Annotated in this window: 848 protein-coding genes, 22 tRNA genes, 3 rRNA genes, 1 other RNA gene, 10 pseudogenes and 3 riboswitches (2 of these 887 running past the window's edge); of the genes and pseudogenes, 387 read left to right on the forward strand and 497 right to left on the reverse strand. The window is 69.0% G+C overall.

All coding sequences use genetic code 11. From position 1 onward, the window contains the following. Positions 1 to 649 carry the 3' portion of a DUF559 domain-containing protein gene (locus tag F4553_RS18810; protein WP_184837815.1) on the forward strand. 242 nt of this gene lie to the left of the window's left edge, so only the last 649 of its 891 coding nucleotides appear in the window; its start codon lies off the left edge, out of view; the stop codon is at positions 647 to 649. A 752-nt stretch (positions 650 to 1401) separates the two neighbouring features. Here the strand turns inward: F4553_RS18810 and F4553_RS18815 are convergent. The 6 genes from F4553_RS18815 to F4553_RS18840 form a co-directional block, all read right to left on the reverse strand. Continuing rightward, positions 1402 to 1749 carry a hypothetical protein gene (locus tag F4553_RS18815; RefSeq protein WP_184837817.1) on the reverse strand — a complete coding sequence of 116 codons (348 nt, stop codon included), beginning with the start codon at positions 1747 to 1749 and terminating at the stop codon, positions 1402 to 1404. Between the two features lie 70 nt (positions 1750 to 1819). Continuing rightward, positions 1820 to 3217, reverse strand: a complete 1398-nt coding sequence (locus tag F4553_RS18820; RefSeq protein WP_184837819.1) for a M36 family metallopeptidase — start codon at positions 3215 to 3217, stop codon at positions 1820 to 1822. 444 nt (positions 3218 to 3661) lie between these two features. Next, positions 3662 to 5482, reverse strand: a complete 1821-nt coding sequence (locus F4553_RS18825) for a glycoside hydrolase family 13 protein (RefSeq protein ID WP_246466406.1) — start codon at positions 5480 to 5482, stop codon at positions 3662 to 3664. Between the two features lie 70 nt (positions 5483 to 5552). After that, complete coding sequence (locus F4553_RS18830; protein WP_184837822.1) at positions 5553 to 6407, reverse strand: sugar ABC transporter permease; 855 nt, start codon at positions 6405 to 6407, stop codon at positions 5553 to 5555. Then, positions 6404 to 8008 (reverse strand): ABC transporter permease subunit, encoded by a 1605-nt coding sequence (locus F4553_RS18835; protein ID WP_184837824.1) that lies wholly within the window; start codon positions 8006 to 8008, stop codon positions 6404 to 6406. The genes F4553_RS18830 and F4553_RS18835 overlap by 4 nt, the downstream gene beginning before the upstream one ends. A gap of 13 nt (positions 8009 to 8021) precedes the next feature. Continuing rightward, complete coding sequence (locus tag F4553_RS18840; protein WP_184837826.1) at positions 8022 to 9272, reverse strand: sugar ABC transporter substrate-binding protein; 1251 nt, start codon at positions 9270 to 9272, stop codon at positions 8022 to 8024. Positions 9273 to 9527: 255 nt separating this feature from the next. On the opposite strand from F4553_RS18840, the gene F4553_RS18845 reads away from it, so the two are divergent. The 3 genes from F4553_RS18845 (at position 9528) to F4553_RS18855 (ending at position 13921) form a co-directional block, all read left to right on the forward strand. Continuing rightward, positions 9528 to 10547, forward strand: a complete 1020-nt coding sequence (locus F4553_RS18845) for a LacI family DNA-binding transcriptional regulator (protein ID WP_184837828.1) — start codon at positions 9528 to 9530, stop codon at positions 10545 to 10547. A 285-nt stretch (positions 10548 to 10832) separates the two neighbouring features. After that, positions 10833 to 12266: an alpha-amylase gene (locus tag F4553_RS18850; protein ID WP_184837830.1), complete on the forward strand. Its 1434-nt coding sequence runs from the start codon at positions 10833 to 10835 to the stop codon at positions 12264 to 12266. Between the two features lie 74 nt (positions 12267 to 12340). Beyond that, positions 12341 to 13921 (forward strand): glycoside hydrolase family 13 protein, encoded by a 1581-nt coding sequence (locus F4553_RS18855; protein ID WP_184840887.1) that lies wholly within the window; start codon positions 12341 to 12343, stop codon positions 13919 to 13921. Here F4553_RS18855 and F4553_RS18860 read toward each other — a convergent pair. From F4553_RS18860 to F4553_RS18875, 4 genes are all read right to left on the reverse strand, one after another. Further along, entirely contained in the window at positions 13913 to 14875 is a 963-nt protein-coding gene (locus F4553_RS18860) for a YihY/virulence factor BrkB family protein (RefSeq protein WP_184837832.1), read from the reverse strand. The genes F4553_RS18855 and F4553_RS18860 overlap by 9 nt on opposite strands. Positions 14876 to 15006: 131 nt before the next feature. After that, positions 15007 to 15561, reverse strand: coding sequence for a 2'-5' RNA ligase family protein (locus tag F4553_RS18865; RefSeq protein ID WP_184837834.1), 555 nt, complete (start codon positions 15559 to 15561; stop codon positions 15007 to 15009). A gap of 151 nt (positions 15562 to 15712) precedes the next feature. Beyond that, a complete protein-coding gene (gene trpS, locus F4553_RS18870) occupies positions 15713 to 16741 on the reverse strand; it encodes a tryptophan--tRNA ligase (RefSeq protein WP_184837836.1) in 1029 nt (342 codons plus the stop codon). A 19-nt stretch (positions 16742 to 16760) separates the two neighbouring features. Continuing rightward, positions 16761 to 17756, reverse strand: coding sequence for a hemolysin family protein (locus F4553_RS18875; protein WP_184837838.1), 996 nt, complete (start codon positions 17754 to 17756; stop codon positions 16761 to 16763). 108 nt (positions 17757 to 17864) lie between these two features. Between F4553_RS18875 and galE the strand changes: the two genes are divergently transcribed. Both galE and galK read left to right on the forward strand, forming a co-directional pair. Then, positions 17865 to 18839, forward strand: coding sequence for a UDP-glucose 4-epimerase GalE (galE, locus tag F4553_RS18880; RefSeq protein ID WP_184837840.1), 975 nt, complete (start codon positions 17865 to 17867; stop codon positions 18837 to 18839). 10 nt (positions 18840 to 18849) lie between these two features. After that, positions 18850 to 19977: a galactokinase gene (gene galK, locus F4553_RS18885; RefSeq protein ID WP_184837842.1), complete on the forward strand. Its 1128-nt coding sequence runs from the start codon at positions 18850 to 18852 to the stop codon at positions 19975 to 19977. A 357-nt stretch (positions 19978 to 20334) separates the two neighbouring features. Here the strand turns inward: galK and F4553_RS18890 are convergent, their stop codons facing one another. The 9 genes and pseudogenes from F4553_RS18890 to F4553_RS18930 form a co-directional block, all read right to left on the reverse strand. Continuing rightward, positions 20335 to 21609, reverse strand: a complete 1275-nt coding sequence (locus F4553_RS18890) for a sulfate adenylyltransferase subunit 1 (protein ID WP_184837844.1) — start codon at positions 21607 to 21609, stop codon at positions 20335 to 20337. Next, positions 21609 to 22523: a sulfate adenylyltransferase subunit CysD gene (cysD, locus tag F4553_RS18895; RefSeq protein ID WP_184837846.1), complete on the reverse strand. Its 915-nt coding sequence runs from the start codon at positions 22521 to 22523 to the stop codon at positions 21609 to 21611. The genes F4553_RS18890 and cysD overlap by 1 nt, the downstream gene beginning before the upstream one ends. 75 nt (positions 22524 to 22598) lie before the next feature. Further along, on the reverse strand, positions 22599 to 23420 hold the full coding sequence (locus F4553_RS18900) for a 3'(2'),5'-bisphosphate nucleotidase CysQ (protein ID WP_184840889.1): 822 nt from the start codon (positions 23418 to 23420) through the stop codon (positions 22599 to 22601). Then, entirely contained in the window at positions 23417 to 24934 is a 1518-nt protein-coding gene (locus F4553_RS18905; protein WP_184837848.1) for a sugar transferase, read from the reverse strand. The genes F4553_RS18900 and F4553_RS18905 overlap by 4 nt, the downstream gene beginning before the upstream one ends. Positions 24935 to 25020: 86 nt before the next feature. Beyond that, a complete protein-coding gene (gene pth, locus F4553_RS18910) occupies positions 25021 to 25596 on the reverse strand; it encodes an aminoacyl-tRNA hydrolase (RefSeq protein ID WP_184837849.1) in 576 nt (191 codons plus the stop codon). Positions 25597 to 25670: 74 nt separating this feature from the next. After that, a pseudogene (locus tag F4553_RS18915) lies at positions 25671 to 26292 on the reverse strand (50S ribosomal protein L25/general stress protein Ctc). Positions 26293 to 26553: 261 nt separating this feature from the next. Next, positions 26554 to 27534, reverse strand: coding sequence for a ribose-phosphate diphosphokinase (locus F4553_RS18920; RefSeq protein ID WP_184837851.1), 981 nt, complete (start codon positions 27532 to 27534; stop codon positions 26554 to 26556). A gap of 136 nt (positions 27535 to 27670) precedes the next feature. Further along, on the reverse strand, positions 27671 to 29083 hold the full coding sequence (gene glmU / locus F4553_RS18925) for a bifunctional UDP-N-acetylglucosamine diphosphorylase/glucosamine-1-phosphate N-acetyltransferase GlmU (protein WP_184837853.1): 1413 nt from the start codon (positions 29081 to 29083) through the stop codon (positions 27671 to 27673). A 37-nt stretch (positions 29084 to 29120) separates the two neighbouring features. Beyond that, positions 29121 to 29192, reverse strand: a tRNA-Gln gene (locus tag F4553_RS18930). Between the two features lie 214 nt (positions 29193 to 29406). Here F4553_RS18930 and F4553_RS18935 point away from each other — a divergent pair. Both F4553_RS18935 and F4553_RS18940 read left to right on the forward strand, forming a co-directional pair. After that, positions 29407 to 30405 carry an acyl-CoA desaturase gene (locus F4553_RS18935; RefSeq protein ID WP_184837855.1) on the forward strand — a complete coding sequence of 333 codons (999 nt, stop codon included), beginning with the start codon at positions 29407 to 29409 and terminating at the stop codon, positions 30403 to 30405. A gap of 131 nt (positions 30406 to 30536) precedes the next feature. Continuing rightward, the gene (locus F4553_RS18940; RefSeq protein WP_184840891.1) at positions 30537 to 31139 is read left to right on the forward strand and encodes a TetR/AcrR family transcriptional regulator; all 603 of its coding nucleotides are present in this window, start codon (positions 30537 to 30539) and stop codon (positions 31137 to 31139) included. On the opposite strand, the gene F4553_RS18945 is transcribed toward F4553_RS18940, so the two are convergent. The 6 genes from F4553_RS18945 to F4553_RS18970 all read right to left on the reverse strand — a co-directional run bounded on the left by F4553_RS18945 (position 31140) and on the right by F4553_RS18970 (position 37428). Next, positions 31140 to 31562, reverse strand: coding sequence for a DUF4383 domain-containing protein (locus tag F4553_RS18945; protein ID WP_184837857.1), 423 nt, complete (start codon positions 31560 to 31562; stop codon positions 31140 to 31142). It abuts the gene before it with no gap. Positions 31563 to 31647: 85 nt separating this feature from the next. Then, complete coding sequence (locus F4553_RS18950) at positions 31648 to 32826, reverse strand: hypothetical protein (protein ID WP_184837859.1); 1179 nt, start codon at positions 32824 to 32826, stop codon at positions 31648 to 31650. 80 nt (positions 32827 to 32906) lie between these two features. Continuing rightward, positions 32907 to 34709 (reverse strand): ABC-F family ATP-binding cassette domain-containing protein, encoded by a 1803-nt coding sequence (locus F4553_RS18955; protein WP_184837861.1) that lies wholly within the window; start codon positions 34707 to 34709, stop codon positions 32907 to 32909. A gap of 7 nt (positions 34710 to 34716) precedes the next feature. Beyond that, positions 34717 to 35667, reverse strand: coding sequence for a 4-(cytidine 5'-diphospho)-2-C-methyl-D-erythritol kinase (locus F4553_RS18960; RefSeq protein ID WP_184837863.1), 951 nt, complete (start codon positions 35665 to 35667; stop codon positions 34717 to 34719). Between the two features lie 28 nt (positions 35668 to 35695). After that, positions 35696 to 36568 carry a 16S rRNA (adenine(1518)-N(6)/adenine(1519)-N(6))-dimethyltransferase RsmA gene (gene rsmA, locus F4553_RS18965; RefSeq protein ID WP_312875257.1) on the reverse strand — a complete coding sequence of 291 codons (873 nt, stop codon included), beginning with the start codon at positions 36566 to 36568 and terminating at the stop codon, positions 35696 to 35698. Between the two features lie 11 nt (positions 36569 to 36579). Further along, on the reverse strand, positions 36580 to 37428 hold the full coding sequence (locus tag F4553_RS18970) for a TatD family hydrolase (RefSeq protein ID WP_184840895.1): 849 nt from the start codon (positions 37426 to 37428) through the stop codon (positions 36580 to 36582). Positions 37429 to 37508: 80 nt separating this feature from the next. On the opposite strand from F4553_RS18970, the gene F4553_RS18975 reads away from it, so the two are divergent. Beyond that, the gene (locus tag F4553_RS18975; RefSeq protein WP_312875258.1) at positions 37509 to 38666 is read left to right on the forward strand and encodes a hypothetical protein; all 1158 of its coding nucleotides are present in this window, start codon (positions 37509 to 37511) and stop codon (positions 38664 to 38666) included. A 32-nt stretch (positions 38667 to 38698) separates the two neighbouring features. On the opposite strand, the gene metG is transcribed toward F4553_RS18975, so the two are convergent. Next, positions 38699 to 40486 (reverse strand): methionine--tRNA ligase, encoded by a 1788-nt coding sequence (gene metG / locus F4553_RS18980; RefSeq protein WP_184837865.1) that lies wholly within the window; start codon positions 40484 to 40486, stop codon positions 38699 to 38701. A 117-nt stretch (positions 40487 to 40603) separates the two neighbouring features. On the opposite strand from metG, the gene F4553_RS18985 reads away from it, so the two are divergent. After that, a complete protein-coding gene (locus F4553_RS18985; protein WP_184837867.1) occupies positions 40604 to 41359 on the forward strand; it encodes a hypothetical protein in 756 nt (251 codons plus the stop codon). Between the two features lie 85 nt (positions 41360 to 41444). Here the strand turns inward: F4553_RS18985 and rsmI are convergent, their stop codons facing one another. Further along, positions 41445 to 42257 (reverse strand): 16S rRNA (cytidine(1402)-2'-O)-methyltransferase, encoded by an 813-nt coding sequence (rsmI, locus tag F4553_RS18990; RefSeq protein WP_184837869.1) that lies wholly within the window; start codon positions 42255 to 42257, stop codon positions 41445 to 41447. A gap of 84 nt (positions 42258 to 42341) precedes the next feature. Here rsmI and F4553_RS18995 point away from each other — a divergent pair, with 84 nt between their 5' ends. Continuing rightward, positions 42342 to 43907, forward strand: coding sequence for a dolichyl-phosphate-mannose--protein mannosyltransferase (locus tag F4553_RS18995; RefSeq protein WP_184837871.1), 1566 nt, complete (start codon positions 42342 to 42344; stop codon positions 43905 to 43907). 563 nt (positions 43908 to 44470) lie between these two features. On the opposite strand, the gene F4553_RS19000 is transcribed toward F4553_RS18995, so the two are convergent. From F4553_RS19000 to F4553_RS19025, 6 genes are all read right to left on the reverse strand, one after another. Continuing rightward, positions 44471 to 44544: transfer RNA gene (locus F4553_RS19000), tRNA-Ala, on the reverse strand. 76 nt (positions 44545 to 44620) lie between these two features. After that, the gene (sepX, locus tag F4553_RS19005) at positions 44621 to 45367 is read right to left on the reverse strand and encodes a divisome protein SepX/GlpR (protein WP_312875388.1); all 747 of its coding nucleotides are present in this window, start codon (positions 45365 to 45367) and stop codon (positions 44621 to 44623) included. A 177-nt stretch (positions 45368 to 45544) separates the two neighbouring features. Next, entirely contained in the window at positions 45545 to 46177 is a 633-nt protein-coding gene (locus F4553_RS19010) for a GNAT family N-acetyltransferase (RefSeq protein WP_184837875.1), read from the reverse strand. Next, positions 46174 to 47451, reverse strand: a complete 1278-nt coding sequence (locus tag F4553_RS19015; RefSeq protein WP_184837876.1) for a molybdopterin molybdotransferase MoeA — start codon at positions 47449 to 47451, stop codon at positions 46174 to 46176. The genes F4553_RS19010 and F4553_RS19015 overlap by 4 nt, the downstream gene beginning before the upstream one ends. Positions 47452 to 47477: 26 nt before the next feature. After that, positions 47478 to 48482 (reverse strand): UTP--glucose-1-phosphate uridylyltransferase, encoded by a 1005-nt coding sequence (locus F4553_RS19020; RefSeq protein WP_184837878.1) that lies wholly within the window; start codon positions 48480 to 48482, stop codon positions 47478 to 47480. 9 nt (positions 48483 to 48491) lie between these two features. After that, a complete protein-coding gene (locus tag F4553_RS19025; RefSeq protein ID WP_312875259.1) occupies positions 48492 to 50699 on the reverse strand; it encodes a diguanylate cyclase in 2208 nt (735 codons plus the stop codon). Positions 50700 to 50759: 60 nt separating this feature from the next. Between F4553_RS19025 and F4553_RS19030 the strand changes: the two genes are divergently transcribed. From F4553_RS19030 to mscL, 3 genes are all read left to right on the forward strand, one after another. Further along, positions 50760 to 51323, forward strand: a complete 564-nt coding sequence (locus F4553_RS19030; protein ID WP_312875260.1) for a 5-formyltetrahydrofolate cyclo-ligase — start codon at positions 50760 to 50762, stop codon at positions 51321 to 51323. A gap of 68 nt (positions 51324 to 51391) precedes the next feature. After that, positions 51392 to 51685, forward strand: coding sequence for an FmdB family zinc ribbon protein (locus F4553_RS19035; RefSeq protein WP_184837880.1), 294 nt, complete (start codon positions 51392 to 51394; stop codon positions 51683 to 51685). 117 nt (positions 51686 to 51802) lie between these two features. Next, positions 51803 to 52180 carry a large conductance mechanosensitive channel protein MscL gene (mscL, locus tag F4553_RS19040; protein WP_184837882.1) on the forward strand — a complete coding sequence of 126 codons (378 nt, stop codon included), beginning with the start codon at positions 51803 to 51805 and terminating at the stop codon, positions 52178 to 52180. Positions 52181 to 52185: 5 nt separating this feature from the next. Here mscL and F4553_RS19045 read toward each other — a convergent pair whose 3' ends face one another. Beyond that, on the reverse strand, positions 52186 to 52365 hold the full coding sequence (locus F4553_RS19045; RefSeq protein WP_184841289.1) for a hypothetical protein: 180 nt from the start codon (positions 52363 to 52365) through the stop codon (positions 52186 to 52188). Between the two features lie 19 nt (positions 52366 to 52384). Between F4553_RS19045 and F4553_RS19050 the strand changes: the two genes are divergently transcribed. After that, positions 52385 to 52603: a hypothetical protein gene (locus F4553_RS19050; protein ID WP_184837884.1), complete on the forward strand. Its 219-nt coding sequence runs from the start codon at positions 52385 to 52387 to the stop codon at positions 52601 to 52603. Between the two features lie 248 nt (positions 52604 to 52851). Here F4553_RS19050 and F4553_RS19055 read toward each other — a convergent pair whose 3' ends face one another. Continuing rightward, on the reverse strand, positions 52852 to 53370 hold the full coding sequence (locus tag F4553_RS19055) for a DUF2231 domain-containing protein (protein WP_184837886.1): 519 nt from the start codon (positions 53368 to 53370) through the stop codon (positions 52852 to 52854). Positions 53371 to 53537: 167 nt separating this feature from the next. Here F4553_RS19055 and F4553_RS19060 point away from each other — a divergent pair, with 167 nt between their 5' ends. Then, positions 53538 to 53954 carry a Fur family transcriptional regulator gene (locus F4553_RS19060; RefSeq protein ID WP_184837888.1) on the forward strand — a complete coding sequence of 139 codons (417 nt, stop codon included), beginning with the start codon at positions 53538 to 53540 and terminating at the stop codon, positions 53952 to 53954. A gap of 157 nt (positions 53955 to 54111) precedes the next feature. Here F4553_RS19060 and F4553_RS19065 read toward each other — a convergent pair whose 3' ends face one another. Further along, on the reverse strand, positions 54112 to 54948 hold the full coding sequence (locus F4553_RS19065) for a RecB family exonuclease (protein ID WP_184840903.1): 837 nt from the start codon (positions 54946 to 54948) through the stop codon (positions 54112 to 54114). Positions 54949 to 55075: 127 nt separating this feature from the next. Here F4553_RS19065 and F4553_RS19070 point away from each other — a divergent pair, with 127 nt between their 5' ends. Continuing rightward, positions 55076 to 55315 carry a hypothetical protein gene (locus F4553_RS19070; RefSeq protein WP_184837890.1) on the forward strand — a complete coding sequence of 80 codons (240 nt, stop codon included), beginning with the start codon at positions 55076 to 55078 and terminating at the stop codon, positions 55313 to 55315. A 7-nt stretch (positions 55316 to 55322) separates the two neighbouring features. Here F4553_RS19070 and F4553_RS19075 read toward each other — a convergent pair whose 3' ends face one another. From F4553_RS19075 to F4553_RS19110, 8 genes are all read right to left on the reverse strand, one after another. Continuing rightward, positions 55323 to 55940 (reverse strand): MarC family protein, encoded by a 618-nt coding sequence (locus tag F4553_RS19075; protein ID WP_184837892.1) that lies wholly within the window; start codon positions 55938 to 55940, stop codon positions 55323 to 55325. A gap of 52 nt (positions 55941 to 55992) precedes the next feature. Next, positions 55993 to 57168 (reverse strand): hypothetical protein, encoded by a 1176-nt coding sequence (locus F4553_RS19080; protein WP_184837893.1) that lies wholly within the window; start codon positions 57166 to 57168, stop codon positions 55993 to 55995. A gap of 2 nt (positions 57169 to 57170) precedes the next feature. Then, positions 57171 to 57929, reverse strand: a complete 759-nt coding sequence (locus F4553_RS41060) for a SigE family RNA polymerase sigma factor (protein WP_246466411.1) — start codon at positions 57927 to 57929, stop codon at positions 57171 to 57173. Between the two features lie 130 nt (positions 57930 to 58059). Further along, complete coding sequence (locus tag F4553_RS19090; RefSeq protein WP_184837895.1) at positions 58060 to 58887, reverse strand: PH domain-containing protein; 828 nt, start codon at positions 58885 to 58887, stop codon at positions 58060 to 58062. Between the two features lie 5 nt (positions 58888 to 58892). Next, positions 58893 to 59051 (reverse strand): hypothetical protein, encoded by a 159-nt coding sequence (locus F4553_RS19095; RefSeq protein ID WP_184837897.1) that lies wholly within the window; start codon positions 59049 to 59051, stop codon positions 58893 to 58895. Between the two features lie 145 nt (positions 59052 to 59196). Then, complete coding sequence (locus F4553_RS19100; RefSeq protein ID WP_312875261.1) at positions 59197 to 59847, reverse strand: DUF6758 family protein; 651 nt, start codon at positions 59845 to 59847, stop codon at positions 59197 to 59199. A gap of 55 nt (positions 59848 to 59902) precedes the next feature. Beyond that, entirely contained in the window at positions 59903 to 60532 is a 630-nt protein-coding gene (locus tag F4553_RS19105) for a TrmH family RNA methyltransferase (protein WP_184840908.1), read from the reverse strand. A 31-nt stretch (positions 60533 to 60563) separates the two neighbouring features. Continuing rightward, entirely contained in the window at positions 60564 to 61076 is a 513-nt protein-coding gene (locus F4553_RS19110; protein WP_184837899.1) for a hypothetical protein, read from the reverse strand. A 282-nt stretch (positions 61077 to 61358) separates the two neighbouring features. Here F4553_RS19110 and F4553_RS19115 point away from each other — a divergent pair, with 282 nt between their 5' ends. Continuing rightward, positions 61359 to 61832 (forward strand): MaoC family dehydratase, encoded by a 474-nt coding sequence (locus F4553_RS19115; protein ID WP_184837901.1) that lies wholly within the window; start codon positions 61359 to 61361, stop codon positions 61830 to 61832. 129 nt (positions 61833 to 61961) lie between these two features. Further along, on the forward strand, positions 61962 to 62327 hold the full coding sequence (locus F4553_RS19120; RefSeq protein ID WP_184837903.1) for a thioredoxin family protein: 366 nt from the start codon (positions 61962 to 61964) through the stop codon (positions 62325 to 62327). 61 nt (positions 62328 to 62388) lie between these two features. Here F4553_RS19120 and F4553_RS19125 read toward each other — a convergent pair whose 3' ends face one another. The 3 genes from F4553_RS19125 to F4553_RS19135 all read right to left on the reverse strand — a co-directional run bounded on the left by F4553_RS19125 (position 62389) and on the right by F4553_RS19135 (position 64461). Continuing rightward, positions 62389 to 62706 (reverse strand): DUF3817 domain-containing protein, encoded by a 318-nt coding sequence (locus F4553_RS19125; protein ID WP_184837905.1) that lies wholly within the window; start codon positions 62704 to 62706, stop codon positions 62389 to 62391. 5 nt (positions 62707 to 62711) lie between these two features. Next, positions 62712 to 63119 carry a hypothetical protein gene (locus F4553_RS19130; RefSeq protein WP_184837907.1) on the reverse strand — a complete coding sequence of 136 codons (408 nt, stop codon included), beginning with the start codon at positions 63117 to 63119 and terminating at the stop codon, positions 62712 to 62714. 151 nt (positions 63120 to 63270) lie between these two features. Then, positions 63271 to 64461 carry an acyl-CoA dehydrogenase family protein gene (locus tag F4553_RS19135; protein ID WP_184837909.1) on the reverse strand — a complete coding sequence of 397 codons (1191 nt, stop codon included), beginning with the start codon at positions 64459 to 64461 and terminating at the stop codon, positions 63271 to 63273. Between the two features lie 187 nt (positions 64462 to 64648). Between F4553_RS19135 and F4553_RS42475 the strand changes: the two genes are divergently transcribed. Both F4553_RS42475 and F4553_RS19145 read left to right on the forward strand, forming a co-directional pair. After that, entirely contained in the window at positions 64649 to 65161 is a 513-nt protein-coding gene (locus tag F4553_RS42475; protein ID WP_184837911.1) for a DUF4190 domain-containing protein, read from the forward strand. Between the two features lie 115 nt (positions 65162 to 65276). Beyond that, positions 65277 to 65867, forward strand: a complete 591-nt coding sequence (locus F4553_RS19145) for a DUF4190 domain-containing protein (protein WP_184837914.1) — start codon at positions 65277 to 65279, stop codon at positions 65865 to 65867. Between the two features lie 62 nt (positions 65868 to 65929). Here F4553_RS19145 and F4553_RS19150 read toward each other — a convergent pair whose 3' ends face one another. Then, on the reverse strand, positions 65930 to 66706 hold the full coding sequence (locus F4553_RS19150) for an SDR family NAD(P)-dependent oxidoreductase (RefSeq protein WP_184837917.1): 777 nt from the start codon (positions 66704 to 66706) through the stop codon (positions 65930 to 65932). A 92-nt stretch (positions 66707 to 66798) separates the two neighbouring features. Between F4553_RS19150 and F4553_RS19155 the strand changes: the two genes are divergently transcribed. Further along, positions 66799 to 67320 carry a DUF4190 domain-containing protein gene (locus F4553_RS19155; protein ID WP_184837919.1) on the forward strand — a complete coding sequence of 174 codons (522 nt, stop codon included), beginning with the start codon at positions 66799 to 66801 and terminating at the stop codon, positions 67318 to 67320. On the opposite strand, the gene F4553_RS19160 is transcribed toward F4553_RS19155, so the two are convergent. After that, positions 67317 to 68159 (reverse strand): SDR family NAD(P)-dependent oxidoreductase, encoded by an 843-nt coding sequence (locus tag F4553_RS19160; protein ID WP_184837921.1) that lies wholly within the window; start codon positions 68157 to 68159, stop codon positions 67317 to 67319. The genes F4553_RS19155 and F4553_RS19160 overlap by 4 nt on opposite strands. A 96-nt stretch (positions 68160 to 68255) precedes the next feature. Between F4553_RS19160 and F4553_RS19165 the strand changes: the two genes are divergently transcribed. Next, positions 68256 to 69209, forward strand: a complete 954-nt coding sequence (locus F4553_RS19165; protein ID WP_184837924.1) for an HpcH/HpaI aldolase/citrate lyase family protein — start codon at positions 68256 to 68258, stop codon at positions 69207 to 69209. 77 nt (positions 69210 to 69286) lie between these two features. On the opposite strand, the gene F4553_RS19170 is transcribed toward F4553_RS19165, so the two are convergent. Continuing rightward, positions 69287 to 70201, reverse strand: a complete 915-nt coding sequence (locus tag F4553_RS19170) for a DMT family transporter (protein ID WP_184837926.1) — start codon at positions 70199 to 70201, stop codon at positions 69287 to 69289. 135 nt (positions 70202 to 70336) lie between these two features. On the opposite strand from F4553_RS19170, the gene F4553_RS19175 reads away from it, so the two are divergent. Continuing rightward, on the forward strand, positions 70337 to 71059 hold the full coding sequence (locus F4553_RS19175; RefSeq protein WP_184837928.1) for an HAD family hydrolase: 723 nt from the start codon (positions 70337 to 70339) through the stop codon (positions 71057 to 71059). A 103-nt stretch (positions 71060 to 71162) separates the two neighbouring features. Next, entirely contained in the window at positions 71163 to 71675 is a 513-nt protein-coding gene (locus tag F4553_RS19180) for a hypothetical protein (RefSeq protein ID WP_184837930.1), read from the forward strand. A 4-nt stretch (positions 71676 to 71679) separates the two neighbouring features. Here F4553_RS19180 and F4553_RS19185 read toward each other — a convergent pair whose 3' ends face one another. After that, a complete protein-coding gene (locus F4553_RS19185) occupies positions 71680 to 72294 on the reverse strand; it encodes a class I SAM-dependent methyltransferase (protein WP_184837932.1) in 615 nt (204 codons plus the stop codon). Positions 72295 to 72845: 551 nt separating this feature from the next. Further along, positions 72846 to 73073, reverse strand: coding sequence for a hypothetical protein (locus tag F4553_RS19190; protein ID WP_184837934.1), 228 nt, complete (start codon positions 73071 to 73073; stop codon positions 72846 to 72848). On the opposite strand from F4553_RS19190, the gene F4553_RS19195 reads away from it, so the two are divergent. After that, positions 73066 to 73824, forward strand: coding sequence for a hypothetical protein (locus F4553_RS19195; RefSeq protein ID WP_184837936.1), 759 nt, complete (start codon positions 73066 to 73068; stop codon positions 73822 to 73824). The genes F4553_RS19190 and F4553_RS19195 overlap by 8 nt on opposite strands. On the opposite strand, the gene truA is transcribed toward F4553_RS19195, so the two are convergent. The 40 genes from truA to rpoB form a co-directional block, all read right to left on the reverse strand. Beyond that, on the reverse strand, positions 73821 to 74630 hold the full coding sequence (gene truA, locus F4553_RS19200; RefSeq protein ID WP_184837938.1) for a tRNA pseudouridine(38-40) synthase TruA: 810 nt from the start codon (positions 74628 to 74630) through the stop codon (positions 73821 to 73823). The two genes, F4553_RS19195 and truA, sit on opposite strands and share 4 nt — an antisense overlap. A gap of 68 nt (positions 74631 to 74698) precedes the next feature. Then, the gene (rplQ, locus tag F4553_RS19205) at positions 74699 to 75217 is read right to left on the reverse strand and encodes a 50S ribosomal protein L17 (protein ID WP_184837940.1); all 519 of its coding nucleotides are present in this window, start codon (positions 75215 to 75217) and stop codon (positions 74699 to 74701) included. Between the two features lie 30 nt (positions 75218 to 75247). Next, the gene (locus F4553_RS19210; protein ID WP_184837943.1) at positions 75248 to 76303 is read right to left on the reverse strand and encodes a DNA-directed RNA polymerase subunit alpha; all 1056 of its coding nucleotides are present in this window, start codon (positions 76301 to 76303) and stop codon (positions 75248 to 75250) included. A gap of 86 nt (positions 76304 to 76389) precedes the next feature. Beyond that, positions 76390 to 77016: a 30S ribosomal protein S4 gene (gene rpsD / locus F4553_RS19215; protein ID WP_184837945.1), complete on the reverse strand. Its 627-nt coding sequence runs from the start codon at positions 77014 to 77016 to the stop codon at positions 76390 to 76392. 14 nt (positions 77017 to 77030) lie between these two features. Further along, positions 77031 to 77438, reverse strand: a complete 408-nt coding sequence (rpsK, locus tag F4553_RS19220) for a 30S ribosomal protein S11 (RefSeq protein ID WP_184837947.1) — start codon at positions 77436 to 77438, stop codon at positions 77031 to 77033. A gap of 29 nt (positions 77439 to 77467) precedes the next feature. Next, positions 77468 to 77848: a 30S ribosomal protein S13 gene (rpsM, locus tag F4553_RS19225; RefSeq protein ID WP_184837949.1), complete on the reverse strand. Its 381-nt coding sequence runs from the start codon at positions 77846 to 77848 to the stop codon at positions 77468 to 77470. Positions 77849 to 78028: 180 nt separating this feature from the next. Then, the gene (gene rpmJ, locus F4553_RS19230; RefSeq protein ID WP_184837950.1) at positions 78029 to 78142 is read right to left on the reverse strand and encodes a 50S ribosomal protein L36; all 114 of its coding nucleotides are present in this window, start codon (positions 78140 to 78142) and stop codon (positions 78029 to 78031) included. A 79-nt stretch (positions 78143 to 78221) separates the two neighbouring features. After that, on the reverse strand, positions 78222 to 78443 hold the full coding sequence (gene infA / locus F4553_RS19235) for a translation initiation factor IF-1 (RefSeq protein WP_007073013.1): 222 nt from the start codon (positions 78441 to 78443) through the stop codon (positions 78222 to 78224). A 221-nt stretch (positions 78444 to 78664) separates the two neighbouring features. Next, a complete protein-coding gene (gene map / locus F4553_RS19240) occupies positions 78665 to 79534 on the reverse strand; it encodes a type I methionyl aminopeptidase (protein ID WP_184837952.1) in 870 nt (289 codons plus the stop codon). Between the two features lie 9 nt (positions 79535 to 79543). Next, on the reverse strand, positions 79544 to 80197 hold the full coding sequence (locus tag F4553_RS19245) for an adenylate kinase (RefSeq protein WP_184837954.1): 654 nt from the start codon (positions 80195 to 80197) through the stop codon (positions 79544 to 79546). After that, positions 80194 to 81540, reverse strand: coding sequence for a preprotein translocase subunit SecY (secY, locus tag F4553_RS19250; RefSeq protein ID WP_184837956.1), 1347 nt, complete (start codon positions 81538 to 81540; stop codon positions 80194 to 80196). Before secY ends, F4553_RS19245 begins: the two co-directional genes overlap by 4 nt. Positions 81541 to 81756: 216 nt before the next feature. Beyond that, the gene (gene rplO / locus F4553_RS19255) at positions 81757 to 82200 is read right to left on the reverse strand and encodes a 50S ribosomal protein L15 (protein ID WP_184837959.1); all 444 of its coding nucleotides are present in this window, start codon (positions 82198 to 82200) and stop codon (positions 81757 to 81759) included. Beyond that, entirely contained in the window at positions 82200 to 82382 is a 183-nt protein-coding gene (rpmD, locus tag F4553_RS19260) for a 50S ribosomal protein L30 (RefSeq protein ID WP_184837961.1), read from the reverse strand. The genes rplO and rpmD overlap by 1 nt, the downstream gene beginning before the upstream one ends. Then, positions 82382 to 83029, reverse strand: coding sequence for a 30S ribosomal protein S5 (gene rpsE / locus F4553_RS19265; RefSeq protein WP_184837964.1), 648 nt, complete (start codon positions 83027 to 83029; stop codon positions 82382 to 82384). The genes rpmD and rpsE overlap by 1 nt, the downstream gene beginning before the upstream one ends. A gap of 17 nt (positions 83030 to 83046) precedes the next feature. Then, entirely contained in the window at positions 83047 to 83442 is a 396-nt protein-coding gene (gene rplR / locus F4553_RS19270) for a 50S ribosomal protein L18 (RefSeq protein ID WP_184837966.1), read from the reverse strand. Then, entirely contained in the window at positions 83439 to 83981 is a 543-nt protein-coding gene (gene rplF / locus F4553_RS19275; protein ID WP_184837967.1) for a 50S ribosomal protein L6, read from the reverse strand. The genes rplR and rplF overlap by 4 nt, the downstream gene beginning before the upstream one ends. A gap of 9 nt (positions 83982 to 83990) precedes the next feature. Then, positions 83991 to 84398, reverse strand: a complete 408-nt coding sequence (gene rpsH, locus F4553_RS19280; RefSeq protein WP_184837969.1) for a 30S ribosomal protein S8 — start codon at positions 84396 to 84398, stop codon at positions 83991 to 83993. Between the two features lie 69 nt (positions 84399 to 84467). Next, positions 84468 to 84653, reverse strand: a complete 186-nt coding sequence (locus tag F4553_RS19285) for a type Z 30S ribosomal protein S14 (protein WP_184837971.1) — start codon at positions 84651 to 84653, stop codon at positions 84468 to 84470. A gap of 1 nt (position 84654) precedes the next feature. Then, complete coding sequence (gene rplE / locus F4553_RS19290) at positions 84655 to 85224, reverse strand: 50S ribosomal protein L5 (RefSeq protein ID WP_184837973.1); 570 nt, start codon at positions 85222 to 85224, stop codon at positions 84655 to 84657. After that, positions 85224 to 85541: a 50S ribosomal protein L24 gene (gene rplX, locus F4553_RS19295; RefSeq protein ID WP_184837975.1), complete on the reverse strand. Its 318-nt coding sequence runs from the start codon at positions 85539 to 85541 to the stop codon at positions 85224 to 85226. Before rplX ends, rplE begins: the two co-directional genes overlap by 1 nt. Next, on the reverse strand, positions 85538 to 85906 hold the full coding sequence (gene rplN / locus F4553_RS19300) for a 50S ribosomal protein L14 (protein ID WP_117226249.1): 369 nt from the start codon (positions 85904 to 85906) through the stop codon (positions 85538 to 85540). Before rplN ends, rplX begins: the two co-directional genes overlap by 4 nt. Before the next feature lie 184 nt (positions 85907 to 86090). Further along, on the reverse strand, positions 86091 to 86369 hold the full coding sequence (gene rpsQ / locus F4553_RS19305; RefSeq protein ID WP_184837977.1) for a 30S ribosomal protein S17: 279 nt from the start codon (positions 86367 to 86369) through the stop codon (positions 86091 to 86093). A 36-nt stretch (positions 86370 to 86405) separates the two neighbouring features. Further along, positions 86406 to 86639, reverse strand: a complete 234-nt coding sequence (rpmC, locus tag F4553_RS19310; RefSeq protein WP_184837979.1) for a 50S ribosomal protein L29 — start codon at positions 86637 to 86639, stop codon at positions 86406 to 86408. After that, positions 86639 to 87064, reverse strand: coding sequence for a 50S ribosomal protein L16 (gene rplP, locus F4553_RS19315; protein ID WP_184837981.1), 426 nt, complete (start codon positions 87062 to 87064; stop codon positions 86639 to 86641). Before rplP ends, rpmC begins: the two co-directional genes overlap by 1 nt. A gap of 3 nt (positions 87065 to 87067) precedes the next feature. Further along, entirely contained in the window at positions 87068 to 87904 is an 837-nt protein-coding gene (gene rpsC, locus F4553_RS19320; RefSeq protein ID WP_184837983.1) for a 30S ribosomal protein S3, read from the reverse strand. Further along, positions 87904 to 88371 (reverse strand): 50S ribosomal protein L22, encoded by a 468-nt coding sequence (gene rplV / locus F4553_RS19325; protein ID WP_184837986.1) that lies wholly within the window; start codon positions 88369 to 88371, stop codon positions 87904 to 87906. The genes rpsC and rplV overlap by 1 nt, the downstream gene beginning before the upstream one ends. Positions 88372 to 88404: 33 nt before the next feature. After that, the gene (gene rpsS, locus F4553_RS19330) at positions 88405 to 88686 is read right to left on the reverse strand and encodes a 30S ribosomal protein S19 (RefSeq protein WP_184837989.1); all 282 of its coding nucleotides are present in this window, start codon (positions 88684 to 88686) and stop codon (positions 88405 to 88407) included. A gap of 12 nt (positions 88687 to 88698) precedes the next feature. Then, positions 88699 to 89538, reverse strand: a complete 840-nt coding sequence (rplB, locus tag F4553_RS19335; RefSeq protein WP_184837991.1) for a 50S ribosomal protein L2 — start codon at positions 89536 to 89538, stop codon at positions 88699 to 88701. 12 nt (positions 89539 to 89550) lie between these two features. Then, entirely contained in the window at positions 89551 to 89853 is a 303-nt protein-coding gene (gene rplW / locus F4553_RS19340; protein ID WP_184837993.1) for a 50S ribosomal protein L23, read from the reverse strand. Beyond that, positions 89850 to 90494, reverse strand: coding sequence for a 50S ribosomal protein L4 (gene rplD, locus F4553_RS19345; RefSeq protein ID WP_184837995.1), 645 nt, complete (start codon positions 90492 to 90494; stop codon positions 89850 to 89852). The genes rplW and rplD overlap by 4 nt, the downstream gene beginning before the upstream one ends. Next, positions 90491 to 91153, reverse strand: coding sequence for a 50S ribosomal protein L3 (gene rplC / locus F4553_RS19350; protein WP_184837997.1), 663 nt, complete (start codon positions 91151 to 91153; stop codon positions 90491 to 90493). The genes rplD and rplC overlap by 4 nt, the downstream gene beginning before the upstream one ends. 13 nt (positions 91154 to 91166) lie before the next feature. Continuing rightward, entirely contained in the window at positions 91167 to 91475 is a 309-nt protein-coding gene (rpsJ, locus tag F4553_RS19355; RefSeq protein ID WP_007073037.1) for a 30S ribosomal protein S10, read from the reverse strand. A gap of 445 nt (positions 91476 to 91920) precedes the next feature. Beyond that, positions 91921 to 93114 carry an elongation factor Tu gene (gene tuf, locus F4553_RS19360; protein ID WP_184837999.1) on the reverse strand — a complete coding sequence of 398 codons (1194 nt, stop codon included), beginning with the start codon at positions 93112 to 93114 and terminating at the stop codon, positions 91921 to 91923. Between the two features lie 149 nt (positions 93115 to 93263). Next, a complete protein-coding gene (fusA, locus tag F4553_RS19365; protein WP_184838001.1) occupies positions 93264 to 95357 on the reverse strand; it encodes an elongation factor G in 2094 nt (697 codons plus the stop codon). An 85-nt stretch (positions 95358 to 95442) separates the two neighbouring features. Beyond that, positions 95443 to 95913, reverse strand: a complete 471-nt coding sequence (gene rpsG / locus F4553_RS19370; RefSeq protein ID WP_184838004.1) for a 30S ribosomal protein S7 — start codon at positions 95911 to 95913, stop codon at positions 95443 to 95445. After that, positions 95913 to 96296 carry a 30S ribosomal protein S12 gene (gene rpsL / locus F4553_RS19375; RefSeq protein ID WP_027342506.1) on the reverse strand — a complete coding sequence of 128 codons (384 nt, stop codon included), beginning with the start codon at positions 96294 to 96296 and terminating at the stop codon, positions 95913 to 95915. Before rpsL ends, rpsG begins: the two co-directional genes overlap by 1 nt. A 407-nt stretch (positions 96297 to 96703) precedes the next feature. After that, entirely contained in the window at positions 96704 to 97153 is a 450-nt protein-coding gene (locus tag F4553_RS19380; protein ID WP_312875262.1) for a hypothetical protein, read from the reverse strand. A 45-nt stretch (positions 97154 to 97198) separates the two neighbouring features. Beyond that, on the reverse strand, positions 97199 to 97522 hold the full coding sequence (locus tag F4553_RS19385) for a hypothetical protein (RefSeq protein WP_184838006.1): 324 nt from the start codon (positions 97520 to 97522) through the stop codon (positions 97199 to 97201). A gap of 73 nt (positions 97523 to 97595) precedes the next feature. Then, positions 97596 to 101489 carry a DNA-directed RNA polymerase subunit beta' gene (locus tag F4553_RS19390; RefSeq protein ID WP_184838008.1) on the reverse strand — a complete coding sequence of 1298 codons (3894 nt, stop codon included), beginning with the start codon at positions 101487 to 101489 and terminating at the stop codon, positions 97596 to 97598. Between the two features lie 94 nt (positions 101490 to 101583). Continuing rightward, positions 101584 to 105024 (reverse strand): DNA-directed RNA polymerase subunit beta, encoded by a 3441-nt coding sequence (gene rpoB / locus F4553_RS19395; RefSeq protein ID WP_184838010.1) that lies wholly within the window; start codon positions 105022 to 105024, stop codon positions 101584 to 101586. A 603-nt stretch (positions 105025 to 105627) separates the two neighbouring features. Between rpoB and F4553_RS19400 the strand changes: the two genes are divergently transcribed. Continuing rightward, positions 105628 to 106644, forward strand: coding sequence for a mannosyltransferase family protein (locus F4553_RS19400; RefSeq protein ID WP_184838013.1), 1017 nt, complete (start codon positions 105628 to 105630; stop codon positions 106642 to 106644). A gap of 260 nt (positions 106645 to 106904) precedes the next feature. On the opposite strand, the gene rplL is transcribed toward F4553_RS19400, so the two are convergent. The 14 genes from rplL to F4553_RS19470 all read right to left on the reverse strand — a co-directional run bounded on the left by rplL (position 106905) and on the right by F4553_RS19470 (position 116022). Then, complete coding sequence (rplL, locus tag F4553_RS19405) at positions 106905 to 107294, reverse strand: 50S ribosomal protein L7/L12 (RefSeq protein ID WP_184838015.1); 390 nt, start codon at positions 107292 to 107294, stop codon at positions 106905 to 106907. Between the two features lie 49 nt (positions 107295 to 107343). Then, the gene (gene rplJ, locus F4553_RS19410; protein ID WP_184838017.1) at positions 107344 to 107883 is read right to left on the reverse strand and encodes a 50S ribosomal protein L10; all 540 of its coding nucleotides are present in this window, start codon (positions 107881 to 107883) and stop codon (positions 107344 to 107346) included. A gap of 302 nt (positions 107884 to 108185) precedes the next feature. After that, positions 108186 to 108902, reverse strand: coding sequence for a 50S ribosomal protein L1 (gene rplA, locus F4553_RS19415; RefSeq protein WP_184838019.1), 717 nt, complete (start codon positions 108900 to 108902; stop codon positions 108186 to 108188). An 88-nt stretch (positions 108903 to 108990) separates the two neighbouring features. Beyond that, complete coding sequence (rplK, locus tag F4553_RS19420) at positions 108991 to 109425, reverse strand: 50S ribosomal protein L11 (RefSeq protein ID WP_184838021.1); 435 nt, start codon at positions 109423 to 109425, stop codon at positions 108991 to 108993. A gap of 152 nt (positions 109426 to 109577) precedes the next feature. Further along, positions 109578 to 110267 carry a transcription termination/antitermination protein NusG gene (gene nusG / locus F4553_RS19425; RefSeq protein WP_376776227.1) on the reverse strand — a complete coding sequence of 230 codons (690 nt, stop codon included), beginning with the start codon at positions 110265 to 110267 and terminating at the stop codon, positions 109578 to 109580. Between the two features lie 24 nt (positions 110268 to 110291). Continuing rightward, positions 110292 to 110708, reverse strand: coding sequence for a preprotein translocase subunit SecE (secE, locus tag F4553_RS19430; protein ID WP_184838023.1), 417 nt, complete (start codon positions 110706 to 110708; stop codon positions 110292 to 110294). A 143-nt stretch (positions 110709 to 110851) separates the two neighbouring features. Then, a tRNA-Trp gene (locus F4553_RS19435) sits at positions 110852 to 110924 on the reverse strand. 111 nt (positions 110925 to 111035) lie between these two features. Then, on the reverse strand, positions 111036 to 111434 hold the full coding sequence (locus F4553_RS19440; protein WP_184838025.1) for a MaoC/PaaZ C-terminal domain-containing protein: 399 nt from the start codon (positions 111432 to 111434) through the stop codon (positions 111036 to 111038). Further along, a complete protein-coding gene (locus F4553_RS19445; RefSeq protein ID WP_184838027.1) occupies positions 111434 to 111898 on the reverse strand; it encodes an FAS1-like dehydratase domain-containing protein in 465 nt (154 codons plus the stop codon). Before F4553_RS19445 ends, F4553_RS19440 begins: the two co-directional genes overlap by 1 nt. Before the next feature lie 82 nt (positions 111899 to 111980). Further along, positions 111981 to 112148: a 50S ribosomal protein L33 gene (rpmG, locus tag F4553_RS19450; protein WP_184838029.1), complete on the reverse strand. Its 168-nt coding sequence runs from the start codon at positions 112146 to 112148 to the stop codon at positions 111981 to 111983. A gap of 127 nt (positions 112149 to 112275) precedes the next feature. Continuing rightward, a tRNA-Met gene (locus tag F4553_RS19455) sits at positions 112276 to 112351 on the reverse strand. A gap of 27 nt (positions 112352 to 112378) precedes the next feature. After that, positions 112379 to 112451 (reverse strand) — tRNA-Thr (locus F4553_RS19460). Between the two features lie 100 nt (positions 112452 to 112551). Next, positions 112552 to 115077 (reverse strand): putative bifunctional diguanylate cyclase/phosphodiesterase, encoded by a 2526-nt coding sequence (locus F4553_RS19465; protein WP_184838031.1) that lies wholly within the window; start codon positions 115075 to 115077, stop codon positions 112552 to 112554. A gap of 450 nt (positions 115078 to 115527) precedes the next feature. Then, complete coding sequence (locus F4553_RS19470; protein ID WP_184840912.1) at positions 115528 to 116022, reverse strand: YajQ family cyclic di-GMP-binding protein; 495 nt, start codon at positions 116020 to 116022, stop codon at positions 115528 to 115530. A gap of 159 nt (positions 116023 to 116181) precedes the next feature. Here F4553_RS19470 and F4553_RS19475 point away from each other — a divergent pair. After that, positions 116182 to 116265: transfer RNA gene (locus tag F4553_RS19475), tRNA-Tyr, on the forward strand. Positions 116266 to 116454: 189 nt separating this feature from the next. On the opposite strand, the gene F4553_RS19480 is transcribed toward F4553_RS19475, so the two are convergent. From F4553_RS19480 to htpX, 4 genes are all read right to left on the reverse strand, one after another. Then, positions 116455 to 117318 (reverse strand): pentapeptide repeat-containing protein, encoded by an 864-nt coding sequence (locus tag F4553_RS19480; RefSeq protein WP_312875263.1) that lies wholly within the window; start codon positions 117316 to 117318, stop codon positions 116455 to 116457. Positions 117319 to 117378: 60 nt separating this feature from the next. Beyond that, on the reverse strand, positions 117379 to 118566 hold the full coding sequence (locus F4553_RS19485) for an MFS transporter (protein WP_312875264.1): 1188 nt from the start codon (positions 118564 to 118566) through the stop codon (positions 117379 to 117381). Between the two features lie 182 nt (positions 118567 to 118748). Further along, positions 118749 to 119363, reverse strand: coding sequence for a hypothetical protein (locus tag F4553_RS19490; RefSeq protein ID WP_184838036.1), 615 nt, complete (start codon positions 119361 to 119363; stop codon positions 118749 to 118751). Positions 119364 to 119482: 119 nt separating this feature from the next. Next, the gene (htpX, locus tag F4553_RS19495; RefSeq protein ID WP_184838038.1) at positions 119483 to 120364 is read right to left on the reverse strand and encodes a zinc metalloprotease HtpX; all 882 of its coding nucleotides are present in this window, start codon (positions 120362 to 120364) and stop codon (positions 119483 to 119485) included. Positions 120365 to 120542: 178 nt separating this feature from the next. Here htpX and F4553_RS19500 point away from each other — a divergent pair, with 178 nt between their 5' ends. Further along, positions 120543 to 121541, forward strand: a complete 999-nt coding sequence (locus tag F4553_RS19500; RefSeq protein WP_184838040.1) for an aromatic acid exporter family protein — start codon at positions 120543 to 120545, stop codon at positions 121539 to 121541. Between the two features lie 121 nt (positions 121542 to 121662). Here F4553_RS19500 and F4553_RS19505 read toward each other — a convergent pair whose 3' ends face one another. The 11 genes and pseudogenes from F4553_RS19505 to pdxH all read right to left on the reverse strand — a co-directional run bounded on the left by F4553_RS19505 (position 121663) and on the right by pdxH (position 130261). Next, the gene (locus F4553_RS19505) at positions 121663 to 122433 is read right to left on the reverse strand and encodes an EI24 domain-containing protein (RefSeq protein WP_312875265.1); all 771 of its coding nucleotides are present in this window, start codon (positions 122431 to 122433) and stop codon (positions 121663 to 121665) included. An 18-nt stretch (positions 122434 to 122451) separates the two neighbouring features. Then, positions 122452 to 123186 (reverse strand): alanyl-tRNA editing protein, encoded by a 735-nt coding sequence (locus F4553_RS19510; RefSeq protein ID WP_184838041.1) that lies wholly within the window; start codon positions 123184 to 123186, stop codon positions 122452 to 122454. A gap of 9 nt (positions 123187 to 123195) precedes the next feature. Beyond that, positions 123196 to 124083, reverse strand: a complete 888-nt coding sequence (locus tag F4553_RS19515; RefSeq protein WP_184838043.1) for an alpha/beta fold hydrolase — start codon at positions 124081 to 124083, stop codon at positions 123196 to 123198. After that, positions 124080 to 124382 (reverse strand): DUF2516 family protein, encoded by a 303-nt coding sequence (locus F4553_RS19520; protein ID WP_184838045.1) that lies wholly within the window; start codon positions 124380 to 124382, stop codon positions 124080 to 124082. The genes F4553_RS19515 and F4553_RS19520 overlap by 4 nt, the downstream gene beginning before the upstream one ends. A 66-nt stretch (positions 124383 to 124448) precedes the next feature. Then, the gene (locus tag F4553_RS19525; RefSeq protein WP_184838047.1) at positions 124449 to 125093 is read right to left on the reverse strand and encodes a hypothetical protein; all 645 of its coding nucleotides are present in this window, start codon (positions 125091 to 125093) and stop codon (positions 124449 to 124451) included. 17 nt (positions 125094 to 125110) lie between these two features. Beyond that, positions 125111 to 125479, reverse strand: a pseudogene (locus F4553_RS19530) (helix-turn-helix domain-containing protein); the annotation flags it as partial. 201 nt (positions 125480 to 125680) lie between these two features. Beyond that, positions 125681 to 126640: an asparaginase gene (locus F4553_RS19535; RefSeq protein WP_184838049.1), complete on the reverse strand. Its 960-nt coding sequence runs from the start codon at positions 126638 to 126640 to the stop codon at positions 125681 to 125683. A 16-nt stretch (positions 126641 to 126656) separates the two neighbouring features. Further along, positions 126657 to 127274, reverse strand: a complete 618-nt coding sequence (locus F4553_RS19540; protein WP_184838050.1) for a nitroreductase family protein — start codon at positions 127272 to 127274, stop codon at positions 126657 to 126659. After that, a pseudogene (locus F4553_RS19545) lies at positions 127234 to 128185 on the reverse strand (aldose 1-epimerase family protein); the annotation flags it as partial. The gene F4553_RS19540 and the pseudogene F4553_RS19545, both read right to left, overlap by 41 nt. Before the next feature lie 10 nt (positions 128186 to 128195). Then, positions 128196 to 129422, reverse strand: a complete 1227-nt coding sequence (locus F4553_RS19550; RefSeq protein WP_184840920.1) for an MFS transporter — start codon at positions 129420 to 129422, stop codon at positions 128196 to 128198. Positions 129423 to 129598: 176 nt separating this feature from the next. Next, positions 129599 to 130261 (reverse strand): pyridoxamine 5'-phosphate oxidase, encoded by a 663-nt coding sequence (pdxH, locus tag F4553_RS19555; protein ID WP_184840922.1) that lies wholly within the window; start codon positions 130259 to 130261, stop codon positions 129599 to 129601. Positions 130262 to 130477: 216 nt separating this feature from the next. Between pdxH and serC the strand changes: the two genes are divergently transcribed. Further along, the gene (gene serC / locus F4553_RS19560; protein WP_184838053.1) at positions 130478 to 131599 is read left to right on the forward strand and encodes a phosphoserine transaminase; all 1122 of its coding nucleotides are present in this window, start codon (positions 130478 to 130480) and stop codon (positions 131597 to 131599) included. Positions 131600 to 131811: 212 nt separating this feature from the next. On the opposite strand, the gene F4553_RS19565 is transcribed toward serC, so the two are convergent. Continuing rightward, positions 131812 to 132756, reverse strand: coding sequence for a hypothetical protein (locus tag F4553_RS19565; RefSeq protein WP_184838054.1), 945 nt, complete (start codon positions 132754 to 132756; stop codon positions 131812 to 131814). A gap of 101 nt (positions 132757 to 132857) precedes the next feature. Between F4553_RS19565 and F4553_RS19570 the strand changes: the two genes are divergently transcribed. Beyond that, entirely contained in the window at positions 132858 to 133469 is a 612-nt protein-coding gene (locus F4553_RS19570; protein ID WP_184838055.1) for a TetR/AcrR family transcriptional regulator, read from the forward strand. On the opposite strand, the gene F4553_RS19575 is transcribed toward F4553_RS19570, so the two are convergent. Beyond that, the gene (locus F4553_RS19575; protein ID WP_184838056.1) at positions 133448 to 134770 is read right to left on the reverse strand and encodes an ATP-dependent 6-phosphofructokinase; all 1323 of its coding nucleotides are present in this window, start codon (positions 134768 to 134770) and stop codon (positions 133448 to 133450) included. The two genes, F4553_RS19570 and F4553_RS19575, sit on opposite strands and share 22 nt — an antisense overlap. A gap of 156 nt (positions 134771 to 134926) precedes the next feature. Here F4553_RS19575 and F4553_RS19580 point away from each other — a divergent pair. Beyond that, a tRNA-Arg gene (locus tag F4553_RS19580) sits at positions 134927 to 134999 on the forward strand. Between the two features lie 201 nt (positions 135000 to 135200). Here the strand turns inward: F4553_RS19580 and F4553_RS19585 are convergent. The 13 genes from F4553_RS19585 to F4553_RS19645 form a co-directional block, all read right to left on the reverse strand. After that, positions 135201 to 136583 (reverse strand): tyrosine-type recombinase/integrase, encoded by a 1383-nt coding sequence (locus F4553_RS19585; RefSeq protein WP_184838057.1) that lies wholly within the window; start codon positions 136581 to 136583, stop codon positions 135201 to 135203. Continuing rightward, positions 136580 to 136792 carry a helix-turn-helix transcriptional regulator gene (locus F4553_RS19590; protein ID WP_184838058.1) on the reverse strand — a complete coding sequence of 71 codons (213 nt, stop codon included), beginning with the start codon at positions 136790 to 136792 and terminating at the stop codon, positions 136580 to 136582. Before F4553_RS19590 ends, F4553_RS19585 begins: the two co-directional genes overlap by 4 nt. Then, positions 136789 to 138678, reverse strand: a complete 1890-nt coding sequence (locus tag F4553_RS19595; RefSeq protein WP_184838059.1) for a replication initiator — start codon at positions 138676 to 138678, stop codon at positions 136789 to 136791. The genes F4553_RS19590 and F4553_RS19595 overlap by 4 nt, the downstream gene beginning before the upstream one ends. After that, positions 138678 to 138974: a hypothetical protein gene (locus F4553_RS19600; protein WP_184838060.1), complete on the reverse strand. Its 297-nt coding sequence runs from the start codon at positions 138972 to 138974 to the stop codon at positions 138678 to 138680. The genes F4553_RS19595 and F4553_RS19600 overlap by 1 nt, the downstream gene beginning before the upstream one ends. Next, positions 138971 to 139780 (reverse strand): hypothetical protein, encoded by an 810-nt coding sequence (locus F4553_RS19605; protein WP_184838061.1) that lies wholly within the window; start codon positions 139778 to 139780, stop codon positions 138971 to 138973. The genes F4553_RS19600 and F4553_RS19605 overlap by 4 nt, the downstream gene beginning before the upstream one ends. Further along, a complete protein-coding gene (locus F4553_RS19610) occupies positions 139777 to 140136 on the reverse strand; it encodes a hypothetical protein (RefSeq protein WP_184838062.1) in 360 nt (119 codons plus the stop codon). The genes F4553_RS19605 and F4553_RS19610 overlap by 4 nt, the downstream gene beginning before the upstream one ends. After that, on the reverse strand, positions 140136 to 140528 hold the full coding sequence (locus F4553_RS19615) for an RRQRL motif-containing zinc-binding protein (RefSeq protein WP_184838063.1): 393 nt from the start codon (positions 140526 to 140528) through the stop codon (positions 140136 to 140138). Before F4553_RS19615 ends, F4553_RS19610 begins: the two co-directional genes overlap by 1 nt. Beyond that, positions 140525 to 140860 (reverse strand): hypothetical protein, encoded by a 336-nt coding sequence (locus F4553_RS19620; protein WP_184838064.1) that lies wholly within the window; start codon positions 140858 to 140860, stop codon positions 140525 to 140527. Before F4553_RS19620 ends, F4553_RS19615 begins: the two co-directional genes overlap by 4 nt. Next, positions 140857 to 141093, reverse strand: a complete 237-nt coding sequence (locus F4553_RS19625) for a hypothetical protein (protein WP_184838065.1) — start codon at positions 141091 to 141093, stop codon at positions 140857 to 140859. Before F4553_RS19625 ends, F4553_RS19620 begins: the two co-directional genes overlap by 4 nt. Before the next feature lie 214 nt (positions 141094 to 141307). Further along, positions 141308 to 142147, reverse strand: coding sequence for an FtsK/SpoIIIE domain-containing protein (locus F4553_RS19630; RefSeq protein ID WP_376776277.1), 840 nt, complete (start codon positions 142145 to 142147; stop codon positions 141308 to 141310). 101 nt (positions 142148 to 142248) lie between these two features. Beyond that, positions 142249 to 143127: a hypothetical protein gene (locus F4553_RS19635; protein WP_376776278.1), complete on the reverse strand. Its 879-nt coding sequence runs from the start codon at positions 143125 to 143127 to the stop codon at positions 142249 to 142251. Between the two features lie 134 nt (positions 143128 to 143261). Continuing rightward, positions 143262 to 143450: a hypothetical protein gene (locus F4553_RS19640; protein ID WP_184838070.1), complete on the reverse strand. Its 189-nt coding sequence runs from the start codon at positions 143448 to 143450 to the stop codon at positions 143262 to 143264. A gap of 185 nt (positions 143451 to 143635) precedes the next feature. Continuing rightward, a complete protein-coding gene (locus F4553_RS19645; RefSeq protein WP_184838072.1) occupies positions 143636 to 143953 on the reverse strand; it encodes a hypothetical protein in 318 nt (105 codons plus the stop codon). A 156-nt stretch (positions 143954 to 144109) separates the two neighbouring features. Between F4553_RS19645 and F4553_RS19650 the strand changes: the two genes are divergently transcribed. From F4553_RS19650 to F4553_RS19665, 4 genes are read left to right on the forward strand one after another with little or no spacing between them, the layout of a single operon-like run. After that, on the forward strand, positions 144110 to 144595 hold the full coding sequence (locus F4553_RS19650; protein WP_184838074.1) for a GntR family transcriptional regulator: 486 nt from the start codon (positions 144110 to 144112) through the stop codon (positions 144593 to 144595). A gap of 22 nt (positions 144596 to 144617) precedes the next feature. Beyond that, the gene (locus F4553_RS19655; protein WP_184838075.1) at positions 144618 to 145469 is read left to right on the forward strand and encodes a DUF5919 domain-containing protein; all 852 of its coding nucleotides are present in this window, start codon (positions 144618 to 144620) and stop codon (positions 145467 to 145469) included. After that, the gene (locus F4553_RS19660) at positions 145466 to 146257 is read left to right on the forward strand and encodes an inositol monophosphatase family protein (RefSeq protein WP_184838076.1); all 792 of its coding nucleotides are present in this window, start codon (positions 145466 to 145468) and stop codon (positions 146255 to 146257) included. Before F4553_RS19655 ends, F4553_RS19660 begins: the two co-directional genes overlap by 4 nt. Positions 146258 to 146288: 31 nt before the next feature. Continuing rightward, the gene (locus F4553_RS19665; protein ID WP_184838077.1) at positions 146289 to 146606 is read left to right on the forward strand and encodes a hypothetical protein; all 318 of its coding nucleotides are present in this window, start codon (positions 146289 to 146291) and stop codon (positions 146604 to 146606) included. A gap of 756 nt (positions 146607 to 147362) precedes the next feature. On the opposite strand, the gene F4553_RS19670 is transcribed toward F4553_RS19665, so the two are convergent. The 3 genes from F4553_RS19670 to F4553_RS43005 are packed head-to-tail and all read right to left on the reverse strand — an operon-like array spanning position 147363 to position 149282. Further along, the gene (locus F4553_RS19670) at positions 147363 to 147986 is read right to left on the reverse strand and encodes an RloB family protein (RefSeq protein ID WP_184838078.1); all 624 of its coding nucleotides are present in this window, start codon (positions 147984 to 147986) and stop codon (positions 147363 to 147365) included. Beyond that, a complete protein-coding gene (locus F4553_RS19675; protein WP_376776228.1) occupies positions 147967 to 148845 on the reverse strand; it encodes an AAA family ATPase in 879 nt (292 codons plus the stop codon). The genes F4553_RS19670 and F4553_RS19675 overlap by 20 nt, the downstream gene beginning before the upstream one ends. Next, entirely contained in the window at positions 148794 to 149282 is a 489-nt protein-coding gene (locus F4553_RS43005) for an AAA family ATPase (RefSeq protein ID WP_184838080.1), read from the reverse strand. Before F4553_RS43005 ends, F4553_RS19675 begins: the two co-directional genes overlap by 52 nt. Before the next feature lie 787 nt (positions 149283 to 150069). Here F4553_RS43005 and F4553_RS19685 point away from each other — a divergent pair. Together F4553_RS19685 and F4553_RS19690 are read left to right on the forward strand one after the other, a co-directional pair. Further along, a complete protein-coding gene (locus F4553_RS19685; protein WP_184838082.1) occupies positions 150070 to 151011 on the forward strand; it encodes a hypothetical protein in 942 nt (313 codons plus the stop codon). 335 nt (positions 151012 to 151346) lie between these two features. Further along, positions 151347 to 151496 carry a hypothetical protein gene (locus tag F4553_RS19690; RefSeq protein ID WP_184838084.1) on the forward strand — a complete coding sequence of 50 codons (150 nt, stop codon included), beginning with the start codon at positions 151347 to 151349 and terminating at the stop codon, positions 151494 to 151496. Positions 151497 to 151662: 166 nt separating this feature from the next. Here the strand turns inward: F4553_RS19690 and F4553_RS19695 are convergent, their stop codons facing one another. Then, positions 151663 to 152997, reverse strand: coding sequence for an RNA polymerase sigma factor (locus F4553_RS19695; RefSeq protein WP_312875267.1), 1335 nt, complete (start codon positions 152995 to 152997; stop codon positions 151663 to 151665). Positions 152998 to 153037: 40 nt separating this feature from the next. Continuing rightward, positions 153038 to 153463, reverse strand: a complete 426-nt coding sequence (locus tag F4553_RS19700; RefSeq protein WP_184838086.1) for a YciI family protein — start codon at positions 153461 to 153463, stop codon at positions 153038 to 153040. 89 nt (positions 153464 to 153552) lie between these two features. Here F4553_RS19700 and F4553_RS42480 point away from each other — a divergent pair, with 89 nt between their 5' ends. Next, the gene (locus F4553_RS42480) at positions 153553 to 154806 is read left to right on the forward strand and encodes an ankyrin repeat domain-containing protein (protein WP_184838087.1); all 1254 of its coding nucleotides are present in this window, start codon (positions 153553 to 153555) and stop codon (positions 154804 to 154806) included. On the opposite strand, the gene F4553_RS19710 is transcribed toward F4553_RS42480, so the two are convergent. Genes F4553_RS19710 through F4553_RS19720 form a run of 3 tightly spaced genes read right to left on the reverse strand, consistent with a single transcriptional unit; the run spans position 154772 to position 158087 of the window. After that, positions 154772 to 155494, reverse strand: coding sequence for a PspA/IM30 family protein (locus tag F4553_RS19710; RefSeq protein WP_184838089.1), 723 nt, complete (start codon positions 155492 to 155494; stop codon positions 154772 to 154774). The two genes, F4553_RS42480 and F4553_RS19710, sit on opposite strands and share 35 nt — an antisense overlap. 31 nt (positions 155495 to 155525) lie before the next feature. Next, complete coding sequence (locus F4553_RS40185) at positions 155526 to 157148, reverse strand: hypothetical protein (RefSeq protein WP_221469946.1); 1623 nt, start codon at positions 157146 to 157148, stop codon at positions 155526 to 155528. Positions 157149 to 157193: 45 nt separating this feature from the next. After that, positions 157194 to 158087, reverse strand: a complete 894-nt coding sequence (locus tag F4553_RS19720; protein WP_312875268.1) for a DMT family transporter — start codon at positions 158085 to 158087, stop codon at positions 157194 to 157196. Between the two features lie 87 nt (positions 158088 to 158174). Between F4553_RS19720 and F4553_RS19725 the strand changes: the two genes are divergently transcribed. Next, entirely contained in the window at positions 158175 to 159443 is a 1269-nt protein-coding gene (locus F4553_RS19725; RefSeq protein WP_184838093.1) for a hypothetical protein, read from the forward strand. Here F4553_RS19725 and F4553_RS19730 read toward each other — a convergent pair. The 3 genes from F4553_RS19730 to F4553_RS19740 are packed head-to-tail and all read right to left on the reverse strand — an operon-like array spanning position 159327 to position 161172. Continuing rightward, positions 159327 to 159866, reverse strand: a complete 540-nt coding sequence (locus F4553_RS19730; RefSeq protein WP_184838095.1) for a hypothetical protein — start codon at positions 159864 to 159866, stop codon at positions 159327 to 159329. The genes F4553_RS19725 and F4553_RS19730 overlap by 117 nt on opposite strands. After that, positions 159863 to 160498, reverse strand: coding sequence for a DUF4352 domain-containing protein (locus F4553_RS19735; RefSeq protein WP_184838097.1), 636 nt, complete (start codon positions 160496 to 160498; stop codon positions 159863 to 159865). The genes F4553_RS19730 and F4553_RS19735 overlap by 4 nt, the downstream gene beginning before the upstream one ends. After that, complete coding sequence (locus F4553_RS19740) at positions 160495 to 161172, reverse strand: hypothetical protein (RefSeq protein WP_184838099.1); 678 nt, start codon at positions 161170 to 161172, stop codon at positions 160495 to 160497. The genes F4553_RS19735 and F4553_RS19740 overlap by 4 nt, the downstream gene beginning before the upstream one ends. 136 nt (positions 161173 to 161308) lie before the next feature. Here F4553_RS19740 and F4553_RS19745 point away from each other — a divergent pair, with 136 nt between their 5' ends. From F4553_RS19745 to F4553_RS19755, 3 genes are all read left to right on the forward strand, one after another. Continuing rightward, positions 161309 to 161938: a hypothetical protein gene (locus F4553_RS19745; RefSeq protein ID WP_184838101.1), complete on the forward strand. Its 630-nt coding sequence runs from the start codon at positions 161309 to 161311 to the stop codon at positions 161936 to 161938. Positions 161939 to 162010: 72 nt separating this feature from the next. Further along, positions 162011 to 162658 (forward strand): Pr6Pr family membrane protein, encoded by a 648-nt coding sequence (locus tag F4553_RS19750; protein WP_184838103.1) that lies wholly within the window; start codon positions 162011 to 162013, stop codon positions 162656 to 162658. A gap of 66 nt (positions 162659 to 162724) precedes the next feature. Next, positions 162725 to 163969, forward strand: coding sequence for an extracellular catalytic domain type 1 short-chain-length polyhydroxyalkanoate depolymerase (locus F4553_RS19755; RefSeq protein ID WP_184838105.1), 1245 nt, complete (start codon positions 162725 to 162727; stop codon positions 163967 to 163969). A gap of 57 nt (positions 163970 to 164026) precedes the next feature. Here F4553_RS19755 and F4553_RS19760 read toward each other — a convergent pair whose 3' ends face one another. The 13 genes from F4553_RS19760 to F4553_RS19820 all read right to left on the reverse strand — a co-directional run bounded on the left by F4553_RS19760 (position 164027) and on the right by F4553_RS19820 (position 178876). Further along, complete coding sequence (locus tag F4553_RS19760; protein ID WP_184838107.1) at positions 164027 to 164278, reverse strand: hypothetical protein; 252 nt, start codon at positions 164276 to 164278, stop codon at positions 164027 to 164029. A 232-nt stretch (positions 164279 to 164510) separates the two neighbouring features. Further along, positions 164511 to 165815, reverse strand: a complete 1305-nt coding sequence (locus F4553_RS19765; protein ID WP_184838108.1) for an ABC transporter ATP-binding protein — start codon at positions 165813 to 165815, stop codon at positions 164511 to 164513. Between the two features lie 149 nt (positions 165816 to 165964). Continuing rightward, the gene (locus F4553_RS42485) at positions 165965 to 166978 is read right to left on the reverse strand and encodes a PseG/SpsG family protein (protein WP_184838110.1); all 1014 of its coding nucleotides are present in this window, start codon (positions 166976 to 166978) and stop codon (positions 165965 to 165967) included. Next, a complete protein-coding gene (locus F4553_RS19775) occupies positions 166975 to 168663 on the reverse strand; it encodes a class I SAM-dependent methyltransferase (RefSeq protein ID WP_184838112.1) in 1689 nt (562 codons plus the stop codon). The genes F4553_RS42485 and F4553_RS19775 overlap by 4 nt, the downstream gene beginning before the upstream one ends. After that, positions 168653 to 169486: a hypothetical protein gene (locus F4553_RS19780; RefSeq protein WP_184840926.1), complete on the reverse strand. Its 834-nt coding sequence runs from the start codon at positions 169484 to 169486 to the stop codon at positions 168653 to 168655. Before F4553_RS19780 ends, F4553_RS19775 begins: the two co-directional genes overlap by 11 nt. 13 nt (positions 169487 to 169499) lie before the next feature. After that, positions 169500 to 170624: a DegT/DnrJ/EryC1/StrS family aminotransferase gene (locus tag F4553_RS19785; protein ID WP_184838114.1), complete on the reverse strand. Its 1125-nt coding sequence runs from the start codon at positions 170622 to 170624 to the stop codon at positions 169500 to 169502. Positions 170625 to 170656: 32 nt separating this feature from the next. Further along, entirely contained in the window at positions 170657 to 171634 is a 978-nt protein-coding gene (pseB, locus tag F4553_RS19790) for a UDP-N-acetylglucosamine 4,6-dehydratase (inverting) (protein ID WP_312875390.1), read from the reverse strand. 64 nt (positions 171635 to 171698) lie between these two features. Continuing rightward, positions 171699 to 172757 (reverse strand): pseudaminic acid synthase, encoded by a 1059-nt coding sequence (gene pseI, locus F4553_RS19795; RefSeq protein WP_184838118.1) that lies wholly within the window; start codon positions 172755 to 172757, stop codon positions 171699 to 171701. Then, positions 172754 to 175018 (reverse strand): bifunctional glycosyltransferase/CDP-glycerol:glycerophosphate glycerophosphotransferase, encoded by a 2265-nt coding sequence (locus tag F4553_RS19800; protein ID WP_184838120.1) that lies wholly within the window; start codon positions 175016 to 175018, stop codon positions 172754 to 172756. The genes pseI and F4553_RS19800 overlap by 4 nt, the downstream gene beginning before the upstream one ends. A 47-nt stretch (positions 175019 to 175065) precedes the next feature. After that, on the reverse strand, positions 175066 to 175734 hold the full coding sequence (locus F4553_RS19805; protein ID WP_221470315.1) for an ABC transporter ATP-binding protein: 669 nt from the start codon (positions 175732 to 175734) through the stop codon (positions 175066 to 175068). Between the two features lie 88 nt (positions 175735 to 175822). After that, positions 175823 to 176635, reverse strand: a complete 813-nt coding sequence (locus tag F4553_RS19810) for an ABC transporter permease (RefSeq protein WP_184838124.1) — start codon at positions 176633 to 176635, stop codon at positions 175823 to 175825. Positions 176636 to 176707: 72 nt separating this feature from the next. Further along, positions 176708 to 178075, reverse strand: a complete 1368-nt coding sequence (locus F4553_RS19815) for an L-serine ammonia-lyase (protein WP_184838126.1) — start codon at positions 178073 to 178075, stop codon at positions 176708 to 176710. 54 nt (positions 178076 to 178129) lie between these two features. Next, the gene (locus tag F4553_RS19820) at positions 178130 to 178876 is read right to left on the reverse strand and encodes a DUF4230 domain-containing protein (protein ID WP_312875269.1); all 747 of its coding nucleotides are present in this window, start codon (positions 178874 to 178876) and stop codon (positions 178130 to 178132) included. Between the two features lie 137 nt (positions 178877 to 179013). Between F4553_RS19820 and F4553_RS19825 the strand changes: the two genes are divergently transcribed. The 4 genes from F4553_RS19825 (at position 179014) to F4553_RS19840 (ending at position 182391) form a co-directional block, all read left to right on the forward strand. Further along, a complete protein-coding gene (locus F4553_RS19825) occupies positions 179014 to 179940 on the forward strand; it encodes a CDP-alcohol phosphatidyltransferase family protein (protein ID WP_184838128.1) in 927 nt (308 codons plus the stop codon). Between the two features lie 64 nt (positions 179941 to 180004). After that, a complete protein-coding gene (locus tag F4553_RS19830; RefSeq protein ID WP_184838130.1) occupies positions 180005 to 180838 on the forward strand; it encodes a beta-keto acid cleavage family enzyme in 834 nt (277 codons plus the stop codon). 108 nt (positions 180839 to 180946) lie between these two features. Further along, positions 180947 to 181237 carry a type II toxin-antitoxin system VapB family antitoxin gene (locus tag F4553_RS19835; protein WP_184838132.1) on the forward strand — a complete coding sequence of 97 codons (291 nt, stop codon included), beginning with the start codon at positions 180947 to 180949 and terminating at the stop codon, positions 181235 to 181237. Then, on the forward strand, positions 181234 to 182391 hold the full coding sequence (locus F4553_RS19840) for an acyl-CoA dehydrogenase family protein (protein ID WP_312875270.1): 1158 nt from the start codon (positions 181234 to 181236) through the stop codon (positions 182389 to 182391). Before F4553_RS19835 ends, F4553_RS19840 begins: the two co-directional genes overlap by 4 nt. Before the next feature lie 100 nt (positions 182392 to 182491). Here the strand turns inward: F4553_RS19840 and ygfZ are convergent, their stop codons facing one another. After that, positions 182492 to 183559, reverse strand: coding sequence for a CAF17-like 4Fe-4S cluster assembly/insertion protein YgfZ (ygfZ, locus tag F4553_RS19845; RefSeq protein ID WP_184838134.1), 1068 nt, complete (start codon positions 183557 to 183559; stop codon positions 182492 to 182494). 7 nt (positions 183560 to 183566) lie between these two features. Next, complete coding sequence (locus F4553_RS19850) at positions 183567 to 183980, reverse strand: Fur family transcriptional regulator (RefSeq protein WP_184838136.1); 414 nt, start codon at positions 183978 to 183980, stop codon at positions 183567 to 183569. A gap of 92 nt (positions 183981 to 184072) precedes the next feature. Between F4553_RS19850 and F4553_RS19855 the strand changes: the two genes are divergently transcribed. Both F4553_RS19855 and F4553_RS19860 read left to right on the forward strand, forming a co-directional pair. Beyond that, the gene (locus F4553_RS19855; RefSeq protein WP_184840932.1) at positions 184073 to 184873 is read left to right on the forward strand and encodes an aminotransferase class IV; all 801 of its coding nucleotides are present in this window, start codon (positions 184073 to 184075) and stop codon (positions 184871 to 184873) included. A 9-nt stretch (positions 184874 to 184882) separates the two neighbouring features. Continuing rightward, on the forward strand, positions 184883 to 185518 hold the full coding sequence (locus tag F4553_RS19860; protein WP_376776229.1) for an NUDIX hydrolase: 636 nt from the start codon (positions 184883 to 184885) through the stop codon (positions 185516 to 185518). Between the two features lie 597 nt (positions 185519 to 186115). Here F4553_RS19860 and F4553_RS19865 read toward each other — a convergent pair. The 3 genes from F4553_RS19865 to F4553_RS19875 form a co-directional block, all read right to left on the reverse strand. Beyond that, entirely contained in the window at positions 186116 to 187633 is a 1518-nt protein-coding gene (locus F4553_RS19865; RefSeq protein WP_184838138.1) for a hypothetical protein, read from the reverse strand. A 33-nt stretch (positions 187634 to 187666) separates the two neighbouring features. Further along, positions 187667 to 188614, reverse strand: coding sequence for a mycothiol synthase (mshD, locus tag F4553_RS19870; protein ID WP_312875271.1), 948 nt, complete (start codon positions 188612 to 188614; stop codon positions 187667 to 187669). 68 nt (positions 188615 to 188682) lie between these two features. Further along, positions 188683 to 189408 carry a winged helix-turn-helix transcriptional regulator gene (locus tag F4553_RS19875; RefSeq protein WP_184838142.1) on the reverse strand — a complete coding sequence of 242 codons (726 nt, stop codon included), beginning with the start codon at positions 189406 to 189408 and terminating at the stop codon, positions 188683 to 188685. 243 nt (positions 189409 to 189651) lie between these two features. On the opposite strand from F4553_RS19875, the gene F4553_RS19880 reads away from it, so the two are divergent. The 6 genes from F4553_RS19880 to F4553_RS19900 all read left to right on the forward strand — a co-directional run bounded on the left by F4553_RS19880 (position 189652) and on the right by F4553_RS19900 (position 193564). After that, a complete protein-coding gene (locus tag F4553_RS19880; protein WP_246466416.1) occupies positions 189652 to 190758 on the forward strand; it encodes a hypothetical protein in 1107 nt (368 codons plus the stop codon). A 24-nt stretch (positions 190759 to 190782) separates the two neighbouring features. Then, positions 190783 to 191508, forward strand: a complete 726-nt coding sequence (locus F4553_RS19885; protein WP_184838144.1) for an LmeA family phospholipid-binding protein — start codon at positions 190783 to 190785, stop codon at positions 191506 to 191508. A 59-nt stretch (positions 191509 to 191567) separates the two neighbouring features. Next, positions 191568 to 191645, forward strand: a complete 78-nt coding sequence (locus tag F4553_RS42490) for an Ms5788A family Cys-rich leader peptide (RefSeq protein ID WP_312875391.1) — start codon at positions 191568 to 191570, stop codon at positions 191643 to 191645. A gap of 184 nt (positions 191646 to 191829) precedes the next feature. Further along, positions 191830 to 192684 (forward strand): sulfurtransferase, encoded by an 855-nt coding sequence (locus F4553_RS19890; protein ID WP_184838146.1) that lies wholly within the window; start codon positions 191830 to 191832, stop codon positions 192682 to 192684. A 6-nt stretch (positions 192685 to 192690) separates the two neighbouring features. Continuing rightward, complete coding sequence (locus F4553_RS19895; protein WP_184838148.1) at positions 192691 to 193002, forward strand: DUF1416 domain-containing protein; 312 nt, start codon at positions 192691 to 192693, stop codon at positions 193000 to 193002. Positions 193003 to 193096: 94 nt separating this feature from the next. After that, positions 193097 to 193564: a hypothetical protein gene (locus F4553_RS19900; RefSeq protein ID WP_184838150.1), complete on the forward strand. Its 468-nt coding sequence runs from the start codon at positions 193097 to 193099 to the stop codon at positions 193562 to 193564. A 4-nt stretch (positions 193565 to 193568) separates the two neighbouring features. On the opposite strand, the gene F4553_RS19905 is transcribed toward F4553_RS19900, so the two are convergent. Continuing rightward, positions 193569 to 193931, reverse strand: a complete 363-nt coding sequence (locus tag F4553_RS19905; protein ID WP_184838152.1) for a DsrE family protein — start codon at positions 193929 to 193931, stop codon at positions 193569 to 193571. Between the two features lie 25 nt (positions 193932 to 193956). Here F4553_RS19905 and mtfM point away from each other — a divergent pair, with 25 nt between their 5' ends. Genes mtfM through F4553_RS19915 form a run of 3 tightly spaced genes read left to right on the forward strand, consistent with a single transcriptional unit; the run spans position 193957 to position 195645 of the window. Continuing rightward, the gene (gene mtfM, locus F4553_RS41885; protein WP_312875272.1) at positions 193957 to 194061 is read left to right on the forward strand and encodes a small membrane protein MtfM; all 105 of its coding nucleotides are present in this window, start codon (positions 193957 to 193959) and stop codon (positions 194059 to 194061) included. A 4-nt stretch (positions 194062 to 194065) separates the two neighbouring features. Further along, positions 194066 to 194659, forward strand: a complete 594-nt coding sequence (locus F4553_RS19910; RefSeq protein WP_184838154.1) for a heme-binding beta-barrel domain-containing protein — start codon at positions 194066 to 194068, stop codon at positions 194657 to 194659. Positions 194660 to 194673: 14 nt separating this feature from the next. Further along, positions 194674 to 195645 carry a Gfo/Idh/MocA family protein gene (locus F4553_RS19915; RefSeq protein ID WP_184838156.1) on the forward strand — a complete coding sequence of 324 codons (972 nt, stop codon included), beginning with the start codon at positions 194674 to 194676 and terminating at the stop codon, positions 195643 to 195645. Positions 195646 to 195722: 77 nt separating this feature from the next. On the opposite strand, the gene F4553_RS19920 is transcribed toward F4553_RS19915, so the two are convergent. The 4 genes from F4553_RS19920 to F4553_RS19935 all read right to left on the reverse strand — a co-directional run bounded on the left by F4553_RS19920 (position 195723) and on the right by F4553_RS19935 (position 198912). Then, positions 195723 to 196694, reverse strand: coding sequence for an inorganic phosphate transporter (locus F4553_RS19920; protein ID WP_184840938.1), 972 nt, complete (start codon positions 196692 to 196694; stop codon positions 195723 to 195725). A 48-nt stretch (positions 196695 to 196742) separates the two neighbouring features. After that, positions 196743 to 197369 carry a DUF47 domain-containing protein gene (locus F4553_RS19925; protein ID WP_184838158.1) on the reverse strand — a complete coding sequence of 209 codons (627 nt, stop codon included), beginning with the start codon at positions 197367 to 197369 and terminating at the stop codon, positions 196743 to 196745. A gap of 99 nt (positions 197370 to 197468) precedes the next feature. Then, a complete protein-coding gene (locus F4553_RS19930; RefSeq protein WP_184838159.1) occupies positions 197469 to 198350 on the reverse strand; it encodes a PPK2 family polyphosphate kinase in 882 nt (293 codons plus the stop codon). A 61-nt stretch (positions 198351 to 198411) separates the two neighbouring features. Next, positions 198412 to 198912, reverse strand: coding sequence for a DUF402 domain-containing protein (locus tag F4553_RS19935; RefSeq protein WP_184838161.1), 501 nt, complete (start codon positions 198910 to 198912; stop codon positions 198412 to 198414). 132 nt (positions 198913 to 199044) lie between these two features. Here F4553_RS19935 and F4553_RS19940 point away from each other — a divergent pair, with 132 nt between their 5' ends. Next, complete coding sequence (locus tag F4553_RS19940) at positions 199045 to 200943, forward strand: ATP-dependent DNA helicase (protein WP_184840940.1); 1899 nt, start codon at positions 199045 to 199047, stop codon at positions 200941 to 200943. Between the two features lie 81 nt (positions 200944 to 201024). On the opposite strand, the gene F4553_RS19945 is transcribed toward F4553_RS19940, so the two are convergent. Beyond that, positions 201025 to 201363, reverse strand: a complete 339-nt coding sequence (locus F4553_RS19945) for a GroES family chaperonin (protein ID WP_312875273.1) — start codon at positions 201361 to 201363, stop codon at positions 201025 to 201027. A gap of 89 nt (positions 201364 to 201452) precedes the next feature. Here F4553_RS19945 and F4553_RS19950 point away from each other — a divergent pair, with 89 nt between their 5' ends. Together F4553_RS19950 and F4553_RS19955 are read left to right on the forward strand one after the other, a co-directional pair. Then, the gene (locus F4553_RS19950) at positions 201453 to 202712 is read left to right on the forward strand and encodes an AI-2E family transporter (protein WP_184838163.1); all 1260 of its coding nucleotides are present in this window, start codon (positions 201453 to 201455) and stop codon (positions 202710 to 202712) included. A 67-nt stretch (positions 202713 to 202779) separates the two neighbouring features. Further along, positions 202780 to 205224, forward strand: coding sequence for a transglycosylase domain-containing protein (locus tag F4553_RS19955; protein WP_184838165.1), 2445 nt, complete (start codon positions 202780 to 202782; stop codon positions 205222 to 205224). 159 nt (positions 205225 to 205383) lie between these two features. Here the strand turns inward: F4553_RS19955 and F4553_RS19960 are convergent, their stop codons facing one another. After that, positions 205384 to 207198, reverse strand: coding sequence for a PrsW family intramembrane metalloprotease (locus F4553_RS19960; protein WP_184838167.1), 1815 nt, complete (start codon positions 207196 to 207198; stop codon positions 205384 to 205386). Between the two features lie 93 nt (positions 207199 to 207291). Then, a riboswitch (SAM riboswitch) is annotated at positions 207292 to 207408 on the forward strand. Between the two features lie 52 nt (positions 207409 to 207460). Between F4553_RS19960 and F4553_RS19965 the strand changes: the two genes are divergently transcribed. After that, on the forward strand, positions 207461 to 208744 hold the full coding sequence (locus F4553_RS19965) for an aminotransferase class V-fold PLP-dependent enzyme (protein ID WP_184838169.1): 1284 nt from the start codon (positions 207461 to 207463) through the stop codon (positions 208742 to 208744). A gap of 86 nt (positions 208745 to 208830) precedes the next feature. Here the strand turns inward: F4553_RS19965 and F4553_RS19970 are convergent, their stop codons facing one another. Next, a complete protein-coding gene (locus F4553_RS19970) occupies positions 208831 to 209916 on the reverse strand; it encodes an FUSC family protein (protein WP_184838171.1) in 1086 nt (361 codons plus the stop codon). An 11-nt stretch (positions 209917 to 209927) separates the two neighbouring features. On the opposite strand from F4553_RS19970, the gene F4553_RS19975 reads away from it, so the two are divergent. Next, a complete protein-coding gene (locus tag F4553_RS19975) occupies positions 209928 to 210551 on the forward strand; it encodes an HD domain-containing protein (RefSeq protein ID WP_184838173.1) in 624 nt (207 codons plus the stop codon). A 182-nt stretch (positions 210552 to 210733) separates the two neighbouring features. Here F4553_RS19975 and F4553_RS41075 read toward each other — a convergent pair whose 3' ends face one another. Beyond that, positions 210734 to 211027, reverse strand: a complete 294-nt coding sequence (locus tag F4553_RS41075) for a DUF4031 domain-containing protein (protein ID WP_184838175.1) — start codon at positions 211025 to 211027, stop codon at positions 210734 to 210736. Positions 211028 to 211051: 24 nt separating this feature from the next. On the opposite strand from F4553_RS41075, the gene F4553_RS19985 reads away from it, so the two are divergent. Next, a complete protein-coding gene (locus F4553_RS19985; RefSeq protein ID WP_376776230.1) occupies positions 211052 to 212440 on the forward strand; it encodes an FAD-binding oxidoreductase in 1389 nt (462 codons plus the stop codon). Positions 212441 to 212527: 87 nt separating this feature from the next. Here F4553_RS19985 and F4553_RS19990 read toward each other — a convergent pair whose 3' ends face one another. Next, positions 212528 to 214246, reverse strand: a complete 1719-nt coding sequence (locus tag F4553_RS19990; protein WP_312875274.1) for a glycerol-3-phosphate dehydrogenase/oxidase — start codon at positions 214244 to 214246, stop codon at positions 212528 to 212530. 22 nt (positions 214247 to 214268) lie between these two features. Between F4553_RS19990 and F4553_RS19995 the strand changes: the two genes are divergently transcribed. The 3 genes from F4553_RS19995 to F4553_RS20005 all read left to right on the forward strand — a co-directional run bounded on the left by F4553_RS19995 (position 214269) and on the right by F4553_RS20005 (position 219335). Further along, the gene (locus F4553_RS19995; protein ID WP_184838179.1) at positions 214269 to 216689 is read left to right on the forward strand and encodes a S8 family serine peptidase; all 2421 of its coding nucleotides are present in this window, start codon (positions 214269 to 214271) and stop codon (positions 216687 to 216689) included. Positions 216690 to 216700: 11 nt separating this feature from the next. Beyond that, positions 216701 to 217663, forward strand: coding sequence for a GNAT family N-acetyltransferase (locus tag F4553_RS20000; RefSeq protein WP_184838182.1), 963 nt, complete (start codon positions 216701 to 216703; stop codon positions 217661 to 217663). 274 nt (positions 217664 to 217937) lie between these two features. After that, positions 217938 to 219335, forward strand: coding sequence for a sugar porter family MFS transporter (locus F4553_RS20005; RefSeq protein WP_184838184.1), 1398 nt, complete (start codon positions 217938 to 217940; stop codon positions 219333 to 219335). Here the strand turns inward: F4553_RS20005 and F4553_RS20010 are convergent. From F4553_RS20010 to F4553_RS20025, 4 genes are all read right to left on the reverse strand, one after another. Beyond that, positions 219289 to 219996, reverse strand: coding sequence for a copper homeostasis protein CutC (locus F4553_RS20010; protein ID WP_312875275.1), 708 nt, complete (start codon positions 219994 to 219996; stop codon positions 219289 to 219291). The genes F4553_RS20005 and F4553_RS20010 overlap by 47 nt on opposite strands. Positions 219997 to 220064: 68 nt before the next feature. Continuing rightward, positions 220065 to 221687: a chaperonin GroEL gene (groL, locus tag F4553_RS20015; protein WP_184838186.1), complete on the reverse strand. Its 1623-nt coding sequence runs from the start codon at positions 221685 to 221687 to the stop codon at positions 220065 to 220067. Between the two features lie 451 nt (positions 221688 to 222138). Continuing rightward, positions 222139 to 222894 carry a hypothetical protein gene (locus tag F4553_RS20020; protein ID WP_184838188.1) on the reverse strand — a complete coding sequence of 252 codons (756 nt, stop codon included), beginning with the start codon at positions 222892 to 222894 and terminating at the stop codon, positions 222139 to 222141. A gap of 308 nt (positions 222895 to 223202) precedes the next feature. Then, positions 223203 to 223406: a cold-shock protein gene (locus tag F4553_RS20025; protein ID WP_184838190.1), complete on the reverse strand. Its 204-nt coding sequence runs from the start codon at positions 223404 to 223406 to the stop codon at positions 223203 to 223205. 250 nt (positions 223407 to 223656) lie between these two features. Between F4553_RS20025 and F4553_RS20030 the strand changes: the two genes are divergently transcribed. Then, complete coding sequence (locus tag F4553_RS20030) at positions 223657 to 224514, forward strand: serine hydrolase (RefSeq protein ID WP_184838192.1); 858 nt, start codon at positions 223657 to 223659, stop codon at positions 224512 to 224514. Between the two features lie 62 nt (positions 224515 to 224576). On the opposite strand, the gene paaN is transcribed toward F4553_RS20030, so the two are convergent. Beyond that, positions 224577 to 226220, reverse strand: coding sequence for a phenylacetic acid degradation protein PaaN (gene paaN, locus F4553_RS20035; RefSeq protein ID WP_184838194.1), 1644 nt, complete (start codon positions 226218 to 226220; stop codon positions 224577 to 224579). Between the two features lie 105 nt (positions 226221 to 226325). Here paaN and F4553_RS20040 point away from each other — a divergent pair, with 105 nt between their 5' ends. After that, a complete protein-coding gene (locus tag F4553_RS20040) occupies positions 226326 to 226889 on the forward strand; it encodes a hypothetical protein (protein ID WP_184838196.1) in 564 nt (187 codons plus the stop codon). A 65-nt stretch (positions 226890 to 226954) separates the two neighbouring features. Next, the gene (locus F4553_RS20045) at positions 226955 to 227632 is read left to right on the forward strand and encodes a TetR/AcrR family transcriptional regulator (RefSeq protein WP_184838198.1); all 678 of its coding nucleotides are present in this window, start codon (positions 226955 to 226957) and stop codon (positions 227630 to 227632) included. Here F4553_RS20045 and F4553_RS20050 read toward each other — a convergent pair. After that, complete coding sequence (locus tag F4553_RS20050; RefSeq protein ID WP_184838200.1) at positions 227577 to 228482, reverse strand: DUF8814 domain-containing protein; 906 nt, start codon at positions 228480 to 228482, stop codon at positions 227577 to 227579. The two genes, F4553_RS20045 and F4553_RS20050, sit on opposite strands and share 56 nt — an antisense overlap. 69 nt (positions 228483 to 228551) lie before the next feature. Between F4553_RS20050 and F4553_RS20055 the strand changes: the two genes are divergently transcribed. Beyond that, positions 228552 to 229574: a GNAT family N-acetyltransferase gene (locus F4553_RS20055; RefSeq protein ID WP_184838202.1), complete on the forward strand. Its 1023-nt coding sequence runs from the start codon at positions 228552 to 228554 to the stop codon at positions 229572 to 229574. 69 nt (positions 229575 to 229643) lie between these two features. Here the strand turns inward: F4553_RS20055 and thrC are convergent, their stop codons facing one another. Further along, positions 229644 to 230933, reverse strand: a complete 1290-nt coding sequence (gene thrC / locus F4553_RS20060; protein ID WP_184838204.1) for a threonine synthase — start codon at positions 230931 to 230933, stop codon at positions 229644 to 229646. Next, a riboswitch (SAM riboswitch) is annotated at positions 230927 to 231031 on the reverse strand. It overlaps the preceding gene by 7 nt. 145 nt (positions 231032 to 231176) lie before the next feature. On the opposite strand from thrC, the gene F4553_RS20065 reads away from it, so the two are divergent. Beyond that, complete coding sequence (locus tag F4553_RS20065) at positions 231177 to 232616, forward strand: AAA family ATPase (protein WP_312875276.1); 1440 nt, start codon at positions 231177 to 231179, stop codon at positions 232614 to 232616. Here the strand turns inward: F4553_RS20065 and F4553_RS20070 are convergent. After that, positions 232613 to 233065, reverse strand: a complete 453-nt coding sequence (locus F4553_RS20070) for a MarR family winged helix-turn-helix transcriptional regulator (RefSeq protein WP_184838206.1) — start codon at positions 233063 to 233065, stop codon at positions 232613 to 232615. The genes F4553_RS20065 and F4553_RS20070 overlap by 4 nt on opposite strands. 63 nt (positions 233066 to 233128) lie before the next feature. On the opposite strand from F4553_RS20070, the gene F4553_RS20075 reads away from it, so the two are divergent. After that, positions 233129 to 233497 (forward strand): VOC family protein, encoded by a 369-nt coding sequence (locus F4553_RS20075; RefSeq protein WP_184838208.1) that lies wholly within the window; start codon positions 233129 to 233131, stop codon positions 233495 to 233497. A gap of 171 nt (positions 233498 to 233668) precedes the next feature. On the opposite strand, the gene F4553_RS20080 is transcribed toward F4553_RS20075, so the two are convergent. Beyond that, the gene (locus tag F4553_RS20080; protein WP_184838210.1) at positions 233669 to 234553 is read right to left on the reverse strand and encodes an ABC transporter permease; all 885 of its coding nucleotides are present in this window, start codon (positions 234551 to 234553) and stop codon (positions 233669 to 233671) included. Beyond that, on the reverse strand, positions 234553 to 237288 hold the full coding sequence (locus F4553_RS20085; RefSeq protein WP_184838212.1) for a CocE/NonD family hydrolase: 2736 nt from the start codon (positions 237286 to 237288) through the stop codon (positions 234553 to 234555). Before F4553_RS20085 ends, F4553_RS20080 begins: the two co-directional genes overlap by 1 nt. A 153-nt stretch (positions 237289 to 237441) precedes the next feature. Between F4553_RS20085 and F4553_RS20090 the strand changes: the two genes are divergently transcribed. After that, positions 237442 to 238761 (forward strand): glutamate-1-semialdehyde 2,1-aminomutase, encoded by a 1320-nt coding sequence (locus F4553_RS20090; protein WP_221469950.1) that lies wholly within the window; start codon positions 237442 to 237444, stop codon positions 238759 to 238761. On the opposite strand, the gene F4553_RS20095 is transcribed toward F4553_RS20090, so the two are convergent. From F4553_RS20095 to F4553_RS20120, 6 genes are all read right to left on the reverse strand, one after another. Next, positions 238762 to 238944 (reverse strand): hypothetical protein, encoded by a 183-nt coding sequence (locus F4553_RS20095; RefSeq protein ID WP_184838214.1) that lies wholly within the window; start codon positions 238942 to 238944, stop codon positions 238762 to 238764. It abuts the gene before it with no gap. A gap of 106 nt (positions 238945 to 239050) precedes the next feature. Then, positions 239051 to 239416 carry a DUF3263 domain-containing protein gene (locus F4553_RS20100; protein ID WP_376776231.1) on the reverse strand — a complete coding sequence of 122 codons (366 nt, stop codon included), beginning with the start codon at positions 239414 to 239416 and terminating at the stop codon, positions 239051 to 239053. Positions 239417 to 239565: 149 nt separating this feature from the next. Then, complete coding sequence (locus F4553_RS20105; protein WP_184838218.1) at positions 239566 to 240576, reverse strand: ABC transporter permease subunit; 1011 nt, start codon at positions 240574 to 240576, stop codon at positions 239566 to 239568. After that, a complete protein-coding gene (locus F4553_RS20110) occupies positions 240573 to 241568 on the reverse strand; it encodes an ABC transporter ATP-binding protein (protein ID WP_184838220.1) in 996 nt (331 codons plus the stop codon). The genes F4553_RS20105 and F4553_RS20110 overlap by 4 nt, the downstream gene beginning before the upstream one ends. 43 nt (positions 241569 to 241611) lie before the next feature. After that, a complete protein-coding gene (locus F4553_RS20115; protein WP_184838222.1) occupies positions 241612 to 242424 on the reverse strand; it encodes a hypothetical protein in 813 nt (270 codons plus the stop codon). A gap of 58 nt (positions 242425 to 242482) precedes the next feature. After that, the gene (locus tag F4553_RS20120; RefSeq protein ID WP_184838223.1) at positions 242483 to 243268 is read right to left on the reverse strand and encodes a DeoR/GlpR family DNA-binding transcription regulator; all 786 of its coding nucleotides are present in this window, start codon (positions 243266 to 243268) and stop codon (positions 242483 to 242485) included. A 226-nt stretch (positions 243269 to 243494) separates the two neighbouring features. Between F4553_RS20120 and F4553_RS20125 the strand changes: the two genes are divergently transcribed. The 7 genes from F4553_RS20125 (at position 243495) to F4553_RS20155 (ending at position 250865) form a co-directional block, all read left to right on the forward strand. Next, the gene (locus F4553_RS20125; RefSeq protein WP_184838225.1) at positions 243495 to 244415 is read left to right on the forward strand and encodes an SIS domain-containing protein; all 921 of its coding nucleotides are present in this window, start codon (positions 243495 to 243497) and stop codon (positions 244413 to 244415) included. Further along, positions 244412 to 245398: an ROK family protein gene (locus tag F4553_RS20130; protein WP_184838227.1), complete on the forward strand. Its 987-nt coding sequence runs from the start codon at positions 244412 to 244414 to the stop codon at positions 245396 to 245398. Before F4553_RS20125 ends, F4553_RS20130 begins: the two co-directional genes overlap by 4 nt. Next, positions 245395 to 246486 (forward strand): N-acetylglucosamine-6-phosphate deacetylase, encoded by a 1092-nt coding sequence (nagA, locus tag F4553_RS20135; RefSeq protein ID WP_184838230.1) that lies wholly within the window; start codon positions 245395 to 245397, stop codon positions 246484 to 246486. Before F4553_RS20130 ends, nagA begins: the two co-directional genes overlap by 4 nt. Next, positions 246483 to 247319, forward strand: a complete 837-nt coding sequence (locus F4553_RS20140) for a 1-phosphofructokinase family hexose kinase (RefSeq protein WP_184838233.1) — start codon at positions 246483 to 246485, stop codon at positions 247317 to 247319. The genes nagA and F4553_RS20140 overlap by 4 nt, the downstream gene beginning before the upstream one ends. A gap of 8 nt (positions 247320 to 247327) precedes the next feature. Beyond that, on the forward strand, positions 247328 to 248161 hold the full coding sequence (locus F4553_RS20145; RefSeq protein ID WP_184838235.1) for a class II fructose-bisphosphate aldolase: 834 nt from the start codon (positions 247328 to 247330) through the stop codon (positions 248159 to 248161). A 136-nt stretch (positions 248162 to 248297) separates the two neighbouring features. Further along, positions 248298 to 249620, forward strand: coding sequence for a DUF1800 domain-containing protein (locus F4553_RS20150; protein ID WP_184838237.1), 1323 nt, complete (start codon positions 248298 to 248300; stop codon positions 249618 to 249620). 12 nt (positions 249621 to 249632) lie between these two features. Beyond that, the gene (locus F4553_RS20155) at positions 249633 to 250865 is read left to right on the forward strand and encodes a DUF1501 domain-containing protein (RefSeq protein WP_184838239.1); all 1233 of its coding nucleotides are present in this window, start codon (positions 249633 to 249635) and stop codon (positions 250863 to 250865) included. A 257-nt stretch (positions 250866 to 251122) separates the two neighbouring features. Here F4553_RS20155 and F4553_RS20160 read toward each other — a convergent pair whose 3' ends face one another. The 4 genes from F4553_RS20160 to F4553_RS20175 are packed head-to-tail and all read right to left on the reverse strand — an operon-like array spanning position 251123 to position 254527. Then, entirely contained in the window at positions 251123 to 252322 is a 1200-nt protein-coding gene (locus F4553_RS20160) for an ABC transporter permease (protein ID WP_184838242.1), read from the reverse strand. Next, positions 252319 to 252969 carry an ABC transporter ATP-binding protein gene (locus F4553_RS20165; protein ID WP_184838244.1) on the reverse strand — a complete coding sequence of 217 codons (651 nt, stop codon included), beginning with the start codon at positions 252967 to 252969 and terminating at the stop codon, positions 252319 to 252321. Before F4553_RS20165 ends, F4553_RS20160 begins: the two co-directional genes overlap by 4 nt. Further along, a complete protein-coding gene (locus F4553_RS20170) occupies positions 252966 to 253997 on the reverse strand; it encodes a peptidoglycan-binding protein (RefSeq protein ID WP_184838246.1) in 1032 nt (343 codons plus the stop codon). Before F4553_RS20170 ends, F4553_RS20165 begins: the two co-directional genes overlap by 4 nt. Continuing rightward, positions 253994 to 254527 (reverse strand): hypothetical protein, encoded by a 534-nt coding sequence (locus tag F4553_RS20175; RefSeq protein WP_184838248.1) that lies wholly within the window; start codon positions 254525 to 254527, stop codon positions 253994 to 253996. Before F4553_RS20175 ends, F4553_RS20170 begins: the two co-directional genes overlap by 4 nt. 87 nt (positions 254528 to 254614) lie before the next feature. Between F4553_RS20175 and F4553_RS20180 the strand changes: the two genes are divergently transcribed. The 5 genes from F4553_RS20180 to fdhD are packed head-to-tail and all read left to right on the forward strand — an operon-like array spanning position 254615 to position 259880. Next, entirely contained in the window at positions 254615 to 255271 is a 657-nt protein-coding gene (locus tag F4553_RS20180) for a response regulator transcription factor (protein ID WP_184838250.1), read from the forward strand. Further along, positions 255271 to 256413: a sensor histidine kinase gene (locus F4553_RS20185; protein ID WP_184838252.1), complete on the forward strand. Its 1143-nt coding sequence runs from the start codon at positions 255271 to 255273 to the stop codon at positions 256411 to 256413. Before F4553_RS20180 ends, F4553_RS20185 begins: the two co-directional genes overlap by 1 nt. Next, the gene (locus F4553_RS20190) at positions 256410 to 256766 is read left to right on the forward strand and encodes a hypothetical protein (protein WP_184838254.1); all 357 of its coding nucleotides are present in this window, start codon (positions 256410 to 256412) and stop codon (positions 256764 to 256766) included. Before F4553_RS20185 ends, F4553_RS20190 begins: the two co-directional genes overlap by 4 nt. Positions 256767 to 256770: 4 nt before the next feature. Then, complete coding sequence (locus F4553_RS20195; protein ID WP_184838256.1) at positions 256771 to 259068, forward strand: FdhF/YdeP family oxidoreductase; 2298 nt, start codon at positions 256771 to 256773, stop codon at positions 259066 to 259068. Further along, positions 259068 to 259880: a formate dehydrogenase accessory sulfurtransferase FdhD gene (gene fdhD / locus F4553_RS20200; protein WP_446680434.1), complete on the forward strand. Its 813-nt coding sequence runs from the start codon at positions 259068 to 259070 to the stop codon at positions 259878 to 259880. The genes F4553_RS20195 and fdhD overlap by 1 nt, the downstream gene beginning before the upstream one ends. 201 nt (positions 259881 to 260081) lie before the next feature. Here the strand turns inward: fdhD and F4553_RS20205 are convergent, their stop codons facing one another. From F4553_RS20205 to F4553_RS20215, 3 genes are all read right to left on the reverse strand, one after another. Then, positions 260082 to 261176, reverse strand: coding sequence for an APC family permease (locus F4553_RS20205; RefSeq protein WP_184840951.1), 1095 nt, complete (start codon positions 261174 to 261176; stop codon positions 260082 to 260084). Between the two features lie 235 nt (positions 261177 to 261411). After that, complete coding sequence (locus tag F4553_RS20210; RefSeq protein ID WP_184838260.1) at positions 261412 to 262056, reverse strand: phosphatase PAP2 family protein; 645 nt, start codon at positions 262054 to 262056, stop codon at positions 261412 to 261414. A 4-nt stretch (positions 262057 to 262060) separates the two neighbouring features. Continuing rightward, the gene (locus tag F4553_RS20215) at positions 262061 to 263344 is read right to left on the reverse strand and encodes a trypsin-like serine peptidase (RefSeq protein ID WP_184838262.1); all 1284 of its coding nucleotides are present in this window, start codon (positions 263342 to 263344) and stop codon (positions 262061 to 262063) included. 91 nt (positions 263345 to 263435) lie between these two features. Here F4553_RS20215 and F4553_RS20220 point away from each other — a divergent pair, with 91 nt between their 5' ends. Further along, on the forward strand, positions 263436 to 264656 hold the full coding sequence (locus tag F4553_RS20220) for a DUF4032 domain-containing protein (protein WP_184838264.1): 1221 nt from the start codon (positions 263436 to 263438) through the stop codon (positions 264654 to 264656). Between the two features lie 80 nt (positions 264657 to 264736). Further along, positions 264737 to 265348, forward strand: a complete 612-nt coding sequence (locus F4553_RS20225; RefSeq protein WP_184838266.1) for a phospholipase A2 — start codon at positions 264737 to 264739, stop codon at positions 265346 to 265348. On the opposite strand, the gene F4553_RS20230 is transcribed toward F4553_RS20225, so the two are convergent. Beyond that, positions 265275 to 267017 (reverse strand): NAD-binding protein, encoded by a 1743-nt coding sequence (locus F4553_RS20230; RefSeq protein WP_184838268.1) that lies wholly within the window; start codon positions 267015 to 267017, stop codon positions 265275 to 265277. The genes F4553_RS20225 and F4553_RS20230 overlap by 74 nt on opposite strands. 267 nt (positions 267018 to 267284) lie before the next feature. Between F4553_RS20230 and F4553_RS20235 the strand changes: the two genes are divergently transcribed. Further along, the gene (locus tag F4553_RS20235) at positions 267285 to 269285 is read left to right on the forward strand and encodes a hypothetical protein (protein ID WP_184838270.1); all 2001 of its coding nucleotides are present in this window, start codon (positions 267285 to 267287) and stop codon (positions 269283 to 269285) included. Positions 269286 to 269351: 66 nt separating this feature from the next. Here the strand turns inward: F4553_RS20235 and F4553_RS20240 are convergent, their stop codons facing one another. Continuing rightward, entirely contained in the window at positions 269352 to 270440 is a 1089-nt protein-coding gene (locus F4553_RS20240; protein ID WP_184838272.1) for an ABC transporter ATP-binding protein, read from the reverse strand. 231 nt (positions 270441 to 270671) lie between these two features. On the opposite strand from F4553_RS20240, the gene F4553_RS20245 reads away from it, so the two are divergent. Next, positions 270672 to 270747, forward strand: a tRNA-Thr gene (locus tag F4553_RS20245). Between the two features lie 79 nt (positions 270748 to 270826). On the opposite strand, the gene F4553_RS20250 is transcribed toward F4553_RS20245, so the two are convergent. The 4 genes from F4553_RS20250 to F4553_RS20265 are packed head-to-tail and all read right to left on the reverse strand — an operon-like array spanning position 270827 to position 275446. Then, positions 270827 to 272158: an aldehyde dehydrogenase family protein gene (locus F4553_RS20250; protein ID WP_184838274.1), complete on the reverse strand. Its 1332-nt coding sequence runs from the start codon at positions 272156 to 272158 to the stop codon at positions 270827 to 270829. Beyond that, positions 272155 to 273273, reverse strand: coding sequence for a hypothetical protein (locus tag F4553_RS20255; RefSeq protein ID WP_184840952.1), 1119 nt, complete (start codon positions 273271 to 273273; stop codon positions 272155 to 272157). The genes F4553_RS20250 and F4553_RS20255 overlap by 4 nt, the downstream gene beginning before the upstream one ends. After that, complete coding sequence (locus F4553_RS20260) at positions 273270 to 274529, reverse strand: glucarate dehydratase family protein (protein WP_184838276.1); 1260 nt, start codon at positions 274527 to 274529, stop codon at positions 273270 to 273272. The genes F4553_RS20255 and F4553_RS20260 overlap by 4 nt, the downstream gene beginning before the upstream one ends. Beyond that, on the reverse strand, positions 274526 to 275446 hold the full coding sequence (locus F4553_RS20265) for a 5-dehydro-4-deoxyglucarate dehydratase (RefSeq protein ID WP_184838278.1): 921 nt from the start codon (positions 275444 to 275446) through the stop codon (positions 274526 to 274528). The genes F4553_RS20260 and F4553_RS20265 overlap by 4 nt, the downstream gene beginning before the upstream one ends. 105 nt (positions 275447 to 275551) lie before the next feature. Between F4553_RS20265 and F4553_RS20270 the strand changes: the two genes are divergently transcribed. Continuing rightward, on the forward strand, positions 275552 to 276319 hold the full coding sequence (locus F4553_RS20270; protein ID WP_184838280.1) for an IclR family transcriptional regulator: 768 nt from the start codon (positions 275552 to 275554) through the stop codon (positions 276317 to 276319). 119 nt (positions 276320 to 276438) lie between these two features. On the opposite strand, the gene F4553_RS20275 is transcribed toward F4553_RS20270, so the two are convergent. Continuing rightward, positions 276439 to 277260 (reverse strand): NAD-dependent epimerase/dehydratase family protein, encoded by an 822-nt coding sequence (locus F4553_RS20275; protein ID WP_184838282.1) that lies wholly within the window; start codon positions 277258 to 277260, stop codon positions 276439 to 276441. A 114-nt stretch (positions 277261 to 277374) separates the two neighbouring features. Between F4553_RS20275 and F4553_RS20280 the strand changes: the two genes are divergently transcribed. Continuing rightward, positions 277375 to 278769 carry a class II fumarate hydratase gene (locus tag F4553_RS20280; protein ID WP_312875278.1) on the forward strand — a complete coding sequence of 465 codons (1395 nt, stop codon included), beginning with the start codon at positions 277375 to 277377 and terminating at the stop codon, positions 278767 to 278769. A gap of 162 nt (positions 278770 to 278931) precedes the next feature. Here the strand turns inward: F4553_RS20280 and rlmB are convergent, their stop codons facing one another. After that, positions 278932 to 280059: a 23S rRNA (guanosine(2251)-2'-O)-methyltransferase RlmB gene (gene rlmB / locus F4553_RS20285; protein ID WP_184838284.1), complete on the reverse strand. Its 1128-nt coding sequence runs from the start codon at positions 280057 to 280059 to the stop codon at positions 278932 to 278934. A gap of 3 nt (positions 280060 to 280062) precedes the next feature. After that, positions 280063 to 281478: a cysteine--tRNA ligase gene (gene cysS / locus F4553_RS20290; RefSeq protein ID WP_184838286.1), complete on the reverse strand. Its 1416-nt coding sequence runs from the start codon at positions 281476 to 281478 to the stop codon at positions 280063 to 280065. Between the two features lie 37 nt (positions 281479 to 281515). On the opposite strand from cysS, the gene F4553_RS20295 reads away from it, so the two are divergent. Beyond that, positions 281516 to 282127, forward strand: a complete 612-nt coding sequence (locus tag F4553_RS20295) for a helix-turn-helix domain-containing protein (protein WP_184838288.1) — start codon at positions 281516 to 281518, stop codon at positions 282125 to 282127. A 109-nt stretch (positions 282128 to 282236) separates the two neighbouring features. On the opposite strand, the gene F4553_RS20300 is transcribed toward F4553_RS20295, so the two are convergent. Genes F4553_RS20300 through F4553_RS20310 form a run of 3 tightly spaced genes read right to left on the reverse strand, consistent with a single transcriptional unit; the run spans position 282237 to position 285800 of the window. Further along, the gene (locus tag F4553_RS20300) at positions 282237 to 283907 is read right to left on the reverse strand and encodes a fumarate hydratase (protein WP_184838290.1); all 1671 of its coding nucleotides are present in this window, start codon (positions 283905 to 283907) and stop codon (positions 282237 to 282239) included. A gap of 17 nt (positions 283908 to 283924) precedes the next feature. Beyond that, the gene (locus tag F4553_RS42495) at positions 283925 to 285301 is read right to left on the reverse strand and encodes an outer membrane protein assembly factor BamB family protein (RefSeq protein ID WP_184838292.1); all 1377 of its coding nucleotides are present in this window, start codon (positions 285299 to 285301) and stop codon (positions 283925 to 283927) included. Between the two features lie 13 nt (positions 285302 to 285314). Next, positions 285315 to 285800: an Lrp/AsnC family transcriptional regulator gene (locus F4553_RS20310; RefSeq protein ID WP_184838294.1), complete on the reverse strand. Its 486-nt coding sequence runs from the start codon at positions 285798 to 285800 to the stop codon at positions 285315 to 285317. A 107-nt stretch (positions 285801 to 285907) separates the two neighbouring features. Here F4553_RS20310 and hppD point away from each other — a divergent pair, with 107 nt between their 5' ends. The 5 genes from hppD to F4553_RS20335 are packed head-to-tail and all read left to right on the forward strand — an operon-like array spanning position 285908 to position 290852. Then, the gene (gene hppD / locus F4553_RS20315; RefSeq protein WP_184838296.1) at positions 285908 to 287044 is read left to right on the forward strand and encodes a 4-hydroxyphenylpyruvate dioxygenase; all 1137 of its coding nucleotides are present in this window, start codon (positions 285908 to 285910) and stop codon (positions 287042 to 287044) included. 9 nt (positions 287045 to 287053) lie between these two features. Further along, positions 287054 to 287893, forward strand: coding sequence for an RDD family protein (locus tag F4553_RS41890; RefSeq protein ID WP_184838298.1), 840 nt, complete (start codon positions 287054 to 287056; stop codon positions 287891 to 287893). Then, positions 287890 to 288939 carry a histidinol-phosphate transaminase gene (gene hisC, locus F4553_RS20325; protein ID WP_184838300.1) on the forward strand — a complete coding sequence of 350 codons (1050 nt, stop codon included), beginning with the start codon at positions 287890 to 287892 and terminating at the stop codon, positions 288937 to 288939. The genes F4553_RS41890 and hisC overlap by 4 nt, the downstream gene beginning before the upstream one ends. Before the next feature lie 31 nt (positions 288940 to 288970). Then, entirely contained in the window at positions 288971 to 290200 is a 1230-nt protein-coding gene (locus F4553_RS20330; RefSeq protein ID WP_184838302.1) for an outer membrane protein assembly factor BamB family protein, read from the forward strand. Between the two features lie 43 nt (positions 290201 to 290243). Beyond that, positions 290244 to 290852, forward strand: coding sequence for a hypothetical protein (locus F4553_RS20335; protein WP_184838304.1), 609 nt, complete (start codon positions 290244 to 290246; stop codon positions 290850 to 290852). 103 nt (positions 290853 to 290955) lie between these two features. On the opposite strand, the gene rrf is transcribed toward F4553_RS20335, so the two are convergent. The 5 genes from rrf to F4553_RS20360 all read right to left on the reverse strand — a co-directional run bounded on the left by rrf (position 290956) and on the right by F4553_RS20360 (position 298876). Continuing rightward, positions 290956 to 291072: ribosomal RNA gene (gene rrf / locus F4553_RS20340) — 5S ribosomal RNA — on the reverse strand. A gap of 163 nt (positions 291073 to 291235) precedes the next feature. After that, positions 291236 to 294359: ribosomal RNA gene (locus F4553_RS20345) — 23S ribosomal RNA — on the reverse strand. A gap of 421 nt (positions 294360 to 294780) precedes the next feature. Beyond that, positions 294781 to 296299, reverse strand: a 16S ribosomal RNA gene (locus F4553_RS20350). Together the 16S, 23S and 5S rRNA genes form the textbook arrangement of a ribosomal RNA operon. A gap of 586 nt (positions 296300 to 296885) precedes the next feature. After that, entirely contained in the window at positions 296886 to 298013 is a 1128-nt protein-coding gene (locus F4553_RS20355) for a fumarylacetoacetate hydrolase family protein (protein WP_312875392.1), read from the reverse strand. Then, complete coding sequence (locus F4553_RS20360) at positions 298013 to 298876, reverse strand: hypothetical protein (protein ID WP_184838308.1); 864 nt, start codon at positions 298874 to 298876, stop codon at positions 298013 to 298015. The genes F4553_RS20355 and F4553_RS20360 overlap by 1 nt, the downstream gene beginning before the upstream one ends. 100 nt (positions 298877 to 298976) lie before the next feature. Between F4553_RS20360 and F4553_RS20365 the strand changes: the two genes are divergently transcribed. After that, positions 298977 to 300161, forward strand: coding sequence for a homogentisate 1,2-dioxygenase (locus tag F4553_RS20365; RefSeq protein WP_184838310.1), 1185 nt, complete (start codon positions 298977 to 298979; stop codon positions 300159 to 300161). A 12-nt stretch (positions 300162 to 300173) separates the two neighbouring features. Here the strand turns inward: F4553_RS20365 and F4553_RS20370 are convergent, their stop codons facing one another. The 4 genes from F4553_RS20370 to F4553_RS20385 form a co-directional block, all read right to left on the reverse strand. Continuing rightward, positions 300174 to 300560, reverse strand: a complete 387-nt coding sequence (locus tag F4553_RS20370; protein ID WP_184838312.1) for a PPOX class F420-dependent oxidoreductase — start codon at positions 300558 to 300560, stop codon at positions 300174 to 300176. Between the two features lie 90 nt (positions 300561 to 300650). Beyond that, positions 300651 to 301127, reverse strand: coding sequence for a 2-C-methyl-D-erythritol 2,4-cyclodiphosphate synthase (ispF, locus tag F4553_RS20375; RefSeq protein WP_184838313.1), 477 nt, complete (start codon positions 301125 to 301127; stop codon positions 300651 to 300653). Next, positions 301124 to 301900, reverse strand: a complete 777-nt coding sequence (gene ispD / locus F4553_RS20380; protein ID WP_184838315.1) for a 2-C-methyl-D-erythritol 4-phosphate cytidylyltransferase — start codon at positions 301898 to 301900, stop codon at positions 301124 to 301126. The genes ispF and ispD overlap by 4 nt, the downstream gene beginning before the upstream one ends. A gap of 50 nt (positions 301901 to 301950) precedes the next feature. After that, positions 301951 to 302436 (reverse strand): CarD family transcriptional regulator, encoded by a 486-nt coding sequence (locus tag F4553_RS20385; RefSeq protein ID WP_184838317.1) that lies wholly within the window; start codon positions 302434 to 302436, stop codon positions 301951 to 301953. A gap of 298 nt (positions 302437 to 302734) precedes the next feature. On the opposite strand from F4553_RS20385, the gene F4553_RS20390 reads away from it, so the two are divergent. The 5 genes from F4553_RS20390 (at position 302735) to disA (ending at position 307255) form a co-directional block, all read left to right on the forward strand. After that, the gene (locus F4553_RS20390) at positions 302735 to 303127 is read left to right on the forward strand and encodes a hypothetical protein (protein ID WP_184841291.1); all 393 of its coding nucleotides are present in this window, start codon (positions 302735 to 302737) and stop codon (positions 303125 to 303127) included. Positions 303128 to 303131: 4 nt separating this feature from the next. Further along, a complete protein-coding gene (locus tag F4553_RS20395; RefSeq protein ID WP_184838319.1) occupies positions 303132 to 303797 on the forward strand; it encodes a UbiA family prenyltransferase in 666 nt (221 codons plus the stop codon). 97 nt (positions 303798 to 303894) lie between these two features. Then, complete coding sequence (locus F4553_RS20400) at positions 303895 to 304617, forward strand: hypothetical protein (protein WP_184838321.1); 723 nt, start codon at positions 303895 to 303897, stop codon at positions 304615 to 304617. 89 nt (positions 304618 to 304706) lie between these two features. Further along, positions 304707 to 306137, forward strand: coding sequence for a DNA repair protein RadA (radA, locus tag F4553_RS20405; protein ID WP_184838323.1), 1431 nt, complete (start codon positions 304707 to 304709; stop codon positions 306135 to 306137). 17 nt (positions 306138 to 306154) lie between these two features. Further along, positions 306155 to 307255 carry a DNA integrity scanning diadenylate cyclase DisA gene (gene disA / locus F4553_RS20410; RefSeq protein WP_184838325.1) on the forward strand — a complete coding sequence of 367 codons (1101 nt, stop codon included), beginning with the start codon at positions 306155 to 306157 and terminating at the stop codon, positions 307253 to 307255. A 1-nt stretch (position 307256) separates the two neighbouring features. On the opposite strand, the gene F4553_RS20415 is transcribed toward disA, so the two are convergent. From F4553_RS20415 to F4553_RS20425, 3 genes are all read right to left on the reverse strand, one after another. Further along, on the reverse strand, positions 307257 to 307943 hold the full coding sequence (locus tag F4553_RS20415; protein WP_221469955.1) for a hypothetical protein: 687 nt from the start codon (positions 307941 to 307943) through the stop codon (positions 307257 to 307259). A gap of 62 nt (positions 307944 to 308005) precedes the next feature. Then, complete coding sequence (def, locus tag F4553_RS20420; RefSeq protein ID WP_184838329.1) at positions 308006 to 308557, reverse strand: peptide deformylase; 552 nt, start codon at positions 308555 to 308557, stop codon at positions 308006 to 308008. Next, positions 308554 to 309069, reverse strand: coding sequence for a glycine cleavage system transcriptional repressor (locus F4553_RS20425; RefSeq protein WP_184838331.1), 516 nt, complete (start codon positions 309067 to 309069; stop codon positions 308554 to 308556). The genes def and F4553_RS20425 overlap by 4 nt, the downstream gene beginning before the upstream one ends. Positions 309070 to 309087: 18 nt before the next feature. Here F4553_RS20425 and F4553_RS20430 point away from each other — a divergent pair, with 18 nt between their 5' ends. Together F4553_RS20430 and F4553_RS20435 are read left to right on the forward strand one after the other, a co-directional pair. After that, entirely contained in the window at positions 309088 to 309972 is an 885-nt protein-coding gene (locus tag F4553_RS20430; RefSeq protein WP_312875279.1) for an iron-sulfur binding domain-containing protein, read from the forward strand. 39 nt (positions 309973 to 310011) lie between these two features. After that, positions 310012 to 310902, forward strand: a complete 891-nt coding sequence (locus F4553_RS20435) for a polysaccharide deacetylase family protein (RefSeq protein WP_312875280.1) — start codon at positions 310012 to 310014, stop codon at positions 310900 to 310902. 57 nt (positions 310903 to 310959) lie between these two features. On the opposite strand, the gene F4553_RS20440 is transcribed toward F4553_RS20435, so the two are convergent. The 3 genes from F4553_RS20440 to lysS all read right to left on the reverse strand — a co-directional run bounded on the left by F4553_RS20440 (position 310960) and on the right by lysS (position 315723). Beyond that, entirely contained in the window at positions 310960 to 313497 is a 2538-nt protein-coding gene (locus F4553_RS20440; RefSeq protein ID WP_246466422.1) for an ATP-dependent Clp protease ATP-binding subunit, read from the reverse strand. A 272-nt stretch (positions 313498 to 313769) separates the two neighbouring features. Next, positions 313770 to 314132: a histone-like nucleoid-structuring protein Lsr2 gene (locus F4553_RS20445; protein ID WP_184838333.1), complete on the reverse strand. Its 363-nt coding sequence runs from the start codon at positions 314130 to 314132 to the stop codon at positions 313770 to 313772. Between the two features lie 88 nt (positions 314133 to 314220). After that, positions 314221 to 315723: a lysine--tRNA ligase gene (gene lysS, locus F4553_RS20450; RefSeq protein WP_184838335.1), complete on the reverse strand. Its 1503-nt coding sequence runs from the start codon at positions 315721 to 315723 to the stop codon at positions 314221 to 314223. A 104-nt stretch (positions 315724 to 315827) separates the two neighbouring features. On the opposite strand from lysS, the gene F4553_RS20455 reads away from it, so the two are divergent. Continuing rightward, positions 315828 to 316580, forward strand: coding sequence for a class I SAM-dependent methyltransferase (locus tag F4553_RS20455; protein ID WP_184838337.1), 753 nt, complete (start codon positions 315828 to 315830; stop codon positions 316578 to 316580). Between the two features lie 83 nt (positions 316581 to 316663). Here F4553_RS20455 and F4553_RS20460 read toward each other — a convergent pair whose 3' ends face one another. After that, the gene (locus F4553_RS20460) at positions 316664 to 317734 is read right to left on the reverse strand and encodes a serine hydrolase (protein ID WP_312875281.1); all 1071 of its coding nucleotides are present in this window, start codon (positions 317732 to 317734) and stop codon (positions 316664 to 316666) included. Between the two features lie 38 nt (positions 317735 to 317772). After that, positions 317773 to 318747 (reverse strand): hypothetical protein, encoded by a 975-nt coding sequence (locus F4553_RS20465; RefSeq protein ID WP_246466423.1) that lies wholly within the window; start codon positions 318745 to 318747, stop codon positions 317773 to 317775. A 181-nt stretch (positions 318748 to 318928) separates the two neighbouring features. Between F4553_RS20465 and paaA the strand changes: the two genes are divergently transcribed. The 12 genes from paaA (at position 318929) to F4553_RS20525 (ending at position 329052) form a co-directional block, all read left to right on the forward strand. Further along, the gene (paaA, locus tag F4553_RS20470; RefSeq protein WP_184838339.1) at positions 318929 to 319942 is read left to right on the forward strand and encodes a 1,2-phenylacetyl-CoA epoxidase subunit PaaA; all 1014 of its coding nucleotides are present in this window, start codon (positions 318929 to 318931) and stop codon (positions 319940 to 319942) included. After that, positions 319939 to 320211: a 1,2-phenylacetyl-CoA epoxidase subunit PaaB gene (paaB, locus tag F4553_RS20475; protein ID WP_184838340.1), complete on the forward strand. Its 273-nt coding sequence runs from the start codon at positions 319939 to 319941 to the stop codon at positions 320209 to 320211. Before paaA ends, paaB begins: the two co-directional genes overlap by 4 nt. Then, the gene (paaC, locus tag F4553_RS20480; RefSeq protein ID WP_184838342.1) at positions 320208 to 320891 is read left to right on the forward strand and encodes a 1,2-phenylacetyl-CoA epoxidase subunit PaaC; all 684 of its coding nucleotides are present in this window, start codon (positions 320208 to 320210) and stop codon (positions 320889 to 320891) included. Before paaB ends, paaC begins: the two co-directional genes overlap by 4 nt. Beyond that, a complete protein-coding gene (gene paaD / locus F4553_RS20485) occupies positions 320888 to 321373 on the forward strand; it encodes a 1,2-phenylacetyl-CoA epoxidase subunit PaaD (protein ID WP_376776232.1) in 486 nt (161 codons plus the stop codon). Before paaC ends, paaD begins: the two co-directional genes overlap by 4 nt. Beyond that, a complete protein-coding gene (locus F4553_RS20490; RefSeq protein ID WP_184838346.1) occupies positions 321373 to 322410 on the forward strand; it encodes a 2Fe-2S iron-sulfur cluster-binding protein in 1038 nt (345 codons plus the stop codon). Before paaD ends, F4553_RS20490 begins: the two co-directional genes overlap by 1 nt. Before the next feature lie 112 nt (positions 322411 to 322522). Continuing rightward, positions 322523 to 323452, forward strand: a complete 930-nt coding sequence (locus F4553_RS20495; RefSeq protein WP_376776279.1) for a Rossmann-like and DUF2520 domain-containing protein — start codon at positions 322523 to 322525, stop codon at positions 323450 to 323452. Next, positions 323449 to 324273 (forward strand): pantoate--beta-alanine ligase, encoded by an 825-nt coding sequence (gene panC / locus F4553_RS20500; RefSeq protein ID WP_312875282.1) that lies wholly within the window; start codon positions 323449 to 323451, stop codon positions 324271 to 324273. The genes F4553_RS20495 and panC overlap by 4 nt, the downstream gene beginning before the upstream one ends. Then, entirely contained in the window at positions 324273 to 324692 is a 420-nt protein-coding gene (gene panD, locus F4553_RS20505) for an aspartate 1-decarboxylase (protein WP_184838350.1), read from the forward strand. The genes panC and panD overlap by 1 nt, the downstream gene beginning before the upstream one ends. Before the next feature lie 106 nt (positions 324693 to 324798). Further along, on the forward strand, positions 324799 to 325659 hold the full coding sequence (locus F4553_RS20510) for a septum formation family protein (RefSeq protein WP_184838352.1): 861 nt from the start codon (positions 324799 to 324801) through the stop codon (positions 325657 to 325659). Positions 325660 to 325719: 60 nt separating this feature from the next. After that, positions 325720 to 327375, forward strand: a complete 1656-nt coding sequence (locus F4553_RS20515; RefSeq protein ID WP_184838354.1) for an L-aspartate oxidase — start codon at positions 325720 to 325722, stop codon at positions 327373 to 327375. Then, a complete protein-coding gene (gene nadC, locus F4553_RS20520; RefSeq protein ID WP_184838356.1) occupies positions 327372 to 328289 on the forward strand; it encodes a carboxylating nicotinate-nucleotide diphosphorylase in 918 nt (305 codons plus the stop codon). Before F4553_RS20515 ends, nadC begins: the two co-directional genes overlap by 4 nt. Positions 328290 to 328293: 4 nt before the next feature. Then, positions 328294 to 329052 carry a type III pantothenate kinase gene (locus F4553_RS20525; protein WP_184838358.1) on the forward strand — a complete coding sequence of 253 codons (759 nt, stop codon included), beginning with the start codon at positions 328294 to 328296 and terminating at the stop codon, positions 329050 to 329052. Between the two features lie 95 nt (positions 329053 to 329147). Here the strand turns inward: F4553_RS20525 and F4553_RS20530 are convergent, their stop codons facing one another. Next, a complete protein-coding gene (locus tag F4553_RS20530; protein ID WP_184840966.1) occupies positions 329148 to 330536 on the reverse strand; it encodes a DHA2 family efflux MFS transporter permease subunit in 1389 nt (462 codons plus the stop codon). A 147-nt stretch (positions 330537 to 330683) separates the two neighbouring features. Then, entirely contained in the window at positions 330684 to 331244 is a 561-nt protein-coding gene (locus F4553_RS20535) for a TetR/AcrR family transcriptional regulator (RefSeq protein ID WP_184838360.1), read from the reverse strand. Between the two features lie 163 nt (positions 331245 to 331407). Between F4553_RS20535 and F4553_RS20540 the strand changes: the two genes are divergently transcribed. Together F4553_RS20540 and F4553_RS20545 are read left to right on the forward strand one after the other, a co-directional pair. Further along, a complete protein-coding gene (locus F4553_RS20540; RefSeq protein ID WP_184838362.1) occupies positions 331408 to 332655 on the forward strand; it encodes an MFS transporter in 1248 nt (415 codons plus the stop codon). 9 nt (positions 332656 to 332664) lie between these two features. Continuing rightward, positions 332665 to 333513, forward strand: coding sequence for a menaquinone biosynthetic enzyme MqnA/MqnD family protein (locus tag F4553_RS20545; RefSeq protein ID WP_184838364.1), 849 nt, complete (start codon positions 332665 to 332667; stop codon positions 333511 to 333513). 479 nt (positions 333514 to 333992) lie between these two features. Here the strand turns inward: F4553_RS20545 and F4553_RS20550 are convergent, their stop codons facing one another. Together F4553_RS20550 and F4553_RS20555 are read right to left on the reverse strand one after the other, a co-directional pair. Beyond that, positions 333993 to 335264, reverse strand: coding sequence for an MFS transporter (locus tag F4553_RS20550; RefSeq protein ID WP_184838366.1), 1272 nt, complete (start codon positions 335262 to 335264; stop codon positions 333993 to 333995). Positions 335265 to 335305: 41 nt separating this feature from the next. Further along, complete coding sequence (locus F4553_RS20555; protein WP_312875284.1) at positions 335306 to 335950, reverse strand: ArsR/SmtB family transcription factor; 645 nt, start codon at positions 335948 to 335950, stop codon at positions 335306 to 335308. A gap of 142 nt (positions 335951 to 336092) precedes the next feature. Here F4553_RS20555 and F4553_RS20560 point away from each other — a divergent pair, with 142 nt between their 5' ends. Further along, positions 336093 to 338045 carry a HelD family protein gene (locus F4553_RS20560; protein WP_184838368.1) on the forward strand — a complete coding sequence of 651 codons (1953 nt, stop codon included), beginning with the start codon at positions 336093 to 336095 and terminating at the stop codon, positions 338043 to 338045. Between the two features lie 89 nt (positions 338046 to 338134). On the opposite strand, the gene F4553_RS20565 is transcribed toward F4553_RS20560, so the two are convergent. Beyond that, positions 338135 to 338638 (reverse strand): hypothetical protein, encoded by a 504-nt coding sequence (locus tag F4553_RS20565; protein ID WP_184838370.1) that lies wholly within the window; start codon positions 338636 to 338638, stop codon positions 338135 to 338137. Between the two features lie 104 nt (positions 338639 to 338742). Beyond that, the gene (locus F4553_RS20570) at positions 338743 to 340014 is read right to left on the reverse strand and encodes a chitosanase (protein WP_184838372.1); all 1272 of its coding nucleotides are present in this window, start codon (positions 340012 to 340014) and stop codon (positions 338743 to 338745) included. Between the two features lie 170 nt (positions 340015 to 340184). Between F4553_RS20570 and F4553_RS20575 the strand changes: the two genes are divergently transcribed. Genes F4553_RS20575 through F4553_RS20585 form a run of 3 tightly spaced genes read left to right on the forward strand, consistent with a single transcriptional unit; the run spans position 340185 to position 341541 of the window. After that, a complete protein-coding gene (locus F4553_RS20575) occupies positions 340185 to 340484 on the forward strand; it encodes a hypothetical protein (protein WP_184838374.1) in 300 nt (99 codons plus the stop codon). Between the two features lie 13 nt (positions 340485 to 340497). Further along, positions 340498 to 341220, forward strand: coding sequence for a hypothetical protein (locus F4553_RS20580; RefSeq protein WP_184838376.1), 723 nt, complete (start codon positions 340498 to 340500; stop codon positions 341218 to 341220). Between the two features lie 3 nt (positions 341221 to 341223). After that, complete coding sequence (locus tag F4553_RS20585) at positions 341224 to 341541, forward strand: hypothetical protein (RefSeq protein WP_184838378.1); 318 nt, start codon at positions 341224 to 341226, stop codon at positions 341539 to 341541. 210 nt (positions 341542 to 341751) lie between these two features. On the opposite strand, the gene F4553_RS20590 is transcribed toward F4553_RS20585, so the two are convergent. The 5 genes from F4553_RS20590 to mqnE form a co-directional block, all read right to left on the reverse strand. Further along, positions 341752 to 342528: an ABC transporter ATP-binding protein gene (locus F4553_RS20590; RefSeq protein WP_184838380.1), complete on the reverse strand. Its 777-nt coding sequence runs from the start codon at positions 342526 to 342528 to the stop codon at positions 341752 to 341754. After that, positions 342528 to 343544 (reverse strand): FecCD family ABC transporter permease, encoded by a 1017-nt coding sequence (locus F4553_RS20595; protein ID WP_184838382.1) that lies wholly within the window; start codon positions 343542 to 343544, stop codon positions 342528 to 342530. The genes F4553_RS20590 and F4553_RS20595 overlap by 1 nt, the downstream gene beginning before the upstream one ends. Before the next feature lie 16 nt (positions 343545 to 343560). Beyond that, on the reverse strand, positions 343561 to 344481 hold the full coding sequence (locus tag F4553_RS20600) for an ABC transporter substrate-binding protein (RefSeq protein WP_184838384.1): 921 nt from the start codon (positions 344479 to 344481) through the stop codon (positions 343561 to 343563). Positions 344482 to 344762: 281 nt separating this feature from the next. Further along, positions 344763 to 345089, reverse strand: a complete 327-nt coding sequence (locus F4553_RS20605; protein ID WP_184838386.1) for a DUF4229 domain-containing protein — start codon at positions 345087 to 345089, stop codon at positions 344763 to 344765. Positions 345090 to 345098: 9 nt separating this feature from the next. Further along, complete coding sequence (gene mqnE, locus F4553_RS20610; protein ID WP_184838388.1) at positions 345099 to 346298, reverse strand: aminofutalosine synthase MqnE; 1200 nt, start codon at positions 346296 to 346298, stop codon at positions 345099 to 345101. A gap of 167 nt (positions 346299 to 346465) precedes the next feature. On the opposite strand from mqnE, the gene F4553_RS20615 reads away from it, so the two are divergent. From F4553_RS20615 to F4553_RS20630, 4 genes and pseudogenes are all read left to right on the forward strand, one after another. After that, positions 346466 to 347845, forward strand: coding sequence for a C40 family peptidase (locus F4553_RS20615; RefSeq protein WP_184838390.1), 1380 nt, complete (start codon positions 346466 to 346468; stop codon positions 347843 to 347845). Positions 347846 to 348036: 191 nt separating this feature from the next. Further along, positions 348037 to 349527 (forward strand): annotated as a pseudogene (locus tag F4553_RS20620) (DEAD/DEAH box helicase); the annotation flags it as partial. Between the two features lie 111 nt (positions 349528 to 349638). Beyond that, positions 349639 to 351285: a sigma-70 family RNA polymerase sigma factor gene (locus F4553_RS20625; RefSeq protein WP_184838394.1), complete on the forward strand. Its 1647-nt coding sequence runs from the start codon at positions 349639 to 349641 to the stop codon at positions 351283 to 351285. A gap of 130 nt (positions 351286 to 351415) precedes the next feature. Then, a complete protein-coding gene (locus F4553_RS20630) occupies positions 351416 to 353854 on the forward strand; it encodes a PQQ-dependent sugar dehydrogenase (RefSeq protein WP_184838396.1) in 2439 nt (812 codons plus the stop codon). 87 nt (positions 353855 to 353941) lie between these two features. Here F4553_RS20630 and cds1 read toward each other — a convergent pair whose 3' ends face one another. Next, entirely contained in the window at positions 353942 to 355036 is a 1095-nt protein-coding gene (gene cds1 / locus F4553_RS20635) for an L-cysteine desulfhydrase Cds1 (protein WP_184838398.1), read from the reverse strand. A gap of 24 nt (positions 355037 to 355060) precedes the next feature. Beyond that, positions 355061 to 355723 carry a histone deacetylase gene (locus tag F4553_RS20640; protein WP_184838400.1) on the reverse strand — a complete coding sequence of 221 codons (663 nt, stop codon included), beginning with the start codon at positions 355721 to 355723 and terminating at the stop codon, positions 355061 to 355063. 292 nt (positions 355724 to 356015) lie between these two features. On the opposite strand from F4553_RS20640, the gene F4553_RS20645 reads away from it, so the two are divergent. Next, positions 356016 to 357062, forward strand: coding sequence for an N-formylglutamate amidohydrolase (locus F4553_RS20645; RefSeq protein WP_184838403.1), 1047 nt, complete (start codon positions 356016 to 356018; stop codon positions 357060 to 357062). Positions 357063 to 357239: 177 nt separating this feature from the next. Here the strand turns inward: F4553_RS20645 and F4553_RS20650 are convergent, their stop codons facing one another. The 3 genes from F4553_RS20650 to F4553_RS20660 form a co-directional block, all read right to left on the reverse strand. Continuing rightward, positions 357240 to 358508 (reverse strand): hypothetical protein, encoded by a 1269-nt coding sequence (locus F4553_RS20650; RefSeq protein WP_184838405.1) that lies wholly within the window; start codon positions 358506 to 358508, stop codon positions 357240 to 357242. Positions 358509 to 358714: 206 nt separating this feature from the next. Next, positions 358715 to 358975 (reverse strand): BldC family transcriptional regulator, encoded by a 261-nt coding sequence (locus F4553_RS20655; protein ID WP_376776233.1) that lies wholly within the window; start codon positions 358973 to 358975, stop codon positions 358715 to 358717. Between the two features lie 243 nt (positions 358976 to 359218). After that, positions 359219 to 359644, reverse strand: coding sequence for an SRPBCC family protein (locus F4553_RS20660; RefSeq protein WP_184838407.1), 426 nt, complete (start codon positions 359642 to 359644; stop codon positions 359219 to 359221). Positions 359645 to 359669: 25 nt separating this feature from the next. On the opposite strand from F4553_RS20660, the gene F4553_RS20665 reads away from it, so the two are divergent. Continuing rightward, positions 359670 to 360311, forward strand: coding sequence for a UbiX family flavin prenyltransferase (locus F4553_RS20665; protein WP_184838409.1), 642 nt, complete (start codon positions 359670 to 359672; stop codon positions 360309 to 360311). A 79-nt stretch (positions 360312 to 360390) separates the two neighbouring features. On the opposite strand, the gene mqnP is transcribed toward F4553_RS20665, so the two are convergent. Continuing rightward, positions 360391 to 361245 carry a menaquinone biosynthesis prenyltransferase MqnP gene (gene mqnP, locus F4553_RS20670; RefSeq protein ID WP_312875286.1) on the reverse strand — a complete coding sequence of 285 codons (855 nt, stop codon included), beginning with the start codon at positions 361243 to 361245 and terminating at the stop codon, positions 360391 to 360393. Continuing rightward, complete coding sequence (locus F4553_RS20675; protein WP_184838411.1) at positions 361242 to 362702, reverse strand: menaquinone biosynthesis decarboxylase; 1461 nt, start codon at positions 362700 to 362702, stop codon at positions 361242 to 361244. Before F4553_RS20675 ends, mqnP begins: the two co-directional genes overlap by 4 nt. Positions 362703 to 362806: 104 nt before the next feature. Between F4553_RS20675 and F4553_RS20680 the strand changes: the two genes are divergently transcribed. Beyond that, positions 362807 to 363631, forward strand: a complete 825-nt coding sequence (locus tag F4553_RS20680; RefSeq protein ID WP_312875287.1) for a hypothetical protein — start codon at positions 362807 to 362809, stop codon at positions 363629 to 363631. Between the two features lie 3 nt (positions 363632 to 363634). Here F4553_RS20680 and ccsB read toward each other — a convergent pair whose 3' ends face one another. The 7 genes from ccsB to F4553_RS20715 are packed head-to-tail and all read right to left on the reverse strand — an operon-like array spanning position 363635 to position 371418. After that, positions 363635 to 364597: a c-type cytochrome biogenesis protein CcsB gene (gene ccsB / locus F4553_RS20685; protein WP_184838413.1), complete on the reverse strand. Its 963-nt coding sequence runs from the start codon at positions 364595 to 364597 to the stop codon at positions 363635 to 363637. Between the two features lie 3 nt (positions 364598 to 364600). Then, positions 364601 to 366124 (reverse strand): cytochrome c biogenesis protein ResB, encoded by a 1524-nt coding sequence (gene resB / locus F4553_RS20690; protein ID WP_184838414.1) that lies wholly within the window; start codon positions 366122 to 366124, stop codon positions 364601 to 364603. Continuing rightward, entirely contained in the window at positions 366121 to 366888 is a 768-nt protein-coding gene (locus F4553_RS20695; protein WP_184838416.1) for a cytochrome c biogenesis CcdA family protein, read from the reverse strand. The genes resB and F4553_RS20695 overlap by 4 nt, the downstream gene beginning before the upstream one ends. Further along, a complete protein-coding gene (locus F4553_RS20700) occupies positions 366885 to 367421 on the reverse strand; it encodes a TlpA family protein disulfide reductase (protein WP_184838418.1) in 537 nt (178 codons plus the stop codon). Before F4553_RS20700 ends, F4553_RS20695 begins: the two co-directional genes overlap by 4 nt. Positions 367422 to 367423: 2 nt before the next feature. Then, positions 367424 to 368053 carry a histidine phosphatase family protein gene (locus F4553_RS20705; RefSeq protein WP_184838420.1) on the reverse strand — a complete coding sequence of 210 codons (630 nt, stop codon included), beginning with the start codon at positions 368051 to 368053 and terminating at the stop codon, positions 367424 to 367426. Then, a complete protein-coding gene (gene hemL / locus F4553_RS20710) occupies positions 368050 to 369342 on the reverse strand; it encodes a glutamate-1-semialdehyde 2,1-aminomutase (RefSeq protein ID WP_184838422.1) in 1293 nt (430 codons plus the stop codon). Before hemL ends, F4553_RS20705 begins: the two co-directional genes overlap by 4 nt. A gap of 15 nt (positions 369343 to 369357) precedes the next feature. Continuing rightward, on the reverse strand, positions 369358 to 371418 hold the full coding sequence (locus F4553_RS20715) for a S9 family peptidase (RefSeq protein WP_184840974.1): 2061 nt from the start codon (positions 371416 to 371418) through the stop codon (positions 369358 to 369360). Between the two features lie 130 nt (positions 371419 to 371548). On the opposite strand from F4553_RS20715, the gene F4553_RS20720 reads away from it, so the two are divergent. Then, on the forward strand, positions 371549 to 372664 hold the full coding sequence (locus F4553_RS20720) for an FAD-binding oxidoreductase (protein ID WP_184838424.1): 1116 nt from the start codon (positions 371549 to 371551) through the stop codon (positions 372662 to 372664). 90 nt (positions 372665 to 372754) lie between these two features. Further along, positions 372755 to 373309: a hypothetical protein gene (locus tag F4553_RS20725; RefSeq protein ID WP_184838426.1), complete on the forward strand. Its 555-nt coding sequence runs from the start codon at positions 372755 to 372757 to the stop codon at positions 373307 to 373309. A gap of 64 nt (positions 373310 to 373373) precedes the next feature. Here the strand turns inward: F4553_RS20725 and F4553_RS20730 are convergent, their stop codons facing one another. The 3 genes from F4553_RS20730 to F4553_RS20740 form a co-directional block, all read right to left on the reverse strand. Continuing rightward, positions 373374 to 373577 carry a hypothetical protein gene (locus F4553_RS20730; protein WP_184838428.1) on the reverse strand — a complete coding sequence of 68 codons (204 nt, stop codon included), beginning with the start codon at positions 373575 to 373577 and terminating at the stop codon, positions 373374 to 373376. Positions 373578 to 373647: 70 nt separating this feature from the next. Continuing rightward, a complete protein-coding gene (locus F4553_RS20735) occupies positions 373648 to 374154 on the reverse strand; it encodes a DinB family protein (RefSeq protein WP_184838430.1) in 507 nt (168 codons plus the stop codon). A 52-nt stretch (positions 374155 to 374206) separates the two neighbouring features. Then, positions 374207 to 374980 carry an META domain-containing protein gene (locus F4553_RS20740; RefSeq protein ID WP_184838432.1) on the reverse strand — a complete coding sequence of 258 codons (774 nt, stop codon included), beginning with the start codon at positions 374978 to 374980 and terminating at the stop codon, positions 374207 to 374209. Between the two features lie 212 nt (positions 374981 to 375192). Here F4553_RS20740 and F4553_RS20745 point away from each other — a divergent pair, with 212 nt between their 5' ends. Then, positions 375193 to 376839: a hypothetical protein gene (locus tag F4553_RS20745; protein ID WP_184838433.1), complete on the forward strand. Its 1647-nt coding sequence runs from the start codon at positions 375193 to 375195 to the stop codon at positions 376837 to 376839. Positions 376840 to 376968: 129 nt separating this feature from the next. Then, positions 376969 to 377799, forward strand: a complete 831-nt coding sequence (locus tag F4553_RS20750; protein WP_184838435.1) for a class I SAM-dependent methyltransferase — start codon at positions 376969 to 376971, stop codon at positions 377797 to 377799. On the opposite strand, the gene F4553_RS20755 is transcribed toward F4553_RS20750, so the two are convergent. Then, the gene (locus tag F4553_RS20755) at positions 377796 to 378836 is read right to left on the reverse strand and encodes an LCP family protein (RefSeq protein WP_184838437.1); all 1041 of its coding nucleotides are present in this window, start codon (positions 378834 to 378836) and stop codon (positions 377796 to 377798) included. The two genes, F4553_RS20750 and F4553_RS20755, sit on opposite strands and share 4 nt — an antisense overlap. A gap of 104 nt (positions 378837 to 378940) precedes the next feature. On the opposite strand from F4553_RS20755, the gene F4553_RS20760 reads away from it, so the two are divergent. Beyond that, positions 378941 to 380200 carry a nucleotide sugar dehydrogenase gene (locus tag F4553_RS20760; RefSeq protein ID WP_184838438.1) on the forward strand — a complete coding sequence of 420 codons (1260 nt, stop codon included), beginning with the start codon at positions 378941 to 378943 and terminating at the stop codon, positions 380198 to 380200. Here F4553_RS20760 and F4553_RS20765 read toward each other — a convergent pair. Both F4553_RS20765 and F4553_RS20770 read right to left on the reverse strand, forming a co-directional pair. Next, positions 380181 to 381140 (reverse strand): NAD-dependent epimerase/dehydratase family protein, encoded by a 960-nt coding sequence (locus F4553_RS20765; RefSeq protein ID WP_184838440.1) that lies wholly within the window; start codon positions 381138 to 381140, stop codon positions 380181 to 380183. The genes F4553_RS20760 and F4553_RS20765 overlap by 20 nt on opposite strands. Further along, positions 381137 to 382312 (reverse strand): glycosyltransferase, encoded by a 1176-nt coding sequence (locus F4553_RS20770; protein WP_184838442.1) that lies wholly within the window; start codon positions 382310 to 382312, stop codon positions 381137 to 381139. The genes F4553_RS20765 and F4553_RS20770 overlap by 4 nt, the downstream gene beginning before the upstream one ends. A 67-nt stretch (positions 382313 to 382379) precedes the next feature. Between F4553_RS20770 and F4553_RS20775 the strand changes: the two genes are divergently transcribed. From F4553_RS20775 to F4553_RS20785, 3 genes are all read left to right on the forward strand, one after another. Continuing rightward, positions 382380 to 383549: a glycosyltransferase gene (locus F4553_RS20775; RefSeq protein ID WP_184838444.1), complete on the forward strand. Its 1170-nt coding sequence runs from the start codon at positions 382380 to 382382 to the stop codon at positions 383547 to 383549. Further along, entirely contained in the window at positions 383537 to 385450 is a 1914-nt protein-coding gene (asnB, locus tag F4553_RS20780) for an asparagine synthase (glutamine-hydrolyzing) (RefSeq protein ID WP_184838447.1), read from the forward strand. Before F4553_RS20775 ends, asnB begins: the two co-directional genes overlap by 13 nt. A 74-nt stretch (positions 385451 to 385524) precedes the next feature. Continuing rightward, a complete protein-coding gene (locus F4553_RS20785) occupies positions 385525 to 386889 on the forward strand; it encodes a lipopolysaccharide biosynthesis protein (protein ID WP_184838449.1) in 1365 nt (454 codons plus the stop codon). 48 nt (positions 386890 to 386937) lie between these two features. Here F4553_RS20785 and F4553_RS42500 read toward each other — a convergent pair. Then, positions 386938 to 388134, reverse strand: a pseudogene (locus F4553_RS42500) (O-antigen ligase family protein); the annotation flags it as partial. A 67-nt stretch (positions 388135 to 388201) separates the two neighbouring features. Between F4553_RS42500 and F4553_RS20790 the strand changes: the two are divergent. From F4553_RS20790 to F4553_RS20800, 3 genes are all read left to right on the forward strand, one after another. After that, complete coding sequence (locus F4553_RS20790) at positions 388202 to 389179, forward strand: NAD-dependent epimerase/dehydratase family protein (RefSeq protein WP_184838451.1); 978 nt, start codon at positions 388202 to 388204, stop codon at positions 389177 to 389179. Then, positions 389176 to 390222 carry a glycosyltransferase family 4 protein gene (locus tag F4553_RS20795; protein ID WP_184838453.1) on the forward strand — a complete coding sequence of 349 codons (1047 nt, stop codon included), beginning with the start codon at positions 389176 to 389178 and terminating at the stop codon, positions 390220 to 390222. The genes F4553_RS20790 and F4553_RS20795 overlap by 4 nt, the downstream gene beginning before the upstream one ends. Before the next feature lie 122 nt (positions 390223 to 390344). Continuing rightward, positions 390345 to 390419 (forward strand) — tRNA-Lys (locus tag F4553_RS20800). Positions 390420 to 390618: 199 nt separating this feature from the next. Here F4553_RS20800 and F4553_RS20805 read toward each other — a convergent pair. Then, a complete protein-coding gene (locus F4553_RS20805; RefSeq protein WP_184838455.1) occupies positions 390619 to 391095 on the reverse strand; it encodes a PLAT/LH2 domain-containing protein in 477 nt (158 codons plus the stop codon). Between the two features lie 210 nt (positions 391096 to 391305). Here F4553_RS20805 and F4553_RS20810 point away from each other — a divergent pair, with 210 nt between their 5' ends. Beyond that, positions 391306 to 394173, forward strand: coding sequence for an AfsR/SARP family transcriptional regulator (locus tag F4553_RS20810; protein ID WP_184838456.1), 2868 nt, complete (start codon positions 391306 to 391308; stop codon positions 394171 to 394173). A gap of 101 nt (positions 394174 to 394274) precedes the next feature. Here the strand turns inward: F4553_RS20810 and F4553_RS20815 are convergent, their stop codons facing one another. Next, the gene (locus tag F4553_RS20815) at positions 394275 to 394916 is read right to left on the reverse strand and encodes a response regulator (RefSeq protein ID WP_184838458.1); all 642 of its coding nucleotides are present in this window, start codon (positions 394914 to 394916) and stop codon (positions 394275 to 394277) included. Next, the gene (locus F4553_RS20820; RefSeq protein ID WP_312875288.1) at positions 394913 to 396124 is read right to left on the reverse strand and encodes a sensor histidine kinase; all 1212 of its coding nucleotides are present in this window, start codon (positions 396122 to 396124) and stop codon (positions 394913 to 394915) included. The genes F4553_RS20815 and F4553_RS20820 overlap by 4 nt, the downstream gene beginning before the upstream one ends. A gap of 211 nt (positions 396125 to 396335) precedes the next feature. On the opposite strand from F4553_RS20820, the gene F4553_RS20825 reads away from it, so the two are divergent. Together F4553_RS20825 and F4553_RS20830 are read left to right on the forward strand one after the other, a co-directional pair. After that, on the forward strand, positions 396336 to 397418 hold the full coding sequence (locus F4553_RS20825; RefSeq protein WP_184838460.1) for an ABC transporter permease: 1083 nt from the start codon (positions 396336 to 396338) through the stop codon (positions 397416 to 397418). Beyond that, positions 397415 to 398119, forward strand: a complete 705-nt coding sequence (locus F4553_RS20830; protein WP_184838462.1) for an ABC transporter ATP-binding protein — start codon at positions 397415 to 397417, stop codon at positions 398117 to 398119. Before F4553_RS20825 ends, F4553_RS20830 begins: the two co-directional genes overlap by 4 nt. A gap of 89 nt (positions 398120 to 398208) precedes the next feature. Here the strand turns inward: F4553_RS20830 and F4553_RS20835 are convergent, their stop codons facing one another. The 4 genes from F4553_RS20835 to F4553_RS20850 all read right to left on the reverse strand — a co-directional run bounded on the left by F4553_RS20835 (position 398209) and on the right by F4553_RS20850 (position 404043). Continuing rightward, positions 398209 to 399555, reverse strand: coding sequence for a UDP-glucose dehydrogenase family protein (locus tag F4553_RS20835; protein ID WP_221469957.1), 1347 nt, complete (start codon positions 399553 to 399555; stop codon positions 398209 to 398211). Positions 399556 to 399635: 80 nt separating this feature from the next. Continuing rightward, on the reverse strand, positions 399636 to 400796 hold the full coding sequence (locus F4553_RS20840; RefSeq protein WP_221469958.1) for a right-handed parallel beta-helix repeat-containing protein: 1161 nt from the start codon (positions 400794 to 400796) through the stop codon (positions 399636 to 399638). Continuing rightward, positions 400793 to 402727: a right-handed parallel beta-helix repeat-containing protein gene (locus F4553_RS20845; protein ID WP_312875289.1), complete on the reverse strand. Its 1935-nt coding sequence runs from the start codon at positions 402725 to 402727 to the stop codon at positions 400793 to 400795. Before F4553_RS20845 ends, F4553_RS20840 begins: the two co-directional genes overlap by 4 nt. Next, positions 402724 to 404043: a glycosyltransferase family 2 protein gene (locus tag F4553_RS20850; RefSeq protein ID WP_184838465.1), complete on the reverse strand. Its 1320-nt coding sequence runs from the start codon at positions 404041 to 404043 to the stop codon at positions 402724 to 402726. The genes F4553_RS20845 and F4553_RS20850 overlap by 4 nt, the downstream gene beginning before the upstream one ends. A gap of 686 nt (positions 404044 to 404729) precedes the next feature. Here F4553_RS20850 and F4553_RS20855 point away from each other — a divergent pair. Together F4553_RS20855 and F4553_RS20860 are read left to right on the forward strand one after the other, a co-directional pair. Next, positions 404730 to 407237: a choice-of-anchor D domain-containing protein gene (locus F4553_RS20855; RefSeq protein ID WP_184838467.1), complete on the forward strand. Its 2508-nt coding sequence runs from the start codon at positions 404730 to 404732 to the stop codon at positions 407235 to 407237. Positions 407238 to 407313: 76 nt separating this feature from the next. Further along, complete coding sequence (locus F4553_RS20860) at positions 407314 to 407913, forward strand: NADPH-dependent FMN reductase (RefSeq protein ID WP_184838469.1); 600 nt, start codon at positions 407314 to 407316, stop codon at positions 407911 to 407913. On the opposite strand, the gene F4553_RS20865 is transcribed toward F4553_RS20860, so the two are convergent. Continuing rightward, on the reverse strand, positions 407891 to 408745 hold the full coding sequence (locus F4553_RS20865; protein ID WP_184838471.1) for a phytoene/squalene synthase family protein: 855 nt from the start codon (positions 408743 to 408745) through the stop codon (positions 407891 to 407893). The genes F4553_RS20860 and F4553_RS20865 overlap by 23 nt on opposite strands. 105 nt (positions 408746 to 408850) lie before the next feature. On the opposite strand from F4553_RS20865, the gene crtI reads away from it, so the two are divergent. The 9 genes from crtI (at position 408851) to F4553_RS20910 (ending at position 414218) form a co-directional block, all read left to right on the forward strand. Further along, positions 408851 to 410323 carry a phytoene desaturase family protein gene (crtI, locus tag F4553_RS20870; protein ID WP_184838474.1) on the forward strand — a complete coding sequence of 491 codons (1473 nt, stop codon included), beginning with the start codon at positions 408851 to 408853 and terminating at the stop codon, positions 410321 to 410323. Between the two features lie 8 nt (positions 410324 to 410331). Beyond that, positions 410332 to 410865, forward strand: coding sequence for an isopentenyl-diphosphate Delta-isomerase (gene idi / locus F4553_RS20875; protein WP_184840984.1), 534 nt, complete (start codon positions 410332 to 410334; stop codon positions 410863 to 410865). 108 nt (positions 410866 to 410973) lie between these two features. Next, the gene (locus tag F4553_RS20880; RefSeq protein ID WP_184838476.1) at positions 410974 to 411774 is read left to right on the forward strand and encodes a polysaccharide deacetylase family protein; all 801 of its coding nucleotides are present in this window, start codon (positions 410974 to 410976) and stop codon (positions 411772 to 411774) included. 230 nt (positions 411775 to 412004) lie between these two features. Continuing rightward, positions 412005 to 412077, forward strand: a tRNA-Glu gene (locus F4553_RS20885). Between the two features lie 38 nt (positions 412078 to 412115). Next, a tRNA-Asp gene (locus F4553_RS20890) sits at positions 412116 to 412189 on the forward strand. Between the two features lie 23 nt (positions 412190 to 412212). After that, positions 412213 to 412286, forward strand: a tRNA-Phe gene (locus F4553_RS20895). Positions 412287 to 412398: 112 nt separating this feature from the next. Continuing rightward, entirely contained in the window at positions 412399 to 413106 is a 708-nt protein-coding gene (locus F4553_RS20900; RefSeq protein ID WP_184838478.1) for an MBL fold metallo-hydrolase, read from the forward strand. 32 nt (positions 413107 to 413138) lie between these two features. After that, positions 413139 to 413804: an HAD family hydrolase gene (locus tag F4553_RS20905; protein ID WP_184838480.1), complete on the forward strand. Its 666-nt coding sequence runs from the start codon at positions 413139 to 413141 to the stop codon at positions 413802 to 413804. A 162-nt stretch (positions 413805 to 413966) separates the two neighbouring features. Further along, entirely contained in the window at positions 413967 to 414218 is a 252-nt protein-coding gene (locus F4553_RS20910) for a hypothetical protein (RefSeq protein ID WP_184838482.1), read from the forward strand. 56 nt (positions 414219 to 414274) lie between these two features. Here the strand turns inward: F4553_RS20910 and F4553_RS20915 are convergent, their stop codons facing one another. Then, positions 414275 to 415300 carry an alpha/beta fold hydrolase gene (locus F4553_RS20915; protein WP_184838484.1) on the reverse strand — a complete coding sequence of 342 codons (1026 nt, stop codon included), beginning with the start codon at positions 415298 to 415300 and terminating at the stop codon, positions 414275 to 414277. A 111-nt stretch (positions 415301 to 415411) separates the two neighbouring features. Next, positions 415412 to 415798, reverse strand: coding sequence for a hypothetical protein (locus tag F4553_RS20920; protein ID WP_184838486.1), 387 nt, complete (start codon positions 415796 to 415798; stop codon positions 415412 to 415414). Positions 415799 to 415933: 135 nt separating this feature from the next. Between F4553_RS20920 and F4553_RS20925 the strand changes: the two genes are divergently transcribed. Further along, positions 415934 to 417283: an ABC transporter substrate-binding protein gene (locus tag F4553_RS20925; RefSeq protein ID WP_184838488.1), complete on the forward strand. Its 1350-nt coding sequence runs from the start codon at positions 415934 to 415936 to the stop codon at positions 417281 to 417283. Between the two features lie 77 nt (positions 417284 to 417360). Further along, a complete protein-coding gene (locus tag F4553_RS20930) occupies positions 417361 to 417597 on the forward strand; it encodes a hypothetical protein (protein WP_184838490.1) in 237 nt (78 codons plus the stop codon). A gap of 52 nt (positions 417598 to 417649) precedes the next feature. On the opposite strand, the gene F4553_RS41895 is transcribed toward F4553_RS20930, so the two are convergent. Both F4553_RS41895 and F4553_RS20940 read right to left on the reverse strand, forming a co-directional pair. Next, complete coding sequence (locus F4553_RS41895) at positions 417650 to 419005, reverse strand: PrsW family intramembrane metalloprotease (RefSeq protein WP_281395035.1); 1356 nt, start codon at positions 419003 to 419005, stop codon at positions 417650 to 417652. Between the two features lie 8 nt (positions 419006 to 419013). Continuing rightward, a complete protein-coding gene (locus F4553_RS20940; protein ID WP_184838492.1) occupies positions 419014 to 419571 on the reverse strand; it encodes a hypothetical protein in 558 nt (185 codons plus the stop codon). A gap of 103 nt (positions 419572 to 419674) precedes the next feature. Between F4553_RS20940 and F4553_RS20945 the strand changes: the two genes are divergently transcribed. After that, on the forward strand, positions 419675 to 420280 hold the full coding sequence (locus F4553_RS20945) for a TetR/AcrR family transcriptional regulator (protein ID WP_184838494.1): 606 nt from the start codon (positions 419675 to 419677) through the stop codon (positions 420278 to 420280). Positions 420281 to 420353: 73 nt separating this feature from the next. On the opposite strand, the gene F4553_RS20950 is transcribed toward F4553_RS20945, so the two are convergent. Together F4553_RS20950 and F4553_RS20955 are read right to left on the reverse strand one after the other, a co-directional pair. Continuing rightward, complete coding sequence (locus F4553_RS20950) at positions 420354 to 420563, reverse strand: DUF3073 domain-containing protein (protein ID WP_184838496.1); 210 nt, start codon at positions 420561 to 420563, stop codon at positions 420354 to 420356. Positions 420564 to 420838: 275 nt separating this feature from the next. Beyond that, positions 420839 to 421903, reverse strand: a complete 1065-nt coding sequence (locus F4553_RS20955; RefSeq protein ID WP_184838498.1) for a Glu/Leu/Phe/Val family dehydrogenase — start codon at positions 421901 to 421903, stop codon at positions 420839 to 420841. 133 nt (positions 421904 to 422036) lie between these two features. Between F4553_RS20955 and F4553_RS20960 the strand changes: the two genes are divergently transcribed. Both F4553_RS20960 and F4553_RS20965 read left to right on the forward strand, forming a co-directional pair. Further along, positions 422037 to 422876, forward strand: coding sequence for a DUF8083 family protein (locus F4553_RS20960; RefSeq protein ID WP_184838500.1), 840 nt, complete (start codon positions 422037 to 422039; stop codon positions 422874 to 422876). Between the two features lie 201 nt (positions 422877 to 423077). Continuing rightward, positions 423078 to 423287 carry a BldC family transcriptional regulator gene (locus tag F4553_RS20965; RefSeq protein ID WP_007073996.1) on the forward strand — a complete coding sequence of 70 codons (210 nt, stop codon included), beginning with the start codon at positions 423078 to 423080 and terminating at the stop codon, positions 423285 to 423287. Between the two features lie 80 nt (positions 423288 to 423367). Here the strand turns inward: F4553_RS20965 and amcA are convergent, their stop codons facing one another. The 5 genes from amcA to F4553_RS20990 form a co-directional block, all read right to left on the reverse strand. After that, entirely contained in the window at positions 423368 to 423568 is a 201-nt protein-coding gene (gene amcA, locus F4553_RS20970) for a multiple cyclophane-containing RiPP AmcA (RefSeq protein WP_184838502.1), read from the reverse strand. Beyond that, positions 423552 to 424640 carry a cyclophane-forming radical SAM peptide maturase AmcB gene (gene amcB, locus F4553_RS20975; RefSeq protein ID WP_184840989.1) on the reverse strand — a complete coding sequence of 363 codons (1089 nt, stop codon included), beginning with the start codon at positions 424638 to 424640 and terminating at the stop codon, positions 423552 to 423554. Before amcB ends, amcA begins: the two co-directional genes overlap by 17 nt. 373 nt (positions 424641 to 425013) lie before the next feature. Continuing rightward, positions 425014 to 426162, reverse strand: coding sequence for a phosphoribosylformylglycinamidine cyclo-ligase (gene purM / locus F4553_RS20980; RefSeq protein WP_184838504.1), 1149 nt, complete (start codon positions 426160 to 426162; stop codon positions 425014 to 425016). 54 nt (positions 426163 to 426216) lie between these two features. Continuing rightward, a complete protein-coding gene (gene purF / locus F4553_RS20985; protein ID WP_184838506.1) occupies positions 426217 to 427794 on the reverse strand; it encodes an amidophosphoribosyltransferase in 1578 nt (525 codons plus the stop codon). A 187-nt stretch (positions 427795 to 427981) separates the two neighbouring features. Further along, positions 427982 to 428335: a sterol carrier family protein gene (locus F4553_RS20990; RefSeq protein ID WP_184838508.1), complete on the reverse strand. Its 354-nt coding sequence runs from the start codon at positions 428333 to 428335 to the stop codon at positions 427982 to 427984. 184 nt (positions 428336 to 428519) lie between these two features. Between F4553_RS20990 and F4553_RS20995 the strand changes: the two genes are divergently transcribed. Then, positions 428520 to 430283, forward strand: coding sequence for a carboxypeptidase regulatory-like domain-containing protein (locus tag F4553_RS20995; protein WP_446680435.1), 1764 nt, complete (start codon positions 428520 to 428522; stop codon positions 430281 to 430283). A gap of 256 nt (positions 430284 to 430539) precedes the next feature. Here the strand turns inward: F4553_RS20995 and purL are convergent, their stop codons facing one another. The 5 genes from purL to purB all read right to left on the reverse strand — a co-directional run bounded on the left by purL (position 430540) and on the right by purB (position 436011). Beyond that, entirely contained in the window at positions 430540 to 432855 is a 2316-nt protein-coding gene (gene purL / locus F4553_RS21000; RefSeq protein ID WP_184838512.1) for a phosphoribosylformylglycinamidine synthase subunit PurL, read from the reverse strand. Beyond that, positions 432852 to 433553 (reverse strand): phosphoribosylformylglycinamidine synthase subunit PurQ, encoded by a 702-nt coding sequence (gene purQ, locus F4553_RS21005; RefSeq protein WP_184838514.1) that lies wholly within the window; start codon positions 433551 to 433553, stop codon positions 432852 to 432854. The genes purL and purQ overlap by 4 nt, the downstream gene beginning before the upstream one ends. Then, entirely contained in the window at positions 433550 to 433786 is a 237-nt protein-coding gene (purS, locus tag F4553_RS21010) for a phosphoribosylformylglycinamidine synthase subunit PurS (RefSeq protein ID WP_184838516.1), read from the reverse strand. The genes purQ and purS overlap by 4 nt, the downstream gene beginning before the upstream one ends. A gap of 110 nt (positions 433787 to 433896) precedes the next feature. Continuing rightward, the gene (locus F4553_RS42505; protein ID WP_184838518.1) at positions 433897 to 434502 is read right to left on the reverse strand and encodes a TMEM165/GDT1 family protein; all 606 of its coding nucleotides are present in this window, start codon (positions 434500 to 434502) and stop codon (positions 433897 to 433899) included. Between the two features lie 90 nt (positions 434503 to 434592). Beyond that, a complete protein-coding gene (purB, locus tag F4553_RS21020; RefSeq protein WP_184838520.1) occupies positions 434593 to 436011 on the reverse strand; it encodes an adenylosuccinate lyase in 1419 nt (472 codons plus the stop codon). 125 nt (positions 436012 to 436136) lie between these two features. On the opposite strand from purB, the gene F4553_RS21025 reads away from it, so the two are divergent. Further along, a complete protein-coding gene (locus tag F4553_RS21025; protein WP_184838522.1) occupies positions 436137 to 436976 on the forward strand; it encodes a hypothetical protein in 840 nt (279 codons plus the stop codon). A 60-nt stretch (positions 436977 to 437036) separates the two neighbouring features. On the opposite strand, the gene F4553_RS21030 is transcribed toward F4553_RS21025, so the two are convergent. The 17 genes and pseudogenes from F4553_RS21030 to F4553_RS21110 form a co-directional block, all read right to left on the reverse strand. Continuing rightward, positions 437037 to 437465 (reverse strand): ATP-binding protein, encoded by a 429-nt coding sequence (locus tag F4553_RS21030; protein WP_184838524.1) that lies wholly within the window; start codon positions 437463 to 437465, stop codon positions 437037 to 437039. Next, positions 437449 to 438681 carry a sensor histidine kinase gene (locus F4553_RS21035; RefSeq protein WP_376776234.1) on the reverse strand — a complete coding sequence of 411 codons (1233 nt, stop codon included), beginning with the start codon at positions 438679 to 438681 and terminating at the stop codon, positions 437449 to 437451. Before F4553_RS21035 ends, F4553_RS21030 begins: the two co-directional genes overlap by 17 nt. Before the next feature lie 52 nt (positions 438682 to 438733). Continuing rightward, positions 438734 to 439453, reverse strand: coding sequence for a glycerophosphodiester phosphodiesterase (locus F4553_RS21040; protein WP_312875290.1), 720 nt, complete (start codon positions 439451 to 439453; stop codon positions 438734 to 438736). After that, positions 439454 to 439780, reverse strand: a complete 327-nt coding sequence (locus F4553_RS21045; RefSeq protein ID WP_184838528.1) for a rhodanese-like domain-containing protein — start codon at positions 439778 to 439780, stop codon at positions 439454 to 439456. A 10-nt stretch (positions 439781 to 439790) separates the two neighbouring features. Beyond that, on the reverse strand, positions 439791 to 440801 hold the full coding sequence (locus F4553_RS21050) for an LCP family protein (protein ID WP_184838530.1): 1011 nt from the start codon (positions 440799 to 440801) through the stop codon (positions 439791 to 439793). Between the two features lie 219 nt (positions 440802 to 441020). Beyond that, the gene (locus F4553_RS21055; protein ID WP_312875291.1) at positions 441021 to 442088 is read right to left on the reverse strand and encodes an LCP family protein; all 1068 of its coding nucleotides are present in this window, start codon (positions 442086 to 442088) and stop codon (positions 441021 to 441023) included. 115 nt (positions 442089 to 442203) lie between these two features. Next, the gene (locus tag F4553_RS21060; protein WP_184838532.1) at positions 442204 to 443370 is read right to left on the reverse strand and encodes an LCP family protein; all 1167 of its coding nucleotides are present in this window, start codon (positions 443368 to 443370) and stop codon (positions 442204 to 442206) included. A gap of 68 nt (positions 443371 to 443438) precedes the next feature. Continuing rightward, entirely contained in the window at positions 443439 to 444410 is a 972-nt protein-coding gene (locus F4553_RS21065) for a UDP-glucuronic acid decarboxylase family protein (protein ID WP_184838534.1), read from the reverse strand. 138 nt (positions 444411 to 444548) lie between these two features. Beyond that, positions 444549 to 446195: a monocarboxylic acid transporter gene (locus F4553_RS21070; RefSeq protein WP_184838537.1), complete on the reverse strand. Its 1647-nt coding sequence runs from the start codon at positions 446193 to 446195 to the stop codon at positions 444549 to 444551. Beyond that, the gene (locus F4553_RS21075; RefSeq protein WP_246466436.1) at positions 446192 to 446530 is read right to left on the reverse strand and encodes a DUF485 domain-containing protein; all 339 of its coding nucleotides are present in this window, start codon (positions 446528 to 446530) and stop codon (positions 446192 to 446194) included. The genes F4553_RS21070 and F4553_RS21075 overlap by 4 nt, the downstream gene beginning before the upstream one ends. Before the next feature lie 147 nt (positions 446531 to 446677). Further along, positions 446678 to 447190: pseudogene (locus tag F4553_RS21080) on the reverse strand (flavin reductase family protein); the annotation flags it as partial. A 304-nt stretch (positions 447191 to 447494) separates the two neighbouring features. After that, positions 447495 to 447980 (reverse strand): hypothetical protein, encoded by a 486-nt coding sequence (locus F4553_RS21085; RefSeq protein WP_184838543.1) that lies wholly within the window; start codon positions 447978 to 447980, stop codon positions 447495 to 447497. Between the two features lie 8 nt (positions 447981 to 447988). Continuing rightward, complete coding sequence (locus F4553_RS21090; protein ID WP_184838545.1) at positions 447989 to 449185, reverse strand: ABC transporter permease; 1197 nt, start codon at positions 449183 to 449185, stop codon at positions 447989 to 447991. Then, a complete protein-coding gene (locus F4553_RS21095; RefSeq protein ID WP_184838547.1) occupies positions 449176 to 449952 on the reverse strand; it encodes an ABC transporter ATP-binding protein in 777 nt (258 codons plus the stop codon). The genes F4553_RS21090 and F4553_RS21095 overlap by 10 nt, the downstream gene beginning before the upstream one ends. Then, the gene (locus F4553_RS21100; protein WP_246466438.1) at positions 449949 to 451067 is read right to left on the reverse strand and encodes an efflux RND transporter periplasmic adaptor subunit; all 1119 of its coding nucleotides are present in this window, start codon (positions 451065 to 451067) and stop codon (positions 449949 to 449951) included. Before F4553_RS21100 ends, F4553_RS21095 begins: the two co-directional genes overlap by 4 nt. 91 nt (positions 451068 to 451158) lie before the next feature. Continuing rightward, entirely contained in the window at positions 451159 to 452649 is a 1491-nt protein-coding gene (locus F4553_RS21105; protein WP_184840995.1) for a sensor histidine kinase, read from the reverse strand. Positions 452650 to 452708: 59 nt separating this feature from the next. Next, complete coding sequence (locus F4553_RS21110; protein WP_184838549.1) at positions 452709 to 453446, reverse strand: response regulator transcription factor; 738 nt, start codon at positions 453444 to 453446, stop codon at positions 452709 to 452711. Positions 453447 to 453844: 398 nt separating this feature from the next. On the opposite strand from F4553_RS21110, the gene F4553_RS21115 reads away from it, so the two are divergent. Further along, positions 453845 to 454576 carry a serine hydrolase gene (locus tag F4553_RS21115; protein ID WP_184838550.1) on the forward strand — a complete coding sequence of 244 codons (732 nt, stop codon included), beginning with the start codon at positions 453845 to 453847 and terminating at the stop codon, positions 454574 to 454576. Between the two features lie 53 nt (positions 454577 to 454629). Here the strand turns inward: F4553_RS21115 and F4553_RS21120 are convergent, their stop codons facing one another. Continuing rightward, positions 454630 to 455550, reverse strand: a complete 921-nt coding sequence (locus F4553_RS21120) for an efflux RND transporter periplasmic adaptor subunit (protein ID WP_184838552.1) — start codon at positions 455548 to 455550, stop codon at positions 454630 to 454632. Positions 455551 to 455760: 210 nt separating this feature from the next. Between F4553_RS21120 and F4553_RS21125 the strand changes: the two genes are divergently transcribed. Beyond that, the gene (locus tag F4553_RS21125; RefSeq protein WP_184838554.1) at positions 455761 to 456309 is read left to right on the forward strand and encodes a hypothetical protein; all 549 of its coding nucleotides are present in this window, start codon (positions 455761 to 455763) and stop codon (positions 456307 to 456309) included. Between the two features lie 100 nt (positions 456310 to 456409). Here F4553_RS21125 and F4553_RS21130 read toward each other — a convergent pair whose 3' ends face one another. Then, positions 456410 to 457012, reverse strand: coding sequence for a TetR/AcrR family transcriptional regulator (locus tag F4553_RS21130; protein ID WP_184838556.1), 603 nt, complete (start codon positions 457010 to 457012; stop codon positions 456410 to 456412). 116 nt (positions 457013 to 457128) lie between these two features. Here F4553_RS21130 and F4553_RS21135 point away from each other — a divergent pair, with 116 nt between their 5' ends. Together F4553_RS21135 and F4553_RS21140 are read left to right on the forward strand one after the other, a co-directional pair. Beyond that, positions 457129 to 457581: an SCP2 sterol-binding domain-containing protein gene (locus tag F4553_RS21135; RefSeq protein ID WP_184838558.1), complete on the forward strand. Its 453-nt coding sequence runs from the start codon at positions 457129 to 457131 to the stop codon at positions 457579 to 457581. A gap of 5 nt (positions 457582 to 457586) precedes the next feature. Further along, positions 457587 to 458804: an acyl-CoA dehydrogenase family protein gene (locus F4553_RS21140; RefSeq protein ID WP_184838561.1), complete on the forward strand. Its 1218-nt coding sequence runs from the start codon at positions 457587 to 457589 to the stop codon at positions 458802 to 458804. Between the two features lie 54 nt (positions 458805 to 458858). On the opposite strand, the gene F4553_RS21145 is transcribed toward F4553_RS21140, so the two are convergent. Next, positions 458859 to 459644 carry a hypothetical protein gene (locus tag F4553_RS21145; RefSeq protein WP_184838563.1) on the reverse strand — a complete coding sequence of 262 codons (786 nt, stop codon included), beginning with the start codon at positions 459642 to 459644 and terminating at the stop codon, positions 458859 to 458861. Positions 459645 to 459781: 137 nt separating this feature from the next. Between F4553_RS21145 and F4553_RS21150 the strand changes: the two genes are divergently transcribed. Together F4553_RS21150 and F4553_RS21155 are read left to right on the forward strand one after the other, a co-directional pair. After that, on the forward strand, positions 459782 to 461296 hold the full coding sequence (locus F4553_RS21150; protein ID WP_312875293.1) for an AMP-binding protein: 1515 nt from the start codon (positions 459782 to 459784) through the stop codon (positions 461294 to 461296). Between the two features lie 140 nt (positions 461297 to 461436). After that, positions 461437 to 462330, forward strand: a complete 894-nt coding sequence (locus tag F4553_RS21155) for a putative endonuclease domain-containing protein (RefSeq protein WP_312875294.1) — start codon at positions 461437 to 461439, stop codon at positions 462328 to 462330. A 39-nt stretch (positions 462331 to 462369) separates the two neighbouring features. Here F4553_RS21155 and F4553_RS21160 read toward each other — a convergent pair whose 3' ends face one another. From F4553_RS21160 to F4553_RS21170, 3 genes are read right to left on the reverse strand one after another with little or no spacing between them, the layout of a single operon-like run. After that, positions 462370 to 463200: a phosphoribosylaminoimidazolesuccinocarboxamide synthase gene (locus tag F4553_RS21160; protein WP_184838567.1), complete on the reverse strand. Its 831-nt coding sequence runs from the start codon at positions 463198 to 463200 to the stop codon at positions 462370 to 462372. Continuing rightward, complete coding sequence (purD, locus tag F4553_RS21165; RefSeq protein ID WP_184838569.1) at positions 463191 to 464453, reverse strand: phosphoribosylamine--glycine ligase; 1263 nt, start codon at positions 464451 to 464453, stop codon at positions 463191 to 463193. The genes F4553_RS21160 and purD overlap by 10 nt, the downstream gene beginning before the upstream one ends. 4 nt (positions 464454 to 464457) lie before the next feature. Further along, positions 464458 to 465747 (reverse strand): adenylosuccinate synthase, encoded by a 1290-nt coding sequence (locus F4553_RS21170; protein WP_184838571.1) that lies wholly within the window; start codon positions 465745 to 465747, stop codon positions 464458 to 464460. A 118-nt stretch (positions 465748 to 465865) separates the two neighbouring features. Between F4553_RS21170 and F4553_RS21175 the strand changes: the two genes are divergently transcribed. Together F4553_RS21175 and F4553_RS42510 are read left to right on the forward strand one after the other, a co-directional pair. After that, on the forward strand, positions 465866 to 466816 hold the full coding sequence (locus F4553_RS21175; RefSeq protein WP_184838573.1) for a hypothetical protein: 951 nt from the start codon (positions 465866 to 465868) through the stop codon (positions 466814 to 466816). A 214-nt stretch (positions 466817 to 467030) separates the two neighbouring features. Next, positions 467031 to 468620 carry a chromosome partitioning protein gene (locus tag F4553_RS42510; protein ID WP_312875295.1) on the forward strand — a complete coding sequence of 530 codons (1590 nt, stop codon included), beginning with the start codon at positions 467031 to 467033 and terminating at the stop codon, positions 468618 to 468620. Positions 468621 to 468740: 120 nt separating this feature from the next. Here the strand turns inward: F4553_RS42510 and F4553_RS21185 are convergent, their stop codons facing one another. From F4553_RS21185 to fbaA, 3 genes are all read right to left on the reverse strand, one after another. Then, complete coding sequence (locus tag F4553_RS21185) at positions 468741 to 469907, reverse strand: LOG family protein (protein WP_184838575.1); 1167 nt, start codon at positions 469905 to 469907, stop codon at positions 468741 to 468743. Positions 469908 to 469917: 10 nt separating this feature from the next. Then, complete coding sequence (locus F4553_RS21190) at positions 469918 to 470436, reverse strand: hypothetical protein (RefSeq protein WP_184838577.1); 519 nt, start codon at positions 470434 to 470436, stop codon at positions 469918 to 469920. A gap of 96 nt (positions 470437 to 470532) precedes the next feature. Continuing rightward, positions 470533 to 471555 carry a class II fructose-bisphosphate aldolase gene (gene fbaA / locus F4553_RS21195; RefSeq protein ID WP_184838579.1) on the reverse strand — a complete coding sequence of 341 codons (1023 nt, stop codon included), beginning with the start codon at positions 471553 to 471555 and terminating at the stop codon, positions 470533 to 470535. 127 nt (positions 471556 to 471682) lie between these two features. Between fbaA and F4553_RS21200 the strand changes: the two genes are divergently transcribed. Next, positions 471683 to 471856 (forward strand): hypothetical protein, encoded by a 174-nt coding sequence (locus F4553_RS21200; protein WP_184838581.1) that lies wholly within the window; start codon positions 471683 to 471685, stop codon positions 471854 to 471856. On the opposite strand, the gene F4553_RS21205 is transcribed toward F4553_RS21200, so the two are convergent. Further along, positions 471853 to 472884 (reverse strand): LCP family protein, encoded by a 1032-nt coding sequence (locus F4553_RS21205; protein ID WP_184838583.1) that lies wholly within the window; start codon positions 472882 to 472884, stop codon positions 471853 to 471855. The genes F4553_RS21200 and F4553_RS21205 overlap by 4 nt on opposite strands. Beyond that, entirely contained in the window at positions 472881 to 473390 is a 510-nt protein-coding gene (locus F4553_RS21210; protein WP_312875296.1) for a SigE family RNA polymerase sigma factor, read from the reverse strand. Before F4553_RS21210 ends, F4553_RS21205 begins: the two co-directional genes overlap by 4 nt. A 69-nt stretch (positions 473391 to 473459) precedes the next feature. On the opposite strand from F4553_RS21210, the gene F4553_RS21215 reads away from it, so the two are divergent. Then, positions 473460 to 474182, forward strand: a complete 723-nt coding sequence (locus F4553_RS21215) for a DedA family protein (RefSeq protein WP_376776280.1) — start codon at positions 473460 to 473462, stop codon at positions 474180 to 474182. Positions 474183 to 474291: 109 nt separating this feature from the next. Here F4553_RS21215 and F4553_RS21220 read toward each other — a convergent pair whose 3' ends face one another. The 9 genes from F4553_RS21220 to clpB form a co-directional block, all read right to left on the reverse strand. Then, entirely contained in the window at positions 474292 to 475977 is a 1686-nt protein-coding gene (locus F4553_RS21220) for a vWA domain-containing protein (protein WP_184838584.1), read from the reverse strand. A gap of 190 nt (positions 475978 to 476167) precedes the next feature. After that, entirely contained in the window at positions 476168 to 476545 is a 378-nt protein-coding gene (locus tag F4553_RS21225) for an ArsR/SmtB family transcription factor (protein ID WP_184838586.1), read from the reverse strand. Positions 476546 to 476603: 58 nt separating this feature from the next. Continuing rightward, the gene (gene pyrE / locus F4553_RS21230; protein WP_184838588.1) at positions 476604 to 477143 is read right to left on the reverse strand and encodes an orotate phosphoribosyltransferase; all 540 of its coding nucleotides are present in this window, start codon (positions 477141 to 477143) and stop codon (positions 476604 to 476606) included. Positions 477144 to 477216: 73 nt separating this feature from the next. Continuing rightward, a complete protein-coding gene (locus F4553_RS21235; RefSeq protein ID WP_184838590.1) occupies positions 477217 to 478023 on the reverse strand; it encodes an SDR family NAD(P)-dependent oxidoreductase in 807 nt (268 codons plus the stop codon). A 12-nt stretch (positions 478024 to 478035) separates the two neighbouring features. Continuing rightward, entirely contained in the window at positions 478036 to 479232 is a 1197-nt protein-coding gene (locus F4553_RS21240; protein ID WP_184838592.1) for a preprotein translocase subunit SecD family protein, read from the reverse strand. 97 nt (positions 479233 to 479329) lie between these two features. Continuing rightward, on the reverse strand, positions 479330 to 479950 hold the full coding sequence (locus F4553_RS21245; RefSeq protein WP_184838594.1) for a hypothetical protein: 621 nt from the start codon (positions 479948 to 479950) through the stop codon (positions 479330 to 479332). 60 nt (positions 479951 to 480010) lie between these two features. Next, complete coding sequence (locus F4553_RS42515) at positions 480011 to 482647, reverse strand: phosphatidylglycerol lysyltransferase domain-containing protein (protein ID WP_184838596.1); 2637 nt, start codon at positions 482645 to 482647, stop codon at positions 480011 to 480013. Positions 482648 to 482658: 11 nt separating this feature from the next. After that, entirely contained in the window at positions 482659 to 483975 is a 1317-nt protein-coding gene (locus F4553_RS42520) for an alpha/beta hydrolase (protein ID WP_184838597.1), read from the reverse strand. Positions 483976 to 484008: 33 nt separating this feature from the next. Continuing rightward, on the reverse strand, positions 484009 to 486588 hold the full coding sequence (clpB, locus tag F4553_RS21260) for an ATP-dependent chaperone ClpB (RefSeq protein ID WP_184838599.1): 2580 nt from the start codon (positions 486586 to 486588) through the stop codon (positions 484009 to 484011). 195 nt (positions 486589 to 486783) lie between these two features. Here clpB and F4553_RS21265 point away from each other — a divergent pair, with 195 nt between their 5' ends. Then, positions 486784 to 487215 carry a hypothetical protein gene (locus F4553_RS21265; RefSeq protein ID WP_184838601.1) on the forward strand — a complete coding sequence of 144 codons (432 nt, stop codon included), beginning with the start codon at positions 486784 to 486786 and terminating at the stop codon, positions 487213 to 487215. A gap of 107 nt (positions 487216 to 487322) precedes the next feature. Here the strand turns inward: F4553_RS21265 and F4553_RS21270 are convergent, their stop codons facing one another. The 4 genes from F4553_RS21270 to dnaK all read right to left on the reverse strand — a co-directional run bounded on the left by F4553_RS21270 (position 487323) and on the right by dnaK (position 491643). Continuing rightward, the gene (locus F4553_RS21270; protein ID WP_184838603.1) at positions 487323 to 487736 is read right to left on the reverse strand and encodes a heat shock protein transcriptional repressor HspR; all 414 of its coding nucleotides are present in this window, start codon (positions 487734 to 487736) and stop codon (positions 487323 to 487325) included. Beyond that, on the reverse strand, positions 487729 to 488943 hold the full coding sequence (gene dnaJ, locus F4553_RS21275; RefSeq protein ID WP_184838604.1) for a molecular chaperone DnaJ: 1215 nt from the start codon (positions 488941 to 488943) through the stop codon (positions 487729 to 487731). Before dnaJ ends, F4553_RS21270 begins: the two co-directional genes overlap by 8 nt. Positions 488944 to 489010: 67 nt before the next feature. Continuing rightward, positions 489011 to 489724: a nucleotide exchange factor GrpE gene (locus tag F4553_RS42525; protein WP_312875298.1), complete on the reverse strand. Its 714-nt coding sequence runs from the start codon at positions 489722 to 489724 to the stop codon at positions 489011 to 489013. Between the two features lie 83 nt (positions 489725 to 489807). Beyond that, positions 489808 to 491643 carry a molecular chaperone DnaK gene (dnaK, locus tag F4553_RS21285; RefSeq protein ID WP_184838608.1) on the reverse strand — a complete coding sequence of 612 codons (1836 nt, stop codon included), beginning with the start codon at positions 491641 to 491643 and terminating at the stop codon, positions 489808 to 489810. Between the two features lie 191 nt (positions 491644 to 491834). On the opposite strand from dnaK, the gene F4553_RS21290 reads away from it, so the two are divergent. Continuing rightward, positions 491835 to 493118, forward strand: a complete 1284-nt coding sequence (locus tag F4553_RS21290) for a GTPase domain-containing protein (RefSeq protein ID WP_184838610.1) — start codon at positions 491835 to 491837, stop codon at positions 493116 to 493118. Next, entirely contained in the window at positions 493115 to 494497 is a 1383-nt protein-coding gene (locus tag F4553_RS40195; protein ID WP_221469963.1) for a GTPase, read from the forward strand. Before F4553_RS21290 ends, F4553_RS40195 begins: the two co-directional genes overlap by 4 nt. A gap of 81 nt (positions 494498 to 494578) precedes the next feature. Here F4553_RS40195 and F4553_RS21300 read toward each other — a convergent pair whose 3' ends face one another. The 5 genes from F4553_RS21300 to F4553_RS21320 form a co-directional block, all read right to left on the reverse strand. After that, positions 494579 to 496996, reverse strand: a complete 2418-nt coding sequence (locus F4553_RS21300; protein ID WP_184838612.1) for a hypothetical protein — start codon at positions 496994 to 496996, stop codon at positions 494579 to 494581. Between the two features lie 78 nt (positions 496997 to 497074). After that, positions 497075 to 499852, reverse strand: a complete 2778-nt coding sequence (locus F4553_RS21305; protein ID WP_184838614.1) for a choice-of-anchor D domain-containing protein — start codon at positions 499850 to 499852, stop codon at positions 497075 to 497077. Positions 499853 to 500000: 148 nt separating this feature from the next. Next, positions 500001 to 500735: a hypothetical protein gene (locus tag F4553_RS21310; protein ID WP_184838615.1), complete on the reverse strand. Its 735-nt coding sequence runs from the start codon at positions 500733 to 500735 to the stop codon at positions 500001 to 500003. 12 nt (positions 500736 to 500747) lie between these two features. Further along, positions 500748 to 501029: a hypothetical protein gene (locus F4553_RS21315; protein WP_184838617.1), complete on the reverse strand. Its 282-nt coding sequence runs from the start codon at positions 501027 to 501029 to the stop codon at positions 500748 to 500750. Between the two features lie 35 nt (positions 501030 to 501064). After that, complete coding sequence (locus F4553_RS21320; RefSeq protein WP_184838619.1) at positions 501065 to 501859, reverse strand: hypothetical protein; 795 nt, start codon at positions 501857 to 501859, stop codon at positions 501065 to 501067. A gap of 331 nt (positions 501860 to 502190) precedes the next feature. On the opposite strand from F4553_RS21320, the gene pdhA reads away from it, so the two are divergent. From pdhA to F4553_RS21335, 3 genes are read left to right on the forward strand one after another with little or no spacing between them, the layout of a single operon-like run. Next, positions 502191 to 503342 carry a pyruvate dehydrogenase (acetyl-transferring) E1 component subunit alpha gene (gene pdhA / locus F4553_RS21325; protein WP_184838621.1) on the forward strand — a complete coding sequence of 384 codons (1152 nt, stop codon included), beginning with the start codon at positions 502191 to 502193 and terminating at the stop codon, positions 503340 to 503342. 2 nt (positions 503343 to 503344) lie between these two features. After that, a complete protein-coding gene (locus F4553_RS21330; RefSeq protein WP_184838623.1) occupies positions 503345 to 504334 on the forward strand; it encodes an alpha-ketoacid dehydrogenase subunit beta in 990 nt (329 codons plus the stop codon). Next, positions 504331 to 505728: a dihydrolipoamide acetyltransferase family protein gene (locus F4553_RS21335; RefSeq protein WP_376776235.1), complete on the forward strand. Its 1398-nt coding sequence runs from the start codon at positions 504331 to 504333 to the stop codon at positions 505726 to 505728. Before F4553_RS21330 ends, F4553_RS21335 begins: the two co-directional genes overlap by 4 nt. 241 nt (positions 505729 to 505969) lie before the next feature. Here the strand turns inward: F4553_RS21335 and F4553_RS42530 are convergent, their stop codons facing one another. Both F4553_RS42530 and F4553_RS21345 read right to left on the reverse strand, forming a co-directional pair. Then, a complete protein-coding gene (locus tag F4553_RS42530; protein WP_184838627.1) occupies positions 505970 to 506782 on the reverse strand; it encodes a MaoC/PaaZ C-terminal domain-containing protein in 813 nt (270 codons plus the stop codon). A gap of 1 nt (position 506783) precedes the next feature. Further along, positions 506784 to 508103, reverse strand: a complete 1320-nt coding sequence (locus tag F4553_RS21345; protein ID WP_184838629.1) for a 3-oxoacyl-ACP reductase — start codon at positions 508101 to 508103, stop codon at positions 506784 to 506786. A 44-nt stretch (positions 508104 to 508147) separates the two neighbouring features. Between F4553_RS21345 and F4553_RS21350 the strand changes: the two genes are divergently transcribed. The 8 genes from F4553_RS21350 (at position 508148) to F4553_RS21385 (ending at position 514245) form a co-directional block, all read left to right on the forward strand. Continuing rightward, positions 508148 to 509422, forward strand: a complete 1275-nt coding sequence (locus F4553_RS21350; RefSeq protein WP_184841003.1) for an acetyl-CoA C-acetyltransferase — start codon at positions 508148 to 508150, stop codon at positions 509420 to 509422. Between the two features lie 113 nt (positions 509423 to 509535). Continuing rightward, the gene (locus tag F4553_RS21355) at positions 509536 to 510399 is read left to right on the forward strand and encodes a DUF5926 family protein (RefSeq protein WP_184838631.1); all 864 of its coding nucleotides are present in this window, start codon (positions 509536 to 509538) and stop codon (positions 510397 to 510399) included. Positions 510400 to 510549: 150 nt separating this feature from the next. Continuing rightward, positions 510550 to 511257, forward strand: a complete 708-nt coding sequence (locus F4553_RS21360) for a hypothetical protein (protein ID WP_376776236.1) — start codon at positions 510550 to 510552, stop codon at positions 511255 to 511257. A gap of 77 nt (positions 511258 to 511334) precedes the next feature. Further along, the gene (locus tag F4553_RS21365) at positions 511335 to 511775 is read left to right on the forward strand and encodes a hypothetical protein (RefSeq protein WP_184838633.1); all 441 of its coding nucleotides are present in this window, start codon (positions 511335 to 511337) and stop codon (positions 511773 to 511775) included. Between the two features lie 139 nt (positions 511776 to 511914). Further along, positions 511915 to 512349: an ACT domain-containing protein gene (locus tag F4553_RS21370; RefSeq protein WP_184838635.1), complete on the forward strand. Its 435-nt coding sequence runs from the start codon at positions 511915 to 511917 to the stop codon at positions 512347 to 512349. Between the two features lie 81 nt (positions 512350 to 512430). Next, entirely contained in the window at positions 512431 to 512922 is a 492-nt protein-coding gene (locus F4553_RS21375; RefSeq protein ID WP_184838637.1) for a hypothetical protein, read from the forward strand. Between the two features lie 18 nt (positions 512923 to 512940). Next, positions 512941 to 513888, forward strand: a complete 948-nt coding sequence (gene pheA / locus F4553_RS21380; protein WP_184838639.1) for a prephenate dehydratase — start codon at positions 512941 to 512943, stop codon at positions 513886 to 513888. Positions 513889 to 513897: 9 nt separating this feature from the next. Then, positions 513898 to 514245 (forward strand): metallopeptidase family protein, encoded by a 348-nt coding sequence (locus F4553_RS21385; protein WP_184841007.1) that lies wholly within the window; start codon positions 513898 to 513900, stop codon positions 514243 to 514245. A gap of 72 nt (positions 514246 to 514317) precedes the next feature. On the opposite strand, the gene F4553_RS21390 is transcribed toward F4553_RS21385, so the two are convergent. Next, the gene (locus tag F4553_RS21390) at positions 514318 to 517722 is read right to left on the reverse strand and encodes a fibronectin type III domain-containing protein (RefSeq protein WP_184838641.1); all 3405 of its coding nucleotides are present in this window, start codon (positions 517720 to 517722) and stop codon (positions 514318 to 514320) included. A gap of 253 nt (positions 517723 to 517975) precedes the next feature. Here F4553_RS21390 and F4553_RS21395 point away from each other — a divergent pair, with 253 nt between their 5' ends. The 9 genes from F4553_RS21395 (at position 517976) to F4553_RS21435 (ending at position 525464) form a co-directional block, all read left to right on the forward strand. Next, positions 517976 to 518725, forward strand: a complete 750-nt coding sequence (locus tag F4553_RS21395; protein WP_184838643.1) for an AIM24 family protein — start codon at positions 517976 to 517978, stop codon at positions 518723 to 518725. Between the two features lie 47 nt (positions 518726 to 518772). Then, on the forward strand, positions 518773 to 519402 hold the full coding sequence (locus F4553_RS21400; protein ID WP_184838645.1) for a hypothetical protein: 630 nt from the start codon (positions 518773 to 518775) through the stop codon (positions 519400 to 519402). Beyond that, positions 519399 to 519782 carry a hypothetical protein gene (locus tag F4553_RS21405; RefSeq protein ID WP_184838647.1) on the forward strand — a complete coding sequence of 128 codons (384 nt, stop codon included), beginning with the start codon at positions 519399 to 519401 and terminating at the stop codon, positions 519780 to 519782. The genes F4553_RS21400 and F4553_RS21405 overlap by 4 nt, the downstream gene beginning before the upstream one ends. Positions 519783 to 519857: 75 nt before the next feature. Next, positions 519858 to 521117, forward strand: coding sequence for a serine--tRNA ligase (gene serS, locus F4553_RS21410; protein ID WP_184838649.1), 1260 nt, complete (start codon positions 519858 to 519860; stop codon positions 521115 to 521117). Positions 521118 to 521132: 15 nt separating this feature from the next. After that, a complete protein-coding gene (locus F4553_RS21415; protein WP_184838651.1) occupies positions 521133 to 521942 on the forward strand; it encodes an HAD hydrolase family protein in 810 nt (269 codons plus the stop codon). A gap of 117 nt (positions 521943 to 522059) precedes the next feature. Then, a complete protein-coding gene (locus F4553_RS21420) occupies positions 522060 to 522950 on the forward strand; it encodes an ABC transporter ATP-binding protein (RefSeq protein ID WP_184838653.1) in 891 nt (296 codons plus the stop codon). 2 nt (positions 522951 to 522952) lie between these two features. Next, positions 522953 to 523687 (forward strand): ABC transporter permease, encoded by a 735-nt coding sequence (locus F4553_RS21425; RefSeq protein WP_184838655.1) that lies wholly within the window; start codon positions 522953 to 522955, stop codon positions 523685 to 523687. Next, a complete protein-coding gene (locus F4553_RS21430) occupies positions 523684 to 524862 on the forward strand; it encodes a sensor histidine kinase (RefSeq protein ID WP_184838657.1) in 1179 nt (392 codons plus the stop codon). Before F4553_RS21425 ends, F4553_RS21430 begins: the two co-directional genes overlap by 4 nt. Beyond that, positions 524859 to 525464: a response regulator transcription factor gene (locus F4553_RS21435; protein ID WP_184838659.1), complete on the forward strand. Its 606-nt coding sequence runs from the start codon at positions 524859 to 524861 to the stop codon at positions 525462 to 525464. Before F4553_RS21430 ends, F4553_RS21435 begins: the two co-directional genes overlap by 4 nt. A gap of 67 nt (positions 525465 to 525531) precedes the next feature. Here the strand turns inward: F4553_RS21435 and F4553_RS21440 are convergent, their stop codons facing one another. Next, positions 525532 to 526740 (reverse strand): ABC transporter substrate-binding protein, encoded by a 1209-nt coding sequence (locus F4553_RS21440; RefSeq protein ID WP_184838661.1) that lies wholly within the window; start codon positions 526738 to 526740, stop codon positions 525532 to 525534. A 253-nt stretch (positions 526741 to 526993) separates the two neighbouring features. Here F4553_RS21440 and F4553_RS21445 point away from each other — a divergent pair, with 253 nt between their 5' ends. Further along, complete coding sequence (locus F4553_RS21445) at positions 526994 to 527551, forward strand: bacterial proteasome activator family protein (protein WP_184838662.1); 558 nt, start codon at positions 526994 to 526996, stop codon at positions 527549 to 527551. 69 nt (positions 527552 to 527620) lie between these two features. On the opposite strand, the gene ddaH is transcribed toward F4553_RS21445, so the two are convergent. Then, a complete protein-coding gene (gene ddaH, locus F4553_RS21450; RefSeq protein WP_184841009.1) occupies positions 527621 to 528409 on the reverse strand; it encodes a dimethylargininase in 789 nt (262 codons plus the stop codon). 80 nt (positions 528410 to 528489) lie between these two features. On the opposite strand from ddaH, the gene F4553_RS21455 reads away from it, so the two are divergent. Then, the gene (locus F4553_RS21455) at positions 528490 to 528921 is read left to right on the forward strand and encodes an Lrp/AsnC family transcriptional regulator (RefSeq protein ID WP_184841011.1); all 432 of its coding nucleotides are present in this window, start codon (positions 528490 to 528492) and stop codon (positions 528919 to 528921) included. 97 nt (positions 528922 to 529018) lie between these two features. Here F4553_RS21455 and F4553_RS21460 read toward each other — a convergent pair whose 3' ends face one another. Together F4553_RS21460 and mobA are read right to left on the reverse strand one after the other, a co-directional pair. Continuing rightward, positions 529019 to 530002: a T3SS (YopN, CesT) and YbjN peptide-binding chaperone 1 gene (locus tag F4553_RS21460; RefSeq protein ID WP_221470352.1), complete on the reverse strand. Its 984-nt coding sequence runs from the start codon at positions 530000 to 530002 to the stop codon at positions 529019 to 529021. Positions 530003 to 530105: 103 nt separating this feature from the next. Beyond that, positions 530106 to 530714: a molybdenum cofactor guanylyltransferase gene (gene mobA, locus F4553_RS21465; RefSeq protein ID WP_184838666.1), complete on the reverse strand. Its 609-nt coding sequence runs from the start codon at positions 530712 to 530714 to the stop codon at positions 530106 to 530108. A gap of 106 nt (positions 530715 to 530820) precedes the next feature. On the opposite strand from mobA, the gene F4553_RS21470 reads away from it, so the two are divergent. The 7 genes from F4553_RS21470 (at position 530821) to F4553_RS21500 (ending at position 538869) form a co-directional block, all read left to right on the forward strand. Further along, positions 530821 to 531861, forward strand: coding sequence for a DUF4192 domain-containing protein (locus F4553_RS21470; RefSeq protein WP_184838668.1), 1041 nt, complete (start codon positions 530821 to 530823; stop codon positions 531859 to 531861). A gap of 49 nt (positions 531862 to 531910) precedes the next feature. Beyond that, the gene (locus F4553_RS21475; RefSeq protein WP_184838670.1) at positions 531911 to 532786 is read left to right on the forward strand and encodes a fructosamine kinase family protein; all 876 of its coding nucleotides are present in this window, start codon (positions 531911 to 531913) and stop codon (positions 532784 to 532786) included. A gap of 52 nt (positions 532787 to 532838) precedes the next feature. Next, positions 532839 to 533048 (forward strand): DUF433 domain-containing protein, encoded by a 210-nt coding sequence (locus F4553_RS41125; RefSeq protein WP_221469966.1) that lies wholly within the window; start codon positions 532839 to 532841, stop codon positions 533046 to 533048. Positions 533049 to 533096: 48 nt separating this feature from the next. Beyond that, positions 533097 to 534089, forward strand: coding sequence for a GTP 3',8-cyclase MoaA (moaA, locus tag F4553_RS21485; RefSeq protein WP_184838672.1), 993 nt, complete (start codon positions 533097 to 533099; stop codon positions 534087 to 534089). A 3-nt stretch (positions 534090 to 534092) separates the two neighbouring features. After that, positions 534093 to 534323 carry a MoaD/ThiS family protein gene (locus F4553_RS21490; protein ID WP_184838674.1) on the forward strand — a complete coding sequence of 77 codons (231 nt, stop codon included), beginning with the start codon at positions 534093 to 534095 and terminating at the stop codon, positions 534321 to 534323. A gap of 211 nt (positions 534324 to 534534) precedes the next feature. Beyond that, positions 534535 to 535719, forward strand: coding sequence for a metallophosphoesterase (locus F4553_RS21495; RefSeq protein WP_184838676.1), 1185 nt, complete (start codon positions 534535 to 534537; stop codon positions 535717 to 535719). A gap of 72 nt (positions 535720 to 535791) precedes the next feature. Next, entirely contained in the window at positions 535792 to 538869 is a 3078-nt protein-coding gene (locus F4553_RS21500; RefSeq protein WP_184838678.1) for a UvrD-helicase domain-containing protein, read from the forward strand. 4 nt (positions 538870 to 538873) lie between these two features. On the opposite strand, the gene F4553_RS21505 is transcribed toward F4553_RS21500, so the two are convergent. The 10 genes from F4553_RS21505 to F4553_RS21550 all read right to left on the reverse strand — a co-directional run bounded on the left by F4553_RS21505 (position 538874) and on the right by F4553_RS21550 (position 547833). Further along, positions 538874 to 539782: a type II secretion system F family protein gene (locus F4553_RS21505; protein ID WP_184838680.1), complete on the reverse strand. Its 909-nt coding sequence runs from the start codon at positions 539780 to 539782 to the stop codon at positions 538874 to 538876. Positions 539783 to 539784: 2 nt separating this feature from the next. After that, positions 539785 to 541710: a VWA domain-containing protein gene (locus F4553_RS21510; protein ID WP_184838682.1), complete on the reverse strand. Its 1926-nt coding sequence runs from the start codon at positions 541708 to 541710 to the stop codon at positions 539785 to 539787. Between the two features lie 3 nt (positions 541711 to 541713). Then, the gene (locus F4553_RS21515; RefSeq protein WP_246466442.1) at positions 541714 to 543189 is read right to left on the reverse strand and encodes a TadA family conjugal transfer-associated ATPase; all 1476 of its coding nucleotides are present in this window, start codon (positions 543187 to 543189) and stop codon (positions 541714 to 541716) included. Then, entirely contained in the window at positions 543186 to 544394 is a 1209-nt protein-coding gene (locus F4553_RS21520; RefSeq protein ID WP_184838684.1) for a CpaE/TadZ family protein, read from the reverse strand. Before F4553_RS21520 ends, F4553_RS21515 begins: the two co-directional genes overlap by 4 nt. A gap of 39 nt (positions 544395 to 544433) precedes the next feature. After that, on the reverse strand, positions 544434 to 545228 hold the full coding sequence (cpaB, locus tag F4553_RS21525) for a Flp pilus assembly protein CpaB (protein WP_184838686.1): 795 nt from the start codon (positions 545226 to 545228) through the stop codon (positions 544434 to 544436). A 41-nt stretch (positions 545229 to 545269) separates the two neighbouring features. After that, positions 545270 to 546418, reverse strand: coding sequence for a pilus assembly protein TadG-related protein (locus tag F4553_RS21530; RefSeq protein WP_184838688.1), 1149 nt, complete (start codon positions 546416 to 546418; stop codon positions 545270 to 545272). Continuing rightward, positions 546406 to 546819 carry a TadE/TadG family type IV pilus assembly protein gene (locus tag F4553_RS21535; RefSeq protein ID WP_184838690.1) on the reverse strand — a complete coding sequence of 138 codons (414 nt, stop codon included), beginning with the start codon at positions 546817 to 546819 and terminating at the stop codon, positions 546406 to 546408. The genes F4553_RS21530 and F4553_RS21535 overlap by 13 nt, the downstream gene beginning before the upstream one ends. A 61-nt stretch (positions 546820 to 546880) precedes the next feature. Then, positions 546881 to 547054, reverse strand: coding sequence for a Flp family type IVb pilin (locus F4553_RS21540; protein WP_184838692.1), 174 nt, complete (start codon positions 547052 to 547054; stop codon positions 546881 to 546883). A gap of 32 nt (positions 547055 to 547086) precedes the next feature. Beyond that, entirely contained in the window at positions 547087 to 547299 is a 213-nt protein-coding gene (locus F4553_RS21545; protein ID WP_184838694.1) for a Flp family type IVb pilin, read from the reverse strand. Between the two features lie 282 nt (positions 547300 to 547581). Beyond that, positions 547582 to 547833 (reverse strand): hypothetical protein, encoded by a 252-nt coding sequence (locus tag F4553_RS21550; protein ID WP_184838696.1) that lies wholly within the window; start codon positions 547831 to 547833, stop codon positions 547582 to 547584. A gap of 101 nt (positions 547834 to 547934) precedes the next feature. Here F4553_RS21550 and F4553_RS21555 point away from each other — a divergent pair, with 101 nt between their 5' ends. Beyond that, positions 547935 to 548219, forward strand: coding sequence for a hypothetical protein (locus tag F4553_RS21555; protein ID WP_184838698.1), 285 nt, complete (start codon positions 547935 to 547937; stop codon positions 548217 to 548219). 135 nt (positions 548220 to 548354) lie between these two features. Continuing rightward, complete coding sequence (locus tag F4553_RS21560; RefSeq protein WP_184838700.1) at positions 548355 to 548789, forward strand: LppU/SCO3897 family protein; 435 nt, start codon at positions 548355 to 548357, stop codon at positions 548787 to 548789. On the opposite strand, the gene F4553_RS21565 is transcribed toward F4553_RS21560, so the two are convergent. The 5 genes from F4553_RS21565 to F4553_RS21585 form a co-directional block, all read right to left on the reverse strand. Then, positions 548786 to 549958 (reverse strand): VWA domain-containing protein, encoded by a 1173-nt coding sequence (locus F4553_RS21565; protein ID WP_184838702.1) that lies wholly within the window; start codon positions 549956 to 549958, stop codon positions 548786 to 548788. The genes F4553_RS21560 and F4553_RS21565 overlap by 4 nt on opposite strands. 79 nt (positions 549959 to 550037) lie before the next feature. Next, complete coding sequence (locus F4553_RS21570) at positions 550038 to 552260, reverse strand: DUF5682 family protein (protein WP_184838704.1); 2223 nt, start codon at positions 552258 to 552260, stop codon at positions 550038 to 550040. Continuing rightward, positions 552257 to 553348, reverse strand: coding sequence for an ATP-binding protein (locus tag F4553_RS21575; protein ID WP_184838706.1), 1092 nt, complete (start codon positions 553346 to 553348; stop codon positions 552257 to 552259). Before F4553_RS21575 ends, F4553_RS21570 begins: the two co-directional genes overlap by 4 nt. Continuing rightward, positions 553345 to 554883: a DUF5691 domain-containing protein gene (locus F4553_RS21580; protein WP_184838708.1), complete on the reverse strand. Its 1539-nt coding sequence runs from the start codon at positions 554881 to 554883 to the stop codon at positions 553345 to 553347. Before F4553_RS21580 ends, F4553_RS21575 begins: the two co-directional genes overlap by 4 nt. Positions 554884 to 554932: 49 nt before the next feature. Beyond that, entirely contained in the window at positions 554933 to 556264 is a 1332-nt protein-coding gene (locus F4553_RS21585; RefSeq protein WP_221469967.1) for an SWIM zinc finger family protein, read from the reverse strand. 90 nt (positions 556265 to 556354) lie between these two features. Between F4553_RS21585 and F4553_RS21590 the strand changes: the two genes are divergently transcribed. From F4553_RS21590 to F4553_RS41130, 3 genes are all read left to right on the forward strand, one after another. Next, positions 556355 to 556903: a DoxX family protein gene (locus tag F4553_RS21590; protein ID WP_184838712.1), complete on the forward strand. Its 549-nt coding sequence runs from the start codon at positions 556355 to 556357 to the stop codon at positions 556901 to 556903. A gap of 202 nt (positions 556904 to 557105) precedes the next feature. Further along, a complete protein-coding gene (locus F4553_RS21595; protein WP_184838714.1) occupies positions 557106 to 558566 on the forward strand; it encodes a glycosyltransferase 87 family protein in 1461 nt (486 codons plus the stop codon). A 77-nt stretch (positions 558567 to 558643) separates the two neighbouring features. Then, complete coding sequence (locus F4553_RS41130; RefSeq protein ID WP_246466444.1) at positions 558644 to 559582, forward strand: polysaccharide deacetylase family protein; 939 nt, start codon at positions 558644 to 558646, stop codon at positions 559580 to 559582. Positions 559583 to 559589: 7 nt separating this feature from the next. Here F4553_RS41130 and F4553_RS21605 read toward each other — a convergent pair whose 3' ends face one another. Genes F4553_RS21605 through moaCB form a run of 3 tightly spaced genes read right to left on the reverse strand, consistent with a single transcriptional unit; the run spans position 559590 to position 562164 of the window. Next, entirely contained in the window at positions 559590 to 560006 is a 417-nt protein-coding gene (locus F4553_RS21605; RefSeq protein WP_221469968.1) for a molybdenum cofactor biosynthesis protein MoaE, read from the reverse strand. Beyond that, the gene (locus F4553_RS21610; RefSeq protein WP_376776237.1) at positions 560003 to 561187 is read right to left on the reverse strand and encodes a molybdopterin molybdotransferase MoeA; all 1185 of its coding nucleotides are present in this window, start codon (positions 561185 to 561187) and stop codon (positions 560003 to 560005) included. Before F4553_RS21610 ends, F4553_RS21605 begins: the two co-directional genes overlap by 4 nt. Further along, on the reverse strand, positions 561184 to 562164 hold the full coding sequence (moaCB, locus tag F4553_RS21615; protein ID WP_184838716.1) for a bifunctional molybdenum cofactor biosynthesis protein MoaC/MoaB: 981 nt from the start codon (positions 562162 to 562164) through the stop codon (positions 561184 to 561186). Before moaCB ends, F4553_RS21610 begins: the two co-directional genes overlap by 4 nt. 358 nt (positions 562165 to 562522) lie before the next feature. On the opposite strand from moaCB, the gene F4553_RS21620 reads away from it, so the two are divergent. From F4553_RS21620 to F4553_RS21645, 6 genes are all read left to right on the forward strand, one after another. Beyond that, positions 562523 to 565012 (forward strand): putative bifunctional diguanylate cyclase/phosphodiesterase, encoded by a 2490-nt coding sequence (locus F4553_RS21620; protein WP_184838718.1) that lies wholly within the window; start codon positions 562523 to 562525, stop codon positions 565010 to 565012. Positions 565013 to 565060: 48 nt separating this feature from the next. Continuing rightward, a complete protein-coding gene (locus tag F4553_RS42535; RefSeq protein ID WP_184838720.1) occupies positions 565061 to 566263 on the forward strand; it encodes a glycosyltransferase 87 family protein in 1203 nt (400 codons plus the stop codon). Next, positions 566260 to 566616, forward strand: a complete 357-nt coding sequence (locus F4553_RS21630; protein WP_184838723.1) for a fluoride efflux transporter FluC — start codon at positions 566260 to 566262, stop codon at positions 566614 to 566616. Before F4553_RS42535 ends, F4553_RS21630 begins: the two co-directional genes overlap by 4 nt. Continuing rightward, the gene (locus F4553_RS21635) at positions 566598 to 566945 is read left to right on the forward strand and encodes a fluoride efflux transporter FluC (protein ID WP_184838725.1); all 348 of its coding nucleotides are present in this window, start codon (positions 566598 to 566600) and stop codon (positions 566943 to 566945) included. Before F4553_RS21630 ends, F4553_RS21635 begins: the two co-directional genes overlap by 19 nt. 81 nt (positions 566946 to 567026) lie before the next feature. Then, positions 567027 to 568751, forward strand: coding sequence for a carboxypeptidase-like regulatory domain-containing protein (locus tag F4553_RS21640; protein ID WP_184838727.1), 1725 nt, complete (start codon positions 567027 to 567029; stop codon positions 568749 to 568751). After that, a complete protein-coding gene (locus tag F4553_RS21645; protein WP_184838729.1) occupies positions 568748 to 570697 on the forward strand; it encodes a peptidase associated/transthyretin-like domain-containing protein in 1950 nt (649 codons plus the stop codon). The genes F4553_RS21640 and F4553_RS21645 overlap by 4 nt, the downstream gene beginning before the upstream one ends. 62 nt (positions 570698 to 570759) lie before the next feature. On the opposite strand, the gene dnaB is transcribed toward F4553_RS21645, so the two are convergent. Beyond that, positions 570760 to 572142 (reverse strand): replicative DNA helicase, encoded by a 1383-nt coding sequence (gene dnaB / locus F4553_RS21650; RefSeq protein WP_184841023.1) that lies wholly within the window; start codon positions 572140 to 572142, stop codon positions 570760 to 570762. Positions 572143 to 572688: 546 nt separating this feature from the next. Here dnaB and F4553_RS21655 point away from each other — a divergent pair. Continuing rightward, positions 572689 to 574206, forward strand: a complete 1518-nt coding sequence (locus F4553_RS21655) for a vWA domain-containing protein (RefSeq protein WP_184838731.1) — start codon at positions 572689 to 572691, stop codon at positions 574204 to 574206. A gap of 62 nt (positions 574207 to 574268) precedes the next feature. Here the strand turns inward: F4553_RS21655 and rplI are convergent, their stop codons facing one another. The 5 genes from rplI to F4553_RS21680 all read right to left on the reverse strand — a co-directional run bounded on the left by rplI (position 574269) and on the right by F4553_RS21680 (position 577047). Then, positions 574269 to 574718, reverse strand: a complete 450-nt coding sequence (rplI, locus tag F4553_RS21660; RefSeq protein ID WP_184838733.1) for a 50S ribosomal protein L9 — start codon at positions 574716 to 574718, stop codon at positions 574269 to 574271. Positions 574719 to 574732: 14 nt separating this feature from the next. Beyond that, complete coding sequence (gene rpsR, locus F4553_RS21665; RefSeq protein WP_184838735.1) at positions 574733 to 574972, reverse strand: 30S ribosomal protein S18; 240 nt, start codon at positions 574970 to 574972, stop codon at positions 574733 to 574735. A gap of 21 nt (positions 574973 to 574993) precedes the next feature. Further along, on the reverse strand, positions 574994 to 575518 hold the full coding sequence (locus tag F4553_RS21670) for a single-stranded DNA-binding protein (RefSeq protein ID WP_184838737.1): 525 nt from the start codon (positions 575516 to 575518) through the stop codon (positions 574994 to 574996). 91 nt (positions 575519 to 575609) lie between these two features. After that, positions 575610 to 575900, reverse strand: a complete 291-nt coding sequence (gene rpsF / locus F4553_RS21675; protein ID WP_184838739.1) for a 30S ribosomal protein S6 — start codon at positions 575898 to 575900, stop codon at positions 575610 to 575612. Between the two features lie 319 nt (positions 575901 to 576219). Then, complete coding sequence (locus tag F4553_RS21680; protein ID WP_184838741.1) at positions 576220 to 577047, reverse strand: hypothetical protein; 828 nt, start codon at positions 577045 to 577047, stop codon at positions 576220 to 576222. A 215-nt stretch (positions 577048 to 577262) separates the two neighbouring features. Here F4553_RS21680 and F4553_RS21685 point away from each other — a divergent pair, with 215 nt between their 5' ends. Together F4553_RS21685 and F4553_RS21690 are read left to right on the forward strand one after the other, a co-directional pair. Further along, a complete protein-coding gene (locus tag F4553_RS21685) occupies positions 577263 to 578039 on the forward strand; it encodes a deoxyribonuclease IV (protein ID WP_184838743.1) in 777 nt (258 codons plus the stop codon). 11 nt (positions 578040 to 578050) lie between these two features. Next, a complete protein-coding gene (locus F4553_RS21690; protein ID WP_184838745.1) occupies positions 578051 to 579973 on the forward strand; it encodes a hypothetical protein in 1923 nt (640 codons plus the stop codon). A 60-nt stretch (positions 579974 to 580033) separates the two neighbouring features. Here F4553_RS21690 and F4553_RS41135 read toward each other — a convergent pair whose 3' ends face one another. From F4553_RS41135 to F4553_RS21705, 3 genes are all read right to left on the reverse strand, one after another. Continuing rightward, a complete protein-coding gene (locus tag F4553_RS41135) occupies positions 580034 to 581632 on the reverse strand; it encodes a glycosyltransferase family 87 protein (RefSeq protein ID WP_246466446.1) in 1599 nt (532 codons plus the stop codon). Positions 581633 to 581793: 161 nt separating this feature from the next. After that, the gene (locus F4553_RS21700; RefSeq protein WP_184838747.1) at positions 581794 to 584517 is read right to left on the reverse strand and encodes a transglycosylase domain-containing protein; all 2724 of its coding nucleotides are present in this window, start codon (positions 584515 to 584517) and stop codon (positions 581794 to 581796) included. A 44-nt stretch (positions 584518 to 584561) separates the two neighbouring features. Next, on the reverse strand, positions 584562 to 584993 hold the full coding sequence (locus tag F4553_RS21705) for a DUF5318 domain-containing protein (RefSeq protein ID WP_184838749.1): 432 nt from the start codon (positions 584991 to 584993) through the stop codon (positions 584562 to 584564). 153 nt (positions 584994 to 585146) lie between these two features. Here F4553_RS21705 and F4553_RS21710 point away from each other — a divergent pair, with 153 nt between their 5' ends. From F4553_RS21710 to F4553_RS21730, 5 genes are all read left to right on the forward strand, one after another. After that, complete coding sequence (locus tag F4553_RS21710; protein WP_184838751.1) at positions 585147 to 585785, forward strand: PadR family transcriptional regulator; 639 nt, start codon at positions 585147 to 585149, stop codon at positions 585783 to 585785. Between the two features lie 20 nt (positions 585786 to 585805). Continuing rightward, the gene (locus F4553_RS21715; RefSeq protein ID WP_184838753.1) at positions 585806 to 586885 is read left to right on the forward strand and encodes an inositol-3-phosphate synthase; all 1080 of its coding nucleotides are present in this window, start codon (positions 585806 to 585808) and stop codon (positions 586883 to 586885) included. 130 nt (positions 586886 to 587015) lie between these two features. After that, a complete protein-coding gene (locus tag F4553_RS21720) occupies positions 587016 to 587513 on the forward strand; it encodes a DUF6584 family protein (protein WP_184838755.1) in 498 nt (165 codons plus the stop codon). A 107-nt stretch (positions 587514 to 587620) separates the two neighbouring features. Further along, positions 587621 to 588121 (forward strand): DUF6584 family protein, encoded by a 501-nt coding sequence (locus F4553_RS21725; protein WP_312875299.1) that lies wholly within the window; start codon positions 587621 to 587623, stop codon positions 588119 to 588121. Between the two features lie 56 nt (positions 588122 to 588177). Further along, positions 588178 to 589473, forward strand: a complete 1296-nt coding sequence (locus F4553_RS21730; protein WP_184838759.1) for an MFS transporter — start codon at positions 588178 to 588180, stop codon at positions 589471 to 589473. A 66-nt stretch (positions 589474 to 589539) separates the two neighbouring features. Here the strand turns inward: F4553_RS21730 and F4553_RS21735 are convergent, their stop codons facing one another. Beyond that, on the reverse strand, positions 589540 to 590970 hold the full coding sequence (locus F4553_RS21735; RefSeq protein ID WP_184838761.1) for a CCA tRNA nucleotidyltransferase: 1431 nt from the start codon (positions 590968 to 590970) through the stop codon (positions 589540 to 589542). Positions 590971 to 591314: 344 nt separating this feature from the next. Here F4553_RS21735 and murJ point away from each other — a divergent pair, with 344 nt between their 5' ends. Beyond that, positions 591315 to 592970: a murein biosynthesis integral membrane protein MurJ gene (gene murJ / locus F4553_RS21740; RefSeq protein ID WP_281395256.1), complete on the forward strand. Its 1656-nt coding sequence runs from the start codon at positions 591315 to 591317 to the stop codon at positions 592968 to 592970. A gap of 199 nt (positions 592971 to 593169) precedes the next feature. Here the strand turns inward: murJ and F4553_RS21745 are convergent, their stop codons facing one another. Beyond that, complete coding sequence (locus tag F4553_RS21745) at positions 593170 to 594771, reverse strand: helicase HerA-like domain-containing protein (RefSeq protein ID WP_184838765.1); 1602 nt, start codon at positions 594769 to 594771, stop codon at positions 593170 to 593172. Positions 594772 to 595078: 307 nt separating this feature from the next. Between F4553_RS21745 and F4553_RS21750 the strand changes: the two genes are divergently transcribed. The 6 genes from F4553_RS21750 (at position 595079) to F4553_RS21775 (ending at position 600729) form a co-directional block, all read left to right on the forward strand. Continuing rightward, a complete protein-coding gene (locus F4553_RS21750; RefSeq protein WP_246466448.1) occupies positions 595079 to 596554 on the forward strand; it encodes a protein kinase family protein in 1476 nt (491 codons plus the stop codon). Continuing rightward, entirely contained in the window at positions 596554 to 597177 is a 624-nt protein-coding gene (gene sigM / locus F4553_RS21755; protein WP_184838767.1) for an RNA polymerase sigma factor SigM, read from the forward strand. The genes F4553_RS21750 and sigM overlap by 1 nt, the downstream gene beginning before the upstream one ends. Then, positions 597174 to 598010 carry an RsmA family anti-sigma factor gene (locus F4553_RS21760; protein WP_184838769.1) on the forward strand — a complete coding sequence of 279 codons (837 nt, stop codon included), beginning with the start codon at positions 597174 to 597176 and terminating at the stop codon, positions 598008 to 598010. The genes sigM and F4553_RS21760 overlap by 4 nt, the downstream gene beginning before the upstream one ends. A 104-nt stretch (positions 598011 to 598114) precedes the next feature. Next, on the forward strand, positions 598115 to 599038 hold the full coding sequence (gene trxB, locus F4553_RS21765; RefSeq protein ID WP_184838770.1) for a thioredoxin-disulfide reductase: 924 nt from the start codon (positions 598115 to 598117) through the stop codon (positions 599036 to 599038). A 13-nt stretch (positions 599039 to 599051) separates the two neighbouring features. Beyond that, positions 599052 to 599375 carry a thioredoxin gene (gene trxA / locus F4553_RS21770; RefSeq protein WP_184838772.1) on the forward strand — a complete coding sequence of 108 codons (324 nt, stop codon included), beginning with the start codon at positions 599052 to 599054 and terminating at the stop codon, positions 599373 to 599375. A gap of 169 nt (positions 599376 to 599544) precedes the next feature. After that, the gene (locus F4553_RS21775; RefSeq protein WP_184838774.1) at positions 599545 to 600729 is read left to right on the forward strand and encodes an N-acetylmuramoyl-L-alanine amidase; all 1185 of its coding nucleotides are present in this window, start codon (positions 599545 to 599547) and stop codon (positions 600727 to 600729) included. Here F4553_RS21775 and F4553_RS21780 read toward each other — a convergent pair. Then, on the reverse strand, positions 600719 to 601384 hold the full coding sequence (locus F4553_RS21780; RefSeq protein ID WP_184838776.1) for a GNAT family N-acetyltransferase: 666 nt from the start codon (positions 601382 to 601384) through the stop codon (positions 600719 to 600721). The two genes, F4553_RS21775 and F4553_RS21780, sit on opposite strands and share 11 nt — an antisense overlap. A 169-nt stretch (positions 601385 to 601553) precedes the next feature. On the opposite strand from F4553_RS21780, the gene F4553_RS21785 reads away from it, so the two are divergent. Both F4553_RS21785 and F4553_RS21790 read left to right on the forward strand, forming a co-directional pair. Continuing rightward, positions 601554 to 602873 (forward strand): aminotransferase-like domain-containing protein, encoded by a 1320-nt coding sequence (locus F4553_RS21785; protein ID WP_184838778.1) that lies wholly within the window; start codon positions 601554 to 601556, stop codon positions 602871 to 602873. 7 nt (positions 602874 to 602880) lie between these two features. Further along, a complete protein-coding gene (locus F4553_RS21790) occupies positions 602881 to 603831 on the forward strand; it encodes a D-alanine--D-alanine ligase family protein (RefSeq protein WP_312875300.1) in 951 nt (316 codons plus the stop codon). On the opposite strand, the gene F4553_RS21795 is transcribed toward F4553_RS21790, so the two are convergent. Beyond that, complete coding sequence (locus F4553_RS21795; RefSeq protein ID WP_184838780.1) at positions 603828 to 604667, reverse strand: helix-turn-helix transcriptional regulator; 840 nt, start codon at positions 604665 to 604667, stop codon at positions 603828 to 603830. The genes F4553_RS21790 and F4553_RS21795 overlap by 4 nt on opposite strands. Positions 604668 to 604767: 100 nt before the next feature. Between F4553_RS21795 and F4553_RS21800 the strand changes: the two genes are divergently transcribed. Continuing rightward, complete coding sequence (locus F4553_RS21800; RefSeq protein WP_184838782.1) at positions 604768 to 605574, forward strand: SDR family NAD(P)-dependent oxidoreductase; 807 nt, start codon at positions 604768 to 604770, stop codon at positions 605572 to 605574. Between the two features lie 69 nt (positions 605575 to 605643). On the opposite strand, the gene F4553_RS21805 is transcribed toward F4553_RS21800, so the two are convergent. After that, complete coding sequence (locus F4553_RS21805) at positions 605644 to 606258, reverse strand: hypothetical protein (RefSeq protein ID WP_312875301.1); 615 nt, start codon at positions 606256 to 606258, stop codon at positions 605644 to 605646. Positions 606259 to 606758: 500 nt separating this feature from the next. Here F4553_RS21805 and F4553_RS21810 point away from each other — a divergent pair, with 500 nt between their 5' ends. After that, positions 606759 to 607034 (forward strand): hypothetical protein, encoded by a 276-nt coding sequence (locus tag F4553_RS21810; RefSeq protein WP_184838783.1) that lies wholly within the window; start codon positions 606759 to 606761, stop codon positions 607032 to 607034. Between the two features lie 661 nt (positions 607035 to 607695). Further along, positions 607696 to 608553: a GNAT family N-acetyltransferase gene (locus tag F4553_RS41140; RefSeq protein ID WP_246466451.1), complete on the forward strand. Its 858-nt coding sequence runs from the start codon at positions 607696 to 607698 to the stop codon at positions 608551 to 608553. Between the two features lie 151 nt (positions 608554 to 608704). Here the strand turns inward: F4553_RS41140 and F4553_RS21820 are convergent, their stop codons facing one another. From F4553_RS21820 to rpmH, 9 genes are all read right to left on the reverse strand, one after another. Further along, positions 608705 to 609043 carry a VOC family protein gene (locus F4553_RS21820; RefSeq protein ID WP_184838787.1) on the reverse strand — a complete coding sequence of 113 codons (339 nt, stop codon included), beginning with the start codon at positions 609041 to 609043 and terminating at the stop codon, positions 608705 to 608707. 3014 nt (positions 609044 to 612057) lie between these two features. Beyond that, positions 612058 to 613104 (reverse strand): ParB/RepB/Spo0J family partition protein, encoded by a 1047-nt coding sequence (locus tag F4553_RS21825; RefSeq protein ID WP_184838789.1) that lies wholly within the window; start codon positions 613102 to 613104, stop codon positions 612058 to 612060. Further along, a complete protein-coding gene (locus F4553_RS21830; protein ID WP_376776238.1) occupies positions 613101 to 614225 on the reverse strand; it encodes a ParA family protein in 1125 nt (374 codons plus the stop codon). The genes F4553_RS21825 and F4553_RS21830 overlap by 4 nt, the downstream gene beginning before the upstream one ends. A gap of 402 nt (positions 614226 to 614627) precedes the next feature. Beyond that, positions 614628 to 615353 (reverse strand): 16S rRNA (guanine(527)-N(7))-methyltransferase RsmG, encoded by a 726-nt coding sequence (rsmG, locus tag F4553_RS21835; RefSeq protein WP_184838791.1) that lies wholly within the window; start codon positions 615351 to 615353, stop codon positions 614628 to 614630. After that, positions 615350 to 615859: a Jag family protein gene (locus F4553_RS21840; RefSeq protein WP_221470363.1), complete on the reverse strand. Its 510-nt coding sequence runs from the start codon at positions 615857 to 615859 to the stop codon at positions 615350 to 615352. The genes rsmG and F4553_RS21840 overlap by 4 nt, the downstream gene beginning before the upstream one ends. 74 nt (positions 615860 to 615933) lie before the next feature. Continuing rightward, positions 615934 to 616842: a membrane protein insertase YidC gene (gene yidC, locus F4553_RS21845; RefSeq protein ID WP_184838793.1), complete on the reverse strand. Its 909-nt coding sequence runs from the start codon at positions 616840 to 616842 to the stop codon at positions 615934 to 615936. Then, complete coding sequence (gene yidD / locus F4553_RS21850; RefSeq protein WP_184838795.1) at positions 616842 to 617132, reverse strand: membrane protein insertion efficiency factor YidD; 291 nt, start codon at positions 617130 to 617132, stop codon at positions 616842 to 616844. Before yidD ends, yidC begins: the two co-directional genes overlap by 1 nt. Further along, positions 617129 to 617557 carry a ribonuclease P protein component gene (gene rnpA / locus F4553_RS21855; protein ID WP_184838797.1) on the reverse strand — a complete coding sequence of 143 codons (429 nt, stop codon included), beginning with the start codon at positions 617555 to 617557 and terminating at the stop codon, positions 617129 to 617131. Before rnpA ends, yidD begins: the two co-directional genes overlap by 4 nt. A gap of 17 nt (positions 617558 to 617574) precedes the next feature. Continuing rightward, positions 617575 to 617712 (reverse strand): 50S ribosomal protein L34, encoded by a 138-nt coding sequence (gene rpmH, locus F4553_RS21860; RefSeq protein WP_184838799.1) that lies wholly within the window; start codon positions 617710 to 617712, stop codon positions 617575 to 617577. Positions 617713 to 617968: 256 nt separating this feature from the next. Here rpmH and dnaA point away from each other — a divergent pair, with 256 nt between their 5' ends. The 5 genes from dnaA to F4553_RS21885 all read left to right on the forward strand — a co-directional run bounded on the left by dnaA (position 617969) and on the right by F4553_RS21885 (position 623936). Then, positions 617969 to 619600, forward strand: a complete 1632-nt coding sequence (gene dnaA, locus F4553_RS21865; protein ID WP_184838801.1) for a chromosomal replication initiator protein DnaA — start codon at positions 617969 to 617971, stop codon at positions 619598 to 619600. Positions 619601 to 620246: 646 nt separating this feature from the next. After that, positions 620247 to 621380, forward strand: a complete 1134-nt coding sequence (gene dnaN, locus F4553_RS21870; RefSeq protein ID WP_184838803.1) for a DNA polymerase III subunit beta — start codon at positions 620247 to 620249, stop codon at positions 621378 to 621380. Between the two features lie 58 nt (positions 621381 to 621438). Then, on the forward strand, positions 621439 to 622311 hold the full coding sequence (gene gnd, locus F4553_RS21875; RefSeq protein WP_184838805.1) for a phosphogluconate dehydrogenase (NAD(+)-dependent, decarboxylating): 873 nt from the start codon (positions 621439 to 621441) through the stop codon (positions 622309 to 622311). Between the two features lies 1 nt (position 622312). Beyond that, positions 622313 to 623422 carry a DNA replication/repair protein RecF gene (gene recF, locus F4553_RS21880; RefSeq protein ID WP_184838807.1) on the forward strand — a complete coding sequence of 370 codons (1110 nt, stop codon included), beginning with the start codon at positions 622313 to 622315 and terminating at the stop codon, positions 623420 to 623422. Then, positions 623409 to 623936, forward strand: coding sequence for a DciA family protein (locus tag F4553_RS21885; RefSeq protein WP_184838809.1), 528 nt, complete (start codon positions 623409 to 623411; stop codon positions 623934 to 623936). Before recF ends, F4553_RS21885 begins: the two co-directional genes overlap by 14 nt. A gap of 69 nt (positions 623937 to 624005) precedes the next feature. Here the strand turns inward: F4553_RS21885 and F4553_RS21890 are convergent, their stop codons facing one another. Then, positions 624006 to 624560 carry a hypothetical protein gene (locus tag F4553_RS21890; RefSeq protein ID WP_184838811.1) on the reverse strand — a complete coding sequence of 185 codons (555 nt, stop codon included), beginning with the start codon at positions 624558 to 624560 and terminating at the stop codon, positions 624006 to 624008. Between the two features lie 293 nt (positions 624561 to 624853). Between F4553_RS21890 and gyrB the strand changes: the two genes are divergently transcribed. From gyrB to F4553_RS21915, 6 genes are all read left to right on the forward strand, one after another. Then, a complete protein-coding gene (gene gyrB / locus F4553_RS21895) occupies positions 624854 to 626791 on the forward strand; it encodes a DNA topoisomerase (ATP-hydrolyzing) subunit B (RefSeq protein ID WP_184838813.1) in 1938 nt (645 codons plus the stop codon). Between the two features lie 43 nt (positions 626792 to 626834). Next, the gene (gyrA, locus tag F4553_RS21900) at positions 626835 to 629372 is read left to right on the forward strand and encodes a DNA gyrase subunit A (protein ID WP_376776239.1); all 2538 of its coding nucleotides are present in this window, start codon (positions 626835 to 626837) and stop codon (positions 629370 to 629372) included. 3 nt (positions 629373 to 629375) lie between these two features. Further along, a complete protein-coding gene (locus F4553_RS21905; protein WP_184838815.1) occupies positions 629376 to 630176 on the forward strand; it encodes a DUF3566 domain-containing protein in 801 nt (266 codons plus the stop codon). A 133-nt stretch (positions 630177 to 630309) separates the two neighbouring features. Next, positions 630310 to 630383, forward strand: a tRNA-Ile gene (locus F4553_RS21910). Positions 630384 to 630422: 39 nt separating this feature from the next. Continuing rightward, on the forward strand, positions 630423 to 630551 hold the full coding sequence (locus F4553_RS40205; protein WP_221469969.1) for a DLW-39 family protein: 129 nt from the start codon (positions 630423 to 630425) through the stop codon (positions 630549 to 630551). Between the two features lie 38 nt (positions 630552 to 630589). After that, a tRNA-Ala gene (locus tag F4553_RS21915) sits at positions 630590 to 630665 on the forward strand. A 130-nt stretch (positions 630666 to 630795) separates the two neighbouring features. On the opposite strand, the gene F4553_RS21920 is transcribed toward F4553_RS21915, so the two are convergent. Then, on the reverse strand, positions 630796 to 631866 hold the full coding sequence (locus F4553_RS21920) for a CapA family protein (protein WP_221469970.1): 1071 nt from the start codon (positions 631864 to 631866) through the stop codon (positions 630796 to 630798). Between the two features lie 33 nt (positions 631867 to 631899). Then, a complete protein-coding gene (locus F4553_RS21925; RefSeq protein WP_184838817.1) occupies positions 631900 to 632586 on the reverse strand; it encodes a DsbA family oxidoreductase in 687 nt (228 codons plus the stop codon). Between the two features lie 70 nt (positions 632587 to 632656). Here F4553_RS21925 and F4553_RS21930 point away from each other — a divergent pair, with 70 nt between their 5' ends. Further along, entirely contained in the window at positions 632657 to 633424 is a 768-nt protein-coding gene (locus tag F4553_RS21930; protein WP_184838819.1) for an SGNH/GDSL hydrolase family protein, read from the forward strand. A 130-nt stretch (positions 633425 to 633554) separates the two neighbouring features. Here F4553_RS21930 and F4553_RS21935 read toward each other — a convergent pair whose 3' ends face one another. Continuing rightward, positions 633555 to 634331 (reverse strand): maleylpyruvate isomerase family mycothiol-dependent enzyme, encoded by a 777-nt coding sequence (locus F4553_RS21935; RefSeq protein ID WP_184838821.1) that lies wholly within the window; start codon positions 634329 to 634331, stop codon positions 633555 to 633557. 115 nt (positions 634332 to 634446) lie between these two features. On the opposite strand from F4553_RS21935, the gene F4553_RS21940 reads away from it, so the two are divergent. From F4553_RS21940 to F4553_RS21950, 3 genes are read left to right on the forward strand one after another with little or no spacing between them, the layout of a single operon-like run. Next, entirely contained in the window at positions 634447 to 636207 is a 1761-nt protein-coding gene (locus F4553_RS21940; protein ID WP_184838823.1) for an HSP90 family protein, read from the forward strand. Then, positions 636204 to 639071 (forward strand): hypothetical protein, encoded by a 2868-nt coding sequence (locus F4553_RS21945; protein WP_184838825.1) that lies wholly within the window; start codon positions 636204 to 636206, stop codon positions 639069 to 639071. The genes F4553_RS21940 and F4553_RS21945 overlap by 4 nt, the downstream gene beginning before the upstream one ends. A gap of 44 nt (positions 639072 to 639115) precedes the next feature. After that, positions 639116 to 639706 (forward strand): TetR/AcrR family transcriptional regulator, encoded by a 591-nt coding sequence (locus F4553_RS21950; RefSeq protein ID WP_376776240.1) that lies wholly within the window; start codon positions 639116 to 639118, stop codon positions 639704 to 639706. A gap of 10 nt (positions 639707 to 639716) precedes the next feature. On the opposite strand, the gene F4553_RS21955 is transcribed toward F4553_RS21950, so the two are convergent. Together F4553_RS21955 and F4553_RS21960 are read right to left on the reverse strand one after the other, a co-directional pair. Beyond that, positions 639717 to 640913, reverse strand: a complete 1197-nt coding sequence (locus tag F4553_RS21955) for a DUF11 domain-containing protein (protein ID WP_184838827.1) — start codon at positions 640911 to 640913, stop codon at positions 639717 to 639719. Further along, positions 640906 to 641445, reverse strand: coding sequence for a SigE family RNA polymerase sigma factor (locus tag F4553_RS21960; protein WP_312875302.1), 540 nt, complete (start codon positions 641443 to 641445; stop codon positions 640906 to 640908). Before F4553_RS21960 ends, F4553_RS21955 begins: the two co-directional genes overlap by 8 nt. Positions 641446 to 641629: 184 nt before the next feature. Here F4553_RS21960 and F4553_RS21965 point away from each other — a divergent pair, with 184 nt between their 5' ends. The 6 genes from F4553_RS21965 (at position 641630) to F4553_RS21990 (ending at position 648925) form a co-directional block, all read left to right on the forward strand. Further along, positions 641630 to 642964: an acetyl-CoA carboxylase biotin carboxylase subunit gene (locus F4553_RS21965; RefSeq protein ID WP_184838829.1), complete on the forward strand. Its 1335-nt coding sequence runs from the start codon at positions 641630 to 641632 to the stop codon at positions 642962 to 642964. A gap of 174 nt (positions 642965 to 643138) precedes the next feature. After that, a complete protein-coding gene (locus tag F4553_RS21970; protein WP_184838831.1) occupies positions 643139 to 644050 on the forward strand; it encodes a hydroxymethylglutaryl-CoA lyase in 912 nt (303 codons plus the stop codon). Between the two features lie 375 nt (positions 644051 to 644425). Further along, positions 644426 to 645049, forward strand: a complete 624-nt coding sequence (locus F4553_RS21975) for a hypothetical protein (protein WP_184838833.1) — start codon at positions 644426 to 644428, stop codon at positions 645047 to 645049. Between the two features lie 196 nt (positions 645050 to 645245). Further along, the gene (locus F4553_RS21980; RefSeq protein WP_184838835.1) at positions 645246 to 646049 is read left to right on the forward strand and encodes a chaplin family protein; all 804 of its coding nucleotides are present in this window, start codon (positions 645246 to 645248) and stop codon (positions 646047 to 646049) included. Between the two features lie 144 nt (positions 646050 to 646193). Further along, positions 646194 to 647708, forward strand: coding sequence for an acyl-CoA carboxylase subunit beta (locus tag F4553_RS21985; RefSeq protein ID WP_184838837.1), 1515 nt, complete (start codon positions 646194 to 646196; stop codon positions 647706 to 647708). A gap of 71 nt (positions 647709 to 647779) precedes the next feature. Next, the gene (locus F4553_RS21990) at positions 647780 to 648925 is read left to right on the forward strand and encodes an acyl-CoA dehydrogenase family protein (RefSeq protein ID WP_184838839.1); all 1146 of its coding nucleotides are present in this window, start codon (positions 647780 to 647782) and stop codon (positions 648923 to 648925) included. 83 nt (positions 648926 to 649008) lie between these two features. On the opposite strand, the gene F4553_RS21995 is transcribed toward F4553_RS21990, so the two are convergent. Next, positions 649009 to 649497 (reverse strand): hypothetical protein, encoded by a 489-nt coding sequence (locus F4553_RS21995; RefSeq protein WP_184838841.1) that lies wholly within the window; start codon positions 649495 to 649497, stop codon positions 649009 to 649011. 223 nt (positions 649498 to 649720) lie between these two features. Between F4553_RS21995 and F4553_RS22000 the strand changes: the two genes are divergently transcribed. Continuing rightward, positions 649721 to 651877: an MMPL family transporter gene (locus F4553_RS22000; protein WP_184838843.1), complete on the forward strand. Its 2157-nt coding sequence runs from the start codon at positions 649721 to 649723 to the stop codon at positions 651875 to 651877. 85 nt (positions 651878 to 651962) lie between these two features. Then, entirely contained in the window at positions 651963 to 654371 is a 2409-nt protein-coding gene (locus F4553_RS22005) for an ATP-binding protein (RefSeq protein WP_312875303.1), read from the forward strand. Positions 654372 to 654427: 56 nt separating this feature from the next. Here the strand turns inward: F4553_RS22005 and F4553_RS22010 are convergent, their stop codons facing one another. From F4553_RS22010 to F4553_RS22020, 3 genes are all read right to left on the reverse strand, one after another. After that, the gene (locus F4553_RS22010; RefSeq protein ID WP_312875304.1) at positions 654428 to 655588 is read right to left on the reverse strand and encodes a CapA family protein; all 1161 of its coding nucleotides are present in this window, start codon (positions 655586 to 655588) and stop codon (positions 654428 to 654430) included. Positions 655589 to 655690: 102 nt separating this feature from the next. Next, positions 655691 to 657166 (reverse strand): glutamate-cysteine ligase family protein, encoded by a 1476-nt coding sequence (locus F4553_RS22015; RefSeq protein WP_184838845.1) that lies wholly within the window; start codon positions 657164 to 657166, stop codon positions 655691 to 655693. Positions 657167 to 657531: 365 nt separating this feature from the next. After that, the gene (locus tag F4553_RS22020) at positions 657532 to 658476 is read right to left on the reverse strand and encodes a hypothetical protein (protein ID WP_184838847.1); all 945 of its coding nucleotides are present in this window, start codon (positions 658474 to 658476) and stop codon (positions 657532 to 657534) included. Between the two features lie 245 nt (positions 658477 to 658721). Here F4553_RS22020 and F4553_RS22025 point away from each other — a divergent pair, with 245 nt between their 5' ends. Both F4553_RS22025 and F4553_RS22030 read left to right on the forward strand, forming a co-directional pair. Beyond that, positions 658722 to 659426, forward strand: coding sequence for a hypothetical protein (locus F4553_RS22025; RefSeq protein WP_184838849.1), 705 nt, complete (start codon positions 658722 to 658724; stop codon positions 659424 to 659426). A 254-nt stretch (positions 659427 to 659680) separates the two neighbouring features. Continuing rightward, entirely contained in the window at positions 659681 to 660352 is a 672-nt protein-coding gene (locus F4553_RS22030; RefSeq protein ID WP_184838851.1) for a Stk1 family PASTA domain-containing Ser/Thr kinase, read from the forward strand. Between the two features lie 11 nt (positions 660353 to 660363). On the opposite strand, the gene F4553_RS22035 is transcribed toward F4553_RS22030, so the two are convergent. Further along, entirely contained in the window at positions 660364 to 660663 is a 300-nt protein-coding gene (locus tag F4553_RS22035; RefSeq protein WP_184838853.1) for a hypothetical protein, read from the reverse strand. Positions 660664 to 660876: 213 nt separating this feature from the next. Further along, positions 660877 to 661164 (reverse strand): hypothetical protein, encoded by a 288-nt coding sequence (locus tag F4553_RS22040; RefSeq protein WP_184838855.1) that lies wholly within the window; start codon positions 661162 to 661164, stop codon positions 660877 to 660879. 422 nt (positions 661165 to 661586) lie between these two features. Here F4553_RS22040 and F4553_RS22045 point away from each other — a divergent pair, with 422 nt between their 5' ends. Continuing rightward, complete coding sequence (locus tag F4553_RS22045; protein WP_184838857.1) at positions 661587 to 662465, forward strand: helix-turn-helix domain-containing protein; 879 nt, start codon at positions 661587 to 661589, stop codon at positions 662463 to 662465. Beyond that, positions 662435 to 662659, forward strand: a complete 225-nt coding sequence (locus tag F4553_RS22050; RefSeq protein WP_376776241.1) for a DUF397 domain-containing protein — start codon at positions 662435 to 662437, stop codon at positions 662657 to 662659. The genes F4553_RS22045 and F4553_RS22050 overlap by 31 nt, the downstream gene beginning before the upstream one ends. 24 nt (positions 662660 to 662683) lie before the next feature. Here the strand turns inward: F4553_RS22050 and F4553_RS22055 are convergent, their stop codons facing one another. Next, positions 662684 to 663469 carry a hypothetical protein gene (locus tag F4553_RS22055; RefSeq protein WP_184838859.1) on the reverse strand — a complete coding sequence of 262 codons (786 nt, stop codon included), beginning with the start codon at positions 663467 to 663469 and terminating at the stop codon, positions 662684 to 662686. A 187-nt stretch (positions 663470 to 663656) separates the two neighbouring features. Here F4553_RS22055 and F4553_RS22060 point away from each other — a divergent pair, with 187 nt between their 5' ends. Next, positions 663657 to 663983: a hypothetical protein gene (locus F4553_RS22060; RefSeq protein ID WP_184841292.1), complete on the forward strand. Its 327-nt coding sequence runs from the start codon at positions 663657 to 663659 to the stop codon at positions 663981 to 663983. Between the two features lie 86 nt (positions 663984 to 664069). On the opposite strand, the gene F4553_RS22065 is transcribed toward F4553_RS22060, so the two are convergent. From F4553_RS22065 to F4553_RS22080, 4 genes are all read right to left on the reverse strand, one after another. Further along, positions 664070 to 664882 (reverse strand): WecB/TagA/CpsF family glycosyltransferase, encoded by an 813-nt coding sequence (locus F4553_RS22065; protein ID WP_184838861.1) that lies wholly within the window; start codon positions 664880 to 664882, stop codon positions 664070 to 664072. Beyond that, positions 664879 to 665952, reverse strand: a complete 1074-nt coding sequence (locus tag F4553_RS22070; protein WP_184838863.1) for an NAD-dependent epimerase/dehydratase family protein — start codon at positions 665950 to 665952, stop codon at positions 664879 to 664881. Before F4553_RS22070 ends, F4553_RS22065 begins: the two co-directional genes overlap by 4 nt. Before the next feature lie 78 nt (positions 665953 to 666030). Further along, positions 666031 to 667056: a TIGR03617 family F420-dependent LLM class oxidoreductase gene (locus F4553_RS22075; RefSeq protein ID WP_184838865.1), complete on the reverse strand. Its 1026-nt coding sequence runs from the start codon at positions 667054 to 667056 to the stop codon at positions 666031 to 666033. A gap of 209 nt (positions 667057 to 667265) precedes the next feature. Next, positions 667266 to 667351: transfer RNA gene (locus F4553_RS22080), tRNA-Leu, on the reverse strand. 205 nt (positions 667352 to 667556) lie between these two features. Here F4553_RS22080 and F4553_RS22085 point away from each other — a divergent pair. The 7 genes and pseudogenes from F4553_RS22085 to pknB all read left to right on the forward strand — a co-directional run bounded on the left by F4553_RS22085 (position 667557) and on the right by pknB (position 676365). Beyond that, positions 667557 to 668326 (forward strand): annotated as a pseudogene (locus tag F4553_RS22085) (FHA domain-containing protein). 5 nt (positions 668327 to 668331) lie between these two features. Beyond that, entirely contained in the window at positions 668332 to 668814 is a 483-nt protein-coding gene (locus F4553_RS22090; protein ID WP_184838868.1) for an FHA domain-containing protein FhaB/FipA, read from the forward strand. Beyond that, complete coding sequence (locus F4553_RS22095; RefSeq protein ID WP_184838870.1) at positions 668811 to 670169, forward strand: PP2C family protein-serine/threonine phosphatase; 1359 nt, start codon at positions 668811 to 668813, stop codon at positions 670167 to 670169. The genes F4553_RS22090 and F4553_RS22095 overlap by 4 nt, the downstream gene beginning before the upstream one ends. A 40-nt stretch (positions 670170 to 670209) precedes the next feature. Continuing rightward, positions 670210 to 671599 (forward strand): annotated as a pseudogene (locus tag F4553_RS22100) (FtsW/RodA/SpoVE family cell cycle protein); the annotation flags it as partial. A 298-nt stretch (positions 671600 to 671897) separates the two neighbouring features. Further along, positions 671898 to 673412, forward strand: a complete 1515-nt coding sequence (locus tag F4553_RS22105) for a peptidoglycan D,D-transpeptidase FtsI family protein (protein ID WP_184838874.1) — start codon at positions 671898 to 671900, stop codon at positions 673410 to 673412. Further along, the gene (locus F4553_RS22110) at positions 673412 to 674689 is read left to right on the forward strand and encodes a serine/threonine-protein kinase (RefSeq protein ID WP_184838876.1); all 1278 of its coding nucleotides are present in this window, start codon (positions 673412 to 673414) and stop codon (positions 674687 to 674689) included. Before F4553_RS22105 ends, F4553_RS22110 begins: the two co-directional genes overlap by 1 nt. After that, positions 674686 to 676365: a Stk1 family PASTA domain-containing Ser/Thr kinase gene (pknB, locus tag F4553_RS22115; RefSeq protein WP_184838878.1), complete on the forward strand. Its 1680-nt coding sequence runs from the start codon at positions 674686 to 674688 to the stop codon at positions 676363 to 676365. The genes F4553_RS22110 and pknB overlap by 4 nt, the downstream gene beginning before the upstream one ends. Positions 676366 to 676377: 12 nt before the next feature. On the opposite strand, the gene F4553_RS22120 is transcribed toward pknB, so the two are convergent. Genes F4553_RS22120 through F4553_RS22135 form a run of 4 tightly spaced genes read right to left on the reverse strand, consistent with a single transcriptional unit; the run spans position 676378 to position 679474 of the window. Beyond that, positions 676378 to 677022: an aminodeoxychorismate/anthranilate synthase component II gene (locus tag F4553_RS22120; protein ID WP_184838880.1), complete on the reverse strand. Its 645-nt coding sequence runs from the start codon at positions 677020 to 677022 to the stop codon at positions 676378 to 676380. A 3-nt stretch (positions 677023 to 677025) separates the two neighbouring features. Further along, positions 677026 to 677310, reverse strand: coding sequence for a hypothetical protein (locus F4553_RS22125; protein ID WP_184838882.1), 285 nt, complete (start codon positions 677308 to 677310; stop codon positions 677026 to 677028). Next, a complete protein-coding gene (locus tag F4553_RS42540; protein WP_312875305.1) occupies positions 677310 to 678668 on the reverse strand; it encodes a class E sortase in 1359 nt (452 codons plus the stop codon). The genes F4553_RS22125 and F4553_RS42540 overlap by 1 nt, the downstream gene beginning before the upstream one ends. After that, entirely contained in the window at positions 678665 to 679474 is an 810-nt protein-coding gene (locus tag F4553_RS22135; RefSeq protein WP_184838884.1) for a DUF881 domain-containing protein, read from the reverse strand. The genes F4553_RS42540 and F4553_RS22135 overlap by 4 nt, the downstream gene beginning before the upstream one ends. Before the next feature lie 159 nt (positions 679475 to 679633). On the opposite strand from F4553_RS22135, the gene F4553_RS22140 reads away from it, so the two are divergent. The 8 genes from F4553_RS22140 (at position 679634) to F4553_RS22175 (ending at position 690644) form a co-directional block, all read left to right on the forward strand. Further along, positions 679634 to 679894 (forward strand): cell division protein CrgA, encoded by a 261-nt coding sequence (locus F4553_RS22140; RefSeq protein ID WP_184838886.1) that lies wholly within the window; start codon positions 679634 to 679636, stop codon positions 679892 to 679894. A 199-nt stretch (positions 679895 to 680093) separates the two neighbouring features. Beyond that, complete coding sequence (locus F4553_RS22145; protein WP_184838888.1) at positions 680094 to 682211, forward strand: (Fe-S)-binding protein; 2118 nt, start codon at positions 680094 to 680096, stop codon at positions 682209 to 682211. Positions 682212 to 682395: 184 nt separating this feature from the next. After that, entirely contained in the window at positions 682396 to 684942 is a 2547-nt protein-coding gene (locus tag F4553_RS22150; RefSeq protein WP_184838890.1) for a M4 family metallopeptidase, read from the forward strand. A gap of 133 nt (positions 684943 to 685075) precedes the next feature. Further along, entirely contained in the window at positions 685076 to 686350 is a 1275-nt protein-coding gene (locus F4553_RS22155; protein ID WP_246466457.1) for a hemolysin family protein, read from the forward strand. A 14-nt stretch (positions 686351 to 686364) separates the two neighbouring features. Beyond that, a complete protein-coding gene (locus tag F4553_RS22160) occupies positions 686365 to 687354 on the forward strand; it encodes a hemolysin family protein (protein ID WP_221470377.1) in 990 nt (329 codons plus the stop codon). A 102-nt stretch (positions 687355 to 687456) separates the two neighbouring features. Beyond that, positions 687457 to 688464, forward strand: a complete 1008-nt coding sequence (locus tag F4553_RS22165; protein ID WP_312875306.1) for an NlpC/P60 family protein — start codon at positions 687457 to 687459, stop codon at positions 688462 to 688464. A gap of 13 nt (positions 688465 to 688477) precedes the next feature. Continuing rightward, positions 688478 to 689344: a LamG-like jellyroll fold domain-containing protein gene (locus F4553_RS22170; RefSeq protein WP_184838896.1), complete on the forward strand. Its 867-nt coding sequence runs from the start codon at positions 688478 to 688480 to the stop codon at positions 689342 to 689344. A gap of 106 nt (positions 689345 to 689450) precedes the next feature. Beyond that, positions 689451 to 689604, forward strand: a riboswitch (cyclic di-AMP (ydaO/yuaA leader). A gap of 62 nt (positions 689605 to 689666) precedes the next feature. After that, positions 689667 to 690644, forward strand: a complete 978-nt coding sequence (locus F4553_RS22175) for a C40 family peptidase (protein ID WP_221469975.1) — start codon at positions 689667 to 689669, stop codon at positions 690642 to 690644. Positions 690645 to 690977: 333 nt separating this feature from the next. Here F4553_RS22175 and dcd read toward each other — a convergent pair whose 3' ends face one another. Then, positions 690978 to 691553 (reverse strand): dCTP deaminase, encoded by a 576-nt coding sequence (dcd, locus tag F4553_RS22180; RefSeq protein WP_184838900.1) that lies wholly within the window; start codon positions 691551 to 691553, stop codon positions 690978 to 690980. Positions 691554 to 691666: 113 nt separating this feature from the next. Between dcd and F4553_RS22185 the strand changes: the two genes are divergently transcribed. Further along, a complete protein-coding gene (locus F4553_RS22185) occupies positions 691667 to 692182 on the forward strand; it encodes a pyridoxamine 5'-phosphate oxidase family protein (RefSeq protein WP_184838902.1) in 516 nt (171 codons plus the stop codon). 66 nt (positions 692183 to 692248) lie between these two features. On the opposite strand, the gene F4553_RS22190 is transcribed toward F4553_RS22185, so the two are convergent. After that, positions 692249 to 693127, reverse strand: coding sequence for a zinc metalloprotease (locus F4553_RS22190; RefSeq protein ID WP_446680436.1), 879 nt, complete (start codon positions 693125 to 693127; stop codon positions 692249 to 692251). 263 nt (positions 693128 to 693390) lie between these two features. Between F4553_RS22190 and F4553_RS22195 the strand changes: the two genes are divergently transcribed. Then, positions 693391 to 693464, forward strand: a tRNA-Gly gene (locus F4553_RS22195). Positions 693465 to 693514: 50 nt separating this feature from the next. On the opposite strand, the gene F4553_RS22200 is transcribed toward F4553_RS22195, so the two are convergent. Genes F4553_RS22200 through F4553_RS22225 form a run of 6 tightly spaced genes read right to left on the reverse strand, consistent with a single transcriptional unit; the run spans position 693515 to position 697661 of the window. Further along, positions 693515 to 694648, reverse strand: a complete 1134-nt coding sequence (locus F4553_RS22200; RefSeq protein WP_184838906.1) for a tyrosine-type recombinase/integrase — start codon at positions 694646 to 694648, stop codon at positions 693515 to 693517. Next, positions 694648 to 694857, reverse strand: coding sequence for a helix-turn-helix domain-containing protein (locus F4553_RS22205; RefSeq protein ID WP_184838908.1), 210 nt, complete (start codon positions 694855 to 694857; stop codon positions 694648 to 694650). Before F4553_RS22205 ends, F4553_RS22200 begins: the two co-directional genes overlap by 1 nt. A 17-nt stretch (positions 694858 to 694874) precedes the next feature. After that, positions 694875 to 696662 carry a replication initiator gene (locus tag F4553_RS22210; RefSeq protein ID WP_312875307.1) on the reverse strand — a complete coding sequence of 596 codons (1788 nt, stop codon included), beginning with the start codon at positions 696660 to 696662 and terminating at the stop codon, positions 694875 to 694877. A 23-nt stretch (positions 696663 to 696685) separates the two neighbouring features. Beyond that, positions 696686 to 696928 carry a hypothetical protein gene (locus tag F4553_RS22215; RefSeq protein ID WP_184838910.1) on the reverse strand — a complete coding sequence of 81 codons (243 nt, stop codon included), beginning with the start codon at positions 696926 to 696928 and terminating at the stop codon, positions 696686 to 696688. Then, the gene (locus F4553_RS22220; protein ID WP_184838912.1) at positions 696925 to 697362 is read right to left on the reverse strand and encodes a hypothetical protein; all 438 of its coding nucleotides are present in this window, start codon (positions 697360 to 697362) and stop codon (positions 696925 to 696927) included. The genes F4553_RS22215 and F4553_RS22220 overlap by 4 nt, the downstream gene beginning before the upstream one ends. After that, a complete protein-coding gene (locus tag F4553_RS22225; protein ID WP_184838914.1) occupies positions 697359 to 697661 on the reverse strand; it encodes a hypothetical protein in 303 nt (100 codons plus the stop codon). The genes F4553_RS22220 and F4553_RS22225 overlap by 4 nt, the downstream gene beginning before the upstream one ends. Positions 697662 to 698047: 386 nt before the next feature. Between F4553_RS22225 and F4553_RS22230 the strand changes: the two genes are divergently transcribed. Both F4553_RS22230 and F4553_RS22235 read left to right on the forward strand, forming a co-directional pair. Continuing rightward, entirely contained in the window at positions 698048 to 698833 is a 786-nt protein-coding gene (locus F4553_RS22230; RefSeq protein WP_184838916.1) for a GntR family transcriptional regulator, read from the forward strand. A 5-nt stretch (positions 698834 to 698838) separates the two neighbouring features. Then, positions 698839 to 699429, forward strand: coding sequence for a GNAT family N-acetyltransferase (locus tag F4553_RS22235; protein ID WP_184838918.1), 591 nt, complete (start codon positions 698839 to 698841; stop codon positions 699427 to 699429). 654 nt (positions 699430 to 700083) lie between these two features. On the opposite strand, the gene F4553_RS22240 is transcribed toward F4553_RS22235, so the two are convergent. Continuing rightward, entirely contained in the window at positions 700084 to 700281 is a 198-nt protein-coding gene (locus F4553_RS22240; RefSeq protein ID WP_184838920.1) for a hypothetical protein, read from the reverse strand. Beyond that, a complete protein-coding gene (locus F4553_RS22245; RefSeq protein ID WP_184838922.1) occupies positions 700278 to 700454 on the reverse strand; it encodes a hypothetical protein in 177 nt (58 codons plus the stop codon). The genes F4553_RS22240 and F4553_RS22245 overlap by 4 nt, the downstream gene beginning before the upstream one ends. A 547-nt stretch (positions 700455 to 701001) precedes the next feature. On the opposite strand from F4553_RS22245, the gene F4553_RS22250 reads away from it, so the two are divergent. Next, positions 701002 to 702612, forward strand: a complete 1611-nt coding sequence (locus F4553_RS22250) for a toll/interleukin-1 receptor domain-containing protein (RefSeq protein WP_184838924.1) — start codon at positions 701002 to 701004, stop codon at positions 702610 to 702612. A gap of 11 nt (positions 702613 to 702623) precedes the next feature. On the opposite strand, the gene F4553_RS22255 is transcribed toward F4553_RS22250, so the two are convergent. The 4 genes from F4553_RS22255 to F4553_RS22270 all read right to left on the reverse strand — a co-directional run bounded on the left by F4553_RS22255 (position 702624) and on the right by F4553_RS22270 (position 705488). After that, positions 702624 to 702911, reverse strand: a complete 288-nt coding sequence (locus F4553_RS22255; protein ID WP_184838926.1) for a hypothetical protein — start codon at positions 702909 to 702911, stop codon at positions 702624 to 702626. Between the two features lie 100 nt (positions 702912 to 703011). After that, the gene (locus F4553_RS22260; protein WP_184838928.1) at positions 703012 to 703734 is read right to left on the reverse strand and encodes a GntR family transcriptional regulator; all 723 of its coding nucleotides are present in this window, start codon (positions 703732 to 703734) and stop codon (positions 703012 to 703014) included. Positions 703735 to 703893: 159 nt separating this feature from the next. Then, the gene (locus tag F4553_RS22265) at positions 703894 to 705018 is read right to left on the reverse strand and encodes a hypothetical protein (RefSeq protein ID WP_184838930.1); all 1125 of its coding nucleotides are present in this window, start codon (positions 705016 to 705018) and stop codon (positions 703894 to 703896) included. Then, on the reverse strand, positions 705015 to 705488 hold the full coding sequence (locus F4553_RS22270) for a sigma-70 family RNA polymerase sigma factor (protein ID WP_184838932.1): 474 nt from the start codon (positions 705486 to 705488) through the stop codon (positions 705015 to 705017). Before F4553_RS22270 ends, F4553_RS22265 begins: the two co-directional genes overlap by 4 nt. 207 nt (positions 705489 to 705695) lie before the next feature. On the opposite strand from F4553_RS22270, the gene F4553_RS22275 reads away from it, so the two are divergent. The 3 genes from F4553_RS22275 to F4553_RS22285 all read left to right on the forward strand — a co-directional run bounded on the left by F4553_RS22275 (position 705696) and on the right by F4553_RS22285 (position 709753). Then, a complete protein-coding gene (locus F4553_RS22275; RefSeq protein ID WP_184838935.1) occupies positions 705696 to 708347 on the forward strand; it encodes a right-handed parallel beta-helix repeat-containing protein in 2652 nt (883 codons plus the stop codon). A 91-nt stretch (positions 708348 to 708438) separates the two neighbouring features. Continuing rightward, on the forward strand, positions 708439 to 708969 hold the full coding sequence (locus F4553_RS22280) for a SigE family RNA polymerase sigma factor (protein ID WP_184838938.1): 531 nt from the start codon (positions 708439 to 708441) through the stop codon (positions 708967 to 708969). After that, positions 708962 to 709753 carry a hypothetical protein gene (locus tag F4553_RS22285; RefSeq protein ID WP_184838940.1) on the forward strand — a complete coding sequence of 264 codons (792 nt, stop codon included), beginning with the start codon at positions 708962 to 708964 and terminating at the stop codon, positions 709751 to 709753. Before F4553_RS22280 ends, F4553_RS22285 begins: the two co-directional genes overlap by 8 nt. 40 nt (positions 709754 to 709793) lie before the next feature. On the opposite strand, the gene F4553_RS22290 is transcribed toward F4553_RS22285, so the two are convergent. Beyond that, entirely contained in the window at positions 709794 to 711641 is a 1848-nt protein-coding gene (locus F4553_RS22290; RefSeq protein WP_184838942.1) for an acyl-CoA dehydrogenase, read from the reverse strand. Positions 711642 to 711845: 204 nt separating this feature from the next. Between F4553_RS22290 and F4553_RS41905 the strand changes: the two genes are divergently transcribed. Next, positions 711846 to 711977, forward strand: a complete 132-nt coding sequence (locus F4553_RS41905) for a hypothetical protein (protein WP_281395039.1) — start codon at positions 711846 to 711848, stop codon at positions 711975 to 711977. Between the two features lies 1 nt (position 711978). Here F4553_RS41905 and F4553_RS22295 read toward each other — a convergent pair whose 3' ends face one another. Then, positions 711979 to 713115, reverse strand: a complete 1137-nt coding sequence (locus F4553_RS22295; RefSeq protein ID WP_184841051.1) for a PP2C family protein-serine/threonine phosphatase — start codon at positions 713113 to 713115, stop codon at positions 711979 to 711981. Positions 713116 to 713425: 310 nt separating this feature from the next. Then, positions 713426 to 714049 carry a PAQR family membrane homeostasis protein TrhA gene (trhA, locus tag F4553_RS22300; protein WP_184838944.1) on the reverse strand — a complete coding sequence of 208 codons (624 nt, stop codon included), beginning with the start codon at positions 714047 to 714049 and terminating at the stop codon, positions 713426 to 713428. A 115-nt stretch (positions 714050 to 714164) separates the two neighbouring features. Between trhA and F4553_RS22305 the strand changes: the two genes are divergently transcribed. Genes F4553_RS22305 through F4553_RS22315 form a run of 3 tightly spaced genes read left to right on the forward strand, consistent with a single transcriptional unit; the run spans position 714165 to position 716366 of the window. Beyond that, positions 714165 to 714782, forward strand: a complete 618-nt coding sequence (locus F4553_RS22305; RefSeq protein ID WP_312875308.1) for a 5-oxoprolinase subunit B family protein — start codon at positions 714165 to 714167, stop codon at positions 714780 to 714782. After that, positions 714775 to 715632 (forward strand): 5-oxoprolinase subunit C family protein, encoded by an 858-nt coding sequence (locus F4553_RS22310; protein ID WP_184838948.1) that lies wholly within the window; start codon positions 714775 to 714777, stop codon positions 715630 to 715632. The genes F4553_RS22305 and F4553_RS22310 overlap by 8 nt, the downstream gene beginning before the upstream one ends. Further along, entirely contained in the window at positions 715623 to 716366 is a 744-nt protein-coding gene (locus F4553_RS22315; protein ID WP_184838950.1) for a LamB/YcsF family protein, read from the forward strand. Before F4553_RS22310 ends, F4553_RS22315 begins: the two co-directional genes overlap by 10 nt. A gap of 1085 nt (positions 716367 to 717451) precedes the next feature. Here F4553_RS22315 and F4553_RS22320 read toward each other — a convergent pair. The 5 genes from F4553_RS22320 to F4553_RS22340 all read right to left on the reverse strand — a co-directional run bounded on the left by F4553_RS22320 (position 717452) and on the right by F4553_RS22340 (position 725371). Continuing rightward, complete coding sequence (locus tag F4553_RS22320; RefSeq protein WP_184838952.1) at positions 717452 to 719290, reverse strand: NHL domain-containing thioredoxin family protein; 1839 nt, start codon at positions 719288 to 719290, stop codon at positions 717452 to 717454. 65 nt (positions 719291 to 719355) lie between these two features. After that, complete coding sequence (locus tag F4553_RS22325) at positions 719356 to 720621, reverse strand: MFS transporter (RefSeq protein ID WP_184838954.1); 1266 nt, start codon at positions 720619 to 720621, stop codon at positions 719356 to 719358. A gap of 109 nt (positions 720622 to 720730) precedes the next feature. Then, positions 720731 to 722839, reverse strand: a complete 2109-nt coding sequence (locus F4553_RS22330; RefSeq protein WP_184838956.1) for a hypothetical protein — start codon at positions 722837 to 722839, stop codon at positions 720731 to 720733. A gap of 109 nt (positions 722840 to 722948) precedes the next feature. Continuing rightward, a complete protein-coding gene (locus F4553_RS22335) occupies positions 722949 to 724625 on the reverse strand; it encodes an ABC transporter permease (protein WP_184838958.1) in 1677 nt (558 codons plus the stop codon). Next, positions 724616 to 725371 carry an ABC transporter ATP-binding protein gene (locus F4553_RS22340; protein ID WP_184838960.1) on the reverse strand — a complete coding sequence of 252 codons (756 nt, stop codon included), beginning with the start codon at positions 725369 to 725371 and terminating at the stop codon, positions 724616 to 724618. Before F4553_RS22340 ends, F4553_RS22335 begins: the two co-directional genes overlap by 10 nt. A 66-nt stretch (positions 725372 to 725437) precedes the next feature. On the opposite strand from F4553_RS22340, the gene F4553_RS22345 reads away from it, so the two are divergent. The 4 genes from F4553_RS22345 (at position 725438) to F4553_RS22360 (ending at position 731449) form a co-directional block, all read left to right on the forward strand. After that, positions 725438 to 726880 (forward strand): 3' terminal RNA ribose 2'-O-methyltransferase Hen1, encoded by a 1443-nt coding sequence (locus F4553_RS22345; protein WP_184841053.1) that lies wholly within the window; start codon positions 725438 to 725440, stop codon positions 726878 to 726880. After that, the gene (locus F4553_RS22350) at positions 726877 to 729432 is read left to right on the forward strand and encodes a polynucleotide kinase-phosphatase (RefSeq protein WP_184838961.1); all 2556 of its coding nucleotides are present in this window, start codon (positions 726877 to 726879) and stop codon (positions 729430 to 729432) included. The genes F4553_RS22345 and F4553_RS22350 overlap by 4 nt, the downstream gene beginning before the upstream one ends. 151 nt (positions 729433 to 729583) lie before the next feature. Then, complete coding sequence (locus F4553_RS22355; protein WP_184838963.1) at positions 729584 to 729952, forward strand: hypothetical protein; 369 nt, start codon at positions 729584 to 729586, stop codon at positions 729950 to 729952. Between the two features lie 24 nt (positions 729953 to 729976). Next, positions 729977 to 731449, forward strand: coding sequence for a sodium/solute symporter (locus tag F4553_RS22360; protein ID WP_184838965.1), 1473 nt, complete (start codon positions 729977 to 729979; stop codon positions 731447 to 731449). Between the two features lie 196 nt (positions 731450 to 731645). On the opposite strand, the gene F4553_RS22365 is transcribed toward F4553_RS22360, so the two are convergent. From F4553_RS22365 to F4553_RS22395, 7 genes are all read right to left on the reverse strand, one after another. Next, positions 731646 to 733628 (reverse strand): DUF4153 domain-containing protein, encoded by a 1983-nt coding sequence (locus F4553_RS22365; protein WP_184838966.1) that lies wholly within the window; start codon positions 733626 to 733628, stop codon positions 731646 to 731648. 18 nt (positions 733629 to 733646) lie between these two features. After that, entirely contained in the window at positions 733647 to 734735 is a 1089-nt protein-coding gene (locus F4553_RS22370) for a sensor histidine kinase (protein WP_184838968.1), read from the reverse strand. After that, the gene (locus tag F4553_RS22375; protein WP_184838970.1) at positions 734732 to 735403 is read right to left on the reverse strand and encodes a response regulator transcription factor; all 672 of its coding nucleotides are present in this window, start codon (positions 735401 to 735403) and stop codon (positions 734732 to 734734) included. The genes F4553_RS22370 and F4553_RS22375 overlap by 4 nt, the downstream gene beginning before the upstream one ends. 157 nt (positions 735404 to 735560) lie before the next feature. Continuing rightward, positions 735561 to 736307 (reverse strand): LytR/AlgR family response regulator transcription factor, encoded by a 747-nt coding sequence (locus tag F4553_RS22380; protein WP_184841055.1) that lies wholly within the window; start codon positions 736305 to 736307, stop codon positions 735561 to 735563. Between the two features lie 8 nt (positions 736308 to 736315). Continuing rightward, positions 736316 to 737500 carry a sensor histidine kinase gene (locus F4553_RS22385; protein ID WP_376776282.1) on the reverse strand — a complete coding sequence of 395 codons (1185 nt, stop codon included), beginning with the start codon at positions 737498 to 737500 and terminating at the stop codon, positions 736316 to 736318. A gap of 4 nt (positions 737501 to 737504) precedes the next feature. Beyond that, the gene (locus tag F4553_RS22390) at positions 737505 to 739133 is read right to left on the reverse strand and encodes a sugar transferase (RefSeq protein WP_184838973.1); all 1629 of its coding nucleotides are present in this window, start codon (positions 739131 to 739133) and stop codon (positions 737505 to 737507) included. 94 nt (positions 739134 to 739227) lie between these two features. Continuing rightward, positions 739228 to 740082 (reverse strand): Fpg/Nei family DNA glycosylase, encoded by an 855-nt coding sequence (locus F4553_RS22395; RefSeq protein ID WP_184838976.1) that lies wholly within the window; start codon positions 740080 to 740082, stop codon positions 739228 to 739230. Between the two features lie 124 nt (positions 740083 to 740206). Between F4553_RS22395 and F4553_RS22400 the strand changes: the two genes are divergently transcribed. After that, the gene (locus F4553_RS22400; RefSeq protein WP_221469977.1) at positions 740207 to 741658 is read left to right on the forward strand and encodes an ATP-binding protein; all 1452 of its coding nucleotides are present in this window, start codon (positions 740207 to 740209) and stop codon (positions 741656 to 741658) included. Here F4553_RS22400 and F4553_RS22405 read toward each other — a convergent pair. After that, positions 741636 to 742799: a glycosyltransferase gene (locus F4553_RS22405; RefSeq protein WP_184838978.1), complete on the reverse strand. Its 1164-nt coding sequence runs from the start codon at positions 742797 to 742799 to the stop codon at positions 741636 to 741638. The genes F4553_RS22400 and F4553_RS22405 overlap by 23 nt on opposite strands. Before the next feature lie 23 nt (positions 742800 to 742822). On the opposite strand from F4553_RS22405, the gene F4553_RS22410 reads away from it, so the two are divergent. After that, positions 742823 to 744088: an MFS transporter gene (locus F4553_RS22410; protein ID WP_184838980.1), complete on the forward strand. Its 1266-nt coding sequence runs from the start codon at positions 742823 to 742825 to the stop codon at positions 744086 to 744088. An 85-nt stretch (positions 744089 to 744173) separates the two neighbouring features. Here F4553_RS22410 and F4553_RS22415 read toward each other — a convergent pair whose 3' ends face one another. Genes F4553_RS22415 through F4553_RS22425 form a run of 3 tightly spaced genes read right to left on the reverse strand, consistent with a single transcriptional unit; the run spans position 744174 to position 746603 of the window. After that, a complete protein-coding gene (locus tag F4553_RS22415) occupies positions 744174 to 744833 on the reverse strand; it encodes a CDP-alcohol phosphatidyltransferase family protein (protein ID WP_376776242.1) in 660 nt (219 codons plus the stop codon). After that, the gene (locus F4553_RS22420; RefSeq protein WP_184838982.1) at positions 744817 to 745884 is read right to left on the reverse strand and encodes an iron-containing alcohol dehydrogenase family protein; all 1068 of its coding nucleotides are present in this window, start codon (positions 745882 to 745884) and stop codon (positions 744817 to 744819) included. Before F4553_RS22420 ends, F4553_RS22415 begins: the two co-directional genes overlap by 17 nt. Beyond that, positions 745872 to 746603, reverse strand: coding sequence for a phosphocholine cytidylyltransferase family protein (locus F4553_RS22425; protein WP_184838984.1), 732 nt, complete (start codon positions 746601 to 746603; stop codon positions 745872 to 745874). Before F4553_RS22425 ends, F4553_RS22420 begins: the two co-directional genes overlap by 13 nt. A gap of 188 nt (positions 746604 to 746791) precedes the next feature. Here F4553_RS22425 and F4553_RS22430 point away from each other — a divergent pair, with 188 nt between their 5' ends. From F4553_RS22430 to F4553_RS22440, 3 genes are all read left to right on the forward strand, one after another. Continuing rightward, on the forward strand, positions 746792 to 747190 hold the full coding sequence (locus F4553_RS22430) for a CBS domain-containing protein (RefSeq protein ID WP_184841061.1): 399 nt from the start codon (positions 746792 to 746794) through the stop codon (positions 747188 to 747190). Positions 747191 to 747281: 91 nt separating this feature from the next. Next, positions 747282 to 748394, forward strand: coding sequence for an aminotransferase-like domain-containing protein (locus tag F4553_RS22435; protein WP_184838986.1), 1113 nt, complete (start codon positions 747282 to 747284; stop codon positions 748392 to 748394). 250 nt (positions 748395 to 748644) lie between these two features. Next, on the forward strand, positions 748645 to 749772 hold the full coding sequence (locus F4553_RS22440) for a magnesium and cobalt transport protein CorA (RefSeq protein WP_184838988.1): 1128 nt from the start codon (positions 748645 to 748647) through the stop codon (positions 749770 to 749772). 46 nt (positions 749773 to 749818) lie between these two features. On the opposite strand, the gene F4553_RS22445 is transcribed toward F4553_RS22440, so the two are convergent. Beyond that, the gene (locus F4553_RS22445; RefSeq protein WP_184838990.1) at positions 749819 to 750214 is read right to left on the reverse strand and encodes a YtxH domain-containing protein; all 396 of its coding nucleotides are present in this window, start codon (positions 750212 to 750214) and stop codon (positions 749819 to 749821) included. 536 nt (positions 750215 to 750750) lie between these two features. On the opposite strand from F4553_RS22445, the gene F4553_RS22450 reads away from it, so the two are divergent. Both F4553_RS22450 and F4553_RS22455 read left to right on the forward strand, forming a co-directional pair. Continuing rightward, on the forward strand, positions 750751 to 751275 hold the full coding sequence (locus tag F4553_RS22450; RefSeq protein WP_184838992.1) for a peptidylprolyl isomerase: 525 nt from the start codon (positions 750751 to 750753) through the stop codon (positions 751273 to 751275). A gap of 42 nt (positions 751276 to 751317) precedes the next feature. Then, the gene (locus tag F4553_RS22455) at positions 751318 to 752268 is read left to right on the forward strand and encodes a rhomboid family intramembrane serine protease (protein ID WP_184838994.1); all 951 of its coding nucleotides are present in this window, start codon (positions 751318 to 751320) and stop codon (positions 752266 to 752268) included. 73 nt (positions 752269 to 752341) lie between these two features. Here the strand turns inward: F4553_RS22455 and F4553_RS22460 are convergent, their stop codons facing one another. The 3 genes and pseudogenes from F4553_RS22460 to F4553_RS22470 form a co-directional block, all read right to left on the reverse strand. Then, complete coding sequence (locus F4553_RS22460) at positions 752342 to 753703, reverse strand: sensor histidine kinase (RefSeq protein WP_184838996.1); 1362 nt, start codon at positions 753701 to 753703, stop codon at positions 752342 to 752344. Then, a complete protein-coding gene (locus tag F4553_RS22465) occupies positions 753690 to 754367 on the reverse strand; it encodes a response regulator transcription factor (protein WP_184838997.1) in 678 nt (225 codons plus the stop codon). Before F4553_RS22465 ends, F4553_RS22460 begins: the two co-directional genes overlap by 14 nt. A gap of 40 nt (positions 754368 to 754407) precedes the next feature. After that, a pseudogene (locus tag F4553_RS22470) lies at positions 754408 to 754934 on the reverse strand (hypothetical protein). A gap of 158 nt (positions 754935 to 755092) precedes the next feature. On the opposite strand from F4553_RS22470, the gene F4553_RS22475 reads away from it, so the two are divergent. Further along, a complete protein-coding gene (locus tag F4553_RS22475; RefSeq protein ID WP_184839001.1) occupies positions 755093 to 755791 on the forward strand; it encodes a glycosyltransferase family 2 protein in 699 nt (232 codons plus the stop codon). On the opposite strand, the gene F4553_RS22480 is transcribed toward F4553_RS22475, so the two are convergent. Further along, entirely contained in the window at positions 755751 to 756704 is a 954-nt protein-coding gene (locus F4553_RS22480; RefSeq protein ID WP_184839003.1) for an NAD(P)H-quinone oxidoreductase, read from the reverse strand. The genes F4553_RS22475 and F4553_RS22480 overlap by 41 nt on opposite strands. Positions 756705 to 756739: 35 nt before the next feature. Between F4553_RS22480 and F4553_RS22485 the strand changes: the two genes are divergently transcribed. Together F4553_RS22485 and F4553_RS22490 are read left to right on the forward strand one after the other, a co-directional pair. Continuing rightward, a complete protein-coding gene (locus F4553_RS22485; RefSeq protein WP_221469978.1) occupies positions 756740 to 757945 on the forward strand; it encodes an MFS transporter in 1206 nt (401 codons plus the stop codon). Continuing rightward, positions 757931 to 758020, forward strand: a tRNA-Ser gene (locus tag F4553_RS22490). The genes F4553_RS22485 and F4553_RS22490 overlap by 15 nt, the downstream gene beginning before the upstream one ends. A gap of 85 nt (positions 758021 to 758105) precedes the next feature. On the opposite strand, the gene F4553_RS22495 is transcribed toward F4553_RS22490, so the two are convergent. Beyond that, complete coding sequence (locus F4553_RS22495; protein WP_184839005.1) at positions 758106 to 760547, reverse strand: choice-of-anchor D domain-containing protein; 2442 nt, start codon at positions 760545 to 760547, stop codon at positions 758106 to 758108. A gap of 346 nt (positions 760548 to 760893) precedes the next feature. Between F4553_RS22495 and F4553_RS22500 the strand changes: the two genes are divergently transcribed. Continuing rightward, a complete protein-coding gene (locus tag F4553_RS22500) occupies positions 760894 to 764994 on the forward strand; it encodes a M28 family peptidase (RefSeq protein ID WP_184839007.1) in 4101 nt (1366 codons plus the stop codon). Positions 764995 to 765160: 166 nt separating this feature from the next. Here the strand turns inward: F4553_RS22500 and F4553_RS22505 are convergent, their stop codons facing one another. Beyond that, positions 765161 to 766000: a hypothetical protein gene (locus F4553_RS22505; RefSeq protein WP_184839009.1), complete on the reverse strand. Its 840-nt coding sequence runs from the start codon at positions 765998 to 766000 to the stop codon at positions 765161 to 765163. Between the two features lie 245 nt (positions 766001 to 766245). Between F4553_RS22505 and F4553_RS22510 the strand changes: the two genes are divergently transcribed. Further along, positions 766246 to 767838, forward strand: a complete 1593-nt coding sequence (locus tag F4553_RS22510; RefSeq protein WP_184839011.1) for a peptide deformylase — start codon at positions 766246 to 766248, stop codon at positions 767836 to 767838. 46 nt (positions 767839 to 767884) lie between these two features. On the opposite strand, the gene F4553_RS22515 is transcribed toward F4553_RS22510, so the two are convergent. Beyond that, the gene (locus tag F4553_RS22515; protein WP_312875309.1) at positions 767885 to 770854 is read right to left on the reverse strand and encodes a S8 family serine peptidase; all 2970 of its coding nucleotides are present in this window, start codon (positions 770852 to 770854) and stop codon (positions 767885 to 767887) included. A gap of 155 nt (positions 770855 to 771009) precedes the next feature. After that, on the reverse strand, positions 771010 to 771768 hold the full coding sequence (locus F4553_RS22520; RefSeq protein ID WP_184839013.1) for a CPBP family intramembrane glutamic endopeptidase: 759 nt from the start codon (positions 771766 to 771768) through the stop codon (positions 771010 to 771012). A 109-nt stretch (positions 771769 to 771877) separates the two neighbouring features. Between F4553_RS22520 and F4553_RS22525 the strand changes: the two genes are divergently transcribed. Further along, a complete protein-coding gene (locus F4553_RS22525; RefSeq protein ID WP_184839015.1) occupies positions 771878 to 772990 on the forward strand; it encodes a globin domain-containing protein in 1113 nt (370 codons plus the stop codon). On the opposite strand, the gene F4553_RS22530 is transcribed toward F4553_RS22525, so the two are convergent. Next, entirely contained in the window at positions 772966 to 775206 is a 2241-nt protein-coding gene (locus F4553_RS22530) for an MSCRAMM family protein (RefSeq protein WP_184839017.1), read from the reverse strand. The two genes, F4553_RS22525 and F4553_RS22530, sit on opposite strands and share 25 nt — an antisense overlap. Positions 775207 to 775420: 214 nt before the next feature. On the opposite strand from F4553_RS22530, the gene F4553_RS22535 reads away from it, so the two are divergent. Both F4553_RS22535 and F4553_RS22540 read left to right on the forward strand, forming a co-directional pair. Continuing rightward, positions 775421 to 775511: transfer RNA gene (locus F4553_RS22535), tRNA-Ser, on the forward strand. Between the two features lie 68 nt (positions 775512 to 775579). Then, positions 775580 to 775655 (forward strand) — tRNA-Arg (locus tag F4553_RS22540). A gap of 76 nt (positions 775656 to 775731) precedes the next feature. On the opposite strand, the gene F4553_RS22545 is transcribed toward F4553_RS22540, so the two are convergent. From F4553_RS22545 to F4553_RS22560, 4 genes are all read right to left on the reverse strand, one after another. Continuing rightward, positions 775732 to 777003: a tyrosine-type recombinase/integrase gene (locus F4553_RS22545; RefSeq protein WP_184839019.1), complete on the reverse strand. Its 1272-nt coding sequence runs from the start codon at positions 777001 to 777003 to the stop codon at positions 775732 to 775734. Then, the gene (locus tag F4553_RS43010) at positions 777003 to 777182 is read right to left on the reverse strand and encodes an excisionase family DNA-binding protein (RefSeq protein WP_184839021.1); all 180 of its coding nucleotides are present in this window, start codon (positions 777180 to 777182) and stop codon (positions 777003 to 777005) included. Before F4553_RS43010 ends, F4553_RS22545 begins: the two co-directional genes overlap by 1 nt. 23 nt (positions 777183 to 777205) lie before the next feature. Continuing rightward, positions 777206 to 778741, reverse strand: coding sequence for a replication initiator (locus F4553_RS22555; RefSeq protein ID WP_184839023.1), 1536 nt, complete (start codon positions 778739 to 778741; stop codon positions 777206 to 777208). Between the two features lie 119 nt (positions 778742 to 778860). Next, entirely contained in the window at positions 778861 to 779178 is a 318-nt protein-coding gene (locus tag F4553_RS22560; protein ID WP_184839025.1) for a hypothetical protein, read from the reverse strand. A 302-nt stretch (positions 779179 to 779480) separates the two neighbouring features. On the opposite strand from F4553_RS22560, the gene F4553_RS22565 reads away from it, so the two are divergent. Next, the gene (locus F4553_RS22565) at positions 779481 to 779837 is read left to right on the forward strand and encodes a GntR family transcriptional regulator (RefSeq protein WP_184839027.1); all 357 of its coding nucleotides are present in this window, start codon (positions 779481 to 779483) and stop codon (positions 779835 to 779837) included. A gap of 239 nt (positions 779838 to 780076) precedes the next feature. Continuing rightward, positions 780077 to 781534, forward strand: coding sequence for a helix-turn-helix domain-containing protein (locus F4553_RS22570; RefSeq protein ID WP_184839029.1), 1458 nt, complete (start codon positions 780077 to 780079; stop codon positions 781532 to 781534). 131 nt (positions 781535 to 781665) lie between these two features. Here F4553_RS22570 and F4553_RS41910 read toward each other — a convergent pair whose 3' ends face one another. The 4 genes from F4553_RS41910 to F4553_RS22585 all read right to left on the reverse strand — a co-directional run bounded on the left by F4553_RS41910 (position 781666) and on the right by F4553_RS22585 (position 783663). Continuing rightward, entirely contained in the window at positions 781666 to 781797 is a 132-nt protein-coding gene (locus tag F4553_RS41910; RefSeq protein ID WP_281395040.1) for a hypothetical protein, read from the reverse strand. A gap of 757 nt (positions 781798 to 782554) precedes the next feature. Next, entirely contained in the window at positions 782555 to 782803 is a 249-nt protein-coding gene (locus F4553_RS22575) for a hypothetical protein (RefSeq protein WP_184839031.1), read from the reverse strand. A 24-nt stretch (positions 782804 to 782827) separates the two neighbouring features. Further along, positions 782828 to 783382, reverse strand: coding sequence for a hypothetical protein (locus tag F4553_RS22580; RefSeq protein ID WP_184839033.1), 555 nt, complete (start codon positions 783380 to 783382; stop codon positions 782828 to 782830). Between the two features lie 65 nt (positions 783383 to 783447). Beyond that, complete coding sequence (locus F4553_RS22585) at positions 783448 to 783663, reverse strand: winged helix-turn-helix domain-containing protein (RefSeq protein WP_184839035.1); 216 nt, start codon at positions 783661 to 783663, stop codon at positions 783448 to 783450. A 701-nt stretch (positions 783664 to 784364) separates the two neighbouring features. Between F4553_RS22585 and F4553_RS22590 the strand changes: the two genes are divergently transcribed. Next, positions 784365 to 784994 carry a DUF6230 family protein gene (locus F4553_RS22590; protein WP_184839037.1) on the forward strand — a complete coding sequence of 210 codons (630 nt, stop codon included), beginning with the start codon at positions 784365 to 784367 and terminating at the stop codon, positions 784992 to 784994. A 61-nt stretch (positions 784995 to 785055) separates the two neighbouring features. Beyond that, positions 785056 to 786459 (forward strand): DUF6114 domain-containing protein, encoded by a 1404-nt coding sequence (locus F4553_RS22595; RefSeq protein WP_184839039.1) that lies wholly within the window; start codon positions 785056 to 785058, stop codon positions 786457 to 786459. 66 nt (positions 786460 to 786525) lie between these two features. On the opposite strand, the gene F4553_RS22600 is transcribed toward F4553_RS22595, so the two are convergent. Further along, entirely contained in the window at positions 786526 to 788196 is a 1671-nt protein-coding gene (locus F4553_RS22600; protein ID WP_184839041.1) for a DUF885 domain-containing protein, read from the reverse strand. Between the two features lie 107 nt (positions 788197 to 788303). Here F4553_RS22600 and F4553_RS22605 point away from each other — a divergent pair, with 107 nt between their 5' ends. Continuing rightward, positions 788304 to 789302 (forward strand): DMT family transporter, encoded by a 999-nt coding sequence (locus F4553_RS22605; RefSeq protein WP_312875311.1) that lies wholly within the window; start codon positions 788304 to 788306, stop codon positions 789300 to 789302. On the opposite strand, the pseudogene F4553_RS22610 reads toward F4553_RS22605, so the two are convergent. After that, positions 789231 to 789998: pseudogene (locus F4553_RS22610) on the reverse strand (PHP domain-containing protein); the annotation flags it as partial. The gene F4553_RS22605 and the pseudogene F4553_RS22610 overlap by 72 nt on opposite strands. A 130-nt stretch (positions 789999 to 790128) precedes the next feature. Between F4553_RS22610 and F4553_RS22615 the strand changes: the two are divergent. Further along, a complete protein-coding gene (locus F4553_RS22615; protein WP_184839045.1) occupies positions 790129 to 791976 on the forward strand; it encodes a M48 family metallopeptidase in 1848 nt (615 codons plus the stop codon). A gap of 6 nt (positions 791977 to 791982) precedes the next feature. Then, positions 791983 to 792969 carry a hypothetical protein gene (locus F4553_RS22620; protein ID WP_184839047.1) on the forward strand — a complete coding sequence of 329 codons (987 nt, stop codon included), beginning with the start codon at positions 791983 to 791985 and terminating at the stop codon, positions 792967 to 792969. Positions 792970 to 793002: 33 nt separating this feature from the next. On the opposite strand, the gene F4553_RS22625 is transcribed toward F4553_RS22620, so the two are convergent. Beyond that, positions 793003 to 794301: a hypothetical protein gene (locus tag F4553_RS22625; RefSeq protein WP_184839049.1), complete on the reverse strand. Its 1299-nt coding sequence runs from the start codon at positions 794299 to 794301 to the stop codon at positions 793003 to 793005. Between the two features lie 38 nt (positions 794302 to 794339). Between F4553_RS22625 and F4553_RS22630 the strand changes: the two genes are divergently transcribed. Beyond that, positions 794340 to 795335 carry a prephenate dehydrogenase/arogenate dehydrogenase family protein gene (locus tag F4553_RS22630; RefSeq protein WP_184839051.1) on the forward strand — a complete coding sequence of 332 codons (996 nt, stop codon included), beginning with the start codon at positions 794340 to 794342 and terminating at the stop codon, positions 795333 to 795335. A gap of 88 nt (positions 795336 to 795423) precedes the next feature. Here F4553_RS22630 and F4553_RS22635 read toward each other — a convergent pair whose 3' ends face one another. Next, the gene (locus F4553_RS22635; protein ID WP_246466465.1) at positions 795424 to 796107 is read right to left on the reverse strand and encodes a M23 family metallopeptidase; all 684 of its coding nucleotides are present in this window, start codon (positions 796105 to 796107) and stop codon (positions 795424 to 795426) included. 78 nt (positions 796108 to 796185) lie between these two features. On the opposite strand from F4553_RS22635, the gene F4553_RS22640 reads away from it, so the two are divergent. The 3 genes from F4553_RS22640 to F4553_RS22650 all read left to right on the forward strand — a co-directional run bounded on the left by F4553_RS22640 (position 796186) and on the right by F4553_RS22650 (position 797833). Continuing rightward, positions 796186 to 796533, forward strand: a complete 348-nt coding sequence (locus tag F4553_RS22640) for a hypothetical protein (RefSeq protein ID WP_184839055.1) — start codon at positions 796186 to 796188, stop codon at positions 796531 to 796533. 320 nt (positions 796534 to 796853) lie between these two features. Beyond that, the gene (locus F4553_RS22645) at positions 796854 to 797390 is read left to right on the forward strand and encodes a tRNA adenosine deaminase-associated protein (RefSeq protein WP_184839057.1); all 537 of its coding nucleotides are present in this window, start codon (positions 796854 to 796856) and stop codon (positions 797388 to 797390) included. A 26-nt stretch (positions 797391 to 797416) separates the two neighbouring features. Beyond that, on the forward strand, positions 797417 to 797833 hold the full coding sequence (locus F4553_RS22650; RefSeq protein ID WP_184841070.1) for a nucleoside deaminase: 417 nt from the start codon (positions 797417 to 797419) through the stop codon (positions 797831 to 797833). On the opposite strand, the gene F4553_RS22655 is transcribed toward F4553_RS22650, so the two are convergent. The 3 genes from F4553_RS22655 to deoD form a co-directional block, all read right to left on the reverse strand. Continuing rightward, positions 797819 to 798268, reverse strand: a complete 450-nt coding sequence (locus F4553_RS22655) for an acyl-CoA thioesterase (RefSeq protein WP_184839059.1) — start codon at positions 798266 to 798268, stop codon at positions 797819 to 797821. The genes F4553_RS22650 and F4553_RS22655 overlap by 15 nt on opposite strands. A gap of 5 nt (positions 798269 to 798273) precedes the next feature. Further along, the gene (locus F4553_RS22660) at positions 798274 to 798900 is read right to left on the reverse strand and encodes a TetR/AcrR family transcriptional regulator (RefSeq protein ID WP_184839061.1); all 627 of its coding nucleotides are present in this window, start codon (positions 798898 to 798900) and stop codon (positions 798274 to 798276) included. 165 nt (positions 798901 to 799065) lie between these two features. Beyond that, the gene (gene deoD, locus F4553_RS22665) at positions 799066 to 799773 is read right to left on the reverse strand and encodes a purine-nucleoside phosphorylase (RefSeq protein WP_184839063.1); all 708 of its coding nucleotides are present in this window, start codon (positions 799771 to 799773) and stop codon (positions 799066 to 799068) included. Between the two features lie 86 nt (positions 799774 to 799859). Between deoD and F4553_RS22670 the strand changes: the two genes are divergently transcribed. Beyond that, a tRNA-Ser gene (locus F4553_RS22670) sits at positions 799860 to 799949 on the forward strand. An 86-nt stretch (positions 799950 to 800035) separates the two neighbouring features. Beyond that, entirely contained in the window at positions 800036 to 800890 is an 855-nt protein-coding gene (locus tag F4553_RS22675) for a class I SAM-dependent methyltransferase (protein WP_184839064.1), read from the forward strand. On the opposite strand, the gene F4553_RS22680 is transcribed toward F4553_RS22675, so the two are convergent. Both F4553_RS22680 and F4553_RS22685 read right to left on the reverse strand, forming a co-directional pair. Next, positions 800887 to 801453: a hypothetical protein gene (locus F4553_RS22680; protein ID WP_184839066.1), complete on the reverse strand. Its 567-nt coding sequence runs from the start codon at positions 801451 to 801453 to the stop codon at positions 800887 to 800889. The two genes, F4553_RS22675 and F4553_RS22680, sit on opposite strands and share 4 nt — an antisense overlap. Before the next feature lie 513 nt (positions 801454 to 801966). After that, positions 801967 to 802054, reverse strand: a tRNA-Ser gene (locus tag F4553_RS22685). Positions 802055 to 802111: 57 nt separating this feature from the next. On the opposite strand from F4553_RS22685, the gene ffs reads away from it, so the two are divergent. The 9 genes from ffs to F4553_RS22730 all read left to right on the forward strand — a co-directional run bounded on the left by ffs (position 802112) and on the right by F4553_RS22730 (position 811538). Continuing rightward, positions 802112 to 802207: signal recognition particle sRNA small type (gene ffs, locus F4553_RS22690), an RNA gene on the forward strand. A 69-nt stretch (positions 802208 to 802276) separates the two neighbouring features. Next, positions 802277 to 804733, forward strand: a complete 2457-nt coding sequence (locus F4553_RS22695) for a DNA polymerase III subunit gamma and tau (RefSeq protein WP_184839068.1) — start codon at positions 802277 to 802279, stop codon at positions 804731 to 804733. A gap of 58 nt (positions 804734 to 804791) precedes the next feature. Then, complete coding sequence (locus F4553_RS22700; RefSeq protein ID WP_221470393.1) at positions 804792 to 805088, forward strand: YbaB/EbfC family nucleoid-associated protein; 297 nt, start codon at positions 804792 to 804794, stop codon at positions 805086 to 805088. A gap of 13 nt (positions 805089 to 805101) precedes the next feature. Further along, entirely contained in the window at positions 805102 to 805695 is a 594-nt protein-coding gene (gene recR, locus F4553_RS22705; protein ID WP_184839072.1) for a recombination mediator RecR, read from the forward strand. Positions 805696 to 805817: 122 nt separating this feature from the next. After that, on the forward strand, positions 805818 to 807485 hold the full coding sequence (locus tag F4553_RS22710; protein ID WP_184839074.1) for an ABC transporter substrate-binding protein: 1668 nt from the start codon (positions 805818 to 805820) through the stop codon (positions 807483 to 807485). A gap of 72 nt (positions 807486 to 807557) precedes the next feature. After that, positions 807558 to 808562, forward strand: coding sequence for an ABC transporter permease (locus tag F4553_RS22715; protein WP_184839076.1), 1005 nt, complete (start codon positions 807558 to 807560; stop codon positions 808560 to 808562). Next, the gene (locus F4553_RS22720; RefSeq protein WP_184839078.1) at positions 808559 to 809512 is read left to right on the forward strand and encodes an ABC transporter permease; all 954 of its coding nucleotides are present in this window, start codon (positions 808559 to 808561) and stop codon (positions 809510 to 809512) included. Before F4553_RS22715 ends, F4553_RS22720 begins: the two co-directional genes overlap by 4 nt. A 5-nt stretch (positions 809513 to 809517) precedes the next feature. Beyond that, entirely contained in the window at positions 809518 to 810492 is a 975-nt protein-coding gene (locus tag F4553_RS22725) for an ABC transporter ATP-binding protein (RefSeq protein WP_184841072.1), read from the forward strand. Beyond that, a complete protein-coding gene (locus F4553_RS22730; protein WP_184839080.1) occupies positions 810489 to 811538 on the forward strand; it encodes an ABC transporter ATP-binding protein in 1050 nt (349 codons plus the stop codon). The genes F4553_RS22725 and F4553_RS22730 overlap by 4 nt, the downstream gene beginning before the upstream one ends. 132 nt (positions 811539 to 811670) lie before the next feature. Here F4553_RS22730 and F4553_RS22735 read toward each other — a convergent pair whose 3' ends face one another. Further along, positions 811671 to 812606, reverse strand: a complete 936-nt coding sequence (locus F4553_RS22735) for a hypothetical protein (protein ID WP_184839082.1) — start codon at positions 812604 to 812606, stop codon at positions 811671 to 811673. A 230-nt stretch (positions 812607 to 812836) separates the two neighbouring features. Here F4553_RS22735 and F4553_RS22740 point away from each other — a divergent pair, with 230 nt between their 5' ends. The 5 genes from F4553_RS22740 to F4553_RS22760 all read left to right on the forward strand — a co-directional run bounded on the left by F4553_RS22740 (position 812837) and on the right by F4553_RS22760 (position 818752). Continuing rightward, positions 812837 to 813781 carry an ABC transporter permease gene (locus tag F4553_RS22740; protein WP_184839083.1) on the forward strand — a complete coding sequence of 315 codons (945 nt, stop codon included), beginning with the start codon at positions 812837 to 812839 and terminating at the stop codon, positions 813779 to 813781. A gap of 120 nt (positions 813782 to 813901) precedes the next feature. Continuing rightward, positions 813902 to 815659 carry an ABC transporter substrate-binding protein gene (locus tag F4553_RS22745; protein ID WP_184839085.1) on the forward strand — a complete coding sequence of 586 codons (1758 nt, stop codon included), beginning with the start codon at positions 813902 to 813904 and terminating at the stop codon, positions 815657 to 815659. A 64-nt stretch (positions 815660 to 815723) separates the two neighbouring features. Next, complete coding sequence (locus F4553_RS22750; protein ID WP_184839087.1) at positions 815724 to 816725, forward strand: ABC transporter permease; 1002 nt, start codon at positions 815724 to 815726, stop codon at positions 816723 to 816725. Positions 816726 to 816744: 19 nt separating this feature from the next. Continuing rightward, positions 816745 to 817752, forward strand: a complete 1008-nt coding sequence (locus tag F4553_RS22755) for an ABC transporter ATP-binding protein (RefSeq protein ID WP_184839089.1) — start codon at positions 816745 to 816747, stop codon at positions 817750 to 817752. Between the two features lie 16 nt (positions 817753 to 817768). Beyond that, the gene (locus F4553_RS22760) at positions 817769 to 818752 is read left to right on the forward strand and encodes an ABC transporter ATP-binding protein (RefSeq protein WP_184839091.1); all 984 of its coding nucleotides are present in this window, start codon (positions 817769 to 817771) and stop codon (positions 818750 to 818752) included. Positions 818753 to 818851: 99 nt separating this feature from the next. Here the strand turns inward: F4553_RS22760 and F4553_RS22765 are convergent, their stop codons facing one another. Together F4553_RS22765 and F4553_RS22770 are read right to left on the reverse strand one after the other, a co-directional pair. Further along, positions 818852 to 819088, reverse strand: a complete 237-nt coding sequence (locus F4553_RS22765) for a lipocalin/fatty acid-binding family protein (RefSeq protein ID WP_184839093.1) — start codon at positions 819086 to 819088, stop codon at positions 818852 to 818854. Next, on the reverse strand, positions 819079 to 819729 hold the full coding sequence (locus F4553_RS22770) for an HNH endonuclease family protein (RefSeq protein WP_246467324.1): 651 nt from the start codon (positions 819727 to 819729) through the stop codon (positions 819079 to 819081). The genes F4553_RS22765 and F4553_RS22770 overlap by 10 nt, the downstream gene beginning before the upstream one ends. A gap of 123 nt (positions 819730 to 819852) precedes the next feature. Between F4553_RS22770 and F4553_RS22775 the strand changes: the two genes are divergently transcribed. Then, positions 819853 to 821328, forward strand: a complete 1476-nt coding sequence (locus F4553_RS22775; RefSeq protein WP_184839097.1) for an MFS transporter — start codon at positions 819853 to 819855, stop codon at positions 821326 to 821328. Positions 821329 to 821602: 274 nt separating this feature from the next. Here the strand turns inward: F4553_RS22775 and leuA are convergent, their stop codons facing one another. The 6 genes from leuA to F4553_RS22805 form a co-directional block, all read right to left on the reverse strand. Beyond that, on the reverse strand, positions 821603 to 823294 hold the full coding sequence (leuA, locus tag F4553_RS22780) for a 2-isopropylmalate synthase (protein ID WP_184839099.1): 1692 nt from the start codon (positions 823292 to 823294) through the stop codon (positions 821603 to 821605). A gap of 265 nt (positions 823295 to 823559) precedes the next feature. Beyond that, positions 823560 to 824816, reverse strand: a complete 1257-nt coding sequence (locus F4553_RS22785) for an MFS transporter (RefSeq protein WP_184839101.1) — start codon at positions 824814 to 824816, stop codon at positions 823560 to 823562. A gap of 69 nt (positions 824817 to 824885) precedes the next feature. After that, positions 824886 to 825908, reverse strand: coding sequence for a hypothetical protein (locus F4553_RS22790; RefSeq protein ID WP_184839103.1), 1023 nt, complete (start codon positions 825906 to 825908; stop codon positions 824886 to 824888). Next, a complete protein-coding gene (locus F4553_RS22795) occupies positions 825905 to 826423 on the reverse strand; it encodes an RNA polymerase sigma factor (RefSeq protein WP_312875312.1) in 519 nt (172 codons plus the stop codon). Before F4553_RS22795 ends, F4553_RS22790 begins: the two co-directional genes overlap by 4 nt. 144 nt (positions 826424 to 826567) lie before the next feature. Beyond that, the gene (locus tag F4553_RS22800) at positions 826568 to 827626 is read right to left on the reverse strand and encodes an aspartate-semialdehyde dehydrogenase (protein ID WP_184839107.1); all 1059 of its coding nucleotides are present in this window, start codon (positions 827624 to 827626) and stop codon (positions 826568 to 826570) included. A gap of 8 nt (positions 827627 to 827634) precedes the next feature. After that, entirely contained in the window at positions 827635 to 828900 is a 1266-nt protein-coding gene (locus F4553_RS22805) for an aspartate kinase (protein ID WP_184839109.1), read from the reverse strand. A 293-nt stretch (positions 828901 to 829193) separates the two neighbouring features. Between F4553_RS22805 and F4553_RS22810 the strand changes: the two genes are divergently transcribed. Further along, on the forward strand, positions 829194 to 829973 hold the full coding sequence (locus F4553_RS22810; protein ID WP_184839111.1) for a hypothetical protein: 780 nt from the start codon (positions 829194 to 829196) through the stop codon (positions 829971 to 829973). Positions 829974 to 830070: 97 nt separating this feature from the next. On the opposite strand, the gene F4553_RS22815 is transcribed toward F4553_RS22810, so the two are convergent. Continuing rightward, on the reverse strand, positions 830071 to 831483 hold the full coding sequence (locus tag F4553_RS22815) for a GGDEF domain-containing protein (protein WP_184841074.1): 1413 nt from the start codon (positions 831481 to 831483) through the stop codon (positions 830071 to 830073). A 160-nt stretch (positions 831484 to 831643) separates the two neighbouring features. Between F4553_RS22815 and F4553_RS22820 the strand changes: the two genes are divergently transcribed. Next, positions 831644 to 832231, forward strand: coding sequence for a VanZ family protein (locus F4553_RS22820; protein ID WP_184839113.1), 588 nt, complete (start codon positions 831644 to 831646; stop codon positions 832229 to 832231). Here the strand turns inward: F4553_RS22820 and F4553_RS22825 are convergent. Continuing rightward, positions 832152 to 832937 (reverse strand): bestrophin-like domain, encoded by a 786-nt coding sequence (locus F4553_RS22825; protein ID WP_184839115.1) that lies wholly within the window; start codon positions 832935 to 832937, stop codon positions 832152 to 832154. The genes F4553_RS22820 and F4553_RS22825 overlap by 80 nt on opposite strands. A 68-nt stretch (positions 832938 to 833005) precedes the next feature. On the opposite strand from F4553_RS22825, the gene F4553_RS22830 reads away from it, so the two are divergent. Together F4553_RS22830 and F4553_RS22835 are read left to right on the forward strand one after the other, a co-directional pair. Further along, positions 833006 to 834271: a DUF6923 family protein gene (locus tag F4553_RS22830; protein WP_184839117.1), complete on the forward strand. Its 1266-nt coding sequence runs from the start codon at positions 833006 to 833008 to the stop codon at positions 834269 to 834271. A gap of 112 nt (positions 834272 to 834383) precedes the next feature. Beyond that, a complete protein-coding gene (locus F4553_RS22835) occupies positions 834384 to 835097 on the forward strand; it encodes an HAD family hydrolase (protein WP_246466467.1) in 714 nt (237 codons plus the stop codon). Here F4553_RS22835 and F4553_RS22840 read toward each other — a convergent pair. The 3 genes from F4553_RS22840 to F4553_RS22850 form a co-directional block, all read right to left on the reverse strand. Continuing rightward, a complete protein-coding gene (locus tag F4553_RS22840) occupies positions 835077 to 835826 on the reverse strand; it encodes a helix-turn-helix domain-containing protein (RefSeq protein ID WP_184839119.1) in 750 nt (249 codons plus the stop codon). The two genes, F4553_RS22835 and F4553_RS22840, sit on opposite strands and share 21 nt — an antisense overlap. 446 nt (positions 835827 to 836272) lie before the next feature. After that, positions 836273 to 836346 (reverse strand) — tRNA-Pro (locus tag F4553_RS22845). A 67-nt stretch (positions 836347 to 836413) separates the two neighbouring features. Beyond that, positions 836414 to 837295, reverse strand: coding sequence for a metallophosphoesterase (locus F4553_RS22850; protein WP_184839121.1), 882 nt, complete (start codon positions 837293 to 837295; stop codon positions 836414 to 836416). Between the two features lie 25 nt (positions 837296 to 837320). On the opposite strand from F4553_RS22850, the gene F4553_RS22855 reads away from it, so the two are divergent. Continuing rightward, complete coding sequence (locus tag F4553_RS22855; RefSeq protein ID WP_184839123.1) at positions 837321 to 837776, forward strand: GatB/YqeY domain-containing protein; 456 nt, start codon at positions 837321 to 837323, stop codon at positions 837774 to 837776. A 71-nt stretch (positions 837777 to 837847) separates the two neighbouring features. Here the strand turns inward: F4553_RS22855 and F4553_RS22860 are convergent, their stop codons facing one another. Next, the gene (locus F4553_RS22860; RefSeq protein WP_184839125.1) at positions 837848 to 838141 is read right to left on the reverse strand and encodes a WhiB family transcriptional regulator; all 294 of its coding nucleotides are present in this window, start codon (positions 838139 to 838141) and stop codon (positions 837848 to 837850) included. A gap of 420 nt (positions 838142 to 838561) precedes the next feature. Between F4553_RS22860 and F4553_RS22865 the strand changes: the two genes are divergently transcribed. Further along, positions 838562 to 841072, forward strand: coding sequence for a transglycosylase domain-containing protein (locus tag F4553_RS22865; RefSeq protein WP_184841078.1), 2511 nt, complete (start codon positions 838562 to 838564; stop codon positions 841070 to 841072). A gap of 63 nt (positions 841073 to 841135) precedes the next feature. Here F4553_RS22865 and bagB read toward each other — a convergent pair whose 3' ends face one another. The 3 genes from bagB to F4553_RS22880 are packed head-to-tail and all read right to left on the reverse strand — an operon-like array spanning position 841136 to position 844377. Beyond that, positions 841136 to 842245 carry an ArsA family ATPase gene (bagB, locus tag F4553_RS22870; RefSeq protein WP_184839127.1) on the reverse strand — a complete coding sequence of 370 codons (1110 nt, stop codon included), beginning with the start codon at positions 842243 to 842245 and terminating at the stop codon, positions 841136 to 841138. Next, positions 842242 to 843222, reverse strand: coding sequence for an ATPase BagA (gene bagA, locus F4553_RS22875; protein WP_184839129.1), 981 nt, complete (start codon positions 843220 to 843222; stop codon positions 842242 to 842244). Before bagA ends, bagB begins: the two co-directional genes overlap by 4 nt. 45 nt (positions 843223 to 843267) lie before the next feature. Next, positions 843268 to 844377, reverse strand: a complete 1110-nt coding sequence (locus F4553_RS22880) for an Rv0361 family membrane protein (protein ID WP_184839131.1) — start codon at positions 844375 to 844377, stop codon at positions 843268 to 843270. Positions 844378 to 844498: 121 nt separating this feature from the next. On the opposite strand from F4553_RS22880, the gene sp36 reads away from it, so the two are divergent. The 7 genes from sp36 to F4553_RS22915 all read left to right on the forward strand — a co-directional run bounded on the left by sp36 (position 844499) and on the right by F4553_RS22915 (position 854139). Further along, a complete protein-coding gene (gene sp36, locus F4553_RS22885) occupies positions 844499 to 844657 on the forward strand; it encodes a Sp36 family protein (RefSeq protein WP_184839133.1) in 159 nt (52 codons plus the stop codon). Further along, positions 844658 to 845119: a RidA family protein gene (locus F4553_RS22890; RefSeq protein ID WP_184839135.1), complete on the forward strand. Its 462-nt coding sequence runs from the start codon at positions 844658 to 844660 to the stop codon at positions 845117 to 845119. Between the two features lie 84 nt (positions 845120 to 845203). Then, entirely contained in the window at positions 845204 to 845881 is a 678-nt protein-coding gene (locus F4553_RS22895; RefSeq protein ID WP_184839137.1) for an MBL fold metallo-hydrolase, read from the forward strand. Then, entirely contained in the window at positions 845878 to 849441 is a 3564-nt protein-coding gene (locus F4553_RS22900; protein ID WP_184839139.1) for an adenylate/guanylate cyclase domain-containing protein, read from the forward strand. The genes F4553_RS22895 and F4553_RS22900 overlap by 4 nt, the downstream gene beginning before the upstream one ends. 10 nt (positions 849442 to 849451) lie before the next feature. Further along, complete coding sequence (locus F4553_RS22905) at positions 849452 to 850396, forward strand: serine/threonine-protein kinase (RefSeq protein WP_376776243.1); 945 nt, start codon at positions 849452 to 849454, stop codon at positions 850394 to 850396. 198 nt (positions 850397 to 850594) lie between these two features. Further along, complete coding sequence (locus tag F4553_RS22910) at positions 850595 to 852124, forward strand: acyl-CoA carboxylase subunit beta (RefSeq protein WP_184839141.1); 1530 nt, start codon at positions 850595 to 850597, stop codon at positions 852122 to 852124. Beyond that, positions 852121 to 854139, forward strand: coding sequence for an ATP-binding protein (locus tag F4553_RS22915; protein ID WP_184839143.1), 2019 nt, complete (start codon positions 852121 to 852123; stop codon positions 854137 to 854139). The genes F4553_RS22910 and F4553_RS22915 overlap by 4 nt, the downstream gene beginning before the upstream one ends. A 251-nt stretch (positions 854140 to 854390) precedes the next feature. Here F4553_RS22915 and F4553_RS22920 read toward each other — a convergent pair whose 3' ends face one another. Beyond that, entirely contained in the window at positions 854391 to 855353 is a 963-nt protein-coding gene (locus tag F4553_RS22920) for a chaplin family protein (RefSeq protein ID WP_184839145.1), read from the reverse strand. 154 nt (positions 855354 to 855507) lie between these two features. Next, positions 855508 to 856185: a Crp/Fnr family transcriptional regulator gene (locus tag F4553_RS22925; RefSeq protein ID WP_184839147.1), complete on the reverse strand. Its 678-nt coding sequence runs from the start codon at positions 856183 to 856185 to the stop codon at positions 855508 to 855510. A 153-nt stretch (positions 856186 to 856338) separates the two neighbouring features. Here F4553_RS22925 and F4553_RS22930 point away from each other — a divergent pair, with 153 nt between their 5' ends. The 7 genes from F4553_RS22930 to mycP all read left to right on the forward strand — a co-directional run bounded on the left by F4553_RS22930 (position 856339) and on the right by mycP (position 862851). Then, on the forward strand, positions 856339 to 857001 hold the full coding sequence (locus tag F4553_RS22930) for an adenosylcobinamide amidohydrolase (RefSeq protein ID WP_184839149.1): 663 nt from the start codon (positions 856339 to 856341) through the stop codon (positions 856999 to 857001). Between the two features lie 87 nt (positions 857002 to 857088). Next, on the forward strand, positions 857089 to 858228 hold the full coding sequence (locus F4553_RS22935) for a CapA family protein (protein WP_246466471.1): 1140 nt from the start codon (positions 857089 to 857091) through the stop codon (positions 858226 to 858228). Positions 858229 to 858257: 29 nt separating this feature from the next. After that, a complete protein-coding gene (gene nth / locus F4553_RS22940) occupies positions 858258 to 859043 on the forward strand; it encodes an endonuclease III (RefSeq protein WP_312875313.1) in 786 nt (261 codons plus the stop codon). Beyond that, positions 859040 to 859696 (forward strand): TlpA family protein disulfide reductase, encoded by a 657-nt coding sequence (locus F4553_RS22945; RefSeq protein ID WP_184839151.1) that lies wholly within the window; start codon positions 859040 to 859042, stop codon positions 859694 to 859696. The genes nth and F4553_RS22945 overlap by 4 nt, the downstream gene beginning before the upstream one ends. Further along, positions 859693 to 860325 (forward strand): NUDIX hydrolase, encoded by a 633-nt coding sequence (locus F4553_RS22950; protein ID WP_184839152.1) that lies wholly within the window; start codon positions 859693 to 859695, stop codon positions 860323 to 860325. The genes F4553_RS22945 and F4553_RS22950 overlap by 4 nt, the downstream gene beginning before the upstream one ends. Positions 860326 to 860329: 4 nt before the next feature. Next, complete coding sequence (locus F4553_RS22955) at positions 860330 to 861508, forward strand: MarP family serine protease (protein WP_184839154.1); 1179 nt, start codon at positions 860330 to 860332, stop codon at positions 861506 to 861508. A 155-nt stretch (positions 861509 to 861663) separates the two neighbouring features. Then, complete coding sequence (mycP, locus tag F4553_RS22960) at positions 861664 to 862851, forward strand: type VII secretion-associated serine protease mycosin (protein WP_184841085.1); 1188 nt, start codon at positions 861664 to 861666, stop codon at positions 862849 to 862851. A gap of 92 nt (positions 862852 to 862943) precedes the next feature. Here the strand turns inward: mycP and eccD are convergent, their stop codons facing one another. Further along, positions 862944 to 864398, reverse strand: a complete 1455-nt coding sequence (gene eccD, locus F4553_RS22965; RefSeq protein WP_312875314.1) for a type VII secretion integral membrane protein EccD — start codon at positions 864396 to 864398, stop codon at positions 862944 to 862946. Positions 864399 to 864523: 125 nt separating this feature from the next. Between eccD and eccCa the strand changes: the two genes are divergently transcribed. Then, on the forward strand, positions 864524 to 868486 hold the full coding sequence (eccCa, locus tag F4553_RS22970; protein WP_184839156.1) for a type VII secretion protein EccCa: 3963 nt from the start codon (positions 864524 to 864526) through the stop codon (positions 868484 to 868486). Between the two features lies 1 nt (position 868487). Here the strand turns inward: eccCa and dacB are convergent, their stop codons facing one another. Then, positions 868488 to 869861 (reverse strand): D-alanyl-D-alanine carboxypeptidase/D-alanyl-D-alanine endopeptidase, encoded by a 1374-nt coding sequence (dacB, locus tag F4553_RS22975; RefSeq protein WP_376776283.1) that lies wholly within the window; start codon positions 869859 to 869861, stop codon positions 868488 to 868490. 410 nt (positions 869862 to 870271) lie between these two features. Here dacB and F4553_RS22980 point away from each other — a divergent pair, with 410 nt between their 5' ends. The 10 genes from F4553_RS22980 (at position 870272) to F4553_RS41915 (ending at position 881223) form a co-directional block, all read left to right on the forward strand. Continuing rightward, positions 870272 to 870775 (forward strand): inorganic diphosphatase, encoded by a 504-nt coding sequence (locus F4553_RS22980; protein ID WP_184839160.1) that lies wholly within the window; start codon positions 870272 to 870274, stop codon positions 870773 to 870775. 68 nt (positions 870776 to 870843) lie between these two features. After that, positions 870844 to 871887, forward strand: coding sequence for an Rv3626c family coenzyme F420 biosynthesis-associated protein (locus F4553_RS22985; RefSeq protein WP_184839162.1), 1044 nt, complete (start codon positions 870844 to 870846; stop codon positions 871885 to 871887). Between the two features lie 95 nt (positions 871888 to 871982). Continuing rightward, entirely contained in the window at positions 871983 to 872978 is a 996-nt protein-coding gene (tilS, locus tag F4553_RS22990) for a tRNA lysidine(34) synthetase TilS (protein WP_184839164.1), read from the forward strand. An 83-nt stretch (positions 872979 to 873061) separates the two neighbouring features. Then, the gene (locus F4553_RS22995; RefSeq protein WP_184839166.1) at positions 873062 to 876265 is read left to right on the forward strand and encodes a S8 family serine peptidase; all 3204 of its coding nucleotides are present in this window, start codon (positions 873062 to 873064) and stop codon (positions 876263 to 876265) included. A 61-nt stretch (positions 876266 to 876326) separates the two neighbouring features. Beyond that, the gene (hpt, locus tag F4553_RS23000) at positions 876327 to 876899 is read left to right on the forward strand and encodes a hypoxanthine phosphoribosyltransferase (RefSeq protein WP_184839168.1); all 573 of its coding nucleotides are present in this window, start codon (positions 876327 to 876329) and stop codon (positions 876897 to 876899) included. A gap of 147 nt (positions 876900 to 877046) precedes the next feature. Further along, positions 877047 to 879044 carry an ATP-dependent zinc metalloprotease FtsH gene (ftsH, locus tag F4553_RS23005; protein WP_184839170.1) on the forward strand — a complete coding sequence of 666 codons (1998 nt, stop codon included), beginning with the start codon at positions 877047 to 877049 and terminating at the stop codon, positions 879042 to 879044. Beyond that, positions 879041 to 879691: a GTP cyclohydrolase I FolE gene (folE, locus tag F4553_RS23010; RefSeq protein WP_246467329.1), complete on the forward strand. Its 651-nt coding sequence runs from the start codon at positions 879041 to 879043 to the stop codon at positions 879689 to 879691. The genes ftsH and folE overlap by 4 nt, the downstream gene beginning before the upstream one ends. A gap of 423 nt (positions 879692 to 880114) precedes the next feature. Further along, positions 880115 to 880435, forward strand: a complete 321-nt coding sequence (locus tag F4553_RS23015; protein WP_246466473.1) for a PadR family transcriptional regulator — start codon at positions 880115 to 880117, stop codon at positions 880433 to 880435. Then, positions 880432 to 881049 (forward strand): hypothetical protein, encoded by a 618-nt coding sequence (locus tag F4553_RS23020; protein WP_184839172.1) that lies wholly within the window; start codon positions 880432 to 880434, stop codon positions 881047 to 881049. Before F4553_RS23015 ends, F4553_RS23020 begins: the two co-directional genes overlap by 4 nt. A 42-nt stretch (positions 881050 to 881091) precedes the next feature. Then, on the forward strand, positions 881092 to 881223 hold the full coding sequence (locus tag F4553_RS41915) for a hypothetical protein (protein WP_281395043.1): 132 nt from the start codon (positions 881092 to 881094) through the stop codon (positions 881221 to 881223). 48 nt (positions 881224 to 881271) lie between these two features. On the opposite strand, the gene F4553_RS23025 is transcribed toward F4553_RS41915, so the two are convergent. From F4553_RS23025 to F4553_RS23050, 6 genes are all read right to left on the reverse strand, one after another. Next, positions 881272 to 881532, reverse strand: coding sequence for a hypothetical protein (locus F4553_RS23025; RefSeq protein ID WP_184839174.1), 261 nt, complete (start codon positions 881530 to 881532; stop codon positions 881272 to 881274). A 9-nt stretch (positions 881533 to 881541) separates the two neighbouring features. Further along, positions 881542 to 882153 carry a hypothetical protein gene (locus F4553_RS23030; protein ID WP_184839176.1) on the reverse strand — a complete coding sequence of 204 codons (612 nt, stop codon included), beginning with the start codon at positions 882151 to 882153 and terminating at the stop codon, positions 881542 to 881544. Continuing rightward, positions 882150 to 884720, reverse strand: a complete 2571-nt coding sequence (locus tag F4553_RS23035) for an FtsK/SpoIIIE domain-containing protein (protein ID WP_184839178.1) — start codon at positions 884718 to 884720, stop codon at positions 882150 to 882152. Before F4553_RS23035 ends, F4553_RS23030 begins: the two co-directional genes overlap by 4 nt. Before the next feature lie 224 nt (positions 884721 to 884944). Beyond that, positions 884945 to 886495 (reverse strand): cation:proton antiporter, encoded by a 1551-nt coding sequence (locus tag F4553_RS23040; RefSeq protein ID WP_184839179.1) that lies wholly within the window; start codon positions 886493 to 886495, stop codon positions 884945 to 884947. Positions 886496 to 886504: 9 nt separating this feature from the next. Then, on the reverse strand, positions 886505 to 887026 hold the full coding sequence (locus F4553_RS23045) for a YbaK/EbsC family protein (RefSeq protein ID WP_184841092.1): 522 nt from the start codon (positions 887024 to 887026) through the stop codon (positions 886505 to 886507). An 11-nt stretch (positions 887027 to 887037) separates the two neighbouring features. After that, complete coding sequence (locus F4553_RS23050; RefSeq protein ID WP_184839181.1) at positions 887038 to 887937, reverse strand: type IV toxin-antitoxin system AbiEi family antitoxin; 900 nt, start codon at positions 887935 to 887937, stop codon at positions 887038 to 887040. 320 nt (positions 887938 to 888257) lie between these two features. Between F4553_RS23050 and F4553_RS23055 the strand changes: the two genes are divergently transcribed. Then, positions 888258 to 888479: a winged helix-turn-helix domain-containing protein gene (locus tag F4553_RS23055; RefSeq protein ID WP_184839183.1), complete on the forward strand. Its 222-nt coding sequence runs from the start codon at positions 888258 to 888260 to the stop codon at positions 888477 to 888479. Between the two features lie 50 nt (positions 888480 to 888529). On the opposite strand, the gene F4553_RS23060 is transcribed toward F4553_RS23055, so the two are convergent. After that, the gene (locus tag F4553_RS23060; protein ID WP_221470402.1) at positions 888530 to 891598 is read right to left on the reverse strand and encodes a DUF3427 domain-containing protein; all 3069 of its coding nucleotides are present in this window, start codon (positions 891596 to 891598) and stop codon (positions 888530 to 888532) included. A gap of 623 nt (positions 891599 to 892221) precedes the next feature. Here F4553_RS23060 and F4553_RS23065 point away from each other — a divergent pair. Further along, positions 892222 to 892743, forward strand: a complete 522-nt coding sequence (locus F4553_RS23065; RefSeq protein ID WP_184839187.1) for a hypothetical protein — start codon at positions 892222 to 892224, stop codon at positions 892741 to 892743. Here the strand turns inward: F4553_RS23065 and F4553_RS23070 are convergent. From F4553_RS23070 to F4553_RS23095, 7 genes are all read right to left on the reverse strand, one after another. Continuing rightward, positions 892721 to 893182, reverse strand: a complete 462-nt coding sequence (locus F4553_RS23070; RefSeq protein WP_246466477.1) for a hypothetical protein — start codon at positions 893180 to 893182, stop codon at positions 892721 to 892723. The two genes, F4553_RS23065 and F4553_RS23070, sit on opposite strands and share 23 nt — an antisense overlap. Before the next feature lie 140 nt (positions 893183 to 893322). Next, positions 893323 to 894462 (reverse strand): M23 family metallopeptidase, encoded by a 1140-nt coding sequence (locus tag F4553_RS23075; protein ID WP_246466478.1) that lies wholly within the window; start codon positions 894460 to 894462, stop codon positions 893323 to 893325. After that, positions 894459 to 894941: a hypothetical protein gene (locus tag F4553_RS23080; protein WP_184839192.1), complete on the reverse strand. Its 483-nt coding sequence runs from the start codon at positions 894939 to 894941 to the stop codon at positions 894459 to 894461. Before F4553_RS23080 ends, F4553_RS23075 begins: the two co-directional genes overlap by 4 nt. A 50-nt stretch (positions 894942 to 894991) precedes the next feature. After that, positions 894992 to 896836 (reverse strand): DMT family transporter, encoded by a 1845-nt coding sequence (locus F4553_RS23085; RefSeq protein WP_184839194.1) that lies wholly within the window; start codon positions 896834 to 896836, stop codon positions 894992 to 894994. A gap of 5 nt (positions 896837 to 896841) precedes the next feature. Then, on the reverse strand, positions 896842 to 899997 hold the full coding sequence (locus F4553_RS23090) for an ATP-binding protein (RefSeq protein ID WP_221470404.1): 3156 nt from the start codon (positions 899995 to 899997) through the stop codon (positions 896842 to 896844). Beyond that, on the reverse strand, positions 899910 to 900272 hold the full coding sequence (locus F4553_RS40210; RefSeq protein WP_221469983.1) for a hypothetical protein: 363 nt from the start codon (positions 900270 to 900272) through the stop codon (positions 899910 to 899912). The genes F4553_RS23090 and F4553_RS40210 overlap by 88 nt, the downstream gene beginning before the upstream one ends. Positions 900273 to 900285: 13 nt before the next feature. Then, positions 900286 to 900588 carry a hypothetical protein gene (locus tag F4553_RS23095; protein WP_184839198.1) on the reverse strand — a complete coding sequence of 101 codons (303 nt, stop codon included), beginning with the start codon at positions 900586 to 900588 and terminating at the stop codon, positions 900286 to 900288. 188 nt (positions 900589 to 900776) lie between these two features. Between F4553_RS23095 and folP the strand changes: the two genes are divergently transcribed. The 7 genes from folP to F4553_RS23130 all read left to right on the forward strand — a co-directional run bounded on the left by folP (position 900777) and on the right by F4553_RS23130 (position 905971). Then, positions 900777 to 901616 (forward strand): dihydropteroate synthase, encoded by an 840-nt coding sequence (gene folP, locus F4553_RS23100; protein ID WP_246466480.1) that lies wholly within the window; start codon positions 900777 to 900779, stop codon positions 901614 to 901616. Continuing rightward, the gene (gene folB / locus F4553_RS23105) at positions 901613 to 901984 is read left to right on the forward strand and encodes a dihydroneopterin aldolase (protein ID WP_184839200.1); all 372 of its coding nucleotides are present in this window, start codon (positions 901613 to 901615) and stop codon (positions 901982 to 901984) included. The genes folP and folB overlap by 4 nt, the downstream gene beginning before the upstream one ends. Beyond that, entirely contained in the window at positions 901981 to 902499 is a 519-nt protein-coding gene (folK, locus tag F4553_RS23110) for a 2-amino-4-hydroxy-6-hydroxymethyldihydropteridine diphosphokinase (RefSeq protein ID WP_184839203.1), read from the forward strand. Before folB ends, folK begins: the two co-directional genes overlap by 4 nt. A gap of 64 nt (positions 902500 to 902563) precedes the next feature. Next, on the forward strand, positions 902564 to 903046 hold the full coding sequence (locus F4553_RS23115) for a DUF3180 domain-containing protein (RefSeq protein ID WP_312875316.1): 483 nt from the start codon (positions 902564 to 902566) through the stop codon (positions 903044 to 903046). Between the two features lie 98 nt (positions 903047 to 903144). Then, entirely contained in the window at positions 903145 to 904392 is a 1248-nt protein-coding gene (locus tag F4553_RS23120; protein ID WP_184839205.1) for an ABC transporter permease, read from the forward strand. Positions 904393 to 904429: 37 nt separating this feature from the next. Beyond that, positions 904430 to 904708: a hypothetical protein gene (locus F4553_RS23125; protein WP_184839207.1), complete on the forward strand. Its 279-nt coding sequence runs from the start codon at positions 904430 to 904432 to the stop codon at positions 904706 to 904708. 66 nt (positions 904709 to 904774) lie between these two features. Then, positions 904775 to 905971 carry a hypothetical protein gene (locus F4553_RS23130; protein ID WP_184839209.1) on the forward strand — a complete coding sequence of 399 codons (1197 nt, stop codon included), beginning with the start codon at positions 904775 to 904777 and terminating at the stop codon, positions 905969 to 905971. Between the two features lie 35 nt (positions 905972 to 906006). Here F4553_RS23130 and F4553_RS23135 read toward each other — a convergent pair whose 3' ends face one another. From F4553_RS23135 to F4553_RS23145, 3 genes are read right to left on the reverse strand one after another with little or no spacing between them, the layout of a single operon-like run. Beyond that, positions 906007 to 907149, reverse strand: coding sequence for an NADH-quinone oxidoreductase subunit D (locus F4553_RS23135; RefSeq protein ID WP_246466482.1), 1143 nt, complete (start codon positions 907147 to 907149; stop codon positions 906007 to 906009). Next, positions 907146 to 908141, reverse strand: coding sequence for an SAM-dependent methyltransferase (locus F4553_RS23140; protein ID WP_184839211.1), 996 nt, complete (start codon positions 908139 to 908141; stop codon positions 907146 to 907148). The genes F4553_RS23135 and F4553_RS23140 overlap by 4 nt, the downstream gene beginning before the upstream one ends. Next, positions 908138 to 909082 (reverse strand): aldo/keto reductase, encoded by a 945-nt coding sequence (locus tag F4553_RS23145; RefSeq protein ID WP_376776244.1) that lies wholly within the window; start codon positions 909080 to 909082, stop codon positions 908138 to 908140. The genes F4553_RS23140 and F4553_RS23145 overlap by 4 nt, the downstream gene beginning before the upstream one ends. Before the next feature lie 39 nt (positions 909083 to 909121). On the opposite strand from F4553_RS23145, the gene mqnC reads away from it, so the two are divergent. The 8 genes from mqnC to F4553_RS23185 form a co-directional block, all read left to right on the forward strand. Further along, complete coding sequence (gene mqnC, locus F4553_RS23150) at positions 909122 to 910294, forward strand: cyclic dehypoxanthinyl futalosine synthase (RefSeq protein ID WP_184839213.1); 1173 nt, start codon at positions 909122 to 909124, stop codon at positions 910292 to 910294. 69 nt (positions 910295 to 910363) lie between these two features. Next, on the forward strand, positions 910364 to 911218 hold the full coding sequence (locus F4553_RS23155) for a hypothetical protein (RefSeq protein WP_184839215.1): 855 nt from the start codon (positions 910364 to 910366) through the stop codon (positions 911216 to 911218). Beyond that, a complete protein-coding gene (locus tag F4553_RS23160; protein WP_184839217.1) occupies positions 911215 to 911904 on the forward strand; it encodes a demethylmenaquinone methyltransferase in 690 nt (229 codons plus the stop codon). Before F4553_RS23155 ends, F4553_RS23160 begins: the two co-directional genes overlap by 4 nt. Before the next feature lie 518 nt (positions 911905 to 912422). Then, a complete protein-coding gene (locus F4553_RS23165; RefSeq protein WP_184839219.1) occupies positions 912423 to 913703 on the forward strand; it encodes a geranylgeranyl reductase family protein in 1281 nt (426 codons plus the stop codon). 15 nt (positions 913704 to 913718) lie between these two features. Further along, a complete protein-coding gene (locus tag F4553_RS23170; RefSeq protein ID WP_184839221.1) occupies positions 913719 to 914078 on the forward strand; it encodes an NADH-quinone oxidoreductase subunit A in 360 nt (119 codons plus the stop codon). A 10-nt stretch (positions 914079 to 914088) separates the two neighbouring features. Further along, positions 914089 to 914730, forward strand: a complete 642-nt coding sequence (locus F4553_RS23175) for a NuoB/complex I 20 kDa subunit family protein (RefSeq protein ID WP_184839223.1) — start codon at positions 914089 to 914091, stop codon at positions 914728 to 914730. Next, positions 914727 to 915359 (forward strand): NADH-quinone oxidoreductase subunit C, encoded by a 633-nt coding sequence (locus F4553_RS23180; RefSeq protein WP_446680429.1) that lies wholly within the window; start codon positions 914727 to 914729, stop codon positions 915357 to 915359. The genes F4553_RS23175 and F4553_RS23180 overlap by 4 nt, the downstream gene beginning before the upstream one ends. Further along, on the forward strand, positions 915356 to 915630 hold the 5' end (the start) of the coding sequence (locus F4553_RS23185; protein ID WP_184839227.1) for an NADH-quinone oxidoreductase subunit D. It continues 1054 nt past the right edge of the window; the window shows 275 of its 1329 coding nt (coding positions 1-275); its start codon is at positions 915356 to 915358; its stop codon lies beyond the right edge, outside the window. Before F4553_RS23180 ends, F4553_RS23185 begins: the two co-directional genes overlap by 4 nt.

The raw sequence follows: 915630 nt of genomic DNA on the forward strand, positions 1-915630 counted from the left end.
CGGCGCCGACGTCATCCCCGACGATGACCCCGTCGAGATCATCTCCCCGAGATCGTTCGGCCCCATGCGCGGGATCCGCAGCCACCTCGGGTCCGTCGCCTCCGACGAGACGGCGATCGGTCCGCTCGGTCTCCCCGTGACCACACCCGTGCGTACCTGCTGGGACCTGGCCCGCTGGCTGGACACTGTCGAAGCCGTCGTGATCATCGACATCCTCGCCGCCAAGCACGTCGTCACCATCGGCGAGCTCAAGGCCCACGCCCTTGCTCAGGCCGGCACCCGCGGTTGGCTGCGCCTGAGCAAGGCCGCCGACCTCGCCGACGCCGGCTCCGAGTCACCCCAGGAGAGCCGCCTGCGAGTCGGCCTCGTCCGGTCCGGCGTCCCCCGACCCGTCACCCAGCACGCGATCTACCAGGACGGGACCTTCATCGCGCGCGTCGACCTGGCCTGGCCCCAATTCAAGATCGCCATCGAGTACGACGGCCAGTGGCACATCGCCACCGCCCAGTTCCACAAGGACCGGCGTCGTCTCAACGCGCTCCAGGCGGCGGGTTGGATAGTGCTCCACGTGACGTCGGAGCGCTTGCGCAACGACCTCCCCGGCGTGGTCGCCGAACTCCGCGCCGCCATCGCCACCCGCAAGCCCTAGCCCTCACATCGACGCACCCGGAAGCGTGGCGAGCAGGGAGGCTGCGCACCGCGGCAAGCTCACGTCCCGCACGTGGACAAGCGGCACGCCAGACAGGCATAACGTATGGACAGCCACTCCAGCAGCCACCACATGTGGACAAGCACCCTGTGCCGGCCCCCACATGTGGACAAGCACCGCGTGTGGACAAGCATCGCATTGCAGCGTGCAACTCACGCCGCACACCCGCACACCCGCACACCCGCACACCCGCACACCCGCACACCCGCACACCCGCACACCCGCACACCCGCACACCCGCACACCCGCACACCCGGCGATGATCGCGTTGTTTCCCGGAAATATCGCGAATCTTGGTCACGCGAAGGGCCCATTTCCGGGAAAGTGCACGATCAAGAGCGCCGCGAGCTGTGTGCAAACCACCCGACGGAAGCGCTCACCCCACCCCACCTCACGCCGCAACGGCATGATCGCGCTGTTTCTCGGAAGCAAGCCCTACCCAGGCAACGCGAGGGGACTACTTCCCGGAAACAACACGATCACGACGCGCGCAGCGACGGCACAACCAGCACCCCGAGCAGCGCACGCACCACCCGCAAGGACCGCCCACCCCACCCCCGCCCACCGCGCCAGAACGGCATGATCGCGCTGTTTCCCGGAAACAAGCCCTACCCAAGCAACGCGAGGGGACTATTTCCCGGAAACAACGCGATCATGAAGCGCACGAGCGGGCGCAGAAAGCGCTGCGGACCTCAGCGCCAGAAGACGGCCACCGCAGCATTGATCAGGGTCATCGCGATGATGCCGATCAGGTGCTGCTTCGCGATCTCGTCCTTCTTCCGCACAGACCACACCGCGCCGAGGATCAGCAGCGCGATCACGGCCTTCACCGCGAGCTTCGCCGGCTCAGGCTCATGCCCGGCAGAACGCAGCGGCGCGGCGAGACCGATCCCGGTGATGACCTGGATCAGCGATCCCCACAGCATCGCCGAATTGATCTTCAACTTGCCGGAGACGAGCTGAACGATCGAGCCGCCCAGGAGCAGGCCGAACCCGATCAGGTGGCAGTAGAGCAGTACCTCACGAATGAACTCCTTCACGCGGGGAGCATACGACGCGTGGAGCCGGCCGGGATCGGCCGACTCCACGCGCAGATACCTACCGCATCGATCAGATGAAGCCCCGCGCGTGCAGTGCCGTGGTGCAGGCGGCTGCGGCGGCAGCGCCGTAGAGGGCCTGCGCAGCAGCCACGATCTTGTTGGACGCGGCCGTGAAGGTGGTGTTGGGCGCGAAGCTGAACTGCGCCTCCAGGATGATCCGGTCGGCCTGGACCCGGCCCAGCGCGTTGAAGATGTCGAACAGGCCGCGCGACCAGATCTCGCCGTCGTCGTGCACCTCACCGGCGACGTCACCGGGGTAGACCTTGGTGCCGTCGACCCGCCGCAGGCAGTGCGGCACGGTGCTGGTGTAGGAGACGGCGTCCCAGTCGGCGATGCAGGCGAGCGGCGTCGTCGCGGTGTTGGCGCTGACCGCGCTCGACATGGAGTACGCCCAGTAGTCGCCGAAGCCTTCGCCGATCGCACCGGACTGCGCACCGGAGCCGAAGCCGGGGACCTGGTCGTCCTGGATGGCGTGGCCGTACTCGTGCCAGATGACCTCGGCGTCCTCGGCGTCGTCGACCCCTCCGGTACCGAAGGTGAGCCGGTCGGTCGACGGGTCGTAGAAGGAGTTGTCATCGGTGAGCCCGGTGGTCTTGTAGACCTGGGCGGAGTTGTTGACGTCGGTGAAGCCGAGGCTCTGGATGTACTCCTGCGAGCGGGTCAGGTGGTAATAGACCATGACCTGCTCGAACCCGGCCTGCGAGCGGTTGTAGTTGAAGACGTTGGTGGTCGAGGTGACGGCACTCGCGCTCGCGTTGCTCGCGTAGGCGCCCTTGAGCTTGCCACCGGCGTTGAGCTGGGTGAGCGTGACCGTCGAGTACGCGGGGGCGAACACCGCCGAGTTGGCATTGCTCGCGTCCTTGAGGGACTCGTTCTGCAGCGTCACGACCGGATTCGGGTTGAAGACCTTGCCGCTGCCGTTGACCTTCTTGATGAGCGACTCGGATCGGATCACGGCACCGGACCGGGCGTCGACGAGCAGTTCGCGGGAGTCGTTGCCGGTGTCGAGGAGGACCCGCCACGCGAGCACCGCCTGCGCGCCGGGGACGACGACGAGCTGCGAACGGGTGACCTGCCCGCCGTCGCGGGTGATCGCGCTGGCCCGGGCCCGGTCGGCACCGACTGCGGCGAGCGGGGTCACGTCGCCGTTGACCGCGAGCCGGCCGTCCTCGGTCGTGACCGCGCCGGAGCGGGTCTCGGTGTGCTTGACGAGGAAGCCGCCGAGCACCGGCAGTCCCCGGTAGGTCTGCTGGAACCACTGGTGGTCGCCGAGGAGGGAGTGCTTGACGGTGACGAGGGTGAGCCCGTCGGGGACGGCCGGGGCTGCGGCGGCCGGCGCGGCGCTGAGACCTGCGGCGATGAGTGTCGCGCCGGAGATCAGCGCGGTGAGACGAGATGCTGGCGTCATGACCGGATCGTAGTGACGCATTTCCATGAATGTAAATAAGAAGATCCGCCTGCCGCCGGATGCGGGAGGCCCACGCCGCCCGCCGAACTCGCGGGTCGCGGGTCGCGGGTCGCGGGTCGCGGGTCGCGGGTCGCGGGTCGCGGACCATGGCCGCCCGGCCACAGCCCGCGAACCGCGACCCACAGCCCGCAACCCGCGACCCCGAACCGCAAACCGCGACCCACAGCCCGCAACCCGCGACCCCGAACCGCGACCCGCGACCGCGAACCGCGACCCGCGACCCGCAAACCGCGACCGCGACCGCGAACCGCGACCCACAGCCCGCGAACCGCAAACCGCGACCCACAGCCCGCGAACCGCGACCCGCAACCCGCGACCGCAAACCGCGACCGCAAACCGCAAACCGCGACCGCAAACCGCAAACCGCGACCGCAAACCGCAAACCTAGACCAGCCGCCAGATCTGCGCCGACGCCTCCGACACCGCCGGCAGCACCCCATCAACCAGGTCGACCCCGCCGAAGAGCGCCGTACCCGAGCCCAACCCCGGCAGCGCCACAGCATCACCCGCACCACGCCGCACCGCGACGAGCACGGTCTCGGTCGCGGTCTCGCGCAGGAACGCCAGCACATCCGCCGAGACGTAGGCCCAGCGCAGCCCGCCCGTCCGCAGCGCTTCGCACGACCGGCGCAGCCCGAGCAGCGCCCTATAGGCGGCGAGAATCGACTCGTCGCGGTCGCCGGGACGGTTCCACGGCATGGGGGTACGCGAGCTCTCCCCGTTCCACCCCGTCAGCCCGAACTCGCTCCCCGCGAAGATCATCGGCGGACCGGGGAGGGTAGCCTGCAACGCCACGGCGGCGATCTGCCGGGCGTTGGAGCCGGTCACGGTCCTGATCCGAGCCGCGTCGTGCGAGTCGAGCAGCAGCCAGGAGTGCTGCAGGGACCGCCACGACACCCGGCCGCCGAAGGCGCGGATCGTCGCGTAGGCCGACTCACCACCGCGGGCCGGGATCCCACCGGGCACTCCCATGAACTCGGCAGGCGTGTCGGGACCGGCGAGCCAGGTCCAGACGGGCCGGGTGAAGCCGCCGTAATTCATCGTGCCCTGCCAGCCGTCCCGGTCCAGGTCACTGGTCGAGTCGTGCATGTGCTCGGCGACGAACATCGCCTCGGGCGCGGTCTCGCTCAGCGCCGCGCGCAGGTTCGCCGCGACCTCGTGGGTCAGATCGTCCGTGCGGTATCGGCCGGTCATGTTGGCCACGTCGACGCGCCAGCCGTCGAACATCGGCAGCCAGCGACGCAGCACGCCGATCATCCGCTCCCGGGTCAGCTCGGCGTTCCAGTTGAGTTTGGGCAGGCTGCGTACGCCGTTCCAGGAGACGTAATCGCCGTCGGGCGACCAGTAGAACATCGCCCGCTCGGGTGCGTCGGGATCGGCGAGCGCGGTCGTGAACCACTCGTGACCGGCGCCGCAGTGGTTGGTGGTGATGTCGCCGACGAGCCGCATCCCGCGAGCGTGCACGGCGTCGGCGAGCCGGCCGAGCGCCTCGTCGCCGCCGAGCAGCGGGTCGACGGCGTCGAAGGTGGACGCGTCGTAGCGGTGGTTGGAACGGGCCGGGAAGATCGGCGTGAGATAGACGGTGTCGGCACCGAGGGACTCGATGTGGTCGAGGTGCTCGATGATGCCGTCGAGGTCGCCGCCGAAGATCTGCTCGGCGGTCCCGGGCCCGCGCCCGATCACCGGCGTCGTGTCCCAGTCGCAGGCGATGGCCCAGTCGGGCAGCTCACGGCCATCAGCGGCGGCGGAGCGGGCGAACCGGTCGGGGAAGATCTGATAGATCACCGCGTCGCGGACCCAGTCGGCCGGCGCTTCATAGGTGGCGATCCGGAAGTCGGTCGCGTCCGGGAGGTCGTGGTCGAGCAGGCCCGCCGCGGTCAGCCACAGCGGCTCGCCGTCGGGCCGCCGCAGGTAGAACCGGTAGTGCGTGACCGGGTTGTGCAGCTCCAGCTCCACCCGCCACCAGGTGTCCGGTTCGCCCGCGGAAGATCCGCGCAACTCTTGAAGAGTTGCGGCGATCGTGGGGTCGGGCACAGCCTCCAGGAATCGCGGTTCGCCGTCGACGGTCGTCCGCGCGTGGACGCTCACGACCAAGAACTCGGCGGGTACGCGTACCCACAGGCTGATCTTGTCGCCGGGCGACGGCCGCGCGTCGGAGACGTAGAGCGAGGAGCCGTCGTGGTGGGGTTCGTGCAGCAGATACATGGGTGCCCCCTCCGGAGCGTGTAGCGACACATTGCCCCGGAGGGGGTTGGTCTTGAGGGATAAACGGTGACTAGCCCTTGACGGCACCAGCCGTCAGGCCGTTGACGATGTATTTCTGCAGCCACAGGAAGACACCGACGGTCGGGACCGCCATCAGCAGCGTTCCGGCGGCGAACATGCCGAAGTTGCCGTTGCGGACGTCCCCGACGAGCATTCCGTACATCCCCACCGCGAGCGTCTTGGACTCGGGTTCGAGCAGGAAGACGTTGGCGATGAGGAACTCGTTCATCGTGCCGATGAAGGCGAGCATCGCGGTGACCGCGAGGATCGGCGCCACCAGCGGCAGGATGATGCGGAAGAAGATCTGGGCGTGCGTGGCGCCGTCCACCGTCGCCGATTCGTCGAGCTCCTTCGGCACCGTGTCGAGGAAGCCCTTCATCAGGTAGGTGTTGACCCCCAGCGCGCCGCCCAGGTAGAGCAGCAGCAGCCCCCACGGGGTGTTGAAGCCGAAGGCCGGGTAGAGCTCGGTCACATTGGTGAAGATGATGAAGATCGCCACGATCGCCAGGAACTGCGGGAACATCTGGATCAGCAGCAGCGCGAGCAGCCCGATCCGGCGGCCGGCGAAGCGCATCCGGCTGAAGGCGTAGGCGGCGCAGAAGCTGAGGAAGATGCTCGCGAAGGACGAGGCGAGCGAGATCACCAGCGAGTTGACGAACCAGCGCTGGTAATGCAGGTCCGGCCGGGTCAGCAGGTTCTCGAAGTTGTCGAGGCTGGCCCCGGTCGGAATCAGCTCCGAGCTGCTCAGGGTGCCGAGCGGATTGAGCGCGGCCGAGAGCACGAAGATGATCGGGAAGAGCGCGAACGCCACGGTGAGCAGCAGCACGAGGTGCCGCCAGCCCACCCGCTTGAGCCAGCGGATCATGAGTAGACCTCCTCCTGCGCCCGGGTCCGGCGGAACGCGACCACCGAGATCGTCGCCACGATCGCGAAGATGAAGACGGAGATCGCCGCGGCGAAGCCGAAGTCGGCCGTGCCCGTGTCGAAGCCCGCCACCCGGTAGGTGTAGCTGATCAGCAGATCCGTCGCGCCGACCGAGGCGTTGTCGATGGCATAGGGCCCGCCGTTGGTGACCAGCCGGATCGCGTTGAAGTTGTTGAAGTTGAACGCGAACGACGAGATCAGCAGCGGGGTCAGCGCCACCAGCAGCAGCGGCAGCGTCACCCGCCGGAAGCCCTGCCACGGCGAGGCGCCGTCGACCGTGGACGCCTCGACGAGCTCCTTGGGGATCGCCTGCAGGGCGCCGGTCGTCACCAGGAACATGTAGGGGAAGCCGAGCCAGAGGTTCATCAGGATCAGGGCGAAGCGAGCCGTGTTGGGCTGCCCGATCCAGTCGATGTCGGTGCCGAGGAGCCGGTTGATCAGCCCGAAGTCGGTGTTGAACATGTCCCGCCAGACCAGCAGCATCGCGAAGGCCGGCATGGCATAGGGCAGCACCAGGAAGGTGCGGTAGGTCTTCTTGCCGCGGACCCGGGGCGAGTGCAGCGCGAGCGCCACGATCATGCCGAGGACGAAGGTCGTCAGCACCGAGGCGAGGGCGAAGACCACGTTCCAGACGAAGACGGCGAGGAAGTGCGCCGAGATCGTGTTGTTGGTGAAGACCCGGGTGAAGTTGGCGAGACCGATGTTGACCTGCCAGCCCTGCGCGAGCGCCTGGCCGTTGTCGTCGACGAACGACCCGATGTCGGCGTCGGCGACCCACTTCTGGCCGGTCTCGGCATCGGTCACGCAGTCGCAGTCCGCGCGGTAGCGCTTGGAGGTCTTGCCCTCGAAGGCGCGGCTCAGGCCGTTGGCCTTGATCGCGCCACCCTCGGTGGGTACGACGAGGTCGGAGATCTCCTTGCCCCGCTCGGCTGCCGTGGCGCCGTTGAGCACCTCGAAGCCGGGTGCGGCGAGCACCTTCCCGGTGATGCCGAGCTCCGCACCGGTGACCTCGCTGAGCCCGTCGGCCGTACCGGCCTGGACGCTCTTGGTGGTCGGGTTCACCAGGAGGAAGACCAACTTCCCGTCGCGCAGCGCGATGGTGAGGTTGTACTCCGGCGAGCCCGCCACCTGGGTGACCGAGCCGGTCTGGATCGCGGTGATCGCGTCTTCCTTGGAGCCGCGGTGCCCGTCACCGAAGTTGGTGAAGGCGGTGCTGACGGTGAGGAGCACCGGCAGGATCTGGAACGCGATCAGGAAGATCGTCCCCGGGATCAGGTACTTCGCCGGGACGTGACGCGTGCTCAGGTAGGCGTAGGTGACGATGAGGGTGGCGACCCCGACGACACCGAGGGCGAGCCAGGACTCGCTCTCGATCAGCGGCGGCACGGCGTAGAGGGCGAGGGCCGCCACGATGCCGAGGACGACCACGCGGCCGACGAGGAAGCCGGTGGTGATCACCCGTGGCTGTGAGCTGCGGGGAGACAGCCCCGGGTCCGGGGAGCCGGAGCTCCCCGAACCCGTCACGCTTGGCTGCGTGGTCATTGACGTGGCAGCCCTACTTCTTGGCGATCGCGTCGACGATCGCCTTCGCCGCTGCCGCGGCTGCGGTGGCGGGGTCGCCGCCCTTGGTCACGGCCGCCTCGGCGTTGCCGAACGGGCCCCAGATCGCGGACATCTCGGGGATGGCCGGCATCGGGAAGCCGCCCTTGCCCGCCTCGAGGAACTTGCCGGCGTCCGGGTCGGTGCCCTTGACCTGGTCGAGCGCGGCGGTCAGCGCCGGCGGGCGCGGGTCGGCGTTGTAGAGGGCCAGGGCCACGTCCTTGTTGGTGACGTAGTTGGCGACGAACTCCTGCGCCAGCGCCTTGCTCTTGCCCTTGCTCGCGACGAAGAACGACTGCACGCCCACGAACGGGGTCGCCGCCTTGCCACCGGCGAAGCCGGGGACCGCCTGGATGTCGTACTTGATGTCGGTCTTCTTGATGTCGACGAGCGACCACGGGCCGGAGACGAGGAAGGCGCACTTCTTCGCCGCGAAGGTCGCGATGGCGTTGTCGTTGCTGATCGACGTCTTGAGCGCGGTCTCGCCCTTCTCACCGAGCTCCTTGAGCTTGGTCCAGGCGGCGACCGACTCGGCGGAGCCCACGGTCACGTTCTTCGGGTCCGGGTCGCCGGTGGCGGTGGTGCCGAAGAGCGAGCCGCCGGCGGCGGAGTAGATCGGGTAGATGTGGTAGGCGTCGCCCTGCTGGCCGATCGGCAAGCACATGATCTCGCTGACCTTCTTGGCGGCCTTGAGCTCCTTGCCGGCCTTGATCGCGTCGTCCAGGGTCGCCGGAGCGGTCGGGACGAGCTCGGTGTTGCGGATCAGCGCGACGTTCTCGATGGCGTAGGGGGCGCCGTAGGTCTGTCCGTTGAAGGAGACGGCCTTCAGCGCGATCTCCGGGAAGGACGCCTTCTGCGCGGCGGTGAGCTGCACCGGGTCGATGGCGCCGTTCTGCACCAGGTTGCCGATCCAGTCGTGCGCGCCGACCATGACGTCGGGGCCGCTGCCCTGCTGGGACGCGGTGAGGAAGGTCTGCTGCTGGTTCTCGCTGATCTCCTTGACCTCGACCGTGACGCCGTTCTCCTTGCCGAACTGGTCGGCGAAGGGCTTCAGCGCGGCGGTCCGCTTCTGGTCGGCCCAGATGACGAGCTTTCCGTTGCCCTTGTCCTTGCTGGGGGTGGCGGTCGGCTCATCGGTGGTGCCGCAGCCGGAGGCGGCGAGCGCCAGGCCCAGTACAGCAATCACACCCACAGTACGGATGCGCATTTTCGCTCCTGATGTCGTGGCCAAAACCGTGCCTGGCCGCGTTTAAATGGCCCTCTGCGAGAGCCTGGGGGAGGTATGTTCCCGGAAGTCCGATTCGCTTGCAGTCGGGGTTTCAGGGAGTTGTCGGTTGGCCGCTCTCGCGGGGCCCCGAGGGGTACGTTTGTGTTGCGGGCACGTTAGCAAGACTTTGCAAGTTGTGGAAGACCTTGCAGTTCGGAAGCAGCAAGATCTTGTTGATTCGGTTACCATGCGGCCATGCGTGCACGTCTGGCAGACATCGCCCAGCAGGCTGAAGTGAGTGAAGCCACCGTCTCCCGGGTCCTGAACGACCGACCCGGAGTCGCGGCCGAGACTCGCCAAGCCGTGCTGACGGCCCTTGATGTCCTCGGCTACGAACGCCCCACCAAGCTGCGCAAGAGAAGCGCCGGCCTGGTCGGGCTCGTCGTACCCGAGCTCGATAACCCGATCTTCCCGGCGTTCGCGCAGATCATCGAGTCCGCGCTGGCCCAGCAGGGCTACACCCCGGTGCTGTGTACGCAGACCCCCGGCGGCGTCAGCGAGGACGAGTATGTCGAGATGCTCCTCGATCGCCAGGTCGCGGGCATCGTCTTCGTCTCCGGCCTGCACGCGGACACCACGGCCGACCCCGAGCGCTATCGCAAGCTGCTCACCCGGCCGCTGCCGATCGTGCTCGTCAACGGCTACATGGAAGGCCTGGAAGCGCCCTTCATCTCCTGTGACGACCGGGCAGCCGGCGACGGTGCCGTCGCCCACCTGGTCGCGCTCGGGCACCGGCGGATCGGCCTGATCTCCGGCCCCGACCGCTACCTGCCCGTCCAGCGCAAGATCGCCGGTTACCGGGACGCGATGCGGCGCCTGCTCGGCCTCGGCGACACCGAGATCAACGACCTCATCTCGCTGACGCTCTTCGGCGTCGAGGGCGGCGAGGCTGCGGCGGGACGCCTGCTCGACAAGGGCGCCACCGCGATCGTCTGCGGCTCGGACCTGATGGCCCTCGGCGCGATCCGGGCCGCCCGGCAGCGCGGACTGAGCGTTCCGGAGCAGGTCAGCGTGGTCGGCTACGACGACTCGCCGCTGATCGCCTTCACCGATCCGCCGCTCACCACGATGCGCCAGCCGGTCCGGGCGATGGCCGTGGCAGCCGTTCGGGCCCTGGTCGACGAGATCCTGGGCCACGCCGCGCCCAACTCGGAGTATGTCTTCCGCCCCGAACTCGTCGTCCGCGCCTCCACCGCCACCGCCCCTGCCGTCTGAGGCCCCCCAAGATCGTCGCAACTCTTCAAGAGTTGTCGCTTCAGGCCGCCAGGCCTTAAGCACAACTCTTGAAGAGTTGCGACGATCTTGCACGTCAGACTGGCTCAGCGCCTTCGCGCACGTCAGGATGACCCGTTCTTAGCACCAACTCTTGAAGAGTTGCGTCATGTGGTGGGCAGGTTGCAATCTTGCTGAAACTTCCTGCTTGACTGTTGCAGCATTTGCGCGCCATCCTTCATGAGTCACCAGCAATCAAGTCGGTGGCGGGTGGAAGGGAGCAGCAGCGTGCGCAGGTCACTCGTGGGTGCCGGTTGCGCGCTGCTGCTCGTACTCACCGGCTGCACGGCGACCGGCGACGGCCCGGCGGCGGCCCCGCACTCCCCCTCGGCGCCCGCGCACCGAGAGAGCGATCCCACGGGCGTCATCGTGCACCTGTTCCAGTGGCCGTGGGCCGACGTGGCACGCGAGTGCCGCGAGACCCTCGGCCCGGCCGGGGTCGCCGCGGTGCAGATCTCCCCGCCGCAGGAGCACGTCGTCCTCGCCGACCAGGGATTTCCCTGGTGGCAGGATTACCAACCGGTCAGCTACGGCCTCACCAGCCGCCGCGGCGACCGGGCGGCGCTGGCGAAGATGGTCGAGACGTGCCATGCGGCCGGGGTCGAGATCTACGCTGATGCGGTAATCAATCACATGACCGCCCAGCTCTTCGGGGTCGGCACGGGCGGCACGAAGTTCAGCCGGACCGGCTACCCCGGCTATGACGGCGCGGCCGACTTCCACCACTGCGGCCACTCGATCGCGCAATGGTCGGACCGCTCCGAGGTGCAGAACTGCGATCTGCTCGACCTCGCCGACCTCGCCACCGAGCGGGCGCCGGTGCGCGAGCGGATCGCCGGATACCTCAACGACCTGCTCTCGATCGGCGTCGACGGGTTCCGCATCGACGCCGCCAAGCACATCCCGGCCGCCGACCTCGCCGCGATCACCGCGCAGCTCGACCGGCCGGCCGTCATCTACTCCGAGGTGCTCTTCGCCCTCGGCGACCCGATCCAGCCCGAGGAGTACCTCCCGTTCGGCGCCGTGCTGGAGCCCCGCTACGGACCCGACGTGACCCGCGCGCTGCGCTTCGGCGGCAGCCTCGGCGCGCTCGCCGAGCTCGGCGTCGCCTCGGACTCCCCCGCGCTCGACTTCAAGCCCAGCGCGCGGTCGGTCGTCTACATCGACAGCCACGACACGCAGCGTGGGACGAGCACGCTCACCTACGCCGACGGCGGCCTGCACGCGCTCGCGACCGAGTTCATGCTGGCCTGGCCCTATGGCACGCCGCTGGTGATGTCGAGCTTCGCCTTCACCGACTTCGACGCCTCCCCGCCGGCCCTGCCCGATGGCACGACCAGGCCCGTCGTCTGCGGTGGGTCGGCCTTCGTCTGCGAGCACCGCGCGGTGCTCCCGATGGTCGCCTTCCGCACCGCGACGGCGGGTGCTCCGGTCACCGAATGGTGGGCAACCGACGACCAGCTCGGCTTCGCCCGCGCGGGCAGGGGCTATTTTGCGCTCAACCGGGCCGCGGCGCCCGTCACGCGGGTGGTCCAGACCGGCCTGCCCGCGGGTCGATACCGCGACCTGCTCCACCCTGCCGCCGTGGTCACCGTGGACTCGGCCGGTACGGCGACACTGACCATTCCACCGGCCAGTGCGATCTCATTCATCAAGGCCTGAAGCAACTCCGAGAGGAACGACTAGTGACGACGACCGCGAGCCCGCAAGCTCACGTCATCGTGGAGAGTGACGCGATGGGGAACGACAACTGGTGGCGCGACGCGGTCGTGTACCAGATCTACCCCCGCAGCTTCGCCGACGCCAACGGTGATGGGACCGGTGACCTGCAGGGTGTCCGGCAGAAGCTCACGTACCTCAAGCGCCTCGGCGTGGACGCTCTCTGGCTGAGCCCCTTCTACAAGTCGCCGCTCGCCGACGGCGGCTACGACGTCTCGGACTACCGCGACGTGGATCCCCGCTTCGGCACCCTCTCCGACTTCGACGAGATGATCGCCGACGCCCACGAGCTGGGCATCCGGGTCATCGCGGACCTCGTACCCAACCACAGCTCCAGCGAGCACGTCTGGTTCCAGCAGGCGCTCGCCGCAGCTCCCGGCTCGGTCGAGCGGGCCCGCTACATGTTCCGCGCCGGGCAGGGCGAGCACGGCGAGCTGCCGCCGAACGACTGGGAGTCGATCTTCGGCGGCCCGGCCTGGACCCGGGTACCGGACGGCGAGTGGTACCTGCACCTCTTCGACCCCGAGCAGCCCGACTTCAACTGGGAGAACGAGGAGGTCCGGGCCGAGTTCCGCGACATCCTGCGCTTCTGGCTGGACCGGGGCGTGGACGGGTTCCGCATCGACGTGGCCCACGGCATGATCAAGGCGGCCGGCCTGCCCTCGGTCGGTCGAACCACCGACGACGGCGGCCGGCAGGTCGAGATGCTCGGCAACGAGGAGCTGCCCTACTTCGACCAGGACGGCGTGCACGACATCTACCGGGAGTGGCGGCCGATCCTCGACTCCTACCCCGGCGGGCGGATGGCGGTCGCCGAGGCGTGGGTCTCCTCGCCCGAGCGGCTCGCGCGGTATATCGGCCCCGACGAGCTGCAGCAGGCCTTCAACTTCGACTTCATGATGGCCGAGTGGGACGCGACGAGCTTCCGCACCATCATCGACAAGTCGCTCGCCGAGGCCGACCTGGTCGGCGCGCCGACGACCTGGGTGCTCTCCAATCACGACAAGCACCGGCACGTCACCCGCTACGGCGACGGTCCGCTGGGGCTGCGCCGGGCACGGGCCGCCACGCTGCTGATGCTCTCGCTGCCCGGCTCCGCATACCTATACAACGGTGAGGAGCTGGGGCTCAACGAGGTTCTCGACCTCCCCGACGAGCTCCGCGAGGACCCGTCCTTCCAGCGCACCGGCGAGAGTCGGGACGGGTGCCGCGTACCCCTGCCCTGGTCGGGTGACGCGGCGGGCGGGTTCGGATTCGGCCCGGCGGGGGCGACCAGCCCGTGGCTGCCGCAACCGGCGGGGTGGGCGGAGCTGACCGCCGAGGCCCAGGACCGCGACCCGGACTCGACGCTCAACCTCTACCGCGAGGCGCTGCGGCTGCGCCACCACCACCCGGCGCTGGGCGGCGGCGGCGTGGAGTGGCTGGAGACGGCGCCCGGCGTGCTCGCCTTCCGGCGCGAGCCCGGCCTCGTCGTCGTGGTCAACGTCAGCGGCGACCCGGTCAACCTGGCCGACTTCGGCGGCGAGGTGCTGATCGCCAGCTCCCCGCTCGCCGACGACGTGCTGCCGGTCGCCACCGCGGCCTGGCTGTCAGTGTGAGCGGGGTTTCTTGGCGCGCTCTGCCGGGCTCGCGCCGGCGCCGAATTTCGAACCCGCTGCCCTGATCTTCTCGGCCCGACGGGCCCTCGCATCGCTGTCCACTTCAGCGTGCTGGGGCTCGTCGGGCAGGTCAGGTTGCGGACCGGCCGCGAGATCGACGAATCGCCCCGCCGTGGAGGTGGCGGCGATCGCCGCTCCGAAGAGCACGAGCTGGTTGTAGAGGTAGAGGTAGACGAGCAGGCCCGCCGCCGTCGCCACCACGGCGTAGGCCGGGTTCGCCGTCGTCCGTCCCACGTAGAACCGACCCACCCAGTTGATGGCGGAGATCCCGAGCCCGACCAGCACCGCCGCGGGCAGCAGCCGCTTGGGCGAGATGTGCAGCCGGGGCAGGACCGTGAGCAGGGCGGCGGCGAAGGCGACGTTGACCAGGATGGTCGTGCCGCTCGTCGCGGCGGTCAGCCAGATCGACTTCGCGCCGCCGGAGATCCAGTCGAAGAGCGACGTGAGCAGGTCGCCGAGGACGAGCGAGACGCCGGTGACGATCGCGAGGCCCAGCAGCATGCCGAGGTCGACGATCCGGCGGATGAAGATGTTGCCCGGATGCTGTTCGAGCTGCCAGATCTCCCGCTGCGAGCTGCGCCACGCGTCCACCCAGCCCAGACCGGCGAGGATCAGACCGATGCCGCCGAAGATGGTGAGCGAGGTGGTCGAGGCCTGGAAGCTCTTGAAGGGCAGCTCCGGGAAGTGCTCGGTGAGGAAGTCGATCAAGGTGCTCTCGATGCTCGGCACCGCCCTGATCAGCACGCCGAAAGCGATCAGCGAGAGTGCGAACGCGGCGAAGAAGCCGTAATAGGCGATGGCCGCCGCGAGCCGGGCCCCGAGCACCTCGGAGTAGCGCTCCTTGGCCTGCCAGAAGTGGTCGAAGAGGCGGGAATGCTTCCGGAGCAGCGCCACCCCTCGCTCATAGCGCGAGATCGCCAGGGTCGCCGTGCGCTGAACCCGCTGGATAATGGCTACCAACCACCTTCGATAGTACGTGCGCCCACGACCCTATCGAAGCGGTGTCGAAGCCTGCTCGGGGAGCCCTAGGGCTCGGGCAGCTCGTAGTCGCGCTGCGGATGCCAGCGGGCGTTGGCCGAGCGCAGCTCGCCGGTGTGGGTGAAGAGCGTGAAGCCGCCCACCGGGAAGCGCGCCTCAAACGTCGCGAGCTGCTCGAAGATCCGGTCCAGCGCATCCGGCGGCACGTCCTGGGCCACCGTGACATGCGGATGGTAGGGGTAGGCGCGCGGCACGGTGAGCGCGTCGATCGCGCTGATCTCGCGGGCGAGGAGCTCGCACTCGCTGATCCCCGACGCGATCGCCACGAAGACGACCTCGGAGATCGGGCGGAAGGTGCCCGTCCCCCGCAGCAGCAGCTCGAAGGCGTGATGGTCGGCCGCGACGGCGGCGAGGTGCTCCTCGACCGCCGAGAGCTGGTCGGGATCGATCTCCGTCGGTCCGAGCAGGGTGACGTGTGCCGGAATCGTGGCGGCCTGCGGGTCTCCGCTCTCCGCCCGCGCTCGGGTGAGCTCGGGGCCCCACGGTGGTGGGACATCGAACGCCACGCCGATCCGGATCGTGCCTTCCTTGGAGTGCAGCATCGCCGCCCCCTTTCGGCACGGACTGTAGCCATCGCGGTCGCCCAGAGGAACGGTCCGTTCCTCCACCGATCATCACCCGTTCGCCTCCTGTGGGGCAGCCCCTCAGGGAAAACGGGTCATCGGGGCCAACCACCCAGCGGGTCGGGCCGGTCTAGTTGGTCCAGCCGCCGAGCGGCGGCAGGAATCCGACACGGTCATAGACCGAGGCCAGCGTCGCCGAGGCGACCTCGCGTGCCTTGGCCGCGCCGATGGCGAGCATCTTGTCCAGCTCCGCCGGATCGTCGAGGAAACGCTTCGTCTCCCGCTGGATCGGCGTCACGAACTCCACGACCACCTCGGCCAGGTCCTTCTTCAAATCACCGTAGCCCTTGCCCTCGTAAGCCTCAACCAGGGCGGGCACCGGGCGGCCGCTCAGCGCCGAGAAGATCGTGAGCAGGTTGCTGACCCCGGGCTTCTCGACCGGGTCGTAGATGATCTCGCGGCCGGTGTCGGTGACCGCGGACTTGACCTTCTTCGCCGAGCGCGGCGGCTCCTCCAGCAGCTCGATCAGGCCGGCCGGGCTCGACGACGACTTGGACATCTTCGAGGTCGGGTCCTGCAGGTCCAGGATCTTCGCCGTCTCCTTGACGATGTAGGGACGGGGCAGGGTGAAGGTCTGGCCGAACAGTCCGTTGAAGCGCCCGGCGAGATCGCGGGTCAGCTCCATGTGCTGGCGCTGGTCCTCGCCGACCGGCACCTCGTCGGCCTGGTAGAGCAGGATGTCGGCGGCCTGCAGGATCGGATAGGTGAACAGGCCCACGCTGGACCGGTCCGCACCCTGCTTCGCCGACTTGTCCTTGAACTGGACCATCCGGGACGCCTCGCCGAAGCCGGTCAGGCAGCTCAGGATCCACGCGAGCTGGGCGTGCTCCGGCACGTGCGACTGCACGAAGATCGTGCTGCGCTGCGGGTCGAGGCCGACCGCGAGCAGCTGGGCCAGGCTGACCCGGGTGCGCTCGCGCAGCGCCTTGGGCTCGTGCCCCCCGGTGATCGCGTGCAGGTCGACCACCATGTAGAACGCGTCGTGGGTGTCCTGCATCGTCACCCAGTTGCGCACCGCGCCCAGGAAGTTGCCCAGATGGTACGAGTCAGCCGTCGGCTGGATACCGGAGAGCACGCGAGGGCGGGAAGCGGTCGACATGGCAGATATTGTCGCAGGGTTACTCGGCGGGCTCCACCGCGGGCACGCTCCCGGCACTCCTGGGCGCGATCACCCCCGACGGCAGGCTCAGCGTCTCCTGCAGGACCAGCCCGCCCATCGCCGGCTGCTCCGCCTCCTCGACGACCCGCTCCTCCTCGGTCGGCTCGGGCGTGATCACGTGCAGGCCGACCCGGGCGACCCGGCGGCCGTCGAGGGCGAGGACCGTCAGAGCCACCTCGGCGTCCTCCACGTGAACGCAGTCGCCCACGGCGGGCAGGCGGCCCAGGGCGGCCATCAGATAGCCGCCGAGCGTCTCGTAGGGCCCCTCCGGCAGCTCGAACCCGGCCCGGTCGGCGAAGTCGGCGAGGTTGAGGCGGCCGTCCACCTCGGGCGGCAGCACTCCCTCGGCGGAGGCGGGCTCCGGCTCGTCGTCGTACTCGTCGTGGATCTCCCCGACGAGCTCCTCGATCAGGTCCTCGAGGGTGATGATGCCGGCCGTGCCACCGTACTCATCGATGACGACGGCGAGGTGGTGACCCTCGCGCCGCATCTCCGAGAGCGCGGCGAGGACCCGCTTGGTGCCGGGCAGGCGCTTGACGTCGCGGACCAGGCCCGCGACGGTCGGCGGCTGCTGAGCCCGCACGCTGTGATCGCCCAGCACCAGGTCGCGCAGGTGGACGAAGCCGATCACGTTGTCGTGGTCGCCGTCGATGACCGGGAAGCGCGAGTGCGACTCGGTCCGGGCTATCTCCACCGCCTCGGCCCCGCTCATCGCGAGGTCCAGGAAGACCACGTCGCGGCGAGGGATCATCACCTCGCGCACCATGGAGTGGTTGCTGTGAAGGACATCGTCGATGATGCGGCGCTCGTCCTTGTCGAGGTGCGTGTTGGCCGCGACGAGCGACCGCAACTGCGCCTCCGACAATCGCTCACGACCCACTGTCGGGTCGACATTCAGCAGGCGGGAAACCCACGCAGCGCTCACGTGGGCGGCTCGCGCCACCGCAGCCTTCATTCGGTCAGGTCTATGGTCACCGTCCGGCACGTCAGCCATGGTACGACGAACGGCTGATGTCGGGCACAAAGGTAGGCTGGCCGAAGTCGGAGACTCGAGGAGGCCAGTGTGAAGTTGCTCGTCACCGGGGGTGCCGGATATGTCGGAGCCGTCGTCACCAGACTGCTGATCGACGCCGGGCACGAGGTCGTCGTCATCGACGACCTGTCGCGCAACGATGCCGCACAGGTGCCCGACGGGGCGGAGCTCATCACCGAGCGCGTCCAGGACGTCGCGAAGATCCTCACCCCGCAGGCCCGCTTCGACGGCGTCTTCCACTTCGCCGGGCTCATCTCCGCGGGCGAGTCGATGGCCGAGCCGCTGCTGCACTGGGACAACAACACCCGCGCCTCGCTCGCCCTCCTCACCGCGATGCACGACGCCGACTGCCGCCGACTGATCTTCTCCTCCACCGCCGCGTGCTACGGCGAGCCGTCCGAGCTGCCGCTCACCGAGGGTGCGCAGACCAACCCGGTCAACACCTATGGCGCGACGAAGCTCGCCGTCGACCACGCCATCACCACCGTGACCCGGGCCAGCAAGCTCGGCGCGGTGAGCATGCGCTACTTCAACGTCGCGGGCGCGCACGTCAACGCCGACGGCTCCATGATCGGCGAGCGGCACGACCCGGAGACGCACCTGATCCCGCTCGCCCTCGATGTCGTGGCGGGCAAGCGGGCGGCGTTCCGGCTCTTCGGCGACGACTACCCGACGCCCGACGGCACCTGCATCCGCGACTACATCCACGTCACCGACCTCGCCGAGGCGCACCTCAACGCGCTCGACGGGTGCCTGCCGGGCGAGCACCGGATCTTCAACCTCGGCAGCGGGACGGGCTTCTCCAACCTGCAGGTCGTCGAGGCGATCCGCGAGGTGACCGGGCATCCGCTGCCGGTCGAGATCACGCCGCGGCGCCCCGGCGACCCAGCCGCCCTCTACGCCTCGTCGGACCGGGCGCGGACCGAGCTCGGCTGGACCCCCAGCCGGGAGTCGCTGCACCGCATCGTGGGCGACGCCTGGACCTTCTACCAGAGTCGCGGATAACGTAACCACCATGGAGCAACTCGTCCGCACATTTTTCAACACGTACGCTCATCAGCCCGACGGGATCTGGGCGGCTCCGGGCAGGGTCAACCTGATCGGCGAGCACACCGACTACAACGACGGTTTCGTGTTGCCCTTCGCCCTGCCCCACCGCACCATGGTGGCGGCGGCGCGGACCGATGAGCAGCGGTGGACGGTGCACTCCACGACCACCGGCGAGACCGTCACCTTCGGTCCGCCGAGCCTCGACGAGCGCGTTCCCGGCTGGGCGGCCTACGTCGCCGCAGTCGTCTGGGCGCTGCGCGACGCCGGCTACACGGTCCCCGGCGCTCTGATGGCACTCTCCTCCGACGTGCCGCAGGGCGCCGGGCTCTCCTCCTCCGCGGCGCTCGAGTGTGCCGTGCTCACCGCGCTCAACGACCTCGGCGAGCTCGACATCCCCGTCCATGAGCGGCCGAGCATCGCGCAGCGGGCTGAGAACGTCTATGTCGGCATGCCCTGCGGCATCATGGACCAGTCGGCCTCCGTGCTCTGCCGCGACGGCCACGCCCTCTTCATGGACTGCGCCGACCTCACCAGCGAGCAGATCCCCCTCGATCTGACCGCAGCCGGGCTCGCGATCCTCGTCATCGACACGCGCGCCCCGCACCGACTCGTCGACGGGGAGTACGCCGCCCGTCGCGCCGCCTGCGAAAAGGCCGCCAAGCTGCTCCGGCTCCCGTCGCTGCGCCACGCCACCCTCAGCGACCTGGTCCGCGTCGGCGACGAACTGCTGCGCCGCCGGGCCCGCCACGCGATCACCGAGAACCAGCGGGTGCTCGACACGATCGCGCTGCTCGGCGACGGCAAGCCCGAGGAGATCGGGCCGCTGATGACCGCATCGCACGCCTCGCTGCGCGACGACTTCGAGGTGACGGTGCCGGAGCTCGACACGGCGGTGGAGGCGGCGCTCGCGGCGGGTGCGCACGGTGCCCGGATGACCGGCGGCGGCTTCGGCGGCTGCGTGATCGCCCTGGTCCCGGCGAGCGCGACGGATCACGTCACGGCAGCGGTGGAGCACGCGTTCGCGGCGGCCGGTTTCGGTCCTCCGGCGACTTTCATCGCCGTCCCGTCCCCCGGCGCCGCCCGCATCGCCTGAGCGCTTGTCAGTCCGCGGGCCGACAAGGTGTGCGGGCGCCTTTGCACCCAGGCCGACGAGCAACTCCAGACGCCGAAAGCCGCAACTCTTCAAGAGTTGGTCCTAACGGGGCACGCCGTACCCCGGTGATCACACCGTTTTCCCCGAAGATGGGCAGATCATGGCGCTTGATCACACCGCTTTCCCGAAAGATGGTGTGATCACGTCGGTTTCCCCCGAAGCAGACGTGATCTTGGTCCGTGATGACGTCTGCTTCCCCGAATGTGACGTGATCTCCAGCGACACGCTCCGGAGGCACCCATGACACCAACTCTTCAAGAGTTGCGGCGATCTTGGGCGCGACGCGCGAGGGAGCGGCTAGACGATCATTCCGGCGGCTACCGTACGGTTGGTGGTCTCGTCGATGACGATGAATCCGCCGGTGGTGCGGTTGCGGCGGTACTCGTCGACGAGCAACGGCTGCGTCGTCCGGAAGCGCACCCGGCCGATCTCGTTGAGCCCCAGTTCCGTCGCCGTCTCGTCGCGGTGCAGCGAGTTGATGTCCAGGCGGTACTGCAGGCCCTTCACGATGGCGCGGACCGACCTCGTCGTGTGCTTGATGGAGTATTTCCCGCCCACGCGCAGCGGCGCGGACTCGTCCATCCAGCAGATCATCGCGTCGAGGTCCTGCGTCACGGTCGGCGCGTTCTGCGGGCGGCAGATCATGTCGCCGCGCGAGATGTCGATCTCGTCCTCCAGCCGGACCGTCACCGACATCGGGGGGAACGCCTCGTCGATGGGGCCGTCGGCGGTGTCGATCGCCGAGATCCTGCTGGTCATGCCGCTCGGCAGCACCAGCACCTCGTCGCCGGGCTTGAGGACACCGGAGGCGACCTGTCCGGCGTACCCCCGATAGTCCGTGACGTGCGACGACTGCGGGCGGATCACGTATTGGACCGGGAAGCGCACGTCGACCAGGTTGCGGTCGGAGGCGATGTGCACGTGCTCGAGGTGGTGCAGTAGCGACGGGCCCTCGTACCACGGCATGTTGTCGCTGCGCGACGCGATGTTGTCGCCGACCAGCGCGGAGATCGGGATGACCGTGAGGTCGGGGGCGTCGAGCTTCGCCGCGAAGCTGGTGAACTCGTCGGCGATCTTGTTGTAGACCTCCTGCGAGTAGTCGACGAGGTCCATCTTGTTGACGCAGAGGACCAGGTGCGGCACGCGCAGCAGCGAGCAGAGGAAGGCGTGCCGGCGGGACTGCTCGACCAGGCCCTTGCGGGCGTCGACCAGGATCAGCGCGAGATCCGCGGTGGAGGCGCCGGTGACCATGTTGCGCGTGTACTGGATGTGGCCCGGGGTGTCGCCGATGATGAACTTGCGCCGGGGCGTCGCGAAGTAGCGGTAGGCCACGTCGATCGTGATGCCCTGCTCGCGCTCGGCCCGCAGGCCGTCGGTGAGCAGCGCCAGGTTGGTGTATTCGTCCCCGCGCGCGGCGCTGACCGCCTCGACGGCGGCGAGCTGGTCGGTGAAGAGCGACTTGGTGTCATAGAGCAGCCGCCCGATCAGGGTCGACTTGCCGTCGTCCACCGAGCCGGCGGTCGCGAACCGCAGCAGATCCATCCGGGCCGGAGCCTCAACGGTCGACGTCATCAGAAATACCCCTCGCGCTTGCGGTCTTCCATCGCGGCCTCGCTGACCTTGTCGTCACCCCGGGTGGCGCCGCGCTCGGTGATCCGGGTCGAGGCCACCTCCTCGATGACCTTCTCGACGGTGTCGGCGTCGGACGCGACGGCGGCGGTCAGCGTGGCGTCACCGACCGTGCGGTAGCGGACGCGCTGCTTGCCGACGATCTCGCCGGGCTTGGCGTGGATGAACTCTCCCACGCCGAAGAGCATGCCGTCGCGGTCGACGACCTCGCGTTCGTGCGCGTAGTAGATCGACGGGAGCTCGAGCCGCTCGCGGGCGATGTAGTGCCAGACGTCCAGCTCGGTCCAGTTGGAGAGGGGGAAGACCCGGATCGACTCGCCGGGCGCGATGCGGGCGTTGTAGAGCGACCACAGCTCGGGGCGCTGGTTGCGCGGGTCCCACTGGCCGAACTCGTCGCGGAAGCTGAAGACGCGCTCCTTGGCGCGGGCCTTCTCCTCGTCGCGGCGGGCGCCGCCGAAGAGGGCGTCGAACTTGTACTTCTCGACGGCGTCCAGCAGCACGGGGGTCTGGATCCGGTTGCGCGATCCGTCGGGCGCCTCGCGGACCAGGCCGCGGGCGAGCGCCTCGGGCACGGAAGCCACGACGAGCTGCACACCCAGCTCCTCGACCCGGTGGTCACGGAACGCCATGACCTCGGGGAAGTTGTGACCCGTGTCGATGTGCATCACGGGGAAGGGGATCCGGGCCGGGGCGAAGGCCTTCTCGGCGAGGCGGAGCATGACGATGGAGTCCTTGCCACCGGAGAAGAGCAGCACAGGGCGCTCGAACTCGGCGGCGACCTCGCGCATCATGAAGATGCTCTCGGCTTCGAGAGCGTCCAGATGACTGACGCGGTAGGACGCAGCAGCCCCGCTCATATTTCCAGACCTTTCCTAGTGCTTTGCTGGGGAATTACGGCCGAAGTCTTAAAGTACTGCTCACCGCGAGACGGATCAACCGTCCTGTGCTGTATCCCACGGGGACACACCGATCGCGGATAAGAGCGGCTTCGCCAGCTCAGGGCGGCAGACGATGAGATCAGGCAGCATCGGGTCAGCTCGGTTATAGGTCAATGGATCGCCCGAAATACGGGATGTGTGTAAACCAACGGAGGCGGCCACCGCGACGGGTGCGGCCGAGTCCCACTCGTACTGGCCGCCGGCGTGGACGTAGGCGTCGACCTCGCCGGTCACCACTGCGGCGATCTTCGCGCCCGCCGAGCCCATCGGTACGAGCACCGCGCCCAGCTCGTCCGCGACCCGGACCACCATCGACGGCGGCCTGGTCCGGCTCACCGCGATGCGCGGGCGGATCCCCCGGGCCTGGGCTGTCGGAACGGGGCCGGGCGGGTAGTCGGTGGCGAGGACCCGGCGCTGCGCGGGGAGCGCCACGGCACCGGCGATCAGGCCGGGCTCGACGCCACGGGCCCGGCGCTTCGGTGCGCTCGCGGACCAGAGCGCCACGTGGACCGCCCAATCGGAGCGGCCCTCCTCGGCGAACTCCCGCGTGCCGTCGAGCGGGTCGACGATCCAGACCCGCTCGGCCTCCAACCGGGCCGGGTCGAAGCGCTCGCCCTCCTCGGAGAGGACCGCGTCGTCGGGGCGCCACCGGGCCAGCTCCGTCATGAGCAGGTCGTGCGAGCGCATGTCCCCGGCCGCCTTGAGCGCGGCGGGGTCGTCGTGCCCCAGCTCGGCGCGGATCTGCATCAGCAGGTCACCGGCGCGGGCGGCGAGCCAGCGGGCGAAAGCACCGTCGAGGGAGGGTGGTGTCATCAGTAGGCTCCAGAGCTGCGGACCACGGCGGTGAGCGTGCGGAGCAGGATGACGAGATCGAGCGAGAGCGACCAGTTCTCCACATAGCGCAGATCGAGGCGAACCGCCTCTTCCCAGGAGAGATCCGACCGGCCGGAGACCTGCCACAGGCCCGTCATGCCGGGCTTGACCGCGAGGCGGCGGCGGACGTCGTCGGCATACATCGCAACCTCCTCCGGCAGCGGTGGGCGAGGCCCCACGAGCGACATCTGACCGAGCGCCACGTTGAAGAGCTGCGGCAACTCGTCCAGGGAGAACCGGCGCAGCCATCGGCCCACCGGGGTCACCCGAGGATCATCGCGGATCTTGAACAGCACCCCGTCGTGCTCATTGAGATGCTTCAGCTCGGCGAGCCGCGCTTCCGCATCGGTATGCATCGTACGGAACTTGAAGATACGGAACTCTCGCCCATCCCTGCCAACTCTCACCTGCCGGAACAGAATCGGGCCGGGCGAGTCCATGCGTACCTTGACCACCACCGCGAGGAAGAGCGGGGCGAGTGCCGCCACCAGCAGCAACGCACCGATCCGGTCGACCGCGTCCTTGATGATCCGGCTGCCGCCGGCGAGGCGCGGGTGCTCCACGTGCAGCATCGGCAGGCCGTCGACCGGGCGGATCGTGGTGCGCCCGCCGGCCACGTCGACCAGGGCGCTCGCCACGATCAGGTCGATGTCGCCGCCCTCGAGCTGCCACGCGAGCCGCCGCAGCCGCTCGCCGTCGAGTTCGGGGCAGCTCAGCACGATCACCGTGTCGGCACCGGCGCTGTGCACCGCCTCCGCCACCTGCTCGAACGTGCCGTAGACCGGGATGCCGACCTGGCCGTCACCGCCGACCGGGACGCAGGCGCCGACGACGTCGAGGCCGTGGAACTGCTCGCGGCGCAGCTGCCGGGTGACCGCGACGACCGCGAGCTCGTGCCCGACGACGATGACCCGCCGCAGGCAGCGCCCGTTCTCCCGCAGGGTGTGCAGCCGCTTGCGCATGGCGAAGCGGGTGACGACCAGCGTCGCGATCGCGGCGGGCAGCGCCACCAGGACATAGGAGCGCGCGGTCGGCAGCTCCAGGGCGTAGGACCCGATCGCGGCGGCGGCGATCAGCGCGAGCCCGCCCCGGATCACCCGCTCGTATTCGTCGGTGCCGACATAGAGAAAGCGCTTGTCATAGGCCCGCGCCAGCGCCAGGCAGGCGACGAGCGCCACGGGCAGGAGCAAAGAAAAGATCAAATACACTCGGCTGTACGCCGTGAGCGCGCTGAACCGCAGCTCGAAGGCGAGCGCCCCCGCACCCAGACCCACCAGCAGATCCGTTGCGATGAGGCTCGCCAGATAGCGGGTCTCCCAGCGCCGGGTCCGCCACCGGTGCAGCTGCTCCGGGTAGGGGTAGGCCGAGATCGGCGGGGCGACGGGGATCGACTCGACGAGTCCCGCACCGCTGCGATGCGGGCGTGGTGCCGGCCGCCGATTACCGCGATCTTCCATTGCGACCCCCCGCAGACCGGAACCCCCCGAACGTGAGTTTCAACGTCTGACCAGGGGCTCCGGTCACGGGCTGCACCATTCGGGCGTCAGTGATAAGCGTTTTGCGTCGGCTCCAGACCCTTGGTGATGAGCTCCTCGACGACGTCCGCCGCACGGTCCACCATGAACTCGAGTTCCTTGCGTTCGGCACCGGCGAAGTCCGCGAGAACGTAATCCGCGGGATCCTGGCGGCCGGGCGGGCGGCCGACACCGAAGCGCACCCGCAGATAGTCCTTTGTCGACAGCGACTTGGACATGGAGCGGAGTCCATTGTGGCCACCCTCGCCGCCGCCGAGCTTCAGCCGGAGCTGGCCGAAGGGGATGTCCAGCTCGTCATGGACGGCGATGACCTGCGCGGGCTCGATCTTGTAGAACTGGGCCAGTGCCGCGACCGGTCCGCCGGAGAGATTCATGTAGGTCAGCGGCTTCGCCAGCACCAGCCGCGGCGCCTCGCCACCCAGACCCAGCCGGGCCTCCGCCACATCGGCCATCGCCCGGTTGTGCCGGCCGAACTTGGCGCCCAGGCGCTTCGCGATCAGGTCGACGATCATGAACCCGACGTTGTGCCGGTTGCCCGCGTACTGCCTTCCGGGGTTGCCCAGCCCCACCACCAGCCAGTTCATGTCTCCCTCTCAGATGGTTATGGCCCATGCTGATCCCCAGCATGGGCCATAGAAGTTGCGTCGCAACAGCCGGACTACTCGGCTGCGGCGTCCTCGTCGGCGGGCTCCTCGGCAGCGGCGGCCTCGCCGGTGTCGCCCTCGAGCTCCTCGGCGGTCGGGGGCCGCGTTGATCACGGCGACGAGGAGGTCCTCGGCGACCGCGAGCTCGGTGCCCTTGGGGAGCTTGATGTCGCCGGCGGTCACGTGCGAACCGGCGGCCAGGCCCTCGATGGAGACCTCGAGCGACTCCGGCAGGTGCAGCGCCTCGGCCACGATCGAGATGCGGTCGTGCTCGATGCCGACCAGGGTGCCGCGCTCGGCCTCGCCGGTCAGGACGACGGGAACGTCGACGGTGACCTTCTCGCCGCGCTTGACGATGATCAGGTCGATGTGGTCGAAGGTGTCCTTGATCGGGTCACGCTGGATCGCCTTGGGCAGCGCCAGCGTCGTGTCGCCGTCGACGACGATCTCGAACACGGTGTTGACGCCACCGTGGCGGATCGCCGCCGCGAACTCACGGGCGGGCAGTGCGATGTGCTTGGGGGCCGCGCCGTGTCCGTAGAGGACGGCGGGCACGAGTCCGGCGCGACGCGTACGCCGCGCGCCGCCCTTGCCGAACGCGGTACGCGGCTCGGCGCTGATCTTTACCTCAGACACGGTGTCATTCTCCTGGGCTCAACGGGTTGCATTCAGTCGGCGGCCAGGCGTTGGGCGCGCGGGACAGACCCGGAGCACCGCGTCGATGACGGTGGCTCTAACAGGCACGAGACCCATGAAGCACCCTCGCCGTGGCAACTCGACGACTATACCAGCGCCGATGAAAGCGAGTTTGGCAAGGGTGTTTAACGGGCAACAGGACCCGTTAACCCCAAGATCGGCGCAACTCTTCAAGAGTTGCGCCGATCTTGGGTGTGAAATCTAGCTCAAACCGCCGAAAAGGGTCGTTACCGAACCGTCGTCGAAGACCTCGCGGATGGCCCGGGCCACCAGCGGTGCGATCGAGAGCACAGTGATCTTGTCCAGCTGCTTCTCCGCCGTGAGCGGGAGCGTGTTGGTCACCACAAGCTCGCTGATCGGGCCGTTGCGCAGGCGCTCGGTCGCCGGATCGGAGTGCACCGCGTGGGTGGCGGCGACGATCACATCCGCCGCGCCCTCCTCCCGGAGGATCTCCGCCGCCTTCACGATCGTGCCGGCCGTGTCGATCATGTCGTCGACGATGAGGCAGACCCGGCCCTCGACCTCGCCGACGACCCGGTTGGCGACGACCTGGTTGGGCTTGAGCGGGTCACGCGTCTTGTGGATGAAGGCGAGCGGGCAGCCGTCGAGCTTGTCGGACCAGCGCTCCGCCACCCGCACCCGGCCCGAGTCCGGCGAGACGACCGTGATGGGGCGATCGGCGTACTTCGCCTTCACATAATCGGCGAGGATGTCCATCGCGAAGAGGTGGTCGACGGGACCGTCGAAGAAGCCCTGGATCTGCGCGGTGTGCAGGTCGACCGTGAGGATGCGGTTGGCACCGGCGGTCTTGAGCAGGTCGGCGATGAGACGGGCCGAGATCGGCTCGCGGCCGCGGTGCTTCTTGTCCTGCCGGGCGTAGGGGTAGAAGGGCAGAACGACGGTGACCCGCTTCGCGGACCCCCGCTTCAGCGCGTCCACCATGATCAACGTTTCCATCAGCCACTTGTTGACCGGTGTCGAGATCGACTGCACGACGAAGGCGTCACACCCCCGCACCGATTCCTGGTAGCGGATGAAGATCTCACCGCTCGCGAAGTCATAGGCCGAGGTCGGGGTCGGGGCGATGCCCAACTCCTCGCCGATCTCGTCGGCGAGCTCGGGGAAGGCACGCCCCGAGAAAAGCATCAGATTCTTACGGTTATCCGCGACGATGCTGCCCATCGGTACGCTGACCCTTTCGGCGAGGTGGCGCGTGGCTAGCGTGATGACGCTGGCTGGACCCAGTATCACCCGCCGCGGTCAGTCTCTCCCGCCACTCGCGCCAACCGCCCGGCGCGTCCAGTCAGGGTGCCGAAGATCACCCTTGGTCGAGCGCACGCTCCGCCGCCTCGGCGGCCGGGGTCCCGGGGCGCTTCTCCAGCACCCATCGGTCGATGTTCCGCTGCATCGCGGCGGTGAAGGCGAGCGCACCCGCGGGCACGTCCCGGCGGATCACCGCACCCGCACCCGTGTAGGCGCCGTCGCCCACGGTCACCGGCGCGACCAGGGTCGTGTCGGAGCCCGTCTTCACGTGCGAGCCCACCACCGTGCGGCTCTTCACCGAACCGCTGTAGTTGGCGAAGACGTTGGCGGCGCCGATGTTGGTGTGCTCGCCGATCGTCGCGTCACCCACATAGGACAGGTGCGGCACCTTCGTGCCCTCGCCCAGCGTGGAGTTCTTGACCTCGACGAACGTGCCGACCTTGGACTTGACGCCCAGATTGGCACCCGGCCGCAGGTAGGCGTAGGGGCCGACACTCGCCCGCGGCCCGATCACCGCTTCGACGGCGTGGGCCCGCACCACATGGGCGTCCTCGCCCACGATCGTGTCGATCAGCGTCACCTCGGGGCCGATGACCGCGCCCGTGGCGACACGGGTCGAGCCGCGCAGCTGAGTACTCATTTCGATGATCGCGTCGCGCTCGCACTCGACCGTCACGTCGATCCAGGTGGTCGCCGGGTCGATGATCGTCACGCCGTCGCGCATCAGCCGCTCGTTGGTCCGGTCGCGCAGGATGGCACCGAGCTGGGCGAGCTGGACCCGGTCGTTGCAGCCGAGCACCTCGGTCCCGTCGTCGGCGACGAGCACTCCGACAGCCTCGCCGGCGCCGCGCAGCAGGCCGATGACGTCGGTGAGATATTCCTCGCCCTGCTGGTTGTCGCTGGTCAGCTTGCCGAGGGCGGCGCGCAGGAGGGCCGCGTCGAACGCGTACACCCCGGAGTTGATCTCTTTGATCTCCTGGACGTCGGCGGAGGCGTCGCGCTGCTCGACGATGGCCGCGAGGCCGCCGTCGGCGTCGCGGACGATCCGGCCGAAGCCCGTCGGGTCGGGGACCCGCGCGGAGAGGACCGTCGCCGCGGCACCCGCCTTCTCGTGAGCGGTGAGCAGCGCGGCGACCGTCTCGGCGCGGAGCAGGGGCGCGTCGCCCGCGAGGACGACGACCGTGCCGGTCGCCTCGGCCGGCAGGGCGATGCGCACGGCGTGGCCGGTGCCGTGCTGCTCGGCCTGGACCACGGCCTCCGCGGTGGGCGCGATGACCGTGAGGTGCTCGGTGACCTGCTCGCGACCGTGACCGACGACCACGATGGTCCGCTCGGCGGCGAGTGGCTCCACCGCGGCGAGCACGTGCCCGACCAGGCTGCGTCCCAGCAGGGAGTGGAGCACCTTGGGGAGGTCGGACTTCATCCGCTTGCCCTCACCGGCCGCGAGCACGATCACGGTACGAGACATGGAGCCGCCTTTGAGCAATTCGACGATGTGCGGATCGCTCGGCTGCCAGGACTCGAACCTGGAAAGCAGGCTCCAAAGGCCCGAGTGTTGCCAATTACACCACAGCCGATCGCTACGTCAGTAGCTTAGCGCCACCCTCCAGGGGGTGTTCAACCACTCACGTCAGGCCCATCATTATGCCCTCTGACCACCACCGGGTCTCCCGGCTTTTGGCACGGTCACACAGCACATTCACGGCTTGCGCCCTGTCGAACTACGGTTCCGTAGGTTACGGTGACGTAGGCGTAGGAAACGCCCCCACGCATTGATGACGATGAGGTGCCATGACGACAACACTCGAGACCAACGCGACGGGCGCCCCCGCGATTGAGCAGGAGATCCGCGGACCCAAGCCGTTGACCGAGGGCCCACAGTCCAAGGGCATTCTCATCGGCCTCTGGATCTTCGTGGTGATCCCCTTCGCCGCCCTCATCGCCGCCATCCCGATCGCGTGGGGCGGCTGGCTCAGTGTCACCGACGCCCTGATCGCCCTGGTGTGGTACCCGGTGGCCGGTCTCGGCATCACCGTCGGATTCCACCGCTACCTCACCCACGGCTCGTTCAAGGCGAAGCGCTGGCTGCGGGTGGCCCTCGCGGTCGCCGGCTCCTTCGCGGTGCAGGGCTCCCCCACCCAGTGGGTCGCCGACCACCGCCGCCACCACGCCTTCTCCGACAACGAGGGCGACCCGCACTCCCCGTGGCGCTTCGGCTCGACCTTCCGGGGCCTGACCAAGGGCCTCTGGCACGCGCACATGGGCTGGCTCTTCGCCCGTGAGATGACCAACCGGGCGCGCTTCGCGCCGGACCTCATGGCAGACAAGGACATCCGGCGGGTCGACAAGCTCTTCCCCGCGCTCGTCGCCCTCTCCCTCGTCGCACCCGCCGCCATCGGCGGCCTCGTCACCTGGTCGTGGCAGGGCGCGCTGACCGCGCTCTTCTGGGCCGGCCTGGTCCGGGTGGGCCTGCTGCACCACGTGACCTGGTCGATCAACTCGATCTGCCACGTCTACGGCGAGCGCCCCTTCGAGACCCGCGACGGCGACAAGGCCTCCAACTTCTGGCCGCTGGCGATCCTCTCCTTCGGCGAGAGCTGGCACAACCTGCACCACTCGGACCCGACCTGCGCCCGCCACGGCGTGCTGCGCGGGCAGATCGACTCCTCCGCCCGGCTGATCTGGCTCTTCGAGAAGTTCGGCTGGGCCTCGAACGTGCGCTGGCCCAAGCTGGAGCGCATCCAGCAGAAGATGATCGACGGCGGAGAACACGCCAGACTTGCTCGGTGACCGATCCAGATCGCAACGGCATCCTGCCGGGCGACTCCGCTGTCGGAGGGACCTGGCAGGATGACTCCGTGACGGTTGACGACACGCGAGCCCGGGATCAGCGTCCGGCACCGCCCAAGAGCAGGGTCCGCATGTCCTCCGCGCAGCGGCGCGAGCAGTTGATCTCCGTCGGCAAGCAGCTCTTCGCCGAGCGCGGCTTCGACGCCACCTCGATCGAGGAGATCGCGGCCCGGGCCAAGGTCTCCAAGCCCGTCGTCTACGAGCACTTCGGCGGCAAGGAGGGGCTCTACGCGGTGGTCGTCGACCGCGAGGTCAACGCCCTGCTCAACCGCATCGCCACCGCGCTGACCGCCGGGCACCCCCGAGACCTGCTCGAGCAGGCCGCGCTGGCCCTGCTCGACTACATCGAGGAGGAGACCTTCGGCTTCCGGGTGCTGGTGCGCGAGTCACCGGTGATGTCGGCGAGCGGCAACTTCTCGTCGGTGCTCAACGACGTCGCCCACCAGGTCGAGCACATCCTGGGCGCGGAGTTCAAGTCCCGGGGCTATGACCCTAAGCTCGCCGAGCTCTACTCCCAGGCGCTGGTCGGCATGGTCTCCCTCGTCGGCCGCTGGTGGCTCGAGGTGCGCAAGCCGCGCAAGGAGACCGTCGCCGCCCACATGGTCAACCTCGCCTGGAACGGGCTCTCCCACCTCGAGGCGAAGCCCGTTCTGGCGACACGGAAGCGGCCCTGATCAGGCGCGGGAGACCTTGCCGTAAAGACCTGCGGTGAGCAGCACCGAGCCGAGCAGGAACGCGATCACCACGTTGGCCATGGCGAAGTTGAGGTAATTCGCGTCGGTCCGCATCACGGCGAGCGACGCGATCCCGATGAACATCAGCGCGCCGCCGAAGACCATGTTGAAGCGCGCGTCCACGTTGCGCCCGATCACGACCGCGAGCAGCAGCAGGATCCCACCGGCGAGCATCAGCAGCGAGTGGCCGAGGTTGACCCGCACGAGGCCGAAGATGACGTTGTCGCCCTGGTCGAAGAGGGGCTGGTCGACGGTCTTCGCGAGACCGGCGCCGCCCAGGACCACGGCTGCGACGCCGCCGATCGCGGTGGCGAGCCGGTAGATCGGCCGGAGCGGGTGGTTGACGGGCAGATGCGAGGCCATCGTTGACTCCAGGGGTGGTGGCAGATCAAACGGCGAGATCTTAACCAGACCCGCCACCACCGGAGCTGTCAGGGACGCCGGATGCCTACCAGGTCACGCCGACGGTGAACGCCGAGCTCGCCGGGGCACCGCCCGGGTTGAAGCAGACGACCGTCATCTCCAGATCGGCACCGGTCGCCTGCCAGCCGCGGATGTGGCAGTAGGTCGACGAGGTGCCCCGGGCGAGCGCCACGACCTGGCCCTTCGGCTGGCCCAGCTCGGCGGCGCGCACGGCATAGACGCCGGTCGACGGGTTGGCGACGCCGTCGCTGGTGTTGGAGTAGTCGCCGAAGCGGCGGTCGGCCCGGCCGAGGAAGCTGCCCTCGGAGCTGAAGCTCAGCGCGAACTTCGAGTCGATCGAGGAGCCCGCCGCCGACCGGCAGGCCACCTGGGCCTTACGCGCCGAGGCGTTGAAGGCGGCGAGCTTGCAGAGCGCCGCCGAGCCGTAAGCCGTGATCTGGAAGTGCCAGGGGTCCGAGAGGGTGGGACCGGCAGCGGGCAGCAGGACGTCGTAACGGCCGGTCGCCGTGCGCTTGACGGCGATGTCGGACGACTTCACCGCGTCGTAGCGGTACGCCTCCGACGGCTTGTAGCTGCCGCTCACCGACTGGTCATTGGCCCAGAGGTAGCTGAAGCGGCTCGCGTCCTGGCTGCCGACGGCGAAGTTGGCGACGAAGGGCGAGTCGGCGAGGCTGCCGGACGCGTTGAAGCAGCGCACCCGGACCGCCTCGTCGGCACCCTCCTTCACCCAGCTCGACAGGGTGCAGTAGTTCGCCGTGCCGCCGTACGCCTGGACGTGGGCCACGCCGCCGGGGTCGCCCAGCCCGGCGAACCGCACCGTGTACTCGCCGGTGGAGTGGTAGGTGACGTTGATGCCCCCGCCGGAGCTGTTGAACTGGTAGGCGGTGCTCGGCGTATAGGTGATGTTCGTGTTGTAGGACCACACGAATCCAGCCTTGCTCGCCTTGGTGGAGTGCGGAGAAGCGGTGCTCGTACCCCCGCCGGGGTTGCTCGGTGACGCGGAGGGTGCGGCGCCGGCGGAGGGTGATGCCGCGGCGCTCGCGCTCGCCGACGGCTCGGCCGACGGGGTCTCCTCCGGCTCCAGTGCGGTGTCCGCGGTGGCCGAGGCCGACGGGGTGGCCTTCTTCGCGCAGGCGGCGAGGCCGCCGGTGAGCGTCGCGGCCAGGACGACTGCGAGAAGCGAGGCGGTGAGGGGGCGACGCATCGGATGCCTCCGCGGCATGAGGAGTGATCGAGAAGCTGCGCCGATTGTGAGGCCCCCTCACTCCTACCGTCGAATCGGTGTCACGCCTCCGACAGCTTCTCGGCGAGAACGAGCCATTCATCCTCGATCGTCGCCCGTTCGGCGCGCAGCACCCGAAGATCGGCGTCGAGCTGGGCGACCTTGGCGTAGTCGGTGGCGTGCGTCGCCATCTGCTCGTGCAGCTTCGCCTCACGCTCATCGACCTTGGCGAGCGCGCGTTCGAGCTTGACGAGCTCCTTCTTGCCCGCGCGGGCGTCGGCCGCGGAGAGGCCCGGTCCGCGCTCGATCGGCGGCCCACCGGCGACGGCGCGAACGATCTCGGCCTTGTCGGTGTCGATGCGGGTCAGATATTCGTCGATGCCGCCGGGGAGGTGGGTCATGCCCAGGTCGCCGAACATGGCGTAGACCTTGTCGGTGACGCGTTCGACCAGGTAGCGGTCGTGGGAGGCGACGATCAGGGTGCCGGGCCAGCCGTCGAGCAGGTCCTCCAGCGACGCCAGGGTGTCGGTGTCGAGGTCGTTGGTCGGCTCGTCGAGGATCAGCACGTTGGGCTCGCCCGCGAGCAGCCGCAGCAACTGCAGCCGCCGCCGCTCGCCACCGGAGAGGTCCGAGACATAGGTCCAGATGCGGCGGTCGGTGAAGCCGAAGACCTCCGCGAGCTGGGTCGCGGTCATCTCCCGGTCACCGATCACGACCCGCCGGGCCACGTCCTCCACGGCCTCCAGCAGGCGCATGCCGGCCGGCAGCTCCGCCAACTCCTGAGACAGGTACGCGATCTTGACGGTCTGTCCCGTCACGACCTCACCCGTGCTGGGCTTGAGCTCGCCGGTGAGCAGCCGCAGAAAGGTCGTCTTGCCCGCGCCGTTGGGGCCGAGCAGCGCCATCCGGTCGCCGGGTCCGATGTGGAAGGTCAGGTCCCGCAGGATCGGCTTCGGACCGGCGTCGACGCTGACATCCTTGATGTCGAAGACCTGCTTGCCGAGGCGAGCGGTCGACATCCGGGCCAGCGTCACGGTGTCGCGGACGGGCGGCACGTCGGCGATGAGCGCGTTGGCCGCGTCGATGCGGAACTTCGGCTTGGAGGTCCGGGCGGGCGGGCCCCGGCGCAGCCAGGCGATCTCCTTGCGGAGCAGGTTCTGCCGCCGCTCCTCGGTGACCGACTCACGGCGCTGCCGCTCCATCCGGGCCAGGGTCCAGGCCGCGAAGCCGCCCTCGTAGGCCCGCACGGTCTCGTCGGCGACCTCCCAGGTCCGGGTGCAGACCGCGTCGAGGAACCACCGGTCGTGGGTGACGACGATGAGCGCGCTCGTCATCTTGGTGCTGAGCCACTCGGCGAGCCAGGCGATGCCGGCGACGTCGAGGTGGTTGGTGGGCTCGTCGAGGATGAGCAGGTCGCAGTGGCGGACCAGGAGCGCCGCGAGCGCGATCCGGCGCCGCTCGCCACCGCTCTTGGGACCGATCACGTCGTCGAGGCCGATGCCGGGCATGCCGAGGCCGTTGAGGATCGTCCGGACACCGGAGTCACCGGCCCACTCGTGCTCGGCGGTGAAGCCCTCGTCGAGCCAGGCGGTGCCCAGCACGATGTCGCGCACGGTGATGTCGGGAGCCAGGTCCAGGCGCTGCGGCAACGACGCGACGCGCAGGTCGCGGCGGTGCGCCACCCGCCCGCTGTCGGGTTCGATCTGCTTGGAGAGGAGCTTGAGCAAGGTCGTCTTGCCCGAGCCGTTGAGCCCGACGACGCCGATGCGATCGAAGTCGTCGAGACCCAGGGACACGTCGGTCAGCAGTTGGCCGGCGGTGCCGTAGCCCTTGCTGACCTTGTCAAGATTGATGATGTTGGCCATTGGAGCTTTAGATTACCCGGGCGCCGACGACGGGTCCGTGCGCTACCTGCACCGTTCGGCAGACCTGGGCGGCCTCGACCGCTGCGGCGACCTCGGCGGCGTGACCAGGGTCACGGGCGAGGAAGACACAGGTGGGTCCCGAGCCCGAGACGAGAGCAGCGAGCGCGCCCGCCTTGGTGCCCGCGTCGAGGGTCTCGGCGAGGGCCGGACGCAGCGACAACGCGGCCGGCTGGAGGTCGTTGCCGAGCGTGGGTGCGAGCACCGCCGGGTCGCGCTGGCGCAGCGCGGTGAAGAGGGCGTCCGGCGAACCTGCGGCACTGGGCGCATCGGCACCGAGGCGGAGCCGGTCGAGCTCGCGGTAGACCTCGGGGGTGGAGAGCCCGCCGTCGGCGATCGCGACCACCCAGTGCCATGTGTAGGCGCGGGCCAGCACCGGCGAGACGGCCTCGCCGCGGCCGGTGCCGAGCGCGGTGCCGCCGTGGATCAGGAAGGGCACGTCGGAGCCGAGGGTGGCGGCGATCCGCGCCAGGTCCTCCCGGCTGTAGCCGGTGCCCCAGAGCGCGTCGCAGGCGATCAGCGTCGCGGCCGCGTCGGCGGAGCCACCGGCGAGCCCGCCCGCGAGCGGGATCGACTTGCGCAGGTGCAGCCGGGCGTGGGCCGGGACCTTCGCCGACTCGGCGAGCGCTCGGGCCGCCTTGATGATCAGGTTGCTGTCGTCGAGCGCCAGGCTGCCTGCGCCGACCCCCTCCATCGTGAGGGTGAGCGTGTCGCCGCGGCGTGCGGTCACCTCGTCATAGAGCGAGATCGCGTGATAGACGGTGTGCAGCTCGTGGTAGCCGTCGCGGCGCAGTGGCCCGACACCGAGGTGCAGATTGATCTTCGCGGGAACGCGTACCTTGACGCTGGACGGCAGCGGACGATCCTTGTCGTCGTCCTCGGGCCACCATGCCTCGGTCACAGAGCCTCCTCGGTGGCGACTGCGCGGCTCACCGGGGCTCACGATACCTGTGCGCCGCGATGGCCGCGAACTCCGTCACCGTGAGCTGCTCGCCGCGGGCCTGCGGGTCGACGCCGGCCGCCCGGAGCGCGATCTCCGCCTGTGCCGGGCCGCCCGCCCACCCGGCCAGGGCCGCCCGCAGGGTCTTGCGGCGCTGGGCGAAGGCCGCGTCGACGACGGCGAAGACCTCCGTTCGAGGGACCGCCGTCTCGGGCTGCGGACGCAGGGTGAAGGCGACGAGTCCGGACTCGACGTTGGGCACCGGCCAGAAGACCGCGGCGGGGACCTTCCCGGCCTGCCGGGACGAGGCGTACCAGGCGAGCTTCACCGAGGGGATGCCGTAGATCTTGGATCCGGGTGCCGCGGTCAGCCGCTCGGCGACCTCCAACTGCACCATCACGAGGCCCTTACGCAGGCTGGGCAGGTTGGCGAGCGCCTGGAGCACGACCGGGACCGCGACGTTGTAGGGCAGGTTCGCGACGAGCGCGGTCGGGGCCGGGTCCATCTCCGCGGCGGTGATCTGCAGCGCGTCGCGGTGGTGCACGGTGAGGCGGTCGGTGAGGCCGGGGGCGTATTCGGCGACGGTCGCGGGCAGCCGCGCGGCGAGCACCGGGTCCAGCTCGACGGCGTGCAGGTGCGCGGCACGGGGCAGCAGCCCCAGCGTCAGCGAGCCCAGCCCCGGCCCGACCTCCATCACGACATCGGTGTCGTCCAGACCGGCGGCGGCGGCGATCCGCCGGACGGTGTTGGGGTCGTGCACGAAGTTCTGCCCGAGCTTCTTGGTCGGGTGCACCCCGAGCGATTCGGCGAGCCCGCGGATCTCAGCGGGCCCCAGCAGCCGTACGCCCTCATCACCAGTCACAGCCGCCAAGGCTACGGCCAGGGACCGAAGACGCGGTCGCCGGTGGCGGAGATGGCGTCGCAGAGGTCCGCCAGGGGGACCTCCTTGACCTCCGCCAGGGCGCGCATCGTCAGCGGGATCAGGTAGCTGGCGTTGGGCGCGCCCCGGTGTGGTGTCGGGGTCAGGAAGGGGGCGTCGGTCTCGACCAGGAGTTGAGTCAGCGGCGTCAGCCTCGCCGCTTCGCGCAGGCCGACGGCGTTCTTGAAGGTGACCGTGCCGGCGAAGGACAGGACATAGCCCCGGCGCACGCACTCGGCGGCGAAATCGGCGTCGCCGGAGAAGCAGTGGAGCACGACGGTCTCCGGGGCGCCCTCGTCGTCGAGGACCCGCAGGACATCCGCGTGGGCGTCGCGGTCGTGGATCACCAACGGCTTACCGACACGCTTCGCGATCGCGATGTGGGCGCGGAAGCTGCGCTCCTGGGCGGCGAGCTCCGCCGGGCCGGTGGTACGGAAGAAGTCGAGGCCGGTCTCGCCGATGCCCCGGCACCGCTCGTGCTCCGCCATCGCCGAGATCTCGGCGAGCGCGGCGTCGAGGTCGGCGAGCCGGGGTCCGTCGTTGGGGTGCAGCGCGACGGTCGCCACCACGGCCGGGTTCTTCTCGGCGACGGTGATGCCCCACCGGGACGACTCGACGTCGATGCCGACCTGGACGAGACGGTCGACGCCAACGGCACGGGCCGCCTCGACCTGAGCCTCGGGGCTGGCCCCGGCCCCGTCGGAGCCGACGATGTCGAGGTGGACGTGGCTGTCGAGGACTGGCCGCGGCAGCGGCTCCGGTGCGGGCGGCGCCGGCCGCTCCATCCGGTCCGTGTCCCGCATCGCTCGGTCGGTGGTCACATGAGCATGATTTCACGCACGGTTCACCGGTGATGCACGTGTGGCGGTTATCGTCATAAGCTGTGACGATCATCGATTACCGGGGAGCCACCGAGATGGTCACCTTCGGCGGCAAGACCTATCCGGCGGAGTCGATCGCGGGCGGCGCGGCCTTTGAGATCGTCACCGACGACGGTGTCCGGCACTTCGTGCACCGCAGCGACCTGGGCGACGTGCCCCCGGCGCCCGACCTCGACACGCCGCTGCGCGTGCCGCTGTCCCGCGTGGTCACCTGGGACTCCGTGCACCGGCTCAGCCAGGTGCCGCCGCGGGGCGGGCTGCCGGGGCTGATCGCCGAGGTCCGGGCGAGCGCCACCATCCGGCGCGGCACCCGGATGGTGAAGCCCCTCAACGCCCGAGCCGTCGCCGAAGTGCTCAAGGGATCACCGCCGCACGGCTTCTGCTACCGCGAATACGACGTGGCACATCTGCGTACCCCCCAGGATTGGTCCGTGCTGACCGGGGAGGGTGACGCGCAGATCGTGTTCGCGCTGCGCTGGCGCGCGGTGGACCCGCTGGACTACGTCGTGCCGGGACCGGACAGCGGCCTGACGCGGTTGGCGCCCCACGACCGGGTGGGCCCGCCGGTGCTCGGCACGGGGTTCGCGCCGAGCGGCAGCCAGCTCATCCCGGAGTTCCTCACCGCCGACACCGCCGACCTGCCGATGACGGCGAACGCGACGCTGCTCGCCTTCACCGCCGACGGCACCGAGGTGCCGCTCTACACCTACCAGGCCGAGCAGCGGGCCTGGCTCCGGCTGGCGGGACCGCAGTGGCGGCACATCCTGATCACGCTGCGCGACGTGCGCCCCGAGCAGGAGTACCTCGCGATGCCGCCGGACCGGCGCTCGTCGACGCGGCTGATGGGCTGGTTCCAGGGCGAGGAATATGAGGCGATCGCGGATCCGCCGGAGACGTTCCGGGTGCTGGCGATGACCCGGGCCGCGCGTTACGCCGTGGAGCGGCTGCGGCGGCGCACGTCCTACGGACGCTGGCGGGGCGAGGTGGTGACGGTGCTGCAGGCCGAGGCGGAGTGGTGCCGGTTGCGACTGGTCGACCCGACTCCGGAGGCGATCTCCGCGACCGGCGCGCAGTGCTACGAGCGCGGCGTCTACGAGATCTGGGCGTCCCGCCTGGAGCTGACCGAGATGCGCGACGTGGACGTGGAGTACAGGGTGTGACAGGGGCCGACCCGTGGGCCGGCCCCTGACGACTACTCTCCCGCGAGGCGGGCGAGCTCCTCCTCCACGATGGAGGGGTCGAGCTTCTTGAAGATCGGCGTCGGCGGCTGGAGCGGGTGCCCGATCGGCAGCGGCACGCTCTCCCACTTCGCACCACCGGTGTAGTCGCCGGTGATGATCGGATAGCCCGGACCCCCGTCGAGGTCGTCGACCTCGACGATCTGCGGCAGCGGCGTATGCGTGCCCGCACCGCCGAGCAGCTCGTAGACCTTCTGTGCCGAGTGCGGCAGGAAGGGGCTGAGCAGCGTGTTGCAGTCGCTGACGACCTGCAGCACCGTGGCGAGGATCGTGCCGAGGCGCTCGGGGTCGTCCTTGATCTTCCAGGGTGCCTGGTCGGAGAGGTACTTGTTGGCGTCGGAGACGACCTTCATCGCCTCGCCGATCGCTGCCTTCTGCTTGTGCCCCTCGATCAGATCGCCGACGGTCTTGAAGGCCGCCTGCGCCGTGGCGAGCAATGCGGCGTCTTCTGCGGTGACCTCGCCAAACGCCGGGATGGCGCCGAAGTTCTTCGCCGCCATCGCCACCGACCGGTTGACGAGGTTGCCCCAGCCCGCGACGAGCTCGTCGTTGTTGCGCCGGAGGAACTCCGACCAGGTGAAGTCGGTGTCCGTCGTCTCCGGCCCGGCGACGGCGATGAAGTAGCGCAGCGCGTCGGCGTCGTAGCGGGCGAGGAAGTCGCGGACGTAGATCACGACCCGGCGGGACGAGGAGAACTTGCGCCCCTCCATCGTCAGATACTCGCTGGAGACGACCTCGGTCGGCAGCGACAGCTTGCCGTAGGTGCCCGGCTCGCCGCCCTTGGTGCCCTCGCCGTTGTAGGCGAGCAGCTCGGCGGGCCAGATCTGCGAGTGGAAGGTGATGTTGTCCTTGCCCATGAAGTAGAACGAGGTCGGACTCTGCGCCACCGACCACCACCTCCGCCACGCGTCGGCGTCGTCACCGAAGCGGCGGGCCCACTCGACCGAGGCCGAGAAGTAGCCGATGACCGCGTCGAACCAGACGTAGAGGCGCTTGGCGTTGTTCTCCTCCCAGCCCGGCAGCGGGACCGGGATGCCCCAGTCGATGTCGCGCGTCATCGCCCGCGGACGCAGGTCGTCGAGGAGGTTGAGCGAGAACTTCAGCACGTTGGGACGCCAGCCCTCGCGACCGCGCAGCCACTCCCCGAGAGCGTCGGCGACGGCCGGCAGGTCGAGGAAGAAGTGCTCGGTCTCGATGAACTTCGGCGTCTCGCCGTTGATCCGCGACTTCGGGTTGATCAGGTCCTGCGGGTCGAGCTGGTTGCCGCAGTTGTCGCACTGGTCGCCGCGCGCGCCGGGAGCGCCACAGATCGGGCAGGTGCCCTCGATGTAGCGGTCGGGAAGCGTGCGCCCCGTCGACGGCGAGATCGCGCCGTGCGTCGTCTGCTCGATCATGTAGCCGTTGGCGTGAACCGTGCGGAACAGCTCCTGCGCCACCGCGTAGTGGTTGCGGGTGGTGGTCCGGGTGAAGAGGTCATAGCTCAGACCCAGCGCGGTGAGGTCCTCGACGATGACCCGGTTGTAACGGTCGGCGAGCTCGCGCGGGGTGACGCCCTCCTTCTCCGCCTCGACGAGGATCGGCGTGCCGTGCTCGTCGGTCCCGGAGACCATGAGCACGTCGTGGCCGGCCATCCGCATGTAGCGGCTGAAGACGTCGGAGGGCACCCCGAATCCGGAAACATGGCCGATGTGGCGCGGACCGTTGGCGTAAGGCCAGGCGACCGCGGCGAGAACGTGACTCATAGCAGTAAGCCTAATGAACCACCTGGTGGCCTAGCGAACTGGTTATCACCGATCCCAACTTTCGCGACACGCGCCGCTATTTGCCTGTTCACGCCCTTTTAGGCGGAAGATGGCTTAGTGACCGGTCAGCCCATGGACTCCACGACGCCCAACCCGTGGGCCTCCGACGCCTCCGACTTCATCCCCGTCGACCTGCCGCCCGAGACGACGGTCTCCTCCGGCGGCTCACCGGCGGCGGTGCCCTACTACGTCCCCGCTCCCGTTCCGGCTCCCGCGCTCGCCGCCGAGGAGTCCTGGCCCACCCGGGAGATGATGGCCGGGCATCGCGGCCGCTTCCGCCACGCCGCGACCACCTCGGAGCCGACGAAGGTCACCGCGCCGCTGTCGCGCCGCAGGCCGGGCCTCAGCCTCGCGGCCGTGGTCGTTCTCTCGCTGCTCGCGGCCTTCTTCGCGTGGGTCACCGCCGAGCCGCTGTGGCTCGCGCTCGGCCACGGCGATGTGGGTACGGCGACCGTCACCCAGTGCGTCGGGACCGGCGTGGGTCAGCGCTGCGTGGGCGATTTCACCGCCATCGACGGCACCCTGGTGGAGCGGGTGACGCTGCTCGGAGTCGGCACCTCCGGCGCGGGCAGCTCGATCAGCGCCCGGATGGTCGGGGTGACGAGTGACCAGGCCTACGTGGGTGCCGCGCTCCACGGGCTGCACCTGCGGTGGCTGGTCGGGTTCGCGCTGACGATGCTCTGCGGGCTGGGGATCGCGCTCGCGACGGGGTCGATCCGGATCCCGGACCGCCGGTCCCGCCGGTTCGCGGTCGGCATCAGCCTCGGCGCCCCGCTCCTGCTCATGGTCGGTTTCCTCGCCGCCACGTTCTGACCCGGCCGCGGGGGTCACGTTTTGCAGCAAAGCGTGGCCATATCGCGAAGCGATGCCACGCTTTGCTGCAAAACGTGACCGCTGGTCAGTGGATCAGGGAGTAGAGGTCCTTGCGGGGGATGTGGTGGATCGTCGCGACCGCGGTGATCGCGTCCCGGCGGGACTCCCCCGTCGCCACCCGATCGGCGACCTCCGACCTGAGCTGCTCATCCGTCGGGCGGGGCGCGTCGGCGGGGTTGGCACCCGCGACGACGATCGTGATCTCACCCTTCCAGCCGTCGAGGGCCGCGAGTTCGGCGAGGCCGGCTCGGCGTACCTCCTCGTAGGTCTTGGTCAATTCGCGGCAGAGCGCGGCGGCGCGGCCGGGGCCGAACGCCGCCGCGAGGTCCGCCAGGGTGGCCTGGGCGCGGTGCGGCGACTCGAAGAAGACGAGCGTGCGCTGCTCGGCGGCGAGCTCGGCGAGGCGGGTGCGGCGCGCGCCGCCGGTGCGCGGCAGGAACCCCTCGAAGCAGAACCGGTCGCACGGCAGCCCGCTCAGCGCGAGGGCGGTGGTCACGGCGCTCGGCCCGGGCACGCAGCTCACCGGCAGCCCGGCCGCGAGCGCGGCCGAGACCAGCCGATATCCAGGATCCGAGACGCTGGGCATGCCGCCGTCGGTGATCAGCGCGACGCGCGCGCCGCCTTCCATGGCCGCCACCAACTCGGGGGTACGCCGCTCCTCGTTGCCTTCGAAGTAGGAGACGATCCGCCCGTTCACCACGATCGAAAGGTCCTTGGCCAGCCGGTGTAGGCGTCGGGTGTCCTCGGCGGCCACGATGTCCGCGGCGGCGAGAGACTCTCGAAGCCGGGTCGAGGCGTCACCGACATTGCCCAGCGGCGCCCCGCAGAGGATCAGCATCCCCACATTGTGTGGCACGCCTGGCGCGAATATCTCGTGGGCGCGGGGAGGTATTCCGGAGCTTCACGCCCTACGATTTGGCGCATGACCATGGCGCCCGAGGCCCCCGAGACGGCATCCGCTCCCCCAGCGGAGCCAAGCCCGTCGATCCCGGCGGTTATCCGTCGTCGACTGCTGCCCTTCGACGACCGGCTCGATCCGTGGTCGTGGTTCGCGACCGGCCTGATCGCGGCGATCGCGGCGATCCTGCGGTTCGTCAATATCGGGACCCCCAAGGGCAAGATCTTCGACGAGACCTACTACGCCACCGACGGCCACTGGCTGTGGGAAAAAGGCTTCGAGTGGGACGAGAACAACAACACCGCCGGCTATGTCGTGCACCCGCCCCTGGGCAAGTGGCTGATCGGCCTCGGTGAGCAGGACTGGGCGTTCGGTTACAACGAGACCGGCTGGCGGGTCATGGCCGCGGTCTTCGGCGTCGCCTCGATCGTCATGGCGATCCGGATCACCCGGCGGCTGTTCGGCTCGACGATCCTCGGCTGCATCGCCGGCCTGCTGATGACCTTCGACGGCATGCACTTCGTGCTCTCCCGGTCGGCGCTGCTCGACATGTTCCTGATGACCTTCGTGCTCGCCGCCTTCGGCTGCCTGGTCCTCGACCGCGACCAGCGGCGCAAGCGCTGGATGCGCTTCCTGGAGGCCGGTGGCGACCCCAAGCTGAAGGGCCGGGGCAGCCGCCCGTCGTTCGCCGTGCCGTGGTGGCGCCTCGCCGCCGCCGTCATGATCGGCTGCGCGATCGGCGTGAAGTGGAGCGCACTCGCCTTCCTGCTCATCATGGTGGTGCTCGTCTACTGGTGGGAGTGGGGCGCCCGCCGCTCGGCCGGCGTACGCCGCCCGGTGCTCGACACCTTCCTCGACGAGACCGGCTGGCTGATCGCCTGCCTCGTGCTGCTGCTCGGCGTCTACCTCCTGACCTGGTCGGGCTGGTTCCTCACCGACGGCGGATACAACCGGCACTGGCTGCTCGACACGACCGGCAACGAGCCCGCGTTCTGGGGCGCCCTGGCCAACCTGTGGCACTACCACGCCATGGCGTACGACTTCCACTCGACGCTGACCAGCACGCACACCTACCAGTCGTGGCCGTGGCAGTGGCCGATCCTGGGGCGGCCGGTGGCGTTCTACTACAACGGCGACGGCCCCTGCGGCTCGGCACAGTGCGCCAGCGAGGTCATCCTGCTCGGCACGCCGCTGCTCTGGTGGTCGTTCCTCCCGGCGATGGCGGCGACCGCCTGGTTCGGCATCGCCCGTCGGGACTGGCGGGCGCTGACGATCCTGCTGATGATCGCGATCGCCTGGCTGCCGTGGTTCTGGTACATGGCCGACCAGCGGACGATGTTCTACTTCTACGCCCTGCCGATGGAACCTTTCATGATCATGGCTGTGGTGTATGTGCTCGGGTGCATCATGACGCCGCCGCCGGGGTCGCCGCCGGACGACAACCGGCGGATGGTCGGTGCGATCGTCGCGGGCACGTTCGTGCTGCTGGTGGCGCTGAACTTCGCGTACTTCCATCCGATCTACACGGGGCAGCCGATCCCGTACGCGGACTGGGCCCGACGGATGTGGCTCGGGTCCCGCTGGATCTAGGTGCTTTTCGGGAAGGGGCCATCGCTTCGTGCGGTGGCCCTTTTTCGTGGGCCGGCCTCGCTCCGTGGCGGGGGGCGAGAGCCGCTGTCCTGCCCACGGTATGAGGTGGGTAAAGAGCTCGACGACGAGGAGCCGGGGTGAGGTTGGGCTGGTCTGCGTGGTGCGGATTTGCGGGAGGCTTGCTCGCCCACGGCGAGGGCTTGTCCGCTGGCGGAGGGCTGGCGGCTGGCGGCTGGCGGAGATCACGTCTACTTCGGGGAAGTAGACGTGATCACGCTCCAAGATCACGTCTACTTCCGGGAAAGCGACGTAATCACCCCCGCGCGGGGCGCAGGGCGCAGGGCGCGCGGCGAGCCGCACCCACGCACCCACGCACCCACGCACCCACGCACCCACGCACCCACGCACCCACGCAAGATCACACCTTCTTTCGGGAAGAAGGTGTGATCAAGGTCCATGATCAGGCCTTCTTCAGGGAAAATGGGGTGATCATGGCGGCGCAAGATCGTGAGACGCATGCAGAAACGGCCACCTCCGACGGAGCGGAGATGGCCGTTGAGCTGTGGAGACGAGGGGATTCGAACCCCTGACCCCCTCGATGCGAACGAGGTGCGCTACCGGGCTGCGCCACGTCCCCCGGTGGTGATCCCTTGCGGGATCGGCGCCTAGATTAGCACGCACACCGGGGGGCTTCGCAAAGCGCCCCGGGCGTGTCAGCGCTTCGGCCGTGCGGAGTAGGAACGCCCACGGTAGGAGATAACGGGCCCCTCCCCGACCGCCTTCTGCATCGGGATCGACGCCTGCGCCTCGGCCTGCGCCTGCAGCTCCGCGACGAGGGCCCGCTGCCGGGCCAGCTCCTCCTGGAGCTGCCGAGCCGCCTCGCGCCGCGTCTCGGCCCGTCGGCGCTGCGCCTGGCGGACAAGCGCCTGCTGGTGCTCCAGCCAGCGAGCCTCCGAGGCCTCGTCGCGCCTGCGGCGGTGGAGCTGGATCGCCTGCGTACGCAGATGCCCCATATACGCCGCGAGCAGCACCGCCGTCACCGCGAGGCTGATCCAGAAGCCGGGCCCGACGAGCACGACCCCGATCAGCTCGACGACGTTGAGGGCGGCGAGAGCCGTCAGGACGCGCCTGCGGCGGTAGACGGCGGGTTTGTGCGGGCTGCGTCCGCCCGTGGCCGCACGCATCGTGTAGGGCACCCCGGACCGGGGCACCACGGTGAGTGTCGGCCGGCCGGTGGCGGGAGCGGCGGTGATGGTGGGGTAGGCCCTGGGCGGGTTGACGGGGAGGCGTCCGGGCACGGTGCGCTTGCGCCGGTGCCGGGACAGCACCCGCGCGGTGGACGTCGCCCGCTCCGCGACCAGCCGCTCGGTGGCGTCGTACCGGCGGACGAGGGCCGGAGCGAGGGCGAGCAGACCGGCAGCAGTAAGCACGGCGAGGAGCACCGACGTCGGCACCCTCACCCCTCCCGTCACTGCCATAGAGCGTCCCTGCGGCATGTGCGCAGGTATTCCCCATCTCCGTCGATCGGATAGATCGTTACCTGAGCGTAATGGGACATGCCGCCCGGGTTCGGACGCCGCGCCGTGCGCACAGCCAACCGCGACACGCCGCCCAGCGAGTGGCGCCACGCCGCGAGATCAAACGCCGCGCAATCGATGCCACCGTTTGAGCAGGCCGCCCTCGCCGATCACGTCCTCGATCGTCACGGCGTAACCGACATGATCCCGCCAGGCGCCGTCGATGAACATGTAATTGTGGTGGTAGCCCTCTTCGCGCAGGCCCAGCTTCTCCACCACGCGCCGGCTCGCCTTGTTCTCCGGACGGATGTTGATCTCGACGCGGTGCAGGCCGCCGGCACCGAAGGCGTGATCGACGAGGAGCGCGACGGCGGTCGGCATGATGCCCTGCCCGGCGGCCCGGGAGTCGATCCAGTAACCGCAGTAGGCGGACCCGAACGCCCGCCTCACGATGTTGCCGAGGTTGATGTGGCCGACGAGGCGCTCCGTGCCGTCGGGGAACTGCAGGCAGATCGCGAAGGGCATCGCCTCGCCCTCCTTCGCCGCGCGCCGCAGTCCACGCCGGACCAGGTGGAAGGAGGAGACCGAGTTGACCTGGTCCCAGAGTCCGTGCGGGGTCGCCTCCCAGGGCGCGAGCCACCGCTCGTTGAAGCGCCGCACCGCCGACCACTCGACCGCATCGCCGCGCCGATAGGGTCGCAGCAGGACCGGCCCGTCGGCCAGCACAATCGGGTAACCGATCGCCTTCGTCATCGTCGCCTATCCAGCAGCAGGACGTCCACGGTGGAGCCGGCGGCGGCGGTCGTCACCCGCTCGCCGAGCACCAGCAGACCGTTCGCCTCGGCCAGCCCGGCCAGAGTACGCGGACCCCCCGCCAGCGGTTGCACGGTATATCCACCCCCGCGGCGTTCGGCGACGAGGGCGGGCCGGAACTCGCGCAGTCCGCCCGGCGACATGACGGTCTCCAGCAGATGGCCCCGCACGGAGGGCCGGAAGACGGGCTCGGCACCGGCGAGAAGTTGGATGATCGGCCGGGCGAGCACCTCGAAGCCGATCAGCGCGGCACCCGGATCGCCGGGCAGGCAGACGATCGGCACCTCATCGGTGCTGCCGATCGTGCCGAAGCCGAGGATCGAGCTGGGGTAGAGCGCCACGTCGGTGAAGGTGACCGAGCCGACCCGGCTCCCGTCCCGGCGGGAGAGCACCCGGCGGACCATGTCACCGGGGCCGGTGCCGGAGCCGCCGGTGGTGATGATGAGGTCCGAGCGCGGCACCTGGTCGTCGAGGAGTGAGCGCAGCACCTCGGGGTCGTCATCGGCGATGCCGACCCGATAGGCGTGCGCGCCCGCCTCGGCGGCGGCGGCGGTGAGCGCGTGGGAGTTGACGTCGACGATCTGGCCCGGCTGGCTGACCCGGCCCGCCTCGACGAGCTCGTCACCGGTGGCGATGATGACGACGCGCGGAGTGGGGCGCACCACCACGTGTCCGATCCCGCTCGCGGCGAGCACCGCCACGACGGCGGGGGTCACGATTCCGCCACTGCGGGCGAGGACGGCGCCGACGGCCAGCTCCTCGCCGCAGTGGCGGATGCCGTACCCCCGTTTGGGGACCTGGTGGATCTCGACCGCGGCCATGCCCTGGTCGGTGCAGTCCACCGGGACGATCACGTCGGCGCCGACCGGCAGCGGAGCGCCGGCGGCGACGGAGAAGCAGGTGTTGGGCGTCAGGCGGGCCGGGCGCCAGCTCGACGCGGAGAGGTCGCCGACGACGTGCAGGCGCACGGGACGACCGTGCCCGGGCGAGACGAGGTCCTCGGCGCGTGCCGCGTATCCGTCGATCCCGGCCTGGTCGAAGGCCGGGTAGGGATGCGCGGCGAGGACGTTCTCGGCGAGCACGTTGCCGTGCGCCTGTGTGAGATCGAGATCGAGTGCCGGCAACGCGCGTAGCCTGCGCAGCACGCTGCCCAGGTAATCGGCGAGGGGCGTCAGCTCCCCTGCCGCCGCCTCGAACTCCGCCGTCGCCGTCATGTCTCGATCATCCCGTCGGCCCCCGGTTATCCGTCCACCGCCAGCGAGGACGCCCCGCTGGTCCGGGAGTCCCGCTGCGAGTCCACAAAGGCCTCCAGCCACTCCTGGAACGGCTTGCCCAGGTCGGGGCGCTCGCAGGCGAGCTGCACGACGGCCTGGAGATAGCCGAGCGGCATCCCGGTGTCGTAGCGGTGGCCCCGGTAGACGATGCCGTGCACGGGAGTGCCCTCCTCCAGCAGGATCGACATGGCGTCGGTGAGCTGGATCTCCCCGCCGCTGCCCGGCTTGGTACGCCGGATCGCGTCGAAGATCGTCGAGGGGAGGATGTATCGGCCGACGACTGCGTAGTTGCTGGGTGCCGTGCCGATCTCGGGCTTCTCGACCAGGCCGGTCACCTTGACGACGGGGCCGGCCGAGGAGACGCCCGTCAGCTCCAGCGCGGCGTCGGTGACCGACGCGATGCCGTACCGGTTGACCTCGTCGTCGGGGACCTCGATGAAGGCGAGCACGATGCCGCCGGTCCGCGCCTGCAGCTCCAGCATGGACGGCAGCAGCGGCCGGGTCTCCTCGCAGAACTCGTCACCGAGCAGCACCGCGAAGGCTTCGCCCCCGACGTGCGACTCGGCGTAGGAGACGGCGTGGCCGAGGCCGAGCGGCTCGCCCTGGCGGCAGGTGTAGATCTCGGCGAGTTCGGAGGTGTGCCGGATCGCCGCGAGCAGGTCCCAGGCTCCCTTCGCCTCGAGCCTGGACTCCAGATAGGGCATGCGGTCGAAGTGGTCGACCATGCTGGTCTTGCCGCGGCCGGTGACGAGCAGCACGTCGTTGATCCCGGCGGCGGCGGCTTCCTCCACGATGTACTGCAGGACCGGCCGGTCGACGACCGGGAGGAGTTCCTTGGGCACGGCTTTGGTGGCGGGGAGGAAGCGAGTGGCGAGGCCGGCGGCCGGGATCACGGCCTTGACGGCCCGCGATGAGGAGCCGGCCACGCCGCTGTCGGCGGAGGCGGATGGGGCTGGGGTGTGTCCGAGCATGTCGCGAGACTATCGGCCGGGACCCTGGCGAGGTGTGTGTGTCCCGCCCGCCACGCCGCTGGCTGCGGTGTCTGCGGTGAAATACGAGGTCGGGATCTCCTCTTCGGCATCCCTGGCGACCCGATGGGTGTTGCGTCCCGCCGCCTTCGCGGAGTAAAGGGCGTCGTCTGCGGCAGCGAGAACCGCCGATGAGGTGACCCCGTGATCCGGGTAGACGGCGACACCGATCGAGACGGTCACCTCGACGGTGATCGGCTCGCCCTCCGGGCCCCGGGCCGGTACGACGATCGGCGCGGCACGCAGCGCGGTGCAGAGGCGTTCGGCGACGGTGGAGCCGCCGACGGCGTCGGTCTCCGGGAGCAGCACGACGAACTCCTCCCCGCCGTGGCGGAAGGCGAGGTCGACCTCGCGGATCTCGTGCCGGATCCGGCGGGCGAACTCGGCGAGGACGACGTCGCCGGCTGCGTGCCCGTACGAATCGTTGATCTCCTTGAATTTGTCGAGGTCGAGTGCGAGGACGCTGAGCCGCCGCCCGAAGCGGTGGGCCCGCTCGACCTCGCGTCGGATGCAGTCGCGCAGCGAGCGGTAGTTGAACAGCCCGGTGAGCGGGTCGGTGACCGAGAGACGCTGTGCCTCCTCGTGCACCCGCACGTTGTCGACGGCGACGGCGGCCTGCCCGGCGAAGGTGCGCAGCGTGTCGAGGTCACCGGCGTCGAACTCGTCGCGGCCGATCCGGTCATAGAGCGCGAGCACCCCGGAGGCGGCGGGCAGCCCGGCCGGCCAGAGCGGCGAACCCCCGCGCAGCACGCCGTCCCCGCCGCTGAAGGCGGTGGCGACGGGCGGCGGTGACGGCACGGCGGCGAACGGCACCACCACATAGGTCCGGCACTCCGGCTCCCCCGCGCGCAGCATCGGCCCGTCGCGGTCGATCCGGCCGCGGACCGGCGAGCCGGTGGCGGCGACGGAGCCGAGCAGGCCCTCGCCGATCGGCACCCGCACCGGGTCGGCGTCGGGCAGGCCCTCGGTGCACTGGCCGAGCAGCGTGCCGGTGGCCGGGTCGGCGAGGAGCACGATCCCGGCGCGGGCACCGGTGGCGTGCCGAGCGGTCTGGAGGATGACCTGCAGGATCCGGTTGAGGTCGTGGGTGCTGGAGAGGGTGTCGCCGAGCACGCCGAGGTGGCCGCGGAGCTGGTCCCGGCTCGCGGTGAGCGCTTCGACATAGGACTGGAGCTCGCCGGTCATCCGGTTGAAGGCACCGGCGAGTCGGCCGACCTCGTCGTCGCCGACGACCGGGACCCGGGCGCCGAGGTCGCCGTCGGCGACCCTGTCGGCGGCGGCGGCTAGCGCGACGAGCGGTTCGGTGGTGGTCCGGGCCAGCCAGAGAGCGGCGAGCACCGCTATCGCCGCGGTCGCGAGCACGACGGCGGCGAGCATGGCGTAGCGGCCCGCGGCGCCGGGGTTGGGCACGGAGAGCACGAGCGGCAGCGGCGAGCCGTCGGCCGGACCGAGGTCGATCGTGACCATCCCGGCCTCGATCACCGCGGCTGCGTGGGCACCCGGGTCCTTCAGCATCGCCTCGGTGTCGCCGCCCGGCTCGGAGAGGTCGACGGTCTCCGCGGTCGGCGTCGGGTTGAGCGGTGCGCCCGGGTCGGCCGTGGGCCTGCCGACGCCCTGCTCGCTGCGGCCGGAGCCGGAGAGCAGGGTGATCTCGACGCCGGTGGCGTCGGCGAGCTGCTGAAGGAAGTCCTCGTCGACGGTCCGCGCCGCCCAGACCGTGCCGACGGCGGTGCCGTCCGCGCGGACCAGCTCGACCCGGGCCGCGATCGCCTCATAGGCGGCGGGCCCGGCCTCGACCGACGGACGACCGGAGCAGTCCGCCCACGGCGGCGGCGGCGACTCGGCGGTGGTGAGCCCTTCCGCCAGGCCGTCGACCGGCTCGACGTGCACGCCGCTGGCGATCCCCCGGAGCACGAAGCGGTCGGCGAGCGCCGGCCGATCCGCCTCGGGTGTCGCGGCGATCGCTTCGGCGACCGCGGTGAGCTGCCCGCAGAGCGCTCCGATCGAGTTGCGAACCGTCGCGGCCGCGAGATCGAGCCGCTCATCGGCGCGATCCCGGCTGATCGCCGTGGTGATCGTGCCCATGACGATGGCACCGATCAGCACCGGTCCGAGGACGACGACCAAAAACGCAGTCGTCAGCCGCGTGCGCAGCGTCACTGTTCCTCCCCGGTGAACGTGCCTTTTGTGGAACTAACCGATTTGTGGAAGAAATGTCGCGTGCACGATTTCTTGATTCTTCCGGGGGACAAGCCCGCTGCGAGGTCTGTGCTGCTCAAGGCACGTCGAGCCCGCACGCAATCGGAGCTGGAACTCGCCGCCGGGCGCGTCGAGGTCCATCTCTCCGCTCTGGTACGCCGAATCGGCCCCACCACGATCGCCGCTTACCAGCCGTTCGGCACGGAGCCCGGCGGGGACCTGGTGCAGGTGCTCCGCACCGCTGCCCCGGCAGCGCGGATCATCGTGCCGCTGACCCTGCCGGATCGGGATCTGGACTGGATGGTCCCGGACGACGCCGCTCCACTGGGCCTGTTCGCCGTGGCCTCCGCCCAGTTGATCATCGTGCCGGCACTCGCGGTCGACCGGACGGGCCTGCGGTTGGGGCGGGGCGGCGGCAGTTACGACCGGGCGTTGGCCCGGGCCGATCGGGGGGCGACGGTCGTCGCGCTGCTCCACGACGGGGAGCTGGCGGACGCCGTACCGGCGGAAACTCATGATCAACGAGTGACCGGAGCGATCACCCCGCTCGGCGGTGTGGTGTGGTTCGCCACAGGTGGGCTGTGAGACGCCGGGATGAGTCGGTACCATTGGCACTCGCCCATTCCGAGTGCCAAACCCCCGTGGAGGAGATCGTGCCGACGTACCAGTACGCCTGCACCGCCTGTGGTCACCAGCTCGAGGCGGTCCAGTCCTTCTCGGATGAGTCGCTGACGGTCTGCCCAGCCTGTGACGGCAAGCTTCGCAAGCTCTTCTCCGGTGTCGGAGTCGTCTTCAAGGGCTCCGGCTTCTACCGCACGGACTCGCGTAACGCGGCCTCCGCAGCGGCCCCCGCGTCTCCGTCCTCGACCCCGTCGTCGACCCCGGCTCCCGCCCAGTCGACCCCGGCCCCGTCGTCTTCGTCGTCGACTCCCGCCCCCGCCGCCTGACGCCTCCCAGCCGCCTGACGCCTCCCACAAGCCGCAACTCTTCAAGAGTTGGTCCTAAAACGGGCGGGCGGCGAGTCTTGCCGTCCCCCTGGCGAAGCGGACAAATAGCCTGAATCAATGCTCAAGGGGTTCAGGGATTTCATCACCAGAGGCAACGTCGTCGATCTGGCGGTCGGCATCGTCATCGGCGCCGCTTTCGGCGCGGTCATCAACCAGTTCACGCAGTCGTTCCTGGAACCATTGATCAAGGTGCTGACCGGCGGCAACGAGGTAGGCGGCATCTTCAAGATCAACGGCGTGCCGTTCGATTACGGCGCCTTCATCAACGCGGTCATCACCTTCCTGCTGACCGCGCTCGCGCTCTACTTCTTCGTCGTCGTGCCGGTCAACCGGATGAACGAGCGGCGCGCCCGCGCGGGCAAGCTCGCACCGGAGGAGATGAGCGACGAGGTCCGCCTGCTCACCGAGATCCGCGACGGGATCTCCCGCCGGTGATGCGATCAGTCCCAGTGCGGCGGGCGCTCCGCCAGCAGCCGGTCGTCGTTGGAGCTCGAGCTCTCGCCCCAGCCCGCGTCGGTGTCGTCGCGGGTCTGCGCCGGCAGCGCGGGCGCGTCGTCGTCGAACTCCACCACCCGGTCATCGGACGGGAAATCAGCGGCCGTCAGGTCGTCACCTACCACGCTGAACAGCGTACCCACCGTGGGTGACTACGCGGGCCCGCCCACGGGTGTTCCGGCGCCGAAGGGGTGGCAGCCGCCGCTCGCGGCACTGACGGAACCGCCCCGCATCCTGCCTGAGCAGGACCATGCCGCGATCGACGAGATCGAGCGGTCGGCACGCAACGTCACGCTCGCCGTCGCGGCGGGGGCGCTGCTCATCCTGATCGCGGTGCTCTGCTCGTTCGCACTCCGTAGCTGACGGCGCCGCCTGGTCGCATCGCTCCCACCTGCCGCCCGCATGATCACGCCGCTTCCGGGAAACAGGCCCTTCCGCGCCGCATGATCACGTTGTTTGTCGGAAACATTCCCCTGCCCGCGCCGGGTTGGGGCTTACTTCCGGGAACCAGCGCGATCATCCCGCCTCGGCCCGCATCCTCGCGTCCCGCTAAGCCCATGATCGGCGCAACTCTTGAAGAGTTGCGCCGATCATGGAGCGCGGCTGATCCGTCAGGACCAGACCAGCTTCGCGCCGCTGTCACCCGTCTTGTAGATGTAGTAGGCCGTGAACCCCGCCAGCACCACGACCACGATCGAGAGACCGACCGTGGCGATCAGCGCACCCGTGCTGCGCTTCGGCATCGGCTCGCCGTCGCCGCCCTCGGCCACCGTCGCCCGGCCTCGGGCCGTGGAGACGAGCACGAGCAGCAGCGTGGCGACGCCCAACCCCAGGCTGAAATACTCGGTGAGCTCACCGAATCGCTGGTGGTCGTCGAGCCCGGCGACGATGTTGGCGGGCAGGCCGGGCACCGCGAACCGGGCGGCGCGCAGCGACTCGCCGGCCTCCTTGGCGAACCAGGCGCAGACCGGCGCCACGATCGCGAGCGCGACCACCGCCCAGCCGATGCGCTTCCGCAGGAACGGGACCAGCGCATAGACCACCGATCCGACCACCAGGAGCAGAACGAAGACGACCGCGAAGTGCACCAGTAGCGGGTGGGCCGGAATCCCGTTGATCTCGTTGAACAACGACGCCTCCTCGTTGACGCGACAAACGCCGAAAACTCCTCGGCTTGGATCCCCGTAAGAGCAGCCTAAGGCCGCAGAGCATTATTCGTGTCCCAGCCGTTGAGTCACTGCTCACGATCTTGTTGCGTTTTCTTGAACGCGTCCAGGGCTCATGTTTCGATGGACGCATGTCCCCCGAGGAGTTGCTGCGCGCGCGTGGTCTGCGGATCACCAAGCCGCGCCTCGCCGTGTTGGAGATCCTCGACACGGGCGGCCACTTCGAGGTCGACGAGATCGCCCGCCGCTGCCGGGAGCGCCTCGACAGCGTCTCCACCCAGGCCGTCTATGACGTGCTCGGTGCCCTTTCCCGAGCGGGGCTGGCGCGCCGGATCGAGCCGGCCGGTTCGCCCGCGCTCTACGAGGCCCGGATCGGCGACAACCACCACCACATCGTCTGTCGGGGCTGCGGCAAGATCGCCGACGTCGACTGCGCGGTCGGCGCGGCACCCTGCCTCGACCCGAGCTCGACGGCGGGCTTCACCGTCGACGAGGCGGAAGTGACCTACTGGGGGCTGTGCCCCGCCTGCCAGAGCTCGCCCGACTAGCCGAGAAATCACGCGCGCCCTGCGGGGCTCACGCGCCACGCTCCCTCATTCCTCGGGCCGGCACAGCACCACCCCGGCGCGCCCTGCGGGGCTCACTCGCTCCGCTCCCCCACTCCTCGGGCCAGCACAGCACCACCCCGGCGCGCCCTGCGGGGCCTCACGCGCCACGCTCCCCCACTCCTCGGGCCAGCGCGTTATCCACCGCCTCCCATTGCTGCTTCACCGGCGCATCTGCGCCGCCGGGGCAGACCTTGCGGAAGTCGCACCAGGAGCACAGCGAGCTCGGCTGCATCGGGAAGGCGGCGTCCGGCGGTGTGCCGTCGGCGAGCGCCCGCTCGGCGGCCATGATGTCGCGGGCCGTGCCCTCGGCCCGCGCGACCTGCCGGGCCAGTGACTCCTCGGTGTGCTCGTGCGCCGCCACCGTGCCGGTCGGCAGGTGGTGCAGCTCGACCCGCACGCATCGTCGCCGGAAGACCCGGGCCGCCGCGTAGGCGTAGAGCGCCAGCGCCTGCGATCCACGCGCGTCGTCCTGGTCGAGGCCCGTCCGCCCGGTCTTGTAGTCGACGATCACCGCCTCACCGTCACGGGAGTCGATGCGGTCGGCCCGGCCGCTGAGCGCGAGGACCGACGTCTTCGCCGCGACGGTGCGCTCCACCCCCAGCGGTTCGTCGACGGGGTCGAGCGTCTCGACATACGCCTCCAGCCAGCCCAGGGCCCGGTCGAAGACCTCCCGCTCCTGCGCGTCGTCGCGGTACCCCTCGCGGACCCAGGTGCCGCGCAGCAGCGTCAGCATGATCTCCGGGCGGCGCCGGTCGGGTGCCGTCGCATACCAGTTCTTCAGCGAGGTGTGCACGCTGGCACCGAGGGAGTTGTGCGCCCACGGCGGGCCCTTGGGCGGGGTCGGCCGATCGATGTACGTGTGCCGGTATCGGCGGGGGCAGTCGTCGAAGGAGGCGAGCTTGCTGGGCGTGCAGACGAAGAGCCGCTCCGGCATCCCGTCGAAGCCGAGTTGCTGCGGGACTGCTCGATCTCTGGTCACCTGGTCGATCCTGCCATCGGAGTGCGACACTGGCACGACCGGCTCGCACCCCTCATGCGGCCAGAATCGACGGGAGCCCGCCGTGGGACTTTTGCGCTGGATGCGTGGCGGCGACGACAACACCGCCAGCACCGCCGTGGTCTCCGCGGGACTCGCCGAGATCGATGGACTCTTCCGACCGTCGAAGCACAGGCAGACGGAGCACGTGGAGGAGATGAAGCAGCGCCGGCACGATGTCGCCAACGGCGCCGGCGTCGATCTCGCCGGGGGCAGGGTCACCGTCCGCGTCGTCAGGCGCGACGCCGCGACATCGGGCGCCTAGCCTCCCGTTACGGGTGGGCCTGCTGGTATTCGAAGACGAAGTCGCCGACCCCGGCAGCCATGAGCTGCACGGCGATCGCCGCCAGCAGCAGACCGGCGATCCGGGTCAGCACCTCGATGCCGCCGGGCCGGAGCACCTTGACGATGATGCCGGAGAAGCGCAGCACCAGCCAGACCGAGAGCATGACGGCGAAGATCCCGACCGCGATCGCGGCGTACTGAGGGAATCTCGTGGCGTCCTTGACGAAGAGCATCGTGGCGACGATCGCACCCGGGCCCGCGAGCAGCGGCGTTCCCAGCGGCACGAGCGCGATGTTGGACGTGGCCTGGTCCGACGGCGCGTCCGTCTTCCCGGTCAAGAGCTCCAACGCGACGAGTACGAGCAGCAGCCCGCCCGCCGCCTTCAGAGCGGGCAGGTCGATCTGCAGGTAGTCGAGGATCGTCTGACCGGCGACAGCGAAGATCACGATCACGACGAGCGCCAGGGCGACCGCCTGCCAGGCAGCACGGTTGCGCTCCTTCGCGGGGAGCGGGCCGGTGAGCGCCAGGAAGATGGGGACCATTCCGGGCGGATCGGTGATCACGAGCAGCGTGACGAAGACGGTGCCGAACAGAGCTATATCCACTCCGTGTAAATAGCACGGCCGGAGCCGGGCATGCGGCAGCGAGCGGGCAAAATCACGCGCGGATCGGAACCAGCTGCCATCCCGTCCCGGTGACACCCCGATGCAGCGTCACGCTACGCCGCGGGCCGTTGATGGAGCAGGCGATAAGCCCGCCCGCCGCAGTGCTGACCACGGTGTCCGTGGAGGACCACACCGGGACCGTTTCGAGATCGGCCTGGCAGGTCGTGAGGACGATGGGCTCGGCCGCCGACTGGAGCGACGCCGTCACCTTGGACCCGGCGAGCGCCACGATGTTGAGTCCCTTGACCGTCGGCACGGCGAGCAGCGAGCCGTCGGGAGAGACGACACCCCGCTCGGGCGCGAAGGCGAGGCTCGGTCCGCAGCCCAGCGCCGAGCCCGTGGGCAGGCCGCCGTTGGCGGTGTTGATCCGCACCAGGCACTGGTTGACACCGTCGAGCAGGGCGAAGGAGTTGTCGCCGAGACTGTCGAAGACCCTGCTGAACTGGAAGGTCCACGTGGGGCGGTAGGTCCCCTGCGGCTGCCAGTAGTCGAACTTGCCCTCGAGGTTGCGCAGCACCACGCGGTCGGCGACGAAGGCCATCGGAACCACGCCGGCCGGGACGGTCGCGGCGATCGGCTGGCTCAGGCCTTTCGCCGTGAGCTGCCAGATTTTCGCGGTGCGGCCGACGATCGAGACGAGCTGGTCGCCGTGCGGGCTGAGCAGCCACCGGGACGCCTCGTTGAGCAGGTCGACGATCGTCCCGTCGGTATGCATCAACCGGACCCGGTCGACACCGCCGTAGACCCAGCCATCGGGGACCCGGACCACCTGGAGCACGTCGCCGACGCCCTCCAGCGTGAACCAGGCGCCGTCGCGGGTGGCGATCCGGCCGCCGCCGACATAGATGTCGAGCCCCAGCTCCAGCGGCGTGGCGGCGAGCTCCGCGTCGCTGACCACGGGGCCGAACTGGGGAAGGTCCCCGCCGCCGCTGAGGGCGTTGGCCTGCGATGCCGGCAGACCGGCCTGCATCGGCAGCCACCAGCTGCGCATGCCGAAGGTGCCACCGACGACCACGACGAGCACGATGGCGACGGCGAAACCGCCGATCATCCGGCGGCGGCGGTCACGCTCGCGGGCGAAGGTGATCGCCACGCTCGCGGGGTCGTCGGCGACGGGGGCCCGCTCGGCGTGGACGGCGAACATGTCGCGCAGGGCGTCCTCAAGCATGATCATCGTCCCTCGGCCGTCGCCGGAACGGCGGCGATGTTCTCGGATGAGAGACGGGGCTTGGGCACGCTGCGGCGCGGCTCGACCGGGCGCACCGATCGGGCGAGCGCACGCTCGGGCTGCTCCGCGACGGGCGCGGGCTGCTCGGCGGCGGGCTCGCTCATGGCGGGCGCCGTGGTCGAGGACGCCTTGGCCGCAGGCGTCCTGGCCACGGGTGTCCTGGCTCCGGACGCCTTGGCCGGGGCCGCCGCAGCGGGCAGGCCGAGGAGGCCGGGGGCCTGGACGCCCTCAGCCGCGAGCCGTTGACGAAGGGTGCCGAGCGCGCGGGAGGTCTGGCTCTTGACCGTGCCGGGCGAGATGTTGAGCAGGGCGGCAGTCTGTGCTTCGGACATGTCTTCGTAGAAACGCAGAACTAGCACGGCTCGTTGTCGTGCCGGGAGTGCCTTCACATGTTTCCAGAGAAGATCTCGGTTGAGCTGCTCATCGAGGCGGTCCGGTGCCGCGCGCTCGGGCAGGAACTCCGTGGGGCGCTCACCGTGCCAGCGCCGCCGCCACCAGGAGGTCGCCGTGTTGACGAGCACTCGGCGGGCATAGGGCTCGACCGCCTCGATCTCGCCGAGACGCTTCCAGGCGAGGTAGGTCTTGGTGAGCGCGGTCTGCAGCAGGTCTTCCGCGGTGGCCCAGTCACCGGCGAGCAAGTAGGCCGTCCGCAACAGGGCCGATGAACGTGCCGCCACGAACTCGCGGAACTCATCCTCCATTGCAGCCCGTTCAGCCACCCTGCCCACCGCCCTCCCCGCAAACGCGATTCAGGAGACAGGCTGACACATCAACCCGGTATGGAACCAGTGGTGGAAAGGGTCGTATTTCTGCGGGCGAATGACCGGGTGCTCAGCCGTCGCCCTCGTCGTCCTTGCCGAGCCTTGCTTCGACCGCTGCCGGCTCATACATCTCTTCGACGACGCGCAGGTAGAGCTCGTTGGGGTTGGGCAGGTTCTTGACCTCGCGCAACGCCTGATCCTGACCCGCGGACTCAAGAACGAAGGTGCCGTAGTTGAGCATGCGGCCGAGCGGTGACTGCTGGTATTTCATGTCCGTCACCCGGAGCAGCGGCATCATGGCCACGTCGCGGGTGATGAGACCCTTGACGACCATGACTCGCTTGTTGGTCAGGATGAACCGGTCGAAATACCAGTCGGCGACGCTCCAGGCGACCCAACCCATGATCAATGCATAGACGACCACGGCGATGATGCTGAGGCCGGGAATCGTATTTTTCGCCAGGAAGCCGGTCAGGTAACCGAGCACCAGGGTGGCCACCGCACCGACCAGGATGTGGTTGGTGAGGTGGATCCAGTGCTTGCGCCACTCGCCCCGATAACGCTCGGTCGGGAAGAGGTAGCGCGCCACCAGCGAGCTCGGCTCATCAGCCAGCGGAAGCACACGCCGCGGACCGACCGAGATCGGACCGTCGGACCCGAGACCGGCGAGCTCCTCTGCCGAGATCTCCGGCAGATCGTCGTAATCGGGTGCGTCGTAGGAACCGCCGCCACCACCACCGCTGCCGCCACCGACGTTCGCGCCGACGTGCGCGCGACCGACGAAAGTGTCGTCATCGGACGATGAGTGTGCTTCGCTCCGCGTGCGGGGGATCGGCTCCGTATCCCGCTCGCGGCGTCCCGGCTCTTCGGGACCGTCTGGCTCGTAAAGCCCACCCATGCGGGTCAGGCGACGAGACTCGAGAAGAAGTCGCCGAACCCTTGCGCGACATCCATGACGGTGCTGCCCAGAGACTTCACGACGTTGGCCGCCGAATCGGGGCGGAACGCCACGAAGAAGATCAGAAAGGCGACCGAGCCCCAGACGAGGATCTTCTTGACCATGCGGGCCAACCCCCTCCGTGCGGCACCGTGTTGCGCCGCGAACCCACTCAGAGTATCAGCTCATGTGTCCTCAGTGAATCATTAGCGAACATCCCGACACCCATTCGATGCGGGCGTCCGAAGACGACAACCGCTGATGTCCCGGCTAACCCTGAAGGTAAGGCGAGCTGGCACCGAAGACGAGCTCCGTGGGCTGCCATTCGGCAAGATCCTGCAGCTCAACGGGCTCCGTGAGCAGGTAGCCCGCGGGCGCGGGGAAGGCCACCGCCCACAGCCACCGGCCCATCGCCTCGCCCACATAGACGCTGCGGTCATCCGGCGTGTCGAGTGCCCACAGTGGAGTCGGCCGGCCCCCCGTGCGGACCTTCGCGTGCGCCTCCGAAGACTGTGCCAACTCGCTGAGCTGCGGTCCCGGATCAGGACCGGGCAGCCCCGCCAGGCGGGCACCGAGTCCGACGCTCAGCTCCTCGGCGACGAAGACCAGATCGGCCGGACCGTCGGTGAGCGGGGAGGGACCGGTGCAGGCGAGCGCCGTGGCACTGATGCCGCTGCGCTCATCGCCGACCCAGGCGACACCCGTCACCGTCCAGCCCGTCGGCAGCGGCCACAGGCACCACACGGGGAAGCCGAGCTCGGCCGCGCGGTCGGTGGTCGCGGTGAGGATCTCCGAGCTGATCCGCTCGGTCCGGTGCAGCGGTGGTGTCGGCCCGCAGTGGTCGCAGCGCCAGGCCGAGGACATCAGATCGGGTGGCCGCACCGGGCCGCCACACCGCGGGCACGAGACCGTCACCGCCATAGCTTCAACCCTCCGCCTGCTGGACCGCCCCGTCAACTCGGAGCGACAAGAAAGATCAGGAGTTCAGACCCGCGAGGTCGCCGTAGGACCGGATCCACGCGTGCATGGCGATGCCGGAGGCGACTCCCGCGTTGATGGAGCGGGTGGAGCCGAACTGGGCGATGGAGAAGAGCTGGTCGCAGCCCGCCCGGGCGGCATCGGAGAGGCCGGGGCCCTCCTGGCCGAAGAGCAGGACGCAGTCACGCGGCAGGGTCACCGTCTCCAGCGGCCGGCTGCCGGGCAGGTTGTCGATCCCGATCACGGCGAGGCCGGTCCCGTGCGCCCAGGCCGCGAACTCCTCGATACCGGGGTGGTGCCGCACGTGCTGGTAGCGGTCGGTGACCATGGCGCCGCGGCGGTTCCACCGGCGGCGCCCGACGATGTGCACCTCCGCCGCGAGGAACGCGTTGGCGGTGCGTACCACCGTGCCGATGTTGAGGTCGTGCTGCCAGTTCTCGATCGCGACGTGGAATCCGTGACGGCGGGTGTCGAGGTCGGCGACGATCGCCTCGTGCCGCCAGTAGCGGTAGCGGTCGACGACGTTGCGCCGGTCGCCCTCGCGCAGCAGTTGCTCGTCGAGGCGCGCGTCGTCGGGCCAGGGCCCCTCCCAGGGGCCCACCCCGACCGCGAGTTGCTGCTCGTCCATCACTTCCGGGTCGCTGTGCACCGGAGAGAATCTACGCGTTGAGCGCCCGGTAGAGGTCGTCGAGGAAGGTCTTCTCCCCCGTGCTGACCGTGGCGCCGCCGAGACCGAAGATCCCGCCCGAACGCGAGGCGCCGCAGACCCGGGCCGCGATGGACGTGATCCACTGCCGGTACGCGTTGGCGTCGGCCGGGTCCGCTCGCCTGCCGAGTGCCGCACTCGCGGCCCGGCAGTTGACGAGCACCTCGGTGATGCCGGCGTGCCGGTCGAGGAACTGCTCGGCGCTCGGCGGATCGGGATCCTGCTCGGCATAGATCGCCCCGACGACCGCTCGGACGAGATCCGAGTCGGAGATGGTTCCGGCGGCGATCGCGTCGATGCCCGCCAAGCCTTCGGCGACGGTGCGCTCGTCGCTGTCGGGCTCGGCGGAGGTGGCGGCGATCATCACTCGGGCGGGGAGCCGGATGAGCAGGTCCCACTCATCGGGTCCAAAGGCTATCGGCGGCGCGAACCGGGTTCGCTGGCCGTGAGCTGATTGGCTCGGCATGGCGACCTCCTTGACCCCAGCATATGCCCGTAAATTGGGCGTGTGCGGTCTCCGGCCAGATTGGTTCCGAGCTGCCCGTAAGGCCGTCACTGAGCGTGAGTAGTGAACTTCTCTCCGTTTTGTGATGGGCATCTCGCGCGAATCTCTATACACGGGTCTTGGATAGGAGCAAAATCCATTTCAAGAGCGTGGGCGGCGGGTGCGTGAGGGCCTCGCCGCTCATTGCGTTCCAGGGTCAGGCGATCAGCCACCACACTTCCGTGATGTCAGGGGTGACGGACGATGCAGTTCGGTCGCTATTTCGAGGAGTTCGAGGTCGGCGCTGTCTACAAGCACTGGCCCGGAAAGACCGTCACGGAGTATGACGACCACCTCTTCTGTCTGCTCACGATGAACCACCACCCGCTGCATCTCGACGCGCACTACGCGGAGACGGCGACGGACTTCAAGCGCAACGTGGTCGTGGGCAACTACATCTACTCCCTGCTCCTGGGCATGTCGGTTCCCGACGTGAGCGGCAAGGCGATCGCCAACCTCGAGGTCGAGTCGCTTCGCCACGTCGCGCCGACCTTCCACGGCGACACGATCTACGGTGAGACCACCGTTCTCGACAAGGTCGAGTCCTCCTCGAAGCCCGATCGGGGCATCGTGGCCGTCGAAACCCGCGGCTACAAGCAGGACGGCACCATGGTCTGCATCTTCAAGCGCAAGGTCATGGTTCCGAAGGCTCCGGTGACCGCCGACTCACCGTCTTAGACGGGCTTCGTGACAACCCTCCCGGGTAGGGTGACGTGGGACACTTCGTCACGGATACGCGGGAATTCCCGTCGCACCGTGATGGTTCTCCATTGACGAAGACCATTCGACGTTCGATCGGAGTGACACATGGCCACCGTGGATCTGACCTCGGCCGATTTTGACGAGGTAACCGGGCGCGACGGCATCGTGCTCGTCGACTTCTGGGCGAGCTGGTGCGGACCGTGCATGCGTTTCGCGCCGGTCTACAAGGCCGCCTCGGAGACCCACTCGGACATCACCTTCGCCAAGGTCGACACCGAGGAGGCCCAGGACCTCGCGATGAAGTACGACATCCGCTCGATTCCGACCATCTGGGCGGTTCGTGACGGAGTCATCGTCTTCGCGCAGCCGGGCGCACTTCCGGGTGCCGCGCTGGAGGAGCTCATCACCAAGGTCCGCGAACTCGACATGGACGAGGTCCGTGCGCAGGTCGCCGCTCAATCGCAGGCCTGACGACAAGACGACGCTGCCCGGAACACCGTGAAGGTGTTCCGGGCAGCGTCGTCAGTACGGGTCAGGCGGCGGCGGGGACCGGCTCGATCTCGCCGATCCAGCCGACGACCTTACGCTCGGCGTAGAACGAGACGAGCGGGATCGTGCCCGCGATCATCACGCCGAGCGTCCGCCGCAACGGCCAGGACGTACGCCGGGCCAGGTCGAACGTGATCACCAGGTAGATCGCGAAGAGCCAGCCGTGGATCGGGCCGATGATCTCGACGGGGGTGGCGTTGTCACCGAAGTACTTCAGCGGCATCGCGACTGCGACGAGCAGCAGGAGCATCACGCCCACGACATAGGCGGCGATGCGATAGCGCTTCAGAGCAGCGGGCATGGGGCTCACTCCGATCGGGAGATGCGGTCAGAATTCTCAGCGCGCGCTCCATCACTCCGGATGCCGGTGCGCAGGTATTCGTTGTACGCCGCCAGGACCGGATCGTCGTCGACGTCGTCGGCTGCCGTGGCCCTGCTCACATGGCGGGTGATCACCGGAGCGCGGAACCCCTCGGCCGGCGCCGGCCGGTCCGGCTCGATCGGCTCGCCGTGCCGGACCACCCGCACCTCGCGCCACCAGATGACGATGACGAAGAGGCCGAAGACCGGCCAGAGCAGTGCGTAGCCGAAGCTCAGCGAGTTGCCGCCCATCGCCCGGGTCACCTGCCACCAGGCGAGCCCGGCACAGGCCAGCACGAGCACCAGGGCGATGCCGTGGCGAAGCAGCCAGCGTGGGGTGAGCAGGGGGCGCACGGTTGGCCAGACTACCCGCCGCCCCCTGTGAGCCTCCTGCGAGCACACCGCCGGCTAAGGCCCAGATCGCCGCAACTCTTCAAGAGTTGGTCCTAAAGCCCGTTAGGACCAACTCTTGAAGAGTTGCGGCGATCTGGGACCTGCTGCCGGGTCAGGCGCCGTACTCCTTGAGGAGGCCGCGGGAGATGATCGTCTTCTGGATCTCGCTGGTGCCCTCGCCGATGAGCAGGAAGGGCGCCTCGCGCATCAGCCGTTCGATCTCGTACTCCTTGGAGTACCCGTAGCCGCCGTGGATGCGGAAGGAGTCCTGGACCACCTCGGCGCAGTACTCCGAGGCGAGCAGCTTCGCCATCCCGGCCTCCACGTCGTTGCGAGCTCCGCTGTCCTTGAGACGCGCGGCATTCACCATGAGGGCGTGGGACGCCTCTATCTTCGTACCCATCTCGGCGAGCTTGAACGCGACGGCCTGGTGGGCGGCGATGGGTTTGCCGAAGGTGCGTCGCTGCTGGGCGTAGGCGACGGCGAGTTCGAAGGCGCGGATCGAGATGCCGCAGGCGCGCGCGGCGACGTTGACCCGGCCGACCTCGATGCCGTCCATCATCTGATAGAAGCCCTTGCCGGGAGTGCCGCCCAGGATCGACGCGGCCGGTACGCGATGGTCGGCGAGGATCATCTCCGTCGTCTCGACGCCCTTGTAGCCCATCTTCTCGATCTTGCCGGGAATGGTGAGTCCGGCGGCGGTCTCGCCGAAGCCGGGCTCCTTCTCCAGCAGGAAGGTCGTCATGTCGCCATAGACGGAGTCGGCGCCCAGGTCGGTCTTGACCAGGGTCGCGACCACGCTCGAATAGGCTCCGTTGGTCAGCCACATCTTCTGGCCGTTGAGGACATAGTCGTCGCCGTCCGGGACCGCCCGGGTCTTGATCGCGGAGACGTCGGAGCCGCACTCGGGTTCCGACATCGAGAAGGCGCCGCGCACCTCGCCGGTCGCCATCCTGGGCAGCAGGCGTCGCCGCTGCTCGTCGGTGCCGTGCTGGGAGATGAGGTAGGCGACGATGAAGTGGGTGTTGACGATCCCGCTGATCGACATCCAGCCCCGGGAGAGCTCCTCGACGACAAGGGCATAGGTGAGCAGCGACTCCCCGAGCCCGCCGAACTCCTCCGGGATGGTGAGGCCGAACAGCCCCATCTCCCGCATGCCGTCGACGATCTCCTCCGGGTAGGTGTCGCTGTGCTCCAGCTTCTGGGCCCGGGGGATGATCTCCCTGTTCGCGAACTCCCGGACGGTCTCCAGGATCGAGACCTGGACATCGGTCAGGCCGGGCGTGCGTGCGAGACGGGCCATGTGCGGCTCCCATTCCGAAGTTAACTGAACGGTCACTTAGGTGTGTTGAAGTATCTCGCTACGGTGGGGCCTGGCACAGGTGTCCACGACACAGAACACCTGTGAAATCCTTCACCGCGTCGAGTACCCTGCGGGCGCGACCTCGATCTCACCGCTTCTGACCCCTCGCTACACCTAGGAGCCCCTCGTGACCTACCCGCCGACGGGAAACGACCCCTACGGTCAGCAGCCCGCCTCGCCGGACCCGTACGCGTCCCCGGTGCAGCCGGTCTCGCCGGATCCCTACGCGACGCCATACCCGCAGCCGGACTACTCGGGTCAGCAGCCTGCATACGGTGCCTACGGCCCGCCCGCCGCCTACACCAACCCCTACGGCGCCTATCCGGTGCAGTCGGCGCGGACCAACGGCATGGCGATCGCGGCCATGGTGCTGGGCATCGTCGGCCTCGTGCTCCTGTGCTGCTATGGTCTCGGCGGTCTGGTGGGACTCGTCGGCGCGATCCTCGGCCACGTCAGCATGAAGCAGATCCGCGAGCGCGGCGAGAACGGACGCGGGATGGCGCTCGCCGGTGTCATAACCGGCTGGAGCGCTGTCGTCCTCTCCATCATCGCCGTGGTGGCCATCGTTCTGTTCGCCGTCAACGACCCCACCTTCATGGACAGCTTCAACGAGGGATACTCCAGCAGCTACGACGACTAGTAGTTTACCCGTGAAGGGCGCGCGACCCGAACGACCGCGCGACCGACCGGGGACGCACGACTCCGACGACCACCGCGACCAGCACCACCGCGACGATCACCCGACAGGAGCCACCATGACCTACCCGCCGAGCGGCAACGACCCCTACGGCCAGCAGCCGCCGGACGCCCAGCCGCCGTCGTACGACCCGTACGCGGCGCCGCAGCCGCCGACCTACTCGGACCCGTTGGCTCCGCCGCCCGTCAGCCCGGCTCCGGCCGCTCCGTCCTACCCGGACCCCTACGCGGCTCAGCAGCCCCCGGCGTCGCCGGCCCCCTATGGCCAGCCCGACCCGTCGTCGGCTCCGCCCTATGCCCAGCAGCCCGACCCGTACGCGCAGCAGCAGCCCTACGGCCAGCCCGCCGCGCCCTACGCCTACGGCCCGCCGGCCAGCGGCAAGACCAACCCGCTGGCGATCGCCGCCCTCAGCACCGGCATCGCGAGCATCGTTCTGATCTGCTGCTGCGCGCTGCTCGGCGTCGTCGTCGGCGGCGTCGGTGTCACGCTCGGCGTCATCGGCCGCAAGCAGATCAAGGAGCGCGGCGAGTCCGGCGACGGCATGGCCCTGGCCGGCATCATCACCGGTGGTATCGGTGCCGGTCTGAGCATCGTCTCCTTCATCGTCGGCCTCTTCTGGAACTTCAGCGACAGCTGGACGAACTTCTGATCCACGCATGACGAACGGGGGCGGACCGACTCGGTCCGCCCCCGTTCGTCATGCCACACGGTTCAGGCGAAGGCCGCCGCCTGGCGCACGCTGTTACCGCCGTCGACCACGAGGAGCTGGCCGGTCACATAGGACGCGCTCGGCGAGCAGAGGAACGCGATGCAGCTCGCCACCTCGTCCGGGGTGCCCGGTCGGCCCATCGGCGAGCCGTAGCCCTGCTTGAGCTCCACGAGCGTCGAGGCGGAGGTGTGGATCAGGCCCGGCGCGACCGCGTTGACCGTCACCCCGTCGGTGACCAGCTCCATCGCGAGCGCGCGGGTCAGCCCGAGGACACCCGCCTTCGCCGCTGCGTAGGCGGCCTCGGCGGGGAGCGCGTTGACCGGTCCGGCGGTCGCGGAGAGGTTGACGATGCGGCCCCAGCCGCGCACCGCCATGCCCTCGGCGAATGCCCGGCTGCACAGGAACGCGGTGGTGAGGTTGCGGTCGATCTCGGCCCGCCACTCGTCCGTGGTGAGCTGCGTCACCGGACGGATGATCTCCGGCGAGGCCCGGCTCGCCAGACCGGCGTTGTTGACGAGCACGTCGACCTCGCCCATCTGGTCCACGACGGCGTCGGCGAGAGCGCCGACCTCGGCCTCGTCGGCCAGATCGGCGACGAACCCCGTCACTCCCAGCTCACCCGCCCGGTCGTGGATGCGCCGGGTGGTGGAGACGATCGCGACCTTCGCGCCCAGGTCAGCTAGGCGGCGGGCGGTGGCGAACCCGATGCCGTATGGGCTCCCCGCGCCGGTGACCAGGGCTACCCGGCCGTCCAGCCGGAAGGTGTCGGTGTTCTGCATATGTCCGATCCTTGTCGAGGAGTCCGTCCCCCACAACCTAGCCCGGGCCGTCTACCGTGTGCGACACGCGTCTCCCGAGACCTGGAGCCCTCATGACACTGCCCAGCTATCCGGACCCGACCGGCGCTCCAGACCCGTCGCTACCCGGCGCCACCCCGTTCGAGCCCGGCGCTCCGCCGCAGCCCGGCGCTCCGCCGCAGCCCGGCGCTCCGCCGCAGCCCGGTGCTCCGCCGCAGCCCGGCCCCGCCCCGCTCGGCTACCCTCCGCCGATGGGCTACCCCGGCCAGCCCGCCTGGGGTCCGCCGGGGCCGCAGGGTTACCCGGCCTACGTCTACGTGCCGACCCGGCCGACCAACGGCATGGCGATCGCGGCGATGGTGGTCTCGATCGCGTCCCTGCTCGTCTGCTACGGCCTGCCGGGCGTCGTCGGCGCGATGCTCGGGCACACGGCCCGCCGCCAGATCAAGGAGCGGGGTGAGGACGGCGACGGCATGGCCCTCGCCGGCATCATCGTCGGCTGGATCGGCTTCGGCATCTCGATGATCGCGATCATCTTCTTCTGCGTCCTCATCTTCGGCTCGTGGTCGAGCTATGACGAGAGCGGCGACTTCTAGGCGAGACCGACGAGAGCGGCGCTCTCATCCCACAGCTTCTCGGCGAGCGCCGGATCGGCAAGCGCGCGGTTGGGCCGGACCTGCTTGCGCTTGGCGTAGTAGGCACCGTTGACGAGCTCCGCCGCCGGTGCCGTCGCCAGGTGCACCAGGGTGTCCGCGCCCTCCTCCGGTGACGAGAGGCCGGGCGCGATCCGGTAGAAGAGCTGTGCGGCCGGCGTACCGAAGTTGCTCGTCACCACACCCGGGTGGAACGAGAACGACAGCACGTCCGGCCAGCGCCGCGCGGACTCCGCGGCGAAGAGGATGTTCGCCGACTTGGACTCGCCGTAAGCCCGCCACGCGCTGTAGCGCTTGCCGGTCGCGTCCAGGTTGGCCGGGTCCGGCGTCCCCATCGAGTGCGCGGTCGACGCGGTGGTCACGATCCGTGCCGCGGGCGCGAGCCGATCCTTCACCAGAACCGTCAGCAGGTACGCCGAGAGGTGGTTGGTCTGGATCGTCGTCTCATGCCCGTCCACAGTGGTCTGTCGGCCCCGGATCACCGCACCGGCGTTGTTGGCGAGCAGGTCGATCGGGGGCACCCGGGTCCGCAGCGCATCGGCGAGCTCGCGAACACTGGCGAACGACGTGAAGTCGGCCTGGAAGCCGATGGGGTCGGGTCCGGTCGCCGCCTCGCGTACCGCCGAGAGTGCAGCATCCAGACGGCCCGGATCGCGCCCGACCAGGGCGACCAGCCACCCCCGCCGCGCCAGCTCGACGGCGGCCGCGCGGCCGATGCCGGAGCTGCCCCCGGTGATGACCGCGACCTTCCCGGGGCGACTCGTGAGATCTTCCACAGACATGTTCTCCTCTCGCACGCCGCGAGGTTACCGTGTGGTCACTAGTGAACGATGGCTAAGGCGCCGAGCCTTGCGCCGTGAAAATACAGGAGTCGATGCATGGGTGCCATCGGTCGTCCCCGTAGGTCCTGCCTGGCGGTGCCCGGTTCCAGCGTCAAGATGCTGGACAAGGCGAAAGGGCTCCCCGCCGACCAGGTCTTCCTCGACCTGGAGGACGCGGTCGCGCCGCTCGCCAAGCCCGATGCCCGCAAGAACATCGTCGCCGCGCTCAACGAGGGCGGCTGGGGCGGCAAGGCTCGGGTCGTGCGCGTCAACGACCTCACCACGCCGTGGACCTATCGCGACGTCATCGACATCGTCGAGGGCGCGGGCGCCAACCTGGACTGCATCATGCTGCCCAAGGTGCAGTCGGCCGCCCACATCGAGTGGCTCGACCTGACGCTGACGCAGCTGGAGCGCTCGCTCGGCCTGCCGCTGGGCGGCATCGGCATCGAGGCCCAGATCGAGAACGCCGCCGGGCTGGTGAATGTGGACGCCATCGCCGCCGCCTCACCCCGGGTCGAGACGATCATCTTCGGCCCGGCCGACTTCATGGCGAGCATCAACATGAAGTCGCTCGTCGTCGGCGCGCTGCACCCGGACTACCCGGGCGACCCCTACCACTACATCCTGATGCGCATCCTGATGGCCGCCCGGATGCATGACAAGCAGGCGATCGACGGCCCGTTCCTGCAGATCCGCGACGTGGACGGCTTCACCGAGGTGGCGAAGCGGAGCGCTGCTCTCGGCTTCGACGGCAAGTGGGTCCTGCACCCCGGCCAGCTCGACGCGGCCAACGAGGTCTACTCCCCGTCGCAGGCCGACTACGACCACGCCGAGCTGATCCTCGACGCCTACGAGCACTACACCTCCGAGGCCGGCGGCCGGCTCGGCGCGGTGATGCTCGGCGACGAGATGATCGATGAGGCGTCCCGGAAGATGGCGCTCGTCATGGCCGGCAAGGGCCGCGCCGCCGGGATGTCCCGCACCCAGACCTTCACCGCACCCGCCTGACGCCGGTCACGTTTTGCAGCAAAGCGTGGCTTCGAAAAGCGAAATGAGCACGCTTTGCTGCAAAACGTGACCAGCCGTCAGAGCTCGGCGGGGGCCTCGCGGGGTTGGCGGCGGCCGTTGCCGAGGATGACCACCGCGACGCCCGCGACGACGAGGGCGACCCCCGGCCATGCCGCGGCCGGGGGCACCTGGTCGAGCCAGAGCCACGCCATGAGCGCAGCTCCCGGCACCTCCAGCAGGACCAGCACGCCGATCATCGTCGCCGACACCTCGCGCAGCGCGAAGTTGAGCATCGAGTGGCCGAGCAGCTGCGCGCCGAGGGTGAGGCCGATGATCGCGAGCCAGGTCTGCGCGGTGAACCCCATCAGCGGTGAGCCGGTCGCCAGGCACGCGACACCGAGCAGGACCGCGCAGACCGCGTAGCAGACGGTCGTGTAGCTCGCCGTGCTCGACTGCTGGCGGGCCCGCTCCCCCAGCGTCGTGTAGACCGCCGCGAAGAGCCCGCCCGCGAGCGCCAGGATGTCGCCGAGGATCGCGTCGTGTCCGAGCCGCACGTCGGCGCCCGTGGCGATCACGGCTCCGATGACGGCGAGTCCGATCCCGATCCAGGTCGCGACCCCGAGCTTCTGACCACGGCAGAACGCGATCAATCCCGCCCACGCGGGCTGCGAGCAGACGAGCGCGGTGGCGGTGGCGACGCTGGTGAGCTGCGCGGCGCTCATCCACGTGGCGAAGTGCGCGGCGAGCGCGAACCCGGCGAGCACGCTCCAGCGCAGCTCGCCGTCGCGCCACAGCCGCGCCAGCTCCTCCCGCCGACGCAGCGCGGCGAAGGGGATGAGCAGGCCGGTCGCGAGGGCGTTGCGCCAGAAGGCGAGCACCAGGGCGGGCGCGGCGGCGTACGCGATGAGCGGCCCCGACGACGACACCGTGGTGATCGCGACCACCAGCGCGGTGATGGTCGCGGGGCTGATGGCGACGGGCTTCTCCGGCATGATCCGAGATCTTGTCACGGTCACCATGAGCACTTACGTGAATACTCATTGTTCGATCGGCCGATGCACCCTCGGTAATCGCACGCCTACTCTCGGAGGTTCTGGCGTAAACGGCAGGTGAACGGGGCAGACAAAATGTCAGGTAAAACGCATGACGCCGTGCTGTTCGACTTCTACGGCACGCTGACCCAGGCCGTCCAACGCGGTCCCGGGCATCATCGCGTCGCCGAGCTCCTCGGCTGCCCCATCGACGAGCTCACCGCGCTGCTCGACCGGTCCTTCTACGCCCGCGCCCGGGGCGAGACCGGCGGCCCCCTCGCCACGCTGTGCTGGATCGCCGACCAGCTCGGCCTGCACGTCACCCGTCGGCAGCTGCGGGAAGCGCAGGCCGCCCGGGTGGCCGCGATCACCGCGGACACCCGCCTGCGCGCCGACGCCGTCGCCACCCTGCGCCGCTGCCGGGGAGCCGGGCTGCGCGTCGCGCTCGTCAGCGACTGCTGCTGGGAGCTGCCCGACCTGCTGACCAGGCTGCCCGTGGCACCCCTGCTCGATACGGCGATCTTCTCCGTGCACATCGGAGCCTGCAAACCGGACCCGACGATCTACCTCGCCGCCTGCGCGGCGCTGCGGGTCTCCCCCGACCGGTGCCTCTACCTCGGTGACGGCAGCTCGCAGGAGCTCACCGGCGCTGCGGCACTCGGCATGACCGCCTTCCGCCTCGCCGCACCCGACCTCGCCGGGCACCTCACCTTCCGCCCCGACGACGAGTTCCGCGGTCCGGCCGTCACGTCGCTCAGCCGTTTCGCCGATGTGGCGACCGGCGTACTCCAGCCGGACACCCTCGCCGCCCTCGCTTGAGCACCCTGAGCTCGGCCGACCCCGGCGAGGCCCGCGTCGCAGCGTCCCGCCGGTGTTCGGGGACGCTGCCGGCGATGTCGAAGGCGGCGCCATAATGTGGGTCATGAGTGATGTGCTGGTGGAGGAAGCCGCGAAGAAGGCCGCCATCGCGTGGGTGGGGATCGGCGACGGCACCGCTTACGCCGTGTGGGTGATGCCGTTGGAGGGCCGTCTGCACCTCGTCACCGGACCCGGCGAGCAGTCCCTGCCCGGCCTCGCCGAAGCAGCCGCCGACAACGCCACCGCGACGGTCACCCTGCGCGGCGACCACGGTGGCCGGGTGGTGACCTACCCGGCCACGATCACGCAGCTCCGGCCCGGCTCCGAGGAGTGGGAGCGGGTGGCGGTGCAGCTCGCGGGCAAGCGGCTCAACGCACCCGGCACCGCCGAGGCGCTCGCCGCGCGCTGGGCCGAGCAGTGCCTCGTCGTCAGCCTGAGCCCGGTGCCGGGAGCGGCGACCGCGGGTGCCGCGCTGCCCGACGCCTCCGAGGCGACGGCGCCGCGCCCGTCGACCGCGACCACCGTGACCCGCAAGCCCTTCCGCCTGCACCGCGTCCGCAAGCCGCCGACGGAGTGACCCCTCAGGCAGCCGTGAGAGTGAGCCGCAGGATGCGGAATCCCTTCTGGCTGGCGGTCCGCTCCACGTCGTAACCGCGCCCGATCAGCCACTGCTGCAGCGAATCGCCGCCGAGGTTCTTCGCGACGACGAGCCAGGCGACACCGTCCGGCGCGAGCCGGGGCAGCCAGCGATCGAGCAGGGCGTGCAGCTCCGGCTTACCGATGTGGATCGGCGGGTTCGACCAGATCTGGGTGAACGTGAGCTCGTCCGGTACGTCGTCCGGCGCGGCGACGAGGACCCGGTCCGCGATGCCGAGGCGCAACGCGTTCGCCTCGGTCAGCTCACGGGCCCTGCTGTTGACGTCGATCGCCACGATCCGGGCCTTCGGCGCGACGGTGGCCAGCACTGCGGTGATCGGTCCGTATCCGCAGCCGAGATCGAGCAGGTCTCCGCTGGTGGCGGGCCCGGGCAGGTCGGCTTTGCGGAGCAGCACCGCCGTACCGGGATCGAGCCGCGCACCGGAGAAGACACCGGTCGATGAGGTCAGCGCGAAGTCGACCCCGGCCACCGAGAATTCGACCTCGCGGGGGCGGGCCGGGGTCGTCGGCGTTTCAGTGAAGAAGTGTTCGGCCGTCACCCGGTGATTGTCCGCTGTCGGATTCTCACCCCAACTAGCGGGTTACATCGCCCAACCGCCGGTGCGGAATCCACCGTGACGTGGATTACGCTGTCCGGCATGGGTACGTACGGGTCATCCAACAGCGGTGGTCCTCCACCGCAGCGACGTGACCCTCGCGACCCTGATCCCCGGGATCCTCGCGGGGCCGGACGGCCGCGCGATCCGAGCGCCCGTCCGCGCGGCGATCAGCGTTGGGATGACCCCGAGCGCACCCGGCGAGCGCCGGAGAACACCGGCTACGGCAGGGAACCGCAGGGTGATCGCGGCACCGGTCGGCGGCGGGAGCCCGAGGGCCGACGCACCGAACCCGAGCTGCCACCGCGTCGCCGACCCCCCGACAGCGAGCGCCGCGCGCCCGACGATCGAGGCTGGCCGCCCGGCCCACCGCCGCCCGGGCCGCATCCGTCCAGAGCGCAGCAGCCCCGGACACAGCCGCCGAGAACTCAGGCGCCGCGGACACAGCCGCCGAGAACTCAGGCGCCGCGGACACAGCCGCCGCCGCTGCGCGGTCAACCGCCACCGCACTTCGCACCGCCGCCACCACCACCGCACGACCAGCCGCCGCGCCGACCCGGACGACCGTCCGCGCCGCCGGAGGCATCGTCGGCGCGCCCGGCGCGCCGAGTGCCGACCACCATCCCACCGGCGAGCCCGGCCAGGGCGCGCCAGGCCACCACCGCACCGCCCCGCTCGGCCCCCACCGGACCGCCACCGGGCATCCGCACCGGCATGCCCATGATGGAGCGCCCGGAGGGCGGCCAGACCAGGCTGCTCAAACTGATCCTCACCGGACTCATCGGCACCGTGCTGCTGGTCCTCTGCGGCTCCGGCGTCTGGGGCATCCTGCAGGACGAGCGCAAGGGCTCCAGCGCCGCCGCCGCGCCGACCGCGCCCCCCACGGAGCTGCCGGTCGACATCTCGTCCCGCGAGGTCGACGAGAAGCCGCTCACCGTCGCCGAGGTCTTCCCCACCAAGGAGATCGTGATCGACAAGGCGAGCCCGCCCTATCGGTTGATCGCGACGCAGGCCAATGCCGACTGCCGGGTCGCCGCCGACGGTCAGCTCAAGGGGATGCTGGTCACGGCGGGCTGCTCGCAGGTCGTCCGGGCCACGCTGAAGTCGCCGACCAACGACTATCTCGTCACCGGCGGCATCTTCAACATGGAGACCGCCGACTCGGCGAGCGAGGCTTACGCACAGGTCAAGACCGTTGTCGACGGTGGCAAGGGCCGGTTCAAGGGCTATGTCTCCAGCGCCGTGACCAAACCGCTCGCGCTCTCCTCGACCCACCTGGGCTGGGACTACCAGGGCCACTTCCTCGTCTACTGCGTGATCGCACGCGTCGACGGCAAGGAGTTCGCCGAGGGTGATCCCTTCGCCAAGCAGATCCTCTACGACATGATCGAGGTCCATCTGCTCGGCAGCGTGGTGAAGAACCGGGCCACGATCAAGGTCGACCCGAGCGACCCGGTGGAGCCCTCCCCCTAGACGCGCAGGCGCCGCGTCGCGTCTGCCCGCTCCGCCAGTGCCGACTCGTCGTCGGGGTAACCCACCGCCACCAGCGTCAGCCCGTGCGGGCCCACCACCGGCACGTCGTCGGCGCGGGCCGTGCGGGTCAGCAGGCTCCCCGGCCAGTCGGGCTCGCGGCGGCCGTCGCCGACGGAGAGCATCGCTCCGACGAGGCTGCGCACCATCGCCTGGCAGAACGCGTCGGCCTGCACCGTCGCCACGATCACCCCGTCGTCCTGCCGCTGCCACTCGATGATGCTGATCGCCCGCTTCGTCGTGGCATGCTCCTTGCGCTTGCAGAAGGCCGCGAAGTCGTGCTCCCCCAGCAACCCCTGAGCGGCGGCGTTGAGCCGGGTCACGTCGAGCGGGCGGGCCCAGGCGAGGGTGTCCCGGCGCCGCAGCGGCTCCGCGCCATAGGGTGCGTCGGTCACGCGGTAGGCGTACCGGCGGAAAAGGGCCGAGAAGCGCGCGTCGAACGCGGCCGGGACCGCGACGGCCCGGGTCACGCGGATGTCGCCGGGCAGCAGGCCGGCGAGGCGCCGCAGCAGCGTGGACTCGCGCGCGGCCCACGCCTCGTCCGGCAGGTCCACGTGGCACACCTGTCCTGTCGCGTGCACGCCGGCGTCGGTCCGCCCGGCCACGGTCAACCCCGTGGGGACTCCCGCGCCGAGGATCCGTTCCAGCTCAAACCCCAGAACCCCCGCGACGGTACGCCGATCCGGCTGCACCGCCCAGCCGGAGAAGTCCGTGCCGTCATAGGCGACGTCCAACCTGACCCGGACCACGAGACCCCCTTCATGAGCGAAGGACCCGGCCACGCAATCGCGTGGCCGGGTCCTTGACGCTGGTGCACTTACTTGTCGTCGGCCTTGGCGTCGTCAGCCTCGACCTCGGCGACGGCGGCCGGAGCCTCGTCCTCGGTCTCGCCGGCCTGAGCCGCCAGCACGTCGGCCTTGGTGGCCTTCTTGGCCGTGGCCTTCGCGACCTTCGCCGGAGCCGCAGGAGCGGCTACGACGAGCTCCTCGACGAGCTCGATGATCGCCATGGGAGCGGCGTCGCCCTTGCGGGGGCCGATCTTGACGATCCGGGTGTAGCCGCCGGGGCGGGTCTTGAAGCGCGGCGCGATCTCCTCGAAGAGCTGGACGAAGGTGTCCTTCTCCGTGATCGTCTTGCGGACGAGCCGCCGAGACGCGAGGTCGTCACGACGGGCCTGGGTGATCAGGCGCTCGGCCAGCGGACGCAGGCGCTTGGCCTTGGTCTGCGTGGTCGTGATCCGGCCGTGCTTGAACAGCGAGGTGGCCAGGTTGGCCAGCATGAGCTGCTCGTGCGCGGGGCTGCCGCCGAGGCGGGGGCCCTTGGTGGGCTGAGGCATTGGTTCTGCTCCCTGTGTGGTGGCGGCAGCTTAGAGCTGCTCGGTCTCGCGGTAGTCGTCGCTGTCGGCGTCGGAGTCCGAGTCGACATCGGTTTCGTCGTAGTCGGCGTCCCCGAAGGAGTCGACGACGTTCGCCGGGTCGAAGTTCGGCGCCGAGTCCTTCAGACCCAGGCCCATCCCGGCCAGCTTCATCTTGACCTCGTCGATGGACTTCTGACCGAAGTTCCGGATGTCGAGGAGGTCGGCCTCGGTACGCCCGATCAGCTCACCAACGGTGTTGATGCCCTCGCGCTTGAGGCAGTTGTAAGAACGGACCGTCAGGTCGAGCTCCTCGATCGGCAGCGCCAGGTCGGCAGCGAGCTGCGCGTCCTGCGGCGACGGGCCGATGTCGATGCCCTCGGCGGACTCGTCCAGTTCCCGGCAGAGCCCGAAGAGCTCCACCAGGGTCGAACCGGCCGACGCCAGCGCGGTCCGCGGCGAGATGCTCGCCTTGGTCTCCACGTCGATGATCAGACGGTCGAAGTCGGTGCGCTGCTCGACGCGGGTCGCCTCAACGCGGTAGGTCACCTTCAGCACCGGCGAGTAGATCGAGTCGACCGGGATCCGGCCGATCTCCGCGCCACCCTGCTTGTTCTGGGCGGCGGTCACGTAGCCGCGGCCGCGCTCGACCGTCAGCTCCATGTCCAGCCGGCCCTTGCCGTTGAGCGTGGCGAGCTTCAGGTCCGGGTTGTGCACCGAGACACCGGCCGGAGGCTGGATGTCGCCGGCGGTCACGTCACCGGGGCCCTGCTTGCGCAGGTACATGCTGACGGGCTCGTCGTGCTCGGAGCTGACGGAGAGCTCCTTGACGTTCATGACGAGCTCGACCACGTCCTCCTTGACACCGGGGATCGTGGTGAACTCGTGCAGCACGCCGTCGACCTTGATGCTCGTCACGGCTGCGCCGGGGATCGAGCTGAGCAGGGTACGCCGAAGCGAGTTGCCGAGCGTGTAGCCGAAGCCCGGCTCCAGCGGTTCGATGGTGAACCGGGAACGAACCTCGCTGATCGACTCTTCGGTGAGAGTCGGGCGCTGGGAGATGAGCACGTACGTTCTCCTTGATTTCGGGGGCGACCGCTATATGACGCCCACGTGGTGGTGGCCCGCCCGTGAGGGCGGGCCACCAGGGAGCCTTACTTGGAGTAAAGCTCGACGATCAACTGCTCCTGGAGCTGGGTGTCAATGGCACCGCGCGCCGGGAGGTTGTGCACGAGGATCTTGAGCTGCGACGGAATCGCCTCGATCCACGCGGGAACGGTCCGGCTGCCGGCCAGACCAATCGCCACCTGGAACGGGTCGAGGACGCGGGACTTCTCCCGGACCTCGACGATGTCGTGCTCCGTCACGCGGTAAGAAGGAATGTCGACCTTCTTGCCGTTGACCACGAAGTGGCCGTGCTTGACCAGCTGACGGGCGTGGTCGCGGGAGAGCGCGTAGCCCGCCCGGTAGACCACGTTGTCGAGCCGCGACTCGAGGATCTGGAGAAGCACCTCACCGGTCTTGCCGGAGCGGCGGTTCGCCTCCTCGTAGTAGGTCCGGAACTGCTTCTCCAGCACGCCGTAGATGCGGCGGGCCTTCTGCTTCTCACGAAGCTGGAGCAGGTACTCGGTGTCCTTGGTACGGCCACGGCCGTGCTGTCCGGGCGGGAAAGGCCGCGACTCGAACGGGCACTTCGGCCCGTCGCACTTGCTGCCCTTGAGGAACAGCTTGGTCTTCTCCCGACGGCAGCGGCGGCAGTCTGCGCCTGTATAACGAGCCATCTCTGTATCTCCCCCTAGACCCGACGACGCTTCGGCGGACGGCAACCGTTGTGCGGCTGCGGCGTGACGTCGGAGATGACTCCGACCTCGAGGCCGGCAGCGGTCAGCGAACGGATCGCCGTCTCACGGCCCGAACCCGGGCCCTTGACGAAGACGTCGACCTTGCGCATGCCGTGCTCCATGGCCCGGCGAGCAGCCGCCTCGGCGGCGAGCTGCGCGGCGAACGGAGTCGACTTGCGGGAGCCCTTGAAACCAACCTGGCCCGCGGAGGCCCAGGAGATGACAGCACCGGTCGGGTCCGTGATGGAGACGATGGTGTTGTTGAAGGTGCTCTTGATGTGCGCCTGCCCGTGGGAGACGTTCTTGCGTTCTTTGCGCCGGACCTTCTTAACTGGGGCCCCAGCGCGTGCCTTCGGCGGCATAGCTTATTGCGCTCCTCTAGATCCGGTTACTACTTCTTGCCGGGCTTCTTCTTGCCCGCGACCGTGCGCTTCGGACCCTTGCGGGTGCGAGCGTTGGTCCGGGTCCGCTGCCCGCGAACGGGCAGACCCTTGCGGTGTCGGATGCCCTCGTAGCAACCGATCTCTACCTTGCGGCGGATGTCCGCAGCGACCTCGCGGCGCAGGTCGCCTTCAACCTTGAAGTTCGCTTCGATGTAGTCACGAAGCTGGACGACCTCTTCATCAGTGAGGTCCTTGGTGCGCTTGTTCGGATCGATGCCGGTCGCGGCGAGTGCCGCGATCGAGCGCGTCCGACCGACACCGAAGATGTAGGTGAGCGCGATCTCCATGCGCTTATCGCGCGGAAGATCAACGCCAACGAGACGTGCCATGTGCGGGCTAACTCCTCGTGTAGGCGGAGGTCTGACGCCCGTCCCCATCCACACCTGCCCGGGCATGGCCTCGGCCTCCGACCGAGGGTTGGCCACGAGAGTTCCCCATGTCTCGCATGGGGCGTCCCCGCGGCCGGGACGAGCTATTACTGTGACGCGGTGATCTGCAGCAGGCCGGGCTTAGCCCTGGCGCTGCTTGTGGCGCGGGTCCTCACAGATGACCATGACCCGGCCGTGCCGGCGAATGACGCGGCACTTCATGCAGATCTTCTTGACGCTCGGCTTGACCTTCACGGCTCGCCTTTACTCCTATTCCTGCCCCGGCCACTGCCGGACCAGGAAAGACGGACAAAAGGAACTGACCCGAAGCCAGTTACTTGTAGCGGTAGACGATGCGCCCGCGAGTGAGGTCGTACGGCGAGAGCTCGACGACGACCCGGTCCTCGGGCAGGATGCGGATGTAGTGCTGCCGCATCTTGCCGCTGATATGAGCCAGAACCTTGTGACCGTTGGCGAGCTCGACCCGGAACATGGCGTTCGGGAGCGGCTCGATTACTCGGCCCTCGATCTCGATGGCCCCATCTTTCTTTGGCATGTCCTCCGCTTACCTGACATCGGGTGCATTGACTGGCACACGTTGTCCTCGCACCGCCCTCGTCCCTTCCGGGATGGGCGGCACGCCAGCCGCGGCTCCGATCGCCCGCCGAAGCGCTGGCGGGCATGATGGAGGGGACGCGGTGCGCCGAGTGGCCAGTCTACGCCTCCACCCGCATCGATACCAAATCGGGGGACGTGGGTTACCAGCAGCGCTAACGCTCAGGCCCTGTACTGCGGGGACACCAGTTCGCCGAGACGTTCGACACCCGCGTCGGCGGCGGTGAGAACCACCACTCCGTCCTCCAGCAGGCCGATCGAGTGCTCGACGTGAGCGGCGAAAGAGCCGTCGACGGTCACGACCGTCCACCCGTCGCTCAGCTCGGTGGTACGCGGGGACGACATCGTGATCATCGGCTCGATGGCGAAGCACATGCCGGGCACGATGAAGGGTCCCCGGCCGGGGCGGCCGTAGTTGAGGATGTGCGGGTCCTGGTGCATCTCCGTGCCGATGCCGTGCCCGCCGTAGCCCTCGACGATGCCGTAACGCCTGCGGACACCCTGGGCCCGGGAGAAGACGTGACTGCGCCCCTCGCGGACCGAATTCTGCACGGCGTAGGAGATGTCGGTGAGCCGGCCGCGCTTGGAGAGCACGCCGCGGGCGGCGGCCGCGATCCCGGCCCACATGCTGTCCTCGGCGACCTCGGCCATCCGGAGCAGCTCCGGGCGGGTCTCCCCCACGCCGACGGTGATCGCCGAGTCGCCGTGCCAGCCGTCGAGGATGGCGCCGCAGTCGATGGAGAGCAGGTCGCCCTCGCTCACCACCTGCTCGTGGCTGGGGATGCCGTGCACGACCTGCTCGTTGACCGAGGCGCAGATCGAGGCCGGGAAGCCGTGGTAGCCCTTGAAGGACGGGATGGCCCCGGCGGCCCGAATCACCTTCTCGGCGATGGCGTCCAGCTCGCCGGTGCTGATCCCGGGCACCACCGCTTCGCGGCAGGCGGCCAGGGCGTCGGCCACGACGAGCCCGGCAGCGCGCATCTTGGCGATCTGCTCGGGGGTTTTGATCTGAATGACGTCCTGATGGCGCATTTATCGAGCCTAGCCGCCGTAGGAGCGCAGGGCGTCTATTGCGCGGACGGTCACATCCTCGACCGGGCCCGTCGCGTCGATCCCCACGAGCTTGCCCTGCGCGCCGTAGTAGTCGACGAGCGGAGCGGTGTCGCGGGCGTACACCCGCAGCCGCTCCGCGATCGTCTCGGCCTTGTCGTCGTCGCGCTGGTAGAGCTCACCCTGGCAGCGGTCGCAGATGCCCTCGTGCGCGGGCGCGTCGAACTCGACGTGCCAGATCTTCTTGCAGCCGTGGCAGGTCCGCCGGCCCGAGAGCCGGCGGATCACCTCGTCATGCTCGACGATCAGCTCAAGCACCAGGTCGAGACCGTTGTCGGCGTCGGTGAGCATCTTGTCGAGGGCGACCGCCTGCGGCACCGTCCGCGGGAACCCGTCGAGCAGGAACCCATCGGCGGCATCCGACTCGGCGAGTCGCCCACGAACCATGTTGATCGTGACTTCGTCGGGCACGAGGCCGCCCGCGTCCATGTAGCGCTTGGCCTCGAGCCCGAGCTCCGTCTTCTGAGTGACGTTCGCGCGGAAGATGTCGCCGGTCGAGATCTTCGGCACGGACAAGTGGGACGCGATGAACTCAGCTTGCGTCCCCTTGCCCGCGCCCGGCGGGCCGACCAGCACCAATCTCATCGCAGGAAGCCCTCATAGTTCCGCTGCATCAACTGACTCTCGATCTGCTTGACCGTCTCGAGACCGACACCGACCATGATCAGCACCGCCGTACCACCGAACGGGAAGTTCTGGTACTGCTTGCTGTCGAGCCAGATGAAGAAGAAGTTCGGCAGCACCGCGATGGCCGCGAGGTAGAACGCTCCCGGCAGCGTGATGCGGCTGAGGATGAAGTCGAGGTAATCGGCGGTCGGCTTGCCCGGGCGGATGCCCGGCACGAACCCGCCGTACTTCTTCATGTTGTCGGCGACCTCGGTCGGGTTGAACGAGATCGAGACGTAGAAGTAGGTGAAGAAGATGACCAGCAGCGCGTAGAGCGCGATGTAGACCCAGCTCGTCGCGTTGACGAGGTGGTCCTGGACCCAGAGGTAGACGGGTCCCGGCTGGGTCGCGTCATCCGGCTTGAAGAACTGGACGGCGAGCTGCGGCAGGTAGAGCAGCGACGAGGCGAAGATGACCGGGATGACACCGGCCTGGTTCACCTTGAGCGGGATGTAGGTCGACGTGCCGCCGTACATCCGGCGACCGACCATCCGCTTCGCGTACTGCACCGGGATGCGGCGCTGTGCCTGCTCGATGTAGACGACCAGCGCGATGATCAGCAGGACCAGCGCGATGATGCCCGTCAGCCAGTACCAGCCCTGGCTGCCCTTGCTCTGCTTGAGCTGCCACGCCTCGCTGGGGAGCCGGGCGGCGATCGAGGTGAAGATCAGGACCGACATGCCGTTGCCGACGCCGCGGTCGGTGATGAGCTCACCGAGCCACATGATGACGCCCGTGCCGGCGGTCATGGTGATCACGAGGACCGCCATGGTGAGCCAGGAGGGGATCGCCGTCTGCGGGATGATCGGGAAGGAGTCACAGGCAGGCCCGAAGAGCGTGCCGGACTTCGCCAGGGCGATGAAGGCCGAGGACTGCAGAACCGCGAGACCCAGGGTCAGGTAGCGGGTGTACTGCGTGATCTTCGCCTGGCCGGCCTGACCCTCTTTGCGCAGCGCTTCGAGTCGCGGAATGACGACCGTAAGCAGCTGCAGAATGATCGACGCGGTGATGTACGGCATGATGCCGAGCGCGAAGACCGAGAGTGAGAGCAGCGCACCACCTGAGAACAAGTTCAGGAGGCTGAAGATGCCGGTACCACCTGTGCTGTCGATCGCCTTCAAGCACTGCTGAACGTTGCCGTAGGAAACACCGGGGCTCGGCAGGGTTGCACCGAGGCGGTAGAGGGCGACGATAGCCAGCGTGAAGAAGATCTTCTTGCGCAGGTCAGGCGTTTTGAACGCACTGAAGAACGCGGAGAGCAACTCTTTCCTCCTGCGCGACACGGCCACTAGGGGGTAGTGGCGGGGGGGCACGACGGTATCAGCCACGAGGGATTGCGTAGCTGGGTTCGAACACTAACAGGCTCGACTCAGGTTGGTCAGGGGTGGCCGCAAATTACTTTCGGCCGATATTGCCAGCGACGCCGGTTGCCAGCCCCGTGAAGAGCAGACAACCGGCGTCGTAATGCTGAATCCGCCTTACAGCTCGGTGGCCGAGCCGCCGGCAGCCGCGATCTTCTCTTTAGCGGACGCGCTGAACGCGTTCGCCGAGATCTGCAGCTTCACGCCGCCGAGGTCGCCCGTGCCGAGGACCTTGACCGGGTGGCCCTTGCGGACCGCACCGGCCTCGACCAGCTCGTCCACGCCGACCTGGCCGCCCTTGGGGAAGAGCTCCGCCAGGCGGTCCAGGTTGACGACCTGGAAGACGACCTTGAACTTGTTCTTGAAGCCCTTCAGCTTCGGCAGGCGCATGTGGAGGGGCATCTGCCCGCCCTCGAACGCAGCCGAGACCTGGTAACGGGCCTTGGTGCCCTTGGTACCGCGACCAGCGGTCTTGCCCTTGGAGCCCTCACCACGACCGACGCGCATCTTGGTGGTCTTGGCTCCGGGTGCCGGACGAAGGTGGTGGACCTTGATCGTCATTAGTCGACCTCCTCGACCTTCACGAGGTGGTTGACCGCGAAGATCATTCCCCGAATCTCGGGACGGTCTTCCTTCACCACCACGTCGTTGATCCGCTTCAGGCCGAGCGAACGCAGCGAGTGCCGCTGGTTCTGCTTGGCGCCGATCTCGGACTTGAGCTGGGTGACCTTCAAACGTGCCATCACGCACCCGCCCCGGCTGCCCGGGCCGCCAGCAGCGCCGGCGGCGCCACGTCCTCGACGGGGAGGCCACGACGGGCCGCCACCGCTTCGGGCGACTCAAGCATCTTCAGCGCCGCCACAGTGGCGTGCACGATGTTGATCGGGTTCGAGGAGCCGAGGCTCTTCGACAGGATGTCGTGCACGCCCGCGCACTCCAGCACGGCACGCACCGGGCCACCGGCGATGACACCCGTACCGGCGCTGGCCGGCTTGAGCAGGACGACGCCTGCCGCAGCCTCGCCGAGCACCGGGTGCGGGATCGTCTTGTTGATCCGCGGCACGTTGAAGAAGTGCTTCTTGGCCTCCTCGACACCCTTGGCGATCGCCGCGGGCACCTCCTTGGCCTTGCCGTAGCCGATGCCGACGTTGCCGTCGCCATCGCCCACCACGACGAGCGCGGTGAAGCTGAAGCGACGACCGCCCTTGACGACCTTGGCGACACGGTTGATCGTGACGACCCGCTCGATGTGCGGGGTCTTCTCTACCGGTGCGCGGTCACGACCGCCGTCACGACGGTTGTCGCGGCCACGACGCTGCTGGTCGCCGCCCTCGCTGCTGTTGCTGCTGTTGTTACCGGACCCGGAGCCCCGGCGCTGTGGACCTGGCATAGCTTGTCCACTCCTTCCTAGAACTCGAGTCCGGCTTCGCGCGCGGCGTCGGCGAGGGACGCAACGCGACCCGCGTACCGGTTTCCACCGCGGTCGAAGACGACCTTGCTGATACCTGCGGACTTCGCACGCTCGGCGAGCAGTGCACCGACCTTGCCGGCCAGGGCGCGCTTGTCACCCTCGACGGTCCGGATCGAAGCGTCCAGCGACGAGGCCGAGACCAGGGTGTGACCCTTGGTGTCGTCCACGATCTGGGCCGTGATCTGCCGCAGGCTGCGAGTAACGACAAGGCGGGGGCGCTCGGCCGTACCGCTGACGTTCTTGCGGATGCGGAAGTGCCGGCGCGCCTTGCCAACGGCGCGCTTGTGTGCGACGCCGCCGCCGTTGCGGCGCTTGAGGAGCGTTGCGCTCACTTCTTACCTGCCTTTCCAGCCTTGCGGCGGATGACCTCGTCCGAGTACTTGACACCCTTGCCCTTGTAGGGCTCCGGCGGACGGATCTTCCGGATCTTCGCCGAGACCTCGCCGACGAGCTGCTTGTCGATACCGGCGACGTGGAAGAGGGTCGGACGCTCCACCGTGAAGGTGATGCCGTCCGGCGCCTGCACCAGGACCGGGTGCGAGAAGCCGAGGGCGAACTCGAGGTCCGATCCCTTGGCGGTCACGCGGTAACCGGTGCCGTTGATCTCCAGGCTCTTCTTGTAGCCCTCGGTGACGCCCACAACCATGTTGGCGACCAGGGTACGCGAAAGGCCGTGCAGCTCCTTGGCCTTGCGCTCGTCATTGGGGCGCGTGACCGTCAGCGTGCCGTCGTCGCCGCGTTCCACGGCGATCGGCTCGGCAAGCGTGTGCTCAAGCGTTCCCTTGGGGCCCTTGACCTTGATGGTCTGCCCGCTGATAGTGATCTCCACCCCGGCCGGGACCGGGATGATCTTACGTCCGATTCGCGACATTGCAGGCTCCTACCAGACGTAGGCGAGGACTTCCCCGCCTACCCCTCGCTTGCGGGCCTGCCGGTCAGTAAGCAGTCCCTGGGACGTCGAAATGATCGCCACACCGAGGCCGCCGAGCACCTTCGGCATCTCCGGCGCCTTGGCGTAAACCCGCAGGCCGGGCTTGGAAACGCGCCGGATGCCGGCGAGGCTCCGCTCACGGCTAGGGCCGTACTTCAGCTCGACGGTCAGGCTCTTGCCAACGGCGCCCTCTTCGGGCTCCTCGACCGCCCAGGTGGCGATGTAACCCTCGGTCTTGAGGACCTCGGCGATGTTCGCCTTGATCTTCGAGTAGGGCATCGTCACCCGGTCGTGGTACGCCTGGTTGGCGTTACGCAGACGCGTCAACATGTCTGCGATCGGGTCGGTCATCGTCATGGTTGTCTAACCTCTCTCGCCGCGGTTCCCGTGGCCGCTCGGACCGCGGGCCTGCGGCGAAGCAAATGTCTACCAGGAAGCCTTCGTGACACCCGGAAGCTCACCGCGGTGAGCCATTTCCCGGATGCACACGCGGCACAGCCCGAACTTGCGGTACACCGACTTCGGACGGCCGCACCGCTGGCAGCGGGTGTAGGCGCGCACGGCGAACTTCGGCTTCGCGGCCGCCTTGATGATCAGCGCCTTCTTGGCCATCTCAGTTCTCCTTGAACGGGAAGCCCAGGAGCTTCAGCAGCGCCCGGCCCTCGTTGTCGGTCGGCGCAGTCGTCACCAGGGTGATGTCCATGCCCCGAACGGAATCGATCTTGTCCTGATCGATCTCGTGGAAGACCGACTGCTCGGTGAGACCGAAGGTGTAGTTGCCGTGGCCGTCGAGCTTGCGGGCATCGAGTCCGCGGAAGTCACGGATACGCGGCAGCGCGATCGAGAGCAGCCGGTCCAGGAACTCCCACATCCGGTCGCCGCGAAGGGTGACCTTCACACCGATCGGCATGCCCTCACGCAGCTTGAACTGCGCGATGGACTTGGTCGCCCGACGGATCTGCGGCTTCTGGCCGGTGATGGCCGTGATGTCGCGGACGGCGCCGTCGATCTTCTTGGCATCCCGGGCAGCCTCGCCGACGCCCATGTTGACGACGATCTTCACCAGACCGGGCACCTGCATCGGGTTCGCGTAACCGAACTGCTCGCGCAGCTGGCCCACGATCTCGTTGCGGTACTTCTCCTTGAGACGCGGAAGCGTCTTCGTTTCGGTGGCCGTCGACATCACAGCTCCTTGCCGGTGCGGCGCGAGATGCGGACCTTGTTGCCGCTCTCGTCAACCTTGTAACCCACCCGGGTCGGCTTACCGTCTTCGAGGATCGCCACGTTGGAGACGTGAATCAACGCCTCCTGCGTCACGATGCCACCGCTCTTGGCACCCCGCTGGGTGGTACGGATCTTGGTGTGCTTCTTGATCCGGTTCACGCCTTCAACCAGGACTTTCTCCAGCTTCGGGTGGGCCGAAATGACCTTACCCTCGCGGCCTTTGTCCTTGCCGGCGATGACCCTGACCGTGTCGCCTTTTTTGATCTTCATGGTCACAGCACCTCCGGCGCAAGGCTGATGATCTTCATGAACCGCTTGTCCCGCAGCTCACGACCGACCGGGCCGAAAATACGGGTACCACGGGGGTCCCCGCCGTCCTTGATGATGACGGCTGCGTTCTCGTCAAAGCGGATGTACGAGCCGTCCGGACGCCGCCGCTCCTTGACCGTGCGCACGATGACCGCCTTGACGACATCGCCCTTCTTCACGCCGGCGCCGGGGATGGCGTCCTTTACGGTGGCCACGATGACGTCGCCGATGCTCGCGTAGCGCCGACCCGAGCCGCCGAGGACACGGATGCACAGAATTTCCCGGGCACCCGTGTTGTCGGCGACTCGCAGTCGCGACTCCTGCTGGATCACGTCAACTCCTGTATGTCTGCCGGTTCTCTTGCCTGTCGAAACGGGCAAGAGCCTGGCGGAACTCATGCCCCCACCGCAGAAGCGGGGAAGCTATTCCAATGAGCCTGGAGTGGCTCACAACCTTGCCGTACTCAGCCGCGCGAGCGCGACCGGGAGGAGGGCCCGGGTCAGACCCGGGCCCGACTCACTTGGCCTTCTCGAGGATCTCCACGACACGCCACCGCTTGGTGGCCGAGAGCGGACGGGTCTCCATCAGGAGCACCCGGTCGCCGATGCCGCAGGCATTCTGCTCGTCGTGCGCCTTGAGCTTGCTCTGGCGCCGAAGAACCTTGCCGTAGAGCGGGTGCTTGACCCGGTCCTCGACCGCCACGACGACGGTCTTGTCCATCTTGTCGCTGACGACCAGACCCTCGCGTACCTTACGCCGGTTCCGCTCGACCGCGTTCTCGTTGGTCTCGCTCATGTTACTGACCATCCTTGGTTAGCTCGCTGCGCTCGCTCACGCCGCCACCTCAGTAGGCGCGGCCGAGAGCCCAAGCTCGCGCTCGCGCATGACCGTGTAGATCCGAGCGATATCCCGCCGGACGACCGGCAGTCGACGGTTGTTGTCGAGCTGCCCGGTCGCACCCTGTACGCGGAGGTTGAACAGCTCCGCCTTGGCCTCACGCAACTTCGCGACCAGCTCCTCATCGGAGAGCTCACGCAGTTCGCCGGGCTTAACGCCTGCTGCCATCACATATCACCCACTTCGCGCTTCACGATGCGGCACTTCATCGGCAGCTTGTGAATCGCGCGGCGCATCGCTTCGCGCGCAACAACCTCGTTCGGGAAGGACATCTCGAAGAGCACCCGCCCCGGCTTCACGTTTGCGACCCACCACTCTGGCGAACCCTTACCGGAACCCATGCGGGTTTCGGCCGGCTTCTTGGTCAGGGCCTGGTCCGGGAAGACCGTGATCCAGACCTTGCCACCACGCTTGATGTGACGAGTCATCGCGATACGCGCCGACTCGATCTGACGGTTCGTGACATATGCCGGCTCGAGCGCCTGGATACCGAACTCGCCGAACGCCACCCGGTTGCCGCCCTTCGACGCGCCATGGCGGTCGGGGTGGTGCGGCTTGCGGAAGCCCTTCGGGGGCTTACGCGGCATCAGCATTGATCAGCCCTCCTGCTGCTCGACCGGCGCCGTCGCCTCAACGACGACGTCGGTGCTTTCCTTGGCGAACTCCGCGGCGGCCGCACGGCCTGCCTCGGTGCCACCGGCGGTGGTCCCGGTCGAACCAGAACGGCCACGACGCGGCCGCTCCGGCCGGTCAGCCCGATCACGACGGGGACGCTGCTGGCCCTGGTCTGCCAACGCCGGCGCGCCTGGAACGGCGTCACCCTTGTAGATCCAAACCTTCACACCGATGCGGCCGAAGGTCGTACGTGCCTCGAAGAAGCCGTAGTCGATGTTGGCCCGCAGCGTGTGCAGCGGAACACGACCCTCACGGTAGAACTCCGTGCGGCTCATCTCGGCGCCGCCGAGGCGACCCGAGACCTGCACCCGGATGCCCTTGACGGCCGGGTTCTTCATCGCCGACTGCATCGACTTGCGCATCGCCCGACGGAAGCTGACCCGGCTGGACAGCTGCTCGGCGACGCCCTGCGCCACGAGCTGCGAGTCCGACTCAGGGTTCTTCACCTCGAGGATGTTGAGCTGAATCTGCTTGCCGGTGAGCTTCTCGAGAACGTCGCGCAGGCGCTCGGCCTCCGCACCCTTGCGGCCGATGACGATGCCCGGCCGGGCGGTGTGGATGTCGACGCGTACCTTGTCGCGGGTCCGCTCGATCTCGACCTTGGAGATGCCGGCACGCTCGAGGCCCTTGGACATCATCTTGCGGATCTTGACATCCTCAGCGATGTAGTCCTTGTAGAGCTTGTCCGCGTACCAGCGGGACTTCCACTCGGTCGAGATGCCGAGCCGGAACCCGTGCGGGTGAACCTTCTGACCCATTACTCGGTCTCCTCCTGCTCGGCAGCCTCGGCCTTGACCGCGGCGGCCTTCTTGGGCGTGGCCTTAGCGGCGGCGGCCTTCTTAGCGGAAGGACGCACCGCCGGCGCTACTGCCTCCACCTCGATGGTGATGTGGCAGGTGCGCTTGCGGATCCGGTAGGCCCGGCCCTGCGCGCGCGGCCGGAACCGCTTCATCGTCGGGCCCTCGTCGACGTAGGCAGCGCTGACGAGCAGCGCGTCCGGGTCGAGTCGCTCGTTGTTCTCGGCGTTCGCGATCGCGCTCGCCAGAACCTTGTAGACCTGCTCGCTCGCTGCTTGCGGCGCGAACTGCAGCACCGTCAGCGCCTCCTTCGCGGGCAGACCGCGGACGAGGTTCACCACACGGCGCGCCTTCATCGGCGCGATGCGCACGTGTCGCGCAACCGCCCGCGCGCCCGGCGCTGCCGGAGCGTCGCTCTTAGTTGGCATCGTGTTTCCCCTTGATCCTTATACGGTCCGCCGTCAGCGACGGCGACTCTTCCGGTCGTCCTTCTCGTGACCCTTGAACGTGCGGGTGAGGGCGAACTCGCCGAGCTTGTGCCCGACCATCGCCTCCGACACGAAGACGGGGACGTGCTTACGTCCGTCGTGCACCGCGATCGTGTGCCCGAGCATCTCGGGAATGATCGTGGAGCGCCGCGACCAGGTCTTGATGACGTTCTTGGAACCCTTGTCGTTCTGAACTTCCACCTTCTTGAGCAGGTGGTCGTCGATGAACGGGCCCTTCTTGAGGCTGCGAGGCATCTGCTATCTCCCTTAGCCGCGCTTGCGGGTTGCGTAGCGGCGGCGGACGATCATCTTGTCGCTCGCCTGGCCCTTCTTACGGGTACGGCCCTCGGGCTTACCCTTCGGGTTGACGGGGTGACGTCCACCGGACGTCTTACCCTCACCACCACCGTGCGGGTGGTCGACCGGGTTCATCGCGACACCGCGGACGGAGGGGCGCTTGCCCTTCCAGCGCATGCGACCGGCCTTGCCCCAGTTGATGTTGGACTGCTCGGCGTTGCCGATCTCGCCAACGGTCGCGCGGCAGCGGACGTCGACCTTGCGGATTTCGCCCGACGGCATACGCAGCGTGGCGTAGTCGTCCTCGCGGCCCAGGAGCTGGATGCCGACACCGGCAGCCCGCGCCATCTTCGCGCCACCGCCGGGACGAAGCTCCACGTTGTGGACCGTCGTACCGACCGGGATGTTGCGAAGCGGCAGGTTGTTGCCGGGCTTGATGTCCGCACCCGGACCCGACTCGACGCGGTCGCCCTGCTTCAGGTCCTTCGGCGCGAGGATGTAGCGCTTCTCGCCGTCGACGTAGTGCAGCAGCGCGATGCGCGCGGTGCGGTTCGGGTCGTACTCGATGTGCGCGACCTTGGCCGGCACGCCGTCCTTGTCGTTGCGCTTGAAGTCGATCAGACGGTACTGACGCTTGTGACCGCCGCCCTGGTGGCGAGTGGTGATCCGGCCGTGGACGTTACGTCCGCCCTTCTTCGGCAGCGGAACGACCAGCGACTTCTCCGGCGTCGACCGGGTGACCTCAGCGAAGTCGGCCACGCTGGAGCCACGACGGCCCGGCGTCGTCGGCTTGTATTTACGGATAGCCATTGTCTATACCCCTCAGCCTACCGGGCCGCCGAAGGCCTCGATGCGGTCGCCATCGGCGAGCTTCACCATCGCGCGCTTCGTTGCCTTACGCTGGCCCCAGCCGGTACGGGTGCGCTTACGCTTGCCCTCGCGGTTGAGCGTGTTCACCGTGAGCACCCGAACGTTGAAGATCTGCTGGATAGCGATCTTGATTTCGGTCTTGTTCGCGTCCGGGTGCACGAGGAACGTGTACCAGTTGCGGTTGAGTTCGCCGTAGCTCTTCTCGGAGACGACCGGGGCGACGATGACGTCACGCGGGTCGGCGACAGTCGTCACTTCGTTCCCTCCTCGGCGGGCACACCCAGGAACTCCTCGAGCGCGTCCTTGGTGAAGACCACGTAGTCCGCAACGAGCACGTCGTACGTGTTGAGCTGGCCGGCCTCGATCAGGTGAACCGTCGGCACGTTGCGCAGGCTCACCCAGTTGAGGTCGTCACCGGTGGACAGGACGACGAGCGCCTTGGTCACCTCGACGCCGAGCGTCTTCAGCGTGGTGAGCGCGGCCTTCGTCGACGGCTTGCCGTCCACGAGGAAGCTCTCGACCACGTGAATCCGGTTCTCGCGGGCCCGGTCGGAGAGGGCACCGCGCAGGGCGGCCGCCTTCATCTTCTTGGGGGTCCGCTGGGAGTAGTCGCGCGGGACGGGCCCGTGCACGACGCCACCACCGGTGAACTGCGGAGCGCGGATCGAGCCCTGACGGGCGCGGCCGGTCCCCTTCTGCTTGTACGGCTTCTTGCCGCCACCCGCGACCTCGCCGCGGGACTTGGCCTTGTGCGTACCCTGGCGGGCCGCGGCGAGCTGTGCCACGACGACCTGGTGCATGAGCGGGATGTTGGCCTGAACGTCGAAGATCTCCGCGGGCAGCTCGACAGAGCCGGCCTTGGTGCCCTCGATGCTGATCACGTCAACGGTGGTCACTTGACGCCACCCTTCTTCACCTGCGTCTTGGCAGCGGTGCGAACCAGCACCAGCGCACCCTTGGGGCCGGGGATGGCGCCCTTGACGAGCAGCAGGTTGTTCTCGATGTCGATCGCCTGGATCGTGAGGCCCTGCTGGGTGTAGCGAACGCCACCCATCCGGCCCGCCATGCGAACGCCCTTGAAGACGCGACCGGGGGTCGCGCAGGCGCCGATGGAACCGGGCGAACGGTGCTTGCGCTCGACACCGTGGCTGGCCTTGAGACCGTGGAAGCCGTGCCGCTTCATAACACCGGCGTAGCCCTTGCCCTTGGTCTTGCCTGTCACGTCGACGGTCTGACCGGCCGCGAAAGTCTCGACCGTCAGTTCCTGGCCGAGCTCGTAAGCGTCGGCGTCGATCGTACGCAGTTCGACGATGTGGCGACGGGGCGAGACGCCCGCCTTGGCGAAGTGGCCGCTGCGCGGCTTGTTCGCCTTGCGGGGGTCGATGGCGCCGTACGCCAGCTGGATCGCCGTGTAACCGTCCTTGGCAGCCGTGCGGACCTGAGTCACGACGTTGGGGCTGACTTCGACGACCGTCACCGGTACGACCTTGTTGTTGTCCCAGACCTGGGTCATGCCGAGCTTGGCGCCCAGGAGGCCCTTAACTTGCCTGTCCATGAGTGTCCGGTCCCTACAGCTTGATCTCGATGTCGACACCGGCCGGCAGGTCGAGTCGCATGAGCGAGTCCACCGTCTTGGGGGTCGGGTCGATGATGTCGATCAGACGCTTGTGCGTGCGCATCTCGAAGTGCTCGCGCGAGTCCTTGTACTTGTGCGGCGAGCGGATCACGCAGAAGCGATTGATCTCCGTTGGCAGCGGCACCGGGCCTGCGACCTGAGCGCCCGTACGAGTCACCGTCTCAACGATCTTGCGAGCCGAAGAGTCGACGACCTCGTGGTCGTAGGCCTTGAGCCGGATGCGGATCTTTTGTCCCGCCATGGTGGCTTCTGTTTCCTTCTCTCGTTGTGACCCTCGCCGGGTGTTCCGTGGCCGGCATATTCGCCGACACCGGCCGTCTGTGGCCCTGCCCTATTAAGTGGTCTGAGCTGGCCATTCCGGTCCCGGCCGGCATGGTCCTTCCGACCCCCGCGGTCGGGCGTGTCGCGCGGCGGGCCACACTACTTCCTTGTCGGAAGTGTTTGAACCGCCGGACATCACGTCCGAACTGCGGAGGTTGGGCGACCGTGAGGCTAACACCCAGTGGTGGTGGCCTCATGGCGCCCTACGCGCCGGCGGCCTATCACCACCCCCGTGGGGGCAGCCGTAGCCGACCATGCGCAACGCAACCTATTCATTATGCCGTACCAGGTGCGGCAATGTGAAATCGGGGTGGTCGTTCTCATAGCGAAGGGCACCCCGCCTGGGCGGGGTGCCCTTCACCGTACTACTTGAGGATCTTGACGACCCGGCCGGCGCCGACGGTGCGGCCACCCTCACGGATCGCGAACCGGAGACCTTCCTCCATGGCGATCGGCTGGATCAGCGCGACCGTCATCTCGGTGTTGTCGCCCGGCATGACCATCTCGGTGCCCTCAGCCAGCGTGACAACGCCGGTGACGTCCGTGGTCCGGAAGTAGAACTGCGGGCGGTAGTTCTGGAAGAACGGCGTGTGACGGCCGCCCTCCTCCTTCGAGAGGATGTAGACCGTCGCCTCGAAGTCCGTGTGCGGGGTGTTCGAGCCGGGCTTCACGACACACATGCCGCGCTCGACGTCCTCGCGCTTGGTGCCACGAAGCAGCAGGCCGACGTTCTCTCCGGCGCGCGCGTCCTCGAGGGTCTTGCGGAACATCTCGATCGCGGTGACCTTCGTCTTGAAGGACTTCTCCTTGATGCCGACGACCTCGACGTCTTCGTTCGGCAGGAGAATTCCACGCTCGACACGGCCGGTGACGACCGTTCCACGACCGGTGATCGTGAAGACGTCCTCGACGGGCATGAGGAACGGCTTCTCGGTCTCGCGCTCCGGCTGCGGGATCGACTCGTCGACGGCGGTCATGAGGCCGAGAAGGGCCTCGGACCACTTCTCGTCGCCCTCGAGCGCCTTGAGCGCCGACACGCGGACGACCGGCAGGTCGTCGCCCGGGAACTCGTAGGTGCTGAGCAGCTCGCGGACCTCGAGCTCGACGAGCTCCAGGAGCTCCTCGTCCTCCACCATGTCGCTCTTGTTCAGCGCGACGACGATGTAGGGAACGCCGACCTGGCGGGCCAGGAGCACGTGCTCCTTGGTCTGCGGCATCGGGCCGTCGGTCGCCGCGACCACGAGGATCGCGCCGTCCATCTGAGCGGCACCGGTGATCATGTTCTTGATGTAGTCGGCGTGACCGGGGCAGTCGACGTGCGCGTAGTGCCGCGACTCGGTCTGGTACTCGACGTGAGCGATCGAGATTGTGATACCGCGAGCCTTCTCCTCCGGCGCCTTGTCGATCTCATCGAAAGGCGTGTAGGGGTTCAGGTTCGGGAACTTGTCGTGCAGGACCTTAGTGATGGCCGCCGTCAGCGTCGTCTTACCGTGGTCAATGTGACCAATGGTGCCGATGTTGACGTGCGGCTTAGTCCGCTCGAACTTCGCCTTCGCCACTGGTTGTCCTCCTGTGGACTCTTGGTTCGTACGCCCGGCGGCGCCATCGGATGGCGCGTGGGACTTCTTCCGGCCTGGCTGGCCGGCGCTTTTTTCCTTGCCCGCGAGGGCAGGCCACCCCGGCACGAGCCGGGGCGGCCTCGGGGCGATTACTCGCCCGTCGCCTTCGCGATGATCTCCTTCGCCACGTTGGCCGGAACCTCCGCGTAGGAGTCGAACATCATGCTGTAGCTCGCCCGGCCCTGGGTCTTCGACCGCAGGTCGCCGACGTAGCCGAACATCTCCGACAGCGGCACCAGGGCCCGGACGAGGCGGGCTCCGCCGCGCTCCTCCATCGCCTGGATGATGCCGCGACGGGAGTTGAGGTCGCCGATGACGTCACCCATGTTCTCCTCAGGAGTGGTGACCTCAACAGCCATCATCGGCTCGAGGATCGCGGGGTCCGCCTTGCGAGCGGCCTCCTTGAACGCCATCGAACCGGCGATCTTGAACGCCATTTCGGACGAGTCGACCTCGTGGAACTTGCCGTCCAGCAGGATCAGCTTGACGCCGACCATCGGGTAGCCGGCGAGCACGCCGTACTGCATCGCGTCCTGGGCACCGGCGTCGATCGAAGGGATGAACTCCTTCGGGATGCGGCCGCCCTTGACGTCGTTGACGAACTCGTAGGTCGCCTCGGCGTTGAGCGGCAGCGGCTCCAGTCCGATGAGCACCGACGCGTACTGGCCCGAACCACCGGTCTGCTTCTTGTGCGTGTACTCGACCTTGTCCACCGCGCGGCGGATGGTCTCGCGGTACGCGACCTGCGGCTTGCCGACGTTGGCCTCGACGAAGAACTCGCGCTTCATCCGGTCGACCAGGATCTCCAGGTGGAGCTCGCCCATGCCGGAGATGACCGTCTGGCCCGTCTCCTCGTCCTGGCGGACCCGGAACGTCGGGTCCTCCTCGGCGAGCTTCTGGATCGCCGTACCCAGCTTCTCCTGGTCCGACTTGGTCTTCGGCTCGATCGCGACCGAGATGACCGGCTCCGGGAACGTCATCGACTCCAGGATGACCGGCGCAGCCGGGTCGCAGAGCGTGTCACCGGTGGTGGTCTGCTTGAGACCCTGCACCGCGATGATGTCGCCGGCGTGCGCCGAGGGGCGCTCCTCACGCTTGTTGGCGTGCATCTGGTAGATCTTGCCGATCCGCTCCTTGCGGTCCTTGGTGGAGTTGACCACCTGAGAACCGGACTCGAGCGTGCCGGAGTAGATGCGCACGTAGGTCAGCTTGCCGAGGTGCTTGTCCGTCTGGATCTTGAACGCGAGGCCCGAGAACGGCTCCTTGATGTCGGGGTGCCGGACAGCCGGGGTCTCCCCGTCCATCAGTGTGCCGTCGATGGCCGGCACGTCCAGCGGCGACGGCAGGAAGTCGACGACCGCGTCGAGCATCGGCTGAACGCCCTTGTTCTTGAAGGCGGAGCCGCAGACGACGGGGTTGTACTTGCCGGCGATGGTCGCCGTGCGGATCGAAGCCTTGAGCTCCTCGACCGTGAACTCGCCGCCCTCGAGGTAGCGCTCCATGATCGCGTCGTCAGCCTCGGCGATCGTCTCGAGCAGCTTCACCCGGTACTCCGCGGCCTGCTCGGCCAGCTCGGCGGGGATCTCCTCGACGGCGTAGTCCTCGCCCTTCTGGGTCTCGCCGCGCCAGGTCAGCGCGCGCATGCCCACCAGGTCGACGACGCCGATGTGGTCGCCCTCGAGCCCGATCGGGATCTGCAGCACCAGCGGCGTCGCGTTGAGGCGGGTGACCATCATGTCGACGCAGCGGAAGAAGTCCGCGCCGGTGCGGTCGAGCTTGTTGACGAAACACATGCGGGGCACGTTGTACTTGTCGGCCTGGCGCCAGACGTTCTCCGTCTGCGGCTCCACGCCCGCGACACCGTCGTAGACCGCGACAGCACCGTCGAGGACGCGCAGCGAGCGCTCCACCTCGACCGTGAAGTCGACGTGGCCCGGGGTGTCGATGATCTGGATGACGTGGCCCTTCCACTCACAGGTGGTGGCGGCAGAAGTGATCGTGATGCCACGCTCCTGCTCCTGCTCCATCCAGTCCATGACGGCAGCGCCCTCGTGGACCTCACCGATCTTGTGGGTGATGCCGGTGTAAAAGAGGATTCGCTCGGTCGTGGTCGTCTTCCCGGCATCGATGTGCGCCATGATGCCGATGTTGCGGACCTTGGCGAGCGCGTCTACGACGGCCACTTCGAGTTCCCTTCGGATGTGAGGCCGTAAGGCCTCGGAAGTCAAGGTCGCGGGGCCAGACCGGTTGGCCCGGCCCCGCGGAGAATTACCAGCGGTAGTGCGCGAAGGCCTTGTTGCTCTCGGCCATCTTGTGCGTGTCCTCGCGACGCTTCACAGCGGCACCGAGGCCGTTGCTCGCGTCGAGCAGCTCGTTCATGAGGCGCTCGACCATGGTCTTCTCACGACGGGCGCGCGAGTACTGAACCAGCCAGCGCAGACCCAGGGTGGTCTGGCGCGGCGTGCGCACCTCGACCGGCACCTGGTAGGTCGCGCCACCAACGCGGCGGCTGCGGACCTCGAGGGTCGGCTTGACGTTGTCCATCGCGCGCTTCAGCGTGACGACCGGGTCGGTGCCGGTCTTCTCACGGCAGCCCTCGAGGGCGCCGTAGACGATGCTCTCGGCGAGCTGGCGCTTGCCGGCCATCAGGATCTTGTTGACCAGCTGGGTGACCAGCGGGGAGTTGTAGACCGGGTCCGCGAGCAGCGGACGGCGGGGAGCTGGGCCTTTACGTGGCATTACTTCTTACCGTCCTTTACCAGCTTCGCGCCGTAACGGCTGCGCGCCTGCTTGCGGTTGCGGACGCCCTGGGTGTCCAGCGAACCACGGATGATCTTGTAACGCACACCCGGCAGGTCCTTCACACGACCGCCACGCACGAGCACGATCGAGTGCTCCTGCAGGTTGTGGCCGACACCGGGGATGTAAGCGGTGACCTCGATCTGGCTGCTCAGCTTCACGCGAGCGACCTTGCGGAGAGCCGAGTTCGGCTTCTTCGGAGTCGTCGTGTAGACGCGGGTGCAGACACCGCGGCGCTGAGGACTGCCCTTGAGTGCAGGCGTCTTGGTCTTGCTCGTCTTCGCCTGCCGGCCCTTGCGGACCAGCTGCTGAATGGTAGGCACTGGGTCTCGACGCTCCTATTTCATCTCCGCTAATAACCCTCGCGGGTTACGACGTATAAATTCGGCCGGGAGCCGCATGCTGCGACGATTCCGACCCCCGCGGTCGGGCGTGTCGCCCGGTTCGCGGGCCCAGGCGCGCGATTTCTCGCTCGCCGGGGTTGTCTTGTGCTCGCGCTGCGCGGCCCCAGTCATCGACCACCGGCCACCAGGACCGACTCGACGCATGCACGAGGGCCCAGGCATGCCCGGGCACGAGGGAAAAGACTACCTATCGAAGGCGCAGAGGTCAAAACGGGGGCCCGGAGGCGGATCCGCCTGACTCTGCACAATCTCTATGGGCTGTTCAGGACAACAGTCTACCCGGTCGATCCGGGCGGCTCACACGGGATTGGCCCTCGTGACCGTTCTCACTGCGTGGGAATTGCGAACGAGAGCAGCACGGCGCCCACCCCGGCGACGAGCGTGAAGAGCAGCCCGATCGAGGCGCAGATGAGACCGGCGGTCGCCAGTCCCCTGCCCGTCAGCCCGGCGGCGCGGCGCACCTGCCGCCGGCCCAGCACGCCGAGCACGATGCCGCCGATGCCGAGCAGGCCGGACAGGACGGCGAACGCCCCGCCCGCCCACGCGCCCCAGCCCGCCGAGCTCCCCGCCAGACCCAGGCAGGCGACGGCGAAACTGACCAGGATCGAGGCGATGCCGACGAGCAGCGAGCCCACCGCCATGCCGGACGGGACCGGCGTCGAGCTCGGGATCGCGACACCGAACTGCGACCCCGGCACGGGCTCCACCCGGGCCGGCGGCGCGTAGGCGACCGGTGGCGGGTAATACGGCGGCGGCGGGCCGGGCGTTTGCGTCACGCCTGGCACTCTAATATGGCGCCGCCTCCGGCGCCGCCGCCAGCTCTAGTTGATCGACGGCGGGAAGTCGTGCGCGGGTGCCGAGCCCATCCGGACCAGACCGATCACGACCGCGGTGACGATGGCCGCCGCGGCGAGGCCGAGGCCCACCCAGGCCAGCCGCTCCCCCGCCACGACCAGTCGGCCGCCCTGCCGCCAGCCCGCGCCCTCGCTCAGCTCCCGCCGCGCCTGCGCGCCGAGCACGAGAGCCACCGTGGCGGGCACCAGGCCACCGATGGTCACCCCGGTGACCACGGCCAGGACGCCCAGCCAGAAGGTGGCGGAGGCCTTGCTGTCGCGTACCGGATCGGGATCTTCGGGATGCCGCATGCCCCCTTAACGCGCGAGCGACCCCCGGGTTGTCCCGGGGGTCGCTCAGGTCACGCTCTTTCGACTGGTACGCCTACCGGTAGGCGCCGAAGTCGAAGTCGTCCAGCGGCACCGCGAGCCCGCTGGCCGGACCGAATCCGTAGTCCGTCTCGCCGTAGGCGGCGGTCATCGAGTAGACCTTCGCCTTCGCCTCCTCGGTCGGCTCCACCCGGATGTTGCGGTACTTGCTGATGCCGGTACCCGCCGGGATGAGCTTGCCGATGATGACGTTCTCCTTGAGACCGATGAGGCTGTCGCTCCGGGCGTTGATCGCCGCATCCGTGAGGACTCGGGTCGTCTCCTGGAAGGAGGCGGCCGAGAGCCACGACTCGGTGGCGAGCGACGCCTTCGTGATGCCCATCAGCACCGGACGACCGGCCGCGGGCTCGCCGCCCTCGGCGACGATGCGGCGGTTCTCCGACTCGAACTGCGCCCGGTCGACCAGGAGGCCCGGCAGGAACTCCGTGGCGCCCGAGTCGATGATCGTCACGCGCTTGAGCATCTGGCGAATGATGATCTCGATGTGCTTGTCGTGGATCATTACACCCTGCGACCGGTAGACGTCCTGGACCTCCTGCGTGAGGTGGACCTGGACGGCACGCGGGCCGAGCACGCGCAGCAGCTCGTGCGGGTCGATGGTGCCCTCGGTCAGCTTCTCGCCGACCTCGACGTGGGCACCGTCGTGCGCCCGGAGGCGGACGCGCTTGGAGATCTTGTCGTGGACGATCTCTTCGCTGCCGTCGTCCGGCACGATGATGATCTTCCGCGAACGCTCCGCGTCCTCGATCCGGATGCGTCCCGGGGTCTCCGCGATCGGCGCCTTGCCCTTGGGCACGCGCGCCTCGAAGATCTCCTGGACACGAGGCAGACCCTGCGTGATGTCCTCACCGGCGACACCGCCGGTGTGGAACGTCCGCATCGTCAGCTGCGTACCGGGCTCACCGATCGACTGGGCGGCGATGATGCCGACCGCCTCGCCGACGTCCACCGTCTTGCCGGTCGGCAGCGAGCGGCCGTAGCACGCCGCGCAGACGCCCAGCTTCGACTCGCAGGTGAGGACCGACCGCACCCGAACCGTCTCGACGCCGGCCTTGACCAGCGCGTCGACGATGATCGAGTTGAGGTCGGTGCCCCGGGCCGCGACGAGCTTGCCGGAGGGGTCCGAGTGGTCGTCGGCGAGGGTACGCGCGTGCGCACCCGACTCCGCGAACTCGTGCACCGTGAAGCCGCCGCCCTCGGCGGGGTCACCGATCCGGGTCGGGATCGCGCGGTCGGTGCCGCAGTCCTCCTCGCGGATGATGACGTCCTGCGAGACGTCGACCAGACGACGGGTCAGGTAACCCGAGTCGGCGGTACGCAGAGCGGTGTCGGCCAGACCCTTACGGGCACCGTGGGTCGAGATGAAGTACTCCAGCACCGACAGGCCCTCGCGGAACGAGGCCTTGATCGGACGCGGGATGATCTCGCCCTTGGGGTTGGCCACCAGACCGCGGATGGCGGAGATCTGGCGGAGCTGGAGCAGGTTGCCTCGGGCGCCGGAGTGGATCATGACCCACAGCGGGTTCTCCTGCGGCAGCGCCGTCTCCATCTCCTTGGCGACCTCGTTGGTCGCCTTGGTCCAGATCTCGATGAGCTCGCCGCGACGCTCCTCGGCGGTCATCAGACCACGCTGGTACTGCTTGTCGATCCGCTCGGCGTCCTTCTCGTACCGCTCAAGAATCATCTTCTTGCTCGGCGGCTGGACGACGTCCTCGATACCGATCGTCACACCGGACCAGGTGGCCCAGTGGAAACCGGCCTCCTTGAGCGCGTCGAGCGTCGCCGCGAGGGCGACCTTCGAGAAGCGCTCCGCGAGGTCGTTGACGATCGCCGAGAGCTGACCCTTGCGGATCTCGTAGTTGACGAAGCGGTAACCCGGCGGGAGGGTCTCGTTGAAGAGGACCCGGCCCAGGGTGGTGTCCACGATCAGCGGCTGACCGGGCTCCCAGCCCTCGGGCGCCTCCCACGCCGGCTGGCCGGCGCCGTTGTCGACACCGATCAGTCCGGGCATCCGGATGCGCACCGGCGACTGCAGGTGCAGCTCGCCGTTGTCGAGCGCCATCTGAGCCTCGGCGTCGCTGCTGAAGATCCGACCCTCGCCCGGCTTGCCGGGGCGACGGTGGGTCATGAAGTAGAGGCCGATCACCATGTCCTGGGTGGGCATGGTGACGGGCTTGCCGTCAGCGGGCTTGAGGATGTTGTTGCTGGAGAGCATGAGGATCCGGGCCTCGGCCTGAGCCTCGGCCGACAGCGGCACGTGCACCGCCATCTGGTCGCCGTCGAAGTCCGCGTTGAACGCGGTGCAGACGAGCGGGTGGATCTGGATCGCCTTGCCCTCGACCAGCTGGGGCTCGAAGGCCTGGATGCCGAGGCGGTGCAGGGTGGGCGCGCGGTTGAGCAGCACGGGGTGCTCGGTGATGACCTCTTCCAGCACGTCCCACACGACCGGGCGCTGGCGCTCGACCATCCGCTTGGCGGACTTGATGTTCTGTGCGTGGTTGAGGTCGACCAGGCGCTTCATCACGAAGGGCTTGAAGAGCTCGAGCGCCATCTGCTTCGGCAGGCCGCACTGGTGCAGCTTGAGCCGCGGACCGACGACGATGACCGAACGGCCGGAGTAGTCGACGCGCTTGCCGAGCAGGTTCTGGCGGAACCGGCCCTGCTTGCCCTTGAGCATGTCCGACAGCGACTTCAGCGGCCGGTTGCCCGGACCGGTGACCGGACGACCACGACGACCGTTGTCGAAGAGGGCGTCGACGGCCTCCTGCAGCATCCGCTTCTCGTTGTTGACGATGATCTCGGGGGCACCGAGGTCGATCAGACGCTTGAGGCGGTTGTTGCGGTTGATGACCCGGCGGTAGAGGTCGTTCAGGTCGGAGGTGGCGAACCGGCCACCGTCGAGCTGCACCATCGGCCGCAGGTCCGGCGGGATCACCGGTACGCAGTCCAGCACCATGCCGAGCGGCGAGTTGCTGGTGTTGAGGAACGCGGCGACGACCTTGAGACGCTTGAGGGCACGGATCTTGCGCTGACCCTTTCCGGAGCGGATCGTCTCGCGAAGATCCTCGGCCTCGGCGGTCAGGTCCATGTTCTCGATCAGGGCCTTGATCGCCTCGGCACCCATGCCGCCGGTGAAGTACTCGCCGAAGCGGTCGCGCAGCTCGCGGTAGAGCAGCTCATCGGTGACGAGCTGCTTGGGCTCCAGCTTGCGGAAGGTGTCGAGCACCTCGTCGAGGCGGTCGATCTCACGCTGCGCCTTGTCGCGGATCTGGCGCATCTCGCGCTCGCCAGACTCCTTGACCTTGCGGCGGACATCGGCCTTGGCGCCCTCGGTCTCCAGCTCCGCGAGGTCGGACTCGAGCTTGGCGGCCCGCTTCTCGATCTCGGCGTCACGCGCGTTCTCCGCCTGGCGCTTCTCGGCGAAGATCTCGTTCTCGATCGTCGAGATGTCGCGGTGCCGCGCCTCGACGTCGACGCTCGTCACCACGTAGGACGCGAAGTAGATGATCTTTTCGAGATCCTTGGGTGCCAGGTCCAGCAGGTAGCCCAACCGGCTCGGCACACCCTTGAAGTACCAGATGTGCGTGACGGCGGCCGCCAGCTCGATGTGGCCCATCCGCTCGCGGCGCACCTTGGAGCGCGTGACCTCTACGCCACAGCGCTCACAGACGATGCCTTTGAATCGGACGCGCTTGTACTTGCCGCAGTAGCACTCCCAGTCCCGCTGCGGACCGAAGATCTTCTCGCAGAACAGCCCATCCTTTTCAGGCTTGAGCGTCCGGTAGTTAATAGTCTCAGGCTTCTTGACCTCACCGTGCGACCACCGCCGAATGTCCTCAGCAGCCGCCAGCCCAATCCGAAGCTCGTCAAAGTAATTAACGTCGAGCACTTTATTTCCCTCGCCCTAGGTCTTACATCGCGACTGGCTGAGTTGGCAGGGTCCGGGGAGCGGGTCGATGAGACCTGCCCCCCGAACCCACTACCTAGACCTCATCGACGCTGATAACGCCCTCGTTAGGCCGCCGGGACAGGTCGATCCCCAGCTCTTCCGCAGCCCGGAACACCTCGTCGTCCGTCTCGCGCATCTCCAGCGCCACGCCGTCCGAGGAGAGAACCTCCACGTTCAGGCAGAGCGACTGGAGCTCCTTGAGCAGAACCTTGAAGGACTCCGGGATACCCGGCTCCGGGATGTTCTCGCCCTTGACGATCGCCTCGTAGACCTTCACGCGGCCGAGCACGTCATCGGACTTGATGGTGAGCAGCTCCTGCAGTGCGTAAGCCGCACCGTAGGCCTGCATCGCCCAGCACTCCATCTCACCGAAGCGCTGACCACCGAACTGCGCCTTACCACCCAGCGGCTGCTGCGTGATCATCGAGTACGGACCGGTCGACCGAGCGTGGATCTTGTCGTCGACCAGGTGGTTCAGCTTCAGGATGTAGATGTAGCCGACGGCGATCGGGTCCGGCAGCGGCTCGCCGCTGCGGCCGTCGAAGAGCCGTGCCTTGCCGGTGCCGTCGACGAGCTGCTGACCGTCGCGGTTGGGCAGCGTGGAGGCGAGAAGACCGGTGATCTCCTCTTCCCTGGCGCCGTCGAAGACGGGCGTCGCCACGTTGCTGTCGGCCGGCTGCTCGTGAGCGTCGATGGCGCGCAGCGCCTTCTTCCACTCCTCCTGGCCGCCGTCGACCTTCCAGCCACGCTTGGCGACCCACCCGAGGTGGGTCTCCAGGACCTGGCCGATGTTCATTCGCGACGGCACACCGAGCGGGTTCAGCACGATGTCGACCGGGGTCCCGTCCTCCAGGAACGGCATGTCCTCGACCGGCAGGATCTTGGAGATGACGCCCTTGTTGCCGTGACGACCGGCGAGCTTGTCACCGTCCTGGATCTTGCGCTTCTGCGCCACGTAGACGCGGACCAGCTCGTTGACGCCCGGAGGCAGCTCGTCGCCGTCCTCGCGGGAGAAGGTGCGAACGCCGATGACCGTGCCGGTCTCGCCGTGCGGCACCTTCAGCGAGGTGTCACGAACCTCGCGCGCCTTCTCACCGAAGATCGCGCGGAGCAGCCGCTCCTCCGGGGTCAGCTCGGTCTCGCCCTTGGGCGTGACCTTGCCGACCAGGATGTCGCCCGGGACGACCTCGGCACCGATCCGGATGATCCCGCGCTCGTCGAGGTCGGCGAGCATCTCCTCGCTGACGTTCGGGATGTCGCGAGTGATCTCTTCCGGGCCGAGCTTGGTGTCACGGGCGTCGACCTCGTGCTCCTCGATGTGAATCGAGGTGAGGACGTCCTCCTGCACGAGGCGCTGCGACAGGATGATCGCGTCCTCGTAGTTGTGGCCTTCCCACGTCATGAACGCGACCAGCAGGTTGCGTCCCAGCGCCATCTCGCCCTCGTCGGTGCACGGACCATCGGCGATGACCTGGCCGGCCTCGACGCGGTCGTTCTCGAAGACGATGGGCTTCTGGTTGACGCAGGAGCCCGAGTTTGAACGCCGGAATTTGTGGAGAAGATAGGTCCGCCGGTGGCCGTCGTCCTGGTGCACGGTGATGTAGTCCGCGCAGAGATCCTCGACGACACCGCCGACCTCGGCGACGACCACGTCACCGGCGTCGACCGCGGCACGGTACTCCATGCCCGTGCCGACGAGCGGCGACTCGGCCTTGACCAGCGGCACCGCCTGGCGCTGCATGTTAGCGCCCATCAGTGCCCGGTTGGCGTCGTCGTGCTCAAGGAAGGGGATCATGGCGGTCGCGACCGACACCATCTGGCGCGGCGAGACATCCATGTAGTCGACGGCGGACGGAGTCACGTAGTCGACCTCACCGCCCTTGCGGCGCACGAGCACGCGCTCGTTGGCGAACTTGCCGTCGGTCATGAGCGGCTCATTCGCCTGAGCGATGATGTGCCGGTCCTCCTCGTCCGCGGTCAGGTAGTCGGCCTGGTCGGTGACCCGACCGTCGACGACCTTGCGGTAGGGGGTCTCGATGAAACCGAACGGGTTGACCCGAGCGAACGTCGAGAGAGCACCGATCAGACCGATGTTCGGGCCTTCAGGAGTCTCGATCGGGCACATCCGGCCGTAGTGGGACGGGTGCACGTCGCGGACCTCGAAGCCGGCGCGCTCACGAGACAGACCACCCGGGCCGAGCGCCGACAGACGGCGACGGTGGGTCAGACCCGCGAGCGGGTTGGTCTGGTCCATGAACTGCGACAGCTGGGAGGTACCGAAGAACTCCTTGATCGCCGCGACGACCGGGCGGATGTTGATCAGGGTCTGCGGCGTGATCGCCTCGACGTCCTGGGTCGTCATCCGCTCACGAACGACGCGCTCCATGCGGGAGAGACCCACCCGAACCTGGTTCTGGATGAGCTCGCCGACGGTGCGCAGTCGCCGATTGCCGAAGTGGTCGATGTCGTCCGCCTCGTAGCCCTCTTCACCGAGGTGAAGGCGGCAGAGGTACTCCACGGTGGCGAGGATGTCGTCCTCGGTGAGCGTGCCCGTGGTGATCGGGACCTGTACTTCCAACTTCTTGTTGAACTTGTACCGGCCGACCTTCGCCACGTCGTACCTCTTCGGGTTGAAGAAGAGGTTGTCGAGCAGCGTCTGGGCATTCTCACGCGTCGGCGGCTCGCCAGGGCGGAGCTTGCGGTAGATGTCTAGCAGCGCCTCGTCCTGACCCGCGATGTGGTCCTTCTCGAGGGTCGTCATCAGCAGCTCGGACCAGCCGAACCGCTCGCGGATCTGGTCGTTGGTCCAACCGATCGCCTTGAGCAGGACGGTGACGGCCTGCCGGCGCTTGCGGTCGATCCGGACGCCGACGGTGTCCCGCTTGTCGATGTCGAACTCGAGCCAGGCACCCCGGCTCGGGATGACCTTCACGCTGGAGAGGTCGCGGTCCGAGGTCTTGTCGGGGGTCTTGTCGAAATAGACACCCGGGGACCGGACCAGCTGGGAGACGACGATGCGCTCCGTGCCGTTGATGATGAAGGTGCCCTTCGGCGTCATCATCGGGAAGTCACCCATGAACACCGTCTGGCTCTTGATCTCGCCGGTGTTGTTGTTGGTGAACTCCGCCGTCACGAAGAGCGGCGCACAGTAGGTGAGGTCCTTCTCCTTGCACTCCTCGATGGAGGCCTTGACCTCTTCGAAGCGCGGGTTGGAGAAGGATAGAGACATGGTTCCGGAGAAGTCCTCGATCGGACTGATCTCATCGAGAATCTCTGCGAGGCCCGAGCGGGCATGCTGGTCAGATGCCGAGCGGATCTGGAATCCCTCGTTGCCAACCAGCCAGTCAAACGACTCGGTCTGGATGGCCAGCAGGTTTGGAACCTCGAGGTGTTCGGTGATCCTGCCGAAGGAGATCCGGCGGGGAGCGAAAGCGCTCGACGTACGACTGGTCTTCGCAGGGCGGGAAGTTGCCAAGATACGTCCTTCCGAGGACCGGTAGTGCAACGGCCGTAATGCGTGCACTCCAAGAACCCCTGGTCCGGATGGCCACATGGACATTCCAGGCAGGGGGAGGATAAAGGGCAGCGCAAACTAGCAGTGTAGCCACGAAGGCGACCGCTGTAAAGTCGCCACGGCAGGCTCCGCCAGAACGTGTCAAGCGACACGTCCTAGAACCAATCCACCGGACCCCTGAAGGTCCGGCGCGGCTGGGAGCCACCGGTGCGACAGTGTCCACCAGCGTTACGGCCCGTCACCGGTGGTGAAACTGTGCTCCAATCAGCGTGCCTGTCGACGGGTCCCCCGTCAAGACCTTCCCGAGTGGGTCGAGGTCCCAGATTGGTTCCGCAAGCGCCGGGGCTCGACATTTCCCCGGAAGAGAAGATTGACTCGCATTCTGCGAGAACAATGTGAAGCGTGCCTCGTTTACGTCACTTGCACCTTTTGGCCCGGAATACCCCCTGGGGACAGGCCGTCGTGAACGGCGCTCTGGTGTGGTTCGGGGCCCAATTGGCGTACGCCGCCATCACCACACAGGTATGGAGAATTACGGAGAGTGACGTTCCTCCGGTATCGGGGATGCTCTCCCCGTGGCTGCGGTGGGATGTCGTCCACTACATCGCCATCGCCGAGCACGGTTACCGGGCCGACTATTCGCCGGCCTTCTTCCCGGCGTACCCCCTGATGATCCGGGTGATCGACCCGGTGCTGCCGGGAGGCGCGCTGGTGGCCGCGATGGCGATCTCCAGCGCGTCCTGCCTCGGTGCGCTGATCCTGCTGCACCGGCTCGCGGAGGCCGAGTTCGGCCGGGATGTCGCCCAGCGGGCGGTCTTCTACCTGATGGCCTTCCCGATGGCGTTCTTCCTGATCACGGGCTACAACGAGGCGCTCTTCCTGATGTTGAGCATCGCCGCCGTCTACGCCGCCCGTCGCGGCGCCTGGTGGGTGGCGGGTCTCGCCGGAGCCGCCGCGAGCGCCACCCGCATGTTCGGCATCCTGCTCCTGCTTCCGCTCACCCTCGAATATCTCAGGCAGCACCACTGGCAACTGAAAGGCCCCAACAGCCTCAAACCTGATGTACTGGCCCTGGCGCTGGTCCCGACAGGCCTGGCGGCCTACGCAGCCTTCTGCTGGCGCTCCTTCGGCGACCCGCTCGCCTTCTCCCACGCGCAGCGCTACTGGGACCGCACCTATGCCTGGCCCGGCCAGCCGATCCTCCAGGCCCTCGACAAACTCCAGCACTACCCCGCCCTCTCCAGGAACGGTGTCGGCACCATCCTCGACATAGCAGCGGTCCTGCTGGCAGCCCTGCTCATCACCTTCACCGCCGTCGGCCCCTGGCGCTTCCGCAGAGACCAACTGGCCCTCACCCTCTGGGCAGCCCTCCCCCTCCTCCTCATCCTCTCCACCTCCGTCGGTTTCGGCCGCCCCCTGATGTCCACCCCCCGCCTCTTCCTGGAACTGACCCCCGCCTTCCTGGTCCTGGCCCGCATGGGTAGGAACATCGCCATCGACCGTCTCTACCTCCTCACCGCCATAGCCCTCCAATCCACCTACTTACTGGCCTTCCTCACCAAGAAAGGCTTCGTCGCCTAGGACCGGCAGCCCTGGCGCCGCCGCATGCGCCGGCACCCGATAACCCCCATCAGGTCGACTCAACGAAAACGGGCCACCGTCGGGCGAAACAAACCCGACCCGGTGACCCACCCGGCTCTTGGGGCGGGGATCGACCCGCGCCGGGATCAAGCCTGACCGCCCAGAGCGGGTCGATCCCCGCCCCAAGAGCCCACGCACACGCGCACACAGCAAAGCGGCCGACCATCCGCAAGGACGATCGGCCGCTCAGACGAGCAGAATTACTTGAGCTTGACGGAAGCGCCCTCGGCCTCGAGCTTGGCCTTGGCCTTGTCAGCCGTCTCCTTGTTGACCTTCTCCAGGATCGCCTTCGGCGCGGCCTCGACCACGTCCTTGGCCTCCTTCAGGCCCAGGCCGGTGAGCTCACGCACGACCTTGATGACCTGGATCTTCTTGCCACCGTCCGACTCGAGGACGACGTCGAACTCGTCCTGCTCCTCGGGCTGGTCGGCGGCGGCAGCGCCACCGCCACCACCGGAGGCGGCGACGGCGACCGGCGCGGCGGCCTTGACGTCGAAGGTGGTCTCGAACTCCTTGACGAACTCAGAGAGCTCGATGAGGGTCATTTCCTTGAAAGCGTCGAGGAGGGCCTCGTTGCTCAGCTTCGCCATGTTAGGCGTCCTTTCCAGCTACTGAAAAATGATCGTGAACGACGCAGCGTCAGGCTGCGGCGTCCTCCTTCTCGCGCTTGTCCTGCAGTGCGGCGACCGTACGAACGGCCTGCGACAGCGGCGCCTGGAACAGGGCGGCAGCCTTGCTCAGGTTGGCCTTCATCGCGCCGGCCAGCTTGGCCAGCAGCACATCACGGGACTCAAGATCAGCGATCTTCGCAACTTCCGCCGCGGTGATCGCCTTGCCCTCGAAAACGCCGCCCTTGATGACGAGGAGCGGGTTGGCCTTCGCGAACTCGCGCAGGCTCTTCGCCGCCTCGACCGGGTCGCCGGAAACAAAGGCGAGCGCGGTAGGACCGGTGAACAGCTTGTCCAGGCCCTCGATGCCCGCGTCGGTGGCTGCACGCTTGGCAAGGGTGTTCTTCGCGACCGTGTAGGTCGTCTTGCCCAGGGTGCGCCGCAGCTCGGTGAGCTGCTTCACGGTGAGGCCACGGTATTCGGTCAGCAGGGTGGCCGGCGCGTTACGGAAATTCTCGGTGAGCTCCGCAACGGCAGTGGCCTTGTCCGACCGAATCGGCTTGTCCGCCATGTCCCTCCTCTCTCGATGCTCCGAGCTGATCGTCCCGGACCCGCAAACGAGAAACGCCCCGGCGCAGGGCGCACGGGGCTTCGGCGCACTGAAGCGCCGGTGGCTGACCGTTCATCCTGCGCGGGCCGCCCGCTCGTTGGCGGGGCCTTCGACCGCGCCGGAGCGCGGTGACCAGCGGTCTATGGGTGAAACTTCAGCAAACGATACGCAGGCCCGACCGGAAACACCAAATCGGGCGGGCCGGAAACGAGGAAGGGGTTGCCCACATCACGTGGGCAACCCCTGCACAGCTTGCGTATGGCTTACGCCTCCGCGGGAACCTCGTGGAAGTTGCGCGTCACGTTGGGGTCGACCGGGATGCCCGGGCCCATCGTCGTGGCGACGGTGACCTTCTTGAGGTACTTGCCCTTGGCCGCGGACGGCTTGGAGCGCAGGACCTCGTCGAGGACGGCGGCGTAGTTGTCGATGAGCTGCTCGGTGCTGAACGACGCCTTGCCGATGATCAGGTGCAGGTTGGAGTGCTTGTCCACCCGGAAGGTGATCTTGCCGCCCTTGATCTCGGTCACGGCCTTCGTCACGTCCATGGTGACGGTGCCGGTCTTGGGGTTCGGCATGAGACCGCGCGGGCCCAGGATCCGCGCGATCCGGCCGATCTTGGCCATCTGGTCCGGCGTCGCGATGGCGGCGTCGAACTCCAGCCAGCCCTCCTGAATCCGGGCGACGAGCTCGTCGGTGCCGACGACGTCCGCGCCGGCGGCCTGCGCCTCCGCGGCCTTCTCGCCGGCTGCGAAGACGATGACCCGAGCGGTCTTACCCGTACCGTGGGGCAGGTTGACCACGCCACGCACCATCTGGTCCGCCTTACGCGGGTCGACACCGAGGCGCATCGCGACCTCGACCGTGGCGTCGAACTTGGTGGTGGTGGTCTCCTTGGCCAGCTTGATGGCCTCGGCGGGAACGTAGAGGGAGTTGCGGTCGATCTTGGCCGCACTCGCCTTGTAAGCCTTGCTTAGCGACATCTTTCTCAAACTCCTGTGGTCGGTGTCGAACCGCGGTCCGCGGTTCTCCCACGTATCTCTGGTCGGGCGATTTCCTCAGGCGAGGAGATCAGTCGGTGATGGTGATGCCCATCGAGCGGGCGGTGCCCGCGATGATCTTCTCGGCCTGGTCCAGGTCGTTGGCGTTCAGGTCGGACATCTTCTTCTCAGCGATGTCACGGACCTGGGCGCGGGTGACCTTGCCGACCTTGTCCTTCTGCGGGACGCCGGAGCCCTTGGGCACACCCGCCGCCTTGATCAGCAGACGCGACGCGGGCGGCGTCTTCAGCACGAAGCTGAAGGTGCGGTCCTCGTAGACGCTGATCTGCGCGGGGACGATGTCGCCACGCTGGGCTTCGGTCTGGGCGTTGTACGCCTTGCAGAACTCCATGATGTTGACGCCGTGCTGACCGAGCGCGGGACCCACGGGCGGAGCCGGGGTGGCCTGGCCGGCCTTCAGCTGAAGCGTGAACGTCTTGACGAGTTTCTTCTTCTTCGGAGGCATGTCTCTTCCTGGGACTCTTGGTGTTTGCACCGATGACCGGCCTAGACAACCGCATGCACGGTCAGCACTCGGCAGAGGCCGGACGTTCCACCCTACCGCACGGCAAAGCCTCCCCATTCATCGAGGAGGCCCGGCCGTACGTGATGGGTAACTCAGATCTTGGAGACCTGGTTGAAGTTGAGCTCGACCGGCGTCTCACGACCGAAGATCGAGACCAGGACCTTGAGCTTCTGCTGGTCGGCGTTGATCTCGTTGATCGTGGCCTGTAGCGACGCGAAGGCGCCGTCGGTCACCGTCACCGAGTCGCCGACCTCGAAGTCGAGCACCTTGATCTCGGGCTTGGACTTCTTGCCGGCGTCGGTGGAGACCGCCGGGGCGAGCCACTTGAGCACCTCGTCGAGGCTGAGCGGCGCGGGGCGGTCGGCCCGATCGGTGGCGCCCACGAACCCGGTCACACCGGGGGTGTTGCGCACACACGAGTAGGACTCCGGCGTCAGGTCCATCCGAACCAGGATGTAGCCCGGGAAGACCTTGTTCGTGACCTGCTGGCGCTTGCCGTTCTTGATCTCGACCTCTTCGCGGGTCGGCACCTCGACCTGGAAGATGAACTCCTCCATGTCGAGGCTCGTGATCCGGGTCTCGAGGTTGGTCTTGACCTTGTTTTCGTAGCCCGCGTAAGAGTGGACGACATACCAGTCGCCCGGCGCGAAGCGCAGCTTCTGCCGCAGCTCGGCGACCGGGTCAAACGGAGCGTCCTCGTCGTCCACCACTGCGACGGACGACGTGGCAGTGGTGGCCTCGCCGGTCTCGTCGATCTGGGCGGTCTCGTCGTACTCAGGCACGCTCGCTCACTTCCGTCGAATATGTCAGCTGTTGCCGAAGACGAACAGCACGACCTTGGCAAATGCGACGTCGATGGTGCCGACGACCGTCAACATGATCGTCACGAACACCACCACCACCGCGGTGTAGGTCAGCAGGTCCTTGCGCGTCGGCCAGATGACCTTACGCAGCTCGCTGACGACCTCGAGGAGGAAGCGCCAGATGCGGCCAGGGATGCCGCCGATCCAGGCGAAGAAGCGAGTGATGACGTTGCCGTCAGAGCGCGATGCGCTCTTCTTCTCCTCGGCCTTCGGCCGCGCCTTGGTTGCTGCGGCGCTGCGGGACCGTCCTGCCGGCGCGTCGTCCTCGGCATCGGAGGCGTCATCGTCGATAGCGTCGTCGAACACGTCGTCAACGTGCTCCTCCGCGGCGTCCTCACCGCGTCGATTGCTCTCGGCCACTTCGCCCTACTTCCATATCGCGGGGGGTGTGAGCGTTGCTCTCGGTGCGCCCGTGAGGCGCACCTTTCTGCTACCACTCTGTCACGCTGCCCGGCCGTCCGACAGGGACAGCCGAAACCACCCGAGTCGGAAGGCCGAAGCCGCAGGGGCGACAGGACTCGAACCTGCAACCTGCGGTTTTGGAGACCGCTGCGCTACCAATTGCGCCACACCCCTGTGCGGGAAGGTCACCATTCAAGCCGCTTCAGCAGCTCGAACGGGTCACTCACCCCACGGCGGACCAGTGTACGGGTAGCTAGCCGCCGCGTCCAACCCGGTAGCCGCTTTCTATATCCGGACGGCCGCCTTCGCCTGAGCCAAGATCTTTTCACCCTGGCACGTGGCGGTCAGATCAAGCTTCGCCACCCCGTCGGCAACCTGCTTGACGACGGCGGTGAACTCGACCGCGGTGCCCTCCTCGGTGTCCGGAACCGGCACCGGACGGGTGAATCGGACGCCGAAATCGACCAGCGAATCCGACCTGCCCGCCCAAGCCGCCACAGCCCGCCCGGCGAGCGCCATCGTCAGCATCCCGTGCGCGATGACACCGGGCAGCCCGACGCCCTCAGCGGTCCGCTGGCTCCAGTGAATGGGGTTGAAGTCCCCGGAGGCACCCGCGTAGCGAATGAGATCCGCCCGGGTCACCTGGAAGACCTGAACCGGTAGCTTCTGGCCCACCTCGAACATCAGACCGCCCCTTCCTCGTGCGACTCACCGCGGATGACGAGCTTGGTCCAGACGCTGCCCACCGGCTCTCCGGCCGTGGTCACGATGTCGAACCGGCTGGTCAGGAAGTCATGGCCGCCACGGGACAGGATGTCCTCGATCGAGGCGTGCACGACCAGTTCGTCCCCCGCGACCACCGGGCGCACATAGGTGAAGCGCTGGTCCCCGTGAACCACCCGGCTGTAGTCGACGCCCAGGCCCGGGTCGACCACGATCTGGCGGTTCGCCGCCGTCGCGATGATCGTCAGGAACGTGGCCGGCGCCACGACGTCCGGATATCCCAGGGCCTTGGCTGCCTCGACGTCGTGATGGATCGGATCGGAGGCGCCGATCGCGTCCGCGAACTCCCGGATCTTCTCGCGGCCGACCTGATAAGCGGGGTGCGGCGGGTAAACCCGGCCGACAAACGACTGGTCCAACGGCATGGCGAGAACTTACCTGGTGCGGGAACGCCAAAAAGCGGTCACCCTGGTGGGTGACCGCTTTTTGATCAGAGCTGGACCGGGACTACCGGGTCTCGCGGTGCGCCTGGTGCTTGCCGCAACGCGGGCAGAACTTCTTCAGCTCGATGCGGTCCGGGTCGTTACGGCGGTTCTTACGCGTGATGTAGTTGCGCTCCTTGCACTCCACACACGCCATCGTGATCTTCGGACGTACGTCAGTCGCCTTAGCCACCGGAGTGCCTTCCTCGCATGCTCACCACTGCGGTCGCAGTGCTTACCAGTTCAGCGCACCAGCCTAATGACGGCGACACGCAAACGCAAAAACGCTGCTCGATCGCGATGCGAATCTCACAGTGTCTTGGTAGCGGTGGCCGGAATTGAACCGGCGACACAGCGATTATGAGCCGCTTGCTCTGCCATCTGAGCTACACCGCTTCGGCGGGCTCTCGCGAGCCCCGTCGGAGCCCCCTTACGGAATCGAACCGTAGACCTTCTCCTTACCATGGAGACGCTCTGCCGACTGAGCTAAGGGGGCGTGCGCTTCGCTTTCGCGCTGCGCGCCTCGGTAAGAGTACACGTTCACCCGGGCCGTGCGAAATCCGGATATGCCCGCGCGTCGTCCCGGCCCGAGTGGGTCAGCCGACCGCGCGCAACCTGCGCAATTCCCCGGTCGGGCTCGGCTCCGCGTCGGTACGCGCACCGAGCCACGCCTCCAGCCGCTCATAGGGCAGCGGGCGGCTGAAGAGGAACCCCTGACCGATGTCGCACCCGATGTCGGCGAGCAGGTCGAGGGTGAGCTCGCTCTCCACGCCCTCGGCCACGACGGCGAGCCCGAAGTGCCGGGAGATGTCGACCACGGCCCGCACGATCGCGAAATCGCCCGCGTCGGTCGCCATCCCCTGCACGAAGGTCCGGTCGACCTTCACCTCGTGCACCGGCAGCCGCCGCAGATAGGACAGCGACGAGTAGCCCGTGCCGAAGTCGTCCACGGAGAGCCGCACGCCCATCTCGTAGAGGCGGCGCAGCGTGGGCAGCGGCCGGTCCTCCTCGCCGACGAAGCCGTCCTCGGTGATCTCCAGCGTCAGCCGGTCCGGCGAGACGCCGTGCTCCTGGAGGAGCTCCTCCACCCGCAGCGGGAAGTCCGGATCCACCAGGGTGCGCGGGGAGAGGTTGACGGCCACGCCCAGCGGCCGGCCCGCGTCGACCCACTGCCGAGCACGCATGAGGCCCGCGGCGAGCACAGCCTCCGTCAGGCGGCCGAGCTGACCGGTGTGCTCCGCGACGGCGACGAAGTCCTCCGGGGCCACCGAGCCGTGCGTCGGGTGCTCCCAGCGGGCCAGGCACTCCACGCCGACGAGATGCCGGTCACGCAGGTCGACCTTGGGCTGGAAGTAGACCTCGAGATCGTTGTTGTCCAGGGCGCGGCGGAGGTCACCGGCGAGGCCTAGTCTGCGTACCGACCGGGATTCCATGCCGAGGCTGAAGAGCTGCACGCCTGACGCGCTGGACTTGGCCGCATAGGTCGCGAGCTCGGCGCGCTGCAGCAGCGTCGCGGGCTCCGTGCCGTGGTCGGGGTGGACCACGATGCCGACCGCGGTGTCGACGTCGAGCGTGAGGGTGCCGAAGGTGAGCGGTTTCTGCAGCTGGCGGCGCAGGGTCGTGGCGAGCGCCATCGCGGCCTCGGCGTTGGCGACCCGCATCGTGACGACGAACTCGTCACCACCGGAGCGGCCCACCAGCGCGGCGGAGGGCGCAGAACCCCGCAGTCGGCTCGCCACCTCGGCCAGCAGCCGGTCACCGGCCGCATATCCCAGCGAGTCGTTGACGTCGCGAAGCGAGTCGACATCGAAGAGCAGCACCGCGACCACCTCGCCGGGTGCGCGGACCTTGACCGACTCCTCCAGCGCGGCGGTGAGCCGGCGCCGGTTGGGCAGCGAAGTCAACGCATCGTGGTAGGCGTCGAAGCGCAACCGCTCGACGAGCCGCGAATTCTCGACCGCGACCGCGGCGTGGGCGGCGACCGCCTCGAGCAGCCGCACGTCGCCCGGTCCGAACCCGGTGAACTCACCCATCCGGCTGGAGACCTCCAGGCAGCCGATCACCGCCGAGCCTGCCTTGAGCGGGACCACGATCAGGTCCTTGACCCCGGACTCCCGCAGCTGGGCCAGCCGGTCGTCCTCGCCGAGCTTGGCGCCGATCGCGATCGTCTCGCCGCTCTCGATGGCGGCCTTGCGGATCGAGTCGGGTGTGGCGACCACGTCGAGCAGGCCCAACGCGTCGACGCGGGCCGTGAGCAGCACGTCCGGGAACCGGCCCTGCGCCGGCAGCCACAGCGTCGCCGTCTCCGCCGCGAGAACCGTGCGCACGCGGCTCAGCAGGACATCGGTGAGGGTCCCGTCGTGCGGGGTGTCGGCGATCGCCCGGGTGATGTCATAGATCTCGCTCAGCGTGCGGTGCTGCCGCAGGAACTGCGCGTAGGACCGGTAGGCGAGCGCGAACACCGCGACGACGAAGCCGAGCAGCAGGACCGCCCAGCCGCTCTGCTGGAGCACGATCAGGATGACCAGGCCGACCGTGATGTTGATCAGGGTGGCGATGACCGAGGGGATGGCCGTGGCGGCGATCTCCTGCGAGGTCATCCGTCCCTGGACGACGGCGATGACGGCGACGACCGCGGCCACGTTGATCGCGGCGCTCGTGAAGACCGCGGCGGCGAGGACCAGCCAGCTGCGCGGATCCTCGAGCTTCAAGGGCCCCAACGCGCTGACGACCAGGCAGGCGCAGGTCGTGCTCGCCGCGCTCTTGGCGATGTTGAAGACGCCCTTGACCGGCGCGACCTTGCGGCGCATCTGGGTGACGACGGAGGCCGCCACCCGGACCAGCAACAGCGTGATCGGTGGCAGGACGAAGAGACCCAGCAGCAGCGGTATCTCGGAGAGCGACATCAGCACGGTGTCGCGTCTGACCTCGAAGCTCAGCGTCACCGTGTCGGCAGCGACACAGACGGCGAAGAAGACGAGAGCCCAGCCCCACTTGCCGATGGGCTCGTGGGAACGGATGCTGAGGATGGCCGCGAGCGAGGCTGCTATCAGGGTGAGTTGGCCCGTGATTAGCCAAGCCAGCTCAGTGCGACGTCGCACCAGTCGCACCGCTCGCGCCATGGGACACCTTTCACGGGCCGACCACCACGATCAGCCCCGGGCGATCAGGCCCAATCAGTCTCGATGAGCGATTCTTCCCGACCAGTCGACAGTTGCACACTGGCGGTGGTTTCCGTAACTGTAGCCGAGTCGGCACCGGGACCCGCCCAGTCCACCTCATCAGTGTGCAAAACGGCGATTCCACCAAAGAGAGCAGCGCCGAATGAAACAGCCATGGCGCCTGCCGCGAGTCGGCGACGCAATCTTTCTTTACGCATCTGCGGCTCCTGAATCAGCTCTGCCTCAGGTTGCAATGAGGGCTGGGGGCATCCTGCCACAGTTGTAGCCGACAGCGAAAGTCCGCAGCCGTGCCACGCCACGCTCACCGGGAATTATGGACCTTCGGTGGGTTTTTGTCGACCCATTAGGTCAGCTAGTTGGGCAACCCTAAAGTGGTGACTTTGCAGGAATCTATCGATAATTGGTGAACTGCAAGGCTAGCCCGAAGTCTTCCGACTTCAAGAGCGTCATGGTGTCCTGAAGATCGTCCTTCTTCTTGGCGGACACCCGCAGCTGATCTCCTTGAATCTGCGCCTGAACGCCCTTGGGGCCCTCGTCACGGATCTTCTTGCTGATCGCCTTGGCCTTCTCCTGATCAATGCCTTGAATGATCTTGCAATCGATCCGGTAGCCCTTGCCCGAGGTCCGCGGCTCGCCCGGTTCAAGTGACTTGAGCGAGATGTTCCGCTTGACCAATTTCTCCTTGAAGACGTCGAGGGCCGCCTTGACCCGGTCCTCGGTCTCCGCCGTGATGAACAGCGCCTCCTCGCCGGACCACTCGATCGCGGCCGACGTGCCCCGGAAGTCGAACCGGGTGGTCAGGTCCTTCTCGGTCTGGCGAAGGGCGTTGTCGACCTCCTGCCGATCAACCTTGCTGACGATGTCGAACGACGGGTTGGCCGCCATCTTCTTCACTCCTCGTATCCACGGAGATATGTGCCGGTTATGCAGCCTAACCCTCCGCGCGCGAAGCCGCGTCACGGCCACCCGACGCGCCCGACGTGATCTGTGGCCAACCCGGTTGCGCGGATGGGGATGTGTGCCGTTATCCTTGCTGAGGTTCTTGGCGGGTTGCCCGAGCGGCCAATGGGAGCGGACTGTAAATCCGTCGCGAAAGCTTCAGAGGTTCGAATCCTCTACCCGCCACCACCAGCAAGAACACGGCCCGGACCAGCGGAAACGCTGACCGGGCCGTTGCATGCCCGAGCATGATCGCGCTGTTTCCCGGAACTACGGCCTACCCCCGCGCTGGGAAGGGGCTGTTTCCGGGAAGCAGCACGATCACGCGGCGGAAGCCGGAAAGCAGCGCGATCACGCGGCAGGCAGGAAGCACCAGCGTCAACGCCGAGCTCGCGACCGCCCCTTGGCCACAGGCCGAGCAGCCGACGCACCCCAGTGGGCCGGCCTGGTGAGCGACGGTGGCAGCTTCGTCGCCGCATCGCCCCGGGCGGAGTCGAGCTGCGACTGGATCAGGAAGATGCTGCTGCTCAGATCAGCCCCACCAAGCTCCGCACCCCGGCAGTCGGCCCCGATCAGATCCGCCATCCTCAGGTCGGCCCCGCGCAGATCAGCCCCGATCAGATAGGCGCCCCGCAGATTAGCCCCGCGCAGGTCGGCTCCCCGAAGCTTCGCCCCGATCAGATCGGCACCACGCCGCTCGAGCCGCTTACCCGGCGCGCCGGCCCGGACCAGCGAGCTGACCCGCAGCAGGAGATCGTTCACCTCGCCCCGGTGCCGCGGCAGGTCGACGGCGAGCACCTCCTCGGGCGAGCCCTCCGCGAACCCCGAGGTCACGGCGATCAGCGCAGCGAGTTCCCCACGGAGCGGGTCCACCGACACCAGCCCCAGCGCCTCGGTCAGGTAGTAGAGCAGTTCGTGGAGCTGCCGCATCACCGGGAACACGTCGAACATGGGCTTGGCGAGCTCAGGCGATCGCCGCCAGTCCCGCCCGCCGAAGGTGATCTGGGAGATCTGCTGCCCGGCACCGAAGCAGTCGAAGACCGTGCAGCCGGGGAAGCCCTTCTCTCGCAGGCTGGTGTGGATGCCGCAGCGGAAGTCGGTCCGCAGGTTGGGGCAGGCGTGCCCGGCCGGCTTGTCGATGGCGAAATCGGCCGAGGCCGCGAAGGCGGGGGCGACACAGCACAGTCCGAAACAGTTCGCGCAGTCGGCGCGCAGTTCGCGCGCCACCGGAGACTCGGCCACGCGCTCACCCTACCGAGGGTGCCCTCTTCGGGGAGGCAGCCCGCCTCCCCGAAGTGCCCGTCACGCGCGGGAGACCGCCACCGCCCGGGCGATCGATCCGGTGGGCAGGGCGGCGACGACGGCGGCCGTGCCCACCGCCAGGCCGGCGAAGAGGAACGCGAACGGGACCCCGCCGGGGCGGTCGACGATCAGCCCGCTCACCGCACCGCCGACGGCGCTCGCCGAGACGCCGGTGGTGACGACCCAGGTGTATGCCTCGTTCAGCATCGCGCCGGGCGCGATGAGGCCGACCAGCGAGTTCTCCACGGTCAACGCCGGTGCGATCGTGGCACCGCCGAGGACGAGCGCCACACCCAGCGCCGCCGGTCCAGGCATGATGGCGAGTACGCCGAGACTGCCCGCGACTCCCGCCAGCAGCAGCGCGAACTGCCGTGACGGCGCCTTGGCGGGCCGACGGGTCCCGAACCAGAGCCCGCCGACGGCGCTGCCGATGCTCCACACCGCGAGCAGGACGGCACCGACCGTTTCGGGGCTCTCGACGACGTGCGCGGTGGCGTACGCGGGGACGGCGACACCGATCGCACCGAACGCCGTGCCGAGTCCCGCCACGCAGAGCAGCAGTGCGGGGAAGCCCGGCGTGCGCAGCGGACCGAGCCCGGTCGCCCGGTGCTGCCGCTCGTGTGGCTTGACCTGCCGCATCGCCTTGCCGAGCGCGACGGTCAGGGTGCCGATGAGCGTGACGACGGCGGCGACGCCGATCGCGAAGGCCGGTGTGGCGAGCGCGATGGCACCGGCGACGAGCAGCGGCCCGAGTACGAACACGATCTCGAAGATCGAGGTCTCGGCGGCGAGCGCGGTCTGACGCAGCGCTGAGCGTCCGGTGGCGGGCTCGGTGAGCGTGCTCCAGACTCCCCGGATCGCGGCGGTCAGCGGCGGGTAGGTGGCTCCGGCGAGGGCACTCATCACGTAGATGAGGGCGAGCGCGTCGCCACCGCCCCGGCTTGCGAGGAGGAGGCCGACGAGCGCGATCGGGTGCGCCACGGCGAGGGTCGCCAGGACCGGCGCGGGGCCGATCCGGTCGGCGATGCGCCCGGCGATGGGCGAGAAGGTCGCCCCGGCGAGGGCGTAGATACCCGCCGCGACGGCCGCCGGTGCGTAGGCGCCCGTCTTGTGCTGCACGAGCAGCAGCAGGGCGAGGGTCGTCATGCCGATGCCGAGCCGGGCGAACATGCCCATGAGCAGCAGCATGCGCGCTCCAGGGATTCGCCAAACTCCTACATACTGCTTGAACGCTGTCATGTGCCACCTCCCGGGCATAGAAAAATCGCCCCTTCCTATGTAAGGAGCGAACGACCTTGTGATCATAACAACAGCACCCCGGGGCACCTACTGAAAGGCCCCGGGGGTGTGGCAACTCACCGCGTACCCACCTAATAGGCGAGGGGATCCGCGGCGAGCGAGCGGAGGTGGGCACCGATGGCCCGCGCGCGCTCCACGGCGGCCGACCTGTTCTGGTCGAGCGCGTCGGCGAGCGCGGCGAGCTGACCGCTCGGGAGCAGATCGAGGCCCTGGCCGCGCAGCGGAAGCTTGGTGATCCGCCCGGAGCGCTGGTCGGTCGCGACCAGCGCGGGTACGCGCACCGTCGACCGCTGATGGTGAGTCCCGTGATCGTGGTGCTGGGAGTAGTTGATGCCGCCCATCGCGATCTCGGCGGTCGAAAGGTCCACCGCTCGGCTGAGGAAGGCTCCACGCCGGGTGAGCACCGTGCCGTCCAGCCAGGCCGCCTCGCGCCAGATCCGCAGCAGCAAATAGCACCCGACCAGCGCAAACGGGACCCCGCAGAGTCCGATCATCTTGAAGACCCCCGCTGCGAGCGACCCAGCGGAGTCGACGGCGCCCACGTCGGGACCGATCGGGTCCGCCGCGCCGGGGAAGCCGATGAGGTCCGGCTCGCCCGTGTCGAGCGGCGTCGTGAGGGCGTCGGTGAACCCGAAGGCGAAGATCACGAAGAAGACGCTCATGCCGACGAAGACGAGAGCGATCACCGACGACAAAACCTTCATCCCCAAGGGGAGACCGATCGAGAGGTGGATACGCTGCGAGGGCTGCATGACCAGCGAGATTACAACATTCTCGCCAGCCCGACAGCCCTCGTTCGCCGAGGTCAGCGCAGGTACTGGATGGGTCCGGAGTTGGCCGCCATCAGTTCGAGGCGACGGACCCGGTCCTCCATCGGCGGGTGGGTCGAGAAGAGCTTCGCGATGCCGCCGCCGCTGAACGGGTTGGCGATCATCAGGTGCGCCGTGCTGGTGAGCTGGCCGTCCGCGGGGAGCGGCAGCCGCTGGGCGCCGTAGTGGATCTTCTTCAACGCGTTCGCCAGCGACAGGGGGTCGTTGGTGAGCGCGGCGCCCGAGGCGTCGGCCTGGTACTCACGGCTGCGGCTGATCGCGAGCTGGATGATCGACGCCGCCAGCGGGCCGAGGATCAGCATCGCGATGAAGACCGCCGGGTTGGGGCCGTCATCGTCGTCGCTGCTGCCGAAGGGGAGGAACCAGGCGAGCTGGGCCAGCATGGTGATGATGCCGGCGAGCGCGCCGGCGACGCTGGAGATGAGGATGTCGCGGTTGTAGACGTGCGACAGCTCATGGCCGATCACGCCGCGCAGCTCGTTGTAGTCGAGGATCTGGGTGATGCCCTCCGTGACGCAGACCGCCGCGTTCTCGGGGTTGCGGCCGGTGGCGAAGGCGTTGGGCTGCGAGGTCGGGCTCATGTAGAGGCGGGGCATCGGCTTGCCCGCCTGCTGGGAGAGCTCACGAACCATCTGGTAGAGCGCGGGGAACTGCTGCTCCGTGACGGGCTGGGCGCCCATCGAGCGCAGGGCGAGCTTGTCGGAGAAGAAGTAGCTGACACCGTTCATCACGAGGGAGATGACGACGGCGATCATCAGGCCGGTGCTGCCCCCGAGCCAGTAACCCACCGCGAGGATCATCGCGGTGAGCAGGCCGAGCAGGGCGGCCGTCTTGAGCCCGTTGTGGTGGCTGTGCACGATCACTCCAATCGAACTTCGCTGACACAGATGGGAACCGGTGGTCGCCGCTCCATCATCCCCAGATGCGCTGAGAATCACCTGTGAGGTGATGTCCGAATTATCGCAATTGAGCGCTGCGCCACATTTGAAGGTGAACTGCTATGTTTCCTCGCAGGTAACCAGAAGACTGAACTGCATGGCAGTCCTGACCACCAACCCCATCGGGGTTCGCAAGGCACGGCCGGCTCCCACGATGCGACGCGGCGTCAACCGGAGTGGCCAGGCGGTCGTCAAGCGGGCCTGGCGCATCAGCCGCCCCATCATCTTCCAGGTCGGTCTCGCGATCGTCATCTCGGTCGTCCTGGCCAGCCTGATCGGCCACGACCGGCCGATCGGAGCACCGCTCTTCGCCGTCGCCACCCTCGAACTCGTCTGCGCCAAACGGCACCGGCACATCGCCTGGATGATCCTGGGTATCGCGATCGGCCTCACGCTCACCGCCGTTCTGATCGGCTACCGCTCGGTCGGCTGGGTCGCGGCCGACATCGCGATCGGCGTGATCACGGCCTTCGTCATCGCCTTCGCCACGACACCCCGAAACGCCGTCGGACTCGTCGGCGAGAGCCTCGACCCGCTGCTCACCCGGGTCGCCACCAACGTCCGCGCCGTCGCCGGTGCGCTGCGCGACAACGACACCACGGCGGCGGCAGCCGCCGTCTACGACCTGGTCGAGACCGAGCAGGACCTCAACCGCCTCGACGAGGTGCTGATGCAGGTACGCCGGTCCGCGATCATCACGCTCTGGACGACGGGACAGGACCTCGCGGTCCACACGACGACCGCTCGGGAGATCGGCTACGCCGTGCGCAACATCCGGGTCATGGCACGCCACTCCTGGTGGGGAGTGCTGCGGGGACGTGAGCGGGTGCCGGTGGCGCTGCCGCAGATGCTCGACGCGCTCGCGGACGGGATCGGCGTACTCCGTGACGAGATCAACCGGGGCGGCCGTCTCAGCACCGCTCGGCCGCTGCTGATCTCGGCGTCCCGCTGGATCGACGTGGTCCGGCAGGAGCGCCCGGGCATGGCCGCTGCGGCTGTGGCGTCCGACGCCGACGCGGCGGTGCTCAACCTGCTGATCGCGACCGGCATGCCGGTCGTCGAGGCCGACGACAAGCTCCACCGCCCTCTCACGTAGGCAGCGTGATCGCGTTGTTTCCAGGATTTAGTCCCCATTGCATGCGCGGAAGGGGCTTACTTCCGGGAAACAACGCGATCATGACGTGCGGACCCGCGCATGATCTTGGTCCGCGACGCGCTCAGGGGGTGGGGCGCTCGATGGGCAGGGACAGGGATCGACGCGCCAGCAGCGTCCCGCCGGCCACTGCCGCAGGCATGATCAAGACCGCGCCCAGCGGGATGAGGAAGCACACGAACACCCCGGCGCCGAACCCGACCGCCAGCGCCCGGTGCCCGGCCAGCGCCCGCCGCCGATCCTTCAACCGCAGCCCGCGCCGGTTGAACGCCACCCCGACCAGCTCGACCGCGAGGAACCAGCCACCCACCAGCGCCCCGAGCACCGGTACGACCGTCTGCCCCACCACCGGGATGAACCCGGCGGCGAAGAGCGGCACGCCGATCAGCAGCGAGATCGCCAACATCCGCAGCGCGTCCTTGAGCGAGCGGAACATGCTGCGCCACCACGGCAGGTCGACCGCGTCGGGAACCCCGCCGAAACCGTCCTCGACCTTCTCCGAGATCGCCTCGTAGAACGGGTCCCCGATCAACAGGGTCACCGCGGTGAAGGTCAGGATCCAGATCAGCAGGCCGACGCCGACGAGCCCGACACCGGCGGTGAGCCGCATCGCCTGGCGGGCGGTGGTCGACCAGTCGTCGGCGTACCAGGTGACCAGCACCGACAGGTCGTCCAGGAAGTAGATCATCGTGCCGAGGGCGGCGGCGAAGACGAGCATCGCGATCACCGCCGGGATCAGGCCGAGCAGCAGCAGTCGGGGGCTGCGCGCGTACATGCCGATACCGCGGAACAGGAGACCGACGCCGCTGAAGAACGACGAGACTGTTGCCTTCACGGCGTGAAGCTACCCCAGTCAGGCCAGCTTCACGCGTACCCGTCGATTGGCCTTGCCTTTGCTCTCGACCTTGACGACCTGGAGCCGGCCGATCTGCGCGGTGGACGCGACGTGCGTCCCGCCGTCGGCCTGGGTGTCCAGGCCGACGATGTCGACGATCCGGACCTCCTGCTCGTCGGGCGGGATGAGGTTGGACTGAGTGCGGATGATGTCGGGCAGCGCGAGCGCCTCATCGCGCGGCAGCACCTTGGTGGTGACGCTGCGATCGGCGGCGACCTCCGCGTTGACCAGCTCCTCCAGCCGCGCCTTGAACCCCTCGGGCACCTCGGGCAGGTTGAAGTCCATCCGCGCCTCGCCGGGCTCCATGTTGCCGCCGGTGACGAGCGCGCCGAAGTCGCGGAAAACGACGCCGCAGAGGACGTGCAGGCCGGAGTGGGTGCGCATGAGCAGCGTGCGGCGCTCGTCGGCGATCGCCCCGACGACCGCCGTGCCGACGGGCGGCAGCGGGTCACCCTCGGCCGGGATCAGGTAGAGGTCGTCGCCCTTGCGGGTGCCCTCGATCCGGGTCTGCACGCCCTGCCAGAGCAGCACGCCGTGGTCCGGCGGCTGACCGCCGCCACCGGGGTAGAACGCCGACCGGTCCAGCACGATCCCGGTCTCCGGGTCCGCGGCGACGACCACGCACTCCCACTCGCGCAGGGTGGGGTCGAGAAGATCCAAGCGGTCGGTACGCCCATGGCTGCTGATGCCCATGGCGAAAGACTACTGATTGAGAAACGCCGAGATGCGCTCGCGTAGGTCGGCCCGCTCGGTCCACAGGATCGTCGGCCGGGAGTAGACGTGCAGCTCCGCCGAGGGCAGCACCTCGGCGAGCTCCTCGGCGATCGAGACGGGGTGCAGCTCGTCGCCCTGGCACGCGATGATCAGGGCGGGTGCGTCGACGTGGCGCAGCGCCTCCCGATCGTCGATCGCGACCTGGTCGGCGAGCGCGCCGAGCTCCTCGGAGAGCCCGTCGCGCATCAGCGAATCGAGCCGCTGGCGGACATAGGCCCAGCCGGTGGCGGCGTTGCGGAAGGTCTTGGGCACCTCGGCGACGAGCTGCGTCGCGACAGCACCGACATCGCCGCTCGCCACGGCGTCGAGAAGTGCCAGGAAGCGCTCCCGGGCGGCGGCGGACCGGGGCACGTCGAGCACGGCGGGCAGGATGAAGACGAGCCGTTCGAACCGCTGCGGCGACTCGGTGAGCAGGCGGCAGAGCGCACCGGCACCGAGGCTCATCCCGAGCGCCCGCGTCGCACCGGAGAGGTCCGAGACGGCCCGCAGGTCCCGGGCGAGGTCGGCGTATGTCCAGTCACCGTCCGGCGCCGACGAGCGGCCGTGCCCGCGGAACTGGAAGAAGACCCGGCGGCCCTCGACCGCACTGCCGTAGACCCTGGTCTCGGCGATGCCCTGGCCGAGCCCGTGGGCGAAGATCGTGACCGGATCGCCGAGCCCGGTGACCATGCGTTCGAGGTCGGCACCGTGCGGCGTCGCCACCAGCTCGGTCGGCAGGGCCGGCGGAACCGGTCGGCCCGCTCGCGGCGAGACGTTCCTCGGCTTCATGTAGCGCGGCGCTCCGTCCGGCGGCGGCGGCCAGCGGAACTGACTCACCAGCGCCCCTCCAGCAGCTCCTTGATCCCTGCTCGGACGTCCAGGAGATAGAAGAGCGTGCAGCCGGTGAAGATGAGGCCGAGCGGGATGACGCTGATGCCGCCCGCGACACCAAAGATGATCATGATTGGGACGCCCACGATCAGCAGGCCCAGCCAGCCGCCCTTGGGCAGCGTGCCGATCGCGGTGAAGGCATCAGGACGCTGGGCGACGCAGTGGATGATCGCCCACACGGTGAGAGCGAGCATGATGCCGACCAGGACCGCGTCGATCCCGAACATGACATTCTCGTAGAACATGACCCCAGCGTATTGCAACAACGGCGGCCGTAGCGAAAAGCTCCGGCCGCCGTTTATCCATGCTCGTTACTTGGTGGTGCTCCCGTTGCCCTTGGGCTTGCGGGGAGCAGCCGGCTTGACCGGCTTCTCGACGGTGCCCTCGACGACCGGCGCGGCCTCGGCGGCCATGGTCTCGACGACGGTCGTCTCCGCGGCTGTCGCGGCGGCCTCGGGGTCGATGTCGGAGACCTTCGGCTCGGCCGTCGCACCGGCGTGCTCCGGCACGACGACCTTCTCGCCGCGGGCGACGAGGTCGTCGTAGAGCTTCATGGCGCGCTCGGTGACGGTCTGCGCGCCGGTGACGAGAGTCGTGCGGATCTTCTCGATGTCGACCTTGGTGGTCAGCTCGGCGGCCTTGTCGGTCGCCTGGGCGCCCAGCTCCGCGGCCTTCGCCTTGAGCTTGCCGGTCTCCCCCGTCGCGTCGGCCCGGAAGGCGTTGAACTGCCCGCCCGCCTGCGTCCGCAGGGTCTCCGCCTTCTGCGAGGCCTGCGCGCGGAACTCGGGAGCCCGCTCGCGCAGCTTCTCCGCCTCGGCACGGAGCTTGTCGGCGTACTCAGGGAGCTTGCGGAGCTGCTGGTACGCCAGGTCGCCGATGCCTGCCGCGGCGTAGACCGCGCTCGGGTACTCGTTCTTCTCGGTGGTGTCGGACTTCGGTGTGGTGGTGGCGTTCACGACTGCTCCCCCTTCTGAGGTGCTGCTTCGCTCTGAGTGGATTCTTCCGCCGCGCGATCGTTTTCGCGGCGGAACGTCTCGTAGATCTGGGTGAGGGACTGCTTCTGCGCTGTCGTCAGACCGGGGTCGACGGCGATCGCCGCCAGGACGCCCTGGGTGTCGTCGGTGCCGAGCAGGCCCGCCCGCAGATACATCGCGGGGGTGGAGACCCGCAGCGCCTGGGCTATCGAGGCCAGCACCTCGGCGCTGGGCTTGCGCAGCCCGCGCTCGATCTGGCTGAGATAGGGGTTGCTCACGCCGGCCTGCTCCGAGAGCTGGCGCAGCGAGATCTTCGCGTTTTCCCGAAGATCCTTGATGAATGCGCCGATGTCCTGCACGCAACCCATCGTAAGCTGGCTTGCTAGCTCCAGCAAGCGTTTTGCTAACAAGTGCTAGCGGTCACAGATCAGGTCACGAGGAGCCGCGTCCCCGGTCACGTTTTGCAGCAAAGCGTGGCCTCGCGACGCGAAATGGCCACGCTTTGCTGCAAAACGTGACCGGGGTTGGCGCGGTCGGGCACGGCTCGGCGGGCCGGGCTCGGGGTGCGGCTACCAGGTGGAGCGGACCTCGCCGACGGGGTTGCCGCCGCCGAGGAGCGGGACCCGGTCGAGCTTCGCCAGGACCGGAGCGGTCACGCCGAGGCGGCGCAGCGCGCTCGCGACGACGGGCATCCGGGCCCGCATCTGGCCGTCGTCGATCTTGAGGGCGACAGCCCCGACACCGGGGATCGCCACCGCGTGCACACCCTCCGCGCCGCCCTTGGCGAGCAGCCCGGCAACACCGCTCATCAGCAGGTCGTCGCTCTGACCGGTGCCGGAGACGAGGTCGGGGTGGGCGCGCATCGCATCCGCCACGCTGCGCTCCGCCGAACCGGCTTCGGCCGAGACGAGCCGCAGGAAAGCCGTCGCGAGCGCGGTCAGCGAGAACGCCAGCACCGGCGCGCCGCAGCCGTCGATCCCGGTCGCGGCGATCGGCTCCCCCGCGATCTCGGCGACCGCGTCGGTGATCCGCTCCTGCAGCGGGTGCTCCGGGTCGAGGTAGCCCTCCGGCGACCAGCCCGCCGCACGGCAGGTCAGCAGCATCCCGGAGTGCTTGCCCGAGCAGTTCATGTAGACGCGCTCGGCGTGGCCGCCCGCCGCGAGCACGGCGTCCCGCGCCGGGATGTCGAGCGGCAGGTCGGCCGGGCAGCGCAGCAGGGACTCGTCGAGCCCGGCACCGGCGAGCAGCGCCCGGACCCGCGAGATGTGGAACTCCTGGCCGTAATGGCTGGCCGCGATCAGGGCCAGATCGGCCGGGTCGGCGAGGCTCAACCCTGCCCGGAGCATGCCGACGGCCTGCATCGGCTTGCTCGACGAGCGCGGGAAGATCGGGCCGGTGATGTCACCGACGGCGTCGACGGGGCGGCCGTCCGCGCCGAGCACCACCACGGAGCCCGTGTGGAACCCCTCGGTGAACCCCGAACGCACAACCTCGGCGAGCCGCTCGCCACCCCGGTATACCTCAGCCATGCGGTAAGCCTAACGATCATTCAGGTGTGACGCGCCACTCACCTCGGTGCACGACCTCCGCGATGCCGCGCCGACCGCGCTTGAGCGACGGCGACTTGCGGTCCGGCGCCCGGTAACCCACCGACACGGCGCCGATCGGCGTATAGGCCGCGGGGACGCCGAAGGCAGCGCGGAAGTCGTCCATGCACTCCGGGGGTACGCCGAAGAAGCACGCCCCCAGCCCCTCGTCGACCGCCGTGAGCAGCATGAGCAGCGCCGCCATGCCGGTGTCGATGTCCCAGTAGGGCACCGGCCAGCGGGATTCGTCGCGATCGGTCCAGCCCTTGTCGTCCTCCGCATAGCGATCGAGGTAGGCGGACTTGTTCGACAGCGGGACGATGATCACCGGTGCCGTACGCATGCCGACGAGCCACGTGGACCACACGTCGGAGCCGGCCGGGGTCGACGACGCCCAGAAGCGCTCCCGCTGCTCCGGAGTGTCGAGGACGAGGAAGGCCCAGCCCTGGGAGAACCCCGCCGACGGCGCTCGGATGGCGTGCTCGAGGAGCTTGTCGACGATCTCCGACGGGACCGGGCGATCCGGGTCGTAGGTGCGCACCATCCCGCGTTTGCGCACGACGTCGGCGAACTCCATCGTTACCTCCCGATGCCCCACTGGCCGCGCCAGGACTGGCCCGGCTCCAGCACGATCAGATCCCGTCCTGACCGTAGCGCGTCGGGCGGGCAGGTCATGGGCTCCGCGGCAACGGAGCGGCGGCGGCGGTCGCCGGTCGCGGTGTCGGCCGAGTAGATCTGCCACCAGCGGAAATTCTCGTCGGCCCAGACCCGGGTCGTCTCGCCCGACGGCGCCGACAGCGTCACCTCGCTGCGACCCTGCTCGTCCGGGACGACCCAGCCGAAGGCGAGGTCGAGGTGCACGTCGCCGATCCGCTTGGGGGTGGCGTAGTCCCACTCCGTGTCGGCGATCTTGGCGGCACCGATCGGCAGACCGCGCGAGTCGAGCAGCAGCCGGGTCCGCCCCGGTACGCCGAGCAGCGCCTCGTCGACCGACCCGCCGGGCGGCAGCAGGTAGGGGTGCGCGCCCAGCCCGAACGGGGCCGGGGTGTCGGCGAGGTTGACCGCCTCGTGGGTGACCGTGATCCCCTCGGCGGAGATCTCATAGCGGTTGGTCAGGTGCAGCGACCAGGGGTAACCGGGCTGGGCGTGCAGGTCGAGCTCGATGGTGACCGCGTCGGGGGCCTGCTCGACGAGGCGCCACGACACCCAGCGGACGAGTCCGTGGATCGCCGTGTGGCTCACCGGCTCGGAGAGCGGCAGCTGGTAGGCGTTTCCCTGGAACGTGTAGCGGCCGTCACGCAGGCGGTTGGGCCACGGGGCCAGCACCTGACCGGCTCCGCCGGGGCAGAGGTCAGCCTCGGCGTACCCGTCGAGGATCTCTCGGTCTCCGGCGCGATAGGCGCGCAGGCCACCGCCCACCTCGACCACGACGGCCTGCTGATCTCCGGACGAGATCGTCCACTGTGCTCCTGACGGCGATCTTTGCATGGGAGCGACCCTACCGGGCTGCCTCGGCCCGGGTGTAGCGAGTGAGGGTAGGCATGGCCAGGGCGAGCAGCGCCGCCGCGATCGCGCAGACGATGCCGCCGCTGACCCAGGAGAATCCGACCCCGATCGTCGCCAGCGCGCCCGCCCGCAGGTCGCCCAGCCGCGGCCCGCCCGCGACGACCGCGGTGAACGCGCCCTGCATGCGGCCCCGCATCTCGTCCGGCGCGACGGTCTGCAACATCGTGTTGCGGTAGACCGAGCTCACCAGGTCGGCCGCGCCCGCCACCGCGAGCAGCGCCACGACCAGCCACAACTGGCGCGCCATGCCCGCCGCGGCGACCGCGAGCCCCCAGCAGATCACCGCCGCGACGAGGGCCCGGCCCTGGCGGCGGACGTGACCGATCCAGCCCGAGGTGAGCCCGCCGACGACCGACCCCAGCGCCACCGAGGCGTAGAGCCAGCCCAGTGCCGCTCCGCTGCCGCCGAAATACTCGTCGACGAACTCCGGATAGAGCGCCCTCGGCGAGGCGAGCACCATCGCGATCAGGTCGATCGCGAAGGAGCCCAGCAGCAGCGTGCTCCCCGCGATGTAGCGCAGCCCGGCGCCCACGGCCTTGGCACCGCCGCGCAGGTTGCCGCCGGTCGTGGGCAGGCTCGGCAGCCGCCACGCCGCCCAGATGCCGACGGTGAAGAGCAGGGCATCGATGGCGTACGCCGTCTCCAGGCCCGCCTGCCCCGGCCGGACGGTGAAGATGAGACCCGCCACGAGCGGACCGAGCACCGTCGCCGCCTGGACGGTGGTGGAGTTGAGCGTGTTGGCGGCCGGGAGCAGCTCGGGCTCGACCAGCCGGGGATAGATCGCCTGCCGGGTCGGCATCGAGATCGCGACGCCCGACGACTGGAGCGCGACGAGGCAGAGCAGGACGGCCGGGGTCATCGTGTCGGTCAGCGTGAGGAGGAACAGCACCAGCGTCGACGACCAGGTGACCAGCGAGGCGACGATGAGCAGTCGCCGCCGGTCGACGGCGTCGGCGAGCGCGCCGCCCCAGAGCGCGAAGATCAGCAGCGGGACGAACGCGGCGAGCCCCATCATCCCGACCCAGAGCGACGATTCCGTCAGCCGGTAGATCTGCACCGGGATCGCGACGGCCGTGAGCTGGTAGCCGAAGAACGAGATCGCGTTGCCCGTCCAGAGCCGCCGGTAGGCCGGGATCCGCAGCGGACGCGGGTCCAGCATGATCCGCCGCCGGGCGGCTCCGGTGCCGCCGGCTGTGGTGACGGCGGCTTTCGGGTCGCCAGCTTTCGGGTCGGCGGCTTTCGCGCTGCTGGCCTTCGGGTCGGGGGCTTTCGGATCGAGGGCTTTTGGATCGGGGGCTTTCGCATCGCTGGCTGGGGGGTCGTTCGCGGGGGGCGTCACGGCGCCAAGCGTTCCACGATCCACTCCGGGGAACCATTGTGATCCGTGTCCCCCGCCGCGTCTCCCGCCAGGCCTCCTGCCAGTCGAAACCGCAGGCGGTCGTGCATCCGGCTGCGGCGGCCCTGCCAGAACTCGACGCTCGTCGGCCGCACCAGGAACCCGCCCCAGTGCGGCGGCGGGTCGACCTGCGCGGGGAACCGGTCCCCGGCCTCGTCGAAGGCGGCCGTGAGCTCTTCCCGCCCGGCCACCACGCGGGACTGCGGGCTCGCCCAGGCCCCGATCTGCGAGGCGTGCGGCCGCACCGCGAAATACGCCTCCGTCTCGGCGCGGGAGACTCGCTCGACGGTGCCGCAGACGATCACCTGGCGCTGCAACGCATACCAGGGGAAGACGAGGCTCGCGACGGGATTGGCGGCCAGCTCCGTGCCCTTGCGGGACTCGTAGTTGGTGAAGAACGTGAATCCCCGCTGGTCGAAGCCCTTCATGAGGACCGTCCGAGCACTCGGCACCCCCTCCGGGGACGCCGTCGCCACGACCATCGCGTTGGGCTCCAGCACCTGCGCCGCGACCGCGTCGGCGAACCAGCCCGCGAACTGCGTGTGCCAGTCGGCGGCGAGGTCGGTCTCGCTCAGCGCAGCGGTCGCGTAGTCCATCCGCATCCGCGCGAGGTCGGGTGTGTTCGTGCTCACTCGCTCATCCTCGCCGATGTGAGCGGTCGTGCATCTCGGATAACGCGACTCCGCTCCGACCCGTGATGAGCGTCACGACGGCAGGGGGCGGCCCGGTCGGCGGGATCGGCCGAGGGCCGTGGAAAGATGCTGGTCGAAGGCAGCGTCGCCCATCTCGCACCTCGCTTCCGCGAAGGATGATCTTTCATGGCTGATCCTATCCGCATTCCCGAGTCGCTCAAGCCCGCCGATGGCCGGTTTGGCTGCGGACCCTCCAAGATCCGCGAGGAGGCGGTGGCGGCTCTCGCCGCGACGGGCACCTCCGTCCTCGGCACCAGCCACCGGCAGAAGCCGGTCAAGGAGCAGGTGGCCCGGCTGCGCAGCGGCCTCGCCGAGTTCTTCTCCCTGCCCGAGGGCTATGAAGTGATCATCGGCAACGGCGGCACCACCGCGTTCTGGGAGGTCGCCGCGTTCTCCCTGATCAAGGACCGGGCGCAGTTCGCCACGTTCGGCGAGTTCGGCTCCAAGTTCGCCAAGGCCGTCAAGGACGCACCCTTCCTCGGCAACCCGACCGTGATCAAGTCCGACCCGGGCACGGCGCCGTCGCTTCAGGCCGAGGCCGGCGTGGATGCGTACGGGCTGCCGCAGAACGAGACCTCGACCGGTGTCGCCGTCCCGGTCACCCGCGTCGTCGGCGCCGACGAGGGCGCGATCATGCTGCACGACGCGACCTCCGCCGCCGGTGGCCTGCCGGTCGACCTGCTGGAGACCGACGTCTACTACTTCGCGCCGCAGAAGTGCTTCGCCTCCGACGGCGGCCTCTGGATCGCGCTCATGTCGCCCGCCGCCATCGCCCGCGCCCAGGAGATCAAGGAGGGCGGCCGCTACATCCCCGCGTTCCTCGACCTCGTCACGGCGATCGACAACTCCCGGCTGGAGCAGACCCTCAACACGCCCGCCCTCGCCACGATCATCCTCGCCGCCGAGCAGACCGACTGGATGAACGCGCAGGGTGGCCTGGACTGGGCCGTCTCGCGTACCGCCGCGAGCGCCGCAGCCATCTACGGCTGGGCGGAGAAGTCCCCGGTGGCGACGCCGTTCGTCACGGACCCGGAGCTGCGCTCGAACGTGGTGGCGACGATCGACTTCGCCGAGACGGTGGACGCCACGGCGGTGGCCAAGGCCCTTCGCGCCAACGGCATCGTGGACACCGAGCCCTACCGCAAGCTCGGCCGCAACCAGCTGCGGATCGCGCTCTACCCGGCGGTGGAGCCCGCTGACGTGGAAGCCCTCACCAGCAGCATCGATTACGTGATCGACCACCTTTAAGCGGCATCGGCGGGGGTGGGGTGCGCACGCGCATCCCACCCCCGCTGTCGTTGCCGCCCCCGCGTGCGTGATCGCGTTACTTCTCTGAAGTAAGCCCTTCCCGCGCGGAAATAGGGACTACTTCCGGGAAACAGCGCGATCATGCACGCGCAGAACGTTCCTCTTGCGTGCTTGCGGTGCTTTTACGAAATTGTCGATAATGTGCGAAACCGCTACTCGGCGGCCTCGACCTTCGGCCGCCGCAGGGTGATGAAGACCAGGCCTACGGCTGCGTAGCAGGCCAGGACGAGAGCGCTTTTCATTCCACCGGCCCCGTCGAAGAAGGCGGTCGACCTCAGCAGCGTCGCACCGGCGCCGGCCGGCAGGAACTGTCCCAGCGCACCCCAGGGCTGCGGCAGCAGCTCCGGCGCGGCGGCGACCGCCGACAGCGGGTTGCCCACGAGGAAGACGATCAGGGCGCCGAGACCGATGCCGGGCCGCCCCAGCAGCGAGCCCAGGCCGGCCAGGGTCCCGCTCACGGCGAGGCCGATCAGACCGATCGTCGCAGCGTCGGCAAGGTGGTCACCGGAGATGACGCCGAGCCAGTCCCGCAGGACCAGCGTCCCGATCAAACCGCTCAGCAGGGCATAGGCTGCGACACCGACGAGGCGGGCCACCCAGGACGAGACCAGCAGCACCAGCAGGATCCCGGCGAGCATGCCCGTCAGCAGCAGCGGCAGATAGGACGAGCTGAAACCCGCGCCACGGGGGTCGTCGACCGGGCTGGCGACGATGTCGACGACCTTGACCGGTGCGCCCTGGGACATCTGCTGAGCCGCGCCCGTGAGCAGGCTGGCGACGAGGGGTCCGGCGGCGGAAGCGGTGTGCAGCTCCGGGCCGGTGGGCGTGACGACGAACGCCGCGTAGACCTCGCGGTCGCGAATCGCCTGGTCGGCAGCCACGCCGTCGGCGAGCTTCGTGACCTCGAACGCCCCGTCATGGTTCGCCAGCTGCGCAGCGAGGGGGTCGACGGCCGCGGCCGGCCCGGCAACGGCGATGGGCACGTCGTGCGGCGCGATGTTGGCGGCGGGCGCGGCGAAGAGCGGCACCAGGAGTGCCTGGACCACGACGAGCCCCACCGCCAGGGCGGCTGCCGTCCGGAGGGATTTCTGGTTCATCACCATGCTCCTATTAAAACGAACGCTCGTTCTCTTAAGTCCAAGGCTCCTCCCACCTGGCACAATCTGTCAAGAACGATCGTTCGTTTTATAGTCGACATATGCCGAAGGTCACCGAGGAGCACGCCGCCAACCGGCGGCGCCAGATCGTCGACGCCGCTCGGGCATGCTTCGTCCGCAACGGCTTCCATCAGACATCGATGCAGGACATCATCGCCGAGGCCGGGCTCTCCGTCGGCGCCGTCTACAGCTACTTCAAGAGCAAGGACGAGCTGATCGGCGCGATCGTCCAGGATGTCGGCGAGCACATCAACGCCAATCTCGGCAGCGCCGTCGGCGCCGATCCGGCCCCCGACCTCGACGTGGCTCTCAGTGCCGCGCTCAACGTCATGGAGAGCCAGCTCGAAGGGCTGTTCCGGCTGGCCGTCCAGATGTGGGGAGAGGCGATCCGCGACCCGGCGGTGGGCGTACACGTGACGGGGGTTTATGAGACCGTGCGCGGCCACTATTCCGCGCTCGCGCAGCGGCTCATCGCCGACGGGCGGCTCGCGCCCGGGACCGATCCGCTCGCGGTCGCGTCGGTGCTGCTCAGCATGACCCAGGGGTACGGGCTCCAGCGCGTGCTGATGACCGGGCTGACGCAGGAGAGCTACCTCAACGGTGTTCGCGCGATCATCGCCACCGTGGGGAATCAGCCGAACCTGCGCGGCTGACCCGTCGCCTCCAGGACCGACATCCACAGGTCACCCTTGGGGTCGACCCGGTTGGTCTTGCTGATCGCGAGCGCGATCGGGACGTGCACGAACCGCCCCTGCCACCGCCCCACCACCATCGCCGTGCGACCCGCCATCGCCGCGTGCACGGCGGCATGGGCCAACCGGATGCAGTAGACGCTGTCGTAGGGATTCGCCGGTACGCTGCGGATCGCATAGCTCGGATCGATGTACTTCATGTTGACCTCGACACCGGCGTCGTCGAAGTGCGCGTTGATCCGGCCCCGCAGGAACTGGCCGATGTCGCGCAGCCGCCGGTTGCCCGACGCGTCGTGGCTCGTCGCCTCGTGCTGGAGGAACTCCTGCCCGGCGCCCTCCGCCGCGACCACCACGGCATGCCCGCGCTGCTCCACCCGCCGCCGCAGATGCGCCAGGAAGCCGTTGTCCCCGTCGAGCTCGAACGGCACCTCGGGGATCAGCACATAGTCGGCGTCGTTGTTGGCGAGCGCTGCGTAGCAGGCGATGAAGCCCGAGTGCCGGCCCATCACGTGCACCAGTCCGACCCCGTTGGGCACCGCCCTCGCCTCGACGTTGGCACCGCGGATCGACTCCGTCGCCTTCGCGAACGCCGTCTGGAACCCGAAACTCTGATCGATGTAGGGGATGTCGTTGTCGATCGTCTTCGGTACGCCGACCACGGCGATCTTCAACCCCCGCTCGGCGACCACCTCCGCCAACCGCAGCGCCCCGCGCATCGAGCCGTCGCCGCCGATGACGAACAGGACGTTGATGCTCAGGTGCTCGATGCAGTCGACGATCTCGTAGGGATCCTGCTCCCCTCGCGACGTGCCGAGGATCGTCCCGCCGTACTCGTTGATGCCGCGCACACTCTGCGGGGAGAGTTCGGTGACCTCGCGGCCGTACTTCGAGATGAAGCCCTGGTAGCCGTTGCGGAAGCCGAAGATGCGCTTCACGCCGTAGTGGTTGGTCAGCTCCAGCACGATGCCGCGGATGACATCGTTGAGACCCGGGCAGAGGCCACCGCAGGTCACGATGCCGACGCGGGTCTTGGAGGGTTGGAAGAATATCTTCCGTCGGGGGCCGCTGGGCTCGAAGCCGGGCAGGTCGCTGAGGCTGCCACCGCGGGCCGCGATGAGGTTGGCGGTGTCGTCGAAGAGGACGCGGTCGTTCTCGTCGACATAGTGCTCGGTGGTGTCGCGCTGCTCCAGGAACTCCGCCAGCGGCGACTCGATCCTGCACTCGCCGAGGGCCTGGATCTCCAGGTCAGACTGCTCCACCATCGCGAACTCCCACCAGCCGATTTCGTAGCCGGCCGCGACGGTGCGGACCCTCGGATCGAGGCTAGCGTGAAGATGTTTCGCCGTCACGACCCGTGCGGTTGATCGTGGGGAACCCAGAGGCGGAGGTTGGTCGGTCAGCGGTAGGCTGTGCGCTGCGCCCTCGTAGCTCAGGGGATAGAGCGACGGTTTCCTAAACCGCAGGCCGCAGGTTCGATTCCTGCCGGGGGCACCCACACGATCAGGGAATCTCCACCCCGACCAGCAAAGACTTCCGATGGTCGATATGTCGCCGCATGCAGCCGGATGCCACCCACAGCCCCCGTTTGCCAGGGGTCCCGGCAAATACGCGGAATGATCATGACTGACGTTTCCGCAGGTGAACAAGAGAAAACCGGCCGGGAGTCCGGCCGGTTTTCGGGTCGCCCAATGATCACTCGGATTGATCCTCAAGACCTCGCTCAATCCGCCCGTTGATCGTCTCGTCCTCGCCATGGATGCACTTGGCATAGATCTTGAGCAGCACCTCGACGGAGTGCCCTGCTCGACTGGCGACGTTCGGCGCCGGGACGCCGGAGTTCAGCCACAGCGACACGCCAGCATGGCGCAGGTCGTACGGCGTCTCCGCGAGAACCGAGCTCGCCTGTTCTGGGGTCAGCGCGATCTCTCTCGCCTGCTTCCACACCCGGCGATAAGTCGACGACGCCACCGGCCTGCCATTGGCGCTACGAAATAGCCTGCCATCATCGGCAGCACCGAACAGCTCGATGTGCGCGCGAAGCAGCAGGACGAGGACCGGAGGAATGGGGACACCGCGTACTTCCCTCTCGTCCCGGTGCTTGAGCCCCCGCCTGTCATGGACCTCGCCGGAATCCGTGAACTTCTTCCCCGCCTCCGGCCGGTTATGGCCGACTGTCAGCTTGCCCCACCCCGCCTGCGGCAGGTGGCAGTCCTGCTGCCGCAGACCCAGCGCTTCCCCTGGACGCAAGGCCGCGTAGTAGAGACAGGCGAAGAACGCGACGAGGAGCTTGCCCCGATCGGCGATCCGGTCACCGACGAAGCCCACAGCGATGAGCAGCGCCGTCATCTGGCGCGGGTTGGCAACAACACGGCTGTCCACCGCTTCGACGACGCTGGTCTTGCGAGTCCGCACGCGGAGCCGGTCGATCGGGTTGGAGTCCAGCAGCTCCAGCTCGACGGCGAACTCAAGCACGTTGTAGAACACGGCCCGCTTCCGGCGCCTAGTCGTAGCCGCGGCCGCCTTGCCATCCATCAATCTGCCCACAGCCTCAAGGCCCGCCCGGGTGACAACAGCGTCGGCCAGCGAAGAAAGCGGAACCGAGCGCTCCACCACCCAAGCGAGCACACCGAGATCACAGGCATCTGGCTTCGCGCTCGGGATGAAGTGGGCAGCCAGAACCCGCCGCAGCACATCTGCTTCTGGACAGCCAGCATCGTCGACCACCAACGCCGGAGTGACCGTGATCAGGGCATCGATCATGCTGCTGCGCGACTTCGCGGCGGCATCCGGCCACTTCATCGCGACATACCGGGCCGCGAAGTCCATCCACGTCTCGCCGACCGGGGCCAGCGCCAGCTCGACCATCGAATCGGGCAGGCCGGTGACAGTATCGAACGCTTCACCGGCGTTGACGGCCTTCTTCAGATCGGTCCGATAGTTGTCGGCCAGCGACCGGGTCGCGAACGTGGCCGACTGCTCCTCGTGGGCGACAATCCAGCGGACCGTATAGGACTTGCGCCCCTTCGCCAGCTTATTGACCTTGATCGCCCAGACACGGACGCTGTAGCTCTTCATGCCGCCACCTGCTCCCTGTGGCTGTCCAGCCACTCCTTGAAGTCGCTGCGATGGATGCGCAGTTCGCCGTTGGGCAGCCGGATGCAGATCGGGGCTTTGCCGGTCTCGCGCCAGCGGTAGAAGGTGCGTTTCGACAGCGGACGCAGCACGTGCAGGACATCGGGAACAGTCATCAGGTCGTCGTCGGTGTGGGTGGCTGTGCTGCTCATGGCCGGGTCTCCTTTCGGGTTGGTGGGTTGGTCGTGGCGGAGCCGATTTCGTGGGCGATGGCGTCAAGGCCTGCTTGACGGCGTTCGCGGGCGAGGGCGGCGGCGGTCATGGCGAGTACGGCGTCGGCGGTGGTGTGCCAGCCGACGCCTGCGAAGGTGAGCGATCCGACGATCAGCGTGGTGTCGTCGAGGTCGAACCCGTCCGGTTGCGGGTGCTCGGCGAGCTCGGCGGCGGAGACCTCGAAGCGCCGGTAGGCGACGCGGGCGCCTCGGAGTTCGGCGAAGGTGACGGAGTAGCGGCGGGCTTTGGTGAGGAAGTGCCCGCCGAAGCCGAGCATGTGCGCCCACCGGCGGAGCCGGGCGTAATCCTCGGGCGACGGCCCGGAGGATTTCCTGTTAGAGGTGTGGCCGGCTGTGGTGTCGGCGGGAGATTCTGCGGTGCCGGTCATGCGGGCGTAGGCGGTGTTGGCGCGTTCGGTGAGTTCCTGGCAGAGGCAGACGGCGTAGCGGGTGGTCTGCTCGCAGTGCTGGCAGGTCCACCGTTCCCGGAACCCCGGCCCCGCCTTCACCGGGTGGGGTCGTTGGGCGTAGGGGGTGCCGAGAGTGAGGGGTCGGCCGAGGTACCAGCACGCGGCGATGAGGCGGGCGATGTGGTCGCCGTCGTGGTCGGCGTAGTCGTCGATGTCGTCGGCGGTGAGCCGGGTCGACCGGTGTCCGGTGGCCTCGGTGGACTTGGTGGCGTACTTGGCGATGTATCCGGCGACCATGCTGTCGGTGAGCTCGCCGCCGGTGGCGTTGATCGGTTTGACGTCGACCTGGGTGCCCCATGCCATCTCCCACCCGGACGGGTTGCCGTCGGTGTCGTGGTGGTCGGGATGGTGCGGGGTGGTGAAGGTGATGTCGGCGGCGGCCCGGATCGCGTCGTCGAGGTCGTCGTGGGTGAACCCGTCCGGCGGGGGGACGACCGCGGTGGGGTCGCCGGGGTCGACGCCGTCGAGGCGCAGCAGGACGTGGAAGTGCACGGCGCCCCGGATCTGGAACTCGCTAGCTTTGCCGTGCGAGACGCGGACGGGTGCCTTGGTGATGGCGTTCCCGGTGACCGGGTGGTACCCGACGATGACCCGTGGGATCCCGCGACGCTTCGCGAGCTTGGTCAGGAACCTTTCGATGGCCTGTTTGGTGCGGCGCCACAGCTCCCCGGCGTACAGGTTCCAGACGACCTGGTGGTCGTGGTCGTAGCAGTCCAGGCACAGGGGTTGGCCGAGGCGGGGGTCGCTGGTCTCGTGGCGGGCGAAGCACGCGGTCCGGGTGCCGTGGCCGCAGACGGTGGGGTTGGTGCCGGTGCGTGCGTGGCAGGGTTCGGCGCGGCAGTCGCAGCGGCGCCGGTCGCGGCATGTGTGGCGCTTGACCACGCGGTGGTGGACGGTCCCGAACGGCGGTGCGGTGAACGTGGCGAACACCGCCGGGTGGGCGGTGACCGAGGTGGGGATGCCTTTGCCGCCGATGAGTCCGGCGCGGAGCAGCTGGTAGGCGTCGGACTGGTAGGTGCGGGCGCAGGAGGGGCAGACGGTGGCGCGCCGGTTGCCGCAGGCCTTGTAGATGGTGCCGTCGGGCATCTGCGCCGTCGCCCGGGCGATCGGGGCGTGGGTGGTCGGGTCGGTGCCGGGGACGGTGCCGGACAGGCGGATGGGGCGGGTGCATTCGGCGGCGGGGCGGACGTGATCGAGCCACTGGGGGTAGTCGGGGCGGGCGGCCCGGTCCAGGGCGGCGGGCAGGAACGTGTTCCCGACGAGGTTGGGAAACGTGTACCGGTCGACGGGTTCGGGGTTCGAGACCGCACCCCGGGCCGGGAAGGCACGGGGTACGGCGTCCAGCATCGAAACCATCAGCACCCGACCGTGGCCGGAATGCGGTGAGCAGGGCCCTCGTATCCGGCATGGTGGTAGTGCTCGGTCACCACGACGACGAGGTTCCTGCAGGCCTGGCACTGCCGGTGGTGCGGCTCATGCCGACCACAGGCGATCACCGCCGTCGCGTTCCCGCAGCGGACGGTGACCGGCGACCGGCACTCACCGCCGGGGATGACGTAGGCGATGTACTGCGCCCGGTCGCACTCGTGCCGAGTGTGGTCGGCCGGACACAGGTGGGTCAGGATCGACACGTCGACCCCGTAGACGGTCACCGGGCACCTGCCGTGATCTGCACGGCGTGGCCGTTGACGTGAGCCGGAACCGCCGGTTCGACCACTGTGGTGGTGGGTTCGATGGCGGCCAGGAGCAGCCGGGCGACGCCCGGGGTGACGTTGATGGCGGCGGCGAGGTCGTCGCCGGTCATCCGCTCGTGCGGGTGGGTGTTGGCGTGGTTCGCCGTGGCGAACTGGGCGGCCCGGATCAGGTGCGCGGGAAGCGCGACCGGGTCGTCGCCGACGACGGTGTCGGCTGGGGTGTCATGGTGATGGTGGGTCGCGGCCGGCGGATACGCGGAGTCAGCCCGCTGTGGGGTGACCGGCGTCGAAAAGGCCGGCTGTGTGGTGGTGTCGGCGGGTGCCGTGGTGGGTTCGGTGGTGCGGTTGCCGAGGACGAGTAGGGCGCTGGTCGCCATGACCATGAGCCCGTCGACGGCGAGGGGGCCGAGGATGCTGACGATGGCGTCTTCGCCGTAGAACCGCAGCAGACTGGAGAGGTGCCGGTAGGAGACGAGTCCGGCGACGAGGGCGACGGGGAGCATGCCGCCGAAGCGCATCACGCTCCACCACAGGCCCTCGGGCCAGCGGACCCGGGCGAGGATCTCCACGGCGATGAACAGGATCACCGGCCAGACGATGGAACCGGCGACAGCGCCGGGATTGGGTGCCCAGGTATCCGGCGCACCGGCCGGGGGCACGAAGGAGTGGGCGACGTTCGCGGCGATGCTGATACCGCCGCCGAGGATCGTCCCGGTGTAGGCCCAGCCGCGGCCCCGGGTGCTGGGGTTGGGTGTGGTGGTCATAGCTGCGCCGCCTCGTCGGCGTGGTCGCAGCCCAGGGTGTGGTGGACCAGGCCGAGCCGGTCGGCGGGGTCCAGGGGCATGAGCCCGGTGATCCCGTAGCACTCGTGGCAGCGGGTGAGGATCATGCCGACGGCGCGGGCCTTGAGGGCGAGGCAGGCCTCGCAGTACCCGTACGGGTTGCCCGGTACGGGGACCGGGAACACGGCGGTGGTGTCGCAGAAGTCGCAGCGCTCACCGCAGGTGAGGCAGGCCCGGTTGACCGGTCCGAGGATGCCCCGGGTACCGGCCGGGCGCAGCCCGTCAGCGCACTGGTCGGTGCACTCGTGGTCGTTGATGAACAGGGTGTCGAAGTACATCAGTGCCGCCCTCCGATAGGGGTGCAGTCGAGGCATGCGCCGGTCCGGCGCGGGATGTAATAGGTCTTGACCTGCGTGCAGGTCGGGCAGGTCCGCCGCGCGGTCAAAGCCGCGGTAATGGCGTCCAGCTGCCTCGGGGTGGCGGTCCGCTTCGGGCGGGCCAGCGCCGTGTCGTAGAGGTAGGCGACCCGCTGGGTTGTGCGGTGCCGCCACATGAGCTGCGCGACCGGGTCGTGACCGCCCGGACTGAGCCCCGCAGAACGGAGCTGGCGCCGGGTGGCAAGGCCTTCCGGGGCGCAGAGGTACGGGAACGTCGGCAGGCCGAACGTCTCCCCGTCGGGGTCGTAGAACTCCGTGAACTGCCCCGTCGGGCGCACGACCGTGGCCGTCATGGCTTGCCCCAGCGCTGCTGGGCGGCCTGCTTGCTGATACCGAGGCGGCGGGCGATCTCCGCCCACGAGTACACGTACGGCTCGGCCCGCAGGCCCCGCACGGCGTCATTGATCGCCTCGTCCAGTGCCGAGGACAGGTTGATGAGGTCGGTGAGGGCCTCCACGTCACCGGCCGCGACGCGGCGGGCATGGGCGCGGATGATCCGGCGGCAGAACGACGCGAAGTCGCGGTTCTCCACCGCTTTCGTCGGCTTGCGCCGCTGGGCGGGAACGGTCAAGGAGACGTTGACGGCGATATCGCCATCACCGGCGGTCTGCGGTGTGGGGTTCATGCGGCGGACCGCCCCACGTGCCAGCCCTCATGGGCGGGGACCGGACGGGTGTCCGATTCCGGGTTGTCCCGGGTGTAGGTGAAAGCGGCCTGGTCACGGTGCATGACCAGGGCGACCGCGATGCGTTCGATCGCGGTGTCGTGGAACGCGCCCATGGTCGCGGCGGCGGACTCGGTCCGGGGCTGCTGGGCCAGGAGATAGGCGGTGTAGAGCAACTCCACGGCGGAGGTCATCACATCCAGGGGGCTGGAATCGGCGAGCTTCCGCAGGGTGTGGTCAGGGATCAGACCCAGATCGACAGCGTCGATCGCGGCCTGTAATTGGGTAGGGTTCAAGACAGCCACGTCCTCTCAATGGGGGTGTGTGGTTGGCCGTCGGGACCAGCTCTGTGCCTGCAAGCTGATGGCTGGTCTCGGCGGTGCTATTGGTGGCGGTAGCGGTGGCCTGTCATGCCGTCACGGACTGTGGGCGGCGGATCCAGGCGGCGTGGTTGGCGATGTCGATGATCTGCGCGTCGTCGAGGTACGCGACTTTGATCCGACGGGGTGTGCCGTCCTCGGCGAGGAGGTACGCGGCGCCCTGGTTGGTGGGGTCGATGTCGTTGGCGGAGTAGCCCTGCTCGGCCCATCCGTGGCCCAGGACGATGTTGCTGGTGTTGGGTGTGGTGCAGCGGAAAGCTGCCCGGAACCCGAACAGGTCCCGCAGGCTGGTCGGGATGATGTCGAACGACGGCCGCTGGGTCGCGGCGATGACCGGCATCGCGCACGCACGCCCCCGGGCGACGATGTCTCGCAGGAGCGAGGAGAACTCCTCCTGCTCGGCCTTGGTGCCGGTGGTGGCCGAGTAGAACGCGATCTCGTCGAACACACTGGTGATCACCGTGAGGCCGTCCGAAGGGACGATCTTGCGGCGCTGGTGGGCGTCGAGCCACGCGTACCGGTTGTCCATCACCACGGCCAGGCGCCGCAGCACCGACAGGGCGTGCTTGATGTTCGGGCCGACGAACTCGTCGGCGCAGTCGCGCCACAGCCCGAGCTCGACCCTTTTGGCGTCGAACAGCACCAGGCGGGTGTCGGCAGAGTAGGCGGCATGGGCGCAGATCCCGTTCAGGAGCCCGGACTTGCCGCCGCCGGGTTCACCTCCGACGAGGAGGTTGCGGTAGATGACCTCGATGTAGACCGGGGCACCGAACTCGTCGATCCCGAGATAGATCGGGTCGAACATCGACATCGACGGGGCGACCGGCACCGAAACCTCCAAGGCCCCAACGGGCCGGTCCGTGGTGATGGTCATGGATGTGTTCCTTCCGTGGAAAGGGTGCGGGGAGCCACGCGAGGCGGCCCCCCGCGCTGGAAGAAGCGGTCAACAGGGTGTTGACGGTGCGTGGATCAGATCCACTCGTCGGTGTCGTCCACCACGGCCTGGGTGGTGGTTTTGGTGCCGTTGACCTGTGCGGCCTTGTCCTTCGAGGACGGCCGGTACACAGCGACCGGGATCAGCTCGTCGTCGGGCACGTCGGCCAGGTTCAGAGCGGTCGGCAGGATCCCCGGCTTGCGGGCTGCCACGGGAACGTCCGGGTCGACCATGTCCGCCAACGGCGACACGATCGTGCGGTCCAGGACCTCCCGGCGTTTGATGTCCAGGCGCAGATAGGCGGCGTTACCGCCGACCCGCTCGATCAGCACACTGGTGGCATAGCACGCCACCGCGAGCCTCTCGGCCTGCGCCTGGAGCGTGGTCAGGGACAGCCCCGGGCGCAGCAGCACCCGGACGCGTTCCCCGACCGGGGTCGGACGAGCCCACATGATCAGCGGCAGGCTCCCCGACCGGTTCGTGGTGATGAACTGGGTGAAGCACATCCGCAGCCGGTGCCTGATGATCAGGCACCACACCCACGCCACGACCTTGCGCCGCAGCGGAGGCCAACCTGCCGGGACACCCACCACGACAGTGAGGACCAGCAGCCGGACCACCAGGTTCGTGGCGTCCGCCAGGGCCTGCCAGGAAAGGCCGGCCACGACGGCGAACACGATCTCGGGCAGCCACCACCAGATCACCCGGAGCAGCTTCCACGCCCGGACCACGCACCACACCACGCCACCGGTGACAGCACCGACAGCCGCGGCGACGAACGCGGCCAGCAACGCGTGCATGTACTCCGACGCGACCGCCAGGGCGATGACACCCGTGACAGCCGCGGTGAGGATGAACGCCAGCCGGGCGTTACGGGCCGAGGTCTGGTGGACACGGGTCTCCAGGACCGTCACCATCCCCGACATACGACGGCCGAACAGACCACGGGCAGTAGTAGATTTGGACACGACAAGTCCTCCCTGAGACGGGGATCGGATGAGTTGAAAGCGGGGCCACCGGTTGCCGCCGTATGGCCCCGCACCCCTAGCTACTTCTCAGTGATCCGCAACGCGGTCACCGCGCGGACCGGGATCACGACCCGACCACCATCGATCGGAACAGTGATCACCTGCGACGGATCCGACAGGATCGCAATCGCCTGATCCACCTGCCCAGGACCCTGGTTCACCAGCGTCGCCGTGGCACCGGCGCCATAAACGATCTGGATACTCGCCATCTCGGCGTCCTTTCACAGGGCGCGCGCCATCGCGACACGACACCAACGGAATGGGATTTCAACCACCCGCAACCGGAGTGGGACCGGCAACGACGCCGGGTACTACCTACAGGCCGGACACGGCCCGGACGGAGCGGCCACTGACACCCGTGGCCAAGGCACAACCATCAACCACGATCCAGGGACTACTTCGCGGAAGCCACCGAAACGGGCTTCAGCTCCTCGGACTTGTACGCCACGCCGTTCTTCCCGTTCGTCGCCCACGCGATGGCCTCCAGCCGGACGGGAGCAACGATCGTCCCCACCCTCACATCAGGCTTAACACCAGCCGTCGTGATGGTGATGACCTCGGCCCCAGTCTCGTCCAGCGCGATGACCTGAGTCGACCACATCAGACGGCCCGTACCCTTCTCCGAACGCTGCTGCCCGTTCTGATCCTTCTTCTCCTCCACATCCCGAGAGACCTGGAACTGCTTACCAGCGGTGTCGATGTACAGCTTCACGAGCTGCTCCTCCAATACATATCGAGCACGCCCCTTGTGGACGATCGCTCTGGAGGCAACTGTACTAGAGCGCCATAGGGCGAGCAAGGGCAACTGTCAAAATTTATTAGATCGCTCTGGATCGCCCTGGATATCCAGAGCGCCTAAGCTGTTCACATGGCCCAGATCCTTCCCAACGACCCCAGGCCGCCATACGTGCAGATCGCCGACGAGCTACGTCGTTCGATCAAGGCAGGCGAGCTGAAGCCCGGGGATCGGTTGACCTCCAGCAGGGAGCTAGCAGCGGAATGGGGCGTTGCCCCGATGACGATTCACCAGGCCATCCGAGTGCTACGTGATGAAGATCTGGTCGTCTCGGCGCAAGGCCGAGGCGTATATGTGCGTCACGCAGATGAGGCGAGTGACGCCAACGAGTCCCACTCGACAGCAGAAGAGCAGCTCTCCGGGATCCACGAGCGCCTGGAGCGGCTAGAGCAGTTGGTTGGCGATCAACGCGTTGATGGCGAGATCGAGGATCTGAAACGGCAGGTCGGAAATCTCAGCTCACAGATGATTGATCTCTATGCCAAGCTTGGCCAGCCCTACCCGAGGGAAGCCTCCGTTGGCTCTGACGGCAAGCGAACCCGTAGGGCAGCCGAGTAGGTCCAGCTCAGGGGAGGAAGTCATGTCGGGGGAACCAGGCAAGATCATCGACTTGAACACCAGGAAGCGGTTCAAGCCGGACGTGGGCGCACTCGCCCGTGAGCAGGTTTCCCAAGCAAGACAACGACTTGGGCTGAGCCGTCCTGACTTTGCAGAGCGGTTGGAACCGCTGATCGGGTGGCTTCCGAGCCCTGAGGTGATCGAGTCGTGGGAGACCGCAGTCGTTCCGCCAGGCGACGTCCTCATGGCTGCGAACTTGGCGATGCACGGATCGGTACCCGTTCAGAGCAGCCGTCATGAGACGGACCTGATCGGCCAGGCGATGGCGGACAGGTTCGCCGACGTGACCGCCGTGTTCGCGACGAGGTCTGAGTTCGTGTCGGCGATGCCGCCGCACAGGCTGTTCGATCAGGCGACGGAGATCCGGGCGGCGGGATTGTCGCTGAACATCCTGTGCCAGAACTACACCGACAGCCGGCTACGCGACCTCGTCCAGGGCGGGACCCGGCTGAAGTTCCTGTTCCTTGACCCGGCTGGCACCGCAATCGCACAGCGGGAACAGGAGGAGGGCTATCCGCCGGGACACCTGTCGTCGCTGACCGAACTCAACATTCAGACGGTGATGTACAGGGTTCGGGACAGACTCCCGGTAGACCTGCGGCCCAACGTCGAGATCGCCACCTATGACGAGACCGTCCGCTTCAACATCATCATGATCGACAGTGACGTGGCCGTCGTGCAGCCATACCTACCCGAAGCCCGTGGCATCGACTCGCCGACGTTAGTCCTGAACCGGCGGTCCTCAGTCGCCGGGCTGTACCCCATGTTCGAGCAGGTCTTTAACGTCTTGTGGGAGAGAGGCCAACCGCTATGACCGAACCCCGTGAACTCCTCGGCGTCGCCGAGCAGGCAACGACGATCGCCACGAAGCTGTTCCTGGAAACCCCGGGAGGACACCTCACCGCTAAAGGGGAGCGCGACATGGCGTCCGAGGCGGACTACGCCATCGAACGCGCCGTCCGGGCCTTCCTCGCCATCGAGACACCCAGCATCGCGTTCATCGGCGAGGAAGACGGCACCACCGGACCCGACGGCGACTGGGCGTGGATCCTCGACCCCATCGACGGCACGGTCAACTACCTCCACGGGTCCCCGCTGTGCGCGGTGTCCCTCGCATTGGTGCACCGCAACCGGCCCGTCCTCGGGATCATCGACGCACCGCGCCTGCGGACCCGGTTCACCGCTGTCGAAGGCGGCGGAGCCTGGGAGAACGGCAACCGCATCCATACCAGCACCGTGGACAGGCTCGACGAAGCCGTGGTCGCGATCGGCGACTACGCGGTCGGAACCGATGCACAGCGCAAGAACGACATCCGGATCAAGCTCACCGCGAGCCTGGCCGCGACCGTGCAACGGATACGGATGCACGGAACCGCGGCCATCGACTTCGCGTTCCTCGCGGCAGGCAAGATCGACGCCACCGTCACCATGTCCAACAACCCCTGGGACATGTCCGCAGGCGTCATCATCGCCAGAGAAGCCGGTGCACTGGTCGTCGATGCAGACGGCAGCGAACACACCACGGAATCGTCAGCCACGATCGGATGCGCGCCAGGGATCAGCGAACTCATCCTGGCCATGATCGCCCAAGCAAGGCAGTAGCGCTTCCGCAGGTGAATCGTAGGATGCGGACATGGATCAGGAGATCTCCACATTCGACCAGGATCTAACCGCCGTAAAGGCGACGTTCCTGTCTGCCCAGGAGGCCGTGCGGGCGGCCCCTGAGCCGCAGCAGGGATTCAAGCAGGCAACAGACCTGGCGGAGCTGATGCGGGATCTCGCCGATACAGCTGCGGGTCTTCGAGCAGAAGCAGTCCGACGCATCTGGCAGTCCGAGAAGATGTCCATAGCCGAACTCGCTGATCGGATCGGCGTATCGAAGGCGCGGGCCGATCAGCTTCTCAAGTTGACGAAGGACCCAACGCGGATTCCGCTGAGCAGCGAAGAGTAGCCATAGGGTTCCTTCCCGTAGGACCCTCTGCAGCTCTACAGGCCAGAGCCCGGCACGGCGATGCTGTGAGAACTTTCTGTACGTCTTCAAGGCGGCCCTGACGGGCCGCTTGCGCCGCCGATCGGGCGCCATGCTCGCCCGGCCCTGGCGGGCCGGGCGAGCATGCCTATGCCCATCGGCTGGCGCAAAGCGACCTAAGGGCAGACAGGGCCGCAAGACACGCGATCCTCAACGAGGACCAGACCGCCACCGCCGCGCCAGTTTCGCCACCGCACACACGCCAGCCGCCACTCGGTGCCGGGCAGCTCAGGCGCGTGACGATCCGCCGGTCAAGAGCTGTGCCTCCGGCGGGGGCCGCCGGTCTCCAGGATGGCAACGGGGTCCATCCGCGCGTCCCGGTCCGCCGTGGTCGAGGCAGGGACCTGCCGTCCCGTCACCCATTGACCCGGGCAAGCCCAGCAGACCGCCGCCGGCACCGCCAGCCCTGGTCGGTCACCTCACGCAGGGTCGGTGGTGGCGGTGCCGGCGGCGGTCTGCTTCCCAAGGGGCGGGTCAATGGACGACGGGATGGCAGGCGGGCAAGGGTGTACGGGTTCTCCGCGTGGACGGCAGGGCGTCAAGAATGCATTGACGGAGTGTGGCGCTCCTTGCCGCCCTGGCATGCAGGCAGCGAATATCGTGGCGGGTTTCCTTGGACCTGTCTAGCTATAGAGCGGTTGCAACGCCAACGGGACCCATTGGTCGCCTACGCCGCGCCTATAGTCCCGCCTCTTCAGAAGAAAGCAATTCCACTAGGCGCCAGAGGTCGGTCTTGGAATGGCTATCAGGATTACTATGCAGCCTCTTCGCTCTTTTTGCGGCCTCGAAAACATTTTGGCGAAAGTGCGAGTAATCCAGTCTTGTCTTATCCCACGCAGGTAGATATCCGGTTAGCTTATCGCCAACCTTCCCACAGTTCTCGAAGAACCTATCAGAATATTCAAAATGCAAGAGGAGCCAAAATTCGAAACACGGTTTAGAAAGCATTAACTCGATGTCACATTTAACAGCCAGGGCCTGAGCTTTGTCGACATCAAAATCATCGACATCGCTCACCACCCACGCATGATCGAAATCATCCTTAATTCGCCGCTTACGAGCGGTCTCGACCGCATTCAACGGGTCGCCGTTCTCAAATGCCACCACTACTCTGCCCAGCCTAACCCAGGCTTCCCCCTTTAATGCCTTAAGGTAATCCATCTCCGTATCTTCACCATTTGTTACGATGAGGATGGTTAGGCGGGATGAAACCAGATCAGTTTCTCTATTGAAGTTGGTCTCTCGACCTACACCAACACGGATAGGGCGACGCTCATTGCGACTACTCCTGCCCTTCCCCATCGATGTCACCTCGCAATATCAACGCCTGCTCAAAGACATCTTCCGAAAGTTCCGGCACGCCTCCGTAGCTTCCATTTAGGTATCTGCGCTGCCTATTTTCATCTTTTCGCGGCTTAAACTCTACAAGTGGGTAAAGAACTGACGATCCGTCATCAGCTTTTTCGGCAAACCAGATCTGGTCACGATGCAATACTTCTTCGCCTTCGAAATTTCCCAGCAAAGTTGCATCATGACTCGTAAATATAAGCTGCCCGAAGCGTGGATTCGTGGCCGCATGCTGGAATAGCCATATCAGTCTCGCCGTCAACATTGGATGCAAACTTGCATCGATTTCATCGACGGTCATAACCGTGCCGTAACGCAGCGTAAAGGCTACGTCCACAGCGAGATCGAGTAGCTGTTGAGTTCCGGTCGATTCGTCGTCTATATCCATCATGACGCTGCCGCTTGCACTGCGGTGGGCAAACTGAAGTTTTTGCTCCCTCGCACGGTTACGTTCTATGCGCCTGATCTGAGCAGCATCCATGTCGTCCGACTGAATGGAGTCCATTATTTCTTCAGGCAAGGGCTTCAGAGACACATCAACAATGCCTACGTCAGCCGCAGAAAGGAGGTTCTTGACCACCAACTTGTCGTCATCATGCATGTCATACCAGTAGAAACCCCAGTGTGCAGCTCTGACACCAGGGCCCGGTCGAAACCGAGTACGCAATCTTGCGAACCATCGATAGGTAGCCGCAATGGAATCACTAGCAGCCTTAGGCGCTAGCCTCGAGATGGTCGATATAAATAAGGCCGACGGATGAACTAGATCAGCAATTTGAGTGAGGTTAGCATCCTTTTTGTGCGATCCCCCCATTCAAATTTTTGACCCACGCGCTCATATATCAAATTTTTTCGATTAGTATTTGCTGGCCACTCAAACAACCACTCTTCGAGCACACATTTGCTATTTACAGTAAAGCCGTAGCTGTATCTAGATGTACCAACGCGCATATCTACCACGTACCTCGACGGCTCATCCTCCGACGCAACATCTAGTCGGAATGGAAACCTTCGAAATTTGAATACATCGGGCTCTACTTCTCGGTCGGACCCCAAGACCAATGATTTCATCATCGCCAAAGCGTGAAGGGAGTTCGACTTACCGGAGGCGTTCGCGCCGAAGATCCCCGCAACCGACACGGCGCCACGAGGCTCGGAGCCTTCCAGGTCCCCAGGGTAGACAGGGGTAAGATTCAGATGCTGTTCGTCGCGGAACGAGCGATGGTTGGCAAAACGAAAACTCAGCAGCATCAGGTACCTGCCCTATGTTCTTCCATGGCTTCAGGCTGTTCCGTGTGAGTAAACCACGCAACATCCCAGTCCGCACTCATTACTGTGCGCTACCGCGCCGCCAATGAAATTCATTTTCGGCATCGCATGCTGGGCTCAGCGTCCTACTACCCCTCCGACTTCGGCCTGCTGCCCATAGGACGCCTATTGCGTGACATGAGTCACCTGCTGTCACGTTGCTGACGGAACTTGATCGCTGAAGCTCGCCAGAGGCAGACGCTCTAGATTTCCAATGAAATCTAGATGTAGGAATAATTTGCTAGTAGCACTATGACATATCTACAGCCAAGTCATACAGCAATACGGCAATACAGCTGGCCAGATCCGATCATGACCGAACGGGCCATCCATGAGCCAGTAGATCTGTCCACCCACGGTCACCAGCGGGCACGAGCCGTCATCTCCGCAACGTCAACGAGCATTCCATTCGGACATACGTACCCATGGGTAAGCGATCTAAAGGGCTGGAGGGTTGAGCTCCAGCCCCAGGTCTAGCGTGCCCAAGTTCCACTTCCCGCATATTGGGACACGTCGGAGATGTATCCGAAGGGGCGCACTTAAGTCGAGGAGCGGGGCCCAACTCAGCGGCCCCGGAACCCCAGCCGCTTAAGGTTTTACGGCGTCGCATTGACGTCGCACGTGGTGTCCCAGTAAGCGTCCCATCGCATCGCATATTGGCACCCAGGATGTCGCTCAACGGCAACTATGTTGGTTTGCTAGCTCGACTGTTACCGCTAGTGTGGGCCTCATGAGCAGCAAGATTAGCCCCACGCACGACCCGTTTGAAGGCCTAGAGGACGAGAAGCCGGCTGATGGCTTCAACGCCCGCAAGTCTCTCCTAGATAGTGCAAAACGCGGATTTGTTCCTATACGGAAGGTTTTCGTCCAGAAAGCTGCAGGATCAGACACCCGAGCCTCCCTGCTATCTGATCTGGTACGAGGAAGGCAGGAACGGTCGCTGGACGCGTTCCTCTTAATTCATGCCTTAGAGCCTGTGGCTGCCACCCCGATCCCGCTGGCCAGGTGGGCACAGATGCTTAGCTCCGCACGCAAGCCATGCACATCAAGCGTGGCTTCACGCGCACTGGATGCATTGGTCAACAGGAAGCTGATCACAAGGGATACCAGTGGGCGGAAGGTAGTGGTCAAGCCGCTACTGGAAGACGGCTCGGGCGAACCCTGGGCTAGACCTGGACGCGACCCCGCAAAAGTCGGAAAGGGCTACTTCACAATTCCACATGAGTACTGGACCTCAGGGCTCGCAGACGAGCTAGAACTAGCAGGGAAAGCGATGTTCCTGGTGATACTCGCAGAAACGACTCAAAATCCCACATTTTCGATGGCGGTAGAGAGGGCCCACCAGTGGTACGGCTTCTCCGAGAGGACCGCCGAACGGGGCTACCAACAACTGCGCGACGCGAGAGTCGCACCTGAGACGCCGCTTCTTCGAGAGCACCGCCAAATGGTTGCAGAGCCAAGGTCCTCTATCGGCCTCCGACCCGTGTGGCACCGAGCCCTCGCCGACCCATACGGAATGACAGCACGAGCGAAGCTACAGGCTTCCACTGGTAGAGAAGCGCGAAACGCAGGCAAAGTGTCAGAAATAATCAAGATCGCCGTCGAGAAAAGGCAGGGCACCAAAACGACCATCACCTACACAAAAGGCAACGCCCCGGTCGCTGATTCATAGCCGATTGACCCGAGGCATCGCTACCCACTCAAAACCGGCAGGAAGGAGGTACCGAAATCAAATCCGGCAAAAGAACTGAAACCAACGAACGACCCGCACCAACAACACCACCTAGCATGTGGTCCGTAGTACAGGCCGCCGTTGTCGACGGTTGGGGCGCAACGATGCGCTTCGCCGTCATATTAGTCCTACTCATTTTAATGATCTGGCTCGTTAAAGCTGAGGGAACAACTCAGCTTGCAAACCTATGGGACTTGATCACCAACATCTAGAGTACCCGGTCCGGGGCCCGTGGTTCCACCGATCACGGGCGCCGAACCACAAAGCCTGCCAGTATGAACTCAGCCCAGCCAAGATCAGGGCACGATGTCGTGGCCGGCCACACCGTGGCGTTGTCGGCCGAGCATGGATGGCGCATCATCACCGACGAACCGACCCGACTTCTCGCGCTGGACGCGAACGCCGAAATCGACATCGTGCCCTGACAGCGGCACGGCAAATACGCGGAATGATCTAGCCAGGCCGAGCCTGACGCCGAACGAACCGGCAGGTCAGATGGCCATACGATAGCAACGCGCCGCCCCTTCCTAAACCGCAGGCCGCAGGTTCGATTCCTGCCGGGGGCACCCAGATGTTCCGGACAGCATTGCGTTACGCAAGATCGTGCTGTTTCCCGGAAGCAAGCCCTAACCACACCTCGCGAGGGGCCTGTTTCCGGGAAACAGCACGATCTTGCGCGATGGCTCGGGCGGCTTGCGCTGCGCGTACCCCCAGGAGGGTTTTCTCTCGCTCGTTGCGGGTGAGGGACGCCGCGCGCTCGAACTCCGCGACCGCCTCGGCGTGCCGGCCCAGCTTGACCAGCAGGTCACCTCGCACGCTCGGCAGCAGGTGATAGTCCTTCAACGACGGCTCGGCGACCAGCTGATCCACCAGCTCCAGCCCGGCCGCAGGCCCGAACGCCATGCTCAGCGCGACAGCCCGGTTCAGCTCCACCACCGCGGTCGGCACCAGCTGCGCCAGCACCTCATAGAGCCCCGCGATCCGCCGCCAATCCGTGTCCTCGGGCGCCGGTGCAGCAGCGTGACAGGCCGCGATCGCCGCCTGCACCAGATAGGGCCCGGGCGCGGACCCCAACGCCTCGGCCCGCGCGATCGCCGCGAGCCCGCGCCGGATCAGCACCTGGTCCCACCGCCGCCGGTCCTGCTCCAGCAGCAGCACCGGCTCTCCACCGGGCCCGACCCGAGCCGCAGCCCGCGACGCCTGGATCTCCATCAGCGCGACCAGGCCGTGCACCTCGGGCTCCACGGGCATCAATCCGGCCAGTACGCGACCGAGCCGCATCGCCTCGTCACACAGTGCCGGGCGCAGCCAGTCATCCCCGGCCGTCGCCGAGTACCCCTCGTTGAAGACGAGGTAGATGACCTCCAGCACCGATGAGAGCCGCTCCTGCCGCTCCGCAGGCGGCGGCACCTCGAAGGGGACCCGGGCATCGGCGAGCGCCCGCTTGGCCCGCACGATCCGCTGCGCGATCGTCGGCTCGGAGACGAGGAACGCCCGGGCGATCTCATCGGTCTTCATGCCCCCGAGCACCCGCAGCGTCAGGGCGACCCGGGCCTCCGTGGTGAGCACGGGGTGGCAGGAGATGAAGACGAGCCGCAGCAGGTCGTCCTCGATGGTGTCGATCTCGAGGTCGGGCTCCACCGCCTCCGCGAGGCCGAGCTCGCCGAGCTTGCGGTCGAGGACCTCGTTGTGCCGGATCCGGTCGATCGCCCGGCGCTTCGCCACGGTCATCAGCCACGCGCCGGGGTTGCGCGGCACCCCGGACGACGGCCACTGCTCCAGCGCGGCGACCAGGGCGTCCTGGGCCAGCTCCTCGGCCTCGCCGACGTCGCGGGTGAGGCGGGCCAGTCCGGCGATGACGCGGCCGGACTCGATCCGCCACACCGCGTCGACGGCCCGGCGGCTCTCGTCCACGGCATCCGTCACGCCCTCGATCAGAACATGATCGACGGTGAGGCCGCAAACGTCAGCTCGCCGGCAGGTTGCCCTTCAGCTGCTCCATCCCGGTCAGCTGCGACGCGGTGGCGGCGGGCAGGTCGGTCATCTCGGCGATCTGGCGTACCTCGACGACCGCCTCGTGGCCGGGGCCGACGGCGTACTCGACCGGGCAGCGCATCGCCCACTCGATCGCCTCCTCCCGGGAGCCGACCTGGATCAGGAGGTAGCCCGCGATCAGCTCCTTCGTCTCGGTGAAGGGGCCGTCGGTGACGGTCCGCCGACCGTCGAGATAGGTGACGCGAGCGCCCCGGCTGCTGTCGAAGAGCCCCTCGCTCGCGAGCAGCACCCCGGCCTTCGCCAACTCCTCGTGGTAATCCATCATCGCGCCGATGAGCTCCTCGGGCGGGAGCCGGCCGGGCTGCGGGTCGCCCTTGAGCAGAAGCATGTATCGCATGACCCCAGTCTGCCTTTCTGTCCGTGCGTCGAGCGGGGCGGCACCGGATCGACGGTTCGGTGGAGCCGTTTCCGGAGTAAATTTGCGAGGTGTCGGCCTATACGCGTAACCCGCATCGGCAGCCCATCGGCGGTCCCCTGACCTCAGCGGCGGAGCGGGCCGATGAGTTCCTGCGGCTGGCCTGCCTCACCTACGGCGCGGACAGCGTCGAGCGGCGACATCGGGCACGGGCGCTGCTCGACGCGCATCCGGGGCTCTCGGCCACCTCGATCTACACGGCTGCGGCGCTCGGCAATCTCGCGGCGACCCGGCGGTTCCTCGCTGCCGATCCAGGGCTGGCGAGCCGGGACGGCGGCCCGTTCGAGTGGGAGCCGCTGCTCTACCTCGCCTATTCGCGGGTCGACGGCGACGATCCGATCGGGGTGGCGCAGCTGCTGCTGGAGCACGGGGCCGACCCCGAGGCGGGATACCTGTGGGAGGGGCTGCCGTCGCCGTTCACCGCGCTCGCCGGGGCGTTCGGTCGGGGCGAGGGCGATCAGCCGCCGCACCAGCACCGGTTCAACCTGGCGCGGCTGCTGCTCAACGCGGGTGCCAACGCCAACGACAGCCAGGCCCTCTACAACTGCGGACTGCACCGCGACGAGGGCGACGACTACCTGCGGCTGCTGCTCGCGGGCGGGCTGGGCCGGGGCAGCGGCGGGATCTGGCATCAGCGACTCGGCGATGCCCATCCGAGCCCGGCTCAGCTGCTGCAGGACGAGCTGATCAAGGCGGCCGAGCGGGGGCGGATCGAGCGGGCGCGCCTGCTCCTGCCGGCCGGCGTCATCGTGGACGGGATCGGCACCGGGCACCCGATCTTCGAGGGGCGCAACGCGTGGGAGCTCGCCACGATCAACGGGCATGCCGAGTTCGCCAAGCTGCTCGCCGCGCACGGTGCCATGACCAGCGGCGATCCCGTGCTCGGCTTCCTCGGCGCCTGCATGCGCGCGGACCGCCCGGCGATCGACCGGCTGATCGGCGCCGACCCGTCGATCCGGGACGCCGCCATCGACTACCGGCCGCACCACATCGTCACCGCCGCCGAGAACGGGCTGACGGACGCGGTGCGGCTCATGGTCGAGCTGGGCTTCGACGTCGATGTGCTGCACCGCGCGACGCCGCTGCATCAGGCCGCGTTCCACGGCCACGTCGGCACCGTCGAGGCGCTGCTGGAGCTCGGAGCGGACCCGGAGATCGCGGACCCGGCATACCGGGCGACGCCGCTGGGCTGGGCCGAGCACGCCGGGCAGTCGGCCACCGCCGAGCTGCTCAGGACCGCCCGGCACCGACCTTCAGCTTCTTGAGCCGGGCCTCCACCTCGGAGTCGCGGGCGAGGTCGTCGAGGCTCTCGAACTGCGCGTCGATGCTGGAGGCCGTCATCTCCTCCTGACCCCGCAGGCGTGCCTCCTCGCGGCGGATCTTCTCCTCGAACCGGCCGATCTCCGTGGTCGGGTCGAGAACGTTGATGTTCTTGACGGCGTCCTGCACCCGGGCGCGGGCGTCGTTGACCTTCGCCCGGCCGACGAGCTCGTCCCGCTTGCGCTTGAGCTCGTCGAGCTTGCCCCGCATCTGGGTCAGGCCGGCCTTGAGCTTCTCGGTGACCTCGGTCTGCTCGGCGATGACCGGCGCGAACTCGGTCGCGTCGCCCTCGAACGCGAGCTGCTTGCCGAGCGCCACCCGGGCGAGGTTGTCGAACTTGTCGGCCTCGGCAGCGTTGGACTCCGTGCGCAGCTCATCGGCGCGGGCGCTCGCCGCCGAAGCCTTGGCGCCCCACTCCTTCGCCGCGGTGTCGGCCTCCCTGGCGTCCTCCTCGATCATCCGCAGGTTGCCGATCGTCTGCGCGACGGCGTTCTCGGCCTCGGTGATGCTCGACGTGTAATCGCGGATCATCTGGTCGATCATGACCTGGGGGTCCTCGACCTGGTCCAGGATCGAGTTGATGTTGGCGCGGGCCATCTGCGTGATGCGACCCAGGATCGATTGGGCAGCCATGGTCGTGTCTCCTTCATCTGATCGGTTGCTGTCAGGCGCCGAGGTCCCGGCTCCAGGTCGTCGGTCCACCGAACCGGCCCGGCACGGGCGGCAGCTCAGTCTCCGGCGGAGCGGCGATCGAGCCGTTGCCGGTGTCGGCGAACCCGCTGATCCGGAAGCCGCCACCACCGCGGCCCCGGCGATAGCCGCCGCCCATCCCGGGTCGCCCACCGAAGCCGCCGCCACCGCCGCCGAGCATCCCTTCGAGCAGGATGCCGCCGAGCACTGCACCGCCGAGCCCGCCGCCGCCGATCACCACGTTGCCGCCGTAACCGCCGCTCGGCGTGGACCACTGCTCGACGTCACTGCGCGCGGCCGAGACCGCCTGCTCGGCGAGCGCCTGCGCGGATTGGGCCGAGGCGAGGGCGGCGACCGGGTCCGCGCTGCTCACGGCCGTCGCCTGCTCCAGGCGGCGCTGCGCTTCCGACAGCCGGGTACGCGCCTGAGCGCCGATCGCCCCCCGCCGGGTCGTGATGAACTCGGTGGCCGTGTCGATGGTGGACCGGGCGGAGAAAAGGGCCTGATGGAGCAGCGCCCGAGCGTGCTGGGCCTGAGCGGCGGCGTCCCGGATCGACCCCAACGATTCGCCGAGCCCGGTCGCCGCACCCTCCAGCCGTCGCAGCGTCTGCATCGGATCGCTGCGCGCCGCACCGAGCCCGGCCCGGACGTCGGTGACGATCTGATCGGCCCTGGCTACGGCGGCGGCGAGGGCGACCTGGTCACCGCTGCCGGAGGCGCCGGACGCCTGGAGTGCCGCCTTTCCCGCGGCGACCTCGGCCTGGGTGTCGGCGAGCAGGGTCGCCACGGCGGCGCTCGCCTTCTCCAGGTCGACGGCGGTGGAGTCGAGCGCGTCGAGGAGGGTGCTCGCCTGACCGAGTGCCTGCTCGGCTCCCCGGGTCGCCAGGGCGGCGGCGGGCCGGTCCCCGGTCGTCAGCGCCTGCTGGGCCCGGGCCACCTCGGCACCGGCGAAGTCGACCCTGGTCGTCGCCTGGCCCACGTTGTCGGCGACCGGGGCGAGGGCCGTGTCGGCGTACCGGATGAGGAGCGCCTGCCACGACGCGGCCGCAGCGGTCAGGCGGGTCTTCGCGGCGGCGTGGCGCGTGGCGAGCCCGGGAAGGAGCGTGTCGACCTGCGTCTCCAGGGCTCGGAGCTGGTGGAAGGCGTCGGCCTGCGAGTCGAGCCGCTGGTCGGCCGCGGCACAGCGTTCGATGATGTCGCGCAGCATCGCCCGCTGCGTCGGCTCGTCCTCGGGGACCTCGTCGTCGAGCCGCTGGCGCAGCCGGAACGCCTCGACGACATCGGCCCGGGAAGCGGCGAGCGCCTGGGCGAAGGCTTCGGTGGCCGGGGCGCCGTACTGTGCCTGGGCGAAGCCGAGCTCCTGCTCGCTGGTGCGCAGGGCGTTGTCCGCCTCGACGAGCGCGGCGTTCGCCTGGTCGGACATGGTCTTCGTCGGCGTCTGCGCGAAGGGATCGGCTGGTGCGGGCGCGCTGGTCTGCGTCGGTGCGGACGATCGGCGTCGACCGCGCAGCGACACGAGCAGGATCAGCAGCACCGCCGCGATGGCCATGCACGCCAGCGCACCGAATAGCTCATAGCCGCCTGTGGAATCCGGCACAAAGCAAGACTATTCGGAAGGCCTCTCGGATTCCGTCGAACGCCTTTACTTGCGGCGGGCGATATACACCCCGGCGAGGCAGATCACGCCGCCGACGAGGGCGAGCGCGGCGGGGGTCTCGCCGAGGAGGAGCCAGCCCATCAGGATCGCGAGCGGCGGCACCAGGTAGGTCGCCGCGCCCAGCCGACCCGCACTGGACCGGGCCAGCGCGTATGCCCAGGTCGTGAACGCCAGCGCGGTCGGCATCACACCGAGGTAGACCACCCACCAGATCGTCGCGGGCGCGGCGGTCGAGAGATCGTCGATCAGGTCCGGAGCGAAGGGCAGGCAGCTCACCGCACCGATGAGGCAGGCGAGCCAGGTGACGTGCAGGCCAGGCAGGTCCTTGAGCAACGGCTTCTGGGTGACCACGCCGATCGCGTAGGCGATGGCCGCGACGACGCAGAGGACCACGCCCCAGACGTTGGTCTCAGCACCGGTCGAGGTCGCCAGGCCGATCACCACGACACCGCCGAACGCGATGAGGCTGCCGATGATCAGCATCCGCGGGAAGCCCTCGTGGAGGAAGAACCCGGCGAGAACGGCGATGAGGATCGGCCCGATGTTGACGAGCATCGCCGCCGTGCCCGCGTCGACCCGCCGCTCGGCCTCGTTGAGCGCGACGTTGTAGAGGCCGAACCAGAGCACGCCGCACGCGATCAGCCGGGGCAGGTGGCGTCGGCCAGGCCAGGCCTGACCGCCCTCGGGACGCTCGACCCGGCGGAACGCGACCACCGCGCCGAGCACCACACCGGCGACGAGCAGGCGGAACAGGGCCATGCCACCCGGGGAGAACTCCCGTCCGACATGCCGGATCGCGACGAAGGCCGAGGCCCACAGCACCACCGTCACACCGATCGCGGCCAGCGGGAGCAGCGCGTCGTTTCTCGCCTTGATCACGCCTAGACAGTAGGCCCACCCACCGACATCCGTTGCGGCACGGGACACGGGTCCCCGGCGCATCGAGGATCGGCTAGCGTGCTCGTCGTGTCATCCCTTCTGCGCGCCTTCGGAAGTGCCGGCGGTGTCCTCGCCACCGCGGCCCGGCTCCTCGGCCGCCACTGGCCGACCCTGTTCGCGATCACGCTCTTCGGCGTCGCCGCCCGCTCCGGGCTGCTGTGGCTCGCCACCGAGGCGAGCGAGATCAGCAACGCGCTCGGCTCCCTCACCTTCGCGCTGATCCCGATCGCGGTGCTCACCTCATACACGCTGGCGTTTCTCGTGCTGCGCCAGTCGCTGCCGGGTCTGGCCGCCACCGAGCGGGTCAAGGGACGGCTCATCGGCGACATCGGCAGCGCGCTCGTGCCGTTCATCGTGATCTACGCGTCCTATGGGGACCTGCAGCAGGATTTCGCGTCCTATCTCTACTCGATCCTCACCTCGCAGTTCGGTGGCAGCGTCACCGAGCGGATGCCCTTCAGCCTCAACCGGGCGATGTGGATCGCGGCCGGCTGCGCCGTCGCGGTGCGCACGCTGCTGGACTGGTGGCCCCGGTCCAACCGGTTCCGGCTCGTCGGGTTCGTCAAGGCGTACCTCGACGTGATCTCGGTCGTCATCATCTGGGTCACGATCGTCAAACCGGCGATCAACTGGCTCTGGGACCGGCAGGCCGCCCACACCATCGACGAGTGGATGAGCGGCGCCAAGTGGGCCTGGACCGGCGCCATCGACGCGATCGAGCCCGTGATCATCGTGCCGGTGGCCTGGCTCGCCGTCGCCGCGGTCATCTACGGCGACAAGCTGCGGGATCTGCCCACGCCGGCCGAGTTCGCGACCTACCGGCGCCTCAGCATCCTGCCGAAGCGGGCTCGCACGGCGGTCCTCGGTGTCGTCAACCCCGGCGGCCGCTTCGGTGCCCTGATCCTCGCCGCCCGGGTGCTGCGCCGGGCGAACCTGCCGATGCTGATGCTCTTCTGCCTCTCCTTCGTCGTGGTGCGGACCGTGCCGAGAGGGCTGTGGGAGCTGGAGCGCGTGCTCGTCGGGCCGCAGGACCTCGGGACCGTGTGGTGGTCGCTCTCCTACATCTTCGGCGGCCTCAACTCGGCGATCGGCTCGGCCGTGCTGATCTGCCTCGTCGCCGCGGCGACCGAGCAGTTCGTGCTGGCCCAGCGCGCGACGGCACCGGCTGCGCCCCGTCCGCTAGGCGAGGGTCAGCCGGGCGTAACGGGGCAGCGAGGTGCCGAGCACGATGCGCACGGCGACCGGCCGGGAGTCGGGCGCGGCGATGAAGAAGACCTCTACGCGAAAGCCGGCTGACGGGTCCTTCACCTTGGTCTCGTCGGCCTCGCAGCTCGCGTACCGGGCCACCCTCGCCTCGCTCAGCTCCCGGGGGTTCGCGCCGTAGACCCGGCCGTGGTCGTCCTCCAGGTGGAAGGAGCAGCCGCCGTTCTTCACCCCCGGGCCGTAGCGGAACTCCACGACGGCACGCCAGGCACGCACGCCGCCCGGGATCACCACCGGGTCACCGGAGTAGTCCTTGAGCTGATCGGTCACGTCGGTCAGCTCGGCCAGCCGCATCCCGGACCCGGCGTACTCCACCCATCCCGACGAGCTGACCGGTACGCGAGGCTGGAACTCCCAGTAGCGCCCGTAGGCATCCCGGTAGTTGACCCCGATCAACGCCGCGATCGCCGGGAGCAGGGCGATCAGGCCCCACAGGTTACGACGCCACCAGCTCATGACACGACCGTCGCCTTCTCCAGCTTGACCGGCTCCTTCGCCAGGGACCACGTGTTGAGGTCGCCGATCGGCAGCGGCACCTCCACGATCGCGGACATCCGGATGTCGAAGGTCTCCTCCGTCAGGCGTACCGCCAGGTGTTTGGAGTCCTTCGGCACCTCGAAGGCGATCTCCCCCTCGACCGGGATGCCCGGCTGCAGCTCCTGACCGAGGAGCGGCTGGGTGATCCGGTCCGTCGCCCGGAACCACCGCTCGTCCTCGTCGACGAGCACGGCGTAGCCCAGCCGGACCGGCTCGTCCCGGGGCACCACCCGGAACCGGACGATCACCCAGACCCCCTGCGTGTCGTGGACGAAGGGGGATCCGGAGAGCTGGGTCGCGCCGCGCATGCCGACGACGGTGGCGTCGAAGGTGCGCCCGTCGAGCACCTCGCCGATCGTTCCGGACCGGAGGTAGGGCCGCTCGCCGGAGTCCCGGTCCGGCGTGGCCTCGATGAAGAGGTGGCCGATCAGCAGCGTGGCCGAGACGAGCACGATGCCGCCGAGGCGGTCGCGCCAGCGGATCAGCAGTCCGCGCTCGGGGCGTCGGTCGATGACGGGTTCGGTGGCGGGTTCGGTCACGGCTTCGGTCACGGCTTCACGCTCGCGGACGGCGAGACCGATGGCGAGACCGGCGGCGAGCTGGACGGAGCGGCCGACGGCGACGGGGCGATCCGCTTGTCCACGACCGGCACCGTGAGCTTCGCCGCGTAGACGGGCTTGAGGTCGTCATCGAGATCGGGCAACCACTCCATGTAGCCGGTGATGAAGCTCTCCCGATAGGTCGACTTGGGCACGCTCAGGGTCAGCGCGGTCGGCGGCGGCGTCCCGGCGGACTGCTCCCAGAAGAAGGCGAGCTTCTCCGGCATCCCCGGCTGCAGCCGATTGGGCTGGCTGCCGTCGCGCACGAGCATGATCGTGGGGAACTGGTCGGGCTTGTCGGCGAGGGGCGGCATGTCGAAGAACTTGCTCAGGACCCCCCAGCCCTCCTTCTCCGTGATCTCGACGGTCACCAGGACGACGACCCAGTAGTTGCCGGGATCTCGCAGGTGCAGGGTGGGCATGTCGTTGAGGAGCCGGGCACCGGTGACCGTGACCCGCCACGGCCCGCCGTCGACCACCTGGTCCACCGCGGCGGTCGCCACCGGCGGATCCTCGGCCGCCCGCAGGCCGCCGAAGAGGCCGGAGATCGCCAGCGCCACGACGCCGATGACGACGCCGAGTCGTTGCAGCAGAAAGTCTTCGCCCTGTCTCAGCCAACCGCCCACGCGGCGAGCATACGAGAGTTCCTCGCCACCTGTGGACCCGCGACCCCGTTCTGGGTAACGTCGAACGATGTCCAGTGACGTGAATGTGACCCACCCTCGTCTTTTCACGCGAGGCCTTAACTGCCAGGCTGCACCCATGAGAGTCAAGGCAGTCCTGCTCATCGGTGCCGCGATCACCGCACTGTCCCTCGCCGCGTGCTCCTCCTCGGGAGAATCCGGCACACCGACCGCAGCCGGCACCACCCCCGCCGGCACCGCGCCCTCGGCTGCAGCCTCGCCGACCGCAGGCGGTGCCGGTGGCACCGTGACGGGCCGCGACGCCTGCTTGATGGGGAGTTGGAAGGTCGACGTCGACGATATGGCGAAGCAGACCGCCGAGCGGGTCGGCCGGGGCGCGACCGGCAAGGGCACCGGAGCGATCACGCTCGCCTTCGGCGACAAGATGAGCATCAAATACGACAACACCGTTATCGCGATCAAGGCCCCGGTGAGCGAGGGCCTGGTCATGGATATGAAGAACACGTTCAAGGGTGAGGCGACCAGCTCCGACTGGGTCGCCAAGGACGGCAAGCTGGGTGGCACGATGCCCTCCAACACCGTGAAGAGCACGATCACGATGTCGATGGGCGGCCAGACCGTCCCCTCGACGACGACGCCCTTCGAGGGCGCGCTCGATCTGGCCCAGGGCAACCTCGGCTACACGTGCAGCGGCAGCAGCGCGACCTTCATCAGCCCCATCGTCACCTGGAAGCTGACCAAGATCTAGGAGCGACATCGACCGCCCCGACTGCACCGAAACGTGCTGTCGGGGCGGTTTGTGCTATTAAGCTGCGATTTCATGAGCCAGCGTTTGGCACGGATCTGCTTCGCATTCACCGCCGTGCTGGTGGCGGTGGCCCTCGCCATCCAGATTCCGGTCAGTGCCACCGCGAAGGGCACCCACTTCGCGACGCCATGGCCGAACGTGGCGAACCTGATCTTCTTCTTCACCATCGACTCCAACCTCATCGTGGGAGTCACCTGCGCGCTGCTCGCGATCAATCTGAATCGCACGTCGACGGTGTTCCAGGTCTTCCGGTTCGCCGGCATCCTCGGCATCGCGGTCACCGGCTTCATCTACAACACGGTGCTCGCGGGGCTCGCGACGCTGACGCCGTGGGGCAAGGTCTCGGACACGATCCTGCACATCATCGTGCCGATCGTCGCCATCCTCGGCTGGCTGATCTTCGGCCCGCGTGGGCAGACCTCCTGGCGGATCGCCGCGCTCGCGCTGCTCTTCCCGATCATCTGGCTCGCCGTCAGCCTGGTCAGAGGTCCGATCGTCGACTGGTACGCCTACCCGTTCCTCTACGTCGACACGCTGGGTTACGCAAAGGTGCTGCGGAACTGTCTGGCGATCTCGATCCTCGTCATCGGCCTCGCGGCGGCCTTCGTCGGCTTCGACTCCTGGATCAAGCAACGGCTGGAGCGACCCCGCCGCCCATAACCGCACGCGTCAATGTGTGCCTGCAGGCCATGTCGACGAGGCCTGGCGCACACTTACCGTCCGGCCATGACAACCCGCTCCCGCTGGATCGTCTCCGTCCTCACCGGTATCGCGATGGCCCTCACCGGGTTCACCGTCTCGATGCTCCCCGCCCATGCCGCGGCGACCCTGACCCAGGTCACCGGCTTCGGCAGCAACCCGGGCAACCTCACGATGTTCAGCTACCGCCCCATCGACCTGCCGGCGAACGCCCCGCTGGTGGTCGTGCTACACGGGTGTACGCAGACCGCCGCCGACTATCACGCCCACTCCGGTTGGCAGAAGTTCGCCGACCAGCACCGCTTCGCCGTCGTCTACGCCCAGACGAGCTCGGCGAACAACAGCAGCTCGTGTTTCAACTTCTTCCTCCCCGCCGACACGTCCCGTGGGCAGGGCGAAGCGCTCTCGATCAAGCAGATGGTGGACTACGCACTCGCCAACTACGCCACCAACCCGGCCCGGGTCTATGTCACCGGGCTCTCCGCCGGTGGTGCGATGACGTCGGTCATGCTCGCCACCTACCCCGAGGTCTTCGCCGCCGGTGCGGTGATCGCCGGACTCCCCTACCGGTGCGCGACCGACGCGACCAGCGCCTACTCGTGCATGTACACGGCTCAGTCGAAGACTCCGGCACAGTGGGGCACCCTGGTCCGCAACGCCAACCCCGGCTACACGGGACCGTGGCCGAAGGTCTCGATCTGGTATGGCAGCTCCGACGCCACGGTGATCCCCGCCAACGCCACCGAGCTGCGCGACCAGTGGACCAATGTGCGGGGCATCTCCCAGACCGCCACCGGGACGGCGAGCCTGCCGTCGAGCACCACCCTGACCCGCTACGGCAGCGGCGACGAGGTGCTCGTCTATCAGGTCCAGGGCATCGCCCACGGTACGCCGATCGACCCCGGCAGCGCCGCTGAGCAGTGCGGTTCGGCGGGCAGCTACTTCATCGACTCGATCTGCTCGTCCTACTACATCGCGCGGGACTTCGGCCTCAGCGGCACGGTCACGCCGCCATCGCCCAGCGCATCGGCGAGCCCGACAGCGAGCTCCAGCCCGACGGCGAGTCCCAGCCCGACGTCCAGCCCGACGGCTCAGCCGTGCTTCACGGCCAGCAATTACGCGCACACCACGGCCGGGCGGGCACACCAGTCCGGCGGCTACACCTACGCCAACGGCTCCAACCAGGCGATGGGCTTGTGGAACGTGGCGGTCATCCACACCCTGCGCCGGACCGGCACCAACTATTACGTGCTCGCCGACGGTCAGTGCTGAGCACGGTGGAGGGGCGGGGCAACAGCCCCGCCCCTCCACCGCGTACCCCGAAAAGGGTTAACCGGCCTTGCGGTTGGACCAGATGCGCTGCGCCGGGCCGGTGTTGGCCTTCGCGGCGACATTGCCCTTGCCGAAGGTCTGCTGCTGGCCGGACGCGGTCTTGCCCTTGCCCTTGGCGGCACGGCGCTCGGCGCGGTTGGCGAACTCGGGCTCCTCGGCCGTCTCGTCGGCCTCGGGCTCGACGGCTGCGGACTCGGCAGGCTCGTTCGGCTCCTCGGCCGGCTTACCGGCGGACTTCTTTGCAGGCATGGCTGTTCCTCCTGAAGAGTTCAACGATCAACATGTCATGGGTTCGACGCGCATGGGAGGCGCGGACTCCTCAGATGAACATGGTTCCAAACGCTAGCAGAAGGCTGAGACTGCGGCGCGCCCACATGGCGAATGCCGGTCGGCGCGCCCTGCGGGGCTCGGTCCGGCACTCCTGGTGCCGACGCCAAAATGACCCCCTGCCCAGATCGGCAGGGGGTCATCGGAGGCCGGCTCAGCGACGGCCGACGTCGATCCGGTCGCCGCGGTCGTCGAAGAAGTGCAGCGCGTCCATGCGAACCTGGACGGCGAGCGGGTGACCACCCGTGACCTGGGGATAGGGCGCCAGCCGGACTGCGAGCTCGGCCGGACGGCGGTGGTGGCGGCCGTCGGAGAAGACCGAGGTCTTCTGCGCGGTCGTGGTGGTCGCGCCCTGGGTCTCCACCTTCTCCTTGCCGGACAGGCGGCTGAAGACATGACCGAAGCGACGCAGGCCGCGGGCGCCGTTGGCCTCGATGTCGGCGGGCGCGCCGCCGAGCTCGTCGACGACGACCGCCGTCGCGCCGATGTCGACGAAGGCGAGCGACTCGTGGCCGTGGTGCTCGAGGTAGCGGATGCGGCCCTGCAGCACGTCACCGGGGGTGTCGGGGGCGACGGGCATGAGCGCCTCCGCCCGGATGCCGACGACGATCCGCTCACCGTGGTAGTGCGAGACCGCGCGGGCCCGGATGTCGTCCCACCGCAGGTAGAGCGACTGCTCGCCGAGGTTGAGCTGGACGTAGCGGTCGAGGTGGACGTAGACGCTCGCCTCGAGCAGGTTCATCCGCGGGCTGCCGAGGAAGGCCGCGACATAGAGGGTCGCCGGCTTGCCGTAGACCTCCGTCGGCGTGCCGACATCCTGCAGGACACCCTTGCGCATGATCGCGACCCGGTCGGCCATGGTGAGCGCCTCGGCCTGGTCGTGAGTGACATACATGCAGCTCACGCCGAGCTCGTGGACGAGACCGGAGATCTCGGCCCGAAGCTCCGCCCGCAGGCCGCTGTCGAGATTGGAGAGTGGCTCGTCCATGAGGAAGAGGCCGGGGCGGCGCACGATGGCGCGGCCCATCGCGACGCGCTGGCGCTGACCGCCGGAGAGCTGGCTGGGCTTGCGCCCCAACACATCCCCGATGCCCAGGGCACTGGCGACGTCGGCCACCCGCTCCGCACGCGGCGCCGGCTCGACGCCGGACAGGCGCAGTGGGAAGCCGATGTTGTCACCGACGGTCATGTGCGGGTAGAGCGCGAAGTCCTGGAAGACCATCGCGATCCGCCGGTCGCGTGGTGGGAGTTGGTTGGCGAGCGCACCATCCAGCAGGATCGCACCCGTGGTCGGGTCCTCCAGGCCGGCAACCATGCGCAGAACCGTCGACTTGCCGCAACCCGAAGGGCCCAGCAACACCATGAATTCACCGTCAGCGATATCAAGGCTGACGTTGTCGACCGCGACTGTCCCGTCAGGGAACACCTTGGTCACATCTTTGAGCGCGACGGTTGTCACCGTCTCCTCCCACAGTTTTTCGGCCCCGAGTCTCGTTACTGTTGCGAAGGATGTGGCCGAGGCATATCGGGTAAACGTGCGATGTTCTTCGCGTGTTCGCACCGTTACAGACTTATTCCCAAGTGCGTTTTCCGCAACAGGAGAGCGCTCTACAGTCCCAGCAGGCGATCGGTCACCCGGTCTCGCCCACGCCCATCGACCGTCGCAAACGCCTTCTCACCGAATTCGACCCGCAGATCTGGCTCGGTGAGCAGCTCGCGCAGCACGTGCGATGCCTCAGACGGTCGGTTCAGCCGCTTGAGCTCGTCCAAAAGTCCGATTCCGGCGGCCAGCCCGGCATCCACCACTCGACGGTAGCCCTCGCGCTGGTTCTCCACCACCCACACCAGTGCCGATGGCGCTCCGAGGCAGAGCAGCTCCCAGGTGGACGTACCGGAGGCGCTGATGACGAGATCCGCCGCCGCGATCAGCTCGGGCAGCGCGTCCGTGGTCGGCAGCACCGAGAGCCGCTGGCCCTCCTGCGGCTTGACCTGCGCGAGCAGGGCCGCAGAGGTCTCCGAACCGGCGATGACGGTCGCGTCCCAGGCAGCGCCGCTCGCGACGAGGAGCTCCGCGATCGGCGGTGCCGCGCCGAATGCGTCGGTGCCGCCGAAGAACGCGAGCACCTTCGGCGGTCCGCCCGCCGCGCGATATGGCACATCCGGCCGCCGGTTGCGGATGTCGTCGCGCAGCAGCGCGAACTCCACCCCGAGCAGCTTCGCCGCCGGGTCCGCGACCATCGGCAGGGAAGCGCCCAGGTTCTGGTCCAGGAAGAGGTCCGCCTCCTGGCCGCGGGTGTCACCGTCCACAATGGCCAGTGTTGGTACGCCGACCGCCCGCGCCGCCGCCGCGCACCCCGGATCGACGACGTAGGAATCGATCACGAGCCTGGTCAACCCGTGCCGCTCGATCGCCGCCACGGTCTCGTCGGGCGTCCACGGACCGGGCGCCAGCGCCAGCCCACGGCGTGTGAGCTGCTGCTCGGCCCAGGCGATGCCGCCGAGATCGCCGAGGAAGAGCACCGGCACGCCTCGGCTCGTCAGCTCCTCCGCGAGCGCCACGCAGCGGACGAGGTGGCCGACCCCGGTGGTCGCTCCCGCATCGCAGCGGATTCCGACCGTCACTTGCCACCGCGCAGCATGCGCCGCAGCTTACGGACCGGACGGACGATCTTGCGCCCGATGTCGTAGGCCTTGGACTCCTTGAGCTTCGTGAGCCCCCGCTGGGCGTCCTTGAGCTTGCGTTCGCAGTCGGCGAGCCAGTCCTCGGTGCGCTTGAGGACGGCACGCAGCCGGATCACCTCGGCGCGACCCGCCTGCGCGGCGAGGAGCAGCTCCCGGTGGCTCTCCACGGTCAGGGGCACCGAACCCGTGCCCACCGTCGCCAGCGCCTCGCGCAGGTCGGCGGTCTCCTGCGGGGTGAGACCCCGAACCGCCGACGCGATCGTCGCGGCGAGCGCGGTCGCCTCGGTCAGGACCGTGCGACCCAGCTCCCGACCGGCGAGCCCGGCGAGGAGCGCGGTGAGCCCGTCGGCGTCGAGCCCCGCCGGCCAGCCGTGCGGGTGCCCCTCGGTGATCAGCGTGACCGCGAAGTCCCGCAGTGCGACGGCGAGGACCAGCTCGGTGCGGACCGGCTCCGTCCAGCGCCAGCTCGCATCGAGCGGAGTGTGCTCATCCCCGTCGACGACGACGCGATCGACCGTGGCGAAGACCGCACCGTCCCCGGCCTGCTCCAGCCACTGCGCGTAGGCGCGTAGCGTGCCCCGGACGGCGGGGACGTCACGGCGCAGGATGTGGCCGAGCAGCACCTCGGCGAGGAGGCGACCGGGTGGGATGGCGCCGACGAGCCGGGCCGGATCCCGGGTGACCGGGCCGTGGACCAGCGCTGCCGTGGCGGCCGGTACGCGATTCAGGGTGCCGTCGCCGGTCACCACGACATGCAGGGCCACGCGCAGATCGCCGGTGACGCCGGGCTCGGCGAGGAAGCCGTCCGGCATGGCTTTCGGCGTACCGGCCGAGGGGTCGGGTTTGGTGGCGAGGGTGAGCCACGACGGCGCGAGACCTGCGGCGAGACCGGCTCGGAGCGCGTCGGCGGCGATGCCGCGCGGGTCGCTGAGGACCGGACCGGAGAGGTCCGCGCAGCTCGCGGCGAGCTGACCGGGCGGAAGCAGCGGCAGGGCGCCCCCGGTGACGAGCAGGCTCGGTGCGTGCGGCACGGCGTACGCGGCGTAGGCGACGACCGGCGCGAGACCCGCAGCCGTGAGCGCGTCTCTCAGCTGAGCTGCGGATGCGGGGCGGGAGGCGTCGGCGCTCGCGGCCGGGCTCCACGACTCGTCGGAGTTCGGGTCCTCGGCGGGCGCGAAGGCGACGAGCCGGTGCACGCCCAGCGGGTTCTCGGCGGCGACGAGCAGCCGGCCGCCGGGCGCGACGGCTCCGGCGAGTCGGCCGAGCGTCTCACCCCACGTGAGCTGGGCACCCTCGGCGGAGATCAGCCGGTGCAGCCCGGCAAGCGCGACGACGAGGTCGAAGGTCTCCGCCGGCAGCCGGTCGATGCTGCCGCAGACCACCCGGACCCCGGAGTGCGCGGCGGCGAGGGACTCCGCGTCGGGATGGCCGCGCAGCAGAGCGGTGACCTTGGCACCGTCGAGCGCCTCGATCAGGTCTGCGGCGTGCGGGCCGGCGAGCAGCACCGTCGTGCCGGGCTCTGCCACTGCATGCAGCAGGGCGGCGAGGCCGGGTCCACCGGCCGGTGGCTGCGGCTCCGCGAAGGTGCGCAGCTCGCCACCGATCATCTCGAGGTCAGCGGTCATGCCAGGCGCTCCAACCGAAGAGTTCGCGCAGCTCGGGAGGGGTGAGCATGCGATCGATGCCGAGCTCGCGAACGGCGGCCGCTGCGGAGAGGGCCGGATCGACCCGCTCGCCGTGCAGGTCGCCCCACTGGCGGCGCAGCCGCTCCTGGCCGCCGCTCGCCGGGTCGTCGCCCTCCAGCACCATCGGGTCGCCGTAGACGGCGATCTCGCAGCCGACCGAAGCGCCGTAGAAGATGGCGGTGGAGAGGCGGTTGGAGGCGACCCGCTTGTGCTTGCGCAGCTCGGCGAGCTGTTTGTAGAGGAATTCCGGCTCGCGCCTGGCCCAGTGCTGGCCGCGCCAGCCGTGGCACACGACCCGGAAACCGGCCCGCTCGTAGAGGTCGCGGACCGGCTTGGTCTGGAACTCCTGCCAGTAGAGGCAGACGGTGACCGGCTCGTCGCCCTCGACTCGGCGGATGGTCTTGATCAGCTCGCCATGGTCGCCCATGACCTTCTGCTTCTCCCAGCCGTGGAAGGGGTACCAGATGGTCCCGGCGCGCTCCGGCGCATCTGCGGACTCGGGCTCCATCGCCAGCAGGTACGCCCACGGCGCGCCGATCACGGCGAGGTTGCGCCGCCCCATCGACCACGCCCGTCTGCGCAGCTCCTCCGACCAGACGAAGATCTGCATGCCGTCGACCGTCTTGGTCTGGCCGATGCCGTCACCGATGTTCCAGCCGTGCTGGATGACCCCGTGGATGCGCGGCGCACGCTCGACGATCGGCTCGCCGCAGAAGCGGGCGAGCAGGTCGGCGTGGCCGTAGTAGTGGTTGCTGAAGTGCACCGCGACGGCGCTCTTAGCCAAGGATCTCGTGCAGCGCGGCGACGACCCGGTCCTGGTCGGCGTCGGTCAGCGCGGGGAAGAGCGGCAGCGAGAGCTCCTCGGCATAGAACCGCTCGGCGTTGGGGCACATGCCGCGCCGGTAGCCCAGGTCCTCGAAGACCGGGTGCCAGTAGACCGGGATGTAGTTGACCTGCACACCGATCCCGGCGGCCCGCATCCGGTCGAAGACCTCGCGACGGCGGCCGTCGAGCACCCGCACCGGGTAGAGGTGCCACGCCGGGTCGACCCAGGCGCGCTGCACCGGCAGCCGCAGGCCGGGCACGTCGGCGAGCAGCTCGTGGTAGCGGGCGACCAGCTCGGTGCGGCGGGACTTGAAGCCGCCGAGCCGCTTGAGCTGGCTGCGGCCGAGTGCGCAGAGCACGTCGGGGAGCCGGTAGTTGAGGCCGAACTCGTGCACCTCCTGGTGCCAGCCGCCGACATCGGGGTGGCGCAGCCGGTCCTGCTCGCGCACCATGCCGATGCTGCGGAACTTGCGAGCCCGGTCCAGGATCACCGGATCGAGCGCGGCGACCGCGCCGCCCTCGGCGGTGGTGAGGTTCTTCGTCGGGAAGAACGAGAAGGTGGTGAGGTCGGCGAGCGACCCGACCGCCCGGCCGCGATAGGTCGAGCCGATCGCGTGGGCGGCGTCGGCGAGCAGCAGCGCACCGGCGTTGTCGGCGACCTTGCGGAGTTCGTCGTACTCCGCCGGGTGGCCCGCGTAGTCGATCGCGGCGATCACCTTCGTGCGCCCGGTGACGGCCGCCTGGGCCGCCGCCGGGTCGAGGTTGGCGGTGTCGTCCTCGGTGTCGGCGAAGACGACCGTGGCGCCCTGGGCGATCGCCGTCGAGGCGGTGGCGACGAAGGTCATCGGCGAGGTGACCACCTCGTCGCCCGGTCGGATCCCGGCAGCGGCATACGCCGTGTGCAGCGCCGCGGTGCCGTTGCTCACCACCGCGACGCCGACGCCGTCGGTCCACGCCTCAAGATCCTTCTCGAAGGCCGCCACCTGCGGACCGATCGTCAACCAATCGCCCCGCAGCGTCTCGACGACGGCAGCGATGTCGTCGTCATCGATGGACTGGCGCCCGTACGGCAACATCGCGAACCCCTTCAGAGGTAAGAAGTATTTAGTTAGACTTCGATGCCGAGCATGGAGCGGAGCTCCTGGGTGGAGAGCCACTGGTCGTTGTTGTCCGACCGGTAGTTGAACTTCTCGTCCACCGGCTCGCCACCCTCGGGCGGCGTGTATCCCCACTCGGCGATCGTCGGCTGCACCAGGTAACGGTCGGCGAACCGGAGCGTCCGGTGCGCGTCGTCGGCCGCGATCATCTCCTCGTGGAGCTTCTCGCCCGGCCGGATGCCCATCTCGTAGGTCTCGCTGCCCGGCGCGACGGCCTCGACGAGGTCCATGATGCGCATCGACGGGATGCGGGGCACGTAGAGCTCGCCACCGTTCATCTTGTCGAACGAGTCGACGACGAACTTGACCGCCGCCTCCAGGGTGATCCAGAAGCGGGTCATCTCCCGGTGCGTGATCGGCAGGGGCTTGCCCTCCTCGGCGAGCTGCCGGAAGAAGGGGACGACCGAGCCGCGGCTGCCCATGACGTTGCCGTAACGGACCACGGAGAAGCGCGTCGGGTAGGCCGCCGCGTAGTGGTTGGCCGAGACGAAGAGCTTGTCGGCGACGAGCTTCGTCGCGCCGTAGAGGTTGATCGGGCTCGACGCCTTGTCGGTCGAGAGCGCGACGACCTTCTTCACACCGCTGTCGATCGCGGCCTCGACCACGTTCTGCGAGCCGGCGATGTTGGTCTGCACGAACTCGAAGGGGTTGTACTCCGCGGTGTCGACCTGCTTGAGAGCAGCCGCATGCACCACGTAGTCGACGCCGTGCATGGCCCGGGTCAGGCGGTGGCGGTCACGCACATCGCCGATGAACCAGCGCAGCCGAGGGTCGTTGTCGAAAGCCTGACGAACCTCATACTGCTTCAGTTCGTCCCGCGAGAAGATGACGACCCGAGTCGGGTCGAGCTCGTCCAGGGCGTACCGGAGGAACGCCTTGCCGAACGAACCGGTCCCACCGGTCATCAGAATCGAACTTCCGCGCAACACGCTCACGAGCACTCCTTCGCTAATCCGGGGCAAAGGTTAGCCGACCACGAAACCTGAAGCCAGTTCAGATCAGGTCCCAGCCCATCGCCGTGCCCTTGACAGCATCCCTGGTGAAGGTACGTCCGAGGACGTGATTGATCTCATCTGGAGCGAGTCCGCCCGCAGGTCGGATGGACCGGACGTTCTGCCTGGTGACGAGGTCACCAGCGTGGACGTCCTCCACCACATAGAGGGACCGGCGGAAACGCAGCCCCTCCCGTTCACTCTCCGTTGGTCCGATCTTCGTCCCGCCGAGGGCCTGCCAGGCCCGCTCGGACTCGGCCACCAGGGCCGCGAGCTCCTGCGGGTCGAGCGAGAAGGCCGAGTCGACGCCGCCGTCGTCGCGGGAGAGAGTGACATGTTTCTCAATCACCACGGCGCCGAGGGCGACCGAGGCGATGGGTACGCCGATCCCCAGCGTGTGGTCCGAGAGCCCGACGAGCGTGCCGAACGCCTCGGCCATGATCGGGATGCGGCGCAGGTTGCTCTCCTCCGGCGACGCCGGGTAGGAAGCCGTGCAGGCGAGCACGATGATCTGCTCGGCACCGCCTTCGCGGGCGGCGCCGACGGCGGCGGCGATCTCCGCGACCGAGCCCATGCCGGTCGAGATGATCAGCGGCTTGCCGGTCTGCGCCGCGAGGCGGATCAGCGGCAGGTCGACCAGCTCCGACGAGGCGATCTTGTAGGCGGGGGCGCCCAGCTCCTCCAGCAGCTCGATCGCGGTGGGGTCGAAGGGCGAGGAGAAGACGGTGAGGCCGCGCTCGCGGGCGAGCTCGAAGATCGGCTTGTGCCACTCCCACGGCGTGTGCGCCTGCTCGTAGAGGCGGTAGAGGTTCTGCCCGCCCCACAGCTCGTGGCCCTCGGAGAGGCGGAAGGCCGGCTCGTCCACATCGATGGTGATCGTGTCTGGCCGGTAGGTCTGCAGCTTCAGCGCCTGCGCGCCGGAGGCGGCGACCATCTCGACGATCTCCAGCGCCCGGTCCAGGGAGCCGTTGTGGTTGCCCGACATCTCGGCGATTATGTAAGGCCGGTGCTCGGCACCGATCAACGTGCCGTCGATCTCGACGACCTGGGCCTTGGTCATACGGAAGCCTCCTGCATCACCTGGGGTGTCTCGACCGACTCGCCGAGGAAAACCCGCCTCACCACTCGCTCGGCGGCGCGGCCATCGTCCCAGGGGCAGAAACGCGCCCGGAAAGCGGCCCGGGCTGCGGCTGCGTCGGCGTCTGCCCAGCGTCCGCCGGCGAAGATCTCGCACAGCTCGTCGAAGCTCATCGCCACCGCACCCGGCCGGTGCTCCAGCAGGTCGAAGTTGACGCCGCGGGCCCGACTGTACTCCGCCCAGTCGGGTGCGTAGACCACGATCGGCCGGTCCAGAACCGCGTAGTCGAACATCGCCGACGAGTAGTCGACGATGAGCGCGTCGGCCGCGAGATAGAGGTCCTCGATCCGGGGGTGCGTCGAGACGTCCATCACCCGGCCCGCGGAGACCTCCCGCGCGGCGTGCCCGATGCTGGTGGGCTCGTCCTCGTCGCCACCCGCGGCGTAGGTCACCAGGTGGTGGTCGCGGAGCAGCACGCATCCGTGCGGGGCGATCGCGTGCAGCAGCTGCTCGGGGTCGAAGGGCGGCGCCGAGGCCGGGTCGTGGCTGCGGTGCGTCGGTGCGTAGAGGACGACCAGCTCCTGCGGGTCGATGCCCAGCTCCGCCCGGACCTTCGCCACCTCCTCCGGCGTCGCCGTCGCGAGCCGGTCGTTGCGCGGGTAGCCGACCTCGAGCTGCTCGTAAGCAGCCGGGAAGGACCGCTCCCAGACCTCGGTGGAGAGCGGGTTGGAGCTGATGCAGTAGTCCCAGCGGTCGATCCGCCGCAGCATCGAGTCGTGGTCCATCTCTTCGCCGGCCGGGTAGCGCTGCTGGTCGATCCCCATCGACTTGAGCGGCGTACCGTGCTGCGTCTGCAGGTGCACCGAGCCCCGGCGCTTGCGGACGAAGTTGGGGAAGTTGACGTTGGTCGTCAGGTATTTGGCGCGCGCCAGGGTGCGGTAGTAGTCCAGGGTGCCGCGCACCACGTAGGGCACGTCGGCCGGCATCGCGTCGGTCCGGTCGGGCCGCACGACGAAGACCGCGTGCAGGTCCGGCGCGAGCTCACGGGTCTTGCGATAGATCGCGGCCGGATTACAACCGAACCCCAGTCCCCAGTACGAGTCGAAGACGGCGAGCTGGGGATCGACGGGCAGCCGTGCCTCGACCTCGTAGTAGGTGCGGCCGATGATGCCGAGCTTCCAGCCCCACACGGTGCTGATGAGCGTCCCGGGCACCTTGACCGCCCGCCTGGCCCGGGACCGGTTGCGCTTGAGGAACTGCCTGGCCACGTGCTTGCGCTCGAAGGAGCCGAAGTCCCCCTTGGCGAGCCACACCGCCTGCTCGGCCTTGTTCTTCTCCCACCAGTGCAGCTTGCGTACCGCCGGCGAGATCGGCTCGGCCGGTGCGTAGGCGTGGTAGACCTCGGTGCCGCGGGTGAAGAACTTCCGCCGGGCGGCCCGATCGGGGAGGCGGGTGGCGTTTTCCAGCACCATCAGGGTGTGCCACACGAACCGGGCGAAGATCTGCTCCCAGAGCGGGTCGGCACGGTCGATCCGCTCGAAGGCGTGGATCCACTGGTCGAAGAACTCCAGGTGACGATCGCCGGAGCTCTTGGTGATGGAGCCGCGCCGCTGGCGGTAGTTGACGCACGAGAGGTTGAGGAACGAGATCCGCTCCGCTGCCGCCATCGCGGGGAAGGACCAGGAGATGTCCTCGTACCAGCCCTCGAAGAAGTGGTCGAGCCGGTGCTCGATGAGGAACTGCCGGCGCAGCACCCGGTTCCAGGCGAAGTGGACGATCCGCAGGATCTCCGGCCGGTCGACGGCGCGGAAGACCTCGCCCTCGGGGATCGTCGCGACCTCCTTCGCCGCCCAGCTCCGGCGCAGCGGGCCGGTCGGGTCGGCCCGGGAGTAGTCCACGACGAGCATGTCCAGCCCATCGGTGAGGCGGGCCGCCACCTCGGCGAGGCACCCCTCGGAGAGCCAGTCGTCGCTGTCGAGGAACCAGACGTAATCGCCCGTCGCCACGGCCAGCCCGGCGTTGCGGGCATGGCCGAGGCCGACGTTGCGCTCCAGGTGCAGCGGGCGTACGCGAGAGTCCCTGGCCGCGATCTCGTCGATGATCTCGCCACTGCGATCGGGCGAGCAGTCGTTCACGACGATCAGCTCGATATCCCGGAACCCCTGCTCGAGAACCGAGTCGAGGCACTGCCGGAGATAGCCCTGAACCTTGTAGACGGGAACGATGACGCTGAGCAGGGGCACGATCTGGAATCCTTTGACAGCCGATGTCTTCTGGTCCGAGACGGGCCTCAGACCACCGGCACTGGACCCTTATAGGCATCCAGCGCCGCCTGAACGGAGCCGTCCACGGTGAGGTGGCCCTCGTTGATGAAGAGCCCACGCGTACAGAACCGGGTCAGGTCACCCTCATTGTGGGAGACGAGAATCAGGGTGCGACCCTCCCTGAGCAGCCTCTCCATCGTGTCATAGCACTTCAGGCGGAATTCCGTGTCGCCGACCGCCATCACCTCGTCCACGAGCAGGATCGGGTGATTGAGTTGCGAAATAATGGAAAAGCCTAGCCGAACCTTCATACCGGACGAATAGTGCCGAACCGGCGTGTCCAGCGACTTCTCCACCTGCTCGCCCGCGAAGTTGACGATCTCGTCGAACTTGGCCTTGATCTGGGCCTTGGAGAGACCGTGCAGGGTCGCCACGAGCTGGAGGTTCTCCCGGCCGCTGAGGTCGCCGGAGAAACCGGCCGACAGCTCCAGCAGGGGGGCGACCCGGCCGCGCACCGCGATCGAGCCCTCGTCCGGGATCAGCACCCCGGCGATGAGCTTGAGCAGCGTGCTCTTGCCCGTGCCGTTCTTGCCGATGACGCCGACCGCTTCGCCCGGCACGATGTCGAAGGTCAGGTTGCGCAGCGGCCAGAAGGAGCCGTCGCCGTTCGGGTTGCGGTTGCCGCCGCCGAACATGAAGGCCTCGCGCAGCCGCAGGTTGCGCTTGCGGCCCTTGACGAACCGGACGCCCAGTCCTCGGGCACTGATGATGGGTTCGGTCACGTCACAGCTCCTTGAGGACGCTGGGCTCGAGCTTGCGGAACGACCACGCGCCGAAGAGCAGGATGATGAGGCAGCCCGTCGCGGAGGTGATCAGCAGCGATGCCGGCGGCCAGCCCTGGCCGACCCACGCGACATGCTGCAATTCGAAGATACCGACCAGCGGGTTGGCCTCATAGAGCGTCTTGGCCCAATCCGGCAGCTTGTCGGTCTCCCGAACCTTGCTCAGCGGATAGACGATCGGCGCGCAGTAGAAGAGGATCCGCTGCGCCAGCCGGATGAACCGCTCGACGTCGCGCATCATCACGTTGAGCGCGGAGAGGAAGAGCGACAACCCGATCAGCAGCACGAACTGCAGCAACACCGCGAGCGGGATCGCCACCAGGGTCCGCCAGGTGAAGGAACCGTGCAGGATGATCGCGGCGATGATCAGGATCGGGATGCCGGCGAGATACTCCGCGAAACGACCGGCGGTCCGGCCGATCGGGAAGATCTCCCGGGGAACCATGATCGTCGTGATCAGGCGGGCCTGGTTGGTCAGCGCCGTGGTCGACTCGCCCAGCGCGCTGCTGAACCACTGCCAGGCGAAGATGCCGGAGAGGATGAAGAGAACGTAGTTCTCGCCATCGCCCAGCCCCTGCCTGCCGTCGAAGAGCACGCCGAAGACGAACCAGTAGATCAGGCCCATCGACAGCGGCTCGATCAAAGACCACACGTAGCCCAGCACCGAGGCTTGATATTTCACCGCCAGATCGCGCTGAACAAGCACCCGTAGCACGTTGCGGTGACTCCACACCGCAGCGACGCTCGAAGTCACGCGACCTCCCGAATCATCCCTGGCCGCAGAGGGGTTAGGGCCAGCGGGCACAAGGGTAACAGCGCATCGTGACTAGCACTCGATCACGTTGACTGCCAGGCCGCCGCGAGAGGTCTCCTTGTATTTCACCTTCATGTCGGCGCCGGTCTCGCGCATGGTTTTGATGACCTTGTCGAGCGAGACGTAGTGCTCGCCGTCACCGCGCAGCGCCAGGCGTACCGCCGTGATCGCCTTGACGCTCGCGACGGCGTTGCGCTCGATGCACGGGATCTGCACGAGCCCGCCGACCGGGTCGCAGGTGAGGCCGAGGTTGTGCTCCATCGCGATCTCCGCGGCGTTCTCCACCTGCGCGGGTGAGCCGCCCATCACCTCGGCGAGCCCGGCCGCCGCCATCGAGCAGGCCGAGCCGACCTCGCCCTGGCAGCCGACCTCGGCGCCGGAGATGGACGCGTTCTCCTTGAAGAGGACGCCGACCGCGGCGGCGGTGAGCAGGAAGCGGACCACGCCGTCGTCGGAGGCACCGGGCACGAACCGGGTGTAGTAGTGCAGGACCGCCGGGACGATGCCGGCCGCGCCGTTGGTCGGCGCGGTGACGACCCGGCCACCCGCGGCGTTCTCCTCGTTGACGGCGAGGGCGAAGAGCGTGATCCAGTCCATCACCCGCAGCGGGTCGAGGTCGGAGATCGAGCCCGCCTCCTGCAGGAGGCTGCGCCGCAGCTCGGCGGCGCGGCGGCGGACCTTCAGGCCGCCCGGCAGGGTCCCCTCGTTGGTGCACCCGGCGGCGACACAGTCGCGCATGACCTGCCAGATGTGCAGCAGCCCGGCGCGGACCTCCGCCTCGGAACGCCAAGAGAGCTCGTTGGCGAGCATCACGCCGCTGATGCTCAGGCCGGTCTCCCGGGTGTGTGCGAGCAGCTCCGCACCGGTCGTGAACGGGTAGCGCACCACGGTGTCGTCGGCCTTGATCCGATCGGCGCCCGCCGCCGCCTCATCCACGACGAAGCCGCCGCCGACGGAGTAATAGGTGCGGGCCCGCAGCAGATCGCCCCGCCCGTCCCGAGCGGTGAAGGTCATGCCGTTGGGGTGGTAGGGCAGCGAGCGCCGCCGGTGCAGGGTCAGGTCGACCGACGCCTCGTGTACGCCGAGCAGCTCCACCCTGCCGACGGCGAGCATCGAAGCGGCCCGCGAATCGGCGGTCGCCGTGTCGACGGTCTCGGGGTCCTCACCGGCGAGCCCGAGTAGCACGGCCTTGTCGCTGCCGTGGCCGTGGCCGGTGGCGCCGAGGGAGCCGAAGAGCTCGGCGGAGATCAGTGCGACGTCGGAGAGCTGCCCATCGGCCTTGAGTCCGCCCACGAAGGTGCGAGCAGCCCGCATCGGGCCGACCGTATGCGAGCTCGACGGCCCGATACCTACCTTGAACAGGTCAAAGACGCTGATCATGTCACCCTCTCCTACGTCGCACGGCGTTGTGCGATGTAAGGATCAGACTACTGCTCAGGCGTTGCTGAAGGTAACCGTCACAGCGTCGTAGCCGAGGCTGTGCAAGAGCGCGATGAGCATCTTGCGGGTGTTCTCCTCAGCGGTGTTGAGCAGCGTGCTGTTGGCCGCAGCTTCCTTGATCTTGCTCTCGGCAGTGAGCAACGTCTCTCGCTGGCGGTTGGGGTCGCCATCGAAGAAGTCGCCGATCCGGTTGATCAGACCGCGCTCCTCGGCGAAGACATAGCTCCGCTCGTTGTTGAGGGCCGGGTCGTCGAGCTGTGGCGCCGGAAGCGTGATCTCGACGGACTTGCGGTCGGGCGAGACCTTGACGGCCGACTCGCCGAGGTTGCTGAAGTCGACATACGCCTGGACCTTGCCGTCGGCGACATAGAGCGTGCGCTCGTTGACGAGCCAGTCCGGGACGTATTTCCGGTCCTTCTTCAGGTCGATGACGACCTGGAACTCACCCTCGGCGGCGGTGAAGCGGCTCAGGTCCTTGATCGAGATGAGCAGCGGCGGCTGGCTGGCGTCGGTCTTCTGCTCCGCGAAGGGGTTGCGGAACTCCGGCAGCCAGCCGGTCATGTTGATCCCGAGGGCGCCGACGACGAGCGCGGCGACGACGAGGAGTGTCCAGAACACCCGCCGACCGAACCGGTTGGGCCGCTCGACCGCGTAGGGACCGGAGACAGGCTCCAGCGACTTGCCCCTGCTCTTCGCGTAGACGGGCAGCTCTTTGGTCGGGTCCCTGGAATCGTCTGTCACGTTGAATACCGTACGACGAGAGCGCGACACTTGATAGTCCTCGTGATCGGTGGGGCACCTGGGATCGGCTTTTGTGTTCTCCTGCTGCACAGGTAACGTTTCCCTGCTGCCGACCCCGTTAAACAAGGAGCCGTTTCGTGAGGCGTACGCCGCTCGCCGAGGTGCAGGCCCGCACGTACAAGGAACGTGATTCCTGGTGGACCGTGCTGCTCGTCGACCCGCTCGCCGGACGGCTCACCCGCCTGTTCGAGCCCTACCGGTGGGTGACGCCCAACCGGATCACGATCGTCGCCTTCCTCTTCGGGCTCGGCGCCGCGGCGGCGTTCGCCTTCGGCGGCGCGCGCGAGAGCTACCCGCTGATGATCGCCGGTGCCATCGCCTATCACTTCAGCTTCGTGATGGACTGCATCGACGGCAAGATCGCCCGGCTCAACGGCACCGGCAGCGTCTTCGGCGCCTGGCTCGACTACATCTTCGACCGGCTGCGGATCGTGGTCTGCACGATCGCGCTGATGGGCGGGCAGTACGCCGCGACCAAGGACATCACGTTCCTGATCCTCGGCGGCGTCGTGGTCTTCCTCGACATGTTCCGCTACCTCAACTCGCTGGAGATCTTCCAGGTCAACACCGAGCTGCGGAACCGCCTCGACGAGGCGCGGGCGAGCGCCGGGCTCGTCTCCTCCGCCGAGCAGGGCAGCAACCCCGACGAGGTCGCCAAGCGAGCGGGCAACCGGTCGATGCTGGCGCTGGCGGGCGACTCGGCGGGCCTCGGCCTCTTCCAGAAGGTGCGCGCCGTCCTGCGGCGCAGCCGGATCCGACCGCACCTCGTCGGCGGGATCGAGTTCCAGATGGCGGTCTTCATCATCGCGCCGCTGCTCGGCGCCTGGACGATCGTGCCGGTCACCATCGTGAGCGGTGCTCTCATGGTCCTCTTCGAGCTCGCCGTGATCTACATGCTCTACCGGGCGACGATGAACGTCACCCGCCAGATCGAAGCGATCAAGGTGCCGGCTCAGCGCGCCGGCGAGCACGCGGCCGACCTCGCCGCCGTCCCCCAGAGCTGAGAGCGGCCGCTGCGGCACGGCGACGACTGGAGGCCCTGCTCGCGGGGCGGCTACTATGCCGGGCATGACAACACCGACGTTGATCACCGTTGCTCCCACCGGCGCAGAGTCCACCAAAGCGGACGTTCCGGCGCTCCCGGTCACCCTGGCGGAGCTCACCGCCACGGCGAAGGAGTGCGAGGCCGTCGGGGCCAGCGTGATCCACGTCCACATCCGGGACGACGAGGCGAAGCCCAGCCTCGACCCCGTTCGGCTCCGCGACACCGTGGTGGCCCTGCGCGAGAGCTGCGGGCTCATCGTCCAGCTCTCCAGCGGCGGGTCGGTGCACGATCCCGAGGAGGCCCGGCTCGCGGTGCTCGACGCCCAGCCCGACATGGCGAGCTGCACCATGGGCACGGTCAACTTCGGCGAGGACGTCTTCCTCAACCGCTGGGAGTTCATCGTCGAGCTGCACACCCGGATGCGTGACCGGGGCATCGTCCCCGAGTACGAGATCTTCGACCTCGGCCAGCTCTGGTCCCTCGCGCGCCTGCTCGACAAGCACGGGCTGCCGTCGGGCGGCCACGTCCACGTCGACTTCGTGATGGGCGTGCCCGGCGGGATGCCCGGCACCGTCGAGGCGCTCGTCGCCTGCAAGCAGGCCCTGACCGAGCTGCCAGCGGGCACCACCTTCTCGGCGACCGGCATCGGCCGGTCCAGCCTGCCCGTGCTGCTCGGGTCGCTCGCCGCCGGCGGGCACCTGCGGGTCGGCATGGAGGACACGGTGACCTACGCGAAGGGACAGCCGGTCGAGGCGAATTCGCAGCTCGTGGCCCGGGCGTCCGGTTTCGCCCGGCTTGCACAGCGACCGCCCCTGACGCCGGGTCAGGCCCGTGAGCTGCTCGGCATCGGGGTGTGAGCTGCCCGACCAGCGCGACATGTGCGCGGTCGGCAACGACGAAAGTATGTCGCCCGCACGGACTAGGGTGGCTAGGTTGAGCCTGGAGGCTAGCGGGAGGGGCGGGCAGTGATCTTCAAAGGTGTCCGAGAAGGACGACCATATCCAGATCATGAGTTCACGCTGAAGCAGTGGTCGGAGATCCCGCCGAGGCCCATCCGGCTGGACCAGCTCGTCACCACCAAGCGGGAGCTCGCCCTGGACAAGCTGCTGGCGGACGATTCGACCTTCTACGGCGATCTCTTCCCGCACGTCGTCCAGTGGGAGAACATCCTCTATCTCGAGGACGGGCTGCACCGGGCCCTGCGCGCCGCGCTGCAGCAGCGCCTCCAGATCCACGCAAGGGTGCTGGTGCTGTGACCCTCGACCTGCTCGACATCGACTCCCTTCTCACCGAGGAGGAGCTGGCGATCCGCGCCGTCGTCGCCGATGTCATGCGCAAGACCGTCCGCCCGCACATCGCGGGGTGGTATGAGTCGGGTGAGGTCCCGGCCCGGGAGCTGGCGCTGGAGTTCGGCAAGGTCGGGCTGCTCGGGATGAAGCTGCAGGGCTACGGCTGCGCCGGTGCCTCGTCCGTCGCCTACGGCCTCGCCTGCCTCGAGCTGGAGGCCGCCGACTCCGGCATCCGGTCGCTCGTCAGCGTGCAGGGATCACTCGCGATGGAGGCGATCGCGCACTACGGCTCCGAGGAGCAGCGCCGGCGCTGGCTGCCCGGCATGGCGACCGGCGAGCTGATCGGCTGCTTCGGCCTCACCGAGCCCGACCACGGCTCCGACCCCGCCTCGATGAGCACCCGCGCCGTCCGTGACGGTGACGGCTGGCGGCTCAGCGGCGTCAAGATGTGGATCACCAATGCTCCCGTCGCCGATGTGGCGGTCATCTGGGCACGCACCGACGACGGGGTGCGTGGCTTCGCCGTACCCATGGAGACCTCAGGCGTCTCGGCGCGGGAGGTGACCGGGAAGCTCTCGCTGCGCGCGAGCCGCACCGGTGAGATCGTCCTCGACGATGTCCGGCTCCCCGCCGATGCGCAGCTGCCCGGGGCGACCGGCCTGCGGGCACCGCTGAGCTGCCTCACCGAGGCGCGAGCCGGGATCGCCTGGGGCGCGCTCGGTGCCGCCCGCGACTGCCTGCAGTCGACGCTCGACTATGCGACGGCCCGGGAGCAGTTCGGCCGGCCGATCGCCGGTTTCCAGCTCACCCAGGCCAAGCTCGCCGACATGGTGCTGGAGTGGCAGAAAGGGCTGCTGCTCGCGCTGCACGTCGCCCGGGCCGCGGACCGGGGCGCGATGACGCCGACGATGGTGAGCATGGCGAAGCTCAACAGCACCCGCGAGGCGATCGCCATCGCGCGGCAGTGCCGCACGATCATGGGCGCAAACGGCATCTCCGGTGAGTACCCGGTGATGCGCCACGCCAACAACCTGGAGAGCGTCCTCACCTATGAGGGCACCGCCGAGATCCACCAGCTGGTGATCGGCCAGGCCCTCACCGGCCTCTCCGCTTTCGCGTAGCACCTCAAGATCGTCGCAACTCTTCAAGAGTTGGTGCCTCAGGCCGCCAGGCCTTAGGACCAACTCTTGAAGAGTTGCGACGATCTTGGCGCTTGAACCGCTACGGCAGGTCGATGGCGGCCGACGACTCACCTACGCGGAGCACCGCGTCGTCGGGCGTCGAGCGCTTGAGGACCGCCAACGCGATCATGCCCAGCTCGTAGTGGCGGGTCGCCGTGCCGACGAAGCCGATCTCGCGGCCGTCCTCCAGGGTCACCGGGGTACCGGGGGCCGGCGGGTGGTCGGTCGCGATGCCGTCCAGGTGCAGCAGCGCCAGGCGGCGCGGGGGGCGGCCCAGGTTGTGGACCCGCGCCACCGTCTCCTGGCCCCGGTAGCAGCCCTTGTCCAGGTGCACCGCCGTCGCCATCAGGTCCACCTCCGACGGGAGGGTCCGGTGGTCGGTCTCGAAGCCCAGGCGCGGGCGGCGGGCCGCCACGCGGTGCGCCTCATAGGCCCAGTGGCCCACCGGGGTGGCACCGGCATCGATCAGCCGACCCCACACGTCGGGCACGGTCGACCTGGGGATCAGGAGATCCACCCCAGCCACCCCGGAACGGGCCCAGCCGCCAGTGGGGAGAGGGCTCACGGCGTACCCACTGGTGGTGTGGGGTGCGACCGTGCCGGAGGGGAACTTCGGACCCGGCACCGCCGCGACCCGGGGATCGGCGAGCGTGACGCCGAGCGCGGCCAGGACCGGCGCGGCCTGCGGGCCCGCGAGCGTGAGGACCGCCCAGTCGGCGGAGACGTCGACGGGCTCGACGCGCATCATGAAGCGCATCCGGTCGAGGAACCTGTGCAGGTCGACGACGGTGCCGGGCTCGACGTCGAGCCAGGTGGTCGTGCCGTCGTCGGTGATCAGCGCGTGGTGCTCGATGTGGCCGTGCGGCGAGAGGAAGAGCGTCTCCGTGCCGGTCCACGGCGGCAGCCCGGTGAGGTGCTGTGTGGTGATGTTGTGCAGGTAGGTGAGGCGGTCCTCGCCGGTGAGCGCGATGACACCCCGGTGCGAGCGGTCCACGAGCCCGGCACCCTCGCCGAGAGAGCGCTGCTCGCGGTGCGGATCGCCGTAGTGCGCGACCGCGCCGACATCGAGGGATTCGGGCGTCAGTTCTTCGATCGTTACCACGCTCATACCCCGATCAACGCTTGCAGGCGCCACAGATTCCGACGAACGACACGTGCCCCACATCGAGATGGAAGCCGTGCTCCTCGCACAGCAGTTGCGCGAGCGGTCCGAGCTGAGCCGTCTCCAGCTCGTCGATCCCGCCACACTCCTTGCAGACCAGGTGAACGTGCCTGTCCTCGCCCGCGTGATAGGTCGGCGCACCGTGGGACAGGTGCGCGTGGTTGACCAGACCGAGCTCCTCGAGCAGCTCCAGCGTGCGGTAGATGGTGGTGATGTTCACTCCGGCGGCGATGTGCTGGACCCTGACGTGCACCTGCTCGGGGGTGGCGTGGCCGAGCTCCTTGACCGCGTCCAGCACGAGCTGCCGCTGCGGGGTCAGGCGCAGGCCGCGCTCCCGGAGGAGTTCGGTGAGCTTGGATTCGGGCACTGCTCGATCATAGTGCGACGCACGACGTAGGCTCTGCGGTCGTGAGCGCAACTGTTGTTGCCGTGCTGGGACACGGCGTCGTACCTGCTGATATGCCCATCCTGCGAGCCGATGATCTAGGTGTTGTCCGAGGGGACGGCGTCTTCGAGACCATCCACGTGCGCGGCGCGGAACCGTTCCTGCTCAACGAGCACCTGAGCCGCATGGTCCGGTCGGCCGCCCGGATGGAGCTGGCCCTGCCGCCCGTCGAGGAGCTGGTGAAGCTCGCCGCGCAGGCCTGCGACGGCTGGGATCCGGCCGTCGAGGGCGCCCTGCGCCTCACCTGCACCCGCGGTCCCGAGGCGACCGGCGAGGTCACCTGCTACGCGATCCTCACCGCCGTCGGTGCCGCCAGCAAGGCAGCCCGTGCCCGAGGGCTGAACGTCGCCGGCATCACCCTCGGCTTCCCGGCCGCGATCCGTACCGACGCCCCGTGGCTGCTCGGCGGCGTGAAATCGCTCTCCTACGCGGTCAACATGGCCTCCCAGCGCTGGGCCACGGCCAACGGGCTCGACGACGTGCTCTGGCTCTCCGCCGACGGCTTCGTGCTGGAGGCGCCGACCTCGACGGTGGTCTGGCGCGACGGCGACGCGCTCTGCACCGTGCCGGTCTCCTCCACCGGAATCCTCCCCGGCACCACGGCCCGCCACCTGCTCGACAACGCGGGCGCCCTCGGCCTCACGGCCGAGGAGCGCATGGTCACCACCGCTTCACTCACGGCCGCGTCGGGTGTCTGGCTCCTTTCCTCGGTACGCGGTTGTGCCCCCATCCACACCATCGACGGTGTCGCGCTCGCTCCGAGTCCCGACACCGTCCGGATCCAGACCCTCCTCGGTTTCCACGCCCCTGAGTAGGCTGGGCCGATGGCAGCCTCACCCTTCTCGATCATGGCGGAGCACGAGCTCGCCCGCTTCACGGCGGCAGCACAGGAGTTCGCCGCCTCCGGCCGGGTGCCCGCCACCCCGCGCCTCGCCGCGACCGTCGCGCTGATGCGGCCCGACGGCGCGGTCTTCCTGATGCGGCGGTCGATGGGGATGGTCTTCGGCGGCCGGTGGGCCTTCCCCGGCGGCAGCGCCGACATGCTCGACGCTGCCGATCCGGGGGTCTGCTACGACCCGGATGCCGAATCGTCGACCGCCCGGCGGGCAGCTGTCCGGGAGGTCGCCGAGGAGACCGGTCTCGACCTCGATCCGGCGAAGCTGATCCCCTGGTCACGGTGGGTGACGCCGCTCTTCGAGCCGCGGCGGTTCGACACCTATTTCTTCGTCGGACTGCTGACGACGGCGACGGAGCTGGACGTGGTCAACGGCGAGGCGGACGCGACGGGGTGGTTCGATCCGGCGGATGCGGTGGCCCGGTTCGGTGCCGGTGAACTGCCGATGCTGCCGCCCACGGTGATCACCCTGCAGGAGCTGGCCGAGGTAGGCACCCCCGACGGCGTCCTCGCCGCCGCGGCGGGTCGTTCACCCCGCTCCCCCATCCTGCCCACTCTCCCGTAGCTCCTCCCGCTCCCTGGGCAACGAACCGCAGGCATGCTGCGGACTGTGGGCGTGCTGCGGACTGTGGGCGTGCGGTGCACAAGTGTGCTTGGTGCTTGGTGCTTGGTGCTCGGTGCTCGGTCAAGATCGCCGCAACTCTTGAAGAGTTGGTGTTATCTGCATGTCTCCAGCGTCTGGACTGCTGCCTGGTCGGTCTGTGCGGCTTGGATGCCCGGACAACCTCCCCGACCGCGGCGCGGCAACTCAGTGATTACGTCTGGTTCGGGGAATCAGACGTAATCGAGCGCGGTGATCACGTCTGATTCCCCGAACCAGACGCGATCACCAGAAGCGAGCCGGGCCGCAGAACACGCGCGGGGCAGCACGCCGATCCAGCCGACCGCCCCACGTCATGATCGGGCCGTTTTCCGCCAAGATGGTGTGATCATGAGCCTTGATCACGCCATCTTGGCGGAAAACGGCCCGATCATCACCGCCTCACCCGCACCCCCGACGGCTGGGGCATGTGGATAACACCAACTCTTCAAGAGTTGCGCCGATCCTTGCCCCAGCCACTCGGGAGGCACGGCGGATGACCTCATGCCCGACCGCTGCACGCTAGGTCAGGTCGGCCACGGAGATCCGGGAGCCCTTGTTCGAGATCGAGACCAGCTCGAACCGCCCCGTGTCGATCCGCCAGGCGACCAGCAGCATCACGCCGAACGTGCCCGTGCTGACCAGCACCGTGTCCGGATCCAGCCAGCCGAGCACCTCGGTCCGCGAGCTTCCCGTCTGGCTCGTCTCCAGCAGGAGCCGCAGCACGACACCGGTCGCGGCCCGGACGACGGCGATGCCGTTGGTGGCGTCGCCCATACCCGCCGGGAGCGGACGGTCGGCGACCTGGCAGCGGCGGACGATCAGGCCGTGGTCGTCGCCGTACGCGAAGCCGACCCCTCGCCACTTGCCGATCCAGCCGTGCAGCTCCCCATCGAGGCTGACGTCTATCTGCTGCTTGAATCCGCTGGTCCACCGGCGGATCCGGGCCGGTGCGGTGACCGGCTGACCGACGGAGAGCAGGAACTGGACCCGGGGCGTGACGTCACCTCCGGCGGGCAGCACCGACACGGCCTGCGGCACGACCGCGTCGGCGATGGTGTTGGGGACCTTGACCGTGGAGCCGGTCCGGATGTCGATGATGAGCGAACTGCCGACCTCGCCCTCCATCAGATGGTTCGCATCGAGCCAGATGGGCGGCGAACTGGCCCCGCCGGAGGGGAGCTGGCGGATCTGGGCGGTGACGATGTCGAGCAGCTCGATGTGGTTGCCCGCGGGGAAGGCGGCGTGCAGACCGTCGGGCGAGAGGACCGCCGTGGAGCTGATGGAGTTGGCGGTCTTGAAAAGGCGCAGGCCACGATCGGGGCCGAGCACGACGAGGGGCCCGTTGTCGAACTCCTGGAACACGGCGATCGCCCGCCCGGCCGGCTTGTCGCCGAGGTTGCCCACGGTGACCGCGAGGTCGAGGTCGTGCGGGATCGGGGTGACGCGCGAGGGCAGGCCGGCCTGGTCGATCAGCGCCGGGAGCACGTCGATCCCGGCGGGCAGGTGCGCGGGACGGCTGGGCGACGGCCGTGGCGACTCGGGCTCGGCGACGGTCTCCGGTTCGGCGGCGCTGCGGGGACGCCCGAGGAAGAGCGCGACCGCGATGACCCCGGCACCGCCCGCGATCAGGAGACGGCGGCGGCCGTTGCGGTATGACCGCTCCCACAGCAGCGCAGCCTCGTCGGCGGGGCTCAGCGAGCTGGTCATGAACGACATCCGCTGCTGGCTGGGCCAGGGTGTGGCGTCGAGGGTCAGCTCGGGCCGGATGTCCGGGTCGCTGGTGAGGTCGCTGGACCCGGAGCGGAAGAGGCGGTGGAGCAGCCGGTCGGCGCCGGTGCCCTCGCTCGCGCCCCGCTTGGCGTCGGCACGGGCGAGGCGGTCCCAGCGGGCGGCGACGGGGACGAAGAGCTCGCGGGCGAAGTCGTCGGCGAGGCGCTCGTCACTGGTGAGCCGGCGGGCGCCCTTCATCACGGAGGGCAGTCTTTTCTCCACATAGGAGACAAATCCGTCCGGGGGCATCGACGGGTCTCTCGTCATCGCCACATCCTGACGGGTGAGACCCGGGCACCGCTAGGGGTTGGTCCTGGCGAAGGAGACGTCGGTGGTCCAGCGCACGAACCCGAGCTTGGTGTAGAGCCGGATCGCGGCCGTGTTGGATTCGTCGACGTAGAGCATCACCTGGCTGAGTCCACGTCTGCGCAGGTAGGCGAGGCCGGCCACGGTCAGCACCGAGCCGAGACCGGCCGCTTGCGCACCGGGATCGACCCCGAGCACGTAGACCTCGCCGATCGGATCATGGTGATGCTGCTCCCCGTCCGAACCGTGGATCTTGGTCCAGTGGAAGCCGATCAGCTCCCCGGCCCGCTCGGCGAGCAGGAACCCGGCCGGGTCGAACCACGGCTCCGCCATCCGGATCCGCAGGTCGTCGAGGGTCCACCTGCCCTGCTCGGGGTGGTGCGCGAACGCCTTCGCGTTGAGGGCGAGCCATGCTGCGTCGTCAGCGCCCGGCCGGAACTCGCGCAGCTGGACATCGCCGGGCGGTGCGACCTCGGGCAGCGGGGCGAAGAGCGATCGCCGCATCTGCCACAGTGCTCGCACCCTGGCGAAACCGAGCGAATTGGCGAGCGCCGTCGCCGACGGGTGATCGCCGTGCGCCCAGAGCCGCAGCCGCCCGGCCGGGTCCTGCTCGGCGGCGACATCGAGCGCGGCGAGGACGAGCGCCCGGCCCAGCCCGTGCCGCCGCTTCAGCGGATGGACGGCGAGCTCCGCGCTGGCCCCGGCCACGGCGTCCGTGGTGTCGAGGTGCGCGTAGGCGATGATCGACCCGTCACCGGGGTCACGGACGAGCAGGTGGGTGGAGAGGCCGTCGCCGCCATGCCGCAGGTGCAGCACGACATGCTCCGACAGGGGGTACGCACCATCGGCGTTCCCGGCGAGGTCGGCAAGCTCGAGCACCTGCGCCACCGCCGCCGGGGTCAGTAGGTCGGCTCGCTCGACGACACCCGCGTTGTGGACCACCACACAAAGATAACGCCCGGCACGTAAGGCCGGGCGTCAATCTTCGTCAATGTGGCAGAGCTGAGGAACTAGGCGATGGCCCGCTCGATCGCGGCGAGGCTGAGGGCCTCCTCCGAGTGCCGTGACGACGGCAGCACGAACTTGTAGCCGACCTGGCGAACCGTGCCGATCATCGACTCGTACTCCGAGCCGAGCTTGGCGCGCAGCCGCCGGACGTGCACGTCCACGGTCCGGGTGCCGCCGAAGTAGTCGTAGCCCCAGACCTCGCGGAGCAGCTGGTCGCGGGTGAAGACCCGGCCCGGGTGCTGCGCGAGGAACTTGAGCAGCTCGAACTCCTTGTAGGTCAGGTCCAGCGGGCGACCCTTGAGCTTCGCGGCGTAGGTGTCGGGGTCGATCGTGAGCTCACCGGCGCGGATCAGGCCACCGGCGGCGGCGGTCGCGTTGGTGAGGCGGCCGACGGCGAGCCGCAGCCGGGCCTCGACCTCGGCGGGGCCGGCCGTCGCCAGGATGACGTCGTCCACGCCCCAGTCGGAGTTGAGCGCGATGAGGCCGGCCTCGGTCACGACGGCGATCAGCGGGACGCCGATGCCCGTCGCGTGCAGCATCCGGCAGGTCGCCCGGGCCTCGGAGAGCTCGGCCCGCGCGTCGACGAGGACCGCATCCGGGCTGGGGGCGGAGACAAGGGTGCGGACGTCACGGGGGGCCGTGCGTACCGCGTGGGGGAGCAGGTCGAGCGCAGGGAGCACCACTGAGGGCTCTCCGGCGCGTGGTGTGACCAGAAGAAGAATCTCCATAGAAACCTCCGTCCTCGCGGCCTGGGCCGCGCAGCACCTATCCCCGAAGTATGGGGGGTGACGCACACGGTCCCGGCGTCGCTGACGGGCGGGTTAAGTCTTGAGCCTAGCCGAACTATCCGGAAACACCAGTACCCGCGCAGGCTGTAATGAAGAAGTAATCGGCGAAATGCAATGGTAATAGAGACCGGCCCCGACCACGGAAGGGTGCGGTATCCGCACCGCTCTGGCACCATCGTGGGCGTGTCCCGCAACTCCGATGACAAACCCCGCGAATCCCGCGGTCGCCGCGACCCGCTTCAGCGTGGCTCCCGTGGTGTGCCGCCGAGCGCGCCGGTCGATACGCGACCCGCTCCGCCGGCCCGCCGTGACGACCGCGAGGACGCCCGGGGCCGGGGCCGTCGGCCGGCCGAGCCGAGGGTGCCCGACACGGCGCCACCGCCGACCGTCGAGCGCGGGATGTACGGTCAGGTGCTCGGCACGTCGGGCAGCGACGACTCGGAGGCCGCCGAGATACCCATGGCGCCCGTGCGGCGGCTGCTCTCCCTCTTCATCGCCGGGTTCTCGGCACTTCTCGCCCTCGGACTGATCTTCGGCGCGCAGACCGCCGGTGTCGGAGCGGCTCGCATCCCGTACGCCATCGTGATCTTCGGGGTTCAGGTTCTCTTCGTCCTTGCCTGGACGATGGCGATCCGCCCGCCCGGCATGCGCGAGGTGGCCGGGGTTGCCCTCGCGACCGCCGCGGCGGCCGATCTCGCGGCCGTGCTTCCCGAGGTGGCCGGGGTGACGATGCCGATCATCGTCGGTGTCGTCGGTTTCATCTTCGGTGTCGTCGGCCAGCTCTGGCGGCGCGAGGCGCGGATGCGGGTGACCGAGGCGATCGGCTCCGCCCTGGTGCTGACGATCGGGGTGATCAGCTTCTCCACGCTCGTGGTGCTGACCCGGGTCGAGCTCGGCACGCAGGCCATTGTGATCTCACTCACCTCGACCGGTGTGGCGTTGTTGCTGGCCAGGCTCATGGACACGGTCGCGCCGTGGCCCAGGATCGCGCCACAGGTGCCCCGGGGGGCCCTCGGTGTCGTGGTCGGCGGCATGGCTGGGACATTGTGTGCGGCGTTTCTGGGTAGGTACATCGTCGGGTTCGATCCGAAGAGCGCGGCGTATGTCGGGCTCGCAGCCGCGGGGGCGGCGATCCTCGCCGATCTCGCGGTCGGCTTCGCCGAGGCCGGCCGGGAACTCGCGGGCGAGCCGCCGACGATGTGGCTGGCCCGGCACATGCAAGGCCCACTGGGAGGGTTCGCACTGGCGGCGCCCGTCGCCTATGCCATCAGCGTGCTCTTCCTGACATAGCTGTTCGTTCTTGGGGGAGGGCACGTGCGCAGGTTGCTGGTGACCACGCTGGTCCTGCTGGTCGTCGTGGGTGGCGGGCTGTACGCGATGGATCGCGTCAGCGCCAACTACGCCGAGTCGCAGGTCGCGAAGCAGGTCTCGAACGAGGTGGCGGCTCGCAAGCTCACCTCGCAGGCACCCGCGGTGGAGGTGGGCGGTTTCCCGTTCCTGACCCAGGTGATCGGCGGCCGCTACGAGCAGATCACGATCAACCTGCGGGACCTCTCCAACGGCCAGCTCACCCTGCCGCTGCTGACGATCGTCGCGACCGACGTCGACGCGCCCCTGGACAAGGTACGCGCGGGCGAGGGCCCGATCACCGCGTCGAAGGTGACCGGCGAGTCCACGGTCCCGTGGAGCGCCATCGTGACCGCCGTGGGTGCCAAGGGTCTCGTGCTCAGCGGTGACGACAGCGGCAAGGTCCACGTCTCGGGTGCCGTTACTCTCGGCGGGCTCAGTGTGCCGCTCACCGGCGGGGGCACCGCCTCGGTCAGCAACGGCCGGGTCCGCTTCGCGATCACGGAGCTGACGACCACCGACGCCAACGTGACGGACACCATCCAGGGCCTCATCGACCAGTACAAATCCCGCCTGTCGTACGAGTTCTCGGTGCCGAAGCTGCCTTATGACCTGAAGCTGACCGAGGTACGCGCAACCGTCGGCGGTGTGCGCATCAGCGGGGTCGCGGTCAATGTTCCGCTTGTTACGTGAGTCTCGAATGCTGGACGACTCGTTCCCAGATTTCGCCCCCTGCTGGTAGGGTCGCTGGCATGGGCCTCCTGCTCACCAAAAGGCGCGCGATCGACCTGTGTCGCGTGGCCACCTGCCTGTGTCGTCCCGTCCACTGACGGCGACGCAGCTTTCCCTGCCCTGAGCAGCGCAACCTCTCCGAGGTAGCCACCGGGGCACCATGAGAAAACTTCGACGCCGTCGTCGCCCGTTAATCAATCGGGTCGCGCACGGCTGTGTTTCCGCATCGTGAAATCACCGGGCGCGCTCATCCCCAAGCCATCCATCAAGGGAGAGCTATCAATGAGTCGCGACTCCGCACTCGTCTCGGCCGACTGGGCAGAGAAGAACCTCGAAACCCCCGGTGTCGTCTTCGTCGAGGTCGACGAGGACACCGCCGCGTACGACTCCTTCCACATCCCGGGCGCGGTGAAGTTGGACTGGAAGCAGGACCTGCAGGACCCCATCCGGCGTGACTTCGTCAACAAGGCCCAGTTCGAGGCGCTGCTCTCGGCGCGCGGCATCGGCAACGACGACAAGGTCGTGCTCTACGGCGGCAACAACAACTGGTTCGCCGCCTACGCGTACTGGTACTTCAAGCTCTACGGCCACGGCGATGTCGTGCTGCTCGACGGCGGCCGTAAGAAGTGGGAGCTCGACGCCCGCCCGCTGTCCAAGGACGCGGTCAGCCGCCCGGCCACCACCTACGTCGCCCAGGACCAGGACCTCTCCATCCGGGCCTTCCGCGACGACGTGGTCAAGGCGATCGGCACCAAGAACCTGGTCGACGTGCGCAGCCCCGACGAGTACGCGGGCCGTCTCCTCGCCCCCGCCCACCTCCCCCAGGAGCAGGCGCAGCGTGCGGGCCACATCCCGACCGCCATCTCGGTGCCGTGGAGCAAGACGGCCAACGAGGACGGCACCTTCCGCAGCGACGATGAGCTCCGCGCCATCTACGCCGCCGCCGGCCTCAACGACGACAAGGAGACCATCGCCTACTGCCGCATCGGCGAGCGCTCCTCGCACAGCTGGTTCGTGCTGCAGGAGATCCTCGGCCACCAGAACGTGAAGAACTACGACGGCAGTTGGACTGAGTACGGCTCGCTCGTCGGCGTGCCGGTGTCGCTGGGCGATGAGCCCGGCACGGTGGAGGGCTGATCCCAGATGTCTGTTGCAACGTGCGCTGCGCCCGACCAGGCGCTTCCCATCCCGTCCAGCGTCGACCTCGAGAAGGAGACGGTGATCTCGGGCACCGTCCTCGCCGCCTCCGGTGACCCGGTCGCCGGGGCCTATGTCCGCCTGCTCGACCGCACCGGCGAGTTCACCGCCGAGGTCGTCACCTCCCCCGCCGGCCGCTTCCGGTTCTTCGCCGCCCCCGGCAACTGGACGCTGCGCGCCCTGTCCCGGTTCGGCAACGGCGGTGGCGAGGTCGACGCCGCCCGCGGCCTCAACGAGTACGAGGTGACCGTCAGCTAGAGTTCGGCGCCCGCCCATCCCTCACCAGGGCGGGCTTCAGCTCTCGAAAGGGGCCACGGACCACGTCCGTGGCCCCTTCTGCGACCATGGTGGGATGCGTAAGCGCAACCTGATCATCGCGGGCGTCACGGCGTGGGGCCTGCTCCTCGTCGCGCTGGCGGTCTACTCCTACCGCAACGACGCCGCGACGGTTCCGGGCCAGACCACCGTCGGCCAGGCCCAGGCGACCATGGACCGGGTCGCCGGCGAGGTGGTGGGGATCGCGCCGCAGCTCAGCGCTGTGATCGACGACCAGGATGCGCGCAACTGCGAGATCACCAAGGCGTGGGACGGCAAGGCCCTGACGAAGACGGTCACCCTCGCCACGCCCAAGGGCACCGAGGAGAAGCTGCTGCGAAGCATCGCCGAGCAGCTCCCCGGCGGCTACAAGGCCCGCATCACCGAGCCCGACGACAGCATCGCCATGTACGCCGACGCGGGCGACTTCGTGGCCGTCAGAGGGCGCACAGCACCGGGGATCGTCACCATCACGATGACATCAGGCTGCCGCACCGAGAAGTAGCCGCTCAGTAGACGACGGCCTGGACTCCGTCGGCGAGGATCTCTTCGACATAGACCGCGGCACCGGCGATGCGGACCCCGGGCAGCACGCGGTCCGGGGTGATCCCCCGGCGCGTGGCGCACTGGGTGCAGACCGTCACCTTGCCCCCGGCGAGCAGGGCGTCGAGCAGGTCGGGCAGGGGTGCGGAGTGTGGCAGCTCGAAGGTCCTCGCCCTGCCCGGCAGCGCGAACCAGCTGGACTCTCCGGTGAGCCACAGCGAGACCGACGCCCCGGCGCTGAGCGCCGTCGCGGCCACGGTGAATGCCTGTGCGCAGCGCTCGGGAGCATCTTCCCCGGCGGTTGCCTTGACGACGAGTGAACGTCTCATGCGGAGCACACTACGATGAGTAGCCGTGGTCACCGAGATCGGGTACGTCAGCCTTTTGGTCGCCGGCTTCGGCGCACTCGCCGGTAGCCTCGTCTATCTCGCCGTCAGGATCTCAAGAGGACGCTGGTAACACCGTGAGTGACAACCCTTTGCTGCCTCCGTGGCACAACGCGCCGCCGGTCGATCCCTACCCCTTCGAGGACACCTTCGACCTGCGTACGGGCCCTGATCTGCACCCCGCCCTGCTGGCCCTGCTGCCCTACGTCGGGCAGTGGCGCGGCCGCGGGCAGGGCGGCTACCCGACGATCGAGGACTTCGAGTACGGCCAGGAGATCACGATCAGCCACGACGGCCGCCCGTTCCTCAAGTACGAGTCCCGGGCCTGGATGATCGACGAGGACTCGAAGCCGATCAAGCCGATCGGCCGGGAGTCGGGTTGGTGGCGTCCCGTCTCCTCCGACGGCGGCAAGACCGACGAGATCGAGGCGCTGATAGTCACCCCGACGGGGATCATGGAGCTCTACATCGGCACCGTCGAGAGCAACCCGCCGCGGATGGAGATGGCGACCGACTTCGTCGCGCGTACGGCCACGGCGAAGGAGGTCACCGGCGGACACCGGCTCTACGGCATCGTCGAGGGCGCGCTCCTCTACGCGCACGAGATGGCCGGGGTCGGACAGCCGCTCTCCCCGCATCTGAGCGCCCGTCTCCTCCGGGTCGGCGGCTGACCTAGGCTCGGTGCATGTCGGATCGCATACGGTGGGGCATCCTCGCCACGGGCGGCATCGCCCGCTCCTTCGCTCATGACCTGTCGCTCTTGCCGGGTGCCGAACTCGCCGCGGTCGGATCGCGCACTCTCGCGAGTGCCGAGGCCTTCGCGGGCGAGTTCGGCATCGCCCGCGCCCACGGATCGTGGGAGGCGCTCGCCGCCGACCCCGAGGTCGACGTGATCTATGTCGCGACACCGCACTCGCACCACCACGCGGCAGCCCTGACCTGCTTGAGAGCCGGGAAGCCGCTGCTGGTGGAGAAGGCCTTCACGCTCGACCTGGCCCAGGCGCAGGAGCTCGTCGACACCGCTCGGGAACGCGAACTGTTCCTGATGGAGGCGATGTGGACGCGCACGATCCCGGCGATCCGGCGGATCCAGGAGCTCATCGCCGACGGAGCGATCGGCGAGGTGACCCAGGTCACGGCGAGCTTCGGCCTCGGCATGGACTTCGATCCGTCGCACCGCCTGCGCAACCCCGAGCTCGGTGGTGGGGCGCTGCTCGACCTGGGCGTCTATCCGATCGCCTTCGCCCAGCTCTTCCTCGGCTCGCCGCAGCACATCCGCGCGTGGGCGTCACTCTGGCCGGAGGGCACGGACGCCAACACCGGGATCATCCTCGGGTACGACTCGGGCGGGGTCGCCACGCTGCACTGCGGTGTTCGTGGTGACTCGCGGGCGGCGAGGATCATCGGCACCGGGGGCCGGATCGAGCTGAACCACGGATTCCACTCGCCGACGGTCTTCACGCTCTTCCGGGGCGGCGGTCCGGGTGAGGAGTTCGACCTGCCCCTGACCGGCAAGGGCATGGTCTACGAGGCCGAGGAGGTCATGTCGTGCCTGCGTGCCGGGAAGCTCGAGTCGGACCTGGTCCCGCTCTCGGTCACCCTCGACACCATGCGCATCCTCGACGCCGTACGCGAGCAGATCGGCGTGCGCTACTAACCCTGTCCCGTTGTGCAGCAGAGCGTGGCCCGGACCGCGGTCCGGGCCACGCTCTGCTGCACAACGGGGCGGAGGGCTCAGAAGACCCAGTGGGTGAGCAGGTAGATGACGGAGGCCAGGACGGCCGCGCCGGGGAAGGTGAGCACCCAGGCGGTGACGATGTTGCCGGCCACGCCCCAGCGGACCGCGGAGAGCTTCTTCGTCGCGCCGACACCCATGATCGCCGAGGTGATCGTGTGCGTGGTCGAGATCGGCGCACCGAGGACCAGCGCGTTGTAGTAGAGAACGGCGCTCGCCACGGTCTCCGCCGCGAACCCCTCCGCCGGCCCCAAGTCGATGATCTTGCGGCCCAGCGTCCGGATGATGCGCCAGCCACCGGCATAGGTGCCCAGCGCCAGCATCGTCGCCGAGCTGTAGAAGACCCACTCGGGGATGTGCGTCGCGCTGGACTGGTAGCCGCCGACGTAGAGCGCCAGGACGATGATGCCCATCGTCTTGGCGGCGTCCTGCATACCGTGGCCGATCGACATCGCGACCGCGGAGATCGTCTGCGCGATGCGGAAGCCCCGGTTGAGCTTGCCCGGGTGTCCCCGACGGAAGATCCACATGATCGCCGTCATCATGATCGCGCCGAGGATGAAGCCGGCGACCGGCGAGGCGACCATCGGGATGATGATGTTCTTCCAGATCCCGCTCCAGAGCACCGTCGCGTCGATGCCGAAGGCGACACCGGCGAGCGTGGCACCGACGAGGCCGCCGAAGAGCGCGTGCGACGACGAGGAGGGGATGCCGAAATACCAGGTGAGCAGGTTCCAGCCGATCGCACCGACGACGCCGGCGAAGACGATGCCGAGGCTCGCGGTGCCCTGGGGCAGCGTCACCAGGCCACTGCCGACGGTCTTGGCCACCTTGGCGCCGAAGTGGGCGCCGATGAAGTTGCCGATCGCGGCGATGCCGAGCGCGACCCGGGGCGTCAGCGCCCTGGTCGAGATGCTGGTCGCGATCGCGTTGGCGGCGTCATGAAAGCCGTTGGTGTAGTCGAAGATCATCGCAGCGGCGATGACCGCGATGACCGCGAAGAGTGCGGCGTCCAAGGCTCAGGACTCCTTGACGGAGATCGTCTCGACGGTGTTCGCCACGTGCTCGAAGGCGTCGCAGGCCGCCTCCAGCTCGTCGGCGACCTCCTTCATCTTGAGGACCGTGAGTGCGTCGTACTCGCCGGAGAAGAGCCGGACCAGCAGCATGCGGTGCGCTCGGTCGCCCTCGTTCTCCAGGCGGTTGATCTCCACCCAGTACTCCTTCATGCCCTTCATGCCCTTGAGGCGCGGCATCGCCGCGGCCGTCAGGCGGGCCTGCTGGTCCAGCACGTCGACCAGCTCGTGCATCTCGCGCGGCAGCGCGGGCAGCTTGGTCAGCCCGTAGAGGTAGACGAAGTTGCCGACCGCCTCGATGTGGTCCATGACGTCGTCGAGGCCCGAGCCGAGGTCGTAGATGTCCTCGCGGTCGAACGGCGTGATGAAGGTCGAGTTGATCTTCGTGTAGAGCTCATGGGTGATCTGGTCGCTGTCGTGCTCGACCTCGCTGAGACGCTCGCTGACCGACTGGACGTCGGCGCCGGGGAGCGCGAGCTCGCTCAGCAGCTCCGTGCCTCGGACAAGGTTCTGCGCGGCCCGACTGAAGAAGTCGTAGAAGGCGTTGTCTTGCGGGCGGAGAGAGAACTTCACGGCACACAACCTCGCTGTCGGGGATCTGCCTAGGTCCGCGTGAATGCTAGGGCTTGTTACCCGGCCGTAGAAGGCCGGTTACCTTCAGCCACTCTGGATTCATGATGAGTTCACCTGCCGTTCACCTTCGAGTCGGCGGCGCTCCTCGGCACTGTCGAAATCGGCCGGTGGATATGTCAGTTTTAGGCGTCCCAACGCCTCCAAAAGGAGATTTGCGACCGCCCAGTTGCGGTACCACTTGCGATCGGCGGGGACGACGTACCAGGGAGCGTGATCAGGACCACACCGTTCGAGGACATCGGCGTATGCGGCCTGGTAGTCGGGCCACCGGCTCCGCTCGTCCACGTCGGACGGGTTGTACTTCCAGAACTTGGTGGGGTCCTCGAGCCGCTCCAGCAACCGCTTGCGCTGCTCGTCCGGCGAGATGTGCAGCATGACCTTGACCAGCTCATAGCCCTCGTCGACGAGCTGCCGCTCGAAGCGGTTGATCTGACCGAAGCGATCACCCCACGTCCGCGCGGGGACGAGCTCGTGCACCCGGACCACGAGCACGTCCTCGTAGTGCGAGCGGTTGAAGACACCGACCACCCCGGCCGCGGGCAGCGCGCGCTTGATCCGCCAGAGGAAGGGGTGCGACAGCTCCTCCGCCGTCGGCTTCCCAAACCCCACGATGTGTACGCCCTGCGGGTTGAGCTGGCCGATCACGTTCTTGATCGTCCCGTCCTTGCCGCCGCAGTCCATCGCCTGGAGCACCATCAGCACCCGCTTGCGGTACTCCGGGTGCTCCTTGGCCGAGGCGAAGAGCATCTCCTGCTGCCGGAAGAGTTCGACACCGATCTCGGCGATCGCGGCGCGGGACCACTCCTTGGGATCTCGTCCCACCTTTTTGGGCAGCCCAGGGGTAGACCGGGGGTCGATCGCCGCCAGATCCACCGGACCCGGACCGACCCGAAGCAGCTTGCTGAGACCGGGTGACGCCATGCGCCGATCATCACCCATGTCCGGCCTTTGCGCTCGGCTAACCCGACATTTCGCAGCAGGATCAGGTCGTGACCTTCTCCAGCCAGCGGTGATAGTGCGTCGCGAAGGGTTCGGTGCCGTCGGCGAGCGCCCGCTCGAGGTACTTCGCCGCCGCCCACGCCTGCTCGACCACATTGGGCGGGTAATCGAAGCGCACCCGGTGCACCGCGAACTCGTCCTCGTCGACGAGGAGCACCGCACCCGACGCCCGGCGTCTCTTCACGTCGAGGTCGAGGTCGGCCACGGTCACGCCCTGCGCCGTCCACGTCGCCGGCGTGGCGATGTCGCAGTAGACCTCGCTGCCCTGCGGCGGCGGGTTGAACATCGCTGTCCACCATCCGTCATCAGGGATCAATAGGACCCACGGGAGCTCGTGCGCGACCCCGTCATCGGAGACCGTGCCACTCGCCACCCCTAACCAGCTGCCATGCTCGTCGCGACCCAGAAGTGACGCCGGATAGCCACGATGCGGCGAACCGTCGTACTTAGTGATCTCGACCCGTATGGGGTTCACACCGGCCATCCTAAGGAAGTGTCCGAGTAACGGGGTAGGTTCCTTTGCGTGAGCCGACGATCCGCGCCTACTCCCGCCGCGATTCTCGAAGCAGCCGTCGGCGCTGTGCCCGGTGGGGCAGCCCGACCAGGTCAGCAGGCGATGACGCAGGCCATCGTCGACGCGATGGCGGGCGGGCACCATCTTCTCGTCCAAGCCGGCACCGGGACCGGGAAGTCGCTGGCCTACCTGTCGCCCGCGCTGACCGTCAACGGTCCGGCGGTCATCTCGACGGCCACCCTGGCGCTCCAGTCCCAGCTGGTCGACCACGACCTGCCGAGGATGGCCGACAGCGCCGCCAAGCTGCTCGGCCGGCGGCCCACCTTCGCCGTGCTCAAGGGGCGCCACCACTACCTCTGCCTAGCCAAGCTGGAGCACTCCTCCGACGAGGAGCCCGACGACGGCCTCTTCGATGTCGCCGCGGTCCCGTCCGACAAGCCGAGCGGACCCAAGCTGACCTGGGTCGGCGAGGCGGGCAAGCTCGGCAAGCAGATCGCCCGGATCCGCGACTGGGCGATGGAGACCGAGACCGGCGACCGCGACGAGCTCGACCCCGGTGTCGACGAGGTCGTCTGGCGGCAGGTGAGCATGCCGGCCCGCGAGTGCGTCGGTGCGATGCGCTGCCCCTACGGCCCGGAGTGCTTCGCCGAGGCGTCCCGCGAGCGGGCCCGCGAGGCCGATGTCGTCGTCACCAACCACTCGCTGCTCGCCTTCGACATGATGGCCGGGCGGCACATCGTCCCGCCGCACAAGCTGCTCATCATCGACGAGGCGCACGAGCTCGCCGACCGGGTCTCCGGCGCCGCGCAGGCCGAGCTCACCGCCGAGAGCATCGACCGGGCGGCGCGGACGGCACGGGCGATCATCGACCCCGAGGACTACGAGTCCCTCGTCACGGCGGCCGACTCGCTCACGCTCGGGCTCACCGCCACCCAGCCGGGCCGCCTCGTCGGCGATCTGCCGCAGGGGCTGCTGGAGGCGTGCACGATCCTCGACGGCGCCACCAGCCGGGCGCTGCGCAAGATCGGCGAGGTCAAGGCAGACGACCCCGACCCGGTTCGCAAGCAGCAGTCCAAGTCGGTCCTCACCGACCTCAACACCACCGCGCAGCGGCTGCTCGCCTTCGAGGACCACGACGTCGCCTGGGTCGAGGTGGAGCCCCGCCGATCGCTCATGGTCGCGCCGCTCTCCGTCGCCAACCTCCTCGGCGAGAAGCTCTTCGACGAGCGCACGGTCGTCGCCACCTCGGCGACCCTGGCGCTCGGCGGCAAGTTCGAGACCGTCGCCCGAGGGCTCGGGCTGCCCGGCAACCCGGCCAAGGACGCGGGACCCAAGTGGACCTCGCTCGATGTCGGCTCGCCCTTCGACTATCCCAAGCAGGGCATCCTCTATGTGGCGGCGCACCTGCCCCGTCCCGCCGCCAGCGGGCTGCCCGACCCCGCCGGGGTGGAGCTGCTCGCGCTGATCGAGGCGCTCGGTGGGCGTACCCTCGGATTGTTCTCCTCGCGACGCGCCGCGACGCAGGCGGCGGAGCTGGTGCGCGGCAAGACCAACCTCACCGTGCTCCTGCAGGGTGACGAGGCGCTGCCGCTGCTCGTGCGGCGCTTCCGCGAGGAGCGGTCGAGCTGCCTCTTCGGCGTCATGTCGCTCTGGCAGGGCGTCGACGTGCCCGGTGACGCGTGCCAGCTCGTCGTCATCGACCGGCTGCCCTTCCCGCGCCCGGACGAGCCGCTCTCCGCCGCTCGCTCCGCGGTGGTCGACGCGACGGGCGGCTCCGGCTTCAGCGCGGTCAGCGTGCCGATCGCGGCGGTCCGGCTCGCGCAGGGCGTCGGCCGGTTGATCCGCTCCACCTCGGACAAGGGTGTGGTGGCGGTCCTCGACTCCCGGCTGGAGACCGCGAAGGGCTACGGCGCCTTCCTGCGGGCCAGCCTGCCGCCGTTCTGGTATACGACCAAGCAGGAGGCCGCCCTCGGTGCGCTCCGGCGCCTCGGCGCCAGCTGATCCACGGCTACGTTGTGCAGCAGAGCGTGGCCATTTTCGCGCTGGAGGCCACGGTGTGCTGCACAACGTGACGGGGTCAGATCACAGGTAAAGGCCGGTGCCGCTGTCCTCGATGCGGGTGGCGGCGACGGCGTGGACGTCGCGCTCGCGGAGCAGGATGTAGCCGCGACCGTGCAGCTCCACCTCGGAGCGGTCGTCGGGGTCGAAGAGGACCCGGTCGCCGGTGACGATGGAGCGGACGTGCGGACCGACCGCGACCGCGGTCGCCCAGGCGAGCCGGTGCGCCACCTCCGCCGTCGCCGGGATGACGATCCCGGCGGCCGATCGGCGCTCGCCCTCGGGGCCGTCGATGCGGACCAGCACGCGGTCGTGCAGCAGGCGAATGGGCAGGCCGGCGTCGGCGGTGGTCGTGTCGCTCACGGTCGACAACGGTACTCTGCGGCCCCCGGCGCGCGCCGAGCGGTTACGGTGAGGGCCGGGGTAGGGCATCATGAGGCCCGGAGGTGCGCATGGGACGTTTCGAGCAGGCTCGGGAGAACATCCGGCGGGCATATGAGGCGGGGCGGGCCAGCGTGCGTGCGGCTCGGGCCGAGCAGACCCGGCGCTACGAGGAGACCCAGTTCGAGCCCGAGGAGCCGACCGCCGCGGCGATCGTGCACAACTCGACGACGAGTCGCGACGACGCGGAGGTCCCCGGTGGACTGCGGGTCGCCGCCGCGTGGTCCTGGCGCCTGCTGATCGTCGGCGCGCTCGCCTGGTTCGTGCTCTACGGCATCGTCATGCTCTCCACCGTCGTGATCCCGCTGATCATCGCGCTGCTGCTCGCCGCGCTCTTCTCGCCGGCCGTGTCGTGGCTGCGGCAGATCGGGCTCAACCGGTCGATCGCCACCACGATCGTCGTGATCGCCGGGATCGCGCTGGTCGCGGGCACGCTCACCGCGGTCATCAGCTCCTTCGTGACCGGGCTGCCCGAGGTGACCACCAACGCCAAGGAGGGTCTCCGCGAGGTCGAGAACTGGATGCGCCACAAGCCGCTCAACCTCACCGACCTGCAGTTCACCAAGATCGGCGACGCCGCGCAGAAGTGGTTCGACGACAACCGCGACGCCGTCACCACCGGCTTCATCTCCACCGCGACGACGACGTTGCACGTGCTCGCCGGCTTCTTCCTGGTGCTCTTCTCGCTCTTCTTCCTGCTGCGCGACGGCCGCCAGATCTGGCGCTTCTTCGTCGGGCTGATGCCGGCCGCCACGCGCGAGCCGCTCGACTTCGCGGGCATCGCCGCGTGGCACTCGCTCGTCTCCTACGTACGCGCGACGATCATCGTGGCCTTCATCGACGCCGTCGGCATCTACATCGCCATGGTGATCCTCGACGTGCCGCTCAAGGAGGCGCTCGCCGCGCTCGTCTTCCTCTTCTCCTTCGTGCCGATCCTCGGCGCCACGATCTCCGGGACCATCGCCGTCCTCGTGGCGCTGGTGGCGAAGGACCCGCTGACGGCACTCATCCTGCTCGCCGCCGTGATCGGGGTGCAGCAGTTCGAGGGGCACGTACTCCAGCCGCTGATCATGGGCCGGGCGGTCGCGATCCACCCGCTGGCTGTGATCCTCGCCATCGCGGGCGGGCTCGTGATCGCGGGGATCATCGGGGCGCTGATCGCCGTACCGATGATCGCGATGCTCAACACCGGCATCCGAGCGCTGGTCGCACGGAGGCGAGCGGCCTCCCCGGAGGCGCTCGCCGAGGCGGCGTTACCTACCGCGACATAGGGGTATCAATGCGTCGCTCACGGTCACCGGGGCGGCGGAATTCACCTGACCTGCCTACGATCCGACCATGGCCAATGGACCTGGGCAGCAGACGTTCGGACCAGACGACCACAGCGAGCAGCCGCGCGAGGCGTTCGGCAGGGCTGGCGTACCCGTGCGGCCGGAGCCCGGTGGTGGTTCCTCGCCGGTCGGCCGCGCCCGCGTGCGCCCGGTCATGCCCGACGACGATGCCCCGCCGCAGCCGGAGCCTGCCCGGACCGGCCGCCGGCCGACGGCGAAGGCGCTCAAGAGCGTGAAGGGCTGGAGCAAGCGGCGCAAGATCCTGCTCTCCTCCTTCGCCGCGCTCCTCATCATGATGGGCGTCGGCGCGATCGTCTTCACCTACTACTTCGACAGCGTCGACGGGATCACGCCGGACAAGCTGCCCAAGTCGCAGATCACCCGGATCATGGCGAGCGACGGCAAGCAGATCGCGCAGCTCGGCACCGAGAACCGTATCGACATCGACGTCGCCCAACTCGACAAGAAGGTCATCCACGCCCTGATCGCGGGCGAGGACAAGGACTTCTTCGAGCACCAGGGCATCTCCTACACCGGCATCGCCCGCGCCGCCTTCAACAACAGCACCGGTGGCGAGCGCCAGGGCGGTTCGACGCTGACCCAGCAGTACGTCAAGCAGGCCACGCAGAACATGGAGATGTCGGTCAGCCGCAAGCTGCGCGAGGCGGTGCTCGCCCGCAAGCTGGAGGACAACTACTCCAAGGACCAGATCCTCGGCTTCTACCTCAACACCGTCTGGTTCGGCCGGGGCGCGACCGGTGTCGAGAAGGCAGCCCAGGCCTACTTCGGCAAGTCCGCCGCGAAGCTCACCTACGAGGAGGCCGCGGTGCTCGGCGCGGTCATCCGGACCCCCGAGCCCGATTACCTCGCCGACGGCACGATCGACCCCAACGGCAACAAGGGCCTGGACCCGGAGATCAACCCCGAGGCCGCCAAGGACCGCTGGGGCTACGTGCTCAACAACATGGTCGAGAAGAAGTGGCTCGACCAGGGCGAACGCGCCACCGCGGCCTACCCCAAGCTCATCCCGCGCGCCCAGGGCACCACCTCGGCGGAGTGGGGCATCAAGGGCTCCGGTACGGGCAACGTCATCAATTACGTCTACGACGAGCTCAACAAGATGGGGATCAAGCGTTCGGATCTGAAGACCGGTGGCTACCGGGTCACGACCACGATCGACAGCAGGATGCAGACGATCGCCGAGGCGCAGATCCGCAAGCAGCTCAAGCTGGGCAAGCCCAACCTGATGTCGGCGCTGGTCGCGACCGATCCGGCCACGGGCCGGGTGCTCGCCTACTACGGCGGCGACGACGGCACGGGTCACGACTACGCCGGGCTCAACTTCGAGGGCGGCAAGCCGACCGGCGGCCACTCCCCCGGCTCGACGATGAAGGTCTACACGCTCGCCGCCGCCCTCACCGACAACATCTCGCTGAAGTCCACCTGGGATGCCCGCGAGATCAAGAAGGTGGACGCCACCCATCCCTACACGGTCAAGAACGCCGGGCGTAAGGATTCCGAGGTCGCGAGGTACTGCACGCCGACGGACTGCTCGTTGGAGACGGCTCTGGTGCGCTCGTTCAACGTGCCGTTCTTCTACGTGACGCAGGAGATCGGTCCCGACAAGGTGATCAAGACCGCGCAGGCGGCCGGCATCAACTACCTCTGGGACAACGACAGCGTGGGCTACAAGCTCGCCGATCAGAAGGGCGACTGGGGCCGCAAGCCCTTCGACTACCCGGTCGGCTACGGCCAGTACGGCATCACCGTCCTCGATCACGCCACCGGAATGGCGACCTTCGCCAACGCCGGTGTCTACAACACACCGCACTTCGTCCTCAAGGTCGAGCAGCACCAGCTCGACGGGAGCTACCGCGTGCTGCCGCAGTTCAATGAGAAGCTCGCTCCGGAGAAGCGGATCGACGCCGAGGTCGCCAACGAGGTGGCCGCCACGATGCAGGAGGTCGTGCCGACCCACAACGGCTGGGCCCTGGACGGTGGCCGGGACTCGGCGGCGAAGACCGGGACCTGGGAGCGCGGCAAGACGGCCGACAACGCCCACGCCTGGGTGGTCGGCTTCACCAAGCAGATCGCCGTCGCCGTCTGGGTCGGCAACAAGGGCGATGAGCTGGCCCTGAAGTACGCGAACGGTGACCAGATCAACAGCGGAAACATGCCCGGGGACATCTGGCACAACTTCCTCAACGAGGCGAGCAAGGGCATGCCCAAGCTCGCCCTGCCCGACGAGACCGGGACCGTCGGCTCCGACAGCCGTGGCAACGGCGTCGCGCCGCCGTCCCCGTCGGTGAGCCCGAGCGTCGAGCCGTCCACGAGCAGCAGCCCGGAGCCGGAACCGGAGCCGAGCAAGAGCCCGTCGCCGCTGCCGATCCCCAGTCCGTCGCCGAGCAAGCCGAAGATCATCCTGCCGACGAAGCTGCCGTTCGCACCCTGACCGAGGAGCAAAGCAAGATCGCCGCAACTCTTGAAGAGTTGCGGCGATCTTGCGTTTCCGGGCCGGTCGCCAGCACCGGCAGCGCTATCGGGGCTCACCGCCCCGCTGTGTGGAGTCGCCCTGCTGCGGGAAGCCGCCTGGCTGCGGGGCGTTGCCCTGCTACGGGGCGTCGCCTGGCTGCGGCGGGTTGCCCTGCTGCGCGGAATCGCCGCCGGTGGTGCCCCCCGGGTCGCCTGACTGCGGCGGATTGCCGAACTGCTGCGGATAATCCGGCAGCTCCGGATAGTCGGGCTGAGCTGGATATTCAGGCTGGGCCGGGTAACCCGGTCGAGCCTCCGGGTAGCCGGACTGGGCCTGCGGCTGCGGCTGCGGGTAACCGGGCTGGCTCTGTGGGTAGGCAGGCTGAGCCTGCGGATAACCCGGCCGAGCCTGCGGCTGCGGGTAGCCGAGAGCCTGCGGCTGCGCGTAGCCAGGCTGAGCCTGGGTCTGCGGGTGGCCAAGCTGGGCGCCCGGGTGGCTCGGATAACCGGAGTGTCCCGGGTAGGGCGCCTGACCCGGGTAGCCCTGCTGGGGCTGGTATCCGCCGTAGGCGAAGTGCGGCTGCGGTGCCGGTGCCAGCGGCACCGGGACCGGCACGACCGGCTCCGGCGGTGCTGCCACGGTCCGGGTCACCCCGTCCGGGAAGACCAGCTCATAGGAGGTGCCGTTCCACGTCCCCCGGGGGGTCTGCGGGTCACGGCCGACGAAGACGGCCCGCGCATCGGTGATCCGGGTCAGCAGCTCCCGCTCCTCCTCGGCTGCCCGCGCTGCGAGCTTGGGGCTGGTGCTCAGCCCGCGATCGATGCCGTCGCGGACCAGGGCGAGCTTCGTCGCCGAGACCTGAAACGCCTTCATCGCCTTGCGTCCGGCATCACCGGCGACCCGCTTCGCCCACACCCGCGCCGCGTGCCGGCGTCCGAGCGAGGCGAGCGCCGCCACCTCGGGCGGCGTGAACCAGCCCGCCATGGCGTACGCCGGGAGCACCCGCACGGTGATCCGCCCCTCATGCCCGCGCAGCCACAGGGCGAACCCGACCATGCCGAGGAAGATCGGCACTTCTATCGCGAAGTATCCGTAGAGCAGCAGGAACTGTTCCCCGGTCGCCTGGACCAGCGACGGGATGAGGTTCCACGTGCCGTGCAGCATCATCGCCACGATGAGACCGGCGATCGGGGCGAGCCAGCGCACCCAGGCGTGGGCGGAGCGGGCCGACAGGCCGATGCCGATGCCGGTGAAGGCGGTGAAGAGCGGGTGCGCGAAGCCGGACAGCGGCACCCGGATGATGAAGGTCAGCAGCAGGAGCTGGACGCCGGTGGCCTGACCGTACTGCTCGACACCGGTCTGGTAGCTGTGCTTGCCCAGGTAGAGGATGTTCTCCACCATCGCGAAGCCGGTCGCCGACATCCCGCAGTAGACGAGGCCGTCGACGATCCCGGAGATCTCCCGTCGGCGGAACCACAGGATCAGCAGCGGACCCAGCGCCTTCGTCGACTCCTCGATGAAGGGCGCCACGAGCACGGCGACGAGCGCGTCGGGCAGGTGCACCCGCTCGGCGAAGCCGGCGGCGATGGTGTTGACGTTGGCGGAGACGGTGGTCGCGATGACCGCACCCCAGGCGAAGCAGAAGAGCAGGTAGATCGTGGGTTCCGGCTCGTACCGGTCGAGCCACAGGAAACACGCGACCAGGATCGGCACCGGCAGCATCGAGGCGACGATGCCGACGATCAGCGCCTGCGGGCTGAGCGCGTTGCCGAGGATGAAGGAGATGCCGATCGCACCCGCCGCGAGCACGCTCACGACCAGCACGATCGAGAGGATCCGCTGCCGCCGGACCAGCACGGCCCAGAAGCGCCGCCACAGACCCGGGCTCGGCTGGTCCGTCGGCGGCGGCATCGGCGCCGGGAACGGAGCTGTCTGCGGGGTCACATCGGCCATGTGCGCGAGCTTACCGGCGATCGTCACTCCCATCGCGCCGTCAGTCCGGCGATCGGTTGCCCGGGCCCGCGTGCCCCGGTTAAGATCTCGGTAGGTCACGAGTGCCAGCGCTAAACCCCGGTTTGCTGGCCGGCAACCCTCGTTCTGCGGTGGGGTGCCCCGGGTGATGACCCGGCCTCGCCCGATGGTCGCGCGAGGCAAGCGCGGACCCCGTTTCCCGTGTGTGCACACCGGGGTCCTTGAGGACTCCGGGAGGTCCCTCATGACCAGTGTCGTCACGTCCACCCCCTCCGCGGCCGAGGTCGCCGCACTCGTCGAGCCGGGCTCCGGGCCGCGCGTGCTCGGCGTACCCGGCCAGATCAACCTGGACTATGCGGCGACCGCGCCGTGCGCGCGGGCCGCGGCCGACGCGGTGGCCGAGCTTCTGCCCTGGTACGCCAGCGTGCACCGCGGTGCCGGCGCGCTCTCCCAGCGGTGCACCCTCGAGTACGAGCGGGCTCGGCAGACCGTCGGCGACTTCGTGGGCGCCCGCGCCGACGACTACGTGATCTTCACCAGGAACACGACCGACGCCCTGAACCTGCTGGCCCACGTCGTGCCGGCCGGGACGATCGTGGTCACCTTCGCGGGCGAGCACCACGCCAACCTGCTGCCGTGGCGCAACACCTGCCGCCTGCCGGTGCCCGCCTCGCCCGCCGAGGCGATCCGGTCGCTCTATGCCGCCCTCGCCGAGCTGCGGCGCGGCGGCGGCACCGAGGAGATCCTCGTCTCGGTCACCGGTGCCAGCAACGTCACCGGCGAGCTGTGGCCGATCCGCGAGCTCGCCGCCGCCGCGAAGCGCTTCGGTGCCCGGATCGCGGTGGACGCCGCGCAGCTCGCGCCGCATGTCGCGGTCGACATCGCCGAGCTCGACGTCGATTTCCTGGCGCTCTCCGGACACAAGCTCTACGCGCCGTTCGGTGCCGGTGTGCTCGTCGGGCGGTCGGACTGGCTCGATGCCGCCGAGCCCTACCTCTTCGGGGGCGGCGCGAGTGCCCGGGTCGGCGACACCACCTCCGATGTGCGCTGGGCGCAGGGCCCGGCCCGGCACGAGGCCGGTACGCCGAACCTGCTCGGCGCCGTCGCGCTCGCCGCCGTCTGCACCGAGCTGGAGGCGGCCGACCGTGATCGGCTGGAGCGCGAGGAGCAGGAGCTGCTGGCGCGGCTGCGGTCCGGGCTCGCCGCGATCGAGGGCGTGGCCGAGCTGCGTACCTTCGGTGCCGACGCGCCCCGGCTGGGGATCGTCTCCTTCGCGGTCGCCGGTCGGGAGTCGGCGGAGATCACCGCCGCGCTGGCCCGGGGGCATGACATCGGCGTACGCGATGGGCTGTTCTGTGCCCACCCGCTCGCCCGCCGCCTGCTGACGGAGGCCGCCACCCGCGAGGGCTGGGCACGCCCCGCCACCACCGCGATCCGCGCCTCCATCGGCCTGGGCACGACCCGCGAGCACGTGACCGCGTTCCTAAGCGCCCTAACGACGATCCTGACCACTCCCCCTGCCCCTTAATTCGCGTTGATCAAGGGAAGACTCGCCGCATATCGGACACCCCGCATGGTGAGTCTTCCCTTGATCAACGCGAATTTTGTGGGGGGCTACGTGCGGAGGCGGTGGGTGCGGAGGGTTGCTGCCGTCTCGTCGTGGGACAGGCCGCTCGCCTGCAACAGATCGCTGGCGATCGAGCGGATCTGGGCGATGATCACGCTGCCGGAGAAGCCGATGCCGGTCGCATAGGCTTCCACGCCGGCTCGGACCGCCTTGATCGCGTCCTCCCGCGTGCCCTCCGGCTCCGCGGCGTCGGCCAACTCGGCCCGCAGCCGGGCCGTTGCGGCGCTCAGCGCGTGCACCGCGGCGGGGAGCGTTTCGGGGAGCGGTTCGTCGTCGCTGATCGCGCTGATGCTGCGGCGGGTCAGCACGCGGGAGTTGCGCAGCGTACGCGCGATGTGATCATAGGCATCGACATACTGCAGCAGGGCACCCCGCTTGCCCCAGCGGATCGGCGCGAACGCCGCGATCTCCTTGCCCGCGGTGATCGCGTCGGCGAAGGCGCGCAGCTTCGGCTCGGCCTCCCGCAGCGCGGCGAGTGCCCGCTGCGCCTCGCCCGCGTCACGCTCGGTGAGCGCCTTCGCCGTGGCGATCAGTCCCGACTCGATCGCGTCGAGGATCGGCCCGCAGGCCCGCGCGACCACGGTCAGCGGGTTGAGCGGCAGCAGCAGCGCCATCACGGCGAGCCCGACACCGCCGCCGACCATCGCGTCGACGAAGCGGCTGAAGAAGTACTCCTGCGTACCCGGCGCGAACGTCACCACCAGCACCGCCGATGAGGCCGACTGGCCGACGAGCGCCGGGCTGCCGCCGAGCACGATCGCCGCGAGGATCGCGATCAGCACGGCGAGGCTGACCTGCCACGCGCCCCGGCCGATCACGGTGACCAGTACCTCGCCGAAGAGGATGCCGAAAGCGTTGCCGAGCACGACCTCGGTCGCCCGCCGCATACGCTGCCCGACCGAGACGGCGAGCACGATCACCGCGGAGATCGGCGCGAAGAACGGCATCGAGTGGTGCAGCAGGTGGAACGAGATGAACCAGGCGATGCCCGCCGCGATCGCCGCCTGCACCGCGAGCCCCAGGCTCGCCCGAGCGCGGTGATAGCGACTCGACACCGCGGCACTCACCTGCATAGATTCAGCCTATGGGCGTAACGGATGCCGCGTTCGCGAACGCCGTCCGCGAGGCGGGCGGTCACCCGACCGATGCCGCCGTGCGGGCGGTCCACGCCGAACTGCTGGCGCGCTGGTCGGAGCCGCAGCGGCACTACCACACAGTTGATCATCTGTCGTCGATGCTGTCACTTGTGGAGGATCCCGTCGTCGCGCTCGCGGTCTGGGGGCACGACGTCGTCTATGACCCGCGCGCCACCGGCGACACGAACGAAGAGCGCAGCGCCCAGCTGATCACCGGCTTACTGCAGCGCTGCGCCGTTCCGGCTGCGGTCGTGGTCGAGGTCGCCCGTCTGGTACGCCTGACGGCCGCCCACGCCGTCGACCCCGCCGACGACCGGGGCATCGCCCTCGCCGACGCCGACCTGGCGATCCTGGCCGGCCCTCCGGCTGCCTATGACCGCTATGTCGCCGCGGTCCGCGCCGAATACGCCCACGTCCCGGACGACCTCTGGCGGGCAGGCCGGGGTGCGGTCCTGCAGCGCTTGCTCGCCCTCCCCCGACTCTTCCACCGAAGCCCGGGCCTGGAGTCGCCGGCCAGGGCCAACCTCACCCGCGAGCTGGCCGGCCTGGCCCAAGATCCCCGCAACTCTTGAAGAGTTGGTGTTATGCGACGCGGCCCCGAGTCACGTTTTGCAGCAAAGCGTGGCCTTGCGCACGGGAATGGCCACGCTTTGCTGCAAAACGTGACTCGGTTTAGGACCAACTCTTCAAGAGTTGCGGCGATCTTGGGCGTCGCGGCGCGCTGGGCGTCGCCGCTACCTTGGCGCTGAGTGGATCAGGTGAGCTGGGCCGCTGCGGGGCGGGGCTGGCGGAGGGTGTGCTTGGGAACCCGCAGGCCTGCGGCGTGCAGCAGGCGGCTGATGTCGCGGGCGCTGACCAGCCGAGCGCCCAGCCACTGGGCGGCGATCCACTTCGACTCGGGGATGTCGTAGTGATCCCGGTCGAACCCGCGCCGGGGCGCGCCGAGCATCTCGGCGAAGGCGTGCAGCTCAGCGGTGGAGACATCGCTGACCAGGTGGCACCATTTGCGGCCGTGAGCCGGCCAGACAGGCTGATCGACATAGAGCACGCCATTCACGGTAGCGTGATCGGTGTGGATCTCGTAGCGGAATTGCGGGCCGCCCTCCCCGCCGATCGAGTGATCACCGATCCCGATCAGCTGACGTCGTTCCGCCGGGACGAGGCGGACCTCGTCGACGACGGGATGCCGCTCGCGGTGGTGCGGCCCCGCTCCACCGCCGAGGTCGGCGTCGCGGTCCGGATCGCCGCCGCACGGGGTGTGGCGATCGTGCCGCAGGGTGCGCGGACGGGACTGGCGGGAGCGGCCAACGCCGTCGACGGGTGCCTGATCCTCAGCATGACCGGCATGGACGAGATCCTGGAGATCGACGCCGTCAACCGGATCGCCGTCGTCCAACCCGGAGTCGTCAACGCCGCCCTGTCCCGGGCCTGCCTGGCGCAGGGTCTGCACTACCCGCCGGACCCCGGCAGCTGGGAGTCCTCGACGATCGGCGGCAACGCCGCGACCAACGCGGGCGGTATGTGCTGCGTGAAGTACGGCGTGACCACCGGCTATGTGATCGGGCTGGAGGTGGTGCTCGCCGACGGCGAGGTGCTGCGGACCGGGCGCCGGACGCCGAAGGGCGTCGCCGGATATGACCTCACCAGCCTCTTCGTCGGATCGGAGGGGACGCTCGGCGTCATCACCGAGATCACCCTGGCACTGCGTCCGGCACCGCCGCAGGCGCTGAGTCTCGTCGCCGTCTTCCCGACCACGGCACAGGCGGGCGCGGCGGTCAACGAGATCATGGCGAGCGGAGCGAGCCCGTCCTTGCTGGAACTCCTGGACCGGGTGCACCTGCGGGCGATCGAGGCGTACCGGCCGATGGGCTTGGACACCGACGCTGCCGCGATCCTGCTCGCGGCCTGTGACAGCGCGCAGGCCGGGGCCGAGCTGGACGCGATCGCCGCGCTGGCGGGGCGGGCCGGGGCGACGGAGGTGTTCCGGGCGACCGATCCCGACGAGGCGGCGGCCCTGCTGACCGCGCGGCGGCTGGCGCATCCGGCGATGGAGATGCTCGCGACCAGCCACTACGCGCGGGGCGGGCTGATCATAGACGACATCGCGGTGCCGCGGTCGCGCCTGGCGGAGCTGCTCGACGGGATCGACGCGATCGCGGCTCGGCACGACGTGATCGTCGGGGTGGTCGGGCACGCGGGCGACGGCAACCTGCACCCCAACATCGTCGTGGACCGGGGTGATCCGGCGAGCGTCGCCCGAGGTCAGACTGTCTTTGACGAGATCATGGAGCTGGGGCTGGCGCTCGGCGGCACCTGCACCGGCGAGCACGGCGTCGGCCTGCTCAAGCGCGACTGGTTGGCCCGCGAGCTGGGCCCGATCGGCATGCGCGTCCACCAGTCGATCAAGACCGCGCTCGACCCGGCCGGAATCATGAACCCCGGCAAGGTCCTCCCCGCCTAAGGCACCAACTCTTCAAGAGTCGGTGCCTTAGGCGGCAAGGCACATGACACCAACTCTTGAAGAGTTGCGGCGATCTCTGTCGGCCCGCTAACTGAGGAGGGCCGCGTCGGCGGTGATGTCGTCGGGCATCTGCTGGCTCTGGCGCTCGGCGGTCATCTTGGCGAGGTAGCCCGCGATCTCCTCCTCGACCCGCGCCGCCGACCAGCCCAGCACCGGCGCGATCAGCTCCGCCGCATGCCGCGCCGACTCCTCGCCCCGGTGCGGGGTCTCGAAGGAGATCCGGGTACGCCGGCTCAGCACGTCGTCGAGGTGCAACACCGCCTCGTTCATCGCGGCGTAGACGACCTCCGCGGCGATGTACTCCGGCGCACCCGCGAGGGGATGACGCAGCGTGGGGTCGGAGTCGGTGAGTCGCAGCACGTCGATCGTGAGGGACCCGAAACGCTCCAGCAGGTGCTCGACCACGCCGACCGCGACGCCGTGCCGCCGGGCGAGCTCGGTGCGCTGGCGCCACAGCCGGTCGAACCCGTCGGCGCCGAGCAGCGGCAGCTGGTCGGTGTGGGAGCGGTCGGTGTGGCCGATGCGCCGGATGGCCCGGTCGACGACATCGGCGGCCATCACGCGGTAGGTGGTGAGCTTCCCGCCCGCGACGAGGAAGAGCCCGAGCATCGGTTCGACGACGGCGTGCTCGCGGGAGAGTGCCGAGGTCGACTCGTCCTCGCCGGAGAGCAGCGGTCGCAGTCCGGCGTAGACCCCCTCGATGTCCGCGCGCGTGATGGGGCGTTCGAGGACCTTGTTGACCTCGTCGAGGAGGTAGTCGATGTCGTGCGCGGTCGCCGTCGGCCGGTCCCGGCCCAGGGTCCAGTCGGTGTCGGTGGTTCCGATGATCCAGTGACCGCCCCACGGGATGACGAAGAGCACGCTCTTCGCCGTCCGCAGGATGAGGCCGACCTCGCCGGTGATCGCCGAGCGGGGAACGACGATGTGGATGCCCTTGGAGGCGCGAACGCGCAGGCCGGGGCGGGCGTCGGGGAGCAGCGCGGTGATGTCGTCGCTCCAGACGCCGGTCGCCGCGATGATCGTGCTGGCGCGCACCACGAACTCGGTGCCGTCGACCGCGACCCGGACGCCGGTGACCTCGCGGGCGTCGCGGACCAGCCCGACCGCTCGCGCGCCGGTGACGACGGCGGCGCCGAGGCTGGCCGCGGTGCGGGCGAGCGAGACCACGAGCCGGGCATCGTCGACCTGGCCGTCGTAGTAGCGGATCGCACCGGCCGCCGCCTCCGACCGCAGCGACGGGAAGATCTGCCGCGCCGACCGCTGGCTGAGGTGCCGGTGCACCGGCATGCCGCGCCCGTGCCCGGTCGCCGAGGCGAACGCGTCGTAGAGCGCGACGCCCGCGCCGTAGTAGACCCGGTTCCAGCTGCGCTTGGCCCAGGTGTCGCCCGGCAGCGGCACGAGGAAGGGCACCGGTCGCACCAGGTGCGGTGCGAGCCGCGTGGCGAGCAGCCCGCGCTCGCGCAGCGCCTCGTGGACCAGGTGGAACTCGAGCTGCTCCAGATAACGAAGTCCACCGTGGACGAGCTTGCTGGAGCGCGACGACGTGCCCGAGGCGAGGTCGGTGGCCTCGATCAGCGCCACCCTCAGCCCTCGGGAGGCCGCGTCGAGCGCAGCACCCGCTCCGGTCACCCCGCCGCCGATGATGAGGGTGTCGAACTCCTCATCCCGCAGTCGGGCCAGATCCATGTCACGTCGCTCAGGCGTCAACGCGCCTGCGACGTTTCTCGACTCCCCTCGGTCCCGCACCCTGCCACGGTACCGTGCGGGCATGACCCAACCGCCGGTCTCGCCCTACTGGGCGCCAGCACCGCCCCCGCAGCCCTCCTCCGGCGGCCTCGGCGCGACGATCGGAGCGATCGCCGTCGGCCTCTGGGTGACCGCGCTCGCCGTCTTCAGCCAGGCCCTGGGCTGGGGGATCAGCCAGCTCCTCGCGGCCCTCGGCTACACCTGGCCCGCGTGGGCCTGGGCAGGCATCGCGATCTTCGTGGGTGTGGCGGCCGGTCTGCCCGCGTTGCTGCTCGCGGTGGTCCCGCGCTCTCCGGCGGTACGCCAGACCGGGCGCGCCTGGACCATGGCGGCCGGCGTGGCGCTCCTCGGCGGGCTGCTCCGCGTGATCCCGCTCCCGTTGAACGAGGCCTACCTCGGCGCGCTCACGGTCGGACTGCTGGTCATGGCCCTGTTCTTCCGCCGTCGGAAGCAGCCGGCCGAGGCGCCCCGGCACCCGGGCGCGCTCGCGCTCGCCGCCGTCGCCGGGCTGATCACCCTCGTCCCGTGGCTGTGGCTGGGCGCGCTCGGCGGCGCGCTGGAGATCATTCTCGGCGTCACGGCGGCCGCCGCCGTGGGACTTGTCACAGCGGCGATCCTCGACTCCCGCTTCTGGACGCCCTTCGCGACGGCGGGACGCGGTCGGCTGATCGGGCTGGGCGGGCTCGTCGCGGGCGTGGCGCTCGTGCTGATCGCCGCCGGGGCGGGCGCGTCGGGCGGGCAGCTCGCCGCCCTGCTCGTGCTGCCGCCGCTGGGCTTCGTCGCCGCCGCGCTCAGCACCGGCACGGCCCGGGCGACCGCCGTGCTCATCGGCATCGCCGCCCTCGGCCCGCTCGCCTTCGCCGATCCGGATGAACTCACCCTCTTCCTGACCGGCCGCGACGCGCCCTACTGGGCGGGCGTGGCGGCGATCGCCTCGCTCGTGCTCGGCTTGGTGCTCGCCGTCGCCTATGCCTTCGCGGTGACCCGGATGGGCGTCGCCTATCAGCTGCAGGAGCCCGATCCGCTGCGGACCGAGCTGCAGCATCGGGAGGTGCTCGGCTTCCGGCCGCGGTCCCGGACCGTGCCGCTGGCGCTCGCGGGGATCACCCTGGTCGCCTCCGGCGCCGTCTACGCGGTCGCGGGGCAGCCGGGCAGCTTCGGCGAGCAGCTCTTCGTGGTGATGAAGTCGCAGGCCTCGCTCGCCGACGTCCCGACGACGACCGGTCCGGCCGGGCGGGAGGCCCGGATCTCAGCGGTCTATCGGAAGCTCGCCGACCACGCCACCGCCACCCAGGCCGATCTGCGTAGCGAGCTCGATCGGCTGCACGTCGCCTACCGGCCCTACTACCTCGTCAACGGCATCCGGGTCGCCGGTGGACCGGAGCTGCGCGCCTGGCTGTCGCGCCGCGACGACGTGGAGAAGGTCCTCCTCGATCCGGTGCTGCGCCCGATGCCCGAGCCGGTACCCGTGGAGAAGGGCGACGAGCAGGCACCGAGCGAGCCGCAGTGGAACCTCACCATGATCGGCGCACCGGTGGCCTGGTCCCGCGGGGTCACCGGCGAGGGCATCGTCGTCGGCACCTCCGACTCGGGGGTGGACGGCAGCCACCCGGCGCTCGCCGAGGGCTTCCGCGGCGGCGACGACTCGTGGCTGGACCCGTGGTCCGACACACTCGTTCCGACCGACCACGGTGGACACGGAACGCACACGCTCGCCTCGGCGGTGGGCCGGACGAAGACCGGCGTCGCGCCCCGAGCGCAGTGGATCGGCTGCGTCAATCTCGAACGCAACCTGGGCAGCACCTCGCACTACCTCGACTGCCTGCAGTTCATGCTCGCGCCCTACCCGCACGGAGCGGACCCCTTCAGCGCCGGTCGGCCGGGGCGTGCGCCACACGTACTCACCAATTCCTGGGGTTGCCCGCCCACCGAGGGCTGCGACGCGACGACGCTGCGCGCGGCGATCGACGCCTTCGCCGCGGCGGGCATCGCGTTCGTCGCGGCCGCGGGCAACACGGGGTACCAGTGCGGCTCGGTGACCGACCCGCCGTCGACCTATCGCTCGGCGATCACCGTCGCCGCGGTGAACGAGGCCGGGACCGTCACCGATTTCTCCAGCAAGGGCGTCATCGGGGGCGACAAGCCCGACGTGGCGGCACCGGGTGACCTGGTGCTCTCCGCGATGCCCGGCGGCACCTACGCCGCGCTGAGCGGCACCTCGATGGCGACGCCGCACGTGGCCGGAGTCATCGCGCTGCTCTGGTCGGCGCACCCCGAGCTCATCGGCGACCTCGCCGCCACCACGGAGCTGCTGCGGCGGTCGGCTCAGCCCGCCCAGCTGGACCGGACGGCCGGACTGGGCAGCGAGTGCGTGGCGAAGGCGCCGCAGGTCGGTGCGGGCATCGTCAACATTGGCGAGGCACTGCGGCTGGCAGGTGGGTAGGCTGATCGATCATGGAGGCCTTCACCGAGGAACACCGGGACGGCGTCGTCGAGCTGCTCCGCCGTACCCTCCTCACCGAGGACGTGACCGAGGCCGACGAGATCGTCGGGCGCCTGCGCAGGCCGATCGGAGCAGGTCACGGGCTTGACGGACCCGGGCCGGTCGAGCCGGGGGTGGTCGGTCCGGCCGTCACCGGCACCGGCGGGGCCAAGCCCGGACTGGTCGAGGTCGAGCACGGCCGGGTCATCGGCGTGGTCCTCGCCTCGATCGGGCACGCCGACCCGAGCGCGGGCCACCTGGACCTGATCGCGGTCGACCCCGAGCACCAGCGCAAGGGCATCGGCTCCGCGCTGATCGCCACCGCCGAGGACGAGCTCGCCGCGCTGGGCTGCACGGTCGTACGGATCGCGGGCAACGCCCCGGACTATGTCTGGCCGGGCGTCGACGTGCGCTACACCCCGGCGGTCTGCGCCGTCGTCGCCTCGGGCTACCACCACGACCAGACGGCCTGGAACATGACGGTCGACCTCACCGATCCGACCTCGCGGGCGCTGCGCTCGACGGCGGAGGCGGAGTCCCGGTTGATCCAGGTCGGGATCGACATCCGTACGGCCACGAGCGAAGACCTGACCGCCCTGCTGCCCGTGATCGACGAGGAGTGGGGTGGCGCCTGGGTACGCGAGGTCGCCGCCGCCCGCGGCTGCCACGTGGCGCTCAAGGAGGGTCAGCCGGTCGCGTTCGCGGCGTGGGGTGGTGCCCGGTCGAGCTGGTTCGGTCCGATGGGCACCCTGCCGGCCGCGGAGGGTCTCGGGATCGGCTCGGTGCTGCTGCGCCGGTGCCTGCACGAGCAGGCGTCAACGGGGATCACGAGGGCGCAGATCGGCTGGGTGGGGCCGGTGCCGTTCTACTCCGGCGCCGCCGACGCCTTCATCGAGAGGGTCTTCTTCCTCTACCGCAAGCCCTTACACACCTAGCCTCCCGCCGCCGGACCGCCGCGCGGCACGGGCCGCCGCTCGTCACGTTTTGCAGCAAAGCGTGGCTATTTCGCGCCAAGTGGCCACGCTTTGCTGCAAAGCGTGACGCGGCACGCGGACGGAGCGACACGCAGCAAGATCGGCGCAACTCTTGAAGAGTTGGTCCTAAAATGCGTCGCCGCTCGGGCAACCCGCTCCACATCCGTGTCCGGATAAGACCAACTCTTCAAGAGTTGCGGGTATGCGAGCCTCGCATTTCGGGCAAGATGCGCATATGGACGCAGTGGCTACGCGCCCCGCCAACACCAACGGCGCGGCAATCATGATCGCCGCCACGGCAGCCATGGGCGGCTTCCTCTTCGGTTTCGACACCGCCGTCATCAACGGGACCGTCGACGCGATCCAGGGCGCCTTCAACATGAACGCCTTCGTGCTCGGCTTCGTCGTCGCCTCGGCCCTGCTGGGGTGCGCGGTCGGTGCCTGGTTCGCCGGACCCCTCGCCGACAAGCACGGCCGGATCCGGGTGATGGTAATCGCCGCCATCGTCTTCGCGGTCGGCTCGGTCGGCTCGGCTGTCGCGATCGGCCCCATCGACCTGACGATCTGGCGGGTCGTCGGCGGTCTCGCGGTCGGCGCGGCGAGCGTCATCGCACCGGCGTACATCGCGGAGATCTCCCCCGCCGCGATCCGGGGACGCCTCGGCTCGCTGCAGCAGCTCGCCATCGTCGTGGGCATCTTCATCGCCCTGCTCACCGACTACGCGCTCGCCGAGGCCGCGGGCGGGGCGAGCGAGCCGCTCTGGTTCGGCGTGGACGCCTGGCGCTGGATGCTCGCCTCCGAGGTGATCCCGGCGGCCGCCTATCTGATCATGGCGTTGCGGATTCCGGAGTCGCCGCGCTACCTCGTCCGCAAGGGGCGCATCGAGGAGGCACGGCAGGTGCTGACGCGGGTCATCGGCGACGACGCGGACGCCCGCCTCGCCGAGATCCAGCGGTCGATGATCGGCGCCAACGACAAGGTGCAGCTCTCCGACCTCAAGGGTCCGCGCTTCGGGCTGCTGCCGATCGTCTGGGTCGGCATCCTGCTCTCGGTCTTCCAGCAGTTCGTCGGTATCAACATCATCTTCTACTACTCGTCGACGCTGTGGCAGGCCGTCGGCTTCACCGAGAGCGACTCGCTGCTCATCACGGTGATCACGAGTGTGACGAACATCGTCACCACGCTGATCGCGATCGCCCTCGTCGACAAGGTCGGCCGCAAGCCGCTGCTGCTGTTCGGCGCCGCCGGAATGGTGCTCACGCTCGGCGCGATGGCCTGGTGCTTCGCCAACGCCACCGTCGTCGGCGACACCGTGACGATGAGCCCGGTCACCGGCAAGGTGGCGCTCGTCGCCGCCAACCTCTACGTGGTCGCCTTCGGCATGAGCTGGGGACCGGTCGTCTGGGTGCTGCTCGGCGAGATGTTCAACAACACGATCCGGGTGACCGCACTCGCCGTCGCGGCAGCCGCCCAGTGGATCGCCAACTGGCTGATCACGGTGACCTTCCCGCCGCTGTCGGACATCGGGCTCGGCCTCGCCTACCTGATCTACACGATCTTCGCGGCGCTGGCGTTCCTCTTCGTGCTCAAGGCCGTCCGGGAGACGAAGGGGCGAGAGCTGGAAGAGATGTGATGTATTTCCACGCCCGGACCTCGGCGGCGGAGACGGGCTGCAGCCAGGAGCGCTCCCTGCGCACCGAGCGCCCGATGTGGAAGGACGTCACCCCGATCGCACGCAGCACCGGCACCTGAGCGGGAACGAGCCCGCCCCCGGCGAGGACGAGATCGCCGTCACCCGCGTCGATCCGCTGAGCGAGCCGGGTCAGCCCGGCGGCGACGCCGTTGGGCGAGCCCGCGGTGAGTACGGCGTCCAGCCCCGGCAGACCGCGCACCACCTCGAAGGCCCGGCTGTAGTCGCGGGAGTGGTCGATGGCCCGGTGGAAGGTCCACGGCCGCCCGTCGAGCACGTCGGCGATCGCGACACACGCGTCGGCCGCCACGTCACCGGCTTCGTCGAGGAACCCGAGCACGAGACCGTGCACGCCCGCTTCGATGAGGTCGGCTGCTGCGCGTACCAGCCGAGGGAGATCGACCACCGCGAAGCCGGCCTGGACGCGGACCATGGCCCGGACGGGCAGGTCCGTGCTCGCCACCACCTGGGCGGCGAGGCGGGGATCGGGGCTGAGCCCGTCGGCGGCCATGTCGGCGACGAGTTCCAGCCGGTCAGCGCCACCCGCCTGAGCGGCCTCCGCATCCGCCGGGCTCAGGGCGATGACTTCCAGCAGAGGGCTCACGGTAAATAAACCTAACAAATGAGATGGGCGGGCCGCATAGCGACCCGCCCATTCACGTATTCGGACTCTTAGAAGTCCATGTCCCCGCCACCGGGGCCGGCCGGCGCAGCGCCCGCCTTCTCCGGCTTGTCGGCCACGACGGCCTCCGTGGTCAGGAACAGAGCCGCGATCGAGGCGGCGTTCTGCAGCGCGGAGCGCGTCACCTTGGCGGGGTCGATGATGCCGGCCTTCAGCATGTCGACGTACTCGCCGGTGGCGGCGTTGAGGCCGAAGCCCGCCTCCAGGTTGCGAACCTTCTCCACCACGACGCCACCCTCGAGGCCCGCGTTGACGGCGATCTGCCGCAGCGGGGCGTCGAGCGCCACCTTCACGATGTTGGCACCGGTCGCCTCGTCGCCGACCAGGTCCAGCTTGTCGAAGGCGTTCTTGCCGGCCTGCACGAGCGCGACGCCACCACCGGGGACGATGCCCTCCTCGACGGCCGCCTTCGCGTTGCGAACGGCGTCCTCGATGCGGTGCTTGCGCTCCTTGAGCTCGACCTCGGTGGCCGCGCCGACCTTGATGACCGCAACACCGCCGGCCAGCTTGGCCAGGCGCTCCTGCAGCTTCTCGCGGTCGTAGTCCGAGTCCGACTTCTCGATCTCGGCACGGATCTGGTTGACGCGACCGTTGATCTGGTCGACGTCACCCGCACCCTCGACGATCGTGGTCTCGTCCTTGGTCACGACGACCTTGCGGGCCTTGCCCAGCATGTCGAGGCCGACGGCGTCGAGCTTGAGCCCGACCTCCTCGGAGATGACCTGGCCGCCGGTGAGGATCGCGATGTCCTGCAGCATGGCCTTGCGGCGGTCGCCGAAGCCGGGCGCCTTGACGGCGACGGACTTGAACGTGCCGCGGATCTTGTTGACGATCAGGGTGGCGAGAGCCTCGCCCTCCACGTCCTCGGCCAGGATGACGAGCGGCTTGCCCGACTGCATGACCTTCTCGAGGATCGGCAGCATGTCCTTGACGTTGGAGATCTTGCTGTTGGCGATCAGCAGGTAGGGGTCCTCGAGGACCGTCTCCATGCGCTCGCTGTCGGTGATGAAGTAAGCCGAGTTGAAGCCCTTGTCGAAGCGCATGCCCTCGGTGAGCTCCAGCTCGAGCCCGAAGGTGTTGCTCTCCTCGACGGTGATGACGCCTTCCTTGCCGACCTTGTCCATCGCCTCGGCGATGATCTCGCCGACGGTGGAGTCACCGGCGGAGATGGAGGCGGTGGAGGCGATCTGCTCCTTGGTCTCGACGTCCTTGGCGAGCTTGGCCAGCTCATCCGCAACGGACGCGACGGCGACCTCGATGCCCCGCTTCAGGGCCATCGGGTTCGCGCCGGCCGCGACGTTGCGCAGACCCTCGCGAACGAGCGCCTGGGCCAGGACGGTCGCCGTCGTCGTGCCGTCACCGGCGACGTCGTCGGTCTTCTTCGCGACCTCCTTGACCAGCTCAGCGCCGATCTTCTCGTACGGGTCCTCGAGCTCGATCTCCTTGGCGATGCTCACACCATCGTTGGTGATGGTGGGGGCACCCCACTTCTTCTCGAGCACGACGTTGCGGCCCTTGGGACCGAGCGTCACCTTGACGGTGTCGGCGAGCTGGTTCATGCCCCGCTCAAGGCCGCGACGAGCTTCCTCGTCGAACGCGATAATCTTGGCCATATCGGCGTTGTCCTCCTGGACACTCGCGGATCGCCCCGTGTGACGGGGACGAAACCGCCTGTTTGACGCACCTTCAGCACCCGCGCATGAGCGCGGGCGGGTCTCCCGCACCGCGAGTCCCACGCTCCCCGGACTAGCGAGGAGCAGGGTCTCCGCACGGGAGACGTGAGCCGGTCGGGCGGACGAGCCCGCGACGACCGGCACCGCTTGCGCGATGCCTTTCACCGCTCGACCGTTGGCACTCACCGGCGGCGAGTGCCAATACCCTGTTTAGCACTCTCACCCACCGAGTGCAAGCTAACGCCAAGATCACAACACCCGCCAGAGTGGGTTGCAATCGACAAACATGCGCATGCGTCGAGGCCCCGCCCCCTGTCACACTTTGCAGCAGAACGTGGCCATCAGTGCGCTGATGGCCACGTTCTGCTGCAAACCTCAGGGGGGTACGCCGTCAGCCGAGCTCCGCCACCAGCTGCCGCGTGTCGACACCGTCGATGCCCCGCTGCTCCGTATACGTGAGCAACACCCCACCGAACTGGAAGATCGCGATCGGCACCGACAGGACCAGGGTGATCACCGCGCTCGCCAGCCCGAAGGCGAGCGGCAGCGCCTGGGTCGACATGATCCCGCCGCCGCCGATCGCCTGAAGGGTGAACTGCACCGCACTGGTGACGAGGCCGCCCGCGACCACCAGGAGATAGGTCATCGCCAGCCGGCCGAGGACCTGTCCCCGGTTGCCGTTGAAGATCCGGAAGGATCGCGCGAGCGGGTTGCCGCCCTCGAAGAGCAGGACCGGTCCGAACATCGCCCAGGCGATGAAGAGATAGATGCCCGGCAGCACGCAGGCGAGGAAGCCGAGCCCGATGCCGAGACCGAAGAGGATCGTCCAGCCGAACAGGCCCGGCGACCGGCGCAACCCGTAGCTCAGCGCCTCGCCGACGGTCACCGGCACGCCACCGGCACGACGGGTGACCGAGTAGGTCGCCGCGGCATAGCCGACGCTCTGCAGGTAGTAGACGACGATGAACAGCACCACCATGATCAGGAAGAACGCGGCGGGCGCGCCGATGGTGCTGCCCAAGCCCTGCATGTCGATCCCGCCGCCGGCGGAGGCGGCGGATGCGCGCTGCAGGTAGAGGTCGCTGGTGCCGGCGAGCGCGACGAGCAGGCCGACGTTGAGAACGAGCCCGGGCAGCAGGTGGCTCACCGCGAAGATCGCGAGGAGCGGCTGCCAGCCCGCCTTGACGACCCCGGTCAGGCGGGCGAACCAGCCACCGATGCCGACGCCCTGCGGATTGACGAGCGGATCGTTGTGACGGTCGGCGGCTTCGGGGCCGCGAGGTAGGCGGAGTCCGGCGGAAGGTAACCCCGTGTAAGTTCGGACATTGAGATGTGCCTTTGTGCGAGGGGAAAAGCAAGTTCCGCCCACGCTGCCAGGGGGCTGCGTGGACGGAACTTTTGGATCAAAGCTTGTGGTCAAGCCGATCATCGGATCAAAGCTTGTTGCCAAGCCGATCAGGCGATTAGGTGAACCTTCTCTGCCTGCGGGCCCTTCTGGCCCTGCGCGATCTCGAACTCAACGCGCTGACCGTCGTCGAGCGCCTTGTAGCCGTCCATCTCGATTGCGGAGAAGTGGACGAACACGTCCTGTCCTCCATCGACCGCGATGAAGCCGTAGCCCTTCTCGCTGTTGAACCACTTGACGGTGCCCTGTGCCACTGTGACACTTCCTCACTTCGATGGTGCTGGGTCCTTCGACCCCCGGCGCGGCGTTCGCTCGCCGGAACCTCAGACATCGACAGACCCGGGCGGGGGAACGCGATCCCTGAAGCTAGCCTCGCACGCTACACGAGCAACGGCAGTCCCGCACAGCCCCAAATCGGACACCTTGAGCGCCTAAAATCTACGCTGGGTCGGCCAACCGACTACTCCCCGTCACCACCGGCAGGGTGTATCGGTTGATCGATGCGTGAAGACACGTCTGCCCCTCGTCCTGCTGGCCGTCACCGCCATGTCCGTCGGTGGCACAATGCTCTTCCTGGAGGTCCGGGACCACCCGCGAGCTGCGGCGACAGTTGTCGACCACCCATCGCCGAGCGCCGCGCAAGCACCATCCGCAGCGACCAGAGTGGTCGCGCAGGGCCCGTCGGCCGTGCCCACCGTGAGCATCCGGGCGACCAGACCGGGGTTCTTCTCCTGGGCCCTGTTGGACCGTCGCAGTGGCACTTTGACCGGTTCGTCCAATCTCGCCGAAGCCAGCGACACCATGTCGATGGTGAAGGTCTGGCTGGCCGCCGACTACCTGACGACGATCGATCCCTTACCCACCGAGAAACGGCTCCGCGAACTCACCCGGATGATCGTCGATAGCGACAATGCGGTGGCGACCGAGACCTATGCGCGCAACGGCGGTGCAGTCACGATCACCCGGATGGCCGCGAAGTGCGGGCTGACGGAGAGTTCGCCTCGCGACCGGTGGAGCACGACCGTGGTCTCCGCCCGCGATGTCGCCCGGCTGGGTGACTGCATCGCCGACGGCACCGCGGCCGGACCGCGATGGACGAAGTGGCTGCTCACCCAGATGCGCGGCGTCCGGGGCGAGGGCGACTTCGGCGCCCGGACGATCTTCGACGAGCCGGAGCGCAGCCGCATCGCCATCAAGAACGGCTGGTTCATGCGCGAGGAGGACAAGCTCTGGCACATGAGCTGTCTGGCGATCAGCGAGACCTGGTCGCTGGGCATCCTGGTGCGTTACCCGAGCAAGCTCGGCATGGACCACGGCCAGCAGGTCTGCCACGACGTCGCGGCCGCGGTCCTGAAGAAGTAGCTCCGCCACGAGTAGTTGTTCTACCCGGGCGGGTAGAACAACTACTCGTTTGAGCGAGCGGCTTACGCGGGCCGACGGGCCGTGATGACCCGGAAGCGGTTGGCGACATAGGCGCCGTCCGTCAGGGCTGAGTTGGCGGCGCGGTTGGCGCCGGTGGCGTGGAAGTCGGAGAAGGCGGCGGACTGATTGACGAAGACACCACCGGTGAGGTTGGCCGAGATGTTGACCCCGACCTCCAGCGCTGCCAGCTCGGCCGCATCGAGCACCTGCTCGTCGGTGGAGTAGACGACTGCCGTGATCGCACCGCGGTCGCCGACCGTACGCCGGAACACCTCCAGCGAGTTCTGCGTCGAGTCGGTCGGGATGGCGAACGTGATCGGCCCGAACCACTCCTCGTCATAACCGGTGGTCGACTTGATGAGGGTGGGGCTCCAGCAGGTCGCGTCCGGGTAGGCGGGGTGCGCCAGCGGCTGCGCGGCGAGCACCACCTCACCGAGCTCGGTGACGGAGGTGAGGCGGGTCAGCACGTCGGGGTTGACGATCGCGCCGGTGAACTCGACCGCCTTGGCCGGGTCGGCGGTGAGGCCGCGTACGGCGTCCGCGATCCCGGTGACCACGTCGTCGAAGCTCTTCGGCCCCGCCTCGGTCGTGATGCCGACGGCCGGGATGAGCAGGTTCTGCGGCGTCGTGCACATCTGCCCGCTGTAGAGCGTGAGCGAGAAGGCGATGTTGCGGCACATGCCCGCGAAGTCGTCCGTCGAGTCGATGATGATCGTGTTGACGCCGGCCTTCTCGGTGTAGACCTGCGCCTGCGTCGCCGACGCCTCCAGCCACTCGCCGAACTGCGTCGAACCCGTGTAGTCGATGATCTTCACCTCGGGGCGGATCGCCAGCACGGCGGCGAGGCCCTCGCCGGGCGCCTCCGGCGCGAGCTGCACGAGGTTGGGGTCGAGGCCCGCCTCGGCGAGCACCTCGCGGGCGATCTTCACCGTGATCGCGAGCGGTGCGATGGCGCGCGGGTGCGGCTTGACGATGACCGGGTTGCCGGTGACGAGTGAGGCGAAGAAGCCGGGGTAGGAGTTCCAGGTCGGGAACGTGTTGCACCCGATCACCAGCGCCACGCCCCGGGGCGCGATGCGATAGGTCTTGTGCAGCGTGTCGGCCTTCTTGACCCAGGTGACCTCACCGACCTGGCGGGTCTGCTCGGCGTAGCCGTAGGCGACCGCCTCCAGCGCCCGGTCCAGCGCGTGCGGGCCCCCGGCCTGGAACGCCATGACGAAGGGCTGGCCGGTCGTGAGGTGCACGGCGTTGGCGAGCTCGAAGACGTTGCGGTGCAGCCGCGCGAGGATCTCCAGGCAGACACCGGCGCGCACCTGCGGGCCGGCGTCGCGCCACGCGGGCAGCGCGGCGGTCGCGGCAGCGATCAGCGCGTCGGCCTCCGCGCGCGGATATTCGATCCCCAGGGGTACGCCGAAAGGCGACACCTCGGTCGCCACGCGCTCGCCCACTCCGGCCTGACCGAGCGGGAACTCCCCGCCGAGATAGGCGGCGAACGCGGCCTTCCCGTCGGCGGCAGCGGTCTCGCCGTAGACCTTCGGACTCGGCGATTCAGGGTATGCCGACCAGTAGCCGCGCTCGGCGATTGCCTGCACGGCCCGGTTCAGCACCTCTTCATGGGTGGCGAAGAAGTCAGTCATGCCTCCCATCCTTGCGCACAAGTGCTCCACACCACAGTTGAACATGTTCAAGTCGGGTGCTAACTTCAGCGGGACAGCAAGTTGAACACGTTCAACTCACTAGCAGGAGTCGAGATGGACCCGAAATTCGGGATGTACCTCGCGTATCTCGCGATCACCGCAGCGCTCACCTTCTGGGTGGCGCGGACGCTCTACCGGAACGGCAAGGTCTTCCTGCGGGACGCGCTCGCCAGCGACGAGCTCGCCGAGAGCGTCAACAAGCTCCTGGTCGTCGGCTTCTACCTGCTCAATCTGGGGTACGCGACCTACGCGATGAAGTCGGCGGACCAGATCACCGATCCGACCAACGCGCTGGAGACGCTCTCGAAGAAGATCGGCCTGGTGATGCTGGCCCTCGGCACGATCCACTTCATCAACATCTTCGTGCTGAGCCGCTTCCGCCGCCGGGCCCAGCACCAGAACCTCGCCGCGATGGTGCCCCCGCACCTGCCCCCCGGCCGCCCGCTCCCGCCCCAGCGCCAGCCGCAGTACGCCCAGTACGCCGGCCAGGGACAGCAGCCCCAGCCCGTGCAGCAGCCCGCCCCGGCGAATCCGCCGGTGCGGCCCGCCACCGCTGCGCAGCACGACGCACCGGCGCCGAGTCCGGCCGACGACCCGAACTGGCAGCAGCCGCGGTGACCGTTGGCCGACGGGGGGACGGGGGGCGTTTCGACGCTCCCCGTCTGCCGCTAACGTCAGATGCGATGGAGACCGATCCGAAGGCCGAGACGCGCGGCGAGCAGACACGGCGGCTCATCGTCGAGACGGCGATCCGCCTCTTCGGCGAGGTCGGCTACGAGAAGACGACGATGCGGGCGATCGCGTCGGCGGCCGGGCTCTCCGTGGGCAACGCCTACTACTACTTCCCCTCCAAGGACTCGCTCGTCACGGAGTTCTACCTGCAGCTCCAGCGGGAGCACATGGCCCGGGCCGAGGAGATCATCGCGGCGGGCGGGGGGTTCTCGGAGCAGCTCACCGGCGTACTCATGGCTGGTTTGGATCTTTGGGATCCTTATCATTCCTTCGGCGGGCGGTTCATCGGCATCGCCGCGGTGCCCGGCTCGCCGACCAGCCCCTTCAGCGAGGAGTCGGCCGAGGCCCGGGAGCTGTCGCTGCGCATCTTCGAGCGCCTCGTCGCCGACACCAGCCTCAAGATGGACGCCGAGGTGCGCGAGGAGCTGCCCGAGCTGCTCTGGCTGGCGCAGCTCGGGCTCGTCGTCTACTGGGTGCACGACCGCTCGCCGGGACAGCAGCGCACGCGGACGCTGATCGAGACCGCCGTGCCCTACCTCGAATCGCTGGTCGGGCTCTCCCGGATGAAGGTCTTCAGGGCGATGACGGTGCGGGGCCTGGCGTTGGTGAAGCTCCTGCGACCGGTGTGACGACCGGTGTCGCGAGCGGGCTCGGTGACGCCGTGGGCAGGATCTTGGTCGCCGGCGCGAGCGATGGAAGCGGTGCGTCGCAGACCGGCACCGTGAATCCCGCGGGAGTCGCGACGAAGGCGTGCGAGACATACATCCCCGGTCCGAGCCGGTCCCACAGATCGGTGCTCCCCACCGCCTGACCCCGGGCCTGGCACTGCACGGGGATCCGGGCCGACTTCGCCGCGAACCCGACCTCCGGAGCCGACGCCGACGGCGATTTCCTGATCATCAGCGGCCCGGACTGCGTCGCCACCGTCGCGTACGGCCCGATGCTGCCGGTCCAGAGAAACGTCACGTCGACCCAGGAGTTGTCGGTCAGCTTGAGCCCGTCCCAGAAGGCGCCGTCGGCGATGTCGATCCCGGCCGGGTTCTGCACCGCGCGGCCGAACTCGTCGCGACCACCGTTGTAACCGTCCTGAAAGGCCGCCTGAGCAGCGGGCATCCCCACCGGCAGGCCCCGGCCGGACTGGCGGTCGGCGTTCCAGTAGTCGTCGGTGGTGTTCCACGGCCCGACGTCCCAGACCGGCAGGAAGACGCAGCGACCGCTCCGGCAGACCCGCACCGTGCGGTCGCCGCCGCCCTTCGCGGCGAGCCCACGCCTCGACGGCAGCGCGGCGAAGTGATCCCGCTCGGTGATGACGTGGCCGTTCGCGGTGAGCTCGCCGACCAGCCCCTCCCTGGTGGCGAAGACCTTCGCGATCACCGGACCACCCGCCGGGCTCGCCGTCAGACTCTGCGGCGCCACCGTCGCCACGCTCGCCATGCCCGCCGCCGCCACGGTTCCGAGCACCCCCGCTTTGATCCACATGGAACCGGACATTACCGGCATTGGCAATATTCGAGTGCGGACCAGGCCGAGGCGCGGCACGCTGGGTCTATGACCCCCGAATTCATTCGCATCAGCTCCGCCGACTACCCCACGGCGCTCACGTTCCTGGCGATCACCAATCGCGCCAACGAGGTCGACCTGCCCGGCTGGCCGCCGTTTCCGGAGATCGCGTTCCGGGCATCGCTCGACTTACCCTGGCCGGGCAATGCGGAGGAGAAATATCTGGTCCTCCTCGACGGCGAGCCGGCCGGTGTCGTCGACTTCACCATCCCGCTGCTCGACAACGTGACCAACTTCTTCAGCACCGTGCGTACCGACCCGGCCATGCGCGGGCGCGGCGTCGGTGCGGCGATGGTGCAGTTCTCCATCGACCGGGCCCGCGAGCTGGGCCGGGCCCGGGTGGCCCTCAACTCCGCGATACCCATTCCCGGCTCCGACGGACCCGAGGATCCGGCGGTAGCGGCACTCGCCGCTCGCTTCGGCTTCAAAGCCGTGCTTCCCGAGGTGCATCGCGCACTCGATGTCGCCACGATCGACGAGGAGGCCCTGGACCGGATGCTCGCCGACGCGTGGACCAAGGCCGACGGCTACGAGCTGGTCCAGTGGTCGGGCGACGTACCGGAGCGCTTCGTCGAGGACGTGGCCTACCTGGACGGTCGCTTGATCGAGGACGCGCCCATGGGCGACCTCGTCATCGAGGCGATGAAGATCGACGCCCAGCGCGTCCGCGACACCGAGGCCGCGATCAAGGCACGCGGACGGCGCCCCCACGACTCGGGCATGGTGCACACCGAGTCGGGACGGCTCGTCTGCTGGACCTCGATCGTGGCCGAGGAGGGTCTGGACTGGCACGCCTGGCAGCAGATCACGATCGTCGAGCCGCAGCATCGAGGCCACCGCCTCGGCACGATCGTCAAGATCGCCAACCTGCGGTACTTCATGAAGGCCGAGCCGAAGGTCACCGAGATCGGCACCTTCAACGCGGCGGCGAACAGCTACATGATCGCGATCAACGAGGACATGGGCTTTCGCGCCCGCCACGCTTTCGAGAACTGGCAGCTCGAGCTCTGAGTCACGTTTTGCAGCAAAGCGTGGCATCGCTTCGCGATTTGGCCACGCTTTGCTGCAAAACGTGACCGGTCAGGAGAGGATGCCGGCCTCGCGGGCCGCCTTCAGGGACGGCTTCACCTGATAGGTCGGGCCGACCAGCTCCGCCACCGCGTCCAGTGTCTTCAGGCCCTCGCCGGTGTTGAAGACAACCGTCTCCTTCGTCGGGTCGAGCTTGCCGCTCTTGACGAGCTTGACCAGGCACGCGACGGTGACGCCGCCGGCCGTCTCGGCGAAGACTCCCGTCGTGCGGGCCAGCAGCCGGATCGCGTCGCGGATCTCGTCGTCGTCCGCATACTCCATCCACCCACCGGTGCGGCGCACGGACTCGAGGGCGTAGAGGCCGGCGGCCGGGTCACCGATGTTGAGCGACTTCGCGATGCCGGTCGGCTTCTGCGGGGTGATCTCGTCGGTCTCGTTGTGCAGGGCGAGCGCGATCGGGTTGCACCCGGCCGACTGCGCGCCGAAGACGGTCCAGCCCTCGGCCGGCGCCTCGACCAGGCCGATCTCGACCAGCTCGGCGAACGCCTTGTCGACCTTGGTGAGCAGCTCGCCCGAGGCCATCGGGATCACGACCTGCGCCGGGATGCGCCAGCCGAGCTGCTCGGCGACCTCATAGCCCAGCGTCTTGGAACCCTCGGCATAGAACGGCCGGACGTTGACGTTGACGAAGGCGGTGTCCTCGAAGTCGTCGGTCTCGACGAGCTCGGAGCAGAGCCGGTTGACGTCGTCATAGGACCCCTCGATCGCGACGAGGTCCCCGCCGTAGACGGCGGTCGTAATGATCTTGCCGCGCTCCAGGTCGGAGGGGATGAAGACGATCGACCGGGTGCCCGAGCGGGCGGCGTGCGCGGCGACGGAGTTGGCGAGGTTGCCGGTGGAGGCACAGGCATAGCGGGTGAAGCCGAGCGCCTTGGCGGCGGTGAGCGCGACGGAGACCACCCGGTCCTTGAAGGAGTGCGTCGGGTTGGCCGAGTCGTCCTTCACCCACAGCGGGGCGGTGATGCCGAGCTCGGCGGCGAGCAGACCGGCGTTGACCAGCGGGGTCATGCCCGGGTCCAGGGTCACCCGCAGGGCGGGGTCCTGACCGGCGGGGAGCAGTGCGGCGTAGCGCCAGATGTTGTCGGGACCGGCTTCGATCTGCTCGCGGGTCACTCGCTTGAGGGCGCCGAGATCGTACTCAACCTCCAGCGGACCGAAACACTCGTAACAGGCATGCTGGGCGGCGATCGGGAACTGAGCACCACAGGCGCGGCAAACGAGGTTGCGGGCGGGCGAGTCGGGTCCGAGGACAGGCACAGTCGTCACGATGATTCCTCTCATCTTTCCGGGGGCAACCCGGACGGAGTTGGCACCTGCCGCCGAAGCGGGGGTTGCCGGGGCTTCATCGGGCCGTATCCCTCTGCCCCTCTGGATGAGGTCATATTCAGTTGTGAGCCGAGCTTAGCCCGGAGATCACGCTCCCAGGTATGCCTTCCTACCCGATGAGACCGCGATCACGCGCACCTACAGTGATAAGATAATACTTACACCGAAGATAGTATCAATCTTGATAGTATTCTTGTCGTGAGTAAGATCTTCGCCGGACGCGGTTACCAGCTTTCCCAGCTCAACGCGCTTCTTGATGACGTGCGCCGCGGCGGCGAGGGTCCAGGGCGAGCGCTCCTCATGCGCGGCCGCCGACGCGTCGGCAAGTCCCGACTGCTCGAAGTCTTCTGCGAGCGGGCGGACGTACCGTGGGCCTTCTATACCGCCACGTCCGGCGAGGATCCCCAGCATCACCGCGACGAGCTGTTCCGAGCGGTCTCCGCCGAGTCGACCCTGCCCAATCGTGCATGGGTCGCCGACGGCACCGCGTCGACCTGGGATGCCGCCTTCCGCGAACTCGCCGCGATGCTGCCGACCGATACGCCCAGCATCGTCGTCCTGGACGAGCTGCCCTACATGGCCGCGGCCGACCCGGCCTTCGAGGGTGCACTCCAGACAGCCTGGGACCGACGCCTCTCCCGGCTGCCCGTCCTCCTCATCGGCGTCGGGAGCGACCTCGCGATGATGGAGTTGCTCGCGTCCTATGGCAGACCGTTCCACCAGCGGGCCACCGAGATGGTCCTGCCACCGCTCAATCCGGCCGAGGTCGGTTCGCTGCTGAGCTTGAGCCCGGCCGACGCGTTCGATGCCCATCTCATCACCGGCGGACTGCCACTCATCTGCCAGGAGTGGCCGGACAGGGCTCCGCTGCTGGACTACCTGTCGGCGGCCTTCACCCGTCCCACCTCGGCGCTGCTCGTCTCCGGCGAGCGCTCGCTCGCGAGCGAGCTGCCGCCGACCGCCCAGGCTCCGCAGGTGCTCGCGGCGATCGGCGGTGGCGGCGAGCGGACCTTCACCACCATTGGTACGCGAGCCGGCGTCAGCGCCACCGTGCTCTCCCGCGCGCTGGAACTCCTGATGGAGAAGCATCTCGTCACGGTGGACACACCGCTGTCGATGAAGAGCGGCGTCAAGGACAAGCGGTATCGCATCGCCGATCCCTACCTGCGCTTCTGGCTCGCCATCGGCATCGACGCGCTGCCCCGGGTCGATCGTGGCCGACCCGACCTGGCCCTGCGCCTGTTCAAGCAACGCTGGCTGGGCTGGCGTGGTCGGGCGATCGAACCGATCATCCATGACGCGCTCGCGCGGCTCCTCCCGGACGACGCATGGCCGGACGTGAACGAGATCGGCGGGTGGTGGCCGCGTTCCAACATTCCTGAGCTGGACATCGTCGGGGCGGACCGAGCACCGGTCGCCGATCGGATCCTTTTCGTCGGCAGCATCAAGTGGCGCGACCAGGGCGCATTCACCGCCGCCGACCTCGCCGCGCTCGCCACGAACGCGACAGCCGTGCCCGGGACCGGGGCAGCGACCCAGCTCGTCGCGGTGAGCCGCAACGGTGTCGACGCCGACGTCACGGGGCTCGCTCAGTGTTGGACCGCCGACGACCTCATCGCCGCATGGCAGGTCGGCTAGGCACCGGTGCCGTCGTCGCCCAAGGAGTGGATCATGCTCTGGAGGATTGTGAACGCGCCCGACCGCTCCTCCTGCGTCATGCCGCTCAGCATCCTGACCTCGACGGATCGGACCGCAACCGTCGCCTTCTCGAGGCTCCGCCGGCCGAGTGGCGTGAGCTGCGTGGGAAGGACCTTCCCGACCGGGGCCTGCGTCGGCCTGGTCACGTAGCCGTCTCGTTCCAGGGCTTGCAGCAGGACGTTCATCGACTGCCGGGTCACGAACGCTCCCCGCGCGAGCTCGGAGTTCGACAGGCCGGGGCGCTGCGCGAGCAGTTCGAGGCAGGAGTAGTGCGTCACGGTCATCCCCAGCGGCCGCAGCACCGCCTCCATGGCGGCGCGGAGGGCGCTCGACGCCTGTTTCAGCAGGTAGCCCAGTGACGTATCCAGGTCGACTCCGTCTTGACGCATGTCAGCATACTGACATAGAGTGGTCCATGTCAGGAAACTGACACGAACCGAAGGAGCATCACCATGCCCGTCACCGGCCCTGACTTCATCTCCCTCCAGGCTCGCGATCTCGACGCGTCGCAGGCGTTCTATGAGCAGTATTTAGGCCTCGTCCGCTCGCCGGCGGGCCCTCCCCATGCCGTCGTCTTCGAGACGAAGCCGATCGCGTTCGCGCTGCGAGACATCGTCCCCGGCACCGATCTTGCGTCCGTCGCCCAGCCCGGCATCGGTGCCGCGATCTGGCTCCACGCCACCGATGTCCAGGCGATTCACGACGCTCTCGCCGCCGACGGCCACACGATCGTCTCGGCTCCGATCGACGGTCCGTTCGGTCGCACCTTCACCTTTGCCGACCCCGACGGCTACCAGGTCACCCTTCACGACCGCGCCTGAACGCTCGCCGACGGCAGCGCTGTGCCGAGCTCGTCGCGCCGCCCGGCATGATCGCGTTAATTCCGGGAAAATAGCCGCTCAAACAAGGTGCGAGGGGCTTATTTCCGAGTTCTTGCGCGATCATGCTCGCTGGCAGCGCTGACCGTGCCGCTCAGCACCGGATGACACGGGTCAGCTGGTCACGTCCTTGCGGACGAACCGCCACCAGGCCACCGACCAGAAGATCGCCGCATAGCTGATCGCGGCGATCGCGCCCTTGACGATGTCCTCGGTCTGGATCGGCGTGGTGATCAGCCCCAGGTAGGCCTGGGCATAGTGCGTCGGCAGGAAGTTGCGCAGGTCGCCGAGAGCGGTGATCTGGTCGAGGATCGACGACACGATGAAGAGCAGCACCGCACCGCCGACGGCACCGAGCGGCGCATCCGTCAGCGTCGAGAGCATGAACGCCAGCCCGGCGACGACGAGCAGCCCGAGCCCGACATAACCGGCGATCGCCAGCAGCCGCAGCAGCCCCTCTACCGCCGGGATGTCCGGCGCGATCGACGACCGCAGCGGCTCCCAGCCATAGCGCAGCGTGCCCACGAGCAGCGCCGTCCCGATGAGCGTGAGCAGGGCGAGCAGGGAGTAGCCCAGCGCCACGATCAGCTTGCTCGCGAGCAGCCGGGCCCGCGGCACGGGTGCCGCCAGCAGGTAGCGCAGGCTTCCCCAGCTCGCCTCGCTCGCCACGGTGTCGCCGTGGAAGAGCGCCACGACCACGACCAGCAGGAACGACGACGAGACGAAGAGGGTGAAGAGCGCGAAGTTGAGCCCGCCCGCGGTCGCCACGTCGACGAGCGCGGAGAACTGACCCCGGCCGTTGCCGCCGCCGCCGTCATCGTCGCCGCCGAGCTCGAACGAGGCCAGCAAGATCAAGGGCAGCAGAACCATGAAACCCAGAGCCATCTGGGTACGCCGACGGCGCCACTGCCGCCGCCACTCCGCACCGACGGAGAGGGTCCGCCGGGCGTTGTATCCCGCCGCCGACCCGTCCACCGTCTCGACTGTCGAGGTGCTCATCACCGGTCACCGCTTCCTGCCGTCGAGTCGCCCACGAGGGCGAGGAACGCATCCTCCAGGCGACGCCGTGGCGCCACCCGGTCCACTCCGACACCGGCATTGACCAGCGCCGCGACCGCTTCCGACCGGGGGATGTGGTCGAGCTGCACGACCAGGGTCCGCTCCGACTCGACCGCGTAGGGCACGTGCAGCTTGTCGAGCGCCCGCTGGGCGAGATCGAGGTCGGAGACCTCGAAGACCGTGGTCGGGGTGTCGCCGACGATCTCGTCGACCTTGCCCGAGGCGACGACCTGACCCCGGTGCACCACGACGACGTGGCTGCAGGTCTGCTCCACCTCGGCGAGGAGGTGGCTGGAGACGAGCACCGCGCGGCCGTCGGTGGCGTAGCGGCCGAGGACCCGGCGCATCTCGGCGATCTGTGGCGGGTCGAGCCCGTCGGTCGGCTCGTCGAGCACGAGCAGCTCCGGCAGGCCGAGCATCGCCTGCGCGATGGCGAGGCGCTGTTTCATGCCGTGGCTGTATGTCTTGACCCGGCGATGGATCGAGTCGCCGAGCCCGGCGATCGCGACCGCCTCGTCGAAGTGCGCGTCCTCCCAGGCCCGGCCGGTGGCCCGCCAGTACGCCTTCAGGTTCTGCTCGCCGTTGAGGTGCGGCAGGAAACCGGGGCCCTCGACGAGCGAACCGATCCGGGACAGCACCGGCGAGCCCGGCGTCAGCTTGTGCCCGAAGACCGAGATCTCGCCGGAGGTGGGCCGGGTCAGACCCATCAGCACCCGCAGCGAGGTGGTCTTGCCGGCGCCGTTGGGCCCGAGCAGGCCGACGACCTGGCCGCGTTCGACGGTGAAGCTGACATCGGCGACGGCGACGAACCCGTTGCCGTACTCCTTGCGGAGGTTGCGGACCTGGAGCGGGGTGCCGGCGAGATCCGGATCGACGGAGACGTCGGTCTTGCGGCCGCGCATCCGGGCGATCAGGATCGCGGCGACGAGGCCGATCGCGAGCAGCGCCAGCAGCCCGACGAGGATCCAGCGCCACAGCACGTCGGCGGTCTGGATCGGCTCACCGGCGACGGTCGGCAGCGTGATGTCGCCGGTCGCCTCCACGCGGTAGACGACGGGCTCGGGCGGACCGGCGTACCCCTGGTCGGAAGTGGCGAGCACGACGGCCAGGTGGTGGCCGCTCTCGATCTCCCGGACGATGGCCGGGAGGGTGACCTTGACCGGTGTGGCCGTGTCGATCGTCTTCGGGAGGCCGGTGAGCCGGATCGGCGAGACGAGGCTGTTGATGAGGGCCGGCTGGCCGTCGGGCCCCACGTCGTAGAGCTTGACGAAGAGGACGGCGTCGCCCGTCGGCGAGGCGGCCCGGACCGAGACGGTCGGCGAGCCGACGACGGTCATCGTCTTGGCCAGCTCGGCCGAGAGGAAGGACGCGTTCTGGCCGGGCACCTCGACGGAGACCCCGTTGAGCAGCGTGGAGGCGAGACCGGCACCGGGCAGGGCGGAGATCGCCGCGGGCGTGCCGTCGGGCGGGTTCGCCACGTCCTGCGCGATGGACCGGCCGAGCGGCAGCGCGGTGCTGGACTGACCGCCGGTGCCCGGGTAGTCGGTGACGGAGAACCCGGCGCTCATCAGCCCCCGGTCGACGGCGTCGAGCCCGTTGATCCTGGAGTAGGTGAAGCTCGTCGCCGGGGTCTCGCCCTCCTTGCGCACGTAGTGGTCGAGCCACTGAATCGTGAGGAAGTTGACCCGGTCCTGGTCGGACTTGGTGCCGAGGCCGCCGTCGTGGCCGCCGGTGAACCAGGCGACCCGGACCGGCGTGCCGTTGCGCGAGATCCCGCGGGCGTTGGCGTCGGCCTCGCTCAGCGGGAAGAGCGTGTCGGCCTCGCCCTGCACCAGCAGGGTCGGTGCCTTGATCTTGTCGATCACCGACTGCGGGCTCGACCTGCGCAGCAGCGCGACGGCGTCCGCGTCGGCCCGGCCGGTCGACGCGATCCGGAGGTACGCCGCGCAGATGTCCGCGGCGAACCGCCCGCACTGCGCGTCATAGCGGGGACCCGGGGAGCCGATGTCGGAGCGACCGCTGGAGTTGCCGAAGAAGACACCGGCCCAGGCCTTCTTGAAGACACCCTGCTCGGGACCGGCGCCGGTCGACTCGGGCAGGAAGGAGTTGGCGAGGTCGTTCCAGGTGATCATCGGAACGATCGCGTCGACCCTCGGATCGGCCGCGGAGAGCATCAGCGCGAGCGCGCCGCCGTAGGACCCGCCGACGACGCCGACCTTCGGGTCACCGGCGGCGTCGGTCTGGATCTCGGGACGCGCGGCGAGCCAGTCGAGCAGCTTCTGCGCGTCGCGCACCTCGTAGTCGGGCGCGTCGAGGTGGATCTCGCCGGTGCTCTTGCCGAAGCCGCGGGCGGTCCAGATGAGCACCGCGTAACCCTGGTCGGCGAAGTCGGCGGCCTGGTCCTCGACGCTGGTCTTGGTCCCACCGAAGCCGTGCGCGAGCAGCACGGCGGGCACCCTGCTGCCCGCGGAGGCACCCGTGGGCAGGAAGAGCGTGGTGTCCAGGGTGATCGACTCGCTGTCGCCGGGCCCGCTGCGCACGGTCACCATCGACTCGTCGGTCGTGTAGGTCGCCGCCGACGGCGTGACCAACCAGGTGATCCCCACGAGAAGGAGAAGAATCGCGGCGCCGCCCACGAGGGCGCGGCGCCGGGTGAGCCATCGTCGCCCGAGCATGACGCCAACCGTATGCACCGGATGTTTCCTCCTGCATCAGGGGAGCCCCTGATCCTTCTGTGTCGCGCGTGACACACGGGCGGGCTTCGATAGCAAGAAACCCGACAGGACAACTTTTGGCCTATCCATCACCTGGTGCAGCAGACTATGCCGATGATGGTGACGCGGGACTTTGCCAGGTCGCGGGAGCACTCTGCGGCGGCGCACCGGGTGATCCCGGGTGGCGGGCACACCTACGCCAAAGGCGACGACCAATACCCCGAGGGCATGGCCCCCGTCATCGATCGCGGCGACGGCTGCCGCACGTGGGACATCGACGGCAACGAGTTCATCGAGTACGGCATGGGCCTGCGCTCGGTGACGCTCGGGCACAACTTCCGCCCCGTCGTCGAGGCGATCGCCCGCCATCTCGAACTCGGCACCAACTTCGTCCGGCCGCACCGCCTGGAGCGGGCCGCCGCCGAGCGCTTCCTCGACCTGATCCCCTCGGCCGAGATGGTGAAGTTCGGCGTCAACGGCTCCGACGCGACGACGGCCGCGGTCAAGCTGGCCCGGGCCTACACCGGTCGGGACATGGTGGCGATCTGCGCCGACCAGCCCTTCTTCGCCACCGACGACTGGTTCATCGGCACCACCGCGATGGGCGCCGGCATCCCCTCGGCGACCGCGCAGCTCACCACCCGGTTCCGCTACAACGACCTCGCCGACCTGGAAGCGGTGCTCACCGCTCACCCCGGCCAGATCGCGGCGGTCGTGATGGAGGCCGAGACGGTCGAGCCGCCCGCGCCTGGCTACTTCGTCGGCGTCCGCGCACTCTGCGACGCGCACGGCGTGCTGCTGATCCTGGACGAGGTCATCACCGGTTTCCGCTGGCACGCCCGAGGCGCCCAGCACGTCCACGACATCCGGCCGGACCTCTGCACCTTCGGCAAGGGCATGGCCAACGGCTTCCCGCTCTCCGCCCTCGGCGGCCGCCAGGAGATCATGCGGCTCGGCGGCCCCGTCGACGACCGGGACCGGGTCTTCCTGATGTCGCAGACCTACGGCGGGCAGCCCTGGGCGATGGCGGCGATGCTGGCCGTGGTCGACGCGTACGAGAAGGACGGCGTCGCCGACCACCTGCACCGGATCGGCGGACTGCTGCGGTCCGGGCTCACCTCGGTCGTCGCCGATGCCGGCCTCGCCGACCACATCCAGCTCATCGGCCGCGACTGCAACCTCGTCTTCGCCACGCTCGACGCCGACGGGGAGCGCAGCCAGGAGTTCCGCACGCTCTTCCTGCAGGAGCTGCTCATCCGGGGCGTGCTCGCGCCGAGCTTCGTCGTCAGCTTCTCCCACGACGAGGCCGCGATCGAGCAGACGGTCAACGCCGTCGCCGAGGCACTCCCGACTTACCGCAAGGGGCTGGAGAACGGCGCCGCAACGGTCCTGCGCGGCCGACCCGTGCGCCCCGCCATCCGCACCCGGGGTTGATCAGCTGCGCGCGCTCGGGGAGGGGACCGGTGACACGGTCGCCTCGCTGGAGACGATCGGCAGCGGCTTGGGTTCGGCGGTCGTGCTCAGGCCGCACGCGATCAGCGTCAGCGCAGCGAGGGCGAGCACGGCGGGCCGCGCCAGGGAGCTGATGGGCATCGGCCCGAATGAGCTGATGGGCATCGGTCCGGGCCTCCTCGATCCACGCCACTGCGGCAAGGGATCAGTTTGCGTGTTGCTCACCCGGAGTGCCAGATCGGTTATCCGACAACGGATCCCGCTCGATTTGTTATCCGCGTGTGCGGGATCTGCTCTGCCGCAAGCGAAGCAGCCGACCGACGAGCAGCGGCTGCGCCGCGAGCGCTGCGGGATTCTCCAGCAGGACGTTGAGCGCCTGGTAGTAGCGGGTGGCGCTGAGCTGGAACGTGTCCTTGATCGCCTGCTCCTTGGCGCCCGCGTGCCGCCACCACTGCTGCTCGAAGGCGAGCATCTGCAGATCCCGATCGGACAGGACCGGGCCCGGGACGTGCGGCTCGGCCTCCTGCGGGGCCGGGATGTCGCTGTCGACGATGTCGTCGGCCTCCGGCGTGGTCGGCGCCGCCAGAACCTCGTTGACCTGCAACTCTTCGAGATCCTTCGGCATCGTCGCCCTCACCTTCGTCGCACCCGTTCGTACAGCAGTTCCAACAGAGTACGCGGGACCCACGACAATTACCCTGCCACGTTCGGGTCCTTACGGCGAGCCGGGCGAGTGCGACCTGCGCCACTCACCCGGCTCGATATCCGTAGTCGACTTTCAGCAGATCAGGCGACGTCTCGACGGCTCATGTTCCAGTAGGAGAGGCCGACGAGCACGGCGATGATGATGGCCATGACCGTACCGGTGTTGACCCAGGTGAGGGTCAGCGTCTCGGGCTTGCACTCGCCGCTGGAGAAGTTGCAGGACTGGTAGTCCTCGATGATGTACTCCTTGTCCATCCAGGCGATCATGTGCGTCGGCAGCAGATATGCCTCGACCCAGCGCACACCGGCGAGGTTGAGCACGATGCCCACGCCGAACTGGAAGACGACGATCACCGCTGCGGCGACACCGAGAGCCATCGCGGTGTGGCGGCCCAGGGTCGCCAGGGTGAAGCCGATGATCCCGAGAGTCAGGGCCAGCCCCAGCCCGCGCAGGCCCATCAGGCCGAAGGACTGCCAGGTGCCGGAGGTCATCCCGGTCGTGGTGCCGCGAACGGTCGCGACGAACCACAGCGCGGCCGTCCAGACCGCACCGATCGCGAGCGACCAGACCACCGCCCCGCCGATCAGCGAGCCCAGCTTGGCGCTCAGCACCACGCTTCGCTTGGGCCGCCAGAGCAGCAGGTTCATCATGCCGCCGCTGTTCCACTCGGCACCGACGAAGGAGGCGCCGATGACGAAGGTGATCAGGCCCATGATCGCCGCCCAGACCGTGATCATCGCGGGGAACTCGTCCTTGAAGTCGAAGCTCGACGGCATGTACCACTCCGCCTGGAAGTCCTCCTTGCGCGGGCCGCGGCACACCTCCTCGACGGGCATCTTCGAGGTGTCGGGGTTGGCCTTCATCGAGGCCTCGCACTCGGCCTTGCCCCGGCTGTTCCAGTAGCCGATCGAGTCCTCGTACTGGCGGTCGGCCTGGGCCTGGGCAGCGGCGAGCGTCTCCGGACCGGGCTTGGAGTTGGTGAAGAAGACCCCCGCCGCGATGGCGGCGAGGATGACGATCCCGACGAGGATCATGTATTTGGTGAAGCGGCGCTTGAAGAGGCGGCGCCGTTCCGCGCGGACGATGCTCATCGGGAGACCTCACTCAGGGGACTGGGGGCGACGATCGCGGACTGGTCGACCTGGCGGTGCTGGCCGTCGACCGGCGCGGTCTCGGTCAGCTGCAGGAAGACGCTCTCCAGGTCGGCGAGGATCGGGGTCAGCTCGCTGACATAGAGCTGCTGGTCCGCGAGGACCTTCGTCACCCTGGCCGGCTTGTCCACACCGGAGACGAGCAGGTGATCGCCCTGGGCCTGCACACCGGCGCCGGAGGCACGCAGCGCCTCGGCGGCGAGCGTGAGGTCCGTGGGGGCCTCCAGGCGTACCCGGATGAGGCCGCTTGAGTGCGCGGCCAGGACCTCGCTGACGGGCCCGGCGGTGACGCGGCGGCCGCGCGAGATGATCGTGACACTGTCACAGATCAGCTCGACCTCGCCGAGGATGTGGCTGGAGAGCACCACCGTCATGCCCTGCTCGGTGAGGGTCTTCATCAGGTCGCGCATCTCGCGGATGCCGCCCGGGTCGAGACCGTTGGCCGGCTCGTCGAGGATCAGCAGGCGCGGGTTCTTGAGGAGCGCGGAGGCCACGGCGAGCCGCTGCTTCATGCCCAGGGAGTAGGTCTTGACCCGGTCCTTGGCACGGTCGCGGAGACCGACGAGCTCCAGCACCGCGTCGACCTGCGTCTGCGGCACGTTGCCCGCGTCGGCGAGCAGGCTCAGCGTGTCCTGTGCGGTGAAGTGCGGGAAGAACTGCGGGCTCTCCACGATCGCACCGACCTGGGAGGCGACCAGCGGCAACGCGTCCGGGACCTCCTGGCCCAGGATGCGCATGGTCCCACCATTGGGCTTGATCAGGCCGAGCAGCGTACGCAGGGTCGTGGTCTTGCCGGAACCGTTGGGTCCGAGGAAGCCGTGGACCTGTCCGGCCTCGACCTCCATATCGAACCCGTCAAGTGCCTGGCGAGGCCCACGAAGGCGACTGCGGTACGTCTTTCGTAGCCCGGATATCTCGAGTACGGCCGTCATGGGTCGACACCATACCCGGTATGTGGTTGGCCGTCTGCCCCGGTCATCTCCAAGCCCGCAGAACCTCGGCGGCCCGCTTGCCGACCTGGGCCAGCGACTCCGGCCGGCTGGGGTAACCCTCCCAGCCCACGTCCGTGACGACGGAGACCTTGGCGCCCTCGCGGACGAAGAAGATCTGGAAGATCGCGCCGTTCGGCATCGATTCCGCCGACGCCGAATAGAACCGCTGCACCCCGAGCTCTCCCGGCGCCTTCACCGAATAGGCGAAGACATGGCCCTTGCCCACCTTTCGCCTCGCGCACCGGGCGACATCGGCGAGCACGTCATCCACGTACGCCTTCGCCGCCGCCGCGCTGTCGTAGAGCGTCACGACCTGGCGGTACCGGGACGTCTCGGGATTGCCGTTGTCGGGATCGTCGTCGAAGTAGACCTCGATCGCCCGGCGGGCCAGGATCCCGGCGGTCGGCAGCGCGCCCCGGTCGTTGCACGGGTTGGGCAGGAATTCGTGGAAGGGCTCGGCGGGCACCCTGACCAGGCACTGCTCCTCGCCGAAGGTCCCCGCCACGAACGCATCACGGACCAGCACGGACTCCGGGATCAGCCGCGCGTCGTCGGCCGCACACGCCGGAACCACGGGGGCGGTCGGCGGCGCGTCCGGCGGCGGGGTCACGGGGTTCGATGCCACGGGGTTCGATGCACCGGGGTTCGATGGGCCGGGCGAGGCCGCCGGGGTGGCGGCGGAAGCCGATGGCGTCGGCGGCAGAGCGATGGGAGTGCCGCCGTCGCAGGCCGCGGTGCAGGCGATCGCGACGAGCAGGATCAGGTGGGCGCCGGCGAGGCGTCGAACGGGCGTCATCATGCACCGATCACGCGTCACCCGCGTACGGGGTTGCGCCGCACCGTGCCAACGCCCGTCAGGCGACGATGACGTTCAGCCCCGCCTCGCGGAAGCCTGCGACGATCTTGGGATCGGCACCGGAGTCGGTCACGAGCGTCTCGATCCGCTCGACCGGGCAGATCCGGGCGAAGGCGTGCCCGCCGAGCTTGGAGGAGTCGGCGATGATGACGACCCGCTTGGCGCGGGCGACCATCAGCGAGTTCATCGCCGCCTCGCCCTCGTGATGGGCCGCCGCGCCGAGGCTCACGTCGAGCGCGTCCACGCCGAGCAGCGCCACGTCGAGGGTCACCTCGCGCAGGATGCCGCCGCCGAGCGGGCCGACGAGCTCGAAGGACTGCGGCCGGACCACCCCGCCGGTCACGACGATCTTCATCCGGGAGCGGACGAGCAGCTCGTTGGCGATGTTGAGCGCGTTGGTGACGACCGTGAGCTGGGCGCCGTCGGCGGTCGAGGCGAGGTCGGGGCGGACGGCGAGCGCCCGGGCCACCTCGGTCGTGGTCGTGCCGCCGTTGAGGCCGACGACCATGCCGGGCGAGACGATCGCGGCGGCGGCCGTGCCGATGCGCTGCTTCTCCTCGGAGTGCTTGGCAGTCTTGTAGCGCAGCGGCAGGTCGTAGGAGACGCCGCTGGCGACGGCGCCGCCTCGGGTACGCGTGATCATCTGCTGCTGCGCGAGCTGGTCGAAGTCGCGCCGGATGGTGGCCTGGGAGACGTCGAGACGCTCCGCGGCGTCCTCGACGGTGACCCGGCCGGTCTCGGTGAGGAGCTCCAGCAACGCGTTCCACCGCGCATAACGGTCCACGAGAGCTCCGTTCTCACGCCGTAGGGCTCGCCGACGCCCCTGCGGCCTGTCTGCGCGATTGATGACCAATTGGATGCACAATAGTGCGCGTTAGGCCCGTTTGCAAAGCGTAGAGCTGCTCGAAGTGCCCTGACGGCTTGCGGTCAGCGGAATCGCTCACGCACAATGACGCTCGAAACCAGGGCGTAGCGAACCGTTACGCGCACGAAACCGTTTGTGAGGGGCCATGGCCTACGTCGACGAAGAGATCGCCAGCCAACCCGAATGCTGGCTTCGCGCCGCGGCGTACGCCAAGGAGCTGACGGATGCCCTCCCGCAGCCCGGCGAGCGGGTCGCGGTCACCGGCTGCGGCACCTCATGGTTCATGGCGATGGCTTACGCGCAGCTCCGCGAGGCTGCCGGGCAGGGCGAGACCGATGCCTTCGCCGGTTCCGAGTTCCCGGTCGGCCGCACCTATGACCGCGTCATCGCGATCACCCGGTCCGGCACCACCTCGGAGATCCTCGACCTCATCCCGAAGCTGAGCGCCCCCGTGACCGTCATCATCGGCGATCCGGACTCCCCCGTCGTCGCGCTCGCCACCCATGTCATCGCGATGCCCTGGGCCGACGAGAAGTCGGTCGTGCAGACCCGCTTCGCGACCAGCGCGCTCGCCCTGCTGCGGTCCGGGCTCGGCGAGAACCTCTCCGCCGCCTCCGCCGACGCCGAGGCGGCAGTACGCTGCCCGCTCCCGCTGGACCCCGCCAAGATCGAGCAGATCACCTTCCTCGGCCGGGGCTGGACCGTCGGGCTCGCCCACGAGGCGGCCCTGAAGTGCCGCGAGGCGGCGACCTTCTGGACCGAGGCCTACCCGGCGATGGACTTCCGGCACGGCCCGATCGCGATCGCCGCCCCCGGTCGAGCCGTCTGGGCCTTCGGCGACCTGCCCGCCGGGCTCGCCGACGACGTGGAGGCGACCGGCGCGAGCTTCGTGCACAGCCGATACAACTGCGAGGGCCACCCCGCACTCGACCCGATGGCCGACCTGATCATGGCCCAGCGCTTCGCCGTCGCGCTCGCCCTGCACCGCGGCCTCGACCCGGACGCACCGCGCAACCTCACCCGCTCTGTCATCCTGCCCGCCGCGAAGGGCATGCTGGACCGGTGAGCACACAGGTAGTCATCGCCGTGGACGTGGGCGGCACCGGGATCAAGTCTGCCCTGGTCACGCGCGATCACGAGGTCGTGCACACCGAGCGGCACGCGACCGGGGCGGAGCGCGGCGCGGATGCGGTCGCCGAGACGATCCTCGCCGTGGCGACCGGCCTCGCCGAGAAGGCCCGCGCCGACGGACTCGTGCCGACGGCGGCCGGCATCGCCGTCCCCGGCGTCATCGACGAGCATGCCGGGGTGGTGCGGTACGCCGCCAACCTCGACATGCACGACTACCCGCTGCGCGAACTCGCCGAGGCCGCCCTCGGGCTGCCCGTCCGGCTCGGCCACGACGTGCGGGCCGGCGGTCTCGCCGAGGCGACCCTCGGCGCCGGGCGAGGCCTGGACCACGTGCTCTTCATGCCGATCGGCACAGGCATCGCCGCCGCCCACATCGTCAGCGGCCGGGTCCTCGCGGGCGCGCACGGTGCGGCCGGCGAGATCGGCCACATCGTCGTCCGTCCCGGCGGTCCGCGCTGCTCCTGCGGGCAGATCGGCTGCCTGGAGGCGGTCGCGTCGGCGTCGGCGGTCGGACGCCGTTACAGCGCGCTGGCCGGAACGACCCGCAACGCCCGCGAGGTCGCGGAGCTGGCCCAGGCCGGTGACCCGATCGCGGCCCAGGTCTGGGCGGAGACGGTCGACGCGCTCGCCGACGGACTCCTCACCGGCCAGGCGCTCTTCGACTCGGAGCTGATCGTCGTCGGCGGCGGGCTCGCCGAGGCCGGTGAGCAGCTGCTCGCGCCGCTGCGGGAGGCCCTGCGCGGCAAGCTGACCTTTCACCGGGAGCCCGGCATCGTCAAGGCGCTCCTCGGCGACGAGGCCGGCTGCCTCGGCGCGGCGTTGCTGGCGCTGACCCTCGTCGAGGTCGACCACCCGACCGACACCCCCAAGCCCGTCAAGAAGGCGGCGACCCGAGCCCGGAAGAAGGCGGCGGCATGACCAAGCTGAGCGGGCGGATCGTCACACCGGAGGGCATCGTCTCCGGATCCCTGCGCATCGACGGCGGGCGGATCGCCGCGATCGAGCCGGGACCGGTCGAGACCGAGCAGTGGATCCTGCCGGGCTTCGTCGACATCCACAACCACGGCGGCGGCGGCCACACCTTCACCACCGGCGACGCGGCGGCGGCCCGGCAGGCTGCCGCGTTCCACCTCGGCCACGGCACCACCACGCTGCTGGCGAGCCTCGTCAGCTCGCCCTTCGACCTGATGCGCGACGCGACGGTCGCCTACCGCGAGCTCTTCGCCGAAGGTGTGATCGCCGGCATCCACTTCGAGGGTCCCTACCTCGCGGAGCTGCGGTGCGGCGCGCAGAACCCGGCCTTCCTGCGGGACCCGTCGATCGCCGAGATCGCCGAACTCGTCAAGCTCGGCGAGGGTGCCGTCCGGATGATGACGATCGCGCCCGAGCGGACCGGTGCCGTCGAGGCGATCCGGCTGCTCGTCGCCGAGGGAGTCGTCGCCGCGATCGGGCACACCGACGCGACCTATGACCAGACGCTCGCCGGGATCGATGCCGGTGCGACCGTCGCCACGCACCTCTTCAACGGCATGCGGCCCGTGCACCACCGGGAGCCCGGCCCGATCATCGGGCTCCTCGGCGATCAGCGGGTCGCCTGCGAACTCGTCGCGGACGGCATCCACCTGCACGACGGCACGCTGCTCTTCGCGGCCACCACCGGCGGAGCCGACCGGACCGTCCTCGTCACCGACGCGATGTCGGCGGCCGGGATGTCCGACGGCACCTATGACCTCGGCGGGCAGGCCGTCATCGTCGCCGACCGGGTGGCCCGGCTCGCCCGGGACGGCTCGATCGCGGGCAGCACCCTGACGATGGACGCCGCGCTGCGGCAGGCGGTCGGTGCGGGGATCCCGATCGAGCAGGCCGCGCGGATGGCCGCGACCACTCCGGCCGAGCGCATCGGGCTCGGCGACAGCACCGGGGCGATCGTTCCCGGGCTGCGGGCCGACCTCGTCATCCTCTCCCCCGAGCTGCACGTCACGGGCGTGCGCCGCAACGGAACATGATCCTCACCGTCACGTTGAACCCGGCGATCGACGTCACCTATCGGGTGGCGTCGATCGTGCTCGGCGAGGCGCACCGGGTCAGCGACGTGGACACGCGCGCCGGTGGCAAGGGCGTCAACGTGGCGAACGTTCTGACCCAGCTCGGCGAGCCGGTCACGATGACCGGGCTCGGCGGGACGGGTTTCCCCCTGATGCAGGACTTCTTCCCGATCGGCGGTGCCTGCCGCCGGACGCTCGTCGTCACCGACGGGATCGACGGCACCGGGTTCTGGGAGCCCGGTCCGCAGGTCACGGCCGCCGAGTGGAGCGGGTTCCTCGACCACTACACCGCGCTGCTCACCTGGTCGGAGGCGCGGGTCGTGGTCCTCTCCGGTTCGTTGCCGCCGGGGCTGCCCGAGGTGGCCTACGCCAGGCTGATCGACATCGCGCACGCGCACGGTGCCAGGTCCATCCTGGACACCTCGGGTGCGCCGCTGCGGCTGGGGCTCGTCGCCGAACCCGACCTGATCAAGCCCAACGCCCGGGAGATGGGGGACGTGGTGGGGGCTTCCCGGCGTACCACCATCGTCGCCTCGAAGGGGCCCGACGGCCTGGAGGCGACGACGGCCGACGGGGTTTTCGTCGTGCGGCCGCCGCGGCCGATCGCGGGCAACCCGACCGGTGCGGGCGATGCCTGCGTCGCGGCCCTGGCCAGAGGGCTGCGCGACGGGACCGCCTGGCCCGCGCTGCTCGCCGACGCGGTGGCGCTCTCCGCCGCCGCCGTCGCCGCGCCCGTCGCCGGAACCTTCGACCACGACCTTTACCTGCAAATTCGCACCGAGATCAACCCTTAGGACACCCCATGAGCCTCGTCCCCACCGCCTCGCTGATCGGCGAACCGATCGCCGCCTTCAACGTGATCACCCTGGAGCACGCCGAGGCGATCGTCGCCGGTGCCGAGGCCGCCGGGCGGCCGGTGATCCTGCAGATCAGTGAGAACGCGGTGAAGTTCCACGGCGGGCGGCTCGGCCCGATCGCCGCCGCGACCCGCGCCGTCGCGGAGCTCGCATCCGTGCCGTGCGCGCTGCACCTCGACCACGTCGAGTCCGTCGAACTGCTCAAGCAGGCACCCGAGCACGGTTTCTCCTCGGTGATGTTCGATGCGTCGAGCCACGATGACGCCGCGAATGTCGCGCGCACCGCCGATGCGGTCCACTTCGGACATCTGCACGGGCTCTGGGTCGAGAGCGAGCTCGGCAAGGTGGGCGGCAAGGACGGATCCGCGCCGCTCTCGGCGCACGCGCCCGGTGCGCGGACCGATCCGGCCGACGCGGCCGCCTATGTCGCGGCGACCGGTGTCGACGGGCTCGCGGTGGCGGTCGGCTCCTCACACGCCATGACCAGCCGCGATGCCGCACTGGACCATGAGCTGATCGCCGCTCTGCGCGCGGCCGTCGGGGTGCCGCTCGTGCTGCACGGCTCGTCGGGCGTGAGCGATGCCGAGATCCGCCGGGCCGTCGCGGGCGGTCTGATCAAAATCAATGTGGGTACGGCGTTGAACATCGCCTTCACCACCGCGGCCCGTGCCCGGCTCGACGCCGATCCCCAGCTCGTCGACCCGCGCAGATACCTGTCCACGGCCCGCGATGCGATGGCCGCCACGGTGACCCACTTCCTCCGCCTCCTCGCCGGTTAGCCCAAGCCAAGCCCAAGATCGTCGCAACTCTTGAAGAGTTGGTCCTAAAAACCCGTTAGGACCAACTCTTCAAGAGTTGCGACGATCTTGGGTGCGGACGCGCGCGGAGACGTGAAACGCGCTAGCCTCATTGGCCATGGCCGATCGCGAGAAAATCGCACATCTGCTGCGCCGGGCGACGTTCGGGCCGACCGCCACCGAGGTGGACGACGCCGAGCGAGCCGGCTACTCGGCGACCCTGAGCCGGCTGCTCCGCCCGCAAGGCCTCGACCAGGGCGCAATCGCCTCCCCGGCACCCGTGCTCGGGCCCGATCCGGTGGCGATGCTGCTGCCGACCTCGACCCAGCCGCAGCGCGACGCCGCCTACAAGCTGCGCAACGACCAGATCCAGGCGCTCACCGCGTGGTGGCCGGACCGGATGGTCACGGCCGACCACCAGTGGGTCGAGAAGCTCATCTTCTTCTGGCACGGCCACTGGGCCACCAACATCCAGAAGGTCGACTCGCCGCAGCTCATGCTCTCGCAGCACCAGGCGTTCCGGTTCTTCGGCCGCAACGACTTCGCGCCCTTCGTCAAGGCGATGCTGCGCGACCCGGCGCTGATCCTCTGGCTCGACGGGCAGCGCAACGCCAAGCGCGCCCCCAACGAGAACCTCGCCCGCGAGCTGATGGAGCTCTTCGTCCTCGGCATCGGCAATTACAGCGAGGCCGACGTGAAGGCAGCGGCCCGAGCCCTCACCGGCTGGCAGGTCGACCGGCGGCTCAGCCTCGCCAACATCGTGCCGTCGCGGCACGACACCGGCTCCAAGCAGATCCTCGGCGAGACGGGCGTCTTCGACGTCGACGGCCTCGCCGAGCTGCTGCTCGCCCAGCCCGCCAACGCCCAGTTCCTCGCCAAGCGGTTCTGGTTCCGCTTCGCCTCGGGCGAGCCCGCCAGCGAGGCGGTGATCGGACGGCTGGTGAAGGCCTACGGCCCCGATCGCGACATCACCTCGCTCGCCCAGGGGATCTTCACCGACCCCGACTTCGCGGCGACCCGCGGCAAGCTCGTCAAGCAGCCGCTGGAGTGGATCTGCGGTGCGATGCGCCAGCTCGACCTGCGCCCCGCCACGCTGCCCGAGGACGAGCGCCAGCAGTTCATGAACGGGCTCAAGCGGATCGAGCAGGTGCCCTTCCGCCCACCGAGCGTCGGTGGCTGGCCGAGCGGTGCGGCGTGGCTCACCAGCCACTCCATGCAGTCCCGCATCCGGCTCACCGAGATGCTCTCCGCGCGGGCGCCGAAGACGATCGTCGACCGGCTCGCCGCCGCGCCGGTCGCCGGACGGATCGACGCGCTGGGCCGACTGCTCGTCGTCGACGCCTGGACCGACCGGACCCGCAAAGCACTCACCGATGTCGTCAAGGACTCCCGCAAGCTGCTCATGCTCGGCCTCGTCACCCCCGAATACCTCGTTCACTGATTGGCGGATGGCATGGACACAGCGACCCGGCGTACGTTCCTGCTCCGCAGCGGAGTGGTCGCCGCCACCGCGCTCGCCGCCGGGGGCAGCGGTTTCACGCTCTCGCAGATCCTCGAGACCGCGGGCGAGGCGCCACCCGAGTCGAGTGCCCGCATCCTGGTGCTGATCACGCTCTACGGCGGCAACGACGGGCTCAACACGGTCATCCCCTTCGGCGACAAGGCGTACCGTGCGGCCCGACCGGAACTCTCCTATGAGGCCGACCAGATCCTCAAGCTGGACAAGACGACCGGCCTCAACCCCAAGATGACCGGCCTGCACAAGCTCTACGGCCAGCAGAAGCTCGCCATCGTCCGGGGTGTCGGTTACCCCAAGCCCGACCGCAGCCACTTCCGCTCCATGGACATCTGGCAGACCGGCCAGCCCACCGAGCCGGGCACCACCGGCTGGCTCGGCCGCTGGCTCGACTCCGCCGGTGGCGACCCGCGCCTCGCGGTCTCTTTCGAGCCCGTCCTCCCGCCGTTGCTCGCCGGGGCCACCAGCGCCGGTGCGGCGGTCGGCGGCAACGGCCTGCGCCTGCCCAAGGGCGTGAGCCTGAAGACCATCTCGGCACTCGCCAAGACCTCCCCCGGCGAGTCGCCGCTGATGGCCCGCGCCGCCGGGTGCTTCGCCGACGCGGTCAACGTCGAGCAGATGATGCGCGAGGTCAAGGAGGCGGCGGAGAAGGCGGAGAACGGCCCCGACGCGGCGACCGGCACCGGCGGCAACACCGCGCTGGAGCAGCAGCTCGAACTCGTCGCCCAGTGTGTCGAGGCGAAGGTCGCGACCCGGGCATTCTCGGTCTCGTTGGGCGGGTTCGACACCCACGCCGACGAGAAGCGGCTGCAGGAGGTGCTGCTGGGGCAGCTCGATCGGGCGGTGAGCAACTTCGTCAACCGGATGTCCCGCAGCGAGCAGGGGCGCAAGGTCGTGGTGGCGATCTACTCCGAGTTCGGGCGGCGGGTGAAGGCCAACGCCTCGGACGGGACCGATCACGGGACGGCGTCGAACGTCTTCCTGATCGGGGCCGGCGTGACCGGCGGGCTCTACGGCGATCCGCCGAGCCTCACCAAGCTCGACCAGGGCGATCTGAAATACACGACCGACTTCCGAGATGTCTACGCGACGCTCCTGGATCGGGTGCTCCAGGCGGACCCGGCCCAGATGCTCTTCGGCTGGAAGGGCCGTCTCAAGAGCCTCCACTAGACACCACATTTGGTACCTTCAAATCAGTGCTGCTCATCAGCGGCGAGCGAGCTCTGGCTGCCGAGTTCCCCGCCGGCTCCCAGGCCCGATTGGCGCTCGGCGCGATCGGCTCGGGTGAGATGGCATAACCGTGATCACTCCGAAAGACCTGCTCACGGCATACCGCTGAGGTGCCATGCCGCACCATGATCGCCGCAACTCTTGAAGAGTTGCGGCGATCTTGGTGCGGCGATCTTGGTGTGGCGATCACACCGCGGCTACGGGGTGGCCAGCGCCTCGGTGGGGCTCAAGCGTGCCGCCCTTACCGCCGGATAGAGGCCCGCGATTCCGCCGATCACCACCGTGGCGAGGACTCCGCCGGTCAGCGCCCACGCGGGCACCGTCGGCGGCCAGTCCTGCATGATCGCGTAACCGCCGGTCACCAGGCACCCGAGCAGCACACCGCCGCACCCGCCCAGCGCCGCCAGCAGCAGCGACTCGGTGAGGAACTGCGTCCGCACATGCCCCCGGGTCGCCCCGAGCGACCGGCGCAGGCCGATCTCTGCTCGGCGTTCGAGTACGGAGATCACCATCGTGTTCGCCACCCCGACCCCGCCGACCAGCAGCGCCACCGCGCCCAGCCCGAGCAGCAGCCCGGTGAAGGCGTCGTCGGTCGCCTCCTTCGCCGCAAGCGCGTCCGAGGGCCGCGAAACCTTCACCTCGTTGGGGGACTTCGGGTTCGCCGTCGCCGCCAGCACGCCGCGCACGGCCTCCACCGCATCATCGCGGGTACGCGTGTAGACAGTGCTCGGATGCCCGTCGAAGCCGAGGCGCTCGACGGCGACCGCCCACCCCACCAGCGCAGACGTGTCGATCTCCGGGGCGAGCGGCACCGTTTCGAGAATTCCCACGACGGTGAACCACTGCCCGCCGAGCCACACCTGCGGACCCCCGTCGGGTGAGGTGATGCCGAGCCGGCGAGCCGCCGTCGACCCGAGCACGACGGCCGGATAGCGCGCGGTCGCCTCGTTGAGCCAGGTCCCGCTGCGGACGGTGGCCCCGACCGTGCCGGGCAGCTCCAGCGAGGCGGCCCGGACCCCGAGCCCGCCCGTCTCGGCGGGCGGGATGCGGTCGCTGCGGTAGACCCGGGACGACGTACGCCCGGTCGAGGCGACGGCGGTGACCGGCTTGATCCGGCCGATCATGTCGGGTGCCTCGTCCGGCAGGGTGGCCGCCTCACCGAAGAAGGTGCTGCCGGGCGCGACCGTGAGCAGGTTGGTGCCGAGGGCGGCGAGCCGGCGTTCGACCTCGGCCTGCGACGAGGCGGAGATGCCGACGACGGAGACCATCGCGGCGATGCCGATCGCGATGCCCAGCGCCGACAGGAAGGCTCGCAACCTGCGCGTACGCAGACCGATCGCCCCCACCCGCAGCAGGTCCCGCAGGCTCAACCGGGCCGGTCGGAGCGGGGCGGTCATGCGATCACCCCGTCGCGCATCGCGATCTGCCGGGGCAGCGCACCCGCGATCTCCCGATCATGGGTGATCACGATGACCGTCGTGCCCGCCGCGTGCAGCTCCCGGAGCAGGGCGAGCACGGCAGCGCCCGAGTGCGAGTCGAGGTTGCCGGTCGGCTCGTCGGCGAGGAGCAGCGGCGGCTCCCCGACGACCGCACGGGCGATCGCCACCCGTTGGCGTTCGCCGCCGGAGAGCTCGTGCGGCCGGTGGGTGAGGCGGTGGCCCAGGCCTACCCGGTGCAGCACGGCGGCCGCCCGGGATCGCCGTTCACGGATCGGGAAGCCGTTGTAGAGCAACCCGTCCGCCACGTTGTCGACGATCGACATCCCGTCGCCCAGGTGGAACTGCTGGAAGACGAAGCCGATCAGGCTCGCCCGCAGCGCCGAGAGCTGCCGGTCGGTGAGGGTCGACAGATCGTGCCCGTCGATGACGACCCGCCCCGACGAGCAGCGGTCCAGGGCGCCCATGACGTGCAGCATCGTCGACTTGCCCGAGCCGGACGGGCCGACGATGGCGAGCAGCTCACCCCGCTCGATGCCGACCGTCACGCCGTCGAGTGCCCGCACGTCGCCCTCGTAGACCTTGGTCACCTCGGTCAGCTCGATCACGACGGCAGCCCGACGACGAGGCCCTCGGTCACGTCGGGTCCGCTGATCTCGACCCGGCCGCTCGCGAAGAGTCCGGTGGTGACGGCGATGGTGCGCGTACCCCCCGATGTGATGATCTCGATGCCGTAACCCCCCTCGCGGAGCGCGAGCAGCGCGGCGATCGGGACCGTGAGGACCTTCTCCCGCACCGAGGCGGTGAACGCGACATCGACCGAGGCCTGGTCGAAGCCGGTGATCGGGGCGAGCCCGACCGTCACCTCGATCTTCGTCTCGGTCGCGCCGTCGTTGCCCGCGGGCTTGAGCACGGTGTGGATGGCGGTGATCGTGCCGTCCTTGGTGCTGCCGTCGGGCAGGGTGAGCTTGACCTTCGCACCCTTGGCGGCGAGGCGCTGGTCGGCCACGTCGAGGGTGACGGTGACGACCCGGTCGACTCCGGTCAGCTTGAGCACGCTCTGCCCCGGCTGGGCGGCGTCGCCGACGGCCACGGCGACGCTGTCGACCCGCACGGCGGCACCGGCATAGGCGATGCGCCCCGGCTCGACCATGCCGGTCTCGGGCAGCCCGAGCTTCTCCTGCCACTTCTTGACCGCGCTCGCCGTCGACGAGCTGTACTTCTCGTCCACGGTGAAGCCGGTGTAGCCGAGCGCCCGGAGGTTCTGCTCGAACTGCTTGACATCGGCGCCCTCGACACCGTTGCGCAGCACCCGGTACGCCGGGAGCGAACCCTGGAGCAGCACGACCGGCTGGTCGTCGACCCGGTAGAGGGTCGCGCCCCGCTTCACCGTGGCACCCTCGGCGGCGAGCGCGGTGATCGTGCCGCTGAGCTTGTTGGTGACCGAGGTCGTGGTGCCGTAACCGAGGGTGCCGTCGACGGACTTGGTGTCGGCGAGGGTCTGCCTCGTCACCTCGCCGGTCTCGGCGGGCCCGGCGGCGGCGAGAGGAGCCGGGCCGGTCGGCCAGAGCAGCAGTGCGATGAGCCCGGCGATCGCGGTGACGCTGACGGCAGCGATGAGAATTTTGATCTTCACTTGGACTGGGTCCTCATCTTCGGCTGCAGGTCCTTGCACTTCTCCTCGGCGGCCTGGAAGCCTGCGTCATTCGCCGGGTCGCGCTCGATGCGGATCATGCCGTTCTCGTCGGGGTCCGGGAAGTCGGGAGCACCGTTGGAGCGCATGCAGACGGCGTATTTGCGCATCATCTCGACGGCCTCGGGGTCGAGCTTGCCGACCGCACCGCCCTCGGGCAGGAACTGCTTGCAGGCGGTCATCGCCGCGTCGGCCTTGGTCTTGTCCATCGGTCCCGCCTGGGAGCCGGGACCGCCCATCTTCATCTTGAACGAGCCGTCGTCGCCGATCTCCGGATCCTCCATCGGGATTCCCTGCTCACGCATGCACTGCGCGAACTTGCGGCCCCGCTCGGCGAGGTCCATCGTCGGCGATGGAGAGGCGCCGCCGGCCGCCGGACTGCCGGCCGTGGCGATGTCGTCGTTGCCCTTGTCGTCACCGCAGCCGGCCAGCATGATGCCGGCCAGGAGCAGGACACCCAGAAGTCTTCTCATGCCGACGAGCCTCTTCGGACTCGCGTATCCAGGGCGTTACCAGCAACGTTTATGCCGCCTTTACGCAAAATCATGTATCAATCTCACGTGCGGGTGCTGGTGGTGGAGGACGAGGACGTGTTGGCCGACGCGGTGGCCGAGTGGCTGCGCCGGGAGGCGTTCGCCGTGGATGTGGCCTACGACGGGGATGCCGGGCAGGAGCGGATCGATGTCAACGCCTACGACGTGGTGGTGCTGGACCGGGACCTGCCCGGCCGCACCGGCGACGAGCTGTGCCGATCGGTCGCGGAGCAGCGGCCCGAGACGCGGGTGCTGATGCTCACCGCGGCGGCCTCGGTGCGGGAGCGGGTGGCCGGGCTCGCGCTCGGCGCCGACGACTACCTGACGAAGCCGTTCGCGATGGTGGAGATGGCGGCGAGGGTGCACGCGCTCGCCCGCCGGTCGGCGGCACGGACGCCGACGACGCTGCGCCGGGCCGGGATCACCCTGGACCCGACCCGGCACGAGGTCTTCCGCGACGGCTGCTACATCGCGCTGTCGCGCAAGGAGTTCGCGCTCCTCGCCGAGCTGCTCCGCGCCGACGGCACCCTCGTCTCCGCCGAGGAGCTGCTCGAACGCGCCTGGGACGAAAACATCGACCCCTTCACCAACGTGGTGCGGGTGACGATGATGAAGCTCCGCCGCAAGCTCGGCGAACCCGTGCTGATCGAGACCGTGCCCGGCGTGGGGTACCGACTGCCATGATGAAGCGACTCACCATCCGGGGCCGGCTCACGCTCGCCTTCACCACGCTCTTCACCGTCGCCGGGGTCGTGCTGCTCGCGATCACCTACTACCTGGTGGACCGGCAGCTCCCGGCACCGATCACGATCAAGGGCGCCTCGATTCCGGGCCCGGATCCGGGACCGGGAAAGGGGTTCCTGGATTCGCCGACCCAGGACAGGATCTTCACCTTCGTGCAGAAGCAGGCCGAGGGCTACCGCGACACCACCCTCACCACGCTGCTCACCCAGGGTGCGATCGCGCTGGCGCTGATCCTCCTCGCGTCCGCCGTGATCAGCTGGCTCATCGCCGGTCGCATCCTGCAACCGCTGCACCGGATGACCGATGCCGCGACCCGGGTCGCCCGCGCCGACTCCGCCGGGGGCGGGCTGCACGAGCGGATCGCGCTCGACGGCCCCCACGACGAGGTACGCCGCCTCGCCGACGCCTTCGACCTGATGCTGGCCCGGCTGGACCAGGCCTTCGACGGGCAGCGGAGATTCGTCGCCAATGCCTCGCACGAGCTGCGTACACCGCTCGCCCTCAACCGGGCCCTCGTCGAGCTCGCCATCACCCGGCCCGGGGTCAGCGACGACGCGCACCGGCTCGGCGAGTCCCTCCTCAAGGTCAACGAGCGGCACGAGCGGCTCATCGAAGGACTGCTCATGCTCGCCGACAGCGAGACCGAGCTCGCGACTAAGGAGCAGGTCGACCTCGCCGAGATCGCCCGGCACATCCTCGGGCCGGTGGAGCGGGCGAGCAGTGCTCTCGCACCGGCTCCCACCGTGGGTGATCCCGTGCTGCTGGAGCGCCTGGTGCAGAACCTGGTCGAGAACGCGGTGAAGCACAACGTGGCCGACGGCGGGTGGGTGCGGGTCGAGACGGCGACGGTGGACGGGCAGGCCCGGCTCGTCGTGACGAACACCGGGCCGGTCGTTCCGGCGTACGAGATGGAGACGATCTTCCAGCCCTTCCGCCGCCTCGGCCGCGAGCGGGTCGGCGGGGTGACCAGGGGATTCGGTTTGGGGCTGTCGATCGTGCGAGCGATCGCCCGCGCGCACGGCGGCACGGTGCAGGCCGCACCACGTCCGGGAGGAGGCCTGACGGTCACGGTGGCGCTGTGAGGCGCGAGGAGCCCTGCAAGCGCGAACGAACCGGCGACACCGTGAAGCGCGAGGAGTGGAGCGAAGCGGAGCCCCGCAAGCGCGAACGAACCGGCGACACCGTGAAGCGCGAGGAGTGGAGCGAAGCGGAGCCCCGCAAGCGCGAACGAACCGGCGACACCGTGAAGCGCGAGGAGTGGAGCGAAGCGGAGCCCCGCAAGCGCGAACGAACCGGCGACACCGTGAAGCGCGAGGAGTGGAGCGAAGCGGAGCCCCGCAAGCGCGAACGAACCGGCGACACCGTGAAGCGCGAGGAGTGGAGCGAAGCGGAGCCCCGCAAGCGCGAACGAACCGGCGACACTGTGAGACGCTGAGAATATGGCGAAGAAGCTTCGAGTCGGCGATCCCAAGAAGTCGGCCGCGGGGCTGCCGGGAGTCGGTCACGGCCTGGCCGCGGGCCTGACCCAGATGGGGGTACGCCGCACCGCCCTCACGCTGCTGAAGATCAACCAGCCCGGCGGCTTCGACTGCCCCGGCTGTGCCTGGCCGGAGCCGGGACCGGAGCAGCGCTCTCATGCCGAGTTCTGCGAAAACGGTGCCAAGGCCGTGGCCGAGGAGGCGACGCTGCGCCGCGTTACCCCGGAGTTCTTCGCCGAGCACGCCATCGCCGACCTCGCCACCCAGACCGACCACTGGCTGGGGAAACAGGGCCGGATCACCACCCCGATGATCAAGTTTCCCGGTTCGGCGCACTACGCTCCGATCGCCTGGGACGACGCGTTCGGGCTGGTGGCACGCTCGCTCGCCGCCCATGAGCCGGATCGCGCGGTCTTCTACACCTCCGGACGCACCTCCAACGAGGCTGCCTTCCTCTACCAGCTCCTCGCCCGCGCCCACGGCACCAACAACCTGCCCGACTGCTCCAACATGTGCCACGAGTCCTCGGGCGCCGCGCTGATCAGCACCATCGGGATCGGCAAGGGCACGGTCACCCTCGACGACGTCCACGCGGCGCGGCTGATCGTCGTCGTCGGCCAGAACCCCGGTACGAACCACCCCCGCATGCTCACCGCGCTGGAGCACGCCAAGCGCAACGGGGCCCGCATCATCGCCGTCAACCCGCTGCCCGAGGCCGGGCTGATGCGCTTCAAGAACCCGCAGAAGCTCAGCGGCCTCGCCGGGCGGGGCACCGCTCTCGCCGACCTGCACCTGCAGATCCGCGTCGGCGGGGACCTGGCCCTCTTCCAGGCGATCGGCTCGCTGCTCATCGAGGCCGGATCTGCAGATACGTCGTTCATCGAGTCGTCGACCGCCGGGTACGACGCCTACCGCACCCACCTCGGCGAGCTCGACTGGGCAGCCGTGCTCACCGCGACCGGGCTCACCAGGGCCGAGATCGAGACCGCGACGAAGCTCTTCGCCCAGTCCAGCGCCACGATCGTCTGCTGGGCGATGGGGCTGACCCAGGGGCGCGACGCGGTCGCCACGATTCGCGAGGTCGTCAACGTTCAGCTGCTGCGGGGCATGATCGGCAAGAAGGGTGCCGGGCTCTGTCCCGTACGCGGGCACTCCAACGTCCAGGGCGACCGGACCATGGGCATCTGGCACGAGCCGCCGTCGTGGCTGCCCCGCCTCGCGGATGCGACCGGGGTGGCGATGCCGGCCGAGCGCGGGCTCGACACCGTCGAGGCGATCCGGGCCATGCGCGACGGCGAGATCAAGGTCTTCATGGCGCTCGGCGGCAACTTCGCCGCCGCCTCCCCCGACAGCGATGTCACCGAGGCGGCCCTGCGCAACGTCGACCTCACCGTGCACGTCTCGACGAAGCTCAACCGCTCGCACGTCATCGCGGGCGACGAGCAGACCTCGCTGATCCTGCCGTGCCTCGGGCGGACCGAACGCGATGTGCAGGCGACCGGCGAGCAGTTCGTCACCGTCGAGGACTCCATGTCCAACGTGCACTCCTCGCAGGGCAACCTGCCGCCCGCCTCGCCGCTGCTCCTCTCCGAGGTGGCGATCGTGTCCCGGCTGGGCGCCCTGATCGCGCCGACGCTGCCGTGGTCGACCTGGACCGCCGACTACCGGACCGTGCGGGAGCTGATCGCGACGAGCGTGCCCGGCTTCGACGGCTTCGAGGCTAAGGTCGCCACCCCCGGCGGATTCACCCTGCCGCACCCGCCCCGCGACAGCCGGTCCTTCCCGACCGCCGACGGTCTCGCCCACTTCACGGTCAGCCCGATCGCGCCGGTCGAGGTGCCGCCCGGCCGCCTGCTGCTGCAGACCCTGCGCAGCCACGACCAGTACAACACCACGATCTACGGCCTCGACGACCGTTACCGGGGCATCACCGGTGGACGCCGGGTGGTCTTCGTCAACCCCGACGACCTCGCCGAACTCGGGCTGCGCGACGGGGAGATCGTCGACATCGTGTCGGAGTGGGCGGACACCGAACGGCGGGCGCCGCGCTTCCGGATCGTCTCCTACGACACCGCGCGCGGCTGCGCGGCCGCCTACTTCCCGGAGGCGAACGTGCTGGTGCCGCTGGACTCGACCGCTGCCGAGTCGAACACTCCGACCTCGAAGCAGATCATCGTCCGGCTCGAACGGGCAGCCCTCGACGCGGTCTCCTCCGGCGCCGTGTCCTCCGACGCCGTGTCCCTCGACGCGGCTTCTTGATCATGCGGTCTTCCGGGCGGCGTCCGACAGTGCGCGTCATCGTCGGGGGCGCCGCGACGAAACGTCCCGACACTCTCGCCACCGAGGAGCCGCTGGAGATCCGGGTCGGCAGGCGACCGCTCGCGGTGACGATGCGTACCCCCGGGGATGAACTTGACCTTGCCCTGGGTTTTCTCGTCACCGAGGGCGTGATCGGCGCTCCGGACGATGTCGTCACCGCGATCCTCTGCGGCGATGACGGCTTCAACGTGGTCGAGGTGACGCTCGCGGCGCACGTGCCGCCGCCGGATGCGTCGGTCGAGCGCAACTTCTATACGACCAGCTCGTGCGGGGTCTGCGGCAAGGCGAGCATCGACGCGATCCGCACCAGGTCCCGCTTCGATCTCGCTGCCGATGCGGTCTCGGTGGAGCCGTCGGTGATCATCGCGCTCCCGGACCGGCTCCGCGCCGCGCAGCGCACCTTCGACCGGACCGGCGGGCTGCACGCGGCCGGGCTCTTCACCTCGGCGGGCGAGCTGGTCGTGGTCCGGGAGGACGTGGGCAGGCACAACGCGGTCGACAAGGTGGTCGGATGGGCGCTGCAGGCGGGTCTGCTGCCGCTGACCGGGCACCTGCTGATGGTCTCCGGCCGGGCCAGCTTCGAGCTGACGCAGAAGGCCTGGATGGCCGGGATTCCGCTGCTCGCGGCGGTCTCGGCACCGAGCACGCTCGCGGTCGACCTCGCCGTCGAGGCGGGGATGACGCTGGCCGGCTTCGTCCGCGGTGACACCTTCAACCTCTATGCCCACCCCCACCGGGTGCACCTGCCCTAGCCCCGCCACCCGCCCGCCCGCCGCTCGCGCTCCAAGATCGCCGCAACTCTTCAAGAGTTGGTGTTATTCACGCGCCGAGCGCCACGTTTTGCAGCAAAGCGTGCCTATTCCGCACCGCGAGACCACGCTTTGCTGCAAAACGTGACTCCGGGGGCGCGGACCTTTTAGGACCAACTCTTGAAGAGTTGTGGCGATCTTGGGCTAGCCGGGCAGGAGGGAGCGGAGGGTGGCGGCCATGATGACCAGGCACGCGAGCAGGCCGAACGTGGCGACCAACCGGGTCCACCAGCGGCCGGGCAGGGTCCACGCGGCAGCGTTCGCGACCGCGTAATAGATCAGCACCGCACAGCTCGACAGGGCGATGGCGCTGCCCAGGCCGCCGACGAGGACCAGCACGATCACCACACCGGCGACCGCCAGTTCGGCCCGCGCGGGCACGCCGCGGCGCACGGCTGCGAGACCCCGCGGCAGGTCGCCGCGTCGCGCCATCGCCAGCGCGGTGCGCCCCACCCCCGCGATCAACGCGAGGAGTACGCCCACGACGGCCACCACGGCACCGCCCCGCACGACCGGTACCAGAACAGCTGCCCCCGCCGCCCGGGTCACGTCGGCGAGCGGCGCGGCGGAGTCGGCGAGCCCGGCCGAGCCGAGGACCCGCAGGCAGACCAGGGCCACCCCGACATAGACGGCGAGCACGGCACCGAACGCGATCCCGATCGCCCGGGGAATGGCGCGGGCCGGGTCGCGTACCTCCTCGCCGAGGGTGGCGATTCTGGCGTACCCGGCGAAGGCGAAGAAGATCAGCCCGGCGGCGCCGATCACGTCTCCACCCGCGGCATCGGCGCTCGCCGGGGCGACCGGGGCGACCATGCCGCAGGCGACGGCCGTGACCAGCACGATCAGGGTGACCGCGACGAGGGCCCGGGTGGCGAGGGCGGTCTTGGCGATGCCGCGCAGGTTGACGGCGGTGAGCAGGACGACCGCGGCGACGCCGATCGCCCGCTGCTGGCCGGGCCACGCGTAGGCACCGATCGCCAGCGCCATCGCGGCGCAGCTCGCGGACTTGCCGATGAGGAAGGACCACCCCGCGAGCCGTCCGGCCCAGGGGCCGAGCCGTTCGTAGCCGTAGACGTAGGCGCCGCCCGACTCGGGGTAGCGCGCGGCGAGCCGCGCCGAACTCGCCGCGTTGGCGGCGGCGACCAGGGCGGCGAGGAGCAGTGCGAGCAGGAGCCGGGGACCGCTTCCGGCACGGGCGGCGGCGGGACCCCAGACGACGAAGACTCCGGCACCGAGCATCGACCCGAGTCCGATCACCACGGCATCCCGCAGCCCGAGCCGCCGTTCGAGCCCGCCCGCGCTGTGAGTCACGCCCCACCCCTCGTCACGTTTTGCAGCAAAGCGTGGTCATTTCGCGCCGCGAGGCCACGCTTTGCTGCAAAACGTGACGGGGGAGGCGCCTTAGCACCAACTCTTCAAGAGTTGCGACGATCTTGGAGCGTGCCCACAGCGCGACCCGGGCGGGACGCGAACGTCACTGCGGCAGGATACGAGGCCAGGGCAGGCGCAGGAAGAGACGCCAGATGAATACTCCGAGGAACAGCGCCGCCACCCCGTCGGTGACCCAGTGGAACGCCAGGTAGGTCGTCGTGCCGAGCACGATGATCGGCGGCGCGAAGCGGACCCACCGCTCCAGCACCACCGGGACCGGTCGGATCTGCCGGACGAGCAGCACGATCACGCCCCACCAGAAGATCGCGTTGACGACGTGCCCGGACGGGAACGACATCCCGGCCGGATCCTGGAAGAGCTCCACCGCGTTCGGGCTCGGATTGCGCGGCGCGGCCCGGTCCGTGAGCAGCTTCATCGGCCCGGCGGTGGCGCTGGTGAGGAAGTAGCCCACGACTATCGGCAGCGCCCAGCGCCAGTCACGGCGCTTGACGAGCAGGTAGACGGTGAGCGCGCCGGAGATGACGTACATCAGCAGCCAGCCCTGACCGAAGAGGTTCAGCGCGCGGGCGGTCCAGTAGGCCCAGTCGGGCTGGTGAGCGAGGCACCAGTCACGGACGGCGAGGTCGAGGTCGTGGGTGACACCGGCCGCGACGAGCCAGGTCGTCCCGGCCAGCCCCGCGAGCAGGGCGACATCCCACCACCAGGATCGGTACCGTTCGCGCAGCATCCGCTCACAGTAGCGTGGAGATCTTCGGGTAGATCCGGTCGATGCGTACGCCGGAGTTGGGGCACCCGCCGAAGTGGTGCAGCGCGATGACGCGGTTGGTGACGCGCGACAGGACCGGCGAGCCGGACGAGCCGCCCTCGGTGTCGCAGTAGTAGGACGCATCGGTGTCCTTGGCGTACCCGTCGTAACTGGCGTCGATGATCTGGCAGTTGCCGTTGCCCTCGTCGACCGTGATCGCGGCCGGTGCGCCGCTCGGGTGCTGCGGGACGTAGAGCAGCTCGCCGACCTGCGGCGCCCGCACGTCGAGGCTGAGGTAGCCGTAGTGCTGCACGAGCGGGAAGTTCTCCACGCTGAAGAGCGTGAAGTCGAGCGTCGCGTCGGTGGCGAGCACCTCGGACGCCCAGACCTTCGTCGGCCGGAAGACGTCGTAGCCGCCGCACTGCGCGCACTGGTAGTTGAACCACACCTCGGTCTGCGCGGCCTGCGCGCTCGTCTCCAGGCAGTGGTGGTTGGTGAGCAGCCGGTTGTTGACGCCGACCCGCCAGGCGGTGCAGAGCTCGGTGCCGTCGATGAGCAGCCGCACGACCGCCTTGGACCGCGTGTAGAGCACGGGGTCGGTGGTGCGGAAGCAGACCGCGTCGGCCTTGGTGTCGGAGCCGCAGACGCTCTCCTCACGGCCCTGGCTCTTGCGCGCCCGGTCCGCCTCCGACTTCGCCGCCCGCTCCTCGCGGGTGAAACCGCGGGCCACCTTGTCCACGGTGACGCCGAGCGAGGCGATCGTGGCGCCCAGGCCGAGCAGGTCGAGCGGGCCGGCGTGCAGCTCCATCCGCGCGGTGTCGCCGGTCACCGACATCGACCAGGTGCCCTCGGCGTCGTTGCCGTCATAGCGGTGGCTCTCGGTGCCGTCGGGCGTCGAGACGGTCAGGTAGTCGCCGGGCAGCATCAGCACCCGGGTGAAGTGCAGCTTCACGTATTCGGCGCCGGGGTAGCGGAAGGTCGCCTGCCGCTGCGCGTCCAGGTACCCCAGGGTGGTCGAGGTCGTCTCGACCCGTCCGGCCTCCTCGGCACCCCGGTCCCAGACCACGCCGGGACGTTCCGCTTTCTTGACGGGTACGCGTACCGCCGCCTTCTCGTTCGCCTTCGCCTTCTCGACCGGCTGCTGTTCGGCTGATCGCAGCCCCGTCACCTGCGGCGGTGCGTCCGCGCCTCCACCCATCGCAGCGATACCGGCCGCCCCCAGGGAGAGCGACAATCCAACTCCGACGAGCAGCGCAAACGTCCTTCGCATGAAGACGGGCCTCCGTTGGTGATCGTGGGAACGGAACGTATCTGTGTAACGAGCCACCTTCACGACGCGTCGCGGAACCGGACCAGGCAGGATGACACCCGTGCGGATCACCTCTGCCCTTGTCGACCCGTCCCTACTCGAGTTGCCGTGGAACACTCCCCTGGAGGAGTGGCCCGCGGATCACCTGGTCGCGCTGCCTCAGGGCATCTCGCGCCACGTCGTGCGCTTCGTGAAGCTGCACGGGACGGTCTACGCCGTCAAGGAGACGCGGGAGCGGATCGCCGAGCGCGAATACGATCTCCTGCGGGCATTGGAGCGCATCAGTGCGCCCGCGGTCGAGGCCGTCGCGATCGTGGCCGATCGGCTCTCCGTGGATGGCGAATCGCTCGAACCCGTCCTGGTGACACGGCATCTACAGTTCTCGCTGCCCTATCGCGCGGTCTTCTCGCACACGCTGCGGCCCGAGACGATGAACCGGCTCCTCGACGCGCTCGCCGCGCTGCTGGTGCGGATGCACCTCATCGGCTTCTTCTGGGGCGACTGCTCGCTGTCCAACACGCTGTTCCGGCGCGACGCGGGCGCATTCGCGGCCTACCTCGTCGACGCCGAGACCGGCGCCCTGCACCTGCGCCTGTCCAACGGGCAGCGCAGCGAGGACCTGGAGATCGCCCGGACCAATATCTTCGGCGAGGCCCTCGACCTTCAGGCTGCCGGCCTGCTGCACGACCAGATCGACCCGGAGCACGTCTCCGACGAGGTGGTACGCCGTTACGAAACCCTCTGGAACGAGATCACCTTCGAGGAGCGCGTCGAGCAGGACACGCGCCGGTATATCGAGAAGCGGATCCGCCGCCTCAACGAGCTTGGCTTCGATGTCGAGGAGGTGGCGATGTCGGTCGTCGACAACCAGGTGCACGTGCGCCCCAAGGTCGTCGACGCGGGCCACCACAGCCGCCGGCTGCTGCGCCTGACCGGCCTCGACGCCGAGGAGAACCAGGCCCGCAGCCTCCTCAACGACCTCGACACCTATCGCGCCGAGTCGGACCTGCCGGACGAGTCGCAGGCGGCGCACCGCTGGTTCACCGAGGTCTTCGAGCCGGTGGTCCGGGCCGTGCCGCCGCACCTGCGCCGCAAGCTGGAGCCGCCGGAGCTCTTCGTGCAGGTCACCGACCACCGGTTCCGGCTCTCGGAGGAGGCCGGCCGCGATGTCGGCCTGGCTCCGGCCGTGCAGTCGTTCCTCGCCGACGTGCTCGTGCACCGCCCCGACGAGCAGGCGATCCTCGGCTACGAGCCGGACGAGATCGCCGAGTGATCTTTGTCACAGGCTCCCAGCTGCACTGATCACTCCGGGTAACTTAGCGTTCGCACTGATCCCGGATGCAAGGAGTCGCAATGTCGCGACGCGGACTGTGGCTGGCCGCCGCCTTCGGCGCCCTCGCCACCATCCTCGTCGTCGCACCGGCACCCGCCTCGATCGGTGCCGCGCTCCCGAAGTCGCCCCCCGGCAACTTCGCCCAGGTCATGGGCTACACGCCGGTGTCGGCGCAGCTCGCCGACGGCAGCACCCGCCTCGTCAACCCGGACGGCGGCTGCTCCGTGCCCGGCGAGGGGCGGCCCTTCGACTTCGCCGTGCCCTGCCAGGCCCATGACTACGGCTACGACCTGCTGCGTTACGCCGAACGCACCGGGCACCCGCTGGCACCCGGTGCCCGGGACACGCTGGATGAGGCGTTGGCGGCGGATCTGCGTACCCAATGCTTGGCGACGACCGCCGGGACCGAGCTCGCCGCCTGCACCGCGACCGTCGACCTATTCGCGGCCGGGGTTGACTTCAACTCCTGGCGGCAGATGTCGGGGCCGCCGGTCGACCTGAGCGGGATGCCCCGGACGACCGGCCTGGTGCTGCTCGGACTGATGCCCTTCGGGTTCGTCACTCGGCGGCTGCGGCGTCGGGCTGCCCGATCGGATCGGTCGGCGACGACGCCAGCGCCAGCAGCTTGCTGAGCCCGGCCCGGGTCGCGACCACCGTGATCCGGTCGTGCGGAGCGAGCACGCGGGTCGGCACGGGCTGCCAGGTCGGCAGCGAACCGCCGGTCGGGGTCAGCGCGATCACCCGGCACTCCTGATCACTGTCCGCACCGCCGATCGGCGCACCCGCGAGCCGTGATCCGGCCGCGACCGGCACGTCCGCGACGAGCAGCACCCGACGACCGACCGGGATCGTCGCGATCACCTCGCGCTCCATCAGGGCTGCGGCGAAGGCCGGTGCCGCGATCGACGAGACGCTGCGGGTGATCGCGATGTTGAAGGTGCGCTGGATGCGCTCGGCGAGATCGCTCTCGAACAGGCGCAGCACCACCTTGAGCTTCGGGTTGAGCGACCGGCCCTGCAGCGCCGCCTCCAGGTTGACGACATCGTCGGTCGAGACGATGACGAGCGCCTTGCAGCGCTCCACCGACGCCGAGCGCAGGATCTCCTCCCGGCTCGCGTCGCCGACGATGAAGGGGATCTCACGCTCGCGTGCGAGCGTCGCGCCGCGCGAGTGCTCGTTCTTGTCCACGGCCACGACGGGTACGCCGAGGTCGTGCAGCGCCCGGATGACCCGCGTACCCACGTTGCCCAGCCCGACGACGACCACGTGATCCGACATCGGCGTCAGCAGCTTGCCCGAGTTGAGGGCGAGTCTGGTGTTGACCGAGGCCTGCACGATCGCCGCCGTGATCAGCGGTACGAGCACCAGCCCAGTGATCATGATGACGAGCTTGCAGAGCTGGTTCAGGAAGCTGTCGTTCTTCTCGTAGGCAGCTCCCGCGAACGCCGTGACCAGCATCTGGTAGCTGACCTTCCAGGGCGTGGTCTTCTCGTCGTCGCTGAGCGCGAGCCCGAGCGTGGCGAGGATCTGGAAGCCGAGGGTGACGCCGAGCCAGATGCGCATCGTGCGGGAGACGCCGTGCCGCATCGAGCGCAGCGCGGCGCCGATCCCCCACCGGCGTCGCTTGCGCTTCGCCGCTGCGGCCTGCGGTTCGCCGTGCGCGACGGCGAGCACCAGGTCGGCGAGGCGCTGCTCGGCCGGGAGCACCACCGGCGCCTTCCCGGCAGCCGTGACGGCGAGCCCGGCGATGACATCCTTCTCGCCGATCTCGCTGCGGCGGGTGGCGAAGAGCGTACGCCCGCCGAGCCGGAAGTAGCTCGGCGCGCCGTCACCGAGGGCCGCCTCGACGAAGGCGGGCGCGGCGATGGAGGAGTCGGAGACGACGGCGCAGTCGTGGAAGAGCAGCCGGATGCGGTAGCCGAGGCCGGTGTTGTACATCCGGATCACGAGGCGGAGCTGCGGACTGAGGTCCTGTGCCCGCATCGCGGCGTGGATGTTGCCGACATCGTCCTGCGCCACGAGGGCCAGACCGCTCGCCGTCTGCACCCCGGCTTCGGTGAAGATCCGGTCGTCGAGGCGGTCGGCGGTGAGCACGCGTACCCCCGGCAGATCGGTGAAATCCCGGCCCTCCAGCCGCTGACCCGGCGTCTTGATCACCGTGACGGCGGCGTTGTAGCGCTGGCTCAGCTCCTCGACCAGGCGATAGGCGAGCGCGTCGCTGCCGCAGACGATGAAGTGCCCGCGCATCGGGCGGCCGTTGGGGCGCAACGTGTCGAAGAGGGAGGAGATCGAGGGGGGCACGCCCGGATCGTAGCCCGACCGGGCTTACCGGAGTGTCCGACCATCGTCAGGAATGGCTCCATTCGATCGTGAAGTGTGTCCGAACCGCGACGATATGCCCGACTTGTTCGTTGGCTTTATCGGACGACTGCACCCTGTGCATGGGTTCTATGCGAATGGATGGACATGAACAAGTGGCTATACCGCGCCGTCGGTACCGTCGGCGTCGCTAGCGGATTCTTGCTTCTCGGCGGAGGGGCGGCGCACGCGCAGGACGCGATTGCGCCGATGCCGAACACCGACCCCCAGGCTCTGCGAGGACTCCTGGACGACCTCTTCTCCCCGACCGGCGGCCTGAGCAACCTGGGTCTGTCGCTCGATACACCCAGCACCGGTACGGCGGCACAGTCGCCGCTGTCCCTGCGCGCCAACGACGGCCGGACGGGTGGCATCTTCCTGACCGGGACGATGTCCGACCTCGCTCAGCGGTCCCCGTCAGTCGGCATGACCCGGATGCAGCCGGAGTTCCTGCCCGCACTCGACGGCATCACCGGCGGACTCACCGGTGACGGTGGCGTCGGCGGGCTGCTCGGTGGGCTTACCGGTGGCGGCGACGGCGGCCCGCTCGGTGCGCTCGGCGGCCTCACCGGCGGCGGGCTCACCGGTGGGCTGCTCGGCGGCGACGACGGTGGCGGCCCGCTCGGTGCGCTGGGTGGCCTCACCGGCGGCGGGCTCACGGGTGGGCTGCTCGGCGGCGAGGACGGCGGTGGCCCGCTCAGCGCGCTCGGCGGCCTCACCGGCGGACTCTCCGGTGGCAGCGGCCTGACCGACGGGCTCACGGGTGGGCTGCTCGGCGGCCTCACCGGTGGCGACGCCGCGCAGCCGCAGCCACAGCCGCAGGTCGCCGCACCGCGCTTCGTCGGCGAGAACCCGGTCGGGCAGCACCCGGTCGGGCAGAACCCGCAGGCGCAGCCCGACGGCCCGATCATCGTCAACTCGACCGGCATCCCGCTCGACCCGGCGACCGCGCAGGCCGCCGGCCTCGACCCGGCCACGCTGACCCAGACGGTGGTGCCGCAGCTCATCGCCAACGCGATCGCCCGCGCCGACACCCCGACGCTGGACCCGACCGCGTTCGACCCGTCGATGTTCGACCCGGCGAACTTCGACCCGAGCGCCTTCGACCCGGCGGCGTTCGGGCAGGCCATGTTCGACCAGGGCTTCGACCCGAACGCGTTCGACACGACCGGCCTCAACCAGGTCGACTTCAACCAGGCGGGCTTCGCCCCGGCCGACCTGGGCCAGGCGGCGATCAGCCAGCCCGCCGGGGAGTTCCTCCCGGGCATGCAGACCGAGGGCCTGCCGCTCGTCGACAAGCTGCCGTTCGTCGGCCCGCTCTTCGACAGCACCGGACCGATCGGCCAGTTCGTCGTGGTCGGCGACATCGCCAACCAGCTCCCCTTCGTCGGCCCGTTCCTCAAGGACGGCGAGGTGCCCGACCCCAACAAGCTGCCGATCGTCGGCCGCCTGCTGAGCAACGGCATCGGGACCTACAACGGCCAGGGTGGTGGCCTGCCGATCGTGGGCAGCCTGCCGATCGTCGGCGACATGATCAACGGCGTGACCAAGAACAGCCCGCTCGGCGGCCTCACCGGCCTGACCAACCTGGGCCAGCTCTCCGGTTCGCTGACCAGCGGGCTCAACGGCACCATCGGCAAGGACAAGGGCGGCCCGCTCGGCGCGATCACCGGCCTCACCGGCGGTCTGACCGGCGGCAACACCGACGGCCTGGGTGGGCTCGGCGGCCTCGGTGACCTCGGTGGGATCACCGGCGGCCTCACCGGTGGTCTGACCGGCGGCGGTGCCGGCGGCCTCGGCGGCCTGGGTGGACTCACCGGCGGCCTCACCGGTGCGCAGAGCCCGCTCGGCGCGCTGGGCGGACTCACGGGCGGGCTCTCCGGAGCGCCCGGCGCCAACCCGCTGGGCGCCCTCGCGGGCGCTCGCAACATCGCCGGCCTGATCAACCAGGCGGCACCCGTGCCCGGCCGCGTCAGCGTCCGGCGCGACTCCGCGCACGTCGGCAAGCACCGCGCCACCGACCGGCCCGTCGCCGGTGACGACGCGGAATACCCGTCGCTCAGCGGACACGAGGAGGGCCTCTCGCTGACGCAGGCGCTCTCCGGACTGCCCGTCGTCAACGAGCTGCCGCTCGTCAGCTCCCTGCCGGTGCCGCTCGCCCTGCTGCGCGGCCTGCCGGTCGTCGGCATGGTCGCCGGCCTGATCGAGTAATCGCAGAACCTGCGGAAACGAGAGGAGCGGAGGCCCATCGGGCCTCCGCTCCTCTCGTCATGACACTTAGATGCGCTCGCCGTTCACGCTGTGGAAGGCGTGGTGGGCGCCGACGCGCGGCTTGACGAAGATCGTCTGCCCCATCGACGGCATGGTGCGGCGGTCGGTGCGAACGACGAACCGCTCCTGGCCGCCGTTGAGGTCGACGTGACCGTAGACGTTGGCCTCGGAACCGAGGTCCTCGACGAGGTCGACGAGGATCGGCATGCCGCCCTCGCTCGGCGACACCACGTCGGTGTCCTCCGGACGGAAGCCGACGGTCACCTTGCTGGCGCCACCCTCACGGGCCGCCGCAACCTGCTCACGGGTGAGCGGCAGCAGCATCTGCGCGAAGATCGCGCCCTGCTCGTTGAGGTCGACCGTCTTGATGTTCATGGCCGGCGAACCGATGAAGCCGGCGACGAAGACGTTGGCGGGCTGGTCGTAGAGCGCCCGCGGCGTGTCCACCTGCTGGAGGTTGCCGTCGAGCATGACCGCGACGCGGTGACCCATCGTCATGGCCTCGACCTGGTCGTGCGTGACGTAGACCGTCGTGATGCCGAGCTCCTTCTGGAGGCTGGCGATCTGCGAACGGGTCTGGACGCGGAGCTTGGCGTCGAGGTTCGACAGCGGCTCGTCCATGAGGAAGACCTGGGGCTCACGCACGATGGCGCGACCCATCGCGACACGCTGGCGCTGACCGCCGGAGAGCGCCTTCGGCTTACGGCCGAGGTACTCCTCGAGCTGCAGCATCTGAGCGGCCTTCTTCACACGCACGTCGATCTCGCTCTTCGGCGTCTTGCGAAGCTTCAGGGCGAACGCCATGTTCTCGTAGACCGTCATGTGCGGGTAGAGCGCGTAGTTCTGGAAGACCATCGCGATGTCGCGCGACTTCGGCGGCAGGTTGGTGACGTCGCGGTCGTCGATGTAGATCGCGCCCTGGTCAACGTCCTCCAGGCCGGCGAGCATGCGCAGGCTGGTGGACTTGCCACAACCCGAGGGGCCGACGAGAACGAGGAACTCGCCATCGCCGATCTCGAGGTCGAGCTCGTTGACGGCGGGCTTCTGCGTGCCCGGGTAGATCCGGGACGCCTTACGGTAGGAAACCGTAGCCATGAGGGATGAATCCTTCCACCGGCAGGAACGTGCCGGACGATCCGAGTAAAAGGTCGGGACCAGGTGGTCCCGGTCTTTGGCCAAAATAGCTTCCCTACGCTCGCGTAACAAGCCCCGTGATCACCATGTGGTATGCCGAACCTCACACCCGGTAACGAAGTGGACATCTCAGTGGAGGTATCTCCGTGGAGAAGCCTGCGGCGAGCGTCGTACCATGTCTGAGGCGACATCGCCGACGTGGCGCAATTGGTAGCGCACCCGACTTGTAATCGGAAGGTTAGGGGTTCAAGTCCCCTCGTCGGCTCCAAGCAGGTTCGGCCGACGGCGGTTACGGCAGCGAGGGTGGGGCGGTCGAGCCCGCACCGACTCGACCGCCCTGCTCGACTCTAACCGCCGAAGACCAACGTCAATTCCTCTGGTACGCCCTGTAGCGCCACCGGCCGCTGGAAGCGCTCGATCGCAGCGGTCCCCACCGACGTGGACGCCGATGCCGACGTCGCGGGCCACGGTCCACCGTGCAGCATCGCGTCGCAGACGGCCACTCCGGTCGGCACCGCGTTCCAGACGATGCGCCCGGCCTTGCCCGCCAGCACCGGCAGCAGCGAGGCCGCCAACTCGTGATCGTCGGCACCGGCCTGCACAGTGGCCGTGAGCTGGCCCTCCAGCGATCCGGCGAACTTCAGGAACGACTCGACCGGGATCGAGAGCACCACCACGGACGGCCCGAAGTGCTCCTCCAGCAAGTCCGGCTCGGCAACCGGCGTGATCACCGCGACCGGCGACGGTGATCCCGACCCCACGATGATCTCGATACCGACCTTGTCCGCGGCGGTTCGGATCCACTCGGCGTGGGCGGCGGCCATGCCTTCGGTGAGCATCCGATGGACCTCCACCCGCCCGACCGCCGTCGCAAGCTCACCGGCGAAGATGTCACCTTCGTCGGATCGGGGGACCACGATCAGGCCGGGTTTGGTGCAGAGCTGCCCGCAGGAGCCGGTGACCGCAGCAGCGAGCGCCGCGACCCGATCGAGCTCGGCAGCAGCACCGGGCAGCACGAAGACCGGGTTGATCGAGCCCATCTCGGCGAAGACGGGGATCGGGTCCGGCCGGGTGTTCACGGCGTCGATCAGCGCCTTACCGCCCCGGAAGGAGCCGGTGAACCCGACCGCCTTGATGCCGGGCGAGGTGACGAGCTCGATGCCCGAGGCGATGTCGCCGTCGGCGAGCGCGAAGAAGCCCGCCGGCAGCACGGGCTCGATCAGCGACGCGATGAGCTGCGACGTGACCGGCTGCGCCGGGTGGGCCTTGACGATGACGGGGCACCCGGCCGCGAGCGCCGCAGCCGTGTCACCGCCGCAGACGCCGAAGGCGAGCGGGAAGTTGGACGCGGCGAAGACGGCGACGGGACCGAGGGGCACCACGACCTGCGTGATGTCGGCACCACCCAGGCCGGCACCGGGCGAGCTCCGGCCGGTGCGGTGCCGCCCGGCAGCGACGAAGTCACCGAGCAGCCGGAGCTGTCCGGTGGTGCGGTCGAGCTCGCCGGTGACCCGGGCGACGGTCAGGCCGGTCTCCTCGGTGACCACCTTGATGATCTCGTCGGCGGCACCGGCGAGCGCGTCGGCGACGGCGTGGAGGGCGTCGCGGCGCTGGGCACCGGTCCAGGACGCCAGGACGGGTGCGGCCTCGACGGCTGCGGAGACGAGGGCGGGGATCATGGGTTTCCTCCCGAGAGTGCCGAGATGAGCTGGGCGAAGAGTGGCTGCCGCGAGGCCGGGGCGAGTCCCAGGTGATAGAGGCTCAACCGCTGCGCACCGGCGGCGACGAGGCGCCGACCGTGCTCGACCACGACATCCGGATCCGCCGGTGGGAGGACCGTCAGATAGGCGTCCACCGTATCCACCCGGGCCGCCATCGCCGCCACCAGGTCCACGCTCGCATCGGTGGTGGGCCAGGCCGGCACGAGGACCGCGTCCACCGCCGGCGAGGAAGCGGCGAGTCCCGGGGACGATCCCGTGGCCCACGGATCCGGGTGCGCGTGCAGGGTGACCTCGACGGCGGGGGCCTGTTCGCGTACCGCCGAGAGGACCTGGCGCCGCAGCTCGTCGGCGGCCGCGTGCCGGAGCTGGAGGAGCGCGTCGGCCAGCGTGGGTTCGAGCTCGCCGTGCACGGCGGCCCGGAGCCGGTCGACGACGCGGCCGGGCTCGAGCCCGTGCTCGGACCACGCGTGGCGGCAGGCGCCGCAGCAGCAGATGGAGAGGATTCGCTGAGCATGCGGGCTGAAGGCGCCGTCGGTCTTGTCGTGGTGGCCGAGGTGGACGATGCCGAGCTGCCCGCAGGCCTCGATCGAGACGGCCTCGACGGGAGTGTCCCGCACCGCCTCGGCCGCGAGCGTCGCCGCGAAGTCCCGCACCTCGGCCGAGGCCGGGCAGAGCGCGTAAGAATAGCGGTCGCCATAGCAGTTGACGACGCTGAGCTGGGGAAACTCGGTGCCGAGCCGGGTGTTGTGTGTGAGCACGATCCAGGCGCTGACAGACAGGCCGGCCTCGGTCAGGGTCGCCGCGGCGGTGCCGAACGGGTCCGGTGCGGTCGTCCACCGGGGTGCGAGCGGCCGCAGCCGCCGGCCTCCCCAGATCTCCTCCCGCACGGGGCGGTAGAGCGCCGCATAGGGTCCGTCGACCACCTGATGGGAGGGGTGGAGCGGGGTGGCGGCCCGGATCGAGTGGTAGGCGGCCGCGAGCGTGACCCGGTCGACTCCGAGCGCGCCCACCCGATCGACGAAGGCGGGGTCCCCCAGCACGTCCCAGGGGTAGGCGTGCCCCGAGAAGCTCACCACCGGGGCCGCGCAGGATCGAAGCCGGGCTGCAGCCGACGCATGTAGCCGGTGTCGTCACGGGCGGTGATCCCCACCCGGACGTAGTTCTCGTGCAGCCGGGCGAGCATGTCGCGATCGAGCGTGACCCCGAGCCCCGGCCCGGTCGGCACGGGCACGGCGCCGTCGACGAAGCGCAGCGGCCGCTCCACCACGTCGAGCCCGAGCTGCCACGGCGTGTGGGTGTCGGCGGCATAGCTGAGCTGCGGCAGCGCCGCGCCGAGGTGGGTCATCGCGGCGAGGCTGATCCCGAGGTGGCTGTTGGAGTGCATGGAGACGCCGAGCCCCCACGTCTCGCAGATCCCGGCGAGCCGCACCGACTGCCGCAGCCCGCCCCAGTAGTGGTGGTCGGACAGGATGACCTGCACCGATCCGCGCTCGACGGCCTCGGGCAGGTGGTCGAAGGCGACGACGCACATATTGGTGGCGAGCGGCATCGTCGCGGTCTGCGCGACGGCGGCCATCCCGGCGAGCCCCTCGGTCGGGTCCTCCAGGTATTCGAGCAGGCCCTGCGTCTCCGCGGCGACCCGGCGGGAGGTCTCGACACTCCAGGCCGCGTTGGGGTCGATGCGCAGGGGCATCGCGGGGAAGGCAGCCCGCAGCCCCCGCACCGCGTCGAGCTCCTCGTCCGGCGGGAAGACCCCGCCCTTGAGCTTGATCGACTGGAAGCCGTGCGCCTCGATCAGGGTCCGCGCCTGCGCGACGATCCCCGCGGGGTCGAGCGCTGCTCCGAAGGCATCGGGCTCGGCATCGGGGTGCCCGGCCCACTTGTAGAAGAGGTAGGCGGAGAAGGGCACCGCGTCGCGCACCTTGCCGCCGAGCAGGTCGTGCACGGGCCGCCCGATCGCCTGGCCCTGCAGGTCGAGGCAGGCGACCTCGAAGGTGGCGAAGACCCGCAGCGCGGTCTTGATCGGGCTGGAACCACCGGTGAGGCCGTGCAGATCGGGTGCGTCGGTGACGCCGAGCATCGCGTCCACGATGGATCGGAGCTGCCCGGTCTGAAACGGGTCGACCCCGATGAGCTCCGGCGCGACCCGGCGTAGCAGCGCCACGTGCGGCGCGTCGCCATAGGTCTCGCCGAGCCCGATGAGCCCGTCGTCGGTCTCCAGCTCCACGATGGTGCGCAGGGCCCACGGCTCGTGGCAGCCGACGGCGTTGAGCAGCGGCGGGTCGGGGAACGCGATCGGGGTGATCCTGACCTCGCGGATCCTCGTCATGCGACTCCCTCCAACGCCTTGCGGCCACGCTCCAGGATGCCCGCCAGGTCTGACACGTGCTCGGGCGACGCGTCGATCAGCGGCGGGCGGACCGACCCGACGGCGAGGCCGGCGAGCTGAGCACCGGCCTTGACCAGCGCGACCGCATAGCCGGGCACCCGGTCCCGCAGCGCGACGAAGGGCAGGTAGAACTCCGCCAGCAGCACCCGCTGCGTCGCCTCGTCGCCGCTGCGGACCGCTCGGTGGAACGCGGTGGCGATGTCGGGCGCGAAGCAGAGCACCGCCGATGAGTAGCTGTCGACGCCGATCGCCTCATAGGCCCGAACACTCAACTCGGCGGTGGGCAGGCCGTTGAGGAAGCCGAACTCCTCGGCCCGGGGGTGCCCGCTGGTCCGGATCGCGGTGACGATGCGCAGCATCGCGTCGACGTCGCCGATGCCGTCCTTGATCCCGACGACGGTCGGGATGTCGAGGAGGTCCACGGCGGCTGCCGGGTTGAGCACGGCGTTGGCCCGCTGATAGACGGTGATCGGCAGCGACGTGCCCTCGGCGACGAAGCGCACGTGCCGCACGAGTCCGGCCGGTGTCGAGGCGACGAGGTAGGGCGGGAGCAGCAGCAGCCCGTCGGCACCGGACTCCGCCGCGATCTGCGCGAACTCCCGCGCGGACCGGGGACCGCCGCCGGCACCCGCGAAGACCGGCACGCGTCCTGCGGAAACGCCCACGGCCGTCGTGACGAGCGATCTGTATTCGTCGCGGTCGAGCGCGGTGAACTCGCCGGTGCCGCAGGCGACGAAGAGCCCGCTCGGCCCGGCGGCGATCTGCGCCTCCAGGTGCTCGGCGAAGACGCGCAGGTCAACGCGATCGTCGGCGTCGAAGGGCGTCAACGGGAAGGAGAGCAGCCCGGTGAGTCGCATGACGGTCCAATCTACATATGTGGACAATATCTGCGGATGTGTAAGCCTCGCAACCACAAGTTATCGTCCGCTAGAGTGGCGGTCAACTGCCGAAGGTGGACCGCCATGAACGAGATCTCCCCCGTCAAATCCGCGGAGCGCACCGTCGCCATCCTGGAGACGCTCGCCGCCTCGCCGACGCGCCTGACGTTGTCGCAGCTCCAGGAGCGGATGGGCTATCCGCGGTCCAGCCTGCACGCGCTGGTCCGCACGTTGCGGGAGCTCAAGTGGGTCGAGGCCGACGAGTCCGGGTCCGCGTTCGGCGTCGGTCCGCACGCGCTGCTCGCCGGGACGGCGTACCTCGATCGAGATCTGGCCCTGCCCTTCGCCCTCGAAGCGCTGGAGGATCTCCGCGCCGAGATCGGCTACACCGTGCACTACGCGCGGCGCGACGGTGCCGAGGTCCTCTACCTCGCCAGTCGCGAGGCGCGCGAGGCCCGGCACGTCGTCTCCCGCGTCGGCCGCAAGCTCCCCGCGCACCTCACCGCGCTCGGCCAGGCGCTGCTCGCGCAGCTCACCGGCGACGAGGTCGAGAAGCTCCTGCCCGAGACGCTGCTCGCGCTCACCCCGCAGACGATCACGTCACGCTTCGCGCTGGCTCTGGAGCTCGAGGGGGTACGCACCAGGGGCTGGGCCTTCGAGCGCGAGCAGGGCACCACCGGGGTCGCCTGCGTGGCCGCCTCCGTCGATTACCGCATCCCCGCGACGGATGCGCTGAGCTGCTCCATGCCCGCCGATCTCGCCAACGGCGCGGAGTTGGACCGCGTGACCGAGTCCCTCATGCGCCACGCCGGCGCGCTGGCGACCACGCTCCGCCGCCACGGCATCCGCTGAGCCCAGCACCCGCCGCCTGCCGCATGATCACGTTGTTTCGCGGAAGTAGGCCCTACCGGGGGCGCACGTAGGCCCACTTTCCGGGAAACAGCGCGATCAAGCTGGAGTGCCGCGCCGCATCACGGCATCGGCTCCCCGAGCGGGATGTCGCACCAGTGGCCGCCGATGCGGGTCAGATTGGGGTCGTTGACGAAGTCCGGCTCCCCGTTGGCGGCGATCATCTCGGCCGCGAAGACCTCCGAGTCGTCGACCGGGTAGTAGCCGATCTCGTGCCCCTCCGCGAGACTCGCCCAGCGCCGCGTGTTGTGGCTGACACCCCAGAGCATCCGGTAACCAGGGTCCTCGCAGCTCAGGCAGGCCTCGATCAGCCGTCGCGCATCGGTGGGCGAGAGCCAGGTGGCCAGCCCGCGCAGGCCCATCGGGATCGGTGTGGCATAGAGGGCGCCGATCCGCACGCAGAGCACCTCCAGCCCGTACCGGTCGTGATAGAGCCGGGCCGCGCTCTCGATCGCCGCCTTGCTCCAGCCGTAGAGGGTGTCCGGGCGCGCGGCGATGTCCGCGGCGAGCGGTCCGCCGCCGCGCAGGTGGAACCCGGCGGCATGGTTGGAGGAGGCGAGGATGATCCGGGGCACGCCGGCCAGCCGGATCGCCTCCAGCAGTGTCATCGTGCCCCGCAGGTTGCGCTCGATGACGATGTCGAGGGTGGATTCGACGCTCTGCCCACCGAGGTGCAGGACGGCGTCGACATCACGGCAGGCGTCGAGCACCGCGTCCGCGTCGGTGACGGAAGCGATGATCCTCTCCTCGGCACCGGTCCCGTCGAGGGCGGGCGGCTCGACGATGTCGAGCAGTCGCAGCACCCGGCCCTCCCGGGCGAGCAGCGGCCGGAGCAGCGTGCCGACGGCACCGGAGGCTCCGGTCATGAGAATCCGCTTCGTCATGCGCAGCAGACTATCCAGCACGCCACCATCGCGCCAGCCTGCCGCACAGCGTCCACATATGTGTCAGGCCACGAAGGCGAGCGCCGACCCGCAGTCGCGGGCAGGATGGAGGGCATGACGGAGTTTCGGATCGAGCACGACACGATGGGCGAGGTCAGGGTCCCGGCAACTGCGCTGTGGGCAGCACAAACTCAGCGAGCGGTCGAGAATTTCCCGATCTCCGGCACGACCCTGCCGCCCGACCTCATCCATGCGCTCGGAGCGATCAAGGCTGCGGCGGCAATCGTCAACGGCCCGCTCGGCGTGCTGCCGCAGGACCTCGCGGGAGCGATCGCAGCCTGCGCCGACGAGGTCGCCGACGGTCTGCACGACGATCAGTTCCCGATCGACGTCTTCCAGACCGGCTCCGGCACCTCGTCCAACATGAACGCCAACGAGGTCATCGCCCGCCTCGCCACCGATCTGCTCGGCCGACCGGTCCACCCCAACGATCACGTCAACGCGGCCCAGTCCAGCAACGACGTCTTCCCGACCGCGATCCACCTGGCCGCCGTCACCGCGATCACCCGCGACCTGCTGCCGGCCCTGCGCCATCTCTCCTCGGCGCTGCGCGCCAAGTCGCAGGAGTGGTCGGCGGTCGTCAAATCCGGCCGCACCCACCTCATGGATGCGACCCCGGTCACCCTCGGTCAAGAATTCGGGGGGTACGCCCACCAGCTCACCCGTGCCGCCGAGCGCATCGAGTCGAGCCTGTCCCGCCTCGGCGAGCTCCCCCTGGGTGGCACCGCCGTCGGCACCGGCATCAACACCGCACCCGGCTTCGCCGCCGGTGTGATCTCGCTGCTCCGGGAGCGCACCGGCCTGCCGCTGACCGAGGCGGCCGACCACTTCGCCGCGCAGGGCTCCGCCGATGCGCTGGTGGAGGCGTCCGCGATGGTCCGGACCGCCGCGGTGGGGCTCTACAAGATCGCCAACGACATCCGCTGGATGGGTTCCGGACCCCGGGCCGGCTTGCGCGAGCTGTCCATCCCCGACCTGCAGCCCGGTTCGTCGATCATGCCCGGCAAGGTGAATCCGGTCATCTGCGAGGCGGCTCGCCAGGTCTGCGCCCAGGTGATCGGCAACGACGCGGCGGTCGCCTTCGCGGGCAGCCAGGGCGATTTCGAGCTGATCGTGATGCTCCCGGTGATCGGCCGCAACCTGCTCGAGTCGATCCGGCTGCTCGCCAACGTGTCGCGCCTGTTCGCCGACCGCTGCGTCGCGGGGCTCGTCGCCAACGAGGAGGTCTGCCTGGCGTACGCCGAGGGCAGCCCGTCGATCGTCACCCCGCTCAACCGCCATCTGGGTTATGAGGAGGCGGCGAGCATCGCCAAGCAGGCGCTGAAGGAGGGCCGCACGATCCGCGAGGTGGTCATCGAGCGCGGTCACGTCCCGGCCAAGCTGACCGAGGAGGCCCTCGACACCGCCCTCGACGTGCTCGCCATGACCCGCCCACCCGCCAGCTCCTAGCCCCAAGATCGCCGCAACTCTTCAAGAGTTGGTCCTAACGGGGTTTTAGGACCAACTCATGAAGAGTTGCGGCGATCTTGGGGAACCGTGGACGGACAGTTGTAGACAGCGATAGCCGCAACTCTTGAAGAGTTGCGGCTATCGGCGAGACGAACCGGTGCGTCAGGCGGATCGGCGGCGGGCCACCTCGGCGAGGGTGACCGCTGCGGCCACCGACGCGTTGAGCGACTCCATGTCGGAGACCATCGGGATGCCGACCGTCAGGTCACAGGTGGCGCCGACGAGGCGGGACAGCCCGCGTCCCTCGGAGCCGACCACGATCACGATCGGGCCGACCGCCGCCTCCAGCTGGTAGAGGTCGGTGTCGCCGTCCGCGTCGAGCCCGACGACGACGAAGCCCATCTCCTGCACCCGCTTGAGCGCCCGGGTGAGGTTGGTGACGTGAGCGATCGGCAGGCGGGCGGCGGCACCGGCACTCGTACGCCACGCGGTCGCCGTGATCCCCGCCGAGCGGCGTTCGGGCAGGAAGAGCCCGTGCGCGCCGAACGCGGCGGCGGAGCGGATCACCGCACCGAGGTTGCGCGGGTCGGTGACGCCGTCGAGCGCGACGAGCAGCGGCTGCGCGACCTGCTCCATGGAGTTGGCGAGCATGTCCTCGAAGGACTCATAGGCGAACGGCGGCACCTGCAGGCCGATGCCCTGGTGCAGGATCCCGCCGGTGAGCCGGTCGAGCTCCTGGCGGCTGACCTCCATGAGCGCGATGCCGCGGTCGCCCGCAGCGCGCACGGACTCGGTGATCCGGTCGTCGATCTCGATGCCCTGAGCGACGTAGAGCGCGGTGGCCGGGATGTTGGCGCGCAGCGCCTCGACGACCGGGTTACGCCCGACGAGCAGCTCGGGAGCGTCCTTGGGGGTGCTGGACTTGCGGCCGGCGGCGACCCGGGGACCGGTCCGCCGAGGCGCGGCACCGCCACGCGTCGTGGCTCCCCGCGACTGCGGCGCGCCCTTGTTGGAGCCGAGCCGGCCCCAGGTGGTGTCCTTCGTACCCGGCTTGCCGATCTTGGGTACGGTGCCGGCCTCTTCCGCCGCCCGGATCTCTTTCGCCTGCTTCCACGCGGTGCGCTGCGGCAGCTTCTCGGTGCCGGAGTAGCCCTTGTGCCACGGGCGCTCGTCGGCGGGCAGCGTGCGGCCGCGCCCCTTCAGGGTGTCCTTGTTCTTGCCGCCGGTGCCCTTGGTCGCGACCTTCTTCGACGTCGACCGGGTATTGCGGCGCTGGGAATTGCCGGGCATTCGCTATCGTCCACTCTCTACGGTCCACCGGGGACCATGCGGGGTGTCTTCGACGACGATCCCCGCCTGCTTCAACTGATCACGTACTGCGTCCGCGGCCGCCCAATCCTTGCGATCCCGCGCCGCCTTGCGCTGCTCCAGTGCGAGCGCCACCAGGGCGTCCACGGCACCGCGCAGGTCACCACCGCTGGTGGTGTCCCGCCACGGCTCGGCGAGCGGATCGATGCCGAGCACCGCGAGCATCGCCCGGACGCTCGCGAGCGATGCCGCGACCGCGCTGGTGTTGCCTTCGGCGAGCGCGGTGTTGCCCTCACGGATCACCTCGTGCAGCGCCGCGAGCGCAGCCGAGGTGTTGAGGTCGTCGTCCATCGCGGCCGTGAAGTCGGCGTGGAGGACGCCCGGCTCCACGTTGCCGACCAGTTCGGTGGCTCGCGCGACGAAGCCCTCGATCCGGCGGAAAGCGACGGCCGACTCGCTGAGCGCCTCCCAGGAGAAGTCGATCCGGGCCCGGTAGTGCGGAGCGAGCAGGTAATAGCGTAGCTCTATCGGCCGGATGCCCCGCTCCAGCACCGAGTCGAGGTTGATGACGTTGCCGGTGGACTTGCCCATCTTCTTGTCGCCGAGGTTGAGCAGAGCGTGGTGCACCCAGAAGCGGGCGAAGGGCAGCCCCGCCGCCTGCGACTGGGCGACCTCGTTCTCGTGGTGCGGGAAGACCAGGTCGAGACCGCCGCCGTGGATGTCGAACTCGTCACCCAGATAACGCTGCACCATCGCCGAGCACTCGATGTGCCAACCTGGGCGGCCGACCCCCCACGGCGAGGGCCAGTAGGCGTCCTGCGGCTCGTCGGGCTTGGCGCCCTTCCAGAGCGCGAAGTCACGAGGATCACGCTTCGCGCGCTCCGGGCCGTCCGTCGCCGCCTGCATCTCGTCGGGCCGCTGTCCGGACAGCTTCCCGTACGCCGGGAAGGACCCCACGGCGAAGTAGACATCCCCGCACCCGTCGGCCGAGGCGTAGGCGTGCCCGCCGGCGATCAGGGTCTCGATCAGCTCGAACATCTGCGTGATGTGACCCGTGGCACGTGGCTCGTAGGTCGGCGGCAGCACGTTGAGCGCCCGGTAGACCCCGCTGAGCACGACCTCGTTGGCGTAGGCGATGGACCAGAACGGGCGATCCCGCTCGATCGCCTTCGCCAGCACCTTGTCGTCGATGTCGGTGATGTTGCGGATAAAGGTGACCTCAAGGCCGCCCTGGATCATCCAGCGACGCAGGACGTCATAGTTGACGCCGGAGCGAAGGTGCCCGATGTGCGGCTCGGACTGCACTGTGAGACCACAGAGATAGATCGACGCTTGACCAGCTATGCGCGGCACGAAGTCGCGGACCGCTCGGGTCGCAGTGTCGTAGAGTCTCAGCGTCACCCTGCAAGGATAGTCGGAGTAGGTGCGCAAGGCCCTCATGGATACCGCACAGACCCTCGATCGCGGCTTACGCCTGCTCACGCTCGTCGCTGAGACGCCGGGCGGCCTCACCGTGACCGAAGCCTCCCAACGGCTCGGGGTGGGTCGCGCGGTCATCTACCGGCTCACCGCCACCCTCGTCGAGCACGCGATGCTCCGGCGCGCCGACAACGGCCGCCTCCTCGTCGGCGTCGGCCTGGTCCACCTGGCCCGGCGCGCTCAACCGCTGCTCGCCGACGCCGCCCTGCCGGCGCTGCGCCGCCTCGCCGAGCAGGTCGGGGCCACGGCTCACCTCACCGTCGCGGACGGCGCCGAAGCGGTCGCGGTCGCCGTGGTGGAGCCCACCTCGACGGTGTTCCATGTCGCCTATCGATCGGGTTCCCGACACCAGCTGGAGCGGGGCGCGGCGGGCCGGGCGATCCTCACCGGCGAACTCTGCACGTCGCTCGGCGAGCTGCAGGACGGCGCCTTCGGCATCGCCGCCCCCGTCCTGGGCGTGGCCGGCATGGCCGCGAGCGTCGGCGTCGTCTCCCTGACGCCCCTCGACGTCAACCAGGTCGGCAAGCTGGTCACCGCCGCCGCCACGGCCATCGGCACAGCCCTCGCCTAACACCAAGATCGCCGCAACTCTTCAAGAGTTGGTCCTAAAACCCGTTAGGACCAACTCTTGAAGAGTTGCGGCGATCTTGGGTTGCCACGCAGCAAGCAAGCGACCGGGGTCAGCGGCGGCCGACCGTCAGCACCGGCTGGGAGGTCGCGGCGAAGAAGTCGTTGCCCTTGTCGTCGACGACGATGAAGGCGGGGAAGTCCTCGACCTCGATCTTCCAGACGGCCTCCATGCCGAGCTCGGCGTACTCCAGGACCTCGACGTGCTTGATGCAGTCCTGAGCCAGCCGGGCCGCCGGGCCGCCGATCGAGCCGAGATAGAACCCGCCGTGCGACTCGCACGCCCGGGTCACCTGGCCGGACCGGTTGCCCTTGGCGAGCATGACGAGCGAGCCCCCGGCCGCCTGGAACTTCTCCACGTAGGCATCCATCCGCCCGGCGGTGGTGGGTCCGAAGGAGCCCGACGCGTATCCCTCGGGCGTCTTGGCCGGACCGGCGTAGTAGACGGCGTGGTCGCGCAGGTACTGCGGCATCGGCTCACCGGCGTCGAGCCGCTCGGCGATCTTCGCGTGGGCGATGTCACGGGCGACTACGAGCGGACCGCTGAGCGAGAGCCGGGTCTTGACGGGGTATTTCGTCAGCTCGGCCAGGATCTCCGGCATCGGCCGGTTGAGATCGATCTTGACGGCGCCCTCGGACGTTTCGAGGTCCTCGTCGGTGACGGCGGGCAGGAAGCGGGCCGGGTCGGTCTCCAGCCGCTCCAGCCAGACCCCCGACGGCGTGATCTTCGCGAGCGCCTGGCGGTCGGCGGAGCAGGAGACCGCGATCGCGACCGGGCAGGAGGCGCCGTGCCGGGGCAGCCGGACGACCCGCACGTCGTGGCAGAAGTAGCGGCCGCCGAACTGGGCGCCGATGCCGAACTGGCGGGTGAGCTCCAGCACCTCCGCCTCCAGCTCCACGTCGCGGAAGCCGTGCGCGAGCATCGACCCGGTGGTGGGCAGGCCGTCGAGGTATTTCGCGGAGGCGAGCTTCGCGGTCTTGAGGGCGTGCTCGGCGCTGGTGCCGCCGATGACGATGGCGAGGTGATAGGGCGGGCAGGCGCTCGTGCCGATGTTGCGCAGCTTCTCCTCCAGAAAGCGCATCATCGACGTGGGGTTGAGCAGTGCCTTCGTCTCCTGGAAGAGGTAGGACTTGTTGGCCGAGCCGCCGCCCTTGGCCATGAAGAGCAGCTTGTAGGCATCGGGGTGCCCGTCCGGGTCCTCGGCGAAGATGTCGATCTGCGCGGGCAGGTTGGTGCCCGTGTTGCGCTCCTCCCACGTGGTGAGCGGGGCGAGCTGCGAATAGCGCAGGTTGAGCTTGGTGTAAGCCTCGAAGACGCCGCGCGCGATCGCCGGCTCGTCGGTGCCGTCGGTGAGCACGTGGCGGCCGCGCTTGCCCATCACGATCGCCGTACCCGTGTCCTGGCACATCGGCAGGACGCCACCGGCGGCGATGTTGGCGTTGCGCAGCAGATCCATCGCGACGAACCGGTCGTTCGGCGAGGCCAGCGGGTCGTCGATGATCGAGCGGAGCTGGGCGAGGTGCGCCGGGCGCAGGAAGTGTGCGATGTCGTGCATCGCCTCGGCCGTGAGCTGCGTGAGCACGTTGGCGTCGACGGTCAGGAATTCGCGGCCGCCGGGCCCCTTGACGACGTCGACGCCCTCGTCACTGACGAGGCGGTAGTCGGTCGCGTCCGGGGTGAGCGGAAGCAGCGGCGAGTAGGCGAATTCTGCGGAACCCATCATTCGAGATTACCCGGGGGTCAGGAAGGGATTTCGCGGCCCGGCATCCTTGACGAACCGCCCGCGTCCGACGGCGTCGGCAGTGGTTGCAGCGCCGGTCCACCGAAGATGATCAATCCCAGGTCGCGGCGGTCGCCGACGAGCAGCCCGCCGGGCGAGACCGCGAGCGCTCGGGCGTCGCTGTTGGCCTGGACGAAGATCACACCCGTCGCGGGCTCCACGGCGATGATGCGATCCGGGCCACGGTCGAAGATCACAATCGCGGTCGCGCTCACCGCCGCCTCGGCGCCGTCGTGCACCGCGCGGGTCCACAGCGGGTCCGGGTCCCCCAGCAGGTACGCCCGAACGCGCCGCCCGTCCTTCGCGAGCACCACGGCGTGGATCCCGTCGGTGCCGAGGATCCGCTCGCCCGCACCGGTGGTGAGGACTTCTCGCCCGTCGTACCCGTCGAGGAGGGCCTCGCGTCCGTCGGGGCGCACGGCGACGACGGCGCTGCCGCCCCCGACCGGCTCGCGGGGTTGATCGCAGCCCGCGCCGGAGATCGTGCGCAGGTTGTAGCCCTTGCGCTGCCAGACCACCGTGCCGTTGACGGCGTCTCGGCCGACGAGGCTCAGCACGCAGCCGGTCTGGCTGACCGTGGCGACGCTGTGCAGCACCCGGCCGCCGGCGACGATGATCTGCTCGTGCCGGTCGGGTTGGACCTCGGGGAGGCGCTGGCCCTCGACCGTGTCGACCACCTGGACCTTGCCGTCGATCTCGAATCCGAGCAGCTTCGGCATGAGGCCGGGACCGCCGAGGAAGTCGGCGGCGGAGTCGGTCTCCAGCGGTTTGCTGCCGAGCAGGCTCGGGTTGTCGGCGAAGAGCACGAAACCGATGCCGGGCAGCTCGATCTGCCACAGCTCGTCGCCGCTGGCGGGCTCCCGTGCGGTCAGGCGGCAGCTCTGCGGCTGGCTGCAGGCGACGTCGAGCATGGCGTTGGACCACGTCCAGACGGCCGACGCGCGGGTGTCGACGCGGAGCTGGCGGCCGGTGCGGGGTTCCCAGACCGTGTAGCCCTTGGTGAGCAGCTTGCCGGTGATGACGACGGTCCGGCCGGTCGGCCCGGCGACCGCGGTCCAGTCGGCCGGCTGCTTCCAGAGCGAGACCCCGGTGATCAGGCTGCGGGCCTCGACGGAGTCGGGCTGCTCGATGATGACCGTGTTGTCGGCGACCATGACGTTCTTGGGGCGCCCGCCGAGGCGGTTCTGCCAGCTCGGTGCGGGGTCGGCCAGGGGCGCGGAGCTGTTGATCCAGTCCCAGATGCCCGGGAAGGGATTCCATACGCCGGTGCTGACCAGCACGATCAGCACCACGAGGGCGGCGGTCAGCCAGCCCGAGGTCGCCCTCCCCTTGGCCACCCGGCCACAGTAGTTACTCCACGCACGACTCCACCAGTGGTAATACGCGGTAGGGAATCTGCTCGGCGAGCGCGATGATCGTCGATGCGCGAACGATCCCCTGGTAGGAGACGATGAGATCGATCACGCGCTGCAGATCCGCGTTGGAACGCGCGACGATCCGGCAGAGCAGATCGCCGGAGCCGGTGATCGTGTGCGCCTCCAGGACCTCCGGGATCGTCGTCAGGTGCTCGGTGACCGCATCATGCGCCGACCGGCCCGCGGACGTGGCGCCGATGCCCTGACGGATCTCCAGGGTGACGAACGAGGTGACCCCGAACCCGACCGCCGCGGGGTCGATCTCGGGGCCGAATCCCTTGATCACCCCTCGGCTGACCAGCCGATCCAGCCGTGCCTGCGCGGTGCCCCGGGCCACGCCGAGGCGCCGGGCCAGCTCCAGTACGCCGACCCGCGGCTCCGCCGCCAGCAATTCGATCAACCGAGCGTCGAGAAGATCCATAGTCACTTTGTATAGCGGGAGCGCTCTCCTGGTGCAATGTTTGTGCAGCCTGACTAAATTTTCGGGTTCGTGTTGCCCAGCTCACGAACCTGTCGCACGCTACGGACATGACGACCGATCCATTTCCGGTGAAGGGCATCGACCACGTGACCTTCGTCGTGGGCAATGCCAAACAGGCTGCTCACTACTACTCGACCGCGTTCGGCATGACCTGTGTCGCCTACCGGGGACCGGAGCAGGCCGCCAACGAGGTCTACGGCGTCGCGCCGGAGTTCCGCCGCGACTACTCCGAATACGTCCTCGTCTCCGGCGGGGCACGATTCGTGCTGCGCGGAGCCGTGCGCCCCGACGCCGCGGAGATCACCCGGCTCGCCAAGCACGGCGACGGCGTCTCCGAGATCGCGCTAGAGGTGCCCGACGTCGACGAGGCCTACCGATACGCCGTGGAGCACGGCGCGACCGGCACGATGGAGCCGCACGACCTGAAGGACGAGTTCGGCACGGTCAGGATGGCCGCGATCGCGACATACGGCGACACCGTGCACACGCTGATCGACCGGTCGTCCTACGCCGGACCCTTCCTGCCCGGCTTCGTCGACCGCGAGCCGATCGTGCCGCCGGCCGCGAAGCGCCATTTCCAGGCGATCGACCACATCGTCGGCAACGTCGAGCTCGGCAAGATGGACGAGTGGGTCGACTTCTACAAAAACGTGATGGGCTTCACCAACATGGCCGAGTTCATCGGCGACGACATCGCGACGGACTACTCCGCCCTGATGTCCAAGGTCGTCGCCAACGGCAGCCGCAAGGTGAAGTTCCCCCTCAACGAGCCCGCGATCGCGAAGAAGAAGTCGCAGATCGACGAGTACCTGGAGTTCTACGGCGGCCCCGGCGTGCAGCACATCGCGCTCGCCACCAACGACATCATCGCGACCGTGGACGCCATGCGCGAAGCCGGAGTGGAGTTCCTCGCCACGCCTGACTCGTACTACGACGACCCCGAGCTGCGCGCCCGCATCGGCGAGGTGCGTGCTCCGATCGAGGAGCTCAAGGCCCGGAAGATCCTCGTCGACCGCGACGAGGACGGCTATCTCCTGCAGATCTTCACCAAGCCCGTGCAGGACCGGCCGACCGTGTTCTTCGAGATGATCGAGCGGCACGGCTCGCTCGGCTTCGGCAAGGGCAACTTCAAGGCGCTCTTCGAGGCGATCGAGCGCGAGCAGGAGCTTCGCGGCAATCTGTAATCTGTCGTCGTGACCGCTCAGTCGTCCGGAAGTGTCCCGCCAGGCTGGTACCCCGACCCCGCCGAACCATCCGTCACCCGCTACTGGGACGGCGAGGGATGGCGGGTGGAGACCCCGGCCGAGCCGGAGCCCCCGGTTGTCGTCGCGCCGCCTGTGCCTGCTGCCTACCAGGGCCCGCAGGCACAGGCGCCGTATTCGCACATCGGGCCGCCGGGATCGGTGAAGCGGCCCGTCAACTGGCCCGCCGATTGGCCGTTCCCACCGCCGGGCCGGGTGACACCGTTCGGCAGGTCGCTCGCGACGCCGGGCCGCCGCATCGCGGCGCGCCTTCTCGACGTGGCGATCCTGACGGTCATCACGGTCGCGCTCAACGCCTGGTTCGTGGTGCTGTGGTGGCGCGAGGCACTGCCGTGGTTCAACACCATGACGGCCGAGGCCGAGGCCGGCCGATCCCCCTGGGAGGTCGAGCAGCCCGATCGGATGGTCTGGCTGCTCTACGCGATGCTGCTGGTCACGACGCTGGCATGGTTCGCCTACGAGGTGCCCTCGACCGCCAACACCGGCCGGACGCTCGGCAAGCGGATCATGCGCATCCAGGTCATCCCGATCGAGGGCGAGGGCCAGCTCACCATGGGCCGGGCGTTCCGGCGCTGGAACCCGATGGGGACCTCGTTCCTGCTCTTCTCCTGCTGCGGTCCCTTCGCCTTCGTCATCCCGGTCCTCGACGTCATCTTCATCGCGACCGACCGCTACCTGCACCAGGCGCTGCACGACCGCAGCGCACAGACGTACGTCGTCAACGACCCGCCGAGAGTGCCCGATTCGAAGAAGGAAGAGCTGCAGCCATGAGTTTGACCCGAGCCGACCTGGACGCGCTCCCCACCTACGTGCCGGGACGGTCCATCCCCGGCGCCATCAAGCTCGCCAGCAACGAGGTCCCCTACGGCCCGCTGCCGGGCGTGGTCGAGGCCGCCACCGAAGCCGCCGCCAACTCCTTCCGCTACCCCGACATGGGCGTCGTGGCGCTGCGTGAGCGGCTCGCCGACCGGCTCGGCGTCGCGGTGAACCGGGTGGCGACGGGTTGCGGTTCCGTGGCGCTCGCCGAGCACGTGACCCGCGCCAGCTGCCTGCCCGGCGACGAGATCGTCTACTCGTGGCGGTCCTTCGAGGCCTACCCGATCATCGCCGCGGGCACCGGGGCCACCAGCATCCGCGTACCCAACACCGCAGAGCACGGGCACGACCTCGCCGCGATGGCGGCCGCGGTCACGTCACGCACGAAGCTGGTCATCGTCTGCAACCCCAACAACCCGACCGGTACGGCGAACCGCCGCGCCGAGCTCGACGAGTTCCTCGACACCGTGGGACCCGACGTGCTGGTGGTGCTCGACGAGGCATACCGGGAGTTCGTCACCGATCCCGACATCCCCGACGGCGTCGCCGCCTACGCCGACCGCCCCAACGTGGTGGTCCTGCGTACGTTCTCCAAGGCATGGGGCCTCGCAGGCCTCCGCATCGGCTACCTGGTGGCCCAGCCCGACGTCGTCGCCACGATCGGCAAGGTGACCACACCCTTCTCCAGCAACCTCGCCGCCCAGGCTGCCGCGATCGCGGCTCTCGACGCCGAGGACGAGATGCGGCGCCGCTGCGATCTCGTCATCGCCGAGCGCACCCGGGTGCAGGCGGCCCTCGACGAGCTGCTGCCCGGCATCCCGGCGAGCCAGGCCAACTTCGTCTGGCTGCCGCTGGGCGCCGGCTCGGCCGAGTTCGCCGGAGTCTGCGAGGCCAACGGCGTGATCGTGCGGCCGTTCCAGGGCGACGGCGTCCGGGTCACCATCGGCACCCCCGAGGAGAACGACGCCTTCCTCGCCGCAGCCGAGAAGGCGCTGGTGTGATCGCACATCTCGATACCCGGGAGATGGCGCGGTGAGTCGGCGGCGCAGAGCGCTGATCGCGGCTGGGAGCGTCGTCGCCCTGGCCGCGACCGGTGTCATCGCCTGGCGGGTGCTCGCCCCCGCCGAGGTGGTCACGAGCGCGGTCACGGATTACCCGAGCAGGTCGCCGGACCCCCTCGCGGGGCCCAAGGGCGCCCTCGTCAGCAGCCCGCTGATCCTCGACGGGCGGTTGCGCGTCTACGCCACGGACCGCCGGGTGTGGTCCGACACGTCTGCCGACTACCGCTGGGAGACGAACGCCTTCTGGTCCTATCGCCGCTGGCCGGAGCGGGTCGCAGCCGTCGCCGCGCCCGCGTCGACGGATCCGCTCGTCGCCAGCCTCTGGTCCGACGGGCGCCTGGTCGGCCTCGACGGCCGCACCGGCAAGGTCTCCTGGCAGTCGGAGACGGGGATCACCCCGCCCTCCGTCGACCCCGGGCGGACCGGTTCGGCCCTGGTCTGGCAGCAGATCAGCCTCCTCACCGGAGTCACCACCGACGGCCGGCCGGTGATCGTCGTGGTCGGTGCCGCCGAGACCCGGGCCTACTCCGCCAGCGACGGCGCGCTGCTCTGGTCCCAGCGGTTCAGCTGCGACGGCGGCAACCTGACCTCGGCCGGCGCCTACATCACGCTGGATCCGTGCACCCACGAGCTGGTCCAGGTGGACCTCGGCTCCGGCGCCGTCAAGCGCGCTGCGGCACCGGCGAGCAAGGTCACCGGCCTCGCCTGCCGGGTCTTCCGGTCCGAGTGCGGCGGTCTGCGCCTCGACCAGAGCAGCGCCACCGTCTTCACCGGCGCCGAGGGCACCTCGGCCCCGGCTCTCGCACCGACGACGAGCTGGCTCGCGATGACCGCCGACGGGCGCCCTGTGGCCTTCGACGCGACCTTCACGGCCCGCGACCCCGCCGACGGTAAGGAACTGTGGTCGTGGCGCCCCAAGGGGCTCTCATCGCCCGCGAGCGTCATCGCCACGGTGCCGGGCCGGATCCTCCTGCTCACCGAGGACCGCACGCTGATCGCGCTCGACACCACCGACGGCGCCGAGCTCTCCCGATCCTCCGTGCTCCTCAAGCAGGACGGTGACGCACCCTATGTCATCGGCCCGGTCTACGCGGTGGGGCGCTATGTCGCGGTCGAACGGCACATCCCCGGTGCGTCGAGTGCCGAGGGCGGCGACAAGTTCTATTACACCAACCGTCCGGTTCTGCTCGCCGTGAGTTGAACCTGGGACGCCGCAGTCGGTCCCGAGGTCCTATCCTCACCCGGTGTCCTATCCGAACCCTCCCGCCCACCGGGCACCCGGGCCGCGTCACACCGGCCGATACGTCGCCGGCGGCCTTGCCGTGGCAGTCCTCGCCATGGGCGGGGTCGGCGCATACGTCGCCCAGAAGACCTACTTCAGGCCGGCCACCTTCACGATGAACGACACCTTCGCCGGGTACGAGCGGGTGGAGCTCTCACAGAGCCCCGATCTGGAGCGCTATGTCGCCACCTGGGCAGCTGCCGCCGCTGAGGACGACAAGCCGACGGTGAGCGGGATGTACCGCCTGAGCCGCGGCGACACCGCGTTCCTCGTGCACCTCGCCGCCCGGCCCGGTTTCGTCGGCAGTCCGGCTGAGCGGGTGAACGAGGGGTTCGACGGCTGGCGCGCCACGATGACCTTCACCGAGAGCATCGAATCCCGTGACGGCAAGCGCAGCCCGTTCCTGCTCTGCGCCACCGGCAAGGAGGGCAAGGCGATCGTGGTGCCGGCGGTCTTCTGCGCGTACGCCGACAACGGCGGCTACCTCGTCGGAGTCTTCGACAAGATCGACCTCTCCACCGCGGTGGTCGCCTTTCAGGAGATCCGCGATTCCATAGAGGACGTCTCTTAGGCAACCAAAAAAATAGGACCAACTCTTGAAGAGTTGGTCCTATTTGTTGTGGGGGAATGCATGTAGGGCCCGACCTGGTGGTCGGGCCCTACATGTGAGTTTTGTCCGGCGGTGTCCTACTCTCCCACACCGTCCCCGGTGCAGTACCATCGGCGCTGGAGGGCTTAGCTTCCGGGTTCGGAATGTTGCCGGGCGTTTCCCCTCCGCCATGACCGCCGTAACACTATCAACCATTTCAACCCGTCCCGTTCGGCTGCTGCCGTTGCCGGCTGCTGGTCGGGGTGGTTGTTGGCTGTGATGTGGTTAGTGGACGCGTCAGAATGTGTTCCGCTTGCGCGGTTCTGTGATCGAGTGTGTGTTCTGTGGTCACGTTGATGACCGTGTTGGTTAAGTCCTCGGCCTATTAGTACCAGTCAACTGAACCCGTTACCGGGCTTACATTTCTGGCCTATCAACCCAGTGGTCTAGCTGGGGGCCTTACCCGGTTTCCCGGTGGGAGACCTCATCTCGAAGCGAGCTTCCCGCTTAGATGCTTTCAGCGGTTATCCCTTCCGAACGTAGCTAACCAGCCGTGCCCCTGGCGGGACAACTGGCACACCAGAGGTTCGTCCGTCCCGGTCCTCTCGTACTAGGGACAGCCCTTCTCAAGTTTCCTACGCGCACGGCGGATAGGGACCGAACTGTCTCACGACGTTCTAAACCCAGCTCGCGTACCGCTTTAATGGGCGAACAGCCCAACCCTTGGGACCTGCTACAGCCCCAGGATGCGACGAGCCGACATCGAGGTGCCAAACCATCCCGTCGATATGGACTCTTGGGGAAGATCAGCCTGTTATCCCCGGGGTACCTTTTATCCGTTGAGCGACACCGCTTCCACAAGCCAGTGCCGGATCACTAGTCCCGACTTTCGTCCCTGCTCGACCCGTCAGTCTCACAGTCAAGCTCCCTTGTGCACTTGCACTCAACACCTGATTGCCAACCAGGCTGAGGGAACCTTTGGGCGCCTCCGTTACCTTTTAGGAGGCAACCGCCCCAGTTAAACTACCCACCAGACACTGTCCCTGAACCGGATCACGGTCCGAGGTTAGATACCCAAATCAGACAGAGTGGTATTTCAAGATTGCCTCCACCATGACTGGCGTCACAGCTTCACCGGCTCCCACCTATCCTACACAATCTCATCCGAATACCAATGTCAAGCTATAGTAAAGGTCCCGGGGTCTTTCCGTCCTGCCGCGCGTAACGAGCATCTTTACTCGTACTGCAATTTCGCCGGGCCTGTGGTTGAGACAGTGGGGAAGTCGTTACGCCATTCGTGCAGGTCGGAACTTACCCGACAAGGAATTTCGCTACCTTAGGATGGTTATAGTTACCACCGCCGTTTACTGGCGCTTAAGTTCTCCGCTTCACCCTTACGGGCTGACAGGTCCCCTTAACGTTCCAGCACCGGGCAGGCGTCAGTCCATATACAGCGTCTTACGACTTCGCATGGACCTGTGTTTTTAGTAAACAGTCGCTTCCCCCTGCTCTCTGCGACCACCCCCAGCTCAGGCAGCAAGTGCCGTCACCAGAAATGGTCCCCCTTCTCCCGAAGTTACGGGGGCAATTTGCCGAGTTCCTTAACCACAGTTCGCCCGATCGCCTCGGTATTCTCTACCTGACCACCTGTGTCGGTTTGGGGTACGGGCCGCTCACAGCTCGCTAGAGGCTTTTCTCGGCAGCATAGGATCACCATCTTCACCTGATACGGCTCCGCATCACGCCTCACCCTTCATGCCCCACGGATTTGCCTATGGGACGGGCTACACGCTTGCCCCGGCACAACCACCGGCCGGGAATGGCTACCTTCCTGCGTCACCCCATCGCTCACCTACTACCCACCAAGATCCCAGCAACGCCGGCATCCACCCGAAGGCATCAACCATTGTCACAGGTTAGTACAGTGAAGTTCGGCGTGGGCGCTGCTTCGCGGGTACGGGAATATCAACCCGTTGTCCATCGACTACGCCTCTCGGCCTCGCCTTAGGTCCCGACTCACCCAGGGCGGATTAGCCTGGCCCTGGAACCCTTGGTCATCCGGCGGCAGGGTTTCTCACCCTGCTTTCGCTACTCATGCCTGCATTCTCACTCGTACGGCCTCCACGGCTGGGTCACCCCGCCGCTTCCCCGGCCGTACGACGCTCCCCTACCCATCCACACACCTGAACCCGGGTCCCTCAGGAGTCCGGGCTGGGCTAACGTATGAATGCCACGGCTTCGGCGGTGTGCTTGAGCCCCGCTACATTGTCGGCGCGGAACCACTTGACCAGTGAGCTATTACGCACTCTTTCAAGGGTGGCTGCTTCTAAGCCAACCTCCTGGTTGTCTGCGCAATCCCACATCCTTTACCACTTAGCACACGCTTAGGGGCCTTAGCCGGTGATCTGGGCTGTTTCCCTCTCGACTACGAAGCTTATCCCCCGCAGTCTCACTGCCACGCTCTCACTTACCGGCATTCGGAGTTTAGCTGACTTCGGTAAGCTTTTGGGCCCCCTAGGCCATCCAGTAGCTCTACCTCCGGCAAGAAACACGTGACGCTGCACCTAAATGCATTTCGGGGAGAACCAGCTATCACGGAGTTTGATTGGCCTTTCACCCCTAACCACAGGTCATCCCCCAATTTTTCAACATTGGTGGGTTCGGTCCTCCACGAAGTCTTACCTTCGCTTCAACCTGCCCATGGCTAGATCACTCCGCTTCGGGTCTAGAGCATGCGACTCAAACGCCCTATTCGGACTCGCTTTCGCTACGGCTCCCCCACACGGGTTAACCTCGCCACACACCACTAACTCGCAGGCTCATTCTTCAAAAGGCACGCCGTCACCTCGGAACAAGTCCTCAGCTCCGACGGATTGTAGGCAAACGGTTTCAGGTACTATTTCACTCCCCTCCCGGGGTACTTTTCACCTTTCCCTCACGGTACTCGTGCACTATCGGTCACCAGGGAGTATTCAGCCTTACCAGGTGGTCCTGGCAGATTCACAGCAGATTACAGGGGTCCGCTGCTACTCGGGAACAACCAAAAGGAGACCTAGAATTTTCGCCTACCGGGCTCTCACCGTCTACGGCTGGCCTTCCCAGACCATTCAGCTAACCCTAGATTTTCTTACTCCTCGACCATGTGTCAGCACAATCAATGGAAATCCCACAACCCCGGCGACGCAACCCCTGACAGGTATCACACGCCACCGGTTTAGGCTACATCCGCTTTCGCTCGCCACTACTCACGGAATCACTATTGTTTTCTCTTCCTGCCGGTACTGAGATGTTTCACTTCCCGGCGTTCCCCCCATACACCCTATGAATTCAGGTGCAGGTACCCGGACATGACTCCGGGTGGGTTCCCCCATTCGGACACCCTGGGATCACAGCTCGGTTGACAGCTCCCCCAGGCCTATCGCGGCCTCCCACGTCCTTCATCGGCTCCTGGTGCCAAGGCATCCACCGTTTGCCCTTAACAACTTAACCAAAACGATCATCACGAAACTACAGAAAACCACACCCACCACATACGTGCGGGCGTGTTCTCGATGCTCGCGTCCACTATCCACATCTCAACAAACAACCAACCACAACCCCACCCAGTCGACACCAGCAGGAGCAAGCTCCCCGGTATGTTGACCGAGATCATGATCGGAACTGAAAACCCAAACCCCACCCGCAGGCAGTGCTTGTTTCTTCAGGACCCAACAGGGTGTTTGATACGCGATCCGCCAGCCGCACCAAGCGCTTTTTCCATGCCGCGTCCACAAGGGAATCGCGACCCTACTCGAGCATCAAGGCCGTTGCCGGCAGTCACTTTCGCCAGTGTCTCCGCCAAATGAGCCCCGCTGCCTGCATTCGAGGCAGCCCGGGTCCTGCGACCCTTTCGGGTCGAGGTGCTCCTTAGAAAGGAGGTGATCCAGCCGCACCTTCCGGTACGGCTACCTTGTTACGACTTCGTCCCAATCGCCAGCCCCACCTTCGACCACTCCCTCCCCTTGCGGGGTTAGGCCATGGGCTTCGGGTGTTGCCGACTTTCGTGACGTGACGGGCGGTGTGTACAAGGCCCGGGAACGTATTCACCGCAGCAATGCTGATCTGCGATTACTAGCGACTCCGACTTCACGGGGTCGAGTTGCAGACCCCGATCCGAACTGAGACCGGCTTTTTGGGATTCGCTCCACCTCACGGTATCGCAACCCATTGTACCGGCCATTGTAGCATGCGTGAAGCCCTGGACATAAGGGGCATGATGACTTGACGTCATCCCCACCTTCCTCCGAGTTGACCCCGGCAGTCTCCCATGAGTCCCCACCATAACGTGCTGGCAACATGGAACGAGGGTTGCGCTCGTTGCGGGACTTAACCCAACATCTCACGACACGAGCTGACGACAGCCATGCACCACCTGTGCACCCCCCCGAAGGACACCACATCTCTGCGGCTTTTGAGTGCATGTCAAACCCAGGTAAGGTTCTTCGCGTTGCATCGAATTAATCCGCATGCTCCGCCGCTTGTGCGGGCCCCCGTCAATTCCTTTGAGTTTTAGCCTTGCGGCCGTACTCCCCAGGCGGGGAACTTAATGCGTTAGCTGCGGCACAGGACACCGGAGAGGCACCCCACACCTAGTTCCCAACGTTTACAGCGTGGACTACCAGGGTATCTAATCCTGTTTGCTCCCCACGCTTTCGCTCCTCAGCGTCAGTATCGGCCCAGAGTCCTGCCTTCGCCATCGGTGTTCCTCCTGATATCTGCGCATTTCACCGCTACACCAGGAATTCCAGACTCCCCTACCGAACTCTAGCCCGCCCGTATCCACCGCAAGCTCAGAGTTAAGCCCTGAGTTTTCACGATGGACGCAACGAGCCGCCTACGAGCTCTTTACGCCCAATAAATCCGGACAACGCTCGCGCCCTACGTCTTACCGCGGCTGCTGGCACGTAGTTGGCCGGCGCTTCTTCTGCAGGTACCGTCACTCTCGCTTCGTCCCTGCTGAAAGAGGTTTACAACCCGAAGGCCGTCATCCCTCACGCGGCGTCGCTGCATCAGGCTTCCGCCCATTGTGCAATATTCCCCACTGCTGCCTCCCGTAGGAGTCTGGGCCGTGTCTCAGTCCCAGTGTGGCCGGTCGCCCTCTCAGGCCGGCTACCCGTCAAAGCCTTGGTAGGCCATCACCCCACCAACAAGCTGATAGGCCGCGAGCCCATCCCCCACCGAAAAACTTTCCACCACCAACCATGCGACCAGAGGTGTATATTCGGTATTAGCCACCGTTTCCGGCGGTTATCCCAAAGAAGGGGGCAGGTTACTCACGTGTTACTCACCCGTTCGCCACTCGAGTACCCCGAAGGGCCTTTCCGTTCGACTTGCATGTGTTAAGCACGCCGCCAGCGTTCGTCCTGAGCCAGGATCAAACTCTCCAAAAAGAATATTTGATACTGGCAATCTTGTGCGCCCGCACGCCGGTAAGCAATGCGGTCACGCACTAACTGCCATCCGGTGACCAGACGAGGTCGGCCACCAATAAATGGCACTGGCATAAACCAAACACCCTGTTGAGTTCTCAAAAAACAAACACACACCGGCTCCATCCCACATTGTGGGATCTCGCTCGGGGCAACTCATCCAGCCTAGTAGTTCGAGCTCGTGTTTGTCAACCCGTTCTCGACCAGCTCAACGATTTCCCGCAATTTGCGTTACGGGTAACTGAAGAAATTGGCTGTCGTTCGAATGTCTCACTCGGTAACCCGGCCTGCGCTTTAAGCGCTAGCCCGGCTCGTTACCGGCTTGACTACCTTACCTGGTCGGCTTCGTGGCCGCAAGTGCGAGTTGAAAGTTTTCAACCCGTATTTGCGCCACACCGCCCGGTGTCGGCACCCGCATCCGGCCTCGCGCCTCGACGTGTTGTCTGTGGCGCTTTGTCCGTTCCCTGCGGGCATGCAGAACATTACGGGGTACGCGGATCGAGATGCAAATCGGGGTCGCGCGACCGCCGTCACACCATCGTAAACGCTAAATAACCGCTGGTAGAACGGTTCCTGAAACCTCGCCGAGCCGGATGGTGCCGCCGTCGGCACCCGGTGCGGTCGCCGAGATGACCACCGTGTCGCCGTCGAGCAGGAACGTCCGAGACTCCGCCCCGAGCTCCACCGGTTCCGTCCCGCCCCAGGTCAGCTCCAGGAAGGAGCCCACCTCACCACGCTGCGGACCCGAGACCGTGCCGGAGGCGAAGAGGTCACCCGTTCGGAGCGTCGCACCGTTACTCGTCATGTGCGCAAGCTGCTGCGCGGGCGTCCAGTACATGGAGGCGAAGGGTGGGTGACTCACCTCCACGCCGTTCCAGGTGACGGTCAACCGCAGGTCGAGGCCGTGGTGCGGATCGTCGTTCAGGTGCGGCACGACGGGCGGGTCCTGCGGCGGGGCCGGTGTCCAGGCCGAGGCGAGCGCTTCCAGCGGAGTCACCCAGGCGGAGACGGACGTGGCGAAGGACTTGCCCAGAAACGGGCCGAGGGGTTGATACTCGAATGCCTGAATGTCTCGGGCCGACCAGTCGTTCACCACCACGACACCGAAGACGGCCCGGTGGAACTCCTCGATCGGCACCGGGCGTCCGAGCGTGGAGTCGATGCCGACGACGAATCCGATCTCGGCCTCGATGTCCAACCTCTGGGACGGCCCGACCACCCCGGCACCGAGCAGTCCGCCCGGGCGGACCACGGGCGTCCCGGAGACCACGACCGTGCCGGCCCGGCCGTGATAGCCGATCGGCAGCTGCTTCCAGTTGGGCAGCAGGGGCGGCTGACCAGGGCGGAAGATCTGCCCGACGTTGCCGGCGTGGTGCTCCGAGGAGTAGAAGTCCACGTAGTCCGCCACCTCGAACGGCAGCAGCAGCTCCACCTCGGACAGCGGCACGAGATGGTCCAGCGGCGGTCGGTTGAGAAGTTGCCGTCGCACGGACGACCAGACATCCGGACCGGCGGACATCAGGTCGTTGAGCGAGCGCGCCCGCAGTGTCCCCCCTGCCTCCACCGCTCCGGCGGACTCCGCCGCGTACAGGTCGATCAGGTGATCGCCGAAGCGGGCGGCGCAGCGCGGTTCCCGGCCGGGGGTGCGGAAAACGCCGTAGGGCAGGTGATCGATCACTGTTGAGCATCCTTGGGATCGTGAACGAGGCCGAGTCCGACCAGGTCGTGCAGTGGTTCGGGAACGCTGCAGGTGCCGAAGCCCACCCAGAGCGGGCGCGCCGCATCGCGATTGCGCCGGGCCGCCTCCAGCAGGGTCAGCGGCTGGGTGGTGCCGAGCAGCGCGGCGACATCGACGACCTCGGCGCCCTCGGCGGCAGCGCAGGTCGCGGCGAGCACGTTGAGGAAGCCGTGATGGGTGAAGCCCGTCTCCGGATCGGTGTGCCGCATCGCGTTGTGCAGCCCCGCGGTGAGCTTGAACGGCAGCCCTCGATCGCGGCAGGCGCAGACGACCGCGGCGAGCTCCATCGGCGTGGGGAAGAGCTCCGAGGCGAGGCCGCCGGTGCGGAACTTGGCGGCGACGGGCCGCCCGCTCGCCCTGGCCGCGGCGAGCTCGTCCAGCGCGCCGAGCAGACCCCACGTCAGCGGGATCTCGGCGTAGACCGGGTGCTCGTACCCCTCGAGGAGGGTGAGGAGTCGGCGGAGGCCCGGACCGGGGTCCTCGCCGCGCTTGGCGACCGCGGCCTCGACCTGGACATAGCTCACGTTCTCGGCCGGCGCCTCGAGCGCGGCCGCGAGGACGTCGAGCCCGGCGTCCGCGATGAGCCCGACCGCGAGGGGCGTCGCGCTCCGCAGCTCCCCGCGCCACGTGGCGGGTACGAGCAGCGCGCCGACCAGGTCCGAATACCACGCCTGTCGATGAACTTGATGTGCGACGAGCGCCTCTGCCAGCGCCGCGTTGCCCGGCGGGAAGACGGCGGCATCGTCGAGCAGCCGCGTGTAGAGCGGCGGGATCGGCGAACGCGCGCGCGACGTTGACATGATCAGTGAGATTAGTGGATTCTATGCGGAGCGGACAAGTGCGTCCGATAATCGGACAAGATTGCTCGCAAAGCGGGCAAAGATCTCTAAGGAGGACGTGATGCCGTACTACCGCAGGGTGGGCGAGGTTCCTCCGAAGCGGCACACGCAGTTTCGGCAGCCCGACGGCTCGCTCTACGCCGAGGAGCTGATGGGTCAGGAGGGCTTCTCCTCCGACTCGTCGCTGCTCTACCACCGGTTCGCCCCGACGGCGATCGTCGACGCCCGGCATGTCGAGCCACCCGAGATCGTCCGCACGCCGAATCTCCCGCTCAAGCCCCGCCACCTGCGTACCCACAAGTTGAGCGGAACCACCGACCTGCTGGGGCGCGCCGCGCTGCTCGCCAACGACGACGTGCGGATCTCCTATGCCGTGCTCAGCGAGCCGACGCGCCTCTACCGCAACGCGACCGGTGACGAGTGCCTCTACCTCGAGTCCGGCTCGGCGACGATCGAGTCCAGCTTCGGAGCGCTGGCGGTGACCGCCGGGGACTACGTGATCATCCCGACCTCGGTGATCTACCGCGTGGTGCCGAGCGAGGAGACCCGCGTCCTGGTGATCGAGGCATCCGGGCACATCGGGCCGCCCAAGCGCTACCTCAGCGTGCGCGGCCAGCTCCTGGAGCACGCTCCCTACTGCGAGCGCGACCTGCGCGGACCCTCGGAGCCGCTGCTCGTCGACGGCGGCGAGACCCCCGTGCTCGTGCGCAACCGGCGCGGCTGGACCGAGCTGGTCTATCAGCGGCACCCGTTCGATGTCGTGGGCTGGGACGGCTGCCTCTACCCGTGGGCGTTCTCGATCCACGAGTTCGAGCCGATCACCGGCCGCGTGCACCAGCCGCCGCCCGTGCACCAGACCTTCGAGGGACCCAACTTCGTCATCTGCTCGTTCGTTCCGCGCAAAGTGGACTATCACCCGCTGTCGATCCCGGTGCCCTACAACCACCACAACGTCGACTCCGACGAGATGCTCTTCTACACCGGTGGCAGCTATGAGGCGCGCAAGGGTTCCGGGATCGGCCAGGGCAGCATCTCGCTGCACCCGTCCGGCTTCACCCACGGCCCGCAGCCGGGTGCGGCCGAGCGGTCGATCGGCGTGGACTACTTCGACGAGCTCGCCGTCATGGTCGACACCTTCCGGCCGCTGGACCTCTGCGAACCGGGCCTGAGCAGCGAGGACGAGGGCTACGCCTGGACCTGGGCGACCCGCCCGCCGGCTGCGGGACTGGACACGGCCACCGGCTGAGCGCGCCCGAGGTCAGTGGACGATCACCTTGGTCGGGGTGATGCGGCAGACGACGCGTACGTTGGCCGGGTTGTCGTCCCAGTCCCTGCCCGTGTAGCGGCGGGACATCTCGTTGATGAGCTCCGGACCGCCCTCCTGCGTCAGCGAGGCCTCCCCGCGAATCTCGGCGTAGAGCAGCGGGTTCGCCGGGTCCAGCAGCATGAGCGACACCTGCGGGCGGCGCTGCATGTTGAGCGTCTTGCGGCGGCCGAGGATCGTCGAGAAGACGACATCGTCGCCGTCGCGCTTGACCCAGATCACGCTGCTCTGCGGCGATCCGTCGGGGTTAACGGTGGCGAGCGTGGCGTAGACGTTGGAGTCGAGCAGGCGCTTGGCGAGCTCCGGCAGTTCGGTGGTCATGCACGGCATTAACGCACGCGCCCTCGTTTTCTTCCAGCAGGGCCACGCCGCGCCCGCTGCTCGTCGCCCCGCACGAAACGGTCCGGACGCTCAGGCGGCTGGTCCCTGTAGCAGCGTGACCGCGATCGCGGCGAGACCCTCGCCCCGGCCGGTCAGCCCGAGCCCGTCAGTGGTGGTCCCGGAGACCGTGACCGGTGCCCCCACCGCGGCCGAGAGCACCGCCTGCGCCTCGTCGCGCCGCTTCCCGATCTTGGGAGCAACGCCGATGACCTGGATCGAGACGTTGCCGATCTCGAAGCCGGCCGCCCGCACCCGACGGGCCGCCTCCGTGAGCAGGGTGACACCGGAGGCACCGGCCCACTCCGGTCGGTCGGTGCCGATATTGGCGCCCAGGTCACCCAGTCCGGCGGCGGAGTAGAGCGCGTCGCAGGCGGCGTGGGCCGCGACATCGGCGTCCGAGTGGCCGGCGAGCCCGTCGATGCCCGGCCAGAGCAGGCCCGCCACCCAGCACTCGCGGCCCGGTTCGAAGGCGTGCACATCCGTGCCGACACCCACCCGGACGTTCACTGGGCCTCCCCCAACAGCGCTTCAGCGATGATCATGTCGATCGGTCTGGTGATCTTAAGGGCCAGCTCGGAGCCCGGCACACACTGGACCGGCAGGCCCATCCGCTCGACCATCCCCGCGTCGTCGGTGTGCTGGTCGGTGGCGTCCTGATGAGCCTTGACCAGCACCGAGCGGCGGAAACCCTGCGGCGTCTGGACGGCGCGCAGCTCGGCGCGGTCGACCGTCGCCACCACGGCCTCGCCGGGGGTGACCCGCTTGATCGTGTCGACGACCGGCAGCACCGGGATGACCGCATCGTGGCCACCGCGGACCGCCGCGGCGACGGCGTCGACGAGCGCGGGCGGCGTCAGCGCCCGAGCGGCGTCGTGCACCAGGATGATCTCGAATTCGGCCGGCACGACGGCGAGCGCGTTGGCGACGGACTCCTGCCGACTGACACCGCCGCCCACGACGATGATGGCTGGAGCAGTGCTCTCGCCACCGACGACCCAGTGCGGGGGAACCGCCTGGACGTGCGCGGCGAGACCACCGCCCGGCACGTCGAACGACTGGGCGAGCAGCGCCGCGACCGAGGCCTCACCACCCGGCGGCGCCGCGACGACGATGAGACCGACCGAGTCGGCGGCACCGAGGCGTCGAAGCGCGTGCACGAGCAACGACTCGCCCGCGAGCTCTCGCAGTGCCTTGGGTGCACCCGGTCCGAGTCGCAGGCCGAGGCCCGCAGCAGGAACAAGGACCGCGACGTCACCGCGCGGATTTCTCTGCGCAGTCACGTCGCGGTCCTCACGTTGAATCAACTGAACGTGTAGCTGGAAGGAAGGGCTCAGGCCTCGTGCAGCACCTTGTCGAGCAGCATTTCAGCCTCGTCCTTGGTGCTGCGCTCAGCAAGCGCAACCTCGCCGACGAGGATGTCACGAGCCTTTGCAAGCATGCGCTTCTCTCCCGCAGAGAGGCCACGCTCGCGCTCGCGCCGCCAGAGGTCACGCACGACCTCGGCGACCTTGAGGGGATTGCCGGAGGCCAGCTTCTCGAGGTTGGCCTTGTAGCGCCGCGACCAGTTGGTCGGCTCTTCGGTGTGCGGAGCGCGGAGAACGTCGAAGACCTTCGTCAGGCCTTCCTCTCCGACAACTTCGCGCACGCCGACGATCTCGGCGTTCTCAGCGGGCACCCGCACCGTCAGGTCGCCTTGGGCGACACGTAGGACGAGGTACTGCTTTTCCTCACCCTTGACGATTCGGGACTCGATAGCCTCGATGAGTGCGGCCCCGTGGTGGGGGTAGACAACGGTCTCGCCGACACTGAAAACCATAGGTACGAAACCCCTTTCGCTGTGTCTAGGGTAACACGGACCTCCACAGATGTCCCATCCCGTGTGGCTTCGTTAGCGCAGCTCACAGGCCATGTGATGGGCGCTTCGTCCCCTTGACACCCGCGCGATGACATGCCGCGACTACCTTTCGTGGTCGCACGAACACCGTACGTCCCATTCAGGTCTGTGCCCCCGGAGCCAATCAGAACCGGCTGAGAGACTGGTGCCCGGCCGCAGAGAAGGGCAGACTGAAGGTCAGGGCGCGCTGTGGAAGCGCTCGCACGGCAGGAGTCCGGCGATGGGCACGCAGGGGTTCGGGCTTCCCGACCTCCCTCCCGAGTGGGGCGAGGTCGTGATCCCCGATGACCCGGCAGAGCTCGACGCGGAGGCGGAGATCATCCGCCGGGAGCTGCGCCGAGAGAATCGACGAGCACGGCGAGCAGCACGGTTGCTCACCTGGCGCCGACGGCTGCGGATGCCCGACAAGCTCGACGACCCCGAGGAACCCTCGCTCGCGCTGCCGCTCATCGTCCTCGGCATCGCCGTCCTGATCACCGTTCTCGGCCTGATCATCGTCACCTGGCCCGGCCTGAGCCAGCCCGCCCCCGCACCCTCCACCCCTGTCGACGAGTCCTTCACGTCCGCTAGCGTCAGCCCGACGGTCTCACCCAGCTCGACGATCTCGAGGTAACGACGTGACGGTGTCGCCGGCCCGTATCGGGTCCTGGCTGGGTCGACTCATGCGCTGCTGCCATCCGGAGCCGGTCGTCGCCGTCACCGCCCTCACCGCGCTCATCGCCGTCATCGCCGGGCACAGCGCCGGGGGAGTGGCGCTCGTCGCGGGCACCATCGGGATGAGCCAGCTCTCCATCGGGTGGGCCAACGACGCGATCGACGCCGGTCGGGACCGCCACTCCGGGCGCGACGACAAACCGCTGGCGGCGGAGTGGGCGGGCGGGCGGCGTACCGTCGCGGTGGCGAGCGCGATCGCCGCGGCCGTGACGATCGGGATGGGTTTGAGTGCAGGCCTCACGGCCGGGCTGGTCGTGACCGCCGGGCTGGTCGGCGGCCACCTCTACAACTGGCCGCTGAAGTCGACCGCCGCGTCGATCGTCCCCTACCTCGTCTCGTTCGGCGCGCTGCCGGCCTTCATCGTGCTCGCGGTCCCCGTGCCGCTGCCGGTCCCGCTCATCGTGGCCGGAGCGCTCTTCGGCGGCGCGGCACACCTGCTGAACGTGCAGCCGGACCTCGCCGACGACGCGGCGACCGGCATCCGGGGACTGCCGCACCGGCTCGGTCCGGAGCGGTCCAGAGCCCTCGCGGCCCTGCTAGTCCTGCTCGCAGCGGCGGCGATCATCTGAACTCAGCGGGTCGCTGCCAGGCGCCGATCTTCGGACACTACGCTGATCGCGGCAGTTGGGGCTCAGTCGAGCCCATGTGGTCTCAGGGAGGACCGACGTGACGCGCGTGATCAGGGGGACCGGTCGGGCGATCGTGCTCGCAGGGCTGGCCGCAGCCGCCGCCGTAGCAGTCTCGGCCTGCGGTGCCGGCCAGGTGACACAGACTTCCGACCAGGTCGCAGCCGTGCCCGGTTTCAGCCTCACGGCACCGGTGGCGGGCGGTGGCAGCGTCGGCGTCCGCAACATCACGGTGGACTACAGCGGCGCCAAGCCCTACGCCAAGGGCGCGAGCGCACCGCTGGCATTGTGGATCTTCAACGAGACGGCGAAGCCGGTCGACGTCGAGATCAAATCGACCAGCGGGTCAGCGGTGACGATCGTCGGTGGCGCTGTGACGACCATTACCCCGTCGCCCAGCGCTTCCGCCGGCGCCAGCGCCGCGCCGAGCGCCAGCGCGTCGGTGAACGCGAGTGCGTCGGCGAGCCCGGCCGCGCCGAGTGCCTCGGTGAGCGCTTCCGCGAGCCCGACGGCCGCTGCGAGTTCGGCACCCGCCGGCAAGCCCGCCAAGGTGACCATCCCGGCGAACGGCTACGTGGTGCTCTCCAAGGCAGCCGGTGCCTTCGCGCAGATCAACGGTCTGACCGAGGAGCTGGTGCCGGGTGCGTCCGCGCAGCTGACCTTCACGTTCTCCAACGGCGTCTCCTTCGACGCCGAGGCGCCCGTCGGCAGCCCGCTCTCGCCGCTGCCGCGTACGCCGATCGAGGGCATCGAGCACGAGTAGCAGCGCGATAAGCATCAAAACGGCCGGGGTCGACGCGACCCCGGCCGTTCTCGTCGCCGGGCGTCGTACGCGTTCAGTAGGGTCGAGCCGTGACCGTTGGACCGGCAAGAGCGACCAAGGCGACGGCGAAGGCCGCCCGCCCGGCATACGAGTGCGACGCCTGCGGATTCCAGCCGCCCAAGTGGCTCGGGCGCTGCTCGGAGTGCGGCGAGTGGGGCTCGATCGTGGAGTCCACGATGGGCCCGGCGCTCGGCACGATGCGCAACGTGGCCCCGCGCCAGCCCAGCGAGCCGGCCCGGCCCATCGCGCAGATCAGCGCCGCGCCCGCGCGAGCCGTCGCGACCGGTGTCAGCGAGTTGGACCGTGTGCTCGGCGGCGGCATCGTCCCCGGCGCCGTGGTCCTGCTCGCCGGTGAGCCCGGCGTCGGCAAGTCGACCCTGCTCCTCGATGTCGCCCAGCAGTGGGCCGCCGGTTCCGGCTCCCACGCGCTCGTCGTCAGCGGCGAGGAGTCGGTGAGCCAGGTCCGCCTGCGCGCGGAGCGGATGAACACGCTGCACGAGCGCCTCTATCTCGCCGCCGAGACCGACCTGGGCGCGGTGATCGGGCACCTCGACGCGGTCAAGCCGGGCCTGCTCGTGCTCGACAGCATCCAGACGATCGCGATGCCGGGCGCCGAGGGCGTGCCGGGCGGGGTGACCCAGGTCCGGGCGGTGACCGCCGCGCTCGTCGCCATCGCCAAGGAGCGCAACATCGCCACGATCCTGGTGGGCCACGTCACCAAGGACGGCAACGTGGCCGGCCCCCGGGTGCTGGAGCACCTGGTCGACGTCGTGCTGCACTTCGAGGGCGACAAGCACTCGTCGCTGCGGCTCGTCCGCGGTCTGAAGAACCGCTTCGGCGCCGCCGACGAGGTCGGCTGCTTCGAGATGCACGAGGGCGGCATCACCTCCCTGCCCGACCCGTCGGGCCTCTTCCTCACCCGCTATGCCCAGCCCGTGCCCGGGACCTGCTGCACGGTCGCGATGGAGGGGCGCCGCGCCCTCGTGACCGAGGTGCAGTCGCTGATCGGCGCCCAGGTGCCGGGCTCGCCGCGACGGACGGTCTCGGGGCTCGACTCGTCGCGGCTCGCCATGGTCCTCGCCGTCCTGCAGCGCCGCATCCAGAGCCTGCACCTGCACGACAAGGAGGTCTTCGCGGCGACGGTCGGCGGGATCAGGGTCGTCGAACCGGCCGCCGATCTCGCCGTGGCGCTCGCGGTGGCGAGTGCCGGGCTCAATCTGGCGATCACCGGCCGGCTGGTGGCGATCGGCGAGGTCGGCCTCACCGGCGAGGTGCGCCGGGTGGGCGCCGTTCCCCGCCGGATCGCCGAGGCCGCCCGGATCGGCTTCACGTTTGCGCTGGTCCCGACGGGTTGCGGCCCGGAGGCGAGCGGCACGACAGCGCCGAAGGGCATGGAAGTCCACGAGGTCGACGATCTGCAATCCGCTCTGCAATGGGCCGCCCGGGTCTCCGCAGCGTAAGACCTTAGACTGATCCCGTGCCGACCGAACGTGAGCCAAGCTGGAGCGCCACCGCAGGCGACCCGCTGCGCGCGACGCTGGCCAGGGTCGCCCCGGGCACGTCGCTTCGGGACAGCCTTGAGCGCATCCTGCGCGGCCGCACCGGCGCCCTGATCGTGCTGGGCAACGACAAGGTGGTCGAGTCACTCTGCACCGGCGGGTTCCCGCTGGATGTCGAGTTCACCGCGACCAGCCTCCGCGAGCTCTGCAAGATGGACGGCGCCGTCGTGCTCTCCACCGACGGCACCCGGATCGTCCGTGCGGCCGTGCATCTGATGCCGGACCCCTCGGTGCCGACCAACGAGTCCGGCACCCGGCACCGCACCGCCGAGCGGGTCGCCCGGCAGAGCGGCTACCCGGTGATCTCGGTGAGCCAGTCGATGCGGATAGTGTCGCTCTACGTCAGCGGGCAGCGGCACGTGCTCGACGACTCGGCCTCGATCCTCTCCAAGGCCAACCAGGCCCTCGCCACGCTGGAGCGCTACAAGCTGCGCCTCGACGAGGTGAGCGGCACCCTGTCCGCGCTGGAGATCGAGGACCTCGTCACGGTCCGCGACGCGGTCTCGGTCGTGCAGCGGCTGGAGATGGTCCGGCGGATCTCGGACGAGATCGCGGGCTACGTGGTGGAGCTCGGCACCGACGGGCGGCTGCTCTCGCTGCAGCTCGACGAGCTGATGGCCGGGGTCGACTCGGACCGCACCCTCGTCATCCGCGACTACCTGCCCCTCGGGCGCAAGGCCCGCACCGCCGACGAAGCCCTGGTCGAGCTCGACCTGCTCACCGCCAACGACCTGATCGACCTGGTCGCGGTCGCGAAGGCGATGGGGTACCCGAGCTCCGCCGACGCGCTCGACGCCGCCGTCAGCCCGCGCGGCTTCCGGCTGCTGGCGAAGGTGCCCCGGCTGCCCGGCACGGTCGTCGACCGTCTCGTCGACCACTTCGGCAGCCTTCAGCGCCTCCTCGGCGCGACGGTGGAGGACTTACAGGCGGTGGACGGGGTCGGCGACGCCCGCGCCAGAGGCGTGCGTGAGGGCCTCTCCCGGCTGGCCGAGGCCTCGATCCTCGAACGCTACGTCTGATCTACCTGATGGTGATTTTCACCGGGGCGCTGATCTTGGTGCCGACCCGGGCGTAGAGGCGGTAGGTGTTGCCCGCCACCGCGACGTCGCCACCCGCGTGCTTCGGCGACGTCTTCGTGCACGTCGTGCTGTAGCGGCCGTTCCACGCGACGTTGAACGACATCTCCAAGCCCTGGTTGAAGCTCTTCAGGTTGGTGCCCCGGGGTGCGTCGCAGTCGTCGGACGACCACACCCGCTCGGTGCCCTTGACGATCCACAGCTCCTGCAGGTCCGGGCCGATGTCACGGGTGCAGGTGCGGCTGCCGATGTTTTTCACGTAGAGGTAGAGGATCGTGGTGCCGCCCTTGGCGGTGCTCGCGGGCGAGGCCTTCGCCGTGACACCCAGCTCCTCGTCGCCGCAGAGCTTCGGATCGCCGCCGACGACCGGTGCTGAACTCGTCACCGTGCTCGGCGCGACGCTCGGCGACGGTGCGACCTGTTCGGACGGTTGAGGAGACGGCGAGACGGCGGCAGCCGTCGAAATGATGCCCGTCACCGTCGCCTTGGGCGGGCCCTGGGTCGGATTACCCGACGCGTCGGACTTGGTGGACCCGCTGCAGGAGTAGAAGACGAGCAGGACCGCGAAGAGGGCCGTGCCGAGCACGACCGCACGACGTCGCCAGTAGACGGACGACGGCAGAGGTCCCACCGTGAGTCTCATAATGCGCACACGCTAACCGCCATATGCCAGAACACAAAGCCGCGACACGGCTACAAGTAAACCTTCCGCTGGTAGATCGCATGAGCACTGCTCACCCGGTCCAGGAACAGCTTGCCCGAGCAGTGGTCGATCTCGTGCTGCAGAGCCCTCGCCTCGAAGGCGTCGGTGGTGATGGTCACCGACTGTCCCGACCCCGGCAGCTGACCCGTCACGACCACTCTGGACGCCCTTTTCACGTCCCCCGTGAGGTCGGGCACCGACATGCAGCCTTCGCGGCCCGGGCGCCACCTCGACGCCTCGACCACGGTGGCGTTGCAGAGGGCGAACGAGCCGTGCAGCGTGGCGGTCTTGGGATGCGCGCCCACATCCACCACGAAGAGCTGCGCCGAGACGCCTACCTGCGGCGCGGCGAGCCCGACACAGCCCGGCGAGACCGCCATCGTGGCGAAGAGGTCGGCGGCGAGCCGGATCACTGCCGGGTCGGTCGGATCGACCGGGTCGCCCAGCCGGGCCAGGACCGGATGGGGAGCACCGACCACGGTCAGCACGCTCCCCTCCCCCAGGGACGCCGGACCCGCCCAGCCCTCGATCGGCCCGGTCACAGCAGATCAGCCTCGGCGCGGCGGAGCGACACGTCGACACCGAGGGTCACACCCACCTCGGCGAGCCGCTCCTTCAGACCGTCGGCCAGGCTCGGGCCCAGCTCCACCTCGGCGACGAGGACGTAGAGCGGGCCGACGAGTCTCGTCGACAGATCGGTGATGTTGCCGCCGGTCTCGGCCACCACCCGCGTCACGGCCGCCACGATGCCCAGCCGGTCCGCGCCGTGCACGCTCAGCAGGTAGGGCTCGCCGGTGGGGGCGGGGTCCGCGTCGGGCGCGATGTCGCGTACCTCCGCGAGGAGCCGGCCGTCGGCGGTGAGCGGGCGGAGCGCGGCCTCGACCTCCGCGGACGCCAGATCTCCCGCGCAGATCAGCGTCATCGCGAAGTGGCCGCGCAGCCGGGTCATCGTCGAGTCGGTGAGGTTCGCGCCGAGCGCGGCGAGCGCGCCGGTCACCTCCGCGACGATCCCGGGACGGTCGTGTCCGATGACGGTTACCGCGAGCTCGGTCATGTCTGGGAAGGTTACCGGGTGGACTTGGGCACGCTTCTCCTTGACTGGTACGCCCGCGAGGCGCGAGACCTTCCCTGGCGGCACCCGGATGCGGGCCCCTGGCCGATCCTGATCAGCGAGGTCATGCTCCAGCAGACACCGGTGCACCGGGTGCTCCCGGTCTGGCACGAGTGGGTCGAGCGCTGGCCCACCCCGGCGGACCTGGCCGCGTCGAGCGCAGGCGACGCGATCCGGGCCTGGGGACGGTTGGGCTACCCGCGACGGGCGATGCGCCTGCACGCGTGTGCTCAGGCACTCGTGGAGCGCCACGGTGGCGTCGTGCCGCAGCGGCTGGACCAGCTCCTCGCGCTCCCCGGCGTCGGCGACTACACGGCGAGAGCAGTGCTCGCCTTCGCATTCGGACAGCGGCACCCCGTCGTCGACGTGAACGTCCGCCGGGTCGCCGCCCGCGCCGTGACCGGGGTGGCGGAGCCCGGCCCGGCGACCACCCCGGCCGACATGGCGATCGTGGAGGCGCTCCTGCCGACCGAGATCGCCGATGCGGCGAAGCTCAGCGCTGCACTGATGGAGCTCGGCGCGGTCACCTGTGTCGCCCGCAACCCGCGCTGCGGCGACTGCCCGATCGCCGGGGTCTGCGCGTGGCGGGCGGCGGGATCCCCCGTGGACGAGCAGGCGCCTCGCCGACGGACGCAGAAATACGAGGGGACCGATCGTTATGTGCGGGGACTGATCCTCGCCGAGCTGCGGGCGGTCCCCGATCCGGTGCCCGCGTCCCGGGTCGATGTGCTGTGGCACCTGCCCGAGCAGCGGGAACGCGCACTGGCGAGCCTGCTCGCCGACGGCCTCGTGACGAGGCACGGCGTGAGCCACTACACCCTGCCGTCGGGATTCCCTCAACGTTGACTCGATGACAGCGCATAAATTCCGCAATACGCTTCGCGGGTGACCACACCCCCACACCGCCGTGGCCTCCGGCGGCACCTCGCCCTCGTCCTGGTCCTGCCGATGCTGCTGCTCGCGGCGTGTGGCACCCAGTCGGACAAGGACCCGACGTTCGCGTTGCCCAGCGGCCTGCCGACGCCCAACCCGGCCCCGACGGAGTCCGCCACGCCGAGCGCCTCCGCGTCACCATCGGCGAGCGCCGGCCCGACGAAGGGCTCCACGGTGAAGGGCATCGACCTCTACATCAGTCAGCTGCCCACCTTCGACGCGGCGCCGCCGCCGACCGCGATCGACGTCTCGGCGGGTGACAAGTCGCCGCTGTGGTACCAGGTGCCGACGACGGACAAGGTCGCCTTCCTCACGATCGACGACGGCGCCCTGGAGCACCCGGCGGCCCTGCCGCTGCTGCAGGCGTCCGGTGTCAAGGTCACCCTCTTCCTCACCTACAACTTCGTGAAGAACAAGGTGGCGTACTTCAAGAAGCTGCAGGAGGCCGGGGCGGTGATCGAGAACCACACGATCTCGCACAAGTCGCTGCGGGGCCTGTCCTACGCGGCACAGAAGGCCGAGATCTGCGGCGCCGCCGACAAGCTGGGCAACCTCTTCGGGCGGCGGCCGAAGCTCTTCCGACCGCCCTTCGGCAACTTCGACCAGACCACCCTCAAGGCGGCTCGGGACTGCGGCCAGATCGCCGTGCTGCACTGGCGCGAGACGGTCGACAAGGGCATCGTGCGCTACCAGTCGAGCCCGCACCTGGTGAAGCCCGGGCACATCCTGCTGATGCATTTCCGACCGGCGTTCGCCGACGACTTCGTCGGCGCGCTCAAGGCGATGAAGAAGTCCGGTGTGCAGCCGGCGCTGCTGGAGGACTACATCCTCGGCGCTTCCTAACCTCGCGAAGCACAAGGAGGGCGGACCCACCAGGGTCCGCCCTCCTTTGTGCCTTGCTTACGCTGCCGCGACCTCGGCGGGCGGGCTCTCCGGCTCAGCCGGAGTCTCGACCACCGCGGGTGCGGGACGGTTGCTGCCCGTGAAGATCAGCTTCGAGTTGTCGATGTCGGCGGGGTCACCCTCGACATCGACCACGATGAGCTGGCCAGCCTTGATCTCGTTGAACAGGATCCGCTCGGAGAGCGAGTCCTCGATCTCACGCTGGATCGTCCGGCGGAGCGGACGGGCACCCATGACCGGGTCCCAGCCCTTCTTCGCCAGCCACTTCTTGGAGTTGTCGGTCAGCTCCAGCGTCATGTCCTTGTTGCGAAGCTGAGTCTCGATCCGCTTGATCATGATGTCCACGATCGACAGGATGTTGGTCTCGGCCAGCTGGTGGAAGACGATGGTGTCGTCGATGCGGTTGAGGAACTCAGGCCGGAAGTGCTGCTTGAGCTCGTCGTTGACCTTCTGCTTCATCCGCTCGTAGTTGGAGTCCAGGTCGTTGCTGCTCTGGAAGCCGAGCGACACCGCCTTGGCCACGTCACGGGTGCCCAGGTTGGTGGTCAGGATGATCACCGTGTTCTTGAAGTCCACGATGCGGCCCTGGCCGTCCGTGAGGCGACCGTCCTCCAGGATCTGGAGCAGCGTGTTGAAGACGTCCGGGTGAGCCTTCTCGATCTCGTCGAAGAGGACCACCGAGAACGGCCGACGCCGCACCTTCTCCGTGAGCTGCCCGCCCTCGTCGTAGCCGACGTAGCCGGGAGGGGCACCGACGAGCCGGGAGACCGTGTAGCGGTCGTGGAACTCCGACATGTCGAGCTGGATCAGCGCGTCCTCGCTGCCGAAGAGGAACTCGGCGAGCGCCTTGGAGAGCTCGGTCTTACCGACGCCCGAGGGGCCGGCGAAGATGAACGAGCCGGCCGGGCGCTTCGGGTCCTTGAGACCCGCCCGGGTCCGGCGGATCGCCTTGGAGACCGCCTTGACCGCGTCCTCCTGGCCGACGACCCGCTTGTGCAGCTCGTCCTCCATGCGGAGCAGCCGAGCCGTCTCCTCCTCGGTCAGCTTGTAGACCGGGATGCCGGTCCAGTTGGCGAGGACCTCGGCGATCTGCTCGTCGTCGACCTCACTGACGACGTCGAGGTCGCCCGCCTTCCACTCCTTCTCCCGCTGAGCCTTCTGCGTGAGGAGGGTCTTCTCCTTGTCGCGCAGCTGCGCGGCCCGCTCGAAGTCCTGCGCGTCTATCGCGGACTCCTTGTCCCGCCGGACCTGAGCGATCTTCTCGTCGAAGTCGCGGAGGTCTGGCGGTGCGGTCATCCGGCGGATGCGCATCCGGGCGCCGGCCTCGTCGATCAGGTCGATCGCCTTGTCCGGCAGGAACCGGTCGGAGATGTAGCGATCGGCCAGGTTGGCCGCAGCGACGAGGGCGGCGTCGGTGATGGTCACCCGGTGGTGCGCCTCGTAGCGGTCGCGCAGACCCTTCAGCATCTCGATGGTGTGCGCCACCGACGGCTCGCCGACCTGGATCGGCTGGAAGCGCCGCTCGAGGGCTGCGTCCTTCTCGAGGTGCTTGCGGTACTCGTCGAGCGTGGTGGCGCCGATGGTCTGGAGCTCACCACGGGCCAGCATCGGCTTGAGGATGCTGGCGGCGTCGATCGCGCCCTCGGCCGCACCCGCACCGACGAGCGTGTGGATCTCGTCGATGAACAGGATGATGTCGCCGCGCGTGCGGATCTCCTTGAGAACCTTCTTCAGGCGCTCCTCGAAGTCACCGCGGTAGCGGGAGCCGGCGACCAGGGCACCCAGGTCAAGCGTGTAGAGCTGCTTGTCCTTGAGCGTCTCGGGCACCTCGCCCTTGATGATCTTCTGGGCCAGGCCCTCGACGACGGTCGTCTTGCCGACGCCCGGCTCGCCGATGAGCACCGGGTTGTTCTTGGTCCGGCGGGAGAGAACCTGCATGACCCGCTCGATCTCTTTTTCCCGGCCGATCACGGGGTCGAGCTTGCCCTCCCGCGCCGACTGGGTCAGATTGCGACCGAACTGGTCCAGCACGAGGCTGGTGGAGGGGGCGGTCTCGCCCGGTGCCCCGGTGCCGGCGCCGGCTGGCTCCTTGCCACCCTGGTAACCGGAGAGAAGCTGAATGACTTGCTGGCGGACCCGGTTGAGGTCCGCTCCGAGCTTGACGAGCACCTGCGCCGCCACGCCCTCACCCTCGCGGATGAGGCCGAGCAGGATGTGCTCGGTGCCGATGTAGTTGTGGCCGAGTTGCAGTGCCTCGCGAAGCGACAGCTCCAGCACCTTCTTGGCGCGAGGGGTGAACGGGATGTGCCCGCTCGGCGCCTGCTGGCCCTGCCCGATGATCTCTTCGACCTGCTGGCGGACGCCCTCCAGCGAGATCCCCAAGCTCTCCAGGGCCTTCGCGGCGACACCCTCGCCCTCGTGGATCAACCCGAGCAGGATGTGCTCGGTTCCGATGTAGTTGTGGTTGAGCATCCGGGCCTCTTCTTGGGCCAGGACGACCACCCGACGCGCCCGGTCGGTGAACCGCTCAAACATCTCCGAGCTCCTCACTTCTGCCGCTGGTCCGCCGACTAAGCATCTGCGGCTTTCCCATCACTCTATCGCCGAACCCCGACATAGCCGGGGTGCGCAATCCATCGGTACGGTCACCGTCATGTAACTTCGGGTCACCCTACGTTGACGACAAAGCGGCCAGAACGGGACATTGCCCCCGCTGGCCGCCGTCGACGACGCCATTTGAGCCAACCTCACTCAACACCGAGGTGTTCCGGTGAGGCACGCTTGTACGCGCAGAGCGAAATGACGACTTACTTACCGCCCGACTTCGTGTAGGCCGTGATGATCTTCTCGGGCACCCGGCCACGCTCCTTGACCTGGTGTCCGTTGGCCGACGCCCACTTGCGCACGCGGGAGTTGAACTCCTTCTGCTCCGCGAGGGCGCCGGTGCGGCGAACCGTCGTCACCCGGGCGGGGCGGCGGCCGGTGGTCGCACGATCCACCTTCGTCGCCACCGCCACGTAGGGCGCCAGAAGTTCCCGCAGCTTGGTGTGGTTGGCGGGGCCCAGATCGATCTCGTAGGTGATGCCGTCGATGCCGAACTTGACTACCTTTACGCCCTCTTCGGATCCGTCGAGGTCATCCTTGTAGACGACGATCTCGTGCCGTGCCATGAGCCATTCCTCCATCTTCGAAGAAGCCGCCGACCCGCCAGATTCCGCACCGGCAGGTCGACGCTATTCGCGATGAGGATAGCGCGTCTTATTCTGGCCGGACCAGTGGGAAGAGGATTGTCTCGCGAATTCCTAGTCCGGTGAGCGCCATGAGCAGTCGGTCGATCCCCATACCCACCCCGCCGGAGGGCGGCAGACCATATTCCATCGCGCGCAGGTAATCCTCGTCAAGGGGCATGGCCTCGGCGTCTCCCTTCGCCGCGAGCTTCGCCTGTGACTCGAAACGCTCACGTTGAATAACTGGGTCAACCAACTCCGAATACCCGGTGCCGAGTTCGAATCCCCGCACGTAAAGATCCCACTTTTCGGTAAGACCCGGCTCGCTGCGGTGCGCCCGCGTCAGCGGGCTCGTCTCCTCGGGATAGTCCTTCACGAAAGTCGGCTGCTGAAGAGAAGCCACGACGAGTTCCTCGAAGAGCTCCTCGGCGAGCTTGCCCGGGCCCCACTTAGGGTCGACACCCAGGCCGATCTTCTCCGCGAAGCGCACCAGCGCGGCATAGGGAGTCCGCACGGTCACCTCTTCGCCGAGCGCTTCCGAGATGGCACCGTAGAGGGTGATCGAAGGCCATTCGCCACCCAGATCGAATTCCGAGCCGTCGGCGTGGGTGACGACATGCGAACCCGCCACGGCGAAGGCCGCCTCTTGAATCAGCTCCCGTAGCAGCGTAGCCATCGAATTGTAGTCGCCGTAGGCCTCGTAGAACTCCAGCATCGCGAACTCGGGCGAGTGCGAGGAATCGATCCCCTCGTTGCGGAAGTTGCGGTTGATCTCGAAGACCTTGTCGATACCTCCTACCACACAACGCTTGAGATAGAGCTCCGGCGCGATGCGCAGATAGAGGTCGATGTCGAGTGCATTGGCGTGCGTCACGAAAGGCCTGGCCGCAGCACCACCGTGCAGCAATTGCAGCATCGGGGTCTCCACCTCGACATAGCCCCGGTGGTGAAAAGAGTCACGAAGCGAACGCACTGCCGCGGCTCTCGTTCGCACCATGTCGCGCGCCTGTGGCCGCATGATGAGGTCGACATAGCGCTGGCGCACTCGCGCCTCTTCCGACATCGGCTTGTGCGCCACCGGAAGCGGGCGCAGCGCCTTCGCCGTCATCGCCCAGTCGTCGGCGAGCACGCTCAGCTCGCCACGCCGGGACGTGATCACCTCGCCGCTGATGCCGACCTGGTCACCGAGGTCGACGAGCCGCTTCCAGTCGGCGAGCCGCTCCTCGCCGACCTTGTCGAGAGAGAGCATCGCCTGCAGCTGGGTACCGTCGCCGTCCTGCAGCGTCGCGAAGCAGAGCTTGCCGGTGTTGCGGATGAAGATCACGCGGCCGGTCACCGCCGCGACCTCGCCCGTCTGCACATCGATGCCGAGATCGGCGTGTCGCGCGCGCAGCTCGGCGAGGGTCGCAGTCCGCGGATAACCCAGGGGGTACGCGTCGACGCCCGACTCGAGCAGCGCCTCGCGCTTGCCCCGGCGGATCCGCATCTGCTCCGGAAGGTCTTCAACGGGTTCGAGGCCGGGCTGATCGGACATGGCGGAATGCTCCTGCGGGCGTAGTGAGGACGTCGGATGCGGTCGCATCAGCCTACCGATGCACCTTGATCACCTTGCCGCGGTCGGTCGGTATCGTGTCGCCCATGACCAGCGACGAACATCGCCTCGCCTTCGGTGCCGCTGCCTCGCTCTACGACCGGGCCCGGCCCACCTACCCCGCTGAGGCGCTGACGTGGACGTTTGCGCCGCTGGGTGCCGGTCCGCTGCGGGTCGTCGACCTCGGCGCCGGTACAGGGCTGCTGACCCGGGTCCTGCTCGCGGCGGGACATGAGGTGATCCCCGTCGAGCCCGACGCGGGCATGCGGGCGGCGCTGGCGGCCGCCACGCCGGGTGTCACCGCGCTCGCCGGATCCGCGGAGGAGATCCCGCTGCCCGACGGGAGCGTCGACGCCGTGGTGGCCGGGACGGCGTACCACTGGTTCGTGCCGGAACGCGCGCATCCGGAGGTCGCCCGCGTGCTGCGCCCCGGCGGCGTCTTCGCGCCGATCTGGAACGACCGGGACACGACCGAAGACTGGACCATGAAGCTGGCCGCGATCATGCGCAGCTATCGGGGCTCCTTCGAACGCCGCCACGAACTCGACCGGACGATGACCTTCGGCGATCTCTTCGGTCCGGTGGTCAAGGCGGAGTTCCGCCACGCCGTCCCGCAGACCCCGCAGGGATTGGCCGACCTGATCGCGTCGAGGTCGTATTACCTTGTGGCCGACGAGGCGAGGCGGCAGGAGATGCTGGACGACGTGGCCGCCCTCTGCGCCACCCACCCGGACCTGGCCGGCCGTACCGCTTTCGACCTCCCATACGTCACAGCGGTCTACCGGGCGGTGAGGCACTGAAATTCCCGTTGATCAAGGGAAGACTCGCCGCATTTCGGACACCCGACATGGTGAGTCTTCCCTTGATCAACGCGAATTTTGGGTCAGTTTTTTAGCTGTGCTGCTACCTGCTTGCAGATGTCGGCACCGTAGGACATGCCTAGGGCGATGGGGTAGCGGGTTTCCACGCCCATGGCCCAGCCATCGCCGATGGCCAGGCAGTTGACGGTGTACTCCTGAGTGGCCTGGCGGTCCACCCAGCCGTTCTTGATGGCGATCTTCGACTGGACCGAGGCCTCGAACGCCTTGCGGATGCCGAAGTTGCCCTGGCCGCGTACCTTCTGCATCTCGCTGATCAGCCACTTCGTCCACTTGTCGCCGGCCGCCTTGCCGCTGGCGATACAGGCTCCGAGCTTCGCGGTGTCATAGGGCGACAGGAGCGTGTTGCTCCAGTTGTCGGTGGCGGTCGAGTCCTTCATGCCGCAGATGGAGATCATGCGCTTCGTCGAGGCCGCCTTGCCGACGGCGCTGAACAGCGAGCTCGCGGCGGTGTTGTCGCTGTCGCGGATCATGATGGTGACCTCTTGCAGCCGGGCATCGCTGGGGGTACGCCCGGCCTCGGCCTCGCGGCGCAGGAAGTCGGCACCGATCCACGCCTTGATCATCGAGGCGGTCTTGTTGGTCCCGTGCATGTTCTTCGAGCCGTAGATCTCGCCGGTGGTCAGGTCCATCAGCGCCCAGCTCCACCAGCCCGACGCGTTGATCTTCACCGTATGCGGCCCGACCAGCAGGTTCGCCATCTCGGTGCCGCTCGGCTTCGCCGGACTCGACGATGGCGAGGCGGGCGGCTTGGACGGCGCCGCGCTCCTGGTGCCCGACGCGCCCGCGGCCGGCTTGCCCCAGGAGGCGCTGTCGGTCGGCACGTGGTTGCCGCTGGGGCCGCTCGCCGCGTAGACGACGGTCCCGACCAGCGCGGCGAGCAGCAGCACCGTGCCGACGATGATGGCTGTCCGACCGCGGTTGTCCGGGGGCGGCGGGGGTGGGTCCGCTCGCCGGGAGCCACCCGTACGCCCAGCGGGGATCATCGCGATCTCACGGGTCGGCTCGGCGAAGACCGCGATCTCGGTGGTCTCGTCCGTGCCGCCCCGTCGATGACCCGGGTTCTGGTAAGTCACGGTCTAGCTCCGATGCTCAGGGTGCGGATGAGGGGTGCTCAGGGCTGCTGGCTGGGCTGGACGCTCGGCGACACGCTGGGCGACGGTGACGGCTCGGGCTGCGGGTAGACGAGCTGCATCGTCACCGACTTGCAGATGGCCGCGCCGGCCTGCAGGCCCTTCAGCCAGGACTTGAAATTCTTGTTCGGCAGGCGCATCTGCACCGAGAGGACCCAGTCCTCGTGGATCGCCAGGCAGTTGATGTGCCACGAGGCGTCGTAGTTGAGCATCGTCCAGCCGTTCTTGATGCTCGTCCCGGCGATGAGGTTCTCGGGCAGTCCGTCGATGATGCCCCAGTGGCCGCCGCCGGTCTTGCCGCTCGACGTATTGGCCGTGACCAGCCCGCGGACGTTGCGCATCTCGGTCAGGACGTACTCGGTCCACTTCTCGCCGGCCGCCTTGCCGCTGATGATGCAGTCGCCCATCCGGGTGACGTCCTGTGCGGTGATCTGCGTGAAGGACCACCACCCGGCGTAGGGCGCTTTGGTGTAGTTCTTCGCGTTCATGCCGCAGATCGAGTTCAGCCGGGCGATCGACTTCGTCTTGCCGACCTTGGACCAGAGCGAGGCGGCGGAGTTGTCGTTGCTGTCCCGGATCGCCGTGGAGGTCAGCTTCAACTCGGCGGCCGTGGGCACCTTGGTGCCCTTGAGCCGGAGGAAGTCGGAGACGATCCAGGCCTTGATCATGGACTCGGTCGAGTTGGTGCCGGTGGCGGAGTTGGCCGAGCCGTTGATCTCGCCGGTCTTGCGGTCCATCAGCGCCCAGGCGAAGTACTTCGCGGTGGTCGGCGTCGCGATCGTCGGCCCGGCCTTCAGCGTGGGCGGCGGCGGGGGTGGCGGCGGTGCCGGAGTCGGCTCGGGCAGCCCGTCCCTGCCCTGGCCGGCGTGGCTCGGCGAGCTGGCCGACAGCTTGCTCCACACCACCGGTACGAGCATGCCCACGCCGAGCAGCACCGAGGTGATAGCGATGATCATCGGCGCACGGCTACGCCGTTTCGCGGCACGACGGGGCATGAGGGGGCTCCGGGGTCGACTGAGGGGATCGAGCAACGGCTTATGGGGTCTGCCGCGAGAAACTGTATGACATCGACACCGGGTTTGCGGTTCCGTGTGACACCTACTTGCCGGATCCGCGCGACGCTGTAACACTGTGAATATGGCTGACACACTGCTCGGCGAGGTTGCCGCGGCCGAGGCGGACCTGCGGGAGGCCGCACTCAACCGGCTGGCGCACGACGACGGACGGACCGCCGAGGAGACCTTCGAGGCGGTGATCGCCGCCGACCAGAAGGTCGAGCCGCGAGACTGGATGCCCGACGCCTACCGCAAGGGGCTCATCCGCCAGATCGCGCAGCACGCGCACTCCGAGATCATCGGGATGCAGCCGGAGGGAAACTGGATCACCAGGGCGCCCTCGCTCAAGCGCAAGGCGATCCTGCTCGCCAAGGTGCAGGACGAGGCCGGCCACGGGCTCTACCTCTACGCCGCCGCCGAGACCCTCGGCATCAGCCGCGACGAGCTGGTCGACGCGCTGCTCACGGGCCGTCAGAAATACAGCTCCATCTTCAATTACCCCACGCTGACCTGGGCAGACATGGGTGCGATCGGGTGGCTGGTCGACGGCGCCGCGATCGTCAACCAGGTGCCGATCTGCCGCTGCTCCTACGGGCCCTACGCCCGCGCGATGATCCGCATCTGCAAGGAGGAGTCGTTCCACCAGCGCCAGGGCTACGAGATCCTCTACACGCTGAGCAACGGCACCGCCGCGCAGCACGAGATGGCGCAGGAGTCGATCAACCGCTGGTGGTACCCGTCGCTGGCGATGTTCGGCCCGCCCGACGCCGACTCCACCCACAGCGCCCAGTCGATGGCCTGGAAGATCAAGCGGCACTCCAACGACGAGCTGCGGCAGCGCTTCGTCGACATGTGCGTCCCCCAGGCTGAAGTGTTGGGGCTCACAATTCCCGACCCGGAGCTGCGCTGGAACGAGGAGCGCGGGCACCACGACTACACCTCACCCGACTTCGAGGAGCTGATGCGCGTGGTCAAGGGAGACGGACCCTGCAACGCCGAAAGGATGGCCCACCGGCGGCGCGCCCACACCGACGGAGCCTGGGTCCGTGCTGCGGCCGAGGCCTACGCGGCCAAGCACGACGGGAGCGACCGATGAGCCTCTTCGAAGTCTTCGTCCGGCCACGGCGCGGGCTCTCCCACACCCACGTCGGCAGCCTGCACGCACCCGATGCCGAGATGGCGCTGCGCAATGCGCGTGACCTCTACACCCGTCGGCAGGAGGGCGTCTCGATCTGGGTGGTCCGCGCCGACGAGATCACCGCGTCCAGCCCGGACGAGAAGGACGCCTTCTTCGACCCGGCCGCCGACAAGATCTACCGCCACCCCACGTTCTACGCCGTGCCGGACGGAGCGCCACACCTGTGACCGGGACAGAGCTCGCCCTTCAGCTCGGCGATGACGCGCTCATCGCGGCGCAGCGGCTCGCCGAGTGGTCGGCCCGCGCACCCTCGATGGAGGAGGACGTGGCGCTCGCCAACATCGCGCTCGACCAGCTCGGCGCCGCCCGCCTCTTCCTCGCCGAGGTCGGCGACGAGGACGAGCTCGCCTTCCTGCGTGCCGATCACGAGTTCCGCAACTGCCTGCTGGTCGAGCTGCCCAACGGGCCCTACCGGGGCGACCTGGACTTCGGGTGGACCATCGCCAAGCTGCTCTTCCTCTCGTCGGCTCAGCTTCTGCGCTATCGGACCATCGCCGCCGAGGGCGGACCGCTCGCACCGATCGCGGCGAAGGTGGCGAAGGAGTCGGCCTACCACGTGGACCACGCCAGCCGGTGGACGATCCGGCTGGGCGACGGGACACCCGAGTCGCACGATCGGATGGCGGCTGCGGTGGAGGGGCTCTGGGCGTACTCATCGGAGGTCTGCGACGACCGGGCGGCCTGGCTGGCTCTGATCGAGCCGGTGCTCGCCGAGGCGACGCTGCCGCGACCGGCCGACGGCCCGGTGCGCGACGGCGGCCGGGCCGGGCGGCACACCGAGCACCTGAGCTACCTGCTGGGCGAGATGCAGGTGCTGCACCGCGCGCACCCGGGGGCGCAATGGTGACCGCCGAGGCGAGCAGGCTGGAGGAGCTGGTCGGTGCGGTGCTCGACCCGGAGCTGCGGGTCATCACCATCGGTGAGCTCGGCGTGCTGCGCTCGGTCGACGTCGGCGCGCAGGGGCACGTGCGGGTCGTGATCACTCCGACCTATTCGGGCTGCCCGGCGATGGACGCGATCCGGGAGGACATCGTGGGTGCGCTCGCCGAGGCCGGGCACCCCGACGCCGAGATCGTCACGACCCTCTCACCGCCGTGGAGCACCGACATGATCACCGAGTCCGGCCGTACCGCGCTGGCGCTCGCGGGCATCGCACCGCCGCACCAGGCACCGCGCGGCTCGACGGTGCTGCTGCAGATCGCACCGCACTGCCCGCGCTGCGGCTCCGGCCACACCGAGCAGATCAGCCGCTTTGGCTCCACCGCCTGCCAGTCCATCTGGCGCTGCACCTCCTGCGCCGAGCCGTTCGACGCGATAAGGCCGTTCTGATGAAGTTCCACAAGCTCACGGTCACCGAGGTCGACCGGCTCTGCCCGGACGCCCTGATGATCACGTTTGCTGTCCCGGCCGGGAGCCTCGCCGACTTCGCCTTCCAGCCGGGTCAGCACCTCACCTTCGATCCGGAGCTGCGCCGCTCCTACTCGCTCTGCTCGCCCCCGAGTGAGCTGCGGCACGGCGGGACGGTGCGGATCGGCGTCCGGGTGCTGCCCGGGGGCGCCTTCTCCGCCGCGGCGATGGAGCTGCAGGCGGGCGACATCGTCGAGGCGATGCCGCCGCTGGGCCGGTTCGGCACCGACTTCGTGCCCGGCCGTGTCCGGCGTTACGGAGCGATCGTGGCCGGGTCGGGGATCACCCCGGTCCTCTCCCTCATCGCCGCCGGACTCGAGATCGAGCAGGGGAGCACCTTCGCCGTGCTCTTCGGCAACCGCACCTCGGCGAGCGTGATGTTCGCCGACGAACTCGCCGATCTCAAGGACCGTTACCCCGACCGGCTGCAGGTGCTCCACGTGCTCTCCCGCGAGGCGCACGACATCGAGCTCTTCCACGGACGCCTCGACACCGAGCGAGTCGAGCGGCTCCTCCCGCTGGTGGGGCCGGTGGACGAGTGGTTCCTCTGCGGCCCGCAGGGCATGGTCGAGGGAGCCCGGCAGGTGCTCTCCCGCGAGGGCGCAGCGATCGTGCACACCGAGCTCTTCCACGCCGACTCGGCCGGACCGTCCGCGCCGAGTGCCTCGACGGCGCAATCCGGTGATGTCACCGTCACCATCAAGCTCGACGGGCGGGCGACCTCGCTCACGATGGACTCCGGCGAGCGGGTTCTCGACGCCGCTCTGCGCGTGCGACCTGAGCTGCCCTTCGCGTGCCGGGGCGGCGTCTGCTCCACCTGCCGCGCCCGGGTAGTTGAAGGAAATGTGAACATGGTCACCAACTGGGCACTCGAACCGGAGGATGTCGCGGCCGGTTATGTCCTGACCTGCCAGGCCGTGCCGACCAGCGAAAATCTGGTCGTGGACTACGACGCGTAGACCCATTCTGTCCGCCGGTTAATCCCTTAGAGGACATCGTCACAAAGGCTTGTCCAGCATCCGGGACCCGCGCGCATACTGGCCTTCGACCGGTACCCCTGCAACGGACTGGATCAAGGCCATGACATTTACCGTCGGCATCATCGGCGCGGGACGCGTCGGCTCCGTTCTCGGCTCGGCGCTGCAAGCCGCCGGCCACCGAGTGGTCGCCGCCTCCGGCACCTCGGCAGCGACCCGGCACCGCATCGCCACCCTCCTCCCGATGGCGCAGCTGCTGCCCGCCGACGAGGTGGCCCGCGCCGCGACGAACCTGCTGATCATCTCGGTCCCCGACGACTCCCTCGCGGGCGTCGTCGCAGGTCTCGCCGCAGTCGGTGCGATCAGCCCCGGCCAGATCGTCGCGCACACCTCCGGCGCCCACGGACTCTCGGTCCTGGAGCCCGCCGTCGAGCTCGGCGCGCGACCCCTCGCCCTGCACCCCGCGATGACCTTCACCGGCGGCACCGCCGACCTCGACCGGCTCGCCGACGGCATCTCCTTCGGCGTCACCGCGCCGATCGACCTCGCGCCCATCGCCGACGTGCTCGTCAGCGACCTCGGCGGCGAGGTCGAGTGGATCGCCGAGGCCGACCGGCCGCTCTATCACGCAGCGCTCGCCCACGGCGCCAACCACCTGGTCACGCTCGTCAACGAGGCGGCCGACCGGCTCCGCGACGCCGGGGTGACCAACCCCGAGATGGTGCTCGCGCCGCTGCTGACCGCCGCGCTCAGCAACGCGCTGCACCTCGGTGACGCCGCGCTGACCGGACCCGTCTCCCGGGGCGACGCCGGCACGGTCGCCAAGCACGTCACCGCCCTCAGCGCGGTCGCGCCCGAATCGGTGCCGACCTATCTCGCCCTCGCCCGGCGCACTGCGGACCGGGCCATCGCCGTCGGCCGGCTGCGCCCCACCGACGCCGAGCCGCTGCTCGATGTCCTCGCCGGGCACCCCGAGAGCGCCGCTGCCGTCGGGACCGTCGTCGGCGAGGGGGCCAAGGCGTGAAGGTTCTGCAGACCCCCGCCGAGCTTCGCGCCGCGCGGGAGAAGCTGACCGGCCGGGTCGCCGTCGTGATGACGATGGGCGCCCTGCACAGCGGTCACGAGGAGCTGCTGCGTGCGGCGGCCGGACAGGCCGACCACGTCATCGCCACGATCTTCGTCAACCCCCTGCAGTTCGGGCCCGCCGAGGACTTCGACCGCTATCCGCGCACCCTCGAGTCCGACCTCGCCGCCTGCGAGCGAGCAGGGGTCGACATCGTCTTCACCCCCAGCCGCGACGGGATGTACCCGCAGGGCACGCCGACGATCACGGTCGACCCCGGGCAGCTCGGCACGGAGCTGGAGGGGACGGTGCGGCCGGGGCACTTCGCCGGCGTACTCACCGTGGTCTTCAAACTGCTCTCGCTCACCGCGGCCGACGTGGCGCTCTTCGGGGAGAAGGACTACCAGCAGCTCACGCTGATCCGGGCGATGGCGCGCGACCTGGACCTGCCCGTCGAGATCGTCGGCGTGCCGACGGTCCGCGAGGCCGACGGCCTCGCGCTCTCCAGCCGCAACCGCTACCTCGACGATGACCAGCGGCAGCTCGCCCTGGGGCTCTCGGCCGCGCTGCGGGCCGGTGCCGCCGAGCACCGGGCCGACGCTGTGCTCGCGGCGGCGCAGGCCGCTCTCGACCCGCGGATCGACGTGGACTACCTGGTGCTGCGTGGCGCGGACCTCGGCGAGGTCCCGGCTTCCGGACCTGCCCGGCTGCTCATCGCGGCCCGCCTCGGCACGACCCGACTCATCGACAACATCGCCATCGCGCTGAAGGACGACCACTGATGTTCCGGACCATGCTCAAGTCCAAGATTCACCGGGCCACCGTCACCCAGGCCGATCTGCACTATGTCGGATCGGTGACGATCGACTCGGATCTGCTCGCGGCGGCCGACCTCCTCCCCGGTGAGAAGGTCGCGATCGTGGATGTCACCAATGGCGCGCGACTGGAGACCTACGTCATCCCCGGCGCGGCCGGTTCCGCCGTGATCGGCATCAACGGCGCTGCCGCGCACCTCGTGCACCCCGGCGACCTGGTGATCCTCATCTCATACGGTCAGATGGACGAGATGCAGGCGCGCACCTATCAGCCCCGGATCGTCCACGTCGATGCCGAAAACCGCGTGATCGAGCTGGGCACCGACCCCGCCGAAGCGGTCGAGGGCATGGTCGGCGACCTCGTCAGCGGTGCCGTAACGAGCTGAGCACTCTTCGTATCCGCCTTTTCGGTGGGGCGGCGACTGTCCTTCCCGTGTCGTATGCTCGCGGCTCAGCGCCGATGGATGGCGCTGCTCTGGGGAGGTCAGCAGCATGCGGCGTTGGATCGCGGCGGTAGCAATGGCGGGTGCCGCAGCAATTTTGATGAGCGGGTGCACGAGCCTGCCGCAGGGCGTCGATGCCGCCATCGCCGACGAGTGGACCGACATCAAGCCGCCCACGGGCTGGTCGCCGGAGCCGGGCAACTGCCAGGCCGCCGCGTTCACCGAGACGATCTACCGCAGCAACTACCTGCCGATCGCCTGCACCGACGAGCACAAGACCGAGGTCGTCCACGTCGGGACCTTCCCCGAGTCCGTGCGCAACGTCCCCAGCCGTGGCGGCCCCGAGCTGCTCGCGGCGCTCGCCGAGTGCGACGCCAAGTCGACCGCCTTCCTCGGCGGCCACTGGCAGGACGGCAAGCTCTGGATCGGCGTCTCGATGCCTAGCTCCGAGGCGTGGATCAGCGGCACCCGGTGGTTCCGCTGCGAGGTGGTGCAGCTCGACGACCTCTACGGCGACGCCGTCAGCCGCAAGTCCAGCCTGAAGGACGCGCTGAAGACCGACGCGAGTGTCAAGATCGGCTGCCAGAACTACAAGAGCGGCGCGGGCTTCACCCCGATCGCCTGCACCTCGAAGCACAACGCGGAGTACGCGGGCTCCTACTTCGGCGCGAAGTCCTACGCGGCGCTGAAGAACAAGCAGGCGATGTGGGATGCCTGCTACAAGATCATCGCCAAGTGGGCCAACGTCAGCGCCTCGACCGTGAAGTACCGGACGGGCATCGTCACCAGCTACCCCAGCCAGGCCGAGTGGAACGAGGGCGACCACGCCGTCCGCTGCTGGCTGTGGCTGGACCGCAAGACGGTCACCAAGTCCATGAAGGGTGCGGGCTCCAAAGGCCTCCCGATGTGATGACAGTGTTTTTGGGCACCCAGCGGTCGCTGGGTGCCTGAGACACGGTTGACTGAGGGGATGCACCTCCCGCTAAGACTTCCGGCTTCGGAGCCCGGCTGGGCCGAGCCGACCGATGTCGTGGTCATCGGCTCCGGGATCGCCGGGCTCACCACCGCACTGCACCTGCGCGAGGCCGGTCTGCACGTCACGGTCGTGACCAAGGTGAACATCGACGACGGCTCGACCCGCTGGGCACAGGGCGGCATAGCGGCCGTCCTCGATCCGCTCGACACCCCCGCCGCGCACGCGCAGGACACCCTCGTCGCGGGAGTCGGCCTCTGCGATCCCGCCGCCGTGGACATCCTGGTCACCGAGGGGCCGAGTCGCGTACGCGAGCTCATCCGCTGGGGCACCCGCTTCGATCGCAACCCCGACGGCACGTTGATGCTGACCCGCGAGGGCGGCCACCACGCCAACCGGATCGTCCACGCCGGTGGCGACGCGACCGGCGCCGAGGTCCAGCGCGCGCTCCACACCGCTGTCCGCCGAGACCCGTGGATCCGCCTCGTCGAGCACGCCCTGGTGCTGGACCTCCTCACCGACGCGGACGGCCGGGCCTGCGGCATCACCCTGCACGTGCTCGGCGAGGGCACCCCCGACGGCGTCGGCGCGATCCTCGCCCGGGCCGTCGTGCTCGCCACCGGCGGGATGGGCCAGGTCTTCGCCGCCACGACGAACCCCGTCGTCTCCACCGGCGACGGTGTCGCGCTCGCCCTGCGGGCCGGTGCGACCGTCACCGACCTGGAGTTCGTGCAGTTCCACCCGACCTCGCTCTACCTCGCCAGCTCCGGGATGTCGCAGCAGCCGCTCGTCTCGGAGGCGCTGCGCGGCGAGGGTGCCTTCCTGCTCGACCATGACGGTCAGCGGTTCATGGTCGGCCGCCACGAACTCGCCGAACTCGCGCCGCGTGACGTGGTGGCGAAGGGGATCCACCGGACGATGCTCGCCGGCGGGACGGATCACGTCTGGCTCGACGCCCGGCACGTCCGCGATGTGACGCGGCGATTCCCGACGATCACGGCCTACTGCCACGCGGCGGGGGTGGATCCGACGACCGATCTGATACCGGTGGCACCGGCGGCGCACTACGCGAGCGGCGGTGTGCGGACGGATCTGCACGGGCGGAGTTCGATCCCCGGGCTCTACGCCTGCGGCGAGGTGGCGTGCACGGGCGTACACGGTGCGAATCGGCTCGCGTCGAATTCGCTGCTGGAGGGGCTCGTCTTCAGCCGCCGGATCGCCGCCGACATCACCCGGGACCTGCCGCCCCAGGCCGACCCAGCGCCGCTGAAGGACCAACTCTTGAAGAGTTGCGACGATCTTGAGGGTGTGGCCGCGGTCGCGGACGGGCGGGCTGCGGTGCAGCGGGCGATGACTCGGGGTGCCGGGGTGCTGCGGAGCGGCAAGACGCTCGCCGAGACCCAGGAGGTGCTCGACGGGATCGCCGTCACCGGCCGGGGCAACGCCGAGTGGGAACTGCTCAACCTGCTGACCGTCGCCGCGGCGCTGGTCGCCGCAGCGACACTTCGCGAGGAGACCCGCGGTTGTCACTGGCGCGAGGACTTTCCGGAGGCGAGCGACGCGTGGCGGGGCCACCTGCTGGCGGGGCTCGAAACCGACGGGGAGGGCACCGGCGGCGGGAACGTTACGGAGAAATGGGAGCCGATCGCATGAGGGAAGAGACAGCTCGCGCACTCGCCGCACGGGGCATGGAGCCCGGCGAGGTGGAGCGGATCATTCAGACCGCGCTGCTGGAGGACCTGGGCGCGGAGTGGACCGACGTGACCAGCACCGCGACGATCCCGGCCGACCAACTCGGTACGGCGGAGATCGTCGCCCGGGCCAACGGGGTCATCGCCGGTCTGGAGGTCGCCCGTGCGGTCTTCGAGACCGTCGAGCAGCTCTGTGACGAGGGCGGCGGTGGGCGTACCCACTGGGAGGCGGGAGTGGACGACGGCGCGGTGGTGACGCGGGACGCGGTGCTCGCGACCGTGACCGGGCCGACCCGGATCCTGCTGATGGGCGAGCGGACCGCGCTCAACCTGCTGTCGCGGATGTCCGGGGTCGCCACCCACACGGCGGCCTGGGCTCGCGAGCTGGCCGGGACGAAGGCGACGGTGCTCGACACCCGTAAGACGACGCCGGGACTGCGGGTGCTGGAGAAGTACGCCGTCCGCGCAGGTGGGGGCACCAACAAGCGGATGGGCCTCTACGACGTGGCCATGATCAAGGACAACCACAAGCTCGCCGCGGGTTCGATCACGGCGGCTTTCGAGGCGGTCCAGCGGACATACCCCAACGTGACGATCCAGGTCGAGGTGACGACCGTCGACGAAGCCCGCGAAGCCGTCGATGCTGGGGCCGGCTTCCTGCTGCTCGACAACATGGAGCCCGCGCTGCTGCGCGAGGTGGTCGAGGCGGTCGGCGAGCGCGCCGAGCTGGAGGCGACCGGCGGGCTGACCCTGGAGGTGGCCCGCAAGGTCGCCGAGACCGGCGTCGACTACCTCAGCGTCGGCGGGCTCACCCACTCGTCGCCGATCGTCGACATCGCACTCGACCTGCGCGTCGACCCCGCCGGGACCCGGTGACACCGTGCTGCTCTGCATCGACATCGGTAACACCAACACGGTCCTCGCCACCTTCGAGGGCGAGAAGATCATCCACTCGTGGCGGGTCAAGACCGAGGCCCGCAACACCGCCGACGAGCTGGGGCTGCTCTTCCGCGGGCTGCTGAGCGGCGACAACGTGCAGATCACCGGGGTTGCGGCGTGCTCGACCGTGCCGGCGGCGCTGCGTACGCTGCGGACGATGCTGGCGCGCTACTACGCCGGGGTGCCGACGGTGATCGTCGAGCCGGGGGTGAAGACCGGTGTGCAGCTCGCCATCGACAACCCCAAGGAGGTCGGCAGCGACCGGGTCGTCAACACCCTCGCCGCGTTCCACCTATATGGCGGGCCGGCGATCGTGGTCGACTTCGGTACGTCGACCAACTTCGACGCGATCTCCGACCGGGGGGAGTTCCTCGGTGGCGTACTGGCGCCGGGGATCGAGATCTCGGTCGAGGCGCTCGCCGCCCGGGCCGCCCAGCTCCGCAAGGTCGAGCTGGTCAAGCCGCCGCGGGTGATCGGCAAGAACACCGTGGAGTGCCTGCAGTCGGGGGTCGTCTACGGCTTCGCCGGGCAGGTCGACGGGGTGGTGACCCGGATGATCGCCGAGCTGGGTCCGGTGACGGCGGTGATCGCGACGGGCGGGCTGGCTCCGGTGGTGGTGGCCGAGTGCTCGACGATCACCCACCACGAACCGATGATCACCCTGGTCGGCCTGCGCCTGGTATTCGAGCGCAACGTCTGAGCGCAAGATCGTCGCAACTCTTCAAGAGTTGGCGCCTCAGGCCGCCAGGCCTTAGGACCAGCTCTTGAAGAGTTGCGACGATCTTGGCGTGGCGCTTAGCCCATGTGGACTGCGGCCACATCCGTCGGGAGGTCGTCCTTGGTGGCCTTGATGATGAAGGCCGCGATGACCGCACCCAGCGCGAGGAACCCGGCACCCCAGGCGAAGACCACCTGGTAGCTGTGGACCAGTGCCTGGAACTGGATCATCGGACCCTGGACCGCCTGCTTCGCCGACCAGCTCGTGACGGCCGTCGTGGCGATCGTGCTGAGCAGCGCCACGCCGAGCGAGCCGCCGATCTGCTGCGTCGCGTTGAGGGTCGCGCTCGCCGCACCGGCGTCGTGCTCCGGTACGCCGACCAGCGCCAGACTGGACAGCGGCACGAAGCTGAAGCCGAGCCCGAGGCCGAGCAGCAGCTCCGCCGGGAGGACGTGCGTGACGAACGCGGTGTCCAGCCCGATCTGGGTCAGGTAGAGCATGCCGGAGGCGGCGATGAGGCCACCGGCGACCATGAGCGGCTTCGGCCCGAACTTGACCGCCAGCTGGGTCGCGAGACCCGCGGCGATGAAGACACCCGCCGTGACCGGCAGCATCGCGAGGCCCGACTCCAGCGGCGTGTACTGCAGCACGATCTGGAAGTAGAGCGCGAGGAACAGGAACGCCCCCATGAGACCGATGCCGACCATCATCGAGAAGAGGTAGGCACCGCCCCGGTTGCGGTCCAGGATGATCCGCATCGGCAGCAGCGGGTTGCGCGAGCGCAGCTCGATGATGACGAAGGCGGCGAGGAGCACGAGACCGCCCGCGATGAAGGAGAGCGTGGCGCTGTCGCTCCAGCCCTTGTCCGCGGCCTGGGTGAAGCCGTAGACGAGCGAGACGAGGCCGAGGGTCGCGGTCACGGCGCCCGGCACGTCGTACTTCGTGTCGCCGTGCGCACGGCTCTCCGGCACCACCGCGAGGGCGGCGAAGACGGCGATCAGCGCGATCGGGATGTTGACGAGCAGGCACCAGCGCCAGTCGGCGTACTGGGTGAGCACACCGCCGAGGACGAGGCCGATCGCGGCGCCACCACCGGCGATCGCACCGTAGACGGCGAACGCCTTGGCCCGCTCCTTCGCCTCGGTGAACAGGCCGGTGAGCAGCGCCAGGCCGGCCGGGGCGAGCAGCGCGCCGAAGACACCCTGCAGCGCCCGGGCCGCGAAGAGCATCTCGCCGGACTGGGCGAGACCACCGATCGCGGACGCCACCGCGAAGCCGATCGCGCCGAGCACGAAGGCCCTGCGCCGGCCCCAGTAGTCGGCGATGCGCCCGCCGAGCAGCAGCAGACCACCGAACGCCAGCGTGTACGCCGTGAGCACCCACTGCCGGTTGGCGTCGGTGATGCCGAGTTCGGCCTGGGCCTGCGGCAGGGCGATGTTGACGACCGTCGCGTCGAGCACGACCATCAGTTGGGCTAGGGCAAGGACGGCCAAGGCCAGCCAGCGCTTGGGGAAGGGTTCGACGGCTGGCGCCGGTTCCTTCCCCGGGGCGGCCTCGATCACGGTTGCGGTCACGGTGGTTCCTCTCGGTGCAGTCTTGCGGTTGAGCAGTGTTCAGCGGTGGAGCAGCGGGATCAGGATCTGATCCACGACCCGGACCATGTACTCGTCGTCGAGCGGCTGGCCGTGGGCGATGAAGCGGGTCAGCAGCAGGGCGGGGACCAGCTCGTGCACGAGGTCGAACTCGAGCGCGGTGGCCGGCAGTTGGCCGCGCTCCACGGCACGGCGGATGACGTCCTCGACGTCGCAGCGCTTCTCCGGCAGCACCTGGGCGCGAACGATCTCCGCGAGCTCGGCGTTGCTCTGCATCGCGAAGGCGATGGACTGCAGCATCGGGGCGTCGTCCATGCACATCCGAGCCATGACCTGCAGCATCGCCAGCAGGTCGTCGCGCAGATCGCCCGTGTCGGGCAGGACGGCCGTCTCGAAGTGTTTCTGCCGCAGCGCCTCGGCGACGAGCTGCGGCTTCCCCGGCCAGTGCCGATAGATCGTTGCCTTGCTGACGTGGGCCCGAGCCGAGACCGCGTCCATGGTCAAGCGCTCATAGCCCACCTCGCGCAGCAGGTCCAGCACTGCGGCGAAGAGCTCGGGCTCTCGATCGATGCGACGTACCACGTGCTCACCTCCGAAGCCCCCCGGACCGCCGTGCGGCGGCGAAACGAAACCGTTTCGTTCACGAAGCTAGCTCGGTGATGTTGCGAGATGCCGGGTCCTGGGACCGAGATCACAGTCATAAATCGGACCGCGGGACAAGACAGCACGTAATACCCTTCGCGCCATGCCGCACACCCCAGCCGCAGCAGCCCCGTCCACACCGGCCGTCTCGCTCTGGCGCGATGTCTGGCTCCTCGCCGTCGCCCAGGTCCTCTCCGGACTCGGCGCCGCCGTCATCGTCACGCTGCTCATCCTCAACGCGCAGGAGCACGGCGGCGAGGACGCGGGACTCGCGGTCGCGGCCGTGGTGATCGCCGCCGCCGTACCGACCGTGCTCTTCGCACCGATCACCGGCCGGCTCGCGGACCGCTTCGACTCGCGGCTCCTGCTGATCGTCGCCGGCTGCATCCAGATCGGGGCCTGCCTGCTGATTCCGGTCCTACCCGGGATCACCGGCAAGATCGTGGCGATGGCGCTGCTCTTCACCGGTACGGCGATCGCCCAACCCGTCCGGGCCGCCCTGCTGCCCGCGATGGTCACCGAGGAGGACCTGCCCCGGGCCGGTGCCATCGGGCAGACCGCCTCCGTCATCGGGCCCATGGGCGGTCCGCCCGTCGCCGGATTCGCCTACCTCTACGGCGTGGACCCGACGATGCGGTGGGCGGCGATCGGGTTCGTCTCCACCATCGTGCTGGGGCTCGTTCTGCGTACCCGCCGAAGTGAAAGGGTGACCAGCAGCGGCGCGTCGTGGCGTGCGGAGCCCAGGCTGCCGCTGGACAGCCTGCTCAAGGTGACCTTCCTCGGCACTGCGGCCGTCGTCGCCACGGTCTCGGTCGTCAACGTCGTCGAGGTCTTCTTCGTCCGCGAGACGCTCGGCGCGTCGCCCGGGATCTTCGGCGTCCTCACCGCGATGTGGCCGCTCGGCATGGTCGCGGGCGCCTGGGCGCAGGCGAAGATGGCCGAGAAGCGCGACGACGGCACGCTCGCCGTCTGGCTCTTCGTCACCCTCGGCGCGACCGCCGTGCTCATCGCCACCCTCTCCAGCATCGGCTCCGCGGTGTGGATGGTGCCGATCTGGCTCATCGCCGGCTCGCTCAACGGCGCCGACAACGTGCTCATCACCACACTCATGGGCCGCCGGGCCGCGCCGGAGGCCCGCGGCCGCGTCGCAGCGATCATGCAGGCCGCGATCCAGGGCTCGCTCCTCGTCGGCTACGTCATCGGCGGCCTCAGCCTTGAAGCAGGTCACACCCCTCGCGGCATCATCATGGTCGCCGGGTCGGCCGGCCTGATCGCGGTCCTCACGGTCCTTCCGTGGGTACGCACCACAGTGCGCCACGTCCGACGAGAAGCCCTGGCCGGAGCCGAGTAGGGTCGAAGCATGATCGCAGAGAGGCGTCCCCGGGTCGGGCACATCCAGTTCCTGAACTGCCTACCGATCTACTGGGGCCTCATGCGGTCCGGCGCCCTCATCGACGTCGACCTCCACAAGGACTCACCCGACCAGCTCAACGCCGCCCTCGTCGCGGGTGACCTCGACATCGGCCCGATCTCGCTGGTGGAATATCTCCGCCACGCCGACGAGCTGCTGCTCCTGCCCGACCTCGCGGTCGGCTCCGACGGGCCCGTGCTCAGCGTCAACCTCGTCTCCACCAAGCCGCTCGCCGAGCTCGACGGGCAGCGGGTGGCGTTGGGGTCCACCTCGCGTACCGGCGTGCTCCTCGCACAACTGCTGCTCGAGCAGGCGTACGGCGTGCACCCCGAGTATTTCCGCTGTCCACCCGACCTGACCGTGATGCTGCTGGAGGCACCGGCGGGGGTGCTCATCGGCGACGTGGCGCTGCGCGCGCTCTATGACGCGCCCAACAGCGGGCTGGAGGTCACCGACCTCGGGGCGGCCTGGCGGGAGTGGACCGGGCTGCCGATGGTGTTCGCGGTCTGGGCGGTGCGGCGCGACTTCGCGACCCGGCACCCCGGGCTGGTCAAGGACGTGCACGAGGCGTTCCTGCGGTCTCGGGACCTGTGCTTGGCGGAGCTTGACGAGGTGGCTGCGGCGGCGGCGAAGTGGGAACCGTTCGATGCGGCGACGCTCGCGGGCTACTTCCGGGCGCTGGACTTCTCGCTGGGGGAGCGCCAGATCGCGGGCATCCGTGAATTCGCCGCGCGTGTCGCGATCAGGGGAGATGCTCCCGCGCTCGCCGAGTCCGGCCCGGTCTTCTTCAGCGCCTGACCTGCGCCGATCTCAAGATCAGGAGCTCGCCGAGAAGGGTGGGCTGTGCGGCATGGACGCACCGCACCTCGCGCATATCGGCCGTTCCGGAAAGGGCCCGGCTCGGTCTCGGCCAGGGCTCAGCTCGGGCTTGGCGATGATCACGCACATTCCGGGAAACAGCGCCTAACGCCGCGCATGATCGCGCTCTTTCCCGGAAGTTGGCCCTACGGAGGCGCTTCGAGGGGAGTGTTTCCGGGAAACAGCGCGATCATGCTGCTTCGCGCATTGCTACGGCGCTGATCGGCGGCGCTGAGGGAGATCACACGTGCTTCAGGGAAGCAGACGTGATCACGGGCCGTGATCACGTCTGCTTCCCCGAAGTTGCCCGGATCTTGACGCGCCCGCCCTCAGTGATCGCACCATCTTGGGGGAAGAAGGGCTGATCATGAGGCTTGATCACACCTTCTTCCCCCAAGATGGTGCGATCTTGAGGCGAGCTAGGCAGCGCGGACCAGATCTTCGCGAGTTAGGGGGACCGGCTGCGGCATCGGGGGCATCGGCTCGCGGGACGTGCGGATCGCTCGGGCCACCCAGGGGGAGACGACCGCCACCGCGACGATCCCGGCCAGACCGGCGCCGAGCACGATGGGCCGGGGCTCGAAGAGCTCCACGAGCAGCCCACCGGCCATGAACCCGAGCAGCCCCATCCCCTGGACCGTCGCCTGCAGCGTCGCCGAGATACGACCCCGCGACGACGGCGCCGCTCTGCGGCCGAGCACAGTGGTGACGAGCACGTTCTCGGTGCCGTTGAGCGAGCCGCCGAGCAGCAGCAGCGGTACGAGCCAGGCGGCACCCGGCGCCGCCGCCATCAACGCGATCGCCGCTCCCGTGCCGAGCAGCGAGAGGAACATCCAGCTCACCAGGGCACCGTCGTCCTTGGCGTGGCGGATGAGGCGGGCCATGATCCACGCACCGGCGAGCATCCCGACCATCCACATGGAGCTGATCACGCCGTAGGCGGAGGCCGAAGCGCCCAGCGTGCCCCGGACGAAGAAGACGTCGACCACGTTGACGGCGGAGACGGCGCCGATGACGACCGCGAGACCAATGATCATGATGCGGAGCAGCGGTTCCATCGTGACGCGGGCGCTCGACGCGACGGACGAGCGGGATGATTCGGGTGCGGAGCCGCCGCGCCGGGTGCGGAGCAGGAGGCCGGCCGCGATGGTGCCGACGTACGCCACCGAGGCCCAGCGCAGCGTGTTGGCGACACCGAGGCCGTCGAGGGCGAAACCGGCGAGGGCCGGGCCGATCATGACCCCGATCGACGAGGCGGTCTGCCCGATGGCGCTCGCCTTCGGCAGGTCGGCCCGGCTCGCCATGGCGGGCAGGAGCGCGGCGCGCACGGGTTGGCCGATCGCCGTACCCACGCAAAGAAGAGTGAGGAGGGCGATCTGCGCGATCACTCCGTGCGCGACGGAGAGCAGGAGTGCCGCGATGACCTGGAACACCCCGGCCACGACGATGAGCAGGCGGGAGTCGATCCGGTCCGCCATCCGGCCGGTGATCGGCGCGAGCACGACCATCGGCAGGGCGGCGGCGATGGCGAGTCCGGCCACGGCGAACCCACCCTCGCCGCCGTCCTGGAAGGCGAGCAGCAGGGTGGTCATGACGAGGAACGAACCGGTGCCGGAGATGAGCTGGGCACCGGACGAGATCCAGACGTCACGCCAGTCGGTGGTCGGGCGGGCGCCATTTATGAAAGACATACTGTGAAGTTAGTCCTTCATAAATCTGAAGTCAACGGAGATCAGTCGATCGGGACACCGCGTGTCTGGAAGGAGACAAGGCGGGTCCCCTCGGGCGGGGCCTCCTGGCGGGCGCTGCGCTTGAAGGGTTCGAGCAGGTCAGTGACCTGGGCGAGCAGCTCCTTCAGCTCGTCGGCGGTGACGAGCAGCAGCGACTCGGCGAGGAACGCCGCTTCGAACCACTCCTTCGGTTCGTCGCGGGACCGGTCGAACCACGACTCCAGCCGCTCCTGCTCGCGGGCGACGAAGAGCTCGACGAGCGCGCGTTCGGCGGCGAGCGCCTCGGGCGCGGCGTCCTGACCGGCGTTGATGGACCAGCCCTTGTGCGGGCTGCGCCACACCCGCTCGCGGCCGTCGCCTCGGCCGGGCGCGTCCTCGACCATGCCCGCCTTCGCCAGCGCCCGCAGGTGATAGCTGGTCGCGCTGGGGGAGAGGCCGACGAGCTTCGCCGCCTCCGTCGCCGTGATCTCGCCGGCGCCGCTGGTGAGGTGCTCCAGGATCGTCAGCCGTGCCGGATGCGCCAGCGCCCGCATGACCTCGGGGTCGCTGATGTTCTGCCGCCTGGGCTCGCTCTCCGCCGGCGCCCCCGGCGGGGCTGCCTCGCTTCGCTCGGTCACTCCTCGGGCAGGCGCATTAATTTCGTCCACGACCAGTGATATTAGGTGGTCCCGGATTTCACGTCTGCCGTAGAATCGCCTTTCTTCTCTTCCTACGGCAACGCCGACACCGCCCACTGTGAAGTGCTGCGGAGCGCCGGGCGGCCCTCGCTGCGTGCCGGAGCAGATATCCATGAGTGACCTTGACCACGATTTGGCCGCCGAACAAACTCACCTCACCGTCAGCCGCGAGGCCCTGCGCGCCATGCGCGAGCGGGCTGAAGGCCTCTTCGCCACCGGCAATCAGGTCGCGGGCGATGCCTACGCTGCGGAAACCCTGGGGCGCACCCTCGCGATGCGCGTCAAGGAGCTCGCCGACGACCCGACGACGCCGCTCTTCTTCGGCAAGCTCAGCTTCGACGGCACCGAGCACGCCGGACACACCTTTCACATCGGCCGACGCCACGTCACCGACGCCGTCGGCGAGCCGCTCGTGCTCGACTGGCGGGCACCCGTCTCCCGCTCGTTCTATCGCGCCAGCGCCCGCGATCCGCAGGGCGTCGGGGTGCGCCGACGGTTCGGCTTCGCCACCGGCGAGCTGACGAGCTTCGAGGACGAGCACCTCAACCGGGGTGAGGAGCTCGGCACGCGGAGCACGATCCTCACCAACGAGATCGAGCGCCCGCGCGTCGGGCCGATGCGCGACATCGTCGCCACGATCCAGCCCGAGCAGGACGAGCTGGTCCGCGCCGAGCTCGACGAGTCGATCTGCGTCCAGGGGGCACCCGGCACCGGCAAGACGGCCGTCGGGCTGCACCGGGCGGCGTACCTGCTCTATCTGCACCGGGAGCGCCTCCGCCGGTCCGGGGTCCTGATCATCGGACCCAACAGCGCCTTCCTGCGCTACATCGCGGCTGTCCTGCCCGCGCTCGGCGAGGTCGAGGTCAAGCAGCACACGGTCGAGGACCTGATCGGCCACGTCGCGGTCCGCGCCACCGATTCGCCGGCCGCCGCCGCGCTCAAGCACGACGCGCGCGTCGCGGAGCAGCTCCGGTCCCTCCTCTGGCGACGGGTACGCCGACCGAGCGCACCCATCACCGTCTCCGACGGCTCCTACCGGTGGCGCATCGACCTGGGCCCGCTGACCCGGATCGTCGACGATGTCCGGCGCGAGGAACCGGCCTACTCGCTCGGCCGGGAGCGGGTGCGTTCCCGCGTCGTCGACCTGCTGCTGCGCCAGTCGGAGGCGCGCGGCGAATCACCCGGCGAGGCGTGGCAGCGCAAGATGGGCAAGATCGGGCCGGTCGCGGCGTACCTCGACGAGGTGTGGCCGGTCGTCACGCCCGAGGGACTCGTCGCCGAGCTGCTCACCGACCCGCCGGAGGGGTTCGAGGCGATCGCGTGGGCGACGCCGCCCCGCTCGGTGAAGACGGCGAAGTGGAGCACCGCCGATGCGCTGCTGATCGACGAGGCGGCCGGGCTGCTGGAGAGCGTGCCGAGCGCCGGGCACATCGTCATCGACGAGGCGCAGGACCTCTCCCCCATGCAGGCCAGGGCGATCGCCCGGCGCAGCAGCCACGGTTCGGTGACCCTCCTGGGCGACCTGGCCCAGGGCACCGCACCCTGGTCGGCGACGGACTGGCGGGACACGCTGCACCACCTCGGCAAGCCCGACGCCCGGGTGGTTCCGCTGACGATCGGCTTCCGCGTACCGGAGCAGGTCCTCGAACTCGCCAACCGGCTCCTGCCCTCGCTCGCCGTGGACGTGCCGCCCGCGAGGTCCCTGCGCCCCGACGGTCGGCTGATCTTCGGCAAGGTCGGCGATCTGGCAGCCACGGCGGCCGATGCCCTGACCGAGCCGGGCTCCGTCGGTGTCATCTGCGCCGACGCGTCGATCCCCTCGGTGATCGCCACCCTGACGGCGGCCGGGCTCAGCCCCGGCGGCCCCGAGGACGACGAACGGCTCACCGTCATCGGCGCCACCCTCGCCAAGGGCCTGGAGTACGACCACGTCATCGTCATCGAACCCGCCGACATCGTCGCCGCCGAGGAACGCGGCCTACACCGCCTCTACGTCGTCCTCACTCGTGCGGTCACGGCCCTGACCGTCCTGCACGACACCCCGCTCCCGGCACCCCTCGCCTGACCGCAGCGCCGCCCTATGCGCCGCAGGCATACGCCGCAGGGCCGCCAAGATCGCCGCAACTCTTCAAGAGTTGCGGCGATCTTGGCGGCTCAGGGTTGGGTGATCAGGGCTTGGAGTTCGGTGGCGAAAGTCGGGTGGGCATCCTTCACCAGCACCGACTCACCGTCCGCAGCAGCCTCGGTCCCCGTCAGCCGGGGCAGACTCCCCCAGCTGAACGGCACCACCGCGAGGAAGATCCCGACCAGCCCGCCGAGCAGCGGCCACAGGCTCCCCGCGACGAACCCGGCCACCAGCGCCACGATGCCGCCGAAGAACAAGACACCGGCGGCGACCAGGGACACCAGCCGCACCCGGACGCACGCCTCGCACAGCGGCCAGCCGTCCACGGGCACCAACTTCACACGGCGCGAATACTCCACGCCTCGGCCCAACGCCGTCTTGCCCGGGTGCAGCACCTCGGTCACCGGCCCCACATCCGGCCGGGATTTGATCACGAACCGAACCCGCCGCCGGGCACCGATCCCGTGCCGAGCACACACCGAGGGCAACCGCCCCACCGAGATCAGCGCCCCCGGCACTTCCACAGTAGACATGAAAGCCCTCCTCCCCCGGAAGGCATCCTACCGAGATCCCCGGAAACCGGCCCGAGACAGAGGTTTCGGGGCGGATCGATCCGCCCCGAAACCGCACCACCCGACTACGCGATGGAGAACGGGTCTCCGTATACGTGCCACGACAGCGGCGTATTCAGATCGAGGTTGCCGTTGTTCAAGAACACCCGTTGCGCGGTGTCCACCCGGGAGGTGTCACTGTGCGCCTCCTCCAGCTTCATCGCCACCACCCGGGCGTCGAGGAAGGCGTGCAGCCAGGTCGTCTGGTTGCCGCCCTGCGACGGCGGCTTCGCCTTCTTCAGCGCGTTGGTGCGGATCGACCGGAAGCTCGCCGGGTCCCCGCCGTCGCCGTGCATCACGATCGCGTCGTAGTAGATGAACTGGCCCAGCGCCCAGACACCGTCGGCCTTCGCCTGCGCCACGGCCGGGTTGAAGTAGACCTGGTCGCGGATGTCGTTCTGCGCGGTCTGGAAGACCGTGTCGGCAGCGGCCGTCGCCCAGTCCTTCGTGTAGTTGGGGTCGAGGCCGGCATGCGAGTCGGTGCCGTCGACGTTGCGCAGCGCCGGGAGGTACTTCGCCAGGATGTTGCCGGGCTTGCGCGACGTGTAGAGCTCGACGAGCTGCAGCATGTCACCGGTGCCGGAGCAGAATCCGATGATGCCGGCGGTGTAGCCGCGGCCGTCGCCGATGTCCTCGATGTACTTGTACTGCGCCTTCCAGTTCAGCGATGAGTTCTCCGCGCTGGAGACGATCTGCATCGCGATGTCCTTCTTGCGCGGGTCGTTCAGGTCGACGTGCGTGCCGCCGGACGGGCTGGGCGACGCCGACGGGGTGGCGCTACGCGAGAGGGAAGCGCTCGGCGAGGGCGTCGTGCCGTTGCCGTAGACCTTGAACTCGAAGAGCGAGTAGCCGTAGGCCGTGCCGCGAGCGGTGCCGTTGAGCCGGACGTAGCGGCCGGAGCCGGACAGGCCGGTGAGGTCGTCGGTCGCGCCGTTGCCGGTGGTGGTGGAGTAGATGCTGGTCCAGGCGCTGCCGTCGGCGGAGGTCTGGATCTGGTAGGACTTGCCGTAGGCGGCCTCCCACGTGAGCACGACGTGCGTGATCGTCGCGGTGGCGCCCAGGTCGACGCGGATCCACTGCGGGTCGACGCCCTCGGCGCTGGCCCAGCGGGTGGTGGCACTGCCGTCGAAGGCTTTCGCAGCGGTGAGCGTGCTGTCCTCGATGGACGACGCGGTGGCGGGCTTGCCCTGGGAGAGCAGGGTCTCGGCGGCCTCGGCGCTGAGGGCGAGCGCGATGGGTGCGGCGATGACCAGGGCCGCGGCTGCGGCTATCCCGGCGAGTCTTGCTGGGTTCTTCATGCGGGGTCCATTCGTGGGGGGTCGCTTGGAGCGGAGGTGAATAGACAGTCAGTTTGCCTTTCAAATTCGAGCAGGACAGCTCAGCAATGTCAATACCTCACGCCCACGCGGTCCGCGCGCCACGCCCGACTCCGGTAGCGTCTCGAACCGAGCCCCTGGGGAGGGATTGGATGAGTTTCACGGCGGATCAGCAAGCCATCCGCGGTTTCGGCCGACAGATCGACAGCCTCACGGACGACGCGGACGCCGCAGTCTCCTATGTGCGCAATCACCTCGGCATCGGCTATGACAAGGGCCGCATGTTCTTCACCGTGGTCGAGTCGGCCACGACGGTCCGGGAAGCGCTCATGGCCAACTACTCGCAGCTCAGCAAGCTGGCCACCGCTTCCGCGCAGGAGATCGTCAAGGCGGCGGACCACTACCGCGACACCGACGCCGCAGCCGCCGCGAAGATCGACGCGACCTACTGAGAGGAGTCGACCGATGGCCTACGCGCCCGCGGCGGAGCTCGTCGCTCCCGTCGCGAACCCGCCGATTCCGGATCTGGTCAACAACATCCTCGGCGCCAAGCAGTACATCAGCCCGTCCTACTGGATCGGCTGGATCGTGCAGCAGGTCTGCGGCACCAACCCGTGGGAATGGGTGATCGAGCAGTACACGGGCGACTGGCACGCCGCCGCCGAGGCGAGCGACGCGCTCAAGAACCTCGCCGACTTCAACCGGCAGTACGCCCTGGCGATCGAGAGCGAGGGCCGGGCGGTCTTCGGCGACGAGTGGCAGGGCCATGCGGCCGACGCCGCCAAGGCCTACTTCGACGGCATCGTGAAGACCCTCCACGACCAGGTCGCCGCCCTGGAGAGCATCTCGGGCCAGTTCCATTCGCTGACCGCGGGCATGCAGGAGGCGGCGCAGGGTCTGCAGAGCCTCTTCCAGGACCTCACCGACCTCGTCATCGTCGCCGCCATCTCGGCCGCCGCCACCGCCGCGTCGAGCTGGACGGTCGTCGGCGGCATCGCGGGTGCGCTCGCGACCGCAGCCTCCATCGCCGCCGCCGTCGAGGTCTGGTACGCGGTGCTCAGCGCGCACGATGCCGCCTGGGCCGGCGTACAGGTCTTCACCGGTCTCGTCGCCGGGTACCTCGGCGGGCTGCAGGGCATGGAGCAGCACGCACTGCCCGGATCCGCATACAACCACCCGGGGGTGTGAACCGTGCCCGACGATGACGAGCCGATCCTGGACGTGGCCCGCGGCGACCGGGCGATCTCGCAGCACCTGCGGCACTCGCTCAGCCTGCTCCGCGAGCGCAGCGACAACGAGGACTTCCGGCGCCTCGCCGACGACATCCTCGCCGGGCGGGCCCACCTGCGCGACGTCTTCAGCTCACCGGCCTTCGCGGCCGGGCTCAACCCCTTCGTCGAGCGCTTCGCCGAACGCTATGAGCAGCTCAGCGACGCCGAACGAGCCGAGATGGCCGCTTCCGGCAGGGCTGAGCTCGAGGCGGAGCGGGCGCGACTCGCCGGGCGGTGATGTGACGTTCATCCGGCCGGGAAGCCCTCGACCGGACGGCTGATGCGGGTATCGTTAGTCCGGTCGGTGCGTGGACAGTGTCCCCGGGCCTCAATATAAAGCCATTACGGAATACTGGCCTCGGCCAAGAGCTGTAGTGCGCCACTCGCCGCGAGGCGACCGCACGTACCGACACAACGTGAAGCTGAGGGCCCGTCTCCGGACGGGCCCTCAGCTGTTCGAGCTTCGCCGCACCGGCACCACCAGTGGACCGTGATCCCCGGGGATGATCCGGACATTCGCCCGGTAATGCCGTCCCAGCAGCTCCTCCGTCAGCACCAGCTCCGGCGGGCCCTCGGCGACGACCCGGCCCTCATCGAGCAGGACCAGGCGATCGGCGTACTCGCCCGCGATCGAGAGGTCGTGCATCGTGGCGAGCACCGTGAGCCGGTTCTCGCGGCGCAGCTCGTCGACGAGCTCCAGCACGTCCTGTTGGTGGCCGATGTCGAGCGCGCTGGTCGGCTCGTCGAGCAGCAGCAGCGGCGCCTGCTGGGCCAGCGCCCGGGCGAGGAAGACCCGCTGCTGCTCGCCGCCCGAGAGCGTCTCCAGCGGCCGGGCCGCGAAACGCTCCAGGTCCAGCTGGGCGAGCACACCCTCGACCACGGCGAGGTCCGCGGCCGACTCGCGCCCCAGGACAGGGACATGGGGGGTACGCCCGAGCAGCGCGTACTCCAGCACGCTCATCCCGGCGGGCACCACGGGTGTCTGGGCGACCGAGGCGACGCTGCGGGCCCGGGCTCGCCGGGTCAGCGCCGCGGACTCCTGCCCGCCGATCGTGATCGACCCCTGGAAGGGCAGCACCCCGCCGACCGCGCGCAGCACCGTCGACTTCCCGGCACCGTTGGGCCCGATGATCGTCACCCACTCGCCGGGGTCGACCCCGATCGAGACGCGGTCGACGATCGTGGCGCCGCCGAGGGTGACCGTGAGATCGCGGACCTGGAGCATCAGACGCGTACCGATCGGGTCGTGCGGAGCACCACGATGAAGAAGGGTGCGCCGAGGAAGGCCGTGACCACGCCGATCGGCAGCTCCGCCGGTGCGACCACGGTCCGCGCGGCGAGGTCGGCGATGGCGAGGAACGCCGCACCGAAGAGCATCGACAGCGGCAGGATCACCCGGTAGGAAGCGCCGGTGAGCAGGCGGACCAGGTGCGGCACGATGATGCCGACGAAGCCGATCAGCCCGGAGACGGCGACGGCCGCCGCGGTGGCGAGCGACGCCGCGATCACCAGGATCAACCGGGACCGCCCGGGGTGCAGCCCGAGGCTCGCCGCCTCGGCGTCGCCGACGCTGAGCACGTCGAGCTCCCGGCGCAGCAGCAGCACGACGATCGCGGTGACGACGGCGTAGGGCGCGATCATCAGCGTGTCCGACCAGCCGTCCGTGGCGAGGCGTCCCAGCAGCCACGAGTAGACCTCGCGGATCGTGTCGACGTGCCGCTGCAGCAGATAGGTCTGGACCGCGGCGAGGAAGCTGGAGATCGCGATCCCGCCCAGGATCAGGGTGCTGGTCGACCGGTCGCGGCCAGCGGCGTACCCCAGGAGGTAGGTGAGTCCGACGGCCGTGAGGGCGCCGACGAAGGCGAAAGCGGGCACGGCGCCCGCGCTGCCGTGGACCGCGATGGCGACGGTCGCGCCGAGCCCGGCGCCCGCCGCGACCCCCAGCAGGTAGGGGTCGGCGAGCGGATTGCGGAAGACGCCCTGGTAGCAACCGCCCGCGAGCGCGAGCATCGCGCCGACGAGCAGGCCCAGCACGACCCGGGGCAGTCGCAGCTCGATGATGATCGCGATCTCGCGCTCGTTGAGCCCCGAATCGAGGTGTACGCCGGGGATGAGGTTGAGCAGCTCCGCGGCGACGCCCAGGGGCGGGAGGCGGACGGGGCCAAGTGCCACCCCGGCGATGGCCGCCACGACGACGGCCGCCACCCCGAGCAGCACCCACGACACCCGAAGCCGGGTCACAGCACCTCCGTCCCTGTCACGCGGGGACCTTGTTCACCGCGCCGGTGATGGCGGCGAAGAGATCCACGACGCGGGGTCCCCAGCGCGAGGCGATGTCGTCGTCGAGGCCGACGATCTGCGACTTCGCGACGGCCGTGACGCCCGCCCAGCCGGCCCGGGCCTTCACCGTCTCCGGCGTCTGCTGGCAGCACTTGGTGTCGGCGAGGAAGACCATGTCGGGGTTGGCCTTGACGAGCGCCTCCGCCGAGAGCTGCGGATATCCGCCGGTGGCCGCCGAGTCGAGGGGGTCGGCGATGTTGGTCAGCCCGGCCAGGCTGAACAGCGAACCGATGAAGGTCTTCGACGTCGCGGAGTAGAGGTCCGGGCTCAACTCGTAGAAGTAGGTCAGCGGCTTCGCCCGCTTCTGCACCGACGCGAGCGCCGCCGCCATCCTGCCCTTCATCGACTCGACCAGGCTCGCCGCGTCCGCCGGGTGCCCGGTGAGCGTGCCCAGGTCGGCGATCTGCCGGTAGGAGTCCTCCACGGTCTTCGCCGCCGGCGCCACGAAGACCGGGATCTTCAGGGTGGTGAGCTGCGCGACGATCTCGTTGAGATTGTCGGAGAGCACGACCAGGTCGGGGTTCTTCGCCGCGATCGCCTCGGCGTTGGGCTTGAAGCCCGAGAGATCGGTCTTGGGCGCGTCGGCCGGGAAGTTGGACTGATCGTCGACCGCGGTCACCTGCTTGCCCGCCCCGATCGCGAAGAGCATCTCGGTGAGGGTCGGCGAGAGCGAAACGATCTTCGTTGGCTGCTGGGCCAGCGTGACCGATCCGACCGTCACCGGGTAGGCGCCGCCGGTCGCGCTCGGCGCCGCCGCCGGGGTCTCGGTGGCGCAACCGGCGAGCCCGATCGCGAGGGCCGCGATGAGCCCGAGGGCACTCCTTCTGTTACCGCGCATCACTGTGCCTCCTGTCGGTCGAGGGGTGTCCGCCGACAGGGCACGCACGTCAGGGCGCCGGTCTGCGAGACGCGCTTCCTCGAGAGCGTCGAATGTCGCGACCGCTGCGCAGGCGACCTGGCTGGCCCCGGCCCGGCCTCGAAGGGCGGCGCGGGAGGGGCACACAGTTGCGGGACAGCGCCGGATTCACACCGGCTTCGCTGCTAGCGGTCTTGCGCAGGAGGCTAACAGCCGCATCGCCGCCGGAGGCCATCCGGCGGCGATGTCGTGACCTTGGGCTCTTACTTCTCCGCGGGCTTCTTCGTCGGGCCGTCGGAGTCGCGGTCGTTGTCCGCCTCGTCGACCGGGGCGGCACCCGCTGCGGGCGCGTCACCGGCGAGAGTGGAGCGAAGCTTCTCCTTCTCCTCCCGGCGGCGGTCCATCGTCTCGCCCAGCTTCACCGCGTACTGATCGCGGAGACCGCGCAGCAGGAAGTAGGACAGGATCGCCGAGACGGCGACCGCGATCAGCAGCTTGAGCAGCAGATCGAAGTTGAACGGCAGCAGCACCAACAGCACCGCGACCAGCAGGCCGAGGCGGGCGAGTGTGTATTTCAGTCCGGGACCCACGCCAGCACCTTACGCCCAGACCTGCTGCGGCTCACGCCGACGTTCGGCCATCGATGTCGGCGCGTCATACTCCCGGACGACCTGGTAACGGGTGTTGCGCTCGACCGGCGTGAAGCCGGCGTCCCAGATGAGGTTGAGCAGGTCGTCACGGTGCATCGTGTGCGGCGTGCCGTAGCTGTCGGCGTCGTGGGTGATCTTGTATTCCACGACCGAGCCGTCCAGGTCGTCGGCGCCGAAGTTGAGCGAGAGCTGCGCCAACGACAGGCCGTGCATCACCCAGAAGCACTTCACGTGATCGAAGTTGTCGAGCATCAGCCGCGAGACGGCGAAGGTCTTCAGCGACTCGGCGGGCGAGGCCATCGTGGTCTGCGCCTGGATCCGGTTGCGGATCTTGCCGTCCGCGCTGTCGACGAAGTCGTGCTGGTAGCGCAGCGGGATGAAGACGGCGAAGCCACCCGTCTCGTCCTGCAGCTCGCGCAGCCGGAGCACGTGGTCGACCCGGTGCCGGGGCTCCTCGATGTGGCCGTAGAGCATCGTCGACGGGGTCTTGAGACCCTTCTGGTGCGCCAGGCGGTGGATCCGGGACCAGTCCTCCCAGTGGCAGGCGTGGTCGACGATGTGCTGGCGGACCTCCCAGTCGAAGATCTCGGCGCCACCACCGGTGAGCGAGTCGAGACCGGCGTCGATCAGCTCGTCGAGGATCTCGTCGGCGGACAGGCCGGAGATCTTCTCGAACCACTGGACCTCGGTGGCGGTGAAGCACTTGAGCGAGACGTTCGGCAGCGCGGCCTTCAGCTCCCGCAGCACCCGGGGGTAGTACTTCCAGGGCAGGGTCGGGTGCAGGCCGTTGACGATGTGCAACTCCGTGAGCTGCTCATCCTCCATCTCCTTGGCCTTGCGGACCGCCTCCTCCACACGCATGGTGTAGGCGTCCTTCTCACCGGGCTTGCGCTGGAAGGAGCAGTATGCGCAGCTCGCCGAGCAGACGTTGGTGAGGTTGAGGTGCCGGTTGACGTTGAACATCACCCGGTCGCCGTTCTTCTCGGTCCGGACATGGTGTGCCAGTCGCCCCAGCCACGCCAGGTCGTCCGTGGCGTAGAGCGCCTCGCCGTCGGAGCGGTCCAGCCGCTCGCCCGCGTAGACCTTCTCCTCCAGCTCGCGCATGCGACCTGCATCTAGTGACCCGGTCACCGACGTCGTCCCCGCCATGGCACGCCTCCTCACATTCCTCAGTGAGCCTACTGCGACGCCTGAACGACCGACCGCAGGCGGGTGGTAGTCAGGAAGTCTTCAGCTTCCCGCAATCGACTTTGTTGTCTGTGTGCGCTAGAAACATGAAGGGGCTACAGCCTTCAGGGACCGGGGGAGCACACACCATGACGCGACGAGGCGCCGGGGCGGCACGTTTGTCTGCCCTGCTGACCGCGACAATCATCACGACGACGGCGACCTCGGCCCATGCCGCGCCCACGCCGTCGCCGTCCGCGATGACGTCCGTGCCCGACAGCGGTGTGCGTCCCGTGCCCAACGGCACCCTCAGCCTTCCCTTCGGCAACATCCCGGTGCAGTCGACCGCCACGACGGCGATCATGGCCCTCGCCAACCAGCTCTCGGCCGCCCAGCTCGAGGTCGGCGTCCTCGCCGAGAAGCTGCGCGTGCTCGACGAGGCCCGGATCACCGCCAAGACCGACCTGCTCTTCGCGGAGTATGCGAAGAAGCAGGCCGACGAGCGGCTCGAAGCGGCCAAGGCCGCCTATGACGAAGCGATGTCGCGGGTCTACCAGGAGCAGGGCGGCGTGCCGGGGCTCGGCCTCGACGGCCTCGCCCCGCGCGTCGACGACCCGATGATCACCGGTGCCTCCGCCGCCCGCGACCTGAGCTTCGCCACCGAGTCCGCGGCGGCCGCGAAGAAGACGTACGACAAGGCCGTGATCACCGACCGCGACGCGACTGCCGCCTTCGGCGCCCTCGAGGTCACCTACCGCCAGCGCGAAGCTGCCCTGCTGGAGCTCCGCAAGCGCCACGCCGACCAGCTCGCGGTGATCGAGCGGGAGCAGGAGCGCCAGGAGCAGCAGGCCGGCGGCGGCTTCCCCGGCGATGACGTGGTCGGCAACTACCAGGCCAACCCCCGGGCGGTGGCGGCGGTTCGCTTCGCGCTGAGCCAGCGGGGCAAGCCCTACGAGTGGGGCTCCGAGGGACCCAACCGCTACGACTGCTCCGGCCTGATGTGGCGTGCGTACAAGACCGTCGGCGAATCGCTCCCCCGCGTCTCCCGCGATCAGTACCAGGGCACCAAGAGCCACTCCGTCGGCCGCTACGACCTGCTCCCCGGTGACCTGCTCTTCTTCGCGACCGACTCCTACAACTCGGACACGATCCACCACGTCGGGATGTATATCGGGGACGGCAAGATGGTCCACGCGCCCACGACCGGCGATGTGGTGAAGATCTCGACCGTGTGGTGGTCCCGGTTCTACGGCGCGACCCGGGTGCTGCCCGCGGTCCCCAAGGCGAGCACGAGCCCCTCGGCCACCTCCAGCCCGTCGCGGACCACGAGCCCCTCGCCCAGCCCGTCGCGGACCACGAGCCCCTCCACGTCGCCCTCGCCCAGCTCATCGCCGAGCAAGAGCCCGTCGTCGTCGCCGAGCCCGGTGCCGCCCGTCGAGGAGACCACGGAGCCGGAGCCGCAGCCCGAGCCCATCTCGCCGCAGCCGATCTCGGCCGCGCCGAGTCCGACGCCCGACCCGGCACCGTAACGATCGAACCCTCCAGATGGTCTCTGGAGGGTGAGACCGCACACGTAAGGCGTAACCCGAGCGCGGATAACCGGACAGTCGGCGTAGACTATCTATGTCGCGGGCCATCGGCTCGCGTTCTTTCTGCACTCGAGCGTTCCTGCGATGTGTGTGATGTCGGCGAATTAAGCACGGCCGGTCCAGACGCGGGGATGCCTCCACCGTGTCAATCAAGGAGTTCCGGCTTGTCAAGCATCACTGATCCCACCACGTTTCCGTCCGTCTTCGAGATCGACCCTGACCAGGCCGATGTCACCACGGCGACGGCGGACACCGCAGTCGCAGCGCCCACCGGCCCCACCTTCGCCGACCTCGGCCTGCCGAAGACCCTCGTCCGGGCACTCGCCCGCGAGGGGATCACCGTGCCGTTCGAGATCCAGGCGGCCACCGTCCCCGACGCCCTCGCGGGCCGGGACGTGCTCGGCCGTGGCCAGACCGGCTCCGGCAAGACCCTCGCGTTCGGCCTGCCCGTCCTGGCCCGCCTCGGCGGCACCGGACGGCCCAAGGCCTACCACCCCAAGGCACTGATCATGGTGCCGACCCGTGAGCTCGCGATGCAGGTCGCCGACTCGCTCCGGCCGTTCGCCCGGGAGATGGGACTCTTCCTCGCCACCGCGTTCGGCGGCGTCCCCTACGACCGGCAGATCCAGGGCCTCGAGCGCGGCCTCGATGTCCTCGTCGCCACCCCGGGCCGCCTCGGCGACCTGATCGAGCGGGGCGTCTGCAACCTCTCGGCGATCGAGATCTCGGTCCTCGACGAGGCCGACCAGATGGCCGACATGGGCTTCCTGCCCGAGGTCACCGAGCTGCTCGCCAAGACGCCCGCCGACGCGCAGCGCCTGCTCTTCTCGGCCACTCTCGACGGTGATGTCGACACGCTGGTCAAGCGCTTCATGACCGACCCGGTGACCCACTCGACATCGCCGAGCACCACGTCGGTGACCACGATGGACCACTACATGCTGCTGATCCCGCCGCATGACAAGTTCACCGTCACGGCGTCGATCGCCTCCCGCGAGGGACGCACGATGTTCTTCGCTCGCACGCAGGCCGGTGTCGACCGCCTCGTCGAGCAGCTCCGCGAGGTCGGCGTCCGCGCCGGCGGCCTGCACGGCGGCAAGACCCAGGCCGTGCGCACCCGCACCCTCGCCGAGTTCAAGGAGGGACGCACCACGGTGCTCGTCGCCACGGATGTCGCGGCGCGCGGCATCCACGTCGACGGGATCTCGCTGGTCGTGCACGTCGACCCGCCCAAGGACTCCAAGGACTACCTGCACCGCGCCGGCCGCACGGCCCGCGCCGGTGAGTCGGGTGCCGTCGCGACGCTGGTGCTGCCGAAGCAGCGGCGTTCGACGATCGCCATGATGCAGAAGGCCGGCGTCGCCGAGCCCGCCGAGCACCGGGTCCGCAGCGGCGACCCGGCGCTGACGGAGCTCACGGGCGCCAAGGAGCCGACCGGCGTACCGGTCAAGGACGAGCCGCGGTCCGCGCCTCGCGGCGGTGACCGCCCGCGTCGCTTCGACCGCGACGACCGTCCCCGTGGCCGTTTCGACCGCGACGACCGGCCGCGCGGCCGTGGTGGCTTCGAGAACCGTGGCCACGACGCCCCGCGCCGCTTCGAGCGGGACGACCGCCCGCGTCGCGTCAGCTGACCTGCTCTGACGAGCGCCCCGCACCGAACTGGTGCGGGGCGCTTTTTCGTGGGAACCTTTCGGGCCGCTCGCTGGTGGAGTTGGTGACGAAGGGAGCCGGCGATGGCGCACGGGGAGATGATCAGCGAGGTTTACGGCGAGAGCTTCCGCCGACTGGTGATGCAGCTCTATGCCCTGACCGGCGATCTGGGTGAGGCGCAGGAGGTGGTGCAGGAGGCGTTCGTGCGAGCGCTCTGCGCACCGCGCGGCTTCGCCGACCTGCAGAATCCCGAGGCGTGGCTACGCAAGGTGGCGACGAACCTGGCTCGCAGCCGATGGCGGCGACGGCGAGTTCTCGATCTCCTCCTGAGGCGGGTGGTCCCTGATCCGGTGGTACCGGATTCGTCACCGGAGCACATCGCCCTACTCTCCGCGCTACGCGAGCTGCCCACCGGACAGCGTCACGCGCTGGCCCTGCACTACCTCTCGGATCTGCCGATCGACGAGGTGGCCCGCACGCTCGACGTTTCGGTCGGCACGGTCAAGTCCCGGCTGCACCGGGGGCGAGCCGCGCTCGCTGTGATGCTCACCGATCCGCTCGACGCCGGCGTCCCGCAGCCACCGCTGGACGAGCTCGCGCTACGTGCGAAGCGGCGCAACAGGCGCCATCGCAACGGTGTGCTCGCGGCGGTCGTGGTCGCGGTGATCGGAGCCATCGCGGCGGGGCGCCTTTTCTATCCACTGTTCCCGATCTCCCCAGCCGACGGCATCTCGCCGACACCGACTGCTTCGCCGCAGCCGACACCGGTGCTGAGCTCCGCCGACTTCGTCCCCGACTCGCAGGGCGATCTGGTGACCGTGTTCGATCAGTACACCGCCGTGGTCGTCAGCCGCTCCTGCATGATCCGCGTACGGGTGACCACCGACACCGGCCGGAGCTGGAGCCCGTGGCGCATGCCGGTCCAGACGATCGACTGTCTCGGCGAGAAGGACGCCGCCTTCGAACTGCTCTCGCCGACCACCTACACGGCCACGGTGATCGGCAAGACCTATCTGACGAGCGACAGCGGTGAGACCTGGCGGGAGTGGAAGCCGACCGTCTACACACTGCCCGGCATTCCGGATCGGATGGCCCCGCGTGGCTGTGACGGTTGCCGGACCACGTCCTTCGAGACGGTGGCGCCCGACGGCAGGGTGCTGCGTACCGACCGTCAGCCCGGACTGCGCTCGTGGTCTCTCACCCGGCAGACCGCCGTGGGAGCGTTCTGGCTGCTGGGCACGGCTAACGACGGGTCGTCTGCGGTCGCTCGGACCGAGGACGGGGGACGGAGCTGGTTCACCGGCCCGCTGCCGGCGAACCTGCGCAATGCGACGCTGGCCGCACCCAACTGGCAAACGGCCTATGTGGTGGGCGAGGTGGCAGGCGCCGAGGTCGTCTATGCGACTGCTGACGGTGGACGGACGTGGACACAGAATTCCGCGCCGCAACTGCAGTCGCTCGTCGCGGAGCAGGCCCGGCCCTCGGCCAGTGCATTCGGTGGGCGGCTGCTGGTGAAGAACTCTGCGGGCACGTTCTGGATCAGCGAACGCTCGGGAGCGGAGATCACGATGCGCGCCTACGCCCCCATTCCGTCGGTCCCCAAGCTCATCGAGGGCGGCGGGAGCGCTCGGAGCGGAGCGGTCATCTGGGCCATCGGGGTCGACGACGACATCATCACGGTCGTCGAGGGCGACCCCACCCGGCGAATCCTCGGTCCGCCCTCGCTCTGACGCCACTGGGAGCGACCGTCAGCCGCCCATGGCGGTCGCTCTAAATATTGACTCACTTGCATCAGCGTCGTTAACATCGGCGGCGTGTAAGTAAGTCAACTTAACTAACGGTAAGCGAGAGGAGCACTCCATGCGTTTACGGCGTACCACCGTCCTCGGGGCCGTAACCATGCTCATCGCGTCGATCTTCGTGACGAGCCCTGCCCAGGCCGCCCCCACCCGCTACGAGGCGGAGAACGCCACGATCAGCCTGGGCCTGGTCGAGGCGAATCACACCGGCTACTCCGGCACCGGCTTCGTCAACAACGACAACGTCGTCGGCAGCTATACACAGTGGACCGTCAATGCCGCGACCGCCGGGACCGCGACGATCACGATCCGCTACAGCAACGGCTCCGGTACGAACCGGCCCGCCGACATCGCCGTCAACGGCAGCGTCGTCGCGGCGGCGTCGGCCTTCAACGCCACCACCAACTTCGACACCTGGGCCAACAAGACGATCACCGCGCCCGTCACGCCGGGCAGCAACACTATCCGGGTGACCTCGACGACCGCCAACGGGCCGGCCAACTTCGACTACCTCGACTTCGAGGTCGCCACGCAGCCCGCCTTCACCGACTACCAGGCCGAGAACGCGACGATCTCGCAGGGCCTCGTCGAGAGCAACTGGGCCGGCTACACCGGTACGGGCTTCGTCAACACCGACAACGTCGCCGGGTCGTACGTCCAGTGGACCGTGACCGCCGCCAGTACGGGCACCGCGCAGCTCACGTTCCGCTACGCCCACGGCAACGGCGGCACCCGTCCCGGCGATGTAGCCGTCAACGGCAACCTGGTGAGCAACCAGCCCTTCCCGGCGACCGCCACCTGGGACACCTGGGCCGAGGTCACGGTGAGCACGACGCTCACCGCGGGCAGCAACACCGTCCGCGTCACCGCCACGACCGCCACCGGCCTCGGCAACATGGACCGGCTGCGCGTCACCGGCCAGAGCGACTCGCAGGCACCGACCGTCCCCGGCGCCCCGAGCTGCTCGGCGATCGCCGAGAACAGCCTCACGCTCAACTGGGGTGCCTCGACCGACAACGTCGGGGTGGTCGGCTACGACATCTACAACGACGGCAACCTGATCAGCCAGAGCATCGGCACGGGTGCGTCGAAGACCCTGACCGGGCTGAACCCCAACACCGAATACCGCCTCTCGGTCTTCGCCAAGGACGCGGCCGGCAACGTCTCGCTCTCCAGCGCGCAGGCGATCTGCACCACGGCCGCGAGCTCCGACACGGCCGCACCGAGCGCGCCGACGAATCTCACCTTCTCCGGCCTGAGCGGCAGCACGGTCACGCTCACCTGGACGGCGTCCACGGACAACGTCGGGGTCACGGCCTACGACGCGCGCACCGGCACGACCGTCATCAAGACCGTCACCGGTACGCCACCGGCCGCCACGATGTCCGTCACGGGCCTGGCGTGCAACACGGCGTACACGCTGAATGTCGTGGCCCGCGATGCCGCAGGCAACGTCTCGGCCCAGAGCAACGCGGTGACCTTCACGACCTCGACCTGCAGCGGCGGCGTGCCGTCGAGCATCGGGCAGATCTCGGGCGGCTGGACGATCCCGTGGGGGACCTATTTCATGCCCGACGGCCAGACGGCGCTCGTCACCGAGCGGGACGACAAGGTCACCGGCGGGCAGTTCAAGGTCTTCAAGGTCACCCTCGCCGGGGTACGCACACAGGTGGGCACCGTGCCCAACACGGTGACGACCGATGGCGAGGGCGGCCTGATGGGCGTCGCCGTCGACCCCAACTGGGCGACGAACCACTACGTCTACTTCATGCACACGGCGTCGGAGGGCAACCGGGTCGCCCGGATGACCTATGACGGCAGCACCCTCACCGGTTACCTGACGATCCTGTCGGGCATCGCCAAGAACCGTTACCACAACGGCGGCCGGCTCGCGTTCGGGCCGGACGGGTACCTCTACGTCGCGACCGGCGACGGCCAGACCAGCAGCCGCGCGCAGGACGTGAACTCGCTCAACGGCAAGATCCTGCGGATCACCACGACGGGCGCGGCGGCGCCGGGCAACCCGTTCGGGACCCGGGTCTACAGCTACGGCCACCGCAACCCGCAGGGCCTCGCCTTCGACTCGCAGGGGCGGCTCTGGGAGGCGGAGTTCGGCGACACGATGCTCGACGAACTCAACCTGATCAAGCCGGGCAAGAACTACGGCTGGCCGACGTGTGAGGGCACCTGCAGCGTGGCCGGGATGGAGAACCCGAAGCGGCAGTGGTCCACCTCGGCCGCGTCGCCGAGCGGCATCGCGATCGTGCGGGACGTCGTCTACATGGCGGCGCTGCGCGGCCAGCAGATGTGGCGTATCCCGCTGCTCACGGGCGAGTCGACGGGCACGCCCACGGCCTACTACACCGGCACCTACGGCCGGCTCCGCACGGTGACGAAGGTCCCCGGCAGCGATCAGCTGTGGCTGAGCACGACGAACTGCGACAACAACGGCGGCCAGGCCAACGGCAGCGACCGCATCCTCCGCATCACGATCACCTGACAATTTGCCGTTGATCAAGGGAAGACTCGCCGCATATCGGACACCCCGGATGGTGAGTCTTCCCTTGATCAACGCGAATTTTGGGGGTTACGGCTCCAGCCAGTTGGCGGACTGGAGGAAGTGGTGGACCGTGCCGAGGTGCTGGGTCAGGTCCATGCCCGCCTCGCGCACCCATTGGTCGTCGTAGTAGGTGTTGGCGTAGCGTTCGCCGCCGTCGCACAGCAGGGTCACCACGGAGCCCTTCTCGCCCCTGGCGACCATGCCGGCGATCAGGCCGAAGGCGCCCCAGAGATTGGTCCCGGTCGACCCGCCCACGCGTCGGCCCAGGAGGTCGGAGGCCGCGCGCATCGCGGCAAGACTTCCCGCATCGGGTACGCGCACCATCCGGTCCACCACCGCCGGCTGGAAGGACGCCTCGACGCGCTGCCGCCCGATGCCCTCGATCCGGGACCCCTTGCCGGTGACATGCGACCAGTCGCCCGCCTGGTAGGCGGGGTAGAAGGCGGAGTTCTCCGGATCGACGACGCAGATCTTGGTGCAGTACTGCTCGTAGCGGACATACCGCCCGATCGTGGCCGAGGTGCCGCCCGTACCGGCGCCGACCACGATCCACACCGGGACCGGGTGCCGCTCCTTCGCCATTTGGCTGAAGATGGATTCGGCGATGTTGTTGTTGCCCCGCCAGTCGGTCGCCCGCTCGGCATAGGTGAACTGGTCCATGAAGTGCCCGCCGCGGTCGTCGGCGAGCACCCTGGCCTCCAGCACCACCCGACCGGGATCGTCCACGAGGTGGCACTGGCCGCCGTAGAACTCGATCTGGGTGATCTTCTCCTTGCTCGTCGTCGCGGGCATGACGGCGACGAAGGGCAGCCCGAGCATCCGGGCGAAGTAGGCCTCGCTCACCGCGGTCGAGCCGGACGAGGCCTCCACGATGGTGGTGTCCGGCCCGATCCAGCCGTTGCAGAGCGAGTAGAGGAAGAGCGAGCGGGCCAGCCGGTGCTTCAGCGAGCCGGTGGGGTGCACCGACTCGTCCTTGAGGTAGAGGTCGATGCCCCAGCTCGCGGGGAGCGGGAAGGGCAGCAGATGGGTGTCGGCCGACCGGTTGAGGTCGGCCGCCACCTTGGCGATCGCGTCGGTCACCCATACGCGGTCGGAATCGCTACACCTGTCCAGCTGCTCCATCTCCGGAAGGTAACACCCGACCGGTCAGGCGGGGACTCCCTCACGGACGAGCAGCGCGACCACGTCCTCGGCGGACCAGTGCCCCGACGCACCCGAGCAGGAGCTCAGGTAGCCGGCCGCCTCCTCGACGCTCCAGCCGTGCGCCTCCATCAGCCCGGTCAGGATGATCCGCAGGTAGACGCCGGCCGGCCGGTTGGGGAGCTGGTCAGCGGCGCGCCAGGGGGCCGTGAAGGTCAGCATCGGCAGCCCGTCGAGGTAGCCGACGCGCAGCATCGTCTCGTAGCACCCCGGACCGAACTCCATCCGGCCGTGGATCAGCGCCTCGGAGATGTCGCGATCGAAGCCGGGTTCCTGGCACATCTCCTGCGAGATGATGTCGGAGAGCTGCCCGGTCGAGATCCGGTACGCGCGGGCGGGGATCTGGCCGAGGCCGGCCGGGTCGTAGAAGCCCATCCCGCCGGTCCAGGCGACCGCCTCGAGCGCGAAATAGAGCTGGCCCGGGAGCATCACCGGGCGGCACTCGCCGGGCATTCGCTGATCGCGGCACCCCGGATAGGTCAGGGAACTCCCGACCGGTTGACCACCGCCGATGTAAAAGCCGAGGCGGTCCAGGTTCATGTTTGAGCCATAGGCCACGTACCACACCTGGTCGGTGGTGGAGGCCGGCACGGCCGGAGTCACGCGCATGCGAGAAATGGTCACCTTCTGCTCCGCCGATACCGTCATATAGTGAAACGGAGGTGGGGCCCCCGTCGTTGCTCTCGGAAGTTGCTCTTGCTTAGCGGCCAAGATATGCGACGATACGCCAGCCATGCGGACAGGGTTTATCCACCAATTAGCGAATTCCACTACAGCGGGTACGCGCGTGAAAACGCTTCGCAATCAGATCACTCCATCGTGACTCCTCATGCGAGTCTCAAGTCGCAGTGGATATGATGTGGCTGATTGCCCGGAGGCAAAGAAGCTCGGAGGATACAGCGTGGAGTCGCCCACATTGACGGTCGGCCACAACGATCAAGCCATCCAGTTGGACTTTCTCGACCATCAGCGGCGGCACGCGTGCACCGACTGCGGGCATGCCTTTCTGAATGCTGAGACGCCGGCTGAGGGCTTTGATTATCACCGACAGGTCATCGGCGGCGGGACGATCATCGCCAACACCCTGGGCCCCATCCGCGAGGTGCACATCCTGCCGCACTGCGGCACCGAGCTGCCCGACGAGCTCCTGCGCGAGATCGATCCGGCCGACCGCCCGGCCCTGGCCCAGCTCGTGCACGACAACGCCGACATCGGCACCGGCGCCATCTATCGCCACCTGGCCGAGAGCATTCTCGCCGGTCGGGGCGAGGGCGTGGCGGTCGCCGGCTTCCACCTGTCCCGGTTGCTGCTCGACGCCAACCGGATCGAGGTCGTCTACCAGGTCCCGGCCAGCCCCTACGTGGGCACCTCCGAGCTGTATGCGGACTTCATGCAGCGGCGCGGCACCGAGCTCCGCGAGGATCTCCTGCTGCCCTGGCTCGACGCGGTCAACCGGCTGCTCCGGCAGATGGGCGAGAGCGGTGTCGCCTATCACCACCACACGCTGGACGTCTACTCCATGACGCCGCGGCCGTGGGACCAGGCCTCGCACGAGAAGCGGCCCGCCTTCCAGCTCGTCTGGGAGCGGCCGACCCTCGACGCGACGTCGGAGCCGGCCCCTGGTGTGGTCGATCCCGGCCTCGCGCCGATCGAGGACCTCCGCGGGGTGCGGGACCGGATCACCGAATATCTCGAGGCCAAGGTGGGTCTCGAGGACGCCGCCGGCGAGATCGACTTCCCGCTGCTGCTGCCCGTGGTGCCCTTCGCGGGTGCTCTGCGCGGCGATCTGGCCGACCTGCCGCCGCACATCATGTATGACGTTCGCAAGGACATTCTCGCCACTGACGATCTCATCCGCTCCTGGGTGGGCGATGGGCCGTGGCGGCTGCCCGCCGTGGCGCGGAGCATCGAGAACGACGTCTTCGCCTTCGACGGTGCCGTTATCTGACTGGTCACGAATTGGCAAAGATGGGGTCCGGTTCTATCGACCGGGCCCCATCATCCTTTGTGGATCGACGTGCATTTGTACAACTGAACGTGGCGGTAATATTGCGGAAACGTGCTGAGCACATTTGCGTGCCGCTTTTGGCCGATGGAGCCACCCAATCTGTGCGACACCGATGTGTCAGATGGCGTACTCGCCGAGCCGATCGGTGTACCTATTGGAGTAGAGCCGTTCGTGAAATTTGACGAAACGGGAGACGACGGTGCTCACCCGTCGATCACCGAGTCGTTCGTCCAGACCGGTCAGTCCCGCCGCCAGCGCACCGCCGTGCCGCTGATAGAGGTCGGAGAAGTAGCCCAGGCTCTCACCGAGTGCGAGCACCGCGCTGGCCGCGCTCGTCGAACGCCGCGGATGCCACAGGGCCACATTGAACTCGCGGCTGATCAGGTCCTTGTGCAGCCGGGTGAAGGCCGGATCGATCTCCGCCTCCTCGATGACGAGCGAGAGCACGTCCGCCGGCTCCACCAGCCGTCGCTCGTGCATGCGGTTGGAGAGGCGGTGGATGATCGCCGAGTGCTGCACCGGGGCCATCCGCAGCAGCCGCGGTCCGATGTCGTTCTGCAGCCGCACCAGCAGGGACGCGTGCGAGAGCACCTCGCCGAGCGAGCCGTCCCAGAGCACCGAGCGGTAGGCCGGGTTCGCCGCCACCAGCTCCGCCAGCACCGAGGCGAAGTAGCCGAGCGTCGGGCTCACCAGGATCGAGTGGGCGCCCAGGCCCGCCAGCTCCAGCCGCGGCAGATCCGGGCCGCGCAGGCACCTGTCCACGGCCCGGTAACGGCTGCGCAGCCCGTCGGCGAAGAAGGGCTGGGTGTGCGTACCGTCGAGGGCTTTGATGACCTCGCGACCGGCCTCCGCGTTGACGACGAGCGCGCCCCACAGCCCGAATTCGATCTCGGTGTGGTCGATCGGCGGGTGACCGTGCGCGGCCCGGTAGCGGGCGTACTCCTCGACGATGCCGGCGTGCTTGCCCGCCGAGAGGCTCTGGTCGAAGGCTGAGGCCTGACCGGCCGCGTGCTTGGGCGGGCCGCTGAGCAGCAGCACCGCGGGGGTCGCCTCGCCCGGCTCGAGCACGCGCAGCATCGCGCGGTTGAAGGCGCTCACCAGCTCCAGGCGCTGGTTCGCCGCATGATCGAGATCGGGTACGCCGAGACCCATCGAGATGTTGTCGGAGATCGTCTCGAAGAACTGGTAGACATTCATCGTGACCGCGTAGCGCTCCACGAGCGGCCACGACTCGTCGTCGACGAGCCCGCGCAGCAGGGTCACGTTCATCGTGGCGAGCTGGATCAGGCCATTGACCTGGAGGAATTCGCCGCGCCGGGGATTTTCGGTGGAGAAGGCCCACGTCGCGTAGTCGCGGTAGGGCCCGGCGGGAAGGTGCTTTCGCATCGCCGAGATGATGCCGTCACAGGTCGCCGTGAGGAGTCCAGCGGCTCGGCGATTGACCGACATGAGTGGCCCCTACCGTCCGTTCCGACCTCCGGGTATGTGCCCAGAGAGCCTACGACGACGGGTCCGGTCCATGCCGACCAGCATGCGGGTTTTCTTACGCTCCATAGTGGACATGTGTCCACTATGGAGCGTTTCGTAGCATTCTAATATGCGGGACGGCGCTCGTACGGGTCACCGAGATGACCCGCTGGAATCCCGGCCGAGCCGGCGGGGGCACCCTCTTCGAGCTCACCCTCGCCTTCCAGCAGAGCGCGGACCTCCGACTCGCGGAAGCGGCGGTGTCCACCCGGCGTGCGGATGCTACCGATGCGACCGGCGGCGGCCCAACGGGTCACCGTTTTAGGGTCAACCCGGAACAGCGCGGCCACCTCACCTGGCGTCAGCAGGCGATCACCAGTGTCCACACCCACCTCCTTGCGTCGACAGGGCTCCATGCGGTGGCCCCGTGTGGACGTACGTCCATTAGAGCACCGTCAGAGATGGTTATCCCTGAAACAGTGATCCTGTACCATTTGCTCGGATCGCTGGTAGTATTTGCGAACCTCTTTCGTATATTGCCCGACGAACGCCTTTCTCGTCATGGAAAGACGAAGAAACGTCGCTAGGGTCACAAAGGCAGTCTCCTAGCCTGACCAGGCCGAATGCGGTCAGAACGCCGATCTCAGGCGGCCGAAATATCTCCGGGCCAGCCGCCGCAGCAGCGGGGCGAAGATCGGCCCCAGCACCCGGAAGGGTCCCCGCGCGGTCACCTGGGCGGTCATGGTGAAGCGGGTCAGGCGGGGCGCGAGCGCTTCGAACTCATAGACCGCGATGAACGGCGTCAGGGAGTCGTCGGTCCGGAAGACCTGCCGGTGCGGCGGCGTGAACTCGGTCACCGTCATCCGGGCCGGGAAGCGGATCCCGAAGAGCCGGGTGTCCTGCCGGTACTCCGTGCCGACGCCGCCGTCGCCGCTCAGGCGGACCGCCGTGCCGACGCCGGGCCACCACTTGTCGTCGTTGCGCAGGTCCGCGACGAACGCGAACACCTCGTCGATCGGCCGGTCGACCTCCACGGCCACCACGACGGGAAACATGTTGATCAGGTTATAGGCTCGGCGTATGCGAAGGCCATGGGTCATCGGGGTCTCCGGAGCCTCCGGTACGCCATACGCCGCCTCCCTGCTGCGCGGACTGATCGACGCGGGCGAGGCGGTGGACCTCATCGTCTCCAGGGCCGCTCGCCTGACGATCCTGGACGAGACCCGGATCTCGTTCCGGGACGCCCACTGGGCGGAGGACCTGTCCTCGTGGCTCGGACGGTCGGTCGACGGCGCCGACCTGCGCTACTGGTCGGCCGGGGACATCGCCGCCGGTCCGAGCAGCGGGTCCTATCCGACCGCCGGGATGATCGTGTGCCCGGCGTCCACCGCCGCGTGCGCGGGGATCGCGCTGGGCCTGTCCAAGGACCTGCTGCAGCGGGCCGCCGAGGTGGCTCTCAAGGAACGCCGCCGGGTGGTGATCGTCCCCCGGGAGACACCGGTGACCCGATCGCACCTGCTGCACCTGGTGGAGCTGATCGACGCCGGTGCCGTGGTCCTGCCGGCGAGCCCGGGTTTCTACGGCGCGGGCGCCGAAGCCACATCCCAGCAGCTCGTCGATTTCGTCGCCGGCAAGGCCCTGGACGCCGCGGGAGTCGAGCACACCCTGCTCACCCGCTGGACCGGCGTTCTGGGAGAGCGCCAAGATCGTCGCAACTCTTGAAAGAGTTGGTGCCTCAGGCCGCCAGGCCTTAGGACCAACTCTTCAAGAATTGCGACGATCTTGGGGTTGGGCTGCCCGATCAGAGGGCCAGCGCGGTGACGCCGAAAGCGAAGAGGGCTATGCCGACGAAGCCGTTGGCGGTGAAGAAAGCCCTGTTGACCTTGGAGAGATCCGTGGGGGTCACGATCGTGTGCTGGTAGGCGAAGCTGGCTGCCGTCAGCGCGAGGCCGATCCACCACGGCCAGGCGTACCCCGTGAGGATGCCGAACCAGACGAAGAGCCCGAAGGTCACGACGTGCGCGACCGACGACATGATCAATGCGTTCCGGACCCCGTAGCGGGCGGGGACGCTGCGCACGCCGATCTCGCGGTCGACCGTGGCGTCCTGGCAGGCGTAGATGAGGTCGAAGCCACCGATCCACAGGCCGACACCCGCGCCGAGGACCCAGGCCGGGCCGCTGCCCACGAAGGTGCCGGTGACCGCGAGCCACGCGCCGACCGGGCCGACCGCCTGGGCGATGCCGAGGATCGCGTGCGGCCAGTCGGTGAAGCGCTTGCCGTAGGGGTAGACGACGAGTGGGATCACCGCGAGCGGGGAGAGCACCAGGCAGAGCGGGTTGAGCAGGGCAGCGGCGCCGAGGAAGACGGCGATCGCGATGATCGCTCCCGTCCACGCGCTGCGCACGCTCACCGCGCCGGTGACGAGCTCACGCTTCGCGGTCCGCGGGTTGCGGGCGTCGATCTCGCGGTCGATGATCCGGTTCGCGGCCATCGCGAAGGTACGCGCACCGACCATCGCGATCGTGATCAGCAGCAGCGTCCACCACTGGATCCCGTCCCCGACCACCTGCATCGCCGTCAGTGCCGAGAGGAACGCGAAGGGCAGCGCGAAGACGGAGTGCTCGATCGCGACCAGCTTCAGGAAGGCCTTCACAGTCCATACTCCTTCCAGCGCTTGGTGACCTTGGCGACGATCTCGGGCGACATCTTCGCCTCGTCCGGCCAGCCCCGGTTGTAGCCCTCGGTCGGCAGCTTGCGAGTCGCGTCGACACCCGCCTTGCCGCCCCAGAACTGCTGATAGGAAGCGTGGTCCAGGTGGTCGACGGGGCCCGAGGTGACGACGAGGTCGTGGGCGTAATCGACGTTGCCGAAGGCGCGGAAGGCGACCTCGGCGAGGTCCTGCGGGTCGCAGTCGTCGTCCACGATCACGATCAGCTTGGTGAGGCTGAGCAGGTGGGCACCCCAGATCGCGCTCATCACCTTCTGCGCGTGCTTGGGGTAGCGCTTGTTGATCGCGACGATCAGGCAGTTGTGGAAGACCCCCGCCTCGGGCATGTGGTAGTCGGTGATGTCCGGCACGAGCAGCTTGATCAGCGGCAGGAAGATGCGCTCGGTGGCGTGGCCGATCGGCCCGTCCTCCTGCGGCGGCTTGCTCGTGATGATCGAGTGGTAGATCGGGTCGCGCTGCATCGTCATGCACTCGACGTGCATCACCGGGAACTGCTCCATCGGCGTGTAGAAGCCGGTGTGGTCGCCGAAGGGGCCCTCGGGGTGCCGCTCGTGCGGCTCCACCCAGCCCTCCAGGACCACCTGCGCGTTGGCCGGGACCTGCAGCGGGACCGTCAGGCAGTCGACCATCTCGACCCGCTCGCCGCGCAGGAATCCCGCGAAGAGGTATTCGTCGATGTCGGACGGGAGCGGCGCGGTGGCGGAGTAGGAGACGATCGGGTCGCAGCCGAAGGCGACCGCGACGGGAAGCCGCTCACCCCGGCGCTCGGCGATCGCGTAGTGATTGGTCGAGTCTTTGTGAATCTGCCAGTGCATCCCAATGGTGTTACGTGAATGCTGCTGCAGTCGATAGAGACCGAGGTTGCGCTTGCCCGACTCGGGGTGCCGGGTGTGGGTCAGGCCGTAGTTGTGGAAGATCCCGCCGTCACCCGGCCAGGTGACGAGGCCGGGCAGCAGGTTGAGGTCGACCTCGGCGCCCTTGCGCACGACCTGGTGCACCGGCGCGGACTTCACCTTCTTGGGCGGCAGGCTCTTGAGCTGCATCACCTTGCCCAGGCCGTCCAGCATGCCGGAGAAGCCCACCGGCAGCTCGGGCTTGATCAGCGCACCGATCCGGGCGCCGATCTCCTCCACGTCGTCCACACCGAGCGCCATCGCCATCCGCCGCGTCGAGCCGAAGATGTTCATCGCGATCGGCATGCTGCCGCGGGTCGGGTTCTCGAAGAGCAGGGCCGGTCCCTTGGCCCTGACCGTCCGCGTGACGATCTCGCTGATCTCGAGGGTCGGGTCGACGGGAGCGGTGACCCGGCGCAGCTCGCCGGCGCCCTCCAGCGCCGCCAGGAACTCGCGGAGGTCCGTGTAAGGGAATTTCGGTCCGGCCATGTCAAGCATCCTCGCACTTGCCGAGTTCCCTGGACTCACCCGGCTTCGTTGGGTGCTTTGTGACGATTAGCAGGGTTGCCCGGATAGTCCTAGTAGGGCTGGCCGTGCTCGCATCGACCGCCGCTCAGCCCGTCCAGGCGGGCGGGCTGCCGCGCTGCCGGGCCGTCGACCGGCCGCCGACCCATGCCCCCACCAGTACGCCGAGCCTGCACGCCGGCAACATCTGCCAGGCGCGGGTCACCCGGGTGCAGCCCGTCGCGGCGCGCCCCCTGCCCCGGCAACCCGACCCGCAGCCTCGCCGCAACGGGGACTACGTCCACCTCGGAGCGACGACCACCGGCGCGTGGTCGGGCATACTCGGGCGGATCGAGGTGGGCGACCCGGGTGTGAGGTCCGGCACCTATGACTTCACCGGTGCGCGCTTCATGGCCCGTCGGGACACCGGCAGTGGCACCGCCTGGCTGGAGGCGGGCTGGGCCGAGACCGGTTGGTCCGCCTCGGGCGAGCAGCGGGTCTACACCTACGACACCAACCACAACGCCTGGACCTTCTACGACGACTACGCGATCCGACCCGGCGACAAGATCTGGATCTTCCTCTCGACCGAGAGCAGCGGACCCAAGCCGGCCTGGCAGGCGTGGCTCTGGTGGGGCGACTCCTGGCACCTGCTCACCAGCCAGGAGCTCCCGCTGACCGGCAGCACCCAGATCGAGCAGTACGTCGAGATCCACGCCGATCCGAAGCACGCCGGGCGCTACTCCGTGCCGCCGATCGGCTTCGACAACGTGCAGGTAAAGACCGCCCCGGACGGCACGCTGCGCTTCTGGCGCGAAGCCGACGTGCCGTCGAACCAGAGCTCGAACCCCGGCGACTACTGCATCGCCTGGACCACCCGCTACGACACCTGGCGCGCCGGAGACTGCGGGTGACTCCTACTCGACTCCGGCGTAGCTGTGCAGGCCGGTGAAGAAGATGTTGACGCCGAAGAGGTTCATCAGCATCGTGGCGAAGCCGAGCACCGCGATCCAGGCGACCGTGGTGCGCTTCACACTCGGCGTGGCACGTGCGTGCAGGAATCCGGCGTAGACGACCCAGGAGATGAAGGCCCAGACCTCCTTGGGGTCCCAGCCCCAGTAGCGGCCCCAGGCCGCCTCGGCCCAGACCGCGCCGGCCGCGACGCCGAAGGTCCAGATCGGGAAAGCGAAGGCGTGCAACCGGAACGAGAGCCGCTCCAGGTTGGCCGCGATCGGAACCCGACGACCCAGGGTGTAGGGGAAGCTGGTCTTGCCCTGGTCGTAACCGCTGCGGATCAGGAAGAGCGCCGACGGCACGAAGCCCACCATGAACAGGCCAGAAGCGATGATCACCGATGAGACGTGCACGATGTACCACGTCGACTGCAGCGCGGGCATGAGCGGCCCGACCTCGGCGTAGACGAGACCGGCGACGCCGAGCAGCAGCGCCTCGACGAGGGCCACGAAGAGGCCGACCTGGCGCAGGGAGGGCTTCGCGGTCACCACGGCGAGCCACACCATACCGCCGACGACGGTGACCGACAGGATGAACTCGTACATGTTGCCCCACGGCATGCGACCGGCGGCGATGCCCCGGGTCGCGGCGGTGGCGAGGTGCACGGCGACGGCGAGCCACATCGACACCACGGCCGCGGTCATCCAGCGGGCCTGCGGTTCGTCGGAAGCGGCGGGCGGCGCCACGACCTCGACGGGCGAGACCGGCGGTGCTGCGGAGCCCGCTCCCACCAGGGCCAGCTCCTCGGCGGGCGCGGCAGCCTGCCGACTCGCGCCCTTGATCACGTACGCCGTCGCGTACAGCATCATCGCCACGAGGTAGCCGAGCAGCGCGACGATGAAGAGGGTGTCGGAGAGGGCGGACATGGGTCAGCTCCTGTCTGCTCGCTGCAGGTTCTGCACGATCGAGGTGAACTCTTCGGGGAAGCCGGGGTAGTCGGACCGGGGAAGCCCGCCTACCTCGATGAGGCTACGCGTGGCGTCGGCGGCGTCCGGACGGACCCGCACGAAGATGCGGCGGCGCTTGCCTATCAGCGAGAGCATGAGCCCCGCCAGCAGGAACGCGACGCTCCCGAGCACGATCGGCTCGCCCGGGTCGTGGCGGATCGAGAGCACGGCGAACTGCTTCGTGCCGATGAACTCCAGCTTCGAACCGTCGTCGAGGGTCCACGCCTCGCCCAGCTTGAGGAACTTGCCCTCGCCGACCTGCTTGAGCTTGCCTCGCTCGATCTGGCGCTGGTCGAGGGTGTAGACCGACCTCGGCACACCGGCGTCGATGCCGAGATCGCCGCGGAAGAAGCTCAGCACCAGCAGCGGATTGCGCTCGGCCGGGTAGACCGACCGGACGAAGGGCGCCTTGGCGGGGGCGGTCGGCAGGTAGAGGCCGGAGAAGGCGACCTGCTGCGAGCGGTCGCGGGTGTCGCCGGTCGCCTTCGGATCGATGTTGGCGTCCGGGAAGGTGGCGACGCCCTCGCTGGTCAGGCCCGCGTCGCTGGCCGGCAGGAACGGCGTGGCACTCGTCTGCGAGCGGCCATATCTATCGGTGTAGCGCAGCACCGGGGCGTAGCCGTGGCCGATGAGGTACACGTTGGCGCCGTCGAGCCGCAGCGGGTCGTTGACGGAGAAGTTCTCGGAGCGCTGCTGGTCACCGGTGACGACGCCGCGGGCCCGGAAGCTCGACGGAGCACCGCTCTCCAGATAGGTCGCGTCGAAGGAGGCCAGCTCCAGGCAGAATTTCGGCAGGTCGCCGCTGCTGACCCAGGCACCGGGGACATATTCGTCGAGCTGCTGCGGCGTGTTGCAGAACGCGGTCTCGGCACCGGCGACGACGATCCGGTTGGCGTGCCAGCCGCCGAGGGAGCCGGTCGCCACCCCGATGAGTACGCCGATCAGCGCCGTGTGGAAGACGAGGTTGCCGGTCTCCTTGAAGAAGCCGCGCTCCGCCGAGATCGTGACCGAGCCGTCGGGCTGCTCGCGGACCACCTTGCGCCAGCCGCGCAGCTGCGGCATCGCCTGTGCCGGAGTGCCGCCGACGGAGATCTCCGCAGCGTGCTGGGGCAGCCGGGAGAGGTTCGCCGGCACCTCCGGCGGCTTGCGGAGCATCGCTCTCGCATGGTCGCGCAGCCGGGGCACGATGCAGCCGGCGAGCGAGATGAAGAGCAGCAGGTAGATCGAGGAGAACCAGGGCGACCGGTAGACGTCGAAGCCCCAGAGCTTCTCCAGCACCGGCGCGAGGTCCGGGTGCTGCTGGTAGTAGCGGGCCACGTCCTCGGCCTTGACCGAGTGCTGCGGCAGCACCGAACCCGGGATCGCGGCCACGGCGAGCAGCACCAGCAGCACCAGCGCGGTACGCATGCTGGTGAGCTGCCGCCACGCGTTACGGAGGTAGCTCATAGCGGGCTCTCTCCTGAGGGTGCGTTGGTGAGCAGCCAGATCATGAAGTCGGACCAGAGACCCGTGATGAGAGCGACACCCACGATGATGAGCAGTGCTCCACCGATACGGGTGATCCAGCGGGCGTTGCGCCGGACGACGGCGAGCACCCCGGCGAGGCGCCGCATTCCCAGCCCGACGGCGAGGAAGGGCAGCCCGATCCCCAGGCAGTAGGCGATGGCGAGCGCGATCGCCCGGCCGGTGTCGCCGCCCTCACCCGCGAGCAGCAGCATCGCGCCGAGGGTAGGACCGAGGCAGGGGCTCCAGCTCAACGCGAAGACCGCCCCGAAGATCGGTGCGCCGATGAGCCCGGCATTGGGCAGCTGACGCAGCCGGAGTTCGCGCTGCAGCCCGGGGATCAGGCCGAGCATGGCGAGCCCGAAGAGCACGATGAGGGAGCCGACGACGATCTGCACGGCGCGCTCGTGGAGCTGCAGCGTCCGGCCGAGCTGAGCGGCGAAGACGGCGGCGGTGATGAAGACGGCGGAGAAGCCGCCGATGAAGAGCAGGATGCCGGTGAGCACCCGCCCTCGGCGGCGGGCGCCCTCGGCCTCGCCGAGCGCGGCGGAGAGGTCGCTGCCGACCAGTCCGGTGACGTAGGACAGATAGCCCGGGACCAGCGGCAGGATGCACGGCGACAGGAAGCTGAGCATCCCCGCGAGCACGGCGACACCGAGCGCGGCGAAGATCGGCCCGGACAGGACCGTGTCGGTGACCCCGCTCATGCGGACTCCGCTGCGACCCGGGTCACGATGGGTTGCAGGTCCTCGGCGCGGATGGAGGTACGGATCACCACCGCGATCTTGCCGGTCCGGTCGATGACGAGCGTGGACGGCGGCGTGGAGAGCGCGATACCCGCGAAACCCAGCCCCACCCGACCGGCCGGATCGAAGATGCTCGGGTAGGTCGCCCGCCCGACGAGGAACGCCTTCGCCTTGTCCTGCTCGTCGCGGATGTTGATGCCGACGAACTCGACCCCGGACGCCTTGGAGTCGACATAGACCTTCTCCAGGTCGTCGGCCTCCACCCGGCAGGGTGCGCACCAGCTCGCCCAGAAGTTGAGCACGACGACCTTGCCCTTGAGGGAGGCCAGGTCGAAGGAGCCGCCGTCGAGGAGCTCACCGCTGACCGTCGGGGTGGCGGGGCGCTTGCCCACGGCGTACTCGACGAAGACCGCCTCCTCGCTGGACTTGTCTCCCGAGGAGCAACCGGCGACGGCGAGGACGAGCGCGACCAGCGGCGCGAGCAGGCGGCGCACCGCTAGGCCCCCACCCCGACACCCGGGCCGAGGCCCGCGGTGGGCTCGGAGTAGTCGATGCCGACGAGCTTGTCGCCGTCGAAGACGAAGGAGGTGAGGCTGGCCAGGCCGCACTGCCGCTTGCGCGGGTCGTGCCACAGGCGCTTGCCCTCCTGGTAGAGGCGCAGCTCCCAGATCGGCAGCTGGTGCGAGACGACGAGCGCCTCGTGGCCGCGGGCGTTGTCGCGGGCGGTGTGCAGCGCGCCGGTCATCCGCTCCGCAACCTGCTTATACGGCTCGCCCCAGCTCGGGCGGAACGGGTTCCACAGCTTGGGCCAGGAGCCCGGCGAGCGCAGCGCGCCGTCACCGACCGCGACCCGTTTGCCCTGGAACCAGTTCTCGCTCTCGATCAGGCGGTCGTCGATCGCGATCTCGAGGCCGAACTTCTCGGCGGTCGGACCCGCGGTCTGCACCGCCCGCTCCAGGGGGCTGCTGACGACGTGGGTGATGTCGTGCCCGGTCAGGCTGTCGGCGACCACCTCGGCCATCTTGATGCCGAGCTCCGAGAGGTGGTAACCGGGCAGCCGACCGTAGAGGATCTTGGTCGGGTTGAAGACCTCACCGTGCCGGAGCACGTGGACGACGGTCTTCACCGGGCACCCGCAGCGGCGACAGCGGCCTGGCCGAGGGCGTCCTCGATGATCGAAAGCTCGTCGTCGCCGATCGCGGTCGAGACGAACCACGACTCGAAGGCGCTCGGCGGGAGGTAGACCCCCGCCTCCAGCATCGCGTGGAAGAAGGCGCGGAACGCCACGATGTCCTGCTCCTTCGCCTGGTCGAAGTTCTCGACGACAGCATCGGTGAAGAAGACTGAGAACATGCTGCCAGCCGTCGCCAGCCGGTGCGGCACGCCCGCCTTGGTGAGCGCCGTGGTCGCCAGCTCGCCGATCGTCGCCGCGGTGGCGTCGAGCCGGGCGTAGACGTCGGGGGTGGCGAGCCGCAGGCTGGTGAGCCCGGCGGCGCAGGCGAGCGGGTTGCCCGAGAGCGTGCCCGCCTGGTAGACCGGGCCGCTCGGCGCGAGCCGGCCCATGATCTCGGCGCGACCGCCGAAGGCAGCCGCCGGCAGCCCGCCGCCCATCACCTTGCCGAAGGTCCAGAGGTCGGCGTCGGCCGGATCGAGCCCGTGCCAGCCCGCGCGCGACACCCGGAAACCGGTCATCACCTCGTCGATGATGAGCAGCGCGCCGTGCGCGTGGGCGATCCGGGCCAGCCCGGCGTTGAAGCCCGGCAGCGGCGCGACCACGCCCATGTTGCCCGGTGCCGCCTCGGTGATGATCGCGGCGACGCTCGGGCCGTGCTCGGCGAAGGCCGCCTCGACGGCGGCGAGGTCGTTGTAGGGCAGCACGATCGTCTCGGCCGCGGAGGCCCCGGTCACCCCCGGACTGTCCGGTACGCCAAGGGTCGCCAACCCGGACCCGCCCGCGGCGAGCAGCGCATCGACGTGCCCGTGGTAGCACCCCGCGAACTTGATGATCTTGGTGCGACCGGTGAACCCGCGGGCCAGCCGGATCGCCGTCATCGTCGCCTCGGTCCCCGAATTGACCAGGCGGACCTGCTCGACCGGGGTCCGGGCGACGATCTCGGCGGCGAGCTCGACCTCGCCCGGCGTCGGGGTGCCGAAGCTGGTCCCGAGCGCCGCGGCGGCCTGCACGGCCTCGATGATCTGGGGCTGGGCGTGGCCGTGGATCAGCGGACCCCAGGAGCAGACGAGGTCCACATAACGGTTGCCGTCGGCATCCGTGAGCCACGGGCCCGCGCCCGAGACCATGAAGCGCGGCGTGCCACCGACGGCCCGGAACGCGCGAACGGGTGAGTTGACGCCGCCCGGCACGATGGCCGAGGCGCGTTCGAAGAGGGCCTGCGAGGCCGAAGTCTTTTTCACAACCGCGTCATTCTGTCATTTCGCCAGATCGAGGCGGTCGAGCACCCAGGCCAGGTTGAACGCCTCCTCGCGCCAGGCGTCGTAACGCCCGCTGCGACCGCCGTGCCCGGCCTCCATCTCGGTCTTGAGCAGGTAGCTGCCGCCCGGTGCGGTCGCCCGCAGCCTGGCGATCCACTTGGCCGGCTCGTGGAAGAAGACGCGGGTGTCGTTGAGGCTGGTCACGGCGAGGATCGCCGGGTACTGCTTCGCCTCGACGTTCTCATAGGGCGTGTAGGAGCGCATGTACCGGTAGACCTCGGCGGACTCCAGCGGATTGCCCCACTCGTCCCACTCGGTGACGGTCAGCGGCAGCGACGGGTCGAGGATCGTGTTGAGCGCGTCGACGAAGGGCACCTCGGCGAGGATGCCGGTGAAGGCCTCCGGTGCGATGTTGGCCACAGCACCCATCAGCAGTCCGCCCGCCGAGCCGCCCCGGGCCACGATGCGGTCGCCCCAGCCCGTGCTGAGCAGGTGCTCCGCGCAGGCGACGAAGTCGGTGAAGGTGTTGCGCTTGGCGAGCATCTTGCCGTCCTCGTACCACCGGCGGCCGAGCTCACCGCCGCCGCGCACGTGCGCCACCGCGTAGGTGATGCCCCGGTCCAGCAGCGACAGGCGCGGGATCGAGAACCACGGGTCCATGCTGCTCTCATAGGAGCCGTAGCCGTAGAGCACGACCGGCCCGCCCGCAGGCGTGTCCGCCCGCTTCACGATCGAGATGGGTACGCGCACCCCGTCCGCCGCCATCGCCCACTCCCGTGCCTGCAGGTAGTCGGCGGGGTCGTAGCCGCCGAGCACCGGCTTGCGGCGGCGCAGGATCAGCTCACCCGAGGCGAGGTCGTAGTCGTAGACCGAGTCCGGGGTGGCGAGCGAGGCGTAGCCGACCCGCAGCTGCTCGGTGTGGAAGTCGGGGTTGGCGCCGAGGCCGACGGAGTAGAGCGGCTCCGGGAAGGTGATCTCGAACGGCTCGCCGTCGTTGGGGACGATCCGCAGACCGGTCAGCCCGTCCTTGCGCAGCGAGATGACGAGGTGCTCGGCGAAGGCGTCGACGGAGTCGATGCGTACGCCGGGGACGTGCCCGACCAGCTCGTGCCACTCGCCCGGCGCCTCGATCGTCGCCCAGGCGAGGGCGAAGTCCTCCGCGTCCTCGTTGTGCACGATCAGCAGCCGGTCGCCCTGGTGGTCGAGGTGGTATTCGAGGCCCGTCTGACGGGGGCGCACGAGGATCGGCTCGGCGGTCGGGTCGTCGGCGGGGATGAGGCGTACCTCAGAAGTGATCTTGCTGTGGGAGTCGATCTCGAGGTATCGCTCGGAGCGGGTGAGCCCGACACCGACCCAGAACCGCTCGTCGGTCTCCTCGAAGACGAGCACGTCGGCGCTGGTCTCGGTACCGATCACGTGCCGGAAGATCTGGTTGGGCCGCCAGGCGCCGTCGACCCGGGTGTAGAAGAGGGTCGAGCCGTCGGCCGACCACGCGCTGCCGTAGAAGATCTCGTCGATCGTGTCGGTGAGGTCGTCGCCGGTGGTGAGGTCCTTGACCCGCAGCGTGAACCGCTCGTCCCCGGCGAAGTCCGTCGAGTAGGCGAGGCGGTTGCCGTCCGGCGAGATGTCATAGGTGCCGAGCGCGAAGAAGTCGTGACCGGAGGCGAGCCGGTTGGCGTCGAGGAGCACGTGCTCGCCGTCGAGGGGAGCGCCGTCCACCGCGATCGGCGGCTCGGTCTCGCCGTCCACCACGGCCCGCCGGCAGTAGATCGGGTACTGCGCGCCCTCGACGGTGCGCGAGTAGTACCAGAAACCGCCGTTGCGGACCGGGACCGTGAGGTCGGTCTCCTTGGTCCGGCTCTTGATCTCCGTGAAGATCGTCTCGCGGAGCCCCTCGAGGTGGCTCGTGGCCTGCTCGGTGTAGGCGTTCTCCGCGTTGAGGTAGGCAACCGTCTCGGCATTCTCCTTGTCGAGCAGCCAGGCGTAGTCGTCGATGACGACCTCGCCGTGGTGGGTGCGCTCGGTCGGGATGCGGGTTGCGATCGGTGGCTCCAGCATGGTCACGGATCGAGGTTACCGGGCGTCCCACGACACCGTACGAATAGACCTCGACTATCGAACACGTGTTCTATAGTGTCGAAGTGAGTGCGAGCCGCCTCCACCTGGCACGAGATTTCGGGGGGCCGAAATGATCACAATCCCGCAGACCGTCACCGCCTGGACGGCTCGACCGACCCGACTCGAAGAGGTCGCCTCCATGCTCCGCTTCGCCGCCGAGCGGCACCGCACGGTGCTGCCCCGAGGTGCGGGCAGCAAGGCCGGCTGGCGCCCGTCGTCGGGCCAGGCCGAGGTCCTCGTCTCCACCAGCAATCTCAGCGATTGGAGCTACGAACCCGGCAGCGACGTCGTGACGATCGGCGCGGGTGTGCCCGTCGCGGTGGCCCAGGCCAGGCTCGCCACCTTCGGTCGGCGGCTGCCGATCGACCCGCCCTCGCCCAACGCGACGATCGGCGGCGCCCTCGCCACCGACGAGGTCGGCCCGCTCTCCGAGCTCTACGGCACGCCGATGGAGGCGCTCGTCGGCGCCTGGGGAGTCCGGTCCGGCGGGACTATCGTGCGCGTCGGCGAGACCGACCTCGCCTTCGGCCCGGTCGGTCACCGCTATGTCGAGTCCCACACCGACCCGCACCTGCGCTGGCTGCGCCACGACGCCGCGGCCGATCGGGGCGTGCTCGTCAACGCGACCTTCCGGGTCACCCGCATCCCGCCGGCCCGCCGATGGATCTCCCGCGAGGTCATGACGCCGATGGAGGCGTTCGAACTGCTCCAGGTCGTGCGCGAGCGCGGGCTCGCACCGTCCGCTGTGGAGTTCAATCTCCCGGCCGGTGGTCGCGGCCAGATCGCCGTGCTCATCGAGGGTTCGCTCGAGAGCGGCATGGACCGAGCGGCCGAGGTGATGGAGCTCTTCTCGCCCGGCGCCCACTACTCCGACCTGCCGCCGATCTGGTGGGGGCGTTACCCCTGGCGCGGCGACGAGGTGGCCCTGCGGTTCAGCGCCTCGCCGATGGCGCTGCGCTCGACCCCTTACGCCATCCGCGACGCGGCCGGTGTCTCGGTGGCGATGCGGGGCAGCCTCGGGATGGGCCTGCTGCACGCGGCGGTCCCGGCCGACCTGCCCGCCGAGCGGCTCACCGCGGTGCTGCGGACGGCCAAGGCGGTGCTCCACGCCCACGAAGGACGGATGACGGTGCTCTCGGCCCCGGCCGAGCTGGCGGTGACGGTGGCAGATTTCCGACGGGACTAAGCGGGCATTCAGCCGCGTAGCCGATAGGTGTAGGGTGCGCTCGCTCCATACGCTCTTTATGGAACACCCCTCATCTTAGGAGCGCTCGACATGAGTGACGGCTACACCCGCCAGGTCAATGTGGTCAGCCGCTTGGGGGCGGGTGTCGTCGGCGGCGTCGCCGGTGGCCTCGTGCTCGCGGCGATTCTGCAGGTCCTGGGCGAGATCAAGGCATACGGCGAGTTCTTCAACCAGGACTCCACTCAGAACTCGTGGGTCATCCTGCTGGTCTCGGCCGGTGTCGGCGGATCCATCTTCGGTGTCTTCCTCGGCCGCTACATCCGTGGTCAGCTCGTCCCGGCCATCGGCGTCGGGCTCGTCTACGGCGGCGCCTGGTGGCTGCTGATCGCCATGATCGTGCTCCCGCTGCGCAACGGCGAGATCTTCAACATGGGTGACAACGGCCTGATCGTGATGGGTGCCTACATCATCTTCGGCGTCGCCACCTCGATCGTCTACGCCATCGCCGGTCCGCGCCGCCGCCACTACGGCTACCGCCGCCGCGGTTACGGCTGGGGCCGCAACGGCGGTCTCGACATCGAGATCGACATCGAGCGCCCCACCTCGTCGCGGCGTCGCCGCCGTCGCGCGTCGGTCGACGACTAGACCTTGTTCAACGCGTCAGGGCGGGCCCGTCATCGGGCCCGCCCTGACGCGTTTCTGTCCTGATCTACAGGGTGCGGGCGATCTCCGCCAGCACGTCGGCGGGCACCTCGACCACTGTCTCGTGTGCCGGGATGTCCAACTGGGCAAGCGCCTCCGGGTCGGTCACTCGCCATCCCTGCACGACGAATGTGTCCCGGTCGGTGCGGTAGAGAGACGGGCAGTTGGTGTCTGTCGACAGCACCGTCTTTCGAATGAAGGTGAGCTGCACCGAGCCAGCATAACGGACATCTTTCCCAGTAAGGCACTCCGTGGTCGGTAACGGACGGGTACCAGTTCGGTTAGTAGCCGGTGACGCCGTCGACCGTTTCGCGAATGATGTCGAGGTGGCCGTTGTGGCGGGCGGTCTCCTCGATGAGGTGCATCAGGATCCAGCCGAGGGTCACGGGAGCCCCCGTGCGGCCCATGTTGCGCTGCGAGAGCGTCGACAGGTCGGTCTCGGCGATCAGCTTCCGGTAACGCTCCGCCTGGGCGTCGTACTCGTCGAGGAGTTGGGCGATCGGGACCTCCAGGGCGATGCTGAACTCGCGGTCCGGCTCCTCCTTGGTCCACGGGCCCGCATCCTCCTCGCCGAGGAAGACGACCTGGATCCAGCTGTACTCCACCCAGGTCACGTGGCTGACCAGGCCGGCGAGGGTCATCAGCGGTGAGCCCGGCAGCGGGGCGAGGCGCGCGTGCTCATCGCTGACGCCCTTGCACTTCTCGCGCACGGTGGCGCGGGTGTAGTCCAGAAACGTCGTGAGCATCGCGCGCTCGTCCCACGTCGGCGGGATATCAGTTCTCGTCATGCCGCCCATCCTGGGCAGATGGTCCGGCCGCTGTCGAACGAGTTGTTCCGGATCAGGCGGTGGCCCGGAGGTCCAGACCGGCTCCGGTCGCGGCGGTCAGGGTGAGCTTGTCCGCGTCGATCCGCCAGGTGAGCGGGCCCGCGCCGAGCACCGCGAGAACGGCGCGTTCCAGCACGTCGCCGCCGCCCGGGCAGGCCATCTTGGTCGAGCGCACCTGCGAGAAGGTGATCCGGCCGTCGGCCTCGACCGCGGACGCGCCGAACTGGTTGCACCCCGTCGAACCGGTCGCCTTGCCGTCATCGGTGAGCACGACATAGGCCTGCTCGCCGGTCGGCACCGAGCTCACCGTGTCGCCCTCGATCAGCGACTCCACCTGCCAGCGGGTGCCGATCAGCGCCTTGTCCGGCGTCACCACCCGGCGATCCGTCAACGTGATCTCCCCCTTCGATCCGGTGAGCACCAGCGTGTCCCCGTCCAACCGGAAGGCCGGGCCGCCCGTCAGGAACTCGGTGACCCAGGCGTCCTGGTCGTGGCGGGGCTTGTCGCAGCCCATGTCGGTGCCGCCCATCTGGCCGACGGTGAGCTTGCCGCCGTCGATGGTCACGTCGCCGAAGAGGTGGTTGCAGCCCGCGATCGCCGAGACCTTGCCCTGGTCGAAGGTGAGCGACAACCGCGTACCGGGGACGAGGTCTTTGGGTTGTCCGTTTTCTTTCACCGATGTCGACAGGAAGGTGCGGCCGTCGAGGGGTGCGGCGGATCCGCCCGCATCGGCACCACCACAGCCCGCCACCACCAGCAGCAACACGGCCAGCATCGCCCTGCTCACCCTCATCATCATGCCCCTTTCGACGGCCGCCTCACGCCGAACGTTCCATCAAACCTGCGCGCATCGACGATGCGCCGGATTGCGGGAATGGCCTAGTTTCATTGATTCCCGCGCATCCATCCATCTCGGGGGTAAAGTTGCGCATTCTGCGTGGCGTCACATCTGGCGCCCTAGTCCTCTCGGTATCGGCGATCTTGGCTCCGGCGGCTGCCGTGGCCGGGCCGTCGATCCCGTCCTACAACGCACTGGCCAGCGGCGGGTCGACCTTCGCGCCGAGCAGCCTGCACTTCGACGCGGCGGCGGGAGACGAGACAGCGGCCAAGAGGGTCACCTTCACCTCGACCGGCCCTGACGCGGTCACCTTCGGGACCGCTTCGCTCGGCGGTACGTCGCCGACCAGCTTCAACATCGTCGCGGACACCTGCTCCACGCACACGTTCACCTCCGGGCAGACGTGCTACGTCGATGTCACGGCGCTGCTGCCCACACCGGGCAGCCAGTCCGCAACGCTCAACCTCACCGACGACGCGAGCGGGTCGCACTCCGTGCCGCTCTCCGCGACCGCGATCGTCGGCGCACGCGGGACCTACTACCCGTTCCTGCCGCAGCGGATCATGGACACGCGGACCGGCAACGGTACGACGAAGGCTCCGATCGGCAGCAACGGTGTCCGGCACCTCCAGGTGACCGGGCGGGGTGGCGTCGCCGCCACCGGGGTCTCCGCCGTCGTGCTCAACGTGACCGTCGTCAGCCCCGCCTCCAGCGGATACCTCACCGTCTACCCGACGGGCGTTCCGCGCCCGACGTCGTCGGCGCTGAACTTCGCCAAGGGCTGGACCGGCGCGAACTCGGTCACCGTCGCCGTCGGCACCGGTGGCCAGATCGACATCTTCAACGCGAGCAGCTCGGCCGACGTGATCGTCGACGTCGCGGGCTTCTTCGCCGCGAACGACAGCGTGCTCGGCGGCTACGGCCTGGGCGGGCAGTTCCAGTCCGTCTACCCGGAGCGGCTCTTCGACTCGCGTTACTCCGGTGACGGCTCGCGGCTCGACCAGGACTACTTCGTCAGCACCCCGGTCGACTACGGCGACGAGAACAACTCCCACATCCGGGCGTTCGCGGTCAACATCACCGCGGTGTCGCCGCTCGGCAGCGGCTACCTGACGGCGTGGGACGGCGGGGACACCTTCCCCAGCACGTCGACGCTGAACTTCGCGGCCGGCAAGACCGTGCCGAACATGGCGATCGTCCCCGCGGGACCGTGCTACATCTGCGAGGGCGACTGGTACGAGAAGCCGTCGATCAGCATCTACACCTCGCAGGCCACGCACATCCTCGTGGACATCGTCGGCGTCTTCGACGACTCGTCGCTCGAGGACGGTCTGCGGTTCACCCCGATCACCCCGACCCGGATCGCCGACACCCGCACTCCGCTCGGCCTTCCCGGGGCGCTCGGACCCAACTCGACCGGTGTCCTCACGACGCCCAGCAGCGTGATCACCGAGCCGGACACCTCGGCGCTGGCGCTCAACGTCACCGCGGTCAACCCGACGGCGAGCACGTGGCTGACGGTGTGGCCCAACGGTGTGGAGGGTCTGCCGCAGCCGACGATCAGCAGCCTCAACCCGGCCAAGGGCCAGACGGTGCCGAACGCCGTGATCACGGTGATCGGCCCGGAAGAGGCGTTCAACATCTACAACAACGCGGGGACGACCCACGTGCTCATCGACGTGGTCGGCACCTTCTGGCTCTACCCCGGCACCGCCTCGTCCGGCTTCGCCGGTCCGGGCTTCGGGGCGAAGGGTCCGTCGCAGCTGCGGAGCGTGACGACAGGCGGAGCTGTTCGCCACCAGCGCTGACCTCGACACCAGCAGCACAGGGAGCCCTCGGCCACGGCCGGGGGCTCCCTGCCGTCGGGCGTGACCATAACCGGGCAGCCGCGTTTGATGATCGAAACAGCGAGCTCATCCGCGGAATGGGAGATCATCATGACGGCTGTCGTCGAGGCCGAGCGGTTCGGATTCGGGGCGAACTGGTTGTCGTTCCTGGAGGTCGTCGACGAGTCCCGGGTGGCGGCGGCCGTCGACTCGCTCACCGAGGTGCTGCGCAAAGCCCAGCCCAGCGCGGACCTGAGCGGTGCGAGCTTTCTCGACGTCGGCTGCGGCAGCGGGCTCTTCTCCCTCGCCGCCCAGCGCCTCGGTGCCCGGGTGCACGGGTTCGATGTGGACGCCGACTCCGTCGCCTGCGCGCAGGAGCTCGGTCGGCGGCTCGCACCGGACGCGCCGTGGACCGCCGAGGTCGGCTCGATCCTGCACGCCGATTACGTTCGCAGCCTCGGCACCTTCGATGTCGTCTACGCCTGGGGCGTGCTGCACCACACCGGCGACCTCGCCCTGGCACTGGAGCACACGGCCGGGCTCGTCGCCCCGGGCGGGCTGCTCTACCTGGCGATCTACAACGACCAGGGCTGGCAGAGCCGGGTGTGGACCCGCATCAAGCGCGCCTATGTCCGCTCGGGTCCGGCGGGGCGGGCCGCGCTGGTACGCGGGTCGGCTGCCTATTTCGGGAGCCGGCGGATCGCCTACCGGCTGGCGTCGGGGCTGATCGGCGGGCGCGGGCCGCAGACGCCGAAGCAGCCCGTCCGAGGGATGTCGGTCAAGCACGACCTCGTCGACTGGGTCGGCGGCTACCCCTTCGAGGTGGCCAAGCCCGAGGAGGTCTTCGAGCGGATGCGGCGGTCGGGGTTCGAGCTGCGGTTCCTGCGTACGTGTGGCGGCGGGCTGGGCTGCAACGAGTTCGTGTTCCAGCGCGTCGACTAGCGCGGCGCCTTGGCGAGGCCGTCGACGCCGTGCTTGGCGACATACGCGTCGAGCTTGTCGGACTTGACGGCCTGCCAGAACGGCTTGCCCAACGTGTGGTTGAGGTAGACGACGCTCTCGGTCCCCTCCCGGCCGAGGCCCGCGACGGGTGCCGTCAGGAACCGCACCCCGGTCCGCAGCTTCGGCGCGTCGGCGGCGAGGGAGAGCATGTCGTCGGTGGTGAACCCGGAGTCGACCCGGACCGTCTCGCTGACGGCGCGCAGCAGCCCGAGCAGCTTCGCCGGATCCGTCAGCGTCTCCTTGCTCAGCAGCTGCGTCATCAGCAGGCGCAGGAAGTTCTGCTGGCGCTGCACCCGGTCGATGTCACCGCGCGGCAGTCCGTAGCGCTGGCGGACGTAGAGCAGCGCCTGAGTGCCGTCGAAGTGATGGGTGCCCTTGGTGAAGGTGACGCCCTGCGACGAGTCGTGGCTGTCGGCGGGGATCGTCACGTCCACGCCGCCGACGGCGTCGGTGAGGGCGCGGAAGCCGGTCCAGTCGATGATCGCCACGTGGTCGATGCGCAGGTTGGTGAGGCGCTCGACGGTCTGGACGGTGAGGGGGGCCTGGCCCCAGGCGTACGAAGCGTTGATCTTGGCCTTGCGGTGGCCGGGGATCTCGACCCAGGAGTCGCGCGGGATCGAGATGACCGAGGCCTGGCTGCGATCGGGGCTGATCCGCACGACCATCAACACGTCGCTGCGGGCCTGCGGTTCGGTGGTGGTGAGCTTGCCGTCCCGGGTCCGCCGGGACTCCGTGTCGAGCCCCGCGACGAGCAGGGTCATCCCGACGTTGGTGCGGCTCGGCCGGGTCGAGGCCGGGATCGAGACGAAGGGGTCCGGGATCCGCTGCAGATCGTTGACGTAACTGCGGCTCGCGTAGCGCAGCGCGCCGTATCCGCCGAGCCCGGCGAGGAGCGCGATGGCGAGCAGCACCAGCACGACACGCCGCCAGCGGCGCCGCTTGCTGATCGGCGGAGCGGTGGCCGAAGCGTCCGTCACTGGAGAACTCCCTCTGCGTGTCGCCCCGGATACCCACAACGCCTGGCGAATAGTACGTATAAAACCTGATTGGCTCGTATTAGGCAATTTTGGGGAGTAGGCGCATGGCGCGGCGTGTCGTAGTAATCGGGCAGGGCTATGTCGGGCTCCCCCTCGCGGTCCGTGCCGCGGAGGTGGGCTTCGACGTCGTCGGGATCGACATCGACGAGCACCGGGTCAAGCTGCTCAACGCCGGTGAGTCCTACATCGACGACATCGGTGACGCGCGGCTGCAGGCCGTCTCCGGGCGCGGCACCTTCCGGGCCAGCTTCGACTTCGCCGACGCGGCCGGTTTCGATGTCTGCGTCATCACCGTGCCGACCCCGCTGCTCGGCGATCAGCCGGACCTGGCCTGCGTGGGCGCGGCAGCCGAGGCGATCGCGCCGCACATCCGGCCGGGCAGCATCGTGGTGCTGGAGTCGACGAGCTACCCGGGGACCACCGAGGAGATGCTGCGGCCGCTGCTGGAGGCGGGCAGCGGGCTGCTGGCGCGGGACGGCTTCCACCTGGGCTTCAGCCCCGAGCGCATCGACCCCGGCAACCCGCACTGGAGCTTCGACAACACACCGAAGGTCGTCTCCGGCATCGGCCCGGCCGCGCTCGCCGCGATCACCGAGTTCTACGCCGCGCTGGTGCAGACGGTCGTGCCGGTCTCCACCCCGCGTACGGCGGAGCTGACGAAGCTGCTGGAGAACACCTTCCGAGCCGTGAACATCGCGCTCGTCAACGAGCTCGCCACGGTCGCCCGCGACCTCGGCACCGACATCTGGGAGGCGGTCGGCGCCGCCTCCTCCAAGCCCTTCGGCTTCCTGCCCTTCACCCCCGGGCCCGGCGTCGGCGGCCACTGCCTGCCGATCGACCCGCGCTACCTCTCCTGGCAGGTGGAGCGGGTGACCGGTGCTCCGCTGCGGATGGTCGAGCTCGCCGACGAGGTCAACCGCGCGATGCCGATGCACGTCATCAACCGGCTCGCCGCCGGGCTCGCCGCCCGGGGCCGGACCCTCTGCGGGAGCCGGGTGCTGCTGCTGGGCCTCGCCTACAAGCGCAACTCGTCGGACCTGCGCGAATCGCCCGCGATGGAGATCGCGCACGACCTCTTCGAACTCGGTGTGGCGGTGCACGTCGTGGAGCCGATCGCGCACCCGGACACGATCCCGGCCGAATTCTCCCTGGTCCGCCTCGACGCGGCCGAGGCCCGGGCCGCCGATGCCGTGCTCGTGCTCACCGACCACGACTGCTTCGACTACGAGCTCGTCGCGCGCGAGGCGGCCTATGTCTTCGACACGCGCAACCGCTGCCAGGGTCCTAGCGTAGAGCTGCTGTGAGCGTCCCGGCGTAGTCCGGCTGCGCCAGGAACCACTCCAGCGTCCGGTCCAGCCCCTCCGCGAGCGGCATCGGCGCGACACCGGGGAAGAGGCGGCGCAGCCGTTCGTCGGCGGCCTGCGAGTCGCGGACGTCACCGGGGCGCGGCGGCAGGTGCGTCACCCGCAGCGGCCTGCCGACCCGGACGGCGATCAGCTCGGCGAGGTCGCGCACGGTGAGGCGGCTGCCGAAGGCGAGGTTGACCGGCTCGTCGCTGGTGACCCGGCCCAGCGCCGCGATCGCGAGCACCCGGGCCACCGTGGCGACGTAGGTGAAGTCTCGGGTCTGCCCGCCGTCGCCGTGCATCAGCACCGGCTCGTCGCGCAGGATCGCGTCGACGAAGGCCGGGATCACCGCGGCATAGGCGTGCCCGGCACGCTGGTAGGGGCCGTAGACGTTGAAGAACCGCAGCGCCATCACCGGCAGTCCGAAGGAGGACGCCCAGCTCAGCGCGTATGACTCGGCGGCGAGCTTGCTCGCGGCATAGGGGCTCAGCGGCCGGGTCGGCATGTCCTCGTGCCGCGGCAGGCCCGGTGTCGCGCCGTAGACCGACGACGACGAGGCGACGACGATCGGGATCGAGCGGCTCCGGCACGCCTCCAGCACGTTGGCGGTGCCGGTCGCGTTGATCTCGTGGCTGAGCATCGGGTCGGCGATCGAGCGGGGCACCGAGGGCCGCGCGGCGAGGTGGATCACGGCATCGGCACCGGCCGAGACCTCGCCGAGCAGCCGGCGGTCCATGATGGAGCCGATCACCAGCTCGGCCGGCACGCCGTCCAGGTTGTCGGCGAAGCCGGTGCTGAGGTCGTCGAGCACCACGACCGAGACACCGGGGTGTCCCACCAGCTCCCGGCAGACGTTGGCGCCGATGAACCCGGCGCCCCCCGTGACGAGAATCCTCATCCGACCAGCTCTCTGCTCGGGGCGGTCGCGATTCCGCGCGCCGCCGCCAGGGTGGTGTAGATCCGATCCAGCTCCTCGGCGAACCGGGCCGCCGTGAACCGCTCCTGCGCGAGCTCCCGCGCCGCCGTGCCCATGCGTTCGCGCAGGCCGGGCTCGGTCAGCACCCGCACGACCGCTCGCGCGAGCGCACCCGCGTCGGTCGGGCAGACGACGCCGGTCACCCCGTCGACGACCACCTCCGCCGCGCTGCCCACGCCCGTCGTGACGGCGGGCAGCCCGGCGAGCGCCGCCTCGACCAGGCAGAGCGGCATCCCCTCGTTGTCCGAGGTCAGCAGCGCCACGTCGGCGGCGGCGTAGACGGTCTCCACATCGGCGCGCCAGCCCAGCAGATGCACCCCGGGCAGCCCGGCCGCGCGGATTTCGCCCAGCAGCTCGCCGTCGCCGCAGACGACGAGGCTCGCCTGCGGCAGCGCCGCCCGGATCTCCCGCCACGCGGCTGTCAACCGGTCGATCCGCTTGATCGCCGTCAGCCGGCCCACAAAACAAACGACCAACCCCTCCGCCGGTACGCCGAGAAGCCCCCGCGCCACCGCCCGGCCGGGTAGGGGTTTGAGGGCGGTCCCGGGGGGCGTCACGGCGTACCCCCGGGGGGTTCCGATGCCCGCGGCCAGGAGGTCGTCGCGGACCTGTGCCCCGACGGCGATCAGGCGATCCGTCCGGCGGGCGAGCCAGCGTTCGGCCGTGACCACGGCCCGGGTGCGCCCCGGACCGAAGTAGCCGTGCAGCAGGTGGCCGTGGAAGGTGTGGACGATCACCGGTACCCCGGTGAGCATCGCGGCGACCCGGCCGAGCGCACCGGCCTTCGCGGCGTGGGTGTGCACGATGTGCGGACGGAAGCGGCGCATCCGGGCGACGAGGCCGGTGAGGGCGCGCAGGTCGTCGCCGGGGCGCACGGCCCGGCCGAGGCCCGCGATCCGCTCGACGGGCAGGCCGGGTGCCCGCAGCAGCACGTGGTCGGCCTCGTCGGCGCTGACCTGCCCAGCCAGGATGAGCTGCTCGAACCGGTCGGGATCGAGCCCGTGGCAGGCGGCCTCGGCGAGGACCGCCGGGCCGCCGACGTTCATGCGCGCGATGACCTGCAGCACGCGCAGGCGGCCGTGGCGCCCGTCCATAAGCAATCCCGTTCGGTACTGTTGGCCAGATTTGACCGAATAGTACTTCTTGCCGTGGACGGGATGGATGAGGCAGCTCACCGACAGCGTGGCGGCACCGGCCGAGACCGGCCTCGCCCCGCTGCGCTCCGTCGCCTTGATCATCGGGCAGCTCGGTCTCGGCGGTGCCGAGAAGCAGGTCGCACTCCTCGCCCTCGGCCTGCACCGGCGGGGCATCCACACCCGGGTGATCACGCTCTTCTCCGGCGGGCCCCGCGAGGACGACCTCCGTGCCGCCGGGGTGCCCGTGCACAACCTGGGCCTGCGGCGGCTGGGGCGCAATCCGGCCGACGCCGCCCGGCTGGCGATCGGTCTCGGCCGGCTCACCGCGCACCTGCGCCGGGACCGGCCCGATGTCGTGCACTCGTTCCTCTACCACGCTTACGTGCTGGCCACGCCGCCCGCGCGGCTGGCCGGAGTCAGGGTGGTGGTGGCCGGGCGGCGCAGCCTCGGCACCTATCTGGAAAACCGGCGGCTCGCCCAGGCCGCCCAGCGCGCCGTCACCCGCCGGACCGACCTGCTCATCGCCAACGCGTACGCGGTCGCCGACGACACCAGGCGGCGCGAAGGGCTCGGCGGCGACCGGCTCGCCGTCGTATACAACGGACTCCCCGACGCCGCCTTCGCCCCGACGACCCCCGCCGACCTGCCCGATCCGGTCGGACCGGTCGTGGTCTGCGTCGCCAACCTGCACGATTACAAGGGCCACCGACACCTGCTGGACGCGGCGGCACTCGTCCGGACACCGGTCACCCTCGTCCTCATCGGCGACGGCACCGAGCGGGCCGCCCTCGCCGAGCAGGCCGACCGCCTCGGCATCGACCTCCGCCTGCTCGGCCACGCGTCTCCGGAAGAGGTCCCGGCCTGGCTGGCCCGGGCCGATCTCGTCGTGCTGCCCTCCCTCACCGAGGGGATGAGCAACGCCGTGATGGAGGCGATGGCGGCCGGGCGGGCGATCGTCGCCACCGATGTCGGCGGCACCGGCGAGCTGCTGCGCGACCGCGGGTCGCTGGTGCCGCCCGGTGATCCGCGCGCGCTCGCCCACGCGATCGACGCCCTGCTCGACGACCCGGGCGAGCGGCTGCGGGTCGGCACCGCCGCCCGCGACTTCGCCCGCGAGCACCTCACCGCCGAGGCGATGGTGCGGCGGCACATCGAGATCTATCGGGAGCTGGTGGCAGCGAAATGTGCGGGATAGCGGGGATCGTCGGCACGGCCGAGCCGGACCAGGACGCGCTGCGGCGGATGTGCGACGCGATCATCCACAGGGGACCCGACGGGGAGGGCGCGCACCTCGGCCGACACGCCGCGCTCGGCATGCGGCGCCTCGCGATCGTCGACGTGGCCGGGGGCGACCAGCCCGTCTACAACGAGGACCGCACGGTCGTCGCGGTCTTCAACGGCGAGCTCTACAACCACCCGGAACTGCGGGCCGAGCTGCTCGCCAAGGGCCACACGCTGCGCGGATCCGGCGACTCCGAGTGCCTGGTGCACCTCTACGAGGAGTACGGCGACGAGCTCGTGCACCGACTGCGCGGCATGTTCGCCTTCGCGATCTGGGACGCGCGCCGGGACCGGCTGCTGCTCGCCCGGGACCGGGTCGGCAAGAAGCCGCTCTACTGGAGCGAGACCGGCGGTCGGCTGCGCTTCGCCTCCGAGCTCAAGTCCCTGCTCGCCACCGGCGACCCCGCGGCGCTGGACCTGACGGCGCTGCATCACTACCTCACCTATCAATACGTTCCGGCGCCCTGGTCGATCCTCGACGGCATCGCGAAGCTCCCACCCGGACATATCCTGACCTGGGAGAACGGCGTTACCGCGACGCGTCGCTACTGGCGCCTGGACAGCACGCCGGTCACCGGGCTGCGGCTGCCCGAGGCCGAGGAGCGGCTGCGCGAGCTGCTGCTGGACGCCGTACGCGTGCGCATGATCAGTGAACGCCCGGTCGGTGCCTTCCTCTCCGGCGGCGTCGATTCGGCAGCCGTCGTCGCCGCGATGACCCGGGTCTCGGCCGGACCGGTGCGGACCTTCTGCGTCGGGTTCACCGATGCCCGTTACGACGAGAGCGGCGCCGCCCGCAGCATCGCCCGGCACCTCGGCACCGAGCACCACGAACTCATCGTCGACGCCGCCGACATCGAGGCGATCGGGCTGCTCACCCGGCACTTCGACGAACCCTTCGCCGACTCGTCCGCGCTGCCCAGCCTGCGCGTCGCGCAGCTCACCGGCGAGCACGTCACCGTCGCGCTCACCGGTGACGGCGGTGACGAGAGCTTCGGCGGGTACGAGCGCTACCGGCTGATGGCACTCGGAACGCGGGTGCCGACCGGGCTCGCCCGCGGGCTGGGGATGGGGCGGCTCGGCGCCGAGATCGTCGCGCGGACGCGGCCGCTGTCCCGGCGCCGGGCGGCCGGCCGGGCACTGGAGCTGCTGGCGCAGCCGCTCGGGCGGCGATACGCCCACCTCATGTCGCACTTCACGCCGCAGCAGAAGGACGCGCTCTACACCGACGACGTGCGCGCCTCGCTCGCCGGGGACGACAGTTACCGCCTGCTCGACGAGGCCTTCGCCGCGTCCCGGGCCACCGCCGACATCAACCGGATGATGGATGTCGACGTCAACACCTACCTCCCCGGCGACCTGCTCGCCAAGGTCGACATCACGACGATGGCGTACTCGCTGGAGGCACGGTCGCCGTTGCTCGACCATCGGCTGATGGAGTGGGCCGCGGGGTTGCCGTCGAGCTGGAAGGTACGCGGGGGCACCACGAAATGGCTGCTCCGGCGGGCTGTCGCACCGTGGCTGCCGGCTGATCACATCCGGCGACCGAAGCGGGGTTTCGGCGTACCGATGGCGCAGTGGCTCCGGACCGACCTGCGCGACCTGAGCCGGGACCTGCTCACCGACGAGACCGCGGTCGGGCGCGGCCTCTTCCGGCCCGAGGTCGTGCGGCTGCTCCTCGCCGAGCACGCCGAGGGGCAGGACCACGCGACCCGGCTGTGGTCGCTGATGCAGTTCGAGCTGTGGGCCCGCACCTGGCTGGACCGCAGCCCGGTCGGCGTGCCCTCCACCGCGGCCTCCCGCCAGTGGCGGGGGTGAAACTCGGGCGGGCGGCACCGCTCGTCATTCCGGCACCGCGAGCCCCCGCTCCCGGGCGGGACATCATGGCGACCGTGGGCACCCGCGCCGTTCTGCTCTGCCTCGGGGTGGGGACCGGAGTCGTGCTCGCCCGGGCGCTCGGGCCGGAGGGGCGCGGCCACTACACCGTGGCGGTGACGATCGCGACCGTCGCGATGGCGCTCGGCCACCTCTCGGTCGAGCAGGCCCAGATCTCGCTCTGGCGCGACCCGCTGCGCCGCGACGGGCTCATCGGCAACGGTCCGTCGCTCGGCCTGATCACCGGCACCGCCGCCGCGCTCGTCACCGGCGCCGTGCTCGTCGCGGGCCTGCGCTGGCCCGCGCTCGGCCTGCCGGACCCGCTGCTGCTCGGTGTGGCCCTCGCGAGCGTGCCGTTCACCACGGCGAGCGTCTACGTCACCGGCACCTCGCTGCTGCGCGGGCGGATCGGCGTCGTCAACCGCAGCCGCCTCGGTGCCGCCGCGGTCCAGTGCAGTGCTCTCGTGCTGCTCGCCGCCCTCGGCATGCTGACGGCGGGCTGGGTCGTCGCGATCTTCACCGCCACGGCGCTGCTGCAGTTCGTGCTGCTGCGGCCCGGACCGCACCGGTGGAACCGGTCGCTGGCCCGGCTCACGCTGCGGGCCGGGCTGCCGCTGCACACCGGCAGCTCCGCCTTCTTCCTGCTCCAGCGCGTCGACATCCTGCTGCTCAACGCGCTCGCGTCGCCGATCGCGGTCGGGCTCTACTCCGTGGCGGTGACCGTCGCCGAGATGACCCGGCTCATCGCGGACTCGGTCACCCAGACCGCCATGCCCGGCCTCGCCGACGCCGACGAGGAGGCCGCGATCCGGGCCACCCGGCGGGCCACCGTCGCGACCTTCGCGGCCGCCCTCGGCTCGGCCGGGGTGCTCGGGGGTTGCGCCTGGTTCGCCCTGCCGCTCGTCTACGGCCCCGACTTCGCCGGGAGCGCCGCGCCGCTGATCGCGCTCCTGCCCGGCCTGGTGCTGCTCGCCGGGACCCGGCCCGCCGGTGCGTGGCTGCTGCGGGTCGGGCGGCCCCACCTCGTCTCCGCCACCTCCGTCGCCGGGCTCGGCCTCAACGTGGCGCTCAACCTGCTGCTCGTGCCGCGCTTCGGTGCGGTCGGCTGCGCCCTCGCGTCAACAGCCGGTTATGGCGCACTCGCGCTCAGCCAGCTCTGCTGGTTCGTCCACGCCGGCAACCACCGGCTCCGGGCGCAGCGGCGGGTTCGCGAGCAGGATGCCGAGCGCCGCCCAGAAGGCGATCGAGACGGCGAGATTGCTCAGCGTGTTGGCGAAGAGCAGGGTCACCAGGTTGGTCACGACCAGGGCGCGGGCCATCATGTACTGACGGCCGCCACGGCGGCGAAGACCCATCGCGACCAGCACGCCGAACGCGATTAGCGCCGGCATGCCCGCCTCGGCGGCGAGCCGCAGGTAGTCGTTGTGGGTGTTCATGTAGATCCCGAAACCGTCGGCGGTCTGCGCGTAGGCGGCGAAGCCGGCGTACCCGATGCCGCGCAGCGGGTGGTGCAGCGCGACGTCTGCGGCGAGCAGTGCCGCCCGCGCCCGCACCGAATTGTTGTAGGTGAGCTCCGCCGAGGTACGCGAACCGTCCACGATCACCGTGGTCACCGACTGCACCCGGGGCGTCGGCTGCGCGCTGGGCCTCGGGCTCGCCTTCTGGCTCACCCCCGGGCGGGTTTTCGGGGTTGACTTCGGGTTGGGCTTTGCCGACTGCCTCGGGGCCGGGGACGGGACCGGGGTTGTCGCGACCGGGCTCGGTGCCGCCGTGGGCAGCGGATCCTTCTCACCGACATAGAGCGCCTGCGACATCGCGAGCGCGATCGCCGCCGCCGCGACGAGCCCGCCGACCTGCAGCCACCAGCGCCGACCGGCGACCACGACGTAGGCGAGCCCGACCAGCGCCGCGACCGTGGCACCGCGCGACTCGGTGGCGACGAGCGCGACCGCGCAGACCGCTCCCGGCAGCAGCCACAGCACCTGCCTGCGCTGCACCGCGAGGGCGAAGGACGCGACGACCGGCAACGCCAGCAGCGCACCCAGGTAGTTCGGGTTGAGCGTCAACCCGACCAGCCGATCGTCGGCCCGGTCCCCGGCGACCAGCACCATCACGGCCGCCGCCGCGCCGGAGATCGAGACCGCCGCGCAGAGCGCCTTCTCCGACAGGCGCATCGCGGCGCACGCGGCGAGCACCGTGAGCCCGGCGATCAGCGTGACCAGGTCATAGCGCGCCGCGTCGGCGTGGATCACCGCGGGCGCGACGGCCGAGATGACGAGGAGCAGGGCGAGCCCGGCGATCCAGGCATGCGCCCATCGCGGCCGGATCCAGCTGCTGCGCGGCGACATGATCATTGCCGTGGCGAGCGCGGCGACCATCGCCAGGACGGCGAGCCGGACGATCGCCCAGGACGCGCCGGAGACCGCGAGCGGCACGACGAGCAGCACCACCAGCTCGGGGGCGAAGGCGGCCGCCACGCCGATCGAAGCCGCGCCGAGACCGGCGAGCGGAACGTTGGCTCCCCGCAGGGCCAACCACACCGTGATCACCCCAGCGATGGCGGCGATGCTGCCGATCACGGTCCGACCGAACTTCGTCGTCACCAGTTCACCCTCCGACCGCCTCATGCTTCACGGCGAAGGTCACCTTATAGGACTATCATCGTAAAGGCCCTCTAACGCTATGGATACGGACATGACGACATACCTGATCACCGGGGGTGCCGGCTTCATCGGCTCTCACCTGACCGACCTCCTGCTCTCGCGCGGCGACCGGGTCATCGTTCTGGACAACCTGTCGACCGGCAGCCGGGCAAACCTCAGCGCGCACGACGACGACCCCGCGCTCACCTTCGTGCACGGCTCCATCCTGGACGAACTCGTCGTCGACGAGCTCGTGCACCAGGCCGACGTGATCGTGCACCTCGCCGCGGCCGTCGGCGTGAAGCTCATCGTCGAGCGGCCGCTGCGCTCGCTCACCACCAACATCGAGGGCTCGCAGATCGTGATGGCGGCGGCACACCGCTACCGCCGCAAGATCCTGCTCGCGAGCACCTCGGAGATCTACGGCAAGAACTCCGACGGGCCGCTCAGCGAGACCGCCGACCGGATCCTCGGCTCGCCGTCGGTCGCGAGGTGGGCATACAGCACCGCCAAGGCGGTCGACGAGACGATCGCCAACGTCTACCACCGGGAACGCGGGCTCCCCACGATCGTGGTGCGGATGTTCAACACCGTCGGGCCACGCCAGTCGCCGGCTTACGGCATGGTCATACCCCGACTGGTACGCCAAGCGCTCGCCGGCGAACCGCTCACCGTCTTCGGCAGCGGCACCCAGACACGCTGCTTCGCCCACGTCCACGACGTCGTCGACGCGCTCGTGCGGCTGCTCGACTCCGAGGGCGCGATCGGCGGCACCTTCAACGTCGGCTCCACCGGCGAGATCAGCATCCGCGACCTCGCCGAGCTGATCATCAAGCGCTGCTCCAGCACATCCGACGTGCGGCTCATCCCGTACGACGAGGCATACGAGTCCGGCTTCGAGGACATGGACCGGCGGGTGCCCGACACGACCCGGTTGGAGACCCTGACCGGCTGGTCGCCACGGCTCGGACTGGACGACATCCTCTCCGACGTGATCGCCGAATCGCGGTCGGAGCTCGTCGCGCTGTGAGTGTCGGGTTCTGCGCGCTCGTCAGCTTTGTCTGCGCACTCATCGGCACCGAAGTCATCCGGCGGTTTGCCCTGGCCCGGGGCATCACCGACCGGCCCGCCGCGCACAAGTCGCATCGTGCGCCGACGCCGCTGCTCGGCGGGGTCGCCGTCGCCTCGGCCGCCGTGGCCGCCGTCGTCCTGACCGGGTCGGCCCGGGACACCGCGACCCTGGCGATCCTCGCCGCCGGAGTGGTGCTGAGCGTGCTCGGGCTCGTGGACGACCTGTACCCGCTCGGGCCCGGCTTCCGGCTCATCGTCGAAGGCTGCGTCGCGGCGGGAATCGTGCAGGCGGGAGTGGTCGCGCCGGTCACCGGGGCCGGGTGGCTCGACGCCGCGCTGACCGTGGTCTGGCTGGTGCTCATCACCAACGCGATGAACCTGCTCGACAACACCGACGGGATCCTCGCCGTGGTCTCCCTGGTCACGGGGGTGGCCGTCGCGCTGGCCGGGGGCGGGGTGATCGCGCTCGCGGCTGCGGGAGCTGCGCTCGGGTTCCTCTGCCACAACCGGCCGCCCGCACGGATCTTCCTGGGGGACTCCGGGTCGCTCTTCCTCGGGATCGTGCTGGCGGCCTCGGCCGTGCGGGTCTCGTCGGCGCTGCCGATCGGGGCTGCGCCGGTCGCGTACCTGCTGCTCGCGATGCTGCCGGCGACGGCGGACACGCTGATCGTGATCGTTTCGCGGCGGCGGGCCAAGCGGTCGGTGCTGCTCGGCGGGGTCGATCACCTCGCGCACCGGCTGCGGCGGGCGGGGCTGTCGCCGTGGGGGACGGTCCTGGCGTTCGGGGTGGGGTGCGGGGGTGCTTCCGGGCTCGGCTGGCTGGTCGCGGAGGGCGCGCTCGGCGGGGTGTGGGCGCTGAGTGGCGGGGTGGTGGCGGTGTCCGTGCTGGTGGTGGGGGCGCAGCGGGTCCGGTGCTATGACGGTGCCGGTGTGACGGCACCTATGCAGGGCCAGCCTCGCGATGCGGTGGCGGTTGCGGTGGGGGCGGGTCGCGAGGGCTAGCTTGACGAGGTCCCACTCGGCACCATTCCGTTCCTGGACGCCGCACTGCACGTAATCCCGCCTATGACAGGTGAGAACCGTGTACGTCGTCGAGGCGACCGTCCGGTAGCCTGTCATGGCACGGGCTGCTAGCTCAATGGCAGAGCTGCGGACTTTTAATCCGTAGGTTCAGGGTTCGAGTCCCTGGCGGCCCACCACTCCACCTGCACAAATGCGATTTTTGCATCGACGCTCGTGATTGCCGAGCATTACATATAAAGCCGTAGACCGCACACCCGACAGGGACGGCACGGCCGCTGCGTGAGACGAGGTCACCCCTCTGGTCGGCCCGCGAAGCTGAGGGGACGCGACGCGCGAGCGGGAGGTGGACCGTCACCCCCCGCTCGGCCGGGGTTCCTAGTTGCCGCAGGAGTAGTAGTTGGTGGCGGCGGCGTCCGGGTACCAGGTGTAGACCGCGCAGAACGCCGTCGCGCCGGTCACCCGGTTCTGGATCGTCACCCACTCCGGGTACCACTCCGAGCCGGCGCCGTCCTTGCGCAGCCCGATGCCGTCGATACGCCCCAGGTCGGGCCAGCTGGTCACGCTGAACGTCTCGGTCGAGTTGCGCTCGAAGTTGTCCCGCGAATCATCGAGCTGCTTGCGCTCCGAGACCGCGACGTTGCCGTAGGCCCAGATGTAGATGTTGGCGTCGGTGCCGGCGCTGTCCAGGTTGCCGGTGCGGACGGTCACGTTGTAGCCGGGACCGGCCAGCGTCATCACGCCGCCCGAGGGCGCGGCCGTGTCGCCCGGAGCCGCCGAGGCGGGCTGGCCGGAGACGGCCACGGCCCCGACAACTGCCATCGCGGTAGCCACGACCAAAGCCCTGATCTTCATGGTGCACTCCTTCGTCAGTTCGTTTCGCTCTGCCCATGACGATGGCGGGCCGGCTCGACATCCTGTCGACAATCCGTCGACAGCGGACTGTCGACGCAGCATGCGGGGCCTGCCTGGCTGCTGCGACGCCGATCCGACCGGTTCGATCCGCTATATCGGGTTACGCCCGAGCGCGGCAAGCGGGAAGAATGCGGATGAAGGGGAGGGCTGATGAAGTCAACGGCGCACGATCTCACCTTCCGGGTGCTCGGATCCTTCCACGTGGTCCATGAAGGACAGCCGGTGCCGGTCGGCGGACCACAGCTGCGGACCGTCCTGGCCCGGCTCCTCACCCCGCCGGGCCGCACGGTCAGCGTCGCCGCCCTGGTCCGCGAGGTCTGGGATGCCGACGCCCCACCGGACGCCGAACGCACGATCCGCACCTATGTGTCGCGGCTGCGTACCGCGCTCGCCCCGCTCATCACCGCCGGAACGGTCACCCTCGCCACCGCCCCGCCCGGCTACCTGCTGCGCGTCGACCACGATGCCCTCGACTCCACCCGCTTCGAACGCCTCGCCACGGCGGGTCACGACGCCCTCGCCGCCGCTCGGCCCGACGAGGCGGCCGCCCTGCTCGACGAGGCGCTGGGCCTGTGGCGCGGCGATGCCTACGCCGAGTTCGCCGACTGCGCCGCCCTCGCCGCTGCGGGCGCCCGGCTGGAACGGCTGCGGCTCACCGCCAGCGAGGACCGTATCGCCGCCGACCAGGCCCGGGGCGGCGACGTCGTCGCCGAACTGGAGACCCTGGTCCGCCAGCACCCCGAACGCGAACGGCTCTGGGGACAGCTGATGCTCGCCCTCTACCGCGCCGACCGGCAAGCCGAAGCCCTCGCCGTCTTCCGGGAGGCCCGAACCGCCCTCATCGACACGCACGGGATCGAGCCGTCACCGCAGCTCATCGAGGTCCACCGGCGGATCCTCGCTCAGGACCCGCTGCTGTCGGCAGCCCCGGCCGACCGTCCGGCACCGCCCCCGCCCGCCGCCGCGTGGCCGCTGCCCGCGCAGCTGCCGCCGCCGGTAACCGGCTTCGCCGGACGCGACCACGAACTCTCCCGACTGGACGAGCACCTGCTCACCGGCGACGGCCCCGTACCGGCGCTGATCATCTCCGGCCCGGCCGGCGTCGGCAAGACCACCCTCGCCGTCACCTGGGCGCACCGCGCCACGGCAAGCTTCCCCGACGGCAGCCTCTACGCCAACCTGCGCGGCTTCGACCCCGACGACACGGCAGTCCTCGACGCACCCGCCGTCGTCCGCGGCTTCCTCGACGCCCTCGGCGTGCCTGCCACCCGCGTCCCGCCCAGCCCGGATGCGCAGCTCGGACTCTTCCGCAGCCTGCTGCACGAGCGCAGGATGCTGATCCTCCTCGACAACGCCCGCGATGTCTCGCAGGTCCGGGCCCTGCTGCCGGGCGCACCGGGCAGCCTGGTCCTGGTCACCAGCCGCAACCGGCTCGCCGGGCTCGTCGCCACCGAAGGCGCCCACCCCGTCGACCTGCGCCCGATGACCGAGGACAAGGCGCGCGAGCTGCTGCACCGGCGACTCGGCGCCCGCCGGATGACCGGCGAACCAACGGCCATCGAGGTGATCATCGCCCGCTGCGGCGGCCTGCCCCTCGCCCTGTCCATCGCTGCCGCCCTCGCGGCGACCCGCCCGGACCAGCCGATCGCCGCGCTCGCCGCGCAACTGGCCGACCCGGGCGGCGTCCTGGACACCCTGCGTGGCGACAGCGACCCCGCCACGGACCTGCGGGCCGTGTTCTCCTGGTCCTACCGCGCCCTGACCGAACCCGCCGCCGAACTCTTCGCCCTCCTCGGCCTGCACCCCGGCCCCGATCTCGCCACCGCTGCGGCTGCCAGCCTCGCCGGGCTGCCGGTCCGGCAGGCCCACGCACTCCTCGCCGAACTCGTTGCCGCCAACCTCGTCACCCCCGCCGGCCAGGACCGCTACTTCCTGCACGACCTCCTGCGCGCCTACTCCGAAGACCTCCTGGCGGAGGCGACCGACCCGGCGCCGCGCACGGCCGCCCTCGACCGGCTGCTCGACCACTACGTCCACACCTCATACGCCGCGACCCTCGCCCTGCACCCGCCGTTCAGCACCCTGGATCTGCCGCCCGCCGCGCCCGGCACCGCCCTGCCGGAGATCCCCGACGCCGCCGCGGCGCACGCCTGGTTCGACGCCGAACGCGTCGGCCTGCTCTCCGCCGTGGCCCATGCCGCCCGCCACGACCACCCCGCCCACGCCTGGCAGCTGGCCTGGAGCATGGCGCGCGACCTCGACCGGCGCGGCCAGTGGTCCGACCGGCTCGCCACCCAGGAGATCGCGCTGGCCGCCGGAGAGCGCAGCGGTGACCCGGTCGGCCAGGCGCACTCGCACCGCGAGCTGGGCATGGCCTACTTCCGCCTCGGCGGGGACCGCCAGGCCACCGACCACCTGCACCAGGCCCTGGACCTCTTCGACGCCGTCGGCGAGCCCGCCGGTGCCGGGCACGCGCGGATCAACCTGTCGATGCTCACCGAACGCCAAGGCGACCTGCACGCCGCGCTCCAGCACGCGCAGCAGGCCCGCGAGGAGTTCCAGCGCGCCGGGAACGCCGCCGGGCAGGCGTACACGCTCAACATGATCGGCTGGAAGCTGACCCTGCTCGGCGACCACGAGCAGGCCATCGACTACTGCGAGCGGGCGCTTGACCTGATCCGGGAGGTCGGCGACCACCAGGGCGAAGCCGACACGTGGGACAGCCTCGGCCATGCCCACCACAAGCTCGGTGACCAGTCCCGGGCGATCGCCTGCTACCGGCAGGCCATCGCACTGTTCGAACAGGTCGGCGACCAGTACGGGCGGGCGTGCAGCGACGTCAACCTCGGCGAGGCCCACTGGACCGCCGCCGACCACGAGGCGGCGCGCACGGCGTGGCGGCGGGCGTTGGTGACGCTGGACGAGCTCGGACATCCCGACGCCGATGGGGTCCGCGCCAGCCTGCGGCGACCGACTCCGACCGACTCCGGCAACACGCGCGTCCTCACCAACACCTAGTTGGTCCCGGCTTGCCTGGATAGATGCCCGAATTGTTCCACGTGAAACATCGAGACCGGACTCAGGCGGCCGTGCGAGCAGCCACGTCGGCCGGTCCCCCGTCAGCGGCGGAGCAGGCCCAGGGTGATCGCGGTGGCGACGGCGGAGGTACGCGAGTCGGCGCCCAACTTCGTGTAGATGTGCGCCAGGTGGGATTTGACCGTGGCCTGGCTCAGGTAGAGCTGCTTGCTGATGGCGGCGTTCGAGAGCCCGTCGGCGACCAGTTGCAGGATCTCGGTCTCGCGCGGGGTCAACGTGGTGGCGGGCTCGCGCATCCGGTCCATCAGTCGCAGCGCCACGGCGGGGGCGAGCGCGGACCTCCCCGCCGCAGCGGCGCGCACCGCGGCGGCCAGCTCCTCCGGCGGGGCGTCCTTGAGCAGGTAACCGGATGCCCCGGCCTCGATGGCGGCGAGGATGTCGACATCGGTGTCATAGGTGGTCAGGATCAGCACCCGCGGCGCGCCCGGGCGAGCGGTGATGGCGGCCGTCGCCTGGGACCCGAGCATCTGCCCGCCGAACTGGAGATCCATCAGCACCACGTCGATGGCGAGCGCGGTCTCGGCGGCCAGGGTGACGGCTTCCTCGGCGGTGGGCACGTCCGCCACGACGGTGAAGCCGGGTTCGGTCCCCAGGACGGCGCGCAATCCCGCGCGTACCACCGGGTGGTCGTCGGCGAGCAGCAGCCGGACGTGCGACTCGCTCATGCGGCGGTTCCTTCGCGGGCCGGGAGGGGGAGGGTGACTGCCAGGGCTGTGCCCTGGCCGGGGGCGGTTTCGAGGGTGAGGGTGCCGTGCAGCGCACGGGCGCGAGCGCGCATGGCGGCCAGTCCGAAGCCGGTGCCGGCCTCGTTGCCACCCGGCCCGGGGAGGGTCCCGGCGTCGAAGCCCTGGCCGTTGTCGACGACGTCGAGGGCTATCTCGGTGTCCATGTAGCTCAGGGTCATCTCGACATGGTCGGCAGTCGCGTGCTGGACGGCGTTGGCCAGCGCGGACTGCGCGATACGCAGCAGCGCGACCTCGTGCGGGGTGGGCAGGTCCACGGGGGTGCCGGAGATCTGGCAGTGGACGCTCAACGGCGAGATCCGGGCGGTGGTGGCGCACAGCCGCTCCAGTGCGGCGGGCAGATTGCCGGCTTCCAGGTCGGGCGGGCTCAGGGCGCGGACGAACCGCCGGGCTTCGGCGAGGTTGTCGACCGCGGTCTGGCGGGCATGGCGGACGTGGCCCAGCGCGGTCTCGGGCTGATCGGCGATGTGAGCGCGCTCGGCGGCCCGCAGCAGCAACTGGATGGAGGACAGGCCCTGGGCGAGGGTGTCGTGGATCTCGCGGGCGAGGCGTTCGCGTTCGGCCAGGACTCCGGCGGCGTGCTCGGCCGCGGCCAGTTCGCCTCGGGTGGCGGTCAGCTCCTCGATGAGGCGGCGGCGCTGCTCGCTCTCCCGATAGAGGGCCTGGTAACCCAGCGCGACCGCGACGGCGACCGCAGCGCCCAGCACGGGACCGATGACGGTGCCCGGGTTGAGGGTGTGCGTGCGCCAGCCGAACCCGGCGATCGCCAGCGCGGTGGTCGCCGTGACCGCGGCCAGCGCCCAGGGGCGCGGCAGCAGGTGCAGTTGGACGAAGAAGAGCGGGAAGGCCAGCCAGATGCCGTCCGAGGTGAGCGCGAGCAGCACCAGCCAGGCGGCCATCACCGCCGCCAGCCACCAGATCGCGGCCCGGAGGCGGGTGTTGACCGGCCGCAGCAGCGGTCCGATGCCGTAGAGCACCGCGAAGACGCCCGCCGCGATGGCCACCGCCGGGGCGTTCGCAGCACCGCCGGCCACAGCCCGCACCACCGCCAGGACCAGCAGCCCGGCGACCATCAGGTGCAGGCAGGTACGCAGCACCCGCAGCGCGGGAGTCAGGGAGGGACCGCTCACGACATCTCTCACCGGCCGCCGGACACATCCCCCCACATGGTGCTTCTCCCCAGCTCAGAGTATGCACACGCCACCGGCGACGGCATCGATCAAAAGATGTAGGCGCCGGGCGTTCCTCGGCGCGATGCCCCGGCGGGTCCGAGCGGGCGACGGTGGAGGCAGACCGCCGGGCATCGGGATCCGGCCCGGAAGCATCGAGAGAGGTTGGGCCGTGTTCGTCGCCTGGAGAGATCTGCGGTTCGCCAAGGGCCGTTTCGCGCTCATGGGCACCGTGATCGTGATGATAACGCTGCTGGTGGGGCTGCTGTCCGGACTCACAGCCGGGCTGGGCCGGGAGAACACCTCCGCCATCACCGGCCTGCCCGCCGACCACCTCGTCTTCTCAGCCCCCGCCGACGGCCAGGACATCTCCTTCACCGACTCCCACCTCGACCAGGACACCTGGAAGCAGTGGGCCGCAGTGCCCGGCGTGGATTCCGCCCAGCCGTTGGGCATCGCGATGACCAGGGCCCAGGCCGGTTCCATCACCGCGTCCCTGTCCGCATTCGGTGTCCAGCCGGGCTCTGACCTGGCACCCAAGGGCGGCCTCACGAACGGCACCGTGGTGATGTCGACGAAGGCCGCCGATGAACTGGGCGTTGAAGCCGGAGCCGCCCTCGCCCTGAACGGGCACGAGGTCACCCTGGCGGCTGTCGGCGGCGACGCGATGTACGCACACACCCCCGTGGTGTGGCTCACCCTCGACGACTGGCAGCGCCTCGGCGCCGCGGGCGGCGGCAGCGGTGAGCAGGCGACCGTCATCGCCCTGTCGACCACCTCCGGAGCCGACCTCTCGGCCGCCGACCGCAGGCTGGGCACCCGGACCGTCAGCAGCGACAGCGCGCTGCAGGCGATCGGCTCCTTCGCCTCGGAGAACGGCTCGCTGCAGCTGATGCGCGGCTTCCTGTTCGCCATCTCGGCCCTGGTCATCGGCGCGTTCTTCACCGTGTGGACCATCCAGCGCAGCGGCGACGTCGCCGTTCTCAAGGCCCTGGGCGCCTCCACCCGCTACCTCCTCAGGGACGCCCTGGGCCAGGCCGTGATCCTCCTCGTGCTCGGCACCGCCCTCGGCACGGCTCTGGCGGCCGGTATAGGTGCCGCCATCGGGGGCAGCGCGGTCCCCTTCGTCCTCGACGCCGCCACCGTCCTGGTCCCGATGGCCGTCATCATCGCCCTCGGCGCGTTCGGGGCCGCCCTGTCCATCCGGCGCATCACCTCCGTCGACCCCCTCACCGCTCTGGGAAGTGCCCGATGACCAGCACGACCGCGACCACCACCGGGCTGCACCTGGCCGACATCGTCCTCACCTACCCCGACGGCACGGGCCGCCTGACCGCCCTCGACCGCGTGAGCCTGAGCGTTACCGCGGGCACGATCACCGCTGTCGTCGGCCCCTCCGGCTCCGGCAAGTCCAGCCTCCTCGCGGTGGCCGCCACGCTCATCACCCCGGACTCCGGGCGGGTGAGCATCGCCGGAACCGACACCGATGGGCTGAGCCGCCACGAACTGACCGCCCTGCGCCGCACCACCGTCGGCATCGTCTTCCAACAGCCCAACCTGCTGCCCTCCCTCACCGCTGTCGAACAGCTCCAGGTCATGGCCCACCTCGACAGGCGCAGCCCCCGGAAGGCCCGCGCCCGTGCCCTGGAGATGCTCGACGCGGTCGGCCTCGGCGACCAGGCCGACCGCCGGCCCCATCAGCTCTCCGGCGGCCAGCGCCAGCGCATCAACATCGCCCGCGCCCTCATGAACGATCCCGCCGTCCTCCTGGTCGACGAACCCACCAGCGCCCTCGATCACGAACGCGGCGCCGCCGTCCTCGACCTGATCACCACCCTCACCCGCCGGAACGACACCGCCACCGTCCTGGTCACCCACGACCGCTCCCTGCTCGCCGCCGTCGACGAGGTCACCGAGGTCCGCGACGGCCGTCTCACCGCTCCCGCTCGCGCCTGACCTCCACAAACATCGAGCAGGCCGCGTACGCGTACGCGGCCTGCTCGATATCGGTGATCGTCAGCGGCCGGGAAGCACCGCCACTAGGTTCAGGGGCGACCCAGTGCGCGGTACTCCCAGCCGGCAGCCCGCCATGCCATCGGGTCGAGGGCGTGCCGGCCGTCGACGATGCGGCGGTGTGCGACCACGGACCCCATCACCTCCGGAGCGATCTCCTGGAACTCCGACCACTCGGTCAGCAGGATCACCGCGTCGGCGCCCCGCAGCGTTTCGAGCAGGCTCTCGCCGTACTCGAGCTCGGGGTGCGCCCGCCGGGCGTTGTCCAGGGCCGCCGGGTCGAACACGCACACCTGGGCACCGGCTCGATGCAGCGTGCTCGCCACATCCAGCGCCGGTGCGTCGCGGATGTCGTCGGAGTTCGGCTTGAACGCGGCGCCGAGCGCGGCGACCCGCTTGCCGGTGAGGTCCCCGCCCACCAGCTCACGGACCAGGTCGACGGCGCGGGTGCGGCGGCGCTGGTTGATCGCGTCCACCTCGTGCAGGAACGCCACGGCCTGCCCGACACCCAGCTCGCCCGCGCGGTGGGCGAACGCACGGATGTCCTTGGGCAGGCAGCCGCCGCCGAAGCCGAGGCCGGGCTTGAGGAACTTGCCGCCGATCCGGGAGTCGTAGGCGAGCGCGGTGGCGAGGTCCTGGACGTCGGCGCCGATCGTCTCGCAGACCTCCGCCATCGCGTTGATGTAGGAGATCTTCGTGGCCAGGAAGGAGTTGGCCGCGACCTTCACCAGCTCGGCCGTCATCCGGTCGGTCACCACCACCGGGCTGCCCTGCTCGATCATCGGCGCGAAGGACGCCCGCAGCTGCTCCTCGGCCCACGCCGAGGCGACGCCGAAGACCAGCCGGTCCGGGTTCATCGTGTCCTCGACCGCGAAGCCCTCGCGGAGGAACTCGGGGTTCCAGGCCAGCTCGATCTCCGAGCCCGCCGGTGCCGTGGTGGCGATGAGCTCCGCCAGGTCGGCGGCGGTGCCCACCGGCACGGTGGACTTGCCCACGACGAGCGCCCGGCGGTTCAGGTGGCGGGCGAGTTCCCGGGTCGCGTCGAAGACATAGCTCACGTTGGCGGCGTGCGAGCCCGCCATCTGCGGTGTGCCGACACAGATGAAGTGCACGTCGCCGAACTCGGCCGCCTCGGCGAACGAGGTGGTGAACCGGAGCCGTCCCGACGTCAACGCCTTGGTCAGCAGCTCGGGAAGTCCCGGTTCGAAGAACGGAACTTCACCGGCGGTCAAGCGGTCGATCTTGCTCTGGTCCACGTCGACCCCGAGCACCTCATAACCCTGAACTGCCATGCAGATGGCGTGCGTGGCACCGAGGTATCCGGTACCGATGACGGTGAGCCTCGGCGTGACTTCGCCGAAGGTGCTCTCCATGTTCATTGACTTCTCCTGTTTTCGGGAAGGGGGGAGCCGTACCGGACACGGGTCCGGCACTGAGGTCTTGTCGAGTTACGGGAGGGTCAGCCGCAGGCCTTGTTGCTGAAGCCCTTGGCGGCGCCGATCACCTTGTTGTCGCAGTTGGCCGTGTTGTTGCGCACCGGTACGAAGTTGAAGCCGTACCCGGGTCCGTTCACCTCGGCGGTGTTGCCCTTGAAGACGTTGTTGGTGCCCCAGCCCTCGACGACCTCGTGGGTCTGGAACCCGTCCTGTTTGGAGTTGCGCCCCAGGTTGCCCTGGATCAGCCAGCCGTTGCCCTTGACGTCGATCCACGAGTCGGCGTGCGAGCCGCTGAACTTCGAGCCGTCGAAGGTGTTGTTCAGGACGCGGCCGCCGGTCGTACCCTCCTTGATGTCGATGCTCTCGGAGGTGGTGTCGGTGATCGTGTTGCCCTCGACGAGATTGCGGTCGCTGTTGTCCGGCTTGCACGCGGTGACGGTGCACCAGTTGGACTTCGCGGTGCCGACATAGATGCCCTCGCCGAAGGTGTCGCGGCGGTTGCCCGTGTTGCGCACGGTGTTGCCGCGCACCACGTTGTCGGAGCTGAAGTTGCGCAGGTGGATGCCCTCGTCGCCGATCTGCTCCACGGTCAGCCCCGCGATCAGCGCACCCTGCACCCGATCGGCCATCAGGCCCTTCTGCCCGTTGAAGAGCGTCAGGCCCATCACCCGCCAGTAGCTGGCGCCGTCGAGGTGCAGCACGTAGCCGGCCTTGATGCCGCCGCCGTCGAGCACCGCTCCGGCGCCGCCGCACAGGTAGATCGGCTGCTCCTTGGTCGCCGGGGTCGTGGCGACGAACTTGCCCTCGTAGACGCCGTCCCGCAGCGCGATGACATCGCCCGGCCTGGCGCTCGCGAGCGCGTCGTGCAGGCCCCTCGCCTCCGACACGGTGATCGTCGCCTGCGGGCAACCGGCCGGTACGGCGGTCGGCGCGGGCACCGTCGGCTGTGTCGCGGTCGGGGTACCACTGCTCCCGACGACCGGCGTACGCGGTGACCTGCTCTCCCTGTCCCGCTGCCCGGTCGGCCGCGCGTCTCCGCCACCGCTCGTTACCACGACGAGCGTGATGACCAGCGCGATCACCACCGCCACCAGGGCACCGGTGACCCAGACCCATGGCCCGGTGGGTATCCCGCGCCTGCTCACCGGCGCGTCCGGGATGTCGATCGGCTCCTGAGTGCTCATCCGGCCACCTCCGACAGTGCGGGCACCAGCGTACGGCCGCCGGCGGTATTGATCTCGATGGGCGCCTTGGGGCTCAGCGGCTGCTTGTCCTGGTAAGGATGGAGCTTCGCAGCGCTGCGGCGGCGGATGCCCTTCGTCGCGATGAAGAGGATCAGCAGGAAGATGGCGGCCCACAGCATCGTCATCGGGCTGGCGTAGTGGCGCACCCGGACCCAGAACGAACTCGTGTCGTACCACGCGAACGTCTGGTTCTCGTCGACGGCGACGTCGCCGTGCGACCGGGAGAGGTCCAGCGCGCTCGGACCGACGCCGCCGATGACGTTGAACGCGATGACCGAGCCTTCCACACCGCCGACCATGGCGATGCCGTGATTGCCCGCCCGCTGGATGGTGTTGCCGCGCACCTCGACGACCGAGTCGCGCACGTAGACCGCCGTCTGCGCACGGGTGATGACGTTGCCGGTCATCGTGGCGGTCACCCCGTCGCGGACGGCGATCCCCTGCCGTTGCTGGTCGAAGAGCTGGTTGCCGGTGATCGAGATCTTGATTCCGCCCTGCCGCGCCACGATGCCCATGTCGCTGCCGACGATGCGGTTGTTCTGGATGCCGACGTCGAGTCCGCCGAGGATCTCGATGCCGTAGTGCACGTTGTTCTCGGCGACGCTGTTGGAGATGGAGTTCGAGCCGTAGACCGCGGTGGACTCACCCGAGGCCGACGGCCCGTTCGCCAGCGCCTCACCGTTGACGGTGAACCCGTTGCCGCCGTTGTTCTGCGAGGTCGAACCGCTGATCCGCACCTCCTGCGTCGCCCGGGACAGGACGAAGCCGTCGCCGCCGTTGCCGCGCGACACCACCCGCTCGATCACCGCGCTCGACGCGCCGCGGTGCATCACCAGCCCGGAGGAGAGGCTCTTCTCCACGGTCGTGTCGGTGATGGTGATGCCCTGAGCGCTGGAGATGAACAGGCCGAACTCGTTGCCGGTCAGCGTCGAGTGCGAGATGTTGACCGAGACGTAGGACTGGCCGGGGAGGGTGAACCGGCTGTCCGGGTTCGTCAGCGGCCCGCTCGGCTGCGCCGTCACGTTGCCGACGGAGGGTGGCTGGTCCGACTTGGCCGGCCCGTTCAGGCGCTGGTCCTTCGCGATGTGGCGCTCGGTCTTGGTCAGGTGCTCCGGCGCGTCGACGGCACCCGCGTCCGGGCGTTCGGTGCCGGTGAGGCTGAGACCACCGGTGCGGCCGCTCCAGAAGCCGAGGTGTTCGATCGTCGCGTACTCCATGCTGAACTGGCCGCTGATGGCGCGTACGTAGGCCCGCCCGTCCTGCACCTCGGTGTCGGGTGTGTTGGTACGCGGGTCCCAGCTCGTGATCGTGGTCGGCCCCTGCGGCGTACCCGCGATGGTGAGCTGCCCGCCGAAGGAGATGATCGAGACGAACCCGTTGCTGTTGCTCACCAGCCGCACGGTGAGACCGCCGGGGTTGGACAGGTTCAGCTTCGCGCCCGTCGTCAGGTAGATGTTCTCGGTGAGCAGGTAGGCGCCGTCGGCCTGGCGTACGAAGGTCTGCGGTGCCAGTTCGAGCAGGTCGGCGACCTGGTAGGGCCTGCCGCGCTGGGTGAGCACCAGGGTGTAGCCACTGCCGGTGTCCAACCGGTAGGGCTTGGACCACATGGTGCCGCCCTGCCGTGCCGCCACCGAGGCGACCGCTCGCACCTGGTTGAGCCGGTAGTCCTCGTCCGCCACCAGGGCCGCCTCCTGCTGCGCGGCCTGATCGGAGAGGGCACCGGGTGCTGTCGGGTCGCTTCGCGGTCCCGCACCGGCCGGAGCGGCCAACGCCGACGCGCCGACGACGGCGCCGATCAGCAGGCCGACCATGCCGACCGTGACCCGGCGAGCGTCGCGCGGCTTCGAGACAGGTGTCATCAGCTGTGTCACGACCGGACCCCGGCATCCTCGAGTACGCGCTCCGCGGGCTGGGCGGAGTGCTGCTGAGACGGCTGCTGGCTCGGCTGCAGCGACGCGGCGTTCTGGCCCTCACCGCCGATTTGATCGCTGGTACGCGTGAGCCAGCCCTGCTTGTTCATGGTGATGAACGCGAACAGCTTGATGGGCAGGGAGATCGCGATGATGGTGACCGCGAGCACCGGCAGCAGGAGGATGTCCCCCGGGTGCCGTCGCAGGTGCGAGTACCCGCGGACCGCCCGGCCCAGCATGACCCAGATGAGCACGAGGGCGATGCCGCGGCCGCTGAGCTCGAGCCGGCTCAGCAGGAGGTAGCCCATCGCCATCCCCATCGTCACCGGCGTCAGCAGGATCTGCAGCACGGTGATCTTGGTGACGACGGGCACCTTCCAGAGCCAGCCCTTGTATATGGCGGTGAGGTAGCAGCGGTAGGAGTTCCGGCTCCATCGGATCCGCTGCTTCATGAAGGCCCGCAGCCCGCTCGGGAACATCGAGAGGGCTCGGGCGGAGGACTGGTGGACCGTCTTGTAACCCGAGGCCAGCACGAGCCAGGTCAGCCGTCCGTCGTCACCGGCGACGCAGCGACGCCCCAGGAAGAACTCGTTCTCCAGGTTCTCCAGGACCGGAAGGACGGCGGCCCGCCGATACGCCGCAGTCCGCCCGGACAGGCAGGCGACGGCCCCCGCTCGCCCCATGGCCGGTACGTAGTCGTAGTACCGGAGGTCGACCAGCCAGTCGGCGATCCGCCGCCAGACACTGGTTTGGCGCTGGTAGACGTTCTGCTGGGTGCCCACGCCGCCGACATCGGGATCGACGAACGGCATCTGCACGGCGGCGAGGAGCCCGGGCTCCCACCGGGTGTCGGAGTCCGCGAGGACGATGATCTCGTGACGGGCGGCCCGGATGCCCACACCCAGCGCGGAGCGCTTGCCGCGGTGCTCGAAGGCGAGCGTGCGAACCCGCGGGTCGGTCACCGCACTGAGCCGGCGCAGGACCTCCGTGTCCTCGATGTCGGGAACGATGATGACCTCATCCGGATCCTGACTCAGCCAGCTGTTCAGGCATTCCATAAGAATGTCGGGGTCTTCGCGATACGCGGGAACGACCACCGAAACCGTTGTGCGGTAGTCGTTGACGACCGGTTTGGCAAATCGCGACAGGATGGCCCGGTAGAGCCACAGTGCCCACACCAGAATCCCGGCTATTCCGAGTGGCCAGATATCCCGCCACGATGTCTGGCCGACTGCTTCCACAATCCATGACCAGATGTCGCTGAGTATTGCCGACATGTTGGATTTCCCCCTGACACATGATCGCAGGACGCGAATCTGATTCATTCGCGCCATCCCCGCCACGTACGGCGATACATCGCGGCCCCACCTGCCCCGATGTCGCTCTGTCGTTGACCTGGTCAACCTAGGCATGCTTTGCGCCGGGAGGAAGACAACCAGCAGTCATGGGAATGCGGCGATGCGTGGCGTATCACCGGCGGACGGTTCGCCGCGGCTCACCAAAAGTACGAAGGAAACGGCCTCGCCAGCCAGAAATGAGCCATCCACGCCCAACGATTGGCGGACTGTGCCCCGATTTCGCTCGAACCATTCAATCGTCGAACACTGTCCGAATAACGACGCAGGACAGTCGATCATCAATTGACACATCCCCATGTCTGAGTATGACTAATATCACACGCCACTAACCGGTAAGGCTTTTATGTCGTCACGATTTCGGGCGCGTGAACGGCACTTCTCGCCAAGAGAGACAATGCCGCCGAGATTTCCCGACGAGTAGTAACCCATTTCAGATTGTCGATGAACGAGGGCTCCTCGACCCGACGGGCCACTCCCGCGTTCGCACCGAACCGCCGAATGTTCGGCCAGGGATCGGCGAATCGTCTTGATCCCCTGAGAGCTGGACGGATATCTTGCAGGCGCTCCAACCCACCCTTCAATGCGCCCTAGTCCATGGGGGTAACGTGCGCATTTCTCGTGGCGTCATTTCCGGCGCCATCACCACCGTCGTCGCGCTGTCGGCGGCGGTCGTCGGGCTCACCGATGCGGCGGTCGCGGCCGCACCGAGCCCGCCCTACAACTCCGTCTCGATCGACGGAGGCACCCGCAACACCGGCGTCTACGTGCTGTGGACCAGCGCCGTCTACGACGGCAACGTCGACTCCTTCACCATCTATCACCCGCCGGCACCGGACAGCGTTCGGTTCTGGGTCAGCCGGACGACCCCGAGTGGCGGTGAAACCCTCGTCCTCACCATCGCACCGCCGATCGGTCAGTCGTGGACGGAGAACACCACCTACCCGGCCGGCTACTACGCCTCCGCGACCGACGCTGACTTCGACATCAGCACCGGCGGCTACGGGTGCGACGCCCGTGTCGGTTCAACCCTGACGATCACGCAGGTACGCCGCGACGAAGCGGGCGTGCTCACCGGCATCGCGGGGAAGTACTCGGTGAACTGCGAGCAGGGCCCTCCGGTCACGGGGGAGCTGCACTGGAACTCGACGGTCGAGCACGTCCTGGCTGCATCGAGCTCCAACCGGGTGCTCTTCGGCAGCCAGCCGACCGGCACCGACGGAACGTCGAAGGTGCTGACCTACACCGCTCGGGGCAGCAACCCCGTCACCTACGGGACCGCTGCTCTGGGCGGGGACACCCCGGCGGCGTTCGCGATCACCGCCGACTCCTGCTCGGGCAAGACCTTCACCTACGGGGAGACCTGCACGGTGACGGTGACGCCGAGGGCGACTGCTCTGGGCACGCAGACCGCGTCGCTGACCATCCCGGACAACACGCTCGGCGGCCAGCGGTTCGCGCATCTGGAACTTGCGGGCGTCGACGGCCGCCAGCTCACCATCACGCCGGGCTCGCTGGACTTCGGCATGAACGAGTTGGGCGAGCAGAGCGCCCCCAGCCAGCTCACGGTGAAGTCCACCGGCGCGCTTGCGGTGACCTTCGGCTCGGCGACGCTCGAAGGCGCGCAGCCGGGTTCATTCGTCATCCTCAGCGACACCTGCTCAGGTCAGACGGTCAACCCGGGCAGCACCTGCGTCCTGGAGGTGGCGGCGAAGCCCACCGCCATCGCCAATCAGAACGCGTATGTGAAGCTGCCGAACAACAGCATTCAGGGCTCGCATAACGCCTACCTGACCGCCTACGGGGAGATGCCGCAGGTAGGGACCTACTTCGGTCGGCAGCCCTACCGGGTCCTGGACACCAGGACGGGCCGCGGTGCTCCCAAGACCACGGTGAAGGCGGGTGGCGTCGTCCATCTGAAGGTGGGCGGTGTCGCCTGGGTGCCCGTCAACGCCACGGCCGTGGTGCTCAACGTCACGGTCTCGGGTCCGAGTGCCCGGAGCTACCTGTCCGTCTACCCCGGCGGCGGCGTCCGGCCGACCGTCTCCTCGCTCAACTTCCCCAAGGGGTGGACCGGCGCGAACTCGGTGACGGTCGCGACCGGACCGGGTGGTTACGTCGACATCTACAACGCCGCCGGTTCCACGAACATCATCGCCGATGTCGTGGGCTACTACGCGGGGAACGAGCCGTCGAACTACGAGCCGAACGCGAACATCGGCGGCGAGTACCAGCCCTTCAAACCGGTCCGGCTGCTCGACACGCGGAAGTCCGGCGGGAAGCTCCCGGGCGGCTACTACATCCAGCTGCCGGCGAACTTCGGCGCCGCGGTCAACTCGCACGTCAAGGCGTTCGCGGTGAACGTGACGGCGGTCAGCCCCTCGGGCACGGGATTCTTCACCACCTGGAACGGTGCTGAGGACCTGCCGGCCTCGTCGACGCTCAACTTCACGAAGAACGCCACCGTGGCGAACTTCGCGATCGTGCCGACCACTCCCTGCGTGGAGTGCTCCGGCAGCGGTTACCTGGCCCCGTCGATCGCCATCTACACCAGCACCGCCGCGCACGTCATCGTCGACATCTTCGGGTTCTACGACGACAGCACGCTCGGTGACGGGCTGCGGTTCCAGCCGCTGACTCCGGAGCGCATCGCGGACAGCCGGTCCGCGCTGGGCACACCGTCGGCGATCCCCGGGGGCGCGACGGCCGTCATCGCGGCCCCGCCGAGCGTGCTGGACACGGACACCGTGGCGCTGGCGCTCAACGTCACCGCGATCAATCCCACCAAGACCACCTATCTCACGGTGTGGCCCAACGGGATCAGCGGTTTCGGCCAGCCTGGCGTGAGCAATGTCAACGCGGGTCAGGGGGCGATCGTGCCCAACGCGGTCATCTCGATCATCGGGCCGACGAATTCGTTCAACGTCTTCAACGCGGGCCGGCGCGACCGATATCAGTGTGGACGTGGTCGGCAGCTTCTACTTCTACCCCTACAAGTTGCCCTACAACTACTTCCCCTTCCAGCGGCGAGCGGCTCTGGGCAGCCACGCTCCGAGCGGAGCGCAACCCGCACCCGTGATCCATCAGGCGAAGTAGCAGTACCCGCTGCACAGTGACCGCACCGGACGGCCCGTCCGGTGCGGTCACTGCCGTCTGTGGAGGGAATGTCGCAGCACGTGCGACGATCCACGGATGACCGATCGACCGCTCCGCATCCTCATCGTCGGCGCTTCGCTGCGGACGGGCTCCTACAACGTCGCGCTGGCCCGGCTCGCCGCGCGGCGGGTCGGGGAGACCGGCGCGGAGGCCGATCTGGTGCCCTATGCGGAGCTCGCCGTGCCCGACTACGACGCCGATGCCGAGCGGGCCGACGGCGTCCCGCCCGCCGCGCTGGCCTTCCGCGACCGGCTCCGCGCGGCGGATGCCCTGATCATCGCGGCGCCGGAGTACAACCACTCGATCCCGGGATCGCTGAAGAACCTGATCGACTGGACATCGCGGATCAAGCCGCAGCCGTTCTGGGGCGGCAACGGGATGCTGCTCAGCGCCTCCCCCTCGCTCGTCGGCGGCAACCGGGGCGCGTGGGCGCTGCGGGTGCCGCTGGAGCACCTCGGGATGCGGGTCTACCCGGAGATGTTCTCGCTGGCCCAGGCCGGTCAGGCGCTGACACCCGAGGGCGAGTTCGTCGACTCGAAGCTGGCCGGCCGGTTCGACACGGCGATCGAGGGGTTCCTGGAGCTGGTCGAGGCGACCGTGCGCTACGCCGACCTCAAGCGGCGGACGAGCGGATAGCCGCCGCCGCGAGCCGCAGCCGCCGCACCGCGGGCACGGTGATCCGCTCGCTGAAGACGTCGTAATCCGCCGACTCGATCTCGTCCAGGATCGCGCCGTAGACGGCGTGCGCCACCCGCACGCACCGAGCCGACGCGGGCGGCAGGACGGCCACCCCGGCGGCGGCCAGCTCGTAGTGCTCGCGGGCGCGGCCCACCTCGTACCGGATGAGCTGCCGGACCGCCGGGGTGCGCGAGCGCAGCGTGGCCCGGCTGACCCCGAAGCGCGCGAGATCTTCGGCGGGGAGGTAGACGCGGCCGCGGTCGAGGTCCTCGCCCACGTCGCGCAGGAAGTTGGTGAGCTGGAAGGCGAGGCCGAGCTGCCGCGCGGGCTCGCGCGCCGCCGCCAGGTCCGTCGGCCGCAGGATCGGCAGCAGCAGCGTGCCGATCACGGCCGCGGATCCGTCCATGTAGCCGAGCAGATCACAATATGTCGGGTACGCCGTGACGGTCAGATCCATCGCCATGCTGCTCAGGAACAGGTCCAGGTCAGCGGGGTCCCACCGCAGCTCACGAGCGGTCTGCACGAAAGCGGGCAGCAGCGGGTGATCGGCGACGGCGGTGGGATCGGCGAGCCCGGCGTGCATCGCCTTGCCGAGTTCGGTGAGGGCGAGGGCCGGGTCGGCACCGGGGTGGTCGACGAGATCGTCGGCATGGCGGGTGAAGCCGTAGAGCGCGTGCACGTGCCACCGGTCGCGGCGCGGCAGCAGCTTGGTGGCGAGGTAGTAGCTGCGGCCGTGGATACGATGAAGCTCTCGGCAGCGGCGATAGGCAGCCGCGACGATCGCCTCCACGCGCTCCCCCTGCTCTGCCGTCCGTCTGTCGGATCAACGCCAGTAACCAGCCTACGCAGTGCCGTCGGGTCGGAAGTGCCCGCCCGACATGCGAAGATGCAAAACGTGCGAACCATATCCAATCCGACAAGTCGGGTGATCGTGGTGGGCGCGGGCCTGGGCGGACTCTCCTGCGCCCTCCACCTCGCCGGCGCCGGTCGCGAGGTGACCGTGCTCGAACGCCACAGCCAGCCCGGCGGCCGAGCGGGCCTGCTGGCGCTGGACGGGTACCGCTTCGACACCGGCCCCACCGTGCTCACCGCACCCGAGCTCATCGCCGAGCCGCTGCACGCGGTGGGCGAGGAGCTGCACGACTGGCTCGACCTCGTGCGGCTGGAACCGGCCTACCGGGCGCACTACCCCGACGGGTCGACGCTCGATGTCAGCGCCGACCGGCAGGCGATGTGGGACAACATCCGCACGGTCTGCGGCCGCCAGGAGGCCGACGGATATCTCCGCTTCGCCGACTGGGCGCAGCACCTCTGGCAGCTCGAACGCAAGGATTTCATCGACCGCAATCTCGACGGTCCGCGGGACCTGATGACGATGAACCTGCTGCGGCTGCTCGGCACCGGCGCGTTCCGCCCGCTGAGTCACAAGATCGGCGAGTTCTTCCGCGATGCCCGTACCCAGCGGATCTTCTCTTTTCAAGCGCTCTACGCGGGGCTCGCGCCGCGGGACGCCCTCGCGATCTACGCGGTGATCGCGTATCTCGACACCGTCGCCGGCGTCTTCCACCCGCGCGGCGGGATGCACCAGCTGCCGGTGGCGCTCGCCGGTGCGGCGGAGAAGCACGGCGTGACCTTCCGTTACGACACGACCGTGACCGCCGTGGAGACGCGCGGCGGCCGGGCGGTCGCGGTGCAGACGCTCGACGGCGAGCGGATCACCGCCGACGCGGTGGTGCTCAATCCCGACCTGCCCAGCGCCTATGACCTGCTGCCGGGGCCGCCACCGAAGCGCAAGCTCAAGGCATCCCCGAGCTGCGTCGTGATCCACCTCGGCTCGACCGCGACCTACTCCAAGATCGCTCATCACAACATTCACTTCGGGCAGGCCTGGGAACGGACGTTTGACGAGGTCATCGAGCGGGGCGAGCTGATGAGCGACCCGTCCCTGCTCGTCACCAACCCCAGCCGCACCGACCCGACGCTCGCTCCGGAGGGCAGGCAGAGCTACTACATCCTCGCGCCGGTCCCGAACCTGCGGGCAGCGCCGGTGACCTGGTCACCACAGCTGGGCCGCCGGTACGCCGGTGAGATTCTCGCCACACTCGAACATCGCGGATATCTAGATCTTGGAGCGTCGATCGACGTGTCACACGTGGTAACCCCGGCAGACTGGGCCCGACAAGGGCATCTGGCCGGATCCCCCTTCTCCGCCGCGCACACATTTCGGCAGACCGGGCCGTTCCGCCCGGGCAACACGCACCCTAATCTATCTAATGTGGTCTTTGTGGGCTCCGGCACGCAGCCGGGCGTGGGTGTGCCAATGGTGCTGATCTCGGGAAAACTCGCCGCGGCGAGGGTGACGGGATGAGTGCCGTCATCACGTCCCGCGAGACGCACCTCGTCGAGCTCGTCGACACCGAGGGGACCGCGATCGGCGAGCTCTCGGTCGCCGACGCGCACCAGAGCCCAGGGCGGCTCCACCGCGCATTCTCCGTGCTGCTGATGGACTCCCAGGGCAGGCTCCTGCTCCAGCAGCGCGCCACGGCCAAGACCCGTTTCCCTGGCCGCTGGGCCAACACCGCCTGCGGGCACCCCGCCCCCGGTGAGAAGCTCGTCACCGCAGCCGCGAGGCGTCTCGCCGAGGAGGTCGGCCTCACCGGTGTCGATCTCACCGAGGTCGGCGCCTTCACCTATCGCGCGGACGATCCGGCATCCGGCCGGGTCGAGCACGAGTACGACCACGTGCTGCTCGGCATCATCGAGCCGACGGCCTACCGGCCCAAGATCGATCCTGCCGAGGTCGCCGCCCTTCGATGGGTCGAGCCATCGACACTGTGGGTCGGTCTCAACGAGCACCCCGAGCAGTACGCGCCCTGGCTACCAGGCGTTACCCGCTTAGCACTGCCCTAATTCGCCCATCTGTGAAACGCTGGGGTTACATCTGGAGGCTCCGCTGACCCGGGGCCTCCACCTCGTTCGGCTCTCTCGGAGCGCAACCCCCACCTCAGAGGAGCACAGATGGCACGACGCAACCTCCTTGCCGTCCTGACGACCGCGGCCCTCGCCGGCTCCCTCCTGATCGCCGGCTGCGGCTCATCCGAGCCGACCGCCGCTCCAACCCCCACACCGTCTCCGTCGGCCTCTCCGTCGCCGTCAGCGGTGCCGTCGCCGTCGGTGAATCCGACGCCGTCGCCCACGAAGAAGCCGCCGAAGCCGCCGAACCCGGTGATCAGCAGAACCGGGTCGACGGGAGTGGCGCTCACCTTCGACGACGGGCCGCAGGGCGGTTGGACGCCCCGGATCCTCGACGAGCTCAAGGCGCGCGGGGTCAAGGCGACCTTCTGCGTGATCGGCTCCCAGGTCTCCGCGCACGCCGATCTGATCCGGCGCATCGTCAACGAGGGCCATACGCTCTGCAACCACAGCTGGAACCACGAGTTCGCTCTCGGCAAGTGGTCCGATGCGGCGATCAAGACCAACCTGCTCAAGACCGACAATGCGATCCACGCCGTGGTCCCCGGTGTGCCGATTCCGTACTTCCGCCAGCCCGGCGGCAACTGGACCGCAGCGGTGAGCCGCGTAGCCAAGTCCCTCGGCAAGAAATCGCTCGGCTGGAGCGTCGACCCCTGGGACTGGAACAAGCCCGGCACCAGCGCGATCGTCAAGCGAGTGGTCAACAACACGCGCAGCGGCTCGATCGTGCTCCTGCACGACGGCGGCGGCGACCGGGCGCAGACGCTCGCGGCGATCCGGCAGATCATCCCGATGCTGCTGGCCCGCAAGCTCAAACTCATCCCCATGCCCGCTCCCCAGCCGTAGCTCGGGTTCGGCGTGGCGCGGCTTGATCGCGTTGTTTCCGGGAAACAGTCCCTTCGCAGTGCGCTTGAGGGGCCTGGTTCCGGGAAACAACGCGATCAAGCAGGTCGGAGGGCGCGCCGGGGGTGGATTTGGCAGGTGGCCTCGCCATCACATATGCTTTCCGAGCCTCCGGCGGGGCCGGATGGGAGCACGAAAACCCTCAACGCAGAATATGCAATGATGGTTCGGCCGCCCTCATCGTCTAGCGGCCCAGGACGCCGCCCTTTCAAGGCGGTAGCACGGGTTCGAATCCCGTTGGGGGCACGGAACGGAGACTGATACAGTCTCAGCAGCAAGAGCAAGGTCCTGTGGAGCAGTTGGAGTGCTCGCCGCCCTGTCAAGGCGGAGGTCGCGGGTTCAAGTCCCGTCAGGACCGCAAGATCACCTCGGGGTGATCGCGGCCAGGTAGCTCAGTTGGTACGAGCGTCCGACTGAAAATCGGAAGGTCGGCGGTTCGACCCCGCCCCTGGCCACATAGCCTTTCGCCGGGCTTTCGCGATGCCGACCAGCATTCATGTGGGTCGGCATTTTGCGTCTCACCACGATTCGCTGGCGCCGGGCGGGGCCACCTGGCAGCCTGAACGGATGCTGAATCAGATTGCCGATGGCGTGTGGGTGCGACAGAGCGCATGGGTCTGGAGCAACACCATCGTCGTCCGCGGTGAGGGCGGCTTGATCCTGGTCGACCCCGGCATCGAGGGCGCGGAGCTCGACGATCTCGCCGACGACCTGGACCGGCTCGGAACTCCGGTGATCGCCGGGTTCTCCACCCATCCCCACTGGGATCATCTGCTGTGGCATCCCCGATTCGGCGACGTGCCGCGATACGGCACCGCCGCCTGCGCCCGTGCTGCCGGTGCAGGCCGCGAGCGGGGGCAGCAGATGGCGGCGGAGAGCGCGTCGGGCGTCCCCCTGGAACTGCTCGGGCTGATCACCCCGCTGCCCGCGGACGGCGGGCCGATCCCGGGCGAGATCGTCGAGCACGAGGCGCACGCGCCCGGCCATGCGGCACTCCTGCTCGCGGACCGAGGCGTGCTGCTCGCCGGGGACATGCTCTCCGATGTCCTGGTCCCGATGTTCGGCCTTCCCCGCCCTGATCGGGTGGAGATCTATGAGGCGGCGCTCGACCGGCTGGAGGACCTCGTCAAGCAGGTCGACATCGTGGTGCCCGGCCATGGCTCCGTTGCCGAGGGTTCCGAGGCGGCGGCCCGCTTCGCGGCGGATCGGGCCTTCATCGACGCGCTGCGGCGCGGCGAGGAACCCGTCGACGAGCGCTTCGGCCCACGCGGCTAGGCACCACCGGGACCGGGTTGGGAGGATGGGTCGTGCACAAGCTGCTCCATCAGGCCGAGGCCGTGCTCTTCGACTTCGACGGCTCCCTCTGCCGGATCTTCGCCACCCTCACCGACTGGGCCGCCGCCGACCGGGTTCTCTCCGTCCTCGGGCTCGCCGGCGTCGCCCTGCCCCCGCACCTGATCACGACCAGCGATCCGATCGAGGTGGCGAGGTTCCTCGCCACCGTCGACGATCGGGAGATCGCGCTCCGCGCCGAGCAGGAACTGCGCGCCGTCGAGCTGGAAGCCGTCGCCGGTGCGGCGCCCACTCCGGGCGGCCACGAGGCCTTTCGGGCGGTCGCCGCGTCGGGACGCCCGGTCGCGATCGTCAGCAACAACTCGCCCGAGGCGGTCGAGGCCTACCTGGCTCTGCACCGGCTGACCGGGCTGACCGACGTGGTCCTGGGCCGGATGCCGGGGCGGCCGGGGTCGATGAAGCCTCATCCCTACCTGGTGACGATGGCCTGCATGCTGGTGGAGGCCGAGCCCGGCGGATGCGTGTTGATCGGCGACTCGGTCACCGACATCGAGGCGGCCAAGGCAGCGGGCACGCTCGCCATCGGTCTGGCGAGCCAGCCGGACCGGGCGGCACCCCTCCAGGCCGCAGGCGCCGACGCGGTCATCACCGGCATGACCGATCTGCTGGCCACGGCATGATCACCGCCCGCTGAGCAAGACCGCAGATCTGGGCGTGCTGGGCTCGCCCCGACGCGCCCCACCCGCCACGATCGAGGATCTCCGTCTCGGAGAAGGTCTCGGTGAGATATCAGTACGGGGGCATCGAGGCTTCTTCGAACACACGTTCGATAGAATGTTCTGATGAATGACGTCGCTGAGACCGAGATCGCCTACTGGTCGGCGATCAACCATGGTCGCCTCATGGATATCTGGATCACCCACCGGGTCGGCCCCGCATCGGACTGCTACACGGTCCGTTTCCGGGCCGGCGGCCTGGGCAATCCGTTCCGCCGCCAGATGCTGCCCACCCTCGACGAGGCCTACCGGGCCGCCTCGGGGCTGAAGGCCGAGTTCCCCGCCATGATCGAGTGGGCCGGGGGCCCGCTCTCGTGATGGATGACGGTGCCGGGAGTGGACGGGAGCGCCCCGTCCACTCCCGCAACCGGTGATCAGGCTCCGCAGCCTGCATAGGCGGCCGGCGGCGTCCCGGCCGTGTCTCCCAGGAAGTAGCCCAGGCAGGCCGCGACGAAGGACGGGTTCTCCTCCGGGACGAAGTGACCCGCACCCGGCACCGTCACGCCCCGCACGTCGGCGGCGACCGGCTGGAAGAACGCGGGCACGAAGCCGAAGGAGTGGTCCCCGCCCATGGTGAGCACCGGCATCGTCAGCCGCTTCGCGGCCGCGTTGGCCCGGTTGTCGGCGGCGTCGGTGGCGAAGGCTCGGTAGTACTCGTAGCCGGCGTGGCGTTTGGCGGGGTCGGCGTAGGCGAGGTAGTACCGCTCCCGGTCGATCGACGGCTTGTTGAAGGCGTAGTCGTAGATCATCCCGTGGTAGGCGGGCACGTCGACGGTGTCGAGGATCGTCTCCGGGATCGGGTTCGGGGCGAGGTTGAAGGTGAAGTGGAAGTCGGCGGTGTAGAACTCCTCCAGGCCGTACCCGGATAGGGGCAGGTCGATGACGACCAGCCGGTCCACGTCGGCCGGGAAGTCCCGGGCATAGGGGTAGGCGACGAGCACGCCCACGTCGTGGCCGACGACCGTGGCCTTGCCGATGCCGAGCTTGACGAGCGCCTGGTGGATGCGGCGCGCGGTCGTGGCCTTGTCGAAGCCGCCGGTCGGCACCGTGGACGCGCCGAGGCCGGGCAGGTCGACCGCGATGACGGTGTGCTTGCCGACCAGGCCGCTCATGACGTCGTGCCACTCCCACCAGGTCGACGGCCAGCCGTGCAGGAGCAGGACCGCAGGTCCGGTGCCGCCCTTCACATAGTGGATGGTGGTGCCTTCGACGCTCACCACGCCGTGGGTGAAGGCGGCGTTGAAGCGGGCCCTGCCGACGGTGGGCTCGTCGCCGAGCCGGACTCCGGCCGAGGTGCTGACCGAGGCGGCGGTGCCCTCAGCGGTGATCAGGAGGGCCAACACGACGAGGGCGACGATGGCGAGAGATCGTCCCAGTCGGGGGCGGACGGCAAACGGCATGGGGAACCTTCCGAGGCTATGCCGAGACCACAGCGGACACGGACTCCCGGAATGCTACGGATAGACCTCCGTTAGGCGTTTACGCCAAAATGCGCCATCGGCGCACGGCCGTCAACCGCGCCGGCGCAGTGTCGCCGCCGTCGACCCGGCGAGGGTGAGCAGGCACTCCGACAGGATGCCGTCCGCATCGGCCGCGCCTATCAGGGCCTGGCCGGTGTGCATGTCCTCGTTGAGATAGGCGCTGACGAAGCGGGCGACCCAGCGTGCGTCATAGGTCGCGTCCTCGATGCCCTCGAACTCCAGCGACCAGTGCCCGGACGGCTGCCCGTCACCGGCGATCGTGCTGGCCAGGCACCATGCGACCGCCGTCACGCCGGAGACTCCGGCCTTGCCGACCACCTCGTTGAAGGTGTCGGCAACGGCGTCCGAGTCGCCCGCCAGGGCTCGGTCCAGGACAAGGGCCGCATCTTCAAAGACGCCGTGTGAATCGCCGGTCACATTGGGAGCATATGCGGGCCTGGCAAGCCGACATCGCGATCCCACTCGTCTCATAACGCAATACTCCCGCTGGGTACCGGACAGATCCCCTTCGCGTTAGTCTCCATGCGTCCTTGACCCCGGAAAGGCCCCCGCATGCGCCACCTACCCGGCTTTCGCCTCGTTCTCTGTGCGGCCCTGCTGGCCACCGTCGCCGGCTGCGGCCCGGACAGCGATCAGAACAGCAGCCCCACCGCCCCCGTACGCCTCTACGGCTCCGACGGCAACATGCTCAACGGTGTCGGCGCGCTGGTGAAGAACCAGCCCCGTCTGCTGGACGGGATGAAGGGCACGGCACCGCTGATCCGGCTGACGGAGGATTTCCGGCGCCGCCTGAACAACATCGACCCGAATCTGCACGACCTGGCCTACGCCGGGGAGTCCTATGACGCGGTCGTCATCGCCGCCCTCGCCACGCAGCTCGCCCGGACCACGGATCCGGAGGTGGTCAAGAACTACATCGTCGGCGTGACCAACTTCGGGCAGCCGTGCACCGCGGTGGCGGAGTGCCTGAATCTGGCCCGTGAGGGCAAGGACCTGCAGTATGTCGGCGTCACGGTGAAGACCGGGCTGAGCGAGATCGGCGAGCCGTCGACGACCACCTACGGCACGATGCACTTCGACACCAACAACAAGATCAATGATGTGCTCACCGAGTATGTCGGCGCCGGCGCCCCCGGTACGGCGAGCGCGCAGCCCGGTCCGGCACCGGCGAAGCCGAGCACGAAGCCGACCGGTGCCCCGCTGATCATCGGCGACCTCACCTCCCACTCCGGTGGCAACAGCGAGAGCAACCCGCCGATCTACGCGGGTGCCCGGCTGGCGATCAAGGAGATCAACGACGCGGAGGGCGTTCTGGAGAAGCCGGTCCAGTGGCTCAACGGCGACGACAAGACCGACATCGAAAAGGCGAAGGCACAGCTCAAGGCGCATATCAGCGCCGGTGCCCAGATCGTGCTCGGCCCGACGACATCACGGGTCACGGCGGGCGTGATGGAGCAGATCACCTCGTCCAAGGTGATCGCGATCAGCCCGTCGGCGACCTCGGCGCAGCTCTCCACCGTCGTCGACGACGGCCGGTTCTTCCGCACGGCACCCTCGGACGTGCTGCAGGGCAAGGCGCTCGCCGACGTGATCCTCCGCGACGGCACCAAGCGGATCTCGATCATCGCGATGAAGGGCGCCTACGGCGAGGGCCTGCAGATCAACGTGCGGGACGAGCTGATCAAGGCGGGTGTCCCGAGCTCGGCGATCCAGACCCTCAACTACGACGCGCCCTCCGACGACGCCGTGGCGATCAACGTCTCCGAACAGGTCAAGTCGATCAAGGGATTCGCGCCGGACGGCGTACTCGTCATCGGGCTGGACGAATCCGCGCAGGTCCTGACGCAGCTCGCGACGGCCGGGGTGGATCCGCGCAAGACCCCCGCGCCGAAGGCTGATTAATTACCTCTGCATTGCCCACCTGGCAGCCACCGCCTAGCGTGGCTGCCGGGCAATCCCACAATCAAAGGAGTTCCCCCATGGGCGAGACCGTAGAGACGCGCGGCGACGACCGCGTCGACCTCATCAAGGGCGACACCAACCAGGACGGCAAGGCCGACGTCTGGGCCTCGGACACGGACGGCGACGGCAAGGCCGACCTGTTCCAGTTCGACACGGACGGCGACGGCGAAGTAAACATCACGCTCGTCGACCTCGACCAGGACGGCAAGCCGGACATCACGGTCGACGGCGACGGTGGCCACGCGCCCAACTGAGCGCCGGCTCCTCCGGTGGTCAGGGCCGCGCGCCCTGGCCACCGCACGGCCGTCAGGCGCCGCCGAGCGCGCGGATGGCGAGCCAGACGAGCAGGACCACCGCGATGAGTACGCCGACCCAGAAGATCCAGCCGTGCCCCCCGATGCCCGCACGCGGCGACGGCACCGCCTCGGGGTGCCGGATCGCGATCATCCGCCGCCGCGCCAGCAGCACGGCCTGCCGGAACTCCTCGATCTCCTCGGGCGGCTGACCCCGGCTCAGCTCCACCGCCAGGCGGCACTGGGCCCGCTGGAGGTTCCGGACGGCACGCAGCCCCCGCACCCCCGCCCGGGCCTTGCCGTACCGCCGCGCAGCGGATCTCAGATGGCCGTGCGGCATCGCATGCGCCTCGGCGGGCGTGATGATCGCGGGGTCGTTCAGCACCGTCAGGTGATCGAGGTAGTAGTAGGCCTCCCGGTGCCGGGCGAGGTAGATGAGGCCGAGCGCGAGCAGCAGCGCCGGCGCCCCCTTGAGCAGCAGCCCGAGCAGCACGCCTGTGCCGCCCCCGCCGACGCCGTCGGCGAGCAGGGGTGAGTTCCAGAGGAAGTGCAGGGCCCACGCGGCGGTGAAGGCGAGCACGGCGCCGAGCAGCCGCACCGAGAACGGCCGGTCGGGGTGCAGCCGGCTGACGGCGGGGTCCGGCTTCGCCGGGGTTTCCCGCGCCGGTGCGCCTCGGGGGAAGGGCCGGTGGACCACGAAGTAGGCGACCCCGGCCCCGGCCAGCGCGGAGAAGAGCGTGTGGCTCCAGAGCCCGGCGAGGAAGCCGCGCAGGAAGAACGTCGCGATCACCGGACCGACGACATCCCCCTGTCCCGACAGCGCCACCGCGTTGATCGCGTAGATGACGTCCTCGACCACCTGGAACCCGAGCCCGACCAGTGCGCCGTAGACCATGCCGTCGAGCACGCTGTTGATCTGGGCCCGGGCGATCATCACGATGACGACCACGCCGAGCAGCTTGAGGATCTCCTCGATCGTCGGGCCCGCGATAGCGGGTCCCCACGCTGCGGCGAAGGCGGGCGAGACGAGCTTGGCGAGCATGTCGGAGACGGCCTGGTTGCCCCGGATCGCCACGGTGATCGCGACCGCCGCCCCCCAGGCGAAGGCGGTGGCGAGCAGCAGCGGCGGTTCGCGTTCCATGTAGTCGAGGGAGCTGATGAAGAGCCAGAACGGCACGGCGTAGAGCGCGAAGAGCCCGATCGAGACGAGCGTGGCGGTCGGGTACTTCCCGTAGGACGTCATCAGGATCCGGACCAGGCGCGACCCGCAGACGATCAGCAGGGCTGTGAGCAGCCAGAACGCCGGCATGCGCAGTGATGCGGCGGCTCTGGCTGTACGCGGGGTCGGCCTGACGGCCATCGAGCTCATCGGGCCCCTCAGCTCTGGTAGGTGATCGACGCGACGCTCTGCTCGATCGCCGAGATCTCATCCGAGAGGCCCACCTCGGTGCCGCTCACCGTCACCTCGATGGAGATGCCGGAGGCGAGGAAGACGGCGTACCGGCCGATGCGCCCGGGCGCGGTGTAACCGCCGCCGACCCCCTTGAGGCCGGATCCGGTGTTGATGGAGTCCTCCCCGCCGGCGACCTGGTAGCCGCGGGTGGATTCGATCTTCGTCCGCAGCTTCGCGGCGGCGTCCTCGATCCCGCCGCCGAAGGGCGCCACGACGATCACGTAGCGCACGGGGCCGACCAGGAAGAGCACGGTGCCCCGGTCCGCGGCGGGCCGGGTCTTGCTGGCGTCGACCTGGGCGTGCAGCGGCGGCACGACGCTCACGCCGCCCCCCACGAGGTAGGCCTTGCCGCCGACCGCGTTGAGGTCGGCCGGGACCATGCGATTGATCGCGGGCAGGCCGAAGGCGATGCCGAGGATCACCGCCAGGACCGTCAGACTCCCCGCGAAGTTGCGGAGAAGTCGGCCGCCGGCGGTCCTCATGGTGCCGACGTTAGGCGATCCTGGGCCTCAAACCCGAACGAATGACAGAAACCAACCGGCATCCGAGCGCATCCCTCTCGATGCCTGGGGGAAGAATGGCCCGATGACCGTTCCCCTCGGCGGCACCCGCCGCAAACAGGTCACGCACGCCGCCCTGGAGGAGGCCGCCCTGCGGCTCTTCGCCGAGCAGGGCTACGAGGGCACGACGGTGGAGGAGATCGCGGCCGCGGCCGGCGTCGCGGTGCGGACCTTCTTCCGTCACTTCTCGTCCAAGCAGCATGTGCTCTTCGGAGATGTGGCACACCGTCAGATCGCCGCGCTGCGGCAGGCGCTCTCCCAGCGCGACGCAGCCGAGGACCCGATCACCGCGCTGAAGGCGGTGATGGACGACCTCGACCTGGTCGACCAGGCCGACCGTGCCCAGGTGCTGCTGCGGTTCCGCCTGATGGCGGCCCAGCCGGCCCTGGTCGCGACCTATCTGCTGCTCAGCGCTGAACTGCAGAACGAGGTAGCGGTCTTCGTCGCCCGATGCCGTGGGGCTGCGCCGACCGATTTCTACCCGCAGTTGATCGCCGCTGCTGCCGCGTCGTCCTGGCACGCGTCCCTGACCACCTGGGTGGCCGCTGACGGTGATGCCGACCTGACGGAGCTGCGTAAGTCCGCTTTCGCGGCGTTGACCGCAGGGCTGGATCCGGCTGGGCAGACGTGAGCACGCGGGTAGTCCCGCGTGCTCACGTCTTGGCTGCCGGTGCCCCTGGGGTGCACCTGCTCAGACCGGAGGGTCAGGAGCGGCGCATCGCCCAGCTGGGGTCGTTGTCCTCATCGTCCGAGTCGTCGTCCGGATCGACGACAGGGTCGTCGTCGACATCGACGTCGGACTTGCCGCTGGCAGCGAGTTCCCGCTGCAACGCGGTGAGGTCAGTGTTCGGGGAGTGGTACTTCAACTCCCTGGCCACCTTTGTCTGCTTGGCCTTAGCACGGCCTCGCCCCATGGCTCGACCCCCTCGCACATGAATGTCGGGGCAGCCCGAAGGCGGGCCCCGATGACGTTAGGCATCTCTCGTGGCTCATACGGTACACAGGTTGTCGCCACTTCGGCATATCGGGCTGGGCGGCGTGCCGTTTAGGTGTCTGATTTGCTCCGGTAAGGGGTTGATTGCCGAAACGGTCATGACCGTTCGGATGATCTCCCCCCACCCGGGATATTTTGCTGCAAAGCGTGGCCTCCCGGCGTGGCGAGACCACGCTTTGCAGCAAAACGTGCCTGCTAGACGCGGATCTGGCGGAGGCGGCCGACGTCGGTCATGCGGCGCTCGGCGAGGCGGTCGGCCGCTGTCGCCGGAGAGATCCCCTCGACGTCGGCGAGTGCCAAAATCTGCTTCGTCGTCTCGAAGATCCGGGTCGCCCGCAACTTGGCACGCTCGAAGTTGAAGCCCTCGATCTCGTCGGCGACCTGGATGACGCCGCCCGCGTTGACCACGTAGTCGGGCGCGTAGAGGATCCCCCGGTCGACCAGCACCTTCTCGATGCCGTGGTGGGCGAGCTGGTTGTTGGCGGCACCGGCGACGATCGTGGCCCGCAGGACGGCCACCGTGTCGTCGTTGAGCGCCCCGCCCATCGCGCACGGCGCGTAGACGTCGATGTCGCTCGTGATCAGCTCGGTCACGCCCGCGACGAGCGAGACCTGCGGGTGGTTCGCCTGGATCCAGGAGATCGCGTGCTCGCTCGGATCGGTCGCCACGACCTCGGCGCCGTCCTCCAGCAGGTGCGCGGTGAGGTATTTGCCGACCTTGCCGAGGCCGGCGACGCCGACGCGGCGGCCGCGCAGCGACGCGACGCCCCACGAGTGCTCGGCCGCGGCCCGCATTCCCTGGAAGACACCCCACGCGGTGAGGACCGACGAGTCGCCGGCACCGCCGTGCTCCACACTGCGGCCCGTCACAAAGCGTGTCTCGCGGGCTACGACGTCCATGTCCTGCACGTAGGTACCAACGTCGCATGCGGTGTAGTAGCGGCCGTTCAGGGACTGCACGAAGCGGCCGAAGGCCCGCAGCATCGCCTCGGACTTGTCAGCGATCGGGTCGCCCCAGATGACGGCCTTGCCGCCGCCGAGGTCAAGACCGGCGAGTGCGTTCTTGTACGCCATACCGCGCGACAGCTCCAGCACGTCGTGCAGGGCCTCGGCCTCGGTGGCGTAGGGGTAGAACCTGGTTCCGCCGAGCGCGGGGCCCAGCGCGGTGGAGTAGATGCCGATGATGGCCTTGAGGCCGCTGGCGGGATCCTGGCAGAAGACGACCTGTTCGTGGCCGGTGTCGGCGGCGAAGACGCCCATGGGGACACTCCTCATTGAGTTAGCCCTTGTGAGGCATTGACCTGTGCTGTCCGACGGGGGTGGTGCCGGACCAGATCACCCTAACGCTGCTCACCATTGCGCATCGACGGGCAGACCGTGCGAGGATCGCGACGTGCCGTCACAGTTCGCCGCATACCTGCGCGTCTATGAGCCGCTGGCCGCCTTCGACCGGGATCGCCAGCGCTACTGGCGTCGATATCTGGAGGAGGGCCGGGCAGTCGGCCCCGCCGAGGGCCCCGGCCGGCAGCGCGTCTCGGTGCTGGAGGCGCTGGGCGCGGGCTGGACCAGGCTGCCCGATCTGCCCGAGGAGGCCTACGTCCTGCAGACGGAGGGCGGCACGCTGATCTGCCCGTGGAACCTGCGGGTACGCGTGGCCGAGGCCGCCCTGATCGCTCGCGACGGGGTGCCTGCCGTCCTCGCCGACGCCTTCGTGCCGCCGGCGCTGGCCGGGGTGGCACGCACGGTCCTCGACGACTTCCGCAGCGGCGCCAAGGTGCTCGATCACGGGGTGCCGAGGTTGCACGAGCATGTGGCGACGTGGGGCGTACCCCTGCGATGGTTCCTGTTCGTGGATCCGGCGGAGCGCGAGGTGTCGACGCAGAGCGGGCGGCGGATGCTGCGCTACCGGACCGAGATCGGCCAGGCGCGGCGGCGGGCGCACAAAGGGCTCGCCGTGCTGCGCCGCTCGATGGGCGACGCGCCGATCACCGAGGCGGTGGCTGAGGGGACGCGCTGGCTGGAGGAGTTCCACCCGGGTTCCATGGTCGAGCTCGACTACGGCGGCCTGGTGCACCTCTTCAGCGACGAGGCGCTGCTCGGCGACGACTCGCCGGAGCTGGTCGCCACCGGGATCGCAGGTCTCGCCCGGGGGGATGCCGAGGCTGCGGCAGAAGCTTACGAGGAATTAATTGATCGTTGGCGACAAATCCAGTTAATGGAACGCTGTAACTGACATTTCGGGTATGCCTGTCATTCTGCCGAGTGGTTTTGTCCTCTTATTGCCCGAAATATCATTGCTTCATCATCCGTCCATCTACGGACCTTCACCCGTTCGGCCCATGTCGGACAACCTGGACTAGCCGGACTATGGGAGGCGCGTTGGCCGGTAGGACCCCGGCCAATGTTTGTAGGTACTTGTGGAGGAGTGACCCAAATGGCGTCGCGTACGCACGAACCCGAGCCTCTGCTCACCCCCGCCGAGGTCGCGTCGATGTTCCGTGTCGACCCGAAAACGGTGACTCGTTGGGCGAAGGCAGGCAAGCTCAGCGCTATTCGCACGCTGGGCGGCCACCGTCGTTACCGCGAGTCTGAGGTGCGCGCTCTGCTGCAGGGCCAAATCCCGCAGCAGCGGCAAGGCGACTAAAAGGCTGGCTTTCCCCCGGCTTGACGTGGTGTGGGCGGCGCGTTAGCGCTGCCCACACACTTGTCTAAGGCCCTTTCGGGCTACCGCTGGGGCCTGTTGCTGAACTGGTAGAACGTGGGAAACGCGTCCTCGAAGGGGCGTGGCCCGGCCACCGGATCATGTGGCGACGTCGTCGCGCGCGCGGCCCACGTCGCCTCTGCCTCCGACACCAGTGTCGTCACCGCGACTGCTCGCGCGCGGGCGACCAGCTTCTCGAAGTCGGTCTCAAGCGTTACCGGCATGATCCAACACCCCATCCATCAGCAGAATCTTGCTGTTGCGGCAGTGCTCGGTGACGGTCGTGTCAAACCGCCCCTGCTCGAAATACCTGTTGGCGGCATGCCCGCCACCGCAGAAGCCGAAATAGGAACAGCTCGTGCGGCAGGCCTCGACCCCGGTCAGGTATTCGGCGATCCAGGGCGCCTCAGTGGCTCGGGCGACCAGCTCGGTCAACGGTGTGGCCAGGACATTCCCGCTGGCGAAATCGCCGTAGGCGGGTGCGGTGAAGCCCGCGAGCTCCGGTGAGAGCAGCACCACCGAACCGTCGTAGGCGATGGTCGGGATCGGATCGATCCGACGCGGCAGCACGGCGTCGGCGGTGCCGTCGCGAAGCGCCGCCGCATAGCGGATCGCCCACTCCACATCGCGCAGCTCCAGCGCCGGATCCGCGCGCCAGGCCCCGGTCAGCTCGGCCCAGAACGTCCGCACGTCGTCGGGCGGATGGTGGTTGTCGCGCAGGTTGACGCCCTCGCGCTCCTCGACGTTGATCCCCAGCGCATAGCAGCCCAGCTCGCGGAAGTAGGCGTAGAGCGGCCCGGCGAGGCCAGGCCGCGGCCGGGTCACGACGCAGAGCGCGGCGAAGGGGATGCCGCGTCGGCGCAGGGCCGCGATCCCTTCGACGATCCGGGGGTACGCCGGCCGTGCGCCTCGATCCACCCGCGCCGCATTGAGCTCCTCGGGACCGTCGACGCTCACCCCGACCCGGATCCCGTGCTCCACGATGAAGTCGCACCACGCGTCGTCGATGAGCGTGGCATTCGTCTGCACGTGGTGCTCGACCCCGCGGAACGGCGCCATCAGCTCCGCCAGCGCATCCCGCCCCGCCGCGGTGGGCTCGCCACCGTGCCAGACGACGGAGAAGCGCTCCGCCTGCTCGGCCCAGATGTTGACGCTCGCGGCCACCGCATGGGCGACCTCGACCGTCATGCGCCGGTTCTCGGCACGAAAGGGCAGGTAGCAGTAGGTGCAGTCGAGATTGCAGAGCGACGTGGGCTGCATGATCACATAGGACGGTGCCGGGGCTATGCCCCGCATCCCGGTAAACAGGCCGGCCATCGCACCTCCCCCAGGCCGACAGCCCGCGCCCGCAAGCCCTCGCGAGCATGCGGACATAGGCCGTGCAGCCTGGCAGTCCCCGTCTGGCCTACGGACGAAAACGCTTGCTGGCGGCCTACGGGCGCACCCATTGCAGCACCGGGGAACGAGCTAAGGCAATAGCTTCGCTCTATATTTACCGATCATGAATAGAGCGCACGCCGATGGATCGCCGGCAAGGCGCACGGAGCCGCCGTGTGCGCTCGCGGCGCCGACACGAGGACGCAGCGATCGAGCCCCGCAGGGCGCGCCAGGAAACACACAGTGCACAAGGCCACGAGCAACGCCGTCAGCGATCAACTGGCGGGCTCTCTCAGCCGCGAGTGTGTGAGCCGACCATCCGCACGTCGCCGGAGCCCTCGATGACCTCGCCGGTCACCCAGGCATCGACACCGCGAGCGGTGAGCAGGGCGAGCGCGCGGTCCGAGTCCTGGCTCGCCACGATCGCGAACATGCCCACGCCCATGTTGAAGGTGGACTCCATCTCCGGGGTGTCGATGCGGCCCTTGCGCTGCACCAGGTCGAAGATCGGCTGCGGGCGCCACGTCGAGCGGTCCACGATCGCGTCCATGTTGCCCTGGAGCACGCGGTTGAGGTTGCCGGGGATGCCGCCGCCGGTGACGTGCGCGAACGCGTGCACCTCGCACTCGGCGATCAGGTTCAGGCAGTCCTGCGCGTAGATCTTGGTCGGCGTGAGCAGCTCCTCGCCGAGCGTGTGCTGCGTGCCGAGGTCCTCCATCACGCTCTCCAGCCGGAGCCGGCCCTGGCCGATCAGCACATGGCGGACGAGCGAGTAGCCGTTGGAGTGCAGGCCCGAGGAGCGCATGGCGATGACGACATCGCCGAGCTCGACCCGCTCGCGGCTGAGGATCTGGTCCTCCTCCACGACACCCACCCCGTTGGCGGAGAGATCGTATTCGTAGGGCTTCATCACGCCCGGGTGCTCGGCGGTCTCGCCACCGAGCAGCGCGCAACCGGCGGTCCGGCAGCCGTCGGCGATGCCGGCGCCGATCTCCGCGATCCGGTCCGGAACGACCTCGCCGCAGGCGATGTAGTCGAGCAGGAAGAGCGGCTCGGCGCCACAGGCGACCAGGTCGTCGACGACCATCGCGACGAGGTCGATGCCGACCGTGTCGTGGATCTCCATCTGCTGCGCGATGACGAGCTTGGTGCCGACACCGTCGGTCGACGACGCGAGCACGGGCCGCTTGTATTTCGTGGTGTCCAGCCGGAACAGGCCGGAGAAGCCGCCGAGGCCACCGATCACCTCGGGGCGGTGCGTGCGCTGCACCTTCGACTTCAGCAGCTCGACGGCGAGGTCACCGGCGTGGATGGAGACACCCGCATCCGCATAGGTGGCGGTGCGCTTGCGCCCGACACTGTTGCTGCCTGCGGTCCAGGGCTGGCGGTCCGCGGAAGATCCCGCCCCGCTCGGTGAGGGGCGCTCGGTCACGTGGGTCACGGTGGTGCTCCTTTTGTTGCTGCGGCTCGCATCCGCGTGGGGTTGCCGGATTGGTCAGGCTCCGGCGAACTGCTGGACCTCATCGGTGGAGATGTGAGGATCCGTCGAGGCCTCGTCGCCCGAGGCCGCCGAACGGCCCTTCGCCTCCGAGGTCTGGTGCCGCTCACTCGCGCCGGGCCTGCGTCCGACACTCTCGAGCACATGCTTGCCGATCAGGTTGCCCTCGGGCAGCGCAATCGGGTATTTGCCGTCGAAACACGCGGCGCAGAGCCGGCTCGCCGGTTGCTCGGTGGCCGCGATCAGCCCCGTGAGGGAGACATAGCCCAGCGAGTCCGCACCGATGGCTCGCCGGATGCCGTCGTTGTCCGTGCCGTTGGCGATCAGCTCCGCCGGGCTGGCGAAGTCGATGCCGTAGAAGCAGGGCCACTTGACCGGAGGTGAGGAGATGCGGACGTGCACCTCGATCGCCCCGGCCTCGCGCAGCATGCGGACGATGGCCCGCTGCGTGTTGCCGCGCACGATCGAGTCGTCGACCACGATGATCCGCTTGCCGCGGATGACGTCGCGCAGCGGATTGAGCTTCAGGCGGATGCCGAGCTGGCGGATCGTCTGCGACGGCTGGATGAAGGTGCGCCCCACGTAGGCGTTCTTCACCAGACCCATGCCGTAGGGGATGCCGGACTCCTGCGCGAAGCCGATCGCGGCCGGTGTGCCGGACTCCGGGCTGGGAATGACGAGATCCGCGTCGACCGGATGCTCGCGGGCGAGCTGGCGGCCGACCTCCACCCGGGCGGCGTAGACGTTGCGACCGGTGATCGTCGCGTCGGGCCGGGCCAGGTAGACGTATTCGAACAGGCAACCCTTGGGATCGGGGTTGGCGAAGCGCGACGAGCGCAGACCGGACTCGTCGATGGCGATCAGCTCGCCGGGCTCGACCTCGCGGACGATGCTGGCGCCGACGATGTCGAGCGCGGCGGACTCGCTCGCGACGACCCAACCGCGCTCCAGGCGACCGAGCACCAGGGGGCGCACGCCCTGGGCGTCGCGGGCGGCATAGAGGGTGTTCTCGTCCATGAAGACGAAGCTGAAGGCGCCCTTGATCGTCGGCAGCACCTGCATCGCGGCGGCCTCGATCGTGAGGTCGGGCGACGCGGCGAGCAGGTTGGTCACGAGGGCGGTGTCGCTGGTCGACCCGTCGACCTTGAGCCCCAACGCCTCGACCCGGCGAGCGAGCTCAGCCGTGTTGACGAGGTTGCCGTTGTGGGCGAGGGCGATCGTCGTGTTGAAGTTGGTGGCCTTGATCGTGGGCTGTGCGTTCTCCCACGTCGAGCCGCCGGTGGTGGAGTAGCGCGCGTGCCCGATCGCGAGATGGCCGCGCAGGCTGGCGAGCGTCGGCTCGTCGAAGACCTGGGCCACGAGACCGAGATCCTTGTAGACCACCACGCCGGTGCCGTCGCTGACCGCGATGCCGGCTGCTTCCTGACCCCGGTGTTGCAGGGCGTAGAGGCCGAAGTACGTAAGTTTCGCCACCTCTTCGCCTGGAGCCCAGACGCCGAAGACGCCACATGCGTCCTGGGGGCCTGGCCGGTAGGGGTCGAGTTCGTGGCTCAACTGGCCGTCGCCTCGGGGCACCCTGCTGCTCCTCACCTAGGTTGCCTGGCTGTTTATCTTGATAGTGCGCCGTTAGGTGTCAGGTTGCGTCTTGTTCGCCGTGCTCCGACAGTGTACGCGACTTGACAGGGCTCACGGAAAGCCATCGTTTGGATGCTTTCTGTAATCAGACTGTGCCAGGTTGTGCGGATCCAGTCTGACAGAAGAGTCAGACGGGGAAAAGAGCAGAAATATCCGATCTGATGCCACTAGCTGTGATTCGTCCCTCAGCGAGTGCCTGACTCCAGGCCAATCGCCCGGTTGCCAGCAGGAAGAATGTGATCGGGTCGGTCTCCACGACATTTGCCGGAGTCCCACGGGTGTGCCGAGGTCCTTCGACACATTGAACTGCCCCGAACGGGGGAACTCTGACCTCCACCGATCGTCCTGGATTTTGCGCCGCAAGTTGTGCCAGAAGCACCCTAACGGCATCGCGTAGCATCGTACGCTCGGGCTGCTCACCGGCATCGATGGAGTCAGAAATTGCTATGACTGCCCGGGACTTATCGCTCTCTAAGGACATGACGGGACGATACGTCCTGTCGTGACAACGATTGTGACCGGCCCTGGGTCGCGGAAACCCTGTTGGACAAGGCATAGTGGCCAGCGGTGTATTCGCACGGGGGGAGATAAACGGGAAGGCGGTGAACGTGACAACACACCGACGGGCCTGGTTGCTACGCGCCGGTGTAGTCGCGACGATTGCGGTGGGCGCATTGACGGGCCTAGCTGCTCCAGCACTGGCTGCGCCAACCGTTTCAGCCCCAGCGAGCGTCACCATTGAGAGCGGTGGCGCCGAGAAGAGCTTCAGTATCACCGTCACCGCGGCAGCGGACGAGGCGCTCACCGGGCTGACCATCGCCCTCAACGCGCCTGGCGGAAGCGGTATCACCTGCACCGCCGGCTGCAACAGCACACCTTTCGGCGTTGCAGCGGGGACAACCTCGCCGCCCAAGCCGCTCAAGGTCAAGGCGGGTGCGGGATCGGCCTCGGGCGACATCTCCGTCGAGATCGTCATCTCCGGCAGCGGACCACCGCCCAATCCCGGTGACCCGGCCCCGCCCGTCAGCGTGACGCGCACCATGACCATCAAGGTCGTGCCGCTCCCGCCGCCGTCGATCAAGAAGGTCACCGGCAAGGTCAAGGACAGCGTCACCGGCAAGGCGATCGCCGGCGCCATCGTCCAGCTGCAGGACTCAGCGGGTTACAGCGTCAGCACGACCACCGACAGCGGCGGCAACTTCTCCTTCACCGGCACCGCGACCAACCCGATCAAGCCGGGCACCATCGGCATCGGTGTCTCGCTCGAGGGCTACAACAGCATCGACAAGACTTACCAGTTCGCGCTGGGTGAGTCGAAGACCGTCAACATCACCATGATCTCGACGGCCGCGGCCAGCGCTTCCCCGCTGCCCACCGATTCCCCGGCACCGACTGATTCGCTGGCTCCGTCCGATGGTGCGACCGCGGACGAGACAGCCACCTCCGACACGACGAACAACGGCGGCACCGAAGAGGAGTCCGGCGGCCTCTCCTGGACGCTCATCGCGCTCGGCGGCGTCCTCGTCGCCCTCGGCATCGGTGCGATCGTCCTCATGCTCGTCCGTCGCAACAACGACGATGACGATGATGAGGACGACGAGGACGAGGACGACGAGCCACCGGCACGCGGTGGACCTCGCGGCGGCGGCCGGGGCGCGGGCGGCTACGGCGGCGGTCCTCGGGCAGCCGATCCGACGATGGTTCAGCGCCCGGGCATGGCCGACGCACCCACCACGATGCAGCGCCCCGGCCAGTACGGTGCGCCGCCACCCCAGCAGGGCGGCTGGTCCGGCTACGGCCAGAACGCGCAGCCCACGCCGGGTTACGGTGCACCGCAGGGCGGCGGGGCATACGGCTCCCCGGCAGCGGGCCCCGGTTACCAGGGTTCCTACGGCTCTCCGGCGGCTCCGGTCTCCGGGTACGGCGGCGCGGCTCCGGTCTCGGGCTACGGCGGCGGGGCGCCCGCGAGCGGCGGCGGCTACGCGGCACCGGGCTACCAGGACCCGGCATACGGGCAGCAGCCCGCCTACGGCCAGCCCGGATACCAGGACCCGGCATACGGGCAGCAGCCGGCCTATGGGCAGCCCGGATACCAGGCACCCGCCTACGGCCAGCCCGGATACCAGGACCCCGCATACGGACAGCAGCCGGCCTATGGGCAGCCCGGATACCAGGCACCCGCCTACGGCCAGCCCGGATACCAGGACCCCGCATACGGACAGCAGCCCGCCTACGGGCAGCAGGGCTACGTGCCGGAGCAGCGCAACGGTTACGACCCCAATGCGTACGACCAGCCCACGCAGCGGGCCTACGGCCAGGACCCCTACGCACAGCCGCAGCCGGGTGGTTACGCGGCACCGCAGGACGGCTACGACGACCGCCGGGGCGAGCCCCGCGACCGTCGCCAGCTCGACTGGCTGGACGACTAGAGCAGCAGAGCACCAGGACAGGGCGCTTCCCAGCCGGGGAGGCGCCCTGTTTCGCATGATCGCTCATCCGCGCGCCCAAGATCGCCGCAACTCTTCAAGAGTTGTTCCTATCCGGCGTGGGCCACGCGTGACGCACGCCCCGTGACCACCCGATTTAGGACCAACTCTTGAAGAGTTGCGGCGATCTTGGGTCGGGCGAGTACATACAGAACGCCGGGCCAACCTGGAGGTCGGCCCGGCGTACCCGGATGGAGTTTTAGATCTCGACTGCGGCGTTGGTGACGACGGTCGAACCGAAGAGCTTCGGCAGGGTCTCGGTCCACGCGGTCCGCAGCTCGTCCAGGGCCACGCTGAACTGGTCGCGGATGGCGAGCGGCGCGCCCTCGGCGGTGACCGTGCCGATCGCGGTGACCGGGACCTGGTACTCCTCGCAGAGCGCCGTGAAGGCCTTGTCGACACCCCGGGGGATGGCGACGAGGACCCGGCCGGTCGACTCGGAGAAGAGGAAGGTGAAGGGCAGCGCGCCCACCGACCACTCCGCCGGCAGCTCGATCGTCGCGCCGAAGTTCTTGCGCAGGCAGGACTCGACCAGCACCTGGGCGAGACCGCCGTCGGAGAGGTCGTGCGCGGCCGAGACGAGTCCACGGCCGGCGAGGTCGGCCATGAGCGCACCGAGGCGACGCTCGCCGAGCAGGTCGACCGCGGGCGGGCGGCCGCCGAGGTGCTCGTGCACCACCCAGGCCCACTCGGAGCCGGAGAACTCGGCCTGGGTGGTGCCCAGCACGTAGAGCAGGTCACCCTCCTGGGAGAACCCCATCGGTACGCGATGGCGCACATCCTCGTGGATCCCGAGCACCGCGATGACCGGAGTCGGGTGGATCGGCACGGCGCCGGTCTGGTTGTAGAAGCTGACGTTGCCGCCGGTGACCGGGATGCCGAGCTCCAGGCAGCCGTCGGCGAGCCCGCGAACGGCCTCGGCGAACTGCCACATGACACCCGGGTCCTCGGGGGAGCCGAAATTCATGCAGTTGGAGACGGCGATCGGCACGGCACCCGTGACGGCGACGTTGCGATAGGACTCGGCGAGTGCGAGCTTGGCGCCCTCGTAGGGGTCCAGCCGGGCGAACCGGGCGTTGCCGTCGCAGGAGAGCGCGACACCGAGGTGCGTCTCCTCGTCGATCCGGATGACACCGGCGTCCTCGGGCTGGGCGAGGATCGTGTTGCCCAGCACGTAGCGGTCGTACTGCTCGGTGACCCAGGACTTGTCGCACAGGTTGGGGCTGGCGATCATGCGGAGCAGCGTCTCGCGCAGCTCCTCCGGGTTGGCCGGCCGCGGCAGCGTCTCGGCCCGATCCGCGATGAGCAGCGGCAGGTCGTTGGGCTCCTTGAGCGGCCGGGCATAGACCGGGCCGTCGTCGACGAGGCTGCCCGGGGGCACGTCGACCACGGTCTGGCCGTGCCAGTCGATGACGAGGCGGCCGGTGTCGGTGACGACGCCGATCGCGGTCGCGCTGACGCCCCAGAGGGTCGCGATGCCGAGAACCGCGTCGAGCTTCGCCGGCTCGACGATGAGCAGCATGCGCTCCTGCGACTCGCTGGCGAGGATCTCGTGCGGCTGCATCGAGGCCTCGCGCAGGTGCACCTTCTCCAGCTGGACGCTCATGCCGGTGCCGGCCGAGGCGCTGGTCTCGGTGAGCGCGCAGGTGAGGCCCGCGCCGCCGAGGTCCTGGACGCCGACGATGAGCTTGCTCGCGTAGAGCTCCAGGCACGACTCGATCAGGAGCTTCTCCATGAACGGGTCGCCGACCTGGACCGCCGGGCGCTGCTGCTCGGACTCGCTGTCGAAGGTGGCGCTGGCGAGCACGGAGACGCCGCCGATGCCGTCGCGGCCGGTCTTCGCGCCCATCAGGACCACGATGTTGCCGGGGCCGTCGGCCTCCTTGCGCTGCAGGCCGTCGACGGGCAGAACGCCCACGCAGAGCGCGTTGACGAGCGGGTTGCCCTGGTAGCACGGGTCGAAGACGATCTCACCGCCGACGTTGGGCAGGCCGAGGCAGTTGCCGTAGCCGCCGACGCCCGCGACGACGCCGGGCAGGACCCGGGCGGTGTCGGGGTGATCGGCGGCACCGAAGCGCAGCGCGTCCATGACCGCGACCGGCCGCGCACCCATCGCCAGGATGTCGCGGACGATGCCGCCGACACCGGTCGCCGCGCCCTGGTAGGGCTCGACGAAGGACGGGTGGTTGTGCGACTCGACCTTGAAGGTCACGGCGAGCTTGTCGGTGATCGCCACGACACCGGCGTTTTCACCGATGCCGGCGAGCATGCGCTCCGACGGCGGCTTCTTCTCACCGAACTGGCGCAGGTGGATCTTGCTCGACTTGTAGGAGCAGTGCTCACTCCACATGATCGAATACATCGCGAGCTCGGACTGGGTGGGACGCCGACCGAGGATCTGCTGGATGCGCTCGTACTCATCCGGCTGGAGACCCAGCTCCGCGAAGGGCTGCTCCTCGTCGGCCGTGGCGAGCGCGCGCTCGACGGTGTCCACATCGATGTCGACGGCGGTCATGCTGCTACTTCCTCTTCCACCGGCTGTGCGGCACCGGCAAGGTGCGCGAGCACCGACGTGAAGAACGTGAGGCCGTCGACGGACGGGCCGGTCAGCAGGTCGATGGCGTGCTCCGGGTGCGGCATGATGCCGACCACGTTGCCCGCCTCGTTGCGGATCGCCGCGATGTCGCGCATCGAACCGTTGGGGTTCTCCCCGACGTAGCGCGCCACGATCTGCCCGTTGGCCTCGAGCCGGTCGAGCAGCTCCTCGCTGCCGACGAAGCAGCCCTCGCCGTTCTTGACCGGGATGACGATCTCCTGGCCGCTGTCGAACCCGTTGGTCCAGGCGGTGGCGGCAGCCTCGATCCGCAGCTTCTGATCGCGGTTGCGGAAGTGCAGGTGCTGGTTGCGGGTGAGCGCGCCGGGCAGCAGGTGGGCCTCGCAGAGGATCTGGAAGCCGTTGCAGATGCCGAGCACGGGCAGGCCGTCGCGGGCACCCTTGGCGATCGTCTCCATCACCGGAGCGAACCGGGCGATCGCGCCGCAGCGCAGGTAGTCGCCGTAGGAGAAGCCGCCCGGGAGCACGACGGCATCGACGCCGTAGAGCTCGGGATCGGCGTGCCAGAGGCGAACCACCTCGGCACCGGAGTAGCGTGCGGCCCTGGCCGCGTCCCCGTCGTCCAGCGACCCGGGGAAGGTCACGACGCCGATTCTCATGCCTCGACCCGCACCGCGTAATCCTCGATGACCGGGTTGGCGAGGAGCTTGTCGGCGATCTCCTTGGCGCGGTCGAGATCTGCCTCACCGGCGAATTCGATCTCCACGCGGCGGCCGATCCTTACCGAGGCGACGTCATTGACGCCCAGGCGAGGCAGAGCGTTGGCGACAGCCTGCCCCTGCGGATCGAGGATTTCGGGCTTCAGCATGACGTCTACCACGACGCGAGCCACGGTGATCTCCTGACATGATCAATCTCGTGCGGGCGTGACCAGCGTACCTGTACCTATGCCGCCACCCCCGGCGGCCCTGGCTCGTTAGGGCGCGCGTTACACCCGGGTGATCACGGCACCAGGGAGATCACGGTCACCGCGGCGAGGACCGCGCAGACGCCGGCGCCGACATACCGGATCACGGAGAGGCGCACCCGCTTCAACAGCCAGCGTCCCAACAGCACGGCCGCGCCCGCCACGGCCGCGAGACCAAACCAGGCCCCGAAGAAGACGGGTACGCCGGGACGGCCGCTCGCCACCAGCCCGGCGGTAATGAGCTGGGACAGGTCGCCCCACTCCGCCGCGAAGAGGACGAGGAAACTGGCGGTCGCCGCACGCAGGCCGGTGCGGGATTCGGTGACCTTCTGCTCGTACTCCTTCTCCTGCTCGGCGCCCTCGGCATCAGCCTTGCGCGCGCCGCGGAACAGGACCACCGCGCCGATGGCGAACATCACCGCGGCGAAGAGCTTGACCGGCGTAGCAGGGAGTTTGGAGATCAGCGTGCCGGCGACGACGGCGACGAGGCACTGCACGCCGAAGGCTGCGGTGACCCCGATCCAGACCGGCCACGGCCGGTAACGGGTCCCGAGCACGAGCGTGGCGACAAAGGTCTTGTCGGGCAGCTCGACAGGCACGATCAGCACAAACGCCGTAAGGAACGCCGAGATCCACTCCACGGACTCATTCTGCCCGTCCCGCCACGTTTTGCAGCAAAGCGTGGCCTCGCCGCGTCACAAGGCCACGCTTTGCTGCAAAACGTGAGGGGGTTAGAGGATCCCGCCGGGCGTGTACGTGGACGCCTCGGGGTGCGCCGCGGTGATCGTCTCGATCTCGGCGGCGATCGCTGCCACCTGCGCGGAGGCGGCGCCGACGAAGGCGGCCCGATCCTTGACGAGGTCGTCGATCTCCTGGCGGGACAGGCCCAGTCGGCCGTCGGCGGCGAGCCGGTCGAAGAGGTCGTTGGCGGCGAGGCCACGCTCACGCATCGCGAGTGCCACCCCGACCGCGTGCTCCTTGATCACCTCATGGGCGGTCTCCCGGCCGACGCCGCGACGGGTCGCCGCGACCAGGATCTTCGTCGTCGCGAGGAAGGGCAGGAAGCGGTCCAGCTCCCGATCGATCACCGCCGGGTAGGCACCGAACTCGTCGAGCACCGTCAGCAGGGTCTCGAAGAGGCCGTCGAGCGCGAAGAACGCGTCCGGCAACGCGACCCGGCGGACGACGGAACAGGAGACGTCGCCCTCGTTCCACTGGTCGCCGGCGAGCTCGCCGACCATCGACAGGTAGCCCCGGATGATCACGGCGAGCCCGTTGATCCGCTCGCTGGAGCGGGTGTTCATCTTGTGCGGCATCGCGCTCGAACCGACCTGCCCGGCCTTGAACCCTTCGGTGACCAGCTCCTGGCCGACCATGAGCCGGATCGTGGTGGCGAGGCTCGACGGTCCGGCGGCGGCCTGCGCGAGCGCGGAGAGCACGTCGAAGTCGATCGAGCGGGGGTAGACCTGGCCGACGCTCGTCAGCACCCGCTCGAAGCCGAGGTGCCGGGCGACCGCCGTCTCCAGCGCGGCGACCTTGGCCGCATCGCCGTCGAAGAGGTCGAGCTGGTCGGCCGAGGTGCCGACCGGGCCCTTGATCCCGCGCAGGGGATAGCGGGCGATGAGCTGATCGACCCGCTCGTACGCGATGAGCAGCTCCTGCGCGGCGCTCGCGAAGCGCTTGCCGAGCGTGGTGGCCTGGGCGGCGACGTTGTGCGAGCGCCCGGCCATGACGGTCTCGTCATAGCGCACGGCGAGCGCCCCGAGCCGGGACAGCGCAGCGACCATCCGGTCCCGGATCAGCAGCAGCGAATCGCGGGTCTGCAGCTGCTCGACATTCTCGGTGAGGTCGCGGGAGGTCATGCCCTTGTGGATCTGCTCGTGCCCGGCGAGAGCGCTGAACTCCTCGATCCGTGCCTTCACGTCGTGGCGGGTGACCCGCTCCCGGGCCGCGATCGAGGCGAGGTCCACGTGGTCGACGGCCTGCTCATAGCCCTCCAGTACGCCATCGGCGAGCGGGATGCCGAGGTCGCGCTGTGCCCGCAGAACGGCGATCCAGAGTCGGCGCTCGGCCCGGATCTTCTCCTCCGGCGCCCACAGGGCAACCATCGGGGCGGACGCATAACGGGCGGCGAGAACGTTGGGCACCATGCTTCAATTCTCTCCCATGACCGGTTGAGACCCAGCTCACCCCCGAGCGGGGGCCACCGGAATCGGCGATGCGGTGCATGCTGTGTGCCGCGTACGCCCACTGCCTCACCCCGCGGAGTCTCGCCATGTCACAGCCCCCGACGGTGCCGGGTCCCTACTCGCCCGCCTATCCGGGCACCCCGTCGAAGCCGGGGATGTCGCGGGACACCAAGATCCTCATCGGGGTCCTGGGCGGCGTCGGCGGGGTCGTGGCGCTCTGCTGCATCGGCGCCATCCTGATCGCACTCCTGATGCCCAGCGGTCCGTCCGCCGAGCGGCCGATCGTCGTCACCGCGCCCTACACCGTGCCGTCGGAGCTGCCGTGGCTGGTCTCACCGAGCCCGAGTCCGAGTCCGACCCCCCTTGTCCTGCCCTCGGACCCGGCCGCCTCGGCCCTCCCCGCGGACAAGGTCTACAGCGGCAGCGGCGACAAGGTCGTCACGCTGGCACCGCTCGACGAGAACTACCTCTACCTGGCGACCGTCACGCATCGCGGCTCCAGCAACATCGCGATCGTCTCCCGGGACGCGGACGGCCAGTACCTCGACCTGGTCGTGAACGAGGTGGGCATCTACACGGGAACGTCGCCGCTGACGATGCGGAAATACCCGTCCAAGCTGGAGATCGACGCCAGCGGCCCGTGGACCGTCACGGTGAAGGTCGCACAGAAGGCCACAGCCTGGTCCGGCAGCGGCAGCGGTCGGGGCAACACCGTTCTGCGGGTCCCCGCGGGCACGCTCACCGGACCCACCTCGATCACCGCGACCCACACCGGCTCCGCCAACTTCATCGTCCAGGCATACGGGCGGACGTCCAGCCTGCTCGTCAATGACATCGGTCGCTACTCGGGCAAGGTCGTGCTGCCCGACGACACCGTGCTGATCGAGATCCGCGCCAGCGGCTCCTGGACCCTCAAGAAGTCCTGACAGCAGTCCTGAGGTTGGTTGCGATCTCGGCGGCGTGTCCAGCATTAAAATTCAGGGAAGTTAGGAGAGTTCGGCCCAGACGGATTGGCCCAGGCCGTCGCGGTCGACGCCCCAGCGGATGGCGAGAGCGGCCACGATCGTCAGGCCTCGGCCGTCGAGCTCGTCGGGGCCGACGACGCGGGGGCGGGGGACCTGGCTGGCGCCGCCGTCGGTGACCCGCACCTCGACCGTGCTGCCGGTCGGGAGGGCTCGAACGCGCCAGGCGACCCGCACGACATCGCCCGGCAGGGGGCCCGCGTGCCGGACCGCGTTGCCGACGAGCTCAGCCACGACGGCGATCACGTCGGCGAGCAGAAGGGGTGGAATGACCTCGGCCAATTCGGCGGCGAGACAATGCCTGGCCTGCTGGGCTCCCAAGGCGTGATGCGGCACCACCACGCTCCACACCCGCTCAGCAACGGCCATCGCCACGCTACAGCCTTTCCCCATCGGAGTACGGCTTATCCCCTCGCGGAAGCCGTACCTCTGCGACCGTACCTCCCCCATCCCTTGGGCGTAAGGACACCCAACCGTTTTGTCGTTCAATAGTCTTTCGGACGAGATAAAGGCCTAACCCGGCACCACCCGACCGGCTTGAATCCTCGGGGCGTGCCCGCCAGAACCGATGAAACGCCGTTTCGGTTTGATCTTCCGGTACGCCCACCCCCCTGTCGGCCACCCGGAAGAAGATCGTCCGCTGGTCCGCACCGGCGGTGAGGGTCACCTTTTCGGGGCCGGGAGAGTACTTGTCGGCATTGGTGACCAGCTCCGTGAGGACGGTGGCGATGCTGCCGCGCTCGCCGTAGGCGATGAGCAGCTCGTGGGGAAGTGCCAGCTCCAGACGGTCGCGCAGATCGGCGGGGAGGTCGAAGGTGGCCTGCCGGAGCGCGGCGACGAGGTCGAAGCGCCCCGGCGACCAGCCCGGTCCGCCGACCGTTGCGGTGGTGAGGAGGCGGTCGACGAGACGGGCGAGTTCGCTGGCGCGCTGGCTGATGACACGGGCCGCCGACACCCGGTCGGCCTCCTCCAGGACCGCCCAGTGCCGGGTCAGCGTGTCTGCGTACCCCTTGATGACCGTGACCGGCGTGCGGAGCTCGTGGCTGGTGACCGCCATGAAGAGCTCGCGCTCCGGCAGGTCGGCGGGGCGCGGGTCGACCGGGCCGTTGCCGTGCACGGGCAGACCGGTGCGGTCCCGATAGAGGTGGGCCATGGTGTTGGCGAGGAGCTGCATGACCAGGTGCTCGTCGGGGTCGTCGCGGCGCTCGTCCTGGCGGTAATAGGCCGCGAGCGCCCCGACCAGCTCACCGCCGATCGCGGCACGAGCGGCGACGGCGAGCCCGATCCCGAGGTCGACCAGCTCGATCGAGACCGGGGTCTCCGACTCGGCGAGCAGCAGCTCCTGGACGCGCTCGCCGGTGCGCACGCGCATCGCCCGGGGTGCGTTCGCGTCGATGCGGCGGCCGAGGGTGAAGGCGACCTCGCCGTTGGCGGCGATGATGCGGCCGTCGTTCTCGGCGAGCTCGAATGCTGCCATCCCGACCGCGCCGACCGCGTCCTGGGCGAGGTCGAGCAGCAGATCCAGCGCGGGCAGACCCGGCTCACCGGCGTTGATGGTCTCCATCAACGCGGTCAGCCTCACCACCAGGTCCCTGGATCGCGGATCCACGAATCGCATCCTGCCCAATGGGAGCGGTTCTGACTAGGGGTCTTTACTGCACCTATCGACTTAGTAGATGCTCGCGGACCGCGCCCGGCCGATCGGTGATGATGCCATCGACGCCGAGCGACATGACGAGGTCCACATCGGCGAGGTCGTTGACCGTCCAGACATAGACCTGGTGGCCGCAGGCCTTGAGCCGGCGGATCAGCTCTGGCCGGCGGCGGACCAGGCTCAGCCCGGGCCCGGCGATCCGGGCGCCGAATGGCAGCCGGCTCGGCTTGAGCCCCGGCGGGATCAGCTCCATGAGCTGCACCCGCGGCAGCGCGGGGGCGAGCTGGCGCATCCGGCGGACGGCGAGCGGGGAGAAGGACATGACGGTGACGCGCACCTGGTCGTCCGGGTCCGGCCGGGTCAGCCCGTGCCGCCGCAGCAGCGCGGTGAGGCGGTACTCCACGGCCTGCCCGTAACGGTTCGGGTGCTTCGTCTCGATCATGAGCTGGATCGGCCGACCGGCACCACGGGCCATCTCGATCAGCTCATCGAGGGTGAGCAGGTCGAGTTCGCGCAGCTCGCTGAGGGTGCGCTTCGACGCCGGTCCGCGCCCCGCGCTCGTGCGGTCGAGCAACCGGTCGTGCAGGAGCACGAGATGCCCGTCGCGGCTGAGCCGCACGTCGCACTCCAGGCCGTCGGCTCCATCAAGCAGAGCCTGCTCGTACGCCTGGCGGCTGTGCTCGGGCAGCGCGAACGACGCGCCCCGGTGGGCGATGACGATCGGCACTCAGATCACCCGGCCCGGCTGCCCGTCCCCCGCGACGACCTCGCGCCCGGAGGCGGCCCAGTCCTGCATCCCGCCGTCGAGGTTGACGACATTGGTGAAGCCGTTGTTGAGCAGGTAGGAGACGACCTGGCTGGACCGCCCGCCGACCCGGCACACGACGACCACCTCGGCGTCGCGGGGGATCTCCTCGAGGCGGGCCGGGACCTGCATCATCGGGAGGTGGACCGCGCCGGGCGCGTGGCCCGCCGCCCATTCGTCGTCCTCGCGCACGTCGAGGAGGTAGGCGTCGGCGGGCACCGCCGTGGCCGATATCGCGGGAAGCTGCATCCGGACAACTCTAGATGGGGTTCACCCAGGTCGGGTGTGCGGCTGCCCATGAGCTGAGTTCCCCGGTCCTGATGGCGGTGAACAGGCCCGTCGCCTCCGCCTCCAGCAGGACATAGGAGGTGTCGTCGATGTCTTCGGCATAGGACGGCACCCGGACGCCGGTGAGATCGCCGGGGCCGATCCGCCGCAGCGCGAAGACGAGGTCCGCGAGCGCCATCCCGCCGGTGTCGACGGTGAGGTTGCTGCCGACCTGCCGGATCACCTGGTCGAGCTTGAAGGGGTTGGTGGCGATCCCGGCGGTGCCGGCCTGGCGGAAGAGCGCCTTGAGCAGCTGTTGCTGGTGCCGCTGCCGGTCGTAGTCGCCGTTGGGCAGGTCATAGCGCTGCCGTGAGTAGTCCAGCGCGTCGGCACCGTTCATCCGGGTGCAGCCGACGGGGAAGAACTTCTGGGTGTGGATCGACCGTACGGGCTCGTCGACGCAGATCTCCACGCCGCCGACGATGTCGATGACCTTGCGGAAGCCGGAGAACTGGACGACGGCGGCCCCGTCGAACTTCACGCCGATCAGCGCGTAGAGCGCCTTGGAGAGCAGGGCGACGCCGTCCGCGCCGCCGCCACCGGCGGAGAAGGCCGCATTGATCTTGTCACTGCCGCCGGTGAAGCCGGTCTTGGCATAACCGGGCAGCTCGACCAGCAGATCGCGCGGGATGGAGACGAGGAAGGCCCGGTCCAGCTCGCGGTCGATCTGCAGGATGATGATCGTGTCGGACCGCTGTCCGGCCTCGGGCGAGCCCCAGCGGGCGTCCGAGCCGATGAGCAGGTAATTCAGCGGGCCGGTGAGGCTCGCGGCGCGTAGCCGGGTGACCGGGTCGGCGACATACTCGCCCTGGCGCGCATCGGGATCGAGCAGGGCCTCGCGGGCGACGCTGCTGTCGTAGCGCTCCACCAGGACGCGGACGGCGACAAGGCCGCCGGCGACGAGCAGGAGCAGTGCCAGGCAGCTCGCCACCGCGAAGCGCATCCACCTCCGGCGGGGCCGCTGCGGCGGTGCCGGCGGCTCAACCTGCAAGCGGCGCTCTCTGGGCCAGCCCAGATTGCGCGCGCCATGACCCTCGGGCACCACCCCGCCCGGCCAACCCGTGCCCGTGACCACGCGAAGTCCCCCCGGAAAGCTGACGATCTCTCGCCTTCACCCTAGGGAACCACCGAACCCCGCATGCATTGAATGCGGCATTTGGTGCTATCTACTCGCGTCGAGCACTTCCGGATTTTCGAGCAGATAGGTGCCGACGGTGTCGTTCTTGACCGCCGCGAACATCTGCATCGTCGACGGCAGGAGCACCTCGTACGCCGTACCGCCGCTGCCGCCGCCGGTGAACGTACCCTTGTTGACCTTGAGGCTGAGCAGGTCCGCCGCGGCGAGTTCCTTGAGCGTGAAGAGGAAGTCCTCGATCGACGCGTTGCCGGTGTCGAGGATGAAGGACTTGCCGGCCGCAGCGACCACATCGCGGATCTTCGCGGGGTTGGTGATCACCCCGGCGCTCGTCGCCTTCTGCGCCATCGCCTTGAGGAGCTGGCGCTGGTGGAGCTGCCGGTCGTAGTCGCCGTTGTCGAAGCCGTAGCGCTCGCGGGAGTAGTCCAGCGCGGCCCAGCCCGGCATCTGCTGGCAGCCCTCCTTGTAGATGATCGGCGTCTTCTTACCGTCCATCTCCCTCGCCTCGATCTTCCATCGCGGCTTGCCGTCGACGTAGACCATGTGGGTCGAGGTGGTGCCCTGGTCGATGCAGTAGTTCACCGTGCCGAGCGCGTCGACGATGCCCTTGAAGCCGTTGAAGTCGATGATCGCCATGCCGTCGAACTGGATGCCGGTGAGCTTGGTGATCGTCTTCGACATGAGCTGGGCACCGCCCTCCCAGCCGCCGCCGTTGCGTACGCCGAACTGGAACGCCGCGTTGATCTTGTCGGTGCCGCCCCGGTACTTCGACTTCGGCCAGGCCGGGATCTCGACCTTGCTGTCACGCGGGATCGAGATCAGATAGGCCTGATCGTGGCTGGCCGGGATGTGCAGGATGATGATCGAGTCCGACCGGACGTCGTCCACGTCGGTCCGCAGCCGGGCGTCGACACCGAGGAAGAGCAGATCGATCGGGCCGTCGAGGCTCCGCCCGGACGGCTCGTCGACCTTCTTGGAGCCCTCGTCGAGCAGGCTCTTCTGCTCGATGTTGGTGGTGAGGCTGACCATGGTGCTGCGGACGGCGTAGAAGCCGCCCGCAGCGACCACGAGAACCAGGGCGCCGAGCGTGGTCACCAACTTAGCCCAGAGCGGTGCTCGCAATCGTGGGCGCGGTGCTTCGGACTCGGTCGTCATGGGGGTGAAACCTCGTTCTCAACAGCTGGTCAGGGGTGCGCAAGGCAACGATGCCCTACTGCGTGGCGCTGGGTGTCGCGGTGGGGTGCGCCGCGAAGTAGGCGTCAAGCTGGTCCTTGCCCATCGCATCGTAGAACGCGAGAGCCTTGTTTTTGTCCCCGACCACGAAGCTCTCACCATCGATGGTCTGACTGCCAACGTTTGGGCTGGTCAAAAATGTGATCTTGTCGCTACGCAGGCCGCGGAACTGGATCACCATGTCGGCGAGGGAGAAGTCCTTGTCGACCGTCACGGCCTTCGTCAGCGTCTGCAGGAAGTTGTTGAGCTTCCCGATGTCGGTCAGCGTCGCGCTGTCCGCGGCCTTGTCCATCAGCGCCCGCAGCAGCATCTGCTGGTGCTTCATCCGGGCGAAGTCACCATCGGCGAACTGGTAGCGCTGCCGAACGTAGTCCAGCGCCTCGGCGCCGTTGAAGTGGCGGGTGCCCTTCTCATAGGTGCGGAACGGCTTGTGGATCGACTTGATCGTCTTGTCGACCTTCATGTCGACGCCGCCGAGGGCGTCCACGACCTCCTTGAGGCCGCCGAAGTCGATCGAGACGACGTGGTCGATCCGAACGCCCGTGTACTCCTCGACGGTCTGCACCGCGAGCGGCAGGCCACCCCAGGAGAAGGATGCGTTGATCTTCGCCATCGTGTCGCCATAGGGGCTGGTCTGGCTCTTCGGAACGTGGACACGCAGATCTCGCGGGATCGACGTGAGATAGGCCTTCTGGTGGTCGGCCGGGATGTGCACGATCACGATCGTGTCGGCCCGCCACTGGCTCGCCGCGTCGGGCTTCGCGTCGGGATCACGCGAGTCGCTGCCGACGAGCAGGATGTTGAAGGCGCCGTCGACGGTCTTGAGCGGCCGGTCACCGACGATCGAGGAGAAGGGATCGACCTTGGTGAGCTTGTCGTCGAGGTTCTTCGAATAGAGCATGATCCCGCCGAACACCGCCCCGCCGAAGATCAGCAGTGCCACCGCGGCGACGAGGGCGATCCGTCCCCACTTGGGCTTGATCGTCTTTTTCGGCTTCGGCGCCTGGCCATAGGTCGTGCCGCCGCCGCCACGGCCACCGTTGACCGGCGGGCGCGCGCGGCCGCCGGTGCTCCCACTCCGACCACCGGAGGGAGTGCTGGGCACACTGGCCCGGCCGGAGGGGCGATCGTTCGGGTTCGACATGAACTCCAGGATAAGGATCCATGCGACATCCGGAGCCCAGGCAGCGCCCCGGATTGATCAGAAATACGTCAGAGAGCTGTGGCGAAGAACTCTATCGTCGCACGAAGTCCCTGGTCAGGGCCGACCGAAGGCTCATAGCCGAGCTTCGTGCGCGCCAATGTCAAGTCGGGACGCCGACGCTCGGGGTCATCCGAACCTCGGGCCGTGAAGATCACTTCAGAGGCGGAACCGCTCAACTCGACGATCCGCTCCGCGAGCTCCCGCATCGTCATCTCGTGCTCGGTGCCGCAGTTGATCGGGCCGGGCTCGTTGGAGTCGAGCAGCAGCAGAATGCCCCGGACCAGATCGTCGACGTAGCAGATCGACCGGGTCTGGTTGCCGGTGCCGTGAACGGTGATCGGCTCGCCGCGCAGCGCCTGGGTGATGAAGGTCGGGATGGCCCGGCCGTCATTGGGCCGCATGCGGGGGCCGTAGGTGTTGAAGATGCGCACGATCGCGGTGTCGACACCGTGAAAGCGCCGGTACGCCATGAAGGCGGCCTCGCTGAAGCGCTTGGACTCGTCGTAGACGCTGCGGATACCGATCGGGTTGACGTTGCCCCAGTAGTTCTCCGGCTGCGGATGCACCAGCGGGTCGCCGTAAGCCTCGGAGGTGGAGGCCATCAGCACGCGGGCGTCGTCGCGCAGCGCCCGCTCCAGCACGTTGAGTGTGCCGAGCGAGCCGACCTTGAGGATCTCGATCGGCAGCAGCTCGAAGTCGGTCGGGCTCGCCGGGGACGCCATGTGCATGATCGCGTCGAATCGGGCGTCGAGCGCCGGGTCGTCCGGCAGGCCCACCGTGACATCGCCCTTGATGAGCGTGAAGAGCGGGTTGTCGGCGAGGTGTGCGACATTGTCCGGCGATCCGGTGACGAAGTTGTCGATCGCGACGACCTCACAGCCGCGCCCGACCAGGGCGTCGACGATGTGCGACGGCACGAAGCCGGCGCCTCCGGTCACCAGAATCCGAGTCCCCGCACCAAACCGCTGATCCACTGCCATGTCGTCAACCCTACCGAACCCTTGACATTCTGTATTCCTGGGTAGCTGTGCTCCGCGCAGCTCCTACGCATGATCGGCGCAACTCGAAGGAGTCGCGCCGATCATTTCTTGCGGGGAGGACGGCGTGCGTTTGGGGAGCTAGTGGGCTCCGGCTCCGGTCAGGGAGCGGACCTCCAGCTCGGCGTACTTCTCCACCGAAGTCGGTTCCTTCGACAGGATGGTGCCCAACCAGCCGAAGATGAAACCCAGCGGGATGGAGATGATGCCGGGGTTCTGCAGCGGGAACCAGGCGAAGTCCGCATTGGGGAACCACGACGTGGGCAGGCTCGACACGACCGGAGAGAAGGCGACGAGCACCACGGCGGAGATGAGGCCGCCATAGATCGCCCAGACCGCTCCGGTGGTGGTGAACCGCTTCCAGAAGAGGCTGTAGAGGATCGCGGGCAGGTTGCCCGAGGCGGCCACCGCGAAGGCCAGCGCGACGAGGAACGCCACGTTGAGCTTCTGTGCGAAGATCGCCAGGGTGATCGCGACCGCCCCGATGATGAAGGCCGAGATCCGGGCGACGTTGACCTCCTTGCGCTCGTCGGCCTGGCCCTTCTTGATGACGCTGGCGTAGACGTCGTGCGCGACCGAGGAGGACGAGGCGAGCGTGAGGCCCGCGACGACGGCGAGGATCGTGGCGAACGCGACTGCCGCGATCGCCGCGAGCATCGAGGCGCCGCCGATCTCACCGCCGAAGAAGCGCTTGCCGAGCGCCTCCGCGAGCTGCGGTGCCGCCGTGTTGCCACCGGGATCCTGTGCCACGATCGACTTGCTGCCGACCAGGGCCGCCGCACCGAAGCCGAGGGCCAGGGTGAGCAGGTAGAACGTGCCGATGATGCCGATCGCCCAGAGCACGCTCTTGCGGGCGGTCTTGGCGTTGGGCACGGTGTAGAACCGGATCAGGATGTGCGGCAGTCCGGCCGTGCCGAGCACGAGCGCGAGGCCGAGCGAGAGCAGGTCCATCTTGTTGTAGAAGGTCTGCAGCGCGTCGCCGGGGACCTCCTTGCCGTAGCGCAGCCCCGGTTCGAGGAAGTCCGCGCCCTTGCCGGAGGACTTGGCGGCATCGCCGAGCAGGTCCGAGAGGTTGAACTTGAACGCAGCCAGCACCAGGATCGTCATCAGCAGCGCGCCGCCCATGAGCAGGAACGCCTTGACGATCTGGACGTAGGTGGTGCCCTTCATCCCGCCGACGGTGACGTAAATGATCATAAGTACGCCGACCAGGATGATCGTGGCGATCTTGGCGGTCGCGGCGTCCATCCCGAGGAAGGTGGTGCCGGGCTTGATGCCGAGCAGCAGCGCGACCAGGGCACCCGCGCCGACCATCTGCGCGATCAGGTAGAAGATCGAGACGGTGACGGTGGAGACCGCGGCCGCCGTGCGGACCGGCCGCTGCCGCATCCGGAACGCCAGCACGTCGGCCATCGTGTACTTGCCCGAGTTGCGCATCAGCTCCGCGACGAGCAGCAGCGCCACGAGCCACGCCACCAGGAAGCCGATGGAGTAGAGGAAGCCGTCGTAGCCGTAGAGCGCGATCAGGCCGGCGATGCCGAGGAACGACGCGGCCGACATGTAGTCGCCGCCGATCGCCATGCCGTTCTGGAAGCCGGAGAACTTGCGGCCGCCGGCGTAGAAGTCGCTCGCGGTGCGGGTCTGGCGGCTCGCCCAGATCGTGATCCCCAGCGTGACCGCGACGAGCGCGAGGAAGAGGACGATCGTGATGGTGCGCGCGGTGGTCATGCGTCGACCCCCTTCAGGTCCGCCGACGAGTCGCCCTCGACCTCGGCCTTGATCCGCTCGGCGATCGGGTCGAGGTTCTTCGCGGCGTAGCGGGAGTAGAGCCAGGCGATCAGGAACGTCGTCACGAACTGCAGCAGCCCGAAGACGAGCGCGACGTTGATGTTCCCGAAGAGGACCTTGCCCATGAAGTCACGGGCGTAGGCCGACAGAAGCACATAGAGGGCGTACCAGGCGAAGAAGGCGATCGTCCACGGGAAGACAAAGCGCCGCAGCGCCCGCCGCAACCCCGCGAACTCCTCGCTCTCCTGCGTTCGGAGATACTTGTCGGGTGTCATGGCCCGGACCATAGGACCCCCGCGGGGCTGTTTTCCGGTGCTGCACCCCCCTGCGCCGAACGGCACTCCCCGTGCGCCAAGTGACCTACGCCACAGCGCCGAACGGTCACGACCAAAGATCAAAACCCCGCGGCGGTACGCCGAGAGTCACCCCAGTTCGCGATAGCGCCCGCGGTAGTGGACCAGCGGTTCGTCACCCGACCCGATCGTGGTCGCCATGATCGTCGCCTCGATGAGCAGCCCCCACCCGAACGGCCGCGCCTCGTCGAGCCGACATCCGGCCCAGGTCGACGCCGCCGTCGGCACCGGGCCGAACTCGGTCGGGGTCCAGATCGGATCGCGGAAGAGCCCGCCGGGCGCCGGCATCAGCCCGGCGAACCGGTCGGCGAGCTGCCGGTCACCGGGCCCGAGCGGCGTGACGGCGAAGACACCGGCCGACTCGATCGCGTCCCACAGCTCCGACTCGTCGTCGACGATGCCGAGCAGCCGCCCCGGGTCCCCGTCGACGACCACGGTGGAGGAGACGGTGAAGCCGGCCGGGCCCGGCGCGGTCCAGAGCGCGACACCCGATGCGAACCGGCCGCGCAACTGCCGGATCGGCGAGCGCAGCTCATGGGGAGTGGCGAACGGATCGGTTCCATGGATCTCACCACCGGGCTGGGACACGACCTGAGCGTAACCCGCCCGCACCCGCAGGAGCCGACTACGGTCGGTCACCGCCCTCCACCGCGCCCCACCTTTACCCGCACGACGCTTTGCTCTGCTTACACATACGCATCACCGGGAAAGTCCGAACAAATCCGGTGATGCGTATATGTAAGCAGAGCAAAGCGCTGCGCACACCATCGCTGTCCCGACCGGCGCCGGCCAGCGGCGGTCACGCAGAGTGCCGCCGGCCAGGCCAGGCGCCCCACCACGCTTAGGACCAACTCTTGAAGAGTTGCGACGATCTTGGTGGCGGAGCCTACTTCGCGGCGGTGACGCTGGTGGCGGTGACGATGCCGTCCGAACCAGCCGCCGGGCCCTGAACCGTCACCGTTGTGCCAGGCTTCAGGTCCGACAGCTTCACCGTGCTCGCCGACTGCACGGTCGTCGTGCCCGTCGTCTTCACGGTGATCACGTCACCCGTCGCCGTCTCGATGTAGATCGTGGTGCCGTCGACCAGCTTTATCTTGCCGGTGGTGGCGGAGGCTGCGGCGGCGGTCTGCGTACCCCCCTGGGCTTGTGGGTTGAAACCACCCGCGTAGCCGCCGGGAAACTGACGGCCGGTGCCCCGCGTGCCGGTGCCGGCCGCCGCGGCCGCGGGAGTCTGGGATTTCTGGACCTGGACGCCGCCGACGAAGCCCGCCAGCGCGATGACGAGCGCGCCGAGGATGAGGGTGCTCCGGGTGAGCCAGGGCTTGCGCTCGGCGCGAGCGAGGCCAACTGCAAGGTCGTCGAACTCGGACATCTGTTTCCTCACTCGTAACGAAGAGCGTCGATGGGTCGCAGCCCTGCCGCGCGGCTGGCCGGATAGCTGCCGAAGAAGAGGCCGATGGCGACGGAGACACCGATCGCCAGGAAGACCGAGCTCGGCACGATGACCGGCGTGATCCCGGTGATCTGGAAGTTGGCACCGATGTAGGCCGCCGCGACGCCAAGACCACCTCCGACGACCGAGAGCATCGTCGCCTCGATCAGGAACTGGGTGAGGATGACCCGGCGGGGAGCGCCGAGCGCCTTGCGGATGCCGATCTCGCGGGTCCGCTCGGTCACCGTGACCATCATGATGTTGGTGATGCCGATGCCGCCGACGAGCAGCGAGATGCCGGCCACCGCGCCGAGCAGGGTCGTGAAGGTCTCGGCGGTGGCCGTCCGGGTCGCGAGCAGCTGCGACGCCGACCGGATCTGGTAGGGCGTGTTGGTGCCGGTGACGTGCATCTTCGTGTTGAGGATCGCGGTCACCTCGGCCTGCGCGGCCGAGACGGTGTCGGCGCTGGTCGCCTCGATGCTGATCGAGTTGACCGGACCGTATCCGGTGAGCGCGCGCTGCACGGCCGAGAGCGGCGCGAGCGCGGTGTCGTCCGGGTCGTTGAAGCCCGAAGAGCCTTTCTTCTCCAGTACGCCGATGACGGTGAACATCTGCCCGCCGACGCTGACCTGCTCGCCGATCGGATCGGCCCGGCCGAAGAGCTCGGTGACCGTGGTCTGCCCGAGCACGAGGACCCGGTGCGCCTGCTCCAGGTCGTCCGCGGTGAAGGCCTCGCCGCTGGAGATCTTGCTGTTGTTGGCCTGCAGGTAGTCGAGCGTCGTGCCGATCACCGACGACGAGTGGTCCGTCTCCGCGTAGGTGAGCGTCTGCGTGCTGCTCACGACGGGTGAGACGGTCTTGACGTCGGGCGCCGCGTTCTTGTCCCGCAGCGCCTCGACGATGTCGAGTGTCAGGTCGGTGCTGTAGCTCGACGTGCCGACGTTGCGGCCGCTCTGCACGGTGAGCGTGTTGGTGCCGAGCGCCTGGAGGCTCTGCTCGACCGCGATCTTGGAGCCGTTGCCGACCGCGACGAGCAGGATCACCGCGCCGACGCCGATCAGGATGCCGAGCATCGTCAGACCGGAGCGCAGCTTGTTGGCGTTCACCCCGCGCATGGCGGAGCGGAAGATCTCCATCAGCCCCACAGCGCTGCCCCCTCGTCGTCGGCGGCGTGCTTGGCGACTGACGGCACGTCGGCATAGTCGTGGCTGGTCTCCGCGAAGCTGCCCGGGTTCTGCCGGACATCGGAGAGGATCTGGCCGTCGCGCAGGCGGATCACGCGCTTGGCGTGGTGCGCCACCTCGTCCTCGTGCGTGATCAGCACGATCGTGCGGCCCTCGCGGTTGAGCTCGTCGAGGACGCCGAGCACGTCCGTCGTGGACTTGCTGTCGAGGTTTCCCGTCGGCTCGTCGGCGAGCAGCAGTGCGGGCTCGCTGACGAGCGCTCTCGCCACCGCGACGCGCTGCTGCTGGCCGCCGGAGAGCTGGTTGGGGTCGTGGTCGGCCCGGTTGGCGAGGCCGACCAGGTCCAGCGCGGCGAGGGCCCGCCTGCGACGGATGCCGGGCTTGATGCCGGCATAGGCGAGCGGCAGTTCGACGTTGGCGAGCGCCGACGTACGCGGGATCAGGTTGAACGCCTGGAACACGAAGCCGATCCGGCGGTTGCGGACCAGCGCCAGCTGCCGATCGTTGAGCCTGCTCACGTCCACCCCGTCAAGGTGGTAGTTGCCCGAGGTGGGCACGTCGAGACAGCCCAGGATGTGCATCAGGGTCGACTTCCCGGACCCCGACGATCCCATGATCGCGACGTACTCGCCCCGCTCCACGGTGAGCGTCACACCGTCGAGCGCCCGGACGACCGCTTCGCCCTCGCCATAGGTCTTGTGCAGATCGGTGACCTGGATGACGGTCATCGGTTGCCCCCGAAGCCGCCGCCGCCACCGGGGATCTGGCCGCCGCCACCGCCGGGGAAATTGCCCCCGCCGAACGGGTTGGTGCCGGTCGTTCCCGTGGTGACCGTCGCGATGACGACCTGCTCCCCGACCTCGAGCCCTTCGGTGATCTGCGTGTAGGAGTCGCCCTCCAGTCCGATCTGGACCGTCCGGGCCGACTGCTGCCCGTTGACGACGACCGTCACGACGGAGATGCCGGCGGTCGTCTTCACCGCGGCCGCCGGGACGTAGATCGCGTCCTCGACCTTGTTGACCGTGACGCTCAGCGCGACGGACTGGCCGAGCTTCGCCTTCTCGGGAACGCTCGCCAGCGACACCACGATCGGGTAGGAGATGACGCCGCCGCTCGTGGTCGAGGTCGGCGAGATCGAGGTGACGGTGCCCTGGACCCGGGTGGCCGTGAGGGCGTTCCAGGTGACGGTGGCGGCCTGCCCGGCCTTGAGGCGGGTCGCGTCGGCCTCCGGCACGCTCGCGTTGACCTGCAGCTTGCCGAGGTCGGCGATCTGCGCGAAGGCCGAGCTCGCGGTGCTGCTGCCCGTTCCCGTCCCGCTGGCCGACCCACCCGACGACGCGGCGCCGACGGTGCCGGTGAGCGCGACGATCGTCCCGGCCATCGGCGCCTTCAGCGTCGTGCCGTCCTGTGCCCGCTGAGCGCTGTCCACGGCGGTCTGAGCCGACCGGACCTGCTTGGCGGCGTTGGCGATCGTGTCGTCGTTCTTCGTCGCGTTGGCGCGGGTCTTCGCCTGCCTGGCGGCGGTGAGGTTGGCCTGCGCCGTCTCCAGGGACTCGGCGGTCTCGGTGTCGTCGACCTTCGCCAGCACCTGGCCCTTGGCGACCTTGTCGCCGAGCTTGACGCCGATCGAGGTCACCATCCCGGCGGTGACGAAGTTCGCGTTCATCGTGGCGGCGCTCGCCACGGTGCCGCTCGCGGTGACCGTGGCCGTGACCTGCCCCTGCGCCACCGCCGCCGTCCTCGCCGTGGACGAGGTGGTCTGGGTCTGGGTGTCACCGTTGAGCAGGGACCAGGCCCACACACCACCGCCGCCCAGCAGCACGACGAGCGCACTGTTGATCATCAGAGTAGGTCGTCGCCAAAATCGCATGGCGGCACTCTCGTGGCTCGGACTCGGAGCACTCTCAGCCGAAGCTCGGAGTTGGCTGGGACTGTCAGTCGTCCTCGCCGGAGTCGGTGTCGGAGTCGTCGGGCACGACGGGGCCGTCGTCGCTCGTCCCCGGGAGCAGCACCCGGAAGGTGGCGCCGCCGCCGGGTGTCGGCACCAGTTCGACCCGCCCACCGTGGGCGGCCACGATCGCCGCCACGATCGACAGTCCTAGCCCGGATCCGCCCTGGCTGCGAGCCCGGCCGGGATCCACCCGATAGAGGCGCTCGAAGATCAAGGGCGCAACCTCAGCCGGTACGCCGGCCCCGCTGTCCGAGACCTCGACGACCGCCACCCGGGTGCCCGGTGCCAGCGTGGCCCCGACCGACGCGACGGCTGGATCGTGATCGCCGACGGTCTCCCGCCCCACGCGTACCTCGACCTTGGCAGAGTCCGGGGTGTGCCGCAGCGCGTTGCTGACCAGGTTGGTGACGACCTGCCGCAGCCGGTGATCGTCGCCGAGCACGGTGACCGGCTCGAACGAGGTGAGCGCCACGAACCGCAGCGGGTTGCGTACGTGCGCGTCCCGGATCGTGTCCGCGGCGACGGCGAGCAGGTCGACGTCCTGCGCGTGCAGCGGCCGCTCCTCGTCGAGGGCGGCGAGCAGCAGCAGGTCCTCGACGAGCAGCCCCATCCGGGAGGCCTCCTGCTCGATCCGGGACATCATCTCGGCCATCGCCGCCTCGTCGAGCTGCCCGCTGCGCCGGTAGAGCTCGGCGAAGCCGCGAATCGAGGTCAGCGGCGTACGCAGCTCGTGCGACGCGTCGGCGAGGAACTGCCGCAGCTTCTGCTCGCTCTCGGCCCGGGCCGCCAGGGCCGCCTGGATCCGGGCGAGCATCGTGTTGAGGGCCAGCCCCAACCGGCCGGGTTCGGTATGCGGGTCGGCATCGGGCACCCGCCCGCCGACCACGCCCTCGCCCGACGGCGGCGTGTCCGCGGCGATCAGCGTCGCGGCGGCCTCCATCCGGGTCAGCGGACGCAGCCCGATCCGGACCACCATCGACGCGGTGAGCGCGACGAGCAGCAGCACGACGCCGCTGACGCCCATGCCGACCATGAGGACCGTGTCGACGGTGTTGTCGAGCTGCGTGGTGGGGACGGCGGCCACGCCGTAGCTGCCGGTCACCGGGTCCTGGTCGACCTTGATCCGGTAGGTGACGCCGCCGGACTCGACCGTGAAGGCCTCGCCGTTGGCGTGACCCTTGACCTGCTCCAGCGGCACGACCTCGGTGCTGCTGAAGAAGTCCGAGAGCACCTTGCCGCTGCTGTCGTATTTGATGGCGATCGTCTGGTTGCGCCGCAGCTCGCCGACGCGCACCGGTAGATCGTTCCAGCCGCGCGGCTTCTCCCCGGGCTTCTGCGCGGGCGGGTTCCACATGCTCGCACCGTGCGCGGCGCCGTTGAGGTCTTTGTCGAGCCGATCGGTGAGGTAACCGCGCAGCATGTAGGCGCCGACGAGGTTGGCGACGAACATGCCGACCCCGGCGAGCAGCACCATCGCCACGACGAGGCGGGACCGCAGCGTCCACTGCCCCCAGCGCCGGGGCCGGGGCAGTTTCACGATGCGGCCACCTCTCGGGGCAGCCGCAGGGCGTAACCGACACCGCGCACGGTGTGGATCAGGGCCGGCTCGACCTGGTCGACCTTCTTGCGCAGGTAGTAGACGTAGGACTCGACGATCCGGCCGTCGCCGCCGAAGTCGTAGCTCCAGACCCGGTCGAGGATCTGCGCCTTGCTCACGACGCGGCCGGCGTTGACCATCAGGTAGCGCAGCAGGTTGAATTCGGTCGGCGAGAGCTCGACGAGCTTGCCGCCGCGGCGTACCTCGTGGGCCTCCTCGTTCAATTCCAGATCCGCATAGCGGAGTACGCCGTCGTCGTCCTGCTCCGTCGGACCCTGGCTGCGCCGCAGGATCGCCCGGATCCGCAGGACGACCTCTTCGAGGCTGAAGGGCTTGGTGACGTAGTCGTCGGCACCGACGGTGAGCCCGGAGATCCGGTCCTCCACCGAGTGCCGGGCGGTGAGGAAGAGCACCGGCGTACCCCGGCCGTCGGCGCGCAGTTTCGAGGCGATCTGGAACCCGTCCATGTCGGGCAGCATCACGTCGAGGACGACCAGCTCGGGCTGGAACTCCTCGGCGATGATCAGTGCCTCGCGACCGGTGTTGGCGATCCGGACATCGAAGCCGGTCAACCTGAGCGTGGCGTGCAACAGCGCGCAGATGTTGGGCTCATCATCGACCACCAGCACACGGGTCGGTCTCGTCGTCGCCTCAGCCACCGTCTCCTCCTTCATCGCTACCTCACCGTTCTACCCATCGGACCTCGGAACATCCTGAAAGCCACCTGCAAGCTCCCTCCGGCGAGACCAAGATCGTCACAGCTCTTCAAGAGTTGGTGCCTCAGGCCGCCAGGCCTTAGGGCCAACTCTTGAAGAGCTGTGACGATCTTGGGGTGGTCGCTGGGAGAATCGGCGGGCACTGTTGCCGGGTGCAAAGACGCGCTTTCTTCCGATATGCCGGAGGAGTGGCCGCCCTCGGGACGGCCACTTTCGTTGGCGTGTCCGCGATCCGGCACCGATCGGTCACCCCGGTCGCGTCGGTCGCGGGTACGGCTTCGGCCTCCCCGCCCAGCTCCCCCAGTCCGTCCGTTTCGCCCGCTAAGTCCGCTACTGCGAAGCCGAGTCCCAGCACTGTGACGATCGACACCAAATCTCTGGAGCAGAGCCTCCAAGGGCTGGTCAGCCAGCATGGCGGCAATGCCAGCATCGCCGTCACCGACCGGATCTCCGGCGTCTCGATCAGCGTGCGCGGCCGGACGGCGTACCAGTCGGCGAGCATCATCAAGGTCACCATCGTGGCCGGACTGATGCTCCAGCGGCAGGGCTCCGGCGGCACCCTCAGCGCCGAGGAGCGCGAGCTGGCGCGGCTGGCGATCACCCGCAGCGACAACGACACCGCGAGCCGGCTCTTCGCGCTCCTCGGCGGCACGGACGGGCTCGCCCGCGCGGCGAAGAAGTTCGGCATGACGCACACCACCGCGGTGAGCAGCTGGGGCATGACCACGACCACCGCCGACGACCAGGTCACCCTGATCAAGGCGATCAGCGACCCCGAGGGCCTGCTGACGAGGTCGCACCAGAACCTGCTGCTCGGCTGGATGGCGGATGTCATCGCCGGTCAGGACTTCGGCGTACCGGATGCGGCCGGCAAGAACGCGAAGGCCGTCTATGTCAAGGACGGCTGGTTCGACCGCGACGACCAGGGCGGGCTCTGGCAGGTCAACACGATCGGCCGGATCGTCGAGCGTGAGGCCGACTGGGTGATCGCCTGCCTCAGCGACCACAACGCCACCCAGGAGGCCGGCGTAGCCGTCGTCTCCGACCTCGTCGTCAAGGCGCACAAGCTGCTCACCACCCCCGCCTGACCGCCCGTTGACACCAACTCTTGAAGAGTTGGTGTCGAAGGGGCGCGGGGACATCAGGCGGGAACTGTGACGTTGGCGCTCTGCCCGACCAGCAGTCCCTCGGGGACCTGGTCGAAGGCGATCAGCACCTCATAGGTGACGAGCCGGTTGGTGACCGTGCCCACCTCGGCGACCTGCGACACCGTCGCCGCGTAGGTCTTCGAGCCCGTCCCGGGCAGCGTCACCGACGCCGTCTGGCCCACCGAGACCGCCACCACGTCGGACTCGCTGAACGACGCCTTCACCAGCATCGTCGAGACCACGCCCAGGGTGATCACATTGGACCTCGCGGTGTCGCCCACCTTGATCGTCACGGTGAGGACCTTGCCGGTGACGGGGGCCGTGATGGTCGTACCCGCCAGATTGCGCTCTGCCCGCGACACGGCCGCAGTCGCGTTGTTGACCTGTTGCTGCGCGGTGAAGATCGCGTCCGCGCCGCCGCCGCGACCGGACGTCGAGGAGCAGCTCGGTGCGGTCGAGGCGCGCGGGGAGGCCGAAGCGCGCGGCGAGGCGGAGGGCGCGGCCGACGGAGCGCTCTGCGCCCCGGCGGCCTGGACCGGCGCGCAGGTCGCGGTGGCGGCCGCCGTGGCCTCGGCGAGCGCGTCGGCAGCCTCGGAGAGCGCGGTCTCCGCATCGGTCACCGCCTCCTTCGCGGCAGCGGTGTCCAGCCGCGCGAGCACCTGGCCCACCGCGACGCTGTCACCGGCTTTCACCTTCAACTCGCTCACCGTGCCACTGATCGCGAAGCTCAGCGAGCGGGAGGCGACGGGCTGCACGGTTCCTTTAGCGGTCACCGAGCCGTTCGCGACCCGCTCGACCTTCTTCGCGGCAGGTGTGGGCGCCGGCTCCGATCCGCCCCAGAAGGCGACGCCGCTGACCACGATCGCCCCGACCACCACCGCCGCCAGGACGATCCAACGCACATTGCTTCGCATGATGGCGCAGTGTCGTCATGCGCGCTGGGTCGCGCCTCACGGCAACCTCGGAGAAACCTCAAAGCATTCGGGGGTACGCGGACCGGCGCGCTCTGTTCGTCGGAGCGCTGTATTTCCTGGAGCGCCCTGCGGGGCTCTTCGTGCCAGCTCCGAGCTAGTCATGAGGTTGCGTTGAGGGCAGCCGGAGGCGGGCACCGCAGGCTGCTGCGCATGAAACTTCGACTCGGCGGCCTCGCCGTGATCGCGATGGCGGCTCTGGCGCTCAGCGCCTGCGGTGGCTCGGATGATCCGGCCGGCCAGCCCGCTGCCGCGAACGGCATGCAGGCTTACCAGGACTGCCTGCGCAAACAGGGGATCACGCTGCCGTCGAACCAGGCGCGGCCGACGAACTTCCCCACCGCGCGGCCGACGAACTTCCCGACCGTGCGCCCCTCCGGCACCGCCAATCCCCGTGGCGGCGGTGGATTCCCCGGCGGTTTCCAGGGCGGATTCGGTATGCCGTCCGGTGTGGACGCCGCGAAGTGGGAGGCGGCGCAGAAAGAGTGCGCCTCGGTACGCCCGTCCGGCGGACCCGGCTTCAACCGAGGCGGCCAGAATGGCGGTCCGGGTGGCGGTCTGAACGCCGCCTATCGGAACTGCTTGACGGAGCACGGGGTGGCTTTCACCCAGGGACAGCAGCTCAGCACGGCCGACCCCAAGGTCGTCGAAGCGATGAAGGTGTGCGCACCGTTGAGGCCGAGTAGCACTCCGTCAAACTGACACTTGCGCAAAGTCACCGCAGTGAGCAAACTATCCCACAAGCTCCTGGCTCGACGGTTCGGTTCCCCCGTGCTGAACCGTCGAGCCAGGTCTTCTCTGTTTACGGCGCAGCCTCCGGCGCCGGGGGCGCTGGGCGCCACTTCTCGCCGTGCAGCAGCTGACCGGCACCGAGCCAGACCGCGTTCATCATCCTCGTCGCGGTGCGCTCGGGATCCTCGTCCGGCGAGTCGGCGAGCCGGTCGGCCAGCGATTCCCCCGCGCCGACCAGAGCGAACGCCATCGTGACCAGCTCGTCCTCGCCGACCTTGCGACCCTCGGCCTCCAGCGCCGCGGCGAGCTTCTCGGCGATGACATCGACCATCCGCCGGCGCATGAGGGCGAGCTCGGTCGCGAACGGCTCGCTGGAGCGGGCCTGGCGGTAGAGGACCGCCCAGCCGTCCCGATGCGCCCCGACATACGCGAAGAACGCCCGCAGTCCACGCCACAGCTGCTGGTCAGGCGGCAGCGTGGGGTCGATGACTCCGGCGACGGACTCCAGCAGCCGACCGGCCTCGCGGTTGAGGCAGGCCACGAAGAGTTCGTCTTTCGTGCCGAGATATGCGTAGACCATCGGCTTGGACACGCCTGACAGCTCTGCGATCTCATCCATATTTGCTGCGTGGAAGCCATGCCGGGCGAAGACTCGCACGGCGGAATCCAGCATCTGCTTCTCTCGGACACTTCTCGGCAGTCGTTTCCCCACGCTTGCGAGCTTACCTACTCCGGCGTAAGGTTACGCACAAGTAAGTTATATCTGTGCGCTAGGCAACGGAGGACATCATGGCCGACCTGGATCTCTCCAATTTCGATTCGATCGACCCTAAGCAGTTCGCTCAGCTCGTGCGCTCCGCCTCGGACAAGCAGCTGGCCGAGTTCATGACGGGCGAGCAGCGGACCAAGGTCCTCGACGAGATCTTCCGCCGGATGCCCGGACTCTTCCGTGCCGACAAGGCCGGCAGCACCAACGCGATCATCCACTGGAACGTGAACGGCGCGGCGGACGGTGGCGTCAGCACCTATGAGCTGGTCATCGCCGACGGCACCTGCGTGCTCTCCGAGACCCCGGCCAACGAGCCGAAGCTCGCGCTCACGGTGGGTCCGGTCGAGTTCCTCAAGATCGTGTCCGGCTCGGGCAACCCGGTGATGATGTTCATGACGGGCAAGCTCAAGGCCAAGGGCGACCTCGGTCTCGCCGCCAACATCGCCAACCTCTTCGACATCCCCAAGGCCTAACAGCCATGAGCTCAGAATTCTCCCTCGATCTGAGCGAGGAGCAGCGCGATCTGCGGGATTGGGTGCACGGCTTCGCCGCCGACGTCGTGCGCCCGGCGGCAGCCGAGTGGGACGAGCGGGAAGAAACCCCGTGGCCGGTCCTGCAGGAGGCGTCGAAGATCGGCCTCTACGGCTTCGAGTTCCTCGCCAACGCGTGGGCCGACCCGACCGGGCTCTCCATGCCCATCGCGAGCGAGGAGCTCTTCTGGGGTGACGCCGGCATCGGCATGGCGATCTTCGGCAGCGCGCTCGCGGTCGCCTCGATCTTCGGCAACGGCACCCCCGACCAGCTCGTGGAGTGGGTGCCGCAGTGCTTCGGCACGCAGGACGACCCCAAGGTCGCCGCGTTCTGCTCGACCGAGCCCGAGGCCGGCTCCGACGTGGCGTCGATGCGCACCCGCGCCGTCTACCACGAGGCGACCGACGAGTGGGTGATCAGCGGGCAGAAGGCCTACGCGACCAACGGCGGCATCGCCAACGTGCACGTCGTCACCGCGTCGGTCGACCCGTCGCTGGGCAGCCGGGGCCAGGCCGCCTTCGTCATCCCGCCCGGCACCGCCGGGCTCCAGGGTGCGAAGAAGCTGCGCAAACTGGGCCTGCGCGCCTCGCACACCGCCGACATCTTCCTCGACGACGTGCGGGTGCCCGGTTCGTGCCTGCTCGGCGGCAAGGAGGCGCTCGACAAGCGGCTCGACCGCGCGCGCAGCGGCGTACGCAGTGGTGGCCAGGCATCGATGAGGACCTTCGAACTCTCCCGGCCGACCGTGGGTGCCCAGGCGCTCGGCATCGCCCGGGCGGCCTACGAGTACTCGCTGGAGTATGCGAAGGGCCGGGTCCAGTTCGGCAAGCCGATCGTGGAGAACCAGGCGATCGCGTTCGCCCTCGCCGACGCCAAGATGGAGATCGACGCGGCTCGGCTGCTGGTGTGGCGGGCCGCCTGGATGGGGCGCAACAACCGGGACTTCAGCTCCGGTGAGGGCTCGATGGCGAAGCTCAAGGCGAGCGAGGTCGCGGTCTCGGTGACCGAGAAGGCCGTGCAGATCCTCGGCGGTGCCGGTTATCTGCGGGAGCACCCCGTGGAGCGGTGGTATCGCGATGCGAAGCTCTTCACCATCTTCGAGGGGACGAGCGAGATCCAGCGCCTGCTGATCGCGCGGTCCATCACCGGCGCCTCGCTGCGCTGACACATCGAAGAAAGGGCGCTCCTCCGTCACCGGGGAGCGCCCTTTTTTTTTCGGCTAGCCCTTGAGCCAGGTGTTGATGCGGGCCACGGCCCGGCCGGTCAGCACGTCGACCTGCCTGGCGTCCGAGGAGCCGCCCTCCCAGCCCCGCTCCCAGAGGACCGTCACCACATCGCCGATGCGGACCACCGAGATCAGCCGGGTCTCGTCGACCATCGGGCTGTCGTCGTTGGACGGGTCCGAGTGCCAGGCGGCGGTCATCGAGAAGACGAAGGAGTCGTCGCCGGCCTTGGCGCCGGACGCGATGGCGTACCTGGTGGGGCGGTTGTTGGCCTTGCCCCTCGGGCAGCTGCCGATGATCGCTCGCAGCTCGGACAGGAACTGCTCGGCGCCACCGGGCTGGTAGAGCGTGATGGTCTGGGTGAGGCCGCCGTCGGGAACGAAGTCGCCGCCCTTGGGATCCACCGCGACGTAGACGATGTGCCGGGACTGCCGCTCGGTGATCTTGCCCTTGCTCGCGAAGGACTTGTTGCAGAGCGTCGGCAGCATCGCCTCGTCCGTCGCCGTGTCCCGGGGTCCGCTGACATAGGTGTCGGCCACCTGGAGGTATGCGCTCGCTGTGATCTTCACCGTTCGGGCGGGCTTGGACGGGACCGCCGACGGGGCGGACGAAGCCGCAGCCGAGGGGAGGACCGCGGACGACGAGGGCGTCGGTGCGGCCGTGGGTGTGCCGCCGTCGCAGGCGCCGAGCAGGAGCGCCGTCGCGATCGCGCCGCCGACGAGCAGCACGCGCGCGGTCGTCGCCGAGTGCCCGACCCGGTCGGTCAGGGAAATGGCAGCCATGTCTCGATCTCCTTCAAGCGCTTCCTCGCTGGTCGACTGCCAGACGCGCAGGTCGGCACTCCGGTTGCAGCACCGAGTATTGATTCCTCGACCCCGGTGAGGCATCGTTGTTACTCACGAGTTACATAGGAGTTAACGTGCTGTGGGTACTTGCTAAGCGCGGCCTGCTCACGCCAGGGCCGCCCGGGAAAGTCGCTGCTCAGCTCAACGCCCTGCGCCGGTGGGGCTTCTCACTCGCCGGTGAACTCCGTGCCGCCGCCGACCGGTCGCCGGAGAAGGTCGCCGTCATCGACGAGTCCGGCTCGGTCACCTACCGTGACCTGCAGATTCGGGTGGAGGCGCTCGGCCTCGCCCTGCGCGCCCGGCACGACATCGGGCTCGGATCGCGCATCGGCGTGCTCGGGCGCAACCACAGCGGCACCATCGTCAGCATGGCCGCCGGGGTGACGCTCGGCGCCGAGGTGGTCCTGCTCAACCCCGCACTCTCCGCGGCAGCCGTCGCCGCCGTCGCCCGCGAGCAGGGCATCTCGCTGGTCCTGGCCGACACCGACCTCGCGGAGCTCGTCGCCGGCCTGCCCACTCTCACCGAGTCCGCCATGGATCAGCTGGTACGCCATGCGCCGCCCGGCCGCCTCGACCCGCCGGACCGGGCCGGGCGCCTCATCGTCCTCACCTCCGGTACGACGGCGGCCCCGAAGGGTGCCCGACGGCGTACGCCGACCAGCCTGGCGCCGCTCGCCTCGGTGCTCGACCGGATCCCGCTGAACGTCGGCGACAACGTCTTCATCGCCGCCCCGCTCTTCCACACCTGGGGGCTCGCCGGGCTCCAGATGTGCTTGGCGCTGCGCGCCACGATGGTGCTGCGACGCCGCTTCGATCCTGTGTCCACAGTGGTGGCCATGGGGCGGCACGGGTGTGCGGGGCTGGTGGCCGTACCCATCATGGTGCAGCGATTGACCGAAGCCGTGCCGCACCCCACGATCCGGCCGCGCGTCGTGGCCGTGAGCGGTTCCGCCCTGCCCGGGGTGCTCGCGACGCGGTTCATGGACGCCTACGGCGACTGCCTCTACAACCTCTACGGCAGCACCGAGGCGTCGTGGGTCTCCATCGCCACCCCCGCCGACCTGCGACTGGACCCGCGTACGGCAGGCCGCCCACCCCTGGGGACCAAGGTCGAGATACGCGCGGCGTCAGGGTTGCCGGTCGCGGCGGGCGAGATCGGGGAGATCTTCGTGCGCAACGGGATGCTCTTCGAGGGCTACACCTTCGCGTCGCCGACGCAGGTCGCGGGCATGCTCGGCACCGGCGACCTGGGGCACTTCGACGCCGACGGCCTGCTCTTCGTCGACGGCCGCGCCGACGACATGATCATCTCGGGCGGGGAGAACGTGTTCCCGCGGCCGGTCGAGGAGCTGATCGCGACATTGCCCCAGGTGCGGGAGGTGGCGGTGATCGGTGTCCCGGACGACGATTTCGGTCAGCGCTTGGCGGCGTACGTGGTGCTCCACGACGACGAGCAGCTCAGCGAGGACGAGGTGCGGGAGTACGTCCGCCACTACCTGGCGAGATTCTGCGTCCCCAGAGAGGTCAACTTCCGAGCAAGCCTGCCGCGTACCGCGACAGGCAAGGTGATCCCCCGAGATCTTGAATGATTTCCGCTGCTATGGCCACGGAAATCATTCAAGATCCAGACGGATTTTGACGCGAAGCAACACGGTGGGATTCTGCTGGAGTGAGGCTTCCGGGGGAGGACGCTAGCGCGCTGGAACTGCTCCTATTCGAGCAATCAGGGGTGATCTCCACCGCTCAGGTGATGCAGATCGTCGGCGAAGCGAAGCTGCGTCATGAGGTCAGCAAGAAACGCTGGCGCTACATCCATCGAGGCGTGCTCTTCACGGAGAGCGGACCACTCACACGTGAGCAGCAGTGGTGGGTAGGCGTGCTCATCGCGGGCCCCGAAAGCGTGCTGGGCGGGCTCGCCGCCGCACAGGCGGCTGGATTGCGTGGTCGCTGGCGACGCGCCATCATCGATATCTTGCGTCCGGCTCGTCTAGGCGCCCGCGACCTACTGCGCAAGCCGTCGCCAGAGCTACCCGCGATCAAGGTCCACCGTGTCTCGACCCTATTTGACGAGGACATTCAGCCGGCCCGGCCCTACCGCACCACGACCGAGCGCGCCCTGGTCGACGCGGCAGGCTGGGCACACTCGGACGCCGAGGCGGTGTCGCTCATCTCGGCCGGTTGTCAGCAGAGGCTGGTGGCCCCGGCTGACATCGTGCGGGTGGCGGCCAAGCTCACTCGGACCAATCGCCGCGCTCTGATCATGGAGACCGCTGACTTCGCCGACAAGGGAGCCACCACTCCATCAGAGATCGACTTTGTGAAGATGTGCCGCCACAACGGCTTGCCTCAGCCGAAGATGCAGGTCACACGAGTGGATCGAGCCGGGGTGCGGCGTTACCTCGACGCCTACTTCGCCGATTTCGGCATCCACGTCGAGATCGACGGCGCACATCACATGGACGCACGGCAGTGGGCCGCAGATCTCAAGCGGCAAAACGATGTCTGGATCGGCGGAGATCGGATCCTCCGCTTTCCCGCCTACTTGATTCGCACAAAACCGGACGAAGTAGTAGCACAACTCCGCGCCGCACTACGTGCCGCAGGTTGGATCCCCAGACCTTGAATGATTTCCGTGGCTATGGCAGCGGAAATCATTCAAGGTCTAGAAAGGCCTGCCGGTGAGGCGGGCGTAAACGTCGGCGTAGCGCTCGGCTGTCGCCTCCGCGATCTCGGGTGGGAGCTCAGGGCCCGGCGCCTTCTTGTCCCAGCCCTCCGCGAGCGCCCAATCGCGGACGAACTGCTTGTCGAAGCTGGGCTGGGCGTGACCGGGTTCCCACAGGTCAGCGGGCCAGAACCGCGACGAGTCCGGGGTGAGCAGCTCGTCGCCGAGGGTCAGGACGCCATCAGCCGACAGACCCAGCTCGATCTTCGTGTCGGCGATGATGATCCCCCGCGCCGCTGCGATCTCGGCACCCCGCTGATAGATCGACAGCGTCACCTCGCGCAACGATGCCGCCTGATCCGCGCCCACGGCAGCGATCACCTGGTCGTAGGTGATCGGCTCGTCGTGCTCGCCGATCGGCGCCTTCGTCGACGGCGTGAAGATCGGCTCGGGCAGCCGCGATCCGTCCAGCAGACCGCCGGGGAGCGCAACCCCGCTGACCGCACCGGTCGCGCGGTATTCGTTGAGGCCGCCGCCGGTAAGGTAACCCCGCGCGACGCACTCGACGGGCACCATCGCGAGGCGCTTGCAGCGGATCGCGCGGCCCGCCCACTCGGCCGGTACGTCGTCGGCGGAGATCACATGGTTCGGGATCAGGTCGGCGAGCTGGTCGAACCACCACAGGGAGAGCTGGGTGAGGATCTTCCCCTTGTCGGGGATCGGTGTCGGCAGGATCACGTCATAGATCGAGACGCGGTCGGAAGCGACGAGGATCAGGTCGTCGCCGTCGGCGTAGACGTCCCTGACCTTGCCCGAATGGATCAGCTCCACGGCGACACGACCTCTCCTCGCGATGCGGCGAGCGCGATGTCCCGGCGGTGCTGCGAACCGTCGAGCGTCACGCTGTCGACCAGGTCATATGCGGCTTCGCGAGCGATCGACAGGGATGCGCCCGTGGCGGTGCAGGTGAGGACGCGGCCACCGGCGGAGACGAGAGCACCGTCGCGGAGGGCCGTGCCCGCGTGGGCGATGCCGTCGGCGTACCCGCCGCCGATGGGGTCACCGGTGCGGGAGCTCGCGGGATAGCCGGACGAGGCCAGGACCACCGTCACGGCGTACCCGTCGCGCCATTGAAGCGGGGGCAGCGACGCCAGCGTGCCGGTCGCGGCGGCCTGGAGCAGCGACGACAGGGGGGTTTCGAGAAGCGCGAGCACCGACTGCGTCTCAGGGTCGCCGAAGCGCGCGTTGAACTCGATCACCCGCGGACCGGCCTTGGTGATCGCGAGGCCGACATAGAGCAGGCCGGAGAAGGGCGTGCCGCGGCGGCGCAGCTCGGCGAGCGTCGGCTCGACGACCTCGCGCAGCACGGTCGGGACCAGCGAATCCGTCACCCACGGCAGCGGTGCGTAGGCACCCATGCCGCCGGTGTTGGGGCCGGTGTCGCCCTCGCCGATGCGCTTGAAGTCCTGCGCCGGCAGCAGCGGCACGGCGGTGGTGCCGTCGGTGACGACGAAGAGCGAGACCTCGGGCCCGTCGAGGAACTCCTCGACGACGACCCGCCCGCCGGGGACCGCGAGGCACGCGGCGGCGTGGGCGAGCGCCTCGTCGCGCGAGGAGGTCACGACGACGCCCTTGCCTGCGGCAAGGCCGTCGTTCTTCACGACGTGGGGGGCACCGAACTCATCGAGCGCCGCCGCCACCTCGCTCACCGTCTCGCACGTGACAGACCCCCCAGTGGGTACGCCACCAGCCACCATCACGTCCTTCGCGAACGTCTTGGAGCCCTCGATCTGCGCAGCCGCCGTCGACGGCCCGAAGACCGCGATCCCGGCTGCCCGGACGGCGTCGGCGACCCCGGCCACAAGCGGTGCCTCGGGCCCGACGACGACGAGGTCGGCGGCGAGCGAGACGGCGAGGTCCGCGACGGCCGACGGCGACATCGGGTCGACGGCGGCGACATCGGCAATGGCGGCGATGCCAGGGTTGCCGGGAGCGACCGTCAGCGACGTGACGGCGGGGTCCTTGGCGAGTGCGGACGCGAGAGCATGCTCGCGCCCGCCCGTCCCGATCAGCAGTACGCGCACGAACTCACCCTAGTAGGTCATATCGGAGGACGTTTTCCTGACGGCCCGGCCCGACGCCGATCATGCTGATCCGGGTGCCGCAGAGCTCCTCCAGCTGCAGGATGTAGGCCTGCGCGTTGGGCGGGAGCTCCTCGAACGTCCGGCACTTGGAGATGTCCTCCCACCAGCCGGGCAGGTAGTCGTAGACCGGGGTCGCGTGGTGGAACTCGGTCTGGCTCATCGGCAGGTCGTGGCTGAACCGGCCGTCGATGTTGTAGCCGACGCAGACCGGGACCTGCTCCAACCCGCTGAGGATGTCGAGCTTGGTGATGACGAGGTCGGTGATCCCGTTGAGCCGCACGGCGTATCGCCCGATCACGGCGTCGAACCACCCGGTCCGGCGCGGACGGCCGGTCGTCGTGCCGTATTCGCCGCCGAGCTTGCGAAGGTGCTCGCCCATGTCGTCGTGCAGCTCGGTCGGGAAGGGCCCCGAACCGACGCGAGTCGCGTACGCCTTGGCGACGCCGATCACCTTGGTGACCTTGGTCGGCGGGATGCCGCTGCCGACGCAGGCACCGGCCGCGATCGGGTTCGACGAGGTCACGAACGGGTAGGTGCCGTGGTCCAGGTCGAGCATCGTGGCCTGGGCGCCCTCGAGGAAGACGACCTTGTCCTGGTCGAGCGCGTCCCACAGGATCGCCTTGGTGTCGACGATCATGTGCTTGAGGCGCTCGGCGTACTCCAGGTACTCGTTGAAGACCTGGTCGACGTCGATCGCCTTGCGGTTGTAGACCTTGAAGAGGATCTGGTTCTTCTCGCGGAGGACGAGCTCCAGCTTCTTGCGCAGGATGCCCGGATCGAGCAGGTCCTGGGCACGGATGCCCATCCGCGAGACCTTGTCGCCGTAGGCGGGGCCGATGCCGCGCCCGGTGGTGCCGATCCGGCCGGTGCCCAGGTAGCGCTCGACCACGCGGTCGAGTGCCCGGTGGTGCGGCATGATCAGGTGTGCGTCACCCGAGATCAGCAGGCGGTCGGTGTTGACACCCCGCTCGGTCAGCCCGTCGATCTCGGCGAGCAGGACCTTCGGATCGATCACCACACCGTTGCCGATGACGATGATCGCGTTAGGGGACAGTGCGCCCGATGGCATCAGGTGCAAGGCGTACTTCTGGCCGTCCGGAGTCACCACAGTGTGGCCGGCGTTGTTGCCGCCCGAGTAACGGACGACGTAGTCGACCCGCTCCCCGAGCAGGTCGGTAACCTTGCCCTTGCCCTCGTCGCCCCATTGCGCGCCGATCAGCACGATCGCTGGCATCTCACTCGCCTCCCACGGCGATTGCCCAGGTGGTGCGCGACTGCGCCCCACCCCGGGGTGACAGGCTAACAAGACCTACAGTCCGGCGGAGCCTCCGCCCGTAAAGATCGGTGAACTCGTGTATGACGTCGTGCTGCTCAGCCTGGACGAACCGGCCGGCGGATGCGGCTCGGCGTGTTCCGGGTGTGGCCAAGCTGACAGTTGTGACGACCGCCCGCGTACGCCGGTGCTGCACGCGATCGACGCGCTCCACGCCGCCGGTGCCCGTGCCGAGGCGGTCACCGCGCACGACGATCGCGAGATCGACGAGGTCCTGACCAGGCTCGACGGGCCGCCGCGCGCGGACGGGCTCACCTGGCCGGCGTCGGACACGAAGACCCGGCTGATCGTCGTGACGGCGAGCGACAGCCAGCTCCGGCACGTGCTGCGCCGGATGGTCCGCCGCTACGCGCCGCCGCCCTCCCGCCGGCCCGCCGATCTCCGCGCCGGTCGGACCGTGCCGGATCTGCCGGTCGTCGGCGTGTTGCCCCTCGATCCGCGCTCGACCGAGGATCTAGCGGCCCGCCTCGGGCTGGCCCGCGATCCGGCGTCGGTCGCCTCGGTCGTGCTCGGCGACCGGACCCGGCGGCTGGACCTCCTGCGCCACGACGGCGGCGCGATCACGATCGACGGGACGCTGCTCGGTGCGGCCGACGAGCACGGCCAGGCCGTACCGTGGCGGGGCCGGGTCGAGGTCGACGACACCGTGCTCAGCGACGGCGAGGAGGCCCTGCTCGCCTGCGCGGTCGCCAACGCGGGGGGTTATGTCGACTTCGGCGGGATCCCCCTCATCGTCGACCCGAACCCGGCCGACGGCCTGGTCGAGGTGGCCGTGGCGGTCGCCGTGACGGTCAGCCGCCCGCTGCGCCGCCCCACCACCCGCCTGGAGGTACGCCGAGCCCGCGGCCGCGCCGTCTCGGTCACCCCGCGCGACGGGGACCTGCCCTACGTCGAGGACGGCGTCACGGGCACCCTCACCCGCAAGCGCTCCTGGTGGATCGAGCCCGCCGCGTGGTCGGTGTTCGAGTAACCCGCCGGTCACGTTTTGCAGCAAAACGTGGCCTCCCGCCCGATTTCCGCCACGCTTTGCTGCAAACGTGACAGCGGGCCGCCAGGGCTGACATCAGCGCGGTTTGCTGCAGAACGTGGCGTCGCGGCGGCGAATAGGCACGCTTTGCTGCAAAACGTGACGGGTGTTTGGGCAGCGTGTGGCCGGTGTCGGCCATGGTCCCTATTCTGGGGACGTGGACGAGGACTACTGGCCCGAGGACGAATTCGACGGGGAGCCGACCGGGCAGCCGCATTCGCCACGCGCGGGGGTCCCCTTCGCCGTCCCGGCTCAGCAGGGCATTCCGGTCGCCGGTCAGGTCGAGGTCACGCCCTACGAGCCGGGTGGTCAGCTGCCGCCCGTGCCGGTGCCGGTGGTGCCGATCCCGGTCCGCCCGCACACCGCCCCGATCACGATCGCCCCGCAGGAGCCCTACCGTCCCGGTGACGGCCCGCGACCGCCCGTGGAGCGGCGTACCCCTGCGCAGGCCCAGCAGGCCGCTCAGCCGCAGAATCAGGCCGATTCGTTCTTCTCACCGCAGGTGAAGCCGTTGCGGCCGGAACCGGCCGCCGAGCCCGCCGACCTGCCGCAGACGCCGCACTCGGCCTGGGCCCAGCCGCCCGCCGCGGGCCCCCGCCCCCGCGACGAGGAGGCACCCGTCACCCGGCCCCCGAGCAGCCCCGTCGTGACGTCGATGGGCGTGCCGCACCAGGTGCCGCCTGCCCCGGTGCCGCGCCGACGGGTCGAGGAGCTGCCACCCGAGCACCCGGCGCCGGGAGTCACCGCCTTCCCGCCCCGGCTCGCCCTGCCCGCGCCCGGCGTCATCCCGGTCACGCCCCCCGACGAGGGCGGCTACATGCCGACGGCGGAGGAGTTCGCCCGGCGCCGGGCGGCTCGCCAGCCCGACCCGGTCGCGCAGATGGGGATCCAGGCGACGCTGAGCAAGGCGACCTTCGGCCTGGTCAGCCTGCCTCCGGGGCGACGCGAGCAGGAGCTGCGCCACGATGTGGAGCTGGTCCGGCGCAACTTCGGCGGGCTGCGGCAGATCACCGTGGTCAACCCCAAGGGCGGCGCGGGCAAGACCGTCGCGGTGCTGATGCTCGCCATGACCTTCGGCCAGAAGCGCGGCGGCTATGTGCTGGCCTGGGACAACAACGAGACCCAGGGCACCCTCGGCATGCGTGCCCAGCAGGACTTCCACAGCCGCACGGTGCGTGACCTGCTGCGCGACCTCTACGTCTTCCGGGGTGCGCAGGGCCGCGTCGGCGACCTCTCGCAGTATGTCCGGGCGCAGGGCGAGGGGATGTTCGAGGTGCTCGCGTCGGACGAGTCGGCGACGGCCGGCGAGATGCTGACCGACGTGGCGTTCGGCGAGATCCGCGACGTCGTCAGCCGGTTCTACAAGCTGATCGTGGTCGACACCGGCAACAACGTGCGCGCGCCCAACTGGCAGGCCGCCGTCGACGCCACCGATCAGCTCGTGGTCACGATGTCGGCGCGCAACGACTCCGCCGAGACCGCTGCCCGGATGCTCGACCACCTGGAGCAGTCAGGACGCACCAGGCTGGTCCGGCAGGCCGTCACGGTCGTCTCGATGCCGCAGCACCAGCGCGACCTCGATGCCGGTGCGATCGAGCGGCACTTCGCCGCCCGGACCCGGGCGGTCGTGCCGGTCCCCTACGAGCGGATCATCGACACGGGCGAGCCGATTCGCTATGGACAGCTCTCCGAGGCGACCCACGACGCCTGGTTGAAGGTCGCGGCCGCTGTGGCGGAAGGGCTGTAACACCCGCCGATCCGGCTGACGCGACACCCCGTCGATCGGGCGTATAACTGGAGGTCCGGAGCCTCCCCAGGAACCGGTATGCGAGGGCTCGACGCTTCGGCGCCGGGCCCTCGCTTGCGTTCATTCGAGCAGCAGGGCCGCGGCTTCGTCGACGTCGTCGGTGATGTGGATCAATTTCTGCTGGTCCCCCAGCGGCGACGACGCGAGCAGCGGCCGCAGCAGGGCCTCCACGGGCAGCTCCTCGGTCCAGAAGCGGCGGCCGAGGAAGATGAAGGGCCCGGAGAGGCTGACGGTGCCGTAGAAGGTCATCGTCGTCGCCTGGAACACCTCCTGCACGGTCCCCGCGCGGCCCGCCGCGAAGACGATGCCGCCCCGGGAGAGCTTGAGGATCAGCTCCTCCCGCGACGCGTTGCTGAACATCTTGCCCGCGCGGGCGGCGAAGAGGTTGGCCGGTTCGTGGCCGAAGAACCAGGTCGGGATCGAGAGCCCACCGGCTCTGTTCCACGGCGTACCCGGGCTCGGCGCGAAGCGCTCCCGCACGTCGAGCGCCGCGCGGGTGAAGGCCTCGCTGTCGTGGAAGTCGGTCGCCGCGCCCAGCTCGTCGATCGCCGCGGTGAGGTCGGCCGCCGGGCGGGTGGAGAGGTAGGAGCCGAGGTTCGCCGCCTCCATCACCCCCGGTCCCCCGCCGGTCAGGACCAGCCGGTCGGCGGCGCTGAGCAGCGACGCGAGCCGGGCGGCGTCGCGATAGCCGGGCGAGCCGCGGCGCTCGGCGTGGCCGCCCATGATCCCCACGATGCTGCCCGGCCCGTGCTCGGCGACCCACTCGCCGGAGTCGTGTGCCAGCGCGTTGTCGATGCCGTGGTCGTGCACCCGCTGCGCGAGCGCCTCCCGCAGGTCCGGGGTGGCGCCGCCGCGCTCGATGTAGTGCCGGTAGACGACGGTGTCGTACATCGCCTGGAAGCCGCCGGACTCGAAGCCCGCGGCGAGGTCGGCGGCGGTGTAGAGCCGCGACGGCTGGGTCGGGAAGGGGATGCCGTCGAAGGCCGGGACGACGTGCGCGCCGCGCCGGGTCAGCTCGGCGACCTGGGTCGGCGAGAGCGCGCAGCCGACGAAGAGCGCCCGGGTCACGTCGATCTCGGCGAGCTCGACCCCGGCCAGGTCGAGGCCCTGGATGGTGAGCTCGGCGACGCTGCCCCGGCGCAGGTGGCGAGTCAGCTCCTCGACCGACTCGACCTCGTTGGGGCTGTGATCGATGGGCGCGATGACGCGGGCGAGGGGCGTGGGCACGCTTCAAACATTAAGCGATGGGTACGCGTTTCCAACGCCCCACCGGAAGGGTGACTTCCTGCTCGCCGGAGATGCCGTTCTCGTCCATCGCGTTGAAGACCTCCAGCCGGACCCCGTCGAAGAGGAACTCCACGGCATAGAGCACGGTCGGGCGCCAGTGGGCTGCCATGACGCGCTCGATGATGTTGACCCCGCGCAGTTCCCGGCCGCGGGCCGCCTCCACCACGGGGTGCGGGTCGGCGATCCAGTCCAGGCGCTGGCCCGGCCACTCGATCGGGGCCTGCATGTCGATCGTGTCCCAGCTGATCGCGCACTCGTCGAACTTGCGGTGGGTGATCTCGATGTTGGCGTCCGGGAAGCCGAGCACGACGGGTCCGCTGGTGAACCAGCCCTCGTCGTCGAGGTCCCACATCAGCCAGGAGCCGATGAGCGGCTGGCCGACGATGCGGTTGAAGCGGGCGCGATGGGCTGCCGCGAGCAGTCCGGCATCGTGATGCCAGGACGGCTCGTACCCCTCGATGCCCAGCACGACGGACCTCCGCTACATGGTTAGATCGGACGATCCTACCGAATCAACACCAAAGGGGACGACCTCGGCCATCCCCTTTGGTGTTAAATGTGCAAATTACTTGATCGCGGTGCCGGTCGAGCGCAGGTCCTCGCAGGCCGCGACGACGCGCTTGGCCATGCCGTTCTCGGCCGCCTTGCCCCACGCACGCGGGTCGTAGGCCTTCTTGTTGCCGACCTCGCCGTCGACCTTCAGCACACCGTCGTAGTTGCTGAACATGTGCGCGACGACCGGACGGGTGAACGCGTACTGCGTGTCCGTGTCGATGTTCATCTTGACCACGCCGTAGTCGAGCGCCTCGCGGATCTCCGAGAGCAGCGAGCCCGAACCGCCGTGGAAGACCAGGTCGAGCGGCTTCTCGCGACCGAACTTGGCACCGACCGCGTCCTGGATCTCCTTGAGGACCGAGGGACGCAGCTTGACGTTGCCCGGCTTGTAGACGCCGTGCACGTTGCCGAAGGTCAGGGCGGCCATGTAGCGGCCCTTCTCGCCGAGGCCGAGCGCCTCGACCATCGCCAGGCCGTCCTCGACGGTGGTGTAGAGCTTGTCGTTGATGGCGTTCTCGACGCCGTCCTCCTCGCCACCGACGACGCCGACCTCGATCTCCAGCACGATCTTGGCGGCGGCGGCGAGGGCGAGCAGCTCCTCGGCGATCTGCAGGTTCTCGGCGAGCGGCACGGCCGAGCCGTCCCACATGTGCGACTGGAATAGTGGGGCGTCACCCTTGGCGACGCGCTCGGCCGAGATCGCGAGCAGCGGGTGGACGAAGCCGTCCAGCTTGTTCTTCGGGCAGTGGTCGGTGTGTAGCGCCACGTTCACGTTGTACTTCTTGGCGACCTCGGCGGCGTAGGCGGCGAACGCCACGGAACCCGTGATCATGTCCTTGATCGTCGGGCCGGAGAGGTACTCGGCGCCGCCCGTCGACACCTGCAGGATGCCGTCGCTCTCCGCCTCGGCGAAGCCCTGCAGAGCGGCGTTGAGCGTCTGCGAAGACGAGACGTTGATCGCGGGGTACGCGAACGCGCCGGCCTTGGCGCGGTCGAGCATCTCGGCGTAGACCTCGGGAGAAGCGATAGGCATCGTGAAGCCTCCAGTGCAGAAAAAGCCAGGTGAGAAGAGGAAGACCGCGCTGTCCTCGTGACGAAAGTATTGCCTACTCAACCAGGTTCGCGCTGCGGAGGGGTGCCGTTCGCCGTACGGTGAGGGGGTGACCCGCCCCGAAGAGGAAGCTCCCGTGGCCGACGCCGTCGAGCAGGCGACGCCCGCCAACCCGATCGATGCGGCCGAGGACGAGACGTCGGCGCCTCCACTCGGGCTCGAGGTGCCCGAGTGGGACGCCGCCGAGCAGTCGGTCGTCGTCGAGTTGGACGACGAGCGCTAACCCTTCATCGCGGTGACCCACTGCGGGTGGGCCAGGGCGAAGCTCTCCACGTCGTCGGCGAGGATCGCACGGAAGAGCGTGGACGCCTCGGCCGGCAACGTCTCGACGGCCCTGCCGTCCACGGTCGCCGAGTGGAAACCAGGTCCGCCGAGGCCCGTGATGGGCGCCGAGACAGCCGGTCTGAGCTGGTCGACCAGCTTTACGGCGCTGGTGGGCCCGTCGACGACGACTCCCTTGACGCTCAGCAGCCGCGAAACCTTGACCGGGTCGGTGATCAGGTCGAGTTCGCGGATCTTCGCCGCAACCCCGGCGAGAATCCGCTGACCGTTGCGGTCCCGGTCGTAGCCGCCCGCGCTCATCCCCTGGCGCTGGCGGGCCAGGTCATCGGCCTGGAAGCCGGTGAGCGTCTGGCACCCGGCGGGGAAGACGGCGTTCGTGTGGGTCGAGACGATCTTCTGCTTCAGGCAGACCTCGACCCCGCCGAGCGTGTCGATGATGCTCCGCATGGCTGCGTAGTTGAGCGCCACGGCGCCGTCGAGCGGCACGCCGGTCAGCTTCGACACCACCTGCATGACGAGCTTCGGGCCACCGTAGTAGTAGGCACTATTGATCTTGTCCTTGCCGTGCCCCGGGATCTCCACGTAGAGATCGCGGCTCAGCGAGATCAGGTAGACCTGCTTCCGCGACGCCGAGACGTGCACGATCGTGATCGTGTCGGCTCGGGCCGAATCCATGCCTCCCCGCTTGTCCTCGCCGAGCAGCAGCAGGTTGAGCGGCTTCGGCGGGTCGGCCGGGGCCGACGAGTCGAGCACCGGCAGCAGGTTCACCACCGGCACGGTGCCCCGGGTGAGCAGCAGCGGCACCGTGATGGCCAGGGCGACGAGCACCGCCAGGCCCCCCGTGAGCGCCAGCGATCGGCGGCGGCGCCGACGGCCGGCCTCGGTGTCGATGGCGTTTCGCAACGCGTACACGTCGAGTTCCTCCACTTCCTGGCGGGCGAACGCGGCCCGCAGTGCGTCGTCGTTCACCGCATTCCTTCCGTGACGAGCGCGCGGCTGGTCAGCCGCGCGCGAAGGGTGGAGAGAGCTCGCGAGATGTAGCCGCGGGCCGTGCCGACCGAGCAGCCGAGCGCCTCGGCGATCTCGGCGTCGGGCAGGTCCTCGTAGTAGCGCAGGACGAGCGCGGCCCGCTGCTGGCGCGGCAGGCCGGCCAGAACACCCCACAGCAGGTCCCGGTCCGCGGTCCCGTCGGCAATATCACCTGGTACGGGCACCGTCTCGTCCGCGTCGCCACGCAATCTGACCCGCCGCCACCAGGGACCGCGCTGCCAGTCGACATAGAGGTTCGCCATCATCCGCTTGACGTACCGTTCGGGCAGATCGGCCCGGGAGACCTTGCGCCAGTTCAGTTGGACCCGCACCATCGTCTCCTGGACCAGGTCCTGTGCCGTCTCGCGATCACCGGTGAGGATGACCGCGTAACGCGCGAGCGCCGCGAGCCGTGAGTCGACGAACTCCTCGTACGTCACATCCACCTCCCTTCACCTCCCTAGACGGATGGAGCGGTCCGAAACATTGCCCGCTACCCTTGGCCGGTGAATTCGATCGACAAGGTGCGGGCCCTCGGTGAGTCGCTGAGCTTCGACCCGCTCAACCCGAAAGACTGGCTGAACTGGCTCGGGTCGTTCGCGATGTTCGGTGTCTGGGCGATCATGTTCGCCGAGACCGGCTTGCTGATCGGCTTCTTCCTGCCGGGCGACTCGCTGCTGTTCATCGCCGGTGTCGCCGCCTCGCCGGTGGCCGAGGCGATGGGCTTCACCGCCATCCCGATCTGGGGGCTGCTGATCGGAGCGCCGATCTGCGCGATCCTCGGTGCCCAGACCGGCCACTGGCTCGGTGCCCGCTACGGCCGCAGGATGTTCTCCCGGCCCGACTCGCGCCTGTTCAAGCAGGAGTATGTCGAGAAGACCGAGCACTACTTCCGGAAGTTCGGACCCGGCAAGGCCGTCGTGCTGGCCCGGTTCATCCCGATCGTCCGGACCTTCATGAACCCGGTCGCCGGCGTGCTCGGCATGCCCGCGAAGGAGTTCTTCCTCTGGAATGTCATCGGCGGCATCCTCTGGACCGACGGCATCCTGCTCGCCGGCTACTTCCTCGCCGAGCGCATCCAGAACTCGATCGGCGCGGAGAACATCGACAAGTACATCCTGCCGTTCGTCTTCGTGATCGTGCTGATCTCGCTCATCCCGATCTTCATCGAGATGATCCGGGCTCGCCGTGAGAAGCGCCGCGAGGCCGCCGCAGCCAAGATCGACGCTCTCCGCTAGCCCTTCCCGTACCGCCCGCACTACCCCGAGCCGCAACTCTTCAAGAGTCGGTCCTTCAGGCCGCCAGGCCTTAAGCACCAACTCTTGAAGAGTTGCGGCTTTTCTGGCGTCACGTCAGCAGGGCCTTGAGGAAGATCGCGTTGAGCTGGGTCGGGTCGCTGACCCGGAAGGCCGCGCCGCCGGTGATCTTCGCCAGCTCCTCGAGCTGGCCCAGGTCCGCGTCGGGCCCGATGCCGAGCAGGATCACCCGGATCGGCTTGGTGATGTCGGTGAGGTTCTCCAGCTGGCGGCGGACCGTCTCCATCGTCAGGCCGCTCGGGACGCTGCTCTTGCCGTCGGTGAAGACGACGATCGTGTTGGAGAGCGACGCGTCGTAGCCGTCCTTCATCGCCTTGTAGGCCGCGACGAGCGACTCGAAGAGCGGGCAGACGTCGGTGGAGGCAGGTTCGGCCGCGTCGACGGCCGCCTTGAGGTCGGCACGCTGATCGGCACCGAGCTTGCCCATCGTGACGAGCTCCCGGGGTCCGCGTCCGGCGAACGCCCACAGGGCCATCTGGCTCTCATTGGTGAACAGGCCCAGGCCGTAGGTGGCGGTCTTGCGGAGCACGTCGATCCGCACGTCGGTGTGGCCGCCGGCCGACATGGTCCGGTTCATCGAGGAGGTCGCGTCGACGAGGGCGTAGATCCGGGACGAGGTCTTCGCCGCCACCCAGACGCCCAGGGTCCCAGTGATCTTGGTCATATCGATCACCGGCTGCACGTGCGCGGTCGCGGTGGTGACGCCGTGGCCGACCATGAAGCCGGGGCCGGCGTCGCCGGCGGGCGTACGGAAGCCGCGCCGCGCCAGCGGTCCGACCGCGTCCGGCGCGATCAGGGCGGCCCGCAGCTTCGCCGCCGCCATCTGCAGCTCACGGGAGCGCCCGGCGAGGGTGGCGAAGGGGTAGTCCAGCGTCGGCGAGACAGCCAGGGGCAGCGCCGCGACGGGGACGGCCGGGTTGCCGGCGTTGTGCGCGATGATCGCCTGCTCGCTCATGGGCGCGGCGCCCAGACCCTTGGCGAAGGCGTCGAAGACGGCCGCCGTGTCGGCGAGCGGGCCCTGCACGCCCTTGCGGTAGGTGCCGACCAGCTCGGGGAGCTTCGCCTCGGAGGTGACGACCACGTCGCGCAGCAGCATGGCGCCGACGAGGCTCGCGGTGTCGCGGCGGGGTTCGGTCATGCCGAGCTTCACCTTGCCCTCGGCGAGCAGCGAGGCGACGGCCTGCGCGGAGAGCCCGCCCTGGAGCATCGACTGCGGCAGGGCCCGGGCGATCGCCTCGGGCATCGCGACCACGACCGGGCTCAGCGCGACCGACGGCGTCTCCGAGTCGAAGGCGTCGCGGTTGATGGCGCGTACGCGACCGAGCCACGCCGTCGAGTCCGGAATCCAGACCGTCGGCAGATCGGCGTCGCTGGGGGTCGGTGCGGGCGTGGCGGCGACGTCGACGCTGCCGCCGGAGTAGGTGCCGAGCGAGTTGGCGATGTCAGCGGAGTGCCTGGGCAGCACGTCGACGCTGATGCAGTTGCCGTTGACCTCGGGGTCGGTGTGCATCCACTGCTGCGCGATCTCGGTGATCGCCGGGGCGACGGCCGGGTCGGTGGCGACGGTGAGGCGGATGCCGTTGCTGGATCCGCAGCCACCCGCGTCCGCGGTGACGGTTTTGACGACGAATCCCGCGATGATCAGGATGGAGGCGGCACTGAGCACCGCGAGCGGAGCCGTGGCACGACCCCGGGATGGACGGTGGCGGCCAGACACGGTTACTCCCAGGTTTCGGTTTCTCCGGGGAGTGTAGAGCCGAAATAGTCTCGGACAAGAGCTGAGATCAAGTCGACCACGCAGCGTGAATTTCTGGCTACCCACGGGTACATGAAAGGGAGCACCCGGTAATCGGATGCTCCCTTTCTGTAATGCAAGAAATGTGTTCTCTCCGTTGGAGAAAACGAATTCAGCGCGCCTTCTTCGTGGCCCGCTTACGGGGGGGCGTCAGCAGCTCGGCCACCGTGGCGATCGCCGACGGCACGAGGCTGTAGTAGGCCCAGACACCGCGCTTGTCGCGGTTGAGCAGGCCCGCCTCCGTGAGGATACGCAGGTGGTGGCTAACGGTCGGCTGAGAAAGGCCGAGCGGGGCGGTGAGGTCGCAAACGCACGCCTCGCCTTCCGGAGAAGCCTGAATAAGGCTCAGCAGACGCAGACGAGCCGGGTCGGCCAAGGCCTTGAGCACCCCGGCCAGACGCTCCGCGTCGGCACGTTCGATCGGCTCACCGGCTAGCGGTGAGATAGCGGGCAATGGGGTCTCCACCAGGGCAGTTCCCACGAACTCCATCCTTCCACACTAACAATTGACTAGTCTGCATATTAGCAGGTCCAAGTCTAAAGATGTGCTAGGCGCCAAGGCCTAGGTCGGCCAACGAAAAGGCGAATCGATACGGCAGATTGGCTGCTCGTACCGCCTCTCCGGCGCCTCGATCGACAATAACGGCTACGCCGACGACCTCGGCACCAGCTTCTCGCAATGCATCTACAGCGGTAAGGACACTACTCCCTGTAGTCGAAGTGTCCTCGACAGCAACGACACGGCGCCCGGCGACATCGGGCCCCTCAATGCGTCGTTGCAGCCCATGTGCCTTACCCGCCTTGCGGACCACGAACGCGTCGACCGGACGATCGGTCTTCGCGCTCTCGTGCAGCATCGCCAGTGCGACCGGGTCCGCACCGAGAGTAAGGCCACCCACGGCCTCATAATCCCAGTCCGACACCAGGTCAAGCATGACGCGGCCGATCAACGGCGCGCCCTGCCCGTGCAAGGAGAGCCGACGAAGGTCCAGGTAAGAATCAGCCTCTCGACCGGATGACAGCGTCACCCGGCCGTGCACAACGGCGATCTCAGTGATGAATTTATGCAGGTCGTCGCGATCCGACATGAGCGGAACTGTACCTCGCTAAAAGTGGATCGCCTACATCGACCCCTCAGAATCGTCACCGAGAGTCATCTTGCTACTGAGAGTCACCAACCGTACGCCCCAATCGAGAGGCTCCACGGGCCGAAAACCGGTGCAGGAGAGAGCGTGGAGTGAGCTTCAAGGCCGTCACGGCAACCTTGTATCGCACGCTCGGCACACTCACCAATTTACCTTTACGCAGATCTCGAAGTGCGGCCTCGACGACGTCATCCGCCTGCAGCCACAGGAAGTCCGGCATCTTGCCGGTCGAGATCCCCGCGCGCTGGTGGAACTCGGTCCGCGTAAAACCGGGGCATAGAGCCATGACCCGGACACCGCGCGAGCGGCTCGCCATCCCCACCGCCTCGGAGAAGCTCGTCACCCACGCCTTGCTCGCCGGGTAGGTCGAGCCGGGCATCGTCGCGGCGAAGCCGGAGACCGATGAGACGTTGATGATCTCGCCGGAGCCCCGGGCGAGCATCGCCGGCAGCGCGGCGTCGGTCAGGTGCAGCACGGCGAGCACGTTGAGCCGCATGAGCTGCATCTCTTCTTCGAGAGTGGACCGCAGGAACGACTTGTTGAGCGAGAGGCCCGCATTGTTGACGAGCAGGTCGATCCGCTGCTCCCGCAGCACTCGCTCGACCGCGGCGAGTCCTTCGTCGGTGGTGAGATCGGCCACGAGCGTGGTGGCCTTGATCGAGTGGCGCCCGGTCAGCTCGGCGGCGACGGCGTCGAGCCGCTCACCGTCCCGGGCGACCAGGACGAGGTCCTGGCCGGCCCGGGCGAGGTGATGGGCGAAGGTCGCCCCGATGCCCGCCGTCGCACCGGTGATCAGAGCTGTACCAGGGTTGGACGGTGCCATCGGGGCATCACCTCACGGAGTTGGTGGCAGCCAGCCCGGCGCGACCTTCTTGAAGAAGGCGTTCGCGGCCGGCAGCGCTAGGAGCACGGCTGTCGCAATGTAGCCCAGCAGTTGCAGCAGGGACAGCCCTCCGCCGGTCGCCAGGAACCAGGAGGGGAAGGCGTCGAGCTGCGCCTGCGCGAGCTGTGCCTGCACGTCGTTGGTGCCGTTGGTGGTGAGGTTGATCCCGCCGATCCCGAGGTAGAAGACCGACGAGCAGCAGTCGCAGAGGACCGCGAGGCCGGAGACGACCCAGGTCGCGATGCGGGCGCCGTTGCTGCCCCGGAGCAGCCCGTAGGCGAGCCCGGCGAGCACCACCGCGATGAGGATCGTCACGAACATGCCGCCGATGTAGGAGGCGCGCATCTGGGAGACCGCCGAGTCGATGTCGGACCGCGACGCCCCGATGATCCGAGCCCGCTCCTTGAACCGGTCGACCGTCGAACCCATGCTCGCCAGGGTCAGCACCGACTGGCCCAGCCCGCAGATCGCCAGGATCAGCAGGATCCCGGCGGCGGCCGCGACCACGCCGGGTCGCTTGCGCGGCGGCTGGACCGCGGCCGGTTGCGGCGGCGCGGGATAGGAGGGCGGTGGTGGCGGGTAGACGGGTGGCGGGCCGCCCGGGAAGGCCTGCCCGGTGGCGGCTCCCGTCGCCGAGGCGGCGGCTCCCGCGGCGGCACCGGCGGCTGCAGCGGCGCCGGGAGCCCAGCCCGAGCCGTCGTTGCCCGTGCCCGCCCCGCCCGCCGGGTAGCCGGCCGGCGGCCCGTCACCGCTGCCGACGGCGCTCACGGCCGGGCTGCTGGCACCCGGGACATAGCCGGTCCCGGCATCGCCGAGGCTGCTCGCGCCGGTGGTGTAGCCGGAGTCGGTCCCGGGCAGGAAGCTCCCGCCGGGTGGCGGCGGCGCATCCCCGACGCCGGTCGCGCCGGTCGGCCGCTCACCGCTCGCGGGCGGATCAACCACCGGTGGGTACGCCGGTGACGCCGTCGGATCGAATGAGGTGGGCGGCTGCCATGCCGGTGGTGCCGTGATCGGCTCGTCCCCGGACGACGTCTGGCCGGCGGCGTCGGCGAGCGCCTCGGCGCCGACCGGCTCCACCGAGGGTTCGGTGGGTGGTCGCCACGCGCCAGGGTTGGCGGTCGGGTCGACCGGTGGTTCGTTCGTAGACATAAGACAATCCCCCCGAATAGTCCGATTAGTTCGAACCTACTCGGGGGGAGTCGCACTTCGTGGCATGATCACCGCGAAACTCTCGCGCTGGCACGAGTTACACGATCGGACCCGCCGGGGGGACCCACTCGGGCTCGGGGCGGCGGAAGTAGGCGTTCGACGCGGGCAGCGCCAGCAGGACGACGACGGCCAGCGCGAGCAGCAGCGCGACGACCGCGAGCCCGATGCTGGTGGGGTCGACCCAGGTCGGGATGTATTCGCTGAGCTTCTCCTGGACGACCTCGGCGTCGACACCGCCGGAGTTGGTGGAAGTCAGCGAGCTGCCGGTCGCAGCGCTGCCGGCCGCGAGGGCGTTGCAGCAGATCGCGAGGCCGCCGAAGACCCAGGCGGTGATCCGGGCCCAGTTCTTGCCCTTGCCGACGAAGATCGCGAGGACGAGGTAGATGACCCCGATGACGGCACTGATGCCCGCGGTGCCGTACATGACCGCGAGCACCAGGGGTGCCGTGGTCTCGGCGACATCCCGCTCCATGCCACCCGCCACATAGGCGTCAGCGATCTTCTGCGCATCGATCGATGCGAACGAGATGACTCCGAGCACCACGCTGGCCAGCGAGAGCAGCGCCATGGCCCAGAGCGACAGCGACGCGACGGTGACCGTGGACGGTCGGGACGGCTGGTCGGTCGGCGCGGAATACTGAGGGGTTACGTAAGACACGAAGATTCCTCCCTACATCGGCGGTCAGCGTATCCGCTGCTCGCCACCGGGAGTAGCGCTCTACTCCTCGGGCCGCTTCAGGAAGCGCTGGGTCAGCCGGAACATCTGCCCCGGCGTGACGTGCGGCAGATAGGCCTTGCCGATCGCCTGGCCGATCGCGGGCAGTGCCGCCGGATCCGGGTAGGTCATGTACATCGGCTCGTAGGACGGCTGGAACTTCGCCTTGAAGTTGAACAGCGACCGGAAGCCGTAGACGGGCTCCAGCGTCCGGCCCGCGACATCGAGCATCCGCTGCAGCGCACCCGGCTGCTCGCCGCGATCGAGCCTGGCCAGCGGCGCCCCGGAGAGGCTGAGGAACTCCGCGCCCTCCTTCTGGAAGCCGAGCGCGGCGGAGGCGATCAGGAACTCCATCACGCCCCGGAAGCCGTCGGAGCGGCGCCGCATGAAGTCCAGGGTCCACCCCACGGGACGGCCGTCCCGATAGACGGGCATCCAGCTCGTCACGCCGTGCACGGTCCGGTCGGCGTCGACCGCGACCAGGCAGCGCACGTGCTCGTCGGAGAGCTCGTCGAGGCCGCCCAGGGTGAAACCCATCTCGGGCAGGCCCTTGTCGGCGACCCACTCCTCCGAGATGGAGCGGATCTGGTCGGTGATCGACAACGGCGCCTTGGCGTAGGTGAACCACTCCGCCGTCACCCCAGCCTTCGCCGCCTTGTTGAGCGCGGTGCGGATGTCCTGCCATTTCTTCCCGGTGAACTCCAGGTCCTTCAGGGGTACGACGGTGTCCTCCGCGACCTGCACCGAGCGCCAGCCCATCTGCTCGGTGACCCGATTGCACTCCTCGGTGACGCTGTAGAGGCACGGCGTCCACCCGTGCTCGTCGCAGTAGGCGGAGAATTCGCCGACCGCCGCCGCCCGCGAGGCCGCCTCGCCGAAGGGCTCGCCGGTGGTGAGTGCGACCGAGCCGATGACGCGATAGGCGAGCGCCGCCTTGCCGTCCCCGGTGAACCAGTAGTCGTTGCCCGGCCAGGTCGCCATGTAGGACAGCGTCGAACCGCCCGACTCCAGCACCCCGCGCGCTTTCGCCTTCGCACCCTGCGGGCTCAGCTCGCCCGAGCGCCGGAAGGCGAACAGCAGCGCGACCAGGGTGACGACCCAGAAGATCGCGCCGATGCCGCCCGCGAGCAGGCGAGCGCCGCGCCCCGCCGGCACCACGTCGGCATTGAAGAGTCCGAGGTACGCCGGGGGCAGGAACCGGGCCGGCAGATCGCCCAGCAGCGCGCCGAACGTGGCCGGCGGATCGAATTGGTCCCGGATCGCATAGCCGATGAGCAGGTAGGCGAGGCTCGCCAGCACCAGCCCGCCGCCGACGATGATGCCGAGCCGCCGCAGCGCCGGGCGCGGGATCGCCAGATCGAAGTGGCGCCGGGTGAACAGCAGCACGATCAGCGTGACGAGCGGCAGGGCGAGCGGCGTGAGCGAGTCCCAGAGGAAGGCACCGGCATCCGGGATGTCCGCGCGGTCGTTCACCATCGCTTCGATGACGAACCAGGTGGCGAGGCCGATCAGCGCCACGTTGATGCCGAGCGCCAGCCACCAGGCGAGCCGCTTGCCGCGCCGCAGCCCTTCGGCGATGACGAGCAGTGCCAGTGCGGGCAGGATCGACATGATGAAGCCGGTCGGCCCGGCGAAGACATCCTCGGCGCGCAGCTGCCGGCAGTCGTCGGCGAGTGTCGGGTCGGCGCAGATCCCGGCGACGGTCGCGGCGTCGGGCGGCGGCGAGACGAAGAAGTCGTTGTAGGTGGCGAGCGGCCCGATCGGCATCGGCACCAGTGCCGCGACCAGGGCGCCGAGGGCGGAGACGGCGACCACCAGCGCCACCAGCACCCGGGTCTCGGCATGCGACGAGCCGTAGAGCCGGGGACCACGCCCGGCTCCTGCGCCCGCAGCCGACGCCTCACCGGGAATCACCTGGTCAGCGCTTGATCCCCGCAACTCTTGAAGAGTTGCGGGGGTCGTGGTCGTCGTCGTGGTCGTGGGGGCTCGGCGGTGCAGGAGCAGCCAGCCGGCGCCGAGACCGACGGCGGCGCCGGTGGCGCGTACCACGTCGTGGAGGAAGCCGACGTAGAGCGCGGCGACGAGCACGACACCGAGCAGGACGAGCCGCGTACGCCGACGCCAGAGCGCGGTCATCCGGAAGCTGAAGGCGAGTCCGACGCCGAAGACCGCGGCGGCCGGGGTGATGCTGATGTCGGAGGCGAGGTTGCCCAGCCAGCTCTCGTCGTCGATGCGCGCGGCGACCCAGACGACGCCGAGACCGAACAGCGCGCCGCCGACCTGGCTGACGACGAGCAGCAGCCCGGTCATCCGCCAGCCCAACCGGCTCTCGGCGGGCGCGACGAGCAGCAGATAGATCGCGGTCACGACGAGGTAGGCGGTGAAGCCCTTCGCCCACATCCCGCCGGTGAGCAGGGTCCACCAGCGGCCGTCGGCGAGCGCCGGTACGCCGAGGCCGATCCGGTCCAACAGGCTCTCCGAGGGTCCGCGCAGGATGCTGCGCGTGGCGAGACCGATGACCCAGAGCGCCACCACGACACCGATCGTGAGCGGGGCTCGGCGGAGAATCGCCAGCCCGGCGTCGAGCGTGGCACGCCACCGCGACGGCGCCGCCGCTTCGGGGGAGACGAGTTCGGTCACCACACGCTCCTTCACTGGCTGCTCAGGTGGGTTTGGCGGGCGAGCCAGGGCAGGTTCTGTTCGAGGCCGCCGCCCCAGACCCGCCAGTCGTGCCCGCCGTCGATCTCCATATACGTCACGTCCATGCCGGCGGCCTTGCACGCGGCGTAGACCTCCTTGGCCTGCGGTAGGTAGGTGCCGTCGCTCGTCCCGCCGACGATCACCGCAGCGGTGTCGGGGAACTGGCGGGTCTTCATCACGTCGAGCGGGTTGACCTTCGCGAACGCGGCCGCGTCACCGCCGAAGGCACCGTCGATCGTCTTCTCCCTGCTGCCGAGGGTGGGTTCGCTCTGGCCGGAGATGTCGATGAAGCTGCCGTACACGTCCGGTGCGTTGACACCCATCTGCAGGGCGCAGGTGCCGCCGTGGGAGAACCCGGCGAAGGTCCAGTTGTCGCGGCCCTGTGCCACCTGGAGCTCGCTGTTAATCCAATCGGGCACGTCCTTCGCCAGATAGGTCTGCGCGTTGCCGAGCTTGGAGTCCAGGCAGAGCGGGTTGGCGAAGGAGCTGCCCAGGTCGTCGGGGATGACGACGACGGGTGCCAGTCCCTTGTGCGCGGCGGCGAAGGCGTCGAGCTTGTCGACGAGCTGCCCGGAGATGAGCCAGGACTCCGGCTGGCCGGGCTGCCCGGCGACGAGTACGAGCACCGGCAGCAGCGGCCGATGCGCGGTGACCTGGTACGCGGGCGGCAGGTAGACGTAGGCCGACCGCGCCTTGAAGCCGGAGCGGGTGCCGGGGATCGTCACCTTGGAGACGGTGCCCTTCGTGGGCATCGTGGCCGGTGGCTGCCACACGTCGGCGAGGAAGCCGCCCGGCGGCGGGGTCACCACGCCGGTCGCGGGCTTGTCGACCGAGCTGAGTTCGACCGTCTTGGAACGTGTGACCCCGAGCGCCGTGCCGAGCGTCGGGTACTGCCCGTAGAAGCGGTTGATCTGCGCACCCGCGCCGATGAAGACGAGGATCGCGGCGAGCGCGGCGGCGATCCAGCCCCACCAGCGCAGCCGGGGCAGGCGGCCGACGGCGAGACCCAGCCCGGCGAGGGCCACCCAGGACCAGAGCAGGTTCTCGGTGGGGATCTCGTCCGTGAAGAGCTTCGCGACGTTGGTGACCGCCCACGATCCCGCGTAGACGATCACCCCCGCCGACACGATCACGACGGGAGCGATGATCGCCCACCGCCTCGGGTAGGGCGGGATCGCGATCAGGGCGATGAAAGCGGCGACGCCGAGGATCGTCAGCGCCGCCGGCAACCAGCCCGTGACCAGCGATAACTTCCACACCTCGTCCACAATCGGACGTTATCGCGGATTAGAGAATGTAACTCACTTTATCGACAAATGATCTCCATCGAGCGTGACGCGTACCGTATCGCCATCCTTGATCTCCCCCGCGAGCAGTGCTCGCGCGAGCTGGTCGCCGATCGCCGTCTGCACCAGGCGGCGCAGCGGGCGGGCGCCGTAGACCGGGTCGTAGCCGTGGCTGGCGAGCCAGCGCATCGCGTCGTCGCTGAGCTCCAGCGAGAGCCGCCGGTCGGCGAGGCGCTTGCGCAGCCGCTCGGTCTGGATGCCCACGATGTAGCCCAGGCCCTCCGGCGACAGCGCGTGGAAGACCACGATGTCGTCGAGCCGGTTGAGGAACTCCGGCTTGAAGTGCGAGCGGACCATCGCCAGCGTCATGTCACGCCGCTGGTCCTCACCGAGGGTCGGATCGGTGATCACCGACGAGCCGAGGTTGCTCGTCAGGATCAGGATCGCGTTGCGGAAGTCGACCGTGCGGCCCTGCCCGTCGGTGAGACGGCCGTCGTCGAGCACCTGGAGCAGCACGTCGAAGACGTCCGGGTGGGCCTTCTCCACCTCGTCGAGCAGCACCACCGAGTAGGGGCGCCGCCGGACCGCCTCGGTGAGCTGGCCGCCCTCCTCATAGCCGACATAACCGGGAGGAGCGCCGAGGAGCCGGGCAACGGAGTGCTTCTCCGCATACTCGCTCATGTCGATGCGAACCATCGCGCGCTCGTCGTCGAAGAGGAACTCCGCCAGCGCCTTCGCCAGCTCCGTCTTGCCGACACCGGTCGGACCGAGGAAGAGGAAGGAGCCCGTCGGCCGGTCCGGATCGGCGACACCGGCGCGGGAGCGCCGCACGGCGTCGCTCACCGCAGCGACCGCCTCCGGCTGCCCGATGACCCGAGCCGTCAGCGACTCCTCCATCCGCAGCAGCTTCGCCGTCTCGCCCTCGAGCATCCGGCCGGCGGGGATGCCGGTCCAGCTCGCCACGACACCGGCGATGTCGTCGGGGCCGACCTCCTCCTTCAGCATCGCGCCGTTGTTCTGCAGCGCCGCCAACTCGGCACCGGCGTGAACCAGCTCCTGCTCCAGCTCCGGGATGCGGCCGTAGCGCAGCTCGGAGGCACGGCCCAGATCGGCGTCGCGCTCGGCCCGGTCGGCCTCGCCGCGCAGCGTCTCCAACTGCTCCTTCGCCGCCGAGATCGCCTGGATGTGCGTCTTCTCGTTGAGCCAGCGCTCGGTGAGTGCGGTCAGCTGCTCGCGCTTGTCGGCGAGCTCGGCACGCAGCCGGGCCAGCCGGTCCTGGGACGCCGGATCCGTCTCCTTCGCCAGCGCCATCTCCTCGATCTCGAGACGGCGTACCGACCGCTCGATGACATCGACCTCGACGGGGCGTGAGTCGATCTCCATGCGCAAGCGCGACGCTGCCTCGTCGACGAGGTCGATCGCCTTGTCCGGCAGGAAGCGGTCGGTGATGTAGCGGTCGGAGAGCGTCGCCGCCGCGACCAGCGCGGCGTCGGTGATCCGCACGCCGTGGTGCACCTCGTAGCGCTCCTTGAGCCCGCGCAGGATGCCGATGGTGTCCTCCACCGACGGCTCGCCCACGACGACGGGCTGGAAGCGGCGCTCCAGGGCCGGGTCCTTCTCGATGTTGGCTCGGTATTCGTCGAGCGTGGTCGCGCCGACCATGCGCAGCTCGCCGCGGGCCAGCATGGGCTTGAGCATGTTGCCCGCGTCCATCGAGCCCTCGCCCTTGCCCGCACCGACGACGGTGTGCAGCTCGTCGAGGAAGGTGATGATCTGGCCGTTGCTGGAGGTGATCTCCTCCAGCACGCTCTTGAGCCGCTCCTCGAACTGGCCGCGATATTGCGCACCGGCGACCATCGCACCGAGATCGAGGCTGACCAGGCGCTTGTTGCGCAGCGACTCGGGAACGTCGCCGCCGACGATGCGCTGAGCCAGGCCCTCCACGATCGCGGTCTTGCCGACACCGGGCTCGCCGATGAGCACAGGGTTGTTCTTGGTCCGCCGGCTGAGCACCTGGATCACCCGGCGGATCTCCGAGTCGCGCCCGATGACCGGATCGATCTTGCCGTCACGGGCCTTGGCGGTGAGGTCGACGCTGTATTTCTCCAGCGCCTGATATTGCTGCTCGGGATCAGGGCTGGTGACCCGGCGATCGCCGCCGCGGATCTGCGGAAACGCCGCGACCAGCGTCTCCTCGGTCGCGCCGTGCTCGCGCAGCGTCTGCCCGACCTGGCCGCCCACCTGGGCGAGACCGGCCAGGAGGTGCTCGGTGGAGACGTATTCATCCCCGAGCGGCCGGGCGATCTGCTCGGCGGCATTGATCGCGTTGACGAACTCCCGGGACAGCGAGGGCTCGGCGACGCTGGACCCGTGCGCACTGGGGAGCTGCTCGACCGCGCGAGCAGCGGCCCGGCGCACCTCGGCCGGGTTGGCCCCGGCGGCGCGCAGCAGGCCCGAGGCGGTCGAGCCGCCGGTGTCGAGGAGGGACAGGAGCAGATGCCATGCCTCAACGGTGGCGTGACCGCGCTGGGTAGCGATGGCAACGGCACCGGTGATGACTTCACGGCTCTTCGTGGTAAGTCGTTGAGTATCCATCGAGAGTTGAGTCTACCGGACTCAACTCCGGAGGGCCACTCCGGCGCCGACTGTCACCTTTGCGCATTCGAGAAGTAAGTCAGTAACGGGTTGATGACGGGTATTCCATTCAGGCCCGCCAGTGGGTTACCGTGCGAGCCGCAGCATCGCGGCTGTGTAGCAAGAAACACACAGCGTGACCCAGGAGCATTTGGCGTGAGCGTCTCACCAGCGGTCTTCCGCGGATTCGTGAACCCGGTCGATCCCAGGCCGGGTGAGTTGCGCGCCTGGGCATATGCCCCGGACTCCGTGCCCCTGCAGGCCATGCCGCCCGACTGGGACCTCCTCGTCTCCGGCGACCGCCTCATCGACACGCTCTTCGACCTGGCGCTCGACCCGCAGTGCCCGGCCCGCCGGTTCGCGCTGCACTGCCTCTACATCTACGCCGCCGATGCGATCCGCACCCAGTTCCGCGCGCACCCCCGACGCAAGCTGCGCAAGCTCGTCGAGACCGCCGAGGAGGAGGGCGACGACCTGATCACCACGTGGGCGCACAACACCCGCATGCTGCTGGCCAGGCCGGACCTCTTCAATTACCACGACTGGTGCGAGGGCGGCCTGGTCCGCCACGGCAAGCGCCTGGCCTGAGCTTTCGCTTCACCAAGATCGTCGCAACTCTTGAAGAGTTGTTGCTTCAGGCCGCCAGGCCTTAAGAACAACTCTTCAAGAGTTGCGACGATCTTGAGGTGCGGTGATCAGTAACCCGGGGGCTGGCGCGGGCGCCAGACGACCACTGCGGTCGACGTCCGGCTCGTCGGGATCAGGTCCCGGCGCGGATAGGGCGACATCGCCTCCAGCTCGGCAACCCGCTGGTAGGCGGCGTGCGCCTCCTCGCGGAGCTCGGCCATGCGCTGCTGAAGCTGCAGGACGAGCTGCTCCAACTCGATGATCCGCTTGATGCCGGCGAGGTTGACGCCGTCGTCCTGGCTGAGGCGCTGGATCTCGCGCAGCAACTCGACATCGCGGACGCTGTAACGCCGCCCGCCACCCGCCGAGCGGCCGGGCTGCACCAGGCCCATCCGGTCATACTGCCGAAGGGTCTGCGGATGCATGCCCGCCATCGCCGCCGCCACCGAGATGATGATTACCTTGGCGTCGATCTCATCCATGGGAACCTCCCTCGCTGTGCAGCCTCTGCTCGTCCAGTCGATGCTCGGCGATCGTCTCGATGTGGCGTCGCGGCGCCGGGGAGGTGTGCTCGGCGAACTGCAGCAGCGCCGTGCGGGCCTCGGCGGAGACGTTGGCGGGAACCACGATCTCGACCGTCACCAGCAGGTCGCCGACCTGCCCGTCCTTACGGGCAACACCCCTTCCGCGTACGCGGAGGGTCCGCCCCGACGGGGTCCCGGCCGGTACGCGAAGGGTCACCGCACCATCCATCGTCGGCACCCGCAGGTCCACGCCGAGCACGGCTTCGGGGAAGGTCACCGGGACCGTCAGCGTCAGATCGTCGTTGACCCGGCCGAAGAGCCGGTCGGCTTTGACCCGGGCGAGCACGTAGAGGTCGCCGGGAGGGCCACCCCGATCGCCGGGCTCGCCCCGTCCGGCCAGCCGGATCTTCTGCCCGTCGGCGACACCGGCCGGGATGCGTACGTTGAGCGTGCGGGTCTTGGTGACACCGCCGGTGCCGTGGCACTCGGGGCACTTCTCGTCGACGACCTCACCGGCACCGGCACACTCCCGGCACGGCTCGGAGAAGCTGAAGGAGCCCTGCGAGCGGGAGATGAAGCCGCTGCCCCGGCAGGCCGGACACGTGTGCGGGCGGGTGCCCGGCTTCGCGCCGTTGCCGTGGCAGGTGTCGCAGACGCCCGGTGCTCGTACCGTGACGGGCATCGTCGTGCCGCGGACCGCGTCGGCGAAGTCGAGCTCGACCTCGGTCTCGACATCGCGTCCCCGGGCCGGACCCGGACGGCCGGCACCCGCACCGCCGGGCGCGCCGCCGGAGAAGATCGAGCCGAAGAGGTCGGAGAAGCCCGCCCCGCCGAAGCGCTGGTCGTTGCCGTTGCCGAAGAGGTCGTCGAAGGACTGACCGCCGGCGGGCGCACCGCCGCCGCGCGCACCACGCCGGAACGCGCCCGCATCGAACAGCGAGCGCATCTCGTCATATTCGCGACGCTTGCGGTCGTCCGAGAGCACGTCGTAGGCCTCGGAGACGGATTTGAACCGCTCCTCGGCAGCCGGGTTTCCGGGGTTGTGATCCGGGTGCAGTTCGCGGGCGAGCTTGCGATAGGCACGCTTCACCTCGTCGGCCGTGGCCGTTTTGGCCACGCCGAGCACGGCGTAGAAGTCCTTCTCGAGCCAGTCCTTCGAGCTCACGCTTCCACCTGTCTAGCGGCGGGTGACAAGGGGTGAGCCCCGGGGGCCACGCCCCCGGGGCTGTCGTTCATTCGGGCGCCGCCACGGCGACCATCGCCGGACGCAGCAAGCGCTCGCCCAGCAGATAACCACGCCGCATGACGTCGACGCATGTCGGCTCCGTGACATCTGCCGAAGGCAGGTGCGCGACAGCCTCGTGCCGGTTGGGGTCGAAGGGGTCGCCCTTCGCTCCGAATGCGGTCAGCCCGAGCTTCGTCACGATCGCCGTGAGCTGCTCGGCCACCGATCCGAAGGGCCCGGTCAGGTCCCCGTGCTCCCGAGCCCGATCGAGATCGTCGAGCACCGGCAGCAGTGCCACCAACGTGTCCGCGGTCGCCTTCTCGGAGGCCGCAGCCTGGTCGCGCTTCACCCGTTCGCGGTAGTTCTTGTACTCCGCCGCGACCCGCTTGATGTCGACCTGAGCCTCGTCCAGCTGCCCGCGCAGCAGATCCAGCTCCATCCCCAGCAGGACGGACCCGTCCGAGTCGTCCTCGGTGGCAGCGCTCGGAGCCGGTGCCGCATCAGCAGCCGCGGGCTCCGACACGGCGGCGGGCTCAGCCGCAGCCGGAGCGTCGTCGGAAGCCGCAGCGGCCACCACGTCACCCTCGACTATGTCGCCTTCGACGACGACGGACTCCGCCGAGCTGACCGTCTCAGCCGCGGCGGTCTCCCCGCCGGTGCCCTCAGCGGGACCGGAGGCCCCGGGGAGAACGGAGTCGGTAGAAGAATCGGGAGTTCCCACAGGAGCAACCTTCCGCTTGTCACGAATCACGATCCGCTCGCCGGGGTCTTCACCACCGACGAGCGGATCGCCACCAGCTGAAGTCACTTCTTCGAGCCGTCGTCGTCGACGACCTCGGCATCCACCACGTTGCCGTCGGCCTCGGGCGCCGGACCACCGGCAGCACCGGCACCGGTCGGCGGCGTCTGGCCGTAGAGCTGCGAGCCGGCCTCCTGGGAGACCTTCTCCAGCTGCTCGTGCGCAGCCTTGATCTTGTCGATGTCCGTGCCGCCGAGGGCCGACCGCAGGTCACCCAGCGCGTCGTTGATCTTCTCGCGGGCCTCGGCCGGGAGCTTGTCGCCGCTCTCGGCGAGGAACTTCTCGGTCTGCCACTGCCGCTGCTCGGCGACGTTGCGGACCTCCGCCTCCTCCTTGCGACGCTTGTCCTCGTCGGCGTGGTCCTGCGCGTCACGCATCATCCGGTCGATGTCGTCCTTCGGCAGCGCGGAGCCGCCGGTGATCGTCATCGACTGCTCCTTGCCCGTGCCGAGGTCCTTGGCGTTGACGTGCACGATGCCGTTGGCGTCGATGTCGAAGGTGACCTCGATCTGCGGCACCGAGCGGGGCGCGGGCGGCAGGCCGGTCAGCTCGAAGGTGCCGAGCTTCTTGTTGTAGGCCGCGATCTCGCGCTCGCCCTGGAAGACCTGGATCAGCACGGACGGCTGGTTGTCGTCGGCCGTGGTGAAGATCTCCGAACGCTTCGTCGGGATCGTGGTGTTGCGCTCGATGAGCTTGGTGAAGATGCCGCCCTTGGTCTCGATGCCCAGGCTCAGCGGGGTCACGTCGAGGAGCAGCACGTCCTTGACCTCACCCTTGAGCACACCGGCCTGCAGGGCGGCGCCGACGGCGACGACCTCGTCCGGGTTGACGCCCTTGTTGGGCTCACGGCCGCCGAGGAGCTGCTTGACCAGCTCGGTGACGGCGGGCATGCGGGTGGAGCCACCGACGAGGATCACGTGGTCGATGTTGGCGGTCTTCATCGCCGCGTCCCGGATCGCCTGCTCGAACGGCGCCTTGCACCGGTCGAGGAGGTCCTGGGTGATGCGCTGGAACTCCGAGCGCGACAGCGTCGTGTCCAGGTGCAGCGGCCCGTCGGGACCGGCGGTGATGTAGGGCAGGTTGATGCTGGTCGTCTGGGCTGCGGAGAGCTCGATCTTCGCCTTCTCCGCCGCCTCCTTCAGACGCTGCATCGCCATCTTGTCGGCGCCGAGGTCGATGCCGTGCTGACCGCGGAACGTCTTGATCAGGTGGTCGATGACCCGGTCGTCCCAGTCGTCGCCGCCGAGGTGGTTGTCACCGGCGGTCGCCTTGACCTCGATGACACCGTCACCGAGCTCCAGCAGCGAGACGTCGAACGTGCCACCACCGAGGTCGAAGACGAGAACCGTCTGCTCCTTGGTGCCCTTGTCCAGGCCGTAGGCGAGCGCGGCGGCCGTCGGCTCGTTGACGATGCGCAGCACGTTGAAGCCGGCGATCTCACCGGCCTCCTTGGTCGCGGTGCGCTGAGCGTCGTTGAAGTAGGCCGGAACGGTGATGACCGCATCGCTGATCTGCTCGCCCAGGTAGGCCTCGGCGTCGCGCTTGAGCTTCATCAGCACCCGCGCGGAGATCTCCTGCGGGGTGTACTTCTTGCCGTCGATGTCGATGGACCAGTTGGTGCCGACCTCACGCTTGACCGAACGGATGGTCCGGTCAGGGTTCGTCACCGCCTGGCGCTTGGCAACCTCGCCGACGAGAACTTCACCGTTCTTGGCGAACGCCACGATCGAGGGGGTCGTGCGGGATCCCTCGGCGTTCGCGATGACGGTGGGCTCGCCACCCTCAAGGACGCTGACCACCGAGTTGGTCGTCCCGAGGTCGATGCCGACCGCACGTGCCATGTTGAGTTCCTCCAGGTAGAGCGCCCCCGACCGGTCCGTAGTCGGCCTGTCGACACGGGGCGAACGTCTAAGTTGAGTGGACCGGACTCAATACTGACACATCTTCGGGCGGGGTGCCCACAGGGGGTCCGTCACAGTTGAGTCAGGGACAGTCAACTCACGGTGGGTCTTGACCGCTTAGTCTTAGTCCCGTGACGTCCAGCAGCTCGGTCCGCCCACCGGCCCCTCTGCTCGCTGTGGTCGGGGGTCCGACCGGCGCGGGCAAGTCCACGCTGGTTAACAGCCTGGTCAGGGCACCCGTCAGCCCCGTCGGAGTGCTGCGGCCCACGACGCGTACGCCAGTGTTGATCTGCAACCCCGCCGACACCGCGAGGGTGCACCGGCACGGGCTGCGCCCCATCGGTGCCTCGCTGCTCCCGCTCGGCATCGCCGTGATCGACGCGCCGGACATGGATTCGATCGAAGAAGCCAATCGGCCGGTCGCCGAGGAACTCTTCGCAGCAGCGGATCTGTGGCTCTTTGTGATCACCGCCACTCGTTACGCGGATGCGGCTGCGTGGCGGCACCTCGAGGTGGCCCGGGCCCGGGGGGTGGCGCTGGCGGTGGTGCTGGACCGCGTACCCGTCGAATCTGCTCCGGAGATCGCCCGCCACCTGCGTGAGCTGCTCGGCGAGCCCGCGCCGCCGCTCTTCGTGGTTCCCGAGTCCCGGCTCGACCGGCAGGGCATGCTGCCGGAGAAGGTGATCGCGCCGCTGCGCGACTGGCTCGCCGCCGTGGTGGCCGGGCCGCCCGCCGAGCCCGAGTGGGCCGACGAGCCCGCCTCGACCTGGGAGCCGACCGACTGGCTCGCGCCCACGCCGCCGGCGCCCTTCGACCTGTCGACGGAGCCGGTGGAGAGCGGTCGCGCCGAGCCTTCTCTCGTCGACGACCTCGAACTGCCGACCGAGCCCGAGTCGCCGACCGAGGACGGACCGTGGGGCGAGGACGAATCGGCCGTCGAACCTGAGGCCGTCGAACCCGAGGCCATCGACCCCGAGGCCATCGAGCCTGAGGCCATCGAGCCTGAGGCCATCGAGCCTGAGGCCATCGAGCCTGAGGCCGTCGAGCCTGAGTCCGGCGTGGCGGCCGAGACCGTCGATCGGGGCGATGGCCGCGCCTCGGCGCGGACCCGCAACGCCTCCGGCCGCTACATGGCCGAGCGCCCGGCGGGCACCGCCTCGACGCGCCCGGAGGCCGCTGAGCCCGTGTCGGATGAGGAGCTCCCCGACACGGCCACCCCGGAGGAAACCATCGAGGTCACGGCTGCGGCGGCTGCGGACGGCACGGACGACGCGACGAATCCCACGCTTGACGGACTCGACGATCCGACGCCAGTCGGCGAGACTGTGGACGGTAAATCCCGGCCGACACCCCAGCCGGTCGGAGCGGGTGGACCCTCCGAAGGACCGCCGACAGATCCCGGAGGCCAGGCATGAGCAAGCGAAAGGCGCGAATTCCGCGCGCCGCCGATGCGCCTCCGGTGACGGCCTCCAGCGTTCACGCCAAGATCGACACCGTGCGGGCCATCCTCGACGCCGTGCACGAGCACGTGCCGAGCGATCGCCTCGCGGTCGCCCGCAGCACCTCGTCGCGGGCGCTCGCGCGGCTCGACCTCTCCCTCAGCCACACCACCGTCGCTCTCGCCGGGACCACCGGCTCCGGCAAGTCCAGCATGTTCAACGCCTTCACCTCCCTGGACCGCTCGCCGGTCAGCGCGCTGCGGCCGACCACGGCCGAGGCCTACGCCTGCGTCTGGGGCGACAAGGACGGCGGTGAGCTGCTGCTGGACTGGCTCGGTGTGCAGCCTCGGCGCCGATTCGTCCGGGAGAGCGCGCTCGACGGCAACGACGAGGTGGGCCTGCGCGGCATGGTCCTGCTCGACCTGCCCGACGTCGACTCGATCCAGCCCTCGCACCGCGCGGAGGTGGACCGGCTGCTCGACCTCGTCGATGTCGTGGTCTGGGTGACCGACCCCCAGAAATACGCCGACCTCGTCGTTCACGACGGCTACCTGCGGCGGCTCGCCGCGACCCGGGGCGGTTTCATCGTGGCGCTCAACCAGACCGACCGGCTGCTGCCGACCTCGCTGCCCCAGGTCGCCGGTGACCTGCGGCGGCTGCTCGACGACGGCGACCTCGGCGAGGTGCCGCTCGTCGCGACCTCCGCCACCGACGAGGTGCCCGGCCCGCCCGGCGCCGCCGTGGCCCGCCCCAAGGCCACCTTCCGCACGAAGCCCGGTCCCGGCCCTCGGACCGGCCCGCTCGCCGCGTCCGGTGTCGGCATCGCCGGTCCCTCCGGCATCCGGCAGCTCCGCGAGCTGCTCGAACCCGCCGTGGTCGGCCGCCGCGCGGTGCTCGAGCGCCTCGACACCGACCTCAGCTATGCCCTCGACGAGCTCGGCGACATGTTCGCCGGGCAGGCCCCGGCCGTCAGCCCGAGCGTGCTGGTCGAGGGCTTGATCGCCGCTCAGGGCGTCAAAGAGAAGATCACAAGCTCAGTCGACCGGTACGCGACACTCAGCTCCGCCGGCCTGCCGGAGCCGTGGCCGGAGGCGATCGCCGAGGCGGCCCGTCGGCGCCTGTCCGAGCTGCCGCTGGCCCTGGAGCGGGCGGGTGAGCGAGCGCTCGCCTTCGACCGCAGCAGCGGCTGGAAGCGGGCGATGGGTGCCGTGCTCCCCGCCGTCGGCAAGAAGAGCCAGGAGGGCCGCGATCGACGCCTGCGCTCGGAGTACGGTCGGGTCGCCGAGGACTTCGTGGTCGGACCGGTCCGCAGCGTCGTCAGTGGATACTCCGCCGCCCGAGCCGCACTGAGCTGACCGAACGTCGATCGGCGCCCGGGATCATTCCCGGGCGCCGATGTCGTTCATCCGGTCCGGAGCGGCGATCCGCTCCCGGCCTCACCGCCTCGTCGACACTCCGCTGATCCCGGCGGTGCCGGCGGAGCGGGCGGTGATCGTGGCGGCGCTGGGTCGCAGGGCGTTCGGATCGCCGCCGGTGAGCGGCCAGATCACGAAGCTGCCCACCACGTCGACGATCACGTTGGTGCTGCCGTTGTAGTTGTAGATGTTGATTCCCCGGTTGGGTCCGATCACCGTGATCGAGGCGTTCGCCACGGTCTGCCCGGCGACCGGGTTGAGGTTGGAGACCGTCGGCTTCGGCAGCCCGGCGACCTCGGCCGGCCAGAGCGTGAGATAGGTGCTCTTGGACGGAGCCACCGCCGTCACGTTCATCACCAGTGCTCTGGTATCGGCCCAGGCCACGGTCATCGCGGGCGTGATCTTCTTGATCGTGTTGCCGCCGAGGGTGCCGGCTCCGCCGAATCCGCTGCGGGTGTCCGCGATCCGGGTCGGCGGCGCGGGCTGGAACCGAAGGCCGCCGTCGAGGATGCCGTCGTCGAAGTAGCCGACGATGTCCACGATCACGTCGACCCCGGCGAGCGCGCCGTTGTAGATGCCGATCATCGGCATACCGGTGCACTCGGGATCGATGTCGCACTCGCTCACCGGCACGATCGCCATGTTGGGAACCGTCTTGCCGGTCGCGAAGTTCAACGTCGAGGTCCCCGGCCGCTGACCCTCCTTGCCGTCCCAGGCCGTCAGGAAGCCACCGCCCTTCGGCGACGCGGCGGTGATGTTCACGGCCCACGCCGTGATGTGCGGATTAGCGCTGCTCTCGAAGTCGAGGATCAGGTGGAAGTCCTCGAGGCCGCCGAGCTGGACGCCCCAGTCCTCACGGGAGTCGAAGACCCGCTGAGCGTTGAGCGGGTGGTACTGGCCGCCGTCGGCAGCTCCCGAATCCGCCTGGTAGTAGCCCACCACATCGGCGATGACGTGGGTGTTCCCGGACGCGTTGAAGAAGCTGACCTTGCCAGTCGCGCCGACTGCGGCGGTCACGGAGTTGGCGCCCGTCCAGCCCTTGGCGAAGTTGAGCGACGACACGGTCGGCCGGGTGGATCCGGTGGGGTAGACGGTCAGATAGCCGTCCGTGGTCGGCGCCGTCACGGTCACGTTCAGCACGACGGCGGTCACCCCGCTCGCCGGTACGCCGCCCACGCCCAGCACCGACAGCTGGACCTGGCCGCCGGGCCCGATCGGGGCCTTCGGCGTACCCAGCCCGGACCGGGTGTCCAGGATCCGCTGCGGCGGCAGCTGGTGATAGGTCGAGATCTCACCGGAGATGCCGTAGACCTCCAGGCGGGCATCGACCACCTGGCTGAGGTTGTTGACCGGGAATCGGTAGCTGACCCCCTCCGGCCCGATCGCCGTGGGCTTGACGGTGAAGCTGACCGAACAGGTCTCGTCCTGCGCCAGAGTCTTGCCGGAGCAGCCGTCGGTGACGACCGCGAAGGGGCCTTTGCCACCGATGAAGGTCCCGGCGCCGAAGGTCACCCCGAGCGGGCCGTACGCGGTGAACGTGACGGTCTCGGGCGCCGAGGTCACGCCCACCAGCCGGTTGCCGAAGTGGACGTTGCCGGGCGTCGCGTAGACATGGCGCGGATCGAGGGCACCGATGTTCAGATCGACCGAGATCCCGCCCAGGGCCACGTTCGCGGCCAGGGTGAGCTTCGCAGGCGTGTTGTAGGTGCCCGTCGGGAACGGGGTGATCGTGATGGTGCAGGTCTCGCCCACGTTCAACGTCACGTCCGTGCAGGTGTTGCCCGTGATCGGGTAGATCCCGGCACTCGTGCCGGAGACCGTGGCAGCGCCCAGGGTCACGGGTGCGCCGCCCGCCGGGGCGAAGGTGACCGACTGCGGCGGCGCCTGCTGACCGGCCCATGCGTTGTTCCAGGTCAGCACCGACGTGTCGGTGCTGATGCTGCGGTATCCCAACGCGGAGTGCCAGCGGATCTCCCCGGTGACGCCACCCGGGCAGAGCGTGTCCGTCAGGCTGTAGGTCGCGGCGAAGCCGGCTATCTCCGTCGGCGAACTCCAGGTGAGTTCATGGATGGTGATGGTGCCGCTGTCGTCGCACCATTGGCCGTTGGCGTGTGTGAGGCGCATGCCGTGCGAGCTCGGATCGGCGTTGGGCTGCGTGGTGAAGGTGCCCACCCCGAGCGTGGAGCCGGTCGGCGGCACGACATAGAACCTGATGTTGAAACGATCGTCGCCGAGACCCATCAGGTCGAGCATGACGTTGCCCTGGTAGGTGCTGACGCCCAGGTACATATTCGGCGCCTGGACGGCCTCGACGTTGCGGTAATACCCCGACGCGGTGAAAGCGGTGTAGGTAGCGGCGGCATGGGCGGGCTGCGGCACGACTATGGCTGCCGTGATCAGCGTCAGAACGCCGAGAAGTGCTCGAAGAGGAGTGCGCAAGGTGGAGACCCCGTACATGTTGTGCGTATGTAAGACGGCGGGGCGGGTCCAGAGATCGACCCGCCCCGCCGGTGTGTGCTAGCTCAGCCGACCCAGCTTCGGCTCGGGGTGGGCGGTCAGGGCGTAGGTGGTCTTGCGCGCTCTGATCGTCGCCGTTCCCGGGCTGAAGCTCGACACGGAGTTCGTGTCCGGATAGAAGGTGCCGACCACGTCGACCGCCACGTTGGTCCTGCCCGAGGCGTTGAAGATGTTGAACATCTTGGTGGGCCCGAGGAGGGTGATCGCGGCGTTCGGCACCGTCTGCCCCTTGGCGGGGTTGAGGTTGCTGATCGTCGGCTGCGGGATGTCGCTGTATCCGTGCGGCCACAGCGTGAGGTAGGTGTTGCTCGTCGGCGCGATGCCCGTGACGTTCAGCGCGAGCGCCTGGGTCGAGTCGTCGATCAGCGCCGGCGGGGTGGTGACGTGCGCCGTGGCACCGGCACCCAGTGTTGACGCGCCCAGTCCTGACCGCGTGTCCACGATCCGGGTCGGCGTCATCGGCTGGAACCGGTAACCGCCGCCGAGCTGACCGTCGTCGTAGAAGCCGACGATGTCCACCAGCAGGTCGACGGTGGCCGAGGTGTAGATCCCGACCGTCGGCAGCCCTTCGGCATCTCCGCAGTCCACGCAGGGCGAGGTGGGGACGATCGCCATGTTGGGCACGGTCTTGCCCTTGCCGAAGTTGAGCGTGGAGGTCTCCGGGAAGGTGTAGTCGCCACCGTCCCACGCGGTCAGGTAGCCGCTGGACCTCGGCGACACGGCGGTGATGTTGAGCGCCAGCGCCCGGATGTGCTGGTTGGCCGGGTAGCCGTAGCTGACGGGGATGTACATGACCAGCCCGGCGGGGATCTGGAAGCCCAGATCGCTGCGCGAGTCGAAGAGCCGCTCGGGCATCGTCGGCTGGAAACGGCCACCGGCGACGGCTCCGGTGTCGGCCGGGGCGGACGCCGCGTAGTAGCCCACCACGTCGACGATGATGTCGCTCCGGCCGGCCGAGTTGAAGATGTCGACCTTGCCGTTGGCGCCGAGGCCGACGGTGACCGAGTTGGCCCCGGTCCAGCCCGCGGTGAAGTTGAGCGAGGAGGCGGTCGGCCGCGCCACGCCGCCGGGGTAGACGGTGAGGTAGCCGCCGGCCGTGGGCCCGGTCACCGTGACGTTGAGAACGACCGCCGAGACATTGCCCGCCGGTACGCCACCCCGCCCCGCGACCTGCAGGTGCGCCACGGCTCCGGCGCCGATCTTCGCCTTGCTGATCCCGATACCCGTCCGGGAGTCCATGATCCGTTCAGGGGCGAGCGGGTAGTAGGTGCCCTCCTGATCGGCGATGCCGATGATGGAGAGGCTCACGATGCGCGGGTTGATCGAACTGTTGTTGGGTATGAGCAGGCTGGCGAAGCGGCCGCCGACATAGGGCGTGGTCGCCGAGAGCGTGACCGTGCAATCGGTGCCGACCTGCAGCGTCACGCCCGAGCAGCTGTCGTCGACGATGGTGAAGATCTGCGCGTCGGCGCCGTCGATGCTGATCGTGCCCAGGGCGACGGCTTCAGGTCCGGCAGCCGTCACGGTCAGCGTCTTCGGACCGGCGCTCTGCCCGACGATCACGGAGCCGAACTGCAGGTAGGGGTCGACCGTGAGCCCCTTGGACTCGGCAGCGGTCACCGTGAGCTGAACCCCCCGCAGGGCGCCCGGGGTGTTGTTCGGGAACTGCAGCATCGCCGTGACCGACTGGCTGGCCACGTTGGGGTGCGCCTTGACGCTGACCGAGCAGGTCTGCAGGTTGCCGAGGACCGCACCTGAGCAGGTGTCGGACGTGATCACGAACGCGGCCGAGCCGTAGTTCACGATCGAGACCGTGCCGAAGGTCACCGGCGAGATGTTGGTGCCGGTCATCTTCACCGTCTTGGTCTCGGAGTCGTGACCGGTGTAGATCACCCCGAAGTCCATCGAGTTGGTGCTGCTCGTGAAGGACCGCGTGTTGGCACCCTGGAGGCTCAGCGCGACGTTGGTCTGCCCGCCCGACGTGTTGTCCGGGACGACCAGGAGGGCCGTCTGGACCGCGTAGGCGGTCGCATGTGGTGTCACGGTCAACACACAGGTCTCGCCGTAGGCGACGGTCTGGCCGGAGCAGGTGTCGGCGGTGACGGCGAAGGCGGCGGGCACCGCACCGCTGAGGGCGGCCGTGCCGAACACGATCGGCGAGCTGCCGCGCGAGGTGATGGTGACCTGCTTCGGAGTGCCGTTCAGATCGAACGGCTGGGAACCGAAGTCGATCTGTCCCGGGTCGGTCGTGGCGGCGGCGTAGGGGACGCTCGAATGCCAGCGGAGCTCGCCGGTGGTGATCTCCGGCTTGCTCGCGGTGCACTTGCTGCTGTAAGACGCGGCGAATGCGGTGATGGCACCGGTCCCCGCCTCACGGACCACCTCGGTGACCGTCAGCGACGCGGGATCACCGTCGCATGCCGCACTGCCCACACCGAGGGTGAACTGCGCGTGGGTGGCGTCGGCGAACCAGTCGGTCGAGTAGGTCCCGACGGCCCAGGTCTGACCCGTCGGCGGTTGGAGCCCCATGGTGATGCTGCCCGAGGTGCTGAGCGCCATCACGCTCAGCACCTCGGGTGACGTCCACGAGAAGGAGAAGGTGTAAGCGTTGCCCGCGTCGAGCGCGAGGCTTCCGACCTGCGGATAGAAGGTGGAGTGGCCGCTGACCGTCACCGCCGTGTAGGGGGCGGTGGGCGCTGCGGCGCTCGCTGACGACGGGACGAGTGCAACGGTGGAGACCGCCAGTGCGGCAACGAAAAGAAGGCGAAGAGTGCGCAACAAAACCCCCGAGTTTTGGATGGGCGCGCAAGACCAACTGGACCGTAGGGGAGCCCGGAGTCGCAGAACACCGGCTGAACGGTCGCATCACGCGAACAGCCCGGTCGGATCCTCGCGGACCCGGCCGGGCTGCGGCTCGCCGTACTGATCAGCTCGGGGAGGCCGCCGGTGCCGGGGAGGGCTTGAGACTCTTGAGGAAGGCGCGGACCTTCTTCGCCGCAGTGACAGCGGTCTTCAGGTCGGCCCGGGCCGTCTTCAGCGACGTACGGCACTCGCCGACCTTGGCGCGGATCGCGTCGCCGTCGGGGCCGGGCTCGATCGCGAGCAGCGTGGCCACGTCGCCGTCGATACCGGCCGAGGCCTTGTCCGTCGCGGCCTGCATCGCGGCGAGGTCCTGCTCGGCGGCGGCGGTGTCCTTGCCCGCGGCCTTCGCCTTGGCGACGAGGTCGGCGAGCTTGTCGTGGGCCGCCTTCAGCTTCGCGACCGCGGCGACCTCCGCGTCCGAGACGGCGGTGAGGCGTACCTTGGGCCCGACGAGGATGAAGACCCGGTAGTCGTCGACCATGCTCTTCGCATCGGCACGCAGCGCCTCCCGGGTCGTCTCACCGGCCACCTTGGTCTTCAGCGCGGTGAGGCCGCTGATGTCCTCGGTGACGAGCGTGTGCAGCGTCGACCTGTGCCCGTCGGTGATGTGCTTGGCGGCGTTGAGCGCCGTGTCGAACTTCTTCAGCGCCGCGAGCCGCAGATCGATCCGCTTCGTGACCTCGGCTTTCGCCACGGTGAGGTTGGGCTCGGGAGCGGCGATCGCCGGAGCGGCGACACCTCCGACGACGAGCGCGGCGGCAGCGGTCAGGGGGATCAGGGTGCGCAGGATTCGATTCATGGGGGGTGCCTCTCAGTCCGCGTCCGGTGCCGACGACTCGGCGAGTTGGGTGTCGGTCTCGTCGAGCAGCGAGTCGACGGAGGCGAGATCGCCGTCGACACCGCTGACGTCCACGGGCCGGCCACCGGTGGTGGCGCCGCCCTTGCCCGGGGCTGCGGGCTGCTGCTGGGTGGTGGAGACCGTGTCGCCGTCGCGGTCGGCCCGCCCGGTCCGGTCCTTTGCCTGGCAACCGGCGGTCGCGACGACGCCGGCCAGGGCGATCGCCGCGCCGGTGAGCGCGAGGAATCTCTTCATACGCCGAAGGCTGCCAGCCGCCGGCTAAGCGGGGGTCAGCGCTGTGTTCGAGGAATGTACGGGTACCGCTTCGCCGCCAACCGCCGCAGGTGATCGTTGAGCTTCTTGATCTGCGCCGAACGCTGGAACGAGTGCCCGGAGTAGCGGCGGCTCGGCTGGTAGTGGTCGTGCCCGCACGGGCGGGGACGGTTCGGGCGGTGGATCACCGGCGGGCGGCTCGGCGGCGGTGGCGTCACGACCGGCGGCTTCGGCTTCGGCGCCTTCTTCTTCACCTTCTTCTTGTGCTTGACGACCTTCCGGGGCTTCTTGTGCTTGGCGACCGGGTGCGGCTTGCCCTGCCAGTTGCCGCGCTCGAGCTGGTTCGGCGGCTGCGGTGCCTGCGGTGTCCCGGGCAGCGGCTGGGCCGGCAGCGGTGCGGCCGGCTCGACCGGCACCGGCTGCTGCGGCAGCTCGTCGACGGTCACCTGGCGCTGCTTGGCCCGGTCCCGGGGTACGCCGACCACGAGGGGCAGCTCCGGCAGGGGCTGGACCAGCACCGCCTCGCTCTGCAGTCGCTGCGCCGGCAGGATCTCGTCGACACCGGCGCGCAGGACGATCCAGGTGGGCAGCGACGCCAGCCCGACGAGCAGCGCGACGATCATTCCGTACCGCCGGGAGCTGCCGAGGCCTTGACCACCGCCCAGCGCGTTGCGAATCCGCGGCCCCACGACATTGGGCAGGTAGGCCTCGCGCGGGTCAGCGGCCTCCTCCTCGTCCTCCGGCGGGGGCGTCGGAGCCGGGATCTCCGGAGTGGGCGGATCTTCCCCACCTGGGAAAACGGAGTCCGGCACCCATGATTCATCACTATTTGGCACTTCAACGCTCCAATTGTCTAAACTCGGGGGAGTTTGTCCAGATTGCCGCACGCTGAACCCGGATGCCGCAATCCACGCCGGAAACGGTCACGAGATCCGCCACCCCTTTGTGAGAGGTGCCACGGATACGGCAGGATGGGGTCAAGGCGGCAGCGTGGCCGCGGTCTTCCGCGACCCTGCGGACGGGCGCGATTCCGAAGCCGGCGACTCCCGCTGCGCGGCAGTCCCCACAGGGATGAGGCGTGGCCCCGACCGCTGCGCGGCGAGCACACCCCGCCGCCGAGCACATCACAACTGGGAGACACGGATGAGCAAGGGCGACACCGCTCCGCGCCGATCCGCCTCGAAGGCGGCGAGCAAGCGCGTGGGCAGCACCCCTGAGCCCGAGTACGTGCAGCTACTCACCCCTGACGGCGAGCGCGTCGAGCACCCCGACTATTCAGTCGACTTCTCCGACGAGGAGCTGCGCGGGCTCTACCGCGACCTCGTCACGGTGCGCGCGCTGGACGCCGAGGCCACCGCCCTGCAGCGACAGGGCGAGCTCGGCATCTGGGCCAGCCTGCTGGGCCAGGAAGCAGCGCAGGTCGGCTCCGGCCGGGCCTTGCGGACGCAGGACATGGCATTCCCCACCTATCGAGAGCATGGCGTCCTCTACTGCCGGGGCATCGACCCGATCATGCCGCTGAGCCTCTTCCGCGGCGTCGACCAGGGCGGCTGGGACCCGATCGCCCACAAGTTCAACATGTACACGATCGTCATCGGCGCGCAGACCCTGCACGCCACCGGCTATGCCATGGGGATCAAGCTCGACGGCAAGGTGGGCACCGACGACGGCGAGGCGGTCATCGCCTACTTCGGCGACGGCGCGACGAGCCAGGGCGACGTCAACGAGGCCTTCATCTGGGCCTCGGTCTACAACTCGCCGCTCGTCTTCTTCTGCCAGAACAACCAGTACGCGATCTCCGAGCCCGTCGAGCGCCAGATGCGCATCCCGCTCTACCAGCGCGCATCCGGCTTCGGCTTCCCCGGTGTGCGGGTGGACGGCAACGACGTCCTCGCCTGCTACGCGGTGACCCGCGCAGCGCTCGACGCCGCCCGGCTCGGCCAGGGTCCGACGCTGATCGAGGCCTACACCTACCGGATGGGCGCGCACACCACCTCCGACGACCCGACCCGCTACCGCGACACCGCGGAGCTGGAGTCGTGGAAGGCGAAGGACCCGATCTCCCGGGTCAAGGCGCTGCTGGAGCGCGAGGGTCTCGCGGACGAGGCCTTCTTCGCCGAGGTCGCCGTCGACGCCCGGGCGCAGGCCAACCACCTCCGTGAACGAGTTCTCTCCATGCCCGACCCGCAACCCGCCTCGATGTTCGATCATGTTTATGCGGAGTCGTCTCCGCTGGTCGAGGCACAGCGCGCGCAGTTCCAGGCTTACGCAGCGTCGTTTGAGGGAGGGCACTGATCATGGGAACTGAGACACTGACCCTCGGCAAGGCGATCAACACCGGCCTGCGGCGGGCGATGGAGCGCGACGACAAGGTGATCCTCATGGGTGAGGACATCGGCAAACTCGGCGGCGTCTTCCGGATCACCGACGGCCTGCAGAAGGACTTCGGCGACGACCGGGTCATCGACACCCCGCTCGCCGAGGCCGGCATCGTCGGCACCGCGATCGGTCTGGCCCTGCGCGGCTACCGGCCCGTCTGCGAGATCCAGTTCGACGGCTTCGTCTACCCGGCATACGACCAGATCGTCTGTCAGGTCGCGAAGATGCGCTACCGCTCGCTCGGCAAGGTCTCCCTGCCCATGGTGATCCGCATTCCGTTCGGCGGCGGCATCGGCGCGGTGGAGCACCACTCCGAGTCCCCGGAGGCCTACTTCGCGCACACGGCCGGCCTGAAGGTCGTCGCGTGCTCGAACCCCGAGGACGCGCACTTCATGATCCAGCAGGCGATCGCCGGTGACGATCCGGTGATCTTCTTCGAGCCGAAGCGACGCTACTGGGAGAAGGGCCAGGTCGACGTCACCGCCGAGCTGGAGTCCGCCTACCCGCTGCACAAGTCCCGGCTGGTCCGGTCGGGTTCCGACGCCACGCTGGTGGCCTACGGTCCGATGGTCCGCACGGCGATGGACGCGGCGAGCGCCGCCGCCGAGGAGGGGCGCGAGCTCGAGGTCATCGACTTGCGGTCGATCTCCCCGCTCGACATGGAGCCGATCTTCGAGTCGGTACGCAAGACCGGCCGGCTCGTCGTCGTGCACGAGGCACCGTCCAACGTGGGCATGGGTGCCGAGATCGCGGCCCGGGTCAGCGAGGAGTGCTTCTACTCCCTGGAGGCCCCGGTTCTGCGGGTCACCGGCTACGACACCCCCTACCCGGCCTCGCGCCTGGAAGAGGAGTTCCTGCCGGACCTGGACCGGGTCCTGGACGCCGTCGACCGCTCGTTCGGTTGGTGAGGGCTGCCATGGCGATCAACCAGTTCAACCTGCCGGATCTCGGCGAAGGCCTCACCGAGGGCGAGATCCTCAAGTGGCTCGTCGCCGAGGGCGACGTCATCGAGCTCAACCAGCCCATCGTCGAGGTCGAGACCGCCAAGGCAGCGGTCGAGATCCCGGCGAAGTGGGCCGGCACCGTCGAGCGGATCTTCCACCCGGAGGGCACGACCGTCGAGGTCGGACACCCGATCATCTCGATCAACACGGGCGGGGATTCCGCTGTCCCGCTCACGGTCGAAGAGCCCGCTGTCGAAGGCAAGGCACCGACGGGGCTCATCGGCGAGGTCGGCGCCAACGGGCGCACGGCGGTGCTGGTCGGCTACGGCCCGCGTACCGTCGAGGCCAAGCGCAAGGCCCGCAAGGGTGACGTCGCGGCACCCGCCGCGAGTGCCTCCGCGGTCGCGGCTCCGGCTCCTGTCGCGGCCCCCGCGGTCGCCGCTTCACCCGTCGTCATCGAGTCCGTCACGGTCTCGGCGGGCGTGCTCGCCAAGCCGCCCGTGCGCAAGCTCGCCCGGGACCTCGGCATCGACCTCGCGACGATCGTCGGGACCGGGCCGCAGGGCTCGATCACCCGTGACGACCTGGCGGCCGCTGCCGACGCACCGGCACCGGTTCAGCAGGCTGCGGCACCCGCCCCGGTCTTCGACGCCTCCCGCGAGCAGCGGATCCCGATCAAGGGCGTCCGCAAGCTGACCGCCGCCAACATGGTGGCGTCGGCCTTCACCGCGCCGCACGTCACCGAGTTCCTCACGGTCGACATGACCCGCACGATGAAGGCCCTGGACCGGCTCAAGGCCCGGCCCGAGTGGCGCGACGTGCGCGTCTCGCCGCTGCTCCTGGTCGCGAAGGCGGTCCTGCTGGCGGCGAAGCGGCACCCGATGGTCAACTCGACCTGGTCGGCGGCGACCGAGGAGATCGTGGTCAAGGACTACATCAACCTCGGCATCGCGGCGGCGACCGAGCGCGGGCTCATCGTCCCCAACATCAAGGACGCGGGCTCGCTGACGTTGCGTCAGCTCGCGGACGCGATGACCGATCTGGTGCAGACCGCGAAGTCGGGCAAGACGCCGCCTGCGGCGATGTCCGGCGGAACGTTCACGATCACCAATGTCGGCGTTTACGGTGTCGACACCGGCACGCCGATCCTGCCACCGGGTGAGGCCGCGATCCTGGCCCTCGGCACGGTGCGGGAGCAGCCGTGGGCGCACAAGGGCAAGACCAAGCTTCGTCAGGTGACGACGCTGGGCCTCTCCTTCGACCACCGCATCATCGACGGCGAGCTCGGCTCGAAGTTCCTCCGGGACATCGGCGCCTTCCTGACCGACCCCGAGGTGATCCTGCTCGCCTGGACGTAAGGGATTCACGCTGCACGGACGGGGCGCCGGCTCGATCGAGCCGGCGCCCCGTCCGTGCCTGAGGCGGATGACGCTGAGTGACCGGGCGGCGCGCGGGAGCCGTAGGTGTGCGCCACGCTTTGCTCTGCTTACACCCGCGCATCACCGGGAAAGTCCGGACAAGTCTGGTGGTGCGTATGTGTAAGCAGAGCAAAGCATCGCGCACACTCATCCGACCCCCCGGGGTTGCCGGCCGAACGCGCTAACGGAGAGTGCCGACCAGATGCGGACGCTTGCCGAAGACGATCAAGTCACGGCCGTCCGGAACAGCGAAGCCGACCTTCGCCGGCAGCAGGATCGGCGCCTTGAAGGCCACGTCGACCGTGAACGACTCCGGCAGGTGGCCGGCGAGAGCGGCGAGCAGCCGGGCCTTGGTCCACATGCCGTGGGCGATCGGCCGGGGAAAGCCCAGCAGCCGCGCGCCCAGGTAGGACGTGTGAATCGGATTCCGATCGCCGGAGACCTCGGCATAGGCGTCGGCATCGGACCGCGCCACCCGCCAGAACGCCTGCGCCGCGGGCAACTCGCGCTCCGACCCGCGCTCCGACTCCGACTCCGTCGAGGCGTCGCCCCCCGCCGAAACGGTTGACGGGGACGAGCCGCGGCGGAGGTTGGTCGAGACCTCGCGCCACACCTCCTCGCCGTCGACGGTCCCGGTCATCACGATGTCGAACTGACGCCCGCGCCGGTGCGGGCGCAGGTCGGCGGCGTGCACGCTGAGTTCCAGCGGTTCATCGGCCCGGATCGGCCGCACCTGGGTGATCCTGTTGGCGATGTGAACGAGGCCCACCACCGGAAACGGGAAGTCCCAGCCGGTCATGAGCCGCATCATCGCCGCGAAACCCAGGACGTGCGGATAGGTCGCCGGCAGGATGTCCCCGTGGCGGAAGCCGCAGACCTCGTTGTAGCGGGCCAGGTGCGCCCGGTCCACGGTGATCGCGGTGGTCAGCACGGTGGACGGCAGCTCTGCCGGGCGCGAGCGGGGCAGCAGGCCGAGGACCGCCTTGGCGTACACCTCAGGCTCCCAGCAGCATCTGGCCGCAGACCCGCACGACGTTGCCGGTGACACCGGCCGCACCCGGCGCCGCGAACCAGGCGATCGTCTCGGCGACGTCGATCGGCAGGCCGCCCTGGGCGAGCGAGTTCATCCGGCGGCCGGCCTCCCGCGTCACCATCGGCATCTTCGCCGTCATCGCGGTCTCGATGAAGCCCGGCGCCACCGCGTTGACCGTGATGCCCTGCGCGGCGAGGGCGGGCGCGAGGGCTCGGACCCAGCCGATGATCCCGGCCTTCGACGCGGCGTAGTTGGTCTGTCCCCGGTTGCCCGCGATGCCCGCGATCGATGCGACGCCGATGACCCGGCCACCCGACGGGATCAGCTCGGCCGCCAGCAGGGCCCGGGTCACCTCGACGGGTGCGGCGAGGTTGACGCCGAGCACCTGGTCCCACTGCTCGGGGCTCATCTTGCCGAGGGTCTTGTCGCGGGTGATGCCAGCGTTGTGCACGACGACATCCACTCGGCCGTGGCGCGACTTCAGGTGGTCGACGAGGCGCGAGGCCGCGCCTTCGGAGTTCAGATCCAGTTGGTACGCCGACCCGCGCACCTCGTTGGCGACGACTGCCAGCGCGTCACCCGCCGCCGGCACGTCGAGGCAGACCACGTGGGCTCCGTCCCGGGCGAGAGTCCGTGCGATGGCTGCCCCGATCCCCCGGGCAGCCCCCGTGACCAGCGCGATCTTCCCGCTGAGATCCGAGTCGGTGCCGACCTCGGCGGCTCCCACAGTGATCACCTGGCCCGAGACGTAGGCGGACTTCCCCGAGAGCAGGAACTCGATGGTGGAGCGCACCTCGTCGACACCGGCGTCGGCCGCGACGCGTACCAGCTGCGCGGTGGAGCCCCGCCCGAACTCCTTGCCCACGCTGCGGGTGAACCCTTCGAGCGCCTGCGCGACCACAGCGGCCTCGTAGTCCTCGCCGGACTGCGCGGCGAGGGGCACTGCGCCGAGCACGATGACCCGGCCGGACGGCATGAGTGAACGGGCGTGGGGATGCCCGATTTCGTAGAGTTCACGCAGGTCGGCGATTTTCACGATGCTGGTCGCGTCGATGATCAGCGCACCGAGCCGGGCACCCGCGACCACCTCGACCGTACCCGTCGGCAGGACGGCCGCCAGCCCCTCGGCGAGCCGCCCGGACCCGGCGACGAGAACCGGTCCTTCAATCAATGCCGAACCCTCGCGGTAGCGGCGCAGCTTCGGCGGGTCGGGCAGACCGAGGCGCTTGACCAGTGCTTTTCCAGCGCCACTGCGGGCGAATGATGCATAGCGGTCCGACATGAGTCGTATATTACGCGCGAGTAAGTTAGGGTCAACCCATGAACATGCAGACCCGCCGGGTGGGGATCATCGGTGGCAATCGGATTCCGTTCGCGCGGCAGAACGGACGCTACGCGCGCGCTTCCAACCAGGACATGCTGACCGCCGCGCTCGATGGTCTCGTGGCCCGGTTCGGGCTGGCCGGCGTGCAGCTCGGCGAGGTGGCGGCCGGTGCGGTCCTCAAGCACAGCCGGGACTTCAACCTGACCCGTGAGACGGTTCTCGGTTCCACACTCGACTCCCGTACGCCGGGGCTCGACGTCCAGCAGGCCTGCGGCACCGGCCTCGCCGCGATCGTCGGCATCGCCAACAAGATCGCCCTCGGGCAGATCGACTCCGGGATCGGCGGCGGCGTCGACACCACCAGCGACGCGCCTCTCGCCCTCAACGAGCAGATGCGCAAGGCGCTGATCGAGCTCTCCGCCGCCCGCTCCACCGGTGACCGGTTGAAGGCGGCCCTGAAACTGCGGCCCACCCAGGCATTCCGGCCGGAGCTGCCGCGCAACGCCGAACCGCGTACGGGTATGTCGATGGGCGAGCACGCCGCGGTCACCGCCGAGCTGTGGGGGGTCACCCGCGAGGACCAGGATGTCCTCGCCCTCGACTCGCACCGCAAGCTCGCCGCCGCCTACGAGTCGGGGTTCATGGACGACCTGGTGACGCCGTTCCTCGGGCTGAGCCGGGACCAGAACCTGCGCCCGGACTCCTCGCTGGAGAAGCTGGGCAGCCTCAAGCCCATCTTCGGCGCGACGATGACCGCGGGCAACTCCACCCCGCTCACCGACGGGGCCGCGACGGTGCTGCTCGGCACCGACGAGTGGGCCGCCGAGCGCGGGCTGCCGGTGCAGGCGTACCTGGTCGACGCGCAGACCTCGGCCGTGGACTTCACGCCGGGTGCGGCCTACCAGGACGGCCTGCTGATGGCCCCGGTCTACGCCGTGCCGACGCTGCTGGCCCGCAACGGGCTGACCCTGGCGGACTTCGACTATTTCGAGATCCACGAGGCTTTCGCATCCCAGGTGCTGGCGACGCTCGCCGCGTGGGAGTCGGCCGAGTTCTGCCGGGAGCGGCTGGGCCTCGACGCCCCGTTCGGCAGCATCGATCGAGCCCGGCTCAACGTGAACGGCAGCTCGCTCGCGGCCGGCCACCCGTTCGCGGCGACCGGCGGGCGCATCGTCGCCACCCTGGCGAAGCTGCTCGCCACCAGGGGCAGCGGCCGTGGCCTGATCTCCATCTGCGCAGCCGGTGGCCAGGGCGTCGTCGCGATCCTAGAACGCTGACCCTGTCACGTTTTGCAGCAAAGCGTGGCCATCTCGCTTCGCGAGACCACGCTTTGCTGCAAAACGTGACAGGGGAGAAGCTGAACGCGCGGGAGGCACTAAGGTGGGTCTCCGTGAGCAAGAAGAATCGCGAGCCTAAGGCCGCCAAGATCCGTGACGTCTACGTGCCGGTCCCCTTCGCGGGGCTGGCCGACGAGCCGGAGTGGATCGCACTTCGCGAGCTGGTCCCGGCCGCGACGGCGCCGCTGCGGCTGCACCCCACCCTCGTCGAGAAGTACGGCGAGCGTGACATCCTGCTCGCGACGATCCTGCCGATGGCGTGGCCCGCCATGGTCAAGCAGGACGGTCGGATCATGCTCGGCCTGCAGCGCCACGTGCAGTCCGGCGACGTCAACCGGGACCTCGCCGTCGCGATCCTGAGCGCCCTGGAGAGCGCGCCGGGGCAGCCCGTCGCCGTTCCGGCCCTGGCCGGCGAGGGTGAGCGGCTCGCAGACGTGCTCGCGGACGGGCCGCTGGAGATCACGATGCAGGACACGTTCGGCTTCTGGCTGGACGAGGGCCAGGACGACGACCCGGGTGTGCGCGCTTCGCTCGACTCCGCGAACTCCGCGATCACACCGACGACGAAGCTGAATGCCGCCAAGGCCGCGTACTGGACTCGGATGGGTGAGAAGGCTCACATCCGCTGGGTGCTGCCCGATGGCGAGGAGTCCGCAATGGACACCCTGTCCCGGCTGCACGCCCGTGGCGAGCTGAAGCTCGGTGAGCAGACCCGGTTCGCGGGCATGTTCCGTGCTCACGGCCGCCTTGTGCCGGTCTGGGACCTGCCCGCCGACGACGCGGCGGAGTCGTGGGAGGAGCCGTTCGAGGCGTTCACCCAGCGCTACGCGGCGGTGCTCGCCGAGACCGGCCCGCTGGACCCCGATGCGCGCCGGGCGAAGCAGGGCCTGCTCAGTCGGCAGCTCACTCTGCGGTGATCTGTCCGTTCTGGACACAGAACGTCTGATTCATCGAAGTTCACTCATGCGTCACTCCGTGAGGTACCCCTAACTTCGATCACGCTACTTCACGTAGGGTGACGGCACCAACTCAATTTGTGCATCGACCCGGGAGGCCGGAGGCACACGATGACGACGTTCCCGATCCGTCCTATGCCGTTGCCCGTTGATGGCCCATCGCCGGGCAACTCATCGTTGGAAGCGCTGCGCATGAACCCGCTGGAGTGGGCACGGCGCCGGCGTGAGAGCAAGGAGACGCGTCGCCTCGAGGCGGCGGGCGCCCGCGCGGGCCGCCGCCTCGAGAACCTCGGCGCGGAGTGGCACGTGATCGAGTGGCCCCACTCGGTCCGGCCGGTCACCGCCGACCCCGCAGCCGCTCGCCGGGTGAACAACGAGGCCGACCACGCCGGCTTCCTCGCCATCGGTCCCGGCGGCATCTTCTCCGTCAGCGTCGCCGACCACGGCTCCAAGAAGGTGCTGATCTCCGGCGACGTGGTCCAGATCAGCGGACGCCGACCGGCGCTCGTCCCGGCCGCCCGCAAGGATGCGCGGCGAGCCAGCAAGGCGCTCTCGGCAGCCGTCGGCCTCACCATCCCGGTGGTTCCGGTCCTCGCGCTCGTCGGCAGAGGGCTCATCACCGTCTACGGCCTGCCCAAGGACTGCATCATCACGTCCTACCGCGAGCTCGACCGGGTGCTCTCCGCGGGCGGCAGGCGGATCTCCGCCGTTACCGCCGAAAAGCTGTCCGAAGTGGCCAGAAGCCCATGGACCTGGGTGAATGAGCCGTATCAGCCCTATACGTGGTACCCCGAAGGGACCTCCGCCCCGCAAGGGTAGGCGAAGGGTAACCGGAAGGTGACAAGCACGCGACCCCCGAGTAGCGTGCGACCAGTGACAGGACCCCGGGAGGCGTGATGACACATGTCGAGCTCTCACTCTCGCCGACCGGGTTTCATGCCGGTACGGGAGCCGCCGAACCCGCCCTCGAACGATGGGCCACGGCCCTCGTCAACGCCGGCGAGGCAGCACTGATCATCGACGCCGAGGCGCAGATCGTGGCATACACCGCGAGCTGCGCCAGGCTCCTCTGCCTGCGGAATTCCTCCCTGGGCGGCCGGCTGCACGACGCGCTCCGCCTGATCGACTTCACGGCAGCCGGCATCGATCTCCCCGACGCCGAACGAGACCTGATCCCGCCGCTACTGGCGATCGCGTCCGGCCGCCTGGCCCGGGGCCTGATCCGGGTCCGCTGCGTCGACCAGGACACCACCACGCGCACTCTGGACGCCATCTCCACTCCCGTGCGCCAGGACGATGCCGCCGTTGGGTCGCTGACCTTCCTGTGTGAGATCTGATTCCTCCGCTGCCGCTGGGTGGGTGGACCGGGTTGTGGGCGGCGATCGACCCCAGAACCCACCGCGGCCACACCCCACGCCTGTGAGGCAGGACTCCAAAATGCGACGGATGTAAACGTCACTGCGTAGGGTTTGACGCATGCTCCACCTTGACCTGTTACCCGAGCCGTACGCAGTGTGCCGGCTGCCTGCGGGTTCACCGGTTCCTGCGGAGTTGCTGCCGGATTCGTCCCGGCCAGGGGCTCGGGCTCGGTCTGCTGCGGGGGATGAGCGGTCCGCGCCGCTGACCTCCATCACGTGGACGCCCGCCGAGACCTCGGTGATCTGCCGGGCCGACCTGGCACCCGCCGGTGCCGTGGTGGAGACGGGCTGGCGGTGCCTGCGGGTGGCGGGGCCGCTGGACCTGGCACTCACGGGAATCCTGGCCTCGGTGGCGTCGCCGCTGGCGGAGGCCCGGGTCAACATCTTCGCGTTCTCGACCTACGACACGGACTACGTGCTGGTCCCGTCGGTGCGGTTGGCCGAGGCCGTGGCCGCGTTGACGGCGGCCGGGCACCGGGTCACAAACCTGTAACCGGGTCCTGCGGGGTCGCTTTCGGGTAACCATCGTCGGCACGGGGCGTGGTTGGGCGTGTCGGAGTGGCATTCTTCAACGGTGCGACGACCCCTCACGCTCACCCTGCTCGCGTCCGCGCTCGCCCTGACCCTCGTCGGCTGCGGTGTGCCGCCCGAGTTGGAGCCGAAGCCCGGCGTGCCCGTGCCCAGCCCGTCGACCGCGCCGACCACGGGGCGGCCGGTGATCCCGCTGCCGCTGCCGAGCGCGACGACGCCGGGGGCGGAGGCGACGTTCGCGGAGAACTACGCGGTGGCGTGCCTGGGGCGGCCGAGCGGTGATCAGGTGATCGCGATGCTGCGGGCCAAGACGAAGCTGCTGCCCAAGACCGGCGTGATCGCGGTGCCGATGGGTCCGCTCTGCGCGGGCACCTGGCAGTACACGATCCTCACGGTCACCGGCAAGGACCCGCTGCAGGTCGTGACGCAGGGAGCGCCGACGGCGTTGAAGCTGGTCACGGCCGGCACGAATGTCTGCTCCGTCGACGTACGCACACACGCCCCGGTCGGGATCATCTCAGCGGCTCGCTGCTGATCGGATAGCCTCAGCGTTATGCCCGGCGTACCTCCCACGCGTTTTGTTTATCTCGGCCCGGAGAGCACCTTCACCGAGCAGGCCCTGCTGACGATTCCCGCTGCTGAGCGCGGGATCCGCAAGCCTGCGCGAAGCGTGCCGGAGGCGCTGGACGCCGTGCGCGACGGCGACGCCGACGCGGCGCTGGTCCCGATCGAGAACTCGGTCGGCGGCCAGGTCGGCGTGACGCTGGACGAGCTCGCCAACGGCGAGCCGCTGGTGATCACACGCGAGGTGGTGATCCCGGTCGAGTTCGTGCTGGCCGCGCGGCCGGAGATCCGGCTGGACCTGGTCCGCAGCGTCGCCGCGCACCCGCAGGCGAGCGCGCAGTGCCGCCGCTGGCTGCGGGCGCACCTGCCCGACGCCACCGTGATCGACGTGCTCTCCAACGCCACTGCCGCCCAGGACGCCGCCTCGGGCGTGGTCGATGCGGCGATCTGCGCACCGATCGCGGTCGGGCGCTACCGCATCTCGCTGCTCGCGGACAAGATCGCCGATCATCCGGACGGGATGACCCGCTTCGCGCTGGTGTCGCGGCCGGGGACACCGCCCGCACCGACGGGCGACGACCTGACCTCGCTGGCGGTCTACATCGCCCATGACCGGGTCGGCGCGCTGCTGGAGGTCCTGACCCAGTTCACGGTGCGCGGGGTCAACCTGACCCGGATCGAGTCGCGCCCCACGGGTGAACGGCTCGGCCGCTACGTCTTCTTCCTCGACTGCGCGGGCCACGTCGCCGACGCCCGGGTCGGTGAGGCGCTCGCCGGGCTTCGCCGCATCTGTGCGGACGTGCGGTTCCTCGGCAGTTACCCGCGTGCGGTGCCGACCGGCACGGAGCCGCCGGTGGCGTCGCCGGCCGGGCTCTCCGACGTGGATTACGCGGACTCGGCGGCCTGGCTGTCGCGGGTCCGAGCCGGGGGCCACTGACCCATGGCCATCGAGATGACCCGGGAACGCTTCGAGGAGCTCGTCTCCGATGCCCTCGACGAGGTCCCGGGCGAGCTGATGGCACTGCTCAACAACGTGGTGATCCTGATCGAGGAGGAGTCGCCGCCCGGTGAGGGCGAGTTGCTCGGGCTCTACGAGGGGCACGCGCTCACGGACCGGGGCTGGGATTACGCCGGTGTCCTGCCCGACCGGATCACGATCTTCCGCAATCCGACGCTGCGCATCTGCGACACGGAGGAGGACGTCATCGACGAGGTCTCGGTGACGGTCGTGCACGAGATCGCGCACCACTTCGGCATCGACGACGCCCGCCTGCACCAGCTCGGCTGGGACTGACCCTACGTTTTGCAGCAAAGCGTGGCCTCGCGCAGCGAAATGGCCACGCTTTGCTGCAAAACGTGACGGCAGTCAGAGCCCCAGCGTGTGGTATTTGATCGGCAGGCTGAACGCGATGGTGCTGATCTGCCCGGCGTTGCCGGCCGCCACGCGGTAGAGCAGCTTGGTGTTGCCGTTGTACTGCATGTAGAAGAGCGTCTCGGAGTCCCGGGACCAGGAGAACCAGCCGGAACCCGTGTATCCGGGCGGCCGCATGGCCCACTGCCGGCCGCCACCGGGGGCGTACCCGTAGATGTATCCGTCACCGGACCCGACCGCGATGGTGCCGCCGTCGGGCGACCAGACCGGGAAGCCGAGGCCGGCGCCGTTCGGCGGCTGGGTGTAGAGCGTCTGCTTGCCGGTGCCGTTGGTGTTGGTGGTGAAGAGCGACGAGGTGGTGGCGCTGCGGCTGATCGCCCAGCGGGAGGTCGACGGGTTCCACGACGGCGGGCTGTCGGCCCGGGTGAGGCCGCTGACCTTCGTGACCGCGCCGCCCGCAGCGGGCACGGTGTAGACGCCGTCCGACGGGCAGCTCGACCAGCCGAAGCTGCTGCTGCGCTGGAAGGAGATCGTCTGACCGTTGGGCGACCAGACCGGCCACATGTCGTTGGTGCCGATGTCGGGGCAGGAGAGGTCCTGCGAGGTGAGCCGCCGGTCCACGCCGGTGGCGATGTTGCGGGCGTAGAGCGACATCGCGTAGTCGGTACCGGTGCCGGCCTTGTTGAAGACGACCTCGGTGCCGGCCGGGTTCACCGCGAGACCCAGACCGCCGCCGCCGAAGGTGCCGCCGATCTGCGTCACGCCGGTGCCGTCATCGTTGGCCCGGACCAGTTTCAGCGTGGTGTAGCAGTCGGCGGTCACGCACTGGACCAGGTAGAGGTGCTGCGGCCAGGGTGCGTGGGCGATGACCTTCTCGAAGTGCAGGATCGACGGGTTGCTCTTGTCGAAGTCGAAGGCGGGCAGGGTGATCCCGGCGCCCGCGTCGAGGCTGCCCGTCAGCGACCAGGCCGGTGTCGCGGCCGGGTTGACCGTCAGCTTCACCCCGGCCGTGGCGGTGAGGTAGGGACCGGCCACGCCGTAGAGGAAGAGTTCGAGGCGGGGGCCGACCTTCGCCGTGACCGTGCCGACCACCGACGCCGAGGGCGGGTCGTAGGTGAAGGTGCTGCTCGTCGCCGCGATCGGGTGCAGGCCGCCGTCCCAGCGCAGGCCCAGCGTCCCGGAGGCGTGCTGGACCGCCGACGCGGTGATCTGCGCGGTCACGTTGCCCTGGGCGGAGAGGTAGAACTGCAGCTGCGGGGTGATGACGACGGGCACCGGGCCGACCGAGAAGGTGATCGGTGCGAAGCGCACCGGCGCCGGCAGCAGCGCCACCGGGCCGACGCTGCAGTTCGCGGCGGCCTGCGCGGTCGCCACCAGCGAGGCGTCCTCGGCGAGCGTGCCGGTGAAGCTCACCGACTTGATCGAGAGCCAGCCCCAGTCGACGGAGATGTTGAACGACGGGGTGACGCTCAGGCTGCCGGTGACGCTGATCTGCCCGCCACCGCCGCAGGTGAGGACCTTGCCGATGGGCTGGCTCACCGAGGTGATCGGCGCGTCACCGCTCAACCGGCGGCGCAGCAGGTCCGGCCCGAGGGTCTTCGCCGAGCCGAAGGTCTGCACGTCGGCGTCGGAGAGCTGGGCCGAGATCGCGAAGTGCCCGTTGCCGAAGGCCTCCTGCATCGTCGCGGGCTCGGTCTCGAGAACGTGGTTGCCCGCGCCGTCGGTGCTCGCGGCGGTGACGCGTACCAGCAGGCCGTCGGGGGCCGCTGCGGTCGCGCCCTCCGCGATCACCTCGCCGATCTCGGGGACGGCGGCGGCCGGAGCCAGCGTCACCACCTGGTCGCCGCCGGGTGCGCCGTCGACCTGGGTCACCGCGCCCGGCGCCGGGTCGTGGGTGGTGGAGGGGATCGCGGTGTCGCCGACGAAGTAGCCGACGATGTCGACGATGACGTGGGTGCTGCCCGCCTGGTTGTAGATCATCAGGTCGCCGTCGACGCCCAGCGGCGTCACGGCCAGGGTCGGGACGGTCGCGCCCGCGGCGAAGTTCAGGTCCGACGCGGTCGGCCTCGCGGTCAGCGAGGGGTACGCCGTGAAATACCCCGCCGCCGTCGGCGCGATCGCGGTGATCGAGGCGATGACCCCGCTGGGCGGCGTAGCGGCGGATGCCGACGGCAGCCCCGCCTTCCCGGCGATCGTCACGGGCAGCGTGGCAGCGGGCCCGATCGGTGCCTTGGGTGCTCCCAGACCCGACCTGGTGTCGACGATCCGGGTCGGGGTGACCCCGGCGAGATAGGAGCCGCCGCTCGCGGGGTCGGAGCCGTCGGTGAACCAGCCCGCCACGTCCACGACGAGCGGCGTCCACTCCGCCTGGTTGAAGAAGCTGACCTTGCCGTCGGTCCCGACCGGCACGATGATCCGGTTGGCGACGACCTGCCGGGCGGCGAAGTTGAGGGTCGACGCGGTCGGCCGGGGTGCACCGGTGGGGAAGACGGTGACGTAGCCGGCGCCGAGCGGACCGGCCGCGACGAGGTTGAGCACCACGGCGGCGACCCCCTCGGCGGGGACACCGCCCTCGCCGGTGACCTGCAGCTCCACGGTCTCACCCAGCGCCGGGGTGGAGCCGCCGAGCTCCTCGCGGGTGTCCATCAGCCGGGCCGGATTGATCCCGTGGAAGAGCCCGGCCGACGGCGAGGCCTGCGCGGGAGTCGTGAACCAGCCGGCCATGTCGGCGATGAGCTGGGTCGGCGCGGAGGAGTAGAGGATCACCCGTCCGCCGGCCCCGATCGGTACGACGACCAGGTTGGCGAGGGTCTGGCCACCGGCGAAGTTGAGGTTGGACGAGGTGGGCCGCGCGATCCCGTCGGGGTATGCGGTGAGGTAGCCGGCGGCGGCGGGCGCGGTCACCGTCACGTTGAGGACGACCGATCCCCCTTCGGGGGCGCCACCCGTGACGAGCAGCGAGACCTGCTGTGTCGGGCCCTTCGGGGCACCGAGACCGCTGCGGGTGTCGAGCAGGCGCGTCGGTGTGATCCCGTGCAGCGACCCGCCCGGCGCCGCAGTGCTGACCTGCTGACCGGCGGTCGTCGGCGCGGACTCCTCGGCCCCGGCGAGGGAGCTCACGCGTACCGAATAGGCGGTGTTGGGCCGGGCACCGGTGAGCACCGCGTGATCGGTCCCGACCGGCACCTCCAGGGCTGGACCTGCGGGAACCGTGGTGAGGCGGTATCCGGTCACGCCCGTCGCATCGGCGGGCGGAGTCCAGTCGACGCTGAGGTTCAGCCCCTCCACACCTGCGGTGACCGAGGCCGGGCCGGCTGGCGGGGCGGCGTAGGCGGCGGGCGCGTGGAGCAGTGCACCGACGAGGATCGGCACCAGTACGAGGGGGAGCGGACGGCGCACGAGTGGCCTCCTGGAAGCTGGTTGACGAGCAGACATCCAGCCAAGCCACGCCCCGCACGCTCCACAATCGTCGTTCAGGCTGCTCCGGTGACCGAAGCGGTGCGCTCTGTCACCGGACGCGTGTCCCCGGCGCCGAGTCGCGTGTGCGACACAGTCATTTGCACAGCGGATCTACTCTTGCCGGGCACAGCAGGCGCATGCTTGCCTGCACTTGTTTTCTCCCGCACGAAGTACCGTCACAAGGAGCACCCCCATGCGCAGTGCGCTCTTCGCGGCCGAGAATCTGGAGAAGGAGTCGACCCAGCCCGGGCTTCGGCTGCAGAACTCCAAGATGCTGAAGGTCGAACTCAACGGCGAGGTGATGGCCCGGACCGGGTCCATGGTCGCCTACCAGGGCCAGGTCACCTTCGCGGCTCAAGGTTCCGGTGGCATCGGCAAGTTCATCAAGAAGGCGCTCACCGGCGAGGGTGTCCCGCTGATGAAGCTGACCGGCCGAGGCGACGTCTTCCTCGCCGATGGTGCCGCCGACATCCACCTCATCGACCTCGAGCCCGGTGACGCACTGTCGATCAACGGATCGAACGTGCTCGCCTTCGACTCGACGCTCAACTACGACATCAAGATGGTCCAGGGCGTCGGCATGATGTCCAACTCGGGCCTTTTCAACTGCGTCTTCACCGGCGGCGGCCGGATCGCCGTGACCACCGCGGGCCCGCCCGTCGTGCTCACCGTGGACCAGCCGACCTACGTCGACCCGCAGGCCGCGATCTGCTGGTCGGCCGGGCTGCAGACCGGTTACCACCGCGCCGACCAGATGGGTCTCGGCACGCTGCTGGGCCGCAGCACGGGTGAGGCCTTCACCATGAGCTTCGCCGGTCAGGGCTTCGTCGTCGTCCAGCCCTCGGAGCAGCCTCCGGGCGGCTTCCTCGGCGGCCAGGGCTCCGGCCAGCAGGCCGGTGCCGGTGGCGGCGGCGGTGTGCTCGGCGGCCTGCTCGGCGGCTGACAAAACCTGCCCCACGGGGGTGGTCGTTGGTCGGTAGTCTTCCGGCCATGACCACCCCCGTTGACGTCATGGAGTCGAGCGCGGAGCCGACGCCCACCGAGTGGCCCCGATCTCTCGACCAGATCCCCGCGGTGATCGTGGCGCTGGGCGCGATCTCGGCCGTGATCTCCCTGATCAAGCCGTGGCAGACGACGATCCTCCGGCCGGACAGTGACAATCCGGGTCAGGTCGAGGAGCTCACCAGCACGATCGTCGTCGCGGGCACGATCGGAACCGCCTTCATGGTCGGGCTGATCGCACTGGTCGCGGCCGCGGTGGTCGCGCTCTTCGGATCCCCGGGGGTACGCCACACCGCCCGCCTGCTCGGCCTCGGCCTCGCCGGTGCGACCGCCGCGATCGGGGGCATCCTCGTCTACCACCTCGGTCAGGCGAGCACCGCCGGGTTCTATTACGGCATCCTGATCGGTTCCGACGCCAACATCGAGATCCGCACCGAGTCGGGCGGCTGGTTCGGTGTCAGTGCGGCCGTGCTGGCCGGGCTGGGCCTCTTCCTCGCCCGGTCCAGTGACGAGACGCGTCCGCTGCGGACGATCGACGACTACGACGAGTTCGACGATGACGAGCCCCGCTACGGCGAGGGCATCGAGGTCATCGACATGACAGTGAAAGCAGGTTGACCCTGGCTGTAGCCCCGAAGGCCGACGACGTGAAGCAGTCGGTTCTCGCCTGGGTGGCCCTCGCCGCCGGTGCCGTTCTCACCGGCGTCTCCTGGGCCGGGGACCGCAGCTTCATCCACGATGACGAACCGGCGGTAACCGCCTACCTCGCCGCCGTCGTGCTGCTGTTCGGGGTGGCCACGCTCGCCATCGCCGGTACGCCAGGCGGGCGGAAGAACGCGGGCGCGCTGTCGTGGGGCCTGCTGCCCGCGACGGGAGCACTGCTGGCGGTCTCCGCCAACGAGGAGGGTGTCGCGTTCGCCGCCGCCGGCCTGGGGCTGGTGTTGATCTCGATCGTCATCGCCCGGATGGCTGCCTCCGAGTGGCCCGCACCCGCCTAGCTCATCCTCAGGGGAGCATCGCGTCGGGTGATATCGGGGTGAAGGTCCGGCCGGGGCTCCCGTACCCTGATGGGCATGATTGACCTTCGCCTGCTCCGGGACGACCCGGACCTGTTCCGTGCCAGCCAGCGTGCCCGAGGCGACGCCGAGTCGTCCGTGGACCGCCTGCTGAGCGCGGACGAGGCGCGACGCGCGGCGGTGGGTCGATTCGAGGCGCTGCGCGCCGAGCAGAAGACCCTCGGCAAGCAGATTCCCCAGGCCAAGGGTGATGAGCGCGCCGCGCTGCTGGAGCGCACCAAGACCCTCGCCGACGAGGTGAAGGCGGCGGAGACCGCCGTCACCGAGGCCGAGGCGGAGCTGCACGCGGCACAGCTGGGGCTGCCCAACCTCATCGAGGAGGGTGCGCCGGCCGGCGGCGAGGACGACTACATCGTGCTGCGCGAGGTCGGCACCAAGCCGGAGCTCGCCGATCCCAGGGATCACCTCGCCCTCGGCGAGCTGCTCGGCGCGATCGACACCGAGCGCGGTGCCAAGGTGTCAGGTTCGCGGTTCTACTTCCTCACCGGCGTCGGCTCGATGCTGGAGCTGGCGCTGCTGCAGCTCGGCTTCTGGCAGGCTGTGGACGCCGGTTTCACGCCGATGACCCCGCCGGTGCTGGTCAAGCCGGAGTCGATGGAGGGCACCGGGTTCCTCGGCGCCCACGCGAGCGAGATCTACTACCTGCCCGCCGACGACCTCTACCTGGTCGGCACGAGCGAGGTGCCGCTCGCGGCCTATCACAAGGACGAGATCCTGCAGCTCAACGGCCCGAAGCGTTATGCGGGCTGGTCGACCTGCTTCCGCCGCGAGGCCGGCAGCTACGGCAAGGACACCCGGGGCATCATCCGCGTGCACCAGTTCAACAAGGTGGAGATGTTCTCCTACTGCGCGCCGGAGGACGCTCACGACGAGCACCTGCGGCTGCTCGCGTGGGAGGAGGAGCTCCTCGCCAAGCTGGAGCTGCCCTACCGCGTGATCGACGTGGCGGCCGGCGACCTCGGTTCGTCGGCGGCGCGGAAATACGACTGTGAGGCGTGGGTGCCGTCGCAGGGGAGATATCGCGAGGTCACGAGCTCGTCCAACTGCACGACCTTCCAGGGGCGGCGCCTCAACACCCGCTATCGGGATGCCGACGGAAAGACGCAGGCGGTCGCGACGCTCAACGGCACGCTCGCGACGACCCGGATGCTCGTGGCGATCCTGGAGAACCATCAGCAGGCAGACGGCTCTGTCCGGGTGCCCAAGGCGCTCCAACCCTACCTGGGCGGTCGGGATCTACTGACGCCGATCGTCTGAGTTACGGTGACGGCCATGCTTCCGAAGATGGTCGTCACCGACCTCGATGGCACCGTTGTCCGCAGCGACTTCACCGTGTCCGACTACACGCATCAGGTCATGGAGCGCTGCAGCAGGGCGGGCATTCCCGTGGTGGGCGCGACCGGCCGAGGGCCGCGCCTCACCGGGACGTCACGATCCCAGCTACCCTCCGCCGCCTACTTCGTCCTCGGCGGCGGCAGCCGCGTGCTGGACCTGACCGGCGACGCACCGGTCACCATGCGCGATGTCCGGTTCCCGTCGAGCGCGCTCGCCGCGCTCATGCCGGGACTGGAGGAGCGGTTCGGTCCGCTCAAGGTCACTGTCGAGGTGCTCGACGCGGATGAAGCGCCGCTGTGGAGCGAGGACAGCTACTGGCCCTACCCCGACATGATCACTCTGCACACCCGCGAGGAGCTCTTCGAGGTCGGGCCGGTGATCAAGGCGTTCCTACAGGTGGATGCCGAGGTCGGCGGCGAGCTGGTCGACCTGGCCCGCAAGATCGTCGCACCGGAGACGATCGAGGTGATCCAGGCCTGGCCGGGCTTCGTGGAGATCTGCGCACCCAACGTCGACAAGGCGATCGGCTGCACCCTCGTCACCGATCACCTCGGCATCAAGCCGGAAGAGGTGATCGTCTTCGGGGACCAGCTCAACGACGTGCCGATCTTCCGATGGGCCGGCCACCGGGTCGCCGTCGGCAACGCCCACCCGGAGCTGATCGAGCTCGCCGACGAGGTCGCGGCGAGCAACGACGAGGACGGCGTGGCCGCCTACCTCGACCGCCTGCTGGCCGGCCTGATTTAGGACCGACTCTTCAAGAGTTGCGGCGATCTTGGGTGATCTTGGGTAGGACATTTGTCCTGCCGGAGTCGGGATCGTGCGCTCTGCTGCGGAACGAGCGATCACCGTAGCGTCGATGACATGAGTGATGCGGTAAGACTCAGCGGAGTCGTCAAGAGCTACGGTGCCATCCGCGCCGTCAACGACGTCGACCTGACCATCGGCCGGGGCGAGACGGTGGCGCTGCTCGGTCCCAACGGGGCGGGCAAGTCGACCACGATCAACATGCTGCTCGGGCTCTTCACGCCCGACGCCGGCGACATCGAGGTCTTCGGGATGTCCCCGGCGCGGGCGGTCACGAGTGGCAAGATCGGTGCGATGCTGCAGGAGGGGGGATTCGTCCCCAACGCCACCGTCGGCGAGCTGATCGAGCTCTGCCGGGCGCTCTACCCGTCGCCGTTGCCGACAGCCGAGATCCTCGCCGCCGCCGACCTCACCGGGATCGTCAAGCAGCGCGTCGACAAGCTGTCGGGCGGGCAGTCGCAGCGGGTGCGGTTCGCGTTCGCGCTGGCGGGGAACCCCGATCTGCTGGTGCTGGACGAACCGACCGCCGCCATGGACGTCGCGAGTCGGCAGGCCTTCTGGGCATCGATGCGCCGCCTCACCGACGGCGGCAAGACGGTCCTGTTCGCCACGCACTACCTGGAGGAGGCCGACGACTTCGCCGATCGCGTCATCGTCATGGCGGGCGGCCGGATCATCGCCGACGGCTCGGGTGCGCAGATCAAGAAGGTGGCCGGTGGGCGTACCGTCAGCTTCGATCTTGAAGGCGCGAGCGGCGACGGCCTGGCGGCACTGCCGGGGGTGACCTCGGCCGACGTTCGCGGCGGGCGGGTCTGGCTGCGCTGCAGCGACTCCGACGCGACCGTGCGCGCCCTCGTGCAGGGCGGGCACTCCTTCGGCAACCTGGAGATCGCCGGTGCCGGACTCGAAGAAGCGTTCCTCACCCTGACCAGCGCCGGCAAGGAGTAGCCATGATGCTCGCCTACCTGAAGTTCGAGCTGCGGCGGATGTACCGCGAGCCGCGCCTGATCATCTTCACCATCGCCATGCCCGTGATCATCTTCCTCGGCACCAGCTCCGCCTACTCGACCGACGACGCGGCCGAGACCCGCAAGACCATGACCTTCCTGATGGTCGCGTGGGCCGCGTACGGCGCGATGATCGGCACCTTCTCCACGGGGGTCGGCGTCTCCCAGGAGCGCTCGTCCGGCTGGCTGCGGCAGCTCCGGATCACGCCGCTGCCGCCGCTGCGGGTCGTCGTGATCAAGGCGATCGCCGCCACCCTCGTCGCGATCCCCGCGGTGATCGTGGTCAGCCTCATCGGCGGGCTGGTCAAGGGCGTCGAGATGGACGCCACCCAGTGGATCTCGCTCGTCGCGCTGATGTGGCTGGGCAGCGCGCCCTTCGCCCTGCTCGGCCTCGCGCTCGGCTTCCTGCTGCCGCCGCAGCTGGCGCCGCCCGCCAGCTTCCTGATCACCTTCACGCTCGCCTTCGCCGGCGGCATCTTCCTCCCGCTCGACATGATGCCCAGCGGCCTCGCCGCGGCGGCGCGGTGGATGCCGAGCTACCGGTTCGCCGAGTTCGGCTGGTCCGTGCTCGACAAGCAGGCGCCCCCGATGCTGGGGGTGGCGATCGTGATCGGCTGGACCGTCGTCTTCGCCCTCTTCGCGAGCCTCACCTACCGCAGGTCAGCCGCGCAGAAATGAACCACCACGTCCTCAACATGTTCGGGGGCGCCGACGAGCCGCGGCGCCCCCTCACCGATCGCCGCCTCCTGCCGCGGCGGCTGGCCGGGATGTCGTTCGCGGTGCTGTGGCTCTACCCGCTCATAGACACCTTCCGCGACGTGCACGACGGCAAGATGCCGCTCGCCTGGCTCGCAGGCATCGGCCTGGTCGCCTTCTCATTGCTCTATCTGGTCGTCGTTTACCTCGCCTTCGCGCGATGCACGGTCGCGCCGCCCCGCACGCATCTGATCCTGCTGTGGTCCCTCGCCGCGATCACGCTCGCGCTCGCCATCGGGTACGCCCACCAGCCCGACGGCGGCGTCCTGGGCCTGTCGATCTACGTCGCGGTGGCCGGAGCCGCCACCTATCGGCTGCCCTGGGGCGGCATCTGGGTGCTCGGCGTCATCGCCGTCACCGTCGGGATCGGACGCACCTTCGACATACCCGCCCACGACATCGGCAGCTTCGCCTTCAACGCGGTCATGGCGAGCGCCCTCGTCCTCGTCGTCATCAGCATGATCTCGCTGATCCGGGAGCTGCGGGTCACCCGGGAGGCGCTCGCCGACGCCGCCGTCGAGCGGGAACGGCTGCGCTTCGCCCGCGACCTGCACGACCTGCTCGGGCACACCCTCTCGGTGATCGTGGTCAAGGCCGAGGTCGCCCGCCGCCTCGCCGATCGGGACCCGGTCGCCACCGCCCAGGCCGCCGCAGAGATCGAGACGATCGGGCGGCAGGCCCTCGCCGAGGTACGCGAGGCCGTCGCGGGCTACCGCGTCCGCTCCTTCGCCGTGGAGCTGGAGAATTCGTCCGTGGCCCTCGCCGATGCCGGAATCGCGACCACCTCCGATGTCCGCCCCGACCTGCCGGGCCCGGTCGACGAGGCCTTCGCCTGGGTGGTCCGCGAGGCGAGCACCAACATCATCCGGCACAGCCGGGCCACGACCTGCATGGTGACGGTGACCCGCGGCTCGTCCTGGCGCCTGGAGGTGCGCGACGACGGTGTCGGCGGTCCGGCCGGCGTCGGCGGGCACGGGCTCGGCGGGCTGCGCGAGCGGCTCAACGCGATCGGCGGCACGCTGACGACCGTGGCGCACCCGGGATTCACGGTCGTCGCCGTGGTCCCCGTCTCCACCGATGACGCGGAGGACAAATGATCCGGGTGCTGCTCGCCGAGGACCAGGGCATGATGCGCGGCGCCCTGGCGCTGCTGCTCAACCTGGAGGCCGACATCGAGGTCGTCGCGCAGGTCGAGCGGGGTGACGAGGTGGTCCCCGCAGCACTTGCCGCCCGGCCCGACGTGGCGCTGCTCGACATCGAGATGCCCGGGATGTCGGGGCTCGATGCGGCGGCACTGCTGCGAACAGCGCTGCCCTCCTGCCGCGTACTGATCGTGACGACCTTCGGCCGCCCCGGCTACCTGCGGCGGGCGATGGACGCGGGCGCCAGCGGCTTCCTCGTCAAGGACGGCCCCGTGGAGGAGCTGGCGGCGGCGATCCGGCGCGTGCTCGCCGGGGAGCGCGTCGTCGACCCCGCGCTCGCGACCGCTGCGCTCGCCGCCGGGCCCAATCCGCTCACCGACCGGGAACGCGAGGTGCTGGCCGCAGCCGCCGACGGGTCGACGATCGCGGACATCGCGGCTCGCCTGCACCTGTCGGAGAGCACGGTACGCAACTACCTCTCCACCGTGATCGGCAAGACGGGCGCCCGCAACCGCATGGAGGCTCTCCAGTCGGCTCGTTCCCAGGGCTGGATGTAGAGCTCTCCTGCGTCGGCACGAGGAGTGACGAGCGCAGCGAGGAGCCCCACAGGGACGCGCCGACGGATCAGCCCAGGGTGGCCAGTTCGGTGATGAGGGCGTTGACCAGCACCGGGCCGTCGTTGCGGACCTCGCGGAGGTACCACTTCTGCTGCGGCGTCCGGGTCTGGTTGAACTGGAAGGTCCCGCGCGGGCTGGTGACGAGGCCGACGCCGCCGACCTTGAGGTTGACCTCGTCGGCGGTCACCTTGTCCCGGCACGCCTTGATCGCCTTGTCGAGGACCGCGGCGGCATCCCACGCGGCCACGGCGAAGGCCGTCGGCGCCGTCGAGTGCTTCGCCCGGTAGCTCGACGAGAACGCCAGGTTGGCGGCGTTGGAGAGCTGGGGGGAGTAGTTGCTGGCGGTGAAGATGCCCTTGCCGAGAGAGCCGAACGCCTCCAGCGACGGGCCTTCGGTCATCGAGCCGGGCGCGTAGAACCGCGTCTCCTTCACGCGCTTGCGCATCGCCCGGACGAACTCGATCGCCATCTGGCCGGTGAGACCGCAGAAGACCAGCTCGTTGCCGCTATTAGCGATCTTGTTGACGACCTGGTCGATGCCTTCGACCGAGTTGAGGTAGTAGGGATCGGCGAGCTTCGCACCGCTGCCGCCGCCCCAGCCCTCGATGAACCCGGCAACGGAGTCCCGGCCGGCGACGTTGTTGGCGGCGACCATGGAGACGCCCCCGCCGAGGGTGTGCATGTAGATGCCGAGCGCCTTGCCGGGCTCGGTGCCCACATAGGACGTGTGCCACATGTAGAGCAGGGTCTGCAACCGCAGGGCGGTCGGCGAGCTGCCGGAGCCGATCAGCGGGATGTGCGCCTTCTCGATCGAGTCGCGCATCTCCAGGATCGCGTTGTCCCCGGCCACCCCGGAGATCGCGAGGACGTTGCGGCGGAGCAGGTCGTCGGCGGCAGCCTTGGCCTTCTCCGTCGTGTCGCCCTCGTCGGCGTAGGTGATCTGGGCGGGGTGACCGCCGAGCAGACCGCTGTGCTGCTCCAGCCAGAGCTCGAAACCGTTCTTCAGCTCGTCGCCGACGGCCTTGCGGCTGCCGGTCTGGGGCAGCAGCAGGCCGATGCTGACCGGGAGGTCCGAGTAGGGGTTGTCGGACGCCGTCGACGAACACGCAGCGAGCGCCCCTGCGAGTCCCGCCCCGCCGAACAACTGCAGCGCACGTCGGCGGTCGAATCGACCGTCGTGTTGGCCGAACGCCGCCCCCGCCTGTCCTGCTGACAACTCTGCCTCCCAAGCGCGATAAGGACCGCTGAGCGGCCCACTCCGGCGTTCTACCGCGTAGTACAGGTGGCGTCAATGGCAGGCTGTGAACTGTTACCCAATCAAAGCGCTGGCCTGGCGCTGGGCCCGCGCTGGTACGAGGAGTGACGAGCGCAGCGAGGAGCCCCGCAGGGCGCGTCGGTCACTCGGCGATGTCCGGTGGGTATGGGGGATGTGGTACCCATGATGCGAGTTATCGGAAGACGGAGGGGTCATGACTGAAGCCGAGCGGACTAACGAGCAGGGCGAGGAGAAGACGGTCGTGGTGGTGGGCCCGGACGGCCAGCCGATCGGCACCGTCGAGGTGTCGTCGGGAAGCGACTTCGACGACCCGTCTCGCCTCATCGAGCAGCCAGCGAAGGTCATGCGGATCGGCAGCATGATCAAGCAATTGCTGGAGGAGGTACGCCAGGCGCCGCTGGACGAGGCCGGCCGCCGCCGCCTCAAGGAGATCCACCACCGCTCGATCGCCGAGTTGGAGGACGGGCTCGCACCGGAGTTGCGCGACGAGCTGGAGCGGCTCTCACTGCCCTTCGAGGCCAACTCCACGCCGAGCGAGGCGGAGCTGCGGATCGCACAGGCGCAGCTCGTCGGCTGGCTCGAAGGCCTGTTCCACGGCATCCAGGCGACGCTGGTGGCGCAGCAGATGGCGGCCCGCCTCCAGCTGGAGCAGATGCGCGGTCGGCCCGCCCTGCCGTCGGGCAGCGTTCCCGGCGGTCTCACCCCCGGCGGTGGCACCACGACGGCCCAGGGCACCGGCCAGTACCTCTAGCCGCGTGTTGGCGAAGCGTGGCCTCCCAGCTCGCGGAGGCCACGCTTCGCTGCAACGGGCCAGGCGGGGTCAGACCGCCTGGCGGAGTTCGTTGATGCAGCACTTGATGCTGCCGCCGCCCCGCTTGAGCTCGCCCAACTCGACCAGCACCGGCCTGAACCCGGCCGCCGACAGCTTCTCGCCGTACGCCACCGAGTCGGCATTGATCAGCACGTTCTTGCCGTCGCTGACGAGGTTGAGGGCGAACGCGAGCGCATCGGCCTCGTCAGCGAGCACCGCATCCGGGAAGAGCGAGGCGAGCAGCCGCTGTGACGACTCGGAGAAGGCACCCGGGTAGTAGGTGATCCGGTGCTCGTCCAGCACCGCGAGCGCCGTGTCGAGGTGGTAGAAGCGCGGGTCGACGAGGCGCAGCGAGAGCACCTGGCGACCGAGCACCTCCTGCGCCTCGGCGTGCGCGGCGGGTTCGGTGCGGAAGCCGTAGCCGGCGAGGATCAGACCCCGGCCGGGAACGTAGGCGAAGTCGCCCTCACCCTCGTTGACCTGGGTCGGCGAGACGAACCGCCAATCGGGTGCCAGCTCGTAGAAGGCCCGGTGGGCGTCGGCCTCGGCCGCGCGCTGCGGATAGCGGAACTTCGCGCCGTAGACGACGCCGTCGACCGAGAAGGCGCCGTTGGCGGCGAAGACCATGTCGGGCAGGCCGGGCATGGCCGGCAGCACATGCACCACATGGCCGAGGTCCTCGACGGCCCGCCGCAGATCGTCCCACTGTTTGAGAGCAAGCTCCCGGTCGACGGGAGTCTCGACATCCATCCAGGGGTTGATGACGTAGTCGACGGTGAAGTGCTCAGGCGGACACATCAGGTAGATCACGTTCACCTACAGTAGGGACTACCGACGGCTGGGAACAGCCGCAACGCTTGCGTCTGAGAGGCGAAATGTTGCAGCTTGACGACGTTGACCAGCGAATCATTGCGTTGCTCACCGCGGACGCCCGCTCGTCCTACGCCGACATCGGCGCCGTCGTGTCACTCTCCGCACCCGCGGTCAAGCGCCGGGTGGACCGGCTCCGGAGCAGCGGGGTCATCAAGGGGTTCACGGCGGTCGTCGATCCCGCCGCCGTCGGCTGGACCACGGAGGCGTTCGTCGAGCTCTTCTGCACGGGGCGGACGACACCGGCGCAGATCGCGGTCGCGGCGAAGCGGCACCCGGAGGTCGTCGGCGCCTACACCGTCTCGGGTCGCGCGGACGCGCTGGTCCACCTGCGGGCCGCCGACATCGGGCACCTCGAGGCGGCGCTGGAACGCCTCCGCGCCGAGCCCTTCGTCACCAGCACCCACAGCATGATCGTCCTGTCCCGCCTGGTCGACTAGAAGGGGGGCAACTCTTCAAGAGTTGTTGCTTCAGGCCGCCCGGCCTTAACAACAACTCTTGAAGAGTTGCCCCCTTTGCAGTGCCGTAGGGCAGCGGCTACAGGTACATGCCGGTGCGCTCGGACTCCTGCAGGACCGGCTTGTCGCCGTCGCTGAAGAAGCGCTTGCCGCCGAACTCCCCGTGCAGCCGGTCGTCGAGCTCGTCGGCGAGCCCGGTCATCACCTGCACGGCGAGCATCAGGTGGGTCGGCTGGAACTTGCGGCCCATCACCGGGATCGACGCCCAGACCGTGCCGCCGGTCAGGTAGAGGCGGCCGATCGGCATCCGGTTGGTCAGCTCGGAGAGCTTCGCGAAGAGGTCCTCGGTCGGGTCGACCTCGGTGAGCAGCGGCGAGAAGACGTCGACGAGCGGCGGATTTTCCCGCACCCGGACGAAGACCATCGCCGAACCGGCCCGGATGCCGATGTCGCCGTCCTTGTCGACGGGCAGCTCGTCCGGGGTGGTCTTGAGCATCGCTGCGACGACTGTCTTGACCTGCTCCGGCAGGTCGGTGCCGTCGTCGGAGGCGGCCTCCAGCAGCATCGCCGGGTCGGGCTGCACCAGGGCCGACTCGTGCCGGGCGGTGCCGAGCTGCGGGATCGTCACGGGCTGATCGGCGGCGTCACGGGCGGCGTAGACCACGAACGCGGGGTGCGGTGCACCGTACACATCGCGGAGCGTCCTGGTGATCACGGCCGCGAGCTGCGGCGCTGCGGCGACCTCGACGGACCGGCCGAAGTGCTCGCCGGAGCCCGCGATGACACCGGGCGGCGACCAGCCGAGCTCGATCATGGCGGCGACGGCGGCGCGATCGAGCCGGTAGCCCTCGGGCAGCAGCAGGTTGCCCACCGCGAGCGCCAGCAGCGATCCGCCCTCGACGGCGTTGGCGGCGATCGAGTAGACGGCCTCGCCCGTGCCGTAGGCGGTCGGGTCGACGGTCAGGTAGATCTCCGCCTCGGCCGGCAGCTCCGCCAGCGCGGTCCCGAACGCCTCGGCGAAGTCACGCCAGGCCTGGGTGACCTTGCCAGCCAGGTCGGCCATGGTGGGCTCGTCCAAGAGGTGGGGTTCGGACACGGTTTGCCTCCCTCATCAGTAACGCAACCCTACCGACCCGGTAGACCGGCCTCGTCCCTCCATCCGGGCATCAATTGCCCATCCGGTTCGCGAGCTGCCAATCCTCGTCAGTGTCGCAATCCAGATAGCTGGGCAGAAGCTCCGCCGGCGCGGGCACCTCGACCACGTCCACCCCGCTCAGCAGCTCCCGCAGCGAACGTCCGGAGAGCTCGCCGAGCTCCGAGAGCGCTGCTCTCAAAGCGGTCGTCCGCCACACCCCAAGCAGTGATTGCCGCCGCCCGCCGGGATCGAGCAGCAACGCGACCCCGGCCGTGGGCGCTCCGGCCAGCGCGCCGCGCAGCAGGTCGAGGGTCGCGCCGGAGACGAAGGGCAGATCCCCGGCGAGTACGCCAACCGCACCCTCCCCGCCTCCCCACTCGCCGTCCAGCCCGGCGACGGCGGCCCCGATCCCGGCGACCGGGCCCCCGCCGGGCGGATCCTCGCAGGTCAACAGCACATCGGGCGGCAACACCGCGGCGAGCGAGCTCGGACCGACGACGACCCGGGGCGACGCCTGCTCCGCCGCACCCAGCACCCGCAGCAGCATGGGTGTCCCGCCGACCGGCAGCAGCGGCTTGACCAGCCCGCCCAGCCGACGGGCAGCCCCTCCGGCCAGCACGATAACGGCGAATCCATCCACCGGGCGAGCCTAACCGCGCGAGCCTCAGCCGAACCCGCCTGTGGATAACTCGCCAAGTTATCCACAGGGCTGTTGGCGCTTTCGGAGTTCGTCCAGGCTCATCGACATGACCGAGATTCCCACGCTTCGGCTCTCCGATCCTGCGGATGTCGCCGCCGCCGTGCCCTACCTGCTGGGCTTCCACCCGACCGAGAGCATCGTCGTGCTGGGGCTGCAGTCCATGCCACCGGCCACTCGCCGGATCGTCTTCAGTGCGCGCTGGGACATCATCCCCGAGACCCAGCGGCTCGCGGTGGAGGTGGCGGAGATGGTCCGGCGCCAGCGGTCCGTCGAGAGCGTGCTGCTCATCGCCTTCGGCTCGGCGGAGACGGCGGTGCCCGCGCTCGAGGCCTGCCGGGTGGCGATCTGGGTGCCGGTGGGCACGGCGGTCCGGGTGACCGACGATCGGTGCTACTGCGTGCTCTGCGACGAGTGCATGCCGCCGGAGGGCCTGCTGGTCGGTGCCGACCGCAGCCGCGTCGCGGCCGAGGCGACCTTTCTGGGGCTCGGTGTCTTCCCCGATCGAGATGCCCTCGTGCGCAGCGTGGGGCCGATCGGCGGGCTCCAGCCGATCGCCATGGCGCAGGCGGTCGCCCGAGCCGATGAGCGGCTGATCGCGCTCATCGAGTCGAGCGCGACGGAGAGCGACCCCTTCGGCGGCCAGGTTCTCCGCCGAGCCGGGGTGCAGGCGGTCGACGAGGCGATGGCCGCGGCACAGGCCGATCGGCTGCCCGACGACGACACCCTGGCCTGGCTGACCCTCATGCTGGAGAGCATCGCGGTCCGCGACCACGCCTGGGAGAGCACTGATCGCGCGCCGTGGCAGCTGCGCTTCTGGCTCGACGTGACCCGTCGCGCGCACCCCGAGCTCGTCACACCGTCCGCGACCCTGCTCGCCTTCGCCGCCTGGCGCGCGGGCGACGGCGCGCTCGCCGGGGTCGCCCTGGCTCGGGCGCTCTCCTACGATCCGCACTACTCGCTGGCGCTGCTGCTGCGGGACGCGATGCAGCAGGGGATCGGCCCCGAGGCGCTCGGCCGCTGGCCCTTCGGCTCGGCCAAGCGCCGCCGGAAGAAGTCCCGGCGGCGAGGCGTTTTTCTCCGCCGCTGACGGTGGTCGGCTCCCCGGTGAGGTCTCCTCCTCCAGTAGGTTGCCCAGTGTGGACATGGCCTACCTGCGCGAGCACCCACACCTCCTGCCGACCTTCCTCAAGCACCAGCGCATCCGGGAGACTCCGGTGCCCGGCGGGTCGATCTGCGTCGCCTCCCGGCTCACCCTCGACGGTGGTGAGTCGATCTTCACGAAGTCGATGCGGAGCACCGCTCCACCCGGCTTCTTCGCTACCGAGGCGGCCGGCCTGCGCTGGCTCGCCGAGCCGGGGACCGTGGCGGTCGCGGAGGTGTTGCTCGTCACAGACGAGCTGCTCGCCCTGGAGTGGATCGAGCCGGGCGAGCCGTCGGCCGGGGCGGCGGAGGAGTTCGGCCGAGCACTGGCGGCTCTGCACGCCGCGGGCGCGGAGAGCTTCGGAGCGCCGTGGCCAGGCTTCATCGGCGTGCTGCCGATGTCCAACGTTCCTGAGCAGGGCAGCTGGAGTGCTTGGTTCTGGCTGCGTCGACTCCTTCCCTACGCGGTGCTCTCCCGTGAGAACGGCGCTCTTGACGAGCCCGACCTACAGCGGATCGAGCGGGTCGGCGAGCACCTCGCCGACCTCGACCCGGGCGAGGCGCCCGCGCGGATCCACGGCGACCTGTGGCCGGGCAACCTGCTCTGGGGGGCCGACGGGCGCTGCCACCTCATCGACCCGGCGGCGCATGGCGGGCACCGCGAGACGGACCTCGCCAACCTGGGGTTGTTCGGTGGCGTACCCCACCTCGACCGGATCCTCGCGGCCTATGACGAGGCCGCACCGCTCGCCGACGGCTGGCGCGCGCGGATCGGGCTGCATCAGCTGTTTCTGCTGCTCGTGCATACTGCGCTCTTCGGTCGCTCCTATCGAGGCGCGGTGCTCTCCGCACTGTCGTCTATCGGCCATTAGCCCACAGCCGAAAGTGTTTGCCGATTTCGGCTCGGCAGCTGATTCTTTAGCTGTGATATACGGGGAACACATCCACGAAACAATCGCCGAGAGCACCGCTCCGTTGATCGGCGGCACGGGCGTCCGAGTGACCACGATCATGGACCTGCTGGGTCAGGGCCGCAGCGTTACCGAGGTGCTGGCTGAGCACCCCGCCCTCTCCCGGGGCGACATGATCACGGCGCTCAACTTCGCCGCGGCGACAGCCGATCGCGTGGGATAACCGCAGACGCGACTTCTTCCAGGAAGCGGTTCGCGATACGGTCAAGCCATGGGCACACTGATTGACCGGTTCGGGCGACGCGCCATTGATCTGCGCGTCTCCCTCACAGACCGGTGCAATCTGCGCTGCTCGTACTGCATGCCGGCCGAGGGATTGCCCTGGTTGCCCAAATCGACGCTGCTCACTGACCAGGAGATCATCCGGCTCATCGGGGTCGCCGTGGAGCGACTGGGCGTGACCGAGGTCAGGTTCACCGGCGGTGAGCCGCTGCTGCGTCCCGGGCTCGTGGCGATCATCGCGGCGACGTCGGCGATGACGCCGCGCCCGCAGAGTGCGCTCACCACCAACGGCATCGGTCTCGGCCGGATGGCGGCGGCCCTGCGCGATGCCGGTCTCGATCGGGTCAACATCTCGATCGACACCCTGCGGCAGGATCGGTTCACCGAGCTCACCCACCGCGACCGGCTCTCCGACGTGATCAAGGGCATCGACGAGGCGATCGCGGCGGGCCTCGCACCGGTGAAGCTCAACGCGGTTCTCATGCGCGGGATCAACGACGACGAGGCGGTCGACCTGCTGCGCTTCGCCCTCGACCGCGGCTGTGAGCTGCGTTTCGTCGAGCAGATGCCGCTCGACGCGCAGCATGGCTGGTCCCGCGAAAAGATGATCACCGCGCTGGAGATCGAGGAGTCGCTGCGGCGTGAGTTCGATCTGGCGCCCGACCCCTCCGATCGTGCGGGAGCTCCGGCCGAGACGTGGATCGTCAACGGCGGCCCGGCAAGGGTCGGCATCGTCGGCAGTGTGACCAGGCCGTTCTGTGGCGACTGCGACCGGACGCGCCTCACCGCCGACGGACAGATCCGCGATTGCCTCTTCGCCACCACCGAGACCGACCTTCGCAGCATGTTGCGAGATGGCGCCTCGGACGATGAGTTGGCTACCGTATGGCGACGGGCAATGTGGGGTAAGCGAGCAGGGCACGGGATCGACGAGCCCGGCTTCCTGCAGCCGACCCGCGCCATGTCCGCGATCGGGGGCTAACAGATGATCAATGTGCGCTACTTCGCCGGCGCGCGGGCTGCGGCGGGCACGTCCGACGCGACGCTGCCAGCCGGCACCTCCATCGAGTCGATGACGGCGACGGCTGAGGGCCGCCTCGCGCTGGTGCTGAAGTCGTCGAGCTTCCTCGTGGACGGCGTCGCCTGGCACGACCGCTCTGCGCCCCTGCCGGTCGGCTGCACGCTGGACGTCCTCCCGCCCTTCGCCGGGGGCTGACCCGTTCTTTAGGACCAACTCTTCAAGAGTTGCGGCGATCTTGGCGGCCGCTGCCACGTTTTGCAGCAAAGCGTGGCTTCGCGCAGCGAAATGGCCACGCTTTGCTGCAAAACGTGACGGGGCGCGGCGCGGCGTGCGCGGGTGGCGATCTTGGCGGGTGTCAGGGTAACCACGGAGGCGGACCTCCGGTTACGGGTGGCACTATCGTCGGGTGGGTCAGTTGGCAGTCTTCCTCGTCCTCATCGTCGTAGTCGTCGTCGGCGTGCACTACTACCTCTGGCGACGGCTGGTGCGGGACACGACCGGTCCGGGCCGCGGTCGGCGCATCGGCACCTTCGTCATCCTGGGGCTGGCGCTGCTGATCCCGGTCACGCTCGTGCTCACCCGGCTCTTCAGCGGGATGGCCGCCCTCGCGCTCATCGGCTACCTCTGGCTCGCGGTCATGTTCTACCTGCTGGTGACCCTCGCCGTGCTGGAGATACCCCGCGCGCTGCTCCAGCGCCGCCGCCGGGACATCGTGCACGCGTCGGCCACCACCCAGACACCTCCGCTCCCGCAGCCCGTCAGCGACGACCTCACCCGCCGCCAGGCCATCTCCCGCGGCCTCGCCATCACCGCCGGGCTCGTCGCCGTCGGCACCACCGGCTACGGCGTGACCCAGGCCCTCGGCGCGCCACGGCTCAAGCGGCAGGCGATCACGCTGGCGAAGCTGCCCCGGAGCATGGACGGGTACCGCATCGCCCTCGTCTCCGACATCCACCTCGGCCCGCTGGCCGGACGCGCGCACACCCAGCGGATCGTCGACATCATCAACGGGCTCGACGCCGACATCGTGACCGTCGTGGGCGACCTCGTCGACGGTTCGGTCGCCGAACTCGGCGCAGCCGCGCAGCCGCTGCGTGACCTGCGCTCCAAGCACGGCTCGTTCTTCGTCACCGGCAACCACGAATACTTCTCCGGCTTCGAGGAGTGGATCGCCGAGGTCGACGAGCTGGGCCTGCGCCCGCTGCGCAACGAGCGGGTCGAGCTGCCCGGCGGTCTCGACCTCGCCGGGGTCAACGACGTGACCGGCGCGCAGTTCGACGACGGCGCCGACCTGGGCAAGGCGCTCGGCGACCGGGACACGAGCAAGGCGGTCGTCCTCCTCGCCCACCAGCCGGTTCAGGTACGCGACGCGGCGAAGTTCGGCGTCGACCTCCAGCTCTCCGGACACACCCACGGCGGGCAGATGGTGCCGTTCAACCTTGTCGTACCGCTCCAGCAGCCGGTGGTCTCGGGTTACGACGTGATCGACGGTACGCAGATCTACGTCACCAACGGCGCGGGCTTCTGGGGACCCCCCGTCCGTGTCGGCGCACCACCGGACATCACGCTCGTCCAACTGCGATCTAAATAACGTGCACAGCGTGGCGGTGTGCCCGATGTCGGTCGGGCATGCCAGGATGCGCGCGTGCCCCCGCATGCCTTGATGGAGACCTCTCACCCCCACTGGGTCGCGGATCTGCACATCCACTCGCGATATTCACGATCGTGCAGCAGGGACCTCGATCTGCCGACGCTCGCCTTCTGGGCGCGGCGCAAGGGCGTCACGCTGCTCGGCACGGGCGACTTCACCCACCCGCAGTGGATCGCCCACCTGCGCGAATCCCTCGTCGAGGCGGAGCCCGGCCTCTTCCGGCTCAATGCCGAGGCTGAGGCGAATGTCGCGCAGAAGCTGCCGCCGAGACTCTCCGCGACCGATGCGCAGACCCGGTTCATGCTCTCCGTCGAGATCTCCACGATCTACAAGCGGGACGACAAGACCCGCAAGGTCCACCACCTCGTCTACCTGCCGGATCTGGAGGCGGCCGGTCGTTTCAACACGGCGCTGGCCCGGATCGGCAACATCGCCAGCGACGGCCGGCCCATCCTCGGGCTGGACAGCCGCGACCTGCTGGAGATCGTGCTGGAGAGCAGCCCCGACGGCTACCTGGTGCCCGCGCACATCTGGACGCCGTGGTTCGCCGCCCTCGGGTCCAAGAGCGGCTTCGACGCCATCGCCGACTGCTACGCCGACCTCGCCGACCACATCTTCGCCGTGGAGACCGGGCTCTCCAGCGACCCCGAGATGAACTGGCGGGTCTCGTCGCTGGACCGATACGCGCTCGTCTCCAACTCCGACGCGCACTCGCCGCAGGCACTCGCCCGCGAGGCGACGGTCTTCACCGGACCGCTCGATTACTTCGCGCTGCGCGACACGCTGCGCGACGGCGCCGGACCCGCCGCGACGATCGAGTTCTTCCCCGAGGAGGGGAAATACCACGGCGACGGGCACCGGGTCTGCGGCGTCAACTGGACGCCCGACGAGACCCGTGCCGCCGGTGGCCTCTGCTCGGCCTGCGGCAAGCCGGTCACGGTCGGCGTGCTCGCGAGGATCGAGGCGCTCGCCGACCGGCCGGTGGGTGAGCCGTCGCCCCGCGCCAGCCGCGTGCACCACCTCGTCCAGCTGCCCGAGATCGTCGGCGAGCTCAACGGCGTGGGCCCGCGCAGCAAGACCGTCGAGGGCGTCGTCAACAACCTCGTCGCCGAGCTCGGGTCGGAGCTGGGCATCCTGCTCGACGCCCCGATCGACGAGGTCACCGCCGCCGGTGGCGAGCTGCTCGGTGAGGCGATCGGGCGGCTGCGCCGAGGAGACGTGCGCCGGACACCGGGCTTCGACGGGGAGTACGGCGTGATTCGCCTCTTCGACCCCGACGAGCTGCGCCGGGGCGACGACACGCTCTTCGACCTGCCCGCCGCCGAGACCGTGCCGAAGCCGCGCCGCCGAGCAGCCCCGAAGCAGGTCAAGCCGGTGGAGGAGCCACCGGTCGAGCCGGCTCCGGCGGAGCAGAGCCCGTCGCTCGTCGCCACACCGGCCTCACCGCACGAACCCTTCGAGCCGATGCTCGCCGGGATGGAGGAGGTCGGCACCGGCCTGCTCGACCGGCTCGACGCGATGCAACGGGTCGCCGCGTCCGCGCCCGGCGGTCCGCTGCTCATCGTCGCCGGTCCCGGCACCGGCAAGACCCGGACGCTGACGCACCGCATCGCCTACCTCTGCGCGGAGATGCACGTCTTCCCCGAGACCTGCCTCGCGATCACGTTCACCCGCCGAGCCGCCGAGGAGCTGCGCCACCGCCTCGCCTCGCTGATGGGTCCCGTCGCCGACGACGTCACCGTCGCGACCTTCCACTCGCTGGGCCTGTCGATCCTGCGCGAGCAGTACGCACTCGCCGGGCTCGCCGCCGACTTCACGATCACCGCGGAGCCCGAGGAGGCGATCCCCGGCCGGGTCATCCAGCTCGACGACCTGATCACGCTCCCCCTGGAGATCCTGCGCGCCCACCCGTCGCTCGTCGACAAATATCGCGCCCGGTGGAGCTGGGTCTTCGTCGACGAGTACCAGGACGTGGACGCGGGGCAGTATGAACTGCTGCGCTTCCTCGCCCCGCCGGACGGCAACCTCTGCGCGATCGGCGACCCGGACCAGGCGATCTACTCCTTCCGGGGTGCCGACGTCGCCTTCTTCCTCAGCTTCGCCCGCGACTTCGTCGACTCCCGGGTGGTCCGGCTCACCCGCAACTACCGCTCGTCGGCCCCGATCATCGCGGCCGCCTCGCAGGCGATCACGCCCTGGTCACTGGTGCCGGGTCGGCGGATGGACCCGGCCAAGGTCGACCTCGACGCGCCGCTGATCGGGCGCTACTCGGCCAGCGGGGCACAGGACGAGGCGGACTTCGTGGTGCGGACGGTCGACGAGCTCGTCGGCGGGCTGTCGCACCGCTCCCGTGCCGACACGCGTGGCGTCACCGGGGTCACCGTCTCCTTCTCCGACATCGCCGTGCTCTACCGCACGGACGCGCAGGCGGCTGCGGTGGTCGACGCGTTGGCGCGGGTCGGCGTACCCGTGCAGAAACGCTCGCATGACCGCCTGCGGGATCGGGCCGGCGTGACCGCACTCGCCGCGGAGCTGCGCCTGTCCGGTGGGAGCGGGCCGCTCGCGGCTCGCCTGCGGCGGGCGGCGGCGGCGCTGACCGAGCGGCCCGCCCTGGGGATCACCTTCACCCCCGACGAGCTGTGGTCGGCGGCGGAGCTGCTCTCACCGCTCGCCGTGCGCTGCGGCGAGGATCTGGAGCGCTTCATCACCGAGATCGTGTCGGGGCAGGAGGTCGACGCGCTCGACCCGCGCGCCGAGGCGGTGACGCTGCTCACCCTGCATGCGGCGAAGGGGCTGGAGTTCCCGGTGGTCTTCCTCATCGGCTGCGAGGACGGGCTGCTGCCGATGCGTTTCCCCGGCAATCCGCCGGACGATGCCGCGATCGCCGAGGAGCGGCGGCTCTTCTTCGTCGGGCTGACGCGGGCGCAGAAGCGCCTCTACGTCAGCCACGCGGCGCGGCGCTTCCGCTATGGCAGCGAGCGGGAATGCTCGCCCACGCCCTTCCTCGCCGCGATCGACTCCGGGCTCTTCGACCGGCTCGGGGAGACCGAGCCGGTCCGGCCACGGGACCGCCAGTTGCGCTTGCTGTAACCGCTCAGCGGTTGGCGAACTGGGCGTAGAGCTGGATGACGGCGGGGCCCAGCACCACCAGGAAGAGGGCGGGCAGCAGGCACGCGATCAGCGGGAAGAGGATCTTCACGGAGACCTTGTTGGCGAGTTCCTCAGCGCGCTGGCGGCGCTTGATCCGCATCTCCTTGCCCTGCTCGCGCAGGACCGTGGCGATCGGTACGCCGAGCTCGGTCGCCTGGACGATCGAGGTGGCGAGGGCGCGGAACTCGACGACCGTCGTCCGGGAACCGAGCGCCCGCAGCGCTTCGCCACGACCGGAGCCCATCTGCATCTCCTGCAGCACGCGGGCGAACTCGCGGCCGACCGGGCCGGGCATGGTGGTGGAGACGTGCGAGAGCGCGGCGTCGAAGCCGAGACCCGCCTCGACCGAGAGGGTGAGCAGGTCGAACGCATCCGGCAGATCCCGCTGGATGCGCTGCTGCCGGCGCTGACCGGCATCGAAGATCGCGAAGAACGGCACCCAGAAGCCGACCACCGCGCCGAGGATCGCACCCAACACGATCATCACGACACCGCCGCCGAAGGAGACGATGACGAACGGGACCAGGAAGAGGCCGATCAGCAGGCAGATGCCCTGCATCTCCATGATCCGCTCAGCGGGCCAGTCGGAGGGGTTGCCCGCTCGGTCGAGCTGCTTCTGCAGCCAGGCCGTCGCGCCCTTGGAGGCGAAGGTCTTGCCCAGCGAGGTGACCTGGGAAACGGTCCCCTTGGGCCCGCCCTCCTCGATTCCGCCCGGCGAGTAGACCTGGCCGATGACGTTCATGCCCTTCGCGACCGAGGCGCGGCGCTGCCCGGCGGTGGCGAGGCTCGCCACGACGAGGATGATCGCGAGGAAGATCGAGACGGCACCGAAGATCAGGATGGCGTACGACATGGTTAGACCTCCACCTTGACCACGCGGCTGACCCAGAAGGTGCCGACCGACATGAGCACGATCGCGAGGCCGAGGATCAGCAGCCCCGGCCCTGTCGTATAGAGCGGCTCGATATACGACCGCCGGAACAGCAGCAGGAAGAGCGAGACGAGGATCGGCAGCGCGATGAGCACACCGGCCGAGAGCCGTCCCTCACCCGAGATCGCCTTGACCTGGCGGCGCAGCTGCTCGCGCTCGCGCATCGTCGCGACGGTGTTGGTGAGCACCTCGGCGAGATTGCCGCCGACCTCGCGCTGCACCCGGATCGCGATGACCGTCCAGGCCAGGTCGGCGCTGCGCATGCGGGTCGCGATGCGGTCCAGCGCGTCCTCGATGTCGATGCCGAGCCGGGTCTCACCGATGGCCCGGCCGAACTCGCCGTTGATCGGCTCCGGGAACTCCTTGACCATCGCCTCGACCGCCTGCGGCAGCGAGAATCCCGACCGGAGCGAGCCGATGATCAGCTGCAGCGCCTCGGGGAGCTGCTCGGCGAAGGCGTTGGTCCGCTTGTCCGACTTGATGCTGAGGTAGAGCCCGGTCAGGAACCAGCCCGCCGGTGCGCCGATGAGCACACCCCAGAGCACATGAATGAAGATCGCCATGGGTACGCCGAGAGCGATCACCGCGAGCACCCGCAGCAGCATCCACTCCGACGGTCGAAGGCGCAGACCGGCTCGGTCGAGGCGCAGCGCCAGCTTCGATTCCGTGTCGCCACGCCCCATGAGCTGCTGGGACAGTGCGAGCGCGGCGGCGGCCACCGGGCTGTCGGACTGTGGCTCTTCGGCCTGGCGGGTGCGGCTGGCGATCGAGAAGTCGTCGACCTGCGCGATGCGTCGGCGGCGGCTGGCGAAGTCGATCAGCGGCGAGAAGAGGAGCAGCCCGATCACGAGGACCGCGATGAAGACCACCGAACCGAGCCCGGCCTGCATCCACAGCGGCATCCCGACCGTGGTCTCCTCGAACGCCTTCGGCGCCTTGGGGTCCGCCACCAGCGTGACCGGGATCTCCGTGGTGAGAAGGCCGCCCGGGAGATCGGCGGTGACCGTCAGCCGGATCGTCAGACCGGCCATCTCCGCCGGGATCTGCACGTGGACCAGGAGCTGGAGGGAGAAGGAGGTGGCCGCCTCGGCGAATGCCCCGGCGATCGCGTCCGGGCTCGCGACCTCGAAGAGCTTGCCGCCGGTCTTCGACGACAGGCTCGTCAGGAGCGAGGTCGTCTCCTCGTCCGTCTTCAGCGCGATGCTGTCGACCGGCATGCCGGTCACCGAATCGACCGCTTCGGTCTGCTTCCTGGTGGAGCCGGTGTCGGCGCTGTCGGCGAGCAGCACGATCCGCCGCTCGCCCAGCTTCTTGTCGCGGAGCATCGTGCTCGCCGACTGCAGCCCGTCATAGAGCGCGGTTCCGCCGCCCGCAGCCTGCAGCGCGTCGATGGCGCTGAAGACCTTCGCACGATCGGTGGTGAGACCCAGCGGGTTGGTCGTCGGCGCGCCGGCGGTGACGATGGCGACCTGGACGTCGCTCGGCAGAGCCTGGACATACTGCTTGGCCGCCGCCTTCGCCGCACCGAGCGCGTTGCCCGCCGTCATCGATGCCGACGTGTCCAGCACCAGGACCGCGGCACGCTTCGGCGCGTCGGGGTTGGTGCTGGCGGCGACGTGGTCGGCGGTGACCGTCAGCTTCTCGTCCCGCGCCGTGACGGTGAGGTTCTTCGCCGCCAGCGTGCTCCCGACCGGCAGGTCGACGCCGGAGAGGTAGAAGTTCACCAGCCCCAACTCCTGCTGCAGGCCGGTCACGGAGAGGCTGCCGTCAGCCCGGGCCGCTGCGGGGAACGCGAGGATGGCGACGGCCGAGAGGGCCACGATCGCCGAATGACGCCAACGAGGTCGCACGGATCAGGCTCCCATCAGGTCACGGCCGAACAGGTCGGGCGGGACCGGGATGTTGTGGTCGATGAGCACGTCGAGGAAGTTGGGCCGGATCCCAGTGCTGCGGAGGACGCCCTGGTGGCGGCCGTACTGGTCCTGGCCGGCCCGGAAATCGAAGGCGAAGATGTCCTGCATCTTCACGTTGTCGCCGTCCATGCCGACCACCTCGCAGATGCTGGTGATGCGGCGGGAGCCGTCCCGCATGCGGGAGAGCTGCACGATGAGGTCGACCGCGGAGGCGATCTGCTCCCGGACGGCGCGGATGGGCAGGTCCATGCCCGCCATCAGCACCATCGTCTCCAGTCGGGAGACCGAGTCGCGTGGCGTGTTGGCGTGCACGGTGGTGAGCGAGCCGTCGTGGCCCGTGTTCATGGCCTGGAGCATGTCGAGCGCGGCGCCGTCACGGACCTCACCGACGACGATCCGGTCGGGTCGCATCCGCAGTGCGTTGCGCACCAGGTCGCGGATGGTGACCTCGCCCCGGCCCTCCATGTTCGGCGGGCGGTACTCCATCCGCAGCACGTGCTCCTGGTCAAGCCGGAGCTCCGCCGAGTCCTCGATCGTGATGATGCGCTCGGACTCGGGGAGGTAGGACGAGATGACGTTGAGGAGGGTGGTCTTGCCGGTGCCCGTACCGCCGGAGATGACGATGTCGAGGCGGCCCTGCACGCAGGCGTGGAGGAGGTCCGCGACTTCAGGGGTCATCGTGCCGAAGCGCAGCAGGTCCTCGATGGTGAACGGGTCCGCCGAGAACTTCCGGACGGTGAGCGCCGCGCCGTCGATCGCGACCGGCGGCACCACGGCGTTGACGCGGCTGCCGTCGGGCAGGCGGGCGTCGACCATCGGGCTCGACTCGTCGATCCGGCGGCCCACCCGGGAGACGATCTTGTCAATCACGCGGCGGAGGTGCTGCTCGTCCATGAAGGCGGCGTCGACGGGGCTGATCTGGCCGTCCCGCTCGACATAGATCCGGTCCCAGGAGTTGACCATGATTTCGGTGATGTCCGGGTCCCGGAGCATCGGCTCGATCGGCCCGTGTCCGAGGATCTCGTCGAGGATCTGCCGGTAGGCATTGCCCCGGTCGGCCGCGGAGAGCGCCTGCTCCTCCTTGGCGAGCACCTCCGGCAGGGCCTGCCGGACCCGGCGTTCGAGCTCCTCGTCGTTCTCGACGGTGTCGTAGAGCTGCGGTCCGAGCAGTTCCAGCAGGGCTTCGTGGGCCCGGCGCCGCACACCCGCGAGCGGGTCGTAGACCTTGCGGGTGCTGCGCCGGTTGAACCCGCCGCCGACACCGGAGATGGGCACCGAGCTCGAGACCGGCATCGCCGAGACCGGCGCGGAGCCACCGTGGCTTCCGTGCTCGGCCGCGGCGGCGAGCCGTTCCTGCAGCTCGCGCGTGCCCGACGACGTCGAGGCCTTCTGTCCCAACCGGTCCTGCAGGCTCATGCCTTGCTCCGGCCGAAGAGACCCTTCTTCCCCGAGGACTTCTCCTCGGAGCGAGCCGCGATGATGCGCTTGTTCGCGAGATCGCGGACGGCGACGCTGATCGGGTGGTTGGGGTGCGACACCGCGAGCGGCACGCCCGAGTTGGTGGAGACCGGCACGTCACGGCTCGACGGAACCCACCCGTTGACCGGGACGCGGAGCACCCGCTCGATGTCGGCGTTGGAGAGGCCGACCTTCGTGTCGGCCCGGTTGAGGACCACCGTGCGGGCCTGCCGTCGGTAATCCAGCAGGTCGAACATGTCGATCGTGACGCGGAGGTTCTTCAGCGCCGGCAGCTCGGGCGTCGCCACCAGGATGTAGTGGTGCGTCGCGTCCAGCGCGGCCAGCATCTGCTCGCTGAACGAGCTCGCGGTGTCGATCACGACATACTCGAAGTTGTCGCGGGCGATCTGCACGACCTCGCTGATCAGGTCCCGGCGGACATCCTCGGCGAGCGCGGGCTGGACCGGGGCGAGCAGGACGTCCAGTCCCGGCCGGTAGGGCGTGAGCAGCGCCCGGAAGCCCGTCTCGTCGAACCGGTCGGCGACCGGAATGGCGTCGGCGATCGTCTTGAGCGGCGAGAGCTGCAGCATGATCCCCACGTCGCCGAAGGCGAGGTCGAGGTCGATCAGGCAGACCTTGCGCTTGCCGCCGTCGGAGAGCGTCACGGCGAGGTTCACGGCGATGGTGCTCTTGCCGACACCGCCCTTGGCGGAGAAGACCGTGACGATCTGCCCGTCGAACTTCTCGCCGGGGGCACCCGGAGTCGAGACCGCATCGGAGACGTGGCCGTTGACGCGGGGGCCGTTGCCGATCTGCCGGGACAGGTCCTTGGACCGAGCGCACGCAGCGAGGATCGCCGCGTGGTCCGCGGCGTCGACCACCTCGCGTACGCCGGACCGCAGCGCCTCGGACATGACGCTCACGTCGAGGTGCTGGCGCAGCAGGAGCACGCCGAGCGCCGGACGTCGCAGCCGGCACTGCTGAGCGAACCCGACCGCTTCGGCGAGTGGCGTGCTCGGACCCAGGATGACGAGGATCTCCTCGCGGTCCGTGTTGATCCGCTCTACCAGAGCGTCAGCACTCGTGACTGTGTGCGTGTCGTCACCGAGAAGCTTGACCAGTTGCTGTGCCTGCTGCTGCCACTGCTCGTACAGGATCGTCATTGCTGTGCCCTCCGCTGTGCTTTTTCTCCACCGAGAGGATCACTTCAACAGCTGGGTGTTGTCGATACCCGCTCCGGGACGGATTTCGGACGTGTCAGTCAGCAAGGCCAGGTAGAGCCCGCCGGTGGAGAACGTGCTCTCGCTGTCGCAGGCACGGATCGCATGGATGAGCTTCTCCGCGTCACCCTGGTTGACCGCCACCGTCACGAGCAGCGTGACCTTGTCCTGAGCCTTATCCGCCTTGGCCCGCTCGTCGGCGGACTGCGCCGACGTCTGACCGTCGTCACCATAGGCGCCGACCGCCAGGACCTCGACCCTCGGGAGGAGGACCTTCGTCACAGTGTTGTCGGAGCCGTACTTCTTCTTGAACTCGGGGTCGAGCACCACGCAGGTCGCAAAGACCGTCACCTGGGAGCCGGGCCGGACGAAGCCGCCGACCTCCTCCTCTGCCTTGAACTTGGCGCTGACGGCGATCAGCTTCTCGGTGACGGAGATGCCGCCGGAGAGCTTCGTCGCCTGACCGAACATGCCCCGCAGGACGAGCTGGCGCGGCTGCACGTCGCTGGTGACCACGAGCTTGTCGAGCTCGATCGGCATGCTCTGCAGCGCGTCCTCGGGGAGGCTGCTCCGCGGCATGACGATCTCTTCGGTCATCTTGCGCACGCTGGAGCCCGAGGTGCCGGCCGGAATCCGCTGCTTGGCCACGAGTACGCGGACCGCAGTCTGTCCGTCCGTGACCGTGTTCTTGGCCGACGCCACGTAGAGCAGCACGGCGCCGGTGCCGAGGACGGCCAGGATGATGGCCAGGATCACGCCGATGATTCGCCGGGTCATGAAGGGTTGGTCCTATCTAGAGTTCGATTCACGAGGTCGAGTCAGCCGCTCGTGTTGAGGGCGACTGTGCCGTCTTCAAGGCCGATGTCCGGCCCGACATCGCCCGCGACGAAGGGCAGGTTCACGAAGTATCCGTATATGCAGCGCTCGGGACCGCTGCAGTGAGAGCCACCGAAGTCGGAGGGCCTGCTGTTGGCGAAGCCGGAGCCGAGATAGTAGCCGGTCACCACGAAGCCCACGAGGCGCTGAAGCGCGTAGTCGTGGTTGCCCGGCGAGGCGGGGCTCCATTCGTCGAAGAGCGGGACGACGAGCGGCTGCCGCGACGCGATGCGGCTGTCGAGCAGGTTCCGGCAGCCTCTCGGCGCACCGTTGGCGGGCGGCGTGTCCTGGTTGACCGTGACGTTCACCGCGGTCTGGCAACCGCCGCCGCGAACGCGGTCGACCCAGACGAAACCGCCCGCGTCGTCCCAGCCGGAGGGCTTGCCGGAGGCGGCCGCGCACGTGGGGACGTCGGGCTTGCCCGCGCCGCGCTTGCCGTCGAGGTGGAGCACCGACTCCTGGGAGGTGGCCGGGTAGCCGGAGGTCCATGGCGGGAGGTCGACGAGGTCGGACTTGACCTCGTCGAACATGCAGTCCCGGATCGCGATCGCGGTCGCCCTGGTCGGCGGGCCGTAGGCCACCCGGGAGCACGCCCGCACGGTGGCACCGTCGCCGACACCCGCGATCGACTGCGCGAAGGAGTAGGGAAGCAGGGAGCCGCCGCCGGCCGATTCGGTACGAACGCGAACCTCGACGTAGTTGAGGCCGGGTGCCGGCGTACCGATGCAGTCGGTGACCGTGCTGCCGGCGCTGGGGCCGCAGGGCGCCAGACTCACCACGAGGCTCGCGTCCCGGCCGCAGATCTCCTCTACGTATGTGCGGCCGTCCTTGGCGTTGGCGTCAGCGGCGGCGCTGGCGTCTCCGATCGACGCGCAGTCCGTCCGCTGGTGCGCGCAATTGCTGGCGATGTTCTGCGCGGCGGCATCGGCGCCGGACTGCAGTTCTTCGCGCTCCAGATAGATGCGGCCCACGTCGATCGCCAGAGCGCCCATGCCGAGCAGCACACCGGCGCTCAGGAGGACGGCGACGATGGTGGTGACGCCGCCTCGGTCACCGAACCGGCGGGAGCGGACCCGGCTCATGAGCGGCATGTGCCGACTCCCTCGCCGGTCATCGTGAAATTGCCGCCGACGCCACCAGCGCCGAAGAACGCCGCGAAGACGCCGACGGGAGTGGCGAACTCGAACGTCTTCGTCGCGGTCACGGTCACCTGGGCACCGGCTGCGGCGTTGCGGCATGAGGTCACCGGGCCCACGACATGAGCATCGGCGGCGACGAGACGCACACGGGCCTCGATGGCGCTGTCACTGGAGCCGGGCACGACCACGGCGAGACGGCTGCCCTCGCGCGCGCCCTCCGTCAGGGTGAGCTGTTGATTGATCATCCGACCGAAGTCGATGATGCCGAAGACGAGCAGAAGGAGTAGCGGCAGAACCAGTGCGAACTCAGCCGCAGCCGCACCACGGTCGCCGGTTCGGGACCTTCTCTTCATCGCCAACTCCTATACAAGGTCGCGCATGATGGCGGCAGGGCCCCGTCCCTGCCGCCATCCGTTACTCAGGGATCTGGTACTGGCCGAACAACTCCGCAACCTGTGCTGCATACAGCCAAACCAGTCCGACGATCATCGTGATGATGACGGCAGCGATCAGACCGTACTCGGCGCCGGTGACACCGCGGTCGTCACGGCGTACGACGCCATATGTCCCAGCCAAGAGGGTACGCATCGGTGTTGATCGGCTATCAGGACTCGGCTCGGTTACGCGCCGTCGCCGCCGCCGTCGCCGCCACCATCGCCGCCGAACCCTGCGGTGGCCCGCTCGAACGCGTCGGCGATCACGGTGCCGAGGCCTCCGACGAGACCCGCGATGGCGACGACGATCAGGACGAGAATGAGGCCGTACTCGGCCGCAGTCACACCGTCGTCGTTGGTGGCGAGCAGAGCCCGGGCCTTCGTGTAGAGCTTGAGCATGTGGGAGACACCCCCTGGTAACCCGGACCAGCGTGTCCGGACCGGTGATTATGGAGTGCCGGCTGCACGGCCGACATTGAGGCAGCCTGCCGGGCAGCCCCACATTCGTCAGTCAGTCAACCCGACACGCCTTATCCCCTGACCGACGGCAAAACTAGCCGATCATACGATAGATACTCGCCAATCGGTCAAACAGATCCACTCCCGGACCGCGTTACCGCAGGTCAGAGGTGAGTAGCAACCCCGCTCCGCAGCACTCATGATCGAAGTCGGCTTTCCGACTTATCGGTGCATCACACCTAGCACAGCAATCGCGAAGAACGATCCGGCCAGCAGCGCGGGCCCGAACGGCTGGGAAGCCTTACGCCCATGGCGGACGATGGTGACCACCGCGACGGGGGCGTTGACCAACCAGGGCAGCATCAGACCCAGGATCACCGCTCCCCAGCCGAGATAGCCGAGCAACAGGCCGATCACCGCGCCGAGCTTCACGTCCCCGAACCCCAGCGACGCCCCCGGCAGCACGGCCAGCACGAAATAGACGGCGAAGCAGACGGCGCCGCCCTCGGCCGCTCGCAGCAGGAGCGACCACTCGCCGTCGACCAGGGGCCGCGACCGACAGCAGCACCGCCGTCGTGACGAACCCGATCAGCACCAGCCGATCCGGCAGCCGCAGCACCGCCAGGTCGATCGCGGCGAGCGGCAGCGCCAGACCCGCCAGGATCAAGGCCGCCAGCAGCACAAACGGGTTGGAGATGAGTGCGGCCAGCACCCCGAAGGCGAGCGCGCCGACGGGAATCGTCCACACCCGGCTCGGACCGAGCCGCTCGCGGCAGCCGACACAGCGCATCGGGAAGGCGGTGACGGAGGGGAGCGGCGAGCCGCACTTCGCGCAGTCCGACCGGAGCGGCTCGTCGTAATCGACGCTGCGACGGTAGGCCGGCAGCGGGGTGACCACGCCGACCAGGGCGCCGACCAGCGCGGATCCGAGGGTGAGGAGTGTCGAGGCCGTTGTCACCCGGGCACGCTACCGTTTCCGTGCGATGGGAGGGTAGATGAGTCTTGACGACGACCGGACACCGCGGCGCGGCGTGGCGCCGATGCTGCTGATCGTGGCCGGAGTGCTCTCCATCCTCGGCGCGCTCGCGCTCGTCATCGTGCTGGTGCTGCCCGCCGTCACCGGTCGGCCGACCACGGCCACGGCCACGGCGATCGCGACACCTGCGCTGACCGCACCGCCCAGTGCGCGAGAGCAGGGTGCCCGTTTCGTCGCCGAGGGCGAGTGCGTCGCCATCGAGGGCACGGCGCAGGAGCCACTGCTCAACATCATCTCCTGCGGCCCCGGCGGCTATCAGGTGCTGCGGCGCTTCGACGGCACCATCGACGCCGACAACCGCTGCAAACCCGTCGTCGGCTATGAGTACAACTTCTCTTACGACTCCGCCCTGGACTCCCTGGATTTCGTCCTCTGCCTCAAGCAGCTCCGTTAGGCGGCCGGCACCGGGAGCGGTCGGCGTTCGATCGCCGCTGCGATCAGGTCCGGGAAGGCATCGGGTGAGCAGGCGAAAGCGGGCACACCCAGCGCAGCCAGCGCCGCCGCGTTGTCCCGGTCGTAGGCCGGAGCACCCTCGTCGGAGAGTGCCAGCAGCACGATGACCTGCACCCCGGCCGCCAGCATCGCGGCGACCCGGCGCAGCATCTCGTCGCGTACCCCGCCCTCGTAAAGGTCGCTGATCAGCACGAAGATGCTGTCGCGGGGCCGGGTGATCAGCGTCTGGCCGTAGGCGATCGCCCGGTTGATGTCGGTGCCGCCGCCGAGCTGGGTGCCGAAGAGCACCTCGACAGGGTCCTGGAGCTGCGGCGTGAGGTCGACCACCGCGGTGTCGAAGACGACGAGCGAGGTCCGGACGGAGCGCATCGACGCGAGCACCGCCGCGAAGATGCTCGAATAGACGACCGAGGCGGCCATCGAACCGGACTGGTCCACGCAGAGCACGATGTCGCGCTGGACCGAACGGATCTTGCGTCCGTATCCGACCAGCCGCTCCGGCACGATCGTGGAGTACTCCGCCTGGTAGTGCTTGAGGTTCGCCTTGATCGTGCGGTTCCAGTCGATGTCGGCGTGGCGCGGGCGGCTGATCCGGGCCGAGCGGTTGAGCGCGCCCGTGATCGCCGTCCGGGTCCGCTGGGCGATCCGCTTCTCGACCTGCTCCACCACCGCGCGGACGACCTGTCGAGCGGTCTGCTTCGTCTTCTCGGGCATCGCCCGGTTGAGCGAGAGCAGGGTGCCCACCAGGTGAACGTCGGGCTCGACCGCCTCCAGCATCTCCGGCTCCAGCAGCAGCCGGGTGAGGTTGAGCCGCTCGATCGCGTCGGTCTGCATCACCTGCACGACGGTGGAGGGGAAGTAGCGACGGATGTCGCCCAGCCAGCGAGCCATGCTGGGTGCCGAGGCGCCGAGCCCGGCCGAGCGGCCCCCCGACTGCTGGCCCTCCGAGGAGCGGTAGAGCGCGGCGAGCGCGGCGTCGACCCCGGCGTCGTTGCCGGAGAGCCCCACGCCGGTGCCGTCGGCACCCGGCTCACCGCCGAGCGCCAGCCGCCAGCGCCGGAGCCGCTCGGCCTCCGCGCCCTGAACCGGTCCGTCGATCTCGCTGCTCATCGCGCCTCCAGGGGGCTCATCGAGGGTCCGGACGTGGTCACCGCGGGTCCAGGGGAAGTCATCGTGGGTCCAGGGGGAGTCATCGCGTCTCCAGGCCGAGCAGGAGTGCCAGCGTCGGCAGGGCCGCATCGGCCCGCGCCAGGTCGATCGGCACCTCGTCGCCGCCCTGACCGGCGTGCCGACCGGGGCTGTGCAGGTGCCTGGCCCGCTCGCCGATCGTGCGCCGCTCCGGTGCCGCGAAGGCCCCGAACGTACGCCGGACCAGCGGCAGGACCTCCAGGAATGAGTCGGCGGGGATCTCGCTCAGCCACCGGTCCACCAGGAGCAGCAGCCGATCGTCGTGGATCAGCAGGGTCGCGCCGTCGGAGAAGAATCCCTCGATGAACCCGGCCGCCCGGGCGGGCGGCTCACCGATCGTGAGGGTCCGGCCGAGCCGCAGCGCCACGTCGTCGGCGTCGAGCCGCTCGCAGTCGCGCAGCAGCCGCACGACCCGGCCGCTGATCAGCCCCGGCAGATCGTCACGCGCACCGGTCTTGGCGAGGGTCTCGCGCCACACCTCGGTCAGTTCGGCCTCGTCGATCAGGGTCACCGCGGAGTGGCACGCGTCGAGCCGCTCCCGCACCTCCCGGGCGGCGGTTTCGTCGAGTCCGGTCAGCGCGGAGCTGAGCCCCACGCAGATCCTCGTCACCAGGCCACCGGTGACGCCCCGCAGCGCACCGGCGTCGGTGCCCCGCACATCGCCGTAGCGCAGCGAGCGCGCCAGCGGCGGCAGCGCAGCCATCAGCGCGAGCACGTCGGTGCCGAGCGCGATCCGGTCGTCGAGCGCGACGAGCACCGGCGGCAGCGCGTCGTTGAGCCCGGCGAGCAGGCAGCTCTCCACCAGGCCGGTGATGGTCGCGAGGTCGGGTGCCTGCGCGGCCCGCTCCACGGTGGCACCGGCAGCGGCAGCGGCCACGGTCACGCCGTAGGCACTCGCTGCGATCAGATCGACCGTGAACTCCGGCTGCCAGGCGAGCTTCCAATTCTCCCAGAAGGTGCCCTTCGCCCCGCTGCTGACGGCGGCGGGCTTACCCCACTCGACCTTGAGCAGGCGGAGCCGGTGCAGCAGGTGGCTCCGGCCCAGGTCCATGGGCTTGCGCAGGTCGAGTTTGAGCTCGTCCTCCAGAGCCTTCGCAGGCATGCGCAGCTTGCGCTGCAGCGAGGCGACGTCGCGCAGGAGCGGTGCGGCCAAGGACTCGTCCGGTACGCCACCCAGCCGCTCGCCGACGATCAGCTTGCGCCGGATGAGCTCCAACCGCATCTCGTCGCCCTCGCAGAGCACCGCTCTCGTCGCCTCGGTGACCTCGGCGAGCCCGGCGAACGGGCGGCCCCGCAGGGTGGCCAGGGCCTCGGCGAGCCGAACGCCCTCGATGACGTGCGCGGTGGAGGCGGGCGAATCGGCCCGGCGCAGCGCCACGGCGGTCTTGATGAGCCACCGCTCGATCACCTGGTCGGGTGTGGTGAAGAGATGGTGGTACCAGCCCGGCGACGAGACGCCCGCGCCGTAGCCCTGCCAGGAGGCGAGCCGCCCGTGGGTCCACGGCACCCAGGTCATCGCGACCTTCGCCTTCGACAAGCCCTTGAGCAGCGCGGCATCATGAGCGGCCGAGGGCAGATCGCCGATGAGCGCGGGCACGTGCCACGCACCGCAGACGATCGCGATGGTCTCGTGCCCCTCCTTGACGGCGGCCCGGAGCGCGGTCCGCATGTATGCCTCCCGCCGCAGATCCTCCGGGTGGCTGTAGCCGGTCGCGGTCCGCACGGCCGTCATCGCCTCGGCGACCGCCGAGAAGACCTCGTCACCGTCGCGGCGGTGCTCGATCACGTCCTCCCACCAGCGCTCCGGGTCGTCGTAGCCGGCGGCGTCGGCGAGCGCGCCGATCGGATCGATCCGGGCCGACTCGGGCTCCGGATCGGTGCCCTTCTCCTCGGCGAACCGGAACGCCACCGGCAGGTCGAAGAAGCGCACGGCGGCGCCCTCGGTGACCGCGTAGTGCATCGCCTGCCACTCCGGCGAGAAGACGGCGAAGGGCCAGAAGGCCGCTCGCGAACCCGTCTCGACGGGCGCGTCCCCCTCCACCGGGTAGGCGAGCAGCGCGACCGGCGGCCGGAGCCGCTCGTGCGCGACGAGCGGGATCAGCTCGTCGGCCTCGGGCGGCCCCTCGATGAGGACGAGATCGGGGCGCAGCTTCTCCAGCGTCCGCCGCACGGCGCGGGCCGAGCCCGGACCGTGGTGGCGGATGCCGAGGACGTGCGTGCTCACCGGCTGTTCTCCCGGGCGGCCCGGTAGAACTGCTTCCACCCGTCGCGTTCGCGCACGACGGTCTCCAGGTATTCGCGCCAGATCACGTCGTCGGCGCCGGGGTCCTTGACCACGGCACCGATGATCCCGGCCGCCACGTCGCCGGGGCGCAGGATGCCGTCGCCGAAGTGGGCGGCGAGGGCGAGCCCGTTGGTGAGCACGGAGATCGCCTCGGCGGTGGAGAGGGTGCCCGAGGGCGACTTGAGCTTGGTCTTGCCGTCGCTGGTGACGCCGGAGCGCAGCTCGCGGAAGATCGTGACGACCCGGCGGATCTCCTCCTCTGCGGCGGGCACCGGCGGGAGCTCCAGGGAGCGGCCGAGCGAGGCGACCCGCTGCGTGACGATGGAGACCTCGTCCTCGACGCTCTCCGGGACGGGCAGGACGACGGTGTTGAAGCGGCGGCGCAGCGCGGAGGAGAGCTCGTTGACACCGCGGTCGCGGTCGTTGGCGGTCGCGATGACGTTGAAGCCCTTGCGGGCCTGGATCTCCTCGCCCAGCTCCGGGATGGGCAGGGTCTTCTCGGAGAGGATGGTGATCAGCGTGTCCTGCACGTCGGACGGGACGCGGGTCAGCTCCTCGACCCGGGCGATCGTGCCCAGCGCCATCGCCCGATAGACCGGGCTGGGAACGAGAGCGCTCCGGGAGGGGCCCTCCGAGAGCAGCTTGGCGTAGTTCCAGCCGTAGCGGATCGCCTCCTCCGGAGTGCCCGCGGTGCCCTGCACGAGCAGCGTCGAGTCGCCGCTGATGGCTGCGGTGAGGTGCTCGGAGACCCAGGTCTTGGCGGTGCCGGGGACGCCGAGCAGCAGCAGCGCCCGGTCGGTCGCGAGCGTCGCGACGGCGACCTCCATCAACCGCCGAGGGCCGACGTATTTCGCGGTGATGCCGATCGAGTCGTCACCGAGCAGGTAGGTCACGACCGCCTGCGGCGAGAGCAGCCAGCCGGGCGGCCGGGGCCGGTCGTCATCCTTGGCCAGCTGTGCGAGCTCGTGTGCGAACTGCTGCTCGGCGTGGGGCCGCAGGACCGGCGCAGCCTCTTCGATGACGGTCACGCGAACTCCTTATGCATGTCGTGGCGCAGGTTGAGAGTGGTGGCGAGGCGACGCAGGTCGGTCACGCCGTGGTGGTCGGGGTGCTGCCGGGCGAGCGAGGTGGCGAGGGCGAGGACGTCGGCCGCCCGCTCCGCCGGGATGCCGGCCTCGCCGAGCCGGCACAGCTCGCTGACGCGGGCACTGTATCGATGCTTGGGGACCTGGGCGGCGATGTGGCCCAGGACGGTGTCGGCGAGCGGCTTGGGCCACGGGGTGGGTGCGAGCTCGACGGCGCGGACCGGGCCGATCGCGGAGTTGTCCGCGAAGGCCTCTCGCGCTCGGGCGGTCCGCTCCTCCGCAGGCAGCAGCGAGAAGAGCTCCTCCAAGGCGACCCGGTCCTCGATCGGCAGGTTGGCCGCGCCGCTGAGGGCGTCGGTGAGGGGACCGGCCCACTCGGCCGCGCCCTGTGCGATCGCCGCCCGGGCGAGCCCTCGCGACCACTCCGTCTCGAAGTCGCCCGCGACCGAGAGCGAGAGCACCGCTCCGGGGGTGGCGGCGAGGGCGGCCGAGCCCCTCGTCCACACGCTCAGCGGGGTCCGGGCCAGGATCTCGACCAGCCAGAACGCCCGCTCGCCGACTCCCTGCGGCGCCTTGGCGGGAATGCCGTCGCGGCGCATCGCGCGATCGCACTCGGCCGGCGGCTCGACGAGGATGACATCGGGGCGGGCGGCCCGGCGGTGCGCCCGCACGAGCATCACGGCGCGGTCGGCCATCCGCTGGCCGAGTGCCGAGCCGGGCAGGCTGCCGAGGAGTTCGGCGGCCCGATCCCGGATCTCCTTGCGCCGGTCGTCGAGCGCCTCCTCCAGGAACGCCTCGTCGGCCGCGTTGAGCCCGGTGCGGAGCGCCTCGATCAGCTTGGTCCGCTCGGCGTGCGGCTCGTCCGGCCAGACCTCGGTGAGCAGCGCGAGCGCGGCGTCGGGATCGGTCCGCCGCAGCCCGGTCAGGTAGGCGACCCGCTCGACGATCGTCCCCTCGTGCCAGCGGGCCGGATCCTCGACCGGGGCCTGGACCTCCTCGATGAGCACCGCCCACTCGGGACGCAGCCTGGCGAGCCACGTGGCCCGCGTGCCGCCCGCGGTCAGCACCCGATCACGCAGCTCCGGCCGCCGTCGGGCCAGCTCCAGCAGATCGGGCAGGAGCTGGGCGGGCGCGACGAGATCGCGCGCGTTGGCGAGGGCCAGCCACTCCCCGACGAGGCCGCGGTCGCCGGAGTCGGCGAGCAGCCCCACGATGCGCTGGGCGGCGGCCGGGGGCACCGGTCGCCGATCGTCGGCGGGCGCCTCGACCACGGCGTCACCCGCCGCCGACGCGGTGAGTCCGGCACGGCGATGGGTCGTGTGGATCGCCGCGCGGTCGAGCAGCGCCGTCGCCGGGTCGGCGACATCGACCGCCGAGAGCACTGCTCCCAGAGCGTCGGCGTCGGTCACGGCGGGCAGCGCGCGCCGCCGGGTCCCGACCAGCGCCGTGGAGAGGAGTTCCTGCCAGCTGCCGGTCATCGCGAACCCACCCCGATCTCGGTCCGGTCGAGAGCACTGATCACAAGCGTCATGGTCGCACCACTCCCGTCTCCGTCCAGCCCGCGAGCGGTCGGAGTCCGGCCGGCGTGAGCTCGGCGGCGATCGTCGACGGCCGCCCACCCGTCGCCGCCGCGAGCCGCCACGGCGAGGGCGCACCGGGGTGCAGCGGCATGGCGTGGCCACCGGTGGCGACGGTCCAGACGGCCTGCGGGGTCGTCGGCGGAGCGAGGACCGCCTCGTGGAGCAGCACCGGCCAGGCGTCCAGCCACGGCTCCGCCGCGATCGCGGCGGCGAACTCGGCGACCGCCGCGTCGATCCCGACCGCGCCCGCCGGGGCGGAGCAGGAGGCGGCGGCGCCATGCCGCTTGGCGACGAGGGCGCGCAGCCGGACGGCGCCGGGGTAGAAGCAGATGTCTGCCTCCACCTCGGTGCCGACGACGAGGTCTGCGGCGAGCGGCTGCCCGGCGACCGCGAAGGAGAGGACGAGCGCGGCCTGACCGCTGGCCCGCCCGCGCAGCCACACGCGCCGCGTCGTGAGCCGCTCGTCGACCTCGTCGCGGGAGCCGACGACCTGCCAGACGTCCCGGGCGGGCTCGGTGGCGAGAATCTGCTCCGCGGGGGTCGGCGTGCCGATCCGGCCGCGAACGGTGGCGGCGAGCGGCTCGGGCAACTCGTCGATGCGGGCATATGCCCTGGTCAAGAGGTGCAGCAGGGAGAGCTCAGCGAGGAGGGCGTCGGCATTGCCCGCGACCGCGAGTCCGGCGAGGCGGCGCACGGCGGTGGCGAGGCCGGGAGCGGCGGCATCCACCATGCGCGCCGCCACCGTGTCGAAGTGCTGGTAACCGGCGTGCGAAAGACCGGCGAGGCCGTCGCGGATCTGATCGGTGACCCAGCGGTCCAGGTCGGCGACGCCCGCCGAGACCCGCTCGTCGCGCTTCTCGGCCCGCCTGGCGGCGGCCCGGATCGCGGCGGGATCGGCCTCGCTCTTCTCCGCCCGTTTCTCGGCCTTGGCCGCGCGCTCGGCCCGGGAGGCCCGCCACTCCGCCATCCAGGCGGGCGGCTCGCCGGTGCCGACCGACCCGGCCGACCAGAGCAGGAGCAGGCCGAGAGCGTGCTTGCACGGGAATTTACGGCTGGGGCAGGAGCACCTGTATGCCGGCTCGGCGAGGTCGACGCAGACCTGATAGGTCGCGCTGCCCTTGCAGAGCCCCCACAGGCTCGTGCCCGCCACACCGGGGTCCTGCCACTTGGCGGCGCCCAGCCCTCGGGCGGCCTTGAGGCTGGACGGATCGGGGGCGAGGGCGGCGACCTGATCGGCGCTCCACCGCTCGACCGACGCCTCGGCGAGGTCTGCTGACATGGCGGCCAATGTAGAGGTTCCATCCGACATCCCGTGCACCCGTTTCCCCGTCCCCGCGCGCGTTCGGCGTTGAGCTGCCAAAATCGACACATGGCTGCTCCCGTCCGCGCGCTCGCCCATGCCCTGCTCGGTTCCGTCTTCGTCGCCGCCGGTGCGCAGGCTCTGCTGCGCCCCTCCCGGTACGCCGAGCGGGCCGCACCGATCACCGATCGGCTGGGCCCCGCTCTCGCCAAGGTCGACCAACGCCTGCCCACCTCCGCCGAGGCGCTGATCCGCATCAACGGGGCGATTCAGGTCGGCGGCGGCCTGCTCCTCGCGACGGGGACGGCGGTCCGCCCCGCCGCAGCAGCCCTCACCGGCTCCCTGATCCCGGCGACCATCGTGGGCCACCCCTTCTGGAGTGTCCAGGGCAAGGCCGCCAAGCAGGACGAGCTGGTGCACTTCGTCAAGAACCTGGGCCTCCTCGCCGGACTGCTCCTAGCCGCTGTCGACACGCAAGGCAAACCGGGCCTGCCGTGGCGCACCCGCCGCCTCTACGCCGATACGCAGCGATCGGTACGCCGAGCAGCGCGTACGGCGTCGCGGGAGGCGAAACTTGTGGCGCGCGCCACACAGGTCGGACGACGTTTGCCCAGCTAGCGTGTCCTGTGTGGCGTGAATCACCTTTTCCGTGCAGGCCGCGTTAACAGGCTAGAAATGTCGCTAAACAGCGTGGGATCGGACACAACACGATAACGCGGGAGGTACGGGAGTGGCCCTCCGTTCTAGGCTGCTCAATGGACCTGGGCGGAATAGTTCCCCCGTGCGGGAAAGACATCTGAATTGTGGGGGTGGCAACGTCATGCCGACCGGTGTGCAAACGTTCCAGCGCCTCAACCTCCTGGGCCGTCGTGCAACCCGTGGATTCGATCGTGGAACGATCGTCCGGATCGGCATCGTCGCCGCAGCCTGCGTCGCCGCGTGGTACGCGGTGGAGGCGTTCGGACGTCCATACGAGTTCTTCGATATGAAGATCTATCACGGCGCGGCGGTCTGGTGGGCTGGCGGTGGGGATCTCTACACCTACGTCGCACCCAACACGACGCTCGGCTACACCTACCCGCCCTTCGCCGCGCTGCTGATGCTGCCGATGGCTGCGGTGCCGATGCTGACGGCGGGCTTCATCAACATCGGACTCAGCATCGCCGCGTTGATGTTCGTGCTGGTGGTGCTGCTCAAGCCGCTCGCCGACCGGCAGGGCTGGCCGCTGTGGTTCGTCGTCGGGCTGGCGCTGCCGCTCGCGACCGCGATCGAGCCGGTCCGCGAGAGCCTCGGCTACGGGCAGGTCAACGTCCTGCTCTTCGCCCTGATCATCGCCGACCTGCTGGGGCTGCGGCTGCGCGGCCGGGCCCCGGCCTACCCGGCGGCGGGCATCGGGCGCCTGCGGATGTTCATCATGAACGGCGGCTGGGCCGGCATGGGCATCGGCCTCGCCACCTCGATCAAGCTGACGCCCGCGCTCTTCATCGTCTACCTCCTGATCAGCCGCCAGTGGCGGCCGTTCTGGACGGCGATCGGCACCACGGTCGGAGTCACCCTGGTCGGTTTCGTGCTGGCCCGGCCGGAGTCGGTCGCCTACTTCACCTCGGTGATGTGGCAGACCAACCGGGTCGGCCAGGCGGACATGACGCCCAACCAGTCACTCGCCGGGGTGCTCGCGCGGCTCTACGACACGTTCCAGACGCCGATGCTGCTCTGGATCACGTTCGCCTTCTTCATCCTCGCGGTGGGGCTGAGCCGGGCCGCCGCCGCGCACGCCGAGGGTGACGAGCTGACCGCGTTCGCGCTGATCGGGCTCACCGCCAACGTGATCAGCCCGATCTCGTGGTCGCACCACCTGGTCTTCGTGATCCCGGCCGTCGTGGTGCTGATCGACGCGGCGCTGCGCCGCCGGGCTGCGAGCCGAGGCATGGTCGCCAGGGGCCCCGGCTTCAGCATCGGCAGGACCCGGCTGCGCGAGCCGCTGTGGTTCCCGGCCTGGGTGGGGCTCCGGCACATGATCGCCGCAGTCGGGTTCTACGCGCTCTTCCTGATCTCACCGATCTGGCCCTACGAGCACCAGCTTCCCGCGCACTCGCACTACCAGGACGGGCTCATCGGCGTACTCGCCGAGAATTCCCTGGCTCTGGCCTTGATCGCACTCGTCGCCGCGCTGCCGTGGCGGCCCGGCGCCGAGCCGGCGTTCGCGGCCGAGACCGCTGCGGTGCCTGCGGCCAGACGTTCCGCGAGCGAGCGCGCCCATCAGGTGCTCACGCTGCGCTAGTAAGAGCGCTACTCTCGACGGCGGTGCATGCGATCCCCCGCATGCGCCGCCGTTTGTCTCACCCCCCGGAGACCACCATGCGCATGCGGACCCTGGTCAGCGTCTCGCTGGCGCTGCTCCTCGCGGCCGGCGCGGGCGCCTGCAGCGCGAAGTCGGCCAACGAGGCGGCGGGAACTCCGACACCCGGCACCACCCGAAGCGCCGAGGCACCGGGCACGTCGCCGGAGGCATCCCCGGAGCCTTCGCAGTCGCCGGAGAGCGAGCCGAGCCCGAGCCCCGGCGCCACCGGCTCTCCCTCGCCGAGCGGCAAGCCGAACCCCGGTGGCAAGAACGAGATCGGTGTCGTGGGCTGCCGCACCGGCGTGCCGTCGACCAAGCCGATCGCGACCGGCACCGGCCCGGGCGGATCGCTGCTCAGCACCGGTACGCAGGGCGTGGCGCTCACCTTCGACGACGGCCCCGATCCGATCAACACGCCGAAGATCCTGGACCTGCTCAAGAACTGCGGCGTCAAGGCGACCTTCTGCCTGGTCGGCTTCCGCGCCCGGGACCGGCCGGACCTGGTGCGCCGGATCGTGGCCGAGGGGCACACCCTCTGCAACCACTCCTGGCAGCACCTCTTCGACCTGCGGAAGCGCACCGACCAGTACATCCTCCACGACCTCGGCAAGACAAACGACGAGATCCACAAGATCGTTCCCGGGGCGCCGATCAGCTGGTTCCGGGCGCCCGGCGGCAACTTCACCAAGCACCTGGTGGACCTCGCGGGCTCGCTCGGCATGCGCTCGATCTACTGGAAGATCGACCCGAGGGACTGGGAGTCGGCCAAGTTCGGCCACGGCTCGTCGATGGTCAACCACATCATCGGAGCGGTCCAGTCACAGACCCGGCCGGGCGCGATCATCCTGTCGCACGACAACGGCAAGCCGGACACGATCACCGCCTACAAGACGCTGCTGCCCTGGCTGAAGGCACGGTTCATCCTCATCCCGCTCCCGGTCCCACACGCCCCCTAGCCGGGAGTCACGGGCAGTTGACCCACTCGTCGGTGCCGTCGGTGAAGAGCTGGTGCTTCCAGATCGGGAGCACCTCCTTGACCCGGTCCACGAGTTGAGCGCAGCAGAGGAAGGCCGCCTGCCGGTGCGCCGAGGCGACCGAGGCGACGAGTGCCACGTCGCCGATGTTGAGCGGGCCGACCCGGTGCGAGACCGCCACCGCGATGATCGCCGGATCCGCGGTGATCTCCCGCGCGACGCCGTAGAGCACGTCCTCGGCCGTCGGATGGCCCTCGTAGGAGAGCGAGACGACGGCCCGGCCCTGGTCGTGGTCGCGGACGATGCCGACGAAGGAGACGACCGCACCGGCACGCGAATCGCCGACCGCCTTCTCGTGCTCCGCCGGGTCGAGCGCGTCCGTGGTTATCTTGGCGATGACGATCAAGGCAGCTCCACAAGGTCGACGAGGTCGCCGGGCTTCGCCGAGCGGCCGGGCGGGATGACGGCGAATCCGGTGGCACCGGCGAGCCCTCGCAACATCGATGAGCCTACGTGCTCCACGGGCCGGGCGAGGCCGTCTCGCTCATCTATGCGTACCAGGGCGAGGTGGGTGAAGGCACCGCGGCCGGAGACGGGCGCGCCCAGGATGACCCGCCGCGGCGCCGGGATCTTCCGGCCGGTGAGTCCGGCGACGAGCGGCGCGACGAGGCTGACCAGGGCGACCATCGCCGACTGGGGGTTGCCCGGCAGCCCGGCGATGAGCTGGCCGCTCGGCAGTTCGGCGACGAGCATCGGGAAGCCGGGGCGCACCGCGACGGTGTTGACGACGTAGGTCGCGCCGAGCTCGGCGAGAGCCGGGTGCAGGTGGTCGACCGGTCCGTTCATCGTGCCGCCGGTGGTGCAGATCAGTGCCGCACCGCTCGCGGCCGCGGTCTGCAGTGCCTTGACGTGCGCGGCGAGCGTGTCCTCGACCCGCTGGTAGCCGTCGCACTCGGCACCGAGCCGGCGCAGGGCGGCGGGCAGCGACGGGCCGAGCGCGTCGCGGACCCGGCCCTCGCCGGGCAGGCCGGTGTCGAGCAGCTCGTCGCCGAAGACGAGCACGGTCGCGACCGGCCGCTCGCGCACGATCAGCTCGTCATAGCCGCAGCTCGCCGCGAGCCCGATGAGGCCGGGGGAGACCCGCACGCCGGGTGCGAAGAGCACCTCGCCGAGGTCGGCCTCGTCCCCGGGCAGCCGCCACTCCGCCTCGCCCCTGGGCGCACCGCTGACGAACTCGCCGTCGAGCGTGCCGTGCTCGGTGCGCAGGATCGCCTCGGTGCCGGCCGGGACCATCGCCCCGGTCGCGATCTCGACCGCGGTCGACGCGGCCGCGAGGTCCGGCGCGGCCGAACCGGCCAGGACCCGGCCGACGATCCGCCACGGCTGAGGTCCGCGCCCGGCCCACCCATCCACGCTCGAGGTCGCAAAGGCAGGCAGCGGGGTACGCGCAACGAGCCCCTCGGCGAGCGTCAGCCCGTCGGCCCGCTCCAGCGGGACAGCCACCGCGGGCACCGCCACGGCTGTCGCGGCGTCATGCACCGTGGCCCGCGCGCTCGCCCAGTCAACAGGCATCTCCCCGCCGCTCATGAATGATCTCCTCCACGAATCTGATCCACCACGTGCCGCAACACCTTGCCGAGGAGAACTAATCCATCCCTCGCCCCACCGGTGGATCCCGGCAGGTTCACCACGAACGTATCGCCGGCGACACCGGCGAGGCCACGCGACAGGGCGGCCGTGGCCGGACCGGATCCGCGCAGCGCCTCGGCTATGCCAGGAATCTCGCGATCAAGAAACTCGCGGGTAACCTCCGGCGTGTGGTCTGTGGGTGAGATTCCCGTACCACCGGAGGTGACGATGACGTCCACTCGCTCGGCGAGTGCGGCCAGCAATGCCGCTCTGACCGGCTCGCCATCGGCGACGACAACGGGGTCTGCGACTTCACAGCCCAATGCTCGCAGACCATCCACCAGGATAGGTCCACTGCGGTCGATGTATACGCCACTCGCCGCCCGGGTGGAAGCGACGATGACCCGCGCGCTCAGCGGCGGCTGCTCGACCTCCTCCTCGACGGCGGTCGGGTGCGCCTCGGCCGATCTGGTCCAGAGCCCGGTCTTGCCGCCCTCCTTGCGCAGCACGCGCACATCGTTGATCGTCGCCGCCGGGTCGACCGCCTTGATCATGTCGATCAGGGTGAGACCGGCGACCGCGACGCAGGTCAGCGCTTCCATCTCCACTCCGGTCCGATCAGCGGTCTTCACCGTGGCGGTGATCTCGACGCTCGACTCGCGCGGCACCAGCTCCACCGTCACGCCGTGGATGGCGATCGGGTGGCAGAGCGGGACCAGATCGGGGGTCCGCTTGGCCGCCATGACCCCCGCGAGCCGGGCCACCCCGAGCGCGTCGCCCTTGGGCAGTCCATCAGCTCGAAGCAAGTTAAGAACATGAATAGTCGTACGCACTTCGCCTGCGGCAACCGCCACTCTTATCGAGACATTCTTGCCCGAGACATCGACCATTCGGGCTGCGCCCGTCGCGTCGACGTGGGTCAGTTCGCTAGCCATATCAGCAGCCTAATCGCCCACCAACGGGCTCTTTCCACCCCGACCCGTCATAACTCACCATCCACGATATTCCAACGATCGAATGGCGTTGCAGAGCGTGAAGGAGGACCCTGAATAGCAACACGGAGTAATCACGTAGTCACATATAGTGATATTTCGGACAATCCTTGCTAATGGCGGATGAGCTGGTGCAAAATAGGTCCGCCGAACAATACGCTCGGCACAGTCACCACGGCAACACCTAACGAGGAGGCGGCAATGCGTAGCATCGAATGGCTCTGACATTTCAGCAACGTTGCCTCTTCAGTAGGCTGACGGGACCGCAACCCCCTCGGGGGCGCGACAGAAGGAGTCGCACATGACGGCCCGTCCCGATAGATCACGCGAGACCGATCCGCGGCTCCGGCTGCTCATCGGTCTCGTCGCGTTTGTGGCGGGAATCGAAGTCATCCTCGCGGCGGGCGAGGCGATCACGCACCCGGTCGACAACCCGCTGGCCCTCGGCGGTCTGGTCCTGCTCATCGGGCTCGGCGGCTATGTCATCGTGCGGCTGACCCGGCACATCGGCATCTCCTGGACCGACTCCACGCTGCTCGTCGGCGTGGCGGTCGTGCCGATCCACTGGGTCATCCTCTGCACCCTGGTCGGCGTCGGCGTCACCAAGCTGGCCCAGCGGCGCAGCCCGATCAAGGTCGCCTTCGCCGTCGGCAAGGAGATCATCGTCGCCGGCATCACCGGCGTCACCCTGATCGTCGCCGGGATCGCGCCCGAGGTGATCGAGCCGCAGCCCAACCCGACCGAGCACATCGCGTCGCTCGCCATCGCGTTCTGCATCGCCGCCGTCTTCGACGACCTGATCTCCACGCTCGTCATCTCGCTCGACAGCCGCAAGCAGTTCCTCGAGCTGATCCGGGCCAACCCCGGCCAGCGGCTCGGCTCGCTCGCCATCCGTTTCGGCGTCGCGGTCTTCGCGCTCTACATCATCAAGACCGACGCCCGGCTCATCATCGCCGTCCCGCCGCTCGTGCTCGCGCTGCACCTGGTCCAGCTCAACCGGGCTCGCGCCCGCGCCGAGCGGATCGCCTGGCAGCAGCTCGCCGCAGCCACCGACGCGCTCAACGACGTGCGGCTGGAGAGCGTGCTGGAGACCGCGATCCGCCAGTGCGCCATGCTCTTCGGCGCCGAGCGGGTCGAGCTCGACGTGCGGCTCGACGGCGATCGGCGCACCATCGCCGGTGACTCGATCGGCATCTTCGAGGGCGCCGAGCCGACCGCCGTTCTCGCCATCCCGCCCGGCCATGCCGTCGCGGTCCGGCTGGAGGGCCAGCGCGGCGGGCTCGATGTCGGCCAGCTCCGCATGCACTACCCGACCGCGATGGTGCTCTCCGAGCGCGAGCGGTTCCTGCTGCGGACCTTCGCGGCCGCGCTCGCCACGGCGATCCGCAACGCGTCGGCCTACATGGAGCTCGCCCGGCTCGCCGAGCGCAACGCCTACGACGCGGCGCACGACCCGCTCACCGGCCTCGCCAACCGGCGGCGCCTCTCCGAGCTCGGCGCCGAGACGCTGCGCGGGCGGGGCTCCTCCAGCACGATCGCGCTGCTCGTGCTCGACATCCACCACTTCAAGGAGATCAACGACGCGCTCGGCCACCCCATCGGCGACCGCGTCCTGATCGAGATCGCCCGGCGGCTGACCGACAAGGCGGGCGACGACACGCTCGTGGCGCGGCTGGGCGGCGACGAGTTCGCGGTGCTCTTCACCGCGCTGCGGGCACCGGCACTCGCCGCGCACCGGGCCAGGTCGCTGCTCGCCGCCGTCGCCGAGCCGCTCGACATCAACGGCACGCCCCTCACGATCACCCCGCACGGCGGCATCGCGGTGGCACCGTCCGATGGCGACATCGGAGAGCTGCAGCGCCGCGCCGACATCGCGATGTACGAGGCGAAGAAGGCCGGTGAGCGGCTCGTCGCCTATGCCAAGGCGCTCGACACGGCCGACCTGACCCGGCTGGAGATGGGCGGCGAGCTGCCCCGGGCGGTCGCCGCGCGCGAGTTCGCCCTGGACTACCAGCCCATCGTCGACCTGGGCAGCGGCGTCACGATCGGGGCCGAGGCGCTCGCGCGCTGGCACCACCCGGACCGGGGTTACCTCGACCCGCGCCGTTTCCTGGAGACGGTCGAGCGGTCCGGGCAGCTCAACGCCTTCACCGAGGCGATCCTCGACCAGGCGCTCACCGCCGCCGGGCAATGGATCGCCGCCGGGACGCCGTGCCCGGTCGCGGTCAACGTCTCGCCGCGCTCCCTGCTCGACAAGCGGTTCCCCGCCCTCGTCGCCGATGTGCTCGACTCGCACCGGCTGCCGGCCGGCACGCTGATCATCGAGCTCACCGAGTCGATCACGCTGAGCCACCTCGATGTCGTCGACCAGGTCCTGGAGGAGCTGCACAACCTCGACGTCAAGCTAGCCCTCGACGACTTCGGCACCGGCTTCTCCTCGCTCTCCGCCCTGTCCCGGGTCCCGGTCGCCGAGCTGAAGATCGACCGCAGCTTCGTCGCCGCGATGGATTCGGCCTCCGAGTCCGCCGTGGTGGTGCGCTCCACTGTGGAGCTCGGTCGGAGCCTGGGCCTGCTCGTCGTCGCCGAGGGAGTCGAGCGGATCGACCAGCGCCAGACGCTGTGGTCGCTCGGGTGCGCGGCGGGTCAGGGCCACCTCTTCGCCCGGCCGATGTCGGGGGAGAAGTTCGCCGGTGCGCTGCTGCGCGGCCCCTTCGCCGAGCCGCTGCACGGTTCGGGCGCGGTGGTGCCGATCGCCCGCAGCCGGCGTACCTTCACCCGCGGTCCACGCTAGGGCGGCGTTTCGTCCTAAATTGGGGCATAAGCGGAGCACACTGCCAGGGTGTGGCAACGCTTCGCGCCCGGTTGGCTCGCCGACCTCGCGCTCTACTCCAGCTCGGCGCTCTTCGCGCTGCTCACCTGGCACCTCTCCACACTCACGCCGCACCGGCACTGGGGATCCGTCGCGTTCTGGGGCTACCTCGGTGCGGCGGTCGTCGCCGCTGCCGCCATCGTGTTCCGGCGGGGATCACTGCGGCTGCGGGCTGCGCTGCTGGGGGTCACGGTCGCCAGCACCATGCTGCTGCCGCTCGTCATCGAGGCGGTGCAGCGGGCCACCGGACGCTCGGGCCGGGCGCAGGAGGAGGTGCCGGTCATCGAGGCAGCCGGGCGGCGACTCCTCGAACTCGGCACGCCCTACCTCGACCGGGACACCATCGCGGGGTTGCCGGAGTCGTTGCGGCTCCTGGCCTACCTGCCCTATCAACCGGCGATGGCGCTGCTCGGGGTGCCCCGCGCGCTGCGGCCCGCCGACTGGTGGGCCGACGCGCGGGTGATGTTCCTGCTCGTGGGGGCCGGTGCGATCGCCACCGCACTGATGGCGCTGCGGTTGGCACCGGTGCACCCCCGGGCGCTGCTGGCGCTGCAGAGTGTCACGGTGCTGCCCCTGTGCGCGTTGACGCTCGCGACCGGGGGCGACGACGTGCCCGTACTCACGCTGTGTTTGCTGGCTCTTGCCCTGAGCGCGACCGGGCACGTCGGCGCGAGCGGCGTCATCATCGGCATCGCCGGGTGCCTCAAGCTCATCGCGCTGCCGGTCGCCGTCGTGATCGGCGCCCTGATCCTGGCCCGGCGGCGCCGCGACATCGCGCCCTTTCTCATAGCCGCGCTGGGGATGCCGCTGCTGGTGCTCGTGCCGTCGCTGCTGCTCAATGTGGACTCGGTGGTGGAGAACGTGCTGCGCTTCCCGCTCGGCCACGCCCTGGTCACCTCGCCCGCCGGGTCGCCGCTGCCCGGCCATCTCATCGCGACGCAGCTCACCGGCGGTCGGCAGGTCGCGATCGGGCTGCTCATCGCCGCGATGATCGCCTTCGGGGTGCTGCTGCTGCGCCGACCGCCGCGGACCGCCGCGCAGGCCGCGGTCGTCAGCGGGGTCGCCCTGCTCGTCGCGATCCTGCTACTGCCCGCCACCCGCTTCGGCTATCTCATGTATCCGGTAGCGTTGCTCGCCTGGGCCCCGGCGCTGCGGTGGGGAGAACGCACATGATCAGGGTGGTCGCGCTCGGCGGTGCGCTGGGCAGCGCGCTTCGCTGGGCGATCTCGCTGCTCTGGCCGTCGCATTTCCCCTGGACCACCCTCGCGATCAACATCATCGGCTCGGCCGCGCTCGGCGCTCTGCTCGCCTGGATCTCGCTGCGCCCGCAGACCCATCCGCTGCTGCGGCCCTTCGTCGGCACCGGCATCCTCGGCGGCTTCACGACCTTCTCCACCTTCACGGTCGAGGCCCGCGCGCTCCCCGCCGGGCTCGCCGCGACCTACGTCGTGCTCACGGTCACCGGCGCGGTCACCGCCGTCGTCTTCGCAGATCGATTGGTACGCCGATGGCAACCCTCGCCCTAGTCCTGCTCGGCGGGGCAGCGGGCGCCGTGGTCCGTTACCTCGTCAGCAGGGCACTGCTCGGCCGGCTGCCGTGGGGCACTCTCACGGTCAACCTCGCCGGTGCGGGCCTGCTCGGCTTCCTCGTCGGACTCGGCGGACACCTGCCGACGTGGCTGCTGGCGCTGCTCGGCACCGGGCTCTGCGGCGCGCTCACCACGTGGTCGACCCTCGCCGTCGAGCTCGCCGAGCTGCCCCGGCGCCGGGCAATCCCCTATGGCGCGATCACCATCCTCGGTGGGCTCGCCGTCGCGGCCCTGACCTGGCAGCTCGGGGCAGCCTCGATCAGCTGAACGGACCTTCTCGACAGCTCTGGCCGATCATAAAATTCTCACGTTCTCCATGGGCAACCCATGGGAACGGGGAGGACACACATGCATCACCGTCTCCGCCGACGGCTCGCCGCCGTCGGCTCCATCGGCATGATGATCGGCCTGTTGACGGCGGGATCGGCGAACGCCGACGCCGCACCCGCACTCGTCTACGGCGTCGTCACCGCGGAGAGCGGCAACGCCCCGCTGCCCGGCACCTGCGTAGAACTCCTGACCACCGAGACCACCATCGCCGGCCAGGGCTGCGCCGACGCGGTGGGCGATTACCACATCTCCATCGCCCCCGGCACCTACCGTCTGCGGACGGCCGTCAACGGCATCGTCCGGTGGCACAGCGGCACGGTCGGTACGCCCTACTACCCGTCGGCGGCATCGGTGATCCTCACCGCCGGCTCGCGGCGCATCATCAACGTCCCGATGTGGGGCGCCGTCGGCAGCTTCAAGGGCCGCATCCTCGACAGCGCCGGTACCCCCATCGCCGATCGCGCGATCACCATCGCCCGAGCGCCGCTGACCACACCGGTCTGGACGATCCGGTCGGACGCCATGGGCGGATACGACACGGGCGGGATGCCGGCGGGCAGGTACCGGATCTCGACCGGCGGCGGCTCGTTCGAGCGCGACCTCGTCATCGGCGCCGCCACCACCGAGGACATCACGGTCCCGGCACCGGCGGCCCTCAACGTCCACCTCGTCGACCGGGTCACCGGCCTACCCGTGCTGGACGGCTGTGTCACGGTCCCCGGCAAGACCTGTGTGGGCAGCGGTGCGGTGCGGTCCTTCACCGACCTCGTACCAGGCAAGCTCACGATCACCGTGGGGAAGTCACCGACGCTCTTCGCGACCACGCAGGAGGTGACCCTCCCCGCCGGAACCACCACGGAGGTCACGGTCCCGGTCGAACTCGGCTCGGCGCTCCAGGTGGCGATCTCCAGCGCGGCGGATCCGCAGTCGCACCCGTTCACGTGCTCCAACATCCCGATGGAGGGCAGCTCGGGTGCGTACTGCTCCGGCAGCGACGGCCTGCTGACGATCGGCCCGCTGCGGGTGCCCACGATCCGGCTCGGACTCGTCCCGGCAGCACCGTTCGGCGCGCTCTGGGTCGGACCCGGCAGTGGGCCTGATGTCGGCGTCGGCGATCCGGCGCAGGCCCGGGTCTTCACCCTCACCCCCGGCCGGATCACGGCTGGACCGCCGATCTCGCTCCAGCCCGGGAAGAGCCTGCACGGACACCTCACCGACCGGTTCACCGGCAAGCCGGTCGTCGGCTGCGTCTACCTCCCCGAGCTCAGCAATTACGGGTACGTCCAGACCACCTGCGCCGACGGCGAGTACACGATCAGCGGTCTGGGTGCCTACCGCTGGGCCTTCGACGCCACCGGAGGCAGCGCCTACGCCCCCGTCACCTCCTCCGCGTCTCCCGGCGCGACCGATGTCGACCTGACACTGCAGCCGGGCGGCCGGATCGAGGGGGTGGTCCGCGACGGTATCGGTCGGCCCGTCGACGCGAGCATCGGCGCCGTCAGCCCCGCGGGCAAGCAGCTCGCCTGGATGCAGGTCAACGCCTACATGGCTCCGTTCAACCTCGGCGGCCTGCCCGCCGGACCCGTGCTGCTCAGAGTCACGGTCGGAGCCACCACCTGCTGGTTCTCCAATGCGGGTCAGCCCTTCCAGGCGGCGCTGGGGGAGACCCTCCGGATCGACCCGCTCATCATGGCGCCGGACTGCGCCACCACCCTCGCGAGCAGCATGAAGGCGGCATCATGAGACGGCACCTGCGCCGGATCCTCGGCATCGCCGCCACAGCGGTCCTCCTCGGCGGCCTCGCCGCGGATCCCGGCCTCGCCGCCGACTCCACCCTCGTCTTCCAGGGGACCGTCACCGACCGGACCACCGGCCTGCCAGTCGCGGGTGCCTGCGTCGCCACCGTCTCCGCCTACCTCGTGGGCTGCACGGACGATCAGGGGCACTATGAGATCCGCACCTACGGCACCTTCAGCACCGGGACCTTCTCCCTGCGCGCCCAGGCATCCGGCTACCAGCCGACCAGCAGCCTCAACATGCCCAGCCTCATGGGACGGTGGTGGACCGGCGGCTCGCTGCCGATCACCGCTGACCTGAAGCTCGCCAGGGCCACCGGCACGATCGCCAACGGGCTCGCTCCGGCGACGATGCGGGTGGTCAGCGTGGAGGGCGACTGGAAGGGCTCGACGGTGACGGGCACGCTGGCCGGCGTACCGGTGGGGCGTTATCGGGTGGCGTTCTCCGACGCCACGCACGCCGAGCAGTGGGTGCCCGGCGGAACGCCTATGGAGCAGGCGACGCTCTTCGAGGTGACCGCCGACGGCGTCACCACCGTCACCGACACCCTGTTGCCCCTCGGCACCGTCGAGGTGCACGTCGTCGATGACGGCACCGGGCAGCCGATCAGCCGCGGCTGCGTGAACAGCAACGGCATCACCATGCTCTGCGATCGACCGGACGGCGTCTATCGCTTCACGGACCTGGCTCCCGGGTCCCGCAGCTTCGGGGTCGCACCGCCGGGCAGCCATGCGGCTCCCGACCCCGTCACGACGATCGTCCAGCGGGGCGAGGTCAACGTGGTGACGATGCGGCTGGCGAAGGCCGCCCGCCTGAAGGTCCGCATCGAGGACCGCGCGCAACCCGGCTACCACCCGGCGGCCTGCGTCATGGTGCTGCCGCCGACGCTTCAGCTCAAGGCGCTGGCGTTCGCCTGCAACACCGTGAGCGACGGCACGGACGACTCGATCGTGCTGGGCTCGCTCCCGGCCGGTGAGATCCAACTCTTCGCCATGCCCTACGCCGCCGGATACGGCGCGCAGTGGGTCGGCGCGACGGGCGGCGTCGGCGACAGCAGGCAAGCACAGCGGATCACCCTGACGCCCGGCGTCGAGAGCACGATCACCGTCCGCCTAGACCCGGCGGGCAGCATCAGCGGCCGCATCACGGATCGCGACACCGGTACGCCGGTTCGGGCCTGCCCGAGGCCGATCCCGGATCCGCCGCTGGACGGCTGGAACTGGGACTGGAACTGCTCGGACGCGTCGGGCGACTACCGGATCGACGGTCTTGGCCCCTATGCGTGGTCGATTCCCTTCCTCACCGCATCGGAGGGCTCCGCGACGGCGTGGAACGGCGGCGCCACCCAACGGCTCACCACGACGCCGATCGTGGTGAAGGCGGGCCAGACAACCGTCGCCGACCAGCGGATAGGGCGGGAGCGGAAGCTCTCCGTCCGAGTCGTGCGCGACGGGGTCCAGGTCAACGCGACGGTGATCGCCTTCGACGCGGCCACCGGAGACGTGATCAGCACATCCTGGTCCGGAGACCCACTCGGTGTACGCGGACTGCCACAGCAGCGACCGGTGGTGCTCGCCGTCAACGAGTCCGGAGGGACAGCCTGCTGGTACCGCGCTGTGCCGTCACGGCGGCGGAGTACCGGATACGTCGTCGAGGCGACGGTCACGTCGCTGACGATCGAGCTGAGCGCCCAGTGTGTCGCCGCCACACCGGACCTGCTCAGCGTGGCGAGTCGACGGACGATGCCGTCCGGGCCCTGGGGAAGTGTCTTCCGGCAGGCATTCGACCGGCTGGACCGGGCTGCTGCTGCTTCTGCCTCTGCCGCCTCGACGTCGCCGCGGTCATCCCCGAACGGCCCGACGCGGGCGCGGCTGGCTCGGGTCAAGCCCTGATCGGTGTGTGGCACCCCGTTTCGGCGGGGTGCCACAGCCGTTCAGGACCTGGATTGGGACCGCTAGCTGATCGCCATGTCGACGAAGCGGGACATGTGGAGCTGGGCTGCGACGGTGATCGTGTCGGTCGGACCGTTACGGTGCTTGGCGACGATGAAGTCCGCCTCGCCCGCGCGCGGCGACTCCTTGTCGTAGTAGTCGTCACGGTGCAAGAGGATGACGACATCGGCATCCTGCTCAATCGATCCACTCTCACGCAGGTCGGACAGCATGGGTCGCTTGTCCGTCCGCTGCTCGGGACCACGGTTCAGCTGACTCACCGCGATCACGGGACACTCGACCTCCTTGGCCAGGAGCTTGAGGCCACGGGAGAGGTCGGCGACCTCCTGCTGGCGGCTCTCCACGCGCTTCGGCGAGGTCATGAGCTGGAGATAGTCGACGACGATCAGCTTGAGATCGTGCCGCTGCTTGAGCCGACGTGCCTTGGCCCGGATCTCCATGAGGTTCATGTTGGGCGTGTCATCGACGAAGAGCGGCGCCTCGCTGATCTCGCCCATCCGCCGCGCGAGCTTGGTCCAGTCGTCGTCGGAGAGCTGGCCGGAGCGCAGCACGTGCATCGGCACCTTTGCCTCCGCGCTCAGCAGCCGCGTGACGATCTCGACCTTGGACATTTCCAGCGAGAAGATGGCGCTGGCCAAATTATGCTTAAGTGACGCACTTCGCGCGAAATCCATTCCGGCGGTCGACTTGCCCAACCCGGGACGGCCGGCAACGATGATCAACTGACCCGGGTGGAGGCCGTTGAGGAGCCGGTCCAGGTCCTGGAAGCCGGTCGGGATGCCGGACATCACGCCGCCGGTCGCCCCCACCGCCTCGATCTCGTCGAGCGTCGGCTGCAGCAGGTCGGAGAGGACCGCGAAATCCTCGCTGACCCGGCGCTCGGTCACGTCATAGATCGCCTGCTGCGCGAGGTCGACGATGTCGTCGACGTCGCGCCCCGTGCCGGCCGCCGAGCCGTAGCCCAGCTGGACGATCTTCGTGCCGGCCTCGACGAGCCGCCGCAGGATGGCCCGCTCGCCGACGATCCGTGCGTAGTAGGAGGCGTTGGCCGCGGTGGGCACGGAGTTGAGCAGCGTGTGCAGGTAGGGCGCGCCGCCGACCCGGGCCAGGTCACCGCCCGCATCGAGTGCTGCGGCGACCGTGACCGCGTCGGCGGGCTCGCCCCGTCCGTAGAGGTCGAGGATCGAGTCGAAGATCGTCGCGTGGGCGGGGCGGTAGAAGTCGCTCGTGCGCAGGATCTCGACGACATCGGCGACCGCGTCCTTGCTCAGGAGCATGCCGCCCAGGACGCTCTGCTCCGCCGCGACATCCTGCGGGGGAGTCTTCTCGAAGTTGGCGGGGGAGCGATCCGGGCTGGGCTGACCATCGTAGACAGCGGGGGGCACCGGCTGCTGGTCGGCGGAGTTCGGCCGGGGCGCGATCGTCCGCCCTTGCTCTCGCAACTCGTCGCCGATAGTCACACTGCTCCCCCTCAACCGGACGACGCAGTCGCCGCCGGACCCTTGTTCGCTTGAATGATTGCCCTGAAGCCATGACTAGCACAAGTGTGCGACAACCACCGCGCAATGAGGGAGGCTGTCCGTTGACGTTACGAAGGTTGGGCCCCCAGCACAAACAGGCCGGTGGACAAGTCTTGGGAAAACGTGTGGATAACCAGCCCCAGGGTGTGTGTAACCCTGTGCACAGCCTGTGGATAACTCTTGGGGACAGGAAGATCGCAAGGCTTTGACCTGTTAAAACTTCACACACAGGGTGTGCGTAAAAGAAATATCTCTGGCGTGTCGATCATGGTGGGTCATTTCCCCCGTTCGAAAGGTCACGAGTCGGACTTGGTCACATTGCGGTCCGGACACGGCGGGAGCCGATGTGGAGGGATCCCCCTCTCACCTGGCACGCGCGTTAGTGACCCCTCGAATCTCAAGGAGCAAGCGATGGCACCAAGACGCTTCACGGTCCTGCTAGCCGCGACCATGCTGGCTGCTGTTGCCGGCTGTGGCGCGGACAGCGGCTACGACTCCGGCCCCGTCAACGCGCCCGCTGGTGGCAAGGAAGGCAACCAGTACAGCTATGACCAGCCCGAACAGGGCATCGCACCGCCCGCGGTCAGCGGTGAGACCGATGCGAGCCGCGATCCACAGTCGACCTTCGCTCTCGACGTGGACACCGCCTCCTACACCTACGCCGCCCGCCAGATCTCCGATGGGAAGTGGCCGGACCGTGCGGCTGTCAGGCCCGAGGAGTTCGTCAACGCCTTCGACGCCCGTTATCCACAGCCCCGCGGCGACGGGTTCGCCGTGCATGTGGACGGCTCGGCGATGCCGAAGACGTACCGCGATCCCGGCGAGTCCAGTGACGTGCGACTGCTCCGGATCGGGCTCGCGACCAGGGGAGAGGACGCCGAGGGCCGCAAGGACGCGGCGCTCACCTTCGTCATCGACGTCTCCGGCTCGATGTCCGAGACCGGCCGCCTCGATCTCGTCCAGGACGCCCTGCACACTCTCGTCAACGAGCTCCGTCCGACGGACTCCGTCGCCATCGTCGCCTTCAACGACAAGGCCACGACGGTCCGGGAGATGACCAGGGTCTCCGACGGCGAGAAGCTACACACGGCGATCGACGCGCTCGAAGCCGGCGGCAGCACCAATCTGGAGAGCGGTCTCGTTCAGGGGTACCGGGTGGCGCGTGACGGCTTCCGCAGCGGCATCACCAACCGGGTCATCATCCTCTCGGACGGGCTCGCCAACGTGGGCAACACCAAGGCCGACCCGATGCTCCGCAAGATCCGCGAGGAGGCCGACAAGGAGATCGCGCTGCTCGGCGTCGGTGTCGGCAGCCAGTACGGGGACAGCCTGATGGAACGGCTCGCCGACAAGGGCGACGGCTTCGTGGTCTACGTCGCCAACCGGACCCAGGCCCGCGACGTCTTCGTCCACAAGCTGCCCGCGACCCTCTCCGTACGCGCCCTCGACGCCAAGGCACAGGTGACCTTCGACCAGGCGAGCGTGGAGGCGTACCGGCTGGTGGGGTATGAGGACCGGCGGATCGCGGACAGCAACTTCCGCAACGACCGGGTGGACGGCGGCGAGGTCGGGCCGGGCCACTCGGTGACCGCGCTCTACATCGTGCGGTTGCGTCCCGAGGTCGCCGCGTCGGCCCGCGTCGCCGAGGTCCGGGTGCGTTGGCTGGACCCGCGGACGCGGCAGGCGAGCGAGACCTACGACTCAATCTCGGCCGGTGACCTGCGCGGCAGCTTCGACACGGCCGATGCGCACCTGCGGATCGCCTTCGTCGCGGCGTTCTTCGCCGAGGCGCTGAAGGCGTCGAAGTACGGCCTGACCAACCTGCAGGATCTGGCGGCGATCGCGGACCGGGCCAACCAGGAGCTCAACGATCGCAAGGTCGACGAGCTGATCACCACGATCGACCTGGCACAGGGCCTGCGCCGCTGACGCCGCCACACACGCCGGTGGGCTGGTCGCAACTGCGACCAGCCCACCGAAACGGGTCTTGCCTACTTCGAGCCGACGACGTTCAGGTTGAACTTCGCCGTCACATCGGGGTGCAGCTTGATCGCGACCTGGTAGCCGCCAAGCGTCTTGATGTGACCCGGCAGCTCGAGACGGCGCTTGTCCAGCGCCGGCCCGCCGGCCAGCTTGACCGCTTCCGCGACCTCGGTCGGAGTGATCGAACCGAAGAGGCGACCGCCGGTGCCGGCGCGCGCGGTGAGCGTGACCTTGAGGCCCTCGAGCTTGGCCTTGATCTCGTTCGCGTGGCCCAGGTCGCGGACCTCGCGGGCCTGGCGGGCCCGCTTGATCGCCACGACCTGCTTCTCGGCGCCCTTGGTCCAGCCGATGGCCAGACCCTGCGGGAGCAGGTAGTTACGGCCGTAGCCGTCCTTGACCTCGACGATCTCGCCGGGGGTGCCCAGGTTCGGCACGTCGTGAGTCAGAATGATCTTCATTGTGGTGCCTCCTCTCAGCGACCGGTGCTCGTGTACGGCAGGAGTGCCATCTCGCGCGCGTTCTTGACGGCGCGAGCGATCTGACGCTGCTGCTGGGTGGTGACACCCGTCACCCGCCGCGCGCGGATCTTGCCGCGGTCGGAGATGAACTTGCGCAGCAGCGCGGTGTCCTTGTAGTCGATGTAGGCGACCCCGTCCTTGTCGAGGGGGTTCACCTTCTTCTTCGGCTTGCGAAGCGCGGCAGCCTTAGCCATTGCTCTGTGCTCCAGTGATGTCTAGAAAGGTGGCTCGTCGTCGAAGTTGCTGCCACCCGAACCGCCGCCGCCGGCAGGAGTAGCGGTCGCCCACGGGTCGTCGGCGAAACCGCCGCCGCCACCGCCGGAGCTGTTACCGCCGCCAGAGCCGAATCCGCCACCTGAACCGCCACCGCCGGAACGCGACATCTTCGCCACCTTCGCTGTCGCATAGCGCAGCGAAGGGCCGATCTCGTCGACCTCCAACTCGTAGACGGTGCGCTTCTCGCCCTCACGCGTCTCATACGACCGCTGACGCAGCCGTCCGGAGACGATGACGCGAGCTCCTCGCTGCAGCGACTCGGCGACGTTTTCCGCCACCTGACGCCACACCGAGCAGGCAAGGAAGAGCGGCTCGCCGTCCTTCCATTCGCCGGTGGCCTTGTCCAGGTTCCGCGGCGTCGAAGCGATGCGGAACTTGGCTACGGCAGCACCCGACGGGGTGAAGCGCAGCTCAGGGTCATCGGTCAAATTACCGATGACCGTGATAGTGGTTTCTCCAGCCATGACCTCTCCTCGGGCATTCGCATGTTCTGTCGGTCAGGTTGTCATACCCCTGCGACACAACACGAGAACGTCGGTCCGGGCGTACCGGAAACTAGTGGGCTTCCGGACGGATGACCTTGGTGCGCAGCACCGACTCGTTGAGTCGGAGCTGACGGTCCAGCTCGGCAACGGCCGCAGGCTCGGCCTGCAGGTCGATGACGGCGTAGATGCCCTCGGCCTTCTTGTTGATCTCGAACGAAAGGCGCCGACGGCCCCAGACGTCCAGCTTCTCCACTGAGCCACCCGACGTCCGGATCACGTTGAGGTACGTGTCGAGAGACGGGGCTACGGTGCGCTCCTCGAGAGACGGGTCGAGGATCACCATGATTTCGTAGTGACGCAAGACGTACTCACCTCCTACGGGCTAACGGCCACGGTCCATCCGTGGCAGGAGGGTCTGCGTCGCTCGTGCCGACGGATCCGGGCATGGGCCCAGGCGCTTGGACACGAACCTGGCCAGGATACTCGTCGCGCGCTGACTACCCAAACCGGTCGTCGCGGGTCACTCTCACCACAATCGCGGGGGTACGCCAAAAGCCGCGAGGCGCACTCTCATCCACTTCACTGGGTGGGACCTGGGGAGGAACGACCACACCGACGAGGTTGGATGAGAGGCGCCTCGCGGAGCCTGTTTTGCATACCAGCTTACGCCGGTTTGTTAGCTAGGCGAACTCAGTCCGACTTGCCCGCTGAGTGATAATAGCCCGAATTGCCCCGGCAGCGACACCAACGACACACACTGTCGCAATAATTGCCAGCAGTCCGATCGGGCCCCGGTCGCGGTTGCTGCTCCTCGGCAGCGCGATCGATCCGTCGGTGTTCTTCACCACGGTCGTCGTCGTGGTCGCCGCATCGGCACCCGGCGTCGGCGAACCGCCGTCCGGGGGGATCGGGAAGAGCTCGTCGTCGCCGGTGAGGTCCGGATCGGTCGGATCAACGACGCCAGGCTCCGCGGTCGCGGCCGGGGTGGTGCCCGGACGGGACTGGTTGGGCTTGGGCGACGTGGTGTTGCCGCCGCCGGAGGCGGGGCTCGCCGGTCCCGCGGTCGGGCGGGGCGACGTGGTGCGCGGCGGCGTACGCGGTGGGGTCTTGGGCGGCGTGACCTGCACCGTGACCGGCTTGAAGTCACCCGTCAGGTTGAGCAGGCACTCCGGCACCATCGCCACCGAGACCGGACCGCGGTGGAACTGGACCTCGACCGCCTCGCCGTTGCCGACCGGCCCGCCGTCCTCGCCGTCGATCTGCAGCGAGGCGCGCTGGCCGAGGTTGTTGACGAAGATCACCTTCGCCTGGGCGGGCACGGAGATCGTCCCGACACTCGGCTTCGAACCGCAGAGCAGCATTCCCAGCCCGCCGCCGCCGAAGTCGACCTGAGGCGAGGCCTCCGGGTTCGCCGAGGCCGAGCCGGCGAGCAACGGCAGCGAGATGAGCAGCGCTGTGCTGACCTCCGCCGCGTACCGTCGCCAAGGTCGTCGTGATGACCACTGCATGTGAAACAGCTCCCCAGAGAGTGGAGTCCCCCCGACAGGGTTCAGTCGATCGTGCGCTCGGGGGCGAGGCGCCGGACGTGGAGTCCGGTGGGTCCAACGACACCTACGTTGCTCCAGTGACGCGCTCACATCTGTCACACATGCGCACGCCGAGCGCAAACCAGCTCATCTGGGACACGCGTGCACTGTCACCCCCCACAGGTAGGGTGGCCTGCATGCGAATCGGTGCACACGTCGACCCCGTTGACCCGTTGGCAGCCGCTGCAGAGCGGGGCGCCGAGGTCGTGCAGTTCTTCCTCGCCGACCCGCAGGGCTGGAAGGCGCCGGAGCCCCGCGTCGACGCGGCCGCCCTGATCGCGGCAGACACGGAGATCTTCATCCACTCGCCCTACGTGCTCAACGTGGCGACGACCAACAACCGCATCCGGATCCCGAGCCGCAAGCTGCTGCTGGCGCACGCGACCGCCGCGGCGACGGTCGGTGCGACCGGGCTCATCGTCCATGGTGGACACGTCGGCAGCGGCGAGGACCTCGCGATCGGCTTCGACAACTGGCGCAAGACCTTCGCCTACGCGGCCGAGCAGGGCGGTTTCGCCACCCGAGTCCTGATCGAGAACACTGCCGGTGGCGACAACGCCTGCGCCCGGCGGTTCGACGCGCTGGCGCGCCTGTGGGACTCGGTCGGCGAGTTCGACGTCGGCTTCTGCCTCGACACCTGTCACGCCTGGGCCGGCGGCGAGGACCTGCTCGACATCGTCGACCGGGTCAAGGCGATAACGGGACGCATCGATCTCGTTCACGCCAACAGTTCCCGGGACGACTTTGACTCAGGCCGCGACAGACATGACAATTTCGCTTCCGGGACCATCGATCCCGACCTGGTCGCCGCAGTGATTCGCGCGGCCGGTTGCCCCGCCGTGGTGGAGACACCGGGCGGCACCGAGGGGCAGTCGGCCGACATCGCCTATCTGCGCGAGCGGCTCGCACAGTGACGGAGGCGGAGATGCGCGACCAGCCGGTTGCCCCTGAGGGCGAACCAGCACCAACGACGGGCGACCCAGCGCTGCCGGGGGCGACCCCGGCGACCGAGGAGGAGGCGGCCCGAGCCCAGGCGGCCGACTCCGACGCGCCTGCGGACGAGTCGGCGGAGTCGGATCCGTTCGTCGCCTTCGCGAGCGTCACCCCGGAGCAGCCGACCCGCTGGCAGCGCATCCTGCGCCGCACCGGTCGCGTGCTGAGCCACGAGTGGACCATCGCGGCGAGCATCTCGCTGGCGATCGCGGCGGTGATGACCTGGCCGACGCTGAAATACCCGCGGCACACCATCCCCACCGACATCTGGGACCCGACCCTTCAGACCTGGCAGATGGCCTGGTCGGGGCATGCGATGAAGACCGATCCCGGTCAGCTCTGGAGCTCCAACACGTTCTTCCCGGAGCAGTACAGTTTCGCCTTCTCCGACACCCTGTTCGGCTACTTCCCGATCGGGATGATCGGTGACGGTCCGGTCGCGGCGCTGGTGCGCTACAACGTCATGTTCTTCCTGCTGCACGCGCTCGCCTTCTTCGGCGCATACGCCCTGGCCCGCCAGCTCGGCGCCCGGATCACCGGTGCCGCCGTCACCGCCGCCGCCTTCGGCTTCGCACCGTGGCGATGGGCGCAGGCCGGTCACATGCACGTGCTCTCCACCGGCGGCATCGCGCTCGCGCTCGCCATGCTCGCCCGCGGCCACGGCTTCTCCCTGCGCGACGGATACCGACCCGAGCGGGCCAAGCCCGGCTGGGCACTGGCCGGCTGGTTCGTGGCGGCCTGGCAGATCAGCCTCGGCTTCGGCATCGGCCTGCCCTTCGCCTACGTGCTCGCCGGCGTGGTCCTGGTGAGCCTGGTGGTCTACCTGACCCAGCGCTTCCGGGGCCGGGCCAAGGCGTTCAGCCGCCAACTGCTCGGTGCCGACGTCGCCGGCGGCATCGTCTTCGCCGTCACCGGCCTGCTGATGGCCCTGCCCTACCTCAAGGTCGTCGAGCTGCACCCCTACGCGGTGCGCGGCGAGGAGGAGGTCGGGTGGTATTCGCCTCCCGTCCTCGGCTTCTTCACCGCACCGGCCCAGTCGTGGCTGTGGGGCGACGCACACCAGGTCGCCCGCGACTCGCTCGGCCCGACCGCCGGTGAGATGAGCCTGCTGCCGGGCTTCGCGCTCTACGGGCTCGCCGTCGCCGGACTGATCTACTCGGTCTGGTCGCTGCGCACCCGGCTGCTGCTCCTCGGCGGCGTCGTGCTCAGCATCATCCTGGCGATGGGGACCAAGTTCTTCGGTGGCCGTCCGGGCTACATGACCCTCTACGACATCCTGCCGGGCTGGGACTCGATCCGGACCCCGGGCCGCCTGGTCCTGTGGACCACGCTGCTGCTCGGTCTGCTCGCCGCCGGTGCCGTCTCGGCCTTCGCCGAGCGCGCCAAGGAGGTGTCCCGGGATCGGGTGACCTCGCGCAGCCACCCGGTCCTCGCCATCGCGATGCTGATCCCGGTGGCGCTGGTGCTGGTCGAGGGCGCCCAGCGGCTGGACTTCCCGCTCGTGCCGACCGCGCCGCCGTCGATCGCCCAGATCCAGGGTCCGGCGCTGGTCCTCCCGAGCGACCAGCTGCACGACGAGAACATCATGTATTGGGCGACCGACCACTTCCCGCAGCTCGTCAACGGGGGCAGCGGCTTCACGCCGACGACCCTCAGCCAGGTGCGCGAGGTCGCCAAGACCTTCCCCGACCAGGCCAGCGTGGAATATCTGCGCTCGCTGGGGGTCAAGGAGGTGGTCGTGCTCAAGGGCTACGCCAACGGCTCGCCCTATGAGAACGCGCTGACCGCGACCGGTGACGGGCTCGGCATCGACCGCGAGGAGCGCGACGACGCGGTGGTCTTCAAGCTCGGCTGAGTTCTTCCGACATGGCAGCGGCGCCCCGAGAATTCTCGGGGCGCCGCTGCAATGTCGGGGTCAGACCGTGAGTAACTTCCCGTAGCGCGGTGTTCGTCGGACCACGTCGAGTTCGGGGTTGAGGATCTCCCGGACCACCATCACGCAGAGGGCGGCGACCATGACCCAGCGGAATGTCGCCGCGATGATGAAGGTGCCCTCGGGGATCACCGACTTGCCGGACGCGCCGAGCAGCTCGCCGTAGAAGGCGAGGAAATAGCCGAGCTCGGCGACCTGCCAGAGGAGGAAAGCTCCCCAGCGCGGCCGGGCCAGCACGATCAGCGGCAGCAGCCACAGCGTGAACTGCTGCGACCAGACCTTGTTGAAGAGCAGGAAGATCGCGACGACCAGGAAGGCGAGCTGCGCCAGGCGCGGCTCCTGCGGTGCGAAGTAGGTCAGCGCGATGATGCCGATGCACGCGATGACGAACAGGCCCAGCGTCACATCGTTGAGCAGCCGGTCGTCGGGGTTGTTGAGGCTGTCGGAGAGCCACTGGAACAGGCCCCGGTCGCCGGGCTGGCCGCTCATGAAGAGGCCGTCCGCCCAGCGCCCGACATACCAGAAGGTGCCCCAGTCGACTGCGCGCTCGGTGTTGAGCGAGATGAAACGGTGCCAGTTGTCGTAGTGCGTCACCATCACCGGCACGTTGGCGGCGAGGATCACACCGATTCCGGTGACCGCCGCGAGCAGGAACGATCGGGTCTGCCTGCTGACGGCGACGACGTACCGCCAGGCGATGATCAGCCCTCGACGAGCCCGGAAGTAGATGTCGCGGGCGAGGACGAGATAGGTGTTGCGCGTGGAACCTTCGGGTTCGCCCGGGACGGAGGCCGTGCGGGACCGACTCTCCGCGAAGATGCCCTTCCCGTGCAGCGAGCGCAGCGCCAGCGCGAAGAGCGGCACGAAAAGGAAGCCCGGCCAGAGCTTCGCCGCCGCACCGAGCCCGATGAGCAGCCCGGCGAGGGCGGGATTGCGTTTGGACCAGGCCCAGATGCCGCCGACGGCGAAGACGATCGCCAGCAGGTCCCAGTTGACCGTGGCGGTCACCAGCAGCACCGGGGAGACGGCGAACATCGCGACATCCCAGGGTCTGCGCCGCCGGATCGCGAGCAGCATCGCCACGGTCGCGATCGCGCAGCCGAAGAGCGCGAGCGCCGTGATGTCGTAGAAGGCCTGGTACTGGTTGAACTCCGGGTGCTCGACGCCGTAGGAGTGCACCGGCAGGCCGATCAGGCCCATGAAGGCTCCGGTGAGCACCGGGTACTCCACGGCCGTGTCGACGTAGGGCACCTTGCCGTCGCTGAGCCCCTCCGCGCCGTAGAGCGCGAGCACGTCGGTGTAGCAGAACTTCGTGTACTGCAGGCTGTCGGCCCACGCCCCGCTGCGGCACGGCGACTTCTGCAGGAAGCTCAGGGCCAGGGTGGCGCAGGTCAGCGCGATGATGATCCGGGCCGCGATCCAGAACCGCGAAGACCATCGGCCGGGTACGGCGTGGTCGCCCATCGGACCGCCGACTGCCTGTGACAGCCCGGCGACGAATCCGTCGGACCTCGATGGCGCGTCGATGCCACCGGAGGTCTCGACGAGCCGTCGCCCGTCGGTCCCCGTATCTGAGCTCATGCCCGGCTCCTTCTCATGACAGGCGGCAGCATGGCAGCCAGTTCCCGGTGGCGGTGAAGGGATCGACCGCAACCCCAGGAATACTGTCATCTTCCCTGAATATGGTGAAGGGTCTGCCCAGGGAACCTGGACAGACCCTTCACGTGACGTGCTGGGTGTCGCTAGCCGCGACCCCGTGACCGGGACGGTGACGCGCTCGGCGACGGGCTGTTCTGACCGCCGGGACCACCGCCGCCGCCGGGGTTGTCGGAGTTGCCGGGGCAGGGGAGCAGCGGCAGGCAGCCCTGGACGGGTGCCGACGGGGTCGGCGAGACGCCGTTGCCGCCCTGGTCGGAGCCGACTCCGGCCTCACCCGGGAACGTCTCCCTCTTCTGCCCCTTGGTGGCGGTGTCGAGGAACTTGTTCCAGATGTCGGCCGGCGCGTTACCGCTGTTGATGTCCGTGCCGTTGGTGTATTCCAGCGTCACTTCCTTGCCGGCGTTGCCGACCCAGACCGCGACCGCGATCTGTTTGGTGAAGCCGACGACCCAGGCGTGGCCGTTGCCGCTGCTCTTGCTGTTGAGCTCCCAGGTACCGGTCTTCGAGGCCGTGTCCCGACCACCGTCGATCGACCAGCTGTGCGAGGCGGTGACCTTCTCCATCGCGTATGTCACGTCGGCGGCGATCCCGGCGGGGATGGTCTGCTCGCCCTTCTCCTTGGCACCGGCACCCGGCACCGCCTCGAACGCGCCGTTCTTGTTGGGATTGCGCTTCTCGACGCGGACCACGAAGTGCGGCTTGTTGTAGATGCCGCCTGCGGCGAAGGTCGCCATGCCACTCGCGTGGTCGAGGACGGTGATGCCGTACTGGCCGTAGCCGACCGGGAGGTCGATGCCCTTGTTGCGGGCGTTCTCGATGTTCTCCGGCTTGGTGATGTCGACCGGCGCCGGCATGCTCGTCTTCGGGTCGAGACCCCAGATCATCGTGACGCCCGCCTTGTGCGCCATGTCCACGACCTTGTCGACGCCGACCGCCTTGGCCACGTGGATGAAGGGCACGTTGTAGGACTGGACCAGCGACGTCTCGAGCGTGCAGTAGTCGTCGCAGACCGTGGTCTTGCGACCGGCGTTCTGCACGTTGTAGGTGTAGTACTTGCCCGGCTTGGCGAGCCAGCGCGACTCCAGCGAGTAGTTGGCCTGGAGCGCCGCCGCGAGGGTGTACGGCTTCATCGACGAGCCCGGCGGGTGTCCACCGGTCGGTACGCCGTTCTCGATGTTGCGTCCGGCGTAGTCGTGACCGGTGCCCTCCTCGCCGCCGTAGTAGGCGAGGACCCGGCCGTTGGCGGGGTTGATCGCCACGATGGCCGCCATGACGGTGGGCTTCGTCTTCGAGATCACCGAGTTCTTCACCGCACGACGGGCCTGAGCCTCGGCAGCGGCCTGGATCTTCGGGTCGATCGTCGTGATGATCTTGTAGCCGCCGGTCTTCACCATCTCCGAGGTGATTCCCCAGGCGGCGAGCTCGGAGTAGACGTAGTTCAGCACGTTGCCGGTGACCATGCCGGACGGGCCGGGGCCGTTGATGCCCCACTCCGCGGTGCTCGCGTTCTTGCTCTTCGGCTTCCACGTCTTGGGGTAGACGGCTGCCTGGCGGGTCGCCGAGTCCATCCAGTTCGCGGCGACCATCATGTCGAGCACGTAGTTCCAGCGGGTCGTGGCCTCGCCGAGGTTGACCTCGGGGTCATAGGGGCTGCCCGAGCCGTCCGGGCTGAAGGGCTGCTTGATGACCGAGCCGAGGATCGCCGCCTCCTCGACCGTCAGCTTGTCCGCGCCGTGGTCGAAGTACGCCTGAGCCGCCTTCTCCACACCGATGGCGCCCCGGCCGAACGGGATCGTGTTGAGGTAGAAGCCGAGGATCTGATCCTTGGTGTACTTGTCCTCGAGCTTGCGCGCCAGCACCGCCTCGCGCAGCTTGCGGCCGTAGGAGATGTCCATGTCCTGCGTGGCGAACTTGACGTACTGCTGGGTGATCGTCGATGCACCCTGCGTGTCGCTGCTGGTGATGTTGTTCCAGGCGGCACGGGCGATGCCCGCGAAGTCGACGCCGTGGTGGTTGTAGAAGTTCTTGTCCTCACCGGCGATCAGCGCGTGCTGGACCTCGGGCTTGAGCTTCGTGACGTCGACCGCGATGCGGTTCTCGGCACCGAGCTGGGCCAGCTGGGTCTTGCCGTCGGCCGCATAGACCGCCGTGACCTGCTGGTTCGGCAGCTTGTCGGGCGTGATCGCATCGACGCTGTCAAAGAAGTAGGTGCCGGCGATGGCACCCGTGCCCATGAGGATGATGACCGCGGCGAAGGAGGCGAGCAGGATCTTGCGCCGCTTGCGCTTCTTGCTCGTCGCGGTGGCGGGCTTGGCGCTGCTGCTGCCGCCCTTGCGCGAGCGACCGCCGGTGCCGGGCGGGCCACCGGGGCCGTCGGCTCCGTCATCGCCGCCCGGTCCGCCGAGCGGGTCGAAGTCGAGGTCGTCGGCGGGACCGGCCGGACGGACCCGGGCGCGACCGCCCACGGTCGGCACGCTGGCTGACCCCACGACTGCGGCCCGGCCGACGGTGGCGCGACCGACCGAGGCGGAGCCCACGGCGGCGCTGCCACTGGCGCGGACGGGCGGCGGCGGGGGATAGCCGCCACCGTCATAGCCGCCACCGGGGGGAGCGTCATAGCCGCCGCCACCCTCGTAGCCGCTGCCGACGCCGTAGCCACCGCCGTTGTCCGGCCACTGCTGCACGGGTTCCCGGCGCGGTGGCGGTGGCGGTGCCTCGTCGTAGTCGTCGTACTCGTAACCGTAGCCGTCGCTGCGGGGCACCTGGGCACGCCCATAGCCGGCGTTGGGGTCGCCGTACGAACTCATGAGTCACACCGTTTCGGTCGCGGCGGCGGGTGCCGCCTGGGCCATCACATCGCCCGCTGAGGGCGTGACGTCCGGCGTGGGGCCGCCGTTGCCACGTCGGGCGCGTCGGCATCGCCGTCCCTACCCAGTAGATACTGCTCTACCAGATGGTTCCAGGAGCAACCGCGGCACACTTCCACCACAAACACCTGAAACTCACGGAACGTCATCGCCAACGTCGATAGTTCGGCCAGGGATCTGGCTTGTCCTGCCGACTGCTTAAGTTCATCGCCATAGATGTAGTGCACGTTGGTGAGGAACTCCCGGCGGCAGATCGGGCACCGGATCTCCGTCGGCTCGCCATGGAACCGAGCAGCGGATTTGAGGTACGGCGACGCATCGCAGACCTCCTTGGTACCAAGCTGCCCGGCCCTTACTTCACGCAGCACCGCTCGCCTCTTCAGGGAGTAGTCGACAAGCTGGCGCTGCGTACGCATGCGGAGAAGGGTAACCGGTCGATCCGCGACATGCGACAGCCGTCACTGTGAGTAATCGATCCCACAGATTGCGCACCGGTAGATGCTGTTCTAACGTTACGATGTATCGGGCCGATACATCGGGCCGCACAGCAGGGAGGGAGGATCACCGCAATGCTTGACCTAGCCGTCCTCGGGATCCTCCACGAAGCCCCCATGCACGGCTATGAGCTGCGCAAACAGCTCTCAACCAAGCTGGGCGCGATGCGGGCCGCCATCAGCTACGGCTCCCTATACCCGACGCTACGCCGACTTCAAACGGCCGGATGGATAACCGAGGCAGGCGAGTCGCCGCCGGAAGACCTGGCTGTGCCCCCGCTCACCAGCCGCCGCGGGCGTGTCGTCTACAAGATCACTGCTGAGGGCAAGGAACGCTTCCAGGAGTTGCTGGCACAGACCGGCCCCGAAACGTTCGAGGAGCCCGCCTTCGGGGTCCACTTCGCCTTCTTCTCACGCACCGACGCCGACATCCGCCTGCGCATCCTCGAGGGGCGCCGCCGCAGGGTCGAGGAGCGCCGCGAGGGCCTCCGCGACGTGCTGGCCCGGGCCGCCGAGCGCTTCGACGCGTACACCCTGGAACTTCAACGGCACGGCCTCGACGCGGCAGAGCGCGAGGTGCGGTGGCTGGAGGAGCTGATCGCCAAGGAGCGGTCGGGGCAGCACCCAAATACCACTTCCTCCGTCCATCCGGACCCGGAAGGTCGTCATCCGAACCAAGAGCCGCCAGGCCAGACGCCCGGGCGGATGTTGTGACACAGAAGGAGGCACCCACGATGGGTTCCGTCCGCGTAGCCATTGTCGGCGTCGGCAACTGCGCCTCGTCCCTGATCCAGGGCGTGGAGTACTACCGGAACGCCGACCCGAACGAGCGCGTTCCCGGTCTCATGCACGTCGACTTCGGCGGTTATCACGTCCGCGACGTGGAGTTCGTGGCCGCGTTCGACGTGGATGCCAAGAAGGTCGGGCAGGACCTGGCCGAGGCTATCGTCGCCAGCGAGAACAACACGATCAAGCTCTGCGACGTGCCGCCGACCGGCATCACGGTGCAGCGCGGCCCGACGCACGACGGGCTCGGGGAGTACTACCGCGAGATCGTCCAGGAGTCGGACGAGGCCGTGGTCGACGTCGTCGCCGCGCTGAAGGCGGCGAAGGTCGACGTGGTCGTCTCCTACCTGCCGGTGGGGTCCGAGGTCGCGGACAAGTTCTACGCCCAGGCCGCGATCGACGCCGGCTGTGCCTTCGTCAACGCCCTGCCCGTCTTCATCGCCTCCGACCCGATCTGGGCCAAGAAGTTCGAGGACGCGGGTCTGCCGATCGTCGGCGACGACATCAAGTCGCAGGTCGGTGCCACGATCGTGCACCGGGCCCTGGCGAAGCTCTTCGAGGACCGCGGTGTCGAGCTGCTCCGCACCTACCAGCTCAACTTCGGCGGCAACATGGACTTCATGAACATGTTGGAGCGCAAGCGGCTCGTCTCCAAGAAGATCAGCAAGACGCAGTCGGTCACCTCCCAGATCCCGCACGAGATGGCGAAGGCCGACGTGCACATCGGGCCGTCGGACCACGTGCCGTGGCTCGACGACCGCAAGTGGGCCTACATCCGCCTGGAGGGTCGCTCGTTCGGCGACACCCCGCTCAACGCGGAGCTCAAGCTCGAGGTCTGGGACTCGCCGAACTCGGCCGGTGTCATCATCGACGCCGTCCGCGCCGCGAAGATCGCTCTGGACCGCAAGATCGCCGGTCCGATCATGAGCGCGTCGAGCTACTTCATGAAGTCGCCGCCGGTGCAGTACAACGACCACGACGCGCACGAGGCCGTCGAGGCGTTCATCCGGGGCGACATAGACAACTGAAACACCAGTTTTACAAAGGCCCGTTCTCCCTGCTCAGGCAGGGTGAACGGGCCTTTACCCGTTGGGGTGATTCAGTCATTCAGTCAGTAAGGGCTAGACCTTCGTGTCGACCTCACGTCATAGTGGCTCTATGCCTAAGGCACATGTGCTCGACAAAGTGACGGTCGATCTTTCGCAGGGCCATACCCAGCCGGCGATTCAACGGCTGAGCAGCCTGGTCGCCGTGCACCCACAGGACCTGGATCTCCGGCACCGGCTCGCGGTGGTCCACCGCGCCACCGGCAACCGGATCGAGGCCGGTCGGTGGGACTACCTGACGCAGGACGCCGACGCCGACGACGTGCTCGCGTTCGAGCGGGCCTATCCCGACCCGGTCCGGCGCCTGTCCGCGCTGCGCTGGCAGGGGCCGGCGAAGCGCGCCGCCACCGAGCACGCTCGAGTCCGGCTCGAGACCCTCGTCGCCGCCGCATCCGCGCAGGGCGCCCCGACCGGCGATTATGAGGAGCTCGGCGACGAGCCCCGCTGGATCACCGTCAGCTTCGCGATCGCGATCGCCCTCGGTGCGCTGGGCGTTCTCGCCCTGGCGGTCCTCGGCGTCGTCACGGTCGCGCAGTGGATCCTGCCCTGATCGAGGCACCGGATATTGCCGCCGTTCGATCACGAGGCGATAACTGTTGACTGTTTCGTTACTTTGACGACTGGCGTGTCCGATAGTCGGGGCACGATCATTCATGTGTGGCAAAGGCGGACGTACTCGACAGAGTGAGACAGGATCTCGCTGCAGGGCGCACATACCCCGCCACCCAGCGGCTACGCACGCTGCTCGCGTCCTACCCGGACGACCTTGAGATCTACCGGCTGCTTGCCGCCGTCTACCGGCAGACCGGCAACTTCGCCGAAGCCGGCCGCTGGGCATTCCTCACCTCCGAGGCCCGTCCCGAGGAGCTCGCCGCCTTCGCCAGAGCCAACCCGGACCCGTGGGCGCGGCTGCGCCTGATCCGCTGGCAGGGCGACCCGGCCGAGCTCGGCGACGACGAGATCCGCGCCCGCCTCGGCGCGCTCATCGAGGAGGCGGAGAAATCAGGCCCGCCCACCCGCTGGGTCGGCTCCTACCGGGCACCCGACCGGACCCGGGGCATCAGCCTCCCCTGCCTCTTCACCACGATCTCCCTGATCATCATCGGTGGCCTCATCGGGATCGGTCTCCTTCGAGTCATGCTGTGGCTCGTTGATTGAGGCCAAAAGCACCTAAGCTGTCACTCGTGCCGATCCCCGCCACCGACCCTCCCGCCATGGGAGGGGGCCATCACCTGCGCGCGATCTATGCCGTGCGCGGGTTTCGCAACCTGCTCACGGCCCGGCTCGTCAGCCAGATCTCCGACGGGTGGTTCCAGGCGGGGCTCGCCGGATCGCTGCTCTTCAACCCGACCAAGCACACCAGCCCCATCGCGATCGCGACGGGTTTCGCGGTCCTGCTCCTGCCGTACTCGCTGCTTGGTCCTTATGTCGGTGTTTTTCTGGACCGGTGGGACCGGCGTGCCTCGCTGAGCGTGGCCAACCTCGTGCGCGCGGTGCTCGTGATCCCGGCCGCCCTGCTGATCTGGCAGGGCAACCAGGCGACGCTCTTCGCGCTCTTCGCCCTGCTGGTGATCGCCGTCAACCGGTTCTTCCTGGCCGGGCTCTCGGCCGCGCTGCCCCGGGTCGTCGACGACCGCGAGCTCGTCACCGCCAACGCCTTCTCGACCACGGCGGGCACGATCGCGTTCTCCATCGGCCTGTTCAGCGCCGCGTCGCTCGTCGCGACGTCGATGATCAATACAACCTCCCACGGGTACGCCGTGATCGCCGCCTTCGCGGCCATCGGCTACCTCGCGTCCGGGCTGCTCACCCGGGCCTCCTTCAAGCCGGGAGAGCTCGGACCGGCCGCGCACGAGCGGCCCGTCGACACCGTCATCAGCGCCGTCGTGACGGTCGCCAAGGGCATGGTCGGCGGATTCCGGCACCTCGCCGAGCGTCGTGCCGCCGCCCGGGCGCTGGTCCTGACCGCCGCGCACCGGCTGCTCTACGGCTACCTGACCCTCGCCGTGCTGCTGCTCTACAGCCGCTACTTCGGCAAGGGCACGCACGAGGAGACATCGCAGTCGCTGTGGGCGCTGGGGCAGGTCGTCATCGCCGGTGCGGCCGGGGCCGGCATCGCGGCGCTGATCACCCCGAGCGCGACGCGGCGGTTCGGCGCACGGCACTGGATCACCGGACTGCTCGTCGGCATCGGCGTGACGCTGCTCGTCCTCGGACTGCCCTTCAAGGCCGGGCTGCTGCTGATCGCGGCCGGGCTGATGAACATCTGCTCACAGAGCATCAAGATCCTTGTCGACGCGACGCTGCAGCACGAGTGCGACGACGCCTATCGCGGCCGGGTCTTCAGCCTCAACGACACGGCGTTCAACCTCAGCATGGTGCTGGGCCTGTTCGTGGCGGCGGCGACGGTCCCCGCCAACGGCAAGTCGGCAGCCGCCTTGATCACCATCGCCGCCTGCTACTTCCTGCTGGCGCTCTGGTTCAGCCGCGCCTCCCGCCCCCGCCCCTAGGGTCCTAGGGGCTTAGCGCACGGGCGCTGCTCTTAGCACCAACTCTTGAAGAGTTGGTGCTAAGAGCTAGAGGCCCTGGTCGGCGGCCCAGCGGTGGAGTTCGGCCACCGCTTCCTCATGCGTCAGGGGGCCGCGGTCGAGGCGGAGGTCCTTGAGGTGGCGCCAGGCCTTGCCCACCAGCGGGCCCGGGGGCAGGCCCAGGAGTTCCATGATCGCGTTGCCGTCCAGGTCGGGGCGGACCCGGGCCAGGTCCTCCTCCTCCTGGATGCGGTCGATCCGCTCCTCCAGGGCGTCGTAATCAGCCGACAGCTGCGACGCCTTACGACGGTTGCGGGTCGTGCAGTCCGAGCGGGTCAGCTTGTGCAGGCGGGGGAGCAGCTCACCGGCATCGGTCACATAGCGGCGCACGGCGGAATCGGTCCACTCGCCCCTCCCGTACCCATAGAAACGCAGGTGCAGGGCGACCAGCTCGACCACCGCAGTGATCACGTCTTTGGGGTATTTGAGCTGCTTGAGGCGCTGCTTCGTCATCCGCGCGCCGACCAGCTCGTGGTGGTGGAAGCTGACCCGGCCGTCGGTGCCGACCGCCTTCGTCGCGGGCTTGCCCACGTCGTGCAGCAGCGCGGCGAGCCGCAGGATCAGGTCGGGACCGTCCTGCTCCAGGTTGACCGCGTTCTGCACCACGGTAAGGGTGTGCTCGTAGACGTCCTTGTGCTGGGCGTGCTCGTCGATCTCCAGCTTCAGGCCGGTCAGCTCGGGCAGGAAGATCTCGGCGAGCCCGACCTCGACGAGCAGCCGCAGCCCGGTCACCGGATCGGCACCGAGCATGAGCTTGCTGAACTCGTCGCGGACGCGCTCAGCGGTGATCCGGGTGAGCTGGCCCGACATCTCCGACATCGCCCTCATCGCGGGCTCGTCGACCACGAACTTGAGCTGCGAGGCGAACCGAGCCGCGCGCAGCATCCGCAGCGGATCGTCGCCGAAGCTCTGCTGGGGCGTGCCCGGAGTACGGATGATCCCCTCGGCGAGGTCGTCGAGGCCGCCGTGCAGGTCCGTGAAGCGCCGATCAGGCAGGCTCACCGCCATCGCGTTGATCGTGAAGTCGCGGCGGACCAGGTCCTCGGCGAGGGAGCTGCCGTACTGCACGACGGGGTTGCGGGTCACGCCGTCGTAGGCGTCCGCCCGGAACGTGGTGATCTCCAGCCGCATGCCGTGGCGCGCGGCGCCGATCGTGCCGAACTCCCGGCCGGTCTCCCAGGTCGCCTCCGCCCAGCCCTTGACGATGCGCAGGGTGTCGTCGGGGAAGGCGTCGGTGCAGAAGTCGAGGTCGTCACCGGGGCGGCCGAGCAACGCGTCGCGGACCGGCCCGCCGACGAGGTGCAGCTCGAAGCCCGCCTCGGCGAAGCGGCCGCCGAGCTCCTCGGCGACGGGGAAACGGCGCAGTAGCTCGGCTACGGCGCTGGACTGGGCATCTGTGAGCTGAGCTGTGTTCGACATCGATCATCCACCCTACCGGCCGGGCTCCGTCGGCGTGGAGACGCCCTCGCCCGCTGGTAGCAGGGATCTTGGCGGAGAGGCGGCCCCCGTGCAACGTGAATAGACCCAGTAAGGTCGTGCGCGTGACCAGAGACCCCGAGCACGACTGGTTCCCGTGGGACGAGACCGGCACCTTCCCGATCATCGGCGGCAAGCCGCCCGTCGGTGAGACCGAGAGCGTCGCCGAGCCGACCGTGCACCTGCAGCGGCCGGCCTCCGCCGAGGGCACGGTCTACGTCGCCGCGGCTGCGGCGGCTTCGGCCGTCGAGACCTCGCCCGGCGGCACCGCTGGTGAGGCGACCGGCATGCCCGCCGGCGAGGCGACGGTGCGGCTCGGCGTGCCCGCAGCCGCCGAGGCCACGGCTCCGGCCGGACCGACCGCCGCGTCGAGCTCCGCGCTGATGGCGGCCGGCTCGCTCGTCTCGCGGGCCACCGGCTTCCTGCGGACCGCCATGATCGCGGCGGCCCTCGGTGGTGCGCTGCTGGGTGTCGGCGATGCCTACACGACCTCGCAGTTCCTCCCCGGCATGGTCTATGAGCTGCTCATCGGCGGCATTCTCGCCAGTGTCGTCGTGCCGGTCCTGGTGCAGGCGCGCAAGCGCGATGCCGATGGGGGAGAGGCCTACGCGCAGCGGTTGATCACGCTCGTCATGGTCGTGCTCGGTGTGGCCTCGCTGCTCGCGACGCTCTGCGCGCCGCTGCTGACACTGCTCTACACGAAGCCCTCGACCGGCGACGCCTACCGCGCGCTCGTCACGGACCTCTCCTACCTGATGCTCCCGGCGATCTTCTTCTTCGGCGTCGCCGCGATCCTCAGCGCCTACCTCAACACCCGCAACAGCTTCGCGCCGCCCATGTGGACGCCGATCCTCAACAACGTCATCGTGATCGCGACCGCCGCCGCGTTCATGATCGTGAGCGGGTCGACACCGGTGACCCCGGCGAACATCACTCCCGGACTCATCCTGCTGCTCGGCGGCGGCACCCTGCTCGGCATCGTCGTGCAGACGGTCGCACTGCTCCCGGCGCTGCACAAGGCCGGTTTCCGCTGGCGCCTGCGCTTCGACTTCCGCGAGCTCGGCCTGCGCCGCCTGGGCCACCTCGGCGGCTGGGTCTTCTGCTACGTCGCGGTGAGCCAGGTCGGCCTGCTCGTCCTGCTGCGGTTGCTCAGCGGCGACGGCCTGCTCATCTACAACAACGTCTTCCTGTTGATGATGATGGCGCACGGCATCGTGGCGGTCTCGATCGTCACCGCACTGATGCCCCGGATGTCGGCCGCCGCCACGGCGGGCCGCTTCGCCGATGTCGTCGACGACCTCGCCAAGGGTGTGCGCACCACGGTCGCGATGCTCGCCCCGATCGCGGTCGTCTTCATCTTCCTCGCCGGCCCGACACTCGTCGCGCTGTTCGTACGCGGGGAGTTCACCGTCGGGGACGCGGACAAGGGTGCCCCGGTGCTCATCATGGCGGGCCTCTCCCTCATCCCCTTCTCGTTGAGCCAGCTCTTCACATTCGCCTTCTACGCCCTGCCCGACACGAAGACGCCCGCGCTGCTCAACATCCCCGTGGTGGTCGTGCGAGTCGCCGTACAGCTGGTGCTCTTCGGCGTGACGGCGATGGGCGCCGCCGGCGTGATGCTCGGCAACGGCATCTCCTACCTCGTCTGCCTGGTGCTCAGCGCCTGGCTGCTGCGTAACAAGATCGGTTCGCTGGGACTCGCCCAGACCGCGGGCACCCTCGCGAAGGTCGCCGCTGCGATGGTCGGCTCGGGTCTCGTCGGCTTCGGTGCCGTGGCCGGGATCGAGGCGATCGGCATCGACAGCGCCTGGGTGCAGCTCATCATCGGCGGCGGACTGATCCTCGCGTCCTACCTCGGTCTCGCGAAGCTCCTGCGCGTAGGCGAGATCGACGATGTCTTCGCCCTGCTCGGCCGTATCCGCCGCAAGGTCGTCGGCCGCTGACCTGCGCTCGTCTCGTTGTGCAGCAAAGCGTGGCCTCGCTCAGCGAAATGGCCACGCTTTGCTGCACAACGAGACGCTGTTGTAGGACCGCCGTTTAGGACCAACTCTTCAAGCGTTGCGGCGATCTTGGGCGCGGTGCGAATGCGGTGCGGCTCAGCTCGGTGCGGTGCGGTGCGCCTTCGTGCGGTGCGGCTCGGGTTCAGCGTTTGCGCTTGGCCGTGCCGAAGAGGGTACGAGCGATGGCAGCACCCGCCGCAGCGGCGAAGCTCTTCAGAACGGTCTGGGTCGTGCGGGACCCGAGGACCTGCTCGACCATGCCCGGTTCGGGCTTCGCAGGGGCCGCCTGCCTGGTGCTCGCCTTAGCCGACGGAGCTGCCGTCGCAGGTGGGGCCGCTTGTGGATCACCCTGTGGATAACTTCCTTGATCAGGCGTGACAGAGCCCACATCACCCTGTGGATTAAGCCTGGCGGCGAGCATCTCGTAGGCCGACTCCCGATCGACTGTCGTCGCGTAGGTCGGGGTCAGCGGCGAGGCGTTCATCGCCGCCGTGAGCACCGACGGGTCGGCCTGGGCCATCAGCGACTGGGGCGCCCGCAGCCGGGTCCAGGCGACCGGCGTCGGTACGCCCTTCTCGTTGAGCACGGTGATGATCGCTTCACCCGTACCGAGCTGCGTCAACACCTCCTGCAGGTCATAGGAGGAGACCGGGAAGGTGGAGGCGGTCGCCTTCAGCGCCTTGGCGTCGTCGGGGGTGTAGGCCCGTAGCGCGTGCTGGACCCGGTTGCCGAGCTGGGCGAGCACGTCGGCGTTGACATCCTTCGGCGTCTGGGTGACGAAGAAGATGCCGATCCCCTTGGACCGGATCAGCCGCACGGTCTGGGTGATCTGCTCCAGGAACTGCTTGGAGGCGTCCTTGAAGAGCAGGTGCGCCTCGTCGAAGAAGAAGACCAGGCGCGGCTTGTCGATGTCACCGACCTCGGGCAGCTCCTGAAACAGGTCGGCGAGCAGCCACATGAGAAAGGAGGAGAAGAGCGCGGGCTGTGCCACGACCCCGGGCAGCTCGAGGATGGAGACGATCCCCTTCCCCTCGGCGGTCGTTCGGAGCAGGTCGGAGGTCTTGAACTCGGGCTCGCCGAAGAAGTCCTCGGCGCCCGCGTCGGAGAAGGCGATCAGCTCCCGCAGCAGCACCCCGGCGGTCGGTTTGGCGAGCCCGCCGAGGTTGCGAAGCTCGCTCGCGCCGTCCTCGGAGATGAGAAACTGGATAACGGCTCGAAGATCCTTCAAGTCGAGCAGCGGCCAGCCCTTGTTGTCCGCGAAGTGGAAGACGAGGTTGAGCGAGCTCGCCTGCACGTCGGTCAGACCGAGCACCTTCGACAGCAGCACCGGGCCGAAGTCGGTGATGGTCGCCCTGATGGGGATGCCTGTGCCGTGCCCACCCAGCGTGAAGAACTCGCACGGGTACGCCTTCGGCTCCCATGTCTGTCCCATCTCCGTCATTCGAGCTGTGATCTTCTCGTTGCTCTCGCCCGCAACGGCCATGCCGCTGACGTCGCCCTTGATGTCGGCGAGGAAGACCGGAACGCCGAGGTCGCTGAGCTGCTCGGCCAGGACCTGGAGCGTCTTCGTCTTACCCGTACCCGTGGCACCGGCAACCAGGCCATGGCGGTTGAGCAGGGCCAACGGGATGCGTACGGGTGCCGAGGCGTCCACGGTGTCGCCGACGACGAGTGCACCGAGTTCGAGGGCCGGACCTTGGAAGGTGTACCCCTCGCGTACCGCTTCGAGCTGATCGCCTGTCATGTGTGCAAGCGTAGTGATTTGTCCACCTCAGACCGGGCTCTTTGCCATCGGTCGTGTCGCGAAGTGGTTTCAGACGGGTAAGGTCGCTCACGGCGACCGCCCGGAACGCTTACGCTACTGCTTGAGGAAGAGCAGACAGGCGTGAGCGATTCAGCGCGCCATGTTGCTCAACCGATCACGTGGCGTCATCGCCGCGCGAGACGGCCCCTGCAGTGAGCACCGAGGGAGGACGGGCGTGACCCAGGTCGGCGAAGGTCAGCCAGCGGCTGAGCTGACCGGCTCGACGGCCGGTGGCCCCCCACCAGGCATGGCAGAGTCACGCCATGCCGCGGCCGGAGCGCCGGGGACGGGTCGTTCCCTCCATGTGACCGGCACGGCCGGTGAGATCCTCGCCGAGCGCTATCGGCTCGAGGAGCACATCAACAACGACAGCGCCGGCCGCCAGGTCTGGCGCGGCGTCGACATCGTGCTCAAGCGGCCCGTCGCGGTCGTGCTCCGTTACCCGGGCGGCAACGAGGCCGGCGAGATGCTCTCCGCCGCCGTCACCGCGAGCCGGGTCGTCCACGGCAACCTCATCGGCGTCTATGACGCGATCGACGAGGGCGGCCGGGCCTACGTGGTGCGCGAGTGGGTCGACGGATTCTCGCTGCGCGAGCTCGTCACGGCCGAGGGTCCCTTCGACCCCGAGCGGGCCACGGCGCTGGCGCACAACATCGCCTCCGCGGTCACCGCGCTGCACGCGAGCGGCATGGCGCACGGCAACGTGCACCCCGGCACGGTCCTCGTCGGCGACGACGGCCGCGTCGTGCTCGCCGACGCCCGCGCCGACGCCAGGACCAGCGCCGACGGCGATGTCCGTGCGATCGGCGGCATCCTTTATTACGCGCTGACCGGCCAGTGGCCGCACGCCGAGGCCGGCGTGGCCGCCCTGCCCGACGCGATCCGCGACGCCAACAACGCGGTGATCGCTCCCCGGCAGGTGCGCGCCGGTGTCCCCACCCACCTCGACGACCTCACGACCGACCTGCTCGACGCGAAGGTCGCGCTCCCCAGCGCATCGGTGCTCACCGCCGAGCTGGCCCGCCTCGACACCACCGGCGACGAGCGCTCCTACGGCACGCTCCGCTTCGCCGAGGACACCCCCGAGGTGCCCCGACAGGGACCCAAGAAGCTGCTCCTCGGTGTGGGCGCGGTCGTCCTGCTCGCCGCGATCGGCATCGTCATCGTGACCAAGACGCTCACCGGCAGCAGCTCGCAGGCGGGCCCCACGGTCCCGCCGGTCGTGATCTCGGCGTCCCCGGCCACCGCGAACCCCAAGGCGCTGGTGCTCGGAAGCTCGGCGATCCGCCTGGTCGACCCGGACGGCAACCGCTCCGAGAGCCGCGACATCGCCAACGCGATCGACAACAAGTCGAGCACCGCCTGGAGCACCGACCGCTACAAGCAGAACCTCGGCACCGCATACAAGCCCGGCATGGGACTCCTGCTGGACCTGGGCGCCGCGAAGACCCTGTCCGACGTGCAGATCGAGCTGAACGCCATCGGCGCCTCGATCCAGCTGCTCGGTGGCGCCAACGACCCGGGTGTCGCCTCGGACTCGACGATCCTCTCCCGCTACACCAAGATCGGCGAACCGTTCGCCGACTTCCAGGGCACGTCGATGCACTTCGGCGCCGATGCGACCGCCACCTACCGTTACCTGCTCGTCTGGATCACCGGACTGCCGCAGGATGGCGACCGTTTCCGCGTGGGCATCCAGGAGATCATCGTCCGGGTGCCGTGATGCACACCGACGCGGAGCTGCTTGCGGCCCACGTGGCGGGGGATCGGGACGCCTTCACCGAGCTGGTTCGCCGGCATCGCGACCGGCTCTGGGCCGTCGCGCTCCGAACGCTCTCGGATCGGGAGGAGGCGGCCGACGCGCTGCAGGACGCGCTGCTCTCTGCGCACCGGGCCGCCGATCGCTTCCGGGGCGACGCGGCGGTCACCACCTGGCTGCACCGGATCGTCGTCAACGCCTGCCTGGACCGGGTCCGCCGGCGCCAGGCCCGACCCACCGTTCCGCTGCCCGAGCAGACGCTCAACAGCGACGGCCGGGCCGGACTGCAGATCGCCGCTCCGGTCGTCGACCACGACACCGCCCTGGTGGTGCGGCAGGCACTCGCCAAGCTCCCCGAGGAGCAGCGGGCCGCGCTGGTCCTGGTCGACCTCGAGGGCTACCCGGTCGCCGAGGTCGCGGTCATTCTCGGCGTCGCCGAGGGTACGGTGAAGAGCCGCTGTTCACGCGGCCGCGCTCGGCTGGCTCTCCTCCTCGGCCATCTGCGCGGAGACTTCGAGCCGGATGATGGGAACTCCGATGGTCACCCCGACGTCACAACCGGGTCACGATCGGGGAGAGCCGGATGAAGCACGATGAGCTCGAGCTGCTCGCCGACTATGTCGGCGGCGCGCTCGATGGCACCCCCGAAGCCGCCGAGGTCACCAGGAAGATCCGCGACAACGCGGCCTGGGCCGAGGCGCATTCGCAGCTCACGGCCGCTCTGAGGCTCGTCGACGAGCAGCTCACCGAGGTCGCCCGGACGGCCGAGCCGATGCCCGACGACGTCTGGTCCCGGCTGGAGGCGGCCCTCGGCGGCCCGGCGTCGATCGCCGAGGCCCCCGTCGAGCAGCCGATGGCGCCCGACGCGAAGCGCCCCTGGATCCCGCCCGCACCGCCGCCCATCCCGCCGATGCGCGAGCCGAGCCGCCGGTGGCGCTGGCTCGCGCCGCTCGGCGTCGCCGCCTCGGTCCTCGCCTGCTTCGGCATCGGCTCGATGGTCTTCCAGTCCAAGAACGCGGCTGACGACATGTCGGCGGAGGGCGCCAAGTCGGTCACGCCGGACTCGGCCCTCCTCGCCGGCTCGGTTCTCAAGCTCGCCTCCGGCCGCGACTACACGCCCGCGACGCTCGCCGTCCTCACCGACGAGCAGGCGCTCGCGGCCGCGCCGCGCGATTTCGACAACCCCGCCGGCGGTCCGCTGGCCCGGCTCAGCGCCGCCGACGCGCTCAACGCCTGCCTCCAGGCCCTCACACTGATCACTCCGGGTACGCCGACCGCCGTCGACTTCGCGGAGTACCAGGGCAGCGCGGCGCTGATCGTGGTGGTGATGAAGGCCGGCGGGGGCAAGTGGGTGGCGGTCGCGGGACCGCAGTGCGGCACCGGCGGCGCCGACCTCAAGGATCAGCGGAGCTTCGATTAGGGCGCGTTTAAAGGTGACGTCCCCCACGGCTTCCCGAATTAGGGAATCGAAGCTCCGTACGATGTCGTTTCGACCATCAGGCGAACATTCGTAGGAGTGACCACGTGGGCGACGTACGCAATCTGATCATCATCGGCTCCGGTCCGGCGGGCTACACGGCTGCGACCTACGCCGCGCGCGCCAACCTTCAACCGCTGATCATCGAGGGCTTCGAGTCCGGCGGCGCACTGATGACGACGACCGAGGTCGAGAACTACCCCGGCTTCCCCGACTCGATCATGGGCCCCGAGCTCATGGACCAGATGCGCAAGCAGGCCGAGCGCTTCGGCGCGGAGTTCATCACCGACAACGCGACCAAGGTCGAGCTCTCGGGTGACGTCAAGACGGTCTGGATCGGCGACAAGGCCTACCAGGCCCGCGCCGTCATCCTCGCGACCGGTTCGGCCTGGCGGCACCTCGGCGTCCCCGGCGAGGACGAGTTCCTCGGGCACGGTGTCTCGTCGTGTGCCACCTGTGACGGCTTCTTCTTCCGCGAGCACGACATCGTGGTCGCGGGCGGCGGCGACTCGGCGATGGAGGAGGCGACCTTCCTGACGAAGTTCGCCCGCAGCGTCACGATCGTCCACCGGCGCGACCAGTTCCGCGCCAGCAAGATCATGGCGGAGCGGGCACTCGGCAACGAGAAGATCAACGTCGCCTGGAACAGCAAGATCGAGCAGATCGTCGGCGACGCGGGCAAGGTCACCGGCGTACTCCTCAAGGACACCGTGACCGGCGATGAGCGCAAGCTCGACGTCACCGGCGTCTTCGTGGCCATCGGCCACGACCCGCGCAGCGAACTCTTCCGCGGCCAGGTGGACCTCGACGACGAGGGCTACGTCCTGGTGCAGGGGCGCTCCACCCTGACCAACATCCCCGGCGTCTTCGCATGCGGAGACCTCGTCGACCACACCTACCGCCAGGCGATCACCGCGGCGGGCAGCGGTTGTGCCGCAGCCCTCGACGCGGAACGCTTCCTGGCCCACTGATAAGGAGATTTTCATGGGTGCTGCCAAGGTCGTCACCGATAAGACCTTCGTCACCGACGTGCTGCAGTCCGACAAGCCGGTGCTCGTCGACTTCTGGGCGGAGTGGTGCGGTCCCTGCCGCAAGGTCTCCCCGGTTCTCGAGGAGATCGCGGGCGAGATGGCCGACCAGGTGACCATCGTCAAGATCAACATTGACGAGAACCCGGAGACGACGCGGGCCTACCGGGTCATGTCCGTCCCGACCCTGACGATCTTCAAGGGCGGCCAGCCCGTTCAGTCGGTCGCCGGCGCCAAGCCCAAGGGCGACCTCGTCCGGCTGATCCAGTCGGTTCTCTGACCTGCACGTTCAGCACGGCCGAGCGCGGCTTTCCCGACCGGGGAGGCCGCGCTCGGCCGTTCGCCGACCGGGCCGTTGCGCGCAAAACGCAGCCGGTCATGCAGATCCGGTCATCGGGTCGGTAACCTTCCGAAGTCAGTCCAGCGGCGGGAAGCCTGTGGAGGTGTGAGTGGAGCCGATCCGGCGTGGTGACCACGGTGCAGCCGTGCTTGAGATCCGCACGATCTTGGCAGGTCTGGACCTGATACCACCGTCACCAGTGATCCCTGACGAGTCGGCCTTCGACATCGGGGTGGAACGGGCCGTCCAGGCCTTCCAGCAGGCTCGTGGGCTCTGGGTGGACGGCGAGGTGGGCGATGAGACCTGGCGAGCCCTCGACGCCGCTCGGTGGCACCTGGGGGCCCGCACGCTCTATCAGGCGATCCCGGACCCGCTCAACGGCGACGACGTGCGCCAGCTCCAGGAGCGGCTGCTCGAGATGGGCTATGACGTCGGGCGTACCGACGGGATCTATGGTGCCCGGACGGCACGCGCGGTCGCCATGTTCCAGCGCGAGGTCGGGCTCACCCCGGACGGCGCCTGCGGCCCGCAGACCCTCGGCGCGCTGCGCCGACTCGGCCGCAAGGTCGTCGGCGGCTCGCCGCAGCGGCTCCGCGAGGAGCAGGCGCTGCGCCAGCACGGTCCCGAGATGCGCGGCCGGCTCATCGTCATCGACCCCGGCCACGGCGGCGGCGACCTCGGTGTCGTCGTGCCCGACGGGCCGCTGCGCTGGACCGAGGCCGACCTCGCCTACGACCTGGCGAGCCGACTGGAGGGCCGCCTCGGCGCCGCAGGTGTCCGAGTGCACCTGACCCGGCCGCCGCACCCGGCGAAGCCGATCAGCAACCTGGATCGGGCACGGCTCGCCAACGAGCTCGGTGCCGACCTGCTCATCTCGATCCACATCGACGGGCACAACAACCCCGAGGCCGACGGCGTCGCCGCCTACCACTACGGCACCGAGCACGGCGTCACCTCGACGATGGGGGAGCGGCTCGCCGGACTCGTCCTGCGCGAGATCGTCGCCCGCACCGGGATGCGCAACTGCCGCACCCACGCCAAGGGCTGGGAGCTGCTCAGCCGCACCCGGATGCCCGCCGTCCGGGTCGACGTGGGCTATCTCACCTCGCCGCTGGACCGCAAGCGCCTCACCGACTCGCACTTCCGGGAGAAGGTCGTCGAGGCGATCGTCGCCGCCGTCCAGCGGATGTATTACCCGGTCGACAACGACGTGCTCACCGGCACGATCGATGTCAGCGCGCTGCGGGCCAAGCTCGCCGCGGAGACGGCGGCAGCCGCAGCCGCTAAGGAGTAGTGGTCGAGGCCGTCGCCGGTCGCACGGGGCGGAGGAGCGTCTCGGGGCTCATCGAGCCGAGGAGCTTCTCCAACGCGTACTCCACGTCGGACTTCCAAGAGAGCGCGGTGCGCAGCTCCATCCGGAGCCGGGGGTAGCGCGGGTGCGGGCGCACGGTCTTGAAGCCGACCGAGACGAAGAAGTCCGCCGGGGTCACGCAGCCCGGCGGCATCTCCGGGTCGTACTCCCCGAACTTGGCGTCGCCGAATGCCTCGATCGCCTTGATGCCGCGCTTGGTGAGGTCGCGGGCCATCGCCTGGACCAGCATCCGGCCGAGCCCGCCACCGGCGAACGCCGCGACGACGTGCGAGGTCATCAGCACGACCGCATCGGGCGAGATCGGCGAGGTGGGGAAGGCGTTGCTGCGCGGCACGTAGGCCGGGGGAGCGTAGGTCACATAGCCGGCGGGCATCCCGTCGACATAGGCGATCTTGCCGCAGGAACCCCACTCCAACAGGGCCTGCGAGACCCAGGCCTCCTTTTCCAGGCCCGGATCACCGTTGGCACAGGCGCGCTCGGCCGCCACCGGATCGAGCTCCCAATAAACGCAGCCGCGGCACGAGCGCGGCAGGTCCTCGAGGGTGTCCAAGGTCAAATTGACCACGCGGCGCGACATTTATGCGTCCCCTGACCGAGCTGTGTCACCGACTCTTCAATTGTCTGACTCTACGCTCGGTAACCGCATCCTGGGAGAGCAACCGCCACGATTAGCCTTGTCGGAGTAGCATCGAAAAACCTGACCTTGCAGGCTCGCGGTACCCACGGTACTCACGGTAGGAGGGGACATGTCCGGTTCGGGCACAACGCTCGATGATTACACCGACCGGTACGCCCAGCGCATCAACGGGATGACCGCGAGCGAGATTCGAGCACTCTTCGCCGTGGCATCCCGCCCGGAGGTCGTCTCCCTCGCCGGTGGTGCCCCCTACGTCGCAGCCCTGCCCCTCGACGCGGTCGGCGAGATGCTCGGCCGGCTCGGCTCCGTCCACGGCGCCACCACTCTCCAGTATGGCCTCGGTCAGGGCACCCCCGAGCTGCGGGAGCGCATCTGCGAGGTGATGGCCGACTCCGGCATCGACGCCGGCGGAGGCGCCTCACCCGACGACGTTGTCGTCACCGTCGGCGGCCAGCAGGCCCTCGACCTCGTCGCCCGGCTCTTCCTGGACCCGGGCGACGTCGTTCTCGCCGAGGGCCCGACCTACGTCGGCGCGCTCGGCGTCTTCCAGGCTGCGCAGGCGCGCGTGGTGCACCTCCCCATGGACGACGACGGGCTCATCCCCGCCGCGCTGGAGGAGGGCATCCTCGCGCAGCAGCGCGCTGGAGCCCGGGTCAAGTTCCTGTACACGATCCCGACCTACCAGAACCCCGCCGGCGTCACCCTCAGTGAGGAGCGGCGCGAGCAGGTTCTCGACATCTGCGAACGGCACGGCCTGCTCGTGATCGAGGACGACCCCTACGGTCAGCTCGGCTTCTCCGGCGATGCGCCACTGCCGCTGCGGGCCCGCCGTCGCGAGGGCGTCTTCTACCTGAGCACCTTCTCCAAGACTTTCGCACCGGGCTTCCGGGTCGGCTGGATCCTCGCCCCGCACGCCGTCCGCGACAAGCTCGTCATCGCCACCGAGGCCAACATCCTCTGCCCGTCCGCGTTCTCCCAGGCCGCCGTCACGCAGTACCTGACGACGATGCCGTGGCGTGAGCAGATCAAGGCGTACCGGCAGATTTACGGCGAGCGCCGCGACGCGCTGCTGACGGCGCTCGGCGACATGATGCCCGCGGGCACGACCTGGACCCGCCCCGACGGCGGCCTCTTCGTCTGGGCGACGCTGCCGGAGGGTCTCGACTCGAAGGCGATGGTGCCGCGCGCGATCAACGCCCGCGTCGCCTACGTCCCCGGCACCGGCTTCTATGCCGACGGCACCGGCCAGCGCCATCTGCGGCTCAACTTCTCGTTCCCGCCGCCGGAGCGCATCCGCGAGGGTGTCCGCCGCCTCGCCGGTGTCGTCGAGGAGGAGCTGGCGATGCGGGCGGTCTTCGGACCCGCACCCGCGCCGACGGGTGGATTCAGCAGCCCTGGTGCAGATGTGCCCGGGCCCGACTTGGCATGATCTGGGAGTGACTTCTTCCAGCGAGCGGGTTCTGATTCTGGCCGGAGGGCTCTCCTACGAGCGGGACGTGTCACTGCGTTCCGGTCGTCGGGTCCTCGACGCGCTGAAGGCCGTCGGCGTCGACGCCGAGTTGCGCGACTCCGACGTGACCCTCCTGCCGACACTCCGCGAGGATCCGCCGTCGGCGGTCATCATCGCGCTGCACGGTGCGATCGGTGAGGACGGCTCGCTGCGCGGGGTTCTCGACCTCTGCGGGGTGCCCTACGTCGGCTCCGACGCGCGGTCGGCCCGGCTCGCCTGGGACAAGCCCTCCACGAAGGCCGTGCTCGTCGAGGCGGGCATCCCCACCCCGGAATGGGTGGCGCTGCCGCACGACCGCTTCTCCGAGCTGGGTGCGGTCGCCGTACTCGACCGGATCGTCGACCGGCTCGGCCTGCCCGTCATGGTCAAGCCGGCCCAGGGCGGCTCCGGCCTCGGCGCCACCGTCGTGCACGACAAGGAGTCGCTGCCCGCCGCGATGGTCGGCTGCTTCGCCTATGACACGACCGCGCTCGTCGAGCGCTTCGCGGTCGGCGTCGATGTCGCGGTCTCCATCATCGATCTGGGGGAGGGGCCCATCGCCCTACCCGCGGTCGAGATCGTGCCCAGCGGCGGCGTCTACGACTACGCGGCTCGATACACCGCCGGCGTCACCACCTGGCACGCGCCCGCACGGCTCGCGGCTGATGTCTCCGTCCACGTCGCGGAAGTGGCACTCGCCGCTCACAAGGCGCTGGGGCTGCGTGATCTGTCGCGCGTCGACCTGATCGTCACGCCGCAGGGCGAGTGCACGGTCCTCGAGGTCAACGTGGCACCGGGAATGACCGAGACATCGCTGCTGCCGATGGCGGTGCAGGCGGCCGGGCTCGACCTCGGCGAGGTGCTGGCCGGGCTGCTGCGCCGGGCGGCCTCGCGCTAGGCGGTCGTCCGAAGGCGCTGGATCTCCCGGAGGTGCTTCATCGCCTCGTGGGAGGCGGAGCCGGGAGCAGCGGAGTAGAGCACCACCCGCTGGTCCCGGTCGGGGATGAGAAGGATCTGGCACTCGAACTCGATCGGCCCGACAATCGGGTGATTCAGTCGCTTGGTCAGGTTTCGATGGGTAGCCACATCGTGCTCGGCCCATAACTCACCGAATTCGGGGCTGTCCCGCAGCAGCTCAGCCACGAGCTCCGGAATCGTCTCGTCGTCCGGGTAGCGTGCCACCGCCGTCCGCAGATCCGACACGAGCGTGCGGACAAACCTCGACTCCTGCTCATCGGTGAGATGCTTCGCCAGGTCCGGCGCCCGGAAGGTCCACCGGGCCACGTTGCGATTGCTCTCCGGCACGGTCGACAGGTCGCCGATGAAGCTCACCGCCAGCTCGTTCCAGGCGAGCACGTCGTACTTCGCGTCCAGCACGAACGCCGGCGTGTCGGTCAGGCTCGCCAGCAGGTGCAGCACCCCGTCCGGAACGTCGCGACGCGGCAGGCTCCGCGGCGGGACGACGCGGCCCGCCAGGTGGTGCAGGTGCGCCCGCTCGTCGATCGAGAGCATCAGCGCCCGGCCGAGGGACTGGAGGATCTGCCGCGACGGTCGCGGTCCGCGGGCCTGCTCCAGCCGCACGTAATACTCCACAGACATCCCCGCAAGCTCTGCGACCTCCTGTCGCCGCAATCCGGGGGTACGCCGTCTCGGCCCCTCCGGCAGCCCCACCTCGGCCGGCCTGACCCGTTCCCGGCGACTGCGCAGGAATGCGGCGAGCTCCTCGCGATTCATGGCTCCAGAGTGCCTCGCCGAAGCGGCACGGGGGAGGGACCGGCAGTACCCCTCTCCGGCGGGCCTTCCTGACACCCGTCCGTCCGGGCACGGTGAGGGCATGACAAAGATCGCCCTCATCAGTGGGGCCAACAAGGGGATCGGGTTCGAGATCGCGCGTGGACTCCATGCGGCCGGGGTCACCGTGCTGATCGGGTCGCGTTCGGCGGAGCGAGGAGCTGCGGCAGTGGCCGCGGTGCTCGCGGATTCCGGTCCGGCCGCGGGACTCGGTGTGGTCGCAGGTTCCGGCATGGCCGTGCCGTCTGGCGGGATCGACACCGTGCCCGGTGTTGCGGAGGTGCGGACCCTCGCTCTGGACGTGACGGATCCGGCCTCGATCGCGGCTGCGGTCGCGGAGATCGAGGCACGATATGGCGTCCTCGACATCCTCGTCAACAATGCCGGCGTCCTCGTGGTGGACGGATCCGGTGCTCCGAGCGAGACGACGGTCGAGACGATGCGGACCGTCTACGAGACCAACGTCTTCGGCGTCGTCGCGATGACCAATGCGATGCTGCCGCTCCTGCGCGCAGCACCCGCCGCCCGGATCGTCAACGTCTCCAGCGATCTCGGCTCATTGACGTGGGCACTGGATCCGGCTCATCCGTACTGGCAGGCGCGACTGCTCGCCTACTCCTCGTCGAAGACGGCGCTCAACATGGTGACGGCCAACTACGCCAAGGAACTCTGGGATACGCCGATCAAGGTGAACGCGGCGAATCCGGGTTACTGCGCGACCGACCTCAACGCGCACAGCGGATGGCGTACGCCGGAGCAGGGTGCGCAGATCGCCATCCGACTGGCGCTGCTCGACGCGGACGGTCCGACCGGAGCTTTCCTGGAGGACGCCGGAACGCTGCCCTGGTGACCACAACGACAACCGCGCCTGTTTCACGTGAAACAGGCGCGGTGTCGTACGTAAGGTCGGGCTGCGAGATCAGGTGTCGAACCGGTCCGGCGCCGTCCACACGATCTTCGGCGGCTGCGCGATAGCCGTACCACCGAAGTCCTCCAGCCACGCTGCGATGTGCGACAGGTCCTCGCGCCACTTCACCTCGTCGATCGGCGGCAGGATCTCGTCCCACATCGAGAGGAAGGAGCCGCGCAACTGCAGCTGTCCGTAGGGCCGGGCCATGAACCACACGTGCAGGTGCGCCCCACCGTCGCCCCAGCGGTTCACGTGAACCCGGGCGATGTTGTCCAGGGATCGGATAGCCCGCTCGATGCGGACAGTCATGACGCCCAACTCCGCCGCGAGCAGGTTGGACAGGTCGCCGAGATCGAGGTGCGATCGCGGCTCCAAGAGCAGCACCATCGGCAGGCCCGTGGGACGGTCCATGGTGCGCACACGCCATCGCTCGTTGACCCAGACGTACTTGTCGTCCGTGGCCGCGCAGGCGGAGCAGTCGCTGGAGTCTTCACCGGACCGGGTCGGCTCCACAGCCACCGACGCGTCCAGGGACTTGACCTTCAGATCGCCCTCAAAGGGGAACGTGTCCCAACCGACAAAGGGCGGCAGGGGCAGGGAGGAGTTCGCGGGGGTGTTCGACACCAGGGGAGATTATCGAAGCCTCGCCCTGGTGTCGCCCCCATGGCGACACGATCGTGCACCAAGCACCCGATCAGGCCAGATATTCGGAGATCAATACCACTGTGCGTGAGCGCAGTTTCACGTGAAACCACACTATCCACAACCCCCAGGCCGAGCCTGTGGATAACTTTGTGGAAGAAACTAGGCACCAACGGATGAGGCTCCCCCCGTCACCCCCGATAGCGCCGATCGTTTGGCGCGGATCGCAGCGTGTTTTACGTGCTCACGATCGGCTTCGGAGCGTAATCGACGATTGACCGTGTCGGCTGTTTCACGTGAAACGGGGCTGGGGACATCCGCGCGAGATCTGTGGATAACTTAATCAATCATGTGGGTAACCTCGTGGATACTGTGCGTATTAGCAGGTCGGCGGCCATTCATCTGATCAATTTCCGCAGCCTGTGGATTACGGTGGGGGAACAGGCCGCGATACCGAGGGTTTGAGGGGCCGGCTAGGTGCCTTGTCGAGGTCCTCGGCCGGGCCGACATCGGTACCGAGGAGCCCTCACCGGGCACCGGGCACCGGGCACCGGGCACCGGGCACCGGGCACCGGGCACCGGGCACCGGGCACCGGGCACCGGGCACCGGGCACCGGGCACCGGGCACCGGGCACCGGGCACCGGGCACCGGGCACCGGGCACCGGGCACCGGGCACCGGGCACCGGGCACCGGGCACCGGGCACCGGGCACCGGGCACCGGGCACCGGGCAGGAACTCAGATTCGACCTCGGAGTGACGGAGTGACCCGGTGTCGGCTCGCCAGAATCTCGGCGCGTTGATAGCGATCGGTGTACTGCCGCTAGCGCCGAGACCGGACGGTACCCGTCGCAGCAACAAACCGAGCTCGACAACCGCGGTGAGGCTGACCTTCGACGCACGGCCGAGCGAGCGTTGAGGTTAGAACGACGCCCCTGATATCCGGCGCCTGTTGACCCTCAGTCTGGTCGCGACAGTCTTGTCGCGACGCAGTTATCGAACGCGCCCCGGTCGAGGCGGCAGGGCATTGGATTCCTCACCGCTGCGGCTGAAGGCTGGATGGAACAGAAGAGTCCTGCCGTCGGCACTCGACGAAGTCGGTGCCTGCGTATTCGGAGATACGTGGGGCGGCTGAGGGGAGCGCGGGGGGTGACAGCCCACACCTTCCTGGCGGTGGAGGTTCGACCGGGACGCATATTGGGTAACAGCCCAGCCGCCACGACATCGCGCAAGTCGGAAAGACAGCCAGCGCGTCGACCTTAAGAGCGGCGGTGTGCGCCCTCCGTCAGTCTTCCTGATCACGCGACTCGGATGCCCGGCTACCACAAGCTCGCGACGTAGCCAGAGCCAAACACGACGCTACAAACGGGTTGGCGATGTCCGCCCATCGCTTAGGCGAAGGACCGAATGGCCACGAGGCTATGCGGACGCCCAGTGCCGTTCCGCTGCCACGGGTGACGGTGTCAGATGTGGCCAACCGTCGGCTCCCGCTCCGCTCGGCCGGGCTCGTCGGTGCGCCTCATGGTTTGGTTGACTCACCTCTGATCAACCTGCTTCGGTTCAGAACCGATCACGGCTATGCCGAGTCAGACGCAAGAAGCCGGCGACAGACGGCGTTCGGTGTCGAGCCATGCATACGCGGCTCCTCACTCCGACCCATCACTCGACCGTCCTGTCGGCAGGACGATGGCGAATCCGAGTCGACGGCTCGGCGTCAGCCAGAACCGATCTTCGCTGTTTCACGTGAAACAGCGTCCTATGCTCTGGGGGTGATACGCCAGGCACACGTCGAAGACTCCGCCGCCATCGCTTCACTGAAGGTACGCGCTTGGCGGGCGGCGTATCCGGGGATCCTTCCTCAGGAGCGACTGGATGCACTGGATCCCGTGGGGGAGTCAGGTGACTGGGCAGAGTACATAGCCCTCATCCCCTCGACGCACCGACTGTGGGTATGCGAAGGGCCGGATGGCGTCATCGGCTTCTGTCGCACAGGGCCCGCCGAGGACGACCGCAATCTCGGTCCGGACGCCGCTGAGATCTACGGCTTGTACGTGGACCCGGATCACCTCGGTGAAGGATGGGGACACCGACTCTTCAGCCACGCGATCAGAGATCTCACCGATCGCGGACTCGCCCCGATCTGCGTCTACTACTACGAGTCCAACACGACGGCCCGACGCTTCTACGACCGAGCCGGGTTCGTCGCCGACGGTGGTTACCGTCCCGACGAGGACGGACTCGGCATAGTCGAGGTACGCCTCGTCCGCCCCACCACGTAGCGCCGTCAGCCACGGATCGCGCGGGCCGTTCCCCGAATCGCGATCCGGGGAACGGATACTTCGTGCGACGCTGGCTCGCACTCGGACTTCAACCGCTTCGGACACCGGTCCGCTATCAGCAATGTCGACAACCACGGACACCGCATGGGCCTCAACGAAATTGCGGGCGCCCGTCCTCGCCGATCGGACAGGACGGATTGTGCGCGACTTCTCCGGCGTGCCCGCCCGGATACGCAAAGTATCCGGAGTAGCCACCCGACTCCATCGGCTGCGGATCCTTGGGCACAGTGGCACCCGCAGCGGCCGCAGTCACGACGGCCCCATCCGCATCCTCTTCGCTCTCGAGGTTGATGGCGATGGCGACTCCTCGGTACCCGGACGGCATCGACTCACGCATCGGCACACAGATCGTCACTCGATAGAGCGCGAGGATCGCCCGGGCAGTCTGGAGAAGCTCACGCCGTCCGCAGTCGAAGCAGAGAGCGGCCACCCAAGTGCTCGACGGAAGTCGGTCGCGCGCTTAGATCCGCCACGCCAGCGTCACCAACTCAGCCTCGCCAGTCCTGCGGTCATATCAATCGCCGCGACCGCCGCCGCTATCGCCTCAACCGCGGCCGGTGCCAGACTCTTTCATCAAGGTCTCCCGAGTCGGAGACGAATCGAGCCCCCACGTCGGGCCGACAGCACCCGATGATCTTCGCTGTTTCACGTGAAACAATCCAAGATCCATGAAGCTAGAGCCTTGGCGCGACCGTGAATTGGCGGCTGGCAAAGCACACGGTGCCGCCGTGTGCGCCTTTGGACACAAGGCGACGAGCAACTCCGCCGGCACCAATAGGACGGACACTCTAGCCCTTGGCGGTATCCCGCTCCCGCGGCTCAGGAGCGACACCGCGGCTATCAGATGGGCACCGTCTGCCTCTCGCGCCAGGTGCATGTGCCGGGATAACCGTGAGCGGCAGCGAACCAAAGTGGTCGGAGGCTGTCCGGCCGCCCCAACATCGACGGCACGGCCTCGATCGCCGGTGTGCCGCAGCACAACGCGATCGTCGTGGGAGACGGTGCCGCGAGATCGCACGAGTGCCGGTCGTCGTAGGCATTGCCATACGAAGCCCACGGCGTCGGCGCCTGGCCCCGATCGCACGAAGTCCGGATCGCACGGAATGCAGGGCGAACCGAAGGCCGCCGACCGCTCTCGAGCCTGCGGCCCGCTGAGCTTTGACGCTCCGAAATCTAAGCATCCGGAGGTTCCCTCGATTGGAGGGTCGAGGGGGTTCATTACCCACATTGCGCATAACGCCAAGCCGACAACGGATCGTAGAACCAAGTACCGCCAAGGGTCGGCCTCCGCCGTCTGGGGGTCGACGGGGTACACGCGACCGACCGCACCTACCGTCAGGCTCGGACTCCTCCCTACCGCCGAGGGCCGATCTCCAGAGCCGGCCAGTGCGGCTACACCCACCCGGACCGCTCAGCCCCAAACTGGGCTGCCGTCGGCGGGCGGGCCGGGATCGTCACCAACGGCGGCAGCTGCGTCCTGCGGGTCCGCAGACCGAGGATCTGCGGACCCGAAACTCGAGAATGGCGATCAGCGCGATAGAGCCAGAGGCGATCAGCGCGGTAGAGCCAGCGGAAGGCAGCAGCGGGCTGGTCCCGGCGGCGAAGCGCAGCGATGCGGCGGACAAGCAAGGCGGTGGACCGAGAGCGGCGGACTATCAAGGCGGTGGACGGGGGATCGGAGGACCGGGGCCAAGACGGTCATCCGGGGTGGGGTGAGTGTCCACCGGCCAGTTGGGCGCGACCTTCCAGTAAGTCTCGACCGTTCGGAATCGGCGACGAACGTCGGGGGAGTTGTCGAGCTGCGGGACACCCTTCGGTCCACTCAAGCCGAAGTTAGAGGTGCTCTGCTTGACCGGCAAGTTGGTGGTGCTCTGCTGACCGGCTGCGGAAGGCACAGGCACCGCTAGCCACGAGCCACGAGCCACGAGCCACGAGCCACGAGCCACGAGCCACGAGCCACGAGCCACGAGCCACGACACGATAGCCGAGCCCATGGCACCGCACCTACGAATCCCGCGCCTCCCAAGTTCGGTAGCAAGAACTCCTCACCCACAATCGCGGCGCTGGGGATTTAGCGGCACCGCATCGACCCGCGCTGCTGAGCGGTCCCGTAGCGCATCTTCACCCCAGGATTGGCGAGGCGCTCAACGTCGACAAGCGCTCCACGACCACACCCGACGACGCCGTCGACCGCCCGAAGAAATTCGAAGCTGGCAGGCACACAACGGCCCTTCTCTGTGAAGCCCCAGATTGCTGCCGGCACACCCAAGCACCCACACCCATCCACGCAGTCAGTGCTCACACAGCAATGAATGGGATCGCGGCAGCCCACCCCCACCCACCGGTTAACGCGGTCGACAGCGCATTGGCCGAGTACGTCGAAGGCGGGACGGGAGGCGGGTCGCCGAGGCAACGCCAACGTCGAACGCCTGGAATATTCGTTCCGGCTTACCCACGCCTCCCCGTGCACTGGAACGCAGGACGCATCGCTCGGGGCGCCGCAAGCTCGGTAGCGAAGCGAACCGCAGGGGAGTGGCAGAGGCAGATCTGCACCCCAAGCGTCAGGCCACGACGAGCGTCCGAAGGCCCTAGCGAATCCGCTGAATCAGCGTCAGATGCGCAAGCAATCCAGACAGGCACGGCATGAACCCGCACCCGCCCGCTAAGCCGGACCACCGCTTCCAGTCCACAACGACACAGGAGAGCAGACCGCCAAACCCCAACTGCGAGTCGAGCTCGAACGCCCAAGGCACCTTGCATCGACGCCAAGCCAGGGCCATCTGGCTGAGCCGAGCCGAATCGCCTCAGGCGCAAACTCTGGCTCCAGACCGGAGGACAGGGCCAGACCTCTCGAAGAGCCGATGACAGTCCCACCCGCGCACCGGGGCACCAAGCCGCCCGCCGCCCCACGGCTACCCACGCGCGACAGCCCCAAGCCTCACCGCGGTCTCCTAGCTTCCGCACGCAACGTGCCGTGGCCGCAAGACCGGCCAGGGCAGGCCCGATGACATCGTCACGCATCTCCTACTCATCGGGCCCAGACAGCAACCCTCCACACCGCCGCGGGCAGCGATCATCCGCTGACCGATCCGACGAACCCCAACGCCAACCTGTCGAAGAAGCGTCGCCAGACGCCATCAACCCGCCCGATAGGACAGCTACCCGCCATCAACCCCGCCACAGGGGTCACCCAGTGCACCATCTCCACCAACCACGCCCCAGCGCCCCGCTAGACCCCTCAAATGCCATCCAGCCCTCAGACAGGCCAATCCACGACGATGTTTCACGTGAAACACGCGTCCAACCCCGATCCGCGAGCGAAAGTCGGCCGAGAGCATTCACGGCGGCCCCATGCCCCCGCGGAACCGCCAAGTTTCACGTGAAACATCGGAGATCAAAAAAGGCCGCCCCTCCGCAAGGAGGGGCGGCCCGGAATGCCGGTGGCTACTGCTGTTGCTTGTCCACACCGATGATCCCCACGATCCGCTCCAGGTCGTCGACCGTCGCGAACTCTATGGTGATCTTTCCCTTGCTCCGACCGATGTCGACCTTCACTCGCGTGTCGAATCGATCCGCCAGCCGGTCGGCCAGGTCCGCCAGCGCGGGCGCGTGCGGCTTCGCTCGCCGCTTCGGCGCGGACTTGCTGGGGGACTCGTCGCTAGCCGAGAGAGTCACGAGCTCCTCGGTCGCGCGCACCGAGAGCCCTTCCGCAACGATACGGGTGGCGAGCTCCTCCTGCTTCGCGGAGTCGTCCAGGCCGAGGAGTGCGCGGGCATGTCCGGCGCTGAGTACGCCGGCCGCCACCCGACGCTGCACGGGAGCCGGCAGGTTCAGCAGTCGAATCGTGTTGGAGATCTGCGGACGGCTGCGCCCGATCTTCCGGGCCAGCTCCTCGTGCGTGGCGCCGAACTCCTCCAGCAGCTGCTGATAGGCGGCGGCTTCTTCGAGGGGGTTCAGCTGCGCGCGGTGGATGTTCTCCAGCAGCGCGTCGCGCAGCATGGCGTCATCCTTGGTGTCCCGGATGATCGCCGGGATGAACTCCTTGCCGACCGCCTGGGCGGCCCGCCAGCGCCGCTCACCCATGACGAGTTCGAACTTGTCGCCGCCGAGGTCGCGTACGACGATGGGCTGCAGGAAGCCGACCTCCTGGATGGAGACCTTCAGCTCCTCCAGCTGCTCGTCGTCGAAGACCTGCCGGGGCTGCTTCGGGTTCGGCACGATCGAGTCGACCGGGATCTCGGCGAACCGAGCACCCGGGACCGGAGCGAGCTCGACGCTCGGCGCGGCGGGAACCGCCTGCGCCGGTACGACAGCCGCGAAGGGAACCGCCGGCTCGCTCGCATCGGTCGAGACCTCGGCCGTCGGGGGAGCGGCGATGTTGGCGCGGCTGAGCGGCGCCTCCTCAATGGTGTCGACGCTGCCCGGTGCGGGCCCGGTCGGGATCAGTGCACCGAGGCCACGACCAAGGCCGCCTCTGGGCTTCTGCTTCATGCCGCAACTCCGATCTTGGCGCCGCGCTCGGCGATTTCCTGTGCGGCCTCGAAGTAACTGGTCGCACCGCGCGAACCCGGATCGTAGGTCATGACCGATTGGCCATAGCTCGGCGCCTCGGAGACCCGGACGTTGCGGGGGATCACGGAGGTGAGCACCTTCTCGCCGAAGTGGTTGCGGACGTCCTGCTCGACGGCGTCGGCCAGGCGCGTACGCCGGTCGTACATGGTGAGCAGGATGGTGGAGACCTCAAGCGTGGGGTTGAGGTGCGCCTTCACCAGGTTGATGTTGTTGAGGAGCTGGTTGAGCCCCTCCAGCGCGTAGTACTCGCACTGGATCGGGATCAGCACCTCCTGCGCGGCGCAGAGCGCGTTGACCGTGAGCAGGCCGAGCGACGGCGGGCAGTCGATGAAGACGTAGTCGAACTCGTGCGGGTAGGCGGCGATGGCCCGGCCGAGCCGGGACTCGCGGGCGACCACGGAGACGAGCTCGATCTCGGCACCGGCGAGGTCGATGGTGGCCGGAACGCAGTGCAGGTTCGGAATGCCCTCGACGGCCTGGGCGACCTCGACCATCGGCACGTTCTCGATGAGGCAGTCGTAGACGTCGGGGATGCCGGCGTGGTGCGGGACGCTGAGACCGGTGGAGGCGTTGCCCTGCGGGTCCAGGTCGATCACGAGCACGCGGTTTCCATGCAGGGCGAGCGCCACGGCGAGGTTCACCGTGGTCGTCGTCTTGCCGACGCCGCCCTTCTGGTTCGCGACGCACATGACACGCGGACGGGTCGGGCGCGGCATGAGGATCTCGCCAGTGGGGTTCAAGATCTGCACCGCACGCATCGCCTCCATCGCCAACGGGGGGTCATCGTCACGCGGCACGGCAGCCGCAGCGTCATGTGCAACGTACGCGTTCGCCATGTTTTCCTCGGTCTCGACATGCGCGACCGGGTGATGCGGCCGCGGGGAAGGAGCTGGTCGGGGCGGTGTCGGGTCTGCGGTCGCCGGCGTGTAGCCGGTCGCGCCTCGTGGCGCGTTCTCCTGCGTCGGTACGGGCACCGGGGTGCTCTTCACCGGCTGGTACCCGGTGACCCCGGGACCTGCATCAGCGCTTCGGTATGGCATAGCAGTCAGCCGCTGACCATCGTATTCGGGCGCCAGAAAAGCCGGCGTCCGAGGCTGCGGAACCGATGTTTCACGTGAAACATTGTTGTCTTGCACCGCCACATCCCTGCCCCTGCTGGATGACTCGACAGCGTCGCGGGACCGGCCGGAGAGGCGCGCAAGGTCCTGACTCGCACAAGCGACGCCGGGCAAGCCTACGGCTCCCGCGCGATTCAGGCCAGTTGGGTCCACCGCACGGGCTGGTATATGAGGGCCGTCCGGGGGAGCTGAGAAGATCAGCTGCGGGACTGGCCTGCGCACTACGGCCTGCGCCGGGGCCACAACGACGAAGCCGCCGAGGGCGGGTGCTCTCGGCGGCGGTGTGTCTTGCACTACAAGTTCCCCTGACACTCTGTGCCGGGGCTACCTCCGTCTACTGGCGCCCCCGCGCTTGGACCGTGCCGGCGCGATGCACTCGACCTCGACCACGGTCGTCGGCGGATCGATCAGCCCGACACCGCAGTGGTGCAGGGTGGCGGGTCCACCGCCGAGCCGGGTGACCGTCGACTGGTGCTCGATGATCTCCTCGGCGGCCGAGGAACCCTTGAGCGCCAGCATCCGGCCACCGATCCTCGCCAGGGGCAGGCACCATCCGGCGAGCCGATCCAAGGGTGCGACCGCGCGGGCGGTCACCACGTCGGCGGGCGGCAGTTTGCCGACCATCTCCTCGGCCCGTCCTCGTTGGACGGTGACGTTCTTCAGCTCCAGGATGGCGACGGCCTCGACGAGAAAGGACGTACGTCGCGCCAGCGGCTCAACCAGAATGACGGAAATGTCGGGTCGAGCCACTGCGAGCACGATACCCGGCAGTCCGGCCCCGGACCCGACATCCACGATCGTTTCGCGTGCCGTGAGCAGCGAACTCACGACACCACAGTTCACGATGTGCCGGTCCCAGATCCGTGGCGCCTCGCGGGGGCCGATGAGTCCGCGTACCACCCCGTCCGTGACGAGGAGCTCCGCGTAGCGCGAGGCGAGTGACATCCGCGACCCGAAGATCTGCGTGGCGGCCTCGACCATCGACGGCGGGCAAGCGAAGGCCCCGCCGTCCGCTGCGTCCAGGGAGGCGGGGCCGTGTGACTCGCTCATGCCGGGCGGACGACGATTCGGCGATTCGGCTCGACGCCCTCCGACTCGCTCTCCACGCCGTCGCTGGCGGTGACGACATCGTGCACGCACTTGCGTTCGAACGCGGACATCGGCTCCAGCTTCAGCGGCTCACCGCTCTGACGAACCTTGTCGACCGTGGTCTTGGCGAGCGCGACGAGCTCCTTGCGCCGGTCGGCGCGGTAGCCGCCGACATCGAGCAGGAGCCGGCTCGGCTCGCCGGTCTGCCGGAAGATGGCGAGGCGGGTCAGCTCCTGGAGCGCCTCGAGGGTCGCTCCGCGCTGGCCGACGAGCGAGTTGAGCCGCTCGCCGACCACCTCGACCATGGGCCTACCCGCCGACACCATCTCGTCGATATCGCCATCGATGTCGAGGATGTCGAGCAGGCCCTCGATGTAGTCCGCGGCGATCTCACTCTGCTCGAACAGGTCGGCATCGCTGGCTGCAGCCCTCTCGCGAGGAACGGTCTGCAGCTCCTCGGTAGCCAGGCTGTCGGTGTTCGTATCGGTCACGATGAAGGTCTTTCGTCGTAGTTAATGCGTGGCTCGTGGGCAGCGCGACCTCAGCCGACCTTCGGCTTCTGGCCGCCCTTCTTCGGGTTGACCGGCTTCGCGCCGACCTTGGGGCCGAGCACCTTCGCCTCGGTCTCGGCGACACTGTCCTTGGCGTCTGCCTTCTTCGGGTCGACCTTCTTCGGGTCGGCCTTCTTGCCGTTCGCCAGCGGCGGCGGGTACTTCTTCAGCACCCAGAACTGCTGGCCCATCGAGAAGAGGTTCGTCGTGGTCCAGTAGATGATCAAACCGAGGGGGAACGCGACTGCCGAGATGATCAGAGTTGCCGGGATGCCGTAGAGCATCAGCTTCTGCATCATCCGCTGCTGCGGGTCCTCGGCCCAGCCGGTCTTGAGGATCATCTGGCGGCTGGTCATGTAGGTCGTCGCGATCATGATGACGCCGAGGATGCCGCAGAGCACCGCGGCGGCGCCGCCGTCACGGAACGTCGCACCGATCGAGACACCGAAGAGCTTGGCCGCTGCGGCGCTGTCGTACTGCGCGGGGGTCCAGCCGTAGAGCGCCTTGTCGATCGTGCCCGTGCCGAGCCGCTTGATGACGTGGAAGACACCCAGGAAGACCGGCATCTGGAGCAGCAGCGGAAGGCAGCCCATGAGCGGGTTGGCCTTCTCCCGCTTGTAGAGCTCCATCATCTCTTTCTGGAGCGTCTCGCGGTCGCCCTTGTGCTTCGTCTGCAGCTCCTTGAGCTGCGGCTGCAGAGCCTGCATCGCACGCTGCGAGCGGATCTGCTTCACGAAGAGCGGGAAGAGGATCGCCCGCACCGTGAGCACGAGGAAGACGATCGAGAGAATCCAGTCCCAGTTGGTCTGCAGCCAGGTGCCCGTTAGCCCGATGGCGTCAAACAGGTCATGCCACCTGAGCATGACCCAGGAGACAGCCCAATAAATCACGTCGAACATTAGGGGAGTGCTCCAGTCGTCTCGTCGTGGTGGCGCGCCGAGGGCGGCACCGGGTCATACCCACCGGGGTGGAAAGGGTGACAGCGCCCGATGCGCCGGATCGCCAGCCAGGCACCCTTCGCCGCGCCGTGCCGCGAGATTGCCTCCAACGCGTAGGCGCTGCAGGAAGGGTAGAACCGACAGCGAGCCGGAATAGCGGGGCTCACCCAACGACGGTACGCGATGACCGGCACCGCCAGCACGCGCCCGGCGAGTGTCGCAGGTCGCGCCACCTTGGGCAGCGTCTTCATCGCGCGGCCCGGTCGGACTTGCGCGGGCGCTGCGCTGCCGCGAGCGCCGCGTCGAGGTCCAGCTCCAGTTGGGAGTACGCCGCCAGCGCCGCTGCGGGCAGCGCGCGCACCACGATCGTGGTGCCGATGGGGAGGGAGTCGAGTCTTGTGGCGACGAGATGGCGCAGCCGACGTTTGACCGTGTTACGCACCACGGCACCGCCGACGGCCTTGGAGACGACAAATCCGGCACTGGAAGTGGCCGGAGGAGACGCCGAACAGCCCGGGAGTGCCACACTCCCGGGCTGTTCGGTCAAGCTTTCAACGCCTGTGGCGAGTGGGAACGTCGCGTGCACCACAAGGGTGCCCCGACCCACGCGCCGACCGCCGCGGATCACGGCGGCGAAGTCACTGCTGCGCCGCAGTCTGTTGCCTGCCGGCAGCATCGGACCTCCGAGGTGCGTCAGGCCGCCAGGCGGGCGCGGCCCTTGGACCGACGGCTGGAGAGAACGGCGCGGCCTGCACGGGTGCGCATACGCAGCCGGAAGCCGTGGGTCTTCGCGCGCCGGCGGTTGTTCGGCTGGAAGGTGCGCTTGGTCACGTGGGGCTCCTACGTTCAATTAAGCTTCGCGGCCACCGTAGCACCCACGTGGGGAGCCGACACTGGCGCAGCAACCTGTCCAGGGTACACGCAGCATAGATTCCAGCCAAAATCCGACCGGACCCCTTGACTGCGTATCTCCTGGTAACCGTGGAGTTGGCCTCGGGAGACCCGGGGCGACAGCAGGCTGCCCTTGTGGATAACCTGTGGAGAACCCTCATCACGTTGCAGGGGTAACCATGGTTGGGGGCGGACAGTGGGAGACCTCGGAGCGGTCTGGGAGGCCGCGATCGACGAACTGACCGATCAGATCGTCTCCCCACAACAGCGCGCCTACCTGCGGTTGGCCCGGCTTCGCGCGATCGTCGAGGACACCGCGCTCCTCTCGGTGCCCGATGCCTTCACCCGGGACACGATCGAGCTGCGGCTCCGCCCGGCGATCACCGACACCCTCTCCCGGATGCTCGGCCGCCCGATCCAGGTCGCCGTCACCGTCCGGCCGCCCGACGACGGGACGGCGCGCGTGCCATATAACGCCTACGGCGTGGCACAGCAGGCGCAGCTCGTCGAGGAGCCCCGGCACGAGCCGGCCCCGATGGCGGTCGGCGGATATCCGGTCCAGCACCGGCAGCCCTCGCCGCACCAGCAGCACCCGGGTCACCAGCACGCGCCGATCACCCCGGCCGCCGAGGGGGAGAACGCCCTCTTCGCCGTGCCGACCCAGGACAACCGCCGGGAGCACGAGGCGGTCGTCGAGTCCGGCCCCGAGAGCGGCCCCGGCCGGGTACGCGAGCCGGTGGACCCGCGTACCAGCCCGCTCAACGGCGATCGGCGCGGTCCGGCGCCGGCCGACGCCTCGGGCGGCAACAAGCTCAACCCGAAATACATGTTCGAGACCTTCGTCATCGGCTCGTCCAACCGGTTCGCGCACGCCGCCTCCGTGGCGGTCGCCGAATCGCCCGCGAAGGCCTACAACCCCCTCTTCATCTACGGCGACTCCGGGCTGGGCAAGACCCACCTGCTCCACGCCATCGGCCACTACGCCCAGCAGCTCGGCAACGCGCGCGGCGTTCGCTATGTCTCCACCGAAGAGTTCACCAACGACTTCATCAACTCCCTGCGCGACGACAAGACCAACGCGTTCCAGCGCCGCTACCGCGATGTCGACATCCTGCTGATCGACGACATCCAGTTCCTGGAGAACCGCGAGCGGACGCAGGAGGAGTTCTTCCACACCTTTAATACCCTCCACAACGCCAACAAGCAGATCGTCATCACCTCGGACCGGTCGCCGAAGCAGCTCTCCACTTTGGAGGACCGGCTGCGGACCCGCTTCGAGTGGGGCCTGCTCGCCGACATCCAGCCGCCGGACCTGGAGACGCGGATCGCGATCCTCCAGAAGAAGGCCGCCCAGGAGCGCCTCTTCGCGCCGCCGGAGGTGCTGGAGTTCATCGCGTCGCGGATCTCCAGCTCGATCCGGGAGCTTGAGGGCGCCCTGATCCGCGTCACGGCGTACGCGTCGCTGTCGCGGTCCTCGGTGAGCCTCGCGATCGCCGAGGAGGTGCTGCGCGACTTCATCCCGGCCGACGCGGCACCGGAGATCACCGCCGACCAGATCATGGTGTCCACTGCGGACTACTTCGGCGTGAGCCTGGAGGACCTGCGTGGACACTCCCGCTCCCGCGTGCTCGTCAACGCCCGCCAGGTCGCCATGTACCTGTGCCGTGAGCTGACAGACCTGTCGCTGCCCCGCATCGGGCAGGCCTTCGGCGGTCGTGACCACACGACGGTGATGCACGCGGATCGCAAGATTCGCCAGCAGATGGCGGAGCGACGCTCGCTCTACAACCAGATCGCCGAGCTGACCAACCGGATCAAGCAGATCTGACGAGGGTCGCCCGCGCTACATCTAGTGGGTCGGTCCGCTGTGGACCACACCGAGTTATCCACGATCTGGGGATAACGCCTGTGGATTGCCTGTGGACGAGTGTGGACAAAGAAAATGCCCTGTGGATTTACTGTGGACAACTGCTCATGATCTGTGGATAGACCTCCAAGATCTGTGGATATGCCTGTGGGCAGAGGTACCCCGGTTATCCCCAGCCCTGGGGGTAACCCCGGTGGATATCCTGTGGACAGCCTGTGGGAAACCGGTCATCCCTGTGCACAGAGCGCGCCTTGTGGATAAGTGCCTCAGTTATCCACCGGGTTATCCACCGGTTGTCCACCGGGGTGCAGGTGTCCTGAGCAGCAAATACGAGAGTTATCCCCAGTATCCACAACCCCTATTACTACGACGTTAGTTATCTCTAAGAAGGTAAAAATCAAATCTTCGGGGTTGTGGAAGTTGTGGACGTCCCGGTTGGTCGACACCCCAGGGGGCGCCGAGGAGCCTGTCGGAGGGGCGCCATATCGTTGCCGTCGGTGAGTCGAAGGCAATCGTGGAGAATTCACCTCGGCCTGGCCACCCTCGACGAGGCAGTCAGCCGTTAGTCAGTCAGATGAAGCCCGAGACCGATCCCCGGAGGCCTGGCATGAAGTTCCGTGTGGAGCGCGACGCGCTTGCCGATGCTGTCGCTTGGACCGCGAAGAGCCTGCCCAGTCGCCCGTCCGTCCCCGTCCTCGCCGGTGTGCTGTTGCGCGTCGCCGATGGCCGGCTGCACGTGTCGGGCTTCGACTACGAGGTGTCGAGCCGGGTCGAGGTGACTGTCGAGGCTGACGCCGACGGTGCCTCGCTCGTCTCCGGTCGTCTGCTCGCCGAGATCACCAAGGCGCTCCCGGCCAAGCCGGTCGAGATCGCCGCCGTCGGTGCGCATCTCGAGCTCGTCTGTGGCAGTGCCCGGTTCACCCTGCCGACGATGCCCGTCGAGGACTACCCGACCCTGCCCGACCTGCCCGCCAGCGCCGGCACCGTCGAGGCGTCGGTTTTCGCCTCGGCCGTCGCCCAGGTCGCTATCGCCGCCGGTCGCGACGAGACCCTGCCGATGATGACCGGTGTCCGGCTCGAGCTGACCGGCGACACGATCGCCCTGCTCGCCACCGACCGCTACCGGCTCGCCGTCCGCGAGATCAAGTGGTCGCCGCGCGACCCCGAGATCAACACGACGGCGCTGGTGCCAGCCCGCACGCTTGCCGACACCGCCAAGACGCTCGGCCCGCTCGGCGGAGAGGTCACCGTCGCGATGGCGACCGGTGGCGCGGGCGAAGGCATGATCGGCTTCGCGGCCGGCACCCGCCACACCACGAGCCGCCTGCTCGACGGGCAGTCCTACCCGCCGGTGCGCTCGCTCTTCCCGGCGAGCTTCAACGCCGAGGCGAAGGTGCCGGTCTCGGCGCTCGCCGAGGTCGTCAAGCGTGTCTCCCTCGTCGCCGAGAAGGCGACCCCGATCCGGCTGAGCTTCAGCGAGGACGGCCTCGTCGTCGAGGCCGGCGGCACCGAGGAGGCTCGGGCGAGCGAGGCGATGGAGGCCACCTTCACCGGCGAGCCGCTCACCATCGCCTTCAACCCGCAGTATCTGATCGACGGGCTCGGCGCTCTCGGAGCCCCCAACGCGCTGTTCGGATTCACCGATCCGTTCAAGCCTGCGGTGCTCATGCCGGCCGGCGATGACGGCGAGGTCATCACCGGCTACCGCTACCTGATCATGCCGATCCGGGTGGGGCGCTAGAGCGTCAGCGATAGCCTGATCGGGACCGGGACGATATCCACTCCCCTGCGAGGTAAAAATGCAACTCGGACTCATCGGCCTCGGCAAGATGGGCGGCAACATGCGCGACCGGCTGCGCGAGGCCGGTCACGAGGTCGTCGGCTTCGACCAGAACCCAGAGATCTCGGACGCGACCAGCCTGGACGACCTCATCGGCAAGCTGTCCGCGCCGCGCGTGGTCTGGGTGATGGTCCCGGCGGGCGTCACCGAGGCGACGATCGACCAGCTCGCGCCGCTGCTCAGCGCCGGTGACGTGGTCATCGACGGCGGCAACTCCCGCTTCTCCGACGACGGTCCCCGGGCCGAGCGGCTCGGTGCCCTCGGCATCGGCTACGTCGACGCGGGTGTCTCGGGCGGCGTCTGGGGCAAGCAGAACGGCTACGCGCTGATGGTCGGCGGTGCCGACGAGCACGTCGCCCAGGCGATGCCGATCTTCGAGTCGCTCAAGCCCGAGGGCGAGTTCGGCTTCGTGCACGCGGGCGGCGTCGGTGCCGGTCACTACGCCAAGATGGTCCACAACGGTATTGAATACGGACTCATGCACGCCTACGCCGAGGGCTACGAGCTGCTGGAGAAGTCCGAGTTCGTCAAGGACGTGCCCGGGGTCTTCAAGTCGTGGCGTGAGGGCACGGTCGTCCGGTCCTGGCTGCTCGACCTGCTCGACCGGGCTCTCGACGAGGACCCCACCCTCGCCAGCCTGCGCGGTTACGCCGACGACACGGGCGAGGGCCGCTGGACCGTCGAGGAGGCGATCCGCCTGGCGGTGCCGATGCACGTCATCTCGGCCTCGCTCTTCGCCCGGTTCGAGTCGCGCCAGGAGGACTCGCCCGCGATGAAGGCGATCGCCGCCCTGCGCAACCAGTTCGGCGGCCACGCCATCCACAAGTCCTGACATGTACGTTCGCCGGCTGGAGCTCGTCGACATCCGCTCCTACGCGAGCGTTGGCGTCGATCTCCAGCCGGGGGCCAACATCCTGGTCGGACCCAACGGCGTCGGCAAGACCAATCTCGTCGAGGCGCTGGGCTACGTCGCCACCCTCGCGAGTCACCGCGTCTCCAACGACGCGCCCCTGGTCCGGTCGGGTGCGGCGACCGGGGTGATCCGGTGCGCCATCGTCCACGACCATCGCGAGCTGATGGTCGAGCTCGAGATCGTCCCCGGCAAGGCCAACCGAGCGCGCCTCGGCCGCTCCCCGGTCCGCCGGGCCCGCGACATCCTCGGCGCGCTGCGGCTCGTGCTCTTCGCACCCGAGGACCTCTCCCTCGTCCGGGGCGACCCCGCCGAGCGTCGCCGTTACCTCGACGACCTGCTGATCCAGCGCCAGCCCCGGTTCGCCGGGGTGCGTGCCGACTACGAGCGCGTCCTCAAGCAGCGCAATGCCCTGCTGCGGACCGCCTACCTGTCGCGCAAGGTCGCCAAGGCGGCCGGTGACCTCTCCACGCTCGACGTCTGGGATCACCACCTCGCCGATTACGGCGCCGAGCTGCTGCAGGGCCGGCTCGCCCTCGTCGCCGCGCTCGCACCCCACCTCGCCAAGTCCTACGACGCGGTCGCCGAGGGCAAGGGGAGTGCTCACCTGACCTATAAGGGGACGGTGGCGGAGCCGACGCGCGAGGCACTGCTCGCCGCGCTCGCCGAGGCCCGCAAGTCCGAGGTCGAGCGGGGAGTCACCCTGGTCGGCCCGCACCGCGACGACCTCGCTTTCGGCCTGGGCGAGCTGCCGGTCAAGGGCTACGCGAGCCACGGCGAGTCCTGGTCGTTCGCCCTCGCGCTGCGGCTCGCCGCCTATGACCTGCTCCGAGCCGACGGAATCGAGCCGATCCTGGTGCTCGACGATGTCTTCGCCGAGCTCGACACCGGTCGGCGGGAGCGGCTCGCCGGTCTCGTCGGCGACGCCGCCCAGGTGCTGGTCACCTGCGCGGTCGGTGCGGACGTGCCGCCGTCACTCGGTGGATCCTGGTATTCCGTCCGCCCCGGAGAGGTGCTGCGTGACGAGCGCTGAGAAGTCGACACCTGAGCCCTTGCCCGCCAATGTCAAGGGCCCGGAGCTCGCTCGCGCCGTCCTGGACGCAGCTCAGAAGCGCAGGCTGGCGGCGGGTCGGCGTACCCCCGACAAGAAGGACTTCCGACCGCGCGGCTATAGCGGCGCTGGCCCCGACCCCCGCGACCCGGCGCTCTTCGGCGATGTTCTCGCCAAGCTGCTGAAGTCGCGGGGCTGGCAGCAGCCCGCGGCCGAGGGCCGGGTCTTCGGCGCCTGGGAGAAGGTGGTCGGGCCGGACATCGCGGCGCACTGCCGCCCGATCAAGCTGGAGGAGAAGGAGCTGACCGTGGAGGCCGAGTCGACGGCCTGGGCGACGCAGCTCCGCATGCTCTCCGGTCGGATCATCAAGAGCATCGCCGCCGAGGTCGGCCACAACGTCGTGATCAAGCTGAGAATCCACGGCCCGGCTGCGCCGTCGTGGTCCCGTGGGCCGCTCCGGGTGAAGGGAAACGGCCCCGGCGACACCTATGGCTGAGGAGAGCCCGGTCGGTATGTGCGGCGCCTGGTCGGCTGAGCGAAGCCGCCGCACCGCCGGAGGCGGTGCCTAAAACTCTGCGTAGACGGCGAAGCCCTTGTCGGCGCAGCGGCGGTAGAAGCTGGCCAGCACCGACAGCTCGGAGAGCGGAAAGCTCCACTGCGGCGTGCCGCCCTCCTCGTCGAGGAGCGAGGTGAGCCGACCGTCAAGCCAGTTGAGCTGCTGCTCGGCGAGGCGTGCTCCGCTCAGGGCGGACTTCAGGACCGCCGCGACCGTCTCGAACGTGACGGTCTCGCCGTGGGGGGCATGACCCGCCACGAACTTCTCCAGCCCGCCGGCGATCCAGGCACAGGTGTCCGGGTCGATGACCGGGTCCTCGTCCTCCGCCGCGGCTTCTGTCGCATAGAGGACACCGCCGAGGCCGAGGAGCAGGTCCACCAGCTCGGTGTAGGCGGTGGCGCGCACCGTGCCGGTCCGTGCGATGTGCCCCGCGAGCGCCGCCGTCGGTGCCGCGGTGGCGGCCGTCTCGGCGATCTCGGCGAAGTCGACGAACTCGGCCGGGGCGACCGGGTCATAGAACCGGCCGGTCGCCGGCCACTGCACGGCGACGTTGTCCAGCCCCATCTCACAGCCCTTTCGTAGAGCCCTGCGCAAGTTTTGCGCGAACGGCAGGAAACTACGGCATAAGGCCGACAACGCGCGACCCCCGGACGGGCAGAGTCTTCTCTGACGCCTCATCGCGACCGGGTCACAGGTGTTCGTGCGTGGGGGGAGTTGCGGCCGGGCGATTTTGAGGCCCTACGGGGCTGTCAGGTGCCCGCACGGTGGTGTGGACGCGTGCTTGTCGGTCCAACCAAGTAGGATGTCGACGGGCCGAAGGCCTAAGACGTACGAGCGGGACAAGAGAGGGACGACGCGTGAGCGCGAAACAACCCCAGGACAACTACACCGCATCCTCCCTAGTAGCCCTCGAGGGTCTGGAGGCGGTGCGCAAGCGGCCGGGCATGTATATCGGCTCGACGGGCGAGCGGGGTCTGCACCACCTCGTGTGGGAAGTGGTCGACAACTCGGTCGACGAGGCGCTCGCCGGGTTCTGCGACACCATCGAGGTCTCCATCCTCGCTGATGGCGGCGTGCGGGTCGTCGACAACGGTCGTGGCATCCCGGTCGACATCCACCCCAAGCTCAAGAAGTCCGGCGTCGAGGTGGCCCTCACCCAGCTGCACGCCGGCGGCAAGTTCGAAGGCAAGGCCTACGCGGTCTCCGGCGGTCTGCACGGCGTCGGCATCTCCGTGGTCAACGCCCTCTCCACGCGCGTCGAGATCGAGGTCCGCAAGGCCGGCTTCCACTGGTTCCAGTCGTTCGCCAACACGAAGGCCGTCGCCGACCTGACCAAGGGCGAGCCGACCAACCTGACCGGCACGACCGTGACGTTCTGGCCGGACCCGACGATCTTCGAGACCACCGAGTTCGTCTTCGAGACGATCTACCGGCGGATCCAGGAGATGGCGTTCCTCAACCGGGGCCTCACCATCCAGCTGCGCGACGAGCGCGGCGAGGAGGTCCGCGACGTCACCTTCTGCTACAAGAACGGCATCTCGGACTTCGTCCGTCACCTCAACCAGACCAAGAGCCCGATCCACAAGTCCGTGGTCGAGTTTATGGCCGACGGCGAGGGCATGTCCCTCGAGGTGGCGATGCAGTGGAACGAGTCCTACGGCGAGTCGGTCTACACGTTCGCCAACACGATCAACACCCACGAGGGTGGTACGCACGAGGAAGGCTTCCGTGCGGCGCTGACGACGATCGTCAACAAATACGGCAGCGACAAGAAGATCCTCAAGGGTGACGAGAAGCTCTCGGGCGAGGACATCCGGGAGGGGCTCGCCGCGATCGTCTCGGTGAAGCTCTCCAACCCGCAGTTCGAGGGTCAGACCAAGACCAAGCTCGGTAACACCGAGGTCAAGGGTTTCGTGCAGAAGGTCGCCAACGAGTGGCTGGCGGACTGGCTGGAGCGCAACCCGGCCGAGGCGCGGACCATCATCACGAAGGCCTCCCAGGCGGCCCGGGCGCGCATCGCCGCTGCTCAGGCTCGCAAGCTGGCCCGCCGCAAGTCGCTGCTGGAGTCCGGTTCGATGCCGGGCAAGCTCGCCGACTGCCAGTCGACCGATCCCCGGGTCAGTGAGCTCTTCATCGTCGAGGGTGACTCCGCCGGTGGTTCGGCGAAGCAGGGTCGTGACCCCCGGGTGCAGGCGATCCTGCCGATCCGCGGCAAGATTCTCAACGTCGAGAAGGCCCGCATCGACCGCGTGCTCAAGAACAACGAGGTCCAGGCGCTGATCACCGCCCTGGGCACCGGCATTCACGACGAGTTCGACATCGAGAAGCTGCGCTACCACAAGGTGGTGCTGATGGCCGACGCCGACGTCGACGGCCAGCACATCCAGACCCTGCTGCTCACGCTGCTCTTCCGCTTCATGCGGCCGCTCGTGGAGCTCGGTCACATCTACCTGGCCGCGCCGCCCCTGTTCAAGATCAAGTGGAACAAGAAGGGCGACGACTTCCAGTACGCCTACTCCGACCGCGAGCGTGATGGCCTCATCGCGCTGCGCCAGGAGAAGAAGGCCAACGCCAAGCCGGACGACATCCAGCGGTTCAAGGGTCTGGGCGAGATGAACTACCCGGAGCTGTGGGAGACGACGATGGACCCCGGCACCCGGACGCTTCGCCAAGTAACTCTCGATGATGCTGCAACCGCGGACGAGTTGTTCAGCGTATTGATGGGCGAGGACGTCGAAGCTCGGCGGTCGTTCATCCAGCGCAACGCCAAAGACGTGCGCTTCCTGGACATCTGACCCGTTCGCCGACGTTCATCTTTTAACCTGAGGACTAAGAAACGTGACTGAGACTCCGTTCGAGGAGAACTCCGATACACCGGCGCCCATCGACGGCGAGCCGGTGCTCGGTATTGAGGACCACGGGGCCGGCGGCCGGGTCGTGCCGGTGGGTCTCGAAGTGGAGATGCAGCGGTCGTACCTCGACTACGCCATGAGCGTGATCGTGGGCCGGGCGCTCCCGGATGTCCGGGACGGCCTGAAGCCCGTGCACCGCAAGATCCTCTACGCCATGTACGACGGCGGCTTCCGTCCCGACCGCGGCTACTTCAAGTGCGCCCGTGTCGTCGGCGAGGTCATGGGCAACTACCACCCGCACGGTGACTCCTCGATCTACGACGCGATGGTCCGCATGGCCCAGCCGTGGTCGCTGCGCTACCCGCTGATCGACGGCAACGGCAACTTCGGCTCCGCGGGCAACGACCCCGCCGCCGCCATGCGTTACACGGAGTGCCGGCTCTTCCCGCTCGCCATGGAGCTCCTGCGTGACATCGACGAGGACACCGTCGACATGCAGCCGAACTATGACGGCCGTAACCAGGAGCCGACGATCCTGCCGGCCCGCTTCCCGAACCTGCTGGTCAACGGCTCCGAGGGTATCGCGGTCGGCATGGCGACCAAGATCCCGCCGCACAACCTGCGCGAGGTCTGCGCCGCCGTCCAGTGGTCGCTGGCGAACCCGGAGGCCGACGAGGCCGAGACCCTCGATCACGTCCTGACGATCATCAAGGGCCCGGACTTCCCGACCAGGGGAATGATCGTCGGGCTCCAGGCGATCGAGGAGGCCTACCGGACCGGCCGCGGTTCGATCCGGATGCGGGCGGTCGTCGACGTCGAGGAGGACAAGCGCGGTCGCGCCTGCCTCGTCGTGTCGGAGCTGCCCTACCAGGTCAACCCCGACAACCTCGCCGAGCGCATCGCCGACCTGATCAAGGAGGGCAAGCTCGTCGGGATCGCCGACATCCGTGATGAGTCCTCCGGGCGTACCGGCATGCGCATCGTCCTGGTCCTGAAGCGCGACGCGGTCGCCAAGGTCGTGCTGAACAACCTCTACAAGCACACCCAGCTCCAGGAGACCTTCGGCGCCAACATGCTGGCCCTGGTCGACGGGGTTCCGCGCACGCTCAACATCGCGCAGTTCATCCGCCACTACGTGGTGCACCAGATCGAGGTCATCACCCGGCGGACGGCCTTCCGGCTGCGCAAGGCCGAGGAGCGCGCCCACATCCTGCGCGGTCTCGTCAAGGCGCTGGACCTGCTCGACGAGGTCATCGCCCTGATCCGGCGGTCGCCCACGGTCGACGAGGCGCGCCAGGGCCTGATGCAGCTCCTGGAGATCGACGAGATCCAGTCGACGGCGATCCTCGACATGCAGCTGCGGCGCCTCGCCGCGCTGGAGCGTCAGAAGATCATCGACGAGCTCGCCAAGATCGAGCTGGAGATCGCCGACCTCAAGGACATCCTCGCCAAGCCCGAGCGGCAGCGGCAGATCGTCTCCGAGGAGCTCACCGAGATCAGCAACAAGTGGGGCGACGAGCGTCGTACCAAGATCATCCCGTTCGACGGCGAGGTCTCCATGGAGGACCTCATCGCCCGTGAGGACGTGGTTGTCACGATCACCCGCACCGGGTACGCCAAACGGACAAAAGCTGACCTTTACCGCTCGCAGAAGCGCGGCGGCAAGGGCGTCTCCGGTGCCTCGCTGCGCCAGGACGACATCGTCAGCCACTTCTTCGTCTGCTCGACGCACGACTGGATCCTCTTCTTCACCAACAAGGGCCGGGTCTACCGTGCCAAGGCGTACGAGTTGCCGGAGGCGTCTCGCGTCGCCAAGGGCCAGCACGTCGCCAACCTGCTCGCCTTCCAGCCGGACGAGCAGATCGCCCAGGTGATCGAGATCCAGAACTACCAGGTGGCCCCATACCTGGTGCTGGCGACGAAGTCCGGTCTGGTGAAGAAGACGGCTCTGACGGACTTCGACTCCAACCGGACGGGTGGCATCATCGCCATCAACCTGAAGGACGATGATGAGCTGGTGGGTGCAGCTCTGATCTCCTCGGAGAACGATCTGCTCCTCGTCAGCAAGCACGCTCAGGCGATCCGCTTCAACGCGACCGACGAGGCACTGCGGCCCATGGGCCGGGCCACGTCGGGCGTGATCGGCATGCGGTTCGGCGACGGCGACGAGCTCCTCGCCATGGAGGTCGTGATCGGAGATATGGACGTTTTGGTCGCCACGAACGGCGGTTATGCCAAGCGGACGCCGATCGACGAATATCCTGTGCAGGGTCGGGGTGGTAAGGGCGTATTGACCGCGAAGATCACGGAACGCCGTGGCGCGTTGGTCGGTGCGGTCGTTATCAGCCCAGAGGATGAGCTCTTCGCCATCACCAGCAACGGCGGCGTCATACGAACTCCGGTGAAGCCTGTACGTCGCACGCGAGATCGGAACACAATGGGTGTCAAGCTCATGGACCTCCCAGAGGGCGTAACTCTCGTCGCAATTGCACGCAATGCAGACGAGCCGGACGAACAGGACTAGTGGATGACGGAGACACAGGCGATGTCGGGGGCCGCGGGGACCCCGGCGAACCCGGTCGAGGAGGAGGGCACCGTCAGCGGTGCTTCCGCGACCGGCCGGGCGGCAGTCGGCCGTGCAACAGTCCCCGCCGAGAGCACCACCACGTCAGCCAGCCCGAGTGGCGCCTCGACCTCGACTGAGGCCGAGTCCCCGTCACAGGTGTTGGCCGAGTCGAGCTCGACCACGTTCAGCCGACCTCCCGGCATCGCGCCGCCGGAGCCGGATGGCGAGGTGACCTCGACCAGCCGCACCGGCTCGGTCGCAGGTTCCGAGACGGCGACGGGTGGCAAGTCCGCCCTGAAGTCCGTCACGGCAGCCGGCCAGCTCGGCGCGGCGCGAGTCACGGAGGCCGTCCGGGCAGCGCGCTCCAACGTCACTTCGGCTGCCTCGCGTGGCCCCCGACGCGCGCGGCTCGCCCTCAAGCGGATCGACCCGTGGTCGGTGATGAAGTTCTCGTTCGCCGTGTCGCTGGTCCTGTTCCTCGTGATCATCGTGGCGACCGCCGTGCTCTACCTGGCGCTCGACGCGATGCACGTCTTCGACTCGATCAACGGCAGCCTCGGCGAGCTGATCCAGTCGGGTGGCGGCACGAACGCCAACGGTGGCTTCCAGATCACCGCCGGTGGTGTCATCGGCACGTCAGCGCTGATCGGTGCGGTCAACGTGGTGCTCTTCACCGCGCTCGCCACGCTCTCCGCGTTCATCTACAACGTCTGTGCCGACCTGGTCGGCGGGATCGAAGTCACCCTCGCAGAGCGGGACTGACCTTCGTTGACTGTGGCCGGGACGCTCAGCGTCCCGGCCACAATCGTGCCTGGTGGAGGGCGTGCGGCGTGGCGAGGCGATACCGATTTGAGGACCGCCCGCCAAGTGCGGTAAGGTTCGTTGTCGCTGCAACGGGGCTATAGCTCAGTCGGTTAGAGCGCAGAGCTGATAACTCTGAGGTCGATGGTTCGATTCCATCTAGCCCCACTCACCCCGCCCGGCAAGACGCTGTTGAGGTGGATCTTTATGTGGAAGAAGCTCCTGATCGTGGTCAGCGTCATCGGCGCAGCCGCCTTCATCGCCAAGAAGGTGAAGGACGCCAACGATGAGCGGGCCCTCTGGCACGAGGCCACCACGGCACCCGATCTTCGCTAGCTTCTGATCGCCAATCCGGCCGGGGAGACCCGGCACCCGGGGCCTTAGCTCAATTGGCAGAGCACCGCCTTTGCAAGGCGGGGGTTAGGAGTTCGATTCTCCTAGGCTCCACCAGCTAGAACATTACGTGTAGCACTCCCCGATCCCGGGCATGATCACGTGGTTTCCGGGAAATAACCCCCTCGTGGGCCCCTTGAGGGGCCAGTTTCCGGGAAACAGCGCGATCAAGAGTCGTGGCGCATCGTCACCCGACCCCGCCGAGAGCGGTGATCCGCTTATAGGGAGCCGATCCGGGTGCCGGGAGCGTGAGCCGGTCCGGGTCGAGCTGCATCCAGACCGGGATCGCCTCGGCCGAGGTCGCGGTCCAGTGGCCCGGGGACGTCTCGGTGAAGGCGAACCGGGGCATGATGCCCTCGCGGTTGGCGTTGATCGGGTCGGCGTGGTGGGCCACCTGGTTGCCCATGCCGTAAGCGACCCACTTACCGTTGATCTTCGACATGGGCTGCACGACGTGGGCGTGGCAGCCGAGGATCAGGTCGATGTCGGGTGAGGCGAGCAGCTTGCGGGCCAGGTTGACCTGGGCGGAGCTCGGCTGGTGGGCGTATTCGGTGCCCCAGTGCAGGCTGACCACGACGATCCCGGCACCGGCCGCGCGAGCACGATGCGCCTCGGCGAGGATCTCGTCGGCGTCGATGAGGTTGGCGATCCACTCCTTGCCCGCCGGACGTTTCATGCCGTTGAAGCCATAGGTGTAGGAGAGCTGAGCGATCTTCACCCCGCGCACGTCGAGCAGGTTGGGCTTGGCGCGCTCGGCCGCGGTGCGAGCAGTGCCGGTGTGCGCGAGACCGATCCTGTCGAAGGCGTCGAGGGTGCGCTTGATGCCGTCCTGGCCGCCGTCGAGGCTGTGATTGGACGCGGTCGAGCACGTGTCGTAGCCGAGTTCGCGCAGCTCGGTGATGATCTGCGGCGGCACGAGGAAGTTGGGGTAACCCCGAAAGGGCCCGCCTGGTGGGGCGACCGGCGTCTCCAGGTGGCAGATCGCGAGATCACTGCTCTCGATCAGCGGCCGCACGGCGCCGAAGAGCGGCCCGAAGTCGTAGTCACGCCCGCCTCCGTCGCGCTTGGCCTGCGCCCACAGGTCGGGGTGCAGGAGCACGTCGCCCGAGCCGAGGATGGTGATGGTCCGCGGTGCCGCACCGGCCCGAGGCGTCGCGGGCGCCGCCCCGGTGGGCACGACGCCCGTCGCCGCCGGCTCCGCTGTGCAGCCGGCCAGGGCAAAGATCAAGATCGCTGCGGCGGTACGCCTACCAAGCACCACCGCACACTAGCGCGCAGCCGGCCCTCGTCCTCAGCAGGTCTCGTCGGTGCAGACCTCGCCGCCACCCGCCGTGACCAGGGAGATCGGCTGCTTCGCTTCGCGCTTGCGGACCTCCTGGAGCACCTGCAGCAGGGTCGCCGGATCCTGTGCCCCGGTGACCGAGTATTTCCCCTCGAAGATGAAGGTCGGCACGCCGGTGATCCCGAGCTCGCGAGCGCTGGCGAGATCACTGCTCACGGCAGCGGCGGCTTCGGGCGAGAGCAGTGCTTCGCGTACCAATCCCTCGGGGAGGCCGACCGCGACGGCGCGCGAGACGAGGACCTCGGCCGAGCCGAGATCGAGGCCGTCGGTGAAGTGCGCGGCATAGAGCGACTCGACCAGCTCGTGCTGCACCCCGTGCTCACCGGCGAGCCAGATGAGCTTGTGCGCGTCGATGGTGTTGGCGGAGATCGCCCGATCGAAGCGCATGTCCAGCCCGACCTGAGCGGCGACACCGCTGACCTGCTGGAACATTCGCATCGCCTGGTCCCGGCCCCCGAAGCGCTTGCCGATGTATTCGGCGGTCGGGACGCCTTCGGACGTCGCCGAGGGGTCGAGCTGGTAGGCCCGCCACTTCAGCGACACCTCGCCGTCGAACTCCTCGAGGGCGGCGAGCAGCTTGCGCGTGCCGATCCAGCACCAGGGACAGACCACGTCAGAATAAATTTCGATCTCCACGGTGTGAGTCAACATCACATTTCCCGAACCCATTCCGCGAGGTGCCTCACACCGGTGGCACACTCGGATCGTGGCTTGGAGCAGGTACGCAGCGCTGGGTGACAGCTTCACGGAGGGGATGGACGACCCCCATCCCGCAACTCCCGGGATCTTCCGAGGATGGGCCGACCTCGTGGCGGGGGAGTTGTCGAAACTCACCCCGGACTTCGGATACGCCAACCTCGCCGTTCGCGGGCGGCTCTTCGACCGCATCGTGACCGAGCAGGTCGGCCCGGTGCTGGAGATGAAGCCCGACCTGATCAGCTTCGCGGCCGGCGGCAACGACGTGCTGCGCCGCAACTGCGACCCGCCGACCCTGATGAAGCGGTTCGAGGGGGTCATCGGCGAGCTGCGCGGCAGCGGTGCCGACGTGCTGATCTTCCGTTTCGCCGACGTGATGTCGCGGCTGCCCGGCAACAAGCTGATCGCGCCACGGATCCTCTACCTCAACGAGGCGGTCGGCGAGATCGCCGAGCGGCAGGGAGCCCGGCTGGTCGATCTGTGGGCCGACGGCGAGTTCGCCAATCCGGCGATGTGGAGCACGGACCGGCTGCACATGTCGCTCTTCGGCCACCAGCGGGTCGCCGCGCATGTGCTGACCAAGCTCGACGTGCCGCCGCCCGCGCAGTGGTGGGAGCTGCCGCCGTGGCCGGGGCGCAAGTCGTGGGCCCGGACCCGTGCCGACGACATCCAGTGGGCGGGCAAGCACCTCGCCCCCTGGGTGAAGCGCCGCCTCCAGGGGCGCTCCTCGGGGGACAACGTGATGCCGAAGCGCCCGACGCTGGGCCCGCTCACCTGAGCTCGCGCCGGGTTTCCGCGCCGACGTTCGCATGATCGTGTTGTCTCCCGGAAATATGCCCCTCCACCCGCAGGTGAGGGGCATATTTCCCGGAAACAACACGATCATCCCCGCGCCGAGCGAGCGCGAGCTACGGCGCGACGTTCAGGTGCGCGATGACCCGCTCGGCGAGAGCGCCGTCACCGGTGATCAGGATCTCGTGGTCGGCACGGGAGCCCCGGCCGGCGCCGAGCCGCGCGAACGCCTGCCAGCTCATCGTCGCGTGGGCGGTCGTCGGCGGCCCCGGCCGCCAGGGTGCGCTCAGCGACCCCCGGCCGTCCGCAGCGACGTGCACCGCCGCGTCCAGCGGCACGTCGCCGATCACGGTGAAGCGGATGCCCGAGCCGGGCTCGGCACCGGCGTCCTTCACCACCGTCTTCGGCAGGGATTGCAGCAGCAGGTTGCGGACGATCTCGGCACTGCGCCCACCCATCGAACCCGGGCGGCCGATGGCCCCGCGGATGTCGTGCTCGTGAGTGAAGAGGTCGAAGACGCGGAGCGAGAGCGCGAACTCCGTCGGCACCATCCGCCCCATCGCCGGGGCGAACGCCTCCACCGGCAGGGCGGCACACTGCTCGTCGCGGGCGGCGACGAGCGCGGAGAGTTCGTCGAGCACCTCCTGCCGCGGTCGGCCCCGGCGCGCCTCGACGGGTGCGTCGATCCACTCCTGCAGCGGCCCGGTGAAGGGAATCCCGCCGGCTTCGCGCCACTGCTCGATCCCGACGATGTGGGCGAAGATGTCGCCGACCGACCACTGAGGGCAGTCGGTGGCGGCGGCCCAGTGCTCATCGTCGAGGCGTGCCCCCAGCTTGACCAGGGAACGAAGGCCCTCGGTGCAGACGGCGGCGACGTAATCGGGCTCGGCCATGCATTCGAGCCTGACGGTTGCCGCGCTCCCACGCAAGCCCGGGCGGCCGGGCCGGACCGGTGTTCTGACCGCCCGGGGCTGCACAAGGCGGGTCGGGGCCGGTACCTTTCACCCAGTGAGCCACACCTTCCAGGTCGATCTGCGCGGCATCGTCGATCTGCTCAGCCATCACCTCTACGGCAGCCCTCGCGTCTATATCCGCGAACTCATGCAGAACGCGGTCGACGCCATCACCGCTCGGCACGAGGTGGAGCCGGGCGCTCCCGCGTCGATCTGGTTCGAGACGCCGCAGGTCACCGGGGACGGGACGCTACGCGTACACGACACGGGTGTGGGTTTGACCGAAGCGCAGGTGCACGAGCTGCTCGCGACGATCGGGCGCAGCGGCAAGCGCGACGAGCTCGGTTTCTCGCGGGCGGAGTTCCTCGGCCAGTTCGGCATCGGCCTGCTCTCGTGCTTCATGGTCGCCGACGAGATCCGGGTGCAGACGCGCAACGGTGATCACCCGACGGTCTACTGGACCGGATTCGCCGACGGGAAATATGAGGTCAAGACCGGTGAGACCCGGGCCGAGCGCGGCACGACGGTCACCCTCGTGCCGAGGCGCGACGCGACCGACTGGCTCCAGCCGGCGCGGGTCACCGACCTCGCCCGCCTCTTCGGCTCGCTGCTGCCCTTCGGCGTCCGGGTCGACGGCGAGCTCATCACCGAGAAGTCCTGGCTGGGCGGCACGCGGCCGGAGCTGATGGCCTTCGCGGAGCAGACGCTCGGCTTCACACCGTTCGACGTGATCGAGCTCAGGGTGCCGGAGGCCGGACTGACCGGCGTCGCCTACGTACTGCCGATCCCGGCGAATCCGGCGGCACGCTCGGGACACCGGGTCTACCTGAAGCGGATGCTGCTCGCCGAGGGCGCCGAGGGGCTGCTGCCCGAGTGGGCGTTCTTCGCGCGCTGCGTCGTCGACGCGACGGGGCTGCGGCCGACGGCGAGCCGCGAGGCGCTCTACGACGACAGCCTGCTGGAGTCGGTCCGCGAGCAGCTCGGCGACCAGCTGCGCGGGTGGCTGGTGTCGCTCGCCAAGCGCGACCCGCACCGCCTGCACCACTTCCTCGACATCCACAACCTCGGCGTCAAGACCCTCGCCCTGCACGACGACGAGATGCTGCGGCTCGTCGACGAGTGGTGGCCGCTGGAGACCAACATGGGCCGGATGCCGATGAAGGACTTCCGCGAGCGGTTCGGGGTGGTCCGCTACTGCGCGACGATCGACGAGTTCCGGCAGCTCGCAGCGGTCGCCGCCGCGGCGGACCTCGCCGTGATCAACGGTGGCTACATCCACGACGCCGACCTGATCGAGCGGTTACCCGCGCTGGACGCGTCGATCCTGGTGGACCGGCTCGATCCGAGCGACCTGACGACGCGCTTCGACACCCTGGACCCGGCGACCGAGCTGGCGCTGCGGCCCTTCCTCGCGACCGCGCAGCGCTCGCTCGACCGGCTCGGCTGCGAGGTGGTGATGCGCTCCTTCGACCCGATCGGACTGCCCGCGCTCTTCCTCGTGGACCGCGAGGCGACCTTCCAGCGCCAGCTCCGCGAGACGCGCGAGGTGGTCGACGACGCGTGGGCGGGAATTCTCGCGGCCTTCGAGAAGGCCGAGGCCGATTCGCGCCCCCAGCTCGTGCTCAATCACCGCAATCCGTTGGTACGCCGGGTCGCCGCACTCGGTCACGACCAGCTCATCGGCCTGGCGGTGGAGTCGCTCTACGGCCAGGCTCTGCTGCTCGGTCACCACCCGCTGCGCCCGGCCGACTCGGCCCTGTTGAACCGATCGTTTCTCGGCCTGCTGGAGCACGCCGTGCCTGGGGAGATCTCATGACCACTTCCGACGACGTACGCGAGATGATTTCGAAGGGCTGGGGGACGCCCGACGGGCGCGGCCGGATCGCGATCGCCGAGGAGTCGGTGCGGCACGCGGAGGCACTCGGCGACTCCGACCTCGCCTTCGCCGCACGGATGCTCGCGACCACCGCCTATCATCAAGGCGGCGAGCCCGCGAAGGCGTTCGTCACCTTCGCCCGCTGCCTCGCCCAATATGACGCGGACCCGGGCAGCCGCGAGGAGGCCGACGAGTCGCTGCTGCTGTGGCACTTCAAGTTCGTCACCGGCGCCCTGCCGCGCTTCCCGGAGCTGCCGTTGCAGCGGACCTACGCGGTGCTCGACGACATGGAGCGGCGTTACCGCCAGGGTGGCCACAGCCTGCACGCCGTCTACGCCTATCGGCAGCGGGTCGCCCGGCACCTCGGCGACGTGGCGCTCGCCGACCACTTCTACCGGCTGTGGGACACCGCGCCGCGCGACGGCAACTCCGACTGCGTGGGCTGCGACCCGACGTCGAAGGTCTACTACCTCACCTGGCGCGAGCGCTATGCCGACGCGGTCGCCCTCGCCGAGCCGGTGCTGACGGGCCGGCTGACCTGTGCCGAGCAGCCCCAGGAGATCCTCACCTCGCTGCTCGTGCCCTACCTGCGTACGGGTCAGCTCGACAAGGCCCGCGACGCGCACCGCCGGGCCTACCGGGCGCTCGCCGCGAATCCCGCCAATCTCGGCTCGGTCGCGGTGCACATCGACTTCTGCGCCCTGACCGGCAACGAGGTCCGCGGGCTGGAGCTGATCGAGCGGCACCTGACCTGGCTGGAGCGGGCACCGTCGCCGCTCGCCGAGATGTCCTTCGCCGCCTCGGCCGCCGCGGTGCTGCGCCGGCTCGCCGCTTCCGGCCAGGGAGACCTCGCCGTCCGCCGCGGCGGCGACTCGACGACGGCCGCCGCCCTCGGGGAGGAGCTGGCGAACCGGGCGATCGCCCTCGCCGTCCGCTTCGACGAGCGCAACGGCAACACCTATCAGAGCAGTGTGGTGGCGGAGACGCTCAACGTCACACCCCTCGTCGACTACCTGCCGCTCTCGATCACCGCACGCCAGCGCGGCAGCGTCGCGGCGGTGCCGGTCGAGCCGGTGGTCCCGGTCCCGGCGGTGGTGGATCTGTCGGCCTGCCCGGAGACGCTCCCGCTCGACGAGCAGCTCGAACTCGCCGAGAAGTGGCGCTTCGACGACGACGAGGATCGCGCGCACGCCCTGTGGCGGCGGATCGAGGAGCAGCACCCCGAGTCGGGGATGACGGATGTCCAGCGGGGTCGGATGGCCCGGTCGCGGGCCTACCGGACGCCGGATTCCGACGAGGGGGCGGCGGCGGAGTTCGAGCTGGCGGCGACGCTTTTCGCGGCGGCCGGCGATGACGTCCGGGAGTTCTCCGCCCGGGGCCAGCTCGCCCTCGCTCGCTTCCGGATGAAACAGGACGATGAGCATTTAACGGTAATTCGGCAAACCACCGATTTCCTGCTGCGGAACTCCGATGACGACGACGTACGCCGTGGTGCGCTGATGCGGCTCGCCTACGCGCTGGCGATCGCGGGCGTGATCGACGAGGCGCTGACGACCCTGGAGGAGCTCGACGCGTTCGCCGGTCCCGTGCCGGTGCGTCGGCGGGCGCAGGAGCAGCTCATGCGGGCTCAGCTCCTCGCCGGGCTGGAGCGCTTCGACGAGTCCCTCGCCGCGTCGACCTCGGTGGTCGAGTCCCTCGACGGTACCGGACCGAGCAACGAGCTCGCCGCGGCGAGGGTCTCCCGCGCCAAGGTGCTGGGGATGAACGGCGACCACCGCGGCGCCCTCGCCGAGTTCGAGGCGGCCGCGAAGGACGCGATCGATCCGGAGCTGCGCCGCAGCGCCTGGCTGGACGCCGCGTTCATGCTGGTCGGGACGGATCGGGCGGCCGAGGTGATCGACGACATCGTCGAGCACATCTGCCAGATGGTCGAGGTCGGCGAGGACCGCGCGGCCGCCTATTCGCGGCACCGGCTCGCAGTGGCGCTCGCCACGATCGGCCGGCAGCGCGAGGCGGCGGAGGTCGCCGAGGAGGCGCTCTCCTGGTTCGCCGACCACCTGGAGGAGCAGGCGATCGCGGACGAGTGCCGCGAGCTGCTCGGTCAGATCTACATCAACCTGGGCGAGCCGACGGCGGCCCTGGACCAGCTCGACCAGCTCGCCGCCAACCTCAACGGCTATGACAATCTGGGCTCTCGGGCAGCGGTGCTCGAACGGACGGCCGACATTCTCTACCGGATCGACCGGGATCGGGAGGCGTCGGATCGGTTCGCCGAGGCGGGGCGGGCCTACCGGGACGCCGGCTACCGGCTCTCGGCGGTGCGCACGGCGCGGCGCCGGATGACCTCGCTGCACTATTCGCAGCAGCCCGAGGCGGCCCTGGCGCAGCTCGCCGAGGTCGAGGCGGAGCTCAACGAGGTCGCGACGACGATCGATACGGACGGCCAGCCGCAGCTGCTCTGGGAGCGGGCGATGACCGGTTACGACGCCGCCTTCATGCTCGCCAATTCGGACGACCACGTGGGCGCCCTGCGCCGGATCGAGCCTGCCGCAGCGCTTTTCCGGTCGATCGAGGCGTTCGAGGAGGCGCTCCTCGCCGAGCTGCGGGAGGGGGAGATCCTCGTCGCCGCCGGTGCCGCCGACCGGGGCGAGGCGGTGCTTCGTCGCGTACTCGACGGGTTGCCCGAGGACCACCGGGCCCGGCAGGAGACCGCGTGGTGGCTGGCTCGGGCGCTCGACGAGCAGGGTGAGCAGCGAAAGGCCCGAAAGCTCCGGAAAGATTATGATCTCCCGGACCCTGAGTGAACGATCGTTCAGGACCGGACTTGACTAGCGAGTAGTCTTAGCCCGTGACGGTGGAGCAGGTAGCCGTTGTGACCCCTCGGAAGCGGTCGCGACGCGACGAAATCTTGGAAATAGCCGTGGGCCTCTTCGCGGCCCGCGGCTATCACGGCGTATCCATGGACGACATCGGCACTGCCGCCGGTGTGACGGGTCCAGCGCTCTACCACCACTTCGCGGGCAAGGAGGCGATGCTCGTCGCCGCGCTCAACCCCGTGAGTGAGGGCCTGCTCGCCGGTGGCCGCGAGCGGGTCGCCGCCGCCGGGGGCGACCCCCGCGTCGCGCTGGAGCAGCTCGTCGACTTCCACGTCGACTTCGCGCTCGCCAACCCGGCCGTGATCGCCCTGCACCTGCACGAACTCGACCGCCTCCCCGACGAGCCCCGCCGGGAGATCCGGCGCCTGCAGCGGCGCTACGTCGAGGAGTGGGTGACGGTTCTCACCACGCTGCGCTCCGACCTCACCGACGGCGAGGCGCGGGTGCTCTCGCACGCCGCCTTCGGCCTGATGAACTCGACGCCCTTCCTCGGTGGTGAGGTCGACCGCACCCGACGCGCAACGCTGCTCAGGGCGGCAGCGCTGCGCGCACTCCTCGGCTGAGGCACCGGGCCTACCAGGCGACGACCACCGCGGTGGTCTTGTTGTTGGCCGGGTTCGGATCCGGCAGGGACTTGGTGTCGTTCGCCCCGATCGACGTGACCGTGACGGGCACCGTCACCGCGGGCGGTGCGTCCGCGCCGACAGTGACCGTCACGGTGTAGGTCACCTTCTTGCCGGCGGCGATGCCGTCGATGATCGGAGGAAGGCCGTTCTCCGTCCGGTAGCAGCGGCTGCCGACGCAGGCCTTCAGCGTGGCATCGAGGTTTCCCGCGACGCTGAGCAGGAAGCGGCTGGAGGTCACCTTGCCGAGGTTGGTCACGGTGATCTTCACGGTGCCGACCCGCTTGGCGCCGGTCACCGGGCCGAAGCTCAGCTCCGCACCCTCGGTGACCTTGAGATCGGTCACGTGCGGGTGCGGCGGGAACGAGGTCGGACCCTCGATCTGGACGTACTCCCGGCCGTTCCAGGCATAGTCGCGCTGCTGGCGCTGGACGACCTCGGGCGAGACGTCGCAGCAGCCGCTCACGTTCTGCATGTCGACCCGGAGACCGCCACCGGCGCTGGTCCGCCGCACCAGGTCGGTCGGGAAGCCGCGCATCACCTGCCCGAGGGTGAGGATCCGGCCGGAGCTGTCCCGCTCGAAGGCGACGATCTGGCGGGTCACGTTCTGCTCGGTCGAGCACTCGAGGATGGCGGCCGCCTCCAGCGCCGGGTCGGCGTCCAGGTTGGCGTCGACGACGCTGCCGATGAGCTGCACCGAGCCCATCCCGCTCGGCGGTGGTGCGCTGAGCTTCATCGGTCCGGACATGCACCGGCCCGGCGTGTCCCCCTGGAATCGCCAGTCCGGCACCGTGATCGTGGAGAGCTGGAGCAGGTCCCGGGTGACGCCCGAGGGCCCCGGCGGCGGGGCCGCGCTCGGCGAGGCCGGTGCGGCACTCGCGGACGCCGAGACGCTGGGCGAAGCGCCGGCCGCGTGCTTGTCCGGGTTCGTCGGCTTGTCCCGCCCGCTGGTGGCATACACCGCGACGGGTACGCCGACAGCCAGCACCGTCAGCAGCACGAGCAGGATGGCGCGATTGCGTCGGCGCTTGGCGACCCGCTTGCGCACGGCGGCCGTACCCTCGGCATTGATCTTTGGGGTCGATCCGGTGGTGAATTCCTCGAAGGCGCCGGTGAGCAGCAGTTCATCGCGGTCGAAGTCAGACATCGTTGTTCTCCCTCACGCCCTTGAGCTGCGCGGCGAGGGCCGCTCTGCCTCGGCTAAGCCAACTCTTCACGGTGCCCTCGGGGGCACCCATCTGCTCGGCGATCTCGGAGATCGGGAGCTGACCCATGTAGTGCAGGACGACCGCGCGGCGATGGGTCTCGGGGAGCGTGGCGAGGGCCCTGGTCAGCGCGACGCGGTCCGGTCCCGGCTCCTCGACGTGCTCCTCGCGCTGCTTGCGCAGGAAATTCATCGCGACCTTCTGCCGGCGGAACCGGCTCGTGGCGAGATTCCAGGCGACCTTGCGCACCCAGGCGACCGGGTTCTCGTAGGTGCCAACGGTCTTCCACCGCGTGTAGGCACGGCAGAACGCCTCCTGCACCACGTCCTGCGCATCGCCCAGGTCGCCGAGGTAGGCGTAGAGCTGCAGCGTGAGCGGCTGGAACGACGCGCCGTAGAAGACGTCGAAGTCCAGCTCGCGGACGGGCTGCGGTCTGGTGAACGCTCCCGTCACCCGGGTGAATACGCCCGACACGGTCTTCCTCCCCATTGCCACCGGGGCGCTCCCCGGGTCGCGCTGTACACGCCGAGCCAGGATGATCGGTTGCACACGTTATTTTGGTGTTGCCGACTCGCTGGTAACCAGCGCTGGAGGCTAGCCTTCCGACGTTTGACTAGGCAAGAGTCGTGCCAGGTGTGCTGAGACAGTGGAGTGGATCATGATCGAGTCGTTGCTGGTGGCGAACCGTGGTGAGATCGCGCGCCGGATCATCCGGACCGCCAAGCGCCTGGGAATCCGTACCATCGCGGTCCACTCCGACGTCGACGCGGGGCTGCCCTTCGTCCTCGAGGCCGACGAGGCGGTCGAGGTCGGCCCGGCCAACCCGGCGCTGAGCTACCGCAACACCGAGGCGATCCTCGCCGCCGCGAAGGCGACGAATGCCGCCGCGATCCACCCCGGGTACGGCTTCCTCTCCGAGAACGCCGACTTCGCCCGCACCGTCGCCGAGCACGGCATCATCTGGGTCGGCCCGTCGGCCGATGCGATCGTGGCGATGGGCGACAAGATCAATGCGCGCAACCTGATGGCGGCGGCTGGCGTACCCGTCGCACCCGGCACCGTCGACCCGGCCGAGACGGTCGAGGCCGCGCTCGCCGAGGCCGTGCGGATCGGTTTCCCGGTCATGGTGAAGGCGACGGCCGGTGGTGGCGGCATGGGTATGGCCCCCGCATTCGACGAGGCCGGTCTGCGGACCGAGTTCGACAAGGTCAAGAACTTCGCCGAGCGGATGTTCGGCGACGGCTCGGTGCTGATCGAGAAGTTCTTCCCCAGCGTGCGCCACGTCGAGGTGCAGATCCTCGGCCTCGCCGACGGCACCGTCGTCGCGCTCGGCGAGCGGGAGTGCTCGGTGCAGCGCCGCAACCAGAAGCTCGTCGAGGAGTCGCCCTCCCCGGCGTCGATGCTCACACCCGAGCGCCGGGCCGCGCTGCACGCCTCGGCCGTGCGCGCCGGTGAGGCCGTCGGCTACCGCAACGCGGGCACCGTCGAGTGCCTGCTCGACCCGGCCACCGGCGACTTCTTCTTCCTGGAGATGAACACCCGGCTCCAGGTCGAGCACCCGATCACCGAGGCGGTCTTCGGCATCGACCTCGTCGAGGCGCAGCTCCGCGTCGCCGCAGGACTCCCCGTCGAGGTCCCCACGGAGCCGGTCGGCCACGCCATCGAGCTCCGCATCAACGCCGAGGACCCGAAGCGCTTCCTCCCCGGCCCCGGCGCCATCACCACCTGGGTCGAGCCGGTCGGCGACGGCGTACGCGTCGACTCCGGCTACACCTCCGGCACCACCGTGACCCCCAATTACGACTCCCTGATGGCGAAGCTGATCGTCCACGGCGCCACCCGTGCCGAGGCCATCGAGCGCGCACGCGCCGCCGTGGCGGCTTTCGAGATCGTCGGCCCCAAGAACAACCTCCCGTTCTTCGCCGAACTCCTCGAGAACCCCGAGTTCCTCTCCGGCGACTACGACACCGCCATCGTCAGCCGTATGCGCTGACCAGCACCGTCGCCCAGATCGTCCCCAAGATCGTCGCAACTCTTCAAGAGTTGGTGGCTCGGGCCGCCAGGCCCTAGGACCGACTCTTGAAGAGTCGCGACGATCTTGCGTTGCGCTCGAAGCTCGAAAGCCCGAAGCGCCACCGCCAACGGAACGAGCGTTAAGCTCGGAGGCATGAGAGCGTGGCCGAAGCAGGTGCAGATCAGAGAAGTCGGTCCGAGGGACGGCCTCCAGAACGAGGACCCCGTACCCACCGAAGCCAAGATCCAGCTCATCGACGCCCTCAGCGCCACCGGACTCCAGCGCATCGAGGCGGTCTCGTTCGTGCACCCCAGAGCCATCCCGCAGATGGCCGACGCCGATGAGGTCTGGGCCGGGATCAAGCGCCACCCCGACATCAGATACAGCGCCCTGGTCCCCAACGTCCGAGGCGCCCAGCGGGCGCTGGCGGCCGGGTTCACCGAGATCGAGGTGGTGGTCTCGGCGTCCGACACCCACAATCACCGCAACATCAACAGGTCGACCGAGGAGTCTCTCGCCGACATCGCCGAGCTGGTCACGCTGCTGCACGCGGCGAACGCCAGTGCCGAGGTCATCATCGCCACCAGCTTCGGCTGCCCGTTCGAGGGCGACGTGCCGCCGGAGCGAGTCGCTTCCATAGTGGACAGCGCGGTCGCGGCGGGCGCGGATCGGGTGGCGTTCGGCGACACCACCGGCATGGCGACCCCGCGCCGGGTGGTCGACGTGATCGGGGCCGTCCGCGAGAATCACCCCGACCTCCCGCTCCTCTGTCATTTCCACAACACCAGGGGTACGGGACTCGCCAACATCATGGCTGCGATGGAGTTGGGCATCACCGAGTTCGACGCGAGCGTCGGCGGGCTGGGCGGCTGTCCCTATGCGCCCGGCGCCACCGGCAACGTCGCGACCGAGGAGGTCGTGCACATGTTGCACGACATGGGCATCGACACCGGCGTCGACCTGGACAGACTGGTCGAGGTGGCGGCGCTGGCGCAGGAGATCGTCGGCCGGGAACTGCCGAGCGGGGTGCTCCGAGCTGGTCCGCGATATCGGACAATTGCTTGATTTTCTATTAAATGACGTGACTCTTCTAAATGGGAAATCGTTGGCCATAACAGCAACGACCCCCGACGAAGGGCCACCATGGCGCGCACCAGGCACGGTCTCGGCAAGCGCTTCGCGCTACGCCTGATCGCAGCCGCCGGTTTCGCCGCCGCAGCCTGGGCCCTGACCTCATCCCCAGCCACGGCAGCCCCCACCACCCCCGTCACCACCCCCGAAGCCGCCGCGGTAACCGCCGAAATTCGCGTTGATCAAGGGAAGACTCGCCATACGGGGTGTCCGAAATGCGGCGAGTCTTCCCTTGATCAACGCGAATTGTGGGGGCTGGTCGGGGCGCTGCTCGGAAGCGGTGGGAGTGGCGGGGCCAGTGACGGGCGGGTGGTGCCCAAGAAGCCGATCCCGGAGGAGCTGCGGGAGACGCCGGGGCGGCTGCGGATCAGCGTCGCCGAGGACGCGGACCCGCTCTCGTCGATCGTCGCGCCGATGCTGAGCCCGGCGCTCGATGTCGTCATCGCGCTCACGGAGCCCGTGGTCCACGCGGTGGATCCGGTGGAACAGCCGCTGCTGGCGGTGCCGCTGTCGCATGCGATGGCGGTACGCGGGCTCGTCGGCGAGGCCTTCGCGGCAACGCTGGAGCCGGTGCTCTTCACCGAGGACGACATCGTGGCACCCCTGCGGGGTACGCCTCACCCGGAGCACACCCGGCCGGCCAAGCGGATCCGGGCGGCCAAGCACGCACCGGTGATCCGGATGGCGGCCGACGCCGACCACCGGTCCGCCGAGACGCAGCTGCCGTTGACCGAGCCCGCCGGTGGGCGTACCCCCGTGGATCTTGGTGGACCGACGGCCCCGGCGGCGGCACCCGGCGTGCCCGGCGCGCAGGCCGGCGTGCTGCCTGGCGCGATTCAGCTCGCCGAGCCGGGGGAGACGGCGCTGCGCAGCGCCGCGCACCGAGCGGCCGAGCGCCTCGTCGGGGACGCCCCGACCAGCTCACCCGACTGACCTTTCCGCACGTCATCGCGTGCCCTGGGTGCTCTGCGCCCGGATCCGGCACGACTTCAGGCTGGGCGCTTCGTCGTATGTCGCCGCCCATGGCAGCCCGCAGGTCACGCGGGTGCCTGCTCCATCCGAGACCCCCCGGTCTCTGTCATGTTTCCGATACACCGCCCAACCGAGAGGCAACACTGCAATGAACTCGTTGGCACGTAACACCGTCAAGGTCGGCCTCGTCTCCGTGGCGGGCATCCTGCTCGCCGGTTCGGCCGCGCACGCGGCACCGCAGAACTGGACGAGCATCGGCAACACCGGGATCGGCAACGGCATCCAGGCCTACGCTCCGATCCAGGTCCCGGTCAGTGTCTGCGGCAACGCGATCGGCCTGATCGGCGGCGCGAACGCGAACTGCACCGGCGGTGCGACGGCGCACCTCGGCGAGGGTGCGTTCGCTCAGAACTGGACCACCGCGCTCAACACCGGGATAGCGAACGGTGATCAAATTCAGACGATCGTCCAGGTTCCGGTAGACGTCTGTGGCAACGCGATCAGCCTGCTGGGGGACTCCTCGGCCTGGTGCCAGGGCGGTTCGACCGCCACAATCAGTGATGACGAGCGGCCCGCACCCAGGCCCGCTCCCTACGCTCACCTCGGCGGCAAGGCCACGGCGCACCACGCCGCCCAGCGCCCCGGACATAACCGCAAGACGGAGGGTCTGCCACTGCTCGGCGACGGCTTGACCGGCCTCACCGGCGGTCTGCGGACGCTCCTCGGTCAGGAGAACTCGCTGCCGATGGACGCCCTCATCGGGCAGGCGCCCGTCACCAACCGTCAGGCAGGCGGCTCCTGCTCGATCAACTGGTTCACCTCGGGCAACACCGGCGTGCTCAACGGCGTCCAGGCGCTCGTGCCGGTCCAGGTGCCGGTCGACATCTCCGGCAACGCCGTCGGGGTGATCGGCGGTGCCACCGCCGGCAGCGTCGGCGGCGCCTCGGCGGACCTCTGCTAGTCCCTTACCCGCTTGCTCCGGGACCTTCCGGAGCGGCGTTCATATAAAGAACCGGGGTCGATGGGCTGTTGCCCGCCGGCCCCGGTTCGCTTTCCCAAAATGTGATAACCTAACGATCGTTTAGGGATCATCAGGGGAGGCGTCGTGGACCGGTTCGATGAGGTGAGGACCCGGATCGAGACCGGGGGTGCACCGAAATACCATGCCGCCAACGCGGCGAAGGGGAAGCTCTTCGCGCGGGACCGGATAGAGCGGCTGGTCGATGCCGGTTCGTTCGTCGAGGACGGTGCATACGCCAACGCGCTCGCCGACGGGCTGCCCGCCGACGGCGTGATCACCGGCACGGCGACGATCGACGGCCGCCAGGTCTGCCTGATGGCGAACGACTCCACCGTCAAGGCGGGGAGCTGGGGCGCGCGTACCGTCGAGAAGATCATCAGGATCATCGAGCGGGCCTACGAGACCGGCCGCCCGATGGTCTACCTCGTCGACTCCGCCGGTGCACGCATCACCGACCAGGTCGACCTCTTCCCCGGCCGACGCGGTGCGGGCAAGATCTTCCACACCCAGGTACGCGCATCCGGCGCCATCCCGCAGGTCTGCGCCCTCTTCGGTCCCAGCGCCGCCGGTGGCGCCTACATCCCCGCCTTCTGCGATGTCGTGGCGATGGTCGACGGCAACGCCTCGATGTACCTCGGCTCCGACCGCATGGTCGAGATGGTGACCGGCGAGAAGACGACGCTGGAGGAGATGGGCGGCGCCAAGGTGCACTGCGAGGTCTCCGGCGTCGGGCACTTCCTCTGCAAGGACGAGGACGCCGCGCTCGCCGTCGTCCGCGACTACCTGAGCTACCTGCCCGCCAACTGGACCCAGGAGCCGCCGACGGCTGAACCCGTTGCGGCGAAGGGCAACATCGGCGACCTCGTCCCGGAGAGCGAGCGCCGGGCCTTCGACATGCGCCAGCTCGTGAAGCGGCTCGTCGACGAGGGCAGCTACCTGGAGATCCAGGAACGCTGGGCGCGCGAGCTGACGGTCGGGTTCGCCCGGCTCGACGGCAAGGTCGTCGGGATCGTCGGCAACAACTCGATGCACAAGGGCGGCGTGCTCTTCGTCGACTCCGCCGACAAGGCGACCAGGTTCGTGCAGCTCTGCGACGCGTTCAACGTGCCGCTGCTCTTCCTCGCCGACGTGCCGGGCTTCATGGTCGGCAGCGCGGTCGAGCGGCAGGGCATCATCCGGCACGGCGCCAAGATGATCAGCGCGATCAGCGAGGCGACGGTGCCGAAGATCTGCGTGGTGGTGCGCAAGGCATACGGCGCCGGCCTCTACGCCATGGCCGGGCCGGGCTTCGAGCCGGACGCCACCCTCGCCCTGCCGACCGCGAAGATCGCCGTCATGGGTGCCGAGGCGGCCGTCAACGCCGTCTATGCCAACAAGATCGCTGCCATCGCCGACGAGGCCGAGCGGGCCGCATTCGTCCAGGCCAAGCGCGACGAGTACGAAACAGACATCGACCTGCTGCGACTCGCGAGCGAGCTCGTGGTGGACGACATAGTGCAACCTGAAGGCCTGCGGGAGGCGCTGATCCGCCGCTTCGCCGCGGCACAGGGCAAGGACCGTCACTTCTCGCACCGCAGGCACGGCGTCACACCTGTGTAAGCACCGCCCGCAGCACCCGCCCCAGGCACTACCCCTGTCTCAGGCCGGCTGGATCCTCACAAGGGAGCAACATGGACCACTTTGGACTCGACGACGAGCAGAGCGCGCTACGGGAGACCGTGGCGAAGTTCGCGTCGGAGCGCGTGGCCCCCGTGATCGGGGAGCACTACGCGAAGCACGAGTTCCCCTACGACATCGTGCGGCAGATGGGGGAGCTGGGACTGTTCGGCCTGCCCTTCCCGGTCGAGATCGGCGGCATGGGCGGCGACTACGCGGCCCTCTGCGTCGCGATCGAGGAGCTGGCCCGGATCGACTCGTCGGTCGCGATCACGCTGGAGGCGGCGATCTCGCTCGGCGCGATGCCGATCTGGCGCTTCGGCACCCAGGAGCAGAAGGACCGCTGGCTGCCCGACCTCGTCGCGGGGCGCAAGCTCGCCGCCTTCGGCCTCACCGAGCCGGGTGCCGGGTCGGACGCCGGCGGCACCCGGACGACCGCGAAGCTGTCGGATGACGGCACCGAATGGATCATCAACGGCAGCAAGGCCTTCATCACCAACTCGGGTACCGACATCACCTCGATGATCACCGTGACGGCGCTGACCGGGCCGAAGGAGATCTCGTCGATCATCGTGCCGTCGGGCACTCCGGGCCTCACCGTCGCGCCGGGCTACGACAAGGTCGGCTGGTGCGCCTCGGACACCCACGAGCTGCACCTGGACGATGTACGCGTACCGGTGGCGAACCTGCTGGGGGAGCGGGGACGCGGCTTCGCCCAGTTCCTGGCGATCCTCGACGAGGGGCGCATCGCGATCGCGGCGCTCGCCACCGGCAACGCGCAGGGCTGCGTCGACGAATCCGTGAAGTACGCCCAGGCGCGGCACGCGTTCGGCGCGCCGATCGCTTCCTACCAGGGCATCCAGTTCATGATCGCCGAGATGGAGGAGCGCGCGCACACCGCTCGGCTGGCGTGGCGCGACGCCGCAGCCCGGCTCGTCGCGGGCGTCGACTTCAAGCGGGCCGCCGCCATCGCCAAGCTGCACGCGAGCGAGGCGGCGGTGGAGAACGCGCGGGTCGCGACGCAGATCCACGGCGGCTACGGCTTCATGAACGAGTTCCCGGTGGCCCGCTTCTGGCGCGACGCCAAGATCCTGGAGATCGGCGAGGGCACGTCGGAGATCCAGAAGCTCGTCATCGCCCGCGACCTGGGCCTCAAATAGCGACAGTGCCCGTCTGCGTGACGGGCACTCTCGCACGAACGGCCCGGAGCATCGCTGCTCCGGGCCGTGCTCGTTTACCTGTGTCAGGCAGTGGCGCAGCGGCGCTCGACGGCCTCGCCGACGTTCTCGAAGTCCTGCGCGTCGAAGGAAGCCTGGAGCTTGGCGATGTCCGGACCGGCCGCGATGGCCTTGGTGACCACATCGTTGAGCGCCTTCAGATCGGCGTCAACAGCTGCCTTGAGCTGCGGGTCGTTGATCGCCGAGGCGTTCGAGCCGTAAGCCGCGGTGAACTCCTGGAGCGCCTGGAGCGCCTCGGCGGCGACGGCCGGAGCCTTGCTGTTGTCGGCCTCGGCCGCGATCAGCTTCGGCGTGAACTCGATGACCTTCGCCTTGAAGTCGTCGGAGGCCTTCTTCAGCGAGGCACAGGCGGTCTTCAGATCGGCGGCGGCGGTGGGCGCGGCGGCTGTCGCCGTGGCCGTGCCGGTCGGGCTGGCGGACGGCGTGTCGTCGGAGCAGGCCGCCGCCGAGACGAAAGCCAGGCCGAGGGTGGCAACAACGAGAATGCGTCGCATGTGCGAATTTCCTCCAGGGGTGGGGCGGCACGTTTTGCCGCCACGAAGGGTGCGTGCCCCTTGCAGAGTAACGGGATCGCGCTCCCGACCGGACATCCAGAGAAGTCACGACCTGGGAACGGACGCAAAGCAGCAGGTGAATGGCGTGGTGATGCCTGACTCATCGGCCGACGTCGAGGAACCCCGGCTCGTCTAAGCTGCCTGGATGCTGTGGGGATCTCTCATGTTTCGGTTCCGGTGGGCGGTCGTCGCCGCCTGGGCCGTCCTGGCGATCCTCGGCGGGATCATCGGCGGTCAGATCTTCGACCGAGCGGTCGCCGTCGACCAGCTCTCCGCGAGCGCCGAGTCGATGCGCGCCAAGGCACGCATCGCCCAGGTCGATCCGGAGGGCCCGCTCGTCATCGCCGTCGCGCGCGATGTCGACCCGCACGACCCGGCCCTGGTCGAGTCCGTCACGGCCGTCCACGAAACCCTGATCACAATCCCGGGGGTACGCGAGGCGAAGGACCTCTACACCGGACCCGGGGGACGGATCGGTGCCGACGAGCGCAGCATCATGATCCAGGTGGAACTGGACTCCGCCGATCCCGCCCTGCTCGCCGAGGTGGCGAGGCAGCTGCACCGGATCCGCGCGCCCCAGGTCCTCGTCGGCGGTGAGCCGCTCGCCAAGCAGGCCTTCGCCGATCAGGCGGTGGCCGATGCGGCGCTGGGCGAGGGTGTCGCCCTGATCGCCGTCGCCGTGCTGCTGATCGTGCTGCTCCGCCTGGGTGCCGTCGTGCCGCTCGCCGCCGCGCTCACCTCGGTCACCGTGACGCTGCTGGCCCTCACCGGCCTGAGCGGTTTCGTCGGCGTCAGCGAATACACGCTGAACGTGGTGATCCTGCTCGGCCTCGGGCTGGGGCTGGACTACGCGCTGCTCCTGCTGTGGCGGTTCCGCCAGGAGCGAGGGGGCGGCGCGTCGATCGAGGAGGCGCTGCGGACGGCGGTCAGCCGGGCCGGCCGGACCGTACTCGTCGCAGGCGGCACCGTCGGGGTGGCGATGGCCGGACTCTCGATCTTCGGCGAGCCGCTGCTGTCGCGGATGGCGCTCGGCGGCGCGGTGGTCGTGGTCGTCACCACGCTGATCGCTCTCACCCTCGCCCCGGCCCTGATCGCGATCCTCGCCCCCCGCCTCCCGACCGTCGCACCCGCCCCGCTCCGCTTCCCGTCACGTTTTGCAGCAAAGCGTGGCCTCGGAGGCCTGTCGACAGGACGCTTTGCTGCAAAACGTGACGGCGGGCGGGACAGCGGGGGTGACGGTGAGCGGGCCGGGGTGCTGGGGCGGCTGACCCTGGTGGCGCAGCGGCAGCCGGGGCTGGTGGCGTTCTGGGTGACCGCCGGACTGGTGCTGCTCGCGGTGCCGTTCCTCGGGGCCAACCTCGGCAACTCCGACGCGCGGTCGCTTCCGGCGAGCGCCGAGGCACGGCAGCTCGCCGCCGTCGTGACGAGCGACTACCAGATGGGGCGCGCCGATCCGGTGAGCATCGTGGTGGAGTCGCCGAGCGGCGGGGAGGCGATGCGGGACTACCTCAACGAGCTGCTCCGGCTGCCCGGGCTGCTGCGGCTGGACCTGCGGTTCGGCGTACCGGCGGAGGGGCCCGCGACCATCGTCGACCTGACGCCGACATCGGAGCTGGCGGGACGCGACCTGGTCCGGGCGGTACGCGCACAGCCCGCGCCCGCGCCCGTGCTCGTCGGCGGCCCGGCGGCCGAGGTGGTCGACTACCAGGACTCGGTGCGGAGCAATCTGCCGCTCGTCCTCGCCGTCCTGCTGCTCGCGACCGGAGCGCTGCTCTTCGCGGCGACCCGGTCGCTGCTGATCCCGCTGAAGGCGCTGCTGCTCAATGCGCTCACCCTCGGGGCGACGCTCGGCTGTCTCGTGGTGGTCTTCCAGTGGGGCTGGGGCGAGCCGGTGCTCGGATTCACCTCCTGGGGCGCGATCGACCTGACGACGCCGGTGCTGCTCTTCGTCTTCATCTTCGGGCTCTCGACCGACTACGAGGTCTTCCTGCTGTCGCGGATCACCGAGGAGTGGCGGTCCCGGCGCGACACCGACGCGGCGGTGCTCGCCGGGGTGCTGCGGACCGGTCCGGTGGTGACGACGGCGGCGGCCTGTCTCGTGCTGGTCTTCGCCGGCTTCGCGCTGGGCGGCCTGATCGCGGTGAAGGAGATCGGCGTCGGGATGGCGATCGCGATCGTGCTCGATGTCACCGTGGTCCGAGGACTGCTCCTGCCTGCGGTCATGAGCCTGCTCGGCCGGTGGAACTGGTGGCCGACGAAGCTCATGGCACCCTCGACTTCCGGTCACGAAACGATAACGGCATCGGACAGCCCGGCATGATTGTGTCGGAAAGTAGTACCTGCGCTGGTCCAAAGGTCTACAGCCGACTACCCGTAGTGGCCAGGGCTGGCTAGTCTTCCAGGCCGTGCCCCCGAACACGCCCTCCGCGCAGCCGAGCCCGTCCGATGACGGCTTCGCGGCACGGCTGCGCCATCTGCGGGCCGGTGCCGGGCTCACCCAATCCGACCTGGCGCAGCGTGCCGGGGTTGGTGTGCGTACGGTTCGGGACCTGGAGGCGGGTCGGGCGGTTCGGCCGCAGCGCTCCACCGTGGAGCTGCTCGGTTCGGCGCTGGGGCTGCGCGGGCGCGATCTCGCGGACTTCTTCGCCTCGGCGCGCGGCACCAGGCTCCCCGCCGCACCGCTCCCCACCGGGGCACCTGTCCTGCGGCGCCTGCCCGTACCGGTGGAGCTGATCGGCCGCGACCACGAACTCGGCGGCCTCATCGAGCACCTGCGCCGCGACGGCGGCCTGACCACGCTCGTCGGGCTCGCCGGAGTGGGCAAGACCGTGCTCGCCTGGGCCGCCGCGCACCGGGTCTCGGCGCACTTCCCGGGCGGCGTCGTCGGCGTGACCGTCACCGAGGGCGACACCGAGGCCGATGTCATCGACTCGCTCGGCGCCGTGCTCGGCGTCAGCCACCCGGAGGCGCTCGCCCGCCGATTCACCCAGCCCACGCTGGTCCTCGTCGACTCCGTCGATCACGCGCCGGGCTCCTGCGAGGCGGTGATCGCGCGGCTGCTCGCCGCCTCGCCGCAGCTCCGCATGATCGCGACCGGCCGGGGCTCGCTCGGTGTCAGCGGCGAGCGGGTCTGGCCGGTCGCCCCGCTCGACCTGCCGCCGCCCGACGCGAGCACCCTCGCCGAGGCGCACCAGGCTCCGGCGAGCGCACTCTTCCTGCACCGATGGGCAGCCCACCGGGGGGCACCGCCCGACGAGTGCGAGGTGAAGGCGGTCGTCGAGCTGTGCCGCCGCCTCGGCGGCCTGCCGCTCGCCATCGAGCTCGCCGCCGCGCGGGGCCGGGTGCTCGACCCGAGCGAGATGCTCGCCCGCAACGTGCTCGACGAGACGGCCGCGGAGATCCTCCGCGATGCGGTGACCGCGAGCTATCGCCTGCTCAACTCCCGGCAGCGCCGGGTGCTGCGGCTGCTCGGCGTCTTTCGCCACCGCTGGTCGATCGAGCTCGCCGAGGAGCTGCTCGGCGCCGAGGTCGACGCGGTCGCCGCGCTGGACCGGCTGGTGGAGCTCGGTCTGATCAGTGTCCGGGGCACCGGCGCCCTGCGGTTCATGCTGCTCGACGTGGTCCGCGACTATGCCCGGGACCAGGCGGAGGTGCACGGCGAGCTCGCCGAGGCGCTGAACCGGCATGCCGTGGTGATGGCGCGCTACGCCGCGCGGGCCGCCCCGGCACTCGCCGGACCAGAGATGACCGCCGCGATCGCCCGCCTCGACGATGTCAGCACCGACATCTGGGCGGCGATCACGCATGCCGCCACCGAGGATCCGCAGACCGCGCTCAGCATCGCCTCGAAGCTGCCCCGCTGGTGGCGCCTGCGGGGCCGGGACGTGGTCGGGCGCCGCTGGTTGCGGCAGCTCCTCGACGATCCCCGCTGTGCCGAGGCCGACCCGACCGTACGGGCCTGGGCCATGGTCGGCCTGGGACAGCTCGCCAACGAGCACGGCGCGGGCGGCGAGGAGCTGTCCGCCGTCCGGGAGGCCGTGCAGCACTTCCACGCCGTCGGCGACGTGACCGGCGAACTCGCCGCACGGACCGTCCTGTTCGCCCTATGCATGGGCGGCAGCGAGTTCGACGAGGCCCGCGAGCACGGCCAGGAGGTGCTCGCGATCGCGACCCGGACCGGTCGGCTCCGCGACATGACCATCGCCCAGCAGAACCTCACCTGGCACGACCTGCGCGCCGGTGACCTGGTCACGGCACAGCGGCGGCTCACCGAGGCGGATCGGCTCGCCGCCCGCAGCGGCGAATCCCGGCTGCGGGTGCTGATCCGGTGCAACCTCGCCGAGGTGCTGCGGCTCGACGGGCGCTTCGGCGAGGCCGCGATCGTCGGACGGCAGGCATTGGGGCTGCTCGTCGGCCTGGGCGACCCGGGCCACCACCGCCGGGTGCTCGCCACGATCGGCCAGGCGCAAGCACAGGCCGGAGACCACGCCGAGGCCGAGGCGACCCTGGCGGAGCTGCGCGTCCTCGTCGGCCAGGCGACGGCGGCCGAGGACGGGCCCTGCGCGGTGGTCGAGGCGGCGATCGCCTTCGCCCGCGGCCAGCGCGCGCTCGCCGCAGCCTGGTACTCCGCCGCAGCTGACGCCTTCGCCGGCCAGCACGACCTGCGCGATGTCGCGCAGGCGCTCGTCGGTCTCGTCGCGTCGACCGACGACCCGGCCGAGCGGGCAGCGGCCCGTTCCCGCCTCGACGTGGTCCTGCGCGAGGGCGGCCTCACGCTCACACCGATGGAGCTGGCGGCGATCAGCACGCCGTGACCTGCGGCACCATTAGGACCAACTCTTCAAGAGTTGCGATGGTCTTGGCCGCGCGCTTAGACGACCACCTGCGGATTCGCGCCGCGCGATCTGACGACCCCGGCGGTACGCCGACCGCTCGCCACGCACTCCGCGACGTGCCCGCCCCGGTGCGCGCAGTCCGCCACCAGCAGCACTCGACGGGGGCCGCTGTCGAGGCTCATGTAGATCGGCAGGGCGACCGCCTGTGTGACCTCGAATCGCCCGGGAGCCACCTCCGTGAAGGAGAACCGGGCGAGCACGCCGTCCCGGGTGGCCGCGAGCTGCCGCTGGGTGGAGACGAAGTTGCCCATGCCGTAGGCGACCCATTTGCGCCCGATCCGCTCGAACGGCTGCACCACGTGCGCATGGTGCCCGACGATCAGGTCGACGTCGGGGGAGGCGAGCAGCGCCTTCGCGACGGTGCGCTGCTGGGTGCCGGGTTCGTGCTGGTACTCGTCGCCCCAGTGCAGGGAGACGATGATGATCTCCGCTCCGCCGAGGCGGGCCCGCCGTGCCTCGGCGAGGATCGCGGGTGCGCTGAGCAGGTTGGCCACCCAGGGCTTCCCCTTCGGCCTCGGGACGCCGTTGAAGCCGTAGGCATAGGAGAGCTGCGCCACGCGTACCCCGTGGATGGTCATGAAGTTGATCTTTGCGGCCTCAGCCGGGTCCCGGGCCGAGCCGGCATGCGCGATCCCGGCACCGTCGAGTGCGTCGAGCGTGCGTTTGATGCCGGCCCGGCCGCCGTCGAGGATGTGGTTGGAGGCGGTGGAGCAGGTGTCGAAGCCCAGGTCGGCGAGGGCGGGGACCACCTGCGGCGGGACCTTGAAGGTCGGAAACCCGGTGAAGGGGCCGCCCGGCGCGCCGAGCGGCGTCTCCAGGTGGCAGATCGCGAGGTCCGCAGCCGAGATCACCGACTTGACCGCGGCGAAGAGCGGCCGGAAGTCCAGGCCGCGACCTCGGCCGTCGACCTGGGCCTGGTTCCACAGCCCTTGGTGCAGCAGCACGTCACCGGCGGCGATCAGGCTGATCGAGCGCGGCGGAGACGGCGGTGGTGTGGCCTGCTGCGCCACGACCCGGTGGGGCAGCCCGGTGTTGAGGTGCCCGCCGCCGCGGTCGAAGGGGCTGACGGCGGCGGCGAGCCCGACGGCGATGATCGTTATGGCCGTGCCGAGACGGCCCAGCTGCTGGATCTCCACGGTGGCGGCATCCTTGGCAGAGGTCGGATGGAGCAGCGCTCCTCGGGTCGCGCTCTACACGCCGAGCCGGGAAGGCCGGTTGCACCCGCCGCCATCGCGGGCCTACTCGGTCGGCCAGGTGTGGACCGGCTCGTTGTCGCGCTGCAGTTCGGCATAGCGGCCGAGCATCAGCCGCAGGGCCGCCGGCCGGGTCAGCCCCCGGCGCTCCGCCGCCCGGACGAACTCCACCTGCCACGTCGAGCCGTTACGCCCGGTGAGGCAGCGCTGCTCGATGATGCCGAGCAGATGGCTGCTCACCGCCGGGTCGACCCCGAAGCCTTCGAGGCCCGCCGCGGCGAGGGGAAGGAGCTGGTCGAGGAGCAGATCGGTCGCCCTGACCTCGCCGATCCTGGGCCAGTTGATCGGAGCGGCGATGCCCCGGCGGGCCGCGGCGTGGAAGTTGTCCTCGGCGGCGCTGAAGGTGAGCTGCGTCCAGATCGGACGGTCAGCCTCGGCGAAGTGCTTGACGAGCCCGTAGTAGAGGGCGGCGTTCGCCATCATGTCGACGACCGTCGGCCCGGCGGGCAGGACTCTGTTCTCCACGCGCAGGTGCGGGCGGCCCTTCATGATGTCGTAGACCGGCCGGTTCCACCGGTAGATCGTGCCGTTGTGCAGCCGCAGTTCGGAGAGGTGCGGTACGCCACCGGAGCGCAGCACCGAGAGCGGGTCCTCGTCGTCGGAGATCGGCAGCAGCGGCGGGAAGTAGCGGACGTTCTCCTCGAAGAGGTCGAAGATCGAGGTGATCCAGCGCTCCCCGAACCAGACCCTCGGCCGGACGCCCTGAGCGCGCAGCTCGTCCGGGCGGGTGTCGGTCGCCTGCTCGAAGAGCGCGATCCGGGTCTCCTGCCAGAGCTGGTGTCCGAAGAGGAACGGGGAGTTGGCGCCCACCGCGACCTGGAAGGCGGCGATCGCCTGGGACGCGTTCCAGTAGTTGGCGAACTCCTCCGGCGCGACCTGCAGGTGGAACTGCATGCTCGTGCAGGCCGCCTCCGGCGCGATCGACCCGGTCCGCGTCCGCAGGTGATCGGTGCCCCGGATGTCGAGGGCGATGCTCTCGCCGCGGGCGTCGACGATCTGGTCGTTGAGGATGAGGTATCGGCCGATGGGGGAGAGGTTCTCCTTGATCGCGTGGTCGCCGGTGAGGGTGGGCAGGATGCCGATCAGCACGAGGCGGGCGCCATGGCTCTGGGCGACCTTGTCGGCCTTGCCGACGGCCTCCCGCACCTGCCCCTCGTAGGTCAGGAACCCATCACCGCTGATGAGCTGGGGCGGCACGTTCAGTTCGAGGTTGAACTGCCCGAGTTCGGGCTGGAAGCGGGAATCGCTCAGATCGTGCAGGATTCCCAGATTGGCCATCGCCGGCTGCTGCTCGTGGTCGACGAGGTTGATCTCGATCTCCATGCCCGTCATGGGCGAGTCGGAGTCGAAGGCGAACTCGTCGAGCATGAGCGCGAAGGTGTCCAGGCAACGCCTGACCTTCTGCCGGTAATGCGTGCGATCAGCCTGCGTGAAACCGACTTCCGACACTTCCTTCCCCATGCGCCCTCCCCAGGTGCTGATGGTGGTTCGTGTCTCTAGGTAATCATCCCGTCGCTGTGCGCCTCAACGGTACGGCTGTACGGGTATTTGTGGGTGGCTATTCGCCACCTGGCTGAAATCTGTCACATCGCGTGCCGGTCTGGATCTTTCGCCGCAGTCCTGCCGTGGGCTTGGCAATAGGGACAGCGGCAGAAATGGCGGCAGAATCGGGTCTGGGTTCGTCAGATAAGCCCGAAAACGGACGTCGCCTTCACGAGGTTGGTTAACGTTTACCCGGGAGGTCGCGGGGGCGACCCGGGGGGAACGACCGGTGCGGGCGGGAGTGGGGGCAAGGCTAGGGGGGTCCCGTCCGCACCGCACTCCCCTCAGGCGTGCCGGGGTGCCGGCCGCCGGGGACGGTCGGCGAGGATCGCCATCGCCACGGAGCCGACGAGGCCCGCCACGACCGCGTAAGGCGCGATCAACAGAGCCGTGACCTGCTCCGTCGGTGCCTCGGTCAGGGTGGGCGACACGATGATGAAGACCAGGGCCAGCAGCGCCGGGCCCGCCGCGCCGGAGAGCGCGACCCCGATCCAGCCGTCACCCGACCGCGCGGCCGCGAGCGCGGAGAACGCGCCGATGAGGAGCGCGGCACCCAGAATCAGCCCGGCGCCGGGCAGGTAGAGGCTCTCCCACCAGACGTCGCCCGGCACCTGCAGCGCGCTGAACGAACCGCGAATCGTCTCGACACCGTGACCCGTGAACCGCCAGGCGCTCAGCTGTGCCGGGACCAGGCCGCGGCCGCCGGCGGCCGCGTCGATGACGGCGACGAGGGCGATCAGCGCCCACCAGGCACCCGTGGCGATCAGGTTGGTCGCGATCGCGCGGCTGTTCAGCGCGATGATCGCCAGCACCAGGCCGATGACGACGCCGGCTGCGGCATGCCATCCGACGATGAACGCAGGTGCCGAGGTGGCGCTGGTCGGGACGGTGCGGGCGGGCAGCGCGGTCAGCGGGACGACGGCGAGGCCGCCGAGAGCCGCGGCGACAGCGAGGGTGATCCGCCACAGCACCCGACCGAGCACAGTGGAGTCGTCGTCGGGCAGGCTGCTGGAGTGGCGGTTGAGCGAGCGTTGACCGGCGAGAGCGCCGGCGAACACGGCGAACGCGCTCACCCACATGGTCCAGGCGAGCGCGGCACTCCAACCGGCGGCGTCACCGCGCCAGCCGATGATGCCCAGGCCATAGCCCAGACCGAGCTGTGCAGCTCCGACCACCACGGCACCACCGATCGCGGTTGCGATCGGGCCTCCCCAGCCACGTACGGACATGCCGCGCAGCGTATCGCTGTCCTGCGACACTGGCGAGCCGCGCCGACCGCACCGGCCATAGATCACCACCACTCGTCCTGCCCCCTGTGGCCGCATCTCTTGAAGAGTTGGTCCGATGGGTTGGCGCGAGCGAGGATACGTGTCAGATTGGCGTCAGTTCGGCCTCCGACCGACCGGGTTGTCGCGGCGGGGTTGCACACTCAACACCGGCCGCGTGAAGACAGCGAAGCGTAGGAGAGTTGGCCATGTCGGATCCATGGGACACCAGAGTGGAGCCCGCACCTCCCAAGCAGGGCATCAGCCCCGGGATGATCGCGGCGATCGCGGTCTCCGTGCTCGTGCTCTCGATCGCGGGCGCGACGGGCGGCTGGCTGCTGGCCGGCTCTGACGACCCGTCGCCGAACGCCTCCGGCACCCAGGGGACCTCGCCGTCCGCGCAGGCGTCACTGAGCCCGTCGCCCTCCCCGTCGCCCTCGGCCGCGCCGTCGCCGACGGCTGCCGCGTCCCCGACCCCGGGCTCCTCCGGCGGCGGGGCCAACTTCGCCCTGCCGGCACCGGGCACCGACCCGTTCCAGAATTACTTCCAGCAGCTCCGCGCGCTCAAGCTCGGCGTCGAGGTCTACTTCGGCGAGCAGGGGCAGGAGGGCCAGGTGGTCCGCAGCGTGCCGGAAGCCGGCAAGGACGTGCATGCCGGCATCACCGTCAAGATCTACGTTGCCGGTGCCGCACCGACGACCACCCTGCCCTATGTGATCAACAGGACCTGCCGGGACCTCACCAAGAACTACCTGACCGCAGTGGGTCTCCGGGCGGTCTACATCGGCTTGCAGGCCGGTGTCGTGGTCCAGCAGAACCCGGACCCGACGCAGGGCGGCACCGCCAGGTGGAACGACAAGGTCGAGGTCCGCTGCGGCCCGGTGGGGCAGGCCACCGGCTCCCCCTCTCCGTGAGTGCGTGTGATCGGCATGGGCGGCGCGCCAGCTCAGCGCTGCTCATGTCGGCGTGATAGGACGGGCAGATGTCGGAAAACACGCGTGGACCGGAAAACCAGGAGCCTGGGTCTGGCGACTCGCCACTCTCCGACGAGACCCGTCAGTGGAGTCGGGACGGGCTGCCTTCGGTCGAGGGCCCCGAACCGGCCGCCGACGAAACGGTGATCTCGCCGCCCCCCGCGGCCGGTGAGGCGACGACGATCCTGCCGCCCGTGCCTGCGCCATCGGCCGGTGACCAGACGACGGTGCTGCCCACGCCCCCTGCCGGTGACCGGACCGGTCCCGGTGCGAGCGAGCACACGTCGGTGCTGCCTGCGGCGGGTGCGGATCCGTGGTTGGGCCGTGCCGAGGTCGGCGGTCCGCCGGTCCGGGGTGCGGTGCCGCCGCCGGACGAGGCCGAGGACGGCGAACCGGAGCCCGGCGGCACGTGGTGGCTGCCGGTCGTGATCGCGGTTGTCGGCCTGCTGCTCCTGCTCGCGATCGGGGTCGGGATCTGGCTCGTCGCCAGCAACTCCGACGACCCCGAGCCGACGCCCAGCCCCAGCCGGCCGGTGCCGTCGACGGTGTCGACGACCTCGGCACCCACGCCGAGCCCCGTCGCGACGAGCGCGGGAGTGGCCAACATCCCGCCGGTCGTCGGGCTGACGTTGAACGATGCGACGAAGGCACTGGACGCGGTCGGCCTCAACTACCGCCTGGAGTACCGCGCCACCAACGATGCCGCCTCCGGCACGGTGATCGGCGTCGACCCCAAGGCCGGTACGCAGGTGCCGGCCGGCTATGAGGTGCTGCTCCTCATCGCGTCGACGCCACCGCCGAGTCCTTCGCCGAGCCCCTCCGAGGAAGAGGAGGAGTCGCCCTCGCCCCTGGCGAGCGCCAGCTGATCGGAGTTCGATCAGTACTGACGCCGCCGGTAGGCGATGAGCGCGCCGCCGAGCACGGAGACCATCAGGGCTCCTGCACCCGCATAGATCAGCGAGTGCGCCAGGTCGGGCGCGGGGTTGGGACGGGCGGCTGCTAGTCGGGCTGCCTGGGAACCAACCGGATCCGCGGCAGCGGGCACCGCGATGGCGAGGAACAACCCCACCAGGACCGCAGCAAGGAGCGCTCGCGGTCTCGTTCGACTCCGCGCGGCACGGTGTCGAGGGGCGTAGTCGGAGCCGTACTGCCTGGCTCCCCATGTGACGGCGACCATCAGACCCCCCTTGACTGTCGGGGTCCGAGGGTTGACGCGGGTCGTGACCACCGAGGGCGGTCACCGGGCCTTACCGGGTGTGGTTACCTGATCGTAGGCCCGATCACGGCAGGCCGGAGGCGGTTTGGTCAAAGCAGGTGCCGTGACCGCTCATCGGTCCAGGATCGCCGCAACTCAGGAAGAGTCGGCCCTGACGTGGTGCCAGCCGTCGGGCTAGTGGGCGATGGCTGCGCGTGGGCGGGTGTGGTTGCGCAGCATGTTGCGCGGGCGCTGCTCGGCGACCGGCTTGGCGCGCACGGCCTGCAGTCCGTCCTGCTGGACGAAGATGGAGCGCCGCTCCACCGCGTCACCGGCGGCATTGAGCTGGTAGCCGTCGAGCCACAGCCAGCCGTCGTATGTCGGCCAGTCGTGCACCCGGATCACCCGGAACAGCATCGGCGTGACGAACTGAACGCTCGCCTCGCGGGTCACATGGAGTATGTCGCCGGCCCGAGGTGTCACCGCAGCTCCTGTCGTTGCACTGTTGATCCCAATCCAGGACGGGCCGCGCAGCCTGGCCGTCCTCGAATCGTTGACGCAGTAACGGGGCCATCATGACGGCGCGCGCTTTGTCTGCTTCGGGGCCGGACAGCCTGTGTGACCCGTTGGGACCCACCTGGTGTCGCGTGCGTGGAAGTTCCACCTGATAACACTTTCCCCGAAGACGAAGATCAATGCAAGTTGCACCGTGAGATTGCGTGAGCGCGTCGTTAGTCCGGTATACGACTCGATACGCCGTCCGTTCCGACGGACCCCAAGTGCGCGTTCGGATACTTGATGTCTGGTGGTCCACCCGTCAGACTCGCACCACGACCTAGGGTCGTACCTGCTCAGGCGTATCGGTGGAATTACGCCTAGTGATCATTTCGTCGCGGAGGTGCGCCGTGACCACCAACCGGAAGAGTCCTACTGTCGGCCGTCGAAGACTAGGGACTGAACTGCGAAAACGTCGTGAGACGGCGGGCCTGTCCCTGGAGATTGTGGCGGAGCGACTCGAGTGTTCGCAGTCGAAGGTTTCCCGGATCGAGACGGGTTCGACGGCGGTCAACCCCCGCGATGTGCGGGATCTGCTCTCGATTTATGACACCCCGGCCCCCGTGGTCGAGGAGTTGATCGCCTTATGCCGCGAATCCCGCGAAAAGGGATGGTGGCATCAGTACTCGTCTGTTCTGACCAGTGCCTATGTGGACTTTGAATCGGCAGCATCAAAGATTCGCATGTATGAACAGCTCGTAGTCCCTGGCCTGCTGCAGACCGAAGAATATATGCGCGCCCTGGTCCAGGGTGGACGGCCGGATTTTCGGGATGATGAAATAGCGGTGAAGTTGCGTATCCGGCGGGAGCGTCAATCGTTACTCAGCCAGGATGATCCTATCGATCTATGGGTGGTACTCGACGAAGCTGTAGTGAGCCGTCCCGTCGGTGGCGACAAGGTCATGCGCGAACAACTTAAACGACTTGCTGTAGCAGCGAAGTTGCCGAACGTGACCATACAGTTGTTGCCGTTTGAAACCGGGGCACATGCGGGTATGGATGGAACGTTCGCAATTCTCGACTTTTCGGAACAGGGTGAGTCTTCCGTGATCTTCGCGGAGAATGCCACTGGTGGGCTCTTTCTCGAGCGGCGAGAAGAGCTGCGGACATACAACCTGATTTTCAACTACATCCGCGAAAAAGCTCTCTCTCCAGAGGAGTCCGCCGAGCTGATCGAAGAGCTAGCAGAGGAGCCGTTGTGGAAATCGAGACTAAGGGCTACCGGGTAGACCTCACAGATGCCCAGTGGCGCAAGAGCACTCGAAGCAGCCCAAGCTGTGACAACTGCGTCGAGGTCGCCTTCGTCGGCGGCGCGATCGCCGTTCGTGATTCGAAGAACCGCGAAGCGGGCGTGCTGATCTTCACGCCGGGCGAATGGGACGCATTCGTCGACGGCACCAAGGACGGCGAATTCGATTTGTGACGACTCACCGGCGGGCGGCGGGACCTAGAAGGTCTCCGTCGCCCGTCGGCGTCTCGCCGCTATCGCCGCACGCGCATCCTGCAGCCACGTCGTGTAGGTGCCAGGCGCCGGCGGGAACCCCAGTCCGTAGCGGAACCACGCCGGTGGGGGCGTCAGGCGGGCGTACCCGTCGATGAGGTCGTCGATGAGCCTGGTGAGCTCTGCGCGGGCATTGGCCCCCGCGGCGATCGTGACCCGGTGCTCGGTGAGGTAGTCCGCCCGCTTCATGGAGAGGTCCCGCAGCCGGTCGCGGACCTCGGCGACCCGGCTGCGCTGCACCGCCGCGAGCACCGCAGCCGCACGATCCCGCCGGAGTTCCCGGGCGATCGCCGCCCGATGCGAGGGGCGCAGCCACGATGACGGCAGGGACAGCGCCTGCTCGGCGGCGCGGATCTGCCGCTGGACGCGCTCCTCCGTCGCCGTGGCGGCCGCGTACTTCGCCTCCACGGCCGCGATCCGCTCCGGTGCCGGTCCGACCGGCGCGGCGGCCGAGACCCGGTCTGCGTCGTCCACGAGGCGCCACAGCCACAGCTCCTCGTCGCCGACCTCATCGAGATTGGCGACGGGCTCGGGCTCCCACCGGGAAACCGTCCTCGGTTCGCCGACACGGGCCGAGGGGACGACCTGGGCACCCTGGGGAGGCTGCGCCGGCTGCGTCGCCGAGTGATCCGTGTAGGGCGTGCCGCCGCAGTGCTTGCAGGGGGCACCGGAGATGACGTGTGCCAGCTGGATCAGGAGCGGTTCGGTATGCGTAGATCGCAGGTCTGCCACGTTCTCCCCCGCAGAGTCGGGCGCGATTCGACATCACTCGTTGTAACGCCGATATGAGCTCTGGGTGACAGCTGCGGGGTAACCGTCGCCAGCCCTTGTTCGCCTCGTTGTATCAGAAAGTACGGGGCAAGCCCTGACAACCCGCCGCACATTGCGGCGTAATGTCGGAATTTCGGGAGGAAATGCGATGACGGTCAACCAGGAGAAGAACCTGAACTCCACCTCGACGGCGGAGCGTTACGTCGGGCAGCTGCCTGGATTCCACACCGCGAAGGAGCTCCCCGACGCCGACCGCTCACTCAGCCTGGAAGGGCTCACCGAGCCGGTCTTCCCGCCCGCGGCGTGGCTGGAGGCGGACGGCGGGGGCGCGCCGCACCTCGCCGACCACCCACTGCTACGCGGCCTGCTGCTGGAGCTGCCGCCGAAGGGTTCGGCACCCTCGCCGGAGTGGCTCAACCGCTGGTTCGAGGCGGCCCGCTCGATCCTGGAGCTCATCTACGTTCAGCAGCGCTGACAAGATCGCCGCAACTCTTCAAGAGTTGGTCCCAAGGCCCGGCGGCCTGAAACACCAACTCTTGAAGAGTTGCGGCGATCTTGATGTCAGACCGGGAAGGTCGCGGGGGAGTCGGTGATCGCGGGGCGTGGGGTGGCCTTCCACAGGCCGGTGCGCTGTGCGGTCAGGCGACCCAGGTAGGCCGGGTTGAGCAGCACGTAGCGCTTCCACAGCCGCTTGGGCTCCAGCCCCAGCCGCCACAGCCACTCCAGGGCGTAGCGCTGCATCCACACGGGCGGCTTGCGCAGCCCGCCGGAGTGGTAGTCGAAGGCGGCGCCGACGGCGAGCAGCGGCATCGACAGGTGCGGCCGCATCGCGTGGGTGAAGATCTCCTGCCGCGGGCAGCCGAGCCCGACCAGCACGATCCGGGCACCGGACTCGCGGATCCGGGCGGCGATCTGCTCCGGCTCGCCGGGCTCGACGGCGCGGAACTTCGACGCCTCGGAACCGGCGATCTTCAGCGCGGGAAACTGCTCGGTCAGCGCCGGGATGAGCTTGTCGAGCGTGGGCTGCGTCGAGCCGTAGAGGTAGATCGGCAGGCCCAGCTCGGCGGCGCGCTCGACGACGCGCAGCGTCAGGGTCGGGCCGTAGACGCGATCGGTGAGCTTCGCCCCGTGCAGCAGGTTGAGCGCCCAGCGGACGGGCTGGCCGTCCGGGGTGATCAGCTCGAAGCTGTTGAGGCGAGCGCCCAGCGACGGGTCGTGCACGCCCTCCATCACGCCGTGCACCGCGAGCGCGGTCACCGCGTAGGGGCGCCCGGCCGAGGCCGCGTCGATGATGGCGGCGGTGGCCCGCTCGTAGTCGGTGGCGTCGACCATGACACCGAGCACGTTGCGCTTCGTCCCCACGGCTGAGCTCATGCCTGCGGCACCCAGCGGTCGACGTTCGCCTCGTAGATCTCGTTGATGATCTTCGGAACGTCGTAGGTCATCTGCCAGTCGGGGTAGTGCGACTGGAAGCGCGCCATGTCGGAGATATACCACTGGTGGTCGCCGACGCGAGCCTGCTCGACGTAGTTGATCGATGCCTTGCGGCCCGCGATCTGCTCGGCGATGGCGAAGGCCTCGATGTGCGAGGTGTTGGAGAAGCGACCGCCGCCGAGGTTGTAGACCTCGCCGCTGCGCGGTGCGCGGAAGAACGCCTCGAACGCCGTGAGCACGTCGTGCGAGTGGATCGCGTCGCGCACCATCTTGCCCTTGTAGCCGAAGAGGTTGTAGGTCCGGCCCTCCATGACGCAGCGCACCAAATAGCCGAGGAACCCGTGCAGCTCGGCGGCCGAGTGGGCCGGGCCGGTCAGCGTGCCGCCACGGAAGCAGGCCGTGTTCATGCCGAAGTAGCGGCCGTACTCCTGGACCGCCACGTCCGCCGCGACCTTGGAGACGCCGAAGATCGAGTGGAGGCTGCCGTCGATCGACATCTCCTCGGGAATCCCGCCGTACCACTCGTGGTCGGCGGGCAGCTCGTAACGCGTCTCCTGCTCCACGAGGGGCAGCCGGTTGGGGGTGTCGCCGTAGACCTTGTTGGTCGAGCAGAAGATGAAGGCCGCCTCGGGGCTGTGCTGGCGGGTGAACTCCAGCACGTTGAGCGTGCCGCCGGCGTTGACGTCGAAGTCGGTGAACGGCTCCTTCGCGGCCCAGTCGTGGCTCGGCTGCGCGGCGGTGTGGATCACCAGCGAGATGTCGCGCCCGTAGCGCTCGAAGATCTTGTTGAGCACGTCGCGGTCGCGGATGTCCACGTCGAAGTGGGTGTAGCTGTCACCGAGCTCGCTCGTCAGCCGGAGCAGGCTCCAGGCGGTCGAGCCGTCGTCGCCGAAGAAATACTTCCGCATGTCGTTGTCGATCCCGACCACGTGCAGGCCGAGATTGGCGAAATGGCGGGCGGCTTCGGACCCGATCAGACCGGCCGAGCCGGTTACCAGCGCGACGCTCACAGAGACTCCAGGTCCGTGGGGGCAAGGACAAAGAGCAGCATAGCCGGTACGCCGACGGTCCCGGCTGCCCCGCCTGCGTCAGCCGGCCGACCGGCTGGAGAGTTCCCGCAGCTCGCCGATGATGCTCGCCCAGGGTGCGTCGCTGTAGGGCGGCAGGGAGAAGACGATGCGGTCGGCGAGCTCGCCGTAGCGGGCGTGCAGCCGCCGGGCGATCGTGTGCGGCTCCCCGACCAGGGCCAGCACCTCCAGCACGTCGTCGTCGATGAGCTCGGCCATCTCCGTCCAGCCGCCGGTCAGCGACAGCTCGAACAGCTCCCAATAGAGGTCGCTCAGCCCGTGCAGGTGCAGCACCTCGGCGTAGGCCGGCGTGGAGGCGTAGAAGCTGATGTGCCGCCGCATCGCCGCCCGGCAGACATCGAAGGACTCCTCGGTCGCGGCGGTCACCAGGAAGAGCGGGACCACCACCTCGAACTCCTCCCGCGGCCGGCCGGACGCCGCCAGGCCCTTCTGCACCGACGGGAGGATGACCTCGCGGAGGTAGCGCGGCGTGCTGAACTGGTGGACCAGGATCCCGTCGCCGACCTCGCCGGCGAGCTTCGCCATCTGCGGGCCGACCGCCGCCAGGTAGACCGGCGGTGCCGGGATGTCGGTGGGCCCCGGCGAGAAGACCGGCGGCATGAGGGTGTGCTGGTAGAAATCGCCGCGGAAGTCGGGTTCCCGGTCCTCCCGCCATGCCCCCCAGATCTCGCGCAGCGCCGCGACATATTCCCGAAGCCGACCGATCGGGCGCGAATAGGGCATCGAGAAGCGCTGGGTGACGTGCGCCTCGACCTGGCTGCCGAGCCCGAGCACGAAGCGCCCGCCCGAGAAGCGCTGAAGATCATCAGCCAGGTACGCCGTATTCATCGGGCTGCGCGCGAAGGCGACGGCCGCAGCCGTCCCCGCGATCGCGGTCCTGGTGTGCTCCAGCGCCACCGTTATCGGCAGGAAGGGATCGTGATTGGTCTCGCCCGTCCAGAGGCCGTCGAGCCCCAGCTCCTCGGCCTGTGCGGCGGACTGCGCAGCACCGGCCAGCGCGTTGTCAAGGCGGGCGTCGATTCTCATGATGCCTCGATGGGTGTGAGGAGTGGGCGAGAACGCCACCCATCATCGCCCGCTGATGTGCATCTGTCACTGCGGAACCGGATGACCGGCGACAACCAGCCGAAACCGCGCGCGAAGAGGAACTCAGCACGAATGCGCAACAAAAAAATCCCGGAGCCGAAGCTCCGGGATCGTCTCGTTACAGCGGGCACCGACTCTCGTCGGCGCCTTGGTGGGGAAGAAGGGAGTTGAACCCTCACGTCCTTTCGGACACACGGACCTGAACCGTGCGCGTCTGCCATTCCGCCACTTCCCCAGACGCATGCCGCGGCACCGAGACATATAAGATCTGTCTCGATTAGGACAGCTTGATCAGCCTAAACCGACACTCTGCCCGCCACCAACCGGTTTATCCAGTCGGCTCGGCGGAGAGAACAGTAACACGACCAGCCTCGGGGCACCGAACCGGGACTGGAAGGGGATTGGGGCGCAGACGTGATGGGTGGCGGACGGATAGCATCATGTCCTCGGAACCCGAGGAGGACCGGTGAGTGTGCTGCAACGCTTTGAGAAGAGACTGGAAGGCCTGGTAGAAGGTGCCTTTGCCAAGGTCTTCAAGGGTGTCGTCCACCCTGTGGAGATCTTGAACGCCATGCAAAGGGAGGCCGAGGCCCACAAGGCGATCCTCGCCGGCGGTCGCACTCTGGTGCCCAACCGCTACGTGATCGACCTCTCGCCCTACGACCACAGCCGGCTCGCGCCCTATGCGGCCGCGCTGGCCCAGGAGCTCGCCCAGTCGCAAGCCGAGTTCATCGGTGAGCAGGCCTGGACGGTCTACGGCGATGTGATCGTCGAGATCGAGCGGGGCGACGGCCTGGACACGGGCATGTTCCGGGTCACGGCGGAGGTCTACACGGGCGGCGAGCCGTCCGGCTACGACCAGCCGCCGCAACAGCAGTACGCCGATTACCAGCAGCAGGGCGGCGGTTTCGTCCAGCCCGGTGGTGCTCGCAACGTGCGGTTGGTGGCGGGCGACGGGCGGACCTATCCGCTCGCGATCGGCTCGACCGTGATCGGCCGAGGTGACCAGGCCAACCTGCGCCTGCCCGATGTGGGCATCTCGCGCAGGCACGCCCGGCTGGACTTCGACGGCGGGCAGGTGGTCCTCACGGACCTCGGCTCGACCAACGGCACCATGGTCAACGGTCAGCGCGTCTCCGCGGTGGCCCTGAACCCTGGTGACATGGTCCAGATCGGCACGACCACATTGACGTTCCGCGTGGACGGTTAACGCCCGTGCCCGAATTCGTCCTCGCCGCCGCCCGGTTCGGCTTTCTCATTCTTCTGTGGATCTTCGTGTTCACGGTGGTGGGGGTCATCCGGCGGGACCTCTTCGCCGGGGCACGCTCATCTCGGCTCGTCGCTGCGCCCCGCGGGGTGGGCGCAGCGGCAGGACACACCCGGCCTGCGAAGGTGAAGAAGGGCCGGGCAGCTCATCAGCTTGTGGTTACCGCCGGCACGCTCGCCGGCACTCGTCTGACCCTGGGCGAGGCCGCGATCACGATCGGCCGTGCCGAAGACTCCACGCTCGTCATCACCGACGACTATGCCTCCGCGCGGCACGCACGACTGGTGCCCCGCAGCGGTCAGTGGTTTCTCGAAGACCTTGGCTCGACCAACGGCACATATCTGGACCGGACGAAGGTCTCCGGCCCTACCCCCGTACCCCTCGGCGTGCCGATTCGCATCGGCCGCACTGCCATTGAGTTGCGACCATGACCCTGACCTTGCGCTATGCGGCCCGCAGTGACCGCGGTCTGATCCGGGACGGAAACCAGGATTCCGTCTACGCCGGCCCGCGACTGCTCGCCGTCGCCGATGGCATGGGCGGCATGGCCGCCGGTGACCTCGCCAGCAACATCGTCATCGGTGCGATGGCTCCGCTCGACGAGGACGTCCCCGGTGACGCCCTCGTCGACGCGTTGCGTGGCGCCGTCGAGGTTGCCAACCAGCACCTTCGCGACACCGTCGACGCCAATCCCCACCTGGAGGGGATGGGCACGACGCTCACCGCGATGCTCTTCTCCGGCACCAAGATCGGTCTCGTGCACATCGGCGACTCGCGGGCGTACATGCTCCGGGACAACGAGTTCGCGCAGATCACCAAGGACGACACCTACGTCCAGATGCTCGTCGACGAGGGCCGGATCTCGGCCGAGGAGGCGACCGGGCACCCCCAGCGCTCGCTGCTGACCCGGGCGATGGACGGCCGCGACATCGAGCCGGAGTATTCGGTCCGGCAGGTCATCGTCGGCGACCGCTACCTCATCTGCTCCGACGGGCTCTCCGGAGTCGTCAGCTCGGAGACGATCGGCGAGACGCTGCGGGAGTATGTCGACCCGTCGCAGTGTGTCGAGCGCCTCATCGCGCTCGCGCTGCGCGGCGGCGGCCCCGACAACATCACCGTCATCATCGCCGACGCGACCAACGACGACATCATGGAGGACTCTCCGGTCGTCGGCGGCGCAGCCGCTCGTGATCGCGGCATGACGCAGCAGGCCTCCGTCGAGTCGACGCCGGCCACCCGGGCCGCCACGCTCACCGCGGGACCTCGGACGCCGGCCCCGCCCGCCGCCCCCAGCGCGGACGAGACCGACCGGCCCAAGCGGCACACCCTGCGTACGCTCACCCTGCTGGTCATCCTCGTCGCCCTGCTCAGCGGCGGCCTGTGGTACGGGTGGCACCTGACCCAGTCGCAGTATTACGTCGGCGTCACCTCCGACGGATACGTGGCCGTCTTCAAGGGCGTCCCGGGCCAGCTCGCCGGGGTCAGCCTCTCCAGCTCCTACCAGGTCAGCACGTTGCGGGCCGAGGAGCTGACGCCGGTCGCGCAGGAGCGGGTCCGCAAGGGCATCCAGGCCGACACCGCGAAGGACGCGATGGTCATCCTCACCGGGCTGACCAGCTCCGATGCGGCCAACACCAACCTGCTGCCGATCTGCCAGGTGAGCCCGTCGCCCTCCGCCTCTCCGAGTGCGGCACTGCCCGGGACCCCCTCGCCGTCGCCGAGCGTCTCGGCGTCACCCACCCCCGGATCAGACGTGATCGTCAGCCCGGCTCCGTGCAGGTCCTGATGACGAAGCCGAGGATCCGGTGACAGCCATGCCCGCAGCGATGCCCCTCGCGGGCGGCGCCGCCGATGCCGCCGTGCCCGCCGTGACCAAGCGCGCCCGCCGGGCGCGCCGGACCGAGCTCCTCCTGGTGATCGCCGGGATGGTGCTCGTCGCCGCATACGCGGGGGCGGTCGAGGCCAACCTGATGGACGGGGTCACCCCGGACTTCTGGGTCCCCGCCGCCCTGCTCGCCGTCGTCTTCCTCGTCATGCACGTGGTGGTCCGGCTCCGGGCGCCCTACGCCGATCCGGTGCTGCTGCCGGCGGCGGCGACGCTCAACGGGCTCGGTGTGGCGTTCCTGCGCCGCATCGACCTCGCCCGCACCCCCGCGGACGAGCGTTTCGACCTGGGCATCTTCGCCCGGGAGGGCGGCCGCCAGCTCCTGTGGACCACGATCGCGGTGGCCTGCGCGGCGGTGCTGCTCTACTTCCTGCGCGACCACCGCACCATCTCGCGGTACGCCTGGACGCTCGGCTTCGTCGGCATCGTGCTGATGATGATCCCGGCCGCCCTGCCGCGCAGCCTCTCCGAGGTCAACGGCGCGAAGCTGTGGATCCGGCTGGGCTCCTTCTCGATCCAGCCCGGTGAGTTCGCCAAGCTGATGCTGCTGAGCTTCTTCGCCTACTACCTGGTGCGCAAGCGCGAGGTGCTGGCGCTGGCGAGCAAGCGGTTCCTCGGCATCGACTTCCCGCGCGGGCGTGACCTCGGTCCCGTCGTCGTGGTCTGGATGCTCAGCGTCATGGTCCTCGTCTTCGAGAAGGACCTCGGCACCGCACTGCTCTACTTCGGCATGTTCGTGGTGATGCTCTACATCGCCACCGAGCGCGTCAGCTGGCTCATCATCGGTCTGCTGCTCTTCTTCAGCGGCGCCTTCCTCGCCTATTTCCTCGGCGCCTCGATCGGCGGACCGTTCGCCAACTTCTACCAGCGGGCCAACATCTGGCTGCACCCCTTCGAGGACCCCTACAACGACGGCTACCAGCTGGTGCAGTCGCTGCTCGGCCTCGGCACGGGCGGCATGTTCGGCACGGGACCCGGCGCGGGCTCGCCCAACCAGGTGCCCGAGGTCCGCAACGACTTCATCTTCGCCGGCATGGGCGAGGAGATCGGGCTCTTCGGTCTCACCGCGCTGCTGGTGCTCTATCTATTCATCGTGCAGCGCGGCATCCGGGCCGGCCTCGCCGTCCGGGACTCCTTCGGCAAGCTGCTCGCCGGCGGCCTCTCCTTCACCCTGGGCCTGCAGGTCTTCGTCATCATCGGCGGCGTCACCAAGCTGATCCCGCTGACCGGCCAGACCACGCCGTTCCTCGCGGCCGGCGGCTCCTCGCTGATGGCCAACTGGCTGCTCATCGCGCTGCTCATCCGGATCTCGGACGCGGCTCGTGCTCCGCTCGGCGCGCCCGGTGGCGTGGTCCGTCCGCCGGTGGCCTCGGCTCCGGTCCGGCCGCGGGCGGCCCAGCCACCACCGCCGCCGATCCCGCAGGAGGTCGCCGAAGCCAAGACCGAGATGGTCCGGCCACCCTCGGCCGCCGCCGCACCGGTCAAACCGCTTCCGCCCACCCCGGTTCACCCCGTCAGCGCGCTGCCGCCCACCCCGGCACAGCCCGTCAGCGCGCTCCCGGCGATCCCGACCGGCGATGAGCCGGCACCGGCACGCGCCGATGACCCGATCGATCCGCAGGAGAAGCCGTGAACGCCCCGCTCCGCAGAGTCGGCGTCGTCGCGCTGATCCTCTTTGGTCTGCTCTTTGCCAACCTCAACTGGGTCATGGCGGTGAAGTCCGACGAGTATCGGACCAGCCCTTACAACGGGCGGGTGATGCTGGCGGAGTACGACCACAAGCGCGGCACGATCCTCGCCGGAGGTGTCGCCCTGGCCGAGTCCCGGGCGACCAACGGGGACCTCAAGTACCTCCGCGTCTACCCGACCAGCCCGGCCGCGTACGCCCACATCGTCGGCTTCCGCCCGGTGCAGGGTGCCGCGATCGACATCGAGCGCACGGAGAACGAGTTCCTCGCCGGGACGAGCGACAAGCTCTTCGCCGACCGGCTGCGCGACATCTTCTCCAACGAGAAGACCCCGGGCGGCAACGTCGTCCTCTCGGTGATGCGCCGGGCGCAGGAGACGGCCTACCAGGAGCTCGTCAAGAACAAGAAGGGTGCGAAGGTCGGTGCCGTCGTGGCGCTGGACCCTCGGACCGGGGCGATCCTGGCGATGGCCTCCACGCCGAGCTATGACCCCAACCCGCTGACGAGCCACAACACGGATGCGGCGAACGCGGCCTACAACAAGCTCGACAAGGACCCGAACGAGCCGCTGCTCAACCGGGCCACCCAGGAGACCTTCCCGCCGGGCTCGACCTTCAAGGTGATCCTCTCGGCGGCGGCGCTGAGCCGCGGCTACACGATCAACACGCCGATCCCTGCCGGGCCGAGCTACCAGCCGCCGCAGACCGATCACAAGATCACCAACGCGGCCGCCTCGATCTGCCCGGAACCGCAGGTCACCCTGATCGAGGCGCTCACCGAGTCGTGCAACACGGGGTACGCCCAGCTCGGCGTCACCCTCGGCCCGCAGGCGATCATCGACACCGCCACCGCGTTCGGCTTCAACGATCCGTCGCTCACCTATGGCCGGCTCGACTCCGATGTGAAGCAGAGCCCGGTCGCCGAGAGCCTCGTCGGCAAACTGACCCGAGATGACGGCCAGCCGGACCCGCCGAAGATCGCGCAATCCTCGATCGGCCAGAACGACGTCCGGATGACGCCCATGGAGGGCGCCATGCTGGCGGCGGCGGTCGCCAACAACGGTTCGCAGATGCGGCCCTACCTGGTCGAGCAGCTCCTCGGGCCCGACCTCATCACGCGGCACTACACGGCCGTGCCGAAGCAGCTGCGCCAGTCCTGCACCAGCCAGATCGCGGGCGACCTGCGCGAGATGATGGTCAGCGCGGTCGAGAACGGCACCGGCAAGGCGGCCCAGATCGACGGCTACGAGGTCGGCGGCAAGACGGGTACCGCCGAGAACGCCGAGAACGAGAAGGACCACGGCTGGTTCATCGGCTTCGCGCGTAACAAGGACGGCGTGCCAGTGGCGGCCGTCGCGGTCTTCCTCAAGAACGCCGGTTCCGGTGGCAGCTCCGAGTCCGCCCGCATCGCCGGCCAGGTCATGAAAGCGATCATCGCGGAAAAGGGAGGCAAGTGATGATTGCCCCCGGCACGATGCTGAGCGGCCGCTACCGGATGGATGAGCGGATCGCCGGTGGCGGCATGGGCGACGTCTGGCGCGGCACCGACGAGACCCTCGGCCGGACCGTCGCCATCAAGATCATGCTGCCCGCACTGATGGACGAGCCCGGCTTCGCCGAGCGCTTCCGCCAGGAGGCGCGCACGATGGCGACGATCAAGAACCCGAGCGTCGTCGACATCTACGACTACGGCAGCGACCAGAACATCGCCTACCTCGTCATGGAGTATGTCGAGGGCGACCCGCTGTCGCGGACGCTCGGCCGGGTCGGCCGGCTCACCCCGACTCGCACGATGGCGCTGATCGCGCAGGCCGCCGACGCGTTGCAGGCGGCGCACAGCAAGGGCATCGTCCACCGCGACGTGAAGCCGGGCAACCTGCTCGTCCGGGCCAACGGCACCCTCGTCCTCACCGATTTCGGCATCGCCCGCTCGGCGGTGGCGGCACAGCTCACCGCCGCCGGTGCGGTCCTCGGCACCGCCTCCTACCTCGCTCCCGAGCAGGCAGCCGGCCAGACCGCGACCGCGCTGTCGGACATCTACGCCCTGGGCGTCGTCGCCTACCAGTGCCTCTCCGGCCGGCGCCCCTTCGAGGGCGACAACCCGATCGAGATCGCGATGAAGCACGTCCGGGAACACCCGCCGGCCCTGCCCGGCGACGTGCCACCGGCGGTTCGCGCGATCGTCGAGCGGGCCATGGCGAAGGACCCGGCCGCCCGCTGGCCCACCGCCGCGATCCTGGCGGCGACTGCCCGGCAGGCCGCCACCGCACTCGGCGGTCAGCAGAGCGGCCGGGCCGCGCCTACCGTTCCCCACCGGCCGATCTCTCCCACGCCTGTGTCGCCGACGCCGGTCCCGCCGCAGCACCAGCGTCCGGTGCAGCAGCAGCCGTCCTACCAGCGTGCGCAGGTGCCGGTTCCGAACACCCGGCCTACCAGTGGTCCGCCGGTGAGCCCGGCCCGTCCCGGCAGTCCGGCGCCGACGAGCCCCGCCCGCCCCGCGCAGCCGCAGAATCGTCCGCAGCCGACGCAACCTGACGGGGCCGGCTCGCGTACCTTTGTGAAGATTTTGTTGTTGTTTTTGGCCATGACCGCGATCGTGTTGATCTCCTGCGTCATCGGCTATCAGATCAAGATGAATGCACTACCCGATAGTGCAAACCATGCGAATAGTCGGCCTCTTGCGGCGACCATGAGCATGTTGACGGACCCGACCGAAGGACGACGGACGAGATGACGCAGGCCCGCCTGCTTGGTGGCAGGTATCAGGTCGGCGAGTTGCTGGGCTACGGCGGCATGGCTGAGGTGCACCGCGGGCGCGATCTGCGGCTCGGTCGTGACGTCGCGATCAAGATGTTGCGACCTGATCTGGCCAGGGACAACACGTTCCAGATGAGGTTCCGGCGCGAGGCTCAGAACGCCGCCGCACTCAATCACCCGGCGATCGTCGCGGTCTACGACACGGGTGAGGAGCGCGCGCCGACCGGCGAGACGCTGCCCTACATCGTGATGGAGTTCGTCAGCGGGCGGACGCTCAAGGAGGTCCTCACCGCCGAGGGGCGCCTCATGCCCCGCCGGGCACTGGAGATCTCCGCGGATGTCTGCGCGGCGCTGGAGTTCAGCCACCGGCACGGGATCATCCACCGCGACATCAAGCCCGGCAACGTGATGCTGACGCAGAACGGCCAGGTCAAGGTCATGGACTTCGGCATCGCGCGGGCCCTGGCCAGCGGTGCCACGACGATGACGCAGACGAGCGCCGTCATCGGCACCGCACAATATCTCTCACCGGAGCAGGCGCGCGGCGAGGCCGTCGACGCCCGCTCCGACGTCTATGCCGCCGGTTGCGTGCTCTTCGAGCTCCTCTGCGGCCACCCGCCCTTCGTCGGCGACTCGCCGGTTGCCGTCGCGTACCAGCACGTCCGCGAGGAGCCGAAGGCCCCGAGCGAGAGCAACCGGGATGTCAGCCCCGACCTCGACGCGATCGTGCTCAAGGCGCTCTCCAAGAACCCGATCAACCGCTACCAGTCGGCCGGTGAGATGCGCGCCGACCTGCTCCGCGCCGCGGCCGGCCGGCCGGTGCTCGCCACGCCGGTGCTGCGCGAGGACGAGACGCTCGCGATGCCGACGGGCAACCGGTCCGGTGGCAACCGCAACGTGGCCCGCGTCGGCGACGCGCGCCGCCGCCGGACCTCGGGCTGGCTGCTCGCGGCGCTCTCGGCGCTGGGAGTGCTCGCCGTGGTGGCGCTGACGGCCGGGCTGATCCTCGCCAACCAGCCTAAGAAGGTCGACGTGCCGTCGGTGGTCGGCCTGACGCAGGCCAAGGCGACCGAGGCGATCGTCGGCCGGGAGCTCAAGGTGGCCGTCGGCGAGCCGATCCTCAACGGCCAGTGCACCAAGGGCCAGGTGACTCAGCAGGACCCCGCCGGGGGCAAGCTGGAGATCGGCGACGCGGTGACGATCCGGATCTGCGACGGCGCCGTGCAGAAGAAGGTCCCGGGCGTCCTGGGCCTGCCGCGGGCCGCCATCGACACGACGATGAAGAACGCCGGCTTCACTGCGGTCTTCGTCGAGGAGGACAGCGACAAGCCGAAGGACACCGGCCTCTCCTCCACTCCGGCTGAGGGCACCAACGCCGACGAGGGCTCGGTCATCACGGTCAAGATCTCCAAGGGCAACATGGGAGATCTCCCGAGCGTGGTCGGCAAGTCGGAGGAGGAGGCCCGGACGCTGCTCCAGGCGGCCGGCTTCAACAACATCAAGACCACCAAGGGCGAGGCGACGGACACCCCCGGCACGGTGCTCTCGCAGTCGCCCAACGGCAACCAGAAGCGCAAGTTCACCGAGACGATCACCCTGGTGCTGAGCCAGCCCCAGGTGACACCGAGCGAATCGCCCTCGCCCAGCCCGTAGCGAGGGCCGCGCTCAGGAAGCGAAGGCCGCCAGCCGCCGCTCGTCGACTTCTGCGACGAGCGGCGGTGCCATGTCCAGGGCACTCGGCAGGCCGCAGGCCGCGAGCCAGTTGGCGAGCATGAGGTGCCCGCCCTGGGTCAGCACCGACTCCGGGTGGAACTGCACGCCCTCGATGGGCAGCGTGCGGTGCCGCATCGCCATCACGATGTCGCCGGTCCGGCCGGTCACCTCGATCTCGTCGGGGATCGTCGACTCGACCACGGCGAGCGAGTGGTAGCGCGTCGCGATGAAGGGCGACGGCAACCCGGCGAGTACGCCGACCCCGTCGTGGGTCACCAGCGAGGTCTTGCCATGCAGCAACTCGGGAGCGCGGTTGACGGTGGCGCCGAACGCCGCCCCGAACGCCTGGTGGCCGAGGCAGACACCGAAGATCGGCACGTCACCGCCGCAGTTGCGCAGGATGTCCAGGCACACGCCGGCGCTCTCGGGGGCACCGGGGCCGGGGGAGAGCAGGATGCCGTCCGCGCCCGACCGGCCGACCTCGGCGAGGCTGATCTCGTCGTTGCGGTGGACATCGCACTCCGCGCCCAGCTGGCCGAGGTACTGGACCAGGTTGTAGACGAACGAGTCGTAGTTGTCGATGACGAGGATGCGCACGGGTCAACTCGCAGATCTGGAGACGGACGGCGACGGCGCTGCTGACGGCGCCGACGACGGCTCGGGGTTGTTGGTGGTCGGGTAGGGGATGACGTCGTCCGGCGGCGCCTCCTCCTGCGTGACCTCGGTGCCGTTGCCGACCTGGACGTCGTCGAAGGGGAGCAGCGGCTCGGCCCAGGGGAAGACGATGATCCAGAGCAGGGTCACCACCCCGGCCGTCAGCACCAGCGAGAGGGCGAGCTTCGACCAGGCGTTGCCGGGCAGGCGGCGCCAGATGAAGGAGTACATCAGGCTCCCTCCATGCCCTCGGGCGGGCCGTCGGCGCGCGACTGCTGACCGATGAGCGAGCCGTGGATGATCAGGCGTTGGTAATTGTCCCACTTGGGGTTGCAGGTGGTCAGCGTGATGAGCCGGCCCGGCGTCATGCCCGGTGGCTTCGCCGAGACGACCTCGACCTGGGTGGGCTTGACGACCCGGCTCTTGACGACGGCGTAGACGTACCACGTCGTGCGGGTCTCGACGATCAGCTTGTCGCCCGGCTGGAGCTTGTCGAGGTCCCAGAAGACCGACCGCATCCGGTGCCCGGCCATGGAGAAGTTGCCCTGCTGGCCCGGCATCGCCGAGTTGGGGTAGTGCCCGGGCGCGTAGCGGATGTCGGCGGGCGTGACGCCCTGCGTGATCACCCAGTGCTTGTCGAGCCGGGGGATGTAGAGGCGGCCGAGCACGTTGCCCGGCGGTGGCGGGAGCGGCTTGGTCGTCGCCGGTCCGGCACTCGCGGTCGGCGTCGGCAGCGGCTGGTCCCACTGCTGGGTGAGTTGCTGGTCGAGGTCGGCCTGGTGGGCGTCGACGATCGCGCTCTTGCCCCAGATCTCGTAACCGGCGAAGAGCAGGATCACCAGACCACAGGTGATCATGAGCTCGCCGGTGGTCCGCAGGGTTCCGCGGACGACCGAGCCGAAGGTCACCCGGGTGAAGTCGGAGTGGGCCGAGAGGTAATCGCCCTCCTTGGTGCGCACCGCGCGCACCGGCGGGTCGCCCGGCTTCGCCTTGCGCGGCCCGCTCGGCCCGGTGTCGGTCGGGAGCGGGGGCACGATGCCGATCAGCATCGTCGAGGAGTCGTCCGCGGGGACGCGCGGGATCATCGCGGTCGCGTCCGGATCAAGAGCCTGCGGGGGTACGGGAACCGCCGCACCCTGATCGGGCGCCATCGGTGTGGGCAGCACCTTCGGAATGACGGCGGTCGCGTCGTCGGGCAGCGGCAGCGGCGTCACGCGTACCGGGGGGACGGGTGCCGTGGGCTGCGACAAGGGTGAGGGTGACGGCCGAGCGGGCGAGACGGGCAGCGGTGTGGCGTCGACGAGTGCCGCACTCGGCGGCGCCCACGAGGTCGCCGGCGAGCCGGTGTTCGGGGGTGCGGGCGGCGCCTGCCGGGGTTCGACGACGGGGATGGGCCGGGCCGCGGTGGGCTCGACGAGGGCGGGCGAGGGCGGCACCGGGCTCGGCTGCGGCCGCGGGGCGCCGGCCGTGGTGGGCTGCGGGCGCGGCGGCGCGGTCGGGGCGGGCTCGACGGACGCCGGGGGCTCGTCCACGATCTTGGGGATGATCGTGGTCTCGTCTCCCGGGTCCGGGGCGCGGTGTCGGCTCACTGTGGCACCTCGGCATAGTTCAGTTCGACGGAGCCGGTGTAGGCGGGGGCCAGCACATTCTGCTCGTTGGCCACCCGGTAGTCGAGACCGTAATCCCTGGCAGCGTCCTGGAAGGCGCGGACGCCCGGCGCGGAGTCGAGGGCTGCTCGCATCTGCTGCTGGTTGCCGATCGCGCGGATCTCGAAGGCGGGGGAGTAGACCCGGCCGTCGAGGAGCAGCGTGTTGCCGACGCAGCGGATGACGCTCGTCGAGATGATCCGAACGTTCATGATCGTCATGGCTTCGGCACCACCGGCCCAGAGGGCGTTGACGACCGCCTGCACGTCCTGCTGGTGCACGACGACATCATCCTTGGTCGCGCCGTCGGGCAGGGTGCCGTCGGCGCGGACGGGAGCGTCGTTGAGGCGGACGGAGACGCCGGGGCCCTTGAGCGCGGTGAGCCCGGCACCCTGGAGGTAGGACTCGCCGCGCTTGATCTGCCCGGCGATCGGGGTGTCCGCGCCGGCCTTGCGCTCGGTGAGCTCGCCGATCTCGGCCCGGAGCTGGGCGGCGTGCTTCTCGTCGAGGGCCACCCGCTGCTGCTCCTCGCCGATGAGCTGGACGAACTGGGGGCGCCGGTCCTCCCGCAGCGAGGTGCCCTTGGCGGTGGTGGCGCTTGTGGTGAAGAGCACTCCGGCGGCCAGCATGATCACCGGGACGACGAGCGCCCAGCCGCCTTTTCGCTGCCGGAGGCCGCGCGGGCGTAGAACAGAAATCGCCCTTCCAAGGACTTTTCGCCACGAAGAGGTGCCTGATGTGTACTCCACTGCTCCCCCTTCGACACAGGACGCGATTATCTGACTACGCTAGCCGTCGAACATTATTCAGGCCGGGGCTCGAGATCCATCGTCCGGTACGGTTCTCTTCCGCGTTCCGTACATATGGCGCTACTGTTTTCGGGTCAAGCCAGCCCAAGGAGAGAAGCCGTGCCGAAGTCGCAGGTCCGCAAGAAGAAGGTCTACACGCCGCCGACGGACGTGCTGCCCACGGCGAGCTCGGGCGACCGGCCCAGCCCGACATGGCTGCCGATCACCGCCGTTGCGCTCATCGCGTTCGGCATCGCCTGGCTGGTGGTTTACTACCTGTCCGGCGGCACCTATCCGGTCGCCAGCTGGGGCTTCTGGAACATCGCCGTCGGGTTCAGCGGCATGGTCATCGCCCTCGGCCTCCTGTCGAAGTGGCGCTGACGGCTCAGCCCGCCCAGCACTGAGGAGAGCCCCGCCGACACCGGCGGGGCTCTCCTCATCTGTGCCATTTATGCGGACGGCCGCGGGATGCTGTATGCACGTAGGTGAAGATCCGCGAACGTGGGTCGGCTCACGTTACTTAACGGTAATTAGGCGCTAGGCTGCCAAGCGACGGTGGCTCTGCGGAGGAGATGTGTCAATGGGCGGCGTTCAGATCGTGACGGCAACTCTGGCGTTGATCATCTCCGTGGTCGCGGTGGTGCTCGTCGCGCGCACGGTGGTCGCGATGGTGCGGATCATCAAGCTAGGCCAGCCGGACCCGTCGCGGCTGCTCGACAAGGGCGTGCGGCTCAAGACGATGCTGCGCGAGACCCTGCTGCACACCCGGATGCTCCGCTGGACCGTGGTCGGCGCCGCGCACTGGTTCGTCTTCGTCGCCTTCGGCTCGCTGCTCTTCACGCTGATCGAGGCGTACGGCGAGGTCGTCAGCCCCACCTTCGAGATCCCGATCATCGGCGAGTGGACGATCTACGGCCTCGTCATGGAGGCGATCGCCGCGCTCGGCCTCATCTCCATCCTGGTGCTGATCGGCATCCGGTTGCGGACCGTCCGCAGCGCGCGCAACCGCTTCGCCGGGTCGACGATGTGGCAGGCCTATTACGTCGAGTGGACGATCTTCGCGATCATCGCCTGCGTCTTCCTGATCCGGGGCTTCAAGGTCGCCACCGACCACTTCCCCTACCCGACCTGGGCGACGCCGATCTCGCACGCCGTCGGGGCGATCCTCCCGGCGAGCCTCGCCGCCATCAGCATCACCGCGTTCATCAAGATCGCGGTGAGCATGGCCTGGTTCATCGTCATCGCGCTCAACATGACGATGGGCGTCGCGTGGCACCGCTTCGCCGCCTTCTTCAACATCTTCTTCAAGCGCCAGGCCGACGGCGGCCAGGCCCTCGGCGCGCTGAAGCCCATGGTCAACTCCGAGGGGGCGCCGCTCGACTTCGAGGAGGCGGACCCCGACAAGGACCTCTTCGGCGTCGGCAAGGTCGAGGACTTCACCTGGAAGGGCCTGCTCGACTTCAGCACCTGCACGGAGTGCGGCCGGTGCCAGTCGCAGTGCCCCGCGTGGAACACCGGCAAGCCCCTGTCCCCGAAGCTGCTGATCATGTCGTTGCGCGACCACGCGTACGCCAAGGCGCCCTATCTGCTCGCGGCCGGTGAGCTCACCGACGGGAGCGACCCGAAGCTCGCCGGGGTCAACGTGCTGGCGATGGCGGAGTCGGAGCGCCCGCTGATCGGCGGCGCCGCGGAGATGGGCGTCATCGACCCGGACGTGCTCTGGTCCTGCACCACCTGCGGTGCCTGCGTGGAGCAGTGCCCGGTCGACATCGAGCACGTGGACCACATCGTCGACATGCGCCGCTATCAAGTCATGATCGAGTCGAGCTTCCCGGCCGAGGCCGGCGTGATGCTGCGCAACCTGGAGAACAAGGGCAACCCGTGGGGCGCCGCGCCCAACACCCGCGAGGACTGGACCAAGGGGCTCGACTTCGAGGTCCCCAAGGTCGCCGACGGTGCCGAGTTCGAGTACCTCTTCTGGGTCGGCTGCGCCGGTGCCTTCGAGGACCGGGCCAAGAAGACGACCCGGGCCGTCGCGACGCTGCTCAACGAGGCCGGGGTCAGCTTCGCGATCCTCGGCAACAACGAGACCTGCACCGGTGACCCGGCCCGCCGCATCGGCAACGAGTTCGTCTTCCAGATGCTCGCCCAGCAGAACGTCGAGACGCTCAAGGAGGCGGGCGTACTCAAGATCGTGGCGTCCTGCCCGCACTGCTTCAACACCCTGGGCAACGAATACACGCAGCTCGGCCTGGAGGTCGAGGTCGTGCACCACACGGAGCTGCTGGCCCACCTGGTCAAGACCGGCAAGCTGACGCCGGTCAAGCAGCTCGACGGCGGCCTGACCTACCACGACCCGTGCTACCTGGGCCGCCACAACCGGGTCTTCACCCCGCCGCGCGAGGTCCTCGGTGCGGCGCTGGGCGCCGGTGGCGATGTCATCGAGATGCCGCGCAACAGCGAGCGCTCCTTCTGCTGCGGTGCCGGTGGCGCCCGCATGTGGATGGAGGAGCGGATCGGCAAGCGGATCAACGTGGAGCGCACCGAGGAGGCGGTCGCCACGGGCGCCAAGACCATCGCGGTCGGCTGCCCGTTCTGCTCGACGATGATCACCGACGGGGTGAACGCGACGGGCAACGGCGAATCAGTCGAAGTGGTCGACGTCGCCACCGTTCTGCTCCGATCCCTCGACAAGTGACCCTTATTCGCATCAGGGCTGCCCAGGGCCTGACATTCGCCGCGACCCCCCACTAGAATCGGGCGGCTGCCGCCCCTCGGCACACCCTTACTTCGACCTGGGGAGTTGAAGCTTGAAGCGCACAATTCGTGCGGCTGGCGCCGCCGCGTGCCTAGGCCTGTCCCTCATAGTGGTCGGCGCGACGTTGGGACAGAGCTCTCCTGAGCTCGCCTCCCTGCGCGGCCCCGCCCCCGCCGACGCCGATCCCACCGCGGCGCAGCCCGGCCAGGCCACGCCGGCCGGCTCCGCCGTCACCAAGCCGCCGGCGGGCTCCGTCGAGGCCGGTCAGGCCGTCACCGAGCTGCGCAGCAACCACGGCAAGGACGCCCCCTCGGTGGTCCTGAACTCCGCCGGGACGATCAAATCGGTGACCGCGGCGCCCGGCAAGACGCTGGCGGCGCAGCGCGACGCCTTCACCACCCGCTACGCGGCGGGCTTCGGCGCGAGCTCGACCTCGAAGCTGCAGGCGGAAGCGCCGTCGAAGCTGCCGGGCGGCGACGCGGTCACGCGTTACCAGCAGGTCGTCGGCGGGCTGCCGGTGATGGGCGGCGAGCTGCTCGTCACCACGAACAGCAAGGGCGCCGTCCGCGGCGCGCTGAGCGCGCTCGACGGCAGCACCCCCAAGACGGTCAGCGCCCGGATCACCGCCGACGCCGCGCGCGCCGCGGCGATCAAGGCCTTCGGCGACAGGTACGCCACCGGCGCCGACCAGATCGCCCAGGCGACGGCGAAGCTGTGGCTCGCCGATCCCGCCAAGTTCGGGCAGCCGGGTTCCGGGCTGAGCCCGGTCTACTGGGTGAAGCTGACCGGTGCCGACGGTGGCGAGCTCGGCGACGTGATCGTCGACGCGCTCACGGGCAAGGTCGGGCTGGCCGCCTCGGACCGCCAGACCGCGCGCTCGCGCCGTGTCTGCGACCTCGCCAACGGCCGGGTCAACCTCGATTTCGCCTACAACTACAGCTGCGCGGTCGGCACCACGCTCGGCAGCAAGTCGACCTCGCGTGCCGAGGGCAAGCCCGCCTCGTCGGTGGCGGAGGTCAACGCGGCCTATGACCACCTCGGCGCGGTCTACGACTTCTACAAGAACACCTTCGGGCTGGACTCCTTCGACGGTTCGGGTTCGGAGGTCCGGGCGACGGTCCGCACCTGCGACCTGACGCCGAGCCCCTGCCCCTACCCGAACGCCTTCTGGGAGGGCTCGCAGTTCGTCTTCGGCGCGGGCTTCGCGGTGGACGACGTGGTCGCCCACGAGTTCACCCATGCCGTCACCGAATACTCCTCGGGCCTCTACTACTGGTACGAGCCCGGCGCGATCAACGAGGCCTTCTCCGACATCATGGGCCAGTTCGTCGACCTGCGGACGCCCAACGACGACCAGGGCACCAACCGCTGGCTCCTCGGCGAGGCCCTCAACGGACCGACGCAGTACGGCGCGATCCGCAGCATGGCCAACCCGAACACCTTCGGCGACCCGGCTCGCTACAACGACCCGCTGTGGTACACGGACACCCTCGGCGCCGAGCGCGACAACGGCGGCGTGCACTACAACTCCGGTGTCGCCAACAAGCTCGCCTCGCTCCTCGCCGACGGCGGCACCTTCAACGGTGTCAAGGTCCGGGGCATCGGCCTTGGCCGGTCGGAGCAGCTCTGGTACCGGGTGATGCACCTCGTCTCCTCCGGTGCCGACTACCGGGAACTGCGGCTCGCGCTGGGCTCGGCCTGCCAGCAGCTCATCGGCTCCTACTACATCCGGGCCGAGCACTGCGACAGCGTCCAGCAGGCGATCACGGCCGTGGCACTGCCGGTGACCAGCGCCAATGAGCGCACCGTCACGGCCGACTACTGCCCGGGCTCGCCCTACCAGGCCCCGGCGACCGTCTACCTCAACCAGTTCGAGAGCGGCATGTCCGGATGGACCACCGATCAGCCCGCGCGCTGGCAGGTGGCGCCGAGCCTGGACGTCCCATACACCTATGCCGCCAGCGGCCAGGGTTCGCTCAACGGCTGGACGAGCCAGTCCGGTCTGGGCAGCGGCACCTCCGCCGAGATGATCTCCGCGGTCACCCTGCCCGCGGGTACGCCGTACCTCAGCTACGCGACGAGTGTGTTCCTCAACTCCGGTGCCCAGGGCAAGGTCTACATCCAGGGGACCAACGGCACGTGGAACCCGGTCCAGACGATCACGACGCCCACCCGGGGCTACACGGTCAACCGGGTCGACCTCACGGCGTATGCGGGCCAGGCGGTCAAGGTGCGGTTCCGGATCGAGAACGCGGCCGGGATCGACTGGTACGTCGACGATGTGCAGCTCTACAGCTGCACGGGCCGGCCCAGCGCGCCGACCAAGCCGGTCGCCTACTACGACGGCACGTCGATCCGGGCCTGCTGGGGCCTGCCGCAGTACACCGGCACCGCGCCGTCCACGTGGGACGTCCAGGTGACGCCCGGCGGCACTCCGGAGCGGTCGACCTACAACGACCGGGAGCAGCTCCAGATCAAGAACGTCACCCAGGGCACGACATACACGATCACAGTCAGGTATGTCAGCAACGGGCAGCTCGGTGAGCCGCTCACCCTGGAGGTGAACGCGGCGGCGGGCAGCTACGTCCCGCCGTTCACGGTCGGCTCCGGTCGACCGGCACCGGGTCCGCAGCCGGTCTGCGGCGGCGAGCGTACGGTGGCGCGACGCTGATCTGATCGATCGAGATCGCCATCGAAGTGCCCCGGCCGGATCCCTCGGCCGGGGCACTTCGCGTTGACCACGTAAGATCGTCGTCATCGACAGCCTCGTCCTACAACTCGTCCTCCCGCTGCTCTTCTTCGCGTTGCTGACAGCCGCCAACGCGTTCTTCGTCGCAGCGGAGTTCTCGCTCGTCACGGTCGACCGCTCGGAGATCGATCAACTCGCGGACGCCGGCGACAAGCGTGCCCGTACGGTCCGGCGGGCGCTGCGCCACCTCAGCTTCCAGCTCTCCGGTGCCCAGCTCGGCATCACGATCTCGGCGCTGCTCACCGGTTATATCGCGCAGCCCGCCTTCGATGTGATCCTCAAGCCGCTCGGCCTGCCGAAGGGGCTCAACCACGCGGTCGCCCTGGGCATCGCGACGCTGCTCTCGATGCTCCTCGGCGAGCTGGTGCCGAAGAACGCCGCGCTGGCGTCGCCGATGCCGCTGGCGTTGCGTACGGCGGCTCCGCTGCGGATCTTCTCGCGGACCTTCACCTGGCTCATCTTCGCCCTCAACGGCACCGCCAACTGGCTGGTCCGACGCCTGGGCATCGAGCCGCAGGAGGAGCTGGCGAGCGCCCGCTCACCCGAGGAGCTGGGCCTGCTCGCGGCGATCTCGGCCCAGGCCGGTGCGCTGCCGACGGAGACCGCCCTGCTGCTGCAGCGCACCGTGCGCTTCCGGGAGAAGCGGGCCGCCGAGGCGATGACCCCGCGGGTGGACGTGATCGGCCTGACCAAGGAGGCGACGATCGCCGACCTGATCGCGATCTCACGCGAGTCCGGGCTGAGCCGCTTCCCCATCTATGAGGAGACGCTCGACCAGGTCAACGGCGTGGTCTCGCTCATCGACGCGCTCAGCGTGAAGCCGGCGATGCGGGCGACGACCTCGGTGGCGACGGTCGCCCGCGAGCCCATCCTGGTGCCGGAGACGCTCGACCTCGACGGTGTCTGGGCGGCGCTGCGGGCCGGTGGTTCGGACCTCGCGATCGTCGTGGACGAATACGGCGGCACCGACGGCGTCGTCACGATCGAGGACCTCGTCGAGGAGCTGGTGGGCGAGATCGCCGACGAACACGACGTCGAGGAGTTCCCCGAGGCCGTCGACCTGATGGTGCTCTCCGACGCCCGCGAGCACGTCGTCGACGGGGTGCTGCGCGAGGACGAGCTGCGCGAGCAGACCGGCTTCCGGCTCCCCGACGGTCCCTACGAGACGCTGGCGGGCTTCCTGATGGCCCAGCTCGGCCACATCCCGCACGACGGCGAGGCCGTCACCTACAAGGGCTGGGAGTTCACCGTCGTCGAGATGGACCGGCACCGTGTCGAGCAGGTCCGCGTGGTCCGCCCGGCCACCGACGAGGACGGGGACCGCTCGTGACCAGCATCCTCGTCATGTTCATCCTGCTGCTCGGCAACGGGTTCTTCGTCGGCGCGGAGTTCGCGCTGATCGCGTCGCGGCGGACGGTGATCGAGCCGATGGCGGAGAATTCCCGCCCGGCCCGGTGGGCGCTGAGCGCGATGAGCCAGATCCCGCTGATGATCGCGGGTGCGCAGCTCGGCATCCAGTTCTGCTCGATCCTGCTCGGCGCCATCGCCGAACCCGCGATCGCGCACCTGCTGGAGGCGCCCTTCGAGCTCGTCAACATGCCCGCCAACCTGATCCACCCGGTCGCCTTCGTGATCGCCCTGGGGATCGTCGTCTTCCTGCACACCGTGCTCGGAGAGATGGTCCCGAAGAACATCACGCTCGCGGGTCCCGAGGCGTCGGTGCTCTGGCTCGGCCCGCCGATGCTCGCCTTCTGCACCGTCTTCAAGCCGCTGCTGCTGGTGATGAAGTGGCTCTCCCGGCGGGTGCTGAAGATCTGGCGGATCGACGCCGTCGACTCGGTGAAGTCGGTCTTCACCGCCGAGGAGCTGGCGGGGCTCGTCACCCAGTCGCGGACCGAGGGCCTGCTCGACCCCGAGCAGCACGCCCGGATCGCCGGTGCGCTCGCGCTGCACCAGCGGACGGCGGCCGACGCGCTGCGTCCCTGGGCCACGGTCACCACCGTCGCCGAGGACACGACACCGGCCGCGCTGGAGGTGCTGGCGACCCGGACGGGCCGCTCGCGCTTCCCGATCGTGCAGCGCGCCACCCGGCGGGTGCTGGGCTTCGTGCACATCAAGGACGTCATCGGGCTCTCCGGTGAGGACCGCACCGCGCCGATCCCGCAGTCGGCGATCCGGCCGCTGGCGGTCGTGCCGCCCGAGCGCACCCTCGCCGAGCTGCTGCTCGCGATGCGCCGCGAGCGCCGCCACATGGTGCTGGTCAGCGGCGGCACCAATCCGCTCGGCGTGGTGACGCTCGACGACGTGCTCGCCGCCGTCTACGGGCGCTCCTGACAGCGCCCTCGCGACGCGAGGGGCGTAAAGGGCCGTTAGCCCGGTGAAATAGGTTCGGATCGCGGGTTGATAGCTCGACTCGCCATCTTTATGGTGTGGAACGTGGTTCCCCTCCGCAGGTTTTACCGTGGCCTCCTTCCGCTGTTCGTCGCCCTCACCGTCGTGCTCGTGCCCTCCGCGGTGCGCGCCGATCCGAGCGTCGCCGAGATCGAGAAGCAGATCGGGGACGCGTGGGAGAAGCTGGAGCCCATCGTCGAGCAGTACAACAAGGTGCACAGCCAGCTGACGAAGAACCAGAAGAAGGCTCGGGACCTCGAAGCGAAGATCATGCCGCTGCAGCTCAGCGTCTCCGTGGCGCTGTCGCAGGTGGGCGACCTCGCCTCGGACTACTACATCCGCGGCGGCGCGACCTCCAGTCTCAACGCGCTGCTCAACGCACCGACGCCGCAGGACTTCATCAACAAGATCATGATGCTGGACCAGCTCGCCCGGATGCAGAGCGACAAGGTCGCCGTCGCGGCGAAGGCGAAGGCCGGATTCGACGGGCAGAAGGCGGCGCTCGACAAGCTGATCGCCGAGCAGAAGGCGCAGGACACCGACCTCGCCGCCCGCAAGGCCGTCATCCAGAAGGAGATGGACCGGCTGCAGAAGCTGCGGCAGCAGGCCTACGGCAACACGTCGACGGGCGGCTCGCTGCGCATCGGAGCCTGCCCGGCGTCCTTCAGCGGCGGCACGGCGACTGCGGACCGGGGTTACAAGGCGGCGAAGCGGGCCTGTGCGCTGATCGGCAAGCCCTACGTCTGGGGCGCGACCGGTCCCAACAGCTATGACTGCTCCGGGCTGACCCAGGAGGCCTGGCAGGCGGCGGGGGAGAACCTCACGCACTACACCGGCGACCAGTGGGGCGAATCGACATCGGTTAGCACTCCCATCCCCGGTGACCTGGTCTTCTTCTATGGCGACCGGCATCATGTCGGGATCTTCGTCGGCACCGATGCGAGCGGGCGAAGGCTGATGGTCCACGCGCCGCACTCCGGGGACCACGTTCGGATGGCCTATATCGGCAACATGCCGCTCTCACCCGGAGGGGCGTACCGCCGCCCGAAGTGACAGAATTGTCCGAATGGGACGACTGCGTCGATCGTGGGTGCTGCTCGCTGCCGGAGTTGTCGCGGCGATTCTGTTCATCGCGATCACCTCTACCGACCGGCGGGACGCCGAGACCGAGCTGACGCAGCCGGGCGGCACGGTGGGCGTACCGGTCAACGTCCTTGAACCGACCGCGGACCTGTCGGTGAGCCTCGCGCCTGGCGCGACGCCGAGCGCGCTCCCCGCCCCGCTCGCGCCCTTCACCATCTTCTACGACCTCGACCAGGGCTTGGACCACCCCATCTGGGACATCGGTCGGTTGCTCCCCCTTCACCACCAGGGGGTACGCGACGGAAAGGTGCGCCGGGTCAGCCGTGATGTCGGCAACGCCGCCCTGTTCCCCGGGCTCTGCGAGGCTCGGGAGGAGTCGCAGTGCCCTCGCGCGATCCTGGAGAGCGACTCGGTTCCATGGCTCAATCCGGGCGCCCGCGATCTGCGCTGGGGTGCCCTCGTGCGGCTGCGCGGCGAGCTGACGACCGAGGGGGAGAACATCGTCCAGAAGGGCCGTTCCACCGCCGGTACGCAGTTCAAACTCCAAGTGGATCACCGGGCCGGACTGCCGAGCTGCGTGGTCGCCGGACCCGTCCTCGGTGTCAATCGGATCTTCGTCGCACAGCGGAACGTCACCGTCGCCGACGGCGCCTGGCACACCCTCGACTGCACTCGCGTCGGCGGCACGTTGTCGCTGCTCGTTGATGGTGTGGTCGCGAGCAAGGTGGCCGTTCCCGCAGGTCTGTCCATCGTGAACGATGAACCGCTGCGAATCGGCGGCAAGGGTGTAGCCCCTGGCAACGACCAATTCCACGGTGTACTCGACAACATCTATGTCACCATCGGTTAGAGCTGCGACTACGTATCGAAGTTTGTCCGGACGCAAGTTGCGCTCGGGTTTGGGCCGCCATACAGTCGAAGCGCGCCGGAGGTAGGTCTTCCATCCCGGGAGACCCCGGCGCTACCGCCGAATCATTCAGCCGAGCTCCTTCGGCTGGCTGAACCGGGGACCCATGTTCCCTGGGGTGAATTCGCGTCGACCCGGCGCGATAGCGCGATCTTCCCGCGCGAACCCGTCAGCTAACCCGGTAGGCGGTGGAGCGACGCAGGGCGTCGCTTCGCGGGTGGAAGAAGGAGACCGGACTACGGTGGCAAGCCATCCCGCGCGACCCATGAGGTCGCGCGCACTGCTCACCCTGCTCCTCACGGTTGTCGCCTCATTCGGCGTCCTGCTCGGCAGCGGCACGGCAGTGCATGCCGACCCCTCGCTCTCCGAGCTTGAGAAGCAGATCGACGTCGCATGGAACAAACTCGAACCGGCGATCGAGGAGCACAACGCCACGAAGATCAAGCTGTCGCAGCAGCGCAAGAAGGTCGAGGCCATCCAGGCCAAGATCCTCCCTCTGCAGCTCAAGCTCGACATCGCGATGGATCGCGTCGGCGAATTCGCAACCTACATGTACACGGGCGGCAACACCAACGCCGTCACCTCTCTCCTCATGACGGGCGACCCGCAGGTCTTCACCGACCAGCTCATCCAGCTCGACCAGTTCGCTCGGATGCAGGCGGAGAGCGTGCAGGACGCGGTCGCGGCCCGTCAGGTGCTCCAGGACCAGAAGGCGCCGATGGACGCGCTGCTGGCGGACCTGCTGGAGCAGGAGAAGGCACAGGCCGCGAAGGCCAAGGAGCTCGACGCAGCCGTCGACAAGCTTCAGGCACAGGTGGCCAAGCTCTATGCGGGTTCGGCACAGCTCGGTTCGCTGCGACCGGCGGCCTGCCCCAGCACCTACCCGGGTGGCAAGGCCGGCATCGCGGTCAAGTTCGCCTGCGCCCAGATCGGCAAGCCCTACGTCTGGGGCGCCGACGGACCGGGCAGCTACGACTGCTCCGGCCTGATGCTCGCGGCCTGGGGCAAGGCGGGCGTCAGCCTCCCGCACAATGCCGCCGCCCAGCGACGGACCATGCCCTACGTGAAGTACGCCGACCTGAGACCAGGCGACTTCGTCTTCATGTACAGCGACATCCACCACGTCGGGATGTATGTCGGCAACGGATGGATCGTGCACGCTTCCCGTGCCGGCGTCCCGGTCCGGATGAAGCGTCTCGACACCGGTGACGTACACAGCTACGGCAGACCAAGCGCGGCCTGAGGCTGCTGCTCGTCAAGATCGCCGCGACCCCACAAGGGGCGCGGCGATCTTGCGTTAAGGCCCGACCACTCTGCGCGAGTCCGGGCGCCCAGCCTGTGCACGCCGCGGTGTCAGCGCAGGCAAGTTGCGGGAGCTTCGCGGAGCGCGCCGCGGCGCCTGGACTGAGGAGCGCAGCGACGAGGGAAGGCGTCGCATAGGGGCGCGCGGAGCGAAGCGACCCAGAAATGTTGCGGGAGCTTCGCGGAGCGCGCCGCGGCGCCTGGACTGAGGAGCGCAGCGACGAGGGAAGGCGTCGCATGGAGGCGCGCGGAGCGAAGCGACCCAGATATAGAGCTATACAGCCCAGGTGCGCCAGTTCTGCCAGGACTTGCTGGGCGTGGGGCCGCGCTGGCCCTGATAGCGGGAGCCGTAGACGCTCGAACCGTAGGGGTGCTCCGCCGGTGACGAGAGCCGGAAGACGCAGAGCTGCCCGATCTTCATCCCGGGCCAGAGCGTGATCGGCAGCGTCGCCACGTTGGAGAGCTCCAGCGTCACGTGCCCGGAGAAGCCCGGGTCGATGAAACCGGCCGTCGAGTGGGTCAGCAGGCCGAGGCGCCCCAGCGACGACTTGCCCTCCAGCCGACCCGCCAGCTCATCACCGAGCGTCACCACCTCCAGCGTCGACGCGAGCACGAACTCGCCCGGGTGCAGCACGAACGGCTCGCCGTCGGCGACCTCGACCAGCGTGGTCAGGTCGTCCTGCTGAATCGACGGGTCGATGTGCGTGTAGAGGTGGTTGTTGAAGACGCGGAAGAGCCGGTCCAGCCTGACGTCGATGCTGGACGGCTGAATCAGGTCCGGCTCGAATGGGTCGAGCGCGAGGTTTCCGGCCTTCAGCTCGGCAACGAGGTCCCGATCGGAGAGGAGCATGGGGTCAGGGTACTTCTTGATCAGTGCTCAATCTCCGGCGCAGTGATTGTCACGATCGTGGCGATCCGGCGTTTCAGCTACCAAGTAGAACATGCGTTCGATAGAGTCGTGGCATGGCTACCTGGTCCGAATTCGCCGCCGCTTCTCCTCGGCTCGCCGATGAGATCCGCGCCCTGTTCCATCAGTATGGGCCCGGCCTCGGCTACCTGGCGACGGTGCGTGCCGACGGTGGGCCCCGCGTTCACCCCGTGTCACCCGTCGTCACCGACGAGGGGCTCTTCTGCTTCCTCATCGACTCGCCGAAACGGCGCGACCTGGAACGCGACGGCCGCTTCGCGCTGCACGCCTTCCCCGCCGAGGAGAGCGATGTCGAGGCATACCTCTCCGGCTGGGCCGCCCCGGTCTTCGACCCCGATGTTATCGGGCGCATCGCCGTCCGAGCGAGGGCCAACAACGTCCTCGCCTGGCGCCTCTTCGAGCTGCACATCGAGGTCGCCATGGTGCACCGCCCGGTCGGGCAGACCGCCGAGGGCATGGCCTGGCCCGCATCCACGCAGGTCTGGCACGAGCGCTCGATCAATCACGGGTTTCGGAGGATCCACCGGCAACTCAGCCTGATCGGCGCTTGACGCGGCGCTCCTGAAGCACGAGTCAGGGCCGGCACATCGTTGTGCCGGCCCTGATGTCTGTGCCCGCTAGATGCGGTAGGCGTTCCAGGCGTTCAGCATGCGCGTGGCCTGGCCGGCCGTGAACTCGTACATGCAGGAGTCGTCCGTGTAGTCCATGTAGTTGTGGATCGGGTCCGAGCCGGTCGCGGGGCAGGTGTTGCGCCCGGCCGGGCAGCCGAAGGCCGCCGACTTCTCCGCCGGGGTGTCCGAGACGCTGTCGCCCGAGCCACCGCAGCCACCCTGGAAGGTGTGGTAGAGGTTGAGCCAGTGGCCGATCTCGTGGGTCGCGGTGTCACCCAGGTTGTAGGGGCTCGCGGTGCCGCCCGGAAGCGACTCGGCCAGGATCACGGCGCCGTCATAGGTGGTGACGTTGGTGACCGGGAAGGTCGCCCAGCCGAGCAGGTCATCGCTGAGCGAGCCGGTGTAGATGTTGAGCGTGCCGTCGCCGCCCTGGCGGAGCTGCTGCTTCATCGCCTTCTCCGTGGAGGAGTTGTAGACGATCGGGTACCACGCCGGCTTCGTGTAGCGGTTGATGCTCTGCAGGCTGAAACGGAACGACGTGGCAACCCCGCCGTAGACACCCGCGTAGGAGTTGTTCAGCACGGTGATCTGCTGGTTGATCATGCTGTCCGGGATGTTCCCGTTGGCACGCGTACCGTCCTCGCTGATCACGTGGAAGACGACCGGGATCGTGATGACCGCCGCGAGCGGGCTGACGGTCTGGACCTGGGCCTTGCCCTTCGCCTTGAGTGCCTGCGCGAGGTCGGCCTCGCGGGCCGCCGCCTCCTTCGCGGTCACCTCGTTGGGGTCCTTGACCGTGGCGCCGCCGGCCTTGACCTTGGCGGCGACCGGTGCGGGCGTGAAGCACTCGGCTGCCGAGAGCGTCGGCACAGCCGCGATAGCCATCGGGCTGGCGCTGAAGACGAAGGTGGCTGCGGCCATCAGGCTGGCCGTGCGCCACGCTATGGGGTTGCGTCGCATGTCGAACTCCTCCCCGCGGCACGAGGGGGTCTACGCGCCGCGAACATACATCGATGCATGCGACTCTAAGGAATTTGTTAACAACATCGAAGATGTTGAGCGTGACAGTCTTGTTAAGTCTTGATCATGCGGTTGGTGGTGGCGGGTGTGCACGGGTGGGGCCGGTGCCTGATAGAGTGGTCGCGCCTGCGGGTGTAGTTCAATGGCAGAACATCAGCTTCCCAAGCTGACAGTGCGAGTTCGATTCTCGTCACCCGCTCCAAGCGTTGAAGGCCCGGTCAGACACCACGTCGGACCGGGCCTTCCATTTACCTATGGCGATGCTATTCCTTGCGCGTGCCCGCTGCGTGCCCGATGGATCTGCTCGTTGAGGCCGTGGGCGATGGCCTGATCCCGTCGTTGGGTCGCGTGCTGGTAGATCACCGCCGCCCTGGTGGACTCGTGGCCCATGCGGCTCATCAGCTCCCGCAGGGTCGCACCGGTCTCCGAGGCGAGGTTGTTGCCCGTGTGCCGCAGATCGTGGAAGTGGAACCGGGGCAGCCCGGCCCTGGCCACCGAGGTCGTCCACCGTGCCTGCGTCTGGAAGTTCGACCGCCGCAGCGCGACACCGGTCGCCCCGGTGAAGACGAGTGCGTCGTCCGCGTCGTCGACGAAGTCCGCCAGGTGCTGGCGAAGCTCGGCGACGATCTCGGCGGGCAGGCTGACCGTCCGGCGACCGGCGTTGGTCTTCGGCGGCCCGAAGGTCAGCGACCCGTCTGAGCGCTCGACGAGCGTTGCCCGGACCGTGACGGTCCCAGCCTCCAGATCGACATCGGATCGCCGCAGCGCCGCCAGTTCCCCGTAGCGGAGGCTGGCGAACGCTGCGACCAAGACCAGTACGCGGAACCGGGCCGGGATCCTGCCCGCGATGTCGAAGACCTGGGCGATGGTCGCCACCGGCCGCTCATCCGGGCGTTCCTGACCGGCGCCCTTGATCCGACACGGGTTGCGCCGGATCAGCTCGTCGTCCGTCGCGGTGTTGAGCACCGCCCGCAGCAGCCGGTACGCCTTGGCGATCATGCTTGCCGAAACACCGGACGACGCGAGATGAGCACGCCACGCCCGCACCATCCCCGGTGTGAGGTCGGGCAGCTCGATTGCGTCCAGGGTCGGCGCGAGGTACCGCTTGTGCAGCCAGCGGTACAGATCGGCCGTGCGGGGCCGAAGCGTCCGCTGGTCGATCCACAGCACGATGTAGGCGCCTAGGTTCGGCCGGGGAGCGTCCGGGTTGGTCCAGTCGCCCCGAACGATCTCGGTCTCCTTCGCCGCCAGCCACCGATCGGCATCGGTCTTCGTCGGGAACGTGTGCGGCGCCGGACGGTCGATGCTGTCCGGACCGAGGTAGCGAGCCTGGAAGCGGCCCGAGGGCAGCTTGCGGACCCGCCCGAAGCGGCGCTTGCCCGCCATCAGACGAGTTCCCTTCGCTCATGCAGCGCAGGCCTGATCGGCTCCACCCGACCAGCAGCGACGTACGCGACCAGGTCTGTCAGGTCGAACCGCACGAAGCGACCGACCTTGTGGAACGTGATCCGGCGCTCCGCGACCAGGCGACGCATGAAGCGAGGCTTGGTACGCAGAAACGCGGCGGCTTCGTCGAGCGTGAGTAGCGGTTCCATCTCTCCTTCTCCTTCGTCTAGGCGGCCAGCGCGAGTGCGCTGGTTCCGGTTGCCGGAACAGGGTCCGGTGGCTGTTGCGCCTGGTAGACCTGTCGTCGCCAGAGTTCGCGTTGAGCGATGGCGCGCATGATGCGTACTTGCAGGTCGGGTACGCCGGGGTCGCTGTTGCGGACCATGGCGAAGGAGTACCGATGCCGGTCAACGGCCGTATCGGTCGGGAGAGCATCCCCCTCAGGGGCTCCCGCGAGAACTGTGCGAACCCAGGCCGCGTTGTCGGCCCGATGGTCTTTGAGGGTCTTGCCCGACCACTGCCGGGAGATCAAGACGCGGCGTCCGGTGAAGCCGAGTGTCTTGCGCTGGTGCACCTTGCCGGAACAGCGCCCAGGAGTCAGGCCTTGCTTCGCCTTGTCCGGTTGCACTCCGTAGAGCAGCCAGTTCGCGCACGTCGGCGAACACGGCAGCGTGGCCAGCTCCTCGTGCAGCCGGTCGTAGTGGGCTTTCTGCGTGGCCGATGACGGGTCGGCTTGTTCGGCGAGGTCCTTGGTCACGTACTTGGTTACGTACCGCACCGACCGCTCGGCGTCCTTGGTGCCATGGGTGATGCCCCGGGCGTCGATCTTCCCCAACCGGAGCACGTAGGCGGGCTCGGCGTCCTCGTCGTCCAGGGCGTCAAGCGCCTCGGCCCAGGTCTGCAACGGTTCCCCGGTAGTGGGGTCGGTGTAGCACTCGGCGGTGTGGTCCCAGACCGGTGGTTTCGCCACCGTGTAGACCTGGACGTCGAACTGGGGCCACCACACCTGGTGGTAGGTCGCGGCGGCGACCTGGCGGAGCAGTGCTTTGGGCAGGGTGCCGCGCATCGCGTAGTGGACGTGCGGTGCGAGGCGTTTTTGCATCTCGACGGCTCCGGCGTACTGGAGGTTGAGTCCGGCGGCGCGGCGGAGGTTCTGCCAGAACCGGTCGAGCCCGGCGGCGAAGAAGATCGCATCCAACGCGGCACGACGGTAGTCGTAGGTGTCCGGGTCGATCGGGGTACCGAGGGCGGGGTCGACCGGGTGGTGCAGGTGCCCGCACTGGCACGGGTGGACCTTCCCGCGGCGGGTCCGGGAACCGGTGTGGACCGGGCCGTAGGAGTCCAGGGTGATGGTCAGCAGCGTCGACGGCTGGACCTTCCGCCCGTCCGGCGTCGTGTACACCTTGCCGGTGGTGCGGGAGTCGACCGGGAGCCGGGGCAGGTCGGTGGTGTCCTGACGGCGACGGGTCGACCTGGTCCGACGCGGCGATGCCGGATCCGCCGGCGACGGCAGCGTTCCGCGGACCCGCATGCCGGACAGCTGCTCGTCAAGCAGGTCGATCGCCACATCCAGGCGCGCCACCTGTGTCGGGTCGGCGGCTTTGACGGCTTCCTCGCGGTCGAACACGAGCTGGCACCGGTCCAGCACGAGGGCTTTGACCTCGTCGGCTGGGGTCTCGACGGTGATGGCGTCGGTGGGGTCGGTGGTGAGGTGCCAGCCTTCGCGGATCTGCTGCATGCGGAGCTTGCGCTGTTTCTCCGCACACGGCGCACACACCGAGGCGAGGCGGGCGCCGCACGGGATGTCGACGATCTCCCACAGGCCGGTCTCGTGGTCGGTGCGCTTGAGCGGGATCGGGCGGACACACACGCCGTGGACCTCTGCCAGGCTTTTGAGGACGTCGCGCGCGAAGGGCTGCGCCATCCTGTCGGCACGCGATCCAGGCCGGGGAGCGTCAACAGTGTCTTGACTGTTAAGCGCACGGGGGGTGACCCCCATAGACGTGTGGTCCATGGGGGTCACCGACTCGGTGGCGGTCACGCGGGCACCCGTCTGGTGTACGCGTCGAACACCAGATCAAGCAGTGCTTCGTAGCTGGTGGGGACCTGTTCGCGCTGGTTCTCCCAGAGGAACAGGCTGGTGACGAGGTCACCGACCTTCGGTGTGGTTTCGCCGAGGGCGTCGGCGATGAACTTCACCCGCAGGGCGAGTTCGACGAGCTCCCAGCCGTGGGACAGGCGTGCCTGCCGGACCGGGGACTCCATCGGGGTGGTGGTCATGCGGCCACCGCCTGGGTGTTGATGGCGTTGTGCCATGCGGCGGTTGTGGTGGCCACGGCCCATGCCGATGGTTTGGGGGTGATGGCGGCGAGGTAGACCCGGGCGAGGGTCTGGCAGTGGTCGCCGTGGTAGAGGCTGCCCAGGATGGTGGAGCGCAGCTCGTAGTTGAGGGTGATCTCGGCGTGGTCGACGATCGCGGCGGCCTGCCGGATGAGGTCGATGCCGATGATCCCGATGGTGGTGGTGACGGCGTCGGTCATCCGCAGGATGTCCCGACTGTGGTGGTCACCGATGAGGTGGGTGGCGGCGTGGAACACGACCGCGAGTTCGTTGAGGGTCAGTGACTCCACCGCGACCGGTGAGGTCGACGGCCGTCCGGGGAACGCGATCAGCGTCCCACCGGCGGTGGTTGCCTGGTCGAGGACGGGTGTCATGCGGACACCGCCCCGGGCCAGCCGGGGAATACCTCGACGACGCCACGGAAGCAGGACTCGCAGCAGTCGTCCTGGTCGTCGAGGCCGCGTCCCTCGCATGAGGGGCACACCGCCCAGTAGGTGGCGGCGTGTTTGGCGATACAGGTGGGCGACTGGCAACCGTGCTGGTAGCAGTAGTCGCAGTACCCGGCGAAGTTGAACCGGGGCGGAGCCGACACGGTCGGCACAGTGGGGATGGTGATGGCGGTCGGTGCGGTACGGGAGATGGACAGGGTCGGGATCGCCAGAGCGGGCCTCATGCGGACACCGCCTTGCAACCGGGCTGCGCGGGAGCGTGTACCGACGGGGCACCCGTCACCAGCACGAACAGCACACCCGTGGTGACCTGGTTGGTCGGGGTGGGCTGGTCGGGGGTGACGCTTCCGGGACCGTGGCTGGTACTACGCGCAGGGCTGCACGTACGCTGAACTGGCATCGTGGATTCCTCTCGCAGGGGATCGATGCACCGGCCTCGACGAGTTACAGCTCGTCGGGGCCATTTGTTTTGGGTGGCCCACTTGGGCCTCCCATTTGGTAGGTACCAAGGTACTCATCGATCGTACGAATCGTCAATGCTTGGTACGGACCAAAACCGGTAAGCTGCCAGAGGCAGGCCTTATAGGCCAGAAAGTCCAGGGAGCAGCAGATGAACCCCACTGATCCGGCGCAAAGCGACAGCAGCGAACCGCGCCACGTCCTTCTCGCAAACGTGCTGCGCGAGGCCATCCACCGAGGCGATTTCTCGCCGGGGGAGCGGTTGCCAGCAGAGCGTGATCTTGCTGATCGCTACAACGCGTCGCGGACGACGGTCCGACTCGCCCTTTCTGCGCTGAAGTCGCAAGGGCTGATCGGCTCAGGCCAAGGCCAAGGGACGTTCGTCAGGAAGGCTCGACCGATCCGGGTCATGGCCATGGACCAGGACCGACGCGCACGGCGTGCGGTGAATCATGCTGCGACGTTCAATACCGAGATCGCGATGCAGGGCCGGATCGGGCGCCAGAAGATCACATCCGTAGAGCGTGAAGACGCGACCCCCGATGTGGCGAGATGGCTCGGTGTAGAGGAAGGCGCGCCAGTCATCGCACGGAGGCGAGTCATGCTGGTGGACGAGGAGCCCTACCAGCTGGGCGATAGTTACTACCGCTACGACATGGTGGCAGACACTCCGATAGCCATCGCGGCACCTGTAGAGGAAGGCGTGCTGGCCGTGCTTGAGCGTGCCAGCGGGCGGACCATCTCGTACTTCATCGACGAGCTGAGCTTCCGGATGCCGACACCTGGTGAAGCCGAAGCGCTTCGGCTGGACACAGGCGTGTGCGTGGTGAAGGTAGTCAGGATCGCCTACGACGCCGACGGCAAACCGCTAGAAGCCTTTGACCAGCTCCTCGCCGGAGACAAGCACGTCCTCGTGTACGAGGTCTCGGCCGAATGAGTGCGATGGAACTCCTGCCCGAGGCTATCGAAGGCCGCATCGTTGAACTGCGTCCATTGACCTCGGACTACCTTGCCCCACTCGCGACGGCAGCTGAGCACGCGGAGATCTGGACCTACCTCGACGAGGCCACCCCGGACCAGAACGGCGTGGCAGCCCTGATCGACGAGGCCGTCGAAGAGCAACGCCAAGGGCTACGTCTGCCATACGTGATCGTGGAACGACGTACCTCCGCGATCATCGGCAGCATCAGCTTCATCGACCTCCAGCCCAAGCACCGAGGCGTCGAGATCGGCTGGGCATGGGTCACCCCCAGCCACTGGCGAACCGGAGCAGCCCGCGAAGCCGCCTACCTCCTGATGCGCTATGCCTTCGACCATGGAGCGATCCGCGTCGTCTTCAAAACCGACAGCCGTAACACCCGCTCTCAGCGGGCGATCGAAGGTCTCGGAGCAACGCGCGAAGGGGTCTTCCGCAACCACCGAATCCTGCGAGACGGCTACGTCCGGGACTCGATCTTCTACAGCGTGACCGGGCAGGACTGGCCAGCCGTGCGGCTGAGGCTGGAAGAACAGCTCGGCAGTTTGCCGAATTAGTCTCTTTGGGATCAAGGCGGCCCTGACGGGCCGCTCGCGCCGCCGATCGGGCGTCATGCACGCCCGGCCCTGGCGGGCCGGGCGTGCATGCCTATGCCCATCGGCTGGCGCGAAGCGACGTAAGGCAGGCAGGGCCGCAAGAACAGGCGATCCCGACGAGGACCAGGCCGCCAACGCCGCGCCACCTTCGCCGCCGCACAACCACGCCAGCCGTCGACCGGTGCCGGGCAGCTCGGGCGTGTGACGGTCCGCCGGGCAAGGGCGATGCCTCCGGCGGGGGCCGCCGGTCTCCAGGATGGCGACGGGTCCGTCCGCGCGTCGCGGTCCGCCGTGGTCGAGGTAGGGACCTGCCGTCCCGTCACCCATGGACCCGGGCAAGCCCAGCAGACCGCCGCCGGCACCGCCAGCCCTGGCCGGTCACCTCGCCCTTGATCGGTGGTGGCGGTGCCGGCGGCGGTCTGCTTCCCCAAGGGGCGGGTCAATGGTTGACGGGATGGCAGGCAGCAGGGTGCGCGCGATGCGCGCGACCGGAAACGGGTTATGAGCAGCAGGAACATGCCGTGCTTCGCCTGATGCGATGGGCCGGAAACGCAAAGAACGCCGTCAAGGAATTCTTGACGGCGTTCTCGGTCGTACCGTATGCCCCGATGTCGGCTAAGCAGCGCGCTGCTGCGACTCCCAGGGCTTGCTCATGGCTTCCAGCCGTGCGACATGATTCCGATGCTGCCTGGCAGCGGCGACGCGTCCATCAGCCTCCGCCTCCTCGGCCCACTGGCGAACCTGAGCGATGTACTCCTCATGATCGACCCGCATGGCCGTGTGCAGAATCGCGATGTGCTCATCCACCGTCATAGCTCGCCTCCCAGTCGCTCATCAAGGATCCCCAGCTCATACCGAGCATCCTCCACCCGCTGACGATGAAACGCCAGGCCAACCTCGTACTGGGCGATCACCTCACGGTCCCTACTGAGGCGCGCCGTGAGTTCCATGCGCGTGAACTCGTCCTTGACCCGATCCTCGTCCATACTCCCACCTCCTACCAACTACCGATGCTCACGACCTCGGTCCTCGTCCAGCGGCACGACCGGCGCAGACCGCCGAGCAGCCGATGCGATCATCGACAACAGACGACAGCAGCGACGCAGCACACAGTAGGCCGAGGGTATGAGCAGAAGGCTCGATCAATTCAGATCTTGATTTGCAAAGCGTCCACAGCCCGTGCCCGTTGTCGTGCCCGATCCGATGGCTCCCCCCGGTAAATAGCGGCCAATCGCGGGGGACAAAGCCTGGAGCTGGTTGGCGACGCACCTGGTGGAGGCGGTGCCGAACGGCGACGATCACCATTTCCCAAGCTGACAGTGCGAGTTCGATTCTCGTCACCCGCTCCACCACGAAACGCCAGGCCAGGGACTCGTCCCAGACCTGGCGTTCGTCGTTAGTGATCTTCTGGGCCGCTGGCGGGGCACCCGCGCAGTGCCACCTACCAGGGCTGACCGACGCGTTCGCCGGATATGGCGAGTGGCGTCTGCCTGGGTGAGTCGTTGATCGATGAGTGTCGGTAGCGTTGCCGGAGTGTCGGGTCACGTTTTCATCAGCTACAGCCACGCTTCGGATGCCGAGTACGTGGCCGCGTTGGCGGAGTTTTTGAAGGCTGCTGGTGTGCCGGTCTGGTTCGACGGGAAGATCGTGACCGGTGCCCGGTGGGCGAATGTGATTCAGGAACGGATCGATTCGTGCGCGGCGTTCGTGGTGGTGATGAGTCCGGCGTCGGCGGCATCGCAGTGGGTGGATCGGGAGGTCAACCAAGCGGAGGAGACGGACAGGCCGCTGATGCCGTTGCTGCTGGAGGGCAAGGTGTTCTTCCGGCTCAATGACGTGCAGTTCGAGGATGTCACCCGAGGAGAGATGCCGTCGCCGGCATTCGTCGACCATCTCCGCAGCCTGCTGCACATGAGCGGCGTGAGCGATCCGGCGCCCGTGGACTCGGGGCATCGGCGGCCGGTGAACCATCGTGCACCGCGACCGGTCGGGTCGGCCGCGTTTGGATCGTTCTCGGGCGGCCTTCGGAAGGGGACGCGTGGGCGACTGCTCGTGGCGGCCGGCGTTGTCGTCGTTGTCGCGTTGACCTACGGGGTTGCCCGCCTGAACTCGCGCACGTCGGCTGCGCCGTCGTCGTCGCCGAGCGCCAGTGCTCGAACATCTCCCGCCCCGAACCTGACGACGTTCTCCCGGACGGCCTCCCAGCGCGTGGCCCCACCCCACGGCAAAGCCGAGGACGTGTTGGCCGTGGCGCTCAGCGCGGACGGCAAGACGATGGCCACCAGCAGCTGGGAAAATCGAGTGGGGGTGTGGGACGTGTCGACGCCGTCGGCACCCCGCGAACTCACCGCCCTCACCGAACACACCGGCAACGTGTTCGCGGTGGCGTTCAGCACGAACGGCAAACTCATGGCCACGGCCGGCAGCGACAAGCGGGTCGTGTTGTGGGACATGACGAATCCGGCGGCTCCTCGCGAAGTCGGCGCCGTGACCGACCACACCGCTGAGGTGTATGCCGTGGCGTTCAGCGCGGACGGCAAGATGATGGCCACCGGCGGCTGGGACAAGCGGGCGATGGTGTGGGACGTGTCGAACCCATCGAAACCCCGCAGACTCAGCACCCTGTCCGGCCACACCGGTGATGTGTTGGCGGTGGCGTTCAGTGCCGACGGCAAGATGCTCGCCACCGGCAGCTGGGACCACCAGGTGATGGTGTGGGACATGTCGAGTCTGCCGTCTCCCAAGAGGATCGCGACCCTCACCGACCACACCAGCGGCGTGCGGGCCGTGGCGTTCAGCGCGGACGGCAAGATGATGGCCACCGGCGGTTGGGACAACCGGGCGATGGTGTGGGACGTGTCGAATCCGTCGACAATTCACCGGGTCACCACCCTGACCGAACATACCCGTGTCGTGTTGGCGGTGGCGTTCAGCGCGGACAGCAGGACACTGGTCACGGGCAGCTGGGACGAGCTGGTGCTGGCGTGGGACGTGTCGAATCCGTCAGCGATCCACAAGATCGCTACCCTCACCGACCATTCCCGCCCCGTCTACGCGGTGGCGTTCAGCGCGGATGGCAGGACCATGGCCACCGGCAGCCACGGCGACAATCTGGTGCTGATGTGGGCTGTGTCCAACGGTTAGCGCACGGGGCGCTATGGCAGGCGGGTCAACACCTCACCAAAGCGCGATGCGAGCCGCTCGAAGGCGCCCGGCTCCAGGTAGATGAGATCGAAGGGCGCACCCTGCCGCAGTCCCTGGACCAGGTCGTGGATCCGTAGCCGGTAGGTGCGTTTGTTGGGCTTGCTGCGCCGCTCGAAGCTTTCCCAGCGGCGGATCGCCACGTCAGCGAGCTTCTCGGCCGTCGCCGGTGCCCACCCCTCCTCGACAGCCTCGGCACACAGCGCCACTCGCAGGGTCACGAGCAACTCGTCCTCCGTCATGGCATCAGAATACGAAAGATCGCCTGCTCGACCGATCGACTTGTCAACCCGGCACCAACCGCACAACAACCTGACAAGTCATGTTGCCGAGTGGGAGTCCTCAGTGGATCGGAAACGCATCCTCGAGCTCGCGCCGTGACGCCGGGACCAGCACGTCCACCGCGAAAAGCGGTCTCCCGGCCCGGTCGAAGGCGGTGAAGAGGACCGTGAGCAGGCACTCCGTCGGGTCCACCTCCAGATATGTCGCCTCCTCCTCGGACGGCAGCCGTGCCGAGATCCGCTCCGTCGCGTGATCGAACTCCACTCCCTTGCGCTGCTTCAGCCGTTGCAGCAGACCTTCGGTGATCGCGGAGTGGTCGCCGAGCCCGGTGCCCGAGGCGAGGTCGACCGGGATGTAGGAGGTGCCGAGCTCGATCGGGCCGATCTCGGAGGTGACGATCCGCTGCCGGGCGATGAGCGGCGTACCCGGCTCGATCTCCAGGGCGGCCGCTGTCCGCGGGGAGGCGAGCACCGGACCCACGAAGAGAAGCTTGACGCCGGCTCGCTCCTCCTGCTTGAGCAGGGTGCTCGCCTGACCGGGCGGCTGCCGCGACGCGATCGAGGCACGGGAGCGCACGAACCGTCCCTTGCCCTGCTCGGCGTCGAGCCACCCGTCCCGCTGGAGAATCCCCAGCGCACGGACGGTCGTGGGCCGGGATACGCCGAACTCCGCGATCAGCGCGGCCTCGCTCGGGATGGCGGATCCTGGCTGGTAGGTGCCGTCCTCGATGCGCTGCTGGATCGCGTTGACGACCACGACGTATTTGGGCTGAGGAAGCTCCATCACCGCTCCTTGATCGACCACTTGTCAGGTCAAGAGGTTATGCGAGCATCCCTCGCCTGTCGATACGACGATGATCGCGCTGTCTCCCGGAACAGTCCCACACTCCAGTGAGGAGGGCCCAGCTTCCGGGAAACAGCGCGATCATCAGGGGAAAGGCAGCTACCGGGGCACGGATGTCGTCGCGCCGCCCTCGATGGTGTAGATGCGGTCTGCGGTGTAGACGAGCACCTTCCTGGGGCGAACGTGCTGCTCATCGGTCCAGCCGGCCGCGAAGAACGGCCCGCTGATCTGCGCCGGGACGACCTGCGAGCTAGGCAGTACTATCTCCACCCGCTCGGCTCCGCTCGGCACCCGCCCGAGGATCCAGGAGTCGTCACCGAAGATCTCCACCCATGGCAGCGGTTCGGCGGAGGTCACGGCAGGAATGGGCCCGCTGACGGCGTACCCGTTGGTGCTGCTCCAGGTGCAGATCAGGGCTGCTGTCTCGTCGGCGTAGATCCAGAGGGCCGTCTGCGCGCCGCCGAGTTGGAAGCGCCGTGGCGGCATGGCGTGGCCACGCAGAAGTTGCGGCCCGTGCTGAGCGCAGAACTGCGTCAACACCGTCGGATTGAGGTCGATGTTCGCCTCGGTGGTCGCCGTGGCGAAACCCAGCGGGCCGTCGGCCCCACGTGCCGTGACCTGGGCCCCCTGCAGATCGGCGCCGGGCGACCAGACGGCGAAGATCTTGCCGTCGGTCTCTCCCCGGATCGCAGCCCCGGTGGCGAGTCGGGCGTCGATTCCGGAGGTGCCCGCGGGAACGGTTCCGATGAGCAGCCCGCCGGCCTTGACGACCACGTCGAGGTCGCCGGTGAGGTGCAGCGTTCCGTCGTTCTTCGGTAGCCGGGTGCCGAAGATCGTGGGCGCCGATCCGGAACCGCTGCTGCAGGTGTAGATCATCCCGTCGAGGACGTGAACCCGCAGCCAGGCGTCGCCGTCGGTGATGGCCAGCCGGGGAGCCGTCGGCGGAAGGTAAGCCTGCTGGCCGTTCTCCCGGAGCAGCGTGATCTCCCGCTGGCAGACCCCCGCGTTCCGATCGGCGATCGTGTCGGGAGCGAGTGCGTCCTTCGGGGCGGCTCCGCCCGTCAGCATGACCACCGTGGCGACCGTCGCGGCGACCGCCGTGGCGGCGGCGATTCCGGCGGCGCTCCGGCGGCGCGACCACCGGCCGCCGCGTCGCTGGATCTCATCGAGGGACACCGACAGGCTTTCCTGTGCGTACGCACCGGTGATTTCGTCGACGTTCATCTCACGACCCCCTCGTTCAGGCGTGCGCGCAGCGAGCCGAGCGCGCGGTGCAGGTGCACGTTCACGGTTGTGGGCGCGATGCCCAGCACCTCGCCGGTCTCCGCCGGGCTCAGGTCCGCCAGGATGCGCAGGCCGATGACCTCGCGTTGGCGCGTCGGAAGTGCGGCGATCGCCGCATGGAGATCGATATCGAGGCCGTTGTCGGGCCTGCCGCCGTCGGGTCGGTCCGGCGTGTTGCCCAGCAACTCCCTTCGGACACGCCGCCACCAGGACCGGTGGAAGTTCAGGGCGGTACGCAGGACCCACCCGGTGGGGTTCGGGTGCCGGCCCACCTTCGACCACCGGGCGAACGCGCGCGCGAACCCCTCCGCGCTGGCATCCTCGGCACCGGCCCGGTCGCTCGTCGCGGCGAACACCGCTCGGAACACCATGTCCTTGCGTGCCTCGTAGAAATCCTTGAAATCGTCCATACCACCCTGCCGGTGATCTGCTCACATGTCGCCCAGTAACGCATGAGCGACCGCGCCGATGTACCGCTGCGGATCACGAATCCGTATCGGCACGATCGGTTGACGAAAAATGCTCGGGTCCGGCTGCAACCCCCGATCGGCCTCGGCGTGTCAGGAGTGGAGTGGCGGGCAGGGAGTGCTCGCCACCCGTACACGTCGGGGATTTGAATGTTCAGGAACCGCATAGCGGGCGTGGTGGTCGGCGCCCTGGTCGCCAATCTCTTCGTGCTCGGGGCGAGCGAACCCGCCGCCGCCGACACGACCGAACTCTTCGTCAACAACGGTGTGGGAGCCAACTGCAGCGACACGGGCACGGGCCTGCCGACGCAGCCCTTCTGCACCATCGGCGCGGCCGTGGCGGTGGTGACCGCCGGGCAGACGATCCGGATCAGCGGGACCTACGCCGAGCAGGTCACGATCACCAAGTCCGGGGCGCCGGGGCAGCCCATCACCCTGCTGGGCGACTCGACGGCGAAGCTCAGTGGAGCGGGTGTCGGCCTGACGATCGACGGTCAGCACGACATCTCGGTGACGACGCTGAAGATCAAACCAAGCCCGGGTACGGTGCCGGTCAAACTGGTCGGCTCCACTCGGCTGACGCTCACCTCGGTGCAGGTCAACGACGTCTTGCCGGGCGCACCGCTCGGGACTGCAGGGGTGAGCCTGGCCGGCGTGACCGACTCGACGCTGAAGAGCGTGTGGGTCAACGCGCTGGCCGTGCCGGGCATCATGCTCGACGCCGATTCGGCGCGGGTGCTGGTGGCCAACACCCGGATCCAGGCGTTCGGACCGAATGGGTTCGTCACCGCCGTCGAGGTGCACGGCACCGACATCACCGTCGCCAACGGCTTCCTCAACAACGTCGGCAAGGGCGTGCTGCTCGCCGCTGACGCGAAGCGGGCGATCGTGGTCAACAACACCGTCGCCAACGCACGGGACATCGGCATCGACAACGTCGGCGCCACCGGCTCCGCGATCACCAACAACACCGTCTCGCAGGCGTGCGGATCCGGCATCCGGGTCTCCGGCGCCGCGAGCGGAGTGTCGGTGCAGAACAACATAGCCTGGCGCAACGGCACTCACTGGGACACCAGCTGCCTGGCTCCGGTCGCGGACCAGGCCAACATCGAGGTCACCGGTGCGGCCGTCGGCGGCACGGTCGCGGACTTCAACAGCGTCCAGGCGTACCAGGACACGCCCACGAAGCTCTACCGCTGGAACGGCGTCAACTACGCCACCGTGGCGGCCTTCCGGGAAGCGTCCGGTCAGGGTACGCACGACCAGCTGAGCGGCCTCTTCGACACCGTCAACCACGACTCGGCCAACTCGGCGGCACCGGGCTGGCCGGCCCTGGACAAGGACGGGCGGTTCCGCGAGGACGATCCCGGCGCCCCGAACACGGGCAGCGGTCCGTCGGTGATCGCCGACCGGGGCGCGGCCGAGGCGGTGCAGGGAGCCAAGGCCAGCCTGGTCACCACCTACAGCGACGGGGGTACGACGGTCACCTTCGACGCCTCCGCCACGCAGCCGGGATGGGTGCCCCTCGTGGCCACGCCCTACCGCTTCATCTTCGGCGACGGCACCGAGGTCACCCAGGCCTCCCCGATCGTCACCCACCACTACGCGCAGCGCACGGGGCAGTCCGCCTATGTCTCCGTCAGCGACACCAACGGGATCACCACGTCGGCGTCGCGCGGAATCGGCGGCGGGACCTACCTGCCGGTGGGACCGGTCCGGGTGCTCGACACCCGCAACGCCATCGGCATCGCCACCCGCGTCCCGGTCGCCGCGGGTGCGAGCGTGTCGCTGCAGGTGGCGGGCCTCAACGGGGTTCCCGCCACCGGGCTGGCGGGCGTCGCCGTCAACGTCACCGTGACGTCGACCGCCGGCTCGGGCTATCTGACGGTCTTCCCCTCCGGTACGCAGCAGCCGATCGTCTCCAACCTCAACTGGTCGGCGGGGTCGACGACCGCCAACATGGCCGAGGTGCCCGTCGGCGAGGACGGCCGGATCACGCTCGCCAACGGCAGCACCGGTACCGTGCATGTCCTGGTCGACCTGCTCGGCTACTACACCAGCGCCGCGGGCGGGCTCTTCACGCCCAGGGGGCCGGTCCGGGTGCTCGACACCCGCTACGCCACCGGCGTCGCCACCACGACCCCGGTCCCCGCCGGTGCCACGATCTCCGTCCCCGTGACCGGCGCCAACGGCGTACCGGCGAGTGGGGTGACCGCGGTGGCCCTCAACGTGACGATCACGGGTGCGACGGCATCCGGCTACCTCACCGCGTATGCCGACGGGGCGCCCCGGCCGACCGCCTCCAACCTCAACTGGGCGGCCGGCCGGACCGTACCCAACATGGTGGTCGTGCCGGTCGTCAACGGCCGGGTGGCGTTCTTCAACGGCGGCACCAGCACGGTGCACGTCCTCGCCGACCTGCTGGGCTACTACAGCCCCGACGCGGGCGCACCGGTGCAGATCACCCTGCCCTATCGCGTGCTCGACACCCGGACGTGGACCTCGTCGCCCAACCCGCTGGCTCCGCATGAGGCGCGGGAGCTGGTGCTCTTCGAGCCGACGACGACCGCCACGGCGGTGCTGCTCAACGTCACCGTGACCGGCCCGACGAGCAGCGGCTACCTCACCGCGTACCCGGCCGGCACGACCATGCCGAACGCCTCCAGCCTCAACTGGGTGGCCGGTCAGACCGTCGCCAACCTGGTGCTCGTCCCGATCGTGAACGGGAAGGTCGCCTTCTACAACGGCAGCTCGGGGACGACGCACCTCCTCGTCGACTTCGTCGGCTACATCAACATCTGACGATGAGCCGGTGCTCCGCGCGACCACTTCGCCGGTCGTGCGGAGCACCGTTCTAAACTCACCTCCCCGCCCCACCTACGGGAGTTCGCTTGTGAGCAGCCAGGACGACTTCGCGGAGTTCTACTCCGTGACCTTCGCCAGGCTCACAGCACAGCTCTACGCGTACACGGGTGATCACGCTGAGGCACAGGACATGGTCCAGGAGGCCCTCTGCCGGGCGTACACCCGCTGGGACAGCATCTCGACCTATGCCGACCCGGCCGGCTGGGTGCGCCGGGTCGCCTGGAACATGGCGATCAGCCGCTGGCGGCGAGCCCGGCGCCTGCTGAGCTGGCACCGGGAGCTGCTGTCGGAGGACGTCACCGGGCCCTCCGGCGCCCCGATCGATCTGGCCCGGGCGCTCGCGAAGCTCTCCGCCGACCACCGCCAGGCGATCGTGCTTCATTACCTCGCCGACATGTCGGTGAAGGAGATCGCCGACTTCACCGGTGCCGCCGAGGGCACCGTCAAGGCGTGGCTGCATCGCGGCCGAACCGCCCTCGGCAAGCTCCTCACCGATCCGGCCGATTTTGAAAGCTCCGACCTCCCTGGTGAGAGCAGCGGGGAGGTCGCGAATGTCTGATCAGGACAGGCTGCGCGCTCCCTTCGACGATTTCCGGGACCGCTGCCTCGCCGAGACCGTCCCGCCGGGCGTCGACGCGCTGCGCCGGACCGTCCGCCGCCGCCGGACGACCCGGGCGATGGTCGCTGCTGGTGTCGCTGCGCTGGTCACGATCGCGGCGATCGCGCTGCCGGGGCTGCGCGCCACCCCGACCCCCACCGAGCCGACCCCGTCGCCGACGGTCTCGGAGTCGGTGCCGCCCTCACCGACACCGACTCCCACGATGTCGCCGTCCGCATCACCGTCGCACTCGACCGCCCCGGGGTCGCCGCGGGCCGGGTCGGGCAGCGGCAAGCAGTCGGGCTCCGGCGCCGACCCTTGCTACGTCCGCACGCTCTACTGGGACATCGGCCCCGAGCACTACTACCTGCCGCCGGGCACGGCACAGAAGTGCCCGTCCATCAAGATCAAGCTGGTCTGGGCCAAGTACGGCTGGAGCCCGGCCGACCAGAAGATCGTGCGGCTCAGCAGCTCGTCGACCTACCTCACGGCGGCTCGGCCGAGCTTCAACACCCCGGATCTCTCCTCGCCTGACAACAGGTGCAACACGCTGACGGTCCTCATGCGCGGCAACGTGTCGCTCCCGGCGAGCATCCCCAACTATTTCGTCGACACCAGCAGGGTCTGGACCAGGTTCAACGCCTTCTTCAAGGCGCGCGGGGCGGTCGAGATGCTGGGCGGTTTCGCCATCGGCAGCGCCACCGATGCGCAGCTCATCGAGGCCTGCGTCAACGCCACCGGATGAAGGGGAGGGCAGCTGCCCTCCCCTTCCTAAAATCCGAGTTCTAGAAGACCGACTCGTCGAGGTCCATCAGATCCACCGTGGCGGACTCAATGATCTTGCGGTCGGTGGTGATCCGGGGGAGCACCTCGCTCGCGAAGAACTTCGCCGCCGCGACCTTGCCGAGGTAGAACGCCCGGTCGGTCTCGGAGACGCCGTCACCGGCGAGCGCCGCGAGCGCCACCGTCGCCTGGCGCTGGAGCAGCCAGCCGACGACGAGGTCGCCCAGGCCGAGCAGCAGGCGCCGCGAGTGCAGGCCGACCTTGTAGACCGCCCGCTCGTCGCCGCCGGCCGCCTCGGCGAGCCAGCCGGTCATGGTGCCGAGCGCGCCCTGGATGTCGGTGAGCGCGGTCGTCAGCGACTCGCGCTCCTCCTTGAGCTCACCATCAGAACCCTCCGCCAGGTACGCCGAGATCTCGCCGGCCACCGTCAGCAGCGCCCGGCCACCGTCCTTCACGATCTTGCGGAAGAAGAGGTCGAGGCTCTGGATGGCGGTGGTTCCCTCGTAGAGGGAGTCGATCTTCGCGTCGCGGACGTACTGCTCCAGCGGGTAGTCCTGGAGGAATCCGGAGCCGCCGAAGGTCTGCAGGGCCTCGGAACCGAGCAGCTCGAAGGCGCGCTCCGAACCGCAGGCCTTGACGAGGGGGAGGAGCAGGTCGTTGACCTTCTCCGCCTTCTTCGCGGCCTTCTCGTCGCCGGCCGTCGCGGCGAGGTTGGCCTTGTCGGCCCAGCCCGCGGCGTAGATGGCGAGTGCGCGCAGGCCCTCGGCGTATGACTTCTGCAGCATCAGCGAGCGGCGCACGTCGGGGTGGTGCGTGATCGTGACCCGGGGTGCCGTCTTGTCCGCCATCTGCAGCAGGTCGGAGCCCTGGACCCGCTCCTTCGCATACTCCAGCGCGTTCAGGTAACCGGTGGAGAGCGTCGCGATCGCCTTGGTGCCGACCATCATCCGGGCGTTCTCGATGATGAGGAACATCTGCCGGATGCCCTCGTGCACCTCACCGAGCAGCCAGCCCTGCGCCGGGACGCCGTGCCCGCCGAAGGTCATCTCGCAGGTCGCGGAGACCTTGAGACCCATCTTGTGCTCGACGTTGGTGGCGAAGACGCCGTTGCGCTCGCCCAGGTTGCCCTCGGCGTCGAAGTGGAACTTCGGTACGAGGAAGAGCGACAGACCCTTGGTTCCCGGACCACCCGCACCGGGCGTGTCCACGGGACGGGCCAGCACGTAGTGAATGATGTTCTCGGAGAGGTCGTGCTCACCCGAGGTGATGAAGCGCTTGACGCCCTCGATGTGCCAGGAGCCGTCGGCCTGCGGGATCGCCCTGGTCCGGGCGGCGCCGACGTCGGAGCCGGCGTCGGGCTCGGTCAGCACCATCGTGGCGGCCCAGCGCTTCTCGACGAAGATCTTGGCCCATTCGCGCTGCGCGTCGGTGCCCTCGGACTGGATCGTCCGGGCGAAGGACGGACCGCAGGAATACATCCAGATCGCCGGGTTGGACCCCAGGATCATCTCGGCGAGCGACCACCAGAACGCGCGGGGCGCCAGGGTGCCGTTGAGCTCGCTCGGGATGTCGAGGCGCCAGAACTCCGAGTCCATGAACGTGTCGAAGGACTTCTTGAAGCTGGTCGGCAGCTTCACCGTGTGGGTGGCGGCGTCGAAGACCGGCGGATTGCGATCGGCGTCGGCGAAGCTCGCCGCCAGATCCACCCGGCTGAGCCGGTCGACCTCGGCGAGGATGCCGCGCGCGCTGTCGGTGTCGACGTCGGCGAAGGGTCCCTCGCCGAGGTGGTTGTCGAAGACCTCGAAGAGGTTGAACTCCAGGTCCCGCAGGTTGCTCTTGTAATGGGTCATTGCCGTCCCCTGCACAGAAATTGCCGTCTGGTACATCGAGAGTATTACTCATCGGTAACTACGGCAACAAAACTCGGCAACTTGTCTGAATTGCCCTAGAAAATGAGTAGATGTGTGCCGAGAAATGCAACCCGCCACGCCGATAAGCGTCACCCGAATTTGGTGTCCTCGTTCCTACATACGAGTAACGAGGAGGAGAAGAAAATGATTGAAACACTCATGAACCGGATGTTCGAGCCGCGCTACCCCCGCCGCTACGTCGGCAAGCACCGGGCCGCCTCGACCCTGCCTCAGCTCGGCTTCGCGGTCCGCCGTCGACAGGACGCGATCGCCTGACTCAGCTCTGGTCGGCCCCGACTTCCCAGCTCGGCACGGCCGCCGCAGTCAGACCCTGCTGGGGACCCGCGTACTCCAGCAGCACCAGTGCGATGTCATCGTCGAGCCGCCCGTGCACCCATTCGGCCAGGGCGGATTCGACCGAGGCCAGCCCGTCGCTGACGGAGCCGTGCCCCAGCAGCCGCCAGGCGCGATCAGCGATCGGGAAGAAGGCACCGTCGCGCCGCGCCTCGGCCAGGCCATCCGTGAAGAGCAGCAGCCGGTCGCCCGGCTCCAAGCGCTCGACCCGGGCCTTCACCGAGGGAACGAAGCCCAGCGGCGGCGCCGGCGACGGCGGGTCCAGGGAGATCACCTCGCCGCGGCGCAGCAGCAGCGGTGCCGGATGCCCGCAGTTGACCACCGTCAGCGTTCCGCCGCGCTCCTCGACCAGCACCGCCGTGACGAAATCCTCGTCACCCACGTTGCGGGAGACCGCCCGGTCCAGGTCGGTCACGATCGCGCGCAGATCGGCCCGGTCATAGGCCACGTGCCGGTAGCTGCCGAGCACGATGCTCGCGAGCCGGACCGCGTCCAGGCCCTTGCCCTTCACATCACCGATGATGATGCGTACGCCATAGGGCGTGTCGACCGCCTCGTAGAGGTCCCCGCCGATGTCGGCGGCGACCGTGGCGGAGATGTATCGTCCGGCGATCGCCAGCGAACCCAGTCGCGGGCCGAGAGGTCGCAGCACCGCCTGCTGTGCCACATCGGCGAGGCGGGAGAGCTCGGCGATCCGCTCGGCCTGCCGCTGCCGCAGGGTGGCCGCCGTCGCCGCGAGGGCCGTGGCACCGCCGATGCCGAAGACGTTCAGCACCGTCGACATGCTGGGGGCATCCCCGAGCAGCGCGAACAGCGTACCCACAGCAGTGGCCAGACCACCCACGACCAGGACCGTCCGCCAGGAGGCGAACGCGGCCGCGAGGAACGGCGCGGTCGCCATGAGGCCGATGTAGTGACCCTGCGCCCCGTCGAGTGCCTCGACCACGCTCAGGAAAACGAGCAGCGCGACAGCCGCGCCGAGTCCGGCGCGGGTCCCAGGGGTGACCGGGCGTCGACCCGGCAACTGCAGTCTCGTGATTACGGCACAAGCATGACTGATCACGCGGTGGATCTGAGAGAGGTTGACCTTACGTCTGACCTCATTATGTCCACCCGGATGAACTGCCGCAGGTGGTGTCTCTGGGTCGCTTCGCTCCGCGCGCCCCTGTGTGACGCCTTCCCTCGTCGCTCTATTGCTGGGTCGCTTCGCTCCGCGCGCCCCTGTGCGACGCCTTCCCTCGTCGCTCTATTGCTGGGTCGCTTCGCTCCGCGCGCCCCTGTGCGACGCCTTCCCTCGTCGCTGCGCTCCTCAGTCCAGGCGTCGCGGCGCGCTCCGCGAAGCTCCTGTGTTCCGCGAAGCTCTGGTGAGATCAGGCGAAGACGGCGAAGTAGATCGCGATGTGGTGGCAGATCGCCGCGATCAGCGTGCACGCGTGGAAGAACTCGTGGTGTCCGAAGACGGTCGGCCACGGGTTGGGGCGGCGCAGCGCGTAGAAGATCGCACCGACGCTGTAGGCGAGGCCGCCCACTGCTAGCAGCACCAATGCGGCCACGCCGCCGGAGTGCATGATGTCGGGGAGCACCGCGACCGCGACCCAGCCGAGCGCCAGATAGAGGGGTGCGGTGACCCAGCGCGGGGCGTGCGGCCAGACCAGCGAGATGACGGCACCGGCGAGCGCGCCGGTCCACACGATGATGAGCAGCAGCTTTCCCTTGTCGGGCGGCAGCAGCAGCGCGCAGAACGGGGTGTAGGTGCCCGCGATGAAGATGAAGATCATGGCGTGATCGAGCCTGCGCATGGTCTTGTAGCCGCGCTCGCTCCACCAACGACGGTGATAGAGGGCGCTGATCCCGAAGAGGCCGCAGACGGTCAGGCTGTAGATCGCGGTGCTCACCAGCGCGGCCGTGCTCGCCTGCGCGGCGGCGATCGAGACGAGCACGATGCCGCAGGCCACCGCGACGAAGAAGGCATAGGTGTGCAGCCAGCCGCGCATGCGCGGTTTGCCTTGGTCGACGGGCTTCACCCGGGGGCGTGTCTGGGTCACCCTTACAGGTTACGGTATCGTAGGTTACTCGCGCGTAGGGTGTGCGAGGCCTCACCATCGACGAGTGGTAAACATCCGCCGAGCCGGCACGGACGCCCTGCTCCTGGAGGTCGACGCCCCGCACACGTGGTTTGCGGCGATCGATGCCGCCCGCGCCCGGGGCGAGATCGAGTGCAGAGAGCTCGTGCCCGGCGCGCAGACCCTGCTCATCATCGGTGTCGATCCCGATGATCCGGTGCTCGGAGCCCTCATCGACTCGACCGCCAAGGCACTCACCTGCCCCTTCGTCTCCTCCGTCGAGGAGACCGCGGTGCTGCCGCTGGAGATCGCGGTGCGCTGGGACGGGCCGGACCTCGACGAGGTCGGCACTGTCTGGGGCTGCGACCCGATCGCGGTGATGCGGGAGACCGTCTTCACCGTCGCGTTCGGGGGGTTCGCGCCCGGATTCGCCTACCTGACCGGGCTCGCCGAGAAATGGCACCTCGCCAGGCGGCCTACGCCACGGGCCAGCGTGCCGGTCGGTTCGGTCGCCGTCGCCGGGGCCTACGCCGGGATCTATCCGCGGTCCACCCCCGGCGGGTGGCACCTCCTCGGCTCCACCGACGCGGTCCTCTTCGATGTCGAACGGCAGCCGCCGGCGCTGCTCCTGCCCGGGATGACGGTAAGGATGATCGATGCTTAGTGTCCGCCGGCCCGGGCCGCTGACGACCGTTCAGGACCGGGGCCGCCACGGATACGCCCACCTCGGCGTCTCGCCGAGCGGCGCGCTCGATCAGCCCGCCCTCGACGCGGCCAACGCTCTCGTCGGCAATACACCGGAACTCGCCGGACTGGAGATCACGCTCGGCGGCTGCGTGCTGGCCGCCGTCGAGCCCGTCACCGTGGCGGTGACCGGCGCGCCCGGACCGCTGCGGATCGGCGGGGTCGACGCGGCGCTCGGCGAGGCGCACCCGGTGGATGCCGGTGCGGAGATCGAGATCGGCAACGCGAGCCGTGGGCTGCGGAGATACCTCGCGGTGGCTGGTGGCATCGACGTGGCGGCGGTGCTCGGCTCGCGTTCCTCCGACACGCTCAGCGGTCTCGGCCCGGCCGCCCTCCGCCGAGGCGACAGCCTCCCCGTCGGCCCGCCCTTAGCGCCAACTCTTCAAGAGTTGGTGCTGAAGGGGAGGTCCGACGAGGTGGGTGGGGAGATCGTGCTTCGAGCCACGGCGGGGCCCCGGGACGACTGGTTCGCCGACCTCGAGGAGTTGGTGCGGTCGGCGTACCAGGTGAGTCCTCTGAGCAACCGGGTCGGAGCGCGACTCATCGGGACGAGCCTGACCCGCTCGCGCGCCGGGGAACTGCCCAGCGAAGGTGTCGTCACCGGAGCGGTGCAGGTCCCCGCCGACGGGCAGCCGCTGATCTTCCTCAACGATCACCCGACCACCGGCGGCTACCCCGTCATCGCCGTCGTCGAACGCGCCGACCTGCCGCTGCTCGCGCAGGCGCGGCCCGGAGCCGCGATCCGCTTTAGGCTGTCACAGTGGACCTGAACGCAGATCTGGCCGAAGGCTTCGGCCACTGGGAACTGGGCGACGACGAAGCCATGCTCGACGTCGTGACCAGTGCAAACGTCGCCTGCGGCTTTCATGCCGGTGACGCACTCACGATGCGGCGCGTCTGCGCCTACGCCCGAGAACGAGGCGTCGCCGTGGGCGCGCAGGTCGGCTACCGGGACCTGCCGGGGTTCGGGCGGCGATTCATCGCGTACGAGCACAACCAACTCCGCGACGAACTCATCTACCAGATCGGGGCCCTCGACGCGCTGGCCCGGACCGAAGGGGTGCGCGTCGCATACGTGAAACCGCACGGGGCGCTCTATCACGCGACCGTTCACGCCGAGGCGATCGTGGACGCGGTGCGCGATCTCGATCCGAAGCTGCCGGTGCTGTGCTCGCCCGGGTCGGTGCTCGCGACAGCGGCGTCGGACGCGGCGTTGAAAGTGATCTTCGAGGGGTTTGCGGATCGGGGGTACCTCCCCGACGGCAGCCTCATGCCGCGCAGCAAGGCGGGCGCGGTCGTCACCGACACCGAGGAGGTCGTCGCGCGGGCGCTGCTGATGGCGACGGAGCAGCGGGTGATCGCGTTCGAGGGCACGGTGATCGACCTGCCGGTGGACTCGATCTGCTTGCACGGGGACACGCCGGGCGCGGTGCAGTTGGGCCTTGCGGTACGCGCGGCCCTGACGGAGGCAGGTGTTCCCTTGCAGCGCTTCACGACGGTGTAACACTCGCGTCGGTGCGGTGCGGTGCGGTGCGGTGCGGTGCGGTGCGGTGCGGTGCGGTGCGGTGCGGTGCGGTGCGGTGCGGTGCGGTGCGGTGCGGTGCGGTGCGGTGCGGTGCAAGGGACGCGACGCCAACCGGCGTCAGCGTGGCGCAGCGCTCAGCGTGGCGCAGCGCTCAGCGTGGCGCAGCGCTCAGCGTGGTGTGGCGTGGTTGCCCAGCGTGCGTGGCGCGGTGTTTAGCGTGGCGTCCGGCGCGGTGCTTCGCGTGGTGCGGTGCGGTGCATGATCGTGCAAGAACCCGGAAATAGGCCCTTCCTGGGGTCAAGATTCGCGCTGCTTCCGGGTTTTTGCGCGATCATGCTACGAGGAGCGGGCAATTTCCCGGTTTCTGCGCGATCTTGCGGGCAGGGATCGCCGGCCGCGCCAAGTCCGCCGCCCGCAGCTTGATCGCGTTGAAAGCTGGAAACAGCGCGAATCTTGACCCCAGGAAGGGCCTCTTTCCGGGAAGCAACGCGATCACGACGCGCATGTAGCACTACTCGCCCGATATGTGCGCGATCATGCCGCGCACATCGCTACTTGCCTGGAATGTGCGCGATCGTGTCACGCCCTGCGTGCTGCCTGCCTGGAGCGGGCGCGGTCATTTGCCGCGCCTCACGTGCCACTTGCTTGGAATGGGCGCGGTCATTTGCCGCGCCTCACGTGCCACTTGCTTGGAATGGGCGCGGTCATTGCCGCGCCTCACGTGCTAATTGCCTGGATGAGCGTGATCATGTCGCATACCACGTACTACCTACGTGCCCGATATGTGCGCGATCATGCTGCGCATCCCGCATCCCGCACCCCGCACCCCGCACCCCGCACCCGACGCGAGCGCGTTCGCGCCGCGCACCCCGCACCGCGCACCCCGCACCGCGCACCCCGCACCGCGCACCCCGCACCGCGCACCCCGCACCCGACGCGAGCGCGTTCGCGCCGCGCACCCCGCGCCGCGCACCCCGCGCCGCGCACCCCGATTTGCGCGATCAAGCCGCCCACCCCGCGCCATATGCCCGAGATGGGCGCGAGTGTCGCGGGAGTGGAGCGGGTTAGGCGTCGAGGCCGCGGAGGATCAGGGGGAGCCGGGCGTCGCCGTCGGCGGTGATGCGCAGCGGGACACCCCAGTCCTGGCGGGTGAGGTGGCAGGCCGGGTTCGCCGCGTCGATGTCGCAGGTGGCAGCCTGCGCAACCACCTGCAGCACGCCCTGCGTCACCGCCGGATTGATCTCCAGTCGTCGGCTGAGATCGGTCGTCGTACCCGCGCCGGTCAGCAGCAGCTCCGGCGGGGACGCTGAGACCGACAGCCGGGTCGACGGACCGAAGGTCTCGTCCAGCTTCTGCCCCGGCGCGGGCGTGAAGATGATCTCCAGCGTCACCGCACCTGATTGCAGCAGCGTCGGCGGACGCTCGACGGTGTGCCGTCCACCATCCATTGTCGACCCGGTCGAGGGTGCCAGCGTGATCAGCCGGTGCGCGGCCGATTCGACCACGAGCACGGTGCCGTCGGCGGTCACCACCACGTCGCTCGGCTCGGCGAGATCGGTCTCCACAGTGGAGAGCGCGCCGTCCGCGAAGCGCCGGACCGCGCCGTTGTAGGTGTCCGCGATCAGCACCGAACCGTCCGCGAGCGCGGCGAGCCCCAGCGGGTGCTGCATCAGCGCGGTCCCGCCCGGGCCGTCGACGTGCCCGAAGTCGAAGAGTCCCTGGCCGACGGCGGTGCGGACGACGAGGTCGGTGCTGGTGCCGCCGTCGTCGGGGGCCGCTCGCTCGACGTACCGCAGCGCGCTCGTCTCGGAGTCCACAAACCACAGCCGCTCGCCGTCGGGCGAGGTGGACAGGCCGGAGGGCTGCGCCAGCCAGACGTCGGGGAGCTGCCCGTCGCGCAGTGCCTCCACGGTCGTTCCCGCGAAAACCCCGGTGGTACGCCGGATCGGGTCGAACCACCACAGCTGGTGGATGCCCGCCATCGCGATGATCACCCGCTCCTCGAACCAGGCCACGTCCCACGGCGAGGAGAGGTCGATGCTGAGCGCGTCGTGTGCGTGATCGTCCACGGTGGAGCGCCACTGGCGGCCCGTGCCCGCGATCGTGGTCACCTCACCGGTACGCAGGCGCAGGCCCCGCAGCAGGTGGTTGACGGTGTCGGCGACGACCACGTCATAACCGACGAGTTCGGCGACGCGCTGTGGCAGTGCGAGCAGTCCCTGCGGCTCGGAGAGGCTGGCGGTCGAGGGGCCGCCGTCGGCGCGTCCACGCGTACCGGAGCCGATTCGACGCACGACGGTCTCGGCGTCGGCGGCGAGCTCGACCAGCGCGTGCCTCGACGAATCGGAGACGAGGAAGCCGCCACTGGGCAGCGGTAGCGCCTTGCCGGGGAAGCGCAGCGCGGTCTTCGCGGTGAGCGGGGGGACATAGAGGCCCTCGCCGCGGTGCAGGGTGCCCTTCGCCTCGTGCTCGGCGATGAGCTGGTCCACGAGGCGGGTCAGGCCATCGGCGTGGCCCTCGCCGGCCATGCTCGCCACGACGTAGCCCTCGGGGTCGATGACGCTCAGGGTCGGCCAGGCCTTGGCCGCGTACTGCCGCCAGGTGATGAGCTCCGGATCGTCGAGGACGGGGTGCTCCACGCCGTACCGCTCCACGGCGGCGGCGAGCGCCTCGGGGTCCTTCTCGTGCTCGAACTTGGGCGAGTGCACACCGATGATCACGAGCGCGTCGCCGTACTTCTGCTCCAGCGGCCGCAGTTCGTCGAGCACGTGCAGGCAGTTGATGCAGCAGAAGGTCCAGAAGTCGAGGATTGCGATCTTGCCCCGGAGATCCTTGAGGGTGATCTCCTTGCCGGCGGTGTTCAGCCAGCCTCGTCCGCGCAGCTCTGGCGCCCTTACCCGCATCCGGCCATTCTGCCGGACCGCCCTGGTCCGCAACGAGCAGGGACGGTGTGAGCTATCCGATGCGGCTAAGCGGCGACGTGCGCCGGGGCGAGGATCCGGCCGTCCTGGTCGACGGTGAGCAGTCGGCGCAGCGACAGGGCCAGCACCGAGGCGATCAGGCAGCCGCCGACGACGAGCCCGATCCAGAGCCCGCCGAGCCCGGCACCGATCAGCGGCGCCGCCGAGACGGGGCCGACGATGCCGCTGATGCCCCAGACCATCGAGCCCAGCGCGTTGTAGCGCCCGCGCAGCTCATCGGTGGCGAGGGCGTTGATCAGGGTCGGGTTGACCGGGGAGAGCAGGGTCTCACCGACGGCGAAGATCCCGCCGGTCGCGATCACGCCGACCGCCGCGAGCACCGCGTTGCCGCCGTCGACGAAGCCCGCGAGACCGAGGACGAGCCAGGACGAGGCCATGATGACGCCGACCGAGGCGAGGACGCGGGTGCGGCTGCGGCCCTGGATCAGCTTGATCACGAAGAGCTGAGCCACGACGATCACCATCGTGTTCATCGTGAACGCGTAGCCCACGATCTGCGTCGAGACGTGCGCGACGTCGATGGCGAAGGCGGTGAAGCCGACCTCTATCTGCGCGTATCCGCTGATGGTGAGCACGATGGCGAAGGTGAGCCAGCGCACGAACGCCCGGTCGCGGAAGACCTCGCGGTAGCCGGGCTCGTCGCGCTTGGCGGTGGCGGGACGGTCGACGAGGCGGCGGCCGACCGTGGGCATGGAGAGCAGGATCCCCAGCGGGATGAGGTAACAGGCGGCGTCGACGAGGTAGATGAGCTGGAAGGTGCCGGGACGCTCGATGTCGACCAGCGTGCCGGAGATCGTCGCACCGACCCCGATGCCGAGGTTGAGCAGGGCGAACTGGAGACCGAAGACCTTCTGCCGCTCGGCGTCGGACGTCACCGAGCTGAGGATCGTCGTCATCGCCGACCAGATGACACCGCCGCCGATCGCGACCAGCGTCGCCGAGACGAAGGCGCGCAACGGCGAGGTGACGAGCGCGAGCGAGGCGACGCCGGCCGCCTCGACGAGCAGCATCGGCAGCACGATCCGCCGGGCGCCGAGCCGGTCGACGAGGGTGCCCCCGACCGGGGCGATGAGCAGCGTCGCCAGCCCCAGCCAGCCGATCACCAGACCGGCGGTCGTCGGCGTGATGTCGCGCACCTTGGTCAGATAGATGAAGAGGAATGGCAGCGTGAGACCCCTGCCGATCGCCGAGACGGCGGTGCCCAGCAGCATCCGGCGGGCGGCTTGCTGCTGAGGCAGGGCATCACGAAACATGCCCACAACCTAATCGCCGGGTCTGACACCGACCACCAGATAAACCGCCCACCAGACGAAAACGCCCGCCGAGACGAGCCGTCTCGGCGGGCGCTCCAGGTCTGCTCGACTAGGGGGTGGCTGCCGGCTTGAGGCAGAGGATCCCGTTGGTCTGCACGATCGTCGGCTGGGTGCTGTCTGGGCACTTGCTCTTCTCGGTGACGATCTCCGTCACGGTGAAGGCGCCCGCCTCGGTGCAGTCGGCGGCGACGGCCTTGGTGCCGTCCTGCTTCACGCACTGCCCGACCCCGAACGTGGCTGGCTTCTCGGCCATCACGTTGCCGACGACCCATAGGGTGCCGAGCGCGATGCCGAGGAGGAGCACACAGGCGCCGATGACGATGAAGAGCACCTTGCTGCTGCGGACGGGAGCGGGGGGCTCTTCGGCGGGCTTGAAGTTGCCGAAGCGGTCCTGGGCCGGCTCCGCCGGAGCGGCACCCGGACCGCGCTGCGCCGGAACCAGGTTGTTCGGCAGCTGCGTGGGCTGGCGCTGGGGCACCTGGGCGGATGCCGGGCCGAGCAGGTCGCCATAGGGCGGCATGCCGCCACCGCGCTGGGTGCCCGTCGGCGCCGGACCCGACTGCGCGGGCAGACCGCCACCACCCTGGAGCGTGCCGGTCGCACCCCCGCCGCCGTAGACGTTGGCGGGAGGCGCATCGGCGGGTGCGGACTGCGCTGCGGCGGCCTGGGCGGCTGCGGCGGGGCTGCCGTAGACGGTCGACTGCGGCCGACCGTAGACGCCGGACTGCGCGGGCGGCGGCTGGACGGCATCGGTCGGGGTGATCCGGCCGACGGAGACCGAGGCACGCGCGACCGCGGGGCGGCCGGTGCTCTCGGCCACGGGCGCGGACGCCTGCTGGGGAACGACCGGCGGCTCGGCGGCGATCGGCGCGGGGCCGGGCTCGTCGCTGATCTCGGCCGGGCGCGCGGCACCGTAGACGCGGGGCTCGGATCTGGCCGGCTGGACCGGCTCGGTCGGCGGTGACAGGCGGCTCGCCACGGGCACCGATGCGGAGGCCCGGGTGGGCTGCTCCGGCGGGCTCGTCTGGGCGACCGGCGCGGGCCGCTCGGGCTCGACCGGTTGCACGGGTGCGAAGGCGGCCGGCTCGGCGGCGGGTGTCGACCACGGCTGCTTCTCGGCCGCCTGCGGCTCCTGCCACTGGCCGTCGGGCTCGGTGGTGTGCGGTGCGGTGAAGGCGGGCCAGCTGCCCTCCAGCGTCGCACCGGGGACGCGCTGCTCCGAGTGGAGCGGGCTCGTCTCGGCCGGCGGCTCGTAGGAGGTCCAGCTCTGGTCGGCGGGTGCCTCGGCGGGAACCGGCGCGGGCGCTGCCTCGGCCGGAGTCGGCTCGTAGGGCGGGAGGTTGGTGAATGCCGACCAGCCGGACTGCTGCTCCGGCTCCTCGGGCTGCCGGGTGGGCAGCGGCGACCAGGGCTGCTCCTGGAACTGCGGTGTCGGCTCCGGCGTCGCGGCGTAGTTGTTTCCCCAGGCGGGGGAGGGGTCCTCGGCGGGAGGCGCAGCGCTCGCGAACCCAGACCAGGCAGGCTGCTCGACGGGCTGGTCGGCGGGCGCGGTGAACGCAGCCCAACCCTGGTCGACGCCGGTGGGAGCGGGCTCCTCGGCCGGGGTGTAAGCCGCCCAGGAGACGACGGGCTGTGGCTCCTCGACCGCCGGCGGAGCGGCCGCCGGCGGAGCGTTCGGCGGCGGCGGTGTGTGCGAGAAGGAGGCCCAGGACTGCTGCGGCTCCTCCTGCGCGGGCCGGGCCGGGGGCTGGTTCTGCGAGTATGCCGACCAGCTCGACACTTCTTCGTCGGGCACGGCCGGGTTGGGGATCGGCATGACGGCCGGCGCGGGGACATAGACCCCGCTGCTCGTGGGCGCCTCGACCGGATCCGGGGGGAAGCCGCTGAAACCGCTGTTGGCCTGCGAGTATCCCGGGTCGTCAGGGATGCGCAGGGGCTCGATGTCGCCGTGACTCTGCTCGCCGCCGGCGGCCTGGTCGGTCTCGCTGAACCGCGAGTACGGCGAGGATGTCCCACCGTGGCGACTGGGCGTGAAGGTGGCAAACTCGTCCGGCACCTCCGGCGCCTCGAAGAGGCCGAAGCTCGACGGGCGGTCGCCTCGCGCAGGCGACGCCGTGTCGCTCGCACGGTCGGCGGGCTGGTGGCCCTCGGACGTCATCTGTGCCTCCTTCGCGTTTCGCGTCCGAACCCTATCGGGCCGGAGCGCTCACGGGAATAGTGGGAGCGGCTGAGCTGTGTGATCACGGCCCTGGCCAGGGATGGATGTCTCAGTCACGGGGAGTGACCGCTGCCAGGAGCTCGGGACCTCGCCGATCGATGGCATCGCCAGCGATGATCATGCCGAGCCAGGCGGCGACGATTCCGTAGACGATGCCTACGGGTAATGCGATTATTTGCCAGGTTTCGCCGAGGAGTGCCGCGCCGAGAGCCATCGGCAGCGCCAGGATCAGCGAACCGACGAGTGCGCCGAGGGCGAGGAAGCTCTTCGTGACGCCCGCGCCGGTCTTCACGGCGAAGGGGTTCTGGTTCTCCGGCAGGGAGTACGCCCCCAGGACACTGATGATCAGGGTCACCGCGAGCCCGACCCCGAACGCGGCGAGCATCGTGCCGAGCATCATCGGCAGGTCGCCGAGCCGGCCGAGGATGACCGAGATGACGATCGAGATGACGACCATCAGCGGGAGCACGAAGATGGAGTAGCCGAGGACCCGGGCGCGCAGCTCCTGCCGTCCGCGCACCCCGACGATGAGGTGCAGGGCATAGGCAGTGCCGTCGAAGCCGAACTGGTTCGCCAGGTTGAGCGCGGCGACCGTACCCACGAAGATCATTGAAGTCGCGCGGGACAGCGGTGACTGCGTCGCGGGCTCGTTGCCCGCGAAGGCCATCGGGCCGCCGAGATTGACGACGACCGGGATGAAGATCCCGATCACGGCGAAGGTGACGAGCGCCGCGCGGCGCCGGGTGTCGCGCCACCAGTAGCGCATCTCACGGGCGACGAGCGCGCCGTCGATCGTGCGGGGCAGTCGGCCCAGCGCCCCGCCGAACAGGCGTGCGATCGGCCCGCCCGTGGCGGCTGCTCGCTTCGACCCCGACGAGCCCGCCTGGCCCAGCATCGCGCTCTCGATCGTGGCCGCCCACCACCAGAGCAGCAGGCCGACGCAGGCGAGGGTCATCGCCAGCTTCGCGACGGCCGCGCCGAGGTTGCCCGCGGCCGCCTCGGAGCCGATCGTCCAGGGCGCGCCGAGCGGCGTCCAGCCGAGCACGTCGGCGAGCGCGAGGAGCTGGCTGCGCTTGGCGTGCTGAGCCGCCGAGACGCCCCAGAACTGCAGCGGCCCGATCAGCGCCACGAGCAGCGCCAGCAGCACCGCGGCGAGGTCCTTGACCCGGCGTGACCGCAGCATGTTGGCGAACGCGCTCGTCACCGCCCGCGACAGCGCCACGCAGAGCAGGATGCCGCCGATCACGCCGACGAGCTGCAGGGCGGTCGCGAGCACGCCCTGCCACAGGGCCGCGCCGACGACCAGGCTCGTCATCGCAAGGGCAGAGGCCGCCGCCGGTACGCCCACCAGCGCCGCCGCGAACAGCCCGCTGACGAGGGTGCGGCGCGGCAGCGGCAGCAGCGCGAACCGGGCCGGGTCCAGCGTCTCGTCGATGCCGAACCAGATGAGCGGCCCGAAGACCCAGCCGACGACGAGCAGCGAGCCGATGAGGGCCGGGACGAGCGGGCCGAGGGTGTCGGCGTAGTCGGGTTTGAGGGAGACGAGGATCGCCGCGAAGGCGCCGAGCGCCATCCAGACGGCGAAGAGCGCACCGATGACGAACATGACGATCCGGGCAGGGCGCCCGCGGAATCCGTTGCGCAGCACGCGCAGCTTCATCCGGGCGAAGGTGCGCGCGGTGACCGGCCTGGGCGCGGGGATCCCGGCGTCGGCGGTCACAGCCACGACAGCTCCTCGCCGGTGGAGGTACGCCCGCCGACCACCTCGACGAAGACCTCCTCCAGGTCCCGGCCGCCGGTGACCGTGGCGAGGTCGCCCACCGTCTTGATCCGGCCGTCGGCCATGATCGCGACGTGGGTGCAGAGGCGCTCGACGACCTCCATCACGTGGCTGGAGAAGATCACCGTGCCGCCGCCGGTGACGTACCGCTGGAGGATGTCACGGATCAGTGAGCCGCTGACCGGGTCGACCGCCTCGAAGGGCTCGTCCAGCACCAGCACCCGGGGCGCGTGCAGCAGGGCGGACGCGAGACCGATCTTCTTCTTCATGCCCGCCGAGTAGTCGACGACGAGCGTGCGACCGGCGTCGGCGAGGGCGAGGACGTCGAGGAGCTCCCGGGCCCGCTGGTCCACCACGGCGGGGTCCATCCCGCGCAGCAGCCCCGTGTAGGCGAGCAGCTCAGCGCCGTCGAGGCGGTCGAAGAGGCGTACGCCGTCGGGCATCACGCCGAGCAGCCGCTTCGCGAGCACGGGGTCGGCCCAGACGTCGTGGCCGAGGACCGTGGCGGTGCCCGAATCGGGTCGGAGCAGGCCGACCGCCATGCTCAGCGTGGTCGTCTTCCCGGCGCCGTTGGGTCCCAGCAGGCCGAAGAAGCTGCCCGGGGGCACGTCCAGATCCACACCGGCGACGGCGACCTTCTGATCGAAGTGCTTGACCAGTCCTCGCAACGCGAACGCGCTCTCCGAGATCACCCTCACAGCCTAGCCATCGAATACCAAATGGCTTGCAGTAAGTGTGTGAGCTGGGAGGATGACCCGGTGCTGCTCACCGTGTCGACCACTCATGACCCCGCGACCGACCTCGGCTACCTCCTCGTCAAGCATCCCGACCGTTTGCACGAGGTCGAACTGCCCACGGGGCGGGCGCTCGTCTGCTATCCGGAGGCGACGCGGCAGCGGTGCACGGCGGCGCTGATCCTCGAGGTGGACCCGATCAAGCTGCAGGCGGCGGCCCGTGGTCGGACCAGCACCGTGCCGGACGGCTTCACACTGAGCCAGCACGTCAACGACCGGCCCTACGCCGCGTCGAGCCTGCTCGCCTCGGCCCTGACGAAGACCTTCCGCTCCGCGATGAAGGGTGCGAGCAAGGACCGGCCCGAGCTCGCCGCCACCGCGATCCCGCTGGAGATCCGCGTTCCGGTGCTGCGCTGCCGCGGCGGAGCCGACCTCGCGGTCCGATTTTTCGAGCCGCTCGGCTGGCAGGTCACAGCCGAACCGATCGCGCTGGACCCGGCGTTCCCGGAGTGGGGCGAGAGCCGCTATGTCGATCTGCGCCTCGCCGCCACGATGCGCCTCGCCGACGCTCTCAACCATCTCTACGTGCTGATCCCGGTGCTCGACGACGCCCGGCACTACTGGGTCTCGGCCGACGACATCGACACGCTGCTGCGGTCGGGCGACGGCTGGCTCGCCGGCCACCCGGAGCGCCGCCAGATCGTCCACCGCTACCTCGCCCACCAGCGGCAGCTCTCCGAGCCCGCGCTGGAGCGGCTCGCCGAGAGCGACGACCTCGCCGGTGGCGACAGCCTGGAGCTGATCGCCGAGTCCGATGAGGACGGTGAGCTGCCCGGGAGCGTGGCACGGGCGCCGCTCGCCCGCCTGCGCCGCGAGGCGGTGGTCGCGGCGGTCGTCGCCTCCGGCGCCACCCGGGTCCTGGACCTCGGCTGCGGCCCCGGCGCGCTCCTGTCCGACCTGGTCAAGCACCGCCACCTCACCGAGATCGTCGGTGTCGACATCTCGGCCCGGTCGCTGGCGACGGCCGCGCGCAAGCTGCGGCTCGACCGCCCACACAACCCGCACACCAGCCGGGTACGCCTGGTGCAGGGCGCCCTCACCTACCGCGACAGCCGGCTCGCCGGATTCGACGCGGCGGTCCTGATGGAGGTGATCGAGCACCTCGACGAGCCCCGGCTGCCCGCACTCGTCAGCTCGGTCTTCGGCCACGCCAAGCCGAGCACCGTCATCGTCACGATGCCCAACGTCGAGCACAACGTCCGCTACGAAGGGCTCGCCCACGGCACGCACCGCCACCACGACCACCGGTTCGAGTGGACCCGGGCGCAGTTCCGGACCTGGGCCGATGCCGTCGCCGCGGAGCACGGCTACACCGTCGCGATCAGCCCGGTCGGCGACGACGATCCCGAGGTCGGTCCGCCGACGCAGCTCGCCGTGTTCAGTGTCAAGGAAAGGGAAGCAGCATGACCGAGCTCGCCATCCCCGCGCTGAGCCTGGTCGCGCTCGTCGGCATCTCCGGCTCGGGCAAGTCGACCTTCGCCCGCAAGAACTTCGCCGCGACCCAGGTGCTCTCCTCGGACGCGTTCCGCGCGATGGTCGCCGACGACGAGAACGACCAGTCCGCGTCGACCGCCGCCTTCGAATCGCTGCACTTCGTCGCGGGCAAGCGGCTCGCGGCGGGTCGACTCACCGTCGTCGACGCCACCAACGTCCAGGAGCACGCGCGGGCCGGGCTCGTCGCGGTCGCCCGCGCGCACGACGTGCTGCCGACGGCGATCGTCCTCGACGTGCCGGAGGAGGAGTGCTGGGCCCGCACCCAGGCCCGCCCCGATCGGCACTTCGACCGGCGGGTGCTGACGCGGCAGTCCCGGGACCTGCGCCGCACGATCAAGTCGCTGGCGCGGGAGGGGTTCCGCAAGGTCCACGTGCTGCGCGGCGTCGACGAGATCGAGTCGGCGACGATCGCGTACGAGCGGCTCTTCAACGACCGCACCGAGCTGACGGGACCCTTCGACATCATCGGCGACGTCCACGGCTGCCGGTCGGAGCTGGAGACGCTGCTGACGGCACTGGGCTGGGAGATCAGCCGCGACGAGGCCGGGCGCGCCTGCTCGGCGCGGCACGCGGGTGGGCGGGTGGCGCTGTTCGTGGGCGACCTGGTCGACCGCGGCCCGGACTCTCCCGGCGTGATCCGGCTGGTCAAGGGGATGGTCGAAGCGGGCACCGCGCTCTGCGTCTCCGGCAACCACGAGGCGAAGCTGCTGCGCGCGCTCACCGGCCGCAAGGTCACCGTGTCGCACGGCCTCGCCGAGTCGCTGGCCCAGTTCGGCGCGGAGGACGAATCCTTCGTCGCCGAGGCGAAGTCCTTCATGGATGGTCTGATCAGCCACTACGTCCTCGACGGGGGTCGCCTGGTGGTGGCGCACGCCGGGCTCAAGGAGGTCTACCACGGGCGCGCCTCGGCCCGGGTCCGCGACTTCTGCCTCTACGGCGAGACGACGGGCGAGACCGACGAGTACGGCCTGCCCGTGCGCTACCCGTGGGCGGAGGACTATCGGGGCCGGGCGACCGTCGTCTATGGACACACGCCGGTGCCGAAGCCGGTCTGGATCAACAACACCATCTGCCTCGACACCGCCTGCGTCTTCGGCGGCGAGCTGACCGCGCTGCGCTACCCCGAGCGCGAGCTCGTCGCCGTCCCGGCGGAGCGGGAGCACTACGCGCCGGTCAAGCCGCTGGCCCCGGCGGGTGGCGGCCGGCCCTCGGACGTGCTCGACATCGGCGACGTCATCAACATCGCCGACCCGGCCGGGAGGCGTCACCTCGACACCGGATACGGCCGGATCGCCGTGGACGGCCGCCAGGCCGCGGCGGCGCTGGAGGTGATGGGCCGGTTCGCCATCGATCCCGGCCTGCTGCTGTGGCTGCCGCCGACGATGGCTCCGGCCTCGACATCGCAGGTCGAGGGCTACCTCGAACACCCGACGGCTGCCTTCGCCGACTATCGGAAGGTCGGCGTCGACACGGTCGTCTGCGAGGAGAAGCACATGGGCTCGCGGGCCGTCGTGCTCGTCTGCCGGGATCAGGCGGCCGCCGAGAAGCGCTTCGGGGGCGGGGCGACGGGTGCGGTCCACACGCGTACCGGCCGACCGTTCTTCAGCGACGCGGCCGTGACCGAGGCGCTGCTGGACCGGGTGCGCGCGGGCGTGACCGCGGCGGGGCTCTTCGACGAGCTCGGCACCGACTGGCTGCTGCTCGACGCGGAGCTGCTGCCCTGGTCGGCGAAGGCGGGACCCCTCATCCGCGACCAGTACGCCAGCGTCGGCACCGCCGCCCGCAACGCCCTGCCGCACGCCATCGACGTGCTGGACCAGGTGGCGCGGCGCGGCATTGATGTGACCGCGCTGCGGGGCAGGCTCGCCGGGCGGGCCGAGAACGCGCAGCGCTTCACCGACGCCTACCGCGCCTATGTGCGGCCGACCGACGGGCTCGCCGGGATCACCCTGGCGCCGTTCGTGATCCTCGCGAGCGAGGGCGCCAACCACGCCGGGCGCGACCACGGCTGGCACCTCGCGCTCGCCGACCGCCTCGTCGACGCCGCCTCGGGGCTCTTCACCCGGACCCGGCGCCTCGTCGTCGCGCTCGACGACGAGCAGGCCGTGGCCGGTGCCGTCGACTGGTGGGTGGAGCTGACCGGCTCGGGCGGCGAGGGCATGGTGGTCAAGCCGCTCGCCGGGCTGGTCCGGACGCCGAAGCGGGACCTGGTGCAGCCGGGGCTGAAGTGCCGCGGCCGGGAGTACCTCCGGATCATCTACGGCCCGGACTACACCGACGCGGATCAGCTGCACCGGCTGCGCGACCGCAGCCTGGGCCGCAAGCGCGGGCTCGCCCTGCGCGAATACGCCCTGGGCCTCGCCGCGCTCGACCGGGTGGCTGCGAACGAGCCGCCGTGGCGGGTGCACGAGCTGGTGTTCGCGATCCTGGCGAGCGAATCGGAGCCGGTCGACCCGCGGTTGTAACCCGACCCGGCGCCGGGTCGGTGCGGGCGCCCGTCAGTCTGCACCTGCCGGGCGCTCTCAACACCAACTCTTCAAGAGTTGCGGCGATCTTTGCGTAGCGGGCTGGAGCACCCTACTTGCCCCGTCGATGAGGTCGGGGGAGACTGCGCCGATGACCGCCCCGCGCCGGACCCGCGTCGTGCTCGCCTCGGTGGCTGCTCAGCGGCCGCCGAGGCAGACCGCCGCGGCTGAACTCGCGGAGCAGACCCGGGTCGGCGATGCACTGCTGCGCGGGCTGATCCGCGCTCAGCTCGCCCTCGCGCTGCGCCTCGCCGTGGTCGTGCTCGTCTGCCTCGGCTCGCTGCCGCTGCTGTTCGTGGTGGCACCGGCCCTGGGGTCCGTGACGATCCTCGGCGCGCGGCTGCCGTGGCTGCTGCTCGGGCTGATCGCCTATCCCTTCCTCATCGTGGTCGGCGTCGTCTTCATCCGGGGGGCGGCGCGTAACGAGCAGGACTTCGCCGCCCTGGTCAAGCGCCGATGAGACGGCCGTGGTGAGGCTGCCGCGATGAACAACGCATACACGCTGCCGGCGATCATCGCGGTCACGCTGGCGACGCTCGCCATCGGTGCCTACGGGCTGCGGCTGGCCCGCACGACCAGCGACTTCCTCGTCGCGTCCCGGGTGGTCAGCCCGCACTGGAACGCGGCGGCGATCGGCGGCGAATACCTCAGCGCGGCGAGCTTCCTCGGCGTGGCCGGGTTGATCCTCCGCGACGGCGTCGAGATGCTCTGGTACCCGGTCGGCTTCGCCGCGGGGTACCTGGCGCTGCTGCTCTTCGTCGCCGCGCCGCTGCGCCGCTCCGGTGCCTTCACCCTGCCCGACTTCTGCGAGCTGCGGCTGCGGTCGCGAAAGCTGCGCAAGCTCGCCACCTGCTTCGTCGTCTTCATCGGCTGGCTCTATCTGATGCCCCAGCTCCAGGGTGCCGGGCTGACCCTGTCCACCGTCGCGGGCGGCCCGTCGTGGATCGGATCCGCCCTGGTGGGTGCCGTCGTCACGGCCAACGTCGCCTTCGGCGGGATGCGGGCGATCACCTTCGTCCAGGCGTTTCAGTACTGGCTGAAGCTGACCGCGCTCGCCGTACCGGCGATCTTCCTGGTGATCCATTGGCGGGCGACGGGGCAGCCGCCGATCCCCGCTCCGGAGTCCTGGCTCACGCCGGGGGAGCACGGGTCGAGCGGGCTCTTCGGCACCTATTCGCTGATGCTCGCGACCTTCCTGGGAACCATGGGGCTGCCGCACGTGCTGGTGCGGTTCTACACCAACCCGGACGGGGCGGCTGCACGGCGTACCACCCTGGTGGTTTTGGGGCTTGTCGGGGTTTTCTATCTCTTTCCCACGCTCTATGGGCTGCTGGGGCGCATCTGGACGCCGGAACTCGCGACCAACGGGCACAGCGACGCCGTCGTGCTGCTGCTGCCCGTCGCGGCGCTCGGTGACGGTGTGCTCGGCGAACTGCTCGGCGCGCTCGTCGCGGCGGGGGCGTTCGCGGCCTTCCTGTCGACCGCGTCCGGGCTCCTCACGGCGGTCGCCGGGGTGCTCGCCACCGATGTGCTCGGCTCGCGCTCGATCCGCGGATTCCGGCTCGCGACGCTGCTCGGCGGTGCGGTGCCGCTGGTCCTCGCGCTCCAGGTCACCGGGCTCAACGTGTCGCAGGTCGTCGGGCTCGCCTTCGCCGTCGCCGCGTCGAGCTTCTGCCCGCTGCTGGTGCTGGGGATCTGGTGGCGCGGTCTCACCGATCTCGGCGCGGCGGCCGGGATCCTCGTCGGTGGCGGGCTCGCGGCGGCATCGGTGCTGGTCACGGTCTTCGGACATCCGACGGGAACGCTGGGTCAGCTCGTCGCCCAACCGGCCGCGTGGACGGTCCCGCTGGCTTTCGCGGTCATGGTCACGGTCTCCCTGGCGACCCGCGGCCGGGCTCCGGCGCACGTGGCTGACATCATGCTCCGCCTACACGCCCCGGACACCCTGCGCGTCTGATCCCCTGAATTTTAATGCTGGACACGCCGTCCCATCTGCAACAAAAGTCATGATCGATTAGGCGGCAGAAGTTGATCCTGACAGTTGTGACGATGTCTGCGGCGTGTCCAGCATTAAAGTTCAGGGGGTTGGCATGGCCACGGCCCGAGATCTTGTGGATCTCGGGCCGTGGGCGGTTGCGGGGTGGGAAGGAGAGTTAGCCCCGCTCGTTGTCGAACCTGAACGCATCCTGGCACGTCCCGATCGCGCCGGGCCCGAGGTCAGCGATGACCTTCCTGGCCTGCTTGCGGGAGTAGTTCCAGGAGTACCAGGTATCCGGGTCGTTCTTGAGTTCCTTGGCGATCTGGCTGAGCGCGCACTTGCGCATCTCGGCCGGAAGGTCCGCCAGCGCCGGTGTCGCGTCGGCGGAGAGCGCTCGCAGATAGAACAGGTCGATTATCTTGCCCGACTTCTCGTAGCGGGCGACGTTCTGCTCGGCCATGAAGCGCTCCGGGTTGACCACCGCGAGGGCGAGCAGCATGACGACCGCAGTCCCGGCGACCGCCCGGGGCAGCCACTCTGCCTTGAGCTGGATGCCGGCGAGCAGAATCAGCACGAAGATCAGGCCGAGGCCGATCTCGACCGCGCCGACGAAGATCCGCTCGCGCGTCCAGCCCCGGTAGTCCTGGTAGAGCGACAACCGGTAGATCGCCGAGGCGACGATCACGAGGCTGAGGGCGGCCACCCCGCCGAGCAGGATGCGCAGGAGCAGCCGGTCCTTCGGCGTCTCCCGCCGGGCCCAGCGAGCCGACGCGGCGATGACGATGAGGGTCAGCACCGTGACGATGATGAGCTGGCGGAAGCCGCTGCGGGCGTATTCGGCGTGGCTGACCCCGGCGGTCCGCAGCACGTTGGTGCCGGAGGCGAAGAGCACCGTGAACTGCACCGCGACGAACCCGGCGAAGAGGAGCACGAGCGCGCCGAGCGGCAGGGCGAACTCGAACCCGCCGATGCGCGCCTTGCCCGGGTTCTCCATCCGGTGCAGGTCCGGCGGGGCGGTGACGAGGAAGATCCCGCCGGCCGTGAAGAGTCCGCCGGTGACGAGGAGCAGCGTCCAGACGAAGATCGTCGGGATGTCGAGGTCCTTGAAGATGTCGGCGACGTATTTGAGCGGCCGGCCGAGCAGCTCGGCGAACGCGTCGTCGGCGGAGGCGAGCAGCCCGCCGAAGACGAGCAGCAGCACGATCGTGACGATCACAGCGAGGAAGATGCGGGCGCCACGCACGCCGCCGTCGTCCTTCTGCGCTGCGGCGACCGGGTCGGCCTGCGCCTCGGCCCGCTTGGCGGCGGAGCGCTGGGCGAGCAGCACACCGACGCCCTTGCCGATCCAGGGGATGCTGCGCAGCGCGGCGAGCGGCACGGAGACCGCGCCGACCGCCATGGCCCGCATCGAGCGGCCACCGGCGGCGGCGAGCGATGCGCAGCCCAGGGCCGCGAGCAGGCAGCAGAAGAAGAGCCAGCCGGCCGCGCGGAAGGTGCCGACCGAGAGCAGCGCGAGCGCCGCGAGTCCCCAGAGCACCCGCGCGACGCGGTCACCGCTGGAGACGGGCGCGCCGGCGGTCCGGGCCACCAGTCCGACGGCGGCTGCGGCCACCGCAGCGGAGATCAACCAACCAACCCCGGGACGATCGAGGGGTACGGCGACCGCAGCCCCCACGGCACCGGCGGCTGTGCCGAGGACGGCCGCCTTCCCGGCGGGAGTGCTCGGCCCCTTCCAGCGGGTCTCGAAGAACCCGGGGCGGGGCGGCGGCGGTGGCTGGGTCCAGTACATCGGGCGCTGCTGTTGCGGCCATCCGGGCGGCGGGGTGCCCGGCGTGTGCGGGACCGGTTGTCCAGGGTGGACACCGGGCTGCTGCTGCGCTGCCGGAGCCTGCTGCGCCGGGACCTGCGGGGCACCCGGCTGTGCCGGAGCGGCCACCTGCGCGGGAGCGGCCACCTGGGCGGGCGCCTGCTGAGCCGGTGCCTGCGGTGCGTCCTGCTGTGCCGGTGGAGCCTGCGGTGCGTCCGCGGGGGCCGCAGCCTCGACCGCGCCATCGGCCTCCTCGGCAGCCGGCGTGACGGTCGGCGTACCGTCGACGGGCGTCGGCGTTCTCAGGGCGTCCTGGTGCGGTGGTACGGGCTGCGCTGGCTCTTCTGTCATCACAGTCTCCACACGGTTCTATAACAGGATGGGCAATATAACGCGGACACGGCAGCCGGTGCTGCCCCCCGAACCGCCATCTGCGATCGAGATCGTGCCGCGGTGGAGCTCCACGACCCAGCGGGCGATGGCCAGTCCCAGGCCAGTGCCGCCGTCGGTGCCCGAACGGTCACCTCGCGTGAACCTTTCGAAAACCCGCTCGCGCAGGTCGGGGGCGATGCCGGGACCGGCATCGATGACTTCGAACTGAACGGTCGAGCCGTCCTGGCAAGCCGTCAGCGTGACTGTGCCATCTTGCGGGCTGTGCCGGGCGGCGTTGTCGAGCAGGTTGGCGAAGACCTGATGCAGCCGCGCCGGATCGGCCTGCACCCGCAACGATTGGTCGGGCGGCGCCAGCTCGAAGGTGATCTCGGGCCAGGCGAGGCGCGCCTGCGCCACCGAGTCCGCGAGGAACTTCGCCGCCGCCAGCTCCTCGACCCGCAGCGCCACCACACCGGCGTCGAGTCGGGAGAGGTCCAGCAGCTCCGTCACGAGCCTGCCCAGCCGCTCGGTCTGCGCCAGCGCGGTCTTGAGCTGCTCCGGATCGGGCTCGGCGACACCGTCGACCAGGTTCTCCAGCACGCCCTGCAGGGCGGTGATCGGTGTACGCAACTCGTGCGAGACGTTGGCGATCAGCTCCCGCCGCTGCTGGTCGGCGGTGCCGAGGTCCGTGGCCATCTGGTTGAACGCCCGCGCCAGGTCGCCGACCTCGTCGCGGCTGGTTGCGCGTACCCGTCGGGTGTATTCGCCACGGGCCATGCCGCGGGCGGCGGCGGTCATCTCGCGGAGCGGCTTGGTCATGCCGTGCGCGAAGATCTGCAGCGTGACCAGGCCGACCGCGGCGGCGGCGAAGGCGGTCTTCCAGGCGATCCAGCCGATGCCGAACCAGAAGACGGTGATGCCGGTCGTGCCCGCGAGCCCGAGCAGGATGGCGAGCTTCAGCTTGATGGAGCGGAAGGGGTCCAGCGGGCGGGGCAGCCGGTCCAGGACCCGGTTGCTGACGCGGATCGCCGGGCCGAGGACCCGGAACATGACGGCCGTCAGCCGGTCCATGATCTGCTCGATCATCGCGTCTCCAGGGCGTAGCCGACGCCGTGCACCGTGCGGATCAGATCGGCGCCGAGCTTGCGGCGCAGGGATTTCACGTGGGAGTCGACCGTACGCGTCCCGCACCCCTCCGCCCAGCCCCACACGTCGGCGAGGAGCCGCTCGCGGGAGAGCACGCTGCGGTGCCGCTGGGCGAGGTAGACGAGCAGCTCGAACTCGATCGGGGTGAGGTGTGCCTCGGTGCCTGCTCGGCGTACCCGGCGCTCGACCTGGTTGATCTCCAGATCGCCGAGGCGAAGCTCGTGCCCGGCGACCGGTGTGCGTTCGGTACGCCGCAGCAGCGCGTGCACGCGGGCCGCGAGCACCCGCAGCGAGAACGGCTTGGTGAGATAGTCGTCGGCACCGACCGCGAGCCCGATGAGCACGTCGTTCTCGTCGTCGCGGGCGGTGAGCATCAGCACCGGCACCGGCCGCTGTGCCTGGATCCGCCGGCAGACCTCCAGCCCGTCGAAGCCCGGCAGCATGATGTCGAGCACGACGAGGTCCGGCTTGTAGCGAAGCGCCGCGTCCACTCCGGCAGGTCCGCTGCCGGCAACCCCGACCTCGAACCCTTCAGCCCGAAGCCGAGCAGCCACGGACTGCGCGATAACGCCGTCGTCCTCCACCACCAGCACCCGTCGCACCGTCATGAGGGGACTCTAAGCGCGCGATAAGGAGAACCCGTCCCCCCGATGTGAAGGTTGTGTAGAGGCCCACCCCCAATTTCGCGTTGATCAAGGGAAGACTCGCCGCATATCGGGCACCCCACATGGTGAGTCTTCCCTTGATCAACGCGAATTTGGGGGCTTACCGCCAGTGGTGCTTGGCTGCTCGGACTAGGCGGTCCTTTAAGTCCCTCGTGTGTCTTCTGCTTACTGGGAGTTCGGTGTTGTCGATGATCACCACGTAGCCGTTGTTCGTCAGGCGGAGTTCGTTGATCAGCTTCAACTGGACAACGTAGGAGCGGTGGATCCGGACGAAGCCTGCCTCGGCCCATCGTTCGGCGAGGGTGGCCAGCGAGACCCGGACCAGGTGGGAGCCGGCCGTCGTGTGCAGCCTGGCGTAATCGCCCTGGGCTTCGACCCAGCGGACCGTGGAGCGGGCGAGCATCTTCGTCACGCCGCCCAGCTCGACCGGGATCGAGACGTCGTCGGGGGCTGCGGGGGCGGCGGGGCTGGGGAGCAGCAGCCTCGTCAGGACTCGGCGGACCGCCTCGGCCAGGCGGTCGGCGCGGACGGGCTTGCGGACGTAGTCGACCACGCCCAGGTCGAAGGCGTCGACGGCGCCGTCGTCATAGGCGGTGACGAAGACGATCGCGGGTGGCGCGGCGAACCGGCGCAGCACCCGGGCCAGCTCCAGACCGTCGAGTCCGGGCATCCGGATGTCCAGGAAGACCGCCTCGACCTCGTGGTCGCGCAGGATGCGCAGCGCGTCGGTGGCGTCCCCGGCGGTGTGTACGCGAGAGATGCGGCTGTCGGCGCGCAGCAGGAAGGCGAGCTCGTCGAGTGCGGGGGGTTCGTCGTCGACGGCGAGTACGCGAAGGAACCCCGGCAGATCCACGGTCATGTGACCCGTACCTTCGGATGGAACTTCGGGATCCGCAGGATGACCCTGGTCCCCGCGTCGATGCCGGTCTCCACGACGAGCCCGAACTGATCGCCGAACGCAGCCCGCAACCGCTCGTCGACGTTGGCGAGGCCCACGTGCTGCCCGTCGTCGTCCGAGTGCGCCAGGGTCGGGCCGATGACCTCTGGATCCATCCCCACTCCGTCGTCCTCCACCGTGATGTGGCACTCGGCGCCGGCGTCCTCGGCCTCGATGTGCAGGTTGCCGACGCCCGGCTTACGGGACAGCCCGTGGCGGACCGCGTTCTCGACCAGCGGTTGCAGGCAGAGGAACGGCAGCGTCACGGGCAGCACCTCGGGTGCGATCCGCAGCCGCACCTGGAGCCGGTCGCCGAAGCGAGCCCGCTCGATCGTGAGGTAGCGATCGATCGAGCGCAACTCCTCGGCGAGGGTGGTGAACTCCCCGTGCGCGCGGAAGGAGTAGCGGGTGAACTCCGCGAACTCCTCCAGCAGTTCCCGGGCCCGATCGGGGTCGGTGCGGACGAACGAGGCGATCGCCGTGAGCGCGTTGTAGATGAAGTGCGGGCTGATCTGCGCGCGCAACGCCCGGACCTCGGCGCGGGCGAGCCGCTCCCGGGAGGCGTCGAGCTCGGCGAGGGCGAGCTGCGCCGAGACCCAGCGTCCGGTCTCCAGCGCGGCCTGGACGAGACCGGGTGCGGGGTGCTGATCGGTGACGGCGACGAGCGCGCCGGTGCTGCTGACCGGCACGATCACCGCTCCCCGCACCGGGCAGTCGAGCAGTTCGCAGGGCAGTTCGTCGGTACGCAGCACGGTGGCCCGATCACCCTCGACGGCCCGCTGGGCGGCGATGGTGAACTGAGCGGCGTGATGATCGCCGTCCCCGTCGAGGGCGAGCACGGTGCCGTGCTCGATCAGGGCGAGCCCGGTGGATCCGACGAGCGGTCGCAGCAGCTTGCTCGCCTTCGCGGCCGACGACGGGGTGAGGCCACCGCGCAGCGGTTCGGCGGCGAGCCCGGCCGCGTGCAGCACCTGATAGGTCGCCCGCTGCGTCTCGGTGGCGATCCGCTGGCGCCCGCGCAGGCTGGTTACGGCCCAGATCGCCGCCGCGAGGGCACCGATGAGGGCCGTGACGGCGAGGGCGGTGGGCATCAGCGAGCCCAGCGGCCTAGTAGGCGCCCTTGCGGGCGAGCACGACGCCGATCGTGCGCCACAGGATCGAGATGTCGTAAGCCAGCGACCAGTTGTCGACGTAGTAGAGGTCGAGCCGGACCGCTTCGTCCCAGGAGAGGTCGGAGCGCCCGGAGACCTGCCACAGCCCGGTCATGCCCGGCCGGACGAGCAACCGGCGGCGCACGTCGCCGAGGAAGTCGCCGTCGTCGGCGGGGAGCGGGCGGGGGCCGACCAGCGACATCTCGCCCTTGAGCACGTTGATGAGCTGCGGCAGCTCGTCGAGGGAGGTGGCCCGCAGGAACCGGCCGACCGGAGTGACCCGCGGGTCGTCGCGGATCTTGAAGAGCATCCCGTCGCCCTCGTTCTGGTCTGTCAGGGCGGCGAGTCGGTCCTCCGCGTCGGTATACATCGTGCGGAACTTCCAGACCCGGAAGGTGCGCCCCTCGTGACCGACCCGGCCCTGGCGGAACATGACGGGTCCGGGGTCGTTGATCCGGATCGCCAGCGAGATGACGGCGAGCAGCGGGGTCAGGACGATCAGCCCGAGACCGGCGCCGACGCGGTCCATCATGTTCTTCGCCAGCAGCGACAGGCCGGAGAGCGTCGGCTCCTCGACGTGCAGCAGCGGCAGGCCCTCGATCGGGCGGATGTGCACGCGCGGTCCGGCGATGTCGGTGAGCTGCGGCGCGACCACGAGGTCGATGCCGGAGCCCTCCAGTTGCCAGGCGAGCCTGCGCAGCTCACCCGGGTCGCTGCCGGACGATCCGCAGACCGCGATCGTGTCGGCGCCGACCTCGTTGGCGAGCTTCAGCAGGTCGTTGCCCGTGTAGGTCGGGATCGGCGCCTGCGTCCGCCGAGCGGCTCCGTAGCCGTCGGAGAGGTGGATCGCGACCGGGTGCAGGCCGGCGGCCGGGCTACGGGTCACGATCTTGTAGACGAACATCGTCTCCTGCAGCGTGCCCGTGAGCAGCATCCGGTGCGTCGCCTGGTGCCGGCGTCGGCGGACCGAGTGCAGCGCCCGGCGGGCGGCCGTCCGCATGAAGAGCATGTAGATGAGGGTCGCCGAGACCGCGGTCGCGACGGACCAGCGCGAAAGGTCGATCTTGAAACCGAGGGCGAGGATCGAGATGCCGGCGGTGACCGTCACCGCGGCGCGCAGGACGCGCTTGAACTCCTCGGTGCCCACGCCGAGCGAGCGCCGGTCATAGGCGCCACCTGCCCAGAGCAGGACCAGCCAGCCGACCGGCATCATCGCGTAGGCGATGAGGTTGAAGTAGATGATCGGGAATCGCGCGAAACCGGAGTCGGCCTGCTCGAAGAGCTGGACCGCGGTCCAGCTGCCCGCGAGCGCCGAGATGATGTCGACGACGACCAGCAGCGCGATATAGGGGCGGTGCCACCGGGCCAGCCGGCGGCGATTGCGGGTAAACGCCGACCGCGCCACACCGTTGCTCTTGGGCACGACAGGGGGGAGCTCCTCAGTAGGAGGCTCTATGTGCGTGCCGTCGACCGGATTGGTGCGCGCAGTGACGGGAGGCTGCTTCAGGCTCGTCGTCACCTCACCCGGGTCCTCCCGTGCCACCTGCTCAGTCTTCCACTCCAGACCTGTCCTGACGCGGATCATCGAATCAACTTGCGTTAACCCGACAGCGTGTCCGTGCAGGCGACTGGGGACCGGGTCACTATACCGACGATTGGGCACAGGGGAAGAGGCGCTGCTAGCGCAAAAGCTTGGAAAGGCGCCGATCGGCCAGTGGCTTCCCGCCTGTTTGGCAGGTCGGGCAGTATTGAAGGCTCGAATCAGCGAATGAGACTTCACGAACCGTATCCCCGCAGACAGGGCAGGGTTCACCTTTACGGCCATGCACGCGCATCCCGCCGCGCTTCTCGGACTTCAGCTCCGCCGCCTTCTGCCCGACGGACCGCTCGATCGCGTCGGTGAGCAGGGAGCGCATCGCCTCGTAAACGGCGCTCACCTGCTCCTCGGTCAGCTTGCTGGAGATCGCGAAGGGCGAGAGCTTCGCCGCGTGCAAGATCTCATCCGAGTACGCGTTGCCGATGCCCGCGATCGTCCGCTGGTCCCGCAGGACCCCCTTGATCTGGCCCTTCTGCGATTTCAGGATCGCCGCGAAGGCAGCCTCGTCGAGGTCGAGCGGTTCCGGTCCGAGGGTGGCGACGTTCGGGATCTGTTGCAGATCGGTCACGAGATAGACGGCGAGCTTCTTCTGCGTACCCGCCTCGGTGAGGTCGAACCCCTCGCCTCCCTCGAGGTGCACGCGCAGCGCGATGGGTCCCTTGCCCGGTTTGAGCAGTTTGTTGTCCATCGAGTCGCGGTAGTGCAGCCACCCCGCGCGGGCGAGGTGGGTGACGAGCTTGAAGGAGTCGAGGTCGATCGCGAGGAACTTGCCCCGCCGGGACGCACCGCGGATGTGCTGCCCGGAGGCGGCGCTCAGCGGCGGGTCGAAGGTTTTGAGAGCACTGATCGCGGAGAGGTCGATCCGCTCCACCTGGCGGCCGACGGCACGCTCGCGCACATAGGCGGCGAGCGCTTCGACCTCGGGCAACTCCGGCACCAGACCACCGTATCCGACCCGGGTGCCGGCCGCCTCCGCGATTCTGTAGAGCCATACCTCTTAGAGGCGTACCTCTAAGAGGTATGGTTCTTAGAAGTACGCCTCTAAGGGCAAGGTGAATGACGTGACAGCGATTCCGAAGCCTGCGGAGATCTTCGATCGCACCGCCGAGTGGGCCGCACTCGCCAGGTTTGCCGGTGCCCCGACCGAGCAGGCCAGGTTCGGCGTCGTCAGCGGACGGCGCCGTCAGGGCAAGACGTTCCTGCTCAGCGGGCTTGCCAACGCGGTCGGTGGCTTCCACTTCGTGGCGACCGACGACACCGAGGTGCAGGGTCTGCGCCGGTTCGGCGAGGCGCTGGCGACCTATGCCGGAGCGGGCGGTCAGTTCCACTTCTCGACTTGGGACGAGGCGATCGACCGGCTCTACGCCGTGGTCCGGGATCGTCTGATCGTGATCGACGAGTTCCCCTACCTGATGAAGGCCGCACCGGTCCTGCCGTCTTTGCTGCAGAAGGCGCTGGACCCCAACGGCGTTGCGCGCTCCAGCCAGGCAAAGCTGCTGATCTGCGGTTCCGCCATGTCCGTGATGGGCGGCATCCTCTCCGGCTCCGCGCCGCTGCGCGGCCGGGCGAGCCTGGAGCTGATGGTCCGTCCCATGGATTACCTCACGGCCGCCGAATTCTGGGGCTGCGCCGACGACCCGGAGCTCGCGGTCCTGCTGCACAGCATCGTCGGCGGGACGCCCGCTTACCGGCATGAGTTCGTCCACTCCGATGCGCCGTCGGACCGGACCGACTTCCACGCGTGGGTCGCTCGCACGGTGCTCAACCCGTCCGTCCCGCTCTTCCGGGAGGCGCGCTACCTGCTCGCCGAGGAGACCGAGGTCCGCGACGCGGCGACATATCACGCGGTGCTCAACGCCATCGCCACCGGACACACCAGCCGGGGGGGCATCGCCGGCTACCTGGAACGGCCGTCAACGCACATCGGGCACCCGCTTGCGGTGCTGGAGGACACCGGCCTCATCAGCAAGGAGCCGGACGCGTTCCGGACCAGCCGGTCGGCGTACCGGATCAATGAGCCTTTGATCACTTTTTATGAAGCGATCATGCGGCGGACCTGGAGCTTCCTGGAGCGCGGCATGGCCGACCAGGCCTGGGCGCTGGCTAGGGAGAGCTTCCTGTCGCAGGTCGTCGGGCCGCATTTCGAGCAGATCTGCCGCGAATACACGCTGCGTAGCGCGGTGGAGCTCTTCAACGCGATCCCCGGCCAGGTCGCGGCCGGGACGGTCGGTGACCCGGGCAACAAGACGCAGATCCAGGTCGACGTCGCCGTCATCGGCGCACATGAGCGCACCGTGCTGGGGCTGGGCGAGGTGAAGTGGCAGCGAATCATGGGCCTGCGCCACCTGGGTCGGCTGCAGCGGGCGCGCGACCTGCTCTCGGTCGCGGGCTACGACGTCTCGGCCGTCAAGCTCATGTGTTTCAGCGGTGCCGGGTTCGACGCCGAGCTGACCGCTGCCGGAGCGCGCGGCGATGCGGTGCTGATCGGGCTCAGCGACCTCTACCGGCGATGAGCCCGGCGTAGACGTCGACGAGCTGCCCGGTGGTGACCGACGGGTGGAAGGTGCTCTCGTAACGCGCCCGGGCCTTGTCGGCGAGGCTGGCGGCCTCCCTGACCGCCACCGGCAGCGCCGCAGCCCACGCGTCGACGGTCGGCTCGGCGGTCCAGCCCGCGTCGCCGATGACGAACGGGCTCCCGCCGAGCGTCGTGCCGAGCGCCGGGCGCCCGCTGGCGAGGGACTCGATGATGCTGGTCGGCAGCACGTCGTGCCACATCGACGGCGCCGCGAGCAGCGCCGAGCCGGCCAGCTCGCGGAAGACCCCGGCCCGGTCCAGCGGCCCGAGGTAGACGACGTCGCCCCGGATCGCGGCGGCCTGCTCGGCGAGCCCGCGCTGCTCGCCGTCACCGGCGATGCGCAGCGTGCCGAGCGAGCCGTCCGGGTGCCGCGACCAGGCCTCCAGCAGCAGCCCGAGGCCCTTCTCCGGCGCGAGGCGGGCGGCGAAGAGCACGCCCTCGCCGATCGGGGTCGGCTGACCGGGGTCGTTGATCCCGTTGGGCTTGATGACGATCCGCTCGGCCGGGATGCCGAAGTCGCGCAGGTGCTCGGCGATCTGGCTGGTCAGCGCGATGTAGCGGTCCACCGACTTCCAGGTGCCCCGATGCACGGCGAGCGTGGTCGCCATGATCGCGCTCTGGGCGGCCGAGTCGCGGTAGCAGCGGTTCGTGATCGCCGGCAGCGCGAACGCCCTGCCCTTGCAGTCGGTGCAGACGTGCCCGTCGCGGAAGTAGACGCCGGGCGCGCAGACCTGCCGGTAGTTGTGCACGGTCTGGATCACCGGGACGCCGTGCTTGTGCGCGGTCCGCACCACCCACGGCGAGAGCAGCGGATAGGGATTGTGCAGATGGAGCACATCCGGGCGGTGCTCGCGGAGCAGCGCGTCGAGCGCGGCGGTCGACGACGGTGAATAGATCGGGGAGAGGGGCAGCAGTGCCCTCTGCCCCCGTGACATGGTCGGGATCTCGTCGGAGCTCCGCAGGAACGGCACTACCGTCAATCCGGCCGCACCGAGCTGCTCGATCTCGAGATCGACGATCGTGTTCTCGCCCGACGGCGCGTCGGACCGGTAGCGGTTGTGCGCGATCACGACCTTCACCGGGGAGAGGTTACTCTCCACGGATGACCTGGGGAGAGTCGCTGGCGCCGCTGCGGTCCAAGCCGTTTCGGCGCCTGGTCATCGGCCGCACGATCAGCATGCTCGGCAACGGCATCGCGCCGATCGCGCTCGCCTTCGCGGTCCTCGACCTGACCGATTCGGCCACGGCACTGGGGCTCGTGGTGGCGGCCCGCTCGGTGACGAGCGTGCTCTTCATCCTCGTCGGCGGCGTCGTCGCGGACCGGTTGCCCCGGCACCTGGTCACGGTCGTCTCGGCGCTCGCCGCGGGCGCGTGCCAGATCGTCGCGGGCGCGCTGGTGCTGACCGGCAACGCCAACGTGCCGCTGCTCGCCGCCTGCGCGGCCGTCGGCGGCATCGCGTCGGCGTTCACCTTCCCGGCGATGTCGTCGCTGCTCGGCCAGGTGATCGACCCCGATCAGCGCAAGAGCGCCAACGCGATCAACCGGATGGGCGCCAACGCCGCGATGATCATCGGTGCGTCGTCCGGCGGCATCCTCGTCGCGGCCTTCAACCCGGGCATCGGCCTCGTCATCGACGGGCTCACCTTCGCCGTCGCGGCGTTCATGTTCTCCCTGGTCAAGGTGCCGTCGGTGGCGGTCGCCCCGGTCGCGGGGGAGCGCAGCAGCATGATCCGGGACCTGCGGGTGGGCTGGCGCGAGTTCATCGGCCGCACCTGGCTCTGGGTCGTGGTGCTCGGCTTCATGTTCCTCAACGCGGCCGAGGTGGGTGCCTTCGGCGTACTCGGTCCGGTCATCGCCGAGGACACCGTGGGCCGAAAAGCCTTCGGCCTCGCGCTCGCCGCGGAGACTCTCGGCATGGTCGTGGGCGCGGTGATCGCACTCCGGTGGGTACGCGTGAAGCGCCTGCTCCTCGTCGGCTGCGTCAGCATGCTGCTGCCGGTGCTGCCGCTCGTCGTCCTGGCGGTCCATCCGCACCCGCTGTGGCTGATCGGGTCGTGCTTCATCGCCGGTGTCGGCGTGGAGCAGTTCGGCATCGCGTGGGAGACGACGATGCAGGAGCACGTGCCTGCGGACAAGCTGGCGCGGGTCTACTCCTATGACATGCTCGGCTCGATCGTGGCGATCCCCGCTGGTCAGGTAGCGGCAGGCCCGGCGGCGGCGGTCTTCGGTCCGGTCGCCGCGATCACCGGTGCGGCGGGCATCGTCGGCGTCGCGGTGGCCGGCATGGTAGCCAGCCGCAGCGTCCGCAACCTCCACCACAACCCGACCCCGACCCTCACCCCCGCCCCGGTCCCCACCCCGGTGTAGCCCACGGCCCCGGTCACGTTTTGCAGCAAAGCGTGGCCTCGCTTGGCGAAATGGCCACGCTTTGCTGCAAAACGTGACGCGCGGGTCAGCGGAGGGCGGCGCGGGCGGTGAAGGCGATGCTGGCGATCAGGAACACGCCGTTGATCACGGTGAACGCGCCGACCACCCAGATCATCCACTGGGGCGCGAAGGTCAGCACCAGCCCGGCGACGAGGATGAGCGCCCCGTAGTCGCGGATCAGCTTCACCAGCCGCACCGGCAGCGATGTCGAGGTCACCATCGACGCGGCCTTGTCGGAGGTGGCGAGCACGCTGGTGACGAGGTTGACCATCCAGGTGCCGGCGAACGCGGCGGCGAGCCACACCGGTGCCTCGGCGACGGCGGCGAGCGCGGTGACGAGCGCGATCTGCGTGGCGACGTCGCAGATGATGTCGATCCGGGCACCCGCGATGCTGCCCTGACCGGTGACCCGGGCGAGCTGCCCGTCGGCGCAGTCGAACGCGTACGCCGCCTGCCACCCCACCAGCGCCAGCGCACCGAGCCACCGGGGCAGGGAGTCGGCCTGGAGCACCACCGCGGTGGAGAGGCCGATTCCGATGACCAGGTTGATCAGCGTGAGGTGGGTCGGCTTAAGACGCAGGCGTGCGGCGGTGCTGGCGATCACCGCGCCGATCCACTGGCTGACGCCCTCGGAGAAGAGCCCACCACCGCGGTTCACCGCATAGAAACTACGAATTGATGGCACCGACGTAGTCTGCCACCATGGCGTTAACCTCGCGTTCAGCGAGGTGGTCTATGCCGATGTGCTCGAGAATGGTGTAACGCTCGGGCCGCGTCCGCGGTGCATAGCGCACGATCTCCGCGAACTGGTCGTCCCCCAGGCCCAGATCGGCCGGGCTCCGCGGCACCTCGTGGCGCCGCATCGTGGCCGAGAGCTGCGCGAACCGAGCGTCCTCGCCGCGCAGGAAGGTGCAGAAGAGCGCACCCACCCCGCACTGCGTGCCGTGCGAGCCGACGCCCGGATAGAGGATGTCGATCGCGTGCGAGATCTCGTGGCAGCCGCCGCTCGCGGGTCGCGACGTGCCGCTCACCGCCATCGCGAGGCCGCCCATGATCAGCGACTCCGCCAGCACGGTCAGGAACCCGTCGTCGCCGAGGTCCCCCGGATGGTTGATCAGGGCCTCGGCACCGGACCGCGCCATCGCGACCGCGATCCCGTCGATGGGCTCGCCGATCGCGCGCGCGGCGAGCTCCCAGTCGGCGATGGCGTTGAGGTTGCTCAGGGTCTCGCCGATCCCCGCGCGGCTCTGGGAGTCGGGTCCCGACTCCACAAAATCAAGATCGATAACAGCCGCAAGCGGGATGTGTACGCCATAGGAGCCCCGCCCGCCCTCATGATCCAACGACGCGGTCGGTGAGCAGATCCCGTCGTTCGCCAGGCTGGTGGCGACGCTGACCATGGGGATCCCGTACCGGGACGCGGCGTATTTCGTCGTGTCGATCGTCTTGCCCCCGCCGATGCCGACGACCGCGTCGATGTTGCGCCCGCGCAGCTTGGCGCCGAGCTCCAGCGCCGACTCCAGGGTGCCGCCGGTGGTGAAGATGATCTCGGCGTTGCCCAGCGTAGGCGCGAGCAGCGCGGCGATCTGCTCACCGAGCCCCGGCCCGACGACGACCGCCACGTCGCCCCGCGCCGAGATCCGCCGATCGTGGAGCAGCTCACCCAGGGTGGCGATCGCTCCCCGGCGGACGTCGATGTTGAGCGGGGTCTGCACGGACCTCGTCAGTAGCGGCATGCGATCTCCCGTGCCCGCGCCAGGTCGTCGTGGTTGTCCACCTCGACCCATTCGAGGGCACCGATCGGCGCCTTGGTGATGAGGCCGCCGCGGTTGGCGTACTCCTGGTAGCCGTCCTCGTAGTAGAGGTTGGGGTCGCGCTCCCAGGTCGTCTTGAGCGAGTCGGCGAGCTCGGCGGCGACCTCCGGCTGGATCAGCGTGGCCCCGATGTACTCACCGTGCGCCGTCGCCGGGTCCATCAGCTTGGTGATCCGCTCCAGGCGCCCGTCGGCCGAGAAGATCACCTTCATCTCCTCGTCGGCGAGGCGCTTCTGGTCGTCGATCGCGAGGACGATGCCGTTGGCGGGTGCCGAGAGCAGGGTCTTCTCCACGCTCACCGGGTGGACGGTGTCGCCGTTGACGAGCAGGGCACCCTTGGCGAACTCGTCCCGGGCCAGCCACAGCGAGTAGGCGTTGTTCCACTCCTCGGCCTTGTCGTTGTGGACGAGGGTGAGCTTCACGCCGTACTTCTCCTCCAGGCCGACCTGCCGGGACTCGACGGCCTCGGCCCGGTAGCCGACCACGACGGCGACATCGGTGAGCCCGACCGCGGCGAGGTTGCGCAGCGCGATGTCCAAGATCGTCGTCTCGCCGTCGACCGGCACCAGGGCCTTGGGCAGGGTGTCGGTATAGGGGCGCAGGCGGCGGCCGGCACCGGCGGCGAGGACAAGCCCGATCATGATGAATCTCCCGATAGCTAGAGTCCGCCCAGCTTAGCCAGGGGGATCGGACCGCTATCCATGCGCCCGCTCCTGATCAAACCGAAATATGTCAAGTCTTGAGAGTTGCCTCCAGGGGCGGGAGGATGTCCGTACGGTTCGTTTCAATGACGTTTCGACCGAAAGGGGCACTTGCCATGCAGGCCGCAATCCTCGTCAAGGACGCGATGACGAAACCCGTGCTCATCGTCGGTCCGACACACACCCTTCGGCAGGTGGCACAGCTCATGTCGGCCCGTCGGGTGGGGTCGGCGATCGTCCTGGACCCCGACGGTGCGGGCGTCGGCATCATGACCGAGCGCGACATGCTCTACGCGATCGGCGCCGGTGTCGATCCGGACATCGAGCACGCCAGCGGATACATCACCTGGGACGTCGTTTACGCGACACCCGAGTGGTCCCTCGAAGAGGCGGCGATGGCGATGTCCCGGGGCGGCTTCCGCCACCTGGTCGTCATGGACTCCGACGAGGTCCTGGGGATCATCTCGGTGCGCGACATCATGCGGGTCTGGGCCCAGCGGCGGGCCGAGGCCGGCGCCGCGGTCTAGAGCCCGGTGTAGCGCGGGTCACGTCCATATCGCGGAATCCACCGGCCCGTCGGGGGTTCCGGCGGTTCACGCATCGGTAGGCTGACCAGCTATGACCCCCGCACAGCTCATCACGTTTGCCCGCGGTGCACCATCGGTGGACATCGTCGACATCGCCGGGTTGAAGGCCGCCGCGATTCGCGCCTTCGACACGGACTCGTCGATCGTCACTCCCTATGGTGCGAGCACCGGCTATCCGCCGCTTCGCGCGTGGATCGCGGCGAAGCACGGCGTCCCGGTCGAGCACGTCCTGATCACCAACGGCTCGCTCCAGGCCGACGCGTTCGTCTTCGAGCACCTGATCAAGCCGGGTGACGACGTGATCGTCGAGAAGCCGACCTACGATCGGACGCTGCTCAACCTGCTCAAGCAGCTGCAGGCCAAGGTGCACCAGGTCACGGTCAACGACGACGGCATCGACACGGGCGAGCTGCGCAAGCTGCTGGAGTCGGGCGTCCGGCCCCGGATCGCTCACATCATCCCGAACTACCAGAACCCCGCGGGTGTCACGCTCAGCCTGCAGAAGCGGCACGAGCTGCTCGGCCTCGCCGCCGAGTACGGCTTCACGATCTTCGAGGACGACCCCTACATCGACATCCGGTTCCGCGGCGAGGCGCTGCCGTCGATGCTGTCGCTCGCCCCGTCGGTGCCCGGCGCCGCCGAGGCCGTGGTGCACGCCAGCTCCTTCACGAAGACGGTCTGCCCTGGCGTACGCATCGGGTATCTCGTGGCATCGCCCAGCGTGATCAATCCGATCGCCGCGCGTGCGACGAGCCTCTACATCTCGGCCGGTCAGGTCTCGCAGGGCATCGTCTACCAGTTCTGCGTCGTCGGCGACCTCGACAAGTCGATCGCGACCGTGAGCGCCGCCCTCGGCGAGCGGGCGAGGCTGCTCGCGGAGTCGCTGCGCCGGCACGTGCCCGACGCGCGCTTCACCGAGCCTGACGGCGGCTACTTCCTCTGGGTCGACCTGCCCGACGACGTCCACGTGGACAAGCTCGTGCCCGCCGGCATCGAGCACGGTGTCGCGGTGGTGAAGGGTTCGGACTTCCTCCTCGAGGGTGGCGAGCACTCGCTGCGGCTCGCGTTCTCGGGGGTCACCGACGACCAGATCGACGAGGGCGTGCGGCGTCTCGCCGAGGCGATCGCGGCGGTCCGGGGCTAGACATCGACCGTATTAACGCTGCGTAAACGGGTGTCAGGTATCTGACAGATCTGTAGACGTTCCCAAGACAGTGTTTCGTGGCTCACAATGCGTCGGGCGATACGCCCGACGCATTGTCTTTGCCCTGCCCCCCACAGGGAACCCACGATCGCACGCGTGGGCCCTGCCGGGTGGATCGACCGCTCCCACCCCCCCCCGATTGCGGTCGGTCCACCCGGCTTTAATTTTCGCGCTGTCTTAACCTGTCCCCATGTCGGATGAGGCGCGTAATGGCGAGGGACTCTCGTTCTCCCGGGCGTGGCGGCGGCCGGTGCAGGCGGTCTCCCGCATCTGGTCGGCCCCGGACGACGAGTCGGGTGAGCCCCACGTCGATCCGGGCCGGAGCGCGATCGTCGACTGCGCGCTCTACCGCGACGGCGTACGCCAACCGGGCACGATCGATTACCGGGAAGGCCTGGCCGCAGCCCGCAAGGACCGCAACGCCTTCGTCTGGCTGGGCCTGCACGAGCCCTACGCGACCCAGATGCGGGATATCGCCGAGGCTTTCGGGCTCCACGAACTCGCCGTCTCCGACGTGGTCAACGCCGGGCAGCGGGCGAAGCTGGAGCAGTTCGGCGACGTGCACTTCCTGGTGCTGCGCTCGGCGCGGTACATGGAGCACGAGGAGCTCAGCGGCGACACCGACGTGGTCGAGACCGGCCAGGTGATGCTGCTGATCGGCGACCACTTCGTGATCTCGGTGCGGCACGGCGAGGCGGCGACGCTCGCCCCGGTGCGCAAGCACCTGGAGGCGCGCAAGGACCTGCTCAAGCACGGTCCGTGGGCGGTCGCCTACGCGGTCACGGACCACGTCGTCGACATCTATGTGGATGTCGCGCAGAGCATGGAGTCCGATCTGGACACGCTGGAGGAGGCAGTCTTCTCCAACGGCTCGTCGCACGGGCGGATCCAGCAGATCTATCAGCTCAAGCGGGAGCTGGTGGAGTTCAAGCGGGCGGTGGTGCCGTTGATCCGGCCGATGATGACCCTCACCGGTGAGCAGTCGGAGATCCCCAGGGAGCTGCGGCGCTACTTCCGGGACGCGCAGGACCACCTCACGCGTACCGTCGAGCAGGTCGTCGGCTTCGACGAGCTGCTGAACTCCATCCTGCAGGCGCGGCTGGCGCAGGTCACCGTCGATCAGAACAACGACATGCGCAAGATCGCCGCCTGGGCCGGTATAGCGGCGGTGTGGACCGCGATCGCCGGGATCTACGGCATGAACTTCGACTTCATGCCGGAACTCCACTGGCGGATCGGGTACCCGCTCGCCGTCAGCCTCATGGTCGGCGCGTCATTCCTGCTCTACCGCCAGTTCCGCCGCTCAGGCTGGCTGTGAGGATGATTGCCCGCGCCGACCAGGGCGCGGGCTCATCACCGCTTCGTCAGCCGCGCAGCCTGTTGCTGCTGGTGCTGTAGGAGTTGCTGTCGGTGAGGTCGTTGGCGATCGCCTTCGAGTTCTCCGCAGCCTCCTTCGCCATACCCTTCGCGTCGGATGTCATGTCCTTCGCGCCGCTCTTGAGGTCCGATGCCATGTCCTTGGCGCCGGACTTGAGGTCCTTCGCCGTGTCCACCGCGGAGTCCTTGAGGTCCTTGGCCTTGTCGGAGACCTTGTCCATCATGTCTCCGGCGTCCGACTTGACGCCCTCCAGCGCGGAGCTCGGGTCGAACTCCTCCCAGGAGTTGGCGCGGCGGCGGCGGACCACGAGGGCCGCAGCGGCACCGGCGGCAGCGCCTGCGACCAGGACACCGACGATCAGGCCGATCTTCTTACGGGACATTCCCTGCTCCCTCTTCAAACGCTTCTCTTCCGCGGCCTTCGCCTTGAGCGCGGCTTCGGTAGCCTCACGAGCACCTTCCTTGGCAGCCGCTACGAGCGGCGCGAAGGTGCTCCGGGTGTTGACCCAGCCGTTGTTTGCCACATCCTTCACCCGTCCTGCCGTTGGCGCGACCACCGTGCGCATGGCGTGGTACCGCGGACCGACCGCAGCACCCGCGCCGCCGGCGGCGTGTGCCGCGGCTTGCATCAAGTGATCGAAACCGATTCCCAGCTCCTCTTTTGAGAGCTGGCCCCGTGTCTTTGCCGGGGTCCCCCCGAATCCGAACAAAACCCACCTCCCGTGGTGTGTCCCCACGGACATACTGCCCTTTTCTCCGCTAGCCCACACCCAGAACTGCAAAGCACGCTAATCCGACTCATGGGTAACAGCGGTTCGTGGGGAATCGTGGCGATAGGGAGGGCTGCGGGAAGATAGGTCCACGGCGGCATGGGAGGATCGGGGGGTAACTCGACTCTTCTCACGACGGGAGGCGCACAGTGGCTGACGCCCGCTACGCGACCCTGCACACCAGCCTCGGCCCGATCCGGCTGGAGCTTTTCGGAAACCACGCGCCGAAGACGGTCGCCAACTTCGTCGACCTCGCCGAGGGCAATAAGGAATACAAGGACCCGCGCAACGGCGAGACCGGCAAGGGCCCGTACTACGACGGAACCCCGTTCCACCGTGTCATCGACGGATTCATGATCCAGACGGGTGACCCGACCGGCACCGGCCGGGGCGGCCCCGGCTACACCTTCGCCGACGAGTTCCACCCGGAGCTGCAGTTCGACAAGCCCTACCTGCTGGCCATGGCCAACGCCGGTCCGGGCACCAACGGATCGCAGTTCTTCATCACGGTCGGCCCGACGGGCTGGCTCAACTTCAAGCACACGATCTTCGGCGTGGTGGCCGACCAGGCATCGATCGATGTCGTCAACGCCATCGCGAAGACCGACGTCGACGCGGGCGACCGCCCGCTGACGCCGATCATCATCGAGAAGGTCGAGATCGAGCGCGCCTGACGTATCCGTGGATAGTCATGCCGACCGGTTAATCTGGTCGGCATGACTTCTGCCCCCACCTCGGTACCAGTCTGTTACCGCCATCCCGGGCGGGAGACATACCTCTCCTGTACGCGGTGCGAGCGACCCATCTGCCCCGAGTGCATGATTCCGGCCTCGGTCGGCCACCAGTGCCCCGAGTGCGTGCGGCAGGGGCAGGCCGGCCAGCGCAAGGCGGTCACCGCGTTCGGCGGCGATGCCCGGGTGGGGTCGCAGGGATACGTCACCAAGGCACTTATCGGCATCAACGTCGCGATCTTCCTCATCGGTGCGCTGCTCAGCCTCAAGACGATCGCCGGTGGCGGCTGGGGCGGCCTCCTCGGCCAGGCGGGCGACCTCAGCGAGTGGGGGGCCCTGCGGCCCGGTTCGTCGGTGCCCTTCATCTACACCGACCAGAACGGTCCGCACCTGATCTCGAGCCTCTCCGGTGTCGCGACGGGCGAGTGGTACCGGATCTTCACCTCGATGTTCCTGCACTACGGCCTGCTGCACGTGGCGATGAACATGTGGGCGCTCTGGGCGATCGGCCGAGTGATCGAGCAGGCACTCGGGCCGGTGCGGTTCCTCGCGCTCTACCTGCTGGCGGGCATGGGCGGTTCGGTCGCCGCCTACTTCGTCACCTCGCCGTGGACGTCGACGGCGGGCGCCTCGGGAGCCATCTTCGGCCTCTTCGCCGCGCTCTTCATCCTGCTGAAACGGGTCGGCCGGGACACGTCGTCACTGCTGCCGGTGATCATCATCAACGTGGTCGTCACCTTCGTCGTACCGGGGATCTCCATCGCCGGGCACATCGGCGGCCTGATCACGGGTGCGATCGTCGGGTTCGGCCTCGCCTACGCGCCCAAGGAGGGCCGCAACGTTCGCCAGGCCCTGGTGATAGGCGGCACCTTCGTGGTCCTGTCGCTCCTGGTGGTGGCCCGCACCGTGATGATCAACTCAGCGGTCGTCGGTTAACACCAACTCTTCGAGAGTTGCGGCGATCTTGGGCATGTAGGGCCGACTCTTGAAGAGTTGGCCCTACATGCTGCTACGACGGCAGGGTGACGGTGAATCTGGCGCCGCCCTCGGGGGCGTGACCGGCCGTGATCGAGCCGCCCAGGCGCCTGGCGAGACCGGCTGCCAGCGCCAGACCCAGGCCGCTGCCGACCTTGCGGACGCCGCGGTAGCGCTGGTGCAGAGCTCCCCGCTCGAACGCCACCGCCAGGTCGTCGTCGGTGAAGCCGGGGCCGCCGTCGCGTACCTCGACGATCATCGCGCCGTCCCGGGCGAAGACCGCCACCACGATCGGTGCGCCCGGCGGGGTGACGCGCAGCGCGTTCTCCAGCAGGCCGTCGACGAGCTGGCGCACGCGTCCGGCATCGGTCCGCAGCACGAGCGGGCCGTCGGGCGACTCCACCCTGATGGGTACGCCATGAGCCGTCCCCCGGGGCCGCCACGCGCCCGCGACGTTCTCGGCGAGCACGGTGAGGTCGACCGTGGAGAACGTGAGCGGGAAGTCCACCGCGTCGAGCCGGGCCAGCGCGAGCAGGTCGTCGATGAGGCGCCCGAGATGGTCCGCCTCGCCGAGCATGACGTTGCCGATCTCGACGGTCTCGGTCCCCTGGACCACGCCGTCCCCGAGCGCCTCGGCATAGCCGCGCAGGGTCGTCAGCGGTGTCTTCAGCTCGTGGGAGATGGAGAGCAGGAACTCGCGCTGCCGGGACTCGGAGGTGGCGAGAGCACTGCTGAGCTGGTTGAGCGCCTCGGCGATGTCGGCGACCTCGGGCGGAGAGGTGACGGGCAGGCGTACCCCCCGATCTCCTGATCTGAGCCGGACCGCCGCGGCCGCCGCCGTGCGCAGGGGTTTCGCGATGCGGCGCGCGAGCAGTGCGCCGAGCAGGACACCGGCCGCGAGACCGGCGAGCAGGGGGAGCCAGAGGTTGCGCCAGACGGCCTTGGCCGCGCCGGTCGTCGCGTCGGCGGTGAGCACGATGCCGTCCTCGGTGCCGAGCGGGCGCCCCTCGACGAGGACGAGCTTGCCGTTGACGAGCGCCGCCCGCTGGCTCACCTCGCTGCCGCCGGTGACCCGCTGGATCACGTGCGCGGGCAGCCCGGCACGGTCGGCGACACCGTTGCGGATGATGTAGATGCCGGTGCCCTCGTTGCGGAGCTGCTTGGCGATGCGCTGCTCGTCGTTGACCCGGCCGACGTCGACGCGGTTCTTGAGGAGCTCGGCGACGAGGTTCGCCTCGACGGCGAGGGTGTCGCGGGCGCGGGCCTCCGATGCCCGGACCGCGAGCGGCACCGCGACCGCGGCGGTGACGAGGACCGAGATGAGCGCGACGAGCCCGCCTGCGAGCACTGCTCTCGCGGTCAGCCCCATGCCCCGGCGGCGCTCAGCCGGCGGCATAACCGACCCCGCGTACCGTCCGGATGATCGTGCCCGCCTCGCCGAGCTTGCCCCGCACCTGGGCCACGTGCACGTCGACCGTACGGGTGCCGGCGTGCGAGGCGTAACCCCAGACCGCGCTGAGCAGCTCCTCCCGGCTGAAGACCCGACCGGGCCGGGTCATCAGGTGGCTGAGCAGATCGAACTCGGTGGCGGTCAGCACAACGGGTGTGCCGTCGACGGTGACCACCCGGGTCGACGGGTCGAGGTGCACCCCGCCGAGGGCGCGGCTGCGATCGGGCTCCGTGGTCGTGCCGCTGCGCCGCAGGACTGCCTTGAGCCGGGCGACGAGCTCGCGCGGGCTGAAGGGTTTGGTGACGTAGTCGTCGGCGCCGAGTTCGAGGCCGACGATCCGGTCGACCTCGTCGTCGCGGGCGGTGAGGAAGATGACCGGAGTCCAGTCACCGGCGGCGCGCAGCCGTCGGCAGATCTCCGTACCGTCGATGCCGGGCAGGGAGATGTCGAGGATGCACGCGACGGGTCGCAGCCGTTGTGCCGCTGCGATTCCCGCCAGTCCGTCGTGCTCGATATGGCAGCCGAAGCCGTCACGCTGGAGATAGAGCCGCACCAGGTCGGCGATGGATCGCTCGTCCTCGACGACGAGGACGAGCCCCTTCTCGGTCACGCCGACACTCTAAGCCAGCCCGGGCCGAGGAGTGTCGGGGTCAAGACCAAGATCGTCGCAACTCTTGAAGAGTTGGTCCTAAAGGGGTGCGGTCTAGAAGGCGCCGACCGGCGACAGCAGCGAGTCGTTGCGCTGCGCGCCGAGTACTCGGGGCTTGAAGACGTGGCTGAAGAGCGCGTCGAGGTGCCACACCTGCTTCGGGTGGTTGACCTTGACCAGGAACCGCTCCCGGATCCCGTCGACAGCGGTCGCTGCGAACTCGACGGCGGAGAGGCGCTGGTCCGGGTGCCACACGACGTTGCCCAGGTGGCGCAGCTCGGTGTTGAGGTGCAGCCGCAGGCGGTGGGTGAGCCAGCTCTCCTGGGTCAACACCAGCCGGCGATAGGTGAGCACCATCAGGTACTCGCGGCCCAGCGGGCGGTCCGGGCGCACACAGCGTGCGACCAGAACGGCGGGGTCGTCGTGTTCGATGCAGCGGCGCAGAACGGGCATGTGCCTGCTGACGGTCGGCATCGTGAGGCCGGCCTCGGAGGTTGCGGGGAGGAACGTTCGTGAGAACACATCCATGAAAATCCCAACGACGCAACTTGCATTTTGACACTGGGCCCTTCGCCGAGTGGCCGTTGGGCAGCAGTCAGGAGCGGTTGCAGAGGTCAAAGTGCATCCTGTTGGGCAGCGGGTTAAGCTGGGCAACGATTTGTCGGCGACGTTGTGGAGATCGTGCCGTGAAGCTTTCCATTCTCATGCCGGTCTACAACGAAGAAGAACGGCTCGCCGAGGCGCTGAAGCAGGCCCTCGCCGTCGACTATCCGTGTGACATCGAGCTGGTCGTCGTCAACGACGGCAGCGCCGACGCCACCGCCGAGATCCTCAACGGTTGGGACGACCCACGGTTGCGCCCGATCCACCACGAGCGCAACGCGGGCAAGGGCGCGGCGATCAAGACCGCCGTCGCCTCCGCCACCGGCGACTACATGGTGATCCTCGACGCCGACCTGGAGTACGACCCCCAGGACATCCCGCGGCTGCTCGTCCCCGTGCTGGACGGCAAGGCCAAGATCGTCTATGGCAATCGCAGCTTCGGCGGCCACAGCGCCTTCTCGTTCTGGTATGTCATGGGCAACAAGGGCGTCACGCTCTTCGCCAACGTGCTCTACAACTCCTACATCGGCGACCTGGAGACCTGCTTCAAGCTGATGCCGCTGGAGCTCTACCGGTCGCTCGGGATCAAGTCGAAGGGCTTCGGCATGGAAGCCGAGGTCACCGGCAAGCTGCTGCGCCGCAAGCTGCGCCCCTACGAGGTGCCGATCAGCTACCACGCCCGCACCCGCGAGGAGGGCAAGAAGATCACCGCGATGGACGGTGTCGAGGCCCTGCTGATCCTCACCCGCGAGCGCTTCCGCCCGCGCCCCAAGAAGAAGTAAGCAGGACCTTTCCGAGGTGGTCGCTGCTCGCGACCACCTCCTGCGCCGCCTTCGCCTCGGTCATCGGCATCGTCCTGTCGATCACAGGCCGGATCGCGCCCGCCTCGATCAGCGGCCACACATCGCGCTCCACCCCGGCGACGATCGCCGACTTCTCCGCCGACGGCCGCGAGCGCAGCGTCGTGCCGAAGACGCTCGCCCGCTTCGCGAGCAGCGTCCCCAGGTCAAGCTCCGCGGACCTGCCGCCCTGCATGCCGATCACCACCAGCCGGCCGTTCCCGGCCAGGGCCGCGAGATTCTTCGCCAGGTACGCCGCACCCATGATGTCGAGCACCACATCCGCCCCGACGCCGGTGAAGTCATCGGTGCGGTAATCGAGCGTCACGTCGGCACCGAGCGCTTTCAACGCCGCATGCTTCTCAGACCGGGCGGTCGTCAGCACCCGGGCGCCGAGGGCCTTGGCGTACTGGATGGCGAAGGTGCCGATGCCACTGCCGCCGCCGTGGATCAGGATCGTCTCGCCCGCGCGCAGACCCGCCACCATCGTGAGGTTGGACCAGACCGTGCAGGCCACCTCGGGCAGGCCCGCCGCATCGATGAGGCTGACGCCCTTCGGGATCGGCAACACGTGCTCGGCGTCGACGGCGGTGCTGGTGGCGTACCCACCTCCGGGGAGGAGGGCGCAGACTTCCTCGCCGACCCGCCACCGGCCGGACCCGGTCGCCACCACGCCGGAGCACTCCATGCCCGGGTAGGGCGACGCGCCCTTCGGCGGTGGGTATTTCCCGGCGACCTGGAGCAGGTCCGCCCGGTTGATCCCGGCCGCGGCGACGTCGATGAGCACCTCGCCCGGGGCGGGCGCCGCATCCGGCACCTCTTCCCAGATGAGCGAGCCGGGGGTGGGATTCGTCATGGCGTGCACGAAGGGGCTCCCTCTACTGTCGATGCGTGAAGGCCGCCAACCGCTGGACCATGCTCATCCTGGGGATGTCGGCACAGGCCGCGGGGTCGGCGTTCATGTACGGTATCCCGTTCCTCGTCCCGGATCTGCGCTCCGCGCTCGGACTTGATCTCGCCGAGGTCGGCCTGATCGTCAGCGCACCCTCCGTCGGCATGGTGCTCACGCTGGTCGCGTGGGGTGCTGCCGCCGACCGGTGGGGTGAGCGGCTCGTCATGAGCATCGGACTCGGGATCGCCGGTGTCTTCGCCGTCCTCGCCGCCACGACCACCTCGCTGCTGCCGCTCGGGTTGGTGCTGGTGGTCGCCGGTGCGGCCGCGTCCAGCGTCGTCTCCGCCAGCGGGCGGGTCGTGCTCGGATGGTTCCCGCCGGAGCGCCGGGGCATCGCGATGGCGTGGCGGCAGACCGCGCACCCGCTCGGAGTCACGATCGCCGGGTTCATGCTGCCGCCCGTCGCCGCGGCCTGGGGGATCGGCGCGGCGTTCCTCTCACTCGGCGGGCTCTGTCTCGTGGCCACCCTGCTGGTGGTGCTCTTCGTCGTCGACCCGCCTCGGCATCAGGTGCAGGGGGCGGTCTCGGTCAATCCCTATCGGCGGCCGATCCTCTACCGGATCCACACCTCGGCGGCTCTGCACGTGGTGGGACAGTTCACCGTGGCGGCGTTCGGACCGGTCTACCTCGTCTATCGGGGCTGGTCACCGGCGGCGGCCGGGGCGGTCTTCGCCATCGCGGGGTTCGCCGGGGCCGCGACCCGGTTGGCGGCGGGGCGGTGGTCCGATGCGATCGGGGACCGGCTGTCGCCGGTGAAGTGGCTGGCTCTGGCGAACGGCGCCGCGCTGCTGGCGACCGCTGTGTTCCTGCCCACGTCGGTGGGGGCCGTGCTGGTCATCATCGCGTCGATCATGAATGTGAGTACCAACGGGCTGACGTTCACCGCTGCTGCGGAGATCGCGGGGCAGTCGTGGGCCGGGCGGACGCTGGGGGTCCACACCACGGCGCAGAACGCGATCGGGGCCGTGGCGGGGCCGGTGATGGGGTCGGTGATCGCTGCGCGGGGGTTCGGGGTGGGGTTCGCGGTGGCTGCGGTCTTCCCTGTGATGGCTGCGGTTGCCGTTTGGACACGGCGGAGGCCGTCGGTTCCGGTGGAGGGGCGCACGTCTGGCACACTGGTGGGTAGTTCTGGAGGGTTCGCCTAGTGGCCGATGGCGGCGGTCTTGAAAACCGCTAGGGTCTCAAAGCCCTCAAGGGTTCGAATCCCTTACCCTCTGCCAGGGACCAGCAGAAATGCAGGTCAGGGCCGGTATCCACAGTCTGTGGATACCGGCCCTTCTTCGTAGGCGTCCATGGCGGCTGGGTTCAGCCGAGCACCTTGACGGCTCCAGGGACCTTCACATCGATGCTGGACAGAGCTCGACCCGCTATCGCGGCGGCCGGCCCGGACCCGCCGGGGGAGCTGGCGGTCCCGACGTAGAGGTAGAAGGTTCCCACGACGTCGACCAGGACGTTCGCCTGCCCAGCGTGGTTGTAGACATTGAAGGCGTTCGCCGGACCGATCGCGGTGATCGCCGCGTTGGGCACCGTCTGTCCTGCCGCCGGGTTGAGATTGCTGACCGTCGGCTGCCCGATCCCGTCAATGCCGTCCGGCCACAGGGTGAGGTAGGTGCCGCTCGTCGGCGCGACAGCCGTCACGTTCAGAGCCAGCGCCTTCATCGGCCCGGTGGCGAGCGAGCCGGGCGCTGTGATCGTCGCGGTCGCGCGGGGGCCCAGAGCGTCGGGTACGCCGAGCCCGGACCGCGTGTCCGCGATGCGTACCGGTGGTCGCGGTGTGAAGCGCAGCCCGTCCGGCAGTGTGCTGTCGTCGATGACGCCCACGATGTCCACGAGCAGATGCGTGTCCGCCGAGGTGTAGACCCCGATGGACGGCAGTCCGGTCGCGAGACCGCAGTCCGCGCAGTTGACGACGGGCACGATCGCGAAGTTGGGCACATTGCTGCCCTTAGCGAAGTTCAACGTCGACGTGTCGGGCCGGGTCCACTGCGATCCGGTCCAGGCGGTGAGGTAGCCGGAACCGGTCGGGCTGACGGCGGTGATGTTCACCGCGACCGCCCGGATGCTGGGGTCGACCCCGGCGCCGTAGCTGAAGGGGATGTTGGCGTAGTAACCGGCCGGCAGGCGTACGCCCCAATCGGTTCGGGTGTCGAGCAGGCGCTGCGGCTTCACCGGGTGGTACTGGCCGCCCAACCCGGTGGGACCCCATCTGTCGGGACCGTTGCCGTAGTAGCCCACCACGTCGGCGATGATCTGGGTCTTGCCGCTGTGCTGGTAGATGTCCACCTTGCCGTCATCGCTCACCGCGACGGTGACGGAGTTGGCGATCGTTGCGCCCTTGGTGAAGTTGAGCGCGGAGGTCGTCGGCCGAGTCGTTCCCGTGGGGTAGATGGTCAGGAAGCTCGACGCGGTCGCCCCCGTGACCGTCACGTTGAGCACGACAGCCCCGACTCCGTTCGCCGGCACTCCCGCTCGCCCGGTGACCTTCAGGTGGATCACCTTGCCCGCCCCGACCGGAGCCTTTGCGGCACCGACGCCGAATCGGGTGTCGAGGGTGCGCTGCGGCTCGGTGAGGTGGAACAGGCCGTGTCCGCCGATGTAGCCCCACAGGCTCATCTGCACCGTCTTCGGCGAGGTCAGGCTGTTGTCGGGGATGAACAACGTGGCGGTCTGGCTGCCCGTCGCCGTCGGTTTCGGTCGGATGGAGATCTGGCAGCTCTCCTGGACGGCGATGGTCTTGCCCGAGCACCCGTCGGACGCGATCACGAATGCTTCGGGGGTGGCGCCACCCATGTAGGCGGTGCCGAAGGTGACGGGCAGGGAACCGTTGGCCGTCACGGTGACGGTCTGAGGTTCGCCCTCCATCCCGAGGTACTCGGTGTTCCAGGTGAAGTTCCACGGCGACAGGTCGACCGTACGCGGATCGGTACCCGTGACCTGGACCACCACAGGACGCTTGCCGTAGCCGGTGTTGTCCGGCAGCTCGAGGAATGCGGTTTCGGTCTCAGCCCGGACCGGGGCCGCTTGAAAGGTCAGGTAGCAGGTCTCGCCGTAGGGGAGGGTGGTGCCCGAGCAGGTATCGGTGAGCAGCGAGAAGCTGTCCGCCGTGCCGTAGACGGGCTTGAACGACGCCTGCCCGAAGATGATCGGCTTGCTGCCGGTCGATGTCACCGTGAACGTCTTGGCCGCGCTCGTGCCGATGGGCAGGTTCGGAAACGTGTGGCGGTTCAGACTCATCGCCGCGCCGACGTAACCCAGGCTGGAGTTCCAGCGGACCTCGCCGTGCAGGTCCTTGCCGCCGGTCTGGCACTGGATGGCGAACTCCGCGGCCAGACCGGTCAGGGTGTTGCTGTGCGGATCGCGGACGACCTCCTTCACCGTGACCCATCCGGGCCACTCGGGGCAGGTCGAGCCCTGTTGAGTGAGGTGGAGCTTCGCGTAGGTGCTCGTCGCGGTGCCGCGCAGCTCGTAGGTCGAGCCGGCGGTCCACCCGCCTGTCGGCGGCGTCAGGTCCAGCGTCCAGAAATCCGTGCCGCGATCGGTCCGGAAGCTCAGCCCATCACCGTTCACCGCCTGGGCGGTGAAGGTCGAACCGTTGCTCGGAGTGAAGGTCTTCGGGCCGTCGAACACCCCCCACGACAAATAGTTGCCGTCGAGGAAGAGTGCCGTGTAGGGCGCCGTCGGCGCTGCCGCCGCTGCCGCGGTCGGCGTGATGAACAGGGCGACCGCCAGGAGAAGCGCGGACGCCACAGCGCCTCGAACAAAGCGCAAGAGTGCCCCCGTGGTAGTGGTGTGATTACTTGATCATTCCGAACCTAGGGCAGCGATCGGGCACTGGCAATCGGGCGTTCGTCGAGGCCGCGGCGCTACTTCGTTGGCAGGATCTCGAATTCCGCCCCGGTACGCAGGACCCGCCCGAGGAGGACGGGTCGGCCCGGTGCCGGCCGGCGATAGGCGACGACTCATATGAACCCCTGATTGCCGTGACGTGAATCCGCAAGGGGAGGGCAAGGGCGGCAAAGGGCTTACATCGACTAGTGCCTTTGGTTGGCTCGGGGCGCCGCATCAAGCGGCTCACCTACCCCCAGGAGCCGAAATGATTCGCAGAACGGTGACGGCCGGGTTATCCCTGGCCGTGATCGCCGGGATGACGGTGGTGCTGGCCGCACAGGCCACCTCCGCTGCCCCGCCGAAGGCCACGCCAGTGCCGAACCCGCTCGCCCTCGCGCTCAACGCCGCCGACCGGGCCGCCGCCAGCGGCCTCGACGCGCTGGCGAAGGGCCCGAACGAGCAGTACGACCGCCACATGGTCACGCCATGGGTCAACGGCCTCTACTCGATCGCCTACCAGCGCACCTACCGCGGCCTGCCGGTCGTCGGTGGAGACGCCGCGGTTCTCGCGGACGGCCAGGGTGCCGTCCGCGCCATCGCCGCCGCGACCTCCGCGAAAATCTCCATCGGTACGCTGCCGTCCGTCACCGCCGCCACCGCCGAGCAGGCGAGCCGGGCTCGACTGCCCAAGGTGGACAGTGTCGAGTCGCGCCGCCTCGTGGTGCACGTGAAGGACGACACGCCTCGCCTCGCCTGGGAGACCGTGCTCGTCGGGCGGACCGCGACGGCCCCGAGCCACCTGCACGTCTTCGTCGACGCGCGCTCCGGTGCGGTGCTCGCGCAGCGCGACGACGTGGTGGCCGGCACGGGTACGGGCAAGTGGAACGGCCCGAACCCGCTGACGATCGCGACCACCCAGTCGGGCAGCACCTACTCGCTGCGCGACCCGGCCCACTCGACCCTGTCCTGTGGCGACTACGCCAACAGCACGGTCTTCTCGGGCTCGGACGACGTCTGGGGCAACGGTGTCGGCACCAGCAAGGAGACCGGCTGCGTCGACGTGATGTACGCGGCGCAGAAGCAGTGGGACATGCTGGTCAACTGGCTGGGCCGCAACGGGCACAACGGCAACGGCGGCAGCTGGCCGACGCTGGTCGGCCTCGGCGAGGTCAACGCGTACTGGGACGGGTCGCGGATCACGATCGGCCGCAACCAGGCCAGCGAGTGGATCTCGGCGATGGATGTCGTGGGCCACGAGTACGGCCACGGCATCGACCAGAACACCCCCGGCGGCACGTCCCAGGAGGCCGGGCTCGGTGAGGGCACCGGTGACATCTTCGGTGCGCTGACGGAGGCCTACGCCAACCAGTCGTCCGCCTATGACCCGCCGGACTTCACGGTCGGCGAGGAGATCAACCTCACCGGCAACGGTCCGATCCGCAACATGTACAACCCGTCCCTCGTCGGCGGCGACCCCAACTGCTACTCGTCGTCCATCCCGGGCACCGAGGTGCACGCGGCGGCCGGTCCGCTGAACCACTGGTTCTACCTGCTCTCCGAGGGCAACGCCCCCGGTGGCGGCAAGCCGAGCAGCCCGATCTGCTCCGGCGGACCGTCGTCGGTGACGGGTGTCGGCATCCAGACCGCGGGCAAGATCTTCTATGGCGGCATGCTGCTCAAGACGAGCGGCATGACCTACAAGAAGTACCGCATCGCCACCCTCACGGCGGCGAAGAACCTGGACTCGACCTGCAACCTCTACAACCGCACGAAGGACGCGTGGAACGCGATCACGCTGCCGGCCCAGTCCGGTGAGCCGACCTGCACGGCGCAGAGCAGCGACTTCACCATCGCGACCAGCCCCACCTCGGGCACGGTGCAGCCGGGCAACTCGGTCACCTCGACCGTCTCCACCACCACGATCGGCACGGCGCAGACGGTCAACCTGTCCGCGTCGGGCGCGCCCTCGGGTGTCACGGTCTCCTTCAGCCCGTCGTCGGTGACCTCGGGCAACAGCTCCACGATGACTGTCGCTGCGTCGGCCGGTGCGGCCGCCGGGACCTACACGATCACCGTGACGGGTACGGGCAGCGTCACGCACACGGCTCAGTACACCCTGACGGTGGGCACGGTCTCCCAGAACGACTTCTCGATCGGGCTCAACCCGGGCTCGGGCAACGTCGCGCCGGGCGCCTCGACCACCTCGACGGTCAACACGGCCACGACGAGCGGTTCGGCGCAGACGGTCAGCCTCTCCGCGTCGGGTGCTCCGTCGGGTGTGACGGTCTCGTTCAGCCCGTCGTCGGTGACCTCCGGCAACAGCTCCACGATGACCGTCGCCGCGGCGGCGAGCACGACCGCCGGGACCTACACCATCACGGTCACCGGTTCGGGCAGCGTGAGCCGCACCGCTCAGTACACGCTGACCGTCGGCACGGTGTCGGGCGGTGTCCCGGACATCAACGTCGCCAACGTCCAGGCGCACCTGACCCAGCTCCAGACGATCGCCACCAACAACGGCGGCAACCGGCGGTCCACGACCAACGGCTACCTCCAGTCGGTCGCGTACGTGAAGGGCAAACTGCAGACGGCGGGCTACACCGTCACCGAGCAGCCCTGCACCTCGGGCTGCACCGCCGGTGCCGGTCCGAACCTGATCGCCGAGTGGCCGCAGGGCAACGCCGACAACGTCTACATGTTCGGCGCCCACCTCGACAGCGTCTCGGCCGGTCCGGGCATGAACGACAACGGTTCGGGCTCCGCGGCACTGCTGGAGAACGCGCTGGTGCTCGCCGCGACCAACCCGACGATGACCAACCGGATCCGGTTCGGCTGGTGGACGGATGAGGAGCAGGGCCTCAACGGCTCCGAGTTCTACGCCAACTCCCTCTCGTCGGCCAACCGCGCCAAGATCAAGGCGTACTACAACTTCGACATGATCGCGTCGAAGAACGGTGGCTACTTCATCAACAACGTCAACTCCACCGCTTCCGCGCCGATGAAGGCCTACTGGACCTCGCTCGGCCTGGCTCCGGAGGAGAACGTCGAGGGGCAGGGCCGCTCGGACGACGCGTCGTTCCAGGCGGTCGGCATCCCCACCTCGGGTTATGCCATGGGTGCCAGCGCCACGAAGACGTCGGCTCAGGCGACGAAGTGGGGCGGCACGGCCGGAGCCGCGTACGACTCCTGCTACCACTCGTCCTGCGACACCACCACCAACATCAACGCCACCGGCCTGAACCGTGCGGCCGACGGTATCGCGTACACCATCTGGGACCGGGCGGTCGGCTCGACGCCGGCCAACGACTTCTCGGTCGGGCTCAACCCCGGCTCGGGCAGCGTGCAGCCGGGTTCCTCGGTGACCTCGACGGTCAGCACGGCCACGACGAGCGGTTCGGCGCAGACGGTCAGCCTCTCCGCGTCGGGTGCTCCGTCGGGTGTGACGGTCTCGTTCAGCCCGTCGTCGGTGACCTCCGGCAACAGCTCCACGATGACCGTTGCAGCGTCGGCGAGCGCGGCCACGGGCACCTACACCATCACGGTGACGGGCTCGGGCAGCGTGACCCGGACGGCGACCTACTCGCTCACGATCGGCACCGCTCCGGCGAACGACTTCTCCATCGCGGCGAACCCGTCGTCGGGCAGCGCCAACCGGGGTTCGTCGGTCACCACCACGGTCTCGACCGCGACGGTCAGCGGTTCGGCGCAGACGGTCAGCCTGTCCGCGTCGGGCGCTCCGTCGGGCGTGACGGTCTCCTTCAGCCCGTCGTCGGTGACCTCGGGCAACTCCTCGACCGCGACGATCTCGGTCGGGGCGTCCACGGCGCTCGGCACCTACACCATCACCATCACCGGCTCGGGTTCCGTGTCGCACAGCACCACCTACACGATCACCGTCACCGGGACCGGTGGCTGCACTCCGGCCCAGGTCGTCAGCAACGGCGGCTTCGAGTCGGGTGTCTCGCCGTGGACCGGCACCACCACGACGATCGGCGTGCACGCGGGCCAGCCCGCACACTCCGGCGTCGCGGTCTCCTACCTCGTCGGCTACGGCTACGCCTCGACCGAGACGATCAACCAGAGCGTCACGATCCCGGCCGGCTGCACCAGCGCGGTGCTGACCTACTGGCTCCACATCGACACCGCTGAGTACGAAGCGGTGGCCTACGACACGTTCCGGGTCCGGGTCAACGGCACCACGCTGACGACCCTCTCCAACGTGAACGCGGCCGCCGGCTACACGCAGCGCACGGTCAACCTCGGCGCGTACGCCGGTCAGACGGTCACGCTGACCTTCACCGCGACCGAGGACACCAACCTGCAGACGAGCTTCGTCGTCGACGACGTGACTCTTCAGGTGAGCTGATCCGGCCGGGGGTGCCAGGCCCCTGACCGATCAGATGCGGGCCGTCCCCACCACAGGGGGCGGCCCGCAGTCGTCCACCGAGCTGAGCGCGGGCTTCCCATAGGACCAACTCTTGAAGAGTTGCGGCGATCTTGGGCACGCAGCGAGCAGTGGCCGGGAGCGGGAGCTAGCGGATGCAGCAGCCGGAGCAGACCTTGGGCTGGTCGAGGGTGAACGCGAGGCAGCAGGTCTTGCGTCGCACGGCGAGCCCGTCGGCCTCGGCGGAGACCTCGACCAGGTCGTCCAGGTCGAGCGCGGTGAGCAGCCTCGCCAGGGACTCCTGGGTGCCGCAGGGCAGGCCGACCTCGGCCCGGATCATGCCGTAGGAGATGCCTGACGCGACCGAGCCCAGCAGGGTCCGGCGGCCGATCCGCACCCGCTCGCGGATGCCGTCGAGCAGCGGGTCGAGGTGCTGGTCGAGCAGCGTCTCCCGGACGATCCGCAGCAGCGCCTCCTCGTCGGGGGCGATGATCACCTTTGCGCCGTCGGCCCAGACCGGGGCCACCATGGCGAACGGGTCGTCGGGGAGCACCGCCCAGTCGGGGGCGGCACCGGCGAAGCGCATCTCGCCGCCGCTGAGCCGCACCAGCGTCTGCCCGGCGGTGAGCAGGGGAACCCGGCGGGCCGAGGCCCAGCCGAGCACGATCGGCAGCGACGCCCAGTAGCTGTAGCTCTTCCAGGCCAGCGCTGCGGCGGCGTGAGGCGCGGCCGACCAGCGGTGCGCGGCGACGTCGAGGAGCGCGGTGAGCGAGTCGCCGCTGACGAGTGTCGCCGCGGGCGTCCAGTCGGTGCGGTCGGCGGCGAAGAAAGGCGTCGCGAGCCCGGCGGTCGATGCCTCACCGGCGTGCGAACGCATCGCGGAGAGGGCTGCCTCGATCGGCTCCCAGGCGAAGTTGTGCAGTTCGGGCACAGTGCAGCTCAGGGTACGGGCCGGTGCTCGCGTCGCCGCGAACGCAGGAGCCGTCATCCCCGCACACCTTCTTCCAGGAGTAACTGAAGCCTTGGAGCACCGCCAGCCTAGCTGACTAAGGTTAGCCTTACCACTCCGCCTAACGGTTACACGCCGAGTGTCCCCGGAAATCCGACTCATGTCCCGCTGTTCTTGATGATCGGTTCCAAAAACTGTCAATGCATTTGTCGGGTACAAAACACTACGTTTTATAGGGAGTGGAAGAGCCGGAAACTGGACTATCTGTTCGCGGAGGTGAACGCATGACCACGTCCGGCGTGGAGCGGTCGGCAGAAGCGTTCGCTACCGAGTTGGCCCGATGGCGGGTCGAGAGAGGCATGTCGAAGAAGCAGCTCGCGGGGCTGATGGGTTTCGACCCGTCCTACGTGAGTCACGTGGAGGGGCGGCGCCACCGACCCACCGAGGACTTCGCCCGGCGTGCCGACATGGTGCTCGGCGCCGACGGGGCGATCTGGCAGCGCTTCCAGGACTTCGACGAGGCACGGCACGGCCGCACCCTGACCACCCTGGTGACCCGGGATGCCCAGGTGCCACAGCAGTGGCTCCCGCCGGGCACGGGCCTCGTGGTGGAGCAGGAGGAGGCCTCCCTGGCCTATCTCGACGGCGGCTATGCCACGACGGTGCGGCGCTCGCTCTACAACGCGGGGCGCGAGCCGGTGAGCAGATATCTCATCCGGGTCGCGGTCGACCGCTACCCGGGTGACCCGAGCCGGTCCAACCAGCATCACCGCGACCACCCGCTCACCATCGCCGAGCTCGACATCCAGGCCTCCTGCGGTGACACGGGAGTGGCCGAGTCGATGCGCTGGCGGGTCAAGCAGGACCGCGACGCCTTCAAGGAGGTCTGGCTCCTCTTCGAGAACGAGGACGGCCGCTTCCCGCTCTACCCGGGTGAGCGCACGATGATCACCTATTCCTACCGGGTCGGCGAGGACAAGTGGGGCAACTGGTTCCAGCGTGCGGTCCGGCTGCCCACCCGCCGGATGACGGTCCGCATCGACCTGCCCGCCGCGCTGGATCCGCAGGTGTGGGGCATCGAGACCTCCATGTCGGCGGAGGAGGCTCCGCTGCGTACCCCCATTGAGAAGGAGTCGGAGGGTGACCGGTCGGTCTTCACCTGGACCACCGACAACCCGACCCTCAACGCCCGCTTCCGGCTGCAGTGGCGCTTCCGGGCGGTGCCGTCGGCACCGCCCGCGATCGGCGGGAACACCCAGGTGACTCCGGGTGCGCGGATGGCAGCCGTCGGCGTACGCCAATGGCCCCTCCCCGAGACCGGCGACGCGCCCCTCACCGCCGGCGCTGCCCGGCAGGACCGGCTGGGCGGCGCGGAGCTGCGCGGCAGTGCCCGACGGCTCGCCCTGCCCGACGAGGAGGTTCTCGCCCGGGCGACGGTGGGCAGGCTGCAGGAGGCCCTGGGCCACATCTCGCGGCTGCACGACTTCGGCAAGGGCCTCGGGCTCGCCGCGGTGCAGATCGGTGTCGACGCGGCGATCGCCGTCGTGCTGCCACCGGGGTCGGGGGAGCCGTTCGTGCTGCTCAACCCTCGGATCGTCGGCGTCTCGACCGAGATCGACGAGCAGATCGAGGGATGCCTGTCCTTCTTCGACCTGCGCGGTCTCGTGCCGCGCCCGCTGCGGATCGAGGTGGAGCACCAGCGCTTCGACGGCGGCCGGGTGGTGAGCACCTTCGAGCGCGGCCTCGCGCGCCTCGTCGAGCACGAGGTCGACCACCTCGACGGGCGCCTCTACCTGGACCGGATGCCGCAGGACGCGGAGCTGATCCCGTTGGAGCGCCACCACTCGTCCGGCCAGCCCTGGCAGTACCAGGCATAGAGAAGGGGCGCCGCGGACCGCGGCGCCCCTTCCTTACCGGTGCTTCTTAGCTGTTCACCGTGACGATCGTGCTGCCCACGACCGACGTCCCGTCGCCGTAGCTGAGCGTCCCCAGGTAGCGGGTGCCGGGGGTGAGTCCGGTCCACGCCACGGTGAGGGTGACCGTGCCGTTGACCGTGATCGGAGCGCTGGCCGGAGTGGCGGTGAAGTTGCCCGCCGCCGTGCCGTCGAGCACGAACGAGTGTCCCTTGATCGTCGTCGGCGCGGCTGCGTCGAAGAGCGAGTAGTAGATGTCGTAGCTGCCCGGGCCCAGGGTCACGATCTCCTGAGCGGTCCCCCCGGCGCTCTGGCCGGCCGTCGTCGCAGTGCCCGCCAGGTAGGTGAACACGTCGATGTCGGTGCCGCCCATGTAGTCGGCGTCATAGGTGCCGACCCGGCCGAGACCGCCGGCCGGAACCGTGATCGTCACCTTCGCGGTGCGGCTGCTGGCAGCCGGTGCGTTGGTGTTGAAGTCCGGTCCGTCCGGGTCGAGCACGCCACCGGTGATCGTCGCCGGCACGAGGCCCGCGACGGTGGTGGTGAGGGTGCCGGCGAAGCCGCCCTTGACCTTGACGGTGGTGCCGGAACCGCTCGTGACCAGCTCGGTCGGTGCGGCCAGCGGAACCGGCCGGACCGCGATCGGGCTGCGGACCGAGTGCGTGCCCAGGGCCGTCTGGTTCCAGGTGAGCGAACCGAACGCCCAGGCGTGCTGAGCGGCGGTGGTACGCGTGATCTCCACCGTGAACGCCTGCGACTGCAGCGGCAGCAGCACCAGCGTCGACGGGGTCACCTTGACGGTGAAGCCCGGCGGCGCCACCGCGGTGGCCTTGTAGATCGCGGGCAGGAGCGTCACGTTGGTGACGGTCCGCTTGATCTTCTGCGAGCCTGTGAGGTCCCCGACGGCGATCGACGGGTAGTTCAGGTCGCTCGGGTCGATCACGGGCACCGAGGCGCAGCCCGAGGCCGGGATCTGGCCGATGGCGCAGGCGTACGCGTCCCAGTCCTTCGGACCGGAGGTGTAGACGAGGCCCGGGTCGAACGAGGCGGCCGGGCTGATGTGTCCGGCGCCGTAGTTCAGCGGGTTCGCCACTGTCGGCGGCCGCTGGATCGGGGCGCCCTGGTTGTCGGTCTGGTACGCGGTGGTCATGATCGCCGACTTGACGATCATCGGCGTCCACAGCGGGTGCTTGCTCATGAGGAGCGCCGCGATACCGGAGACGTGCGGTGCCGACATCGACGTACCGGAGAGCGCGTCGAAGTTGTTGCCGCCCTCGGCGGGCGACACGGCGGCGATGATGTCGACGCCGGGCGCGGTGATGTCCGGCTTGAGCAGGTCACCGCCACCGGCGACGGCCGGGCCGTAGGACGAGAAGCCCGCCATCGTCGGGGCGACGACCGGGGTCGGGTCCGTGATGGAGAAGCTCGCCGTCGCCGAGGCACCGGCGCCGGCCGCGTAGGCCTTGATCGCGTTGCCCTCGACGGGTCCGAGGTGGACGGTCGGTACGGCGTGGAAGTCACCGTTGAGCGACTGCACCGCCGGGTTCACCAGAATCGTGCCGACACCACCGGCGGCCCCGACGACGGCACTCTTCTCCACGCGGGCGTTGACGCCACGCGTACAAATGACGATCTTGCCTGCGGCGAGCGCGGGATCGATCGAGCCGGGCATGCAGAGCCGGGCATTCGCCGCGGTCTGGCCGGCGGCCGGGATGAACTCGGAGTCGACGAGCCCGGTCGAGGCGACCGCGCCCGGCACGACGCCGACGCCGGTGTAGCTGGAGCCGTTGCCCAGCGTGACCGTCTTCTGGTTGCCCCGGTCGTGCGTGCTCGCCGCCACCGTCATGGTCCACGGCGCGTTGTGCGCGACCGTCGACGGACCGTTGTCGCCGTTGTTGCCGGCGGAGGTGGAGACGAAGACACCGGCGGCCGCGGCGTTGCGGAACGCCGCCTCGTCCGGTCCGACGATGTCGTCGGTCGAGCCCGAGATCGAGTAGTTGATGACGTCGACACCGTCGGCGACGGCGTCGTTGATGGCCTGCACGATGCCGGCGGTGGTGCCGCTGGCGCCCGTGCGGTCCTCCTTCTCCCACAGCACCTTGTAGACGGCGATGCGGGCAGCGGGCGCGATGCCGCTGACGGAGCCCACGGAGCCGCCGTTGATCGTTGCCGGGACATCGGTGTTGCCCGCCGAGGTCGAGGCGGTGTGCGTGCCGTGGTCGCTGAGGTCACGCGGGCCGACGAACTCGTCGTCGATCACCGAGTTGCCGTAGCCCGCGTAGTAGCGCGCGCCGATCAGCTTGTTGTTGCACGCGATCGGGGACTCGGCGCCCGGGTCGCAGGTGCCGTGCCACTTCGCGTTGATGAGCCACTGGTCCCAGCGCGGGGTGGGCAGCGGTGCGAAGGCGGCGTTCTCCGGCCAGATACCCGAGTCGATGACGCCGACGATGATGCCGGCGCCCGCGTTGTCGGTGGAGCCGAACTTCTTCTTCCACACCCCGTTGTCCCCGGTCAGACCGAGGAACCTGGGCGTCGCGGTGGTGTCGACCGTGCGGATCTCGTTCTCCCAGACCTTCACCACACCGGAGGTCTTGGCGAGCTTGGCAGCCTGAGCATCGGTGAGCTCGGCCACGAAACCGTTGAGCACGGTCGAGAGGTCGCCACGCTTGCGGTCGGCCGCGCCGACCGAGCGCAGCACGTTGTCGTGCCGCGTCCGCAGCAGGCCCGTGTAGGCCTTCGCCGCGGCCGACGTGTTGTCGAACCGCTCGCCCTCGGCCGGTTTGGTGGCGGCGTAGCCCGCGACACCACCGGCGTAGGTGCCCGCCGGCTCGCCCGCGGTCTGTACGATGTAGATCTTGGTTGCCGCGGATCCCGATGGAGCCGCCTGTGCACTGCCGTTACCTGCGGCTACGAACGCCGTGGATAGAGCGGCGAGTGCGAACATGGCCGACTTCTTGCCGGCCAGTCGCGAGATTCTCACGAGGGGTAACCTCCTGCCTCCAGTGGACGCGCTCCGTCGGGCATCCACGTTGGCATGAACGTATGTCGATCAACCTGGGTGACCCATCCGTCGGACGGCCAGATATCGGCGAATAGTTCGATGCCGGAGGCTCGGTGCTGCCGAATATCGCGGCATTACCGGAGGAAGGGCAGCACATCCCGCAATATCGCGTAACCGACGAAAGCGACCACGTCGAGCAGGGTGTGCGCGACGATCAGCGGCCCGACCCGCCTCGTCCGCAGGAAGACGAGCGCGAAGATCACGCCCATGACGGCGTTGCCGACGAATGCACCGAACCCCTGGTAGAGGTGGTAGGAGCCGCGCAGCAGCGCGCTCGCCGCGATGACCGCGACCGGCGACCAGGCGAGCTGCCGCAGCCGGGTCATCAGGTAGCCGACGACGATGATCTCCTCCAGCAGCGCGTTCTCCAGCGCCGCGAGGATCAGCACCGGCACCGCCCACCAGACCTCGCCGAGCGCCGCCGGCACCACCGTCGCGTTGAGCCCCAGCTCGCGGGCGAGCAGGTAGAGCCCGAGGCCCGGCAGGCCGATCACCGCGGCGAGCGCGGCTCCACCACCGAGATCCAGCAGCGGCCGCCGCCGGTCCAGCCCCAGCACCAGTCGCGGCCGCCCCGGGTCGCGCCCCAGCAGGTGGTACGCCATCCCGACCGGCACGAGTGCGAAGAGGATCCCGAGCAATTGGAGAGAGAGGTCGAGCCACGGTCGACCGGGCGCCTGCGACGGGTTGAGCGTCGCCTGCTGGGAACTGAGCTCCTGGTCCTTGGTGAGCTTCGCGATGAGCGAGACGACGGAGTAGACGGCCGACTGCCCCAGCGAGAGCCCGAGGACGAGCAGCACCTCATGCCGCCTGCGTACGGTGGTTTCCACCCGCACACTTTAGGCGTGTCACCTTGCCGACGCGCACGCGCGAACGGAAGGTGATTCACGGGGAATCGCACATTGTGTGCGACTGACCGTCACTGTCTGTGGGCAAGGTCGTTATGTGTCGGATCTGCAACGGTTGTTGAAGGAGTCCTGGACTCTCGTCGAGGAGCAGCAGGACAAGCTCTCCGGCTACTTCTACGCGCGTATCTTCCTGAATCATCCACATCTGCGGGAGCTCTTCCCGGTCACGATGGACGTTCAGCGTGCTCGGCTGCTCGGCGCGATCGTCACCGCGGTGCAGACCGTCGACGACCCGGACAGGTTCGACGAGTACCTGCGGGCGCTGGGCCGGGACCACCGGAAGTTCCACGTCACCCCGGACCAGTACGAGGTGATCGGCAGCGCGCTGATCGAGTCCCTGCGCGCCTTCGCCCGGGACGAGTGGACCCCCGAGTACGACCAGGCCTGGCGGGACGCCTACGACGTCATCGCCCGCAAGATGCTGGCCGGGGCCGAGGCGGACCCCAACCCGCCGTGGTGGCACGCCGAGGTGGTCCGGCACGAGCGGCGGTCCCGTGACATCGGAGTCATCACCGTCCGTCCGCTGGGCAGCCTGGAGTTCCGGCCGGGCCAGTACCTGAGCGTGGAGTGCCCGCAATACCACCCCCGGGTGTGGCGGACCTACTCGATCGCGAACGCCCCCCGCGAGGACGGCTCCTTCGACCTGCACGTCCGGGCTCTCGGCGCGGGCTGGGTCTCCGGCGCGCTGGTCCGGCGCAGCAAGGTCGGCGATCTGCTCCGGGTAGCCGCCCCGATGGGCTCGATGACGCTCAACCGCCGCTCCGCGCACGACATCGTCATGGTGGCGGGCGGGACCGGACTGGCGCCGATCAAGTCGCTCATCGAGGAGCTCGCGACCTTCAACCGCACTCGCTGGGTGCACGTCTTCATCGGCGCTCGCGACCGCGACGACCTCTACGACCTGCCGGCCCTGCAGCGGATGGCGGCTGCCTATCCGTGGCTGCAGCTCGTGCCGGTCTGCTCGGCCGATCCGGGCTGGGGCGGCGAAGAAGGGCTGATCAGTGAAGCGGTGACCCGGTTCGGACCGTGGCAGGAGCACGACTTCTACGTCTCGGGGTCGCCCCCGATGGTCCGCAGCACTCTGCGCAGCCTCACCGAGCTGCAGGTCTCCTCGATGCGCATCCGCTACGACGCCTTCAGCGAGCACTGATCCGGCGCCTGTCCGACGATCGCCGGGCGGGCACCGCGGGTGCGGCACCCGCCCGGCGACGGCTTACAGGCTGAGCTGTCAGCGCGGGAACCGCGCACCGGGGGGTAGGGGCCGACCGGGCCCGACTCACGCCGCTGTGTCGGTGGGCGCACCGGGTGGTCCAGCGAGATCTGATAGGCCGGTCGGGCCAGGACGAAGCTCCAGGCACTGGCGAAGTTGGTGCCTCCGAACCACTCCCACCCGGCGCCGCCGAGCCAGGCGACCTTGATCGGCTCCCCGCTCAGGACGTGCATCGTCATCGTCGGCGAGCCGTTGTCCGCCCAGCCCGCGCTGACGTAATCGCCGCTCACGGCGTCGTGCAGGACGACGAAGCCGCCGGCGTTGCGGTCGGTCACCGTGAACACGACGGCCCGGCCGGTCCGGAGCTGGTAGTTGTACGTCGTGGTCTTGCCCGACGTGACCTTGATCTTCGACGCGACGAGCCGGTTGCCCGTCGTGCCGCTCCACTGCGTGGCGTGGTCGGCCCCCCGGAACATCAGCGGCCACTGGTAGGGCCCGAGGAAGTCGATCCGGTAGTTGCCGTTGCTGTCCAGTTCGGCGTCGGCGATGTTGCCGCCCACGTTGAAATACTCCGGGAAGAGTCCAACCGCCCCGAACCGGATCCGCTGGCCGGTCTGGCTCGTCACCTTGCCCGTGATCACGCCGGCCTTGTCCAGCTTGATCGGCGGAACCGTGACCGTGGCGCCGTCGGCGACCGTGGTGAGCCTGGCCGATTGCTGGTCACCCGTGCCGCCGTTGACTCCGACCCACTGGGCGCCGTAGCCGGGTGCCTGCCGCGGGAGCGCGAAGAGCTGGTAGGAGCCCGGGCTCTCCAGGTTGACCGTGACCTCGCCGGCAGCGTTGCTGTAGCGCTCCGGGTCACCGCAACCATCGGGGGTACGAGCGAAGCCCGGCTGGGTGTCGAAGACGCAGACACCCTGGACGGGCGCGCCGGTCTTGGCGTCGACGACCTTCGTCTTGATCTTCGAGTAGGGCACGAGCTGGACCGTGAGGATCGTCTGCACGCCCTCGGTGACCGTGAGCGGCACGTTCTCAAGGATCTTGTAACCGGCGCCGCCGATCACCATCTGGTAACTCCCGATGGCGACGTTCTCGAGGATCACCGCTCCATTCGTCGTGTCGCCGGACCGGACGCCGCCGTACGCCCAGAAATCATTGATCACCGCACCGGTCCTGGCGTCCTTCGCGGTGATCTTCACGCTGCCCGTGGGCAGCCGCGAGTCGTTGACGGTCGTGGTCGAACCGGGGACCACCGTGACGGATTCGGCCGTCTGGAGGCTGACCTTGCCGTAGGCCCACTGCTGGAACCGCTGGGTCGGGTCCTCGTCGTCCCACTTCGCGAAGGAGACCTTGTAGGCACCGCCGAAGACGTGCTCGAAGGCGTAGTAGCCGTTCGCGTCGGTGGTCGTCGCGAGATAGTCGCTCGATGCCGAGTCGAGCTGGACGTCCACCCCCGCGACCCCGGCGCCGCCCTCGGTGAAGCGTCCGGCGAGACGCCCGGTGGGCAGCCTGGTCTCGTCGACCGTGATGGTCTCGCCGATCGAGCCGACCACGATCGGCGTGGCAGTGGCGAAGGTACGCGCGTTGTGCGCCCACTGCTCCTGCACGCCGTCGTCGAAGCGCAGCTTGTAGGTGCCCGGCAGCACGGTGAGGCTGAAGCTGCCGTCGTAGGTGTAGGCCGAGGCCACCCCGTCCCACTCGTCGGTGCCCGTCACGAGCGAGATGCCGGTCTGCACGCCGTTGCCGTCGGCGTCGACCAGCTTGCCGGTGATCGTCGCGCCCGGCAGCAGTGCCTCGTTGACGACCGTGTTGGCGCCTGCCTTGACCGTGATCGGGTCGGCGGTCGCCGCGGAGGTCTTGCCGTGGCTCCACTGCTCGAAGTGGTCGGGGGCGTTGAAGCTGAGCTGGTAGGCACCGGCAGCGAGATCGGTGATCCGGAAGCTGCCGTCACCCTTGGTGTAGTCGGTGCCGTAGCCGTCGTCACCCTGGGCCGTCACCCAAGCCATGCCGACGGGCACCCCGTTCCTGGTGAGTACGCCGGTGATGCTGCCCGGCGCGGCTGCGTGTGCGGGAGCGCCCGGGACGAAGAGCCCGAGCAGGGTCATCGCCGAGGCGAGCGCGACGGCGCAGGCCCGGCGGAGTGATTTCGCGTTCATGGGGTCCTCGAAGGGGGAGAAGACGACATGGTGCGAGGACGGCTCGGCCGAGCCTGGTACTTCCCCGTGACCGCAGGGTACCGATCGAGCGCCACCTGCGGTGACCTCGTGACACACTCCGCACACGCCGGTCCGGTCGGCGGTGGGTAAGTCGCTTTGCTCCACCATGAGGGGGCAGGGTATCCTCGTCCGGCGATGGTCTTACAGCCATCCGGGAGACTTCGCCTAGTTCGGTCTATGGCGCCGCACTGCTAATGCGGTTGGGGTCTTAAAGCCCCTCCCGGGTTCGAATCCCGGAGTCTCCGCGCTCGACCTGATCGGGGAAACCCGATTAACGGGTCCGAAAGGGTCTGTGTAAACTGGTCAAGCACCTGCGCCCGTAGCTCAACGGATAGAGCATCTGACTACGGATCAGAAGGTTAGGGGTTCGAGTCCCTTCGGGCGCACCAGCAGGCCAAGGGCCGGTTTTCCGTCACTGGAATACCGGCCCTTGATCACGTTTACCCCCAGATTTGACCCCTACGGTCAGTCGTCGAACAGGAAATCCAGTCGGTCGACAGCATCACGCTGGATCTTGCGTGTTGCCTCGACGTAGATCGTCTTGGTGATCGTCGGCGAGCTGTGCCCGAGCACGTCCTGGATGTTCTCGATCGGCACGCCCTGGTCGTACAAGATCGTTGCGCAGGAGTGCCGGAGATCGTGAAACCGGATCCGGGGGACTCCCGCCCGTTCGCACAGTTGATCAAAGTGACGGTTGAGGTTGCGCGGCTCGATCGGCGTCCCGAGCTTCGTCGTGAAGACCATCCCGTGATCGGTCCACTTCTTCGCGATCTTGCGCTCTCGCGCCTGCTCCGCCTTGTGCAGCGTCAGCACCCGGGCCAGCGCAGCGGGCACGCCGACCTTGCGATCCGAGGACTCCGTCTTGACCGGCCCGTTGGTCAACTGCCCGTTGACCCGCTGCAATGTCCGGCGAATGCTGATCACGTTGTCGATCAGATCGACGTCGACCCACCGCAGTCCCAGCGCTTCGCCTCTGCGCAGCCCCAGCGCGAGAGCCACCGAGTACAGCGCGTACCAGCGATCCTCCCGGGCCACCTTCAAGAAGCTCCGCGCCTCATCGGCCGACCACGGCGTGAACTTCGGCCGGTACCGGTGAGAGATCCGCAGGTGACGAGCCGGATTCGTAGCGATCAACTCATCCACGATCGCGTCTTGCAGCGCGGCCCGCACCAACCGATGCGCGTAGCGGACCGAGCCGTCCGACAGGAAGCCCTCGCAGCACTGCCGAGGCGTCAACGCGCAACACCGGGCAGCCTGCCCACGCTCGACCCGACGCTTGTCCTTCCCCAGCGCGCAGCACTGGCAGACGCCCTTGAGCCGGTTGAGGAACGTCCGGATGTCGGCAGGCCGTAGCCGGGCGAGCTTCTTCGAGCCGAGGTACGGCAGCACGTAGGTGGTGATCAACCACCGGTAGCTGGCCATGGTCGACGGGCGCACCCGAGGCTCCGCGATCTGCGACAGCCAGTACGCCAGGTAGTCGCCGACCGTGTCCGCGCTGGCCGGAATCCGTACTCCGGCCATCTTGTCGGACTGAAGCTTGATCATCGCCTCATGCGCCTCGTCCCACGAGTCCCCGTAGACGCTGCGCCGCACCTCCGACCCATCGGTCGAGAAGACCCAGACCCGAGCCTCCCACCGGCCGTCTTTGCGCTGGCGAATCGAACCCTCGCCGTTGCGTCTACTCCGAGCACGGCGGCCCGGAGGGTCCTCGTCGGGTGCTGCGGTCACGGTTGGCATCAGGATGACTCCTCAACTAGGCGGTTCATGTAGATCCGGACGGAAGCCTCAGAAATCCGCCGCGCCCGGGTCGAGACCGTGACGGCCACGAGCTTGCGTTGCTTGGCGAGACGAAAGACCGTCCACCGCGAGACGCCGAGAAGGCTCCCCGCCTCATCCATGGTCAAAAACCGATCCATGCCCAACTCCCTCCCCTGGTCGCTCAGCCGATGTCCGGCCTGTTCACCTGTGGTCTTCTCTGGCGTGCGGCATCAGCGGCCATCGCGGCGAGAGCAGCATCGGCAGTCGTGCGCCAGCCGTTGCCGACGTGCTGCCAGGTCGCCACGGCGAGGGTCGCTTCGGCGTCGTCGCGGAGCTGCTCGGCGGTGAGGACCGGGTCCACGTCGCCGACCGAGGTGAGGCGGGGCCGGTTGCCGGGTCGGCGTGCTTTGCGCAGCGCGGCCATGGTGGTCGAGTACTTGCGGGACTTGGTGTGGAAGTGCCCGCCGAACCCGAACTTGTGCGCCGACCTCCGCATCCCCGACCACTGAGGGTCCGCACCCATGGACCAGCACATGCTGATCAGGCGGTGTACGTGACGGCCGAGGTTCGTGTACGCGTCGATGGTCTCGCCGTCGATCCGCCCCGCGACGACACCGCAGGTCTCGGTGGACTTCGTCGCGTACTTGGCGAGGTACCCGGCGACGTGCCGCTCGGTCATCTCCCCACCGGGCAGCCCGGACGTGATCGGGATCGTCTTGTTGTGGCCTCCCCAGGCGAGCCGCCATCCGGCGGGCTGGATCAGGTCGGGTTCGGTCCGCAGGAAAGCGCCGGCCACGGCGTCGTCGACGACCCGCTTCAAGCCGTGCGAGGTGTAGAGCTGCACGGTGTTGCCGTCCGGGTCGACCCCGACCGGAGGAGGCAGGATCGCGTCCGGGCGGTCGGGGTCGTACCCGTCCAGGCGGAGCAGGGCGTGGAGGTGCACGACGCCGCGCCGCTGGAACTCCGCGACCTTCACGTACCGCAGCCGCAGCGGGCTGTTCCCGGCAGCACCGAGGGCACGACGGATCCGGAGCATGGTCCGGTCCCACAACCGGGCGGACAGGTAGTTGAACATGACGTGCCCGGGGTAGTCGTAGCACTCCAGGCACAAGGGCTGTCCGATGCGCCGGTCGTCGTCGCCGTGGTGGGCCATGCAGTACGCCGGTTTGCCGTGCTCGCACTTCGGGCGGTTGCTGCGCGCCTGGCAGGGCTTGGGCTTGCCCGCGTTGGTGAATAGCTGCGCGTGGACCTTCCCGAACGACGGCGCGGTGAGCGTGACGAACACAGCCGGATGCGTCGCCACGCTCTCAGGGACGCCTTTGCCACCGGCGAGTCCGGATTTGATGAGCTGGTAGCAGTCCCACCGGTACACCTCCGCGCATGACGGGCACCGCGACGAAAGCCTTGTGCCGCAAGGCTTGTAGAGCACACCGTCGGGAAGGTCGTCGGTCGTGAACCGTTCGAGGAGCCGCCCGGTTCCCGCTTCGACCGTGAGGACTTCGCCGCGTAGGCGGACGGGTTGGGTGCAGCCGCGGGCACGTCCGGCGTGCTCGAACCAGCGACCGAAGCCGGGCTTGCTGGCCCGGTCGAAGAGCGCGGCGGTGTCGGGGTTGTTGTCGGCGAGGGTGAGTCCGGACAGCCCTTCGAGGAGGGCCCGGGTCAGGTCACGCTGAGCATCGTCGATCGGGTGGGGCTGGGTTTTGAGCGCAGTGGTCACGGGGCACCTCCCTTCAGGGCTGTCCGGGTGTCACGGAGCGAGGTCCGGAGTTCGGGGTGCGACGGCGCGTTGAGCTGCCGTCCGTCGATGTGGGGACGAGGACCGGGACGAGGACGCGGCTACCGCTTGTCCATGACCGGGCCGGAGACCATCCGCGCCGGGCCGGACCTGTGCACGTAGACCTCGTTCGTCGAGACGTGGGGAGCCTCAGCATGGAACGTCAACGGCTCACGAGGCGCCGGACGCGGATGAGCGAGCTTGCGCGGCTGTGCGGCAACACGGTCCGGCTCGGTACGGGCAACCTCGGGTACGACGGCCGAGAAGGCAGCCTCGACGAGACCCCACACGCAGTGGCAGGCCTCGCCCTCCAGACCGTGCGGAGCTTCGGTGCCACCGTCGCAGGTCGGGCAGATCATCCAGGCGGACGCCTCGTGCACCTCGACACACCTGGCCGACTCACACCACCGGGTCGAGCACCAGATACACGTCTGAGCGAAGTTAAGACGAAGGGGCTTGAGCTGGGTTACCGCCGGAGCGGTAGACTGAACGAGCATCGAACCAGTCCTTTCGCGAGGAGACTTCGGTGCGCTGGCCTCGTTGGGTTGCCTCCCGACGGGGCCGAACTTATCTAGTGGTGTCTAGACCATAGCGCGACGTTGCTAGGCCTGTCTAGATAGGTTGCCAAGATTATTAGATACCTTTAGGTGACTAGGCTTGTCTAGGTCGGTAACCTTGGTCCATGTCCGAGTCGAAGATCCTGGCCAACGATCCACGGCCCCCGTATGTGCAGATCGCAGATGACATCCGAGCTTCGATCGCCGCCGGGACTCTCAAGACCGGTGATCGCATCAGGTCAGCCCGACTGCTCTCCGAGGCGTACGGCGTAGCACCGATGACGATCTGGCAGGCGCTGCGCGTCTTAAAGGCCGAAGGCCTACTCGTCTCGTGGAAGGGCCGAGGCGTGTTCGTTGGCGAGCCTGCGGCCGATGTGAGCGAGGCGGAGGAAGGCGACCTCATTGAGCGCCTTGACGACGTACTTGCTCAGCTACGGAGCCTTGAGCAGCGGGTAACTGCGATCGAGGCTGCTCGAAAGTAGCGTCCTCAAGTGCGGCAACGCGGTTGGTCAGAGTGTTGACGAGGTCGGCCAACTCCTCGATTCGTTGACTCAGGGTCGCGGCCCGGCTCGGGTTCGTCATGCTTTAAGAACACCAGCTCAGCAGGCATATCAGAACAGCATTCACGCGGCACGTCCACGGCAGCGGGTAGGCAGCAAGAGCCTGACGCCCGTAGCCTGCCTACGGAGTGCCTAATCAATGCCTATCTAGGGATACGTCGATGACCGGGAACGCATCTCCCAACGGCACGTTGTACAACCTCCGCACCGCAGCAGGGTTGTCTCAGCAGGATGTGGCAGAGCGCATGAACGACATCGCCAACCGCGACGGCCGCGCGGGCCAGGTCGTCACGTCGAACGCGGTTAGCCGCTGGGAACGGGGGTATGCCACCCCTTCACCGCTTTACCGTCGGCTCCTGGCAGAAGTGTTCAGCGTCACCGTCGATGAACTCGGCCTACACCTTCACCGCGAAGAGCCGAAGACCGTTAGACCAGAGCCAGCAAAGTACGCCTACGCGGAAGTTGAGGACGTGGACCTAGACCCTCGTGTGGTGCACAGCCAGGATGCATGGCGACGTACCCGACGCGCGATGAACGCCCAGCGGCCCGGACTAACGCAGTTGGCAGCACAGGTCTACGACAGCAGCGTGCGTCTCGGCCGCACCGGGTTACTCACCGCCCCAGGCTGGCTCCCCGACGAACCTGTCGACCTAGCGGACATCGAACTCACCTACGACGCCGCACCGCCGGAACCTGCGATCAACGGGACCGAACAGGAATCAGACAACGTCAGGCCGCGTTCAAACCTGACCCGCCACTACCCGCGATACACGCAAGCAGTCCGTGACCTCGACCCACCCCGCTTGTTCGAGAGCCGCCCGTGCTGGCGGATGCTCGACCTCGAATGGACCGTAGGCAAGGGGGCGATGAGGTTCGGCCCGAGCACCTACTTTGCGGGCGTCGACACGTACGAGGCACTCGCCCATGAGACCGCGTTCGTACACCTCGATGGAGACGGCTCGATCGGCACCAAGCCACCGGTGATGCGGGATCTGCCGTTCCGCAAGCTCATCGGCAGCCCTTTCGACTTCGGCCGGCGTCCGTTGCTCCCGTCTATCGACACTCTGACGATTCGGCAAGGTCCGGACGGCGCCAGCTTCATCCTGCACAAGCGTGATCCACGCCGAGTAGCGGTAGCAGGCGGCATGCTTCAGGTCATCCCATCGGGCGTGTTCCAGCCATCCAGCGTCCTGCCATCCGCGCTGAACACAGACTTCGACCTGTGGCGCAACACTCAGCGTGAGTACTCCGAAGAACTCTTCGGCAACCCAGAGCACGAGGGCAGCGGGCAACCCGTCAGCTACGACCAGGAACCGTTCCTATCGCTTGACGCTGCACGAGCAGAAGGTCGAGTCAGAGCCTTGTGCTTAGGAGTCGCCCTCGACGCGCTGACCCTCGTCGGCGAGATACTCACAGTGGTCGTCTTCGATGCCGACGTGTTCGACGACCTCGCACATGACTTCGTCGAGGTCAACGACGAAGGAACCGTCATCAACCAGCGAGTTCCCTTCACCGCCGAGGGCATCGAGAGCATCATGAACAGCGGGATGATCGCTCCGGCGGGAGCGGGATGTATCGAGCTTGCATGGCAGCACCGCGAGAGCATTCTGGGCATGTAGCAGCTCAGCCAGCTCATGCAGGTGCGCGACCGAACCAGCGCAAGGCTTGCCAGTCCAACCATCCGAAGCTCTGTCAATTTCGTCAGCCCAAGAAGATCGATAGAGCCTGTTGTGGTCTGTCGAAATTTTCCTTACGAGGTCAAGGCGGCCCGCAAGCGGACCGCGCCCGGGTTCGGCTCGCCCTGCGCCAGCGTTCCGCGCGCTGGGCGACCGACCCGGGCCGGGTCCAGCATCGCCACGACCAGCAGGAACACGACACCCATCACGCCTCATCGATCAATACGGTTGACGCCACGACCATGCGCCCGATGATCGACTGAGCAGCCCGCGCGGCCATCGGCAACGCGTTGCCGCAGCTCCAGAACCTCAACCCCAGGATGATCTTTAGGGGGAGGGAGGGGGTAAAGGTTGTAGTAGTTATCTGCCTTTACCGCCAGCAAGACTTCATGTGCTCTTACTTTTGCGGACCTGATCGACGGACCTGACCGTTGCTCCCGCCACGCCGTCACCTGAGCAATCCAAGCTCTCCTGAAGGTCAAACCCCTCAAGCGCTCCGGCTCCGGGGAGGTTCCCCGCCTACCATCGGCCCGGTCGGAGACTTCCTGGTTTCTGCCGGCACCGCCAGCCTTGCGCGGTCACCTCACGCCCCGTCGGTGGTGGCGGTGCCGGCAGAAACCAGGACCACGGTGTGCGGGCCGACGGCAGACGGGGAACAGGTACGCCTATCACGCTAAAAAACCTGACCCCCGCGTGACCCCAGCAAGGTGCTTCCGCGAGCTACGCGGTACACGACCAGACCGAGCCTGCGACCCCTCCACCTGTCCCGCTGATCGACTAGGACGGGTCTACGGATCAGAAGGTTAGGGGTTCGAGTCCCTTCGGGCGCACCAGCAGGTCAAGGGCCGGTTTCCAGCAATGGGGATCGGCCCTTCTCCATGTCCAGCCGTGACAATGTGATGGCCGGTCCCCGCGTGGAGACCGGCCATCACATTCCCCCCGGAACGACCCCGGGTAACACGTCTAGCTATAGCTGTAACGATCGACACCGAGGCTCTGCCATGTGCCGATCGCGGTGAGTCCGTTGAGGATGCGCCACGCTTCGTCTTCGGTCGCGAACTCCCGGACGGTCGAGCGGGTGAGGCCACCGCGACCGATCGGAACGCGCTCTTCCACTTCCCACTGGCCAGCTTCTGGGTTGGAGCGCAGGAAGACATCCCGCAGAATCCAACCGCTGGCCCCACAATGCCACCTGTGCTCCACCAGCTCCATGACGGCGATCGTACACCTGTTCGACTATGAGGCAAGCCCTGAGTGCGACACCTGTTCGACCGCTGGAGCCATCATCGCTGATTCCCGCAACACTTCCAAGCGTTTGATCAAACGGCGTACGAGATAGAGCGGAATGATGCCGAAGACGCCGAAGGACATGTCGACGAGCTGCCAGCCCCAGGGGATGTCGCGGACGACGCCGCAGATCAGCACGGCCGGGATGACCGCGACGCAGGCGATCATCCCGAACTCGATGACCCAGATGTTGCGGACCGGGTCGCGCAGCGGCCCCCAGAACGCGATGGCGATGACGAGGTGCGCGAAGGCGAGCCAGTCGGTGCCGTAGGCGAGGAACGGGTATTTGGCGTAGCTCTCGCTCAGCCCGGTCTGGACATGCTCCAGCCACCTCTGAAGCGACGGGATCGCATCGGCGACCGGCGAGGCCCAGCCGTGCAGGGAGCGCACGAGCCAGCGGAGTTCGAACTCCAGGGGAAACGCCGTGAGGCCGGCGACGGCCAGCCCGATGATGAAGAGGATCAGCCAGATCCGGATGCGTCGTTCGAGGTGTCTGGGGGTCACGCCGGGAGCGTAACGGCGTGTCTCGTCATCGGCGGTGCGGCCGATACGAAACGTTCACAACCTGATCAGGCCCGCTCCTTGACGTAGACCGCCTCGCCCTGCCGCCCCTCGATCAGTCCCTCTGCCTTCAGCACCAGCATCGCTCCGCGAACGGATCCATAGCTGATGCCGAACTCCTCGCGTAGCTGCGAGATCGATGGCAGGCGGTCGCCGGGGCGCAGTTCGCCAGAATTGATCTGGTCTCTGATGCTGTCGGCCAACCTGACGTATTTTGCTGTCATCTTCCACTCCCGGGTCGCTGGCCTCAGTAGTAGATCACCGCCACTCACGTTCTATCAACTACCAAAAATGTACGAACCAGATAGATAGACATCAAAATAAATACACGCACCAAAAATCTGCTCAAAGCATCTGGACGTAGGGAGATCCCACCTCCTATCATCACTTACGATCGCCTGAAGCACCGCACTGCGGAGGGTGGTCACCCCGGCCGTCGTGGGTGCCTCAGGCAGCTTGCGTGCCGCAGTGCAGCCGACCTGGCACCCGTCGACCAGGTTGGCGCCACGGTGCCTGCCTCCGCGCCGGCCGGGGACCTGACGGCCAGGCCGCGGATGGGTCGCTTCCGGGGTCGGCCTGGTCGGGTGGTCCGGCGGAGGCGGGGTTGGCGTCCCCGCCGGACCACCGTCCCCTCACGCTCCCCACCGCAGATTTCGTCCATCGGACGGGGGATGGCCGCCGTGGTGTTATCAAAATGTTACAGATCGGCCATCTTCTACGCAGAGTGAGAATCGCGCCCGATTCTGGGGCCTACGTCACCGGGTCTCCCCCGATGACCGTTACCGCGAGTGACACTAAACGGCCCTTGTACTTTCTTTGGTTAACTCGCCAGTAGCTTAGGTCTTGTGAGGTACGTCGCAAGGCGGAAACATGCCTGTCACAAAGCGCCGTGCCGCAGCCGGCGCACCCCATTCGAGGAGGACCCGTGCAGGACTCGAAAGGCGATCTGGTGCAGGGCCGCACCAGATGGCGACGGTTCGCAGCCGTCGTCGTACCGGCGACGGTAGCCGTCGGCGGCCTTCTGGCCGGTGTGGCCAACGGTGCGGTGCCGGTGGCGGTCAACGTCTCCGGCTCCAGCTTCAAGATCTCGGCGACCAAGCTGCACGCCGAAGGCTTCGCCCAGTACGGCTCGGCCGTGGTGAAGCCGGACGGCACGAAGATCCCGGTGGCGGCCGCCTCCATCAACCACGCCGACATCACCAACCTGTGCCAGTCGGTGAAGTTCCCCGGCCTGCCCCTCACCATGGTGATCCGCGCCGGTCGCGAGGCCGGTAAGCCGGCCACCGCCGACAACCTCATCATCGGCATGGACTACCTGGTCGCGGACGCCACCTTCCACAACATCGACATCGGTGTGGACGCGGGCAAGCTCAGCAAGGGCGCCGACGGCGACCACGGTTCGACCGAGGGCTTCGGCCAGCAGGCCGACAGCGCCGACCTCAACAACGTCAAGCAGCGTGCCTTCAGCACCCACGCCGGCACGTTCAAGCTCGTCGGTCTCTCCATGAGTGTTCAGCCGGGCACGGAGTGCTTCGCGGACTCCGACCTCAACTGACGTCAGCCGGTGGGGCCCGCCGCGGCGAGCCCCACCGGGCACCCCCATCCAGGAGGACCACGTGACAACGGCCGAATCTTCCGCGGGAAGCCGCGCTTGGCAGGCCTTTCGCCGCTGGCGGCGAGGGCGCCCGTTCTGGGGCGGCCTCCTCGCGATCCTGGCCGGTCTCGAGCTCTTCGCGACCACCCAGTCGCTCGAAGGCCTCGAAATCAAGATCGGCATGGAGGGCTTCCAGTCGATCCTGATCCCGCTGATGCTCGTCCTCGCCGGCATCCTGGGCTGGGCCACCCCCGCCCAGCGGCACTTCTACGGCGTGATCACCGTCGTCGTCGCGGTCTACTCGTTCGTCGGCCTCAACTTCGGCGGCTTCTTCATCGGCATGCTGCTCGGGATCATCGGCGGGGCGCTCATCTTCGCCTGGTCGCCCGCGCAGCCGCCCGCCTCGCCCGAGGCGGAGACGCCGGACGACGAGAGCGACGACGAGGGTCCGACGGGCCGGCACGCCGCGTCCGACGGGTCCATGGACGAGCTGCTCGACGGGGCGTCGGCGGGGAGTCTGCGGTCGGCCTCTCCGCCCGCGGTCCCGCAGCAGCGCCCGGTCGCACCCGACGAGCACGACCCTGAGCTGCCCCGACGCAGTCCTCGGCTCCTCTCGGTGATCATTTTGCCGGTGGCCCTGGTCATCACGGGCGCAGTCGCACTGCAAACACAGTCACCGGCCGCGGCGGAGGGGTGCACCGCTCCCCGGCGTACAGCCGAGGCGACAACGAGCCCGACGGCCCGCAAGGTGAAGACGCCTTCACCCACCACGGCCGCGCCGTCCCCGACGCAGGGCGGCGGAATCATCGGCGACATCCTCGACGCACTCGGCGGCCTGCTGGGGGGCAAGAAGAAGGCGAGTCCGAGCCCCAGCACCGCGCCGAAGCCCACGCCGACGAAGCCGACCACCTCGCCGACGAAGCCGACGCCCGGAGGTTCGGCATCCCCGCAGAACCCGTGCCCCAGCCCGACGGTCAACAGGGCCAAGCGTCTCCAGGCCGACGCGGGCCAGCTCGACGTGGCCCTGCGGCCCGGCCAGATGACCGGGTCGCGGGTGACGATGATCAACCTGAACTTCCAGGGCATCGTCGATCTGCCGACCGCCGACGGCGCCGTCACGGTGCTGAAGTTCACCATGAACTCGTCGACCACCGACGACTTCAAGCTGCGGATTCATGGTGGCGCCCGGGACGTGCTCCAGTCGACGGCGGAACTGACGGTCAAGCAGAACGTGGTCTTCTACACCAACCGGTTTCGGGGCAACCTGTTCGGCCTGATCCCGGTGGATTACACGCCGACCGCTCCGCCGCCACCGATCCCGCTCCCGATCGTCTTCTTCACCAACCCCGACATCCAGCTCGTGCTGGTCACGACGGATGTGCTGACGGCGAAGCCGAAGCTGACGATGAAGCTCGTCGCGGTCTGAACAGACACCCGCTCCCACGCGAACGGCCCGCCCGATCATCGGGCGGGCCGTTCGTCGAATTGGTGCCTAGATCCTGGCCAGCGCCTTGCGCAGCGGGTCCAGCCCGAGGCTGCCGAGGTTGAGCGCGTCGCTGTGGAACTTCTTCAGGTCGAAGTCGGCGCCCTTGCGGACCTTGGCGTCCTCGCGGGCCTGGAGCCAGATCCGCTCGCCGACCTTGTATGCCGGGGCCTGCCCGGGCCAGCCCAGATAGCGGCTGAGCTCGAAGCGCAGCGCCTCATCGGTCAGGCGGCAGTGCGCCCGGGCGAACTCCCAGCCCAGCTCCGGGGTCCAGCGCTCGCCCGGGTGGAACCCGAACGGGTTGTCGCGCGGGATCTCAAGCTCCAGGTGCATGCCGATGTCGATGATGACGCGGGTGGCCCGGAACGCCTGCCCGTCGAGCATGCCCAGCTTGTCGGCGGGGTCGGACAGGTAGCCCAGCTCATCCATGAGCCGCTCGGCGTAGAGCGCCCAGCCCTCGCCGTGCCCGGAGGACCATGCGAGCAGCCGCTGCCAGCGGTTGAGCAGCTCGGACCGGACGGCGGTCTGCGCGACCTGGAGGTGGTGGCCCGGAACGCCCTCGTGGTAGACCGTGGTCACCTCGCGCCAGGTGGAGAAGTCGTCGATGCCCTGCGGCACCGCCCACCACATCCGGCCCGGGCGGGAGAAGTCCTCGCTCGGCCCGGTGTAGTAGATGCCGCCGTCGCTGGTCGGCGCGATGCGGGCCTCGATGATGCGGACCTGCTCCGGGATGTCGAAGTGGGTGCCGTTGAGCTCGTTGATCGCGGTCGTGCCCAGCTCCTGCATCCAGGCGCGGAAATTCTCCTTGCCGGAGATCCGGTAACGCGGGTCCGCGTCGAGCTTCGCGACCGCGTCGTCGATGCTCGCGCCGGGCCCGGCGATCTGGGCCGAGACGGCACGCATCTCGGTCTCCAGCCGGTGCAGCTCCTCGAAGCCCCACGCGTAGGTCTCGTCGAGGTCGATCTTCGCACCGAGGAAATACTGGGAGGCGAGTGCGTAGCGCTCGCGGCCCGCCGCCTCCTTGGGCCGTCCCTGCGGCGCGAGCTCGTCGCGGAGGAATTTGCCGAACTCGGCGGTGGCGGTGTTGGCGACCTCGGCCGCCTCGTCGAGCGTCGCGCGCAGGGCGCCGTCGGCGTCGAGCCGCCTGGCCAACCCGCGATAGAAGTCGTCGCCGTCAGCGCTGGTCCAGATCTCGCACTGCTTGGCGACCTCGACGATCTGGCGCTGCGCACTGACGTGCCCCTCGGCGGCGGCCTGGAGCAGCGTCGCCTTGTACTGAGTGAGGGCGCGGGGGAACTGCGAGAGCCGCGAGGCGATGTTGGCGATCGCCTCCTCGCCCTCGCTCGGCATCAGGTCGAAGACCATGCGCAGGTCGTGCAGCGCGCTGGCGATGACGTTGACCTCGCTCGTCGCCTCACCGGCGTCGAAGCGGGCGACACCGATCTCCAGCCGCTCGATCATCGCCTCCTTGGCCACGAACTCCTGGTCGTCGACCGGGTCGATGGCGTGGAGCTGCGCCAGAGTCCGCCGATTGAGATCGACCCCGGCGGCATAGCCGTCCACCGACAAATCATCAAGCTTGTCGTCATAACCGCTGATCCCGAGGAAGGTGGCGCCGGAAGGGCTCAGCGGCGCCCACTCCTCCACATAACGGTTGGCAAGGTCATCTACTCGTCCCATGGAGCGACCTTACGTGACGGGGACGACACCTCGCCGACTACTTTCAGCGGCTTTCGGCGGCCGAAACCCGCGAGATTTCGCCGGTTGCTTCTGGCAGAGTGTCAGGAGTGAAGGCCCCTTCCGCTCCTGACACCACGCCCGCCCTGTCGGCCTGGCTCCCCGCGTTTCTCAGCAACGCGGTGATCTGGGGGGCCAGCTTCGTCTTCATCAAGATCGCCGTGGACGGCGGGCTGCACCCGACCTATGTCGCGGCCGGGCGAGTCGTCGCCGGTGCGCTGGCGCTGGTCCTGATCCTGCTGGTCACCCGGGACCGGCTGCCGCGCGATCCCCGGCTGTGGGCGCACATGATCGTGCCGGGAGTGGTCGGCACCGTCATCCCCTTCACCCTCTTCTCCTATGGCGAGCAGCGCATCCCCAGCGTCGTCGCCGGCATCTGGAATGCGACGACGGCGCTCTGGGTGCTCCCGATCGCCGTCCTCATCTATCGCACGGAGACCTTCTCCGCGCGTAAGGCGATCGGGCTCGGTGTCGGCTTCGTCGGCGTCGCGACGGTGCTCGGCTTCTGGCACATCCAGGGCGATGCCTCCCTCACCGGGCAGGCGATGTGCGCGGCGGCGGCGATCTGTTACGGCTTCTCCATCCCCTATCTGAAGCGCTTCGTCTCCGGCCGCACCGACGGCGGCCGACCGGTCTCCGGGGTCGCCTTCGCGGCCTGCCAGCTCATCGTGGCGTCGGTGGTGCTCATCGTGGTGTCACCCCTCATCGCCGGGCCGCCGCCCGCCCCCGCCGACCTCTCCTGGGGCGTGCTCGCCTCGGTCGCTGTGCTCGGCATCTTCGGCAGCGGCATCGCCTTCGCGCTGAACATGCGGGTCATCGAGGTCAAGGGCGCGTCGACGACGGCCTTCGTGACCTATCTGATCCCGGTCGTCGCGACGATCCTCGGTGTCACGGTGATGTCCGAGACCTTCACCTGGAACCAGCCGGTCGGCGCGGCGATCGTGCTCGTCGGCGTCGCCTATGCACAGGGGGTCTTCTCAAGCGTGCGACGCCGTCCAGGCCAGCAGCTCCTCGGCCGACCACGTGTTGATGATCCGGTCCGCGGTTAGCCCGGCGTTCTCGGCCCGCTCGCAGCCGAGGGCCTGCCAGGCGAGCTGATCGGTGGCGTGCGAGTCGGTGTCGATCGCGAAGCGCAGCCCGGGCACCTGAGCGGCCGCCGCCAGCAGTGCGGTCGGCGGATCGCGCCGGTCCGGGCGGCAGTTGATCTCGATGGCCTTGTCGTGGCGGACGGCGGTGGCGAAGACCGCCTTGGCGTCGAAATCGCTCGGCGGCCGCCAGCCGGAGCGCGAGTGCGCGGCATCCGTCTTCACCGCCAGCTTGCGTCCCGTGCAGTGGCCGAGGATGTCCAGGTGGGGGTTGGCGAGCGCGGTCTTCATCCGCCGTGTCATCACCGCCCGGTCGTCGCGCAATCCACTGTGGATCGAGCCGACCACGACATCGAGCCGGGCGAGCAGCTCCGGCTCCTGATCGAGCGAACCGTCCGCGAGGATGTCCACCTCGATGCCGGTGAGCAGGCGGAAGCCGGTGGAGTCGAGCGCGGCGTTGATCGCGTCGATCTGATCGAGCTGGCGCCGCAGCCGGGCCGGGCTGAGCCCGTTGGCGATCGTCAGCCGGGGTGAGTGATCGGTGATGACGAGCCAGTCGTGCCCGAGCTCGGCGGCGGCCGCGGCCATCTCGGCGATGGTCGCGCTGCCGTCGGAGGCGTCGGTGTGCGCGTGGCAGTCACCGCGCATCGCCGACCGGAGGTCACTCATGCGATGAGGCTACCGGCGGGCCGGTGTGAAGGTGTCCGCTCGGCCGTTGTCCGCCGCTCGGCCCGCACGTTACTGTCCGCTGGCCGCGCGCGGGGCTGCGGCACGGGGAGGTGTTACAACCATGGTCGGACGGCTTCGAGTACTGCTGAGCCTGGTGATGCTCGGCGGGTTCTATCTGGTCGCGCTGCTGCAGCTCGCGATAGCGATCGGGCTCGGCGTCTGGGTCTACTCGCTGGTTCATCAGGCCGTCGCGATCAAGATCTTCATCTGGATCATCATCGCCCTCGTCGGCTCGGTCGGCGCCGCGCTCTGGAACGCGCTGCGCTTCAAGCCCGAGCCGCCGCCCGGTGTGGTCATCCACCCGGACACGGCGCCGCAGCTCTGGGCCGAGGTACGCGGGCTCGCGACGGCAGCCGGGACCCGCCCACCGGACGAGATCCGGATCATCCCCGAGGTCAACGCCGCCGTCTCGGAGCACGCGAAGCTGATGGGGCTCATCCCCGGCAAGCGCTACCTCTACATCGGCATGCCGCTGCTGCAGACGCTCACCGTCAGCCAGCTCCGCTCGGTGCTCGGACACGAGCTCGGCCACTACTCCGGCAACCACACGAAGCTCGGCGCGGTGGCCTATCGCGGGCGGCTCGCGATCCAGGGCACGATCATGCGTATCGGCACCGGCAACCCGATCGGCTGGGCGTTCCGCGGCTACGGCCGGCTCTACCTCCTGGTGGACAACGCCGTCGCCCGGATGCAGGAGTCCGAGGCCGACACCGTCGCGGTGAAGGTGGCCGGCAACGAGGCCGCCGCGAGCGCGCTGCGGGAGCTGCTCGTCATCGAGAGCGCGTGGAGCTTCTACTTCGCGCGTTACGTGGGTCCCGGCGCCGAGGCCGGATTCCTCCCCGACGACCTCTTCGGCGGCTTCGGCGAGCTCGTCGCGGCGAGACAGGACGAGCTGGTCAAGCTGCGGGAGGTGGAGCACGAGGTGGAGAGTTCGGTCTGGGACACCCACCCGCCGATCCCGGACCGGGTCCGGGCGATCCTGGCGATGCCCAGGGTCTACCAGCACCCCGACACCAGGCTCTCCGGCGACCTGCTGCCGCACCTGGGCTCCCTGGGCCGGACGCTGCAGGCAGCCGTCGTCGAGGTGGGCGGGCGGCAGGTCCTGCCGTGGCCGGAGTTCACCGCCGCCGTCGCCACCGCCAATCTCCAGGAGGTCGCCGACCGGATCTTCCGGCAGGTGGGCAGGGTCATCAAGGACCGCCGGATCGGTCTGCCCGCCGTGCTCGGCCTGGTCGAGTCCGGCCGCGCGGGTGAGATCGCCGAACCCTTCTTCCCCGGCAAGACCAAGCGCGAGGCGCGGGAGCTGCTCTATCAGCCGGTCGACGCGCTGATCACCCTCGCGGCGATCCGCAGCGGCAAGGCGTCCTTCCGGCACTCGTGGGCGCAGCGCGCCGAACTCGTCGGCCCCGACGGCGAGCTCGTCGACTTCGAGGAGCTGGCCCGGCTCGCCGCCACGGCGGAGACCCTGCCGCAGGCGCGGATCCGCCTCGCCGAACTCGGCATCGAGATCGAGACGACCGCCGTCGTGGAGCAGGTCGCCACGGCGAAGGGTGCCGACGTGATCGGCGGCCTCGGTAACGTCAAGATCGATAAGGTGTCGCACGACCTGCTCATCCTCGACACAGGACTGATCTTCCTCGCTGGCGCCGGTGACTCCGACGAGGGCAACAAGCGGATGCACGCGGCGCTCGGCTCCACACCGATTCCGGAGCTCGCGCGGCGGCATCGCTTCCTGCCCTACGAGGAGATCGCGGCAGTGAAGATCGAAAAAGAGGTACCTGTGCGCGCAACGCTTACGCTGCACGACGGCAACGTCGTCGCGCTGCACGAGACGTGGACGGGCGACCAGCTGACCAAGCAGAGCCGGGACAACCTGCTACAGGCGTTGCGGCAGACCACGGAGGTGTGATCGAAGATGACGGAGCAACCAGCACCGACGCAGCGGCACCCGGGCGAGCACGCCGAGGTGGTGGTGGGCCGGGCGACCGTCTCCGTCGCCGGGCGCGAGGTCGCCTCCGTCGCGGTCGAGGCGGCGGTGATGGTGCCGGACGAGGTGGAGGACGAGTCGGCGCTCCGCTCGATCGGCGACTACCGGCTGATCGCGCTGCTGGTCGGGGCACTGGCGACCGGGATCATCGCGTGGTTCAACCCCGACCGGCTCGCGGCCGGCGACCGGCACGACAAGTGGGTCATCTACGCGATGATCGCCGTCGTGCTCGGCGCGGTCGCCGGTGAGGCCTTCGGGTTCGGCATCGCCCGCTGGCGTGAGATCCGGGCCATCCGGCGCATTCGGATCGTCACGATCCTGCCGACGATCGCCGTCGTCATCGCGCTCGCGGTGGGGCTGCTCGCGGTGGCACCGCAGTTCGTCGGCAACAACGTCGTCACGTCGCGGGGCTGGTGGATCTCGCTCATCGCGGTCGTCGGGGCACTGCCCACGGCAGCGGCCCTCGCGGGGATCGAACGGGTGGCGTCCAAGCCCCTGCCCGGCTCGGTCGGCGCGCAGCTGTCACTGCTGATGCACCTTCGGCGTACGCTGTCGCGCCTGCTCAACCAGCTCGGTCTGCTCGTCATCCTGGTGATGGCGGTCAACGGAGCGGCGTGGATGGAGCAGGAGGGCAACAACGCGGCGATCTTCTCCGGTGCGGTCGGCTCGCTCATCGTCGGCGCCATGTACGTCCCGGCGGCGACCACGCTGCGGCGGCGCTCGTCCACCTTCGTCGCGCGCCACTTCTCGATCGCGAACGTCCCGCACGACCAGCTCGTCGACGCGGCGGAGGGCCAGGGGAAGCTGGAGAAGCTGCTCGGCCTCGATCAGACGACCTTCAGCGAGATGAAGGCCGGGCTCGTCATCCTGACGCCGTTCGTGGCGAGCGCGCTGACGACGTTCGTGAAGTTCTGAGGCGCCCCGGCCGGAAGCGCCCCAGAACCGATGTCACGGGCCGAAGATGACGAGCCGCTGCTGCGGCTTGCCGTTGACCTGCGTAAACGTGCCGCCGGCAGCGACGATGCCGAGGCCCGGGCTGGAGATGAGCGCGGTGACGCCCTTGACCCCGTTGGCGTTGGCGTTCCAGCCGAGCAGCTTGCCGGCCATGTTCACCGCGGCGATCTTGATCCGGATGTCGGAGCCGTCGTTGCAGAACCCCTTGTCGCCGACGCTGCTCGTCTTGCAGACCCGGTCGTAGTGGCCGCCGAAGTAGATGACGCTGTCCAGCACCGCCACCGCCTGCACGTCGCCGTCCGTGGTGACCGTCCAGGCCGCGTCGCCGTTGGCGGCGTTGACCGACATGATCCGGCCGCCGGGCCCGGCCACGGCCGCATAGACCTTGTCACCGTTGAGGGTCAGCCCGTTGACGTTGTAGGCGATGTCGGGCGTGAACCCCGCCTTCGCCGCACCCGTGGCCGGATCGACCAGGGCCAGGCTCTTGGTCCCCGCCACGCTGCCGACATTGGTGAAGGAGCCGCCGAGGTAGACGCCGCCGGAGCCGATGACGATCGAGTTCACGTTGGACTTGTTGGGCTTCGGAGCCCAGCCCTTGGCGAGCGCGCCATTGCTCAGGTCGAAGGCGGCAGCGCCCTGCACGACGACACCGTCGACGCTGGTCACCGAGCCGCCGAGGTAGAGCCGCTGCGATGTGAGGGCGAGCGTCTTCGGGTGTCCGGAGATCTTGTGGGAGAAGACCTTGTTGCTGCCGCTGGTCGGGTCGACGGCGGCGAGGGAGTCCCGCTTCGTACCGTTGATCGTGGCGAACTCGCCCGCGATGAAGACGGCTGCCTCGTTGGCGGCGAGCGCCCGGACGGGTGCGTCCGCGGTGGGCTTCCATGGCAGCAGTACGCCGGTGGCGACGTTGATCGCCGCGAGCCGGGTCCGGGCCACGGACTTCCCGCCGACGTAGGCGTGGGTGAAGGCGCCGCCGACATAGAGGATGTTGCCCTTGGTGGCCAGGGCCATCACCTCGCCGTCGAAGGTCGGCATCGCGAGCGGCTGGGTCGAGACGACCCGCTCGACCGGTTCGGGGTTGACGTCGTCGGGCATCACGACGGCGCCCGGCGCCACGGGGGGCGCGGCGGGATCCGGCACGGGGTCGACCGGCGGGGCCGGGGGAGCCGGGGCTACAGGAGCGCTCGCACCGGGCACCGGCGCGGTCGGCTCGGCGGAGGCTGCGGATGTTGTTCCGGCTAAACCGGCCGTGAACAGGGTGAAGAGCGTCAGCGCTCGGAAGATCGTCGACATAATTCGTTAACGAGACACGATGTGGCAGGCTGCGTTCCGTGGACATCGCGGTGATCGGACTCGGCCTCATCGGTGGCTCCATGCTGCGGGCCCTCGCCTCCGCAGGTCACAGCGTCCTCGGCTACGACGCCGACCCGGCGACCCGGGCGACCGCCCGGACGGCCGCCGCGCAGTCCGCGCGCGACTCCCGCTGGCAGATCACCTCGACGGTCCGCGATGCCGCCAACGCCGCCTCGCTCGTGATCATGGCGGTGCCCCTGCCGGCCGTCCCCGGCGTCCTCGACGAGCTCGTCGACGCCGGATACACCGGCTTGTTAACGGACGTGACCTCGGTGAAGGGCCCGGTGCGCGACCTCGTGCGTACCCACCTGAGCCGGTCGGCGAACCCGCTCGCAGGCTATGTCGGCGGGCACCCGATGGCCGGCCGCGAGCGTTCCGGCTTCGCCGCCGCCGACCCGCACCTCTTCACGCAGTGCGCCTGGGTGCTCTGCCTGGAGGAGACGACCAACCTCAGCGACTGGCTCGAGCTCGCCTCGCTGATCACGTCGCTGGGTGCCCGGGTCGTGCCGACCACGGCGGACGAGCACGACCGGGCCGTCGCGCGCATCAGCCACCTGCCACACCTGCTCGCCGTCGCCCTCGCGGCCACGGTCATCGACAACCCCCTCGCCGGTACGCTCGCCGCCGGCTCCTTCCGCGACGGGACCCGGGTCGCGGGCAGCCGCCCGGAACTCATCGCCGCCATGTGCGGGGGCAATGCGGCGGCCCTGCGCCCGGTGCTCGACGAGGTACTCGACGCCCTCGACGCCGCAGGCTCCCTGCTGGAGTCGAAGGATCCGATGAAGTCCCTGGTCCCGTGGCTGCGCCCGGGTCACGACGCCCGATCGTCCTGGCCGACCCCGGCGGGCGACTCGATCGACCTTCCCGCGAAGGCCGATGTCCTCGGCCGGTTGGGCAGGGTGGGCGGCTGGATCATCGGTGTGGCCGACGACCGCCGCACCGTCACCGCGGTCCGCCCCGCCCGCCCTGACTAGTCCGAAGCCCAAGATCGCCGCAACTCTTCAAGAGTTGGTCCTAACGGGTTTTCAGGACCAACTCTTGAAGAGTTGCGGCGATCTTGGGTCAGGGGGCCTTGGGGCAGCCGTGCTTGGCGTGCCAGGCGGTGATCTCGCTGATCGCGGAGAGGTTCTGGCCCTTGTGCCACGCGTCGAGGTATTTCGCGGGCCAGATGACGCCGCGGCGGATCCACCAGTCGTCGACCTGAGCGCACGGCGCGGAGATGCCGAAGTGCAGGTGGCAGATGCCGCTGGCGTTGCCGGTGTGCCCGACGACGCCGAGCTGCTGCCCCGCGCTCACGCGAACGCCCGCCTTGATGCCCGTCTGCACCCGCAGCAGGTGCGAGCCGTAGTAGCGCACCCCGTCGTCGCCGAGCAGCGACACCGACAGGCCGCCCTTCGTGGCGCCGGTCGGGTGCTTGAGGTCGAACCTGTCGACCAGGTTGATCTCCAAGATCACGCCGTCGGTGACCGCCCGGACAGCCGTGCCGCACTTGGCGAAGATGTCGGTCGCCGGATATTCGGAGTGAGTTTTCCCATAGGAGGCCCCTGTGGCGACGGGGAAGACGAATCTCAGCGCGCCCGTCGGCTTGCCCGGCGAGGCCGAGGGCGCCGGGGTCGCTCCGGCGGCGGGGCTGGCCGCGGCTTTCGCGGACGGATGTGGCGGCTGGTACGCCGTGCTCGGTGCTGATCCGCAGCCCGCCGCGAAACAGAGCACGGCGAGAAGGGGGAGGGCGGCGAGGCGAGCCATGGAAGCCATGGTGGCACGCGTCGCCCCGCCGTGGGGGTCGGACCGATCCGCACTAACGACTAATGGCACTATTCGGTCATGAGCCTCCAGGTACGGCGTACCCCCTCGGGTTTGCTGCCGATGGGCCCGCGGCGGCCGACGCTGCGCGAGCCGACGCCGGTCCGGTCGTGGGCGATCCTCGCGGGGCTGGTCGGCGGCGGCGTGTGGCTGTTGGCTTTCGGACAGATCGCCGGAGATCTGGCCGGATATGCCTGGTGGACCCTGGTGGGCGGTTTGCTCGCGTGGGTTGCGGCGATCGTGCTCGCACGTTTCGGGGACCGTGGTGCCGCCGCCGGAATATCACTCGCTGTGGCGATCGGCTGGTCGACGACCGCGGTGGCGATCGTTGCCACCTGGGCAAACTCTGGCGATTGGCCGATGTGGTGACGGTGAGTGATTTGATCAGCGCGAATCCGAGGACTTGACGGGACCGCAGCTCACGGGGCACTCTCAGGAATATGTGGACGCTCCACCGGCTTGATCCTGACCGCCGGCGTCGGCGGATTCAGCTCCTCGCGGAGCTCGCCGACGCGAAGGCCGTCCGCACTCGTTTAGCCCCTAAGAAGGCCCGTGGCGACCGGCTCCGCGAGCTCATCGCGGTGCGTCGACGACTCGCCGACTAACGGAAGGCCTAAGCGCCCCAAACTACGCGGCTCACCGGATACCGTCACCGAAGATGTAGGTTCGACCTCCAAGGACTGACGCTTGTGTCGTACTTTGCCGCCGCCGTTACACGCGGCAGGTCCGGTTGGACCGCCTCCGAACTTGACCTGAGTGACGTCGCCGATGTCGATCAGGTCGCCGACCTCATGCGCGATGTCGATCCCGACGCTCTGGTCTCGCTGCTCTTCATCGAGGCCGACGATGCATACCTCACCGTGCTGCGCCTCGACGACGGCGAGGACCTGCGGGTCTTCGGCTCCGACGCGGCTTATGCGGACGACTCCCGCCTCGGCAAGCTGCTGATCGGCGATGTCACGGAGCCGGCGACCGAGGCCGCCATCGACGGCGACCTCGACGACCTGGAGCCCGTCGTCGCGGCCGACGACGACGAGGATCCGCCGGTGGTCGACCCGACCGCGACCCCGATCGGCGACGCGGACCTCCTCGCCGACCTCGGCGTCTCCGCGCACAAGCTGCTCGCGCTCTGCGCCACCGACGGCCTGCTGCCCGCCGATGTCACGGCTGAGGTCTGCCAGGCGATCGGCTGCGGCGACGAGGTCGAGGAGCTCCGGGAGGCGTGAACCGCGGCGCGCGCCATGAGACCTGGATGCGGCGCGCGCTGGCGATGGCCGCCGGGTCGGGCGACGACGTGCCGGTCGGTGCGGTGGTGCTCGATCCGACCGGTGCCGAGGTGGCCTCCGCCCACAACGAGCGCGAGCTCGGGGTCGACCCCACAGCGCACGCCGAGATCGTCGCGATCCGCCGGGCCGCGCTCGCGGCCAACGACTCGCACCTCGACGGATACACCCTGGTGGTGACCCTGGAACCCTGCACGATGTGCGCGGGTGCGATCACCCTCGCCCGGATCGGCACCGTGGTCTTCGGCGCATGGGAGCCCAAGACGGGTGCCGTCGGCTCGCTCTGGGATGTCCTGCGCGACCGGCGCCTCAACCACCGCCCGGAGGTCTACCCCGGGGTGCTGGAGGCCGAGTGCGCCGCGCTGCTCCGGTCATTCTTTCGCTAGACCGGCGGCGACCTCACGGCCCGCGGGGGTCCAGGCATCAGGCCGGCCGGTACGCGGGTCGAACTTGACCATCACCCGCCGCCCCTCGGCGTGGACGGTGCCGTGGTCGGCGGAGAGGAAGCGGAACCCGTAGACGGCGCTCGAACCGCCGAGCTTCTCCACCCAGAAGTGCACGTCGACCGGGCCGGTGCCGCGGATCGGCACGTGATAGGTGATCGAGAATTCGCGGACCGCCGAGACGACATCGCTGCTGGTCGGCAGGCCGCCCTCGTAGGAGAAGCCGAACCGGGCCCAGTAGATCGACAGGACGCGCTCCAGCACCAGGGCGTAGCGGGCGTTGTGCATGAGCCCCGACGCGTCCAGGTCGTCGAAGTGGATGATGGCTTGCTCGATCTTGCCGAACTCGACGGCGGGTTCCAGCATCGTGCTCGTCATGGTCTTCACCTATCCGGTAGCAGCGTGGGGTCGGTTGTCAGGTCGCGCAGCCGGTTGAGCACCGCGCGCCGGCTGTCGTCGAGGTCACGGCCGATCAGGCGCGAGTGCAGCAGGCCCGCCACGCCCGCCGAGTCGATCTCGAAGGCGAGGAGCCGCGGCTCGACGGTCGCGGGCAGCTCGCCCTGCTCGACCGCTTCGGTGACGAGGCGCTCCAGCAGCGTGGTCCACTCGGTGAGCGCGGCGACGAGGGCGGTCCGCACCTCGCCCTCGGGCGCGCGGCCGGTGTATTCGAACTCCGCATTGGCGAAGAAACACCCTCCGGGCAGCGTGCGCCGGGCGTAGAACTCCAGTCGGCTCTCGTGGACGGCGAAGAGGCGCCGGACGCCACGAGGGTGGGCCAGGGCCGGGTGGACGATGCGCTCGGCCCACTGATTGCGGGCGTGGGCGACAGCGGCGAGCTGCAGCTCCTCCTTGGATCGCCAGTGCGCGAAGAGGCCGGACTTGCTGACACCGAGCCGCTCGGCGAGCTGGGCCAGGGAGAGGCCGTCGAGGCCCACCTCGGAGGCGAGCGCGACAGCCTCGTCGAGCACAGCCGTCCGCGTACGTTCGCCCCGCGCCAATCTCCCGTCCATACGCCGACCCTAAAAGAAGACCGACCGGTCGTAAAGATATCTGTGCGCTTCGTCTCACCCGGTCTCGTCACACCCTCAAGATCGCCGCAACTCTTCAAGAGTTGGTCCTAACGGGTTTCTAGGACCAACTCTTGAAGAGTTGCGGCGATCTTGGGGGTTGGAGAACTAGGCGATCGCGGTGTCCAGGGCGATCTCGACCATCGAGGAGAAGGTCTGCTCGCGCTCCTGAGCCGTCGTGGCCTCGCCGCGCTTGATGTGGTCGCTCACCGTGAGCAGCGTCAGCGCCTTGGCGCCGAAGCGAGCGGCGATCGTGTAGAGCGCCGCCGACTCCATCTCCACCGCCAGCACGCCGTAGTCGGCGAGCCGGTCGTAGAGGTCCGGCCGGTCGGTGTAGAAAGCGTCCGCAGCGAGGATCGGCCCGACCTTCATCTCGATGCCCCGGGCCTCGGCGACCTCGACGGCCTTGCGGAGCAGCCCGAAATCGGCCACGGGTGCGTAGTCGATCAGACCGTCGAACCGCTGCCGGTTCATGTTGGAGTCCGTCGACGACCCGATCGCGGCCACCACGTCGCGGAGGTTGAGCGATTCGGCCAGCGCCCCGCAGGAGCCGACCCGGATCAGCGTCTTCACGCCGTACTCGTTGATGAGCTCGTGGGCGTAGATGGACGCCGATGGCATGCCCATCCCGGAGCCCTGAATCGAGACCGGAACACCCTGGTAGGTGCCCGTGAACCCGAACATGTTGCGCACCGTCGAATAGCACTTCGCATCGGTGAGGAAGGTCTCGGCGATCCACTTCGCGCGGAGCGGGTCTCCCGGCATGAGGACCCGTTCGGCGATCTCGCCCGGCTTGGCTCCGATGTGCGTACTCATGGGCCAGATCTTTCCACGACGAGCCCGGCGGCGGGGCGAAGGAAGCCGTTTCGATCTGGGGCCAGGTCTCGTGTAATGTACCCGGCGGTGGTGTGTCCGAGTGGCCTAAGGAGCACGCCTCGAAAGCGTGTGAGGGTGAGAGCCCTCCCAGGGTTCAAATCCCTGCACCACCGCCAATCCGAGAGCCGGGCAGCTGCCCGGCTCTCGGCGTATCCGGGCATGGCGCGTCCACCAAAACGGACATATTGCATAGTCTGGTGCGGTGCAGACGCAGACACCGGTGAAGCCGATCCGAACCCTCGACGATGTGCCCGGCTGGTTCCGCCGGACCGATCAACTCGTCACGGACCGCCTGCTGCGCCACCAGACCACCCTCGGCCAGACCGGCGACCTGCTGGAACTCGGCGCCTACCTCGGCAAGAGCGCCATCCTGCTCGGCCGGCACCGCCAGCCCGGCGAACGCCTCGTCGTCTGCGACCTCTTCGGCGAGCAGGCGCCCGCCGAGCCCAACCGGCGTACGGCGCAGCTCTACGCCAGCCTCACCCATCAGGCGTTCGAGGCGAACTTCGCCATGTTCCACGCCGAGCCGGCCACGGTGATCGTCGGCCCGACGACCGTCGTGCCGGATCGGGTGCCGGGGGACTCCTTCCGATTCGTGCACATCGACGCGTGCCACCTCTATGACCAGGTCGCCGAGGACATCGAGATCGCCCGCACGCTGCTGACACCCGAGGGGATCGTCGTCTTCGACGACATTCGGGCGGCGCATACTCCCGGCGTACCGGCCGCGGTGTGGCCGCGAGTCGCGACCGGCGAGCTGCGCCCGATCGCGCTGACCCCCAACAAGCTGTATGCGACCTGGGGTCAGGCGGAGCGGCACGTCAACGAGCTGCGCGACTTCGCGGCCGAGACGAGCGGGAAGTTCGACATGCAGGAGGTGGCCGGGCAGCGCTTCATCCGGATCGCCGACTGGCGCATCGCGCCGCCGTCGCCGGTCCCGCCGCTCGCCGCCGCACCGCGCCGCAACCGCCTCGTCCCGCACGCCCGCCGCGTCGCGGTCAACCTGCTCCCGCCCGTCGTGACCCGCGTGATCAAGCGGGCGCGGGCGGCTCGCTAGCAGGCGCCGAAGCCCTCGGCGAAGAGTTGCTCGAGGTAGGTCGTGTAACCGGCGATGAGCTTCTGCACGTGCTTGCCGTCGTGCAGGAAGAGGAAGCCGAACTCGCCCTTGCTCACGAGCAGCCCATCGAAGCGATAGGTGCCCGTCGGGGCCGTCAGTGGTGTGGCCTGCGGATACGTCGACTTCACCACGTCCATGGCGGTCCCGACGGCGACGTTCTCCGGGGTGTGCAGCGGGGGATTGGCCCAGAGGAGCACGAGCTTCTCGCCCGCGTCCTCGTCGGTGAAGACCGGGCTGACCTCGGTGACCCCGACGATGTGCTCGCCACAGCCGCCCGGGCCCTCGGAGAGGCCGGGCTCGTCGCTGAGCTCGTCGCGCGTCTGCCCGAACCGCACGGCGCGGACCCCGGCCAGCGAGATCACGTCCGGGCCGAGAGTGGGCGCGATGCTGGTCGTCGGCGTCGCGGTCGGTGCGGCCGTCTCGGCCGCGGGAGAGCAGGCGCTCAACCCCACAACCATGACTGGTACGAGCACCAGCGCGCGCAGCGACAGTGAATGGGCCATGCTGACCTCCCCTTTGCCCGCGAGCTTAGGGGTGAAGGGCACAGCCCGCGCGGTGGAAACGCCTGACCGTGTGGACACAAATAGCGAAGACCTGACACTTTCGTCAGGTCTTCGCACTTCTCAGATTACGCCCGGCGGCCGATCGGGGAGGGTTTTCGGGAAAATCCCGCGAGAATCCTCGGCAAACGTGAGGCTACGAACACGTGTTCGAGTTATCCACAGTATCCACAGGTCTATCCACAGGCTGCCCGGCCACACATATAGCGAAGACCTGACACTTTCGTCAGGTCTTCGCACTTCTGAGAGTACGCACCCGCCGACGGCCGCGTGGCGTTTCCGAAGATCTGCTCAGCAGATTCCCTGGCGCCGCTGCTCGGGGAGGCGCGCCGTGTGCCGGGTCGGCTCCTCCGGCGGGGCGGAACCTAAAAGGGGCTACTGAGACCCAAACTGAGACCGGAGACGAACGTGGGGCCCGGATCTGTGATCCGGGCCCCACGTTTTGCCTGTTCAGGCTGGCGGAGGATACGAGATTCGAACTCGTGAGGGCTTGCACCCAACACGCTTTCCAAGCGTGCGCCCTAGGCCACTAGGCGAATCCTCCGTGGAGAAGAATACAGACTGCCCGGCGGGCAGTGCGCCTGGGTTACCGGGTACAGTGACAGAGCCCCCGTGCGGCGGCACCCTGTGAACCTCCCCAGGGCCGGAAGGCAGCAAGGATAAACAGGCAATACCGGGTGCACGGGGGCCTTTTGCTGCCCAGCAACTGTCGGTGGGGCGTGAGAAGCTTGTCCCCGACATCGCGTGGGTGAGGAGGCGGGTCGAGATGGCGTTGGCGCTCTACCGGAAATACCGGCCGAAGAGCTTCGCCGAACTTATCGGTCAAGATCATGTGACCGGGCCGCTGATGCAGGCGCTGCGCACGGGTCGGCTCAACCACGCCTACCTCTTCTCCGGGCCTCGCGGCTGCGGCAAGACGTCGAGTGCGCGCATCCTGGCCCGCTCGCTCAACTGCGAGCAGGGCCCCACCCCCGAGCCGTGTGGCGAGTGCGAGTCGTGCCGCGCCCTGGCTCCCGACGGTCCGGGTTCGATCGACGTCATCGAGATCGACGCCGCCTCGCACGGCGGTGTCGACGACGCCCGTGACCTGCGCGAGCGGGCCTTCTTCGCGCCGGCGGTCAGCCGGTTCAAGATCTACATCATCGACGAGGCCCACATGGTCTCGTCGGCGGGCTTCAACGCGCTGCTCAAGCTCGTCGAGGAGCCGCCCGACTTCGTGAAGTTCGTCTTCGCGACCACGGAGCCGGAGAAGGTTCTCGGCACGATCAAGTCGCGGACCCACCACTACCCGTTCCGGCTGATCCCGCCCGGTGTGCTGCGCCCCTATCTGGAGCAGCTCTGCGTGCGCGAGGATGTCAAGGTCGATCCGGCCGTGTTCCCGCTGGTGGTGCGGGCCGGTGGCGGCAGCGCCCGGGACTCGCTCTCCGTGCTCGACCAGCTCATCGCCGGAGCCGGCGACGAGGGCGTGACCTATGCGGGTGCGGTGGCGCTGCTCGGGGTCACCGACGCCACGCTGATCGACGAGATCTGCGACGCGCTCGCGGCCGACGACGGCGCGGGTGCCTTCGGCGCGATCGACCGGGTTGCCGAGGCCGGTCTCGATCCCCGTCGGTTCGCCGGTGACCTGCTCGAGCGCCTCCGCGACCTGATCCTGCTGCGGCAGGTGCCGGACGCGGCGAGCAAGGGCCTGATCGATGCGCCCGCCGACCAGCTCGAGCGGATGCAGGGCCACGCGGCGCGGTTGGGCCCGGCGACGCTCTCCCGCTGGGCCGACATCGTGCACAACGGGCTCGTCGAGATGCGCGGCACGACCTCGCCTCGACTGCTGCTGGAGCTGATCACGGCCCGGATGCTGCTGCCGGCCGCCGACACCTCCAGCGCCGCGATGCTCTCCCGGCTGGAGCGGTTGGAGAGAGGTGCTCCGCTCACCGCCGGTCCGGCCCGGTCGCAGTCGGCCGCCGCGCCCGGCGTCGGTGAGCCTGTTCCGACCGGTCCAGCCGCGACCGGTGCGTCGGGCGGCGGCCGTGAGGCAGCCCGGGCCGCCGCGTCCGCTGCGGCTCACGGCGGCCCGGTGAAGCCGACTTCTCCAGCGCCCGCCGCCGACCGGGCCGTGCCGACGGCTGAGGCTGCTCCACCAGCGTCGGGCTCCCCGGTGCAAGCACCTCCGGCGGAAGCACCGAATGTGAGCGCCGCAGCGTCCGGTCCGACGACCGACTCCCGCTCGGCGGACACGGAGGCGACCGCGACGGACCACCCGGGCGCGCCCGGACAGCAGGCGGAAGCGGCGCTTGCCGCCCCCCGCCCCGCCGCCGTCGAGCCGGAGCCCCAACCCGCTGCGGCAGCGGCTCAGCCCGCCGAGGCGCCTCAGGCGGCGTCCGCCGGTGGCAAGCGGCTCGATGCCGTCGGCGTTCGCCAGGCCTGGCGCGACGAGATCATGCCGCTGCTCAGCCGCTCCCACAAGCGCGTCGCCGCGATGGCGGTGGACGCCGTCGTCCGCGAGGTCGAGGGCGACACCCTGGTGCTCGTCTTCGCGCACGCCTTCCACCTCAACTCGATCGCCAAGGACCCGACGGTGCTGCTCTCGGCCGTCAGCGAGGTGCTCGGCGGCACGTGGAAGCTCCGCTGCGAGCTCGGCGGCGATCAGCGTCAGGCCGAGCCTGCGGCAGACAAGCCCCGAGCGGCGACGGCACCCGCCCCGGCCTCAGCGCCGCCGCCCGCACCGATCCCTGAGCCTGCCGCGCCGGTCGGTGCCGACGGCTGGCCCACCCCGGCCGCTCTCGGCGGCAGCGGAGCGAGCAGCGAGGCATCCATCGCGGCCGCACCGGCTGGCACCGGCAAGGGTGCCGCGCCGACCGTGGCGGGCAAGAACGCCGCCGCCCCGGCCGGAGCCGCACCCCGTGCCATCCCCGCCCCGACCGGCAACAGTGGACGCGATGCCGCGAGGCAGGCGGCCGCCGGCGGCGGGACCAAGACGGCGACCCGCCCGGCGAAAGCCGCGGCGTCCCGGGACGACGGACCGCCGCCCGGCGAGCCGCCCTATGACCCGGAGTTCGACGGTCCGCCGCCGAAGAGTGCCTACGACGGGTTCGCTCCGGGTGACGAGCCCACCGACGAGGTCATCGACCCGGCGGTGGCGCGGCGAAACAGCCAGCAGCAAGCCGTTGACGTGGTGAAGCAGGCCTTCCGGGGCGCGGAGACGATCGGCGAGGTCGAAGCCCGTTAGGCTGGCGGCTAAAGCTCATCCAAAGGAGATCATTGTGCGGCCCGGTGGACAGCCCAACATGCAGCAGCTCATGAAGCAGGCGCAGAAGATGCAGCAGCAGCTCGCGGCGGCTCAGGCAGAGCTTGCCGAGACCGAGCTGACCGGCACGTCCGGTGGCGGCCTGGTGACGGTGGTGATCGGCGGCGGCGGCGACGTGCGCTCAGTCAAGATCGACCCCAAGGCGGTCGACCCGGACGACGTCGAGACGCTGGAGGACCTGGTCCTGCTGGCGATCACCAACGCCTCCGAGCAGGTGCGCAAGCTGACCGACCAGAAGATGGGCCCACTCACCGGCGGCATGGGCCTGCCGTTCTGACGGGAGCGCCACCATGTATGAAGGCGCCATCCAGGACCTGATCGACGAGCTGGGGCGGTTGCCGGGCATCGGCCCGAAGAGCGCCCAGCGGCTCGCCTTTCACGTGCTCTCCGCCGACCCGACGGACATCAAGCGGCTCGCCGCTTCGCTGACCCGGGTCAAGGAGCTGGTCCGCTTCTGCACGACCTGTTTCAACGTCGCCGAGGCGGATCTCTGCCGCATCTGCCGCGACCCGAGGCGCGTCGACGACCTGCTCTGCGTCGTCGAGGAGCCCAAGGACGTCGTGGCGATCGAGCGCACCAACGAGTTCCGTGGTCGCTATCACATTCTGGGCGGGGCGATCAATCCGCTGGAGGGGATCGGCCCCGACAATCTGCGCATCCGCGAGCTGATGATCCGGCTCGGCGCGGGCACGGTGAAAGAGCTGATCATCGCGACAGACCCGAATACCGAGGGTGAGGCCACGGCTACCTATCTGGCGCTGTTGGTGAAGCCGATGGGGATCACGGTGTCCCGGTTGGCGAGCGGTCTGCCGGTCGGCGGAGATCTTGAATACGCTGATGAGATCACTCTTGGCCGGGCATTCGAGGGTCGCCGCACCGTCTGAACGATGACTTGGGTCGAGCCACAACGATCTGATATCGATCATTCCTCAACGGGCTACTACGGGTTATGGTCCCCCACAAAGCCATCCCCGCCAGTTGTTCTTAGAGGACAGAGGTGAACCCCATGCGCAGATTCAGGCTTCGCACCGCTACCGCGGTCGCGGCCGCAGGCATCCTTGCCCTATCCGCCGCCGGTTGCGTGCAGAGCGATCGCACCGAGGAGGGCTCACAGCCGAAGAAGGACACCCTCGTGTTCGGCGTTGCCGGCGACGCGAAGGTGCTCGACCCCGCTCTTGCGAGTGACGGCGAGTCGTTCCGCGTTGCCCGCGAGGTCTTCGAAGGACTTCTGCGTGCCGAGCCCGGTGGCACGAAGATCGTGCCCGCGCTCGCCGAGAGCTGGGCCCCCGACTCCACCGGTCTGGTGTGGACCTTCAAGTTGAAGTCCGGGGTCAAGTTCCACGACGGCAGCGACTTCAACGGCGAGGCCGTCTGCGCCAACTTCGACCGGTGGTACAACTGGTCCGGGCTGATGCAGGGCGAGGACATCTCGACCTACTGGCAGGACGTCTTCGGCGGGTTCGCCAAGAACGAGTCCGCGGCGCTGCCGACGAGCCTCTTCTCCAAGTGCGCCGCTCCCGATGCCGGCACCGCGGTCATCACGATCTCGCGGGTGACCAGCAAGTTCCCGGCCGCACTGATCCTGCCGGCCTTCTCGATCTCCAGCCCGAAGGCGCTGAAGGAGTTCGAGGCCAACAAGATCGGCGGCACGGCGGACAGCGTCACCTACCCGCCCTACGCCACGGACCACCCGACCGGCACCGGCCCCTACAAGTTCGTCAAGTGGGACCGCACCAACAAGGTCGTCGAGCTGGAGCGTTTCGACGGCTACCACGAGGCCAAGGCGAAGATCAAGAACCTCAAGTTCAAGACCATCGCCGACCTGAGCGCGCGCAAGCAGGCGCTGCGTGCCGGTGAGATCCAGGGGTACGACCTGGTCGCCCCCGCGGACATCAAGCCGCTCACGGACGAGGGCTTCTCCGTGCTGCCCCGCCCGGCGTTCAACATCTTCTACCTCGCGCTCAACCAGTCCGGTAACCCGGCGCTGAAGAAGCCCGAGGTTCGCCAGGCGATCGCCTACGCGATCAACAAGCAGGCGATCATCGACTCGAAGTACCCGGTGGGTTCTTCGGTGGCGACGAACTTCTGCCCGCCGACCCTGGCGGGTTGCGACGCCGCCACCGAGGCGCACGCCTACGACCCGGCGAAGGCCAAGGAGCTGCTCGCGGCTGCCGGTGTCACGGGCCTGAAGCTGCGCTTCCACTACCCGACCGAGGTCACCCGGCCCTACATGCCGGCGCCGAAGGACATCTTCGAGCTGATCTCGGCCGACCTGAAGGCTGTCGGCATCGAGGTCACCCCGGTCCCGCTCAAGTGGACGCCGGACTACCTCAACGCGGTCCAGGTCGGCACCGCGCACGACCTGCACCTGCTCGGTTGGACCGGTGACTACTCCGATGCCTACAACTTCATCGGCACCTTCTTCGACCGCCAGAAGCAGGAGTGGGGCTTCAACGACCCCGCGCTCTTCGCCGAGTTCAAGGCCGCTGACCAGGAGCCGGACGCGACCAAGCGGGCGGACCTCTACCGCGCGCTCGGCGTGAAGCTCTCGCAGATGGTTCCGGGTGTGCCGATCGCGCACGGTCCGCCGTCGCTCGTGCTCTCCAAGGACATCACGGGTCTGAAGCCCAGCCCGCTGACCGACGAGCGTTTCGACACCGCCGAATACAAGTAGCCAGCCGCCGTGGTCCCCGGGGTGCGATGAGCACCCCGGGGACCACGGCCATCTTCGCAAGGACGACGACGAATGCTTCGTTATGTCGTACGCCGGCTGCTCCAGCTCATTCCGACGCTGATCGGCCTGTCCCTTATCCTCTTCATCTGGCTGCACCGGCTGCCCGGCGGTCCGGAGACCGCGATCCTGGGTGAGCGCGGCGACGCCGAGAGCCGGGCGAGGCTCCGGCACAGTCTCGGCCTCGACCTGCCGCTTCCGTTGCAGTACGGCCGTTTCATGAAGCGCCTCATCACCGGCGACCTGGGCAACTCGATCGACACCAAGCGCCCGGTCATCACGGAGTTCGCCGAGCGCTTCCCCGGTACGGTCGAGCTCACGATCGCCGCCCTGATCATCGCGATCGGCATCGGCATCCCGCTCGGCTACCTCGCCGCCCGTCGGCGGGCCACCTTTCTCGATCACGCCTCGGTGGCGGGATCCCTGCTCGGCGTCTGCATCCCGATCTTCGTCCTGGCGTACCTCATGAAGGAGGTCTTCGCGGTCAAGCTCGGCTGGTTCCCGACGACCGGTCGCCAGGACGTCAACATCGACGCGACCCGGGTCACCAACTTCTACGTGCTCGACGGGTTCCTCACCCAGGAGTGGGACGCCATGCTCGACGCGCTCTGGCATCTCGTGCTGCCCGCGATGACGCTCGCCACGATCCCGCTCGCGATCATCGTCCGGATGACCCGGGCCAGCGTGCTGGAGGTGCTCGGCGAGGACTACGTCCGCACGGCGCAGGCGAAGGGCCTGACCGAGTCGACGATCCGGCGGCGCCACATCCTGCGCAACGCGATGCTCCCGGTCGCCACGACGATCGGCCTCCTCACCGGCGGCCTGCTCTCGGGAGCGGTGCTCACCGAGACCGTCTACGCGTTCACGGGCATCGGCCAGTTCATCGCCGAGGCGATCGACCATAGGGACTATCCGGTGCTGATGGGCTTCATCATGTTCATCGCCGTCATCTACGTGCTGGTCAATCTGCTCGTCGACATCTCGTACGGCTTGATCGACCCGAGGGTGAGGGTGCGATGAGCGCGCGGACCGATCGACTGGACCGCCTCGCGGAGCTCGCCGCCGAGCACGCGGACGAGCGGGGCCAGAGCCTCTGGCGGGAGGCCTATGCGCGGCTCCGCCGCAATCCGGCCGCGATCATCGGTGGTGTCATCCTCGGCCTCTTCGTCCTGGTGGCGATCATCGGGCCCTTCCTGGTGCCCTACTCGCCGACCTCGACGGCCTGGTCCAATCAGGTCTCCGAGGCTCGCAACATCATCCCGGGGCCGAGCGCGGACCACTGGTTCGGCATCGACCACAACGGCCGCGACGAGTTCAGCCGGGTGATCGTCGGAGCTCGGCAGACCCTGCTCGTCGGCGTCGTCGCGACGGGTCTCGGACTCACCTTCGGCTGTCTGCTCGGCGGCTTCGCCGGTGCCTGTTACGGGCTCGGCGGGGTACGCGGCCGGCGGATCGACAACCTCATCATGCGCGTCGTCGACATGCTGCTCGCGATGCCGAGCCTGCTGCTCGCGGTGAGTGTCGTGGCGGTGCTCGGGCCCAGCTTGATCACCGTGATGATCGCAGTCGGTTTCATCTCGATCCCGGTCTTCGCCCGTCTGTTACGCGGCTCCATGATCGCCTCGTCGCGTGCCGAGTACGTGACCGCCGCGACCTCCCTCGGCGTACGCCGTTGGCGCATCGCCGTCGGTCACGTCCTGCCGAACTCGATCGCACCGGTGCTGGTCCAGGCGACGCTGACCCTCGCCACCGCGATCATCGAGGCGGCGGCGCTCTCCTTCCTGGGTCTGGGCAATCCGGACCCCTCGGTGCCGGAGTGGGGCGTGATGCTCACCGACGCGCTGACCCGGTTGGAGATCGCTCCCCGCCTGACCATCTATCCGGCTGTCGCGATCGTCATCACCGCCTTCGGCTTCACGCTGCTCGGCGAGGCGATGCGTGAGGCACTCGATCCCAAGTTGCGGAAGTGAGCGCGATGTCTCTGCTGCGGGTCGAGGAATTGACCGTGACGTTCCGCGGTGGCGGTCGGGAGGTCCGGGCAGTCGACGGAGTCTCCTTCGACGTCAACGCGGGTGAGGTGGTGGGGCTCGTCGGCGAGTCCGGCTGCGGCAAGTCGGTGACCTCGCTGGCCCTGATGGGGCTGCTGCCCAGGAAGGCCGCCACGATCGGGGGCCGGGCCGAGTTCGACGGGATGGACCTGCTCTCCGCCGACGACCGCACGCTGCGCGACATCCGGGGCCGGGAGATCGCGATGATCTTCCAGGACCCGCTGTCGTCGCTGAACCCGGTGGTGCCGATCGGTCTCCAGGTGACCGAAGTGCTGGTCCGCCACCGTGGGCAGAGCAAGGAGGAGGCCCGTCGCAAGGCCGCCGAGTTGCTCGATCGGGTCGGCATCCCGGACCCGACCCGGCGGCTCAAGGAGTACCCGCACCAGCTCTCCGGCGGTATGCGCCAGCGGGCGCTGATCGCGATGGCGGTGGCCTGTCGGCCGCGCCTGCTCATCGCGGACGAGCCGACGACCGCGCTCGACGTGACGATCCAGGCGCAGATCCTGGAGCTGCTCAAGGAGCTGGTACGCGAGGACGGCACCGCCCTGATCATGATCACTCACGATCTCGGCGTCGTCGCGGGGCTCTGCGATTCGATCAACGTGCTCTACTCCGGCCGGGTGGTCGAGACCGCCGGTCGTTACCCGCTGTTCGACGACCCGACCCACCCGTACACCCTGGGGTTGTTGGGTTCGATCCCGCGCCTGGACGCGGCGCCGGGCGAGCGGCTGACCCCCATCCGCGGCTCGGTGCGTGACATCCTGCCCTGGCGGGAGGGGTGCGCTTTCGCGCCGCGCTGCGACCGGGTGGTCGACGGCTGCGTCGGCGTGACGCCTGAGCTGCGGTCGACCGTCGCAGGCCACCTCCACCGCTGCGTGAACCCATCGGAGGTCCCGGCATGAGCGAGCAGCCCGGCACGACTCTCGACGCGAGCGAGACGAGCGAGCGGTCCACGCTGGTCGAGGTCGACAATCTGAAGGTGCACTTCCCGATCCTGCGCGGGGTGATCCTGGACCGCGTCGTCGGCCACGTGCGCGCGGTCGACGGTGTCTCGCTGACGGTCAAGCGCGGCGAGACCTACGGCCTGGTCGGCGAGTCCGGCTGCGGCAAGACGACGCTGGGCCGGGCGCTGCTGCGCCTGGTCGACGCGACCGACGGGGCGGTCCGCTTCGACGGGGTGGACATCCTCGCCGCGAAGCCCAAGGAGCTGCGGGCGATCCGGCGGCGAATGCAGATGATCTTCCAGGATCCGCTCTCCTCGCTGGATCCCCGGCAGAACATCGAGTCGATCCTGACCGAGGGCCTGGAGGCGCACGGCATCGGCGCGGACCGGGCCGCGCGCCGGGTCATCGTCGGCGATGCACTCGACGCGGTCGGCCTGCCGCGGTGGGCACTGTCGCGCTATCCGCACGAGTTCTCCGGCGGCCAGCGGCAGCGCATCGGCATCGCCCGGGCGCTCGTGCTCGACCCGGACCTGATCGTCGCCGACGAGCCGGTCTCCGCGCTCGACGTCTCGATCCAGGCCCAGGTCATCAACCTGTTGGACGACCTGCAGCGGGATCGCGGTCTGACCTATGTGGTCATCGCGCATGATCTCGCGGTGGTGCGGCACATCTCCGACACGGTCGGCGTCATGTACCTCGGCGCACTCGTCGAGGAGGCCGCATCGGTGGATCTCTATCGGGCGCCGTTGCACCCCTATACGAAGGCGCTGCTCTCGGCGGTGCCGGTGCCCGATCCTCGGGTTGAAGAGCACCGCAAGCGGATCCTGCTCACCGGCGATCTGCCGTCGCCGGCGAACCCGCCGTCGGGCTGCCGTTTCCGCACGCGCTGCCCGTGGGCGCAGGAGCGCTGCTCGCAGGAGCGGCCGGAGCTGCGGGTGATCGAGGGCGGTTCGACCAACCACCGCGTGGCCTGCCACTTCGCCGAAGAGCTCCTCGACGCGTAACACCCAAGATCGCCGCAACTCTTGAAGAGTTGCGGCGATCTTGCGTCCCGTTACGTTTTGCAGCAAAACGTGGCTTCGCGGCGTGACATGACCACGCTTTGCTGCAAAACGTAACCAGGACCGCGATCCGGGTCAGGCGGGCTGGATCAGTTGGGGGACACCCCGGCGGGCTCGGTCCAGATAGGCGTGCTCGATCGTGGAGCGCACCGCGGCCGGGTCGCCGCTGATCTGGTCGGGGGCGAAGCGCAGCGTCTGCGCGCCGAGATCGGCGAAGGCCTGCCGCTGCTGGAGATGCATGTGCCAGTCCTCCGGGGACTCGATCTGCAGCGCGATCGCGACATCGCCGATCCACGCAGTCGGCGTCGGCAGCCGATCACCGTGCGGTCCGATCAGCCGCGGATGCCAGGCGATCGGCGGCAGCACCGAGGAGCGGGAGCAGAGTTCGCGCAGCTCGGCCTCGGGCGCCGACCGCACGCCGGCCGAGATCTCGTCGAGCGCCTGCCGCAGCCGCAGGCTCCCGCGCCGAGGGCCCTCGCGCAGTTCGGTCGCGATCGCGTCGACCCCGGCCAGCCCCGTCTGCACGGCCTCGGCGACGAGCGCGCGAGCCTCGCGCAGCCCGATCCCGAGCCGCGCCGTGTCCGCGACGGCGCGGGCAGCGCCGGCGACCGCCATCCGGCCGATGGTCACGGCATGGGCGCACAACCGGCCGGTACGCGAGACGACGGCGAACCGCGCCGACGCGACCCGCCGGTGATCCGGTATGAGCACGTGAACGTGTTCGTGAGCGGGGACGGATCGAAATCCGTGCAGGTGGAGTGCCACGGGGCCCGTCAGCTGGGAATCCTCCCCGGCGTAGAGTAGGCCCGCGAAGGCCCGCTCCTCGGGGGTGAGCCGCCCGTTGTGGGTGGCGTAGACCGAGGGCAGCACGGCCTGCCAGTGGCCCTTCTCCAGCTTCCAGCGGAGCGCCGCGTCGGTGAGCATGCTGCCGACGACCTGATCCCGGCGGACCAGGCCGTATTGAAGCTCGGTGAGCCCGCTGAGGTCGGGCCGGGAGGCTTGCCGCGGCATGCGGCCACTGTGCCGGAGTGTGATTACTCTCCGCGACCCCCTGTGGATAACGATTCGAGATCGATGAACCAAATCCGCTGCTAGAACAACGTGAACCTTCCGTCCATTCTTTGATAACGGAATGGTAACGACCCTTGACGATGACGGTGAGTAACGGAGATCGTTGCCGAGTCGCAGGTCACACCCCGTCCGGCGATGTGAACCACTACACACCGTGACAGGAGGGCCTCGTGGCTGACCCCACCACGAAGGCGATCGAGGGACGTTCCCTCGGCAGGATCGCGTGGACCAGGTTGAAGCGCGACAAGGTCGCACTCACCGGCGGCGCGGTCGTGCTCTTCCTGATCGTGGTCGCCGTCCTCGCCTACCCGATCGCGGCGATCTTCGGCCACCCGATCGACGAGATGCACGGCGATCTGATCGACCCCAACCTGGGCGGCCTGCCCAAGGGCGAGTGGGGCGGCATGTCCTGGGACTACCTCCTGGGCGTCGAGCCGGGCCACGGCCGCGACGTCTTCAGCCGGGTCGTCGTCGGTGCGCAGGTCTCCCTGCTCATCGCGTTCGTCGCCACGGTCGTCTCCACGGTGCTGGGCGTGACGCTCGGTCTGCTCGCCGGATACAAGGGCGGCTGGATCGACACCGTGCTCAGCCGGGTGATGGACTACTTCCTCGCCTTCCCGACGCTGCTGCTCTCCATCGCGCTCATCGTCGTGATGCCGCGCAAGTTCCTCGGGCTCAGCGGCACGTGGCTGAACATGGCCGTCATCGTCCTGATCATCGGTGGCTTCTCCTGGCCGTATATCGGGCGCATCGTCCGCGGGCAGGTCCTGTCCCTCAAGGAGCGGGAGTTCGTCGAGGCGTCCAAGAGCCTCGGTGCCCGTACGCCGTACATCGTCTTCCGGGAGCTGCTGCCCAACCTCGTGGCGCCGATCCTGGTCTACGCCACCCTGGCGATCCCGACCAACATGCTCTTCGAGGCGGCGCTCTCCTTCCTCGGCGTCGGTGTGCAGCCGCCCAAGCCGAGCTGGGGCCAGATGATCTCGGACGCGATCAACTACTACGAGTTCGATCCGCTCTACCTGATCGTCCCCGGCGGCGCGCTCTTCATCACGGTCCTCGCCTTCAACCTCTTCGGCGACGGCCTGCGCGACGCGCTGGACCCCAAGGCCAATTAACCGGCTCGAAGTTGGAATCGATTCCAACCGCTCCAGCCTGCTCTTTTCACAGACAACCGCCAAAGTCGGCGGGGGTTCCACAGCTCCACAGCAACACCCCTCTAAGAAAGAAGGAAGCACGTGGCTAAGAAGAAGGTGCTGGTGACCGTTGTTGCGGTCGGCCTCGCGCTGGGTCTTGCCGCTTGCGGTGGCAAGACGGACGACACGAAGACCGCGAACGCGGGCGCGTCGGCTTTCAACGCCGCCAATGGCAGCGTCGTCAACCCCTCGGACGTCAAGGGCGGCACGCTCAAGCTGGCCAACTCGTCCGACGCTGACTCGTGGGACCCCGCCCGCGCTTACTACGCCTGGGTCTGGGACATGAACCGGCTCTACAGCCGCACCCTCATGACCTACGACGCGAAGGCCGGCAAGGACGGCCTCGGCCTCGTGCCCGACCTCGCCGCCAAGGCCCCCGAGATCTCCGCCGACGGCAAGACCTACACCTTCACGCTGAAGGACGGCGTGAAGTTCGAGGACGGCACGGCGATCACCAGCAAGGACATCAAGTACGGCATCGAGCGCACCTTCGCTCAGGACGTCCTCTCGGGCGGCCCGACCTACCTGATCGACTTCCTGGACCAGGGACAGGGCTACAAGGGTCCCTACAAGGACACCGACCCCAACAAGCTGGGCCTCAAGTCGGTTCAGACCCCGGACGACAAGACGATCGTCTTCACGCTGAAGGAGGCCTTCGGCGACTTCCAGTACCTGCTCGCCATGGCCGCCGCGGCGCCCGTGCCGCAGAAGGCCGACACCGGCGACAAGTACGGCAGCAAGCCGGTCTCCTCGGGCCCCTACAAGTTCGAGTCCTACGAGCCCGGCAAGTCGGTCAAGTTCGTCCGCAACACCGCGTGGGACCCGGCGACCGACACGGTCCGCAAGGCCCTGCCGGACGCGATCGACCTGACGCTGGGCCTCGACCCGGCTGAGATCGACAACCGCCTCCTGAGCGGCGCGATCGACATCGACACCGGCCAGACCGGTGTCCAGGCGGCCGCCCAGGCGAAGATCATGCTGGACAAGGACCTGAAGGCCAACGCCGACGCGCCCAACACCGGCTTCATCCGCTACATCGCGCTCAGCAACAACGTGGCGCCGTTCGACAACGAGCACTGCCGCAAGGCCGTGCAGTACGCGACGGACAAGGTCGCTCTGCAGACCGACCGTGGCGGCGCGGACGCCGGTGGCGACATCGCGACCAACATGCTCCCGCCGAACATCGCCGGTCACGTGGACTCCTACGACCCGTACAACACCAAGTCGGGCAAGCCGCAGATCGAGAAGGCCAAGGAGGAGCTCGCGCTCTGTGGCAAGCCGAACGGCTTCGACACGATCATCGCGGTCCGCAACAAGGGCAAGGAGCCCAAGACCGCCGAGTCGCTGCAGGCCGCGCTGAAGGCCGTGGGCATCAACGCCACGATCGAGAAGCACGAGGCTGCGGTCTACTACAAGTCCGTCGTCGGCTCGCCCGACAACGTGCACAAGAAGGGCTACGGGATCATCTTCTCGGGCTGGGGCGCCGACTGGAACACCGGTTACGGCTACCTGCGGGCCCTGGTCGACGGTCGCGCCATCCTGGCGAACGGCAACAACAACTTCGCTGAGATCAACAGCCCGGAGATCAACTCCCTGATCGACCAGGTCACGGCCGAGCCGGACGCCACCAAGCAGGCCGCGCTCTGGACGAAGATCAACGAGAAGGTCATGGAGAACGCGGGCCTGATCCCGTTCGTCTACGACAAGGCGCTCAACTACCGCGGCAAGCGGCTGACCAACGTCTACGTCCACGAGGCGTTCGGCATGGTCGACTTCGGCTCGCTCGGTATCGCTCAGTAATTCCCTCCATGGAGCGGGCGGTCCACCCACCGCCCGCTCCATGGCACCCCTGAAGGGCGAAGCAGTGTTCTTTTACCTTGTCCGGCGGATCACCACCGCCATCGGGATGCTCTTCCTGGTCAGCGTGACGACATTCGGGATCTTCTTCCTGGTGCCGAAGGCGACCGGAACCGACCCGGCCGTACTCTTCACCGGCAAAACCGCCGACGCTCGCGCGGTCGAGGGCATCCGGATCAAGCTCGGCCTCGGCGACCCGATCTGGCTGCAGTACTGGCACTTCATCAAGGGCATCTTCGTCGGCCGCGACTTCAACTCCGGGCCGGACGTCACGCACTGCTCCGCACCCTGCTTCGGCTACTCCTTCAAGACCGACCAGGAGGTCTGGGGCCTGCTCATCAGCCGACTCCCGGTCACCCTGTCGCTCGCGCTCGGCGCGGCGGTGATCTGGCTCCTGGTGGGTACGCTCGCCGGCTCCATCTCGGCCCTGCGCAAGGGCACCATGCTCGACCGGACCGTGATGATCCTGGCCCTCGCCGGCGTCTCGCTCCCCATCTACTTCACCGGGCTGATCGCCCAGCTCCTCTTCGTGCACAAGCTCGAATGGTTCCCGCCGATCGGTTACGTCGACTTCCTCGACAGCCCCGGCGAGTGGGCGATGAACCTGATCCTCCCCTGGATCACGCTGGCGATGCTCTACGCCGCGCAATATGCCCGGATGACCCGTGGCGCCATGCTCGACACCCTCGGCGAGGACTACGTCCGCACCGCCCGAGCCAAGGGCCTGCGCGAACGCAAGGTCATCGGCAAGCACGCGATGCGCTCGGTGATGACCCCGGTGATCACGATCTTCGGCCTCGACCTCGGCGGCCTGCTCGGCGGCGCCATCCTCACCGAGGGCGTCTTCAGCCTGCACGGCCTCGGCAAGGAGGCGATCCAGGCGATCGGCAGCTTCGACCTGCCGGTGATCATGGGTGTCACCCTCTTCGGCGCGTTCTTCATCGTCGTGGCGAACCTCGCCGTCGACCTCCTCTACGCGGTCATCGACCCGCGCGTGAAGCTCTCCTAGCGGGAAGGGAAAGATCACAATGGCTTTCCTCGACGTACGCGACCTGCGGGTCCACTTCGAGACCGACGACGGGGTGGTCCGCTCGGTCGACGGGCTGAGCTTCTCGCTCGAGCGCGGCAAGACCCTCGGCATCGTGGGCGAGTCCGGCTCCGGCAAGTCCGTGACGAGCCTCGGCATCATGGGCCTGCACAAGGGCCGGTCCCGCTCGCGGATCAGCGGCCAGATCATCCTGGACGGCGAGGACCTCGTCGCCGCCGATCCCGATCACGTGCGGACGCTGCGCGGCCAGAAGATGGCGATGATCTTCCAGGATCCGCTGAGCGCGATGCACCCCTACTTCACGATCGGTGCGCAGATCGTCGAGGCTTACCGGACGCACAACCAGGTCAGCAAGGCGGTCGCCCGCAAGCGGGCCGTCGAGATGCTCGACCGGGTCGGCATCCCGCAGCCCGACAAGCGCGTCGACAACTACCCGCACGAGTTCTCCGGCGGCATGCGCCAGCGGGCGATGATCGCGATGTCGCTCGTCAACAACCCGCAGCTGCTCATCGCCGACGAGCCCACCACGGCGCTCGACGTCACGGTGCAGGCGCAGATCCTCGACCTGATCCGCGACCTCCAGCAGGAGTTCGGCTCGGCGGTCATCGTCATCACCCACGACCTGGGCGTCGTCGCCGAACTCGCCGACGACATCCTCGTCATGTACGGCGGCCGGGCCATCGAGTACGGCACCGCCGTCGACGTGTTCGAGGCACCGCAGCACCCCTACACCTGGGGGCTGCTCGGATCGATGCCGCGGCTGGACCGGGAGCTCCGCGAGCGGCTCACGCCGATCAAGGGCACCCCGCCGAGCCTGATCAACCTGCCGAGCGGGTGTGCGTTCTCGCCGCGGTGTCCGTACACCCGGGATGACTGCACCACGATCTCGCCGCTGCTGCCCACCCAGGGCGCGCACCGCGTCGCCTGCCACCTGCCCACGGCCCAGCGGGCGGCGATCTTCGCCGACTCCGTCGCGCCGGCGCTGTAGCCCGAGAGGAACGACGATGACCGAGAACCTCCTCGAGGTCACGGGCGTGCGCAAGCACTTCCCGATCAAGAAGGGCCTCTTCGGCGGCAGCAAGGGCGCCGTTCGCGCGGTCGACGGGCTGGACTTCACCGTCCGGCGCGGCGAGACGCTGGGGCTCGTCGGCGAGTCGGGCTGCGGCAAGTCGACCACCGGCCGGCTGCTCACCCGCATCCTGGAGCCGACCGACGGCAGGATCGTGTTCGACGGCCGGGACGTGTCGCACGCCTCGAACGGCCAGCTCCGGCCCTTCCGGCGCGACGTGCAGATGATCTTCCAGGATCCCTACTCGTCGCTGAACCCGCGGCACACGGTCGGTGCGATCATCTCGGCGCCTCTGCGGATCCAGGGGACGACCAAGAGCGGCCAGGAGACCAAGCGCGAGGTCCAGCGGCTGCTGGAGATCGTCGGGCTCAACCCCGAGCACGTCAACCGCTACCCGCACGAGTTCTCCGGCGGGCAGCGGCAGCGCATCGGCATCGCGCGGGCGCTGGCGCTGCGGCCGAAGCTGATCGTCTGCGACGAGCCGGTCTCCGCGCTCGACGTGTCGATCCAGGCCCAGGTCGTCAACCTGCTCGACGACCTGCAGGGCGAGTTCGGGCTCACCTATGTCTTCATCGCGCACGACCTGTCGGTGGTCCGGCACATCAGCGACCGGGTCGCGGTGATGTACCTCGGCAAGATCGTCGAACTCGCGGATCGGGACACGCTCTACGCCGCGCCGCAGCACCCCTATACGAAAGCGCTGCTCTCGGCGGTGCCGACGCCGGATCCCCGGCGCAAGGGGACCAATCAGCCGGAGCGGATCCGGCTCACCGGCGATGTGCCGAGCCCGATCAACCCGCCGTCGGGGTGCCGCTTCCGGACCCGCTGCTGGAAGGCCCAGGAGGTCTGCGCGACGACCGAGCCGGTGCTGACGCCGACCTCGGCCGCCCAGGCCGTGGCCTGTCACTTCCCGGAGTAGCCCCTGCTCAACGCACAAGATCGTCGCAACTCTTGAAGAGTTGTGCTTAAGGCCTGGCGGCCTGAAGCGACAACTCTTCAAGAGTTGCGACGATCTTGGTCAGCCTTCGGGGCGGTGCAGGATGGCCACTGCCACGTCGTGGACGGCGTCCAGGTCGGCCGGGTCCTTGAGGGGGACCCGGACCACCGAATACCACTCCTCGGCGCCCTTGTACTGCACGCTCACCACGGCATCCGCCCCCTCGACGTCGGTCTTGAGGGTCAGTTCACCGGTCACGACCCCCACCTCGACGGTCATCACGCCGCCGGGTGGGGGAAGGATGTCAGTTATGCGCATGTTCCAAGCATGTCACTCAAAGCTGCCTTTTCGGGCGCAGTGATGTTCAGCTTGTAGAACGTCTTCACCGTGATCCAGTCCTGGGCGTAGGTGCACCAGGCGTCCTTGGACGGCGGCTTCCACGTGTCGGGGGCCTGGTCGCCCTTGGACCGGTTGCTCGCCGCCGAGACCGCGAAGAGCTGCGGGCGGGTCAGGTCGTTGGCGAAGTCGCCGCGCTGCTCGGTCGTCCACGCGTTGGCACCTGAACGCCACGCGTTGGCGAGCGGCACCATGTGGTCGATGTCGATCTTCAGCGGCTCGCTGGTGGTGAGCCCGTCGTACCAGCTCGACCAGGTGCCGCCGGTGACGTTGCAGCCGGTCTTCTTGATGGCCTTGCCGTCGCGCTCCAGGACCGTGTCGCGCACGTCGCAGTTGGAGCCGGCGCTGCGCCAGTGCGGGAACTTCTCCCGGGTGTAACCGGTCATCGCCTCGGCGGAGGCGACATTCAGCTTGGCGAGGGCGGTCTTGGCAGAGGCGGCGCTGCCGCTCTTGGGGGGTGCGGCGTTGCCCGTCTTCTTCGCCGAAGGCGACGAAGCGTCGGGAAGTGTGGTGCCGTCGCAGCCAGCGGCGAGGGCGGCGAGCATGATGAGAGCCGCGACCATGCGCGGACTGCGGGGGAGGGACACGCTGTCACTGTGCATGGCAAGTCAAGAGGAGGGCAAGCTCAGAGTGATTGTGGGCGTTTCACCCCCAAAGCAGGCGATCGGCCAGGCAGATTTGACGACATGGTGACCGAGACGGCCCCTGGCCTGCGGTTGGGCACCGCCCGAGGGCGGGGGACCCTCGTCGCGGCGGTTCTCGCCAGCGGCATGGCATTCCTCGACTCGACCGTGGTCAACGTCGCCCTGCCCAAACTCGGCGAGGACCTGCACGCCGAGATGTCCGGCCTCCAGTGGGTCGTCAACGGATACACGCTGACCCTCGCCGCCTTCGTGCTGCTCGGCGGGGCGCTCGGTGACCGCTTCGGCCGCCGCCGGGTCTTCCTCATCGGCGTCGTCTGGTTTGCTCTCGCCTCCGTGGCCTGCGGGTTTGCGCCCTCCATCGAGCTGCTCGTCTTCGCCCGCATCGTCCAGGGCGTCGGCGCCGCGCTGCTCGTCCCGGGGTCGCTCGCCATGATTCAGGCCTCCTTCGACCCCGCCGAACGGGGAAGGGCGATCGGTGCCTGGTCGGGACTCTCCGGTGTCTCCACCGCCGTCGGGCCCTTCATCGGCGGGTGGCTGATCGACTCGCTGAGCTGGCGGTGGATCTTCTTCATCAACATCCCGCTCGCGGTCGGCGTCGTGCTCTGCGCCCATTGGATCCCGGAGAGCCGCAGTCTCGCCGCTCGCAACACCCGCTTCGACATCGCCGGGTCCATGCTCGGCGCGCTCGGACTGGCCGGGATCACCTACGCACTGATCGCCGCACCCGAGCACGGCCTCGGCAGCTTCACCGTGCTGCTGCCCTTCCTCGTCGGGATCGCCTGCCTCATCAGCTTCGTGCAGGTCGAGAAGCGGCGCGGCGAGCCGGGCGTCGGCCACGCCGACCGCGACGGCCGGCCCCGGCGGCCGGCGATGCTGCCGCCCTCGCTCTTCACGTCCCGGGTCTTCACGCTGCTCAACATCTACACGCTCTTCGTCTACGGCGCGTTCGGCGGGATCTTCTTCTTCCTCGTCATCCAGCTCCAGTCGGTCTCCGGATACTCCGCGCTGGAGGCGGGCATCGCGACGCTGCCGATCACCCTGCTGCTGCTCATCGGATCCGCCCAGAGCGGTGCTCTCGCCACTCGGATCGGGCCGCGACCCCAGCTCGTCCTCGGTCCGCTGCTCTGCGCTGCGGGCGCGCTGCTGCTGCATCTCGTCGGACCCGAGGCCGACTACATCACCCGGGTCCTGCCGGGGGTGCTGCTCTTCGGGCTCGGGCTGATGGCTCTCGTCGCGCCGCTCACCTCCGCGGTGCTCGCCGCGGTCGAGGACGAGCACGCGGGTGTGGCGAGCGGGGTCAACAACACCGCGGCCAGGGCCGCCTCACTGCTCGCGGTCGCCGCACTGCCGCTGCTGGTCGGGCTCTCCGGCGCGGCGTACGCCAACCCGGTCGCCTTCGACCACGGCTTCAACCAGGCGCTGTGGTGGTGTGCGGGGCTGCTGGTCGTCGGCGGGGTGCTGGCACTGCTGGTCCGCGTGCCCGGAGCAGGCGAACGCCCCCGTCGAGGCCAGGACTGACCGCTTCCCGGTCGTGCCCCGGTGCGGGCTCGGCGGTGATCGGCGCGGGCTCGGCGGTGATCGCGCACATTTCGGGAAACTGCCCCTACCAACGTGCTTGATCGTGCTGTTTCCCGGAAGCAATCCCTACCGAGGCGCTCCGAGGGGACTACTTCCGGGAAGCAGCACGATCTTGCGTGCCGACTCGGTGTCATGCGCTGAGCACCCACGCCGGTTTGCAGCAAAGCGTGCCCTCGCCGAGCGAAATGGGCACGCTTTGCTGCAAAACGTGGCTCTAGCGGTTGACCGCGCTCGCCACTGCCTTCAGGGACGCGGTGATGATGCTGGCGTCGATGCCGACACCCCAGCGGGTTTCGCCGTCGACGTCGCACTCGACATACGCAGCCGCCTGGGCATCGCCACCGGCAGTGAGCGCGTGCTCGGCGTAGTCCAGCACCCGCACCGTGACACCCCGGTCGGCCAGCGCATGCGTGAACGCGTCGATCGGGCCGTTGCCGACACCCGAGAGCTGACACTCGGCGCCCTCGATGATCGCGTCGGCCGTGATCTCGACCTTGCCGTCCACAGTGGAGATCGAGTATCCGCTCACCGAGAAGCGCTGCTCCGACAGGTACTCCGTCTTGAAGATCTGCCACATGCGGGCCGCGTCGACCTCGCCACCGGCGTCGTCGGTGTGCCGCTGGATCACCGCGGAGAACTCGATCTGCATCCGGCGCGGCAGGTCGAGCTGGTGCTCGGCCTTCATGATGTAGGCGACGCCGCCCTTGCCGGACTGCGAGTTGACCCGGATCACGGCCTCGTAGGTGCGGCCCAGATCCTTCGGGTCGATCGGCAGGTAGGGGACGGCCCAGAAGCCCTCGGCGGGCTGGGCGTCGAGGCCCTTCTTGATCGCGTCCTGGTGGCTGCCGGAGAAGGCCGTGTAGACCAGGTCGCCCGCGTAGGGGTGGCGCTCGTGCACCGGCAGCTGGTTGCAGTATTCGACGGTCCGCTTGATCTCGTCGATCCCGTGGAAATTGATCTCCGGGTCGATGCCCTGGCTGAACAGGTTGAGCCCCAGCGTGATCAGGTCGACGTTGCCGGTGCGCTCGCCGTTGCCGAACAGGCAGCCCTCGATGCGGTCGGCACCGGCCAGCAGGGCCAGCTCGGACGCGGCGACCGCGGTGCCCCGGTCGTTGTGCGGGTGCACGCTCAGCACGACACTGTCGCGACGCGGCAGGTGGCGGTGCATCCACTCGATCGAGTCGGCGTAGACGTTGGGCATCGCCGCCTCGACGGTGGCGGGCAGGTTGATGACGATCGGCCGGTCGACGGTCGGGTTGATCGCCTCGATGACGGCCGAGCAGACCTCCAACGCGTACTCCAGCTCGGTGCCGGTGTAGGACTCGGGCGAATACTCGTAGTAGATCTCGGTGTCGGGGGTGTGGATCTCCGCGTACTTCTGGCAGAGGCGGGCACCGTCGACGGCGATCGCGGTGATCCCGGCCTTGTCCAGGCCGAACACGACCCGCCGCTGCAGCACCGAGGTCGAGTTGTAGAAGTGCACGATCGCCCGCTTGGCGCCCCGCAGGCTCTGGTAGGTGCGCTCGATCAGGTGCTCGCGGCACTGCACCAGGACCTGGATCGTGACGTCGTCGGGGATCAGGTCGCCCTCGATCAGCTGGCGCACGAAGTCGAAGTCGGTCTGGCTCGCGGCCGGGAAGCCGACCTCGATCTCCTTGTAGCCCATCGAGACGAGCAGCTGGAACATGCGCAGCTTGCGCTCGGGGGACATCGGGTCGATCAGGGCCTGGTTGCCGTCGCGCAGGTCCACCGCACACCAGCGGGGAGCGCGCTCGACCCGCTTGGTCGGCCAGGTCCGGTCGGGCAGCTCGACCCGGATCTGATCATGGAACGGTTGGTAGCGCTGGTAGGGCATGGTGCTGGGACGCTGAGTGGCGATCGGATCCTGGGCAGATGTAACCGACATGGGTCAATTCTCCTGAAGTCATGGGTCGCAGACGAGGCGCAGCGAAGTGATGTGAGGAAGGACTCTCAGATCGACTGGCTAGCGCGTGCGCGCTCGAACCCCGCGACGAGGTGCCAGTCGGTCAGGCCTCGTCGCGGCGGCCAAGGAGAAGTGCACGCCACATGATGCGAGTCACCTTACGCGCCGTTCCCACCCTTTTCGCCCGACCTCCCACCACGTGAGACGCCGCGTCTTGGGACCAACTCTTCAAGAGTTGGTCCGATAGTCAGCGCAGCGTCGGGGTCGGAGTCGCGGCCGCGACGACCGGGATGACGGGTACGCCGGGACGCGGGCTGTTCGCCGCCCACCACATCAGCGGCCCGGCGACGAGCGCCACCAGCCCGAAGACCCCGCCGATCAGCCACCAGCCCCACCCCGTGTGCAGGGCGAGGAACGTCAGCGCGGCCGGACCGACCATCGCCTGCGCGGCACCGCCCATCCGCATCGCACCCAGATATTCACCCCGTCGATCGGGCGGCGGGATCTCGCTGAAGAGGTACCACATCGCCGACGAGACCCACAGCTCGGTCATCGTCACCAGCGCCACGCAGACCGCGAGGACGCCGATCGTGAGCCAGCCGCTGCCGCCGGAGGTGAACAGCACCAGCGGGCAGGCGGCCATCGTGGCGAGGGCGCCCCAGCGCATCAGCCGGATCGCGCCCGGCATGCTGTCGGCGCCCCGGCTCGCCGGGACCTGGAGCAGCACCGCCATGATCGTGTTGATGGTGAAGAGAGCACCGATCACCGGTTTCGGCACCTCCGTCCGGTTGATGATCCAGAGCGGGATCACCTCGGCGAAGACGGTGCCGTAGAGCATGGCCGCACCGAGCAGCCCGGTGAGGGCGAGGATCGGCCGGTCCCGGAAGACCGCGATCCGGCTCGGTTTCCTGCCGTCGACGAGGGGCGCTCGCTCGATCGGCGGCGCCTTCGGCAGGCGTGAGACGAACAGGCCGTTGACGACGAGGCCGATCGCGTTGGAGATGACGAGGATGTTGAGCACGCTGTGCGAGTGGAACGCGAGCACGATCGCGCTCATCCCCGCGCCGACGGTGAAGCCCACGTTGAGCGCGGAGCGCATGAAGGCCTGTGTGCGTACGCGGATCTCGGGCGGGATCACCGCAATCGTGTAGGCACCCCGCCCCGCCTGCGCGAAGACCTGGGCGACCGCGATGAACGACAACGCGACGAGGAAGCCGGTGAACCCCTTGACCAGGGGATAGACGGCGAAGACCGCGCCCTCGGCGAGCGCGCCGAGCATCCAGGAGCGCTGCGCGCCGACGCGGTCGACGAGGGCTCCCATGGGTACGGAGAACAGCAGCGACAGGCCGCCCGCGATGGAGAAGCCGATGCCGATCTGGATCGCGGTGAGGCCGACGACCTCGGTGAAGTAGACGGCGCTGCCGGTGAGGAACATCCCGCTGCCGAGGGAGAAGAGCAGCGATTGCAGCGCGAGCGACCGTGGCAGGCCACGATCGGGAATCACGTTCGACATCCAGCGGGGCCCCGTCATGCGGCTGATTCGATCAACCGCATGACGGGACGCGCAACTCCGTTACAGTCCGTTCACGATCGACTGCACCCAGGTCGACTCGTACTCCACCTGGTTGTTGTAGAGCGTGCGGCGGCCGACCGCCTTGCCCGACGCGGGGTCGAAGAGGATCTCGTCACCGCTGAGCTTCTCGGTGTGGCGGATCGCGACCAGCGAGTGGCCGTTGACCGTGACGGTGCTGGTGGTGAGGCCGTGCAGGCCGCTGAGGGCCTGCAGCAGGGCCGCCCGGACCGCCGGGGTGAGCGCGATCTCGCTGCCGGAGTAGAGATTCGCCATCGTGTCCCAGAGCCGGTGGTCGACCGACCAGGCGGCGCCCTCCTGCTGGCTCTCCGCGCGCAGCTGTGCCAGCAGCGCGGTCGGGTCGGTCGGCAGCGCGGCGAGCCACTGCGGGGTGGGCCGGATCAGGCTCGGACCCTGCGTGGCGAGATCGTCGCGGGCCTGCGCGATCTCCGCCGCGAAGTTGGACTTCGGCCCGGCGTTCAGGTCGTTCACACCATCGGTGATCTTCAGGGGGATCGCACCCTGCGGGTCGAACCAGATCTCGCGGACCTCCGCCTCCGTCGTCACCACGGCCGGCGACGCAACGGCGCCGCCGGTCTCGGCCTGCCCCGAGGTGCTGTTGGCGGTGCCGTCGGTGCGGACGAAGACGAGCTGGCCCGCGTTGATCGTGACCGCGGTGCCGCCGCCCGCCGCCGTGGCGAGAGCGTTGAGCGCCGTGACCGTCTCGGGCGAGGCCGGGTCGGTGTTCGGCTCGATCTCCTTGGTGGCGCCCGGCGAGGGCAGGACCACCGTCGTGCCGGCGTCCTGGCCACCGCTCGGCCGGAGCAGGGTCACCCCGCCGATCGTGAGCGCGGCGACGACGACCGCGGCGGTCACCGGGACCGCCCACGGCAGCGGGCGGCGCGTGCTCCGCTCGGCGGCGGTCAGCCGGGTCAGCTTGTGCCAGGTACGGCTGACCGACTCATCGGTCGGCTCCGCCATCGTCGGCGGGATCGCGCGGACGGCGTGGATATCGGGATCGTTCATCGGGAACCTCCGGAGACAATGGCGGCGCGGACCTTCGTCCGGGCCCGGTGCAGGGCTGACTGGACCGAGCCGAGCGGGATCCCGAGGGCGGCCGCTATCTCGGCGTACTCGAGCTCCGCGACGGCGAACAGGAGCAGCACGTCTCGTTGCCGTCGAGGGAGCCCCGCGAGGATCGACGCCGCTCGGCGCATGCTGCGCTCGGCGTCGATCCGGTCCGCCGCCCGCTGATCGAGGTTCTCGGCCTCGACCTGTCCGGCAATGGCCCGCAGGGCCCGCTTCTCCACCCGCAGGTGCTTGCGCAGCACGTTGGTGGCGATCCCGTAGAGCCACGGCAGCGGCTCACCCTTGGCGGGGTCGTAACTCTGCCGTCGCTCATGCGCGATGAGGAACGTCTCGGCGACGACATCCTCGGCGAGATTCGGCCCGACCCGCTGGGTGGCGTACCGAAGCAGCGGCCGGGAGTACGCGTCGAACACTTCGCCAAGGTCGGCGAGGTCGACGCGCTGTGCGGTCACAGTCATACCCGTACTTGCCATTCCCGGCCGCTGCTGTTCCCCGCCAACGCAAAATTCCCGTTGATCAAGGGAAGACTCGCCATGTCGGGGGTCCGATTTGCGGCGAGTGTTCCCTTGATCAACGGGAATTTCGGGGCTTACCGGTCAGGCGGAGAGTTCGGCGGAGAGGAGCTCCGCGATCTGGGCCGTGTTGAGGGCGGCGCCCTTGCGGAGGTTGTCGCCGGTGACGAAGAAGTCCAGCGCCCTCGGGTCGTCGACCGCCCGGCGGATCCGGCCGACCCAGGAGGGGTCGGTGCCGACGGCGTCGATCGGCATGGGGAACTCGCCCTCGGCCGGGTCGTCCACGATGATCACGCCGGGCGCGCCGCCGAGGACCTCGCGGGCACCGTCGGCGTCGACCTCAGAACCGAAGACCGCGTGCACGGCGACGGAGTGACCGGTGACGACCGGCACCCGGACGCAGGTGGCGCTGACCTTCAGGTCGGGCAGGCCGAGGATCTTGCGGGACTCGTTGCGCATCTTCAGCTCCTCGGACGACCAGCCGCCGTCCTTGAGCGAACCCGCCCACGGCACCACGTTGAGCGCCAGGGGAGCGGGGAAGGGGCCGAGGTCGTCGCCGATCGCCTGGCGGACATTGCCCGTCCGCGAGCCGAGGATGCGGTCGCCGGCCACCTTGGCGAGCTGGTCGTGCAGCGTGTCGATGCCGATCTGCCCGGCACCGGAGACCGCCTGGTAGGAGGCGAGGACCAGCTCGCGCAGGCCATATTCCCGGTGCAGCGGCGCGACGGCGACGATCATCGCGAGCGTGGTGCAGTTGGCGTTGGCGATGATGCCCTTGGGCCGGTTGCGGGTCTGCTCCGGGTTGATCTCCGGAACGACGAGCGGCACATCGGGATCCATCCGGAAGGCGCCGGAGTTGTCGACCGCGATCGCGCCGCGGGCCACCGCGATGGGTGCCCAGTGAGCCGAGATCTCGTCGGGGACGTCGAACATCGCGACGTCGACGCCGTCGAACGCCTCCTCGGAGAGGGCGATCACCTCGACCTCCTCGCCGCGAACGGAGAGGCGCTTGCCCGCGGAGCGGGCCGAGGCGATGAGCCGGATCTCGCCCCAGACGTTCTTGCGGCTGGAGAGGATCTCCAGCATCACCGTGCCGACGGCACCGGTGGCTCCAACCACTGCGAGGGTGGGCAGCTTGGACATCTCAGTCATTACCTTCCGGTCCCGCCGTAGACCACCGCTGCGGTCTCGGCTCCCAGTTCGAACGCCTCGTGCACGGCCAGGACGGCCTTGTCGAGGTCGGTGTCGCGGCACACCACCGAGACGCGGATCTCCGAAGTCGAGATCATCTCGATGTTGACCCCCGCCTCCCCCAGCGCGGCGAAGAACTTGGCGGCGACGCCCGGGTGCGAGCGCATGCCCGCGCCCACGAGCGAGACCTTACCCACATGGTCGTCGAAGAGCAGGCCCTTGAAGCCGACGAGCTCCTGGATCCGCGAGAGGGCCGCCATCGCGGTCGGGCCGTCGGTCTTGGGCAGCGTGAACGAGATGTCCGTGCGGCCCGTGCCCTCCGTGGAGACGTTCTGCACGATCATGTCGAGATTCGTCTCGGCGCCGGCGACCGTCTCGAAGATCTTCGCGGCGAAGCCCGGTGTGTCCGGAACGCCGACGATCGTGATCTTCGCTTCCGAGCGGTCGTGCGCGACGCCGGTGATCAGTGCCATTTCCACGGGGAGGTCCTCCATCGATCCGGTCACCATCGTGCCGGACTTGTCGGAATACGAAGAGCGCACGTGAATCGGGAGGTTGGCCCGGCGGGCGTACTCCACGCTTCGCAGGTGCAGCACCTTGGCGCCGCACGCAGCGAGCTCGAGCATCTCTTCATAGGTGATCTGGGAGATGTGCCGGGCGTTCGGCACGATCCGCGGGTCGGCGGAGAAGATGCCGTCCACGTCGGTGTAGATCTCACACACGTCGGCGTTGAGCGCCGCGGCGAGCGCCACGGCGGTCGTGTCGGAGCCGCCCCGGCCCAGCGTGGTGATGTCCTTGGTGTCCTGGGACACGCCCTGGAAGCCCGCGACGATCGCGATCGCTCCCTCGTCGAGGGCGCTGCGCAGCCGGCCGGGCGTCACATCGATGATCCGCGCCTTGCCGTGCGCCGAGGTGGTGATCACTCCCGCCTGCGAACCCGTGTAGGAACGGGCTTCGTAGCCGAGGTTGTGGATCGCCATGGCGACCAGCGACATCGAGATCCGCTCGCCGGCCGTCAGGAGCATGTCCATCTCGCGGCCGGGCGGCAGCGGGCTCACCTGGTGTGCCAGGTCGAGGAGCTCGTCGGTGGTGTCGCCCATCGCGGAGACGACGACGACCACCTCGTCGCCCGACTTGCGGGCCGCGACGATGCGCTCGGCCACTCGCTTGATGCGCTCGGCGTTGGCGACGGAGGAGCCACCGTACTTCTGAACCACCAGAGCCACTGTGTTGATCTCCTCTCGCACAAGAATGCGCCGACGGCCGCATGCCGCCGACGCCGCGTGGTGGGCTCAGTCTACCGACCGGAATACCTGCTCAGCACAGTGCGTTCCCACCATCTGACCAAGGGTGAAGATCTTGCTAGGCATGCCCATCGGCCTGCTCGGCCTCTCCTGCGAACCGTGCCGCCAGGGAGAATTCTTCCCGCGAGCACTCGGCGGGCGCCTCGGGTCACGCCTTGGCAGTCGGTCAGCGTGGCACGTCGCTTCCTGACGTGTCGACCGCCACAATGTCGCGCATGCGATCAGCTTCGCGGGTCTGTGCACTCCTCCTCGCCGTCGCCGGCGCGGCTTCCACCGGTGCCTGCGGGGGTGCGGACCCGATCGCCGAGGCGAGCTCCCCGGCCGCACCGACCAAGGCGGCCGAGCCCCGGCTGCAGCTCGCGGCTCGCGCTGCCGCCGCGCAGGATCTCCGCCAAGTCGCCCAGTACGCCTTCCGCGCCAACGGCCGTCCACAACGGACGGTGGTGGTGACCCTGGCGGCGGACGACACCTGGCGGGTCGACGTGCAGGGTGGCGCACTCGGCGGGACGGTCGACATCGCGCTGGTGCGTACGGGCGGCAAGACATATCACTGCGCGCTCGCCTCGACGGCATACCCGACACCGGGGTGTGTCGAGGTGACGAAGATGAGCAAGACCTTCGATCCCCTCGTGTGGCACCTCTTCACGGACTGGCTCACCGCCTTCACCGATCGGGACATGCCGCTCGTCGTCTCCAAGGCGAACTCGATCCTCGGCACGACCGGGACCTGCTTCTCCGTCGACAGCTCGACCGTCTCGGTCACGTCGCCGGTGGATGCCGGGATCTACTGCTATGCCGACGACGGCACCCTGACCGCGGCGAAGGTCTCGTTCGGCACGCTCGCGCTGGTGGCGCCGCCGGCCGCCGGACCGCCGACCGTCACGCTCCCGGCAGCGGTGGTCCCGGGCAAGCCCTTGCCGATCGCCTCGCCGTCACCGTCGCCGTCACCATCGGCGTCCGGTTCGCTGAAGCCGTCCCCGAAGCCGTCCGCATAACACCAACTCTTCAAGAGTTGCGGCGATCGTGGGGCGGTCCCGTCACGTTGTGCAGCAAAGCGTGGCCGCGCTTTGCTGCACAACGTGACCGAGGTGGTCAGCGGGCCAGCTTGATGCCGTCTCGGCCCTGGCGCTTTACCTGATAGAGAGCCGTGTCGGCGCGGTGGAGGGTGTCCTCGGCCGTCTCGGCCTCGCCGCGCAGCGCGACGCCGATCGAGATGGTCCGGCCGGTACGCCGAGCAGCCGCGATGAGCCGGTCCGCCACCGCCAGCGCTTCACCCGCACTGGGTACGTCGACCACCGCGACGAACTCGTCACCGCCGACGCGGTAGAGCTCGTCACCGAGGCGCAGCGTCGCGGCGAGAGCCTTCGCCAGGTCGACGAGCGCCCGGTCGCCGGCGGCGTGGCCGTATGTGTCGTTGATCACCTTGAAGAGGTCCACGTCGATCGCGAGCAGCGCCGTCTTGCCGGGCGTCGCCTCGGCGAGCCGCTCACCGAAGGGCCCCTGGTGCCGCAGCCCCGTCAGCGGGTCGGAGCTGGCCCGCTCGTGCAGCTTGATCAGGGTGGCGATCCGGTCCAGGCAGGTCCAGGCCTGCGCGGCGAGCAGCTCCAGCAGGCTGACCCGGGCCGGATCCGGCCGGGACGTGGTGTCGTCGAGGGTGAGCAGTACGCCGCCCGCCGCCCCCGGGCCGACCGGAGTCGAGATCATCGTGCGTACGCCGACCGTGGTCAGGGCCTCGTACCCGTGCGAGTCGAAATCGTCGGGGTCGCCGAGGGTGAAGGATGCTCCGTGCCGGCCCACCCGTTCGGCGAGGTCGAGCAGCGACTCGTGATCGAGCTTCGCCAGCCGGTCGATGATCGGCCGGTCCAGGGGGCGCGGGGAGCTGGCCCGCACGACGACGCCGTCCGGCGCGAAGCCGAGCAGCACCGCCGAGGAGAGGCCGGAGATGTCGCGGGCCGCCTCGACGCAGCGCGTCAGCACCTCGGCCTCGGTGGTGGCGGTGGAGAGCGACAGCGAGTAACGCAGCAGCTTCTCGCCGACCGACTCGGCGGGCGGGCCGCCGAGCTCGTCGACGCGGGCACCGAGCAGCCGGGCGATCTCCTCGATCACCGGCTGCCACTCGGCGACGTCGACGGGGCCGGTCCACTCCACGTTGAGGGCGCCGACCGGCTGGCCGGCCCGGTCGGTGATGGGGGCGCAGATCTCGGCGGCGATGTCGGGGCCGAGGCGGATGAAGTCGGCCTCGTCGTCCGGGTCGACGACGACGGCGGTCTTGCCGGAGGCGTAGACGCGGCCGACGACCCCCCGGCCCAGCAGCACGGCGGAGAAGACCTGCCAGGAGCCGGTGGCGGCGACGCAGCGGAGGCGGTCGTGCACGTGCAGGAGGGTGGCGATCAGGGCATTCGTGTGCTCGCCGAGGACCTCGACGCAGCCGTCGCAGGCATCGACCGCGCTCGCGGCCGAGCGCAGTCGCCGGGTCACATCCGCAATGATGTGCGAGTGGTTCAGCACGTCCCTTGACTTCGGTGAGGAGGCGGGGCTGCCAACCCTACCCGCGCAAACTGCCTGGATGACACCCGTACGTGATAAGTGATTCACGTATCAAGCGCTGTGAAGGTCCTGTGCGCAGGAGGGCGACAGCCCCGCCGCGCGCGGCTACGGTCGGCCGATGGGGCGCATCTACGCGCGGTGGGAGCTGATCGCCGCGGTCTGGCTCGCCGTGCTGATCCTGTCGGCGCTGGCGGCGACCGCGGCGTTCCGGTGGCGGCGGAGCCGGTCGCATCCGGCACCGCTGCGCGACAGCGTGGCCGAGGCGGCGCTCTTCGTGGGCACGCTCCCGTGGCTCGTCCTGATGGTCTGGCCGACGGTCGACGCGACCCGGGTCGAGCTGGTGCCGCTGCGCGACCTCGCGGCTCAGCTCGGCGACGACCCGATCGCGGCGGCGATCCAGATCACGGCCAACCTGGTGGTCTTCGCGCCGCTCGGCTTCTTCGGTCCGATCCGGTGGCCGGCGCTGCGCTCCTGGCCGCGGCTCGCACTGCTCGGCTTCGGCGGTGCGGCGCTGGTCGAGCTCACCCAGTTCGGGTTGCGCCTCGGCCGCGTCTCGTCCGTCGACGACGTGCTGCTCAACGGCGGCGGGATGGTCCTCGCCGCGGTCCTGTCCCGGCGGTGGTGGGCTAGCCGCCCTGCCGGATCTGATCGAAGCGGAGCCGGGCGTAATCGAAGGCATCCGGCCCGATCCGCTCCGCTCGGCTGAACGGGAATTCGAGCTGGTAGACGGCGTAGAGCAGGAGCACCACCATCATCGTCAGGCCGACGGTGAAGATGATCTGCGGGACCGTGCCGGCGATGTCGAAGAGGTAGGCGAAGGCGACCGTCAGCAGCCCGCCGCCGATCAGCAGGAACCACATCACCGCCGGCAGTCCACGGGATGCCGCGGCGAGCCGGTCCTGCCGCGCCGTGCTGATCGCGCCGACGCTGGCGGAGACATCCCTGTACTCGTCGACCGACGCGTCGGTGGCGATCATGCCGGGTGCGGTCTCCTCGACGAGCGAGCCGATCCGGTCCAGGGTCACCCAGTCGTCCAGCGGCACGGGCTGGGCGAGGGCCATCATCGGCCACTCGTCGCGGATGACGCGTGCGTTGTAGTCGCGCACCGCACCCTGGATCTGCGCGCGGACATCGTCGGGTTGGCCCTCGGCGTACTGGTAGACCTCGATCAGGGAGGTCGCCTCGGCGTAGGTGTCGGCGCGGGCGCTGGTCATGTGCTCCCACACGTCGAGCACGACGAAGGCGAGCACGATGGCGTAGAGCACGCCGACGACGGCGAAGACCATGCCGATCGCGTCCACATACCCGTCATGGCGCTCGGTGGGCGAGTATTTCTGCACCACGAGCACGAGCGCACCCGCGACGACGGCGGTGACGAGCGAAACCAGGATTCCCCCGGTGATCAGACCCACGCCAGGTGAAACGTCATCCGTCACGCAGGGTGACGCGGAACGTTTGTCCGGATATGCGGCGTCGGCGAATGATATGGGCGATCGCGGGCGCGGTGGTCGTGCTCGCCCCGCTGATCGCGCTCGCGGCACCGGAGACCCGCGCGGCCTGCGCGACATACGAAGTGCGCTCGCGCGGCACGGCCGACCGCTCCACCCTCTATCAAATCGATCCGGGTACGGGCACCAGCAAGCCCCTGACGAGGCTGGACAGTCCCGTCAACGCGGTCGGCTACTGGGACGGCGATCTCTACGGCATCGCACAGGGCGGGGGCACCCGGCTGGTCCGGCTCGGCACCGACGGCGAGATGACCGACCTCGCGACGGTCCCCACCCTCGCCGACGCGTACGCCGGAGCCATTCGCAACGGCACCTTCTTCCTGCTCGCCGACGACTCGGTGCAGCGGATCCTCCTGGACGGGCTGCGCCTCGCCGAGCCCGTGCACCTGAGCGGCCCGGTCGAGATCGGCGACTGGGATCTCGATCCGAGCGGTACCCGGCTGCTCGCCATCTCGACGCTGCGCCGCACCGCAGTGCTCGTCAGCATCGACCCGGTCACCGGCTCGGTCCGGGAGCTCGGGCGGCCGCGAGGGCTGGTGCCGGGGAGCACCTATGGCGCGGTCTGGGTGGATCCGATCGACGGGGTGCTGTGGGCCAGGCACAACGGCACCGGGACGACCTTCCGGGTGGACCTGGCGAACCCGTCGGTCGGGGTGGCGGTGGCCACCGAGGAGCCGGTGGGGAGCTCGGACGCGGCGGGGTGCCGGATCGCGTCGTCGCCGTCGCCGTCGCCGTCGCCGTCGCCGTCGCGGTCCGCCTCGCCCGGTCCGGCGAACTCGCCGAGCCTGCCCGCATCACCGAGCCCGGCCGTGGTGCCCAGCCCGTCGGCGACCCCGGTCCGGACGCCGATCGCGGCGTCCAGGCCCGGTGCGCGGCCCGCATCGGCAGCTCCTTCGCCCGCTCGGACCAGCCCCGGACCCGTTCGTGCGGTGCCGTCGGCGGGGGCGGTCGCGCCCATCGTGGTCCGTCCGCCGCGGGGGTTGGCGCCGGTGGGCGTACCCCCGGAAGGACCGCGACCCGTCGATCCGCCGCCGCGTGCCCCGGCGTGGAAGCGGCCGCGCGCGGTGGTGCCACCCGCCTACCCTGAGTCGGTCGCGGCGCAGCTCGCCGTGCATCGACGGGGTGCGCCGCCGGACCGGACCGAAAAGCGGCGGCGAGTGGCGGCCGGAGTCGGTGCACTCACGATGATTGGCCTGGTCACGAAGGCCGCCGCCCGAGGGAAGATCAAGGTTCGCTAGGAGTTGCGTCGATTGCTGGGGCGTTTTAGGGGCGTTTCAATCGGCAAGATGTCCGTCAAGTGTCCCGGCTTCGGGGTGGTTGTGAGGCGGTGCTGGCCCTAGCGTGAACGCCATGGCCGAGACGCCGTTGCTCGTCCTCTGGGACGTGGATGGGACGCTCATCTCCAATGGCGGAGTGAGCAAGGAGGCCTATGCCCTCGCCTTCCGGATGCTGACCGGCCGCACCTCCACCGAGAAGGTCATCACCGATGGAATGACCGACATCGCGATCATGCGTTCGCTCTTCGACCGGCACGGTCTGGAGATCTCGCGCGATCAGTACGAGCGCCTATTCAAGGTGATGCCGCGCGCGCTCGACTCCCTCGTCGTGCAGCTGCGCAACCGGGGCAAGGCGATGCCCGGCGCCCGGCACGCCACCCACGCGCTCGCCCACGAGCACAACGTGATCCAGTCGGTGCTCTCGGGCAACGTCGCGGCCAACGCCTTCACCAAGCTCGCCACCTTCGGCCTGCACGGATTCCTCGACTTCGAGATCGGCGGTTACGGCTCCGACAGCGAGCAGCGCAACGACCTCGTCGAGATCGCCCGGTCGAAGGCGCTGGAGAAATACAACATCGTCTTCGACTCCTTCACGACCGTGATCGTCGGCGACACCCCGCGCGATGTCGAGGCCGGCAAGGTCGGCGGTGCCTACGTCGTCGCGGTCGCCTCGGGGGAGTATGACGTCGACGACCTCACCACCCTCGGCGCCGACGTCGTGCTGCCCGACCTGAAGGACACCCCTCGGCTCGTCGAGGCGGTGCTCTCAGCTCGCCGCGCCCGGTAAGTAGGGGTAGCCGGCATCCCAGACCCGCTCCAGCGAGTCCGCATAGGTGCCGAAGAGATCGCCGCCCTCGACCCGCCGCAGGTGCAGGATCGGCGCCATGTAGCCGTAGACCCCGTAGGCGTGCTGGTTGACCAGCATCTCGTCGTCGTAGATGAAGATCGAGTTGTAGAGCGTCGTGCGGTGCAGGCGGAACTCGATGTTCGGCGTCCCCAGCAGCGGCCGGTAATAGGCGATCGCCATCCGGACCCGCCCCACCAGACCCTCGAAGAGCTGCTCCTCCACGCCGCGCAGCGCCACCTCGGGCGAATCGGGGTCGCCGAGCGCGATCCGGATCCGGCACCCCGCCGCCGCCTTGTCCCGCAGCAGGCGGATCGACTCCGGGTTGTCCTCCGGCAGGAACAGGCTCGCGTACGCCATCAGGGTGATCTCGCGCTGCGCGTCCCGCAGCAGGTCCAGCCAGAGCGCCTTCGGTGTCTGCGCCCGGTGCGGATAGAACGTCACCACCTCCGACTCGGTCGCGGTCGCGTTCGTCTCGACCAGCGCCGGCCACAGCCAATTGGGCTGGGCGCCGAGCACCCTCGCGGCGGCGAGAGCCGTGGTCCGGTGCGGGACGACGCCCCGGGTGATCCAACGCTCGACGGTCTTGGGGTCGACGCCCAGCTCACCGGCGAGTTTCGGCGTGGAGTAGCCACCCGTCCCCATCGCGCTGCGCAGCCGCTCGTTTGCCACTGGATATCCCGTTCCAGGAAGGTCATTCGTTTGCGTCAATGATGGGGCACGCGACCGGTTATGGGGAGTCCCGCAACCAGCGCGTTATCGGGATGGGTCATGATCGCGGGCATATCTCCTCGCGTTCGGGCTGTGCTGCCGCCGGTGGCGCGCCTGGCTAGCCGACTCATTCTCATCCAGGGACACGTTGTGGCTGTCTCAGCGGTCCTGAGGCAGCCACAACGTGTCCCTGGATGAGCTCGGGTGCGCCCGTGGGAGCCGACCCTTGAGGGGTTGCTGGGATCTTGCTGGATCAGCGGTTGTGCCACAGGACGCTCCGTGGAAGGACGTGGACCAGTAATGCCAGGCAGTCGGAGCGGCTGGCCGTCCCTCACCATGTGAGTCTCGCCCCTATCGGCTGAATGCAGAAGGGCCAGGTCACCGAAGTGACCTGGCCCTTGCCTCTGTCGGGGTAGCCGGATTTGAACCGACGACCTCTTCGTCCCGAACGAAGCGCGCTACCAAGCTGCGCTATACCCCGAGGCGTGCCGACAAATAGTAGCTGACGGCACGCTCCCCGCAAACTCAGTACCCCCGTGGCGTCCCGGTCACCGGGGGATGATCGTCAGAATCGACGCCTCGGGGCGGCAGGCGAACCGCACCGGCGCGGTCGGGTGGGTGCCGAGACCGGCGCTGACGTGCAGGTAGGAGTCGGTGCCGGGCCAGCGGTGCAGGCCCCGGGCCATCCGCCGGTCCAGGCCGCAGTTGGTCACCAGGGCACCCACGCCGGGTACGCGTACCTGCCCCCCGTGGGTGTGTCCGGCGAGCAGGAGCTGGTATCCGTCGGCGGACATCGCGTCGAGCAGGCGGGGTTCGGGGGAGTGCAGCAGCCCGAGCCGCAGGTCGGAGGTGCTGGATGCGAGCACGGAGTGGTAGGCGTCGCGCCCGATGTGCGGGTCGTCGACGCCGATCAGCTCGACGACGCGTCCGCCCGCCTTGACGGTGGTGTGCGCATTGTTGAGGTCGGCCCAGCCCGCCCCGACGAAGAGACTGCGCAACTCCTCGTAAGGCAGGTCGACGCCGTGTTCGTATTCGTCGCGGTGGGAGAAGTAGGAGAACGGGCTCTTCCAGACCGGTCCGGAGTAGTCGTTGGAGCCGAAGACGAAGGCGCCGGGGTAGTGCAGGAGCGGGCCGAGGGTCCGCTCGATCGCGGGCATGACGTCCGGATGTGCCATGTTGTCGCCGGTGACGACGACCAGGTCGGGGTCGAGGGCGGCCAGCTCCGCGACCCACCGCTGCTTGCGCTGCTGGGCGGGGGTCAGGTGCAGGTCGGAGAGGTGCAGGATGCGCAGGGGCTCCGCGTCCGGCGCCAGCACCGGCACGTCGAATCGGCGCAGCGTGAAGAGGTTGCGTTCGACGACCGAGGCGTAAGCGAAGGTGGCGGCGCCCGCCACGACGACGCCGGCGGCCAATTTTCCGAGCGGGCTCATGCACGTAAGGGTAGTTTCTCAACCCGTGAGCACTCTCAAAGACCGGCTGACCGCTGACATGCGGCAGGCAATGAAGGACCGGGACACCACCGTCACCTCCACCCTGCGGATGGCGCTGACCGCCATCGGCAACGTCGAGGTCGCGGGCACGGTGAAGCGGGAACTCTCCGATGACGAGGTGCTGGCCGTGCTGATCAAGGAGGCGAAGAAGCGCCGCGAGGCGTCCACCGCCTTCGCCGACGCCGGTCGGGCGGAGCAGGCGGAGAAGGAGCTCGCTGAGGAAGCGGTGCTCTCGGCGTACCTGCCGCGTCAGCTTTCCGACGATGAGCTGGTGGCGGCGGTCACAGCCGCGCTCACCGCGGGTGGGTTCTCCGGCCCCGGCTCGATGGGCCCGGCCATGAAGGCGGTCAAGGCCGTGGTGGGCGACCAAGCCGACGGGGGCAGGCTCTCGGCGGAGGTACGCCGCCAGTTGACCGCCTGACCCGGCTGATTGCCCCAAGACGCCAACAGGGGGACCGTGCCCGGCCGGCACGGTCCCCCTGTTGGTTGGCTCTAAGCAGTGACCAGCTGCTTGTCGTTCTGCTTCATGGCGGTCTCGAAGGTCCGCCGCCAGCTCACCACCTGCGGGTGCCGACGGAGCAGAGCACGGCGCTCACGCTCAGTCATGCCACCCCAGACACCGAACTCGATCCGGTTGTCGAGTGCGTCTGCCAGGCACTCGTAGCGAACCGGACAACCGCGGCATACGCGTTTTGCGACATTCTGCTCGGCGCCCTGCACGAAGAGTGCATCCGGGTCGCCGTTGCGGCATGCCGCCATGCTCGGCCAATCCGTGACCATGCCCATGTTCCACGTCCCCCCTTGCTTCCGACCACTCCGCTCGGGCCCGTCTGACGTCGCGCCGCGAACGGGGCAATCGCCCCCGACCGCCCCCGAGGCCTGTCCTCGCCAACGTGGGCACGCTGGCGCTGACTCCCTCCCCGCAATGGCACCGCGGGCGGCAATGTCTCGCCGGACCATCATGCTCCGTAGTCACGCGGTTACGCAACGTTGTCGGCGGAATCGCCTGTATCGGATTTTTGGCGCGTTTCACTCCGGCATGGGTTCTGTGGATCTTCAGCCTGACAACGGCCGTGAAGGATCTTCTGGTAACTCGCAACCGCACGCCGGGGGTCGTGCGTCTTGGACAACGAGAACGAGCCCTTTAGGTCGCGGCCCAGGCTGGCTGCTCTCTGATGTCCCAACTACTCTGAGGCGGTGACCCGGATGCCCAAGCGTGACCACAGCGTGCTCGCGAACGTGTCGTCCCTATTGCTCTGTGGTCTGCTGGCCGGAGTGGTAGTGGCTGCGGCGGCGTTCCCAGCGATCGCCATGTCCGGCCTCGCGGCCAAGGCAGGGGCCAAAGCCTTCGGTGACCTCCCCGTCGAGCTGACCCTCAAGACCTCCCCCCAGATCAGCTATGTCTACGCCTCCGACGGCAAGACGCTGCTGGCGCTGATGTACGACGAGAACCGCCGCAACGTGCGCCTCGACGAGATCGCGCCGATCATGCAGAAGGCGATCGTCGCGGCCGAGGACCACAAGTTCTACGAGCACAACGGCGTCGACATGAAGGGCATCGCCCGCGCCTTCGTCGCCAACAAGCAGGCCGGCGAGACCGAGCAGGGCGCCTCGACGCTGACGATGCAGTTCGTCCGCCTCGCCGTCTCCTACTCCACCAACAGCCCCAACAAGATGCTGACCGCCACCGAGGACACCGCCCAGCGCAAGCTCCTGGAGATCAAGAACGCCCTCGCGGTCGAGGAGCGGATGACCAAGGAGCAGATCCTCGAGGGCTACCTGAACATGGCCTTCTACGGCAACGGCGCCTTCGGGATCTACGCCGCCAGCCAGGTCTACTTCAACAAGGAGCCCAAGGACCTCACGGCGCCCGAGGCGGCGTTCCTCGCGGGTCTGGTCAAGTCGCCGTCCAACTACAACCCGGTCGGTCTCGACAACGCGATCGACCCCGACGGGTTCAAGAAGGGCAAGGACCGGCGCGACTGGGTCATCGGGCAGATGCACGAGATCGGCGCGATCGACGACGCCGGTCAGACCGCCGCGCTCAAGACCGAGCTGACGATCGTCGGCAAGCGGGCGCCCAAGGGCTGCTTCGCCACGATCAAGGCCCACTGGGGCTTCTTCTGCGACTTCCTGACCCGCTGGTGGATGCAGCAGGATGCCTTCGGCGCCAACGAGTACGAGCGCGAGCGCGCACTCAACAGCGGTGGCTACAAGATCATTTCTTCGCTCGACATCGTCACGCAGGAGTCGGCGAAGAAGACGGTCGAGAAGCAGCTCAAGACGGGCAGCAAGCTCGCACTGATGTCCGCCTCGATCGAGCCCGGCTCCGGCAAGGTGCGCTCGCTCGCGGTCAACCGCAACTTCAAGATCGATGACCCGAAGAACCCGCAGAACGGGGTCAACACCGACCCGAAGAAGCGGGCACTCGGCATCCGGGGCACCTACCCCAACACGGCCAACCCGCTGATGACCGGCGACGACTACGGTTACCAGTTCGGCTCCACCTTCAAGATCTTCACGCTGGTGGCAGCCCTGGAGCGGGGCATGCCGCTGGACACCAACATCAAGGCCGACAGCACCTTCGTCTCGAAGTTCCCAGTCGGCTCCGGCCCGGCGAGCTGCGGCGGCTACTGGTGCCCGGGCAACGCCAACCCCGGTTGGATGAACGGCGTCCGCAACATGTGGAGCGGTTTCGGCCGCTCCGTGAACACCTACTTCGCCCAGCTCATCCAGCGCGTCGGACCGAAATACGTCATCGACGCGGCCACCCGGATGGGTCTGAAGTTCCGCGGCGACGCCACCAAGTGCTGCTCTGACGCCTACTACGCCAAGCACCCGGACGCGTGGGGCGCCTTCACCCTGGGCGTCACCTCCAACACCCCGCTGGAGACCGCCAACGCGTACGCGACGCTCGCCGCCGACGGCACCTACTGCGAGCCGACGCCGGTGGAGAGCATCACCGACGCCGGAGGCAAGGTGCTCGACGTGGGCAACCCGCGCTGCAAGAAGGTGATCGAGACCGATGTGGCCCGGGCTGCCGTCGACGCCGCCCGGTGCCCGCTCGGTGACAGCTCGCTCTACGGCAAGTGCGACGGCGGCACCGCGACGAACGTCCGCGGCATCGTCGGCCGTCAGGTCGCCGGCAAGTCCGGCACCACCGACGAGAACCGTACGGCGGCCTTCGTCTCCATGACCCCGCAGCTCGCGGTCGCTTCGATCCTCGCCGACCCGGACTACACGCTCGCCTCGATGCCGACCAACAGCCACCCGATCGCCAACCCCGCCTCCTACATAGTGCTGCGGGACGCGATGAAGGGTAAGCCGGTCCAGAAGTTCCAGAAGCCGGAGAACCAGAAGATCGTCTACGGCACCCCGGTCAAGATCCCGTCCATCCCGGCCTGTGCCACGGTCGCCGCGGCCCAGAGCATCCTGAAGAACAGCGGGTTCCAGGTCGACATCGACACGAAGCCGATCGACTCCGCCTGCCCCGCGGGCACCTTCGCGGGCACCAACCCGACCGGCCGGGCGCAGAAGAACGGCCTGGTCGTGATCCAGATCAGCAACGGCAAGAAGGCACCGACGGTCCCGCCCGGCCCCGGTGCCGGCGGCGGGCCCGGCGGTCCGGGTGGCGGACGGCGGGTCCAGCCCGATCAGGTGGGCTTCACCCTGACCTGCCCGCCGATCTGCCGTAACGAGGAGCGCTACAACCTCTAGAAACGCGTCAACGACGATGGCGCCCCCGGATCTCCGGAGGCGCCATCGTCATGTCCGGGACCGCTACGCCAGGATGGCGCGCAGGCCGTCGAGGTCGTGCACATCCGTTGCCTGAGCGGCGATCGCCAGCACCGGGACCTGGGGGAACTCGCCGGTGAACCGGCCGATCACCCGCTGCTCGCGCTCCGCCTGCTCGGCGACGGCCGCGTGGATCCGCAGCGCGTCGGCGGCGACGGGGAACTCCGCCGCGATCGAGTCGGCGGCGGCGAGCGCCTCCGCCGCGGAGATCTCGGCCGCACCGGTCTGATGCACCCGGTTGAGAACCAGCCCAGCCAGCGGCATCCGCTCCTCGCCGAGCCGGCCGGCGAAGAAGGCCGCCTCGCGGACGGCGTCGGGCTCCGGCGCCGCGACCACCAGGAACGCCGTCTGGGGATCCTGGAGGACCCGATAGGTCTGCTCGGACCGCTCGCGGAACCCGCCGAACATCGAGTCGAGCGCCGCGACGAAGCCCGAGAGATCGGTGAGCAGCTGCGCACCGAGGATCTTCTGGACCGCCTTCGAGAAGAGCCCGAACGACGCCGTGACCAGGTTGAAGACGCTGCGCCCGCCGGCCTTGGCCGGGGCGATCAGCAGCCGGAGCATCTTGCCGTCGAGGAAGCGGCCCAGGCGGGCCGGTGCGTCGAGGAAGTCCAGCGCCGACCGTGAGGGCGGGGTGTCGACGACGATGAGATCCCAGTCCTTCGAGGCGCGGAGCTGGGCGAGCTTCTCCATCGCCATGTATTCCTGAGTGCCGGAGAAGGTCGAGCTCATCGCCTGGTAGAACGGGTTCGCGAAGATCTCCTTGGCCCGGGCCGGCTCGGTGTGGGCGGCCACGACCTCGTCGAAGGTCCGCTTCATGTCGAGCATCATCGCTGAGAGCTCGCCACCGGCGCTCTCGTCCATGCCGGTGACGGCGCGCGGGGTGTTGTCGAGCTCGGTCAGGCCCAGCGACTGCGCCAGGCGGCGGGCCGGGTCGATCGTGAGCACGACGACATGGCGCCCGTGCCGCTCCGCCGCGCGTAGGGCAAGTGCGGCAGCCGTGGTCGTCTTGCCCACCCCGCCCGATCCGCAGCAGACCACGATCCGCACGGACGCGTCACTGAGGAGCCCGTCGACATCCAGAGAATGACTCACGGCGCCGCCCGCAGAAGGCTCGCGAGGTCGGTCAGGGTGTCCCTGCCGATGCCGCCGGGCAGCAGCGGCAGCTCGACCAGGGGGCGGCCCACCTCGGCCAGCTCGGCGCCGAGTTCCTGCTCGATCGACCGGCGCGCCAGGTAGGCGGTCGCCTCGACCTGGAGACCGGCGACGGTCGGCTTGTCGGCGGGCAGGCCCGCGGCGACGAGGCCGCGGCGGATGTCGGCGAGCGTGATGCGGCGGGACCCCTCGAGAAGTTGCGGCTGCGCGCGGTTGACGATCACCTTGCCCACCGCGATGCCGAGGCCCTTGAGCTCGGCGACCGCGTCGACCGTCTCCTGCACCGGCATCTCCTCCAGGAGCGTCACCAGGTGCACGGAGGTCATCGGCGAGCGCAGCAGCGCCGCCACGCCCTCGCTCTGGTTTTTGATCGGGCCCATCTTGGCGAGCTTCGCCGCCTCGGCGGTGACGTTGAGGAAGCGGCCGATCCGGCCGGTGGGCGGTGCGTCGAGCACCACCGCGTGATAGACCCGGCGACCGCGCTCGTCGGTGCGGGTGGTCGCCTCCTTCACCTTGCCGGTGAGCAGGACATCCCGCAGCCCGGGGGCGATCGTGGTGGCGAAGTCGATGGCGCCGACCTTGCGCAGCGCCCGGCCGGCCGCGCCGAGCTTGTAGAAGAGGGCGAGGTACTCCAGGAGGGCTTCCTCGGGGTCGACCGCGAGCGCGCGGACCTCACCGCCGCCCGGCACGGTCGCCACCAGCCGCTCCTCGTAGGGCAGCGGTGGCAGCCCGAAGAGCTGGGCGATGCCCTGCCTGCCCTCCACCTCGACGAGGAGCGTGCGCCGGCCCTGATCGGCGAGCGCGAGAGCCAGCGCCGCGGCGACCGAGGTCTTGCCCACGCCGCCCTTGCCGCTGACCACGTGCAGACGGGCCGGCCATGAGTTGGCCGGCCCGTCCGTCAGCGTCGAGGAGGTCATCTATAGGAGGTTACCCTGGGCGGTTGGACGACCGACCGAAGCGGGTCATCCCTTGACGTCACACACCCGCCAGCCATCCATCTTGGTGACGACCAGGGAGAGGTTCTGAGTGCTGACCTTCTCGTCGGCGGTGGTCATCGTGAGCTTGACATCGGCCTTCGCGCTCTCGGCCGTCTCGTCGGTGACCTTGATCTCCCAGGTGAACTTGGGGCTGTTGTAGGTCGTGTAGTAACCGGCGATCCGCTCGATCTGGGCGTCGATGTCCTTCTTGACCCGCGCCTGCTTGCAGACGGTCTCCTCGGCCTTGCCGGAGTTCTTCTCGACATAGAAGGCGTTGAGGAAGGCGTTCGTCGCGGTCTTCGGGGTGTCGTAGCCGGTGCCGAGCGGGTCGACGTTGTTCTTGAAGATCAGGAACGCCGCCAGGCCGCCGCCGCCGCAGAGCAGCAGCAGGACGCCGAGCACGATGCCGATGATCAGCGGCGCCTTGCTCTTCTTCTTGGGAGCCTCGGGCGTGGGGTAACCGGCCGGGTAACCGGGCTGACCGGGCTGGCCGTAGGCGGGGTAGCCCTGCGGCGCGGTCTGCGGGTAGCCGGGCTGCTGACCGTAGCCGGGCTGAGCCGGGTAACCGGAGGTCGGCGCGGCGGGGTAGCCAGAGACCGGAGCGGCGGCCGGGTAACCCGAGGTGGGGGCAGCGGGGTAGCCCGAGACCGGAGCGGCGGCGGGGTAGCCCGAGGTCGGCGCCGCGGTCGGATAGCCCGAGGTCGGGGCGGCGGCGGGGTAGCCCGAGGTCGGGGCGGCGGCCGGGTAGCCGGAGGTCGGCGCCGCAGCCGGGTAGCCCGAGGTGGGGGCGGCGGCCGGGTAGCCGGGCGCGGGGGCGACGGGGTAGCCGGAGGTCGGCGGGGTCGCGTCCGGCGTGCCGGGAGCCACGGGGGCCGGGCCCGACTGGAAGGTCGGCGCCGCCGGGTAGGCAGTCGTGGCGGGGTACTCCTGCGGTGCGGGGAAGGCCGGCGCGCTCGGGTACGGCTGCGTGCCGTCGCCGGCCGGCTGCGCTGCGACGGGCTGGTCGGCGGGCGGCTGGATCGGCGCGGTCGGCGGCTCCGGCGCGGACGCCGGCTGCTGGTAGGGGTCGGTCGGCGGCGTCAGCGGCTCAGTCATGGTCTGTTCTCCCCCGCAGGGCGGTTGGTCGCGGTGCGTCGTGCCGGTTCGATTCCGGGCGCGTGGCGAGTGAGCTTAACCGCTCGCCGGAGGATGCGCGCACCCGGTTATGGTGACAGGCATGACGAAGTGGGAGTACGCGACCGTGCCGCTTTTGGTGCACGCGACCAAGCAGATCCTGGATAACTGGGGTACGGACGGCTGGGAACTGGTTGCTGTGGTCCCTGGACCCAACCCGGAACAGCTCGTCGCCTACTTCAAGCGGCCCAAGGAGGCCTAGATGACTGACCCGTACGCCAAGCTCGGCGAGCTCGGACTCACGCTCCCCGAGGTGGTGCCGCCGGTCGCCTCCTATGTACCGGCGGTGCAGTCGGGCGACCAGGTGTTCGTCTCGGGCCAGCTGCCGATGGTCGACGGCAAGCTCCTCGCCACCGGCAAGGTCGGTGACGGGGTCTCGCCCGAGCAGGCCAAGGAGCTCGCGGAGCGGTGCGCGCTGAACGCGCTCGCCGCGATCGACTCCCTGGTGGGCCTGGAGAAGGTTGTCAAGATCGTTAAAGTGACCGGGTTCGTCGCCGCGGCCGAGGGCTTCACGGCCATCCCCGCGGTGATCAACGGTGCCTCCGAGCTCTTCGGCGCGGTCTTCGGCGAGGCCGGACGGCACGCTCGCAGTGCTGTCGGTGTCGCCGAACTGCCGCTGGGCTCGCCCGTCGAGGTCGAGGTCATCGCCGAGGTCTCCGAGTAGTTGTAGTTACAGCCGGGCGCGCTCCCATCCATCACCTGGATTTAGGTGGTGGGTGGGAGCGTTCGGCGGGCTAACATCGCTGGCATGGCGGGTGGGGCTCGGCTTCCTGAGTGGGTGTCTCTGCTTCGTGCACCCAACCCCGGACCGATGACGCTGGACGGGACCAACACCTGGATCGTCGACGGGCGGATCTGCATCGACCCCGGCCCCGATGACCAGGGACATCTCGCCGCGATCGGCTCGGTCGACGAGATCGTGACCACGCACGGGCACCCGGACCATACCGATGGCGTCCCCGGTCTGATCGAGCTCACGGGCGCCGTGGTCGTCACCGCTCCGACCGGTCTGGAGGTCCTCCCGACACCCGGACACACCGCCGACTCGGTCTGCTTCGTCGCCGATCGCGACGGCGAGCGTGCCGTCTTCACCGGCGACACGATCCTCGGCCGGGGGACGACCGTCGTCGCGTGGCCCGATGGCGATCTCGGTGCCTATCTGGCGAGCCTGCGGGTGCTGGCGGGCTTCGACGGAGTGCTCGGGCTGCCGGGGCACGGTCCGGTCATCCCCGACGTGGGTGCCGCGGCGAGGGCCTATCTGAGCCATCGGGAGCAGCGCCTCGACCAGGTCCGCGCCGCGCTCGCCGCGGGCGCCGAGACCGCCGAGGATGTCGTCGACGTGGTCTATGCCGACGTGGATCCGGGTGTCCGCTTCGCGGCGGTGTGGTCGGTTCGTGCTCAGCTCGCCTACCTGGGGCGGCCATGACCTGCCCCATCTGCGGGACCGTCGCCGTCCTCGGGGCCAACTTCTGTCACAACTGCGGAGCCGCGCTTCCGGCCGCCGCCGACCTGCCCCGGGCCGAGCGCCGGGTCGTCACCGTGCTCTTCGGCGACCTCTCCGACTTCACCTCCTGGTCGGAGGATCTCGATCCCGAGCGGGTCGGCGCGGTCACCGACCGGGTGATGGCGGCCCTCGCCGGCGCCGTGAAGACCTTCGGCGGGCACGTCGACAAGCTCACCGGCGACGGGATCATGGCGGTCTTCGGCGCGCCCGTGGCGCACGAGGACGACGCCGAGCGGGCCGTTCGCGCTGCTCTCTCCATCCAGCGCGCGGTGCGGCGGGTCCTCGACGACGAGCGGGGCGGCGGGGCGCCGTTGGGGCTGCGGGTCGGGCTCAACACCGGCGAGGTCATCGCGGGCATCCAGGGTGCCATCGAATACACGGTCATCGGCGACGTGGTCAACACCGCTGCCCGGCTCGCCGACGCAGCCGCCATCGGTGCGGTGTACGCGGGTCGGCGTACCGCCGATGCCACCCGCCACCTGGCCGGCTGGCGCGAGTTGCGACCCCTGCGGCTGAAGGGCAAACGCGAACCCGTCGAGGCGTTCGAGCTGCTGGGGCTGCATGACGCACCCGGCACCCGCAGCGGCATGGGCGACGAGGCACCCTTCGTGGGGCGGGAGGCGGAGCTGGGCCGGGTGATCGGCCGGCTCGCCGAGGTCGTCGACCGCAACGAGCCCCGGGTCCTGGTGCTCACCGCCGAGGCGGGCATCGGCAAGACCCGCTTCGCGGCCGAGGTGGAGCGCTTCGCCACGGGTTACGAGGTGGTGCCGGGCCGCTACCCGGCCCGGACCGGCGCGCGGGTGCTGAGCGTGCACTGTGCGGCCTACGGCGAGCGCCGGCGGCTGGCACCCCTGGCCGACCTGGTCCGCCAGGCGATCGGCCTGCCGATGGACCAGTCCACCGCGGTGACCCGCGTCGCGATCGAGGAACGCCTGATCCGGCTGCGCCAGCGGCTGCTGGCCCGCTCCCGGCCGGGCGAGCCGGTGCCCGCGATCGCCGTCGATCACCTGCTCATCCTGCTCGGCCTCTATCCCGACGGCGCCCGTCCCATCGACGACGAGACCAAGAACGCCGATCTCTCCGTGCTCGCGAAGGCGGTGGCCGGGTTCCTCTCGGCCCTCGCCGCCGAATCACCCGTCGTGGTGCTCGTCGACGACCTCCAGGACGCCACCCCCGACACGATCGACGCGCTCGGCATCACCCTCGCCGAGTTGACCGGCCCGATCCTGGTGCTGCTGCTGGGGCGGCCGGAGCTCGTCCGCAAGGCCGGGCTGCTGACCCGGGTCGCCGACGCCGAGGTGCAGACCCTCGCGCCGCTGCGGGGCGCCGACGCGGCCCGGCTGCTCGCGAGCTATCTGCGCGGCGGGCGGCTGCCGCAGCCCGACGAGGACCGGTTGCTCGCCACCGCGCAGGGCAACCCGTTCTACCTCGCCGAGCTCGTCACCCTGCTGATCGAGCGCGGTGCTCTGACCAGGGGAATCGCCGGTCGACCGGTCCCGACGACCGCGGCGGGCGGGCTCGGTTCCCCGCATCGGGCGATCCCGTCGGCGAGCCGCGCGGAGCCCGCCAGCGTGTGGCGGCTGACCCCGGGCTCGCTCGGCTCCCGGCTGCTCTCCCGCGACCTCGCGGCGGTCCTCGCCGCCCGCATCGATGCGCTCCCCGCCGATGCCCGATCGGTGCTGCGGGACGCGGCGGTCGTGGGCGACACCTCACCGGCGGGCGCCCTGGAGGCGCTGCGCGAACGCCGCTCCGGCCGCGACGGCCGCCCGGCTGCCGTGGTCGCCGTCGAGCTCGACCGGGCCATCGACGAGCTGCTCGCCCGGCGGATGCTGCGCCGGGTGCGGGGCGGCTTCGCCTTCGCCACGCCGCTGCTGCGCGAGGCGGCCTACGGAGGCATCTCCAAGGCCGATCTCGCCGACCGTCATGCCTTCCTGGCCCGCTGGGCCGCACCGGCCGGTCCGAGCGCCGCCGACGAACCCTGGACCGCCCCGTCGGGCCGTCGGCTCGCTCCGGCGATGCACGGCGTCCCGGACGATGTGCGCGACGACTTCATCGCCGACCACGCGGAGCGGGCGCACCAGCTCGCCGACGCGGTGCGGCTGCGTCCCGACGCCGCAGCCAGGGAGGTCTCCCCGCTCGGGGTCGCCGCCCTCGGCCGGGCCGCAGCGCGAGCCAGCGCCGAGGGCGAGCCCGCCTCGGCACTGGAGCTGACGGCACGGGCGGAGAAGCTCGCCGGTTCGCTGCCGCTGCCGATCTGGCTCACCCACGCTCGCGCGCTGCTGCAGTCGGGCCGGACGGCGGAGGCGCTCACCAACTCCGAGAAGATCATCGCCAACGCGGCCGAGGAGCCACGGATCCGAGCCGCTGCGCTGCTGCTCGCCGGTCGGGCGCATCGTGTGCTCGGCGACCCCGTGCGCAGCACCGCGTGCTGGCAGGAGGCCCTCTCGGTGGCGACCGAGGCGTCGGCTTCGGCTGAGCGTGCCGAGGCGATGCGGCGGCTGGGCATGGCCGACTTCCTCAGCGGGCGGCTCTCCGACGCGGGGTCCCGCTTCGCGGCTGCGTTCCAGGTGGCTGTCGCGGCCGGTGACCGCCGCTCGCAGGCCTGGTCGCTGCAGAACCTCGCCTGGGTCACCACGACCCGGGGTGACTTCGCCGGTGCCGACGCGGCGCTGGGCCGGGCGGCCCGGCTCTTCGCCGAGCTGCGTGACCCGGCCGGGCGGGCCTGGCTGCGCGGGGCCACCGCCTTCAACCGCCTGCTCGCGGGGCGCCTCACCGAGGCACAGCGGCTCGCCCGGGTCTTCCTGCCCTTCGGCGAGCGGGTCGGCGAGGCCTGGGCCGTCGGCACGCTGCGCGCGGTCGACGCCTACGCCGCTGCCGAGTTGGGCGAGCTCGACTCGGCGGACCGCGACGCCCGGCGCGCCTATCGCGACTTCGCCGCCGCCAATGATCTCTGGGGGCGGGGGTTCGCGCTGGTGGTGCGGGGTGTCATCGCCCGGGGCCTCAATGAACCGGGCCACGCCGCCGACCTGCTCAGCGACGCGCTCACCTATGGCGAGCGCACGGCGCACCCGCTGCTGCTCGGCATGGCCGGCACGATGCGCGGCTTCGTCAGCCTGGACCAGGGCGACCCCGACGGCGCCGAGCGCGACGCCCGCCGGGTGCTCTCGATCGTCACCGAGCACGGCATGCTGGAGTCCGTCCAGGTCGGTCCACGGGCGCTACTGGGCGCCGCGCGGCTCGCGGCCGGTGACCCCCAAGGCGCTATCGACGCGCTCGAGGTGCTCGCCCGCAAGCCCACCGCCCCGTCGATGCTCTTCTCCCGCAGTCAGGCGGTCGCGCTCTACGCCTCGGCCCTGCTCGCCGCCGGACGCCGCGATGAGGCGCTCACACAGGCGGAGTTGGCGGTCGCATTACCCGCCGACGACATTCGCAGTAAGCGGGTAGCCACCCGGGTGCTGACCGAGGTCCGGTCGGCCACGTAAATTCTCCTTCGTGAACAACCCTCAATCGGCCGACCTCCCGCCGACCATCGCTGGCCTCGGTGAGCTGAAGCTGCACAGCCACGGTGGCTACGCGACGATCTACCGGGCCACCCAGGGCAGGGTCGGCCGCGAGGTCGCAGTCAAGATCGAAAATCGGACGATCGAGGACGAGCTGGAGCAGCGCCGCTTCATCCGCGAGGCGCACGCCGCCGGGCGGATGTCGTCGCACCGGCACGTCGTCGACCTCTTCGATGCCGGGGTCACCGATGACAACCGGCCGTTCCTGGTGATGGAGCTCTGCGCCGAGAGCTACGCCGACCGGATGAAGGTCGGGGTGCTGGATCAGGTCGAGGTACGCGAGCTGGGGGTCAAGATCGCCGGTGCGCTGGCGGACGCGCACAAACTCGGGGTGCTGCACCGGGACGTGAAACCGGCGAACATCCTGATCAGCGTCTTCGGTGAGCCCGCGCTCGCCGACTTCGGGCTCTCCATCCTCGTGGAGATGCGCGATCCGACGGTCAACCTGGAGATCCTGACCCCGGCCTACGCGCCGCCGGAGATGTTCGACCGGGCGGAGCCCGCGCCCGCCGCCGATGTCTACTCGCTCTGCGCGACGCTCTATGCCCTGCTCCGGGGTGCTCCGCCGCGCTGGCGCGACGACCACTATCTGGGCCTGTCGGCGCTGCTGGAGCTCTTCACCGAGGCGATCCCGGATCTCGCCGGTGTCTCGCCCCAGCTGACCGAGCTGCTCCGCCAGGGCATGTCCAACGATCCGCTCGACCGGCCGACCGCCGCGGAGCTCGCCGGGCGCCTCGCCGCGCTGGAGCTCACGAGTGAGATCCCGGGTCAGCGCGGTGCTCCCAGCCTTGACCGGCGCAGCGACGCCGCCGACGAGGTGACGGCACCGGCCCCGCGCCGGTGGTCGCTGGCGCGTCTGTTCGGCCTGGACGACTGAGCGAGGCTGCCGTGTGACCTCGGCGAACTCGGCAGATGCCAAGATCGCCGCAACTCTTCAAGAGTTGGTGCGATCTTGGATGGGTCGAGGGCAATCGGGGCTTTATCCAGGAGACGCGCCGGGTGCGCCGTACCGGTGGTCCGAGGACGCTCGTTGTCGTGTTGGCGACGCACGAGTGTCTAGAGATCAGGTACGCAGATGGCGATTCTCGATACAGGGCTTGATCCGCGTACACCCTCCTATCTGGACAGTCGCGGGCTCATGTTGACCGCGGTGGCAGAGTTGGACGCGGCGATCGTGAAGGCCCGCGAGGGCGGCGGGGAGAAGCAGGTCACGAGGCATCACGCCCGTGGCAAGCTGCTGCCCAGGGAGCGGATCGAACTGCTGCTCGACCGGGACACGGCCTTCCTGGAGCTCTCCACGATCGCGGGGTTCGGCACCGGGCACCCGGTCGGGGCGGGGGTGGTCACGGGGATCGGTGTCGTCGAAGGCACCGAATGCGTGATCATCGCGAGCGACCCGACGGTGCGCGGGGGCGCGGTCAACGCGTACTCCCTGCTGAAGATGGAGCGAGCCGCCCAGATCGCGGCAGACAACGGGTTGCCCCTGGTCAGCCTCATCGAGTCGGACGGCCTGGACCCGAGCGGCCAGGCCGAGGCGCTGCTGCCCGGCGGCGCGGTCCTCGGCGGGCAGGCCAGGCTGCGCGGTCGCGGCTCGCCCTCGATCTGCGCGATCTTCGGGATCGCCACGGCCGCCGGCATGTCACTGCCCGCGCTCGCTGACCAGGTCATCCTGGTACGCGGACAGGCCCGCGTCCATCTGGCCGGCTCCCACGTCGTCCGGGCCGCGACCGGCGAGGTGGTCGACGAGGAGGCGCTCGGCGGCGCGACCCTGCACGCCACCCGCACGGGCCTCGCCGACCTGCTCGCCGAGGACGAGCGGGACGCGCTGCGCCTGGTCCGCCACGCGGTACGCCGCCTGCGCACCCCTCGAACCGCCTCCCCGCCGGGCCTGGTCGCACCCCCGAAATACGACGCCGACGACCTGATCGCCGTGGCCGCAGCGACGAGCCCGGCGCGGGAAACCCTCGCCCGGATCCTCGACGGCAGCGAGTTCGACGAGGTCGCGCCCCTGTTCGGGGAGGGCCTCGTGACCGGCTGGGGCAGCGTGCACGGCCACCCGATCGGCGTCATCGCCAGCGACCGGCCGATGCTCGGCGTCGACGAGATCGCCAAGGCGCTGCGGTTCATCGAGATCTCGGCGCCCGTACCCCTGGTGCTCCTCGTGAATTCGACGGGTTTCGCCGTCGGCGGGGATGACGAGTCCCGGGGCATCGCGGTGAGCGCGGCCCGGCTCGTCCGGGCGCTCGCCAACACCCCCGCGCCGTTGATCACCATCGTGACCGGCAGCGCGCACGGGCCAGGCGGGCAGGCGCTGGGCGGTCGTGGCATGAACCCCCGCTTCCTGCTGAGCTGGCCGACCGCGCGTGCCTCGGCACTGCCGCCGGCCCAGGTGCTCGCGATCGCCGAGCACCGGTCACTCGCCGACGACGGCGAACCCGACCACCCCGTCACCGCGCTCCGGCTGGAGGAGGAGTCGTCGGCGATGCGCCGGTCCGGGCTCCTCGCCGACGACGGCATCATCGATCCGCGGGACACCCGAACCGTACTGGGCATCTGCCTCTCCTCGATCCACCGTGGAGCCGCTTCAGAGGGGAACAGACCATGATCAGGCGCCTGCTCGTTGCCAACCGGGGCGAGGTCGCCCGCCGCATCTTCGCCACCTGCCGAGCCGTCGGGGTGGAGACGGTCGCCGTCTACTCCGACGCGGACGCCGACGCGCCTTACCTCGCCGAGGCCGATTACGCCGTACAGCTGCCGGGATCGGCGCCGAGCGCCACCTACCTGCGCGGGGATCTGATCATCGCGGCGGCGAAGAAGACGCTCGCCGACGCGATCCACCCCGGTTACGGCTTCCTCGCCGAGAACCCGGACTTCGCCGCCGCCGTCGCGGACGCCGGGCTCACCTGGGTCGGCCCGCCCGCCAAGGTGATCGAGGTGATGGGCGACAAGGTCGAGGCGAAGGCGCTGCTCGCCGAGGCCGATGTGCCGATGCTGCCGAGCTGGACCGACCCCGAGACGGTCGACGAGTACCCGGTGCTGGTCAAGGCCTCCACCGGTGGCGGTGGCCGGGGCATGCGGGTCGTACGCGAGGCCGGTGCGCTCGCCGAGGCCGTCTCGTCGGCCCGCCGGGAGGCGTTCACCGCGTTCGGGGACGGCGACGTCTTCTGCGAGCGTTACATCGAGGGCGCCCGCCACATCGAGGTGCAGATCCTCGCCGACCAGCACGGCAACATCATGACGCTGGGGGAGCGGGAGTGCTCGATCCAGCGCCGCCACCAGAAGGTGATCGAGGAGACGCCCTCCCCGGCGGTCTCACCCGAGCTGCGCGACCACCTCTGCCGGGCCGCGGTCGCCGCCGCCGAAGCGGTCGGCTATGTCGGCATCGGCACCGTGGAGTTCCTGCTCACCCCCAGCGGCGAGTTCTTCTTCCTGGAGATGAGCACGCGGCTGCAGGTCGAGCACGCGGTCACCGAGTGCGTCACCGGCATCGACCTGGTCCGGATGCAGCTCTTCGTCGCCGAGGGCGGCGCGCTGGCCGCCGGAGCGGCACCCCCGATGCGCGGGCACGCCATCGAGGTGCGGCTCTGTGCCGAGGACCCGGCGACCGCCTGGCTCCCCGCCACCGGCACTCTGCAGCGATTCGAGGTACCGGGGGTCACCTCGAGATTCGCCCCGATGAACCTGCCCGGCATCCGGCTCGACTCGGGCGTCGAGGAGGGCAGCCGGATCGGCGTGCACTACGACTCGATGCTGGCGAAGATCGTGGCCTGGGCGCCGACACGTTACGAGGCCGCCCGGCTGCTCGCCGCCACGCTCGCGAAGACCCAGGTGCACGGGCTGCTCACCAACCGTGACCTGCTCGTGCGTACGCTGCGGCACCCGGCCTTCCTGATGGGCCAGATCGACACCGGCATGCTCGACCGGCACCCGGAGCTCTTCGCGCCGCTGCTCTCCAGCGTCGACGCGGTCCGGCTCTCCTGCCTCGCCGCGGCGCTCGCGGGCAGTGCCGCTCGCCGGGCCACCGCGACCGTGCAGCCGACGATCCCGTCCGGCTGGCGCAACGTGCCGACGGTGGCGCAGACGGTCGTCTACGACTCGCCCTCCGGGCCGATGGAGATCGGTTACCGGCTGGACCGGGTCGGCGCCCTCGCCCAGTGGTGGGTCCGCGCCGTCGACCCGGAGGAGATCGACCTCGCCGGGCTCGGACTGCCCGGACCGGCCGAGGACCATCCGCCGGTCGCCGTCGTCACCGCGACCGAGACCCATGTCGTGCTGGATGTCGCGGGCATCATGCTCCGGGTCGACCTGCACCGGGTCGGGCTCGTCACCTATGTCGACAGCGTCGAGGGCTCGCTGACCCTGACGGAGCTGCCGAGGTTCCCGCTGCCGGGCGCTGAGGCCGCCGAGGGCTCGTTGACGGCGCCGCTGCCCGGCAGCGTGGGGCGCGTCCTGGTGATGCCGGGCCAGCGGGTCGCCGCGGGCGAGCTGCTGATGACCCTGGAGGCGATGAAGCTGGAGCACCCGGTCCACGCCCCCGCCGCCGGTGTGGTGAGCGAGGTCCCGGTGACGGTAGGAGCCCAGGTGGACACCGGCACAGTCCTGGCAGTCCTGGTCAGCTAACCCCTGAATTTTAATGCTGGACACGCCGTCCAACCTGCAACAAAAGTCAGGATCAACTCTTCCGAGAAGTTGATCCTGACTTTTGTTGCACTTTTCGCGGCGTGTCCAGCATTAAAATTCAGGATGGAAGTGGCGGGCACCCGGTCGGGAGCCCGCCACATCTGCGCGAATGGGTGTTGCCGGTCTGCCGAGGCCTGGAGTGACTTCTGCAGTGTTCGCCGCTTTCGATATCGGCAGACCGGCGGTAGCTGCTAGCCCAGGTCGGCGGAGGAGCCGCCCTGGCTCCACGCGTTGGCCGTACCCAGGAGGCCCACGGCGAGGCTGCTCACCTCGACGGGGATCTGGATCGGCGCGTAGATCTGGGTGCCGTTCAGGATGCCCGTGTTGCCGCTGCTGATCATCGTGACGTCACGTCCACCGTGGCCGTGCTCGTCGCAGTCGTGCTGCGGGCGAGGCGTCGGCTTCGGCTTGGGCCGCGGGGTCGGGTGACCCTTGCCGCCACCGGAGCCGCCGTTGATCACGGTCGCCGGTCCGCCGGTGCTCTCGGTCTGGAAGCCGCCGAGGTCGCCCAGGTTGCCGAGGCTGCCGACGAGGGGCAGGTTGGTGTTGCTGCCGGTCAGGCCGGACAGCAGCGGGCCGACGAGGGGCAGGCCGGAGGAGCCCTGTCCGCCGCTGAGCATGCCGCCGACGAGCGGGAGACCGTTGGTCAGTCCGCCGAGCGAGCCCACCACGGGCAGACCCTCGGTCTCGGCGGATTCGCGACGGTGCCCGTACCCACCGCGGTCGTTCTTGTGACCGTGACCGCCGCCGTTGGTGGCGGTGGCGCCGCCCTCGCAGCCCGCCCAGGCGCCGCCGATGACGCCGAGCGCGTTGCCGCAGACGTCGACGGGGATCTGGATCGGAGCGGCGATCTGGGTTCCGTTGAGGATGCCCGTGTTGCCGGACGTGGCCTGGTAGTGCGCCCAGCCCCACTCCTTGTTGACGGCGGTGGCGCCGCCCTCGCAGCTCGCCCCGGCGGTGCCGAGCAGCGCGACCGCGTTGCCGCAGACGTCGACGGGGATCTGGATCGGGGCGTAGAGCTGGGTGCCGTTGAGAATGCCGGTGTTGTCGCTGCTCACCAACGTGGTGTCGGCGTGCGCAGCGGTGCCGCATGCCAGCAGGGCGCCGGCAGACAGGGCACCGGCGTTGAGTGAGCGTCGAACCCACGTGTTCATCGCGAGGGACCTTCTCTCGATCATCGGGTGACGTGCGGACCGCCGCAAATGCGACGGATCCACGGACGCTGAGAGAAACGAGGTCCCGCTGAGGGATGAGACGAAAAGGTCAGGTTACCGACAGTTTTGATCCGACAAAACGGACAATTGCTAACTAAACTCGGGCCCGGCGTGCAAGCCGCTCCGGGTCGAGAATGATCACGCTCTTGCCATCGAGGCGAAGCCAACCGCGCGAGGCGAAGTCGGCGAGGGCCTTGTTGACCGTCTCGCGCGACGCACCGACGAGCTGAGCGAGCTCCTCCTGCGTGAGGTCGTGGGTGACCCGCAGCACGCCGCCGTCCCGCGTGCCGAAGCGACCCGCCATCTGCAGCAGGTTCTTCGCCACGCGCCCGGGGACATCCGTGAAGATCAAATCCGCAAGCGCGTCATTGGTACGCCGAAGGCGCCGCGCCAGCACCCGCAGGAGCTGCTCGGCGATCTCGGGACGGTTGTTGAGCCATGGCCGCAGCGCCTGCTTGCGCAGCCGGGCCAGGCGCGTGTCGGTGACCGCCGTGGCGGTGGCCGTGCGAGGACCCGGGTCGAAGAGCGAGAGCTCGCCGACCATGTCGGACGGGCCCATCACGGCGATCAGGTTCTGCCGGCCGTCGGCGGCACGGCGGCCGACCTTGAGCTTGCCGGACAGGACGATATAGAGGCTGTCACCGGGCTCGCCCTCGTTGAAGACGACCTCGCCCTTTCGGGCCTCGATCGTCTCCATCTCGCGCGCAAGCGCCTCGGCGGCCTCCGGGTCGACACCCTGGAAGATTCCGCTGCGAGCCAGAACCTCATCCATCGAGCTCTACCTCCATCGCGCGCCGGCTGCTTCTCAACCCTGTATCCCTACCACTATTGCGCAACAAACACGCAACGTCAGTCTAGGCACAGTTGGGCCAGAACCGGACGGGTACCCCAAAGATCGGTGATCACCTCCGGATACTGTCTTCAGATGCACCCTGAGCTGTGTTTTCGGGATGAGGGCGGAGCCAAGGCGCCGATTTTGGTCTGGCGATTGCCGCACGATTGGCAGGGAATCGCGTCCGGGCCGCTCGGCGGAGGGATCGGTTCTCGCCAGTGGGTGATAAATGCCACGGTACCTATGTGGTACGACCGGGATGATCCGGACGTGCACCTCACCGAGATCGCCGCAGCGCTCAATCTGGACGGATCGGGCGTCGGGCTGATGACCGGTGTCGACGTCACCGAGGTCGTCAGCGCCGCCGAGGGGGCCGTCACGGTCTGGGCCACGGTAGGCCTGGGCTCGCCGATCCTCGCCGCCGCCTCGATCGCCGATGCCGCAGTCGTGGTGGCGCCGGGAACGGTGAACATCGTGGCGAGCCTGCCGGTCCGGCTCAGCGATGCTGCGCTGGTCAACGCCGTTTCCACCGTCACCGAGGCGAAGGTGCAGGCCCTGCGGGATCTCGGCATCCACGCCACCGGCACCGCCACGGACGCCACCTGCCTCGTCTGCCCCGCGTCCGGCCGGGTGGAGGCATATGGCGGGCCGCGCTCCGTCTATGGCTCCGTGCTGGCGCGGGTGACATATGACGTGCTCATGACCGGTGGACGGCGCTGGATGTCGCGCGGGCTGGCCTGGTCCGACCGAAGGTGACGGGTCCCCGGCGAAGCGGCGTCCCGGGTAGTGTGTGCGGCGATGTCGAACTCCCCGTACGCCCCCGCACCGGTTCGGAGCCGAATCATGAACCGCTCACGCCTCATGATGGCCGCCGCCCTCGCCGCAGTCGTCGTCGCGACAGGTGCCGGCTGTGGCGCCCCCGAATCGGAGCCGAGGTGGGTCGCCGCCACGGTGGAGCCGTCCGAGGCCGCCCCCAGCACCGCTCCCTCGCCCTCGGCGACGGCTGAGCCCGCCGGTGGGGCGATCAGCCTCTCGGCCACGGGTGACATCGTGATGGGACGCCCCGGCGCCTATCCGGCCAACGACGGCAAGGGCTTCTTCGACAAGGTGAAGTCGCTGCTCCCGGCCGATCTGGTGATGGGCAACCTCGAGGAGCCGATCACCGACGACACCGGTACGCGTAAGTGCGCTCCGACCTCGACCAAGTGCCACCAGTTCCGGGTGCCGCCGCACTACGCGAAATACCTGAGCGACGCCGGCTTCATGCTGATGAACCAGGCCAACAACCACGGCAACGACTTCGGCTCGAAGGGTTACTCCAACACCCAGAAGGCGCTGGAGGAGGTCGGGCTGAAGCACACCGGCGCGCCCGACCAGATCACCGTCGTCGACGTCAAGGGCGTCAAGGTGGCGGTCGTCGGGTTCTCGTCGTACGCGTGGAACAACAGCCTCACCAACATCACCTCGGCCAAGAAGGTCGTCGAGAAGGCGGCCGAGAAGGCCGACATCGTGGTGGTCCAGGTGCATATGGGTGCCGAGGGCAGCGGGATGACCCACGTGAAGCCCGGTACCGAGATGTTCCTCGGCGAGAACCGGGGCGACCCGATCAAGTTCTCCCACGCCATGATCGACGCCGGTGCCGACCTCATCGTCGGGCACGGGCCGCACGTGCTGCGGGGCATGGAGTTCTACAAGGGCCGGCTCATCGCGTACAGCCTGGGGAACTTCGCGGGCGGCGGCAGGTCGCTCACGCCCGACGGCCGGCTCGGCTGGGGCGGCGTGCTCAAGGTGACGCTCAAGGCCGACGGCTCCTGGGTCAGCGGCGACTTCCTCTCCTCGATCATGAACAGCGCTGGCATCCCCACGGTCGACTCGAACAAGAAGGGCGCCGGTGCGGTGAGCGACCTGACCAAGGCCGACTTCCCGAAGACCGGCCCGAAGATCGACAAGTCGACCGGGAAGATCACGCCTGCCGATGCCTGACCCGGCCGCTGCGGCGCTGCTGATGGGCGGTGTCGGAGCGGAGGTTTAGAGTTTCGTCCGTGACGGAGACTGAGCTGGCATTGAAACGTCGGGCTCGGCGCATGGCGCGTGAGCTCGAGGTCATCCACCCTGATGCGCACTGCGAGCTCGACCACACCAATGCGCTGGAGCTCGCGGTCGCGACGATCCTCTCCGCGCAGTGCACCGATGCCCGGGTCAACGAGGTGACGCCGGCGCTGTTCCGGCGCTATCCGAAGGCTGCGGACTACGCGGGGGCCGATCGGGGCGAGCTCGAAGCAATGATCAAGCCGACGGGGTTCTTCCGAAACAAGACCAATTCGCTGATCAACCTGGGTGCTGCGTTGGTGGAGCGGTTCGGGGGCGAGGTGCCCGGGCGGCTCGACGATCTGGTGACCCTGCCGGGGATCGGCCGGAAGACCGCGAATGTGATCCTGGGGAACGCGTTCGATGTGCCGGGCATCACGGTGGATACGCATTTCGGGCGATTGGTGAATCGGTGGGGGTGGACTGCCGAGACCGATCCCGTGAAGGTCGAGCACATCGTCGGCGCCCTGATCCCCAAGCGTGACTGGACGATGCTGTCGCACCGGGTGATCTTTCACGGGCGGCGGGTTTGTCACGCTCGGAAGCCTGCGTGTGGTGCTTGCACGTTGGCGCCGTCGTGTCCGTCCTATGGTCTCGGGCCTGTCGGGTTCGCTGAGGCTGCTCGGCTGCTCAAGGGGCCTCGGGTTGCTGAGCTTGCTGCGCTCGCGCTGGGGGATGGTGACGGGGTGGCCGTGGGGGGCGGGGAATGACCCGCTCTGGGCGGTCAGGCTTGATCCCGACGCGGGTCATTCGCCGCCCCCCACGGCGACTCTGGTCGCGGTGGGGTGGGCGCGCGGGAGGTTTTCACAGATTGACGGTGGCACTGGTTGGCTGGGTCTTGGTTTCGGGGGTTGTGGCGGGGTGTTCGCCGTCTGTTGCTGCTTCTGAGCCGCTTGTCACCGGGGCTTTTGAGTCCTGTTCTCCGTTGACTTCCTCCTCGGCTTCGCCTTCGGGGTCGGGGGCACTGCTGCCTGAGTTGCAGTTGCCGTGTTTCGACGGGGGGTCCGTGGTTGACGTGCGGGCCCTGCGGGGGCCGATGGTGATCAACATGTGGGCGTCGTGGTGTGCCCCGTGCCGGGAGGAGCTGCCGGCGTTTGAGAGGTTGGCGCGGAAGACGGGGGCGCCGAAGGTTGTTGGGGTTGTCGACACGTCGACCCGGGCGGCGGCGGTGTCGGTGGCTGAGGACCTGGGGGTGAGTTTTCCGATGCTCTTCGATGACAGGAGCCGGTTCAACTCGGCGATGGCGTTGGGGTTCGTGCCTGCGACGATCTTTGTCGACGAGGCCGGGCGGATCGCCTTCATCTATCGGAGCGTGGCGCTGGATGATGCGTCGCTGGGTGCGCTGGTGGAGAAGTACCTGTGAGCCTGGTCTTGCCGGGGTGGTTCGAGCCGTTGGCGGGGCGGGTCCGGGCGTCGTCGGTTGCGGACTTCACCCGCTTCTCGGTTCCCGAGGGGGGCGGGCGGGCCGCCTCGGTGCTGGTCCTGTTGGGGGAGGGGCCGTCGGGGCCGGACGTGTTGGTGCTGGAGCGGGCGGCGAATATGCGTACGCATGCGGGGCAGCCGGCATTTCCCGGCGGAGCGGCCGACCCGGGCGACGGCGGGCCGGTCGGGACCGCGCTGCGCGAGGCGGCGGAGGAGGTCGGGCTGGACCCGGCGAGCGTGACCGTCGTTGCGGAGCTGCCGCAGCTCTGGATCCCCGTCAGCGACTTCGTCGTGACACCCGTGCTGGCCTGGTGGCACGCGCCGCACCCGGTGACCGCGGTCGACGCCGCCGAGGTGGCGAGCGTCGCGCGGCTGCCGATCTCGGAGCTCGTCGACCCGGCCAATCGGTTCCGGTGCCGCCACCCCAGCGGGTGGACCGGACCGGCCTTCCAGGCGGGCGGGATGCTCGTCTGGGGCTTCACCGCGGGCGTCCTGACGACCCTGCTGGAGATGGGCGGCTGGGCTCGCCCGTGGGACACCTCGCGCATCGAGCCGTTGCCCGTAGGCTAGGGCGATGTCCGTGGTCGACGTGATCCTGTTGGGCCTCATGGTGGTGTTCGCCATCAGTGGCTATCGCCAGGGTTTTGTCGTTGGCGTGCTCTCGTTCGCCGGGTTCTTCGGCGGTGCGATCATCGGCCTGCAACTGGGTCCGCTGCTCGTCTCCGGCCTGACCGACCCGACGCTGCGACTCGTCTTCGCCCTGGTCACGATCTTCGGACTGGCGATCCTGGGGCAGGCGCTCACCGGCTGGGTCGGCAACCGGCTGCGCGGCGGCATCACCAATCGCAACCTCGCCACCGTCGACGACCTCGGCGGCGCGGGCGTCTCGCTGCTCGCCGTCGTGATGGTCGCCTGGCTCGTCGCGATCCCGCTCAGCAAGGCCGATTCGCCGTGGCTCGCCGGCGCCGTCCGGAACAGCTTCGTGCTCGGCACGATCGACCACGTCATGCCCGACAAGGCCCGCGCGCTCACCGAGTCGCTGCGGGAGACCGTCGACACCAACGGCTTCCCGGACGTCTTCGACGGTCTCGTGCCGACCCGCGTCCGCGACGTGCCCGCCCCCGACAGCAAGCTCGCCCGGCTGCCCGTGGTGGTCAACGCCCAGCGCTCCGTGGTCAAGGTGCTGGGCAGCGCGCCGAGCTGCTCCCGGCGGATCGAGGGCTCCGGCTTCGTCTACGCGCCCGAGCACGTGCTCACCAACGCCCACGTCGTCGCCGGGACCAAGGGCATCGCGATCGAGGTCGGCGGTGCCCGGCACACCGGCCGCGTCGTGACCTACGACCCGGAGCGCGACCTCGCCGTGCTCTTCATCCCCGGCCTCACGGCTCCGGTCCTGCGCTTCGCGGAGTCCGACGCGTCGACGAATGCCGACGCGATCGTCCTCGGTTACCCGCTGGACGGCCCCTACAACGCGCAGAGCGCCCGGATCCGTGACATGGGTCCGATCACGGGTCCCGACATCTACAACGACGAGCGGGTCACCCGTGAGGTCTACACGATCCGGGCCCTCGTGCGCAGCGGCAACTCCGGTGGGCCGCTGATCACCACCGACGGCCGCGTCCTCGGCATCATCTTCGCCGCCGCCGCCGACGACCCCAACACGGGATTCGCGGTCACCGCGGACGAGGCAGCCTCCGTCGCGAGCGCCGGAGCCGCCCGGACCGCGGGGACGGGCACCGGCACCTGCACATAGATGGCGAGTGACGGTTCACTCAGCCTGGTGAGTTCTCAAAACCTCGATGAGGCGGTAATTTTTAGGGCTAGTCACCCGTAGGGAGTCGTTAGAAAGTCGTGAAGACCGACAGGCACAGACGGACCAGCGCCGGATCGCGGACAGCGACGGCGCTGATGCGTGTCGGTGCGCTCGGCCTCACCGGCTTCCTCGCCGTGCTGATCGGCGCACCGCCGGCTGCCGCCTCCGTGCCGCTCGCGCCGCCCGTCGCCGACAAGGTTCGCGACGAGCAGTGGCAGCTCTCCGCGCTGCATGCCGAGGCCGCCTGGCGGATCTCCACCGGCGCCGGGGTCACCGTCGCGGTCATCGACTCCGGGGTCGACGCCACCCACCCCGACCTCGCCGGGCAGGTGCTCGGCGGGCGCGACCTGGTCGACTCCGCGGGCGACGGCTATGACGACGAGGTCGGCCACGGCACGACCGTCGCGGCGCTGATCGCCGGGCGCGGTGACGATGCCAGGGGCGTCGTCGGACTCGCGCCGGGTGCCAAGATCCTTCCGGTGCGCGTGCTCGACTCCAGGAATCTCTACGAGGACGACCGGGTCGTGGCGGACGCGGTGCGCTGGTCCGTCGACCACGGCGCCGACGTCATCAACCTCTCCCTCGGCGGTGCCGTGGACAGCGCGGCTCTCGCCGATGCCATCGACTACGCCTTCGAGCGCGATGTCGTCGTCGTCGCGTGCACCGGCAACACGGACCCGGAGAAGCAGAACGAGGTGTGGTACCCGGCTCGCGAGCCTGGCGTACTCGCCGTGACGGGCCTCGCCCACCGTGGTGACTCGCCGCTGTGGACCGGCTCCATCACCGGCTCCGCCACGGTGCTGAGCGCCCCCGCCAACGATCTGCTCGGCGCGACGCCCGGCGGCTACTGGCGGGTGGAGGGCACCAGTTTCGCCGCGCCGCTCGTCGCCGCCACCGCCGCGCTGGTGCGGGCACGCTGGCCGGAGATGTCGGCGGCGAATGTCGTCAACCGGCTCATCAAGACCGCGCGCGATCTCGGCCCGGCCGGTCGCGACTCCTCCTATGGCTTCGGCGAGGTCGATCCCGTCGCGGCCCTCACCGACACGGTCGCCGAGGTGCGGGCCAACCCGCTCGACAACGTGCCGCCGCCGGGCAAGGCGACCTTCAGCCGGGCCACCGGGCTCCCTGCCGCGCCGTTGCAGAAGTCGACGGAGAAGGCACCCTTCGACCGCAACCACCCCGATGTCGAGGTGTCACTGCCCGCCGGGCTGACCATGGTCATTCTCCTCATGGGCACCTCCTCGGCGATCCTCCGCCGCCGCCACGACTGGTCCGTTCAGTAGCAGCCCAAGATCCCACCAACTCTTCAAGAGTTGGTGCGGTGCGCGTGGCGCAGGTAAGGACCAACTCTTGAAGAGTTGGTGGAATCTTGGTGCTAGGCGGAGAGGCCTCGGGCCAGGGCGTAGAGGTCCAGGACCCAGCAGGCCACCGGGACCACCGACACCACGACGGCCATCTCGAACAGGTCCGCGAGGCGCCCGATGTAGGGCGACGGCGGCGTGTGCGACCAGGCCTGCCCGGCGACCACGACGATGAGCGCGAGCGCCACCGCGCCGAGCGCCAGCACCGTGCGACCGGGGCCGTCGATCGTCAGGATCAGCCCGGCCAGCAGCACCGAGGCGGTGGCGAGCCCAGCGGTGAGCAGCGGCACCCGGTGCCGGGTGCTGAGGAAGAGCCGCGACCGCAGCAGCAGCGCGGTGGCCGCGATCGCGGTGAGGGTGCGTCCCGCCGTGCCACCGGTCGCCACGAGGGGGACGGCGGCGCCGATCGCCAGCGCCGCATAGCCGATCAGCATCCCGGCGAGGAGCTCCTCGGAGCGGGCGACCGCCGCGAAGACCCGGCTGCGCTCGGGCAGCCTGCGTACCGAGTCCAGCGCCGACGGGCTCGCCGAGGTGAAGCCGTCGCTGCTCTGGCCGCCCGCCGGCAGGGTGATCGGGGGTACGGGCACCTTGCCGAACCTGACCGCCAGCACCGGTAGCAGGCCGATGCCGCAGACGAGGATCGCGACGACGACGGCGGCACCGTCAGCGGCGGAGAGGCTCTCGGACAGCACCATGCCGAGCAGCGCGGCGATCGCGGTGATGAGGCCGATGGTGATGCCCGCGGTGAAGATGCGCAATCGCCCGCCGATGCCGACCGCGCCGATCGTCGAGAAGAGCAGCATCGCGACGGCGCCGACGAGGAGCTGCGGTTCACCGAGCCACCGCACGAAGCCGAGGGCGCCGTCGGCCGTGTCGGAGCCGAACACCAGGGCGCCGCCGGCGAACGCGTAGGGCAGGGCGAACCCGCCGAGCGCGGCACCGATCCGGCTCTCCCCGTAGGCCCGCGCGGCGACGACACCGGACAGCAGCAGCACAAGTGCCGTACCGAGCCCGATCCAGCCACCGAGAATCCATTGTGGACCACTCTGGACGATCGCGAGCAGTCCACCGGCGAGCAGCACCGCGGCACCGGCGACGGTGGCGGTCCGGGTAGCCTCGGCCGACCAGCCCGCCCCGCGACGCCGGGCGCCCTCGGCGATCGCCTCGACCACGTCGTCGTATTCGAGCTCGGGCCAGGCCGCGCGAGCCGGGACGAGGTGCAGCACCTCGCCGTCGCGAACCCCCTGCGCGTGCAGCCCTCTCTCCGGAGCGAGCGCCGAACCGTCGGCCCGCCGCAGCAGCCAGCCGCCGTGGCGCTCGCCGTCGTCGGCGAAGCCCTCACCGGCGTGCCGCAACAGATCCGGCAGGAGCTCCACGACCGGGATCTGTTCGGGCAGTGCGACATCGACGCGGCGGTGCGGTGTATTCACGGTGACGCGGGCAAGGCTGAGCGCGCTCGGGATGCTCACGCCGGTACTTTAACGCCGCCGACAATTGTTGGGGTGCCCCGATCCAGGCAGGGCTTCCGTCGTCGGACGCAACGACTAGCATGAGCGCCGTTGGGGTGTCAGCACTCGGGGAGGTGGCCACCCGCATGGGCACGGTTGTCGTCAAACGGGGGTCGCGACTGCCCGCGCCCGAGATTCCCGACGGCGAGCTGACCATCGATCCGCCGCCGGAGATCCCGCAGCAGACCGGCGGTCGCTGGCAGCAGGCGATGATGGCGCTGCCGATGCTCGGCGGCACGCTCGCCAGCGCGATGATGATGGGGCGGGCCAACCCCGGCGACAAGACATCCTATGTGGTCGGCGGCATGTTCGGGCTCTCCTCGATCGCCATGCTCGCGAGCAGCTTCGCCAGCGGATCCGGCCAGCCCAAGAAGGCCGAGATGATGGCGGCGCGGCGGGAGTACCTCCGCCACCTCGCCACGCTGCGCAGCCGGGTCCGGTCGACCGCGATGCGGCAGCGGGCCGGGCTCTCCTACCGCCACCCCGACCCGGCTCAACTCTGGTCCACAGTCGACAGCCACCGGCTCTGGGAGCGGCGCCCGGCCGATCCGGACTTCGGCGTCACCCGGATCGGCACCGGCCCGCAGACCCTCGCCACACCGCTCGTCCCGCCGGTCACCCGGCCGCTGGAGGAGCTGGAGCCGATGACGGCGGGTGCACTGCGGCGCTTCCTCGACGCCTACTCCATCGTGCCCGACCTGCCCGTCGCGGTGTCGCTGCCCGCCTTCGCCCGGGTCTACCTGCGGTCGGACGGTTCGCGTCCGGCCGCTGATCGCGATCACCGGGACCTCGGCGACGCGCACGGGCTGGTCCGGGCGATCCTCACCCAGCTCGCCGTCTTCCAGGCACCCGACGACCTCCTGATCGCGATCTGCGCACCGCCGCACCGCCTCGACACGTGGGACTGGGTGAAGTGGCTGCCGCACAGCGGGCACCCCGGGCGCGTCGACGCACTCGGTGCCGCTCGATTGGTCGCGCCGACCGCTGCTGACCTGGAGGAGCTGCTCGGCGACGTGATCGGCAACCGGCCGCGCTTCGGCGGTGCCACCACGGGTCCGCACGTCGTGGTGGTGCTCGATGGAGCCGACCTGACCGGATCAGCCCACCTCGGCACCGAGGGAGGGCTCGCGGGGGTGACGATTCTGGACCTGGACGGCGTACCCCCGAGGCTTGTGGATCGGTCCGCACTCTCGCTGGAGGTGACCGGGGCCGAGCGTCGGCTGCACACCCTGACCGCCGATGGGGCGGCCGAGGTCGGCGTCGCCGACCGGATCGGCGTCGTGCAGGCCGAGGCGCTGGCCCGGCGGCTCGCACCGTTGCGACTCAGCGCGGCCACCAAGTCGGCCGACGCGCCGCTCGCGGGCGAGAAGGGCCTCGCCGACCTGCTCGGCATCGCCGATCCGGAGCAGTTCGAGGTCGCGCAGGGCTGGATTCCCCGGCCCAACCGCGACAAGCTGCGCGTGCCGATCGGCGTGGGCGTCGACGGTTCCACCGTCGAGCTCGACATCAAGGAGTCCGCTCAGGACGGCATGGGTCCGCACGGCCTGCTCATCGGTGCGACCGGTTCGGGCAAATCAGAGCTCCTGCGTACGCTGGTGCTCTCGCTCGCGCTGACCCACTCGTCCGAGGAGCTCAACTTCGTCCTCGTCGACTACAAGGGCGGCGCGACATTCGCCTCGCTCGACCGGCTGCCGCACACCTCGGCGGTCATCACCAACCTGGAGGGCGAGGCGCTGCTCGTCGACCGGATGGCCGACGCGATCAACGGTGAGGTGATCCGCCGACAGGAGCTGCTGCGCCGGGCGGGCAACTTCGCCAACCTCAAGGATTACGAGAAGGCGCGGGCAGGTGGTGCGCCGCTGGCACCGCTGCCGTCGCTCTTCATCGTCTGCGACGAGTTCTCCGAGATGCTGACCGCCAAGCCGGAGTTCATCGAGATCTTCGTCCAGATCGGCCGCGTCGGCCGCTCCATCGGCATCCACCTGCTCCTCGCCAGCCAGCGGTTGGAGGAGGGGCGGCTGCGCGGGCTCGACACGCACCTGTCCTACCGGATCGGCCTGCGCACCTTCTCGGCGATGGAGTCGCGCACGGTGCTCGGCGTGCCCGACGCCTATGATTTGCCCCGCGCGCCCGGCCACGGGTACCTGAAGTTCGGCACGGAACCGCTGGTCCGGCTCAAGGCGGCCTATGTCTCGGGCTCCTTCGCGAAGGCCGGCGGCGGGGCCGGCCGGAGCGGATCGATCGAGATCCAGAACTTCGGCACCCACTTCGTGCCGCTGCCCGAGCGGCCGGCCGGGGCCGAGCCGCAGGTCGACTGGGATGTCCGCCCCGGCGAGAGCCTGCTGGACGTGCTGGTCGGCCGGTTGGCGGGCAAGGGTCCACCGGCGCACCAGGTGTGGCTGCCGCCGCTCGACGACGCGGACACGCTGGAGGAGGCGCTCGGCAAGATCGTCCTGCACCCGCAGCGCGGCCTCACCACGGCCAACGCCGAGCTCTTCGGCGCGCTCCAGGTGCCGGTCGCCGTCGTCGACAAACCCGCACAGCAGCGCCGTGACGTGCACTGGATCCATCTCGCCGGCGCGCAGGGCCACGTCGCGATCGCGGGTGCCACGCAGAGCGGCAAGTCCTCGCTGCTGCGCACGATCATCAGCGGGATCGCGCTCACGAACACCCCGCTTGAGGCGCAGTTCTACTGCCTGGACTTCGGCGGGGGCACCCTCGGTGCGCTGCGTGAGCTACCGCACGTCGGCGGCGTCGCCGGGCGGCTCGACACCGCCCAGGTCCGGCGGACGGTGAGCGAGGTCGCCGCGCTGCTGGCCCAGCGTGAGGTGCGGTTCGGTGAGCTCGGTGTCGACTCGATGGCCTCCTATCGCCGTCGCCGTGCCGCCGGGCTCGCCGACGACGACCCCTACGGCGATGTCTTCCTCGTCGTCGACGGCTGGTCGACGCTGCGCGAGAGCTATGACGACCTCGAACCGGTGATCACCGACATCGCGACCCGCGGCCTCTCCTACGGCGTGCACGTGATCGCAGCTTCGATGCGCTGGCGCGACTTCCGGGCCGCCATCCAGGACCAGTTCGGCACGAAGCTGGAGCTGCGGCTCGGCGATCCCACGGACTCGATCTGCAAGAACCGCCGGGCGGCGCAGTCGGTGCGCCCGCTGCCCGGTCACGGGGTGACCGCCGACGGGCACTACTTCCTGGCGACCCGGCCCGAGCTCAGCTCGCTCGGCAGCGACGGGTCGATCCTCGCCAAGCACGTCGCCGCCAACTGGAGCGGCGCACCGGCTCCCGCCGTGCGGATGCTCCCACCGGTCTTCGCCTATGACCGCCTGCCCGTCACGGGCGGAGAGCCGCTGCACATCCCGGTCGGGCTCGGCGAGGACCTGCACCCGATCGCGCTCAACTTCAAGGACGACCAGCACTTCGTCGTCTTCGGCGAGAGCGAGTGCGGCAAGTCCACCCTGCTCCGCGGCATCGCGACGACGCTGACCAGGCGCTTCACGCCCGACGAGGCGAAGATGCTGATCATCGATCACCGGCGCAGCCTGCTCGGTGCGATCGAGGGCGATCACCTGCTCGGCTACACGACGAGCTTCGAGCAGAGCGTGCAATATGTCACAGCCGTCGCCGGCTACATGGAGCAGCGCAAGCCCCCGGCCGATGTCACACCGCAGCAGCTCCGCGACCGGCCGTGGCTCGCCGGGCGGCCCGAGTGCTTCGTGATCGTCGACGATTACGAGATGGTCGCCTCCGGGTCCGGCAACCCGCTCGACGCGCTACTGCCCTACCTGGAGATCGCCCGTGATGTCGGCCTGCACGTGATCCTCGCCCGGACGGCGACCGGGGCCGGCGGAGTCGGATTCCAGCCGCTCTTCCAGACGATGCGCCGCCTCGGTACGCCGGGACTGCTCATGTCCGGCGACCGGGGCGAGAGCTCACCGCTGGGTGATGTCCGTTTCGAGCGCATGGTGCCCGGCCGGGGCCGACTCGTCTCCCGCAAGCAGGGCAACCGCCTCATCCAGGTGGCCGACCTGCCCAGCCTGTGACCTACCGGCAGCCGCAGGCCGCGATGGTGTTGGCGATGACGTCGAGCTGGTCGCGGGCGATGTCGTTGTCGACCGGCACCTGATCGGCGAGGATGGCGAAGGCGAGCAGCCGCCCGTCCTTCGTGACGACGATGCCCGAGATCGCGTTGACCGCGCTGAGCGTCCCGGTCTTGGCTCGCACCAGGCCGCCGCCACCGGCGACCGACTTCGCCTTGAACCGGTCGTTAAGCGTCCCCGACCAGGCGCCGACGGGCAGCCCGGCGAAGAGTCCGCGCAGCTCGGGGTGCTTGGGTCCGGCGGCGAGCGCGAGCAGGTAGGTCTGCACCGCGGGCGAGATCGCGTCCCGTCGGGAGAGGCCGGAGCCGTCGACGAGCTTGATCTGCGCCGGGTCGGCGCCGAGCCCCGCGAGCACCTCCGCGGTGGCGATGCCGCCGTTCTCGAAGGTGGCGGGCTTGCCCTTGGCGATCGCGACCTGCCGGGCCATCGCCTCGGCGACGACGTTGTCGCTCTCGGCGAGCATGACCTCGACCATGGAGCCGACGGTGGGGGAGGTGACGGACCCGAGCACGGCGGCGCCCTCGGCGGCCTTGCCCTTCGTGACGGCGCTGATCGGGAGTCCGAGCAGCTTGGCGAAGGCCTGGCCGGCGGCGAGGTCGGGCTGGGCGGAGCGGTCGTAGCTGGCGTGGATGTCCCGGTTGCGTTTCGGACTCGTACGCGCACCGTCCACCATCAGACCGCTGATGCGCGCGCCGTAGCCGCCGGTCGCGATGTCCTCGTCCCAGCCGGGCCCGAGCGTCGAGCCGGGGAAGATCGTCGGGTCGATGATCACCTTGGTCGGAGCGACTCCGGCGAGTGCCGCCTTGACCTGCTTGGCGAGCTCGTCGAGCCGGGCGGCACCCTGGTAGAACGTGGTCGGTCCGACGCCGAGGGTCGGGTCGCCGGCGCCGACGAGGACCACCTCGCCGCCCTTGGGTCCGGCGACGGCGGAGGTGGTGATCCGGTGGTCGGCGCCCCGGACGGAGAGCACCGCGGCGGCGGTGAGCAGCTTCGTCGTGGAGGCGGGGGTGGTGGTCTCCTGCCCGCCCCGGTCGTAGAGCGTCGTCCCGGTGAGGGCGTCGACGACGGAGATGTTGACGGGGCCGATCCCGGCGGTGGTGACCGACTTGTCGAGGAGGGCCTTGAGCTTCGCGGCGGTCGGCTGCGGTGCGTTCTCGTCCATGCCCGCGAGGACCGGTTCGGCGGTCGGCGCCGGCGTGGTCGCGTCGGCGCTCGGCGTACCGGTGATGTGCAGGAGCTCGGAGAGCTGCTCGGGGCGGACGAGGGCGAAGCCGCCGATCACGAGCCCGGCGACGATCAGGAGCGAGACGGCGGCGATCGCCGCTCCGCGCCGCTTACGCCGCTTGCGGGTCTTCTTCGGTGGACGAGCGTTCTGTGGACGACCGGCGGGTCCCTGTGGATAACCTACCTGTGGATAAAGTCCACTTTGCGGTGGATTATCCTGTGGATAACGATGGGGATAGCCGGCCTGTTCCTGTGGATAAGTCGGTGGAAAACTCGGTTGTTGCTGCTCAGAGGCCCAGATCGGCGGCTCCGTGTACGCCTGCTGCGGGCGATTCTCAGCCCACGACGGATCGGAGTCGTAGTGTGAACCATGCCTCCCCACGGAGCCTCCCTCTATGTGCATTCAACGACCTAGGCGAGACTAACCACAATTGGCCAGCGTCGGCGAGACCTTGGCGTCGATGCGTCGATGATCAGGGGCGATAAATGAGCAGGGAGCGTGACATGGATTTCGACGTCACTGTTGAGATCCCGAAGGGGCAACGCAACAAGTACGAGGTCGATCACGCTACGGGCCGGATCCGGCTCGACCGGACCCTGTTCACCTCCACGCAGTACCCGGCTGACTACGGCTTCATCGAGGGCACCCTCGGTGAGGACGGCGATCCGCTGGACGCGCTCGTGCTGGTACAGGAGCCCACCTTTCCCGGCTGCCTGATCCGCTGCCGGGCCATCGGCATGTTCCGCATGACCGATGAAAAGGGCGGCGACGACAAGGTGCTCTGCGTTCCCTACGAGGATCCGCGGCTGGAGCACCTCCGCGACATTCACCACGTCGGTGAGTTCGACCGGCTGGAGATCCAGCACTTCTTCGAGGTCTACAAGGACCTTGAGCCCGGCAAGAGCGTCGAGGGCGCGACCTGGGTCGGGCGTGTCGAGGCCGAGGCCGAGGTGAAGCGCTCGTTCCAGCGTCTCAAGGACCACGAGGCGGAGCACGGCTCGCACTGATCTGCGTTCCGGGGGTCTGTCGTCGCCATGATCGGCGGGACAGGCCCCCGCGCGCTAGGGTCAGTGCCATGGCTCAGCTCGTGGATTGGGAGTTGGCGGCGGCGACCGCGGCGAAACTCGGCCCCACCGGGCCGAAGGTGACGCCCGGCGAAGCCGCCTCGGCCGTGGCCGACCTGCGCCGCCTCGCCGACGAGGCGACCGGTCATGTCGCCGCCTTCACCGGGCTCACCGAGGCGATGACCCCCGGTCCGGTCCGGGTCGTCGACCGGCGTGACTGGGCGGCGGCCAACGTGGCGGGCCTGCAGGCGGTGGTCAACCCGCTGGCGGACCGGCTCACCAAGGGCAAGGAGGTGCCGGGCCTGCTCGACTCCGTCGGCTCCAAGGTCACCGGGGTGCAGGCCGGCACGGTCCTGGGCTACCTCTCCGGCAAGGTGCTCGGCCAGTATGAGGTCTTCTCCGCCGAGCCCGGCCAGCTGCTGCTCGTCGCGCCCAACATCGTGGGGGTCGAGCGCAAGCTCGGCGCCGATCCGCGCGACTTCCGGCTCTGGGTCTGCCTGCACGAGGTGACGCACCGGGTGCAGTTCACCGCGGTGCCGTGGCTGCGCTCGCACTTCCTCGCCGAGGTCCAGGCCTTCGTGGACGCCTCCGAGACCAACAGCCAGCAGTTCGTGACCCGGGCTCGCGAGGCGCTGGGGACGATCGCCGACGCGATCCGCGACCCGAAGAGCACCGTCAGCATGATCGACGTGGTCCAGACGCCGGAGAGCAAGGCGGTCCTCGATCGCCTGACGGCGCTGATGACGCTTGTCGAGGGGCACGCCGAGGTCGTGATGGACGGCGTCGGACCGCAGGTCATCCCCTCGGTCGGTGCGATCCGCGAGAGCTTCAACCGCCGCCGGGCCGCTGGCGGCTCGGTCGAGTCGGTGATCCGCCGGCTGCTGGGGATCGACGCCAAACTCCGCCAGTACGCCGAGGGCCGCCACTTCGTGCAAACGGTCGTCGACCGCGTCGGCATGCCCGCCTTCAACACGATCTGGACCTCGCCGGAGACCCTGCCGACGATCGCCGAGCTCGCCGCACCGGAAGCATGGATCTCCCGCGTCGCCCATTGATCACGGAGTCCGGCGAGCACGAGATCAGCGAACACGGAGATCCGCGAGAATCGGTGAGCAAGAAGCGCGGTGAGCATGGAGAGCGGTGACCGCCGATGAGCGGCCCTTCACCGGCCGTGGCCGAGATCCGTGTCGCGGTTCGCGCTGCCCTGACGGCTCGGGCTGCCCTGACGGCTGAAGCTGCCGGGCGCACGGTTCTCGTCGCCTGCTCCGGCGGCGCCGACTCCGTCGCGCTCGCCGCCGCCGCCGCGTTCGTCGCGCCCCGGCTCGGGATGAGGGCAGGTCTCGTCACCGTCGACCACGGCCTTCAGGACAGCTCCTCGGAGCGTGCCGGGGCGGTCGCGGCCTGGGCTCGCACCATCGGCCTCGATCCGGTCGAGTCCGTGGCCGTCCACGTGCCGGAGGACGGGACGGGCCCGGAGGCCGCAGCCCGGTCGGCCCGGTACGGAGCGCTCGTCGACACGGCACGCGAACATGGTGCGGTCGGGGTGCTGCTGGGCCACACGATGGAGGATCAGGCCGAGACGTGCCTGCTCGCCCTCGCCCGGGGTGCCGGGCCGCGCGGGCTGGCCGGGATGCCCGCCGTCCGCGAGCTCGACGGTGTCGGCCTGCTCCGACCACTGCTCGGGATGAGGCGTGCCACGACCAGGGCGGCGGCGATCGAGAGCGGGTTCATCCCGTGGGACGACCCGCACAACGGCGATCCGAGATATGCCCGGCCTCGCGTACGCCATGAGCTGCTGCCCGCCCTGATCGACGCGCTCGGCGACGGTGTCGTGGGCAACCTGGCGCAGACCGCTCGGCAGCTCGCGATGGACGCCGATTACCTGGACCGGGTGGCGACCGACGAGACGAGCCTCGATGTCAGGGTGCTCGCCGGGCTGCATCCCGCGATCCGAGGGCGGGTGCTGCACCGCTTCGCCCTCGACGCCGGTGCGGTGGCGTCGGCGCTCGGGCACCGGCACGTCGACGCGCTCGACGCATTGATCACCCGCTGGCACGGGCAGGGCCCGGTCTGGCTGCCCGGTGGCGTGGCGGTTGCGCGCGTCGAGGGTCGGCTGCAGAAGCACGGTGGGAAGATTCCTCCCTAATACTTGCGAATTGGGGGATTTCAGTGCTGGGCAGCAGCGTCAGGAATTGGTTCACCGCGCTCCTCGTACCCCCGCTGCTTTTCATGAGCGCGACCCCCACCTGGGCCGCGGCCGCCGGCGAGGCGACGGCGCTCAAGCCCGGCGCCCGGGCGACCGCGGCGAAGGTGACGAGCCGGATCGCCCGCACGGATCGCACGCTGCTCGGCCAGCGGGCCACGAGCGCGGTGTCGGTGCTGGTCAAGCTCGACTACGACCCCGTGGCGACCTACGCCGGGGATGTGCGCGGCTATGCGGCGACGAGCCCGTCGGTGACCGGGCGGGCGCTCGCCGGGGGCAGCGCCGAGATCGCCTACGAGCGATATGTCGCGGCGCGGGAGGCGGCCTTCGGCCGTGCGCTCGCCTCCCGGCTGCCCGGCGCGAAGCTGGGGCGCAGCCTCCGGACCGTCTACGGCGGCATCGCGGTGACGCTGCCCGCCAACCGGGTCGACGACCTGCTGCGGATCAGCGGCGTCGCTGCCGTGCAGCGCGACGAGATCCGCCAGCCGCTCACGGACTCCAGCGGTGCGTTCATCGGCGCCGACATCGTGCAGCAGCAGCTCGGCGGCGAGCGCGACGCCGGGCGCGGTGTGATCTTCGGGGTGCTCGACACGGGCGCCTGGCCGGAGCACCCGTCCTTCGCCGACCAGGGCAACCTCTCGGCACCGCCCGCGAAGGCCGACGGCACTGCTCGCACCTGCGACTTCGGCGTCAACCCGCAGACGAAGCAGCGCTTCACCTGCACCAACAAGCTCATCGGCGGCGCGGCCTTCCTCGACACCTATCGCCAGCAGCACGGTGCCGACAGCGAGACCTTCTGGAGCGCCCGCGACAGCGAGGGCCACGGCACCCACACCGCCTCCACCTCCGCAGGCAACGCGCTGACCAGCGCGAAGGTCTTCGGCGTCGAGCGCGGTCCACTGCGCGGCGTCGCGCCGGGCGCGTGGATCAGCGTCTACAAGGTCTGCGGCGGACTGGGCTGCTTCTCCTCCGACGCGGCGGCGGCGGTCGCGCAGGCCGTCAAGGACGGCGTCGAGGTGATCAACTTCTCCGTCTCCGGCGGCACCGAGCCCTCCACCGATCCGGTCGAGCTCGCCTTCCTCGACGCCTATGCCGCCGGGGTCTTCGTCGCCGCGTCGGCGGGCAACTCGGGCCCCGACGCGGGCACGGTCAACCACCTCTCGCCCTGGGTGACCACGGTCGCGGCCTCCACCCAGCTCCGCGAGTTCAGCTCGACGCTCACCCTGCGCGCCGGTGACAAGACCCTCACGCTGCGCGGATCCTCCATCACCGCGGGCGTCGGCACCTCCCCGGTGGTACGCGCAGCAGACGTACCCGGATACACCGGCGGCGCCCAGTGCCTGCGGGCGGCGAAGAAGAACGCGTTCGCCGGGAAGATCATCGTCTGTGAGCGCGGTGAGAACGCCCGCGTCGAGAAGGGCTACTTCGCCTTCCGGGCCGGTGCCGTCGGCATGATCCTTTACAACCCGACGAAGCAGGACACCGAGACCGACAACCACTGGCTGCCCACGGTGCACCTCGCGGACGGCTCGAAGCTGCTGCCCTTCTTGAAAAGGGGCAACGTCCAGGGCAGCTTCACCGCCGGGGCGGCCCGCAAGGGCACCGGCGACGTGATGGCCGCCTTCTCCTCGCGCGGCCCCGGCGGACTCGCCCTCAAGCCGGATGTCACCGCACCCGGCGTGCAGATCCTCGCCGGGCACACTCCCGTACCGGACGAGCCCACCGGCGGCCCCAAGGGCGAGCTGTTCCAGGCGATCGCGGGCACCTCGATGTCGGGCCCGCACGTGGCGGGCGCCGGGATCCTGCTCGCCGCCGCGCATCCCGGCTGGTCACCGGGGCAGATCAAGTCGGCGCTGATGACGACCGCGGTGACCGAGGTCGTCAAGGAGGACGGCATCACCAAGGCCGACCCGCTCGACCTCGGTGCCGGGCGGATCGCCGTCGACCGCGCGGTCACGCCGGGCCTCACCTTCGACGAGACCGCCGCCCGGATGACCGCGCTCGCCGCCAACGATGTCGCCGCCGTGCAGCTCAACAGCCCGTCGATCAACGCGCCGGTGATGCCGGGACGGCTCGTCGTCGTGCGGACCGCCCGCAATGTCACCGACCACGCGCTCAGCTACACCGCCGCGACCACGGCACCCGCGAAGAGCTCGATCACCGTCAGCCCGGCCGCCTTCACCGTCGCGGCGGGCGAGTCCGTCCGCCTGACGATCACCATCTCGTCGACGGCGGGGAAGAAGCAGCTCTTCGGTGCGGTCCGGCTCACCCCGGCGAGCGGGTCCGGCGTACCGGCGCTGCACCTGCCGGTGGCGTTCGTGCCGCAGCAGGGCTCCACCACGCTGACCGGCGACTGCTCGTCGACGACGATGCGGCTCGGCGGCGCGGTGGACTGCGACTACCGGGTGCGCAACGACTCCTATGCGGCGGCGACGGTGAAGATCAACGCCAAGATCGGCGAGGGTACGGTCGTCAGCGGCTCGACACCGCCCGCCGGTGAGGTGACCCTCGCGGGCGCCACACCGGGCCTGCCCTCGATCGCGAAGGTCGACGGGGTGCACTGGCACTCGCTCGGCGCCCTCGGCATCCCGGCCGAGCCCATCGGCGACGAGGACATCCTGAACTTCGACACGCCGAGCTTCACCTACGCGGGTGCGAGCTACGACTCGATCGGGGTCACCTCCAACGGCTACCTCGTGGTCGGCGGTGGCGGCGCGCAGGACCTCTCCGCCGAGCCCGGCGGCCTGCCCGACCCCCGGCGCCCCAACAACGTGCTGGCGCCCTTCTGGACGGATCTGGACGGCTCCGGCGCCGACGGGATCCGGGCCGGTGCCGTGCGGGTGGACGGCAAGGACTGGATCGCCGTCGAGTGGGGCGTCAAGGTCTTCGGCACCGACTCCGACCGCCGCTTCCAGGTCTGGATCGCGCTCGGCGACGACCCCGAGGTGATCTTCGCTTACGACCCGGCGACGCCGCTCGCCGCGCCCGGTGCCCTGAAGTGGGCGATCGGCGCCGAGAACATGATCGGCGGCGGCGACGCCCGGGCCGCGCTCCCCACGGCCGACCTGCGCGTCACGGCCACTGCGGGCAAGCCCGGGCAATCCATCGGGTACGCCTTCCGGGTGACCGGGCTGCGCCCCGGCACGACCTCGATCGTCACCACGATGACCAGCACATCCGTCCCAGGAACCACGGTACTCAAGCAGCCCCTCACGGTGGTCCTGCGGTGAGAGGGCAATCTTGGTCACCCCGGGGTGCGGGAACCCATGAACATCGGGCAGGCTAGTGGTCATGGCTGACGTGCCCGGGTGGTATGACAACGACATCGAACGAGTGGTCGTCTCCGCGGAGGACATCCGCACCAAGACCGACGAGCTCGCGAAACAGGTCGCCGCTGACTATTCGGACGCGGACGGGGTGTTGCTGGTCTGCGTACTCAAGGGTGCGGTCATGTTCATGGCCGACTTCGCCCGTGCGCTGGGCCGCTACGGCCCGCCGGCGGAGCTCGAGTTCATGGCCGTCTCGTCCTACGGGCAGGGCACGACCTCGAGCGGCGTGGTCCGGATCCTCAAGGACCTCGACCGTGACATCGCGGGCAAGCACGTGATCGTGGTCGAGGACATCGTCGACTCCGGCCTCACGCTGAGCTGGCTCCTGAAATATCTCGAGTCGCGGTCGGCTCGCAGCGTCGAGGTCGTGGCGCTGCTGCGCAAGCCCGATGCGATCAAGGTCTCGGTGCCGGTGAAGTACGTCGGCTTCGACATCGCCAACGAATTCGTGGTGGGCTACGGGCTGGACTACGCAGAACGCTACCGAGATGCGCCATATGTCGGAGTTCTGAAGCCCGAGGTATACCAGAGGTAGCAGACTCTCAGCGAGTCCCCAGGTAGCCGTCGGGAGACGCTCGGTAACGTGAAGCGGCACCGTTGATGCGAACGGTGTACCGTCTAATCACTTGACGGCTCACGTATCGATCGGGAGGTTTCGGGCGCTCCGGCGCTCGGCAGTAGCATGGAGCGAACCCGTTTCTACCGACGCCCGTGGTTCTGGTTTGGCATCGCCGCACTGGCTGCCATCCTGCTGGTTCAGTTCTTCAGCACCGGCCCCAGCTACCACAAGGTCGATACATCCGACGTCCTCGACCAGCTCAACAACAAGGGTGGCATCACCAAGGTCCTGATCCAGGACAAGGAACAGACGATCCGTCTGGACCTCAAGGACAAGGCGACCTTCGGCGATGACAAGACCCCGGTCGACAAGATCGAGGCACAGTACCCCTACCTTTCCAGTGACGAGATCTTCGCCGCCGTGCAGAAGGCGAAGGCCGAAGGCAAGGTCTCGGGGAACTTCAACACCGACTTCACCCAGGACAGCGTCCTGCTCTCGCTGCTGTTCAGCGTGCTGCCGCTAGCCCTGCTGGTGATCCTGATGCTCGTCATGTTCTCGCAGATGCAGGGCGGCGGATCGAGGGTCCTCAACTTCGGCAAGTCCAAGGCGAAACTCGTCTCCAAGGACACCCCGAAGACGACCTTCGCCGACGTCGCCGGTGCCGAAGAGGCCGTCGAAGAGCTGCACGAGATCAAGGACTTCCTGCAGAACCCCGCGAAATACCAGGCCCTCGGCGCCAAGATCCCGAAGGGTGTGCTGCTCTTCGGCCCGCCCGGAACGGGTAAGACGCTGCTGGCCCGGGCCGTCGCTGGCGAGGCGGGGGTTCCGTTCTACTCGATCTCCGGTTCGGACTTCGTCGAGATGTTCGTCGGTGTCGGCGCCTCCCGCGTCCGGGACCTCTTCGAGCAGGCCAAGGCGAACGCTCCGGCGATCGTCTTCGTCGACGAGATCGACGCCGTCGGCCGCCACCGCGGTGCCGGCATGGGCGGCGGTCACGACGAGCGCGAGCAGACCCTCAACCAGCTGCTCGTCGAGATGGACGGCTTCGACGCGAAGGGCGGCGTCATCATGATCGCCGCCACGAACCGGCCGGACATCCTCGACCCGGCGCTGCTGCGCCCGGGCCGTTTCGACCGCCAGATCGCCGTCGACACGCCCGACATGGAGGGCCGCAAGGCCATCCTGCGGGTGCACGCCAAGGGCAAGCCGTTCACGCCCGATGTCGACCTCGACGCGGTGGCCCGCCGGACGCCCGGTTTCACCGGTGCCGACCTGGCCAACGTGATCAACGAGTCCGCACTGCTCACCGCGCGTAACGACAAGCGGGCGATCTCCAACGAGTTCCTCGAGGAGTCGATCGACCGCGTCGTCGCCGGACCGCAGCGCCGGACCCGGGTCATGTCCGACAACGAGAAGAAGATCACCGCCTACCACGAGGGCGGGCACGCCCTGGTGGCGCACGCGCTGCCGAACTCGGCACCGGTGCACAAGGTGACGATCCTTTCGCGCGGACGCTCCCTCGGCCACACCCTGGTGCTGCCGATGGAGGACAAGTACACGCAGACGCGCGCCGAGATGATCGACACCCTGGCGTACGCGCTGGGTGGCCGGGCAGCCGAGGAGCTCGTCTTCCATGAGCCCACCACCGGCGCCGGCAACGACATCGAGAAGGCGTCCGCGCTGGCCCGTGCGATGGTCACGCAGTACGGCATGAGCTCCAAGCTCGGCGCCATCAAGTACGGCACCAGCGGTGACGAGCCCTTCCTGGGGCGGTCCTACGGCCACACCAGGGACTACTCGGACTCCGTCGCCGCCGAGATCGACGCCGAGGTGCGTACCCTGATCGAGCTGGCCCACGACGAGGCCTACGCGATCCTGGTGGAGTACCGCGACGTCCTCGACGACATGGTGCTGGAGCTGATCGAGAAGGAGACCCTCTCGACCGCCGACATGAACCGGATCTGCGCCCGGGTCGTGAAGCGCCCGCAGATGGCTCCGTTCAACGGCTTCGGCAAGCGGACGCCGTCCGACAAGCCGCCCGTGCTGACTCCGGCCGAAGTGACGGCCAAGTCAACGCCGGCGGAGTCGGAGACGCCCGCCTCGGCTGAGGTTACAAACTGACCGCGAACGACGGCGATCGCCTCGACTACCTGGCCGCACGGCTGGTAGACGGGGCGATCGCCGGTTCACCGGTCGAGGACGCCGTTGACCTGCCGCGCATCGAGCGAGCGGTTCGCGAGATCCTCATCGCCGTCGGCGAGGACCCCGATCGGGACGGGCTCGCCAAGACCCCGGCCCGGGTCGCCCGCGCCTATGCCGAGCTCTTCGCCGGTCTGCGGGTCGATGCCGCCCAGGTCCTGCGTACGTCGTTCGAGGCAGATCACGAGGAACTCGTCCTGGTGCGGGACATCACGGTCTTCAGCCTCTGCGAGCACCACCTGCTGCCTTTCCGGGGCGTGGCGCACATCGGCTACATCCCCGGTGCCGACGGCCGGATCACCGGGCTGTCGAAGCTCGCCCGGCTCGTCGAGGTCTACGCCCGGCGCCCCCAGGTGCAGGAGCGCCTCACCTCGCAGATCGCCGACCTGCTCTACACGGAGCTCAGCGCGCGCGGTGTGATCGTCGTTCTCGAGTGCGAGCACATGTGCATGGAGATGCGCGGCATCAGCAAGGCGGGCGCGCGGACGATCACGTCGGCGGTCCGCGGGATCATGCAGTCCGACGCCCGGACCCGCGGCGAGGCCCTGGCGCTGATCAACGCTCACTGAGCGTCTCTCATCCCCACCTGATCGGTCCCGGTGCCCCTGTGTGGCTCTCAGCCCGGTGTGCGGCCGGATACAGCCGGGGTTGCCGGGTACCGGTAGCCGTGCACCGCGCTTTGCTCTGCTTACACCTACGCAACACCTGAGCCATCGACGCGGCGTGACCGGAGGTCACGCCGCGTCTGATGCGTCCGTGTAAGCAGAGCAAAGCGCGGTGCATGCGCACAATCCTCACCGCGTCTGATGCGTCCGTGTAAGCAGAGCAAAGCGCGGTGCATGCGCACAATCCTCACCGCGTCTGATGCGTCCGTGTAAGCAGAGCAAAGCGCGGTGCACGCGCACAAACCTCACCTCTCGCCACGTCATCTCGCGCCCTGGACGGCGGCCGGGACCCTATGTAGAGTCCCTACTATGGTGTCGGAGATACGCATGACGATTCCGGTCACGAGGGTGCTCGCGGCCCTCCTGGCCGAGCCGGACGGTGATCACTACGGACTGGCGCTGATGCAGGCTTCGGGGCTCCCCAGCGGCACGCTCTACCCGATCCTCGCCCGGCTGACCGAGGCCGGCTGGTTGGAGAAGCGCGGGGAGGAGATCGACCCGTCCACGGAGGGCCGACCCGCGAGGCGCTACTACCGGATCACCCCGGTTGCGCTGCCGATCGCCCGCCAGCACCTCGCGGAGCTGCACGAGAGCACACGCGGCACCGCCATCCGGACGCAGCACGGCGGCAGGGAGGCGACGGCATGATCTACGACCTTCTCCTGCGTACGGCGGTCCGCCGCTGGCCCGCAGAGCTGCAGGAGGACCTGCTGCGGGAGTGGACCGCCGAGCTGCACGCGAGTGGTGGAGCCTGGCAGCGCCTGCGATTTGCCGGCAGCCTCGCCGTCTCCCGTCCGCACCGGCCGGGAGCAGGGCTGCCGCGACCGGTGCTCTCGATCGGCGGTGCCGCCTTCGCCTCGATCGCCGTGGTGGTGCTGCCGCTTGTCTACGGGGTCTACTCCGCGCTCTGGACGCCTCAGCAGAGCAGCGACACCATCGGCCGCCAGGCGCTGGCCGGAGTGGCTTCCTTTGCCGTTGCGGCACTGTTCGGGGCCGTCTGTGCCCGGATATCGACGGGGATGACGCGGATCGTCAAGCCTGGGTGGCTGCCGATCTGGGTGTTCGGGCTCCTCGGCGCCACCCTGATCATCGCCCGCGCAGGTCATCCCTACGCCGCCCTGCGGCCTGCCGATCTACGCGACATCGCGAGCTGGCTGAGCCTGTCGGTCCTCATCGGTGTGGCCGTCGTGCGGCTGACGAGTCGGCGGCTGCGGTGGGTCGCGTGGCTGCTCATGCCGATGGGTGCTGTGATCGCACCCTGACTGCTCAGCACCGGGGGGAACCTCGTCTGGCCGACCTACGGGATGGAGACGTTCTTCGGCGGCTCCGTGCTGCAGGCGACGCTCTACCTGCTGGTGACGGACCAGTTCATGCACACCACGCTCTTCGCCCTCGTTCTGGTCCAGCAGCTGACCCGGCGGCACCGTCCGGCCTGAGAGCTTCCCGTGCCGCCCAGCAGCGCCCCGTCGGGCGGCACGCGGATGTCAGGCGACGCTGCGCCAGGAGTCCGCGTCGGTGATCGCGCCGTTGGCGAGCAGCTGAGCCTCGTCGAGCCGCTCGCGGGCCTGCTGGAGCTTGTTGACCGCGTCGATCAGCGTCGGGTGCACCGATCCCGCAGCCGTCAGGCGCAGCATCCCGATCGCCTCGTCGAGCTGCTGCCCGACGCCCCGCAGCTGCAGCATCGCCTGGTTGGTCTGCGCGACCGTCGCCGCGACACGCAGCTTGAGCTCTTCGACGCTGGACACGGGGTGCTCCTAACGGACGAGGAAGGCGAGCATGACCAGCGCCACCGGCAGCGCGCAGACGATCGCGCCCAGGCCGCCCGCCCGCTGCTTGGTCTTCAGGATCGGTGCGACGAGCAGCCAACCTATACCCCAGCCGAGCACGGCGAGCAGCGCGTCGCAGGGCACCAGGAGGAGGAGGGTGCCCGGTCGCGGATCGACGACGACCAGCAGATAGGCCTGGAAGAGCAGGAGCAGCAGCGCGATGGGGCCGTAGACGAGCAGCGGTCGCAGGTCGAATTTCCCGGCGGGTGCCCCGGCGGCGATGGCGGCGTCGGCGACGTCCACGGTGGAGCGTGCTTGGCGCAGCGCGGCGAGCACGACCACGGGACCCCCGGCGACCTGCCGGTTGGCCGCCGCCGTGTCGACCTGGGTGGGGATCAGCGGTGGTGGGGCGCCTCCGCCCGCAGTGGCGACCTCGACGAGGCGCTGGTGCTGCAGGGCCAGCCGTGCGCGTACCGCCGGGAGTTCTTCTCGGGCGGCGGTGAGCGCGGCGGCCTCCGCGGCGACGACCTCCGCGGCCTCGCGCCGCACCGCGTCGAGTCGCTGGGTGGCGGAGAGGTAGTCCTGCCAGGGTCCGGTCACGAGGACGCTCCGGTGTAGGGCACGATCACCGAGGTCTCCCCGGTGTGGCGGTCATGGAAGAGAGCGCGTCCTCGGCGGGGTTCCCACTCGACGTTGGTGCCGACGAGCAGCGAGACCTCCTGCGCGGGAGCGTTGAGGAAGACGAGGCCGGCCACGTCCTCGCGGCCGGAGCTGCCGCCGATGTCCTCGCTGAAGCGGCGGAGCTGGCGCCACCAGCCGAGCAGGTGCAGGCCGCGAGCCGGACCCTCCCGGAGCATGCCGCGCGGATCGGCCGAGGCCGTGTCCATGCCCCACACCACCAGGTACGCGTCGTCGCGCTCGAACGTGTCCGCGAGCCCCACCTTGTCCACGGTCTCGACGGGGTGTCCCATGTCGATGAGGTCCTCGGCCAGCGCGAAGACCCGCTCGTGCTCGGTGGCGACGAGCGGTGCGAGCACAAAGTGGACGGTGCTCGGCTCGTGCTGCGCGGCGAGGGATCGAACGGCCGCTTCGAGTACGTCAGCCCCATCAGCCGACGGGCCGAGCACCGCGAGGTGCCGTCCGGGCGAGGAGTCGAAGGCGAAATCGGCCGTCGTCATCGTCACGTCGACCCGTCGCCCGAGCAGCGCCCGCGGCTGCTGCGACTTCGAGTAGAGCCGGGCGTCCAGGCGCAGCGACTGATATGTCGGGTCGTCGTCGAGGTGCTGGGCCGCGAAACCGCTGAAGACGATCGGCGGGGTGTCCTCGGTGGAGCGTGCCTGCCAGAGCCGCTGCCGCAGCGCGGTGAGGATCTGCTGGTCGGCGTGCGGATCGGGGAAGCGGACGAGCTTCTCGTGCGCCCGGCTCGCGCCACGGGGACCGCCGAGCCCACCGGCCGTGTTGACGATCGCCGTGCCGAGCTGAAGGGTCGCGGCGGAGTCGTTGTTGGGTTCCAGCACGTCTGCGCCGCCCGGCAGCGCCACCCGGACCGGGAACTGGCCGAAGATCGAGTCCCGCTTGGCATAGAGCGCTTCGATCCCGCGAACGGTCTGCGACGCCAGGATCAGGTGGATCCCGAACGACCGGCCCTTGCGCGCGACGGATTCGAGCAGCGCGACGGCTTCCGTGGCGGTGCGGTCGGTCCCGGCGAGCAGCACCTGGAACTCGTCGATGACACAGACGATCCGGGGCAGCACCTCACCGAGGTTGCGCAGGTCGACATAGCGGGAGACGCCCGCGTTCTTGAAGATGGTGGCCCGGCGGCTCATCTCCGCGTCGAGATCGCGCAGCACCGCGAGGCCGTATGCCCGGTCGCTCTCGATGCCGACGGCGAAGGCGTGCGGCAGCCAGCTCGGGTCGCGCGGTGTCGGGATGAACTCGGAGAAGGAGACGCCCTCTTTGAAGTCCAGGAGGTAGAGCGCGAGCTCCTCGGGGTCGTAACGGGTCGCCAGTCCATAGAGGACGTCGATGAGGAAGGCAGTCTTGCCGCCGCCGGAACGCCCGCCGACCAGCCAGTGCGGCGTCAGGTCGGCGAAGTGCAGGCTGACCTGGGTGTCCCCGGCGAGGCCGACGCTGACGCTGAGCCCGGCCGCGGCCGACTCGGCCCACCAGCCGTGATCGGGATCGGGGAGCAGATCGAGCAGGTGCACCGCGCCCTGCTGGGTGAAGCTCGCTCCGAGCTCCTCGCAGACCCGCTGAACCAGCTCGACCGGCGGCTCCGGGTCGAGATAGACCGGCACGTTGAGGCTGCGCCCCATCGAGTAGGCCGCCCCGGGCGGATTGCCGACCAGCACGTGCGGGTTCTTCACCTTGATCGGTGTGGCGAGCGCGAGTCGCTCCTGCGTGGTCTCGGGGCTCAGTGCGGCGCCCGGCCAGCCCGCGACGACCAGGTGCAGGCCGTGCGTGGGTCCGGTCCGGGCCAGCGCCGCGATCCGGGCCAGCTCGCCCGCACCGGTCATGCTCGGCAGGCTCGCGATGACGAGCAGCATGCTGCGGTCCCGGCGGCGGGGCTTCGCCTTGCGCTCGCGAGCCGATTTCGGGTCGCTCTCGGGCCGGGTCGGGCGGCACCAGTGCTCCGCCTCGGCGAGCACCGCGCGCAGCCCGTCGCGATCGGCGACCGCCAGGGGCATCAGCCCGGCGTCGGCGAGCGGTTGGAACGACCGGAAGACCGACTCGGTCGCATCGATCGCCCGCACTATCAGGGTGCCGGCCGGTGCCGTGGCGAGCAGTCGCAGCACGATGGAGCGCAGCACGCCGCCGACCCGGGGGTCGCGGGCGTCGGCGCTGAAGGTCAGGTGGCCGGTGCCGAGCAGAGGCACCAGCATGGGAAACGTCGCGTCGTCGAGCGGCTGTCCGGTGCCGATCCGCACGAACTCGGGGCGCCTGCTGCCGCCCAGCGGAGTGGTCGACGGCAGCGCGTCCAGCGGCGCACCGAGCCAGCCCGGAGCGAGATGCTCAGCGGCGGAACGCAATCGGGCGGCGAGCTCGTGCTGCTCGGCGAGATCGGGTCGCGGCGACGGCAGATAGTTGTCGAGTGCGATCGCCGCTGCGGCGGTGACGGCGGCGGCGTGCCGGTGCAGCCCGGCGGCCTGATCGATGCGCTCGTTCACACCCCGCCCCCCTTATCGTCTCGCTTGTGCTCCGGGGAACCGTAGCGCTTTTTCCCAGCAGAGGCGTGCTTCCGTCGGGGAATGTCGCAACCGGTGTTCAGCAGGCACGAAAATTGTGCCAGTGAGCGCAGCGGAGCACGCCGCAGTGCCTGGACTGAGGAGCGTAGCGACGAGGGAAGGCGCTGCATAGGGGCGTGCGGGAGCGGAGCGAACCAGAAATACAGTCAGTGCACCAGGAGTCGGCGGTCCAGATAACCCAGAACGGCATCGACGGCGCCGGGGTCGAAGTCACGATCCTCCCGCAGCCGCAACGCCTCCGCCTGAGCCGCCGCGAAGAGTTCTCCGCTCACCTCGCGATGCCGCCGCATCCGCTTGACGTTGTCGGCGAGGCGGGGATCGGCCTCCCCACCGGGGCTCAATGCCGCGACGAGGTTGCGAGCCCGCTCGCGCCAGGCCGCCGCGACCTCCGCACTGATCTCGTTCTCGTCCCGAAGTTCGTCGAGGCGGCTCACCATCGCCTCGGTGACCCGCACCGCGATCTCCCGCTGGGCGGCGTCACGGTCGATGCCGCCTACCTTGAGTACCTTGACCAGCCACGGCAGGGTGATGCCGGGCAGCACGAGGGTGCCCATGACGACGACGAAGGTGACGAGGATCAGCTCCGCGCGGTGCGGCAGGTTCGTCGGGAGGCTCAGCGCGGCGGCGATCGTCACGACACCTCGCATCCCGCCCCAGCCCAGAACCAGTGCTTCGCGCCAGTTGGCGGGGGTGGGGCGGCTGGTCAGGCGCAGGTTGTCGGCGAGCAGGCCGGCGCCGAGGAGCCACGCCAGGCGTACCCCGATGAGGAGCGCGCACACCGCGATGCCGGCGGTGATGGAGGTTTTGATCGATCCGTTGGCGTGCTGGACGATCGGCCGGAGTTCGAGTCCAATAAGGATGAAGGCGAACGCGGTGAGCAGCAGGTCGAGAATCTCCCAGAACGCCCGGCCGACCAGGCGTGCCTCCGCGTCGAGGACCTGGAACCGGACCGCCGCCACCGCCATCGCGGTCGCCAGCACCGCGAGCACGCCGCTCGCGCCCACCGCGTCGGCGGCGGCGTAGGCGCCGAACGGCAGCACCACGCTGAACGCCCCCGCCAGCGTCGCGTCGGTCACCCAGTCCAGCACCTTGCGCGCGATCAGGGCGACGAGCAGCCCGATCGCGACACCGCCGATGCTGGAGACGACGAGTTCCTCGGCGGCGGCGACCCAGGAGATGGTCCCGCCGACCGCCGCCGAGGCGAGCCCGGTGTTGAAGAGCGTCAGGGCCGTCGCGTCGTTGCCGAGCCCTTCTCCCTCGATCACCGAGACCATCCGGTGCGGCAGGCCGAGCCGTCCCGCGACGCTTGTCGCCGCGACCGGGTCCGGCGGCGCCATCGCCGCACCCACCGCGAACGCCAACGGCCACGGCACCCCCGGGATCAGCCGGGTGATCAGCGCGGCCGCGGCGAACGCGCTCACGATCACCAGGGCGACCGCGAGCGCGAGGATCGGCCGCATGTTGGCCTTGAGGTGCGTCCAGGATGTCCGACTCGCCGCCGTCCAGAGCAGCGGCGGCAGCAGCACCGGCAGGATCAGGTCAGGATCAAGTTCAATCGGGGGTACGCCGGGAATGAGCGCCACCCCGATCCCGACGATCGTCAGCAGCACCGGATAGGGGAGGTTGAGCCTGCTCGCCAACGGCATGGCGACGACGAGCGCGCCGACGGCGAGGAAGAGCAGCTCAATCCTATTCATTACCGGACATTATGCTGCTAGATCGGTGATGACCTCCGCGTTCGGGAGCTTCTTGAGCAGCGCGCCCTCGATGAGGATCTTGCTGCCTCGGATGCCGGAGCCGATGATGACCCACGGCGTGGCGTCCACCCTGGAATCGATCAGAATCCGCCACTCGGACGGCAGGCCGATCGGGGTGATCCCGCCATACTCCATGCCGGTGAGCTCGACGGCGTCGTCCATCGGGGCGAAGCTCGCCTTGCGGGCGTCGATCAGCCTGCGGACCGTCCCGTTGACATCGGCCCGGGTGGTGGCGAGCACGAGGCAGGCCGCGTAGGTCACCCGGTCGCCCCGCTTGCCCGCCACGATGACGCAGTTGGCGGAGACGTCGAGGCCGACCTCGTAGGCCTCGCAGAAGGCCGCGGTGTCGGCGAGGGTCGGATCGATCGGCGCGACGTAGACATCGCCGTCGAGGCCGGTGAGCGCCTTGGCGACCGGGGCCGCGAGCAGCTCGGTGGCGTCCGGTGCCGGACGCGTCTCCAGAGTCCCCATCTTCACGCCCCTCATCCTGGCACGCCGCTCTCGTCCGTCGTCGGCTTGCCCGGCCGCGTGCCTTCTCCGGGTGCGACCGTGCGCTCGTCGCTCTCCGCTGTCTCCGCTGTCGGGACCGGGCCTTCGTCGACGATCGCCGGGTGGCGGATCAGGCCGACGGTGTCGACGACCTGCGTCGCCGCGTCGTAACGACCCCGATTGGTTCGCGGGCCGAGATAGAACGGTCCGCGGCCGGGCGGGCGGCGAGCCAGCAGCCGATCGGCGACGACATCGTTGCCGCCCCGCCCGAGAAGGTAGGCGGCCCGGCTCCAGGCGCTCGCGTTGCGCCCGGCGAGGAGACGGCTTTGGGTAGCGGTGTCGACCTGCGTCGCAATTGTCGGCAACCAGACAGAAAGGCCCGCCCAGTTGTGAAAGCCGTCCGGACGGATCGATATCGATGAGATCAATCCGTCGGCGGTCTGCACCGGCAATCCACGCAGCGGATCGAACGCCTCCCTCGGCAAGGTAAGCCTGACCAGGCGAAACATGCTGAGAGCCCGGATCACGGCGGCACCCTCGTCGAGGACGATCACCTCTCGCGCCGGTGGTTTCGCGGCGAACCCGCGAAGGAAGGCCGCTGATTCAAAGCCGATGCCGACGAAGGTCTCCGATCGAACGGCGGCGAGCGCTCGCACCTCGATGAATGGGTCGCCGACGGCGATCGCCGCGCCCCGGTCGGCCGGTGCGAACTCCCAGGCACCTCTGACACGTAGGGGCAATAACCAGCCCAAACGCCGCAGTCTCCGGGCGATCTCACCCGGCTGGAGCGATATCCCGAGCTGCCGCCGACGGCGATCCAGGTCCTCGATCGTGACGATTTCCGGCCTGTCGATCTCCAGATCGCGCAGGAGCGGAGCGAGCGAACTTGGCACAGCGCGTGCTACTGACACTTGACATAACTCCAGGCAACAATATGGTCTATAAGTGTGATGTACGTCAGAGATCCGACAGGAGGGGTGACGCGCCGGTAGAGCCAGGTGAAGGGCCAGATATGGCATCCCCGTGACTCTGGTGCCCAGCCGTTATTGCAGGTCACCCGGTGTTGGAAAACCTTTACTTGCGTAATCGACGTTCTCCGTGCCTAATGTTATGATAAGAAACCGCATCAGGTCAACGCTTCAAAGTGACTACTTGCCACCCATGGTCACCTCGTGGTGCGATCAGGGGGCCAGTTCGAGGAAGGTAGAACTACATGTCGAGTCCCAAGTACCGTCAGCTCGTCGCTGACATCCGCGAGAAGATCTCCTCCGGTGAACTTGCGGCCGGAGCACAGATCCCCTCCACCGCGGAGCTCTGCTCGCAGTACAGCGTCAGCGCGACCGTGGTCAACCAGGCCGTGCTGATCCTCGACGCGGAGGGCCTCATCGAGGGCGTTCCCGGAGTCGGCCGCTTCGTGAAGAAGAAGGAAAAGTAGACCGTGATCTGAGCTGGTGGTGAGGCTCTCGACCGAGCAATGCCACCAGCTCAGCCCACCGCGGCGTAGTGGAAGACGTCTCCCGGTAGCGCCCGCTCCAGCTGCCACACGATCCGGATCGGGCGATCCCGCTCATGCGAGACATAGCTCATCGGCCCGGCGTAAAGGTAGGGCGGTGCTCCCCAACCCTCGTCGCGCTTGGACTCCCGCAGGAACAGGTGCACCGACGTGCCCCGCGCCCGCTGGTTCAGGTACCGCTCCGCGGTCGGCGTCGCAATGCCGAGGGTGCTCTGCGACTCCCACTGGAACAGCCGCTCCGTGATGGCCCGGTCGTGATAGAGCGTGGTCGGCGAGTAGTGCTGCTCGGCCTTGTCGATCGTGACGAAGAGCAGGTCAGCCTGGTGCTCAGCCACCCATCGCACACCCTCGCGCATGTTCGCCGGCTTGGCCACCCCGAAGGCGGCGAGTGCCTCGTTCTTCGAATACCGGGCGTGCACCCGTAGCGGCACCTCGGCATCGACACCGGGGGTCACCCGGTGGATCTCCTCGTGCAGCAGGCCGAGAATCGATCGGAGTTCCCCGCACCGCTCGGTGTTCTCCAGCAGCCGCGCGAGTCTCGTCTCCACCTCGGACGGTTCGCCGGTGCCGTTCCACAGCGCGGCGTCGAGCATCGCGAGCAGCCTGTGCTCCCTCGATGCCGCCGGCCGCCGCCCGTCGAGGACATCGGCGATGAACGTCAGCCGCTCGTCGTCGTCGATGTGCAGCATGCGCCCGAAGGCCCTGCCCAGCGTCTCGTCGGACGGGGAGACCTCTGCCGGGATGAGCCCCGCTGTCCGGCGCAGCGCGGTCCACCCGCCCCGGCGCCGGTAGAGGTCCTCCAGCTCCCACCCCGTCTCCCGCAGGAACAGGTCGAGTGGCACGTCACCGAGGTGACGCAGCTCCCTGGCCAGGTCGGGCCAGCTCAACCGGAGGGCCTGCTTGACGTTGTCGAGCACGATCTCGCGTACGTCCCGATCCAGGTCGATCACGCAACCGGCGGGCAGGGTGGCGAAGCCCTCGTCGACCTCCGCCACCAGCCGGGTCCGGCTCAGCCCGGTCAGCGCGCGCAGCTTGCGGTCGAACCGGAAGGACCGGTGCTGGTTGCCGATGAAGTCCAGGACGGTCAGGCAGGGTTTCTCCTCGGCGAGCCGCAGACCACGGCCGAGCTGCTGCAGGAAGACCGTGGCGCTGTCGGTCGGCCGCAGGAACAGCACGGTGTCGACCTCGGGGATGTCGACCCCCTCGTTGAACAGGTCCACCGAGAAGATCACCTTGATGTCACGCTTTCGCAGATCCCGCAGCGCCTGTGCGCGTACCTCCGAGGGGGTTGCCGACGTGACGGCGACCGAGCTGACACCCGCGGCGTTGAACCTCGCCGCCATGAACTCCGCATGTCGCACGTCGACGCAGAACCCCAGCGCCCGCATCTTCCCCAGGTCGCCGACCTTTCGCCGCAGCGCCTCCAGCACCACGCCCACCCGGCCGCCGTCGTCGGCGTAGACCTGGGAGAGCGCGGCCTGGTCGTAGCCTCGCCTCCAGGGCAAAGACCGAAGATCGACCCCATCGTGTACGCCGAAATACTGGAACGGCGCCAGCAGCCCTCGCTCGATCGCCTCCCAGAGCCGCAGCTCGACCGCGATCCTGCCGTCGAAGAACTCCTTGACGTGGTGGCCGTCAGCGCGCTCCGGCGTCGCGGTGAGCCCCAGCAGTTCCTTCGGCGCCAGCCGGTCCAGCAGCGCCCGGTAGGTCGGCGCCTCGGCATGGTGGAACTCGTCGATGATGACCATGTCGAAGTCGTCAGGCGAGAGCTGGTCCGGTGCAGCCGCACTGAGCGCCTGGATCGAGGCGAAGACATGCCGCCCATCCCGTGGCTTCGCCTCGCCCACCAGCAGCTCGCCGAACTCCTGATCCCGCATGACCAGCCGGAACGTCGCCCGGCTCTGCTGCAGGATCTCCCGGCGGTGCGCGACGAAGAGCAGCGAACCGACCTGTCCCGTCGCCGCCAGGCGCCGGTAGTCCAGCGCCGCCACAATGGTCTTCCCCGTGCCCGTCGCCATCACCACGAGATTGCGATGGCGCCCGTGCACCTGCCGCTCCGCGTCCAACCCGTCCAGGATCTCCGACTGAAACGGGTACGGCCGGACGTCGACAGCCGCGAAATCGATCTCTACGCTCGATCCGCCTCGCTCCTTCGCCAAGGCCCGGGTCAGCCGTTCACCGTCGCGGGCCGGGTCATAGGGCTCGAATGCCGCGTCGTCCCAGTAACTGTCGAAGGTCGCCGCGAACGTGTCGATGAGGTGGGGCTGCTCGGCCTCGGCGAGGCGCACGTTCCACTCGAGCCCATGGCTCAACGCCGACTTCGACAGATTCGACGAACCGACATAGGCGGTGGAAAGGTCGTTGTCCCGGTGGAACAGCCAGGCCTTCGCGTGCAGCCGGGTCATCTTCGTCTCGTAGGAGACACGGACCTGCGCACCCAGCTCGACCAGCCGATCCACAGCCATCCGATCCGTGGCGCCGATGTAGGTCGTCGTGATGACCCGGAGCCGGCCGCCGCGCTCCATGAACTCGGCCAACTGCCGTTCCAACACCCGTACGCCGTTCCACTTCACGAAGGCGCAGAGCAGGTCGACGGAGCGAGTCGAGGCGAGTTCGCGCTGCAGCTCGAAGCCGATCTGAGGCTGACCGTGGCCGTTCATCAGGAGCGCGCTCGCGTTGAGGGGCACGATCGGGCGTTCGGGGAAGTGAACGGTACCGCCGAGTTCCCGTCGAGCGGCTATCGCGAGCAGCTCACTGCTGGCGGCGACCATCGCCTCCGGCGCCACCACCTCGGGGGCGAGCTCGATCAGGAGTTCCGTCACTCTATTGACGATCTCCAGCTGCCGGCTCAGCCTCTCGTCGGGTTCACCCCGGACGCTTCGCAGAGCCTTGCGGGTGAGCGCTGCGATATGACGGGCCAGCGGCACATCGGCGTCGACCGGATCCAGGGACCTGACTTTGACGAGCTCTGTGTCGGACACGCTCTCGACCAGCTCGTCGAGGCTTCGGGTCATGAGGTGTTCGTACACGCCGGGCTTCATCGCGGTCACCCAGCGCACTCTACGGAAGGTTGACCACGGGCGTTTTGGAGAAGCGATGAGCCGCCTGCCGTAACGCGGAGGCTGGCGACGCAGCGGATGCGTGTCGATACTCATCGTTTTTTCGGCCACGATCTACGTCATCCATGCTGGCGGGAGGCAATCATGGATCGCAATCCCGTACCCATATCGACTCCCATCGACCTGGATGGACTTCGGCATTTCGCCGAAAGCTCAAGGCGGATGCAAATGTCGAGCTGCAGCCGGGTGTCGAATGAGTCCGACGCGGAGGCGCGGTCTGCTGGCTGGTCGGCTTGGCGATGTTCTAATAGCGACTGCGAGTACTGCTGGCGGCGGACGATACGGAATCGGTGGACAACGGATGCGAGTGGTCAAGATGTACGCGGCGACAGATTCCGTCCCAATACGAGACGCAGGGCGGTTAAGTGGCTTGATACTCAATTAGTCAACGATGCTAGCTGGGTAAAATTACGTGTCTGATAGATGGTTTTTATTGCTATTTGTCTATCAGCGTTTGCGTTCGTGGGCAACGTAGGTGACGAGATTGATCAGTTTTCCTGGGTGTCTAGTGTCCGCCAAGTAGTCATTAGTCGTATTCTTATAACATGGCAGATGAAGACAGGCGCAGCAGCAAAACGCGACGAATTATAGTTTTTGTGTTAGTTGCCACGGGTCTTGTTGTGCTTGGGGGTGCCGGGTTGACATTTCGGATTTATGACCAGGCCACAAAGGTCGACCGCTCCCAGCCAGAAGTGGTGGTTCGTGAGTATATTGTGGCAGTGCTAAACAGGCGTGACGATGCAAAGGCTGCAATATACTCGTGTGAAAATAGTCAAGGATTAATGTCTATTCTCGAATTGAGAAGCTCTTTAGAGTCTGACGAACGTAAGTTCAATCTCTCAACTCAGGTTTCGCTAGCGCGGCTTTCTCGCGATGGTTCAGGAAGGGTTGACGCAGACTTGGAAATCTTGCAACAAGGCAGCGGTGGCGCTACCCAAGATAGGCAGCACTGGAAATTCACGATGGTTCAGGACGATGGGTGGCGGGTTTGTGGTGCTGAACGCCTGCCTGACCCCATACCTACGCCGACTCCATCACCGTCTACTACTCAACCCACAGCTCCGTAACCTCGACAGGTCTCGTGGGCGGCAGCTTCCCGTTTGTCGCCCACCGATACCAGTCGGACTCCTTCGCGACCCGTACCTCAACGCGGTCATGCCCCGCTGAGTAGGCCTCGGTGACCGCCCGCAGCCCTCGTTCCTCGCCGTCCGGCCCGACAGCCACCACCCGACGACCGGTGAGGTGGCCGACTTCGCGAGCGTGCGCAGCGATCCGGATGGCCGGCGAGTCAAGGGAGACCAGCGTCGAGGGCGGCTCCCCGGGATGCCCGGGCCCATGGGTCGGCAGATCGCTACGCAGCGTCTCCAACCACACCCGCTCAGCGGGTATCAACGACGCGAAGACCTCCAGCCGGTCCTCTTCGGATCGGTACCACTCCGCCTCCGGCATGACCGGCACCAGGCTGTGGGATCCGCGAGTGACGAGGCTGTCGGCCCGAAGGTCCATCCGCCAACCGTGTCCCGGTAGCCCGATGATGACGCGCTCACCGCGCAGGGCCGATGGCGGAACTGATAACGCCGGCACGGGCACGATGGGCGCCGGCGCACTCCGCCATTCCGATGCCCAAGCAGCAAAGTCCGCCTCGCTCATTCCCCGGACCCTAGCGGGGCTCCGCGGGCAGCCATGAAGGAGACCGGGTTGACAGCGCCCCGGCCGGAGCGGTCGCCATCCAGGTGGGTCTCGAAGTGCAGGTGCGGCCCGCTGGAGTGTCCGGACGTTCCCACCTGTCCGATGACCTGGCCCGCCGTTACCCGATCGCCGACACGGACGAAGGGCCTGCGGACCATGTGGCAGTACCGGGTGATTATCTGATCGGCGTGGAGGATGTCGACGAACCATCCGCACCCGGGGGTCGACGGAGATCCGTCGCGGTCACAGTTGCCGACATCGCATTTGCTGACGATGACGACTCCGGCCGCTGCAGCGTGGATCTGGTCGTAGCGTGACGCACCGAGGTCGACGCCATTGTGGGTCGGTCGGGAGGAGGTCCGGAAACCGGAGACGATGCCATCCGGCACCGGAGAGGTCCAGCCGGAGGCTGCGATCTCACCCGGGTTGGCGCAGCGCAGGTCGCCGACGGAGATGGTTCCAGGGGCAAGTCCGGCACCATCCGCCAGCGTGTTCACGATCGTGGTCGCGAGGCTCTCATGCTTGGCGTACGCATCGGGAAATGCCGAGCGTTGAACGGCCTGAGCCGCCTCGGTGAGCGGTCGGGTCGCCCAGTTCGAGATGGTGACCAGCTTCTGGTAGAACTTCCGGCTCGAATACCGGGGATCCATCACCTGTTCCGGAGTTCCCCAGCCTTGGCTCGGCCGCTGCTGGAAGAGTCCGAGCGAATCGTGGTCGTTGCGGTCGCCGAGGAAGCCGTGATTGGTGAGGCTGCTCTCCTGCATAGCGGTCGCTACGGCGATGATCCAGCCCCGCGGCGGCACCTTCATCTCGTGCCCGACGGTAATGATGATCGCGGCGTTTCGAATCTGGTCCTCGCTGTAGGGACCGATCCGCGGCATCTTGCTGTTGATGTCGACGACACCTGCTTTTCCACAGGTGAATGCTGCCGATGCCGCGTTCGTTCCGCTGAGCTGGTCGAGAAACAGCGCGCTGATCCCGCCACCGCAGCAGAGCAGAGCGAGGGTTGCGGTCAGCGCGATCCACAGCCCGATCCGCGGCCTGCGGCGTTCATCCCGCATACCGGCCGGCGCGAAGTCGAGATGTCCGTCGCTCATGACCGGTCCCAGTCAACGCCGTCCACGTACCAGTGGCCGTCTGGACCGAGCAGTCGGAGCTTCAGCACTCCGGCATCGAGCGGGATGCTGACCTCGGCGTAGGTGAAGGCTCGGGGGATCAAGGTGGGCTTGCCTGTCACCTTGCTCGCGGGCACTGAGGACGGGTCGACATCCCTGAGCTGCTCCAGCAGATGCTCTGTGCAGTGCGGGCGCAAAGCTGCGAGCCAGGAGGACGCCGAGCGGGTTCCCTGCACCCAGCTTGCAGCGAATGACGCAGCGACGTCCACGGGGTTCGCTGCCCCGGGGGCGACCGAAGGTGACTGCACGGGCGGTGGGGTAGCGACGCCGTCGTCAGGCTCATGCGTCACCAGGGTCGGCAACTCGGTATATCGAGGGCCTCCCTGCACCGGCGATTGTGGCGCGGCGCCGAACACCCGGAACACACCGACGACCAACAGCACCAGGGCGAGCAGCACCACTGCGACTCCTACGCGGGAGCGCAGCAGCCCGGCCAGGGTGGCCCGCATGACTACTTCGCTTCGACGCGCGTCGCGGGCCGGCTCGGCGCCGGCTCCGGTGCGGTCTCGGTCGGTCGGTACAGAACCTGGGCCGGTGCCGCTTCAGGCAAGTCGGCGGTACGCCAACGACGCTGCTCGGGTACGCCTTCCGACCGTCCACCACCGACCTCGACGCGCATCGGCGGCGTATCGACGGCCCCACGGTTGTCTGCCTGCCCTTCCTTTCGCGCCTCCGGTCGACCAGCAGCCACAACGGCAGCCACGGCTGGCGGAGCGACCGCAGCAGCCGTAGCTGCGGCAGCGGGACGAAGAAGCGCTTTGCCCCAGCCCTGGGTGGCTGGCGCGCCGCCGAGCTGTGTGATGCGGCGATAGGGGCGGAGCAGGATCCAGCCGACGACACCGCAGAGCAGGATTAGCGTGACCTGTAGCCAACCGGGCAGGCTGGGGGTATTCATGATCAAGTCAACGGCGGAGAGGTAGACGGCGGCACCTGTGCCGAAGATGGCGATGTTGAATACCGCCGCGAGCACAGCACCAGCGAGGCGCCGTAGCCCGGCACTGGCCGGACGGAGCATCGCCACCGTACCGAGCGCCGGTGTGGCTATGACCGCCCACCGGAAGATCAGGAACCCAAGCAGCACCAGCAGCGAGGCAACGATATCGAAGAGCGCAAAGCTAAGGGCAGAGAGAATCGCGACGAAACCAGCGCCGATCCGCTCCATTCCCTTCGTCCCCTGCAGGTAGGAGTAGGCCTCCGGATCCTCAGTCTTAATCTGCTCCGCAACCCGCATCCACCGACCTTGCTTTTCGCGGACGATGCTGTCGCGAAGATTCTGCCGAGTCGTGGCGTCGGGAGTGCTTCGAAGGAGTTCCAGATCGGTCCAGCTCATCGATTTTGAGTTGTATAGGACCGGCCCGTACTTCTGCGCTGTCTCGCTGTCGGCCGAACCTAATGCCCCGCGTAGCCAATTGCGATAGAGCAGTGTATCCACGGCGGTATCCCCAGCCCGAACTGCAGGTGGGCGATTGTCAATACAGCGAGGTTCCGCTTCGTGTCCGACACATTGGGGGGGAACGGGGCTGGACGGACCTATGGCATCATGTACTACGCCGAGTGTCCCTGTAAGTACTGAGTCTGCGACGTTGGCAGAATGAACAGGCCAGGCGGCAATCGCGGTAACGGCTATCATCACGAAAATTGCCCAACCTGCGGTTGTCATGGCGCCGGACATCTCCGCCCGTCGGGAACGCCATATCAAATACAGACCCACAACTGCCAAAGTGATAACACCGAATATGGTGAAGACCTTGTCGTAGATTGCTTTTGTGGAGTTCTCGACGAGGGGGTCTGCCCACGCCCACATTTCACCCGGGTCCCATGAGCGTTCACGTAGTGCATTTGCGCCAGCCACCACGCCTGTGGCTATCATCAACTCGCCATTGGCGACCGTGTTCTCGAACTTGTAGTCCGGGTGCATAAGGGTCTGAGCGCAGCCGATATCATAGGTAGTGTAGTCATATCCAGCGTAGCCATACAGGCTGTATCGGCCACGTCCGCTACCTTGCCCAGCGTTCCACGTAGGTTCGGATGCGAACCAGCCAGCAAATCCGGAGTCGGGTGTGGCTGGTGTTGGAGCAGTCAGGCATTGTGCACGCGATGCTGCAACATCTTGTAGGCGATTTACGCACTCATCAAAATCAGAGATACCAAGATTTCGCCATTCCTCGACTGAGCAGAGGCCGTCGCCAGGTGCTGCGGTGGGCAGGCTTGAGTGGGCTGCCGCAGCGGGAGTGCCGAAGAGGGTTGCGATCGCGAGTACGAGGAGTGCCAGGACACCTGCGCGGATACGCGTCACCGGGCTCACCCCGCCTTGGTTGCTTCGGCGGAACCTGTGGGTGTCGTGTCCAGCACGTTGAGCAGCCCCTCCACGTAGGAGACGTCGACTCTTACCTTCTGCACACGACCGTCCACGTCGCGTACAACGAACTCGCGGTATCCAAGGCGCGCTGACGAGCCGCCATCGGCCTGCGACAGCGTCGCGAGCACCGCTTCATAGCCGACATCTGTCGGCACCCGGAGCAACCGGAGCGCCTCGGAAGCGATTTCACTGTCCTCGGCGATGCGCCCGACCATCACTGTCGAGACGAGGTTCTGCACATCGAGACCGAGAATGTCTTTCGGGTTCTGCGATGCGACCAGGGCCGCGAGGTTCCACTTACGCGAGTCGCGGGCGAGACGCACCAGGAAGGAGCGCCCGGAGCGCCAACCCTCCATGAAGTGGGCCTCGTCGAGACCGACGAGTTTGCGCTGGTGCATGTCGCCGGAGTAGCAGCGCCGCACGGCGAGCCGGTGTGCGGTGTGCAGCATCGGCAGGGCGAGGGCTTCCTCAGCCGACCAGTATTCGCGCTCGATCTTGAGGTCGGGCAGTCGCAGGCCGGCCATGGTGATGACGGTGAGCGCCGAGTTCGAATCGAGCAGGCCGGGTGGCGGCGAGCCGAAGAAGAGCAGCGCGAGCGGCATCTCGGCGGTGTCGAGGAGCAGGTTGGCGAGCTCCCGGCCGTCGGAGCCGGAGTCGCTGACGTTGCGGAGGCACTCGACGACGTCGTCCAGGGTGGAGGTCTCCTCGGCGGGGACCGTCCGCACCGCGTGCCGCAGCAGGGTCGCCGTGGAGGCTTCCCGGGCGACCTGCGGCGGGACGAGCATCGAGGCGATGTCCTGGACGAGCATGCGGCGTTCGGCGCGGGCGTTGGAGACGGCGATGTCGAACTCGCGGTCGCCACTCGCGTCGGCGCTGAACTCGTCGCGGGTGGGCGTCGGGATCAGCGCATAAGGCGCGAGCGTGCCCTGCTCGGATCCGGTCAGGTTGATGACGCGGGAGAAGGGGCGCAGCTCGGGCATGCTGGCGAGCCGGGCGAGCGGACCGGACGGGTCGAGCAGGGTGACCCGCACACCGCGCCGAGCGGCGAGGTAGCCGAGGGCACCGAGCAGGGTCGACTTGCCACCACCGGGCTCGGCGACGAAGACACCGAGGCCGGAGCGCTCGCGTACCTCCATGGGGAAGTGCAGGTCGAGGAAGACCGGGCGGCGTGACGTGCCGGCGGTGCGGCCGATCAGGTCGCCGCGGGTGTCGCCGACCGTCGACGCGGCCTGGGGCAGCGCGGCGGCGAGCAGCTTGACCGGCATCCGGCGCAGGTATCCCGAGTTGGCGATGGGCTCACCCGGGATGAACTCGCGGGCGAGCAGTTCCTGCTGCTTGGGGTGCTGCAGCGAGATGCGCATCTCCCGGCCGTAGGTCTGGATGACCTTGCGGGCGCGCTCCAGGCACTCCTCGCGGGTGTCGCCGCCGACCGCGATGCGGTGCCAGCCGTGCGCGCGAGCGGAGTCGACGGGCAGGCCGGTCGTCATCTCGTCGCCGATCACCAGGGCGCGCTTGGCGAGGCGCTCCAGCTCGGGCGGCGCGTCCATGCCGTGCTCCATGTAGTCGAGCTGCTGCGAGCGGATCATCCGCAGGCGCTGCTCGAGGTTCTTGAAGGAGTCGGACTGGCCGAGGATGTCGACCCGGGACGACAGCTCCATGGAGTAGGGCAGCCGCTCGTGGAAGTGCAGCCACGGCTCGTGCCGCTCCGGGATCTCCAGCGGCTCCATCCGGCCGACGGTGAGTACGGCGACGTGCCGCTCCTCGCCGGTGATCCGGTTGACGAGCTTGACGGTCGACCCGTAGGGCGTGCGGTAGCGCTCGATCTGCTCGGTGAGCGCGAGCAGGTCACCGGCCTGCCACTGGCCGTGCTGCACGGTGAGCAGCTCGGGTCCGGGCGGGTCCATGCAGAGCGCGACGGAACGGTAGAGCAGCCACTCCAGCTCGGTGGCGCTGGCTCGGCGGCCGCGCATACCGAAGGCGCCGAGGACCTCGTCGAACTGCTCGACGGCCTTGCCGAGCTTGGTCCGCTCGCCGTTGGAGGTGCCCTTGCCGAAGGCTCGCGCGAGCTTCTCGACCCAGGAGTCGCCGATCGACCGGCGGGCGAAGGTCACCCCGAGGTAGGTGCGGCCCTCCGCGTGGTTGATCTCCATGAGGTGGCGCTGCGCCGCGACGAGGTGGTCCGACCAGGAGGTCGCACCTTCGACGTTGGGCAGGGGCCGCGCAGTGAGCTGGTCCACGGTCCGCGCCCAGGCCGCGGAGGGAAAAGGCTGGGTGGTACGCCGGATGTGCAGCCGGAAGCCCGCAAGCCCCGCGTACTGCTCGGCGATGGCGTCGAGGAGCGCTTCCCGTTCGGCGTCCGGTCGGAAGGACCAGCGGACCTCGGGCACCCAGTACCACGCGGTGACGGCGTGCGGCGTGAACGTCAGGTGCCCGGCGATCTCGGTCATCGCGAGCTCGACGGACGGGTCACGATCCTTCGTCTTGGGTGCCTTCGGCGGAGGCGCCTTCTTCCCGGTGGAGCTGGGCGGCGGAGGCGGCGGGGTACGCCGGGGCGGGGCCGTCGGAGCCGATCGCCGCTGCGGAGCGGGCTCGGGCTGCCGGGGCGCCATCGCCGGTTCCTCGCCACGGCGCTGCGGCGGCTGCTGCGCCGGGCGGGTGTGCCGACCGGGAGCCTCGCGACGCGCGGCCGACGGCGGGCCGCTGACAGGCGGTGCGGCGACCGGGGGAGTGACCCTGATCGGCGGTGGCGTCGCGGCGGCGCGGGGCTGCGGCTGCGGTGCCGGAGCCGGCTGTTGTTGCGGCTGTTGTGGCGGCGCTGAGGGCACAGTCGTGCCGTCGACGACACGGGCGGCGCCGCCTCTGCGGAGGACGGCGACGGCGTTGGGGATGGGTGCGTCAGCGTCGAAGAGGTCGAGGAATGGTGACTCGATCTCGTCGGGCGAGCGGCGGGGTGGCGGAGTGGTGTTCCCCGTCATCTCCGTGATCTCCATGTCGTCAGTCGTCATCGGCTTTACCGGATGCTCTCGCGTACGTGGACCCGGCGGGCGACGAAACGAGGGTCGCGCTGCTCCTGGTCGGGTTGCCGGCTGCGCCGCCAGTCGGTCAGGGCGGTCCGGATGACCATGCGGGCCGGTCGGTCGGGGTCGACGTGGCGGAAGACGTATGACGTGGTCACCATCGCGAGCGCGATCTCCCACGCGGGGAAGACCTCGACCTTGAAGGTGAAGAGGTAGTGGATGCCCACGAAGAGCGGCACGAGGAGGGTGAAGAGCCCGTACTGCGCGTAGGGCAGCTGCACGGGCAGCGTGTATCCAGGCGGGCCCAGGTAGACGAGCCTCGCCCGGTAGATGTCGTCGTCAGTCCTCAGTCGCATGGGCGGCCGCCGACTATCCGAAGATCAGGGTGACGAGGTATTCGCCGAAGAAGAAGAGCGCACCCGCTCCGGCGATGAAGGCCAACCCGACGATCGCGATCGCCGAGCTGGTGAGGACCTTGGAGATCTCACCCTTGCTGGCCCGGCCGATGAAGATGATGCCGAGAACGGCGAGCAGGATCGGCACGATATTTTTGACGAAGAAGCCGATGACGCCGTCGGTGTTGATCCCGGGCTTGGGCGTGGGTGTCGGCGCAAACGCGATCAGCGCTGCTGTCTCCTGCCAGATGGTGTGAGCAAGCTCTGAGACGATCATTGCGTGTCCCTCCCCGATGCCGTTGACATGTGCCCTGGTAGTTGCCAGACAACAGCCTTCCAGCATCCGACCGCTATGCCGGGTAACCTGCGCCCGGGCCCGGCGTCGTGTCTCGCTTCCGGTTCAGTTATGCGAAGAGCCTACGACCCCTCAGGACCCCAAACAACCCGCCGGGTAGCGTGATCGTCATGATTTGGTCACCGCCCGTGGTGATGGCGCCGCAAATGGTGGTCGGCATCCTTAATGTCACCCCCGACTCCTTTTCGGACGGCGGCCGTTACGACTCCCTGGGCGCGGCAATCACTCACGGCTGTCAACTTCACGACGAAGGGGCAGGTCTCGTCGATGTCGGCGGTGAGTCGACCCGGCCGGGGGCCCAGCGCATCGACGCGGCGACCGAGATCCACCGAGTCGTCCCGGTTATCCGGGCTCTGACCGAGGCCGGTGTGCCAACCAGTGTGGACACGACCCGGGCCACCGTCGCCGCGGCCGCGGTCGAAGCGGGTGCCGCGGTCGTCAACGATGTCTCCGGCGGCCTCGCCGATCCCGAGATGCTGCCGGTCGTGGCGTCGCTGGGCTGTCCCTACGTGATCATGCACTGGCGGGGGCACTCGGCCGGGATGCAGGCGCTCGCGGTCTACGACGACGTGGTCCAGATGGTCCGGGACGAGCTGTCGCAGCAGGTCGACGCCGCGCTCGCGGCCGGGATCGCGCGTGAGGTGATCATTTTGGACCCGGGGCTGGGCTTCGCCAAGACCGCCGCGCACAACTGGGCACTCACCAAGCACCTCGATCGCATCGTCGACCTGGGCTTCCCCGTCCTCTTCGGTGCCAGCCGCAAGAGCTACCTGGGCGCGTTGCTCGCTGACGACCAGGGGCGGCCGAGGCCCGCCGACCAGCGCGCGGCCGCGACCGTCGCCACCAGCCTGATCGCGATCGCGGCGGGCGCCTGGGGGGTACGCGTGCACGACGTGCAGGACACCGTCGACGCACTCGCCGTGTGGCGCAGGACGCAGGAGGAACCGTGACCGACACGATCACGCTGACCGGGCTGCGTGCCTTCGGCCGGCACGGCGTCTTCGACTTCGAAAGGGAGAACGGCCAGGACTTCGTGGTCGACGCCGTTCTCTCCCTCGACCTCACGAAGGCCGCGAACAGCGACGATGTCACCGACACGGTCCACTACGGCGAGCTCGCCGACGCGCTCGTCGCGATCGTCACGGGCCCGCCGGTGAACCTGCTGGAGACCCTGGCGACGAGGCTCGTCGAAGCGTGTCTCGTCGATGAACGGGTTCAGCGGGCGATCGTCACGGTGCACAAGCCGTCGGCGCCGATCCCGCACAGCTTCACCGATGTCAGCGTGACGATGGAGCGCCGGCGCGGCGAGCAGCGATGACCCGAGTGCTGCTCGCCTTCGGGAGCAACCTGGGCGACCGTGCGGCGCACCTGCGGGCGGCGGTGGATCAGCTCGCCGACGAGCTCGTCGTGGTCAGCGGGGTCTACGAGACGCCGCCGTGGGGGGACGCCGACCAACCGTCCTATCTCAACGCGGTCGCGCTGGTGACGCATCCGACCCGGACGGTGGAGGAGTGGCTGGCCGAGGCGCAACGCATCGAGGCGAGTCGCGGTCGGGTCCGGGACGAGGCGCGGCGCTTCGGTCCGCGTACCCTCGATGTGGATCTCATCGCGGCCTGGACCGACGACGGCGCGCCGGTTGTGCGCGACTCTCCCGAGCTGACGCTGCCGCACCCGCGTGCCCACCTGCGGGCCTTCGTGCTGCGGCCGTGGCTGGAGATCCAGCCCTACGCCAGCCTGCCGGGACACGGCTGGGTCAACGATCTGGTGCTCGCCGAACCGGTCGCCTCCGACGTCATGAGCATGACGGCTCGTCGGGATGTCACGCTGGATTGAGCGCTGGCACGAGGAGTGAGCGAGCGAAGCGAGGGAGCCCCGCAGGGCGCGCTAGATTAGCGCGGTGACCCAACCTCAGCCGGTGCTCCGGCCCACCAGCCCGGCGACGCTGGTTGCAGCGGCGCTGGCCTCGGCCTCGGTCTCCTGGGTGTTGATCAGTTCCGACTACGGAAGCATGCCGATCCCGCCGTGGCTGCTGGCGGGCACCCTCTTCGTCCTGGGGCTCACCGAGATGGTGCTGGCGCGGGGAGCCGCCGCCCGCATCGCCCGCAAGCCGGGCCGGCCGCCGGTCGAGCCGCTGCAGATGGCGAGGCTCGTCGTGCTCGCCAAGGCATCGTCGGTGGTCGGTGCGCTCTTCGGCGGGTACGCGGTCGGCGTGCTGATCTACCTGCTGCTGGAGCGCAGTCGGTTGATCTATCCGGATAGAGACCTACCTGAAACGATCGCGACCGTTGTCGCCGCGATTGTGCTGGTCATCGCGGCTCTCTGGCTGGAGCATTCGTGCCGGGTGCCCAAGCGCCCCGATGATGAGGAAACCCCGACGTAGGGCTTTTGCGAATACGATTCGCCCGGTAGGTTCGCCACGCAGAGACCCCCTGGCCGTACCCCGACGGCCAGTGGCGTTCCCGACGGGAGGGCGTGGGCATGGCCTACGACGAACACACCGACCCGGCGCGTTTCCGCGGCGAACCCGGCTTCCGAGAGGAGCCTGATTTCCGCGCGTCCCCGGCCGGTCTCGGCGGTGCCGGCATCCCAGCCGCACGGCACGGTGTCTCAGCAGCGGCGCTGGACGATGTCTTCGACGATCCCGATCACGGCGATCCCGGCCGCGACCGGCTCGCGGTGCACTTCGCCTGGGAGGCGGTGCTGCTCGTGGGCATCGCCATCCTCGGCTACCTGCTCTTCAGCCAGCACCGCGCGACGGTCACGGGGGACTCGTTGCAGCGGCTGCTCGTCTTCGGCTCCGCCATCGGCCTGCTCGCGCTCGCCGGGGCCATGTCGCTGCGGACGGGGGCGGTCAACCTCGCCGTCGGCCCGGTCGCGATCGCCTCGGCACTCTTCTTCGCGCAGCACGGCAACGACGGTGTCGTTCCGACGACCCTGAAGGCCGTCGCGCTCGCCGCCGCCGTCGGCGCCGTGATCGCGGTGCTCGTCGTCGGCTTCCACGTACCCGGCTGGGCGGGCAGTCTCGTCGCCGCGCTCACCGTCATCGTCTGGATCCAGCGCCACTCCGGTCCGGTGACGGTCGCCGGTGAGTACGACCCGACCGACCGGGCCCTCTACTACGCGGGTGGCTTCGTCATCCTGTCGCTGCTCGCGGCGACCCTGGGGACCATCAAATCCGTTCGCCGAGGGGTGGGCCGGTTCCGCCCGGTCGGCGATCCGGCGCTGCGGCGGGGTACCTTCGCGGGCTTCGTCACCGCGGCGGCGCTCGTCGGCTCGACGGTGCTGGCGGCGGTGGCTGGCGTACTCCTCGCCGGGCTCTCGCCGAAGGTCGAGCCGACCCTCGGCCTGGAGTTGACCGGCATCGCGCTCGGTGTGGCGATGCTCGGCGGCGTGAGCGCCTTCGGCCGCCGGGGCGGAGTCTTCGGCACGGTGCTCGCCACCACGGCCGTCGCGCTCGTCATCTGGTTCGGCGAGGCGGCCGGCTGGAAGCTCTCGCTCTACGCCGTGGCGGCCGCGACCGTCGCGGCCGGTCTCGTGGTGACGCGGCTCGTGGAGACGTTCGGGCGGCCGATGCCCAACGTCGACGAGGAGGAGTGGACCGCCGAGGCCTCGACGAGCTGGGCGACCGAGACGACGGGGAGCTGGTCGGCGACGCTGCCGGCCCAGCAGACCGCGGCCAACCGGCCCGACCCGTGGCCCGACGACCGCTGGACAGCGGGGCGGTAGAACCACCCGCCGACGGGCGCTCTGTAAGCTCAGCGCCATGTCGACATTCGCCGAACTGGACGCCCACACCACCGAGGACCTGCGCGAGCTCGCGTTCGCGAAGGCGAAGTCCGAGCGTGACGTGAGCTTCTTCTGGGACCTCTTCCAGCACCTGCCGAGCGCGACGGAGGCCGAGGTCGGCGACAACTCCCTCGGGGACATCGGCCCCCAGGTCGACGACTATGTCGGATTGTGGCGTGAGTTCACCGGGCACAATTACGGCGAGCAGGAGCCCCTCATCCGGGCGCGCTTCATCGACTACCTGCTCAACAGCTGATCCAGCGCTTTGTTGACTAGGTTCGGTCCTTTGCAAAGGCCAACCTAGTGGGTAGGCTGCTCAGCCATGCCGCCTACTACCGAAACCGCTGAACGGCAGGGTGCGCGACTGCTCACCCCGCTCTTCTGGGCCGGGGTCGGACTGGCTCCGATCGCCGCCCTGTTTCTGCTGGTCGGAGACGGGGATGGCTCGCTGCGGGCCGCTGTCGGCATCGCCCTGCTGAGCATCATCCTGATGGGACTCTCGCTCGCCCTGCGGCCCCAGCCGGAATCGATCAAGGTTGAGCTCGAGGACACGATCTTCGACGAGATCGACATCCTGCGGGAGGACGTGCGCGCCGACATCACCACCGCCGCGCGCGCCACGCACCGCCAGTTCGGTGAGAAGTTCCAGTACCTGCAGGACAACGTGGAGCACATGCGCGGCCAGCTCGAGGCGATCCGTGCCGAGCTGGCCCGGGCGCAGCAGCACACACCCGTGCACCACCCGGTTCCGCCGCCGCAGCACACGGGCCCCCCGCCCGTCGCGCGGCCGAGCGGACCGCCGATCGTCCCCGGTGGCCCCGGCATCGTCCGGCACACCGAGACCGTGCAGGTCACCACCCGCTCCACCATCGTCGACCCTCATGCCGAGGACGCCCGCCGTGGCGCCGCCCCGCGCGGCACCGAGTGGGGCACCCGCCAGCCGCAGCCCAGCCGGGCCGAGCATGAGGAGTCCTGGACCGAGCAGCGCCTGCGGGAGCGGCTCGCCAGCGCAGGTCGCGAGCGGGAGGTCGACGGCGAGGTCGTCGCACCCCGCGACCGGTTCGAGGGCGAGCGTGACGGTGAGGACCGCTGGGCAGGCATGCGCTCCGGCGACCGGTGGGCCTCCGTGCGCTCCGACGACCGCGGTCGCGAGCTGCGCGTCGGCGAGCGCCGCGCCGCGGTCCACAGCGACGAGAGCGGCACCGAGATGCGCATCGAGGACCGCTGGGCCGCCGTGCGCCGCGACGAGCGACGTGACGATCCACCGCGCCGCGACGATCCCCCGCGCCGCGACGATCCGCGTCGGGCCGCCGACGACCGCTGGGAGGAGCCGCGCACGCGGCGCCCCGCGCCCGAGGACGCCGACTGGGACAGCCGCGACGACGAGCGCGGCTACAGCCGCCGGGCGCTGCCGGCCGAGCCGGAGGAGCCGTCGGCCGGTGAGTGGGTCCGTGGCTGGTCCCGCGAGCCCGAACCCGAGCGCGAACGCGAGCGCGAGCGCCGCCGCTACGACTACTGAGTCTCCGGCGGGGCGCGGCGACCCGGTCGCGGTTATTACTTGTCGATGTCGCCGACGACGAAGAACATCGAGCCGAGGATGGCGACCAGGTCCGGCACGAGGGTTCCCGGCAGCAGTGTCGCCAAGGCCTGCACGTTGGAGTAGGACGCGGTCCGCAGCTTGAGGCGCCACGGCGTCTTGTCGCCCCGGGAGACCAGGTAGTACCCGTTGACCCCGAGCGGGTTCTCGGTCCACGCGTAGGTGTGGCCCTCCGGTGCCTTGACCACCTTGGGCAGCCGCACATTGATGGGGCCGGAGATCCGGTCGAGCCGGTCGAGGCACACCTGTGCCAGGTCGAGCGAGACGTAGACCTGGTCCAGCAGCACCTCGAAGCGCGCATGGCAGTCGCCGGCCGTCTTGGTGATCACCGGAACGTCGAGCTCCCCGTACGCCAGGTAGGGCTCGTCGCGGCGCAGATCGAAGTCGAGGCCGCTGGCCCGGGCGACCGGACCGGAGGCCCCGAACGCCGCTGCCTTCTCGGCGCTGAGCACCCCGACGCCCACGGTGCGGGCCATGAAGATCTCGTTGGTGCGGATCAAGTTGTCGAGGTCGGGCATGCGGCGGCGGACCAGGTCGATCGCCTCGCGGGCCCGCCGGGTCCAGCCCGCCGGGACCTCCTCCTTCACCCCGCCGACGCGGTTGAACATGTAGTGCATCCGCCCGCCGGAGACCTCCTCCATCACCGCCTGGATCGTCTCCCGCTCTCGGAACGCGTAGAAGACCGGCGTGATCGCGCCGATCTCCAGCGGGTAGGAGCCGAGGAACATCAGGTGGTTGAGGACCCGGTTGAGCTCGGCGAGGGCGGTGCGCAGCCAGACCGCGCGTTCCGGCACCTCGATGCCCATCAGCCGCTCGACGGCGAGTGCCACGCCGAGTTCGTTGCTGAAGGCGGAGAGCCAGTCGTGCCGGTTGGCGAGCATGATGATCTGCCGGTAGTCGCGTACCTCGAAGAGCTTCTCGGCGCCGCGATGCATGTAGCCGACGATCGGTTCGGCCGCCACGACCTGCTCGCCGTCGAGGGTCAGTTTCAGTCGCAGGACACCGTGGGTGGAGGGGTGCTGCGGACCGATGTTGAGGATCATGTCGCTCGTTTCGAGCCCGGCGCCCGTACCGACCGTCATCTCCCGCAGCTGGCTCATGCTGCCCACCCTAATTGGATGCCGACCTGGTGCAGCAGCCACAGGTGCGCGCCGAGTCCGCGCGGGTCGGTCAGCTCGGCCGCCGCACTCGCCGCGCTCAATTTTCGCAGGTACGCCAGAGGCTCGCTGCTCGCAAGCGCTATCGGTGGCCGTGCACCGGTTATCCCCAGCCTGTGGAAAACCTCGCGCTGCGTTATCAGTTCGTCACCCGGTCGTACCAACGAGTCCATCGCGACGTGTGCGGTGATGTCGGTGCTCCCGTCGAACCGGGGCTCGACCTCCCGCCCGCCTCGGAAGCCGGTGAGCGTTCCACCCCATGGCCGCTCCGCGAGCCGGTGCCCGTAGTCGATGGCGACGGCGAGCCCGCGATCGAGCCGGGAGACGGCGTCAGCCCAGGCCAGGTCCCGGCTGAGCCCGATCTCCGCGACCTCACCCGGTTCGCTGATCGGCCACCACCGAGCCAACCAGTCCGCGTCGTCCCCGCGGACCGGTGCCCCCATCCCGTCGACGGTCCGGTAGCGCACGGTCCCGAAGCCGTCGACCTCGGCGAGGTCCAGCGGCACGTTGTCCAGCCACTCACACCCGAGCAGCACCCCAGTCACACCGACGGGCACGTCCGCCACCCACGCGATCCGCTCGTCCAACCCCTCCGGCCGCCGCCCGACCTCCACCCCCACCCACCGAAATTCGCGTTGATCAAGGGAAGACTCGCCATCCGGGGTGTCCGATATGCGGCGAGTCTTCCCTTGATCAACGCGAATTAGGGGGAGGAGGGCGGTGAGGAGTTCTCCTCGGCCGGCGCCCACGTCGACGACCGTGACGGGGGTGGTGGGGGGTAGGAGGCCGGCCACGCTGTGGATGAGGGTGGCGATGGCCTGTGCGAAGAGGGGGGAGGCGAGCGCGCTGGTGCGGAAGTGGTCCGCCGGTCGTTCCCGGATGAAGAAGCCGTCCGGGCCGTAGAGCGCGCCCGCCATCGCCGCCTTGATCGTCATGCGGTGATGCGGTCCAGTTCGTGCAGCTCCTCGGTGGTGGGCAGCCACGATCCGGCGGCGGCGTTGGCCCGGACCTGGGACGGTGAGGTTGCTCCGGCGATGACGGAACTCACACCCGGCTTCGCCGCCAGGCCGCCGATCGCCACGTCGAGCATCGTGACGCCACGGTCGGAGGCGAACTGCTGGAGCGCCTCGATCTTGTCCCAGGGCGCCCGGTCGAACCACGACTGGTAGCGCTCGTTCGCCATCCTGGTCCCCTGCGGGGGTGCCTCGCCACGGCGGTAGACGCCCGTGAGCAGCCCGGACTCAAGCGGGAAGAAGGGGATGAAGCCGACGCCGTGGTGCGCGCAGGCGGGGAGCATCTCCTTCTCCGGTGCCCGGTGCAGCCAGTTGTAGTGGTTGGTGGTGCTGATGAACGAGGTCAGCCCGGCGTGCTTCGAGGTCCACGCGGCGTCGACGACCTGCCACGCGGCGAACTGCGACGAGCCGATGTAGCGGACCTTGCCCGAGCGGACGAGGTCGTCCAGCGCGCGCAGGGTCTCCTCGATCGGAGTTGCCGGGTCGGGGGTGTGGAACTGGAAGAGGTCCAGATGATCAGTGCCGAGCCTGGTCAGCGACGCCTCGACGGCCTGCATGATGTAACGCCGGGATCCCCGGGCATTGCCATCGGGCAGCCCCATCGGCATGCCGAACTTGCTGGCGAGCACCACCTCGTCGCGTACGCCCTTGAGCGCTGGTCCGAGGTGGCTCTCCGAGGAGCCGGCCGGGTCCCCGTACACATCTGCTGTGTCGAAGAACGTGATGCCGGAGTCGAGCGCGGCCTCGACCACCGCGGACGTCTGCGCAGCGTCGAGCTTGCGTCCGAAGTTATTACAGCCGAGCCCGACGGCGGAGACGACAAGCCCGGAGTTGCCAAGTCTGCGATAACGCATCTCACCCATGCCGTTGACCTTAACGACTCGGGAGGTAGCCTCGGAGACGTGACGAGCCAGGCGGAGATCGACAGCATCCTTCAGCGCGGCGCCGATGGCGGCCGGATCACGCCCGAGGAGGCGTTGTTCCTGTATACCGAGGCGCCGCTGCACGCGCTCGGCGAGGCGGCGGACACCGTGCGCCGCCGGCGCTACCCGGACGGGATCGTCACCTACCTGATCGACCGCAACATCAACTACACCAACGTCTGCGTCACCGCCTGCAAGTTCTGCGCGTTCTACCGCGCGCCGAAGCACTCCGAGGGCTGGTCGCACGACATGGACGAGATCCTGCGCCGCTGCGGCGAGGCGGTCGACCTCGGTGCCACGCAGGTCATGCTCCAGGGCGGGCACCACCCGGACTACGGCGTCGACTACTACGAGAACCTCTTCTCGTCGGTGAAGTCCGCCTACCCGGACCTGGTGATCCACTCGATCGGGCCGAGCGAGATCCTGCACATGGCCAAGGTCAGCGGCACCACCATCTCCGAGGCCGTGGTCCGCATCAAGGCGGCCGGTCTCGACTCCATCGCCGGTGCCGGCGCGGAGATGCTGCCCGAGCGGCCGCGCAAGGCGATCGCGCCGCTCAAGGAGTCGGGCGCGCGCTGGCTTGAGGTCATGGAGGTCGCGCACCGGCACGGTGTCGAGTCCACGGCCACCATGATGATGGGTACGGGTGAGACCAACACCGAACGCATCGAGCACATGACGATGATCCGGGACGTGCAGGACCGGACGGGCGGGTTCCGGGCCTTCATCCCGTGGACCTACCAGCCGGAGAACAACCACCTCAAGGGCCGCACCCAGGCGACCTCCCTGGAGTACCTGCGCCTCATCGCCGTCGCCCGCCTCTTCTTCGACAACGTCAACCACCTGCAGGCGTCGTGGCTGACGACCGGCAAGGACGTCGGCCAGCTCGCCCTGCACATGGGTGTCGACGACCTCGGCTCGATCATGCTGGAGGAGAACGTCATCTCCTCGGCGGGCGCGAAGCACCGGTCCAACCTGCACGACCTGATCTGGCTGATCCGCAGCGCCGGCCGGATCCCGGCGCAGCGCGACACCCTCTACAACCACCTGGCAGTGCACTACACGCCCGCCGACGACCCGACCGACGACCGGGTGACCTCGCACTTCTCGTCGATCGTCAACCGGTCGCTGCCGCTGGTCGAGGCCCGCTAGCCGAAGCCTTCTCGTGTTACTGTCCTGATCCGCCGCGCTGGGCGCGTCCGACCGGGGGAGTAGATCGTCGTGCGTTTCGTCCGTGGCATGTTCGCACTCGTCGTGGCCCTGCTGGTGACGTTCTCGGCAGGGGCGGCACACGCTGCTGACGTTCGCACCGCCGACCTCGATCCGGCAGCACAGTCCGGTCATGCCCGGGTGGGTTCGGAGGCACGAGTCGGGCTGGTCGTCCACAACCACGGACCTAACCCGACGGTCACCGCGAAGGTGGTCATCGATGTCACCGCGCCCGGCGGCACGGTCTTCGGCAACAGCCTCGACAAGTACGTGAGCACCTACTACCTCTGCACGGTCGTCACGCCGCACAAGCGCGCCCGATGCAAGCTGGGCGCGATGTGGTACCCCGACAACGACCAGCCGAGCAGCGTCGACGGCCCGTCCGGCTGGCACGCGCTGACCTTCAAGGTCGTGGCGAAGTGCACGACACCCGGCCGGTTCAAGCTGGAATACCCGTGGGACCCGAAGCCGTCCAACAACTCCGCCTCGCTCGTGGTGAAGGTCGACGGGGTCGCCGCGAAGGAGTGCGAGAAGCCCCGGCCCTCCCCGTCGGCGCCGAAGCCCGCGGTTGTCGCCGCTGTGTCGGCGAGCCCTTCCGTGAGCCCTTCCATGAGCCCTTCCGTCGATGCGGTCGTCGGTGAACCGTCCAGGTCGACCGAGGCTGCTCCGCTGGTCGCCGAGCCTGAGCAGTCGTCGGACTCGGGGATGAGCACCGGTGGATTCATCGTCGGCGGCATCGCCGTGCTGCTCGGTGTCGCGTTGCTCGTCGGAGCCCTGTGGCGGGGTCGGCAGCGCAGTGCGGCGGAGGAGTTCGACGAGGGCGTCATCCGTACCGATCAGAGGTTCATGCAGAATGGCGGGTTGTGAGCCGCGCAAATCTGGACAAGCAGCCCCATGAGATCGCCGAGATGTTCGACGGTGTCGCCGCGAACTACGACCGGACCAACACGATCCTCTCCTTTGGACGGGACCGGGCCTGGCGGAAGGCGACGGCTGCGGCCCTCGCGCTGAAGCCCGGTGAGAAGGTGCTCGATCTGGGTGCCGGTACGGGGGTCTCCACGGTGGACCTCGCCCGTGGCGGTGCCTTCGCGGTCGGCTCCGACCTCTCCCTCGGCATGCTCGGCGTCGGCCGCCGGGTCCGCCCGGAGGTGCCGCTCGTCGCCGGTGACGCCCTCGCGCTGCCCTTCGCCGACGGCGTCTTCGACGCGGTGACGATCTCGTTCGCCCTGCGCAACGTCGTCGACACCGCCGGGGCCCTGCGCGAGATGGCCCGGGTCACCAAGCCCGGTGGACGCCTCGTGGTCTGCGAGTTCTCGCATCCGACGTGGGGTGCGTTCCGCAAGGCGTACCTGACGTATCTGATGGGGAGCCTGCCCGCCGTGGCCCGGCGGGTCTCGTCCAACCCGGACGCGTACGTCTACCTCGCCGAGTCGATCCGGGCCTGGCCCGACCAGGCGGGTCTCAGCGAGATCATGCAGGGCGCCGGCTGGTCCAAGGTGGGCTGGCGCAACCTCACCGGCGGCATCGTCGCTCTTCATCGCGCCATTCGCTAAATCAGGCGGGTTCTCCACAGGGGCTCCTCCTCCACCGGTCCGACCTCCTCACCCGTCCCAGGCTCTGGCGGGCATGAGCGCCAAGACCGCCGCAACTCTTCAAGAGTTGGTCCTGAACGCTCGGTTCAGGCGATCTTGGCGTGGGCGCAGGGCGGGGTGCGACGTGGGGGCGCGGCGCGGGAGCGGGTCGGGGTGCGGAAAGGTGCATAATGCGCATTGTGGGGGAAAAGTCAACGGGGGACTTTGGGGGCGGGTTTGGGGAGGAGCCTGTCCGGGTTCGTGACCTCGAGGAGAACGCCGCCCGGGAGATCAAAGAACGGGGCGAAACCAGCCACCGGAACGATGATCCCAAGGTGTGGGAGCAGCGGAAACGTAAAAGTGGACCTTGACCAGCCCCGACGAGATGAATGTCACGGCTTAGGGTTGCCTAAGTCACGGGTGTTAACGCGAGCGGTACTAGAGTGCCCACCGGACAGCTTGTGAAGAGTTTCACGAGCGGCGACCGGTGGAGGTGACCTGTGAAGGAACCAGCGGATAGAGACGCTGACGTCATCGTTGTCGGCGCCGGACCCGGCGGTTCGACCACCGCCTTCCATCTCGCCAGTCACGGGCTCAACGTGCTGCTGCTCGAGAAGACCGAATTCCCCCGGGAGAAGGTCTGCGGCGACGGGCTCACCCCGCGCGCGGTCAAGCAGCTCATCAACATGGGCATCGACACCAGCCCCGAAGCCGGCTGGCTGCGCAACAAGGGCCTGCGGGTCATCGGCGGGGGAGTGCGGCTCGAGCTGGACTGGCCCGACCTCGCGAGCTTCCCCGACTACGGGCTCACGCGCACCCGGCTCGACTTCGACGACCTGCTGGCGAAGCGGGCGGTCGAGGCCGGCGCGGTTCTGCGTACCAACACGAATGTCACCGGGCCGGTGCTCGACGCGGCCGGACGGGTGGTCGGGGTGGAGGCGCTCGTGGGACGCGGCAAGGAGCCGGTGACCTACCGCGCGCCGCTCGTGGTGAGCGCCGACGGTGTCAGCGCGCGGTTCCCGCTCGCGCTGGGGATCGCCAAGCGCGAGGACCGCCCGATGGGCGTCGCCGTCCGGAGGTATTACCGCTGCGCGGCGAAGGCCAACGACGACTACCTGGAGTCGTGGCTGGAGCTGCGCAGCAAGGAGTCCGACGGCAAGCTGCTCCCCGGTTACGGCTGGATCTTCGGCATGGGCGACGGCCGGATCAACGTCGGTCTCGGCGTGCTCAACAGCTCCAAGGCCTACCAGAAGACGAACTACCGGCAGATGCTGCTCGACTGGATGAGCTCGACGCCCGAGGAGTGGGGGCTCACCGACGAGTCCAACGCCGACGGCGGCATCCAGGGCGCCGCGCTGCCGATGGGCTTCAACCGCACCCCGCACTACACCCGCGGCCTGCTGCTCGTTGGAGATTCGGGAGGCATGGTCAACCCGTTCAACGGGGAGGGCATCGCCTACGCGATGGAGTCCGGTGAGCTCGCCGCCGAGGTGATGATCCAGGCACTCGCTCGCGCGGAGGGCCCGGAGCGCGAACGTGCGCTCTCGGCCTACCCGACCGAGTTGAAGGCACGCTATGGCGGTTACTACCGGCTCGGCGGCGTCTTCGTGAAAATGATCGGGAACCCGCAGGTGATGAAGCTGGCTACGAAGCACGGCATGCCGCATCCGACGCTGATGCGCTTCGTGCTCAAGCTGCTCGCCAACCTGACCGATCCGCGGGGCGGCGACGCGATGGATCGAGTCATCAATGGTCTCAGCCGGTTGGCCCCGGCGGTATAACGACAGGGAGCAGTGATGTCGGCGTATGTACCCATAGTCGGGCTCGCGGCACTCGCCGCACTCTTCGCGCTCTTCTCCGTTGGCATCGCGCCCTTCGTGGGCCCGCGGCGCTTCAACAGGGCGAAGCTCGAAGCGTACGAGTGTGGCATCGAGCCGACTCCGCAGCCGGTCGGCGGTGGGCGCTTCCCGGTGAAGTTCTACCTGACCGCGATGCTCTTCATCATCTTCGACATTGAGATCATCTTCCTGTACCCGTGGGCGGTCAGCTTCGAAGCGCTGGGTGTCTTCGGGTTCATCGAGATGGCCATGTTCATCGCAACGGTCTTCATCGCGTACGCCTATGTGTGGCGGCGCGGCGGCCTGGACTGGGACTAGGAGCTGACCCATGGGTATCGAATCCGCGGCTCTGCCCAACGGCGTTCTGCTGACCACCGTCGAGAAGCTGGTCAACTGGTCGCGTAAGGCGAGCTTCTGGCCGGCCACCTTCGGCCTGGCCTGCTGTGCCATCGAGATGATGGCGACCGGCGCGGCCCGCTACGACCTCGCCCGCTTCGGCATGGAGGTCTTCCGGGCGTCGCCGCGGCAGGCCGACCTGATGATCGTCGCCGGCCGGGTGAGCCAGAAGATGGCCCCGGTCCTGCGCCAGATCTACGACCAGATGCCGGAGCCCCGCTGGGTGCTGAGCATGGGCGTCTGCGCGAGCTCGGGCGGCATGTTCAACAACTACGCGATCGTGCAGGGTGTCGACCACATCGTGCCGGTCGACATGTACCTGCCCGGCTGCCCGCCGCGGCCGGAGATGCTGATCGACGCGATCCTGAAGCTGCACGAGAAGGTCATGGCCGAGCCGATCGACGCTCGCCGGGCCAAGACCGTCGCCGCGGGCAAGCAGCCGATCGTGGCACCCGGCGCGATGCCGTCGAGCTACCGCTACGACAAGCAGCGTCGGGCGGAGTGGGAGCAGGCGGTGGCTGCCGGCACGGAAGAGCAGCTGCGCATCGCCAACTGGATGGGGGTCGGCAAGTGACAGACCACGGCGCATTCGGAGTCAAGGGCTCCGGTGACACCTCCGGCTTCGGCGGCCTGGTCCGCAAGCCGGGCACGGTGCTGGAGTCGCAGCGGCCCTTCGGCGGCTGGTTCGACGAGGTCACGGATTCGCTGGAGGAGGCGTACCCGGAGTTCGCGGACGCCATCGAGCGGGTCGTCGTCGACCGCGGCGAGTTGACGTTGCACGTGAAACCTGAGCGCATCGCCGAGGTGTGCCAGGTGCTCCGCGACGACGAGGGGCTGCGCTTCGAGCTGCTCTCCTCGGTCTCCGGTGCCGACTACCCGGCCGAGGAGCGTCGACTGCACTCGGTCTACCACCTCACCTCGATGACCTACCGCCGCCGCATCCGGCTGGAGTGCGCGGTGACCGTCGAGAACCCGCACCTGCCGAGCGTGACCGCCGTCTACCCGACCGCCGACTGGCAGGAGCGGGAGGCCTGGGACATGTTCGGGATCATCTACGACGGGCACCCCAACCTGACCCGCATCCTCATGCCGGATGACTGGGACGGTCACCCGCAGCGCAAGGACTACCCCCTCGGCGGCGTGCCGATCGAGTACAAGGGCGTCGAGATCCCACCGCCAGACCAGCGGAGGTCGTACAAGTGAGCAGCAACACGAGTTACGCCAGCGAGCGCGAGACGACCGAGGGCAAGGTCTTCACCGTCACCGGTGGCGACTGGGAGACCATCGTCTCGGGCACCGATCCGATCAGCGACGAGCGGATCGTCGTCAACATGGGGCCGCAGCACCCCTCCACGCACGGCGTTCTGCGCCTGGTGCTGGAGCTGGAGGGCGAGACGGTCACCGACTGCCGGCTGGTCGTCGGCTACCTGCACACGGGCATCGAGAAGAACCTCGAATACCGCAACTGGACGCA

This window comes from Allocatelliglobosispora scoriae, from assembly GCF_014204945.1.
Classification (GTDB): domain Bacteria; phylum Actinomycetota; class Actinomycetes; order Mycobacteriales; family Micromonosporaceae; genus Allocatelliglobosispora; species Allocatelliglobosispora scoriae.

Bases quoted from the DNA above. Each gene is read 5' to 3' on its own strand.
- F4553_RS18820 (WP_184837819.1), bottom strand. From the start codon at position 3,217: ATGACGCCAGCATCTCGTCTCACCGCGCTGATCTCCGGCGCGACACTC.
- F4553_RS18825 (WP_246466406.1), bottom strand. From the start codon at position 5,482: ATGTATCTGCTGCACGAACCCCACCACGACGGCTCCTCGCTCTACGTC.
- F4553_RS18830 (WP_184837822.1), bottom strand. From the start codon at position 6,407: ATGATCCGCTGGCTCAAGCGGGTGGGCTGGCGGCACCTCGTGCTGCTG.
- F4553_RS18835 (WP_184837824.1), bottom strand. From the start codon at position 8,008: ATGACCACGCAGCCAAGCGTGACGGGTTCGGGGAGCTCCGGCTCCCCG.
- F4553_RS18840 (WP_184837826.1), bottom strand. From the start codon at position 9,272: ATGCGCATCCGTACTGTGGGTGTGATTGCTGTACTGGGCCTGGCGCTC.
- F4553_RS18845 (WP_184837828.1), top strand. From the start codon at position 9,528: ATGCGTGCACGTCTGGCAGACATCGCCCAGCAGGCTGAAGTGAGTGAA.
- F4553_RS18855 (WP_184840887.1), top strand. From the start codon at position 12,341: ATGGGGAACGACAACTGGTGGCGCGACGCGGTCGTGTACCAGATCTAC.
- F4553_RS18865 (WP_184837834.1), bottom strand. From the start codon at position 15,561: ATGCTGCACTCCAAGGAAGGCACGATCCGGATCGGCGTGGCGTTCGAT.
- trpS (WP_184837836.1), bottom strand. From the start codon at position 16,741: ATGTCGACCGCTTCCCGCCCTCGCGTGCTCTCCGGTATCCAGCCGACG.
- F4553_RS18875 (WP_184837838.1), bottom strand. From the start codon at position 17,756: ATGAAGGCTGCGGTGGCGCGAGCCGCCCACGTGAGCGCTGCGTGGGTT.
- galK (WP_184837842.1), top strand. From the start codon at position 18,850: ATGGAGCAACTCGTCCGCACATTTTTCAACACGTACGCTCATCAGCCC.
- F4553_RS18890 (WP_184837844.1), bottom strand. From the start codon at position 21,609: ATGACGTCGACCGTTGAGGCTCCGGCCCGGATGGATCTGCTGCGGTTC.
- cysD (WP_184837846.1), bottom strand. From the start codon at position 22,523: ATGAGCGGGGCTGCTGCGTCCTACCGCGTCAGTCATCTGGACGCTCTC.
- F4553_RS18905 (WP_184837848.1), bottom strand. From the start codon at position 24,934: ATGGAAGATCGCGGTAATCGGCGGCCGGCACCACGCCCGCATCGCAGC.
- pth (WP_184837849.1), bottom strand. From the start codon at position 25,596: ATGAACTGGCTGGTGGTGGGGCTGGGCAACCCCGGAAGGCAGTACGCG.
- F4553_RS18920 (WP_184837851.1), bottom strand. From the start codon at position 27,534: ATGGGCAGCATCGTCGCGGATAACCGTAAGAATCTGATGCTTTTCTCG.
- glmU (WP_184837853.1), bottom strand. From the start codon at position 29,083: ATGTCTCGTACCGTGATCGTGCTCGCGGCCGGTGAGGGCAAGCGGATG.
- F4553_RS18935 (WP_184837855.1), top strand. From the start codon at position 29,407: ATGACGACAACACTCGAGACCAACGCGACGGGCGCCCCCGCGATTGAG.
- F4553_RS18940 (WP_184840891.1), top strand. From the start codon at position 30,537: ATGTCCTCCGCGCAGCGGCGCGAGCAGTTGATCTCCGTCGGCAAGCAG.
- F4553_RS18945 (WP_184837857.1), bottom strand. From the start codon at position 31,562: ATGGCCTCGCATCTGCCCGTCAACCACCCGCTCCGGCCGATCTACCGG.
- F4553_RS18950 (WP_184837859.1), bottom strand. From the start codon at position 32,826: ATGCGTCGCCCCCTCACCGCCTCGCTTCTCGCAGTCGTCCTGGCCGCG.
- F4553_RS18955 (WP_184837861.1), bottom strand. From the start codon at position 34,709: ATGGCCAACATCATCAATCTTGACAAGGTCAGCAAGGGCTACGGCACC.
- F4553_RS18970 (WP_184840895.1), bottom strand. From the start codon at position 37,428: ATGCGGGACACGGACCGGATGGAGCGGCCGGCGCCGCCCGCACCGGAG.
- metG (WP_184837865.1), bottom strand. From the start codon at position 40,486: ATGAGTCACGTTCTCGCCGCGGTCGCCTGGCCTTACGCCAACGGTCCG.
- rsmI (WP_184837869.1), bottom strand. From the start codon at position 42,257: ATGCTGATCCTCTGCGGGGCGCCGCTGGGCAATGTCGGTGACGCCTCG.
- F4553_RS18995 (WP_184837871.1), top strand. From the start codon at position 42,342: ATGACCATGGCGCCCGAGGCCCCCGAGACGGCATCCGCTCCCCCAGCG.
- F4553_RS19010 (WP_184837875.1), bottom strand. From the start codon at position 46,177: ATGACGAAGGCGATCGGTTACCCGATTGTGCTGGCCGACGGGCCGGTC.
- F4553_RS19015 (WP_184837876.1), bottom strand. From the start codon at position 47,451: ATGACGGCGACGGCGGAGTTCGAGGCGGCGGCAGGGGAGCTGACGCCC.
- F4553_RS19020 (WP_184837878.1), bottom strand. From the start codon at position 48,482: ATGCTCGGACACACCCCAGCCCCATCCGCCTCCGCCGACAGCGGCGTG.
- mscL (WP_184837882.1), top strand. From the start codon at position 51,803: ATGCTCAAGGGGTTCAGGGATTTCATCACCAGAGGCAACGTCGTCGAT.
- F4553_RS19060 (WP_184837888.1), top strand. From the start codon at position 53,538: ATGTCCCCCGAGGAGTTGCTGCGCGCGCGTGGTCTGCGGATCACCAAG.
- F4553_RS19065 (WP_184840903.1), bottom strand. From the start codon at position 54,948: ATGCCGGAGCGGCTCTTCGTCTGCACGCCCAGCAAGCTCGCCTCCTTC.
- F4553_RS19080 (WP_184837893.1), bottom strand. From the start codon at position 57,168: ATGCTTGAGGACGCCCTGCGCGACATGTTCGCCGTCCACGCCGAGCGG.
- F4553_RS41060 (WP_246466411.1), bottom strand. From the start codon at position 57,929: ATGGAGGATGAGTTCCGCGAGTTCGTGGCGGCACGTTCATCGGCCCTG.
- F4553_RS19090 (WP_184837895.1), bottom strand. From the start codon at position 58,887: ATGGGTGGGCTTTACGAGCCAGACGGTCCCGAAGAGCCGGGACGCCGC.
- F4553_RS19095 (WP_184837897.1), bottom strand. From the start codon at position 59,051: ATGGTCAAGAAGATCCTCGTCTGGGGCTCGGTCGCCTTTCTGATCTTC.
- F4553_RS19100 (WP_312875261.1), bottom strand. From the start codon at position 59,847: ATGGCGGTGACGGTCTCGTGCCCGCGGTGTGGCGGCCCGGTGCGGCCA.
- F4553_RS19105 (WP_184840908.1), bottom strand. From the start codon at position 60,532: ATGGACGAGCAGCAACTCGCGGTCGGGGTGGGCCCCTGGGAGGGGCCC.
- F4553_RS19110 (WP_184837899.1), bottom strand. From the start codon at position 61,076: ATGCCGAGCCAATCAGCTCACGGCCAGCGAACCCGGTTCGCGCCGCCG.
- F4553_RS19115 (WP_184837901.1), top strand. From the start codon at position 61,359: ATGCAGTTCGGTCGCTATTTCGAGGAGTTCGAGGTCGGCGCTGTCTAC.
- F4553_RS19120 (WP_184837903.1), top strand. From the start codon at position 61,962: ATGGCCACCGTGGATCTGACCTCGGCCGATTTTGACGAGGTAACCGGG.
- F4553_RS19125 (WP_184837905.1), bottom strand. From the start codon at position 62,706: ATGCCCGCTGCTCTGAAGCGCTATCGCATCGCCGCCTATGTCGTGGGC.
- F4553_RS19135 (WP_184837909.1), bottom strand. From the start codon at position 64,461: ATGGCCCGTCTCGCACGCACGCCCGGCCTGACCGATGTCCAGGTCTCG.
- F4553_RS19145 (WP_184837914.1), top strand. From the start codon at position 65,277: ATGACCTACCCGCCGAGCGGCAACGACCCCTACGGCCAGCAGCCGCCG.
- F4553_RS19150 (WP_184837917.1), bottom strand. From the start codon at position 66,706: ATGCAGAACACCGACACCTTCCGGCTGGACGGCCGGGTAGCCCTGGTC.
- F4553_RS19155 (WP_184837919.1), top strand. From the start codon at position 66,799: ATGACACTGCCCAGCTATCCGGACCCGACCGGCGCTCCAGACCCGTCG.
- F4553_RS19160 (WP_184837921.1), bottom strand. From the start codon at position 68,159: ATGTCTGTGGAAGATCTCACGAGTCGCCCCGGGAAGGTCGCGGTCATC.
- F4553_RS19165 (WP_184837924.1), top strand. From the start codon at position 68,256: ATGGGTGCCATCGGTCGTCCCCGTAGGTCCTGCCTGGCGGTGCCCGGT.
- F4553_RS19170 (WP_184837926.1), bottom strand. From the start codon at position 70,201: ATGCCGGAGAAGCCCGTCGCCATCAGCCCCGCGACCATCACCGCGCTG.
- F4553_RS19175 (WP_184837928.1), top strand. From the start codon at position 70,337: ATGTCAGGTAAAACGCATGACGCCGTGCTGTTCGACTTCTACGGCACG.
- F4553_RS19180 (WP_184837930.1), top strand. From the start codon at position 71,163: ATGAGTGATGTGCTGGTGGAGGAAGCCGCGAAGAAGGCCGCCATCGCG.
- F4553_RS19195 (WP_184837936.1), top strand. From the start codon at position 73,066: ATGCCCATGATGGAGCGCCCGGAGGGCGGCCAGACCAGGCTGCTCAAA.
- F4553_RS19190 (WP_184837934.1), bottom strand. From the start codon at position 73,073: ATGGGCATGCCGGTGCGGATGCCCGGTGGCGGTCCGGTGGGGGCCGAG.
- rplQ (WP_184837940.1), bottom strand. From the start codon at position 75,217: ATGCCTCAGCCCACCAAGGGCCCCCGCCTCGGCGGCAGCCCCGCGCAC.
- rpsD (WP_184837945.1), bottom strand. From the start codon at position 77,016: ATGGCTCGTTATACAGGCGCAGACTGCCGCCGCTGCCGTCGGGAGAAG.
- rpsK (WP_184837947.1), bottom strand. From the start codon at position 77,438: ATGCCGCCGAAGGCACGCGCTGGGGCCCCAGTTAAGAAGGTCCGGCGC.
- rpsM (WP_184837949.1), bottom strand. From the start codon at position 77,848: ATGGCACGTCTCGTTGGCGTTGATCTTCCGCGCGATAAGCGCATGGAG.
- infA (WP_007073013.1), bottom strand. From the start codon at position 78,443: ATGCCAAAGAAAGATGGGGCCATCGAGATCGAGGGCCGAGTAATCGAG.
- map (WP_184837952.1), bottom strand. From the start codon at position 79,534: ATGCGCCATCAGGACGTCATTCAGATCAAAACCCCCGAGCAGATCGCC.
- F4553_RS19245 (WP_184837954.1), bottom strand. From the start codon at position 80,197: ATGAGATTGGTGCTGGTCGGCCCGCCGGGCGCGGGCAAGGGGACGCAA.
- rplO (WP_184837959.1), bottom strand. From the start codon at position 82,200: ATGACGATCAAGGTCCACCACCTTCGTCCGGCACCCGGAGCCAAGACC.
- rpmD (WP_184837961.1), bottom strand. From the start codon at position 82,382: ATGGCACGTTTGAAGGTCACCCAGCTCAAGTCCGAGATCGGCGCCAAG.
- rpsE (WP_184837964.1), bottom strand. From the start codon at position 83,029: ATGCCAGGTCCACAGCGCCGGGGCTCCGGGTCCGGTAACAACAGCAGC.
- rplF (WP_184837967.1), bottom strand. From the start codon at position 83,981: ATGTCGCGAATCGGACGTAAGATCATCCCGGTCCCGGCCGGGGTGGAG.
- rpsH (WP_184837969.1), bottom strand. From the start codon at position 84,398: ATGACGATGACCGACCCGATCGCAGACATGTTGACGCGTCTGCGTAAC.
- F4553_RS19285 (WP_184837971.1), bottom strand. From the start codon at position 84,653: ATGGCCAAGAAGGCGCTGATCATCAAGGCGGCCGCGAAGCCGAAGTTC.
- rplE (WP_184837973.1), bottom strand. From the start codon at position 85,224: ATGTCGACGGCCACCGAAACGAAGACGCTTCCGCGTCTCAAGGAGAAG.
- rpsQ (WP_184837977.1), bottom strand. From the start codon at position 86,369: ATGAGCGAGACCAACGAGAACGCGGTCGAGCGGAACCGGCGTAAGGTA.
- rpmC (WP_184837979.1), bottom strand. From the start codon at position 86,639: ATGGCAGCAGGCGTTAAGCCCGGCGAACTGCGTGAGCTCTCCGATGAG.
- rplP (WP_184837981.1), bottom strand. From the start codon at position 87,064: ATGCTGATGCCGCGTAAGCCCCCGAAGGGCTTCCGCAAGCCGCACCAC.
- rpsC (WP_184837983.1), bottom strand. From the start codon at position 87,904: ATGGGTCAGAAGGTTCACCCGCACGGGTTCCGGCTCGGCATCTCGACC.
- rplV (WP_184837986.1), bottom strand. From the start codon at position 88,371: ATGCCAACTAAGAGCGACGCTCCGGCAGCGCCGGGCGCGCGGGCGGTT.
- rpsS (WP_184837989.1), bottom strand. From the start codon at position 88,686: ATGCCTCGCAGCCTCAAGAAGGGCCCGTTCATCGACGACCACCTGCTC.
- rplB (WP_184837991.1), bottom strand. From the start codon at position 89,538: ATGGCTATCCGTAAATACAAGCCGACGACGCCGGGCCGTCGTGGCTCC.
- rplC (WP_184837997.1), bottom strand. From the start codon at position 91,153: ATGGACAGGCAAGTTAAGGGCCTCCTGGGCGCCAAGCTCGGCATGACC.
- rpsJ (WP_007073037.1), bottom strand. From the start codon at position 91,475: ATGGCGGGACAAAAGATCCGCATCCGGCTCAAGGCCTACGACCACGAG.
- rpsG (WP_184838004.1), bottom strand. From the start codon at position 95,913: ATGCCACGTAAAGGCCCAGCTCCCCGCCGTCCGCTGCTCGCGGACCCG.
- F4553_RS19385 (WP_184838006.1), bottom strand. From the start codon at position 97,522: ATGCGGCATCCCGAAGATCCCGATCCGGTACGCGACAGCAAGGCCTCC.
- F4553_RS19400 (WP_184838013.1), top strand. From the start codon at position 105,628: ATGCTCTCCCCGTGGCTGCGGTGGGATGTCGTCCACTACATCGCCATC.
- rplL (WP_184838015.1), bottom strand. From the start codon at position 107,294: ATGGCGAAGCTGAGCAACGAGGCCCTCCTCGACGCTTTCAAGGAAATG.
- rplJ (WP_184838017.1), bottom strand. From the start codon at position 107,883: ATGGCGGACAAGCCGATTCGGTCGGACAAGGCCACTGCCGTTGCGGAG.
- rplA (WP_184838019.1), bottom strand. From the start codon at position 108,902: ATGTCGCTAAGCAAGGCTTACAAGGCGAGTGCGGCCAAGATCGACCGC.
- rplK (WP_184838021.1), bottom strand. From the start codon at position 109,425: ATGCCTCCGAAGAAGAAGAAACTCGTCAAGACGTTCACGCTTCAGCTG.
- F4553_RS19440 (WP_184838025.1), bottom strand. From the start codon at position 111,434: ATGTTCGAGGTGGGCCAGAAGCTACCGGTTCAGGTCTTCCAGGTGACC.
- F4553_RS19445 (WP_184838027.1), bottom strand. From the start codon at position 111,898: ATGCCGTTGGACCAGTCGTTTGTCGGCCGGGTTTACCCGCCGCACCCC.
- F4553_RS19465 (WP_184838031.1), bottom strand. From the start codon at position 115,077: ATGGCGCGAGCGGTGCGACTGGTGCGACGTCGCACTGAGCTGGCTTGG.
- F4553_RS19470 (WP_184840912.1), bottom strand. From the start codon at position 116,022: ATGGCGGCCAACCCGTCGTTCGACATCGTCAGCAAGGTTGATCGGCAG.
- F4553_RS19485 (WP_312875264.1), bottom strand. From the start codon at position 118,566: ATGCTGCTGCTCATGGGCATGTTCGCCCGGCTCGGCATCGGCATGACG.
- F4553_RS19500 (WP_184838040.1), top strand. From the start codon at position 120,543: ATGGCAGTCCTGACCACCAACCCCATCGGGGTTCGCAAGGCACGGCCG.
- F4553_RS19510 (WP_184838041.1), bottom strand. From the start codon at position 123,186: ATGGGCATCAGCAGCCATGGGCGTACCGACCGCTTGGATCTTCTCGAC.
- F4553_RS19520 (WP_184838045.1), bottom strand. From the start codon at position 124,382: ATGTTCTACGAGAATGTCATGTTCGGGATCGACGCGGTCCTGGTCGGC.
- F4553_RS19535 (WP_184838049.1), bottom strand. From the start codon at position 126,640: ATGGCTGAGGTATACCGGGGTGGCGAGCGGCTCGCCGAGGTTGTGCGT.
- F4553_RS19540 (WP_184838050.1), bottom strand. From the start codon at position 127,274: ATGGAGTTCGCCGACGTCGTGCGCAAACGCGGGATGGTGCGCACCTAC.
- F4553_RS19550 (WP_184840920.1), bottom strand. From the start codon at position 129,422: ATGCTGGACCCGCGTCCGCTGCGGATCCCGGCCTACCGGCGGCTCTGG.
- pdxH (WP_184840922.1), bottom strand. From the start codon at position 130,261: ATGCGGATGGACTACGCGACCGCTGCGCTGAGCGAGACCGACCTCGCC.
- serC (WP_184838053.1), top strand. From the start codon at position 130,478: ATGGCTGATCCTATCCGCATTCCCGAGTCGCTCAAGCCCGCCGATGGC.
- F4553_RS19565 (WP_184838054.1), bottom strand. From the start codon at position 132,756: ATGAACCAGAAATCCCTCCGGACGGCAGCCGCCCTGGCGGTGGGGCTC.
- F4553_RS19570 (WP_184838055.1), top strand. From the start codon at position 132,858: ATGCCGAAGGTCACCGAGGAGCACGCCGCCAACCGGCGGCGCCAGATC.
- F4553_RS19575 (WP_184838056.1), bottom strand. From the start codon at position 134,770: ATGGTGGAGCAGTCTGACCTGGAGATCCAGGCCCTCGGCGAGTGCAGG.
- F4553_RS19585 (WP_184838057.1), bottom strand. From the start codon at position 136,583: ATGAAGAGCTACAGCGTCCGTGTCTGGGCGATCAAGGTCAATAAGCTG.
- F4553_RS19590 (WP_184838058.1), bottom strand. From the start codon at position 136,792: ATGAGCAGCACAGCCACCCACACCGACGACGACCTGATGACTGTTCCC.
- F4553_RS19595 (WP_184838059.1), bottom strand. From the start codon at position 138,678: ATGGTTTCGATGCTGGACGCCGTACCCCGTGCCTTCCCGGCCCGGGGT.
- F4553_RS19605 (WP_184838061.1), bottom strand. From the start codon at position 139,780: ATGACCACCACACCCAACCCCAGCACCCGGGGCCGCGGCTGGGCCTAC.
- F4553_RS19610 (WP_184838062.1), bottom strand. From the start codon at position 140,136: ATGTACTTCGACACCCTGTTCATCAACGACCACGAGTGCACCGACCAG.
- F4553_RS19615 (WP_184838063.1), bottom strand. From the start codon at position 140,528: ATGACGGCCACGGTCGTGCGCCCGACGGGGCAGTTCACGGAGTTCTAC.
- F4553_RS19620 (WP_184838064.1), bottom strand. From the start codon at position 140,860: ATGAACCCCACACCGCAGACCGCCGGTGATGGCGATATCGCCGTCAAC.
- F4553_RS19625 (WP_184838065.1), bottom strand. From the start codon at position 141,093: ATGACCTCCGCCGTGGAGTTGCTCTACACCGCCTATCTCCTGGCCCAG.
- F4553_RS19640 (WP_184838070.1), bottom strand. From the start codon at position 143,450: ATGGCGAGTATCCAGATCGTTTATGGCGCCGGTGCCACGGCGACGCTG.
- F4553_RS19650 (WP_184838074.1), top strand. From the start codon at position 144,110: ATGGCCCAGATCCTTCCCAACGACCCCAGGCCGCCATACGTGCAGATC.
- F4553_RS19655 (WP_184838075.1), top strand. From the start codon at position 144,618: ATGTCGGGGGAACCAGGCAAGATCATCGACTTGAACACCAGGAAGCGG.
- F4553_RS19660 (WP_184838076.1), top strand. From the start codon at position 145,466: ATGACCGAACCCCGTGAACTCCTCGGCGTCGCCGAGCAGGCAACGACG.
- F4553_RS19665 (WP_184838077.1), top strand. From the start codon at position 146,289: ATGGATCAGGAGATCTCCACATTCGACCAGGATCTAACCGCCGTAAAG.
- F4553_RS19670 (WP_184838078.1), bottom strand. From the start codon at position 147,986: ATGGGGAAGGGCAGGAGTAGTCGCAATGAGCGTCGCCCTATCCGTGTT.
- F4553_RS19675 (WP_376776228.1), bottom strand. From the start codon at position 148,845: ATGGGGGGATCGCACAAAAAGGATGCTAACCTCACTCAAATTGCTGAT.
- F4553_RS43005 (WP_184838080.1), bottom strand. From the start codon at position 149,282: ATGCTGCTGAGTTTTCGTTTTGCCAACCATCGCTCGTTCCGCGACGAA.
- F4553_RS19685 (WP_184838082.1), top strand. From the start codon at position 150,070: ATGAGCAGCAAGATTAGCCCCACGCACGACCCGTTTGAAGGCCTAGAG.
- F4553_RS19690 (WP_184838084.1), top strand. From the start codon at position 151,347: ATGAACTCAGCCCAGCCAAGATCAGGGCACGATGTCGTGGCCGGCCAC.
- F4553_RS19700 (WP_184838086.1), bottom strand. From the start codon at position 153,463: ATGCGATACATGCTTCTGCTCAAGGGCGACCCGCAGCCCGGCCGGCTC.
- F4553_RS19710 (WP_184838089.1), bottom strand. From the start codon at position 155,494: ATGGCTGCCCAATCGATCCTGGGTCGCATCACGCAGATGGCCCGCGCC.
- F4553_RS19730 (WP_184838095.1), bottom strand. From the start codon at position 159,866: ATGAGCTGGTGGCGTCGTAACCTGTGGGGCCTGATCGCCCTGCTCCCG.
- F4553_RS19745 (WP_184838101.1), top strand. From the start codon at position 161,309: ATGAGAGTCAAGGCAGTCCTGCTCATCGGTGCCGCGATCACCGCACTG.
- F4553_RS19750 (WP_184838103.1), top strand. From the start codon at position 162,011: ATGAGCCAGCGTTTGGCACGGATCTGCTTCGCATTCACCGCCGTGCTG.
- F4553_RS19755 (WP_184838105.1), top strand. From the start codon at position 162,725: ATGACAACCCGCTCCCGCTGGATCGTCTCCGTCCTCACCGGTATCGCG.
- F4553_RS19760 (WP_184838107.1), bottom strand. From the start codon at position 164,278: ATGCCTGCAAAGAAGTCCGCCGGTAAGCCGGCCGAGGAGCCGAACGAG.
- F4553_RS19775 (WP_184838112.1), bottom strand. From the start codon at position 168,663: ATGACCGCTGACCTCGAGATGATCGGTGGCGAGCTGCGCACCTTCGCG.
- F4553_RS19785 (WP_184838114.1), bottom strand. From the start codon at position 170,624: ATGTTGCCGTACGGGCGCCAGTCCATCGATGACGACGACATCGCTGCC.
- pseI (WP_184838118.1), bottom strand. From the start codon at position 172,757: ATGACCAAGGCCCAGGTCGTCGAGATCGACGGCACGTTGATCGGTGCC.
- F4553_RS19805 (WP_221470315.1), bottom strand. From the start codon at position 175,734: ATGTTCGGCGGCGGCAACCGCAACCCGAACGGCGACGGCTCCTTCTGG.
- F4553_RS19815 (WP_184838126.1), bottom strand. From the start codon at position 178,075: ATGATCAGCGTCTTTGACCTGTTCAAGGTAGGTATCGGGCCGTCGAGC.
- F4553_RS19830 (WP_184838130.1), top strand. From the start codon at position 180,005: ATGACAACACCGACGTTGATCACCGTTGCTCCCACCGGCGCAGAGTCC.
- ygfZ (WP_184838134.1), bottom strand. From the start codon at position 183,559: ATGAGCGTGGTAACGATCGAAGAACTGACGCCCGAATCCCTCGATGTC.
- F4553_RS19855 (WP_184840932.1), top strand. From the start codon at position 184,073: ATGCCCATCCTGCGAGCCGATGATCTAGGTGTTGTCCGAGGGGACGGC.
- F4553_RS19860 (WP_376776229.1), top strand. From the start codon at position 184,883: ATGGCAGCCTCACCCTTCTCGATCATGGCGGAGCACGAGCTCGCCCGC.
- F4553_RS19865 (WP_184838138.1), bottom strand. From the start codon at position 187,633: ATGACGAGAGACCCGTCGATGCCCCCGGACGGATTTGTCTCCTATGTG.
- F4553_RS19875 (WP_184838142.1), bottom strand. From the start codon at position 189,408: ATGGAGATTCTTCTTCTGGTCACACCACGCGCCGGAGAGCCCTCAGTG.
- F4553_RS42490 (WP_312875391.1), top strand. From the start codon at position 191,568: ATGGGCCTCCTGCTCACCAAAAGGCGCGCGATCGACCTGTGTCGCGTG.
- F4553_RS19890 (WP_184838146.1), top strand. From the start codon at position 191,830: ATGAGTCGCGACTCCGCACTCGTCTCGGCCGACTGGGCAGAGAAGAAC.
- F4553_RS19895 (WP_184838148.1), top strand. From the start codon at position 192,691: ATGTCTGTTGCAACGTGCGCTGCGCCCGACCAGGCGCTTCCCATCCCG.
- F4553_RS19900 (WP_184838150.1), top strand. From the start codon at position 193,097: ATGCGTAAGCGCAACCTGATCATCGCGGGCGTCACGGCGTGGGGCCTG.
- F4553_RS19905 (WP_184838152.1), bottom strand. From the start codon at position 193,931: ATGAGACGTTCACTCGTCGTCAAGGCAACCGCCGGGGAAGATGCTCCC.
- F4553_RS19915 (WP_184838156.1), top strand. From the start codon at position 194,674: ATGTCGGATCGCATACGGTGGGGCATCCTCGCCACGGGCGGCATCGCC.
- F4553_RS19920 (WP_184840938.1), bottom strand. From the start codon at position 196,694: ATGATCTTCGACTACACCAACGGCTTTCATGACGCCGCCAACGCGATC.
- F4553_RS19930 (WP_184838159.1), bottom strand. From the start codon at position 198,350: ATGGCGTCACCCGGTCTCAGCAAGCTGCTTCGGGTCGGTCCGGGTCCG.
- F4553_RS19935 (WP_184838161.1), bottom strand. From the start codon at position 198,912: ATGGCCGGTGTGAACCCCATACGGGTCGAGATCACTAAGTACGACGGT.
- F4553_RS19940 (WP_184840940.1), top strand. From the start codon at position 199,045: ATGACGCAGGCCATCGTCGACGCGATGGCGGGCGGGCACCATCTTCTC.
- F4553_RS19950 (WP_184838163.1), top strand. From the start codon at position 201,453: ATGGGACGTTTCGAGCAGGCTCGGGAGAACATCCGGCGGGCATATGAG.
- F4553_RS19955 (WP_184838165.1), top strand. From the start codon at position 202,780: ATGGCCAATGGACCTGGGCAGCAGACGTTCGGACCAGACGACCACAGC.
- F4553_RS19960 (WP_184838167.1), bottom strand. From the start codon at position 207,198: ATGGCCGATGTGACCCCGCAGACAGCTCCGTTCCCGGCGCCGATGCCG.
- F4553_RS19965 (WP_184838169.1), top strand. From the start codon at position 207,461: ATGACCAGTGTCGTCACGTCCACCCCCTCCGCGGCCGAGGTCGCCGCA.
- F4553_RS19970 (WP_184838171.1), bottom strand. From the start codon at position 209,916: ATGCAGGTGAGTGCCGCGGTGTCGAGTCGCTATCACCGCGCTCGGGCG.
- F4553_RS19975 (WP_184838173.1), top strand. From the start codon at position 209,928: ATGGGCGTAACGGATGCCGCGTTCGCGAACGCCGTCCGCGAGGCGGGC.
- F4553_RS19995 (WP_184838179.1), top strand. From the start codon at position 214,269: ATGACCCAACCGCCGGTCTCGCCCTACTGGGCGCCAGCACCGCCCCCG.
- F4553_RS20000 (WP_184838182.1), top strand. From the start codon at position 216,701: ATGGAGGCCTTCACCGAGGAACACCGGGACGGCGTCGTCGAGCTGCTC.
- F4553_RS20005 (WP_184838184.1), top strand. From the start codon at position 217,938: ATGGACGCAGTGGCTACGCGCCCCGCCAACACCAACGGCGCGGCAATC.
- groL (WP_184838186.1), bottom strand. From the start codon at position 221,687: ATGGCCAAGATTATCGCGTTCGACGAGGAAGCTCGTCGCGGCCTTGAG.
- paaN (WP_184838194.1), bottom strand. From the start codon at position 226,220: ATGGGAGGCATGACTGACTTCTTCGCCACCCATGAAGAGGTGCTGAAC.
- F4553_RS20040 (WP_184838196.1), top strand. From the start codon at position 226,326: ATGGACCCGAAATTCGGGATGTACCTCGCGTATCTCGCGATCACCGCA.
- F4553_RS20045 (WP_184838198.1), top strand. From the start codon at position 226,955: ATGGAGACCGATCCGAAGGCCGAGACGCGCGGCGAGCAGACACGGCGG.
- F4553_RS20050 (WP_184838200.1), bottom strand. From the start codon at position 228,482: ATGTGGATCAAAGCGGGGGTGCTCGGAACCGTGGCGGCGGCGGGCATG.
- F4553_RS20055 (WP_184838202.1), top strand. From the start codon at position 228,552: ATGACCCCCGAATTCATTCGCATCAGCTCCGCCGACTACCCCACGGCG.
- thrC (WP_184838204.1), bottom strand. From the start codon at position 230,933: ATGAGAGGAATCATCGTGACGACTGTGCCTGTCCTCGGACCCGACTCG.
- F4553_RS20070 (WP_184838206.1), bottom strand. From the start codon at position 233,065: ATGCGTCAAGACGGAGTCGACCTGGATACGTCACTGGGCTACCTGCTG.
- F4553_RS20075 (WP_184838208.1), top strand. From the start codon at position 233,129: ATGCCCGTCACCGGCCCTGACTTCATCTCCCTCCAGGCTCGCGATCTC.
- F4553_RS20080 (WP_184838210.1), bottom strand. From the start codon at position 234,553: ATGAGCACCTCGACAGTCGAGACGGTGGACGGGTCGGCGGCGGGATAC.
- F4553_RS20085 (WP_184838212.1), bottom strand. From the start codon at position 237,288: ATGCTCGGGCGACGATGGCTCACCCGGCGCCGCGCCCTCGTGGGCGGC.
- F4553_RS20090 (WP_221469950.1), top strand. From the start codon at position 237,442: ATGATGGTGACGCGGGACTTTGCCAGGTCGCGGGAGCACTCTGCGGCG.
- F4553_RS20095 (WP_184838214.1), bottom strand. From the start codon at position 238,944: ATGCCCATCAGCTCATTCGGGCCGATGCCCATCAGCTCCCTGGCGCGG.
- F4553_RS20105 (WP_184838218.1), bottom strand. From the start codon at position 240,576: ATGAGCATCGTCCGCGCGGAACGGCGCCGCCTCTTCAAGCGCCGCTTC.
- F4553_RS20110 (WP_184838220.1), bottom strand. From the start codon at position 241,568: ATGACGGCCGTACTCGAGATATCCGGGCTACGAAAGACGTACCGCAGT.
- F4553_RS20115 (WP_184838222.1), bottom strand. From the start codon at position 242,424: ATGACGCCCGTTCGACGCCTCGCCGGCGCCCACCTGATCCTGCTCGTC.
- F4553_RS20125 (WP_184838225.1), top strand. From the start codon at position 243,495: ATGGCCTACGTCGACGAAGAGATCGCCAGCCAACCCGAATGCTGGCTT.
- nagA (WP_184838230.1), top strand. From the start codon at position 245,395: ATGACCAAGCTGAGCGGGCGGATCGTCACACCGGAGGGCATCGTCTCC.
- F4553_RS20140 (WP_184838233.1), top strand. From the start codon at position 246,483: ATGATCCTCACCGTCACGTTGAACCCGGCGATCGACGTCACCTATCGG.
- F4553_RS20145 (WP_184838235.1), top strand. From the start codon at position 247,328: ATGAGCCTCGTCCCCACCGCCTCGCTGATCGGCGAACCGATCGCCGCC.
- F4553_RS20150 (WP_184838237.1), top strand. From the start codon at position 248,298: ATGGCCGATCGCGAGAAAATCGCACATCTGCTGCGCCGGGCGACGTTC.
- F4553_RS20155 (WP_184838239.1), top strand. From the start codon at position 249,633: ATGGACACAGCGACCCGGCGTACGTTCCTGCTCCGCAGCGGAGTGGTC.
- F4553_RS20160 (WP_184838242.1), bottom strand. From the start codon at position 252,322: ATGACCGCCCCGCTCCGACCGGCCCGGTTGAGCCTGCGGGACCTGCTG.
- F4553_RS20175 (WP_184838248.1), bottom strand. From the start codon at position 254,527: ATGAGAAGACTTCTGGGTGTCCTGCTCCTGGCCGGCATCATGCTGGCC.
- F4553_RS20185 (WP_184838252.1), top strand. From the start codon at position 255,271: ATGAAGCGACTCACCATCCGGGGCCGGCTCACGCTCGCCTTCACCACG.
- F4553_RS20195 (WP_184838256.1), top strand. From the start codon at position 256,771: ATGGCGAAGAAGCTTCGAGTCGGCGATCCCAAGAAGTCGGCCGCGGGG.
- F4553_RS20205 (WP_184840951.1), bottom strand. From the start codon at position 261,176: ATGCTCGGTGCCGGAGTCTTCGTCGTCTGGGGTCCCGCCGCCGCCCGT.
- F4553_RS20210 (WP_184838260.1), bottom strand. From the start codon at position 262,056: ATGCTGCGCGAACGGTACCGATCCTGGTGGTGGGATGTCGCCCTGCTC.
- F4553_RS20215 (WP_184838262.1), bottom strand. From the start codon at position 263,344: ATGCGAAGGACGTTTGCGCTGCTCGTCGGAGTTGGATTGTCGCTCTCC.
- F4553_RS20220 (WP_184838264.1), top strand. From the start codon at position 263,436: ATGACACCCGTGCGGATCACCTCTGCCCTTGTCGACCCGTCCCTACTC.
- F4553_RS20225 (WP_184838266.1), top strand. From the start codon at position 264,737: ATGTCGCGACGCGGACTGTGGCTGGCCGCCGCCTTCGGCGCCCTCGCC.
- F4553_RS20235 (WP_184838270.1), top strand. From the start codon at position 267,285: ATGCCGAACACCGACCCCCAGGCTCTGCGAGGACTCCTGGACGACCTC.
- F4553_RS20240 (WP_184838272.1), bottom strand. From the start codon at position 270,440: ATGGCTACGGTTTCCTACCGTAAGGCGTCCCGGATCTACCCGGGCACG.
- F4553_RS20250 (WP_184838274.1), bottom strand. From the start codon at position 272,158: ATGATCCCCGCCCTCGTCTCCGCAGCCGTCGAGGCCGCACCCGTCCTG.
- F4553_RS20260 (WP_184838276.1), bottom strand. From the start codon at position 274,529: ATGACGAGGATCCGCGAGGTCAGGATCACCCCGATCGCGTTCCCCGAC.
- F4553_RS20265 (WP_184838278.1), bottom strand. From the start codon at position 275,446: ATGCGACTCACCGGGCTGCTCTCCTTCCCGTTGACGCCCTTCGACGCC.
- F4553_RS20270 (WP_184838280.1), top strand. From the start codon at position 275,552: ATGAACGAGATCTCCCCCGTCAAATCCGCGGAGCGCACCGTCGCCATC.
- F4553_RS20275 (WP_184838282.1), bottom strand. From the start codon at position 277,260: ATGACGAAGCGGATTCTCATGACCGGAGCCTCCGGTGCCGTCGGCACG.
- F4553_RS20280 (WP_312875278.1), top strand. From the start codon at position 277,375: ATGACGGAGTTTCGGATCGAGCACGACACGATGGGCGAGGTCAGGGTC.
- rlmB (WP_184838284.1), bottom strand. From the start codon at position 280,059: ATGCCCGGCAATTCCCAGCGCCGCAATACCCGGTCGACGTCGAAGAAG.
- F4553_RS20295 (WP_184838288.1), top strand. From the start codon at position 281,516: ATGGATACCGCACAGACCCTCGATCGCGGCTTACGCCTGCTCACGCTC.
- F4553_RS20300 (WP_184838290.1), bottom strand. From the start codon at position 283,907: ATGATGGGTTCCGCAGAATTCGCCTACTCGCCGCTGCTTCCGCTCACC.
- F4553_RS20310 (WP_184838294.1), bottom strand. From the start codon at position 285,800: ATGGATCTTCTCGACGCTCGGTTGATCGAATTGCTGGCGGCGGAGCCG.
- hppD (WP_184838296.1), top strand. From the start codon at position 285,908: ATGACGACCGATCCATTTCCGGTGAAGGGCATCGACCACGTGACCTTC.
- hisC (WP_184838300.1), top strand. From the start codon at position 287,890: ATGAGTTTGACCCGAGCCGACCTGGACGCGCTCCCCACCTACGTGCCG.
- F4553_RS20360 (WP_184838308.1), bottom strand. From the start codon at position 298,876: ATGTCAACGTCGCGCGCGCGTTCGCCGATCCCGCCGCTCTACACGCGG.
- F4553_RS20365 (WP_184838310.1), top strand. From the start codon at position 298,977: ATGCCGTACTACCGCAGGGTGGGCGAGGTTCCTCCGAAGCGGCACACG.
- F4553_RS20370 (WP_184838312.1), bottom strand. From the start codon at position 300,560: ATGACCACCGAACTGCCGGAGCTCGCCAAGCGCCTGCTCGACTCCAAC.
- F4553_RS20385 (WP_184838317.1), bottom strand. From the start codon at position 302,436: ATGGTTTTCAGTGTCGGCGAGACCGTTGTCTACCCCCACCACGGGGCC.
- F4553_RS20390 (WP_184841291.1), top strand. From the start codon at position 302,735: ATGGGCACGCAGGGGTTCGGGCTTCCCGACCTCCCTCCCGAGTGGGGC.
- F4553_RS20425 (WP_184838331.1), bottom strand. From the start codon at position 309,069: ATGACCGAGCTCGCGGTAACCGTCATCGGACACGACCGTCCCGGGATC.
- F4553_RS20440 (WP_246466422.1), bottom strand. From the start codon at position 313,497: ATGTTTGAGCGGTTCACCGACCGGGCGCGTCGGGTGGTCGTCCTGGCC.
- F4553_RS20445 (WP_184838333.1), bottom strand. From the start codon at position 314,132: ATGGCACGGCACGAGATCGTCGTCTACAAGGATGACCTCGACGGATCC.
- lysS (WP_184838335.1), bottom strand. From the start codon at position 315,723: ATGTCCGATCAGCCCGGCCTCGAACCCGTTGAAGACCTTCCGGAGCAG.
- F4553_RS20455 (WP_184838337.1), top strand. From the start codon at position 315,828: ATGACCAGCGACGAACATCGCCTCGCCTTCGGTGCCGCTGCCTCGCTC.
- F4553_RS20465 (WP_246466423.1), bottom strand. From the start codon at position 318,747: ATGATCATCGCTATCACCTCGGTGCTGCTCGGCGTGGGCATGCTCGTA.
- paaA (WP_184838339.1), top strand. From the start codon at position 318,929: ATGGCTGACACACTGCTCGGCGAGGTTGCCGCGGCCGAGGCGGACCTG.
- paaB (WP_184838340.1), top strand. From the start codon at position 319,939: ATGAGCCTCTTCGAAGTCTTCGTCCGGCCACGGCGCGGGCTCTCCCAC.
- F4553_RS20490 (WP_184838346.1), top strand. From the start codon at position 321,373: ATGAAGTTCCACAAGCTCACGGTCACCGAGGTCGACCGGCTCTGCCCG.
- panD (WP_184838350.1), top strand. From the start codon at position 324,273: ATGTTCCGGACCATGCTCAAGTCCAAGATTCACCGGGCCACCGTCACC.
- F4553_RS20510 (WP_184838352.1), top strand. From the start codon at position 324,799: ATGCGGCGTTGGATCGCGGCGGTAGCAATGGCGGGTGCCGCAGCAATT.
- F4553_RS20515 (WP_184838354.1), top strand. From the start codon at position 325,720: ATGCACCTCCCGCTAAGACTTCCGGCTTCGGAGCCCGGCTGGGCCGAG.
- nadC (WP_184838356.1), top strand. From the start codon at position 327,372: ATGAGGGAAGAGACAGCTCGCGCACTCGCCGCACGGGGCATGGAGCCC.
- F4553_RS20530 (WP_184840966.1), bottom strand. From the start codon at position 330,536: ATGGTCGTGCTCGACGCGACGGTCGTCAACATCGCCCTGCCGCAGGCC.
- F4553_RS20540 (WP_184838362.1), top strand. From the start codon at position 331,408: ATGCCGCACACCCCAGCCGCAGCAGCCCCGTCCACACCGGCCGTCTCG.
- F4553_RS20545 (WP_184838364.1), top strand. From the start codon at position 332,665: ATGATCGCAGAGAGGCGTCCCCGGGTCGGGCACATCCAGTTCCTGAAC.
- F4553_RS20550 (WP_184838366.1), bottom strand. From the start codon at position 335,264: ATGTCTTTCATAAATGGCGCCCGCCCGACCACCGACTGGCGTGACGTC.
- F4553_RS20560 (WP_184838368.1), top strand. From the start codon at position 336,093: ATGAGTGACCTTGACCACGATTTGGCCGCCGAACAAACTCACCTCACC.
- F4553_RS20565 (WP_184838370.1), bottom strand. From the start codon at position 338,638: ATGTCTACTGTGGAAGTGCCGGGGGCGCTGATCTCGGTGGGGCGGTTG.
- F4553_RS20570 (WP_184838372.1), bottom strand. From the start codon at position 340,014: ATGAAGAACCCAGCAAGACTCGCCGGGATAGCCGCAGCCGCGGCCCTG.
- F4553_RS20575 (WP_184838374.1), top strand. From the start codon at position 340,185: ATGAGTTTCACGGCGGATCAGCAAGCCATCCGCGGTTTCGGCCGACAG.
- F4553_RS20580 (WP_184838376.1), top strand. From the start codon at position 340,498: ATGGCCTACGCGCCCGCGGCGGAGCTCGTCGCTCCCGTCGCGAACCCG.
- F4553_RS20590 (WP_184838380.1), bottom strand. From the start codon at position 342,528: ATGCTCCAGGTCCGCGATCTCACGGTCACCCTCGGCGGCGCCACGATC.
- F4553_RS20600 (WP_184838384.1), bottom strand. From the start codon at position 344,481: ATGCGCGGTAACAGAAGGAGTGCCCTCGGGCTCATCGCGGCCCTCGCG.
- mqnE (WP_184838388.1), bottom strand. From the start codon at position 346,298: ATGGCGGGGACGACGTCGGTGACCGGGTCACTAGATGCAGGTCGCATG.
- F4553_RS20615 (WP_184838390.1), top strand. From the start codon at position 346,466: ATGACGCGACGAGGCGCCGGGGCGGCACGTTTGTCTGCCCTGCTGACC.
- F4553_RS20625 (WP_184838394.1), top strand. From the start codon at position 349,639: ATGGCGCACGGGGAGATGATCAGCGAGGTTTACGGCGAGAGCTTCCGC.
- F4553_RS20630 (WP_184838396.1), top strand. From the start codon at position 351,416: ATGCGTTTACGGCGTACCACCGTCCTCGGGGCCGTAACCATGCTCATC.
- cds1 (WP_184838398.1), bottom strand. From the start codon at position 355,036: ATGGAGCAGCTGGACAGGTGTAGCGATTCCGACCGCGTATGGGTGACC.
- F4553_RS20640 (WP_184838400.1), bottom strand. From the start codon at position 355,723: ATGCGCGTGACTCCGGCCGTGCCGGCCTCCACCACCGACCAGGTGTGG.
- F4553_RS20650 (WP_184838405.1), bottom strand. From the start codon at position 358,508: ATGCGAAAGCACCTTCCCGCCGGGCCCTACCGCGACTACGCGACGTGG.
- F4553_RS20660 (WP_184838407.1), bottom strand. From the start codon at position 359,644: ATGTTTCCCGTCGTGGTGGCCGTGGAGGTCGACCGGCCGATCGACGAG.
- F4553_RS20665 (WP_184838409.1), top strand. From the start codon at position 359,670: ATGCGAAGGCCATGGGTCATCGGGGTCTCCGGAGCCTCCGGTACGCCA.
- F4553_RS20675 (WP_184838411.1), bottom strand. From the start codon at position 362,702: ATGGCCGGACCGAAATTCCCTTACACGGACCTCCGCGAGTTCCTGGCG.
- ccsB (WP_184838413.1), bottom strand. From the start codon at position 364,597: ATGTCCGCCCTCTCCGACACCCTCTTCATCGTCGCGCTGCTCGGCTAC.
- resB (WP_184838414.1), bottom strand. From the start codon at position 366,124: ATGAGCTACCTCCGTAACGCGTGGCGGCAGCTCACCAGCATGCGTACC.
- F4553_RS20695 (WP_184838416.1), bottom strand. From the start codon at position 366,888: ATGAGCGGGGTCACCGACACGGTCCTGTCCGGGCCGATCTTCGCCGCG.
- F4553_RS20715 (WP_184840974.1), bottom strand. From the start codon at position 371,418: ATGCTGGAGCCACCGATCGCAACCCGCATCCCGACCGAGCGCACCCAC.
- F4553_RS20720 (WP_184838424.1), top strand. From the start codon at position 371,549: ATGATCACAATCCCGCAGACCGTCACCGCCTGGACGGCTCGACCGACC.
- F4553_RS20725 (WP_184838426.1), top strand. From the start codon at position 372,755: ATGAGTGACGGCTACACCCGCCAGGTCAATGTGGTCAGCCGCTTGGGG.
- F4553_RS20735 (WP_184838430.1), bottom strand. From the start codon at position 374,154: ATGACGAGAACTGATATCCCGCCGACGTGGGACGAGCGCGCGATGCTC.
- F4553_RS20750 (WP_184838435.1), top strand. From the start codon at position 376,969: ATGACGGCTGTCGTCGAGGCCGAGCGGTTCGGATTCGGGGCGAACTGG.
- F4553_RS20760 (WP_184838438.1), top strand. From the start codon at position 378,941: ATGGCGCGGCGTGTCGTAGTAATCGGGCAGGGCTATGTCGGGCTCCCC.
- F4553_RS20765 (WP_184838440.1), bottom strand. From the start codon at position 381,140: ATGAGGATTCTCGTCACGGGGGGCGCCGGGTTCATCGGCGCCAACGTC.
- F4553_RS20770 (WP_184838442.1), bottom strand. From the start codon at position 382,312: ATGGACGGGCGCCACGGCCGCCTGCGCGTGCTGCAGGTCATCGCGCGC.
- F4553_RS20775 (WP_184838444.1), top strand. From the start codon at position 382,380: ATGAGGCAGCTCACCGACAGCGTGGCGGCACCGGCCGAGACCGGCCTC.
- asnB (WP_184838447.1), top strand. From the start codon at position 383,537: ATGTGCGGGATAGCGGGGATCGTCGGCACGGCCGAGCCGGACCAGGAC.
- F4553_RS20790 (WP_184838451.1), top strand. From the start codon at position 388,202: ATGACGACATACCTGATCACCGGGGGTGCCGGCTTCATCGGCTCTCAC.
- F4553_RS20805 (WP_184838455.1), bottom strand. From the start codon at position 391,095: ATGAAGATCAGGGCTTTGGTCGTGGCTACCGCGATGGCAGTTGTCGGG.
- F4553_RS20810 (WP_184838456.1), top strand. From the start codon at position 391,306: ATGAAGTCAACGGCGCACGATCTCACCTTCCGGGTGCTCGGATCCTTC.
- F4553_RS20815 (WP_184838458.1), bottom strand. From the start codon at position 394,916: ATGAGCGAGTCGCACGTCCGGCTGCTGCTCGCCGACGACCACCCGGTG.
- F4553_RS20830 (WP_184838462.1), top strand. From the start codon at position 397,415: ATGACCAGCACGACCGCGACCACCACCGGGCTGCACCTGGCCGACATC.
- F4553_RS20835 (WP_221469957.1), bottom strand. From the start codon at position 399,555: ATGAACATGGAGAGCACCTTCGGCGAAGTCACGCCGAGGCTCACCGTC.
- F4553_RS20840 (WP_221469958.1), bottom strand. From the start codon at position 400,796: ATGAGCACTCAGGAGCCGATCGACATCCCGGACGCGCCGGTGAGCAGG.
- F4553_RS20850 (WP_184838465.1), bottom strand. From the start codon at position 404,043: ATGTCGGCAATACTCAGCGACATCTGGTCATGGATTGTGGAAGCAGTC.
- F4553_RS20860 (WP_184838469.1), top strand. From the start codon at position 407,314: ATGACCGATCGACCGCTCCGCATCCTCATCGTCGGCGCTTCGCTGCGG.
- F4553_RS20880 (WP_184838476.1), top strand. From the start codon at position 410,974: ATGGCACGACGCAACCTCCTTGCCGTCCTGACGACCGCGGCCCTCGCC.
- F4553_RS20900 (WP_184838478.1), top strand. From the start codon at position 412,399: ATGCTGAATCAGATTGCCGATGGCGTGTGGGTGCGACAGAGCGCATGG.
- F4553_RS20910 (WP_184838482.1), top strand. From the start codon at position 413,967: ATGAATGACGTCGCTGAGACCGAGATCGCCTACTGGTCGGCGATCAAC.
- F4553_RS20915 (WP_184838484.1), bottom strand. From the start codon at position 415,300: ATGCCGTTTGCCGTCCGCCCCCGACTGGGACGATCTCTCGCCATCGTC.
- F4553_RS20925 (WP_184838488.1), top strand. From the start codon at position 415,934: ATGCGCCACCTACCCGGCTTTCGCCTCGTTCTCTGTGCGGCCCTGCTG.
- F4553_RS20930 (WP_184838490.1), top strand. From the start codon at position 417,361: ATGGGCGAGACCGTAGAGACGCGCGGCGACGACCGCGTCGACCTCATC.
- F4553_RS41895 (WP_281395035.1), bottom strand. From the start codon at position 419,005: ATGAGCTCGATGGCCGTCAGGCCGACCCCGCGTACAGCCAGAGCCGCC.
- F4553_RS20940 (WP_184838492.1), bottom strand. From the start codon at position 419,571: ATGAGGACCGCCGGCGGCCGACTTCTCCGCAACTTCGCGGGGAGTCTG.
- F4553_RS20945 (WP_184838494.1), top strand. From the start codon at position 419,675: ATGACCGTTCCCCTCGGCGGCACCCGCCGCAAACAGGTCACGCACGCC.
- F4553_RS20950 (WP_184838496.1), bottom strand. From the start codon at position 420,563: ATGGGGCGAGGCCGTGCTAAGGCCAAGCAGACAAAGGTGGCCAGGGAG.
- F4553_RS20955 (WP_184838498.1), bottom strand. From the start codon at position 421,903: ATGGGCGTCTTCGCCGCCGACACCGGCCACGAACAGGTCGTCTTCTGC.
- F4553_RS20965 (WP_007073996.1), top strand. From the start codon at position 423,078: ATGGCGTCGCGTACGCACGAACCCGAGCCTCTGCTCACCCCCGCCGAG.
- amcA (WP_184838502.1), bottom strand. From the start codon at position 423,568: ATGCCGGTAACGCTTGAGACCGACTTCGAGAAGCTGGTCGCCCGCGCG.
- amcB (WP_184840989.1), bottom strand. From the start codon at position 424,640: ATGCGGGGCATAGCCCCGGCACCGTCCTATGTGATCATGCAGCCCACG.
- F4553_RS20990 (WP_184838508.1), bottom strand. From the start codon at position 428,335: ATGTCCTTAGAGAGCGATAAGTCCCGGGCAGTCATAGCAATTTCTGAC.
- purL (WP_184838512.1), bottom strand. From the start codon at position 432,855: ATGACCGCCGTCGACATCGATGTGGACACCGTCGAGCGCGCGCTCGCC.
- purQ (WP_184838514.1), bottom strand. From the start codon at position 433,553: ATGAGAATCGGCGTCGTGACCTTCCCCGGGTCGCTGGACGACGGGGAC.
- purB (WP_184838520.1), bottom strand. From the start codon at position 436,011: ATGGTGCCCAACGTTCTCGCCGCCCGTTATGCGTCCGCCCCGATGGTT.
- F4553_RS21025 (WP_184838522.1), top strand. From the start codon at position 436,137: ATGTCACAGCCCCCGACGGTGCCGGGTCCCTACTCGCCCGCCTATCCG.
- F4553_RS21030 (WP_184838524.1), bottom strand. From the start codon at position 437,465: ATGGGGAAAGGCTGTAGCGTGGCGATGGCCGTTGCTGAGCGGGTGTGG.
- F4553_RS21045 (WP_184838528.1), bottom strand. From the start codon at position 439,780: ATGCAGCTTCCCGCGATATCGGCCACGGCGGTGCCCGCCGACGCCTAC.
- F4553_RS21050 (WP_184838530.1), bottom strand. From the start codon at position 440,801: ATGCGCTTCGCGGTGGCGAGCTGCCTGGCACTGCTCCTGCTCGTCGCC.
- F4553_RS21060 (WP_184838532.1), bottom strand. From the start codon at position 443,370: ATGTCGAACCCGAACGATCGCCCCTCCGGCCGGGCCAGTGTGCCCAGC.
- F4553_RS21065 (WP_184838534.1), bottom strand. From the start codon at position 444,410: ATGGCAGTGGATCAGCGGTTTGGTGCGGGGACTCGGATTCTGGTGACC.
- F4553_RS21070 (WP_184838537.1), bottom strand. From the start codon at position 446,195: ATGACCACCGCGCGCACCATCACGATCGTCCTCTTCCTCGCGCTCGTC.
- F4553_RS21075 (WP_246466436.1), bottom strand. From the start codon at position 446,530: ATGACACCCGACAAGTATCTCCGAACGCAGGAGAGCGAGGAGTTCGCG.
- F4553_RS21085 (WP_184838543.1), bottom strand. From the start codon at position 447,980: ATGTCCGAGTTCGACGACCTTGCAGTTGGCCTCGCTCGCGCCGAGCGC.
- F4553_RS21095 (WP_184838547.1), bottom strand. From the start codon at position 449,952: ATGACCGTCATCCAGGTCACCGATCTGCACAAGACCTATGGCGAGGGC.
- F4553_RS21100 (WP_246466438.1), bottom strand. From the start codon at position 451,067: ATGATCAACAGTGCGCTCGTCGTGCTGCTGGGCGGCGGTGGTGTGTGG.
- F4553_RS21105 (WP_184840995.1), bottom strand. From the start codon at position 452,649: ATGGTGCTGCTCGCCGGGGTCGGCATGTTCGTCGCCAACCTCGTCGGC.
- F4553_RS21110 (WP_184838549.1), bottom strand. From the start codon at position 453,446: ATGAAGGAGGAGACGGTGGCTGAGGCGACGACGAGACCGACCCGTGTG.
- F4553_RS21120 (WP_184838552.1), bottom strand. From the start codon at position 455,550: ATGCGAAGCAATGTGCGTTGGATCGTCCTGGCGGCGGTGGTGGTCGGG.
- F4553_RS21125 (WP_184838554.1), top strand. From the start codon at position 455,761: ATGAAACTTCGACTCGGCGGCCTCGCCGTGATCGCGATGGCGGCTCTG.
- F4553_RS21130 (WP_184838556.1), bottom strand. From the start codon at position 457,012: ATGCTGGATTCCGCCGTGCGAGTCTTCGCCCGGCATGGCTTCCACGCA.
- F4553_RS21135 (WP_184838558.1), top strand. From the start codon at position 457,129: ATGGCCGACCTGGATCTCTCCAATTTCGATTCGATCGACCCTAAGCAG.
- F4553_RS21140 (WP_184838561.1), top strand. From the start codon at position 457,587: ATGAGCTCAGAATTCTCCCTCGATCTGAGCGAGGAGCAGCGCGATCTG.
- F4553_RS21145 (WP_184838563.1), bottom strand. From the start codon at position 459,644: ATGGCTGCCATTTCCCTGACCGACCGGGTCGGGCACTCGGCGACGACC.
- F4553_RS21170 (WP_184838571.1), bottom strand. From the start codon at position 465,747: ATGCCAGCGATCGTGCTGATCGGCGCGCAATGGGGCGACGAGGGCAAG.
- fbaA (WP_184838579.1), bottom strand. From the start codon at position 471,555: ATGCCTATCGCTTCTCCCGAGGTCTACGCCGAGATGCTCGACCGCGCC.
- F4553_RS21225 (WP_184838586.1), bottom strand. From the start codon at position 476,545: ATGGAGTTCGTGGGAACTGCCCTGGTGGAGACCCCATTGCCCGCTATC.
- pyrE (WP_184838588.1), bottom strand. From the start codon at position 477,143: ATGTCGGATCGCGACGACCTGCATAAATTCATCACTGAGATCGCCGTT.
- F4553_RS21235 (WP_184838590.1), bottom strand. From the start codon at position 478,023: ATGGCACCGTCCAACCCTGGTACAGCTCTGATCACCGGTGCGACGGCG.
- F4553_RS21240 (WP_184838592.1), bottom strand. From the start codon at position 479,232: ATGTCTACGAACGAACCACCGGTCGACCCGACCGCCAACCCTGGCGCG.
- clpB (WP_184838599.1), bottom strand. From the start codon at position 486,588: ATGGATACTCAACGACTTACCACGAAGAGCCGTGAAGTCATCACCGGT.
- F4553_RS21270 (WP_184838603.1), bottom strand. From the start codon at position 487,736: ATGGATGAGATCGACGCCAAGGTAATCATCATCTCGGTGGCGGCGGCG.
- dnaK (WP_184838608.1), bottom strand. From the start codon at position 491,643: ATGGCACGTGCGGTCGGCATCGACCTCGGGACGACCAACTCGGTGGTC.
- F4553_RS40195 (WP_221469963.1), top strand. From the start codon at position 493,115: ATGAGCAAGCGAAAGGCGCGAATTCCGCGCGCCGCCGATGCGCCTCCG.
- F4553_RS21310 (WP_184838615.1), bottom strand. From the start codon at position 500,735: ATGAATCGAATCCTGCGCACCCTGATCCCCCTGACCGCTGCCGCCGCG.
- F4553_RS21315 (WP_184838617.1), bottom strand. From the start codon at position 501,029: ATGAAGAGATTCCTCGCGCTCACCGGCGCGGCGATCGCCCTGGCCGGC.
- pdhA (WP_184838621.1), top strand. From the start codon at position 502,191: ATGAGCAAGGGCGACACCGCTCCGCGCCGATCCGCCTCGAAGGCGGCG.
- F4553_RS21330 (WP_184838623.1), top strand. From the start codon at position 503,345: ATGGGAACTGAGACACTGACCCTCGGCAAGGCGATCAACACCGGCCTG.
- F4553_RS21345 (WP_184838629.1), bottom strand. From the start codon at position 508,103: ATGTCGGACCGCTATGCATCATTCGCCCGCAGTGGCGCTGGAAAAGCA.
- F4553_RS21350 (WP_184841003.1), top strand. From the start codon at position 508,148: ATGCAGACCCGCCGGGTGGGGATCATCGGTGGCAATCGGATTCCGTTC.
- F4553_RS21360 (WP_376776236.1), top strand. From the start codon at position 510,550: ATGACGACGTTCCCGATCCGTCCTATGCCGTTGCCCGTTGATGGCCCA.
- F4553_RS21365 (WP_184838633.1), top strand. From the start codon at position 511,335: ATGACACATGTCGAGCTCTCACTCTCGCCGACCGGGTTTCATGCCGGT.
- F4553_RS21370 (WP_184838635.1), top strand. From the start codon at position 511,915: ATGCTCCACCTTGACCTGTTACCCGAGCCGTACGCAGTGTGCCGGCTG.
- pheA (WP_184838639.1), top strand. From the start codon at position 512,941: ATGCCCGGCGTACCTCCCACGCGTTTTGTTTATCTCGGCCCGGAGAGC.
- F4553_RS21395 (WP_184838643.1), top strand. From the start codon at position 517,976: ATGCGCAGTGCGCTCTTCGCGGCCGAGAATCTGGAGAAGGAGTCGACC.
- F4553_RS21400 (WP_184838645.1), top strand. From the start codon at position 518,773: ATGACCACCCCCGTTGACGTCATGGAGTCGAGCGCGGAGCCGACGCCC.
- serS (WP_184838649.1), top strand. From the start codon at position 519,858: ATGATTGACCTTCGCCTGCTCCGGGACGACCCGGACCTGTTCCGTGCC.
- F4553_RS21415 (WP_184838651.1), top strand. From the start codon at position 521,133: ATGCTTCCGAAGATGGTCGTCACCGACCTCGATGGCACCGTTGTCCGC.
- F4553_RS21420 (WP_184838653.1), top strand. From the start codon at position 522,060: ATGAGTGATGCGGTAAGACTCAGCGGAGTCGTCAAGAGCTACGGTGCC.
- F4553_RS21425 (WP_184838655.1), top strand. From the start codon at position 522,953: ATGATGCTCGCCTACCTGAAGTTCGAGCTGCGGCGGATGTACCGCGAG.
- F4553_RS21430 (WP_184838657.1), top strand. From the start codon at position 523,684: ATGAACCACCACGTCCTCAACATGTTCGGGGGCGCCGACGAGCCGCGG.
- F4553_RS21435 (WP_184838659.1), top strand. From the start codon at position 524,859: ATGATCCGGGTGCTGCTCGCCGAGGACCAGGGCATGATGCGCGGCGCC.
- F4553_RS21445 (WP_184838662.1), top strand. From the start codon at position 526,994: ATGACTGAAGCCGAGCGGACTAACGAGCAGGGCGAGGAGAAGACGGTC.
- ddaH (WP_184841009.1), bottom strand. From the start codon at position 528,409: ATGTGTCCGCCTGAGCACTTCACCGTCGACTACGTCATCAACCCCTGG.
- F4553_RS21460 (WP_221470352.1), bottom strand. From the start codon at position 530,002: ATGGCCGACCTGGCTGGCAAGGTCACCCAGGCCTGGCGTGACTTCGCC.
- F4553_RS21470 (WP_184838668.1), top strand. From the start codon at position 530,821: ATGACCGAGATTCCCACGCTTCGGCTCTCCGATCCTGCGGATGTCGCC.
- moaA (WP_184838672.1), top strand. From the start codon at position 533,097: ATGGGCACACTGATTGACCGGTTCGGGCGACGCGCCATTGATCTGCGC.
- F4553_RS21490 (WP_184838674.1), top strand. From the start codon at position 534,093: ATGATCAATGTGCGCTACTTCGCCGGCGCGCGGGCTGCGGCGGGCACG.
- F4553_RS21500 (WP_184838678.1), top strand. From the start codon at position 535,792: ATGGAGACCTCTCACCCCCACTGGGTCGCGGATCTGCACATCCACTCG.
- F4553_RS21505 (WP_184838680.1), bottom strand. From the start codon at position 539,782: ATGTCGTACGCCATCCTGATCTTCGGTGCCGTCTCGATCTTCCTCGCG.
- F4553_RS21515 (WP_246466442.1), bottom strand. From the start codon at position 543,189: ATGAGCCTGCAGGACCGGTTGGGACAGAAGGCCTCGACGTCGTCGGGC.
- F4553_RS21520 (WP_184838684.1), bottom strand. From the start codon at position 544,394: ATGACGATCCTGTACGAGCAGTGGCAGCAGCAGGCACAGCAACTGGTC.
- cpaB (WP_184838686.1), bottom strand. From the start codon at position 545,228: ATGACCCGGCGAATCATCGGCGTGATCCTGGCCATCATCCTGGCCGTC.
- F4553_RS21530 (WP_184838688.1), bottom strand. From the start codon at position 546,418: ATGCCGCTCATGAGCCGGGTCCGCTCCCGCCGGTTCGGTGACCGAGGC.
- F4553_RS21535 (WP_184838690.1), bottom strand. From the start codon at position 546,819: ATGAAGAGAAGGTCCCGAACCGGCGACCGTGGTGCGGCTGCGGCTGAG.
- F4553_RS21540 (WP_184838692.1), bottom strand. From the start codon at position 547,054: ATGCGTACCCTCTTGGCTGGGACATATGGCGTCGTACGCCGTGACGAC.
- F4553_RS21545 (WP_184838694.1), bottom strand. From the start codon at position 547,299: ATGCTCAAGCTCTACACGAAGGCCCGGGCTCTGCTCGCCACCAACGAC.
- F4553_RS21560 (WP_184838700.1), top strand. From the start codon at position 548,355: ATGAGTCTTGACGACGACCGGACACCGCGGCGCGGCGTGGCGCCGATG.
- F4553_RS21565 (WP_184838702.1), bottom strand. From the start codon at position 549,958: ATGAGCAGCGAGATCGACGGACCGGTTCAGGGCGCGGAGGCCGAGCGG.
- F4553_RS21580 (WP_184838708.1), bottom strand. From the start codon at position 554,883: ATGACCGGCAGCTGGCAGGAACTCCTCTCCACGGCGCTGGTCGGGACC.
- F4553_RS21585 (WP_221469967.1), bottom strand. From the start codon at position 556,264: ATGTCAGCAGACCTCGCCGAGGCGTCGGTCGAGCGGTGGAGCGCCGAT.
- F4553_RS21590 (WP_184838712.1), top strand. From the start codon at position 556,355: ATGGCTGCTCCCGTCCGCGCGCTCGCCCATGCCCTGCTCGGTTCCGTC.
- F4553_RS21595 (WP_184838714.1), top strand. From the start codon at position 557,106: ATGCCGACCGGTGTGCAAACGTTCCAGCGCCTCAACCTCCTGGGCCGT.
- F4553_RS41130 (WP_246466444.1), top strand. From the start codon at position 558,644: ATGCGCATGCGGACCCTGGTCAGCGTCTCGCTGGCGCTGCTCCTCGCG.
- F4553_RS21610 (WP_376776237.1), bottom strand. From the start codon at position 561,187: ATGAGCGGCGGGGAGATGCCTGTTGACTGGGCGAGCGCGCGGGCCACG.
- moaCB (WP_184838716.1), bottom strand. From the start codon at position 562,164: ATGGCTAGCGAACTGACCCACGTCGACGCGACGGGCGCAGCCCGAATG.
- F4553_RS21620 (WP_184838718.1), top strand. From the start codon at position 562,523: ATGACGGCCCGTCCCGATAGATCACGCGAGACCGATCCGCGGCTCCGG.
- F4553_RS21630 (WP_184838723.1), top strand. From the start codon at position 566,260: ATGATCAGGGTGGTCGCGCTCGGCGGTGCGCTGGGCAGCGCGCTTCGC.
- F4553_RS21635 (WP_184838725.1), top strand. From the start codon at position 566,598: ATGGCAACCCTCGCCCTAGTCCTGCTCGGCGGGGCAGCGGGCGCCGTG.
- F4553_RS21640 (WP_184838727.1), top strand. From the start codon at position 567,027: ATGCATCACCGTCTCCGCCGACGGCTCGCCGCCGTCGGCTCCATCGGC.
- F4553_RS21645 (WP_184838729.1), top strand. From the start codon at position 568,748: ATGAGACGGCACCTGCGCCGGATCCTCGGCATCGCCGCCACAGCGGTC.
- F4553_RS21655 (WP_184838731.1), top strand. From the start codon at position 572,689: ATGGCACCAAGACGCTTCACGGTCCTGCTAGCCGCGACCATGCTGGCT.
- rplI (WP_184838733.1), bottom strand. From the start codon at position 574,718: ATGAAGATCATTCTGACTCACGACGTGCCGAACCTGGGCACCCCCGGC.
- rpsR (WP_184838735.1), bottom strand. From the start codon at position 574,972: ATGGCTAAGGCTGCCGCGCTTCGCAAGCCGAAGAAGAAGGTGAACCCC.
- F4553_RS21670 (WP_184838737.1), bottom strand. From the start codon at position 575,518: ATGGCTGGAGAAACCACTATCACGGTCATCGGTAATTTGACCGATGAC.
- F4553_RS21680 (WP_184838741.1), bottom strand. From the start codon at position 577,047: ATGCAGTGGTCATCACGACGACCTTGGCGACGGTACGCGGCGGAGGTC.
- F4553_RS21685 (WP_184838743.1), top strand. From the start codon at position 577,263: ATGCGAATCGGTGCACACGTCGACCCCGTTGACCCGTTGGCAGCCGCT.
- F4553_RS21690 (WP_184838745.1), top strand. From the start codon at position 578,051: ATGCGCGACCAGCCGGTTGCCCCTGAGGGCGAACCAGCACCAACGACG.
- F4553_RS41135 (WP_246466446.1), bottom strand. From the start codon at position 581,632: ATGAGCTCAGATACGGGGACCGACGGGCGACGGCTCGTCGAGACCTCC.
- F4553_RS21700 (WP_184838747.1), bottom strand. From the start codon at position 584,517: ATGAGTTCGTACGGCGACCCCAACGCCGGCTATGGGCGTGCCCAGGTG.
- F4553_RS21705 (WP_184838749.1), bottom strand. From the start codon at position 584,993: ATGCGTACGCAGCGCCAGCTTGTCGACTACTCCCTGAAGAGGCGAGCG.
- F4553_RS21710 (WP_184838751.1), top strand. From the start codon at position 585,147: ATGCTTGACCTAGCCGTCCTCGGGATCCTCCACGAAGCCCCCATGCAC.
- F4553_RS21715 (WP_184838753.1), top strand. From the start codon at position 585,806: ATGGGTTCCGTCCGCGTAGCCATTGTCGGCGTCGGCAACTGCGCCTCG.
- F4553_RS21720 (WP_184838755.1), top strand. From the start codon at position 587,016: ATGCCTAAGGCACATGTGCTCGACAAAGTGACGGTCGATCTTTCGCAG.
- F4553_RS21730 (WP_184838759.1), top strand. From the start codon at position 588,178: ATGGGAGGGGGCCATCACCTGCGCGCGATCTATGCCGTGCGCGGGTTT.
- F4553_RS21735 (WP_184838761.1), bottom strand. From the start codon at position 590,970: ATGTCGAACACAGCTCAGCTCACAGATGCCCAGTCCAGCGCCGTAGCC.
- murJ (WP_281395256.1), top strand. From the start codon at position 591,315: ATGCCCGCCGGCGAGGCGACGGTGCGGCTCGGCGTGCCCGCAGCCGCC.
- F4553_RS21745 (WP_184838765.1), bottom strand. From the start codon at position 594,771: ATGACAGGCGATCAGCTCGAAGCGGTACGCGAGGGGTACACCTTCCAA.
- F4553_RS21750 (WP_246466448.1), top strand. From the start codon at position 595,079: ATGGCAGAGTCACGCCATGCCGCGGCCGGAGCGCCGGGGACGGGTCGT.
- sigM (WP_184838767.1), top strand. From the start codon at position 596,554: ATGCACACCGACGCGGAGCTGCTTGCGGCCCACGTGGCGGGGGATCGG.
- F4553_RS21760 (WP_184838769.1), top strand. From the start codon at position 597,174: ATGAAGCACGATGAGCTCGAGCTGCTCGCCGACTATGTCGGCGGCGCG.
- trxA (WP_184838772.1), top strand. From the start codon at position 599,052: ATGGGTGCTGCCAAGGTCGTCACCGATAAGACCTTCGTCACCGACGTG.
- F4553_RS21780 (WP_184838776.1), bottom strand. From the start codon at position 601,384: ATGTCGCGCCGCGTGGTCAATTTGACCTTGGACACCCTCGAGGACCTG.
- F4553_RS21785 (WP_184838778.1), top strand. From the start codon at position 601,554: ATGTCCGGTTCGGGCACAACGCTCGATGATTACACCGACCGGTACGCC.
- F4553_RS21795 (WP_184838780.1), bottom strand. From the start codon at position 604,667: ATGAATCGCGAGGAGCTCGCCGCATTCCTGCGCAGTCGCCGGGAACGG.
- F4553_RS21800 (WP_184838782.1), top strand. From the start codon at position 604,768: ATGACAAAGATCGCCCTCATCAGTGGGGCCAACAAGGGGATCGGGTTC.
- F4553_RS41140 (WP_246466451.1), top strand. From the start codon at position 607,696: ATGCGGACGCCCAGTGCCGTTCCGCTGCCACGGGTGACGGTGTCAGAT.
- F4553_RS21825 (WP_184838789.1), bottom strand. From the start codon at position 613,104: ATGAAGCAGAAGCCCAGAGGCGGCCTTGGTCGTGGCCTCGGTGCACTG.
- F4553_RS21830 (WP_376776238.1), bottom strand. From the start codon at position 614,225: ATGCCATACCGAAGCGCTGATGCAGGTCCCGGGGTCACCGGGTACCAG.
- rsmG (WP_184838791.1), bottom strand. From the start codon at position 615,353: ATGAGCGAGTCACACGGCCCCGCCTCCCTGGACGCAGCGGACGGCGGG.
- yidC (WP_184838793.1), bottom strand. From the start codon at position 616,842: ATGTTCGACGTGATTTATTGGGCTGTCTCCTGGGTCATGCTCAGGTGG.
- yidD (WP_184838795.1), bottom strand. From the start codon at position 617,132: ATGAAGACGCTGCCCAAGGTGGCGCGACCTGCGACACTCGCCGGGCGC.
- rnpA (WP_184838797.1), bottom strand. From the start codon at position 617,557: ATGCTGCCGGCAGGCAACAGACTGCGGCGCAGCAGTGACTTCGCCGCC.
- dnaN (WP_184838803.1), top strand. From the start codon at position 620,247: ATGAAGTTCCGTGTGGAGCGCGACGCGCTTGCCGATGCTGTCGCTTGG.
- gnd (WP_184838805.1), top strand. From the start codon at position 621,439: ATGCAACTCGGACTCATCGGCCTCGGCAAGATGGGCGGCAACATGCGC.
- recF (WP_184838807.1), top strand. From the start codon at position 622,313: ATGTACGTTCGCCGGCTGGAGCTCGTCGACATCCGCTCCTACGCGAGC.
- F4553_RS21890 (WP_184838811.1), bottom strand. From the start codon at position 624,560: ATGGGGCTGGACAACGTCGCCGTGCAGTGGCCGGCGACCGGCCGGTTC.
- F4553_RS21905 (WP_184838815.1), top strand. From the start codon at position 629,376: ATGACGGAGACACAGGCGATGTCGGGGGCCGCGGGGACCCCGGCGAAC.
- F4553_RS40205 (WP_221469969.1), top strand. From the start codon at position 630,423: ATGTGGAAGAAGCTCCTGATCGTGGTCAGCGTCATCGGCGCAGCCGCC.
- F4553_RS21935 (WP_184838821.1), bottom strand. From the start codon at position 634,331: ATGGCCGAGCCCGATTACGTCGCCGCCGTCTGCACCGAGGGCCTTCGT.
- F4553_RS21945 (WP_184838825.1), top strand. From the start codon at position 636,204: ATGACCACTTCCGACGACGTACGCGAGATGATTTCGAAGGGCTGGGGG.
- F4553_RS21955 (WP_184838827.1), bottom strand. From the start codon at position 640,913: ATGTCTGACTTCGACCGCGATGAACTGCTGCTCACCGGCGCCTTCGAG.
- F4553_RS21965 (WP_184838829.1), top strand. From the start codon at position 641,630: ATGATCGAGTCGTTGCTGGTGGCGAACCGTGGTGAGATCGCGCGCCGG.
- F4553_RS21970 (WP_184838831.1), top strand. From the start codon at position 643,139: ATGAGAGCGTGGCCGAAGCAGGTGCAGATCAGAGAAGTCGGTCCGAGG.
- F4553_RS21990 (WP_184838839.1), top strand. From the start codon at position 647,780: ATGGACCACTTTGGACTCGACGACGAGCAGAGCGCGCTACGGGAGACC.
- F4553_RS21995 (WP_184838841.1), bottom strand. From the start codon at position 649,497: ATGCGACGCATTCTCGTTGTTGCCACCCTCGGCCTGGCTTTCGTCTCG.
- F4553_RS22000 (WP_184838843.1), top strand. From the start codon at position 649,721: ATGTTTCGGTTCCGGTGGGCGGTCGTCGCCGCCTGGGCCGTCCTGGCG.
- F4553_RS22015 (WP_184838845.1), bottom strand. From the start codon at position 657,166: ATGGGGAAGGAAGTGTCGGAAGTCGGTTTCACGCAGGCTGATCGCACG.
- F4553_RS22020 (WP_184838847.1), bottom strand. From the start codon at position 658,476: ATGTCCGTACGTGGCTGGGGAGGCCCGATCGCAACCGCGATCGGTGGT.
- F4553_RS22025 (WP_184838849.1), top strand. From the start codon at position 658,722: ATGTCGGATCCATGGGACACCAGAGTGGAGCCCGCACCTCCCAAGCAG.
- F4553_RS22035 (WP_184838853.1), bottom strand. From the start codon at position 660,663: ATGGTCGCCGTCACATGGGGAGCCAGGCAGTACGGCTCCGACTACGCC.
- F4553_RS22060 (WP_184841292.1), top strand. From the start codon at position 663,657: ATGACGGTCAACCAGGAGAAGAACCTGAACTCCACCTCGACGGCGGAG.
- F4553_RS22065 (WP_184838861.1), bottom strand. From the start codon at position 664,882: ATGAGCTCAGCCGTGGGGACGAAGCGCAACGTGCTCGGTGTCATGGTC.
- F4553_RS22075 (WP_184838865.1), bottom strand. From the start codon at position 667,056: ATGAGAATCGACGCCCGCCTTGACAACGCGCTGGCCGGTGCTGCGCAG.
- F4553_RS22095 (WP_184838870.1), top strand. From the start codon at position 668,811: ATGACCCTGACCTTGCGCTATGCGGCCCGCAGTGACCGCGGTCTGATC.
- F4553_RS22110 (WP_184838876.1), top strand. From the start codon at position 673,412: ATGATTGCCCCCGGCACGATGCTGAGCGGCCGCTACCGGATGGATGAG.
- pknB (WP_184838878.1), top strand. From the start codon at position 674,686: ATGACGCAGGCCCGCCTGCTTGGTGGCAGGTATCAGGTCGGCGAGTTG.
- F4553_RS22125 (WP_184838882.1), bottom strand. From the start codon at position 677,310: ATGTACTCCTTCATCTGGCGCCGCCTGCCCGGCAACGCCTGGTCGAAG.
- F4553_RS22145 (WP_184838888.1), top strand. From the start codon at position 680,094: ATGGGCGGCGTTCAGATCGTGACGGCAACTCTGGCGTTGATCATCTCC.
- F4553_RS22160 (WP_221470377.1), top strand. From the start codon at position 686,365: ATGTTCATCCTGCTGCTCGGCAACGGGTTCTTCGTCGGCGCGGAGTTC.
- F4553_RS22170 (WP_184838896.1), top strand. From the start codon at position 688,478: ATGGGACGACTGCGTCGATCGTGGGTGCTGCTCGCTGCCGGAGTTGTC.
- F4553_RS22175 (WP_221469975.1), top strand. From the start codon at position 689,667: ATGAGGTCGCGCGCACTGCTCACCCTGCTCCTCACGGTTGTCGCCTCA.
- dcd (WP_184838900.1), bottom strand. From the start codon at position 691,553: ATGCTCCTCTCCGATCGGGACCTCGTTGCCGAGCTGAAGGCCGGAAAC.
- F4553_RS22185 (WP_184838902.1), top strand. From the start codon at position 691,667: ATGGCTACCTGGTCCGAATTCGCCGCCGCTTCTCCTCGGCTCGCCGAT.
- F4553_RS22190 (WP_446680436.1), bottom strand. From the start codon at position 693,127: ATGGCTATCGCGGCTGTGCCGACGCTCTCGGCAGCCGAGTGCTTCACG.
- F4553_RS22200 (WP_184838906.1), bottom strand. From the start codon at position 694,648: ATGGCGGGCAAGCGCCGCTTCGGGCGGGTCCGCAAGCTGCCCTCGGGC.
- F4553_RS22205 (WP_184838908.1), bottom strand. From the start codon at position 694,857: ATGGAACCGCTACTCACGCTCGACGAAGCCGCCGCGTTTCTGCGTACC.
- F4553_RS22210 (WP_312875307.1), bottom strand. From the start codon at position 696,662: ATGGACCACACGTCTATGGGGGTCACCCCCCGTGCGCTTAACAGTCAA.
- F4553_RS22215 (WP_184838910.1), bottom strand. From the start codon at position 696,928: ATGACCACCACCCCGATGGAGTCCCCGGTCCGGCAGGCACGCCTGTCC.
- F4553_RS22220 (WP_184838912.1), bottom strand. From the start codon at position 697,362: ATGACACCCGTCCTCGACCAGGCAACCACCGCCGGTGGGACGCTGATC.
- F4553_RS22225 (WP_184838914.1), bottom strand. From the start codon at position 697,661: ATGAGGCCCGCTCTGGCGATCCCGACCCTGTCCATCTCCCGTACCGCA.
- F4553_RS22230 (WP_184838916.1), top strand. From the start codon at position 698,048: ATGAACCCCACTGATCCGGCGCAAAGCGACAGCAGCGAACCGCGCCAC.
- F4553_RS22235 (WP_184838918.1), top strand. From the start codon at position 698,839: ATGGAACTCCTGCCCGAGGCTATCGAAGGCCGCATCGTTGAACTGCGT.
- F4553_RS22240 (WP_184838920.1), bottom strand. From the start codon at position 700,281: ATGACGGTGGATGAGCACATCGCGATTCTGCACACGGCCATGCGGGTC.
- F4553_RS22245 (WP_184838922.1), bottom strand. From the start codon at position 700,454: ATGGACGAGGATCGGGTCAAGGACGAGTTCACGCGCATGGAACTCACG.
- F4553_RS22255 (WP_184838926.1), bottom strand. From the start codon at position 702,911: ATGACGGAGGACGAGTTGCTCGTGACCCTGCGAGTGGCGCTGTGTGCC.
- F4553_RS22260 (WP_184838928.1), bottom strand. From the start codon at position 703,734: ATGGAGCTTCCTCAGCCCAAATACGTCGTGGTCGTCAACGCGATCCAG.
- F4553_RS22265 (WP_184838930.1), bottom strand. From the start codon at position 705,018: ATGAACGTCGACGAAATCACCGGTGCGTACGCACAGGAAAGCCTGTCG.
- F4553_RS22270 (WP_184838932.1), bottom strand. From the start codon at position 705,488: ATGGACGATTTCAAGGATTTCTACGAGGCACGCAAGGACATGGTGTTC.
- F4553_RS22275 (WP_184838935.1), top strand. From the start codon at position 705,696: ATGTTCAGGAACCGCATAGCGGGCGTGGTGGTCGGCGCCCTGGTCGCC.
- F4553_RS22285 (WP_184838940.1), top strand. From the start codon at position 708,962: ATGTCTGATCAGGACAGGCTGCGCGCTCCCTTCGACGATTTCCGGGAC.
- F4553_RS22290 (WP_184838942.1), bottom strand. From the start codon at position 711,641: ATGACCCATTACAAGAGCAACCTGCGGGACCTGGAGTTCAACCTCTTC.
- F4553_RS41905 (WP_281395039.1), top strand. From the start codon at position 711,846: ATGATTGAAACACTCATGAACCGGATGTTCGAGCCGCGCTACCCCCGC.
- trhA (WP_184838944.1), bottom strand. From the start codon at position 714,049: ATGCGCGGCTGGCTGCACACCTATGCCTTCTTCGTCGCGGTGGCCTGC.
- F4553_RS22310 (WP_184838948.1), top strand. From the start codon at position 714,775: ATGCTTAGTGTCCGCCGGCCCGGGCCGCTGACGACCGTTCAGGACCGG.
- F4553_RS22320 (WP_184838952.1), bottom strand. From the start codon at position 719,290: ATGCGGGTAAGGGCGCCAGAGCTGCGCGGACGAGGCTGGCTGAACACC.
- F4553_RS22325 (WP_184838954.1), bottom strand. From the start codon at position 720,621: ATGTTTCGTGATGCCCTGCCTCAGCAGCAAGCCGCCCGCCGGATGCTG.
- F4553_RS22330 (WP_184838956.1), bottom strand. From the start codon at position 722,839: ATGACGTCCGAGGGCCACCAGCCCGCCGACCGTGCGAGCGACACGGCG.
- F4553_RS22350 (WP_184838961.1), top strand. From the start codon at position 726,877: ATGACCGAGCTCGCCATCCCCGCGCTGAGCCTGGTCGCGCTCGTCGGC.
- F4553_RS22355 (WP_184838963.1), top strand. From the start codon at position 729,584: ATGACCGCCCCGCGCCGGACCCGCGTCGTGCTCGCCTCGGTGGCTGCT.
- F4553_RS22360 (WP_184838965.1), top strand. From the start codon at position 729,977: ATGAACAACGCATACACGCTGCCGGCGATCATCGCGGTCACGCTGGCG.
- F4553_RS22365 (WP_184838966.1), bottom strand. From the start codon at position 733,628: ATGACAGAAGAGCCAGCGCAGCCCGTACCACCGCACCAGGACGCCCTG.
- F4553_RS22370 (WP_184838968.1), bottom strand. From the start codon at position 734,735: ATGATCGAGCAGATCATGGACCGGCTGACGGCCGTCATGTTCCGGGTC.
- F4553_RS22375 (WP_184838970.1), bottom strand. From the start codon at position 735,403: ATGACGGTGCGACGGGTGCTGGTGGTGGAGGACGACGGCGTTATCGCG.
- F4553_RS22390 (WP_184838973.1), bottom strand. From the start codon at position 739,133: ATGATCCGCGTCAGGACAGGTCTGGAGTGGAAGACTGAGCAGGTGGCA.
- F4553_RS22410 (WP_184838980.1), top strand. From the start codon at position 742,823: ATGACCTGGGGAGAGTCGCTGGCGCCGCTGCGGTCCAAGCCGTTTCGG.
- F4553_RS22420 (WP_184838982.1), bottom strand. From the start codon at position 745,884: ATGCCGCTACTGACGAGGTCCGTGCAGACCCCGCTCAACATCGACGTC.
- F4553_RS22425 (WP_184838984.1), bottom strand. From the start codon at position 746,603: ATGATCGGGCTTGTCCTCGCCGCCGGTGCCGGCCGCCGCCTGCGCCCC.
- F4553_RS22435 (WP_184838986.1), top strand. From the start codon at position 747,282: ATGACCCCCGCACAGCTCATCACGTTTGCCCGCGGTGCACCATCGGTG.
- F4553_RS22440 (WP_184838988.1), top strand. From the start codon at position 748,645: ATGTCGGATGAGGCGCGTAATGGCGAGGGACTCTCGTTCTCCCGGGCG.
- F4553_RS22445 (WP_184838990.1), bottom strand. From the start codon at position 750,214: ATGTCCCGTAAGAAGATCGGCCTGATCGTCGGTGTCCTGGTCGCAGGC.
- F4553_RS22455 (WP_184838994.1), top strand. From the start codon at position 751,318: ATGACTTCTGCCCCCACCTCGGTACCAGTCTGTTACCGCCATCCCGGG.
- F4553_RS22460 (WP_184838996.1), bottom strand. From the start codon at position 753,703: ATGCCGCCGGCTGAGCGCCGCCGGGGCATGGGGCTGACCGCGAGAGCA.
- F4553_RS22480 (WP_184839003.1), bottom strand. From the start codon at position 756,704: ATGACGAATCCCACCCCCGGCTCGCTCATCTGGGAAGAGGTGCCGGAT.
- F4553_RS22500 (WP_184839007.1), top strand. From the start codon at position 760,894: ATGATTCGCAGAACGGTGACGGCCGGGTTATCCCTGGCCGTGATCGCC.
- F4553_RS22505 (WP_184839009.1), bottom strand. From the start codon at position 766,000: ATGACGGCTCCTGCGTTCGCGGCGACGCGAGCACCGGCCCGTACCCTG.
- F4553_RS22510 (WP_184839011.1), top strand. From the start codon at position 766,246: ATGACCACGTCCGGCGTGGAGCGGTCGGCAGAAGCGTTCGCTACCGAG.
- F4553_RS22530 (WP_184839017.1), bottom strand. From the start codon at position 775,206: ATGAACGCGAAATCACTCCGCCGGGCCTGCGCCGTCGCGCTCGCCTCG.
- F4553_RS22545 (WP_184839019.1), bottom strand. From the start codon at position 777,003: ATGCCAACCGTGACCGCAGCACCCGACGAGGACCCTCCGGGCCGCCGT.
- F4553_RS43010 (WP_184839021.1), bottom strand. From the start codon at position 777,182: ATGGATCGGTTTTTGACCATGGATGAGGCGGGGAGCCTTCTCGGCGTC.
- F4553_RS22565 (WP_184839027.1), top strand. From the start codon at position 779,481: ATGTCCGAGTCGAAGATCCTGGCCAACGATCCACGGCCCCCGTATGTG.
- F4553_RS22570 (WP_184839029.1), top strand. From the start codon at position 780,077: ATGACCGGGAACGCATCTCCCAACGGCACGTTGTACAACCTCCGCACC.
- F4553_RS41910 (WP_281395040.1), bottom strand. From the start codon at position 781,797: ATGGGTGTCGTGTTCCTGCTGGTCGTGGCGATGCTGGACCCGGCCCGG.
- F4553_RS22575 (WP_184839031.1), bottom strand. From the start codon at position 782,803: ATGGAGCTGGTGGAGCACAGGTGGCATTGTGGGGCCAGCGGTTGGATT.
- F4553_RS22585 (WP_184839035.1), bottom strand. From the start codon at position 783,663: ATGACAGCAAAATACGTCAGGTTGGCCGACAGCATCAGAGACCAGATC.
- F4553_RS22600 (WP_184839041.1), bottom strand. From the start codon at position 788,196: ATGGGACGAGTAGATGACCTTGCCAACCGTTATGTGGAGGAGTGGGCG.
- F4553_RS22615 (WP_184839045.1), top strand. From the start codon at position 790,129: ATGGTCGGACGGCTTCGAGTACTGCTGAGCCTGGTGATGCTCGGCGGG.
- F4553_RS22620 (WP_184839047.1), top strand. From the start codon at position 791,983: ATGACGGAGCAACCAGCACCGACGCAGCGGCACCCGGGCGAGCACGCC.
- F4553_RS22625 (WP_184839049.1), bottom strand. From the start codon at position 794,301: ATGTCGACGATCTTCCGAGCGCTGACGCTCTTCACCCTGTTCACGGCC.
- F4553_RS22635 (WP_246466465.1), bottom strand. From the start codon at position 796,107: ATGGCTCGCCTCGCCGCCCTCCCCCTTCTCGCCGTGCTCTGTTTCGCG.
- F4553_RS22640 (WP_184839055.1), top strand. From the start codon at position 796,186: ATGAGCCTCCAGGTACGGCGTACCCCCTCGGGTTTGCTGCCGATGGGC.
- F4553_RS22650 (WP_184841070.1), top strand. From the start codon at position 797,417: ATGCGGCGCGCGCTGGCGATGGCCGCCGGGTCGGGCGACGACGTGCCG.
- F4553_RS22655 (WP_184839059.1), bottom strand. From the start codon at position 798,268: ATGACGAGCACGATGCTGGAACCCGCCGTCGAGTTCGGCAAGATCGAG.
- F4553_RS22660 (WP_184839061.1), bottom strand. From the start codon at position 798,900: ATGGACGGGAGATTGGCGCGGGGCGAACGTACGCGGACGGCTGTGCTC.
- deoD (WP_184839063.1), bottom strand. From the start codon at position 799,773: ATGAGTACGCACATCGGAGCCAAGCCGGGCGAGATCGCCGAACGGGTC.
- F4553_RS22680 (WP_184839066.1), bottom strand. From the start codon at position 801,453: ATGGCCCATTCACTGTCGCTGCGCGCGCTGGTGCTCGTACCAGTCATG.
- F4553_RS22695 (WP_184839068.1), top strand. From the start codon at position 802,277: ATGGCGTTGGCGCTCTACCGGAAATACCGGCCGAAGAGCTTCGCCGAA.
- F4553_RS22700 (WP_221470393.1), top strand. From the start codon at position 804,792: ATGCAGCAGCTCATGAAGCAGGCGCAGAAGATGCAGCAGCAGCTCGCG.
- recR (WP_184839072.1), top strand. From the start codon at position 805,102: ATGTATGAAGGCGCCATCCAGGACCTGATCGACGAGCTGGGGCGGTTG.
- F4553_RS22710 (WP_184839074.1), top strand. From the start codon at position 805,818: ATGCGCAGATTCAGGCTTCGCACCGCTACCGCGGTCGCGGCCGCAGGC.
- F4553_RS22715 (WP_184839076.1), top strand. From the start codon at position 807,558: ATGCTTCGTTATGTCGTACGCCGGCTGCTCCAGCTCATTCCGACGCTG.
- F4553_RS22720 (WP_184839078.1), top strand. From the start codon at position 808,559: ATGAGCGCGCGGACCGATCGACTGGACCGCCTCGCGGAGCTCGCCGCC.
- F4553_RS22725 (WP_184841072.1), top strand. From the start codon at position 809,518: ATGTCTCTGCTGCGGGTCGAGGAATTGACCGTGACGTTCCGCGGTGGC.
- F4553_RS22730 (WP_184839080.1), top strand. From the start codon at position 810,489: ATGAGCGAGCAGCCCGGCACGACTCTCGACGCGAGCGAGACGAGCGAG.
- F4553_RS22735 (WP_184839082.1), bottom strand. From the start codon at position 812,606: ATGCCGCGGCAAGCCTCCCGGCCCGACCTCAGCGGGCTCACCGAGCTT.
- F4553_RS22755 (WP_184839089.1), top strand. From the start codon at position 816,745: ATGGCTTTCCTCGACGTACGCGACCTGCGGGTCCACTTCGAGACCGAC.
- F4553_RS22760 (WP_184839091.1), top strand. From the start codon at position 817,769: ATGACCGAGAACCTCCTCGAGGTCACGGGCGTGCGCAAGCACTTCCCG.
- F4553_RS22765 (WP_184839093.1), bottom strand. From the start codon at position 819,088: ATGCGCATAACTGACATCCTTCCCCCACCCGGCGGCGTGATGACCGTC.
- F4553_RS22770 (WP_246467324.1), bottom strand. From the start codon at position 819,729: ATGGTCGCGGCTCTCATCATGCTCGCCGCCCTCGCCGCTGGCTGCGAC.
- F4553_RS22775 (WP_184839097.1), top strand. From the start codon at position 819,853: ATGGTGACCGAGACGGCCCCTGGCCTGCGGTTGGGCACCGCCCGAGGG.
- leuA (WP_184839099.1), bottom strand. From the start codon at position 823,294: ATGTCGGTTACATCTGCCCAGGATCCGATCGCCACTCAGCGTCCCAGC.
- F4553_RS22790 (WP_184839103.1), bottom strand. From the start codon at position 825,908: ATGAACGATCCCGATATCCACGCCGTCCGCGCGATCCCGCCGACGATG.
- F4553_RS22800 (WP_184839107.1), bottom strand. From the start codon at position 827,626: ATGTCCAAGCTGCCCACCCTCGCAGTGGTTGGAGCCACCGGTGCCGTC.
- F4553_RS22810 (WP_184839111.1), top strand. From the start codon at position 829,194: ATGCGATCAGCTTCGCGGGTCTGTGCACTCCTCCTCGCCGTCGCCGGC.
- F4553_RS22820 (WP_184839113.1), top strand. From the start codon at position 831,644: ATGGGGCGCATCTACGCGCGGTGGGAGCTGATCGCCGCGGTCTGGCTC.
- F4553_RS22830 (WP_184839117.1), top strand. From the start codon at position 833,006: ATGATATGGGCGATCGCGGGCGCGGTGGTCGTGCTCGCCCCGCTGATC.
- F4553_RS22835 (WP_246466467.1), top strand. From the start codon at position 834,384: ATGGCCGAGACGCCGTTGCTCGTCCTCTGGGACGTGGATGGGACGCTC.
- F4553_RS22850 (WP_184839121.1), bottom strand. From the start codon at position 837,295: ATGAGCCCGCTCGGAAAATTGGCCGCCGGCGTCGTCGTGGCGGGCGCC.
- F4553_RS22860 (WP_184839125.1), bottom strand. From the start codon at position 838,141: ATGGGCATGGTCACGGATTGGCCGAGCATGGCGGCATGCCGCAACGGC.
- F4553_RS22865 (WP_184841078.1), top strand. From the start codon at position 838,562: ATGCCCAAGCGTGACCACAGCGTGCTCGCGAACGTGTCGTCCCTATTG.
- bagA (WP_184839129.1), bottom strand. From the start codon at position 843,222: ATGACCTCCTCGACGCTGACGGACGGGCCGGCCAACTCATGGCCGGCC.
- F4553_RS22880 (WP_184839131.1), bottom strand. From the start codon at position 844,377: ATGACTGAGCCGCTGACGCCGCCGACCGACCCCTACCAGCAGCCGGCG.
- sp36 (WP_184839133.1), top strand. From the start codon at position 844,499: ATGACGAAGTGGGAGTACGCGACCGTGCCGCTTTTGGTGCACGCGACC.
- F4553_RS22890 (WP_184839135.1), top strand. From the start codon at position 844,658: ATGACTGACCCGTACGCCAAGCTCGGCGAGCTCGGACTCACGCTCCCC.
- F4553_RS22895 (WP_184839137.1), top strand. From the start codon at position 845,204: ATGGCGGGTGGGGCTCGGCTTCCTGAGTGGGTGTCTCTGCTTCGTGCA.
- F4553_RS22900 (WP_184839139.1), top strand. From the start codon at position 845,878: ATGACCTGCCCCATCTGCGGGACCGTCGCCGTCCTCGGGGCCAACTTC.
- F4553_RS22910 (WP_184839141.1), top strand. From the start codon at position 850,595: ATGGCGATTCTCGATACAGGGCTTGATCCGCGTACACCCTCCTATCTG.
- F4553_RS22915 (WP_184839143.1), top strand. From the start codon at position 852,121: ATGATCAGGCGCCTGCTCGTTGCCAACCGGGGCGAGGTCGCCCGCCGC.
- F4553_RS22920 (WP_184839145.1), bottom strand. From the start codon at position 855,353: ATGAACACGTGGGTTCGACGCTCACTCAACGCCGGTGCCCTGTCTGCC.
- F4553_RS22925 (WP_184839147.1), bottom strand. From the start codon at position 856,185: ATGGATGAGGTTCTGGCTCGCAGCGGAATCTTCCAGGGTGTCGACCCG.
- F4553_RS22930 (WP_184839149.1), top strand. From the start codon at position 856,339: ATGCACCCTGAGCTGTGTTTTCGGGATGAGGGCGGAGCCAAGGCGCCG.
- F4553_RS22935 (WP_246466471.1), top strand. From the start codon at position 857,089: ATGAACCGCTCACGCCTCATGATGGCCGCCGCCCTCGCCGCAGTCGTC.
- F4553_RS22945 (WP_184839151.1), top strand. From the start codon at position 859,040: ATGACCCGCTCTGGGCGGTCAGGCTTGATCCCGACGCGGGTCATTCGC.
- F4553_RS22955 (WP_184839154.1), top strand. From the start codon at position 860,330: ATGTCCGTGGTCGACGTGATCCTGTTGGGCCTCATGGTGGTGTTCGCC.
- mycP (WP_184841085.1), top strand. From the start codon at position 861,664: ATGCGTGTCGGTGCGCTCGGCCTCACCGGCTTCCTCGCCGTGCTGATC.
- eccCa (WP_184839156.1), top strand. From the start codon at position 864,524: ATGGGCACGGTTGTCGTCAAACGGGGGTCGCGACTGCCCGCGCCCGAG.
- F4553_RS22980 (WP_184839160.1), top strand. From the start codon at position 870,272: ATGGATTTCGACGTCACTGTTGAGATCCCGAAGGGGCAACGCAACAAG.
- F4553_RS22985 (WP_184839162.1), top strand. From the start codon at position 870,844: ATGGCTCAGCTCGTGGATTGGGAGTTGGCGGCGGCGACCGCGGCGAAA.
- tilS (WP_184839164.1), top strand. From the start codon at position 871,983: ATGAGCGGCCCTTCACCGGCCGTGGCCGAGATCCGTGTCGCGGTTCGC.
- F4553_RS22995 (WP_184839166.1), top strand. From the start codon at position 873,062: ATGAGCGCGACCCCCACCTGGGCCGCGGCCGCCGGCGAGGCGACGGCG.
- hpt (WP_184839168.1), top strand. From the start codon at position 876,327: ATGGCTGACGTGCCCGGGTGGTATGACAACGACATCGAACGAGTGGTC.
- ftsH (WP_184839170.1), top strand. From the start codon at position 877,047: ATGGAGCGAACCCGTTTCTACCGACGCCCGTGGTTCTGGTTTGGCATC.
- F4553_RS23015 (WP_246466473.1), top strand. From the start codon at position 880,115: ATGACGATTCCGGTCACGAGGGTGCTCGCGGCCCTCCTGGCCGAGCCG.
- F4553_RS23020 (WP_184839172.1), top strand. From the start codon at position 880,432: ATGATCTACGACCTTCTCCTGCGTACGGCGGTCCGCCGCTGGCCCGCA.
- F4553_RS41915 (WP_281395043.1), top strand. From the start codon at position 881,092: ATGGAGACGTTCTTCGGCGGCTCCGTGCTGCAGGCGACGCTCTACCTG.
- F4553_RS23040 (WP_184839179.1), bottom strand. From the start codon at position 886,495: ATGAATAGGATTGAGCTGCTCTTCCTCGCCGTCGGCGCGCTCGTCGTC.
- F4553_RS23045 (WP_184841092.1), bottom strand. From the start codon at position 887,026: ATGGGGACTCTGGAGACGCGTCCGGCACCGGACGCCACCGAGCTGCTC.
- F4553_RS23055 (WP_184839183.1), top strand. From the start codon at position 888,258: ATGTCGAGTCCCAAGTACCGTCAGCTCGTCGCTGACATCCGCGAGAAG.
- F4553_RS23060 (WP_221470402.1), bottom strand. From the start codon at position 891,598: ATGAAGCCCGGCGTGTACGAACACCTCATGACCCGAAGCCTCGACGAG.
- F4553_RS23065 (WP_184839187.1), top strand. From the start codon at position 892,222: ATGGCAGATGAAGACAGGCGCAGCAGCAAAACGCGACGAATTATAGTT.
- F4553_RS23070 (WP_246466477.1), bottom strand. From the start codon at position 893,182: ATGGACCTTCGGGCCGACAGCCTCGTCACTCGCGGATCCCACAGCCTG.
- F4553_RS23075 (WP_246466478.1), bottom strand. From the start codon at position 894,462: ATGAGCGACGGACATCTCGACTTCGCGCCGGCCGGTATGCGGGATGAA.
- F4553_RS40210 (WP_221469983.1), bottom strand. From the start codon at position 900,272: ATGCGACTGAGGACTGACGACGACATCTACCGGGCGAGGCTCGTCTAC.
- F4553_RS23095 (WP_184839198.1), bottom strand. From the start codon at position 900,588: ATGATCGTCTCAGAGCTTGCTCACACCATCTGGCAGGAGACAGCAGCG.
- folP (WP_246466480.1), top strand. From the start codon at position 900,777: ATGATTTGGTCACCGCCCGTGGTGATGGCGCCGCAAATGGTGGTCGGC.
- folK (WP_184839203.1), top strand. From the start codon at position 901,981: ATGACCCGAGTGCTGCTCGCCTTCGGGAGCAACCTGGGCGACCGTGCG.
- F4553_RS23120 (WP_184839205.1), top strand. From the start codon at position 903,145: ATGGCCTACGACGAACACACCGACCCGGCGCGTTTCCGCGGCGAACCC.
- F4553_RS23125 (WP_184839207.1), top strand. From the start codon at position 904,430: ATGTCGACATTCGCCGAACTGGACGCCCACACCACCGAGGACCTGCGC.
- F4553_RS23130 (WP_184839209.1), top strand. From the start codon at position 904,775: ATGCCGCCTACTACCGAAACCGCTGAACGGCAGGGTGCGCGACTGCTC.
- F4553_RS23135 (WP_246466482.1), bottom strand. From the start codon at position 907,149: ATGAGCCAGCTGCGGGAGATGACGGTCGGTACGGGCGCCGGGCTCGAA.
- F4553_RS23140 (WP_184839211.1), bottom strand. From the start codon at position 908,141: ATGACGATCAAGGCGGCGATGGCGGGCGCGCTCTACGGCCCGGACGGC.
- F4553_RS23145 (WP_376776244.1), bottom strand. From the start codon at position 909,082: ATGGGTGAGATGCGTTATCGCAGACTTGGCAACTCCGGGCTTGTCGTC.
- F4553_RS23170 (WP_184839221.1), top strand. From the start codon at position 913,719: ATGTCGGCGTATGTACCCATAGTCGGGCTCGCGGCACTCGCCGCACTC.
- F4553_RS23175 (WP_184839223.1), top strand. From the start codon at position 914,089: ATGGGTATCGAATCCGCGGCTCTGCCCAACGGCGTTCTGCTGACCACC.